Raw genomic sequence first — 896,085 nt, forward strand, 5'->3', positions numbered from 1 at the left:
GATGCGCACCGGCGCGAATTCGCCCGCTTCTCCAGGCGCGACGCGGAGGCCTATGACCGCTATTCGCGCGACGTGACGCGGCAGTGCCGTTTCATCCAGCCGCTGCTGATGCGCACCGCACCGGACCCGGCCAGTCTCAAGCCGCGTGACCTCGGAGAGCTTCTCTATCTCGGCAAGAAATTCGCCGGCCTGTCATCAGAAGAAATGGCGCTGACGCTGCGCTTCTGGACCATGTCGATCTCGGAATTCCTCGACGAATATTTTGAGACCGATGTCATCAAGGCGAACTTCGCTTTGTCCGGCATTATCGGTACCGCGCTCGGGCCGATGTCGCCCGGCACGGCCTACGTGCTGCTGCACCACTATATGGGCGAGGTCGACGGCTCGGTCGGCGCCTGGGGCTATGCGCGCGGCGGCATGGGCGCCGTCACCAAGGCGCTCGCCGCTTCCTTCAAGGGGTCCGGCGGCACCATCCGTACCGGCGCCGAGGTCGGCCATGTGCTGGTGAGCCGAGGCAAGGCCAAGGGCGTGGTGCTGGCCGGCGGCGAGGAGGTCTACGGCAAGCTCGTCGTCTCCAACGCCGACGTCAAACGCACATTCCTGAAACTGGTCGAGGAGAAGGAACTGCCCGACATTTTCCTGCGTCGGGTCAGGAACTTCAAGATCCGCGGCTCCTCCGGCAAGGTCAACATCGCGCTGGATTCCCTGCCGGAATTCCCGGCACTGCCGAAGGATTCACCCGTTTATCGCGGCGACATGCATTTCACCGATTCCATGGAGCGCATGGAGCGCGCCTATGACGACTGGAAGGCCGGTCGCTGGTCGGCCGACCCATTCCTCGACATGGTCATCCCAACGACGCTCGACCCGACCATGGCGCCGCCGGGCAAGCATTTCATGAGCTGCTTCGTGCAGTACGCGCCGCCCAAGGTGAACGGCTGCGACTGGACAGATACCGACCGCAACGGCTTCGCCGAAAGCGTGGTCGCGCAGATCGCGGAATACTCGCCGGGCTTCCGCGACCGCATCGTTCACATGGAGGTTCGCACGCCGCGCGAGATCGAAGCCGAGGTCGGCCTCACCGAAGGCAATATTTTCCAGGGCGAGCTGACCTTCGACCAGCTGCTGTTCAACCGTCCCGTGCCGGGCTATGCTCAATACCGCTCGCCGGTCGGCGGGCTATATATGTGCGGCTCCTCGACCCATCCCGGCGGCGGCGTCATGGGCGCACCCGGCCGCAATGCGGCAGCCGAGATCCTGCGCGACCTCGCCAAATCGACCTCCCATATGAGCCCGGCCCATGACGTCATTTGATGCCATCATCATAGGCGGCGGCCATAACGGCCTTGTCGCTGCCGCCACTCTGGCGAAAGCCGGCCGCAAGGTGCTGGTGCTGGAAGCGGCCGGCGATGTCGGCGGCGCGGCGCGCACCGAAGAGTTTGCGCCGGGTTTTCGGGTCTCCTCGATCGCCCATGTGCTGAACCGCCTGCACCCCGACGTGGTGAAGACATTGGAGCTGGAGAAACACGGGCTGCAGGTCACCCGTACAGACTTCATGCCGTCGGTCGCCTTGGCGAAGGACGGCCCGCTGCTTGTCCTGCATGGCGCCTATGGCGAAGTGCTGACCGGCTCCACTCCGTCCGAGCAGTCCGCCTGGAAGGAATTGCGTGCGCAACTCATGCGCTATGCCGGCATCCTGAAACCGTTCCTGTCGCGGCGCCCCCCCGATCTCGGTGGCATGTCGCTGCTTGAAACCGCAGCGCTCGGCCAGACGGCCGCGGCGCTGAAAAAGCTCGGAAAGGAAGACATGCGCGACTTCCTGCGCGTTCTCCTGATGAACGTCGCCGACCTGCTCGACGAGCAGCTTGCCGATATCAGGCTGAAGGGCCTGCTTGCCTTCGACGCCACGCTTGGTAGCCATCTCGGTCCGCGCTCGCCGACCTCCCTGCTCGGCCTCTACTATCGGCTGGCCGGCGAGACCGGCGGCAAAACCGGCGCGCAGATGCTGCCGAAAGGTGGGATGGGTGCAGTCGTCGCCGCGATCCGCGCGGCGGCGGAGAAAGCCGGCGTCACCATCCGCACGGCAGCGCCCGTGGCCAGGATAGTCGTCGAGAAAGGCCGCGCCGTCGGCGTGACCCTCGACGGCGGCGAGGTGCTGCACGCCAGAACGATCGTCTCCGCCATCAACCCGGCGACCACCATGCTCGGCCTGGTCGGGTCACGCGAGATCGACACCGGCTTCGTGCGCAAGGTGAAAAACATCCGCATGAGGGGCGACGCGGCGAAGCTCCATCTGGCGCTCGATCGGCCACCGCAATTTTCCGGCGTCGACGCCGCCAGCCACAAGGGCCGCCTGGTCATCGCGCCCTCGCCCGACCATGTCGAGCGCGCCTTCAACCCTTCGAAATATGGCGAGTTCTCAGCCGAACCGGTGATGGAGATCACACTGCCCTCGCTCTCCGACTCGTCGCTCGCGCCAAGTGGCGCCTGCGTGCTGTCGGCGATCGTGCAATACGCGCCTTACGCGCTGAAAGAGGGTTGGGATGCCGGCAAGCCGAAATTCCTCAAAGGCTGTTATGGCGCAGCTCGAAGCCTACGCGCCCGGTATCGGCAAGTCCGTGCTGCATGCCGAGCTTTTGACGCCAGCCGGTATCGAAGCCAACTACCGCATGCCGGGCGGCCATTGGCACCACGGCGAATTGCAGGCCGACCAGATGTTGATGTCGCGGCCCGTCTCCGGCTGGTCGGGCTACAACACGCCGATCGAGGGGCTGTTCCTGGCCGGCGCCGGTTCGCATCCGGGCGGCGGTGTTTCGGGTGCTCCCGGTTTGAATGCGGCGCGGCGCATCATCGCGATGAAGGGATGATCGGATGTTTCAACCAGTCAACGCCGCACTCTACGGCGAAGGAATGCCGTCATGACGAGTCCGATCAACAACGCCGCCCGCACCACAGCGCAGTCGCATTTCCGCACACTGCGTCTCGGCACGCCGTTCCAGCCGCGCATCGATGCGCTGGCCAGAACCCAGGACTGGTACAATTGGGCCGGCTATCGCGCGCCGCATTCGCTGTGGGACGAGGAACTCGAATATTTCGCCATTCGCAGCCAGGCGGCTTTGTTCGACATCTCGCCGATGACGAAATACCGGATCGAGGGTCCGGATGCCGAAGCCTTCCTCAACCGCGTCACCTTGCGCGATGTCACCAAGCTCAAACCCGGCCGCGTCCACTACACCGCATGGTGCGACGACGAGAGTTTCGTCCTCGATGACGGCACGCTGTTCCGGCTGTCGCCGACCCGCTTCCGCCTGTGTTCGCAGGAGCGGCACCTGCCCTGGCTGCTCGACAGCGCCATCGGTTTCGAAGTGACCGTCGAGGAAGAGACTGAAAGCGTCGCTGGTCTCGCGCTGCAAGGCCCAACCTCCTTCGCCGTGCTGCGCGAGGCGGGTTTCGCCGGCGTCGAGAAGTTGAAGATATTCGACCTCGCCGAGTTTCCGCACGACAGCGGCACCGTAACCATCTCGCGCACCGGCTTCACCGGCGATCTCGGCTACGAACTGTTCGTGCCGGCCGAAAAAGCGCTCAGCCTCTGGGACCGCCTGATGACGGCAGGCGAACTGCGCGGCATCTGCGCCATCGGATACGCCGCCCTCAACCGCGCCCGGCTGGAAGCCGGCCTGATCGTCGCCAATGCCGACTTCACCACCGCAGACCATGCCATTCGCGCCGACCGTCTGCGCATGCCGGACGAGATCGGCCTCGGCTTTATGGTCGATTTGGGAAAAGGCCATTTCAATGGCCGCCGCGCCATGCTCGAAGCGCGCGCCAAACGCAAGCTGCGCCATGTGCTGGTCGGGCTGGAGATCGAAGGCAACATCCCGGCCGAACACGCCATCGTCTATCACAAGAAGCATCAGGAGGTCGGGCTGGTCAGCGCCGCCATCTGGTCGCCGATGGCCAAGCGCAATATCGCCATCGCCTCGCTGACGCGTCCCTATGGTGATACGATGGTGGAAGACCTCTGGGTCGAGATCTACGCCATGCGCGAGTTGCAGTACCAGAAGCTGATGAAGCGGGCCAAGGTGGTGGCCCGTCCTTTCATCAAGCTCGACCGCCGCACCGCCAATCCGCCGGCGGATTTCTGATCATGGCCAACGAACCGGATGATGAGACGGAAGCCGCCGAACAGTGGCAGCTGGTCAACACGCCGCTCGGCGAAAAATGGTCGGGTCGTACCCGCTATGCCGCCGCCATGTACTTCTACAAGCGCGGCGAAATGAGCGCCGAGACGCTCGAAGTCTACCGCATCTGCGCGCGGCTGGACTGGGAGAACCCGCTGCCGATGATCAGGGATCGCGGCGGCCAGGATTGGCTGAAGCGCATGGGCGCTTAAGCCTCAGCCTATGGTTCTTTCGAGAACGTTCAGCCAGTTGCGATAGGCGATCTTCTCGATCAGCGCGCGTCCGAAGCCGCGCGCGGCCAGCGCATCTACCAGCTTTGGCAGACCGGCAACGTCGCCGATGACCGCCGGGATCATGGCGCCGTCGAAATCGGAGCCGAGACCGACGCCGTCCTCGCCCAGCGCCTGCAGCAGCGAGTCGACATGGCGCACCATGATGTCGAGGCTGGTGTCCGAGTTCATCCGTCCGTCTTCACGCAGGAAGCCGGTTGCGAAGTTGAGCCCGACCATGCCGCCGGTCTCGCGGATGGCGCCGAGCTGCCAGTCCGTCAGGTTGCGCGAATGGGTGCACAGCGCATGCACGTTGGAATGAGTGGCGACCAGCGGCGCATCGCTGAGCGCGGCGACATCGCGAAAGCCCTTTTCGTTGAGATGTGACAGGTCGATCATGATCTTGAGCTGATTGCAGGCCTTGACCAGCGCCTTGCCGGCATCGGTCAGCCCCGGTCCGGTATCGGGCGACGACGGAAAGCGGAACGGGACGCCATGGCCGAAGGCGTTGGGTCGGCTCCAGACAATGCCGAGCGAGCGCAGGCCGGCTTCGTAGAGCACGTCGAGCAAGGTAAGTTCGGGATCGATCGCCTCGACGCCTTCAATATGAAACAACGCCGCGATCGACCCTTTCGCCATCGCCTCGCGAATGTCACCGGCACTGCGGCAGACGGTCAGCGCGCCCGCGCGCTCCAGTCGAAACAGGATCGAGGCCATGCCGATGGTGGAATTGAGCGCATCAGCGCGTGGCAGTTCCGGCGGCAATGGCTCATTGTCGCTCGGCGCCGGCGGCACCGCAGAGCGTTTGCTCTTCTCGACCGGCGGTGGAAAGATCGCGAACATGCCGCCGGCAAAGCCGCCCTTCTTGGCGCGCGGCAGATCTATATGACCGCCCTGCGTCCCCTCGATGAACAGCTTTTCGACCTCTGTGTCTTTCGACTGGTACAGTCGCAGCAGCGTGTCGTTGTGGCCGTCGAAGACGGGGACGAGATCGGGTTCGGTCATCAGGAAGCCATTCGGTCAATTGGCAGGAGCGGACGAACCGCGGCGAACTGTGTACTTAGGCAAGAAGGCCGAACTGCGCAAATGCCAGAGAGGTGTTCGCTCTTGTGGCTGAGCGACTCCGACCACCTGCCGGTCCCCCGCTGCTTCGCAGCGTCCCGGCGTTCGCCGGCCTTTCATCATGCCACCGGCACGATGAATTCGCCTGCGGCGAACCGGCTGCTCACCCCACAAGGGGAGAAGGGAAAAAGGTCTATTGCTTCAGCACATCCGCCCATTCCGGATGGCGGCGGAACTGGGCGTTGGCGAAGGGGCAGAGCGGGATGATCTTCTTGCCCACTGCCCGCGCGTCCTCGACGGCGCGTGTGACAAGCCGAAGGCCGGCGCCCTGGCCGCGAAACACGTCCGGCACTTCGGTGTGATCGATGATGATCTGGTGCTCGCCGACCTTGGTGAAGGTCATTTCCGCCTCGGCGCCACCGGGCCCGCGCAGGACATAACGTCCCTTCGAGCCGCGGTCCTCGAGTTCGATCTCAGGCAATTCGTCAGGCATCGCTTGCTCCTTCAACCGGCGCATCGGCAAAAAGCCGCCTCGCCGCTTCGATCTCGTTTGGTCGAATTTCGTGGCCGCCATCGTGCCACTCCACTGTGACATCGGCGCCATCGGCGCGCAAATAGGCCTCCAGCCGGGATGTCAGGTTGGGCGGGCAGATCGGGTCGCGCTTGCCGGCGGTGACCAGGATGCGGCGTCCGGCAAGGCTGCCCTGCACCTGCGGTTCGAACGGGATCAGCGGGTGCATCAGCACCGCCGCATCGAACAGCTCGGGCGCGGCGAACATTACGGACGCCAGGATGTTGGCGCCGTTGGAATAGCCGAGACCCAAGACCGAAGATGGCCTTGCCGCTATCACCTGCGCCTTGATGAAACCGGCCATCTTGGCGGTCGCCCGCGCGAGGTCGTCCATATCGTAGACGCCCTCGCCGGTGCGGCGGAAGAAACGCGCCGCACCATGCTCGGAAACATCGCCGCGCGGCGATACGATCGTCGCCTGTGGCGCGAGGTCGCGCCCGAGCGACAGCAGCTGGCTCTCGTCCGCGCCGGTGCCGTGAAAGACGAAGAGCAGCGGGCCGCCGGGCGAACCCGGCAGCGCCTTATGGATGTAAGCTTCCTTGCTCATCGTCTCAGCCTTCCAGCTTCTGCAGATGCTCTTCAAGATAGGGCCGCAGATGCTGGTGCTGCGTCGGCAGTTTCAGGGCTTCGCCGAGATGGGCGGTGTCCTCGTCGCGGTCGAAGCCCGGCTCATTGGTAGCGACTTCGAACAGCACGCCGCCCGGCGTTCGGAAGTAGATCGCCCAGAAATAGTCGCGGTCGATCACCGGCGTTACGCCATAACCCGTATCGATCAGCGCCTTGCGCACTTCGAGTTGCTGGGCGCGGTTCTCCACCGCGAAGGCGACATGGTGGACCGAGCCGGCGCCGAGATTGGCAAAGCCCGCGGTAGGCAGCGATTCGATATCTACGACATCAGCGCCGTTGCCGTTCTTGATGGCGAGCCGGCTGACACTGCCGGACTTGTCCACTTGCTCATAGCCCATGAACTTCAACAGCTCTTCCGTGGCGCCACCATCCTTCAATCTGAGCGAGACCGAGTGGAAGCCGCGTATCGCCTCATCAGCGGGAATGCCGCCTTTCAACCATGGCGCGCGGCTGTCCGCCTTGTCTTCGACCAGCGCGAAACCGTCGCCGTCGGGACCGGCGAAGGCCAGCCGCTTCTCGCCGAACGTCTCTTCGCGGGAGACACCCGCAACGCCTTCATCGGCGAAGCGCTTTTCCCAACAGCCGAGCGTGCCGGCCGGCACCGAATAGGCCGTGGTACCGACTTCCCCGACGCCATGGCGGCCCCTGGCAATGTCCGGGAACGGAAAATAGGTCATCACCGAGCCGGGCGTACCGTGCTCGTCACCATAATAGAGGTGATAGACATCTGGCGCGTCGAAGTTGACGGTCTTCTTGACCCGGCGCAGGCCGAGCTTGTGCGTGAAGAAATTATTGTTCTGGCGCGCATCGCCTGCCATCGACGTGACGTGATGCAGGCCCTTGATCTGGTCGAGCATTGTCTTGCTCCTTCCCTTGGGTTTGCGGCCCTTGCCGCTGTCCACGCCTATATGAGGGGCCGCCCGGCAACGGCAAAGGAGGCAAACTCAGAATGGACTGTATCCTAATAATGAACAGCACGAAATTTTCGTTCACCGTTTAAGCAAGACTGAGAGGCTTGCGCCGCCGCCAAATTCCGGTTCATTGAACGTCTTCCCGACGTGACAGGATAGAGCATTGGCCGCGAAAAGCAGACACCCAAACATCCTATTGATCTCCTGCGACCAATGGCGGGGCGATTGCCTGTCGGCTGCCGGCCATCCCGTGGTGAAGACGCCGAATGCCGATGCGCTCGCCGCCGAAGGCGTCCTTTTCAAGCGGCATTACGGCGGCGCGGCGCCCTGCTCGCCAGCCCGCGCGTGCCTCTACACCGGCCTTTACCAGATGAACAATCGCGTCTGCCGCAACGGCACGCCGCTTGACGCCCGCCACGGCAACATGGCGCTTTCGGCCCGCGCCCTCGGCTATGATCCGACTTTGTTCGGCTACACCGACGTCTCGCCCGATCCGCGCACGATGGCGCCGGGCGATCCCCGGCTGAAAAGCTATGAGGGCGTGCTGCCCGGCTTCAGCGTTCGCCAGTTCCTGCCTGAGCATCAGAAACCATGGCTGTCATGGCTGAAGGCACGTGGCGTCGACACCAGCGCGGGCTCTCCCGGCATTCACCGCCCCGTGGGCGGGGAAGCGGGCGACGCCGTGACCAGCGCGCCGCCTGTCTATTCCAGGGATGAGACGCCGACCGCTTTTCTTGCCGGCGAATTCATTCGCTGGCTGGACGAACAGGATTCGCCATGGTTCGCGCATGTCTCCTTCATCAGCCCGCATCCGCCCTTTGTTGTACCGCAGCCCTACAACACGCTGTATGATCCGGCGGACGGACCGCCCTTCCGCCATGTCGAGACTTGGCAGGCCGAGGCGCAAAGGCATCCCTATCTGGCTTACGGCCTTGGTCGCCAGAAGCGGAGAAGCTTCCGCCCCGGCACCGACGGCCACGTGCGCGACTGGGGCGGCGACAACATCCGGGCCATCCGCGCGATCTATTACGGCATGATCTCGGAGGTCGACGCGCAGCTTGGCCGCATCTGGCAAGCGATCAAGACGGCGAATGCATGGGATGACACCATCATCGTGCTGACTTCGGACCACGCCGAGATGATGGGCGACCATTTCATGCTGGGCAAAGGCGGCTTCTTCGACGGCAGCTATCACATCCCATTGATCGTGCGCGACCCACGACGCGGCAATGCAGCCGGCTCGATCGTCAACCACTTCACCGAGGCAGTCGACATCTTTCCGACTTTGCTCGATCTGCTTGACGCCGACGCCCAGCTGCATCTCGACGGCCGCTCGCTAAAACCGTTCCTGCAAGATGAACCGCCTAAGGATTGGCGCGACGCGGCGCATTGGGAGTTCGACTTCCGCTCGATTGCCAGCGGTGAGGCCGAACGGCATTTCGGCATCGGCTCGCGCCAGTGCAACCTCGCCGTCATCCGTACGGAAAAATTCAAATACGTGCATTTCGGCGGCGGCCTGCCGCCGCTGCTCTTCGACATGGAGAAGGATCCGGGCGAACTGGCCAACGTTGCCGCCGACCCGGCCTATCTCAGCGTGCGGCTTGAATTTGCCGAGCGGCTGCTTGCCTGGCGCGCCGAGCATCTCGACCAGTCGCTGGCGCTTGCAGAGCTGACGGACGAGGGGGTGGTGGGTAGGGCAGTAGGCGGTAGGCAGTAGGCGGTAGGCAGTAGGCAGTAGGCAGTAGAATGTTCCTGGCGGCCTGGTGCTTGATCGCCTAGTTTTCGCCTACTGCCTAATCCCTACCGCCTATTCCCTTACTGTACCATCATCCGCTGCTGGTCGCGCTTCTCGGCATAGCTGCCCTTGTCATAGGCGGCCTGCGCCTGCAGCTGCTCCTTGGTGAAGTTGGTGTAGAGATATTTGTTGCCGTCCTTGTCGGTCATGAACTTGAGCTTGTCCATGCCGACCGCGACCTCCTTGGCGCCGATGCCTAGAAAGCCGCCGACATCGATGATGACGGCATCCGGCTTGCTGTCGGGCGTGAGCACGACGTCGCCGATCTCGCCGACCTTGGCGTCGTTGGCGCCATAGACGGTGGTGCCCTTCAGGTCGTCGCCTCTGATGTTACCGACCGGCATTTCGGTCAATGTCGACTTGTCGATCGCTGCCGTTTGCGTCGGATCGGTAGCCTTTGTCGCGGCCGGAGCTTCCGCGGTCTTGTCCGCTGGCTGAGCATTGTCAGCCGGTGCAACGGCCGTCGGGGCGGCCGGAGCAGTCGGCTGCGTCGCGTCGGAGGTTGTCGTCACGGGCGCCGGATCATAGGGCTTGCGGTCGAAATCAGGCTGCGCCTGCAGTTCCTCCTTGGTCGTCTGCGCCACCAGCCAGCGATCGCCGTTCTTTTCGGCCCACCGCGCCTTGGCGAAATCATAGGTGACGTTCTTTTCACCCATGCCGAGGAAGCCGCCGACGCCGATCACCAGCGACTGCGCCTTGCCATCCTTGGTCAGCACGATGTCGTTGACGTCGCCGATATTCTGGGCATCGTCGCCAGTGCCATTGTAGACATTCTCGCCGATGATGTTGGTTGCGAGATTGCCGTCAGCGCGTTTCACCGCGGGTTCTGACGGCGCGGCGTTGAGATCAACCGGCTTCTGCGGGTCGTTCTGCGCCGTGGAAGCAGGCGCCGAGGCCGGATCGTAGGGCTTACGGTCGAAGTCGGGCAGCGCCGTCAACGCTTCTTTCGTCGTCTCGGCGACGAGCCAGCGGTCACCATTCCTCTCGACCCATTGCAACTTGCCGTAGTCGAAGGCGACGTTCTTGCTGCCTATGCCGAGGAAGCCGCCAACGCCGATAATGGCGGATTTCGCCTGGCCGTTTTCATCGAGGACGACGTCGCTGACGTCACCGATCTTCTGCGCATCGTCGCCAGTGCCATTGTAGACGGACTCGCCGATGATATTGGTCATCAGCGCGCCGTCGGCCTGTTGCGGCGCCGGCGCGATGGTAGCAGGGGCTTCAGCCGGCGCTGGGGTCGTCGCCGGGGCCGTCGTTGACTGCGCAAACGCACCGGTAGCGATCAGCGTTGCGAGTGCGGTCGTCGCGAACAGTGTGCGGATCATGATTAAGTCTCCTCTTGCGTGATCTCGTGCGCGCCGCAATCGGCAAACCACTTGCCGGGAGACCGAAGGCGGCGCCTCCAATGGCATCACAACGTTGTGACAAGGCGCTTGTTCCGAAAAAACGGGAGCATCGAAACACCCCGGGCAAGTCCGTGGAATCGCCGGACTTTCCACCCGGCCGATGGAACCTTTCCCAAGCTTGCCCGTTTCAGCCTGCGGCTGGCATTCCGGCCACTAAAAAAGAACACGGAGCGGGGCATGCGATTTGCAGCGGTGCTGAACCGGGACGGCGGCACCTTGCGGACCACCGATCTTTCCGCGCTAACCGACCGCATGCGCCAGACGCTTGAGACGGCTGGTCACTCCATCGATATCGACATCGTCGCCGGCAAGGAGATTGTCGCGGCGCTCGACAAGGTCGCCGCGCGACGCGACATCGACGTCGTGCTGGCCGGTGGCGGCGACGGCACCATTTCGGCCGCCGCGGGGCGGCTGATGAATGGCAAGAAGGCGCTGGCCGTCCTGCCTGCAGGAACCATGAACCTGTTCGCCCGCGGCCTTGGAATTCCGCAGACCATCGATGGCGCGCTGAAGTCCTTTGCCGACGGCGAGATCATGGCGGTCGATATCGCGAGCGCGAATGGCCGGCCGTTCGTGCATCAGTTCTCGATCGGCCTGCACGCCAGGATGGTGAAGCTGCGCGACAATATGGAATTCGCCTCGCGCCTGGGAAAGATTCGCGCCTCGGCCAAGGCCGCTTGGACGACGATCAACAATCCTCCAGCCATGAAGGTGACATTGACGGTCGGCGAAGCCGAAATCGTGACCCGCATCAGCGGCATCGGCATTTCCAACAATCTGTTTGGCGAAGGCCATCTGCCTTATGCCGACAATCCTGCCGGCGGCGTGCTCGGCATCTATGTAACCGTGGCGCGGCAGCGTGGCGAGCTGGTCAGGGCGCTCTTCGACATGGCTCGAGGCAGGTGGCGCGACAGCGACCATGTCGAAACTCATCAGGCCGACAAGGCAATCGTGAAAATCCATACAGGGAGCAAGAAATTCGGCGCCGTCATCGACGGCGAACTGGTCAAGCTGGAGCGTGAAACGACAATCCAGACCCACCCTGGCGCGCTGAACGTCCTGGTTCCGGCGCAAGCCGCCCAGGCAAAGGCCGCCTGATGCGATTACGAATGACGAGGAAAACCCTAGCCGCCCGACTGCCCCTCGCCGGCTGGCGCACTCTGGTCGGCCGGCGCGGTCTGGCCGGTGGGCTGCCCCTGGCTTTCAGGGGTATCTGGATCGATCTTTTGGCCATAAATCTCGGCCGCTCCCCAAGCAATGAAAGCCAGGAGCAACGCGGCGACCAGTATGCGCAAGCCGTGCCAACCCCAGCGCCCCTGACGGGCTTTGTTTTCAGGGGCGATCTTGGTCATCGGCGGCGTTCCTATCGTGCAACCGGCATGGTGGATAAAACCATCGCTGGCGAAACATGGTGGGGTAACGATTGCTTGCTACAAAAGTTCCGGCGCGCGACGGCCGCGCAAGGTGCGCGCCACCGAGGGTGGGGCCTGCAAGCGAGGGGGCTTGGTGGATAGCAAGGTGACGAAGCAGGCTGGTTTGCCGGTTGAGGTCCGCCGCGCCGTGGCGGCGCCGGAGCGGCTTGCCGTACTGCACGGGCTTGACGCGATCGACACCGACTCCGATGCCGACTTCGATCGCATCACCGGCCTTGCCGCCGCCGTGATGCGGGCGCCGATCGCGCTCGTCACGCTGCTCGACACCGAACGACAGTGGTTCAAATCCTGTGTCGGCTTCAACGAGACCGAAACCGCGACCGACATATCGTTCTGCGCCCATACCATTGCCGCCGGCGACGAGCCGATGGTGGTGCCGGATGCCAGCATCGACCCTCGCTTCTCCCGCAACCCGCTGGTCACCGGCGAACACCATGTCCGCTTTTATGTCGGCGCGCCGATGGTGGTCGCCGGCGCGCGCGTCGGCACGCTGTGCGTACTCGACCGGGAGCCGCATGAATTTCCGTCCGCTGCCGCGCTCGATCATTTGAAATCGCTGGCCAGCCTCGCCGCCAGCCTGTTTACCCTCAAGGACGCCACCCGCAGCGGCGCCATTGCCACGGCTGCTTTGGCGCAGGAGGAAAAGCGCCGAGCCATAGCGCTCGATGCCGCCTCGCTCGCCAGTTGGGCCTGGGATATCCGCACCGACATGATCGAATGCGACGTGCGTTTGTCGGAGCTGTTCAACCTGCCGCGTTCGAACCGGCTGCGGGCGCGCGACATTCTGGCCGCCATCGACCCGCGCGACGTCTACCAGACCGAGACGCGCTTTCGCGATGCCCTGACCGGCAGCGACGACTATTTCGGCGAATACCGGGTCAAAGGCTTCGATCCGCCGCGCTGGATAGTCACCCGCGGCCGCGTCATCGAGCGCGACGGCGAAGGCAAGCCGACGCTGATCTTTGGCGTCAACTACGACATCTCGGAACGCAAGCTCGGCGAGGACCGGCAAAGGCTGCTGCTGCGCGAGCTCAACCATCGGGTCAAGAACACGCTGGCGACGGTGCAGGCGCTGGCGACGCAGACCGTTCGCCACGCTCGCCGCCCAAGCGAATTCCTGGAAGCCTTCGGCGCCAGGCTGCAGGCGCTGGGCGCTGCTCATAACCTGCTGTCGGATCGCGAATGGCGCGGCATCGGTATTCGCGAACTGATGCAGATCGAGGTCAAGCCGTTCGATTCGGCAGAACGGCCGCGCATCGTGATCTCCGGTCCGGATCTGCTGCTTTCGCCCGACCAGGCGGTGGGGCTCGGTTTGATCATGCACGAACTGGCCAGCAACGCGCTGCAATACGGATCGCTGTCGGTTGGCTCGGGGAAGGTCGATGTCGACTGGAAGGCGGCGGGCAAGAAAGGCGCGCGCCGCCTTGTGCTGACCTGGAGCGAAAGCGGTGGGCCGAAAGTCGACCCGCCGGAACGCCAGGGCTTCGGCTCTATCCTGATCCGCCGCAGCCTCGCCAAGGTTTTGTCGAGCGAAGTGACCCACGAATTCCGCAGCGAAGGCGTGTTCGCCGAAATATCGATGCCGCTTGAAGATCTGCCGGCTTAAAGCAATTTCAGAAGTGCGAAGCGGTTTTCCCGGGAACAGCGTATCAGCGCGACGCGCTTTAGTCGGCTTCGCTGTCTGGATCGCCCGGATCCGGTTTGACGTTCTCGCGGTAGATGGCATAGGCCGCGAGCGCGATCATCGGGCCGAGAATGACGCCCTTCCCGCCTTTCCCCTTGAGCAAGGCCGGCAGCACGGCAAGCGCCGCGGTGATACCGAGCGCCTTCAGGTCGGCATTGCGCCTTCGCGCACGTCGGCGTGCACGCGTTCCAGCCGCAAGTTGATGAATGAGCACGATAAGCCCGGCCAGTACCAGGAAACCAGCGGCGAAGCCAAGACAGGCGGCCATCGAGCCATAACGGTCAGCCGCCCAGATGTAGGCCGCCCCCAGGAGAAACCCGAGGCCGCACAGGGCAGCCACGGCGGCGAGCCCGTAGACGATTGCCGCCGTGCGCGCGCGGCGCATGGCGGCAATGGCTTCACCCGAGGCCAACGCCGAGATAAGCGGTGCCAGCATGCCCATCTCTGTCGAAACTAGCGCCGGGCAAGAAGCGCAAACAGGAAGCCGACGCCGGCCGCGATCGCCAGTGAAGTGACCGGCTTCTCGCGCACATTGGCCGTGATCTGGGCCTCAAGATCCTTGGCGTTGCCACGCAGGGTGTCGAAGACGGCTTCACCCTGCGCGCGCAACTGGTCGACGCCTTCGGCAGCAGCGCGCCGCGCCGTGCCGTAACCATGTTCGCCGGTCTTGGCCAATTGCTTGGTCAACTTTTCGATATCCGCCTTCAACTGCCGAATGTCGGCTTCGAGGTCGGCGTTCGTCTGACTTTCGTTGGCGGTTTTTCCTGCGGCAGTTGCCATTCTAAACTCCTTGCGTTTGCTTGGCTTCAAACGCCCGACACACGTCATGGTTCCGAAATCGGAGACCGTATCCATGAAAGGGTGTTTGCAAGTGCGAGTCCAGCCCCAGTTGGAGGCCTGCCTGTCAGATCAGCGGCCGACGGCCTTCACTTAGGCCCTCCCAACGCGCGAGATCCTTCAGCCCCTCCCTGTCTATCACTTCGCAACCGCCGTCGCGCCAGGCGATCAGCTTGCGATCGATGAGCTTGCGGATCGTCTTGTTGGTGTGGACCAGCGACAGGCCGAGCGTATCGGCGACATGCTGCTGGGTAATCGGGATTTGCACCGGCGCTTTGCCGTTGAGCCCGACTATCGCCGCGCGGCTGGCGATGAAGGCAATGAGATAGGCGGTGCGCTCGACCGCCGTGCGCCGACCGACGCTGAGCAGGTTCTCGTCCAGCATGCGCTCCTCGCGCGACGCCAGCCAGGTAATGTCGTAAGCAAGGCCCGGATGGTTGCGGTAGAGCTCGTGCAGGTTTTCACGCTCGAAGACGCACAACAGCATGGGCGACAGCGCCTCGACCGAGTGCTGCATTTCGCCCATCAGGCTGCCCTGCAGCCCGATAAGATCGCCGGGCATGGAGTAGTTCAGGATCTGGCGCCTGCCGTCCGACAATAGTTTGTAGCGGAAGGCCCAGCCCGAAAGCACGGTGTAGAGATGAGCACTTTGGCTGCCTTCGACCAGCACTGTGGCGCCCTTGTCGACGGCCAGTTCGCCCTTCTTGAACATGCTGACATAGGCAAGCTCCTGCTTCTCGAATTCCCGGAACACCGGCAATGGCCGAAGCGGGCAGATCTCGCATGGGTACTGACGGCTGGAAAACGAACGACCATTCTGGCCAGACATTTCGATCCCTCTTTCGAAAGTCTCTTGCCAGAGACTGAGTGCTACGCCTTTGCAAGGCCGCGGTTCCGCTGCCGATGGCATGTCTTTTTTAAATGACAGGATGGCAAATAGCGATCATGACTCGCTACACTCCACTGAGGCGAATTCGAAGCTCGCTTGTGGAGTAGAGCCGGTGGGCGAACTTTTCGGATTAAGGCCTGACCGATCCCCCAAGGTCCGCGATGCGGTTGACTGGAGTCACTGTACCCGATGCTGCAAGAATTGAGGAGAGATTGCCAAGTGCCGCCATTGCTTGAGGGATTGCGAATTCTTGTCTTGGAGGATGAATTCCTGATCGCCATGGATGTCGAGCAGCTTTGCCGCGACCATGGCGCGAACGACGTAGTGATTGCCCGCGCTCTGGCCGAGATCGATGAGCAGAAGGTCGTTGGCGAGTTCGACGCCGCTATCGTGGACCTCATGCTGGGCGGAACGTCCACACTCGATTTCGCCGCGCGGCTGCGCCAATTGGGCCTGCCGTTTGTCTTTGCCTCCGGCTATTCGGACCCGGATGAGATCAAAGTGTCTTTTCCCGGCATCCGCCTGGTCACCAAGCCTTATTCGGGGACCGATCTCGTCGAGGCTCTGGCGGCGGCCTGCGGACGCGCGCCAGTCTGAGATATCTTCGATGCGTATGTGTAGAGAGCCCGGGCCCGAGACGGGCCTCCGCTGTCAGGCAGCGTTTGAACCCGTCACCTGGGACGAGATTGCGTCCGGCCCGTATTCGTCTTCACCGGAGATTTTCAGGATCTCCTGCAACCGCGTGCGGGCCCGGCTGACCCGGCTTTTGATCGTTCCGACCGCACAGCCGCAGATTTCGGCGGCCTCTTCATAGGAAAAGCCTGAAGCGCCGATGAGGATGATGGCTTCGCGCTGGTCCTCGGGGAGTTGCTCGAGCGCGCCGCGGAAATCCTTGAGGTCAAGCTGGCCGTGCTGAGCCGGATGAACGGCAAGCCTGGCCGTCATGATGCCGTCGCTGTCCTGCACCTCGCGGCCGCGCTTGCGCATCTGGGAATAGAACTCGTTGCGCAGGATGGTGAACAGCCATGCCTTGAGATTGGTGCCGGGCTGAAAGCTCTCATGCTTGTCCCAAGCCTTGACCAGCGTCTCCTGCACCAGATCGTCGGCCTTGTCGGCATTCTGCGTCAGCGACACGGCAAAGGCCCGCAGGCTCGGGATCGAGCCGAGCAGGTCGGTCTTGAACCCTTGTGAGACAGCTGCCATGCCTCAGTCCTTCTTCTGTGCAGGTTCGGCCTTTTCCAGTTGGCTGAGCAACTGGGCAAAGCGATCCGGCACATTGTCCGAGACCAGCTCGTCATAATATTGTTTGAGTTTGCGGCCGATTTCCGAATTCGCCCCGAGCGGGTCGCCGGAATTGGCCCGGCGCCTGTCAGCGGCGCCAGCCAGCGTTTCTTTATTCATGTCCTTCATTTCGCCCTTAAATCCAGCGCCCCGAGCCGCCCCATTACACAACGCGAAGCGGCCCCCTCGTCTGGTTGCCCATCGCACCACAAACGTCGCCCGTGCAGTTTCGTTCCACAAGTCTCGGAACTTTTTCGCAAAACCCGCGTTTGGGTGTTGGGGCTTGCAATCAGCTTGACCTGCAATCTATGCAATCACGTCATCTGAGGGAGACGTCTACCATGAGCCTTTCCGCAACCATCGCTCCGCACCTGCCGTTCCTGCGCCGCTTTTCACGCGCCGTATCCGGATCGCAGGAGAGTGGCGATGCGCTGGTCGCCGCGATGCTCGAAGCCATCATCGCCGACGTCGACATCTTCCCCCAAGCGTCAAGCGACCGCATCGCGCTCTACAAGGTATTCGCCAAACTGTTCACCTCCATTGCCATCCGCGTTCCGCAGGAGCAGGCGCAATCGGCATGGGAGCAGCGCGCCGCCGCCAATCTGAACGCCATTGCGCCACGGCCACGCCAGGCTTTCCTGCTGGTCGCGGTCGAAGGCTTCGGTGAAGACGAGGCAGCTGAAATTCTCGATGTCGACGCCAAGGAATTCTCCGAACTGCTTGCCCAGGCGAGCAACGAGATCTCTCGCCAGGTGGCGACCGATGTGCTGATCATCGAGGACGAGCCGCTGATCGCCATGGACATCGAGGAAATGGTCGAGAGCCTCGGCCACCACGTGGTCGGAACCGCGCGCACCCATACCGAGGCGGTGGCGATGTTCGGCAAGACAAGGCCGAAGATGGTGCTGGCCGACATTCAGCTTGCCGATGGCAGCTCGGGTATCGATGCGGTCAACGAAATCCTGTCGTCGACTTCGGTGCCGGTAATCTTCATCACCGCCTTCCCCGAACGTCTGCTGACCGGCGAGCGGCCTGAACCGGCCTTCCTCGTCACCAAGCCGTTCAATCCCGACATGGTCAAGGCGCTGATCAGCCAAGCGCTGTTCTTCGACCGGCAGGCCAAGGCCGCCGCGTGAAGTAGGGCCTTCAATCTCCAACTTTTCGCCGCCTCGCAGCGTTGGCGGCACTGGCGATCGCCTAACCCGGCGATCGGCGGCTGCCCGTCGCGCCGTATGGCGCTCCCGCGCGCGAATCAATTCGCGTCCGGGCCTCTTCCAAAGACCTTCTTTTTCGGCAAATGGTGGAACAAACAGCAATCACTCACGTTCTTGATCCAGTATTGGAAGGAGACAGATCATGCTCTACTGGGCGCTCGTATTTCTCGTCGTGGCGATCATCGCCGGCGCGCTTGGTTTCGGCGGCATCGCCGGTACCTCGGCCGGTATCGCGCAAATATTGTTCTTCATCTTTCTCGCCTTCCTCGTCATCTCGCTTCTGGCCGGCCTGTTCAGACGGGCATCGTAGGAGCGGGCGAAGAACACTGGAAGCCGCACCCCTCAAACGGTTTCCAGCCACCGCCGGGCGATGTCCTCCAACGGGACATCGTCCGGCGGACCTTTTCTGGGGACCTACTCAGGAACTGAGTCCAAGTGAATCGTTCGGTCCTGATCAGGTGGACAGGTGATTGATGCGTTCCATTGGCGGAGGCGAGAGCGGACAGGGCGACGAGGTGATCGCACTGCACCCGGCTGAAAGCGGAATGCAGCTTGGCCGGGCCTTGCTTCACGCTCTGCACAATGCCGGCATTTCCGTCCTCTATCAGGATCGTGAATTGAAGACTGTATGGGCCCGCAACATGCGTGCGCCGTGGGTTTCCGACACAGCCGACAGCAACGGCGCGTTGCCACCGGCGCAAGCTGAGCAAATCGCCGCCGCCAAAAGCAATGTGATCGCTTCCGGCAATCCGGAACGCCTTGAACTGAGTGTTCCCACCGGTGATGGCATGCGCTGGTTCCAGGTATGGGTCGATGCCGATCGGGGCCATCGCGGCGACGTGCAGGGCGTCGTCACCACGATGGTGGAAACCACCGAGCAGAAACGCCGCGAACAGACGCTGAAGACGCTGTTGCGCGAAGTCAGCCACCGCTCCAAGAACCTGTTGGCCATCATCCAGAGTATTGCCACCCAGACCGGCCGCTATTCCGAGACACCCGACGATTTCCTGAAGCGCTTTCGCGGCCGCCTGCAGTCACTGGCTTCCTCCCAGGATCTGGTAACGTCGTCGAACTGGCGGGGTGCAGCACTTCGCGAGCTTATCCGCGGCCAGGTCGTTCGCTACGGCGCCGATCCCGCGCAGAGCCTGCGCTTCAATGGCGTCAACCCCTACCTCAATCCCAACGCGGCCATTCATATTGGACTGGCAATGCACGAACTCGCCGTCAATTCATTCAGCTACGGCGCCCTGGCGCGGCCGGACGGCTTTGTCGAGGTAACCGCCGATCTGTCGAACGTCGCAGAGGCCGCAGACAAGCCTGCTTTGTCGCTGACCTGGGTCGAGGCCATTGTCGCCAATGATAACAGGCGCACCGAGAAACGCTTCGGCAGCGTTGCCCTCGAACGTGTCGTGCCGGCATCGCTGAACGGCACGGCGACGCTGGAGATCACCAGTGACCGCCTCGAATATCGCCTCGTCGTTCCGCACGGCAATTTCGAAACCGAATGAGCGGCGGGATTCCTTAACCGGCTGTTCACCATAAAATCCGATGCTGTGGTTGCCAGAGATTGCTGGATCTTGACCGATTCAACCGATGTTTCGGCCGCAGCCTGCAACGCGAGTATGGGAGGAATGATCATGACGGTTGCCGATATAAACAGGCTGGAGCAGGCCGCCCGGGTGTCGATGAGCGGCTTTCAGGATCCTGACGCTTCAGCCTCGCCTTTGCAGCACGCCTGGCGTCCCTTGCTTCGCGTCGCCGCTGTCGCGCTCGTCGCCGCTGTTGTGCTGATCGTGGCGTCGCAATTGGTCTGAGCCAGATGCTCAGGTTCACGCTGCTCCCAAGCAGCCTGGCTCAGAAACTGTCCAGCTCGTAGCCGACCAATTATTAACGCCCCTTTCGGCACAGGAACTTTGACGGCTGTGGACCGTTCTTATGGCGAGAGGACGTGTCGCCGTGGAACACATCGCCGCTTTGCTTTTGGTAATTGGCTGTTCGAACAACATGACCGAATGCCGTGAACTGCCGGTGCCGGTCAGTGTTTTCGAAACCGCCGAAGCATGCACGGCAGAACGTCCATTCGCTGCCGGAGACGTGCAGGGTCAGGCCGAGCACGTCGTTGCCAAATGTCTTACGGTCGACCCCGCGCTGGAAGATGATTACGACCAGATCGTCTGGAACGTGCGCCCGGACGGCACCCTCGACGCGTCTTTGCAGATTTCCAGTGTCGTGGTCGCGTCGAACGCCACGCGCCGCGAAAAAGACTCTCTTAGCCAACAATAAGATCGAGCGGGCAAAGGCTGCTGTTTCGTGCTAAATAGCGGCTGGAGCTTACTAAAGTGAGGACAAAAGTGAGGAGAGATTCTATGCGGAAATTGATTATTGCCATGGTTGCGGTGGTCGCCGTCAGCGGCTGCAGCACGACCGAGCAGGATGTCGGTGTCGGCGCCGGTGTCGGTGCTTTGGCCGGCGGACTGATCGGCGGCGGCAAGGGTGCGCTGATCGGCGCAGCCGTTGGCGCCGGTTCCGGCCTGCTGGTGCGCAACCTGCGCAACGGCTATTGCCAGTATCGCGACAATCGCGGCCGGCTCTACACCGCTCGCTGCTGATCCGCTTCAAAAGCGTCAGACAATCGCGACGGAGACCGGTCAGCCGGTCTCCGTTTGTTTGACTGCATCAGGCTGCGGGATCCTGATTTCCACCGTAAGCCCATCGGCGCGAAAATCTCGGGCAATCGTGCCGCGCAATTCGCGCGTGACATTGAGGTCGATCAGCTTGGTGCCGAAGCCGGTCTTCGCCGGCGCTTCGAGTTCCTTCTGCCCGGCCTCGCGCCAGTTCAGAACCAGCATCCGCTCGGACCCGCGCCCCTCGAACGACCAGTCGACCTTCAGCGCACCCACGGAATTGCCGGCCTCGCCATACTTCAGCGCATTCGTCGCCAGTTCGTGAAAGGTCAGGCCAAGCGCCTGCGTCGTCCTCTCGTCGAGCAGCACCTGAGGCCCTGACAATATCCCTTCCGGAAGCTCCTTGCCGAACACCTGGCCGAGCTCGATGCGCAGCAGGTCGCCAAGATCGGCCTTCTGCCAGCGCGAACGCGTCAGCATATCCTGGGAAGCCGCCATTGCCTGCAGGCGGGCTGAGAAGGAAGTTGAGAACTCCTTCACGTCGGTTGCTTGCGCTGCCGTCTGGCGCGCAATCGCCAGCACCCGCGTGATCGAATTCTTGATCCGATGCTTCATCTCCTGCAGCATCAAATCCTTTTCGAGCAGGCTTTTTTCCGTCGTTTCATGCAGCAGCGACTTGGCGTCGTAGGCGCGCTCCTGGTAGCGGGCCACCAACGCGATGGCGCCGGCCAGAAGCAGGCCGAACAGCCCGAGCATGACCGGAATGGCGCGCGAGGACGGTTGCGAAAATGCACTTGTCGGCCGAAACAGCACCGTCCACGGCCGACCGGCGACGATGATCTTGCGCGTCACCAACAGCCTGTCGCCAAACCTCGCAACCGGCGGCGTTTCGGACTGGAACAGAAGATTGTCGGCGTCCGCCGTGCCGTCATAGACCGCGGTGTTGACCGGCAGCAAAGGCGTGCGGCTGAGCGCGGTCTGGAACAGGTCGCGGGCGCGGAAGGCTGCGTAGAGAAGGCCTGATGTCGATGATCTGGACGCATTGATACCATCCGGCGCGGTTTCTACATTGAGCCTGACGAAGACCAGGAAACCGGTAAAGGTCTGCGCCGCGCCAGTATCCTGGCCGAGCTGGACCAGACCGCTTGCGTGCTGTGCGTCATCGGCCATCGCTTTTTCGATCGCCTCGCGCCGCACCGGCTCGGTGAACATGTCGTAGCCGATGGATTCGTTGGCAGGGTCGAGCGGCTCGAACAGCACGACGGGCGTGCGCCACGGCTGTGTCGTGTCCGGATAGACCGTGTGGGCGGCGCCGCGGTCGCGCAACATGTCGCGCTCGACCGCCGCTTCGTCACCGGTCTTGGCCAGCCTGAGATAGCCGATGCCGCGCAGGCCGGCGAAATTGTTATCGACATCGAGGGCGCTGAAGAAGGCCTTGAATTCGCTACCTGAAATCTCGCCATTGCGGGCGTCGAACAACGCCTGCGTCGAGCGCAGCAGTGACAGATGCAGATCGATACGGCTTTCGATGCGGTTGAGCGCGTCGTCGGCCGTCGCCTCGAACTTGATGCGCGCCGCTTCCTGGGTCGCGAAATAGGCGAAGCCCGCCATCGTCAGGCTGATCAGTGCAACGGCAATGAAGGCAAGGATCGGGAAAAACTTCTTCAACGCAGGCCCATGGACGGTTCGGGACCTTTATGGGCAAGTCGCCGCGGCAAGACAATGGCGCGGCCAAGCCATAATGACAGCTGGCATATCATGCATATTTAGCCGGCTTATCGATCGAACATCCGTGAACATGACAGCTGACGATAGCGTGGTCTCAGGCCGCGATCTTCAGCGCACCCGGACCGGGAATGGCGCCGGGCGGGCACTTTCCCAGGATGATCATGCCGAGCACTTCGTCCTGGGTCACATCGGTGGTGCGCGCGGTGCCGACGACCTGGCCGTTCTTCATTACGCAGACCCGGTCGGCAAGCTCGAACACGTCGTGAATGTCGTGGCTGATCAGGAAAATGCCGATGCCGTCGGCCTTGAGCTGCTTGACCAGTTCGCCGACCTGCGCCGTCTCCTGCGGCCCAAGCGCGGCCGTCGGTTCGTCCATGATCAGGATGCGGGCGTTGAACAGGATGGCGCGTGCGATCGCCACCGACTGGCGCTGGCCGCCCGACAGCTTGATCACCGGCTCCTTGAACCGCTGGAAGCGCGGATTGAGTCGGCCCATCACCTTGCGCGCCTCGGCCTCCATGGCGACATCGTCCAGCGTGCCCCAGGCGGTCATCAGCTCGCGGCCAAGGAACAGGTTGGCGGCGGCATCGACATTGTCGGCCAGCGCAAGCGTCTGGTAGATCGTTTCGATGCCGTATTTCTTGGCATCGCGCGGGTTGGAGATCGAGACCTCCTGGCCGTTGACCAAGATCTGGCCGGCATCGCGCTTGTAGGCGCCCGACAGGATCTTGATCAGCGTCGACTTACCGGCGCCGTTATGGCCAAGCAGCGCCACTACTTCGCCCGGGAAAAGATCGATGGACGCATCGTCGACGGCGCGAATGCCACCGAACGCGATCGAGATGTTGCGCATGTCGATCAGTGGCGTACCGGTGGGAGCAGTTTTTTCCATAATCGTTCCTCCCTAGACGCGCTTGCGGTAGACGGTGTCGAGCCAGACGGCGATGACCAGGACAGCGCCAACGACAATGCTCTGCAGCGGCGAGTCGATGCCGAGCAGCACCATGCCGGATTGCAGCGACTGCATCAGAAGCGCGCCGAGCATGGCGCCCATCACCGTTCCGGCGCCGCCCGCGAGCGACGTGCCGCCGATGACGGCGGCCGCGATCACCAAAAGCTCGTCCAGTGTGCCCAGCGCATTGGTTGACGCATTGAGACGGGCCGACGAGATCGCCGCGCTGATTGCAGCCAGCACACCCATGATCATGAACACCTTCATGGTCACCCAGCGCGTGTTGATGCCGGCGAGTTCCGCTGCCTCCGGATTGCCCCCGATGGCGAAGACATAGCGGCCGAAACGCGTGCGCTTGGTGATGAACGTCATGATGATGCCGACAATCACCGCCATCAGCACCGGTATGGCGATGCCATGCGCGATGAACAGCCCGCCTTCGGGAACGGTGATGCCGTTCTGCTGTGCGTACTGGCGCACGATGCCGATCGGCCATGGATAGGAATTGGCGATCCACACGGCGCCGAGGATGGCCGCGCAAGTGACCACGCCAAGCAAGGTCTCGGCCCAGACGGGGCGCAGTGGAAAGCTGAAGCGCTTGCGCTGCGAGCGACCGTTGAGCAGCGCGAAGGCGACCGCCGCGCAGGCGACGATGCCGACGATCCAGCTGGCAGCGGCGCCAATCGAGCCGCGTGGTCCGCCGCCCATCAGCTGGAAGGTGGCGTCGAGTGGCGCGACCGTGCGCCCGCTGGTGATGAGCCATGCCATGCCACGCCAGACCAGCAGGCCACCAAGCGTCACGATGAAGGCCGGAACCTGCATATAGGCGATGATGAAGCCCTGGAACGCGCCGATCAGCAGACCAAGCACCACGCCGGCGGCAAGCGCGACGACCCAGAGCCAGGGGTTTCCAAGCTGGAAGCCGATGACGCGAATCAGGAATTCGGCCTGTGCCACGCCCATGATCATGCCGATCACGCCTTCGACGGAGCCCACCGAAAGGTCGATGTTGCGCATGACGATGACCAGTACCATGCCGGTCGCCATGATCGCGACCGAGGACGTCTGCACCGACAGGTTCCAAAGATTGCGCGGCGTCAGGAAAAGCCCACCCGACAGGATATGTATGCCGACCCAGATGACCAGCAGCGCGCCGACCATGCCGAGCATGCGCGTGTCGAGCTCGGTCGCTTTCAGGAACCGGGCGACCGCGCCGAGTTCAGACGCTCGTGCCGTATCGGCCTGCGGATTTGAGGTCGTGTCGGTCATGATGTCCTCCAGCGGCTTGCCGTCTGGCGCGGATGCCGGACCACAGCCTAGAAGTTTGCCGCCGATGGCGGAAACACACAATTCTCGTAGAGAAAACGCCGCGGCTTGACAGCCGCGGCGCCTCATTTCTTCAAGTCGTCGAGATCAGTTGCAAGCCGCGACGCTGCCGGCGGCGACGCCTGTGCAGACTTCGTCCTTCTTGATCCAGCCGGCGTCGATGACGACGTTGAGGTTGTCCTTGGTGATCGCGACGGGGGTCAGGAACAGCGACTTGACGGTGTTGCCGCCAGGCGTGGTGAAGTCCTTGGCGCCGGCAATGTCGCCCGTCTTCTTGCCATCGGCAAGCTGCGAGGCGATCTCGGCGGCGTTCTTGCCGAGTTCGCGCGCGTCTTTCCACACCGACACCGTCTGCGTGCCGAGCGCGATGCGGTTCAGGGCGGCATGGTCGCCGTCCTGGCCCGAGACCGGAACCGTTCCGGCAAGGCCCTGCGCCGTCAGCGCGGCGACAACGTCGCCGGCGGTGCCGTCATTGGCCGCAACCACGGCATCGACCTTGTTGTCATTGGCGGTCAGGAACTGTTCCATGTTCTTCTGGGCGTTGGCCGGCAGCCAGCCATCGGTATAGGCCTCGCCGACATTCTTGATCTTGCCCGAGTCGATGGCTTCCTTGAGCACTTCCATCGAGCCCGAGAACAGGAAATCGGCATTCGGATCCGAGCCCGAGCCCTTGATGAAGACATAGTTGCCTTCGGGCTTCGCCTTGAACACTTCGCGGGCCTGCATGCGGCCGACTTCCTTGTTGTCGAAGGTCAGGTAGAAGACGTCCTTGTTCTCGATCAGGCGATCATAGCCGACGACCGGAATGCCTTCATCCAGCGCCTTCTGCACCGCCGGGCCGATGGCCGAGGCGTCCTGCGCCAGGATGATCAGCGAGTTGGCGCCCTGCGAGATCAGGCTTTCGACGTCGGTCAGCTGCTTGCCGGGATTGGACTGCGCGTCGGCCGAAATGTACTTGTCGCCGGCAGCCTCGATCGCCGTTTTCATCGCCGCCTCGTCGGTCTTCCAGCGCTCTTCCTGGAAGTTCGACCACGACACGCCGATGACCTTGTCCTTCGCCTGCGCGACCGACATCAGCGCCAGCGACATGGCGACACCCGCCAGCATGGCGGCTGCAAATCTGTTCATCATAATCCTCCCTGCGCCGCGTGCGGCGCGACAAAACTGGCCCGAGGGCCGGCACACAGCGGCCCTATTTTTTCGAGCCTCGAAAAAATACTGGTTCAATGATAAGGCGCTGTCAACATCGATTCTGATGGATTCTGATGGCCTTGCCGAATTTTTTCGAGGTCCGCAATAAACAATGACAGGGCTGCCGGCGTCTGCCAATATTTGGCTGGTGCCGTCGAACGCCTTCACTATCATGAGGCGCGAGGAGGCCGGGAGGAAACAAATGTCGGTTGGAATCCGCCACGACGATCTGCGCCGTCGCAACCGTGCGATGGTGATTTCAGCCGTGCGCCGGGCCGGCCAGCCGTCGCGGACCGAGATTGCGGCGACCACCGGCCTCAGCCACTCGACCATATCGGCAATCTCGTCTGATCTGATTCAAGAAGGCATCCTGATTGAAGGCAAACCTGGCGAGACCGGCGCACTGAAACGCGGCCGGCCGCAGGTGGGCCTTGGTCTCAACCCGGAAGCGGCGGCGGTGATGACCGTCGTGCTGTCGCTCAATTTCCTGTCCGTCACCGTCATCGACTATGCCGGCCACGTCGTCGCCGAGGAACAGCGCCGGCTGGACACGCTGACCAAGCCGCGCGACGAGCTGATTGGCGAATGCGTAGCAATCGTCCGGCGGCGGCTTGAGGATCCCGACCTCGATGTCCAGAGCATCGCCCGCATTGCCATGGGCATCCAGGGCATCACCGATTCGCAGGCGCGCGCCATGCTGTGGTCGCCGATCACGCCACTGACCGACATTGCCTTCGCCGACATGTTGGAAGCGGAATTCGGCATTCCTGCCACCATGGAGAACGATTGCAACATGATGGCGGTGGCGCTGCAATGGCGCCAGCCCGAGCGCTACCGCGACAATTTTATCGCCATCCTCTTGTCGCACGGCATCGGCATGGGCCTGGTGCTGAAAGGCGAACTGTTCACCGGCACCCATTCCTCGGGCGGCGAGTTCGGCCACATGATCCACCGTCCGGGCGGCGCGCTCTGCCGCTGCGGGCGGCGCGGCTGCGTGGAAGCCTATGCCGGAAACTACGCCATCTGGCGGAGCGCCAAAATGATGGGCGAGGATGCCGAGCCGGTCGATATCGGCGACGCTGATATGCGCGCACTCGCCGCGCGCGCCCGCGAAACCGACGGCCCGGAGCGCGAAGCCTATCGCAAGGCCGGCGAGGCGCTCGGCTTCGGCCTCGGCAGCCTGTTTGCGCTGATCGATCCGGCACCCGTCGCCATGGTAGGCGTCAGCGCCGCCGCCTTCGACCTGATCGAACCGGCATTGCGCGAAGCGATCGCCCAGACCGCCGGCGGCCAGCACTCGAAATCGATCTCCTTCGACACCGAGCCCAACGAGCTGCCGCTGATCCGCGAAGGCTGTGCCATGCGCGCGCTCGGCTTCGTCGACCAGGAGATTTTCGCGCCGGGCATTCAGGCCAAATCCGGCAAGCATGTCGCCTGAATGGCCGGCAACGGCGCGACGCGCAGCATCCTAGTCTTCCCTGATCGCGTAGCCGGCGCCGCGAATGGTACGGATGACATCCGGCATGCGGCCGTTGTTGACCGCTTTGCGTAAGCGCCCGACATGCACGTCGACGGTTCGCTCGTCGATGTAGATCGTCTCGCCCCAGACATTGTCGAGCAGCTGGCTGCGCGAGAACACGCGGCCGGGATGGCGCATCATGAATTCGAGCAGCCGGAACTCGGTCGGTCCGAGCCTGATCTCGCTCTTCTTGCGGTAGACACGGTGCGACTCGCGGTCGAGCACGATGTCGCCGACCTTGAGCACGCTGGACAGCACTTCCGGCTTGGCCCGGCGCAGCAGCGCCTTCACGCGCGCCATGAACTCCGGCGTCGAGAATGGCTTGACCAGATAGTCGTCGGCACCGGTGGACAGGCCGCGCACGCGATCGCTTTCCTCACCGCGCGCGGTCAGCATGATGATCGGCAGCCGCTCGGTTTCGGGCCGCACTCTAAGCCGCCGGCAGAGCTCGATGCCGGAAACAGCCGGCACCATCCAGTCGAGCACCAGGAGATCGGGCACGTTTTCCTGCAGGCGGATCTCGGCCTCGTCGCCGCGTGTCACCACCTCGACCTGATAGCCTTCGGATTCGAGGTTGTAGCGGAGGAGCACGCCTAGTGGCTCCTCGTCCTCCACGACCATGATGCGTGGCGCGATCATAGGCAGTTCACCCTCATCAGGCCGGCGTGGCCATCGCCGTCTCGTCCTGCTTCGGACGATTGGCGGGCAATTGCTGGCCGGTCAGCACATAATACGCATTTTCGGCGATGTTGGTGACATGATCGCCGATGCGCTCAAGATTCTTGGCGCAGAACAAGAGATGCGTGCAGGCGGTGATGTTGCGAGGGTCTTCCATCATGTAGGTCAAGAGCTCACGAAACACGGACGTGTATTTGACGTCGATGCGCTCGTCGTCATTCCTGAGTTTTGCAAGCGCTGCCGCATCGGTGGCGGCATATTCCTCGACGACGCCTTGCACCTGGATCAGCACCAGTTGCGCCATGGCGTCGATGGAGTGCGAGAGGTCGCGCGGCGTGACGCTCAAGCCCACGGTGCCGACGCGTTTGGCGATGTTCTTGGCGAGGTCGCCGATGCGCTCGAGGTCGCCCGCCATGCGGATCGAGCCGACCACGGCGCGCAGATCGTTGGCCATCGGCTGGCGCTTGGCGATCAGCGTGATGGCGCGGTCGTCCAGTTCGCGCTGGCGCGCATCCATGATGGCGTCGTCGGAAACGACACGCTGTGCCAGCGCATTGTCCGAATTGAGCAGCGCCCTGGTCGAGCCGCTGACCATCGAGCCTGCCAGATCGCCCATGTCGCGGATCAGCTTGCTGATCTGCCCGAGCTCTTCATCGAAGGAGGCGACGGTATGTTCACCCATGATCTTGGTCCTCGTGCCTGAAAATTCACCCGCCGGACGGCTCAGCCGAAGCGGCCGGTAATGTAGTCCTGGGTGCGCTTGTCGTCGGGGTTGGTGAACATCTTGTCGGTGGCGCCCTCCTCGACGAGATAGCCGAGATGGAACATCGCCGTGCGCTGCGACACGCGCGCCGCCTGCTGCATCGAGTGGGTGACGATGACGATCGTGTAGTTCTGGCGCAGTTCGTCGATCAGCTCCTCGACACGGGCGGTGGCGATCGGATCGAGCGCCGAGCAGGGCTCGTCCATCAGGATCACCTCCGGCGACACGGCGATGGCGCGCGCGATGCACAGGCGCTGCTGCTGGCCGCCGGACAGGCCGGTGCCGGGCTCCTGCAGGCGGTCCTTGACCTCGTTCCAGATCGCCGCCTTCTTCAGGCTCTGCTCGACGATCTGGTCCATGTCGGACTTGCGCTTGGCCAGCCCATGGATGCGCGGGCCGTAGGCGACGTTCTCGTAGATCGACTTCGGGAACGGGTTGGGTTTCTGGAACACCATGCCGACGCGGGCGCGCAGTTCGACGACATCGATGTTCTTGTCGTAGATGTCGTCTTCATCGAGCGTGATCTTGCCGGTCACCCGCGCCAAATCGATGGTGTCGTTCATGCGGTTGAGGCAGCGCAAGAAGGTCGACTTGCCGCAGCCGGACGGGCCGATCAGCGCCGTCACCTGGTTCTGACGCACGTCGAGATTGACGTCGAACAACGCCTGCTTCTCGCCGTAGAAGACGCCGACCTTGTCGCCGCGCATCTTGATGACTTCGTTCGACTTGGCGTTCATTTTGTCGCCCACTGCATTCTCAAGGGACTGTTCGGTCATGATGTTCATACCAAATTGCCTTTTTTCTACCAGCGCCGCTCGAAGCGGCGCCGGAGCACGATCGCGGTGATGTTCATGGCCATGAGGAAGACGAGCAGGATGATGATGGCGCCGGACATGCGCTCGACAAAAGCGCGCTCAGCCTCGTTTGCCCACATATAGATCTGAACCGGCAGCGCGGTCGCCGGATCGAAAGGCGTCGTCGGATAATCGGCGACGAAAGCGACCATGCCGATCAAGAGCAGCGGTGCTGTCTCGCCGAGCGCACGCGCCAGGCCGATGATGGTGCCGGTAAGGATGCCTGGGGCGGCAAGCGGCAGGATGTGATGGAACACCATCTGCATCTTGGAGGCGCCGAGGCCGAGCGCCGCCGAGCGGATCGACGGCGGCACCGCGGCGAGGGCGGCGCGCGTGGCGATGATGATGGTCGGCAGCGTCATCAAGGTCAGCACCAGGCCGCCGACGAAGGAAGCCGAGCGCGGCATGCCGAGGAAGTTGATGAACACGGCAAGGCCAAGCAGACCGAAGACGATCGACGGCACCGCCGCGAGATTGTTGATGTTGACTTCGATCAGGTCCGTAAAGCGGTTCTTCTTGGCGAACTCCTCCAGATAGATCGAGGCGGCGACGCCGATCGGCAGCGCCAGCAAAAGCACGATCACCATCATGTAGAACGAACCGATGATGGCCACGCCCATGCCCGACGTCTCGGGCCGGCTGGAGGCGCCATAGCTGAACAGGCCGGTGTTGAAATGCTCGGCCATCGCGCCTTCGGCTTTGAGCTTGTTCATCCAGTCGATCTGCTGGTTGGACACCTTGCGGCGCGCTTCATCGACGCCGAGGTCGATCTGGCCCTTGAAGGCCGAGTCGAGATTGGCGGCGGCCAGGATGTCGACGTCACGCGTCGTGCCGATCACCGACGGATCGGCGGAGACGATGTCGCGCAGCTGGACGCGGGCGCCTTCCGACAGGAAGCCCTTGAGCTTCAGCATCATCGGCTTGTTGGCCGGATCGATGCCGAGCTTGGCCACCAGCGCGTTTTCGGCGAGCTTGGGATAGTTCGCCTTGATCAGCACGGTAGGGTCGGTCGCGCGCTTGCCGGAGGGATCGATCACCTTCTCGTCGAAGGTGACCGGCAGCGTCACCGTCGTCTGCCAGAAGGCGGTGTAGCCTTTCGAGACGATGGTGATCAACATGATGGCCAGGAACGCCAGGCCCACCGAGATCGCAATCACGCCATAGATGCGGAACCGGCGTTCGGCGGCATAGCGCGCCTTCAGCCCGATGTCGCGGCGCGGACGCGCGACGGCACCCGCCATCGTGTCCAGGGGGATGTCGGTCATTCGTACTGCTCCCGGTACTTGCGCACGATGTAGAGGGCGACGATGTTCATCACCAGCGTCAGCGCGAACAGCGTCAGGCCGAGCGCGAAGGCGACCAGCGTCTGCGGCGAGTTGAACTCGAGATCGCCGGTCAGCTGGTTGACGATCTTGACGGTGATGGTCGTCATCGCCTCGAACGGATTGGCCGTCAGATTGGCGGCGACGCCCGCCGCCAGCACGACGATCATAGTCTCGCCGATGGCGCGCGACGCCGTCAACAGGATGGCGCCGACGATGCCGGGCAGTGCCGCCGGCAGGATCACCCGCTTGATCGTCTCGGAGCGCGTGGCGCCGAGGCCGAGCGAGCCGTCACGCATTGCGCGCGGCACCGCGGTGATGATGTCGTCGGCCAAAGAGGACACGACCGGGATCAGCATGACGCCCATCACCAGACCGGCGGTGAAGATGCTCTGGCCCTGGATGAAGGGCGAGCCGCCGGTGAGTGCCGCCGACAGGTCGCGCAAGAACGGTCCGAGCGTGACAACGGCGAAGATGCCGTAGACGATGGTCGGAATGCCGGCCAGCAGTTCCAACGCCGGCTTGACCACCGAGCGCACACCGCGCGAGGCATATTCGGACATGTAGACCGCCGACATCAGCCCGACCGGCACTGCCACCAGAAGGGCGACGGCGGCGATGTAGAGCGTGCCGGCAAGAAGCGGGATCAGGCCGAACTGACCCTGGCTGCCGCCGGAACCGGCGGCGGCGAAACGCGGATCCCACACCGTGCCGAAGAAGAAGCTCATCGGCGACACGCTCTCGAAGAAGGTGATGGTCTGGAACAGCATCGACAGCACGATGCCGACCGTGGTCAGGATGGCGATGGTCGAGGCCGCAAGCAGCCCCCACAGCATCAGCTTCTCGACGTTGTTGCGCGCCCTGGCGCGCGGCGCGATCTGCCTCAGCGCATAGAAGGCGCCGGCGACCGACAGCGCGAAGGTCAGCACGGCGCTGAACAGGCCGAGCCGGTCCTGGACCTGGTTCGCCTCGACCGCGATCGGGATCATATAGTCCTGGGTGTCACTGGCCAGTGCCACGCCCTTGGCGGCGAGCAGCGGCTGCAATTCGGCGAAAGTAGCGGGAAGTGCGGTATCGCCATCGAGCCGGCGCAGGCCCTTGGCCAGGCTCTTCACCAGGCTGGCGTCGAGCGCTTCGCTGGCCACCTTTGTGTCGGCGGTGCGCTCGGGCAAAGCGGCATGGATATGCCGGTCGAGATAGAAGGAAGAGCCGATATCCCAGACGGCGAGCAAAAGGACGGCAGGCAGGACCGCGAGCAGAAAGGCCCACCAGCCATGATAATGCGCGCGCGAATGCGGCTTGACCTTGCCGGTATCCTGCGCCGCGGCGCGCTGGCGGCCGACCACAAAAGCGACCACGCCTATGGCGATGACTATGGCGAGTACGAGCAAGGACGACATAACCCACCCCAGGGAAAATTCAGATCGCCGCCGCCGTTGCGGCAAGCGGCGAAATCAGGGCGCGGATTTGGTCCGCGCCCTGATCCGTCCGTTGATTACATTGTCTTTCCAGCGGCGAAGGCGTCGCGCTGGCCCTGACGTTCGGCGTCGGGAGCGGAAACCAGGCCGTACTGGGCGAGCGGGCTTTCCGGGCCGATCATCTGGTCATCAAGGAAGAACTCGACATATTCCTTGAGGCCGGGAACGACGCCCAGATGCGCCTTCTTGACGTAGAAGAACAACGGCCGCGACACGGGGTACGTGCCATCGGCGATGGTCTGCGTCGAAGGCACGATGCCTTCCACGGTAGCGACCTTCAGCTTGTCGGCATTGTTCTCGTAGAAGGCGAGGCCGAACACGCCAACGCCGGTCTTGTTGGAGTCGATGCGGGCCAGCGTCTCGGTGTAGTCGCCATCAATGTCGACAGCCTTGCCGTCCTTGCGGATGGCGATGCAGGTCTTGCCGATTTCCTTGTCGTCGGCGATGCCGGCAGCCTTCAAAGCGGCCTTGTCGCAGCCGGCGTCGAGCAGCTTGGTCTCGAACACTTCACGGGTGCCGTGCTTCTCACCCGGGATATAGGCGGCGATATCCCAGTCGGGCAGCTTCGGATTGACCTGGTTCCACTTGGTGTTCGGGTTGTCGACCAGCTTGCCGTCGACCACCAGCTTGGCGGCGAGCGCCTTGTAGATGTCGGCGGGAACCAGCGCCCAATCCGGACCCTTGATGTCGGTGGCAAAGACGATGCCGTCATAGCCGATGCGGACTTCCTGGACGTCCTTGACGCCGGCGTCGGCGCAGGACTTCAGCTCGTCCTTCTTGATCGGGCGCGAGGAGTTGGCGATGTCGATCGTGTCTTCGCCGACGCCCTTGCAGAACTCCTTGATGCCGGCGCCGCTGCCGCCGGACTCGACCACCGGGGTCTTGAAGTTGGTGAAGGTTTCGCCGAACTGCTCGGCGACGATCTTGGCGTAAGGCAGCACGGTCGACGAACCGGCGACCTGGATCTGGTCACGCGCAGCGGCGACACCGGACGATGCGGCGAACGCTACCGCCACGGCCGATGCCGTAACGAGGAATTTCTTCATGTGGCCTGCTCCTGTTCGGAAGATGGTCTCTTGGCGCCCTCTTCAAACCGGCGCCCGCTGAGGCCAATAGCCTTCGATTATTACAGTCGCATGACAGTTTCGTGTCAGCCCGGTAACGTCGCACAGACGTCTTGTGGGCCGCCCCCTTTAAGCCGGTTTGTGGGAATGGAAGTTGCCGCTGGAATCAGACGCTTGCGCGATCCGTGCTGGCATCAAGTCCCGGCACACCGCAGGCCGCGATGCCGAGAAAGAAAAACCGGACGGGAGCGCGTTGCCCGTGGCCAGAGCGAATCTTGGCCGAGCCATCGCCAAAAACAGGTCCGTTGGGGTAGATTCGACGCTGTTTCTTGTCGGCGGTCGCTTGCTCCCGCCCGTAACTGAATGAGCGGTTTCGTTGCGACCATTGTCCTGACTGGGCGCCAGCTTTGATATGGTGCGATCGCACCATATCCTTGGCTGTTGCGGCGCGGCCGAATCCCGGCCGGCGCCGCAGGTTGCTATCCAGCGTCTCGTTGGGCTTCGCTTGATATGCCGACCCAGCGCTCGACCTTTTCGAGCAGCGCCCTGGGGCTGATCGGCTTGGGCAAATAGTCATCCATGCCGGCTTCCAGGCAGCGCTCACGGTCGCCCTTCAAAGCATGCGCGGTGACGCCGACGATCGGGATATGCATACCCGTATGTTCTTCAAGCCGGCGAATTGCGGCGGTGGCCTCGAGCCCATTCATCTCCGGCATCGAGACGTCCATCAGGATCATACGCGGATTGAGCCTGCCGAAGGCGTCGAGCGCCTTGCGGCCGTTGCCGACAATTTCGAAACTATAACCGGTCTCGCCGATTATCTGGGTGAACACCATCTGGTTCACCTCATTGTCCTCGGCAACGAGGATGTCGAGCCGGCTTTCATCCCCGGCGGCCCGGGCGCGGGCGCGAACCGGCGGCGGTTGCAGCAAGGCGCGTTCCGATGCAGCGAGCGGCGGCTTTGCCGGTGACGGTCCGTTCCTGTCGTTGCCGGACCCGCTGCTTGCCGCCGGGAGCACGCGGCTCCCCGTGATATTGTGATGGTGGCGCTGGATGGTAGCGACCAGCGTTTCCAGAAGCACCGAGGAACGCGCCGGCTTGATCAGCTGGGCGTCGATGCCGAGATCGCGATAGCTGGTGTTGGCGAGCGACTGGTCGACCGAAGTGAGCATGATGATCGGCGTGTCGGCCAGCCCTGCGGTGCTGCGCACGACGCGCGCCATTTCGGCGCCGCTCATCCCCGGCATCTGATAATCGAGCACGACGCAGTCGACCGGCACGCCGTAGGCAGCCGCGGCGACCAGCACCTTGAGCCCTTCGGGTCCGCTTTCGGCGGCGCAGGAATCGAAGGTCCATGACGCCATCTGCTCGCTCAGGATCGATCGGTTGACGGCATTGTCGTCGACGATCAGCACCCGTGAGCCGGTCACGTCGACCGGCATGATCCGCCGTCCGGTCCGTTCCTCGGCCCTGGGCAATGTCACGGTGAACCAGAAGGTCGAGCCCTTGCCTTCGGCGCTCTCGACACCGATCTCGCCGCCCATCAACTCGACCAGCCGCGAGGTGATGGCGAGCCCGAGCCCTGTGCCTTCGTGGCGTCTGGTCGACGAGGTGTCGGCCTGACTGAATTTTTCGAAGACGAGCTTCAGTTTCTGCTGCGGAATGCCGATGCCGGTATCGGTGACCGAAACGGTCAGCTTTGTCCCCGTCGGCCCCCTTTGTCCCGTCACGTCGACCAGCACGTGGCCTTCGTCGGTAAACTTCACCGCGTTGCCGACCAGATTGGTGACGATCTGCCTGATGCGACCGACATCGCCGACGAACAGGCTTCCCAGGCCCGGCTCGACGCGCACGATGAGCTCGAGGTCCTTCTCCTTGGCGCGGGTCGATATCAGCGTCGCCACATCCTCGATCGCTTCGGGCAGGTTGAAGGGCGCAGGGTCGAGCACCAGCTGTCCGGCATCGATCTTGGAGAAGTCCAGTATGTCGTTGATGATGGTCAAGAGCGCGTTACCCGATTTGACGATGATGTCGGTGAACGTCTTCTGCTTGGGATCGAGGTCGGATTTGGCCAGCAACTCGGCCATGCCGAGTACGCCGTTCATCGGCGTGCGGATTTCGTGGCTCATATTGGCCAGGAATTCCGACTTGGCGCGGTCGGCCAACACGGCGCGCTGCCGCGCCTCGCGCAGTTCGGCCTCGCGCAGCTTCAGTTCGGTGATGTCGGTGGTCGACCCAATCAGATAGAGCGAACCGTCGGACGCGATCATCGCGCCCTTGCGGGCGAACTGGTGGCGCACGCTGCCGTCGGCAAGCGTCACCGTTTCCTCGATCTCCTGTGTATCGCCTGTGCGCAGCACGGCGAGATCGCTGTTGACGAAGGCTTCGCCGTCCTCGCCGAAAATCTCGATGTCCGTCTTGCCGATCGCGTCTTCCCTGCGGAGGCCGGTGAGGTCGCACCAGCCCTTGTTGACGTAGAACTGCCTGAGGTCGGAGCGCTTGGCGTAGATCGACACCGGCACGTTGTCGATGAGATTGCGGAACACCTCGTTCTCGCGCATGCTCTCTTCCAGCGCCTGCTCGCGCGCCTTGACGTCGGTGATGTCGGTGCTGGAGCCGACAAGGTGCACCGACCCATCGAGCGCCACCAGCCGGCTCTTGCGCGTCATCAATTGCCGCACCGTGCCGTCGCGATGGGTAACGGGCTCCTCGATCTCGCGGCCGCGCCCGGTGACGACGACCTCGGTGTCGTCATGGGTGTAGGTTTCGGCGTCGTCGATGCCGAAAAGCTGGAGATCGGTCCGGCCGATGACCTCCTCCTTGGGGATGCCGGTCAGCGCGCACCAGGCTTTGTTGACGAATTCCATGCTCAGATCCTGCGCCTTGATGAAGGCGGCGACCGGCAGTTCGTCCATGACGTGGCGGAACAGGTCGATCTGGCGCATGCTTTCCTGCAGCGCCTTTTCGCGGCTCTTGATCTCCGAGATGTCGACGCGCACGCCGATAAAGGTGCCGTCCTCGGTGCGCATATCGTAGACCTGATACCAGCGGCCGTCGGGATTGCACCGTTCATAGGAGGAGTTCGGCAGGCGGTAGCGGGCGAGAATGGCATCCAGCCAGATGTCTCGATCGCCGTCATAGAGCTTGTCGGTCTCCGGATCGCCACTGAAGCGGAAATATCCCACGGAATGTCCGAGTTCCAGGGCCTCGCGGAAGCTGCGGCCGGGCTGCCATGCCGGTTTCAGCGCCGGCAGCGTGTCCTGCAGCTTGCGATTGGCAAAGATGAACTTGTCATCACGGTCATAGATGATGACGGCCGCCGGCAGCGACTCCAGCACCGTGGCGAGGTTCTTGCGGGCGTCCTCGGCCTCGGTCTCGCGGCGCTTCATGTCGGAAATGTCGAACAGGAAACCGGCGACATAGTTGCGGCCACTGGGCATGCCGACGCGGTTCTTGCGCACGATGCGCGAGCGGCTGGCGCCCTCGGCGTCGAAAGTCTCCTCGACCTCGTAGGGCGTGCCGGTCGCCAGCACGGCGCGTTCGCTGTCTTCGAACTGCGCGGCGTCCTTTTGCTTGAGGAAGTCGCCGCCGGGCCTGCCCAGCATCGCTTGCGGGCTCTGTCCGAACAGTGCCGAAAACGCCTCATTGACGAAGACGAAACGCAGATTGTCGTCCTTGACGAAGATCGGGTCCTTGACGCCGTTGATCACCGCCTCGGCCAGCCGCGATTTCTCCAGCGCTTGGGCGAGTTCAGCCTCGCGATCCTTCATGTTGGTGACGTCGATATAGGAGATCAGCCTTTTGCCGCCGGCGAGCGGCGCCAGCGAGGCAATCAGCGTACGGCCGTCATTGCGTGGCAGTTGCCTTGAGCCCACCAGGCCGGCCGAGATTTCTGCTTCGCGCTCGGCGATGTGGCCCTGCCATTCGGCATCGTCAGCACCGTACGGGTCCATATCGCGGCTGGCCTGCATCAGTTCGCGGAAGCCGCAGCCGATGCCGGCGCGTCGGGGATCGATTTCCCAGAAATCATAGAAGGCGCGGTTGATCACCTCCGCGCGCATGTCCGCATCAAGGACGAGCACGCCGATCGGCATCTGGTCGACCATCGTGCGAAGATTGGCGAAGGTCTCGGTGATTTTGGCGTTGGCACTCTCGATCTCGGCGTCGCGACGCTTGAGCTCGGAGACGTCGTAGTAGGTCAACAGCCGCTTGCCGCCGGACAACGCCGTCACGGAGAACATCATCGTCCTGCCATTGGCATGGAGAAATTCGCGTGGCGCAACCGAGCCGGCGCTGATCTCCTCGATGCGGGTGGCTAGGTAGTGCTGCCACTGCTGTTCATCGAGATCGCCGTAGATGCCGTTGCGGCGGTTGAGTTCCATCAACAGGCTGAACGGCGCGCCGACCGTGACGGCGCCGTCGGGAATCCTGGAGAGCTCGCGATAGGCCTTGTTGACGATGAGCGTGTCGAACTTCGCGTCAAGCAGCACGACGCCCATATGCATGGCATCCATCGTCCGCTCGAGATCGGCGAGGTGCTGCGTGGCCTCGCCGGCCGGCGGATCGCTCTCCTCCTCCCGCAGTTCGTCCAGCGCACCGGCCAGTGCCGTGACGTTGCGGCCGATGCCGCGATAGCCGATGAATTCGCCTTCGCCGTCGAACCGCGGGGAACCGGTGATCGAAACCCAGCGGCAGCCGGGACGGCCGCCCTTCAACTCATAAACAAAGTCGCGAAACGGCCGATGCGCCTGCAGATCCTCCAGATGCGCGGCGGCGTGTCGATTGCCGTGCACCATCTGCTTGAGGAAATCGAAGCGGAAACGGCCAAGAATGCTGGCCGGATCGATGCCGGTGGCGGCCTGGTAGTTCTCCGAAAGCCAGGAAAAGCGCAGCTCGGCGTCGGTCTCCCAGACCCAGTCGGCGCCGGCCCCGACCAGTTCGCGCAGCGCTTCGGGCGAAACCCCGACGGACGTATCCTCGCCGTTCACCACCCCTTTTCGGGAACCGCGTCCGCCGCGTGTTCCAACAGTCCCGTCAGCCATCCCGTTCCCACCCCGAAAGCCAAGGCCGAACCCCCTCAGCGGTTCGCCGGCGGAATGTGCCCGAGAAGCATTAATGATCCGCTAACCATAACCAATCCAGACTGCGGCCAGAGCCACATTGCCCTGCGGTATTCCGCCGGTTGTCGGCGGAACCCCGGCCGGGCTATAAGTCGGCGGGGGTGTTGCTGATGACCGGTTGGATCGTGCCTTGTTTCCTGTGCCTGGCGCTGCTTGCGGGCAGCGGCTGCGCACGCAGCTATGACGGCACGGTGGTGATCCCGAAGCCGCTCGATATCAGGCGGGTCTGGGATCGCGATCCGTCGCAGACCGAGGCCAGCCGGATGCAGGCGGCAGCCGGTGTGTTTCCGACGCCGCCGCCGCAGGAGCCCTACCGGCCCGCGGCACGCAGGCACACAACACAAATAGCTGCGCCAAGGCGGCACGTCAGGTCCAGCCCTCCCAGCATGGCTTCCGAACCGGCCAATCCGCTCACCTGCAAGAATGTCAGCGAACCCGGCAAACGCTACAGGATGGTTTGCGAATAGCTGGTACTAGAGCAATTCCAGGAAAAGTGTGAAACGGTTTTCCGTCCGGAATTGCGTAAAACAAAGACATAGAGCGGTTCGCCGTTTCGGTGAAACGGTGAAACGCTCTAGGAGCAGGTTACTCCGCCGGGAAGAAAGCCGGCCCGACCACCCTGACCGGCCGCGAGCCGGCCAATGGCTCGACCGACTGTCGCTGGGCGGCGCCCCTGGCCTCTGCAGCGTCTGCGCCAGGCTGGGGAATTTGCGCCACGGTGCCAAGATCCGGCTTCGCTGACGGCAAAGGAATGATCGCGTTGGCCATATTGGCTGGCGTCACCGTGCGCGCTCTCAGCTCGGCAACGCGCTGGTGATAGCGCTTGAGGTCGCAGGCCCTGAAGTTCGCATCATTGCGATATTTGAAGGCCGTCGGCAGGTCCTTGTAGGATGTGCGCGTATCGAGCGCGACCATCTTTTCGGTTTCAAGGCTTGGGTCCCTGAGCGTGTACAGGTCGACGCCGGCATCGTCGCAGATGTAGCGGCACTGGTCGACCATCTCCTTGACATCGCCGCCTTGCACGAACTGCGATTTCGGCGCCGGGAAGAAATAGCCGTCGGTGAGACGAACGCAAAACAGCATCGAATTGCTGCCGATCATGGCGCCAGCCGGACGCTGTCTTTGTTGCCCGGCGGCGGGCGTGCAGCCGAGCGCGACGAGCCTGGCCTGCAGTCCGGACGCATCCCGGCGCGAAATCGCGGCGCCGGCGATCTGGCGTTGCACCTGTGTGCGGCTTTTGGCGAGGTCGGCGCAAGCATTGAAGAAGCCCCCCACCGCACTTTGCGCCGTGCACCGTCGTTGCCTCTCCAGCCCCTGGATCGCCGCAAGCTGGCGACGTAGCTGCGCAAGCTCGGAGCTGATCCCGCCGCTGCGGCCGGACGGTGCCAGCTGGCTCCTGAGCGCGGCGCATGGATCGGCAAGGGAAGCCGAAATGCCGAGGACGCTTGCCGACACCAGTGCAAAGGTCACGACAAGCCACAAACGCATCATCGGCGACACCTGGTCCTTGTACCCCTGTGGAGCCGATCGCCGCTCCAGCCGATTGAGCCTCAATGCGTGAGGCAAGTCTAATTGAAGAGACGCCAACAACCGCCAGGTATTTTATGCCGAGTGTATTATGCCGGTTCCTGTAAATTCGCTATTACACTTTTGTTTCAAGATTGAGACGTAGCCAGGCTTGGGCGAGCCCAGGCCGCCGCAATCATCGATCCCGCGTTGTCGGCCCTTGCGGATGAAACCTTTCTCCGGTGTCTCGCGTTGTGTCGGGCAAAGGAGACGAAGATGTCTATTCACTTCACTGTCTCTGGCCTGACCAGGAACCTGTTCCACTCGCTGGGGCTGGACCATGAGCGGGCGCCGAGAGCGCTCGATCCCGAACAGAGCCTGTTGCTGGAATGCTATCTGGCCGGACAGATTCCGGAATCCGCCTGGGCCGACTACGTCTTCGAGACGCCGGAACTGCAGCGGCATGTCGATATCAGACGCCCGCACAACTGATCAGAGCAACTTCAGGAAAAGTGTGAGTCGTTTTTCCGGGAAAAGCGCGTAGCGCTTTCCCCTGGGAATTGCGTCAAGACAACGAGAGAGGGGGTCGCCGTTTCTGTGAAACGGTGAAACGCTCGCCCGCTCGCCTACTGCTTGGGCGAAGCGAATTGCACGGTGAAGACATTGCCCGCGACGCCTTGCGCCAGCGTCGTCGAGAAGCTCAACGGCAGGCACTTTTGCAGGGCAGTGGTTGCGGCGTCGACGAACGACTTCCTGGTATCCGCATCGCCATCGACCTTGATCGCCGTCGGCCGCGGCGGACCGATCAGCGTGCCGTCGCGCTTGAAGCTGAAGCTCAAGGTGACGCTGGCATTTCCAACACCCGCCGGCGGCGTCCAGCACGCCTGGATGGCATCGCCGATCTCCGCCATCGTGTCGAGCGGCGCGGCATTGCACGGGTAGCCTCCGACCAACACAACACCGGCAATCGCAAACACTCTCGCTACGCCCTTCATCGCAAAGCTCCTCGTGTGTCGTCCGCCGACCATGATGGTAGGGTCGAAGCAGACGATGGCAATATGCCTGATGTCGGACTTTACGGCATGAGACGGGCCTGATGGCGCATCGGCGAAAAGCAAAAGGCCGGCATTGCGCCGACCTTTCCCTTCACCCTTGCGCCAGTACATCCGTGGTCGCGCGGTGCCTTCAATAGACAGCGTTTTGGTTAACGAATCCTTAGTTTTGCGCGCTGGCCTGCGACTTCACATAGGCGATGTAGCCGCGCACGTCGCCGGCCGGCTCGGCATAGGCCTTGCCGAGTTTCTTCTCCATCGCCGCGACATACTCCTTGGCCCATTTTGGCAGCGCATAGTCGATGACGGCCAGGAACTCCAGCGTCGATGCCAGGCGTATGTCGGCGATCGACGGGTGCTTGCCGCCGATGAACGGCTTGCCGTCCCTGAAGAAGGAGTGAAACACCTCCAGCGGCTCGGCAATCGCCGCCATGGCGGCCTTCTGCGCCTCGGACTTCTTCTCCGGATGAGCGTCGCTATGGCCGACCTCGCCGGCATAGTGCGGGAAACCCAGCGCCGGATAGGTGGCGCGCGCCACATACGGGTAGAGCGTGCCGATCAGGTAGAACATGGCGCTGTCGACCATCGCCCGCTTGGCCGGTGCCTTGGGATAGAATTTCTCCAGCCCGTGCTTGTTGGCGAGATACTGCATGATGGCACAGCTCTCCCACAGCACGCCGCGCGGCAGCCCCTTGTCCTCGATCATCGGCGTCAGATGCGCCGGATTGCGCGCCATATATTCGGGCGAGCGCGTGTGGCCCCAGGCGTCGGTCTCGGCGGCGTCGAACCCGGCCGCACGGGCAAACACCCGGACGGTCATGTTGTTGACGCTTGGCTTCAGCATCGAGAGCTTCAGCGCCGGTTTTTTCGCCGCCTTGGCCTTCGGCGCGGATTTCTTGGCAGCCGGCCTCGTCGCGGTTTTCGCGGCCGGCTTTGCGGCTGCCTTCGGCGCGGCCTTTACCGCCGCTTTTGCCGCCGGCTTCGCAGCCGCTTTTGCCGCAGGCTTGGGCGCTGATTTGCCAGCGCTCTTAACTGTCTTTGCCATTGTGGTCCTCCCCTTTTGCTGGCCGTCAGTATGGATTCTTCGGCGTCCGGTCGTCCGACAAGGTCGCGCGCGACCGTTCGACCAGCGTCTGGATCGCGTCGGCAAGGTGCACTTCGGCGATGTTGTAGTCGCCGCGCGCAACGCGCAGCTTGTGCGCCTGCATCAAGACGTCGGCATGGGTGAAGCCGGCCGGCGGCTCGAAGCGGTAGGACGCCAGCTCGATCAGAAGGCCGAGCGGATCCTCGAAATAGATCGAATCCATGAAGCCGCGATCCTTGACGCCGCTGTGCTTGATGGCGCGCTCGTCGAGCCGGGCGACCGCCTGCAGGAAGGTCACGCGCGACACCGAGAACGCAATATGATGGACGCAGCCCGGTTCGGTGGGCGTGCGCCGCTTGACCGGCGTGCGGCTCTCGTCGGTGAAGACGGTGATCAACCTGCCGTCGCCGGGATCGAAATAGAGATGACTTTCGCTTGGCTTGTCGAGGTTGGGCTGCTCGAAGATGAACGGCATGCCGAGCACGCCCTCCCAGAAATCGATCGAAGTCTGGCGCCCGGCGCCGACGAGGGTGATGTGATGGACGCCCTGCGACTGCAGTTTTTGCATCGGTCTCCTCCTCGCCGACCCTCGCCTATGTTCCCCGGCGTCTTGCGCGCCGCAACGCCCTTTGGCGAGGCTTCGTACATGATGCTAGTGCAATTGGCAGCGCCGCGCCAGAAGCTCGCGGAGACTGCCGGCGCTGGATGGTGAAAGGGGTTTGAGTTGCATGACCTGAGGCTATGCAACGGCTCTGAGATCGGCTTCCGCCAGCGTTCCCAGGCCCGCGCATTCGGCGCATGCCATCGTCTGCCCGGGACAGCCGGCCCGGTGCGTGCCTTGCGGGCAGCAATGCCCTTTCGACTCACGCCATTTCAAGCAATCGAAAACCTGCCCGCTGCCGTGACAGCACGGGCATATCATTTTTGCCGAATTCATGCCTGCTATGCCAAACCAAATCCGCGTTGCCGCAGATGCTATCCCCGCACCGCAAGTAACAGAGATCGCTACGCTTTCAAGCGTCGCGGCCTGACTTAAATTGGGTGTATTCGGGTGCGCGGACTTGCCGAATTTCGCTGATGCGCCGACCCTCGCGGTCACACGCGATCCGCGCGGCTGCTGCCCGAAATTTTCGATGATGCGGAAGGAAAGTCGTTGCTTGGTACGCCCAAGGGGAATCGAACCCCTGTTCCCGCCGTGAGAGGGCGGTGTCCTGACCGCTAGACGATGGGCGCGTTCAAGAACCGGCGATATAGGCTGACGGTTTGGAAAAAGCAACTGGGCTTGGAACGGCCGGACCGCTTCTGTGTAATGTCGCTTCGCGAACCTAGCGTTTCGGCTCGATCAGGTCCCACAGATTGCCGTAGAGATCGGCGAAAACCGCCACTGTACCGTAAGGCTCATGGCGTGGCGTTTCGTGGAAGTCGACGCCGTTTTCCAGCATGGTCGCATGGTCACTGTCAAAATCATCGGTTTCGAGAAACAAAACCACGCGGCCTCCGGTCTGGTCGCCGACGCGGCTCTTCTGCACATCGTCCAATGCTTCCGCCAGAAGCAGCCGGGGCCCTTGCCCGACCGCCGGCGTTACCGTCACCCAGCGCTTGCCGTCGCCGAGCTCGATGTCGTCGCAGAGGACAAAGCCAAGCTTGCCGACATACCAGGCGATCGCCTCGTCATAGTCGGCGACGACGAGCGTGATGGTTGCGATGCGGCGATGTTCGGCAAACCCGGTCATAGTTTCGGCCCGGCTATTTGTTGCGGATGGCGAAGCGGCCGATGATACGGCGCTCGGCGATGTCGTAGACGAAGATGGTGCGGCTGCCGTCGCTGAGCTCGGCGTCGATCGAAATGCGATTGCCCGACAGAGCCTGGCTGATCACCTTGGCTCCGACCGGGAGCACTATGTCGGCCGCGAGCGGCTCGCCGGGCGGAACTGGAATGTCGTTGGCGAGCGGCGGGTTCGCGGGCGGCGCCTTGCGCGATTTGTAGACAATGGCCGCGATCACCACCATAAGGGCCAGCAAAAGCAGGCCGAGATTGATGGCCATGAAGCGGATGAGCCTGCCGCGCACCTTTTCGATCTCGGGATCGAGCGGCTTTTCTTCTTCATCGGCAACGGGCCGGGCCATGGCAGAACTTTCCGGAACTTTTTCGATGAGCGCTCATAACGAAGAGACCCCTGAATTGATAGAGGCTGGACAATTCATAGAGGCGGCGCCGACCGTGCTCGAAGCCGGCGCGGAAGCGGCCGGCCAGCGCCTCGACCAGTGGCTGGCGAGCGCCCTCGGGCCTGACATGTCGCGCAGCCGGGTGCAGATGCTGATCCGGCAAGGTGCCGTTTCGATCGACGGCAAGCCGGTCGACGAGACCAAGCGCAAGATGAGTGCCGGCGAGCGCGTATCGGTCGTCATGCCCGAGCCGGAACCGGCCGAACCGCAAGGCGAGGCCATCGCGCTCGACGTGCTTTATGAGGACGACGAGCTGATCGTCATCAACAAGCCGGCCGGCCTCGTCGTCCATCCCGGCGCCGGCAACTGGACCGGCACGCTGGTCAATGCCCTGATCCACCACTGCGGCGACAGTCTTTCAGGCATTGGCGGCGTCAGGCGGCCGGGCATCGTCCATCGGCTGGACAAGGAAACCAGCGGCGTCATGGTGGTGGCTAAGACCGACCGCGCCCACAAGGCGCTGTCGGAGGCCTTTGCCGACCACGGCCGCACCGGCGACCTCGAACGTGCTTATTTGGCGCTGGTTTGGGGCATCCCTCCACGGCCGACCGGAACGGTCGACGCGCCGCTTGGCCGTGCCGCCGACCGCGTGCGCCGCGCCGTCGTGCCGGAAGGCCGTGACGATGCCCGCCACGCCGTGACCCATTTCACCGTCAAGGAGCGTTTCGGCGAGGGCCAGCAGGCGTTCGCCACCGCCAGCCTGGTCGAATGCCGGCTGGAAACCGGCCGCACCCACCAGATCCGCGTTCACATGGCTCATATCGGCCATCCCGTCATCGGTGACCCCGATTACGGCCAGGCCTTCCGCACCAAGGCCAACCGGCTGCCCGAACTGCTGAAGGGTCAGGTCAAGGCATTTTCCAGGCAGGCTTTGCATGCCTGGCTCCTTGCATTTCGGCACCCGGCTACCCATTTATCGATGAGGTTCGAGGCGCCGATGCCGGGGGACATGGAGGAACTCGTCGGCGGCTTCCGCAAGCTCTGAACCCGAGCAATTCCAGGAAAAGTGTGAAACGGTTTTCCGTCCGGAATTGCGTCTAAACAAGCCAGCTAAAACCTGAGCAGCATTGTTCACTTCAGCGTGACACACTGTTTCGTGTTGAACAAATGCCTGTCTTTTCTGGTTTTGTTCCTATATAAATCAGTTGTCGCGGGCGAGCCTTTTGGTGCTCGCGTCACATGCCCGCCGCGTTTCGGGGGCATCACTCCAATAGAGAGGGGGCGCAATCATGGCCCAGTCACTACCCAGTATTGTTTCCGGCGAAGGCGGCCTCAGCCGCTACCTGGAAGAAATCCGCCGCTTTCCGATGCTTCAGCCGCAGGAAGAGTACATGCTCGCCAAGCGCTACGCCGAGCATGAAGACACTTCCGCTGCGCACAAGCTCGTCACCAGCCATCTTCGGCTTGTTGCCAAGATCGCCATGGGCTATCGCGGCTACGGCCTGCCGATCGGCGAAGTGATCTCGGAAGGCAATGTCGGCCTGATGCAGGCCGTCAAGAAATTCGAACCCGAGCGTGGCTTCCGCCTCGCGACCTACGCCATGTGGTGGATCAAGGCCTCGATCCAGGAGTACATCCTGCGCTCGTGGAGCCTGGTCAAGATGGGCACGACCGCCAATCAGAAGCGCCTGTTCTTCAACCTGCGCAAGGTGAAGGGCAAGATCCAGGCGCTGGACGATGGCGACCTCAAGCCCGACCAGATCACCGAGATCGCCACCAGGCTGAACGTGTCGGAAGCCGAAGTCGTGTCGATGAACCGCCGCCTGTCGGGCGACGCGTCGCTGAACGCGCCGATCCGCGCCAGCGAGGGTGAATCCGGCGAATGGCAGGACTGGCTGGTCGATGACCACGAAAGCCAGGAAGACATGCTGATCGAGCAGGACGAGCTGGAAAACCGCCGCGGCATGCTGTCGGGCGCTCTGGCCGTGCTCAACGATCGTGAGCGGCGCATCTTCGAGGCCCGCCGCCTCGCCGAGGAGCCACTGACGCTGGAAGAGCTGTCGTCCGAGTTCGACATCAGCCGCGAGCGCGTGCGCCAGATCGAGGTGCGCGCCTTCGAGAAGGTGCAGGACGCGGTCAAGGCCGCCGCCAAGCGCCAGATGCAGGCGCTGCGCACGATCGAGGCGCAGCCGGCGGCGTAAAGCCGGGTTCGGCTAAGAACAGAAGGCGGCGTCGGGAAACCGGCGCCGCCTTTTTTATGTCTTACGCTTACGCTGGCGATTGGCGAAAGCATTCTTGACATCCAATCTCCCCCCTTGCGGGGGAGATCGGCAGCTTCGCCAACTGCCCTCTCAAAGCCCATCAAGCGGAAACTTCAGATACCGCCTCCCATTGGCCTCCGGTTCCGGCAGCCGTCCACCATTCATGTTGACCTGCAGCGCTTGCAGGATCAACCGCGGCATCGGCAGTGTCTTGTCGCGCGCTTCGCGCAAGGCGACGAACTCGGCTTCGCTGCGCGCCGCAACGAGGTGGATATTCTTTGCCCTCTGCTCGGCGACCGTGCTCTCCCAGCACGGCTCGCGGCCGCCGGCCTGATAGTCGTGGCCGACGAACACGCGCGTATCGTCCGGCAGCGCCAGAATGCCCTCAATCGAATGCCACAGCCGCGCCGCACTGCCGCCGGGAAAGTCCGTCCTTGCCGAGCCGCTGTCGGGCATGAACAGCGTGTCGTGGACGAAGGCGGCGTCGCCGATGACATAGGTGATCGAGGCGAGCGTGTGGCCGGGCGAGAACAGCACCTTGACCGGCAGGTTGCCGATCATGAACGTTTCGCCTTCCCCAAACAGCCGGTCCCACTGCGAGCCGTCTGCGGGGAAATCCGGCCAGTTGTAGATCGCCTTCCACAGCGCCTGGACTTCGATGATCCTGTCGCCGATCGCCGTCGGCGCGCCGGTCTTTTCCCGGAGATAGTGCGCCGCCGAGAAATGATCGGCATGCGGATGGGTGTCCAGGATCCACTCGAGCTCCAGCCCGTTTTCGCGGATAAAATCCAGCAAGGCGTCGGCATTCTTCGTCGCCGTCGCGCCGGATTTTTCGTCGAAATCGAGGATCGGGTCGATGACGGCGCAGCGTCTCGTCACCGGGTCGGTGACGACATACTGGATGGCGCCGGTCGGCTTGTCGTAGAACCCGGCGACCTCAGGTTTGGCCGAAGCGATGTCCAATGTCCGGCCCCCCTGCCCCTTGCCCGACAGGAACCGTTTTCTCCGTCGGGTTGAACAAGAGCATGGTCATCTGGCAAAGCGCGCCGGTCAAGCACGCCTTGCCACAAATAGGACTGAAGCCCCAAATAGCTCCGACGGAGAAAACCTAGGCTGACGGCTGCTTGGTCTTCCTGAGATAGGGCAGGATCGTCTCGAAAGCGCCAAAACGCTTGACCGCATCTTCGTTCGAAACCGCGGCGGTGATGATCACATCCTCGCCCTGCTTCCAGTTGGCCGGCGTCGCCACCTGGTGCTTGGCGGTCAGCTGCATGGAATCGACCGCGCGCAGGATCTCGTCGAAGTTGCGGCCCGTCGTCATTGGGTAAGTCAGCACCAGCTTGATCTTCTTGTCCGGCCCGACGACATAGACCGAGCGCACCGTGGCGTTGTCGGCCGGCGTGCGGCCTTCCGACGTCTCGCCGGCGCCCGCCGGCAGCATGTCATAAAGCTTGGCCACCTTGAGATCCTTGTCGCCGATCAGCGGGTAGTTCACCGTCTGGCCGGTCGCCGTCTTGATGTCGGCCTGCCACTTGTCGTGGCTCGCAACGGGATCGACGGAAATGCCGATGACCTTGACGTTGCGCTTCTTGAACTCGCCTTCGAGCCCCGCCATCGTGCCCAGCTCGGTGGTGCAGACCGGGGTGAAATTCTTCGGATGGCTGAACAGGATCGCCCAGCCGTCGCCGATCCAGTCATGAAACTTGATCGGCCCTTGCGTGGTCTCGGCGGTGAAGTCAGGCGCGATGTCGTTGATACGAAGGCTCATGGCATTATTTCCCCAGCAACAGATTTCGTCAGGAGCGGCCGTGGACGGCGTCAACGCTCCGGCATTGCCGCATCTTAGCGCAAAAATCGCGGCTGCAGGACAATAGGAAACTATTATTGGCGACGGAACGAGCACTTTCGTTCTACGGACCGACGTTGGGCCGACAATCTTTCGTTTGTGCGGGAAAGGCTCAGGCCTTGTTGACCGCCAGCGACGTGGCCAGGTCTTCCATGCGCTGGGCGAGCGCGCCGAGCGCGCTGGTCAGCACGGTGTCGTTCTTGTCGGCCTTGGTCAGCGCTTCGTCGCGCGTCTTGCGCAGCGTCTGCACTTCGGCCTCCATGCCCTTGACCCGCTTCTGCAGCTCCGAAAGCTCGTCCATCACCATGATGCCGGCCATCACCGTCAGCCGCTGGTCGCCGATCTCGCCGAACGAATCCTTCAGATGCGAGACATAACGGTCGAACCGCTCGGCGAGGTCGATCAGGTGCTCTTCCTGACCCTCGTCGCAAGCCATGCGATACTGCTTGCCGTCGATGGAAACCGTGACCTGTGCCATGGCCTGCAGCTCCTACCTGTCCAGCACCGCGCGGATGGTTTCCATGGCGGTCACCAAGCGGCGCGAAACTTCCTTGTTGGCATCTTCCAGCCGTTCGGCGCGGGCTTCGGAATTGTCGAGTTCCTGCGCCAGCCGTGAACGGTCGGCGTTCATGCGCTGCACCTCAGCCTCGGCTTCGGAATAGTCGCGCTCGTGCTCGAGCTTGGCCGCGACGGCGTTTTCCAGCCCCTCGATGGCCTTGCCCAGCCTGTGGATGACTTCCTTGAGTGTGGTTTCGCCGGTCATGGCCTTCGTCCTGTGCCCTGCCCATCACCGAATCGCTTCGCGTTCAGAACGCGTTAACAAGGAAACATTAGGCACCGGGTGAAGGCAACGTCAACAAAGCTCTCGCGACTGTCCCCCGCTAACGCTAATGTAGGTCGCCCCATAAGGTCTCAAAGCCATCACAAGACCGGCAAATGTGCAGCCGATTTGTTGACTAAAAGCCCGTGGCTGCTATGTGTCGCGCACTCTTTCCTGGGCTCTGCCAAGCCCACAAATCCCCACCCGGAGGTACCATGACGTCGCGTGAACAACATGACCGGATGGCCAATGCGATCCGTTTTCTCTCCATGGACGCCGTCGAGAAGTCCCAGTCCGGCCATCCCGGCCTGCCCATGGGCTGCGCCGACATCGCCACAGTGCTGTTCACCCGCTTTCTGAAATATGATCCGAAGAACCCCCATTGGCCGGACCGCGACCGCTTCATCCTGTCGGCCGGCCATGGTTCGATGCTGCTCTACTCGCTGCTGCATCTGACCGGTTACGAGGACATGACCCTCGACCAGATCAAGCATTTCCGCCAGCTGGGTTCCAAGACTGCCGGCCATCCCGAATACGGCCATGCCACCGGCATCGAGACGACGACCGGCCCGCTCGGCCAGGGTCTCGCCAATTCGGTCGGCTTCGCGCTCGGCGAGCGCATCATGAACGCCGCCTTCGGCAACGACCTCGTCGACCACTACACCTATGTGCTGGCCGGCGACGGCTGCCTGATGGAAGGTGTTTCCCAGGAAGCCATCGCGCTGGCCGGGCACCTCAAGCTCAAGAAGCTGATCGTCTTCTGGGACAACAACAACATCTCGATCGACGGTCCGGTTTCGCTTGCAGACAACACCGACCAGGTCGCCCGCTTCCAGGCCTCGGGCTGGAACGCCAGCCACATTGACGGCACCGACCCCGAGGCAATCGCCTACGCCATCGAAGCCGCCCGCCATTCCGACAAGCCGACGATGATTGCCTGCAAGACGACCATCGGCTTCGGCGCCCCGACCAAGGCCGGCACCAACAAGGCGCATGGCTCACCGCTCGGCGCCGACGAGATCGCCGGCGCGCGGAAATTCTTCAACTGGGACTCCCCGCCCTTCGAAATTCCGGCCGACATTCTCGACGCCTGGCGCACCGCCGGCAAGGCCGGCGTCAAGCCGCGCACCGACTGGGAAGGCCGGCTCGCCAAGGCCAAGCCCGAGCTGAAGGCCGAGTTCGAGCGCCGCCTCGCCGGCAAGCTGCCGTCGAATTTCGATGCCGTCATTGCCGACTACAAGAAGAAGCTGTCGGCCGACAAGCCGAAGGTCGCCACCCGCAAATCGTCGGAAATGGCGCTGGAAGTCATCAACGGCGCCGTGCCCGAGACCATCGGCGGCTCTGCCGACCTGACGGGCTCCAACAACACCAAGACCAGCCAGACCAAGAACATCACGCCGGACGATTACGGCCAGCGCTATGCCCACTACGGCATCCGCGAGCATGGCATGGCGGCCGCCCTCAACGGCCTGACGCTGCATGGCGGCCTCATCGCCTATGGTGGCACCTTCATGTGCTTCTCCGACTATGCCCGTCCGTCGATGCGGCTGGCGTCGCTGATGGGCATCCGCTCGATCTTCGTCATGACCCATGATTCGATCGGTCTGGGCGAAGACGGCCCGACCCACCAGCCGGTCGAGCACCTGGCGGCGCTCCGCGCCATCCCCAACCACAATGTCTTTCGCCCGGCCGACGCCGTGGAAACCGCCGAATGCTGGCAGATCGCCATTGAATCGGAAAAGACCCCGTCCACCCTGGCGCTGACCCGCCAGAACCTGCCGACGGTGCGCACCGAGCACTCGGCCAGGAACCTCTCGAGCCAGGGCGCCTATGAGCTGGCCGCGGCGAGCGGCGAAGCGGCGGTGACGATCTTCGCCACCGGCTCCGAGGTCGAGATCGCTCTCGGCGCCCGAGACCTCCTGGAAAAGCACGGTCACCCGACCCGCGTCGTCTCGGTGCCTTGCTTCGAACTGTTCGACCAGCAGAGCGACGCCTATCGCAAGGAGACGATCGGCAACGCGCCGATCAAGATGGCGATCGAGGCCGGCATCCGCCAGGGCTGGGATCACCTGATCGGCTCCGACGGCATCTTCATCGGCATGACGGGCTTCGGCGCTTCCGGCACCATCGAGCAGCTCTACCCGCATTTCGGCATCACCGCCGAAGCCGCGGCCAAGGCAGCGGAAGCCCGCCTGCACGGCAAGTAAGATCAGGGTCAGTCCCGCGCACCTCCGAGGCGGATTCGCGGGGCTGGACCAACCTAATCGATTTAAATTCGGCCTTCTGCGGCTGGATTCTTGTGCCATCCGCCGCTATGAAGCTGCGGACCCATCTGCCGCCTCCAGCTCCCAGGGAGAGTAAAATGACCGTCAGAGTTGCCATCAACGGATTTGGCCGCATCGGCCGCAACATCCTGCGCGCCATCCATGAATCCGGCCGCAAGGACATCGACGTCGTCGCCGTCAACGACCTCGGCCCGGTCGAGACCAACGCGCATCTGCTGCGCTATGACAGCGTGCACGGCCGCTTCCCGCATGAAGTGTCGGTCTCGGGCGACCAGATCACCGTCGGCAAGGAGACCTTCAAGGTCACCGCGATCAAGGACCCGGCGCAACTGCCGTGGAAGGAACTCGGCATCGACATCGCGCTCGAATGCACCGGCATCTTCACCGCCCGCGACAAGGCTGCCGCGCATTTGACTGCTGGCGCCAAGCGCGTCGTCGTCTCCGCGCCTGCCGAAGGTGCCGACCTCACCGTCGTCTACGGCATCAACCACGACAAGCTGACCAAGGACCACATCGTCATCTCGAATGCGTCCTGCACCACCAACTGCCTGGCGCCGCTGGCCGCAGTGCTGCACGAGACAGTCGGCATCGAAAAGGGCATGATGACGACGATCCACTCCTACACCGGCGACCAGCCGACGCTGGACACCATGCACAAGGATCTCTACCGCGGCCGCGCGGCTGCCCTGTCGCAGATCCCGACCTCGACCGGTGCGGCCAAGGCGATCGGCCTGGTGCTGCCCGACCTCAAGGGCAAGCTCGACGGCATCTCGATCCGCGTGCCGACCCCCAACGTCTCGGTTGTCGACTTCAAGTTCATCGCCAAGCGCGCCACCACCGTGCAGGAGATCAACGAAGCCGTGATCGCCGCCTCCAACGGCAAGCTCAAGGGCATTCTCGGCGTCACCCATCACCCGAATGTGTCGATCGACTTCAACCATGACCCGCGCTCCTCGATCATGGCGCTCGACCAGACCAAGGTCATGGACGGCAACTTCGTTTCGGTGCTGTCCTGGTACGACAATGAGTGGGGCTTCTCCAACCGCATGGCCGACACTTCGGTCGCCTTCGGCAAGACCATCGCCTGATCGCAGGCTCTCTTCTCGCAACTCAAACGCCCGGCTTTGTCCGGGCGTTTTTCGTTGGATCGTCCTGTAATGCGCCCTGAGCCGCCAAATGCCGGAAAATCAGCGGCATAGGGCAAAAAGCCGCCCTCCCGCCTTGCACTGGCCATGCCTTCGCCCCACTCTCCCGTAAATCGGAGAGGCAGAGGAATTCGAGGGGCAAATCACGGATGGAGCATGCGATCTATCTCGTCACGCTGGTCGGCACAGCGCTAGTCGTCGCCGCCGCGTTCTCGAGCCTGATCGCCTTTCGCTTCGGCGCCCCCCTTCTGCTCTTGTTCCTTTGCATCGGCCTGGCCAGCGGCGTCGATGGTCTCGGTATCGAATTCGACAATGCGCGGGTGGCCTACTTTGCCGGCTCACTGGCCTTGGCGGTCATCCTGTTCGATTCCGGTTTCGGCACGCCGCTCAACGCGCTGCGCCAGGCGGCCGGGCCGGCGCTGTCGCTGGCAACTTTCGGCGTAATCCTGACCACTGGCCTGTTCGGGGCAGCCGCCTATTACCTGCTCGACCTCAGCTGGCTGGAATCCTTCCTGCTTGGAGCTGCCGTCGCCTCGACCGATGCGGCTGCGGTGTTTTTCCTGCTGCGCGCCGGCGAAATCAATCTGCGCGAGCGCGTGCGCGCCACGCTCGAAGTCGAATCCGGCACCAACGACCCCATCGCCATCTTCCTGACCATCACGCTGGTCGAGATCATCGCCGCCCACGCCAATCCCGAGGCCCATGTGCTGGTCACCGACCTGATCCTCGGCTTCCTGCTCAATATGGGGCTCGGCGCCGTCGTCGGCGTGCTTGGCGGGCTCGGCATCGTGCGCCTCGTCGACCGGCTCAACCTCGACCATGGCTTGCTGCCGATCTTCGTGCTGACCCTGTCACTGATGGTGTTCGCCGCCGCCGGCGCCATTGGCGGCTCGGGCTTCCTGGCGGTCTATCTCGCCGGGCTGATTGCCGGCAACTCCGACATCCGCGCCGTCACCATCCTGAAGCGCTTCCAGGACGGCATGTCGTGGCTGGCACAGATCATCATGTTCCTGATCCTCGGCCTGTTCGCGACACCCTCGCAGTTTCCGGCGATCATGGTGCCGGCGGTGCTGCTCGGCCTGTTCCTGATGTTTGTCGCGCGCCCTGTCGCCGTCTGGCTCTGCCTGATCCCGTTCCGCCTGCCGCGTCCCGAGATCGCCTTCGTCTCCTGGGTCGGCCTGCGCGGCGCCGTGTCCATCCTGCTTGCCATCACCCCACTGCTCGGCGGACTGGAGAACGGCCGCACCATCTTCAACGTCGCCTTCATCATCGTGCTGGTATCGCTGGTGGTGCAGGGCTGGTCGGTCGGTCCGCTGGCGCGCCGGCTCGGCCTGATCGTGCCGGCGAGACTCGGGCCGCTCGACAAGGTCGAACTCGAACTGCCGGGCTCCGCCCATCACGAACTGCTCGCCTACCGCGTCGCGCCCGGCAGCCCGGTGGCGCGCGGCGAGCGCATCCCGCGCTGGGCACGGCCCTCGCTGGTGCTGCGCGACGGCCGCTCGATGCGTTTCCAGGATATGGGCCGGCTCGCGGCCGGCGACCAGGTCTACATCTTCGTGCCCGACCGCTATCCGCGCCTGCTTGACAAGCTGTTTGCCAGCCGCGCCGTAGTCGACCCCGAGGATGCCGACTTCTTCGGCGCCTTTGCCGTCGATCCCGCCCGCTCGGCCGCAGAGCTCGAGGCCGCATACACTCCGGGATTGAGCGAAGCCGAGCAGAAGCTCACCGTCGGCGCGCTGGTGACGGCGCGGCTCGGCGGCCATGCCGAATATGCCGACCGGGTGCTGATCGGCCCGATCGAATTGATCGTCCGCGACGTCGACGACAAGGGCAAGATCACCGGTCTCGGCCTCTCCTTCGAGCCGACCGCGCCGGTGGCGCGGGTTCCGGTGTTCCTGAGCGCCGGCGAGATCGGCGATCGTGTCTTCGCCTTCATCCGCAACTGGCGCAAGCCGACCGAGACGCAGACTGCAGAGGCGACAGCCAATGAGAAGGCCCTTGAGCCGACGGCGGAAAAGATAACGACCGAAGGCTGACAAGCGATCGGTTCACGCTGACGTCCCGCATCATCACGACAGCCTTCGCCTTGATCTCAAAATTTAGCTCGCACCCCGGCTCAAGCCTTGCATCGTCATCGATGCGAGGTATGGTCCCGGCGATTTTCCACGGAAAGGAACCCGCATGGCCGCCTTCAAGACACTCGACGATATCGGCAATATCAGCGGCAAGCGCGTGCTGGTGCGCGTCGACCTCAACGTGCCCGTCGCCGACGGCAAGGTCACCGACGCCACCCGAATCGAACGCATCGCACCGACCATCGCCGAACTGTCCGGCAAGGGCGCCAAGGTCATCCTGCTCGCGCATTTCGGCCGCCCGAAGGATGGTCCCTCGCCCGAATTCTCGCTGAGGCCGATCGCCAAGGCTACCGCGGAGGTGCTTGGCCGCCCGGTCGGCTTTGCCAGCGATTGCGTCGGCGACACGGCGGGCAGTGCGGTCGCCGCCATGAACAAGGGCGATGTGCTGCTGCTGGAAAACACCCGCTTCCACAAGACCGAGGAGAAGAACGATCCTGATTTCACAGAGCGGCTCGCCGCCAATGGCGACATCTTCGTCAATGACGCCTTTTCCGCCGCCCACCGGGCGCACTCCTCGACCGAAGGCCTGGCGCGGCTGTTGCCGTCCTATGCCGGCCGCACCATGCAGGCCGAGCTCGAGGCGCTGGAGAAGGGGCTCGGCAATCCGGTCCGCCCTGTCGTCGCCATTGTCGGCGGCGCCAAGGTGTCGACCAAGATCGACCTGTTGATGAACCTGGTGAAGAAGGTCGACGCGCTGGTGATCGGCGGCGGCATGGCCAACACTTTTCTCGCCGCGCGTGGCACCGCTGTCGGCAAGTCGCTGTGCGAGCATGACCTTGCCGCGACCGCCAAGCAGATCATGATCGAGGCCGCCGAGGCCGGCTGCGCCATCATCCTGCCTGTCGACGGTGTCGTCGCCAAGGAATTCAAGGCGGGTGCGGCCAGCGAGACCGTTGCCATTTCGGATGTCCCGGCTGACGGCATGATCCTCGATGTCGGCGAAAAGACCGTGAAGACGATCGGTGAATGGATCGACCGCGCCGCGACGCTGGTCTGGAACGGCCCGCTCGGCGCCTTCGAGATCGAGCCTTTCGACCACGCCACGGTGGCGGCGGCCAGGCACGCGGCGGCCCGCACCAGGGCCGGCAAGCTGGTCTCGGTCGCCGGTGGCGGCGATACGGTGGCCGCCCTCAACCATGCCGGCGTCGCCGACGACTTCACCTATGTCTCGACCGCCGGCGGCGCTTTCCTCGAATGGATGGAAGGCAAGCCGCTGCCCGGCGTCGACGTGCTGAAGAAACAAGCCTGACCGGATCGGGGGCGCAAAAACGGACGCCAGGAACCTTCAATCGATTCGAGCTTTCCGATCCCATTCCTTTGGCGGTAGACTTCCGTTACGCGCGGAACGTACCCCCTTAGGAGAAGAAAAATGAGCGAACGTCTCGAAGACATTGCCGCCGCGATGGTGGCCGGCGGCAAGGGCCTGCTGGCCGCCGATGAGAGCTCCGGCACCATCAAGAAGCGCTTCGACGTTATCGGCGTCGAATCGACCGCCGATAGCCGCCGCGACTACCGCGAGATGATGTTCCGCGCCAAGGACGCAATGACGAAGTACATCTCCGGCGTCATTCTCTACGACGAGACCATCCGTCAGAAGGCTGCCGACGGCACGCCTCTGGTCGACATCATCAAGGCGGCGGGCGCCATTCCCGGCATCAAGGTCGATGCCGGCGCCAAGCCGCTCGCCGGCTTTCCCGGCGATACCGTTACCGAAGGCCTCGACGGCTTGCGCGAGCGGCTCGCAGATTATTACAAGCTCGGCGCCCGCTTCGCCAAATGGCGCGCGGTGATCGACATCGACACCGGCAAGGGCGTGCCCTCGGTCAATTCGATTGCCTCCAACGCCCATGCGCTGGCCCGCTATGCCGCACTGTGCCAGGAGGCTGGCATCGTGCCGATCGTCGAGCCGGAAGTGCTGATGGACGGCGCGCACGACATCAACACCTGCTACGACATCTCGAAGGCAACGCTGATCAAGCTCTATGACGAGCTGCATGCGGCGCGCGTTTTGCTGGGAGGCACCATCCTGAAGCCGAACATGGTGCTGGCCGGCAGGAAGTCGGGCAAGGTGAGCAGCCCCGAAGAGGTCGCGGAAAAGACCATAAAACTGTTCCGCGAAACCGTACCGGCAGCGGTGCCGGGCATCGCCTTCCTTTCGGGCGGGCAGTCGGACGAGGAGGCGACCGCCAACCTCAACGCCATCAACGCCATCGGCCAGCATCCGTGGAAGCTGACCTTCTCCTATGGCCGCGCCTTGCAGGCCGCCCCGCAAAAGGCCTGGAGCGGCAAGGCATCGAACGTCGCCGCCGGCCAGGCCGCCTTCACCCATCGTGCCCACATGAACCATCTGGCGGCGCTGGGACAATGGACGGCGAGCCTCGAACAGGCCGCCTGAGCGCAGTCCTCCCGTTGTCATACAACCCGGGCCGATGCGCCCGGGTTTGTTTATGCAAAGCCCGGCTTGGACGGAGTTCGTCCATCCTTATCTCCTTTTCGGCAAAAGCTGACGGCGATGTCGGTTTCTGCCCACCCCAAACGTCCTTGGGTGAACAGACAGGGAGAACTTCATGACTCGCAGCAAAGTGGTTTCGCGTGAAGACTGGTTTGAGGCGCACAAGGCGCATCTGGCGCGCGAGAAGGAATTGACACGGTTGCGTGAGCGCATCGCCGCCGAGCGACGTGAACTGCCCTGGATGAAAATCCGCAAGGATTATGTCTTCGAGACCGAGCAGGGTCCGAAGAACCTGGCCGGACTGTTCGGCGCCAACAGCCAACTGATCGTCTACCACTTCATGATGACGCCAGGATCGAACCACCGCTGCGAAGGCTGCTCCTTCCTTGCCGACCATATAGACGGCGCCGATCAACATCTGAGGCACCACGACGTGTCGCTGGTGGTGGTTGCGCGCGCGCCGCTGGCGGAACTGCTGCCTTACAAGCAGCGTATGGGGTGGAAATTCGACTGGGTGTCGTCCTACGCCTCGGATTTCAACTTCGACATGCAGGTCTCCTTCACCGACAAGCAGATCGCGGCCGGCGACACCACCTACAATTTCGAGACGCGTCCGCGCACGTCAAAGGACCTTCCCGGCACCAGTGTTTTCTACAAGGAAGAGAACGGCGACATATTCCTTACCTTTATGTCGCGCGCCCGCGGCGGCGAGGCCCAGATCGGCACTTACGACTATCTCGATGTGACACCGAAGGGCCGCGGCGAAAATGGCCCTTATCATAGCCTGATGGACTGGGTGCGGCTGCATGACGAATATCAGGACAAGCAGGCGGACAAGCCGAACTGCTGCGACTAGAAGCTCGTTCACCTCAGGCGAAACTTGCGCTAAGGCTGCCGCTGATCTCTAAACGGTATCGCCATGCGCTTCCCGGCCCTTCTTACCTGGCTCGCCTACCCCGTTTATGTCTGGCAGGGCCTCGGCGTGCGCCGCCGCACCACCCGCATGCTGCCGGCACAAGGGCCGGTCATGCACGAAATATCGGGCAAGGCGCCGGCCATCTCGCTGCTGGTGCTGGGCGATTCCTCGGCCGCTTCCGTCGGCATCGGCAATTCCGAGAACGGGCTTGCCGCGCAGCTTGCAATGCTGGTCGCAAAACGAACCGGCCTTGCCGTGCGCTGGCGCGCCGCCGGATTCAACTCGGCAACGTCGGGCCAGATCCGGGACCATGTGCTGCCCAATCTGTCGGCCGATCGGTGGACGCATATAGTGCTGGCCATCGGCACCAACGACACCAAGAATTTCCACTCGGTGCCGCGCTTCAAGAAAGAGTTCGGCGGCCTGCTTTACGCGCTGCGTGCCAAATGGCCGGAGGCCCGCGTCGTCTGGTCGCCGGTGCTGGAATTCACCCGCGCGCCGGCCATGCCGCCGCTGCTCGGCAAGATACTCGAAATCCGCGCTACCGCAATGAACCGCATGGGCGAGCGCCTCTGTTTCGAGCGCGGCGCCGTGCCGGCGCCACGGCTGCCGATCACCAACCCTGAGGCCGGCTTTGCCTCCGATGGCTTTCATGCCTCGGAAGCCGGTTACCGCGCCTGGGCCGAACATCTGGTCGGATGGGTGCTCGCCGATTGACCTGAGGGGGCACAAGCTCGGACTGGTGGGCTTCAGAGAACTGACACGAGTATTTCCAAATACTGTTGATTGCAGCCTGCTTCCAATGGATCTGAGCCAGAATATCATCCAGCAGCAATGGATGAGCTACGGCCTGGATTCCGAAACCGGCAACGACACCTGCACGCTGACCGGCAACCGCGCCGAATCGAGCAAGCATGTCATTCCGGCCGGTCCGGCCAACGCCACGCCCTCTATTGCGGCGAACCTGCCGAAATTCGTGACGACGCGCGGTGGCGATTATTTCTTCGTGCCCAGCCTCAACGCCATCCGGATGATTGCCGTGGGAACGGTGGACCCGACCTGACCCTCAAGGCTATGTCCAGTGCCCCAGCGCACCCGCCAGCGCGATGGCCGCCATGGCGAGCAGGGCCAGCTTCCAGAAATCGCCGCGCCGCTTCAGGCCCGGCCAGCCGAGCGGCTTGATCAGCTGAATGGCCATGATGCCGATGATGACGAGCGCGAGGAGTTTCGACATGCCCGCCTTTGAGCAGCATCGCGACAGGCTGTCAAAGCGGTTCTTGCATGGTCTCGGTCGACTTGGCCATTCCTGACAAAAGGCTCGTTTCCGAACCGACCGCGAAGCACCTCGCAGCTTTCTTCAACGAGCTGACATGCTCCTGACAGACTGCTGTCAGGAGGGGTATGCGATAGTGTCTCCATCAGAGAAGAGGAGATGGTCATGAACAGCTTTGGTATTTTGAACAGCGTACAGCACTATGTCGGCAAGATCCGCACGATGCGCAATGAAGTCCGTACCCAGCGCTTCCTGAACTCCTTGCCGGCGGACATCCGCAAGGACATTGGCTGGCCGGATATGTATGAGGGTCACAGCCGCATTCGCGAGATCTGAGGCGTTTTACATGACAATGCTTGGATGCGAACCCCGCAAGGCCCGGATCATTGACATGGCCCCCCCGGGCGGCGACCCCTCGGGCTGGCGCAAAAACTTTGGCGCCTGCTACGGACAATGCTGAAGGCTCCTGACAGAATGCTGTCAGGAGCACCATGCCATAAACGTGTCAGGAGACATGAATGGTGAAAAGCTGGAACGACAGGCTGAACACGCCGGGCGTCAACGGCGTGAAGCCGACGCCACGCACAATGGGCGACGTCGTCGAGGGCCAGCCGATGCTGGTGCCGACGCCCCGTCAGGTCGATGATTTCATCCGCACGATCCCCAACGGCGTCGAGATGGATGTACGCGCCTTGCGCACCGCGCTCGCCATCGAGCATGGGGCGCAAGTGACATGTCCGGTCACCATCGGCTATCATCTGCGCACCGTCGCCGAAGCCGCCAATGAGGATCTCGAACGCGGCATGACGCTGAACGATACCACGCCGTACTGGCGTGTGCTCGACGTGAACACGCCGACAACGAAGAAATTGTCCTTCGGCGCGGAATTCGTCGCCGTGCAGCGCAAGCGCGAAGGACTTAAACCATAATGCGTGTCGCCCAAAAGTGCGCAGCGGTTTTTGGGAGAACGACAAGCATAAAACAGGAGATGGATGTCACCCGGAACCGGTTTCGGGACCGTGACATTCATAGAAAAGCAGCCGAGGGACCATACGATGCGACGTGCCGACAGGCTCTTTCAGATCGTGCAGCACCTGCGTGGCGGCCGGCTGGTCACCGCCCAGAAGCTCGGCACATGGCTCGAGGTTTCCGAGCGGACCATCTACCGCGACATCGCCGATTTGCAGTCGACCGGAGTGCCGATCGACGGCGAGGCCGGCGTCGGCTACATGATGAGGGAGGGTTTCGACCTTCCGCCGCTGATGTTCACGCGTGACGAAATCGTCGCGCTGGTCGCCGGCGCCCGCATGGTGCGGGCCTTTGGCGGTGCGGCCATGGCGCGTGCGGCCGACGAGGCGCTGGTCAAGATCGGCGCCGTGCTGCCGGACGCCGAGAAGGACCGCATCGCCCGCACCGAGATCCACACGCCGATGTGGGTGGTGAGCGACGCCGCGCGTGAGGCGATCGACGTGATCGAGCGCGCTGTCGAGAAGCGACAGGTGCTGACCATCGACTACCGCGACGAGGCCGGCCGCGGCACCGGGCGTGACATCCGTCCGCTCGGTCTGTGGTTCTGGGGCAAGGTATGGACGCTGGTTGCCTGGTGCGAGATGCGCGACGATTTCCGCGCCTTCCGCATCGACCGCATCGCCTCGGTGGTCATCGCCGGCCGCATCTTCAAGCCTGAGCGCGGCAAGCAGCTTGCCGACTTCTACCGCGCCGTCGAACGCTCGGAGGACTATGGCATGACGCCGGACCGGGCGGCGCGCAGCTGAGACTTCGATAATCAATGAAAAAGCCCGCTCGAAGCGGGCTTTTTTGATGAACTGTCGCAAACCTTACTCGTCGTCCGCATCTTCCTTCTTGGACTTGAGCGCCGAGAGCTTGGCGAACACGGCGTTTGCGTCGAGCTCGGCATCCTCGTCCTTCGGCTTCTCCGGCGCCGGCACCAGGCGCTCGGTCACGGCAGCCGGCAGCAGCGTGTCGCCGACAGGCTGCGCCTGCTCGCGGCCGCGCGAGGCGCGGTTGACTTCCATGTCGAGGTCGATCTGCGAAGCGAGACCCAGCGTCACCGGGTCCATCGGCTGCAGATTGGCCGAATTCCAGTGCTTGCGCTCGCGGATCTGTTCGATCGTCGACTTGGTCGTGCCGACCAGGCGCGAAATCTGCGCGTCCTTCAATTCCGGATGGTTGCGGACCAGCCACAGAATGGCGTTGGGCCGGTCCTGGCGCTTCGACAACGGCGTGTAGCGGGGACCCTTGCGCTTGGATTCCGGCACCCGCACCTTGGGGTCGGACAGTTTCAGGCGCTGGTTCGGATCCTTCTCGGCGCGCGCGATCTCGTCGCGGGTCAGCTGTCCGGTCATGATCGGGTCCATGCCCTTGATGCCTTGCGCCGATTCGCCGTCGGCGATCGCCTTGACCTCGAGCGGATGCAACCCGCAGAACTGCGCGATCTGCTCGAAGGAAAGCGCGGTGTTGTCGACCAGCCAGACGGCGGTCGCCTTGGGCATCAGCAGCGTATTGGCCATTTCAAAAATCCTTCTCGTTCGCCCGCGTTCCCGCGCGGGCGGTGGTTTAGAGCCACCAAAATGGGAAATTCGCGGCCTGTATAACCGCTCCGCTGCCGTTTCGCAATGTTTTTGGCGCAGGGCGCAGCCGTCGGACACCGGACAGCGGGGGAGGCCAGGAGGACCTCGGCTCCGGCGATCATTGATGCCGAGTTGTACAGGGGGTCCAAAACGACAAAACCCGCCGGACAGGGTCCAGCGGGCTCGGAACCGGCGACGGGATACCGTCTGCGGCGGCTCTTGCTTCTGCCGCGTGGTCAGGCCTCATCGGCCGACCAGGCTTCGAATTAGATGGCCTTGCGGGCAATCCTCTCGATGTCGCCGCGGCTGATGCCGAGGTCGCTGAGCTGACGGGCGTTGAGCTTGTTCAGCTCGCGCACGGTTTCGTTGTACATACGCCAGTTACGGAAAGCGCGGATCGGGTTCATGGTTGTCCTCCAGTTGTTGGATCAAATCGTTTCGATGACGCTTAGATAGGCAGTGCTGCCCACGAATTGAACAGACGTCTTTGCATAGCCGCAATGCAAATGCTGCATTGCAGCATCAAGCTTCTGTTCATCTTGCCGACAGGCTGAGCGCGGAGCATGGCGCGAGGTTCAGGTCAGGCCGAGCAGAGAATGGCGGCTCCCGAGAACCGGAGCGGAGCGTACTTCAGTACGAAGCACCGGCCTACGCCGGCCGTAGCCTTAACTGCCGCAACCCCTCATGAGGGCTTCGGCCGGCGAAGGCCGGAAGCGCAGGGAGCCGCCATTCGCAGGCCGGCCTCACCTGAATCTCGCCCCATCTAGCCGACGTCGAGAACGATCTTGCCTATATGCTCGCCCTCTTCCATGCGCTCATGCGCCCGCCAGGCGTCGGTCAGCGGGAAGATCATGTCCATCACCGGCGCTACCTTCCGGGTGCCGAGCAGCGGCCACACCTGTGCTTCCAGTGCGGCGGCGAGCGCCGCCTTGAACTCGACCGTGCGAGGCCGCAGCGTCGAGCCGGTGTGGGTCAGCCGCTTGACCATGATTTTCGAGAAATCGGCGCTCGCCACCGCGCCGGCCTGGACGGCGATCTGGACGATCCTGCCCTCGACCGCGGCGGCGTCGTAGTTGCGCGCGATATAGTCGCCGCCGACCATGTCGAGAATGACGTCGGCCCCCTTGCCGCCGGTCGCATCCTTGACCGCCGCGACGAAATCCTCCTCGCGGTAGTTGATCGCCCGGTCGGCGCCGAGCTTCAGGCAGGCGTCGCATTTCTCCTTCGAGCCGGCGGTGGTGACGACATACGCGCCGAAGGCCGACGCCAGCTGGATCGCCGTGGTGCCGATGCCCGATGAGCCGCCATGGACCAGCAGCGTCTCACCCTTTTTCAAGCCGCCGCGCTCGAACACATTGTGCCAGACGGTGAAATAGTTTTCCGGAACCGCGGCCGCCTCCGTGTGGGTGAAGCCGGCGGGCAGCGGCAGCACGCTGCCGGCATGAACCTTGACATATTCGGCATAACCGCCCCCCGGCGTCAGCGCGCAGACCCGGTCGCCGATGCGCCAGCGCGATATCTCGTCGCCAAGGGCGGCCACTTCGCCCGATGCCTCGAGACCGAGCAGGTCGGAGGCGCCGGGCGGCGCCGGATAGGCGCCCTTGCGCTGCTGCACGTCGGGGCGGTTGACGCCGGCCGCACGCACCCGGATCAGGATTTCGCCGGGACCAGGCACCGGCACGTCGCGCGTTTCCGGTTTCAGCACCCGCGGCCCGCCCGGTTGCGAGATTGCGATGGCCGTCATCGTGGCTGGAATTTTATGTCCGCTCGCCATGAAATTTCCCGTCTCGGTCCGCCGGTCTGTCGCCGGCTGCCAGCTTCTTGCCGGCTGTTTGCATCTGCGCCCCTGCCCTATGTATGCTGATTGCCGGATCAGGCAAATGGCCAAATCAGCCCAATACTGAATAGGGAGGAGCGACGATGGCGATCTTCGACGACGAACCCAAAAAGAAAGCCCGCCCGCATGAGATCGGACAGGATCTGTCGCTGCTTTCGGTCGGTGACCTTACCGAACGGATCAGCATCCTGCGCGAGGAGATTGCCCGGCTGGAAGCCGAGCTCCAGACCAAGGGCAGCACCAAATCGGCGGCCGAAGCCCTGTTTCGCCGCGGCTAGTTTTCGCGTTAGTTTCGGCGTTGAGCATCCGCCGCCGAAAAGCCCGAATGCGCCTGTCTTCAGACCCCGCCACCGAATCTCCAGACGGATCAAACAATGTTTGCAAGCTACAGGCCGATCCTCTCGCTGCTTCGCGGCACCGCTTTCCTGCTCGCGGCTTCGGGACTGCACGGCCTGTTGTTGCCGTTGCGCGGCCAGCTCGAAGGGTTTTCGACCGCATCGCTCGGTCTGATGGGCACGGCCTGGGCCGGTGGCTTCGTCACCGGCTGCTTCTTCGCACCGCGCCTGGTACGCCGCGCCGGCCACGTCCGGGCGTTCGGCGCCTTTGCCGCTTCGGGCGCCATCGTGGCGTTGCTTACCGGGCTGATCATCGACGAATATGTCTGGATCCTGCTGCGTGCCTTCACCGGCTTCACCATGGCCGGAGCCTTCATGGTCATCGAAAGCTGGCTGAACGAGAAGGCCACCAACGAGAACCGCGGCACCGTCTTCGGCCTCTACATGATGGTCACCTATGCCTCGATCATGGGCGGCCAGATGATCGTTGCCGGCGGCGACGTCAGATCGGCGTCGCTGTTCATGATCACCGGCATATTGTTCTGCCTGTCGCTGATCCCGACCGCGGTGTCGTCGGCTTCGTCTCCCAAGCCTTTGCAGGACGTCAAGCTCGACGTCAAAGGTCTCTACGCCAACTCGCCGGTGTCGGCGATCGCCTGCCTGTTGGTCGGCATCGCCAATGGCGCCTGGGGCACGCTTGGCGCCGTCTACGGCGCCCGTATCGGCATCTCCACCGCCCAGATCGCACTGATGATGAGCCTTGTCGTTATTGCCGGCGCGGCCATGCAGCTTCCGGCCGGACGCCTCTCCGACAAGACCGACCGCCGTTTCGTGCTGGCGGGCGCGGCTTTCGGCGCCGCACTGTTCGCCATCCTGATCTTCCTGTTCGAACCGCGTTCCGCCGTCCTCGTCATTGTCTTCGCCGCCGCCTACGGCGCCTTTGCCTACACGCTCTATTCGATCGCCGTGGCGCATGCCAACGACCACGCCCGATCGGAGGATTTCGTCAAGGTCTCGGGCGGCCTGCTGCTTCTGTATGGCTTCGGAACCATGATCGGGCCCTTGCTGGCTGCCGCCCTGATGGGCTGGCTCCGCCCCGAAGGCCTGTTCCTGGCCACCGCGCTGGCGCATCTCAGCCTCGCCGCCTACACGTTGCTGCGCATCAGCCGCCGCGCGCCGGTGCCGATCGAAGACCGCGATGCCTTCAAGACCCAGCCGGCCGATCGCTCGGTCACCCCTGAAGCACTGCGGCTCAGAAAAGCGGAAGCCGACGGTTGAGATTTGAAAAGCTTTGCCCCACAAGTATAGGCATGATCTTTTCTGACGCCTTCATGGCGATTGCCGACCCCAACCGGCGCTATCTTCTGGAAGAGCTCCGGCGTGGCCCGAAAACCGTCAACGAACTGGCTTCGGGCCTGCCAGTCTCCCGCCCGGCCGTGTCCCAGCATTTGAAAGTGTTGCTGGACGCCGGTCTGGTTCAGGCCAGGGCCGAGGGCACGAGGCGGGTCTATACAGTCAGCAGTGCCGGCTTCCTCAAGCTCAATATTTGGCTTCAGTTCTGGGAAGCATAGGCCGCGATTCCAGCTCGCCTCCCTGGCTTTCAAGTGTCCGTTGCCAGCGCCTTGCCCAGCGCATCGAGCAGGAATCCGGTACCATGCTCGCGCGATGACGGTGTGTCGTGCCTATCGAGAAACGCGCCCTGCTCGGTCAGCACCAGACGCGTGCCCGTGCCTTCCGGGCGAAGCTCAATTGTCGCCAGCGAAACCGAGATTCTGACATCACCGAACAGCATGTCGTAGCTGTAGACGATGCGCTGGTTGGGCACGATGTCCTGATAGGTGGCGGTATAAGTGTGGATCGGCCCGTCCTTCGGCCCGCCGGCATTGACCTCCTGGCCGCCGACGCGAAAATCCATTTCGTGCCTGTGGGTCATCGGGTTGTCGGGGTCGGCGAACCAGCGCCGCTTGGCGGCCGGATCGCTGAGCGCGAAATAGACTTTCGCCGGTGCAACTGGATAGAGGCGCTCGAGGACGAAGGTGGAGTGGACGACGGATCGTTCGGCCATGTCAGGTCCTCGTGGTCAGCTTGATGGTTTCTGCGCGACGAAGACGCCGTCGCGATAGGACGCGCCGAAATAGACTTCGACGGCGCGCAACCTGTCGTCATGGAACAGATGCAGTTCGGTGTTGCGGAAGGTCTTTCCGTCCGCCGTCTCGCAGCGATAGAGGACAAAGGCGGCGTCCTCGTCCTCGCATATCCGTTCGATGACGATCGAGCTGAAGGCCGGGCTGTCCGGCCAGCAGCGCTCGAAATAGGTCGCACGGTCGATGGCGTCGTCATAGGGGCTGGTGAAGGTGAAATCGTCGGCGAGCACCGCCGCGACGGCAGCCTTGTTATTCGCCTGGTAGGCGGAAAAATAGCCGCGGATCAACTCCGCTCTGCTTTTGCCGGGCATGGTCATTTCTCCTCTGCTTCAGGTCATTCGGTCCCGGCGAGAAAATCGCCGAGCCGGTCGAGCCGACGCTCCCATGTCAGCCGCCGTTCGTTGATCCAGTGTTCTGCGCTGCGCAGCGCCTGCGGCGCGATCTGGCAGGTGCGAACGCGGCCGAGCTTTTCCGAGCGCACCAGCCCGCTTGCTTCGAGCACGTTGAGATGCTGGACGACGGCCGACAGCGACATCGCCAGCGGTTCGGCCAACTGGCTGACCGAGGCCGGCCCACGCGACAGCCGTTCGACCATGCTGCGCCTGGCCGGGTCTGCGAGCGCCTGGAACATCAGGTCGAGCTGGGCGGGATCGTGCAGCATCGCGATCAGCCGTTATTGTAGGGAAAGAACTTGAAGTAGGGCTGCGCCTCCTCGACCACCCGGGCGAAGGACGGCCGCTTGAGCAGGCGGTCGTGGTAGTGTTTCAGGGCCGGATAGCTGTCGCCGAATGGCTCGACCTTGTTGGCGTAGAACAGCGCCGGCGAGGCCGCGCAGTCGGCCATGGTGAAGGTAGGCCCGGCCGCCCAGAGTTTCGAGCGCATCTCCTCCTCGATGATCGCATAGGCGTTGCGCAGTTGCGCGCGCGCCTCATCGACCCCGAACGGATCGGTCTTGTCCTGCGGGCGCAACCTGTCGCCGACGATCTTCTGCATCGGCGCCTGCACGTAGAAATCGTAGAAACGGTCGGCCTGGCGGACCTGGAGGGCAAGATCGGCCTCGGCCGGGATGAGCTCGACCGGCCCGGGATAATGCGCGGCCAGATATTCGATGACGATGGTCGATTCCAGCACCGTGCGATTGCGTGCATCGTCACGCAGCGCCGGCATCTTGCCGGTCGGCGACACCTTCAGGAATGCTGCCCGCGACTGCTCGTCGCCGAGGTCGACGATAACCGGCGTAAAGGGCGTATCGTTCTCGTAAAACGCAATCAGCGGTTTCCAGCAGAACGATGCCAGCGGATGGAAATGGAACGTCAGGGACATTTTTTGCTCGTCTGTTTGCGGTTCGTCGATCCTGGAGCGGTGCCAGCCAGCGCCAACACTGAAGCATTTACTTAACTATTTCCGTGAGGCGAATGTGTCAAGGTTCGAGACTGCCTTCAGGGCTTGGTATGCGTGACGATGGCGGCAACGATCGTGCCCCAGTCGTCGGGATGCAGTTCGTGGCCACCGCCTTCGACGCGGACAAGCCGCCCGCCGGCAACAGCGTCGGCAAGGGCTGCGCCATGCTCGACCGGAAAGATCGGATCCGATGTCCCGTGAATGACGAGCAGCGGAACCTTGATCTCGCGCAGGCGTCCTTTCAGATCCTCGCAGCTCTTCAGCATGAAATGGTTAGTCGCGCTCAGGAAGCCGCCGGATCGGTCGTAGTCCTGTTGGACGAACGCCCGCATCGCCTTCTCGTCGAACGGATGCGCGGTGCTGGCGATCGCACGCGCATCCTTGACGACGAAGCCGATCACCTGGTCGCGGTCCGACCAATCGACCTTGGCGCCATCGGCCGAGTGCTCCATATAGGCCTCGGTCGTCGCCGGCAGGTGCGATGTATCGATCCCCACCGGCGAACTGCTGATCACCGTCAGTGTGATGACACGCGAGGGATGTCTCAACGCCAGTCGTTGCGCGATCATGCCGCCCATTGACATCCCGAACACATGCGCCTTGCCGATGCCGCAACCGTCGAGGACGCGCACCGCATCGTCCGCCATGTCGTCGAACGTATACGGCGGCTCGCCCGTCGCATATTTGGTCGACAGGCCGGTATCGCGATTGTCGTAGCGGATCACGAAACGGCCCTCGCCGGCGAGTTTTTTGCAGAGCGCCTCCGGCCACCACAGCATCGAGGCCATGGCGCCCATGATCAGCAGAACGGTTGGATCGCCGGGATCCCCAAACGTCTGGGAGACGATTTCGGGTGCTGCGGCCCGTGTCATGGGACTCTCCTCGCATCGGCCAATCAAAGGCCAACCAAACTGATTGCGTTTTGCTATCGGTTGCACGATAATAAAACTGATACGATAATGCAACTGGTTTTTGAGGAGAGTCGGATGAAAACCGAACACCGCTCGGGATGCCCGATCAATCTGTCGCTGGAAGTGTTCGGCGATCGCTGGAGCCTGATCATCCTGCGCGACATGATTTTTGGCGGCAAACGCCACTTTCGCGAACTGCTCAACGGCTCGATCGAGGGCATCGCTTCCAATATCCTGGCCGACCGGCTGAAGCGGCTGATGGAACTCGGCATGCTGACCAAGGCCAACGACCCCTCGCACAAGCAGAAGGCGATCTACAGCCTGACCGAGATGGCCATCACGCTGGTGCCGATCATGGCGCATCTCGGCGCTTGGGGCCGCGTCTGGCTGCCGGTGAGCGAGGAGCTTTCGATCCGCGCCGAACTGCTGGAGAAAGGCGGACCGCCAATGTGGGAGCAGTTCATGGACGAGTTGCGCCACGACCATCTGGGCACGCCTGTCGCCACACCCGCGCGGCCTTCCGTCCGCGCTACATTGCAGGCCGGATATGAGGCGGTGGTCGCCCGCAAGGCGTCGAGCGGCATCGAGGCCCCCGCCGCTTGACCAACTTATTTCCCCATTATCAGGCCGGCTCTGCTATCAAGGGGCTGAAAAACATAATTTACGGGATTGGATAACGCTCTTGGTCGAGAACTCTAAGGATACTGCCCGCGCCCGGGCGGATATGCGTTTCAAGAAGCAGGAAGAGGCCGCCACGGTGCGGCAAAAGGCGATGGCGGAGTATGTCGCCGAGGCCGACGCCCGCCAGGCCAAGACCAACAAGCTCCGGGCATTGCGCCTTGCCAAGGAAGCGGAAGACCTCGCCAACGCCCCTGCCGTTCCGGTCAAGAAAGCGCCCCGAGCCAAGAAAAAATAGCGCGGCCTTCTTCATCGACGCCCGATCTGGATGCCGGCGGATCGTATCCGCCATGTGCCACGATCAGCAATGCCCGCCATTTCCGCTTTCCCACGCGAAGCAATTTCAACCGCAACCGGGATTTCGCATCCCGCATGTCAGGTCGATGATTGACGCGTTTTGATCAGGAGACAGCCATGACCGCACTGACCCTCGAAAAAGCCAAGCACATCATCGACGCCGCCTTCGCCAAGGGCGCCGAGCTGAAGCTCAAGCCGCTCGGCGTTTCCGTGCTGGACGCCGGCGCGCATCTCGTCGCCTTCCAGCGTCAGGACGGAGCCTCGTTCCTGCGCCCGCAAATGTCGGCCGGCAAGGCCTATGGCGCGCTCGCCATCGGGATGGGCTCGCGCCGTGTCGAGGCTTTCGCCAAGGAGCGGCCGCATCTCGTCGCCGGCATTTCCGACGTCTCGGGTGGACGCGTGTTGCCAGTCGTCGGCGGCGTGCTGATCCGCGACAAGGCAGGCGCCGCCATCGGCGCCGTCGGAATTTCGGGCGATACGTCGGACAATGACGAGGCCGCCGCCATCGCTGGCATCGAAGCCGCCGGCTTCACCGCCGATCCGGGCTGAGGGGGAGCTTCGTGATCCCAGGGCGAAGCAGGAGCGAAGCTCCGTCGCGAAGACCCCGGGATCCTGTGTGTAAGCGGAGCAGAATTCTGAACCGTTGCAACGCCTTAGCTTCACGGAATGGATCCCAAGGTCTGCGCCGCGTCGCTTCGCCCCAGGAGGACCAGAAAGAGCAGCCACGCCAATCGCGAACGGATGCGACCATCCAACGAAGGCGGCTAGTTCAAATTTATGTCTCTACTCGCCGACCGCATCGACACCGAAAACCCGGCCAGCACATCGAACAGGGCGATCACCATCAGCGTGAAGAAGACGGAGTGCGCCGCGCCCTTCACCAGCAGGAACTCGACCAGGAACGCCACGAAGACCAGCGTCGACAACAGATGGTCCATGATCGAGGCGTTCGTGGTGCGCACCGACTTCACCATTTCGAGGAACAGGAAGATCAGCCCGATCACCACCATCAGGTCGCCGAGCGTCATCGAGAACACCCCGCCCGACATCATGCTGAACGAGAAGATCTCGGTCGCCCACGGATCGTCGCCGCTGCCGAATATTCCGAGGAGTCCGAGATTGTAGGCCACGAAGGGCACGATCAGCAGCGGGATGGCACCGAACATCAGGCGTCTCCTCTAGCAGTTCCAGGAAAGCGGTTTCCCAAGGAATTGCCTAAACAATGGGGGCACCTTCTGTAGAATGCCCCGCAGGCACGCCGTCAAGATTTTTCGCTAGCGCCCGCAAACACGGAAAAAGACCGTGCGAAACAACCCTGTCAGCCACAGTTGCCCCGGCTGACCACCGACACGCCGGATTCAGCGCTTGAACTGGCCTGTCCGCACGGCGGCGCCGATAGCGTTGAGGATGAAAAGGCCGGCGGTCATCGAGGTGATCTCGTTGACGTCGCGCGCCGGCGCGATCTCGACGATGTCGATGCCGACGACACGTCCCTTGGCGAACAGCCCCTTGATCAGTTCGATCGTCTGCCGGTAGCTGATGCCGCCAGGCGCCGGCCCTTCGACCGCCGGCATGACAGCGGGATCGAGACCGTCGGCATCGATGGTCAGGTAATAGCGGCCACGGTCCGGGATGCGCTTGAGCAGCGCCGCCGTACCGATATCCTGCCATTCATTGGCGGTGACGATGTTGGAGCCGTAGGCGCGGGCCGCCTCGACCTCCTCGAGCCGGGCGCTGCCCTGGCCGCGGATGCCGAGCTGGAAAATCCCGGCTATATGCGCCATCTCCGAAGCGCGGCGGATGGGGCTGGAATAGCCTTCCCTGACCCCGTTGACATTGTCGCGCCAGTCGAGATGGGCATCGATCTGAACCAGGGTGATCGGCCCTTCGCCGTCCAGCGCCCGCAGGATCGGGATTGGAATGCCGTGATCGCCGCCAATGGTGATCGGCAAGGCGCCGGCGACGCGGATCTTGCGGATCGCCGCTTCGGCCAACCTGTAGTGGCCGCCGGCGGCATCGCCGGGGACATCGCCGACATCGACCACCTTGACGTCCTGCCCGTCGAACAAGGTTCCGCCAATGTCGAAATCATAGCGGTCGAGCCCGAGGCTGATGCGCTGCGAGGCGCGCCGCACCGCGGTCGGCGCGTTGGTCTGGTCGTTGACCAGCTCGTCTATCGTGTAGGGACTGCCGTAAGGCATGCCGATGATGGCGACATCCGCCTTCAGCGCATCGAGGTCCTCGACCAGCGGGAAGTTCATGAAGGTCTGGAAGACATCGCGGGGTGCTGTGGTGAGTTTGGTCATGCGGTCCCTCTGAAGCCGGTCGATCATCGCGCGGAAGCGCCGCGACAAGGCATGCGGACTCAATACAGCACCGCCGCCGCAGCTTGTATCGCCACGGACGCCCGGTCTTTGGCATAGTTGGCGGCGCGGCGCACCAAACGCAAAAAAACCGGCCAATGGCCGGTTCTTTTGGCATTCAAACCCTTCGAAAGTTGGTCTCAGCTTTCCTTGGGCATCAGCACCTGGCGACCGCGATACATGCCGGTCTTCAGGTCGATATGGTGCGGGCGGCGCATTTCGCCGGAATTCTTGTCCTCGACATAGGTCGGGGCCTTGAGAGCGTCGGCCGAGCGGCGCATGCCGCGCTTGGACGGAGAGGTTTTTCGTTTCGGAACGGCCATGGATATGCTCCACTACATGGTCAAAATGCCCCGATAGCCCTCGTGAAAGGGCCGCGTCAGGGCCATAATCTGAGAAGTCGGGTGCCTATACACGCCCTGCGCCGTTTTGGCCAGCACCGTGGCGATTTTTTTTGAGCCGGCAGCGGTTCGACCTAATCAAGACAACCGACGTACGCGCCCGAACGGCCGGCGCGGCGTTCGATCAGCGACGCCAGGCGCCGCAGACCCGGACCGGGCTTGGCCGGATTGCGGGCGATCGGATTGGGCAACGAGACGGCGAGCAATGCCGCCTGCCGCCGCGACAGCTGTTTGGCCGAAACGCCGAAATGATGCTGCGCCGCCGCCTCGATGCCGTAAACGCCCGGCCCCCATTCGGCGATGTTGAGGTAGATCTCCATGATCCGCCGTTTCGACATCACCGCGTCGAAATAGACGGCCAGCGGCAGTTCGACCACCTTGCGCACCGAGCCCAGCGGCCGCGACCACAGGAAAAGGTTCTTCACCGTCTGCATGGTGATGGTCGAGGCGCCGCGCGTCGCCTCGCCGGCCAGCGCATCGTCGACGACGCCGCGCAATTCGCCGAGATCGATGCCGCGATGGAAGCAGAACTGACCGTCCTCCGACATGATCACCGAATTGGCCAGCACCGGCGACACATCGTCGATCGACACCCAGCGCCGGTCGTAGCCGGAAAATGTCGCGAGGTCTTTGACCATCAAGGTCGATATCGGATGCACGAAGGACGGCAGATAGAGGAAGGTCAGCCCAACGGGTATCGCCGCCAGCACGGCGGCGACGACCAGGCAACGCCGGGCGAGGCGCTTCAGACCGGCGCGGTTCACGCGCCTCGGTCGCGCCATCTCAAACCCCTCGGTTTCATGATCGACGATCGGTTCCGTCAAGCCGCCCCACCCGCGCCATTCTCCCGCCTCCGGCATAATGGCGCGGGGCTTCTTGCGCAACGTCTGAGTGTCGGCTACCGCTCCCGGCCATGACGAAAGACGAGCAATTGGCCTTTGAGGCCGCACTTCTGGGGCGGGCGGCGGCGATCGAGGCCGGGCTCAGGCTGCTGCTCGACGGCCGCACGCTTGCCGGCGAGATCGCCCGACCGGAGCGTCTGATGGCGGCCATGCGCCATGGCGTGCTGAACGGCGGCAAGCGGCTGCGCCCCTTCCTGGTCATGGAAAGTGCCGCCCTTTTTGGCGCCTATGGCGAGGCGGCGATGCGCGTGGCGGCGGCGCTCGAATGCGTGCATTGCTATTCGCTGATCCATGACGATCTGCCTGCCATGGACGACGACGATCTGCGCCGCGGCCAGCCGACCGTGCACAAGGCCTTCGATGAAGCTACCGCCATACTTGCCGGCGATGCGCTTCTGACGCTTGCCTTCGATGTCCTCGCCGATGAGGCGACGGCGCTGCCGGCGGAGCGCAGGGCGGCGCTGGTGCTGGCGCTGGCGCGCGCGGCTGGCACCGGGGGCATGGTTGGCGGGCAGACGCTCGATCTCGAAGCCGAGCGCAGCAGGCCGGACGAAGCCGGCATTATCCGGCTGCAGGCGATGAAGACCGGCGCGCTGATCCGCTTCGCCTGCGAAGCCGGCGCGATCATTGCCGGCGCCGCACCGCAGGACCGCGACCGGCTGGCCGAATTCGGCTCGGCGGTCGGGCTTGCCTTCCAGCTTGCCGACGACCTGCTCGACCTGACCGCCGAGGCCAGCCAGATGGGCAAGGCGACCGGCAAGGACGCAGCCGCCGGCAAGGCGACGCTGGTGGCGCTGCATGGCGCGAACTGGGCGCGCAGCCAGCTCCATGGGCTGGTCAAGCAAGCCCATGAATTGCTCGAGCCTTACGGTGAACAGGCAGCCTTGCTGAAGGCAGCGGCAAGCTTCGTTGCAATCCGCAACAACTGAGGTTTGGGCGATCGGATGCCGAACCGTTTTCGGAATTTGTCGGCCTTGCGCTGCCTTGCTTTGGTGTCTCTCAAATGCCCCAAAGCAACTGCGCGCTCTATCTGACCTTGACGACGACCTTGCCCTTGGCGCGTCCTGTTTCGACGTAAGCCAGCGCCTCATTGGTCGCTTCAAAAGGAAAGACCCTGTCGACGACCGGGCGAATCGCCCCATCTTCGATGAGGGACGTGATTTTGCTCAGTTGCTCACCTTGCGCCGACATGAACAGGAACGAAAATCCCACCCCCCGGCGCTTGGCTTTGGTCCTGATACCACGGCTCAGCAGCCGCAGCAGCAGCCTTAGCACCACGTTCAGTCCCTGTTTCCTGGCAAATTCGGGATCCGGAGGACCGGAAATCGAGATGAGCTTCCCACCCGGTTTCAGCACAGTCAGGGATTTCTCAAGCGTCTTGGCGTCCTGGCTGTTCAGGACGACGTCGTAGCCCGACAGGATTTTCTCGAAGTCGTCCTTCCTGTAGTCGACGACGACATCGGCGCCGAGATCCCTGACCAGATCGTTGCTTGCCGCGCCCGCTGTTGTCGCAACGATCGCGCCGAGGTGCTTTGCCAACTGGATGGCGAATGTCCCCACGCCGCCGGAGCCAGCCTGGATGAAGATCTTCTGGCCTGTCTTCAGACCCGCCCTCTCGATGAGAGCCTGCCAGGCGGTCAGACCGACCAGCGGGATCGAGGCCGCCTCTTCCATGCTGAGGTTCGCCGGCTTCAGCGCCACGTCGGCTTCATCGATTGCGATGAATTCGACGAATGTCCCGATCCGGCCGTCGGGCGGCCGCGCATAGACGGCGTCGCCGGGTTTGAATTTGCGGACTTTCGAGCCCACCCTGACAACCCTTCCAGCAACGTCGTGACCGAGAATGAAGGGCCGGCGATAGGGAAGGATGAGTTTGAATTCACCGGTTCTGATTTTGGAATCCAGCAGGTTCACTCCTGCGGCATGGACCTCGACCAGGACGTCATTGTCCAGCAGTTCCGGCTCCGGCATCTCGGCGAGCCGCAAAATGCCTTTCTTGTTATATTTGTCGACAACGAATGCCTTCATGGCAGTGACTTTCTGAAGTGCCTGTTGGTGTGCCGTTTGTGCGTGAAATTCTCCGTCCCGCCGTTGTTCAGACCGGCAAGCGGAACTGCTTGCGCAAGGTCTTGTCGAACATCTCCGCGGGAGCGAAGCGGCGCAGCAGGCTGACCTGGCGCGCTGCCTTCCCTGCGGTATAGCGCCGTCGCGGACGGGCGTCGGTCGCTGCCTTGACGACCACATCCGCCACCACTTCCGGCCGATCGGCTTTGGGCATCACATCGGCAAGCAGCGCCTTGAGACCGGCGCGCGCCCGATCGTAGTCCTTCAACAGGGAATCCGGCTCGATGCCGTTCTGGTCGAAGACGGTGCGCACGAATGCCGGCTCGATGACCGAGACGCGAATGTTGAAGGCGCGAACCTCATGATCGAGCGATTCCGAATAGCCCTCCAGCGCGTGCTTGACCGCCGAGTAGTGCGCTGAGTATGGCGCGGGCACCAATCCTAGAATCGAGCCGATGTTGACGATGCGCCCTTGGCCGCGGCGCCGCATCGACGGCAACACCGCATTGGTCATGCGCATGACGCCGAACAGATTGACGTCGAACAGAACCTGCACCTGTGCGACCGAAGATTCCTCGGCGCCGCCAAGCAGGCCGACACCGGCATTGTTGACCAAGAGGTCGATGCGGCCGGTCTGGGCCAGCACGGTTGCAACGAGGGCGCTGACGGACTCCCCGTCGGTCACGTCGCAGGTCAGCATGGACACCTTAGCCGGGCCGTTGCCGGCCTTGCTGCGGCTTGTCCCGAAGACGGTATACCCCGCCCGCGCCAAGGCCTCGGCACTGGCGCGGCCGATGCCCGAAGAGGCTCCGGTCACGACTGCGGTCTTTCCAGAGTTCGCATTCATTTTTTATGCTCCAAAGCCACTGGGGCTAGCTTTCGTTCGCTGGTTGAATTATGATCATAATATCAAATTACGACCGTAATGCAATAGCAGAAAGGAATAGCAGCCATGCGCTACGAAAAGGGCCGAAAGGACGCCTCCCGCGATCGCATCGTGGAGGTCGCAGCCCAGCGTTTTCGCGGTGACGGCATCGCCGCGTCCGGACTGGCAGCCATTATGGGCGACGCCGGACTGACGAACGGAGCCTTCTATCCGCATTTCCAGTCCAAGGCGGAGCTCGTGCGTGAAAGCCTTGTAGCGGCACTGGAGAGCCAGGTGCAGCAACTGCAGGAGGTATTGGCCGCCGGTGGTCCGGAGATGGGCATAGCGGCGTATCTGTCAGCTGCGCACCGGGACAACCCGGGAACGGGCTGCGCCAACGCCGCGCTGCTCCCGGAACTCGCGCGTCAGCCGCTCGAAACGCGACAAGTCTATACCGAACGCTTGCTGGTTCTGGTGCGCCAGTTGTCTGCAGCGCTTCCGCAGGCCAGGGATCCGGAAGGCGTTGCCATGGGCGTCTTTGCGACCCTCATCGGCGCGCTTCAACTGGCCCGCGCGGTGGCAGGGACCGAATTGTCGGATCGCTTCCTTGCGGCAGGAGCAGATGCCGCGCGCAGGCTGATCCAGCCACGTGACGGGGAGAAGGCATCCTAGAGGTCGGTGGCGGCAGCGGCAAAGGGCAGCCCTGACATCGTCCTGCGGGTCGCACACAGGAAGGGCCGGCCTTTGGAGGCAAGCCGAACCGCTATTTCGCCCGATTCAATCTCAGGTCTAGTGCAGATGCCTGAGCTTGTCGGGATTGCGCATGACATAGACGGCCGCGATCTTGCCGTCCTCGATGTCAAGCGCGGTCGTCTGCAGTTCGCCATCGGCCTCCCGCGTGACGAACCCCGGCAGTCCATTGACGAAGCCGATGCGCACCAGCGTCGAGCGATTGTCGCGCAGCCAGGCCGCGACTTGCGCGTATTGCTTCATGACGGCGTCGAAGCCCAGCACCGGCGCCAAAGCCGCCGGACGCTTGCCGCCGCCATCGGCATGAGCGCTGACATCTTCCGTCAGCAGCGCGCCGAGCGCCTGCATGTCGCCGCTGCGCGATGCCGCGAAAAAAGCTTCGGCGATCTCCAGGCCACGCTGCTTCTCCACCTTGAAGCGGGGCCGCGCCTGGCGGACATGGCCCCGTGCGCGAGCGGCAAGCTGGCGGCAGGCGGCTGAATCGCGCTCGATGGCGGTCGCGACCTCCTCGAATTCCAGCCCGAACACATCGTGCAGCAGAAAGGCCGCCCGCTCGAGCGGCGAAAGCCGCTCCAGCGCCAACATCAGCGGCAAGGTGACATCTTCAAGATCGTCCTCTTCGACGATCGGCTCGGGCAGCCAAGGGCCGATATAGGTCTCGCGCTGGCGCCGCGTGGATTTGAGCTGGTCAAGGCAAAGCCGCGTCACCGTGCGGCGCAGGAACGCTTCTGGCTCGCGAACCTGCGAGCGGTCGGTCCCCATCCAGCGGATGAAGGCATCCTGCACGACATCCTCGGCGTCGCTCACCGAGCCCAGCATGCGATAGGCGACCCGCATCAGCTTCGGACGCAGCGGGCCGAAGCCCGCTGCCGCGTCGTCGGGTGCCGCGTCAGCCATCACGCCGCCTTGGCGCTGGCGCGTATCGTCGCCGCATCGTTATAAAGACCGAAGCCGACGGCGATGCGGTTCCAGCCATTGATGACGTTGATCAACACGGTGAGCTTGACCTGCTCTTCGTCGGTGAAATGCGCCTTCAGATCGGCATAAGCGCGTTCGCGGTCCTGTCCCTCCGACAGGCGCGTCAGCGCATCGGTCCAGCCGAGCGCAGCACGTTCGCGGTCGCTGTAGCAGGGCGCTTCGCGCCAGGCCGGCAGCAGATAGATGCGCTGCTCGGTCTCGCCATTCTCGCGCGCTTCCGTGGCATGCAGGTTGATGCAGTTGGCACAGCCATTGATCTGCGACGCCCGAAGCTTCACCAGCTCGTTGAGGCTGTGCTCGAGCCCGGCGGCGACGGAGAGCTCGGTCGATGCGCGCTGCCACTGCTTGATCAGCGCAGGGGCGGCGGCGAAGAGGTCGATTTTGGCGGTCATGATTGCAGTCCTTGTGTTGGGTACGCCATCATGACGAGACAAGACCGGCCGGTGTGACATTCAGGCTTTATTTTTTCGAAGGTGCTTTCCCGGCGCGTTCAATTGTCTTTGATCAGCACGATCTTCGCCGGATCGAAATCGATCCCGACCATCGTCCCTTCCGCCACGGCGGGTGTGACATCAGGCGATGTCGCGAACAGTTCGACCGCCGGATCGCTGATCGCGATCCGGTATTCCATGTGGTCGCCGAGATACGAGCTCTTGACCACCTGGCCCTTCATGGTGCCCGCTGGCTGGCCGGGCAAGATGCGCACGGCATTCGGGCGCACAGCGAGCATCGCCGGCCCCGGAGCGTTACCGCGACCCGGCATGTCGAGCAGCAAGGGTCCGACCTTGACCCTCGCTCTGGTTGCATTGCTGGAAAGCACCTCGACGTCGAGCAGATTGGCGTCGCCCATGAAGTCGGCGATGAAACGGTTGGTCGGCTCGTTGTAGAGGTCGCGCGGCGTGCCGTCCTGGGCGACGCGAGCGGCGTTCATGACGATGATGCGGTCGGAGACGGCGAGCGCCTCTTCCTGGTCATGCGTTACATAGACCATGGTCAGCGCCAGATCTTGCTGGAGGCCGCGGATTTCGTCGCGCACGCGCCGGCGCAGCTTGGCGTCGAGATTGGACAGCGGCTCGTCGAACAGCAGCACCTTCGGCTCCAGCACGATGGCGCGCGCCACCGCGACGCGCTGCTGTTGGCCGCCGGACAATTCGCTCGGCTGGCGCTTCTCGTAGCCGGACAGGCCGACAAGCGACAGCTTTTCGGCGGCGCGCTCGGCTGCCTGCGCCTTGCCAAGCCCCATCGCCCGCAGGCCGTAGCTGACATTCTCCATCACGTTCATATGCGGAAACAGCGCATAGGACTGGAACACCATGGAGACATCGCGCTCGGCGGCGGACAGCAAGGTCACATCCTTGTCGTCGATCAGGATGCGCCCGGTGCTGGTCTGTTCCAGCCCGGCGATCAGCCTGAGCGTCGTCGTCTTGCCGCAACCCGAGGGCCCGAGCAGCGTCACCAGACTGGCCGCCGCGATGTCGAAGCTGACGTTGTCGACGGCGGTCACCGCGCCATATTTCTTGGTGACGCCCTCGAACCGCACCGCTGGCCTGTCCGTCGCAACCGGGGCAGCAGTCTTCGCCGTCTGATCCACGCCGCTTCTCCCCATCAGATTGCTGCCACAACGGCTTCCGGACCAGGCCGGCGCCGGCCGAGCCGGCGTTCGCCGACCAGCAGCTGGATGCCGATGAGGATGACCATCATGACGACGATCATCACCGCCGAATAGACAATCGCGATGCCGTATTCGCCGACATCTGCGCGCCCGACAATGTAGACCGTGGCGAGGTTGAACCGGCCGCTCGCCAGGAAGATGACGGCGCTGACCGCCGTCACCGCGCGCACGAAACTGTAGATCATCGCGGTCACGATCGCCGGCTTCAGGATCGGCAGGATCACCCGCCGCAAGGTGGCGAAGGATCGCGCCCCAAGCGTCAGCGATGCCTCGTCCAGGCTCTTGTCGATCTGTCCGAGATTGGCGAGCCCGGCACGGATCGCCACCGGCATGTTGCGGAAGATGAAGGAGATCACGATGATCAGCCCGGTGCCGGTCAATTGCACCGGCGGCACGTTGAAGGCAAGGATATAGCTGACGCCGATTACCGTGCCGGGAATCGCGAAACTCATCATGGCCAGGAACTCGAACATGGTGCGCCCGGCGAAACGCTGCCGGTCGAGCAGATAGGCCGTCAGGATGCCGAGCGCCGCGGTGAACGGCATCGCCACCAGCGCCAGCCCGATGGTCATCAGCAGCGACGGCCAGGCCGAGCCGCTGAAAAACCAGCCATTGACGCCTTTCTCGATCGAAAAGGCGGTGAGGAAATATTCGAGCGTCGGCGTGTTGTCGCGCCCGATCGATTGCACGAAACCGCCGCTCAGGATGATGCCGTAGACCACGATGGTCAGAACCAGCCACGGAACGACGGCGGCGTAGCAGCCGATCCGCAAGGCCTTGGGCAGCGTCGCCGGTACGCCGCCATCGCCCTTGCCTGCGACGGTGACGTAGCTGCGGCTGCCGATCCAGCGGCGCTGGATGACGAAGGCTGCCAGCGTGAACATCAACAGCACGATCGCCAGCACCGCCGCGCGGCCCTGGTCGTGCGCCGCGCCAACCACCGCGAAGAATATATCGGTCGACAGCACGTTGAAATTGCCTCCCAGCACCAGCGGATTGGCGAAATCGGCCATGCTCTCGATGAACGAGATCAGGAAGGCGCTGGCCAGGCCCGGCCGGATCAACGGCCAGGTGACGGTGCGAAACGTCCGCCAGCGACTGGCGCGCAAGGTCTGCGACGCCTCCTCCATGCTCGGGCTGACCCCTTGCAGCACGCCGACCAGAACCAGGAAGGCGATCGGCGTGAAGGCCAGCACCTGCGCGATGGTGATGCCGGCTATGCCATAGATCCAGCGGCTGCGCGGAATGCCGAGATGCACCGACATGAGGTTGGTGACGATGCCGGCGCGGCCGAACAGCAGGATCAGCGCCAGGCCGATGACGAAGGGCGGCGTGATGATCGGCAGGATGGACAGGCCGCGCAGCAGCCATTTGGCCGGCAGCTTGGTGCGAAGCGCAATCAGCGCCAGAGCCAGCCCAAGCGCCGTGCAGAAAAAGCCGACGAGGACTGCGATCGCCACCGTGTTCCACGCCACGCCGCAGGAGCCCTCGCCATAGAGGCAGCGCAGGCTCCATATGTTGGCGCTGAAGATCTTTTCGACGAACAGCGCCGGCACGACATTGCCGTCATTATCCTTGATGGCCGAGGTGAGGATCGACAGCAGCGGATAGGCGACGAACAGGATCAGCGAAGCAATCACGATTGAGAGCGAGCCGACGACGAAACGGTCGCCCTTGCACCAGCCGCGCGCGGCGAGCGCCTCGGCGATGAACATCAGCATCGCCACGGCATAGAGCGCCGCACCCCAGCCGAGCCCCGGCTGTATCGGTCCCGGCGTGCCGGCGACCTGGGTAAGCAAGCCAAATCCCCAGCCCGAATGGATGATGGAAAAGCCTTCGATGGCCAGCCACAGCAGGCCCGCCGCGCCTGCAATCGCAAGGCTCTTGGGTTTGTTGCGCGCCACCAGCCAGCTCGCCAGCAGAAGCGGCAGGACAAGCGGCAACAGCCAGGGCCGGCCACCGAGCGCCAGTATGATGGCCGGCGTCGCATCCGCCGGCTGTGCCAGCCAGTCGAACGACAGGAAGCCGCCTTCGACCTTGTACCAAGGCAAGAGCACGAAGCTCGCCCACGCGGCCATTACCCAGGCGAGCGCGCTGCGTCCAGGAGCGGAACTGACCATGGAACCGGCCGCGGCCATTCAATGTCTTTCTGTGCCAAAGGATGGTGCGCCAGCTGCCGCGAAGGGCAGCCGGCGATCAGATGCTAGAGTGAGCACGAAAGAACGCGCTCAGCCGCCATTGCGGACCTCGTCGGTGAACTTCTTCAACAGCCGCTTGCGTTCGGCCGACGAGCCGTATTTGGCGAAGTCGTAGTCGATCAGCTTGATCTTCGAGAGGTCCGGCGCCTCGGGCGGCACCGGCGTGGCGGTGTTCGACGGAATCTGGAAGCTGCCGTTCGGCGCCGCGAGCTTCTGCGCATCCGGGCTCAGCGCCCAGTCGTAGAATTTCTGCGCCTCTTCGGCATGCTTGGCGCCCGTCACGATGCTCATCGAGCCGATCTCGAAGCCGGTGCCTTCGCAAGGCGACACCACCTTCACGGCAGGGTTCTGTTTCGCGGCATTGATCACGTCGTGCTGGAAGGAGATGCCGATCAGCGTCTCGCCCTTGCCGACGGCGAGCGCCGGCGCGGCCCCTGCCTTGGTGTATTCGGCGATGTTCTTGTTGAGCTGCTTGAGATAGTCGAATGCCTTGTCCTCGCCCATCAGCTGGACGATGGTGGCAAGCATGGTCCAGGCCGTGCCCGATGAATTCGGGTCGGCCATCTCGATCTCGCCCTGGAATTCCGGCTTGACCAGATCGGCCCAGCACGCCGGCGCGGTCAGCCCGCGCTGCTTCAGATCTTCCTCATTGTAGCCATAGCCGAGCGCACCGAGATAAATGCCGACCGTGCGGTTCTTCGACCTGTCGGCCTGCTTCAGCGCCCAGTCGCGCAAGTTTGCCAGTTGCGGCGACTTGTATTCCTGGGTGAGGCCCTCTTCCGCCGCCTGCAGATGCGGGTCGCCGGTGCCGCCCCACCAGATATCGGCTTGCGGATTGTCCTTCTCGGCCCGGAGGCGGGCGTAGATTTCGCCGGCGCTCATGCGGGTCATGTCGACGCTGACGCCCGTCTCCTTCTGGTAGGTGGTCGCCATCGCCCGGCACCAGGCCTCGTCGACGGCGCAATACATTGTGAGGCTGCGGTCGGCCGCCTGGGCGGCACCCGCCAATCCGAACATGGCCAGCGCCGCGCCAAGGCCAAGCCAGGCGGCGCGCAAGCCTTGCTTACTGTCAAATGTCTTCATCGATATTCCTCCCTGTCTTCTCACTGGAAACGATCTACCCGTCGTCGAGCGGCACTCCGATCACCTGGGACAATGTCGCCGCGACACCGGGTGCTGCCGCAAGCACGGGATTGCCCTTCGCCATGCCGTCGCCGTCGAGGAACCGGTTCACCCGGCCGCCGGCCTCCTCCACCAGCAGCAATCCGGCCAGGCAGTCCCACGAATTGATGTGCAGCTCGGCATAGGCATCCGAGCGGCCGTCGGCCACATAGGCCAGCCCAAGCGCTCCGGAGCCGGAGCGGCGTACATTGGCGCCGAGCGCCCACACCAGGCTCACCTTGTCGAGATACTCACGGTTCGGAATCCTCGGCGACCAGCCGAACTCCACAAAGGCACGGTCGAACGCTTGCGTCGGCGACACATGGATCGGCGCGCCATTGCGCGTCGCGCCTTGCCCGCGACGGGCAAAGTACGTTTCGCCGACGGCCGGATTGGCAATGCCGCCGATCTCGCTGCGGCCGTCCTCGACGAAAGCTATCGAAATGCAGAAATGCGGAATACCGCGCATGAAATTGGCGGTGCCGTCGATCGGGTCGACGACCCACATGCGGGCAGAGCCGATGCCGCCGCCTTCCTCGCCCAAAAACCCGTCCTGCGGAAAAGCCTCTGCGAGCGTCGCGCGGATGTGCTCCTCGACCTTGCCGTCGGTTTCAGTGAGAAAATCCTGCGGGCCTTTCATCGCCACCGGCTGGACGGCGCCCTGCCGGGCATAGCCTTCCATCGCCAGTTGCCCGGCCGTGACAAGCAGTTTCCGGCAGACCTCGGCACGCCTGTCCATCTCGGCCTCGGACAGCCGGTCCGCCTTCGGATGCGCCGCCGCCCTGCTCATGCAGCCGGTCCGGACAGTCGCGCCCTCAATGCCGTCTTCGGCGAAATGGACAGGGTATTCCTCCGATGCCACTCTTGAGCCGGCTTGTATTGCACGGCTGTGCAAAGCTGTTGCATTCGGCCATGCCTGTCAAGTGCGGTGGGTGGCAATGGCAGAAGAGTTGCATTACATTGCACGGGCGTGCAAAGAATCACGAAAACAGCAGCGAGAGCGTTGGCTTGAAGGTTCCGAGAATCCGCACCGGTTTTTCCAGCGCCCAGCAGGTTGCCGACCTCGCCGGGGTTTCGCGCTCGGCCGTGTCACGTACCTTCACGCCCGGCGCTTCCGTTTCCGGGGAAACCCGCGAGCGGGTGATGCTGGCGGCCGAGCAACTCGGCTATCACGTCAACCATCTGGCTCGCGGCCTGATGCGGGCCTCGACCGGCATTGTCTGCCTCATCGTTGCCGATGGCGACACGCCCTATCATGCCCGCCTGCAGAAGGCGCTGACCCAACATCTGCGGGACGCCGGCAAAATGGCCATGGTGTTCAACACCTCCGGCCCCAGCCACCATGTCGACCAGGCGCTGCGCAACACGCTGAACTATCGCGCCGATGCGAGCATCGTTCTGTCCGGCTCGCCGCCGCAGTTGCTGATCCGCACCTGTCTTGAGAACGGCCAGCGGCTGGTGCTGATCAATCGCGATGACCGCTTCGACGGCCCGCACAATATCGGTGTCGACAACGCTGCAGCCGCAGAGGCAGCGCTGCATGCCTTCATCCGCGCCGGCTGTACCCGCCCCGCTCTGGTGACCTCGGCCGCCGGCACGCCCAGCCTGCTCTCCCGCGAAACCGCCTTCCTTACCGCCGCGCAGAAGGAAGGGCTGGAGGTGACCGTGTGGCGCGAGGGCCGCACCGGCTATGCCACCGGAGCCGATGGCGCCAGGCGGCTCTTTTCCGGCCGGCAGCGGCCGGATGCGGCGTTCTGCGTGACCGACCTGATTGCGTGCGGCTTTCTCGATGCGGCCCGCCACGAGTTCGGCATCAGCGTACCCCGCGATCTCTGCGTCATCGGCTTTGACGACATTGAACAGGCCGACTGGGCCTCTTACCGGCTGACGACGTTCTCGCCGCCGATCGAGGAGATCGCCAGGCGCGCCGTGCGGCTCGCGACCGGCGCGCGGGAGGAGGCTGGCAGCCGCCTGATCTGCCATGCGCCCATGGTCTGGCGCAGCACGGTGAGGCCGGGGCCAGGGCTGATGCGAAACATGTGTCGGTCAAGACGGGAAACGTACTGATGTCCAAGAAAAAGGCCAGGAAGACCCGCCAGGCGGCAAGACCGGTGGAGATAGCTGTAGGCCCCGAAATCCGGAGCATGATGCGCAAGTTTGGCCTGACCGAGGAAGAAGCACTGCGCATGATGCGCGAATGCGATGCCACCCTCTATGGCGCCAACTCCGGGCACGTGCAGCCAGGATCTTGACGGCCCGCCAGGCGCGAACGGAATTTTAATGTAAATCAAGCGTAATCCCGACCGTTAAAATGATGCGTATGTGTTGGGGTTGCGCATGCCGGAATATTCTTTCTTCATCCGCTCGATCCGGATCCGCTACATCTCGGGATTGCTCATCTTTGCGCTGGCTTCCACCGCGGTGATGTTTGCGCTCAATCGCGTCAATTCCTTCCGCCACGACATCGACGCGCTGAGCAGCAATCTCGTCGTCTTCACCCGCGACCTGCGCAACGCCTCCAGCTTTGCCGAAACCGCCAGCACGGCCTGGCGCACCGAAACCCGTGACGGCCTTGCCGCCGCCGCGCGCGGCCATTCGCAACGCCTGACCAGCGAGATCGAAACACTGTCCGCGGAGCTTGCCGCGATCAAGCCGAGCCTGTCGGCCAAAACGCTGGACGAACTCTCGTCGGCCGCCGTCAACGGTGACCTGTTCTGGTCGTCGCGCGACATCGTGCGCAACTTCAACCTGATGTCGGCGGCGCAACAGACCGACGAATGGAGTTCGCGCGAAATCCTCAACCAGAACGACCTGTTCGTCCAGCCGATGCTGGTGCGTGTGCGTACCGCCATGGATGGCGAACGCCATCTGGCCGACGCCTCCAGCGACAGGCTGCTGTTTTGGGCAAGCGGCCTTCTGTTCGCGGTTCTTGCCATCGTTGCCCTCTGGATCTTCCGGCCGATGGAAAAGGCGATCCGCCGCGCCTTCACCGAATCCGCCGCATCCTTGTTCAAGGCCGAAGCGGCCGACCGTGCCAAATCGGAATTCCTGGCCAATATGAGCCATGAGATCCGCACGCCGATGAATGGCGTGCTGGGCATGGCCGAACTGCTCGCCAAGACCGAGCTTAACGCGCGCCAGAAAACCTTCACCGAAGTCATCGTCAAATCCGGCAATGCGCTGCTCACCATCATCAACGACATCCTCGATTTCTCCAAGATCAATGCCGGTCAGCTGACGCTCGATCCTGCACCCTTCCGGCTTGCCGAAGCGGTCGAGGACGTGGCCACACTGGTGTCGGCGCGCGTCGCCGAAAAGAACCTCGAGCTAATCGTGCGTGTCGACCCGCGCCTGCCTGCCCATGTCGTCGGCGATGCCGGACGGTTCCGTCAGATCGTCACCAATCTGCTCGGCAATGCGGTGAAGTTCACCGAGAAGGGCCATGTGCTGATCGATGTCGGCGGCGAGGTGGTCGACGGCCTGGTCCAGCTCAAGGTCCGCGTCGAGGACACAGGCATCGGCATTCCTGCCGAGAAGCTCGAGAACGTGTTCGAGAAATTCGCGCAGGTCGACGGCTCGTCGACGCGCCGCCATGAAGGCACCGGCCTCGGCCTTGCCATCGCCGCCCGCCTCATCGATCTGATGGGCGGCAAGATCGGCGTCGAAAGCGAGATCGGCCGCGGCTCGGTGTTCTGGTTCGCCGTGCCGCTGCCGGCGCATCAGCAGGACACGCGCAACGAGGTCGTGCCGGTCGATGTCACCGGCGCCCGCGTGCTGGTCATCGACGACAACCCGGTCAACCGCGAGATCTTGCTGGAACAGCTCAGAAGCTGGAGCTTCGACTGCGCGGCCGCCGAAAGCGGCGCCGTCGGCCTCGCCTTTCTAGACCGGGCCAGCCAACTCGGTGCTGCGGTCGACTGCATCATTCTCGACTACCAGATGCCCGGCATGAACGGCGCCGATGTCGCCAAAGCGATTTCCGCCGACAGCCGTCTCTCCGCCATCCCGGTGGTGCTGCTGACCTCGGTCGATCAGGTCGATTTCGGCAAGATGGTCATCGATTTCGGCATCGCCGCGCATCTCACCAAGCCGGCGCGCTCGGCCATCCTGCTCGGCACCGTCATCTCGGCAATCCAGAAAGCGCGGGCCCAGATCGGCAAGGCCCAGTTTGTTCGCGAGCCTGTTGTTCCGCAGGCGGCACCCGTGACGCCACCCGCCTTCACCGTCATTCGCGGCCCGGCAATTCCGGCGGCCACAGTGCCTGAATCGATCGCCACGCCAAACGGCCCGATCGATATTCTGATCGCCGAGGACAATGACGTGAACCAGCTGGTGTTCGGCCAGATCCTCAATGGGCTTGGCCTCAGCTACCGCATCGCCAGCAATGGCCGCACGGCCGTCGAGATGTACCGGGCGCTGCGGCCGAAGCTGATCCTCATGGACGTCTCCATGCCGGAGATGAACGGCTACGAGGCGACCCGCGCCATCCGGGCGGCGGAGGCAGCGAGTGGCAATCACACACCAATCATCGGCGTCACCGCGCACGCACTGAAGGGCGACCGCGACAAATGTATCGAGTCCGGCATGGACGACTATCTGCCCAAGCCGGTGTCGCCCGACCGTCTCGGCAGCAAGATCGGCACCTGGCTCAGCGAAACGGTAGCGGTAAAGAGGGCTTGATCAAATCGCCGCGTCCAGATGATAGCGGCGCATCCAGTCGAGGCTGGTCTCGTCGGAGAGCTTGGCGACGCCCGGCTTTACGTCGGCGGCATTCGGCGCCGGAACGCCCAGGGCCTCGCAGATGGATGCCAATGCCGCTGCCGGATCGGCTGACAGGCGCTCATAGCCGATGCGCAGCGGGACGATCCCCTGCTCCGCGAACCAGACGTTCCAGCCCGCGTCATAGGCTTCGAGTTCGGCAAGCTCGCGCTGGATCCGCTTGAAATCGTAGCGGGGTTCCTGCGGCGGTGCGACTCGTTCGATCTCGGTTCCGTCGGGCGCGATGTGCCAAAGCCCGGTCTGCTCGGCCTTGATCAGCGACACCGCCTGCGCCAGCTTGTTTTCGCGCGAAAGATGGATGTAGAGGATACGGCCGAAGGCCTTTTCAAAGCGTGCTTTGTCCGATGGCAGGTCTGGGTAGATCCGGTCGAGGATGGCCGAGAGTTCACCCAGGTTCTCCCGCATCAGGCGCAAGCCGAAGACGGCTGTTCCGCCCTTTCCCGCGCTGATTGCCGCCTTGAGGTAGGCGACATCGAAGTCATGCGCGCTCATCGTCTCGGGATGCGGCAATTTCCACTCTTCGGCCCATTCCGCTTTGTCCTGCCGCCGGTAGAACGAGTGCGGATCGCCGGCTGTTTTCGTCGAGGCCAGAAGGCCGCACAGCAAGGTGCTTCCGGTTCTCGGCGTGCCGCAGATTATGTAGCCGTCACGCATCTCGGGGCTCTGTCGCTTGTCATGGATTGGGCTAACCTCGCCAGGCGCGGTGACACGCGCGCTTCGCGAAGGACTCCAGTCTAGCCGCGCCGGAAGGGATAGAGGAATTGCTGCCAGTATCCGTTCGGAACGGGATGTCCGTGAATGCCGTAGCCGTTCGGCCAGCGCCCTTCGGGCATATGATGGGTGCCGAACAGCCGGTCGAGCAGCGGGAAATGGATGGCGAAATTTACGTCGATCGCTTCTTTTTCGAGGCCGTGATGCCAGTGGTGGTAACGCGGCGACACCAGCACCTTTTCGACTGGACCGAAACTGGTTCCGATGTTGGAATGGATGAACGACGAATAGACGTAGACGATCAATATATACGTCTGGATAGCCGATTCATCGAACCCCAGCACGAACATCGGGGTGGCCGTCAGGCTGCGCAGCACGATGATTTCCAGGAAATGCATGCGCGCACCGGCAATCCAGTCCATCGACTTGGCGGAATGGTGCACGGCATGGAACTTCCACAGCCAGGGAATGCGATGAAAGGCCCGATGCACCCAATACTGGGCAAGGTCGGTCAGGAACATCACCGCCAGCAGTTGCACCAGCCACGGCAAGCCGTGGACCCAGGCGCGCACCGAACCAAGGGTGCCCTGTGAATTGACGAAGTTGGACGGCGCCAAGGTCAGGTAGGTCAAAATCTGCACCAGCAGCGACGAGACCAGATAGTAGAACAGGTCCTCGCGCCATTCGTCGCGGAACACGGTCTGATCCTTGTTGCGCGCGAAAAGACGTTCGAGCGGGACGAACAGCACACCCATGAACAAGGCGTTCAGGATGAAGAAATCGAGCCCGAAGAACACCCCGTCGATGTGCAGTTGATGGCGCACCGGAAGCATGCCGACCAGCGACGCCAGCAGCACAGTGAACATCGCTGCCGCGCCGAGCGTCTTTTGCCTGCGCAGCGTCATGCTGAGGATCGCCAGGATATAGCCGGAGATGAGGACGAAATAGAGCACCGGCTTGAAGAACAGCATCTGGTGGATGGGGGCCAGATCCGGCATCGATGTAAGCGACGGGTAGCGCAGCACGATGACCATCAGCAGGGCGGTGACCCCGGCAAGCAAGCCAATCGAGCCGGACAGCCAGCCAGAACCGAACGGCCGTTTGGCGCGCGGCGTTTCAAGTTCACCGACGACGCGTCCAAGGAAATTTGTCACCGGCATGATTTCCCCCGTTAACGGCCCCAAAGGTCTCGCCAGAAATTTCGACCTGTCTTACTACAGCAAGGCTCATAAATATTTAATCGACACGACTTTGCAGGCCAGAGACGGCTATCGGCGTTTTGGGCAATTGGTAAAAGCTGCGATCGTGTTAAAGACACCGGCCACTATAGTCGGAATCTTTCCTGGATGCGACGGGCGCATTCAAGCGGCGTCAGCCGGCTGGTGTCGACTTCGAGGTCGTAGTCCATGCCCTTGTGGACGCGTCCATATTGCCAGCGCGCCAGGCCAGGCAGCCTGTCGGCGCGCGCGGCCTCGCGCGCTTCCAGCACCTCCAGCGGCGCCATGACGCCGACCAGATGCAGATCGAAACCCGACAGCAGCATGCGGTACTCCGCTATCTCTTCATTGAAGATCACGTCGTCGACGATGAGATTGTTGCCTTGCCCGGCCATGGCAGCGATGGCATGGCGCATGCCGCGCATGGTTCGTGCGCCGACCGGTCCGCTCCTGATCACCACCGACGGCCTGCCGTCTTCCAGCACCGTCTCAAAGGAAAACCCGTCGGCATGATCCTGCAGCGCCGGCGGCAGCATGTCGATGAAAGCATCCATCTGGACATGCAGGAACGGTTCAGCGGCGATTGTTTGCAGCGCCCTGGCGATCGAGCTTTTGCCGGCGCTGCCGACGCCATTGAGCAGGACGATTTTGGCCGTCATGTCGCCCCCTATCGGTTGCGCACGACGATACAGGCGCCGCCGACGCTTTGCAGTTTCTGGCAGATGACGTTGGCGGCGCTACGGTCGTCGACACCGATCCTGACGGCGTAGATGCCGCGTCGGCCGATCGGCGTGCGCACCCGGCTGACCACCGGGTCACGACCGGAAAGCAGCGCCGGAAACCGGCTCCTGACCCGCAGCCACTGATTGATCGCAGCGCCCCTGCGGAAATTGCCGGCCACCTGGACGCCCCATGGCTTCACATTGATCGACGCCATGGCCACGGTTCTCGACATGATCACCGGCAGCTTGCGGCAGGCGACGGCAAAGCTGGTTTTCGCGTCGAGCGGCTCGATCGTTCCGGCGTAGGCGCTGTCGGAGAACTTGTCGGCCGGTTCGCCCATGATGTCGAAGACGTAGCTCTCGGTCTCCATGGGCAAGAAGCCGCCCGAACCCAGCCAGCGCGAAACGCGGCTCTCGCCGGCATTGTAGGCAGCCGCCGCCAGGCCGAGATTGCCGAAGCCGGTCTTCATTTCGGCGAGATATTTCGCCGAAGCCGGGATCGCCTGGTCGATGTCGAAAGGATCGGCCAGCCCGCGCATCTTGGCGGTGCTCGGCATGAACTGGGCGATCCCTTCGGCACCGACCGGGCTAACCGCATTGGGATCGAAGCGGCTTTCTTTCCAGATCAGCCGGGCGAAGTAATCCTTCGGCAGGCCGTTCCGCTCGGCATGCGTCTCGATCAGGTCACAGACACGGCCGATCAATCGTTTCGCCGCCGAGCGCGATTGCGGTGGATCGGCAAGTGCCTGTCCGGCACTCAGCCCGCAGAGCAGGATCACACCGGCTTTGAGCAGCCCCCGCATGGCTCATTCGGCCGCGGCTTTGCCGTGCTGGCCAAACCGCCGCTCGATATAGTCGGCAACCATTTTTTCGAAATCGGCGACGATCGACGGACCGCGCAGCGTCGCCGACTTCTTGCCGTCGACGAAGACGGGTGCGGTCGGCGTCTCGCCGGTGCCGGGCAGCGATATGCCGATATCGGCGTGCTTGGATTCGCCGGGGCCGTTGACGATGCAGCCCATCACCGCGACCTTGAGGTTCTCGACGCCGGGATATTTCTCCCGCCAGACCGGCATGTTCTTGCGCAAATCGGCCTGGATGTTCTGGGCGAGCTCCTGGAACACGGTGGAGGTCGTGCGACCGCAGCCGGGGCAAGCGGCGACGATCGGCACGAACTGACGGAAGCCCATGGTCTGCAGCAGTTCCTGCGAGACCTGCACCTCGCGCGTGCGGTCGCCATTCGGCTCCGGCGTCAGCGAGATGCGGATGGTGTCGCCAATGCCTTGCTGCAAGAGGATGCCCATGGCAGCCGACGAGGCGACGATGCCCTTGGATCCCATGCCGGCTTCGGTGAGGCCAAGATGCAGCGCATGGTTGGAGCGCGTGGCAAGCTCGGCATAGACGGCGATCAAATCCTGCACGCCGCTGACCTTGGCCGACAGGATGATCTTTTCGCGGGCGAGGCCTATCTCTTCGGCCATTTCGGCCGACAGGATCGCCGACTGCACGATCGCTTCGCGGGTTACTTCCTGCGCCGTCAGCGGAAAGCCTTGGCGCTGGTTTTCGTCCATCAGCCGGGTGAGCAGCTCCTGATCGAGCGACCCCCAATTGACGCCGATGCGCACCGGCTTGTCATGCCTGATCGCCATTTCGACGATCGCGGCGAACTGGCGGTCCTTCTTGTCCTTGAAACCGACATTGCCAGGATTGATGCGGTATTTGGCCAGCGCCTCGGCACAGGCCGGATGATCGGCCAGCAGCTTGTGGCCGATATAGTGGAAGTCGCCGACCAGCGGCACATTGATGCCGAGCCGCTCGAGCCGTTCGCGGATGCGCGGCACGGCGGCGGCGCTCTCGTCACGATCGACGGTGATGCGCACGATCTCGGAGCCGGCGCGATGCAAAGCCGCAACCTGCGCGACGGTCTGGTCGATATCGGCCGTGTCGGTGTTGGTCATCGACTGCACGACGACCGGCGCGCCGCCGCCGACGATCACGCCGCCGACATCGACGCCGACCGATGTCCGGCGCGCAAAGGGGGAGGAAAAATACCCGGTCATGCCGGCAGCCTCTTGATCAACCGAGCGACACACGTCCACGTCGACGCACGCTCAATCAGCTATCAGCGCATAGCGCTGAGGTTCGGGCATGAGGTGGAGGAGCAAAGATGGCTTGTCAATGGCGACAGACAAGCAGAGCCGCCAAATCGCAGCAGCGCGGCGACCCCACAGACGGGTTTCGCCGGCCAACAGTATCGGAATCAGTAGCAAAAACAGGCCTCCGGCGGCATGTCGCCACCGGAGCGATAGTCACGCGCCAAGGCGGCGCGTCTAATCCTGGAAGGGCGTCAGTGTCTCGTCGGTTTCGCCTTCAGTTTTTCAATCTCGTCCTTGAGTGCCAGCTTGCGTCGCTTCAGATTCACGATTTCGAGGTCGTCGACCGATGGATGGTTCATCGCATCGTCGATCTCGCGTTCGATATCACCGTGTTTCCGCTGCAACTCATCAAGATGGGATGCAAGAGACATGATTGGTTCTCCCTTTCATGGTTTCCTCGATTGCAGCCGTCAAAGGCACGTCCACCGCAGGTCGCATCTGTGACGGCACCACGATAGTCTGCCACCATCCGGCTGCGATGTCGAATGCTGCGTGGTAGCATTCCACGACAATGTGATATGTGATATTGGCTGCGCGCCGGCGGCAATTGATGCCGCCCCCGCCCAATCATGCCCATTGCCGGGCGCCGCAGACATGCAGACGGTAGAGAATGTCCGACCAGGAAAAGGCCGATGTCCGCCTCGAATTTTCCCGCCTGAAGCAGGAGCATGCCGATTTCGACGCGGCCATCAATGCGATGATCGCCATGGGCTGCGACCCCTTGCAGATCCAGCGCATGAAGAAGAAGAAGCTTTTCCTCAAGGACCGGCTGATGGCGCTGGAAGACAAGATCATTCCGGACATCATCGCTTAGCCGACGGCCTCGGGGCCTAACTGCTCACCCCGCTATCGACAGCCGCGCCGCGCGATGGCGCAGCAACGTCAGCAATTCGTCGGTCTTCTCCGCTGAAGTGTCGATCGGCACCACCAGGCACATCGTCGCCTCGACCTTGCCGGCGGCCGCGAAGACAGGGGCGGCCAGGCATTTGGTGTAGGCGTCGACCAGCCCCGAAGTGATGCAATAGCCGGTCGTTCTGGCCGTCGCGATATCGGCAATGAAGTCGTCGAACTGCAGCCTGCGGCCGTCGGGCAGCAAAAGGTCGTCTTCCGAGACCATGTCCTGGATGGCGGCCCTTTCCAATCCGGCCAGAAGCAGCCGCCCCGATGCCGTCCATGGCAGCGGGATCTGCAGGCCAGTGGCCGAGCTGATGCGGAACGGCCTGGTGCCGGGGCTGGAATGGACGATGGTATAGCGCCCGCTTTGCAGCATGCACAATTCGGAGGTCTCGCCGGTCTCGCGCGACAGATTGTCGACCTCCTGCCGGCCCCGCCTAAGCAGGTCGTTGCCCCTGACATAGTCCATCCCATAGAGGTAGAGCTTCTTGCCGAAATAGACCCGGTTGCCGTCGCCCTCCATCTCCAGGAGACCCGCATCGACCAGCGAACGCACCAGCGTATAGGTGGTGGAGCGCGGCGCATTCACCCCCTTGGCGAGATCGCCAATGCCGATGGCGCGCTGCGTGACATGCAGGAATTCCAGGATCTCCAGCACCCGGTTGAGGCCCTTCTCGCGCGAGCCGGAGGTCTTGTCGGGCGTCGGGCTCTCGGCTGGACCAAGCTCCGCCCGATCCGTGAGTCCATTGCTGTCTTGCATAACTGATTCCTGATGTTAGTATCTGTCTTGTATAGGATACATGTGTCTATTGTAAGAGACAATTCAGGTCGGCGACACGTGTGTCTGTAAGGGGAACTCAAACAACAGGAGGTCGCAGTGAACGACGCATCCAAGCGAGATTTTCTGAAACTGGGCATGGCCGGGCTTGCAACGGCGGGCGTGATGACCGCTGTCAGCGCCGAAAAGGCGGCGGCACAAGCCGCATCCGACAGCGTTCTGCGCACCGCGCTTGACCGCGGCAAGCTGATCGTCGGCACCGGCAGCACCAACGCGCCATGGCATTTCGAAAACGATGCCGGCGAGCTGGTCGGCATGGACATCACCATGGGCCGCATCCTGGCCAAGGGTCTGTTCGACGATCCGAGCAAGGTCGAGTTCGTCATGCAGGATCCGGCGCAGCGCATCCCCAATGTCACCACCAACAAGGTCGACATTACCATCCAGTTCATGACCATGACCGCGCAGCGCTCGCAGCTGATCCACTTCTCCAGGCCATACTATGTCGAGGGCGTCGCCCTGCTGACGCTGCCGACGGCGGAAAACAAGACCTTCGACAAGCTGCTCGCCGGTGGTTCGGCGACGCGCATCTCGATCCTGCAGAATGTCGATGCCGAAAGCTCGGTCCATTACGCCCTGCCGGAGGCGCAGGTGCTGCAGATCGACACCCAGGCCAATGTGCTGCAGGCACTGGAATCGAAACGCGCCGATGCCGCCGCTGTCGATCTTTCAACCGTGCGCTGGCTGGCCTCGCGCAACCCCGACAAATATTTCGATGCCGGCAAGAGCTGGTACTCGATGCTCTACGGCGCGGCGGTCAGGCAGGGCGACCTGGACTGGCTGACCTTCGTCAACCAGACCTTCACCATCGCCATGTTCGGCCATGAGACCGCACTCTACGACGCCGCCTTCAAGGACTATTTCGGCCAAGAGCCGCCGGCCCGCCATCCCGGTTTCCCGGTTGTCTGACAAGTGCTGGCGGAAGGGTTAGCCCTTCCGCCTTCTAGTTCGCATCCCCTTGGTTATTGCGGGAGACGCATGGGCTATACGCTCAACTTCAACCTGATCTGGCGTCATTTCGACAAGCTGTGGGGCGGCCTTCTGCTCAGCCTCGAGCTTGCCGTGATTTCGATTGCCATCGGCGTCGTCATCGGCCTGGTGCTGGCGGTCTGGTATGTCTCGGCCGGACGCGTGGTGCGCGCCATCATTGCGGCTTACGTCGAATTCATCCGCAACGTGCCGCTGATCCTGCTCGTCTATCTTGTCTTCTACGGCCTGCCGACGGTGATCGACGTCGCCTACGACGCGCCGACCTCGTTCGTGCTGACGCTGTCGGTCTATAGCGGCGCCTATCTGGTCGAGGTGTTCCGCTCCGGCCTGGAAGCCGTGCCGCGCGGCCAGCTCGATGCCGGCAAGGCGATCGGGCTGACGCCTTGGCAGCGGTTGGTTCACGTGCGCCTGCCGACCATGCTGCGCATCACGCTGCCGGCGCTGTCCAACACCTTCATCTCGCTGTTCAAGGACACGTCCATCGCATCGGTCATCTCGGTGCCCGAGCTCACCTTCGGCGCCCAGTGGATCAACTTCAACACCTTCCGCATCGTCGAGGTCTATCTGGTGACGACGGCGATGTACCTGGTGACCGGTTACACCCTGCTCTTCGGGCTGCGGCTGGTCGAACGCCGGTTCAGGGCTGCGCGCTGACATGCTGAGCCAGATCCTCTACGCCGTACCGTTCCTCGCCCAGGGCTTCGCCATCACCTTGTGGGTGTCGCTGCTGGTCGTGGTGCTGTCGCTGATTGCCGGTGTCGCGCTCGGCGTCGGCCTGGTCTACGGCCCGGCGCCGCTGCGCTGGGCGGTGCGTATCTTCTCCGACACCATCCGCGGCATCCCGATCCTGGTGCTGATGTTCTTCGTCTATTACGGCCTGCCAGCCATCGGCCTGCATCTGCAATCCTTCTCGGCGGCGGTGCTGGCGCTGACCTTGTTCAAGACCGCGCAGGTCATTGAGTATCTCCGGGGCGCCGTCGGCTCCATTCCCAAGGGCCAGTCAGAAGCGGCGATGGCCATTGGGCTGACTTTTCGCCAGCGGCTCACCTACGTCATCTTTCCGCAGGCCTTCCGGCGCTTCCTGCCGCCCTGGATCAACGGCGTCACCGATGCGGTCAAGGGCAGCGCCCTGGTCTCGCTGCTCGGCATCACCGACCTGATGCAGGCGATCAACCAGGTCATCGGCCGCACCTATGAGGCGATGCCGCTCTACATCCTCGGCGCCTTGATCTATTTCGCCGTCAACTATGCGCTTTCCTACGCCAGCCGGCGGCTGGAACGGCGCTTTGCCTTCATCCGGGACTAGCACGATGGCCACAAGCTCGAACGACAATGCTGCCCTTCTCGACATTGCCGGGGTCTCGAAAGCCTTTGGTTCGGTCGAGGTGCTTCGCTCGGTCAGCCTCAAGGTGGACAGGGGCGAGGTGGTCACCGTCATCGGCCCTTCCGGCAGCGGCAAAACCACCCTGCTGCGCTGCGTCAACTTTCTCGAAAGCTACGACTCAGGCTCGATCCGCATCGACGGCAAGGAGGTCGGTTTTCGTGAGGCCGGCGCGCGCCAGCGGCGCAGCGAGCGCGACCTTGCCAATATGCGCGCCGAAACCGGCATGGTGTTCCAGAGCTTCAATCTGTTTCCGCACCTCACCGCCGCCGGCAACATCATGCTCGGCCTCACCAAGGTGCGCGGCAAGAGCAAGGCCGAGGCGCGCCAGATCGCCGAGCATTGGCTGAGCCGCGTCGGCCTCGCCCACAAGGCCGACAGCCTGCCGGCGGAACTCTCCGGCGGCCAGCAGCAGCGCGTCGGCATAGCGCGGGCAGTCGCCATGGAGCCGAAGATCCTGCTGCTCGACGAGATCACCTCCGCGCTCGATCCCGAACTGGTCGGGGAGGTGTTGGCCGTTGTGCGCAGCCTGGCCGAAGACGGCATGACCATGGTGATGGTCACGCACGAGATGGCCTTTGCCCGCGACGCTTCGAGCCGCATTGTCTTCATGGCCGATGGCGGTGTCAGCGCTGTTGGCCCGCCGAAGGAGATCCTTGCCGAAGAGACCACCAATGAGCGCCTGCGCTCTTTCCTGGCGCGCTTCCGCGCCTCGCATTTCTGACATGGGCGGCCCAAAGCAATTCCAGGAAAAGTGTAAGCGGTTTTCCCGGGAAAAGCGCGAAGCGCTTTGCCTTGGGAATTGCGTAAAACAACGGGCCGGCCCAAGGAGAATTCTTCCATGACGCCTTACATCCGGCTAGCCGAACTCGGCCTGACGCTGCCCGAGCCGCCGACGCCGATCGGCAATTTCGTCACCCATGCGGAAAGCGGCCGGCTGATCTTTCTTTCGGGTCAAGGGCCGTTGCGCGCCAACGGCACGCTGTGCACCGGCAAGGTCGGCGAGGACGTCACCGTCGAGCAGGCCTATGAGCATGCCCGCCTCACCGGCCTCAACCTGCTCGCCGTCATGCACGCCGCCGCCGGCGATCTCGGCCGCATCGTGCGCGTCGTCAAATTGCTCGGCTTCGTCAATGCGACGCCGACCTTCAGCGACCACCCGAAAGTGGTCAATGGCTGCTCGGACCTGTTCGCCAGCGTCTTCGACAAGATTGGGGGCCATGCCCGCTCGGCGATCGGGGTCGGCTCGCTGCCTGGAAACATCACCGTCGAAATCGAAGCGGTCGTCGAGATCGCTGCCTGACAGTCAAGGGATATGCTCCAAATGAAAACCTATTCCGACACCGGCTCCAACACCACGATCCGTGAACGGCTGGGACTGAGGCCGATCATCAACGTCTCCGGCACGATGACGACCCTCGGCGCCTCGATCATCGTTCCCGAGGCGATCAGCGCCATGGCCGAGATCGCCTCGCAATGGGTGGAGATGGACGATCTGCAGCGCGCCGCAAGCGTGACCACCGCCCGCCTCACCGGCGGCGAGGCCGGCTTCATCACCGCCTGCTGCGCCTCAGGCATCACAATGGCGATCGCCGGGGCGATGACCGGCACCAATTTGCTGGCGATCGAACGGCTGCCCGACGATACCGAGGGGCTGAAGTCCGAAGTCGTCATCCAGCTTGGCCATATGGTCAATTACGGCGCGCCGATCGACCAGTCGATCCGCGTTGCCGGCGCCAAGGTCATTTCGGCGGGTACGGTCAGCGTCACCCAGGATTATCACGTGCGCGAGGCGATCAATGAGCGCACGGCGGCGGCGCTCTACGTCGTGGCGCACCACACCGTGCAATACGGCATGCTTTCCCTCGAGGAATTCTGCGATATCTGCCACGCCATGGGCGTGCCGGTGATCGTCGATGCGGCTTCCGAATATGATCTACGCAGCTTCCTGGCGCGCGGAGCCGACATCGTCGTCTACAGCGGCCACAAATTCCTTTCGGGGCCAACCAGCGGCATCGTCGCCGGCCGCAAGGATCTCGTCCGCGCCGCCTATCTGCAAAACCGCGGCGTCGCCCGCGCCATGAAGGTTGGCAAGGAAAGCATCGCCGGCACGATGGCGGCGCTCGAAGCCTGGGAAAAGCGCGACCATGCCGGCATCCGCCAGCGCGAGGAAGCGGCGCTCAATCTATGGAGGGATTCGCTGCAGGGAATACCCGGCATCGTCGCAAACATCATTCCCGACCCGACCGCCAATCCGCTCGACCGGCTGCAGATCTTCGTCTCCCCCGAAAGCCGCTTCAGTGCCGCCGGCCTCGCCTCGGCATTGGCGGCCGGATCGCCGCCCATCATCGTGCGCAACCACGAGGTCGAGCGTGGCCATTTCTTTCTCGACCCCTGCAACCTGCACCCAGGCGAGGCCGAGATCGTCGCCGAACGCCTCCGCGCCGTGCTCACCGCGGCCGACAGGCCGGCGGATGCGATGAGACAGCCGCGAAAGGATTCATCCGGCGCCCTGCGCTGGCCGGACTAGGCTGCGGCGGCCGCCATCCTTGCGGGCCAGCCCGAATTCCGCTAAGGCGCGCCTTTACCGCCGGGAGCATGCGCTTGACCGACCACCGCGCCGACGTCGCCATCATCATGGGCAGCCAGTCCGACTGGGCGACGATGCGCCACGCCGCCGAAACGCTGGAGGCGCTGGGCATTCCGCACAAGCGGCTGATCGTCTCCGCCCACCGCACCCCGGACCGCCTCTATGATTTCGCCAAGGGCGCCAAGGCGGCCGGCTACAAGGTGATCATCGCCGGCGCCGGCGGCGCCGCCCACCTGCCCGGCATGACGGCGGCGATGACGCCGCTGCCGGTGTTCGGCGTGCCGGTCGAATCGAAGGCGCTGTCCGGCCAGGATTCGCTGCTCTCCATCGTCCAGATGCCGGCCGGCATTCCGGTCGGCACGCTTGCCATCGGCAAGGCGGGTGCGGCCAACGCCGCCCTTCTGGCGGCCGCCGTGCTGGCGCTGAACGACGAAGAACTTGCCGCCCGCCTGGATGCCTGGCGCACCGCCCAAACCGCCAGGGTCGCCACCGAACCGACGGACGCGCCATGAGCCTGCCCGCGGGATCGAGCATCGGCATCATCGGCGGCGGCCAGCTCGGCCGCATGCTGGCTGTTGCCGCAGCGCGCCTCGGCTACCGCACAATTATCCTCGAACCGCAGGCCGATTGCCCGGCGGCTCAGGTCGCCAACCGCCAGATCGCCGCCGCCTATGACGATGCGGACGCCCTTGCCGAACTGGCGGCAGTCAGCGCCGTCGTCACCTACGAATTCGAGAATGTGCCGGTAGCGGCTGCCGGCGCGCTCGCCGCCAAGGTCCCGGTCTATCCGCCGCCCAGGGCGTTGGAAGTCGCCCAGGACCGGGTGGCGGAGAAGCTATTCCTGAACGGCATCGGCATCAGGACAGCGGATTTCCGCTCCGTCGACAATGACGACGAGCTGACGGCGGCGCTGAGAGAGTTCGGTGGCAGCGGCATCTTGAAAACCCGCCGCATGGGGTATGACGGCAAGGGCCAGCGCGTCTTCCGCAACATGGAGACGGGCGGCTTTGCCGGCACATGCGAGACCATGGGCAACGTGCCGCTGATCCTCGAATCCTTCGTCGCTTTCGAGCGCGAAATCTCGGTCATCGCCGCGCGCGGGTTGGACGGCGCGGTCGCCGCCTACGATCCGGCTGAGAACGTCCACCGCGACGGCATCCTGCATACCTCGACCCTGCCGGCCCAGATCAGGCTGGAGACGGCGGCAACGGCACAGGCCGCGGCGGCGAAAATCCTGTCGGCCCTCGACTATGTCGGCGTCATCGGCGTCGAGTTCTTCGTTCTTGCCGATGGCACGCTGCTGGCCAACGAAATGGCACCGCGCGTGCACAATTCCGGCCACTGGACGGAAGCCGCCGGCATCGTTTCGCAGTTCGAGCAGCATATCCGCGCCATTGCCGGCCTGCCGCTGGGCAACCCTGGCCGGCATTCAAACTGCGTCATGGAAAACCTGATCGGCGACGATGTGCTGCGCGTACCCGCTTTGCTCGCCGAGCCCGATCTGATGCTGCATCTCTACGGCAAGGCGGAAGCGCGCCCAGGCCGCAAGATGGGCCATTTCACGCGCATCAGCCGCCGTAGCTAAGCCATTCCGGCACTTTGCGCGAGGGCGTGGCTCGAGCCCTATTGCAGCTCGTCGTTCAGATCCCCGTCCTCGTCGGGGCTGGCGCAACTCGCATCGCCTTCCCTACAATTGGCGCCCGCGGTGAGCTGTTTGATTCGCTGGTCCGTCAGTTCGGTCAGGCATTGTGAAACCTCCATCGGATGGATGGAGCCGCCTTCGCTGTCTGTCGTCGTATAGGCGCATTCGGCGTTGCGGAAGGCGATCCAGGCGCGTTGCGCGACCTGCAGCAGCTTCCTGCTCTTGTCGTCGTTGCGACCGACGAGATCCTTGTAGGCCTGGTTGAGCTTGGCATCGGCCGCCTGATAGTCCTCGCCGGCGCAGATGTTCATCATCTGCTGGCTGTCGTCGTTGCGGTCGCATTCCTGCGCCTGCGCGGTGGATGCCGCTGCCACAACGGCAAGGCAGGCGGACACAAACAACAGGCGCATGGAGGTCTCCAAATCGGCTTGCGGGTGCCGCACCATTCCAGCCCGCCTTCGGCCGCGCAATGGCGTGGAGCCGAGATGGCGGATATTTTGATAGCCAAAGCCATTCTCGGCCTCTATCCAGCACGCTTGCGGTTGACACGGGCAAGGCTCCTCGTTTATGAGCCACCGCAAGTTCAAAGGCGCGCTTTTCAGGCGCGCCTTAATAATTCGGCCCGGACAGGGCCCAGACCGACGGGCAAGACCATGAAGATCAAGAATTCGCTCAAGGCGCTGAAGGCGCGTCACCGCGACAACCAGTTGGTTCGCCGCAAGGGCCGCGTCTACATCATCAACAAGACCGCTCCGCGCTACAAGGCGCGCCAGGGCTGAGTGTTCGGCCGGGGGCTCGTTGCCTCCGTCCATATGATGGTAATTGCCTGGTTCCAGGCACTTTCACGCTAATTTCAGTTTGACGATCCGCCGTCCGGGGTTAGATTCCGGCGATGCGGATTCTTTTTGCATTTTTGGCCACCCTGTTTCTTTTCGGCGTCGCTCCGGCGTCGGCGGACGATCCGCCGGCAAAGCCGCCGGTTGCCCTGACCAGGGAAGCCAGGCTCGACCAACTGTTTGCCGAGCTGAAGCGCGAGCGCAACGAAAAGGCGGCCGAGCGCATCGCCGGGCGCATCTGGGGCGAATGGTTCCAGTCCGGCAGCGCCTCGATCGACCTGATGATGCAATGGTCGCAAAAGGCGATGGACGACCAGAAGTTCGACGTCGCCCTCGACTTCCTCGACCAGGTCGTCATCCTTCAGCCAAAATATGCCGAAGGCTGGAACCGGCGCGCCACCGTCCATTACATGATGAAGAATTTCGGGAAATCGATGTCCGACATCGACCAGACGCTGCAGCTGGAACCACGCCATTTCGGCGCGCTTTCCGGCCTGGCCCAGATCATGGCCGCCACCGGCCACAAGCAATCGGCGCTCGAAGCCTGGCAGAAGGTGCTTACCATCTATCCGATGATGCGCAGCGCCCAGGACCAGGTCGCGGCAATTTCGGAAGAGCTTGCCGGCGAAGGAATTTGATTAGGCAGTAGGAATCAGGGATTAGTCAGTAGTCAGTAGAGAAGATTGGTGAGACGCCACCTCCCTACTCCCTACTCCCTACTCCCTACTCCCTACTCCCTACTCCCTACTCCCTACTCCCTACTCCCTCCACCCCGTATCTCCGCGCATGAACCTCATTTACGCCGCCTGTGCTTTGCTCCTCGCGCTCGTCTTTGCCTTGGCCGGTGTCACCCGCGCCGGCGCGTGGCTGATCGAGTGGCGAAACCCGCCGGCCGGCGAATTTGCCGACATCGACGCCACCCGCATCCACTATGTCCACGTGCCGGCGCCTCAAAATGCCGAGCTGCCGGCGATCGTCTTCATCCATGGCGCCAGCGCCAACCTCAGGGATCAGATGCTGCCGATCAGGCCTTTGCTCGAAGGCCGCGCCGAGATGGTCTTCCTCGACCGGCCGGGCTTCGGCTGGTCGGCGCGCGGCCCCGGCAATGAGAGCCCGTCGGGGCAGGCCGACACCATCGCCAGGCTGATGGACCGTCTCGGCATCCACAATGCGATCATGGTCGGCCATTCCTTTGGCGGCGTGATCACCGCCGCCTTTGGCCGCGAACACCCGGAGAAGACGCTCGGGCTGGTCTTTCTGTCGCCGGTCAGCCACCCCTGGCCGGGCGGCGCGACCGCCTGGTACTACAAGCTGACCGCCACCCCCATCATCGGCTGGCTGTTCTCGCAGACATTGACCTATCCGGCAGGCACGCTGCAGATGGACGGCGCCACGGCCTGCGTGTTTTCTCCCAACAAGGTGCCGGAAGGCTACGTCGACAATGCCTCGATTCCGCTGGTGCTGCGTCCCGGCGCTTTCCGCGCCAACGCCATCGATGTCGCCGGCCTCTACGACTATACGCTGAAGGCCGCGCCGCATTACCGCGACATCACAGCGCCGACGATCGTCATCTCGGGCGATCGCGACAAGGTGGTCTATGCCTCGATCCATTCGGTCGGCCTGGTCAGGGACATCCCCGGCGCCGAACTGATCTGGGTCCACAATCTCGGCCACAAGCCGGATTGGATCGCCTCCGACCTCGTCGTCGGCGCGATCGAGAAAGTCGCCGGCAAGGTCGTCGACCTGCAGGCAATGGCAAAAACCGTGGAAGCACGCATCGCCGGCGATGCGTACAACGGTGCACAGTGCCCCGACATTACGGTGCCCGACGCGCAACTCGCCCCGACGTGACGGCCGCATGTATGTCCTGAAGCACGGAATCAAGAAAAACCCCGAAGCGTTCTGGGCGCTACCGGATCGCATCTTCTTCGGCTACGGCGCCTGCCACATCCTTGCGGGCACCTTCCTCAGCCATCCTCCCCTGGACGGATTCTACGGCGAACGGATCATTCCGGGCGAGGATTTCTACGGCAACCATATCTATATGACGAACGGCGTGATCGCCTTCGACTATCACGGCTATTCCAGCCGAGCGCGGCTTCTGCAGCACCATGGAAGGGGATGGGCTTCGCATAGCGCAGGCTGGCACTGCACGCTGGAAAGGGTCGATTTCGACCTGCTCGACACCGCCGACCTCAACCGGCGAAAGATGCGCGCCCCAGATCAGTATCTCTATGACCCAATCCCTCGCGCACACCGCTTCCTTCGGCGCATCGATCACGCCGAAGGTGCGGCAAGAGCGCTGCGAACTGTGATGAGTTGAAGCCTCTGTCAACCTATGTTGCGGGTGGCCTGCACGTCCGACCCGACATAGGCGATGCGCAGCATGTTGGTCGAACCCGGCGTCCTCAGCGGCACGCCCGCCGTGATGATGACACGGTCGCCCGGCTGGCCGAACCCCTCTTCGAAAGCGATGCGGCAGGCGCGGTCGACCATGTCGTCGAGGTCGCTGGCGTCGGGCGAGACGACGCAATGCGTGCCCCACAAAAGCGACAGCCGCCGCGCCGTGTTGAGGATCGGCGACAGCGCGATGATCGGCACTTGCGGCCGCTCGCGCGCGGCGCGCAGGCCGGTGGTGCCCGACGCCGTATAGGTGATGATCGCCGACAGTTTCAGCGTCTCGGCAATCTCGCGGGCCGCGAGCGAAATGGCGTCGGCGCCGGTTGCTTCCGGTTCCGAGCGCTGCGCGTTGATGATGCCGGCATAGGTCGGGTCGGTTTCGACCTTGGTGGCGATGCGGTTCATCATCGCCACCGCCTCGACCGGATAGGCGCCGGCAGCGGATTCGGCTGAAAGCATGATGGCGTCGGCGCCCTCGAACACGGCGATCGACACGTCGGACACCTCGGCGCGGGTCGGCACCGGCGCGGTGATCATCGATTCCAGCATTTGCGTGGCGACCACCACCGGCTTGCCGGCGCGGCGCGCGGCGCGCGTGATCTGCTTCTGGATGCCGGGCACCGCTTCCAGCGGCATTTCCACACCGAGATCGCCGCGGGCGACCATCAGCGCGTCGGAGAGTTCGATGATTTCGGCCAGCCGGGCTACCGCCTGCGGCTTTTCGATCTTGGCCATGATAAGCGCCCGGCCGCGCGCGATCTTGCGGGCTTCCGCCAAATCCTCCGGCCGCTGCACGAACGACAGCGCCACCCAGTCGACGCTTTCCGCCAGCACCGCATCGAGGTCCTTGCGGTCCTTTTCGGTCAGCGCACCGACCGGCAGGTCGGTGTCGGGCAGGCTGACGCCCTTCTTGTCGGAAATGGTGGTGCCGGCGACGACGGTGCAGGTGATCGATTTGCCGTCGCTCTTCACCGCCCTGAGCTCCAGCTTGCCGTCGTCGATCAACAGACGGTGGCCGGCCTCGACCGAACTCAGGATTTCGGGATGCGGCAGGTAGACGCGGGTCGACGTGCCGGGCTCGGGATTGTTGTCGAGGGTGAAGGTCTGGCCCGGGGTCAGCACCTCCTTGCCGTTGGCGAACTTGCCGACGCGCAGCTTCGGTCCCTGCAAATCGGCCAGGATGCCGATCGGACGGCCGACCTTTTCCTCGACCGCGCGGATGCGGCCGACCAGCGTGCGCATCAGCTCGTGATCGGTGTGGCTCATATTGATGCGGAAGACATCGGCGCCGGCTTCGAACAGCTTCTGCAGCATCTCCTCGGACGAGGAGGCAGGACCGATGGTGGCGAGGATCTTGACCTTGCGGCTACGTCTCATTGACTGTTTGTTCCCGGGGCGGCTGGAGCGCCTCCCGTTGTGGACTCATCGGTCAGCTGGACCATCCAGCTTGCCTGCTCGCCCGTGTCATATTCCTGGAATCCGGCGCGCTGGAAGCCCCGGGCGACGCAATCGGTAACGCCGGCAATCTTGAATTCTTTTTCGGCCACGCACATGTTGATCGGGCCATCCCAGCGCCCGCCGCGCTCGGCGTCTTCTGCATAAAGATAGTAAAACCTCGATGACAGCGGACCTTCGATCAGCGTCTTGCAGCTCGATCCTTCGATGTGCCACCACCCCTCGGTGATCCAGCCTGCCTTGGCGCGGTAGCCGATGCCGACGCCGACCAGGTTCTGCGTGGCGTTGCAGACGCGGAAATCGGCGCGGGCGGGCGAAGCCGCGACCAGCGCGGTGAGCCCTAGCGTCAGGGTCAGGAGCGGCACGGCAAAGGCGGTGCGCGCACGCGGCCTGCCGGCGGAACCCATCCCGAAACCCCTCAATAACGTCATCTGCATCTCTCAGCGCCCCTTTTCGGAAAAGTCCGGGCGCATGTCAACGCGCCGTTCTGTCCAATTCCAATCGATTTAGAAAGGCCCCCGACACGCGATCTGCCGCGCGTCACAGGATTTTCGCAGAAACCGTGGCCAAACAACGGCATTGCGCAACAGTCCTCTTCGTGGGAATGACGATACCACCCTCCCCGGAAGCCAGCGAACAGACCTTTCCAGCCAATGACCCGATCCACAGTTTTCGCGCCTTTCGATATCGTCGAAGGCGACCGCAAGCGAGGCATCGTGCTTGTCGCCGACCATGCCCGCCGCGACCTGCCGGAGGAGTATGGCAGTCTCGGCTTGCCGGCGGCGGAACTCGATCGCCATATCGCCTACGACATCGGTGTCGAGACGGTGACGCGCGAACTGGCCGCAGCGCTCGACGTGCCGGCGGTGATCGCCAATTTTTCGCGGCTGCTGATCGATCCCAATCGCGGCGAGGACGACCCGACGCTGATCCGCCAGCTCTATGACGGCACTGTCGTGCCGGGAAACTACCCTATGGCACCGGCCGAACGCGAAAGGCGGCTCGACGGCTTCTACCGGCCTTATCAGGACGCGGTCGGCGCCATGATCGCGTCGGTGGCGCACGCCTCAGGCAAAGCGCCGCTCATCTTCTCCGTACACTCCTTCACCCCTGTCATGCAGGGCTTCATCCGCCCTTGGCATGTCGGCATATTGTGGGACCTCGACGACCGCGTGGCGCGGCCGCTGATCGACATGCTGGCGCAGGATAAAAACCTCGTCGTTGGCGACAATGAACCCTATGACGGCGCGTTGCGCGGCGACACCATGTTCAAGCACGCCATCGTCAACGGCTTTGCCCATGCGCTGATCGAGATCCGCCAGGACCTGATATCAGACCGCAAGGGGGCGCTGGCCTGGGCGGAACGGCTGGCGCCGATCGTTGACGCCATCGACCGCCGTCCCGATATACATCAGGTGAAGATGTTCGGCTCGCGCACCGGGCCGCTGTGAGGACCCAAGGCAATGACCGAACTCAGCGATGACCAGAAACGCGATTTCGAGGCCGCGGCCTTCCGCCGGCTGGTCGAGCATCTGCGCGAGCGCAGCGATGTGCAAAACATCGACCTGATGAACCTCGCCGGCTTCTGCCGCAACTGCCTGTCGAACTGGTATCGCGAAGCGGCCGAGGCTGAGGGCGTCGATCTCGGCAAGGATCAGTCGCGCGAAATCGTCTACGGCATGCCCTATGCGCAATGGCAGGCGCTGAACCAGACCGAGGCTTCGGACGCCAAGAAAGCGGAGTTCGAGGCAAGACGGCCGAGGGATCACTGAAGTAGCGCGCGGTTCACAGGATTGACGTCGGCGGGACAGCGCCTAACGGTTTCCCCTTAGATGTGGCCCACAAGCTTTTCGCAGCCAAGCGCTTGATGAGAAATTGAATCGATCTAATTTGCCGCGCAAAGCCATTCCTTGACCGGATTCGGGCCATGAACGCGCAAGACACCATGCAGAGCGCCCTTCAGGGGCGATGGGCCGTAGCCGCGATCTTCCTCGCCAACGGCTTCCTGACCGGCAGCTGGGCGCCGCAGATTCCGGTGTTCCTGACCCGGCTCGACATCTCGAAATTCACCCTCGGTCTGCTGATCCTGCTGTTCGGCGTCGGCGCGGTCGCGGCCATGAGCTGGTGCGGCCATCTGATCTCCAGGCATGGCTCGCGCACCGTGTTGCGCTGGTTCGGCCTTTGCGGCAGCCTCGGCCTGCTGATCGTGGCGCTGGCGCCCAACGTGCCGCTGGCGGCGATCGCCATGATCATCTTCGGCGGCTCGATCGGCGGCATGGATGTCGCGATGAACGCCAATGCGGTGGTGGTCGAGCGCCGGCTGTCCCGCGCCATCATGTCGTCCTCGCACGGCTTCTGGAGCCTCGGCGGTTTCGCCGGTGGCGGTCTGGGCGGTTACGCCATCCAGACTTACGGCCACCTCGCCCATGCGGCTGTGGTCACGGTCATAGCTTTTGCCGTCATTGCCGTGGCGGTCGGCTACCTCATCGCCGAGGACAAGCCGCAGGCCGCCGAGCATCACAGATTAACGCTGCCGGCCAACCCGCTGGTCTATCTTGTCGGGCTGATGGCGCTGCTGACGATGATTTCCGAGGGCGCCGTGCTCGACTGGGCAGCGCTTTATCTCCGGCAGGAGCTCGGCGCCGACCTCGCCATCGCCGGCCTTGCCTACGCCGCCTTCTCCGGCGTCATGGCTGTCATGCGCTTTTTCGGCGACGGCGTGCGCAACCGCTTCGGCGCGGTGGCGACGCTGCGCGGCTCGGCGGTGGTCGCCGCCGCCGGCATGCTGGTCGCCGGCCTGTCGCCTTCGCCCTGGATCGCCATCGCGGCTTTTGCTCTCTGCGGCTTCGGCATCGCCAATATGGTGCCGATCATCTTCTCGGCCGGCGGCAACCAGGAAGGCATGTCGTCGGGCACCGGCATGAGCGTCGTCACCACCATGGGCTATTCCGGTATATTGGTGGCGCCGTCGGCGATCGGCTTCGTTGCCGAGCGTTCGAGCTTCGGCCCGATTTTCGTCGCCATGTCGGCGCTGCTGACCGTCGTGCTCTCGATGGCCGGGCTCGCTCACCGCGCCGAATTCGCGGCCGCCCCCGCCGAATAGCGCTTCAGCTCCTCATAGAGGAAATCCGCGACGCGGCGGATGCGCACGCTGGTGCGCACGTCGCGATGCATGGCCAGCCACACCGGCAGGCTGGGCAGTGGCAGGCCGGGCAGCAGTTTCTCCAGCGACGGGTCGCTGTCCGTCAGCGGCTCCTGGCCAAGACCGACGCCGTTTCCCGCCCGCAGCGCTTCCCACAGAACGATCTGGTTGTCGGCCCTGAAGCGGAAGCTGCTCCGGGTGACGGGGATGCCGGCCTGGGTAAAGCCCCGGATCATCTCGTCGCTGCGGTCGAAGCCGATCAGCGGATGGTCGAGAAGATCGGCGGGCTTGAGCGGGCGGCCGTGCTGGTCGAGATAGGATTTCGCCGCGCAGCAGCAGAGCTTGATATCGCAGACCTTGCGCGCCGTCAGCTCGTTCTGCGCCGGCTTGACCATGCGGATGCCGAGACCGGGTCCGCTCGACGAGCCGGCAATCGCCTTCCCGAAAGCCGCGGAATAGCTGCATTCGACCAGTCAGACAAAAGGCCGTCCGGAACAACCGGGCGGCCTTTTGCATTGTCCCCTCGTATCCGACCAGCAAGGCGAGGGACTCTTAATGACCGTCAGCACCATCCTCATCATTGTCTTGATCCTGATCCTGATCGGCGCCGTACCGGCCTGGCCGCATTCGCGCTCCTGGGGCTATGGGCCATCGGGCATCGTCGGCATTGTGCTGGTGGTGCTGCTGATCCTGGTGCTGATGGGCAGGGTTTGATTGGGGCAAGAGACCTCTGCGATCAGCGGGTCCTCGCCCGATGAAGTGCTGGCAATAGGCATACGGCGGCGCCCGCCCCCACTCCGTCCGCTTCGCGGCCACCTCTCCCACATGTCCATGGGGGAGAGGAAATGCCAAGCTTTTCAAGGCAGCGATCTTGGCGATTAGCATTTCCTCTCCCCCACGAATGTGGGGGTAGAGGTGGCTGGGCGAAGCCGAGACGGAGCGGGGGAGCTCCATATGCGATTGGCCCGAAATCGAGATGACGAGCACACGCTGTGCCCCCCTTGGCCACCCCGCCCCCTTGCGTATACGCTGCCCGCACCATAATCGCCGAGGGAGCCATCAAGGTGAACACCGCCAACCCGCCAAGGCCGCTCGCCGAGATCGCCAGCTATCACGCCCACATCTACTATGACGGCCAAGCCGAGCGGCAACACGCCGAATGGCTGCGCCTGCGCATCGGCGAACGTTTTCGCGTGCGCCTGGGCAACTGGCGCGACGAGCCGGTCGGCCCGCACGAGCAGGCCATGTACCAGGTCTCCTTCGCCACCGAGATCTTCGCCACGCTGGTCCCATGGCTGATGCTGAACCACGGCGGCCTGAGCATTCTCATCCACCCCAACACCACCAACCCCAAACGCGACCATCTCGTCGATCCGATCTGGATCGGCCGGCCGCTGGGGGTGCATGGGGAGGTGCTCGGCGAGGAAGATGAGGCGGAAGAGGCGCTGGAGGTGAATACGGAGCCGACGTTGGGGGCGTAGGGAGGCGTTCTGCAAAGTAGAGACTTGGCCTTGGAGACGCGTTCACCAGTAGCCTAGCTCAGGCATGCCTCAGGTCTTTGAGCTGGCCCCAGCGGAATCCCAAAGGCAGAAATTCGAGCGTACAGGCGGACCGGCACGATCCACCCCAGAAAAGTACGCCCAGCAGTCATTAGCGATGAGTGCAATCTCCAGCCGCAGAGTCGGCGAGCTGGTGGGCATGGCGTCAAAGCAGCGGGGGTAAGGTGGTCGCGGAAGCGCTACCGCCTTTCCCCGACAGGTCGGCGGCTCGGCCCTCAACGGGATGAACGTCCGCCAAATCTTGTCGACCGGCCTGGCCGCACTGCCTGAAAACGCCAACGGCGTTTCCCTTCAATGCTTCGCATCCCTACGCCGGCGGCAATCTTGCGCAGATATGGTCGCAAACGTCACTGCGGAAGGAAGTGGCCGCGTACTTGCTACCCGCCTGTACAACATGACCAACGATCCCGGCATGAAGGACATCGTGTCCTTCCTTATTGCGCGCGACACCATGCACCCACAGCAGTGGCTCACGGCCATTGAAGACATGGGCGGACTTAACGCGTTTCTGCCGGTCCCAACTCCTTCCCGTGTGTATCAGGACGTATCCTATGCCTTCATCAATTGCTTCGTCGAAGGTATCGAACCAGCGCGGGGCCGTTGGAGGATGGACCGTCGATGGACGGCAAGGGAGAGTTCTCCCTGGTCGCCGGTACGCCGAGGCGGGGCCGCCGAATAGGCAAACATTGCAATACAGGAGGCAGCCGGCACTCGGCTCCTGCCCACGAGGGACAGGTCAACTCACTGTTGACTGGGTGCGTGCCTGACGAAGCTCTTCGTTTCGGCTGAGATAAATGCTCTCACTTACGGAACATCGCAGGTTCGTCGAAGTTGGAAAGCTACGGAGGACGTGCACATGAACAGTGTAATCTATCTTATCGGCCTTATCGTCGTCGTGCTCGCGGTCCTCTCCTTCCTCGGTTTTCACTAGGTGGCCTCATGCAGCATGAGAAGGATCAGGGTGGACAGCCCACCGATTTCGACAAGGCGAAAAGCGACGTCTCCGAAAGACTTCGCCAGGAAAATGAGCGTGCCAGCGAGTTGCTTCACGACGCGCGGGACGAGGTGACCCGTAAGGCTGGCGACTATGCATCTGAAGCCACGCAGGTCATCTCCGACAAGGCGGAGGAGGCGCAGCGCGACATCGGATCGAGCTTGGCGGCGTTGGGTGGTGCACTGCGAGCGGCCAGCGATCACCTTGCCAGCAACGATGAAAGGAACGCATCGAAGTTCGCTTTGGATGCTGCCAGTGGCCTTGAGCGGCTTTCATCGTCCTTGAAACAGAAGCCCTTTAGCCAAGTCCTTGATGACGTGCAGTCCTTCGGCCGGCAAAATCCCGGTGTCCTGCTTGCGGGATCGGTGTTGGCCGGATTGGCTCTCGGGCGGTTCATCAAGGCTTCTCCGCCGGCAAGGCCCGATTCTGAGGCCGCTCCGGGAGGCCTCAAATCACACACCGATCAGCCACAGGGTTGGTCCGCTGATCGTCCACAAGATTTTGGCGTGGTCGGCGATGATGGGGCCACGCAGATCGCGGAGCAGGACAGATGAACAACCAGGACAATCCCAGCCTTGCCGGGCTAGTCACCGATTTGGCCCAGAATGTCACCACTCTGGTGCAAACCGAGGCGAGGCTGTTTCGGGCCGAGCTCTCTGAAAAGCTTACCAAAGCCGGAGCAGGTGCCGCGGAAGTGCTGGGCGGCGCGATTTGCCTGCTCGCCGCGCTCTTGGTGTTGCTGCAGGCGCTCATTATCGCACTGACGCGAGCAGGGCTTGGCGCGGGGTGGTCTTCCCTGCTGGTCGGTGTGGTCGTGGCGGTCCTCGGCGTCATCCTGCTGCGGACGGGGACGGCCAGCATGGCGCCTTCGGAACTTACCCCCGACCGGACTCAGGGACAGCTCAAGCGCGACGCGAGCGCGATTAAGGAGCAGGTGAGATGAACGAGAAATCCGCAGCCGAACTTGAACGCGAGGCCGAGGCTGCTCGCGCTCGGGTGATGGAGACCGCCGAATCCATTCGAGGCAAGATGACGCCGGGACAATTGCTGGATGAGTTCACCGGGTTGTTCTCGGGAGGGGAGAGCGCGGCCATGCTCAGCAATCTCAGAACGCAGGTCCGAGACAATCCTTTGCCGGTCACCATGGTGGGCGCAGGTCTGGCCTGGCTGATGTTCGGCAGCGGTACCTCAAACACCGCCCACCGTTCGGCTGGCTATCCATTGCCTTCAGCGCCGGGACGACATGATGCAGCAGGGGAGCGCGGCGGCTTGGGCGGCACGCTCTCCGACGCCGCGGAATCGCTCTCCTCGAGCGCTACCAGCGTCGGCGACACCATATCGAACGCCGCAAGAGCCGCTGCGGCGGGCCTGACGGGAAGCGCTGCCAATGCAAGCTCGACGACTGGGGACATGGCGGCGAAAGCCAGCCGCTCCGCGCAAGATCTGTTGGAGGATCAACCCTTGGCCGTAGCGGCCGTCGGTCTCGCCATCGGCGCCGCTATAGGTGCAATGCTGCCCCATACCGCAACGGAGGACGAGCAACTAGGCGCCTATGGCGACAAGCTTCGCGATTCCGCCGAAACTTTGCTCAATAGGGGCCTCGATGAGGCCAAGCAGGTCGCCGCCGACGCCTATGAGACCATCAAGCAGGAAGCTGGCCGGCAAGATATGGAAGCAGACACGATAGCCGATCAGCTCGGCGAGATCGTGAAGTCCACAGCAGACAAGACCGAGCATGCCGTGCGCGAACGTATTTCCGATACGTCTCAGCGCCAAACCTAGCTTGATGATCCTGGATCAACGATAGCCGGCCTCTCCAGAAAGGGGCCGGTGTTGTCCGTCAAACGGTGACCCGCTCGAGTCACTTCAGAGCGGTGTGCGGACTGATGTCCCTTGCCGATAGTAATCCAGCGGATCAGGTTCTCTGGATTGTTGGCCAACCCGCCGCCGATAAGACGCGGTCAGCAAAACTGGTATCTAGGCGAGGACCGACCTGCACTTGAAGGTCGCAGACCGAGGATGCCGGTCCGCTCTGGGACGTAGGGCGACACCCCACTTCACCCCCCAGCCAGCCGCGGCAGCAGGAAAATCTCGGCCCCCGGCGGCAGTTCCTTCGACCACGTATCGCGATAGATCGTCCCGTCGATCGCCACCGCGATGCCCTTCTCGATCCAGGGCTCGATGCCGGGATACTGTTCAGCCAGTTTCCTGAACAGCTCCCTGATGTCCTTGGCCTCGACCTCGACCTTGCTCTGGCCGCCGGCGAGCTGGCCCAGCGCGCCCCAGAGCGTCACTTCGACCACTAGGGCAAGAACCTCATTTTTGCCCTAGCCTCCCCGTTCCGCCTCGATCGCGGCGAGGACCCTTGGCGGCGACATCGGGATGTGGGTCATGCGCACGCCGGCTGCGTTGGAGACGGCATTGGCGATCGCCGCCAGCGGCGGCACGATCGAGGTTTCGCCGACGCCGCGCACGCCATAGGGGTGGTTGGGATTGGGTATCTCGAGGATCTGCGTGTCGATCATCGGCAGGTCCGAGCAGACCGGGATGCGGTAGTCGAGGAAGCCGGCGTTCTGGAGACGCCCATCCTTTCCGTAGATGTACTCCTCGTTGAGCGCCCAGCCGATGCCTTGCGCCGCACCGCCCTGGTACTGGCCCTCGACATAGGTGGGGTGCACCGCCTTGCCGGCATCCTGGATCACCGTGTAGCGGATCACCCTGGTCGAGCCGGTATCGGGGTCGACCTCGATGTCGCATATATGGGTGGCGAAGGAGACGCCGGCGCCGTCGGCGACGAGCTCGCTGTGGCCGGCGATCGGCCCGCCGGTCTTGCCGGAAGCGGCGGCGATCTCCTTCAGCGACAGGGCTGCAAGGTTGCCGTATTTCTCGCCCTTGGCGATGGCGTGGCCGTTTTCCCAGACCACGTCGTCGACGGGGATGTCCCACGTCTGGGCGGCGCGCTCACGCAGGATCTTGATGGCGTTGCGGGCGGCCGAGATGGTCGCCATCGAGGACGAGAAGGTGCCGCGGCTGCCGTCGGTCATGTCGTTGTAGCCAAGCGAGGACGTGTCGGCGACCACCGCCTTGAGCTGGGCATAGTCGATGCCGAGCTCCTCCGCCGCCACCAGCGACAGCGACGCGCGCGAACCGCCGACATCCACCGTGCCGACGGCCAGCGACACCGAGCCGTCCATGCCGATGTTCAGGTCCACGCAGGTCTGGCCGCCGAAATTGAACCAGAAGCCGCAGGCCATGCCGCGGCCCTGGTTCTTGCTCAGCGGCGCCTTCATGTGCGGATGGTGCTTGGCCGCCTCCAGCGTCGGGCCGATGCCGATCGGGCCGTAGACCGGACCGTAGGAGGAGCGGGTGCCTTCCTGCGCGGCGTTCTTGATGCGGAACTCGACCGGGTCCATGCCGAGTTCCTTGGCCAGCTCGTCGACGGCACTTTCCACCGCGAACGCCGCCATCGGCGCGGAAGGCGCGCGATAGGCCGCGGTCTTTGGCCGGTTGACCAGCACTTCGAAGCCGACCGTCTGGACGTTGTCGAGCTTGTAGCAGGCGAAGGCCGTCATGGCGCCGATCTCGGCCCAGGTGCCGGCATAGGGGCCGCTGGTGTAGCGCAGCGTCGCCTCGGCGGCGGTGATGGTGCCGTCCTTGCGGGCGCCGATCTTCACGTCGATCGAGGTGGCACTGGTCGGACCGGAGGCGCGGAACACCTCGTCGCGGGTCATCACCAGCTTCACGGGCCGTCCCGCCTTGCGCGACAGCGCCAGCGCCACCGGCTCGGCCCAGACATGGGTCTTGCCGCCGAAGCCGCCGCCGATCTCCGAGGAGGTGACGCGCAGCTTCGAGGCTTCCAGCCCGAGCAGTTGCGCACAATGCTGGCGGTAGACGAAATGGCCCTGCGTGCAGACCCAGAGGTCGGCGGTGCCGTCGGACGAGACGCTCGCCACGCAGGCATGCGGCTCGATATAGCCCTGATGCGTCTGCTCGGTCTTGAAGGAACGCTCGACGATGACATCGGCGTGCCCAAAGCCCTGATGGACATCGCCATGGCCGAACTGGCTGCGCTTGGTGACGTTGGACGGCTTTGCCGGCTTTTCCTCGAGACCCTCGGTGAAGATCGTGTCGTTGATCAACGGCGCGGTGTGCTTCATCGCCTCGTCGACATCGGTCACATGCGGCAACAGCTCGTACTCGACCTCGATGAGCTTCAGCGCCTGCCTTGCCGTGCGGGCATCGACGGCGGCGACCGCGGCCACGGCGTGGCCGTCATAGAGAGCCTTGCCGCGCGCCATGCAATTGTCGAGGACGTCGTACATGGCGGCATCGCCATCGGTGAGATCGGGCAGGTCGGCGGCGGTGATCACCGCTTTCACGCCGGCCAGCTTTTCCGCTTTCGAAGTGTCGATCTTGAGGATCCTGGCATGCGCATGCCGGCTGCGCAGGACACGCCCGACCAGCTGTCCCGCCATGTTGAAGTCGGCGCCGTAACGGGCGCGTCCCGTCACCTTGTCGACGCCGTCGGGACGGATAGGCCGCGTGCCGACGGAGGAGAATTTGCGGCCCGAAAAGCGTGGATCGAAGTTCATGCGTGCGCTCCCTTCATCACATTGGCCGCATCCTGGACCGCGCGCACGATCTTGTCGTAGCCGGTGCAGCGGCAGAGGTTTCCGGCGAGGCCGAAGCGGATTTCTTCCTCGGTCGGATCGGGGTTCTTGGCCAAAAGGTCCTTCGCCGCGATCAGGAAGCCCGGCGTGCAGATGCCGCATTGCAAGGCTGCATGCTCGAGGAATTTCTGCTGCAGCGGATGCAACTGATCGCCATGCGCCATGCCCTCGACGGTTTCGATATGCCGGCCTTCGGCTTCAGCGCCAAGCACAAGGCAGGAGCAGACCAGCCGATTGTCGAGAATGATCGAGCAGGCGCCGCAGTCGCCGGTGCCGCAGCCTTCCTTGGCGCCGGTCAGCCCGAGCCGATCGCGCAGGACGTCGAGCAACGTCTCGTCGGGCTGGCAAAGGTATTCGACGTGATCGCCGTTGATTGTCGTTGAAACTGCTACACCGGCCATCATTTGCCTCCTGCGCGTGCGTAGGCGGTCGTCGCGGCCCGTCCGGCCAGCACGCCCGCAACTTTTCGTCTGAACTCGATGGTGCCGCGCTTGTCGTCGATGGGGCGGCAGGCCCCAGCGCAGATCTTGGCGAGCCGCTCAAGTGCCGCCTCGTCCAGCTTCCTGCCGATGAGAGCCTCGGCTGCTTCTTCCACCAGAAGCACGGTCGGGGCCGCGGCGCCCAGCGCGACGCGCGCGGCCGTGATGACGCCATGCTCGTCGAGCGACAGCTTCACGCCGGCGCTGACCACGGCGATGTCCATCTCGGTGCGCGGAATGAACCTGAGATAGGCGTCGCCCGAACGCGGCTCCCGCTTGCCGAGCAGGATCGCCTCGACGATCTCACCCTTGGTGAGCGAGGTCTTGCCGGGCCCGATCGGCACGGCCTCGACAGGAATGGTGCGCTTGCCCGAGGGACCGGCAACCACGGCCTTTGCGGCGGCGGCCACCAAGGCCGGGACGCTGTCGGCGGCCGGCGAGGCGTTGCACAGATTGCCAACGATGGTGCAGCGGCCCTGGACCTGCTTGGAGCCGATCAGCTTCGACGCTTCGACGACACCGGGCCAGGCCTTCTTCAGAACCGAGCTCTCGCCCAGGACGGCGCAGGGGACGGTGGCGCCGATGCTGAAGCCGTCGGCCGTCTCCCTGATCTCGCTCAAGCCCTCGATCGCCTTGATATCGACGATCAGGTCGGGATCGACAAACCCGCCCTTCATCCGAACGAGGAGGTCACTGCCTCCAGCGAGAATGGCTGATGTGCCGGAAGCGTCGGCCAGCAGGCCAACGGCGTCTTCGATTGAAAGCGGACGTATGTAACGCATCGTCTCCCCTTGGTGATGGTGATCTCGCCGACCGTTATAAACAGTCTCCTCATAATGACCATCCGGTTGCTGATTTCCAGCGATTGGGCCAGCACTGCGAGAGAGATTTTTGTCTAAAGTCTTTGTTTTGATGCATGTCGCTGTCCCAGAACCGCGCACACTTCTGGGCGACATGCATTCAAGCGGCGTCTTTTGCATTGTCGAGGCTGATGCCGATGTCCTTCAATGCCTCGGCCACGGCCTCGTCCAGCGGCGTGTGCGGGACTTCGCCGATGATGCCTTCCAGCCGGTCGGACACGAGCCGGTGCGGTTCGAAGCGCAGATAGGACATCGAGACGATCTCGCGCCACATCGCCACGAACGGGCTGCCGGCGCGCAGCACCCACCAGGGCATGAAGGTCAGTTTCAGCGGACGGCCCAGCGCCTTCTCGGCCGCGGCCTTGATGTCCATGTCGGTGACGGCGTGGCCGGGGAAGTTGAGCGCCTCAAAGAAGCCGAGCTTGCCCTGATTGCGCGCCAGGCCGACGAAGCCGATGGCGAAGTCCGGCAAATAGGCCCATTCATGCACGAGGTTGGCAGGGCCGGGCGCGGTGTAGACACCGTTGCTCATCTTGGCGGCGACGACGAGGTCGAACCATGATCCGCTGCCGGTGCCGCCGAAGAAATCGCCGGCGCGCAGGATGATGGTGCGGACGCGGCCGGCATCGGCCTCGCGGCGAAACAGCGCTTCCATGGCGCAGCGGATGCGGCCCTTCTCGGTCGTCGGGCGGAACGGCGTGTCTTCGGTGACGAGTTGAGGCATCGGTGAGCCGTAATTGTAGACAGTGCCGGGGAAGAGATGCAGCGCGCCATTGGCATGGCAGGCGGCCATGACGTTCTCCGCCATCGGCAGGCATTTGCTCCAATCGGTGTAGATCGGGTTGAGACCGTTGAAGATGATGTCGACACCCTGCGTGGCGCGGATCAGCGCCTCGCGGTCGAGCGCATCGCCGGCGACGGCGGTGGCGCCCTTGAGTTCGGCCGGGACCTTGCCGGTGCGGGTGACGGCGCGGACATCGAAGCCGGCGTCGATGAAGGCTTTGCCAACCACGCGGCCGAGCCGGCCATTGGCGCCTAGAATTGCGATCTTGGTCATTTTTCTTCTCCGTGTCTGTGTTTGCACGGTGAATATGATGCGTTCATACGCGAATGAAAATTGACTATGGATGCAGATTTGTTATTCATAAATGAATGGAAGACATCGACTGGAACCTGATCAAGAGTTTCGTCACCGTGGCGGAGACCGGCAGCCTGTCGGCCGCGGCGCGCAAACTGTCGGCCAGCCAACCGACGCTCGGGCGTCACATCGGTGAGCTCGAACAGGCGTTGGGCATCACCTTGTTCCGGCGCGGGCGGCGCGGCTATGCGCTGACGGAAGCAGGCGCCACGCTGTTCGAACGCGGCAAGGCCGTGAGCGAGCAGGCGAGCGCGTTCTCACTATTGGCATTGGGCTCGGTCGAGGCGATCGAAGGCACGGTGCGCATTGCCGCCAGCGAGGTGGTGGCGGCCTATGTGCTGCCGAGGATGACGGCGCGGCTCGGCATCGAGGAACCCGGCATCGAGGTCGAGATCGTCGCCTCGAACCAGGTCGAGAACCTGCTGCGAAGGGATGCCGATATCGCCCCCATAGGCGCATCGGGCTTCTTGTCGCGGCCGAACAGCCGGCGGAAGAACGCGTAGAAGCGGCTGTTCTTGCTGCGCGTGAAGATCATCAGCATGGACGGCGTCACCACCAGCGTCAGCAGCGTGGCGAAGGACAGGCCGAAGACGATGGCCGAGGACAGCGAAATCCACCATTGCGTCGACGGCGCGTTGATCGTCGTCTCGTGATGGAAGATTTCCAGCCCGAGACCAAAGGCGATCGGCAGCACGCCGAGGATGGCCGATACCGCCGTCAGCACCACCGGGCGGGCGCGCTCGCGGCAGGTCTGCAGCACCGCCTCCATCTTGTCCCAGCCCTCTTCGCGCAGCCGGTCATAGGTGTCGATGAGCACGATGTTGTTGTTCACCACCACGCCGGCCAGCGCGATGACGCCGATGCCCGACATGACGATGCCGAAGGCCTCGCCGGTCAGGAGCAGCCCCAGGAACACACCGATCGTCGCCATGACCACGCAGGACAGCACCAGAAGCACGCTGGTGAACTTGTTGAACTGCATCAAGAGCACCAGGAAGATCAGGAAGATCGCCGCGCCGAAGGCCTTGCCGAGGAAGGCGCTGGCTTCGGCGCTGTCCTCGTTCGACCCCGCCAGCTTCCAGCGTATGCCGTTGTCGAGCTTCATGTCGGTGACCGCCTTGGTCACCTCCGCCTGCACCGCCGCAACCTGGTTACCGGCGGCGACGTTGGCCTGGACGACCACTGTGCGGGCGCCATCGATGCGGTTGAGGATGCCGACGGTCGGCTCCGGCTTGCGCACGACGAAGTTGGAGATCGGCACCGAGCCTTGCGCAGTCTGCACCCGGAGCTCGTCGAGCGTCGACAGCGTGCGGCGGTCTTCAGGCAGCCGCAGCCTGATGTCGACGGCATCGTCGGCGCCGGCAGGCCTGTACTCGGACAGCTTCAACCCGTTGGTCACCAGTTGCACCACCGTGCCGACGGCGGTCGGGCTGATACCGTATTGCGCCGCCTTGGCGCGGTCGACCTCGAGCGCCCAGTCGACGCCGGGCGGCGGCAGGCCGTCGGAAACGTCGATGACACCGGGCACCTTGGCAATGCGCGCCGCAACCGCGCGGGCCTGGTCGTCGAGCCCTTTGGGGTCGATGGCCGAAAGCCGCAGCTGCACCGCCTTGCCCGTGGGAGGACCGGCCTCCGGCACGCGCACTTCGACATCGACGCCGGGAATGCCGGCCATGACGGTGCGCAGCTCATCCAGGATATTGTTCGCCGATTTGCGCTCGCGCCAGTCGATGAACTCATACTGGATGACGCCGACGACGTCCTCCGGCACGTCCTGTCCGCCGCCCTGCGTCTTGCCGACGCGGGTATAGACCGATTTGACGCCAGGCCAGCCAAGCAGCCGGTTTTCGGCGATCCTGGTCGCCGTGTCCATTTCGGCCAGCGAGAGATTGCCGCGGGCATGCACATAGAGCAGGCCGTAATCGGGCTCGACGCTGGGGAAGAACTCGACGCCGGCGCCATATTTCGAATAGGCGAAGCCGACGCCGGTGAGCAGCACGGCGGTGAGCACCAGCACGGTGATGGGGAAGCGCACCGCCTGTTTGACCAGCGCCATGTACCAGCCGTCGCGATTGTGTTCCTCGTGATGCTCCGGCGCCTTGGCGAAAAGCGCGCCCAGCGTCGGCGCGAACACCAGCGCATAAAGCATCGAGGCCGACAGCGTGACGATCAGCGTGATCGGCATGTATTTCATGAAGTCGCCGATGATGCCGGGCCAGAACAGCAGCGGCGAAAACGCCGCGATGCGGGTCATGGTCGCGGCGATGACCGGACCGGCCATGCGCTTGGCGGCCAGCGTGAAGGCTTCCGCCTTCGGCATGCCTTCGCCCATGCGCCGTTCGGCAAATTCGGTGACGATGATGGCGTCGTCGACCAGCATGCCGACCGCCAGGATAAGGCTGAACAGCACGATCATGTTGATCGTGTAGCCCATCATCGCAAGCAGCAGGATGCCGATCAGGAAGGATGACGGAATGGCAAGCCCGATCAGCAGCGAGGCGCGGCCCGACAGCGCATAGAGGATGACGATGAACACCAGGATGACGGCGATCATCACGTGGTTCTGCAGGTCGCCCAGCAGCTGGTTGACGAAGACAGACTTGTCCTGCGTGTAGGTGATGTTCATGCCTTCCGGCATCGTCTTGACGTAGGCGTCGGACACTTCCCGCACCTTGGCCAGCGTGTCGATCAGGTTGGCGCCGATGCGCTTCTTGACTTCGATGGCGATGGCCGGCTTGCCGTTGAGGCGAGTGATGGTCTCGGCGTCGGCGAAGGTCGAACGCACCGTGGCGATGTCCTTCGCCTGCACGACGGCATTGGGGCCGGCGACCACCGGCAAGGACGCGACATCCTCGGGTGTCTCGATCAGCGACGGCACCTTGACCGCGTATTTGCCTTCCGAACCCTCGATATTGCCGGCGGCGACCAGGCTGTTGGAAGCGCCGACCGCGCCGATCAACTGGTCGAGCTGCAGGCCGTAGGAGGACAGCTTCATCGGGTCGATGACGACCTCGACGAGATCGTCGCGCGCGCCTTGTATGGTGCCCTCAAGAACGCCCGGGACTTCCTCGATGCGGTCGCGCAGTTCGCGCGCCGCCGCCGTAAGCACACGCTCGGGCACATCGCCGGACAGCGTGACGACCAGGACGGGAAACTCGGAAATGTTGACCTCGGTAACAACCGGTTCTTCTGCCGCTTGGGGAAGGTCAGCCTTCGCGTCCTGAACCTTCGAGCGTGTATCAGTCACCGCGGTGTCGACTTTTATAGACGGCAGAAACTCAAGGAAGACAAAGGCACCGCCCTGATAGGCGGATGATTTCATCTCCTTTAACCCCTTGAGACTCTTAAGCTTTGCCTCCAGAGGCCTAAGCAGAAGTCTTTCAGCGTCTTCGGGCGCGATGCCTTGATAGGCAACATTTATATAAACATAAGGGGTAGGAACGTCGGGTTCCGCTTCCTTCGGTGTCGACTGATAGGCGACCCAGCCCGCCAGCAGCAGGAAGACCAGCACCGCAATGGTCAGCCGGGCATTGTTGATCGCGAGTTTGACGATATCCATGGCCTGTTCTCAAGATTTCAGGAGCCGCATGGCGGCCGGTTGTCCCCGCCCGGGGCCACCCGGCGCTACTGCGTTGTCGCTTCGCCCAACAGTTTCTGGATGGTCGCCTGGTCGGCCTCGACCGGCTTGACGACGTCCCCTTCCTTGACGAGCTCCTGGCCGGCGACGATGACGCGGGCATCGGCGGGAATGCCGCCAAGCACCAGGCCCTTCGGCGAGTCATCGACCAGGTCGATCGGGAAGAACACCACCTTGTTGTCCTTGTCGACGGCGCGGATGCCGAGGTCTCCCTTGTCGCCCAGCGTCACCACGGAGCGCGGCAACATGACGGCGTCGGTCGGCTGCGCGCTGAGCGCAATCTCTGCCGTCATGCCGGCCGGCACCGAGCCGTCGGCATTGGGGACGGCGATCTCGACGCGGAAGGTGCGCGTCGCCGACGAGGCGTCGCGGCTGATGTAGCGCACGGTGCCTTCGACGGTCTGGCCGCTGACCAGCCGCACAGCAGCCTTGTCGCCGAGCTTGAGATAGCCGAGGTCGCGTTCGCTGACTTCACCGCGCGCAATCACCGGATCGAGCTTGAGGATGGTTGCCACCTCGCCGCCCTGCATGACGGAACTGCCGAGCTCCACCGGCACCCGGTCGATGACGCCGTCGAAGGGCGCCTTGACCAGATTGCGGTCGAGTTCGGCCTGCGCCGTTTCCAGCTGCGACTGCGCAGCGGTCAGGTTCGAACGCGCCGTGTCGAGCTGCAGCTTGGGCAGATTGCCGGTCTTCATGAGCCGCAGCGACGCTTCGAGTTCAGCCTGGCGCTGCACGACGAGCTGCTTGGCATTGTCGACCATCGAGATCTTTTCTTCCGCCGCAAGCATCAGCACCAGATCGCCGGTCTTGACGTGATCGCCCTGCTTGACCGGCAGCTTTTCGATGACGCCGGCGACACGCGTCGCCAGCACGGCGCGCTTGTCGGCCTCGGTCAGCCCGGAAATGCGGATGGCGCGGGCATAGGTCTTGCGCGGCGGCGTCACCACCGCGACGGTGCGCAGCGGCGCCTTCGGTTCGGCCTCGGCTGCCTTAGGCCCAGTGGTCGGGGGCTTGGCTGCGTCCGGCGCCTTGGCCTGATCGCCCGGCTTGGCCTGGTCGCCCGGCTTGGCAGCGCCTTCGACAGCGGCGCTGCCGACGGACGAGAACGCGCCTGTTCCCATCCAGGCGGCGAAGCCGATGAGCACGACAATAGCGGCAAGCTTGTGAAACCTGATCTTCGGCATCATTTTTTTCCACTGCGGGGTTCGGCCAAGTCGTTATCCAACAGGGTGTCCGTCGTCTAACAGCTACCGTGTCTTCCAACTCGGGCGCATCGCCGATATGGGTGCGCGCCAGGCCGTGTTCAATTTGCCGTGAACGGCGAAGCCGCGCTTCTACATCAAAGTTGCATCGCAATACAGTCGAAAAGTTGCAGGGGCATTGCGCAAGGCAGGCGTAGTGTGGCCAACGGAAACGGTTTTATCGGCGCCCCGTCAGGCGGCGGAACCACAGTCTCGGAACCATACGGATGTTGGAGGCGCTTTGTTTTCAAGGCGTTTTGGGCACTGACATCCCCTGTGCCCGCACCAGTTTTTGACGCTCAAATGTGGGCGCGCCCTGCGTCGTCGCGACTTGAATGGCAGTAGGCGTCAGTATGATTTTGTATACCGTCACACGCAGAAGTTGCGCCGCATCGGGAAAGCCGCCGGCGCTGCTCCGAAAAACTCAGGCCCGCCGGCGTTCCGCCTCCGGCTTCTTGCGGGCGGCGAGAAATTCCTTCACCCGCCGTCCCGGTGCCGGCCCGCGCACCGGTTTGAAGCCGTCATCGAGTTCGCCGGAAAGATCGAGCGTCGGCCGCTTGCCGACGGCGTCGTAATTCTCCTCCAGCCAGTCGCTGGCCGCTATACGGCCAAGGTCTCTGAGATAGCTCAGGAAGGCCCATTCCGCATTGACCTTGGACGACGCCGACAGATCCTTGAACGCCTCGTCGGCATCGATGCGGTGCATGCGGATGTCGCGGTATTCGCCAGGCGGCAGCCGGCCGGCGGCGATCAGCTCCTTGACGAAGGCGATCGAGCGGAATTCGTTCAGCAGCCCGGCATTGAAGGTGATCTCGTCGATGCGGTTCTGGATTTCGTTGGCGCTTCTCGGCGTGCCTTCGCGCACCACCGGATTGATCTGCACCAAAAGCACATCCTCGGTCGCCGCCGTCTTGAAGAACGGGAACAGCGCCGGATTGCCGCCATAGCCGCCATCCCAATAGGGCACGCCCTTGATCTCGACGGCGCGGAACAATTGTGGCAGGCAGGCCGAGGCCATCACCGTGTCGAGGTCGATCTCGCCATCGGAAAAGACGCGCAGCTGGCCGGTCTCGACATTGGTCGCCGAAATGAACAGCTCCATCGACTTGCAGGCGTGAACATTTTTGAAATCGATCTCCTGCTCGACCACGTCGCGCAGCGGGTTCAAGCCCAGCGGATTGGCGACATAGGGCGAAAACACTCGGGACATGGTGTCGAAGAAGAAATATCCGGGCGTGTTCTCGATCGACCAGTTGCCCCAGGCGACGTCCCACGGCATGCGCTGCACCGGGCTGAAGCGGCCCTTGGCCGCCACCGCGCGCCAGAAATCGTCGAGCTTTTGCCGTGCACCCTCGACGCCGGCGCGCACAAACCCATCGGCCAGCGCCACCGCATTCATGGCGCCGGCGCTGGTGCCGGACACCGCCGCGATCTCCAGCCTGCCATCCTCCAGCAGCCGGTCGAGCACGCCCCAGGAGAAGGCCCCGTGCGAGCCGCCGCCCTGCAGCGCGATGTTGATCTTCTTCGTTTCCTCCGCCTTGCCGTTTTTGGTCATGGCGTTCCTGTTCGGTTTGGTCGCTGCTGCCTCATTCCGCCCGGGGATCGGGCGGGTTCGACTGCAGCGGACTTATATTGCAGCGCAGCATATAAGGGATGACCAAGGCAAGAACACGAACACGGTCGCGTGATCACATGAAATTTTGGTCATGGGGAATGGTCCTCCACGCCCAGGTCTTCGCCCTACGAATACCCCCACCCTTGATCCCTCCCCACAAGGGGGAGGGAGACTTGGTAGACGCTGATCTCAGCAAACCACCGACGTTTCGGCGGCGCGCGCCAGCTGCCCTCCCCCTTGTGGGGGTCCGAAGGACGGGCGAGACCCGTGGCTCGCCCCGGCAAGCTAGGGTGGGGTCCTCTTCGCAACAATCTGAACTTGGAACCTCAGGCCACGAGGTCCGGCACCGGCCCGACATAGCGCGATTGTGGACGGATCAGCCGCCCCGTCGTCTGCTGTTCGCGCGCATGCGCGATCCAGCCGGCGACACGTCCGGCGGCAAAGACATTGCTGAACGCCTGTGGCGGAAAGCCAGCCGCCTCAAGCACAAGCGCTGTGTAAAACTCGACATTGGTCTGCAGCGAGCGCTGCGGCTTGGCGATCCGCAGCACTTCGAGCGCCGTCTGCTCGACCTGTTCGGCGAAGGCCAGGCGGCGGCCGGCTTCGCCCTCGCTGCCGAGCTGCCGCACGACGGCTTTCAGTACATCGGCGCGCGGATCGCGCACGCGGTAGATACGATGGCCGAAACCCATGATGCGCTCGCCATGCGCGACCTTCTCGCGCAGCCAACCGGCCGCGTCGCCATGCGCCTGGATTGCATCGAGCATCTCGATCACCGGGCCGGGCGCGCCGCCGTGCAGCGGCCCCTTGAGCGCGCCGAGCCCGGCCAGCACCGACGATGTCAGCCCTGCCAGCGTCGATGCGACGACGCGGGTGGCAAAGGTCGAGGCGTTGAGGCCGTGATCGCACACGGTGACCAGATAGGTGTCGAGTGCCCTTGCCAGCGCCGGCGACGGGACGGATCCCTCGAGCATCCTCAGCATGTCGGCGGCATGATCGGCCTTCGCGTCAGGTGCGATCGGCTGCTCGCCACGCGCCAGCCGCAGCAGAGCCGGCGTCAGCACGGCGGGCGCCGCGATCAGCCGCAAGGCGTCCGTCAGCGTCTCGCCATCCGGCAGCAGCGCCATGCCGGCGCGCATGGCGCCATAGATCTCAATCGGTGCGAGCAGCGGCAGCGAGGGTGCAAGCCGCTCGAACAGCTCGACGCGAGCCTTGCCCAGCCTCGCTGCCAGTTCGGCATCGCCGGGAAGGCCGTCGAAGAAGCCGTCGAGCAACAGGCGAACCACTTGCGCATAGCGCCAGCGTCCCGCCAATTCCGGCAGCGAATGACCGCGGATCGTCAGGCGGCCACCAAGGCCATCGACATCGGAGAGCACGGTCTCCGCCGCCACCACATCATCGAGCCCGTTCGCCATATCTCATCTCCTTGCAGCTTTTCTGCATGGGAGATAAGGGTTAGGCTGCGCCTCGATCAATCTTGATCAATATAATCAATGTATGGGCTAAAAATGTCCGAATGGCTGTCGCGGGAAGAGGCGCTGGAAAGGCTCAAGGTGCGGCCGCAGACGCTTTACGCCTATGTCAGCCGTGGCCGCATCGGCATGCGGCCGGATGAGAGCGACCCGCGCCGCAGCCAGTACCGCGCCGACGACATCGCGGCATTGGCGACCCGCCGGGCGCGGGGCCGCAGTCCCTCGGCCATCGCCGAGAGTGCGATCGCCTGGGGCGAACCCTCGATCGCAACAGCAATTTCGACCGTTCTGCACGGGCGCCTCATCTACCGAGGGCAAGACGCCGTTGCGCTCTCCAAATCGGCGACGCTGGAGGAAACCGCCGCTCTGCTGTGGGCCTCGGCCGAACCAGTGACGTTCAAAGCTCCGTCACCTGAAGCGCCTCATCCAGTCGGCCGCGCCTCGGCTTTTGCGCAGCTTGCCACGCTTGCCGGCCATGGGCGGCCTTCGCTTGGACGCAGCGCCGCCTCGCTGTGCACCGAGGCCGCGCACACAATAGCAGCGCTGGCGCAATCGCTGGGCGCCGGAACCGGCACAGCGCCTGTCCATAAGCGCCTGGCGCAGGGCTGGTCGGTGGATGATGCCGGCGCGGAAGCGATCCGCTGCGCCCTCGTCCTGCTCGCCGATCATGAACTCAACGCATCGACCTTCGCCGCCCGCGTCGCAGCGTCCACAGGCGCCTCGCCTGCCGCATGCCTCCTGGCCGGCCTGGCAACGCTGTCCGGCCCGCGCCACGGTGGTGCCGGCGAAGCGGTGATGCAACTGGCTGAAGATGCAGCAGCCCACGGCGCGGATGCGGCGATCCGGCGCTGGCTCGGCCATGATCGGCCCTTGCCGGCGTTCGGCCATCCGCTCTATCCCGACGGCGATCCCCGTGCCACCGCACTTCTGGAAGTCATCCCTGTCGACGAGACGCTGCAACAGCTGCAAAAAGCCGCCATGGCGGCGGTCGGTGCCCAGCCCAACATCGACTTCGCCCTGGCCACACTAACGCGCGGCCTTGGCTTGCCGCGCGATGCACCGTTCCAGCTGTTTGCGCTCGGACGCAGTGTCGGCTGGGCCGCGCATATGGTCGAACAGATCATTAGCGGCAGCATCATCAGGCCGCGTGGCCGCTATGAGGGACGCGTGACTTAAGCCGACCTGGCCGTGTTCCCGAACCGCGCACGGTACGCGACGGGCGTCGTGGCGAACTGCTGACGAAAATGATGCCGCAGCGTGCCTGCCGCGCCAAAGCCGGCGTTCTCGGCAATCCGTTCGATCGGCATGGCGGTGTCTTCCAGTAGCGTGCGCGCCCGCGAAAGCCGTTCCGACAGCAGCCAGCGCGACGGCGTGACGCCGGTCGCGGCCGCGAACCGGCGCAGGAATGTCCGCTCGCTCATCCCGGCAAGCTCGGCCAAGATGGCGACGGGATAGTCGGCAGAAATATCGGCGCGCATCCTGTCGATCAACGGTCCAAGCCGGCTGCGCTCATGTGGCTCGGGTACGGAACTCTCGACATACTGCGCCTGGCCGCCGTCGCGATGCGGCGGCACCACCAGACGGCGCGCCACCATGTTTGCAGCCTTGGTGCCGAAGTCGCGCCGAACCAGATGCAGGCAAAGATCGATGCCCGCGGCACTGCCTGCCGATGTCAGCACATTGCCCTCATCAATGTACAAAACGTCCGGAATCACGGTGATGTCGGGGTACATCTCCGTCAGCTTCTCGCTGTAGCGCCAGTGCGTGGTCGCCCTTTTGCCCGCAAGCAGGCCGGCCGCGGCAAGCACGAACACGCCCGAACAGATCGAAAGAATGCGAGCGCCGCGCTCGCTCGCCTTCCGCAGCGCCTCGATCAGCGCCGGCGGCACCGGAGCCTCCGTTCCGCGCCATCCCGGTACGATCACCGTGCCGGCCTGGCCGATCAGATCGATCCCGCCGTCGGCAACAATACGCACGCCGCCCAGCGCGCGCATTTCACCGCCATCGATCCCGGCAACGGCAAAACGGTACCAATCCTCACCCATTTCCGGCCGGGGCAAGGCGAAGATCTCAACCGCCACGCCAAACTCGAACGTGCACAGCCCGTCATAGGCAACGGCAACGACAAGAGGGTTGGCAGGGCGCGGATTGGCAGAGGATGGCATGATCTTGACGATATATGGCAAAGCTGCCAGCTGCAATCGCTCTGCTTCCTGTCTTATCTCTCCGTCGCATCAGCAATGGAGATACGAGGATGAGCTACGTGACAGACATTGCGGCGGCATCGCCGGATATCGCCCGCGACCATTTTCTGCGCCGGCTTTCCGTCGAGACCGACTGTTCCGACGTCGCCGCCGCAGTGCGTGCCGGAGAGCCGGACTTTATTCTCCTGCATGTGGTCGGTTCGCCGGAAGCCTATGGACGCCGCCATGTGCCGGGCGCGCTGCATCTGCCCCACCGCGAAATATCGGCCGAGCGGATGGTGCAATGGCCCGAAAAGACGCTGTTCGTCGTCTATTGCGCGGGACCGCATTGCAATGGCGCGGATCAGGCGGCCTTCAAGCTGGCCAGCCTCGGTCGTCCCGTGAAGATCATGATCGGCGGCATAACCGGTTGGCAGGACGAGGACCTTCCTTTCGCTTCAGGCAAGGAGCCCGGTGTCTTGCACGCGTGAGGCCAAGGCCAGGCTGCCGCGGCAGCGTCCACGCGATATGGTCCGGCTGGAGCAAGCATGCAGAAGGCGATGGTTAGAATTCGTCCATTCGTGCGCCAGGATGTCGGTGCGGTGCTCGCCCTCATGCGGGCGCTAGCCGTCTTCGAGGGTTATGACGACAAGCTTCGCGTCACCGAAGCGAACCTCATCGAGCACGGGCTGGGGCCATCGCCCCGGTTCGGCGTGTTGGTGGCGGAGCGAGAGGGCGCGATTGTCGGCATCGCCGTCCACTACCTCATCTCCTGGACCTACGACCTGAAGCCGGTTGTCTGGCTGAAGGAACTCTACGTCACTGAAGCGACGCGCGGCATGGGGGTCGGCCATGCGCTTGTTGAACAGCTTCGCCAACACGCTTTGAGCATTGGCGCCTCCGCCATCAAATGGACGGTGCTGAAATCCAACTCGCCGGCCAAAGCCTTCTACCGCTCGCTCGACGGCCAGCCCGACGAGATCTGGGAACCGTGGCAGCTGAAAATCGACCCGTGACGGCCGCCTCAACCAACTGAGGGCGTCGACCACGCGGCGGTCGCTTACGACATGGTGTCGAGCTTGCGCTGCATGGCGGCGATCTGTTGCTTCAGTTCCTGAAGGTCGTCGCCGCTCTTTTCCGGGACGTCCTTGCGGGCCGGCTCGGGTGCAGCCGCGGCCGCAGCATTTGTGGCGGCGGTCGGGAACGGCGTGAACAGGCGCATCGCGTTCTGGAACATTTCCATGTTGCGGCGTGTCTGCTCTTCCAGCGCCTTGATCGGCGTGGCGATCTTCATCACATCCAGCGGCGACTTGCCGATCGCGCCCTTCATCTGCTCGCGGAACCGCTCCTGTTCCTTGGAGAAGGCCATCATCGACTGTTCGAGGAAGCTCGGCACGATCTGCTGCATCTGGTCGCCATAGAAAGCGATCAACTGGCGCAGGAACGGGATCGGCAGCATGTTCTGCCCATCCTTGTTCTCCAGTTCGAAGATGATCTGCGTCAGCACCGGATGGGTAATGTCGTCACCGGTCTTGGCGTCCTGGACGGTGAACTCCTCGCCCTTCTTGACCATCTCGGCCAGATCCTCGAGCGTCACATAGGTGCTGGTGCCGGTATTGTAGAGCCGGCGATTGGCATATTTCTTGATAATGATAGGGTCGTCTTTCGCGGCCATCAGCATCCTCCCGGGACACCGGCGCGCCTGAGTAAGCCGCCGGTAACGATTGCGCCATTTTTAAGGATATGCGCAAAAGCTCTATAATTCCAAGCGCTTTGTGCAGTGCGGCATCATTTATTGCTGCATGGCGGGCTAATTATGCTGCGCAGCAAAGGTTGGGCGATCCCGCCGGCCGCTCACGCCCTGCTTGCGGCGCCTGGCCGGCATGCCATTTCCGGTTTGACTTGGGGTGCGGAACGGGCAAGAAAAGTCCCAACAAGCCCCAAGAACACGACACCTCGAAGTCTGGAGAGAAAAATGTCCGCTTCCAATTCAATCGTCGTTGCCAGCGCCGCACGCACGGCTGTCGGCTCCTTCAACGGCGCCTTCGCCGCCACCCCGGCGCATGAACTTGGCGCCGTCGTGATCAGGGAGCTTTTGGCGCGCGCCGGCGTCGAGCCGGGCGAAGTCGACGAGGTCATTCTCGGCCAGGTGCTGACCGCCGCGCAGGGCCAGAACCCCGCCCGCCAGGCGTCGATCAATGCCGGCCTGCCCAAGGAGACCACCGCCTGGGGGCTCAACCAGGTTTGCGGCTCTGGCCTGCGCGCCATCGCGCTCGGCATGCAGCAGATCGCCGCCGGCGACGCCACTGTGATCATCGCCGGCGGCCAGGAATCGATGTCGCTGTCGCCGCACGCCGAGCACCTGCGCGCCGGCGTCAAGATGGGCGACTACAAGATGATCGACACCATGATCAAGGACGGGTTGTGGGACGCCTTCAACGGCTACCACATGGGCAACACCGCCGAGAACGTCGCCCGCCAGTTCCAGATCACCCGCGACGACCAGGACCAGTTTGCGCTCGCCTCGCAAAACAAGGCCGAGGCCGCGCAGAAGGCCGGCAAGTTCAAGGACGAGATCGTGGCCTTCACGATCAAGGGCAGGAAAGGCGACACTGTCGTCGACCAGGACGAGTACATCCGCCACGGCGCCACCATCGACGCCATGTCCAAGCTGAAGCCGGCTTTCGACAAGGACGGCACGGTGACCGCCGCCAACGCGTCGGGCATCAATGACGGCGCCGCCGGCGCGCTGCTGATGAGCGAGGCCGAAGCCACAAGGCGCGGCATCACCCCGTTGGTGCGCATCGCATCCTGGGCGACGGCTGGCGTCGATCCGGCGATCATGGGCACCGGACCTATTCCCGCCTCGAAGCGGGCGCTCGAGAAAGCCGGCTGGTCGGTCAAGGACCTCGACCTTGTCGAGGCCAATGAAGCCTTCGCCGCGCAGGCCTGCGCCGTCAACAAGGGCATGGGCTGGGATACGTCGATCGTCAACGTCAATGGCGGCGCCATCGCCATCGGCCATCCGATCGGCGCGTCGGGCGCCCGCGTCTTCAACACGCTGGTTTTCGAGATGCGCCGCCGCGGCGCCAAGAAGGGCCTTGCCACGCTGTGCATCGGCGGCGGCATGGGCGTCGCTCTGTGCGTGGAAGCGCTGTGAACAAGAAGTGAGTAGTGAATAGGGAGTAGTGAATAGGGAAGAAGGAACAGCGCGGCGGGATATCCATCCCTACTCGCTATTCCCTACTCCCTATTCCCTTCTTCCGACCAAAGGGAGGAAGAACTTTCAATGACCAAAGTAGCGCTCGTCACCGGTGGATCGCGCGGCATCGGCGCCGCCATATCGATCGGCCTGAAGAATGCCGGTTACACCGTTGCAGCCAACTATGCCGGCAATGACGAGGCAGCGGGGAAGTTCAGCGCACAAACCGGCATCAAGGCCTACAAATGGTCGGTCGCCGACTACGACGCCTGTGCCGCCGGAATCAAACAGGTCGAGGCCGATCTCGGCCCGGTCTCGGTGCTGGTCAACAATGCCGGCATTACCCGCGACGCCATGTTCCACAAGCTGACGCGCGAGCAGTGGAAGGAAGTCATCGACACCAATCTGTCTGGGGTCTTCAACATGACGCATCCGCTGTGGGGCGGCATGCGCGACCGCAAATTCGGCCGCGTCATCACCATCTCTTCCATCAACGGCCAGAAAGGCCAGGCCGGCCAGGTCAACTATTCCGCCGCAAAGGCCGGCGACATCGGCTTCTCGAAGGCGCTGGCGCAGGAGGGCGCGCGCGCGGGCATCACAGTCAATGTCATCTGCCCCGGCTACATCGCCACCGAGATGGTCAAGGCGATCGACGAGAAGGTGCTGAATGAACGCATCATCCCGCAGATTCCGGTCGGCCGCCTCGGCGAACCGGAAGAGATCGCGCGTTGCGTCATCTTCCTCGCTTCCGAAGACGCCGGCTTCATCACCGGTTCGACCATCACAGCCAATGGCGGCCAGTACTTCGTCTGAACGACAGCATTTCGCCCGGTAGAACGGGCCGGCTTATGGCCCGTTTTTTCATCGCCGGCCGGCGATGTTCCCGGGCTGCGCGCTAGACATTGACCCGTTCCGGCACGCAAAGATTAACGATTTCCAGGCGCCCTGTGCAAAACCCGGTTCGCAAGCTGTGAATTCTCGGTGGACAAGCTGTGGACAACACAACATGTTGGGGTGAACAAACCAGGAAAATCCCGCCATCGCCGATTCGTCACCCATTCGTCCCGGCTTTGAGCGCAACGTTAACGACCCCAGCCGAAAACCATCGGAAACTGGTTAAGGCCGATTAAAAAAATTTAACAATTTCATGATGTTGCCGAGGCGTATCGGATCACGACGATGCCCCGCCGGCAAAGGTTAACGCCAATGGTCGCCTTGCAGGAATCGGGCCAGTTTCCGCGATTCAGCATATGGTGAGACTCAGGCTCGCAAAATCCACATGTAGCCGTGAACAAAAGCTGAATCTGCAGGAGTCACTGATTCGTCGCCGATTCGTTCCAGACTCGTTCCAACTGTTAATCGGGAGCGAATCCTGACCTCAAAGACGAACCGTGGGACTGCCGGCCGGAACATTCCGCTTTCGCTTCGCGCCTGAAATCCCTATGTGTCGCCTGTCATACGCGCCACGCGAGGCGCGCTCCCGACAACACGATGCAGAAAGCCTCATCTCCAGGCCGATGAACATCCAGCCGAAACACACCGAGCCGCTGATCCTGTCGGGCCGCGACGTGACTGCCGTGCTGGGTCCGACCAACACCGGCAAGACCCATCTCGCCATCGAGCGCATGGTGGCGCATGAGAGCGGCATTATCGGCCTGCCGCTCCGCCTTCTGGCGCGCGAGGTGTATGCCCGCGTCTGCGAAAAGGTCGGCGCCCACAAGGTGGCGCTCATCACCGGCGAGGAAAAAATCCAGCCGCCCGGCGCGAAATATTCGGTCTGCACCGTCGAAGCCATGCCGCGCGAGACCGACGTTGCCTTCGTCGCCATCGACGAGGTGCAGCTCGCCGGCGACCTCGAGCGCGGCCATATCTTCACCGACCGAATCCTGCACCTGCGCGGGCGCCAGGAAACGCTGCTGCTCGGCGCGGCCACCATGCATGGCATCCTGCAAAAGCTGCTAAGAGGCGTCTCGGTGGTGACGCGCCCTCGCCTGTCGCACCTGGCCTATGCCGGTTCGAAGAAATTGACCCGCCTGCCGCGGCGTACGGCGATCGTCGCTTTCTCCGCCGACGAGGTCTATGCCATCGCTGAGCTGATCCGCCGCCAGCAAGGAGGAGCGGCGGTCGTGCTCGGCGCGCTGTCGCCCCGCACCCGCAACGCCCAGGTGGCAATGTTCCAGGCAGGCGACGTCGACTATCTCGTCGCCACCGACGCCATCGGCATGGGCCTCAACCTTGATCTCGATCATGTCGCCTTCGCCCAGAACCGCAAATTCGACGGCTACCAGTACCGCAACCTGACGGCGGCCGAGCTCGGCCAGATCGCCGGCCGCGCCGGCCGGCATCTGCGCGACGGCACCTTCGGCGTCACCGGCCAGGTCGATCCGCTGGACGAGGAACTGGTCAAGCGCATCGAGGGGCACGAGTTCGATCCGGTGAAGGTGCTGCAATGGCGCACCGCGCATTTCGACTTCGCCAGCCTCGACGCGCTGAAGCGCTCGATCGAGGCCAACGCGCCGGTCGAAGGCCTGACGCGCGCGCTGCCGGCGGTCGATGCGCAGGCGCTCGAACATCTCTCCCGCGACGAGGACATCCGCGCGCTGGCTACCAATGCCAAGCGCGTCGCGCTGCTGTGGGAAGCCTGCGCGTTGCCGGACTACCGCAAGATCGCGCCGGCCCAGCACTCCGACCTGATCGCTTCTATCTACACCGACCTCGCCAAACACGGCCATGTCGACGAGAACTACATGGCCGAGCAGGTGCGCCGCGCCGACACGACCGAGGGGGACATCGACACGCTGTCGCACCGCATTGCGCAGATCCGCACCTGGACATTCGTGTCCAACCGGCCGGGCTGGCTGGCCGATCAGGCACACTGGCGGGAAAAGACGCGCGAAATCGAAGACAGATTGTCGGATGCGCTGCATGAGCGGTTGACGAAACGGTTTGTAGACCGCAGGACTTCCGTCCTCATGCGGCGCCTTAGAGAAAATACAATGCCTGAAGCCGAAATCAGTCCTACCGGAACCGTCCTTGTCGAAGGCCATCATGTCGGCGAGTTGCAAGGGTTCCGCTTCACCGCCGACCAGAGCGCCGGCGGCGAAGACGCCAAGGCCGTGCGCACGGCAGCGCAAAAAGCGCTGGCCGCCGAGTTCGAGGCACGTGCCGAACGCTTCGGCGCCTGCGCCAATGGCGACCTTGCGCTCGGCTCCGACGGCACGCTGCGCTGGATCGGCGCGCCGATCGGCACGCTGGTTGCCGGCGAGGACGCGCTGAAGCCGCGCCTGGTGCTTTTGGCCGACGAGCAGTTGACCGGTCCCGCCCGCGACAAGGTCGCCGCGCGCGCCGAGCGCTTCGTCAATTTCCAGATCGAATCCTTGCTGAAGCCGCTGGTCGACTTGAAGAATGCCGAGCAGATCGCCGGCATCGGCCGTGGCATCGCCTTCCAGCTCGTCGAGCATTTCGGCCTCATCAACCGCCGCGACATCGCCGAGGAAATGAAGTCGCTCGACCAGGAGGGTCGCGCCGCCTTGCGCCGGCTCGGTGTGCGCTTCGGCGCCTACCACGTCTTCGTGCCGGCGCTGATCAAGCCGGCGCCCGCCGGACTGATCACGCTGTTGTGGGCGCTGAAGAACGACGGCAAGGACAAGCCCGGCTTTGGCGACGTGGTGCACGCGCTGGCCTCCGGCCGCACATCGGTGGTCATCGACCCGGCCTTCGACAAGAGCTTCTACAGGCTCGCCGGCTACCGCAATCTCGGGCGCCGCGCCGTGCGCATCGACATTCTGGAACGGCTGGCCGACCTGATCCGGCCTGCGACCAACTGGAAGCCCGGTCTGGGACAGCGCCCCGACGGCGCTTATGACGGCCAGTCCTTCATGGTGACGCCGCCGATGATGTCCATCCTCGGCGCCACCGCCGACGACATGGAAGAGATCCTGAAAGGTCTCGGCTATCGCGCCGAGCCGAAGCCGCCGGCAGAGGTGAAGGCGCGGCTCGAAGCGCAGGACAATGCCGCGCGGCAAGCGGCTGCGGCCAAGCTGGCGGAAGCCGCAGCAAAGGCCGAGCAGGCTCAGGCGGCGGAAGCCGTGGCAAGTGAAGCCGTCGCTGAGGCGCCGGCCGTTGGGTCGGAGCCGGATGCAGCCACCGAGATTACGGCTGAGGAGCCCGTCGCCGAAGTCGCAGCGGCCGTTGCTGCGGACGCTCAGCCGGGCGCGCCTCCCGAGGGTTCGGAGCCAACTGCGGCCGTTGAAGCCACCGCCGAAGCTCCAGCCATCGAGGAAGCAACGGCGGAGCCCGTCGCGGAAGAACAGGTCGAAGCTCCCATAGAAATCGCGGAAGAAGCTCCGGCTGTTGCAGAAGCTGACGACACCGTCGCCGAAAACGCCGACGCCCTTACCTCCCCCTCGATGGGGGAGGTCGCGGCGCGAAGCGACGCGGGTGGGGGTGACAGCGTTAACGAAGCAGGTGCAGACACAGCAGACACTTCAGGCGCAACCGCCGACGCCGGCGCTGCCCCCACCCCGGCGCTGCGCGCCGACCCTCCCCACGAGGGGGAGGGTGGAAGCGCTGAGCCTGTCCCCGAGGCCGAAGCGCCAAAGCCCATCTTGCTGTGGCGGCAGGGTCGTTTCGAGCAGCGCCCGCGCCATCGTCAAGGCCGGGACAATCGCCCGCGTAACGGCCAGGCTGCCCGCGCCGACGCGCCGGCCGACGCTGCCGGCGGACAGCCCGCAACGGGCGAGCGGCCGGCCTACCAAGGCCGGCGCGACCAGCGCGACGGTGCCGCCAAGCCACGCTTCGACCGTTCGAAGTTCAAGCCCAAGCCGCAGGCCGAGGGCGAACAGCGCCGCGACGGCAAGCCGCAAGGCGAGCGTCCGCGCGAGGGCCGGCCTGACTGGAAGGGCGGCAGGCCGGAAGGCAAAGGCGGACCGCAAGGCGCCAAGCCGGCCTTCCAGGCCAAGCCACGCGAAGAACGGCCGGTGCGCTTCGATCCGGACTCGCCCTTCGCCAAGCTCGCCGCCTTGCGCGACCAGCTGAAGAAATAAGCCCCAGGTTCGCTGCGATGGTTGCTGAAGGTCGTCAGCGCATCGACAAGTGGCTGTTCTTTTCGCGCGCGATAAAATCGCGCTCGCTGGCGGCCAAGCTGGTTGTCGCCGGACGCGTCCGCATCAACAGCGACAAAGCAGCGCAGGCCTCCGATCTGGTCAAGCCTGGCGACGTTTTGACCATTACGCACGAGCGCCGTATTTTCATTTGGAAGGTGCTTGGCACCGGCGTGCGGCGCGGTCCGGCCGAGGAAGCGCGCACGCTCTACGAGGACATGTCCCCGCCGCCGGCCCCAAAAGGCGAGGCTGTTGCCGATGCCATTCCGGCGCTGCGCGACGCCGGCAGCGGCCGGCCGACCAAGAAAGAGCGCAGGCAAACCGACCGGCTGTTCGGCGAAGACTGAAGCCTTGGCCGTCTGCGCCATGCCGGCGGTCTGGAATCTCATTCCGGACACGCGGGCCCCGCCGGCAATGGCTGCCCTTGCAAGCGGCAGGCAAAGGCGTTACCTCACCAAAAAAGCCGCCGCATCGGCCCGAAAATCTGAAATCGATTTTTCGGAAGGCACGATGCGCAGATTCAAAGTGTCAGAGCGTACTTTGTGCGTCCAATTGGACGCACGTCGCTCTAGCAAGAACGGGACGTCCCGGAGCCGACCAATGACCTATGTCGTGACCGACAACTGCATCAAATGCAAGTACATGGACTGCATCGAGGTCTGTCCGGTCGACTGCTTCTACGAGGGCGAGAACATGCTTGTCATACATCCCGACGAGTGCATCGACTGCGGCGTCTGCGAACCGGAATGCCCGGCCGATGCAATCAAGCCCGACACCGAGCCGGGCCTCGACAAATGGCTGCAGGTCAACACCGAATACGCCGAGAAATGGCCCAACATCACCGCCAAGAAGGAGCCTCCGGCAGATGCCAAGAGCTTCGACGGCGAGGCCGGCAAGTTCGAGAAATATTTCTCCGCCGAGCCCGGCGAAGGCGACTGAGCACATGACGCTGGAATCGGAATCGATTTCGGAAAGGGTGATGCGCAAAGCAAAAAAGTGCGGCCTATTGGATCGTCATAACGCTGCGTAACGCGCATCATACATTAACTGCCTTGACAGGCGGCGATGGCGCTCGACCTTCGCGTTTGCAGCAAAACCTTGATTCTTCCGACTTTTTGTGCTACACCAGTTGAAACATGCCGGTGACACAACGTCGATTTATGGCGCAAGCGCCCCAAATCACTGAAAGGTGAAATCCCCAATCGGACCAGAGCGATCTGGGCCAGGCAGTCGCTATGTATGCGGTTTGCCGGTCCCGGCTTTTTCCGATGGGTTCATCTGTTGTGCGGCTAACGATCGGTGTCCCCGGTCGCATGCGTTCGGACCGGCAGGCCGCCGGTGCCACAACAAGGAGTTCAGGGCGTAATGGCAACGATCACCCCGCAGAAGAAGTCCACCTCGGCACGCCACGGTTTCAAGACCGGCGAGTACATCGTCTATCCGGCACATGGCGTCGGCCAGATCGTCTCGATCGACGAGCAGGAAGTTGCGGGCCACAAGCTGGAACTGTTCGTCATCGACTTCCAGAAGGACAAGATGCGCCTGAAGGTTCCGGTCGCCAAGGCGACCTCCATCGGCATGCGCAAGCTGTCGGAAGAGGATTATGTCGAGCGCGCGCTGAAGGTCGTCCAGGGCCGCGCCCGCGTCAAGCGCACCATGTGGTCTCGCCGTGCGCAGGAATATGATGCCAAGATCAATTCGGGCGACCTGATCTCGATCTCGGAAGTCGTGCGCGACCTCTACCGTGCCGACAACCAGCCGGAACAGTCCTATTCCGAGCGTCAGCTCTATGAGGCGGCACTCGACCGCATGGCGCGCGAGATCGCGGCAGTCAACCGCATGTCGGAAACCGAAGCCGTGCGCCTGATCGAGGTCAACCTCAACAAGGGCCCGAAGCGCGGCGCCAAGGCCGACAATGAGGAAGCCGAGCAGGAAGAAGCTGCCTGATCGCTTCACCGTCGAAATCATGAAAAACCCGGCCTTGTGCCGGGTTTTTGTTTTTACCCCCTTGTGGGGTTCCAAGGACGGGCGAGACCCGTGGCTCGCCCAGGCAGGTGGCTGCGAAGCAGCGAGGATGGGGACGACACCAGACCGCACCCGGACCTTCCGTCCGACCTCTTCACAAGGGGAACGTAGAAGGCTCAGCCGCCGGCTTCCTTCTCCGCCTCCTGCTTCAGCGTCGCAATAAAACGCTTCGTCCGTTCACGCTCCGGGTTGGAGAACACCACGGCGGACCGCCCCTTCTCGACGATGACGCCGGCGTCGAGGAACACCACCTCCTGCGCAATCTTGGAGGCAAGGCGAAGGTCGTGCGTGGCCATCACCATGGTCGTGCCTTCGCTGGCGAGCTTTCCCAGCACGTCGACCACTTCCTGCGCCAGTTCCGGATCGAGCGCCGAGGTCGGCTCGTCGCAAAGCAGAACCTTGGGCGACGGCGCCAGGGCGCGGGCGATGGCCACACGCTGCTGCTGGCCGCCCGACAGCGTTGCCGGCCAATCGTCCGCCTTGTGCGCCATGCCGACCTTCTCGAGCAGCGCCAGTGCCCGCTCGCGCGCCTTTGCCGTCGGCCATTTGAGCACCGTCACCAGGCCTTCCATGACGTTCTCGATCGCGGTGCGATGCGGGAACAGCTGGAAGTTCTGGAACACCATGCCGGTCTGCAGCCGCAGGCGCTGGATGTCGCGGCTGGGGATCTTGACGCCGGGACGGAATTCCAGCGTCTCGTCGCCGATGCGCACCATGCCCGAGGTCGGGATCTCCAACAGGTTGATGCAGCGCAGCAGAGTGCTCTTGCCACCGCCGGAGGGACCGACAAGCGCGGTGACGCTGCCTTCGGCAATGGTGACCGTCACGCCCTTCAGCACCAGATTGTCGCCGAAGCGCTTTTCGATATCGGTGAGGCCGATCATGAGCGCGCCTCCAGGAAGCCGCCATAGCGGTTGAGCCGCTCCTCCAGCCGCGTCTGCAAGGCCGAAAGCACCGAGCTCATCGCCAGATAAAGGATCGCCGCCTCGACATAGAGGATCAGCGGTTCATAGGTGGTGGCGACGATGCGCTGCGCCGCCTGGAACATCTCCGGCACGGTGATGGCGGCGGCCAGCGACGTATCCTTGACCAGCGAGATGAAGGTGTTGGACAGCGGCGGCACGGCGACGCGGCCGGCTTGCGGCAGGATGGTGCGCCGCATCGCCTGGCTCCAGGTCATGCCGATCGAATAGGCCGCTTCCCACTGGCCCTTCGGCACCGAGCCGATCACGGCGCGGATAATTTCCGAACTGTAGGCGCCTATGTTGAGGGTGAAGCCAATCAGCGCCGCCGGAAAAGCATCCAGCAATATGCCGACCGAAGGCAGGCCGTAAAAGATCAGGAACAGCTGCACCAGAAGCGGCGTGCCGCGAAAGATCCAGACATAGAAGCGGACCACGGCAACCAGAGGCTTGGGGCCGAACAGCCGCACCAGGGCGACAACCAGGCCGACGAACAGGCCGAGTGCGAACGATAGCAATGTCAGCGGTACGGTGAAGATCAACGCCGCCCACAGCAGTGTCGGCAACGAGTCCAGCATCAGGTGTAGCCAGTGCGGCACGAACGGCTCCTCCCTCACAGACCGCCGCGGTGACGGCAGTGCGATTGTGTGCTTCTCATATCATGCGAATAACGGCGAGCCGTCAAAGACGGCCCGCCGCTATTTGTCATTGCCGGCAAACCGCCGGGAGATGGTCTTTACTGCGAGACATCCTGGCCGAAATAGGTATCGGCGATCTTCTTGTAGGTGCCGTCGGCCTTGATGTCGGCCAGCGCCTTGTTGATCGCCGCGACCAGCTCCGGATCACCCTTGCGCACGATGACGCCGGAATAGTCGGCGTTCTCTTCCTGCGCGGCGATCTTCACATTGGCGTCCGGCTTGTGCTTCTTGAAGTCGAGGAAAGACAGGCTGTCATTGATGGTGGCGTCGGCGCGGCCGGTGAGCAGCAGCTGGATCGACTGGTCGAAGCCGTCGGTGCCGACAAGTTCGGCGCCGTTGGTCTCGGCGAGCTTGCCGAAATTCGATGTCAACGACTGTGCCGACTTCTTGCCCTTGAGGTCGGCGAAGGTCTTGATGTCGGTGTTGTCGCCGCGCACGATCAGCACGGCCTTGGAGGCGATGTAAGGATCGGAGAAATCGTACTTGGCCTTGCGCGCGTCGGTGATGCCGACCTCGTTGATCACGGCGTCGTAGCGGTTGGCGTCGAGGCCGGCGATCAGCCCGTCCCATTTGCCTTCGAGGAACTCGACCTTGACGCCGAGCTTGTCGCCGATCGCCTTGGCGATCTCGACGTCGAAGCCGACCAGCGCGCCGGAAGCATCATGATAGGTGAAGGGCGCATAGGTGCCTTCGGTGCCGACCTTGAGTGTGCCGGCCTGCTTGATCTGGTCGAGATTGGCGCCGGCGTGGCCTGATGTAACAGCCAGAACCTGCAGCGTTCCGGCGATGATGAGCGAATTGAGCCATTTCATTTCTATGTGATCCCGTCCTTGGCCGGTGTCCGGCGCTTGTGAGAGCCGGAAACTGACAGATACAGCGCAGCAAAATAAGGAACCAGATTTCAAAAAAACGGCGATCCAGAAATCAGATTCTCAAAGCAGCTCCGATCGGTGCCAATAGTCCCGATCTGCGGTGTCGATGCGCCCTGTCGGACCGCACAAAACAACCGCCCTCGGCGGCGGAACCAATCCCCGGTATGGCACGTTCATGGCTTGTTGTAGGGCGCCGCGTTTCCATTTCAAGAACCCTTGGCTGCGCTAGGCCCGAAGCAATTCCAGGAAAGTGGGAAAGCGGTTTCCTTCGGAATTGCGTCAAACAGAGATAACGGCCGCCAGGCCGTCCGAAAATGTCCGGGAGCAGGAGCGCGGCATGATCGAAGACACGGCAGGACGGACCATGGTCCGCACGGCAATGAAAGCCCCCTACCTCGAGCGCGATGAGGAACATGTTCTCGCCTTGCGCTGGAAGGAGGACCAGGATCAGCAGGCGCTGCATCAGATCACCGTCGCCCATATGCGGCTGGTCATCTCCATGGCTTCGAAGTTCCGACATTACGGCCTGCCGCTCGGAGATCTGGTCCAAGAGGGCCATGTCGGGCTGCTGGAAGCAGCCGCGCGTTTCGAGCCGGAGCGCGAGGTGCGCTTCTCGACCTATGCGACATGGTGGATCCGCGCTTCGATGCAGGACTATATCCTGCGCAACTGGTCGATCGTTCGCGGCGGCACCTCTTCGGCGCAAAAGGCGCTGTTCTTCAACCTGCGGCGCCTGCGCGCCCGTCTTGCCAATGGCGTCGAGCCGATCTCCAACGCCACGCTCTACCGCGAAGTCTCGGTAGCCCTAGGCGTCTCCGAGGCCGATGTCGCGAAGATGGATTCCAGGCTTTCAGCACCTGACTCTTCGCTCAACGCACCGCTCGCCGACGAAGCTGGCACCACCGAGCGGATGGACTTCCTGATTTCGGACGATCCATTGCCTGACGAGGTCGCCGGCGACACCATCGACGTCGAACGGCGCCTGATGTGGCTGAAGACGGCGCTCCGCGCGCTCAATGCCCGCGAACTCAGGATCATCGAGGAGCGCCGGCTGAGCGACGAAGGTGCGACGCTTGAGGCGCTTGGCGAGACGCTCGGCATTTCCAAGGAGCGTGTCCGGCAGATCGAGGCCCGCGCCATGGAAAAGCTCAAGCTCGCGCTGGTGAAGCAGAATCCGGAGTTCATGGCGGCCTGAGATTGCCAGGAACGGGGTACCCCGAGTTATCTCAGAAAAGTTATCTCAGAAAAAAGCACTACGAAGGCTGGGGTTTCTGACGAAGACCGGCGCTATCTGTCCGTGACGATCTTGACCTTGTCGCCGGCCGAAACCGAGGCGCCCGGCGACATCGCGTTGAGCACGCGGAACAGATCGAGCTTGCGGTCGACGCCGACCATCTGCGCCGAAAGTGTGCCCATCGTCTGCCCGGCCTGTACCGTGACGACGCGGATATGCAGCGGCTTCAGTGCCGCCTTCTCGGCGGGGCTGAGCACGCGGAACGAACCGCTGACCGAGCGTGCCACCGGATCGAGTGTCGTGCTGGCCGAGGGGGCCGCTGTCAAAAGCCGGTAGACCTGACCGCCGGCGCGGATCACCTCAATGTCGAACTGCCAGCCATCGGCGCCGGCGTGCGCGGTCGCCGCCTGGTTGCCGTCGATCGTCTCCTGGCGCACACTGGTCTCGTCGAGACCGGCCACCCAGCCGCTTCTGATGTAGTCGGTCAGCGCACGATCCTTGTCGATCGACACACCGTCGAAGCGGATCGCCATGTCGCCGGGACCGGTCGCCGTCACCGCCGCCGCCGAATTGTCGATGATGAAGCCGTCGGGCACCGTGAACGAAACGCCGAGGCCCGGATGCAGGAAGGTCTGGCCGCGCACATAGCCCTCTTCCGGCGTGTCGCCATAGAGCAGGCCGTCTATCCCGGCCAGGAAGGAATCGCGGTCGCGGGTGCCGATGCCCGGCGCGCCGAACTGGCGGGCGTGGCGCTGCGCCAGATCAATTCGCTGCGGCGTGTTGGGGTGCGTGGCCAGGAAGTCGAGGCTGGCGTCGGTGGCGCCGCTGATCGAGCGGAAATCGGTGTAGGCCGACATCGACTGCAGGAAACGCCCGGCGGCATAGGGATCGTAACCCGCCTCGCCGATCGACTTGATGCCGATGGCGTCTGCCTCCAGCTCCTGGTTGCGCGAGAACTGCGCCAGCCTCAGCTTGCCGCGGATCAATGCCTGCTTGGCGGTCGGGCTGTCGCCCAGCACATCGGAGACCACCTTGGTCGCCAGGCCTTCCTCGGCCTCGAGCTGCTGTCGCTGCAGACCGTGATTGGCGGTGACGTGGCCCATCTCATGCGCGATGACGGCGGCGAGTTCGGCCGAATCATTGGCCAGCGCCAGCAGGCCGCGGGTGACGTAGAGATAGCCACCCGGCAGCGCGAAAGCGTTGACGTTGGGCGAATTGAGGATGGTGATGCGATAGGTCTGGGTCGGATTGGCCGACACCACGGTCAGGCTGCCGACAACCTTGGCCACCATGCGCTCGAGCTTGGGATCGGAATATTCGCCGCCATAGGTGGCAAGGATGCGCGGATGTTGCGCCTTCGCCAGTTCGGCAAGCTTGCTGTTGGCGGCGACATTGTCGACCGTGATCGGCTTGTCGGAAGGCTGGAAGCCGGATTCCTGCACTTCGGGAGGCGTGAACATCTGGCAGCTGGCCAGCGCCACGGCAAGGCCGGCCAGCACGAGGAAGCGCACCAGCGGTCTGCGTTTCAAAGTGTCAGTGCCGGTCGGCAGCACGGCGTTCCTTCAGCTCTCGGCGCATGATTTGGACCGGGGTCCGCGCCAGCGAAAAATCGGTTTTCGTTGGCAATCCTGCACACATCAAAAAACCTACAGCGTTTACGCATCCGGCCGGGTGCGGCGCTGTAGGGGCAAATCACGGCTCGTGCCGGACCAGTACTAAGCGGACCTAGCCACATCGACTGGACCATGGCAAGCAAGCGCCACATCACCTGTAGCCGGTTTGGTCGTAAATTATGTCCGCTTCCGGGCAATATCGCGTGATCCGCCCGAACTTGCGCCGATATAGCGCCGAAACGCTTCAGGGCCAGTGCCGTCGAAAAAATCGGCGGCAGGTCCCGTCGCGGCAACCCTGCCATTGTCCAGAAAAACCATCTGCTCGCCGATACGGCGAGCGTCTTCCGGCTGATGCGTGACGAACAGCACCGTCATCGCCCGCTCGGCATGAACGCCGGCCACCAGGTCGAGCATGTCGTCGCGCAGCGCTGGCCCGAGCGAAGCGAACGGCTCGTCGAGCAGCAGCACCGGCCGGTCGCGCACCAGAACGCGGGCGAGCGCCACGCGCTGCCTTTCGCCGCCGGAGAGTTCGCGCGGCAGGCGCATTTCCTTGCCGGCCAGGCCGACGCGGTCAAGCGCCTCGGCGATTGCGGCGCGATCGGCGTCGGTCAGGTTGAGCGATGGCGAGCGGCCGAGCCCGACATTCCTCTCCACCGAGAGATGAGCAAACAGATTGTTTTCCTGGAATACCATCGACACCGGCCGCACCGAAGGCGGCTCGGCGCCGACATCGGCGCCGCCGATCAGCACACGACCGGACTCTGGCGTCTCGAAACCAGCCACCAGATTGAGCAAGGTCGATTTGCCCGAACCACTTGCCCCCATGATGGCGGTGATCTTCGATGTATCGAATTCGACATCGAACAGGAATGACGTTTCGCCATAGCTGAACGAGACCGTGTCCAGCCGGACAGTCGTGCCTTTCTCCACAGCGGACGTCACGATCTCTCTCCCCGTCCCAGCCAGTCTGCCGCGACCACCAATGCAAGGCAGACCGCCCCGAGCAGCAAAGCCAGCCCGGCAGCATCGGCCGTGCGATAGCTGCCCATGCGCGCCAGCAGGAGATAGGGCAAGGTCTGCACCGAATCGCTGCCGAACAGCGCGATGACGCCGAGATCGCCGAGCGACAGCGCCATGGCGAAGGCAAAGCCGGTGGCCAGCGGCCGCCGGAGCGACGGCCAGTCGACCAGAAGCAGCCGGTTCCAGCCCGCAATCCCGAGCTGCGCGCACAGCCTCTCATGGCGCTCGCTCGCCGCATCATAGGCCGGGCGCATCGCGCGGATGGCAAAGGGCATCGCCATCACCGCATTGACGGTGACGACCATGACCGGCGCGATGGCAAAGACATCGCTGACCGTGCGCAGCAGGAGAAACCAGCCGGCGCCGATGACGACGGGCGGCACGACGAGGACGAAGCCGGCGCCGGTGTCGGTGGCATGCTCGAGCAATGAACGGGCACTGGACCGGCGGCGCAGCGACAATGCCCGACGCGCCATGATCAGCGACAGCGACAGCGCCACCGAAAGTAGCGCCGCCGAGAAGGCGAGACCGGCGCTGGTCAGCGTCGCCTGACGCACGGCACTCTCGCCCGCCAGCCGGCCGAGATCGGCGTCGAGGCCGGACGCGACGGTGGCCGCCATTGGTCCGGCGACGAACAGCAAGGCGAGCACGATCAGGACGGCGTTGAACGCTGTTTCTGCTTTGCCGGCCAAGTGATAGCGGCGCGGCGCGACAGGCAAATTGGCGTCGCCGGTCACATTGGCGCCGAGCCGCGTCAGCGACAGCATGACGGCAAAAGTCAGCGCGATCTGCAGCACCGTCAGCGTCACCGCTCGCGCCGGATCGAAGTCGAAACGCAGCGCCTGATAGATGGCGACTTCCAGCGTCGTCGCCGCCGGCCCGCCGCCGAGGATCAGCACGATGGTGAAGGAGGTGATGCAAAGCATGAAGACAAGCCCGGCGACGCCCGGCAGCGCGGCGCGCAGCACCGGCCACTCGATCAGCCGGAAGGCTGGCCTCGCCCCCATGCCGAGCTGGCTCGCCAGCCGCCATTGATCGGCCGGCACCGTTCCCAGCGCTTCGAGGAACAGCCGGGTGGCCAGCGGCAGGTTGAAGAAGACGTGGGCGACGAGGATGCCCGGCAGCCCATAGATGTCGGGCCAGCTCTGGCCACCGATCGCGGCGAAATAACCGGCGCGGCCATAGAGCGCCAGTATGCCCAGCGCTGCGACAATCGCCGGCAAGGCAAGGGGCACAGTAAACAGCTGCAGGATGAAGCCGCGTCCGAAGAAGCGCGGATGCCGCGACAGCGCCCGGGCGACGAAGAGCGCCGGTACGGCGGAAAGCAGCATCGAGAGCGCAGCCTGCCAGAGCGTGAAGCGGACAACGCGCAGGAGATAGAGGTCAAAGGCGGACGCGGCGCCGGAAAGGTCGTGCGCGCCTTCGCGGATAAGGCCGGCGAAGGCGCCACCGATCAGCAGCGCGATTGCCGCAAGCGCGACAATGCCGGCCGTGATGCGGGGGTCAGAGCGTTGCACTCTTTACCGGGCGTCGCGTTCCTTCGCGCCCCCCTCTGTCCTGCCGGACATCTCCCCCACGAGGGGGGAGATTGGCGGTTTTAGCGCTCCGCTCATTCCTGCAGCTTCGGAGATTGGCGAAAGTCAACGTAAAGGCCAATCTCCCCCCTCGTGGGGGAGATGTCCGGCAGGACAGAGGGGGGCGCCGTAGAGCACTCATCTTTTGACTATACAGCCAAATCTACTTGCTCATCACCGCCAGCCATTCATCCACCCAGGCCTTGCGATTTGCCGCGACCTCTTCCGGGCTGAACAGCAAGGTCTTCGCCGGCTTGACCAGCCTATCAAAAGCCGGATTGAGCGGCTTGTCGGTTTTCCCGGCAGGGAACATCCAGTTGGTCTCCGGAATGACATCCTGGAATTTCGGCCCGGTCATGAAGGCCAGGAACTTCGCCGCCAGCGGATTCTTCGCGCCCGTGGTGGTGATGCCGGCGACCTCGATCTGCAGATACTCGCCTTCCTCGAACGAGGCCGCCTGGTAGCGCCCGGTGTTCTCCGCCACCATGTGGTAGGCCGGCGACGTCGTATAGGAAAGCACCATCGGCGCCTCGCCCTTGGTGAACAGGCCGTAGGCCTCGCTCCAGCCCGGCGTCACCGTCAGCACTTTGCCCTTGAGTTTCGCCCAGGCTTCCGGCGCCTTGTCGCCATAGACCGACTTAACCCACAGCAGCAGGCCAAGGCCCGGCGTCGACGTCCTCGGATCCTGGATGACGATCTTGTCGGCGGCATCGCCCTCGACCAATTCCTTCAGGCTCTTCGGTGGGTTCTTCAGCTTCTCGGTGTCGTAGACGACGGCGAAATAGCCATAATCGTAGGGCACGAAAGTGTCGTCGCTCCAGCCGCCCGGCACGTTGTTTTCAGCCACCGCGCCATGTGGGACAAACAGGCCGGAAGCCTTGGCTTCCGCGGTGAGGTTGGTGTCGAGGCCAAGCACGATATCGGCTTTGGTCGACGCACCTTCGAGCTTGACGCGATTGAGCAGCGCGACGCCGTCGGCCACCGAGACGAAGTCGACGCTGCAGCCACACTCGGCCTCGAATTCCTTCTTCACCTGGGGGCCTGGACCCCAGTCGGCAGTGAAACTCTCATAGGTATAGATCGTGAGTTTTTCCTGCACGCACGCAGGGCTTGCCAGTAGCGAAACAGCAAGCCCAAGCGCTGGGACAAGACGGGACAAAAAAATGCGCATCGGCGCCTCCTTCATTCGTGTTGAAAGGAATTGAGGCGTCGGGCTGTCCGAAGCGTCTAATCCCTCCGCCGGTACAAACCGGATCAGGTTCAGCGGGTTGGCGAGACTGCCTCTCAGCCGGTCCGCGAAGATCGCGTCCGGCACCCCGTTAGAGCGTTTCGACACATAGGCCCGGCCAAGGTGCCACGCAAGTGGAAGTTTGCCCGAGCGTGATCCCGGAAAGTGGAATCCGTTTCCGGAAAAAGATCATGCTCCAACAAAGAGTGACGGTGCCGCTCGGCCTTCCGTTTCGTCGGCGGGGCTGGTAAGGGCCAGCGGATATGAGCACATTCACCATCCTGCTTGGCGGCGATCTCGTCCGCACGCCGCGGCTCGACCGCCAGGTCGCGGGCACGCGCGTCATCGCCGCCGACGCCGGCATCGATCATGCCCGCCTGCTCGGCGTGATGCCGGAGCTGTGGGTCGGCGATTTCGATTCCGTGCCGGCGGACCTGCCTGCCGATCTCGCCGCCGTGCCGCGGGAGGTGTTTCCTCCCGAAAAGGACAAGACCGATGGCGAACTGGCGATCGCGGCGGCATTGGAACGCGGCGCCACCAGCCTGGTGCTGGCCGGCGCTTTCGGCGGCAAGCGCGCCGACCACGCCTTCCTCCATCTGGCGCTCAGCCTGCGGCTGGCCGAGGCCGGCACAAAATTGCTGTTGACCAGCGGAGCGCAGGAAGGCGCCCCTCTGCTGCCTGGCAAGGCCGGCTTCGACTATGCCGACGGAACGCTGTTTTCGGTGCTCGGCTTTTCCGATCTTTCGGGCCTCACCGTGTCCGGCGCGAAGTGGCCGCTCGACCATGTCGAGGTCGTGTTCGGCTCGTCGCTGACCATCTCGAACGAGGTCAAGTCCAACACGACCGGGGGCGGCCTCGAAATCGCGCTCGGCCATGGCCGCGCGCTGCTGCTCGCCCACCCCTACCCCTTGCCTGAAAGCTGACATGGCCCCGCCCCTTCTCAACCTCGACGGCATAAGACTGACCTTTGGCGGCACGCCGCTGCTCGATGGCGCCGAACTGACGGCGTCCGCCGGTGACAAGATCGCGCTCGTCGGCCGCAACGGCTCCGGCAAGTCGACGCTCCTGAAGATTGCTGCTGGTCTGATCGAGCCGCAAGACGGCGAGGTCTTCCGCCAGCCTTCGGCAACGGTGCGCTATCTCCCGCAAATGCCCGACATGGACGGCTTTGCCAATGTGCGCGCCTATGTCGAGGCCGGGCTTGGGCCTGCCGACGATCCCTACCGCGCCACATATCTGATGGAGCATCTCGGCCTCGCCGGCACGGAGAACCCCAACGATCTCTCCGGCGGCGAGGCGCGCCGCGCAGCACTTGCCCGCGTCATGGCGCCCGAACCCGATATTCTGCTGCTTGATGAGCCGACGAACCATCTCGATTTGTCGGTCATCGAATGGCTGGAAGAAGAGCTTGTCCGGACGTCTTCGGCGCTGATCGTCATCTCGCACGACCGTCGCTTCCTCGAACGCGTCTCGCGCGCCACTGTCTGGCTCGACCGTGGCCAGACCCGCCGCCTCGACAAGGGCTTTGGCCATTTCGAGGAATGGCGCGACCTTGTGCTGGAAGAGGAAGAGCGCGAACAGCACAAGCTCGGCCGCCAGATCGTGCGCGAGGAGCATTGGCTGCGCTATGGCGTGACGGCTCGCCGCAAACGCAACATGCGCCGCCTGGGCGAACTGCAGACCATGCGCCAGCGTTTTCGCGGCCATCGCGGCGCCGAGGGCTCGGCGACCATGGTGGCCAGCGACGCCGCCGAATCCGGCAAGCTGGTGATCGAGGCCAAGAACATCGAGAAGAGTTTTGGCGACCTGACCGTGGTCAAGGGCTTCTCGACCCGCATCCAGCGCGGCGATCGCGTCGGCCTTGTCGGGCCGAACGGCGCCGGCAAGACGACGCTGTTGAAGATGCTCACCGGCGAGATGAAGCCCGATGCCGGCTCGGTGCGGCTCGGCACCAATCTGGAAATCGCCACGCTCGACCAGAAGCGCGAGGCGGTCGATCCGGCCGAGACCCTGGCGCAGTATCTCACGGACGGGCGCGGCGAAAACCTCGTCATCAATGGCGAGCAGCGCCATGTCGTGTCCTACATGAAGGATTTCCTGTTCAAGCCGGAACAGGCGCGCACCCCGGTGCGCGAGCTGTCCGGCGGCGAACGGGCGCGGCTGCTCCTGGCGCGTGTTCTGGCGCGGCCGGCCAACCTTCTGGTGCTCGACGAGCCGACCAACGATCTCGACATGGAGACGCTGGAACTGTTGCAGGAACTTGTCGCCGGCTTTGCCGGCACGGTCATCCTGGTCAGCCACGACCGCGACTTCCTCGACCGCACCGTCACCAGCATCATCGCCCCGGACGGAGGCGGCCGCTGGATCGAATATGCCGGTGGCTATTCCGACATGCTGGCGCAGCGCGGCGGCACCCGGCTCGACGACCGCAAGGCGCGCGCCAAGGCCGAAGCCAGCGATGCGCCGGCGCCGGGCAAGAGCGAGCCGGCAGCGCCAAAAGGGCCGTCGAAGAAACTGTCGTTCAAGCAGAAATTCGCCCTGGAATCGCTGCCCAAGAAGATCGAGGCGGTAATGGCCTCGATCTCGCGTTTGGAAAACAACATCGCCGATCCCGCCTATTACGAGCGCGACCCGGCCTCGTTCCAAAAGACCATCGCCGCCCTCGACAAGGAACGCGCCACGCTGGCCGCACTCGAGGAAGAGTGGCTGGAACTGGAAATGCTGCGTGAGGAGATGGAGGGGTAGCATTGCCTGCGGTCTTTTATGCGCGTATATTGTGCGCATGAAAGGAGGCATCTCCGTGCTTCAATCGACGCCAAAAACTCAGCGGACCTCTGTCAACACGTCCATTGACTCTCAGTTGATCAAGGACGCCAAAGCGTTGGGCATCAACATCTCCCGCGCTGCCGAAGCAGGGATCGCGAAAGCGATTGCGGCGGAGAAAACGCGTCGATGGCAAGAAGAAAACAGGGAAGCCATCGAAAGCTCCAACGAATATGTCCGAAAGAACGGACTGCCATTGGCTAAACACCGGCCGTTCTGATGGCGCGTTACGATTTCTATCGGAGTACCGAGAGCGACGGTTATCTTCTCGACGTGCAGTCAGATATGCTTGAAGGGCTGAGCACGAGGGTGGTCGTTCCTTTGATGCCGCCCGAGATTGCCCCGCTTCCTGGCCGCCGCCTGAACCCGACCTTCGCTATAAACGGCAAAGATCTTGTGATGGTCACACAGTTTGTGTCGGCCTTCAGCGCGTCCGAATTGCGGATGCCAGAGGGAAACCTTTCTAGACATCACGACGACATCGTCGCCGCCCTCGACATGCTGTTCCAGGGCTTCTGAGCGAAGGCAGCCGCTACTGCCGCCCGTCAACCTGCCGTCTTGGCCTGCCAGGCCTTCAGCGCCTCGTCGAACACCTTCTCGCCCGGAATGCCCTTTTCCATGGTCAGCAGCGCCCGGCGTCCGGTCTTGTAGACCACCGGCACGTCGATCCAGTCCTGGCCTCGAAGCAAGGTCATATTGGCGTCCTCGTCGGCCTTGGTGTCGTTGAGCGCCACCAGGAAGAAGCCGTCGGCGATCTTGGCCGGAATGCCGATCAGCGGGCTGCCGGCATCCTGTTCCGAACTCTTCATGGCGACGCGCAGGATGTTGTCGACGCCACCGCCGTCAAAGCCCTCGGGCGTCAGGAAGATCATCTCGATGATGTGGCTGGCCGGCAGCGTCTGGTCGGTATTGCGGCGGATGGTCATGCGCAGCTGGATGTCCTTGCCGGGAATGGTCGCCTCGGCGCGGATCGCCGGCTCGGGCGGCAGGTCGCCGCCGGGCGATTCCTGCACCAGCGACCAGACGATGCTGCCGGGTTCGGCCGAACCTTGCGCGGTCGAGGTGCGTTCCTCGTAGAAGATCGCCTTCTGGCCGACCGCAACGGTCGGCGCGGGAGCGGCGGCCGCCGGCGCAGCGGGCGGCGTGCCGGCCGCGGGCGGCGTGGCGGCGGCATCAGCCGGTGCTGCCCCGTTGGCCGGCGGAGCGACGCCATCGGCGGGCGGCGTTGCCGTTGGCGTGGCGGAAGCGTCGGGCGCCGGCGTGGCGGGCGCGCCCGTGGCTGCGGCGCCGGCGGCCGGCGGGGTCGCAGGCGCTGGAGCCGCAGGTGGCGCTGGAGCCGGGGGTGGCGGTGTGGTCAGCGCGGCGACGGACTCGCCCTCGCCGATGCCGCTTTGACCGGCCGCGGGACCGGGGTCGGTTTCACCGCCTTCGGGCGACAGGCGCTGGGTGAACTTCGTTCCCTCGCCGGCAGCGGCCGGTGCCGGTGCATCGGCCGCGGGCTTGGCCGGCGCCGGCTTTACCAGCGGTTCGGTCGAGACCGTCTTGGTGTCGCCGCCGAGGCCCAGCATCGAGCCAAAGGCATCCTTGTTCAGCCAGATGCCATAGCCGCCGCCGGCGACCACCAGAAGCGCGACGACAGCCGCGATCAACCCGCCATAGCTGCGCCTGCGCTCGGCTGGGCGCAGGCGCTGGAACGTGTCCGCGACCGGCTGCTCGTCATTGGCGAACACATCGGCGCTGTCGTCGTCGGCGTCCAGCTCCACGGCTTGCTTGTCGATGGTTTCTGCACGCGCCGCAGGCGACGGCGGTGTCGGCGCGGGCCTCTGCCAGCTCGGCTCTGTCCTGGCGGTCGGCGCCGGCTGCACGGGTTTCGCCGGCTGCCAGGCCGGCGCAGGCGTGGCGGAAGGCTTTACATGACTGGACTGGTTCTTGTTGCGGTCTATGGAGGAGAAGATGTGCTCCAGCTCCGCCAGCGGATCGGATGCCGGCACCGCCCTGGCATAGTCGCGCTCGACGCTCGAGATGGCATCTTCCAGGGATCGCTTCTGCGTGCTTATGGCTTCGGCGGCGAGCGGCGGCGAATACTCCGCAAGCTTCTTCGCCAGCATGGTACGAACGCTTTCATAGATCCGCGTACGCTTTTCGGGCGTTTCGTCGCCGTGCTTGTCGAGCGCCTTTTTCAGAATAGCAACGAAATCTGCCATGCTTCAGTCGACCTGTATTTTGTTTCCGCGCCGGCCCCCGCAAATCGGCCGCGATGCCCGGAAAGGCTTCAGAAAACTAGTCTTGAAACGGATCGGTCACAAGTATCGTGTCGTCCCGTTCCGGGCTGGTGGAAAGGAGCGCGACGGGTGCCCCGATCAGCTCCTCGATGTAACGGACATATTTGACGGCCTGCGCCGGAAGGTCGTTCCAGCTGCGCGCGCCGGCTGTGGTGCCTTTCCAGCCTTCGAGCGTCTCGTAGACCGGCTCGACACGCGCCTGCGCGCCCTGGCTGGCCGGCAGATAGTCGATCGTTTCGCCGTCGAGACGGTAGCCGGTGCAGACCTTGATCTCATCCAGCCCGTCGAGCACGTCGAGTTTGGTCAGGGCGATGCCCTTGATACCGTTGACGGCGACGGCCTGGCGCACCAGCACGGCGTCGAACCAGCCGCAACGGCGTTTGCGCCCGGTGACGACGCCGAATTCGTGGCCACGCGTACCGAGAAATTCGCCGATCTCGTTCTTCTGCTCGGTCGGGAACGGGCCTTCGCCGACACGCGTCGTATAGGCCTTGGTGATGCCCAGGACATAGCCGATGGCGCCGGGGCCCACCCCCGAGCCGGCGGCTGCCTGGCCGGCAACGGTGTTGGACGAGGTGACGAACGGATAGGTGCCGTGGTCGATGTCGAGCAGCGTGCCTTGCGCGCCCTCGAACAGGATGCGTTCGCCGGCGCGGCGCTTGTCGTCGAGGATTTTCCAGACGCGGTCCATATAGGGCAGGATCTCATCGGCGACCGAGGTCAGCTCGGTCATGATCGCCTCATGCGTGACTTCGCCATGGCCAAGCCCGCGACGCAGCGCATTGTGATGCGTCAGCAGCCTGTCGACCTTGAGAGGCAGCGTTTCCAAATCCGCCAGATCCATCACCCGAACCGCGCGCCGGCCCACCTTGTCTTCATAGGCTGGGCCGATGCCACGACGCGTCGTGCCAATTTTCGTCCCGGAATTGGAGGCGGCGTCCTCGCGGAATCCGTCCAGCTCCCGGTGCAGCGACAGGATAAGCGCCGTGTTTTCGGCTATTTTCAGGCGGTCCGGCGTGACCTCGACGCCTTGCGCCTTGAGTTTTGCCACTTCCGCGACGAAGGCGTGCGGGTCGAAGACGACGCCATTGCCGATGATCGACAGCTTGCCTTGCCGCACCACGCCCGACGGCAGCAGCGACAGTTTGTAGACCTTGCCGTCGACGACCAGCGTATGGCCGGCATTGTGGCCGCCCTGGAAGCGCACGACCACGTCGGCGCGCTCCGACAACCAGTCGACGATCTTGCCCTTGCCTTCGTCGCCCCATTGCGAGCCGACGACCACCACATTGGCCATGTTTCTTTTCCCTTGAGATGCCGCCCTGGCGGCCTGGATATGGTTCGAAACGACAGGCCTCTATAGCGTCAAGACCTCGCAAGCGCGACCTTTCTTTGCCGCCGAAAATGCCCTGAGGCACAACAATTTTCGGCTTTGACATCATTTACTTGCGTCGGCGGGGGCAATAGGCCGGCAAACACAACTTCCCAGGCGGCCGGAATCCCGCAATGCATCGACGCGCCTACCTGTTCCTGCTGCTGACCACCCTGCTGTGGGGCGGCAATTCCGTCGCCGGCAAGCTGGCGGTCGATCACGTCTCGCCGATGACGCTGGTCTTCCTGCGCTGGGTGCTGGCCGTCGCGATCCTGCTGCCGATCGGCTGGCGCACGATCAGGGAGGACTGGCAGGTGGTGCGCAAACACTGGTTCGTGCTGGCTGCACTTGGCGCCAGCGGCTTCACTCTGTTCAACACCATTTTTTACACCGCGCTCAACTACACGACCGCGATCAATGTCTCGATCGAACAGGCGGCAATGCCGGTCTTGATCATCATTGCCAATTTCTTCTTCTTCCGCCTGCGCGTGAGCTGGGCGCAGATTGCGGGCGTGGTGCTGACCATCTTCGGTGTCATCTTGACTGCCTGCCACGGCGATCCGCGCCGGCTGCTCCCATTGGAACTCAATTTCGGCGACGCCATCATGCTGGTCGCGGTCGTCCTCTACAGCGGTTATTCGGTCGGGCTGCGGCTGAAGCCGGTGATGCGCTGGCAGAGCCTGATGTTGTCCCTGGCGATCGCTGCCCTCATCACCTCGCTGCCGTTCTTCCTGTGGGAGGTCGCCGCCGGCAAGGTTATCGTCCCCGATATCAGCGGCTGGGTGGTCATCGTCTATACCGCGATCGGCGCTTCGGTCATTTCGCAGATCACTTACATCAGGGGCAACGAACTGATCGGCGCCAACCGTGCCGGGCTGTTCATCAATCTGGTGCCGATCTTCGGCACGCTGCTGTCAGTGCTGATCGTCGGCGAGACATTCCAGCTCTACCAGGCGCTGGCGCTCGTCCTGGTGCTGGGCGGCATTTCGCTCGCCGAATACAGCGGGCGCAAGATGGCGGCACCGAACCGCCGCGGATAACATTTGGCTGCTGCCGCGCTGCGCCGCCGTCGCGATAACTGCTGCCGCGCGCCGACCTGGAACATTTTACCTCTGGCGGAGTTTGCTGGGGAGGGAGGCAACAAGATGAGCCACAACCCTCGCAGCACGGCAAGCATTGCCGGTCACCCCATTCATCCAATGCTGATTCCGTTTCCGATCGCCTTCTTTGTCGGCACCTTCGTTTGCGATCTGATTTTCTGGCAAACAGCCGATCCAGGGTGGGTCACCGGATCGCTTTGGCTTCTCGGCGCCGGCCTGATCATGGGCGCCTTGGCCGCTCTTACCGGCCTGACGGATGTTCTCGGCGATGTTCGGATCCGCAATCTCACGACGGCATGGCTCCATGCCGGCGGCAACGTGCTCGTTGTGCTGATCGAGCTTTATAACTGGTACTCGCGTTATGTCGCTGGAGCGGCGGCCGTGATCCCGACCGGCTTTATCTTGTCGCTGATCGTGGTTCTGGTCCTGCTGTTTACAGGCTGGAAGGGCTGGGAATTGGTCTATCGGCATCGCGTGGGCGTCTCCGACGGCTCAGACGAATTGACCTGAACCGGCCTCTGCGACGGCCGCCCCAATGATGGGGGGAGGACCGCCGCATCCGCCACGCCGTCAACTACATTGCGTTGACGTCGAACTGCAGCCGCTTGGCCGAGTCGATGGACTTGTGCGCCTTGACCTGTTCCAGCACTTTCTCCGGGAACGGCGCGTCGAGATAGAGCAGCGCGATCGCATCGCCGCCCGGCCGGTTGCGGCCGAGCTGGAAGTTGGCGATGTTGACGCCGTTCTCGCCGCACACCGTGCCGAGCAGGCCGATAATGCCGGGCGCATCGGCATTGGTTGTGTAGAGCATGTGCTGGCCGACCTCGGCGTCGAGATTGATGCCCTTGATCTGGATGAAGCGCGGCTTGCCGTCGGAGAAGCAGGTGCCGGCGATCGAGCGCGTCATGTGCTCGGTCTTCACCGTCAGCTTGATGTAGCCGTCGAACACGCCCGACTTGTCGCGCTTGACCTCGGCGACGATGATGCCGCGCTCCTTCACCATGATCGGCGCCGACACCATATTGACGTCGGCGACCTGCGGCCGGATCAGTCCGGCAAGCGCGGCACTGATCAGGGCACGCGTGTTCATCGTCGCGGTCGAGCCATCGAACAGGATCTCGACCTCGTTGATCGGGTCCTCGGTGACCTGGCCGACAAAGGCGCCGAGCACTTCGGCGAGCTTGACGAACGGCTTTAGCCGCGGTGCTTCCTCGGCCGTGATCGAGGGCATGTTGATGGCATTCGAAACCGCGCCCTTGATCAGATAGTCGGCCATCTGCTCGGCCACCTGGAGCGCGACATTTTCCTGCGCTTCCGCTGTCGAGGCGCCCAGATGCGGCGTTGCCACTACATTCTCCATGCCGAACAGCGCGTTGTTCTCCGCCGGTTCGACCTCAAACACATCGACGCCGGCCCCCGCCACCTTGCCGCTCTTCAGCGCCGCGACCAGGTCGGCTTCGACGATGAGCCCGCCACGCGCGCAATTGATGATGCGCACGCCGTTCTTCATCTTGGCGATCGCCGCCGCGTCGATGATGTTGCGCGTCTTGTCGGTCAGCGGCGTGTGCAGCGTGATGAAATCGGCGCGGGCGAACAGCTCGTCCAGCTCGACCTTGTCGACGCCGAGTTCCTCGGCGCGCTTGTCCGACAGGAACGGGTCGAAGGCAACGACATGCATCTTCAGGCCGACGCCCCGCGTGGCGACGATCGAGCCGATATTGCCGCAGCCGATAACGCCCAGCGTCTTGCCGGTGATCTCGACGCCCATGAAGCGGTTCTTTTCCCATTTGCCGGCATGGGTCGAGGCATTGGCCTCCGGGATCTGCCGTGCGAGTGCAAAGATCATCGCCACCGCATGTTCGGCCGTGGTGATCGAATTGCCGAAAGGCGTGTTCATCACGATGATGCCCTTGCGGCTCGCCGCGGGGATGTCGACATTGTCGACACCGATGCCGGCGCGGCCGACGACCTTGAGTCTTGTCGCGGCGTTGATCAGTTTTTCCGTGACCTTGGTCGCCGAGCGGATGGCAAGGCCATCATACTGGCCGATGACTTCGAGCAGCTTTTCCTTGTCCTTGCCGAGATCAGGCAAATAGTCGACCTCGATACCGCGGTCCTTGAATATCTGGACGGCGGTGGTGGAGAGTTTGTCAGAGACGAGAACGCGGGGCGCCATGGCGGCCTCCTTGAACTGGATTGTCGGGAAAGGGCGGCCCGCAGGCCACCACGAAATCTCAGGCTGCGGCCTTCAGCGAAGCCTTCTGCGTGGCGAAGGCCCAGTCGAGCCAAGGCAGCAGCGCCTCGAGATCGGATGTCTCGACGGTGGCACCGCACCAGATGCGCAGGCCGGAAGGTGCATCGCGATAGGAGCCGATGTCGTACGCGACGCCTTCCTTGTCGAGCACAGAGACGATCGCCTTGGCGAAAGCCGCCTGCCCGTCGGCGTCGAGCGCCGCGACATCGGCGTCGGTGAAGGACAGACATACGGACGTGTTGGACCGTGTCGCCGCATCGACCGCGAGATGGCCGAGCCAGGACGATTTGTCGACAAAGCCATCGAGCACGGCGGCATTGGCATCGGCTCTGGCAATCAACGCATCGAGACCGCCGATCGACTTCGCCCAATGAAGCGCATCGAGATAGTCCTCGACGCACAGCATCGACGGCGTGTTGATGGTCTCGCCCTTGAAGATGCCTTCGATCAGCTTGCCGCCCGAGGTCAGGCGGAAGATTTTCGGCAGCGGCCACGCCGGCTTGTAGGTTTCCAGTCGCTCGACGGCGCGAGGCGACAGGATCAGCATGCCGTGTGCGCCCTCGCCGCCCAGCACTTTCTGCCAGGAGAAGGTGACGACATCGAGCTTCTGGAAATCGAGCTTTTGCGCGAATGCCGCTGAGGTGGCATCGCAGATGGTCAGGCCCTTGCGATCCGCCGGGATGAAATCGCCATTCGGCACGCGCACGCCTGAGGTCGTGCCGTTCCAGGTGAAGACCGCATCGCGGTCGAAATCGATCTTGGTGAGATCCGGCAGCTCGCCATAGCCTGTCTCGATCTTTCTGATATCGACTAGCTTCAGCTGCTTGACCACATCGGTCACCCAGCCGGAGCCAAAGCTTTCCCATGCCACCATGTCGACACCGCGTTCACCGAGCAGCGACCACAGCGCCATCTCGACAGCACCCGTGTCCGACGCCGGCACGATGCCGATGCGGTAATCGGCCGGAACCTGGAGAATCTCGCGCGTCAGCTCGATCGCCTGTTCGAGCTTGGTCTTGCCGATCTTGGCGCGGTGGGAACGGCCGAGCGCAGCATTCTTCAGTGCCTCGACCGACCAGCCGGGGCGTTTTGCGCAGGGACCTGAGGAGAAATTGGGGTTTGCCGGACGGAGTCCGGGCTTCGTATGCGTCGTCATCGTGGTCTATCCTTCCAGATAGTGGCCCCTCGTTGGGGAGGGGTGGCCCACGGACGGCGATATGCGTTCAGCCCTCAGGCGTCAAGAGGAAAGTTTTTGTCGCTGGCGGGATACCGGCGATACGGGATCAGCATGTCGTGGGCTAAAACGCAAACAGCGGATCGAAGAGATCCGCCGTTGGGCTTCCGAACAGCAAGCTTCCTACCAGAGGTCGTAGCGCAGGCCGAGCTTGACCTGATGATTGCTGATGCCCTTGCGGATCGGATAGGAGGTCAGGCTCTCGGCCGTGACATATTCGGCATCCGGCGCGGAGAAGTACTGGTAGCCGAGATCTACAGAAACATTCTTGGTCACCTGATAGGCCAGGCCCGCATCCAGCGTGTAGGCGAGGGAATACTGGGTCTTGTTGTCGTTCCGGACGAAATCATCCGTAGGGTCGACATTGTCGGTGAAGTAACTCGCCGACAGCTTGTATTTGCTCCGGACCAGCCCAATGCCGGCGCCGAGGTAGGGCGTGATCCCGACATAAGTGCCGAGATCGACATAGCCATTGACCATGCCCGACAGGGAATAATTCTGCAGCGATGCCGACGCGATGGTCGCACCACCCGGCGGCGGCGTCGCCGAATCGTCAAAGCCGACGCCGATCTTGTTGCCGGGCAGATAGCCAAGATTGACGTCGCCGCGCAGATAGTCGTTGAAGTGGTAGCCGAAGCCGATGCTGGCAAAGGCCGGATCCTGCTTCTCGCTGAAGCTCGCGGGGGCGAAGGTGAAATCCTGATCCTCGTAGCTCTTCTGCGCCAGATAAGAGACGTCGCCGCGCAGATACCAGCCCGAGCCGACCTCGACCGGTTGATAGTCCGGCGCCTGATCGACATAGATCGGCGGATCGTAGTCCGCGGCCTGCGCCGGCGTCAGCGGCACAAGGACGAGTGCGGCGAGCGCCGGCGCTGTCAGCGATTTGAAATTCATGGGTCCCCGGCTCCTGAAATTGGCGCCCGTCATTTTGATCGCAAGCGCCGTTTCACCGAGCATTGTTAACCATAGTGGTTAAGTCAGGGTTAAGGATAACGCGGCGTACCGAATTGATTTCAATTGGGTTTCTTCGGCACACGCGGCCGGTTGAAAACGCGCAAGCATCGGCAAACGAAAACCGCCCGGCAAGACCGGGCGGTTCGCGAATTCCTGGATTTCGAAGCGACTACTTGGTGTAGATCGGCTCCGGCTCTGGAACGTAGGGCTCCGGCGATGTGCAACCATTATTGCCGCCGAACTGATAGCGCAGACCGCCTCGTACCTCATGTGTGTTGATGCCATGGTCGAAGCCGGGCCCGGAACTGCTCACGTCGAAGTCGAACATGCGGCCCCCCTCAATGTGAGAGTAGCGATAGCCGGCATCCAGGATCACCCTGTCGGTAAGGCAATAGGACGCGCCGGCCATGAGCGCGTAGGCAAAGCGCCAATTCTTCGACCCGGGGTTGGTCTCGGTTGTGTTCGGGTCGTGGACGGTATCCCATTTGACGTGCGCGCCGCCGATGCCAGCGCCAACATAAGGCGTGATGCCGTGCCAGGTGCCGATATCGTAATAGGCGTTGGCCAAGAGCAGCAATGCGCTCATTTTCGACACTTCGACCGAGGTCGTAACGCCATCGTTGGTTGATCCGTTGAAGTCCGAAGCGAACCAATAGTCGGCTGTCAGGTCGGTACGGAAATGATCGTTGATCTTGTAGCCAATGCCGGCGCCGAGTGAGAAGCCGCCCTTAAGCTCGCCGGAATCGAAAACATTGCTGCCGGGAGGCGGCCCGTAGGTGATATAGTCGATGCCGCGCAAATCCGATTTATGATAGTCGATGTCGCCGCGGATGTACCAGCCGCCGAAATCGGCCGGCTGCTCGTAGGCGATCGGCGCCGGCGCCTCTTCGACCACCGGCGGCTCCGCCAGATCGGCGGCGAATACTGGCCCGGCCACACCTGCGAACAGCGCGGCAAGGAGGGCCTTTTTTGCTGTATTGAACATGTTTGTCACCCCTGAGAACCGTCGGGAAAGTCCAACTTGCCCGAATGTGATTGACCTCAGTTGTGGATAATGAATTGGAAAAGTTAAAAGGCGTTTAACCCTGTCGATTAACCACGAATTCTCGACATTTTAGCAAACAGTCTCCGCCGGCATAACGCTTGGGACCAACCCTGGCCGAAACAAAAAGCCCGCCTGCAGGCGGGCTTGAAGTCTTGAGCCGGCAGTTCGCCCCTGCCGTTGGACGCAGCGCAATCAGGCGGCGCTGCGCGTTTCCGAAATAATGTCGACGATGTCGTTGACCACGGCCTCGACCAGCTGTGGGTCGTCGCCCTCGGCCATGACGCGGATCAGCGGCTCGGTGCCGGAGGGCCGTATGACCAGGCGGCCGGCCTTGCCGAGACGGTTGCGCGCGTCTTCGATCACCGCCTTGACCGTGGCTTCCTCAAGCGGCTTGCCGCCGGCGATGCGGACATTCTTCAACAGCTGCGGCACCGGCTCGAATTTCTTCGACAATTCGCTGACCGGCCGGTTCTGCCGCTTGATGCAGGCCAGCACCTGCAGAGCCGAGACCAGCCCGTCGCCAGTGGTCGAGAAATCGGACAGCACAATGTGGCCCGACTGCTCGCCGCCGACATTCAACCCGTGCGCGCGCATATGTTCCACGACATAGCGGTCGCCGACCTTGGTGCGATGCAGCTGCAGCTTCATGTCGCCAAGGAAGCGTTCGAGGCCGAGATTGGACATCACCGTCGAGACGACGCCGCCGCCGGCCAGTCGCCCGCTCTGGTGCCAGGACTCGGCGATCAGCGCCATGATCTGGTCACCGTCGACGATGGTGCCGTTCTCGTCGACGATGACGACACGGTCGGCATCGCCGTCGAGTGCGATGCCGATATCGGCGCGCACTTCATGCACCTTCTTCTGCAGGCCGGCCGGATGGGTCGAGCCGCATTCCTTGTTGATGTTAAAACCGTTCGGATCGACATTGATGGCAATGACCTCGGCGCCCAGTTCCCAAAGTGCTGCTGGCGCCACCTTGTAGGCCGCGCCGTTGGCGCAATCGACGACGATCCTGAGACCCGACAGCGACATTGAGCGCGGCAGCGTGCGCTTGGCGAATTCGATGTAGCGGTCATGCACGCCGTCGACGCGCTTGGCGCGGCCAAGTCCGTCGGAATCGGCGAGCGCCAGTTCGATATCCTTGTCGAGCATGCTCTCGATGCGCTCCTCGATCTCGTCGGAGAGCTTGTACCCGTCGGGACCGAACAGCTTGATGCCGTTGTCGTAATAGGGATTGTGCGAGGCCGAGATCATGACGCCGATATCGGCACGCAGCGAGCGTACCAGCATGGCGACCGCCGGTGTCGGGATCGGGCCGAGCAGGAACACATCCATGCCGGCCGCGCACAGGCCGGACACCATGGCGTTTTCGATCATGTAGCCGGACAGCCTGGTGTCCTTGCCGAGCACGACGCGGTGGCGATGGCTGCCGCGCTGGAACGACAGGCCGGCGGCCATGCCGACCCGCATCGCGATCTCAGCCGTCATCGGAAACTTGTTGGCGCGCCCGCGAATGCCGTCGGTGCCAAAATAACGTCCTGCCATGCTTGCCAGAATCCCCGTCGGTTTTCAGCCGGCTCGTAATGCCACAATTGGTCCGAGCCCGACTATCACATTGTGTGATTGTATATTACCAATTCTTAGAAAATCATTGTAGCAGGCTGTTCGGAGCGTTGGCAGCGTATCATGACACGGTGTTGCCGCAATATAGCATTCACACTGGGCCACACTGCGCAGATTGGGCCGGTAAGCCGGACTGTTGGAGCGGCAGATCGCAAGGGTCCATCACCTTATCGGGAGAACGCCGTTTAGCATCTGGCGCAGCCTAGCGTTGAGAGCTATTGATTGACACAGGTACAACCTATGGGCGCAGCAACGGGAGAACGCCATGCTCATCCACCGACTTGCAACTTTGACGGGTCTTGCCGTCGCAACCTTGTTCATGGCGGCGCCCGCCAGCGCGCTGACCATGGCCCAGTGTAGTACCAAGTATAATGCCGCCAAGGACGCCGGCACGCTGAACGGGCAGACCTGGAATCAGTATCGGAAGGCCGAGTGCGGCACCGACGCGGCGGCCACCACCGAGACCGCAAAGCCGGCGGCCAAGAAGGCCGCTGCGGCCAAGACGGACACGACCAAGGCCGCCGCCGCTGCTGATGACGGCGCCAAGGGTCTGACGGCCAAGGAATGCAGCGCTAAATACCAGGCTGCCAAGGCCGCCGGTACGCTCAATGGCGCAAAGTGGAACGACTTCCGCAAGACCGAATGCGCCGCCGGCGCATCCGCCGCGGCAGAACCCGCCAAGGCCACGACCAAGGCCGCAGCCACAACCGACGATGGCGCTAAGGGCCTGACGGCCAAGGAATGCAGCACCAAGTACCAGGCGGCAAAGGCCGCCGGTACGCTCAATGGCGCAAAGTGGAACGACTTCCGCAAGACCGAATGCGCCGCCGGGGCCTCGGCCGCGGCAGCACCCGCCAAGGCAACCACCAAGGCAGCTGCCGACAGCAGCGGCAAGGGCCTGAGCATGGCCGATTGCAGCGCCAAGTACCAGGCTGCCAAGTCTGCCAATACTCTGGGCGGCAAGAAGTGGAACGACTTCCGCAAGGCCGAATGCGGCGCAGGCGCAGATGACGACGACACCGTGCCCGCTCCGAGCGAGGCGACCTATACCAGCGAGCCCGAGAAGCCCTCGGTCACCGCTCCCAAGGGTGTGAAGTTCCCGGCCGCGATCTCGAAGAAATACGCCGGCGAGACGCCGGCCAAGGGCCGCATGCACACCTGCCTCGAGCTCTACTACGCCAATAAGGATGCCAACACGCTGAATGGCCTGCGCTGGATCCAGAAGGGCGGCGGCTTCTACAGCCTCTGCAATGCCAAGCTGAAGAGCTGATCGCGTAGCCATATTCTCCAGACAGAGGCCCGCGCATCGCAGCATGCGCGGGCCTTTTTATTGCGCTCGAACACACCCGGCGTTGATCGACGTCTACATATCGCGGAAGCTGTCGGCATCATCTATTCGCCCACACTGCCCACCCCAGACATATCGGTGGTTCGCAAAGATTCCAATTGAACATATACAGAACAAATGGTATACAAAAGGACATCGAACTTTTGTCAACCAGGAGAGTCTTATGTCCAGATTGAAATTGGCGGCATTGGCTGTGACGGCATGGATTGCGTGGAGCGTCGCCCCTGCAAGCGCACTGACAATGAAGGAATGCGGCGAGGCTTATCGCACAGCCAAGGAAGGCGGCACTCTGAACGGCATGGATTGGACCGCTTTCCGCACCGAGAAGTGTGCGACGTCAGCTGCGGAGAGTGCCAGTACGGATGCGGTCAAAACCCAGCCGCAGCCGAAGAAGGAAACCAGCGCGGCGGTCGCCCCCGTTGTAGCGCCGACGGGCGTGACATTCCCGACCACCCTCGCCGCCGAATTCAAGACCGAGAAGCCCTCGAAGGCGCGTATGAAGACCTGCCTGCAGGGCTACCACGGCAACAAGGACGCGGGTACGTTGAACGGCCTTCGCTGGATCCAGAAGGGCGGCGGCTATTACAGCCTCTGCAACGCCAAGCTGAAGAGCTAATCGACCAGCAGCGTTTGAAGATCGAAGGCCCCCAACCGCAAGGTTGGCGGCCTTCTCTTGAGTCTTGCGCCGTCAAGCGCCTTGTTTCGAAAGCTGGAGCAGTGCGACCAGGCTTGTAAGATCGGCATTGGCCTGGCCGGCAGCCACCCCGCGCTTCAACAGGCTTTGCATCGGCAGGACGAGTTCGGTGCTGACATCAGCCGACCTGCTGGCATCGATGAGATTGACGTAGGCATCAGCCTGCATGCCCAGGTTGGAAACGACATTGCTGGTGTGATCGCCATTGTCGATCTGTTCGGCCCACTTCGGCAGCAGGCCTTGCATCGACTGAAGCCAGGAGGCCAGCAGCGGCATGAACTCGCCGGCCGGGATTCCTGCTGCGCCCGTCAATGCCAACGCCTGCAGAACGCCCGCGAACATGCCGTACATGCCGGTCAGAAGCGAGATATCATAGAGCGGCGCGAGGCCAGCATCCTCACCGAGGAATTTGCTGGTGCCGAGCGCTCCGAGCTGCCCCGAACAGGCATCGAACGCCTGGCGCGAACCGCTGTAGAGAATCAAGGCGTGCGGCCCGCCGATCATCGGCGGCACCGCCATGACACCGCCGTCGATATAGCTGGCGCCCTGGCTCACCGCCCAGCCCGACATCGCCCGCGCCTGCTCGGGCGTGCCGTTGGTGAGATTGACCAATGTGCGGCCCGACAGCGCCGCTCGGCTTGGGTCGAGCACCTCACCAACGGTGTCATAGACAAGCAGGCACGCCACGATCAGTGGACTCGATCTAACGGCTTCCTCGACACTCTTGGCCACAATGGCGCCCTTGGCTGCCAAAGCCTCAGCCTTTGCCGGAGAACGGTTCCACACCGTCACCGCATGTCCCTGGTTCAGAAAGGCTTCGGCAAGCGCAGTGCCCATGGCGCCGAGACCGATTACTGTTATGTCGCTCATTCTGCTTCTCCTTGGTTTGTTGCGCGGTTACGCCGGTGTCGGGCTCAGGTCCTGGCCAAGGCCACCGTCCACGGTCAGCCGCGCGCCCGTGGTGAAGGTCGCGTCGAACGCCAGGAACAGCACTGCGCGCGCCACCTCCTCCATCGTGCCGTGGCGCTTCATCGGTGTGACCGCGTCGCCGATCGCCATGAAGGCGGCCCGCTCCTCGGCCGAGGCGTCGGCCACACCCATCGTCGGCGTATCGATGAAACCAGGGCTGACCACATTCACGCGGATGCGGCGCGGCAGAAGCTCGGCCGCCAGGACCTTGGCGAAGGCGCGCAGTGCCGCCTTCGATCCGGAATAGACGCTCATGCCGCCGGTGCCGGATTCGTCGGCGATCGACGAGGTGAAGACTATGGCGCCACCATCCCTGATGAGGGGCAGCAGGCGCTGCGCGGTGAAGAAAGCGCCTTTGGTGTTGATGTCGAAGGTGCGATCGTAACTGTCCTCGGTGACCCGCTCCACGGGTTCGAGATTGGCCACCCCGGCATTGACGTGAAGGAAGTCGATCTGGCCAAGCTTCTGCCCCACTTCGGCACCGAGCGTGACGATATCGGCCATGTCTGAGATATCGGACCGCACGACATGAGCTCGCGAAAGCAGCTTGGCTCGCGCGGCCTCGATGTTGCGCTGGTCGCGGCCGGTGACCAGGACCTCGGCGCCGCTTTCGATCAGGGCTTCGGCAACGGCGAGCCCCATGCCGTGCGTCCCGCCGATGACAACGGCCTTCTTGTTTGCGTATCGTGTCATGATCCATCCCTTTTTGACAAAATCCGGCCGCCGACGGCCTTTGCAGGTCGAAGCGAGGTACCGATATGAAGTTGTGGTGTTCGCCGATGCCGGCGAGCTGGTTTGAAGCTATGGACCGGCTTGGTTTTTCTCAAGTACCGACAAAAATGTAAGCTACCCACCGATTGCTCAGAATTGGATGAAACATGGGAAAGAAACAGCCAGATAGTTGCGGATTGGGACCGGCGCTGGAGGTCATCAGCGGCAAATGGAAGGCGCTACTGCTCTGGCAGATTCACAAGGCGCCGGCACGATTCGGTGAGCTGAAGCGGCTGGTGCCTGACATCAGCGAAAAGATGCTGATCCAACAGCTGCGCGAAATGGAGGCCGACGGCATCGTCCATCGCGAAATCTTTCCCGAGGTGCCGCCGAGGGTCGAATACTCGATTACCGAATTCGGCATCGAGCTGGACAATGCCCTGATCCCGCTGGCCAGATGGGGCAAGCAACATGCTGGCCGGACTGACGGTGTGCGCCCCGGCCAAGCAAATGCATCCGTCCCGCATGCTCTTTGAGAGACCCTGAATAGCAAAACGCCGCGGATTGAGCCGCGGCGTTTTCTTGCATCAAGTGATGTCAGCTCAGCTCGATGGCTGAGGCTCCATGCCGCCTTCGGGCTCGGGACCCTTCTTGCGGCGGCCGGACTTCGGCACAGCCGAGCCGCGGCTTGTGGGGGTGTCATCCCCCAAATCTCGCGCGGGCTTCTGCCCGGCGATCAGCTGCTTGATCTCTTCGCCCGAAAGCGTCTCGTATTCGAGCAGGCCCTGCGCCAGAGCGATCCATTCCTTCTTCTTCTTGGTCAGAATGGATTTGGCCGTGACATAGGCCTCGTCGATCAGGCGGCGTACTTCGGCGTCGATGATCTGCGCAGTCTCTTCCGAGACGTTCTGCGTGCGCGCCACCGAATGGCCGAGGAAAACCTCTTCCTGGTTGTCGCCATAGGCGACGTGGCCGAGCTTGTCGGAGAAGCCCCAGCGCGTGACCATGGCGCGCGCCAGCTTTGTCGCCTGCTCGATGTCCGAGGACGCGCCGGAGGTGATGTTCTCCTTGCCGAACTTGAACTCCTCTGCGACGCGGCCGCCCATCATGATGGCAAGCCGCGAGATCATGTATTTGTAGCTCATCGAATAGCGGTCGCCTTCCGGCAGTTGCATGACCATGCCGAGCGCGCGACCGCGCGGGATGATGGTCGCCTTGTGCAGCGGATCGGCCGACGGCACGTTGAGCGCCAGGATGGCGTGGCCGGCCTCGTGATAGGCCGTGAGTTCCTTTTCGGCCTGGGTCATGGCCGACGAGCGGCGCTCGGCGCCCATCATGATCTTGTCCTTGGCGTCCTCGAACTCGGCCATGGTGACAAGGCGCTTGTTGCGGCGCGCCGCCATCAGAGCGGATTCATTGACAAGGTTCATCAGGTCGGCGCCCGAGAAGCCCGGCGTGCCGCGTGCGATCACCTTGAGGTCGACATTCGGTGCCAGCGGCACGTTGCGCACATGCACCTTGAGGATCTTCTCGCGGCCGACGATGTCGGGGTTCGGCACCACCACCTGGCGGTCGAAGCGACCCGGACGCAGCAGCGCCGGATCGAGCACGTCGGGCCGGTTGGTGGCGGCGATCAGGATGATGCTCTCGTTGGACTCGAAGCCGTCCATCTCGACCAGCAGCTGGTTCAGCGTCTGTTCGCGCTCATCATTGCCACCGCCGAGGCCGGCGCCGCGATGGCGGCCGACAGCGTCAATTTCGTCGATGAAGATGATGCAGGGAGCATTCTTCTTGGCCTGGTCGAACATGTCGCGCACACGGCTTGCGCCGACGCCGACGAACATCTCGACGAAGTCGGAACCCGAAATGGTGAAGAACGGCACATTCGCTTCGCCGGCGACGGAGCGGGCGAGCAGCGTCTTGCCGGTGCCGGGAGGTCCGACCAGAAGCACGCCGCGCGGGATCTTGCCGCCGAGGCGCTGGAACTTCTGCGGATCGCGCAGGAACTCGACGATCTCCTCCAGATCTTCCTTGGCCTCGTCGACGCCGGCGACATCCTGGAAGGTGACGCGGCCATGCGCCTCAGTGAGAAGCTTGGCCTTCGACTTGCCGAAACCCATGGCGCGGCCGGAGCCGGACTGCATCTGGCGCATGAAGAATATCCACACGCCAAGGATCAGGATCATTGGCAGGTAGGAGATCAGATAGCTGAACAGCGAGTTGGAACCGTCCGACTCAGGCCGCGCATTGATTGTGACGTTCTTGTCCTGCAGCCGCGAGACCAGCTGCGGATCGCCAGGCGAATAGGTCTGGAAGCCATTGGCGTTGTCGGCGTAGGTGCCCGTGATGCGGGCGCCGGCGATGACCACCGTCTTGACCCGGCCGGCCGCGACCTCTTGCAGGAACTGCGAATAGGGAACGTCGGTCGAGGCCCCGCGAGTCTGCGGCGTCTGGAACAGATTGAAGAGAGCAATGAGCAGGACCGCTATGATCGCCCAGAGCGCGAGATTGCGATAATTCGGATTCATCAATTGTCCCGTTGGTGCCCGCTGGGACACGCGTCATGAGAGGAAACTTGCGCCTAACATAGGGAGAGCGCCCCCCCTTGCCAAGCATAACAGCACGTCTGGGTTAAGCTTTCGCGCCATGATCAACCGGCACTGTGGCGGCCAAAGGGCAAGCCGAGACAGGCGGTGCGCCGATCAACTCGGCCACGGCCTGCGCCAACACCAGATCGAAGCACGGCAGAAAACGGGCAAAGGGCGCAACGGCGGGACTGACGGCGATTGCCGCCGCCGCCGCTACATCCCCTGCAAAACCAAGGCATTCGCCGCCGCGCCATAGCGCCGGTTCCGCAGCCAGGGCGGCGCGCACAAGGCTTGGCGGCGCGCCATCCCCGGCAATCGGCGTTTTGGCGGCGGCAGCAGCGCCAAGCGGCGCGATCAACCATGCACCCGAACTGTTGCCCAATGTGATCGCCCCGGCTTCGATGTCTGGCGTGATCCGCCGGCGACCGTCCCAAAGCAGAGTGCCAGCTATCGGCGCGGAACGCGGCAGGTCGCGCGATTCACGGCGCAGGAAGATGCCGTTTCGCCTGATTTCGACGACCGCCCGCGACAATGTGGCGCAAAGCCGACCGGCCCGCATTTGCTCGAACAGCGCTTCGCCGCGCGCCTGGTCCGGCAACAAGGCGGTGCCGCCCGTCGCCGCCAGCAGGACACGCAGCGCATAGACCGCGGCTCGCGTGTCGTCAGCTTCGGCAAGACCGGGATCGAGACGGATGAGACCCCTCGCCGGCCGGCTGGCAAATTCACCGATCAGGGCGGCGGCGCGGCGACCGAGTTGTTCGCGCTCGCCGGCGGCCCGCCTGGCCAGGCCGATCGCTTCGGCAAAACGCTGCCCGCTCCGGTCTTCGCCGAGCACGGCGCGGATGCGCGGGCGTTCGAAATTCGTGTCGATGTTGGTCGGATCCTCGACCCAGCCGACATGTTCGCGCTGCAGGAAGGCGCGCAACGCCGCGCGCCGAGCGCCGAGCAGCGGCCGCGCGATCCAGATCCGCCAGTCATAGAGGGTGGCAGGCGCCATGCCGGCGAGACCTCGGCCTGCAAGCTCTCGCCCGTCATTCCGCGCGGCTCGCATCAGGACGGTCTCGGCCTGGTCGTCGGCGGTGTGGCCGGTCACGATCACACCAATGCCTTGCGCCTGCGCTGCCTCGGCCAGCAACCGGTAGCGCGCCTCGCGCGCCGCCGCGGGCAGGCCGGCCGACGGCTTGGTGCCGGACCAGTTGAGCGTCCGGTGCGCGATGCCGCGCTCGGCACAAAGCTTTGCCACGCTGCGCGCTTCGGCTGCTGCTTCCGGACGCAGGCCGTGGTCGATCGTCACCGCCAGCAGCAGGGCTGTCGGGGCGCTGCGGTCGAGGTGAGCCTTGAGGAGAAGAAGGAGGGCGGTCGAGTTGCTGCCGCCGGATACGGCCGCAAGCGCGCCGTTGGTAAAGTCGATCTGCGAAAAACTCGAAAGGTCAGGCTCGGTATCGAGCATCAGTGCATGTCGCGTAAAAGTGGTCCCGGTTCTGGGACAACACGGCAAAGACTAGCACGCCGCCAGCGCCCTCTCCTGCTTGACGCGTTCCTTGAGCGCGGCCGAAATATCGGGATAGCGCTTGCCGATCTCGCCGAAGGTGGCGCAGGCGACATCCTTCTGCTTGAGGCCGACCAGCGACACGCCAAGCTTCAGGAGCATGTCAGGCGCCTTCTTGGCCTTCGGATAGTCCTTGCTGGCGGAGAGGAAAACCTCGGCAGCGTCATGATACTTCTGCTGGCCAAGCAGCGATTCGCCAAGCCAGTAATGCGCGTCCGCCGCCTTGGCGTCCTTCGGGAACCGGGCGATGTGGTCGCGAAAACCCTGCTCGGCGGTGCTGTAGTCGCCCGACAGGATGAACTGGTAGGAGTTGCGGTAGATCTCTTCCGGGTTGTTGGTGGCAGGCAGCGCCGCCACCACCGTGCCGTCGGACTTGCCGGTCTTAGCCCCGGTAGCCGGCGCCTCGGCGGCGGGAGCCGCACCTTCCGCCGGCGCGGTTGCCTGCGTGTTACCGCCGGCGTCGATTACATTGCCGTTCTTGTCGACGGTAATGGTGCCGAAGGTCTTGGGCGGCGTGCCGTTGATCACCTTGCCGGGATCGCCGGTCTGCGATTCGACGATGACCTCGCCGACGCTCTGGCCGCCATCCGGCTGCGCGCCGGCATCGGCCGGCGCCTGGTCTGCCGGGGCCTCGGCGACGCCGGTGCCCGCGCCACCGTCCTGCGGCGCGGCCTCCGATTTCTTCTGGGCCGGCGGCTGCCCGCTGGAGCCGCCTTCCAACTGCTGGAAGCGGAACTCGTTGTCTTCCTGCTGCTTGCGCATCTGCTCCTGCATCTGCAGGATCTGGAAGTTGAGTTCCTCGAGCTTGCCGTTCATCTGCCGGAGCTGATCTTCCAGCCCCGCGGCGGCGGTGCCGTCCTGCTGCTGCGCGATCTGTTGCTGCTCCGGCTTCTCCTTCTTGCCGAAAATGCCGAGCGTCGGCAGATGGAAGGAAAAGCCGCTATCCGCGGGTTGTCCGGTGCCGCTCGCAGAAGCCGCGAAGCCTGATACGAGCAGCAGCGCAAGCGTGCCGCTCAAGACCGATCTGAAATGCATGTGCCTCTCGCCGTGAAAATCGTGAGCCTGTTCGCGCCTTCCGATCAAAGTGGGACCGGCACGACGCCCTCGGCTCTTAGCAGGAGGCGAGACTTCGGCCAAATTTTGTTTCCGGGTTTGTTTCCGGGGCCGAAAGTGAAAAAGGCGGCCACAAGGCCGCCTTTCGCATGGAGGTGTTGCAATTATGCGACTAAGGCGCCGCCGTCTTGCCTATCAGGAGCCGGCGCCGGAGAGCGTGGTGACCGCGCGGCGATTCTGCGACCAGCAGGAGATGTCGTCGCAGACCGCGACCGGACGTTCCTTGCCGTAGGAAATCGTCTTCAATCGGCTCGCCGAGACGCCCCTGGCGACCAGGAAGTCGCGAGTGGCGGCGGCGCGGCGGGCGCCGAGAGCCAGATTGTATTCACGTGTGCCACGTTCGTCGGCATGGCCTTCGACGACAATGGCGTACTGCTTGTACTGGTTGAGCCACTGCGCCTGGCGCGACAGCGTCGTCTGCGCATCCGCGCGGATTGCGGTCGAGTCCGTGTCGAAGAAGATGCGGTCGCCAATGTTGACGGTGAAGTCCTGCGCCGAGCCCGGCGTTGCGGCACCCGCGCCATTGAGGCCGAGATCGGCAGCGTTGTTCGGGGTTTTCTTCGAGGCGCAACCGGTGATGGCGAGCATCGCGATCAGGGCGATCATCGCCGGGTTTCTGGTAAGTGCTGCGATACGGCCCATGCCGCCTCTCCTTCGTATTCGAGTGATCGTATTTCGAGTGATTTCGTTGATCACCCAGTAACCACGTTTGGGTTAACCGGCATTCAAGAAATACGGTTAATGTTTGGTTTCGATGGTCCGTCCACGACCTTCAAATCCACGGTCACAGTTGGCGCGGACCCTAGGCGGAAATGCGGCCGAAACGCGACTAATGAATGGAAAAGGGGCCAAACGGGCCCCTTTTTAGCAGGTGTGGCAATTCGGCCGAACCTACTCCAGCAGCGGCGACCAGGCGGGATCCGACGCGAAATTCGCGGTCGGGATCGACTGTTCGTTGCGGCCGGTGAGATCGACGGAAACCAGTTTTGGGCCGCCGGCGGAGTCGCGGAAGAACATCAGCACGCGGCCGTTGGGCGCCCAGGTCGGTCCCTCCTGCTGGAAGCCCGAGGAGAGGATGCGCTCGCCCGAACCGTCGGTTTTCATGACGCCGATCTGGAATTCGCCGCCGGTCTGCTTGGTGAAGGCGACGAGGTCGCCGCGCGGCGACCACACCGGCGTCGAATAGACGCCGTCGCCGAACGAAATGCGGGTCTGGCCCGAGCCGTCGGCGCCCATCACATAAATCTGCGCACGGCCGCCACGATCGGAAGTGAATACCACCTTGCTGCCGTCGGGCGAATAAGAGGGCGAGGTGTCGATGGCGGTCGAGTTGGTCAGCCGGGTGGTCGAGCGGCTTCGCAGATCCATGGCGAAGATGTTGGAATTGCCGTCATCGCGCAGCAGGCTCATGATCACCTTCTGGCCGTCGGGCGAGAAGCGCGGCGCAAAGGTCATGCCGGGAAAGTTGCCGACCAGTTCGCGCTGTCCGGTCTCGATCTGCAGCAGATAGACCCGCGGCTGGCCGCTTTCGTACGACATGTAAGTGATTTCCTGCCGGTTCGGCGAGAAACGCGGTGTCAGCACGATCGAGCGGCCGTCCGAGAGATAGCGCACATTGGCGCCGTCCTGGTCCATGATGGCGAGCCGCTTCTTGCGCGCATTCTTGGCGCCGGATTCGTCGATGAAGACGACGCGGGTGTCGAAATAGCCCTTCTCGCCGGTGAGCCTCTCGTAGATCGCATCGGCGATGATGTGGGCGACGCGGCGCTGATTGGCATCATTGGCGAAGAACTGTTCGCCCGACATCTGTTGGCCGGCAAAAGTATCCCACAGTCTGTATTGGGCGCGGATACGGCCGTCCGCCTCCTTTGCGACACTGCCGGTAACCAGCGCCTGCGCATTGATCACCTTCCAGTCGTCGAAGCGCGGCTGCGCATCCGGATTGGCGATCTTCTCGATGAAGGCGTTCTTGTCTATCGGTGCGAACAGGCCTGAGCGTTTCAGGTCGGCGCTGACGATATCGGAAATCTGGGCGCCAAGCTCACCTTGAAAATCGGTGATTGCGATCGGCAACGGTTCGACATTGCCCTTGTTGACGTTGATCTCGACGAGTGCTCGCGCCGGCAAGGTGGCAACGGCAGTCATGCCCAGCGCCATGGCTGCAATCGTCAGGAGCGGCTTGAGGATGGATTTCATGTCTTCTCGCTTCTCGTAACTGATTTTGTGGATACCAGGCCTAGAGCCCCAGCATCTCCCTGGGGTCGAAAGTGACTCGAACCTGGGCCCAGATATCATGCTTGCCGGCAGGAACTTGCAGGCCAGCCATGTTTGCCTTCTGGACGGCACGTACCGCACTCTCGTCGAATTGGCGGTTTCCGCTCGATTTTTCGACGGTCGGACGGCCTTCGAGCTTGCCGGAGGCATCGAGATTGAACACGATCACGGCGACGAAGTTTTCCGAGCCCTCAACCCCCACCGGAAGGGTCCAGCTATTGCCCAGCTGATCCGACAAAGTGCCCATTTCGGCCTGCGACAGTTTCTGGCCCTGGGTCTTGTCGGCGCCGAGCGACGCCTGCGGCGTCGAGCGCTTGGCGCCGCCGCCAGAAGGCTTCTGCTTGTCGAGCAGAGCAGTGATCTCACCTTCATTGAACTGCTTTTCCTCGGACTTCGGCTTCGACGAGGCTTCCTTGACTGGCTTGTCAGCGTCCTTGCGGTCCGGTGCCTTGGCGCTTTCGGCCTGCGCCGGCTGCGGCTTCTGCCGTGCTTCGGGAGCAGGAGCGGAAGTCGGAAGCTGCGCTTCTTCCAGAGGCTGCTGATCCGATATGGCTTCGGCGACCGCATCGGGCTTCACGCGTGGCTTCGGCTCTATGGCGGCGGTCGTGTCCGGCTGCGGTGTTGGTGCAGGCTCCTTCACCGGGGTCGGCTTCGGTTCAACCTGCTTCACCGGCTCGGGCTTGACCTCTTCCTTCGGCTGCGGCTCCGGCGCCACCTCCGTCGCAGGTGTCGGCTTCGGCGCTTCCTTTGGCTTCGGCGTGTCCTCGGTCTTCGGCTTTTCGGTCGGGGTCGGCGCCGGAGCAGCCGTCGCTGTTTTCTCCACCGGCTTCGGCTTGGGCTCGTCCGTCACCGGCTTGTCGGTATCAACGCTGTTCTCGCCGATTTTCTGTGCATCTGGCACGATGTCGGGACGCTTGGTCGGCATCGGCGCCGGCTTTTCGTGCATCACCGCCTTCTTGTCGCCCTGCAGCGTCTGCGCAATGGCTTCCATGGGAACGATGTCGACCGCTATCGACTCCACATCCGTGGACGGCAGCGCGGCCGGCGCCGACAGGGTGAACAGGCCGAAAGCCAGTGCCACCGTATGCAGTATCACCGATGTGGTGAGGCCGGTCTTCATCGTGCGTCTACTGATCCTGTTGCTGCAGTGAAATCAGGCCGATATTCTTGTAGCCGGCGGCCTGGATGAGGGCCATGACCTCCATCGCGGCGCCATAGTTGGTCGCCTTGTCGCCGCGGATGAAGATGCGCTCTTCGTAGCCGGTCTTGGAAATCGCCTGCAGTTTGGCGACCAGCTCTTCCCTTGGGATTTCGGTCTCCTGCAGGAAAATCTTGCCGGCCGCGTCGATCGAAACGGTGATCGGCTGGGTGTCGGCGTTCATAGCCTTGGCCTTCGTCTCCGGCAGGTCGACCGGCACTCCGACCGTCAACATAGGTGCGGCGACCATGAAGATAATCAAGAGCACCAGCATCACGTCGACCATCGGCGTGACGTTGATTTCCGACATCAATGCATGGTGGCGGCCGCGCCGCCTGTGTCCGCGCCCGCCGCGTCCTGCCATGCCAACCGACATACCCATCTTCTTACCTCAGCCCTTAGGCGCTACTTTTTCATCGATTTGGCGCGAGAGTATGGCGGAGAACTCATCCGAGAACCCTTCCATCCGCACCGCGATCTTGTTCGCGTCGGATGACAGCTTGTTGTAGGCGATAACCGCCGGTATGGCGGCGAGAAGACCGATGGCCGTCGCCAGCAGCGCTTCGGCAATGCCGGGTGCAACAACCGCGAGACTGGTGTTCTTCGAACCGGCAATCGCCTGGAACGAGGTCATGATGCCGATGACGGTGCCGAACAGGCCGATGAAGGGTGCGGCCGAACCAGTGGTGGCGAGAAAGCCGAGACGGCCCTCCAGCTTCTCCATCTCGCGCGTCAACGCCAGGTCCATCGCCTTGTCGATGCGGGTCTGCAGGCCGAGCGGCGATTTGGCCCCCTTCTCGAAGCTCTTCTTCCATTCGCGCATGGCCGCAACGAAGATCGCACCCATGCCCGTGGTCTTGCGGTCGGCAAGCGTGCGATAGAGCTCTTCCAGCGACTGCCCCGACCAGAACACCTGTTCGAAGCGATTGAGCGACAGACGCATGCGGGCATAGCTGACCAGCTTGTCGACGATGATCGCCCAGGTCCAGACCGAGGCGCAGAGCAGACCGATCATGACCAGCTTGACCACCCAGCTGGCCTGTGTGAACAGCGCCCAAATCGACAATTGCGCTGCCGGATCGGCGAGTGCGGTAGTTTCCATGCTTCAGTCCTTAAGATTTTCCGGGCATCGCTGGCGGCTGGCCCATGGGCATCCCTTGTGGTCCGTTCGCGCTTGGCTTCCGGATTAACCCCAAAATGCACCGTTGGCGGCCTTTTCAGGGCAAATATTGGTGAAAGGAAGGCGCGCGGATTCTTCCAATCTTCACCGATCTCTTCATGAACCGTTATGGTTAAGGATGGGTTAGGAAATATGGCGCGGCGCATTGCCGCGCCAAGGCACGACGCGGGCCATCCATCCACAATCGAATGCGCTGCCGATTGGCCGCTCGTTGCCGGCCGGCAGGCCTGGATATCAGCTTGCTCCTGGTAGAAAGGCCGCGATCCATTCTTTCGGAAAGCGCTTCGGCCGGCCGTTCTCGCCGATGATCGCCGCCTCGACCTTTGCTTCGACCAGTACCTCTGTCCCGCGTTTCAATTGCTGCGCCATGACGATGCGAGCGCCGGAAATATCCTGCGTCGATGTGTCGATGGTCAGGATGTCGTCCATGCGGGCAGGCGAGCGGAAATCTATCTCCATCCGCCGCACCACCCAGACGATCCGTTCGCCGTGCTTGCCTTCCTGAAGTTCTGTGTGGTGGACGCCCGCCAGCCTGAGATAGTCCGAGCGGCCGCGCTCGAAGAATTCGAGATAGCGCGCGTGGTAGACGACGCCGGAGAAGTCGGTGTCAGCATAGTAGACCCGCGCCATCAGCCGATGGCCGAATTCCGTCAAGGCTCCGGAAAGCCCGCCGGCAAGCGCCGCCGATTCACCATGATCGTCCATCGCGCTTTCCTTTTTGCCCCCGGCGGGGCACCTGTCTTGCCAAAATCACCAGCGCAGCAAACCGGATGGCACTGTTGACGGCGAGGATCAAGACCTTGATGGCAGCGCTGCTGGTGCTGGCGGCGTCTGCGCTTCCCGGTCAGGCCGCGAGCTTTTCGATGAAGCGCGGCCTCAACCTCGACCAGTGGACGACCTGGGTCGGGGAAGACAAATGGAACGACCGACAAGCCATCCTGCCCTATCCGGAATGGCGCAAGTTCCTGAACGAGGATGACCTCAAGGCGCTGAAGGCCGCCGGTTTCGACTTTCTGCGCATGCCGGTCGATCCCTCGCCGTTTATGTCGGATCAGACACTGGCGCTGCGTGACGACCTTTATGCCAGCGTGCGGGACTCGGCGCGCATGATCAACCGGGCCGGTCTGAAAGTGATCGTCGACATGCACCTGATCCCCGCCGGCGGCGGCCGCGAGATCGGCATGGGCCAGGTGATGGACGATCCCGCAACCTTCGACGCCTATGTCGAGGTGATCCGCAGAATGGCGCGCGCGCTGGCCACCGAGGACCCGGCGCAGGTCGCTTTCGAGCCGATGAACGAGCCTATCGTCGACTGCGACAGCGATGGCACCAGCCTGTGGCCGGAGCGTCAGCAAAAGCTGTTCGCCGCCGCGCGCGCCTCGGCCACCAGGCTGACGCTGATCCTGACCGGCGCCTGTTATTCCAATGCGGCTTCGCTGGTCAAGATCGACCCAAAGTCGATCCCCGACGACAACCTCATCTGGACCTTCCACTCCTACGACCCGTTCCTGCTGACGCATCAGGGCGCGACCTGGGCCGGCGATTTCATTCTTTATGTTACCGGCCTGCCCTATCCGCTGACCGCGGTGCCGCGCGCCGAGCTCGATGCGACGCTGGATGCGATCCGCGCCAAGATAAAAGCCGAGGCGCCATGGACCAGACGGAACGGCCTGCTCGCCTATCTCGATGAACAAGCCGCCAGCATGGACACGGACGAAAAGCTGCTCGGCGTCATGGATGCGCCGTTCGAAAAGGTCGAGGCCTGGGCGAAGGCCAACGCCATCAAGCCGGAAAACATCACGCTGGGCGAGTTCGGCATGATCCGCCAGGAGTATGGCAACCCCTATGTGATGCCGCCCAAATACCGCGCCGCCTATGTCAAAGACATGATCGCGCGCGCCGAGGCGCATGGCTTCTCATGGTCGGTGTGGAGTTTTGGCGGCGCCTTCGGCATCGTCGATGCCTTCAACGGCGAAAAGGCCGAACCCGCCGTGATGGACGCAATCCGCTCGCTCCATTAGCCCTAGGGCAAGTCGAGATCCAGATCAGGCCGAGTCGGAAATGAGGGGCCCGAGAACCGGAACGGAGCGGACTTTGGTCCGTGACTACCGGAAGCGCAGGAACACCTCATTTGCAGGCCGGCATCACCTGAATACCGGCATGCTCTAACCGAGGTCGATCTGTAGGATCTCCGGCCGCATGCCAAAGCGCACCGGCGCGATGCTGAAGCCGAGCCCGCCTGACACGATCAAATTGCGGTCATTCTCGACGACATGGCCATAGGCAAAGCGGTTGCCGAAGCGGGACGGCACCACCGGTGAATAGCCGAACAGCCTGACCTGCCCGCCATGTGTGTGGCCCGACAGCGTTAGCGAAACCCGCCACGGCACTTTCGGGAAAATGTCAGGCTCATGCGCAAGCAGGATGATCGGTGCCTGGTCGGTGATCTTGGCCAGCGTGCCGTCGAGATCGTCGAGGCCTTCAAATTTGTCGCGGCCTGCGGCCTTGTTCGGTAACAGGGCCAGCTGGTCGGCGAGTCCGGCGATCCAGAAGCCGTATCCATTCTTTTCCAGACGCACAGCGTCGTTCTCCAGAACCGAGATGCCGGCTTCCTCCAATGCCTTGCGCGCCACAGTCGGCCCCGCTCCGGCCTGCTGCGCGAAAGGATCGTGCCACCAGTCGTGATTGCCGAGGATCGACAGGACACCAAGCGGCGCCTTCAGTCCTGACAAGGCCGGCGCCCATTCATGGGCCTCCACCCGGTTCGTCACCAGGGACATGCCTGAGATATAGTCGCCGATCAGTACGATCAGATCGGGCTGCAGCACGTTCGCACCCTCGACGAGCGAAGCGATCCGCTCAGGCGTCATCCAGGGGCGGCAGGCGTGAATATCGGCAAGTGCTACAACGCGCAGCTTCAAGCCCGCCGCCCAATGCGGCGGCGTCAGCCGGTAGCGCTTCACATGGGTCAACAGCATCGGCTCGATGCCGACCGCATAAGCACTGAGCGACGCCAGCGAGAGGAACGAACCCCCGACGAATTTCAGGAACCCGCGTCTGGTGATCACTTTTCTGGCTCCGACGCTTGATCGGAGCAGTTCGCGCCGACACTACGACGCCCGATAGCATCCAGGAATGCGCCTTCACGCTGGCAGGCTTGAGGAAATTCTGCGCAGACAGCCCGTTCCGGAGGACAAATCTCCGTTACTCTTCCTGGAACAGGTTGATCTGCTGCTGCGCCAGATCCTTCGGTGCGTCGAGGCCGAGATGGCGCCAGGCATTGGCGGTCAGCACGCGGCCGCGTGGCGTGCGTTGGATGAAACCCTGCTGGATCAGATAGGGCTCGATAATGTCCTCGATGGCGTCGCGCGGCTCGGACAGGCCGGCGGCGATGGTTTCGATGCCGACCGGCCCACCACCGAAATTGCGCGCGATCATCGAGAGATAGCGGCGGTCGAGCGCGTCGAGGCCGAGCGCGTCGACCTCCAGCCGCGTCAGGGCTTCGTCGGCAACCTGCTTGTCGACGTGACCGTCGCCGGCAACGGAGGCGAAGTCGCGCACCCGGCGCAGCAGCCGGCCGGCGATGCGCGGCGTGCCGCGGGCGCGACGTGCGATCTCCAGCGCGCCATCGTCGCCAAGCGGCATTTGCAGGATGCGGGCGCCGCGCCGCACGATCTGCTCCAGTTCCTCGACAGAATAGAAATTGAGCCGCACCGGAATGCCGAAACGGTCGCGCAGCGGGTTGGTCAAAAGGCCGAGCCTGGTGGTGGCGGCGACGAGCGTGAAGCGGGCAAGATCGATCTTGACCGAGCGTGCCGCCGGACCTTCGCCGATGATCAGGTCGAGCTGGAAATCCTCCATCGCCGGATAGAGGATTTCCTCGACTGCCGGATTGAGCCGGTGGATCTCGTCGATGAACAGTACATCGCGGTCTTCCAGATTGGTGAGAAGTGCGGCGAGATCGCCGGCCTTGGCGATCACCGGACCGGAGGTCGAGCGGAAATTGACGCCGAGCTCGCGCGCCATGATCTGCGCCAGCGTTGTCTTGCCAAGCCCCGGCGGCCCGACGAACAGCACATGGTCAAGCGCCTCGCTGCGGCCCTTGGCGGCCTCGATGAAGACTTTGAGGTTGGCCCGCACCGCGGCCTGGCCGACGAAATCGGCGAGCGTCTGCGGCCGCAAGGTCTGCTCAGCATCCTCGCCGCGCTTTTCCGGGGCAATGAGGCGGGGTGAAAGGCTCATGCGGCCTTCCTCGCACAGGGCAAAGGACCGGACAAGCAATCACTCACCGCGCCAGTTCCTTCAGCCCGAAACGAATGAGCTTCGAGGCATCGGCGTCCTCGCCGGCCGTCTTCAGCGCCGCCGCGACAGCATTGGCTGCGGTGTCGCGCGAATAGCCGAGATTGACCAGCGCCGAGACGGCGTCGGTGATCGGCGCCGACGCCACGCCTTCCCCGAGTTCCTGCTTAAGGCCGATGGCGCCGGAGGCGGTTCCGGCATAGGCCGGCGCCTTGTTCTTCAATTCGGTGACGATGCGCTCGGCCACCTTCTTGCCGACGCCGGGCGCGCGGCTGACCATGGCGATGTCGCGCAGCGCGATCGCATTGGCGAGGTCGGCCGGCGCCAGCGTCGACAGGATGGCCAGCGCCACCTTGGCGCCGACGCCTTGCACATTGCTCATCAACAGCCGGAACCATTCGCGCTCAAGCACCGATTGGAAACCGTAGAGCCGGATCATGTCCTCGCGCACATAGGTCTCGATGAACAGCACCACCGCCTCGCCGGGCGAAGGCAGCGCGGCCAGCGTGCGCGCCGAGCAATAGGCGACATAGCCGACGCCGTGCACATCGACGAGGCAGAAATCCTCGTCGATCTCGTCCAGCGTGCCTTTCAATTTGCCGATCATGCGTGATCCCTCATGCCAGCGCCATCCTGTAGGCGACGCTTTGCCGGTGATGCGCGTGGCAGATGGCGATAGCTAGCGCGTCGGCGGCATGTTCGGTGTCGAAAACGGCTTTCGGCAACAGCACCTTGACCATCATGTGGATTTGCTTCTTGTCGCCATGGCCAACGCCGATCACCGCCTTTTTGACGGCATTGGGGGCATATTCGGCGACGACAAGGCCGGCGAGCGCCGGCACCAGCATGGCTATGCCGCGCGCCTGGCCGAGCTTCAGTGTCGCCACCGCATCCTTGTTGACGAAGGTTTGCTCGACGGCCGCTTCCTGCGGCATGGCCGCATGCAGGATCTCGGCCAGCCCGTCATGCAATTGGCAGAGCCGTGTCGCCAGCGCCGCCTTGTCGTCGGAGCGTACAGTGCCGGAACTGATAAAGCGCAGCGAGTTGCCGAGGCTCTCGACGATGCCCCATCCGGTGCGCCTCAGCCCCGGATCGATACCGATAATGCGAATCGCTTCCCTCATGCGCGAAGTCTACCTCCGGCGCACAGCGATGTCAGGGAAATGTGAACAAACCGGAAACGGGAAGCGTTTAACCTCGAGCGAAAGCCGTATTCAGCAGCGTGATCTGGTCGGAAACCGGATTGGCGCGGCGGCCTGTTACCGGCGTCTCGGCAAACGCGCCGCCATAGATCTCTTCGTCCATGCGGCGCACCAGCGCCTGCAGGCGCAGCGAGCGGGTGACGAGGTCGAGGAAATCCTTCGGCAGTTCGCCCCAGCCGACCGCTTCGTCATGCGCCGAGGCGGTGTCGAGACGCACCTTGGATTTTTCCGAGGCGACCTGGTCGCGGGTCATCTCGCCGGAATTTGCCGCCCGCTGCAAAAGCAGCCAGGAGGCGACCTGCATCAGCCTTGTGGTCAGCCGCATCGATTCGGCCGCATAGAGCGTCGCCGCCAGTCTGGACAGCTTCTTGGCCTCGGCCCGGCCCTTGCCGTCGAGATATTCCGCTGCTTGCTCAACCAGGCCCATGCCTTCCTGGTAGAGCGGTTTGAAGGATTGGGAGAAAACCCGGCGTTCCGCCAGCTTGATGGTTTTCGCGCTGCCCTTCGAAGGCTCGTTCATCGATACGCCCCTGCACTGCCCCGTCGGCTGATTCGGCTTCATCGCCGTCACGCCGGCACCCTAGATGACTGAAGCTTGAAAATGCGCTTCGCCGCCGGCGAAGGCAAGCACATGTTTAACAAACGGTTAACGCCTGCGCAGGGGCGCCAAGCGGACCAAAAGCAGACAAAAAAAGAGCCGCGGATAAGGCGGCTCTCAGGAGTTTAACAGGGAGGCGTCAAACGAAGTGGCTCCAACCACTCGGTAAGAATCCAGATCACTGGATGGACATAGTAAACACCTGTAAAGCTTAATGAACCCTTAACGGCGCGGATATTTCTTGATCGGCCGCTGCCCTTCTGTGCCGTCTCAGCACAACGGCCCCCGAAGCCTGATCGTCAGCTTGTTCATGCCTTCTTCCACACAGCCGGCAAGGAAATGAAGGCGAACAGCAGCATTGCCGCATAAAACCCCATCGAGGAGGAAGCCAGCACCGGCTCGATCTCCGGATGGCCGGTAAGTTCAAAGTAAAGCCCGATCATCAGTGCGATGCCGCAGATTGCCGTCAGCCAGAAATGCACGACGGCAATCGTCTTTTGCCCGACCGCTGGAAACAGGTGGTAGAAGAAGGCAAACACCGCCGACATCAGCCAGCCCGCCACCATGGTGTGCGCGTGGGTCGGCATCTGCCCATGGTCATTGGAGATCGCCATATGCAGGCCGAGCGCCATGCCGCACAGGGAATAGATGACGGCCAGGGTGAAGAAATTTCGTGCTACGCCTTGCATGGGATACCCTCGATGGTTGTTGCAGACTTGGTCCGACCGCGCGCGGCCAAAATGGAGCGTCGGTCGCGAGCGGCTTAGTCCCCGCAGGTTTCAGGATCATGCCGCGAAACCAGCCAATGCCGACACGGCGTCCATCCGACAAATGCCGGGTATTGTGCGGGCTGCGGTAAAATCCGGCGACGGCGCCACCGCAACAAGCCGGCACCCACGCGGCATCTTCTGGATACATGTACGGAGATAATCCGCCCTCCTTCGGAAGCAGACGCGCGAAAGCAGCGTTTACCCCCGGAACGATGCACAAGGAGCGGCAATGGACTGGTATTCTCTCTTCAAATTCCTGCATGTCATGGCAGCGATCCTCTGGCTCGGCGGCGGTTTCGCCATGCTGCTGGTTTCGATACTCGCCGATCGCGCCGGCGACGACGAGACGCTGATGGTCATGCTGAGAACGACGGACAAACTCGGCTTGCGTCTGTTCGTGCCGGCGTCCGTCGCGACCCTGGCTTCTGGCCTGGTGCTGACTTCGCTATGGACCGGCTTCTCCGACCTTTGGGTCGTCATCGGCCTTTGCGGCTACGCCGCCGCGTTTCTGACCGGTATCCTCGTGCTGAAGCCTTCGTTCGAAAAGCTTGCCACAATGCTTGCCGCGGACGGCATGACCCCGGCTGCCATAGCGTTTGGGCGCCGCATGATACGGATCGTCAAGTTCGATTTCGTCATCATGATCGTCGTCGTCGCCGACATGGTGCTGAAGCCGACCGCGCACGACATCGCCACTCTCGGCGCAATGGCGGTCGTGGTCATGGGTGGTGCATCGCTGACCTTCGCGAGCGCCCCGCGAACCAAACCGGCAGCCGCCTGAGCGGGATTTAGAGCAGGCCGGCGATCCCGTCCCAAAGCAGCTTGACCGCGACCACGGCCACGGTCGCGTAGGTGAAGGGATAAAAAATCTCCGGCCGCATGCGCCGCACCAGCCAGGCGCCGGCGATGGTGGCCAGCGGCGCCAGCGGCATCAGCACGGCCGACGCCGTCAGGTTGGCGGTGTCGAACTGGCCAAGCGCGAAGTAGGGGATCAGCTTCAGCGCGTTGGTGGCGGCAAAGAAGATCGCCGATGTCCCCGACAGCACCTTCGGATCGAGCCGGATCGGCAGCGCATAGACCTGGAAGGGGGGCCCGCCGACATGGGCGACGAAGCTGGTGAAGCCGGCGACGGTGCCCCAGAAGGCGGCGGCGATGCGGTTGGGCGCCGCCGCATGGTCGGAACCGTGGCGGAACTGGAGATAGAGCCAGCGCAGCACGAAGATCAGCGCGACAGCGCCGACGATCAGCCGCACCATCTCTTCGGTTACGAGCGCTGCCGTCAGCCAGCCGAGCCCAATGCCGATCACCGCGCCCGGCATCATGTCGACCAGCATCTTTCTGTCGTAGACGCCCCACCACGTCCACACCGAAACGATGTCCATCAGGCACAGGATCGGCAGCAGGATGGCCGCCGCCTGCACCGGCGGCATGGCCAGCGCCATCAAAGGCACGCCAACGAAGCCGACAGCGCCGCCGAAGCCGCCTTTCGACAGCCCGACAAGTATCACCGCCGGAATGGCGGCGGCATAAAACCACGGATCGGGGAGCAGACCTGACATGAACTGGAAAAGCTGGAGGGAAGACGGTTGCCCTGCAATAGCCCAGAAACCCTTGCGCCGCGACCGGGAAAATGCCGGCCGTGTCGATCAACTGTGCGTAAAGCGACGGTTCCGGATTTACGGCAAGATCGCCGCCGATGCATAAGGGCGCCGTCCGATGCATCAGGTTTTGACCCCAGGTTTTGGTCCCAGGTTTTGACCCCAGGTTTTTGACCCCAGGTTTTTGACAATGAGCGAACCCCACATCCGCCGCGCCGAAGCGGCCGACCTGCCTGCCATCGTAGCCATGCTCGCCGACGATCCGCTTGGCCGCAGCCGCGAGGATGCGACCGAGCCACTCGCCAAGGCCTATCGCGACGCCTTTGCCGCCATCGACGCCGACCCCAACCAGTTTCTTGCCGTGATGACGGATAGCGGCCGCGTCATCGGCACGTTGCAGATCAGCTATCTCGCCGGGCTGTCGCTGCAGGGCGCCTTGCGCGGCCAGATCGAGGCTGTGCGCGTCGTCGCAGACCGCCGCGGCGAACGGCTGGGACAGCGTCTGCTGGAATGGGCGGTCGAACAGTGCCGTGAACGCGGCTGCAAGATTGTCCAGCTGACCACCAACAAGAGCCGCCAGGACGCGCATCGCTTCTATGACCGGCTCGGCTTCAAGGCCAGCCACATCGGCTACAAGCTGGAGCTTAATTCAGTGGCGGCGGACGGCGCCGGATCGGCTGCGCCTTGATGATGGCGGTGCTGGTCTCCGCCTTGTCGGCGATGCGGTCGAGAAGCTTGTCGAGCTCGCCGATGGAGCGCACGTAGAGCCGGGCCACGAAACAGTCGTCGCCAGTGACCTTGTCGCATTCGCCGAATTCCGGGATCTCCTCGATCAGCTTCTGGACGATATGCAGCTTGCCCGGCAGTGGCCGCACCCGCACGATCGCCTGCAGCGGAAACCCCAGCGCCTCCGGGTCGATCTCGATGGTGAAGGCGCGGATGACGCCGCGTTCCTCGAGCCGCCGCAGCCGTTCCGAGACGCTCGGCGACGACAGCCCGACCTGCTGCGCCAGATCCTTCAACGAAGTCCGCGAATCCAGGATCAGGATGTCGAGAAGCTTTCTGTCCAACTCGTCCAGCATTTTCATCTCCTCGCAAAAGGGCAGCGCGCGCCTTATTAAATAAGGTGTTGCCCCCTTATCACCTTTCATAGGGCATATAAACCCTCAAGACGGCATGAGATTATGGCCTCAACAGATAGAGGTATTGTCATGGACAACACGGTACGCGGCACGATCGAGATGACGGCGGCGATGACGATCGTCGGCACGATCGGCTGGTTTGTCGTCATGTCGGGCCAGCCCGTTATGGACGTGGTGTTCTGGCGCTGCGCCTTCGGCGCGGTGGCGCTGCTGATCACCTGCGCGGCACTCGGGCTGCTGCGCGGCAGGCTGACGCTGCGCATTGTTGCCATCGCCGCTCTTGGCGGCGCGGCCATTGTCATCAACTGGCTGTTGCTGTTCAGCGCCTTCTCCCGCGCCTCGATCTCGATTGCCACGGCGGTCTACAACACGCAGCCCTTCATGCTGGTCGGCTTCGGCGCGCTGTTCTTCGGCGAGCGGCTGACCCTGGCCAAGCTGACCTGGCTCGGCATCGCCTTCGCCGGCATGCTGCTGATCGTGCAGACAGGGCCCGATGCGGGTGTCGGTTCCGGCATAACCGGCACAGATTATGTCATCGGCATCGTCATGGCGCTCGGAGCGGCCTTCTTCTGGGCTGTCGCGGCAATCGTCGCCAAGAAGCTCAAGGGCACCCCGCCGCATCTGATCGCGCTGATCCAGGTCTGCGTCGGCGTCGTCATGCTGGCGCCCTTCGCCAACCTCTCGCATTTGCCCGCCGATGCCTGGAGCTGGGCCATGCTGGCCACGCTTGGCGTCGTTCACACCGGCCTGGTGTACATATTGATGTACGCCGCCATCCAGAAACTGCCGACGCATCTGCAGGGGTCGCTGTCCTTCATCTATCCTGTCGTGGCGATCCTGGTCGATGTCATGGCTTTCGGCCACCGGCTGCATCCGGCCCAGCTCGTCGGCGCCGCCGCGATCCTGGTCGCCGCCGCCGGCATGAACCTCGGCTGGACTTTGTGGAAAGCCAAACCAACGGTCGAAAGCCCGCAAGCCGTCAAATGAGCCGCAGAGCGTCGGCTCGCCGGCGATCGTAAACCAAAGCCAGCGCATCGTTCCCCGCCCGCCTGTTCAAGGCGGGCGCTTTGTTCTATGCCGCAATGCAACCATCTTCGCCCGGCATAGGCGAAACCCGGGATCGAAAGCCATGAACGACGCAACACCCCCCAACCGCTGCCGCATCGTGCTGATCGCACCCAAGGACGCTCCGGCCGAGCGCATTGCGGCTGCCTTCGACGGCGGTGATATCGCTTCGCTGATCCTGCCTGAGAGCGGCATGGACGAGGCTGCCTTCCAGGCCTTTGCAGAACAGATCGTACCGGCCGCGCAAGCGGCCGGCATCGCCGTCATCATCGCCGGCGATACCCGCATTGCCGGCCGTGTCCAGGCCGACGGCATTCATGTCGAGGTTTCCAAGGACGCGCTCGCCGAGACCATCGAACACTTCCAGGGCAAGATGATGGTCGGCGCCGGTGGCGCCAAGACGCGCGACGACGCGCTGGAACTGGGCGAAACCAGGCCCGACTACATCTTCTTCGGCCGCTTCGGCTACGACAACAAGCCCGAGCCGCACCCGCGCAACCTGTCGCTTGGGCAATGGTGGGCGGACGTGATCGAGATCCCTTGCGTCGTTATGGCCGGTTCCGCCATCGCTTCGGTAGAAGCGGTGGCCGCCACTGGCGCCGAGTTCGTGGCGCTGTCCAGCGCCGTCTTTGCCGAAGGCGCCGATCCGAAGGCGGCGATTGCTGCCGCCAATGCGCTGCTCGACGAAACCGCGCCGCGCTTCGAGGGCTGACGTGCGCCGACCTGGACTTCCTCTCGCGGTTCTCGTTGCGGCCTTGATGAGCGGGGCAGCGATCGCGGCGGAGACCGTTCCGCTGCCGCAGCCGAGGCCGGACACCAGCGCGCCCGCCCTCAGCGTGCCGGATGCGGTCGCCCCCGATGCGGGTGCCCCAAAAGCCAGTGCCACGGATTCCGGCGTCCATATCGACAAGCCGATCGACACCCCGCTGCCGCAGCCGGCGACAACCGCGCCGCTGCCGTCGGCCGACGCGATCAACCCCGAACGTTTCGGCGCCAAGCCGGCGGACCCCGCCTATGGCGCTTTCCAGCGCGGTCTTTACAAGACCGCCTACAATCTGGCGTTGGTGCGGGCCAAGAATGGCGACCCGGCGGCGCAAACGCTCGTGGCCGAGATTCTGTCGCGCGGGCTGGGCGTGCCGCTCAACCCGGCTGAGGCCGCCAAATGGTATGCGCAGGCCGCCGAGCAGGGGATTCCTGAATCGCAGTTCCAGTATGCGCTGATGCTGCTCGACGGCCGCTACGTCAAGAAGGACGAGAAGGGAGCCTATGCGCTGATGCAGGCCGCCGCCGAGGCCGGCAACCGGCTGGCGCAGTTCAACTTCGCGCAATTGCTCGTGCAGCAGGATCCGGGCGATGCCGGCATCGCCCGGGCTGTGCCCTATTATGAGCGTGCCGCGGCGACAGGGCTTGCCGACGCCCAGTATGCGATGGCGCAGGTCTATGCCAATGGCGTCGGCGGCAAGACGCGAGACGATGGAAAGGCGCGCAGCTTGCTGGCACAGGCTGCCAGGCAGAACTACGACACCGCGCAGATCGATCTTGCCGCCTGGATGATCGAGGGCCGGGGCGGTGTTCGCGACCTGAAATCCGGCTTCAACTGGATGAAGCAGGCAGCTGAAGGCGGCAATGTCGCTGCCCAGAACCGGTTGGCAAAGCTCTATATGGGCGGCATCGGCACCGACCCCGACCTGATCCTGGCTGGGGCCTGGTATGTGGTCGCCCGCCGCGCCGGCCTTATCGATCCGGAGATGGACGATTTCCTGCAAGGGCTGACCGACGATCAGACAAAGCAAGCCTTGCAGAAGGCCAACCGCCTGCCCTGACACGCAACGTCACTCTGTATGATCCAGCACGACCTTGCCGAAGGGAGAGCCGTGTTCGAGATGGCGAAAGGCCTGCGCTGCCTCTGCCCATGGGAAGACCCGGTCGATCACCGGCCGCAGCCGATTGACGGCGAGCGCCCGGTTCATCGCTTCGAAGGACTCGCGCGAGCCGACCGGTATGCCGCGTGCTTTCACCTGGCGTCGGAAGATGTCGAGCGGATTGATCACCCCTTCGCTGCCGCCGAGATAGCCGATGACGTTGATCTGGGCGCCGCGCGCCGACGCCTTGAGCGACTGCGCGAAACTTTGGGGACCACCGACTTCGATGATGTGATCGGCGCCGCGGCCATCGGTCAGCGCCAGCACGGCCGACGACCAATCCGGATTGTCGCGGTAGTTGACGCCATCATGCGCGCCAAGCCCCTTCGCCCGGGCAAGCTTCTCATCGCTGCTCGACGTAACGACGACCCGCGCGCCGGCCGCCTTCGCGAACTGCATGGCAAACAGCGATACGCCGCCCGTGCCGAGGCTGAGCACGGTCTCGCCCGGCTTGAGGTTGCCTTCCGTAAACAAGGCATGCCAAGCGGTGACGGCGGCGCAGGGTAACGTCGCCGCCTCTACGTCGCTGAGCTGCGCCGGGGCGATGACCGCCGCCTGTTCGTCCAGCCGGGCGAATTCGCTTAGCAGCCCATCGATGGGGCCACCGCGCTGGTATGAGGGTTCGGCCATGGCGAAGCTGCCGCCGACCCATCGCTGCCAGAACGTGCCGCAGACCCGGTCGCCGACCTTGAAGCGGCTGACCTCGGAGCCAACCGCAACGACCTCGCCGACGCCGTCGGAAAGCGGCACCAGCGGCAAGGGGAATGTCGTGTGATAGCTGCCGCGCGCGATCTCGACATCGCGGTAGTTGAGCGCCGTCGCCTTGACGCGGACGATCATCTCCTGACGGCCGGGTTCCGGCGTTGACCGTTCGACCATCATGAGATTGTCGATGCCGCCTGGGCTCTGCAGTTCGATTGCCTTCATTGTCATTGTCCTTCCGTTTGAAAGGAAAATCGCTTGCCAGGCGGTGGATTTCAAATTCATAATGTTCAGAATGATTATGCTTGCAAAACATCGTTCTGACTATGCTTGAGGAATTGCGCACGCTCGCCCTGTTTGCCGAGGAGGGCTCGATCCAGAAGGTCGCCCGGCGCCTGCCGCTGACGCAGCCGGCTGTGACCCGGCAAATCCAGCGGCTGGAGGACATGCTTGGCACGACGCTGCTCGACCGCCGGCAAAAGCCGCCGCGACTGACGCCGACGGGGCTGGAAGTGCTGGCGCGCGGCCGCGATATCATCGCTTCCGTAGAAGCGCTGAAATCCTTCGCCGGAAAGACCGAGCCGGAAGGTCTGTTCCGCCTTGGCCTCGCCCATGGCCTCTCGGACCGCGACATCGCTGGGGCCATCGCCAACGCCGCGGCGGCGTTCCCGAAAGTGTCGCTACGGCTCAAGACCGGCTGGAGCGCCGAACTGATCGATCAATTCGAACGCGGCGAGCTCGATGTGACGATTGTTCTGCGATCGTCGGACAAGCCAGGTCCGGAAGCGCTTGGCACTGAACGTCTTGGCGTCATCGCTGCGTCCACCGTCGCCGATCCGGAAGACGGTGGCCGGACACCCATGCCGTGGGTGCTTAGTCCGGCACCTTGCGACGCGCGCCAGAAGCTCACGTCCGTTCTGGTCGGCGGAAGGCGTTATTTCGAGATCGCGGCGGAGATACAGGATCCGGCCTTGCAGATGGAATGGGTCCGTCGGGGGCACGGCCTTGGGCTAGTGCCGTTGCGTCTTGCAAGGCGCGGACTTCCCGACGGCCTCATGCTGGTCAACACGGAAGATGTCGACCTTTCCTTGCAGGTCGCCGCACTTCGTTCGCCTCATCTCAACCGGCTGACTGAGGCTGCGGACGCCATCGTCAAGGCCGTCGGCAAAGTCATTGCGGCCCAGGTTTGAGGCTACCAGCCCTTGTCGGGCGATCTGGCATCCCTTGCCTCTCCTGCCGATTTGTGGTCTTGGGAGCCCGAAATCGCTTATCCAGCGACCATCCTCATATCAACGGCCAAGCCGTTGGTAGCATCCCGGATCAATCTCATCATGGCCAAGATCAATGGCAACGAAATCCGTCCCGGCTATGTCATCGAACACGATGGCGGCCTCTGGGTGGCGGTCAGGACCAACACCGTCAAGCCCGGCAAGGGCGGCGCCTACAACCAGGTCGAACTGAAGAACCTGATCAACGGCACCAAGCTCAACGAGCGCTTCCGCTCGGCCGAGACCGTCGAGCAGATCCGGCTCGATCTGAAGGATTTTTCCTTCCTCTACGCCCAGGACGACGCGCTGGTGTTCATGGACACGCAGAGCTACGAGCAGCTCGAGCTGGCGAAGGATTTCGTCGGCGACCGCGCCGCCTTCCTGCAGGACGGCATGATGGTGACGGTCCAGCTCTATGAGGACAGGCCGATCGGCATTTCGCTGCCCGACCAGGTGACGCTGACCATCACCGAGGCCGACCCGGTGGTGAAGGGTCAGACGGCCGCGTCCTCGTACAAGCCGGCGGTGCTGGAAAACGGCATCCGCGTGCTGGTGCCGCCATTCATCGGCGCCGGCGAACGCATCGTCGTCGACACCAACGAACTCACCTACATGCGCCGCGCAGACTGACGCGTAGGCAGGAACAGATACGATGGCACGCTCCGCACTTCTCAATGTCATGGTCCAGGCCGCCATGAAGGCCGGCCGCTCGCTGTCGCGCGACTTCGGCGAGGTGCAGAACCTGCAGGTGTCGATGAAGGGACCGGGCGACTATGTCAGCCAAGCCGACCGCAAGGCCGAGGACATCCTGTTTGCCGAACTGTCGAAGGCGCGGCCGGGCTATGCCTTCCTGATGGAAGAGCGCGGCATGATCGCAGGGGACGACGACCAGCACCGTTGGATCGTCGACCCGCTCGACGGCACCACCAATTTCCTGCACGGCATTCCGATCTTTTCCATCTCGATCGCGCTGGAGCGACAGGGCCAGTTGGTCGCCGCCGTCATCTACAATCCGGCAATGGATGAGCTCTACACCGCCGAGCGCGGCGGCGGCGCCTTCATGAACGATCGCCGGCTGCGCGTTGCCGGCCGCAGCAAGCTCACCGACTGCGTCATCGGCTGCGGCGTGCCGCATCTCGGCCGCGGCCAGCACGGCAATTTCCTCGTCGAGTTGCGCAATGTGATGGCCGAGGTCTCGGGCGTGCGCCGCCTGGGTTCCGCCGCGCTCGATCTCGCTTATGTCGCCGCAGGCCGCATGGACGGCTTCTGGGAAACCGGCCTGTCGGCCTGGGACATTGCCGCCGGCCTGCTGCTGATCCGCGAGGCCGGTGGCTTCGTCTCCGACATGGATGGCGGCCAGGATATGCTCGAGGCGGGTTCGCTCGTCGCTGGCAACGAGGTCATCCAGCGCGCGCTGCTCAAGGCGGTGAAGAAGCCGATCTCGGCGCGCTGATTACTTGGCATGCCGGCGCGGCGCGCTGAAGCGCCGCAGTCGCAAAACGGCAATCAAAGCTTGAAATACTGCCCGGCGGCCGCCCAGATAAGGGTGACGCAGGATTTTTTATGACGAGCATACCTTCACTACCCTCGCGAGAAGCGCAGCCAGACCAGCCAGTTGAAATCCCTTATGTCGGGCGTTGGCACTACTCGCGTGCGGAGATGATCGCCGATGGCATCGTCCATGCGGTCGGCATCGTGCTGGCGATAGCAGCCGGCTCGGCCTTGCTGGCACTGGCCGCCTTCCATGCCGGTCCCGGCGAATACATCGCCGCCGCCTTCTTCGTGGTGTCGCTGCTGACTGTGCTGTCGATTTCGCTGACCTACAATCTGTGGCCGGTGACGTCGCCGGCGAAGTGGATCTTGCGGCGCTTCGATCATGCGGCGATCTACCTCCTGATCGCCGCGACCTACACGCCCTTTCTGGCCCAGCTCGACGGCTCGCCGCTGGCGCTGCCGATGATTGTGCTTGTCTGGACCGCTGCTTTGACCGGCATTGCCATGAAAGTGTTCCTGCCCGGCCGCTTCGATCGTCTGGCCATTGTCTTCTATCTCGCCATCGGCTGGAGCGGCGTCGTCCTGGTCAAGCAGCTGGTGGCGACGTTGCCGACGACTTCGATCGCGCTGATTGTCGCCGGCGGCATCGTGTACTCCTGCGGCGTCATCTTCTTCGCCTGGAAACGCCTGCGCTTCCACAATGCCCTCTGGCACGGCTTTGTCGTCACCGGCGCCGGGCTGCATCTTGCCGCCATGGTCGACTGCCTGGTCGTCAACCGCCTCTGAACGGCGTGGTGCGGCCCGACAGTCGGGCAATATTGCCAAGCGCCATTCAATTTGGTCACAATTCCGTTTAGAGTCGCGAATTACGTGATCGGCGGCAATGGAGCGGTTCCAGGGAAGTATGAGCGGCTTCCCGTTCGGAATTGCGTCAAGGCAAATAGAGCATCGGAAACGGGGCACGGATGGCTTTTCTCAGATCCTTCGGCGTGGGCAGGCGTTCTGATGTCCTGATGTACGATCCGCACAAACTGTCGAGCCCGCAGGTCTTCCTCCTGACCATGGTCATCTTCCTGGTCATCGTCGCCTTCATCGCCGCCATCCTTACCCGCCAGATCTCGACCGCTTTCGGCAGCAATCCCGGCCTCAACGGCCTGATCGTCGGCGTCCTTGTGGTCGGCATCCTGCTCGCCTTCGCCCAGGTCGGACGACTGTTTCGCGAAGTGCGCTGGGTCAATTCCTTCCGCGCCGGCTCCGAAACCACCGAACCGGTGCTGCTGGCGCCGATGAAGGCGATGATCGGCCGCTCCTCGACGGTCGCCTTCTCGACCTCTTCGATGCGCACCATGCTGGATTCGATCGCCACCCGCCTCGACGAAAGCCGCGACACCTCGCGCTATCTCGTCGGGTTGCTGGTGTTCCTCGGTCTGCTCGGCACCTTCTGGGGCCTGCTCAACACCATCGGCTCGATCCGCGAAACCATCGAATCGCTCGATCCCGGCACTGGCGACGCCGCCGCCGTGCTCGATTCGCTGAAACAGGGGCTGTCGGCGCCGCTGGCCGGCATGGGCACGGCCTTTTCGTCCTCGCTGTTCGGCCTTTCCGGGTCGCTGGTGCTAGGCTTCCTCGACCTGCAGGCCGGCCGCGCCCAGACCCGTTTCTATACCGAGCTTGAAAACTGGCTGTCCTCGGTCACCGATCTCTCCTCCGACATCGCCGTCGCCGACCCGGCCAAGACTGAATCCTCCGACGAGATTCGGGTCCTGTCGGAACGGCTGCGCAGCATGCAGGAAAGCGGCGGCGGCTCCAATCCGCGCGTCGCCACCGCCATGGCCAATCTCGCCGACGGCATTTCCGGCCTGGTCAAGAACATGCGCTCCGAGCAGCAGATCATGCGCGACTGGGTCGAGGCCCAGTCGGACGAGCAGAAGGCGATGCGCAACACGCTGGAAAAGATCGCCGACGCGCTGAAGAAACCCGGGGTCCACTAGCATGGCTCTCGCCAGGGGCAGGCGCACCGATCGCCGGATCGACTATTGGCCGGGTTTCGTCGACGCGCTGTCGACGCTGCTGCTGGCCATCATGTTCCTGCTCACCGTTTTCGTGCTGGCGCAGTTCCTGCTCGGACGCGAACTCTCCGGCAAGGATACGGCGCTCACGCGCCTCAACTCGCAGATCAACGAACTGACGCAGCTGCTGGCGCTGGAGCGCTCGAGCGCGCAGGACAAGGACGATTCGCTGGCCAATCTGCAGGCGTCGCTGTCGGCGGCGGAAGCTGAGAAAAGCCGGCTCGAGCAGTTGCTGGCGCAAGGCGCCGGCACCGGCGACGCCGCCAACCAGCGCGCCGCGGAGCTCGGCGGCGAACTCGACAGCCAGCGCCAGATCAGCCAGCAGGCGCTGAGCCAGGTCGAGATCCTGAACCAGCAGATCGCAGCACTGCGCAAGCAGATCGGCGCGCTCGAGGACGCCCTCAACGTGTCCGAAACGCGCGACCGCGATTCCAACACCAAGATCGCCGATCTCGGCCGTCGGCTCAACGTCGCGCTGGCGCAGCGCGTCCAGGAACTGAACCGGTACCGCTCCGACTTCTTCGGCCGCCTGCGCGAAATCCTCGCCGATCGCGAGAACATCCGCATCGTCGGCGACCGCTTCGTCTTCCAGTCGGAAGTTCTGTTCCCGACCGGCTCCGAAGTGATCAACGATGCCGGCAAGGTCGAGATGAAGAAGCTCGCCGACGCCATCATCGAGTTGCAAAAGGAAATCCCGCCCGAGATCAACTGGGTGCTGCGCGTCGACGGCCACACCGACAACAAGCCGCTGTCCGGCGCCGGCCGCTATCGCGACAATTGGGAATTGTCGACGGCGCGTTCGACCTCGGTGGTCAAGTTCCTGATCGAGAACGGCGTGCCCGCCAACCGGCTGGTTGCGGCCGGCTTCGGCGAATTCCAGCCACTCGACCCCGCCGACACCGAAGACGCCCGCAACAAGAACCGACGCATTGAACTGAAGCTCACCGAACGGTGATTTTCAGTCACGCGAAATTGTTTGCCGGCTCAACTCTAGGGCGCAACGCCAAGCCGGCAAGGCCTGAAAACATTATCTTTCTTTAATTACACTTCGCTTTTCCGGGCTCCTACTTTGACGCGCAGGGCCGAGAACCGCCGGCGATGCCTCCCATCGCGACGCGACGGAACCGGACGGCCCGCTTCCGGAAGGCGGAGCGAAAGCGCTTGCCCCTTCCACAGCAGGAGGAGACGCACATCATGCGCTCTTTGAAGGCTCTCAGGACCGCAACCCTCACGACACTTCTGATCACTGTTCCACTCGCCGGCGCCCATGCCGCCGGACATCACAAGGGCGCCCTCGACGCCAGCGACCCGACCGACATGACCGGTCCGCGCGTGACCGGCCTGATCAAGCAGGTGCGGGGCGTCGAACAGGGCATCACGGATGCGCGCGAAACGAAGGGCATCTCGACCTCGGAAGCGCGGTGGCTGCATCTGCGTGCGGCGCATATCGGCCAGGCCGCCGAACGGGTCGCCGCCTCGGACCATGGCCGGATCCCGGCCGCGCAATATCACGATCTGCTGCGCCGCCTCGACAATGTCGATCAGAGGCTGATGTCTGACACCGGCAGCGGCTTCATGACCGGTGATGGCTCCGACGGCGGGAATTATCCGAACGGCTGAGATCCGCTCTGATATCTCCAGGAATGAGGAAGGGACTGTCTGACGCCCCCGGATCTGGCTCCGAGGGCGTCTTTTTTGTCACCAGCCCAGCCACAGCGCAGCGAGGCCCAGCACCGCCGGCACGGTCTGAATATAGAGGATCTTCCGGCTGGCAGTCGCCGCGCCATAGAGGCCGGCGACGGCGATGCAAAGCAGGAAGAACACCTTGATCTGGAATCCCGCCGCGCCGAGATAGAGGCCCCAGATCAGCCCCGCGGCAAGGAAGCCGTTGTAGAGCCCCTGATTGGAGGCGAGCACCTTCGATGCGCTGGCGAAGTCCGGCTTGAGGTTGAACGCCCTGTGCCCGCGCGGTGTGTCCCACGCCACCATCTCCAGATAGACGATATAGAGGTGGATCAGGGCCACCAGCCCGACCAGGATATTGCCGATCATCTTAGTCTCCCCTCCATGGCGGTGTTCCACCGTCAGCCAGCATTCCACGCACAAGCTCATCGACGCAAGCTGCATCGGCGAAAGCCACATTTGAGGGTTGCCAATCCTGGCGCGTTGGTATCTTTTCCCGCGGTCCAAAACGCGGAACCTGCCATGTCTTTTCAGAAGCTCGATGATCTCGGCCACAAGCTCGAAGCGCTGGAACATGCGCTCGCCATCCTCGGCGCCGACGAGGCGACCCACATGGCCGTCGGCGGCGGCGAGAAGCGCGCCGAAGCCATGTCGTCCCTGGCCGGGATGCTGCATATCAGGGCAACGGCGCCGGAGATCGCCGACTGGCTCGCCGCCGCCGAACAGGAGGCGCTGAACGAGGAGCAGCAGGCGGCGATCCGCGAACTGCGTCGCCAATACACCAACCTGACCTGCCTGCCGGTCGAATTCGTCGAGCGCCAGACGGTGGCGCGTATGCGCTCCGAGCAGCTCTGGCGCGACCTGCGCGGCAAGAGCGACTGGGCCGGATTCCTGCCGGCGCTCGAAGGTGTCATCGCGCTGGTGCGCGAGGAAGCCGCCCTGCGCGCCGACGCGCTCGGCCTCGATCCCTACGACGCACTGATGGAGCAATACGATCCTGGCAACCGCGCCGCCGACATCACGCCGGTCTTCACCGAGCTGAAGACATTCCTGAAGGGCTTCGTGCCGGAAGCCCTGGCCGCGCAGGAAGCGCGCCTGGCCAGGCATCCCGTGAAGCCGCTCTCCGGCAGCTATGCGATCGACCGGCAGCGCGAGCTTGGTCTCGCCATGATGGCTTCGGTCGGCTTCGACCTCACCCACGGTTCTCTGTCCGTATCGCACCATCCCTTCTGCGGCGGCGTGCCGAGCGACGTGCGCATCACCACCCGCTACAAAACGTCCGACTTCCTGTCGGCCTTGATGGGCGTGCTGCACGAGACCGGCCATGCGCTCTACGAGCAGAACCTGCCGAAGGCCTGGGCGCACTGGCCGCTCGGCAAGGCGCGCGGCATGGCGGTGCATGAAAGCCAGAGCCTGTTCGTCGAGAAACAGGTCGGCCGCAACCCCGAATTCTGGCGCTGGGCGCTGCCCGTGGTCGAAAAGCATCTCGGCGAAGCCTGGTCGCTCGACGACATCCTGCCGCATGTGCACCGGGTCGAGCGCGGCCTGATCCGCGTCGACGCGGACGAGGTAACCTACCCGCTGCATGTCATCCTGCGCTACGAGTTGGAGCAGGAGCTGGTCTCGGGGCGGCTGCAGGCGGCCGACCTGCCCGAAGCGTGGGACGCCAAGATGCGGGAGTATCTTGGCCTTTCGACCATCGACAACCCAGCCGACGGACCGATGCAGGACGTGCATTGGCCGGGCGCCGCCTTCGGCTATTTCCCGTCCTATACGCTGGGCGCCATGATGGCGGCGCAGCAATGGGCTGCGCTGACGCGCGACCATCCTTCAGCCGACAGCGATCTCGCCAGGGGCAATTTCGCCGCCATCAATGACTGGCGCCGCGACAAGATCTGGTCGCAGGGATCGCGCTGGTCGACGCCCGAACTGCTTGAGCGCGCCACCGGCGAGAAACTGAATGCCGCGCATTTCACCGAGCATCTCCGCAAGCGGTATGGTCCCGCCTGATTGCGGGTTGCTACTCCGCGGCACCCCTGAAGGCGCTTGCTCCGGTTTCGAACTGCAGCTTGGCCAGCCTTGCATAGATTCCGCCCTTGGCGACCAGGCTCTGGTGCGTGCCTTCCTCGACAATGCGGCCGCCATTGATGACCAGGATGCGGTCGGCCTTCAGCACGGTCGCCAGCCGGTGGGCGATGACGATGGTGGTGCGGCCCTGCATCAGCCGTTCCAGCGCCGTCTGCACCAGCGTTTCGCTTTCGGCGTCGAGCGCCGACGTGGCCTCGTCGAGCAGCAGGATCGGCGCGTCGCGCAGGATGGCGCGGGCGATCGCCACGCGCTGGCGCTGGCCGCCGGACAAGGTGACGCCGCGCTCGCCGACCTGGCTGTCGTAGCCCTTGTCGAGCCTGAGGATGAACTCGTCGGCCAGCGCGTCCCTGGCGGCGGCCTCGATCTCGGCATTCGTCGCGCCCGGCCGGCCAAAGCCGATATTGTCGCGCGCGCTTGCCGCAAAGATGGTGACATCCTGCGGCACGATCGCAATGCGCTCCCGCACTTCAGCCGGATCGGCTTCGCGCACGTCGACGCCGTCAATGGCGATGCGGCCGGTTTCTGGATCGTAGAAGCGCAGGATCAGCGAAAAGACGGTGCTCTTTCCGGCGCCCGACGGGCCGACGATCGCCACCGTCTCGCCGGGCTTGACCTGAAAACTCAAGCCGTGGACGGCGGCACGGTCCGGCCTTGCCGGGTAGGAGAAGGAGACGTCGTCGAAGCTGATCGCGCCTGTCGCCTTGGCGGGCAGCGGCAGCGGATTGGCCGGCGGTTGAATCGCCGGCGTCTCGTCGAGTATCTCGGTCAGCCTTTCGGCCGCACCCGCCGCCTGGGCAAGCTCGCCCCAGACTTCCGACAGTGCGCCCAGCGCGCCTGCGGCAAACACGGAGTAAAGCAGGAACTGGCCGAGCGTACCGGGCGACATCGTGCCGGCAAGCACGTCACGCGAGCCGAACCACAACACCGCCACGACCGAGGAAAAGATCATGAAGATGGCAAAGAAGGTGAGCAGCGAGCGGGAGAAGATCGACGAGCGCGCCGCTTGGAAGGCGGCTTCCACCGCGGCCGAGAACCGCCCGGTGACCAGCGTCTCGTTGGTGAACGCCTGCAGCGTGCGCACCGCGCCGATCTGCTCGCTGGCATAGGCGGTCGCTTGCGCCAGCGTGTCCTGCGCCTGCCGTGACCGGCGCCTCACCGAACGGCCGAACGCGACCAGCGGCAGCACGATGAGCGGAATGGCCGCGATCACCAGGCCCGACAGTTTCGGGCTGGTGACGACCATCATCGCCACCGCGCCAAGGCCGAGGATGACGTTGCGCAACGCCACGGAGGCGGTGGCGCCGACGGCGGATTTCACCTGCGTGGTGTCGGCGGCAAGCCGCGAGACGATCTCGCCCGACTGGGCGGTGTCGAAGAAGGACGGCGAAAGCGTCGTGACATGCGAAAACACGTCGCTGCGGATGTCGGCAACGACCCGCTCGCCGAGCGTGATGACGAAGTAGTAGCGTCCGGCCGATGCCGCCGCCAGAATGGCTGCCATCGCCACCAAAGCGGCGAAATATTCGGCGATGAAGACGGTGCCGGAAGCGCTGAAACCGTGGTCGATCATGCGCCGCACGGCCAGCGGCAGCGCCAGCGTCGTCGCTGCGGCGATGGCGAGCGAAATGAGGGCGCCTATGACCAGTTTGCGGTAGCGGAATATGTAGGGATATAGGCGCCTGAGCGGCCCGAGCGAGCGCCTGCGCCCGTCTTGCTCGCCGCTGATGTCCGCCATGACCGTTTCCTCTGGCCGCTCCAGGTGGGCGCGTTCAATATGCGCCTGCCGTGGCCTTGTGATTCAATTCCGGCTGATGTATAGGCTCGCCGACCGTTTTAGAAGCCGTGGCTTTTCAATAGCTGCGGCTTCGAGTTTTAAAAAGGGGCGCATCGACGCAGGCCGCGGGCCCGTCTGTAGCGCCGCAAGCCAGGAAGCACGACAATGAAGGCCGATATCCATCCCGACTACCACACCATCAAGGTCGTCATGACCGATGGCACCGAATACTCGACCCGTTCGACCTGGGGCAAGGAAGGCGATACGATGAACCTCGATATCGACCCGACCACGCACCCGGCCTGGACCGGCGGCCAGCAGACCCTGCTCGACCGCGGCGGCCGCCTGTCGAAGTTCAAGAAGCGCTTCGAAGGGTTCGGCCTTTAAGCCTATCGGCTTTCGCAGATCAGGAACCCGCCCTTGTGGCGGGTTTTTTGTTCAGCGGATCGTGGCGCGGACGAAATCGCCTTTGATGACGATCGAGGGTTTGGCACCGGAAGTGTTGGCAAGCGAACTGTCGACGAAGGACGCCGACGCGGTCACCGAGTAGCTGATTTGAACCTGCCTGCCGAAGGTCAGCGTGGCATCCAGCGCCTTGCCGGCAATGGCGACAGTCTCGTCCTTCCGGATGCTGCCATAGGCGAGATTGGCCCTCAGCGCCTCGCCCTTGAGATCGATGCGTGAAGCATGCCCTTCGAGCGAAACATCGGCCGCCTTGCCGGTAATGGCGATGCTGGAGAAATTCCCCGTCATACTGGCCAGCAAGGCCGCCTGGTCGATCGACACCGAACTCTCGGGCGCAATGTTGGCGTTGATCTCGACCCTGCAATCCGAAGGGTCCAGCCAGGACGACGGAGCGACATTGATGCGCAACGTCGAGGCCTCTCGCTTCATGTCGCTGGCGGTGCGGCAGTCATTAGCGAACCAGGACGAATACCAGCTGGCAAACCAGCCCTCGCGGCGGCTGCCGATCGTCGCCTGGTAGGGTTCTGCACCTGAAGTGGTCAGCTTGACCGAGCTTGCCTCGCCGGTGATGATGATGGCGGTAACACCGACGAGATCGAGCGTCTTTGCGGCATCACCGGCCACCGGCGGTGCCAGGGCAACTGCGGCAAAGGGCAGCAAGACGAGAATTGCGGATTTCATCATTGTCTCCGATCATGGGTGGGCGGTCGCGAAAGGACCGCGGCGTTGCCCAGATGATCCGAGACGTCGATTTTCGCGACCTCGATCACGATCCGGGACGACCGTGAACGCAATCCAGGTCATTGTCGGCCGCCCGGTCCATCGTCGGCCGCTTTGGAACCACGCTTGCGATCATGATCTTCATTCCCTTGCCATTCGTCGTTGCCCTGCTGCTCGTCATCCTGCTCGTGCAGATGATCCGCCGAAACGAGGCCGATCTGCGCGAAAACATATTTTTCATGCTGCTGATGGCTGCCTACGCCTTGCAGTCGGTGCTGATCGGTATCCGCTGGGGCTACGAAGTCAGGGCAATCATGCCTTTCCAGGCGGTGTTGGCGACATTGATCGCGCCGCTTGCCTGGATAGCTTTTAGCGGTCTGGCGAGGGAACGCTCGCGGCATCGCCTGGCTTCGCTGTGGCCGCATCTGTTGCCGGCCTGTCTTGTGGCCCTGCTGCTGATCTTCTGGCGCGAGCCGGTAGGCCCCGTGATCATGCTGGTCTTCCTGTGTTATGGCGTCACCCTTCTTTGGCTTGCGCGGGTCGGGCCGGACGGCCTTGCCGAGTCGCGTCTGGACGGTGTCTTGCGCTCCTACCGGGCGCTGCTGGTGACGACGCTGGCGATCCTGGCCTCGCCGGTCACCGACATCATCATCAGCCTCGACCTCGAATGGACCGGCGGTGCCCATTCCGGCGCGGTGATTGCCGCCGGCAATGTGCTGGCGCTGCTGCTGCTTGGCGGTGCAGCCGCGGTGGCCAGCGAAACCGCGCCTCTGGATGACGATGAAGACGATGGGCCGCAAGCCACGCCACGGGCGACGAGCGAGGATTCCGCGGTCGCAGCGGCCGTCGACGCGCTGATGCAGTCAAAAGAACTCTACAGGGACGTTGACCTCAACCTCGGCCGTATCGCCAGGCGCCTCGGCCTGTCGGCGCGGCAAGTGTCGTCGGCGGTCAACCGCATCCACGGATCGAGCGTGTCGCAATATGTCAACAACCAGCGCATCGGCGAAGCCTGCCGCCTGCTGGCGGCCAGCGACGAACCCATCACCCGCATCATGTTCGACGCCGGGTTTCTCAGCAAATCGAACTTCAACCGCGAGTTCCTGCGCGTGACAGGCTTGAGCCCGAAGGCTTGGCGGCTGGAGCATCGGCCGTCGAAGCGAAATCTCGCGGCCATGCCGTTGCCAGACGAGACAAAATGAAGGCGGGCGACACCGGTCAGGCGCCGACTAATTCCCGCAACGCCATGCGCTTGTAGGCGGCGACCAGCCTGTCGCCCTCCTGCCGGTCGACCGAGATCGCCAGCCGCACGGCAGCCTCGCCCATCTGCCAGACCAGAAACGCTGTGGTCTCCAGCGCCACCGGATCGGCGCCGGGATGCAGCCGCTTCAGCACCATGGTCAGGAATTCGGCATTCGCCCGGCTGTCGGCGAGTTCGAGCTGGCGCAGCGCCTTGTCGGCCTGCGTGCCCGACCAGATGTCGCGCATCACCGGCTCGGCCAGGAACAGCTGATAGTAGATATCCACCAGCTCCGAAAACGCCTGCCGCAGGCCCTCGGCGTCGACGACATCCTTGAGCGCCGAGGAGATGCAGGCCTGGCTTTCGGCGGTGTAGCGCTCGGCCAGCGCCCAGACGATCGCCCGCTTGTCGGGAAAGAACTGGTAGAGCGAGCCGATCGACACCGCGGCCCGCTCCGCCACCTCGCCCATGCGCATGGCGTCGCTGCCTTGCTCGGCAATCAGCGCCGAGGCTGCGGCCAGCATGCGCTCGACCCGCTCGCGGCTGCGCTGCTGGGTGGGCGCCCGTCGCGGCGATGCGACCTGCTCCTGGGCAGATGCGGGCGTTGCTGTGTCTTCCATGACGGCCTCCGGTCTCGACAAAATCTGCCAACAAACGGCTTGACTCCCAAAATACGAGGGTTTATCACATTTTGCAAATGTGAGGATTACTCATATTTGTAACAAAGGAAAACCACCATGACCGACACCAAACCAGTCCTGATTCTCGGTGGCACTGGCAAGACCGGCCGTCGCCTCGCCGGGCGGCTGACCTCACAGGGCATTCCCGTGCGCATCGGCTCGCGTTCCGGCAGCCCCCGCTTCGACTGGGAGGTTCCGGCGACCTGGGAGCCTGCCATGCAGGGCGTGGGCGCCGTCTACATCATTTACTATCCCGACATCGCCGTGCCGGGCGCCGCCGAGACCGTCGGCGCCTTCGCCAGGCTTGCGGTGGCAAATGGCGTCACCCGCATGGTGCTGCTCTCCGGCCGCGGCGAGACCGAAGCCCAGCGCGCCGAAGAGATGGTCAAAGCCTCGGGCGCTGACTGGACGATCCTGCGTTGCGCTTGGTTTTCGCAGAATTTCAGTGAAGGTTTTCTCGTCGAGTCCTTGCGGCAAGGCGAAGTGGCTTTGCCTGTCGGCCCTGTTGGCGAGCCCTTCGTCGATGTCGACGACATCGCCGATGCTGCCTTCGTTGCGCTGACCGAACCGGGTCATGTCGGCCAGCTCTATGAGTTGACCGGGCCGCGGCTGCTAAGCTTCGCCGACGCGGTTGCCGAGATCGCCAAGGCGACCGGCCGCGACATCCGGTATATCAAGATCTCGCATGACGAATTCACCGCCGCGACGGCGGCATACGAACTGCCGCCCGAAATCGCCTGGCTGCTCAACGAGCTGTTCACCGAAGTGCTTGACGGCCGCAACGAGACGCTGACCGACGGCGTCCAGCGTGTGCTCGGCCGCGCGCCGAAAGACTTTTCCGCCTACGCAAATGAAACCGCTGCAACCGGCATCTGGAGCAACTGAGATGATCAAGCTTCTTCCCACCCTCACCATCATCGCCGCCATCGGCTCGGGCGTCGTCGGCGGCGTGTTCTTCGCCTTTTCCGACTTTATCATGGCGGCGCTTGCCCGGCTGCCGGTCCCCCAAGGCATCGCAGCGATGAATTCGATCAACATCACGGTGATCACGCCCACCTTCATGACGGCGCTGTTCGGCACCGGCCTGCTCTGTCTGGTGCTTATCGCCGCCGTTCTCATGGGGTGGAGCCAGTCCGGCTCATACTGGCTGCTTGCCGGCGCCGTGATCTATTTGATCGGCAACCCGATCGTGACCATGGTCTTCAATGTGCCGCTCAACGATGCGCTCGCCGCCGTCGACCCGGCCAGCGCCAATGGCGCAGCCGTGTGGGCGAACCATCTGAATCAATGGGTGATGTGGAACCACGTCCGCACCATCACCGCCATCGTGTCGATGGCCTGCTTCATGTTCGCATTGCTCTGAAAAATGACACTTCGCAAACGCAAGGACCTCGCCTCAAGCGGGGTCCTTTTGCGTGTGACCCTTGCGGTCGGAATGACCGAGATCGCGGCCCGGATCGATGACGTCGCGCACCAGCTGCTTGAGCTTGGCGGCATCGGGAAAGCCGCCGTCGCGCTTGCGGTCCCAGACCAGCACATCGTTGCAGGAAACGGTGAAGATGCCGCCTGTGCCCGGCACCAGCGTCACTTCACCAAGATCCGTGCCGAAGGTGGAGAGCAGTTCCTGCGCCATCCAGCCGGCCCGCAGCAGCCACTGGCACTGCGTGCAATAGGTGATGACGATCCGAGGTTTATCAGGGAGGCTCATTCATGTGTCTCGCGGGTGCGAACGGTTGTGCCGGCAACCCGATCATGGATCGGCTCATTGCCCAACGCTATCGTTATTCCGATCCAGACCGGCCAGACCAAAGACAAGCCGATCGCGACCCAAGGCGGGCACGAATTCCAACCAGGCATTGCTCGGCGCAGGTCGCGGAAAGCTCCCCCAGGTCTGAAAGGCAAACCAGGCCCCTGTCAGTACGACGGGGAAAGTGCCGAGAAACTTGATCACCTGTCGACGAAACGCCTTTCGCAAGGGCAAGCCTCTTCTCTGCCAGTCATTCTCGTCATAAACGACGAGCACCAAAACCCGCTTACCGACTGATCGGCCCGAGGCCATCTCCATAAGAAGAAGATAGATCGCCAGAGCGGGTACTTGGAGGAAACCCAGATCCAACGCCGTAGGTCGAAAATTCCCCTTCGAATTAAGATCGATTGAAACCGTCTCGGGCTTCGCATACTGGGCTTCCTTCGCGGTGCCAACTGCCCAATCGGCTACTGGAAAGCCGAAGAGAGACGACTTGCACACCTGCCAATCGTACCGTCCAAGCGACGGACCGCCGTGCACCTTGGCCGAGCTGCATATTCTTAGGAAGAGCCAGAAGTGACCTTTCACCCCACCGTCGGTCAGCGCGAACAAGCCAGCCACCAGAAAATAGAGAGGTATCAACACGACAAGGTAGTCGATAAACGAAGCAAGGAACCGACGCCAGAAGCCACCGCGGCGAGGCCAAGCCATCGCAGCGGCAAGTGGAATCCCTTCGCCGGTCATCTCCCCTCCCGTCGATCACTGACTGATCTATACGTTGGGTGGGGAGTCCTTGGCTACGACGTTCGCCTACACTTCCGTGTGACGGTCAGAAACTCATGCCGCGCTGAGCTTGGCCATGGTCTCGTCGTCAACCTCGAAATTGGCGTAGACGCTCTGCACGTCGTCATCGTCCTCGAGCGTTGCCACCAGTTTCATCAGCGATTGCGCCCGCTCTTCGTCGACCGGGACATTGTTCTGCGGCTGCCAGATCGGCTTCACCGATTCGGCCTCGCCAAGCGAGGCTTCCAGCGCCTTCGACACTTCGCCCATACTCTCGAACGCACAGTAGATGGTGTGGCCTTCTTCGTCGGACTCGACGTCATCGGCGCCGGCCTCGATGGCCGCATCCATCACCTTGTCGGCGCTGCCGGCGGAGGCCGGATAGTAAATCTCGCCGGCGCGGTTCCACATGAACGACACCGAGCCGGTTTCACCAAGCGCACCGCCGGCTTTGGTGAAGGCGGCGCGCACATTCGAGGCCGAGCGGTTGCGGTTGTCGGTCAGCGCTTCGACGATCAGCGCCACGCCGCCCGGCCCATAGCCTTCATAGCGCACCGCTTCGTAATTCTCGGCATCGCCCATCGACGCCTTGTTGATGGCGCGCTGGATGTTGTCCTTCGGCATCGACACCGCCTTGGCGTTCTGGATGGCCAGGCGCAAACGCGGGTTCATCGATGGGTCGGGCGTCCCGCTCTTGGCGGCGACGGTGATTTCGCGCGCCAGCTTGGAAAACATTTTTGACCGCACCGCGTCCTGCCGGCCCTTGCGGTGCATGATGTTCTTGAACTGTGAATGGCCAGCCATGGCACCCCTGTCGTCTTCGGCTAGAGCATCCCGAAGCGAGGTGGTCTCACCTCGTCCTCCCGGGTACTCGAATTCAAATTTTCAGAGCCGTCCAAGGTGCAACGCGATGGATGCACGGCGTTCTCTGTCGGAATGGCCGGCTTATAGATAAATCGGCTCAATTCGTCCAGCCGCGCCGGTTCAGCCCTCCAGATCGGACTTCAGCCGGTCGATAATCCTGAGCGCATGGCCGGCATACTGGCTGATCCAGCGGTCATGAATGTGCTTGATCGGCAGCGCGTTGAGATGGTTCCAGCGCTCTCGCCCTTCGCGCTTTGCCACGACCAGCCCGGCCTCTTCCAGCACCTTGAGATGCAGCATGACGGTGCAGCGATCGATGTCGGGAAACGCCTCGCACAACATGCCGGTCGTCTGCGGCGCATCCTTCAGCTGATCCAGCAATTCGCGACGGCGCGGATGCGCCAACGCCTTGAAAACGTGATCGTCTGCGGTTTGGCTTGACATGTTATGTTTTTATAACATATCGTCGAGCCAATCAAGAAAGGAGCTGTGGATATGTCTCTTGGATTCAGAGTTTCCGGGCGCATCGGCAAACCGGTCGCAGAAGTCTTCGACGCAGTCGTCAATCCGGAGAAGCTCAGCTGCTATTTCACCACCATCGGCGGCGCCAGCGCCCCGCTGGAAGCCGGCATCGGTGTCGTCTGGTGGGGAAAAGTGCCGGTCGAGGTCGATGAAGTGGTCAAGGACAGCCGCATCGTGTTGCGCTGGGATGCCACAGATGCCGACGACAGGCCGGCCTACAAGACACGCATCGAGATGAACTTCGAGCCGCTGGACGATGGCGGCACCCTTGTGACCATTGCTGAATCCGGCTGGCCGGAAGGCGTGGTCGGCCTGCAGAAATCCTACCTCAATTGCGAGGGCTGGTCGCAGATGCTGGCTTGCATGAAGGCCTATGTCGAATACGGCATCAACCTGCGCGACGGCTACTACCGCGGCGAGATGAGGGGCGAGCCGGCCAACGAGACAAACAGATGAACCGCGCAACGGAGCCCGCAATGACCGCGAAGATCACCGGTGGCATCAACATCGCCATGAAGGTGCCGCCGCACCAGTACGAGGCGACGATCGCCTTCTATCGTGATGTCGTCGGCTTGAAGCCAGTCACCGCCAAGACGCCGGCCATCGGCTTCGAGCTTGGCCCAAACCGTCTGTGGATCGACGAGGCGCCGATGCTGAGCCAGGCCGAAGTCTGGCTTGAGCTTTTCACCGACGATTCTGCAGCCATTGCGGATCATCTCGCCAAGGCCGGCGTCGTCCGTTGCGACGCGGTCGAGCCCCTGGGCGAAGGCTTTCGCGGCTTCTGGATCGCCAACCCGGCCAGCATCGTTCACATGGTGCGCGAGCCTGACGCCTGGTGAGCGCAAACCGGACAAGAAGGAGCATCGATGGAAATTCACAAAACGCCGACTGCCGAAGCCGGCATGCTGATCAAGCGGCCGGTCGCCGAGGTCTTCGAGGCGATCGTCGACCCGGCCATCACCACGAAATTCTGGTTTACCCACAGTAGCGGCCGGCTGGATAGCCGCAAAGAGGTCCGCTGGGAGTGGCGCATGTACGGCGCCTCGGCGATGGTCAATGTCAGCGAGATCGTCGAGAACAAGAAGATCGTCATGCAATGGAGCGATCCGCCGACCACCGTGGTCTGGACATTCACGGAGATGCCAAGCGCCGAAACGCCTGACGGTGCGACCTTTCTTGAGGTCAGCAATTTCGGCTTCGCCGGCACCGCCGACGAGCAGGTCAAGCAGGCGGTCGGCTCGACCGACGGCTTCGCACTGGTGTTGGCTGGTGCCAAAGCATGGCTGGAACAGGGCCTGTCGCTTGGCCTGATCGGCGACCGTTATCCGAAGGGCGTGCCGGGGCGCTAGGATCGCCCCGATCGCCCAGCCTCAATGCCCACCGCTGGATTTCTTCCTTCGCCGCGCCAGCATGTTCAGGCCCTCGACCAGGGCGGAAAAGCCCATCGCCGCGTAGATGTAGCCCTTCGGCACATGATAGCCCATGCCGTCGGCGATCAGCGTCATTCCGATCATCAGCAGGAAGCCCAGCGCCAGCATGACGATGCTCGGGTTCTTGGCGATGAAGTTGGCCAGCGGCCCGGCCGCCAGCATCATCACGCTCACCGCCACGATCACGGCGATGTACATGATGGCAATCTCGTCGGTCATGCCGACGGCGGTGATGATCGAATCGATCGAAAAGACGAGATCGAGCAGCAGGATCTGGAAGATGGCGCCGGCAAGCGAGATCTGCAGCGTCTCGCCCATCATCGTATCCTTGTGGTCGTCGGGATCGACGGTGTGGTGGATTTCCTTGGTCGCCTTCCAGACCAGGAACAGGCCGCCGGCAATCAGGATCAGGTCGCGCCAGGAAAAGCCATGGCCGAACGCTGTGAACACCGGCGTCGTCAGCTGCACGATGATGGAGATGGTTGCGAGCAGCACCAGCCGCATGATCAGCGCCGCCGAGATGCCGAGACGCCGGGCGCGGGCGCGCTGCGCTTCCGGCAATTTGTTGGTCAGGATCGAGATGAAGATCAGATTATCGATGCCGAGCACGACCTCGAGCACGATCAGCGTCAGCAACGCGACCCACGCGGTTGGATCGGAAACAAATTGAAAATGCGGCGCAAAGAACTCGATCAGCTGCATGGAGGTCGTCCCCTCTTTAACGATCTAGAGCAGTTTCGTCGCCAGTTAGGTACTTTACTCGACTATATCAATGTCATGACCAGAAGGATGGCGCGGTTTCTTCAAGCCGCGGCCCGCGACGAAACGGCGCGATCTTTTCGGCCAGGCCCGTCCGGTCGGAAATGTCGACGCCGACGCCGCACAATGTCGCCGGTCCGGTGGCCGCCTCGAAGCGGCCTTTCGGCACTTTCGACAGGAAGCGGTTGAGCGGCTCTTCCTTGTCCATGCCGAGCGAGGAATCATAGTCGCCGCACATGCCGGCGTCGGACATGTAGCCGGTGCCGCCATTGAGGATCTGGTGGTCGGCCGTCGGCTGGTGCGTATGGGTGCCGATGACGAGGCTGGCGCGGCCGTCGACGAAATGCGCGAAGCACATTTTCTCCGAGGTCGCCTCGGCGTGGAAATCGATGACCACGGCGTCGGCCTGCTCGCCCAGCGGACAGGCGGCAAGCTCGCGCTCGCCGGCCTGGAACGGATCGTCGAGCTCGGGATGCATGAACACCCGGCCCATAATGTTGGCGACCAGCACGCGCGCGCCGTTTTTGGCGATATAGACGCCGGAGCCGCGCCCCGGCGTGCCCTTGGGGAAGTTGGACGGGCGCAAGAAGCGCTCCTCGCGCGGCGCGAAGATCAGTGCGTCGCGCTGGTCCCAGACATGGTTGCCGGTGGTGACGACATCGGCACCGGCGGCGATGGTGTCGCGAAAAATGTCTTCGGTGATGCCGAAGCCGCCGGCGGCGTTCTCGCCATTGACGATGACGAAGTCGAGTTTGAAATCGGAGATCAGGCCGGGCAGTTGTTCCCACACCGCCGTACGTCCCGATTTGCCCACCATGTCGCCGAGGAAGAGAAGTCTCATGCCCACTTCTATCCAGAGGCACGGACGCTAGGCAAGCGCTACCCAGGCGATTGGCGCTAACGCCGGCCGAAAGTACCACGCTGCCGTTGAGACGGCTTGGCGCTCGCGCCCGCGACGCGAACTGCCGAAGGCATCATCGGTGACGCCGGCGGTGCGGTGCGTCCGCGCAGCCAGAAGAACCACACGTAAAAAACAGTGAACCCACCAGTAGCGGCCAGGAGCAACAGCCCGCCGCGCCAGCCCTTCATCGCCGCGGTATCGAGGATCGATGGATTGGCAGGGTTGTAATACAACTTCACCGCGTCGCCTTTGGACGCCGTGTAGAGGCCGATGTCCTTTCCCTTGCCGGACCACGTCATCGGTGCATCGTTCGCGACATAGGTGACAGCGACGTTGATGCCTTTCGCGGTGAGGCCATTACCCTGGGCTTCGCTGTAGGAACTGACATCCGTCACTGTGGCAACCGTCTGATGCCAGGCGAACTGGTGGTGCAGGGCCGTTCCGGAAATGTGCAATGCCATCGCGAACAGCGTTACCGCGATGAGGACGAACGGCATCAGCAGGAAGCGTGCGAAGACAAACATGATGGCCGCCATCGGCTCGGACTGTGTTGCCGGAATACTATCCGGCACGTCTTGGAAACGCGTTAAGCGGGATCGCGGTCTTTTAAGCGATATCGAAGCGGCGCAAACCGCTCTCGGTGAGTATTTCCGGGATGATGACGTCGTGCGCCTCATCCGGCACCAGACCCACCTCCTGGCAATCGAAAGCGATGCCGATCAGTCGTGGCGGCTGGCCCTTGTCGATCAGCCTGGCGATGGCGCGGTCGTAATAGCCGGCGCCATACCCGATGCGATGACCGCGGCTGTCGAAGGCCGCGAGCGGCACCAGCATCACCGCGGGATCGAGAACCTCGGCCTCCGCATGCGGACCGACCGTGCCAAAACCCATCTCGACCATCGGCGCGCCGCGCACCAGTTCGCGAAAGACTATGGTGGTCTTGTCGAGGATGGCCGGCAGGCAAAGCCTGGCCCCCTTCTCGCGCAAGGCGAACATCAGCGGCCTGATGTCGACTTCCGATCGCATCGGCCAGAAAGCTGAAACGATCTGACCCGGCTCGATGGCGAGGTGGTCGCGCGCCGTCTCGGCCATTTCAAGCGCGATCTCCACCCGCCGCAGCGGATCGAGCGCATCGCGACGGCCGAGTGCCTCGAGGCGCAACTGCTTTTTCAGGTCTTTGGGAGATGTCATGCGCGGACGATAGAAAGGGTCGGATCTGGGTGACGTTTCATGAGCGACGTTTTCTACCACATCATCCGCCAAACTGGGCGGATACAGGTAAGTGACGATCCACACAACCGGTGGAGAGAGCGATCCCGGGAACCTACAAAGTAGGTGGGCGCCGTATGAGAAAACCCACGGGTCTTCCCAGGGACAGCTCCCTAAGGATCGTTAAGGCCCCGGGGAAAATGTTCTCCTGCCGGGAAGCGCAGACCGCCAAGCCCAATATAGGCGGCTGGTCGGTCAAGCGCTAGTGACATGAGGTAGTGTCTCAGTTTGAAATTTGAAATATGCGAAAGCGCCTATCCGGGTTTGCTCGCATAGGCGGAAACGCCTATATGCTTAGCGGAAAGCATGGAGTGGTTGTGTGGCGATCCGTTGCCTTGTTAAAATTGAAAACGAAGCGTCGATGTGGACCTTCGCGTCAACGCCTGTGATAGGCGACTGGGTGCACATGCCATCCGGCGATAGTCTGGCCATCTACGCGGTAACCGAGATACACATGTGCCGCAGCCGGCGGACGTGGAGAAGGTGCCGCTGGTGTTTGTCACTCTGGAAAACACATAGGAGTAGCAATGCCAACCGGACCTAAAGGCCAGAAGCGCCCCGCCGACGTGATCGGCAACGCCGTCCGTGTCATGCGCATTGCCACTGGCGATGAAGACGACACCGTGATCGACGACGGCAAAGACCCCGCTGCGAAGGCGCTGGGCGCCAAGGGCGGGAAGAAGCGCGCCGAGAACATGACGCCAGAGCGGCGCGCTGAAATTGCCAAGAAGGCAGCGGAAAAGCGGTGGGCTAAGACTTAATTTCGAGTTTGCGGGCCGCCTTCACTCTCTTTTCGACTACCCTGATCGGCTCGGCAACCGGAAGGTTTTCCGGCATCGTTGAGCCGTTTTCGCGCATCACCTTCCGCACGTCCTGCGCAATCTTCTTATTGCGGTCTATGACCCGGTATTCGCCTTTGATGCCTTCTTTTTTGATGACGTCAGCGGCCATGTTCATCTGAAATTCGTTTGCCGACAATTCCAGCGGCCCGGCGTAGTCGAAGGGGTTGTCTTCCCGCTTCAAACCTTTTCGCGCCATCACATCGCGTCTCGGCATATCATAGAGGCCCTGATACCGGGCATCGTGAAACAGAGCTTGCTTCGAATTGGGGACGCCAGCTTCCTTCGCCACTCCGCTGACAGTGCGGAACGCGGTCGTCACTTTGTCCCGCAGATTCAGCCGCTTCTCATCCTGGGTCAGTGCGTCTTCTGCTTCCATGCGATGGGTCTGGACAACGAAGTAAGCCTGAGCGGCGGCGATCTCGGCTTTGCTCGGGTCGCCGTTCATGGCGATGAGACGGCACGCGGCGCGACTGAGGAAGTAATCCAAGCCTTCTCGTTTTCCGCCCCCTCCGAGTTCCATCATTTTGCTTGCACGAGCAATATGATGTGACGGATCAATCGTGTTAGCCGTGAATGAGGAGGCGGCACGCTCAATCACTGGCTCGAACTTATCCCATACACGGTAACCCAACACTGGATGGATATCCCGGGCCATCCAGTATTCCTGCCCGTTCGAGCCTTCCTGTCTGAACTTTTCCAGTCGGTCGATGGTGGATCGGTAGGCAGGAAGTTCCTCAATCGCGGTTTCCATGTCGAATCCTCTTGCGCGTGATGCGTCCCATCACATACCATCGTCACATACAGGAGTCGATGGCATGACCGAACGGAAGAAGATTGAAGAGCGCCTTCGCAAAAAAGAGCAGGAGGTCGCGTCTCTCGAAGAGAAGACCAAGGTAGCTCGCGTCTATGTTCAGGCGTTGCGGGACATCCTCAAAATGTTGGCCACCGACGGCGACGACAACAATACCGATGCGGAAACCGTGCTGCGCACCGGAAGCGCTGTCGCAGATGCGCGGCATGTGATCCTAAAGAAGCGAGCCCCTGTCCATATCAACGAGATTCTGGAAGCGCTTGGCCGGGAAGCCACGCGGGAGGCGAAGGCATCGCTGACAAGCTCGCTCGCCGCATATGTTCGGCGCGGAGAGATTTTTACACGTCCAGCCCCGAACACGTTTGGATTGGCCGAACTAGGCCACGAAACAATCGAGGAGGAAGCGGCCGAGCCACCGCCGAACTTTGGAAGGCCAACGCCGCCTCGGCCATCACGACCACCGGAACCGGAACCGGACGAAGACATTCCGTTTTAAAGTGAGCTTTTGATGCTTGACACTAAGCATAAAAGTTCACATATGAGGGGCATGAACAAACTGCCTCTCAAGACCCGCGTCCAAATCCTCTCCATGCTTTGCGAGGGTTCGAGCATGCGGTCGATCTCGCGCGTTGCCGATGTGTCGATCAACACCGTTTCGAAACTGCTTGTTGATGCTGGCAAGTTCTGCGCCGATCTTCACGACAGCGAAGTCCGCAACGTGAATGCTAAGCGCGTCCAGTGCGATGAAATCTGGAGCTTCGCCGGCGCGAAGGCAAAGAACGTTTCGGCCATGAAAGCTCCGGTTGAAGGCGCTGGCGACGTGTGGACTTGGACGGCTTTGGACAGCGACAGCAAGCTCATCATTTCCTGGCTCGTCGGCGGTCGCGATGGCGAGTATGCGCTAGCCTTCATGGACGACGTGAAAGACCGTCTTGCCAATCGCGTCCAACTTACGACGGACGGTCACCGCGCCTATCTCAACGCGGTCGAGGAAGCCTTTGGAGCGGACATCGACTATGCGATGCTGATCAAGCAGTACGGCGAGCCGGAAGGCAAGAAGACCTCGCCAGAGCGCCGCTACAGCCCGGCTGTCTGCACTGGCGCGACCAAGACGCGGATTGAAGGCAATCCCGATCCGATGCATGTCAGCACGTCGCATATCGAACGCGCCAATCTAACCATGCGCATGGCAAACCGCCGCTTCACACGCCTGACCAATGCGTTCTCAAAGAAGTTCGAAAACCATGTCCACATGGTCGCGATTTACACGGTCTGGTACAACTTCATAAAAATGCACAAGACGCTGAAAATGACGCCGGCAATGGCGGCTGGCGTGTCACAAACTCTCTGGTCCATGGAAGATCTTTGCGAGAAGATGGACGCTGTTGCTCCGAAGCCGGGGAAACGTGGTCCTTATAAGAAGCGGGAACAGTGAGTTTCATGAAAGCGGAGTATAAGGGTCATAGGATTGTGGAAGCCGATAAACTCGCGTTCGATCTCTCTACATGGCGTCCGTCCGATCCAACTGATTTTTCGGTCACCATTGATTTCTATGCGGGAGAAGAGGGCAAAGAAGGCGCGGATGCTTTCACTGCCACGGTGTGTTCGCCGACATGGTTTCTTCGGTCCCACAAAGAAGCGGTATTTTCTGGTGAAAGCGTGATTTTCATGCGGACGTTCGATCACCTTCAACTGGAAAAATTTCTCATCGCTCGATGTGCTTCGGCTGAGGGCAATAGCTGGCATGAGATAGCCTTTGAGCTTTCGCGGGTCGGGCTATGGGAATTCGAATACAAGCTCTGAATTTCAAACTGACACACTACCTGACATGAGCCGATGTTTCCATTTCGATCTCACACGCTTTCGTCGCAGCCGGCTCGCCCTTGCACAGGTCAAGCAGCGTCCTTACGCTCGCGCTGACCAACCGAGGAGCAAGTATGCGTTTCGAAGGCACGGCGGCCTATGTCGCCGACAAGGATCTGATGGTGGCGGTGAACGCCGCGATCGCGCTGGAGCGGCCGTTGCTGGTCAAGGGCGAGCCGGGCACCGGCAAGACCGAGCTTGCCAGACAAGTGGCGTCAGCCCTCGGCCTCGATCTCATCGAATGGCATGTCAAGTCGACCACGCGGGCGCAGCAGGGACTTTATGAGTACGACGCTGTCTCGCGGCTGCGCGACAGCCAGCTCGGCGATGCCAGGTTCAACGACATCAAAAACTACATCAAGCGCGGCAAGCTCTGGGACGCCTTCGCGGCCGGCAAGAAGGTCGTGCTGTTGATCGACGAGATCGACAAGGCCGATATCGAATTCCCCAACGACCTTTTGCAGGAACTCGACCGGATGGAGTTCTTCGTCTACGAAACCGGTGAAACGGTCCGCGCCGCTGTGCGCCCCATCGTCATCATCACTTCCAACAATGAGAAGGAACTGCCCGACGCCTTCCTGCGCCGCTGCTTCTTCCACTACATCCGCTTTCCCGATGTCGACACGCTGCACAAAATCGTCGACGTGCACTATCCCGGCATAAAGCAGAATTTGGTGCGTGCTGCCCTGACCCAGTTCTACGAAATCCGCGACGTGCAGGGGTTGAAGAAGAAGCCGTCGACCTCCGAGGCGCTCGACTGGATCCGCCTGCTGGTCGCCGACGACATCGCACCCGAGGATCTGCGCGCCGACCCCAGGAACGCGCTGCCGAAACTGCACGGCGCGCTGCTGAAGAACGAGCAGGACGTGCATCTGTTTGAGCGCCTTGCTTTCATGGCCAGGCGGCAGGGATAAGGATCGGCGGGCGGGCTGAGCGCTATGAGCGGACTTCGGCCGATCACTCGGCCGCCGCAAGCCCTGTCTCCTGCGGCGCGACGCGCTTCGGCCCGAAGATGACGAAGCCGATGACCGACAGGGCGAGAACGCCGATCCCGCAATAGAGCGTGACCCAGCCGAAACCGTTGACCAGGGCGGCATGCACGATGGCGCCGGATGGGTCGAGGGCTGCGAGCTTCGGCGTCCCCTGCGCAAGGCCCTCCAGATTGCCGGTGGCGACCCTTTCCGCCAGTGCCCGCAACTCATCCGGCTCCAAAGCCGCGCCGAGTGTGGCCCGCAGGTGGGAAACGATACCTTGCGTCAGCAGCAGGCCGAGCACCGCGATGTTGATGGCAAGCGTGATCAGGCGTGCGCTGATATCGATGCCGGACGCCATGCCGGCGCGATCCGGCGATACCGCGCCGGTCGTGGTGTTTGTGGTCGGCGAATTGGTGAGACCGATGCCGATGCCGGCAATCAGCGTGCCGGGCAGCATGGTCAGCCAGGTGGCGCCCTCGAGCCCGGAGCCGATCCACATGGCGATGAAACCGATCCCTAGCGTCAGCAGACCGAGCGGGATGGCAATTCGCGCCTGATAGCGCGCGCGCAGGCGCTCGGCGATCGGCGGCATCACCATGAAGGGCAGCGTGTAGACGAGCAACAGCAGGCCGGTCGTCGTGCTGTCGTAGCCGAGAACGCCCGAATAATAGATCGGCAGATAGATGATGAACGGCCAGTAACTGAAATTCATGCCGATGGCGCCCATGATCGCGCCGGAAAACTGGCGGATGCGGAACGCGGAGAAATCGAACATCGGATAGGGATTGACCCTCTCGGCCACAAGGAAAGCGATGAACGCAGCCACGGAGGCTAATATCACGCCGATGCGGGCGCTGGTCCCGAGATCCGCACCTTGCGTGATCAGATAGGAAAAGCCGAACACCGCCGCCGACAGCGTCAGCATGCCGGCCCAGTCGAGCTTCTGGGCGTTGTGATCGCGCGATTGCGTGACACCGGCGCCGATAAAGGCGAGCGCCAGGATCGCCAGCGGCACGTGGATGAGGAACACCCATTGCCAGTTCGACAGCGCCACGATCAAGCCACCGATGGCGGGCCCGAAACCGAGCCCGATGCCTGAGACGACGCTCCAGGCGACGAAAGCCTTGCCGCGTTCGCGGCCGTCCTGGAACTGGTGAGACAGCACGGCGACGCTGCAGGTCAGCATCGCGCCGCCGGCGAGGCCTTGCAGGAAGCGGGCGGCTATCAGCAGTGCAGCACTCGGAGCCAGGCCGCACAGCAGCGAGGCGAGGCCGAAGGCGACGGTGGTGATCACCATCACGCTCTTGCGGCCGAAACGGTCGGCCAATGTCCCTGTCGCCATCAGCACTGTCGTGCAGGCGATGGTGTAGGCATTCATGATCCACTGCAAATCCCTGAAATTGGCGGCGAGCACGCTTTCCAGTTTCGGCAGGATCACCGGCACGCTGGAGATTTCGAGCCCGAACAAGAGCGACGCCAGGCACACGCCGGTGAGCGCGATGGTGTTTCGTTGAATCGGCATATCGATCTCTTTCCATCCGAGCATGAGGCGCTCTTCAAACCGCGACCAGTTTGAGATAAGGGAGACTCGACCATGAAAAAAGGCTATGCTCGGCTATATCAGAAATGACAAAACGGAATGATTGGCCCAATGGAGTGCTGCGATGACCAGTCTTGATGTGGACGCCGTACGAACCTTTGTGATGGTGGCCGATCTGCAGAGCTTCACCCAGGCGGCCACGGCGCTGGGCAGCACCCAGGCGACAATCAGCGTCAAGCTGCGCCGTCTTGAGGAAAAGCTCGGCGCGCGATTGATCGAAAGAACGCCGCGCCGCGTCAGCCTGTCGGCACGAGGCGCCGTCTTCCTCCCCGCCGCGCGCGACTTCCTTGCCGCGCACGAGCGCGCCATGGCGGAGTTTGCATCAGCACCGTGCCGGCTTGCGCTCGGCTTTGTCGATCATGCCGCCGGTCCGGCGCTGTCCATTCTGATTGCCCAGCTCCATGAGCACGATCCATCGCTGACGCTCAGTTTGAGGATCGATACCAGCACGGTGCTCAAGGAAGCTTTCGATCACGGCGAGCTCGATGCAGTCATCGTGCACCGCGAAGGCGACAGCCGTCCTGGCCGGACCTTGTCGCGCAACCACTATGGCTGGTTCGCCGCACCTTCCTTCGAGTGGCAGCGCGGAACGCCGTTGCGCCTCGCGCTCTTAAGCACCGTGTGCAACTGTCCGGATCGTGTGCGGGCGGTCGAGGCGCTGGACAAAGCAGGCATCGCCTGGGAGGAGGCCTTCGTCGGCGGCGGCGGCGCGGCCGTCAACATTGCGATATCGGCGGGCTTTGCCGTTTCGGCGCTGGCTCACTGCGTCGCTCCGCCCGGCCTGATCGAGGTTGGCCGCAAGCTCGGCCTGCCGTCGCTTGACCCCTCCGAAGTGGTCCTGCATTCGCACAATCTGGCGCCGCGGGCGCGTGACGCGCTGCAAATGCTGGCGACCGCATTTCGCGAGTACAATTCGCCGGTGGATTAGGCGATGGTGTTTCCGATCTGATTCCGCCGGAATCCGATAAGGCTTTGGAGGAACCGAAATGACCGGGATCACCGTCCGCCCGCTGGCGCTGGCCGACCATGCCGACTGGCGGCGGCTGTGGACTGCCTACCTCACCTTCTACGAGACCAAGCTGCCGGACGAGGTCTACGACATCACCTGGAAACGACTGTTCACGGAAGGTGAATTCGAACCGAAGGGGTTTATCGCCACGCTCGACGGCAAGGCGGTCGGCCTGACCCATTATCTCTATCACCGCTCCGGCTGGTCGGAGAAAAACAACTGCTACCTGCAGGACCTGTTCGCCGACCCTGATGTGCGCGGCAAGGGCATCGGTGCGGCCCTCATTGAAGCGGTCAAGCAGGAAGCCGGCAAGATCGGCGTCAAGAACGTCTATTGGATGACCCACGAAACCAACGCCACAGCGCGCAAGCTCTACGACCATGTCGCGCGGCGGACAGGTTTTATCGAGTATGATCTGCTATGATGCGAGCGCGATCGAAATAACGCGGAAGGAGCCGAATGATCCGCTATGTCGGAATCCTGGATGGCAGTGACGGCGTTTGGGCAGTGCGGATGCCCGATCTCGCCGGCTGCCACGGGGCCGGCGCAAACCCGGCTGAAGCGATAGCCGATGCCGCGTCGGCTATGCGCGAATGGGCGGAAGCCCGCATCGCAAAGCACTTGCCCATGCCCAACCCACGTACTGTGGCAAATCTTCTGCAATCCGGCGAAATCGACAGTGCCCGTGGCGACTCCGCCGTGACCGTTCGGCATAGATAACGGCCAACCATGTTCCTCCCCTTCTTTCTCGAACTGAAGGCCGCGCGGGTTCCCGTTTCGCTCAGGGAATATCTGTCGCTGCTGGAAGGGCTGGAGGCCGGGCTGGTCGACTATGACGTCGAGGGGTTTTACTACCTCGCGCGCGCCGCTTTGGTGAAGGACGAACGCCATATCGACCGCTTCGACCAGGTGTTTGCGCATGTCTTCAAGGGGATCGAGGCGCTCACCGGCCCCGATGCCGTCGGTGTCGCCAACATCCCTGAGGAATGGCTGCGCCGGCTCGCCGAAAAGCACCTGACCGAGGAAGAGAAGAAACTGATCGAGGCGCTCGGCGGTTTCGACAAGCTGATGGAGACACTGAAGCAGCGGCTGGAGGAACAGAAAGGCCGCCACGAGGGCGGCTCGAAATGGATCGGCACCGGCGGCACTTCGCCTTTCGGCGCCTATGGCTACAATCCCGAAGGCGTGCGCATCGGCCAGCATGAAAGCCGCAATCGCCGTGCGGTGAAAGTCTGGGACAAGCGCGAGTTCAAAAATTTCGACGACGCCGTCGAGCTCGGCACCCGCAACATCAAGGTGGCGCTGAAGCGCCTGCGCCGCTGGGTGCGCGAGGGTGCGGAGGAAGAGTTCGACCTGCCCGGCACCATCCATGCCACCGCCGAGCACGGCTATCTCGATGTGCAGACGCGCCCCGAACGGCGCAACGCCGTGAAGCTCTTGATGTTCTTCGATGTCGGCGGCTCGATGGACGACCACATCAAAAGCGTCGAGGAGCTGTTTTCGGCCGCCCGCGCCGAATTCCGCCAGCTCGAATATTTTTACTTCCACAACTGCCTTTACGAGGGCGTCTGGAAGGACAACCGGCGCAGGCCTGCCGAGACCATCCCGACCTTCGATCTGCTTCACAAATACGGCCCCGACTACAAGGTGATCGTCGTCGGCGATGCCTCGATGAGCCCTTACGAGATCGCGCATCCCGGCGGTTCGGTCGAGCATTGGAATCCGGAAGCCGGCAGTGTCTGGCTTGGCCGCCTCATCCAGCAATGGCCGAATGCGGTCTGGCTGAACCCCGAAAACCAGAAAAACTGGGGCTTCACCCATTCGATCGCGATGATCCGCGATCTCTTCGGCGGCCGCATGTTCCCACTGACGCTGGCCGGGTTGGAAGCCGCGACGAAGCAGCTCTCACGCAAGCATTGATATGAGAGGAAAACCGATGACCTGCTTTCTTTGCCCGCAATGCGGCGTCCAGTTCGCGGCAACGCAGACCCCTCCAGAAAATTGCCCGATCTGCGAGGACGAGCGGCAATATGTGCGCTGGGAAGGCCAGGCCTGGATCACTGGGGAAGAACTCTCTGCCGGGCATAGGCTTGTGATGAAGGACGATGCCGGCGTTCTCGCTTTCGGCATCGAGCCGCGCTTTGCTATCGGCCAGCGGGCGCTGCTGGCGCAGACGCCGCACGGCAATGTGCTGTGGGATTGCATCTCGATGGTGAGCGACGAGGCGGTAGCCGAAATCAACCGTCGCGGCGGCCTGGCCGCGATCGCCATTTCGCACTGCCACTATTATTCGGTGATGGTCGAGTGGAGCGAGGCGTTTGGCGGCGTGCCGATCTATCTCCATGCCGACGACCGCCAGTGGATCATGCGGCCGCACAACGCCATCGTCAGCTGGGCGGGCGAGACGCTGGCCATAAACCCGTCGCTGACACTCGTGCGTTGCGGTGGCCATTTTGCCGGCGGCCAGGTGCTGCATTGGAAACGCGATGGCGGTAACGCCCTGCTGTCCGGCGACATATTGCAGGTGACGCCGACGCGTCGCCATGTCAGCTTCATGTACAGCTATCCGAACTACATTCCGCTCAATGCGCCGGCCGTGCGACGCATCGCGGCGGCACTTGAGCCTTTCGAATTCGACGACATCTACGGCGCGTGGTGGCAGCAGAACATCATCGGCGGCGCAAGAACGGCATTTCATGCGTCGATCGCCCGCTATCTTCAGGCGATTGGGTAGGAACTCGGCTGAAAATGCGAGCAAAACACGTAACAAACGCCTATCTCTAAGCGAATATTGCTTGCAACCAACAACAAGCCGCCAAGGCTGAGGAGATCAAATGGACACCCACACCTACCCTGTCACCCGCACCGACGCCGAATGGCGCGCCCGCCTGACGCCCGAGCAATATGCGGTCATGCGCGGCCATGGCACCGAACGGCCCGGAAGCTGCGCGCTGCTCTACGAAAAGCGCGCCGGCACCTTTTCCTGCGTCGGCTGCGACCAGCCGCTGTTCGAATCCAAGCTCAAGTTCGAGAGCGGCACCGGCTGGCCGAGCTTCAATGATCCGGTGCCCGGTTCGGTCGAAAACACCGTCGACCGCAGCTACGGCATGGTCCGCACCGAATGCCACTGCGCCCGCTGCGGCAGCCATCTCGGCCATGTCTTCGAGGACGGCCCGCCGCCGACCGGCCTGCGCTATTGCATCAACGGCGTGGCGCTGAAATTCGAGCCGACGGCTTAAACCGCGGTTCGGTCATTGTCTCTTGCGAAGGGGCGGCTTTTGCCGCCCCTTTTCGTTCGACGATCGACTCAGGCGACGGCCGTCAGGATCAGCCAGAGCGCGGACCCCAGCATCATCAGCGAGGCCTTGGTGCCGCCGGACTTCTCGGCGGTTCGCCACACGGCCAGCGTCAGGAAGATGTTGTAGGGCACCGGCGAAAAATGCACGGCCAGAACCAGTGCCAGCGGCTGCTTCACCCCAAGCAGGATGAGTGCGGCCACCGACGATGCGATACTGATGGCGGTGCCGACGACAACCAGGTCGCGCCAGAACAGCCGGTCGAGCCGCACGGCACCTTGCCAGCGCGAGCGGAAGAAGGAGCCGACGGCGGACATCGGCGACCTACCTCTGTCCCAACACGTCGGTGACGGCGCGCTCGAAGCGCGAGCATTCCGTCACCAGCCAGTCGGCCATGGCCGGCCAGTTGTCCTCGGCATAGCAGTTCACCCGCCACATCGAATTGATGCCGAGGCCCTCGCAGCTCTGCTCCGGCCTGAGCTTCAGCCTGTCTTCGATTGCCGGTTGGAACGGCTTCAGCCGCGACCAGACCCCGGTCGCGCCGAACTTCCCGTTACGGCCGAAAAAGACGCCAACTTGGCTTTGCGCCGGCGCGACATACATGGACAGGACCAGAGCGAAGTCAGGCAGCCCGCGCTGCCAGAACCAGGGTCCGCGCCGCGCCATGGAAGCGCGTTCCTCCGGATGCCGTTCGGCGAACAGCGCCCAGAAGCTGCGTTGGCGAAATTCAGAGGCGCGGCGGGCGCCGAAGTCGAATTCGCTCATGGTTCGATGCCCGTTCCAGCATCATTCCTTGGCCCGAGACTGTTTCGAAATTCGCTCCGGCGATATCAACCGGAGTAGAATTTCCACACAGCCTTACACCATGCCGAGCGCGGCCTTGTAGAGATCGAGGATGGTTTCCTCTTCCTGGCGCTCGGCCTGGTCCTTCTTGCGCAGCCGGATGATCGACCGCATCGCCTTGGTGTCGAAGCCGGTGCCCTTGGCCTCGGCGAACACTTCCTTGATGTCGTCGGCGATGGTCTTCTTTTCTTCCTCGAGCCGCTCGATGCGCTCGATGAAGGCGCGCAACTGGCCGGCGGCAACAGTCTGGCTGGTATCTGTGATGTCGTCGGCCATGTTTTTTCTCCGCTACTTTTTAAGCACCGCGATTCTGGCGCGGTAAATTGGGAGCGGGTTCGATGCCCGAGCGGGCGCGGCGGGTCAAGCCATTATCGGCGCTTCGTGAACGGCTGCTGCCAGCCGTCCCCAGTGTGATGGATCCGCGCGTCAGCCAAACGCGATCAACAGATCCTTCGCATCGATCTGATCGCCGGCCTTGACCAGCACTTCGGCCACTGTGCCGTCGCGCTCGGCATGCAGGGCCGTCTCCATCTTCATGGCTTCGATCGACAACAGCACGTCGCCGGCCTTGACCGCTTGGCCGGCGGCAACCGAAAGGGCGGAGACCACGCCCGGCATCGGCGCGCCGACATGCGCCTCGTTGCCGGGCTCGGCCTTGCGCCGTGCCTTGGCTGCCGAGGCGCCATGCGCCCTGTCCGGCACCCTGACGCGGCGCGGCTGGCCGTTGAGCTCGAAGAACACGGTGACCATGCCCTTCTCATCGACGTCGCCGATCGCAAGGCAGCGCACCACAAGCGTCTTGCCTTTTTCGATGTCCAGGAAGATCTCGTCTTCGGACTTCATGCCGTAGAAATAGGTCGGCGTCGGCAGCACACTGACCGGCCCGTAGGTTTCCTGCGCGGCGGCGAAGTCGGTAAACACTTTCGGATACATCAGCCAGGAGGCGAATTCGTACTCCGAGAGCTTGCGCTCCAGCTTCTGCTCGATCTCCTTGCGGCTGGCCTTGAGGTCGGCTGGCTTGAGCAGCGAGCCCGGCCGCTCGGTGATCGGCTTGCTTTCCTTCAGTGCCTTCTTCTGCAGCTTCGCAGGCCAGCCGCCGGGCGACTGGCCGAGATCGCCGCGCAGCATCGAGACGACCGAGTCCGGGAAGGCGATGTCCTTGGCCGGGTTTTCGACGTCGGCAACGGTTAGATCCTGGCTCACCATCATCAGCGCCATGTCGCCGACCACCTTGGACGACGGCGTCACCTTGACGATGTCACCGAACATCAAATTGACGTCGTGATAGGCTTGTGCCACCTCGTGCCAACGCGTTTCCAGCCCGAGCGAACGCGCCTGCTCCTTGAGGTTAGTGAACTGGCCGCCCGGCATTTCGTGCAGATAGACTTCCGAGGCTGGCCCCTTGAGGTCGCTTTCGAAGGCGGCATACTGGTTGCGCACCGCTTCCCAGTAGAAGGAGATTTTGCGGATCCATTGCGGATCGAGGCCGGGATCGCGCTCGGTTCCCTTCAGCGCCTCGACGATCGAGCCCAGGCAAGGCTGCGAGGTGTTGCCGGAGAAGGAATCCATCGCCGCGTCGATGGCGTCGACGCCGCTTTCCACGCCGGCCAGCACCGTCGCCGCCGACAGGCCTGACGTGTCGTGGGTGTGGAAATGGATCGGCAGGTCGGTCGCCTCGCGCAGCGCCTTGAACAGCACGCGGGCGGCAGCCGGCTTCAAAAGCCCGGCCATGTCCTTGACGGCGATGATATGGGCGCCGGCTGCCTGCAATTCCTTCGCCAACCCGACATAGTATTTAAGGTCGTATTTGGCGCGCGCCGGATCGAGGATGTCGCCGGTGTAGCAGATCGCCGCTTCGACCAGCTTGCCCTCCGCGCCCACCGCGTCCATGGCGACGCGCATATTCTCGACCCAGTTCAGGCAGTCGAAGACGCGGAACAGGTCGACCCCACCGGCCGCTGCCTGGCTGACGAAATGTTGCACGACATTGTCGGGATAGTTGGTGTAGCCGACGCCATTGGCGCCGCGCAGAAGCATCTGCAGCAAAAGGTTGGGGGCGGCTTCGCGCACTTTGCTCAGCCGCTCCCACGGATCCTCGGTCAGAAAGCGCATGGCGACGTCGAAAGTGGCGCCGCCCCAGCATTCCAGCGACAGCAGCCGCGGCAGCGCCCGCGCATATGTGCCGGCTATGCCGGCAATGTCATGCGTGCGCATACGGGTGGCGAGCAGCGACTGGTGGCCGTCGCGCATCGTCGTGTCGGTGACAAGCACCTCTTTTTGCTCACGCATCCAGGCAGCGAATTTCTCCGGCCCCAACGCGTCGAGCTTCTGCTTGCTGCCATCAGGCACGTTGCCGTTGAGATAGGGCACGACAGGCGCTGCCGCATCGGCCTTGGGCATCGGACGGCCGCGGGTTTCGGGATGGCCGTTGACGCTGACGTCGGCCAGATAGTTGAGCAGCTTGGTGGCGCGGTCCTGCCGCTTCACCTGCGCGAACAGCTCCGGCGTCGTGTCGATGAACCTGGTCGTATAGGAATTGTCGGCGAAGCGCGGGTGGTTGATGATTGCCTCGAGGAAGGTGAGGTTGGTCGCCACGCCGCGGATGCGGAACTCGCGCAAGGCCCGGTTCATGCGGGCGATCGCCTCGGCCGGTGTCGGCGCCCAGGCAGTCACCTTCTCCAGCAGCGGATCGTAGAAGCGGGTGATGACCGCGCCCGAATAGGCGGTGCCGCCGTCGAGGCGGATGCCGAAACCGGCGGCTTCGCGATAAGCGGTGATGCGGCCGTAGTCCGGAATGAAACTATGCTCCGGATCCTCGGTCGTGATGCGGCACTGCAGCGCATGACCGTTCAGCCTGATGTCGGCCTGCGCCGGCACGCCCGACTCTTTCGTGCCGATGGCAAAGCCGTCCAGTATGTGGATCTGCGCCTTGACGATGTCGATGCCGGTCACCTGCTCGGTGACGGTGTGCTCGACCTGGATGCGCGGATTGACCTCGATGAAGTAGAATTTGCCGGTGTCGGCGTCCTGCAGGAATTCCACCGTACCGGCGCCGATATAGCTGGTCTCGCGCGCGATCTTGAGCGCATAGCCGCAAAGCTCCTGGCGCAATGCCTCGCTGAGATAGGGCGCCGGCGCCCGTTCGACGACCTTCTGGTTGCGGCGCTGGATCGAGCAGTCGCGCTCGAACAGATGCACCGCGTTGCCATGCGTGTCGCCGAGCACCTGGACCTCGACATGGCGGGCGCGCTCGATCAGCTTTTCGAGATAGACCTCGTCCTTGCCGAAGGCGGCCTTGGCCTCGCGCTTGCCTTCCATCACCTCGCGGGAGAGGTCGGCTTCCGCGCGGATGGCGCGCATGCCGCGCCCGCCGCCGCCCCATGATGCCTTGAGCATCACAGGATAGCCGACTGTCTTGGCGAGCTGCTTGACTGCTTCCATGTCGTCCGGCAGCGGTTCGGTTGCCGGCACCACCGGCACGCCGACCTCGATGGCCAGATTGCGCGCGGCGACCTTGTTGCCGAGCCGGCGCATCGTGTCGGGCTTCGGCCCTATGAAAGTGATGCCGGCCTCGGCGCAGGCATCTGCGAATTCAGGGCTTTCCGACAGCAGGCCATAGCCCGGATGGATGGCGTCGGCGCCGGACAGTCTGGCGACCCGGATCACTTCCTCGATCGACAGATAGCTTTCGATCGGCCCCATGTCCCTGGCCAGATGCGGCCCGCGCCCGACCTGGTAGCTTTCATCGGCCTTGAACCGATGAAGCGAATATTTGTCCTCCTCGGCCCAGATCGCCACGGTTTTGAGGCCGAGCTCGTTGGCCGCGCGAAAGACGCGGATGGCAATTTCGGACCTGTTGGCGACGAGGATCTTCGTGATGGCCAAGGAAGGAGACTCCGGACAGGGAGGGATGGGGCGGAGGCATGATTAACGCGAAAATGCTGCAGTGCAACCAAAATCGAGGAGAGATTAAACCGATTTAAATGCGATTCTAGCACCACGGCTCGAAAAGCTGCGTGCGATTGGCGCCGCGAGGTGACGCTAATTGTCGTGCCCGCACAAATTCGACCCCGGCTAACGGCTTGTCCAGCCACCCTCGCTGCCGCCCTGTCACCAACAAAAATGCCCGGCGCGAGCGCCGGGCATTCCATAGAGCTGCGTTCCGAATTACGACTTCGGGAACCAGGAGATCTTGCCGTCCGGACCCTTCTTCCATTCGTACATGATGTAGCCCGGGAGCTTCGGATCGCCCTTCGCGTCATAGGCGAGATCGCCCAGAACGGTCTTGAACGGGCCCTTCTCGTGCAGCGCCTTGGCCACTTCCACGGGGTCGTTCGACTTGGCCACGGCAGCAGCCTCGGCGATCACCTGCATGGCGGCGTAGGAGTAGAGAGTGTAGGCTTCCGGCTCGAAGCCCTGAGCGCGGAACTTCTCGACCAGTGCCTTGTTCTCGGGGATCAGGCGCGGATCGGGACCGAAGGTGTTGAGCGTGCCGATAACCGCATCGCCGGCGATCGCAGCCAGCTCGTCGGTGACGATGCCGTCGCCCGACATCAGGGTAGCCTTGAGGCCCTGGTCCGCCGACTGGCGGATGATCAGGCCGGCTTCGGTATGCAGGCCGCCCCAATAGATCAGGGTAACACCGGCGTCCTTCATCTTGGCAATCAGCGCCGAGAAGTCCTTGTCGCCGACATTGACGCCTTCGTACATGACTTCGGTCAGGCCGGCTGCGTTCATCGCCTTCTTGGTCTCGTCGGCAAGGCCCTGACCATAGGGGGTCTTGTCGTGGATGACGGCAACCTTGGCGTCCTTGAAGTTGGTCGCGATATAGCCGCCGGCGATGCCGCCCTGCTGGTCATCGCGTCCGCAGGTGCGGAACACGTTCCACAGGCCGCGCTCGGTGAATTTCGGGTTGGTCGCCGCAGGCGTCACTTCGACGATGTTGTTGTCGACGTAGACTTCCTGCGAAACCGGGATCGAGACGCCCGAGTTGAAGTGGCCGATCACGAATTTCACGCCGTCGCCGACGAACTTGTTGCCGACCGAAATGCCCTGCTTCGGATCCGAGACGTCGTCGCCGACTTCGAGCTTGATCTGCTCGCCGTTCATGCCGCCTGCTGCGTTGATGTCGGCAACGGCCGCTTCCGCACCCTTCTGCAGCTGCGCACCGAAGGCCGCATTCGGACCGGTGATCGGACCTGCGACGCCGACGATAACGTCAGCCCATGCATTGCCACCGAACGCGACAAGCGCGGTCAGGGCAACGGCGGACAAAAGTGATTTCTTCATTTAAACGCTCCCATTTACGAGGTGGGCGTGGATGAAACTTTCATGCGATGCCCACCCTTATCGCAGAAAGCGTACTTTGCCGATTTTCAGGCCCTTGTCACGCCGATTCATCCCCGGAACGGCGTTAATGATGAACGTCAACCTTTCGGTTTCCAGCTTAAGATCGAAGCCCGTTCGTAAAGCCAATTATACTGCGTCACCATCTGGTTCGTACGCGTGTATTGATAGCCGACAAATCCCAATATCATGAGCACGATTGTGTCCACGACATAGTATTGCAGCGAAAACATCGTGCCGCCGAACAAGGCATGATGGATGAACCTGATGCCTATGCCGAGACCCAGCAGATAGGCGAACAGCGCCGGCAGGCTGCGCCATGTCTGGGCGCTGGCCTTGCCGGTCATCCATGCCGCCCAGCCGCCGAGCAGACAGGTGACGAAGAAGAACTGCCAGATGGAAGGTTCCTCGTGAAGAATGCCTTGCATGATGAAGACTCCCTAGCATGATCCCGAAAAGTTGCAGACTTTTCGGACAAAGGTCATGCGACAAACAAACAAGTTGGAGCGGAATACCGTATGCATACATTCCGCTCCAAAATCAGTGATGGCCGCCTTCGAGATAGGCCGCCCGCACTTCCGGATTGGCGAGCAATTCCTTGCCTGTGCCGCTCATGGTCACGTTGCCGTTGACCATGACATAGCCGCGCGTGGCGAGTTTGAGCGCGCCGAAGGCGTTCTGCTCGACCAGGAACACGGTCAGCCCTTGCGTGCGGTTCAGCTCGCGGATGGCATCGAAGATCTGCTTGACGATCAGCGGCGCCAGACCCAGCGACGGCTCGTCGAGCAACAGCAGCTTAGGCCGCGCCATCAGCGCACGTCCGATCGACAGCATCTGCTGCTCGCCGCCCGACAGCGTGCCGCCGCGCTGGGCAATGCGCTCCTTGAGGCGCGGGAACAGCGCGAACACCTTCTCGGCATCTTCGTCATAGTGCTTGAGATTGTCGAGACCGGCGCCCATCTGCAGGTTTTCCATCACCGTCATGCGCGGGAAAATGCGCCTGCCTTCCGGCGACTGCGCAATGCGCATGCGGGCGATCTCGTGCGTCGGCATCTGGGTGATGTCGGTGCCGGCGAAAGTGATTGAGCCGGCACGAGCGCGCGGCGCACCGAAGATGGTCATCATCAGCGTCGACTTGCCGGCACCGTTCGCACCGATCAGCGCGACGATCTCGCCCTGGTTGACGTGGACATCGACGCCGTTCAGCGCCTTGATGTTGCCGTAGTAGGTCTCGACGCCCTTGATGTCGAGCAGCGTTGTCTCGGCCATCACTTACGCCCTCCGCGCGGCTTGCCTGTCGGGGATTTGGTGGCCGCCGGCTTGGACTTGGCTGTCAGACGCTCGGACGGTGCTCTTGGCGCGGAGTTGGCTCTTGTATCGTATTGGGTGGCTTTTGAAGCTCCCTTCGACACTGTGACCCGCTCGCCCTGGCTGTGGCCGATCGTGTCGCTTACCGGGCCGGCGAGATAGGAAGACGATGTGCCTGGTCCGTGAGCCGAATCCGGCCCGATGTCCAGCTGCTCGATGACGTCTTCATCGCCAACCTCGGTCAGCACCGTCTCGACCTCCTCGTCGTCGACGCCGAGATAGGCGGCGATGACGCGCGGGTCGGTACGCACCGATTGCGGGCTGCCGTCGGAAATCTTGCGGCCATATTCAAGCACCACGACATGGTCGGAAATCTGCATGACCACCGACATGTCATGTTCGATCAGCAGGATCGAGGTACTGCTCTTGATGTCCATCAGCAGCGAATTCAGCGCAGCCGACTCCTTCGGATTGAGACCGGCCGCAGGCTCGTCGAGGCACAGAAGTTCGGGCCCTGTGCACATGGCGCGCGCAATCTCGAGGCGCCGCTGCGCGCCATAGGGCAGGTCGCCGGCCGGATCGTCGGCGCGATCGACAAGATCAGCCTTCTCCAGCCAGTGCTTGGCAAGCTCCACCGATTCAGCCGAGGCTCTGCGGTAGCCGCCGATCCCGAACAGGCCCAGGATCGTATAGCCGGATGCCTTCATCAGCTTGTTGTGCTGGGCAACCAGCAGATTCTCCAGCAGCGTCATGCCCGAGAACAGGCGGATGTTCTGGAAGGTGCGCGCCACCTTGGCGCGCGCCGGGATCTCATGATTGGGCAGCCGTTCGAGCAGGAAGCTCGAGCCGTCGGCCCGGTTGAGCGTAATCATGCCTTCCGACGGCTTGTAGAAGCCGGTGATGCAATTGAAGACGGTGGTCTTGCCGGCGCCATTGGGTCCGATCAGAGCGGTGATCTCGCCGCGCTTGGCCTGGAACGACAGATCGCCGATGGCGATCAGGCCGCCGAACTTCATCGAAAGATGCTCGACCTGGAGGATGGCGTCTTTCATACCCGGATTGGTCTTCTGAATGGAGGTCGCGCTCATCAGCCGTGCCCTTCCTTGGTGAAGGAGGAGGAGACCGCTTTTCGTTCACTGAGGAAGGCCGTCGGTTCACGGCTGCCGACAAAGCCGCGCGGCTTCCACAGCATTACGATGACCATCGCCATGCCGAACAAAAGCATGCGGTAAAGCTCCGGCGTGAAATCTTTTCCGAAGACACTTTTCAGGAAATCGAGTTCGCGCAGTGCCTCGGTGCCGCCGATCATCACCAGCGCGGCGACCGCGATGCCGACCAGCGAGCCCATGCCGCCGAGCACCACGATGGCCAGGATGATCGCCGATTCCAGGAAGACGAAGGATTCAGGGCTGACGAAGCCTTGCCGTGCGGCGAAGAAGGCGCCGGCAAAACCGCCGAACATGGCGCCGGTGGCAAAGGCGGTGAGCTTGGTGGTGGTGGTGTTGATGCCAAGCGAGCGGCAGGCAATCTCGTCCTCGCGCAGCGCCTCCCAGGCGCGGCCGACAGGCATGCGCCTGAGCCTGATGGTGACGAAGGCGGTCAGCAGCGCCAGCCCGAGAATGAGATAGTAGAGGAAGATCTTGTAGTAGGCGCTTGACTGGGCGATGTGCAGCACCTTGCCGATATAGTTCGGGTCGGTCGAATTAAACGTCATCAGGCCGAAGAAGGTGACCTTCGGGATGCCGGAGATGCCGGCCGAGCCGTTGGTGACTTCACGCCAGTTGATCAGCACCAGGCGGATGATCTCGCCGAAGGCCAGCGTCACGATCGCCAGGTAATCGCCACGAAGCCTGAGCACCGGAAAGCCGAGCATAACGCCCCAGAAGGCGGCCATGGCGCCGGCGGCGGGCAGCAGGATCCAGAACGACAGGCCGTATTGCGAACCGAGCAACGCATAGGCATAGGCACCGACCGCGTAAAAGGCGACGTAGCCGAGATCGAGCAGGCCGGCGAGGCCGACGACGATGTTCAGCCCCCAGGCCAGCATCACATAGATCAGGATCTGGATGCCGAAATTGTCGACCCACTTCAACGAGCCCTGCAGGCCGCCGGTTATCGACCACGCGTAGATCGACAGCACCACGACGACGAGGATCGGGTATAGCACCAGCGCCGCAATCCCGAGCTTGGTGAAATTGGCGTGGATGAAGGAGCGGAAATAGAAGATCACGCAAGCGAGCGCGTAAATGACGGCCAATGCGCGCAGGAACTGAAGGTAGCCGGCCAGATCGGGTCCCACCAACACCGGCAGGGCGCTGCCGAACGCAACCAGGACAACCGCCAGCACAACGGCGACGATGAAGGCCGGAAGCAGGAAGAAGCGCGACGCGACGCTCGCCGGCAACAGGCCGGTGGCGACATTGGTGATCTTCTGATTGGCCATGAACGGCTGGCCATATGCAATGTAGAAGAAGCGGCCAAGCATGGTCAGCACGACCACGGTGATGAGCAGCAACCAGCGCTGCACCAGGATCAGCTGGTTGCTTATGTTCTGGTCGGTCTTCAGGCCGATGAAGAGAATGAACAACCCCAGCGAGATGGCGCCGGCATAGAACGCTTCGCGCAATGCACGCTGCACGGGGGAGGCGACGGTGTCGCGCTCCGAGGATACGGAAACCGCCATTGTCTCAGACCTTTTCGACTTCTGGCCGGCCCAAAATGCCGGAAGGCAGGAAGATCAGCACGATCGCCAGGATCGAGAACGCCGCGACGTCCTTGTAGTCGATCGAGAAATACGCCGACCACATGCTCTCGATGAAGCCGATCAAAAGCCCGCCAAGCACCGCGCCCGGCAGAGACCCGATGCCGCCGAGAACGGCCGCGGTGAAGGCCTTGACCCCCGGCACAAAGCCGTCGGAAAAGGCGATGACGCCGTAATACATCAGGAACAACGTGCCCGCGACGGCCGCAAGCGCTGCACCCATGATAAAGGTGATCGAGATCGTACGGTCGACATCGACACCGAGCAGCGCCGCCATCTTGCGGTCCTGCTCGCACGCCCTTTGCGCCCGGCCGAGGGAAGTCCTGTTGACCAGGTACCAGAACAGCGCCAGCAGCAGGGCGGTGACGACGACGATGATGATCTGCTTCAGCGACACGCTGATGCCGTTGATGTTGTAGACTTGGCTGACCATCGGCGGGATCGGCTTGTTGCGCGGACCTTGCGTCACCTGGATGAAGTTCGACAGCGCGATCGACATGCCGATGGCGGTGATCAGCGGCGCCAGCCGGAACGAACCGCGCAGCGGCCGGTAGGCCACCTTCTCGATCGTCCAGTTGTAGAGGCTGGTGAGCAGCATCGCCACGATCATCATGATCAGCAGCGCCAGGACGACCGGGACCGAATAGAACAAGGAGCCGAGGATGAGGAAGACAACGAGGGCGGCGAATGCCCCGACCATGAAAATGTCGCCGTGGGCGAAGTTGATCATGCCGATGATGCCGTAGACCATCGTGTAGCCGATTGCGATCAGCCCATAGATCGATCCCAGCGTCAGCCCATTGATAAGCTGCTGGACAAAGTACTGCATGTGTACATGGCTCCCCTGGAATGTCGCCCATGCAGACGCATTCCTTTTCGTATTTCCCCTAGTCGTAAAGTTTCGAGCCCGGATTGCAACGTGATTTTTCAAACGTCGAGCGTGTTTTGCCGGCACGCCTTCCGATTGCCCGTTTTTTTGCTCCCGACCCCTGGACTATCGCGGACCCTACCATTGGCATAACGCAATGTCTTTGACGATTCAGCCGGGCCAGCGACCTCATTTCGAAGAAATCCCGGTCAAAATTCGATGATGAGACGAATCCTTGCGTTGTTGGCGGGTTTCGTTTTTTAGCCACATTCCGTACTGACCAGCTGCAACATGGGTTACTTCCCGGCTTATGGCGGTGGATGCCTCGCCCAACGCGCTAACCTTTCGCTGACTGGTTTGCCAAGAGGTCCCGCTCTGGGTCCAAGTCCTGGTCTCGGTGGATGATCGGCAGCCTACCGTATCACTTAACCACAAAACCGTGCGCGAACGGATCGCGGTCGTCGATGAAGATGGTGTTCAGGCCGGTCATCCGCGACCAGCCGCCGATCGAGGGAATGATGGCCGGCTTGCCGGCAACAGTGACGTCCCTCTCGACCTTGCCCTTGAACAGCGAGCCGATGATCGATTCGTGGACAAAACTGTCGCCGGCCTTGAGCTTGCCCTTGGCATGGAGCTGCGCCATGCGCGCCGAGGTGCCGGTGCCGCAAGGTGAGCGGTCGATCGCCTTGTCGCCATAGAAGACGGCGTTGCGTGCGTCGGCCCCCTCCACTGTCGGCTCGCCCGTCCACAGCATGTGGGACAGCCGGTTGATGCCGGGGTTTTCCGGATGCACGAACGAGTACTTCTCGTTAAGCCGCTGCCGCACCACAGGGCTCCAGGCGATGAAATCGCCGGCGGAATAATCAGCCATGTCGCGAAAATTCGCCTGCGGCTCGACGATTGCGTAGAAATTGCCGCCATAGGCGACATCGACAGTGATCTCGCCAAGCTGCGGGCAGTCGACCGTCAGTCCCTCGGCATAAAGGAAGGACGGTACATTGGTGATGCGCACCTCCTCCACATAGTCGCCGACTTGCTTGTATTCGGCGATGACCAGCCCGGCCGGTGTGTCGAGCCGGAGCACGCCGGGTGTCTTCGGCTTGATCAGCCCATGTTCGATGGCCATCGTCACCGTGCCGATCGTGCCGTGGCCGCACATCGGCAGGCAGCCCGACGTCTCGATGAACAGGATGGCTATGTCGCAATCCTCGCGCGTCGGCGGATAGAGGATCGAGCCCGACATGACATCGTGGCCGCGCGGCTCGAACATCAGCCCGGTGCGGATCCAGTCATACTCCGCCAGGAAATGCGCCCGCCGCTCCATCATCGTCGACCCCTGAAGCAAAGGGCCGCCGCCGGCGACCAGCCGCACCGGATTGCCGCAGGTATGGCCGTCGATGCAAAAGAAGGATTTTTTGGCCATGATTTCCTCGAACTCAAAACCGTTGCGGGCTGAAGGGAGCAAGATCGATCGGCGAAGTTTGCCCGAGAACAAGATCGCGGATCAAGCGGCCGCTGGCCGCCGCCTGGGTCAGGCCGAGATGGCCATGGCCAAAGGCGTAGACGACGTTGGACGCGGTTCGCGCCGTGCCGATGACGGGCAACGAATCCGGCAGCGACGGGCGATAGCCCATCCATTCGCGGCCACGTGACGCGTCCAGCCCCGGAAGAAATTGTCTGGCTTTTTCCAGCATGGCCTTCGAGCGCGCAAAATTCGGCGGCCGGTCGAGACCGCCCAACTCGACGGCGCCGCCGACGCGCAAGCCCGTCTCGAGTGGCGTGATGACGAAGCCATGGCCGGAAAAGATCAGCATCCGCTGCACGTCGAAAGCGGTCTTCGGCAGTGTCGTGTTGTAGCCGCGCTCGGTTTCGAGCGGGATGGTGTCGCCAAGCGCCTTCGCCAGCAGATGCGACCATGCCCCGGCGGCCACGACAAGATGTCTTGCCTGCCTGGTCGTGCCGTCCGTCAGCGTCAGCGTCGCGCCATCAGGATTGGCGGCGACGCGCTCTATGCGAGCCTTTTCGAAACGCGCGCCCAGCCTTTCGGCATAGGCCCACACCCCCTTGCCGAGCAGTTTCGGATCGGCGACGGTCTTCCAGCCCGGCACGAAGGTGCCCTTGATGAAGCGCGGCGACAGTCCCGGCTGCAGCCGCGCCAGTTCGTCGCCTTCGACATGGCGAAAGCCGATGCCGAAGCGCTCGCGCGCCGCCCAGCCCGGCAGCCCGGCCCGAAATTCGGCCTCGCTTTCATAAAGCTCCAGCGAGCCGTCCTCGCGCAGCATCAGCCGCGTGCCGGAACGGTCGAGCAGGCCCATCCATTCAGCCTCGGCGAGCTTCATCATGCCTGCCTGAGCAGCAAGGCTCGCCTCATATTTTTCTGGTGCGCCAGCGCGCCAGAAGCGCAACAGCCAAGGCAACAGCTTCGGCAAGTAGGCCGGCGGGATGCTGAGTGGCCCGAGCGGATCGGCAAGCCATTTCGGCAAGTGCCGCATCATGCCCTTATGCGCCAGCGGCAGCACGTCGGAGAAGGCGAAGGCGGCGGCATTGCCGGAGCTCGTCTCCTCGCAGATGCCGGTGCGGTCGAAGACCGTGACGCTGCGCCCGGCCTCGGCCAGCATGGCCGCCGCGCAGATGCCGACAATGCCGCCACCGACAATGGCGATATCTACCCCTTCTCCCCGTTCACGGGGGTGAGGAGTGGTCCGCGAAGCGGTGGAAAAGCCGACTGCTTGGCTTTCCGAACGACGAACGCCCGGAGCGCCAGCGAAGGGCTGCGGGGCCCGAAGGGCGGATGAGGGGCGGCGGCCCTCCTCTGTGTCCCTGGAATTTCCTTGCACGTCGGCGCTGCCCCTCATCTGGCTGCCGCCATCTTCTCCCCGTGCACGTGCACGGGGAGAAGAAAGCCTTCAGAACTGCGGCAGCTTCGGCCGTACCGCCAGCGCGTCCTTGACGATCTTCTCGACCGCTTTGCGGCGCTCGCCCGACAGCGGCTGGCGCGGCATGCGCACGCGGTCATTTGTGTCGATCGCGAGCACTTCGGCAAGCTTGATGTTTTGGACCAGATAGGTCGAGACATCGAGATCGAGCAGCGGCCGGAACCAGCGGTAGATCGAAAGCGCCTCCTCGCGGCGGCCCTGCTTCATCAGCTGGTAGATGGCGACGGTCTCGCGCGGGAAGGCGACGACCAGACCCGCCACCCAGCCGATGGCGCCCACCGACAGCGCCTCGAAGGCGAGATTGTCGACGCCGGTGAACAGATCGTAGCGGTCGCCGAAGCGGTTGATGATCTCTGTCGAGCGGCGGATGTCGTCGGAGGACTCCTTGATGGCGACGAAGCGCTTGTCGGCGGCCAGTTCTTCCATCTGGTCGACGGTGACGTCGACGCGGTAGGCGAGGCGGTTGGAGTAGATCATCACCGGCAGGTCGCCGGCCTGAGCGACGGCGCGCAAGGCGGCGACCGTCTCTTCCGGGTTGGTGTGATAGATCGGGCTCGGCACCACCATCAGGCCGTTGGCACCCTCCTTTGCGGCGCGCCTGGCGATGCTCGCCGCCTCGCGGGTGCCCGCCTCGTTGACCGTCAGCAGCACCGGCTTGTTGCCTGCAACTTTCTGGGCAGTCTTCAGCACCTCGATCTTCTCGTCATGCGACAGCATCGGCCCTTCGCCGAGCGAACCGCAGACGATGATACCGTCGCAGCCTGCCTCCATCTGCAAAGCAAAGCAGCGCTCCATCTCGGCATGATCGAGGCGGTCGTCATCAGTAAACTTGGTCGTGACGGCGGGGAAAACTCCGGTCCACATGATCGTCTCTCCATCTGATATATCAGCCGTATATCTATTTGAAAACCGGCTGTCAACGCGGAATTCGTTATGATATATGTAAGATATATCAGGAGCCCACCTTTGATATCCAGTGAGACAGCATACCCCGAGCCGGTCGCCGCCAAGGCCTACCATGTACTCGAGCATATGATCGTGACGTTGGAACTGGCGCCGGCGAGCTTTGTCACCGAAGGCGCCCTCATCGAGAAGCTGGCGCTAGGACGCACGCCGGTGCGCGAAGCGATCCAGCGCCTCGCCTGGGAAGGACTGCTGGATGTCAGGCCACGCGCCGGCATCGCCATTGCCCCGCTTCATCCCGGCGACTGGCTGCGCGTGCTGGATGCCAGGCGCGGCGTCGAGGTGGTGCTGGCGCGCTCGGCCGCCCGCTTCGTCACCCGTGAGGCCGCCGACCTGTTTCATGAGGCAGCCCTTGCCATGCAGAAGGCCGTCATCTCGGGCAATGTGCTGGCCTTCATCCAGGCCGACAAGGCGCTCGACGAGGCCTTGGCGATGGCCGCCGACAACCCGTTTGCGGCCCGTCTGGCCGCGCCCCTGCAGACCCACAGCCGCCGCTTCTGGTTCCGCTACAAGGCCGACACAGGACTGGCCGAATCGGCTGAGCACCACGTCGCGCTAATCCGCTCGATCCTGGCTGGTGACGAAGAGGCTGCCGCCAAGGACGCCAAACGCCTTATGGCACTGCTGCGCGGCCATGCCGAAGTGGCCGCCACACGCTGAACTCCGTCTCTGCTCCAGACTTCCGGCCGGTTCTTTTATCAGGTGCCCGGCAAGACTGCTGCCATAGCCGCCCCGTCCCAGCCTTCGCCAGCCGTGATGATGCAGCTTTGGCCGCGTGTGTCGGTGGCCAGGATGGTCCAGGTGCCCTGGTCGGAGACGAAGATCTCAAGCACCACATTTGGGTTCACCAGGCCACGAGCGGCTTGGTTTTCGTGGAACTTCTCGCCGAGCGCCTTGACCAGGTCGGTCCGCGCCGCGCATTGATCGGCTTTAGCCTGGGCGATGCCGGACATCGCGAACACCGCAAAGAACATCGCCGCCACAAGACGTCGTGTCATCTGACACCTCCTTGCGCCAGACGAGAACCCCGGCTGCTACCGGCGCTATTTTGATGGCCTGCACCACGGCAGGAATGCAATTTAAGGCAGATGACCGGCTCTTGGTTCCATCGCTTGAACGTGATGGCCAATGTCGGTTTCGTACAAAGAAAGGCCCGGGACGTTGAACCCAGGCCTTCTTGCCGATCTTCGAAATCGTCCGGTCAGTTCATCGTCGGGATGACGAACTCGGCACCGTCCTTGATGCCTGAGGGCCAGCGCGAGGTCACCGTCTTGGTCTTGGTGTAGAAGCGGAACGCGTCCGGACCATGCTGGTTGAGGTCGCCGAAGGACGACGCCTTCCAGCCGCCGAACGTGTAGTAAGCGATCGGAACTGGGATCGGCACGTTGATGCCGACCATGCCGACCTGGACGCGCGAAGCAAAATCACGAGCAGCATCACCGTCACGGGTGAAGATGGCCACGCCATTGCCCATCTCATGATCGTTGGCGAGCTTGATGGCGCTCTCATAGGTCGGCGCACGCACCACCGACAGCACCGGACCAAAGATCTCTTCCTTGTAGATGCGCATGTCAGCGGTCACATTGTCGAACAGGCAGCCGCCCATATAGTAGCCATCCTCGTAGCCCTGCATGGAGAAGCCGCGGCCATCGACGACCAGCTTGGCGCCTTCCTTGACGCCGGTGTCGACATAACCCTTGACGCGTTCCAATGCCTGCGCCGTCACCAGCGGGCCGAAATCGGCGGACGAATCCGTCGACGGGCCGACCTTGAGGCTTTCGACACGCGGGATCAGCTTTTCCATCAGCCGGTTGGCGGTGTCGTTGCCGACGGGAACGGCAACCGAGATCGCCATGCAGCGCTCGCCGGCCGAGCCGTAGCCGGCGCCGATCAGCGCATCGACCGTCTGGTCCATGTCGGCGTCGGGCATGATGATCATGTGGTTCTTGGCGCCGCCGAAGCACTGCACGCGTTTTCCCGCCGCCGTGCCGCGCGAATAGATGTAATGCGCGATCGGCGTCGAGCCGACAAAGCCGATAGCCTTGATATCAGGATCGTCGAGGATGGCGTCGACGACGTCCTTGTCGCCATTGACGACGTTGAGGACGCCAGCCGGCAGGCCAGCCTCGAGGAACAGTTCGGCGATGCGCATCGGCACGCCAGGGTCACGCTCGGAAGGCTTCAGGATAAAGGCGTTGCCGCAGGCCAGCGCCGGGGCAATCTTCCACAGCGGGATCATGGCCGGGAAATTGAACGGGGTGATGCCGGCAACGACGCCAAGCGGCTGGCGCATCGAATAGACATCGATGCCGGGGCCGGCGCCGTCGGTGAACTCGCCCTTCATCATGTGCGGCGCACCGATGCAGACTTCGACCACTTCGAGGCCGCGCTGGATGTCGCCCTTGGCGTCGGCAATGGTCTTGCCGTGCTCGCGCGCCAGGAGATCGGCCAGTTCGTCATAGTCGCGGGCAACCAGTTCCAGAAACTTCATCAGCACGCGCACACGCCGCTGCGGGTTGGTCGCAGCCCATTTGATCTGTGCTTCCTTGGCATTCAGGACAGCCGCACGCAGTTCCGCCGGCGAAGCCAGCGCCACCGTGCCGCGCACCGAGCCGTCCATGGGCTGCATGACGTCCTGCTTGCGCCCGCTGGTCCCGGCGACATGCTTGCCGCCGATGAAATGACCGTATTCGATCATGGTTTCTCTCCCTGAGTTTGTGATGAAGCATTCAACGCCTTTGCAGGCGCGAAGGCAACGCGAGGGGAAACGCAACCGTTGTGCAAGAAATAGACAACGAAGGACGAGTGTGCATTAATTGCCGCAAATTACAGATTGCTGAAAGGCCCGAAGGTTGCGCTCCGTCACACCCCCCTCTGTCCTGCCGGACATCTCCCCCGCAAGGGGGGAGATCAGATGTGGCCGCCGCCTTCGCAAATCTTCAACGCAGCAAAAGAGACGCAGGTGGCGGAGCTGCCAATCTCCCTCCTTGCGGGGGAGATGGCCGGCAGGCCAGAGGGGGGTGGGCGGGAACGCCGCGTTCGCCGCTAGCCCGGACCACCCCCATGAACTGGGATGACGTCCGCATCTTCCTCGCCGTGGCCCGCGCCGGGCAGATCCTTGGCGCCGCCAAGCGGCTGGAACTCAATCACGCCACCGTCTCGCGCCGCATCGCAGCGCTTGAGGATGCGTTACGCACAAAACTGTTTCGCCGGCTTACCACCGGCAGCGAGCTGACGCCGGCCGGCCAGCGCTTTCTCGACATTGCCGAGCGTATGGAAGCCGACATGATCGCCGCGCGCTCCGCCGTGTCGGGCGAAGGCGACGATATCTCGGGCACCGTGCGCATCGGCGCGCCCGACGGGTTTGGCGTTGCATTCCTCGCCACGCGTCTTGGCGCGCTGACCGCGCTGCACCGCGAACTCACCATCCAGCTGGTGCCGGTGCCGCGCTCCTTCTCGCTGTCGCGGCGCGAGGCCGACATCGCCATCACCGTCGAGCGGCCGAGCGAAGGCAGGCTGGTGGCGGGAAAGCTGGTCGACTACACACTCGGCCTGTTTGCCTCGCGCGCCTATGCGCAGGCGCACGGCTTACCCGAGACCGCTGCCGAACTCGGCCAGCATACGCTGATCGGCTATGTCCCAGACCTGATCGTCAGCCCGTCGCTCGACTATGCGGCAGAGTTCAGCCCGGACTGGCGCACCAGCTTCGCCATCTCCTCAGCGCTGGGCCAGGCCGAAGCGGTGCGGTCGGGCGCTGGCATCGGCATCTTGCACACGTTTGTCGCCCGCTCGATGCCGGAGCTGATCCCCGTCGACATCGTGACGCCGATCCGCCGCGCCTACTGGCTGGTCTATCATGAATCGGTCCGGCCGCTGCGCCGCGTGCAGATCGTCGCCAACTTCATCACCAAGGCGGTCGAGAGAGAGCGCGGGCTGTTTGTCTGATGGCCGCACCGCCTTGCCCTCGCCACAAAATCGGCCAGTGTGGCAACAAGCGCGATGTCGCCTATCATTAAGGATTGGCTGCGCCGGGTGGGACACTTTTTTGCAAAGCTGGTGCGGATCAAAATGCGAGCGGTGCTCGCCATCTTGCCGCTTGTCGCGCTTTCCGCCTGCGCCAATCCATGGACCGAAGTTCCGGAAGCCGAATTGCCCAAGCCGGTCCGCATCGCAATGGCCCGCCCGTCGCCTTTCGTCTTCGGCAATTACTGCGGTCCCGGCACCCGCACCGGCGACCTCTCGGCTCGCCCTGTCAATCGCCTCGACAGCGCCTGCCAAATCCATGACGCCTGCTACATCGCGCGCCATAATCATTGCGACTGCGACGGCGCGCTCGTCGCCTCGGCAAAGGCGATCCGTGATGACAAGACAGCGCCGAAAAAGGAGCGCGGCGAGGCCGAGCTTTTGATCGCCACTTTCGCACTTCCCGTCTGCAAGGTCTTTCCGCAAGGCTTTATGCCGCCGCGCGACCCGGCTGAGCTGAAGACGATGAACGGGGCCACGGGATGAACCGCGCCATCTGCCTGGCTCTGGCCGGGCTGGGGCTGGCGGCCCTTGCCGCTTGCGCCGCCCCGATCCGGCACAGCTGCGATTTCTTCCCCGATGCGAAGGATTGCGGCCGGCCGTCGGTATCGGCCGGCACGCCCGGACCGCAGACTGCAGCAGCAGCGTTTTTCGGCGATGCCGGTGCCAGCGACTATGAAAGGCAGTTTCTGGCGCTGCTCGCCCACAACCAGATCGGCGCCATCGACAGGGCGAACGGCACCGGTCCGTTCGGCCATGACCGCCACGCCATCGCCAACCGCGATTTCCAGGCCACCTACCGGACGCTGGAACAGCTGGCGAAGCCGGTTAGCGCCGAACAGATGCCGGCAGGTAGGGGCACCGGCGAAGGCCATTTCAACGGCCGTTGGCGCGTGTCGCGGCAGACGCTCTATGTCAACGCCGCCGCGCGGCCCTCCGCGCCAAAGACGTTCAGCTTTTCCGGCCTGCAGGCGCGCTCGATCGAGATCGTGATGCGCCAGGCGGGAAAGCAGCCGGTTGAGATATCGGGCGGCTGCGACGGGGCGCTGGCGATTCGCGCCGGCGGTGGCTCGCGCAGCGTGGCGAGCGGTGCCGCCTTCCGCCTCCGCCTGTCGGCCGGGCAAACCGCCAGCATGTTCCCCAGCGATGGTTTGAACCGCTGCAGCCTCAAGCTCAGCTCCAGCCTGGCGCCGGCAGGCGCCCCGCTCACCATCCTGCGCGAAGAGGTTGCCTATCCGGCGATAGCCGCGCTCGACAGCCGCTACGAGCGTTGTCCAGTGCCCGATCCATCCGGCCTGGATGAACTCGCCCGCGTCTTCTATGCCGGCCGCTGGCTGTCGCAGACTTGTTCGCTGCCGCTCGGGTCACCGCGCCTGTTACGCAAGTCGCGCGACGGTTTCAATGCCAAGGTCGAAGCGCTGCTCGGCGCGCCTTTACCCGACAGCGCCTTCGACAAGGCCGACCCCGAACTGCCGCTCGATTTCTCGCGCGCGCCGAAACTCAAGCTGGTCTATCTGTCGTCGCTGGAGTTCAAGGCCGATTTTTCCGGCCGCGTCATCGAGCGGCTGATCCGCCATCACGCAGGCCTCGGCACCAAAGTGCGCATCATGGTCACAGACGTGCTGGAGCGCGACAAGGACGACGCTCTGCTGCACCGGCTGGCGGCCGATTATCCCAATGTCGAGTTGCAGGAATATCGCTGGCGGGCCGACCACGGCGCGCCGGTCGACGAGCAGCTGTCGCAGCTGCACAAGACCCATCACGTCAAGATGCTGGCGACACTTGCCGAGGATCCCGCCCGCTCGCGCGTCATCATCGGCGGCCGCAACATTCATGACGGCTTCCTGTTCCACAAGCCGATCGACTTGTCGCGCCACCCGAACCTGGAGCAATACGGCAAGACCGACGGCCTCTCGCTCAACTACTATTCGAACTGGAGCGATTTCGACATCGAGTTTGCCGACCCGGCCACGGTCGAGACGCTGGCCGCGCATCTCTCGACATTGTGGCTGCGCGACGCCGACACCAACATCGCAAGGCCCTTCTCCATTCCGGTGCGCTCCGATAGCCGGCGCCCGCCGGGCACGGTGCGCCATTTCATTTCCGTGCCCTACGAGGACAACCATGCGCTCGAGACCTATTTCGTCGAGCTGATCGACACTGCCCGGCACCATATCGAGATCGTCAATCCCTACCTTAATCTGACGCCGAAGCTCAGCCTGGCCATCGAGCGGGCGCTGGCGCGCGGCGTCAGGATCGACATTGTCGGCCGCATCGACCTCAAGGGCGATATTGGCGGCAAGCTGCTGACCGCGCTCAACAAGCTGTTCGTCGAGAAATATGGCGACCGCATCAACATCCGCGAATTCAAGGCGCCCAATGTCGTGCTGCACTCCAAGATCATGATGATCGACGAAAGGCTGGTGACGATCTCGTCGGTCAATCTCAACAACCGCAGTTTCTTCCACGATCTGGAGAACGGCATGACGGTGCTCGACCCTGCCTTCTACGCCAGGATGCAGCCGGTCTATGACGACTATGTCGCCCATTCGAACCCGGTATCGACCAAGGTGACGATACCGTGGGCCTACCGATGGCTGTTCTCGAAGGGTTGGGTGAAGGAGGCGTTTTGAGGGGCTGGCGAGGCTGAAGGAATGCCGTTCTGTAGCGATCCTTTACACCCCTCTGTCCGGTAGGACAGAGGGGGTGCTGGCCCGCCAGCTTTAAAAAGCACCCCTACCTCAAATACCGCTCCGGCCCCAGCTCCCGCACATCGATATCAGGCACCTTGCTGGAGATGATGTCGGACAGCACCTTGGCCGAGCCGCAGGCCATGGTCCAGCCAAGCGTGCCGTGCCCGGTGTTGAGATAGAGGTTGGAGAACTCGGTGCGGCCGACCAGCGGCGGCCCGTCCGGCGTCATCGGCCGCAGCCCGCACCAGAAGGACGCCGCCTTGAGGTCGCCGCCATCCGGGAACAGATCGCCGACCGAATGTTCGAGGGTGCGCCGGCGCGATTCATGCAGCCTGAGATCGAAGCCGGAAATCTCCGCCGTGCCGCCGACGCGGATGCGGTCGCCGAGCCTGGTGATCGCCACCTTGTAGGTTTCGTCCATTACCGTCGACACCGGGGCGGCGACCGCGTCCTTGATCGGAACGGTGATCGAATAGCCCTTGACCGGATAGACCGGGATCGGGCGCCTGAGCAGGCGCATGAAGCGCGCCGAATAGCTGCCCAGCGCCAGCACATAAGCGTCGGCCGCGCGCGAGCGCTGGTCGGTGCCGACGCTGACGATGCGATTGCGGTTCTTGGAGAAGCGCCGGATCTGCGTACCGTACTCGAACGTGACGCCGCGCGCCACGCAGAGCTCGGCCAGCCGATCGGTGAACATCTTGCAGTCGCCAGTTTCGTCGCCGGGCAATCTCAGCCCGCCGACAAACTTTTCCCGCACGCCGGCCAGCGCAGGTTCGGCGCCAATGCAGCCTTCGGGATCGAGCAACTCGTAGGGAACGCCATATTTCTTCAGCACCTCTACATCGCCGCCGGTGCCGTCGAGCTGCTTTTGCGTGCGAAACAGCTGCAGCGTGCCCTTGGTCCGCTCATCATAAGCGATGCCGGTCGCCTCGCGCAGCGCCTTCAGCGTGTCGCGGCTGTATTCGGCGAGCGGCACCATGCGCGCCTTGTTGATGGCATAGCGATCCGCGGTGCAATTGCGCAGCATCTTGATGAGCCATGTCCACATATACGGATCGAAGGCCGGCCGCACCACCAGCGGGCCGTGCTTCATCAACAGCCACTTGATTGCCTTCAGCGGAATGCCGGGGCCGGCCCAGGGCGAAGCATAGCCCGGCGAGATCTCGCCGGCATTGGCGAAGCTGGTTTCCAGCGCCGGCCCTTTCTGGCGGTCGAACACCGTCACCTCGTGGCCGGCCTCAGCGAGATAATAGGCAGTGGTGACCCCGATAACGCCGCCGCCCAACACGAAGATCTTCATCGCATCACTCTCCACGACGACTTCCGTCAGAGGGCCGCCGCCTCCTGTCTGCCGGATTCTGCGGCGTCCGCCAAGGGGCGGCGTGTCGCGGCTCTATTCGTTGATATAGCGGCGGTGGAAGCGGGGGCCGAGACTGGTCAGGATTTCATAACCGATCGTGCCGGCATGACCGGCGGCGTCATCGACGCTCTGCGAGGGGCCTAGGAGTTCGACAAGGTCGCCCTCGCGCAGCCGGCCGGCCGGCAGGGCCGAGATGTCGAGTATGATCGAATCCATCGACACCCGCCCGACGAAGGGCAGTCGCACGCCGTCGAGCCAGGCAGCCGAAGCCGCGCGCCGGTGCCAGCCATCGGCATAGCCGAGCGAGATCGTGGCCGCGCGCAAGGGACCGCTGGCCAAAAACGCATGTCCGTAGCCGACGCCCGCGCCCTTATCGATGCCGCGTGTCTGGATGATCTTTGCCTCGAGCCGCACCACCGGCAGCATCGGGTTCGCCTCATCAGGCGTCGGATTGATGCCGTAGAGCGCAGCGCCCGGACGCGCGAGGTCGTACTGATAGCGCGGCCCAAGAAAGATGCCGGAGGAATTGTCGAGCGACGCCGGCGCCTTGGGCAGCATTTTGCGCAGCCGTTCGAACTCTTTGAGCTGCGCGTCATTGGCCGGATTGCCCGGCTCGTCGGCGCGGGCCAGATGGCTCATGACGAGGACGACATCGACGCCGGCGAAAGCATCGGCCGTAAGCGCCTCGACCTCTGCCGGCGCCATGCCCAGCCGCGACATGCCGCTGTCGACCTGGATGGCGGCCTTGAGCTTGCGGCCGGCCTTTTGGCCTGCCTCGCTCCACGCCTTCAGTTGCCCGGTGCTGTTGATGACGGGAACAAGGTCGGCGGCCACCGCTTCAGGTTCCGAGCCCGGCGGCAGGCCGTTCAGCACATGGATTTCCAGCTTCGGTCCGAGTGCGTCGCGCAGCGCGACACCCTCGGTGAGATGCGCGACAAAGAAGCTGTCGCAGCCTTCGGCAACCAGTGCCGCCGCCACTTGCCGCGCGCCGAGCCCGTAACCGTCGGCCTTGACGACGCCGGCGCAGCGCGCGCCGCCGAGCTTTGCCTTCAGCCGCCGGTAATTCTCCCTGACCGCGCCGAGATCGATGGTGAGAATGGCGCCGGCCGCCGCTTCGCTGATGGTATCTTTGGCTTTATGCATCGCAGATCCGACGAAGTCGGCGCTGCCCCTCATTGTCCTGCCGGATATTTCTCCCCGGCCCTGTACGGGGAGTTGAAGAGCGGTCCGCGTAAGGCGGACGAAAAGCCAACTGCTTGGCTTTTCGAGTGACGAAAGCCGGCAGGCAGGTGAGGGGCAGCCCATACGCTGCGCTAAGAGGCCATTGCCCGGCGTCGTTCATATGGATCTCGTGGCTGCGGGTGTCCCGATCAATAAAGCACGAATCAGGTGCCGTGCGAACCGTCACATCCAGCTAGGCAAGATGACGGAACGTCGCCACCACATCCTCATAGACGTTGCGTTTGAACGGCACTATCAGATCGGGCAGGTCCTGCATTGGCCGCCATGCCCATTCATCGAATTCGGCGGTGTGGCCGCCGGGCGGCGGATTGATCTGGATCTCGCTGGCCTCGCCGTGAAAGCGGTAGGCGAACCATTTCTGCGTCTGGCCGCGATAACGCCCCTTGAGGGCTATGCCGACCAGATCGGGCGGCAGGTCGTAATTGATCCAGTGCGGCGCCTCGGCCAGCAGCGTGACCGAGCGCATGCCGGTCTCTTCATAGAGCTCGCGCCCGGCCGCCTGCAGCGGCTCCTCGCCCTCGTCGATGCCACCTTGCGGCATCTGCCAGAGCTGCGTGGTGCCGGCGAATTCGCTGTCCGGCTCGGCGATGCGGTGCCCGACCCAGACCAGCCCGTCGCCATTGAGGATCATCAGCCCGACACAGGGGCGGTATGGCAGCGTCTCGGGGTCGATCTTTTTAGCCATCGGAGTTTAAAGCCGTTCTGAGATTCGCTCCGGCGAGGCAGTGGCGAATGATTTCGAGAACCGGAGCGGAGCGTACTCAAAGTAGGCTTGCCCCGGAAGCGGAAAACTTGGGTTCGTTCCAGTCACTGCCACCCGGCCCCGTTGCCGCCGTTGCGGTCGAATGGCAGAGTAATCCCATGAAAAATATTCAAATCATCGACGGCGCCTTGAACGCAACCTTCAGCGTGTTCGAGGCAACAGAGGAGGAGTACGCCGCCATCTTCCCGGATGGAAGAGACATGGAACTGGCCGAAGATTTATTTGAGCGGCTTGGTGAAGACGAGGCAGGTCGCGTGCTGGCGCCGCTTTGGGGTCGTCCCATCCTGAAACGCGATGTGCTCGGAATCCACGGCACCCTGTTCTACAACAACGAATATCGGCGGAGACACATCCCGCAATCAAAGCGCGAGGTCGACTGGGATGATGGTTCAATCAATCAGGCCCAGAGAGAGCTCTTTTCTCGGCATCGTTGAAAATCGCCACAAGCGCCGGTCAGCCCTTTTCCGGGTCGATGGCCACCGCCGAGATCGGCACGATCTCGATGCCGCGCTTTTTCGCTTCGACCGCCCAGAACGCCACGGTGTCGACGGTGAGGTCGAAAGCCGAGCCGATGCCGACGGCGGAGCCTTTGGCACGCGCGGTCGCTTCCAGCGCGTCGAGCTTTTTCAGGATGGCGCCGCGGTCCTGCACGGCGTCGATTGCCGTATCGCCGGCGACGAACGGCACACCGTCCTTCAAGGCGAGATCGGACGCCAGGCTCCGCGCGGACGAGCCGTCATCGACATAGGCAAGGCCGCGCTTGCCAAGCTCGGCCATGAACGGCCCCATCGCTGTCGCGTCGGCCGAAAAGCGCGCCCCCATATAGTTCATGACGCCGGTATAGTTGGTGGTCCGCGACAGCGCCCAGCGCAGATTCTTCAGATTGTCGTCCGGGCTTGCCGCCACTGTCAGCGTGTTGCGGCCGGGATTGACGTTGGGATAGTCGAACGGTTCGAGCGGCACCTGCATGACCACCTCATGCCCGCGCTGCCGTGCCGCCTGCATCCAGCGGCCGATGCTGTTGCCTTGCGGCGCAAAAGCCAGCGTCACTTCGGCCGGCAGCTTGGCGATCGCGGCCTGCGTGCCGGTCTGCGACACGGCAAGCCCGCCGATGACGATTGCCACTCGAGCGCCACGCGAACCCGACCACGGCCGCGCATAGACATCGAACGGCCGCCGGCCGTCAGCGGCGCGAACCGGGAGTGGGCCGGTGTCGCTGGCCTCGATCAGCGCCCTGTCGGGGATATGCGCGATCTTCAGGTTCTGGCCGATCGTCGACGGGTCGTGGATGACGATGGCTGCATTGGGCGGGCCGTCACCCTCCTGGGTTTGCACATGGATGATCTGCGGACCGCTGGCCTTGGGCGTTTCCGCCTTCGGCGCTGCCGCCGTCGCTTGAGCAGTGGGTGCTGCGGCCGCGGGCTCGGCCGCCGCCGTCACCTTTGGCGTCGAGACCGCGATTGCTTCCGGTTTGCGGAACGGCTTCTCGCGCAGCGCGATCGCGCCGGAGATGCCGACCGCGGCCAGCACGACCAGCGTCGCCGCGACGGCGCCAGCGCTGATCCCGCGCGACGCGGCACGCGGTCGGACGGTCTGTCCGAGCGGGCGTTCGATGTCCTTGCCGATGTCAGCCAAGCCGCATCCCCGGGCGCATGATCGGCGAAATCTTTTCGCCATGCGCAGATCCAAAACTGACGGCGCGTCCCCTGCGCCTTTTGAGGCGCAGCGCCCAGCGGTCCCCGAATCAAACTGCCGGAACCTCACGGTCCCGGCAGCATTGCATCGCTTCGATTGGGCAGCCAGAGCTACCAGTCGATTTCACTGGTTGAGCACTGCCTTCTCCGGATTCGGCGGGAATGCCGGATCGGTCTTCTGGCCGCGCAGCAGCTGTTCGGCATAGATCAGCTGCAGATCGTCCTTCGGATCCGGCGGCACATAGGCAGCCGAGCCCGAGCCGGTATCGCTCTCGTCGGCGCCCTTGATATGGCCCTTGAGGTCCGATTCGCCGCGCGTCAGGTCCCTGCCCTGCAGTTCGGGCGGCAGCGGCTGGTCGACCTTGATGTCGGGCGTGATGCCCTTGCCCTGGATCGACTTGCCGGACGGCGTGTAATAGAGCGCCGTCGTCAGGCGCAGCGCGCCGTTCTCGCCAAGCGGGATGATGGTCTGCACCGAGCCCTTGCCGAACGACTGCGTGCCGACCACTGTGGCGCGGCGCAGATCCTGCAGCGCGCCGGCGACGATCTCGGAGGCGCTGGCCGAACCGCCATTGACGAGCACGATCAGCGGCTTGGCGCCGATGTCGTCGCCTGCCTTGGCGTCGAAGCGTGTGACGTCCTTCGGGTCGCGGCCGCGGGTCGAGACGATCTCGCCACGGTCGAGGAAGGCGTCGGACACGCTCACCGCCTGGTCGAGCAGGCCGCCCGGGTTGAGGCGCAGATCGAGCACATAGCCCTTGAGCTTGTCGTTCGGCACCTGCTTCTTGATGGTGTCGATGGCGTTCTCGAGGTCGTCATAGGTCTTTTCGGTGAAGGAGGTGATCTTCATGTAGCCGATGTCGTTCTCGACCCGGAACTTGACCGCCTTGACCTTGATGATGTCGCGCACCACCGTCAACTCGATCGGCTTGTCGGCGCCCTGGCGCAGGATGGTCAGCTTGATCGGCGTGTTGACCAGGCCGCGCATCTTTTCGACTGCATCGTTGAGCGTCAGGCCGCGAACCTCTTGGCCGTCGATCTTGGCGATATAGTCGCCGGCCAGCACGCCTGCCTTGGCAGCCGGGGTGTCGTCGATCGGCGTGATCACCTTGACCAGATCGTTCTCCATGGTGACCTCGATGCCGAGGCCGCCGAACTCACCCTTGGTCTGCACACGCATGTCCTGCGCCTGCTCGGCATTCATGTAGGAGGAGTGCGGGTCGAGCGAGGTGAGCATGCCGTTGATGGCGTTTTCGACCAGCGACTTGTCGTCCGGCGGCGTCACATACTGCGCCCGCACGCGCTCGAAGATGTCGCCGAAGATCGCCAGTTGCTTATAGGTCTCGGAGCCTGCAGCGTTCGCCGTCGAGCCGGGCGCGCCATAGACCAGGCTCATCGCTGACGCGCCCATCAGCGCACCGGCAATAAGAAGCGACAGTTTCCGCATCATTTCACGTCCTTCCAGAGAAGCGGTCCGCCCACCATGGGGTCGGATCGACGGGTTTTCCATCCTTGCGGAACTCGACGTAGAGTTCCGGCGTGGCATTTCCATTCTTCGAGGCCGAGGTGCTTGCCACCCGGGCCTCTCCCATCGCGCCGACCGGCTCTCCTGCGAGCACCGACTGGCCAGACGCGACGCTGATTCTGCTCATCCCCGCCAGGACGACATGATAGCCGTCTCCCGCATTGAGGATCAAGAGTTGACCATAGGAGCGAAAAGGCCCCGCATAAAGCACATTTCCGTCCGCCGGTGCCGTGACGATGGCTCCCGATTGTGTCGCAACCATGTCGCCAAGCATCACCGCGCCGTTACCGTCATCGGCCCCGAAACGCAGCTTGATCTTGCCGGTGACCGGCAGCGAGACTTGTCCCTGAAGTGCCGAAAACGGCGCGGCGGCGGTGAGGCGGTTGCCTTCCGGCACGGGCAGCGAAGCCAGCTCCGTCGACGCGGTTGTGCCTGCATCGGCGTTATCGGCGTCCGGCTTATCGCTGTCGGCCGCTTTCTGTTCGCCTGCCTTGACGGCATCCGCCGCCTTGCGGCTCTTGTCGGCTTCAAGCGAAGCGATCAGCTCTTTCAGGCTGCCGGCCTTGGCCGCAAGCGCCTGGGACCGCTGCTTTTCAGCGGCCATCGCCGTCCACGTGTCCGCCTCGAGCTTCTGCTTGGCTTCGAGCAGCATGGAGAGGCGTTTCTTTTCCGCCGTCTGCTCGCCGACCGCCGCCGTCAGCCGCGTCCGCTCGGCCTCGATCGAGGCCGTCACCCGGGTCTGTTCCCTGAGGTCGGCCAGCAATTTGTCGGTCTGCTGGCGCAGTTCCGGAACCACTGCGCCGAGCAGGATGGCGCTGCGCACCGACGACAGCGCGTCTTCCGGCTTGACCAGGATCGCCGGCGGCGGATTGAGCCCCATGCGCTGCAGCGCGCCCAGCACCTCGGCCAGCACGTCGCGCCGCGCCGCCAGCGAGACACGGATCTTCTGTTCCTCGCCCTTCAGTCCTTCGAGCCTGGCGCCGATATCCTCGATGTCCTGGCCGAGCTTCTGCTCGGTCATAGCCGACTGGATAAGCGCCGCGGTGATCGAGGCATGGTCCTTCTTGACCGAAGCAATGTCGGCGGCGAGCTTGGCCAGCCGTTCGGACGACAGCGTGATCTCGGCCGACACCTTCTCATATTCGGCACGGCTCAGATCGGGGTCGGGCGCCACGTCCAGCGTATTTTCGGCCCGTGCAAGCCCGAGCGACAGCAAAACCACCGCCGCAGCGATGCCGCAGCGCGCGTGCCGGAAGCCCGTTCGTGATTTCCCGTTGTCAGCCATTGAAGCCCGACTCTATGCGTGGCTTCGTTAACGAACCATCAACCATGATCGAACCGAAGCCTAGCACAAAACAGCCGCGCATTGGGGCGGAAATCCGGACGATTGACCCTCGACCCACTGATTTACGAACGGTGGTAGGGATGTCCCGAAAGAATCGTTGCCGCCCGATAGAGCTGCTCGCCCAGCATGACACGCACCAGTTGGTGCGGCCAGGTCGCCGCGCCGAACGAGACCATCAGCTCAGCCTGATCGCGAATCGACTGGTCGTGCCCGTCGGCGCCGCCAATGGCGATGACCAACGCCTTGCGTCCGCCATCGCGCAGCTGGCCGATACGGCTGGCGAAATCGTCTGAGGACAGGTTTTTGCCGCGTTCGTCGAGCAGGAACAGCGCCGTGCCCGGCTGCAGCTGTGCCTGCAGCTTCTGGCCTTCCTCGCGGCGGCGCTCATTGGCGTTCTGGGCTCGTCCCTCGGCGATCTCGGCGACACCAGAGAATTCGAACCCGATCGCCGGGCCGCTCTTGGCGAAACGCTCGAAATAGCGGTCGGCGAGTTCTCTCTCGGGGCCGGCCTTCATCCGGCCCACGGCATGAACTGCTATCTTCATCCCTGCCTCGGCGAGCTTTCAATCCATGTCGCACCCCGGATGGTTACGACATGAGACGGAGCTCAGTGCAAGGTCTCTTCCTCGAGGTCCGGCGCCTGCCACATCTTTTCAAGATTGTAGAATTCGCGGACTTCTGGGCGGAAGACATGGACGATGATGTCGCCTGAATCGATCAGGACCCAGTCGGCGCCGGACAGCCCCTCGACGCGCGCCGTGCCGAGACCGGCATCCTTGAGCGCCTTGAGCAGGTGGTCGGCGACAGCCGAGACATGACGGTGCGACCGGCCCGACGCGATGACCATATAGTCGCCGAGGCTCGATTTCCGCTGAATGTCGATTGAGACAATATTTTCGGCCTTGGAGTCTTCCAGACTGGCAAGGACTGTCTTGATGGCACGGGACACGGCGTCATCTACGCTGATCCTGGCCGGCGAAGGCATGACGTCAGCCTTCTTCCGCAATGCTGTTCTCAGTGTATTTCCTTTCGCAGCAAGAACAACCAAATCACCCACGAAATCAGGTGACACCCTATAGATAGGCAGAGTTCCCTTGCAGTTTCAAGACGGGAGGCCCTGCCACCGCGAACGCAGTGCACGACTTCCGGTTCCGGAGCCTTGAGAAAAATCGGAACCCATGGCCGCGGCAGGGGTTATCGACACACCCCCAAACGGATTTTCCTGATGCCAATCGACCCCCAGAACACGCTGCTCACCGTGCAGGCTGGCCTTGCGCAACTCAGCACGCTGATCGTTTCCTATTCCTTCTCCGCCATCGGCGCCATCATCCTGCTGGTCGTCGGCTATCTCGTCGCCGGGCTCGCAGAACGATCGATCTCAGCCGGCCTCGGCCATATCCATGGTTTCGACGCGACGCTGCGCCATTTCTTCTCGAAGATCGTGCGCTACGCCATCCTGATCCTGGTCGTCATCATGGTGCTCGGCCAGTTCGGCGTTCAGACGGCCTCGATCATCGCCGCCATCGGCGCCATCGGGCTGGCAATCGGCCTGGCGCTGCAAGGCACGCTGCAGAACATCGCCGCAGGCATCATGCTTCTGGCGCTCAGGCCATTCCGCATCGGCGAATATGTCGAGGTCGGCGCCATTTCCGGCACCGTCGAGGAAATCGGCTTGTTCGCCACCAAGCTCCGCACGACAGACGGCGTCTATGTGCTGGCGCCCAATTCGACGCTATGGAACCAGCCGGTGCGCAATTTTACCCGTAATGGTGTGCGCCGCGGCGATATCACGCTGAGCATCGGCTCCTGGAACGACATCGACCTGGCGCAGAAAACCATGCTGGGCGTTGCCGGCGGCGAGCGCCGCGTCAAGCGAGAGCCGGCGCCGATCGCCTTCGTCGCCACGGTGGGCGATGCCAGCGTCGCCATCACCTTGCGCTACTGGACCACGGCGGCGGATTTCTTCGCCACCCAGATCGATCTCACCAAACGCGTCAAGCAGGCGTTCGACGCCGAAGCCATTTCGGTTCCCGCACCTCCGCCGGAGGCTCGACAGGAAACTGCCGCCACCAGGCAGTAGGAGCTGTGAAACCGTTCAGCGCTTATCTTCCGGGGCGTAGGCGAGCTCCACCGGCAGCGGCGCCTGCGCCGACATCGGCGCGAAACTGCTGGTCTCCGTAGCGGGGACGGCGCGCGTGGTGGCCACTCGCCACAGCACGAACAGGCAGAAGACAGTGGCGATGACGATGGCCACATAAATGAAGGCCTGCGTGCCATAGACAGCCGACAGGGCCGTCACGATACCCGGCACGATGAACCCCGACAGCGACCAGGCAAACAGCAACGAACTCGACAGCGCCACCATGTCGTCCTTGCCGGCGCGGTCGGCGGCATGCGCGCTGGCCAGCGAATAGATCGATTCCGAGGCGCCGTCCCAGATCACATAGATCACCACCAGCACCGCCAGAGCGCCACCGTCAAAGCCGATAGCCAGAATACCGGCAACGATGGCCAGTGCCGCAGCGCCGGCCAGCACGTAACGGCGATCGGTACGATCCGAAATCCAGCCGAGCGGGATCTGCAGGATCAGCGTGCCGACGGGCATGGCCGACAAAAGCAGCGCCACATCGGCCTGGCTGTAGCCTTTGGCCGTGGCGTGGATCGGCGCAAAGCCGGCGATCGCCATCGACAGACCGCCAACGGCGAGCATGCCGGCCACTCCGACCGGCGAAATCCGCCAGGCGCGACCGAGCGCCACGGAGGCTGCGCGAGGTGGCGGCGGTTGAGCCAACCGCGTCATGCCGACCGGCAGGATCGACACCGCGGTGAAGGCAATGCCGATCAGCGGCGCCTGCGCCGTCGCGATGTCGACCGCCGCCAGCAGGGCATAGCCGACGCCAAGTCCGGCGACATAGGCGACGTAAAACACCGCCATCACCCGGCCGCGAATGGCGTTTGCGACGGCATCGTTGAGCCAGCTCTGGGCGACGATGAACAGGCCGCATATGGCAAAACCGTAAAGCGCGCGCGCCGCGATCCACAGCAGCGGGTAGGTGCCGGCGCCAATGGCAGCATTCGACAGCGCTATCAGCGCCGACAGCACCATGAAGGCGCGGGCGTGCCCGACGCGGCGCACCAGCGGCCCGGTCAGGATACAGCCGGCAAGTCCGCCGGCAGACAGGCCGGTGATGATCAGCCCGGCCCAGGTCGGATCGAAGCGCTCGACGCCAAGCCGGACCGGGATATAGGCGAACATCAACCCGTTGCCGACCGCGATCAGCGCCATCGACATGATTACGCTGGCAATGGCGATCACGGGCGCCGGCGGGGCGCCATGATTGTGGTCGATGTCGGTCTGGTTCACTGAATTGGCCATATCCAGCGCAGCATCGCCCAGCGGATCGCGAAAGGCCGCCGTAAAAGCGACATCGGCGATCTGGCCTTACGAGTTACCCCTTGGCTTGCTTGCGAATAGCACTCGATGACAGCGACGAACGCGGGCCGTGAATAAAAGTCCAGGCCGGCGCCTTCATGCGGGCGAGCCGGGGCGCGTCACCCTCGTCGACGCGGGCATAGTCGAAGGTTTTGGCCACGACCGAGGACAGGAAGGACAGCGTCGCGCCCGGGCGGTCGATGACGGCGATCGGGAAGGTCATGACGATCTGGCGCCAGCGCTGCCAGCGGTGGAAATCGCGAAGCGAGTCGGCGCCCATGATCCAGACGAAATCGACGCCGGGATTGCGTGCCTTGACCAACGCCAGCGTGTCGGCGGTGAAGCGAATATGATGCGCCGCCTCGAAGGCGGTGACCTTGATCTTCGGGTTCTTGGCGATCTGCTCCGACTGCAGCAGCCGGTCGCTCAGCGGCGCCAATTCCCTCGTGCTCTTCAGCGGATTGCCTGGAGTGACCATCCACCAGAGCTGGTCGAGCGCGAGGCGCCGCAAGGCAATTTCCGCCACCAGCGCATGGCCGGCATGCGGCGGGTTGAACGATCCGCCGAACAGGCCGACGGCGAGGCCTTTCTCGGCATGCGGCATGCGGAGGTAGTGCGAGGGGATGGCGGGCTGAAGGGACGACAGCATGGTGCTAGGCACCCCCCTCTGCCCTACCGGGCATCTCCCCCGCAAGGGGGGAGATCAGCAGCTTCGGCAAAGGCAATTTTCTTGCAACGTTAGTGATTGGCGAAGGCGGAAGAAAAAGCTGATCTCCCCCCTTGCGGGGGAGATGTCCGGCAGGACAGAGGGGGGTGTCTGGGCTCAATGCCTCAAGCCCTGACGCGAATGATTCAAGGCCTCACCTGTCCCGACCCGCGCACGCGGTATTTGAACGAGGTCAGCTGTTCGACGCCGACCGGACCGCGCGCATGCATCTTGCCGGTGGCGATGCCGATCTCGGCTCCCATGCCGAATTCGCCGCCATCTGCGAACTGCGTCGAGGCATTGTGCAAAAGGATCGCCGAGTCGATCTCGTTGAAGAACCGCTCGACCGCTTTGGTATCCTCGGCGATGATCGCCTCGGTGTGGTGTGAGGAGAACGTCTCGATATGGTCGATGGCACCGGCAATTCCGTCTACCAGCTTTACCGCGATGATGGCCTCGAGATATTCGGTCACCCAGTCGGCATCGGTCGCCGGCTTGGCGTCGAAGAACAGCTTCATCACTTCCTGATCGGCATGGATCTCGCAGCCGGCGGCGCGTAGCGCGCCGAGGATCGGCACCAGATGCGTGGAGGCCACCGCGCGGTCGACCAGCAAAGTCTCTGCAGCGCCACAGACACCGGTGCGCCGCATCTTGGCGTTGACGGCGATCCTGACCGCCATGTCGAGATCGGCCGAGCGGTCGATGTAGAGATGGCAGATGCCTTCAAGATGGGCAAAGACCGGCACCCGCGCCTCGCTCTGGACGCGCCCGACCAGGCTCTTGCCGCCCCGCGGAATGATGACGTCGAGATTGCCGGAAAGCCCTTTCAGCATCTCACCGACGGCGGCGCGGTCAGTGGTCGGCACCAACTGGATGGCGTCTTCGGGCAGGCCGGCGGCCTTCAACCCCTCGACCAGGCAGGCATGGATGGCGGCGGACGAATTGAGCGAGTCCGAGCCGCCGCGCAGGATCACCGGATTGCCGGCCTTGAGGCAGAGTGCGCCGGCATCCGCCGTCACATTCGGCCGGCTTTCATAAATGACGCCGACAACGCCGAGCGGCGTGCGCACGCGCTCGATCTGCAGGCCGTTGGGGCGATCCCAGGCCGCGATCACATCGCCGACCGGGTCCCTGAGCTCGGCGATTTCACGGATGCCATCCGCCATGGCACGGGTGCGCGCCGGATCGAGCTTCAGCCGGTCCATGAACGAGCCGGACAATCCCGATTCGTGGCCATTCGAGACATCGATGGCGTTGGCGTCGAGAATGTCCTGCTCACGCGAAATGATCGCGTCGGCCATGGCGACGAGTGCGGCATTCTTGGCGTTGGTCGTGGCGATAGCCAGCGGTCGGGCGGCGGCGCGCGCATTGCGGCCTATCCGTGCCATCAAACTGGCTACATCTTCGCCTTGGTGTTTGTTCAACATCTGACCGCTCCGGTGAAGCCTGGTGGATTTACACGCGGCCGGCCTTCGCGGCAATGGCCGCAAATTCGGGAGAGCAGAATGAAGAGCGCCGCAGTCTTGTTTGCTTTGGCCACGATGCTGGCGCCCACCGGCCTTCGCGCAGCCGATTACTGCGATGACAAGATCGAACTCGGCGAGAGCCCCGATGGCCTGGCCATGACCATGGTAGGTTCGATGATGTCCCTCGTACTCGCTGAGCGCTATTGCGGCGCGCTACCGAAGCCGTTTTCCCAAATCTACGTCGTAGTTGAGGAGGGACATGGATGTGGGCCGCGTGTGAGGCTTGAAGCAGAATTCAAGAAAAAGATGGAGGAGGAAAAAGCGACAGACGCAATGATAGCCGACTCAGTCATGCACGACCTCATCGCAGACGGGACGGACCTCCCCCAAGCCGAAATGGATAAACGTGCCAAGGCTATCATTGAAGGACAGTTGGGAGGTTGCAGCAAGCTTCTGAAAATTCAACGGGACGTTCAGGAGAGGTACCGCAACCCGCCCAAATGGCCGCGTGAACCTGACAAGTAGCGCGCCGTCAATCGCAGGGCCGCGCCTCACTCGGCCGCGCCGCTCACCACCAGATCGTCGCGGTGAATCATCGCCGAGCGCGCCTCGTAGCCGAGCACGGTTTCGATCTCGGCGGACTTCAGGCCTGCGATCCTTACGGCATCGGCGGCATCATAGGCAACCAGCCCGCGCGCGATCTCGCGCCCTCCGGGCGACAGGATCGCCACCGTGTCGCCGCGCGAGAAATTGCCGCTGACCAGCCTGACGCCCGCCGGCAGCAGCGATTTGCCGGACAGCAGCGCACCGATGGCGCCGGCGTCGACGGTGAGCCGCCCGGCCGGTTCGAGCTGGCCGGCGATCCAGCTCTTGTAGCCTTTCACCGGATTGGCGCTCGGCCTGAAGAAGGTGGCGCGCTCGCCACGCTCGATCGCCATCAGTGGCGACAGCCTGGTGCCCGAGGTGATGATCATGGCGGTGCCGGCGGCGGTGGCGATCTTGCCGGCGTCGAGCTTGGTGCGCATGCCGCCGCGCGACAGTTCGGAAGCGGCCGCCCCCGCCATCGCCTCGATATCGGGCGTGATGCGGTCGACCACCGGAATGAATTTTGCATCGGGATCGCGCGCCGGCGGCGCCGTATAGAGCCCGTCAATGTCGGAGAGCAGCACCAGCAGGTCGGCGCCCATCATCGTCGCCACGCGTGCCGCCAGCCGGTCATTGTCGCCATAGCGGATTTCGGAGGTCGCTACCGTGTCGTTCTCATTGATGACCGGCACCGCCTTCATCTTGAGCAGCGTCGAGATCGTCGCGCGGGCATTCAGATAGCGTCGGCGCTCCTCGGTGTCGCCGAGCGTCAGCAGGATCTGGCCCGATTTCAGCGCACCCTTGCCCAGCGCATCCGACCATGCGCCGGCGAGCGCAATTTGCCCGACGGCGGCCGCCGCCTGGCTCTCCTCGAGCTTCAGCGCCCGTTTTCCGAGACCGAGAATGGTGCGGCCGAGCGCAATGGCGCCGGACGACACGACCAGGATCTCGGCGCCGCCATTGGCCAGCACCGCAATATCCTCGGCAAGCGAAGCCAGCCAGTCGCGCTTCAGGCCGCTGGTGCGGTCGACCAGCAAGGCCGAACCGATCTTGACCGTGATGCGCCGGTATTTTGTCAGCGACTGCGCCGTCATCGCTATCGGTCCCAGCGGGTCTCGACGGGAGCGGCAGCCCTGTCGCGCGCTTCGCCGACAACTGCCATCAGCGCGCGCAGCACCGCTTCGACGCCCTCGCCGGTGGCCGCCGACAGCAGCATCGGCGCGCGGCCGGCAGCGCGTTTGAGGGACGCAACCTTCTTCTTGCGCTCATCGGCGTCGAGGATATCCACCTGGCTGAGCGCGACGATTTCGACCTTCTCGATCAGCCCATTGCCATAGGCGTCGAGCTCGGCGCGCACGGTCTTGTAGGCTTTGCCCGGGTTTTCCTCCTGCGCCGAGACCAGGTGCAGAAGTACACGCGTGCGCTCGACATGGCCGAGGAAGCGGTCGCCGATGCCGACACCCTCATGCGCGCCCTCGATGAGGCCCGGAATGTCGGCGATGACGAATTCGCGCGCATCGATGCGGGCAACGCCGAGGCCGGGATGCAGCGTGGTGAAGGGGTAGTCTGCGATCTTCGGCTTGGCCGCGGTGACGGTTGCCAAAAAAGTCGACTTGCCTGCATTGGGCAGCCCGACCAGGCCGGCGTCGGCAATCAGCTTCAGCCGCAGCCAGACATTCATCTCTTCGCCGGGCTGGCCGGGATTGGCGCGGCGAGGCGCCTGGTTGGTCGAGGTCTTGAAATGCTGGTTGCCGAAACCGCCATTGCCGCCCTTGGCCAGCAGGAAGCGCTGGCCGACCACGGTCAGGTCGCAGATCAGCGTCTCATTGTCCTCGGCAAACACCTGGGTTCCGGCCGGCACCTTGAGCGTCACATCGGCGCCCTTGGCGCCGGTCATGTTGCGGCCCATGCCGTGGACACCAGTCTTGGCCTTGAAATGCTGCTGATAGCGATAGTCGATCAGCGTGTTGAGACCGTTGACCGCTTCCAGCCAGACATCGCCGCCGCGGCCGCCGTCGCCGCCATCCGGGCCGCCGAACTCGATGAATTTTTCGCGCCGGAACGACACAGAGCCGGCGCCACCGTCGCCGGAGCGGATATAAACCTTGGCTTGATCGAGAAATTTCATTGGACTACGCAGTTTCTGTTGGCCTTGCGGCTTTGCTCTAGATCTTGCGCCTTGCTCTAAACCAAGGCGCGGCCAAGGGCGAGGCCGTTTTGCGACTAAAGCGCCGGATGCCCTTTTGTCGGGGACGCGGTAGCAGTGTTCGCGGACGGAGCTTGAGGGGCGCGGGAATGAAGGTTGTGAGCTACAACATCCAGTACGGTATCGGTCTGGATGGCCGCTACGATCTCGGCCGCATCACCGAGGCGGTTCGCGGCGCCGACGTGATCGCGCTGCAGGAAGTGACCCGCAACAATCCGAGGAACGGCAACCGCGACATGGTCGCCGAGATCGGCGAGGCGCTGCCCGAATATTTTGCCGCCTACGGCAGCAATTTCGAGGTCAATGTCGGCTCGCGCCTGGAGGCCGGCCGCGCCATCACCACCACTTTCCAGCTCGGCAACATGGTGCTGTCGAAGACGCCGATCCATCTGTCGCGCAATCTGCTTGTGCCGCGCAGCCGCAGCCTTGAGGCGATGAACTTCCAGCGCGGCGCACTCGAGGCGCTGGTCGAGACCCCGCTCGGCTTCATCCGCTTCTATTCCACGCATCTTGACCATCGCAGTCCGGTTGAGCGCGCCAGCCAGATCAGGTTCCTGCGCCAGCGCCTGTTGAACTATGCCTTCGAGGGCGGCGGCCTCTCCGGCATTCCCGAGATCGGCCTGCCGGACCTGCCCTATCCCGAAGCCTTCATCGTCATGGGCGACTTCAACATGCTGCCCGGCTCGCCCGAATATGTCGAACTCGTCGGCCGCCCGGACCATGAATTCGGTATGCCGCTGACCGCCGATCTCGCGGTCGACGTCGCCCAGCGCCTGAACACAGCAGACGTCGTCACCTGGGTCGATCCCACGCGACCCGAAGACACAAGCCGCCACAAGCGCATAGACTACATCTTCACCTCGGCCTCGCTCGCCGGATCGCTGAAGCGCCTGTGGGTCGACCGTCAAGCGGTCGGGTCGGACCATCTCCCGATCTGGGTCGAGATGGGCTGAGTTGAGTCCGATCCACAACCAACGTTGCCAAACCTGTCGTTTGGAGGCACGCGCTAGGTGTGTTGAGATTCAGGTCAGACCGAGCCGAAAACACTGGTTTTCGAGAACCGGAGCGGAGCGTACTTAAGTACGTGCACCGGAAGCGCATAAACCCGCGTTTGCAGGCCGGCCTCACCTGAATATCAAAACACCTAGAAATGCACCCAGTTGCGCAGGCTGATCCAGGTCTTTCTGTCCAGCCGGTACCGCTCGACCGGCACCTGGCCGGCGACGATCGAGTTCAGCATGCCCTGGCCGGCATACTGGAAGCCGCATTTGTGGATGACCCGGCGCGAGGCCGGATTGATCACCCGCGCCGAAGCCTGCAGCACCTGGATCGACGTCCGTTGGAAGGCGAGGTCGACCAACGCGTGCGCGGCCTCCGTCGCATAGCCGCGCTTCCAATAGGGCTCGCCGATCCAGTAGCCGAGCTCCAGCCCGCGGTCGGTCATGTTGAGACCGGCGCAGCCGACGAAAATGTCGGTACCGGCCAGCGTCAGGGCATAGGCGATGCCGGCCCGGCGCGACCGGGTCATGGCCAGGAAGGCGCGTGCCTCGGCCTCGCCATAGGGGTGCGGCATGCGGGCCAGCATCTCGGCGACATGACGGTTGTCGGCAAGCTCGACCAGTTGCGCGATATCGGCTTCGCAGGGAGCGCGCATCACCAGCCGCTCGGTGGCCAGCACCGGGCAGTCTATCGCGTAACTTTCGTCCTCGGTGTCTTCCGCTTCGGCAACCATTCGACGTCCTCCAGGCAAGAAAAAAGGGGAGATGGAAAACCCATCTCCCCTGATCCTTTTCCTGGCTCCATTCACTGGTTTGGCCAGACACCGGTTCCCGAGATGGGCGCCGGTTTTATAGTGCGGAACCGGCTACTCCGCGGCTTTGGTAATCGGGTTGACCGATACGTAGGTTCGGCCGTTGGCTTTTTTGTTGAAGGTGACCGCGCCGGTCTCGAGCGCAAAAAGGGTGTGGTCCGTGCCCATGCCGACATTGACGCCGGGATGCCAGGTGGTGCCGCGTTGACGGATGATGATGTTGCCCGGGATGACGGCTTCGCCGCCGAACTTCTTCACGCCCAGACGCTTGGAATGCGAGTCGCGACCGTTGCGCGACGAGCCGCCAGCTTTCTTGTGTGCCATCTAACTAACTCCGATGCGCCCTGGGGCGCTTGAATGGTCTTATGAACGCGTTCGCGTTCCGTTTCAAGTCCGATCCGGCGACCTTGTCGCCGGTTCGTTTTACTTCTTCGCCAGTTCCTTGGCCTGCTCGCGCCAGTCGTTGATCTGGTCGGTGCTGAAGGGCATGTGCGCGTCGATCTTGGCCACGTCCTTGTCCGACAGCTTGGCAAGCTGGGCGAAGGTGGTGATGCCCTGCTCGTGCAGCTGGCCGGCGGCAACCGGGCCGATGCCCTTGATCACGGCCAAATCGTCCGGCTCGCCCTTCGGCGCCTTGAACAGCGGCGCGGCGACGGCGGTCTCCGTCTTGGCTTCATCCTTCGGAGCAGCCTCGGCTTTGGCTTCCTTCTTCGCCTTGGCTTCCTTCGGCGCGGCCTCGGCCTTCGCCTCGGGCGCTACGTCAGCCTTGACTTCCTTGGCTTCCACCTTGGCTGCGGCTTTCTTGGAAGGCTTGGCGCCACCCAGCAGGATCTCGGCGATCCGCACGGTGGTCAGAAGCTGGCGGTGGCCGATCTTGCGGCGCGAATTCTGCCGGCGGCGCTTCTTGAAAGCGATGACGGTGCGGTTCTTGCCCTGCTCGACGACTTCCGCCGTGACCAGAGCGCCATCGACGAACGGGGCGCCGAAGGTGACATTTTCGCCTTCGCCATGGGCGAGGACGCTGCCGATTTCGACGATATCGCCGACATTGGCTTCGAGCTTCTCGATCTTCAGGAGATCGTTGGCGGCAACGCGATACTGCTTACCGCCCGTTTTAATGACTGCGAACATTTTTTGCCTTTCGCTGTTCGGTCGGCCTCGATGAGCCGCGTCACGCGGTTCGGCCGTCTTTTTGTCAGTCTGCGGGTTCGAAAAACAAGCGGCGTGGAAGAACCCTCCACGCCGATTGCGCGCTTCCCCTAACCGAAGGTTCGGCACGAGTCAAGGCAAACGGGCGGAATCCTTGGCCACGCCGCCTCCTTGCCGCCCCCGATCTCTCCAGTCGAGGACCGGTTGGCCCCATCTGCCGACGTGGCCGCAACGCAGCCCTCCAGACAGAGCCCGCACAGGAAGCTGAATTCCCCCGCGGATTTGGCCTTGTAACCTGCCCGCCCAGCCGTTATCTAGTGCGCCGCGCCGGCAACGGCCGACCATGACCGCGGAGAGGTGGCAGAGTGGTCGAATGCACCGCACTCGAAATGCGGCATGGGTGCAAGCCCATCGGGGGTTCGAATCCCTCCCTCTCCGCCACCCTACGCCCTGCGGGCTTCGGGTGGCAGGCCACCCGGAACCGCATCTGGGCGTAGGAGTGTCGCCCGAAGCTACGAAGTAGCGTAGGGGGACCGGAACGAAGCAGGATGCCCTCCGAAGCTTCAGCGAAGGGGCTGCCGCTAGGCAACGAGGCCTTGCCTCATTTGGTTTACCTCTTCGATCGGGACTGGATGCCCGGTGAGGAAGCCCTGCATCAAATTTACCCCCAGGCGCTGCAGCAATATGTACTGCTCTTCGGTTTCGACGCCCTCGGCGAGCACGACATGGCCGAGATTGCGAAGCAGTCCGACCATGTCCCGCAACAGGCTCAAGCCGCGAGAGGTCTGGCAATCGTGGAGGAAGCTGCGATCGATCTTTACCACGTCGAATTTGAACCGGCGCAGCCATGTAAGGCCGGCAAATCCCGTTCCGAAATCGTCCAGCCAGATCTGAACGCCAAGTTTTCGCAACCGCTCCACGTTTCTGACCGCTTGCGCCTCCAGAAAGATGTCACTGCCTTCGGTGATTTCGATGGCCAGTTTCTGTGGAGCAAGGCCGTGCCTGCCAAGGATTTCGGTGATCCGGAGTGAAAAGTTGGGAGCCTTGAGCTGAAGAACGGATACGTTCACCGTCACGACCGAGCCCAATCCGTATTCCGCCATGTCACCGCAGGCTCGATCGATCAGCCACGTACCCAGTTCCACGATCGCTCCGGTCTGCTCGGCAACGGGTATGAATACGGACGGACTGATCATGGTGCCGTCGAAGTCGCATACCCGCATCAGACTCTCGTGGCCCAGCACGCGTCCCGACGCCAGCTCGCGAATTGGCTGGTAAGCGACAGAAACGAGCTGGTTGGAAACTGCCACCTTCAGCAGTTCTGAAAGATTTTCGCCGGAGCGATCCTGGCTGGTGGCGTGCGGGTCGTAAATCGTGAACGTAGCCCGACCGGCAAACTTGGACGCGTAGAGTGCGCGGTCCGCTTCCTGCAGCAGGATTCTAAGCTCTATGCTCTGATCGGCGCGCGTCAACGACGCTCCGGCACTGATCGTGACGATGTTGAGCTTGTCGCCCCGATCAGGGTGGTAGATATCCAAATCCTCTACAGCGCGACAGAATTTCTTCGTTATCTCATGAAGGTGAGCCCGCCCGGTGACCTTGCAGAGAATGACGAATTCTTCTCCGCCATAGCGGGCCGCGATGGCGTTGTTGGCAGCCGCCATCTCGGAAAGGACATGGGCGAGTTTGATCAGGCAATCGTCGCCGGCCTGGTGACCAAGTCCGTCATTAAACCTTTTGAAGTAGTCGACGTCGATCAGAATGAGGCCTATCTCGTCGTCGTCCGCGGCCCAGTCTTCGCGCAGCTCCGAGAATTCTCGAATGATCGCCCTGCGGTTCTTCATTCCCGTGAGCGGATCGGTGTCGGCGATTTCAGTTAGCTTTTGCCCCTTCTTGATAGCAGCCTGCTCCTGGAATTGTGCCCGAAGCGCGTGCAGGAAAGTCTGGTACCGCTCCAGACTCAGCCGCCAGGAAAGATAAAGCGACAAGACGAGGCAGTTCACGAAATAGGCCGACAACACGACCCGACCGGCGATGTCGGCCTGAAGGGAGAACATCGCGGCGTACACAAAGCTTGCGGCGACCGTCGCGGAGGCAAGGGCTGAAAGCCAAAAACGGAAGTTGAAGAACAGATTCGCACCCAGGATGAACACTGTGCCAAAAACCATGAAATGGGAGAGGGCATCCTGATGCTCTGTTCCAACAGCGGAGACGAGCCACCCAAGGGCACCGGAGACAATCGCCAGCGCTGCTACAAGGTGCAAGGTGGCAAGGGCAAAGCCCCGTCGGGCGACAAATTCGACAAGCGCCAGGGAAGTGACCCCTAGCGTAACGCGCGTCAAAACAAGCCGGCCGGCGACATCCGGAAAGAGAAACCAATCGAAAAGGCCATAGGCCACATAGCTGAATACAGCAGCCGCAATACCCCATCGCACAAGGCTGCGATTCTCATCGGCATCCTTCTGCAGGAACAGTGTCAGGAGTTCCGGATCGGCGGAATGCCACCGCGGACGTCCAATCGCTGCCGCCACCTTCTGGGCAACGTCCTCGCTCAGTTGCATCGCAACGCTCCTCCGCGATCTGCAGTAGCGAATGCAACAGCCGACGTCGCCTGCGGTCGGGGAATGAAGACGTCCCTGTCCGCAAGAAAAGTCAGATGTCGCTAACCGAGGGTAAACGGGCGGTTCGGATTTAGCCAGTTTGCAGGATTGATGGCCGTTCCGTTGATTAAAATTTTACTTAAATTTTATTAAAATTGTTAGCATTGGTTGGCGGCGCACCTATGCTGCTGGCCGGGGACCGGGGCGGTAAACCGGAGAGTAAACGGCATGCCTATCAAGCCAAAACTGCAGCTCGACCAATACAGCCTGGTCACCACCAGGCTGATGAAGAAACATGTTGCGACCTCCGAAGAGGCGGCTGACTCCGACGAGTTGAGGGACAGCACGGCCCAGCTCGCCCTGATACTGGACCTTGCTCATCAAGCCTTTGCGCGAAACAAACCGGCCGCCCCCGTCGTCCATCGTTTGGCGGGGCGACTCCACAAGCTCCGCCGGCAGGTTGCTACCGCGGTTTGGCAGAAACTCGTTCCTTTGGCTCAGCAGCATCGGGTCGCGGAATATTTGCTCCAGGACCCGTTCACGCGGTGGTCGGTCGAAAAACCGCGCGGGTATTCGGGCGATGCAGGCCTGCTGGATATTTACTACAAGCATCCGATCGCCGACGAGATCGTGGCCTCGTCTACCTTACTTGGTCGGCAAATCTATGCGTACACCAGTGAAGCTGCCAGTTCGGTGGCGGGGCGCGAGCGGCGGGATATTCTGGCCAGGACCGTGGACGAGACGGCCAGCAGTGTGGAAAAGGCTGAGGTGCTGGCGATTGCCTGCGGCCACCTCAGGGAAGCCGAACGCTCCGACGCGTTGGCCAGGCATAAACTGCAGCGTTGGATCGGCCTGGATCAGGACCCCGTCAGCGTAGCCACGGTGAACCACGACTTTGCCGGCACGGCAGTCGAGGCAGTCCAGGGTTCCGTACGCGGCATCCTGCGCCGCGCCTACGCCCTTGGCACATTCGATCTCGTCTACGCATCGGGGCTTTACGATTACCTGCCGCGTGCCATCGGCGTCCGCCTGCTTCAAAGAGCCATGGAACTCGTCAAGCCCGGTGGCGAATTCCTGTTTGCCAATTTCAGCGACGAGATAACGACGGATGGTTACATGGAGACTTTCATGGATTGGCCGCTCATCCTACGTTCGGCCGACGATATGTGGGACATCATCAATGCCGCCCTCGGCGGGAGTCCTTTCGACGCGAAAGTCTACTATGGCTCGAACCGGAATATCGTTTACGGCAAGGTGAGGAAGGGCGATCTCTAACTAGGCGCGGGAATCGCGCGCGCATCCCCGTAGCAAGGTAGGTCTGCCATGACGAGGCCATGCCTTCGCCGGCTTTCCGGCGACGGGCGAGCAGCTCGTCCGGGCTGCGGGCGGCCTACGCCGTGTTCGTTCTGCTTGCCGCCATACAGATGTGGCGGCGGTTCCAGCAGCACGACGGTGCTGCCCGCTCGGCGGGCTGCGTCTGGCCGTGTTGCTGGCACTGCCGCTGATCGCCAGGCTGTCGGTCGTGCAATGCAACGCGACTGGCCGGCCTGATCAGGCCTCGAAATAGCCGGGACGGTCGAGATCGGCGATGAGCCCAAGCCCGGTCGGCTGCCATCCCAGCGCAGTGCGGGTCTGCTCACTTGACGCCGACAAGTCCCTGCCGATGAAATGCCCGAGAAAGCCGAAATGCGCAGCCGCCTCCTCGGGGCCTATGGAAACGACCGGCAGGCCGAGCCGGCGGCCGATGATCTCGGCGATCTCTTTGCTCGCCACGCCCTGTTCGGCAACCGCATGATAGCTGACGCCGCCCGCCCCCTTCTCCAGCGCCAGCCTGTACAGGGTGGCGGCGTCGAACCGGTGCACCGCCGCCCAGCGATTTGCGCCGTCGCCGACATAGGCCGAGACGCCCTTTTCACGCGCAATGGCAATCAGCATCGGCACGAAACCGTGATCGCCCTCGCCATGGACGGTCGGCGCCAGCCGCACCGTCGATGCGCGCACCCCGCGCGCTGCGAGCGCCACGGCCGTTGCTTCCGAAGCGCGCGGCATGGAGACCGATGGAGGCGCAGGTTTGTCGTCTTCGGTTGCCGGCCTTCCCTGAGCAAAACCGGCGAGTCCGGAGGTGACAAGCAGCGGCCGCTCGGAACCCTCGAGCGCCGCGCCGAGCGTTTCGATGGCGCGCTGGTCAACTGCGCAACTGGCGGCGAATCTCGAAAAGTCGTGGTTGAAGGCCGTGTGGATGACGCCATCCGATTGGGCAGCGCCGCTGCGCAGGCTGTCGAAATCCTCGATATCGCCGCGATGCGCCTCGGCGCCCGCGGCCACGATCGACTCCGCACCTGCTTCCGACCGCGCGAGGCCAAGCACCTGATGGCCCGCCCCGAGCAATTCCCGCACAACAGCCGAACCGACAAAACCGGTAGCCCCGGTAACGAACACACGCATGATCATTTCTCCTTGGTTTTCGGCGAAGGCCGTACAGGCAGCCCGTTGCCGAAGGAGATAGAAGGTTGCGATCATACGATCTATACTGTAAAATCCGAGATATCTTCGCAATCGTCCGAGAACGCTCATGGATCCGCTGTCAGACGTGCTGTCGCTACTGAAGCCGCGCAATTACCTGTCGGCTGGGCTGGAAACCGGTGGCGACTGGGCGATCCAGTTCCCTGACCAGCAGGCCGCCATCAAATGCGGCGCCGTGGTGTCCGGCCGATGCTGGCTGTCGGTCGAGGGCGTCCCTGACGCGGTGCGGCTGGACGTGGGCGACTGCTTCCTGTTGCCGCGCGGCCGGCCTTTCCGCCTTGCCAGCGATCTCGGCCTGCCGACGGTCGATGCGCGAACGATCTTTTCACCGGCGCGGACCGGCGGCATCACCGTCCATAATGGCGGCGGCGATTTCCTCCTGGTCAGCAGTCGCTTCACGCTGTCCGGCGACCATGCCGGCATCCTGTTGCGGATGCTGCCGCCCATCGTCCATATCCGCGGCGAGAGCGACCATTCGGCGCTTCGCTGGCCGGTCGAGCGGATGATGCAGGAATTGCGCCAGCGGCGTCCCGGCGGCTTTCTCATCGTCGAGCACCTCGCCCACATGATCCTGATCGAGGCCTTGCGCCTGCATATGACGGCGCAAGGCAATGTCGGCTGGCTGTTCGCACTGACCGACAGGCAGATCGGCGCGGCGATCGGCGCCATGCACGAAGACCCGGCCCATGGCTGGACATTGCAGAAGCTGGCCGAGCGCGCCGGCATGTCGCGATCGACTTTTGCGCTCAGATTCAAGCAGACGGTCGGGGCCTCACCCCTGGATTATCTGACGCGCTGGCGCATGATGCTGGCCGGCGACCGGCTGATGCATTCCGGCGATCCGGTTTCCGTCATCGCCCTGGCGCTCGGCTACGAATCCGAAAGCGCCTTCAGCACGGCATTCAAGCGCGTCATGGGCTGTTCGCCGCGGCAGTACAGCCGCCGGGAGCCGGACCTGACTGCGCAGGCCGAACGCGAAGCCGCCTGAGGCGGCGATCCGATCGCCTTGATCACCTTGCCCTTAAAGGCTGTAGCGCGAACGAAACTCGGTGAACGACATCGCCAGATGGTTCTCGTCCACATGGCCGGTGATTCCGTCCACACTGCGCGAGTCGAGTTGTAGCGGGCGAGCCAGAGCGGACAATTGCCGAAGCCGCTCGGATTTCCCAGCGCGCTTCGACCGCTGCGGCCCTTCTGCTCAGATCGATCCCTTGCTTGCTCCATGGCATGCGCTTGACAATCGACTGATTCGCAACCCTTCGGGAATATAAGTATTTCTGTTAACTTAGGGATAATCGGCAGCAGGAACTAGATTTCAGACGCTCAATTGGCACGAGCAAAATCGCGTTTTTCATGCTTTCAGAATGACTTGCTCGCGTGCTGGCGGTTAACCGGCACCAACTTCTCCGATTTCCTTGCCTCTACGGCTGGGTAGCGCAATAGGGTTAATTGCGCGATTGCTAATATGCCTATATCTTAGGCGGCGCGGGGGCCTCATATCTCCCCGCAGTGGCCGGTGCGGTGAAGCCCCACAAGCATGCCCAACCTGCACCGGCCATTCCCTATGGCTGGGTATGGTCTTCGCGCTCGGCAACTTTTCCAAGAGCTTCCGTGAAGCCTCTAGGACGCGTCGCGTTTCGGCGATGGTCGATTGCAGGGAGTCCAGTTGGCTCTCCGCTCGGAGCTGGCTACGGCGGGCGCTTTCAATGAACTGGTGGTCAGGTTCCCACCGGTCTTTCATCAGGCTTAGCCTCTCTGCAGACGAACGAACTTGTCGAGATGCAGGCGTATCCGCTGGCCCTCAGCATAGGACAGCGCAAACGGTTCAATCACGAATGATCGGGTAATTTCCTGGTCTTCCTTGGCCACAGGAACGGACCATTCGCCGCCGGTTCGACCACTTCCACGCAAGGCAATGCTTTGCGGATTGGACCCACGTTTCCACCACAGCCTCTATACGAAAAGCAATGGTAACCTCGAGTTTTATACTCCCGTCGAAAGCGGGTTTTCAACAACAAAGATGGTCTGAATCATACCATTCGGCTCAGCGGATCGCGGCTGCCGACGTAGCGTCTCCAAGGCCGAGAAAACCGCCACCCGCGCGCAACAGCGGGTTTCCATAATCACGGCTACATCCGAGAATCGACCGCTTAGATTCAGGAATGTGTGGTTTGTCGTCACGGTTCCATACAATTTGGAAGGCCATTCCCCTACGGCAGGGTAGCGCCAAAATGAAAGGATAAGCGGGCGGGCAAGTTGAAGGCGTACTGATGCCGGATCGGGCTTTGGTCCAGCAACACCCTTTCAGCCTGGCGTCTCGGAAAGGTGCGCGGCAATGGCGCTGACAAAAATCGCGCCGAACTCCTTGAGCTTGGCGGCGCCGACGCCATTCACCCCGGCGAAATCGTCGAGGTCTTGCGGACGACGCTCGGCCATGTCGATCAGTGTACGATCCGAAAACACCACATAGGCCGGCACCTGGCGTTCCTTGGCCAGACGCAGCCGCAGCGTCTTCAGCGTCGCGAGCAGCGACGCATCTACATTTTCGCTCTGGGGGCTCTGCCCGGCACGAGCCGCGCGGCGCGCGGCGCGCGTACGCATCTCGACCCGATACTGGAACGGCACCTCGCCCCGGCCGAGTGCGTGGCCCTTGTCCGCGATGGCCAACCCGCCATGGCCGGCCGGGTCCGGCATCAGGAAACCGTTCGCGACCAGCTGGCGAATCATAGATTGCCAAAAATCCTTCTTGTGCGCGGTGCCATTGCCGAAGGCTGCCAACCTGTGATGCCCCCTTGCCGCGATCTTTTCAGTCTCGTGGCCGATCAGGATGTCGATGACATGGCCGGCGCCGAAGCGCTCGCCACTCTGCGCCACCGCCGCCAGGATGAGGCGCGCCCCGGCGGTGCCGTCGGCGCGCGGCGCCTGTTCCAGGCAATTGTCGCAATTGCCGCAAGGGACCGCCTCTTCACCGAAATAACCGAGCAGCACCTGGCGGCGGCACTCGGCCGTCTCACAATAGCCGATCAGCGTATCGAGCCGGCCATGCGAGCGGCGCTTGTGTTCGACAGCGGCGTCCTCGTCGTCGATGAACATGCGGCGCATGCGGATGTCGCCAAGGCCGTAAAGCATATGCGCCTCCGCCGCCCGGCCGTCGCGACCGGCGCGGCCGATTTCCTGGTAATAGGCTTCGAGGCTGCCCGGCAGGTCGGTGTGGAAGACATACGCGACATCAGGCTTGTCGATCCCCATGCCGAAGGCGATGGTCGCCACCATGACGACGCCCGACAGCGTCATGAAGGCGTTTTGATTCGCATCGCGCGCCTCCTTGCTCATCCCGGCGTGATAGGCGAGCGCGGTCACGCCGTTCTTTTCGAGAAACGCCGCCATCTCTTCGGTCTTCTTGCGCGAGAGGCAATAGACGATGCCGCTGCGTCCCTGATGGCGCCCGATGAAATTGAGCAACTGCCGCTTGCTGTCCTGCTTGGGCTCGATGGCAAGCTTGATGTTGGGCCGGTCGAAGCCAAGCACCTGCGTTTCGACACGCCCGCCAAACAGCCGCGTCTCGATGTCAGCGCGCGTCGTCTCGTCCGCCGTCGCCGTCACCGCAATGATCGGTACGTCGGGAAAGATGCCACGCAGCTGCGACAGGTCTTCATATTCGCGCCGGAACGCCGGCCCCCACTGCGAAATGCAATGCGCCTCGTCGATGGCGATCAGGCTGACATCGAGCCTGGCAAGCGCATCCAGCATCCGCTCGGTCATCAGCCGTTCCGGCGCGAGGTAGAGCAGCCGCGTCTGGCCCGACGCGACGCGGCGCCATGCCGCGACATTGGCATCACGGTCGATCGAGGAATTGATCGTATCGGCGGCGACGCCGGCGAGGCGCAGTGCCGCGACCTGATCCTGCATCAGCGCCACTAGCGGCGAAACGACAATGGTCAGCCCACCCTTGACCAGCGCCGGAACCTGGTAGCACAGCGATTTGCCGGCACCCGTTGGCATGACGGCCAGCACATGGCGGCCGCCAAGCAGCGCCTCCATCACCGCGGCCTGTCCGGGACGGAAATCGTCGAAGCCGAACACGTCCTTGAGGACGCGCCGTTTGGGATCGTGCGTCGGCACGCTTGTCGTCGATATCTGCATCACTGATGTTTTTGCGATCGGCCGCCCGAAGCAGCGGCGTGGACAGAACGATTAGCGCAGCCCCTGCGTGACCACAACAAGCAGCAGCAACACCCCACCGGCGATCGACCTGATTGGCATCGTTAAACCTATCTTCACCATGTTGCGGCACCGTCCAACCCTGCGGCGATGTTTCGAGTACCGCTGCGCCACGAGCGCACAGGCAACAGCCCGCGCCTCCCCAGGAGGCGCGGGTTTCCTGTTTCTGGAATTGCCGAAAAAGGTTCAGGCCAGGAAATCGGCGCGGTGCGGGGTAAAGCTGTCGACCAGGCGCCCGGCCTCCAGCGCCTTGACGCCGTGCACCAGATTGGACGGCACGATGAAGCTGCCGCCGGTCTCGATGGTCGCGGTGCGGCCGTCGATGGTCACCTCGAAGCGACCTTCGGCGACATAGCTGGCCTGGACATGCGGGTGCGAATGCAGTGCGCCGACGCCGCCCTTGTCGAAGCCGAACTCGACCATCATCAGCTCATCGGTGGAGACGAGAACGCGGCGTCTGTTGCCGTCCGGCGTCGGCGTCCAGGCGCTCTCGCCGGGCTGTGCGAAAATCTTGGCTTCAATCATGACCATCTCCTCATCGCGCCAGCCAGCCGCCGTCCACGGAAACCACCGCGCCATGCATATAGTCGGACGCTGGCGCCAGCAGGAACACGGCGGCATCGCCTATGTCTTCCGGCCCGCCCCAACGTCCCGCCGGAATGCGCGCCAGGATGGCAGCACTGCGGTCGGGATCGGCGCGCAACCCCTCGGTGTTGTTGGTTTCGATATAGCCGGGCGCAATCGCGTTGACGTTGATGCCTTTTGCCGCCCATTCGCAGGCCAGCAGCCGGGTTATGCCGAGCGCGCCATGTTTCGACGCGGTGTAGGAGGCGACGCGGATGCCGCCCTGGAAACTCAGCACCGAGGCGATGTTGACGATCTTGCCGCGCCGCCTCGGGTCGGTCAGCACGCGCCTGGCAAAACCCTGGCTGAGAAAGAACAGCGTCTTCAGATTGACGTCGATGACGTCGTCCCAGTCGGCCTCGGAGAAATCGGCCGCATCGGCGCGGCGGATGATGCCGGCATTGTTGACCAGCCCGTCGATCGGGCCGGTCTTTTCCCAGACCTGGTCGAGCATCGCCTTGGCGGCCGCATGGTCGGCCAGATCGCACCGCACCGCCTCGAACTGGCCACCGGCTTCCGCGACTTGTCTTTCCGTGTCGTCCATCGCCGAGCGGCCGACACCGATGACGGTGCCGCCGGCGCGCGCGATCGAGCCGGCGATGCCCTGGCCGATGCCGGTGTTCGCGCCGGTGACCAGGATACGCTTGCCGGCCAGGCTGAAGGAGGAAGGGCCGCTCAACGCAATTCACCCAGCGGCACCGGGTCGACATCGGTGTAGTCGACATTGTCGCCGGCCATCGCCCAGATGAAGGCATAGTTCGAGGTGCCGGCCCCCGAATGGATCGACCAGCCCGGCGACAGCACCGCCTCCTCGTTGGCCATCACCAGATGCCGCGTTTCGTCCGGCTCGCCCATGAAATGGAAGACGCGCGCCGTCTCCGGCAGATCGAAATAGAGATAGGCCTCCATGCGCCGGTCATGCACATGGCAAGGCATGGTGTTCCACACCGAGCCCGGTGCCAGCTGCGTCATGCCGACGACCAGCTGGCAGGTCTTGACGCCATCGGCATGGATGAACTGGAAGATCGAGCGCTCATTGCAGGTTTCCTTGCTGCCGAGGTCGAGCCGCTTGGCGTCGCCGATGCGGATCAGCCGGTTCGGATAGGCGTGATGCGCCGGGGCGCTGAGCAGATAGAATTTGGCCGGCGCTGCCTTGTCGGCTGACGCGAACGCCACGTCGGTGCTGCCCATGCCGAGATAGAGCATGTCGCGCGCCTGCAACTGGTGGATCTCGCCATTTGCCGTCACCGAGCCGGCGCCGCCGATGTTGACGATGATCAGCTCGCGGCGGTCGAGAAAATTCTTGGTGCCCGTGGGCTTGATCGTTTCCAGTGGCAGCGGCGCTGCCGCCGGCACGGCGCCGCCGACGATCATGCGGTCATAATGGGTGTAGGTCAGGCTGACGCGTCCCGGCTGGAACAGGTCGTCAATATGGAAGTTGTGACGCAGCTCGTCGGTTCCCATGGACGCCGCGGCGACCGGGCCGATGGCGAAACGCGAGGTGAATTCGGTATGCGGGTGACTTTGAGTCATTGCTGCTCCAGCTGAATGAATGGCTATTTGGTTGCCGACGCCTTGACCGAGTCGGCGTAGTAGACCTGGCGGGCGTGCAGCCGCTCGCGGTAGCGCTCTTGGCTGGCGGTGAGATGAGCGCGCATCGCCTCGCGCGCGGCTTCGGCGTCGCCTGAGGTGATCGCATTCAGGATCACCAGATGCTCGCGTTGCAGCCCTCGCTGATAGCTGTCGGATTGCACCAGTTCGGTCGACCAGGGCGAGGTCACGTCGCAAGGAATGGCGCGGCGTCCGAGCACATCGAGCATCTCGACATAGAACGGGTTGTTGGTGGCGCTGGCGATTGCCCGGTGGAAGGCGAGATCGGCCGGACCGGTCGGCTCGCTGTTAAGAAGCAGCCGTTCGAATTCGAAGAACGCTTCCTGGATCGCTGCTTCCTGCGCGGCGTTGCGGCGAATGGCGGCGAGCCCGGCCGATTCGATTTCGACGGCCAGGCGCACTTCGAGCACATTGAGCGCGATGGAATCCTTGCTGCCCATGTCGGCGGCGAGCGCGCCGAACATCGTTGAGATGTGCTCGGTGACGAACACGCCTGCGCCCTGGCGCGCCTCGACCAGCCCGTCGGCGGCGAGCTTGGCCAGCGCTTCGCGGATGACGGTGCGGCTGACGCCGAAGGTCTCGGTAAGTTGTCCTTCAGTCGGCAATTTGTAGCCGGGCAGGATCTCGCCCGCCTGCAGCTGCTTGCGGATCGCAGCGACGACGGTCTCCGACAGTTTGGGTTTTCTCTCGACCCTGAGATCAACAGCGCTATCCGATGCCATATCGCACCCCTGTTTGAAGACGTCTATTTGACGACGCCCTATTTGAACACGCTCGGCAACCAGAGCGAAATCGCCGGAATATAGGTGACCAGCCCCAGGACCACGATGCCCGCGCCATAGAACGGCCAGATCGAGCGCATCGCTTCCCAGACCGTAATCTTGCCGACGGCACAGGCGACGAACTGCACCGTGCCGACCGGTGGCGTGTTTAGCCCAATGCCGAGATTGAGGATGGTGATGACGCCGAAATGCACGGGGTCGACGCCGTAATGGGTGACCAGCGGCAGGAAGATCGGCGTGCAGATGATGATCATCGGCCCCATGTCCATGAAGGTACCGAGCAGCAGCATCAGGACGTTGAGCAGAAGCAGCACCACCAGCGGATCGGTGGAGATGGCGTTCATGCCTGCGATCAGCAGCACCGGCACTTTTAGATAGGCCATCAGCCAGCTGAACGAGGCCGCCGTGCCGATGATCAGCAGCACCATCGAGGTCGTGCGCACCGCGCCCTTTGTGGCATGGACGAAATCGCCCCAGGCCATCGACCGATAGACGAAGACGGTGACCAGCAAGGCGTAGATGATGGCGATGCAGGAGCTTTCCGTCGCCGTGAAAATGCCCGAGCGAACGCCGCCGAAGATGATACCGATAAGCAGAAGTCCGGGGATGGCGATGACCGCCAGCTCGCCGACACGCGAGAAGCCGGGAAAGGCCTCGACCGGGTAGCCTCGGCTGCGGGCGACGAAATAGGCAGTGACCATCAGCGAAGCGGCGAACAGCAGGCCAGGCAGGATACCGGCGGTGAACAGGTCGGCGATCGAAATCTTGCCGCCGCCGGCGATCGAATAGATGATCATGTTCTGCGACGGCGGCAGAAGCAGCGCGATCAGCGCCGCCATCGACGTCACGTTGACGGCATAGTCGGCGCCGTAGCCGCGCGCTTTCATCTGCGGGATCATCAGCCCGCCGACGGCAGCGGCTTCCGCCACCGCCGAGCCGGAAATGCCGCCGAACAACGTCGCGGCGATGATGTTGACCTGACCGAGCCCACCGCGGACATGACCGACCAGCGAGCCGGCAAAGGAAACGATGCGTTGCGCGATGCCGCCGCGCACCATCAGATCGCCCGCAAAGATGAAGAACGGAATCGCCATCAGTGAGAACGCCGACATGCCCGACTTCAATTGCTGGAACACCACCAAGGGCGGCAGGCCGAGATAAAGCACGGTGGCGAAGGACGCCGCACCCAGGCAAAAGGCGATCGGCGTGCCGGCAAACATCAAAAGCGTGAAGACGCCAAACAGGATCCAGAGTTCCATCTAGGCCTCCTGCACAGCCGGCATTTCCGGCACTTCCTCGAGATTGATATCCTTGTCGATGTCGGCGCCGGACCAGCGCAGCACGATGCGTTCGGCCGAGAACAGGCAGATCAGAAAGCCGCCGGCGACCAGCGGCAGATAGTCGAAACCGCCGGGAAGCTCGAGCGCCGGGATGATGGTCCGCCAGGTCAGCCCGACCAGCTTGCAGCCGTACCAGACCATGCCGATGCCGAAGCCGAACGCGATCAGGTCGGACAGGGTGCGCAGCGCCCATTTGCTGCCCTTGGGCAGGATATAGAGCAGCACGTCGAAGCCCATATGGTAATTCTCGCGCACGCCGACGGCAGCGCCCAGGAAAATGAACCAGTTCATCAGCATGATGGCGGTGACTTCGGTCCAGCTCGGTGACGCGTTGAGCACGAAGCGGGAAAACACCTGGTAGGCAACAAGCGCGGTCATGGCGACCATCCCGATGCCCGCGAGATAGAGCGCACCGTCGCAAATCTTCGAAAGCACCGCGCTGAAGCGCGGTGGCGCTCCGCTCCTAGCCGTTCCCGCAGTCATCCGATCCTCCCGGTCTTTCCGTCCCCTAAAAGCGATTGGCGGGGCGGCGCCATGCCGCCCCGCCAGAAAATCACTTGGTCGCCTGGATGCGGGTCGCGAGGTCCTTGAGCTCCGGCGTCTTCAGATACTTGTCGTAGACCGGCTTCATCGCATCGATCAGCGGCTGCTTGTCGATCTCGCTGACCTTGACGCCGGCCTTCTCGACGATCTCTCGCGACTTCTTCTCCTGCGCGTCCCACAATTCGCGCATCTTGACGACGCTATCCTTGGCCGCCTGCTTGACGATCGCTTGGTCTTCCGGCGTCAGTCTGTCCCAGCTCGATTTCGACATCACCAGCACTTCCGGCACGATCTGGTGCTGGTCGACGGTATAGTGCTTGGCGACTTCGTAGTGCTTGGCGGATTCGAAGCTGGGCCAGTTGTTCTCGGCGCCGTCGATGACACCGGTTTCGAGCGCCGAATAGACCTCGCCATACGCCATCGGCGTGGCATTTGCGCCAAGCGCGTTGACCATATCGACGAACACGTCGGACTGGATGACGCGGAACTTCATGCCTTTCAGATCGGCGATCGAGGTGATGTCCTTCTTGGTGTTGTAGAAGGAACGGGCGCCGGAATCGTAGAAGGCAAGGCCGACCAGATCATGCGTCTCGAAGGCCTTGAGGATCTCGTCGCCGATCGGCCCGTCCATGACATGGCGCATGTGCTCGACCGAACGGAACATGTAGGGCAGCGACGGCACCGCGGTTTCCGGCACGATGCCGTTGAACGGACCCATCGAGACGCGGTTCAGATCGATGACACCGGTCTGCGTCTGCTCGATCGTGTCCTTTTCCTCGCCGAGCTGCGCCGAATGATAGACCTCGACCGAATAGCGGCCGGCGGTGCGCTCCTTGATGAGCTCGCCGAGATATTTGACCGCCTCGACAGTCGGATACCCGTCCGGATGGGTGTCGGCCGAGCGCAGTACGGTCTGGGCGCCGGCAACGCCGATCATCAGCGAGCCGAAGGCGAATGTGGCTGCCACCAGTTTTGAAAAATGCAACATGACTGTCTTCCTCCCTTTTAAAATTCCACGCGCCCGGCTCACAGCCGGTACGCCTTCTTGGCAAGCGTGTAGGCAAGCTCCCGCGCCAGCTCATGCGCCTCGTCCTCACGCAGCCGGTGCTCGGCGACGAGACGGGCGAGAAAGGCGCAGTCAACCCGGCGCGCCACATCGTGACGGGCGGGAATCGACGGAAAGGCACGGGTGTCATCGTTGAAGCCGACGGTGTTGTAGAAGCCGGCGGTCTCGGTGGTCATCTCGCGGAACCGGCGCATGCCTTCCGGACTGTCGTGGAACCACCAGGCCGGCCCGAGCTTCAACGCCGGATAGACGCCGGCCAGCGGCGCCAGTTCGCGCGCGTAGCTGGTCTCGTCGAGCGTGAACAGAATGATGGAGAGGTCGCGCTCCAGCCCGACGCAGTCGAGCAAGGGTTTGAGCGCCGCGGCATAGTCGGTGCGGGTCGGAATATCGAAGCCTTTGTCGCGGCCGAATTTTTGGAAAACACCAGGCGAGTGGTTGCGCCATGAGCCGGGATGGATCTGCATGACCAGCCCGTCGTCGCGGCTCATCTTGGCCATTTCGGTCAGCATCTGGGCGCGAAACAGTTTGCGCTCGCGCTCGTCGTCCGAGCCGCGGCGGATGCGGTTGAACAGCTCTTCCGCCGCCGCATCGGAAAGATTGGCGGCCTCGGCCGTCGGATGGCCGTGATCCGACGAGGTTGCGCCGAAACTTTTGAAGAAGGCGCGGCGCTGGCGATGCGCGTCGAGATAGCCGACCCATGTGCCGGTGTCGCAGCCGGCGATCTCGCCCAGGCGATCGAGATTGGCAGAAAATCCTTCGAAGTCGGGATCGACGACGGCATCCGGCCTGTAGGCAGTGATGACGCGGCCCTGCCAGCCGCTGTCGCGGATCGTCTTGTGCCATTGGAGATCGTCGAGTGCGCCCTCGGTCGTCGCGATGACCTCGATGTTGAAGCGCTCGAACAGCGCGCGTGGGCGATAATCGTCGCGCTGCAAAAGCGCCGCGATGGTGTCGTAATGGCGGCTAGCGGTGCTGGCGTTGAGCGGCTCTTCGATGCCGAACAGATGCTCGAGCACATGGTCGAGCCACAACCGCGTCGGCGTGCCGCGGAAGAGGTAATAGTGCTCGGCGAAGCGCCGCCAGATCGCCCTGGGATCGGTCTCGACCGGCGAGCCGTCGAGGGTCGGGACGCCGAGATCTTCCAGCCGCACGCCCTGGCTGAACAGCATACGGAAAATGTAGTGGTCGGGCACCACCAGCAATTGCGCGGGATCGGGGAATGGCTCGTTGAGCGCATACCAACGCGGATCGGTGTGGCCGTGCGGGCTGATGATCGGCAGGTCCTTGATGCCGGCATGGAGATCGCGCGCGATCGACAGCGCGCGCCCTTCGGCGGCAAAAAGCAGATCCGGATCGGTCAGTCCCGCCACGTCGTTCCTCCCAGGGGCGATATCGGTAGGATTGGAAAGAAATAATGTCAACATACAAAAACTGGATTGTTGTATGATGACTTTTAGCCGGCGTCAGGTCATTGTGCGGCGGAAGAGCGGATGTTACGCCGCTAGCAGATCCCGCCCCGCACACCATCCAGCGACAAGCCGCGCCATGACCAGCAGACGCCTTTCCAATGCAACAGTGCAATCCTTGCCGGCCTCGGTCGCAGTCCCCCCCTATGATCGCGCCAGTGTCGCCCCAGGGATCGTCCATCTCGGCGTTGGAGCCTTCCACCGTGCCCATCAGGCCGCCTATGTCGATGACTGCCTGGCGGCCGGCGAGACCGGCTGGGGCATTGTCGGCGTCTCGCTGCGCAGCCCCGACACGCGCGATGCGCTGACGCCACAGGACGGGCTCTACACGCTGGCGGTGCGCGGCAGCGATGGCGAAGCGCTGCACATTATCGGCTCGATCCAGTCGATGCTGGTCGCGCCGGAAGACCCCGGCGCGGTGCTGGCCGCGCTGACCGACCCGCGCACCCGCATCGTCACCCTGACCATCACCGAAAAGGCCTATCTCAGGGCCGCCGACGGCAGCCTCGACGAAAACCATCCCGATATCGTCCACGATCTGGGCAATCCCGGATCTCCCAGGACAGCGCATGGATTCCTGGCGGAAGCGCTGGTGCGACGCCGGGCCGCCGGCACGCCGCCCTTCACCGTGCTTTGCTGCGACAACCTGCCGGCCAATGGCGCCACGCTGCAGCGGCTGCTGGTCGGGTTTGCAAAACTGCGCGATGCCGGCGCTGCTGCTTCAGGCGACGCTGCCCTCGCCGGTCATATAGCCGATGATGTTGCATTCCCATCGAGCATGGTCGACCGCATCGTGCCGGCAACCACCGATGCCGACCGGGCGCGCATCGCGGTCGAACTCGGCCTCGAGGACGCCTGGCCGGTGATGACCGAACCGTTCCGGCAATGGGTGATCGAAAACAGGTTTCCAGCCGGCCGCCCGGCCTGGGAGAAATTCGGCGTCACCATGGTCGAGGATGTCCGGCCGTTCGAGGACATGAAGCTTCGGCTGCTCAACGGCGCCCATTCGGGCATCGCCTATATCGGCCTGCTCAGCGGCCACGTCACCGTCGACCGCGCCTTCGCGGATCCCGCGATCCGCGCGTTCGTCGACCGGCTCTGGGCCGAGGCCATCCCGACATTGCCTGGGGATGCCGGGCTCGACACGTCAGCCTATACGGCCGAACTTGCCGAACGTTTCTCCAACACCGCGCTGGCCCACCGCACCGCGCAGATCGCCAATGACGGCAGCCAGAAATTGCCGCAGCGCATTGTCGCTACCGCCATCGAGTGCATACAGGCCGGCCTGGTCCCGGAGCATCTGACGCTGGTGATCGCCGCCTGGATCGCCGCCTGCGAGGCGCGCGGCAAGGACCTGCCGGAAGCCCACTTTACCGATCCGCTCGACGCCGCGTTGGCGGCGCTCGGAGCGCAGCCGACGCTGGAACGGGTGGTGACGGTGTTTGACCTCGCCGGCTTCGCCAGCGGCAGCCCCGAGCGCCAGACGCTGATCGAACTGGTTGCCGCCCATCGCGAGCATATCCTGCAAGGCGGGGTGGCGCTCGCGCTCGCGGCACTGGGTGTACCGGGAAAGACCAGGTGACCTGACGTCGCCTGGATACAAAAAGCCGGGCTTAAGCCCGGCCTGTTTCATACCTTTGCCCGACCATTACCCCTCGGATCACGTCCAATCATTCTGCGGCTTACGCCGGCAGCAGCGCGCCTTCGAGCGTGGTAAGCTGGCTAAGGAACTGCTCCGCCTTGCTGCGGCTCTGGTCGTCCTTGGCGTCGGCGGCGTCTTCCTTGGCTTCCTGGATGCGGCGGGCGAGATCGGCGCGGTCGATATCGCCGACGGCGACCGCCGATTCGGCCAGCAGCGTGCAGCCGGCAGGGACGATGTCGGCAAAGCCGCCGAACACCACATAGCGTTCTTCCTTGCCGCCGGCGGTCTTCAGCGTGACGACGCCCGGCTTGATCGTGGTCATGACTGGCGCATGGTGCGCCATGACTGTCATTTCACCTTCGGCGCCTGGAATGACGACGGACTCGACCTGCTCGGAAACCAGGAGGCGCTCCGGCGAGACCAGTTCGAACTTGAAAGCTTCAGCCATGTCAATTTAGTGAGTAGGGAATAGTGAGTAGGGAGTAGGGAGAGGACAGCTGTCCTGATCACCCGGCCGCTATTCACTACTGACTACTGACTACTCCCTATTGCCTTGATTACGCTGCTTCAGCCGCCAGGCGCTGAGCCTTCTCGACCGCTTCGTCGATGCCGCCGACCATGTAGAAGGCGGCTTCCGGCAGGTGATCGTAGTCGCCGTTGCAGAGGCCCTTGAAGCCCTTGATTGTGTCGGCGAGGTCGACCAGCTTGCCCGGCGCACCCGTAAACACTTCGGCGACGAAGAACGGCTGCGACAGGAAGCGCTCGATCTTGCGGGCGCGGGCCACCGTCTGCTTGTCCTCTTCCGACAGCTCATCCATGCCAAGGATGGCGATAATGTCCTGCAGCGACTTATAGCGCTGGAGGATCGACTGCACCTGGCGGGCGACGGCATAGTGCTCCTCGCCGACGACCAGCGGATCGAGCATGCGCGAGGTCGAGTCGAGCGGATCGACGGCGGGGTAGATGCCCTTTTCCGAGATCGCGCGGTTGAGCACGGTCGTCGCGTCCAGGTGGGCGAACGAGGTCGCAGGCGCCGGGTCGGTCAAATCGTCGGCCGGCACGTAGATCGCCTGCACCGAAGTGATCGAACCCTTGGTCGTTGTGGTGATGCGTTCCTGCAGCGCACCCATGTCGGTGGCCAGCGTTGGTTGGTAACCCACGGCCGAAGGAATACGGCCGAGCAGCGCCGACACTTCAGAACCGGCCTGCGTGAAGCGGAAGATGTTGTCGACGAAGAACAGCACGTCCTGGCCCTGGTCGCGGAAATATTCGGCGACCGTCAGGCCGGTCAGGCCGACGCGGGCACGCGCGCCCGGCGGCTCGTTCATCTGGCCATAGACCAGTGCCGCCTTGGAGCCTTCGCCGCCGCCCTTCTTGTTGACGCCGGACTCGATGAACTCGTGATAAAGATCGTTGCCCTCGCGGGTGCGCTCGCCGACGCCGGCGAAGACCGAGAAGCCGCCATGCGCCTTGGCGACGTTGTTGATCAGCTCCTGGATCAGAACCGTCTTGCCGACGCCGGCGCCGCCGAACAGGCCGATCTTGCCTCCGCGGGCGTAGGGCGCCAGAAGGTCGAGCACCTTGATGCCGGTGATCAGGATCTGCGCTTCCGTCGACTGTTCGACATAGGTAGGCGCCGGCTGGTGGATGGCGCGCATCTCGATGCCGTCGACCGGGCCTTCTTCGTCGACCGGCTCGCCGATGACGTTGATGATGCGGCCGAGCATGCCCGGGCCGACCGGAACGGTGATCGGCGCGCCGGTGTCATAGACGTCCTGGCCGCGAACCAGGCCTTCGGTGGAATCCATGGCGATACAGCGCACGGTGTTTTCGCCCAGATGCTGGGCAACTTCGAGCACCAGGCGGTTGCCGACATTGGAGGTTTCGATGGCGTTCAAAATGGCCGGCAGATGATCGCCGAACTGCACGTCGACGACGGCGCCGATGACCTGGCGAACCTTGCCGATGGCGCCGGTCTTCTTGACGGCAACGCTCGTCGTCTTCACTGCCGGAGCCGCGGCCTTGGCGGGCGCGGCCGCCTTCTTGGCCGGAGCGGCCTTCGCCGCTGCTGCCGGAGCCTTTGCGGCCGCCTTGGGGGCCGTCTTCGCGGGGGTCGCTGCTTTCGCCATCGTCTTTACCCTTCTCGTCCTTTGTTTCTCACGCTCCATCAGAAGGTCGATGACCTCCTGGCGGTCGCGCCTAGAGCGCTTCGGCGCCCGAAATGATTTCGATCAGTTCCTTGGTGATCTGCGCCTGCCGCTGGCGGTTATAGGTGATCGACAGTTTGTTGATCATGTCGCCGGCATTGCGCGTTGCATTGTCCATGGCGCTCATTTTGGCGCCCATCTCGCCGGCTGCGTTTTCGAGCAGCGCGCGGAAGACCTGGACCGAGATGTTGCGCGGAATGAGGTCGGTGAGGATCTCGCCCGGCTCCGGCTCGTATTCGTAGACGGCATTGCCACCCGCGGTCGCTTCGGCGGGAGCGGAGGCCACGCCGGCAGGAATGATCTGCTGCGCGGTCGGAATCTGGCTGATCACCGACTTGAACTGCGAATAAAACAGCGTGCAGATATCGAAGCCGCCTTCGCCGAACAGATGGATGATCTTACGGGCGATGGCATCGGCATTGACGAAGCCGAGCTTCTTGACATCGCGCAGGTCGACGCGGTCGATAATGAGCGAGGCATAGTCTCGGCGCAGAATGTCGAAACCCTTCTTGCCGACGCAGATGATCTTGACCTGCTTGCCGTCGGCCAGCAGCCGGCGGATATGGTCGCGGGCCAGACGTGCAATCTGCGAGTTGAAGCCGCCGCAAAGGCCGCGCTCGGCGGTGCAGACGACGAGCAGATGCACATCGTCCTTGCCGGTGCCGGTCATCAGTGCCGGGGCATCGCCGCCGCCGCCGATCGCCTGCGTGATATTGGCCAGCACCGCACCCATCCGCTCGGAATAGGGACGCGCCGCTTCCGCCGCTTCCTGCGCGCGGCGCAGCTTCGCCGCGGCGACCATCTGCATCGCCTTGGTGATCTTCTGCGTCGCCTTGACCGAGGCGATACGGTTACGAAGGTCTTTTAATGAAGGCATGCTTCAAACCTGATCCCGAGCGTCCGGCTTCTTCTCAAGCGAAGGTCTTGGCGAAGGCGTCGATCTCGGCCTTCAGCTTGGCGCGCAGATCGTCCGACAGCGCCTTTTCCTTGCGGATGCCGTCCAGCACGTCCTTGCCGGCCGAGCGCATATGGCTGAGCAGACCATGCTCGAACTTGCCGACGTGGTTCAGCGCCAGCTTGTCGAGATAGCCGTTGACGCCGGCGAAGATCACCGTGACCTGCTCCTCGACCTTGAGCGGCGAGAACTGCGGCTGCTTCAACAGTTCGGTCAGGCGCGAGCCGCGGTTGAGCAGGCGCTGCGTGGCGGCGTCGAGATCGGAGCCGAACTGCGCGAACGCAGCCATTTCGCGGTACTGCGCCAGCTCTCCCTTGATCGAGCCGGCGACCTGCTTCATCGCCTTGATCTGCGCCGACGAACCGACGCGCGACACCGACAGGCCTACGTTGACCGCCGGACGGATGCCTTGGAAGAACAGGTTGGTTTCGAGGAAGATCTGGCCGTCGGTGATCGAGATCACGTTGGTCGGGATGTAGGCCGACACGTCGTTGGCCTGCGTCTCGATGATCGGCAGCGCGGTCAGCGAACCGCCACCCAGATCGTCGTTGAGCTTGGCGGCGCGCTCGAGCAGGCGCGAATGCAGGTAGAACACGTCGCCCGGATAGGCTTCGCGACCCGGCGGGCGGCGCAGCAAGAGCGACATCTGGCGATAGGCGACGGCCTGCTTCGACAGATCGTCATAGCTGATCAGCGCATGCATGCCGTTGTCGCGGAAATATTCGCCCATGGTGGCGCCGGTGAACGGCGCCAGGAACTGCATCGGCGCCGGATCGGAAGCTGTGGCGGCGACGATGATCGAATATTCAAGGGCGCCGCGCTCTTCGAGAACCTTCACGAACTGCGCGACCGTCGAGCGCTTCTGCCCGATGGCGACGTAGACGCAGTAGAGCTTTTCCTTTTCCGGCCCGTTGTCGTGCACGGCCTTCTGGTTGAGCATCGTGTCGAGGATGATCGCGGTCTTGCCGGTCTGGCGATCGCCGATGACCAGCTCGCGCTGGCCGCGGCCAACGGGGATCAGCGCATCGATGGCCTTGAGGCCGGTCGACATCGGCTCGTTGACCGACTTGCGCGGGATGATGCCTGGCGCCTTGACGTCGACGCGCTTGCGTTCGGTCGCCTTGATCGGGCCCTTGCCGTCGATCGGATTGCCGAGCGCGTCGACGACGCGGCCGAGCAGGCCCATGCCGACAGGCGTATCGACGATGGCGCCGGTGCGCTTGACGATGTCGCCTTCCTTGATGTCGCGGTCGGCGCCGAAGATGACGACGCCGACATTGTCGGCTTCGAGGTTGAGCGCCATGCCGCGGATGCCGCCGGGGAACTCGACCATTTCGCCGGCCTGGACATTGTCGAGGCCGTAGACGCGAGCGATACCGTCACCGACGGACAGCACCTGGCCGACTTCGGAGACCTCGGCCTCCTTGCCGAAATTCTTGATCTGGTCTTTGAGAATTGCGGAAATTTCCGCGGCGCGGATGTCCATCAGCCGACCTCTTTCAGTGCAAGCTTGAGCGAATTGAGTTTGGTTTTGAGCGACGTATCGATCTGGCGCGAGCCCATCTTGACCACCAGCCCGCCGAGCAGCGACGGATCGACGGTAACAGTGATGGCCACGTCCTTGCCGGCGACGCTTTTCAGCGCGGCCTTGAGTTCCGTCTGCTGGGCAGCCGTCAGTTCATGCGCCGAAGTGACCTCGGCTGATGTCTCACCGCGCTGTTCGGCAGAGATCCGGCGAAATGCCTTGATCATGCCGGGCACCGCGAAGAGCCGGCGGTTGCGGGCGACGACGCGCAGGAAATTGCCGGTCAGGCCAGTGATGCCGGCTTTGTCGGCGATCGACGCGATTGCCTTGGCCTGGTCCTCGCTGGAGAACACCGGGCTGTTGATGAGGCGCGTCAGGTCGGCGCTGTCATCCAGCATCTTGGCGAAACTGTTGAGGTCGGCCTCGACCTTGGCCACCGAATTCGACTGCCGCGCAAGTTCGAACAGCGAACCCGCGTAGCGTTCTGCGACACCCGAGATTGGCGATGACGATTGAGCCACGGACCGTCTTTTCTCTTGTCTGAGGGGCCGCAGATTGTTGGCGCGAGCAAAAACTCTGGCTAAATCTTTGACCTTACTAAGTTTTTCCAAGCACGGAGGCGCGGCTTCCGCTATCCCCGGCCGAAAGTCGATTGCCGTCTAGCACAGGCATTTTAAGACCGCAATGCGTCGTTCCGCATGCTTTTCGGGCACTATTGTCGCATCCGGCCGTAGAGTTCAACCGAAGCCTTTGGATTGGCTGCCGATTCAGGGCAGAAAGCCGAAGACGAAGGCGAGCGGCAACGCGGCCAGGACGAGTTCGACGACGATCGACGCCCAGTTGAAAGGCGTGTTGGCGCCGTCCGACATCATCGACAGCAAACGGCCAAAAGCGGTGAACAGCCAGGAAAAGCCGAGTGCCATATAGAGCCACGGCTGCGCCAACAGAATGCAGCACAGGCTGACGCCGAGATAGAAGCCCGACATCCGGCCGCGCCCTTCCGCGATTGCCGCTGCCCTTTCGGGCCGGACCTGCAGCCGCAGAATCCGAAATGCCAGCCCTGGCGCGAGGAAAAACAGCAGACCGAGCGCCAAGGTGACCACGGCGCTGGACCAAGCCAGCCATTCGCCTTCGCTGGTCGGCCACGGAAACGCAAATTCCATCTTGCTTTCATCCCCTCACAGCAATGCCGGATGCATTGAATGTCGCTGCAAAAAGAAGTCAAGCGCGCGGCAGTTTTGGCACGCAATTCGTGAAGGAGCGGAAGGCTGTTTAGGCCGCGCGCGCGTCCGGCCAGCATCGTGGCCAACCTGTATTATCAGGCGACGCCTCCCTCCTATCTGCAGGACCGGTTTTGCACAGCCAAAGGCCCCGACACCGATCGCCTTTATTTCCTGACCGGGCACCTCAATCTGGCCGGCACGGAAGCAGATCGATGGAAGCTGAAAGTGGTCGGCAGCGGCAATGTCGCCGTGGCCGCCCAGCCCTGATCTCTGTTTTGGCCCTTCAGGGCAGCATGAATGCGACCGCCGCCTCAGCATGGATGCGCGTGGTGTCGAACACCGGAATGTCGAAATCGCGCTCGCCAATCAACATGGTGATCTCGGTGCAGCCCATGATGACGCCATCGATCTTCTCATCGCGTCGCAGACGGGCCACCTCGTCGATATAGGCCGCCTTCGATGCCGCGCTGACGATGCCCTGGCAGAGCTCGTCGTAGATTACCTGGTGCACCATGTCGCGCCCGGCCTGGTTCGGCACCACGGGCTGCAGCCCGTATTTCTCCGTCAGCCGGCCTTTGTAGAAATCCTGCTCCATGGTGAAGCGGGTCGCCAGCAGCGCCGGCCGCTTGACGCCGGCGCCCTTGACCGCGACGGCCGTGGCGTCGGCAATGTGGATAAGCGGGATCGACACCGCCGCCTGCACCCGGTCGGCGAGCTTGTGCATGGTGTTGGTGCAGATCAAAAGCCCCTCTGCGCCGCCCGCCTCCAGCTTGCGCGCCGCATCCGCCAGCAGCACGCCCGCACTGTCCCAGTCGCCATGATGCTGCCGGTCGGCGATTTCGGCGAAGTCGAAGGAATAGAGCAACAGCTTTGCCGAATGCAGCCCGCTCAGCCGCTCGCGCACGATCTCGTTGAGCAGGCGATAATAGATCGCCGTCGATTCCCAGCTCATGCCGCCGATGAGGCCAAGGGTTTTCATGCGCTGAGCCTCCAGCAGGACCGAACGATCTCTCTCACAGAAAAGCTTTACGGGTCGATGTCAACCTTAACGCGCGCCGTACCACGCTCTTCGGCCCGCCTCCACAAACATCACCGCGCGCCCGATTCGGTCATCCTCGCATTGGCGCCGAGATGATGCAGGCTTTGTATCGTGTGCCTTGAACTCCAGGCAACCGGCGGATCGGGCAGATCGAGGTCGAACTGTGCCCGCCCGAGCAGCGAATTGACGATCTTGGCGCTGCGCCAAGCCATCAGGCTGAGCTGCGGCTCGGCTATGCCATGGCTGAGCCGGCCGGCATTGAGCGCGTAGATCCGGCGGTCGTCGGGCCCGTCCCATTCGACCTCGAAGCTGGCGTTGAGCCTGTAATGACCGCGCTCGTCCAGCGCGATCCTGTTCATGAGCGGCGCCATGCAATCAGGAATGGCAAAGGCATAGCCGGTGGCCAGAACCACCGCATCGACGGTGCGCGTCTCGATGGCGCCGTCGAAGCCGTTGCGCATGATCAGCCGGTATTCGCTGCCTTCCCGCGTCACGTTCAGCACTTCGCGGTGCGGCGTCATGTTGACCGCCGTCGTTTCCTCCGAGATGTGCCGCAGCGTGTAAAGCTGGCGATAGATCGCCTTCAGCGTGCTCGTCGATGCGCCGTCACCGGCAAGCAGTTGCTGTTCCAGGATCGTCTCACGCCGCCCTTGCGGCAGCCGATGGAAGCTTTCGACATAGCCCGGCGTGAAGAGTTCGTCGGTGAAGGGCGAGTCGTCCAGCGGCAGGAAATTCGGCCGCATCGAGATCCACTCGATTTCGCGACCGGCGAAGCGGTCGGAGGAGATCAGATGCAGCAGCACTTCGGCGCCGCTCTGGCCGCCGCCGATCACGGCGATGCGCTGTCCGCTCAGGCGGTCGAGGCGGCTGGCGGCCTGGGCGTTGTGGAAGCATTGGTCGGAGGCCGCCGCGCGCGCCCAGGCCGGCATGTTGGGCACCAGCCCGACGGCAATGGCGAGATTGCGCGCGTTCACCTGCTCGCAGCCGATACGCAGCCTGAAATTCGTTCCGTCGAAGTCGATCCGGTCGACGGCGCTGGCGAAGCGCAGCGAAGACAAGTTCTCGCCGACCCATCCGAGATAGCGGGCGAATTCCGGCCGCGGGATGGCTGAGAAATCCGCGTTGAGGAATTCATAGAACCGCTTCTGCGCGACCAGATAGGACATGAACGACCATGGGCTGGTCGGATGCGTCGCGGTGACGAGATCCTTGAGGAAGGATGTCTGCAGTTCGACGCCCGGCAGCATCATGCCCGGGTGCCATTCGAGCCGCGTCGCCCGATCGAAGAAGCGCGCTTCGACGCCGTCCACCGCATCGAGATGGGCGGCGAGGCTGAGATTGAACGGCCCGATGCCGATGCCTGCGAGGTCAAGCGTATGGGTCATGGCGAACTCCTTATGGAGCTGGCTGGGCTGATGGGAGATCGCCGGGCTGACTCGGGGTTAAGCGGATTGTCGAGCGGTGTGCCAAGGTCGGGCAGAGGGCGTTCACCGCTGTCGCCGTAGCCGATGGCGAAGCGCACCTTGTTGATGGCGATGCGTGGGATCTTCGGAGCAAACAGATCGAAGAGCGCGAACCGTTCCGACAGCTCAGGGTTCTGCGCCTGGTAGCGCTGGATGGCGGCGGCCAGGATGGCGTAGAAAGTCCTCTCGTCGAAGCGGTCATAGGCGGCCAGCGCCTCGGATAGGAAGCGCAGAACGCTGACGATGTGTCCCGTTTGCAGATGCTGGAGAAGATGTGCCGGCGGCCGGCGCTTCAGCGTCGACAGGATTTTGGGGTCGAGGCCGGCCAGTTCGGGAAACGGCTGGTCGACGAGATCGAGGTCGCCCTGGAAATCCTTGACCGCCACGCCGAGAGGCGTCGCTCCGTCGAGGATGATGGTGACGTTCTGGCCATGGGCGATGAAGCCGACGCCGTAACGGCACATGAAGTGATAGAGCGGCACGAACACCGTGGAGAACAGGCGATCGAGCCATGCCTCCGGACCAAGGCCGGACTGCTCCACCAGGGCGCTGGCGATCGGCCTGCCATGGGCGTCGCGCTGCGGCAGGGCGCCCATCATCATCGGCCGCTGGCCCGCTGTCAGAACCTTTTCGAGGCTTTCGCGCCATATGGCGCCCAGCATCTCGCAAAATTGATAGGGCGCGCCTTCAACGCCGGCGTAGTGCGGATGCGGATAGAAGGCGCCGGCGACTTCCTGCAAGACCTTGACGTCCTTGAGCACCGGGTCCGCGGCCGCCACCGTGGCCAGCCAGCGCGACAGATCGGCGCCGATCGCCATGTATTTGCCCGGCACGCCGCGCCACGCTGAGGTGTTGAGGACGGTCAGCGGCAGCTTGACGTGCAGCGCCTCGGGCCGTGCCACATTGGCAAGAGTGCGCAGCGACTGCAGGGGCAGGAACGCGTCGCCGAACGGACCGAGCGGCACCAGCCGGCCGGCGGCAATCTCGCCACCATATTGCGAGGCGATTATCGCCTGCCACTGCCAGGGGTGGACCGGCAGCAGCCTGTGCGTCGATCGCGAGATCCCGGCGGCGCTGAAAGCCGCTTCGAGCCTTGCGCGCTCGTAGTCGCCGAGTGCGGCCTGCAGCAGCGCCTCTTCGTCGAGCCCGCGGTCAAGCGCCAGCAGGCAGCGATCGCTGGCGGCGGCAAGCCAGAAGAGCTGGAATGCGGCAGCCGATTCTGGCGCGTAGCGCTCGAAGTCGTCCCGTCCCCAGCCAAGCCGTCCCTTGTTGGCAGGGGCCTTCGGATGGCCGTCGAGCAATGCCTGCAACTCGGAATCCGGCAGCGCGGCTAGATCGGCGGCCGGTCGATTGCCGCGCGCCTTGGCGATCCGCATGTCGGCCATCAGCGTGTTGTAAAGCTCCTTCGCATAGGTGCAGAATGTTGCCGGCGACATGCCGAGCGTCTCGCGCGCGTCGGCGAAGAAGGCGACCGCATCGTCGACCGGCAGCTCGATGCCGGCATCGCGGGTCAGCGTCTCCGGACGGACGGCGATCTGGCCCCACAGGCGCCGCGTCGCGGCAAAGCGATAGGTCACGCCGGGGCCGGGCGTCAGCTCCCATCGGCCGGGCGAAAGCTCGCGGGGCGACAGGCACTCCTCGAAGGTCAGTTCGGAAATCGCCTTGGCGACGGCGTCGCGGTTGATCGCAGCCCAGCGTGTCGCCTCCTCCGCTTTGGCAATCGGTTGCTGCACCGTCACAGCGGCACCTCGCGGAAGAAGCGCTCGCGTTCGCAGCAGACCAGCGCCGCGCGCTTGTGCGGGAAGTCGAACTCCTTGACCTTGTCGTAGGCGGCGTCGGCGCAATAGCTCAGCATCTTCTGGTGCGCGGCGCGTGGCTCGCCGACGGTGCGCTGCGTGCGCGGCTCGTCGAGGAACAGATAGTGGGTGACAGAACGGAACAGAGCCAGCGTCTTCGGCCGGCCGAGATGGCGCGTATTGCCGATCAGCCCATGCCAGCCGCGATCCCAGTCGAGCGGCTCGTAATAAGGCCCGAGCCGGTCCTCCTTGGCCCAGTAGAACTCGAAATAGCCGGTCGGCTCGCCGTCGAAGCTGGCGATGACGCCGAAAATATGCGGATCGCTTTCCTGCTCGGCGAGATATTTGTCGAGATCCTCATGGCTCTGGGCAAGCTCCCAGAAGAAGGCGACGCGGCCATCGTTCATCCAGCGATGGAAGAGATCGAGATCGGTCCGGCGGTCAATTGGCCGCAACGACACGGTGAGACCGATCTCGGCAATCCAGCGTTCGTACATCGGGCCGCAGGGGCGCGGTTGGCGCAATGGCGGCAGCCGGTCTTCCGGGCCGATAGCGGTCGTCAATGCCGGATAGGTGACATGCGAGGCCTGGCTGCGCCACAGCAGCGGCAGCTGGCGCAGGACCGAGCGATGGATGACGGCGCATTCCGGTTCACCCGGAACCGTCTCGGTGGCCAGCGCCGAAACCGGCCACAGCGTCTTGGCCGGCAGGAAGGCGCAGTCGAAGGAAGGATGCAGGCGCAGCGCGGCGTCGACGAGACCTGCCAGGATTTGCGGTTGGTCGAGGCGGCCGCCAATGAACGCGACATCGTCGATGAGCAGGCGGCCATCCGCGTCGGAGATGCGGGCCTGTCCCACCGCTGTTCCCTCAGCGTTGACCAGGCTGACATGGCCATCGCCGGCACGGATGGCGAGCGGCTCCGCGGCCGAGGCCAGATGCTGCCATCCTTCGTTGCCGGCGACGGTGGCGGGTGACCAGTTTTTCCCAGCCTCGATGTTCATGCGTATTCTCTCACATGCAGGGGGTTCGGAAGCTCGACGTAACCTGCCAGCGGGTCGGTCACTTCGGTGTTCTCATTGATGTCGCGCAGCGCGATCAGGAAATTGCCCTTGGCGGCGAGCGTCGGCGCGTTGAGCAAATAGTCGACGCAGGACCGGTCAGCCATCGGCGTGGCGGCCAGCCGCTCGAGCGAGCGGCGGAATATCGCCAGCAGATCGTCTTCGTTGGTGAGGCCAGCGGCCGCAAGGGCTGCGACGGCGGCGAAAGCGCCATTGACGACCAGATAGTAGCCGAACAGCTTCGCGGCCGCTTCCGCTGGGAAGACATGATCGCCCGCCTGACCAGCCTCGGGCACGAATTCGCGCAGCCTGGGCAGGAATTCCTCGACATAACCGGTGCCCTGGCAGTCGCGAAAATAGAGCGCATTCGGCCAGCCGCCGGCGAGGCCGACGACGAGGTTCTGCTGATGGGCGCCGAACAGCAGGCCGAATTCCGAGAAGGCAACGATAAACGGCTCGATGGCGGCATGAAGGAAACGCTCGAACCACAAACGCGCCGTTTCCTCGACAGGTCGCTTCTCGTCGCGGGCGATACGGTGGACCAGGTCGGACAGATGGCTTTCGGTACGGCCGGGATGGCGCTCGCAAAGCGCGCCGAGAACGGCAGCCGCCGGATTGCCCGTGCCGCGAAACGGATTTTCGCGAAACGAGACGATGGTATCCGTCATCAGCCGGCCGTCTTCGTCACGCAGGCCGAACCAGGCGGGCTCACCCAGCACCGTCATGGTCGGGCAGCGCCGCTGCAAGGCATAGCCGAGCTTGCCCTTGACCAGCCGGTGCACCGAAAGGCCGCGCCGGCACTCATGCTCCTCGACGATGCGCCTGGAATTGGTCAGGCGCAGGCTGAGCGAGAATTTCAGCATCCACTCGGCTTCAGCTGAATGAACCGTGCGCAGCGAGGTCGTGGCCCGCCACGCTGGTCCGCCGAGCCCAAGATCGACAATACGGCCGGCGCGAAACAGGCGCTCGACGCGGTCTTCCAGTATGAGCCGTACGGCCTGCCACGGATGCATCGGAACGAGAACCTTGCCCTGTTGCTTGCCAGCCCGAGCAAGCAGCTGCGGATCGCTGGCGGCAAGCCCGCGGACCATCTCGGTGACATCTAGCGGCTCGACGCTGCCCCCAGTGAGGATGGTCGGGTCGACGGCCCACCAGCGCAGTTTGAACGCATTGCAGTATTCATGCCCGAAGCGCGCGGAATCCGTGTGCGTGAACTCTTCGCGACTCATAGGCGCCGGATGCACGGCATGGCCGAAGCGCAGGGCGCTTTCGGCATCGATGAAATCAGGATCGCCTTCGGAGAAGGGCCGCGACGATCCACGCGCCGCAGTCGCCTCAGCGATTGCGGCGATGCTGGCCAGGCTGCGGCGCAGGAAGGTCAGTCGGCTTTTCGCTGTCGCCCTGCCGGCAATGTCGGGATCCGCCAGGATCAGCGCCAAAAGGCTGAAAAGGTCGATCTCGGTCGCTTCGCCATCGGCCCCCTCGTTGCTAATATCGAGGCGCCAGAGCGGCATCGCTAAATCGTGGTAACCAACCTTCGAGCGATGCCGCGCCTCGACGAGCACCGCCGCGCGCGAGGCAGGGAAATTCAGACGCAGCACGGCCGCCTGCGGCCGAAACAGCCCGGTTTGGCTGGCGTCGACGAATTCCCAGCCATCCCATTCCCGCAGCAACGCGTTGAGGACGGGTTTAATGCAGAGGAAGATTCTGGTTTTACTTGTTCCATGTGCATCCTCATAAATCCTAATAATACTGATCGCATTACATCTATACATTGTCGTCTTTAAACATTTGTGTTGATTATCTGTTCTAAACGAGAAATAAGCTTGGCCTTATGACGACCGGTATGAAAAATCGATCTTCGCTTCTGCGCCGCCTGGCAATCGCGGTCTCGGCAATCGGCTTCGGCCAATCGGCCTTCGTATCGCTCGTTCCCCTGGTGATGGAGCGGCTGAAGCTCGACACGTTTGCTATCGGCGCGGCAACCGCTGTCGGCGCGGCGGCCTTTCTGGTCGGCTCGCCGCTGTGGGGTCGCATGGGCGAGCGGCTTGGCCATGCCAGGCTGCTGCGCCTGCTCGGCCTCGCCATGCTGGCCGGCCAGGCGGTGTTCGCCATTCTGCTGATAGCCGGCATGGGAGCCGCGCTCGGCATCGCTTTGCTGATGCTCTCGCGAACCGTGTACGGTTTTGCCGCGTCCGGCGTCATGCCGACGGCGCAGATCTGGGCCAGCCGCTCGGTCGCCGACGACAGGCGGCAGGCCGCGCTGGGGCTGCTTGGCGCCGGCGTCAGCATGGGACGGCTGGCCGGCGCTCTGCCGGCGGCGGCGGCCGTGCTGTCGCCGCTGCTGCCACCCATCCTGTTCCTGTTCAGCCCGCTGCTGCTGTGGCTGGCGCCGGGCAGAGAGCAAAGCGGCGGACAGACCGACGCCAAGGCGGCCGATGCCGGGCGCGGAGTATCGCCCTTCGATCGCCGCGCTCTGCCCTGCCTGGCGATGGGCTTGTGCCTGACGCTCGGCTTCGGACAGGTGCAGATGATGCTCGGCCCGATGGCCCAGCAGCGTTTTGGCCTTGGTGCGACGCAGGCCACGACGGTGACCGGCCTGGCCCTGATGCTGGTCGCCGTCGTCATGGTTCTGGTCCAGGGACTGCTCATGGCGCGCCTGCGGCTGGCGGAGCGCAACAGCGTCATCGTCGGCTGTCTCATGGTTTGCGTCGGCATGACGGCGCTGGCCGTCACGGCCAGCCATGTTGCCTCGGCAGCGTCTCTGGTGGTGGCGGCGGCCGGCATTGCCCTGGCGACACCCGGCTACACCGCCTGGCTGATGAAGCGCCTGGAGCCCGGCGAGCAGGGCGCGGCGGCCGGCTGGCTCACCAGCACCCATGTGCTCGGCCAGAGCATCGGCGCATTGGCCGGCGGCTTCGCCTTCACGCTCTGGCCCTTTGCGCCGCTGGCCGGCTGCGCGGCGCTGGCTCTGGCCGCAGCCGGTCTTGCAGCCATGGTGCATAAGCACTAGCGAACCCGCACTCATTCGGCGACCTCCGGCAGCGGCATCGGCGTTCCTCGCTGGGTCTTTGCGGCATCGGCGAAATGGGCATTCAGCATGCGATAGGTCGCCACCACGGCGATGCCCGACAGCACTGTCGCCAGGGTGAACAGCGCGGAGTAGCCGAGCATGTCGGCAAGGCGGCCGGCAAGCATGGAGCCGACGAGGTAGACGATGAGTTGGGCGCAGGACAGGATGGTGAAATCGGTGCCGGGTTGGTCCGACGACGTGACGGACATGAACAGGCTGTAGAGCGCCACGATCTCCATGTAGCGCACCAGCGTCTGCAGGAACGAGGCCCCGAAGATCGGCCAGAAGCCGGCGATAGCGCCGAAAGCATGCAGCGCGAAGATCAGGAAGCAGGTGGTGCGCAACGCGCCGAGCAGGCCCAGCACCGAGGCGGCACCGCGCTTGTGCAGCAGCCACGCCGCCAGCGCCGAGCCGCCAAGCCCGACGGTGAGCGCGGCACCGCCAGAGAGATAGCCGATGATGTCGAGCGGCACGCCGGCATCGACGAGATAGGAGCCTTCCATCGACTTCACCAGCCCTTCGCTGGCGCGGTAGATGAGCGCGATCCACAGGATCTGGCGCGCCTCCGGCCGGCGCAGGAAACGCAGGATCGAGGGGCGGTCCCTGGACGCCTGCGGCGCGCTGGCAACGGGATCGGTCTCGCGCATGGCGAAGGCGGCGACCAGCGGGATGATGGACAGCGCGGCCACCATGGCCACCATGGTTTGCCAGCCGGCATGATGATAAGCCAACAGGCCGAGCGTGCCGCCGAGAACGACGCCGAGCGCGACGGCGCCGCCCTGGATCGCATTGCCGATCGGCCTGTCCTTCGGGTCGAGATATTTGGCCGCGTAGCCGTCGGTGGCGATGTCCTGGGTCGACATCAACAGGCTCACGACAAGGCCGACGGCAAAGATACCGGCGACATCGGTCGGCTCGATCCAAAGCATGGCGGCGATGCCGGCGATGACGCCGATCTGGGTGATGATGACCCAGCCGGCGCGATGGGCGCGGGCCGTTGGCCGAAAGCGGTCGACCAGCGGCGCCCATAGGAATTTCAGCACCAGCGGCAGCATCAGCAGCGCCATCAAGCCAATGGCGGTGCGCGACACGCCCTGCTCGCGCAGGATCGGCGGGATCGCCGCGGCAAACAGATAGCTCGGGATGGCCTGCGCCAGATAAAGGCAGGCGAGAACGACGAAAAGCCGCAGGCGCGAAAGCCCGGCGGGCGCCGGCCGGTCTGCGTCGCCGCTCATTTGACATAGTCCTTCGGTGCGTAACCGTTCAGGAAGGCGCCGGCCTCCGCCCGGCTGCGGGTGACGAGCACTGGAAAGCCGAACAGGCTTTGCCAGACGCGCTGCATGTTCTCGTCGGCGGCGGGGCGCACCAGCGCACAGGCGCGGCAGGCTTTTTCGAGCTGCTCGCGTTCCGCCTTGTACCAGAGGTTTTGCGCCTTGCGCTGGGCGTCGCTCAGCGCGATCTCGATGCGGATATCGACCAACAGCACGAACGGCTCCCTCTCCTGTGAAAGGCAGCCGAGCGCCTCGATATAGGCCCCGCCATCCGCCGGATCGGCGGGCGCTTCTGCCAGCAGCGAAACCAATGCACCGTTTCGTTGGAGAGACACCGCCATTGCCGCCCTCAGAAGGTGATCTGGTACGACAGAGCGACGGAACGCCCCAGACCGGGAACGTCGGCGCCGCGCGTCGCCGATGCGGAGGGGTTGATGTAATAGGTGTCGAACACATTGCGCACGGCAAGGTTCAGCACACTCTCATTGGCGAACGTCTTCGAGACTGCAAGATTGACCAGTGCTGCACCGTCCAGTTCCTGGGTGGCGATGCGGTCGCGCCCGGAAAACAGCTCCAACTCGCTGCGCAGGGTCAGCTCGTTCTCGAAACGGGTGGTGAGATAGACCAGGCCCTTGTAGGTCGAGGGGATACGGTTGTTGGGCAGATATTCGTTAGCTTCGATGTGGCCGTCGTGATCCGCATCGTATTTGCCTTCGACATAGCCGACCGATCCGCCCAGCGTGAACATGCCGCTGAGGTCTGCCTCGAGATTGGCTTCGACGCCCCAGATACGTTCCTTCTGCTGCGATACCCGGTTGTTGACGATGTCGTAGCTGACGCCGTTGTCCGAGGTCGACAGATAGGTGCTGACGCCGCCGCGATAGTCGCCCCAATCGCCGCGCAGACCGGCTTCCCAGGTGTTCACCAGCTGGGGTTCAGGCGCGATATCGGCATAGCTGATCGCGTAATCCGGCGCGTTGGTGCATGGCAGCAGCGGCCGGATGGCGGTGCCATAGGCGTCGCAGGTTTCGGCGTTGGAGTTCAACCCGGCCCGGCGGGTGAAGCCGCCAATGTCGGTCAGGCTGTAGCCTTGCGAGAAATTGCCGAAAAGCTGCATCCTTTCGGTCAGATCGTAGACGGCGCCGGCGTTGAAGGTGACGGCGTCGTAGTCGAACGAGCCGCCGGTCACCCGGATCGCCGGCAGGCCGATAATGTTGCGGCCGAGCAGAACGGCAGCGGCAGGCCGGGTGAAGTCTTCAACATTGAGATAAAACTGGTCGTAGCGCGCGCCGCCGCTGATGCGAAAGCGATCCGTCACCGGAATTTCGCCTTGCGCAAACAAGGCAACCGAGTTCTGGGTCGTGGGCGAGATGGCGTCCTGACCGTTGGTCAGCTGCTGATCGGTGGCATCGAAGAGGTAGTCGGCGCCCCAGGTCAGCGTGCTGCCCTGAGTGATAAAGTCCATCGGCGTGTTGACGGTCAGGTTGACGCCGCTGCGCCGCGATTGCAGCGCCGTCTGGTTGAAGTCGGCGGTCGGGTCCGTACCCGGCGGCAGGATCACCGGCCGCGTCGGGTTCGTCGGTAAATACACCTGGCTGTTGACGGCCGAGAATTTGGTAAAGGGCGACTGCTTGAAGATGTCGTTGTAGAACGCCTTGACCTCGAGGTTTCCGAGCGCGAAGTCGCTGTCGGTGTATTTGGCGGTCAGATATTTCGAATCTTCCTTCAGCGGCTTGCCTTCATAGGGATCGCCGAAATCCGGGGAGACGGGATTGGTCGTGTAATCGGTGAACCAGTCCGGCTTCTGGTTGGCATAGGTCCAGTCGACGCTGGCCTCGAAGCGCCTGGAATCGAACTGGTAGCCGGCCACGCCGAAGAGATTGCCCCTGCCGGTGCGGTCGCCGCCGCCTTGCCCAAGCATGGCGTCGGAAGCCACCTCGTTGCCGTGGCCGTCATAGGTGCGGCGCGACAGATCACCGGACGCCGAGAAGAAATAGTCGAAATCGCCTTTCTTGCCCTCGACTGAGACACTGGTGCTTGGCCCGGCCGACTTGCCGGGGTTTTCGGTGAAGGCGGTGACGCCGGTGCGCACCGTCACCTTCGGCTTGTCGCTGTCGCCGCGCTTGGTGATGAAGTTGATCGTGCCGCCGGTGGCGCCGGCGCCATAAAGGCTGGACGCGCCATTGATGACTTCGATGCGCTCGACCGAATTCAGGTCGATCATCGACAGGATGCGTGAGACGTCCCGCAGCGGTGTGTTGCGCGGCACACCGTCGACCATGATGAGAACGCTGCGCCCGCGGAAGGTTTCCGAAGCGCCGGAAATGGTCTGGTTGCGTGGCGCGTAGCCGGGGACGATGCGGCTGATCAGGGTCGCGGCGTCGATATTTTCCTGCGCGGCTTCCTCGACCTGTTCCTGTTCCACGACCTGGACAGACTGAGCGACGCTGGAAATCGACCTTTCATTGCGGCCGGTGACCAGTATCTGATCGAGCACGGTGGCTCCCTGCTGGTCCGTCGGAGCGGCTTCCTGGGCAAATGCCGCGCCTGCCATAATCGACGAACCCAAAGCCGATGACCAAAGAAGCGTACTGAAAAATCTGCGCATGCTGTCCCCATCCATGCCCTGGTCCCCAGCGCCAGAGCGGAAAGGCCCAGTTATAATTCATGATAAAACGAGTCAACATTTATTTTGTGGCTTTTCAAATCAGGATTAGTCAGCGAACGGATGGGAGCCGGGTACATGAACGGCGCGCACTTTAGCCGGCACTAAGATGCTGAGTTTTCTTGACAAACGGCTTGCGGGCGGCCGGCGGCGGCGTCAGCCTTTGTGCTTACAAGAAGCTCTGCGGATCGATGTCGACCTGCACGCGGACCGAGCCGCGCTGCATCGGCCCTTCGGCCAGCATGGTGCGGATGAAGCCTTGGATGTCGGCGCGCTTTTCACCCTGGATCAGCAAACGGAAACGATGGCGCCCACCGAGCAGCGACAGCGGCGCCTCGGCCGGACCGAGCACGAACAGGTCGCTGGCCTGGGGTGCTGCACGGCGCAGGCCGCGCGCGTGGCCTTCGGCCTCGGCCCGCGTCACCGCACTGACGATGACGCCGGCAAGCCTGCCGAAGGGCGGCAGGGCTGCCCGTTCGCGCTCAGTGATCTCGCGTTCGTAAAAGGCCTCGGCATCGCCCGAGACGATCGCCCGCATCACCGGATGGTCCGGCTGGAAAGTCTGCAGCAGGCCGAGGCTCTTCTTGCCGGTGCGGCCGGCGCGTCCAGTCACCTGGCTGAGCAATTGGAAGGTGCGCTCAGCGGCGCGCGGATCGCCATTGGCGAGGCCGAGATCGGCATCGACGACGCCGACCAGCGTCATGTTGGGAAAGTTATGGCCCTTGGCGACCAGCTGCGTGCCGATGACGATGTCGGCCTCGCCGTTGGCGATGGCCTCGAGCTCCAGCCGCAGCCGGCGCACCCCGCCCATCAAATCGGATGACAGGACGATCGTGCGCGAGTCGGGGAAATGCGCCACGACTTCTTCAGCTATCCGCTCGACGCCAGGCCCGCAGGCGACCAGATGGTCGAGCGTGCCGCATTCCGGACAAGCCTCCGGCCGCTTCTCATTGTGCCCGCAATGATGGCAGACGAGTTGGCCGCGAAAGCGGTGCTCGACCAGCCAGGCCGAACAAACCGGGCAGCCGAAGCGGTGGCCGCAGACACGGCACAGCGTCAGCGGCGCGTAGCCGCGCCGGTTGAGGAACAGCAGCGACTGCTCCTTCTTCTCCAGCGTACGTTGCATCTGGTCGATCAGCAGCGGCGACAGAAAGCCGCCGCGGGCCGGCGGCGCGCGCCGCATGTCGATCGTCTTGAGATCGGGAAGCGCGGCTTCGGCAAAGCGCGCCGACAGCACCGCCCTGCTGTAGCGGCCCTGCTGCGCATTGACCCGGCTTTCGACCGATGGCGTCGCCGACGCCAGCACCACCGGGAAGCCGCTGATATGGCCGCGCACCACCGCCATGTCGCGCGCATTGTAGAAGACGCGATCCTCCTGCTTGTAGGCGGGGTCGTGCTCCTCGTCGACGACGATCAGCCCGAGCTCGCGGAACGGCAGGAACAGCGCCGAACGCGCCCCGGCAACGACGCGCACGCCGCCTTCCGCCACCTGCCGCCAGACCTTTTCGCGCATTCGGGGCGGCAGGTCGGAATGCCATTCCGCCGGCTTGGCGCCGAAGCGCTGCTGAAAGCGTTCGAGGAAGGCATGCGTCAGCGCGATCTCCGGCAAAAGGATCAACACCTGCTTGCCCCGGTCAAGGGCTGCCGCCACCGCCTCGAAATAAACTTCCGTCTTGCCCGAGCCGGTGACGCCGTCGAGCAGCGTGACGTTGAAAGCAGCGGCCGCGACATTGGCGCGCAGCATGGCGGCCGCGTCTGCCTGGTCCGGCATCAGCTCCGGCATGGCGTAGGAGGGATCGGGCGCGGCGACCACCGGTCGAGGCGGGATCATCGCCGTCTCGAACACGCCTTGCGCCTTGAGTCCCTCGATAACCGTCGACGACACGCCCGCCGCATGCGCCAGGCCGGATCGCGTCCAGGCAAGCCCCCCTTCCGCCGTCTCCAGCACGCGCGTCCTGGCATCCGTCATCCGGTCCGGCATGACGAGGGTTCGCTGCAGGCCCTCGATCCACGGTTCTGGATCGAACGCCTCCGGCGCGCGCAACAGCATGCGCGCCACCATGCCGGGCGGCGACAGCGTGTACTGCGCCAGCCAGTCGACAAAGCGGCGCATGCCGCGGTCGATCGGCGGGCAGTCGAAGACCTGTTCGATCGGGCGCAGCTTTTTGGCGTCGATATTCTCGACCGCACCATCCCAGACGATGCCGGCAACCTGGCGCGGACCGAGCGGCACGCGCACGATCGAGCCCGGCACCACGCGCATGCCGGCGGGCACAGCGTAGGTGTAGGGCCGTTCGGCGGGCATCGGCACCAGCACCGGCGCGGCTGCGACAAAGGGCGAATCTTCGATCATCGGGCGTGACCTTGCCCCGACTTTGGTCTAGATCAAAGGGCAACCCCGAATGTGCATGGCATGCACATGGAAATCTTTCAGGAGACCCCCATGAAATTTTTTGTCGACACCGCTGACATCAAGGACATCAAGGAACTGAACGACCTGGGGCTGCTCGACGGCGTGACCACCAATCCCTCGCTGATCCTGAAATCCGGCGGCAAGATCGCCGAAGTCACCAAGCAGATCTGCGACATCGTCAAAGGCCCGGTTTCGGCCGAGGTTGTTGCGGTCGAATACAAGGACATGATGGCCGAGGCCAACATCCTAGCCAAGATCGCCGACAATGTCTGCATCAAGGTGCCGCTGACGCTCGACGGCCTGCGCGCCTGCAAGACGATCCGCACCGAGATGAACCGCATGGTCAATGTAACGCTGTGCTTCTCGGCCAACCAGGCGCTGCTGGCGGCCAAGGCCGGCGCCTCGTTCATCTCGCCCTTCGTCGGCCGCGTCGACGATACCGGCGCGGACGGCATGGAACTGATCCAGGAGATCCGGCAGATCTACGACAATTACGATTTCGACACCGAGATCCTCGTCGCTTCGGTTCGCACCGTGAACCACGTCAAGCAGGCAGCCCTGATCGGCGCCGATGTCGTTACCGCGCCGGCCGCGACGCTGAAGGCGCTGGTCAAGCACCCGTTGACCGACAAGGGCCTGGATCAGTTCGCTGCCGACTGGGCCAAGACCGGCCAGAAGATCGGCTGAGATCGGTTCGATACAAAACGAAGAAAGGCCGGGAAACCGGCCTTTTTGTTGCGGACTGCTAAAAGTCTAGTTGGCAGCGCCAGGGAATGCTCAGGCCTTCTTGCCGTGCCTGACCAAGTCCTGGGCGACCGACAGGCTCACCATTTCAGCCAGTTCACGCGCGGCGCGGTTCTCGGCGTCGAGCTGTGCCCGGTAGGAGGCGAACTCCTGCGTCGGCTTGTCGAAGGATGATGGGATCGACCGTTTGCCGGTTGCGATCACCACGCCGGTCCTGGCATCGGTCAGCACATAGTTTGCGGTCAGCGTCACCGTGCCTGCCGTCGGCTCGTCTTCGTCGGTCTGGATCTGCACCACCGCGGCCGATTCGACCAGTTCGGTGACGCCGAGATCGAGCATGTAGACCGGTGCCGTCGTTTCGCCGGCACCCTGGCCGAAGGCGAAGATCAGATTGTTGCGGACCTGCTGGGCATAGCGGGTCTTGACCGGCTTGACCGCGATCGAGGCGAGCTCCGCCGACGCGCTGACAGTCGAGCCTGCCGTCAGCGGCGCGCTCGAATAGAGCGGCCTGACCGTGCAGGCCGAAACCAGCGTCATCGAGGCCACCAGCCCGCAGAGCGCGGTGCGGCGCAGCACATGCGTCGTCTTTCCGAAGTCAAGCCCCGTCTTTTTGAAATCAGGCAACGACATTGACGATCCTCTGCGGCACGATGATCACCTTGCGGGGCGCCTTACCTTCCAGCGCTTTCTGCACGAAGTCGAGAGCCAGAACCGCTTTTTCGACCGCACCTTGGTCCGCGTCGCGGGCAATTGTCAAATCGCCGCGCTTCTTGCCGTTGACCTGAACCGGGAGCACGATCTCGTTGTCGACCACCAGTGCCGGATCGTAGACCGGCCAAGGCCGTTCGGCGACCAGATCGGTGCCGCCGAGCGTGTGCCAGCACTCTTCGGCTAGATGCGGCATGACCGGCGCGACCACATGCACAAGGATCTCCACCGCCTCGCGGCAGGCGCCTTTCAGCGCCGCGTCGGCCTTGCCCTCGGCGACGTCGTTGAGCGGCGCGGTCAAGGCATTGGCCAGTTCGTAGATGCGGGCGATGGCCCGGTTGAAGCCGAGCTTCTCGATATCCTCGCCGATAGCCTTTAGGATCTTGTGCGCGGCCTTGGAAACGGCCCCCGCCTCGCCCTCCGGCGCCGCCTGCGGCTTGGCGCCGTCAAGCGTCTCGGCGGCAATGGACACCAGGCGCCAGACACGCTGGATGAAGCGATGTGCGCCGGCGGCGCCATCGTCCGTCCATTCGACGTCGCGCTCGGGCGGCGAATCCGACAGCATGAACCAGCGTGCGGTGTCGGCGCCGTAGCCGTCGGTGATGTCTTCCGGGCTTACCGTATTCTTCTTCGACTTCGACATCTTTTCGAGTGAGCCGATCGCCGCCTCTTCGCCGGTGGCGATCTCGATGGCGCGGCGCTTGCCGCCGACATCCTCGATCCTGACCTCAGCCGGCGACAGCCAGCGGCCATTGTTCGACGCTCCGCCGACGCGGTAGGTCTCATGCACCACCATGCCTTGCGTGAACAGGCCCTTGAACGGCTCGGCCAGGTCGAGATGCCCGGTCGCGCGCATGGCGCGGGTGAAGAAGCGCGAATAGAGCAGATGGAGGATCGCGTGCTCGATGCCGCCAATATACTGGTCGACGGCCAGCCAGTCATCGGCAGCCTTCGGCTCCGTCGGCTCGTTGGCCCAGGGCGCGGTGAAGCGCGCGAAATACCAGGATGAATCGACGAACGTGTCCATCGTGTCAGTCTCGCGGCGCGCATCCTTGCCGCATTGCGGGCACTTCACATGCCGCCAGGTCGGGTGGCGGTCGAGCGGATTGCCGGGACGGTCGAACTCGATGTCGTCGGGCAGCTTGACGGGCAGGTCGGCCTTCGGCACCGGCACGACGCCGCAATCCTCGCAATGGATCATCGGGATCGGGCAGCCCCAGTAGCGCTGACGCGAAATGCCCCAGTCGCGCAAGCGGAAGTTCACCTTGCGCTCCGCCATTGGCCGCCCGCCTATGGTCTTCTGCTCCAGGAGCTTTGCCACCTCGTCGAACGCCTGCTCCGGCTTCAGGCCGTCGAGGAAACGCGAATTGATCATCACGCCGTCATCGACATAGGCCTCTTCCGTGACCTGGAAGGTCTTGGCGTCGGCATCTTCCGGCATTACCACCGGGATCACCGGCAGGCCGTATCTGTTGGCGAAATCGAGGTCGCGCTGGTCGCCCGACGGGCAGCCGAATATGGCGCCGGTGCCGTATTCCATCAAAACGAAATTCGCGACGTAGACCGGCAGGGTCCACGAGTCGTCGAACGGATGCACGACGCGGATGCCGGTGTCGAAACCTTTCTTCTCGGCCGTCTCCAGTGCGGCCACCGACGTGCCCATATGCCTGATTTCGTCGATGAACTTGGCCAGATCGAGATTGGTCTCGGCGGCCTTCCTGGCCAGCGGATGGTCGGCGGCGACCGCCATGAACGACGCGCCGAAAATGGTGTCGGGCCTGGTCGTGTAGACCTCCAGTTCCTTCGCATCGCCAACCGGAGCGGCCAGCGGCCAGCGGATCAGCAGCCCTTCCGAGCGGCCGATCCAGTTCTGCTGCATCAGCTTGACCTTTTCCGGCCACTCGCCGAGACCATTCAGCGAGTCCAGCAGGTCCTGCGCGTAGTCGGTGATCTTGAAGAACCACTGCGTCAGCTCGCGCTGTTCGACCAGCGCGCCCGAGCGCCAGCCACGGCCGTCGATGACCTGCTCGTTGGCGAGCACCGTCATATCCTCCGGGTCCCAGTTGACCTTGGAGGATTTGCGCGTCACCAGCCCCTTTTCGACGAAGTCGAGGAACAGCATCTGCTGGCGGTGGTAATAGTCGACGTCGCAGGTGGCGAACTCGCGCGCCCAGTCCAGCGACAGGCCCATCATCTTGAGCTGCTCGCGCATGGCGGCGATGTTGGCGTAGGTCCATTCCTTGGGATGGACCTTGTTCTGCATCGCCGCGTTTTCGGCCGGCATGCCGAAAGCGTCCCAGCCCATCGGGTGCAGCACGTTGAAACCCTTGGCCCGCTTGTAGCGCGCCACCACGTCGCCCATCGTGTAGTTGCGGGTGTGGCCGATATGGATCTTCCCCGAGGGATAGGGGAACATCTCCAGCACGTAGTATTTCGGCTTTGGGTCGTTGTTATGCGCTTCGAACAGCTTCTTTTCGGCCCAGGCCTTCTGCCATTTGGGCTCTGACGCGCGCGGATTGTATCGTTCGGTTGCCATCGGATGATTTTCACTTAAAAGCAGACGCAGACCGCCGGACAAGGCCCGGTGGCCAAGGTAAATGTCGTCGCGGTGTTCACCATGGATTGCCGGACCCGTCAACTGCGGCGAGCCGGCCAAGACGATTAAAGACAGGCAGGATATGGGCATGGCCAGCGCCGTCGAACAGTTTTTCGCCGTCAAGACGAGGATCGCTGCCGCCGAGCGCGAGGCCGGCCGCGACGCCGGTTCGGTGACGCTGGTTGCGGTGTCGAAGACTTTTGAGGCCGACGTCATCCGCCCGGTCATCGAAGCAGGCCAGCGCGTCTTCGGCGAAAACCGCGTGCAGGAAGCGCAAGGCAAATGGCCGGCCTTGAAAGCCGAATTCCCCGACATCGAGCTTCATCTCATCGGCCCGCTGCAGTCGAACAAGGCGAAGGAAGCCGTTGCGCTCGCCGACGTCATCGAGACGGTCGACCGCGAGAAGATCGCCGCCGAGCTCGCCAAGGAGATCGTGCGCCAGGGCCGCGCACCAAAGCTTTATGTCCAGGTCAATACCGGTTCGGAGCCGCAAAAGGCCGGCATCGACCCGCGCGACGCCGTCGCCTTCGTCGCCCGCTGCCGCGATGTCCATGGCCTCGCCATCGAAGGCCTGATGTGCATCCCGCCGGCCGACGAAAACCCCGGCCCGCATTTCGCCCTGCTGGAAAAGCTCGGCAAGGAGGCCGGGGTCGCAAAACTGTCGATGGGCATGTCCGGCGACTTCGAGACCGCCATAGCCTTCGGCGCCACCAGCGTCCGCGTCGGCTCGGCGATTTTCGGCGGCCGATAAACCTCGGTGATCTCGCCGCCCTAACAGTAGCATTGTTGCTGCATCGCTGCAGCGATGCTATATCTAGCCAAGCTAGCTAGGTACCTTCCATGAACTGGCATCTGCAGGACGCAAAAAACAATCTCTCGAAGCTGGTTCAGCAGGCTCGTGAAAAGGGCCCGCAGACCATCACCTTGCGTGGAAAGCCCGCTGCTGTCGTGTTGGCCGCTGAAGAATACGAAAGGCTCGTCGGCTCTAAGCCCTCACTTGCGGAATACCTTCTTTCCGGTCCCGAATGGGACGACGACTTCGTCGAAGAGGTCAATCGCCGCTCCAAGGGGCCCGGCCGAGACGTGGACCTCTGATGTTTCTTCTGGACACGAACGTCGTGTCGGATGCGCGAAAGCGAGGGGGGCCAGTGGCGGATTGGATAATCAAGCAAGAGCGCCAGTCTCTGTTTCTAAGCGTCATCACGCTCGGTGAAATCGCACGCGGAATCGAAATGAAGCGGCGAAACGACCCCGACACTGCAAACCATTTAGCAACGTGGTTCCACGGTCTGCGCCACAGCTACGAAAACCGAATTCTCGGCATAGACGAGAACATCGCTGCCCAATGGGGTCGCATCTCCGCGATCCGCACGCGCGGCGACGCAGATGGGCTTATAGCCGCGACGGCGCTCTTCCACGATCTCATACTGGTCACACGCAACGTCGCCGATTTCGACGATACTGCCGTCACAATGTTCAACCCTTGGGAAGCCTGACCCGCCTGTGTTGATCCGGTGTTGGGTCGGCCGCAGGTTGAGCCAGAGCCGGTCCATCATTGTGCCACCACTGGAAACGAAACGCACCGTTCCTATTTGCTTGGCGTCATCACCAATCTGCTGGAGCCGCCACCATGCGCTACAATCAACTCGGAAATACGGGGATGTTCGTCTCCGAACTGTGCCTCGGCACCATGACCTTCGGCGCCGCGGGCGAGAATGCCCAATGGGGCCTGATCGCCAGCCTCGACCAGAAGGGCGTCAACGACATCGTTGCCCGTTCCATCGCCGCCGGCGTCAATTTCTTCGACACGGCCGACGTCTATTCATTCGGCCAGTCCGAACGCCTGCTTGGCCAGTCGCTCAAGGATCTTGGCGTCAAGCGCTCGGACGTCGTCATTGCCACCAAGGTGCATGGCGCCATGGGCCAGGGCCCGAACGAGCGCGGCTCTTCGCGCGGCCACATCATGGATTCGGTCGAGGGCAGCCTGGAGCGGCTGCAGCTAGACCATATCGATCTCTACCAGCTGCACGGCACCGACACCGTGACGCCAGTCGACGAGACGCTGCGGGCGCTCGACGATCTCGTTGCCAGCGGTAAGGTCCGCTATGTCGGCGTCTCCAACTGGGCGGCCTGGCGCATCGCCAAGGCGCTGGGCGTTGCCGAGCGCAAGGGATTTTCCCGCTTCGAGACCATCCAGTCCTATTACTCGATCGCCGGCCGCGACCTCGAGCGCGAGATCGTGCCGCTCATCAACGAGGAAAAGCTCGGCCTGATGGTCTGGTCGCCAATGGCCGGCGGCCTGCTGTCGGGCAAATACGGCCCCGGCGCGCCCGGCAATGGCGAAGGCCGCCGCGCCGCCTTCAACTTCCCGCCGGTCGATGAGGACCGCGCCTGGGCGGCTGTCGCCGTGATGCGCGAGATCGCCCAGAAGCACGGCGTCAGCGTCGCCACGGTGGCGCTCGGCTATGTCCTGGCCAAACCTTTCGTCATGAGCGTCATCATCGGCGCCAGCCGCATGGAGCAGCTCGAGCATAACCTTGCCGCGGCCGAGGTGAAGCTCGACGCCGACGATCTCGCCAGACTGGATGAGGTCAGCGCGCTGCCGGCCGAATATCCCGGCTGGATGCTGGAGCGTCAGGGCGCCGGTCGCCGCCCGGCGCCGTTCACCCCGAAGAAATAGTCACTGCTGTCGCCTGATGCTTGGGGGGTCATCTGGCTCCCCAACGTCTTTTCAGCTCATCCGCACGCTCTCGACCAGAAAGTCGAGAAACGCCCGCACCCGTGCGGGCAAATGCCGGCCCTGGCCGACATAGACGGCGTGGGTAGGCTCCTCGTCGCCCGGATTGATATCCTCCAGCAGCGCCGTCAGCCGCCCCGCCGCGATGTCATCGGCCACATGCCAGTGTGCCAGCCGGGCGATGCCGGCGCCGCCGACCGCCATCAACCGCATCGACTCGCCATCGCCGACCAGCGTGTTTCCGGTGATCGGCACCATGACGGCGTTCCCGGTTGCATCGACAAACGACCAGCCATCGACATGCCGGACAAAGCCGAAAGCTATGCGATTGTGCCGGTCGAGATCTGCTGGAACCAGCGGCGTGCCATGCGTCTTGAGATAGGACGGTGCGGCAACGACTGTCATCCGGCTTTGCCCGAGCTTGCGCGCCACCAGCCGCGACTCGCCGAGCGGCCCGGCGCGGATGGCGACGTCGGCACGTTCAGCCATCAGATCGATGACGCTGTCGGTAAGCACCAGATCGACCGAAATCCCGGGGTAGCGTTCGAGGAAATCAGGCAGCAGCGGGATCAGCCGATGCACCCCGAAGGGCACATAGGAGTTGACGCGCAGCCGTCCGCGCGGCGCGGCACCCACGGCCGCCTCGCGCTCGGCCGCCGCCATCGGTAGTGTGCTGAGAGTTCTGCAAATTCGCTGAGAGGGGGCGGTCATGGCAGGCTGGTGATTGTTCACGTCACCTGATTCCCGCGAAGGAACGCCACCATGACCAAGACTGAAGTTAAGACCGCCAGCGCTGCCGTCAAAGACATTTTGCTTTCGAACCCGGATGGATTGCACGAGGTGCTCCGTGCGGTGATGCAGGAGGTGCTTGAGGCCGAGATGGACGAGGCGCTGGGTGCCTCGAAGAGCGAGCGCACGCCCGAACGGCTTGGCTATCGCTCGGGCTATTACGGCCGTACCCTTGTGACGCGGGTCGGCAAGCTCGAGCTGCGGGTTCCGCAGGACCGTGCCGGGCGCTTCTCCACCGAGCTGTTCGAGCGCTACCAGCGTTCCGAGCGGGCCTTGGTGGCGACGCTGGCGGAGATGTATGTGCAGGGCGTGTCGACCCGCAAGGTGAAGGCGATCACGGAAGAACTGTGCGGCCATGCCTTCTCGGCCTCGTCGATCTCGGCCATCAACAAGCGGCTGGACGAGAGCCTCGCTGCCTTTGCCAGGCGCCCCCTTCAAGAGCCGTTTCCTTACCTCATCCTCGATGCGCGCTACGAGAAGGTGCGTGAAGCCGGTGTTGTCATGAGCCAGGCGGTGCTGATAGCGGTCGGTATCGACTGGGACGGAAGGCGCCAGATCCTGGCCGTGGAGATGGCCAATCGCGAGAGCCGCTCGGCCTGGAGGGACTTCCTCGTCGGCCTCAAGGCGCGCGGCCTCAAGGGCGTCGAGTTGGTCGTGTCCGACGATCACGCCGGCCTGGTGGCAGCGATCGGCGAGGTGATCCCCGAAGCCGCCTGGCAACGCTGCTACGTGCACTTCCTCAGGAACGCGCTCGATCATCTGCCGAGGAAGCACGGCGACGACTGCCTGCAGGAATTGCGCTGGCTCTACGACCGGCGCGATCTCGCAGAGGCCAGGGCTGATCTTGCCGCATGGCTTGCCAAATGGTCGGCACGCTATCCGCGCCTGACAGGCTGGGCCGAGGATGCCATCGAACAAACCCTGACCTTCTTCAGGCTGCCGAGACAGCACCACAAGCATCTCAAATCCACCAACATGCTGGAGCGGCTCAACGAGGAAATCCGCCGGCGCACCTATGTCGTGCGCATCTTCCCCAACACCGAAAGCTGCCTGCGCCTGGTCAGGGCGTTGGCCGTCGAGACCAATGAAAACTGGATGGAGGCCAACCGATACATCAATATGGACGTCCTGCGCGAGCACAAGAAGCTCGCTCTGCGCCAAGCCGCATGACCAGCATCATGGCCGCCCCATTTTGCAGAACTTGACGCACACAACCCCGCCATATCGGCCAGGATGCGCAACCCGCTGTCATAGAAGGCCGTCCCTTCCGGCGTCAGCTGCAGCTTGCGCGTCGAGCGGCTGACCAGCCGCGCGCCGAGCCTTGCCTCCAGCCGCGCGATCAGCTTGCTTACCGCCGACGGCGTCATCCGCAGCGCGCGAGCCGCAGCCGAGAAGCTGCCCGCCTCGACGACGCGGACGAACACTTCGATCTCGCCGGAACGGTTGATATCGGGTCTGGCCATTTGTGAATCTATTTCACAGGAAATATGCCCAAGGCAAGTCTGGTTCACAAGGCATGGCAACACGATCTCTGCGGTCGGGCGCGGGTCTGGACAGCGCGCTCGTTCGAGTTCGAACTGGAAACCGCCATGCCTCTTGCCCTCTACGCCCTCGCTGCCGGCGCCTTCGGCATCGGTGTCACCGAATTCGTCATCATGGGGCTGCTGATCGATGTCAGCAAAGATCTCGGAGTCTCGATCTCGGCCGCCGGCCAGTTGATTTCGGGCTACGCGTTGGGCGTCGTCATCGGCGCGCCGCTTTTGACCATCGCTACCGGCAACTGGCCCCGCAAGACCGTCCTTCTGGCCCTTATGGCGATCTTCACGCTCGGCAACCTCGCCTGTGCGATCGCCCCCGACTACTGGACGCTGATGGGCGCCCGCATCATCACCGCCTTTGCCCATGGCACTTTCTTTGGCGTCGGCTCGGTGGTCGCCACCGGCCTGGTCGCGCCCAACAAGAAAGCCTCGGCGATCGCGCTGATGTTCACCGGCCTGACTATCGCCAACATCCTCGGCGTGCCCTTCGGCACTTGGCTCGGCCAGACCTTCGGCTGGCGCGCCACCTTCTGGGCCGTAACCCTGGTCGGCTTGGCAGCCTTTGCCGTCATCCTGCTTCTGGTGCCGCGCAGCAAGGAAGCGCCCGAGAAGACCAATCTGCGCGCCGACCTCGCCGTGCTGCGCCGCACGCCGGTGTTGCTCGGCCTCGCCACCACCGTGCTCGGCTATGCCGGCGTCTTCGCCGTCTTCACCTACATCGCCCCGCTGCTCACCGAAATCACCGGTTTTGGGGAAGCCGCCGTGTCGCCGATCCTGCTCGTCTTCGGTGGCGGTCTTATCGCCGGCAACCTGCTTGGCGGCAAGGTCGCGGACCGCTGGTTGGTGCCGGCGGTGCTCGGCAGCCTCGTGGTGCTGGCGTTGGTGCTGGCCACAATGACCTTCGCCGTCCACAGCCAAATCCTGGCCGTCATCTATGTCGGCCTGCTTGGAGCCGCCGCCTTCGCCACCGTGGCGCCGCTGCAGATGTGGGTGCTGGAAAAGGCGCAAGGCGCGGGCCAGAGCCTCGCCTCCTCCTTCAACATCGCCGCCTTCAACCTCGGCAATGCCGCCGGCGCTTGGCTTGGCGGCGCGGTGATTGCCCGTGGCCTCGGCCTCGGCTCACTAACCTGGATCGCCGCTTTGCTGCCGGTCGTGGCTCTTGGCGTCGCTGCCCTGGCGCTGCGCCTCGATCGCGCCCCCACAATAGGGGCGCCGGTCTGCGCCCAGTCATGAGCATCACGCGCAATCCTTCTTCGACATCATCAAGGAGCATAAAATGGATTATCGACGTCTCGGCGCATCGGGCCTGAAAGTGCCCGCACTCTCTTTCGGCGCCGGCACTTTCGGCGGCTCCGGGCCGCTGTTCGGGGCGTGGGGCAACAGCGACGCCAAGGAAGCGCGGCGGCTGATCGACATCTGCCTCGAGGCCGGCGTCAATCTGTTCGACACCGCCGATGTCTATTCGAACGGCGCCTCCGAGGAAGTGCTTGGCGAAGCCATCAAAGGCCGCCGCGACGCGATGCTGATCTCGACCAAGACTTCGCTGCCGATGGGCGACAGACCGGCCGACTACGGCTCGTCGCGCTCGCGGCTGATCAAAGCCGTCGACGCCGCCCTGAAGCGCATGGGCACCGATTACATCGACCTGTTGCAGCTGCACGCCTTCGATGCCGGCACGCCGATCGAGGAGGTGTTGTCGACGCTGGACGACCTCGTGCGCGCCGGCAAGCTGCGCTATGTCGGCGTCTCCAACTTCTCCGGCTGGCAGGTGATGAAATCGCTGGCGGAAGCCGACAAGCATGCTTATCCGCGCTACGCCGCGCATCAGGTGTACTACTCGCTGGTCGGCCGCGACTATGAATGGGAGCTGATGCCGCTCGGTATCGACTAGGGCATCGGCGCGCTGGTGTGGAGTCCGCTCGGCTGGGGCCGCCTGACCGGCAAGATCCGCCGCGGCCAGCCCCTGCCGGAAAAGAGCCGGCTGCACGACACCGCCGATTTCGGCCCGCCGGTCGCGGACGAACATCTCTACCGGGTCATGGATGCGCTTGATGCGATGGCTGAAGAGACCGGCAAGACCGTGCCGCAGATCGCCATCAACTGGCTGTTGCGGCGCCCGACCGTGTCCTCGGTCATCATCGGCGCCCGCAACGAGGAACAGCTGCGCCAGAACCTCGGCGCCGCCGGCTGAGCATTGACGCCGGAGCAGGTCAAAAAACTCGACGCTGCAAGCGAGGTCACAGCGCCCTACCCGTACTTCCCTTATCACCGCCAGGAAGGTTTCGCCCGGCTGAACCCGCCTGCGGTGTGATCGCCGACGTTGAAGCTGCCAATCTCCCCCCTCGCGGGGGAGATCAGCTATACTGCCGCTCAGTGCAGCACGAACTCCCCATCCACCTTCCGCCATTCGTTCGGCGCGATCAGCTTCTGGTGCGTGTAGCTGATCGAATGCAGCGGCCCGTCGAGCCTGGCCTTCCAGAACTCGATGAACTTGATCAGCACCGGAAACTTCGGCGCCAGATCGTAATCCTGCCAGATGAAGCTCTGCAGCAGATGCGGGTGGTCGGGAAAATGGTATAGAATCTTGGCCGTGGTCAGGCCATACCCCTTGAGCATCAGGTCCATTTCGGAATGATCGCGCATGACAGCCCCTTGGCCTAGTTGATTCTCCATTCCTCCCAACACCGAATTGTGCGCGCCGTTCCTTAACTGTCTATGATTTTCCTGATCCCAGTCGGGTTTTATGCACGAAAACATACAGTTAGCAGCGACCGCTGCCGAGTGCTGATACAACCTGAACGGGAGCTGCGGCATCCCGCCACGCGAATCCAACGTCTAATGTTGCCGTCAGCGCGGAACTGTTAATAATGCCGCCGAATTCGCGGCTGCGTCGCCGTGATCCTGGCTGTGGTCAAGCCGGCGGGGTGGTTTGGGAGGAAAGTGAAGACATGTCCGAGGTGAAGATCCACCGCGTCCAGCCGGCGTGGAAGAAGAATGCGCTGATCGACAATGACACCTACCTCAAATGGTATGCCGACAGCGTGAAGAATCCGGACAAGTTCTGGGGCAAGCACGGCAAGCGCATCGACTGGTTCAAGCCGTTCAGCAAGGTCAAGAACACCTCCTTCGAGGGCAAGGTCTCGATCAAATGGTTCGAGGACGGCGAAACCAACGTCTCCTACAACTGCATCGACCGCCATTTGAAGAAGCGCGGCAACCAGACAGCCATCATCTGGGAAGGCGACAATCCCTACGACGACAAGAAGATCACCTATAACGAGCTCTACGAGCATGTCTGCCGGCTCGCCAATGTGATGAAGAAGCACGGCGTCAGGAAGGGCGACCGCGTCACCATCTACATGCCGATGATCCCGGAAGCGGCCTACGCGATGCTGGCTTGCACCCGCATCGGCGCCATCCACTCGATCGTCTTCGGCGGCTTTTCACCGGACGCGCTGGCCGGCCGCATCGATGACTGCAAGTCGACCTTCGTCATCACCGCCGATGAGGGCCTGCGCGGCGGCAAGCCGATCCCGCTGAAGGAAAACACCGACAGAGCGATCGAAATCGCCGCCAATTCCGGCACCAAGGTCGAAAAGGTGGTCGTCGTGCGCCGCACCGGCGGCAAGACCGGCTGGGTCCAGGGACGCGACATCTGGTACCATGACGAGATCGCCACGGTGAAGGGCGACTGCAAGCCGGAGAAGATGAAGGCCGAGGATCCGCTGTTCATCCTCTACACCTCAGGCTCGACCGGCAAGCCGAAGGGCGTGCTGCACACCACTGCCGGCTATCTCGTCTATGTCTCGATGACCCACCAATATGTCTTCGACTACCATGACGGCGATATCTACTGGTGCACCGCCGATGTCGGTTGGGTCACCGGCCACAGCTATATCGTCTATGGCCCGCTCGCCAACGGCGCCACCACGCTGATGTTCGAGGGCGTGCCGAACTACCCCTCGCAGTCGCGCTTCTGGGAAGTCATCGACAAGCACAAGGTCAACATCTTCTACACCGCGCCGACGGCGCTGCGCGCGCTGATGGGCGCCGGCGACGAACCGGTGAAGAAGACCTCGCGCAAGTCGCTGCGCGTGCTGGGCTCGGTCGGCGAACCGATCAATCCGGAAGCCTGGGAGTGGTATTTCAACATCGTCGGCAACGGCAAGGTGCCGATCGTCGACACCTGGTGGCAGACCGAGACCGGCGGCATCCTGATCACGCCGCTGCCCGGCGCCACCGACCTCAAGGCCGGCTCGGCGACGCGGCCCTTCTTCGGCATCAAACCGCAGCTGGTCGACGGCGAAGGCAAGGTGCTGGAAGGGGCGGCCGACGGCAATCTCTGCATTGCCGATTCCTGGCCCGGCCAGATGCGCACCGTCTATGGCGATCACGACCGCTTCGTGCAGACCTATTTCTCCACCTACAAGGGCAAATACTTCACCGGAGACGGCTGTCGCCGCGACGCCGATGGCTATTACTGGATCACCGGCCGCATCGACGACGTCATCAACGTTTCCGGCCACCGCATGGGAACGGCCGAGGTCGAATCGGCGCTCGTCAGCCATGAGAAGGTGTCGGAAGCAGCTGTCGTCGGCTATCCCCACGACATCAAGGGCCAGGGCATCTACAGCTACGTTACCTTGATGAAAGGCGTGGAGCCGAGCGAGGAACTGCGCAAGGAGCTCGTGGCCCATGTCCGCAAGGAGATCGGCGCCATCGCCTCGCCCGACAAGCTGCAGTTCGCGCCCGGACTGCCGAAAACCCGCTCCGGCAAGATCATGCGCCGTATCCTGCGCAAGATCGCCGAGGACGATTTTTCCGCACTCGGCGATACCTCGACACTGGCCGATCCGGCCGTGGTCGATGATCTGATCGCCAACCGCCAGAACAAGAAGGGCTGAGGGGATTTGATGGCTGCACTGGGCGCAGTCACGGAGCTCTGGCGTTACCCTGCAAGTTCGCTTGCCGGCGAACGCCAGGACGCCATTTCGGTCGGCCTTGAAACCATCGACGGCGACCGGCTGTTCGGCCTTGTCGATGTCTCGGACAATGAGATCGCGCGGCCCGACCGCGACGCCAAGTGGCACAAGGTGCCGCGCATCCGCACCCGGCTGAGCAAGGACCGCAAGCTGGAGATCGCCGTTCCCGACGGCGACTGGCTGGTAGCGCCGGGCGCTGAATGCGACAGCGCCGTCTCGACCTATCTCGGCTTCGCCGCCTCGATCCGGCCGTTCAGCCAGGACAACGCTCCCGGCTACACCGGCCCGCTGACCGCGGCGCGCTACCGCAAAGCGCCGATCCATCTCTTGACCACCGCATCGCTGGCCCGGCTCAAGGCGCTGCACCCCGAAGGCATTCCCGATCCGCGCCGCTTCCGCCCCAACATCGTCGTCGACATGGCGGCGGTCGAAGGCTCGTTTCCCGAGACCGAATGGATTGGCCGCAAGCTTGCCATCGGCGACCTGCTGGTGACCGTCTCGGAGCCGTGCCGCCGCTGCGGCTTCACCATCATCAGCCAGGACGGCTTCGACCACGATCCCGGCATCCTGCGCAATCTGGTCCGCCACAACGCCCATAATCTCGGCGTCTATTGCACTGTGGACAGGCCTGCCCGTGTCGAGATCGGCGCGCCGATGCGGTTCGTGTAGGCCTCTACCGCGAGGCAGCGAATCGCAGACCTTGGAAAGCGTGGGGTTCGGCCCCGAATCCTATCCCTACCGATACAGATCCGCCCGTGTCGGCGGCAGCCCGCTCGGGCCGCGTGCGCGTTTGGTGACGACGGTCTGAAAAATCTGCGCCGAGGCGCGCTCGAAGGTGATCGAGCAGCCGGTGAGATAAAGCAGCCACAGCCGTGCCTTGGCCTCGCCGACTTCGGCGACCGCCTCGTCGAAGCGAGCCTGTAGCCGCTGGGCCCACAGCCGGCAGGTGCGCGCATAGTGCTCGCGCAGATTCTCGACGTCGTAGACCAGGAAGCCATGCGCCTCCAGATTGCCCAGCGTCATGCCGATCGTGTCGAGTTCGCCGCCTGGGAAAATGTATTTGAGCAGCGCCTTGAACTCCGGCCCCTTGCGCAAGGTTTTCTTCAAGTCGCCCTTGCTGCGCCTGGTGATGGCGTGGTGCAGATAGATGCCGCCGGGCTTCAGCAAGCGATGGATGGTCTTGAAATAGGTGGCGTGGTTGGCGAGGCCGAGATGCTCGAACATGCCGATCGACGATATCTTGTCGAAGGAGCCTTTGAGCTCCGTATAGGATTTGATTTCGATGGTGATGCGGTCCTGCAGCCCTTCGGCGCGGATGCGCTCGCGGGCGAGATCGGTCTGCGCCTGCGACAGCGACACGCCATGGCCGACGACGCCGTAATTTTTGGCCGCATGGATCAGCATGGCACCCCAGCCGCAGCCGATGTCCAGCAGCTTTTCGCCCGGCTTCAGCCTGAGCTTGCGGCAGATATGGTCGAGCTTGTCGGCCTGCGCCTGGTCGATGCCATCGGCGAAATCCTTAAAGTAGCCGCAGCTGTAGACCATGCGCTCGTCGAGGAAGAGCCGGTAAAAGGCATTCGAAATGTCGTAGTGATGCTGGATCGCCTCCTGGCTCGACCCGCTGACATAGGGGTTGCGACCCGACAGATCGGTGCGTGCACTCATCTGCTTGCGTGACAGGAGCACCGCCGGCAGGTCGCGCAGGATCGCCAGCTTCGGCAGCGACTTGAGCTTGGTCCTGAGCTTGCCTTGCGACGGCAGTGCGTAGAAATCGAAAATCGTCCCGTCTTCGATGTCTATCGTCTTGGAGATCCACATCTCGATCAGCGTCGACAGCGATGGCCGCTTCACCACCTGCCAGACGATGTCCTGGTCGTTGATGGTGAGCACGGGCCCGATGGCGGGACCGATCCGCTCGCCGGTCCACAGCTTGACCGCAAAACCCGGCTTCAGCGTTTCGATCACCGTTCGCACGATGCGCGCGGCCTTCTCGGCTGCCTCCATGGCCATCCTCCCGAGTCCTGACAATCCACCTTGCATGGATTTTGCCCGCCCTCGCGGCTCTTCGCAACCCGGCGCAAAAGGCGGCTCGCCAGCTATTTCAAATCGGCATCTTGTTTTTTGCTGCAACGCACCCCATCATCTGTACGTGTTCAACAAATCGAAAGGAGGTGATCCGATGTCGAGTGATTTCGTTTTCCAGAACGTGGCCTCAGCGGATTGCACTTTCGGGAAGCAGTCTTCCCGTTAAGGCGCGATAAGCGCGGCGGGTGACCTCGGTCGCCGCCATTGGCCGCGCCACGGACGGAAACACGGAAGGCCGCCGGCTTCGTCAAGAAGCGGCGGCCTTTTCCATTTCCGGATTGTGTGTCGAAGCAGATCAGAATCCGGTCACGCCAGCATCCGCGCGCTGATCGTCTTGTCGACGCCGTGATAGGGCGGATTGAACAGCTTGCCTTCCTGCTCGTAGGTCCAGACCTTGAACAGCGAGAGTTGGTGTGGGCCGAAACTGTGCAGCAGCGGGACATCCGTGGCATCGCGGCCGCGCGCGATGACGACGCGGCCGATCCTGGGTTTGTTGTGGCGCGGGTCGAACGTGTACCACTTGCCGTCGAGGAACACTTCCATCCAGGCTGAAAAATCCATCGGCGCCGGGTCGGCCGGTACGCCGATGTCGCCGAGATAACCGTTCACATAGCGGGCCGGGATGTTCATGCAGCGGCAGAGCGTGATCGCCAGATGGGCGAAGTCGCGGCATACACCAACCTGCTCCTCATGCGCTTGGGCTGCGGTACGCGTCGACCGCGCATAGCCATAGCCGAAGGACAGCCGGTTGTGGACATAGTCGACGATCGCCTGCACCCGCGCCCAGCCGGAGGGAACATGGCCGAAAAGCTGCCAGGCCAGACTGCTCAGATGATCGGTCTCGCAATAGCGGCTGCCGAGGAGGTAGCCGAGCACATCGTCCGGCAGTTCCGCCACCGGCACTTCCCTGGCCAGCGTGTTGACCGCGTCAGGCTCGCCGCTGTCCTCGACGGCTGCGTCATAGAGAATGCGGAAACTGCCGGCGGGTACGGTGAAGCGGCGGCAGGTATTGCCGAACAGATCGTGATAGACCTTGCTCGGCACTGAAGGCGACGTCAGCACGCGCGTCTGCCGTTTGATGTCGGCCTGACGATCCCTGTGGATATCAAGCAGCGAGATGACCGGCGTGGCGCCGACGCATTCAATGGCGATTTCGTAGCCGAGCCGGATCAGCACAATGATTGCCCCTTCGATCCCGTGGAAAACAGTATGCTCAAAACGCCAGAGGCGGGACCATGGTTCCCTGGAACTATCGAAAAGGCTCTCCCGCGGCTTCCCAGGCAGGCGTGGCGACGTTACGGTCGAACGACATGTTTCGACCTCCCGAAACGATCCCTAACCCGTGGAAAATCTGATGTTTGCAGGCAGAAAATTCGCCGCGTTCCTGTTCGATATGGATGGCACGGTGCTCAATTCGATCGCCTCGGCCGAGCGCGTCTGGGCGGCGTGGGCGCTTAAGCACGGTCTCGACGTCGAAGCCTTCCTGCCGACGATCCATGGCGTGCGGGCGGTCGAGACCATCACCAGGCTGGCGCTTCCCGGCGTCGACCCTGTTCATGAGGCGTTTGTGCTGTTGCAGGCCGAGTCGGACGATGTCGAAGGCGTGCTGCCGATCGCCGGCGCAGTACGGTTTCTCAACGCGCTGCCGGCCGAGCGCTGGGCGATCGTCACCTCCGCGCCGCGCCCGTTGGCGCTGCTGCGCATGCGGGCCGCCGGCATCCCGGTTCCCGCCTTGGTGGTCGCGGCCGAGGATGTGTCGCACGGCAAACCGGCGCCCGACTGTTTCCTGCTGGCGGCAAAACGGCTCGGCGTCGACATCGGCGACTGTCTGGTCTTCGAGGACGCACCGGCCGGTATCGCGGCGGCGGAAGCAGCGGGCGCGTCGGTGATGGTGATCAGCGCCACTCACCAGCATCCAATGACGACTCAGCACAACTCGATTGGCGGCTACGAAACCGTCTCCATCGCCATCGATGACAGCGGCTGGATGACGCTGGGGGCACAGCGCAGCGCGGCCTGAGGAACTGGAGGACTGGAGGACTGGAGGACTGGAGGACTGGAGGACTGGAGAACTGCTGTGCGCCTTTTTCTTCAACTCTTCAGCTCACCAGTTCCCCAGTTCTTCCGTTCCTGAACCCCTAGAAATCGCTAGCCAGTCCCTTCACTTCCCAGTCGCCGTAGCGGCCGGGTTCCTTGCCGCCGCGGCCGCCGATTTCCTTCGGCAACGCAGCTTCCTTCTGGCGATACGCTTCACGGCGCGCCTCGGCTTCAGCCAGCGCTCGGCTGGCCGCCGGCGTCAGGTCCTTCTCCCGGTCGGCATCGGCTTTGCTGGGTTGGTCGGTCATGCGATAGTCCGGGCGGATTGAAACAAAGGGCGGCGTTTCCCATCATATAGCCATGAGTTCACCCCGATCGACCTTGTTTTGCCACGGCCGCACAGGGAGCAGATGATGAGCACGCTACGCACCACCATGCTTCTGGCCGCGATGACGGCGCTGTTCATGGGCGTCGGCTTTCTGATCGGCGGCACCGGCGGCATGATGATCGCCTTCCTGGTCGCCGCGGGCACCAATCTGTTCAGCTACTGGAATGCCGACAAGATGGTGCTGTCGATGAACCGCGCCGTCGAGGTCAACGCGAAGAACGCGCCCGAATTCCACGCCATCGTCGAGGCGTTGGCCAAGCAGGCCGGCCTGCCGATGCCCAAGACCTATCTGATCGACAATCCGCAGCCGAACGCCTTCGCCACCGGCCGCAATCCCGAGAACGCCGCGGTCGCGGCCTCGACCGGGCTGCTGGAGCGCCTGTCGCATGAGGAGGTGGCGGCAGTCATGGCGCATGAGCTGGCCCACATCCAGCATCGAGACACGCTGACCATGACCATTGTCGCGACACTCGCCGGCGCCATCTCGATGCTCGGCAATTTCGCCTTCTTCTTCGGCGGCAGCCGCGACAACAACAACCCGTTCGGCTTTGTCGGCGTGCTGGTGGCGATGCTGGTCGCGCCCTTCGCCGCCATGATCGTGCAGATGGCGGTCAGCCGCACCCGCGAATACGAGGCCGACCGGCGCGGCGCCGAAATCGTTGGAAATCCGCTTTGGCTGGCATCAGCGCTTGACAAGATCGCCCGCGGCGCCGAACGCATCCGCAACCCGGATGCCGAACGCAATCCCGCGACCGCGCATCTCTTCATTATCAATCCTCTTCACGGCGAGCGAATGGACAGCCTGTTTTCGACCCACCCGAACACCGACAACCGCATCGCCGCGCTGCAGGCGATGGCGCGCGACATGGCAGGCCGCCAGCCGGCGCCGCGCCAGGCGCCGACGCCAGAGCCGATCGAAGAATTGCCGGCCGATGCCGAGCAAGGTCCGTGGGGCAAGGCAGCACGCCCCACGCAGCCGACCAAACCGGCCAAGCCGAAAGCCAATCCGTGGGGCCGCAATCCGACCGGACCCAAAGGTCCGTGGTCGTGAGCGGCGCCAGATCCCGGCCCGCACATTCAGGCGATCGCGAAAACAGCTCGGACGAATTCGTCGCCGGCCTCGCCGCGCGCAAGGCCGCGGCGCGGCTGCTGGCCGCCGTTATCGACGCCAAAACGCCGCTCGACGGGCTGACGGACCACGAGAACGGCCATCCGCAATACAAGGTGCTCGACTTGCGCGACCGCGGCCTGGTGCGCGCCATACTGGTAACCGCGCTGCGCTACCGCATGACCATTGCCGGGCTCCTCGCCCGCCGCCTTGAAAAGCCGCTGCCGCCCAACGCCACAGCGCTGTCGCACATCCTGCATGTTGCGGCGGCGCAGATCCTGTTCCTCGACATCCCCGACAGCGCCGCCGTCGATTTGGCTGTGACCCACGCCAAGTCGGACCCACGCACGCAGCGCTTTTCCGGCCTCGTTAACGGCGTGCTGCGCACTTTGGTGCGGGCCAAGGAGACCGAACTGCCGGCAGCTCTTGCCGCCACCGACGAGGCGCCAAAATGGTTCTCCGACCGGCTGAAGGCCGCCTATGGCGCCGAGATGACCAGACAGATCCTGGCGGCGCATCGCGTTGAGGCGCCGGTCGATTTCACGGTCAAGGCCGATCCCGAACTGTGGGCCGAAAAGCTCGGCGGCATCGTGCTGCCGACCGGCACGGTGCGAGTGGAAAAGCTCAACGCCTCCGTCACCGAACTGCCGGGCTTCAGCGAAGGCGCATGGTGGGTCCAGGACGCCGCCGCCAGTTTTCCGGCGCGGCTGTTCGGCGATGTCAAAGGATTACGCGTCGCCGACCTCTGCGCCGCCCCCGGCGGCAAGACCGCTCAGCTGATCCTTGCCGGCGCCAAAGTCACCGCCGTGGACACCTCGAAGAACCGGCTGGCGCGGCTGACGCAGAACCTCGGACGGCTCGGGCTGTCCGCCGAGATCGTGCAGGCCGATCTGCTGAAATACCAGCCGGCGGAGCTTTTCGACGCCGTCCTGCTCGACGCGCCCTGCTCTTCCACCGGCACGGTTCGGCGCCACCCCGACGTGCCATGGACCAAGACGGCAGCCGACGTCGAAAAGCTAGCCGATCTGCAAGCAAAGCTGCTCGCCCGCGCCGTCACTTTGGTCAAACCGGGCGGTCGGATTGTTTTTTCCAACTGTTCGCTGGACCCGATCGAAGGCGAGGATCTGTATCGCGTCTTTCTGGCCGGCAACAAAACCGTCGCCGACGATCCACTGCAGCCCGGCGAAATCGCCGGCATCGACGCTTTCCTGACCCCGCAAGGCACGCTGCGCACCACACCCGCCGATCTTGACAGTGGTTCGCCAGGGGTTTCCGGCCTGGACGGCTTCTTCGCAGCCCGCATGCGACGTCTGGCCTGACTCCGACGCGACGACATGCCTAAAGCATGTCGTTCAGACTCCAGTGCTTCCCCCACCTTGCATCGATCTCATCATCCACATTCTGGTAGCGGATATCGGTGGAGAGCCGGATACGCCCCTCCGCACTCTGGTTGGTCGTCGAGGCGTGGATCATATAGGGCGAGTGGAGGACGACATCGCCGGCCTCGAAATCCGCGATCAGCCAGCGTGTATCGAACCGCTCCGCCATGTCGGGCAGGTCCTTCGACACCCAGCCGCCCTCGCTCATGTTCCTGTTGTAGGCGCTGATGCGCTCCTGCGGGCTCAGCCCGGCATTGTCCCTGGCGAACCGGGCTTCCATGTCGAGGCCGATGGCGTGCGATCCCTCGAGATAGACCAGGCCGCCCATGTCGACGGGAACGTCGCCGATCGGGATCCAGGCCGTGACGATGCGGCTGGTGCCGCCGCGAAGATAGACGAGATCGTAATGCGCCGGCGTCGCCACGGCGGTGCCCGGTTGGGTGAAGCGCATGATCTTGCGCTTGTGCAAATAGGACAGCCCGCCGACAAACCCATCCATCAGCCGCGCCATCCGGGGCTGTGCGCAAAACCCTTCATAGGCGGTGGAGCGAACCAGCGCCATCAACCGGCGATCGGCGAGCTGACGGTCGAACGTGCCGGCGGCCGCCGCCAGGCCAAGCGCGGGATCGGACCCGGGCTGCAGCAAGCCGGTGTCGGCCAGATACGAAAACACCCAGCCGCGAAAATCGATGACGTCGCGGCGCGGCAGCATACTTTTCAGCCAGACATAGCCTTGCTCGGCAAGGAGGCCGCGAATGGCATCGATGCCGACCCCGGCGTCGGTTGGCACGAGATGACCCAACCGGTTCGGCGCCATCGATAATGTCTTGCCGTTGGCGTTCAGATCGATTGACGCAACAGGAATCTGTCGTTGCGTGCCACCTGTTGAGCTTGACATTTCAGCCACCTGCGATTTTTCATCCTTAGCTGGAAATGTCATACTGTTCGCAGACTCGCCCATGGACAGAACGAAGCCATGGACTTTTCGCTCATGAACGATCTCTCTTACGCACTCTACAGATCCGCACCGGCCGCGGCCGGCGGCCTGTCGGTTACAGGGATTGGTCGGCATCGCGTCACTCAGGCGATCCAAGCGCGCAAATTGCCGGAATTCGCCGTGGTGCTGATTGAGAACGGTCAAGGCTGGCTTGAAACCAGGACTGCCGGCATGCAGACGATCCAAGCGCCGGCCCTGTTCTGGCTGCTTGCCGGGAGAATGCATTCCTACGGGCCGGACGCATCGGGCTGGCTCGAACGCTGGGCGCTCTTCGACGGGGCCTTGATACGCGATTTCACCCGGCTGCGGCTGATCGCCGAGGACGCCCCTGTCGTCCCCTTGCGCGACCTCGGCAAAATGCAGCGGCTGTTCGACAGGCTGCACGGTGAGCTGTCGCTCGATACGATGCTGAGCCAGGCAGAAGCCGCCGCCACGATGCATCGCATCGTCGTGCGTGCTGCCCGCCAGGCAATGGATTGGAACAACCGTCAACGAAATCCCGGCTTCCAGCATGCCGACATGCAGCCCATCATCGACGAATTGCGCCGCTGCGCGTGCGACCCGGTGGATCTCGATGCCTTCGCCGCGAAATTCTCGATGTCGCCGGCAACCTTGCGGCGCAGATTTGCGCGGGCAGCCGGCATGTCGCCCAAGGCCTTCCAACTGCGCACGAGGCTCGACCGCGCCAAACAGATGCTGGCCGCCTCCGATTCGCCCATCGAGTCCATTGCGGCCGCCGTCGGCATCCACGACGCCTTCTATTTCTCCCGTCTGTTTCGCGACCGCGAAAACTGTTCGCCCAGCGAATTTCGGTCTCGCCACAACCGCAAGTGAGTGCCGGATTGCCGGGCTTAAGCCCGCGAAGCGCTTGACTTTTTTCGGGGTGGGTCGGTGGCCGGCAGCGTGAGGCGCTTCACGTCGGCGGAATTCGACTTCGCATAAGTTCTTGAATCATATAAGCTTGTGCTGGGGTACCGGAACATGATGCCGAAACCTGCGACGCGGTTTTCGGACGACAGCATGCTCTAGCTCCAGGCGACGAGGAGGGGTTTTGGCACTGGCTGCCGGCAGCACGACACGTCTGTGGACGCTTGTCGCTAAGGAGTTTTGGCGCAAGACGCGCCGGCGCCTTCGCGCAGGGCCAGTCTATCGCTGGCGCTATTCCGGGCGCACGCCCGAACGCGTCCTGATCGCACCGCCCGACCTCAGGCTCGCCGATCCGCAGATCGCGCTCGAGATCTATTATGGCCGCTATCCGCTGTCGGGACATCTGGTCGAGACCGGCGGCAAGTCACCATTCCAGATCGACGTCGCCAACCGCGGCTGGGTGAAGACGCTGCACGGTTTCCGTTGGCTGCGCCATATGCGCGCCGCCGGCACCGAGCTGGCCGCCGCCAATGCACGCGCGCTTGTCTCCGACTGGATCGCCATGCATGGCAACCAGATTTCCGGCATAGCCTGGGAGCCCGGCACCACCGCCAAGCGAGTCATTGCCTGGTTGCAACACTCCTCGGTTGTCCTACAAGGGGCCGAATTTCCGTTCTATCGCGCCTTCCTGAAATCGCTCGCCGTGCAGATCCGCTATCTCCGCTCGATGGCGCGCGAGATGCCGGACGGCAAGGACAGGCTGCGCGCTCGTATCGCGCTTGCCTTCGCCGCGCTGTCGCTGCCTGCGCCGGCCTCGGCACTGCGCGGCGCCACCCGCAACCTGGCGGAAGAACTCGACCGCCAGATCCTTCCCGACGGCGGCCATATTTCGCGCAACCCGATGGCGGTGCTCGAACTGCTCGCCGATCTCCTGCCGCTGCGTCAGACCTATGCCAACCAGGCCGAAACGCCACCGGCAGCCCTGATGGGCGCCATCGACCGCATGCTGCCGGCGCTCCGTTTCTTCCGCCATCAGGATGGCAGCCTGGCCCGCTTCAACGGCATGGGCGCGACCATCCACGACCGCATTGCCACCATCTTGCGCCACGACGACACCGCCGGCGCGCCGCTGCTGCACGCGCCGCATTCCGGCTATGAGCGGCTGTGTATGGGCGGCGTTACGGTGATTGCCGATACCGGCCCGTCGCCGGCCGTCGATGTGTCCAACGCCGCGCATGCCGGGTGCCTGGCCTTCGAACTCTCGTCCGGTCGCCAGCATTATATCGTCAATGCCGGCATCGACACCTATGGCGCCGCCGAGTTCCGACCGCTGGCCCGTGCCACCGCGGCGCATTCGACCGCCACCATCAACGACACCTCGTCGGCGCGGTTTTCCCATTCGCTGCGCGTCAACGACCTGCTCGGCTCGCCCTTGCTCGGCGGCCCGCAGCATGTGCCTTGCAAGCGCATCGACCAGAAGGGCACGCAAGGCTTCATCGCCCGCCATGACGGCTATATGCAGCGCTTTGGCTTCCTGCATGAGCGCGAGCTGAAACTGTCGAGCGAGGGCAATGTGCTCGCCGGCAGGGATCGCTTCCTCCGCCCGGGCGGTGCGGCGATCCGCAACAATGGCCGCGACTTCGTCGTGGTGCGCTTCCACATCCACCCTGACATCAACCTTTTGCAGGACGAGCATGACCGCCTGGTGCTGACCGCCGACCAGGCCGACACTTGGGTGTTCACCTGCACCGAAGTGGTGCCGGAGGTCGAGGAATCGATCTATTTCGCCGGCCTTGGCGGCCCGCGCCGCAGCCGCCAGATCGTGCTCGCCTTCAAGGCCTCGGAGATCGCCGAAGTGCATTGGCAGCTCACGCGCACCGGCATCGCCGGCTATCCCGAGCACAGCTGAGCGTCGTTGCCGGCGCCGGCTTGATCGAGCTTCCGGCTTGATTTCCTGATGTCATGTGCTACGGCCCGGCAACGCTCTCCAATCAGCCCTGAAAGGCCGCCAGCCCATGGCCGTCGCCGCCAAGAACATTCCGGCACCCGACCTCCTTCCGGTCCGCCGCGCCCTGCTTTCCGTCTTCGACAAGACCGGCCTGATCGACTTCGCCAAAGGGCTGGTCGCGGCCGGCGTCGAGCTGGTCTCGACCGGAGGCACGGCAAAGGCGATCGCCGAGGCGGGGCTGGCGGTGCGTGACGTCTCGGAACTGACCGGCTTTCCCGAGATCATGGACGGCCGCGTCAAGACGCTGCACCCGTCGGTGCACGGCGCGCTGCTCGGCGTGCGCGACGATCCCGAACACGCCAAGGCGATGCACGATCACCGCATCGAGCCGATCGATCTGCTCGTCTGCAATCTCTACCCGTTCGAGGAGGTCCGCCGTTCCGGCGCCGACTATGCCGCTGTTGTCGAGAACATCGACATTGGCGGCCCGGCGATGATCCGCGCTTCGGCCAAGAATCACGCCTATGTCGCCATCGTCACCGATCCCGGCGACTACGCCTCGGTGCTGAACGCGCTGGAGATGAACATCGGCTCGCTGTCGCTGGATTTCCGCCAGAAGCTGGCGGCCAAGGCCTTTGCCCGCACCGCCAGCTACGATGCGGCGATCTCCGGCTGGTTCGCCGAAACGCTTGAGATCGAGCACCCGACCTGGCGCACCTTCGGCGGCAGGCTGGAAAGCGTCATGCGCTATGGCGAGAACCCGCATCAAAGCGCCGGCTTCTACGTCAATGGCGACAAGCGGCCCGGGGTCGCCACGGCTCGCCAGTTGCAGGGCAAGCAGTTGTCCTACAACAACATCAACGACACCGATGCCGCCTTCGAGCTGGTCGGCGAGTTCGATCCGAACCGCTGTGCAGCGGTCGCCATCATCAAGCACGCCAATCCATGCGGCGTCGCCGAGAGCGCTTCACTGGCTGCTGCCTATGCGAGAGCGCTGGCCTGCGACCCGGTTTCGGCCTTTGGCGGTATCGTCGCCATGAACCGCATCCTCGATGCCGAAGCGGCTCAGGAGATCGTAAAAACCTTCACCGAGGTGATCATTGCGCCGAACGCGTCGGAGGACGCTGTCCGCATCGTCGCCGCCAAAAAGAATTTGCGACTGCTGGTCACCGGCGGTCTGCCCGATCCGCACGCCGGCGGCATCACTGTGAAATCCGTCGCCGGCGGCATGCTCGTCCAGGGCCGCGACAACGCGGTGGTCGACGATCTCGAGCTCAAGGTGGTGACCAAGCGCGCACCGAGTGCGGCCGAGATGGTCGACCTCAAATTCGCTTTCCGCATCGCCAAGCACGTCAAGTCGAACGCCATCGTCTATGCAAAAGACGGCGCTACCGTCGGCATCGGCGCCGGCCAGATGAGCCGCGTCGATTCCTCGCGCATCGCCGCCCGCAAGGCCCTCGACGCGGCGGAAGCAGCTGGCCTCGCGGAGCCGTTGACCAAGGGCTCGGTGGTCGCCTCCGACGCTTTCTTCCCTTTCGCCGACGGGCTGATCTCAGCCATCGAAGCCGGCGCCACGGCGGTGATCCAGCCCGGCGGCTCGATGCGCGACGACGACGTTATCGCCGCTGCCGACGCGCATGGCATTGCTATGGTGTTTACCGGCGTGAGGCATTTCAGGCATTGAGCGCCTCTGCCTTTTCCCACAAGGGGAGAAGGAAAAGTGCGGCGCTATTCCACCGGCTGATCCGCCGGGTACGGCGTCCAGATCAATATCGCGATCCCAACGCCCAGGAACAGCACGATGGCCGCCATGCCGAGCCGCGCCGAGCCGCTGGCGAGCGTGATCGACGCCACCATGAACGGCGCCAGGAAACTCGTCGCCCGTCCGGCCAGCGCATAGATGCCGAAATAGCGGCCGGACTCGGCTGCGGTGACGCTGCGCGCCATGTAGGAGCGTGACGACGCCTGCACCGGTCCGAACGCCAGCCCTATCAGCAGGCCATAGAAAATGTAGGCCTTTTCCGCCGCCGTGCCGAACAGGCCGCCACTATCGGCTCCCGGCATCATCCAGGCGCCGAACAACGTGTAGCCTGGCCCGGTCGAAACGATGCCGATGGTGGCGATGCTGAGCAGGACGAGCGAAATCATCACGATGGTCTTGGAGCCAAGCGCGGTGTCCAGCCATGCGGCAATCAGGCAGCCGACGATGGCGACGACGTTGAGGATAATGCCGAACATGCCGATCTCAGTGATCGACCAGTGGAACATCGCTGCCGCAAAGGTGCCGCCCAAAGCGAGCAGCGCATTGACGCCGTCCTGATAAATCATGCGGGCGACAAGGAAGCGGAAGATGCCTTTGCGCCGGCGCACTTCAGTCAGCGTCGACTTCAGTTCCGACAGCCCCTCGCGCACCGCGGGCCCGATCGGAATCCCCTTGATGGCGTCCGGCGTAAAGAAGAACATCGGCAGGATGAACAGGAAATACCAGCCGGCCGACAGCGGCCCGGTGGCGCGCGCGTCCTCGCCGAGTTTCGGGTCGAGCCCAAAGAGCGGGTCGATGCCGATGATCGTCTTGCCGGTCTCCGGCGAACCCGCAAGACAGGCGACAACAAAGATCAGCGCGATCATGCCGCCGAGATAACCAAGTCCCCAGGCAATGTTGGAGACGTGGCCGATCTCGCTCTTCGGCACCAGGCGCGGCATCATCGAATCGTTGAACACGGTCGAGAATTCCGCCGCGACCGAAGCGAGAGAAAAGAACAGCACCACCAGGAAAAGGTTCGAGCCGGGAGCGGCGAACCATAGCAGGCAAAGGCTGATGATCTTGATCGAGGCGAAGAACGCAATCCACGGCTTGCGCGGCCCGGTCTGGTCGGCAATCGAGCCGAGGATGGGAGACAGCACGGCAATGACCAGGCCCGCAACAGCGATGCCGTAGCCCCAGGCCGCCTGGCCTGAGACCGGATCGCTCGCCATGCGCGAGACGAAATAAGGCCCGAAGATGAAGGTGGTGACGACGGTGAAAAACGGCTGCGCCGCCCAGTCGAAGAACATCCATCCCCAGATGCCGTGCCCGGATGCCCGCTGCACTGTTTCTACCGCCGCCATGATGATTCCCCCGGGACACCGCGCTTGTCGGATGCCATGTCTGCATGTTTCGAATGCTCATGCAAACCGCCAAAGATTCGCGCTGCCACCTGGATGTCGCCGCTGTCTACCTGCATAGAGACGCGAAGAAAGGCGCCGCGCCCCTACCTCCCCCTTGTGGGGAGGTCGGACCGAAGGTCCGGGTGGGGGTCGGTGCCGCACCCCCACCCCGCTGCTTCGCAGCGACCCTCCCCACAAGGGGGAGGGTAAAGTCCCGAGCCTCACATCCCCGTCAGATCGCTCATCAGCCCCGAAGCCACCGACAGCCTGGACACGGTGATATCCCCGCCTTCGGTCAGCGCCTGCAGCCGCTCGCGGATGCGCGCCACGCGCTCGCCTCCGGCTTCCAGCCAGGCCGCCACAGGATCCGCCGTCCCGGCATGGCCGGCGAGAGCCGCCACCGCAATGCCGCGCCGCGCCGCGCCGATCGTGTCGGTGGCGCGCGACAGCGCCAGCTGGTCGTAATAGTCCGACGGCGTGATTGAACGCGCCGCCTCTTCGACGCGCGGAATGCGGAAGGCATCGCTGACGGCGAAGAACGCCTTGGCCGAGGCGACGACGTCGGCATTGGCCGTGCGCGCCGTCAGTGCGATGTCGGGGATCAGTCCCGCCACATCGGCCATTGCCAGCTGCCCGGCGAGCTTTTCGGGGGCGCCGGCCTTGAACAGGCCATACCGCCTCTCCTCGACCCGCTCGCGCGAGAAGGCCGGTAGCAGCGAGAGCAGCTTCGGCTCCAGCGCCATGCGCGCCTCTTGCAGTTCGGCAATGCGCTGGCCGAGCGCTGCGGTGCCGGCATCGTTCTTCAGATACCAGCCGCTGGTCACGAAGATAAGCCGGCTGACGGACTGGTAGAGATCGAGCTGCGCCTGGCCGTCGATGTGGCTGTCCAGCGCATCGATCTCCTGATAGAGCGCCGGCAACGCGAAGCCGTCGCGCACCACGGCGAAGGTGCGCACCACGTCGGCCGCGCTGCGCCCCGTGGCTTCCTGCAGCCGGTTGACGAATGACGGTCCGCCGCGATTGACGAGATCGTTGGCGACGACGCGGGCGATGATTTCGCGGCGCAGCCGGTGGCCATGGATCTCGGCCGCATATTTCTTCGCCATCCGGTCAGGGAAATAGCCCATCAGATCGCGGTCGAAATGCGCGTCGTCAGGCACGTCGCTGGCGACGATGTCGGAAAACAGCACGATCTTGGCATAGGCGAGCAGCACGCCAAGCTCCGCCCGGGTCAGCGGCTCGCCACGCGCCTCGCGCTCGGCAAGGGCGGCCGGCGACGGCAGCGTCTCGACAGCGCGGTCGAGCAGGCCCCGAGCCTCCAGCGCCGCCATGAACCGGCTCTGGTGCGCGATGTCGGCAAGGCCGCGCTTGCGGGCGATGGAAAGCGCCAGCGTCTGTTCGTAATTGTTGGACAGCACGAGGCCGGCGACCTCGTCGGTCATCTCGGCCAGCAGCTTGTTGCGCGCCGGCCGGGTCAGCGATCCCTTGCGCATGGCGGACGCCAGCGCGATCTTGATGTTGACCTCGACGTCGGAGCAGTTGACGCCGCCGGAATTGTCGATGGCATCGGAGTTGCAGCGACCGCCATTCATGCCGAATTCGATGCGGGCACGCTGCGTGACGCCGAGATTGGCGCCCTCGCCGATCACTTTGGCCCGGACATCGAGCGCGGTGATGCGGATGGCGTCATTGGCGCGGTCGCCGACTTCGGCATTGGTTTCGCCCGAGGCCCGTAAATACGTGCCGATGCCGCCGAACCACAGAAGGTCGACGTTCGCCTTGAGGATGGCGGTCATGATCTCGGCCGGTGTCGCGGTGGTCTTGGCGAGGCCAATCGCCGCCGCCGCTGCCGCAGGCAGCGTGATCGACTTCTGGCTGCGCGAGACGATGACGCCGCCTTCCGACAGCTTGGTCTTGTCGTAGTCCTGCCAGGACGAACGCGGCAGCGCGAACATGCGCTCGCGCTCGGCCATCGACGCCACCCTGTCCGGATCGGGATCGATGAAGATGTCGCGATGGTCGAAGGCGGCGATCAGCCTGGTCTGCGGCGACAGCAGCATGCCGTTGCCGAACACGTCGCCCGACATGTCGCCGACGCCGACGACAGTGAAGGGGGTGGTCTGGATGTCGCGGTTGATCTCGCGGAAATGCCGCTTGACCGCTTCCCAGGCACCCTTGGCGGTGATGCCCATCTTCTTGTGGTCGTAGCCGGCCGAGCCGCCGCTGGCGAAGGCATCGTCGAGCCAGAAACCGTGTTTCTCCGAAATGGCATTGGCGGTGTCGGAGAAGGTTGCCGTGCCCTTGTCGGCGGCGACGACAAAGTAGGGGTCGTCAGGATCGCGCCTGACGACGCCGGCTGGGGGTATGACGCCATCGAGGCCGATATTGTCGGTGATCGACAGCAGGCTGGAAACGAAATTCTTGTAGGCCGAGGTGCCGGCCTCGAAGATGGCGTCGCGGCCGGCGCTCATCGGCAGCTTCTTCGGATAGAAGCCGCCCTTGGCGCCGACCGGCACTATGACGGCGTTCTTGACCTGCTGCGCCTTGACCAGGCCGAGCACCTCGGTGCGGTAATCCTGGGCGCGGTCCGACCAGCGCAGGCCGCCGCGCGCAACCGGGCCGAAGCGCAGATGCACGCCCTCGACCTCGGACCCATAGACGAAGATCTCGCGCCACGGCCGCGGCGCCGGCAGGCCATCGACCGCTTGCGAGTCCAGCTTGATCGCCAGTGACTGGCCCCGCGCCTTCGTTCCCGCAACGAAATGATTGGTGCGCAACGAGGCTTCGATCAGGTTGAGATAGCGGCGGATGATGGTGTCGTCATCGATGTTAGGGACTTCCTCCAGCGCGTCCTTGATCTTGGCCTTGAGGTGCTTGGCGGCGACGACGCCTTCCGTCTCGGCGGTCGGGCCGAGACGAGCGACGAACAGTGCATGCAGGCCGCGCGCAATGTCGGGATAGCGGTTGAGCGCGGCCGCGATGAAATCCTGGCTCTGCGGGATACCGGCTTGCTGCAGGTAGCGGCCATAGGCGCGCAGAATGCTGACTTCGCCCGACCACAGGCCGGCGGTCTGGGCAAGCCCGTTATAGCTGTCATTGTCGATGTCGCCGCGCCAGACCGACAGGAACGCGTCCTCGAACAGCGCGCCGCCATCGCTGAGGTCGATCGGCTTGCCGTAGCTGTTCTCCAACTCCATGTCGTGGACGAAGACGGTGTCGCCGCCGTCCTCGCCAACTTCGAAGGTGCGCTCGCTGATGACGCGGAAGCCGATGTTTTCCAGCACCGGCACGCGACGCGACAGCGCTACCGGGCTGCCGTGGTGGTAGATCTTCAGCGCTGCCTGATGCGGTTTCTGCTCGGCATGGCGGTAATAGTCGATGGCGATCGGGTTGGCGGTGCTGATGCCGGCGATGCGCCCCGCATCCTTCAGCGCGACGGCCGCGCTGAAGGAATCGCGATAGCTCTCAGGCAGACGCGCGGCGATCGCCTTCAGCGATGGATCGCCGCCGACGGCTTCCGCAGCTTCGGCCAGCGCGTCGTCCCAGGTTCGCACGATGTCGCGGATCGCCGCTTCGATCACCGCCTGCTCGACCTTCGGCGTCTTGCCGCCGGAGCGGCCGATGATGAAATGCACACGCGCCAGCCCGCCCTCGGGGAAAGCCGGATAGTAAGCCGACAAACGGCCTTCGAAGACGGTCTTGAGATAGGTGCCGATCTTCTCGCGCACGACGCTGTCATAGCGGTCGCGCGGCACGAAGACGAGGATCGAGACGAAGCGGTCGAACTGGTCGGCGCGCACCAGCGCCCGCACCCGCGGCCGCTCGACCAGGCCGAGAATGGCCGCGGCGTGCTTCTTCAGGATCGGCACCGGCACCTGGAACAGTTCGTCGCGCGGATAGCTCTCCAGAACGTTGATCAGTGCCTTGCCGGAATGGTCGTGCCGGTCGAAGCCGGACTTGGCGATGATGGTCTCGGCCTTTGACCTCAGATACGGGATTTTCATCACCGAGCGCGTGTAGGCGGTCGAGGTGAACAGGCCGACCATGCGCAACTCGCCGGCAAGCGTGCCCTTGGCGGTGTAGGTTTTGACGCCGATATAATCGAGATAAATGCGGCGGTGCACCAGCGACTTGGCGTTGGCCTTGGTGACGATCAGCGGCTCCGGCCCATGCAGGAAGGCGCGGATTTCGGGCGTCGTCGTCACCGCCTCGGTGCCGCGCCGGAGCACCAGCACATCCGGGTCGGCGAGGATGCCGAGACCGGGTTTGTCGGCGCGCTCCAGATTGCCGCTCTCCGCGCCGCCGGAATATTTGAACTCGCGCATGCCAAGGAAAGTGAAATTGTCGTCGCGCAGCCATTCAAGGAAGGCGATGGCCTCGGCAACGCTCTTCTTGTCGAGCGGCACGGCGGAATAGCGGAATTCGGAAATCGCCTGGTCGAGACGGGCGAGCATCGGCTTCCAGTCGCTGACGGCGGCGCGCACCTGGTTGAGCATCTTGCGCAGGCGGTCGGCCAGCGCGTCGGCCTGCTCCGCCGTCAGGCGCGGAATATGGACATGGACGACGCTCAGGCGGTCGTGATTGCCATCGTCCTTGAGGGCGCTGCCGTCGCCGAGGATCTCGTCGACGCCGGCCTTGCCGTGACGCACGACGATGACCGGATGGGTGACCAAAGTCGGTTCGCCGGCAGTTTCTGTGATCTCGCCGAGGATCGAATCGAACAGGAACGGCATGTTGTCGTTGACGACGGTGATGATCGTCATCGGGCGGCCCTCGCGGGAGACGCCCGACCCGGCATCGACGGCGACGACACTTTGGCCCTTCTTGTGGGCGGCGACCGCACGTCCTGCCAGGTCGGCGGCGCGCTCCAGGTCGGCGGCGTCATAGGCGGCAATGTCTTCGGCCGGCGCGCGGGCCAGCAGATAGTCGGCGAGCCTGGCCGGCTTCCCGTCGGGTTTCACCCCGGCATTGGCTGTTTTCTTCGGCTTAGCTGCGGATTTCACGCTCGCCATGTTGTCCTCCCGTCACATGCTTTTACGACTATGGTAGCAGATGACCGCTGTTTGGCGACAAAGGTTTGACGGCTCGATAAGAATTACAGGAATTCGACGGTCAGGCGGCGGTGAACGAAGAGGGAGACCCCATGTCCGGCAAAATCAGCGCACTTGACCTCGGTATCGCGGAACTGAGCGAGGCGACAAAAGCCTATTTCGCCAAATGCGAGGAAAAGCTCGGCCTGGTTCCCAACGTGCTTCTTGCCTATGCCTTCGACGAGAAGAAGCTGCGCGCCTTTACCGACACCTACAATGATCTGATGCTGGGTGAATCCGGCCTGTCGAAGCTGGAACGGGAGATGATCGCGGTCGTCGTTTCCTCGATCAATCACTGCTATTATTGCCTGACCGCGCATGGCGCGGCGGTGCGCCAGCTCTCCGGCGATCCGGCTCTCGGCGAGATGATGGTGATGAACTTCCGCGCTGCCAATCTTTCACCGAAACAGACGGCGATGCTCGAATTCGCCGTCAAGCTGACGGAAGAGCCGGCAAAGATCGTCGAGGCGGACAGGGAAGCACTGCGCAACGCCGGCTTCACCAACCGCGACATCTGGGACATCGCCTCGACCGCCGCCTTCTTCAACATGTCGAACCGCGTGGCGGCGGCCATCGACATGCAGCCGAACGACGAATACCACGCCATGGCGAGGTGAAAGTTTCCTTCTCCTCGTAGGAGAGGTCAACGCGCCGCGATGGCCCCGGCAGCGCCGGCCATCGTCGTGGCGCTGATTCGGTTGGCGATCTTCATGGCGCGCCTGCTTTTGAGCAGCTTGCGCGCCTGTGAGGCCGCGACGACCCAGGCGAGATCGATGGCGATCAGAACCACCGCCATCGTCGCCGTCAGTTCGACCCAGCCGATGACACTCACCGAAGCGAGGTCGATGATCGTCGGCAGCAGCGCCAGATAGAACATCATGATCTTGGGATTGCCGAGCGTCACCGCCATGCCGGCAAAGAACAGTTTTGCCGGCGAATCCTCGCGCGGCATCTCGCCTTCTTTTGCGTCGACAGGTGCGGTCCACATCCTGAAGGCGAGGTAGGCGAGGTAAGCGACGCCGATCCATTTCACGACGACGAAGGCGAAATGGAAGGTCTGCGCCACGACCGCCAGCCCGAACACCGCCAGCGACAGCCAGATGGCCTCGCCGATCCACATGGCGAGCAGGAACGGAAACACGTCACGAAAGCCCTTCGAGATGACGCGGGCAACAAGGGCTGCGATCGACGGTCCGGGCGAACCGGCGGCGACGAACAAAGCGGCGGCGAAGATCAGGAGCGAGGTGAGGTGCATGACGGAGCCTTCGAGCGTTGGATGGCGAAGAATATCCGATCGGCGTCAATTTGGCACCCCTCTGCCTGATGGGCCAACGAACGCGACACATTTCGGAGATCGGACTTGCCCGTGCCAGCGGTTTGAGAAAGGATCGCGGCCGTGAAATCAATCGTCATCCACGCCGCAAAAGACCTGCGCATCGAAGAGTCCGATCCGGGCGTGCTGGGCACCGGACAGGTCGAAATATCGGTCGAGGCCGGCGGCATCTGCGGCTCGGACCTGCACTATTACAATCATGGCGGCTTCGGCGTGGTGCGCCTGCGCGAGCCGATGATTCTGGGACATGAGGTCGCTGGCACGGTGAAGGCACTTGGCGCCGGCGTTTCCAGCCTTGCCGTCGGCGACCGCGTTGCGATTTCGCCCAGCCGGCCCTGCAATGCCTGCCGCTATTGCCTGCAAGGCATGCAGAACCAGTGCCTCAACATGCGCTTCTACGGCAGCGCCATGCCGATGCCGCATATACAGGGCGCCTTCCGCCAGCGCCTCGTCGCGGAGGCCTGGCAGTGCCACAAAATCGCCGACCATGTCTCCATCAACGAAGCCGCCTTTGCCGAGCCGTTCGCGGTAACGCTGCATGCCGTGAACCGCGCCGGTTCGCTGCTCGGCAAGCGGGTTCTGGTCACCGGCAGCGGGCCGATCGGCGCGCTGTGCATCCTGGCGGCGCGCGTCCACGGCGCGCGCGAGATCGTCGTCACCGATGTCATGGACGCGGTTCTGGCCAAGGCCAACGAGATCGGCGCCGACCGCACCATCAATGTCGCCACAGATGCCGACAAGCTCGCTGGCTACAATGTCGAGAAGGGCAGTTTCGACGTCATGTTCGAATGCTCCGGCAATGAGCGCGCGGTGCGAGCCGGGCTCGATGTGCTGAAGCCGCGCGGGGTGCTCGTGCAGCTCGGCCTAGGCGGCGACATGTCGCTGCCTCAGAATCTCATCGTCGCCAAGGAGATCGAAATGCGCGGCTCCTTCCGTTTCCACGACGAGTTCGCGCTGGCCGTCGATCTGATCAACAACCGTCGCGTCGACGTTAAGCCGCTGCTGACCGGCATCTATCCAATGGACGAGGCGGTTGCGGCTTTCGAGATCGCCGGCGACCGCACCCAGTCGATGAAGGTCCAGATCGCATTCAGCTGAACATAGCGGAACCGCGTGAGAGCTTGCATGCACGCCACTTCGTGGCTAGAAGAGCCGTCCCGACATTCATTTCGAGCTTCATTTTGCCTCAGTAACCGCCGGTCTCGCCAACTCCCCTGATCACACTTGGCAGGGCGCCGCATCAAGCGGTGCCTGCTCCATTTCACGTGTTCCTCAGGCGGCGGTTCGAGACCGGTTTGGCACTGCTGAACCGCTGTCGCGCGCTTGTCGCCCGTGACACCTGATTTCCAGAGAACCGCAGCCTCTCGCCACGCCCTGCCCGCCAGGGCATCTCGACATTGCCGACCTGAAGAACTTCCACACTGGAAGGTCTTCCGGCTTGTCCCAACATCTCGCTATCTACTGGGCAATCGCGCCCGAAATCGCACCTCGACCCCTGGTCCACTGCAACCGCTGCAGCGCCGTGAAAGCCTATCGCTGCAGCGACAAATTCCGCGTCAACGCCAATGGCAAACGCATTGATGTCTGGCTGATCTATCGCTGCATCGACTGCGACAATTCGTGGAATTTCGGCATTTTCGAACGCTGCAACCGCCGCGACATCGAACCCGCGCTGCTGGCAGCGCTCGAAAACAACGATCCGGCCCTCGCCCGCCGCCATGCCTTCGATGTCGTGGCGTTGCGAAACCGGGTCGGCCGCGTCGAGGAGTTTCCCGATGTCGCCGTTCACAAACACCGGCTCGGCGGCGAAGGCAGACCCGCAGCCGCGCTTGAAATCAGGCTTGGGCTGGAAATGCCGACATCGCTGCGGCTCGACCGTCTGCTCGCCGGCGAACTCGGCATCTCCCGATCAAGGCTTCAGGCGCTGGAGGAGAAACGATTGCTGGTTGTTGTTCCCGAAGGCGCCAGAGCTTTGCGCAAGCCGGCCCGCGACGGCACGGCGATTCGCATTGACCTGGCCGACGAGCCGGATCGTGAAGCCATCATTTCGGCTGCCGTGGGTGAATGACAAGAGGGGCGAAGCACCGGTGCTTCGCCCCTCTCGAATTTAGACAATCAGACGATTACGCCGCGCCCACAACCTTGGCCGACTTCTCGAAGCGCTTGCGCTCGTTCGGGTCGAGATAGAGCTTGCGCAGGCGGATGGTCTTCGGCGTCACCTCGACCAGCTCGTCGTCCTGGATCCAGGCCAGCGCGCGCTCCAGCGTCATGCGGATCGGCGGCGTCAGCTTCACCGCCTCGTCCTTGCCCGCGGCGCGGATGTTGGTCAGCTTCTTGCCCTTCAGCACGTTCACTTCGAGGTCGTTGTCACGGCTATGGATGCCGATGATCATGCCCTGATAGACCTTGACGCCCGGGTCGATGACCATCGGGCCGCGGTCTTCGAGGTTCCACATGGCATAGGCCACTGCCTCGCCCTGTTCGTTGGAGATCAGCACGCCGTTGGTGCGGCCCGGCAGTTCGCCCTTGTAGGGCTGGTAGGCGTGGAACAGCCGGTTCATCACGGCGGTGCCGCGCGTGTCGGTCAACAGTTCCGACTGGTAGCCGATCAGTCCGCGCGTCGGCGCGTGGAAGACGATGCGCTGACGGTTGCCGCCCGAAGGCCGCAGCTCGACCATCTCGGCCTTGCGCTCCGACATCTTCTGCACGACGATGCCGGCGTGCTCCTCGTCGACGTCGATGACGACTTCCTCGACCGGCTCCAGCAATTCACCGTTCTCGCCCTTCTGCATGACGACGCGCGGACGCGACACGGCGATTTCAAAGCCTTCGCGGCGCATCGTCTCGATCAGCACGGCCAGCTGCAATTCGCCGCGGCCGGAAACGAAGAACGAATCCTTGTCGGGCGATTCCTCGATCTTGAGCGCGACATTGCCTTCGGCTTCTCGCAGCAGGCGGTCGCGGATGACGCGGCTGGTCACCTTGTCGCCTTCGGTGCCGGCGAGCGGCGAATCATTGACCAGGAAAGACATGGTCACGGTCGGCGGATCGATCGGTTGCGCATGCAACGCCTCGGTCACCGCCAGGTCGCAGAACGTGTCGGCGACAGTGCCCTTCGACAGGCCGGCAATTGCCACGATGTCACCCGCCTGCGCTTCTTCGATCGGCTGGCGCTCGAGGCCACGGAACGCGAGGATCTTGGAGATGCGCCCGGTTTCGATCTGCGTGCCGTCATGGTGGAGCACCTTGACCGCCTGGTTGGACTTCAGCGTGCCGCTCTCGATACGGCCGGTAATGATGCGGCCGAGGAACGGATTGGCTTCCAGGATGGTGCCGATCATGCGGAACGGGCCGGGATGAACGGTCGGCTCCGGCACATGCTTGATGACGAGGTCGAACAGCGGCGCCAGGCCCTGCTCCTTCGGGCCTTCCGGATTTTCCGAGACCCAGCCATCGCGGCCAGAACCGTAGAGGATCGGGAAGTCGAGCTGCTCGTCGGTGGCGTCAAGCGCTGCAAACAGGTCGAACACCTCGTTGACCACCTCGACGTGGCGGGCGTCCGGACGGTCGATCTTGTTGATGACGACGATCGGCTTCAGGCCGACCTTGAGCGCCTTGCCGACGACGAACTTGGTCTGCGGCATGGGGCCTTCGGCGGCGTCGACCAGCACGATCGCCGAATCCACCATCGACAGGATGCGCTCGACCTCACCGCCGAAATCGGCGTGGCCGGGTGTGTCGACGATGTTAATGCGGGTGTCCTTCCAGTCGACCGAGGTCGCCTTGGCCAGGATGGTGATGCCGCGTTCCTTTTCGAGGTCGTTGGAATCCATGGCGCGCTCGGCGACGCGCTGATTGTCGCGGAAGGAACCGGATTGCCGCAGCAATTGGTCGACGAGGGTGGTTTTTCCATGGTCGACGTGCGCGATGATCGCGATATTACGAATTTTCATTTTGTGGTCTCGGGAGCGTTGCAGGCAGCAGGCCAAAAGGCGCCGCCTCTTTCGGTTGCGCGGCTCATACAGGGTTTTTCGCAATTGCGAAAGAGGAGGCGCACCACCAAATACTCATCAAATCTTAAGCATCTCGGAGTGAGATGGTTTTGTTAACCAAGGCGGGAACCTTTCTGGGCCCGGGTAGTTCGAAATTCATGACCGACAAACTCAACCGATTTTGGCCCCTCATCGCTTCGGTCGCATTCGCTGCCGTGCTGGCGGCCAATGCCGCTCAATCGGCCGCCACGGTGAAGGAAGCCAATCCGGCTTCGTCGTCCGACCGGACGGCCGAGCAGATGTTTGCCGACGCCCCTGATGGCGTCGACCCCGTGGTCACCGGCCCGGTCAGCGCCTCTTTCAAGCAGAGGCAGCAGGTTGCTGGCTGCGACAGCGCGGTGTGGCCGAAGATTCCGACGGTTTGCTACCCGGACTGACGGTTGCCCATTCCAGGCATAGCGATCCTTCGCACCGACCTACAGGCTTACGCCGACCGCACCGGCGCGAGCGTCACCAGGGGGAGATTAGTACCGCGCCTTACGCCGCTTGCGGCTCCGGATCGAAAGCCGGCCTGCTCGTATTGATTAGCAGCGACAGACACGCAGCCACGATCGCCGTCATGCCGGCGATCAGGAAGGCCAGTTCGTAATTGCCCTGCAATTCGCGCATGGTGCCGCCGAAGGCAGCGGCGGTGGCGGCCCCCACCTGGTGGCCGGCGACGATCCAGCCGAACACGATCGGGCCGCTGCGGTCACCGAACGCCTCGTTGGCGAGCCTGAGCGTCGGCGGCACGGTGGCGATCCAGTCCAGACCGTAGAGCACGGCGAAGATGATCAGGCTGGTCACCGAGAAGCCGAAATAGGGCAGATAGATCAGCGCCAGGCCGCGAATGCCGTAGTAGACGCCGAGCAGCTTGCGCGGGTCGAAACGGTCGGTGAGCCAGCCCGAGAGCGTCGTCCCGATCAGGTCGAAAATGCCCATAAGCGACAGCAGGCCCGCGGCCTGTACCTCGGGGATGCCCATGTCGCCGCAGAAGGAGATCAGATGCGTGCCGACCAGCCCGTTGGTGGTGAAGCCGCAGATGAAGAAGGTGGCGAACAGATACCAGAAGACGCGGGTGCCGGCGGCGCGGCGAAGCGTGTTGAGCGTATGCGCCAGGAAATTGCCTTGCGATGCCGGCGATACCGGCGGCACGTCATCGGCCCCGGCGCCATAGCGCACCATGCCGATCGAAGCGGGACGCTCCGGAACCAACAGCCAGACCAGCGGCAGAAGACAGGCGGTGGCGATCGAGACGGCGGTAGCGACGGGCTGCCAGCCGCCCGACTGGGCGAGCGATGCCAGCAGCGGCAGGAACACCAAGAGGCCGGTGGCGCTGGAGGCCGACATCAGCCCCATCACCAAGCCGCGATTGGTCTTGAACCAGCGGTTGACGATGGTGGCGCCGAGCACGGTGGCGACCGCGCCGGAGCCGATGCCGGAAAACACGCCCCAGGTGAGGAACAGGTGCCAGGGCTCGGTCATCAGTAGGCTGAGCGCGGTCGAGCCCGACATGATCACAAGCGAGGCAAGCAGCGTGCGGCGCAAGCCGATACGCTCCATCAATGCGGCGGCAAACGGCCCGGTCAGGCCGTAAAGGAAGATGCCGATCGCAGCGGCAATCGAAACCGTATCGCGCCCCCAGCCGAAGCTTTTATCCAACGGCAGCATCATCACCGAGGGTGCGGAACGAAGCCCGGCCGCGATCAACAGGCAAAGGAAGATGACGCCAACCACGACGAAAGCGTAGCGCTGGCCAAAGGGACGGGATTGAGCTATCATGTTACTGACCGGTACGTTGCAGGGTGAGGACATGTATACGTACCGATCGGTAACACGTCAATCGAGTCATACCATGCCAACGGACAAAAATATTGAACTGACCATCAAGGACGGTCATGCAGCCGCACCGCCCAAGGCTGCCAAGAAAATCCTCGACGTGGCCTACGACCTGTTCTACCGCCGCGGCATCCGGGCGATCGGCGTCGACGAGATCGTCAAGCGCGCCGGCGTCACCAAGCCCAGCCTCTACCGCAGCTTTCCCTCCAAGGACGAGCTCGCCGCTTCCTATCTCAGGCAATATGACCGTGAGTATTGGGAGCGTTTCGACGAAGCCGTGGCTGCCCATCCCGGCGACCCACGGGCACAGCTCAGGGCTTTCCTGACTCGCGTCGGCAAGCGCACGCAAAGGCCGGACTATCGCGGCTGCGGCATGACCAACGCGGCGGTGGAATATCCCGAACATGGCCATCCGGCGCGCGTCGTCAGCGAGGCCAACAAGCAGGAGTTGCGCCACCGCCTGCGCGCGATGGCCGCAGCGATGGGCGCTAAAGACCCTGACACGCTCGGCGACGGCCTGCTGCTGTTGATCGAAGGCGCCTATATCAGTGGCCAGCTCTTCGGCCTCGGAGGCCCGGCGGCAGCGGTCGCCCACAACGCCGACCTGCTGATCGAGGCGAGCTTGAAGAAATAACATTTCGAACGTTGGCGCCGCCCCTCACCTGCCGGCATCCTTTCCCGGAAATGGGGCGAGGAACGCTCTCATCACGATTTCGCCAATTGCCAGCGTTGCAAGGTTGTCGCCAGCGGCGCAGCCGGCCACTTTCTCCCGTTCAGGGGGAGAATTGCCCGGCAGGGCGATTTGGGCGGCGCCAACGTTGAGATTGGCACGCTAGGCCGGCCGCAGATTTGGCGATAGGCTGGGGCGAACTTCACGGGAGACGTCCGCATGCGAACCCTGCTGCTTGTTCCATTCGCCCTCGCCGCCCTATCCCAAACCGCCCATGCCGACGGCATATCAAGCGTCTACACCGACCTCGACTCGCAAAAGGACTGCGTCACCTATGCGCAGGCGCAGGAAGGCGACGGCGAATGGGCCGAACTCGCCTGCTCCGGCTATCGTGGCTATCCCGTGCTGATCGCCTATGACGACGCCCGTGAATCGCTGTTCTACGGATTTCCGCCCGGCGGCGACATGACCTCGGTCTGGGAGAGCTTTTCCGGCTTCAACTCGTCCGGCGCCAAGGTCGAATGGCGCATCGAGACCAAGGGCGACGTTGCCGTTCCCTTCGCGGTGATCCACCGCCGCTCGATCAGCAATCCCGAGGATGAGAACAAGCCGACCGAAGTGCTGCTCGTCGCCAAGGTCGCCCAGATGGAAGCCCGCGACGGCTGCACCATCGGCCTCGTGCTCGCCACCGGCAACCCTCAGGCCAACGACCAGGCGCGCAAGCTGGCGGACGAAAAGGCGAAGAGTTTCGCCTGTGGCAAGGACAAGCACACCGTCATCGGCAACGTGCCGGCGTTTGGTCGGGTGGATAACTAGCCACGTGGGTGCAAGGCACCCCCCTCTGCCCTGCCGGGCAGAGGGGGGTGCCTCGCGGTGGCGTTTGCCGCTTACTTGAACGAGACGCAGGCCTGTCTCGGCGCTACTTTGCCGCCTTCGCCCGTGCGATCGCGTCGACAATCATCTTCTTGGCGTATTTGGAATCGTGCCAGCCTTCGATCTTGACCCATTTGCCGGGCTCGAGATCCTTGTAGTGCTCGAAGAAGTGCTGGACCTGGTCGCGGGTGATCTCGGGCAGCTGCGTGTATTCGGTGACGTTTTCGTAGCGCAGCGTCAGCTTCGGCGACGGCACGGCAATGACCTTCTCGTCCTGGCCGGCATTGTCTTCCATCACCAGCACGCCGATCGGCCGCACATTGATGACGCAGCCCGGCACCAGCGCGCGGGTGTTGCAGACCAGAACGTCAATCGGGTCGCCGTCGCCCGAGAGCGTGTGCGGCACGAAACCGTAATTGCCGGGGTAGCGCATCGACGTATGCAGGAAACGGTCGACGAACAGCGTGCCGGCCTCCTTGTCCATCTCGTACTTGATCGGCTCGCCGCCGATCGGCACCTCGATGATGACGTTGATGTCCTCGGGCGGGTTCTTTCCGATGGCAATGGCTTCGATACGCATGGCTTAAATCCCTCTCTCGATGTCCACGATCGATAGCGGGCGGCGCGGCATGGTGCAATGCGGCGATTGGTACGGAGCGCTAATGGAAGCGCACGGTTTGTGATGATTTGTAACCGAGACCGGTCATTCCCAGACGAAGGCGACCTTCTTCAGCGCCCTCTGCTCGAAAACCTCGACGCCTTCGGCAACATCGCGGCCACCCGCGCCGGCATAGAAGGAAAGCGCATTCTGGTTGTCTTCCAGCGCCCACACCACCATTCCCTTCAGCCCGTGGTCGGCAAGCCGCGCCCGCGCCGCCTTGAACAGCCGGCTGCCGAGCCCGATGCCCTGATATTCCGGACGCAAATAAAGTTCGTAGATTTCACCCTGCTGCTTCAGCTCGCGGGCGCGGTTCTTGCCGATCGTGGCATAGCCGGCGATGGTGCCGCCGATCTCGACCACCAGAACGGTGGCAGCGCGGCGGATGGCGTTGGCCCACCAGTCGGCGCCGCGGCGGTTGATCATCGAGGTCAGCGAGCGATGCGGGATGATGCCGGAATAGGCGCCCTCCCAGGCCAGCTGGTGCACGTCGGCAATGGCTCCGGCGTCGCGCGGTTCGGCTTTCCTGATGTCGATGCTCAGCGTATTCATGATTTGTTAACCATAAACCCGCATCGGCCATTTGCAAGAGTCGAGGTCAGCCCGCCGACCGCTTTCTCACAGCCGATCGCGACACTGCTGACAATGGGCAAAGCCTGCCTGGAAAACGCACCCAGCCGGCGCGGTCAGGCGTCCGTCCGGGTAGCGCGTGCTGGCTTTTCAGATCTCGACGAGATGATCGTCCAGTTCATTGGCATCGCCCGACGTCACCGGGAAATGCTCGGCCAGCACCGCGCCGACCTGCCCGATCGCCTTGACGAAGCCGTCGGCGAGCCGGTCGTGACCGGCATGCTGCAGGAGATCGCGCAGCACGCCGTCCCAGACATGCTGGCCGACCTTGCTGTCGATGCCCGAATCGGCGACCACTTCGGCATAACGCTCGGCGATCGACACGAAGACCAACACGCCGGTGCGCGCCGTGGTGCGGTGGACATTGCGGGCGAGGAACTGCCTGAGCGCATTGTGATGTGCCGCCTGATAACGCTGCCGGCGCGGCACCAGATGGATGCGCAAGCCCGGCAGCGCCCACAAAAGCACCAACACCGAGGCCAGTGCCAGCAGTTGGACAATGACGAAATGCGGCAGCCGGATCGACAGCCACCAGGCTTCCAGCCCATAAGCGACGGCGAGGCTGGCAATCAGCATGCCTGATGTCGCCATGAAGGCGGCGGGAAAGAAATAGCCGTCGCTGGCATGCGCAACGACGCAGTAGATCTCGCCGTCGGTTTTGGCCTCGGCCGCGCGGATCGCGGTGGCGATGCGCTCATGGTCCTGTGGGCTGATCGGTCGTGTTGCCATCTTCTCTCACCAGCTCCCTGAAGACCCGCCACCGCCAGACGAACCGCCGCCGCCTGAAAACCCGCCGCCGCTGCTTGAGCCCGAAGACCAGCTGCTGCCCGAACTTCCCGATGACCATCCGCTGCCCGACGACGAACTTGTTGTCCAGCTGCTGGAGCCCGAGGACGATCCGCTCGGCCCCTGGCCGTAGTGAAAGGTCATGCCCAGCCATTTATACACGCCCGGCGACAGCTTGGTGCCGAAGATCGGCGGCAGGAAGGCCATCGCCAGGCCGCCGAAGAACATCGCCGCCCACAGGATCAGGAAGACCGCGACGACGGGATCGATGGGCGTGCTGCGGTCGGCCGGGTTGCGCTTGCCGCGCGCCTCCAGCTCTTCCGGGTTGCCTTCCAGCACCATGACCATGTCGTCGACGGCCTTGGAAATGCCGCCGGAGAAATCACCGGCGCGGAACGCCGGCACCATGTCGTTTTCGATGATCAGTTTGGTGTGCAGGTCGGTCAGCGTGCCTTCCAGCCCGTAGCCGACCTCGATGCGCATCTTGTGGTCGTTCTTGGCCACCAGCAGAAGCACGCCGTTGTTTTCGCCGGCCTGCCCGAGTTTCCAAAAGCGGAACAGCCGGTTGGCGTAGGGTTCGATCTCCTCGCCGTCGAGGCTGTTGATCGTGGCGACGACGATCTGGTCGGAGCCTTTGGTCTCGAAATCCGCGAGCTTCTGCGTCAGTGCCGCCTTGGTCGCGGCGTCGATAATACCGGCATTGTCGACCACCCGCCCGGTGAGTGCCGGCAGGTCTGCCGCCAAAGCTACAAACAGCATGGTGAGCATCGTCAACAGCGCGATGCCGATCGTCGCGGCTGCGCGGCCAGGTCTTGGCGGATTGAAGACGCGTACTGTCATGCCGTCACCAGTTCCCCTCAACCACCATGACTGTCCTCAATCACCATGATCATGTCGTCGACCGCTTTGGAAATACCGCCGGAGAAATCCCCGGCGCGGAAGGCCGGCACCATGCCTTCAATGATCCGTGTGGCGTGCTGGTTGGTGAGCGTGGCTTCCAGCCCGTAGCCGACCTCGATGCGCATCTTGCGGTCGTTCACGGCCACCAGCAGAAGCACGCCATTGTTCTTGGCCTTCTGGCCGAGCTTCCAAGCGTTGAACAGCCGGGTGGCGTAAGGCTCGATCTCCTCGCCGTCGAGGCTGGGAACCGTCGCGACGACGATCTGGTCGGAGCCTTTGGTCTCGAAATCGGCCAGTCTTTGGGTGAGCGCCGCCTCGGTCGCGGCATCGATGATGCCTGCATTGTCGACGACACGACCGGTGAGGGCGGGCAGTTCCGCCGCCAGCGCCGCGAAGCTGACGAGCAAGACCAGCAAGGCAGCGCCGGTCATCGTGGCGAAGCGGCCATGCCAGGGATTGGCGATGCGTGTTGTCATCTCGTCACCAGCTTCCCGAGGAGCCGCCGCCGCCGGACGAACCGCCGCCGCCGGAAAAGCCGCCACCACCGCTTGAACCCGACGACCAGCCGCCCCCGCCCGAAGACCAGCCGCCGCTGGACGACCGCCGGCCCGGCTCGAATGTCATGCCGAGCCAGCGATAGCGGCCGGGACCGAGTTTTTGGCCGAAGATCGGCGGCAGGATGGAGGCGGCCATGCTGCCGAAGAAGATGATTGCCCAGATGCTGATGAAGACGCCGAAGAACAGATTGTCGGTATTGATGGGCGGCTTCTGGTTGCGCTCGCCGCGCGCCTCCAATTCCTCCGGATTGCCTTCCAGCACCATCACCATGTCGTCGACGGCCTTGGAAATGCCCCCGGAGAAATCGCCGGCGCGGAACGCCGGCACCATGTCGTTTTCGATGATCAGCTTGGTGTGCAAATCGGTCAGCGTGCCTTCCAGCCCATAGCCGACCTCGATGCGCATCTTGCGGTCGTTCGGCGCCACCAGCAGCAGCACGCCGTTATTTTCCTTGGCCTGGCCGAGCTTCCAGAAGCGAAACAGCCGGTTGGCGTAAGGCTCAATCTCCTCGCCGTCGAGGCTGGGGATGGTGGCGACGACGATCTGGTCGGAGCCTTTTGTCTCGAAGTCGGCGAGTTTCTGGGTGAGCGCGGCTTTGGTTCCCGCGTCGATAATGCCGTCGTTGTCGACGACGCGGCCGGTCAGCGCGGGGAGGTCGGCGGCGAAGGCGGTGAGGGGCAGGAAGACGGCCAGAAAGGCGAGAAGAACACCAAGGTTGGCGTTCCTTCGCGTCCCCCTCTGTCCTGCCGGACATCTCCCCCTCGAGGGGGGAGATTGGCAATCTCGCTGCCGACGCTCAGCCGGCAACGCTGATATTTGGCGCAAGGACAGAAGACAGCTGATCTCCCCCCTTGAGGGGGAGATGTCCGGCAGGACAGAGGGGGGTGTGAAGGAACGCAAGGCTGGCAAAGGCCAAGCTCACCCAGACGTCATCACCCGCCCTGCTTCGTGCCGAAATCGACCTTCGGCGGCTGCATCTTGTCTTCTTCGACGGTGAAGTTGGCGAAGGGCTCGTTGCTGCGGAACCAGAAGGTTGCCCATAGCACCGACGGAAAGGTCCTCAGCGTCAGATTGTAATCCTTGACCGCCAGGATGTAGTCGCGCCGCGCCACGGCGATACGGTTCTCGGTGCCTTCGAGTTGCGCCTGCAGCGCCAGGAAATTCTGGTTGGCCTTGAGGTCGGGATAGGCCTCCGACACCGCGATCAGCCGCGATAGCGCGCTGGTCAGCCCTGATTGCGCATCCTGGAACTTCTTGAGCGCTTCGGGGTCCTTCAGCGTTTCCGGCGTCACCGTGATCTGCGTCGCCTTAGCGCGCGCTTCGACCACCGCATCGAGCGTGTCCTTTTCATGCGAGGCATAGCCCTTCACCGTCTCGACCAAATTGGGAATGAGGTCGGACCGACGCTGATACTGGTTCAGCACCTCGCTCCATGCCGCCTTGGCGTTTTCCTCCGCCGTCGGGATGGTGTTGAAGCCGCAGCCGGCGAGCAGAGGCAGCACGACGGCCATCATCAGCACGGCCGGCAGACTGCGGAAAGGGAAGGCAAGGCGCTGGGCAAACATGGTGAGGTCCCTCGACAGAAGTTGCACGCGAAGCATTAGCACAATCCGCGCTCAAGAAAATGTCTGCCGCTGGCGCGCATTCCTGGCGCGCATTCATGCGCCGGCGAGGCCCTGTGATTGATCGCGCGAACACGATATGGTTGCCGGCAAACAGGACAGGATCATGGCGGAACGCCGCGACGATGACAGCGAATCGCGCCGCATTATTGAGCGCGTGGCGAACGAGGGCGGCCTTGGCGGCGCATCGCTGGTGTCACGGGCAGCGAAAGGCGCCCGCGATCATGTTACCGCAGCCGAGGCCGACCGATCCGATCCGATCGAGGTCTGGGGCACCCGCATCGGCCGCACACTTGGGCTCATCGTCGCCCTCGGCCTTTTGATCTGGCTCGTGTACTACGTCTCCCGGGGCAGCTAGAGCATGATCCTGAAAAGTGGGAACCGGTTTTCTCGGACAAGCGGGAACCGTTTTGTCCGGAGATCATGCTCCAACCAAAGAGATAGATCAGGATGACGATTTAACGAAAAATTATCCGTATCTAGGATTTTCCATGAACAGCGAAAAAGCCGACGCGCCGCGCGCGGTCATCGTCATTTCCAGCCATGTCGCCCGCGGCTCGGTCGGCAACCGCGCCGCCGTGTTTGCGCTGGAGACGCTGGGCTTTCCGGTGTGGGCGGTACCGACGGTCATCTTGCCCTGGCATCCGGGCCACGGCCGCGCCACGCGCATCGTGCCGCCGCTCGACCAGTTCAAGGCGCTGATGGCCGATCTCGAGCGCGCGCCCTGGCTGGGTGAGGTCGGTGCGGTGCTGTCGGGCTATCTCGGCGAGGCCGGCCAGGCCGACGCCGTCGCTTCGCTGGTCGCGGCCGTCAAGGCCAAGACGCCGGAAGCGATCTATATATGCGATCCGGTGATGGGCGATTCCGGCGGGCTCTATGTGCCCGAGCCGACGGCCGCCGCGATGCGCGACCGGCTGATGCCGATCGCCGACATCGCCACCCCCAACCGCTATGAGCTGGAATGGATGGCCGGTGCGCCTTTGCCCGATCTGAAATCGGTGATCTCGGCCGCCCTCCATGCCGGACCGTCAACAATGCTGGTGACGTCGGCACAGTCGATGATGACCGGCGGCACCGGCAATCTGCTGCTTGACGGCACCCAGGCGCTGCTGGCCGAACACCGCCTCATCGACAAGCCGCCGAATGGCCTCGGCGACCTGACTGCGGCCGTCTACCTCGCCCGCATCCTGTCGGGGCAGCCGCCGATCAAGGCGCTGCAATCGACCACCGCCGCCGTCTACGAAATCCTGGCGCGAACCGCCAAGCGTGGCGGCGACGAGCTGCAGCTTGAAACCGATGCCCAGAGCCTGTCGCACCCGATGGCGATGGTGCAGCTGCGCCACCTCACCCATCCGGGGCGGGACCGCCGGGCGTGACCTCGACCCTGGTCGTCGGCGTCGACGGCTGCAAGGCCGGCTGGATCGCCGTCCGCCGCGATCTGGATGCCGCGCCGTCAGTCCGCGTCTTTCCCAGCTTTGCGACCCTGCTCGACGCCTTGCCCGCCGATGCGACAGTGGTCGTCGACATGCCGATCGGCCTGCCGGACGTCTCGCAAAGAGGCGGGCGCGGGCCGGAGACCTTGGTACGGCCAATGCTCGGAGCACGGCAATCCAGCGTCTTCTCTATCCCGTCCCGCGCGGCCCTCTACGCCGACATCAGCGACTTCACCACGGTCGAGGCCTGGTATGAGGCGCATCGGCGCGCCAGAGAGGTGGCCAAGGCGACCTCCGATCCGCCACGCGGCGTCTCGATCCAGGCCTTCGGCATATTTGCCAAGATCCGCGAGATCGACGCGCTGCTGATTGTGCGTCCGGAACTGCGCCGCCGCGTCTTCGAATCGCACCCCGAAGTGGCCTTCTGCCGGCTGAACGGCGAAAACCGATGACGCTGCCGAAGAAGATCAAGGGCGCAGTCAATCCTGCCGGGATGGAAGAGCGCAAGGCACTGCTCTGCCGGCACGGCTATACCAGAGCTTTCCTTGACCAGCCGCCGCCACGCGGTGCTGCCGCCGACGATTTCCTCGACGCCGCAGCGATGATGCTGATTGCCGGACGCATTGCCGGCGGCGAGGCAAAGCCGTTTCCCGACCCGCCGCTTGCCGACCGTTTGGGCATTCCCCTGGCGATGTGGGCGTGAGGCAAGCGGCGAGCCATGCGTGCGGCATGGCGATTTGCGACGAAGCCATCCGCAATTCGGCATTGCCCGCGACGGGCATTTGCCGTTAGAGCCTTTCTAACTTGAAATGAGCTGCCGTCGCTAACCCCGAAAGGCTTCATCCCTAGCCCATGCCCCATCTCCCCGAACATCTTTGGACCGGCTACCGCAACTTCATGAATGGCCGCTATCTCACCGAGAGCGGACGCTATCGCGAGCTCGCCCGCGAGGGGCAGGCGCCCGAAACCATGATCGTTGCCTGCTGCGATTCCCGCTCTGCCCCCGAGGCGATCTTCGACGCCGGTCCGGGCGAACTGTTCGTCCTGCGCAATGTCGGCAATCTGGTGCCGCCCTATGCACCGGACGGCGAGTTCCACTCGACCTCGGCCGCGCTCGAATTCGCCGTGCAGAGCCTGAAGGTGAAAAACATCGTGGTGATGGGCCATGGCCGCTGCGGCGGCATCCGCGCCGCGCTCGACACCAATTCGGCGCCGCTGTCGCCCGGCGACTTCATCGGCAAATGGATGAGCCTGATCGCGCCGGCGGCCGAAACCGTTTCGTCCAGCACGTTCATGACGGCAACCGAACGGCAGACGGCGCTGGAGCGGATTTCCATCCGCTATTCGATCGCCAATCTCAGGACCTTCCCTTGCGTCTCCATCCTCGAAGGCAAGGGGCGGCTGTCGCTGCATGGCGCCTGGTTCGACATCTCGACCGGCGAGCTCTGGGTGATGAACAAGGACACCGGCGACTTCGAGCGGCCGGATTTGACGTAGACCCATGATCCCGAAAAGTGGGAACCGGTTTTCGGATAAGGGCATGGTCAAATAAGAGGAGGCAAGAATGCGGGTTTGGCCTGCGATCGCTTTCGCCGTAGCGGCGCTGCTGATTTCGCTCGTCCCTGCCCGCTCCGATGACGGCGCCATTATCGACCGCTGGTATTCGGCGCTGCTGGTCGCCGATCGCACCGAATTGTCGGACCTGCTCGCCGACGATGTCCGCATCAAGCTCGACGATCTCGGCGTCGTGCAGTCGAAGCAGGAGTTCATCGCGTCGATCGACGAATGGAAGGGCGCGGTCGCCGGCGCCGCAATCCGGCATCGCGTCGAAAAGAGCGAGGCCGGCGTCACCACTGTCATCGCCTGCTATGATTTCCCCAACAATGACATGCTGATGCAGGAAACGTTCGCCGTCACCGGCAACCGCATCACCGCCAGTTCGCAAGCGGCGATCGCGGAAAATTGCGACGGCTTCTGACGCGGGCTTGAACGGCCGCGCTGTTGCGCCGCGCCAGTCATCGCCCTACATCGGTCAGCAAGCTCCGCCAATCATCGAAAGATCCCCCATGCCGTCCACGAAAACCGTCGATCTCGCCGCCCATCCGCTGACCAAATGGCAAGGGCCGCTCGGCCTGCCGGATTTTGCCAGCATCGGCGACGACGATTTCTCCTCGGTGTTCGACGCGGCGCTGAAGGCACATGAGGCCGAAATCGATGCGATCGCCGGCAACAAGGATGCGCCGACCATCGAGAATACGCTGGCAGCCCTCGAGCTCGCCGGTGAGCCGCTCGACCATGTCTCGTCGATCTTCTGGTGCCGGGCCGGCGCCCACACCAACGATGCGATCCAGGCGCTGGAACGCGATATCTCGCCGAAGATGTCGCGGCATTTCTCGGCGATCTCGATGAACGAGAAACTATTTGCCCGCATCGACGACCTCTACCAGCGCCGGGAGACGCTAAAACTCGACGCCGAGACGCTGCGGGTGCTGGAGAAGACCTGGAAAGGCTTTGTGCGATCGGGCGCAAAACTCGACGCCGACGGCAAGAAGCGGCTGGCCAACATCAGCGAGGAGCTGTCCTCGCTCGGCACGACCTTCGGCCAGAACGTGCTGGCCGACGAGCGCGACTGGGCGCTTTTCCTCGACGAGGCTGATCTTGCGGGCCTGCCGGACTTCGTGAAGAGTTCGATGGCCGAAGCCGCCGAGACGCGCGGCCAGAAGGGCCGCTACGCCGTCACTTTGTCGCGCTCAATCTATGAGCCGTTCACGACCTTTTCTGAACGCCGCGATCTGCGCGAGACCGCTTTCCGCGCCTTCACCATGCGCGGCCAGAATGGCGGCGCCAGCGACAACACCGCAGTGGTGCGCGACATGCTGAAATTGCGCGCCGAAAAGGCCAGGCTGCTCGGCTATGCCTCGTTCGCCGCGCTGAAGCTCGACGACACCATGGCCAAGACGCCGAAGGCGGTGCACGACCTCCTCGACCCGGTCTGGGAGAAAGCGCTGGAGAAGGCCGCCGCCGACCAGAAGGAGCTGGAGCGGCTGGCGACCAAGGCAGGCAGCAACGAAAAATTCGCCGCCTGGGACTGGCGCTTCTACCAGGAGAAATTGCGCGCCGAAAAATTCGACTTCGACGAGGCGGAACTGAAACCCTATCTGCAACTCGACCGGGTCATCGACGCCTGCTTCGACGTCGCCACAAAACTGTTCGGCATCACTTTCGAGGAGAAGAAGGGCATCGCCGCCTGGCATCCCGACGCGCGCGTCTTCGTGGTGAAGAACGCCGATGGCAGCGAGCGCGGCCTGTTCCTCGCCGACTATTTTGCCCGATCCTCGAAGCGTTCTGGCGCCTGGATGAGCGCGCTGAAGTCTGGCTACAAGCTTGGGGATGGCTCAAAGCCGGTGATCTACAACATCATGAACTTCGCCAAGCCGCCGGCGGGGGAAGCGGCGCTGCTGTCGGTCGATGAGGCCAAGACCCTGTTCCACGAATTCGGCCATGCTTTGCACGGCATGCTGACCGACGTCACCTGGCCGTCGGTGGCGGGCACCTCGGTTTCCCGCGATTTCGTCGAACTGCCTTCGCAGCTCTACGAGCACTGGCTGACGGTGCCCGCAGTGCTGGAAAAGCATGCGCTGCATGTCAAGACCGGCAAGCCGATGCCGAAGTCGCTGCTCGACAAGATGCTGGCCGCCCGCACGTTCGGCGCCGGTTTCGCCACGGTCGAGTTCACAGCGTCGGCGCTGATCGACATGGCGTATCACGCGCGGCCGGATGCGCCGGCGGAACCGCTGCGTTTCGAAGCCGAAACGCTGGAAAAGCTTGATATGCCCGACACCATCGCCATGCGTCATCGCACCCCGCATTTCGGCCATATCTTCTCCGGCGACGGTTATTCAGCCGGCTACTATTCCTACATGTGGTCGGAAGTGCTCGACGCCGACGCCTTCGCCGCCTTCGAGGAGACTGGCGATCCCTTCAACCCGGCGCTGGCGGAACGGCTGCGGAAGAATATCTATGCCGCCGGCGGGTCGAAGGATCCGGAGGAGCTGTACACGGCGTTCCGCGGCAAGATGCCTTCGCCGGAAGCGATGATGGTGAAGCGGGGATTGCTATAGCGCCGCCTTGTCTCCCCCCTCGAGGGGGAGATGGCCGCAAAGCGGCCAGAGGGGGTCGGTCCGACTGGGCTCGACCTCCTGCGGCAGATGAAGGTCGGCGCTTCACGCGCGAGGACCCCCTCTGTCGCCTTTGGCGACATCTCCCTCTCAAGCGGGGAGATCACCAGCGCCAAGGGTCAGCCACCCGTGGCCACACCGGCCGCGTCAGCTTCTTGTAATCCGTCACCGCCGGATTGCTCGGATACGAACTCGGCGCCGAGACATAAATAATCTCCGCCGCGATCGGTTCAAAACCGGCGTAGAAATGGTTGGTCGACTTGATCAGCAATATGTCCTTCGACAACGGATCGACGCCGATGTTGGAGAAAATATCCGGCTCGAAGGTCTGCGTGCGGTTGGTGTTGAGGATGATGTCGATTTCGGTGCCTTCGAGCCGCACCAGCGCCGTCGGCCCGAGCGTCACCCGGCTTGGCCCGAAGCTCTGCCAGCCCTCGGGGACGGCTTTCAACACCTTGACGCGCGCATCGATCGGTTCGCCGGCCAGCGGCCCGGCCTTGCCGCCGAAGCGCAGGTCGATGACGGCGCCTTCGCCTGCCGCGTGGCAAAATGTGACGGCGATCGGGTCCCAGATCGTCGCCACGCCAAAATTGTCAACGCCCTGTTCCAACATGGCGCGCAGCACAACGGTACCGTCGCCGGCGACGCCACCGCCGGGATTGTCCCAGATGTCGGCAATCACAACCGGCTTGCCGGGGTTTCCCTTGCGCACGGCCAGTGCCCGCGCGATGCCATCCTCGGTGTTCAGCATCGTCATCGCCGTCCTTTCGCGTATGGCGTAAAGCTCGCGCCCGAGCCTCTCTGCCAGCGCATCGCCCTTGGCCTTGTCATTGTCGGTCACGACCAGGATGCGCGTGCCCATTTCCGGCACGTCCGCCGCCATGAAGCCGTGGATGACCGAGACCGACAGCACGCCGTCCTTGCCGTGCAGCGCCTTGATGCGGTCGACGAAGGAGCGCATCGGCTCGCGGCTGGTCGGCAGCACCTGGATCATGCGGCAGTCGAAGGTCGAGATCACCGGCTTGATCTCGTCGCGCGCCGCCGCCAATCCAAGCTCGACGACATGTTCGCCGCGCTCATAGAAGTCGGTGTGCGGGAATTCGAGGAAATAGGCCATGACATTGCATGCCGCGACGCGCTTTGGGGTCAGATGACTGTGCGGGTCGAGCTCCACCGCGATCACCACGTCGGGCCCGACGATTGCGCGAACCCGTTCCAGCAGATCGCCTTCGCAATCGTCATAGCCTTGCGCCACCATGGCGCCGTGCAGGCCGAGGATGACGGCGCCGACCGGCAAGGCTGCCTTCAACTGGCCGAGAATCTCGTCACGCAACCCCTCATAGGTCTGCCGCTGCACCAGCCCGCCCGGCTCCGCCCAGGTGGCGGTGCCTTCGACGACGGTCAGCCCTTCGGCAGCCGCGCGCCGGCGCAGCGCGACCATCGGCGAGGAGCACAAGGTCGGTGTATCAGGATGCTTGCCCGGCCCGGCATAGAACGCCATCTCGAACGACGCCCGGTCGGTCGGCACCGGCGAGAAGGTGTTGGTTTCGGTCGCCAGCGAGGCGGTGAAGATGCGCATGAAAACTCCGTACGGCTATTTGTTTTTCGCAATTCCGGACGGAAAACCGCTCCACACTTTTCCTGGAATTGCTATTTTACGGCCCCGAGCGCCAGCCCGCGGACGAGATAGCGCTGCAGCCAGATGAACAGGATTGCCACCGGCAGCGTCGCCAGCAGCGTCGCCGCCATTACATGGTGCCATTCGATCGTGTAGCGGCCGGCGACCAGCGAGAACACCTGGATCGGCAGCGTGTAACTTTCCTGGCTGCGCAGCATTGTGAGCGCAACGACGAACTCATTCCATGCGTTGATGAAGGTGAAGATGGCGGTCACCGCGATTGCCGGCAGGCAAAGCGGCAGAAACACTTTTCGCAAGGTCAGCCAGCGGCCGGCGCCTTCCATCCACGCTGCTTCCTCGAGATCGCGCGGGATGGTGTCGAAATAGCTTTGCAGCATCCACACGGTGAAGGCGACGTTGAAAGCCATGTAGATGACGCCGAGCGCGGTCGTGGATTCGATCAGACCCCAGGCCGCCATCAGCCGGAACAGGCCGAGCACCAGCACGATCGGCGAGATCATCTGCGAGATCAGCAGGAACTGGCGGAAGGCGCCATAGCCGGCAAAGCGAAACCGCGACATGGCATAGGCGGCCGGCACCGAGATCAGGATGGCGCCGACGGTGGCGATAACAGAGACATAGAGCGAATTGGCCAGCGCCTGGCCAAAGCCGGTCGCCACCCACATGTCGGCAAAATTCGACCAGTGGAATTCGCTTGGCCACCAGGTCGGCGACAGCACCTCCTGCCGCGGTTTGACCGCGGTCAAAAACATTACCGCGAAGGGGAAGATGGTCACCACGAGCAGCGGCGAAAGCAGCAGCCATGCGATGATCGTACGCTTCAGCTTGGGCGTCATGTGCGCTGCTCCCGCATGGCAAGCCGCACATAGATCATGGTGAAGATCAAAAGGATGGCAAACATCAGCAGCGACACCGCCGATGCTTCCCCCAGTTTGCCGATGCGGAAGGCCAGCTTGTAGAGATGGGTGACCAATATGTCGGTCGAGTTGGCCGGCCCGCCCTGCGTCATCACCCAGATGATCGGGAAGGAATTGAAGACGTAGATGGTGTTGAGGACGATGGCGATGTTGATGAACGGCTTCAGCAGCGGAAAGGTGATCTCGCGGAACTGCTGCAGCGGCGTCGCCCCCTCCAGGGCCGCCGCCTCGTAGAGGTCGTCGGGGATCGACGACAGGCCGCCGAGGAAGATGGTCGTGGTGAACGGTACCGTCACCAATATGCCGATCAGCACCTGCATCGGGAATGCCGTCTCGGCGCGCGCCAGCCACTGGATGTTCTCATGGATCAGGCCAAGCCCGATCAGCGCCGAGTTCAGCATCCCGCTTTCGCCGTTGAGCGCCCAGCGCCAGACCACCGCCGTCATCGTCAGCGACACCGCCCAGGGCAGCATGATGATGACGCGGGCAATGCCGCGGCCGTAGAAATCGGTATTGAGGATCATCGCCACGGGGACGGACAACAGCAGCGCGCCGCCGACCACCAGCACGGTCCACAGGCCGGTGCGCCAGAGTGCCGCCAGGAAATCGGGATCGGCGAGGAAGGCGGAATAATTGGCGAAATCGTTGAAGTCCCGCAGCTGCCCAAAACGGCTGACATCATGCGTCGATATCTGGATCAGGTCCCAGACCGGCCAGAAGATGACGACTGCGGCCAGAAACAGGCTGGGCAAGGTCAATAAATAGGGCAGGTAACGATTTTGCATCGGCCGGATTCGTACCGTGTTGGACATAAGTGGCGCTGGCGCGCCAGCTCGGATCAATCTCGCATATCGGTCTAAGGCAGCGCTTCAGGGTTTGAATCTCCTGCGGACGTTTGCGCTGCCCCTCACCTGCCTGCCCATCCTCCGCAGCGGTTGCGGAAGGGAGCCCTTCCTCTCCCCCGTCGATCGGGGGAGAGGTGTCGAGCGAAGCTCGACGGAGTGGGGGTCGACGGAGTGGATGTCGACCCTTGGGGCGCAAGGCGAGGTGATGTTTGCCCCTATTGCCCTTCCTATGTCCGTTCGCGGCGGTTGCCAGGTGGTTCCCCCACTCCGTCTCGGCTTCGCCGAGCCACCTCTCCCCCCTCCGGAGGGAGAGGAAGTGTGGCGCGCCCCGTGGGGCGCGCCGGGCGCAGGGAGATACGCCCTATTTCTTGATCACGGCGTTGGCCTTGGCAGCCGCTTCCTTCAAGCCTGCCTCGGGGTCGCCGCCGAGATAGATCTTCTGCATGGCATCCGAGGTGATCTGGGCGACTTCTTCCCAGCCGGGGATGACCGGTGCAAAGCGGGCGTCGGGCAGCAGCGCGGTGAACGCTGCCAGATCGGCATTGTTGACGTAATAGTCCATCTTGGCCTCTTCCTTGTTCACCGGCAGGAAGCCTTCGCCTTGCGTGAACTTGGCGCGCTGTTCGGTGGTGAACAGGAAGTCGAGCAGCTTCCAGGCCTCATCCTTGTTCTTGGAATTCTTGAACATGATGATGGAATCGGTGACGCCGTACGTGCCGCGCGCGCCGGTCGGTCCGGCGGGGATAGCGGCCACGCCATATTTCAGGTTCGGCGCCTCGTCCTTGATCTGGTTGGACAGGAAGGGCGCGGTGATCATCATGCCGACCTTGCCCTGCTTGAACAGGTTCTGGACGTCCTCGCGGTTGTTGGAGGTGACGCCGGGTTCCGTCAGGCCTTCGTCGATCATCGACTTGTAGAGCTTGGCGGCTTCGAGCGCGCCCGGCGTGCCGAGGCCCGACGTGCCATCCTTGTTGAGGATCTCGGTGCCTTGCGACCACATCGCATAATAGTAATAGACGTCGGTCTCGATCTCCTTGCCCTGCAGGCCGAAGCCGAAGGATCCGGTGCCCAGTGCCTTGATCTTGCGCGCATCCTCCTGCAGCTCGGTCCAGGTTGCCGGCGGGTTGGCGATTCCGGCCTTCTCGAACAATTCCTTGTTGTAGTACATGGCGCGCGCCGAGGCCGCGATCGGCAGGCCGTAGGTCTTGCCCTCCATGATCGAGGGCGACAGGAAGGTGTCGATGAAGCGGTCCTTGAACTCCGGCTTGATATAGCCGTCGAGCGGCTCGGCGACATCCTGCTGGACGAAATCGATCAGCCAGCGGGTGCCGATGATCGACAGGTCGGCATTGGTGCCGGCCGTGATGTCGGTGGTCAGCTTCTGCAGCAGCACGTCCCACGGCACAACTTCGAACTTGACGGTGATACCCGGGTTGGCTGCCTCGAATTCCTTTTTCACCGCTTCGAAATACGGGCCGGTCTTGGCGCTGTATTCGGCGACGGTTACGCGCACCTCGCCGGCACCTGCCTGCGCGGCCAGGGCGAGCAGGCTCATTCCGGCCATCAGGCCGACAGTCCATTTTGCAAGCTTCATTCGATCTCTCCCATTTGATTGCGCCTGCGCTCTTGCGGCTTCCAGGCGACCAAGGCTTTATGTGACTTTCCTACATTATCCATCATTTGACGCTGTGCAAGCGGATTATCCTGTTGCTTAATTACATTTCTTAAAATAGCGTTTTCCGATTATCGTAGATCCCAGGAGGCGCGCAGCGTGGTTTCAAAGGCCGAATTCGCAGGCAAGACCGTGCTGGTGACCGGCGCCGGCGGCGGGCTCGGCTCGGCTATTGTGGCGCTGCTGGCCGAACGAGGCGCGCGCGTCGTCGGCTGCGACCAGTCGCAAGACCAGCTCGGCAGTCCGCATCTGGCGTCGCGCCACGTCTTCGACCTTCTCGACCGGATCTCCACCGATGCCGCGATCACGGCGATCCTCGGGAAAGACGGCGTGCCCGACATCCTGATCAACAATGCCGGCTGGACGCGCGCCGAGACTCTTGCAGCGCTGACCCCCGACAAGATCACGCATGAGCTCGACCTCAATCTGACCGGGGTGATGCTGTTCGCCGATCCACTGATCAAGGCGATGGCCGCGCGCGGTTCGGGCAGCGTCGTCTTCATCTCTTCCGTCAACGCCATCGCCCACTTCGGCAACCCGGCCTATGCCGCAGCCAAGGCCGGCATCAATGCCTATGCCAAAGCGATCGCTGTGGAACTCGGCCGCAACGGGCTGCGCGCCAATGTCGTCTGCCCCGGCTCGATCCGCACCGCCGCATGGGACCATCGGTTGGCCAAGAACCCGGATGTTCTCGGCAAGCTCAAGCGGCTCTATCCCCTCGGCCGCATCGTCGACGCCACGGAAGTGGCCGAAGCGGTGGCCTTCCTTGTTTCGGATCGCGCATCGGGGATAACCGGCGCGGTGGTGCCGGTCGACGCCGGACTGACCGCCGGCTTCCTGCCCTTCATCGACGACATATTGGGAGCCTGACCATGACCGATGTCGAGTTCCGCGACCTGTCGAAATCCTTCGGACGCTACAAGATCCTCGAAAACATCAGCCTCGACATCAAGAGCGGCGAGTTCGTCGTGCTGGTCGGCCCTTCCGGCTGCGGCAAGTCGACCTTGCTGCGCATGCTGGCCGGGCTGGAGCCGATCACCGCAGGCGACCTCTTGATCGGCGGCGTGCGCGCCAACGATTTGCCGCCACAGCAGCGTAACATCGCGATGGTCTTCCAGTCCTATGCGCTGTTTCCGCACCTGAAAGCGGCCGACAATATCGGCTTTGGTCCCAAGATTCGCGGCGAGAGTCGCACGGCAATCGACGACAAGGTGAAAAAGGCCTCCGGCGTCCTCAACCTGTTCTCCTATCTCGACCGCTATCCCCGGGAGTTGTCGGGCGGCCAGCGCCAGCGCGTCGCCATGGGCCGCGCCATCGTGCGCGAACCCTCGGTGTTCCTGTTCGACGAGCCGCTCAGCAATCTCGACGCGCAATTGCGCGTGCAGATGCGCACCGAGATCAAGGCGCTGCACCAGCGGCTGAAATCGACCATCGTCTACGTCACCCACGACCAGATCGAGGCCATGACCATGGCCGACCGCATCGTGGTGATGGACCGCGGCAAGATCCAGCAGGTCGGCGCACCGCTGGAACTCTACGACCGTCCCGCCAACAAATTCGTCGCCTCCTTCATCGGCTCGCCGTCGATGAGTTTTGTCTCCGGCGCCCTGAAGACGACGCCCGAGAAAAGCTGGTTCGAATCGGCCGGGGGCGGACGTCTGGCACTTGCCGGCAAGACGGTGCCGGCTGGCAGCACGGTCGAGGCCGGCATACGGCCCGAACACTTCGTCATCGGCGAGGCTGTCGACGCGATGGCGATCAAGGTCGATGTCGTCGAGCCGACCGGCTCGGAAACCCATGTCTATGGCGCCATCGGCGCTGACACGGTGCGCGCCGTGTTCCGCGACCGGATCCAGGTCAAGCCGGGTGAAATGCTGCCGGTCTCGGTCGCGCCTGCAAACATCCATCTGTTCGACACGGCGACAGGCCTGCCGCTATGAGAGCGCCGGCATGACAACGAAAACACCACGATGAAGACGACAACCCAGAAATGAAAACGCCGGCCGACATCATCACGCGCCTGCAGCTGATGTCGCAGGACGGCACCAAATCGGACCGCCGCCTGGCCGGCCTCGTGCTGACCGATCTCGACTTCGCCTCCAAGGCGGCAATCTCGGAAATTGCGGCGCGCGTCGGCGTCAGCGAGCCGACGGTCACCCGTTTCTGCCGCAATCTCGGCTGCGAGGGTCTGCGCGATTTCAAATTCTACCTGGCGCAGGCGATTGCCATTGGCGGCCAGTATCTGTCGCCCGAACCGCTGAACCGCGACGCGCGCGAGCAGCGCATTGCGTCGGCCATCACCGAAGCGGCAATCGCCGCCATCCAGCGCGCCAGCGAAAACCTCGACATGAAGACGCTGGTGGGCGTGGCCGCGCGCATCGTCAGTTCGGGCAATGTGCTGTGCATCGGCTCCGGCGGCATTTCCTCGATGATGGCGACCGAGATGCAGAACCGGCTGTTTCGGCTCGGCGTGCCGGTGCTGGCGCAGATCGACGGGCAATTGCAGCGCATGTATGCCGCGGTCGCCACATCGGAGACGACGCTGATCGCGTTCTCGGTGTCCGGCTATGCGCGCTCGGTGATCGACGCCGTTCAGGTGGCCCAGCAATATGGCGCCACCACCATCGCCGTAACCCCGCCGGAATCAGCGCTGGCCAAGGCCGCCGATACCGTCATCCAGTTCCAGTCGCTGGAAGACGGCAACATCTACAAGCCGACCTCGTCGCGCTACGCGCTGCTTTCGATCGTCGACATGATCGTCACCTCGGTGGCCGAGACGCGCGGACCAAGGGTTCTGGAAAACCTGCGCCGCATCAAGCAGAGCGTGAACACGCTGAAGGTCGACGATCCAAAGTTGCCGTTGGGGGATTGAGGACTAACGGCCGAGCGCTTTGATGCTCGTCACCAGCGCCGCCGGATCGCCATTCACGCGTAGCGTCTTCAAGCGAGCGGTAGCGCCAGCAACGACCGACACCGCCGATGCGGGAACTCCCAGCGCCTTGGCGACAAGTCTTTGCAATGCTTGATTGGCGGCGCCATTCTCCGGCACGGCGCGCACGCGCGCCTTCAAATGGCTGCACCCGCCGACGGAGGTTTCGACGGCTTCGAGCCTGTCCACAGAAGACTTCGGCGTCAGCCGGATAAACAGGTCGATGCCGTCAGCGCGCAAGCGGAATGGCGCGCTCATGCCATCGTCGGGTTCACAGGACCAGCGGCGCTATCGTGGTGAGAATGAGCTGCCTGAGAAAGAACAGGAGCAGAAGCAGGATGATCGGCGAGATGTCGACGCCGCCGAGGTCGGGCATGAATCGACGGATCGGCCGCAGCGCCGGCTCGGTTAGCCGGTAGAGCATGTTGCCGATGCTGCCGACAAATTGATTGCGCGAGTTGACGACGTTGAACGCATAGAGCCAGGAGAAGATCGCCGAGGCGATGATGACCCACCAGTACAGGTCCAGCGCCATGACGATTGTTTGAATGAGGGCGAGCATGCCGGTCTCCGATTGTTGCCGACATGTAGCCATTGCGCGCGAAACCGGCAAGGGCCGGTCGCCTACAAGCATCGGGCACAAGGGATTTCGGCAAAACCCCGCCTTGACAGGAAACCGCAGCCTTCGATAAATGCGCCATCCGCTGGACGGGGCTGTAGCTCAGCTGGGAGAGCGCGTCGTTCGCAATGACGAGGTCAGGAGTTCGATCCTCCTCAGCTCCACCAGCGGAATTTCCATTTCTTGCTCGTCCCGAAAAATATCTGGACTCTGTGCCTGCTGGAGCAACTTGGGAAAGCGCGTGGCCCTTTCGCTTTGGGAATCGCATCAGAGGCCGAGCCTGGGGGCGAGATAAGGCGCGAGCGCAAGCGAATAGGTGGCCGTCAAATGACCGGTGTCGCGCCAGACGATCATATTGCCGACGACCGCCGGGCATAGTTCCGGTCCGCACAAAGCGTCAGTCATATCGACGACGCGCACGTTTTTCTGACCCTCCGCGGCAAGCGCCAACAGGTTGTTGAGCTCGGCGTCGCTTCTTTTGGTGAAGCATTTTGCGGGCGTGGCGCTCAGGCAATCGCCGGGTTCGAATCGCATCAAGGGCGTGTTGCGGATGACGATGATCTGCGAACCTGCCTCGGTCAGTTCGCTCCAGACATTGCGCAGCCCCTCGATCATCAGGTCATCCGGAACCGATCCGGCGTTGGACTGGCTGGTGATGACGGCGAGCGGCCTGAGCTTTAAAATCTCAGCCAGCACTTTCTCCCTCCACTCGTAGCAAGATGGATACGGCTTGCCGTCCGACTTGGTGGGCGCACGCGCGAATGCGCAGGCGGATTTCGAGAAAGAAACCAGCTTGTATTTGCGGTCCCTGGCGATCTTGTTCAAGGCTGGACCCCATTGGGCAGCGTGGGAATCGCCAACGAGGACGATGGTTTTCGGGCCGGCGGGGTCGCCCAGCACGCATCCCACCGGTTTTGCGCCTTTGAGGTTCTGCTGACATCCCGCCGAGAACAACCTCGACACATCCCGCCTTAGCCTGGCCAGCGGCGGCAGGAGGTCCACATCGTCCGGAACCGCGGCGCCGGTCAGCAAGGCGGCAGGCCCGGGATAGGCCGGCGTGCCGATCAGCGTAATGTCGGTGCGTTGCGTCGTCACGAAATACAGCAGCCCCTCCGATGCCGCCACGCATGCCAGGACAGCGATGGTGCCGTACCCCAGCGGCTTCCACCAGGCACCCCGGGATTGCCGGCAGGGTTGTTCGACATAGCGATAAGACAGGTCCGACAGGACCACGGTCACCGCAATCAGGCCGGCACCACTGGCAAAGGTCAGCGAAAAGCCCTGTCCTAGGAAGAATGTGATCAACGGCCAATGCCAGAGATAGATCGAATAGGACCTATCGCCGATGAACCGAAGCGGCCACAAATCGAGCCCACGAAACCGACGGGCTTGGACTTCGCCAGCCAGGATGATGAGCACGGTGGCCAGGGTTGGCAGCAACGCACTGAGGCCAGGGAACGGTGTCGCCGCTGAAAACAGAAGAGCGGAGGCAAGGATGCCGCCGATGCCGGCAAGCGCCATCACCCGGCTTGCACCCGCGCCCAATCGAAACCGGTGCTCGCCAAGCACCAGCAGACCGCCCAGCGCCAATTCCCACAGGCGTGTATGGCTGACGAAATAAGCCTGTGCCGGATCTGTTTTCGTCAGGATGACCGAGGCGGTCAGCGATGCCAGGAAAACGAGCGACAATGTCGTCGCCAAGCATCGTCGCAAGGAGAGATGCCATCGCCGCGCCAGCCAGATCACGCCGATCATGAGCACCGGCCAGACGATGTAGAACTGCTCTTCTATGGAAAGCGACCAGTAATGCTGCACCGGCGTCGGCAGATTGTCGGCGTCGAGATAGCTGACTGCCTCGTGGGCCAGACGCCAGTTCTCGACATAGAGCGCGCTGGCCAGGATCTGGTTGGCCGTTTCCTCCCAGCGCGCCTTGGAAATGAACAGCAGCGTACCGAGCAGCGTCAGCAATAGCACCAGGATCGCTGCTGGCAGGAGCCGGCGGATTCGTCGCGAATAGAATTCGATCAGCGAGACGCGACCGTCGCGCAGCGCCATCTGCGCCAGCAGGCCGGTGATCAGATAGCCAGAGATGACGAAAAAGACGTCGACGCCGATATATCCGCCGGGAAGAGCATGGGGCCACAGGTGAAAGACGACCACCAGAGCGACGGCCAGTCCGCGCAACCCCTGTATTTCGGGCCGAAACCGGCGGTCCTGATCGATTGTCACCGGGTATCCCCCAACAGTCTCAGCCGGCCTGGGATCAACCGGCCAGTCCCCGCCATGACTTTCATAAGGGCAGAGTGCCTTGAGGCAAGAGCCGATCGCAGCAGTTCATTCCCTTTCCGTCTCCAGCCCGCTCACCAGCGTGTCGACGAAACCCAGCAGCTCACCTTCGAGATCAGTCGGCGCCAGGCCGATGAAACGGTCTTCGAGCGAGATGGCGACCATCCCATGCACGGCGGAGAACACCGTGCGCGCGCGGGCCAAAAGCTCCGGCGTTGCCGCCGCCGGGAGCAGCTGGGCCAGCGGCTCGACCAGATGCTGGATCAGCACCGCATGTTCGGCCAGATGCCATTCGGGCACCGCCACGCCTGGCGCCATGCGGTGTTCGAACAGCGCCTTCCACGCCATGCGATTGCCGCGGGCGAAGCCGAGATAGGCCTTGGCCAGTGCCTTCAGCTTGGCCCTTGGCTCGGCGGCGGCGGTCGCCTCCTGTTCCAACGCCGCCCCAAGTCTTGCCAGCGTGATCGAATTGACGTGCAGGATGAGCTCGTCGAGGTCGGCGAAGGCGGTGTAAAGCGCGCCGAGCGCGCAGCCGGCATCGGCCGTGATGTCGCGTGCACGCAGCCCGGCGAGCCCCGAGGACTGGATGCGCGCTTGCGCGGCCTCGATCAGCCTGCCTTTGAGGTCCTCGCGTTTGGCGTCCCGTTTTGCGGCCATTAACCTTCTCTTATGCGCAATCATGAACACCGTTCATTTTCTCCTTGAACGCCGTTCACAATGTGCTACTTTGCCTCGTGAACAACGTTCATAGAGGAGAAACGGAAATGTTGAAACAGTTTTTTGCTCTCGTTCGCGGCCGAAGCTACGAAGCCGCCGAGGCGGTCGTCGACCGCAACGCGCTGATAATCCTGCGCCAGCAGATCCGCGATTGCGCCGACGCTATCGCGGCCGCCCGCCGGGCGGTTGCAATTGCCATCGCCCAGAACGAACAGGAAGTCGCGCAGTTCAAGAAGCTTGTCCTCCGCATCGACGATTTGGAGAAGCGCACGATCGCCGCGATCGAGCAGGGACAGAATGAACTGGCCCGCGAAGCCGCCGAAACCATCGCCATGCTGGAAGCCGAACGCGACGCCTCCGCCGAGGCGCAGAAAAGCTTCGGCACCGAGATCGAGCGTCTCAAGCGGATTATCCGCGTCTCCGAAATGCGCCTGCGCGAATTGCAGCGCGGCCAGCGCATCGTTGCCGCGGTCGACTCGACCCAGCGCCTGCGAGAAAGCGCGCCCGGCTCCAGCCTGTCGGCGCTCAGGGACGCCGAGGAGACGCTGCTGCGCCTGCGCACCAGGCAAAAGCAGATCGACGCCACCGCGGCCGCCATGGCCGAGATGGAACAGTCGGGCGATCCTGCCGCGGTCTCAGAGAAGCTTGCGGCCGCCGGCTGCGGCGCGCCGCTGAGAAGCAGCGCCGACGCCGTGCTCGAACGGCTCACGAAGACCATGACCAAGCCGGCCTGATCGTACCCGGCGTGATTGTTATCCAGTCTGATTGTATCCGGCCTGATTGTATCCAGCCTGAAACAGACCCACGCCCAACCAACCTGACCTTGAAACGAAAGGACCATATCGATGACCCCGAACACCTATTCCCCCAAGGACTCAAGCGCCTGGAAGACCTTCACCATGGCCAGTTTCGCCGTTGCCGCCACGATGATGGCCGGCGGCATCTACTTCATGGAGGCGAGCTTCGCCGCCAAGGGGTTTTACGCCATGGCCGCCATCATGCTCGTGCACACCTCGATCACCATCACCAAGACGCTGCGCGACTCGGAAGAGGCAAGCCGCTTCATCAACCGGCTGGAAGACGCCAAGACCGAGAAGTTGCTGATGGAAGTCAGCCGCAGTAACGAAGTGTAACCGGGTTCCCGCTAAACAAGGCTCAACGCGCAAGACCGCTGATCAATCCAGCCAGGATTTTAATCGGTCTTGCCCAATGGAAGTCGCCGCTATGGAAATCGCCCCGATCAACCGACCGACAGCTCATCTGATGACGTCCAGGCGCTTTGCGCCCTTGTTCTGGACGCAGTTCCTGTCCGCCTTCAACGACAATTTCCTCAAGAACACGCTGGTGTTCCTTATTCTGTTCACGCTGGCGGCGGACCAGGCGGCATCACTGGTCACCTTGGCGGGCGCCGTCTTCATGGCCCCCTTCCTGATCCTGTCGGCGCTCGGCGGCGAGCTCGCCGACCGCTTCGACAAGGCTCTCATAGCCAAGCGTCTGAAATTCGCCGAGATCGCCGCGGCGGGTGTCTCCGTCGTCGGCATCGCCCTGTCGTCCATTCCCGTGCTGATGACGGCGCTGTTGATGTTCGGCGTTATCTCGGCGCTGTTCGGACCGATCAAATACGGAATCCTGCCCGATCACCTCGAACGCAAGGAACTGCCCAAGGCCAACGCCTGGATCGAGTCAGCCACGTTTGCCGCGATTCTCGGCGGCACCATAGCCGGCGGCGTCGTTTCCGCCGATGGCATCGGCGTCGCGGTGTTCGGACCGATCATGATGGCGCTCGCCGTCGGTTGCTGGCTCGTCAGCCGCTACATCCCGTCCACCGGTTCGGCGGCGCCCGACCTTGTCATCGACAAGAACATCTTCCGCTCGACCTGGCGCCAGGTCGCCGAATTGCGCACCGACACGCGCATCTGGCGCGCCGGCCTGATGACGTCGTGGTTCTGGCTGATCGGCGCCATCGTGCTCTCGCTCCTGCCGGTCCTGATCAAGGATTCGCTCGGCGGCAACGAAATGGCCGTCACCGTCTACCTCGCCGTGTTCGCCGTCTCGATCGCCATCGGTTCGGCCATCGCCGCCTGGATGTCGCAGGGCCGCATCGTGCTGTTGCCGGCACCGGTCGGCACGGCGCTGCTCGCCCTGTTCGGCCTGCATCTCGCCTGGACCATCTCCGGCATGACGCCGTCGCCCCAGGCGGAAACCCTTGGCGCATTCTTCGCCGGCCCAAACACGATCCGCGTCGCCATCGACCTCGCCGGCATGGCCATTGCAGCCGCTTTCCTGGTGGTGCCGACCTTCGCCGCCGTGCAGGCCTGGTCGCCCGAAGCGCGGCGCGCCCGGGTCGTCGCCGCCGTCAGTATCGTCAATGCCGGCTTCATGACTGGCGGCGGCATCATCATGGCCCTGATCCAGACGAAGGTCTCGACCGGCGGCATCCTGTTCGGCCTCGTCGCGGCCAATGCGATTGCCGCCGGGCTGATGCTGAAATATTTGCCGACGAACCCCTTCCGTGACTTCGTCTCCATCCTGTTCCGCGCTTTCCTGCGCCTCGAAGTCGAGGGCATGGAAAACCTCAAGGCGGCCGGCAAGGCGCCGATCCTGGCGCTCAACCATGTCAGCTTCCTCGACGGTCCGCTCGCCTTGACGCTGACCGATGAGGAACCGGTCTTCGCCATCGACTACACCATTGCCCAGGCTTGGTGGATGAAGCCGTTCATGAAACTTGCCCGCGCTTTGCCGCTCAACCCGGCCAAGCCGATGTCGACCCGCACGCTGATCAAGATCGTGCAGGGCGGCGACCCGCTGGTGACCTTCCCGGAGGGACGCATCACCGTGACCGGCGGCCTGATGAAGGTCTATGACGGCGCCGCCATGGTTGCCGACAAGACCGGCTCGATGGTTGTGCCGGTGCGCATCGACGGGCTGGAGAAGACCTACTTCTCGCGGCTGAGCTCGCAGCATGTGCGCCGCCGCCTGTTCCCGAAGGTCAAGGTGACCATTCTGGAACCGGTCAAGCTCGAGGTGCCGCAAGAGCTGAAGGGCCGCAAGCGCCGCGCCGCGGCGGGTTCCGCGCTCTACCAGGTGATGTCGGATCTCGTTTTCCGCACCCAGGACATCGACAAGACCGTACTTGAAAAGATCATCGAGACGGCGAACGAACGCGGCATGAAACAGCTCGCAGTTCAGGATCCGGCCACCGGTTCTCTCAGCTACAGCAAGCTGCTCACGGCTGCCGCCGTGCTTGGTGAGAAGTTCCAGAACCTTTATGCCGACCAGCAGACGCTGGGCATCATGCTGCCCAACGCCAACGGCTCTTGCGCGACACTGCTCGGCGTCATGTCCGCCGGCAAGGTTCCGGCGATGATGAACTTCACCGCAGGTGCTGCCAATATTCTGTCCGCTTGCAAGGCCGCCGAAGTCCGCACCGTGCTGACGTCCCGCGCGTTCGTCGAACAGGCAAAGCTCGGCGCTGTAGTCGAGGAACTCGGTCGCTCGGTCCACATCGTGTGGCTCGACGATCTCAGAAAGACCATCAGTCTCAAGGATAAGCTGCTCGGCTTGCTGCGCAAGTCGACGCCGCGCGCGAAACGCAAGCCCGGCGATGCGGCGGTGATCTTGTTCACCTCGGGTTCGGAAGGCACGCCGAAGGGCGTCGTTCTGAGCCACCGCAACATCCTGGCCAACGCCGCCCAGGCGGCGTCGCGTATCGACTTCCATTCGGGCGACAAGGTGTTCAACGTGCTGCCGATCTTCCACTCCTTCGGCATGACCGCGGGCACGGTGCTGCCGTTGATCTCCGGCGTGCCGGTCTATTTCTACCCCTCGCCGCTGCACTACCGCCTCGTGCCGGAACTGATCTACGGCTCGAACGCGACGATCATCTTCGGCACCGACACCTTCCTCTCCGGCTATGCGCGCACCGCTCACCCCTACGACTTCCGCTCGATACGCTATTGCTTTGCCGGCGCGGAACCGGTCAAGACAGCGACGCGCATGACCTATATGGAGAAGTTCGGCCTACGCATCCTCGAGGGCTACGGCGTCACCGAGACGGCGCCGGTGATCTCCATCAACACGCCGATGTACAATCGCTCCGGAACCGTCGGCAAGATCATGCCCGGCATGGAATACCGCCTCGATCCGGTCCCCGGCGTCGACGAAGGCGGCCGGCTGTTCGTGCGCGGCCCCAATGTCATGGCCGGTTATCTCCGGGCCGAGAAGCCCGGCGTGCTCGAACCGCTGGAGGACGGCTGGCATGATACGGGCGACGTCGTCGCTATCGACGAAGGCGGCTTCATCACCATTCGCGGCCGCGCCAAGCGCTTCGCCAAGATCGGCGGCGAGATGATCTCGCTCGCCGCTGTCGAAGCGCTGGCCGGCGAATTGTGGAAGGGCTCGCTGTCGGCGGTCGCCACGGTGCCCGACGCGCGCAAGGGCGAAAAGCTGATCCTCATCACCGAGGCATCCGGCGCCACACGAGCGGAATTCCTCGCCTACGCCAAGACCAACGGCGCCATGGACCTGATGGTCCCGGCCGAAGTGCGGGTGGTCTCAAAGGTACCGGTCCTTGGCTCCGGCAAGCTCGACTTCGCCGCCGTGACAAAAATGGTGCGCGACGAAGAAGCCTTGAAGACCAAGGCCGCCTAATCCGGCTACGGCAACGGGCCGACGCGAGAGCCGGCCCGTTCAGTATGATCAACCCTTCGCATGCCGCTGCGAGATCAGCATCGCCATGCGCTGGACTGCCCGCAGCTCCATTTCCACGCCCGGCGACGATGCCAGCGCCGGCATGTTGAGCGCCACCACGGTCAACGGCTCGAGCGTCGCCAGCAGCACATGGGTCGCCTCAAATTTCTCGAACAGCCATGCCAGCTGCTCGCGTATATCCTGGTCGACTGGCGCCCCCGGCTGCGTATCGGCGAGCGAGCGCACGGGCTCCTGCTCCAGTGCACGGGCCAGCACCTTCAGGTCGAAATCACCGAGGTCGGCTGCCGGCAGGATCAGCGCACCGTCGACAAGAATATGGCTCTGCAGGCCGCGCAGGAAGCGCGCCGAATCGGTGAGGTCGCCCTCGGCCATATGCTTCAGCAACGAGTCGCGGCGCTTCTCCGCGGTGAGGCTGACGCTGTCATTGTAGATGACTGCCAGCAGCGTCGCCGACAGCACGATCACCACGCCCTGCACACTGCCGCGCCAGCCGAGATCGTCGATGCCGCCCAGCGCCAGCCCGGCGAAAACCGAGCTCAGCGTAATCACGGTAAAGGCGCCGATCGTGTCGCGATGGCCGAGGCTGGCGCGTCCAAGGCCGATCGTCAGCCAGCACAGGAACAGGATGGCGATGCCGCCAAGCCGAACCGGCACTTCGAACAGGCCGGGCCGGTAGTCGGTGACCATGAACGGAATGATCAACAGCAGCGACAGCGCCATGCGCTCGACCGTGCGGTTTTCGGCCGCCGACAGGCTGTCGCGATCGCGCGTCATCACCAGCCAGCCGATGGCGAGAAAACCTCCGAACTGGAAGGCAAGTAGTACCGCCATCCGCCATGGCTCGGCAAAGCGTTCCGGGATCGGCGCCAGCAGTAGAAACAGCAGGGCGCCGCCGGCGGCAAAGAACTTTAGCGCAAACGGCGCGTGCCGGCGTAGCAGGCCTTCGGTCAGCAGCAGTGCGGCCAGCGGCAGCAGGCCCGCCGCCGCGATGGTGACGAAGCGGAAGAGTGCGAGGCCGGTAGTCCAGTCGAGGATGCGGCAGGCGAGCAGAACCGTCAGCACCCGCAAACCGAACAGAAAACGCCGCGACAGCGGATCGCCGGTGTCGCGCCCGCCGACGACCGATATCACGATCAGCAGCCCGAACAGCGCCGCCAGCGAGGTGATGGTGTCGGCCACGAGCGTGTCGTCGAGGTTCATCGGTCAGCGCCCATCAGCTCACACCCAGGCATCATCACGGATGAAGCCATCAGCGTGTCCATGGTCTCAGCACATTCCATTGGCGGCTGCTATCCGCCCAGTGTACCACCGGCAAAACCAGCCGCTGCAGCGTGGCCGCCGCACCTGCTACCGCAAGGGCGGCAAGCGAGCCGCGCGGAACCGCGTCGGCGAGATAGGTGCGCGCCGACTGAAAGCTCATCTGGCCGATCTGCAGCACATCATCGCCGCGCGTGTAGTCGAGTTCCTTGCGGCAGAACTCGTTAAAGGTCTCGACGCGGTGCTTGGCCGCCTCGTCGAAGGTCTTCTTCAGATCGTCCGAGCCGCCCGTATAGGCGTTGGTGATGACGAAGCGCTCTTCGTCGAAACCAGCTTCGGGGCCGACACCGAAGACATGGCGATGGCGCGCCATGATCTGCCGCGCCAGAAGCACATGGGTAAGCGAGCGGCGCGCGCCGGCATGCGGTCCTGGGAACACATTGCTGAACGCCTCCGCGACCATGCCGACGACAGCGGGTACCTGGGTGACATTGGAAATCCAGATCGGCCGCAGTTGATTGCGCAAAAACATCAGGAAGCAGGTCAGGCCGTAAAGGATCCAGCTCAGCCCGCGGCTGCGCTCGTCGGGATCGATCATGACCAGACCGAGGTGCAAGACTTCATAGGGCTTGCCGGCGAGCGATATCTCCATCAGCGCCAGCGCGTTGAAGGCGATCGGCTGCCGGTCGCTGCGCCGGTAGACAATGGTGATGATGGAATGTTCCAGCCGGCTGCGGTCGCCGGAAAACACGCCATAGGTCAGGCTGCCGAACTTCAGTGTCTTGGACGCTACCAGCCGCAGATCGCTGCTCAGCTGCTCCAGTTCGGCAGCCTTCATCCAGCGCCCGGGCCGCTCCACGACGCGCGTCTCGTAGTCGGCGGATACGCGCATGCGCACATCCATGAACCGACCCGGCAGCAGCTGCAGAACCGCCTTGAGCACTATTTTTCCCCTTTGCAAGAACGCCGACCGTATAGTGGCCGCCGTCCACCTAAGACGCGGTAAACCCGAGACGGCAGTTCTTGGTTGTACTCAACAAAGTAAAAGAACAGCTGCCAGCCAGTGCGGGCTCAGCTTTCCGCAGCAACCAGATGGCCGCCGCCGACATCGTTCAGCGCCAGCTTCAGCGGCGCCTCCCCGATCCTGCGGGTGGCGCTCGGTATCTCCTGGTCGAGGCGCGCGAAGCGCGTTCTGCGCTGCGCCGGATCGGGCACCGGCACGGCGTCGATCAGCCGCCTGGTGTAGGGATGGCGCGGGTTGGAAAACACCTGGTCGCGCGTGCCCATCTCGACGATCTGGCCGAGATACATGACGGCAACGCGGTCGGAAATGTTCTCGACCACCGCCATGTCGTGCGAGATGAAGAGATAGGCGACGCCGAATTCGCGCTGCAATTCCTTCAGCAAATCGAGCACACGCGCCTGCACCGAGACGTCGAGCGCGGAGACGCTTTCGTCAGCGATGATCAGTTTTGGTCGTAGCGCCAGCGCTCGGGCGATGCAGACGCGCTGGCGCTGGCCACCGGAGAATTCGTGCGGGTAAAGCTCCATCTGGTCGGCCGACAGGCCGACACGCTCGAACAGCGCCCCCACCCGTTCGCGGCGCTCGTCCTTGGAGGCGATGCCATGGATCACCAGCGGCTCGGCGACGAGCTCGCCGACGCGCATGCGCGGATCGAGCGAAGCGAAGGGATCCTGGAAAATCATCTGGACGTCACGGCGCACCGCCTTGCGCTCGTCGCGGCCAAGACCGGAGAGATTGCGCCCGCCAATGACGATGTCGCCGCTATACGGCGCCAGTCCGGCCAGCGCCTTGGCGGTCGTCGACTTGCCGCAGCCGGATTCGCCGACCAGAGCAAGCGTTTCGTTGGGCGCGATCGAGAAGCTGACGCCCTCGACGGCGTGGACGCGGCGGGTGACCCGGCCAAAGATGCCGCCACGCAGATCGAAGCGGACATGCAGGTCGTTGACCTCGGCGACATTGGCCGGTTTCAAGACGTCAATCGCATCCCTGGATTTCTGTCGACCGACACCACTGCCGATGCGCGGCACGGCAGCCAGCAGTTCGCGCGTATAGTCGGCCTGCGGGCGGGCAAAAATATCCGATGTCGTGCCTTCTTCGACCATGCGGCCGTCGCGCATGACGATGACCCGGTCGGCCATTTCGGCAACCACGCCCATATCGTGGGTGATCAGGATGACGCTGGTGCCATGCTGGCGCTGCAGGTCGCGCAACAGCTCCAGCACTTCGCCTTGCACGGTGACGTCGAGCGCCGTCGTCGGCTCATCGGCGATCAGCACGTCGGGCTCGAGCGCCAGCGCCATGGCGATCATCACCCGCTGGCGCATGCCGCCGGAGAGTTCGTGCGGAAACTGCTTTAGCCGGCTTTCCGCCTCCGAAATGCGCACCGCCTTCAACGCCTCGATCGCGCGCTGGCGGGCTTGCGCCGACGACAGGCTGGTATGCGCTTCGATGGATTCGGTCAGTTGCCGGCCGATCGACAGCACCGGATTGAGCGAGGTCATCGGCTCCTGGAAGATCATGGCGATGCGGTCGCCGCGAATGCGCCGCATCTGGCGTTCGTCGAGGGTTGCTAGGTCGGTGTCGCCCCGATTCCCATCCCGAAGACGGATCATGCCTGACGATATGCGCGCCGCCGGCTGCGGCAAAAGCTGCATGATCGCCAGCGCGGTCATCGACTTGCCGGAGCCGGATTCGCCGGCAATGCAAAGCGTCTCACCGCGCGCCAGCGTCAGCGACAGGTTGGAGACTACATTGCGCTCGCCGTCCTCGCCGCGCACGCTGACGGAGAGGTTGGCGATGGAGAGGACGGGGGTGTCGGCGAGGGTCATTGTGGGTGGAGCCCTGCGACGGATTGGTTCCGTCGCACCATTCGCACAAACCTTGGCGCTGCCCCCCACCCGGACGTCCGGTCCGACCTCCCCACAAGGGGGAGGTAGGGCGGCAGCGCTTTACCCTCCGCCTTGTGGGGAGGGTCGCTGCGAAGCAGCGGGGTGGGGGTGCAGCGCCGACCTGACATCATTCAAACACGCAACGCGGAAAATAGAACGACACCACCCAATTCGGCATGTCGACGATCTCGCTGATGCGCAGATCACCACACACCGAGGCCAGCATATAGGCCTCGACCGGATCAATCTGGTAACGCCCAGCGAGCAGATCGACCATCTGCGCCACCGCCTCCTTCGCGCCCGCCATCAGATCCGGCCCAATCCCCGTCGTCACCTCGTAACCCTTGGCGTCGAGATGGCGCGTCACCGGGCCCGGCGTGGTGAAGCGCGGCGTCTTCAGCCTGGCGTCCTTGACAAGGTCGAGCTTGAGCACGACGTCCATCGGGCTCTCGATCGCCGTGCCGCAGACCTCGCCATCGCCTTGTGCGGCGTGCGTATCGCCGACCGAGAACAGCGCGCCGGCCACCTCAACCGGCAGATAGAGCGTCGTGCCGGCAGCGAGATCGCGGATGTCGAGATTGCCGCCGACCCGCCGTGGCGGCACCACCGAGTGAAGCCCCATCTCAGCCGGCGCATTGCCGATGGTGCCGGCGAACGGCTTCAGTGGCACGCGCGCGTTTTTCCCGAACAGCGCCGGTTCGAGCGCGGCTGCATCGTATTTCCAGATGTTCAGCGCCGGTTCCGTGAAGTCGTCGGCGAGCAGGCCGAAACCCGGAATGTTCGCCGTCCAGCCGAAGCCGGACGGTTTGAACATCTCGATCGTCACCTTGAGCGCGTCACCCGGCTCGGCGCCCTCGACGAAGATCGGCCCGGTCACCGGGTTGACCCCGGCGAAGTCGAGCTTGGCGATTTCGGCAACCGTGCTGTCGGCGTTCAGCTGGCCGCCGGCGGCATCGAGGCACTGGAACTCGATGGTCGCGCCGGGCGCCACCCGCTCGGCCGGGACAAAGGAATTGTCCCAGCCGAAATGGTGGTGGCGCCCATGGATGGTGTAGTCGCAGTTATTGCACATCTTTTACGTACACATTGTCGTAGTTGATCGGGATATGGACCGGGTCGACATAGAGGTTGTCGGCGCCGCCCATGCGCGCGGATTTCATGGTGAAGCGCTGTTCGTTGAAGACCGGCGCCCAGGGCGCGTCTTCCATCACCTTGTCGTAGATGGCGCTCCACATCTTGTCGCGTTCGCCGGCCTTTGCCGGGTCGACCACCGAATCCGCCTCGGCCGCCTTGGCGTCGAGATCCTTGTTGCAATACCACGACCAGTTCCAGCCGCCGGGCACCGCGCCGGCGCAGCCGAGGATCGGGCCGTAGAAATTCGACGGATCGGGGAAGTCGGCGATCCAGGCCATGCCGCCCGACCAGATCATCGGCGCGCCGGCCTTGTCACCGCCGGCGGCGATGACATTGGCCTGCGCCAGCGACTGGATGCTGGCCTTGATGCCGATCGCCGCCAGGTCCTGCTGGATCGCTTGGGCAATGCGTGGGTTGGGATCGGTGTTCATGGCGAACAGCTGCGTGTCGAAACCATCGGCATGACCGGCCTCGGCCAGCAGCGCCTTGGCTTTGGCTACGTCATAGGGATAACCCTTGTAGTCCTTGTCGTAGCCCGGCATCGACGGCGGCAGCGGCTGGTTGGCCGGCACGGCGCGGCCGTTGATGATCTGGATGATTCGCGCCTTGTTGAGCGCCATGTTGACGGCCTGACGCACCTTAACATTGTCGAACGGCGCCATGGTGGTGTTCATGGTGACGTAGCCGGTGTGCAGCTGACCGCCTTCGACGACACGCGCCTTCTGCTCGGGATCGGCCATCACCTCCTGGAACTTGGCCGGCGGAATGCCGTCGCCGGGAACATCGATCTCGCCCTTCTGCAAGCGCAGCAGCGCCACGATCGGCTCCTGGCCGATCTCGAAGGTGATCTTGTCGAGATGCGGCAGGCCCTTGTGCCAATAGTCCGCATTGCGCTCGAAGACGATGCGCTGTCCCAGCGTCCACTCGGCGAGCTTGAAGGCGCCGGTGCCGACCGGATGCTTGCCGAAATCGGCGCCATATTTCTCGACCTCTTCCTTCGGCACGACATGGGCGAAATTGATGGCCATGACATGCAGGAAGGTGGCGTCGGGCCGGGTCAGTTCGAACTTGACCGTGTAGGGGTCGACGACGGTGACACCGGACAGGCCTTCGGCCTTGCCGGCGGCGACATCGTCATAGCCCTTGATCGAGCCGAAGAAGCCGGCGCCGGGGCTCTGCGTCTTCGGATTGGTGACGCGGTCGAGCGAATATTTCACGTCGTCGGCCGTCATCTCGCGGCCATTGTGGAATTTCACGCCATGGCGCAGCTTGAAGGTGAAGGTCTGGCCGTCGGGCGAAATCTCGTAGCTTTCTGCCAGATCGGGCTTCAAATTGGTGGTGCCCGGCTCGTAATCCATCAGCCCATCGAACAGGCTCTTGATCATCGACCAGTTCTGCCAGTCATAGCCGATCGCCGGATCGAGGGTCGCAACATCGTCCTTGTAGGTGATGGTGATGGCGCCGCCTTGCTTGGCGTTGGGATCGACCGTGTCTTCGGCGCGGACGCTTGTCATGCCGAGCATGAGGGCCAAGGCCGATGCCGCGACTGTGGATGCGAGAAACTTTTTCATTGTTGTGTTCCCTTTCTCTGTTTCATTTTCATCTGAGCTTGATGCGGGGATCGATGAACGGCGCGATGATGTCGGCGAGCAGATTGCCGAGCACGATGGCGAAGGCCGAGACCAGCGTGACGCCCATGATGATCGGAATGTCGACGCGCTGGATCGCCTGCCACGCCAGCTGACCGATACCCGGCCAGCCGAACACGCTTTCGACGACGACGATGCCGCCCATGAAGATGCCGATGTCGATGCCGATCATGGCGATGACCGGCAGGATGGCATTCGGCAGTGCGTGGCGGAATATGATGGCGCTGCGCGCCAGGCCCTTGGCCCGCGCCGTGCGGACATAATCCTGGCGCAGGACGTCAATCATCGACGAACGCATCATGCGCGCGTACCAGCCGGCGCCGAGTATGCCCATGGTCAGCGACGGCAGCACCAGATGGCGCCATGTGCCGTAGCCGCCGATCGGAAACCAGCTTAGCCGCACGGCAAAGACGTAGAGCAGCAACAAGCCGACGACGAATTGCGGCGCCGAGACGCCGACGAAGGAGGCCACCATCAGGGTCTGGTCGGTGGCGGAGCCGCGCTTGACGGCGGCGATCAGCCCCATCGAGAGCCCGATCAGCAATTCGCAAAGGATGGCGCCGACCATCAAAAGCAGGCTGGCCGGCAGCCGCGAGACGATGAGTTCGGTGACCTCCGAGCGCTGGATGTAGGAGCGGCCGAGATCGCCGCTGAGTAGCTTCGTCAGATAGTGCCAGTACTGGACCACGAAAGGCTGGTCGAGGCCGAGTTGCTGGCGGATGTTTTCCACCGTCTGCGGCGTGGCACTGCGGCCGGCGATCTGCCGCACCGGGTCGGCCGGCAAGAGGTAGAGCAGCGCAAAAGTGATCAGCGAGACGCCAAGCAGGATGAGCAGCGACTGGATCAGCCGGCGGCCGAGATAGGCGATCATGACCGGCCCCCCATTATTCCCGGCCCCTTTGCGTCGGATCGAGGATGTCGCGCAACGCGTCGCCGATCAGATTGAAGGCCAGCGCCAACGCGAGGATTGCGGCGCCGGGGAAGAACACCAGCCAGGGCGCGGCCTGGAAATAGGTCTGGTTCTCGAAAATGATGTTGCCCCACGACGCGGTCGGCGGCTGCACACCGATGCCGAGGAAGGAAAGCGTCGCCTCGAGCAGAACCGTGGTCGAGATGCCGAGCGTGCCCCAGACGATGATGGTCGGCAGCAGATGCGGCAGGATGTGGCGAAATAGGATGCGCGGCGCACTCGCCCCGATGCTGCGCTCGGCATCGATGAACTCGCGCTCGGCCAGCGATGAGGTCTCGGTGTAGATGACACGCGCCGTCTGCACCCAGTTGACCAGCGCGATGACCATGGCGACGATCCACAGGCTGGGCTGAAACACTGCCGCCAGGCAGATGGCGAGCAGCAGCGCCGGGAACGCCATCATCAGATCGGTGAAGCGCATCAGCGCACTGCCGATCCAGCCGCGGAAATAGCCTGCGGTGACGCCCACCAAAGTGCCGATCAAAAGCGCCACGCCATTGGCGACGATGCCGATGATCAGCGAGGTGCGGGCGCCGTAGAGGATGCGGGTCAAGAGGTCACGTCCGAGCAGGTCGGTGCCGAGCCAATACTGGGCGCTGGGCGGCAGCGGCGAGCCCTCGATGGTCAGGCCGTCGAACATCTGCTCGTTGGGATCGTAGCCGGTCAGCCGGGGCGCCAGCACGGCGCCGGCGACAACAATGGCGACGATGACCAGCCCGAGCAGCGCCAGGCGGCGTTTGACCAGCCGACGCCAGACGCCGGCGCGCGGTTTTGCCGGCATGCGTACCGGGAGATCAGGCGCGATGGGACTGGTCATCGCCGCCTTCCTCATCCGTCATTGCCACGATCCTGCGCGCGGCATCCTCGACGCTGATCTGCCAGCTCATCGCCAGCGATCGCAGTTGTGCATAGGCACGCTCGTCATCGCTGCCTTTCGACAGCGCCGTCACCGCGCGCACAATGGTCTGGCGCTCGGCGACGCGCTGGCGCAGCGACGCTATCTCGCCGGCTAAATGCTTGCGTGCCTCGAAGCTCTGCCTTGCGATCAGCAATGCGCTGTACACACCGGCATTGCCGACCGGCTTCAGCAGCTGCGCATCGGCCTTGTGCGACAGCGCCCATTCGATACGCCCCGGCGCCTCGGAACCGATCAGCGCCACCAGCGGCATCGGCGCCTCACCGGCTTCCCACGGGAACTGCTCGTCGAAACCGAGATCGGCATCGAAGAAGACGAAATCGGCGGCGAGAGCTTCCGGCGGCAATTCCGGCCAGCAATCGATCGTAGCCAGGCCGATGGCCGACAATTGCCTGGTGATGGCCTGCACCGTCGGATGCGGGCGATGCAGGATGAAAGCCCGCGCGCCGCCGAGATTGGGGATGCGCGTCCGCGTCATGACACCACCCTCAGACGCGGACGGCCGAATGTCTTGGCGGGGTCGTAGCGCGACAGATAGGGATCCGGCGCGACCTCATCCTCCTGGCTGACGACCTCGAAGAAGCCATCGGCGATCCGGCCGATGATCACTGGCAGCGTCGCGTGCTGGGAGTGGGCGTCGATGGCGATCGGCCCGAGCCGGGTGGAGAAGCGCCGCTCGGCGAAGGCCTTGGAAAATTCCGCCGGGCCGGCATCAGTGTTGCGCGACAGCACGTCGGCCATCACCTGCACCGAGGCATAGGCGGAGGCCTCGAAGGACGAAGCGAAGGCAGCCGGCCGGGGCGCGAAATAGGGCCCGACCGACAGATGCCCTTTCCCTGTCTCGCCGATCGCCGGCAACTCGCCTTCCGTGAGGTTGCAGGAGATGACGGGGCAGTTTTCCGGCCTGAATGCCGCATCCTCATCGCCCAACTCGCGGTAAGCCGCCAGGAAGGCATACGACGAGGTGCCGATCAGATTGTTGAGGATGAAGCTCGGCCTCGTCGCCCGGATTTCCGCGATCAACCGCGACACGTCGGTCTCGCCGATGCGCAGATAGCGCTCGCCCAGCACTTTGCCGCCGGCATCCGCGATCAGGTCGCGCGCCACGCGGTTCATCTCCCAGCCCCAAATGTAGTTCGAGCCGAGCAGGAAGCCGTTGGCGCCGAAACGCGGCACGACATGCGCCATCAGCGGAACCAGATGCTGGTTGGGGCAGGCGTGCATGTAGACGACATGCTCGTTGGCCTCGAACCCTTCATAGGGGCAGGCATACCAGAGCATGCCGCCGGCCTTCTCCAGCACCGGGATGGTTTCCTTGCGGCTCCACGAGGTGACGCAACCGACGACATGGCGCGCGCTGCTGGTCCTGAAAATGTCCTCGCACAAAGTCGCGTAGCGATCGGCATTACTTTGCGGATCGCGCTCGACCGGAACCAGTTCGATGCCATAGCTCCGATCGGCATTGATGTCGGCGATGGCGCGCGTGGCGCCCATCCGGCACGCATCGGAGACCAACTGGTAGCTGCCCGAGCGGGAATACAGGATGCCGATCTCGATACGCCGTTTCAAACCGATCCTCAGAAATGACAATGCCCCGCAGCCAGCGCCGGAGGGCGAGGCATACGAGGCATATTTGCCGCCCGGCGACCAAGGCCGGTATTTTGCGCTAGCGTATTCGGTCCGGCGGGTCAGTCAAGCGGGAAAGTACGTGGTCATGGGATCGGCCTTGTCCGGCTGCTTCTAGTTCCGCAGCGTGAACATCAAAGGCGCCACGACAGCCGTACCGGCCTTCTCAGGCGGTGGCGCGGGCACCGTCGCACCCTGCAGAATGCCGAGCGCGGCGCGATCGAGATCGGCGTCCCCCGAAGATCGGGTCAGCCGGACGGAGGTCACCTTGCCCGAAGCGCTGACGACGAAGGTCACATTTGCGGTACCCACGGCGCGCCGCGACCTTGCCGCGCTCGGGTAGCGCTTGTGCCGATTGATCCATCCGATCAGCTGGGAGTTCCATTTGCTTGCACTGACTGATGATCCACTCGATTGCGAAGCTTTCGGCGCCGACGCCTTCGCCGCTGCCTTTTGATCGACACTGGCGGTCACGACCGCTTTCGCCGGCGCGGCCTTTTCCTTCTTCTCTTTCTTTGCTTTCGGCTTGGGTTTTTCGGCAGCCTTCTTCGCCTTCTCGATCGGCTTGGTCTCCGCCGGCTTGGTCTCCGCCGGCTTGGTCTGGGGCGGCGGAATGACCACATCCGGCGCTATGGTCGGGACGATGTCGGGCACCACCTCATCCAGCGGCGGCGATTGATCGGGCTGCTCGGCCGCTGCCGTCTCGATCGGAGCGGCGGGTTGAACCGCTTCCGTCTTCTCGGCGACCGGCCCCGGCTGACCGGGCTCGGGCTCCACGACGGGCTTCAGTTCGGCAACCGCCTCCTCGATCTGGTTCGGCGGCTCGGGCGTCACCACGTCGGCCATCGAGTCCTCCTGCACCGCCGGCGCCACCATCATCGGCGACAGCTCGATAGCCACAGCCGGCGGCGGGCCGCCATCGGCCATGTTGGCCAGGCTGAAGCTCTGGACGGCATAGGCGATCGCGACATGCGCGCCGACAATGACAATGGCCGCAGCCGCCCACAAACCGATCTCGCGCAGGCCGGCGCGTGGCGGGTCGGCCGCGGGTGCGGCGGCGGCCAGTTGCGTCACGGGGCGGCGCCCCGGTGCGCCGCGGATGCGTCCGCCGGCACCGTCTCCAGCCCCACCAGCGCGATCTTCAGATAACCGGCGCCGCGCAGCAGGTTCATCACCTCCATCAGCTCGCCATAACCGACCGCCTTGTCGGCACGCAGGAAGATGCGGGTCTGCTTGTCGCCCTTGGTTCTGCCGTCGAGCACCGCGGCGAAAGCCTGGCGCGGCACGCTGTCATTGCCGATCGCGAGCGTCAGATCGTCCTTCAGGGTCAGGAACAGCGGCGTTTCCGGCCGGGGTGCTGGCGTCGCCGTCGAACCCGGCAGATCGACATTGACGTCGACTGTCGCCAAGGGTGCAGCGACCATGAAGATGATCAGCAGCACCAGGATGACATCGATGAACGGGGTGACATTGATCTCGTGGTTTTCCTCGAGATCGCCATCGATAGCCTCGCGAATTCTAGCCGCCATAGCCCATCACTCCGCCGCCAGCGCGGGCGCCTGCGGCACCGTGCGGAAATCGAGATCGCGGCTGACCAGCCGCTCGACCCCGGCCGAGGCATCGGCAAGGAGCTGCCGGTAGCCGGCTATCGACCGCGCAAAGACGTTGTAGATGACCACCGCGGGAATGGCCGCGACCAGGCCCATCGCCGTGGCGAGCAGCGCCTCGGCGATGCCGGGCGCGACGACCGCGAGGTTGGTGGTCTGCGCCTGCGAGATGCCGATGAAGGCGTTCATGATGCCCCAGACGGTGCCGAACAAGCCCACGAAGGGCGCCGTCGAGCCGATCGTCGCCAGCACGCCGGTGCCGCGCGACATGCGCCGCGCCGCCGCCGCTTCGATGCGCGACAGGCGCGACGTCACGCGTTCCTTCAGCCCGTCGCCGGTGACATGGCCGAGCGCACCGGCCGAAAGGGCAGTCTCTTCCTCGGCTGCCCGCACCAAAAGCGCACCGGGGCCGCCACTGTTGCCAAGCGAGCGCCCGGCCTGGCGCAGTGTGGCGGCATTGCCGATGGCGCGCGCAGCGCGCCGGGCGCCGAGCTTGCCGAAGAGAATCTCCAGCGATTTGGCCAGCCACACCGTCCAGGTGACGAGCGAGGCGAAGGCCAACCCGATCATCACCGCCTTGACGATGATGTCGGCGGCCATGAACATGCCCCAGGGCGACAGATCGTGCGGCAGCGTCAGCGATATTGCCGAAGCCTCGGCCTGCGCGGATGCACCGGGCTGGGTTGCCGGCTGTGGCGCGGTCGGCGCCGCCTGCCCGGCAGTTGGCGGAGCCGGCGGGACAGGCGCAGCCGGTGCGGGCTGTTCGACTACAGTTGGCGCCGACTGGAGAGCTGCAGCGGGTTCCGTCGTCACCCTGGGCTGCGTGTTTGGCCGCTCTTGCGCAGCAGCGCTGCCGGCCGACAGCATGACCGCAGCCAGCGCCGCCAACAAACCATTTCTGGACACGCTTCGTCCTCGCTTCGTCATTGCAAACCGATCGGCTGGCCGGTGACGGGATGCGGGAACACCCCGATCTCGACCCCGAAAACTCCAGCCACGGATTCTGGCTTCTCTCAAATGCGGCACAGCCGCTGGAAAACAATTCAGGCGGCCGAGTGCCCCTGCTTGACTATAAAACATGAGTTTAGGAGTCAACAAACAAGATGGCTTTTTGGCCGACGATTGTGGGCGCGATGTCTCAACGGCACATCGTCCTGGCATCGGTCTACCTGGTGTCGTCGCACCGAGGGATGGACGGCCGCAGGGTTGCTGGGCCACGATACCGGGCAGCAATTGAGCAGGCTGCGATGATCAAGGCGATACCATTCGATTTCCCCTATGACGGCCGGCTGGTGCCGGCAAACACCGCGCTGCTGGTCATCGACCTGCAGGAGGATTTCCTCTCGCCGACCGGCTATTTCGCCAGGAAGGGTTATGACCCCGCGCCGCTGCGCGCCATCCTGCCTACGGTCAACCGACTGATATCAGCGGCACGTTCGGCCGGCCTCACCATCATTCACACCAGGCTGGGATATCGCGGCGACATGGCCGACATGACGCCGTACGAGAGATGGCGCCGCAAGCGGGCGGGTCTCGAAGGCACCGACGTGCTGCTGCGCTCCGGCCCCGGCTTTCAGATCGTCGCCGAGATCGACGTCGCGCCGCACGACATCATCGTCGACAAGACCTGCAACAGCGCCTTCACCTATACGGATCTGGAGCTTGTGCTGCGCGCACGCGGCATCACCCATCTGATCTTTTCCGGCTGCACGACCGATGTCTGCGTGCACACGACGCTGCGCGAGGCCTGCGACCGCAATTTCCAGTGCCTGACCATCGCCGATGCCTGCGCCAGTGGCGACCAATACGCGCATGACGCGGCGCTGCATATGGTGACGGTGGAGGACGGGGTATTTGGTACGCTGACGGAATCTGACGCGGTGCTGGAGGCGCTGGCAGTGCTGAGTGGTGATTAGACGCTGGCGGGACAGCCCCCCTCTGCCCTGCCGGGCAGAGGGGGGTGTGAAGGAACGCTACGAAATAGCTTTCATTCCACCCGCAAATTCACCCTGCGTGAATATCCGACCCGCCCCGCGAGGCAAACGCGCCGGGCTGCGGCACCTCCGCCTCCCGGCGTGCCAGCGAGTTGCGCAAGAGCGCGATCGTCTCGCGGCCGACGCTGGCGATCTCGCGCGGCCGGTCGACACCGACGATCATGAACTCGCTGATGCCCAGCGCCGCATAGGGCAGCAGCGACAGGGCGATCTGCGCCGGTGGTCCGGAAAGTTCGACCGCCTTGTGGCCGACGGTAGAGGCGCCACCCTCCGAGCGGACCCGGACCGGAAGCGCAAAACGCAGCTTGCCGGCGCGGCCATGCTCGGCGGCGGCGCAGCGCGCCCGTTCCATCAGCTGGCGGATCTCGTCGAGCGAACCAGCCGTGAGTTCAAACACGTCGGCATGGCGGCCGGCGACCTTGAGCGCGGTGCCGGACTGGCCACCCATGCGGATGATCACGTCGACGCCATGCGGCCCCTTGCGCGGCACATAGCCACCCTTGATGCTGTAGAATGCACCTTCATGGTCGAAGGGCCGGTCGTTCGACCACAGCCGCTTCAGCAGCACCAGATATTCGTCGATGCGCTGCCAGACCACGGTGTGGCCGACCGGACGCATCTCGGCATCGTCGTCATCCAGCGGCTCGCTCAGCATCCTCAGCGCCAGCCGGCCGCCGCTCCTGGCGTCGAGCGCCGCCAGTTGCCGCGCCGCAACGGCTGGCGCGATCACGCCGGCCCAGTGCGTCAGCACCACTTCCAGCGACGAGGTGCGGTCCAGCGCCTGGGCGGCGATGTCCATATTGGTCAACAGCCCGGCCGGGTCGTCGACGACGATGTTCTGGAAGCCGGAATCCTCGATCAGCGACAGCTTGGTCGCCGTCTCGACGAAATCATAGAAGAACGGTACGGCCGAACCGGCATCGGCGGCGTGCGTTTTACCGGGAACATGCGTGAACTCGATCGGCATTGCCATCTCCTCCATCACGTTGGATGTATGTCGCCCAAAAGTGGCCCGGTTTTGAGACGACGACATGCGTAAAAACAAGCATCAGCGCCAAAGCGCGTCCGCGTTCGGTTCATCAACTCCGGTCACTCACTGAAAGCGCTAGGTCGCCACCCTTTCGGCCTGATCGGTCAGGGAATCAAGCCGAGCACGACTGCCCCGGTGAACACGAACGCAAGGGCAAAGACGAGATAGGCGAAAGCGCCGGCATAGGCCGGGCGGAAAGCCTGGCTATTGGCCAGCCTCTGGCTGGTGCGGTCCGTCTCGGCGTTCTGGATATAGGACATATCGACCTCCGTCTTGCGGATTAATCTATAAAATCAGTAGACTTTGTCGAGTGCTATTTTTTGGAGATATGTAGAATGATTTTCTCAGTATTCCTTATTATTTGGTTTGGCATTGCTGGGAGACCCCTGTTGGAGACAAGCGAGCGACAAGCTTGGCCGACGTCTGCATAGGCGATAGCATCGCCATTCCGGCGTAAATGCGGATTATTTCGATCGGGAACGGGGAACAGAACATGGGCACAAGACTAGCCGGCAAGATTGCAATCATCTCGGGCGGCGCGACCGGAATGGGCGGAGCGGCCTCGGAATTGTTCGCCGCCGAAGGCGCCAAGGTGGCGATCATCGACCGCAATGGCGAGGCGGCGGCAGCCACTGCGGCGGCGATACGCGCGCGGGGACATATCGCCGAACACTGGGTGGCCGACGTCTCGGACGAGGCGCAGGTCGAGGCCGCAGTGAAGGCGGCGACTGCCAGGCTCGGCCCGGCCACGGTGTTGTTCAACCATGCCGGCACCATCGTGATAAAGCCGTTCCTGGAGACGACGGTGCAGGAATGGGACTGGCTGCATGCGGTCAATGTCCGCTCGATGTTCCTGATGACGCGCGCCGTGTTGCCGGGCATGATCGCTGCCGGTGGCGGTTCGATCGTCTGCACCTCGTCGATCTCGGCTGTGGCGGCCACACCCATGGAGGTGCTCTACGACACCACCAAGGGCGCCTGCCACATGTTCGCGCGCGCCATCGCAGTCGAATTCCGCGACCGCAACATACGCTGCAACGCCGTCTGTCCCGGCTTCATCCGCACGCCGCACGGCCTGCGCGAGGTCGCCGATCTCGGCAAGCTCGGCGTCGACGTGTCGGACGCCGCATTGGCCGCACAGCAGGGCCGCATCGGTGAGCCGGAGGAAGTGGCCAAGGCAGCGCTGTACCTCGCCAGCGATGAGTCCAGCTTCGTTAACGGGACGCATCTGTTTGTCGATAATGGTTTTACGGCGATGTGAGTATCCCAGGCTTGGCGCCCTTCCTCTCCCCCGTCGATCGGGGGAGAGGAAGGGCGCCAAGTCCTACTCGCCTTACCGCTCTTCTCGTCGAAACGGCTTCAGCAGCGCCGACGGCGCAACCGCGTTGCGTGACATCACGGCCATCGCGACGATGGTGAAAATGAACGGCAGCATCAAGAACGTCTCATAGGGAATATGCCCGAGGCCGCTCGCCTGCATGCGCAATTGTAGCGCATCGACGAAGGCGAACAGCAGCGCCGCGCCCGCAGAGCGCCACGGGTCCCAGCGGCCGAACACGACCAGCGCGATCGCCACCCAGCCACGGCCCGACACGACACCAAAGGTGAAGGCGTTGAACTGTGCCATGGTGAGGAAGGCGCCCGCAAGCCCCATCAGCGCACCGCCGAGGATGACCGCCTGGAAGCGCGTGGCGATGACGCTGACCCCAGCGGAATCAGCGGCGCGCGGGTTCTCGCCGACCATCCGCACCGACAGCCCCCAAGGCGTGCGGTAGAGCACGAAAGCAGCGAGCGGGATGGCAATGATTGCCAAGTAGACCAGCGCAAACTGGTTGAAAACCGCTGACCCCAGAACCGGAATATCCGACAGCAGCGGGATCGGCACCGTCTGAAAACCCTTGATGCTGGGCGGCACCGATTGCTGGCCGAAGGTCAGACGGTAGAGGAAATAGGCAAGGCCGGACGAGAACAAAGTAACGCCGATGCCGCAGACATGCTGGCTGAGGCCGAGCGCCACGGTGAACAGCGCATGCAGCGCACTCATCGCCATGCCGGTCAACACCGCGGCCAGCACGCCGAGCCACAGGCTGCCGCTGAGGCTGGCGGCGGTGAAGCCGGTCATCGCGCAGAGCAGCATGATGCCTTCGATACCGAGATTGAGCACGCCGGCCCGCTCGGAGAACATCTCGCCCAGCGTGGCAAATGCCAGCGGCGTGGCGATGCGGATAATGGCGGCGAGGAAGCCGACCTGAAAGATCTGTTCGAACACCGCGCTCATAAGGCGGCACCGACGCGGCGGATGCGATAGGCCGTGAACAGCAGCGCCACCAGCATGGCGAGCAGCGCCGTGCCCTGGATGACATCGCTGAGGAACGCCGGCACGCCGGTGGCGCGCGACATCGCTTCGGCGCCGGTCATCACGGCGGCCAGGAAGATCGCCGCCGGTACGACGCCGAGCGGATTGAGCCTGGCCAGCATGGCAACGACGATGCCGGAATAGCCATAGCCCGGCGAAATGTCGCTCATCACCTGGAAATGCACGCCGCCGACCTCGCCGACGCCGGCAAGCCCGGCCAGCGCGCCCGACAGCAGCGCCGTCGAGATCAGCACCCGCTCGACATGTATGCCGCCATAGCGGGCGGCTTCCGGGCTTTCGCCGGTGACCCTGATCCGGAAGCCGAGCGTGGTGCGCACGATCAGGAACCAGATCAACGGGGCCGCGATCAACGCGGCGATGACACCCAGATGCAGCCTTGTGCCTTCGAGCAGCACCGGGAAATTCGCCGAATCCTCGATCGGCGGCGAGATCGGATAGCCGCTGAACGAGTCCTTCCACGGCCCCTCGATCAGCGTCATCAGCGCATAGTAGATGACCGAGTTGAGCAGCAGCGAGCTGACGACGTCATCCACCTTGAATTTGACCCTGAGCGTCGCGGGCACCAGCGCTACCGCGGCACCGGCAGCAGCGCCCGCCAGCGCCATCGACAGGATCGCCAGCGCGCCCGGCATTGGGATGGCGCCGACGAAGCAGCTGGCCACGGCGCCGGCCAGCAATTGGCCCTCGGCGCCGATGTTCCAGAATTTGGCCCGGAAGGCGACGGCCACAGCCAGCCCGGTGAAGATCATCGGGGCGGCGCGCACCAGCGTTTCGGTGATGGCATAGCTGTCGCCGAACGAGGCCGACAGCATCACGCCATAGGCCTCAAGCACGCCGGCGCCTGCCAGCGCGATGAGGCCGCTGCACAGGACCAGCGCTGCGCCGATGGCCAGCAGCGGCAAAGCGAGATTGAACCAGGCGGGGGTGGAACTGCGGGCTTCGAGGCGGAACATCAGCTATGCCCCTCCGCCGCCCAGACGGTCGCGCCGCCCTTCATCCGCCTGCCGGCACCTTCTCCCCGAATAGACACGGGGAGAAGGGATCCGGGCCCTATGCAACTCCCCTCTTGCAGCTGTGGTGATTGGCGAAACCATGGGTGAGAGCCCCTCTCCCCGTCTCTATACGGGGAGAGGATGCCGGCAGGCAGGTGAGGGGCAGCGCTGACGCTTAAAGTCAGCCAAAAGCGGGCAGTATTATTTGAGGTTTCTGCGAGGAACCGAGTGAGAAAGTCCATCTAGGCTCTGCCCTCCGCCCCGGTCATCAGCAGCCCAAGCCGCGCGATGGTCGCATCGGCGCTGTCCAGCGTGCCGGCGATGCGGCCCTCATACATCACCGCGATGCGGTCGCAGAGCACCAGCAGCTCTTCGAGATCCTCGCCGATGACGATGATCCCGCAGCCCTTGGCACGCATGTCGAGGAATTTTTCGTGGATGAAGCGGGCGGCACCGATGTCGAGGCCGCGCGTCGGCTGCGAGACGATCAGCACCTTCGGGTCGAAAGCCAGTTCGCGCGCCAGCAGCGCCTTCTGCAGATTGCCGCCCGACAGCGCGCCGGCGCGGGTCATCGGCCCGGGGCACCTGATGTCATAGGCCTTGATCTGTTCTTCGGCGAAGGCGCGGATCGCATCTGGCTTGAGCAGGCCCCGGCTGCTGAAAGCCGCAGTACCAATGCGCGGCAACACCATGGAATCGGCGAGCGGCAGATTGGTGACCAGCCCGGTCGTCATACGGTCTTCCGGGATGCGGCCAAGGCCGAGCGCCTGCACCTCGCGCGGGGAGAACCGCGTCACAGGTTTGCCGGCTATCGTCATCACGCCGGCGTCGGGCGCGCGCGTGCCGGAAATCACCTCGGCCAGTGCCCGCTGGCCATTGCCGGAGACCCCGGCAATGCCGAGGATTTCGCCCGCGCGAACGGCAAGCGATACATCGCGCAGCGGCGTCCCCGAATGCCGTGAGGTGGAAATACCGTCGAGCGTCAGCACCGCCGCGCCTGGGGTCGAAGGTCCTCTTGCCGGCGGCACGATCTCATGGCCGCACATCAGCTGCGCCATTTCTGCCGATGTCGTGTTCGCCGGATCGTCGACACGGCCGGCGACGCGGCCGTGCCGCAACACGGTGCAGCGATGGGTGAGCGCCCGCACCTCGTTCAATTTATGCGAGATGAAGATGATGCCGAGCCCCTGCGCCGCCATCGAGCGCAGCGCCGAAAACAGCCCGTCGACCTCGCTCGGCGCCAACACCGCCGTCGGCTCGTCGAGGATCAACAGCCTGGCGCCGCGAAACAGCGCCTTGACGATTTCGAGCCGCTGCTGCTCGCCGACCGACAGCGCGGAGACAGGCAGGTTGGGGTCCAGCGTCAGCCCATGCTGACGGCTGATGTCGGACAACCGGGCAAGTCCGCCGGCGCGGTCGATGCGGCCGGATTTGCCGGGAATGCCAATCAGAAGGTTTTCCAGGACCGTCAGCCTTGGCGCCAAATGAAAATGCTGGTGCACCATGCCGATGCCGGCGGCCAGCGCATCGGCCGAACTGGTGATCCGCACGGTCTTGCCCTGGATAAGAATTTCGCCGGCATCGGGCGCATAGGCGCCGAACAGCACATTCATCAGCGTCGTCTTGCCGGCGCCGTTTTCGCCCAGCAGGCCGAGGATCTCACCTGGGGCGACGCTTAGATCGACAGCCTCATTCGCCTTGACGGCGCCGAAGCTCTTGGTGATGCCGCGCATTTCGATGAGAGGGGCGGACAATGGTGCTCCTGCGGAGATACCCCTCCCCCTCGAGGGGAGGGTGCCGAGCGAAGCGAGGCGGGTGGGGTCACCTCAACTGCCTCAACCCATGACTTAGCAGGATGGAGCACTTCGCGGAGGACCCCACCCGGCCCTGCGGGCCACCCTCCCCTCAAGGGGGAGGGTACGCCGAGCTAATCCGAAACCGGCGTGTTCTCATCCACATCCACCCGGAAATTGCCTTCCAGGATCTCGGCCTTCTTCTTCTCGACCAGATCCTTCACATCCGCCGGCAGCGTCTTGTCGAATTTATGGTAGGGCGCCAGGAACGACCCGCCCTTGGCCATGCGCGAGAAATCGCCATAATCCTGCGCGGTGAAGACACCGGCCTTGACCAGCTTGATCGCCTGCTCGACCGTCGGATACATGTCCCAGACCGGCCCGGTTATGACCGTGTCGGGGCCGAGGCTCGACTGGTCGGACATGTTGGAGATGGCGAGGATCTTCTTGTCCACCGCCGCCTCGATGACGCCGAAGCGCTCGGCATAGATGACATCGACGCCGGCATCGATCTGGGCGACCGCCGCTTCCTTGGCCTTGGGCGGATCGAAGAACGAGCCAATGAAGGCGACCTTCTTCTTGATGTTGGGATTGACCTCCTTGGCGCCGGCAAAGAAGGCGTTGACCAGCCGGTTCACTTCCGGAATGCCCATGGCCGCCACCGCGCCGATCGTGCCCGACTTCGACATCTTGCCGGCGATCATGCCGGACAGATAGGCCGGCTCGTGGATCCAGTTGTCGAAGACGCCGAAATTGGGCTCGGCCGGGCCGGCGCCCGAGCCGAACAGCCATGCCGTCTTCGGGAACTGCTTTGCCGTGCGGCGCGATTCACGCTCGGCGGCGAAGGCGTCGCCCAGCACCAGCTGATACCCGCCTTGCGCATATTCGCGCATGACGCGGCTGAAATCGGCGGTCTGCACCTTTTCCGACCATTTGTATTCGATGCCGAGTTCCTTCTCGGCCTTCTGCAGCGCGACGTGGATCTGGTTGTCCCACGGCTCCTCGATCGGCGTGGCGAAGATCGCCGCCACCTTCAGCTTCTTGTCCTTGGCGAAGGCTGCACCCGGCAGCATGGCTGCGGCCAGGCCAAGTGCGCCGAGTTCCAGCACGTCGCGCCGCGACAGGCCGGTCGATTGCGATTTGTTTTTCCGGTTTTCCATCTAGTGCCCCTCTGTTTGACAGCCGTGTCGAGCCGGCTGTTCCGAAATCAGACGCGGAACTATGGAACGGGTGCGGACTTTTGTCCACATGGTCAAATTTGGCGGTGTCGCTGGCAGGAGCCGGCGCTAGCGTACCGCCTTCTCGCCACCGGCTACGGTGATGACGCCGACGATGATCAGCCCGGTCAGCAACAGCCGAACGCCGGCACTGACGCCGAACGTGTTGAGCATGGTCAGAAGCAGCACCAGGAACAGCGCCGCGCCCCAGACACCGGGAACATTGGCCTTGCCGCCGGCGACCGAGGTGCCGCCGATGACGACGACGGCGATCGAGGCCAGCAGGTACTCGTTGCCGATATCGACATTGGCGCCGCGGAAATAGCCGGCGAGCAGCGCCCCGTCCATGCCGCCGAGCGCGCCCGACAGCGTGTAAGTGAGGAAGCGGGTGCGGCCGACATTGACGCCGGCAAGCCACGCGGCGCGGATGTTCTGGCCGATCGCCAGCACCGAGCGGCCATAGATCATGCGCTGCAAGGCGATGGCCGCACCGATGGTGAACAATACGGTAAGGATCGCCAGCACTGGAATGCCCAGGATTTGCCAGTTGGCAAAATCGGCAAAGCCGGGCGGCGGCTTGATCTGCAGGCCACGCCCATAGCTGATGTCGATCGACTGGATGATGAAGCTGGCCGACAGAGTGGCGATGATCGGCGGGATCCTCAGCGCCCAGATCAGGAGATAGTTGACGGCACCGATGGCAGCGCCGCAGGCGAGCGCGGCGAGCAGCCCGACCACGATCATGGAATCGCTGCCGCCCATGACCTTCATGGCGACGGCACTGGCGAGCCCGATATTGGCCGGCAGCGACAGGTCGACATTGCCTGGCCCGAGCGTGATGACGAACATTTGGCCGACTCCGACGATGACGGTGAACACCGCCAGCGACAGTGCCGCCGTGACCATGCCGCCGCCACCATAGCCGCCGGTGAAAGCGATGGTCGCCAGCCAGACGAACATCGCGCCGATGAACGACCAGATCCAGGGTTTGGCGGCCAGCGATTTCACAAATGTCATCGCTATCTCTCCCTGCGACTGATCAGGACGCGGGCTGCCAGCACGATGATCAGGATGGCGCCGTTGGCGGCGACCTGCCAATCCGGCGGAATGTGCATGAAGGTGAGCAGAGGCGATGCCGCCAGCGCCAGTGTCAGCGCGCCGAGCACGGTGCCGATCGGCGACACCCGGCCGCCGACGAACTCGCCGCCGCCGAGAATGACGCCGGCGATCGCCAGCAGCGTGTAGCCATTGCCGATATTGGCGTCGGCCGAGGTGGTGATGCCGATCAGCGCCATGCCGGACAGAACGCCGAATAGGCCGGTCAGCGCAAACAGCACGATCTTGGTTCGAAGCAGCGACCAGCCAGCGCGCCTGAGCGCCGCCGGATTGCCGCCGGATCCCCGCAGGATGACGCCATAGGAGGTGCGCATCAGCCCAAAATGCACCACCGCTGCGATCGCCAGCGCGGCGATGATAGGGAACGGAATGAAGGGCGGCTTGAAGGCCATCAGCGACAAGAGCCAGTCCGGCGCCTTGCCACCGGGCTTGGGCAGCACCAGAATGGCAAGCCCCTGCCAGACGAAGCTCATGCCCAGCGTCACCACGATCGACGGCAGATTGCGCAGATGGATCAGTGCGCCGAGCAGCGCATAAACGCCTATGGAGCCGAGCAGGATGATCACGCCGAGCAGCGGCGCGTCCTTCAGCCAGGTCGCGGTGACGCAGCCGACAAAGCCGACAAAGGTGCCGATCGACAGATCGAGCTCATTGCCGGCGATGACGAACATCTGGGCGATCGTCGCCAGCGCGATCGGAATAGCGAGGTTCAACATCAGGCTGAAGCCGAAATAGCTGATGGCGCGTGGGTTGAGCCAGGCGATGGCGATAACCACCAGCGCCAGCGACAGCGCCGGCAACAGGCTGCGCAGCAGGCGCGCGCGGGCCGCGCTGCTGCGCGGCGAGGACGTAGGGCCGGGAGCGACTGCCGTCATCTCAGGCCGCGTCGCCGAATGAGGACTGGATGATCTTTTCCTCGGTCAGCTCGTCGCGCGTGAGATTGGCGACGATGCGGCCGTTCTTGAAGACATGGATGTGGTCGCAATTGTCGAGCTCTTCGGTCTCGGTGGTGTACCAGAGGAAGGTCCGGCCCTTGGCCGCCTCCTCGCGCACGAGATCGTAGACCTCGAGCTTGGTGCCGATGTCCACGCCGCGCATCGGATCGTCCATCAGCACGATCTGCGCATCGGAACCCAGTGCGCGGGCAAACAGCGCCTTCTGCTGGTTGCCGCCGGACAGCGAGAAGATGTTGTTGGTCATGTCAGGCGTGCGGATGCCGATCTTCTGCTTCCAGAACTCGGCAAGCTCGGCCTCGCGCTGCGGCGAGATCAGCAACCCTTTGCGCAGCCGCGCCAGCGAGCGGATGCCGATGTTTTCGGCAATAGACCATTGCGGGAAAATGCCGTCCGATTGGCGGTCTCCGGCCACCAGCGCCACCGGGGCGGTCACCTCGATATCAAGCCTTCTACGCGTCGCGGCGGCAAAGATCGCCAGCAACAGGTCGGTCTGGCCATGGCCGGCAAGCCCGGCAAGCCCGATGATCTCGCCGGCGCGAGCGACAAGCTCCTTGCCGTCCTGCTGCCGCTCGGGCCGCGCCCGCACCCTGAGCGGGCCCGCCGCCGGCCTGGCGGCGATCTCCGCCGCGATCTTCTCGCGCGCTTCCGCGCCGCCCATGGTGGCCACCAGCCGGTCGCGGTCGAACGCTTTTGCAACGTCCGTGGCGACCACCTTGCCGTCGCGCATGACCACGATGCGGTCGGCATTCTGCAGCACCTCGCCCAGCACATGCGAGATCAGGATGCAGCTGCCCCCGGTGGCTACGAAACGGCGCACGAAGGCAAGCAGCTGGCCCGCAGTATGCGCATCCAGCGAAGAGGTCGGCTCGTCGAGAATGACCAAGTCGAGCGGATCGCGCGTCACCGTGAAGGCGCGCGCCACCTCGACCATCTGCCGCCGGCCGATGGAGAGATCGCCGGCAATGTCGTCTGCCGAGATGCCGTGATCCGGAAAGATTTCGTCCAGCTTGGCGGCAATGAGAGCAGCCGCCTTGCGTCGCCAGCCGAAGCCGGTGAGCGCCGGATGGTTGATGCGCGTATTCTCCGCGATACTGAGGTTAGGGCAGAGCGACAGTTCCTGGAACACGCAGCGTATGCCGAGTTTCAGCGCGCGCGCCACCGAGTAGTCGGTTTCGGCATTGCCACGCACCGCGATCTCACCGCCATCGGGCTGCAGCGTACCGGCCACCATATGCATCAGCGTCGATTTGCCGGCTCCGTTGTGGCCGACCAGCCCGACGCATTCGCCTGATACAACATGGAAGTCGACGCCGTTAAGCGCCCGAACGGCGCCGAAATGTTTTTCGGCGCCGTTCAGCCTGATGATGTCCAAATGGGCGGCGCCGAAATGTTTTTCGGCGCCGGCCAGTCTGATGATGTCCGTATTGGCCTCAGGCATGCTCAACGATATCCGGTCGGTCATGCCGCTGGCAATGAATGCAATGCATCACTTGATATTGGCTTTGATCGCCGCGATTGCGTCTTCCTGGCTGTATTCGTGGGTGGCGACGCCGCCCTCCTTGATTTTCGGCAGCTCGGTCTCGAAATTGTCCTGGGTAAAGGCGAGATACGGCACCAAAAGGTCATGCGGAATGTCGGTGCGGCCGTCGAGCACCTGCTGCGCCACCCAGAAGGCCAGCGACGACACGCCGGGCGCGATCGAGGCCGACCAGGTCTGGTAGCCATCCTTGTCCTTCTGCTCCTTCCACCATTTCAGCTCGTCCTGGCGGTTGCCCATGATGATGGTCGGACGCGGCTTGCCTGCGGCGGCAAAGGCTTGTGCCGCGCCATAACCGTCACCGCCCTGGTCGACGATGCCGACGATGTCGGGCAACGAAGGCAGGATCGTCGCGACCGCCTTCTGCGCCGTCGTCTGGTCCCAGTCGCCGGTCACCGAACCGACGATCTTGAACTCGGGATGGGCGGCGACGCCTTCGAGGATGCCGGCATGGATGGCATCGTCGATCGAGGTGCCGGCAAGGCCGCGGATTTCCAGCAAATTGCCGCCCTTGGGCTGGAACTTGGCCATCTGCTCGACTTCCTGCTTGCCCATGTCCTTGAAGTCGACGACGACGCGGTAGGCGCAAGGTTCGGTGACCGTCCCGTCGAAGGAGACGACGACGATGCCGGCATCGCAGGCCTGCTTGATGGCGCCGTTCAGCGCATCCGGCGATGCGGCATTGATGACGATGGCGTCATAACCCTGCAGGATCAGGTTCTGCACCTGGGCAGCCTGGGTCGGCACTTCCTTGTCGGCGGTGGTGAAGATGTCGGCGGCGCCGACGATCTTATCCTCCACCGCCTTCTTGGTGACGATGCCGTAGCTGTCGAGCATCGCCTGGCGCCACGAATTGCCGGCGTAATTGTTGGAGAAGGCGATCTTCTTGCCGCTGGTGTCGGCAAGCGCCGTGCCCGAGGCGAGCATCGCCGCCAGAGCGCTCAGGACGAGCAGTTTCTTCATGTCATAATCCTCCCATGGATTGTCGGCCCCGCCGACTGTTGCTGATGGTTTTGGCGTTGGCTGCCTGTTTTTTATCTATTGTCAGACAAATGCAGATGAGCTCGCTTGTCAACTGCGATCGGTTACGCTTTGGCGATCAACTTCAGGTGCGATGATTGAAAAGCCTTCGCCTGCTGGTCTAGGGAAGGGCCCAGGAGACCATGCATGGCAGCGACGCCGCCGACCCTTCCCCCCAGTGCACCCAAAAGAATGGGCGCGCCCGGAATTCCGGCGCGCTGGACGTCAAGCGCCAAGAGCGGCGTAGGTGCCGCGCTTTCAACGGCGAGTCGCGTCTGGTTCACGCTCAGCCATGGCATCGTCAATGAAGTCTACTATCCCGGCCTCGACAGCGCCTGCACGCGCGACATGGGACTGCTGGTCACCGGCCTCGGCGGCTGGTTTTCCGAGGAGAAGCGTGACGCCACGCATGCCATCGAGCCGTTCGAGGACGGCGTGCCCGCCTACCGGCTGGTCAACGCGACGGGGCGTTACCGGATCGAAAAGCGCATCCTGGCGGATCCGGCGCGCCCGGCCCTGCTGCAGGAAATCAGCTTCACGGCACTCGAGGGCGTGGCCACGGACTACCGCGTCTACGCCCTGCTGGCGCCGCATCTGGTCAATGCCGGCATGGGCAACACCGCCTGGATCGGCGAGCACAAGGGCAAGCCGATGCTGTTTGCGTCCGGGCACGGCGCCTGCTTGGCGCTTGCCTCCTCGCTGCCCTGGGGCGACTGCTCGGCCGGCTATGCAGGCTTTTCCGACGGCTGGCAGCAACTCAGCCGCGCCGGCCGGCTCGATCCGACCTGCCAAAGCGCGGAGGACGGCAATGTCGCGCTGACCGGCGAGATCGGCTTTTCTTTAGCCAACAGCGAAGCCTTGCTTGCGCTTGGGTTTGGGGCGACGCCGGATGAAGCGGCCGAAAACGCCGCCGCCAGCCTGAAACGCGGTTTTGAGCCGGCGGCAAAGGCCTATGTCGCGAAATGGCGGAAATGGCAGGCAGGCCTGACGCCGCTCGACCACCATGATGCATCCGGCCTCAACACCTACCGCGTCAGCACAGCGGTGCTGGCGACGCACCTGTCGCTGGCGAGGCCCGGCGCGGCCGTTGCCAGCCTGTCGATCCCGTGGGGAGCGAGCAAGGGCGACGACGACCTTGGCGGCTATCATCTGGTCTGGCCGCGCGACCTTGTGGAAACCGCGGGCGGCTTGCTCGCCGCCGGCGATCCGGCGCAGGCGCTTGAGATCCTCGCCTATCTCCGTTCCATCCAGCAGCCGGACGGCCACTGGCCACAAAATGTGTGGCTCGACGGCTCGCTCTATTGGCCGGGCATCCAGATGGACGAATGCGCCTTCCCACTGCTGCTTGCCGATGCGCTGCACCGCGCCGGCCACCTGCCGCGCGCCAAGCTCGCCGCCTTCATGCCGATGGTCGAGAAAGCAGCGTCCTATGTCGTGCGCAATGGTCCCGTCACCGGGCAGGACCGCTGGGAAGAGGATGCCGGCTACAGCCCATTCACGCTCGCCGTCGAAATATCGGCACTGCTTGGCGCCGCCGATCTGTTCGACGTTGACGGCAAACCGGAGCCGGCTAACTATTTGCGCGAGGTCGCGGATTGCTGGAACGACCAGATCGAGCGCTGGACCTATGTCAGCGGCACACCGGAGTGCCACGAGGCTGGCGTCGACGGCTACTACATCCGCATCGCGCCGGCCGACGGTTCAGGCGCCGCATCGCCGAAGGACGGCTTCGTACCGATCAAGAACCGTCCGCCGGGCGATACCGACAAGCCGGCCGAAGCGATTGTCAGCCCGGACGCGCTGGCGCTAGTCCGCTTCGGCCTCAGGGCCGCGGACGATCCGCGCATCGTCGGCACGGTCAAGATCATCGACGCGCAACTGCGCTGCGACCTGCCGCAAGGGCCTCTATGGTACCGCTACACCAGCGACGGTTATGGCGAACACGCCGACGGCGCCCCCTTCGACGGCAACGGCCAGGGCCGACCCTGGCCGTTGCTGGCCGGCGAACGCGCCCACTACGAGCTGGCCGCCGGTAACAAGGACAAGGCGGCAAGCCTGCTCAGGACATTCGAGGCTTCGGCTGGTGTGGGCGGTCTGCTGCCGGAACAGGTCTGGGACGGCGCCGACATACCGGAGCGCGAATTGTGGCTGGGCAGGCCGTCGGGCAGCGCCATGCCGCTGGTCTGGGCGCATTCGGAACACATCAAGCTGTTGCGCTCGCTCCGCGACGGCGCCGTCTTCGACATGCCGCCGCAAGGCGTCAAGCGCTATGTCAGGGACAAGACCGGCTCGCCGCTGAGGATATGGCGCTTCAACAACAGGCTGCGCACCCTGGAAGCCGGCAAGACGCTGCGGGTTGAACTGCTGCAGCCGGCACTGATCCGCTGGAGCGGCGACCAGTGGCAGACCAGCCATGAAATCAACACGTCCGTGAATGTCTTTGGCGTCCATCTGGCGGATCTGCCGGTGGCCGATATTCCGCGAGGTAATACGATCGTCTTCACTTTTTTCTGGCCCGACGGCGACCGTTGGGAGAATGTCGACTTCACCGTCGGCATTGAGAACTAACTCGCCCACAATTTTCTTTCCTCAAGCGACTAGGACAAGACCATGCAGATCGGAATGATGGGACTGGGCAGGATGGGCGCCAACATGGTGCGCCGCCTGATGCGCGACGGCCATGAATGCGTCGTCTACGACATCAACCCGGCAAGCGTTGCCGCCCTGATTGCCGATGGCGCCATCGGCGCCGCCTCCATGGAAGAGTTCGTCGGCAAGCTGTCCAAGCCGCGTAGCGCCTGGCTGATGCTGCCGGCGGCGATCACCGGCAGGATCGCCGACCAGATGGCAGCATTGATGGAGCCCGGCGATATCATCATCGACGGCGGCAATTCCTATTATCACGACGCTGTCGACCAGGCGGCCGAGCTCGCGGCCAAGGGCCTGCACTATGTCGATGTCGGCACCAGCGGCGGCGTCTGGGGCTTGGAGCGCGGCTATTGCCTGATGATCGGTGGCCCCGACACGGCGGTCAAACACCTCGACCCGATCTTCGCCACGCTGGCGCCCGGCGCCGATGCCGGCGCCACGCCCGACAAGGCGGGCGGGACCGCACCCTTTGGCTACCTGCATTGCGGACCGAGCGGCGCCGGCCATTTCGTCAAGATGATCCACAACGGCATCGAATATGGCGTCATGGCCGCCTACGCCGAAGGCATCAACATCCTGAAATCGGCCAATGCCGGCAAAAGACAGCGCACGGCGGACGCCGAGACCAGCCCTTTGGAAAACCCGCAATACTATCAGTTCGACATCGACCTGCCGCAAGTGGCCGAGGTCTGGCGCCATGGCAGTGTGATCGGCTCGTGGCTGCTCGACCTCACCGCCGGCGCACTGAAGAGCGACCCGGCATTGGCCCAGTTCGGCGGCCGCGTCTCCGATTCCGGCGAAGGCCGCTGGACGCTGAAGGCGGCGATCGACACCGGCGTGCCGGCGCCGGTTCTGTCCTCGGCTTTGTTCGACCGCTTCTCCTCGCAGGGCGAATCCGAATTCGCCGACAAGCTGCTGTCGGCCATGCGCTATGCCTTTGGCGGCCATGTCGAAAAGCCGAAGGCCGGCAAGTGAAGGCCGCAGGGGAGACGCGCAAGATGAGCCCGGAACGGTCCGACACGCTGGTGCTCTTCGGAGCAACCGGCGACCTTGCCCACAAGAAGATATTTCCGGCCCTCTACCAGATGGTAGCCAAGGGGACGCTGACCGAGCCGGTGATCGGGGTCGCCTTCGATGCCTGGGACATCAACCAATTGCAGGCGCGGGCCCGCGACGGCATCGTCAACGCTGTCGGCAAGATCGACGAAAAGATCTTCGCCAAATTCGCCAATCTGCTGCGCTATGTCAGCGGCGACTACCGCGACGGCGCGACCTTCGAGAAGCTGAAGACGGCGCTCGGCTCGGCGCAGCGGCCGCTGCACTATATGGCGGTGCCGCCGACCATGTTCGAGACCGTTGTCCAGGGGCTGGAGCAATCTGGTACCGCGCATGGCGCGCGGCTGATGGTGGAAAAGCCGTTCGGCCACGATCTCCAATCGGCGCGCTGGCTGAACCGCGTGCTGCATCTGGTGTTCGAAGAGCAGTCGATCTTCCGCATCGACCACTATCTCGGCAAGGAGGCGATCCAGAACCTGCTCTATTTCCGCTTTGCCAATTCTTTTCTCGAGCCGATCTGGAACCGCAACTTCGTCGAAAGCGTACAGATCACCATGGCCGAGGACTTCGGCGTTGAAGGCCGTGGCAAATTCTATGACGATGTCGGCGCTATCCGCGACGTGATCGAGAACCATCTGCTCAACATCCTTTTGCTGCTCGCCATGGAACCGCCGGTCGGCCGCTCGGCCGACGATCTGATCGACGAGAAGGTGCAGGTGCTGCGCGCCATCCGCACGCTGACCAAGGACGACGTCGTGCGCGGCCAGTTCACCGGCTACCTCGCTGAACCCGGCGTGAAGCCGAACTCGCCGGTCGAAACCTTTGCCGCGGTGCGCTTCATGGTCGACACCTGGCGCTGGCAGGACGTGCCCTTCTTCATCCGCACCGGCAAGAACATGCCGGTGCATGTGACCGAAGTGATCGTGCGGCTGAAGCGGCCGCCGCTCGACGTCTTCGATCCGATCAAGCCCAGCGACGCCAATTACGTGCGCTTCCGCATCGACCCGCAGGTGGCGATCTCGATCGGCGCGCAGCGCAAGGCGCCCGGCGACGACATGGTCGGCGAGCAGGTCGAGCTCACCGCGCTGGACGATTCGAAGGGCGACATGCCGCCCTATGAGCGGCTGATCGGCGATGCCATGAACGGCAATGGCCAATTGTTCACCCGCCAGGATGCCAGCGAGCTTGCCTGGCGCATCGTCGGCCCGGTGCTGGGCGACACCACGCCGCCGCATATGTATGAGCCGAAGACCTGGGGGCCTGCCGACGCCATGGCCAGCTTCGGGCCGCCCAACGGCTGGATCAATCCGAGTTGAGCAATTCCAGGAAAAGTGCGAGCGGTCTTTCCGTCCGGAATTGCGTAAAACAAAGAGTTGGAGCATTCCCCGTTTCCCTGAAACGGGGAATGCTCCAAGTGAGCGGAGGAAACGACATGGCCAAGGCAGCCAAGGCAGCCAGGCCCGCGAAGGCCAAGGCCGAACCGATCGTACTGACGATCGATGTCGGCGGCTCGCATGTGAAAATCCTCACCAGCGCAGGCGGCGAGATGCGCCGGGCCGATTCCGGACCGGACCTGACACCGCAGCAGATGGTCGCCACGGTGAAGACGCTGGCCGAAGGGCTGGCCTATGACGTGATCTCGATGGGCTATCCCGGCCCGGTCAGGCACAACAGGCCTTCGCTCGATCCCGCCAATCTCGGCAAGGGCTGGGACGGCTACGATTTTGCCGCCGCCTTCGGCAAGCCGGTCAAGGTCGTCAACGACGCGCTGCTGCAGGCGATCGGCAGCTACGATGGCGGGCGCATGCTGTTCCTCGGCCTCGGCACCGGCCTGGGCGCGGCGATGATCCTCAACAATGTCGGCCAGCCGATGGAACTGGCGCATCTGCCGTACCGCAAGGGCGGCAGTTTCGAAGATTATGTCGGCGAGCGCGGCCTGGAGAAATACGGCAAGAAGAAATGGCGCAAATACGTTTTCGACGTCGTCGGGCGGCTGCGTGCGGCGCTGCAGCCGGATTATGTCGTGATCGGCGGCGGCAATGTCGACAGACTGGATGAATTGCCCGCCACATCCAGGCGCGGCGACAATACGCGCGCTTTCGAGGGCGGTTTTCGACTATGGCGCGACAAGGCGCTCATCGTCTGATAGTATTAAAATTCAGTATAGTTGTTCAAAATGACGTGTGGCGCGATGCGAAGTCATTGCGTTACGCAGATTTGGCGATTAGATCGGTGGCACCGGATGGAATCATCTGGCGCAACCGCACATATGCGGCAAGACAAATGACTAGAGCGGATTTCCGGCTCCGCTGGGACCACTCTGGGAGTTTCCGCCACCCCCATAGCGACGGAGAGATAAATTGGCCGACGACAGCAACGACTCTGACAAGGACATCGACCTGCTCGAGCTTACCGCCCATATCGTGTCCGCTTACGTCGAGAAGAACCGCTTGCCCGTTGCCGGCCTGAGCGATCTCATCGCCAGCGTTGCGGCGTCGATCGGCGGGCTCAGCCAGCCGCCGGCCCCAGTGGCGGCGCCGCAGATCCCGGCCGTCAATCCCAAGCGGTCGGTGACGCCGGATTACATCATCTGCCTCGAGGACGGCAAAAAATTCAAATCGCTGAAGCGCCATCTCGGCGTCCATTTCAACCTGACGCCGGAAGCCTATCGTACCAAATGGGGCCTGCCGGCCGACTATCCGATGGTTGCCCCCAACTACGCGGCGTCGCGCTCCGAGCTGGCCAAGTCGATCGGCCTCGGCCGCAAGGCTGCAGTGGCCGCGCCGACGAAAGCCAAGGGTCGGAAGGCCAAAGTTCCGGCCTGAGTGGGATCAGCGCCTCGGCCCTGAGCCAATCGTTTGGACGACTGGAACAGAAGCCTGCCGGCGAATGAGCCTTGGCAGGCTTCGTGCTTTTATGGCTTGTACCTCTGAGTGTCAGGACTTTGGGGAGCAGCCATGAACTACGCCAGAATGGTGATCGAGAAAGAGGCGCCGGAGGAATACGGCTACGATCGCATTCGGTTCAATCTCTCCGAAAGCTCGATCGCCGATCAGAAACTCTCCGACGTCGGCCTGTCGCTGCCGGATCTCACGCTGTTCTACGGCGAGCATCGCGGCGACAAGGAGTTGCGGGCGCTGATCGCGGCGCAGGATTCCGGCATTTCGCCTGACGATGTTCTGGTGACCGCCGGTGCGGCGGGCGCGCTCTTCATCATTTCGACCTCGCTTCTGTCGGAGCGCGACCACCTTGTCGTCGTCCGGCCGAACTACGCCACCAACATCGAGACCCCCAAGGCGATCGGCTGCGCCATCTCCTATGTCGATCTCGATTTCGACGCAGGCTTTGCCATCGATTTCGGCCGCGTCGCCGCCAGCATGCAACCGAACACCAAGCTGATCAGCGTCACCTGCCCGCACAACCCGACCGGCACGATGATGGGCCGGGCCGATCTCGACGCGCTGATTGCGCTGGCCGAAGCGAGCGGCTGCCATCTGCTGGTCGACGAGACCTATCGCGACCTCTCCTATGGACAGCGCCTGCCGGCGGCGGCTTCTCTCAGCCCCAAAGCGATCAGCGTCTCGTCGCTGTCGAAAGCCTTCGGCATTCCCGGCATCCGCATTGGCTGGCTGATCACCAGCGATGCCGAACTGCAGGAGCGCTTCCTCGCCGCCAAGGAGCAGATCGGCATTTGCGGCAGCGTCATCGACGAAGGCATTGCGCGCGGCATGCTGGAGCGCCGCGACGCTTTCCTGGCCGCTCTGCTGCCCGAGATGGCGAAACGCCGCGACATCGTGCAAGCCTGGATCGACCGCGAGCCGCTGGTCGACTGGGTGCGGCCACAAGGCGGCGTCGTCGGATTTCCAAGGCTCAATGTCAGTCCAGACTTCGACCTCGACCGTTTCTACGTCAATCTCTTGGAAAACCACGGCACCTATGTCGGTCCCGGCCACTGGTTCGATATGCCCAAGCGCTTCTTCCGCGTCGGTTTCGGCTGGCCGAAAGAGGCGGAATTACAGGGCGGCCTCGACGCCATCACAGCCGCGCTGAGGCAGTAACGTCCGCGTGCAATCGGGCGAGCGGCTGGAAAACCGCTTGATCCAGGCCCGATTTTCACGCATACGCGCCCGGAACTTTGATAAGTTTCATTGGCCGGAACAGCGCCCATTTCCGGGAAGTGCCCCGCCGGCCAATGCAAGCAACGGGGCCTGTATCCATGACATCCCATTCCCATACACCGCCTGACCGGCGTTACGCCGCCTTCCGCCATCGCTCCTTCCTGAGCTATTGGGCGGCGCGTTTCCTGACCACCTTCGCCACCATGATCGTGTCCGTCGCCGTCGGCTGGCAGATCTATGATCTGACGCGCGATCCCTTCGATCTCGGCATTGTCGGCATCGTCCAGTTCCTGCCGTCGCTGCTGCTGGTGCTGGTCACCGGCGTTGTCGCCGACCGTTTCGGCCGCCGCCTGATCATGGCGCTGGCGACGGTAGTCGAGGCAGGTTGTGCGCTTGTCCTGTTGTACTTCACGCTGCGCGGTCTCGTCAGCCCGCTGCCGATCTTCATCGTGCTGGCGATGTTCGGCCTGGCGCGCGCTTTTTACGGACCGGCCTCGTCGTCGCTGTTCGCCAATCTTGTGCCGCCGGAAGATTTCGGCAATGCGATCGCCTGGAACTCGTCCGCCTGGCAAACGGCGACCATTGTCGGCCCGGTCGCCGGCGGCCTGCTCTATGGCGTCTCGGCCGAAGCCGCTTACGCCGTTGCCTCCGTGCTGATGCTGATGGCCGGTCTGCTGATCTTCACCATTCCGAAACCGGCGCAGCAGAGCGCCACCGACAAGCCGACGATGGAGACGCTGTTTGCCGGCTTCCGCTATATCTGGAGCGAGAAGATCGTCCTCGGCGCCATCTCGCTCGACCTCTTCGCCGTGCTTCTGTCCGGTGCCTCGGCGCTGCTGCCGGTCTATGCCCGCGATATTCTGGAACTCGGCCCCTGGGGACTCGGCCTGCTGCGCTCGGCGCCCGGCATCGGCGCCATCTGTGTCGCGGTCTGGCTTGCCGGGCATCCGCTGCGCGACAATGCCGGCAAGATCATGCTCGGCTTCGTCGCCGGGTTCGGCGCCTTCACCGTGCTGTTCGGCGTCTCGACCATCACCTGGCTGTCGATCCTGGCCCTTGCCGGCCTCGGCGCCACCGACATGTTCAGCGTCTATATCAGGGAGACGCTGATCCAGCTGTGGACACCCGACGAGGTGCGCGGCCGCGTCAACGCCGTCAACCAGGTCTTCGTCGGCGCCTCCAACGAAGTCGGCGAGTTCCGCGCCGGCACCATGGCGGCGCTGATCGGCACCGTGCCCGCGGTGGTGATCGGCGGCGTCGGTGCGATTGCCGTCGCCGGACTGTGGGCGGTGCTGTTTCCGCAACTGCGAAGGGTGCGGCATCTCAACAGCCGCAACTGATCGAGTAAGCCGCTGGATCCGGTCCAAATCAGCTTGCGCCGATGACGGCTGAGATGGGTCGGAAGCGGACGGGCCGGTTCTGGGCGAACTAGCCAGATGGCGGGGCAGCCACAGGGTGGACATTTCAACCCATATGGAAAATGATCATGTTGCCATGCACAATACTGCAGTGCTCTGGTCTTCATGAGAAACCTTAAATATAGAAGAGAACCACCCGACCTCCGGGTCCAGCGAGCGGGGACGCAAATGGACACTTCAGGGAATCGGCAATCGCATCGCGACGCAAGCGGGCGACCCAGCCGATCGGCCGGCTGGCTGGCCCGCGCCGCCGTCCCAGTGGCATTTCTGCTCGGTATGGCTTTCAGCAGCAACGCGTTTGCGCAGGACCAGCAACTGCCGGTGGTGACGGCGGCCAAGCCGGTGGTACGTGAAATCGTCGAAGACGACGAGTTCGTCGGGCGCTTCGAAGCCGTCGACGAGGTCGCCATCCGTTCGCGCGTCAGCGGCTATCTGGACAAGATCAGCTTCCAGGACGGCGCACTGGTCAACAAGGGCGACCTGCTCTTCACCATCGACCAGCGTCCGTACCAGGCGGCCTACGATGCCGCCAAGTCGCAAGTAGACGTCGCCAAGTCCCTGCTCGAATTCTCCAAGATGCAGCTGGATCGCGCCGATGAACTCGCCAAGACCGGCAATATCTCGGCCGCGACGGTCGACGACCGTCGGCGGGAATACCTTTCGGCGCAGGCGCAGATGCAAGGCGCGACGGCTGCGCTGACGACGGCCAACCTGAACCTGGAGTTCACCGAGATCAAGGCGCCCTTGTCCGGCCGCATCGACCGCCGGCTGGTGTCGGTCGGCAACCTCGTGCAGCCGGATTCCACCTTGCTGACGACCATCGTCACGCGCGATCCGATCGACTTCTATTTCGACGTCGATGAGCGCCTGTATTTCAGCTACGCCCGCGACGCGAAGGAGCGCGGCGGCAGCATGCAGGAAGGCGCCGGCGGGCTCGAGGTGGTGGTTCGCGTCGCCGACCGCGCGGAGGCGGTATTCAAGGGCAAGCTCGATTTTGCCGAGAACCGGATCGACAACGCGACCGGCACCATGCGGGTGCGTGCAAGGTTTGCCAACGCCGACGGCGTTCTCCAGCCAGGCATGTTCGGGCGCATCAACGTGCCGGGGTCGCTGCCGCATAGCGGCGTCCTGGTGCCCGACGAGGCGGTCGGCGCCGATCAGGATCGCCGCATCGTGTACCTGGTGGATGAGGCCGGGATGGTGTCGGCGAAGCCCGTGCGCACCGGCCCGCTTCTCGACGGCTACCGGGTGATCCGCGCGGGCCTGACCGGCGACGAGACGATCATCGTCAACGGGCTGATGCACGCCAGGCCCGGCACCAAGGTGAAAGTCGAGATGGTGACGTTGCCGCCCAAGGTCGAGACCGCCGGGTTGCAGCAATGAGGTTCGCCCATTTCTTCGTCGACCGTCCGATCTTCGCATCGGTGGTTTCGATCGTCCTCCTGATCCTCGGCGGGATTGCTTATACCCAGCTGCCGATCGCGCAATATCCCGAGATCGCGCCGCCGACCATCGTCGTTCGCGCCCAGTACCCGGGCGCCGACGCCGAGACAGTGGCAGCGACGGTGGCAACGCCGATCGAGCAGGAGATCAACGGCGTCGAGGGCATGCTTTACATGTCGTCCTATTCGTCCGGCGACGGGGCGATGGCGCTGACCATCACCTTCAAGCTGGGCACCGATCTCGACCAGGCGCAGGTGCTGGTGCAGAACCGCGTCTCGGTCGCCGAGCCGCGCCTGCCCGAAGAAGTCCGCCGCCTCGGCATCACCACCATCAAGAGCTCGCCCGACCTGATGATGGTCGTGCACATGCTGTCGCCCGACAATACCTACGACCAGCTCTACGTCTCGAACTACGCCCGCTCGCGGGTGCGCGACATATTGCTCAGGTTGGACGGCGTTGGCGACCTCATCATCTTTGGCGAACGCGAATATTCGCTGCGCATCTGGCTCGATCCGGAAAAACTGTCCGCCTTGGGGATGACCTCGGGCGATGTGGTGCAGGCGCTGCGCGACCAGAACGTCCAGGTGTCGGGCGGCTCGATCGGCGCGCCGCCGACCAATACCGGCACGGCGTTCCAGTACACGGTCACCACGCAAGGCCGCTTCAACGACGCACGCGACTTCCGATACGTGATCGTCAAATCGGCCGAAGACGGCCGCCTGATCCAGCTGCAGGACGTGGCGCGCATCGAGCTCGGCGCCAAGGATTACGTCACCAACTCTTATCTCAACGGCAAACCGGCGGTGGCGCTCGCCATCTTCCAGCGGCCAGGCACCAATGCGCTCGCCGCAGCCGCGGAGATCCAGGACAAGATGAAGGAGCTTTCCCAGGACTTCCCGAAGGGGTTGAGCTACGACATCGTCTACAATCCGACCGAGTTCGTCGCCGAGTCGATCCAGGAGGTCTACAAGACGATCCTCGAGGCGATGGTGCTGGTCATCATCGTCATCATCGTCTTCCTGCAATCGTGGCGCATGGCGATCGTGCCGATCGTGGCGATCCCGGTGTCGCTGATCGGCACGCTGGCGGTGCTTTACGCCGCCGGCTTCTCCCTCAACATGCTGACGCTGTTCGGCCTCGTGCTGGCCATCGGCATCGTCGTCGACGATGCGATCGTCGTGGTCGAGAACGTCGAGCGCAATATCGCCAGCGGGCTGGCGCCCAATCCGGCGTCGCACCTGACCATGGACGAAGTCGGAACGGCGGTCATCGCGATCTCGCTGGTGCTGATAGCGGTGTTCGTGCCGACAGCCTTCATTCCCGGCATTTCCGGGCAGTTCTACCTGCAGTTTGCGATCACCATCGCGGTGTCGACGGCGATCTCGGCATTCAATTCGCTGACGCTCTCGCCGGCCTTGGCCGCGCTGCTGTTCAAGCCGCACCACACTGCTGCGGCGCCGCCGCGCTTTTTCCTGGCGCGGTTCGGACGGGCGCTCGCCGACGGCTTCAATCGCGGCTTCGACAAGGTCGCCCATTGGTATTCGAGCATCGTGCGCGTGCTGGTCGGCTCGCGAATAGCGATCGCCGCCACGCTGGCCGTTTTCGCGGCCCTCATCTACGCCACGGTCTATATGGTTCAGACGGTGCCGCGCGGTTTCATTCCGTCGCTCGACCAGGGCTATGCGATCGTCGTCGTCCAGTTGCCGGACGGCGCCTCGCTATCGCGGACCGATGCCGTCATCCAGCAGGCGTCGCAGATCATCCAGAAAACGCCGGGCGTCGACTACGCGGTCGCCTTCGCCGGCTTCTCCGGTGCCACCTTTACCAATGCCAGCAACGCGGGCGTGATCTTCGCCAGGTTCAAGCCGTTTGACGAGCGACTGGAAGCCGGCCAGTCCGCGACCCAGGTCATCGGCAATTTGTTCGGCAGCCTGCAAAGCATCAAGGAAGCCTTCATTATCGCACTGCCGCCGCCGCCGATCCGCGGCGTCGGCAATGCCGGCGGCTTCAAGCTGCAGATCCAGGAGCGCAACAGCGCCGACATGCGGCAGATCCTGGCGCTTGCCTATGAAATTGCCGGCAAGGCCAACAAGACGGCGGGGCTGACCGGCGTGTTCACCACCTTCTCCGCGTCCAGCCCGCAATTCTTCCTGGCGATCGATCGAGACAAGGCGCGCATCCTGAACGTGCCGATCCCCAACATCTTCGAGACGCTGTCGATCAATCTGGGCACCGCCTACGTCAACGACTTCAACGCTTTCGGGCGCGTCTACCAGGTGCGCGCGCAGGCCGACCAGGCGTTCCGCCTCGATCGCGCCGACATCTTGAAACTGAAGGTGCGCTCGGCGACCGGCGCGCTGGTTCCGCTGGGCACGTTGATCGAGATCCGCGACGTCACCGGCCCGGCGCTGGTCCAGCGCTACAACATGTACGTCTCCGTGCCGCTGCAGGGCAACGCCGCGCCCGGTGTTTCCACCGGCGATGCGCTTGCCAAGATGGAAGCGATCACGGCACAGACGTTGCCGGCCGGTACCTCCTACGAATGGACCGAACTCGCCTATCAGGAGCGCAACACCGGCAATGCCGCTGTCTATATCTTCGGACTGTCGGTGCTGTTCGTGTTCCTGGCGCTGGCGGCGCAATATGAAAGCTGGGTGCTGCCGTTCGCCATCGTGCTGGTGGTGCCGCTCGGCGTGCTCGCGGCGTTGCTCGGCGTGTCGTTCCGAGGGCTGGACAACAACATCCTCGTGCAAATCGGCCTCATCGTGCTGATCGGACTTGCCGCCAAGAACGCGATCCTCATCGTCGAATTCGCGCGGCAGGCGCAGGAACGCGGCCTGTCGGCCGCCGAGGCTGCCGTCGAAGCCTGCCGGCTCAGGCTGCGGCCGATCCTGATGACCGCCTTCTCGTTCATCCTCGGCGTCGTGCCGCTGATGATCGCGACAGGCCCGGGCGCGGAAATGCGCCAGTCGCTCGGCACCGCGGTGTTCTCCGGCATGCTCGGCGTCACCTTCGTCGGCCTGTTCCTGACGCCGGTGTTCTACGTCACGCTAAGGTCGCTGTTTTCACGGCGCAAGCCGCATGCCGAGGCCGAGCCTTCGGCACCGGCAGAGGTGCCGTCGGAGACGGCCGCCGAGTAGTGTTACACGGGCAGTTCGTGGCGCTGCCGACTATTTCGTTTTGGTGTTGAATTCACGGTTTGCGGCATAGTCGATAGTGAAGGTGCCCGCAGGAGCGCGAACGCCCTGCTTCACGTTGGATATGGTGACTGTCGAGGTAAGGCCCCTCTCGTCAGTCAGGGTCCATCTGCGTAGATCGAGCGATTCCCTGTCAAACACCATAGTGATATTCGAATTGCCGAAGGCCGACTTGTCGGCCAGCCTGATGATCACCTGGGCGCCATCGTCCTTGATACTTTTGAGGCGATTGCCGGAAAAGTTGACCTGATTGTCGAGGAGCAGCTTGAGCGGCGTCTTCGAGAGAGCATAAAGCCGCGATGTCTTGAGCTTCTTGTTATAGACCACCAAGGATTTTCCATCTGCAATTACGCTGACCCCTGATTGGCCTGCATAGTTGAACCGGATCTTGCCCGGCCGCTGGAGGAAAAATTTCCCTTTGGTCCTTTCCGCTCTTGGGCCCGACTGGACAAAGTCCCCGGACATGGACTTTACCGATGAGAAGTGATCGGCAATCGTCTTCGCTTCTACAGGTGCGGCCAAGGCCGCGGTCGAAAGTTCGGCGTTTATCGCGACAGCGCTGACAACGGCGAACCAGAAAGCCCGCAGTCTTTTGCTGTTATATGCCATTCAGTTATCCTACCCCGAAAAGACGCGTGATCGAAAGAGATCACGCGTCTTTGAGATCAGTAGCCGTCCGGGCACTGAGCAACGTAAACTCGACCGTTCCGACCGCGATATCTGCACTGGCCGGCTTCGCTGGCGTGCCCGATGACCGCCCCGGCCAGCGCTCCGACCGCCCCGCCAACAACCGCCCCTTTTACCGGGTCGCCGGCCACTGCTGCGCCTACAGCTGCGCCACCCAAACCACCGACGGCAGCGCCTTGTTCGGTGCGGGAGCATGCCGCGAGCGGAATGAGTAGGCTCAAAATGAGCAGCGTCTTCTTCATTGGTTCTCTCCTGGGGCCGTTATTAGCCGAAGCTTAAATGCGCCACGGAGTTTTTCGATCCATCGGAGTGTTTGGGGCGCAATCCAAATCTGCGGGAACGGGCTAAGGTCCCGGATCCATCGTACACGCCTCCCAGAGGTAAGTCGTCTTTGGGCAAGCTCGGCCGTTCAGAGTAGTTGGATCTTGCTCTATCCCTCAGTAGGCTTGCCGAAGATCAGGCTCAAAAATTCGCTCAGCCAGCGCTTGAGGTGCATATCCCAGATCAGCCGGCCGCCGAGATGGTCGCGGCCGGGCTGCGCGCCGGGCAATTCGAAACGGTGCGCGCCGCGCACCACCCAGCGCTGCATCATCAACCGGGTCAGTTCGCCATGGAACTGGATGCCCCAGGCATTGTCGCCATAGCGAAAAGCCTGGTTGGGGTAGGTTTCCGCCGTCGCCAGCAGCGTCGCATCCCTGGGCAGCGAAAAGCCTTCGCGGTGAAACTGGTAGACCATGTCGGGCCAAGGCAGCAGCTTCTTGCCGGCTTCGGTCGGCTTCAGCGGATACCAGCCGATCTCGACCAGCCCCTCGCCATGCCCCTCGACCTTGCCGCCGAGATGATTGGCCAGCATCTGCGCGCCAAGGCAGATGCCGAGGAAGGGCCGGTTCTCCTTTAGCGGAACATTGAGCCAGTTGGTCTCGCGGCGGACGAACTCATCTTCGTCATTGGCGCTCATCGGCCCGCCGAACACCACGGCGCCGGCGTGTCCCTCCAGCGTCTCCGGCAGGCTGTCGCCGAGAGGCGGCCGGCGGATGTCGAGGTCGAAACCTTCCTCGAGCAGCATGTGGCCAACCCGGCCGGGGCTCGAAGTCTCCTGATGCAGCACGATCAGGACTTTTGGTTTCGAGCTCGGTCTGGGCGGCATGGAAAGGCGGAATCCTATTCGTCGCTCGACGTTCCGCTGGCGTCGGGCGCGGCGGCCGCCGCCTTGCGGCGCGCCTCGACGCGATCCTGGCGCTCGACGCCGATCAGTTCGGCAACGCGCCAGACGGTGTTGTCCTCCAGTTCATGCAGTTCGCCGTCGGCATAGACGATTTCCCACATCAGGCCGATGAAAGCCTTGCGCGCCTCGGCGTCGAGATGGCGCTTCAAGACGCTGGTGAAGGCATAGAGGTCGATCGCCTCATTGTCGGCGCGCTCGCCGGCGGCAGCCAGTGCATCGAGCTCGTCGCCGCTGATCGAATAGCTCTGCGCCAGCACCTGCTTGAACCGCTCCCACTCGACATCCTGGCGCACGCCGTCGGCATTCATCACATGATAGAGCAAAGCCGACGCCGCAACGCGCGGATCGTCCGCATTGGCGCGAGCCCCAGCCCCGGAGGGCAGGTCTTTCAGAAAGGCCAGGACGCGTTCGAACATGGTGCTCACTTCACATTATGGGAGCATGATCTTTTCCAAAAACCGGTATCCACTTTTTGGGACCATGCTTCAGGGATCAAAACAGGCGGAAGCGGCGCGGTGACTTCTCCGCTTCGTCATCGGGGTCGACGCCGGGGTCGTCGGGCAGCCGCGCCAGTTCCTCGGCAGGTTCGACGGGTTCGGCGTCGTTTGGTATTGCGGCGAAAGCGGCGGCGGTGACCGGCGTGACCTGGTCATCGCCCACAGCGGGCTTCGGCTCGGTCGGCGCCTCGCTGATCGTCTTGGCAACGGCGGGATGATCGATCACTTCGGCTTCCTTTGTCGGCTTGGCGGGTGCCGCAAGCACCGGCACATCGGCTTCGTCTTCATGGCTGTCGATGAGCTGGCCCAGCCGCTCCATCGGTGCGCGCCAGGCGAAAGCGTCGAGCTTGCCGCTGACCGGCGATACCGGCGCCCAGCGTTCGGAGACGACGCCGTCGGCGACCCAGGCCGGATCGCGCGGCGCCCTGACCGCCTTGGACAGCAATTGCCTGATCTTGCCCTGGTCGCCGGTCTCTGCCTCCTCGATATCGGCCAGCAGCAGGTAAGCGCCTTCCCGGCGATCCATGCGGATCGCGGCTTCCGCCTCGCGGCGGGCGGTGGAAAAATCCTGCGCATCGAGCGCGGCGCGCGCCACCGTCATCGACGATTCGGCATTGTTGCGCTTCAGCTCCTGCAGCTTCTTCGCCCGGTTGAGACGATCGACCACGGCATCTCCCGGCCTTGCATGGGTGTAGAGCTCGGCGATCTCGGGATGCGGCTCAGCCTTCCAGGCTGCCTCAAGGATCTTCGAGCCTTTGCGCACATCGTTCTGTTTGAACAGAAGATTGGCGGCTGCAACCGCGGCCGGCGCGAAATCGGGCGCGAGCTTGTTGGCCTCGAGAGCGGCTGCCTTGGCTGCATTGGGGTCGCTGTCGGTCAGCGCCTGCGCCTTGGCGGTCAACAGCACAGCGCGGCGGCGATTGGCGGCGTCGCGTTCGATCTGCCTGGTCGACTTCTGCGCCTCCACCAGCTTCAGCGCGCCGTCCCAGTCGCCGCGCCCGGTCAGATCCTCCAGCGTCGATTCGGCGGCCCAAGCCAGTTGCGGCGCGACGGAAGCGGCGCGCCCGGCATAGTGACGCGCCGCGTTGCGGTCGCCGAGCCGTTCGGCTTCGAGATAGAGCCCGCGCAGGCCAAGCAGCCGCATTTCGGGGTCGTCGAGCATGGCCTCGAATTTTTCGCGCGCGCCCTCATGGTCGCCTTCGAGCAGCGAGGCTTGCGCTTCGAGCAGCTGGATCAGCGGCTCCTGGTCGGAGCGGATCAGTTTGGCGGCTTCCTTGGTCTTCTTGCGGGCTAGCGCGCCGTCGCCGGCGCCGGCTGCGATCATGCCGGTCGACAGCGCCTGGTAGCCGCGGTCGCGGCGGCGCACGCGGAAATAGCGCGAGATCGTGTATGGGCTGTTCCACAGCGACTTGATCAGCCACCAGACGATCATCACCGCTGCGACGACGGCAACGATCGCCACCGCAGCCACCATCAGGCTGACCTGGTATTGGTAACCGTTGAAGGTGACGACCATCTCGCCGGGACGATCGGCCAGCCAGGCAAAGCCAAGACCGAGGGCGAAGACGGCGCCGAGAAAGATGAGAATGCGGATCATCGTGTCGTCCTCATGCCTTCATCGCACCTGCAATCAGCGCGTCGACCTGCGTCTCGACGTCGATGCGCGCCTTCAGTTTGCCGGCAAAGTCGGCGCCGGCGGCCTTGACCGCATCCGGCAGCGTTGCGTATTCGCTGAGCGCCTTGGCGTAGTCGCCCTGATTGACCGCCACTTCGATGCGCGCCACGGTTTCCGGCGCGCCGGCGCCTTCGACGGCGCCGATCGGCCGAACCTTGACCAGCGATTCGGCGCTCGACAAAAGGTTCTGGAAGAAGCCGGCATTTTCATCGACCGGCGTCGCCGCCGCGACCATCGCATTGGCCGCGGCGTCGGCCTCGCCGGCAATCTCGGTGCGGGTCGGGACGCCCTTTTCAGCGTAGGGGCGCAGCGCCGCAATCTGCGGTGCATCGGGCGAGATCGCTGCGAAGGTCTCCAACTCGGCGGCGAACGGCGCGCCGCGGTCAAGCGCCGCCTTCAAGGCCGAAGCGGCGATGGCCATCGCGATCTTTGGCTGCGAGGCCTGCGCATCGACCTTGCCGGCGAGCTGCGTCACCGACTGCTCCAGCGCGGCGATCTTGCCTTCCTGCGTCTTGGCTGCCTCACCGGCCGATTTCACCAGTGCGTCGAGGCCCGCCAGTCTTTCATTGAGCGGCGCGAGATCGACGGGCGCTGCACCACCGGCCTGGCCAAGGGCGGCGACCGCGGTCTCGATCTGCTTGACCTTGTCGCCAAGCGAGGCAAGCCCGGCATTGTCGCCGGCGCCGCCCCTTTCGACCGCCGATTTCAGCGATGCGACATCGGCCTTGACCTGATCCAGCGCCGAAGACAGCCCGTCGACCTTGGCCGTTGCGGCGCCATTGCCGCTGGCTTCCCTGAGGTCGGCGATTTCGCGCTTCAGCGAAGCGATCTCGCCATTGACGCCGTCGAGCGAGACCGTGCCCGCCCCTGAGCCCGGAGCGCCAAGCACGCCGGCAAACTGCAGCCCCCCGGCGGCAGCCAGCGCGATGACACCGCCGATGATGCCGGCGGCAATGCCGTTCGTGCGCTTCGGTTGCGCGGCCATGGGCTGGTTCCCGGCTGTCCTTGGGGTTTCCTCGGGTGCACCCGGCTTGGGCGAGGCATCCTCGAAACTGTAGTCGGAGGTTCTGGCGCGCGGTGGCGCATCCGAAGCGGTGGGGTAAGGCTGCTCCGCCTGGGTGGACGCCTTCGCATCGGCGCTTTCGGGAGCGGCCTGCGCCGCGGCATCGGAGTGCTCCCACGGCTCGAGATCGGCCTGATCGGCATGAACGGGCTCGTCAGGCGTCTCCGGCTGCGCATTGGCCATGGCAGCGGCATCCTCGGCCGCAACCGACCCTGCCGGGGCCTCGGCGTCGTCCGAGTTGGCGACATCCGTCTTGGCGGCATCCGCATCGGCAATGCGCGAGACAGCGCCGGGTTCGAGTTCGATGGTCACCGGCTCGCGGCGGCTTTTCGAATGTCGCATCTTCGGCGTCTTGACCATGCGTGGGCTCCGCAATCCTGCTTCGTCTGGGCGCCCGACGGCGCGTGATGGTTTGAAAAATGGTCTAGCACATCATCATCAGGTGAAAAGGGGCGGCGTGATGACACGGGGCTCAGTCGCCGCGGTGCAACAGCTCAAGCAGCGCCTCCTCCTGCGGTTCCCGCGCCATGCGTATTTTTTTGCCGGCGGCATTGTCAAATGCCGCTGCCACGCGCTCGGAGAGCGCAAAAGCCTGCATGTTTTCAAAGAGATCGCGCAGCCCCGCCCTGTTGGTCAAGGCCTGCAACGCTGCCGCCGCCTTGGCTGAATAGAGCAGCACCGCGTCGACCGCCTTGTCGGACAGGCGTGTACGGGTTTCAGCATCGGAATAATCGAGCGAAATCGTGTCGTAGGTTTCGACGGTGCGGACCTCGACGCCGGCATTTCGCAGCCGCGCCTCGAAGGGCGGAAACCGCACGCGCCCTGTGAGATAGACGACCGCCTTGCCGGAAAGGCCGGCGGCAATCGCCTCGGCCAGCCGCTCGGCGTCGCCCGCCCCTTCGCTGACCGACAAGAACCCTGCCGAACGTGCCGCTTCAGCCGTCCTGCGTCCGACGGCATGGCAAGGCAAGGCGGCGAGCGCACGAATGAGTTCTTTCGGCGCATGCCGCACGGCATTGGCGCTGGTCACAGCGACGGCCACGGCATTGTCGCACGCAGCATCGGCGCCAACCGGCAGTGTCACCGTTTCGGTCAGTGGCAGAAGGAGAGGCTCAAATCCCAATTCCTGCAGCCGCCGCATGGTTCGCGACGCCCCAGGTTGCGGTCGCGTCACCAGGACACGCATGTCAGACCCAGCCGTCGAAGAAGGTTTCGCCCGCTTTGACCCGCACCATCCTGGCCGCGTCCGTGCCGATGTCAGCGGCATCCAGCGCCAAGCCTTCGGCCTTGACCTCATGCGATTGCGTGCCATCGGGCGAAATGATCAGCCCGGCGAAAACCAGCCTGCCGCCCGAGATCGTCGCATAGCCGGCGATCGGCGTGCGGCAGGAGCCGTCGAGCGCCGCCAGGAAGGCGCGCTCACAGGCCAGCGCCTGGCCTGTCGGCACATCATGGATGGCCACCAGCATCTTTTCGACCTCGCTGTCGCCGATGCGGGTTTCGATGCCGATTGCGCCTTGTCCCGGCGCCGGCGGAAAAGCATCGAGCGGCATCAGATCGGTGACGACATGGCCGAGCCCGAGCCGCTTCAGCCCGGCATAAGCGAGGATCGTGCCTTCGGCGACGCCTTCCTCCAGCTTGCGCAGCCTGGTCTGCACATTGCCGCGGAACATGACCACGTCTAGGTCCGGCCGCATGCGCCGGATCAGCGCCTGGCGCCTGAGCGAAGACGACCCGACCTTGGCGCCTTGCGGCAAATCAACAATGCGCTTCACCGCCTTTCCGATGAAGGCGTCCCGCGCATCCTCGCGCGGCAGGAAGGCGGACAGCTCCAGCCCGTCCGGCAGCACTGTCGGCATGTCCTTGGAGGAATGCACGGCGATATCGATCGTGCCGGCCAGCAGCGCCTCTTCGATTTCCTTGGTGAACAGGCCCTTGCCGCCGGCTTCCGACAGCGGCCGGTCCTGGATGCGGTCGCCGCTGGTCGAAATGACGACGACCTCGAAGGCTTCCGCCGGCATGCCGTGCGCTTCCATCAGCCGCGCCTGCGTTTCATGCGCCTGGGCGAGCGCCAGCGGGCTGCCGCGTGTTCCGATTTTCAAAGTTTGCATGGCGCGCGGTCCGTGATAACCCCCGGCTGGCTTTGCGTTTCCGGCACTCCCTCTAACTAGGAAAGTCCGGCGACACAATCTCTGGAGACAGCGACGAATTGATCCGCGTTCTGGGCATTGAGACGAGTTGCGACGAGACCGCCGCCAGCGTGGTGACGCTGGAAGGCGATTCCGTGCCGGTGATTGCGTCCAACATCGTGCTCAGCCAGATCGAGGAGCACGCCGCCTTCGGCGGCGTGGTGCCGGAGATCGCCGCGCGTGCCCATGTCGAGGCGCTGGACGGCATTGTCGAGGCCGCTCTTGCGGATTCGGGCGTAGCCCTGGCCGACATCGACGCCATTGCCGCCACTGCCGGCCCCGGCCTGGTCGGCGGGCTGATCGTCGGCCTGATGATGGCCAAGGCGATTGCAGCGGCCGCCGGCAAGCCGCTGATCGCCATCAACCATCTCGAAGGCCACGCACTGACCGCAAGGCTGACCGACGGGCTCGACTTCCCCTATTTGCTGCTGCTGGTCTCCGGTGGCCACACCCAGATCGTCGCCGTGCGCGACGTCGGCGACTACCAACGCTGGGCGACGACCATCGACGACGCGCTCGGCGAAGCTTTCGACAAGACGGCCAAAATGCTCGGCCTGCCCTATCCCGGCGGCCCGAACGTCGAAAAGGCGGCAATGTCGGGCGATGCGACGCGCTTTGCCTTTCCGCGGCCGATGAGGGGCTCGGCGCAGCCCGATTTCTCCTTCTCCGGCCTCAAGACCGCCGTGCGCCAGGCGGCGACCGCCATCCAGCCGCTGAGCGAGCAGGATGTCGCCGACATCTGCGCCTCGTTCCAGGCGGCGGTAGCCGACGCACTTGGCGACCGCGTGGCCCGCGCGCTGGCCCGCTTCCGCGACGAATTTCCGGACAAGGCCGAGCCGGCGCTGGTCGTTGCCGGTGGCGTCGCCGCCAACAGAGCGATCAAGGCGACGCTGCAGAAGCAGTGCGCCGAGGCCGGCTTCGCCTTTGTCGCGCCGCCGCTCAAACTGTGCACCGACAACGCGGCGATGATCGCCTGGGCCGGCATCGAGCGGTTGCGGGCAGGCCTGTCGCAAGAGAACGGCTTCGATTTCGTGCCGCGTTCTCGCTGGCCGCTGGACAGCATTTCGGCCCCGATGGTCGGCTCCGGCCGGCGCGGAGCAAAAGCATGAGCGCCGGCAACACAAGCGGCAGGGACAGAACCGGCTGGCGCGTCGCCGTGCTTGGCGGCGGCGCCTGGGGCACGGCGCTAGCGCTGGCGATGCTGCGCGCCGGTCACGATGTCCGGCTCTACGCCCGCGACGAAGAGACGGTTTCCGCGATCCGCCGCGGCGAGAACCCGCGTTATCTCCCCGGCATCGCCATTGAAACAGGCATTGCGGCGACGAGCGATATCGGCACGGCCCTGACCGATGCCGATTGCGCGCTGGCCGTGGCGCCGGCACAGGCGCTGCGCGCCATGCTGACGACGGCAAAGCCCCATATGCCGAAAGGCATCCCGCTGGTTCTCTGCGCCAAAGGCATTGAGCGCGACACCGGCGCGCTGCTGTCGGCGATCGTTGATGAGATTCTGCCCGAAACTCCGGTTTCGGCCCTGTCCGGTCCCAGCTTTGCCGCCGACGTCGCCAGGGGTCTGCCGACCGCTGTCGTGGTTGCTGCACGCGACGACGCCTTGGCGGCCGAGCTTGCCGCGCGCTTTTCGGCGCAGAATCTGCGCTGCTATTCCAGCGACGATTTGATCGGCGTCGAGATCGGCGGTGCTTTGAAGAATGTGTTCGCCATTGCCGCTGGCGCCGTCACCGGCGCTGGGCTCGGCGCCAGCGCGCAGGCCGCCATGGTGACACGCGGCTTCGTCGAACTGCGCCGCATCGGCGCGTCCTTCGGCGCCAAGCCGGAGACGCTGATGGGGCTTTCCGGCCTCGGCGACCTTTTGCTGACCTGCTCTTCCGCCCAGTCGCGCAATTTCGCCTATGGGCTGGCGGTGGGGCAAGGTAAGCCCTTGTCCGGACTGCCGCTCGCCGAAGGCGTGCCGACGGCGGCGATCGCCGCCCGCATCGCCACCGAGCGCCACATCGACGCGCCGATCATCGCAGCGGTGTCGGCGGTACTGGACGGCACGATCACCATTCGGCAGGCTGTCACGGCATTGATGACCCGGCCGCTGAAGACCGAAAGCGGTATTAATTGTAAACTCCCGTGAACAGCTCGGCATTGTCCCCGCCAGGCACGATGCGGTTTTCATAGTGACCTTCCGGCAGCAGCAGTGCCTCGGCTGGACCGTTGCGCAGGACAACGTCGCTGGTACCTGCCTCCAAGGATAGGGGCGAAGAATGCGAGGTGCCGTTTATCTCGACCTCGCCGTCTGCAAGCTCCCCGCTGGTCGTGTACAGGCTGTATCGTCCGGCGACAGGCACCTTGAAAACGACCGGACGACCGGAATAGAGGCGACGACCAGCCATTCTGATGTTGGGAGCGATCTGGACGTAGCTGTCGCGGATGAGAGGCGCGATCACGGTATCGATCAAATCCATGCGATATGACCAGAGGACCATCTTGGGCGGGGAATCCGAGAGAACTTTGTAGGCTTCCGATTGCCTGCCTTCCTGCAATGTTTTCAAGACATAATGCTGGTCGAGCCAGAGTGTGGAGGGCTCCTGTCGATTGGGCAGCATGGCGATGCCGTCGAAATACTTCTCATCCGGTGCGAGCAAAGATTCCGCGCGCGAGACCAGTTCAAGCTGGGTCTGATTGTTGAGGCGTAGGTAAACGACATTGCTCGCGTAGCTCATGGCGATGGCTGTGATCAGCACCGCGAGGACAGGAACCCGGTAGCGCGCGTGGGTTGCGGTGCTGTCGAGAAGCTCCAACGACCAGAGCGCAACGAAGGGCAACGCCATGATGAAGACATAAGGCCAGGGCTGGTCGTGCGTGAATACCAGCACCGTGATGACGAGTGAAAAGATCAGCGCAATTCGCCTTCGACCATCGAGTTTCATGATCCGCATCAGTGACAGGGCCATACCGGAGAAACAGATCCCGTAAAGAAGGGCGTTCCGCGCCAGTGTCTGTAACACGAACTGCCTCAGTCCCCCGTAGTCACCGCCTCCACGCGTCGCAATCTCGACCGGGCCAAGTATAAGGTTTTTGGCCGCGAGAACAGGGGCGCCTCCACCGAAGATCAAGCAATAGACCATTATCGGAACGGCCCATCCAAGCACGAGCCACCCTCCGCGAACCGCCCCTGTTGCGTAGCGTCTCATCAAGGCTGCGTCAGCAACAAGGCCGATGCCGAGCGCAACGTTGAAGTAGACCGATTTCTGAGTGATGACGAAGGCAAGGCCACTTAGCATGCCGGCGGCAACAAGCTGCCTTGCCCTCAACCCAGGTGCGCGCAGGACAACCAGCAACGCCGCCACGGCGAAGAACACTGCCGGCGGTTCGGCGATGGTACGAAAGATGCGCTCCATGAAATTCGAAAAGCACAGGAGAACGAGGACGATCGTCAAAGCGCGCACGCGATCCTCGCCCAGAGCGCGAGCGCATGCGTAGATCAAAGAGATCGTCCCGCAGGCCAGCAACGCAGTCTGCATGCGGCCAGCAAGCAGAACCGACGTGGCATTCCAGCCGATCAGATGAGCAATCTCATAAAAAGCCGCATAGCCGACCGCCTTGGGATGCCAGATCGTATCGAACAGGCCGTTGGAGAAATATTTCGCCCATCCGAGTTGGACGAATTCATCCATGACGAAGCGGATGTTCCAAGCCAGAACGAACAGCAAGATGATCTTGAGTGCGATCAGGATATGCAGAAAAGTTGTTGTTGGGCGCTGCCCGAGAGCGAACAGCTTGTTTGGTCCCGGCTCCTGCGTATTCAAGACAACCCCCTCGATCGTGCCCAGGCAGACCAACGCCAGGCGTGCTGCCTCGCTGGGCGCAACGCCCTTCATCATCAGACAACAACTTCGAGGCCGGCAGCTCCGCTTGGCGAAGCATGGTTCCACCGCGGTTAATTTTCCGAGACTGTGCGGAACTGAAGCCGTCGCGCTTCGGATTCTTGCAGCGCTCCGCTCCAGCCTGTCTATACGTAGCGGACTTTAGCCGCTGTTAGCCTTTTGCTTGCTAAGAAGCGTTACGTTCAGACACGGCAACCTGCCTCTGCGACAATGCGGAGGCTTGAAAGGACATCGCGTGCTACAACCCAAGATGGCATCGGGCCTCGTCTGCCCAGTCTGCTATTCCAGGCTTGGCACAAGCCCGGTTGCCCTGACCTGCGAATCTTGCCCTGCCCCCTATCCCGTGCACAAAGGGATTCCGTTCTTTGTCGAGTCGCCGGTGAGGGAGGGCTTCGACGCGAGCTTCCATGAAGAGGCGTATGCCGGTACCAGTACGCGCGCCCGTCTCTACAATTCGCTCAAGCAGGTCATCACCAGCGAATATTCACCGCACGACACGCTAAATTCGTTTCTTGCCTCGATACCTCAGGACTCGATGATCGTTGAGTTCGGCTCCGGCGCACGGCGCGTCCGCCCCGATGTTCTCAACATTGACCTGTTCCCCACCCCGAACGTCGATCTGGTCGCGAATATCGAGCACACGCCGCTTGCGAGCGATTCCGTCGACGTCGTCATTCTGGACAGCGTGATCGAGCATGTTCCCAATCCGGTAGCGGTCGTCGATGAAGTGTTCCGTGTCCTGAAGCCGGGTGGGAAGCTGCTCTGCATCAACCCTTTCCTGTTCCCCTATCACGGCTATCCCGCCCACTACTGCAACTTCACAAAGGACGGGATCGAGCAGCTTCTCCAGCGGTTCGCAAGGGTAGAGGTCCAGACGCATCAAGGGCCGACAAGCGCGATCGTCAACATCCTTTCGGAATATATCGGCGTCGTTATCGGTCGAGAGAACCGAACCCGCTACATGATAGCGAAAGCCGCAATCCTGACGCTGACATTCCCGTTGAAGTTTATCGATAAATTTCTGGTCGATCGCCCGGAGAGTCACCGGATCGCCAGCATGCTCAGCACCATCGCGACCAAATAGCGTGTCGTTGATCCGCGCTTACCGCCTCGTGACACGCCGGGATCCACCCATCTGCTACCAGCTGAGCAGTTCACAATAATTCGGCCGGTCCGGTGATGCCGATACTCTCTTTGCCGTCGGGAAATGCCGCTTTGCCATGGCCGCGAAGTCCGAACGCGAAAACAAGACGACATGCTTGTCTCCGGTAATGTGCCGGTCCGCAAGAAGCGACAAGGTGGCGCGTATTCCACCAGGCTCGATGTCCTTGAGGATGATCTTCCGGCAGGCCCAGCGTTCGCAACTGTTGGCCAGCGATTTGAAGAACGCCTCGCGCCGATCCACCGGTACATGATGAATGACGTCGGAAATCGTGACGACATCGTAAGACCCTTGCACGCTGGAAAGGTCCGTCGCGGGCAGAAGTTCGACCTTCGCCCGATTTGCGTTGCTTAGAAACGCACCGATCGAAGGGGCGAGATCGCACATCGTAATCCTCAGGTCGGGGCGCTGATCGAGCAGCCGGTCGACGAGCGCTCCATCGCCGCCGCCGATATCCAAAACCTTCGCGCCGTTCGGCAATTCGCGATCGAGAAAATCCGCGATTGCATTGAGATTGACGAAAACGCGACGGTAGACGTCTCCGACCGGCTTGAAATGGCGGCCAAGAGCCCTGCGCATGATCTGACCTGGCGGTAGCATTCTTATTCCTCGTTTCCGGAAAATTGTCGTGTGGTTGAGCGAGATGCTGTCGGCGCGGTGGCGGACCGTAGACTGAACCGTGACAAGATAGCCAAATGCGCAACCACAACGTTCCAGATGAGTAACGCCACGGTGGCGATCGGAGACGCGATCGCAACACCAAGGCCAAGCCAGGAACAGAGAAGCACCATCATGGCTACCGAGATCGGGTAGGCCGCAGCCACGCCTGCCGCAAAACGCGCAAATGCCTTGAAGCGCAGCGGTTTGCCGAAGGTGAACCAGCTGTGCAGAGCGTAGCCGGTCGGCGTCACCGCCAGGAATGAAATCATGATGCCCAGCAGGTAGTGCCTGCCCAGCTGATCGACCGTAATCATGATGACATTGTGCGCAATTGCGCATATCGCTCCCACCACAATGTACCGCCGTCCCCGTTCCAGAAGCGGTCTTTCACTCTGGTCCACTGGGATGTCGGCGATCCTGACAGAGCTGGACATCGCCTCAGAAAGCTCCTGTCAGTTTCGCGCGAAGCCGGCACATGACACGCTCACGCAGCCGCGAATCGCGCAAATAGCGCCTCAATCCCGTCGGCCCGAGCGACAGCATGATACGAGCGGCTCGAAGCAAGGCCTTCAAGTCGCCGGCTGACGCAGCCGCCAGCGACACATTAACGCTGATCGATGCCCGAGCAGCAGATTCGATCCGGCGCCGGCTGCGCGCCGAAAGCCGGTCCAAATGGCGCTCCAGGACAGTCTGCATTTGCGAACGGAATTCGTTCGCATCGCGCGATCCGGTTACGGTCAGCAAATCGCCATGAACCCGGAAGGCCGTGGTTATCTCCTGGTGATAAATGACGGGTCCGGAAACGGCGAGCTTCGCCCATATATCCCAATCAGCCGTATACCAGAGCCTCTCATCCATACCCCCGCATGCCAGCCACGCATTCCGACGAAATATCGGAGCAGGCACGGACACGAAATTCTGTACGAGAAGCCGTTCCAGCAAGAAGTCGGATTCGAGCACCTTGTCGCTCGGCAAGGGACAGTTCCAGCATCCCATTCCCCGGCCGTAGCGGTCGACGATCGCAGTCGGGGCCAAGTGAAGCGCTGCTTCGGGCAGGTCCTCGAGCCAGCGTCGCGTGGCCTCGATGCGCCCGGGCAACCAAAGGTCGTCTTGGTGGAGTATGCAGACATAGTCGGCGGCGGCCAGCTCAACGCCCAGATTGGTCTTCGACTGCCAGGGCGCTAGATCCTTTCGCCGCAGCAGCCGGAAGGCCGGCCGGTGGAGAAATCGCTCGACAATGGCGGAAGTAGCGTTTGTCGGGCTGCTGTCGATAATGATTATCTCCAGGCCATCGCTCGGCTCTGCAGCAAGCGAGTCAAGTGTCGCTCCAATCCATGCCGCCCCGTCATGGACCGGCATGACAACCGACAGAAAAGGCTTTGCGGCCGCGCGGCTTGCCGCTTGAATTTCCGCTCGCAAGGCTGCTGGAGGGCTAGAGCTCACGTCTGCTACTCAACGTATCAAGCAGCAATTTGAGCACGAAGCCGGACAGCACCATCGACATGCCGGCCACGCAGATGGTGGTGACTACAAAGGTCAGGTGCACCGATTGCTCCATGGGGCCGCCAATAAGAATCCAATGTAGCGCGAGTGACACATCGGCCGCGAAGCCGGTTGCCGCGAGTACGCCACCGGAAAAAACCAGCCATTCCAAAGGCCGGCCGCGCGTCAGCCATGGCACAATTCGACCGCTGTAGACCGGGTGGTAGATGGCGATTGCCACCTTTGCCAGCATACCGAACAGGATCGCTGAAAGGCCAATCAACGTCGCCATGGCCGAAAGCGCGACGAAGTGAATTCCAAAGTACCATCCGCCGATGCGAACAGGCCCAGCCGCGAGAACGGCAAGGCCGGCAATGCCAGCGATCAACAAGGTCAGCCCAGGCACGAGATACATGGTATCGGGCGCATGGGCTATGATCAGCCGCAGATGTCGCCAACCGTCCCGGAAGGAACGCAGATGCGGCGCGCGGTTGCGCTTGTCGGGGTAGAGCTTGATCGGCACTTCACGAATGGCGAGCCCAGCGCGATGCGCATTGATGATCATTTCCGAAGCGAATTCCATCCCTGGCGAGCGCGCGCCGATTTTTAGAAATGCCTCGCGCGTGAAACCGCGCATGCCGCAATGGAAGTCGCGGACCGGAGAGTTGTGCAAACAGCGAGCGATGGTGGAAAGGACAGGATTGCCGAGGTAGCGATGCAACGATGGCATGGCGCCCGGCTGGATCCCGCCGGCGAACCGGTCGCCCATCACAAGTTCCGCACCCTGTTCCAACGCATCGACGAAATCGCCGAGCTGGCTCCAATCGTAGGAATCATCGGCATCCGCCATGATGAGATATTTGCCTTCGGCCGCTTCGACCGCGGCACTGATTGCCGCGCCATAGCCCTTTACCGGCTGATGAACGACCCGCGCTCCCAGCTTTTGCGCAATCTCCACCGACTTGTCCGCGGATCCATTGTCGCCAACGACGACTTCCCCCTTGATGCCGCGCATCGAGAAGGCATTGAAGGCTTTGCGAATGCAAATGCCGAGCGTCAGTTCCTCGTTCAGGCAAGGAATGATTGCAGAGACGAGAACACGCTCGGTCCCCATGCCGGCCGTGAAAGCAAGCGCGACGTCGTCGATCCGAACCGTCGTGTTGCGCGCGATGCTCTCCATTGCGACCTCTATTCAGGCGTTCTGAGCAGACCAGCCCATTTCACAATTGGCTTGCTGGAGTGTTGCGTATCGAAAATTGATTATTTTTGAATTTACGAAATACTCGGTAGTGTATTTATAGGCGGCGGCAAGCAAAGCTGGTGCGCTGTTGTGGTGCGCGACGCAGCCTGTCGCCTTCGTCCACTCTTTCGGCGACGCGGGTTGCGTTTGTGATTTTCATCAACCCAGGACTGTCAACTATTTCAACGCCTTGGCTTGAGCCATAGCGGAGATTCAATGCGTCGAGAGATCGTCATTTGGCATTGACCCGAAGCCAGCATAAAAGCAAAACCGCGATTTCGGCAGTTCAAGCGAGCTGTTGTCGCAATCCCAAAACGGAGTTTTAAAAATGCTGTTTGCGTTGATTTGCAAGGACAAGCGGGGCAGCCTGCAGGTGCGGGTCGATACGCGACCGGTCCACGTCGCCTTTCTCGAAGGCCTGAACGCCGACAACAAACTGGCCTTTGCCGGCCCGTTCCTCGACGCCGAAGGCAAGCCCAATGGCAGCCTCGTCGTCGTCGAAGCGCCCGATCTCGCCGGTGCGCAGGCGCTGTCGGCTGCCGACCCCTATGCCAAGGCCGGGCTGTTCGAAAGTGTCGAAATCCGCCAGTGGAACTGGACCTTCAACAAGCCGGCGGCTAGTTAGTTCCGACGGCGCCTAGAGCGATCCCAGGAAAAGTGTGTAACGGGTTTCCGTCCGGAATTGCGCAAAAAATAGTAGTTGGAGCAAAGACATGAACTACTGGCTGTTCAAATCCGAACCTTCGGTCTTCTCCTTCGAGGCGCTGAAGGCCAAGGGCAATGCCGGCACGCAGTGGGACGGCGTGCGCAACTATGCAGCGCGCAACAACATGAAGGCGATGCAGATCGGCGATCTCGGCTTCTTCTATCACTCCAATGAAGGGCTGAACGTCGTCGGCATTGCCGAAGTCTGCGGGCTTGCCCATCCCGACAGCACCACCGACGATCCGCGCTGGGAATGCGTCGACATCCGCGCCTTCAAGGATGTGCCGAACCCGCCGACGCTGGAGCAGGTCAAGGCCAATCCGAAACTCGCCGAGATGGCGCTGGTGCGGCTTGGACGGCTTTCCGTACAGCCGGTGACGCCGGCCGAATGGAAGGAAGTCTGCCGCATGGGCGGCCTGACGCCGGCTCCGTGACGGCCCTCACGCCGAACAGCGCGAAAAAGTTCATTCTCGACAACACGGCGCTTATGTCGCCGCCGCATGTGCCGGAGATTGTCCTCAATCTGGCCGACGAAGCGCATGACCTCTGGCAGCGCACGGAGAACGAGCTGATCGAAATCGGCCTGCCGCCGCCGTTCTGGGCCTTTGCCTGGGCCGGCGGTCAGGGCCTTGCCCGCTACGTGCTGGACAATCCGTCGGATGTGCGGGGCAAACGCGTGCTCGACTTCGCCTCCGGCTCCGGCCTTGTCGCCATCGCCGCCGCCAAGGCGGGTGCGGCGCACGTGATCGCCGCCGACATCGACCCGTTCTGCGAAACGGCGATCCGCCTCAACGCAGAGGCCAATGGCGTTGCCATCGACTTTTGCGGCACGGACTGCATCGGCACCGACGCCGGCTGGGACGTGGTGCTGGCGGGCGACGTCTTCTACGACAAATCCTTCGCCGACACGCTGATGCCGTGGTTTTCGACACTGAAGGCGCGCGGCGCTGACATCCTCGTCGGCGATCCGGGCCGCTCCTACATGCCGAAGGCGGGACTGGAGCCGCTCGCCGTCTACGAAGTGGCGGTGACGCGGGCGCTGGAGGACGCCCTTGTCAAGCGCACCACGGTGTGGCGCTTCGCTTGACGGCATTGCCGAACAGGCGTTCCATCGCGCATTGATTTGAAGAATACGCATGTCGTTATCCCAGAACCGTCAGGCTTTGGGCTGCATGCTTGAGGGGAGGACTTTATGGATTTTTCAGTGGTGAACTGGCTGGCGGTGGTTGTCGCGGCCGTCGCGGCGTGGCTGTTTGGCGCGGTCTGGTACACGGTCCTCAGCAAGCCTTGGATGAGGGCGGCCAGGATCGATCCGTCAACGTCAAAGAAATCAATATTGCCCTTCATCATCTCCTTCATCGCCGAGCTGATCATGGCGCTGGTCTTGGCCTTGGTCGTCGGCGCGATGACGGGCGGCGAGCCGGTCCTTGTCGCAGGGCTGGTCTTCGGCTTCGTCCTCTGGCTGGGTTTCGTCGCCACGACGCTGACGGCCAACCATAGCTATGAGAATTTCGGCTGGGACCTGACCCTGATCGACGGCGGCCACTGGCTCGGCGTGCTGTTGATCATCGGCGCGGTGATCGGCTGGTTCGGGACGCCGGTCGCCGGCTGAGGCCTGCAGAAGTCGTCAGGTCTGCGTCCTGGCGACTTCGTCGAGGATCCATTCGCGGAAAGCGATGATGCGCGGATCGTTGGCAGTGCTCTCGGGATAGACCAGGAAGTAGCCGAACTCCGGCCCCACGCGCAGACCGAGTTCAAAGGGCTGCACCAGCCTTCCCTGGGAAAGGTCGTTTGCCACCATGGCGAACTCGGCGAGCGCCACGGCATTGCCGTCGAGCGCCGCCTGCACGGCATCGGTAGAGGTTCCAAACACGATAGTCCGGCTGTCGTCGAAATCGTTGATGCCGGCCGCCGCCATCCACATGCGCCAGTTCGGCCATGTCACGCCTTGGCGCGACCATTCGATATGGGCAAGCGTGTGGTTGAAGAGGTCGCGCGGTTCGCGCAGCGACGGGCCGGAGGTCAGCAGGCTCGGGCTGCACACCGGAATGAGGATGTTGTCGAACAGGCGATGGGCGCGAAGCCCCGGATACTTGCCGACCCCGAACCGGATGCCGACATCGACGTCGTCGAGTTCGAAATCGCGCACTTCGTAGCCGATGTCGAACCTCAGCTCGATACTGGGCTGAAGTTTGCGAAAATCGTCGACGCGCCGCATCAGCCATTTTGACGCGAACTGCGCGTCGAGCGTTACCTTCAGCAATGCCGTGCCGCGCGTCAGCTTGCGCGCCCGCGACACCGCCCGGTTGAGCAGGTCGAGCGCATCGATCGAGGCCTCGAACAGCACCGTACCTGCCTCGGTCAACCGGATGGTACGACTGGTTCGCGTGAACAGCACCAGCCCGAGCTGATCCTCGATTTCCTTGATCTGGTGGCTGACCGCCGCCGGCGTCAGCCCGAGCTCGTCGGCAGCGCGGGTGAAATTGAGGTGGCGGGCGGCGGCTTCCAGAGTCCTCAGCGCGCGCGTTCCGGGCAACAGACGGGACATCACCGTATCCTCAAATAAAACTTGACGATCCGAAAAGAACTACTCGTTTCTCGCATGGATTTCAATGCGGCATGATGCATCCATCGAAACACCATCAAGCCGGATTTGATATCTGGCGGAACACGGAGCGCATCATGTCCATCTTCGTTTTGAACTCGCCAGCAGCTCGCTCGAACTGGTTGCATGCCCTAACGGACTGGCTTCGCCAGGCGAAAGTCGCCATCAACCTGCCGCGCCAGGACGTGGAGGATCTGTCGGATCGCCAGCTGCGCGATGTCGGCGCGCAGCGCAAGGACGTGACGCGGGCCGTGGACCGGGAACTCGGCCGGCTTGGATTGCTGGACACTGGGTGGCAGAAGCCGAGAAGGCGTTAGGCAATGGTGAGTAGTGAGTAGTGAAGGAAACGGCGCCGACACCTCCCTACTCCCTACTCCCTACTCCCTACTCCCTACTCCCTACTCCCTACTCCCTACTCCCTACCTCACCACCCTCACTACCGTCCGGTCCGACACCAGCGGCAACAGCCGCGCCATTGTCCGCGCTGTCACCGCCACGCAGCCTTGCGTCGGTGTGAAGCCTGGGCGCGCCAGATGGAAGAAGATGGCGCTGCCGCGGCCGCGCCGGCGCGGCGCCATGTTCCAGTCGAGCACCAGGCAGGCGTCATAGAGGCGGTCGTCGCGCCGCATTCGCTCATGGCTGGCGCCATAGGGGATTTTCACCGGCCGGTTGTAGTTGCGGTCGTCCGGCACCTCGCACCAGCCGAGATCGGCGCCGATCGGCGCCATCGCCAGCCGGGTTTTGCGGCCGGCCGCGAAATGATCGCCCCGAAAATATCCTGACAAAATCCGCATCTCGCCAAGCGGCGTCGCACCGTCGCCTTCGCGCTTGTTGGCCGAGATACCGCCGCGTCCGAGCGCACAGGCAAACACCTTGCTGCCGGCCTGCAATATCCCCTGGCTGGGGTTGCCCGGCCTCGCCCGAACCACCAGCACACGCAGCCCTTTCGGCAAAATTGCGCCGGCTGCATTGCGATCGCGTTTTTTCTTGTATGATCGTGTCACGGAACAAATCACTGTGATCGGACTGTTGCGCCGGTCAGCTTCCGCATAAATGGGGGGCGGTCAACTGAAAATTCTTTTCAAAACAATGGATTGATCCATGACATCACGTACCATTCTGATCGTTGACGACGATGACGACCTGCGCGGAACCCTCGTCGAGCAACTGGCCCTTTACGAAGAATTCGAAGTCTTGCAGGAAGCGACCGCCGCCAAAGGCGTCGCCGCGGCGCGCGGCGGGCTCATCGACCTACTCATCATGGATGTCGGGCTGCCCGACATGGATGGCCGCGAGGCGGTGAAGATCCTGCGCAAGGGCGGCTACAAGGCGCCGATCATCATGCTGACCGGCCACGATACCGATTCCGACACGATTCTGGGCCTCGAGGCGGGCGCCAACGACTATGTCACCAAGCCGTTCCGCTTCGCCGTGCTGCTCGCCCGCATACGCGCACAACTGCGCCAGCACGAGCAGAGCGAGGACGCCACCTTTTCGGTCGGGCCCTACACGTTCAAGCCCAGCCAGAAGCTTCTGATCGACCAGCGCGGCGGCAAGGTGCGGCTGACCGAGAAGGAAGCCTCGATCATCAAATATCTCTATCGAGCCGACCAGAAGGTGGTCACGCGCGACGTCCTGCTTGAGGAAGTGTGGGGCTACAATTCCGGCGTCACCACGCACACTCTCGAAACTCACGTCTACCGGCTGCGCCAGAAGATCGAGCGCGATCCTTCCAATGCTGAAATTCTTGTGACAGAAAGCGGCGGCTACAAGCTGGTTCCTTAAACTTTTCATTGTTCAATAGGCGGTCGGGGCGGGACTGTTTCGGGGAGGATCCGGCTGGGGGAGCCTGGATCGGCCCGCTGCGCAGATTGAAGTGTTAGAGCGTCCTTTGCGCGTTCAATTGGACGCGCGGCGCTCTAAGGGAGGGATTGGACTGACCGTTCGGGGACGCAGCTAGAGATGGCGCTGGATGACGACATCCGCATCCTGTCCGCCGTGAAGCTCTTTGAGGGTTTCACGCAGGAACAGCTGCGCCTGCTCGCCTTCGGCGCCGAAGCCACCCATCTGCAGGCCGACCGCAAGCTGTACCGCGAGGATGACGAAGCCGACTCGGCCTATATCGTGGTCAGTGGCCGCATCGTGCTCTACCGGGAGCATGATGGCGACCGCATCCCGATCGGCACCGCCGGCCCCGGCACGATCCTCAGCGAACTGGCGCTGATCGCCGACTCAAGACGGCTGACCAGCGCCTCGGCCGAGACCGATTCGGAAGTGATAAGGTTGAGCCGCAAGATGTTTCGCCGCATCCTGGAGGAATATCCCGAGGTGGCGGTGAAACTGCACCAGCGCATCCTCGATGATTTCCAGGCCATGATCGCCCGCATCGAGAAGCTGGCCCCAAGGTTTGGCGGGTAGGTCCCCGCGACCGCGCTCACGCTTGGGTGTGTCGAGATTCAGGTCAGGCCGAGTCGAAAATGGCTGATACCGAGAACCGGAGCGGAGCGTACTCAAAGTACGCGAGCACCGGAAGCGCAGGTATCGGCCATTTGCAGGCCGGCCTCACCTGAATATCGGCCCGCCTAATCCAGGTCGAACCGCGCAATCACCGGCACATGGTCCGAGGGCCGCTCCCAGCCACGCGCCTCTCGCAGGATCTCATAGCCGGCAAAGCTCGGCACCAGGTTCGGTGACGACCAGACATGGTCGAGCCGGCGGCCGCGGTTCGAGGCTTCCCAGTCCCGCGCGCGATAGCTCCACCAGGTGTAGAGCTTCTGCTCTGGCGGCACGTCGAGCCGCATCAGGTCGACCCAGTCGCCGGCGATCCGCATCGCGTCGAAATTTTGCGTCTCGACCGGCGTGTGGCTGACGACGTTGAGCAATTGCTTGTGCGACCAGACATCGTGCTCCTGCGGAGCGATGTTGAGGTCGCCGACCAGGATCGAGGCCGACACCTCGTCATGCGCGGCGCGGATGGCGTTCATCTCGGCAACGAAATCGAGCTTGTGGCGGAACTTGCGGTTGATCTCCGGATCGGGCTCGTCGCCGCCGGCCGGCACGTAGAAATTGTGGACCAGGATTGCCTTGCCGCCGGCCTGCACCTTGACCGACAGATGCCGGCTGTCATCGATCTCGCAGAAGCGCCGTTTCTCGACAATCTCGATCGGCCGCCGCGCCACCGTCGCAACGCCGTGATAGCCCTTCTGGCCATGGAATGCGATGTGCTCGTAGCCGGCCTTGCGGAACGCCTTTTCCGGAAACAGCTCGTCGGGAACCTTCGTCTCCTGCAGGCAAAGCACATCGGGCGCCTGCTCCGTCAGCAGCCGCTCGACGATCGGCATGCGCAGGCGCACGGAGTTGATGTTCCAGGTGGCGATGGAGAAGGGCATGCGGCGGTCCGAACAAGGTCGCCGATCTACTGCCAGCCTAGCGCCACAAACACAAGCCAGCCTTTGCGGGCGGCGGCTCTGATTCAGGTCAGGCCGAGTCGAATGGCGGTCTCCGAGAACCGGAGCGGAGCGTACTTAAACCACGTGAGCACCGGAAGCGCAGGAGATCGCCATTGGCAGGCCGGCCTCACCGCATCTAGCGCTGGTTGGTGTTCAGCTCGCGGTTCGCCGCATAGTCGATGGCAAAGGTGTCCGCAGGGAAGCTGACGCCTTCCTTGGTGTTGTAGATCATCACCGTGGTGTCCTTGCCCTGCGCGTCGGTGATGGTCCACTGGCGCAGATCATAGGATTTCGGATCGAACATCATAGTGATCTTCGAATTGCCGAACACCGACTTGTCGGCAAGCTGGATGGTGGTGAGGTCGCTCTCTTCCTTGATCGATTTCACGCGGCCCCCCGAGAGGTCGATCTTGGTGTCGAGCAACAGCTTCAGCGGCGTCTTCGACAACGGATAGAGATCGGACGTTTTCAGCCGCTTGTTGAGGATGACCACCGACTTGCCGTCGGAAATCACCCGGAAATTCGACTTGCCGTCATAGTTGAAGCGAATCTTGCCTGGCCGCTCAAGGAAGAACTTGCCGCCGGTCTGCTGGTTGTTGGGGCCGAACTGGACGAACTCGCCGCTCATCGATTTGACCGAGGAGAAATGGTCGGCGATCTTTTGCGCCGTCGGCGGCACCGCCGCCTGCGCCGAGGCCAGGAGCTGGAACCCCGGCACGACGTTGATGGCCGCGGCGCCGGCAAGCATCAGGCCAAGGCCGAGCAACTGGCGACGGTTTGGAGCGAAATCGCTGATCGCGGAAAGATCGTTTTTCATGCCGGTCACTCTCGTGTGGTGTGTGTCTCGTTGCAGTCCGTGGACCCCCAGTTAGACTTAAGTTTGGCGGGCCGGACAGCGCTCAGTCGCTGTAACGCGCCAAAAGGTTCAAGGTTGCCGCCGGGCCGTATCGGCTGATCAGAACTTGTCGTCCTCGGTCGGCACCAGGATTTCGCGTTTGCCGGCATGGTTGGCCGGGCCGACAATGCCTTCCTTCTCCATCTTCTCGATGATCGAGGCGGCGCGGTTGTAGCCGATGCCGAGCCGGCGCTGGATATAGCTGGTCGACGCCTTGCCGTCGCGCAGCACGACCGAGACCGCCTGGTCGTAGGGATCGTCGGAATCCTCGAAATTGCTGTTGCCGCCACCGCCAGCGCCGCCCTTGCCCGACGGCTCGTCATCGTCCTCGCCGTCATCCTCGGTGATGGCGTCGAGATATTCGGGCACGCCCTGCAGCTTCAGATGGGCGACGATCTTCTCGACCTCGTCGTCGGCGACGAACGGGCCGTGCACGCGCTGGATGCGGCCGCCTCCGGCCATGTACAGCATGTCGCCCATGCCGAGCAGCTGCTCGGCGCCCTGCTCGCCCAGAATGGTGCGGCTGTCGATCTTCGACGTCACCTGGAAGGAGATACGGGTCGGGAAATTGGCCTTGATGGTGCCGGTGATGACGTCGACCGACGGACGCTGCGTCGCCATGATGACATGGATGCCGGCCGCGCGCGCCATTTGTGCCAGGCGCTGCACCGCGCCTTCGATGTCCTTGCCGGCGACCATCATCAAATCGGCCATCTCGTCGATGATGACCACTATGTAGGGCATTGGCTCGAGATCGAGGTTCTCGGTCTCGTAGATCGCCTCGCCGGTCTGGCGGTCGAAGCCGGTCTGCACGGTGCGCGAGATTTTTTCGCCCTTCTTTTCAGCCAACTGCACGCGCGCGTTGAAGCCGTCGATGTTGCGCACGCCGACCTTGGACATCTTGCGGTAGCGGTCCTCCATCTCGCGCACGGTCCATTTCAACGCCACCACCGCCTTCTTCGGGTCGGTGACCACCGGCGTCAGAAGGTGCGGGATGCCGTCATAGACCGAAAGTTCCAGCATCTTCGGGTCGATCATGATCAGCCGGCAGTCCTGCGGCGTCAGCTTGTAGAGCAGCGACAGGATCATGGTGTTGATGGCGACGGACTTGCCGGAGCCGGTGGTGCCGGCGACCAGCACATGCGGCATCTTGGCGATGTCGACGATCACCGCCTCGCCATTGATGGTCTTGCCCAGCGCCAGCGCCAGCTTGGACTTGGTCGTCTCGAAATCGCGGCTGGCCAGGATCTCCCGGAGATAGACGGTCTCGCGCTTGGCATTCGGCAATTCGATGCCGATGGCGTTGCGGCCGGGCACCACGGCGACGCGGCAGGCAATGGCGCTCATCGAGCGGGCGATGTCGTCGGACAGGCCGATGACGCGCGACGATTTGATGCCGGGCGCCGGTTCCAGTTCATAGAGCGTGACCACCGGGCCGGGCCGTACCGCGATAATCTCGCCCTTGACGCCGAAATCCTCCAGAACGCCTTCGAGCAGGCGCGCATTCTGCTCCAGCGCGTCCTTGGACAGGCTGGCGTCGCGCACCACGTTCTTCGGCTCCGACAGGAAATGCAGCGACGGCATTTCGAATGTTTCCGAGCCGATCAGCGAGGTCTGCGCCTCGCGCTGGACGCGCGCGCCGGGAGCGGGACGCGGCGCAGGTGCAGCGACGCGGGTCGCCGCATCTGACCGGAAGTTTTGCACCTTGGCGTTCGGCGCGGCACGGCGCTGGACCGGCTCGTCGTCGAGTTCGACCTCCTCGTCGCCATTGTCGAAACCGGCATCGAGGACGTCGTCATCGTCCGGATCGACGGAAACGCTGCGGTCATTGACCATGGCGGCGAAGAATTCCGGCTCGACGCGGGCGCGGCCATCCGGGCTCATCCGCGCTTCGGCGAATTCCGCCAATTCGACCCGTTCGGCGGCGCGGCGCCATGCGGTGGAGCGCTGCTCCATCTCCGGCTCGAACTCGTCGCGCTCCTGCTGGCGGCGCACAGCCCGGCGATGCATCCAGGCGCGGAAAGACAGCCACCAGTGGGTAACGGCGCCGAGCGCCAGTATCCCCTCGTCGCCCTCGTCCTCGTCTTCGTCGAAGAGCAGATCGTCCTCTCGGGGATCGGGCTCCGCGGTGCGCTCCATGACGGCAAAGCCGTTCTTGCGCGCAATCAGCGCCGAGCCATAGGCAAACAGCCACAGCGCCGGCGCAATGAGCACCATGGCAATGATGCTGGCAACGATGCCGGTCGGGTAGCCGCCAATGACCACGCCCGGAATATTGAGCACCATGTCGCCGAACACACCGCCGAGGCCGGTCGGCAACGGCCACGTCTTGGGCGGCACCACGCAGCCGGCCATCGCCGCCGCGAGCAGCGCGAAGCCGAACCACGCAAGGCCGCGCTTCGGCAGCCTGTCGACGCCGCGCGCCGAAAACAGGAGAAAGCCCCAGATCACCGCCGGCACCAGGGCGGCGACCGCGGCAAGGCCGAAGAACTGCATGGCGAGGTCGGAGAATACCGCGCCCGCATAACCCATGGCGTTGGTGACGATGTTGGCGGTGGCGTGCGAGAAGCTGGGATCGGCGACGTTCCAGGTCGCCAGCGCCGCGACGCCAAAGGCGACCAGCGCAAACAGGCCGGCGCCGACCAGCCGCCCGACCTGGCGCCGCGCGAATGCCTGGATGCCGTGCCCCGTATCGGTCAGCGCGAGCGGTGCTGAAGCCCCTGAACGCATGCTTCGTTCCCCGTCTGTCATGGACTGGCCGGGCGCATGACGCACTCCGGCAGATTCGGATGTCAGACTATCGGGGGGAAGGTTAAGGCCGCATTAACTATACGCACCCAGAGCCACGGATCTTGCTCACTCCACTGTAGGCAGTCTCAACAGTTCAGAACCAATCCGGTCGACGTCTCCCCGCCGGCGGCCATCACTAGAACGTGATTGCGCAGGGACCGAGGCCTGCCAGCACGGTTGCCAAAAAGAGAGGCCCGGAATGACCCGGGCCTCAAAGCGTGAACTCCTTTCGGGAGCGTCACGACGGGATGGGAGAATGCGGGGCGGCCGAGCCGCCCCGCAAGGCTTACGAGTGGTAGGCCGCTTCGCCATGCGAAGTCAGGTCGAGGCCTTCGCGCTCGGCGTCGGCTGTCGGACGCAGACCGATGATCAAGTCGACGACCTTGTAGAGGATTGCGCTGCCGATGCCCGACCACAGCAGGGTTACCAGGACGCCTTTGCCCTGCGCCAGGAGCTGCGTGGCCGTGCCGGCATAGCCGGCGGCGAAGTCGGCCGTCGAATAGTCGACGATGCCGGCGCCGCCGAGGGCGGGATTGACCAGAATGCCAGTGCCTAGCGCACCGATGATGCCACCGACGCAGTGGACGCCGAAGACATCGAGGCTGTCATCATAGTCGAACGTGTTCTTCACCACCGAGACGAAGAAGTAGCAGACGAAGGTGGCAACGATGCCAAGCACGATAGCGCCCATCGGGCCGGCAAAACCTGCAGCCGGCGTAATCGCGACGAGGCCGGTGACCGCGCCCGAAACAGCGCCGAGCATGGAGGCTTTGCCGCGCAGCAGCGATTCAAGCACGATCCAGGCCACTGCCGCCGCCGCCGTGGCGACGAAGGTGTTGATCATCGCCAGCACCGCATAGGCGTTCGCTTCGAGGTTCGAACCGGCGTTGAAGCCGAACCAGCCGACCCACAGCAATGAAGCGCCGACCATGGTCAGCGTCATCGAGTGCGGCGCCATGATGTCCTTCTTGTAGCCGATGCGCTTGCCGATCATCAGCGCGCCGACGAGACCGGCAATGCCCGCATTGATGTGAACGACCGTGCCGCCGGCGAAGTCGATGGCGCCGAAGCTGAAGATCAGGCCGGACGGGTCGGCATAGGCGCTCGGGCCGCCCCAGAACCAGACCATGTGCGCGATCGGGAAGTAGATTAACGTCACCCATAGGATAACGAAAAGGATCAAGGCGGAGAATTTGACGCGTTCGGCGAATGCGCCGACGATCAGGGCGGGCGTGATGCAGGCGAAGGTCATCTGGAAGACGACGAACACCAGTTCAGGAATGGCGACGCCCTTGCTGAAGGTTTCCGAAAGCGTTGATACGTTGACGCCGGAGAGAAACATCTTCGAAAGGCCGCCGACGAAGGCGTTGCCCGGGGTGAAGGCGAGGCTGTAGCCGTAGAAGACCCAGATGATCATGACCACGCTGGTGATGGTGAAGACCTGCATCAGCACCGACAGCATGTTCTTGGTACGAACCAGGCCGCCGTAGAAAAGCGCAAGGCCGGGAATGGTCATCAACAGCACCAGCACGGTGGAAATCATCATCCACGTGGTGTCGCCCTTGTCGACGGTAAAAGCCGGCGCTGCTGGCGCTGCCGCCGCGACGGCGGGAGCCGCCTCCTGCGCGAAGGCAGCAACCGTGCCCAATGCTCCGAGCGCTAAGGAGCCCAGCAGCGCGGAGCGCGCCACTGACTTCAAGGTGGAAGGTATATTCATTGAACTCTCCATTGGAATACGTGTTCGCCGCTCAAAGTGCGTCGGTGTCTGTTTCGCCGGTACGGATGCGCACCGCCTGATCGATGCCGAAGACGAAGATCTTGCCGTCGCCGATCTGGCCGGTCTTGGCCGCCGCCGTGATGGCTTCGACGGCCTTGTCGACCAGGTCTGTGCTAACCGCGACTTCGATCTTGATTTTCGGCAGGAAACTGACCGCGTATTCCGCCCCGCGATAGATTTCCGTGTGTCCCTTCTGACGCCCGTAGCCTTTGACTTCGGTGACGGTCAGGCCCTGGATGCCGACGGCGGTGAGCGCTTCGCGCACCTCGTCGAGCTTGAACGGCTTGATGATTGCCATCACGATTTTCATAAGGTTTCACCCTTTGCTGTTGCGGTCCCCCGCGTTTGCACACCTTCACCGATCCCAAAAAGCCCGGAGAGTGCCCAACAGGATTCAAGCTCCGTGCCAGTTGCGGAAGCAGGGTGTTAACTCATTGTAAATAAACGGATCGCTCGAGTCCCGGCGCCACGGTGCGCACTGTCAACGGACAGTCACTGATTAAAAAGTAGGCAATTTTTCGAAAATGCCTATTCCGCAGGCGGCCGCTTCAGCCGGATCAGGCCTTCCTGGGCAACCGAGGCGATCAGGGTGCCGTCGCGGGCAAACAGCGAGCCGCGGGTGAAGCCGCGCGACCCCTGCGTCGACGGGCTGTCCTGCGTGTACAGGATCCAGTCATCGAGCGGATGGCTGCGATGGAACCACATCGCATGGTCGAGGCTCGCCGCCTGGATGTCGCGGTCGAAAATGGCGCGGCCGTGCGCAAAGGTCGAGGTGTCGAGCAGCGTCATGTCGGAGAGGTAAGCAAGCACCGCCGCCTGGATGCCGCGGTCGGCCGGCACCGGGCCGGTGGTGCGGATCCAGATGTTCTGCTGCGGCTCCAGCTTTTCGCGGCTGGTGTAATGCTTCAGCATCACCGGCTTCATCTCGATCGGCCGGTCACGCTCCCAGTAGCGCTTGATGCCGTCCGGCACCGCCTCGCCGAACTTGCCCAGCAATTCGCGCTGCGACAACAGGCTGTCGGGCGGCGGCACGTCGCGCGGCATCGGCAGCTGATGCTCAAGGCCAACCTCGTCCTGCTGGAACGAGGCTTCCAGCGAAAAGATCGCCTGGCCGTGCTGGATCGCCACCACGCGCCGCGTGGTGAAGGAGCCGCCATCGCGGATGCGGTCGACCTCGTAGACGATCGGCACCTTGGTGTCGCCGGGCCGCATGAAATAGCCGTGCAGCGAATGCACGTGGCGCTCGGGCTCGACGGTGCGCTGCGCGGCGACCAGCGCCTGGGCGATGGTCTGGCCGCCGAAAACGCGCTGCCAGTCGAGCTTGGGGCTGCGACCACGGTACAGATTGTGTTCCAGCTGCTCGAGGTCGAGAATGCTGAGAAGCTCGTCCATGGCCGCCGTCATGCTTCGTGACCTCGCCGTAAGATGCTATGGCGGTTTCCGACAGGAATGGCGGGCAGTCAAGGCCGGAATGCCCCAGTGGGCGGGGATGGTCGAGACTTCGAAAGGAATTGACATGGCGAACCGCAACCCGGACGCAAAAACCCCGCTCGACGTGCTGGTCGCTGGCGCCGGCTATGTCGGCCTCGCCGCCGCCGTGTCGCTGAAACAGGCGCGGCCGGGCCTCGCCGTGGCGGTCGTTGATGCTGCCCCCGCCGGCGTCTGGCAGAAGGACCGCCGCGCCTCGGCGATCGCCGCCGCCGCCTGCCGCATGCTCGACCAGCTCGGCGTCTGGCAGGAAATCGTCGGGCAATCGCAGGCGATCACCGAGATGATCGTCACCGATTCGCGCACCGCCGATCCGGTGCGTCCGGTGTTTCTCACCTTCGATGGCGAGGTCGCGCCGGGCGAACCGTTCGCCCACATGGTCGCCAACAAGGACCTGAACAGCGCCTTGCGCCGCCGCGCGCAAAAGCTCGGCATCGACATCATCGAAGGTGTCGCGGTCGCATCGTTCGACGGCAATGGCGCCGGCATCACCGTGCATCTGGCCGACGGCGCGGCGATTGAGGCGCGGCTGCTGGTCGCCGCCGACGGCGTCAATTCCAAATTGCGCGACATGGCCGGCATCAAGACGGTGAAATGGGAATATGGCCAGTCCGGCATCGTCTGCACGGTGGCGCATGAGCGCCCGCACAATGGCCGCGCCGAAGAGCATTTTCTGCCGGCCGGCCCGTTTGCAACGCTGCCGCTCAAGCCGACCGAGGACGGCACCAACCGTTCGTCGCTGGTCTGGGTCGAACGTTCCGAGGATGCCGAAAAGCTGGTCTCGGGCGACGACCTCGTCTTCGAGCAGGAGCTTGAATTGCGCTTCGGCCTGAAGCTCGGCGAAATCCGCGTCACCGACAAGCCGCGCGCCTGGCCGCTCGGCCTGACCATCGCGCGCGCCTTTGTCGCCCCGCGCATCGCGCTTGCCGGCGACGCCGCGCACGGCATCCACCCGATCGCCGGCCAGGGCCTCAATCTCGGCTTCAAGGATGTGGCGGCCCTTGCTGAAGTGGTGGTCGAGGCCGATCGCTTGGGACAGGATATCGGCGCGCTCGACGTGCTCGAGCGCTACCAGCAATGGCGCCGCTTCGACACGGTGCAGATGGGCGTCACCACAGATGTGCTGAACCGGCTGTTTTCCAACGACATCGGCCCGCTGCGCCAGCTCCGCGACATAGGCCTCGGCCTTGTCGAACGGATGCCCAGGCTGAAGGAGTTCTTCATCCGCCAGGCGTCGGGGTTGTCCAACGGCACACCACGGCTGCTCAAGGGTGAGGCGATTTAGGCCGGGAATGAGTGCCGCTTTGTCATAGACGCGGCTCGGCTCCTGACATCAGCCGCGCAATGTTGGCGCGGTGGCGCACGATCACGTAGATGCCGCCGGCGATGACCAGCAACCGGTAGGGCAATGGTTGTTCCATGCCGCCGACGAGGGCGATCGCGGTGAGCGCCGCCAGCATCGAACTCAGGGACACAATTCGGGAAACTGCCAACACCACGGCAAATGCCGTCGCCGCGCCTAGACCCACAGGCCAGGACATCGCCAACAAAACACCCAACCCCGTCGCAGCCGATTTGCCGCCGGTGAAATTCAGCCAGATCGAACGGCTATGCCCAAGCAAAACAGCGAGTCCGGCCAGGCATACAACCCAAGGAGCCCAAACGGGCATATCAGATATTGCCGACGGCGGCGTTGCGGAAGACCAGAAACAAAACCAACGGGCAAAGATGACCGCTGCCGCCCCTTTCAGCACGTCCACCAGAAGCACCACCAATGCTGGCCATTTCCCGAGTGTGCGCAATACATTTGTCGCACCGGTGGACTTGGAGCCGTGCTCCCGGATATCGATGCCCTTAAGCAGTTTCCCCGCCAGGTAGCCGGCAGGCGTAGAGCCGATAAGGTAAGCGGCAGCCGATCCTACCACGCTCGCTATCCAGAATGACATGCGCCCGGGCTGTTTCTCAGTTGACCTCAAACCCCAGCTTCTGCCGCAGTCGCAGCATGCGTTGGTCGGCGACCTTGAAACTCTGCTCGCCGCTCTTGGCAACACGATCCAGCATCTGCAGCAGGTCTTCGCGCTCATGCGGATCGAGGCGCTCGCGCAGGAAGGGCGCCAGCTTGTCGATGACGATCGTCGTGTCGTCGATCTGCGCCGCGGCCCATTTGGCGTAGACGACGGCTTCATCGGTCTTCTTCTGGTTGTCCGCAATCTGCGAGATCACCTCGCGGATGACCGTTTCACGCTTCGGCAGGATCGGGCCGTGCTCCGCTGCCAGTGCGGTGATCAGCGTTGCCGCCGCCACCACCGGATCGTCGATCGCCGTCAGCGGCGACAGCGCCGCCTGCTTGCGCAGCTTCTTGCGCCTTATGTTGCCCTGGACGCGGCCGACGACGTCGGCGACCTCGCGCGCGGCTTCGTTCATGGCCTTCATGCGATACCACCAGAACGCCCCGGCTCCCAGCACGCCGAGAATAGCAATCAGGAAAGGCATGTCGAATTCCCCCGAAAATTGCGGCGACGATAGGAGAACTCCGGCGTTGCTTCAACACGCAAGAATTGTATCTGATGAGAAAACAGAGCTGGCCCCCTAATCATCCAGACGCCGAGATCGGACGTCCTGGGTTCAGGTCGCTCGTCACGGGCATCTGATGGTGCAACCGCTTGGCGATAACGCCGACTTCGCATCCACCCCACCTGCAAGATATTTCACATATTGATATTTCGTTCGCCATCATTGACATGCCATAAATCCCGCCGTATTCAATCTCGCCAGAGATTTCATCTTATGAAATTTCTTGCAAAGCTGATGCGACGAGGCTTTCATCGTCGGAGAACCCGGAGGAGAGAATGAACAGGATTGGGCTGGTGGGCGCGCTGAGCGCCGCTGTGATGACGTTGACCCTGGCGATGCCAGCGTCGGCAGAGAGCAAGTTTCAGTGCAAGCCGGATGAGACCTACGTGATGAACGTCATGGTCTCCGCGCATCCCTATTGGGTGCCGGTCTATCAGGGCTTCAAGCAGGCGGCTGCGGCGATGGGCTGCAAGACAGTGTTTTCGGGCACGCCGGACTATGACATCGCCAAGCAGATCGCTTCCTTCGAACAGGATCTGATCAAGAAGCCGGCCGGCGTGCTGCTGCACCCGATGCAGGCCGATCCGTTCATCGAGCCGATCAACCGCGCCATCGAGAACGGCACCACCGTCGTCACCTTCGCCGCCGACTCGCCAAAATCCAAGCGCGTCTCCTTCATCACCTCGGACAATCTGGCGGAAGCCAAGTTTGCCGCCGAGGAGATCGTCAAGCAGGTCGGCGACGACGCCGAATATGGCGTGCTTGAGAACCCCGGCCAGAGCAACCACGATCTGCGCGTCACCGCCTTCATCGACTATCTCGCCAAGAACTATCCGAAGATGAAGCTGGTCGGACGCCAGGCCTCCAACCAGGACGCCAATGTCGCCAACAAGGCGGTGGCTTCGATGCTGCAGGCCAACCCGAACCTCAAGGCACTGTGGATTCCTGAAGCCGGCTCGGCTGAAGGCGCGGTCGCGGCCGTTCTCGAGGCCAAGGCCAAGGTGCTGATCATGCATGCCGACATCACCCCGGCGACGCTGGAGCAGATCAAGGCCGGCAACATCCACATGGCGCTGAGCCCGAACCAGGGCATGCAGGGTTATCTCGGTTTCGTCGCCACCTTCATGGCGGCGCATCCGGAACTGATCGACCCGTTCAACGACTACAAGACGTCGGGCCACAACCCGATGAGCATCCCCTTCGCCGATAACGGCTTTGCCGTCATCACCAAGGAGAATGCCGACTCGTTCGACCTGAACAAGTACATGCAGGGCCGCGATCCCAGCTGATCCGACCATTGGGCAGCCGCGCCGCTTGGCGCGGTTGCCTCCATCTTCCTGATCAGTCGAGAACCTCCGTGGAAAAACCGGCCCTCCTCAAAATATCCGGCCTCAGCAAATCGTTCGGCCCTGTCCGTGCGTTGCGCGATGTCGGGTTCGAGCTGCGAGCCGGCGAGATCCACGCCATCGCCGGCGAGAATGGCGCCGGCAAGTCGACGCTGATGAAGGTGATCGACGGCATCCTGCCGCCCGACAGCGGCGAAATCCAGGTCGACGGCCGCTCCGTCTCGATCCCCTCGCCGCTGGCGGCACAGAAGCTCGGCATCGGCTTCGTGCACCAGGAGATCGCATTGTGCCCCGATGCCTCGGTGGCCGAAAACATCTTCATGTCGATCACCAACGCCAGCAAGGCGCTGCTGATGAATTACCGCGACCTCGAGAACCGCGCGACAGCCATCCTGGCGCGACTTGTCAACATCGATCCGACCGCGATGGTGCGCAGCCTGTCGATCTCCCAGCAGCAGCTGGTCGAGATCGCCAAGGCGCTGACGCTCGATTGCCGCATCCTCATCTTCGACGAGCCGACCGCCGCGCTGACCGAGCGCGAGGCCAAGAAACTGTTCGAGATCATCCACCAGCTTGCCGGCGAAGGCATCGGCATCATCTACATCTCGCATCGCATGGCCGAAATCTTCGAAAACTGCGACCGCGTCACGGTGCTGCGCGACGGCCGGTACATCACCACGCTCGACATATCGGCGACGACGCCAGAACAGGTGGTGGCGTCCATGGTCGGCCGCGTCATCGACAGCCTCTATCCCGAGAAGCTGCGCGGCGACGAGCGGTCCGAGGAAATTCTGCTCGAGGTCAGCAACCTCTGCGAGACAACCACCTTCCGCGACATTAGCTTCCAGTTGCGCAAGGGCGAAATCCTCGGCATTGGCGGCCTGATCGGCGCCGGTCGCAGCGAGATCGTTCGGGGTATCTGCCGGCTGGAGGGTCAGGTGACCGGCAATGTCAGCCTGCATGGCAAGCCGCTGTCGCTGACCCATTATGGCGACAGCATCGCCGCCGGCATCGTCTACCTCTCCGAGGACCGCAAGGGTGACGGGCTGTTCCTCGACATGTCGATCGCCGCCAACATCTCGGCGCTGGCGGTGGATCGGATCTCGACGCGCTTCGGCCTCATCAACGACCGCCGCGAGAAGCAGCGGGCGGAAACCATCGGCAGGCAGCTGTCGCTGAAATGCGGCCATGTCGGCCAGCCGGTTTCGACGCTCTCGGGTGGCAACCAGCAGAAGGTGGCGATCGCCAAGATGCTATCGGTCGACCCGAAGGTGATCTTCCTCGACGAGCCGACGCGCGGCGTCGATGTCGGCGCCAAGGCCGAAATCCACCGGATCCTGCGCAAGCTGGCGCGCGACGGCGTCGGCATCGTGGTCATCTCGTCGGAACTGCCGGAACTGATCGGTGTCTGCGACCGGGTGCTGATCGTACGCGAGGGACGCATCACCGGCGAGGTCACCGGCGCGGAAATGACCGAAGAAAACATCATGGTCCTGGCATCGCTTGCCGATGACGGCCGGCAACGGAGCGCCGCATGAGCATCGTGGGGGAAAGCATGGACAGCGTGACGCCGCCGGCCCGCATCGGGTTCGGTGAAAGGCTTGGCGGCCTGATCAGGATGCGCGAGACCGGTCTGATCCTCATCATCGCCGTGCTCTTTGCGGTCATGTCGTTCGCATCGCCGTACTTCCTGACCTGGGACAATATGCGGGCGATGGCGATGGCCTTCGCGGTCGAAGGCATCGTCGTCGTCGGCATGACGATCCTTCTGATCTCAGGCGGCATCGACCTTTCGGTCGGTTCGGTCACCGCACTCGCCATGGTCATTGCCGGCCTGCTCTTCCTCGGCGGCGTCGACCCCTGGCTGGCATCATTGATTGCAATAGCGGCCTGTGCAGGCATCGGCGCCTTTATGGGCTTCTTCGTCACCAAGGTGGGATTGCACCACTTCATCGTCTCTCTGGCCGTGATGGTGATTGCGCGCGGGCTCTGCCTGCTCGGCACCGGCGGCCGCCCGCTCGGGCTCTATACCCTGCCGCCCGAGTTCAAATTCATCGGCCAGGGCGCCATTGGCGGCATTCCGGTCGTCATCATCATCTTCATCGTCTTCGTCATCCTGTCCGACTTCATGCTGCGCCGCACGACGATGTTTCGCAAAGTTTTCTACACCGGCAGCAATGAGAAGGCCGCCGCCTATTCCGGCATTCGCACCAAGAAGGTCGTGTTCCTGACGACAACTTTGTGCTCGACGCTGTGCGGCTTTGCCGGCGTGATCTACATGGCCCGCTTCGGCTCGGCCCAGCCGACCTTCGGCGCCGGCATGGAGCTGAACGTCATCGCCGCCGCGGTGATCGGCGGCGCCAGCCTCACTGGTGGCTCCGGCACCATTCTCGGCGCCATCCTTGGCACCATCCTGCTCTCCGTCGTTTCAAGCTCGCTCGCTCTGCTCGACGTGTCCGTCTATTGGCAGGACATCATCCGCGGGTCCATTCTGCTGACGGCGGTCACCGCCGACTACCACTTCAACAAGCGGCGGGGCTGAGATGGCGGACGGCAGGGAAGATTTCGAGGCGATCCGGCAGATCCACACCGTTCTGGTGCTGCACTTCGTCGACGGCATGAAGCAGAACGACATTGCGGCGGCGCTCAACCTTTCGGCGTCGAAAGTCAATCGGCTGATCGCGCAAGGGCGCAAGCTCGGCATGCTGAGGATCGCGGTCGAGAGCCCGTTCCAGCGCCTTGTCGACATCGAAAAGCAGCTGATCGAGGTCGCGCAACTGGCAGCCGCGATCGTGACGCCGACCGTGGCCGGCAGTCCCGACAGCACGCTGCAGCAGGTGGGGCGCGCGGCGGCCAACCAGTTGCTCGAGACCTTGCGCGACGGCGACGTCATCGCCATTACCGGCGGCAAGGCGATCAGCGCGCTGGTCGAAAACCTGCAGCCCGAGCGCGCCTTCGACGTCACCGTCGTGCCGCTGACCGGCGGCGTCCAGGGCAAGCACTATACCGACGTCAACCATCTGGCGACGCGGCTGGCCGAACGCCTCGGCGGCACCAGCATGCTCTTGCATGCGCCACTCTTTGCCGAAAGCCGCGAGCAGCGCGATCTCCTGCTGGACATGGCCTCGGTGCGCGAGATCTTCGACCTGGCGCGCAAGGCGGCGATCGCGCTGGTCGGCGTCGGGTCGATTCAGACGCCGGGATCGAGCTACTACGACCTCCACCCAGGCCTCGATCCCGACCGCGAAAAACTCGCCGCCAGCGGCGCGGTCGGCGAGTTCCTTGCGCATCTGATCCGCGACGACGGCACGCTGGCCGACTACCCGCCCAATGACCGCCTGGTGGCGCTGGCGCCTTCGGAACTTGGCCGCTGCCGGTCGGTGATGGGGGTGGCCAGCGGCGCCGAAAAGATCTGGCCGATCCGTGCCGCGCTTCGCGGCAACTATCTCAAATCACTGGTCGTCGACGAAGAGACGGCCAATGCAGTCCTGAGCAATGCGGGGAGCATACGCAATGTCGCCTGAAATGTTGACGCGCACCATTGGCGCGTCGGGAATATCCGCCTCCGCGATTGGCCTTGGCACCTGGGCCATTGGCGGCTGGATGTGGGGCGGCACCGACGAGGCGCAATCCATCGACACCATCCGCGCCTCGATCGATGAAGGCGTTTCGCTGATCGACACCGCGCCGGCCTACGGCAAGGGGCTGTCCGAGGAAATCGTCGGCAAGGCGATCAAGGGCCGCCGCGACAAGGTCGTGCTCGCCACCAAGCTTGGGCTGATCTGGCACGCGAAAAAGGGCAATCGCTTCTTCGACTATGACGGCGCGCCGGTACATCGCTATCTCGGCGCTGACTCTGTCGTCTACGAAGTCGAGCAGAGCCTGCGTCGCCTCGGCACCGACCATGTCGACCACTACATCACCCACTGGCAGGATCCGACGACGCCGGTCGCTGAAACGATGGAAGCGCTCGACCGGCTGAAAACCCAGGGCAAGATCCGCTCCATCGGCGCCAGCAATGTCAGCGTCGCCGATGTGAAGGCCTATCTCGCGGCCGGCCAGCTCGATGCGGTCCAGCAGGAATACAGCATGGTTGCGCGTGACATGGAACAGGATCTCTTGCCCTTCTGCGCCGGGAACAACGTGTCGGTGCTCAGCTATTCGTCGCTGGCGCTCGGTCTGCTCTCGGGCAAGATCGGTCCCGACCGCGTCTTTACCGGCGACGACCAGCGCAAGGACAATCCGCGCTTCTCGCAGCCCAACCGCCGCAAGGTGGCAGCGCTGATGGAAGCGATCAAGCCGAGTGCCGAGGCGCACGGCGCCAGCGAGGCGCAGGTGGTCATCGCCTGGACGCTGCAGCAGCCCGGCATCACCTTCTCACTCTGCGGCGCGCGCAGCCCGCAGCAAGCCAGGGAAAACGCGAAGGCCGGCCGCATCAAATTGTCGGGACAGGAGATCAACCAGATCAGTGAGGCCGCCAGCCGCCATCTGACCAATCTCGACGCCTGACCGCCACCAGTAACCCGAACCAAGTTGAGCTGCCGTCCACCGGACGGCAGAACGGCCCAACCTTGCCCGGCAAAGCCATGCCTGATCAGAGAACCGTCATCCTCGACACGATCCGCCGCAACGGCGCGTTCGATGTCGTCGTCATGGGCGGCGGCATAAACGGCATCGGCGTTTTCCGCGAACTGGCGCTGCAGGGTCTGAGGGTGCTCTTAGTCGAACGCAATGATTTCTGTTCGGGCTGCAGTGCCGCCCCTTCGCGCATGATCCATGGCGGCCTGCGCTATCTCGAGAATGGCGAGTTCGGCCTGGTGCAGGAATCGCTGCGCGAACGCGACGCGCTGCTGGCCAATGCGCCGCATATGGTGCGGCCGCTGCCGACGACAATTCCGATCCGCTCCGTCTTCTCCGGGCTGATGAACGGCGCGGCAGGCTTTCTCGGGCTTTCGGAAACGCCTTCCAGCCGCGGCGCGCTGGCGATCAAGGCGGGCTTGGCGCTCTACGACTGGACGACGCGCAAGCGCCGGGTGCTGCCGCGCCACAATTTCCGCGACGCCAAGGCGACCTTCGCGCAATGGCCGGCGCTCGACCCCAAACTGCGCTTTTCCGCCACCTATTACGACGCCTGGATCAGCTACCCCGAACGGCTCGGCATCGAATTGCTGCTCGATACCGCACGCCTGCTGCCCGACAGCCTCGCGCTGAACCGCGCCGAGATTGCGCGGGCGGGATCGGCCTTCGAGCTCACCGAGACGGTGGGTGGTGAAGGTTTCATCGTGACCGCCAAGGCGATCGTAAACGCGACTGGCGCCTGGCTCGATTCGGCGATCGCCCGGCTCGACTCCTCCGAAAAGCCCGCGGCGCCCCTGGTCGAGGGCACCAAGGGCTCGCACCTCATCCTCGACAATGAGCCGCTGTACCAGGCGCTCAGTGGCCACATGATTTTCTTCGAGAATGCCGACGGCCGCGTCTGCATCATGTTTCCCTATCTCGGCAAGGTGCTGGTCGGCTCGACGGACATCCGCGTCAGCGAGGCCGGGCGCGTGCGCTGCGAACCGGCCGAGACCGACTACATATTGGCGGCGGCGCGGTTGGTATTCCCGTCCATTCCGGTCCGTGCCGCCGACGTCGTCTTCACCTATAGCGGCATCCGGCCGCTGCCGAAGAGCGACCATGCCTTCACCGGCAGGATATCGCGCGGCCATTCCGTGCATCGCATAGCCGGCGACATCCCGCAGTTCTGCATGATCGGCGGCAAGTGGACGACCTTCCGCGCCTTCGCCGAACAGGCGGCCGACGAAGTGCTGGCCGAGCTTGGCCGCGAGCGCATTCGCGGCACGCTGGCGCTGCCGATAGGCGGCGGCCTCGGTTTCCCCGCAGATCCGGCATCGATGGCAGCCGATCTCGCCGGTGAGTTCGCGATCAGCACCGACCGCGCCGCGTATCTCGTCGATCGCTACGGCAGCGGCGCGCGCGACATCATCCTGTTCTGCCTCGGACGTCCCGACGATATCAGGCTCGACGACAGGACCGAAACCACGACGGCCGAGATCGTCTATCTCGCCCGGCATGAGTTCGTGACCTGCCTCTCGGATGTTGTCTTGCGCCGCACGTCGCTTGCCATTGCCGGCGACATCTCGACGGTATCAATCGAGCGCATCGCCGATGTACTGGCCGCCGAACGCGGCTGGAGCGATCCGTACCGCGACGAGGAGATAAAAAGTCTCATCGCCGAACTCGACACCTATCACGGCGTCTCGCAAGAGATGCTCGACCAACGCACGATCCCAGGAGCAGAACATGAAAGTCAGCACCAAGGCCCGGATGAACCGGATGTTCACCAACGGCAATTGCCTCGACGTGGCGCTCGATCACGGCGTCTGCAATGAACCGGGGTTTCTCATCGGCCTGGAGGACATGCCACGTGTCATCGACACGCTGATCGCGGCAGGGCCCGATGCGCTGCAGCTCGCCTATGGCCAGGCCGATCTGCTGCAATCGCGGCCGGACAAGGACAAGCCGGCGCTGGTCATGCGCATCGACATGGGCAACCCCTACAATGCACAGCGCCACCGGGTGATGTGGTCGATGCTGCAGAACCATGACGAGCCGATCATCGGCGCGCTGGAAATGGATGCGGCCTGCGTCGTCGTCAATCTGTTCATGCTGCCCGACGAGCCGGAGCTGTTTCGCCAATGCGTCGAAAACATCGCCAAGGTCCGCGCCGCCTGCCAGCGATACGGCATGCCCTTGATGATCGAGCCGCTGGTCATGCTGCCCAACGATATCAGAGGCGGCTATCAGGTCGACGGCGATGCGGAAAAGATCGTGACGCTGGTGCGGCTCGCCGCCGAAATGGGCGCCGACATCATCAAGGCCGACCCCACCGAGCACGCGGAAGATTTCCACCGCGTCGTCGAGGCGGCACGCGTGCCGGTGCTGGTGCGTGGCGGCGGCAAGGATGATCTCAAGACGGTGCTGGCAAAATCGTCAGCCCTGCTCAGACAAGGCGCCAAGGGGCTGGTCTATGGCCGCAACATCTATCAGCATGCCAATCCGAAGGCGGTAGTGAGTGCGTTGATGGCGATGATCCACAACGACGCCGGCGGCGAAGAGGCTTGGGACATCTACAACAATGGCTGATCAAGCCGCCTATCTGCTCGGCCTCGACGCCGGCAACACCATCATCAAGGCGGTGCTGTTCGATCATACGGGACGGCAGCTCGCCATGCATGCGGTCGCCGGCCGTTCGCACACGCCGCAGCCGGGCTATGTCGAGCGCGACCTCGGCGGCATGTGGGCCGCTGCGCGCGACGCCATACGAGCCTGCATCGCGCAGGCCGGCATCGATGCCCGCGAGATCGCCGCCGTCGGCTGCGCCGGCCATGGCAACGGCCTTTATCTGGTCGACCGTGCCGGCGAACCGCTGATCGGCATCCAGTCGCTCGACACGCGCGCCGCCGGCATGGCGTCGACGCTGGCCTCGCGCAACGCCGCAGCGCTGCACGCGATCTGCCTGCAAAAGCCGTGGCCGGCGCAGACGCCGACCTTGCTGGCCTGGGTCAAGCAGCATGCGCCCGACCTTTATGCCGCAACCGGCACGGCGATGCTGTGCAAGGATTTCATCGCCTACCGCCTGACGGGCGAGCGGGTCAGCGATGTCTCCGACATGTCCGGTTGCGGCCTCGTCCGCATGCCCGAAGGCGTCTATGATTCCGAGCTTCTCGCGCTCTACGGCATCGAGGATGCACAGGCCAAACTGCCTCGGCTGCTCGACAGCGCCGACATTGCTGGCGCGGTCACCGCGCAAGCGGCTGAAGAGACCGGACTGGTTGAAGGCACGCCGGTCATCGCCGGCTATTTCGACGTCGTCGCCAGCGCCATGGGAGCCGGCGTCGTGCGTCCCGGCGAAGCCTCGATCATCGCCGGCACATGGTCCGTCAATCAGGTCTTCTCCATCGCGCCGGTTGCCGACCCAGATGTTTTCATGGTGGCGCGCTTCGGTCCCGGCCGTTTCGTCAACATCGAATCCAGCGCTACATCGGCCGCCAATCTCGAATGGTATGTACGCGAACTCGTCGAGCGCGGTGCCCATTATGACGATCCGTTCGGCCACTGCAACGCGGCTGTCGGCGCGGTGACGCCAACCTGGGACGATCCGATGTTCCACCCGTTTCTCTACGGGTCGGGACAAGGGGCGGAGTTCCGCGCCGGCTTCTACGGCCTCGCCGGTTGGCATAGGGAAGGCCATATGCTGCGCGCGCTGTTCGAGGGCGTGATGTTCGAGCACCGGCGCCACATCGAAGTCTTGAAAAAAGCCGGCGTCGGCTTCGACAGAGCCGTGCTATCCGGCGGCGGCTCGCGCAGCGAACACTGGCCGCAGATCTTCGCCGACGGGCTTGGCGTGCCGATCACCGTCCCCGAAGCGCGCGAGACCGGCGCGCTTGGCGCGGCAATCGGCGCCGGGGTCGCGGCCGGCCTGTTCGCCGACTACGAGGCCGGCGTTGACGCCATGACCCGGTCAAGCGCCGCCTACCGTCCGAACCCGGCCATGCAGGACCATTACAACAGGCGTTATCGCGCCTATTGCGGCCTTGCCGATACGCTGCGATCGTTCTGGGCCGAACAGGCGGCAGAACCGAGTAGAACACCGCCGAGTAAACCACCGCAATGACCCAACGGCTCGATGGCGACTACGACTACATCATTGTCGGCGCAGGCACCGCCGGCTGCGTGCTGGCCAATCGCCTGAGCGAAAACCCGGCGACGCGCGTGCTGCTGCTCGAGGCCGGCGGCAGCGACAATTATCACTGGGTGCATATCCCGGTCGGCTATCTCTATTGCATCGGCAATCCGCGCACCGACTGGATGATGAAGACTGCCCCCGAAGCCGGCCTGAACGGCCGCTCGCTGGTCTATCCCCGCGGCAAGGTGCTGGGCGGCTGCACCTCGGTCAACGGCATGATCTACATGCGCGGCCAGGCGGCGGACTACGATGGCTGGCGGCAGATGGGCAATGTCGGCTGGGGCTGGGACGATGTGCTGCCCTATTTCCTCAAATCCGAGGACCATCATGGCGGCAAGACCGAGCTGCATGGCTCCCGCGGCGAATGGAAAGTGGCGCGGCAACGCCTGTCCTGGCCGATCCTGAACACCGTGCAGGAGGCGGCCAAGGAATTCGGCATCATGCCGCGCGAGGATTTTAACGACGGCGACAATGAGGGGTCCGGCTTCTTCGAAGTCAACCAGAGCAAGGGCGTGCGCTGGAACACAGCCAAGGCATTCTTGCGCCCGGCGCTGCGACGGCCGAACCTCAGGCTGGTCGTCAACGCCCATGTCGAGACGGTGTTGTTCGAGGGCAAGCGTGCTATCGGCGTTTGTTATCGCGTCGGCGGCCAAACCATCGAGGCAAAGGCCAGGAGCGAGGTGCTGCTGACCGCCGGCTCGATCAACACGCCGAAACTGCTGGAGCTTTCCGGGGTCGGCGAGCCGGATCGCCTCGCCGCGCTCGGCATCGATGTGGTTCACGCCAGCCCCGATGTCGGCGAGAACCTTCAGGACCATCTGCAGATCCGCACTGTCTACAAAGTGTCGTCGGCGCTGACGCTCAACACGCTAGCCAACAGCCTGAGCGGCAAGGCGAAGATCGCGCTGCAATATGCCTTTGGCCGCTCGGGACCGATGTCGATGGCGCCGAGCCAGTTCGGCATGTTCTCGAAATCCGATCCGTCGATGGCGACGCCGGACCTGGAGTACCACGTCCAGCCCTTGTCTACCGACCGGCTGGGCGACCCGCTGCACCCGTTCCCGGCAATCACCATGTCGGTCTGCAATCTGCGGCCCGAGAGCGTCGGCTCGGTGCACGCTACGACGCGCGAGCTGGCCGTGCAGCCGGAGATCCGGCTGAACTACCTCTCTACGGCGCGCGACCGCGAGATCGCGCTGCGTTCGGTGCGCCAGGCGCGCAGCATCATGACCGCCAAGGCTCTTGCCGGCTTCCATCCGGAAGAAATCCTGCCTGGTCTCGCCCACCAGTCGGACGAGGACCTGCTGCACCAGATCGGCTCGATCGCGACGACCATCTTCCACCCGGTCGGCACCTGTAGGATGGGTGTCGACGGCCGCGCCGTCGTCAGCCCGGACCTGCGCGTGACCGGTGTCGAGGGCCTGCGCGTCGTCGACGCCTCGATCATGCCGCGCATCGTCTCCGGCAACACCGCCTCGCCAGTGGTGATGATCGCCGAGAAGGCGGCGGATATGATCCGCCGGCCCGCATAGATGTGTGGGGGAGCGGGGGCTAGTTTAAGACCCCGGCACGTCGTAGATCGCCCTGACTTCGACGGTGCCGATTTCGGCCAGCGGAATTTTGCCGGCGATCTCCAGCGCCTGTTCGAGAGTGTCGGCTTCGATCATGACGAAACCAAGCAACTGCTCCTTGGTTTCGGCAAACGGACCGTCAGTGATCAGCCGCTTGCCTTGGCGCCGCCGCACCGTCTTCGACGTCTTCACCGATTGCAGCGCCTGCGCGATGATCAGCTTGCCTTGCTGGTCCAATGACCGGTCATAGGCCATCGAATCGGCGTCGAGCTTGGCCAGACGCTCCGGCGTCATGGCATGGAGGTCCTTTTCCTCGCCGTAGACCAGACAGACATATTTCATTTCCAGCTCCCTTGCTGTGACGACCCATAGGCGATCACGGTGCCGGCGGCATCCTTGCCGGCAGCAGCGTGGTCGAGCACGCAGACCGCAATGCCGATGACGGCGACCGCAGCAAGCAGCCGGCCGAAGCCGGAAGATCGCGAGCACTCGATCTCGCGTAGACGCGCGCTTTTGTCGGCGTCGTTCCAATGGGCAGAAAACAGATTGTTCATCTTGGATCTCCATCCGCCACGAGAATCCGTGGACGCTCGCAGGACGGCCGGCGCCGATGCAAGTCGACATTTTTGCACGCACATTTTCAGAAAAGATTTGCAGGGCTCGCCGGCGTCGCATCCGGCCGAAACAGCGCGGTGGTCTTCCCCTGCCGCCGCGCTATAGTTGGAGGGAACGCCGCGTGGCCGGCGCTGTCACTGTAATCAAGGAGAATCTTATGGACCGCACCGCAAACGCCGTCTGGAAAGGCAATCTGAAGGAGGGCACGGGCACGCTCGACAGCCAGAGCGGCACCTTGAAGGGCACGCCCTATTCGTTCAAGGCTCGCTTCGAGGACGAGAGCGGCAAATCCGGCACCAATCCCGAAGAGTTGATCGCGGCGGCACACGCCGGCTGCTACGCCATGCAGCTGTCGCATTTCCTGGCCGAGAACGGCACGCCCGCCACCGAGCTCGACGCCAAGGCGGTGGTGACGCTGGTGCCCGGCACCGGCATCACCGGCAGCGCCATCACCCTGATCGGCAAGGTGCCGGGCATTGATGCGGCGAAGTTCAAGGAACTGGCCGAGAAGGCCAAGGCGGAGTGCCCGGTTTCGAAGGCGCTGGGGGCCATCGCAGTGTCGCTCGACGCGAAGCTGGGGTGATCCGCCGATTTTGCCCGGGGTAGCGATTCTTCGCGCCCCCCTCTGCCCTGCCGGGCATCTCCCGGGGAGATTGGAAGCTCGGTAGCTGGCACTTTCTTTCGACGTTCGTGATTGGCGAAGGCCGGCGTGACATCTGATCTCCCCACTTGAGGGGGAGATGGCCGGCAGGCCAGAGGGGGGTGCTGTCCCACCAACGTCTCGGATAACTATTAGGCGCCCAGCGCATCAAGCCGGGCGCGAAGGGCTGCGACTTCCTGCTCCAGAGCCTCCAATCTCGCTTCCAGGTCGGAAGCAGGCAAGGCCGGCGCGCTCCGCTGCACCGATAACGCCGCGACGTCCACCGGTCCTGCGAGCAGATGCACAAAACGGTCCTCGCGCTGCCCCGGCCCGCGCGGTATTTCCTGGACGAGCGGCGGTCGGCGGCCGATCAGCATGTCGAGTTCAGCGCGCAGGTCTTCGATCGACGAGAACCGCGCCATGCGCTCAGCTCGCGCCAGCAACTCATGCGCCGTCTGCGGCCCGCGCAGCAAAAGCAGGCCGATCACCGCAGTCTGCGGCGTCGTCAGCGAGAAGCGCTGCGCCATCTGATGCCCATAGCGCTCGACGCGCGAGCCGAACATCTGACGCACCAGCCCCTTCTGCTCGAGCAGCTTCAGCGTCCGATGCACCTCTGTCGGCTCGAGCGCCATCACAGGCTCGCGCGCCGTCTTCTGGTTGGCGGCTGCAAGTGCTGCATTCAGCGTCAGCGGATAGACATCCGGCGTCAGCTCCTTCTTCTCGATCAGGCAGCCGAGCACACGGACTTCGACCGGATTAAGGATTGGAAGCTCTTCGCTCATTGGGTTGAGTATCCTTTCTAGCGCCGGCGAGACAGCGCCCACCTCTCTGTCCTACCGGATATCTCCCCACGCGGGGGGAGATCGGCAGCTTCGCCGACAGCGCGCCATCCTTCAACCTTGGAGATTGGCGAAAGCCGCGATGACGGCCAATCTCCCCACCCGTGGGGGAGATGTCCGGCAGGACAGAGGGGCGCGCGAAGGATCGCCGCGTTCGAGATTGCCGCGAGCGAACTCGCCTCAACTAAACCCGCCGCTCCACCATCATCTTCTTGATCTCGGCAATCGCCTTGGCCGGGTTGAGCCCCTTCGGGCAGGTCTGGGCGCAGTTCATGATGGTGTGGCAGCGGTAGAGCCGGAACGGGTCTTCGAGATCGTCGAGCCGTTCGCCCGTGGCTTCGTCGCGGCTGTCGATCAGCCAGCGATAGGCCTGCAGCAGCGTCGCCGGGCCGAGATAGCGGTCGCCGTTCCACCAATAGCTCGGGCACGAGGTCGAGCAGCAGGCGCATAGGATGCACTCGTAGAGCCCGTCGAGCTTTTCGCGGTCCTCATGGCTCTGCAGCCATTCCTTGGCCGGCTCTGGCGACGCTGTCTTCAGCCATGGCTGGATCGAGGCGTGCTGGGCGTAGAAATTGGTGAGGTCGGGCACCAGATCCTTGACCACCTGCATATGCGGCAGCGGGTAGACTTTGACGGCGCCGGAAATGTCGTCGCAGCCCTTGGTGCAGGCCAGCGTGTTGGAGCCATCGATGTTCATGGCGCAGGAGCCGCAAATGCCTTCGCGGCAGGAGCGGCGCAACGCCAGCGTCGGGTCGATCTTGTTCTTGATCCAGAGCAGCGCATCGAGCACCATCGGCCCGCAATCGTCCATGTCGACGAAATAGGTGTCGATGCGCGGGTTCTCGTCATCGTCGGGCGACCAGCGGTAGATGCGGTATTCCCGCAGGTTGGTGGCGCCCTCCGGCTTCGGCCAGGTCTTGCCCGGCTGCACCTTGGAGTTCTTGGGAAGCGTGAGTTCGACCATTACCTCTGGTCCTTTCGGATGACGGGCTTCGGCACCATGGTCAGTACACCCTGGCCTTCGGCGCGATCTTGGCAAGGCTGATGCCGCCGTCCTTTTCCGCCACCAGCGGCTCGGTGTGCACGGGACGATAGCTGAGGCTCACCTGGCCGTCCTCGCTTAGCCGGGCCAGCGTATGCTTGCGCCAGATAATGTCGTCGCGGGCCGAAAAATCTTCGCGCGCATGCGCGCCGCGGCTCTCCTTGCGCGCCTCGGCGCCGTAGACCGTGGTGATGGCGTTGGCCATCAGATTTTCCAGCTCCAGCGTCTCGACCAGGTCGGAATTCCAGATCATCGAGCGGTCGGAGACTTTCAGGTCCTTGAGCTCGGTCCATATCTGCGAAATGCGCTTGCAGCCGTTTTCGAGCGACTCCTGTGTGCGGAACACGGCGGCGTCTTCCTGCATCGCCTTCTGCATTTTCTCACGCAGAACAGCGGTTGGCGTCGAGCCATTGGCGTGGCGCAGCCGGTCGAAGCGGTCCATGATGTTTTCGACCGAGGCTTCGTTGGGCGAAGGGATCGCCGAATTACGGTCGATGACCTGGCCGGCGCGGATTGCGGCGGCGCGGCCGAACACCACCAGATCGATCAGCGAGTTCGAGCCCAGCCGGTTGGCGCCGTGCACGGAGGCACAGCCGGCCTCGCCGACCGCCATCAGCCCGGGTGACACCCGGTCAGGATTCTCGACAGTCGGGTTCAGCACCTCGCCCCAGTAATTGGTCGGCACGCCGCCCATATTGTAGTGCACCGTCGGCAGCACGGGGATCGGCTCCTTGGTCAGGTCGACGCCGGCGAAAATCCTGGCCGATTCCGAAATGCCCGGCAGCCGCTCATGCAGCACGGCCGGATCGAGATGGTCGAGATGCAGGAAGATATGGTCCTTGTTCTTGCCGACCCCGCGGCCTTCGCGGATCTCCAGCGTCATGCAACGCGAGACGACGTCGCGCGAGGCCAGGTCCTTGGCCGACGGCGCGTAGCGTTCCATGAAGCGCTCGCCCTCGGAATTGACGAGATAGCCGCCCTCGCCGCGCGCGCCTTCGGTGATCAGGCAGCCGGCGCCGTATATGCCTGTCGGATGGAACTGCACGAACTCCATGTCCTGCAGCGGGAAGCCCGCCCGTGCCGCCATGCCGCCGCCGTCGCCTGTACAGGTGTGCGCCGACGTCGCCGAGAAATAGGCGCGGCCATATCCGCCGGTCGCCAGCACCACCATCTTGGCGGAGAAGCGATGGATGGTGCCGTCGTCGAGGTTCCAGGCGACGACGCCGGTGCAGGTGCCGTCCGGTTCCATGATCAGGTCGAGCGCAAAATACTCAATGAAGAACTGCGCATTGTTCTTCAGCGACTGGCCGTAGAGCGTGTGCAGGATGGCGTGACCGGTGCGGTCGGCGGCGGCACAGGTGCGCTGCACCGGCGGGCCGTCGCCATAATTCATCATGTGGCCGCCGAACGGCCGCTGGTAGATCTTGCCCTCTTCGGTGCGCGAGAACGGCACGCCGTAATGCTCGAGCTCGTAGACCGCCGCCGGTGCCTCGCGCACCAGATATTCCATGGCGTCGACGTCGCCCAGCCAGTCCGAACCCTTGACGGTGTCGTACATGTGCCACTGCCAGGAGTCCGGACCCATGTTGGACAGCGACGCGGCAATGCCGCCTTGTGCCGCCACCGTGTGCGAGCGGGTCGGGAACACTTTGGTGATGCAGGCCGTGCGCAGGCCCTGCTCGGCCATGCCGAGCGTGGCGCGCAGGCCGGCGCCGCCGGCGCCGACGACCACCACGTCGAACTTGTGGTCGACAAAGGTATAGCCGGTGGCCGATTTCGCGTCCTTGGCCAAATCAGCCTCCGAATGCCAGTTTGAGCAGGGCGAAGATCGAGGCGACGCCGACCGCTATGGTGAAAAACGTGCTGAGTGCGATCAGCGCCAGCTTCATGCCTTCGGCATGCACGTAATCCTCGATAATGACCTGCATGCCGACACGCATATGGGTGAGACCGGAAACGAGCACCAGCGCCAACACCAGCGCCACGAACGGACTGGCGAGCGCCGCCCGCACCTCGGCGAAGCCGGCGCCATTGAGCGCGATCAGGAACCCGACGAAGAACAGTATCAGCGGGATGTTGGCAAAGGCCGTCAGCCGCTGTCGCCAGAAATGCCCGGTGCCTTCGCGGGCCGAGCCCAGACCGCGGACCTTGGCCAGCGGCGTGCGCATATCGTTGTTGTTCGTGCCGCTCATCACAAGGTTCCCCGCGCCATGTAGCCGGCGACCCAGATCAGCAGCGTGAGCAGGATGGAACCGGCGAGCGTCGCCCAGGCGATCTTCGATGCCGTGTGTTTCTCCAGCCCGGCGCCGGTGTCCCAGACGAGATGGCGCACGCCGCCCAGCATGTGGTGCATCAGCGCCCAGGTGTAGCCGAACAGGATGAGCCGGCCGAGCCAGGTGCCGAAGGCCCAGTTGATCCAATCGAAAGCGCCTTGCGAACTCGCCGCCGCCATCAGCCACGCGGCGACCAGCAGCGTGCCGAAATACAGCGCCCCGCCAGTGATGCGGTGAATGATCGACATCGTCATGGTGATCGGTGGGCGGTAAATCGTCAGGTGCGGCGAGAGCGGCCGTTCACGTCTGGCGGTTCGGGTGGCTGGTGATTTGCTCATGGCTGCCCCAGTTCGATGTCCGGAGCCGCGGTGGAAAGCGGCACTTACCGCCTCGATATATGACTTCAGACAGCCGGTTTCTAATGCTCTTTTTGCACCGCGTCAAAGCCGGAAAATCGTTTTGAAAACGTCATTTAGTCTGACAAAAGGCCGCTGTTTCGCTTCAATCGATTTGGCCACCGTCGAAAGCCGGCGCACCGTTCGCTGCAGTGCGGCATTTCCTTTGCAATCGACGCCAGGCTATCGTTTGCAGGTCTGTGGTGTCGAGCCCCTCTTCATCACCAGCGCCTCGCGCGCGTCGATCACGATTGCGTCATGCGACGCGGCTTCCTGGTAGCGGCTGGACTGGTTGGCGGGTGATGCGGCAAACTCCTCGGTCGTGCCGTCGGGCCTGACAACACGCAACGCCGTGCCGAGGTTCTGGATGGTGATCATGCCGCCATTGCCGCATCTGTAAGTTGCCGTGCCGACAGCAGACCGCGGCGCGGTAAGATCGGTGACGATCTTGGCTGAAGGTGCGGCAGGTGCTGTCGGAGCCGTTGCGGAAGCCGGGGGCGCCACAGGTGCGGCGGACTGCTGAGCCGGCGCGGGCGCGACAGTGGGTGGTACGGTATTCACCGCCGTCGGCGCGCCGTTCTGCGGCACGCAGGCTGCGGCAGTCAGCAAAGGGATCGACAACAGCGTCACCCGAAACGTCCGGCGTAACGCCATATGCTGTCCTCCTGCGCGGCTAACTAGCCGCGATGTTCCACCAAGATCAAGCTCACCCGACGTCAGCGTAGTTGTGTGCGTCGCGGCCGATGGTGCGGGCAAGCATGGCCGAATGATGACGCCCGGGTTTTCCATCCCGTCGGATATTAACCATGTTTGGCGAGAGATCGCCGCCGGATGCGCCTGCCCTCTTAACAAAGGTTAAGAAAAGGTTAATTTCCGATTCGATCGGGTCCACAGCAGAGAGGACACCATGCTTTCGAATTCAGGAAGAGCGCGCCTTGCGGCGCTTGTGCTGGCGACAGCCAGTCTCGGCTTCGCCGCCCCGGCAATGGCCTGGTCGCGCCATCATGACCGCGTCTATGCCGATTCCCTGGGCAATCTCGTCATCGACAGCGCCGCCGGCTACAAGCGCATCATTGTCGGCCAAGGCAGGCTGGCCAAGAAATTGTCCGACTACACCAGCGCCGGGCAGCCGGAAGCGGAACCGGAAGTCCTTTATGAAGACGAGGCGGATCACATCTCCAGGCGTGGCTGCTACCAGCCGCCGGTGTTCGTGAAGGGCCGCTCCTATATGTACGGCCTCTCCGATGGCGAAATGCCCAACCTCAGCCCTTGCCGCTGATGATCCGGCACGGCCGAGAGGCCGTTTAAGCGAGACGCTAACCGACGCTGCCTGTATCCGGGATGAACACCGTTTCCGCCCGCTCATAGGACAATCGCACACTGTCGCGGCCGTTCTTCTTGGCCTTGTAGAGCGCTTCGTCGGCGCGCCGCATCAGCGGCTCCAGCCCTTCGTCGCCGGTGCGCGCCGCGACGCCGAAGCTCGCGGTCACCCTGGTGCCCGGCGGCAACCCGTCGACACTGCCGGCCGAATAGTGCGTGCGCACGGCTTCGGCAAACAGCCGCGCCGTGGCAAGATCGCTCAGCGACAGAAGCACGGCGAACTCCTCGCCGCCGATGCGGCCGGCAACCGCACGCGTGCCGGCGGCCGCGCGAAGCTTGGCGGCGAAGTCGGCGATCACCTGGTCGCCCGCGGCATGTCCGTATTTGTCGTTGAGCGCCTTGAAGTGATCGAGATCGGCCAGCACCAGCGCGACCGGCACCTTGGTAACAGCGCAATGCTGCAGCACCAGCAAGGCGCGCTCCTCGAAACCCCTGCGGTTGAGCAGGCCAGACAGCGGATCGGTGTGCGTCTCGGTCTTCAGCGCCTTCATCACGTCGAGCGCAGCTGCCGAGAACAGGCAGAGCGCGATCAGCAACGACAGCAACGCGTGCGTCAAAAGCGCCGTCGTCCAGTAGGACGAGCCATAAAACCCGTCATAGCTGGTGAACGGCCCGTGCGAGATGACGACGAGCAGCGTGCGGCCGATGAAGTTCAGCCCGGACAGCAGCGACAGTACGAACAGGATTTTTTCCGTCGGGCCGTTCTTGCGCACGGCGCGCAGCTCGGCGGCGACCAGCAGGCTGAGGCCGCCAAAGCCGAAATTGATCGACAGGATGCGCCAAGTTAAGTCCGGCTGGACGAACAGGAACCAGCAGAATGCGACCATCCCGCCACCCGCCAGAATGCCGATCGCGATATAGGGCACGCGCCTGCCGTAGCGCGAGATGATCGCACCGACGAGGCAGCAGGCGGCGAGCGTGAAGCAGAGGTTGGAGACCAGCTTGGTCAGCACCATGCCGCCGGGCAGCGTGAAATACTGCAGCAGGAAGCCGGGCGCGGACACGCAATAGCTCGTGCCGAGCACAGCCAGATAGGGCCGGTGGCGCTGATAGAACCATAGCACGAGGAACGCCGCGCCGAGCGCCAGCGCGATCGTCGGATTGAGCAGCGCTATGAACAGGCCGGTGTCCAAAGGACGGTGACTTCCCGCTTGACGTCCGGGAAGACCTTAGAGCGCAAGCCCCAACAAGCGGTTAAGCCGGGACGAATATGCAAGTCGCCACTCATGAAGCTGGTGCACGGAACCGGGACCTGAGGCCGGCGTTTCCTGACAGCAATCAAGGAGAAGTTGTTCATGGCCGACACGATCACGCTGACCGATCACGAAGCAATTCGCTCATGGGCCGCAGGGCGCGCCGGATTTCCGGCGATCGTCGATGTATCGCCCGAAACCGGAACGCAGCCGTTGCTGAGGCTCGTCTTCGGCCAGCACGCCTATCAGGACCAGGATCAGCCTGAACGCCCGGTCAACGCAGGCGGCTACGAGCTGGTCGAATGGGACGAGTGGTTCAAGATCTTCGACGAGCGCGAACTGGCGCTGGTGGTCGCGGCCGACGAACCCGGCAGCCGGGAGGAATTTCATGAAATCATCCGGCGTGCCGGCTAGGGCATAATACCCCAAGGGTCTTAGAGCGGCGCGCTTTAAACAAAACCCCGAACGGTGTTGCCGTTCGGGGTTTTGCATACGCTCAGATCAGGCTTGAACCAGTCTGCGCTATTTCCAGTCGCGGATGTCGACGAAATGGCCGGCGATCGCCGCCGCCGCCGCCATGGCCGGCGATACCAGATGGGTGCGGCCCTTGAAGCCCTGCCGGCCTTCGAAATTGCGGTTCGAGGTCGAGGCGCAGCGCTCATGCGGCTTCAGCCGGTCGTCGTTCATGGCCAGGCACATCGAGCAGCCCGGCTCGCGCCAGTCGAAACCGGCGGCAATGAAGATCTTGTCGAGACCCTCGGCCTCCGCCTGTTCCTTGACCAGACCGGAGCCCGGCACGATCATCGCATCGACATGCGCACTCACCGTCTTGCCTTCGACCACCTTGGCCACCGCACGCAGATCCTCGATGCGGCCATTGGTGCAGGAGCCGATGAAGACGCGGTCGAGCGTGATGTCGGTGATCTTCGTGCCCGGCGTCAGCCCCATATAGTCGAGCGCGCGGATCTTTGACGTCCGCTTGTTCTCGTCCGTGATCTCTTCCGGATTGGGAACGACGCCCTGCACCGAAACGACGTCCTCGGGCGAGGAACCCCAGGAGACGATCGGCGGCAGCTTGGCCGCGTCGAGCACGATCACCTTGTCGAAATGCGCGCCCTCGTCGGACTGCAGCGTCTTCCAGTATTCGAGCGCGGCGTCCCACGACGCGCCCTTCGGCGCGCGCGGCTTGCCCTTGACATAGGCGAAGGTGGTTTCGTCGGCCGCGATCAGGCCGGCGCGCGCGCCGCCCTCGATCGACATGTTGCAGATCGTCATGCGGCCTTCCATCGACAGCGCGCGGATCGCCTCGCCGGCATATTCGATGACATAGCCGGTGCCGCCGGCGGTGCCGATCTCGCCGACGATGGCGAGGATAATGTCCTTGGCGGTGACGCCTTCCGGCAACTGGCCATCGACGCGCACCAGCATGTTCTTGGCCTTGCGTTGGATCAGCGTCTGCGTCGCCAGCACATGCTCGACCTCGGAGGTGCCGATGCCATGCGCCAATGCGCCGAAGGCGCCATGCGTCGAGGTGTGGCTGTCGCCGCAGACGATCGTCATGCCAGGCAGCGTGAAGCCCTGCTCCGGCCCGATGATGTGGACGATGCCCTGGCGGATATCGTTCTCGGAATAATATTCGACGCCGAAATCCCTAGCGTTCCTGGCCAGCGCCTCGACCTGGATGCGGCTTTCCTCGTTCTTGATGCCGAATTTGCGCTCCGGCGAGGTCGAGACATTATGATCGACCACGGCCAGCGTCTTTTCCGGATGCCGGACTTTTCTGCCGGTCATGCGCAGACCTTCGAAGGCCTGCGGGCTGGTCACTTCATGGACGAGATGGCGGTCGATGTAGAGCAGACAGGTGCCATCATCCTGGCGATCGACGACATGGTCGTCGAAAATCTTGTCGTAGAGGGTGCGCGGTGCGCTCATGTGCGTAAATCCGTCGATTTGCAAAAAGGGGAAGGGCAGACGCGCCGAAGCCTTCGGCCCGGCGAAAGCGGCTTATGTAAGTCGGCTGGTGAGCGCGCCGGAAATGCGCGAAGAGAAACGCGACGGCAGGCGTTTTCGGTCCTGCAGCACGAAACCCTTATAGGCCGGATCGCCAAAAAGCTCTTCCATGGCGTGGCTCATACCAATGTTTTCGGTTTTCGGCAATTGCGGCGTGTTTTCGCTTCTCCCCTTGTGAGAGAAGGCGAAGAGGGCGGCGCTCAAAGCACCTCGAACACAAAAGTCTTTACCAACGCATCCGGCTCGGCGATCGCATAGCAGCGGAACCATGGGCTTTGCTCGACCGGCTGCCATTTCCCGGCCCGTTCCAGCCCGTCGAACACGTCCTGGAAGCCGCCGCTTTCGAAAACCTGGTCGCGCACGGTGAAGATGGCGTGGCCGCCTTTCCTGGTGATGCGGACAAGCTCGTGCAGGCCGGACGCCGGCGCATGGCCGATGGTGAACACGCCAGTCGAGAAGAAGGCGCGGAAATGCCCGTCCGGCCAGGGTAGCGGCCCGCCGAGCATGGCCTGCTTCAGATCGCCATAGGCATTGCGGCTGCCGGCGATCTTCAGCATGTCGTCGGAGAGGTCGAGGCCGGCAATGTCGTGATAACCCAGCGCCTTCAATGACGGGCCTGACAGGCCGGTGCCGCAGCCGGCGTCGAGCAGCGGGCCTTCACCCACCTTCACATGGCGCGCCACCCAGGCGGTGATCAGGAACGGCAGCAGATAGCCGAGCGAAGCGGTCTCGCCGTCATAGGTCGCGGCCCAGTCTGCATAGGCCTTGGCCAGCCCTTCCGGCGTATCGGCCGAATAGACGGTACCCAGCGCCGCATTGGCCTTGTCGATCGTCATCGCCTGCATCCTCCGGAATCCTGTCCTCCGCGATCGTAGCCGTGCCCGCGTCGGACTTCTATTCCTGCTGCGCCCGCCGCAGTCGTTGCTCCAGCCCCCGCAGCGCCAGCGACAGGCTGACGGTGAGGATGAGATAGATATAGGCGACGATCGAATAGGTCTCGAAGAAGCGGAACGAGCCGGCGGCGTAGATCTTGCCCATCTGCGTGATGTCGGCGACGCCGAGCACCGAGACCAGCGAGGAATCCTTGACCATGGCAACGAAGTCATTGCCGAGCGGCGGCAGGATGGTGCGGATCGCCTGTGGGAACACGATCAGCCGGAAGCGCTGCGTGCGCGTCAGCCCGAGCGCCTTGGCAGCCTCGATCTGGCCTTTCTCGACCGACTGGATGCCGGCGCGGAAGACCTCGGAGATGAAGGCGGAATAACCGATGGTCAGCGCCATGATCGCACGCCACAACAGCGACACGTCGCGCACCAAAAGCTCGCCGAGATAGCCGGCGTTTTGCAGCGGCGCGGTCAGCGCATTCCACGCAGCCACGAAGGCCGGCGCGCCGGCGAAGGCGATCCAGAACAACAGCACCAGGATCGGCACGCCGCGGATGATCTCGACATAGAAACGAGCGATCTGCTTGAGCCAACGCGACCCCGACAACCCCATCAGCGCAATGCCGAGCCCGACGGCGGAAGCCAGCGCGAAGGCGACCACGGTGACAAGAATGGTGATGCCGATGCCTTTGGCGACGGTGGCAAAAACCTGGGCGTAGAGATCGCTGGCGGCAATGGAGAGCGCAGCGACGACGGCGAGCGCGATCGCGGCGGCAAGCCACCAGGGGAAATCGGATTTTGGGGTTGAGGCGTGGGGCGTGGCCATCAGGGCGCTTCACCCTCCCCCTTGTGGGGAGGGTCGGCGAACAAGCTTTGCATCGCAAAGCTGGTGAGCCGGGGTGGGGGTGGTGACAAAGCGCCGGCGCTGGCACCCCCACCCCGCTCCGCTTCGCGGATCGACCCTCCCCACAAGGGGGAGGGTAAGGAGTCGGACATCACTGCCCCATCTTGTAGTCGAGAAACCACTTCTTGTTGAGCGCCTCGATCGTGCCGTCGGCCTTCAGCGCCGCGATCGCCGCGTTGACCGGCTTCACCAGGTCCGAGCCCTTCGGGAAGATGAAGCCAAAATCCTCGGTGCCGAGCGGGCCGCCGATCAGCTTGAGCTTGCCGCCGGAGGCATCGACATAGCCTTTGCCGGCGGTGCCGTCGGTCAGGACGACATCGACGTCGCCGGATTTCAGTGCCTGCACCGAAGCGCCGAAGGTCTCGAACTGCTTGATGCGCGGGTTCTGCTCATTGCCGTCGAGCACGCTGTAGACGGCGGTGTAGAACGGCGTCGTTCCGGCCTGCGCGCCGATCAACCCGTCCTTGAAGGCGGCGAAGGTCTTGGCGTCGGTGAAGCGGCTTTCATCGGCGCGCACCAGCATGAACTGCTCCGAACGCATATAGGGGTCGGAGAAATCGACCTTCTCCTTTCGGTCGTCCTTGATGGTGATGCCGGTCATGCCAATGTTGTACTGGTTGTCGGAAACCGCCTGGATCATCGCGTCCCAGGAGGTGTTCTGGTACTCCACCTTGAAGTTCAGCCGCTTGGCGATTTCGTCCATCGCGTCATACTCCCAGCCGATCTGCTTGCCGGTCTTGGCGTCGATGAACTGCAACGGCGGATAGGCGTTTTCCGTCACCACCACGACCTTCTTGCCGCCGAGATCGGGCAGCGCATCGGCCGCCCATGCAGCGACGGGCGCGAGGAAACAGGCCGCGAGGGCGGCCAGCAGCAGCTTCGATTTGGTCATGACACGCTCCAGGATGAGAAGCCCGCTTGCAGCCGGGCTCGCATGAAAATCCAGGCGCGACTTTAGCCGTCCGCAGACGGCTTGCAAGCCGGTCCGGTGCTCAGCGTCCGGTGAAAGCGGATTCCAATGCCTTCAACCAACGCGGTTTTAGAACGCCCCGTGGTCGGAATTTATTCCGTGATTGCGCCGCCGGCAAACCAGGCCCCTCCTGGACACGGGAACCCGTCAGATGACGGATCAGGATGGTGACGTAGCCTCACGCAGCTTGGCGACAAATCCGGTCAAGGTCCGGTGCAGCGACTTCAGCTCCTCGACTTCCAGCGGCATGGCGCAGGCAAGGCCTGCGGATACGTCCTTGATGCGGGCGCGCAGCGCCTGGCCCTTGGCAGTCGGTTCGACCAGCACGCGGCGCTCGTCGGCCGGATCGCGACGGCGGGTGACGAGACCAGCCGCTTCCATCCGCTTGAGCAGAGGCGTCAATGTCGCCGAATCCAGCCCCAGCGCCTCGCCGAGTTCGCCGACCGTGCTCGGCGCATGCTGCCACAGCGCCAGCATCGCCAAATATTGCGGATAGGTCAGGCCGAGCGGGTCAAGCAGCGGCCGATAGAGCTTGGTCATCAGCCCGCTCGCCGAATAGAGCGCGAAGCAGAGCTGCTGGTCGAGGCGCGGAACGGCGATCCTCCCGGCGGTGTCCGCCGGGACTCCGCTGGCCCTGGTTTCGGTCTTCGTCGTCATGCTGCCTTTGCCGGAAGCGCCACGGTCGAAAGCGCCACCTCGATATTGCCTTTGATCGCATTGGAATAGGGGCAAATCTGATGCGCTGCCGATACAAGCGCTTCCGCCGCCGCCTGATCAAGGCCTTTGGTCTCCGCGGCCAGTGCGACACCAAGTTTGAAGCCTTCACCATTGGGAAGCAGGCTGACGGTGGCGCTCACCGCCGCATCGTCCAGCGGCAGCTTCTGCTTGCGCGCGACGAAGCGGATGGCGCTTTCGAAGCAGGCGGCATAGCCGACCGCGAACAGCTGCTCGGGATTGGTGGCGCCACCCTGTCCGCCGAGCTCCTTCGGCAAAGCGAGGTCGACCTTCAGCAGGCCGTCGCTGGTCTCGCCGTGGCCGGCGCGGCCGCCGGTGACGCGAGCCTGTGTGGTGTAGAGTGCCATGTCAGTTCTCCATTTGCTTTGTATCCGATCATTTAGTGTACAAGATAATTCGAGTCAACAGCCGTGGCGCAACTCTCGGCCGGCAATCGTTCACAGTCTGGTGAAACGAAAAAAGGCGGCCGAAGCCGCCTTTTCAAAATCCTTGGTCGAGATCTTATTCGGCCGGGGTCGCTTCCGCGGCCTTTGCAGCCTCGTCGGCGGCCTTGGCGGCTTCGTCGGCGGCCTTCTTCTCGGCGGCTTCCTGCGCGGCCTTCTCGGCTGCCAGCGCCTGCACGGCGGCGATCTTCTCGGCCTCGATGCGGGCCTTCTCAGCGTTCAGCGCGTCGCGCTCCTCATCGTTCAGCTTGCGGGCGCGCACGCCGGTGTTTTCCGAAATACGGGCCGACTTGCCGCGACGGTCGCGCAAATAATAGAGCTTGGCGCGGCGCACCTTGCCGCGGCGCACGATCTCGACGCCTTCGACCATCGGCGAGTAGACCGGGAAAACGCGCTCGACGCCTTCGCCGTAGGAGATCTTGCGGACGGTGAAATTTTCCTGGAAGCCGGCGCCGGCGCGGGCGATGACGACGCCCTCATAGGCCTGGACGCGGGTGCGGGTGCCTTCGGTCACGCGGACCTGGACGCGCACGGTGTCGCCGGGCTGAAACTCGGGAAGCTTGCGCTTGGCTTCGATCTTGGCGGCCTGTTCGGCCTCGAGCTGACGGATGATATCCATCTCAATAGTCCACTTCTTGTTCTTCCGACAGTCAGAGCGTCCGACACTCGCCTTGCAGTTCCATTGACCGCTCGGCTATGCCCTTTGTCCCCGAGACATCTTGTCTTCGAAACATTGGGCAGGGGCGACTACACCGTCATTGTTGACGGGTCCGGGAGATTTTTCTCGCCAGTACGGGCGGGCACATACAGCTATTTCACTGACTTGTCACGCCTTGGCCCTGTCTTTTTTGGTCGCATGCCACCACGCAATCGTCCAGTGCAGGGTTGCGCCGGCCCTTCAAGCTTCCTAATCCGGGAGCAGCACACTTGTCCGGCGGCCTCACAATGTCTGTTTTCGACGCAGTCCTGCTCTTCCTCGCGGGTTTTCTGTCAGGCGCCGTCAACGCCGTTGCCGGCGGCGGCACCTTCATAACCTTCGGCGCCATGACGCTGGCCGGCCTGCCGCCGATCGTCGCCAACGCCACGTCCTCGGTAACGCAGTTTCCCGGTTACATCACCTCGACGCTGGCTTACTGGACCGACATCAAGCATTTCTGGCGCGGCGCGCTGCTGCTTTGCCTGATCTCGGCTTTGGGCGCGCTGGCTGGTGCGCTCATCCTGCTGGCGCTCTCAAATCCGTCGTTCCGCGCCCTCGTGCCGTGGCTGCTGCTGGCCGCAACCGCCTTGTTCGCCGCCGGGCCGTGGCTGAAACCAACGCCGAAGCCTGGGCATGAAGCCACGGTCGGCTCTCTGGCCGGTTCGCTGGCGCAGTTCGCTACCGCCATCTATGGCGGCTTCTTCGGCGCCGGCATGGGCGTCATGATGCTGGCGACGCTCGGCCTGACGCAATCCGGCGACTATCACCGGCTGAACGCGCTGAAGAACATGCTGGCCGTGGTCATCGCCGCCGTTGCCATACTGGTCTTCGTTTCCGGCGGCGTTGTTGCCTGGCCTCAGGCAATCGTCATGATCCCCGGCGGCGCGCTCGGCGGCTATGCCGGCGTCTGGATCGCCAAGCGCGTGCCGCAAAACGCAGTACGCGGCTTCGTCATCGCCGTCGGCCTGTTTCTCGCCGTCTACTATTTTGCCAAGGGCTGAGCGGCGAGCAAATCCGGCCGCCGCTCCTTCGTCAGCCTCTCGGACTCTGCGCGGCGCCAGGCGGCGATCTTCTTGTGATTGCCGGAAACCAGCACGTCGGGGATTGGCCTGCCTTCGAACTCCTGCGGTCGCGTGTAATGCGGATGTTCGAGCAGACCGTTCTCAAAACTTTCTTCCTCGCCTGATACCGCATTGCCCATCACACCGGGCAACAGCCGGACCACGGCATCGAGCAGCACCAGGGCTGCCGGCTCGCCACCGGAGAGGATGAAATCGCCGATCGAGACTTCCTCCAGCCCACGCGCCTCGATCAATCGCTGGTCTACACCCTCGAAGCGGCCGCAGACGATGACGGCGCCCGGCCCGGCGGCCAGCTCGCGCACCCGCGCCTGCGTCAACGGCTTGCCGCGCGGGCTCATCAGCAATTTTGGCCGCGGATCGCCGGACGGCGAGGTGTGGTCGATCGCCTTGGCCAGCACATCGGCGCGCATCACCATGCCGGCGCCACCGCCGGCCGGCGTGTCGTCGACGGTGTGATGGCGATCGCTGGCGAAGTCGCGGATCTGGATAGCTTCCAGCGACCATGTCCCGACTTCGAGCGCCCGTCCGGCCAGCGACAGGCCTAGCCCGCCCGGAAACATCTCGGGATAGAGCGTCAGCACCGAAGCCTTGAACGTCACCGGTTGCCCCCGGCGTCGCGTGGCCCGCGCGGCCGGCCCTTCGCGTCGAAGTCTTCTTCGCGCGGCGCCTCGCCATCCTCGTCCTCGACCAGCCCGGCCGCCGCCGGATCGACACGGACAAAACCTTCGGCAACCACCACCTGCGGCACGGCGGCCTGCGTGAACGGGATCAGCACGCCTTTGCGCCCGCCAAGCGTGACATCGAGAATGTCGCCGCCGCCGAAATTGTGTACCGCGACCACCTTGCCGACAACCGCATCCGTGTCGTCGCGGACTTCCAGCCCGACGAGATCGGCGTGGTAGAACTCGTCCTCTTCGCCATCGTCCGGCAGCATCGAGCGGTCGACGAACAGCTCCGTGCCGGCCAGCGCCTCGGCGGCGTTGCGGTCGGCAATGCCCTTGAAACGCACCACGACGACAGTGTTTGCCGGCCTTATGTCGATGATCTGGAAGGCGCGGCCGTCCTTGGCATAGAGCGGGCCATAATCCGCCAGCGCCAGCGGCTCGCCGGTGAAGGTTTTCACCCGCAATTCGCCCTTGATGCCGTGGGCGGCGCCGATCACGGCCATTTGCACGGGGTTCTGGGGCTTCGACATGGCTGATATCCTTTGCCCTGCTCTAACGCCCTACCGGCGTCATTTCAATGATCGCCCGTGGCCATTTCAATGACAGGTTCTTCACCGCTTCCTAACCCGGCTGCCTGACAATGGCGGCATGCAGGAATTTCTCATCCCGGCAAAACCCGACCTCCAGGCAGCGCGCGAAAGCTGGCTGAAGATGCTGGCGCGCGAGCGTCGGCTGTCACCGGCGACTGTCGAGGCCTACGAGCGCGACACGCGCCAGTTCCTGCATTTCCTGACCGGACATTGCGGCGGCTCGCCCGGCATTTCCGACATCGCAACCTTACGCCCGGCCGATCTGCGCGGCTTTCTTGCCGCGCGGCGCAACGCCGGCGCCGGCGCCCGCACGCTCGGACGCGGCCTCGCCGGCATCCGCTCGCTGCTGCGCTTCCTCGAACGGCGCGGCCTCGCCAACGCCGCGGGTGCAGCAGCTTTGCGCGCGCCGCGCCAGCCGAAATCGCTGCCCAAGCCGCTGACCGCCAGCGATGCCAAACATGTCGTGTCGGTGGAAGGCCAGCTGGCTGAAGAGCCCTGGATCGCCGCCCGCAACGCCGCCGTGCTGACGCTGCTTTATGGATCGGGCCTGCGCATTTCCGAAGCGCTGGGCCTCAGCGCCGCCGACCTGGCATCGGAAGCCGACACCGTGCTGCGCGTCACCGGCAAGGGTGGCAAGACACGGCTGGTGCCGGTGCTGCCGGTGGCGCTCAGGGCAATCGCCGAATACCGAAAACTGTGTCCCTACCATCTCGATCCCAAGGGCCTGCTATTTCGCGGCGCCCGCGGCGGGCCGCTCAACCCGGCCATCGTCCAGCGCGACATGGCCAGGCTGCGCTCGGCGCTGAACCTGCCCGACACCGCGACGCCGCACGCGTTGCGCCATTCCTTCGCCACCCATCTGCTCGGGCGCGGCGGCGACCTGCGCACCATCCAGGAACTGCTCGGCCACGCCAGCCTGTCGACGACGCAGGTCTATACCGGCGTCGACACGGCAAGGCTGCTCGAGATCTACGAATCTGCCCATCCCCGCGCGTGACACTGTATAAGTCCAGGACAATTTCCCCACGCCGGTTAACCGTTTGGCCGCTTTTCAGTCCTAGAACCGCACCATGAAACGCGCCCTTGCCATCGCCGACCGCGCCGCCCTTGTGTCGCTGAAGCTGCTCGTCGCGCTCAACGCCCTGTTTTTCCTGTCTTTCCTCATCGTGCTGCTGCTTGCCATGGGCAGGGCGCATGCCGAAGCCCCGGCCTGCGCCGGCGCCGATCTGCTGTCGGCCCTGCAGAAGGAAGACCCCGCCACCTATTCCAGGATCGAGACGGAAGCAGCAGCGACGCTGAACGGCAAGGGCCTGTTGTGGAAGCTGGAGAAATCAGGCGAAAAGCCATCCTTCCTGTTCGGCACCATGCACATGACCGACCCGCGCGTGACCACTCTGCCGCCGGCAGCCAGGAAAGCCTATGGCGCTGCCGGCACCATCATCATCGAGACCACCGACGTGCTCGACAAGCAGAAGATGATGGAGGCCATGCTCAAGGAACCCGAGCTGATGATGTTCACCGACAACACGACGTTGTCGTCGCTGTTGTCGCCGGAGGATGCGGCGGTGGTGAACAAAGGGCTCGATGCGCGCGGCATTCCGCCGGCGAGCGTCTCCAAGATGAAGCCGTGGCTGCTGTCGGCCATGGTCGCGCTGCCGGTCTGTGAGGTCGCCCGTCAGGCAGGCGGCGCACCGGTTCTGGACGTCAAGCTGGCGCAGGACGCCAAGGCCTTGGGGAAGCCGGTGGAAGGGTTGGAGACCGCTGCCAGCCAGCTGCACGCCATGGCCTCGCTGCCGATTGCGTTCCACATCAAAGGGCTGGTCGAGACCCTGAAGCTCGGCGACAAGATAAACGACATCAACGAAACCATGATCGTGCTTTACCAGCGCGGCGACACCGGCACCTTCTGGCCGCTGTTGCGTTCGATCTCGCCCGACGAAGACGACGACGCAGGTTACGCCGAATTCGACCGGACGATGATCACCGGCCGCAACAAGGTCATGGCCGACCATGCCGCACCGATCCTGGCCAAGGGCAATGCCTTCATGGCCGTCGGCGCCATGCATCTTCCCGGCCCCGAAGGCCTGGTCGAGGACTTTCGCAAGGCCGGCTATACCGTCACCGCCGTCAACTGAGCAGCGCCCGTCTTGAATACCGAATCACGTAAGCCCGGCTCTGTGCGGTGCGCAACTGATTCGCAATGCGGAGGCGGTTGGCCCTATTTTTGGCGGAAAAGGCCAGCTAAGCTCGTTCTACCTCGTTCGTGATTGATTTTGCGGGGGAAATACAGGCCAACAAGCTGTTGCGAATCAGAATTTTCCTGCGTTCGTCAATTTGAAGGCCTAGTATGAACCCGTTCAACGGTTGCGCGTTGAGGGGTGTTGATTGATGCTTTTCATCCACGGAGGACACTTTTATGGCGAACCCTAACGATCCAGCGCCCAGGTCGGGTGGTGGCAGCGGCTGGCTGATTGCGCTGGTCGTCGTCATCCTTGCGATTGTCGCGTACTATGTTTTCGGCAGAAGCGGCGAACATCCTGCACCCGCAGAGCCGCCGGCAGCCAGCACACCGGCGCCCGCACCTGCACCGGCTGAGCCGATGAAGCCCGCCGAACCGGCTCCCGCACCAGCCCCTGCTCCCGCACCGGCTCCTGCGCCAGCCCCGGCACCCGCGCCTGCTCCGGCGCCGAGCCCGTAATCTGGCCAACTGATCTGGCATCTTGTTCCAGCCAAGAACGGCCTGCTGAAAAGCGGGCCGTTTTGTTTGGGGCACCTATCGGCGAGCGTCGCGATTCTTCACCGCCCCCTCTGTCCTGCCGGACATCTCCCCCTCGAGAGGGGAGATCGGCAGTTCACGAACAGCGCCAGGTTAGAAACGTGAGAAACTTGAAAGCTCGCGACGCGGCGGTGAAGTCCAATCTCCCCCCTTGCTTGAGGGGGAGATTGCCGGCAGGCCAGAGGGAGGCCAGAGGGGGGGGTGCTGTCCCTCCAGCGTTTCCTTAAATATGGATCGGCTTGAAGAACGTCGCCAGCGCTGCTTCCTTCACCGCTTCCGACATTGTCGGATGCGCGTGGCAGGTGCGGGCGAGGTCTTCGGAAGAGCCGCCGAACTCCATCAGCACCGCCGCCTCATGGATCATCTCGCCGGCGCCGAAGCCGACAATGTGGACGCCGAGCACGCGGTCGCTGGCTTTGTCGGCGAGGATCTTCACGAAGCCGTCTGTGTGCAGCATGGCGCGCGCGCGGCCGTTGGCGGTGAACGGGAATTTGCCCATCTTGTAGTCGATGCCGGCCTTCCTCAGCTCTTCCTCTGTCTTGCCGACCGAAGCGATTTCCGGGCTGGTGTAGACGACGCTCGGAATGACGTCGTAATTCACGTGGCCGGCCTGGCCGGCAATGGTCTCGGCCACCGCCACGCCTTCATCCTCGGCCTTGTGCGCCAGCATCGGCCCGGCGATGACGTCGCCAATGGCGTAGATGCCGGCTACGTTGGTCCTGAGATGCCCGTCGGTCTTGACCCGGCCGCGCTCGTCGACCTCGACGCCGGCTTCTTTCAACCCGAGGCTGTCGGAATAGGCCCGGCGTCCGGTCGAGATCAGCACCGCGTCGGCCTCGATGGTCTCGGCCGCACCACCCTTGACCGGCTCGAACGTAACGGCGGCGCCCTTTTTGGCCTTGGTCACCCCTGTCACCTTGGCGCCGAGCTTGAACTCGAAACCCTGCTTGGAAAGCAGGCGCTGGAACTGCTTGGAGACCTCGCCGTCCATGCCGCCCAGGATGGCGTCGAGGAATTCGACCACGGTGACCTTGGCGCCGAGCCGTGCCCATACCGAGCCGAGCTCCAGACCGATGACCCCACCGCCGACAACCACCAGATGTCCCGGCACCTTCTCCAGCGACAGCGCGCCGGTCGACGACACGATCACCTTCTCGTCTATGTCGACCTTGACGCCGGGAATGCCGGCGACATCGGAGCCCGTGGCAATAACGATATTTTTCGTCTCGATCTCCTCGACCTTGCCGTCCTCGGCCGTCACCGACACCTTGCCGGCCGCAACCACCTTCCCGGTGCCACGGAAACTATCGATCTTGTTTTTCTTGAACAGGAAGGCGACGCCATTGACGTTGGCCGAAACGGTCGCGTCCTTGTGCGCCATCATCTTCTTCAGATTGAGTTTCGGCGCCGGTATCTCGACACCCAGCGCATCGAAGGAATGGCCGGCCTCGGCAAACATTTCCGATGCGTAAAGCAGCGCCTTGGATGGAATGCAGCCGATGTTCAGGCAGGTGCCGCCGAAAGTGGCGTTCTTCTCGACCACCGCGATCTTGAGCCCGAGCTGTGCCGCCTTGATGGCACAGACATAGCCGCCCGGTCCCGACCCGATGATAACGACATCATAAGCCATGTTCGTTTCCCTAGCTTGGGGCTCAGCGGCCGCCGCTTACATTCAGGATTGCGCCCGTCGTGTAGGACGCTTCATCCGACAAAAGATAGAGAACGGCATGCGCGACTTCATCCGCCGTGCCGGCTCGTTTCATCGGCAGCATGTCGCGGAACCGCTCGACCCGGTCCGGCTGGCCGCCCGAAGCGTGGATCTCGGTGTCGATGATGCCCGGCCGTATCGCATTGACCCGCACGCCTTCGGTCGCGACTTCGCGCGCCAGTCCGAGCGTGAAGGTGTCGATCGCCGCCTTGGACGCGGCATAGTCGACATATTCGCCGGGCGAGCCGTGTAGCGACGCAGCCGACGAGATGTTGACTATGGCGCCGCCCTGGCCGCCATGCTTGCTCGACATGCGCCGCACCGCTTCGCGGGCGCACAGAAACGAGCCGATGACATTGATGCGCATCATGCGCTCCAGCCGCGCCAGGCTCATCTCGTCGACACGCGCCTTGACGTCGACGATTCCGGCATTGTTGACCAGGGCGTCGAGCCGACCGAAGCGGCGGTCGACCGCTTCGAACATTGCCACGATGTCGGCTTCGTTGCCGACGTCACCCTTGACCGCAAAGGCTTCACCGCCCGCTGACTCGATTTCGGCAACCAGCGCATCAGCGGCAGCCTCGTTCGAAGCATAGTTGACCGCGACGCGGTAGCAGGCCTTCGCCGCAAGCCGGCAAGTGGCGGCACCAATGCCGCGGCTGCCGCCGGTGACCAGAAGCACTTTTTGCGATGCACTCATTCCTGGCAGCCCTTCAGCAGAAACACATCCCACGGCAGTTTCGAGAAGCCTTTCGGACCGAAGGCCGACGACATCTGCAGCGACGGGCCGAGATCGGGGAAAATCAGGCTCTGCGGCGCGTCCGTGCTTTCGGCCGCCAGCAGCGCAATATTGCCCTTGTCGTCGGCGCTGTAGACCACGCCCTGCCAGACCGTGCAGCCGGCAAGCTCGTCGCCGGTGACGTCGCCGGTCGGGCATTTGTACATCAGCGAGCCATGCGGTCGCGAAACACCGGAGGTCCACATCACAATGCCGTCGAGCACGATGCCCTTGTCGAGCACCATCTTGAAGGTATTGGTGACGGTGGCCGCACCCATCGTCGGCCGAAAATCGATTCCGGCATCGCTCTCGGCATCGCCATAAACGGCAAGCGCCAGAGGGCAGGCGGCGTGTGCGGGGATCGGCGTCGCCACCGCTGCTGCTAGCGACAGGGCCAGAACACGCTGCGAAATGCGGAAGGACCGGATTGTCATTCGTCGCCCTGAACATCCCGGTCGACAAGGAAGACCGCTGCTAGAAAGTAATCTATCTCAAAGACAATTTTCGCATCCCCGTCCACCGGAATGGTGTTGATCTCATACTTGAGGGTCAAATAGCGGGAGCCTTCCGACAGTTCGATATAGATGTCGCGCTCATCGCCGCCACCGATTGTCCAATTGAACTCAGGCTTGTTCAGGACCTGCAGCGCTTTCGGCAACGCGTGAAATGCAATCGGGTCGTTGCCAGCCAGAATGGTTGGATGTCTTCCCAGATTGAGTTCGAAATCGCCGCGCCAGGTCGCCATCATGCCATTGAGTGCCAAGGCGGTCTTGGAAGGCTCGACGCTGATCGATCGCAAGCGAAAATCGGGGCTGAAGAAGAATTCGCAATTGGCGCCATAGATACACCACGCGGACTCCGTGTCCCCGTGGCGATAATGACCGTCCGCCCGCACATCCTCCGCGTCGATCAGTTGTCGAACCGCCTCACGGCTGCTTTTGCCGAGTTCGAGAGGACCCGCGCGGCCAGTCGTCAGGAGTTCGAACAGATCGATCGGCTGGGCGGGCTCGGCCATCCCGGATCACTCATAGATCGAGCACCAGCCGTTCGGGATCCTCCAGGCTATCCTTGACGCGGACCAGGAAGGTCACCGCTTCCTTGCCGTCGACGATGCGGTGATCGTAGCTGAGCGCCAGGTACATCATCGGCCGAATCACGATCTGGCCGCCGACCACGACGGGCCGGTCCTGGATCTTGTGCATGCCAAGAATGCCCGACTGCGGCGCATTGAGGATCGGCGTCGACATCAGCGAACCGTAGACGCCACCGTTGGAAATCGTGAACGTGCCGCCTTGCATGTCGGCGACCGACAGCTTGCCGTCGCGTGCGGCGATGCCCAGCCGGCCGATATCCTTCTCTATTTCGGCAATCGACATCTGATCGGCGTCGCGCACCACCGGCACGACGAGGCCCTTTTCGGTGCCGACGGCGACGCCGATATGGGCATAGTTCTTGAAGATGATGTCGGTGCCGTCGATCTCGGCATTGACCGAGGGGATCTCCTTCAAGGCGTGGGTGACGGCCTTGGTGAAGAAGCCCATGAAGCCGAGCTTCACGCCGTGCTTCTTCTCGAAGATGTCCTTGTACTTGGTCCTGAGCGCCATCACCGCCGACATGTCGACCTCGTTGAAGGTGGTCAGCATGGCGGCGGTCGACTGCGCTTCCTTCAGCCGGCGCGCAATGGTCTGGCGCAGCTTGGTCATGCGCACGCGCTCCTCGCGCGACGCATCGTCGCCCGAGGACGGCGCACGCACGGCGACCGGAGCCGGTGCGGCCTTCGGAATTTCGGCCGGCTGCGACGGCGCGCCCTTGGAAATCGCGTCGAGCACATCGCCCTTCAGCACCTGGCCGCGCTTGCCCGAGCCAGAAACCTGGTCGACCGACAGATTGTTCTCGGCGATCAGCTTTGCGGCAGCTGGCGCCGGCGGCATGGCGCGCGGCTCGACCGGCCCGGCATCGCCGGCAATCTTGGCGGTCTCGGCCGCGGCCTGCTTGGTCGTATGTGCCGCGTCGGGGCTCGACGCCTGCGACACAGCTTGCGGCTTGGTCTCCTGCTTGGACGCCGGGGCGGCCGTGGCGACGCCTGCCGAGATCGAACCCAGCAACGCGCCGACGCCGACGGTCTCGCCTTCCTTGGCGGTGATCTCGCCCAGCGTGCCGGCGGCGGCGGCAGGCACCTCCACCGTCACCTTGTCGGTTTCGAGCTCGACCAGCGGCTCGTCGACGGCAATGGCATCGCCGACCTTCTTGAACCACTTGCCGATGGTCGCCTCGGTGACGGATTCGCCGAGAGTGGGAACGCGGATTTCGGTAGCCATTGTGCCTGTTCCGTTTCTTCTCTGTCTGTTCTATTCGCCGGGTTTGTTCTATTCGCCGAGCGCGTCTTCGAGCAGGGCGGCGAGCTGCGCCAAATGCTTCGACATCAAGCCGGTCGCCGGCGATGCCGCCGCAGGACGTCCGGTATAGCGCACCCGCTGGTGCTTGGCGTCGATATGCGCCAGCACCCATTCCAGATACGGATCGATGAACGACCAGGCGCCCATATTCTTGGGTTCCTCCTGGCACCACACCATCTCGGCATTGCGGAAGCGCGACAGTTCGGTGATCAGCGCCTTGGCCGGGAACGGATAGAGCTGTTCGACGCGCAAGAGATAGATGTCGTTGATGCCGCGCTTCTCGCGTTCCTCGTAGAGGTCATAATAGACCTTGCCCGAGCACAGCACGACGCGGCGGACCTTGGAATCCTTGGTGAGCTTGATCGTCTGGTTCTGCAGCAGCTGGGCATCGTCCCACAAAAGCCGGTGGAACGAGCTTTCGCCCGAAATCTCCGGCAGCGTCGACACTGCCCGCTTGTGGCGCAGCAGCGATTTCGGCGTCATCAGGATCAGCGGCTTGCGGAAGTCGCGCTTCAGCTGCCGGCGCAATATGTGGAAGTAGTTGGCCGGCGTGGTGCAGTTGGCGACTTGCATATTGTCTTCGGCGCAAAGCTGCAGAAAGCGCTCGAGCCGGGCCGAAGAATGCTCCGGACCCTGGCCTTCATAGCCATGCGGCAGCAGGCATACCAGGCCTGACATTCTGAGCCACTTGCGCTCGCCCGACGAGATGAACTGGTCGAACACCACCTGGGCGCCGTTGGCGAAATCGCCGAACTGCGCTTCCCAGAGCGTCAGCGCCTTCGGCTCGGCCAGGCTGTAGCCATATTCGAAGCCAAGCACCGCCTCTTCCGACAGCATCGAGTTGATGACTTCGTAGCCGGCCTGTGCCGCCGACAGATTGTTGAGCGGGATGTAGCGGGTCTCGTCCTTCTGGTCGTAGAGCACGGAATGGCGCTGCGAGAAGGTGCCGCGTTCTGAATCCTGGCCGGAGAGCCGGATCGGATTGCCGTCGAGCAGGATGGCGCCGAAGGCCAGCGCCTCGGCCGTCGACCAGTCGATGCCTTCGCCGGAGTCGATCGCCTGGCGGCGGTTTTCGAGGAAGCGGATGATGGTCTTGTGCGCCTCGAAACCTTTCGGCACCTCGGTCAGTTTCTTGCCGATGTCCTTCAGCACCTTGACCGGCACGGCGGTCTTGCCGCGGCGCTGTTCGTCCTGGTTGTCGGCGGTGCGCAGACCAGACCAGGCGCCGTCCAGCCAGTCGGCCTTGTTGGGCTTGTAGTGCTGGCCGACTTCCCATTCGGACTCCAGATGGGCGCGCCAGTCGGCCTTCATCTTGTCGAGTTCGGCCTGGCTGATATGGCCCTCGGCGATCAGCCGCTCGCCATAGATCTGCACCGTCGTCTTGTGGTTGCGGATGTTGGCGTACATGATCGGCTGGGTGAAAGCCGGCTCGTCACCCTCATTGTGGCCGAAGCGGCGATAGCAGAACATGTCCACCACCACCGGCTTGTGGAACTTCATGCGAAATTCGATCGCCACCTTCGTGGCATGCACCACCGCTTCCGGGTCGTCGCCATTGACGTGGAAGATCGGCGCCTCGATCATCTTGGCGACGTCGGACGGATAGGGCGACGAGCGCGAGAAGCGCGGATTGGTGGTGAAGCCGATCTGGTTGTTGATGATGAAATGCAGCGTGCCGGCGACGCGGTGGCCGCGCAGGCCCGACAGGCCGAGAATTTCCGCGATTACGCCCTGGCCAGCAAAGGCGGCGTCGCCATGCAGAAGCAGCGGCAGCACCTTGGCGCGCTCTTCCAGCGGCACGATCTCCTCGCGGCTGCGGCCGAACAGATAGTCCTGCTTGGCGCGCGCCTTGCCCATCACAACCGGATCGACGATTTCCAGATGCGAAGGATTGGCGGTCAGCGACAGATGCACCTTGTTGCCGTCGAATTCGCGGTCCGACGAGGCGCCGAGATGGTACTTGACGTCGCCCGAGCCCTCGACCTCGTCAGGAGCGGCCGAGCCGCCCTTGAATTCGTGGAAGATGGCGCGATGCGGTTTGGCCATCACCTGGGACAGCACGTTCAGCCGGCCGCGATGCGCCATGCCGAGCACGATCTCCTTCATGCCGAGCTGGCCGCCGCGCTTGATGATCTGCTCCAGCGCCGGGATCAGGCCTTCGCTGCCATCGAGGCCGAAGCGCTTGGTACCCTTGTACTTGACATCGATGAACTGCTCGAAGCCTTCGGCCTCGACCAGCTTCTGCAGGATCGCTTTTTTTCCCGTAGCGGTGAAGGAAATCTCCTTGTCGGCACCCTCGATGCGCGCCTGGATCCAGGCCTTCTCCTCGGGATCGGAAATGTGCATGAACTCGACACCGAGCGTCGAGCAATAGGTGCGGGTCAGGATCTCCAGCATCTGCCGGATGGTGCCGAATTCGAGGCCGAGCACATTGTCGAGGAAGATCGGCCGGTCGTAGTCGGCTGCGGTAAAACCGTAATTTTCCGGCGACAGCTCGTTATAGTCCTCAAGCGGCTTGGCGATGCCGAGCGGGTCGAGATTGGCGTGCAGATGGCCGCGCATGCGGAAGGCGCGGATCATCATGATGGCGCGCACCGAATCGCGCGTCGCCTGATGCACGTCGGCATCCGACAGCACGACGCCATTGGTGACCGCCTTGTCCTTGACCTTCTTTTCCAGATGCTTCTCGACGATGCCCCAATTGCCGTCCAGCGCCGACACCAGTTCGCCATTGGCCTGCAGCGGCCAGGACGGCTTTGCCCAGGAAGCGCCCTTGGCGTTCTTGCGCACATCGCCGGCGTCGTCCTTCAGCCCGGCGAAGAAGTCCTGCCATTCGGGGTTTACCGACTCTGGATCATCCTCATAGGAGGCGTACAGCGCGTCGATATAGTCGGCATTGCCGCCATACAGGAAAGAGGTGAGCGAAAATTGGTCGTTGGCCTGATCTTGTCTTGCCATTTTTGTCCGCGGAGCCTGGCTCCGTCTCCTTTTCAAAAGCGAATAGTGAGTAGCGAATAGCGAGTAGGGATTTTTCCCGGGTCGCGCCGTTACTCTCTTTTCCCTATTCGCTATTCACTACTCGCTACTCACTTGGCCTTGATCGCCTCGACCAGCGTCGTGCCCAGACGCGCCGGCGATAGCGATACTTTAATGCCGGCCGATTCCATCGCCGCGATCTTGTCTTCCGCGCCGCCCTTGCCGCCGGATATGACCGCGCCCGCATGGCCCATGGTGCGACCGGCCGGCGCGGTGCGCCCGGCGATGAAGCCGGCCATCGGTTTCCTGCGGCCGCGCTTGGCCTCGTCCTTGAGGAACTGCGCGGCGTCTTCCTCGGCCGAACCGCCGATCTCGCCGATCATGATGATCGACTTGGTCTCGTCGTCGGCGAGGAACATTTCGAGCATGTCGATGAACTCGGTGCCTTTGACGGGGTCGCCGCCGATACCGACGGCGGTGGTCTGGCCGAGGCCGACATTGGTGGTCTGGAACACTGCCTCATAGGTAAGCGTTCCCGAGCGCGAAACAACGCCGACCGAGCCCTTGCGGAAGATGTTGCCGGGCATGATACCGATCTTGCATTCGTCGGGGGTGAGCACGCCGGGGCAGTTCGGGCCGATCAGCCGCGAGGTCGAGCGGTCGAGCCGCGCCTTGACCCTAACCATGTCCATCACCGGAATGCCTTCGGTGATGCAGACGATCAGCGGGATCTCGGCTTCGATGGCTTCGAGGATGGCTTCGGCGGCGCCCGCCGGCGGCACATAGACCACCGAGGCATTGGCGCCGGTCTTTTCCTTGCCCTCGGCAACGGAACCGAAGATCGGCAGGTTTTCGCCCTTGGCGCCGGTCCAGGTCTCGCCACCCTTCTTGGGATGGATGCCGCCGACCATCCTGGTGCCGTGATAGGCCAAGGCCTGCTCGGTGTGGAACGTGCCGGTCTTGCCGGTCAGGCCCTGAACCAGCACCTTGGTGTTCTTGTCGATGAGAATGGACATCGGAGCCCTTTTCTAAAAACCGTTGATCGAGGAAGGCGAAACGCGCCGGTAGACGCCGCTCACCATGTCTTGCCAGCTGTCGCTGCCGGCAGGTTTGAAATGCAGTCGCATCCGGTAGGCATCGGGAGTGTCGAAAATATACGTCACGCGCGCTGAGCCGCGCGGCGATGACCGCTCCAGAATCAGTTCTGCGCCGTTCCATGCACCTGTGGCCGGCGAGGCCGGCATAAAACCCATGGAATCGAACTGATGCATGGTGACGAGGCTGTTTGGCTGGTCGAAGCCGAACACTGAGTGCGACCCGAACGAGACCGTGCCGTCGCGGCGCTGGCGATAGCGCTGCACCACGAACAGGCCGCCGAACTGCGCCTCCGCCGGCACCTCCGACGTCGCCGTGCCGCCATCGGCCCATTGCGTTTCCGCCACCTCTTCCTCGCCGCGCCACGCGCCGACCAGCGCCTGCAGGCGCTGGTGATCGGCCGAGAGCGAGGAAAAGGAAGCCGCGTTCATGGTCAGAGCCGCTTCAGGTCGGTGACGGTGAGGTCGCTCTTGGCATTGCCGGTGTTGAGTGTCGTTGCCGGCTCGAACATCAGCACCACGGGCTCGGCGGTCAGCGACCGCGGCCGGTGCTCGACACCCCTTGGCACGACGATGAAGTCGCCCTCGCCGAGCTCGACCGGACCGTCGCGAAAATCGATGGCGATGCGTCCGCGCAGCACGAGAAAGGCCTCGTCCTCATGCTCATGTGCATGCCAGTCGAAGGTCTCGCCGAACTTGGCGACCTTCGCCTGGCTGTCATTGACGTCGCCGGCGATATGCGGATCGAAGACCTTGGTGATCGTTCGATCCGCCGCCTCGACCAGGTTTATCTTGCGCGGAGGCATTCGCCTTCAGCCCTTCACCGCCGCCACGATCTTCTTGGCTGCGTCGTCGAGATCGTCCGCCGACACCACGTTGAGGCCGCTGTCGTTGATGATCTTCTTGCCGAGTTCGGCATTGGTGCCTTCGAGGCGCACCACCAGCGGCACTTCCAGGCCGACTTCCTTGACCGCGGCAATCACGCCCTCGGCAATGATGTCGCACTTCATGATGCCGCCGAAGATGTTGATCAAGATGCCTTTGACCGCCGGATCCCGAGTGATGATCTTGAACGCCGCCGTCACCTTCTCCTTCGACGCGCCGCCGCCGACATCGAGGAAGTTGGCGGGCTCGGCGCCGTAGAGCTTGATGATGTCCATCGTCGCCATCGCGAGGCCGGCGCCATTGACCATGCAGCCGATATTGCCGTCGAGCGCGACATAGGCGAGGTCGTATTTCGACGCCTCGATCTCCTTCTCGTCCTCTTCGGTGGTGTCGCGCAATTCCATCAGTTCGGGGTGGCGAAACAGCGCGTTGTTGTCGAACGACACCTTGGCGTCCAGCACGCGCAGGCGGCCATTTTTCATCACGATCAGCGGGTTGACCTCGAGCAGGCTCATGTCCTTCTCGACAAAGGCCTTGTAGAGGATCGGGAACAGCGTGCCGGCATCCTTGGCGGCATCGCCGGTGAGGCCCAGCGCTTCCACCAATATGTCGACGTCGATGGTCGTCACGCCGGCCAGCGGATCGATGGCGCGGGTGATGATCTTTTCCGGTGTGTCGTGGGCGACGCCTTCAATGTCCATGCCGCCCTCGGTCGAGACGACGAAAGCGATGCGGCCGACCGAGCGGTCGACCAGGATCGACAGATAAAGCTCGCGATCGATGTCGGCGCCGTCCTCGATATAGAGGCGGTTGACCTGCTTGCCGGCGGGGCCGGTCTGCTTGGTCACCAGCGTGTGGCCGAGCATCTCATTGGCGTTGGCAACGACTTCGGCAACCGACTTAGCCAGCCGCACGCCGCCCTTTGCGTCGGGCGACAGTTCCTTGAACTTCCCCTTGCCGCGGCCGCCGGCATGGATTTGGCTCTTCACCACATAGAGCGGACCGGGAAGCGCTTGTGCCGCGGCTTCCGCTTCGCTTGCCTTGAACACCGGCACGCCTTCGGCCACCGGCGCGCCAAAGCTCTTCAGCAGCGCCTTGCCTTGATATTCATGGATGTTCATCTGGATGGTCTCCGGAGGATTATTTCGAGGCGAGATGCGGGGCGATCTTGACGCAGGCCTCGGTCAGGCCCTGCACCGTCGCCACCGAAGCGTCGAACATCTTCTGCTCGGCCTTGTTGAGGTCGATCTCGATGATGCGCTCGACGCCGCCGGCGCCGATGACCACGGGAACGCCGACATAGGTGCCCTTGACGCCATACTGACCCGAGAGATGCGCCGCACAAGGCAGCACACGCTTCTTGTCCTTGAGATAGGATTCCGCCATCGCGATGGCGGAGGCGGCCGGCGCATAGTAGGCCGAGCCGGTCTTCAAGAGGCCGACGATCTCGGCGCCGCCATCGCGGGTACGCTGCACGATCTGGTCGAGCTTTTCCTTCGAGGTCCAACCCATCTTGATCAGGTCGGGCAGCGGAATGCCCGACACCGTGGAATAGCGGATCATCGGCACCATGGAATCGCCGTGGCCGCCAAGCACGAAGGCGGTAACGTCCTCGACCGAGACCTTGAATTCCTCGGCTAGGAAATAGCGGAAGCGCGCGCTGTCGAGCACGCCGGCCATGCCGACGACATGGGTCTTGGGCAGGCCCGAAAACTTCTGCAGCGCCCAGACCATGGCGTCGAGCGGGTTGGTGATGCAGATGACGAAGGCCTTGGGTGCATATTTCTTCAGGCCGGCGCCGACCTGTTCCATGACCTTGAGGTTGATGCCGAGCAGATCGTCGCGGCTCATACCCGGCTTGCGCGGCACGCCGGCAGTGACGATGCAGACATCGGCGCCCTCGATCCCGGCATAATCATTGACGCCGGTCAGCCGGGAGTCAAAACCATCGACCGGCGAAGACTGCGCGATATCGAGCCCCTTGCCTTGCGGGATGCCCTCGGCAATATCGAACAGCACCACGTCGCCGAGGTCCTTGAGGCCGATCATGTGAGCGAGCGTGCCGCCGATCATGCCGGAGCCGATGAGCGCTATCTTGTTGCGTGCCATGTGAGGAAATTTTCCCTTTGTCTGTGACGACGCCCAAAATCCCTGGCGATCTGTTGACGGCGTCGAGGAAGAGGCCGGAATGCTATGGTCTCAGCTAGATTTCGCCGCATCCAGTAGCCCCGGTGGAAAATATATTCAATCGATTATTTTCGAGTGAATGATTTCAATCGGTTAGAAACATTGGGACTTACGTAAACGTCAAAGTTTGTAGGCCAGCTTGGGAGATTTTACACAATGAGCGTGGAAATCAGAAGACTATATCCAGGCGATGACGCCCTTGTGAAGCGCATCGCCCGAGGACGTGTTCGACGAGCCGGTCCGGGCAGACAGGCTTGCTGCCTACCTCGCCTCATCATCAGGTCATCTCATGATCGTGGCATTGGCCGACGGCGTCGTCGACCAATGCCCCACAATCATCCACCGCCATCCCGACAAGGTCAACGGACTCTACATCGACGAAGTCGGCGTCTCACCCGCCTACCAGCGCCAAGGCATCGCGCGAAAAATGCTCGACGCGATGTTCGCGCTCGGCCGCGAGCAAAGGTTGCGGCGAAGGCTGTGTTGGAACCGAGCCGGACAATGTTCCATCGCGCGGGCTTTATGAAAAACGCAGGGAGGAGCATGGGCAGGCGGAGGCGTTTGTAATGTATGCGTATGACCTTTAGGCGTCGGCGGGACAGCGCCCCCCTCTGCCTTGCCAGGCATCTCCCCCACGAGGGGGGAGATCGGACGTCACGCGACCTTTCGCCAATCTCCAATGGCCGCAGGAATGAGCGGAGCGCCGAAACCGCCAATCTCCCCCCGTGTGGGGGAGATGTCTGGCAGGACAGAGGGGGGCGCGAAGGATCACTACATATTACCTCTTCGAACCCTCAGACCTGCACTTCCGCCTTCGCCTTTTGCCGTTCCGCCCAGTCCTCCAGCCAGTCGCGGCTCTGCATTTCGATCAGCCGCGAGGCCGTGCGCTCGAATTCGAACACCTCGTTGCCGCGCCTGGCCGTATAGAGCTCAGGGGGCGAGGCATCGGCGCTTACCACCAGCCGCGTGTGATGATCGTAGAGCGTGTCTATCAGGAGGATGAAGCGCTTGGCCTCGTTGCGCTTGCCTTCGCCCAGCACCGGCACGTGATCGATGAAGACGGTCGAGAAGCGGCCGGCAATCGCCAGAAAATCGCGCGCGCCGAGCGGCTTTTCGCAGAGATCGGCGAAGGAAAACCGCGCCGCATTGCCGGAAGCAGCCGGTATTCTCACCTGCCGCCCCTTGAGCGTCAGCGCGGTCTCGGCCGTTGCCGCCCCGTGCGTCATCGCCTGCCAGGCTTCGTCGAGCATACGATCGGCTTCGGCATCCGCCGGGGTGACATAAACCGGCGTGCGGGCGAGCTTTTCCAGCCTGTAGTCCTTGTCGGCATCAAGCGTCAGCACATGGGCGTGGCGCTCGAGAATGCTGATGAAGGGCAGGAAAAGCTGGCGGTTCAGCCCGTCGCGATAAAGGTCCTGCGGCGCGACATTCGAGGTGGCGACCAGAACCACGCCATTGGCGAACAGCGCCGAAAACAGCCGCGACAGGACCATCGCATCGGCAATGTCGGTGACCGAAAACTCATCGAAGCACAGCACCCAGGCCTGTTCGGCAAGCTGAAGCGCGACCGGCGGGATCGGGTCGTCCTCCTTGACGTCGCCGTTCTTGCGCGCCTGCCGGTGCTTCTGGATGCGGTCCTGCACATCGGCCATGAAGTCGTTGAAATGAACGCGGCGCTTGCGCCTGACCGGCAACAGCTCGAAGAACATATCCATCAGCATGGTCTTGCCGCGACCGACGCCGCCATGAATGTAGAGGCCCTTGACGACCTCGCGCGTCTCGCGCTTGCGGGCAAACAGCCAGCCGAGCGCGCTCGACTTGTGCGCCAGCCGCTTGACCGAGATCTCGCCGGTCAGCCGGTCGAGCGCGGCGGCGATGCGCTCCTGCGCAGGATCGCGCTCGATGGCGCCGGTTGCGACCAGATGGTCGTAGCGCTGCCTGACGGTCGCATGGGTCTGGAGGCCGTCACGCAGATGCATCGGTCACGTCGCTTACTTTGAGCGGATTGCTCCAGGAAAGATCAGGGTGTGTTGCGGTTCAGGTCAGGCCGAGCCGAGAATGGTGGCTCCTGAGAACCGGAGCGGAGCGTACTTAAGTACGCACCGGAAGCGCAGGAAGCCGCCGTTCGCAGGCCGGCCTCACCTGAATATCAGCATACCCTGCCTACCTTGTAAGCGATATCGGCAAGCCGTTGGTAGTCTGGCCGTCGAATTTCGAACCGCCCGAGGAATAGAGCCGCGCCAGCGTGCCGCCATTCTCGTCATAGAGCGTCAGCTGCTTGCCGGCGACGTTCCACGATTTGATGCCGTCGATGGGCGGCGGGCAATGCAGCGGCCCGGCGCGGAAGCCGGCGCCGAATTTGGTCTGCGGCGTCGCCACCTTGCAGCTCTGTCCGGACACGCTGGCGTTCCAGACGCCGGCAACGCTCGCAGCGGTAAGGTCGGAGGCTCCGGCCGGCGCCGATCCGTCCGGCGGCAGCGAGGCGACCTGCGCGCCTGCCGGCGCGGTCGGGAATTGCGATGGGTCGGTGGTGCCCGGCGCTGCCGGGGGCGGCAGTTGGCTTCCGCTCACCGTGCCGGCGGGCGCGGGCTGCAGCGGGGCGGGCTGCTGGTCATCCATCGATGAAAAACGCGAGGTCGAACAGCCGCTCGCAACGAGCGCTGCCAGCGATACGGCCATCAGCCCGCTTCTCGAAAAAATCATTCAAACCTCCGTCGGATCCGGCTGGGGGGGGAAGCCGTCCGCACAATCTCACCCCTCACCAAGATGGAGAAGGTGGCGAAATTTCAACCCGATATGGTTAAAATAGGGTTTGCACCACGAATTGTTGTAAATTTGTCGCAAAATGGCTGGCGGACAAAAGGCATGTCTTCGCTCTAGCGCGGTTCCAACCGGTACATTGGTTGCGAAAGCGGCACCGGAGCCCGCAGCAGGTCGGCGCATCGGCGGTCGAGCGCAACTGCCGGCGCAAAACTGACTGAAGCGCTTGAGGCGCAAGGCCTGGCGCGTGAGCGGTTTCGCGCCTTGCGTCCGGGCGAGGTTTGGGACGTTCCCGAGATCGAGCGCGGCTGGAGTCTGCATTTGGCCGTTTACGGCACTGCCATTTTAGCCGATGGTCTATCGCAACAGGGGGAACAGATGAAATCAATCTTGGCAGTTTTGATCGCGCTGGTAATTTCGACGCCGGCCGCTTTCGCGGGTGAAATCACCGATCGCGCCGCTGAAGCCGAAAAGGCACTGCAGGCGGGTGATGGCGCCGGCGCGCTGGACAAATTCCGCAGCGCCGAGGACGCTCTGTGGCAAGCGATGCCGCTTGGCGTGCAAAATGTGAAGCATATCATGTCGGCCAGCGGGTTCGGCGCCTACGCCGAGCGCCCGAACCATGTCTACAAGCCGGGCGAAGAGATTGTGCTTTATATGGAGCCGGTCGGTTACGGCTACGGCTCGGATGGGCTCGGCAACAACCAGATCGCGCTTTACGTTGACCTTACCGTGCTTTCCCAGTCGGGCGAGAAGCTGGGAACCGTCGAAAAGCTTGGTCGGGTCCAGCTCGCCTCGCGCTCGCATAACCGAGAGATGTTCTTCAAATTAAACGTCTCCCTGGATGGCGTTCCCCCGGGCAAATACCGCGCGGATTTCCTCATGCACGACGAGAACTCGCCAAAGACGGCGCCTTTCACGACCGACTTCGAGATTGCCGAATAGCGCGCCCAGTCGGAAAGAGCCTCGCGGCAACGGAACCAGAGCGCCGCAGATGCGTTCTTAAGCCGGCTGCAGGCCAGTCAATTTGCGAGGCATTGTCCATGATCAAATGGATCATCATTCTTCTGATCGTTGCTGCCGCCGCCAGCCTGCTCGGCATGCCGGCGCTGGCCGGTGCCGCCGCCACCGGCGCGCGCCTGCTGATCGGCATCGTTCTCGTCATCTTCCTGCTGATCGTACTCGGCGTTTTCGCGGTAACCTAGACGCAGCCCACACTGGTAATTCCCGCCCGTTTCCGCCATATAGCGGCGAAACGTACAGGAATTACCTCAGATCATGGCAGGCACTGCCTCCTTCGCCAAGATGAACGGCATCGGCAACGAAATCATCGTCGCCGACATGCGTGGCCGTGCCGATAGGGTCACGGCGGCGTCGGCTGTCGCGCTGAACGCCGATGCGGCGACCAGGTTCGACCAGATCATGGCGATCCACGATTCGCGCACGCCGGGCACCGCCTTTTACATCGACATCTTGAATTCCGACGGCTCGGGCGCGCAGGCCTGCGGCAACGGCATGCGCTGTGTCGTCCAGGCGCTGGCCGCCGAAACCGGCCAGAAGACTTTCACCTTCGAGACCCGCGCCGGCATCCTCAACGCCGTCGAACATGCCGACGGCACCATCTCGGTCGACATGGGCACGCCGCGCTTCGGCTGGCAGGATATCCCGCTGGCTGAGGAATTCCGCGACACCCGCATGATCGAGTTGCAGATCGGCCCCATCGACGCGCCGGTGCTCCATTCGCCTTCGGCTCTCTCGATGGGCAACCCGCACGCCATCTTCTGGGTCGAAAACGATGTCTGGTCCTACGAACTCGAGCGTTTCGGCCCGCTGCTCGAAAGCCATCCGATCTTCCCCGAGCGCGCCAACATCACTATCGCCCAGGTAACGTCGCCGGAGACGATGATCATCCGCACCTGGGAGCGCGGCGCCGGCCTGACCAAGGCCTGCGGCTCGGCCGCTTGCGCTTCCGTCGTCGCCGCTGCCCGCACCCGGCGCGCCGGCCGCAGCGTTACGCTGATGACGCCCGGCGGCGGCTCGCTGCATGTGGAATGGCGCGACGACGACCACGTCATCCTGACCGGTGCCGCCGAATGGGAATTTTCCGGCAGTTTCGATCCGTCGACCGGCACCTGGGCCCGCGACACCGAAAGCGCGGCCTGATGTCTGCACTTGCCGATACCAAGGGCCTCAACTCCCAAGGCATAGACGTCGTCACCTTCGGCTGCCGTCTCAACACCTATGAATCCGAGGTGATGCGGCGCGAGGCCGAAAGTGCCGGCCTCGGCGCGCTCAAAGGCGGGGCTATCATCTTCAACACCTGCGCCGTCACTTCGGAAGCGGTGCGCCAGGCCAGGCAGTCGATCCGCAAAGCCCGCCGCGAAAACCCGGCGGCGCGCATCATCGTCACCGGCTGCGCCGCGCAGACCGAACCGCAGAATTTTGCCGCCATGCACGAGGTCGACCTCGTGCTCGGCAATGAGGAGAAGCTGAAGGCGAACTCCTATCGCGCGCTGCCGGATTTCGGCGTCAACGACACCGAAAAGGCGCGCGTCAACGACATCTTCTCGGTGCGCGAGACCGCCGGCCACATGGTCGACGCCATTGAGGGCCGGGCGCGTGCTTTCGTCCAGGTGCAGAATGGCTGCGACCATCGCTGCACCTTCTGCATCATCCCCTATGGCCGCGGCAACTCACGCTCGGTGCCGATGGGCGCCGTGGTCGAGCCGGTCAAGCGTCTGGCCGGCAACGGCTACGCCGAGATCGTGCTGACCGGCGTCGACATGACCTCTTTCGGCGCCGACCTGCCGGGCGCGCCGAAGCTGGGAAAGCTGGTGAAGACCATCCTGAAGCAGGTGCCCGACGTGAAGCGGCTGCGGCTGTCCTCCATCGATTCGATCGAAGCCGACGACGATCTGCTGGACGCCATCGCCACCGAGCCCAGGCTGATGCCGCATCTGCATCTGTCGCTGCAGTCGGGCGACGACATGATCTTGAAGCGCATGAAGCGCAGGCATTTGCGTGACCAGTCGATCCGCTTCTGCGAGGATGTGCGCAAGCTGCGCCCCGAAATCGTCTTCGGCGCCGACATCATCGCCGGCTTCCCGACCGAGACCGAGGAAATGTTTCAGAATTCGATAAAGATCGTCGAGGAATGTGGGCTGACGCACCTGCATGTCTTCCCGTTTTCGCCGCGCGAAGGCACGCCCGCCGCGCGCATGCCGCAGGTCCGCCGCGAATTGGTCAAGCAGCGCGCGGCCCAGCTGCGCGCCGCTGGTGAGGCTGCGTATCGCCGCCATCTGTCGTCGCTCCCGGGAACGCGCCAAACGATCCTTATCGAGCGCGACGGCCTCGGCCGCACCGAAGGGTTCACGCTTGCCGCGCTCGGCACAGGCGCGCCGGGCGAGATCGTCGAGGCAGACATCACCGGCCATGATGGGGCGCGCCTGATAGCCTCGCCCCTCACTGCCTGCGCCGCCTGAGACGATTGAAGCATGGCCGGTTTTTTCAAGAACATATTTTCGTTCGGCAAGAAGGAAGTCGTCGAGGAGCGCATCGACGAAACCGCTCCCCTGCCGCCGATCAAATGGGATGCGCTTGAGGCGCTGAAGCCGGCGGCCGAGCAGGTCGTTCCGGAGTTCTTGAAGCGCGAGGAGCCCGAGCCGCCGACGCCCCACCCTCCCCTCGATGGGGAGGGTCGCCACGAAGTGGCGGGGAGGGGTGAGAGCGCCGACACCGCCGCCACTCACCCCCACCCCCAAGCTTCGCTTGGGACCTCCCCCATCGAGGGGGAGGTAAAGCCTGCGCCGCAGTCGGCGCCAGAAGAACCGAAGCCCGAACCCGCGCCGATCATCCCGCCCGCGCCGGAACCGGTCGTCCCATCCGAGCCGGAACCGTTGCCGGAGCCCGCGCCGGTAGAAGAACCGCAGCCTGAGCCGGAGACACCCGAGCCGCCTGCACCGGAAGAAGTTCCTGCGCCGCCAGCCGTTCCGGAGCCGGCTCCCGAGCCGCAGCCCCAAGAAGTGCCGCCGGTGCCGGCCGAGCCGGAGATCGAACCATCGCGTCCGGAACCGCAGCTGGAGCCCGCTCCCGTCGAAGTGCCGACGCCTGCCGAGACTCCAGCAGAACCGGCCGCCCCGATCGAAGTGCCGCAACCGTCCGCGCCTCCCGCACAGCCTACCTCAGAGGTCAGCGCCGCCCCTCATCCGCCTGCCGGCACCTTCTCCCCGTATAGCCACGGGGAGAAGGACGAGGCGCCCCACCCTCCCCTCGATGGGGAGGGTCGACGCGAAGCGGCGGGGTGGGGTGATGGCGCCGACGCCAGCGCAAATCACCCCCACCCCCAAGCTTCGCTTGGGACCTCCCCCATCGAGGGGGAGGTAAAGCGCACTCCGGTCGAAGCCACACCCGCGCCGGTCGAGGTCCGGGCTGTCACGGCGGGGGTTGCGCCCATGCCTGAACCGGGTTTTCCGCCGACACCACAGCCGACACCGTCAGTCGGCAAAGTCACCGTAACCAAAAAGGTCGAGCAGAAAGCCGAGCCGCAAAAGGCGCCCGAACCGGCGCCGCGACGCTCCTGGTTCCAGCGCATGCGCGACGGGCTTGCCCGCTCCTCGAAAGAACTCACCGGCAACATTGCCGGCGTCTTCACCAAGCGAAAGCTCGACGAAGAGACGCTGCAGGACCTCGAAGACGTGCTGATCCGCGCCGATCTGGGCATGGAAACAGCCTTGCGCGTCACCGATGCCCTCGCTGCCAGCCGCTACGGCAAGGATGTCTCCGACGCGGATGTCCGCACCATCATGGCGGCCGAGGTGGAGAAGGTGCTGGCCCATGTCGCCATGCCGCTGGAGCTCGACCTCTCGCACAAGCCGCATGTCATTCTGGTGGTCGGCGTCAACGGCACCGGCAAGACCACGACCATCGGCAAGCTCGCCGCCAAACTGACGGATGGTGGCCTGTCGGTGATGCTGGCCGCCGGCGATACCTTTCGCGCTGCAGCCATCGAGCAGCTGAAGATCTGGGGCGAGAGGACGAAGTCGCCGGTCATCGCCTCGAAGATCGGCGCGGATGCCGCCGGCCTCGCCTACGACGCTTTCGAACGCGCCAAGGAGGCCGGCTCCGACGTGCTGATCATCGACACCGCCGGCCGGCTGCAAAACAAGACCGAACTGATGGCGGAGCTGGAAAAAATCGTGCGCGTGCTGGGCAAGCTCGATCCGGAAGCGCCGCATACCGTGCTGCAGACGGTCGACGCCACCACCGGCCAGAATGCGCTCAATCAGGTCGAGATCTTCCGCAATGTCGCCGGCGTCAACGGCCTGGTGATGACCAAGCTGGACGGCACGGCGCGCGGCGGTATTCTGGTCGCGATCGCGGCAAAGCACAAACTGCCGGTCTATTTCATCGGCGTCGGCGAACAGGTCGACGACCTCGAACCATTCTCGGCCGGCGAATTCGCCAGGGCGATCGCCGGCGTAGCGTAACAGGCAATGATCCCGAAGAGCTGACGGCTTTTTGGACAAGATCATGCGTCAGAAGGAAGTCATGAACTCACCCATCCTCGAACGCGACCCGTCCGATCCGCGAAAGAAGAAAGAAAGCGTCAATCCGCTGCTCAAGCTGGTGCTGGAACTCGGGCCGCTGATGGTGTTCTTCTTCGCCAATGCACGCGGCGCCTGGCTGGTGCAGAAATTTCCTGTCCTGGCCGAATTCGGCGGGCCGATCTTCGTCGCCACCGGCCTTTTCATGGCGGCGACGGCGATCGCGCTGATCGCCTCCTGGCTGCTGCTGCGCACCTTGCCGATCATGCCGATGGTCTCGGGCGTCGTCGTCTTCATCTTCGGCGCGCTGACGCTCTATCTGCAGGACGACGTGTTCATCAAGATGAAGCCGACCATCGTCAACACCCTGTTCGGCGGCGTGCTGCTCGGCGGTCTGTATTTCGGCCGATCGCTGCTCGGCTATGTCTTCGATTCGGCCTTTCGCCTCGATGCCGAAGGCTGGCGCAAGCTGACTTTCCGCTGGGGCCTGTTCTTCCTGTTCCTGGCTCTTGCCAATGAAGTGGTGTGGCGGAATTTTTCCACCGACTTCTGGGTTACCTTCAAGGTCTGGGGCATCATGCCGATCACCCTGTTGTTCACCTTCAGCCAGATGCCGCTGATCCTGCACCATTCGATCGAGGATAAGGCCGAGAAGGTGGAAGAAGCCGGCAAGTAGAGCAATTCCAGGATAAGTGTGAAGCCGTCCGGAATTGCGTCAGAATAAACGGAGACGGCCATGGAATTCGTCACCACGCGCGATGAACTGAGGACGATCTACAAGACGCCGCGGCCGACCGACACCTCGATGCGCAAGGAACTCAGGGCGCTCGACGGCCACTGCCGCTCTTTCATCGGCAAGAGCCCTTTCGTGCTGATCGGTTCTTCCGACGGCGCCGGCAATGCCGACGTGACGCCGAAAGGCGACAGACCGGGCTTTGCCCTTGTTCTCGACGACAGGACCATCGCCATTCCCGACCGGCCCGGCAACAACCGGCTGGACACGCTGGAGAACATCCTGCTCAATCCTTCGGTCGGCCTGCTTTTCCTGATCCCCGGCATGAACGAGACGCTGCGCATCAATGGCGATGCCCGCATCACCGTCGACGCCGCCTTGCGCGATCGCCTCGCCGTCGACGGCAGGCAACCGCAAAGCGTCGTCGTGGTCAGCGTCAAGGCCGCCTACATGCACTGCGCCAAGGCGTTCATGCGCTCCGAATTGTGGAAGCCGGACAGCTGGCACAACCGCGCCACATTGCCGACGCTGGGTAAGATCCTGTCCGATCAGATGGCGCATACCGAAACTGCCGACGATTTCGACCGCTCGCTGGACGAGGCCTACAGCAAGACCCTGTGGTAAATTTCGCGTACGATTCGCCATTGCAGTCCTTTGCCGGTTTCCCTAGCCCTGTTTCCCCGTGATCGAACTCCTCGCCATCTCCGGCAGCCTGCGCGCCGCCTCGACCAATTCGGCGCTGCTGGCGGCGCTGTCCGCGAACGCGCCTTCGGATTGCCGCGTAACTGTCTATGACGGGCTCGGCCTGCTGCCGATCTTCAACCCGGATGACGAAGGCGAGCGCACACCGGCCGAGGCCATGCGGCTGATCGAGGCCGTCACCAGCGCCGACGGCATCATCGTCTCCTGCCCCGAATATGCCCATGGCGTGCCCGGCGGCATGAAAAACGCGCTCGACTGGCTGGTCTCGCGCGACGCCGCCGTCGGCAAGCCCGCCATGCTGGCCCACGCCTCCGCGCGCTCGCTCTATGCCCGCGCCGCGCTGGCCGAGATCATGCGCACCATGTCGTTCGCGCTTTGTGAGAATGCGGTTCTGGAGATTGCCTTGCTCGGCAAGAAACCGCCGGAGATAGAAGCGATCCTGGGAGAGGACGAGAACCTGCGGGCCATGCGCGAAGCGGTGCAGGTTTTCGCGAGTTTTATACGCGCAAACGTTGCCTCGTCATCCTAGGGCGGAGCAAGGAGCGAAGCGACGCGGCGCAGACCCTAGGATGACGAACGAAAGGGTGCGGCGCACCCCAACGTGCCGCAGTGCTACCCCTTCCGCAACGTCTCGACATCGGTCACACCGACATACCAGTCGCGCGCGTTGACCTCTTCGAACACCACCCAGACGTCGTCATTGCTAAGCCCGGTGGCGTCCATGATGGCCGCCGTGACCTTTTTGGCGATGTCGGCCTTCTTGCCAGCGGGATCAGCGGCGATCACTTCCTTGACGATGCGGATGTTGACGAATGGCATGACGTCCTCCCCTTGAATTGTGTCTGATACCGCCGCCGCTGGGCGGCTTCGAAATCCGCTCCGGCGAACCGCTTGGCGGTGGTTCCGTCAGCCGCAGCGCAACGGGCGCCGCGGGAATGCGCAGAAACGCCATCAAGGGCCGCCAGAGAAGCGTTTGCAGCAGCCTCAATACGTCTTCGCCCCGTTCACCATCAGCCGCACCATGTAGAGCGACGTCGTGCCGGCGATGTAGAGGCAGTTCAGCTTGTTGCCGCCGAACACGCAATTGGCGGTCACTTCCGGCACCTTCACCTTGCCGATCAGCGTGCCGTCGGGATCGTAGCAATGGATGCCGTCGGCGGCACTGGTCCAGATGCGGCCGGCCTCGTCGAGCCGGAAGCCGTCGAACAGGCCGGCCGTGCAGTCGGCGAACACCTTGCCGCCCGACACCTTCTTGCCGTGCTTGCCGACGTTGAAGACCCGCATATGCGCGGGGTTCTGCGCGCCATGGGTGCGGCCGGTGTCGACGACATAGAGCTGGCTTTCATCCAGTGAAAAGGCAAGCCCGTTCGGCCGGACCATGTCGGTGATGACGGCCTCGACCTCGCCCGTATCCGGATCGACCCGGTAGACATTGCAAGCGCCGATCTCGCTTTCGGCCTTGTCGCCCTCATAGTCGGTGTCGATGCCGTAGCTCGGATCGGTGAACCAGATCGAGCCGTCGGATTTCACGACCGCGTCATTGGGCGAATTCAGCCGCTTGCCTTTCCATTCGGCCGCGATGGTGGTGACGGAACCGTCATGCTCGGTGCGGCTGACGCGGCGGCCGGAATGCTCGCACGTCACCAGTCGGCCCTGGCGGTCGACGGTGTTGCCGTTGGAATTGCCGGAGGGCTGACGGAAGACGCTGACATTGCCGTCGGTCTCGTCATAGCGCAGCATGCGGTTGTTGGGGATGTCGGACCAGACGACATAGCGGCCGGCGGCGAACCAGGCCGGCCCTTCCGCCCACTGACATCCGGTAAACAGCTTTTCCACCTGGGCGTTCCCGTTGAACAGCCGCGCGAAACGCGGATCCAGAATTTCGTAATAGTCTGCGGTCGCCATGCATTTCCTCCGGGCATCACGTGACGCGCGGATCAAGCCAGCCTGCGGGCGCGATGGCAAGGTGGCGCAGGCGCAATTTGTAAGACAAAAGGTGCCCGGCCGGCATGGCCCGCCAGCCTGTCCGGCCGTTTATGGTGCTGTAGCGCTGTATTAACCCGCTATGCGCCCTGTGCAATGGTGCATTGCAACATCTTCTTTTTGCATCGCACCATTCCTATGTCATGGTGCGAACGACCAAGGGAGGAACAAATTCACCGCTGATATGCGGCACGAAAGGACCCTTGCTATGGCTTTTGACAACCTCTTCTCCCGCGCGCGCACCTCGATGGCCAAGCGCCGCCACTATAACCGCCTCGTCGCGGAAATCGAAAACCTGACGAGCCGCGATCTGGCCGACCTGCGCGCCGACCGCTCGGAAATGCTCTACCAGGTCCACAGGCAGATCTACGGCTGAGCATTTCAGACCTCAGCGGGGCACCGCCCCCTCACCCGGATTGCCAAACCGAATTGCATGAGCAATTCGGGCAATCCGACCTCTCCCCCCGGGGAGAGGAGCTAGCCTGTGCCGATGCTTCCCTCTTCTCCCCCACGGGGAGGAGGGGGCGCGTAGCGGCCCGATGAGGGGGCATGGCGCCAACGTCAGCCCGGTGCCGCGAGCGCCTTTTCAATCTGCGGCAACAGAACATCCCTCGCCGACTCCCCTGTCAGCGGCCCGACATGCTTGTAGGCAATCTTGCCGTCCTTGCCGATGACGAAGGTTTCCGGCACGCCGTAGACGCCCCAGTCGATGGCCGTGCGGCCGGCCTCGTCGACACCTATCGCCTGGAACGGATTGCCGAGATCACCAAGGAACCGGCGCGCGTTTTGCGCTTGGTCCTTGTAGTTTAGCGCGGCCATGACGAAGCGCTTGTCCTGCGACAGCTGCAAGAGCACCGGATGCTCTTCCCGGCACGGCGCGCACCACGATGCAAAGACGTTGACCAGCGTTACCTTGCCGGCGAAGGCTTTCGAATCCAGCCCGGGCAGGTTTGACCCTTCCAGCGCCGGCAGGTTGGTCTGCGGCGCCGGCAGGCCGATCAGCGCCGACGGCACTGCCGCCTCATCGCGTCCCGACAAAAGCTGCGACAGGAACAATCCGGCGAGGCCGAGAAAAACCAGCAGCGGCAACAGCACGATCAGGCGGCGGCGCGGCGACGCCGGCGTTTCGATTTCCGTGCTCATGGCTTGCTGGCCCCAGTGCTGGCCCGAGTACCGGCTTTGTCCGAGCGACGCCGCACGCCGGCCGCTTCGAGGTCTGCCAGTTCGCGCTTGCGGGTCCGCTGGTCGAGCAGGATCCAGCCGATCAGCCCGGCCAGCACGATCACCGTGATGCCATAGGCGGCCGCGACATAGAGTGCGTGTGCACTCATGCGCTTCGCTCCCCTTCCACCGTCACTTCGTCGTGCTCGATCATGGCCTTCCCATGGCTTTGCGGCTTTCTTAGCTTTGCGGCTGGGGCTTCGCAATTGATCGTCGCGCCGCAGCGGTCATATCAATCCGTTCCATGCCGCAGCGCCAGTGCTGCCGCCACCGGACCCAGCACGGCAAGAAACAGCGTCAGCGCGGCAAGAATGAGGAAGGGCTGCAGGAACGGATCAGGGTCGGCCACCGCGCCGTAGCTCGCCGACACCCCGAAGATCAGCACCGGGATGGTCAGCGGCAGCACCAGCACCGAGATCAGCAGACCGCCACGCGGCAGCGCCACCGCCACCGCCGCCCCGACCGCGCCGATGAAAGTGATCGCCGGCGTGCCGACCAGCAGCGTGAGCGCGGTGGCGCCGATGCTGAGCGGCTCCATGTTCATGAACAGGCTCAGCAGAGGTGCCGCAACCACCAGCGGCAGAACGCTGCCCATCCAGTGCGCCAGGCACTTCACCAGCACCGTCAGCGCCAGCATGTGGCGGTCATTGCCCAGCACCAGAAGATCGAGCGAACCGTCTTCGCGATCGGCCTGAAACAGCCGGTCGAGGCCGAGCAGGCAGGCGAGCAGAGCGCCGATCCAAAGGATCGCCGGACCGATGCGGGCGAGCAGCTTCAGGTCCGGTCCGACACCGAAGGGGATGGTGGCGATGACGGCGAGGAAGAAGATGACGCCGGTGAGCGCCCCGCCCCCGGCACGGATTGAGAGACGGACGTCGCGCAGGAAGAGGGCTAGCATTGGCGAGCCGCGCCTGCGGTTTGATCGCCATCTTGCCGAAGGTGGCGTTCCTTCACACCCCCCTCTGTCCTCCCGGACATCTCCCCCGCAAGGGGGGAGATTGGCAGTTCCGTTGCTGACGCCTCTTTTTCAATGCCGGTGATTGGCGAAAGCCGGCATGACATCTGATCTCCCCCCCTGCGGGGGAGATGCCCGGTAGGGCAGAGGGGGGTGGGCGGGAATGCCGACATCACCCTATTGCTCCCATCCTCAATTCCTTCGCCCCATCCAATCCCAGTGGCAAATGCGTCGCCGCGACAATAATCCCGCCCTCCGCGCAATGCCTCGTCATCAGCCCCGCAAACCGCGCCTCCGAGGCCTTGTCCAGCCCAGCCGTCGGCTCATCCAGCAGCCACAGCGGCTTATGACTGACCAGCAATTTCGCAATCGCCGCCCGCCGCCTTTGCCCGGTCGACAGATATCCGAAAGGCAGATGGCCGATGCCGCCGAGACCAACCGTCTCCAGCGCCTCCCCCACACCCGACTGCCCGTCGCCGTTGAAATCGCGCCAGAAGCGCAGATTCTCCGCCACGCTGAGCGCCGTCTTCATTGCATTGAGGTGGCCGAGATAGTGGATCGCCGAAGCGATCGTCGGAAACGTCTCGCCGCCGCCCTCGATGCGCACATCGCCTTGCGCCTTCGGCAGCAGCCCGGCGATGACCCTGAGCAGCGTCGATTTGCCCGAGCCGTTCGGCCCGGTGACGACCAGCACCTGGCCCTTGTCGAGCGCAAAACCGATGCCGGAAAAGACCGTCTCGCCGCCGCGTTCGCCGCCCAGATTTTCGGCAATCAGCCGCATGCCTGCCCGTCCCGAAAACTTTACCGCGCGATAGCTGCCGCATCGCACAAATTTGCTCCGCAACTGTCTAGAACTATTCCAGAAAATTCTCTATATGCGGGACATCCGTGCCAGCGGTCGGCACGGGAACAGAATTTGCGCCGAACCAGCGCACGCGCCGCCTTGAACGGCTCGGGTTGGCTGGGAACGGACAGCGGAAATGGCCGTACCCGCACCTTTGCGCGTGATTGCATGCCCATCGGCGTCCGTTCCCTTTCAGGCTGAACAGACAAGGACGGACCGCACGTGTCAAAATCCCTCGACAGTTTCAATTGCCGCCGCACCCTCACCGTGGGTGGCGCGGACTATGTCTATTACAATCTGGTCGAGGCCGAGAGGAACGGCCTCACCGGCATTGCCCAGCTGCCTTATTCGATGAAGGTGCTGCTGGAAAACCTTTTGCGCAATGAAGACGGCCGCTCCGTCACCAAGGACTCTATCCAGGCTGTTGCCGGCTGGCTGACCGACAAGGGCACCGCCGGCGTCGAGATCGCCTATCGCCCCGCGCGTGTCCTGATGCAGGATTTCACCGGCGTCCCGGCGGTGGTCGACCTGGCCGCCATGCGCGACGGCCTCAAGGCGCTCGGCGGGGATCCGCAGAAGATCAATCCGCTGGTGCCGGTCGACCTCGTCATCGACCACTCCGTCATCGTCGACGAATTCGGCACGCCACTGGCCTTTGCCAGGAATGTCGAGCTCGAATATGAGCGCAACGAAGAGCGCTATAAATTCCTGAAATGGGGCCAGCAGGCGTTCCGCAATTTTCGCGTCGTGCCGCCCGGCACCGGCATCTGCCATCAGGTCAACCTCGAATATCTCGGTCAGGTCGTCTGGACCAACACGGAAGACGGCGAAACCACCGCTTATCCCGACACCTGCGTCGGCACCGATTCGCACACCACCATGATCAACGGCCTTGGCGTGCTCGGCTGGGGCGTCGGCGGCATCGAGGCCGAGGCGGCGATGCTCGGCCAGCCGGTTTCCATGCTGTTGCCCGAAGTCATCGGCTTCCGCCTCACCGGCAAACTCAGGGAAGGCATCACCGCCACTGACCTGGTGCTGACCGTCACCCAGATGCTGCGCAAGAAGGGCGTCGTCGGCAAGTTCGTCGAGTTCTTCGGCCCGGGCCTGTCCAACATGACGCTGGCCGACCGCGCCACCATCGGCAACATGGCGCCCGAATATGGCGCCACCTGCGGCTTCTTCCCGGTCGATGGCGAGACCATCCGCTACCTCACAATGTCGGGCCGCGAGGAAGGCCGCATCGCCCTGGTCGAAGCCTATTCCAAGGCGCAAGGCATGTGGCGTGACGCCGGCTCGGCCGACCCTGTCTTCACCGACCTGCTCGAACTCGAACTCGACAGCGTCGTGCCGTCGATGGCAGGTCCCAAGCGTCCCGAAGGCCGCGTTCCGCTCGAAGGTATTCCGGCCGGCTTCGCCAAGGCGATGGAGACCGAGTACAAGAAGGCTGCCGAAATCCACAAGCGCTATGCCGTCGAAGGCACCGACCATGATCTCGGCCATGGCGATGTCGTCATTGCCGCCATCACGTCCTGCACCAACACCTCCAACCCGAGTGTGCTGATCGGCGCCGGCCTCTTGGCGCGCAACGCCAACCGGCTCGGCCTCAAGCAGAAGCCGTGGGTGAAGACCTCGCTGGCGCCGGGCAGCCAGGTGGTCGCCGAATATCTGGAAAAGTCCGGTCTGCAGAAGGAGCTCGACCAGATCGGCTTCAACCTGGTTGGTTTCGGCTGCACCACCTGCATCGGCAATTCGGGCCCGTTGCCTGCGCCGATCTCCAAGACCATCAACGATAAGGGCCTGATCGCCGCCGCGGTGCTCTCCGGCAACCGCAATTTCGAAGGCCGCGTTTCACCTGACGTGCAGGCGAACTATCTGGCGTCGCCGCCGCTGGTGGTAGCCCATGCTTTGGCCGGCACCGTCACCAAGGACCTGACCACCGAGCCACTCGGAGAAGGCCGCGACGGCAAGCCGGTCTATCTCAGGGATATCTGGCCGAGTTCGGCCGAGATCCAAGAGTTCATCGAGAAGAACGTCACACGTGAGCTGTTCGCCCGCAAATATGCCGACGTCTTCAAGGGCGACGAATACTGGCAGAACGTCAAGGCGCCGGAAGGCCAGACCTATGCCTGGGACGACAACTCGACCTATGTGCAGAACCCGCCCTATTTCGCCGGCATGACCTCCGGTTTCGGCAAGATCGGCGACATCAAGGGCGCGCGCGTGCTCGGCCTGTTCGGCGACAAGATCACCACCGATCACATCTCACCGGCGGGTTCGATCAAGGCCGCTTCCCCGGCCGGCAAATACCTCACCGACCATGGCGTCGGCGTTGCCGACTTCAACCAGTACGGCACAAGGCGCGGCAACCATGAGGTGATGATGCGCGGCACCTTCGCCAACATCCGCATCCGCAACCATATGCTGGGCGAGAACGGCCGCGAGGGCGGCTACACCATCCACTACCCGTCGAAGGAAGAGGAATCGATCTACGACGCGGCGATGAGGTACAAAAAGGAAGGCGTGCCGCTGGTCATCTTCGCCGGCGTCGAATACGGCAACGGCTCCTCGCGCGACTGGGCAGCTAAAGGAACGAATCTCCTCGGTGTCCGTGCCGTCATCGCCCAGTCCTTCGAGCGCATCCATCGCTCCAACCTGGTCGGCATGGGCGTCATCCCCTTCGTCTTCGAGGAAGGCACCTCATGGGCCTCGCTCAACCTCAAGGGTGACGAGCTGGTCGAGATCGACGGCATAAGCACCATCAAGCCACGCCAGACGATGATCGCCAAGGTGACCTATGGCGACGGCACCGTGAAGAACGTGCCGATCATCTGCCGCATCGATACGCTGGACGAGCTCGACTACTTCAAGAATGGCGGCATTTTGCAATACGTGCTGCGCGATCTGGCCGCGTAGCGGCCAGGGCTTAGGCAGTAGGGATTGGGCGGTAGCGGGGAACGACATCCCCTACCCCTACCCCTACCCCTACCCCTACCCCTACCCCTACCCCTACCCCTACCCCTACCCCTACCCCTACCCCTACCCCTACCCCTACCCCTACCCCTACCCCTACCCCTACCCCTACCCCTACCCCTACCCCTACCCCTACTCCCTGCTCCCTGCTCCCTGCTCCCTGCTCCCTGCTCCCTGCTCCCTGCTCCCTGCTCCCTGCTCCCTACTCCCTACTCCCAGTCTTTCGAAAGCATTGCCCGACCCGATCGAAGCCCCGCCCTGTACGACAGGAGTAAAAACCGGCTGGGCTCAGCAAGATCTGCCCCACGCTCCTGATGCCATGCTCCCGATCGAACCGGGCGGTGAAGTGCTCCCCCTGTGATGGCCATACCCATGGTTGCGGCAGCAAAAATTTCACCGCAACGTGACTTCCCGTTGACTGTCGCTTCTGCCACAAATCTGGGCAACCAGAACAAGGCCGGCGTCACCGGCGGGAATCGGAACGACCATGGCACCTCGACACCCTCTGCGGCTTGCGGCTTTTGCGCTGGCCTTCTCGGCGCTTGCCGGGACCGGGTTCGCCGAGGAACCGGGAACGGCCCAGACCGACAAACCGCAGATTGACAGGCCCTTGGGCGTGGTCGAGCTGTTCACCAGCCAAGGCTGCAATTCCTGCCCGCCGGCGGACGCTTTCTTTGCCGAGCTGGCGGCCAAGGACAACGTCGTCGCGCTCGCCTACCACGTCAATTACTGGGACTATCTCGGCTGGCAGGACACGCTGAGCAGCAAGGACAATACCGACCGGCAATATGACTATATGCGCGCCTTCGGCACCCGCTCCGTCTACACGCCGCAAGCCGTCATCAATGGTCGCAGCCATGTCAACGGCGCCAGCCGCAAGGAGGTCGACGGCGCGCTTGCCCGCATGGAGAAATCCGGTGAAGGCATGCGGGTCAGCGTCAAGGTCAGCCGCACCAGCGATCGCGTCATGATCGATGCCGGCGACGCCGGTAGCGGCCCGAGCGACGCCCATGTCGTCATCGTCTATTTCGAACCACCGCAGACGGTGACCATCGCCAAGGGCGAGAACACCGGCCGCAGCATGACCTACTGGAACGCCGTCACCGGCATCCAGACCGCCGGCATGTGGCACGGCAAGGCGCAGCGCTACGAATTGCCGATGACCGAGATCGCCAAGAAAGGCGGCTGCGCCGTGCTGCTGCAATCGGTCGGCAAGGACGGCCTGCCGGGGCCTATTCTGGGCGCTGCGTTTATTCACAAGCCCTAAGAGGGCCCCTCATCCGGCCGCTCTCGGCCACCTTCTCCCCGAGGGGAGAAGAGGCTGAATCAGCGCAGGCGCGAACTCCTCTCCGTTCGGGGGAGGTCGGATTGGCCCGAATTGCTGTTCGCAATTCGGCTGGCAATCCGGGTGAGGGGATGCGCCCGCAAACTGGGCACCGCAGCCTCCGGCAAATTCTTCAAGCAGCCAAAAACAAAAAAACCGACGTCAGCTTGCTTCTGACGTCGGTCATTTAGGTTTTGGGATCGTCGCACCCGGCCTCTCCCTGAGGAAAGTCCGAGGTTGGTTCGATCCGACGCAGACCCGTGGGCGGGGGGCTTGGGGTTTACGAGCCGGTGCCGGACCGAACCGTCTCAGGCAACGCCGGTAAATTCGTCGGACATTGGGGCATGAGCGCGGATAAAAAAAGGCGGAAATGTGGCGAGGCATCACCAATTCAAACACCGCGTTTTATAAAAGTGACTGGACGTTGCGAAAACAGCGCAGTCCCGGGATGGTTAGCCGGGCCTTGCAATTCCACGGCGAACACGCCAACTTCTGCAAGCGAGATTCATTTTCAAAGGGATCGCGGGATGACCGATCGCAGCGGTGGGACGGAGGATGGGGACGCATCCGCAATATTGATCCCGCTGCACGAGGCGCGACGCGAACGCCTCGACCAGCCGGTCCGTTTCGACCGGCGTGAACTCGACGAGATCCTGAGGCTGTACGGACGCATGGTCGCCGCCAACGAATGGCGCGACTATGCCATCGATCATCTGTCTGATCGGGCTGTGTTTTCAGTCTTCCGCCGGGCCAGCGAAGTGCCGCTGTTCCAGATCGTCAAGGATCCGAAACTGGCACGCCGGCAAGGCGCCTTCGCCGTCATCGCCGCCGGCGGCCGAATCCTCAAGCGCGGCCAGGAACTCGGTCGCGTGCTCAACGTCTTCGATGCTAAGCTGAAGATTGTCCAGGCCTAATTGAAAATTGGGGAATTGAAGAGCTGAAGAATTGAAAAAAGAGGATGTAACGGTCGAAATACCGCCGGGTTTGTTCTCAGCTATTCGGATCCTCAATTCTTCAGTTCTCCTCAATTCCCCTCCTCAGGCTCTCACGAAACTTCCGCTCCGGCAGCGAATGCGGATCGGGCGGAACCGTTACGCCGCCATTCAGCGACAGCTGCATGAACACCGTGTCAAGCCAGCGCCCATGCTTGTAGCCGGAGCCTTCCAGGCGACCGGAATGGCGAAAGCCGAGCTTTTCATGCAGCCGCACCGAGGCGCTGTCTGCATGGCCGTCGCCGATCACCGCGACGATCTGGCGAAAGCCCGCCATACGGCAGGCTTCAATCAGCGCCTGCATCAGCAGCAGCCCGACGCCCTGGCCCTTCGCATCAGGCGCGACATAGACGGAATCCTCTACGATGAAGCGGTAGGCCGGGCGCGGCCGGAACGCGCCGGCATAGGCGTAGCCGAGTAGCGCGCCATCTCGTTCCGCCACCAGATAGGGAAAGCCCCCCGCCGTCAGGCTGTCGAAGCGCCCACCCATCTCAGTGCGGCTGGGCGGCTCCAGCTCATAGCTCGCGGTGCCATGCGTCACGGCGTCGGCGTAGATCTCGGCGATTCGGCCGAGGTCGCCTTCCAAGGCCGCGCGGATGGAAACAGTGCTCATAATTTATGCAGACGTTTCATCTGCCTCCATGACAGCAAAGGCCGGCACAAAAGAAAAGGGCGGCCGTTGGGCCGCCCTCTTGATATCAGCTGGTCCAGTTGCCTGATGGGAAGACCGCCTAGCGGCGATCGCCCATGAACTGCAGCAGGAACATGAACAGGTTGATGAAGTCGAGATATAGCCTCAACGCGCCCATGATCGCCTTGCGGCCGGCAACGTCGGCCTGATCGCCTTCGTAGTACATTTCCTTGATGGTCTGCGTGTCGTAGGCGGTGAGGCCGGCGAAGATCAACACGCCGATCGCCGAGATGGCGAAGCCGAGCGCCGACGACTGCAGGAAGATGTTGATCAGCATGGCGATCACGAGGCCGACGACGCCCATGACCAGGAACGAGCCGAACGCCGAAAGGTCGCGCTTGGTCGTGTAGCCGTAGAGCGACAGCGCGCCGAAGGCGGCCGCCGTGGCGAAGAAGGTCTGGGTGATCGAGGCGCCGGTGTAGACCAGGAAGATGGTCGACAGCGACAGGCCGACCAGGCCCGAATAGACCCAGAAGGTTGTCTGCGCCGCGGCCACGCTCATCGACTGGATCCTGAACGACAGGAAGAAGACGGCGGCGAGCGGAGCCAGGATGACCACCCAGCGGAAGGCGCTGGCATAGATCAGCGTGCCGAAAGCGGTCAGCTGTCCGTCGCCGGTGACGGCGAGCTGGAAAGCGCCCCAGGCGGCGACGCCGGTGATGAGGAGGCCAAGCCCCATCAAATTGTAGACCTTGAGCATGTAAGTGCGCAGGCCTTGGTCGATGTCGGCGCGCGCGCCCGGCACGGCCGAAGTCTGGTAGTTGCGAATGGGCTCAGCCATTGGAATCCTCTGTTGCTTCTGCCCCGTACGGTGTCAGGCCCTTTCGGACCTGGGCGCCGCTGGCGGGGCTCCAGCATGCCTGTGGCGAAATATGATGGTTCTTGACGTCAAGAACAAGACCGTAACGGGCTGCAACGCTTGGTGAATCTCCGGAAGCCGGTTTTCTTGGGCTTCCATGACTGCACATTACCAAGATTTAATCGGAAACGGCAGATTCGGCCAACCTTGCCGTTTGGGGCCTAGAGGTCGCGCAGCACCGGCGCCGCCTTGTGCCCGAGCACCCGCCAGGTGCCGGCAAGGCCGATGCCGACTGTGATCACCAGCGCAAACACCAAGGTCGCCACTGCCACCTCCGGCATGAAATGCGACGGCAACGTCATGATGCGGGCAACGATGTACCAGGCGGCGATGCCGCCGGCAGCCAACGCGAACACCGCGGTGGCCAGGCCGATCAGCATGTATTCCAGCGAAAACGCCGTGATCAGCGTTCGCCTCGTGGCGCCCAGCGTCTTCAGCACCACGGCATCGTGGATGCGGGCGCGATTTCCCGCGGCGAGCGCGCCGGCAAGCACCAGCACCGAAGCGATCAAGGCAACGCCGGCCGCGACCCGGATCGCCGTGCCGAGCTGGCCGACCAGCCGGTTGACGACATCGAGCGCGTCCTTGACCCGAACTGTCGTCACCGCCGGGAAGGCGCGGGTGACGGCGTTCAGCAGGCGGGCATCCTCTGCTGCCGTGGCATCCTTTTCGGTCAGCGTCGCCAGCCAGCCATGCGGGGCGCCGGCAAAAGTGTTGGGCGAGAACACCATGACGAAGTTGATGCCCATCGTCTCCCATTGCACCTCTCGGAAATTGGCGATCCTGGCCGTCACATTGCGTCCGAGCACATTGACGGTGACGGTATCGCCAAGCTTCAGGCCGAGCGCCTTGCCTTCATCGTTGGAGAACGAAACCAGCGGTTCGCCGCTGTAATTCTCCGACCACCAGATGCCTTCGGTCAGTGTCGCATTGGCCGGCTGTTTGGCGTCGTAGGTCAGGCCGCGATCGCCGCGCAGCACCCAGGCGCCTTCCGATGGCACATTGGCCTTGTCGACACTAACGCCGTTCAGCGCCATCACCCGGCCGCGCAGCATCGGCACCTTGACCAGCGTTCCCTTCGGCGCCTCTTTGCCGATCAATGTCGAGAAGGCATCGACCTCGCTATTCTGGATGTCGACGAAGAAGAAATTCGGCGCCCGTTCCGGCAGACTGCCGGAGATCTGCTGCCTGAGATTGCCGTCGATCAGCGCCAGCGTCACCAAAAGCGTCAGCCCGAGCCCGAGCGACAGCACGACGGACGGCGTCAGCGCGCCGGGCCGGTGGATGTTGCCGATGGCGAGCCGAAGCGCGACCGAGCGCACACGCGGGCTTTTGCGCGCCACCCACTGCACCAGCGCACCGACCAGGCGCAACACCAGAAAGGCAAAGACCGTCGCGCCGACGAAGATCAAGGCGATGCGCCGGTCGCCGGAAAACAGGATGGCGAGCGCCGCCAAAGCGAGCGCGATGCCGACCGCCGTGGCAAGATAGGGCAGGCGTGGAAAGCCGCGGCCCTCAAAACCCATTTCGCGAAACAGCGCGGTCGCCGGCACATCGCGGGCGCGGCCGAGCGGCAACAGCGCGAAGGCAAGCGTCACCAGCAGCCCGAACAGCGCGGCAAGAGCCAGCGCACCGGGATAGAAGCCGCCTTTAGCCGGCACCGGAATGACCGACTGGAGCGCAGCGCTGGCAGCAAACGGCATGGCGGCGCCGAGGATGAGGCCAAGCGCGATGCCGAGGCCGGCGATCATCAGGATCTGCACGAGATAGACGGTGAAGACGAAGCCGCCCGAGGCGCCAAGGCTCTTGAAGGTGGCGATGACGCCGCGCTTGCCGTCGAGATAGGCGCGCACCGCATTGGCAACGCCGACGCCACCGACGACCAGCGCCGTCAGCCCGACCAGCGTCAGGAATTGCGAGAAGCGCTCGATGTTGGAGGACAGCGCCGGCGCGGCGTTCGAGCGGGTGCGGATCGACCAGCCGGCTTCGGGGAAATCGCTCGCCGCCCGATCCTGGATGGCCTTGAGATCGGCCTCGCTGGCGCCGGCCGGCAGCCGAACCTTGTAGGCATTCTCGACCAGGCTGCCTGGCTGGATCAGACCAGAGGCGGCGAGCCCTTGCATCGAAACCATCAGCCGCGGCGCGAAGCCGAAACCGTCCGACACCGCATCCGGTTCGCTCACCAGCCTGGCCCGCAATTCGAATGTCGCGCTGCCGACCTTCAGCCGGTCACCGATCTCCACATTCAGCCGGTCGAACAACAGGTCGGGCGCGGCGGCGCCAAAGACGCCTGATTTCTCGCCGAACAAATCCTCTCTGCCAAGCTGCGGCGCGGTCTCGAGCGCGCCATAGAGCGGATAGGCGTCGTCGACGGCCTTGGCCTCAACCAACGCCTGGTCGGAGCCGTCATCCAGCCGCGCCATCGAGCGCATATTGGCGCTGTGCGACACAGTGCCGAGGCGGTCGAGGAAGGTGCTTTCGGCTGGCGTCGCATCGCGCTGGTTGAGCTGGAAGCGCAAGTCGCCGCCAAGCAGCGTCTGGCCCTGGTCTGCAACGCCTGCGGTGATCGCCTGCGCCACCGAATTGACCCCGCCGATTGCAGCGACGCCGAGCGCAATGCAGGCAAGGAAGATCAGGAAACCCGACAACCCGCCGCGCATCTCGCGCAGCGAGAAGCGGAACGCGAGCTTCAGCGTCTGCGACAGTGGCATCAGGCCGGCACCTTGACCTGCGCTACCGGCGCATCTTCGATGCGGCCCGAGCGCATCGACACCTGGCGCGAGCAGCGCGCCGCAAGGGCCGGATCGTGCGTGACCAGCACCAAGGTCATGCCGCGCTCGGCCGCCTTGGCGAACAAAAGGTCGGCAACCTGCCGCCCCGTCGCCTGGTCGAGATTGCCGGTCGGCTCGTCGGCGATGAGAATGCGCGGCGACGGCGCCAGCGCGCGGGCGATCGCCACGCGCTGCTGTTCGCCGCCGGACAGCTCGCCCGGATAGTGGGTGACGCGGTCGCTCAAGCCCACCGCTGCCAGCTCGCGCGCCGCGACACCGAACGGATCGGCATGGCCGGCCAGTTCCAGCGGCACCGCGACATTTTCGAGCGCCGTCATGTTGGGAATGAGATGGAACGACTGGAAGACGATGCCGATGTTTCGGCCCCGAAACGATGCGACCTCGTCCTCGCTTTTGCCGTTCAGCAATTCGCCGGCGATCCGCACCGTCCCCGAATCGACCTGCTCCAGCCCGGCCAGCACCATCAGCAAGGTCGACTTGCCGGACCCCGAAGGGCCGACGATGCCGGTCGCCTCGCCGCGCGTCACGTCCAGGCTGACGCGTTTCAGCACATGCACTGAGGAAGCGCCTTGGCCAAGGGTCAGGGATACGTCTTTCAGCTCGATGACGGCTTCTGTCACAATTAAAGCGTCCTATATCAGGATGAAGGCTCTGCTTGCCGGAAGCCGCCGCCGGAAGAATTCCTCGGGTATATGGGGCCTGCCACATGTCTTTCAAACGCAAGATATCTTTCAAACGCTTGAATGCCGCAGGGCTCGTCCTTTTCGTCACCCTTTGCGGCGCCATTTCGTCTGTGCGCGCCGAGACGTTCACCATCGTCGGCTTCGGCGACAGCCTGATGGCCGGTTTCGGCCTCGGGCCTGGCGATGGCTTTACCGACAAATTGCAAGCTGCGCTGCGCGCCAAAGGCCATGACGTCACCGTCGCCAACGCCGGCGTTTCAGGCGACACCTCGAGCGGCGGCTTGGCGCGGCTTGACTGGTCGGTGCCGGATGGGACAAGGCTGGTTATCCTCGAACTCGGCGCCAACGACATGCTGCGCGGCGTCTCGCCCAGCATTACGGAAAAGAACCTGGACGACATGCTGGCGAAGCTGAAAGCGCGCAAGATCGCGGTGCTTTTGGCCGGCATGCGCGCCGCTCCCAATCTCGGCGCCGACTACCAGAACGCCTTCGATGCGATCTACCCAAAGCTGGCCGCGAAATACGATGTGCCGCTCTATCCGTTTTTTCTCGATGGCGTCGCCGGGCAGTCCGGCCTGCAGTTGGAGGATGGCCTGCATCCCAATCCGAAGGGCGTCGCAGCGATGGTCGAGCGCATCATGCCCGCCGTGGAGAAGGCGATTGCGGCAGTTGAGGGTGGCGGTTGAACGCCGGCCTGACGAGAATAACGCGGCGTTCGCCTCGCGCGAACTTTGAAACAAAAGACCGGGCTGCCGATGACCCGAGTCATCCATGCTGCGCTCGAAGAGCATATGCAGCATCTGGGTAATGCAAGCGCCGAGGCGGCACGGCAATAGTGCTTATTCATCGCTTGGAGGCGCCTGTTCGTAAAAATGCCTGCAACCAACAAACCACTTGCCCCGTTTGACTATCGATGATTCGCTAGGGGCACAGTTCGATTCGAGGAAGGGAGGCTCACCATGCCGCGTCTTTTCACCGCCCTCGAAATACCCCGTGACGCCGCTCTTTCGCTGTCCCTGCTCAGGGGCGGCCTGCCCGGAGCCCGCTGGATCGATGTCGAAAACTACCATCTGACGCTGCGCTTCATCGGCGACGTCGAAGGCCATATCGCCGACGAAATCGCCAACGCGCTCGACCGGGTGCACCGCCCATCCTTCTCGCTCACCCTGTCCGGAGTTGGCGCTTTCGGCCAGAAGAAGCCGCACGCCGTCTGGGCCGGCGTCTTCGCCTCGCCCGACCTTTCGGCGCTGCAGAGCGAAATCGACCGCATCTGCCAGCGGCTCGGCCTGCCCGCCGACCCGCGCAAGTTCACCCCGCATGTTACGCTGGCACGCTTGCGCAATTCGAGCCCGCTCGACGTCGCCCAGTACCTGTCGGCGCGCGGCAATTTTGCGACGCTACCGTTTCGCGTCGGCCGCTTCGTGCTGATGTCGTCGCGCGATTCGGTCGGCGGCGGTCCCTACATTGTCGAGGAGGCGTGGCCGCTCTCCGGCGTCGACGCCCGCGCCACCAATCTCGTCGCCAGCGCCTCCGACGCTTCGCGGATCATGCGGTAGACCGAAGCGAACGCTTCGGCCCCGTCATAATAGGGATCCGGCACGTCGCGGGTTTTGCCCTGCGCAAACTCTGCCAAGAGATGAATACGTTCCCGCGCACCGGCCGGCGCCAACGCCTTGAGGTCGCGGACATTTTGCCGATCCATGCCGAGGATCAGGTCGAAGCGCGAAAAATCCTCCGGCCTGACCTTGCGTGCCCGCTGCCCTGATATGTCGAGGCCGTGGCGGGCCGCAATCGCGATCGAGCGCGGGTCGGGCGCTTCGCCGAGGTTCCAGCCGCCGGTCGCCGCAGAGTCCAGCACGATGTCGTCCAGCACCATGTCGCGGCCGCGTTCCGCCAGCACGGCGCGAAACACGCCTTCGGCCAGGGGTGAGCGGCAGATGTTGCCGAGGCAGACGAAGAGTATGGAATTTATCGGCTTTACGCTCATTCGATATGCGCCGTTCGTGCATTTGGAAGCCCAAAACGCAAAGGACTTTTGGGCGACTTGCATTATGGTGAGGGTCGATATCTGGGATAGCACGGGAAATCATCATGACGAGAGAGAAACTCAGCAAGGACGCCATCGCCGGCGCACTGGCCGAACTGGCCGGCTGGTCGCAGGCAGCCGATGGCGCCTCCATCAAGCGCAGCTTCGACTTCAAGAATTTTTCCGAAGCCTTCGCCTTCATGACCCGCGTCGCGCTGGCCGCCGAGAAGATGGACCATCATCCCGACTGGTCGAACGTCTACAAGACTGTCGACGTGACGCTCAACACCCATGATGCCGGTGGTGTCACTGCGCTCGACATCGCGCTGGCCAAGAAGATGAATGGGTATGCTGGCGGCTGAACGCTGGGGCGGCAACGCCAAATCGGCTCCATCCTCTTGCAGTGGACCGGGACTTTCACCACATTTTCCGTGGCGGCCGCGCGCAACGCGTAGCGCGACGGCCGGCAAGGAGAGGATTGATGGCGCAGCAGCCCGGTTTTGATTTCTTCGGCTTCGGCAGCAAGCTCGGCGACGAGAGTGAAGTGCGCGCCAAATTCTGGCGCACGGCCAAGAAGGCCGCCCGGCAGATTCCGTTCATGGAAGAGGTCGTCGCCGGCTATTATTGCGCGCTCGACAGGAAGACGCCTTTGCGTGCCAAGGGCATATTGCTGGCAGCGCTTGGCTATTTCGTGCTGCCGGTCGACGTCATACCCGATTTCGTCTTCGGCCTCGGCTTCACCGACGACATCGCCGTGCTGACCGCCGCGATCTCCACGGTAAGCGCCCATATCACCCCTGCGCACCGCAAGGCCGCCAAGGAGGCGATCGCCGACAAGAGCTGAATCGGCGTCGCGTTGGCAACTGGGTTCAGAAGAAATCCTCCGCTCAAACAGGACGATAGCGGCTTGGCTTCGGGTTCCGCTGCGGCCGTTGGAAAAGTCAAACTCTTGCCGCTTTCGTGGCCTCCAAGTCGCCGCAGGGACATTGCGAAAGCCGTTTTTTCAAGAAGCGGCGCGGAAATGGCGGTGGTTTCCATGGGTGAATGTCCTTTTCCGAGGGAAATTCACCGTTTGGTAACCCAGATTAAATCAAAATGAAGCGACGGGCAGGACGCCAAGCCGGCCTGCCCCGCACCATTTGGAATACGGGAAAAGCGATGCGCGGATTGATTGCACTAGTCTCGAGCCTGGTCCTGGTGGCTTTTGCCGCGCCGGCGCTGGCGCAGCAGGCGACCAAGATCGGCCAGCACAATGCCTGGGGCACCTACAGCTACCAGGCGCAGGGCGGCAAGGTCTGCTATGTGCTCACCGTGCCGACCGACAAGCAGCCGCCGACGCTCGATCACGGCGACATGTTCTTCTTCGTCAGCCAGCGGCCGGGCCAGCAAGTGTCCTACGAGCCGCAATTCATCGCCGGCTACACATTCCAGGAAGGCTCCAAGGCCACCGTCACCATCGACAAGAAGACGTTCTCGATGTTCACCCGCGGCAAGTCGGCCTGGGTCGAGAACGCCGCCGAAGAGCCGGTGCTGATCGCCGCCATGAAAACCGGCACCGACATGAAGGTCTCGGCGAAGTCTGGCCGCGGCAATCCGACGACCTATGTGTTTTCGCTGAAAGGCATCTCGGCCGCGCTGACGTCGATCGCCAAGTGCAAGTAGGCTAGCGCGGTTCCCGCCGCATGACTCTCGCCGCAACCTGTGCTATGCGCCGCGCTTCTTTTCGGCACGATGGATGAAATCGGCCGCAATTCGCTTATATTGGCGCTGATATGACCCTTTCCTTCGATCTCACCACTGAGGGCGCACGCGATGCGTTGCGCGCCCGCGCCACGCCCGAGAAGCCGTCGCTGATCGGCCTGACGCGGGCCGAGCTCGGTGACGCCCTCATCAGTGCCGGCATCGTGCCCGAGCGCCAGGCGAAAATGCGCGCCCAACAGCTCTGGCACTGGATGTATGTGCGCGGCGTCTCCGACTTTGCCGGCATGTTCAACATCTCCAAAGATCTGCGCGCCGAACTGGACAAGCATTTCACCGTCGCCAGGCCCGAAATCGTCGAGGAGCAGATTTCCTCCGACGGCACGCGCAAGTGGCTGTTCCGCTTTCCGCCGCGCGGCGCCGGCCGTCCCGTCGAGATCGAGACCGTCTACATCCCCGAAGAAGGCCGCGGCACGCTATGCATCTCATCGCAGGTCGGCTGCACGCTGACCTGCTCGTTCTGCCACACCGGCACGCAGAAGCTGGTGCGCAATTTGACGGCGGAAGAGATCCTGGCGCAATTGCTCACCGCCCGCGACCGGCTCGGCGATTTCCCCGACCGCGACACACCCGACGGCGCCATCGTCCCTGCCGAGGGCAGAAAAGTCTCCAACGTCGTCATGATGGGCATGGGCGAGCCGCTCTACAATTTCGAGGCGGTGAAGAAGGCGCTGCTGATTGCCTCCGACGGCGACGGACTGTCGCTGTCGAAGCGCCGCATTACGCTCTCGACCTCCGGCGTGGTGCCCGAGATCTTCCGCACCGGCGAGGAGATAGGGGTCATGCTGGCGATCTCGCTGCACGCCACCAATGACGATCTGCGCGACCTGCTTGTGCCGATCAACAAGAAGTATCCGCTGAAGGAACTGATCGAGGCCTGCCGCGCCTATCCCGGCCTGTCCAACGCCAAGCGCATCACCTTCGAATATGTGATGCTGAAGGACGTCAACGATTCCATCGAGGACGCCAAGGGGCTGATCAAGCTGCTCAAAGGCATTCCAGCCAAGATCAATCTGATCCCGTTCAACCCGTGGCCGGGCACCAACTATCAGTGCTCGGACTGGGAGACGATCGAGAAATTTGCCGACTACATCAACAATGCCGGCTATGCCTCGCCGATCCGCACGCCGCGCGGCCGCGACATCCTGGCCGCCTGCGGGCAGCTCAAATCCGACTCCGAACGCATGCGCAAGGTCGACCGCCTGGCGCTGGAAGCCATGATGATTGCGGGGCATGGCGAGGCGTGAGCCGCCACTTCGCCTATATCCTCCGTTTCGCTGTCATCCTGTTCGGCTATGTCGTCGCCTCATTGGCGGCGAGCGCCTTTCTCAACGTGCTGTTCCTGGCTTCCGTCGGTTATATGCCGGACGATGCGCACCCAGCGGCGGCCGCGGCGCTGTATTTTTCGATCCCGTTCGTGGCGCTGTTTGTCGCCTATTTCGCTTTCATACCGGCGGTGGTCGCAATCCTGATCTCCGAGGTCCTCAGCCGCCGCGACTGGCTGTTCTATGCACTCGCGGGCGGCTTGGTGGCCGCGGCCTTCCTTGGCTTCGTCCACCAGAACGTGGATTTCGACGTCACCGAACCGCGCGCCATCGCCGCGGTGATCGGCTGCGGCATGGTCGGCGGCATCTTCTACTGGCTAAGCGCCGGCCGCTGGGCCGGAAGCTGGTGGCAGGCCGCTACTTCGCCTGAGCGGTCAGGATCTTGAGCGCGAAGGCCGAAAACACACCGGCAAAGAGATAGTCTACCACCCGCGTCACCCGCGGGCTGGCCTTCATCGCCGCCGAAAACCTTTCCGCAGCAAACACCATCGGCGCTGTCACCGGGACCGACAGCACGATGAACATGAGGCCGAGGAAGAACAGTTTTCCCGGCGCGTTCGGATCGTGAGCGGAGACGAACTGCGGCAGAAACGTCATGAAGAACAGGATGATCTTCGGGTTGAGCAGATTGACGCCAAGCCCGGCAGCCCAGCTGCGGAACAGCGAAATCTGCGGCCCGTTCTTCTTCTGCGGTGAAAACGCCGAGCCCTTGGTGATTGCCTGCCAGGCCAGGAACACCAGATAGGCGGCGCCGAACGTTTTCAGCACGAGGAAGGCCATTGGCGAGGCGACGATCAGCGCCGAGATGCCGACCGCCACCAAAGTTGTGTGGATCAGCGTTCCGAACAGAGCACCCGCCAGCGAGGCAAAGCCGGCGGCGCGGCCCTGGCTCAGTGTGCGCGAGACGAACAGCGTCATATCCGGCCCCGGCGTGATCGCCAGGATCATGGTGGCGATGGCGAACTGGATCAGCGTGGTGGTGTCGGGAATGAAGGACATCGGTGGGCCCTGGCGAATGATCGTCGGTCTATAACGCAGCCTCCCGGCTCACGCCAGCAACTGACTGGCGTGGCATCTGGTCCAGCGGCTGCGGCGGTCGGAGCCCGTTCATCCCTTGCGCTGGCCGGAAATGCCGTGATACCTCGCCCGCGAAACTCATCGCGGAACCGCCAAAATGTCCCCAGCAATGCCCAAGACAAAAGACGTCAAGAAGGTCGTGCTCGCCTATTCCGGCGGTCTCGACACCTCCATCATCCTGAAATGGCTGCAGACCGAGCTCGGCGCCGAAGTCGTCACCTTCACCGCCGATCTCGGCCAGGGTGGCGAGTTGGAGCCGGCGCGCAAGAAGGCCGAGATGATGGGCATCAAGGATATCCGCGTCGTCGATGTGCGCGAGGAATTCGTCGCCGACTTCGTCTTCCCGATGTTTCGCGCCAATGCCGTCTATGAAGGCACCTACCTGCTCGGCACCTCGATCGCCCGGCCGCTGATCTCCAAACACCTGGTCGAGATCGCCCAGGAGGTCGGCGCCGATGCTATTGCGCATGGCGCCACCGGCAAGGGCAACGACCAGGTGCGTTTCGAGCTGTCGGCCTATGCGCTGAACCCCGACATCAAAGTCATCGCGCCGTGGCGGGACTGGTCGTTCAAGTCGCGCACCGACCTGATCAACTTCGCCGAGCAGCACCAGATCCCGGTGGCCAAGGACAAGCGCGGCGAAGCACCCTTCTCGGTCGACGCCAACCTCCTGCACTCGTCCTCCGAGGGCAAGGTTCTGGAAGACCCGTGGAGCGAGCCACCGGAATTCGTCCATCAGCGCACCGTCTCGCCAATGGACGCGCCGGACAAGGTCACCGAGATCGAGATCGAATTCTTGAAGGGCGACCCGATCGCGCTGAACGGCAAGAAGCTGTCGCCGGCCGAGATGCTGACGGCGCTCAACGATCTTGGCCGCGACAATGGCATCGGCCGGCTCGACCTGGTCGAGAACCGCTTCGTCGGCATGAAATCGCGCGGCGTCTACGAGACCCCCGGCGGCACCATCCTGATCGTCGCCCACCGCGCCATCGAATCGATCACGCTCGACCGCGGCGCCGGCCACCTCAAGGACGAGTTCATGCCGCGCTACGCCGAGCTGATCTACAACGGCTTCTGGTTCTCGCCCGAGCGGCTGATGCTCCAGGCGATGATCGACAAGAGCCAGGAAGACGTCGAAGGCACGGTGCGCCTGAAACTCTACAAGGGCAATGTCATGGTCACCGGCCGCAAATCCAAGAAGACGCTCTATTCCGACGCGCTGGTCACCTTCGAGGATGACCGCGGCGCCTACGACCAGAAGGACGCCGCCGGCTTCATCCGCCTCAATGCGCTGCGGCTGAGGACGCTGGCGGCAAGGAGCCGCAAGGGTGAACCAAACTAGTGTTCCAGGAAAACCCGGCGGTCACACAGGGTTTTTATTTGATACCTCTAATATAAGAGGCCAAGCTGGCTGACATGGTTTCCGTTTGACCTTTTAAAAGCCTCATCTAAATTCCTTCGCGGGACGAGGGATTCCGATCGTGAAAAACGCCATTTTTCTCATGCTTGCGGCGGCCATCGTCTTTACCGGATGCCAGTCCTCGCAGGCGGCCGCGAAACGCGAGCAGGACGGGTGCATCTCCGCAGTCCATTTGTGGAGCATCACGTTCAAGCACGAAATCGCCTCTTTCATGGGCGTCTCGCAGGAGCGCATGCCGGCCCTGTTCTGCCAGCGTATCACCGAAGGCGTACGCAGCGGGGGGATCAGCTACTCCGATTTGAACAGAGTGCAGCTAGACCTGCCGACCGAGATATGGCTGGTCATCAAGGGCAAGTCAAAGGCGGCTGCCAGGGCCGCGCCGGTGCTGCGCAACTCCAAATTCCGGAGCTGCAAAGGTACTGAAGGCGCCTTCGAGGTTCCTATTTCCCAGAAGTGCCCGTTGAGCGGCTACGCACATTATTGAGAGCCCAGTCGCTCAGCCGGCATTTGCGCCAACGATCGAGCAATTCGAGAAAGAGCATGCCCGACTTCGTCCGTAACTGCGTAAAAACAAAGAAATAGAGCGGCGGCAAAGAACTCAGTGCTTTTCCTGCTTGATCTTTTCGGGCCCTTATCTAGCCTCCTCACAATCGATGGGGGCAGCTGACAATGAAGCCGTGGTTTGTGGCCCTGCCTGCAATGGTCGTCATGCTGGCCGGTTGCCAGACTGGGCAGGAGCAAGTGAGACAGGATTCCGAGGCGGCATTCGATCGCTGCGTCAGCAAGGTGGCCATATCGAATATATCGGCCAAACACGAGATCGCCGCTTTTATGGGCGTTTCCCTGGAGCGCATGCCGCCACTGCTGTGCCGCCGCCTTGTCGATGCCATGAAGACCGGCCGGCTGACCTTCTCCGACATAAACCGCCTCCAGTTCGACCAGTCCACGGACATCTGGAAGGTCATAAAAGGCGGGTAGCCGCTCGGCTGCTGAACGGTTTGAACGCCAAAAGCTCCAGTCCTTGCAGAAAAGCCCGGCGCATGGCCGGGCTTTCCGTTCTTCGATCTGGATATTTCTATCAGCCGCCGTCGATCGCGTCGGCGATCTGGGCGATGGCCTGCTGGTAGACGCTGGCGGAATTCCAGCCGGCGATGGCCCCCATATTCGCACTTGCGCTCGCACCCGCCCGCCAGCCATGAGCCTTGAGAAAGTTGGCCGTCGAAGCCAAGGCCGTCGCCTTGTCGCGCAGATTTCCGTTGCCGACGCCATACTTCAGGACATTGCCGGGCAGGAACTGCGTATGGCCGATCTCGCCATGCGCAGCGCCGACCGACGAGGCGCTCAGCGCGCCGCGATCGACCAGCTTCAGCGCCGCAATGGCATGCGGGTAAAAGAAGCCCGGGCGACGGCAATCATAGGCAAGCGTCAGAATGGCGGAGACCGTGTTCTGGTTGCCCAGGGAGGCTCCGAAGCCGGTTTCCATGCCCCAGATGGCCAGCAACACGCCCGGCGACACCCCGTAATTGCTCTCGATCCTGTCGAACATCGCTGCATTCGACTTCTTCAGCGCACGGCCCCTGGAAATGATCGCAGCTCCGCCACGACGCTTCATGAAGGCGTCCACCGAACCGCTGAACGCCTTGTGGATGGCGCGGTCGACGGAGATTGTCTTTGTCGCGTAGCTGGCACCGGCCAGAGCAGCCAGACCCTTCCCGCCGACACCTTCGGACCTGGCCTGCGCGGCAAAGTCCTGCTTCCACGCCTCGAAGCCCGCGCCGGTCTTGCCGCAGCTGGCCGCCGCCTGCGCGCCCGTCGCCAGCGCAAGTACCGCGACCACCGCGGCAGCAATAATCTTTCCCTTGGCAAGCAATGCCATGCTTTTTCTCCTGATTGCCTGAATCACGTCCCGGTTGCGAACTTGCCAGCGAAACGCGCCATTGTCACCGTACCCCCGGCGCTACCCTGGCCAATGCAGCGGAATTTGCTTACGATCAAGTGCTTATTGTGGCCGAAACGCCCGGTGCCGGGCAGGCGAATTCGCTGCTCGGGTAAAAAGAGGTGACGGGGGCATGGAACGGCGGCCCGTGGCGGGCGTTTGGGCGAGGCGCCGCTCCGCACCATATTCCTCCTCTGACGCCATACGCCAACGCCTGACGCATCGAGATCGACATGAAACTGTTCGACTGCCCGCATTGCGGCCACCGCCTCTACTTCGAGAATGCGCAGTGCCTGAATTGCGGGAGTCTCGTGCTTTACGATCCCGAGCATGCGCGCTTTGCCTTGTCTGACGTCGACGGCATCTTCCACTGCACCAATGCGGATGAATGCGCCTGCAACTGGATGGCCGAACCGGGTCATACCTACTGCCGCGCCTGCGTGCTGAACCAGCTGATCCCCGACCTCTCCGTCGACGGCAACCGCCGCCGCTGGATTCGCGTCGAGGCGGCCAAGAAGCGCGCCGTCTATTCGCTGCTCGCCTTCGGCCTTCCGGTCGTGCCCAAGCACAAGCACGGCGACGAAATCGGCCTCGCCTTCGACTTCATTGCCGATCCGATCGGCGGCGGTCCCGGCGGCGAACGCATCCTTACCGGCCACGACAACGGCCTGATCACGCTCAACGTCGCCGAGGCGGACTCGGCCGAGCGCGAGCGGCGTCGCGTCGAGATGGGCGAAAATTACCGCACGCTGCTCGGTCATTTCCGTCATGAGCTTGGCCATTACTACTGGGACCGGCTGATCCGCGACGAGCCGCAACGGCTCGATGCCTTCCGGGCGCTGTTCGGCGACGAACGCCCCGACTACGAGCAGGCGCTGAAGGCCTATTACGCCAATGGCGCTGCGCCCGACTGGCAGCAGAACCACATCTCCGCCTATGCGACGTCGCATCCATGGGAAGACTGGGCCGAGACCTGGGCGCACCATCTCCACATCACCGACACGCTGGAGATGGTGCACGCGCTGAATTTTCCACTCGGCCAGCTTGAGACGATGGAGACCAATGTGCTGCCGCAAGGCGACACCGGCGGCCGGTTGCAGGCGGCGCCCGCGGAACCTGACGCCGTGCCCGAGCCGTTCGAAAAGATTCTCGCCCGCTGGCTGGTACTCTCGGAAGCCTCCAACTCGATCAACCGCTGCATGGGCCTGCCCGACCTTTATCCCTTCGTCATTTCGGACGTGACGGCGCAGAAACTCAGCTTCGTGCATGAGCTTTTGACCGGTTTGCCGAAAGAAACCGGAACAAATCGTGAGCTGGCGTCGGTATTTTAGCCGGAACGCATGCGTTCTGGTTTCGTTTGGTGTCGCGAGGGACCATGAAAGGGAGAGAAACCATGAGACGCATATTGTTTCCGGCCGTCGCCGGGGCGCTTGTCGCGATGTCGGGTGCGGCACTCGCCGATACCGCCGTCTCGGCCGTCACCGATCTTAATGTGCGCGCCGGCCCCGGCCCGCAATATCCTGTGATCGGCGTGCTCGCCGCCGGCCAGTCGGCGACGCTCAATGGCTGCATCGAAAACAGCAAATGGTGCACCATTGCCGAAGCCGGAGGCCAGGGCTGGGTCTATTCCGACTATGTCACGGCCGATTTCGGCGGCAACCGGGTCGTTCTGACACGCCGCCCCGCCAACGCCGCCATCACCGTGGTTACACCGCCGCAGGATGATTATCCCGATACCTATACCGGTGCGATTCTGTCCGACGACGGCCCCGTCGACGCCATCGACAGGCCACCGGCGGAAGTCGGCACCTATGTCAGCACGCACCGGCTCGATCCTGTCTATCTCGAGGGCGAGGTGGTGACCGGTGCCACCTTGCCCGACACGGTCGAACTGCGCGAAATCCCCGACTACCGCTACCGCTACGTCTATGTGAATGGCCAGCAGGCGCTGGTCGACCCGCAGACACGGCGCATCATGTACGTCGTGCGCTGATTTTGCCTGGAAAGAATGACAAGTGAACTCGTGCCGCCCTCCTGCCGAGGCTGAGGGCGGCAAAAGGGTCGCTGAACAGCAGCAATTGCGCGAGAGCCGACGATCCCCTAGATCATGCGACCCGATGCGTTCGGCAGAGGAACTCGCGTGATATCAGATCCAGCCGCCTTCGAGCGCTATAGCAACACGGCCACCGAAAAGACGAACCTGCCGCGGCTGATAATTGGAACGGCAGTCGTCGTCCTGTTCTGGGTGGCGATCACCCTGGTTGTGGTGCTTGGCGGCACCTATGTCGCGATCGTCTGGCATGTATTGCCGGACGATCCGCGCGGGCCGCTTCAGGGCTTTCTGGCCTCGCCCATCGGCATACTCACCGCACTCACCTCGTTTACCGGCATCTGGCTCGGCCTCTGGCTTGCCATGCGTTTCGTCCATGGCGAGCCGCTCTCGGCGCTTTTCGGCGCCAGTCGCCGCGTGTCCTTGTCGGGCTTCCTCAAGGGCCTGGTCGCGGTGCTGATCACATCGGCGCTTTCCGAAATCCTGCTCTACTGGCTACAGCCCGAAATCGCCCGCGGCACGATCAACCTGTCGACCTGGCTGCTGTTCCTGCTCCCGATCGTGGCGCTGACCCTGCTGCAGACCTCGTCCGAGGAGATGCTGTTTCGCGGCTATCTGCTGCGCGGCCTGGCCAGGCGCTTCGAGAGCCCTTACGTGTGGGCGCTATTGCCCGCTTTGCTGTTCACCTCCTTGCATTGGAGCCCGGGCTCGACCCCCGCCATCAACGCCTGCGTGCTGGCCTCGATCGCCGCCTTCGCCTTGCTGTTGACGCTGGTGGTTTATGTCACCGGCAATCTCGGCGCCGCCTTCGGCGCCCATCTCGGCAACAATCTCACCGGCTTCCTGCTGATCTCGCATCAGGAGAACTACAATTCCTTCGCCCTGTTCAACGCCAAGCCGCTGGAAGGTCCGGACTGGACGACGACGGATGCCGTCATCATCGCCGCCATCGGTATCGTCTGCACCTTGCTGACGATCCTGCTGCTTCTGCACCCGCGCTCGCCGCTGAAGGTTACGGCCGACCCTCGGGATGCAGGGTGAACTAAACAGGGACCGATCCAGAGACCGGGAAGCCGCCCTTGTCTTGACTCTTCGGCCGATTTCCTGTCTACAGCCCCGAAATCCGCGACGAGTATCCCTCCGAGCAAGCCGACCAGGACGCCAAAACCTTTTGAGGTGGGTGCTGTAAACAGATCCTGGAGGCCAACACCCGGCAGCGCTGAGCGCCCCCGGGTGCTTTTTGGTTTTGAGCTTTGCTTGGATGAGCGGCGCGAACGCACTACCTCTCGGGCACCATCGGGGTGCCTGAGAAAAAGGAAACGGAATGTTTGAATCGCTGCAGGAGCGCACAAGAGGCGTGGAGGGCCATCGGCCCGACAGGGATCACCATGAATCCAAGGCGCTCTCGCGCGGCGGGTTGACCAATGTTTGAATCACTTCAGGAGCGCCTTGGCTCCATCCTGAACGGCCTGACAGGCCGCGGCGCGCTGTCGGAGGCTGATGTCTCGGCGGCGTTGCGCGAGGTGCGCCGTGCGCTGCTCGAAGCCGACGTTGCGCTGGAAGTGGTGCGTTCCTTCACCGACAAGGTGCGCGAGAAGGCCGTCGGCGCCGCCGTCGTCAAGTCGATCAAGCCCGGACAGATGGTCGTCAAGATCGTCCATGACGAGTTGGTCGACATGCTCGGCGCCGAGGGCGTCGCCATCGACCTCAATGCGCCGGCGCCGGTCGTCATCATGATGGTCGGCCTGCAGGGCTCCGGCAAGACGACGACCTCCGCCAAGATCGCCAAGCGCCTGACCGAGCGCCAGAACAAGAAGGTTCTGATGGCCTCGCTCGATACGCGGCGGCCCGCGGCGCAAGAGCAGCTGCGCCAGCTCGGCGAGCAGGTCAAAGTCGCGACGCTGCCTGTCATTGCGGGCCAGAACCCGGTCGACATCGCCAGGCGCGCCGTCCAGGCAGCCAAGCTCGGCGGTCATGACGTCGTCATCCTCGACACCGCCGGCCGCACCCATATCGATGAGCCGCTGATGGTGGAGATGGCCGACATCAAGAAGGTGTCGAGCCCGCACGAAATCCTGCTGGTCGCGGATTCGCTGACCGGCCAGGACGCCGTCAACCTTGCCAAAAGCTTCGACGAGCGCGTCGGCATCACCGGTCTGGTGCTGACCCGCATGGACGGCGACGGCCGTGGCGGTGCCGCGCTTTCGATGCGCGCCGTCACCGGCAAGCCGATCAAGCTGATCGGCACCGGCGAAAAGATGGACGGGCTGGAGGAATTCCACCCCAAGCGTATTGCTGACCGCATCCTCGGCATGGGCGACATCGTCTCGCTGGTCGAAAAGGCCGCCGAAAACATCGACGCCGAGCAGGCGGCGGCGATGGCCAAAAAGATGCAGTCGGGCAAGTTCGACCTGAACGACCTTGCCGGCCAGCTTCAGCAGATGTCGAAAATGGGCGGCATGGGCGGCATCATGGGCATGATGCCCGGCATGGGCAAAATGAAGGACCAGATGGCCGCCGCCGGCCTCGACGACAAGATGTTCGGCCGCCAGCTCGCCATCATCTCGTCGATGACCAAGGCCGAGCGCGCCAATCCGGACATGCTGAAACATTCGCGCAAGAAGCGCATCGCCGCCGGCTCCGGCACCGATGCGGCCGAGATCAACAAGCTCTTGAAAATGCATCGCGGCATGGCCGACATGATGAAGGCGATGGGCGGCAAGGGCAAAGGCGGCGGCCTGATGCGCGGTATGATGGGCGGCCTTGCCTCCAAGATGGGCCTCGGCGGCATGATGCCGGGCGGCCCCGGCGGCATGATGGGCGGCGGCATGCCCGACCTCTCCAAGATGGATCCCAAGCAGCTCGAAGCCTTGCAGAAGCAGATGCCCGGCCTTGGCGGCATGAAGGGCCTGCCCGCCCCGAGCGGCGGTGGCCTGCCCGGTCTGCCCGGCGGCATGAAGCTTCCAGGCCTTGGCGGCGGTGGTCTGCCCGGCCTCGGCAAGAAGAAGTGAGGACGCTATGAACGAAGAAAAAGACATGGCCGACGCACGCACCATCCTGGCCGGCTATCGCGCCTCGATCGACAACATCGACGCCGCCCTCATTCATATGCTGGCCGAGCGCTTCCGCTGCACCAAGGCGGTCGGCGTGCTCAAGGCCGAGCATGGCCTGCCGCCCGCCGACCCGGCGCGCGAGCAGGAGCAGATCACCCGCCTTCGCCAGCTGGCGAAGGACGCTCATCTCGACCCCGATTTCGCGGAAAAATTCCTCAACTTCGTCGTCCGCGAAGTGATCCGCCATCACGAGCAGATCGCCGCGTCCAACGGCGCAAGCAAAACCGGCTAACAAAGTGCATGTCGCCCAAAAGTGCGCAGCGGTTTTGGGACAACGACCTGCACCAGACAAAGCCATTAACCCAACACTGACATCAGAAATTTTAGGAGAAATGAAATGCCCTTGAAGATCAGACTGGCCCGTGCGGGCTCGAAGAAGCGCCCTTACTACCACGTCGTCATCGCCGACGCCCGTTCGCCGCGCGACGGCCGGTTCATCGAGTCGATCGGCTCGTGGAACCCGCTGCTGCCCAAGGACGGCGAGCGCGTCAAGGTCGACGCCGACCGCGTCAAGCATTGGCTGTCGCACGGCGCTCAGCCGACCGACCGCGTGCTGCGCTTCCTCGATGAGGCCGGCCTCCTCAAGCGCGAAGCCCGCTCCAACCCGAAGAAGGCCGAGCCCGGCAAGAAGGCGCAGGAACGCGCCTCTCTGCTGAAGAAGGCCCAGGAAGACGCTGCCGCCGCCGTTGCCGCCGCTGCTGCAGCCCCGGCCGAAGCGGAAGCCGCCACCGCCGAATAAGCATCGCGTCATCGCATCGACAAAACGGCGGGCCTGTGCCCGCCGTTTTGCTAATGTGCGGCGATGTCATATGCGTTCGAACGAAAGATGACTGAGCGGACCGTCACGGAAGAGACCCTTTTCGGCGGCGTAGCCGGAACGCTGTTGCGATGCGCCGGCGCCACGACAGGCGTCGTCGTGCTCAGCGGATCGAGCGGCCGCATCGACGTCACCCGGGCCCGGCTCTTTGCCAAGGAAGGAGCATCCGCTCTCGCGCTACAATGGTTTGGCGGCGAAGGTCAGGTGCCCGGCATTTGCGAGATCCCGCTCGAAACGTTTTTCGCGGCGACCGACTATCTTGTCCAGATGGGATGCCGGCGCATCGTCTATGTCGGGACCTCGAAAGGCGCCGAGGCCTCCCTGCTTGCGGCGGCTCACGATCCACGCATCGGCCTCGTGGTTGCGATCAGCCCGACATCGGTGGTCTGGGGCAATATCGGGCCGGGCCGCGACGGCGTCAGCTGGCCGGAACGATCGTCGTGGACGCTCGAGGGGATTCCTTTGCCGTTTGTCCCAAGCAATCCCGCTTGGAACGCTGAGTATGTCGATGGTCTGGTGTCCTACCGGGGGCTCTTCCTACGTGCCTTGCAAACCTTCAAGGACGCAGCGGCCAAGGCTGCCATTCCCGTCGAAGCTATTTCAGCCGACATTGTTGTGGTTGCGGGCGGCGACGACGCGCTATGGCCATCGCTGGATTTTGCCCAGTCGATCGTTCGGCGTCGCCAGGACACCGCAATGACCACCTGCCTCGTCTCAGTGCCCGACGCCGGCCACCGCATTCTGCTGCCGGGCGAAATCACGCCGCGCTCGAGGCTGCATGCCCATGGCGGCAATGACGACGCCGACACGCGCCTGGGCCGCCTGGCTTGGGAGCATATCCGGGGATTGCTGTAGCGCAGGCAGCCAATGGTCCAGCTGCCTTGGGCAACAGCGAAACCGGCGATCTATAGCCGCCGGTTTCCGATGTTGGACCTGGCTGTGTTCAATAACCGTCGGGGCAGCTGGCGATATAGGTGCGCCCGTTCCGGCCGCGGTAGCGACATTGACCGCTTTCGCTGGCACGGCCGATCAGCGCGCCGGCCACGGCGCCGACGGCGCCGCCGACGACGGCCCCCTGAACCGGATCATTTGCCACAGCTGCGCCAACCGCCGCGCCGCCGAGGCCGCCGACCGCGGCACCCTTTTCGGTTTGCGAGCACGCGCCCAGCGCGGTCGCCAGTACCAGAATGATCATCGCTCTTCTCATTATCGTTCCTCTCTCACGCGGATCGCCGTCCTCGCCGCCACGGTTCTAACTCCCAGACGGCTGATTTGATCCCGATGACGTGAGAGATCGCGGTGTCCGCGCCGGTCACATTCGTGCCGACCGCCGCCGAGCTTGTTGAAATTTCAGGCTTTTCTACCTTTCGGCTGCCTTTTTCAGATTGGCGAGGCCAGCCTCGAAATCCTTGCCGATCAGCGTATCGAAACTCATGACCAGGCCCATCAGCTTGGCAATGAAGGGCCGGCTGCCGCGCATTGCCCAGGTGACTGCGGTGGTGTCGCCCGAGGGCTTCAGGGTGAAGTCGACGCTGTTGTTGGCCCGGAACGGCTTCTCGAAGTCGAGCTTCAGCGACACCAGCGAGGATGGCACGGAATTGACGATCTCCATGCGTCCCTTGCCGGCCTTGGCATTGCCTTCCCAGGCGTAGGCGGCGCCCTTGCCGGCATCAGCGCCCGACAGCGTGCGCTTCATCAGCGGGTCGAGCTTTTCGTAGGGTGACCATTCCGGCCACTGCTTGAAATTGTTGATCAGCGGAAAGATCGCTTCCGGCGCGGCCTTGATGCTGGCGGTGCGGGCGGTGACGAAATCATTCGACCTCGTCGCCGCATAGATGAGCACGGCGGCGATGATGACGACCAGGAGGATGAGAATGGTGCTGAGCATGTTTTTCTCCTCGCTTAACGGCTGAACGGGATCAGGGCGCGCACGCTTGGGTCGCGCAGATAGAGACCGCCCCACAGGATGATGCCGAGATAGACGCTAAACAGCGTGTGCGAAAACAACGGGCTGCCGACGCGCATATTTGTGGCGATGGCGCCGCCGAGATAGCCGGTGAGCAGGATGGCGCCGAGCACCGAGGTGCGGGGCAGCGCATAGAGCGCGGTCGAGATCAGCCCGATAATGCCGAGCGTGCGCGCGACATTGACATCGGCCGGCCAGCCGAGCGGCACCATGGTCTGGGTGACGACATCGAGCGGCGGCAGCTTGATGACGCCGTCGAAGATCATGAACAGGATGATGAGGCCGCTGAGCACGCGGCCGGTCCACAGGGCGCCCGATGAGACGGGCATGGTTTGAGAAATACTCACGGGTGTTCCCTCCTAAGCGGTTCGAGCCGTTTGCTGGCTTCGGACCAAGGACGAGCGATGGGGCGGCGATCCTACAGGGTGCGGATTCTTTTTGGGTAGCAGCAAGCAAAAGCCGCTGCGTGGCGATCCTTCACACCCCCCTCTGGCCCGCCGGCCATCTCCCCCGCAAGGGGGGAGATTACACGCTCGACCGCTTCGGCAATGTTCCATGAATGAGCGGAGCATCGAAACCGCCGATCTCCCTCGTTGCGGGGGAGATGCCCGGCAGGGCAGAGGGGGTGCTGTCCCTCGACCTTGACGGACTATCGACATCCACCAGTCACGGCTATTGATAGGGCTGGGCGAGAGACGAGCGAATGGCCGGCGAGACTGATCTGAAAAAGCTGCTGGCGGCGATGACGCCGGAACTGCTTCCCGGCGTCCATGTCTTCGCCACCCTGGTCCCCGGTGCACCGGTTCCCGAGACGCTCAATCCGGTGATGCTGTTTCGCGAGAAGGAGGGCACGACGCTGATCTTGCCCGAAGACCAGGCCGCCGGGCTGCAGTCCGCCTTCCGCTGCCGCATGATCACCCTGAACGTCCACTCCTCGCTGGAAGCCGTCGGCTTCCTCGCCGCCATCACCGCCCGGCTGGCCGCCGCCGGCATGGGCGTCAATCCGGTCTCTGCTTTCTATCATGACCATCTGTTCGTGCCCGCTGAGCGGGCCGAGGAAGCGATGGAGTTATTGCGCCAACTGGCCAAGGATAACGCCGGCTGAATATCAAGCTCGACGCACGTAGAGAATATCCGGCAGGCCTTCTTCGTTGGTGGTGCCCGCGCCGAACGCCTCGGGGCGAAAGCCATGGCGCTCGTAGAAGCGACGCGCGCCGGTGTTGGCCTGGAAGCAATGCAGTTTAACGATCCGTAGCGCGGCGGTCGCTTGCACCAGCAGCCGGCTGCCTATGCCTTGCCCCGTCCAGGCGGGGTCGAGATAGAGCTGTTCCACCCAATCGCCGCTGAGGGCAATGAAGCCGACAATGCCGGTGCCGGCCTCGGCGACCGTCACCTGCTGCCGGGACAGCACGATCTCGCGGATGAAGGCAAGATCCTCATCCGGCGTGTGGATGACCGGCATCCAGGAGAACGAGCCAAGTGCGGCCCGCATGACAATGGCGATGGTCGCGGCATCCAAAGCCGTGGCGGGGCGCAGCACGATTTTGGTGGGATCGTTCAAAGGCGTTTCTCAACAGAGGTCAGCGCTGCCCTCATCCCCCTGCCGGGACCTTCTCCCCGTGAACGGGGAGAAGGAAGGCTTCGGCCGAAGGCCGAGCCCGCGACTACGGGCCGCCGGCTTTCCGGCGCCCCGCGGAGGGCCAGCCGCGGCAGCGGCGATACGGCCCGTGAGCGATAAACGGAATCGGCCGAAGGCCGAACCCCGTGAGCGAAAACAAACCAGCCGTCAGGCCGCCTTCTTCTTCGGCTGGATCAGGCCGCGCTCGACCAGAAGCTCGGCGATCTGCACCGCGTTGAGCGCCGCGCCCTTGCGCAGATTGTCGGAGACGATCCACATCGACAGGCCGTTGTCGATGGTCGAATCCTCGCGGATGCGCGAGATGAAGGTGGCGTCCTCGCCGGCCGATTCCAGCGGCGTGATGTAGCCGCCATCCTCGCGCTTGTCCAAGACCTGGCAGCCTGGCGCTTCGCGCAGGATGTCGCGCGCCTCGTCGGCGGTGATCGGCTTTTCGAACTCGATGTTGACGGCTTCGGAATGGCCGATGAACACCGGCACGCGCACACAGGTCGCCGTCAGCTTGATCTTGGGGTCGAGCATCTTCTTGGTCTCGGCGACCATCTTCCACTCTTCCTTGGTCGAGCCGTCGTCGAGGAAGACGTCGATATGCGGAATGACGTTGAAGGCGATGCGCTTGGTGAACTTCTTGACCTCGACGCCATCGGCGACGAACACCGCGCGGGTCTGTGTAAAGAGTTCGTCCATGCCCTCCTTGCCGGCGCCGGATACCGATTGATAGGTGGCGACGACGACGCGCTTGATGGTGGCGACATCGTGCAGCGGCTTCAGCGCCACGACCAGCTGCGCCGTCGAGCAGTTCGGATTGGCGATGATGTTCTTGCGGGTGAACAGCGAGATCGCATCCGGGTTCACTTCCGGCACGATCAGCGGCACGTCCTGGTCGTAGCGGAAGGCCGACGAGTTATCGATGACGACGCAGCCCTGCTTGCCGATCTTCGGCGACCACTCCTTCGAGACGTTGCCGCCGGCCGACATGATGCAGATGTCGGTGTCGGAAAAATCATACTGGTCGAGCGTCTTGACCTTCAGCGAACGGTCGCCGAACGACACTTCGGTGCCCTGGCTGCGCCGCGAGGCCAGCGCCACGACTTCGCTTACCGGAAAGCCGCGCTCTTCCAGTATGTTGAGCATTTCGCGCCCCACATTGCCCGTGGCGCCGACTACCGCAACTTTGAAACTCATCAGAAATCTCCTGTCCCTCTCCGCTTGGTTTTTGGAGAAAACCCGCCGGCCAATGCGGGTTTTGTCCCCCGGGCCGGACCCGGGAGAGGGTGGTTAGGCCAAGGGAATCACACCGTTTTGGTGGTGGTTTTGGCCATAGTTTTGCTGGAACGGTAAGACGCGCCAACGCGCCCGGCCCCATGATTGTGGCCGGGGAAGTCGAATGCAAGAAGAGCCATCAGAAGGCCGCGCATCGAAAATGATCCCGTTCGATGCCGGCTTTTACGCGGTTTGCGTCAGGAGTCAATTGCGGCCAGGCACACGCCTGCCCTGTACAATAGCGGCCGCAAGAAGTACGAACGCCCAAATAGTGTTTGGCTGGCGTGCGTCAGCCCCGGCATGTGCTCCATGATGAGCCCAGACCCTGAATTCCGAAAGAGTGAGATGTCCAATTTCGAAGCTATTGTTCCTGCGCTGGCAGAAGCGCTGGAAAAACGCGGCTATACCGAGCTGACGCCAGTGCAGAAGGCCGTGCTGGAGCTCGGCGAGTCCGACGCTCTGGTGTCGGCGCAGACCGGCTCAGGCAAGACCGTCGCCTTCGGCCTCGCTTTGGCACCGACCCTTCTTGGAAGTGCCGAACGTTTTGACCAGGCTGGCGCACCGCTGGCGCTGGCCGTGGCGCCGACGCGCGAGCTCGCTCTGCAGGTGATGCGCGAATTGCAATGGCTCTACGCGCCGACCGGCGCCACCGTCGCGTCCTGCGTCGGCGGCATGGACATGCGCTCCGAACGGCGCGTGCTGGAGCGCGGCGCCCACATCGTCGTCGGCACGCCCGGCCGCCTGCGCGACCACATCACCCGCAACTCCCTCGACATGTCGGCGCTGAAAGCCGTGGTGCTGGACGAGGCCGACGAGATGCTCGACCTCGGCTTTCGCGAGGACCTCGAATTCATCCTCGATGCCGCACCGGCTCAGCGCCGCACGCTGATGTTTTCGGCCACCGTGCCGCGCTCGATCGCCACGCTGGCGCAAGGCTATCAGCGCGACGCCTTACGCATCTCGGCCGGCGGCGAGGAAAAGCAGCATCTCGATATCGAATACCGGGCGCTGAATGTCGCCTATCCCGACCGCGAGAACGCCATCATCAACGTGCTGCGCTTTTACGAGGCGAAGAACGCGCTGGTGTTCTGCAACACCCGCGCCGCCGTCAATCATCTGACGGCACGCTTCAACAACCGCAATTTTTCCGTCGTCGCACTGTCGGGCGAGCTCAGCCAGAACGAACGCACCCACGCGCTGCAGGCGATGCGCGACGGACGCGCCAAGGTCTGCATCGCCACGGATGTCGCCGCGCGCGGCATCGACCTGCCCAATCTCGAACTGGTCATCCATGCCGATCTGCCGACCAATCCCGAAACGCTGCTGCATCGCAGCGGCCGTACCGGCCGCGCCGGCCGCAAGGGTGTCAGCGCGCTGATCGTGCCCAACGGCGCCCGCAAGCGCACCGAGCGCCTGCTGCAGAATGCAGGGCTGAAGGCGACATGGGCGAGCCCGCCCTCGGCCGACGACGTGATCAAGCGCGACGACGAGCGCATCCTTGCCGATCCAGCCTTCGACGAGCCGGTGGCCGAGGACGAGCGCGGCTTCATCGACGCGCTTCTGGCCAGGCATGGCGCCGAACAGATTGCGGCCGCCTTCGTGCGCCAATGCCGCGCCAGCCGCTCGGCGCCCGAGGAACTGACGGAGGTCGCGGCCTTCACGCCGTCGCGAGACAGACCGGCGGGCGAAAAATTCGAACGCCGCGACGAAGCGCCCAGCCGCCGCGACGATTTCGGCGACAGCGTCTGGTTCTCGCTGTCGATCGGGCGCAAGCAGAATGCCGAGCCGCGCTGGCTGATCCCGATGCTGTGCCGCACCGGCAACATCTCCAAGCGCGAGATCGGCTCCATCAAGATGCAGCAGGATGAGACCTACGTGCAGATCGCGGCCGACTGGGCCGATCGCTTCCTCGCCGCCGTCGGCCCCGACAAGAAATTGCAGGGCAACATTGCGGTGAAGCGCCTGGACGGCACGCCCGACCTGTCGCGGGCCGGCTACCAGGCGCCGAAGCCCGACAAGAAGCCGCATCGTGGCAAGCGCCCGTTCGAGGCGCCGCAAAGCGCACACAAGCCGAAAATCGAGAAGCGGGAACGGCCCCCCGGCGATGCAAAGCCTTGGGCCGGGAAACCGAAATTCGACAAGGCTGGACCGCCGAAGAACAAGAAACCGAAGAAGCGGCCGGTTTGAGGCTCTTATCGGCCAATTACAGATGCAGGCGCTGCCCCTCATTGCCCTGCCGGTGTCCAGCCGATAGATGGGTAACACTTTGAACCGGATACATAGGTGACACTTCTCTCCCCCTATGCGTCCGCCGCAGCGCCAAGCGGATTGGTTGGCGCGGCGCTGCGGCGGACAAGCTTCATGTGCCGTGTGTCGATGATGCCGAGCGGGTGGGCATGGAATGAGAGTGTCCATTGTCCGTCTTCGGTCTCCAACGCAGCGACCGGTTCGCCCGCCAGCGCTTGCGAGACATATATGAAGCCGCCATTCCATCGGATCTCGCCATTGTGGCGCACGCGGCGGACCGAGGCCTCGGCCGGATAGACGGGCTCGGGTGGTGTCCTGGGCATGGCGCGCTGTGAGGACCGGTAGTGCTGGGCGGGCGTATCCATGCCCAGCGCCTCATGGGGACGTTCCTCATTGTAGCTGTGGCGGAAGGTCTCGAAGGCCTGGCCCTGTGCCGTTCGGTCGGCTTCCGGTGCCTCGGCCATCGGCAGCATGGTCAGGTGAAAGCGCTCGTGACGTCCGTTCTGCTGTGGCCTGCCGGGTGCGATCCGCTCCAAGGTGATGCCGAGCTTGATGAAGCGCACGACAAGCGGCGTCAGCCCGGTGACGCCGGCCGATGCGAAGGGCGGGCCATTGTCGCTTCTGAAGCGATCCGGCAGGCCATGCTCTTCAAACAGCCGTTCGAACACCGGCCAGGCTTCGCTATCGGCCGTCGACCCCGTCGCTTCGAGCGCCAGAAGATAGCGGCTCGACGCATCCATCACCGTCAAGGGTTCGCAACGCCAGCCGTCGCGGGTCCGGAACCAGCCCTTGTGATCGCCAGTCCACACCGCGTTCGGTTCTTGCGGCTGTGGCCAGGGTCCATTGCCGCAGGCCCGCAGGCGGGGTCGCTTGCGGGCGCGGACAAGCCCATGCCGCGCAAGGATCGCGCCGACCGTCGAGGCTGAAGGCCACATGAACTCGGGAGCCGTGCGCCTGAGCCGTGCCACGATCTTCTTTGGACCCCAGAGCGGATGCAGCTCCTTGGCCGCCACAATCCGCTCAACCAGATCCTGAGCTGTCGCCCGGCCATGATTGAGCGGGGCTCGCGGCAGGTCGTGCAAACCCTCAGGCCCAAACGTCCGATAGCGTCCTAGCCATTTGTAGCCGTTCTTGCGTGAGATCCCGTAGGCCGCACAAAGCGCAACCATCGTCTCATCCCCAGAAAGACACTCCACAACAAACCGTAGCCGCTCGTCCATGATGCCAGTCTCTCGCCAAACCATCGCCGGTCCTCCGGCGGACAAGAAAACTGTCACCCATGCTATCGGTCCATTCTGTTACCTATCTATCCGGTTCGGACACCGGGCGTTTCTCCCCGTATAGTGACGGGGAGAAAGGGCTGACCGCAGCCTTGGCGCTCTTCTTGCAACGTTGGCGATTGGCGGAATCGTCGATAACAGCGACCCCTCTCCCCGCCACTATACGGGAGAGGATGCCGGCAGGCAGGTGAGGGGCAGCGCCAACGGACGGGAAAATGAAGCAACTCATGCCTGAACCGTTTACCCTCCATTTCGTCCAACCCCTTGCAGTCCGCCGCAACTTTGAACAGTCTGTGCCTGCACGGGGGCAAGGCTAAATGCGCGGCGAAGTTCTTCACTATGACGAGGCCCAGGGTTTCGGCTTCATCGCCGGGGCGGACGGCAACCGCTACACCTTCGCGCGCGAGGATCTGCGCCGTGATACCGTGATCGCGAACGGCGCCGTGGTCGAGTTTCTGCCGGCAAGCGGTCAGGCGCGCGACGTTTTTTCAATCCGCGCCCAGCCCGCCAGTCCCGCCACCGCTGCGCCAGCGGCAAGCGCCGCGCCGCCCAAGGCGGCTGCCGCTTCAGCCGCGCCACAGCATTTCGGCCGCCTGGCGGAAGACGGCGCGGCTCGTGATAGCGGACTGCCGGGTTATTTCTGGCGAGGCGTGACGCGCAACTACATCAACTTCGCCGAACGCGCCCGCCGCAAGGAATTCTGGGGCTACTGCCTGTTCTGGACCGTCAGCTTCATCCTGGTCGGAATTGCCGGCGCCCTCGCCGACCAGGCCGTCGGCAATTTCGATGCCGGCAACTGGCCGATTGTGATGATCGGCGTCTGGGGGCTGTTTTGGCTAGCGACGTTCCTGCCCTGGGTCGGGCTCGTCGTGCGCCGCTTGCACGACATCGGCCTGACCGGCTGGCTGGCAATACCTTACTTCGCAATCACCTTCATGTTCGCTCCGGCTACGCTGATCCTCGCGCTGATCCTCGGATTGATCCCGACCCAGGCCCACGAAAACCAGTGGGGGCCGGTGCCTGGAGGAGGCGGAGCCTAGACCCGCACCAAGAAATGAGCAGCCGGCTGTTTGCGGACAGCCGTGCTATAACAATGGCTTAGGTGGCAGCCGGGAAGGCAGCTGCTGTTTTGACCGAACGAACGAAATATTTCTCTTGCCATTTAGTCTGTGCACAGATAATCTGTGCAATCATCAAATCGACGATCGAAAACGGATAATGGAGCCAAGACAAATGTGGACCAACGAGTACACCGCAATTTCCCCCCTTTCGGCGCAGGCCATCTGGAACGCGCTCAAGGCGCTGCACGAAGGCCGCCTCACCTACGAAGGGTCCGATACCTTCGTGCTGCACGGCCCGTTCGCCAAGGGCACCCGCGTCTCTGTAACGCCCGTCGGGCAGGACACCTTCGAATCGACGATCGTCGATCTTGTCGACACTGTGACGTATGCCGACGAGACCTCGTTCGGCGACACGAAACTGCTGTTCAGGCATACGCTGACGCCGGTCGAGGGTGGCACTCAAGTGACTCATCGCCTCGAGATTTCCGGCCCATCGGCCGCCGAGGTCGGACCAGAGCTCGGGCCGCAGATCAGCGGCGATTTCGACACTTCGATGGCCAAACTGTTCGAGCAGGCAAGGGTGTTGGCGAACGGTGGCTGATCGGGGGGATCTGAACACGCGCTTCAGCGGACCATCCGAGAGCCCCGGCTTGCTGCTCTGGCGAACCACCATGCGCTGGCAGCGCGTCATGACGGCGGCGCTGGCCCCGCTTGACCTTACCCATGTCCAGTTCGTGCTGCTGGCTTCGGCGATGTGGCTCGGCCGCTATGGCGAGCCGCCCAACCAGGTGCAGCTCGCCGCCCAGGCCGGCACCGAGGTGAAGATGACATCGGACGTCGTCGCCCGGCTCGAGGCAAAGGGACTGATTGTGCGGGACACCAACCCGCGGGATTCCCGCGCCAAGGTGATCCGCGTCTCCACGACGGGGACGGCCGCAGTCCAGCGCGCTATCGTCGCCGTCGAAGCCGCCGACGCTGCTTTTTTCTCAGCCGTGGATGAGGCGCAACTCGTCGGCCTGCTGAAACGGCTGGCCGGCGAGATCCGCTGAGTCGGCCGCTAAGCCAGGAACTTGGCGATGATGGCATCGCCCATTGCGACAGTGCCGACTTCGGTCATGCCCTCGGACATAATATCCTTCGTCCGCAGCCCGTCGTCGAGCACGGCGGCTATGGCGCCTTCGAGCTTGTCGGCCTCATCGACCATGCCGAAGGAGTAGCGCAGGCACATGGCAAACGACGCGATCATGGCGATCGGGTTGGCGATGCCCTGTCCCGCAATGTCGGGCGCCGAGCCATGCACCGGCTCGTACAGCGCCTTGCGCTTCCTGGTCTTCACATCGGGCGCGCCGAGCGAGGCCGACGGCAGCATGCCGATCGATCCGGTCAGCATGGCGGCGATGTCGGACAGCATGTCGCCGAACAGATTGTCGGTGACGATGACGTCGAACTGCTTTGGCCAGCGCACCAGCTGCATGCCGCCGGCATCGGCCAGCATGTGGTCGAGCTTGACGTCAGCATATCTGGCTGCGTGGGTCTGGGTGACGACCTCGTTCCACAGCACCCCGGATTTCATCACGTTGCGCTTTTCCATCGATGTCACGTGGTTCTTGCGCGTGCGCGCCAGCTCAAAAGCGACGCCGGAAATGCGCTCGATCTCGAACGTGTCGTAGACCTGCGTGTCGATGCCGCGCTTCTGGCCGTTGCCGAGATCGATGATCTGCTTCGGCTCGCCGAAATAGACTCCGCCGGTAAGCTCGCGCACGATCAATATGTCGAGGCCCTCGACGACTTCCTGCTTCAGCGAGGACGACGCGGCCAGCGCCGGATAGCAGATGGCGGGCCGGAGATTGGCGAACAGCTCCATATCCTTGCGCAGCCGTAGCAACCCGGCCTCGGGACGCACCTCGTAAGGCACCTTGTCCCATTTCGGCCCGCCGACGGCGCCGAACAGCACGGCGTCCGCAGCCATCGCCTTTGCCATGTCGCCATCCGAAATCGCCGCGCCATGCGCGTCGTAGGCACAGCCGCCGACCAAGCCTTCATCAGTGGCAAAACCGCTGCCGAGCTTTGCGTTCATGGCCGCGATCAGCTTCTTCACCTCGGCCATCGCCTCGGGGCCGATGCCGTCGCCGGCGAGCAGGAGAAGATTTTTCGAAGCCATGGAGAACCGTCCGATGCTGTTTGGAGAAACCGCGGCCTTGCTAAACGCCAAGAGCTTGCGGCGCAAGGGGATGAAGAACGCTACGACGGCGCCCGCCTCTCAAGACCTGGGTTCCTCGCCGTGGCCAGAGGCGGGGGAGAGGAACAAATCACTTGTGCGACAAAATATTCACCAACCGGCCGAACGGATCGCGCACATAAAACCGCCGTACGCCCCACGGCTCGTCGGCCGGACCGTATTCGACGGCAAAGCCGGCGGCCCTCATGCCTTGCAGCGCCGCATCGACATCGTCGACCTCGATGGAGAGGTCCGGCACCGGCGTGCCGGAGCCGCCCTGGGCCATGAAGCTGATCTGCACCTGCATCCGTTCGTCGGACCCGTAGGTGACGATCCAGCCCTGATCCATCAGCACATCGAGGCCAAGCACGTCCTGATAGAAGCGTTTCGCCGCCGCCGCGTCCTGCGTCCCGATATTGGCTACGATGCGCCGGACCGTCATGGCTTTGGCCTCCTCAAGCCGTGCGCCGCAGCGCCGTGACTTCGATCTCGATCTTCATTTCCGGCTTGTTGAGCTGGCACACGATCATCGTCGCCGCCGGCCTGATCTCGCCGAAAGCCTCGCCGAGGATGGGGAAGACGACGTCCACGATGGCCCGGTCTGTGATGTAGTAATGCGCCCGCACCACATCGGCCATGTCGAAGCCGCCATCCCTCAGCGCCTCCGCGATGGTCGCCAGGCAATTGCGCGTCTGCGCCTCCACCGTTTCCGGCATGGTCATCGTCGCATAGTCGTAGCCGGTCGTTCCCGACACGAAGCACCAGTCGCCCTGCACCACCGCGCGCGAATAGCCGGCGGTTTTTTCGAAGGGCGAACCGGTGGAGATGAGTGTGCGCATGGAGCCTCGCTGTGGTTTCGGACACTTTGCAGGAAAGGACCGGCCAGGCCATGGGCCAAGTCAGGTGCAAATCTTGGTCGTCGGCGGGACAGCACCCCCCTCTGGCCTGCCGGCCATCTCCCCCTCAAGGGGGGAGATTAGCAGTTCGGACGCCTTTCTCGCTTTCCACATTTGCGATTGGCGAAAGCCAGAGTGACGTCTGATCTCCCCCCTTGAGCGGGAGATGCCCGGCAGGGCAGAGGGGGGTGTGACGGATCGCGACGGAACAAGCATGAACACCGATTGTTCGCCGCGCTGCCGCGAACTCTAGTTCCCCGACTCCTGCGCCTTGTCCATTGCTTCCTTCACATCCGCAGGCCAGGTCTTCACGTCAGGCCACGCCTGCGGCTCGCCATTGTCGCCGCGCCGGGCGAAGTAGAGCGTGTGCTTGGCCGGGTCGACCGCCATGAAACCGTCATTGCTGCCGCATGCGTGCGGCACGCAGCCGGTGGCGTAGAAGGCGCCCGACGCCGTCTTTTCGGTGCCGCCGCCGACCAGCAGGCTGGTCGCCATGTCGGGCATGGTGTCGCCGAGTAGCGTCTGCGCCGCCTTGTAGACGGCCTCATTGTGGAAGGCGTCGATGATGTTCTGGTATTTGGCCGGATCGACGTCCTTCCAGTCCGTACCCGGCTCCGGCGCGTAGGTCAGGTCGCCCGAGATCGTCAGCCCGTCGCTGGGCGACCATTGCAGCGCTTGCTTCGTATCGCCCGGCAACAGATACGGCACGAAAAAGATGGCGTTGTCGGCCACCGCCGCCGGCGGCGCGCCGCATTCGTCCTGTTCGACCTTGAGGCTTTGTATCTCGCCGCCTTCCGGCTTCCAGACGATGACCTTGGCCGGGCCGCACTGGTTGCCGCCGTCGCCGACATCGACCAGCGCCACGTCGACGCCGCCGACCTTGACTGTTCTGTCGAAGAACACGTCGTAATTGCTGGCCAGCTGCTTGCCGTCATAGGCCAGCACCTTTTCGCCATCCTGCTCCGGCTGGGTGATGGTCAGCTGCCCGCCCTCGAACGGGACCGGCCCCTGGCTGTCATCGTCCGCCAGGGCCGCATTGCTCGACGCGCCCGGATCGGCGGCGGACGGATCTTCTGCCGGCACGAGGACCGTGTCGGTCTGTGCTTGCGCGCCGGCCACCGGCATCAGCATCCACGCCAGCGCGCAGGCGCCGGCAAGAAGAAAACGTGTCATGACTGTCCCCTCCGTTCAGCCGCCACGAACCCGGCTTTGTGGCGGCCGGGCCATCTCGTACCACTCAGGCCCAAGGACGCTCGGCAGCGTTCTTCTTCTCGAACGAGGCGATGGCGCCGGCCTTCTCCATGGTCAGGCCGATATCGTCGAGACCGTTCAGCAGGCAGTGGCGCTTGAAGTCGTCGAGGTCGAAGGTGACCACGCCGCCGTCGGGGCCGCGGATTTCCTTGGCCTCGAGGTCTACCGACACCGTCGCATTGGAGCCGCGCGAGGCGTCGTCCATCAGCTTCTCCAGGTCTTCGGGGCTGACGGTGATCGGCAGGATGCCGTTCTTGAAGCAGTTGTTGTAGAAAATGTCGGCGAACGACGTCGAGATGACGCAGCGAATGCCGAAATCGAGCAGCGCCCACGGCGCGTGTTCGCGGCTCGAACCGCAGCCGAAATTGTCGCCGGCGACCAGGATCTGCGCCTTGCGGTAGGCTGGCTTGTTGAGCACGAAGTCGGGGTTTTCCGAGCCATCGTCCTTGTAGCGCATTTCGGCGAACAGGCCGCTGCCGAGCCCGGTGCGCTTGATCGTCTTGAGATAATCCTTGGGGATGATCATGTCGGTGTCGACATTGACGATCGGCATCGGTGCGGCGACGCCGGTGAGCTTGGTGAATTTTTCCATGGCTTTTGCCCGTTCTTGATCGATAATTCGTTGCGTCAGGGTTTGCTGGCGCCCGGTTTACACAAAGCCGCCGGCAAATAAAAGGCAACTGTTGGTGCGCGGCCCCGATCGAAAGATCGGCGCGGCACTGTCTTTAAAACCAGCTGCCGTTGGTGCACCTTACGCCCATGACCGCACAATCGAAGATTATCTATGCCCGGGAGCCTGAGCTCGACGTCGCCGAATTCCGCCGCGTGCTGGTCGAATCCACGCTCGGCGAAACACGCCCCGTCGATGACGACGCCCGGCTGCAGGCGATGCTTTCGGCCGCGAACCTGGTGCTGACGGCGCGGCTCGACATCGAAGGCAGGCCGCTGATAGGCGTTATCAGGGCCATCACCGACTTTTCCTGGGTGTGCTATGTCTCAGAGCTCGCCGTATCCCAATCTGCGCAAGGCCTCGGCATCGGCAAGGGCCTGATGGACGCGGCCCGCCGGCAGCTTGGGCCTTCGGTCGCCATCAGCCTGATCTCGATGCCCGACGCCGTCGGCTTCTATGAGCGTATCGGCATGACGCGAATGGCCGACGCGTTCTGGTTCTCCCGCGAGGGCTAACGAGCGTCGAGCGCAATTGCCGATCGGGTTGGGCAGTCAAGGCGGGCAAGGTTCTCGGCAATGCGGAACGGTGTTCAGGACACCGCGGAGCAACGCCTCCTTTGTCGCCCTTGACCCGCGCTTCATCCGGTCCAAATCCGCAGGATGGGAAATCGCCGATCTCTGATAGGCACCGCCGGCTGGGGAATTCCGTCTCGATACAAGGCTGACTTTCCGCAATCCGGTTCGCATCTCGAACGTTACGGAAAACGCTTTCCGGCCGTCGAGATCGACACCACGTTCTACAAGCCGCACCGCCGCGAGACCTATGAGCGCTGGGCGCACGCCGTGCCGGAGCACTTCCGCTTCGCGGTCAAGGCACCGAAGAACATGACCCATGATCATCGCCTCGCCGATTGCGAGGGGCTGACGGAGGACTTTCTCGGGCAGGTCGAAGGTCTCGGCGAAAAGCTGAGCGTGCTTCTGGTGCAGCTGCCGCCGAGCTTGCCCTTCGAGCCGGAGGTCGCCGGCGGCTTCTTCGACATGTTGGGCAGGCGTATCCGGGCAAGGCTGGCATGCGAGCCGCGCCATCCCACCTGGTTCAGTGCCGAGGCGGACGCACTGCTGGCCGGTCACCAGGTCGCACGGGTCGCCGCCGACCCGGCTTCGGTTCCGGAGGCAGCAGGGCCAGGTGGCTGGCCCGGCCTTGCCTATTTCCGCTGGCACGGCGCGCCGCGGATCTACTATTCGGGTTACGATGCCGAAACGCTCGACCGGTTTGCGCGGCAAGTGGAAGCAGCGGCAGTTTCCGGCGCAGAGGTCTGGGGCATTTTCGACAACACGGCCGCCGGGCATGCGCTGGGCAACGCGATGGCTGTCAGTGCGATGGTTGCTTAGACTCTCGCGGGACAGCACCCCCCTCTGGCCTGCCGGCCATCTCCCCCGCAAGGGGGGAGATCAGATGCCGCGACCGTTTTCGCCAATCTCCGACGTTGCAAGAATGGCGCCTTCGCCGAAGCTGCCATCTCCCCCCTTGCGGGGGAGATGCCCGGCAGGGCAGAGGGGGGTGGGCGGGAACTCGACAGAGCGATCCTATTCCGCCCGCCTCAAATCACGTTCAATTCCCGAAACGCCCGACCTTCGGCCACCCGTTCGTACCCAAACGCCGAGCAATCCACCGTCCGATACCCGCCATGCACCAACAACTCCGCCAGCGCCTTGCCGACGGCCGGCGCCTGCTGCAGGCCGTGGCCGGAAAAACCGTTGGCGAAGATGAAATTCTCGACCTCGGGATGCGGTCCGATGACCGCGTTCTGGTCGAGCGTGTTGTAGTCGTAATGGCCGGCCCAGGCGCGGGTCGGCTTGATTGCTTCGAAAGCCGGAATGCGGGTTGCCAGCACCGGCCAGATCACCTCTTCGAACAGCGGCCAGTCGACGCCGAAATCCCGGGGGTCGGCGGGGCCATCGCCCTCCTCCGGCTCGGCGCCGCCGGTGAGATAGACCGAGCCTTCCGGCCGGACATAGATGCCGGATGGGTCGACCAGCAGCGGCATGTCGGCGTATTTTTCCCGCGCCTCGAAGACGAAAACGTTGCGCTTGCGCGGCTCGACGGGCAGCACGAGTCCCGCCATGCCGGCCACCCTGCCGGCATTCGGCCCGGCGGCATTGACGACGATGCCGGCTTGCAGTCTTTCGCCATTGTCGAGGTCCACGCCGGTGACGCGGTTGCCCTGCCTCTCGATGCCGGTGACGTCGGCGGCGATGAAATCGATTTGTCTGTCGCGCAGCGCCTTGCGGAACAGCGTCAGCATCGCATGAGCGTCGAACCAGCCCTCGCCGCTGCGGCCGAAGGCGCCGGCGCTGATGCCTTCCGTCGACAGCCACGAAAAGCGCTTTGCCAGCTGGTCGGCATCCTCGAGCAGAATGTTGGCGCCCTCGGCGACCTGCGCCTCGTGGTTGGCTTTCAGGATCGGCAACCCGGCCTCGCCGGCCAGGATGAGATAGCCGCCCTCGCGAAAGCCGATATCGGCATCGGCGCCGAAGGTCTCCTTCAGCCGCCGGAACAGGTTTAGCGTGAACTGCGACAGCCGGATGTTTTCCGGGATCGAGAATTGCTGACGGATCGAGGCCATGGACAGCGTCGTTGCCGCATGGGCGAATTGCGGATCGCGTTCGATCAGCGCAATCGAGCCGGTAAAGCCTTCCTCGCGCAGATAATAGGCGACAGAGGAGCCGACGATGGCCCCGCCGATGATGACAATGTCGTAGCGCACGTTTTCTCCGATCCGGCCGCCGGTATGCTTCACGCCGCCGGCACAATGATCTCGAAGCGCGTGCCGCGTCCGGAGTCAACCAGCGCGATCGTGCCATCATGCGCTTTCAGGAGGGCCAGCACGATGCCGAGGCCCATGCCGGTGCCGCCGGACTCACGGCGCGTGGTGAAGAACGGCTCGAAAATGCGGGCCCTGTTGCTCGGCGAAATACCGGCGCCGTCATCGCTGACCGCAACGGTCGCCTTGCCGTCGGCGGTGGCCGCAGAGAGAAGAACCTGGGTGGCTCCGTGCCTGGCCGAATTGTCGATCAGATTGGCAAGCACGATCGCCGCATTCTCGGCTGATATCCGCAGGCCGATTTCGCCACCCGCCTCAATGTTGACCGCCAGCCGGCCATCGACCGGAAGCAGCGCCAGCGCTGCATCGAGCGATGTGCTTTCGCCGCTCGGCGCCAGATTTTCGGCGCGCGCCAGGTCGAGCAGGCGACGCACCAGCAGATTGAGCCGGCCGGCGTCATTGACGATGTTGCCGGAGAACCGCTTGCGCTCGGCGGCATCCATCGCCTCGCCGGAATCGCGCAGCAGCTCGGCCGCGCCCTGGATCGCCGTCAGCGGCGATTTGAGCTCGTGCGAGACATGGGTGGCAAAAGTCTGGATGCTGTCGGAGCGCGCTTGCAGCTTTTCGGCCATGTCGAGAAAGGCGGCGGACAGCTCCGCCATTTCGCGCGTGCCGTGATGGTCGAGCGGCCGGATCGCGTCGCGGTCGCCGGCGGCGATGCGCCTGGTGCGCTCCATCAGCGCGTAGATCGGCCGGCTGACGGTGCGCAGGAAGACCAGCGCGATCAGCAGCGTGCCGAACAGCATGGCAATGGCCGCCAGCGTCACCTTGCCGCGTTCGCCATAGAGATGTTTGACGATGTTGTTCGGCGTCCGGGAGAGATAGATCACGCCGGCGACGTGGCCAGCGACCGCAATCGGCATGGCGACGAAGACACGAACTTTCGTGCCGCGGCTGACCGAATAGAGCGGCGGCGGCGGCTGATCGGGGATTCGTTGCCTCAATGCGCTGGCATAGCGGCCGGCAAGGGCCTCGCGCACCTCCTCGACATTGGCCAGGGATAGTCCGACCTCGTCGCGCCCGGCAATGACGACGCCCTTGGGATCGAGCAGCCGGAAGCCGGCCAGCGTGGTTTTTTGCGTCGTGTCGAGAATGCCGGACAGTCGCGCGCCGATGGCCGTGAAGGCTGGATCGGTGGCGGCGGCAATGCCGGCGGGCCGGGTCGGCAGCAAATAGTCGGAGGCGAGATCGAGGGTAGGCTCGATCGGCTGGTAAGGCGTGTCGTCGCCGCGGCTGGCTTCGCCGCTGTCAGCCTGCATCGGCACCCCAAGCTTCTCCGGGGCAATGGCGGCGTCACTGATATTCTGCGCATAGATGGCGGCGATGACGGCGCCTTGCGCGATCAGCTCGCCCTCGGTCTGGCGGATCAGCTGGTTTTCGTAGAGCCGGAAGAAGAACAAGCCGACCAGCGGCAGCGCCAGCACCATGATGAGGATGGCGAGAACCACCGTGGCCAGCCTTGGCCGCCATTTGGTGCCGATCCATTTGGCGTCGCTCAGGCGCCGCATCGGCCGAGCCGGAAACCGACGCCATGCACGGTCTCGATGGCGTCGAGACAGCCCGCCGCCGCCAGCTTGGCGCGGATGTTGCGGATGTGGCTGTCGACGGTACGGTCGGCGACATGGATGTTGGCGGCATAGGCGCTGGCGACCACCAGGTCGCGCCCCAGCACATGCGCCGGCCGCGCCAGAAATCCCTTCAGGATCGAGAATTCGATCGCCGTCAGCGCCAGCGCCTTGCCGTCGAAACTGGCGCCGTGGCTGGCCGGCACCAGGCTGAGCTTGCCATGCGCAAAGGCCCTGTCATCGGCCGGATCCGGCGCCAGCGGGCGGGCGCGACGCAGGATGACATTGACGCGCGCCACCAGTTCACGCGGGCTGAACGGTTTCGTCACATAGTCGTCGCCGCCCATCTCCAGTCCAAGGATACGGTCGATTTCTTCGTCACGCGCCGACAGGAACAACACCGGCACATCGGAGCGTTGTCTGAGCCGCCGGCAGACCTCCAGCCCGTCCATCTCCGGCATGCCTATGTCGAGCACGACGAGGTCGGGCTCGCGGCGCTCGATCGCCTGCAAGGCGGCCGCGCCGTCGGCCACCGCTTGCGTCTTCATCCCGGCCTTTTCCAGCGCAAAGCAGATGACCTCGCGTATGTGCGGATCGTCGTCGGCGACCAGGATCTGATGCGGCATGGATCTAACGGTCCGGCACTGAAGGTTGCGAGGGCTGGGTAGGGGGAGGAAGCACGAGCGGACCTCTCTTGTCGAGAACCTGCACGAGCCTCCAGCCGCGAAAGCTCCAGGCGCGCCACTGCTTCTGCTCGGCGATAGTGTCGTCGATCATCATTTGCTCGGCCAGATAGGTGGTTTGGTTTCCGAATTGGTGCATGTAGAGGCGGTCCAGCGCCGGCATGGCGGCAGCGCCGAGCGAGCGCAGATATTCGGTATCGATAGGCGTGCCGTCACCGGTCATTTCAAGGGAATGGTCGACATTGAAATTGGCGATCGTTGCGGCGAAGTTGATGAAGCAGCAGACATAAAGCGTCGCCGATAGCGTCGCAAGATTGGCGGAGAGCAGCCATTCGTTGGATTTTCCAACCGCGATGCGGGCAATGATCAGTGCAAGCCCTGACGCCACCAACCCCATCCAGACGAAGGCGGCGATGCGCCAGTAGGTCAGTGCATAGACGCCGATATAGAGATCGAGCCTGAGAATCGACGAGATGACCAGCACGATGTTCTGCGCCACCCAGGCATAGACCAGCCGGCGGATCAGCGGATCGCCTGAGGTTTCGCTGCCCGGCCGCAGCGCCGCCAGCACGAAGCCGGCGGCCAGCAGCGCGGTGGCGATCAGTGGATAGGCGCCGCGATGCGCATAGGCGGCATAGCTCAACCCGTCCGGCAGGGCGACCCCACCCCAGAGATAGGCTGCGTCGAGCCCGGTCTGCAGCGCAAACAAGGCGTTGAAGACGATCAGCGCGCGCAGGATCGCGGCCTTGCCGAAGACGACGGCCTCGATCGTTGTCGCTGGTTTAGTCGCGGCCGGTGCGGCCACGGCTGCAGGCGGCGTCAAAGGTGGAAGGCGGCGCGGGAAACGCGGCAGGCGAGGCCGCAGGAAAGCCCAGACGCCGGCGATCACGAACAGCCAGAAGACGATCCGCGCCAGCTGGATGAGATCGAGCAGCTTCATCAGGTCGATCAGCGACAGCCAGTATTCGATGACCGGATTGGCGGCGCCGAACAAGAACAGGAACACCGCGCCCAGCGTCACCGGCATGACCCAGACGATGATGGACGCCAGGCGGATGCGGCGGCCGCCAAGCCGGCGCACCGTGCGGCGCCATTGGAAAAAGTCACGGATAAGGCGCAGCGGCGCCGCCAGCAGGAACAGCGCCACCTGGCCGGCAATGCGGGCGATGCCGTGCCGTAGCCGCCCGGACAGGGACAGCGCAAACACCACCAGCGCCACGACAGCTATCGCCACCGACAGCGGGCTGACGTTCTCGGCCAGCGGCAGCAGCGCGACGAACAAAGCGGCCGGCTTGAGCCAGGGTCGGGTGGAATTCAGCGCGGCAGGATGCACAGCGACCACCGCGCCGGCGATCAGGATGGCAAACAGCAGCACCGTGATCCCGGCGGGCTGGCCGTAAAAGAAAAAATCCGCCAGCGCCACGAGCAGGACGGCGATGCCGAAGCGGCTGGAAAAGCTTGCAAACGATGTCATGCGCGGATTTTCCTGATGGGCTGGGTCCGCTCGGCCGGTGGGCGGATAAAAGGGAGCAGGCTCGCTTCCAGGTAAGGGCGGGCCGCCGCCCGGGGCGGATCGACCAACCACCAGCTTTCGCTGCGCAGGCGATAGGGCAAGGACCAAAGGTGAGCGTTTCGCTGTTGCATGCCGCTGTTGTCGCGGGCTCGCATGGAAACGGCGGGGCGGAGCGGAGGAGGTTTTCCGCAGGGATGTGCAGTTTTCGTGCAGGACCTGTGCTTACGGCCGGGGCGCTCCCCCCCATCTTTCCGGACGTTGGCGCTGTCCCAGCCAGGCTCCTTTCCTCTCCCTCCGGAGGGGGGAGAGGTGGCTCGGCGAAGCCGAGACGGAGTGGGGGAACCACCTGGCAATCGCCGCGAACGGACATCGGAAGGGCACTGAGCGCATGGGTCGACCCCCACTCCGTCGAGCTTCGCTCGACACCTCTCCCCCGATCGACGGGGGAGAGGAAAGGCCCCCCTTCCGCAACTGCTGCGGGACGGGCGGGCAGCGCAAGCTTTCGCAGTTGGCTCGTCATCAGGTACCGGTCGGACGCTTGCCTCACCCGCCCCCACGCGGCATAGATCGGCCATGACAAGCGAACCTTACCGCCCGCGCCGCTCGGTGCTTTACGTCCCCGCCTCCAACGACAAGGCGCTGGCCAGGATCGCGACGCTGGCCTGCGATGCCGTGATCATCGACCTCGAAGACGCCGTCGCGCCCTCAGACAAGATCGCCGCGCGGGACAAACTGGCCGGCATTTTCGCCAGCCGACCGAAACGCCGCTGCGAGATGATCGTGCGCGTCAACGCGCTGTCCAGCGAATGGGGCAACGACGATTTGCTGGCCGCGGCGAAATTCGAGCCCGACGGCATCCTGTTGTCCAAGGTCGCCACGCCGCGTGACATCCTCGAAGTCGGCGACGTGCTCGACGATAATTTTGCCCCCGACAGCGTCAAGCTCTGGGCGATGATCGAGACGCCCAAAGCCATGCTCAATATCGGCGCCATTGCCGAACTCGGCCGCGATCGCGCTTCGCGGCTAAATTGTTTCGTTGCCGGAACGAACGATCTGGTCAAGGAAACCGGCATTCTGGCGACGCCTGATCGGCGCTACCTCGTGCCTTGGCTGATGCAGATGGTGCTGGCGGCGCGAGCCGGCGGCATCGACATGCTCGACGGCGTCTCCAACGATTTTCGCGACCTCGACGCGTTTGCGCGCGAATGCACGGAAGCCGCCGCCATGGGCTTCGACGGCAAGACGCTGATCCACCCCGCCCAGATCGAAATCGCCAACCGCGCCTTTGCGCCCGCGCCCGAAGCCTTGGCCGAGGCGCACGCGGTGAAAGAGGCTTTCGCCTTGCCCGAAAATGCCGGCAAGGGCGTGATTGCGCTGGATGGCAGGATGGTCGAACGGCTGCACCTGGTGCAAGCCGAGAAACTGCTGGCGAAGGCCGCCGCCATCGGCGCATGATCCGCCCCGAAAAGACGAACTCACGACAGGACCTGACCCATGAGACTTTACCGCTTTTTGTCCGCCCCCGACGATTCAACCTTCTGCCACAAGGTGACCGCGGCGCTGAACAAGGGCTGGCACCTGTACGGCTCGCCGACCTACGCCTACGACAAGAAGACCAAATCGATGCGCTGCGGCCAGGCGGTGGTGAAGGATATCGACGGCCAGGAATACGGGCCGGATACGAAGCTGAGTGATTGGTAGGGAAGGCGTCAACCTCCGCGTCTTCGTCATCCTAGGGCGAAGCAAGGAGCGAAGCGACGCGACGCAGACCCTAGGATCCATGCCGTGCCGTTTGCCCTAGAGTGCAGCGGATCAGATGACGCTTGTGCCGGCGCTCGTTACTGCGGATCTGTGCTGTTCGCAGAACCGCTTGCTTTCCTGCACCGCGGCACCTGCACCGCCGTCACGGCATGGATCCCAGGGTCTTCGCGACGGAGCTTCGCTCCTGCTTCGCCCTGGGATGACAAAGGCGGGGGCTATTCCGCCGCCTCTTCGAGCTTTTCCATATCATCGTCCGACAGGCCGAAATGGTGACCGATCTCGTGGATCAGCACATGGGTGACGATGTCGCCCAGCGTCTCTTCGTTCTCGGCCCAGTAGTCGAGGATGGCGCGGCGGTAGAGGGTGATGCGGTTCGGGCCCTCGCCGGTCTGCGGGTTCCAGCGCTCGGCGATGCCGCGGCCCTCGAACAGGCCAAGCAGGTCGAACGGCGTCTCCAGCGACAGATCGTCCATGATCTCGTCGGTCGGGAATTCGGCGATCATGATGACGATCTCGCCGGTCAGCTTGCGGAAATCGTCGGGCAGATGCGCGTAAGCCTCCAGCGCCAGAAACTCCATCTCCTCGATCGAGGGCGAGAGTTCGTCGTGCCAGGTGCGGGTCTTGTAGATGCGGGCCATGCTTTGTCCTTTGATCCCGGCATATAGGCTTTCCCTCCGGACTCGGCAAATGGACGGGTCCCTGGCCAATGACTGTTTCTTTGCACCGAATGACTGCGACCAAAGCCTAAGGTTGGCTCGCTACCTTTGATCAAGGAATAAATTCCTTCTGACTCCGCTTGACTCTTTCGGCACCCTCTGGAATCTATAGGAACATAACAGGAACAATTATGAGAGAAATTGACCGTCATGGCGACATCAGCCGTGGCGCGGGAGACTGTTTTTGCCCTGCGCCGCCAGATCGCGAAGATCGAGGGAACGCTGCCCGAGCGCCTGGCCGTGCCGGCCGGCGAGCGACCTCGTGCGTGCCCTGACAGCGCTATCGGCGGTGCGCCCGAACCTAATGCCGATGTCACCATCATCCGCCGCGGGCTTGCCGTGGCTTCGCCGGATGCTTTCCTGGCCACCGGCGTCGAGCGCCTCGATGCGGCGCTGAGCGGCGGCCTGCCGAAAGCCGCCTTGAACGAAATCCATGGCCTTGAGACCCGCAATGCCGGGGCCGTCGCCGGCTTTGTGCTGTCGCTGGTCAGCCTGATCCTCAGGGGCCAGCCCTTGCCCGTGCTGTGGATCGGCACATCGGAGATTTTTCGCGAGGCCGGCTTTCCCTATGCCAGGGGATTGCAGGGCATGTTCGGTATCGCCCCGGAGCAATTGCTGTTTTCCGAGGCGCCGAAACTCACCGATGCGCTGTGGGTAGCCGAGGAGGCCGCGAAGATGACGGCGCTCGCCGCAATCATCCTCGAAATCCGTGGCAGCCCGCAGCGGCTCGACCTCACCGCGACGCGCCGGCTGCACGCGCGCGCCCAAAACGCCGGCCGGCCGGTGTTCCTGCTGCGCCAGGCCGGCGAAGCCGAGCCGACCGCCGCCCCGGTGCGCCTCATCGTGTCGGCTGCACCAGCGGCGAGCCGCCGGACGATCGCCGGGTCGCTCGCCGGCTCGATCGGCCGGCCTGCCTTCACCGTCAGCATCGGCAAGAGCCGCACCGCTCTGCCTGGACAATTCACACTGGAGTGGAACCCCGATGAACACGCATTCGAAGAAAGAAAGCCCCGCGAAAAACGGGCAGAGAATTCTGTCGCTGTGGTTCCCGCATCTGGCGGCAGAACGGATCCTGCGCCAGCGCCTGGGACGGTCGTGGCGTTCCCGGCCTTCGGATCATCTGCCGCCATCTCACCCACCGCTCGTGATCAGCCATCGCGACCGCAACGCCCAGCGCATATCGGCCCTCGACGAGCGGGCTGAGGCGCTGCATCTGAAGCCTGGCATGGGCATTGCCGATGCGCGCGCCATGCATCCCTCGATCGACGTCGTCGAGGCCGATCCGGACGCCGATCGCCGGCTGCTCGAAGGCCTCGCCGACTGGTGCGATCGCTATACGCCGCTGGTGGCGCTCGACGGTACTGATGGCCTTTATCTCGACGTCACCGGCTGCACGCATCTGTTCGGCGGCGAGCGCGCCATGCTGGACGACATCCTTGCGCGGTTTTTCCAGCAGGGTTTCGATGTCCGCGCCGGGTTGGCCGCGACGCCGGGTGCAGCCTGGGCGGCGGCGCGCTTCTGCGGCAACCGCATCGTTGTCTCCGGCGAGGAGGAAGCGCTGCTCGCCCCCTTGCCGCTGGCGGCACTGCGCATCGAGGCCGATATCCGCGCCAGCTTGGAAAGCGTCGGCCTGCGGACCGCCGGCGCGGTCATGGCAGCGCCGCGCGCGCCGCTCGCCCGTCGCTTCGGCGCGACCTTGCTGTTGCGGCTCGACCAGGCGCTCGGCCGCCTCGACGAGGCGGTATCGCCGCGCCTGCCCGTGGCCCCGCTTTCGGTCGAACGCCACCTGGCCGAGCCGGTCGTGCTGACCGCCGAGATCGAACGGCTGGTGCTCTTGCTGGCGGTGACGCTGAAGGCCGATCTCGAACGCCGCGGCGAGGGCGCAAGGATGCTGGCGCTGCTTTTGTTTCGCGTCGACGGCGCCGTCAGCCGCATCGCTGTCGGTACCTCGCGACCGTTGCGCGAACCCAAGCTTATCCAGCGCCTGTTCCATGAGCGGCTGGCCGCGCTCGAACAGGACATCGATGCCGGCTACGGCTTCGACCTGGTGCGGCTTTCGGTGCTGGCGGCCGCCGGCTTCGACATGCAGCAGGCCGATTTGACCGGCGAGACCGAGGATGACGGCGCCGACATGGCACTCTTTGCCGACCGCATCCGCGCCAGGCTCGGCGACAGTGCGGTGCTGAAACCGGTCGCCCTCGAGAGCCATCTGCCGGAGCGCGCCATCGCCACCATCCCGTTCTCGGAAGCGCCACAACGCAAAACACCGCTCAGGAAGCCGGGCTCGAAAGACGCGCCGCGCGCAACCATCTTCCCGCCGGAACGGCCGATCCGGCTGTTCCGTTCGCCCGAGCCGATCGAGGTGCCGGCCACCGAAATGCCTGAGGGTCCGCCGATGAATTTCCGCTGGCGCCGCGCGCTCTACCGGGTCGCGCGCGCCGAGGGGCCGGAACGCATCGCGCCGGAATGGTGGCGTGAAACGTCAAGCGATCCGCTCACATCGACGCGTGACTATTTCCGGATCGAGGATGCCGACGGCCGCCGCTACTGGCTCTACCGGCAAGGCCTCTATGGCAACCCGCAGGTGCCGCCGCGCTGGTTCATGCATGGAGTCTTCGCATGAACGCGCTGACCGTCATCCCCTATGCGGAATTCGGCATCCAGTCGAACTTCTCCTTCCTGCGCGGCGCCTCCAAGCCGGAGGAGCTGGTGGTGGCGGCCAAATTCCTCGGCTTTTCCTCGATCGGACTGGCAGACCGCAACACGGTGGCCGGCGTCGTGCGCGCCTGGCAGCAGGCGAAGGTCGAGAAGCTCGCCTATCACCCCGGCTGCCGCCTGGTGTTCGGCGACGGCACGCCGGACATTCTCGCCTATCCGCAGAACCGCAAGGGCTGGGGCCATCTCTGCCGCATGCTGACGCAAGCCAATTTGCGCGATGAAAACGAGAAGGGCGCGACCCTTCTCCAGCGCAGCGACCTGCTCGAATGGGGCGACCTGCTGTCGCTGGCGGTGCTGCCGGATCTCTCGGCGAATGCCGACGATCCCCTGGCATTGGTCCGTCAACTGAAAGACCGTTTCGGCGCTAATTTGCGGCTAGGCATGGCGCCGGATCATCGCGGCAATGACCGTTTCCGCATCGAGCAGGCGGCGGGCATGGCGGACATCGCCGGCGTGCCGCTGATGGCGACCAACGACGTGCTTTATCACAGCGCCGAGCGCCGCTCGCTGCAAGATGTGCTCACCGCCATCCGCCTCAATTTGCCGGTCGCCGAGGTCGGGCTGGAGCTGACGGCCAACGCCGAGCGCCATCTGAAGCCGCCGCTGGAAATGGCCCGTCTCTTCCGCCGCCATCCACGGGCGCTGGCCGAGACGCTGCGCTTTGCCGGCGAACTGACCTTCTCGCTCAGCGACCTCCAGTACAATTATCCCGACGAGCCGACGCAATCAGGGCTTGGGCCGCAGGCCGAGCTAGAGCGTCTGGCCAGGGAGGGGGCCGCCACGCGCTATCCGGCGGGCGTCCCCGCTTCCGTCTTGCAGCGCATCAGTGAGGAGCTCGCTCTGATCGAGCGTCTGAATTATGCGCGCTATTTCCTGACCGTTTACGACATCGTCCAGTTCGCCCGCAATGAGGGCATTCTGTGCCAGGGCAGAGGCTCGGCCGCCAACTCGATCGTCTGCTACTGCATTGGCATCACCGAGGTCGGCCCCGAGCGCATCGACACGTTGTTCGAGCGCTTCATTTCCGAGGAGCGCAACGAGCCGCCCGACATCGACGTCGATTTCGAGCATGAGCGGCGTGAGGAGGTGATCCAGTACATCTACTCCAAATACAGCGCCAAGCGCACCGCGCTGGCTGCCGCCGTCATCAGCTATCGCGGCCGCTCGGCGCTGCGCGAGGTGGCCAAGGCCATGGGCCTGTCGGACGATGTCCGCATTGCGCTCTCCAGTTCGATCTGGGGCTGGTCGACCTCGGAGCTCGGCGAGAAGGAGGCGCATGCCGGCGGCCTCGACCGCAACGAGACCTCGACCCGTCACGTGATCGCCCACGCCAACGAGATCATGGGCTTTCCCCGGCATCTGTCGCAGCATGTCGGCGGCTTCGTCATTACCCGCGACCGGCTCGACGAGATCGTCCCCATCGTCAAGACGGCAATGGACGAGCGCAAGATGGTCGAGTGGGATAAGGACGATCTCGACGCGGTGAAGATCCTGAAGGTCGATATTCTGGCGCTCGGCATGCTGACCTGCCTGAAGCGCGCCTTCACCTTGCTCACCGACCATTATCCGAAGGCCCGGGATGATTACGGCCGACCCTATGTGCTGGCCACCCTGCCGCCGGAAGAGAACGACGTGTACGACATGATCTGCCGCGCCGACACACTCGGCGTCTTCCAGATCGAATCGCGCGCGCAGATGTCGATGCTGCCGCGTCTACGCCCGCGCGAATTCTACGACCTGGTCATCGAGGTGGCGATCGTGCGGCCCGGCCCGATCCAGGGCGACATGGTGCACCCCTATCTGCGCCGTCGGCAGGGCAAGGAAGCGGCTGAATATCAAAAGCCAGAGCTGGAGGCTATTCTCAAGAAGACACTCGGCGTGCCGCTGTTTCAGGAACAGGCGATGAATATTGCAATCGTCGCCGGTGGTTTCAAACCCGGCGAAGCCGACGAACTACGCCGCGCCATGGCCACCTTCAAGCGCACCGGCACCATCGGCAATTACCGCCAGCGCATGATCGACGGCATGGTCGGCAAGGGATACACCAAGGACTTCGCCGAGCGCTGCTTCAAGCAGATCGAAGGCTTCGGCGAATACGGCTTTCCCGAAAGCCACGCCGCCTCCTTCGCTTTGCTCGTCTATGCCTCCTGCTGGTTCAAGACCTTTTATCCCGACGTGTTCTGCGCCGCGATCCTGAATTCGCAGCCGATGGGGTTTTACCAGCCGGCCCAGCTGGTGCGCGACGCGCGCGACCATGGCGTCGATATCCGCGACGTCGACGTCAATTTTTCCGACTGGGACTGCACCCTGGAGAAAGCCCAATTCGATCCGGGCCGCATCCTGGGGCGCCATGCCGAAATGCGCGGTGTCATCAAGACCCGGTACGCCGTCCGGCTTGGCTTCCGTCAGATCAAGGGCTTGGCCGAGAAGCGTATGGAAGCTTTCACCGCGCGGCGCGGCGCCGGCTATACAAGCGTCAGGGATGTGTGGCTGCGCTCGGGCCTCGATGTCGGCGAAATCGAAAGACTGGCGCAGGCTGACGCCTTCCGCTCGCTCGGCCTCGATCGTCGTGAAGCCTTGTGGGCGGTGCGCGCGCTGGATGGCAAGAGCGCCGCCGAACGGCTGCCGCTGTTCGACCAGCCGGCGATCCGGCTGCGCGAACTCGAGCCCGAGACAAAACTGCCGACAATGCCGCTCGGCGAGCACGTCATCCACGACTACCGCGCGCTCGGCCTGTCGCTGAAGGCGCATCCGGTCGCCTTCCTGCGCGAGCGGCTCGACCGCGCCGGCGTCATTCCCAATGCCAATCTCGGCTCGGTGCGCGACGGCAGGCGGGTCTCGGTCGCCGGCCTGGTGCTGGTGCGGCAGCGGCCCGGCAAGGGCAATGCGATCTTCCTGACGCTGGAAGACGACAAGGCCGTCGCCAACGTCATTTTCTGGGAGCGGACCTTTACCCGTTTCCGGCCCATCGTCATGGGCGCGCGCTTCGTCAAGGTCACCGGCAAGCTGCAGTCGGAATCCGACGTCATCCACATCGTCGCCGAAAAGATCGAGGATTTGACGCCGTGGCTGACGGTGCTGCTGGAAGAGATGACGCCGGCTGCCCGGCCCGACATTGCCACCCTCTCGGACAAAGCTGAAAGGGTCATGCCCAAGGGGCGGAATTTTCAGTAGGCAAGTGCAGGGCGGTCGGGAGCCCATGACATTAATGCCGGCAAGGGCAGAGGGGGGCGCGAAGGATCGCCAACAGAATGGCTTCTTAGGCTGAGGTCCGTTTGAACCACCCCTGGCCCTTCAGCCCGGCCCACCCAATCGCGGCGGCGACAGCACGTCTTCCGCCGAAATAGTCCGCGCCTCCGAGGGCAGCATGATCGGGATGCCGTCGCGCACGGGATAAGCGAGCTTGGCAAGCCGCGAGATCAACTCGCCGCGCACCGGGTCCCAGGCCAGCGGCCCCTTGGTCAGCGGGCAGGCCAGCAGCTCCAGCAATTTTGGATCGACATTGACCGACTTGCCGTCACGCCCATCCGCAGCCATTGGATCCCCCTTCAGCCATCGGCTCAGCCCTTATTGCAGGCTGGAACCAAAGTCCTCATTCTCGCGCGCCAGCGCCATTTCGGTGATGGCGATCAGCGTCTCCGCGCGGCCTTTCAGGTCGGGCGCCTCCAGCAGCGCCTGTTTCTCGGCCGGTCCGTAGGGCGCCATCATCGACAGCGCATTGACCAGCATGGTGTTCTCGGCGCGGCTGACGCTTTCCCAATCGGCTTCGAGATCGTTGGCCTGCAGATAAGCGCGAAACGCTTTCAACAGCGCCGGCCGGTCGACCTCGCTTGCCGCCTGGTCTTCGGCAAGATCGGTGAGGAACGGCGCCAGCTTGCATTGCCGGAAAGGCGTCTTCACCGGCAATTCGCTGGTGATGCGGAAACGGCAGACGCCCTGCAGCGAAACCAGATAGCGGCCGTCGCCGCTCTCGGCCATCGAGATGATGCGCCCGGCGCAGCCGACATTGCACAGTTCCGGCTCCCCGTCGGCGCGCAACGCGCCATTGAGGCTGGGCTGGACGATGCCGATCAGCCGCGCGCCGGCGATCGCCTCATCCACCATCTGCAGGTAGCGCGGCTCGAAGATGTTGAGCGGCATGCGCCCGCCCGGCAGCAGCAGCGCGCCGGCAAGCGGAAACACCGGAATGGTTGCCGGCAGATCCTTGCCGACCCGGTAAAATGCGTTTCCGACCTGCACCTTCACTCCTCCGACCCGCTTCGGGCGCGATGTTATCGGCCTAATCTGGCGCGGCGGCCGCCGACCGCAAGGCCCGACAGCCACGCCCCGGCAATTTGGCCGGCAAACGGCTCAGGAAAACAGCAGCGACGACAATTTGCGCCGTGCCGCCAGCGTCGCCTCGTCGGTCATGCCCCAGGCCTCGAACAGTTTCAGCAGCTGCGCCCTGGCGCCGTCCTCGTTCCACGTCCGGTCGGCTTTTATAATCGCCAGAAGATTGTCGGCCGCCGCATGGCGCTCGCCCCTGGCGTTCTGGATCATGGCGAGGTCGAAACGCGCCTGGTGGTCGCCGGGATTGGCGGCCAGTCGCTGCTCGAATTCAGCTGGATTGCCAAGTGCTGCCGCTTCCGCAGCCAGCGTCATCTTGGCACGCAGCGCGGCAAGTGCCGGCGCATTTTTCTTGGCCTCCGGCGCCGTTGCCAGCAGCGCCTCGGCGCCGTCGCTGTCGCCGGCCTCGAACAGAAGCTCGCCCAGCCCGGCAATCGCCTCGATCGTCTCCGGCGCTTGCGCCAGGATGGCGTCGTAAATGTCGGCTGCGGTCTGCGCATCGCCCGCCGCATGCGCTTCCGCCGCCGCGGCCAGTGCTTCGGCCACCGGCGGCGCGCCATTGCCCTTGCCGCCGACCTTGGTGATGAACTCGGCGATCTGGCTCTCGGGGATGGCGCCCATGAAGCCGTCGACAGGCTGGCCGTCCTTGAAGGCGATGACCGCCGGGATCGATTGGATGCCGAGCTGGCCGGCGATCGAGGGATGATCGTCAATGTTCATTTTGACCAGCTTGACCTTGCCGCCGGCGGCCTTGACCGCCTTTTCCAGAAGCGGCGTGAGCTGCTTGCAGGGCCCGCACCACGGCGCCCAGAAATCGACCAGTACCGGCTGTTTGCGCGATTCCTGGATGACGTCGGCGGCGAAAGTGGCGGTCGTGGTGTCCTTGATCAGCTCGCCAGCGGCAGGTGCTGCGCCGGGTGTCGGGCCAAGTGCCGACTTGGCCGGCTCGGCGCCGCCATATTGCACGGACGTGGTGTACTGGCCAGAATTGCCGCCGAATTGGCCGCCAAACGGATTGTTGTTGTCGCTCATGTCGTCGCCCTTCCGATCGCGCCCAGCGGAGCAGCGCGACGTCCTTAACTAGAGGTCAGTTTTCGCCATCCATGTGGCGATCAAGCCGAGACTTTCAAGATAGCAGCATCATGTCCGGTTGCCTCGACGAATCTGATGAGGTCGGCGGACGCGATCGACGTCGTCGCCTCATTGGTCAGCGGATGCGCGTTGACTGTCGCATGTGCTATCAAATCCTGGTCGAGCACCACTTTGACCCGTCTTTCGGTGTCGTTGATCAGCCCGAACACGGTGACCGCGCCCGGAATGACACCGAGCAGCTCCATCAGCATCTCCGGCTTGCCGAACGACACCCGGCCGGCGGCGCCGATCATCGTGTGGATCTGCTTCAGGTCGACGACCGCCTCCTCGCCGACGCTGACCAGGAAGAAATTGTCCTTCTTGTCCTTGAGAAACAGATTTTTCGTGTGCCCGCCCGGTATCTCGCCGCGCAGCGACTGCGAATCGGCCACCGTATAGAGCGGCGGATGGCGCACGGTCGACACTGATATGCCGAGATCGGCAAGAAAGGCGAAAAGCTCGGCTTCGGTCTTCGGCATTGGTGGTCTTCCCCTGTATCGGCGCGCGGCAAAGCCGTTTACGGCCAATGATGCCGCCGAGACAAGACCGTCATGCGGGAAGTCGATGAACCACCCGCGTGGCCGACAAGGTTCCGCCAAGCGATTTGGCGCGACCAAAAAGCCCGTCATTTCCCTGTTGCAATCGCCGCGCTCTTCAGCCATATAGGCCCGGCTTGCGGCCAAAGGGCCGTGTGAGCGGGTGTAGCTCAGGGGTAGAGCACAACCTTGCCAAGGTTGGGGTCGAGCGTTCGAATCGCTTCACCCGCTCCAGTTTCCTCTAGGGGAATCAAGCGATGAAGAGGCGCCTTTCGGGGCGCCTTTTGCTTTTTCCAGACCGGCGATGTAAGCGCGTTGCGGGACACTTGTTCTCCCTCAGAACCAGGCGCGGGTAGTACGGCGTGGCGCATAATCCCTTGGTTTCCAGTTCGGCGAACGGCGGCAGCGCATCCGAAGCGCTTGCTTGGCTGGCGTTGCGGAACGCCGCGTCCGAATGCGGCTCAGGCTCGCGCTTGGTCGACCCGCAGCCCCTGCGCGCACTCCCGGCGGGACGCAAGTGGGCGCATGAGATTGCCAAGGTAATCTTCGATGGCCTCATGGCAGGAAGCCTGTCGGTGCCGGCACAATTGGCTGCCGGATGGGCGAGGTTCGGCAGCGCAACCACCGCGTTGATCATCGAACTCGGCAGGATCTGGGACAATCCCGCAGCAGCTCGCCGCGTCCAGTACCAGCTTGAGCAAATGCTTCTCGAAGCCGACGATCTTGCCGCGCCGCGCAGGCTGGCGCGAACGCTCGGAGTTCGCGTCGACGCTCGCAATCCGACCGCGACCGAACTGCCGGAAGGCATCGATCAGATTTATGCCCATCTGATGCTGGATGGCCGGATCGAGGCTGTAGTGCAGTTCGGTGCACTCGGGACTGTGACGAGCGATCATTGGATTGAATTGATCCTGGATGTAGTGCCTGCTGAGCGGCTTGCGGGAGGATCGCCTGCACCGCAAAAGGGCGCCGGCGCGACCACGTCAAACACGCCTGCAGCCGAGGCATCGTTGACCATGGCGGGAAGCGAGCCCGATCCGGACAGCCACTTCGGCAAACTCGCGCAATTGGCCGCACAGGCGCGCGACCTGGTTCGGTCGAGCGCTGAACCGTCAGAGCCTGTTGCGCCGCGCCGGGCACGGGTCGCGGACAAGCACGACAAGGATCGCACGGCGTTCTGGAACAGCTATTTCGCGACCGAGGATCCGTGGAACTACGGTTCGTCCTATGAGCAGGAAAAATACGAGCGCCAGCTCGAAATCCTGCCTCCCGGTCCCATCGGGCGGGCGCTCGAGTTGGCCTGCGCGGAGGGCCACTTCACGCGGCAGCTGGCGCCTCGCGTCGGCCATTTGACCGCAACCGACATTTCCGCCATAGCCGTCGAGCGAGCCCGCGCCCGATGCAACGATCAGCCGAATGTCGAGTTCGGCGTACTCGATTTCGCTGCCGACACGCTGCCGGGTGAGATGGATCTGATCGTCTGTTCGGAAGTGCTCTACTACTTGGATGACCTCGCCGAGCTACGGCGCATCGCCAGGAAATTCGCCGAGGCGTTGGCGCCTGGCGGCAGCTTCATCAGCGCACACGCATTCGTGTTGCGTGACAATGTCGAAAAGACGGGCTTCGACTGGAACACATTCGGTGCCCAGGCGATCTCCGAGACGCTGGCGGCGACCGAAGGCCTCGTCTTCGAGCAATCGATCCAGACCGAGCTCTACCGCATAGACCGCTTCCGCCGCCTATCGCCGGGCGATGTGGCGACGGACCCGGTGATCGATCATGTGCCGATCCGCGCGCCCATCGAAATCGGCGTCGCGCGAAATATCGTCTGGGGTGGGGCGCGAGCCTTGCGCCGCGACGTCGCACGTAACGAGCAGCGCCAGCATATCCCTGTCCTCATGTATCACGGCGTTGCCGATGAAGGTCCGGCCGCGCTCGCTCGCTTTCGGCTCACGCCCGCCGCATTCGCCAGCCAGATGGGATGGCTGCGCGCCAATGGCTTTCACGCCATTGGCTCCGAGCAGCTGGAAGCCTCCATCGCCAACCGTCAGCCTTTCGTCGGCCGCCCGGTGCTCATCACCTTCGATGACGGCTTCCAGAACTTCGCCGACCGTGCCTGGCCGATCTTGCGCGCCAACGACCTGACTGCGGAAGTGTTCCTGGTGACGGACCTGGTGGGCGAAAGTGCAAAGTGGGACACCGACATCGGTCCGCCGACGCCGCTTATGGGCGCCGGGACGGTGCGACGCCTCGCTGCCGAAGGCGCCTTCTTCGGCAGCCACATGGCGACGCATCGCGCCATAGATGGTCTGTCGAGCGCTGACCTGGCCGCCGAGCTCCTGCGCTCTCGTCTGTTCATCGAACGGTGGACCGGTCGGCCAACCACGGCGTTCGCGGCACCCTTCTCCGTCACCGACCGACGGCTTGGCCGGCTGGCCAGGGAGTGCGGCTATCGAATAGGCTTCGGCCGCAAACACGGGCCGGCGGACCTCGATAGCGATCTCATCGACCTTCCGCGTATCGAGATTCGCGGCGACCGCTCGCTCGATGACTTTGTCGCCACTGTCGAGGCCGTGCTCGGATAAACGGTGAACTTGTCAGTTCATTATTGGGCGACTTGCGACACGGCTGACATCAGCTCCTTCGGGTTTGGGGCGCCAAACATGTATCGCCCACCCTCCGGGACCTCCGTGAAGCTCCAGCGGACGATCCCCTGCCGGTCCAGCAGGAACTGACCAACCAGTTGTCCGTGTCCCGTGGCCATCATCTGCTCGTCGGCTTCGGTCAGTTCGTAGTTGTCCTTCTTGTCGAGGATTGCGGCGGCTGTCATCGGATCCATGGGACCGGGCAATTCGCCAGGTATGTCGACCCGCATGTCCTGTGCCGCTGCCATCGCGACCTTGTACGGCCAGTTCGTCTCGTTCTCGGTGAATTCGAGATTGGGCAGTCCAAAAGCACGATGTGAAGCGCGTTCCGGGTCCGACGCCGCAAGCAGGTTCGGCATTGGATGGTAGCGGAAATAGAGCCGCGCCCGTTCGATCGGCGTGTTGACCACCGTCAGGCTCTCCACGCCCTTTTCGCGCAGCTCCGGATCGAGACGCGCCTGAGCGGCGATGTGGCGCCGGCAAAACGCACAATGCAGACCTCGAAACAGGCCGACCAGCACCGGTTTTTGCCCGCGAAAGTCGTCAAGCGCAATCTTGCCTTCCTGGGTAATGGCGTCGAGTATCAGGTTCGGCGCCCGGTCGCCCGGTTGAAGCGGTATCAATCCACTAGGCGCGGACATGTCCAACCCCCTATCCCGGCTAGTCGAGAAAAGGCAGCACCACAAGCGCTTCCGGGTCGAGCCCGTGCTGGGCGCATATACCCTGCGCCAGGGAAAAGTAGCGTTCGGCCTCGGCCAGATTGTCGAGGTCGAGATTAAGCGTTGCGAGTCCATCATAGCACGGAAACAGCAGTTGGGGCTCGCCCGTTTCGCGGGCTACCTCCAGTGCTTCGTGGAACAAGCCGATCGCCAGTTCCGGATGGCCGTTGCACTGGTGGATCTGCCCAAGCACGATCAACGGCACTGGCAGGTGCTCGCGCTGGTCGAGCGCCCGGTCAATCTCGATGGCCTTCTCGGCAGCAGGCACGCCCTCCGTTGGACAGCGATCCGTGAAAGTACAACAAGCTACCGCCAGATTGGCGAGGAGGCGCGCCTGGAAACCCAAATCGCCAATACGGCGCGCCACTTCAAGACCGCGCCGACAGACCTCCATCGCCTTCGCCGGATCGATGGTCGTGTAGAGCACCCCGAGATTGGTGTAGCCGCGGCAGGCCGCGCCCAGCAGACCGGCGGCTTCGGCCAATTCAATGCTGCGCTCAACCTCACGCACGGCTTCATGGTTTCGCCCAAGGCGAGCCAGCGCAACAGCCTTGGTATTAAGTGCCTCGGCGGTCACGAGGGTGGCATCATCGGAGACATGTTCCGTTGTCAGAGAGCGTACGCAATCCAGCGCCGCGTCTGCCCATTTTGCCGCGAGAGTGTGATCTCCGCTGCGGAACGCCTGTCGGCCACGTTCTTGCCAGAGATGCGCCTGCTCGATCGGGGCATCCGCTCCATCGAGGAGCGCTGCCGCTTCAGCGTAGCGCGATTCCGCGTCGTCCCGCTTGCCCACGTCCCAAAACAGCCGACCGATCTTGCGCAAAACGCGCGCCGCCGCGACACGATCGGCTGACTCGCGATAGGCCTGCAGCACCGCCTCGTAGTGGCGGTGTGCAATCTCGCGGCGGCCTGCCGGGCCGCTCAAATCGGCAATGCGCTCTGCAATTGCCAGTTTGAGCGGTGTTTGCCCGATCGCGCCCAACGCAGTCAGTGCTCGCTCGTAGAAACGAAGGGCGTCGTCATTGGCGTATATCATGCGAGCGCGATCTCCCGCCGCCTGCAGGTAATGCGCGCCCCTCTCCCGCTCGGCGCTCTGAGCGAAATGATGACCGAGCACGGCCAGATCCTCGAACCGTTCCGGCTTGTCGCCGCACAGTTGCTCCAGGGCGGCACCTACCCGGCGGTGGATGTCGGTCCGGCGTTGCAGGAGCAGATTCTGGTAGATCACGTCCTGCAGCAATGTTTGCGTAAAGCGGTAGCTTTGCGACGAGACCGAGCCTGATCCGGCAACTTCCTCGATGATTTCCGCATCGCAAAGCAGTTCGCAGCCCGCTTCCAGTCGGCCGGGGTCGGCTGCCACGGCTTTCAGAAGCGTGGCATCGAAGCGCGGGCCGATTACCGCGGCTTCCTGGGCCAACCGGCGCACCTCTTGCGGCAGCCGGTCGACGCGAGCAAGCAACATTGCCTGGATCGTGGCGGGGATGCCGGTTGCGACTTCGCCTGCCACGGTCCGCCATTGCTGGCCCTCGCGCACCAATACACCGCGATCGATAAGGCCGCGAACGATCTCCTCCAAGAAAAGCGGGTTGCCGCCCGCGCGCTCGAGGATCTGGTCGAGAAGCCCTCCTGCGGCGTTTACCCAGCTCTCGCCGAAAAGCGCCGCCACCAGGCGGCGTCCGTCATCGCTGTCGAGCGGCGAAAGCCTGAGCGCTGTGTGGCTGACCCGACTTGAGTCGAGTTGGTCGTTGTCCGACGCCGGACGATGCGTGACCAGCAACATCAGCCGCGTGCGTTCCAGTCTGTCCATCACGAAACGCAGTGCCTCGAGCGAGACGGAGTCGGCCCAGTGCAGGTCTTCGACGACAATCAATAGCGGCGACAACGCAAGCCGCCGTTCCATGATTGTGCGGACCGCGTAGAGAATTTGCCGCCGCAGCTGCTCGGGCTCGACATGCTGCAAGGTGGCATCGGGGTCGCCGAGGCCAAGCACATGGTAGAGCAAAGGCATCAGCCGCTTCGCCTCCTCGCCCTGCAGGCCGAGATCGGCAAGCAAGGCTGCGAGCTTGCCCCGCATTTCGTCCCCATTGTCGTTTTGCATCATCCCGGCAGCGCTGCGCACCACTGCACCCAGGGCGCCAAATGATTGTTCACCCAGCGGTGAGCACGTGGCCTGCCGCACGGCGACGTTGCGAAAACGATCCTCGTCGCCGACGCGGGCGACGAACTCCTTCACCAACCGCGACTTCCCGATACCGGCTTCGCCGACGAGGCGGACAAGCTGGGCCGAGCCGCCGCACGCCAAGTCAAGGCTCGCCAGCATTCTGTTGAGCTCCGCATCACGACCTATTATGGGCGCACTGAGGCCGAGCGCCTCGAGCCCGCGCGCTGCACGCGGCGCCGCAAGCGGTGCATCCAGTCGGTGGACGAGCACACTGCCAGCCTTGCCGCGAAAGACGACATCGCCCAGCGACTCGTACGAGAAGGCATGCCGGGTCAGCCTGTGCGTGAGTTCGCCCACCAGCACCTCACCCGGTGCAGCCAGCGATTGCAGGCGTTGCGCCGTATTCACCGTGTCGCCGGTCACCGAATAGGATTTGGCGGTGCCGATGCCCAATCCGCCAGTAACGACCGGACCCGTGTTTATGCCTATGTGGAGCAGCAGCGGCGAGCCGGAGTGGCGGGTGCTTTCACCGAGCCGCGCCGTCCGGGCGATCATGTCGAGAGCGGCTCGAAGCGCACGTTCCGGATCGTCCTCATGCGCGACCGGCGCACCGAACAAGGCGAGCAGAGCGTCGCCGATGAATTTGTCGACGAAACCACCAAAGCCTTGCACGGCCGCCGTCAATTCCTTGAACAGTTCGTTCTGCAGCGCCTGCATGACCTCGGGGTCGAGCTGCTCGCTGAGTGTCGTGAAGCCGCAGAGATCGGCGAACAGCACCGTTACCGTTCGTCGATCGGCGTCGGAGACGGAATGCGGCCCCTCTTCGCTTTCGATGTTCGGCGATGGAGCTCGAGAGGGCTGCGCAATGGTGCGGCTTGGTGTCGGAGCAGGCCGTTCGGCAGCTTTTGCGGACGCACCGACGCTTGCCCCACATTTAGGACAGAACTCGAAATCAGGTGCGCAGGCGTAGCCGCAACTGGCGCATGGCACGGGCTGGCGGCGGCCACACTTCGGACAGAAGGCGTAACCGCCCTCGATCTCGAAACCGCAGCCCGAGCAGTTCATGGACACCTCACCAGAGCATGATGCCGAAGAGTGTGAAGCGGTTTTCGGACGACATCATGCTCTATCTCTTTGACCTTGGGCCATGACGCGTGATCTCGCCACGCTCGTCACGGCCGGGGTATTCACAAGGATGAACCGATAGTCGTCAACCGGCAAGCGGCAGCGCAAATGGGCATCGGTCTGGGTTCGGCGGTGGAGCACTGCCGATACGGGCGGCTGCGTGGCCGTGATTTGCGAAAATTCCCTCGTCCCGCCGTCTTCCTGCTATGATGGAGATGAGGAGGCGACCCATGAGCGAGAACCGTAAGCTGGCCGCAATCCTGGCTGCAGATGTGGTCGGATACAGCCGGCTCGCGAGCGCGGACGAAGATCGTACCTTGGCGCGGTTGCGGGCACTGCGCAGCGACCTGATCGATCCGATCATTGCAGTGCACCACGGGCGGGTTATCAAGCGTACCGGAGATGGGGCACTGGTTGAGTTTCGCAGTGTGGTCGATGCCGTGCGCTGCGCCGTTGAGATTCAAAACGGTATGGTTGAGCGCAATGCCGGCGTACCGCAGGAGCGCCGCATCGAGTTCAGGATAGGCATCCATCTGGGCGACGTGGTCGAAGAGAGCGATGGCGACCTGATGGGTGACGGCGTCAACATCGCCTCGCGTCTGGAGGGCGTTGCGGCGCCCGGCGCCATCTGCCTGTCCGAGGATGCCTATCGCCAGGTCAAGGCCAGGCTTGACCTCTCGGTCAGCGATCTCGGCAGCACACAGCTCAAGAACATCGCCGAGCCGATCCGAGTGTATTCGCTGCAAGTCGGCGCCGGGGCCAAGGTGGCCGCGACCTCGCAAACCCCGACGAGCCCTCCGGCTGCGGCAACGCCGCCGAAACTGTCGATCGCCGTGCTGCCGTTCGCCAATATGAGCGGTGATGCCGAACAGGACTACTTCGCCGACGGCATCTCCGAAGACATCATCACGGCGCTGTCCAAACTGTCACAGCTCTTCGTCATCGCTCGCAATTCGTCCTTCATCTTCAAGGGCCAGAACGTCCATGTGCAGGATGTCGGCACGAAGCTCGGCGTGCGCTATGTCCTTGAAGGCAGCGTACGCAAGTCGGGGAACAAGGTACGCATCACCGCGCAGCTCATCGATGCAATCTCAGGCGGCCATCTTTGGGCGGAGCGGTTCGATCGCGATCTGACCGACATATTCGCCGTGCAGGATGACGTGACGCAGCACATCGTCGGTGCGCTGGCGCTCAATCTGACCGAGGATGACCGTCTGCGGCTGGCGCCCGAACACCAGCGCAACCCGGAGGCGTATGACTGTTTCCTGCGGGGCCGGGAGCTGTGGCACCGGCTGACGAAGGACACGAACGTCGCGGCCCGCGAGCTCTTGCAGCGGGCCATCGAACTGGACCCGAAATTTGCCTCTGCCCACGCTTTCCTAGCCCTCACGTACGGGCTCGATTACCTCAACAGGTGGGGTGCGTCGGACTCGATGGCGCAAGCGGAAGAGGCAGCAACGCGAGCGGTAACGCTGGATGACAGCGATCCCTGGGCGCACTGGGCGCTGGCATCGGCCAAGCTTTACACACGGCGGCACGATGAAGCCATCGGCGAGGTCGAGCGCGCGATAGCTCTCAATCCGAACTTCGCCGAAGCGCACGTCGCCCGCGGCGAGGCGCTGTATTATTCGGGTAGACCCGCGGAGGCGCTAGAGAGTTTCGCCCGGGGAAAGACCTTGAATCCATACTTCCCGGATGTGCTTCTGCACTTCCAGGCTTTGGCATCGTTTCAACTGGGAAGGTACGAAGAGGCCGTCGACCTCTTGCTGCAACGGCTGGCTCGCAACGCTGTCACCGACGTGTCGCGTGCGCTTCTGGCCGCATGCTACGGCCATCTGGGCCGTTTGGAGGAGGCCCATGCGGCATGGCAGGACCTGCTTCGCGTTAATCCCGCCTATTCGCTGGAACATCGTCGCAAGGTCTTGCCTTACAAGAACCCTGCCGATTTCGAACTGATGGTCGAGGGGCTCCGCAAGGCCGGCGTGGTGCAATGACAGGCTAAAGCCCGGCCGGATCAGAGGCCTGAGGCCCGGCCGATCTTGCGCCATCGGGCGTTTTCGCGAACCGGTTTCAGGTCATCGGTCGTCTCGGCAAATGTCCGCAACCGGTATTGCCGCAGCAGGTCCGGGAAGAGCGCCCCTTCCGGCAGGCCGGCAAGCTGCTCGCGGACCGAGATCTTTTCATCGATGACCCGCATGCCCCAGGCATTTTCCCGAACCTGCAGCTCGGCGGCCAGATCGCGCTCTTCTGGCGCGTTTTCATCCAGCGCAGCCAGCAGGATCGAGTGGAAAAGCGCGACATAGCCAATCTGTCTCAGGCCGCCCACAACCCGCACGCGCGGCAATATGGCAAGGGCAAGGAACATCAGGAACAAGTCCGGCAAAAGCATGCCGTCCAGCAGTGCCTGCTGGAGATGCGGCCGCTCGAACGGGATGGAAAGACCATGCGGCCTGTCAGGCTCGATCAGCCGCCCGTTCTTGAGGACGAGCTTGCGCACGCGCTGCTCGCGGATGCCCCAGAAATAGGCCGTGGCATTGGGCAGGAACCTGCCAAATGGGCCCGATGCGGCTTCTTGCAAGGCATGGTCGAGACGCCGGCGCCTTGCGGGCTCGAGGAGCAGCCTGGAAAGAAGGCTGCCTTCATCTTCCAGATGCCGCGACACGACAGTCGCGGCCAGCCTATCATCGATGAAAACCGGCCGAGCCATGCCGGAACGATCCCAATCGGCGACCAGATCCTCGTTGAGTTCTGTCAGCGCATCGGCGGCGGTTGCAAACACCTTGTCCTGGCTGGCAAGCAGCGTGCCCAGCCAGCTTCTGGCATCCGTCTCATTGCCCACCGTTTCGAGCGCGCGCCCGTTGAGGGTAACGGGACCGGCCGCGCAGGCGCTTTTGCGGCACAGTTTGTGGCGCCCCATGCCAAACAAATTGACCTTGTCGTCACCGACATCGAGCCATCCCGGCCCCTCCCGGCCGGTTGTCTCCATGGTCATTGTCGTTCCCATGAAGCCGAAAAAAGCCGACAGCCCGTTTTCGACCGCGCCGAGCCAGGCAAGCAGCAGGGCATCGAAGGTGATCCGATCCATCAGAAGCAGGCAGTGCAGGCCGGACTGGATAACCGGTCTGTGGTCGAATTCGTCGAGGGCCCTGCCGATCGCTTCAGGCTGCACGATCGCACCGAGGCGCTGCTGCAGGACGTCTCGCAGGATCGAGCGGGCAGCGATCGACGGGGCCGATGCAGGCCTTGCCACCGGCCGCCACAGATGGCGGGCATAATCGGAAACCGGCGCATTCCAGTTCTGCTCGATGTCACGCACGACCTCCGGGCAGAGCAGCGACAGCACAGCCAAAATGTCCACCGGAGGCGCAGGGGCAGGGACGGCGGTCATCAGAACCGCAGCCGGGCCATGCTCAGGAGGTCGTGGTACTGCCCGTCGGTAAAACCGGCCTTCACATGCCGTCCCTCGACCTCGAAGCCGTGGCTTGTGTAGAGACGGATGGCCGGTTCGTTGTCGGCATAGACAGTCAACTCGACCCGCTTCAGGGCGCGCCAGTTGTCGGCCACGTCAAGCAGCGCGCCAAGGATGGCAGAGCCGATGCCTCTGCCGACAAAGCCATCGTCAAGGCCGATATTGATCTCGCCGATATGCGAGCGGCGCGGCGAACCCTGCGCGACCAGGCTGCCATGGCCGACAACCTTGCCGTCCAGCTCCGCAACGATCCAGGTGGTTTCCGGGCCGGACTTGGCGATGCGCCGCTCCACCTGCTCCACCATCTCGAACGGCATCCTGAGCGTGCCCCAGCGGAACCCCGGCATATTGAAGATAGCGCACAGCGCCTCGGCATCGCTTGGCCGGACGGCCCGGAGCTGCGGCTGGATTTTCTCTAGGGGTGGCGTGCTGGTCATGGCTTTTCCGGCTATAGCAATTCCAGGAAAAGTGTGAGCGGTTTTCCGTCCGGAATTGCGTCAGAACAAAGGACAGAGGCAATATGCCCGGCACGATGCACCGGACGTCACCTGAAAATCCAGCCGTCTCTGCGACCTATGCCGATTGCGCGGCAAAATGCCGGGGGGCGGCGTAGAGTTTGAGGATACCGCTGATGCCGATCCAGCCGAAAAGGGCGAGCCAGCACAATGTCCCGGCCGCCGTCCAGTCGATCCGGTGCACGGCGGCGTCGGTGATGACGAGGCCAAGGACGGCAAGCAGGCCAACCAGAAACTGCGCCAGGCCGAGCACCAGCAATTCCTCACGCGGCGCACTTCTCCAGACGAGATAGGTGCCGCCTGCACCCGCGAGGAAGATGGCGCTGTAGACCTGGGCGTGAAAAGCATCGATCGGCCATGGCCAGAAGCCACCGAATGTCAGGGGAAACAGCAACAGGCCGACGCCGTAGACCCCGAGGATCGTCATTTCCACCGGTAGGTAGGCGCGCCATGCGGGGTTTAAGATCACGCCTTTTGCAGCAGGGCGGGCCCTTGCCCGCCACAGGAACAGCCCGGATACCGCGGCTGACGCAAGATAGACCAGAAACCAGAGCCAGGGGGCTTTGCGCTCGAAGTTGAAATAGCCGAGATTGATGAACGAAGCCGCCGACACGATGACGGTGAAGATGAAGGCCATGACCAGCACGAGCCTGCCGGGCGACCAGCGATTCCAGACCAGCAGCGCCGCCATCACTGCCATTTCGGCGGTGTAGAAGCCGCCGAGGAAGCGGGCATTGAACGGCGTGACGGCCCAGGGCCAGCGCGGCTTGACCAGCGCAGGCGCGAAAAACAGGCCGGCCCCAACGATCAGGACGATGATGACCCCCGCCGAGAAAAGGCGAAGGGCCGCCGGAAATGGCGGGTTGTCGCGTGTCGGCATGGAGAAAACCCCAGAGATGAATGCCCCATGGGCTATCATAGTTTGGAATTCAACAAATGGAAATTGACCTGTCACCAGGCTTGTCCATTCGAATGGCCGTACGGTCCGTTTCGCAGTATGATGGAGCGTTCGGGTCGAAGATCGGTCCGGCCAACACGCCTAGAGCCGGATGATTTCAGGTCTGTCCGACCTGAAATCTGAATCCGCCTCTAAATCAGGAAATAGAGCATGATGTCGTCCGAAAACCGCTTCACACTTTTCGGCATCATGCTCTAGCGGCGCAATTTCCGGAGCCTGCACGATGACCGAAGCTCAGGATCTGTTCTCGCTTCTGCGGCAATCGACCGATGTCGATCCGCAGGCAATCGACGCAATCCGGCAAACCATCGCCGAGGGCAAGGACCGCGAACTTTGCCGCATCAATGCGCTGGCCTTCGCCAGCAAGCATGGCCTCGACGAGGAACGCACCATAAGCGCCTTTCTCCATGCGGCGCGGGTAGGCATCTTCGACATTTCCTGGAATGTTCTGTGCCCCGGCTGTGGCGGCGTGCTCGACACCAACGCCACGCTGAAAACCATGCAGAAGGACGAATACACCTGCGCGCTGTGCTCCCAGGGCTATTCGCCGACCCTCGACGAGATGGTCGAGGTGACATTCACCGTCAGTCCCCGCGTGCGCAGGATTGCCGCCCACAATCCACACGAACTGCCGTTGGTGGAATATTACCGCCAGATCTACTGGGCGTCCGGGGCCGATCTGCCGGACGAGGATCTGGCGGAAAAGATGGAAGCGTTCTCGCTGGAAGATATCGAGCTTGCGCCCGGTGAAAAGGCGGTTCTGCACATCCAGCTTCCGCCCCAATTCATCATCGTCTTCGAGCCGGTCACGCATTCGGCCCAGTTCATCGACGCGAAGGGCGAACCGGCAAAAGAGCGGCGAAACCTCTCTCTGGCGTTCGACCGCGACCATGTCCAGAGCCAGACGCTGGAGATGCAACCCGGCCCATTGCGCATTTCGCTGGAAAACAGGACCGACACGCGCGTGCTGCCGACGGTCTTCATCGCCTGCCCGGTATTGCATGATTTCCTGGGCAAGCGCCGGCCCTTCGTGACCGCCAAGCGCCTGCTCACCAACCAGACGTTCCGGGATCTCTATCGCACGGATACGCTCGATATCAACCAGCGCCTGAAGATCACCAGCCTGACCTTCCTGTTCACCGATCTGCGCGGATCGACCGAGCTTTACGAGCGGGTGGGCGATCTTTCAGCCTTCGATCTCGTGCGCGAGCATTTCCAGGTTCTGCACGAGATCGTCGCGGCGGAGGCAGGCGCGGTTGTGAAGACGATCGGCGATGCGGTGATGGCGACCTTCGCGACGCCTGACCGTGCGATTGCCGCGGCGCTGCGGATGCGCGACGCCATGCGGGCGCTCAATGACAAAAGCGGGCGCGAGGACCTTCTGCTCAAGATCGGTGTTCATGCCGGCCCGTGCATAGCCGTGTCCATGAACGAGCGGCAGGATTATTTCGGCCAGACGGTCAACATTGCTTCGCGGGTCCAAAACCTTGCCAACGCACAGGCGATCTTCGCCACGCGTGCGGTGGTTGACGACAATCTCACCGCCGATCTGTTGCACAGGAACGCGCTGACGCCCGTGCCGCACGAGGTCTCGCTGCGCGGCATCGAGCGGGAGATAGCGGTCTATACGATCCCCTGAAGAGTTCTCTACCGCTCACACGCGCTTGCAGAGGAAATAACGGTCGGCGGGCTCCGAAGTGGGCGCCGGGAGGTGTTGCAGCAGCGGGTGATCGAGCGGCGTGCCACTGACCGCGAAGCCGCCGACGCGAAGCAGGCTCGCAATCAGATCGGGAAGCCAGGTAGCGGTCACCGCATCGCGATCGTCATAGCCGGTGCCAATGTCGGCATGAACAAGGGCGGCTTCGATGCCAATGAACTTGCGGCCCGTCTCGCGTATTTCGCCGAGCACGAGGTTTTCAGCTTCGGGAATTGAGCTAGTGTGCGCGCCAACTTCGCGGTCGAACACCACGATCCGGCGCCCGGGCAGAAGCTCGCGCAGATGGTGGAATGTCCGGCCATTGCCGAGGCCGAGCTCAAGCACAAGCCCCTCCATCTTCGCCACCTCGGGGCAGATTCGATTGAGAATGTCGCGCTGCGCGGTCATCCTGCTGATGAAATTATCGAGGCGACTCATATGCGATTGTGTGTCCTGAACCAGCAGCCCCGATCGAGGCTTGCTGCATATAAAGGCGAACGACGAACCCTGCAATAACGCAACCGGCCGCCGACAAGCGTCATACCGGGTGGAGTGTTCGGCAGGCCGCGCGGTGGAACAGCGATATCACTTGTAGGGGTCTGCGGCGTCCCGCAAGCCGTCGCCGAGGAAGTTGAACGCCATGATAACGAGGATGACCGGCAGCATCGGCAAAAGCAGCCATGGATAGAACGCGATCACGCTGACGCTGCGCGCCTCGGTGAGCAGGATGCCCCAGCTGGTGATCGGCGCCCTCAGGCCGAGCCCGAGGAAGCTCAGCGCCGTTTCGCCCAGGATCATGCCAGGGATGGAGAGCGTCGCCGTCGCGATCAGATGCGACATGAAGCCGGGAATGAGATGCCGCCTGATGATGCGGCTGCTTCCGGCGCCCATCAACTGCGCCGCCAGAACGTAATCCTCCTCGCGCAAGGCCAGAAGCTTTGAACGCACGGCCCGCGCCAGTCCGGTCCAGTCGAGCAGCCCGAGGATGACGGTGATGCCGAAATAGATCAGGATCGGACTCCAGGTTATCGGCATGATCGCCGCCAGGGCCAGCCATAGCGGAATGCTGGGAATCGATTGCAGGACTTCGATTATCCGTTGGACGATCAGGTCGAAGATACCGCCGTGATAGCCGGCCAGCCCGCCGATGACGATGCCGAGCAGGAAGCTGAAACTGATGCCGACGAGGCCGATAGTCAGTGAAATGCGTGCGCCATAGATCATGCGTGAGAGCACGTCGCGCCCCAGCCTGTCGGTGCCGGCCAGAAAGAGTTGGCCGTTCTCGGCAGGACAGACAAAATGCCTGTCACCTGCGATCAGGCCCCAGAACCGATAAGTGTCGCCCTGGCAGAAGAAACGGAGCCGCTGAACGTCGTGGTTCTCGATGTAGTTCCGCTTGAGCGTGTCCATATCCAGCGTCATCTGGCGGCCATAGACGAACGGCCCGACGAACTCGCCATTGTGGAACAGGTGCACGTGCTGCGGCGGCGCATAGATGTAGTCCATGTTGCGCGAGTGCAGATTGTAGGGCGCCAGGAACTCGCAGATAAGTATCCCGGAATACAGCACTGCCAGGAATATGCCGGATATAAGCGCAAGCCGGTGTTTGCGGAATTTCCACCACATCAGCCGCAACTGCGATGCCTGAAAGACCTTCGATTGCTCCGGCGTCATCGCCTCGACCGACTGCAGGTCGAAGGGCGCGCCGGAAATGTAGTGTTGCAGTGGAGCACCCGGAGCGGGCAGCGGCGAGTCCTGCTTCATTTGGTGCTGCCACCCTGCAAACGAATTCGTGGATCAAGCAGCGCCAGCGCCAGGTCGGAAATCAGCACGCCGATGACCGTAAGGAAGGCGAGGAACATCAGGAATGACCCAGCCAGATACATATCCTGGCTTTGCAGCGCCTTGATCAGCATCGGCCCGGTCGTTTCCAAAGACAAAACGATAGCCGTGATCTCAGCGCCGGAGATGATGGCCGGCAGGATCGAGCCGATGTCGGAAATGAAGAAATTGAGCGCCATGCGCAGCGGATATTTGACCAGCGCCTTGAACGGATGCAGGCCCTTGGCGCGCGCCGTAACGACATATTGCTTGTGCAGTTCGTCGAGCAGATTGGCGCGCAGCCGCCGGATCATGCTCGCCGTGCCGCCGGTGCCGATGATCAGGACCGGGATCCAGAGATGGGCGAGGATCGACTTCGCCTTGGCCCAGCTCATCGGCTCGCCGAGATATTGCTGGTCCATGAGGTGGCCGATGGACGTGCCGAACCAGATGTTGGCGAAATACATCAGGATCAGCGCCAGCATGAAATTCGGAATGGCAAGGCCGAGAAGGCCGAAGAAAGTCAGGCCGTAGTCGCCCCAGCTGTATTGATGCGTGGCGGAGTACATGCCGATCGGAAAGGCGATGAGCCAGGTGAAGATGATCGTGACGAAGGAAACCAGCACGGTCAGCCACATTCGGTCGCCGACGACGTCGCGAACCGGCAGCTCATATTCGAAGGAATAGCCGAAATCGCCGTGCAGCATCCCGCCCACCCAGTAGAAGTAGCGAATGACCGGCGGCTGGTCGAAACCATATTCCTTGCGCATCATCTGGATGCGGTCGGAATCCACCGCTTCGCCCTGGGCCCGAAGCTCAGCGACATAGCTGTCGAAATAGTCGCCCGGTGGAAGTTCGATGATGGTGAACACCAGCGCCGATATGACCAGCAGCGTTGGAACCATCACGGCGATGCGCCAGACAAGATATCGAAGCACGCTCAGGAGCCTCCAAGCCAGAATGTGTCCAGCAAATAGACACCGAAATAGGAGGTCGGGTCGTAGCCGTAGAGTGCTTTGTCAGGCAGGTTGCGCAGCCGCGAGGATACCAGAATCGGCTGAAGTGTTTCGTTCACCGTACCGATAGAGAACACCTGATCGGTGTAGATCGACAGCATCGAATTCCAGATTTCGGCGCGCTCGCTGGATTCGGTCGACCCGTTCCAGCGCTTGAGCAAAGCCATCAACTCGACCACTTCAGGAACATCGGGCGCCTCACCCATCTTGCCATGCGACAGATAGTAAGCGCCCCAGAGCGGCCATTGCAGCTGGTCGTCGATGGTGGGGGCCAGCTGGTATGGATTCATGTCGGCGGTCGGCACGCCATTGTCGATGCCCGACGACATCGACATCAGGATCTGGCCGCCAAGCGCGCGGCTGCGGAAGATGTCGCGCTGCGAAGTCCGGATGAACAAAGCTATGCCGATCTTGCGCCAGTGATCGGTGATGAGTTCGAGCGCATCGGTTTCCAGCGTGCTTTCGCCGGCTGTTTCCACGATGATCTGCGCCGGGCGTCCATCGGGAAGTAGCCGCAGGCCGTCATCGTCACGGGCCTGAAGCCCGACCTCGTCAAGCAGCGCATTGGCCTGGTCGGGATCGTGGGCGATCCAGGCTTTCGCGAATTCCGGCCGGTAGAGCGGGCTCTCCGGCAAGACCGTGTCGGCGCTTTCCTGCGCTAATCCGTAGAAGACGGCCATGTTGATCTCGCGACGGTCGACAGCGAGCGAAAGGGCGCGTCGCACGCGCACGTCACGCAAAAGGCCGCGCCACACCGGGTCGGCACAATTCAGATTTGGCATGAGCGCCAGCCGCGAACCCTGTGTGCGTTTCCACAGATGCATCTTCACCGGGTAGCGCTTCTCCGCGTCCTTCAGGAAGGAGTAATCGCTGAAGTCGATTCCCATGCATTGCAGGTCGCTCTCGCCCGCACCGGTCTTGGCGGAGATGATCGCCGACGAGCTGACATTCATGATGATCCGGTCGACATAGGGCAGTTGCCGGCCGTTCTCGTCTGTTCGATGAAAGAACGGGTTGCGCTCGAAGATGAACTGCTCGGCCGGCGGCTTGGTCCGGTTCTGCCAGGGGTCGAGCGTCGGCAGATCCGGGTTCTCCGGGCGATACTGCCGCGACATGCGGATGTGCAGGAGCGTCCATTTCGCGGTCCGGTTCTCCTTCATCAGGCCGGCGAGCCGGAATGGATCCTGATATTTCTTGTGGAACTGCTTGAGATAGGCGGCTGGCAAAACAAGCGGTGTCGGCGAAGCAGCGGCAAGTTTGGGCAGGAAGTCGGGATTGGGCGCGTCCCAACTGTAGCGGACCGTCAACGGATCGACGATCTCGAAACGTGGCGGCTTGCCGTCCGCCAGCAGGGCAGGGGCGAGCCCCCCTTGCGAAAGCTCATCGTTCAGCCAGACATCTTCCCAGCAATAACGAAAATCCTCCGGCGTCAGCAGGCTGCCGTCTGACCATTTATGGCCTTCACGAATCTTGAACGTGAAGACGCGATCATCCTTTACGTCGAAACTTTCGAGAATGTCGGCCTGAAAGTTAAGCTTTTCGTCATAGCCGACCAGCCGGGAATACCCGTAGATCGTCATCATCCGGATATCTTTCTGGCTGCCGATGATCGTACGCAGCGTGCCGCCATACTGGCCGGGCTGCCGGCCCATCGCCGCGAGGTTCAACGCGCGCGGGCTCTTGGGCAGGCGCTCCGCGAGTGGCGGCAGAGCCCTGGCTTTCAGCTGCGGCTGAAGAAAATCCGGCTCCAGATCGCCGGCGCGCGCCGTGCCCGGCAGAAATGCCGAAGCCATGAGACCAAGGACAATGCGGCGGCTGATCAATGGCGTAACTCGCTGACATCGGCCGAACGTCGGGCCAGCACGAGATGGCCGCCGCCGAGATCGAGCGGCGACAGCATATCCTCTTCGCCCTCGTCGCGGAATTGCGGGCCCCATGCGCTGGTGTCGGAAGCGCCGCCGAGCTTCAGCGTCTTGAAATCCATCGGCCGGTCGAGATCGGGGAAGGGGACTGCGGCGAGCAGCGAGCGCGTGTAGGGGTGGATCGGTTTCCTGAGCAGAATTTCGCGCGGTGCAAGCTCGACGATACGCCCGCCGCACATCACCGCGATGCGGTCCGCCATGTAGTCCACCACCGCCAGATTGTGGGATATGAACAGGTAGGTCAGGCCCAGTTCCTTCTGCAGGTCCTTCAGAAGGTTCAGGATCTGCGCCTGCACGGAGACATCGAGCGCCGAAACCGGCTCGTCGCAGATCAGCAGTTCAGGCCCCAGCGCCAAGGCGCGCGCAATGCCGATACGCTGACGCTGCCCGCCGGAGAAGCTGTGGGGATAACGCTGGATGAAGCGCGGATCGAGCCCGATTGCCTGCATCAGGCTCTTGACTGTGGCTAGCCGGGACGCGGCATTGCCACGTTGATGGATTTCCAGCGGCTCGCTCAAGATGTTTTCCACGGTCATGCGAGGCGAAAGCGACGAGACCGGATCCTGGAAAACCATCTGGAGTTTCGCCCGCAGCAAGCGCAGGGCGTCTCCCTCGGCTTCCAGGACGTCGATCGGTCCGTCGCGGCCGTTGAAGATCACGGAGCCGCCGGTAGGGGTGACGGCCCGCATCAGGATCTTGCTGACGGTGGTTTTGCCGCAGCCGCTTTCGCCAACCAGGCCCAGGCACTCACCCCGCCTGATGTCGAAGCTGACGCCGTCCACGGCGCGAACAGAGGTCTGATGGCTCCCGCTGAACCATCCGGAGTTGCGGATGGTGTAGACCTTTTTCAGATCCCTGACCGACAGCAGAATGTCGTCCGGCCCCTTCGCTTCCGGCGCCGTCTGCTTGCCCAGCAGGGTCCCGACATTCACCGGCACCTCGCGGAGCGCCTTCAGCCTTTCGCCAGGCTTCAGGTCGAAATGCGGGACGGCTGCCATCAGGCCCTTCAGGTAAGGGTGGCCTGGCCGGCGGAATATTGCCTCCACAGGGCCTGCTTCCATGATCTCGCCATGGTACATGACGACCACCTCGTCGGCGACATTGGCGACCACGCCGAGGTCGTGCGTGATCAGCAGCATTGCCATGTTGAGCTTGGTCTGGAGTCCACGAAGCAATTGCAGGATTTGCGCCTGGATGGTGACGTCCAACGCCGTCGTCGGCTCATCGGCGATCAACAGAGCGGGCCGGCAGATAAGCGCCATGGCGATCATGGCGCGTTGCCGCAATCCTCCCGAAAGTTCAAATGGATACATGTCGTAGGCGCGCTTGGGATTGGGAAACCCGACGAGGCCGAGCATTTCCTCGGTCCGTGCCTTGCGCTCCGTCCGATCCATGTGCGTATGAATCTGCAGGGATTCGCTGACCTGGTTGCCGATCGTGTGCAGCGGCGACAGCGATGTCATCGGCTCCTGAAAGATCTTGCCGATGCGGCTGCCTCTCAACGCCCGGATTTCGGGTCCGTCTCGCGGCATCTGCAGGATATCCTGCGTCGTGCCGGGCTTTTTGGGATCGGAAAACAGGATACGGCCGCGAACATGGGCCGTGTTCGGCAAGATGCCCATCACGGCCTGGCTGAGAACCGATTTTCCGGAACCGGACTCACCGACAAGTGCGGTGACCTTGCCGGGCAGGACGCGAAGATTTGCCCGCCTGACAGCATGCAACGGTCCCCCGACAATGGCAAAAGAGATGCCAACATCCTCGATCCGCAGCAGATCAACGCCTGCATCCATTCCCACACCAGCCCCAATCTGGCGCCTCCCGACCGGCCCCAAAAAGCAAGACTAGCGCATTGTCAGCGCAGAGCAACTTGGATTCGAAACGAATTCCCCGACGACCGGCGGCCGGACAGCATACCAGGGCGTCCAGATCGGATGGTGGTGACTACTGGAGCTTCCTCCGGTCGCCCGCCGACAGCCGCGCGGCATCGCGATGAAGCAGCATGACCTGCTCGGCGTCCGATATCCGATCGTGAAACGGCTGCAGCGCAGCGTCTTCATCGAGTGCGAGAGCACCCGACAGATCGGGTGAAAGCACCGTCAGCTTCTGCTTGCTGCCCGCCAGTTCCTCCTCGCCGAGCGTCAGCCAGCTGTTGGCCCCGCAATAGCCGGCGAAGTCCTTGCTGGCGAGAACGCTGTGCGGATATTTCTTGGTCAGGGTCTGGAGACGCTGGACCTCGTTTACAGCCGAGCCGAAGACCGAGAATGTGAGTCGGTCGGTAAGCCCGACATTGCCGAACATCACATTGCCGACATGCAGGCCGATACCAAATTTTATATCGCCCAGTCCTTGCTCTTTTCTGCGCAGATTGAGCTCCATCATGCGCATGCTGGCCTTGTGCGCAGCCGCAAGAGCAGCCTGGCAGGCGATCTCTGACTGCGCGCGGTGCCTTTCGCAGGGGTAGACGGCAATGAATCCATCCCCCAGGAAACTCATGATCTGCCCGCCTTTGCGATTGAAAGGTGCTGCGATGGCATCGAAAAACTGGTTCAGCGTATCGATATAGACTTCGCGGCCGGAGGTTTCGGCGAGCCTTGTCGACCCGCGCATATCGCCCATCACCAGCGCGGCCCGGATTGTGTCGCCCTCGCCGCGCTTGATCTGGCCGTCCAGCACGCGCCTGCCGGCGTCACCGCCGAGATACGTGGTCATCATGTTGTCGGCGAGCTTGGTGAGCACCGCCATCTTGCTTGCTATGGCGAGATGGTTCTGGATCCGCAGCAGCGCCGAAATCATGCTGTCGCTGAAGCCTGAAGCACTGTCGGTGGACCAGGACCCCAACATGCCCTGACTTGTATCGCCGTTGAAGGGATGGACGAAAGCCATGTAATCGGTGACGCCCATAAGCCTGAGCTCATCGAAAACAGGAAACTCCGACCGCACCGACGGGTCGAGCCGGCGCCGCAGATGGTCGAGCTTGTTGCTGAGCAGATGGTAGTATGGGCTGGTTAGGAATCTGTCGGAATGGACGCCGTTCTCACTCCGGAAGCCTTCCACTTCCAGGCCTTGGCCGCGAATCCAGGTGAAACCGAGCGCGTCATAAAGCGGATGCAGCATCGAAAAGCTCAAATGCACCCGCTTCAGCGGCAGGCCGGCAGCAGCCAGCCGTTCACAAAAACCCTTGACCAATGTTTCCAGGTCGTCGCCCGCCAGCGCCGATTGGGTCAGCCAATCGGCAACCTTATCCATGAGAATGTTGGAAATTTCTGCTTGCGCTGTGCTCATGCTATCTCGAAACCCGTCGAAGACGAGCCATCTCCTTTGATCCGCAAAATTCTCGAAGTCAATGAAGCCGGCTTCGGGGGCAGAAGCCGGCGAAGAATATCCCGAATGACTGTCCTTGCAGGAAGCAAGCAGACGTCGACCGCACAAATCACCTGCAACACTATGTGGCGAGGCTGCCGGCGAAGTGCAATCCCGATCCTGACATCGCGCAAAAAATTGGTCGGCTCAGGCACCGTCGGGCTCGCCGGGTTTCAAGAACCATGGCCGAGGCGCATTGCGGAAAATCGATTTCCCCAAGCCGTCGTCAGACCGGCGCCTTCGCCTTCAGGCTTGCGGCAGCCATTGCATAGCCGCCGGCGGCGCCATCGATGAAGTGAACATGATCGCGCTGCAGCGGCGAGATGACGAGGCATGTCATCAAGGCCGACTTCTGGCGGTGCAGGCCATAGTTGCAGATGCCGGCCTCTTCCGCTTGTTTCAGCCGGTTGTCGATGCGCTGCAACACATCCGCGTCGACGTCGATGGTCATCTTCAAGCCGTCATCGAACTTGCGGAAATCCGAATTGCTGGCCACCTCGCGCTTGTAGACCTTCGGATCGAAACCGCCGATAGTCCAGCCCAATTTGTCGGTGACGGCCGTAAGCGTCATCAGGAAGATCACCCACAGCTTGGCCAGCCACCGCCGCCCTGGCGCCGTGGCCCGTGCCTCGACATCGAGACCGGCGGGCAGGAGACTGTAGGCCGGACCGTCCACCGGCACCGGGTGGCCATCGCGCTCCTGCCTGCCGGCAAGGGTGATGATGTCGGAAGCCAGAAACTGGAAACCACGCAAGTCGCGCGATGCCCCCGGCACGGCTATGATCGAGACAATTTCGCCATGCCGGGCTTCGATCGGGTTCCAGCGGCAGGAGAGGCCGGTCAGATCCGGCCGCGCGCCGGCCGGCGCGGGGTCGATGCGGTAGCGCCCGGCTTTCATTTCGGCTTCCGCCCAACTGCCGCCGCCGCCGGCGAACATGGCATAGAAGGCTGCTTCGGAGGCCTGGAACCTCGCCACGCGAACGTCGAGGCCCTGCGCTCTTATGTCCTTTATCGGCACGATTGCGGCACGCAAGGTCAGATCCAGTTCGTCCGCCACCCACCTCTGGACAGAAGCCAGCGCGTTACGGGCGATCTCCAGCGCCGAGCCGGGAAACGCCACGAGCGCGCCGTCGCCGCCGAAGACGAAGGGAAGATCTTGCCGTCCCAGCGCGTTGAGCAGCGCCGAAATGACGCTGGCGCCGGCCATATTGACGGTTTTGTAGCGCCCGGCCTCGATCGCCTTGGTCGAGCCGACGATGTCGGCGGTGGCCAGCGCCCAGCCATCGGGGAGAGGCCGATAGTTGTCGATATCGGCAACGCTTTCGAACTTTGCGAAGACCGGCAAAGAAGCGACGAACGGGTCGGACGCGACAGCTGTTTCCATAAGCATCAGATAGCACATTCCAGCGCTTGAAGGTGAAGTCGATCACGCCTCGAAATTGACTTGGGCAGGCTTTGCGATGATAGGATCGCGCGATGCGAATTGCCTTCTACGCCCCGCTGAAGTCGCCCAATCATCCCGTTGTCTCCGGCGACCGCCAGATGGCACGGATGCTGGTCCAGGCGCTGCAGCATGGCGGGCATAGCGTCGAACTGGCATCGGAGTTGCGCTTCTATCTACGCCAGCCGGAACCGAAAAGTTTCGATGCGCTCATGATCGAGGCCCGGGACGAAGCCGCGCGACTGACAAGGCTTTGGGACCGTGACGGCAAGCCCGATCTCTGGTTCTCCTATCATCCCTACTACAAGGCGCCCGACCTGATCGGGCCCGAGCTGGCGTTGGCCTTTGCCGTCCCCTATGTGACGGCCGAAGCCTCCTATTCCGAACGGCGCAACGCCGGTTCGTGGGCCGATAGCCAGGCATTGGTCGCGCGAGCCATCGAACAGGCGGCGCTGAACATCTGCTTCACGCAAAGGGATCGCCAGGGGCTGGCGGATGCTGTCCCCCACGCCGCTCTCGGTATGCTTTCACCCTTCATCGACACATCGGCATTCCACGAAATGCCGGTACTGGATTATCCGACGCGCCTCGTGACCGTCGCCATGATGCGCCCGGGCGACAAGGTCTTGAGCTATCGCATGCTGGCGCAGGCGCTCGGGTTGATCGGCCATCTCCCCTGGACGCTATCGGTCGTCGGGGACGGACCTGCCCGTGACGAGGTAAAGGCGCAATTCGCCGGCTTGCCCGCCGACCGTATCGAATGGCTTGGCGCCATCGAGCCTGCCGCCGTGCCGGATGTCCTTTATCGCGGGGGAATCTACGTCTGGCCGGGTTACGGCGAGGCCTATGGCATTGCCTATCTTGAAGCACAGGCCGCCGGCCTTCCGGTGGTGGCTCAGGACATTGCCGGCGTGCCGGAGGTCGTGCGGCATGGCCAGACCGGGTTTCTCACCCCGCCGGGCGATGTGGGGGCGTTCGCTTCGGCCATCGCAAGGCTTCTGGCCAATAATGACGAAAGAACCATCATGGCTGCAGAGGCCAGACGTTTCGTTCTCGAAGAACGCTCTCTCGGTGCTGCAAAGGCCCGTCTGGCGGAACTTCTCAAGATGATCCCGTTGTCATGACGTCCGACCCGATTTGGCAGCCTCTGGTGGACGAGCTGGCGCATCGGCAACGGTGGGGCCGCAAGGCAGAGTTCTGGCTGCGCGACGACGACGCCGTGGATCCGACGCCGGCGCTCGATCGGTTGCTCGACCTCACCGGTGACTTCGCGGTTCCGGTCACTCTGGCCGTCATTCCGGCCCAGACCGACGGGAAGCTTGTCGTCCGGCTTGACGCCGCGCCGCATGCCACGGTCGCCATTCATGGCTGGGCGCACCGAAATCATGCGCCCGAGGGTCAAAAAAAGCAGGAGCTCGGCGCGCATCGGCCACGCGAGGTGGTGCTGGATGAGCTGGCCGGCGGGCTGTCGCGTGTAACCGGCCTGCACGGCGCACGTGCGGTTCCGATGCTGGTGCCGCCCTGGAACCGGATCGACGCCGGCCTGGTACCCGACCTCGGATCGATAGGATTTGCGGCATTGTCGGTGTTCGGGCCGCCAAGGCCGGCTTCCTTGGCGGTCATCAACAGCAATGTCGACATCATGGATTGGCATGGCACGCGCGGCTGCCGCGATCATGGTCTGTTGGTTCAGGCCATCGTCGCGCAATTGCAGCGTGCATTCGACGGCGGCGAACCGGTCGGCCTGCTCACCCACCATCTCGTCCATGACGAATCGGCATGGCTTTTCCTCGAACGGCTGTTCACGATCACCGCGCGGACCGAAGCCTGCGCATGGCTTCCGATCAGCACATTGACCGAACGCAGCGCCGGAAAATAGCTCAGCGCTTTTTGTTCACTGAAGTTGGGAATGTGAGCGTCTGGCCATCCCGCGCCGCAAAAGCGCCGGCAAACCTGTCCTTGGCCAGTTTCTCCATCTCGTCCAGCTCATCGTCGGTGCGTGCCGGATCGTGGTGAAACAGCGCAAGCCCGCGCGCGCCGGCCGCCTCGCAGAGCTTGACGCCCTGTTGCCATGTCGAGTGCCCGTTGCCGCGGTAGCGCTCCATTTCCTCCTCGGTGTAGGTGCAGTCGTAAATGACGAGGTCGGCATCTCTGATCAGGCCGAGCACCGCCTGGTCGAGTTTGCCCGGCTCGTGCTCGGTGTCTGTGATGACCGCCACGACGCGGCCCCCCCATTCGACCCGGTAGCCGATGCAGCCGCCCGGATGGGTAAGACTACCGGTTCGTACAACAACTCCTTCGCGTGGCCGAAGCAGGTCTCCGGATGCGAAATCGCGGCAGTCGAGGCTCGCCTTGCAGACACCGAGTGTCACCGGAAACCATGGCGGCCGAATGAATTCATCGACCATCTGCCGCGTCGTCATGCGTCCAGCGAGATGCCCGGACCAAAGCGTAACTTTGATGCCTCGTTCATAAATAGGCTTGAAAGCCGGCAGCCCGATGATGTGATCGTAATGGCAATGGGTAAAAAACAGGTCGAAATCGGTGACGCCCGACGCTCGAAGCGTCCTGCCGGCAGGCCGCAGGCCGGAGCCCGCGTCGAACAGAAGCGTATGATTGCCGCATTGCATCTCGATGCAGATCGTGTTGCCGCCATAGCGAGCAAATTCTGGCCCCGACACCGCAATGCTGCCGCGCACGCCCCAAAACCTGACAAGGAAGAAATCGTCGTCCATGCACCCTTTCGCCCATCGTAGCCAACCAACTGCTGCCAGAGTCGTTCCAGGAAAGGTGTGACACGGTTCCGGAAACTGCATCCAAACAAAGAAACAGAGCGGCTCGCCGCTTCAGTGCAACTGTGAATCGCTCTCGGCCGTTCGTGCGTCGATCAGGTCCGCGGTCGTACTGCTTAGCCTATCGGCAAGAACCCGCAATATCTCGATGGTCATTTCGGGAAACTCCTTCATAAGCCTCAGGAAATGGTCCTTGCGGATTCTCAAGGCCTCCAGCTCACTTGCCGCTTTGACGGTGGCAGTACGGGAGCTGTTGCACAATATGGCAATCTCGCCAACGATCGAATTTGGCAGCAATTCGGCAACTTTGATCGGCCCATTGTCGGAATCGACCAGAATATCCGCGCTGCCAGAAAGGATGACATAGGCGGCGTCTGCCTCGTCGCCCTGCCGGAAAAGAATCTGGCCGGCACTGTAGTTCACGCGATCGGACGTGAACGCGAGCAGCTTGAGCTTTGTCGGCTCGATGCCAGAGAACAAGGGAACGCGTTGCAGCATTCCAACTTCATCCTTGAGCAGCATTGTCGCAAACCTTCCTGAATTCGCGTTTGCCAGACTATGACACAAGTTCCTTGAAGATACCGTTTCCCGCCAAGAGTGTCTCGTGTGTTCCGTCTTCCACCAATTGGCCTGAGTCAAAGACCACAACCCGGTCGAACATCGTCGCCATTGCCGGATTCGTCACCACCCACACAATTGCCGGCGAATGGCCGTCGCGTCTGGCTTCGTCGAGCACATTCCGCAGCACCTTGTCCTGCACGCGCTGGTCGAGCGCCGACAGCGGCCGATTGAGAATGAGGAAATCGGGACGCTTGAGCAAGGCGCGGGCAACATCGAGCTTCTGTCGCTGTCCGCCGGTCAGCCGCCTGCCGGCGGCGCCGACGTTGAAGTCCAGGCCGACATCCAGAAGCTCGGCATAAAGCCCCAGTTCGTCAAGAATATCATAGACGATGGAGCGAATACGGTCCGGCGCGTCGGGATGGTTGTTGCCGACACGCCCGAACAGGACGTTGTCCATGACGGTGGCCGCGGCGATGTATTTGGCAGGATCAAACCGTTCGACAGCTTTCTCCAGCTCGGCCGGCAGGTTTTCATAGAACTGGTTGCGTGCAGCGATGATCTTGCTCATCAGCTCGTCGGTCAACAGGCCGAAGCGATGCCGGGGCTCGATATAGGCAAAGCTTAAGGTGACCATCATGGCGCGGTCGTTCTCCGAAACCGCATCGTAGGGGCGATTCTTGAGCCGTTGCAGCAAGGTTTCGTAGGCGGGTATCTCCTCGGCGCTCATGAAGGCGAGCTGCTGGAAGAACTGGTGTTCGGGCGGCAGGTCGGCAAACAGCTCGATCGCCTGTTCGGCGATCTCCATGCCCATTTCGTAGAGCGTGCGGTCGAGGCCGGCTTGCTTCAGCACGGAAGCAAAATAGGGATTGGACGCCAGTGCCTTGTGAGCCAGTTCGGGGCCGGCCGCGGCGCCGAAGAGCAGGTTCTGGCCGATCGTCGCTTCCTTGTTGTAGGCGCCCGGTTCAAAAGGAACCACCAGCGCGCTCAGGCCTTCTTCCTCCAACCGGGTTCGCAGCGCCGCACGCAATTCGACGATCCGCTCGGCAAGCTTCGTGTGGCGCTTGAGGTCGGCCGAAGAGCGCAAGCCAAGATCCAGAATGTCGCGCGACAGAAGAACCGCGTCGAGCACCCGGCGCACGGCTTCGAAGAGGTCGTGCGGGCCGGTGGCGCCGGCGGAGGCATAGTTGATCCAGTCGCTGCGGATATCGAGATCCGGATTGCCCGACCGGCGCGCCTCGTCGATATTCCAACGGTGCTGGTCCGCCGCTGCGCCGTCATATGTCACCGATGTCAGCGGCGCATGCTTCAAACCGTAGAGCAAATTGTCGCGCAGGCTTGCCTGGAACAGGAAAACATCCGACGAAGCGTAGGACATGCGCCGGCCGGTCACGGCTTCGGGGAGATCAAGCAAGTCATCGGAGCCCGAAACGATCCTTCCGCTGTCCGGCCAGGTCAGCCGCGCAAAGGCTTCCGCAAGCGCCTCCGCTCCCCCTGTTGCGGTGCTGACCAGAGCCACCGTCTCACCCGGCTTGACCTCGAGCGAGATGCGATTGAGGAGCATTGCGCCGCCATCGTCTGCTATCGACAGGCTGACCGCCGACAGCGGCTTGGTCATCGGATCGGGATCGTCGACCGTCAGTGCTCCGATTTCCGGCGCGATGATATTCTCGACGGTGAACTGTTCGACGACCTGCTGATATTTGACCTGGACATCCTGCCGGTCCTGATCCCAGTCGATCAGTTCCTTCATCGGTCCGGGCAAGTCCTTGTAAGCGCCGATCACGGCCACGAGCTGGCCGACATCCAACCTCCCCTGGATGACCAGATAGCCACCGATCATGTAAAACAGAAAGGGCGTGAGCTGCGCGAGAAAATTGTTGAGGAACTTTACCATGAATTTCCATTGGTAAAGATCGAAGCGGATTTTGAAGATGAGCCCGAGCCGGGCTGCTATGTCGGCGCGCTCGTAGTTCGACGTATCGTGGACGTGAACCGCGCCGATGCCGTCGACGATTTCGCCAACCCGGCCTGAAAGCGCGCGCGCCGTCAACTGCCGCTGGCGCCCGAGCACGAGCAGCCGCCGCCGCATTCGCGGGATAAGCACGATCTGGATCGCCACGATCACGACCGCTATCATTCCGAGCCAGACGTTCTGGACCATGATGAACAGCATGGCCGTCAGCGCCTGGCCGCCGAGCAGCACCGGCTGCAGGAAGGCATCGCCAATGAAGCCGCCCAGCGGCTCCACCTCGTCCTTCACCATGGTCGCCACTTCGGCGGATTTCACCCGCTTGAAGTAAACCGGCGGAAACCGCAGCACACGATCGACCAGATCGAAACGAATACGCCGCAGCATGCGTTCGCCGAGCCGGCCCTTGTAAGTGTTGATGTAGAGCTTGAACAAGCCGTTGATGACGACCAGCAAGAGGAAAACAAGGCTGAGCGCAAGCAGCGTCGACGTGCGGTCGAGCTGAAAACCGGAGAAGAACTGCACCTCGCCGATGAACGGCAGGTTATAGTGCAACCTCATGAATGGCAGGGTCGCGCCCGGTTGCTCGAACCCCTTGCCCTGGATCGGGCCGTTGACGATCAGCTTCGGCAGGTCGAACGACATGAAATACGGGACCATCGAAAGCACGACGATCATCAATATCCAGAGCTGCTGCTTCCTGGTGTGCGTCCAGATATAGCGGGCTAGGCTGGTTTCCATATGCGATTGTCAGTTTGAAGGATGCAGAATGTAAAGGCACCTGCTGGCGAATGGTGTATCGGCCATGTCTTCGCTGCCAACGACCAGTTCGAAGCGGCAGCTGCGCGCCAGGCGGATGGGCGCCGATGGTCCGGACAAATTCAATCGGCCTCCTCCGGGCAATGGCGAAACGGCTTGCGGCACAGTCGCGTCCGCAAGTCGAACAGGCAAGAGGCAAGATTGCGTTGTGTCGCCCGAAATCCCAACATAGAAGACGAATATGATGGATGTCACGCAACCACGCAATGCCGGCATGGGTGGGCATGAGCAAGCCCTGGACCTCACGCGGGGAATTGCCGCCTACGTCGACCACCCTCTCGTGGCCGGGCTGGCGCGCGTCATCGCCAAGCATCCGCAGGCCGATATCGCCAATGCCTTCAACCACAAGCAGGTCGCCTGCAAGATGTGGGCGCTCGACAGGCTGTTCGAAAGCGACGGCGGCCGGTTCGAACGCATATGGGTTCTGGGTGGATGGTACGGCGTATTGCCGGCGATGCTTTTCAACGACGCCCGCTTCGACATCGGGGCGATCGACAGCATCGACATCGATCCCGAAGTCGGCGCGGTCGCCCGGACACTCAACCGGCAAGCCGGCGAGCGGTTTCAAGCACTGACGGCAGATATGTACGCACTCGACTATGGCGCCGGCCGACCCGACCTGGTGGTCAATACGAGCTGCGAACACATAGCCGATCTCAGCGCCTGGCTTGCCCTGCTTCCGCGGGGTACGAACGTGCTGCTGCAGTCGAACGACTATTTCAGCGAGCCGACGCACATCAACTGCGTGGCGTCACTTGCAGCCTTCGAAGCAATGGCGGCGCTGCGGCAGATCAGGTTCTCCGGCGAATTGCCGACAAAAAATTATACACGCTTCATGCTGATTGGAACTGTTTGAAGCGCTCGCGCAGGATTTGCGCCGAGCGCCGCGCCCCTTCCAGATCGAGACGATGCGAGGCTGGCGGCGGTCCCGCAAGCGCCTGCTCGATCGCATGCGCCAGACCTTCAGGCGTCAGGTCCTGTTCCGTCAGCACCGTTGCAAGACCGAGCTCTTCGAGCATCAGAGCGCGACGCGTCTGCTCGGTTTCCCCGCCGGCTGCAAATGGAACGAGCAGCGAGCGACACCCCGCGCGCATGACATCGCAGACCGTGTTGTAACCCGCCTGCGAGACCGACAGGCGGGCGCCGGTCAGCAGGCTGGCGAAATCCTCGCGGAACCGGAAGATGGACAGGCGTGGGGAGGCATCGCGTGAAATCGCGTCAAACTCGTCCTTCGGCAGGTTTGGGCCGGTGATCAAACACCATGTCCAGGCGTTGTCGGCATTTCGCGCCGCCGCGACGGTGGATCTGACAAGGCTCTTTCCGGCCGCCCCGCCGCCAACCGACACCAGAACGTCGAAGCGCTCTGAGGCCGCTTGCGCCGGCGGCGCAGCAACGAGCCCGGTGTAGGCGACCTCGGCCCTGATCGCCCCAGCCAGCGGAAATGTCTTGTCGATGGTTGCGAAAGCCGGATCACCATGGACCATGACAAGATCGAAATGCCTGTTGACGAGATCGACCGTTTCCTCGTTTCGGCTCGGCTTCACGCGCTCCTGAAGGATGTCGCGGACGGACGCCGCCAGCAGCGGTCTGGGCGATGTCGCTTCGATGGCCTCGATCAGTGGCAAGAGTTCGAAACGCATCTGCCGGCGTCCAAAGGGAAACGCCTCGATAATGACGATGTCGGGCCTGTAATCCCGGAAAGCCTGCAGCAGCATCTCTGAGCGCCGCCTCTTGAAATCATCGTCGATGGCTTTGCCCTGCAGGTCGACAAGTCCGGAAAATCCTTCGTCACCGGAGGTGACAGGCGGCAGGGTCACGGATTTTACACCCGATCCCGGAAATCCCGCGATCGGCGCTCCGCCGGTCACGACGGTGACGTCGAACCCGTCATCGACCAGAGCCGCCGCAATGCGGCTGGCGCGCGCGAGATGGCCGATGCCGAGCAGGTGCTGAACATAGAAGAAAGCGCGCAGCCGCTTCATTCGGCGGCCCGCCACTCCCGCTCGAACAGTTCCTTGAGCTGTCCAATGCCTGCCACATGGTCGAAATTGCTTCGCACGCGCCGCTCCGCGGCGTCGCCGAGGCGGGCGCGCAGGACGGGATCGCGGATCAGGCGCTCCAGCGCCTGTGCCAGGGCAGTCGGGTTTTCCGAGGGAATCAGCAGCCCGGTTTCATCCGACGATAAAAGCTCCGGCACGCCGGAAATATCGGTCGACACGCAGGCAAGCCGCTGGCTGGCCGCCTCCACCAGAACATTCGGCAGGCCGTCCCTGTCGCCATCCGCGGTGATCCTGCAGGCCAAAGCGAAGATGTCGGCGCTGCGGTAGTGCTCGAGCACCTCCTCCTGCGCCAGCGCGCCTTTCCAGGAGACGCGGCCATCCAGTCCGAGCCTTTGCGCCAGCGCTTTCAGCCGTTTCAGTTCCTCGCCGCCACCGATATGCTCGAAACGCCACGCCAGATCGCCAGGCAAGAGGGCAAGAGCCTCGAGCAACGTATCATAGCCTTTCTTTTCAACGGCGCGTCCGACGCTCAAGATCATGACCGGTTCGGCCGGCGCCGAGCCGTCATGCTGTTTTCGCGCTTCGCCGAAACTGCCGAAGCGGTCAAGGTCGAGCCCATGATAGCTCAGATGCACGGACGAACTGCCGTTGGCGAGTTTTTTCAGATGGTCGAAGCCGGTTTTCGTGCACGTGACCGTCCAGCGCGCCGAGGAAAGCTTGCCGGCCAGATCCCAGTCCGCCGACGTCCAGATGTCCTTGGCATGGGCTGAGCAGCTCCAGGGCAAGCCACGAAGCTGGCTGGCATAGCGCGTCACAGATGCCGGCGTGTGCGCGAAATGGGCATGCAGCCATCCCGCGTCTTGCGGCCATTCGGCGGCCAACACGAGCGCTTGCCCGAAGCGGCGCGCGCGATTGCGGGTAAAGTCGCGGCGGATATCGGCAGCCAGCGATTTGAGCGCGCGCCAGAAGCCAGGCCGCGGCAGACAGGCAAACAGCGACCGAAGCACGCGCAGCGGCTCTCTGTGCAGATATTCCGGTAGGTAGTGGACGGGGGCCTTGATCTCATCGTGCACGGGATGACGTTTTGCGTCGGTCGGCCGCCTGAGCGCGAAAAGTATCAGGTCGAACCCCGCACGCTCCAGACCGAGCAGCTCCTGCGCGATGAAGGTTTCCGACAGCCGCGGGTAGCCCTTCAGAACCACGACGATCTTGCGGTGTTGCAACTCAGTTCATGCCTTCAATGACCGAAAGGTGATGGCCGGCCCGCCGGTCGAGCAGTTCCGCGACGATTTCGGAAATATGAGGCAGCCCTTCCAGAGTCAGATGCGCATTGCTCTGCGATGGGCGGGGCCGGCCCGGCAAAACCTGCAGCGCATCGGCAAACCGCTGGGCATCCTCGGCTTCCTCAGGCAAAAGCATCTCGATGAGGCCGAGTTCGGCTGCGCGCCGTGCCCGGATCAGCTGTTCCTCGCGCGGCGTGACGCGCGGCACGATCAGCGCCGGCTTGTCGAAAGACAATATCTCGCAATAGGTGTTGTAACCGCCCATCGCCACCACCGCCTTGGCGCCGGCAATCAGCTCTTCCATGCGGTTGTCGAATTCGATGATCTTGACATAGGGGATCTTGGCCCCTTTCCTGACCAGCTTGTTGCGCTTGCGCGCCGGCATGTAGGGCCCAAGCACGATCAGCGCCCTGTGCTGCAATCGCGGATCCTGCTGATAGGCCTCGATGACGTTGTGGATCAGGTCGGCGCCGTCACCACCGCCACCGGTGGTAACCAGGATATAGTCGCCCTCGGGCCGGTGGCCGGGCAATTGGTTCTGCTGCAGGCTCCGTTGCAGGAAACCGACGAACTTCATCTTTGCCCTGACCGCCGGCGGCACGTCCAGGCCGGTCAACGGATCGTAGAAATCCGGCGGGCCATAGACCCAGACCTTGTCGTAGAACAGGCCAATCTTGCGCATCACATCCCTGCGTGCCCACTCCGCTTCGAGCAAATGCGGCGCGTCCATCACCTCGCGCAGGCCAAGCACGAGCGTGGTGCCCCGCGTCTTGAGGTAGGACAGCGTATCCTCGATCTCACCGCGCAGCCCCAGCGGTTCCTTGTCGACGATGAAGATATCCGGCCGGAAGCTCTCGGCCGTGTGGCGGATGATCGACTGCCGCATCCTTAGCGTCTCATGCAGATCGATGTCCTTTTCCAGCGAGGTGTATTCGCCGTTGCGCAGCTTGATGACGCTGGGGATCTTCACGAAGTCGACGCGGGCGCGGTAGTCGAAGGCGCCGGCGATGGTGGCGCCCGAAATGATTAGCACCTGAAGTCCGCGGAAATCCCCGACCAGCGAATGCGCGATCGTTCGGCAACGCTGCAAATGGCCGAGCCCGAACGTGTCGTGGCTGTACATGAGAATTCGTGCGTCTTTTGCGTGCTGTGTCATTGTGAACGTCTTTTAGAATTCTCGCCGGACCGTGGGCAACCCCGCAGGCTTCGAAACTATTCTCGCGGGTCTATCGACCTGTTTTGAAACATGGGGGCGAGAGGTACGCAACGGCATTCTTCACCAGGTCACGAATGCCAGGGGCGCTGATTGCGGCGCCATGCCTTGTCTTCGCCGACGATAAACGGCCCGAGCACAAATCTCTGTCATGAGGCTTGACCCCGTGGAATTAAATGCCCTGCGGCCTGAGGCAGGCAAAGCGCACATTGCGAAAAATCAAGGGCGACCAAGGCGAAACGAGGCTGCCGCACATTGTGAGGAGAACCCGCACCTTGGGAAAATGCTTCATAATCCATCGAAACACAACGGCCGCCAGAGGCCGCACGTTGCGGCCTTTTATCCTGCCATCAGCCTTGGCCTGTGGCAAGCATCCGGTCCTTGCACCGTTGAAGCTGGTGCAATCTCGCGTCATGCCGGCTTCCTCCGTCACGTGGAGGATAGCTCCGCCCTCAATGAGATTTCGCAGGCAGGCGACCCATTCGCCAGATCCGTCACAAAGCTTTGCGTGAACACGCCGGCCGGAACGACGGCTACGCCAACCTTGCCCTTGTGGTGCGCGGCGTCGCCAGCAGCAGACTTGTCTCGCTGCCGGTTATCCCCGGGATGAGCCGTATCCGCCTAAGCACCGCGTCGAAATCGGTGAGCGACGCCGTTCCGAGTTCGACCACCAGGTCCCAGCGGCCATTGGTGGTGTGAATGGTCGAAACCTCGGCGAGGCCGCCGAGCGCCCGGACCACGCGGTCGGCGGCATGGCCCTCGATCTCGATCATCATCACGCCGCGTATCCGCTGGTCGACCGCGTCGGCGCGCAGCACCACCGTGTAGCCGATGATCTCGCCCGTTTTTTCCAGCCGCTCCATGCGCGCCCTGACCGTGGCGCGCGACACCCCGAGATCGACCGCGAGATCGGAGATGCTGCGCCGGGCATCATGCCTGAGCAGCGTGACCAGCCTTTCGTCGAGCAAGTCCATGATTCTATCCACTTTGACCAAACTGACTTATCGGATTGATAAATCATTCTTCTCGAAATGCCAATTTCGCCTGTTCATACTGCCGGGCCGGGATGGTTCATTCCACGCATCAACCGCCCAATCAATTTACAAGGACAACAAGAACCATGCGCTGCAGGATCGTTGGCGCGCCGGTGCAGGACGGCGCCGGCAGGATGGGATGCGAGATGGGGCCAAGCGCGCTGCGCACGGCCGGGCTTGTCTCGGTGCTGTCGGAACTTGGCCACGAGGTCGAGGACTGGGGCGCGGTGCAACCGGCCGCCGTGCGCGCAATCGTCCATGGCAATCTCGCGCTGAAGGCCCTACCGGAGATTTCCGCCTGGACCGCGGCGATAGCCGAGACCGCCTATGCGGCTTCGCGGAACGCCATGCCGATCTTCCTTGGCGGCGACCACGCGATATCGGCCGGCACGGTGTCGGGCATAGCCCGCCGGGCGGCCGAACGCGACCGGCCGCTCTTCGTGCTGTGGCTCGATGCGCATCCGGATTTCCACACGCTCGATACCACCGTCAGCGGCAATCTGCACGGCGTGCCGCTCGCCTATGCCAGCGGCCGGCCGGGCTTCAACGGTTATTTCCCGGACCTGCCTGTCGCCGTCGACCCTGCCCACATCTGCGTCATGGGCCTGCGCAGCGTCGATCCGGCGGAGCGCCGGGCCCTGAGCGAAGCGGGGGTTACCGTGCACGACATGCGCACCATTGACGAGCACGGCGTCGCACCCTTGCTGCGCGCCTTCCTGGCCGTCGTCGAAAAGGAAAACGGCCTGCTGCATGTCAGCCTCGACGTCGACTTCCTCGACCCCTCCATCGCGCCGGCCGTCGGCACCACCGTGCCCGGCGGCGCCACCTTCCGCGAGGCGCATCTGGTGATGGAGATGCTGTCCGACAGCGGCCTGGTCTCCAGCCTTGATCTGGTCGAGCTCAACCCGTTCCTCGACGAGCGCGGCCGCACCGCCACGCTGATTGTCGACCTCGCCGCCAGCCTGATGGGCCGGCGCATCATGGACCGCCCGACCCGCAGCCATTCCGGAAGCATTGCATGACCCAGCCTTCCCGCCTTGCCATCGTCCCCTTCGTCAGCGTCGACCGCATGATGAAGCTGGTGCTGACCATCGGCGTCGAGCGGTTCCTCACCGAACTCGCCGCCTATATCGAGGAGGATTTTCGCCGCTGGGAGCTGTTCGACAAGACGCCGCGCATCGCCTCGCACAGCCATGACGGCGTCATTGAACTGATGCCGACCAGCGACGGCCGGCTATACGGCTTCAAATATGTCAACGGCCATCCCAAGAACATGCGCGAGGGGCGCCAGACCGTCACCGCCTTCGGCGTGCTCGCCGATGTCGGCTCCGGCTATCCGATGCTGCTCACCGAAATGACGATCCTGACGGCGCTGCGCACCGCGGCGACCTCCGCTGTCGCGGCCAAATATCTGGCGCCGAAAGGCGCGCGCTCGATGGCCATCATCGGCAATGGCGCCCAGTCCGAATTCCAGGCTGTCGCCTTCAAAGCGCTGCTCGGCATCGACCGGCTGCGGCTCTATGACATCGACCGTTCGGCTTCCGAGAAATGCGCCCGCAACCTCGCCGGCAAGGGCTTTGACGTCACCATCTGCGCCACCGGCCAGGATGCTGTGGAAGGAGTCAACATCATCACCACGGTGACCGCCGACAAGCTGTCCGCCACCATTCTGACCGACAACATGGTCGGTTCCGGCGTGCACATCAACGCGGTCGGCGGCGACTGCCCCGGCAAGACGGAACTGCACCGCGACATCCTTTCGCGCTCCGACATCTTCGTCGAGTTCTCGCCGCAGACGCGCATCGAGGGCGAAATCCAGCAGCTCCACGCCGACCATCCGGTGACCGAGTTGTGGCAGGTGATGACCGGCAAGGCGGAAGGCCGCAAGACGGCGGAACAGATCACCCTGTTCGATTCCGTCGGCTTCGCCACCGAGGATTTTTCCGCGCTGCGCTATATCAGAGACCAGCTTCAGGCCACCGGCCTGTACGAGGAACTCGACCTGCTCGCCGATCCCGACGAGCCGCGCGACCTCTTCGGCATGCTGCTCAGGGCAGCGCTGCAGCCGGCCGCCGCCTGAGGGACTTCAGCCGCTCAACGGCGCGCAGCTCTCCCGTTCGACGAGCACCGGGGTGAGCACTTCGCGGCGCGAATGCGCCGCAGGCTCGGCAACCCGCTCGAGCAGCAGGCTGACGGCGCGGGTGCCGATCTTCTCGACCGGCTGTGCGATCGTCGTCAGCGGCGGCCAGGTGGTGACGGCATAGGGGATGTCGTCGAAGCCGATCATCGACATGTCGCCGGGGACCCGCAATCCGCGCCCGCGCAGCACTGTCAGCGCGCCCATGGCCATCAGATCGTTACAGGCAAACAGCGCCGTGATCCCCGGCGCCTGCGCCATCAGCCGCTCCATCGCCATGCGGCCGCCGGCGAAGTGGTAGTCGGAATCCACCACCGAGGCCGGCGGCAGGTCGAGGCCGGCTTCCTGCAGCGCCCTGGCGAAGCCGCGCAGGCGGGCGGGGCTGGAGCTGGAATCGCGCGGGCCGCCGATGACGCCGATCTTCTCGTGACCGAGCCCGGCCAGATAGCGGCCGGCGAGATAGCCGCCATAATCGTGATCGACCAGCACGGAATCGACATTGACCGAATGGATCTCGCGGTCGATCAGCACCGCCGGGACGCCGGGCAGAAGGCTGGAGAACACCCGCGCATGATCGGACGAGCCGGCAAAGATCAGCCCGTCGATCTGCTTGGCCATCAGCACCTGGAGGTAGCGCTCCTCCTTCTCGGCGCTGCCGTCGGAGTTGCACAGGATCACCGTATAGCCGGCAAGGAAGCCGGCATCCTCGATCTGGCGTGCCACGCCGGCGAAGAACGGATTGGAATTGTCCGGCAGCAGCAGGCCGATGGTCTTGGTCTCGCCGCGCCTCAGGCTGCGCGCCAGCGTGTTCGGACTGTAGCGCAAGGCGGCGATGGCCGAATGGACGCGCTCGGCCGTCTCAGGCTCGACATGGCGCGTGCGGTTCATCACATGCGAGACGGTTGCGACCGACACTCCGGCATGGCGCGCGACATCGGCAATCGTCGTCATTTCTTGTCCCCTAGTGCATGTCGCCCGGAGTGTCCGGCGGATCTGGGAAAATGACATCCATAAAACAAAAACCAAAAAGCGCGACGCGCTTTATCGGATCACCCTCAACAGCTTTTCCCGATAGGCGTCCAGGATGACGGCAAGCACAATGACAAGGCCTAGCACGATCGGCTTAAAAATTGTCGCCGACGCCGAGCAGCTCGTAGCGAACGCCGGCGATCGGGCCACCGATGGTGAGACGCAACAGATAGAGTATGGCGAGAATGCCGGCGCGTTCTCCCTTCCGCCGGAGCGCTGTATCCTTCTCAGCCCAGTGATTCCCGCAGACAGGAAACCTTCATGAATGGCCTGACACCCATACTTTCCACCGTGACCGCCTCGTTCCTTGCCTCCTTCGTCGAAGTGGTCGAGGCCTTCACCATCGTGCTGGCGGTCGGCGTCACCCGCAGCTGGCGGCCAGCGCTGACCGGCGCGGCGCTGGCGCTGGCGGTGCTGGCGGCTCTGGTGCTGGCCTTCGGACCGTTGCTGGCGCTGGTTCCCATTATGGTGCTGCAGTTCGTCGTCGGCGTGCTCCTGGTCCTGTTTGGCATGCGCTGGTTGAGAAAGGCCATTTTGCGCAGTGTCGGCGTCATCGCCCTGCATGACGAGGAAGCGGCCTTTTCCAAGGAAACCGCCGCTTTGCAGCAGCAGGCCAATGACCGCCGCGCCGATTATCTGGCCGGGCTCGCAGCCTTCAAGGCGGTGCTGCTCGAAGGTGTCGAGGTGGTGTTCATCGTCATTGCCGTCGGCGCCGCGCATGCACAGACCTTCTATGCCAGCCTTGGCGCGTTGGCGGCCTTCATCCTGGTAACGATCATCGGCCTTGCGGTGCACAGGCCGCTGGCGCGGGTGCCGGAAAACGCGCTCAAATTCGCCGTCGGCCTGATGTTGACAAGCTTCGGCATTTTCTGGACCGGCGAAGGCCTGGGCGCCGACTGGCCGGGCGCCGATCTGGCGCTGCTGGCCATCTTCGCAGTCATCGCCGTCGCGTGCTTCGCCATGGTGCGCTGGTTGCGCGCCAGCTACCCCAAGGCTGCACAAGGAGTTGCTCGATGAACGTCGTCCGCCTCATTCTAAAGGAGCTCGTCGGCATGTTCATCGACGACGGCAGCCTTGCGACGCTGGCGCTGCTGTTGATCGTGGCGATTGCCGCGGCAGTGAAGCTGCTGGCGTTGCCGCCGCTTGCCGGCGGCGTCCTGCTTCTGCCCGGCTGCCTCGTCATCCTGCTCTACAGCGTGCGCCGCGCGGCACGGCGCTCCGGTCAGTAGAGGGTGAAAAACACCGGCAGCATGCCGCTGATCCGCAACTGCTCAATCGTCTCGATGGCCGGGAACAGCGCCAGGAAATAGAGCCCGTCCGTGAATGTCCGCCGCAACGCCTTTGTCGAGAACCGGCGTTCGGCTTGATCGTGAAACAGCAGCGGGTTCGGCCAGAAAGGCGGCGTGCGTTCGGCATAGACGCTGTAGGCGGGGCCGAACTTTCCAAACAGGAACTCGGCTTCCTTGCGCGCCGTCACCCGGAACACCAGGTAGCTCACCAGAGCCAGCGCCGCCGCCACCAGCACCGAGCCGTACATCAACCCGACGCCCGCCGCGCCGACCGTGGAAAAGAAGTAGAGCGGGTTCCGGCTCATCGAGAACGGGCCGATGGTGACCAGCTCGTCGTTCTTCCTGCCGCCGACATAGAGAATGCTCCACAGACGGCCAAGGAAGCAGACCAGCACGAAGCCGATGCCCAGCGCCTCGATGTATTCGTGCCCGTCCGAGCCTTCGACGAGAAAGGGCTTGGTGAACAGCAACAGCATGACGGCGAGGGCTGCCGCCACTTGTATGACGAGCAGGCGCTTGTGCTGGTCGAACGCCTTCGCTGCCGGCTTGGGGGGAGCGTAGCTCATCATAGTTCCTGCTCTCCGGCAGGGCTCATAGCGCCGGTGTCTCGCCACCCACTAGCGCTTCCGTGCGGCGATGGCGAGGCAACCGGCAGGAATTTCAGCCATTCTTACGAATTTGTAAGCGGGCGGACAGATTGCGGCGAGGTCGCCTGCCCATAGTCCTTATGCCGGCCGACCTGCCGGACATCGTTTCATCACCGCCTGGATATCGGCGCAAGACAGGAACACCAGCATGAAAAAGCTAGCCCTCGCTTTCTCGCTCTGCGCCATTGCCATCGCCAACCCGGTCTTTTCAGCCGCTTCCGCTGCGACGCCTTGCGAAGACGCTCTGAAGGACCTGCGCGCGGCGGAAGCCTTGGCGGCGCTGAGCGCCGCGGACAAGACAAAAGTATCCGATCTCGAGGCCAAAGGCGTCGAGCGCTGCAATGCCGACGACGACAAGCGCGCCGACGACTTCTTCGCTCAGGCCATGAAGATCATGGGGAAGTAAGGCCAAGCCTCGCCGCACGTGCCGGGGAATAGGCCCGTCCCCGCCGAAACGACAAGGATCCCATCATGCTCTTGTCTGCAAGCACTGCACCCGCCGCACTGGCATCACCCAACAGGGTCCCTGATGTCACCGTCGAATTCTGGCTGATCAAGCTTTTGGCGGTCACCATGGGCGAGACGGCGGCCGACTATCTGGCCGTCAATCTTGGCTTCGGACTGACCGTCACCTCGCTGATCATGACCGGCATCCTTGTCGTCGCGCTGGCGCTGCAATTCGCGCAGAGGCGTTATGTGCCATGGGCCTATTGGCTGGCGGTGGTGCTGATCAGCGTCGTCGGCACCTTGATCACCGACAATCTGGTCGACAATTTGGGCGTCCGTCTGCAAACCACCACGATTGCCTTCACGGTCTTGCTCGCCGCGACATTCGCGGTCTGGTACGCCAGCGAAAGAACGCTCTCCATCCATACGATCGTCACCACCAGGCGCGAGATCTTCTACTGGCTGGCTATCCTGTTCACCTTTTCGCTCGGCACCGCGGCCGCCGACCTTGTCGCCGAGACGTTCGACATTGGCTATCTCACGACTGGCTTCTTGTTCGGCGCGGTCATCGTCTTCATCGCCCTCGGCTATTTCGCCTTCGGCCTCGACGCCATCCTCGCCTTCTGGCTGGCCTACATCCTGACGCGGCCGCTTGGCGCCTCGTTCGGCGACCTGCTGTCGCAGCCGGTCGAATATGGCGGCCTCGGCTTCGGCACCACCTTCACCAGCATGATCTTCCTGGGCTGCATCGTCGCCCTCGTTCTCTATATGAGTCTGAAGAAGGGCACCGGCGAGGCCGACAAAATCCTGCTTAAATCGGAGTAGATGCAAGCACCTGCACGCCCGCCTGACGCGACGAGAACGCGCCAAAACGTCAATGGATCCCTGCCGTGGGTCGCCCTGGGCAGCTATCGCGCTCACCTCATGGACGGAAGAATGAACTCCAGGAAATCCAGTTATAGCGGCCTCCAAATTAGCCTGCATTGGATGATAGCGGCGCTTGTCCTGTTCCAGCTCCTGTTCGGCGAAAACATGACAATCTATGTCGATGCGGCAGCGGACAGACGCCAACTGTCGTCCTACGGGCAGACCATGGGGTCCGCCCATTACTGGGTCGGCCTGGCGATCCTGTTGCTGGTGTTCGTGCGACTGGCCGTCCGCCTCTTCATCGGTGCGCCCAAGCCGCAATCCACAATGCCGAAATGGATGGCTTTCGCCTCACGCACAACGCATGCGCTGTTCTATGGCCTTCTCGTTGCCGCTCCTGTTTCCGGGCTTCTGGCCTTTTATGTTTGGAGCTGGATGGGCGATGTCCATACTTGGGCAAAGCCGGTATTCATCGTTCTGATCTGCATTCATGCCGGTGCGGCACTCTTCCATCATTTTATTCTGAAAGACGCCGTGCTGCGCAGGATGCTTGTCCCTGCGCGCGATCCGGTCGGATGACACTTATGGACATGTGCAACGACCACGAGCGACCAGGCGCCGGCGGATATTCTAGGAACGGACCGCCGCCGGTGCTAGCATGCCGCTCTGGCAAAGCCTCGGCAACAGACCGGAACAGAGATGCGACTTCTCCTTGTTGAGGATGATCCCAGGACCGCAGACTATGTCGTCAAGGGCCTGAGCGAAGCCGGGCATGTCTGCGATCTGCTGCGCGACGGGCATGACGCGCTGTTTGCCGCGACACGCGACGCCTATGACGTGATCGTCGTCGACCGCATGCTGCCCGGCCTCGACGGCCTGTCGATGATCAAGGCGGTGCGGGCGGCGGGCGTGCGTACGCCGGCGATCTTTCTGACCTCGGTCGGCGGCGTCGACGACAGGGTTGAAGGGCTCGAGGCCGGCGGCGACGACTATCTCGTCAAGCCATTCGCCTTTTCCGAACTGCTCGCCCGCATCAACGCGCTCGGCCGTCGCCCTGCGGTGCAGGAGCTGAAGACGACGCTGCGCATTGCAGACCTCGAAATGGACCTGATCCAGCGCCGCGTCACCAGGCAGGGCCAGGCGATCGACCTGCAGCCGCGCGAATTCAGCCTGCTCGAAGTGCTGATGCGCGGCGAGGGCCGCGTCATCACCCGCACCATGCTTCTGGAACGGGTCTGGGATTTTCACTTCGACCCCAAGACCAGCGTCGTCGAAACCCATATCAGCCGGCTGCGCGCCAAGATCGACAGGCCGTTCGAAACCACGTTGATCCACACCGTGCGCAACACTGGCTACAGTGTTCACGACTGAGGCGCGGCATGACAGAAACTTGCCATGACTGAAGCTTGCCATGACTGAAACGCACTATGACTGAGACAGGCTCTCGCCTGCTGCGCAGCACGCCGTTTCGGCTGGCCCTGACCTTCGCCTTGCTGTTCGTGCTCGCCTTCATCCTGTCAGGCGCCATCGTCTACCAGCTGATGAGCGCGGATCTTGCCGAGCAGCTCGACCAGTCGGTCAAGGAGACCTATTCGGTCGTGGCGGTGACCTATGCCGGAAACGACCGGGAGGATCTGGTTTCGGCAGTCGACAGCCACGCCGCGCTCAGCCCGAGCAAGGAACAGCTGTTCTCGCTCACCGATCCCGCCGGCAATCGCCTGGCCGGGAATTTCACCGCCGCCGACCTTCCCGATGGCTTTTCGGATTTTGCAGCGTCCCTGCCCGATGTGACGCCCGGCACCATGTACCGCGCCTGGTCCGGTTCGGTCGGGCCGAACAGCCTGACCGTGGCCTTCTCGCTGACTGAGATAAGGGAGTTGGAAAACATCGTGCTGATGAGCTTCGGTTGGGCCACCCTGATCATTTCCGGCCTTGGGGTGGCCGGCGGCGCCCTGCTGGCGTCGCGCGTGCAGCGCCGCCTCGACGGCATAGCCGCCACCATGGACGATGTCTCCAACGGCCGGCTCGACGCCCGCATTCCACTGCTCGGCAATGGCGACGACATTGACGGCGTCTCGCGCCAGGTCAACGCCGCGCTGGAGCGGCTGGCGGCGCTGGTGGACGGCATGCGCCAGGTCAGCGCCGACATCGCGCATGATCTGAAGACGCCGCTCAACCGGCTGCAGATGATTTTGGAAGCTGCGGCCGACAGGACCGCGCGGGGTGAGGCCGTTGCCGATGAGCTGGCGGAGGCACGTGGGGAAAGCCTGCAGATCAACGATACTTTCGATGCGCTGTTGCGTATTGCCCAGATCGAGGCCGGCGCCCGCAAGGCGCGCTTTGTCGATCTCGACCTCACCGGCGTCATCGATGCCATTGCCGAAATCTACGCCGGTGTCGCCGAGGATGACGGCAAGTCGCTGTCGGCCACGATCGTCCACGGCACGCCATGCCTGGTTCACGGCGATCGCGACCTGCTGACGCAATTGTTTGCCAATCTGGTTGAGAACGCGCTGCGGCATTGCCCCGATGGCACGGCGATCCTTCTATCGGTGCGGCGGCAAGGCGACCGCATTCTGGCTGAGGTCGCCGACAATGGCCCCGGCATCCCGGCGCAGGAGCGCGAAAAAGTGTTCCAGCGGCTGTACCGGCTGGACTCCAGCCGCACCACGCCCGGCAGCGGGCTGGGCTTGAGCCTGGTACGGGCCATCGCCGATTTGCATGGTGCAACGATTGCGCTGGAGGATTGCCAACCTGGGCTGGCGGTAATTGTCGGGTTTCCTCGGGCGCAGGGCACCGGCCTCGGCTTGAAATGACACCGCCCGAGCCAGGTCGACCCCCACTCCGTCGAGCTTCGCTCGACACCTCTCCCCCGATCGACGGGGGAGAGGAAAGGCGCGAGCCCTTTGCCGGAAAGCACCCTTCCTCTCCCTCCGGAGGGGAGAGGTGGCGCTGCGAAGCAGCGACGGAGTGGGGGAAGCCGGTCCTCAAATACCCCGGCGCTGACAACTTTCTCCAGATCGATGGTCGCAGCCGTTGAATGCGAAATCCTAGAAAACCTATCGGCCCACCGCGCCCCGGCGGAAATCCGAAGGCGACATCCCAGCCAGCTTGCGGAAGGATTTGTTGAAGGCGCTGAGCGAGCCGAAGCCGGAATCCATGGCGACGCGCAGCACGTTGGCGTCTTCATGCATCAAAAGCGCCTGCGCATAGCTCAGCCGCAGCAGGTTCATATATTCGTTGAGCGTCATGCCGGTCGACTTCTTGAAAATGCTCATGGCGTATTTGGGATGGATGTCGGCCGCCGCCGCGATGTCGACGCAGTCTATCTCGTAGAGGAAATTCTCGGCGATGAAGTCGCACATGCGCCCGACATTGCGCAGCGATTGCTGGTCGAACGGGCCGCCGGGTTCCTGGCCGATGGCGGTTTCCGGCACCAGCTGGTAGGGCTCGAAGCGCACCCGCTCCAACCGCAACAGCAGCTCGTTCACGGCGTGCTCGGTTATCGCCGGATCGCCCGAGCGGAAATAGCGGTTCCAGCGTTCGAAATTGTGATGGTCGGCCTGGTCGGTCGCCGATGTCACCAGCGTGGCGCCCGTCATCAGCCGGTGGCGGACATCCGTCGGCAGGTGCAGGCGGAAGAAATGCACCAGCGGCAGATGCGCGCCGGCATAGATGGCGTCGTCGGAGAGATCGTCCATCTGGTGCGGCAGCCCGCCCCAGAACAGGCACATGTCGCCGGCCGACAGCGAAATCTCGTGCTCGTTCATGCGGTAATGCACGCTGCCGCGGACGATGAAATTGACCTCGACCTGGGCATGCCAATGCGGCTTCAGCATCACCAGCGGATGGTTGTGAAACATCTGCAAAGCCATCGGCAGGCCTTCGACGCTGCTGGCGCCAGGCTGGTAAAACGGCCGTTCCGGCATCTTACTTTCCGCCCATCTTTTATTCCCGTTGTCAGGGACAAGCCTTCCGCGCCGCCTAGTCTAGCCATGCTCGCGAAGAGAGAGCAAATGAAATGGGAGGATTTCAATGCGCACGACACTGATCTGTGCCGCGCTGGCGCTTGGCCTGGGCTCAGCCCCGGCCTTGGCGCAGTCCGGCGAAATCACGATCTGGAGCTGGAATATCGCCGCTTCGTCGCTGAAGGCGACGGTGGCCGGCTTCAACAAGCAGTATCCCGACATCAAGGTCACCGTTCAGGATCTCGGCAACCAGCCCACCTATGACAAGTCGATCGCCGGCTGTGCGGCCGGCGGCGTCGGCCTGCCCGATATCGTCTCGATCGAAAACGGCGAGGCCGAGAACTACTGGAGCCAGTTCCCCGATTGCTTCGTCGATTTGCACACGCTGGGCTACACCGCCGACGACCAGAAGAAATTCCCGGATTTCAAGCGCACCGAACTGGAGGTCGGCGACAAGGCCTATGCCATGCCGTGGGATTCCGGCCCGGTCGCCGCCTTCTACCGCCGCGACTTCTACGAGAAGGCCGGCGTCGATCCGGCCTCGATCAAGACCTGGGACGATTTCATCGCCGCCGGCAAGAAGGTCCAGGCCGCCAATCCCGGCGTCACCATGACCAATGCCGATTTCAACGGCGACACCGAATTCTTCCGCATGATTTCCAACGAACAGGGCTGCGGCTATTTCGCCGCCGATGGGCAGTCGATCACCGTCAACCAGCCGAAATGCGTCGACACGCTGGCCAAGATCAAGGACATGAAGGACGCCGGCATCATCTCGTCGGCCGACTGGGGCACCAAGATCACCAACAACACCGCCGGGACCGTCGCCACCCAGGTCTATGGCGGCTGGTATGAGGGCACCATCCGCACCGAATCGGCCGGCGAAAACGGCAAATGGGGTGTCTATCTGATGCCGAGCCTGACCGCCGACGGCCCGCGCGCCGCCAATCTCGGCGGCTCGTCGCTCGCCATCACCTCGGCCTCGAAGAACAAGGAGGCCGCCTACGCCTATCTGAAATACACGCTCGAGACCAATGAGGGCCAGATCACCATGCTCAGGGATTTCGGCCTGGTGCCGTCACTGATCTCGGCGCTCGACGATCCCTATGTCTCGCAAGGCCTCCCCTATTGGGGCGGCCAGGCAGTGTGGAAGGACATTCTCGCCACGCTGCCCAAGGTGGTGCCGAGCCGCGGCACGCCGTTCCAGAGCGACGCCGAAATCATCATGCGCGCCGTGCAGACCAAATATCTCGGCGGCGGCTATCCCGATGCCAAGGCCGCCCTCGACGACGCCGCCAGCCAGATCGCGGCGGCGACTGGATTGCCGGTAAAGTGACGAAGGCGGAGATGTTGGCGGGCCAGATATAGGGCAATTTGCCGGACCGTTGGCGCTGCCCCTCATCTGCCTGCCGGCATCCTCTCCCCGTATAGTGACGGAGAGGGGACGCTCTCGCCCAACAGTTCGCCAATCGCCGGCGGCGTCCCAACAAGCCCCTTCTCCCCGTCACTATACGGGGAGAAGGTCCCGGCAGGGGGATGAGGGGCGGCGCCAAGCCTTAATAATTGACGCCGGCTAACAACACGCCGGATATCAGCCGGGAAAGAGGAAGGAGGAGGAACCATGCGCTACCAGAACGCCACGGCCTATCGCTTCCTCACGCCCTACCTCCTGATCTTCGCCATCTTCTGGGTGTGGCCGATCATCTCCTCGTTCATGATTTCCTTCCAGGCGACGCGCACGGTGCCCTGGCGCTTTGCACCGACGTTCAACTGGGGCCGCCTGATCGGCGACCCCGCTTTCTTCAACGCGCTGAAGAACACGCTGCTCATCCTCGTCATCCAGGTGCCGGTGATGATCTCGCTAGCGATCATCATGGCGGTGCTGCTGAACTCGCCGCTGCTGAAGGCACGTGGCCTCTACCGCTTCGCCTTCTTCGCTCCGGTGGTGGTCGGCGAGGTCGCCTATTCCGCCGTGTTCCGGCTGATGTTCAATCTCGATTTCGGCATCATCAACAAATTGCTCGCCGGCGTCGGCCTGTCCAAGATCGACTGGTTCTCCAACGTCACCCCGGCGATGGCGCTGATCATGATCGCGGTAACCTGGCGCTGGGCCGGCTACAACGCCATCATCCTGCTCGCCGGCCTGCAGTCGATCCCCGAGGATGTCTATGAAGCAGCGACGCTCGACCGCGTCAGCAAGCTCAAGCAGTTCTTCTACATAACGCTGCCGCTGCTCAAGCCGGTCATCGTGTTTTGCGCCGTGCTGTCGATCATCGGCACGATGCAGCTGTTCACCGAGCCGTTCCTGATCACGGAGCGCGGCGGCCCCGGCGGCGGCACCGAGACGCTTGGCCTGCTGCTCTACCGCCAGGGTTTTCGCTCGCTCAATTTCGGCTACGCCTCGGCCGTCGCCTACACGATGGCGGGGCTGGCCATCGCCATCACTCTGGTGCAGCTGTGGCTGACAAGAGAGCCGAAGTGAGTTCGCTCTCGCAACGCCGGCTCGGCCGCAGCGTCCTGCTGCATCTGGTCCTGACGCCGCTGGCGGTGATCTGGCTGTTTCCGCTGTGGATGATGGTGGTGTTTTCGACCATGCCCGACAACGGCATTTTCAGCCCCGGCATCGAGCTTCTGCCGCACGGCAATTTCGTCGACAATTTCAACAATCTGCAGCGTGACACCAATTTCGTCGGCGCTATCGGCATTTCGGTGGCGGTGGCCGTGACCTACACCTTCTTCTCGGTGCTGCTGACCTCGATGGCCGGCTGGGCGCTCGCCCGCTATCAGTTCTTCGGCAAGGGCGCGGTGGTGGCGATCATCCTCGGCACCATCACGCTGCCCTATGCGGTGGTGCTGATCCCGCAATTCATCATGGTGGCGCGCGACTTCCAGCTCGCCAACACCTGGATTGCGCTGATCGTGCCACCCTTGTTCAATTCGCTGGGCGTGCTGTTCATGCGCCAGGCTTTCTCGATGATGCCGGCCGACCTTTTCGACGCGGCACGTGTCGAGGGCGTCAAGGAATGGCGTATCTTCCTGTTCGTCGCTTTGCCGCTGGCGCGGCCGATGCTGGCGGCGCTCGCCATCATTCTGTTCCTCGCCTCGTGGAACAATTATCTCTGGCCGCTTTTGATCAACAGCCAGCCCGGCGCGATGACGGCCCCTGTGGCGCTCGGCACGCTGATCGGCCTGACCAAGGTCTCATGGGGCGGCATCATGGCCGGCGCCGTCATGCTGACCGTGCCGATGCTGGTCGTCTTCGTGCTGCTGCAGCGCCATTTCATCGCCGGCATCGCCGCCGGCGCCGTCAAGTAGGACTAGAGCGATATGGCGGCAGTCACCCTCACCAATGTCGTAAAACGCTTCGGCGTCTATGAGATCATCCATGGCGCCAACATCGATATCGCCGATGGCGAGTTCGTCGTCTTTGTCGGCCCGTCGGGTTGTGGAAAATCGACGCTGCTCAGGATGATCGCCGGGCTGGAGGATATCAGCGGCGGCGAGATCGCCATTGGCGGCAAGGTGATGAACGATGTCGAGCCGGCCGAGCGCGGCATCGCCATGGTGTTCCAGTCCTACGCGCTCTACCCGCACATGAGCGTAGAGCAGAATCTGAGCTTTGGCCTCAGGATGACCGGCAACCCCAAGGAGGACACCGAGCGGCGGGTGAAGCGGGCCTCCGAAATCCTGCGCATCACAGAGTTGATGGCGCGGCGGCCCAGGCAATTGTCCGGCGGCCAGCGCCAGCGCGTTGCCATCGGCCGCGCCATCGTGCGCGAACCGCAAGTCTTCCTGTTCGACGAGCCGTTGAGCAATCTCGACGCCGAGCTGCGTGTCCAGATGCGGGTCGAGATCTCGCGCCTGCACAAGGAGCTCGGTACGACGATGATCTATGTCACCCACGACCAGACCGAGGCGATGACGCTGGCCGACCGGATCGTCGTGCTGCGCGGTGGCCATGTCGAGCAGATCGGCAGGCCGCTCGATCTCTACGACAATCCCGACAACCAGTTCGTCGCCGGCTTTGTAGGCTCGCCGAAGATGAATTTCATCAAGGGCCGCGTCGTCGGGCGCAACATGAGCAGCGTCACCGTCGAGCTGGTGGGCGAGGAAATGACCCGCATCATGCAACCGTTGACCGGCGCCGTGCCGCAAACAGGAGCCAAGGTCATTGTCGGCGTGCGGCCCGAACATTTCGGCAATGGCGGCGAAGGCGACGCCGACCTCACCGTCGGCATCGACGTGGTCGAGCATCTCGGCGGCACCAGCTTCATCTATGCCAGGACCGCCCATGGCGAAGACCTGGTGATCCAGCGCGACGCGGCAAAGGTCCCCGACACCCAGGAGATCACCGTGTCCATCCGCAAGTCCTATCTGTTCGACGAAAACGGCCAGCGGCTGCGCTGAGCGCTTCCAGCCTTGCAAGGAGAATGACCATGACTGCAACCGCGCCCATCCGCTGGGGGATACTCGGGCCTGGCGACATCGCCAAAGCGTTCGCCCGCGGCGTGGCAGGCTCGCGCACCGGCACGATCGTGGCGCTCGGCGCCCGCAATCCCGGCAAGGCAGGCCTGGCCGAGACGTTTCCCGGCGCCCGCATCCTCGACGGTTACGACGCGCTGCTCGCTGACCCCGAGGTCGACGCCGTCTATATCGCCATCCCGCATCCCGGCCATGCCGAATGGGCAATCAAGGCGGCGGAAGCCGGCAAGCATGTGCTGTGCGAAAAGCCGCTGGCGCTGACGGCCTTCGAGGCCGACGCCATGATCCATGCCGCGCGCAAGGCCGGCACCTTCCTCGGCGAAGCCTTCATGTACCGCCTGCACCCGCAGACGGCGAAGCTGGTCGAGGTGATCCAGTCGGGCGTCATCGGCGATGTCAGGCTGATCAAGTCGAGCTTCGGCTTCGCCATGCCCGGCTTCATGCCCGAGCACCGGCTCTATTCCAACGATCTCGCCGGTGGCGGCATTCTCGACGTCGGCGGCTATCCCGTCTCCATGGTACGGCTGATCGCGGGCGCTGCCACAGGCAAACCCTTCGCCGAGCCGGACAAGGTTGTCGGCACCGCCCATCTCGGCAAGTCCGGCGTCGACGAATGGGCCTCGGCGCTGCTGCATTTTCCCGGTGGAATCGTTGCCGAGGTATCCTGCAGCATCTCGCTCAAACAGGACAATGTCCTGCGCATCCTCGGCACCAAGGGCCGCATCGAGGTGCCGGATTTCTGGTTCGCCGGCGGCGGCAACCGCGATGGCGGCCCTGGCCGGATCGATGTAATTCTCGCCGACGACACGCGCGAGACCATCAGCCTCAACGAAACCCGCCATCTCTATTCCTTTGAGGTCGACGCCGCCGGCGAGGCGATCCTGGCCGGCAAACAGGAATTCGCCTGGCCGGGCATGGGCTGGGCCGACAGTCTCGGCACGCTGCGTGTGCTCGACAAATGGCGCGCTGCCGTAGGGCTCGAATATGAAATCGAAAAGCCGGCTAAGCGAACGAACACCCTTTCGGGCCGGCCGCTGCGCACCGGCGGCACCGCCATCGGCAAGCGCAAGATTCCGGGCCTGTCGAAGCCGGCCTCCGTGGTGGCGCTCGGCTTCGAGGATTTCCGCACCTTCTCGTCGGGCGCAATCCTGCTCGACGCCTTCTTCGAGACCGGCGGCAATCTGTTCGATACCGGCTATGTCTACGGCGCCGGCTACACCGAAACGCTGCTTGGCCAGTGGCTCAGGAATCGCGGCGTGCGCGAGCAGTCGGTGATCATCGCCAAGGGCGCGCACTCGCCGCTCTGCTATCCCGATGTCATCGGCAAGCAGCTCGCCCAGTCGTTGGACCGGCTGCAGACCGACCATGTCGACCTCTATTTCATGCACCGCGACAACCCGGATGTGCCGGTCGGCGAATTCGTCGATGCGATGGACGCCGAGGTCAAGGCCGGCCGCATCCGTGGCCCGTTCGGCGGCTCGAACTGGACGATGGCGCGCATGGACGAGGCGATTGCCTATGCCGAGCGCACCGGCAAGCAGAAGCCCGGCGTGCTCTCCAACAATTTCTCGCTGGCCGAGATGCTGGAACCGATCTGGGCCGGCTGCATCACCTCGTCGACCGACGACTGGAAATCCTGGCTGACGAAAAGGCAGATGCCCAACTTCGCCTGGTCGAGCCAGGGCCGCGGCTTCTTCACCGACCGCGCCGGCCGCGACAAGCAGGACAATGAGGAGCTGGTGCGGGTCTGGTATTCCGAGAAAAATTTCGGCCGCCGCGACCGCGCCATCGAGCTGGCGCAGCGCCTGGGCAAAAGTCCGATCCACATCGCGCTCGCCTATGTGCTGGCGCAGCCTTTTCCGTCGGTGCCGTTGATCGGCCCGCGCACGCTGGACGAGTTGGAGGACAGTTTGAAGGCGCTGGATATCAAGCTGTCGGCGGAGGATGTGGCGTGGCTGGATAGCGGGCCGGAAAGGCGGCGGGCTTAGCAGCTAATCTCCCCCCTTGAGGGGGAGATGTCGCCGAAGGCGACAGAGGGGGTCGCCTCGCGTGGAGCGCTAACCTCCTTCTGCAGCGGCAGGTAGGCCGAGCCCAGTCGAACCGACCCCCTCTGGCCTGCCGGCCATCTCCCCCGCAAGGGGGGAGATTAGCAGCTCATGCGTCCCACCTACCGATCAATCCGGGTCGACAAAATTATCGACGACGACGTCCGCTCGACCCCGTCCATCGCCCCGATCTCGTCCAGCAACGCATCCAGATCCCTGATCGACGGCGCGTCGACGATGACGATCATGTCGAAATTGCCGCTCACCGAGTGCAGCGTCCTCACCGGCGTCAGCGCCTGCAGCGCCCGCACCACCTTGTCGGCGAGCTTGGGCGTGACGGTGAGCAGCACATGCGCCCGCACCAGCCCCTGCTCGTAGTCCGGCGCCATCCGCACGCCATAGCCGGTGATGATTCCGCGCTGTTCCAGCCGCTCGATCCGGCTCTGCACCGTCGTGCGCGAAACGCCGAGCTGGCGCGCCAGCTCAGTGGTCGACGCGCGGGCATTGGCGCGCAGCAGGGAAAGCAGGTTTTGTTCGGCGTCACTGAGCATTTCGACGAACTTCGTCGGCGTATCGGTCAATTGCAGGGTTCATTTCGAACGATCCCACGCTTCCTTTCGGCAGGCAAGCTGCGATTCTTGAAGGCATAGCGTCCACCGCGCGGCGGTCTGGGCCAAAGAGTTTTCACGAGGGGCAAGGTCATGAAGAAAATCATCGTCGTCGGCGCCGGCAAGATCGGCTCGACCATTGCAGGCATGCTCGCCGACAGCGGCGACTACCACGTCACCGTTGTCGACCGCGCGGCGGCGCAGCTTGCCGCGGCCGAACTTCCCGCCGGCGTCGAGGGGCTGGAGCTCGATATCGCAGCGCCGGGCGCACTCGAGGCCGCGCTTGCCGGCGCCTTCGCCGTGCTGAGCGCCGCCCCCTTCCATTTGACCACTCGCATCGCCGAGGCCGCGGCCGCCACCGGCGTACACTATCTCGATTTGACCGAGGACGTCGTCTCCACCCGCCGCGTCAAGGAGCTGGCCAAGTCGGGCAGCAGCGCCTTCATTCCGCAATGCGGCCTTGCGCCGGGCTTCATCTCGATCGTCGCCAACGATCTCGCCAGCCGCTTCGACACGCTGGAAAGCGTTCGCATGCGCGTCGGCGCGCTGCCGCAATACCCGTCCAATGCGCTGAACTACAATCTGACCTGGAGCACCGACGGCGTCATCAACGAATATTGCGAACCCTGCGAGGCGATCGTCGAGGGCGAGCTGATCGAAGTGCCGCCGCTGGAGGAGCGCGAAGAGTTCTCGCTCGACGGCGTCACCTATGAGGCCTTCAACACCTCCGGTGGGCTCGGCACCCTGGCCGAGACGCTGAAGGGCAAGGTGCGCACACTGAACTACCGCACCATCCGTTATCCCGGCCATGCGGCGATCATGAAGGCGCTGCTCAACGATCTCGGCCTGCGCCACCGCCGCGACGTGCTGAAGGACATTTTCGAGAGCGCCCTGCCGGTAACGCTGCAGGACGTGGTCATCGTCTTCGTCACCGTCTCGGGCCGCCGCAATGGCCGCCTGCTGCAGGAAACCTACGCCAACAAAATCTATTCGCAGCGCATTGGCAGCCAGGTGCGCAGCGCAATCCAGATCACCACCGCGTCCGGCATCTGCGCCGTGCTCGACATGCTCGCCGACGGCACCTTGCCGGCGACCGGTTTCGTCAAGCAGGAAGACATCGCGCTGGATGCGTTGCTCGCCAATCGTTTTGGGCGCGCTTATGCGCAGCACGAGATGGTGAGCCGGCTGGCGAGCTGAGCTACTTCACCCTCCCCCTTGTGGGGAGGGTCGGCGCGCAATCGGAGCGAAGCGGAGATGGCAAGACGGGGTGGGGGTGAGCGCCGACGGTTGGCGAGGACCCCCACCCCGCTCCGCTCCGCGGATCGACCCTCCCCACAAGGGGGAGGGTAAAGCGCCCGCTACTTCCGCAGAGCCATCGGTCGTCCGAGCAGAAACCGGATGAAGTTGCCCGCGGTCCGCGGCGCCATGCGGGGCTGCGTCGCCTGTCGTGGCGCGCTTTGCCTTCGCGCTGGCACCTCGGGTTCGACACCCGGTCGGCCCACCGTAAAGGACGGCCCCGAGACCGGCTTCCCCCTCAACACGTTGGCGGCGTTGTTGTCATGGATGACGATGCACCATTGCGCGCCCTTCGATGCCGCCACGACGGTGTTGAAGCGCGTCGCCATTTTTGCGTGGTGCTCGCTGTAGACGCCGCTCATCGCCGGCGATCTCCTTTCGACCAGCGTGCCGAACGCCGACGTGACATAGTCGTGGTGCGTGTAGCGTCCGCTTGCCGTGTCGAAATTCTGGCCGTCCGGAAAGGCAATGTAGAGCGGCTGCAGGTCCACCACACCCTTTTCGATCTCCCGGCGCGCGTAGTGCTCGACGCGCTCCATGAAGGTCGGCGCCAGCGCGTCGTCGCTGTCGAGCCGCGTGAGCGAAACATAGTCGGCATCGGTATCGGCCTGGACGAAGGCATTGAAGCGATCATTGTAATCCTCGCCGGCCTCGACAAGGATCGGCCTGACGTCGACACCGGCCACGCAGCTGCACACGGTGCGAATATAGTTCTCGTGCGTATCGGCATCGAACGCCACAAGGACGGTAAAATCCTTCAGCGACTGGCCTTCGAGCGACGACGCGCAATAGGTGTCGAACAACGCCAGGCGCTCGACCAGCCAGACCGGGTCGAGATTGGCGCGGCCCTTTCCGTCCCACTGGCTTGGCTTGAAGCCAGCGGCGATGTTGTAGCGTATGGCGATGTATTTCTTCAGGCCGGTGTCCATGGACCGACACTTAGTACATTCCGCTGATCTGCGACAACCGACGGCTGGGCGGCCACCCTCCCCCTTGTGGGGAGGGTCGGCTCGCGGTCGGAGCGAAGCGGAGATGCGAGACGGGGTGGGGGGAGCGCCGACGGTCGGCGAGGACCCCCACCCCACTCCGCTTCGCGGATCGACCCTCCCCACAAGGGGGAGGGTGAAGCGCCTCCCCCTAAACATGCAGCGCGTGGCCCAGCGCCTTCAGCGCGGCTTCCTGGAACCCCTCGCCCTGCGTCGGATGCGCATGGATGGTGCCGGCGATATCCTCCAGCCGCGCGCCCATTTCCAGCGCCAGCCCGAACGCCGCCGCCAGTTCCGACACGCCTTGCCCGACCGCCTGGATGCCCAGCACCAGATGGTTGTCCGCGCGGGCGACAACACGAACAAACCCGTCCTCGCCGAGTTTCGTCATCGCCCGGCCGTTGGCGGCGAAGGGGAACTGGCCGATCTTGATTTCGCCTGAAGCCTTCGCCTCCTCCGGCGTTAGCCCTGCCGTCACCAGCTCCGGATCGGTGAAGCAGACGGCCGGGATCGAGCGCTTGTCCCAGCTGCGCTTGTGGCCGGCGACGATCTCGGCCACCATTTCGCCTTGCGCCATCGCCCGGTGCGCCAGCATCGGCTCGCCGGTGACGTCGCCAATGGCATAGATGCCGCGCATCGAGCTGCGGCACTGGTCGTCGATCTTGATGAACTTGCCGGCCATGTCGAGATCGATCTGATCGAGGCCCCAGCCCTCCGTCACCGGCTTGCGGCCGACCGTGACCAGGATCTTGTCTGCCGCGATTTTGGTGCTCTTGCCGTCCGCGGTCTCGACCAGCAGCGCGTCGCCCTTGTCCCCCTTGGCCTTGGCGCCAACCATCACCTCGACGCCGAGCTGGGCCAGCCGTTTCACCACCGGCCGGGTCAGTTCCGCATCATACGGTGCCAGCACGCGCGGCAGCGCCTCGACCACGGTCACCGCGGCGCCCATTTTGGCGAACGCCATGCCGAGTTCCAGCCCGATATAGCCGCCGCCGACCACGGCGAGCTTTTTCGGCACCTCGCCGAGAGCCAGCGCTTCTGTGGATGAAATCACCGGGCCGCCGAACGGCAGGAACGGCAGTTCCACCGTCGCCGAGCCGGTGGCGATCACAACCGTTTCGGCGCGGATGATCTGGGTGCCGGTCTCGGTCTCGACCGCGACGGTCTTGCCGTCGCGGAACGTCGCCCAGCCATAGACGGTCTTGACCTTGGCCTTCTTCAGTAGCCCGGCAACGCCCCCGGTCAGCCGGCTAACAATGCCGTCCTTCCACGCAACCGTCTTGCCGAGATCGAGCACGGGCGCTGCTACCGAGATGCCGAGCGGACTGCTGCCGCCGGCCATATGCGCGACCTTCTCGAACTCTTCCGCCGCATGGATCATCGCCTTGGACGGGATGCAGCCGACATTGAGACAGGTGCCGCCCGGCCTGCCAGCTTCGACGATCACCGTATCGATGCCGAGCTGGCCGGCACGGATAGCGCAGACGTAGCCGCCGGGCCCGGCGCCGATGACCAGCAGCTTGCAGGAGATTTCTTTCATCATCTCGCTTGTTCCGCCCCTCAATCCACAAATATCAGCGCTGGCGTCTCAATCAGCGCCTTGATCCGCTGCACAAACACCGCCGCATCCCAGCCGTCGACCACCCGGTGATCGAAGCTCGATGACAGGTTCATCATCTTGCGCGGGATGAACTGGGTGCCGTCCCACACCGGCCGCACCATCATCTTGTTGACGCCGATGATCGCCACCTCAGGATGATTGATGACCGGCGTCGTCGCCACGCCGCCCATGGCGCCGAGCGAGGTGATGGTGATGGTCGATCCCGACAGCTCGTCGCGGCTGGCCGAGCCGGACCTCGCCGCTTCGGCCAGGCGGTTGAGCTCGGCCGCGCAATCCCAGAGGTCGCGCGCCTCGGCATGCTTGACCACCGGCACCACCAGGCCCGACGGCGTCTGCGCGGCAATGCCGATATGGACGCCGCCATGCTGATGGATGATGCCGGCCTCGTCGTCGAACAGCGCGTTGATGTTGGGCTGGTCGGCAATCGCCTTGACCATCGCCCGCATCAGGAACGGCAGCAGCGTCAGCTTCGGCCTCTCCACACCGTTGCGCTTTTCCTTGTTGAGCGCCGCGCGCAACTCCTCAAGTGCTGTGACGTCGATCTCCTCGACATAGGTGATGTGCGGGATGCGTGACTTCGCCAGCGACATTTTTTCGGCGATCTTGCGCCGCAGTCCGATGACCTTGATATCCTCGACGCTGTCATTGCGCGCCAGACCCGACGCCTTCGCTACCTGCGGTCCGCGTGCCAGGAATGCCTCGATATCTTCGTGGCTGATGCGGCCGGCAGGGCCGGTACCCGACACCTGGCGCAGATCGATCCCCGCCTCCTTCGCCCTGAGCCGGATGGCGGGCGACGCCAGGGGCTTTTCGCCCTCCGGGCGCGGCGCGCCGGAGGGTGCCGCACCTTTAGATGTCGGCGCAGCACCCCCACCCTTAGCCCCTCCCCACAAGGGGGAGGGGGATTCAGTCTCAGCTGCCCGTGCGCTTTTGGCTGCTGGTGCAGGTGGTGGCGACTTGGCGTCGGATTTCGTGGCCGAAACGCCTCCCTCTTGTGGGGGTCCGGAGGACGGGCGAAACCCGTGGCTCGCCCCGGCAGGGGTGGGGGTCGGTGCCGCCGTGACCTCTGACGATTTCGAGCCTTCGGCGACATTGCCCTCCCCCGCCACTTTCAGCCGCACGATCGGCGAGCCGATCGCCACCGTGTCGCCGATCTCGGCGCCCAGCCACAGGATCTCGCCATCGACCGGCGAAGGTATTTCCACCGTCGCCTTGTCGGTCATCACGGCGGCAAGCACCGAGTCCTCGCGCACGAGGTCGCCGACCTTGACGTGCCACTCCACAAGTTCGGCCTCGGCGACGCCTTCACCGACATCCGGCAGCTTGATGATGTGTTCGCCCATCCCTAGGCTCCATGGTTTCGAGAAGCGCGCGGCCGACACGGGCCGGCCCCGGGAAATAATCCCATTCCTGCGCATGCGGGTAGGGCGTGTCCCAACCGGTGACGCGCGCCACCGGCGCTTCCAGATGGTAGAAACAATTTTCCTGCACCAGCGCCGACAGCTCGGCGCCGAAGCCGGAGGTCAGTGTCGCCTCGTGCACGACGACGCAGCGTCCGGTCTTCTTCACCGAAGCGACTATCGCGTCGAGATCGAGCGGCAGCAGGGTCCGCAAATCGATGATCTCGGCATCGATGCCGGTTTCTTCCACCGCCGCCTGCGCGACATAGACCATGGTGCCGTAGGCGAGCACGGTGACGGCCGAGCCCGCCCGGCGGATCGCCGCCTTGCCGAGCGGCACCGTGTAATGGCCGTCGGCGACCTCGCCCAGTTCATGCTTCGACCATGGCGTCACCGGTCGGTCGTGATGGCCATCGAACGGTCCGTTATAGAGCCGCTTCGGCTCCAGAAAAATCACCGGATCGGGATCCTCGATCGCCGCGATCAGCAGCCCCTTGGCATCATGAGGATTGGACGGCACCACCGTCTTCAGCCCCGACACATGGGTGAACAGCGCTTCCGGGCTCTGGCTGTGCGTCTGGCCGCCAAAAATGCCGCCGCCGGTCGGCATGCGGACCACGATCGGACAGGTGAAATCGCCGTTCGAGCGGTAGCGCAGGCGTGCTGCTTCCTGCGTCAGCTGGTCGTAAGCCGGGTACATGTAGTCGGCAAACTGAATTTCCACGCATGGCTTCAGCCCATAGGCGGCCATGCCGATGGCGGAGCCGACAATGCCGGATTCGTTGATCGGCGCATCGAAGCAGCGGGTCTTGCCGTACTTCGCTTGCAGGCCTGCCGTGCAGCGGAAGACACCCCCGAAGAAGCCGACATCCTCGCCATAGACGATGACGCGTTCGTCGCGCGCCATCGACACGTCCATGGCGTCGCGGATCGCCTCGATCATGGTCCGTCTCGGCATGGTCAGACTCCCGCCTGCTGGCGCTGGCGCCTGAGATGCGGCGGCATCTCGGCAAACACGCCCTCGAACATCTCGCGCGTCGACGGCTTGCCGCCGGCATGCAGCGTGCCGTGGCCTTCAGCTTCCTTCTGCGCCGCGATCACCGTCTCGAGGATTTCCGCTTCGGCCTGGGCGTGACGCTCGTCCGACCAGACGCCGCGTTGGATCAGATGGTTCTTCAGCCGCATCACCGGATCGCCGAGCGGCCAGGCGTCGGATTCCGTCTTCGGCCGATAGGCCGACGGATCGTCCGAGCTCGAATGCGCGCCGGCACGGTAGGTGACATATTCGATCAGCGTCGGCCCGAGATTCTGCCGCGCCCGCTCCGCCGCCCATTTGGCCACGGCATGCACGGCGAGATAATCATTGCCGTCGACGCGCAGCGCCGGAATGCCGAAGCCGAGGCCGCGCGCGGCAAAGGTGCCGGAGCCGCCACGCGCAATGCCTTGAAACGTCGAGATCGCCCACTGGTTGTTGACGACGTTGAGGATGACCGGCGCCTTGTAGGTTGAGGCGAACACCAGTGCGGAATGGAAATCGGATTCGGCCGTCGAGCCGTCGCCGATCCACGCCGCCGCGATTTTCGAATCGTTGCTGATAGCGGAAGCCATCGCCCAGCCGACCGCCTGGATGTATTGCGTCGCCAGATTGCCGGAGATCGAGAAGAAGCCGTGCTCCTTCGACGAATACATGATCGGCAGCTGCCGCCCTTTGAGCGGATCGGCCTCGTTGGAATAGATCTGGTTCATCATCGTGACCATCGGATAGCCGTCGGCTATGAGCAGGCCGGCTTGCCGATAGGTCGGGAAATTCATGTCGCCCGGCATCAGCGCCTTGCGGAAAGCGCAGCTCACCGCCTCTTCGCCCAGATGCTGCATGTAGAACGAAGTCTTGCCCTGGCGCTGCGCCATCTGCATGCGCGCATCGAAGCTGCGCAGCGTCATCATGTGGCGCAACCCCTCGAGCAGCTCCTCGTCGGTGAGCAGCCCGGCCCACGGCCCGACCGCCTCACCGGTGCGGTTGAGCACGCGGATGATCGAAAACGCCATGTCGCGGATGGTGCGCGGATCGACATCGATGTCCGGTCGCGGCACCGAGCCCGCCTTGGGGATAGGCACGTTGGAGAAGTCGGGCGTTCCGCCCGGCCGCACTTCCGGCTCCGGCACATGAAACCGCAACATCCCAGCATCGGTCATGACCATGGTCCTCCCATTTGCTGCGGTGATATTTGCACATCCGCGCGCCCGGCACAGCGCCAATTCATGGGGCGCCGCAACCCATACGGCGTCACGGCCGGCAGGCGACCGCAAGATGCAGATATGTCGGCGAAATTTCTTGTCGATGTTGGGGAGCGGCGCGCAATTAGGCGCAAAGTTTTGCAGGATTTCCAGCAGATAGTCACTTCACGGCCTCCGGGAGAGATGAACGCATCAAGGTCGGCGAACTGGCGCTTTCCTCTCCCCCGTCGATCGGGGGAGAGGTGTCGAGCGAAGCTCGACGGAGTGGGGGTCGACCCTTGGGCGCTAGGCAACGCTTGAGATAGTGCCCTTCCTTTGTCCGTTCGCGGCGATTGCCAGGTGGTTCCCCCACTCCGTCTCGGCTTCGCCGAGCCACCTCTCCCCCCTCCGGAGGGAGAGGAAGGGCGCCAAGGTCTCGAACGCTTTGGAGAACGTTCACTCAGCGACCGCATCATGCTAACCACCCTCCATGGCGCAGAAAAAAGGATACGAGGTCGATTCGTGGCTGGCGAAGCCTGACGCGCGCATATCGATCGTCCTGCTTTACGGACCCGACCGCGGCTTGGTCGCCGAGCGGGCCAAAACCTTTGCCGCGAAAACCGGCCTGCCGCTCGACGATCCGTTTTCCGTCGTACGGCTCGACGGCGCGGAGGTCGATCGCGACCAGGGCCGGCTGCTCGATGAAGCCCGCACCGTGCCGATGTTCTCCGACCGGCGGCTTCTGTGGGTGCGAAATGCCAGCGGTCAGAAGGCGCTGGCCGACGACGTCAAGGCGCTGACTGCGGAGCCCGCGCGCGACGCCATCATTCTCATCGAGGCTGGCGACCTGAAAAAGGGCGTCGGACTGCGCGCGATCGTCGAGGCCGCCGACACCGCCATGGCGCTGCCTTGCTACGCCGATGAAGCCCGCGACATCGATAGCGTCATCGACGACGAGTTGCGCAAGGCCGGCATGTCGATGGCGCTCGACGCACGCCAGGCGCTGCGCCGCAATCTCGGCGGCGACCGGTTGGCCTCACGCGGCGAGATCGAAAAGCTGGTGCTTTATGCCCACGGCCAGAAGGACATCAGCCTCGACGACGTAAGGGCGATGTCCGGCGACGTCTCCGGCGCCTCCTTCGACGACGCGGTCGATGCTGTGCTGGAGGGCAGGATCGGTGACTTCGACACCGCCTTCACCCGCCACTGCCTGTCCGGCGGCCATCCTTTCCTGGTGCTGTCCTCGGCGATGCGGCAGCTGCAGCAGCTTCAGGTCATGCGCGGCCAGATGGACACCGCCGGCCGCAACGCCGCCTCGGCAGTGGCCGGCGCCCGTCCGCCGGTGTTTTTCTCGCGGCGCAAGCTGGTGGAGAAGGCGCTGGAGCGCTGGAACGTCGAGGCGCTCAGCCGCGCGCTGAACCGGCTGCAATCGGCCGTGCTGCAGACCAGGCGCAGGCCGGATTTGTCGGAAGCGCTGGCGCGGCAGGCGCTGCTCGGCATTGCGGTGGAGAGCGCGAGGCTGGCGCAGCGGTAATCTCCCCCCTTGAGGGGGAGATGTCGCCAAAGGCGACAGAGGGGGTCGCCGCGCGTGGAGCGCTGGCGCCTTTCGCAACGACAAACGAGGTCGGCGCTTGATGCGAGACGACCCCTTCTGGCCTGCCGGCCATCTCCCCCTCAAGGGGGGAGATCAGCAGTTCGATCCCTTCGGCAATCGCCAATAAAAAGAAGGGCCGGCAACCGCCAAACCCTTTCTTCATCCTAAGCCAGAACTTCATTCGCCGGCTAAATATGCGCAACCCCAACCCTCTACCGCTCATCCTTCAACCGCCGGCATAGCTCGTCGAGCTGCTCCAGGCTGCGGTAGTCCACGCGGATCGCGCCGCCTTTGCCCTTGTGCTCGATGGTCACGATCATGCCGATCGTGTTGGTCATCAGCCTTTCCAGCGCCAGCGTGTCGGCATCCTTGCCCGATGCGCCGTGTGCTGGTTTTGCCTTGGGCGGCGTGCCGCCCGCCGGCATTTGCGCCAGCGCCTCGGCCTGGCGCACCGAAAGCCCTTCTTCGACGATCTGCTTGGCTAGCCCGGCGGGATCCTGCGCCGTCACCAGCGTCCGGGCATGGCCGGCCGACAGCGCGCCGTCGACCAGCATGTCGCGGATCACGTCGGGCAGCTTCAACAGCCTGAGCGTGTTGGCGACGTGGCTGCGGCTCTTGCCGATTACATTGCCGAGGTCGGCCTGTGTGTAGCCGTGGTCGTCGATCAATTGCTGGTAGCCGAGCGCCTCCTCGACCGGGTTGAGATCGGTGCGCTGGACGTTTTCTATGATCGCCAGTTCCAGCGCTGTGCGGTCGTTGACGTCGCGCACGATGATCGGGATCTCGGTCAGCCCGGCTCGCTGGGCCGCGCGCCAGCGCCGCTCGCCTGCAATGATTTCGTAGCGCCCGGCCTGCGTCGGCGAAGGCCGCGCCACCACCGGCTGCACCACGCCATGCTCGCGGATCGACTGCGCGAGATCGGTGAGGTCGGCGTCGCCAAAGTGCCGGCGCGGGTTTTTCGGATTCGGGCTCAGAAACTCGATCGGCACCTTGCCATCGGCATTCAAGCCCGGCTTTTCGGTCGCTGCCGGGCGATCGATCTCGCCGATCAGCGCCGCCAGTCCGCGCCCCAGTCTCTTTCTCGAAAGGTCGTCGCTCATCTCAATTCCAAATTCTTGATCGTTTCGGTAACGGATCGGCTTTGTTTATCGACCCTGCCTAATCAAGCAGCGCGCAATTTGCGCTCGCGGCGGATCACTTCGGACGCCAGCTGCAGATAGGCCTGGCTGCCCGAGCATTTCAGGTCATAGAGGATTGCCGGCTTGCCATAGGAGGGCGCCTCGGACACTCGCACATTCCTAGGAATGATGGTCTCGTAGACCTTGTCGCCCATATGTGCCCGCACGTCCTGCACCACCTGGTTGGCGAGGTTGTTGCGGCCGTCATACATGGTCAGCACGATGCCCTGGATGATCAGGTCCGGATTGATCGAACGGCGCACCTGCTCCACCGTTTCCAGGAGTTGGCTTAGCCCTTCCAGCGCGAAGAACTCGCACTGCAGCGGCACAAGAACAGAATCGGCTGCCGCCATTGAATTCAAAGTCAAAAGGTTGAGCGAGGGCGGGCAGTCGATCAGCACATAGCCGAACGGCGCACCGCGCTCGGTGGCGGCGCGCAGCGCGTTGCGCAGCTTAAGCACGCGATCCGGCGCCGAGGCGATTTCCATCTCGATGCCGAGCAGATCGAGCGTCGACGGCACGATCGACAGGCCGGGCACCGCCGTTGGAATGGCGGCCTCTTCCAGGCCCAGTTCGCCGGTCAGCACATCGTAGGAGGAGACGGTGCGGTCCTTGCGGTCGATACCGAGACCCGTCGAGGCATTGCCTTGCGGGTCGAGATCGACGATCAGCACCTTTTCGCCGATCGCGGCCAGCGCCGTGGCCAGATTGATGGCGGTGGTTGTCTTGCCGACGCCGCCCTTCTGGTTGGCGACGGTGATGATGCGAGGTCCGGTTTTCATGGGTCTGTGCCAGGTATTCATGTGGGCCAGGTATTCATTGCGTCGCCAAGGTTGCGAAGGAGAGCTTACGCAGTCTGCAGATCGGTCACTTCGAGGATGACGCCATGGGCGTCGGTCATGCTCGGATGTTCTACCAGATCGAAAGCCCAGCGGTGAGTGCTTTCTTCCACCTCGGAGCGGTAATCCCGGCCTTTGTGGAACAGCGCCCGCGATCCCTTGGTCAGCCACGGCGCCGACAGATCGAGCAGCGCCGGCAGCGCGGCCAGCGCCCGCGCCGTGATGATTTCCGGTTCGGAAACAAGCGGATAGCTGTCGTCGATGCGCCGGGCGACGACCCGTGCCGGCAAACCGAACTGGCCAATGACCGCCTGTAAAAACGATGCTTTCTTGCGGTTGCTCTCGACCAGATCGATCGACGCGCCATTGCGTTCGACCAGCAGGAAGGCCATTACCAGGCCCGGAAAACCCCCGCCCGAACCGAGATCGGCCCAGCGTTTGGCCTGCGGTGCGATTCGCGCCAGCTGCGCGCTGTCCAGAATATGGCGGCCCCAGACATCGTCCAGCGTCGACGGCGCGGCCAGATTGATGCTGCGGTTCCATTTCAGGAACAACTGTTCGAACGTCACCAACCGATCGAATGTTTCACGTGAAACCGGTCCCGCGACCTCTTGCAGGCTCGCCCATGAGGCAGCGCTCACGCAACGGCCCTTTGGGCGGCCGATTCGGCGTTGCGGACGTGCGCGACGATGATGGCCAGCGCCGCCGGCGTCATGCCTTCCATACGCTGCGCGTCAGCGATCGAACGCGGCTGACGCGTTACCATCTTCTGCTTCAGCTCATTGGATAGGCCGGGAACATCGGCGAAATCCACCGACGCCGGGATCAACCGGCTTTCCTCGCGGCGGATCTGTCCGACATCCGCCTGCTGGCGATCAAGGTAAACCGAATATTTCGCTTCCGTTTCGAGCCGCTCAGCGGTTTTGACGTCGATTGCGCCAAAGGCCGGCGCAACACGGGCCAGCCAGGCTATATCGACGCCGGGATGAGCGAGCAATTCATAAGCGGAGCGGCGCACGCCGTCCCTGTTGATCTCCAGCCCATGCCGCGCCGCTTCGTTGGGCGTCATGGTCGTCGCAACTGCGAGTTCGCGCGCCCTATCAAGATCCTGTGTGACTTGATTGAACCGCTGCGTCCGCTCCGGCGACACGATACCAAGCCGATTTGCCAGAGGCGTAAGCCTTTCATCGGCATTGTCGGCGCGCAGCGATAGGCGAAACTCCGCCCGCGAAGTGAACATGCGGTAGGGCTCGGCAATGCCGCGGCTGGTGAGGTCGTCGACCATCACACCGATATAGGCTTCGGTGCGGCTGAGCACGATTTGGTCGTCGGCCGCCGCCTTGCGCGCGGCGTTGAGCCCGGCGAGCAGGCCCTGCGCTCCGGCTTCTTCATAACCGGTGGTGCCGTTGATCTGACCGGCTAGGAAAAGCCCCGCAATACGTTTGGCCTCAAGCGTCGGCTCCAACTCGCGCGGATCGACATGGTCGTATTCGATGGCATAGCCGGGCTGCAGCATGGTCGCCCGCTCTAGCCCGGGTATAGTTTTGAGAATGTCGAGTTGCACATCCTCGGGCAGGGAGGTCGAAATGCCATTGGGGTAGACCGTGTCGTCGTCCAGCCCTTCCGGCTCGAGGAATATCTGATGACCTTCTCGATCGCCGAACTTGACGATCTTGTCTTCGATCGACGGGCAATAGCGTGGTCCGACCCCCTCTATCGAGCCGGAATACATGGCGGAGCGGCCGAGATTGGCGCGGATCAGCTCGTGCGTCGCCGGTGTCGTACGCGTGATGCCGCAATGGATTTGCGGATTCTTGATTGTGTCGGTGAGCAGCGAGAACGGCACTGGATGTTCGTCGGCCGCCTGGCTTTCCAGCGACGCCCAGTCGATGGTGCGGCCATCGAGCCGCGGCGGCGTGCCGGTCTTCAGCCGTCCAAGCGCGAAACCGGCGCGGCTCATCGTCGCCGACAGGCCAAGGCTCGCCTGCTCGTTCATCCGCCCGGCGACAATCTTCCTGTCGCCAATGTGAATAAGACCGCGGAGAAACGTGCCGGTGGTCAGCACCACCGCGCCGCACACCAACCGGCGCCCGTCGGCCAGGCGCACAGCGGCGACCCGTCCATCCACGATGTCGAAGTCCAGAACCTCGCCTTCGATGACGTCGAGACCGTTCTGCTGCCGAATCGCTTCCTGCATGGCCAGCCGATACAGCTTGCGGTCGGCCTGCGTGCGCGGCCCGCGCACGGCAGGGCCTTTGCGGCGATTGAGCAGGCGGAATTGGATGCCGGCAGCATCGGCGATGCGGCCCATCAGCCCGTCCATGGCGTCGATCTCACGCACCAGATGGCCCTTCCCGAGGCCGCCGATCGCCGGATTGCAGGACATGACACCGATCGTGTCGAAGCGCAGCGTGACCAGCGCGGTCCTGGCGCCGGCGCGCGCGGCAGCGCACGCAGCCTCGCACCCGGCATGGCCACCGCCCACCACAACCACATCATAGCGATCGATCATTGTCCCTTCCAGATTCAGAGATTTCCCGACACATGTCCCCACGAGAGGACGCTGTCAAGGATTGCAGGTTGATTCGTTCACGTGGACCGGAGTGCTGAAAGTCGCAGAGGTGTTTCACGTGAGTCAGGGAAGCGGCGACAATTACCTCGGCTGGCGCTGCCCCTCATCTGCCTGCCGGCATCTTCTCCCGGAGGACAATGAGGGGCGGGGCCGGCCTTCGGCACTTGCCGTTTTTGCCAAACTCCTCATTTCACGTGAAACACGCACTAGGGCGGCCCCCTGTGTTTCACGTGAGTCACTCACACGCCCCCCTGTTTCACGTGAGTCACTTTCCAATGCAAAACTGCGAAAAGATCACGTCCAGCAGGTCCTCGACATCCACCGCGCCGACAATCCGGCCAAGTCGGTCCGCCGCAAGACGCAGCTCCTCCGCCCGTAGCTCCTGGCCGCACTCTTGCCCCGACAAAGCCGAGATCAGAAAGCGCCTGGTCTCATTGAGCAGCTCCACATGCCGCAACCGAGACGGCAGGATGTCACCGGCATCGCCGATAGCAGCCGCGGCGCGCCTGCCGATCTCAGCCAGCAGTTCAGCCAAACCAGTGCCGTCCACCGTCGATATCAACGCATCATACGCCTCTGATCGCGGCGAACCTTTCAAGAGATCGACCTTGGTGCCGATTCTCAAAGCCGGGGCGTCAACAGGCATGTTGCCGATCGCAGTAGGGTCCGCCAGATCTTCCAGCAACAGCACCAGGTCAGCCGTGTGCGCCTTGGCCCGCGCCTTTTCGATACCGATCGCTTCGATCTTGCCGGGCGACTCGCGCAGGCCCGCGGTGTCGGTTACCCTGACCCGCACTCCGTGGAGATCCAGCACCACTTCGAGCAAGTCCCGCGTCGTGCCGGGCTCGTCGGTAACAATCGCCGCCTCACGCCTGGCCAGCGCGTTGAACAGGCTGGATTTGCCGGCGTTCGGTGCACCGAGGATGACAACCTCAAACCCGTCACGGATGATCTCGGCGGCATGGAAGCCATCGACATGCCGGCCGATCTCGCCCACCATTGCGCGCACATCGGACCAAACCGTGTCCGAAACCGAACCGGGCACGTCGTCTTCGTCGGCGAAGTCGATTTCCGCCTCGATCATCGCCCGTGCATGGATCAGCCGACGGCGCCAGCCAAGATAGAGTTCGCTTTGCACTCCTTCGGCATTCTGCACGGCAAAGCGCCGCTGCGCTTCGGTTTCGGCGTTGACCAGATCGGCCAACGCCTCCGTCTCGACCAGATCCAGCTTGCCGTTGAGAAGAGCCCGGCGCGTAAATTCACCAGGTTCCGCATGACGCACGCCGTCAAACCCGGCAATGATCTCCAGCATCTTGCTGGCGACGGCGCGGCCGCCATGGACGTGGAACTCGGCGACATCCTCGCCGGTAAAACTGTTCGGCCCCGGAAAAAACAGCACCAGGCCGTTGTCGATAAGCGACCCGTCCACTGTTCGGAGCTTGCGCAGGGTCGCAACCCGGTCCTTGATCATGCCGTCGGCAACCGTTTCGACAGCGAATCGAGTTCTTGGTCCGGAGATGCGGATGACAGCGATGCCGGCAGGCAGGCGGCCGCTGGACAGCGCAACAATCGAATCGCCTGAAATCATTTGCCCGTTCTCACCGGTCGCCTAGCTGTCCGGTCGACAATCCCACAGTATGCGGCCGTCATGAACCGGCTGTTCGTCAATATCAAGGTCGATCGCGAGGAGCGGCCGGACATTACCAAATCTGTATAGCCGCCTTGTCATCCATGTGCGAGCAGGCGGGTCCTAATTCCGACGCCAAGCAGTTCTGGGCGGGCCAGCAAGCCCTACGCAGGCCGCATCGTTAACGCTTGTGCCTGGCCCCGAGCCGTGAAGCTGGATCCTTCGCCCCCGACAGGCAAGCTTCGTTCCGGCTGCGAATCAGAATCCCGACCCGCGTCACGCCGATATTGTCGCCCCGATCGGAACGCATGCGAATCGATCGAACATTGGCCAGTGGCATCCGGCCGCCAACCGGCAGACCGGAGCTATGCACCGGCTATCCTGCCCGTGGCGCCGGATCCGTAGGAACCGAGCCGCTGTTGCGACGGCAGGTCAACCGGTGTTTCCGTCCAACGCCGAAGGAAGCGGCGTCGCATCAATGGATGGCGACCGCGGCCCGAACAGCAAATCCTTGGCCGCGACCACCGCTCCGACCGTGATCAGGATGCAAGCAACAGCCACCGACCAGTGAAACACACCAAAGCCTGCCAGCAGAAGCACGATGACCGAGAAGAGGGGCGCGGCATAGGAGAGGGCGCCGAGGATCATGATGTCCCCGTGCGCAGCCATAGTCCCAGGCGTAAAAGCCGGCGCCTAGCGGTATTACGCCCAAGATGACGATGGCGCTCCACTCCGTCGCCGTCTGTGCCCAGACGGTGGTCTCAAGGGTGAGGTGCAGCACCAAGGCGACCGCAGCCGTGATGAAGCAGTAACCGACGACCACATCGGTCGGCACCTTGCCAAAGCGGCGCGATAAAACCGAATAGCCGGCCCAGATGAAAGCGCAGAACAGCGAGATGACATGCCCCTTCATCACACCATTGGCCAGTCCGATCGTGCCGCCCTTGGTGATCACCACAATGGCGCCGGCAAGGCCGAGCATGACGCCGGCAATGTGATGGGCCCTCAGCTTTTCTCCAGGCAGGAAGGCGGCAAAGACGACGATCAGCAACGGCCAGAGATAGGCGATCAGGCTGACCTCGACCGGCGGCGCCGACTGGATGGCGAAGAAATAGGCGCAGTGGTAGATGCACAGCCCCGCTGTGCCGAGCGCCCAGACCTGCCACGGCTGGCGCAGCGACTTGATCGCCGCCGGACGGACAAGCCAGCTCGACGCGCCGACCAACCCGCCAAGCAGAAACGTCATCGCCGCCAGCTGAAAGGGCGGAATCGGTCCCGCCGCCGTCGAAAGCAGCGCCAGGAAGGACCATGTCAGGATGGCCGAGAAGCCGATCAGGGTCGGGATTGTTTTCTCCATGCGGCTTCCGATCTTCGAGACGCGATTACTCGCATGACGACAGCTGTGGAAATTGCCGCCCAAGGCCACGCCCTGTCGGAAATGCGACCTGTTTGCCCCCGCAATGAAAAACCCCGTCCCAGTTCCCGGAACGGGGCTTCAATGCGAAACGATGGCCGACGAGAAGCTTACGTGTTCATCGAATCGAAGAAATCGGCGTTGGTCTTGGTCTGCTTCAGCTTGTCGATCAGGAACTCGATCGCATCCGTGGTTCCCATCGGCGCCAGGATGCGGCGCAGGACGAAGATCTTCTGCAGATCCTGCTTGGAGACCAGCAGGTCTTCCTTGCGGGTGCCGGACTTCAAAATGTCCATGGCCGGGTAGATGCGCTTGTCGGCGACCTTGCGGTCGAGCTGGATTTCGCAGTTGCCGGTGCCCTTGAACTCTTCGAAGATGACTTCGTCCATGCGGCTGCCGGTGTCGATCAGCGCGGTGGCGATGATGGTCAGCGAGCCGCCTTCCTCGATGTTGCGGGCCGCGCCGAAGAAGCGCTTCGGCCGCTGCAGCGCGTTGGCGTCGACACCGCCGGTCAGCACCTTGCCGGAGGACGGCACAACGGTGTTGTAGGCACGGCCGAGGCGGGTGATCGAATCGAGCAGAATAACGACGTCGCGGCCATGCTCGACCAGGCGCTTGGCCTTTTCGATGACCATTTCGGCGACCTGGACGTGGCGCACCGCCGGTTCGTCAAAGGTCGAGGACACGACCTCGCCCTTCACCGAACGCTGCATGTCGGTCACTTCTTCTGGCCGTTCGTCGATCAGAAGTACGATCAGATAGCATTCCGGATGATTGGCCGTGATCGAGTGGGCGATATTCTGCATCAGCACCGTTTTACCGGTACGCGGCTGCGCGTTGATGAGCGCGCGCTGTCCCTTGCCGATCGGCGCCACCAGGTCGATCACCCGCGACGAGATGTCCTTGCCGGTCGGATTGTCGATCTCCATCTTCAGCCGCTTGGTCGGATAGAGCGGCGTCAGATTGTCGAAATGGATCTTGTGACGGATCTTTTCGGGATCGTCGAAATTGATCGTGTTGACCTTGAGAAGGGCGAAATAGCGCTCGCCCTCTTTTGGGCTGCGGATCGGCCCTTCGACGGTATCGCCGGTCTTCAAGGAGAAGCGGCGGATCTGCGAGGGCGAGATGTAGATATCGTCGGGACCCGGGAGATAATTGGCGTTGGCTGAGCGCAGGAAGCCGAAACCGTCCTGCAACAACTCGACCACACCATCGCCGATGATCTCGACGTCCTGGGCGGCCAGTTTCTTCAGGATGGCAAACATCAGTTCCTGCTTGCGCATGACGCTGGCGTTTTCCACTTCGAGCGATTCGGCATAGGCGATCAGCTCTGGCGGCTTCTTGTTCTTGAACTCTGCGAGTTTCATTTCTTGCATAGACGGACTCTTAATCTGCTTTGGGGAAAATATATCGGCTGGATGCGATAAATGCCGGGCGCGGCCGAAAGCAATCAAGGGCGGCGCATGACGGGAAGGAAGACCCGTCTTTTATCGTCGGTCGGGGGAAAGAGCAAGCTGCGTTTTGTCGACCGAAATGGGCCTAGAACGGCTTGACGACAACCAGGATGACGATGGCGATCATCAGCAATGTGGGGATCTCGTTGACGATTCGCCAGTGCCGCGCCGGTTTTTCATTGCGGTCCTCGGCGAATTTCCTGACAGCACCGGCCAGATAGCCATGCACGCCCGACAGCAACAGCACCAAGCCTATCTTGGCGTGCAGCCAGCCGCCGTGAAAGCCAAACACTTTCCAGGCAAGCCAAAGCCCGAACACCCAGGTGACGATCATCGCCGGATTGATGATGCCGCGCAGCAGACGCCGCTCCATCACCTTGAAGGTCTCCGATTGGACGGACCCCTTCTCTGCGTCGGCGTGGTAGACCAGCAATCGCGGCAGATAGAGCATGCCGGCCATCCAGGAGATGACGGCCAGGATATGGATTGCCTTCGCCCAGGGATAGAAACCCTCAGGCGCAAAGAAAAACAAAAGTGCGGTGAGAACAACCAGCACTCCGATGCCGATGGTCATGCGCATCATCGCCCCACGAGTGCTGTTGCCGCGCGTATTATCCGATTGAGCCATCAGCGTGTCGCGCTCCGCACCTGCTTCACCATCGCCTCGACATGTGCCACCGGCGTCTCCGGCGTGATGCCATGGCCGAGATTGAAGATCAGCGGTCCGTCGCCCAGCGCCTTGAGGATCGCATCGACGCCGTCCGACAGGGCTTTGCCGCCGGCCACGAGCCGCAAGGGATCGAGGTTGCCCTGGACCGCACCCGAGCGCTGCAGTTCGTTCGCCGCCGCCAGGGGTACGGTCCAGTCGATCCCCAGCCCCGTGACACCGGTCTTCTCACGATAGGTCTCGTAGCGGGCGCCGGCGCCCTTGGGAAAGCCTATGATCGGAACATCGGGATGAACCGCACGAACCTGCCTGACGATCTCCGCCACCGGCTGCACGCAGAACTGATCGAAAGACGCATCATCAAGCACGCCGGACCACGAATCGAAAATCTGCACCACGTCGGCACCGGCTTCGATCTGGCGGATCAAATAGGCCGCGGAGTGGTCGGCGAGCACTTTCAGGAGATGCTTGAAGGCCGTCGGTTCGCGATAGGCAAACAGCCGCGCCGGCGCTTGGTCGGGTGTGCCGTGGCCAGCGATCATGTAGGTCGCCACCGTCCACGGCGCGCCGCAGAAGCCGATCAGCGTGGTCTCGTCAGGCAATCTTGCACGCAGCCGGCGAACCGTCTCGTAGACGGGTTCGAGATTCACGTGAAACGTTTCGCCGTTGAGAGCCGAAATCTGAGCTGCAGTGATTGGCGTCAGCAGCGGCCCGCGGCCCTCCTCGAAGCGGACATCGCGCCCAAGCGCATGCGGCACGACCAGAATGTCCGAGAACAGGATCGAGGCATCGAAGCCGAAGCGCTCGATCGGCTGCAGCGTCACCTCGACGGCCAGATCAGGATTGTAGCAAAGATCGAGAAAGGACCCGGCGCGCTTTCTGGTCTCGCGGTACTCCGGCAAATAGCGCCCGGCCTGGCGCATCATCCAGAGCGGCGGCGGAAACACTGCCTCGCCTCTCAGCACGTCCAGCACGATGCGGTTCTCGGGCATTGAGCGCTCTCTTCCCTGCCTTCTCTATAATTAAATAGTCTATTTCTAGAATCTTCTGATTCTAAGAGTCTGTTGGTATCGGTGGTTGTCACCTGTCCCGCTTTGCCCTGGAAAAGGCCAGCCAGCATTTTGTCGCGTGTTTCTTCCGCGGGATTGGCAAAGAGTGTGGATGACCAGGATTCCATCACTGGAGTCAATGGTTTGGCGTAGCCCCTGAAAAACCGCCTCTGTGGATGAAGCGCTGGCAAAAACGCCCGTCCCCAGATTTGTCCCCAGCCGCACAGTGAAGCTGACAGCGCATCGAATTGTGGACAACTGGCCTTCTGATACAGTCGCCTCCAGCCGGTCGCCTTTGCGGCCCCGGTTTATCCACACAAGCCCACAGCCTGAGGCGCCCCCTGTGAACAAACCCCAGAGCTTCTTTCATCTGCACCTAATTTCCGACGCCACCGGCGAGACGCTGCTGGCGGCCGGCCGCGCCGCCTCGGCGCAATATAAGGATGCGCGCGCCATCGAGCATATCTATCCGCTCATCCGCACCGAAAAGCAGGTGGCGAAAGTCTTCGAGGACATAGAGGAGGAACCGGGCATCATCCTCTACACCGTCGTCGACCAGAAGCTGGCGCGCGGCATTGACGAGCGCTGCGCCACCATGGGGCTGCCCTGTGTTTCGGTGCTGGAGCCGGTCCTCACCGTCTTCCAGTCCTATCTCGGCACGCCGGCCGGCCGCCGCGTCGGCGCCCAGCATGTGCTCGACGCCGATTATTTCCACCGTATCGACGCACTCAATTTCACCATGGAGCATGATGACGGCCAGCTGCCGCTCAACATGGACGACGCCGATGTCGTGCTGATCGGCATTTCCAGGACATCGAAGACGCCGACCAGCATCTATCTCGCCAACCGCGGCATCAAGACCGCCAACATCCCGATCGTGCTCGGCGTGCCGGTGCCCGAAAGCCTGGTCGCTGCCACCAAGCCGCTGATCGTCGGGCTGATCGCCACCGCCGAACGCATCTCGCATGTCCGGCAGAACCGCGTGCTCGGCAACAGCAGCACCTACGAAGCGACCGATTATGTCGACCGTGCCTCGATCGCCGAAGAGCTCGCCTATGCCCGCCAGATCTGCACCCGCCACAATTGGCCGATGATAGACGTCAGCCGCCGTTCGATCGAAGAGACCGCGGCAGCCATTGTTGCCCTGCGGGGGAAGAATAGATGATGGGATGGCAACGCGACCTCCTGCCCCAATCAACCACTATCGACCAGGCCCAGAACCCATGACCGAAAAAATCATCCTTGCCTCCGGCAGCCCGTTCCGCAAAGCAATGCTCATCAATGCCGGGCTCGGCATCGAAGCGGTGGCTGCCGACGTCGACGAGCGCGCGCTCGAGGCGCCGTTGCAGGACAGCGGTGTGTCGCCGGAAGATGTCGCCCTGATACTCGCCGAAGCCAAGGCGACCGAGGTCAGCGAACGCAGACCGGGCGCCCTGGTGCTCGGCTGCGACCAGACTTTGTCACTGGGAGATGAAGTGTTCCACAAGCCGGCCGACATGGAAGGCGCCCGCCGCCATCTGCTGGCGCTGTCAGGCAAGACGCATCAGCTGAACAGCGCCGCCGTGCTCTGCCGCAACGGCAAGGTGCTGTGGCGCCATGTCGGCATCGCCAGCCTTACCATGCGCAAGCTCGATCCGGCCTTCGTCGGCCGGCACCTGGCCCGCGTCGGCGCCAAGGCGTTGTCGAGCGTCGGCGCCTACCAGATCGAGGGCGAAGGCATCCAGCTGTTCGAAAAGATCGAACGCGATTATTTCACCATTGTCGGCCTGCCGCTGTTACCGGTGCTGGCGGAATTGCGTGCGCTCGGAGCCATCGATGGTTGAGAAAAAAGCTTTCGTCACCGGCCATCCGATCGCGCATTCGCGCTCGCCGAAGATCCACGGCTATTGGCTGAACACATACGGCATCGACGGCAGCTATCATGCGATCGATGTCGCGCCGGCCGATTTTCCCGAGTTCCTCTCTTCCCTCCAGGCCAATGGCTATCAGGGCGGCAACGTCACCATTCCACACAAGGAAGTCGCCTTTGCCCGGGTCGAGCGCCGCGACGAGGCGGCGGAGATGATCGGCGCGGTCAACATGCTGTGGCTGGACGACGGCGTGCTGTGGGGCGGCAATTCGGACTGGATCGGCTTTGCCGGCAATCTCGACGAGCATGCCCCGGGCTGGGAGAGAAACGCTCCGGCCGTGGTGCTCGGCGCCGGTGGCGCGTCGCGCGCGGTCATCCACGCGCTTAAAGTGCGCGGCATCAAAGATATCCGCATCGTCAACCGCACATTGGCGCGGGCGCAAGAACTCGCCGACCGCTTCGGGGCCGGCGTCTCGGCGCATGGCGCGGTCGGCGACTTGCTTGGCGATGCCGGCTTGCTGATCAACACGACGGCACTTGGCATGCATGGCGATGCGACGCTGGCCGCCGATCCGGCCTGCCTGCCAGCTCACGCCATCGTCGCCGACATCGTCTATGTGCCGCTGGAAACACCGCTGCTTGCCGCTGCCCGCGCGAGAAATTTGAAGACGGTCGACGGGCTCGGCATGCTGTTGCACCAGGCTGTGCCCGGATTCGAACGCTGGTTCGGCAAGAGGCCGGAGGTCACTGCCGAACTGCGGCAGATGATCGTCGCCGACATCCTCGCCAAATGATGGGTTGCAAATGATGGGCGCCAAATGATGATCGTGCTTGGCCTCACCGGATCGATCGGCATGGGCAAGTCGACCACGGCGAAGATGTTCGTCGACGCCGGCGTGCCGGTGCATGATTCCGACGGGACCGTGCATCGCCTCTATGCCGGCAAGGCAGCACCTCTCGTCGAAGCGGCCTTTCCCGGCACAACCGTGTCCGGCGTGGTCGACCGTACAAAACTGGGTGCACGGGTGATCGGCAACGCCGCTGCGCTGAAGACATTGGAGGCGATCGTTCATCCGCTGGTGCGGGCCGATGCCGACGCCTTTCTGGCAAGGCACCGCGCCGCCGCCGCGCCGCTCGTCGTGCTCGACATACCGCTGCTGTTCGAAACCGGCGGCCGCAACCGTGTCGACAAGGTCGTTGTCGTCACCGCGCCGGCCGATATCCAGCGCGCCCGTGTGCTGGCGCGTCCTGATATGAGCGAGGAAAAGCTGGCGGCCATCCTGGCCAAGCAGGTGCCCGATGCCGAAAAACGCCGGCAGGCCGATTTCGTCATCGACACCGGTGAAGGCATGGACGCCGCCCGCGCCGCGGTCGGCGCGATCATTGCCGAGCTCTCAGGACGCTGAGCTTGCCTGCTAACTCCTCGGGGATAAGTCGCGCCCATCAGGCTCCTGACGGCAGGCTGTCGCATTACCCATTGCCATTTTGTTCCGCTCCATGATTCTACTCCTCCAGGAGTGGGTTGATTCTATGCGTGAGATCATTTTCGATACCGAAACCACCGGACTCGACATGCGCGACGACCGCATCATCGAGCTTGGTGGCGTCGAGCTGGTCAACCGCTTCCCGACCGGCCGCACCTTCCACAAATTCATCAATCCGCAGGGGCGCGCCGTCCATGTCGAGGCGCAAGCCGTGCACGGCATCAGCGCCGCCGACCTCGTCGGCAAGCCGACCTTTGCCGAAATCGCCGAGGAATGGCTCGCCTTCACCGACGGCGCCAAGCTCGTCGCCCACAACGCCAATTTCGACATCGGCTTCCTCAACACGGAATTCGGGCGGCTCGGCCAGCCGGCCATAGACACCGGGCGCGTCGTTGACACGCTGGCGCTGGCGCGGCGCAAGCACCCTATGGGACCCAATTCGCTCGACGCGCTCTGCCGCCGCTACGGCATCGACAACGGCCACCGCACCAAGCACGGCGCGCTGCTGGATTCCGAGCTCCTGGCCGAAGTCTACATCGAACTCATCGGCGGCAAGCAGGCCGCACTTGTCCTCGACGCCGTCGTGGTGCAGCTCAACAGCAATGGCGACGTTGCCGACATCGACATCTCGATCGCCGCCAGGCCAATCGCCCTGCCGCCGCGCCTGACCGAGGGCGAGCGAGCGGCGCATGCGGGGCTGGTGGCGACGCTGGGCGAAAAGGCGCTGTGGCTGAAGGTGGCGGCGGGGTGAACGGATCGCGGAGGTAGCGTTCCGTCACACCCCTCTCTGGCCTGCCGGCCATCTCCCCCTCAAGGGGGGAGATCAGCAGCTTCGCCGCTCCAGCCATTCCTGCAACGTCTTAAGTTGGCGAAGGTCGCGATGACGGCCAATCTCCCCCCTTGAGGGGGAGATGCCTGGCAAGGCAGAGGGGGGTGCTGTCCCGCCAGCATCTCAGTATACAAAAAGCCCGGCACGAAGCCGGGCTTTCAACTCATGCGCGTGACGCTTGCCTTCAGCTCACCTTGACCTTCGATGCCGCCTGGTCCTCTGCCAGCTTCTGCTGGAACATCTGGGCGAAATCGATCGGGTCGAGCATCAGGGGCGGGAAGCCGCCATTGCGGGTGGCTTCGGCGATGATCTGGCGGGCGAACGGGAACAAAAGCCGCGGGCATTCGATGAACAGGATGGGCAGCATGTGCTCCTGCGGGAAGCCGGCGATGGCAAATACGCCGCCATAGACCAGTTCGACATTGAACAGCACTTCCTGGTCGAAGGACGCCTTGGCGTTCAAGGTCAGATTGACGTCGAACTGCTTGTCGGAGAGCGGGTTGGCGTTGACATTGACGTTGATCGCGATGCCGGGGGCCTTGTCGCGGCCGCGCAGCGAGTTCGGCGCGCCGGGGCTTTCGAAGGACAGGTCCTTCACATACTGGGCAAGCACGTTGAGCGACGGCTGCGCCGTTTCGCCGTTGCCGTTGGCGGCGCCGACCGGCGCGTCATCTTTGCTGGCCATGAGCCTTGTTCCTTTTGCCTGGACAGCAGCGCTGACCGAATTGAAATCGGGCGTTGGCTAGCATGGTCGGCAAGACAAGACAAGGTTTGCCGCCTTCAGGCAGGAAAGGGTCAATAGTCAGTCGTCCTCAAGGCGACGCTCAGTCGTCCTTCAGGCGGCGCCACGGCGAGTTATGGTCGGGACCGCGGTTGAAATCGTCCTCGCGCGAATAGTCGCCGTCGTCGAGGTCGATGACCTTGTCGCGCGACCTGCCGCGAAAACCGCCGGCGGTGAAATCGGTCGCGACGACGATGCGGCCCTTGAGCCTGCGCCAGGCAAGGTCGCGCACCGGCGGCAGGAACAGCAGCAGGCCAATAATATCGGTGATGAAGCCGGGGATAATCAACAGGACCGCGGCGACCACGATCATGGCGCCATGCGCGAGCTGGCGGCTGGGGTCGCCGCCGCCGGCCATCTCGGCGCGGACCCGCGCCATGACGCCAAAACCCTGGTGCCGGAGCAGAAGCACGCCGGCAATGCCTGAAGCCAGCACCAGGCCGACCGTCGCCAGCGCCCCGACCTCGCGGCCGACAATGACGAAACCGACGATTTCCAGCAGCGGCAGCGCAAGCAGGAACAGAGGAAGGAAGGAAATGCGCAAATCTTGACCGATCGTTTCCATGTTTGCCGGGCGGCGCATAATCGCCGCTGGCACTGAGGCCGTTAGATAGGTATGCCTGCCTTTGATTTGAATGATTGCGCCATGCGTTCTATATGCTTTGCATGTTTAACGCCATGCGACCGCCGCCCGATTGGCTGGCGGTCCCGGCCAGGTCAGGGATTGATTGGCGAAAGATATGGGATTCTTCGACTTCGGCACCATTTTCTTTCTGATTGCGGCGGTGGTGATCTTTTTCCAGCTGCGCAACGTGCTTGGCCGCCGCACGGGCAGCGAGCGCCCGCCCTTCGATCCGTACACGGCCAGCCGTACCGAGAAGGACGCGACCCAGAAGCCCGAAAATGTGGTTTCGCTGCCACGCAAGCGCATGCCGGGCGAGACGGCTGCCGAGACCTATGCGGCCATCGATGCCTTCGCCAAGCCCGACACCGACCTCAACAAGGGCCTGCGCGCGATCAAGGACAATGATCCCTCCTTCGACCCCAAAGTCTTCGTCGACGGCGCCAAGATGGCTTATGAGATGATCGTCATGGCCTATGCCGATGGCGACCGAAAAACGCTGAAGAACCTGTTGTCGCGCGAGGTTTTTGACGGCTTCGTTGCCGCGATTGGCGACCGCGAGGCGAAAGCCGAAAAGATCCAGTCCTCCTTCGTCGGCATCGATAAGGCCGACATCGTCTCGGCCGAGATGAAGGGCGGCGAGGCCCACATCACGCTGCGCATCGTGAGCGAACTGATTTCGGCGACCCGCGACAAGGCGGGTGCCGTCATCGATGGCGATCCCGAGACGGTGGCCGAGGTCAAGGATGTCTGGACCTTCGCCCGCGACACACGCTCGCGCGATCCGAACTGGAAGCTGGTCGCCACCGAGGAAGAAGACTGAGCCTATGCATGTCGCCCGGTGCGGGCAGCTTTTTTGGGATAGCGACATGCAGGCAAACATCGGCAGTGGCGAGGCTGAGGTGTCGCTCTCGCCGCTTTTCGTGGAAAAGTCCTTCGATGATCTTCCCGGTTGGAATTCCGATGACCATCTGCCCGCTTTCGAAGCCTTCCGCCGTTCGGCCTTTCATGTCCTGAACAAGCCCTACCGCACCGGTTCGTTGGGCGTCCGGTTCGACGCGTTTGCCGGCGCTTATGACGAGGCGCGCACCGTTTCGCCGGCGAATCGGTCGGCGGCCAAGGCTTTTTTCGAGCGCCATTTCGCCCCAGTCCAGATTCGATCCGAAAACCCCGGCCTGGTCACCGGCTTCTACGAGCCGGAGGCCGAGGCCTCGCCGGTGCGCACGGATGAACTCACCGTGCCGCTTCTGGCGCGACCGGCCGACCTCGTCGACATCGATGACGCCAACCGCCCCAAGGGCATGGACGACTACCTGGCCTTCGCCCGCGACACGCCGCAGGGCCCGGTTGAATATTTCAACCGCGGTGAGATCGAGAGAGGCGCGCTGGCCGGCCAAGGCCTGGAAATCGCTTGGCTTGCCGACAAGGTCGACGTCTTCTTCATCCATGTGCAAGGTGCGGCCAGGCTGAAGATGACCGACGGCCGGCTTTGCCGCGTCACCTACGCCGCCAAATCCGGCCAACGTTTCAGCGGTCCGGGGAAGATTCTCGCCGAACTCGGCGAAATCCCACTGGAAAAAGTGACGATGCAGTCTATCCGCGCCTGGTTCAGGGCGCATCCGGATCGCGTCGACGAGATCTTCTGGCAGAACCGCTCCTACATCTTCTTTCGCGAAGCCAATGTCGACGATGCCGCACTCGGTCCTGTCGCCGCCGCCAAGGTGCCGTTGACGCCGGGCCGTTCGCTCGCGGTCGACCGGCTGCTGCACACATTCGGTACCCCCTTCTACATCGACGCTCCGTCGCTGACCGCCTTCGACGGAAAACCGTTCCGGCGGCTGATGATTGCGCAGGACACCGGCTCGGCCATCATCGGACCGGCGCGGGGCGATCTGTTCGCCGGCTCCGGCGATGCGGCCGGCGAGATCGCCGGCGTCGTTCGCAATGCGGCCGATTTCTATGCCTTGGTTCCAGGCGCTCTCGTTTCGGGGAGGAATCGATGAGCAAGCGCCCCGATAAACTCAACGAAGACGATCGGGTGCTGTGGAACCTGGTGGCGCGCACCGCCCGACCGCTGAAGGGCAGGACCGCGGTCGAGATTCCCGACATCGTCGTAGACCCTAAGCCGGCACAGACGCCGGTCGCTGTCGGTCCGGTCCTCGCCGCCAAGCCGAAGGCGCAGCATGTATCGCACGCGCTGGACGAGCCGACATTGGACAAGCTGAAGAAGGGCCGGCTGCCGATCGAAGGCCGCGTCGATCTGCATGGCATGACCCAGGACGAGGCCTATTCGCTGCTGTTTTCGTTCCTGCACCGGGCCCATGCCGGCGGCATCCGTTATGTCCTCGTCATTACGGGAAAAGGGTCGTCGTCGGGCGGCGACGGCGTCTTGCGGCGCGCCGTGCCTGCCTGGTTGTCGACGCCTGCCTTCCGGCCGCTGGTCTCCAGCCACGATCACGCCGCCCGCAACCACGGCGGTTCGGGCGCGCTCTACGTTCGACTCAGGCGAACCCGCTGATGACGCCGTTCGGCGAAAAACTGCGGGCGCTTCGAGCCGAGCGCGGCTTGCGCCAGAAGGACATGGCGCAGGCGATCGGAGTCAGCGCCGCCTATTTGTCGGCGCTGGAACATGGCCGCCGCGGCGCGCCGACCTGGACGCTGATCCAGAAGATCATCGGCTATTTCAACGTCATCTGGGACGATGCCGAAGAGCTGGCGCGTCTGGCCGAGGCCTCACATCCGCGGGTGAGACTCGATACGTCCGGCCTCAGTCCTGCCGCCACCGAGTTGGCCAATCTCCTGGCCGAAAACATCGAGAAGCTGGACGAAGCCGAGCTTGCCCGCATCACCGCGTCGATCCGGGCCGCACTGGAGCGGCGAGAGTAATCCGGTAAGCGATGCCAAGGCGCAAGGTTTGCTTGCGCTGTTCCTGAAAGCGATGCCCGCCGGCCGATAGCCAGCGGGCATATGGCACGATTACTTCGCGCCGGCCTGGCCGCCACGGCCGCCAGTGCTGTCATGATCGCCGCCGCGGCCACCGCCCAGGCAGTCCGAGTTGAGCTCGCAACAGCGATTGCCCCAGTTGTTGGTCTTGGCGCAACCGGTCTGATCGGCCATGGCGGATCCGGCCAAGGAAGACACCGCAACAACGGCGAGGAAGGCATTACGAAGGAAAGCAGTCATTTGAAGTCTCCATGTTTGGGTGGTTGGGTTCTGGTTACGGCTGTGTGTCGCCGCTGGAGACGGTTTGGTTCACGCAGGTAGCGAAATTTTTTGAGGAGGCGTTTCGAGAGATAAGATTTCGAGGGCAGCGCTGCCCTCATCCGCCTGCCGGCGACTATTTTGCAACGTTGACGATTGGCGAAATCCCCGATGGCAGCATCTTTCTCCCCGTCACTATACGGGGAGAAATGCCCGGCAGGGCAATGAGGGGCAGCGCCGACTTGCGGTTATCTCGTGAAAGTTATTAGCCGCGGGCTTCCGACGAAGCTGTTCGCAGCGACGCTCTCACATGCATCGTCCTTATTTACTGAACCGCGCCGACCAGCACCTGCTGGCCGCCGCGGATCGAGACCCAGCGGCCGGTGTTGTCGATGGCCTGCCGCTTGAGGAAGCGATAGCCGGTGGCGTCCCAGATCTTCACCTTGTCGGTCAGATTGTCGAGGACGTAGTCGCCCTTGTCGGTGCGCACCGTCAGCACGGCATGGCCTTCGCCGTCCGGCTTGCGCACGACGGTGATCAAGAGATCGGCCAGCGACACGCCAGAGCGCGAGAGCTGGCGGCGCTTTTCCAGCACATAGTCTTCGCAATCGCCGACGCCCTTGTCGGGATAGGCCCAGACCTCGTCCTTGCCATAGATGTCGTAGTCGCTCATCGGCTTGACGGCGGCGTTGACCCTTGACGTCACGTTGATCAGCTTGCGCATGAAGGCGTCGGTCATCGCGGCGGGGTTGAGGTTGCTCGGCCGGATCGAGCATTCGCCGGGCTGGGTTTTACAGAAATCATAGTGGCCGATCGGCTGCGAGGTCATGCCGCCCGTCGCCATGGCGCCGCCTGCAAGTGCCGGCACTGCCCAGCACGCAGAGATCGCCAGCCCTGCTGCCGCCCACAAGCGCAGCGTCCGTGCCATCGGTGAGGAAGTCATTGTCCCCGTTCGCCCTTGTTCTTAACGAAAGGTTAAAGGGGATTTACACTCCGTGTCAATTATAAGGGGAGCCAGATTCTTCGGCATGGTTACCCGCGCCCGCCCAACAGCGTCTATTGTGCAACAGAACGCCTGTGGCGCGCAAAATCGCCCCGCTTTTGTGGGCAATGCACGCTGCAGCCGGATCGAGCCTCAGCTTTTGGCGGAGCGGACCAGCCTTGGTTTCACCGCAACCCGGTTCTGGCGGCCGTAGCTGGTGATGAAATCGACGATGCGCGGCACGATTTCCGAGCGGAATCGCGACCCGTTGAAGACGCCGTAGTGGCCGACGGCCGGCTGCATGTAATGCGCATGCCGGTCAGCCGGGATGTTGGGGCAGAGATCGTGGGCGGCCTGGGTCTGGCCGAGGCCGGAAATGTCGTCGTTCTCGCCTTCGACCGTGAACAGCGCGACATTGCGGATCGCCTTGGTGTCGACCACCTCGCCGCGATGCGTCATCTCGCCCTTGGGCAGCGCATGGCGCACGAACACCGTGTCGACGGTCTGCAGATAGAATTCCGCCGTCAGGTCCATCACCGCCAGATATTCGTCGTAGAAATCGCGGTGCTTCTCGGCACTGTCGCCGTCATGCTTGACCAGGTGCATGAAGAAGTCCTTGTGGGCGGTGATGTGCCGGTCGAGGTTCATGCTCATGAAGCCCGACAGCTGCAGGAAGCCCGGATAGACTTCGCGGCCGAAGCCCGGCACCGGCCAGGGCGCGTGCATGATGACGTTGTCGCGGAACCAGTCGATGCCCTTTTCCTTGGCCAGAAGATTGACCGCGGTCGGATTGCGGCGGGTGTCGATCGGCCCGCCCATCAAGGTCATGGTCGAGGGCACGAAGGGATCGCCGCGCTTTTCCATCAGCGCCACCGCTGCCAGCACCGGCACCGAAGGCTGGCACACCGCCATCACATGGGTGTCCGGCCCCAGCGCATGCAGCATGTCGATGATGTAGTCGATATAATCGTCGAGGTCGAAATGGCCGTCAATCACCGGTACCATGCGGGCATCGACCCAGTCGGTGATGTGCACGTCGGCATAGGGCAGCATCGCCTCGACCGTGCCGCGCAGCAGCGTCGCATAATGGCCCGACATCGGCGCCACGATGAGAAGCTTGGGGTCGGCCTTTCGCCCGGCGGGCACCGACCGCTCGAAGCGGGTAAGATTGCAGAACGGCTTCGACCACACCGTCTTTTCGCTGACCTCGACGCTCTTCCAGTCGACCACGGTCTTGCTCAGGCCGAAATGCGGCTTGCTGTAGCGGCGCGTCGTGCGCTCGAACAGTTCGGCGGTGGCGGCGACCGAGCGGCCCCACGGCGTATGCGAAAACGGATTGAGCGGGTTGGTGTAGAACAGCCGCACCGCATCGGCATAAAGCCGCGCGGGCTGCAAGGCGGCATGGTTCATTTCGTAGAGCTGGTAGAACATCAGGTACTCCGCAGCTGCCGTGACCGAAGGGACGACGGACAGCGCCGAGCCTTGAATGTCTCGCGCGGAGGTTAACAAGATATTGCTGCGATGCAATACGTCACGTGGCGTGACATATGCCAATCTTTCGTCCAAGGCCTTGAGAAACCGCGTTGGGCGGGTGCAGCCGGCTCAATGTGCACTGCAAAATGCAAGGCTGTTGGACAACGGGGCAGGATGTGTCCGGCCCGATCGGGCCGGACTTGGACAGATCTAGACGCGCGCCATGCACACCGAGGTATGGCCGGAGCCGATGAAGCCGAGTTGGCCGGCGGCGCCCTTGGACAGATCGAGCACGCGCCCTTTGATGAACGGGCCGCGGTCGTTGATGCGCACGATGACGCTGCGGCCATTATTCTGGTTGGTCACTTTCAACTTGGTGCCGAAAGGCAGGCTGCGGTGCGCGGCGGTCAGCGCCGACGGGTTCATGCGTTCGCCATTGGCGGTCCTGGAATGCAGTGCGTACCAGGAGGCGCGGCCGCACTGGCCGGCGGCGGAGGAGGCGGACGCACCGACCATTAGGCCAGCCGCGACCGTTACCGCGACAAGCGCGGTCTGGTTTGTTTTCTTCATGTTGGGGGGATTGGCTCCGTTTTCGACAGACCCCAGCCGTTAAGTGTCGAATAAGGCAGGAAATGCGGCAAGCATCGGGCAGTTCCGTGGCACTGGCACACGTTTGGAGTCGCTGAGAAACAGTTTGTCAGGCATCTTTCGTGTGGCGCGGCCGTATCGCCGGCGATATTGCGAGCTGTTTCACAGATTCCGTGAGCAAGGCAGGACGTTATAGTACAAGTAGAAGAGAGCGCGATTGGGCGCCGTCCTTTCGCTCTGTCATCACGGTCATGGCGCAGGTGACGATCGACTTCGGAAAGGAATCTTGGCGATGAGACTGTTCAGATATCTGCTGGCGCTGATCGTGCTCGCCATTGGCGCGCTGTGGTCGCTGCAGGGCATTGGCGTGGTCGGCGGCAGCTTCATGACCGGCCAGTCGCAATGGCTCTATATCGGCATCGTGACCATGCTGGTCGGTTTCGCCGGGCTGGTATGGGCGAGCCGTTCGCCGGGGTGAGTTGCGACGAAAGTCGACCGCCACAGATCGACCCCCACTCCGTCGAGCTTCGCTCGACACCTCTCCCCCGATCGACGGGGGAGAGGAAAGGCGCGAGCCTTGCAGGGGCGCGAACTTATGCGGCCTGGCTCCCTTCCCCTCCCTCCGGAGGGGGGAGAGGTGGCGCCGCGAAGCGGTGACGGAGTGGGGGAAGGCGCTGGTCAAACCCGCAGTCGCAAACAGGGCCAACCCGGCGAGCAAGAAAACAGCCACCCCATATTGCCGGTCCATTCTGTTACCGATCTATCCGGTTCGGATAGAATGCCCTGCCCGCGATAGGCTCTACCCGAACAGCTGATCCAGAATCCTGCCCTCCAGCCTGGCAAGCTCGACCGAACCACGCCGGCGCGGCCGCGCCACCGACACGTCGAGATCGAGCGCGATGCGGCCCTCGTCGATCACCACCACCCGGTCGGCGAGCGCAACCGCCTCGGCGACGTCATGCGTCACCAGCACGGCGGTGAATTTTTGCTCCAGCCAGATACGTTCCAGAAGCTGCTGCATTTCGATGCGGGTCAGCGCATCGAGCGCGCCGAGCGGCTCGTCGAGCGCCAGGATCCGAGGCTGTCCGATCAGTGCACGCGCCAGCGCCACGCGCTGCTTCTGGCCGCCCGACAGCACCGAGGGCCATTCGTCGGCGCGGTCGGCGAGGCCGACTTCACCCAGGATGGCGAGCGCGCGCCGCCTGGCTTCCGCACCGGTGGCAAGCCCGGTCAGCCCGACCTCGACGTTTTTCACCACGCTGGCCCAGGGCAACAGCCGCGGCTCCTGGAACATGAAGCGGCTCTCTTCGCCAGCGCCGGCCTTGGCTTCCGGCCCGAATGTCAGCGATCCTGCCGTCGGCCGGTCGAGCCCGGCCAGCAGCCGCAAAAGCGTGCTCTTGCCGCAGCCGCTCTTGCCGATGACGGCAACGAACTGCCCGACCGGCACGTCGAGATCGATGCAGTCGAGCACGACCTTGTCGCCAAAGCGCTTTTCCATGCCCTTGAAGGCAAAGGCGCGCTGCCTTTCGACGGCCTCCTCCGGCCGTGACGGTTCCGGCGCGGCGACGAAGGAACGGATGGCGGTCAGGCTGGCGGTTGGCATCGAACCCTCAGGCGTTCTGGAAGGCGGGATGCCAGCCGAGCGACAGCCGCTCGAGCAGGCGGGCGAAGCTGTCGGCAAGCTTGCCGAGCAGCGCATAGATCAGGATCGACAGCACGACCACATCGATCAGCAGGAATTCGCGTGCCTGCATGGCCATGTAGCCGAGGCCGGAACTGGCCGAGATGGTTTCGGCAACGATCAGCGTCAGCCACATGATGCCCAGCGCATAGCGCAGGCCGACGAAGATCGCCGGCAGCGCGCCGGGCAGGATCACCTGAAAAAACAACGCGCGGCGGTCCATGCCGTAGACCCGGCCCATCTCGACCAGCTGCGGGTCGACGCTCTGGATGCCGAGCAGCGTGTTGACGTAGATCGGGAAGAACACGCCGAGCGCCACCAGGAACAGTTTTGCTTCCTCGTCGATGCCGAACCACAGGATGACCAGCGGGATCAGCGCCAGATGCGGGATGTTGCGGATCATCTGCAGCGTCGTGTCGGTCAGGCCGCGGCTGAGCGCCGACAGCCCGTTGGCAAGGCCGAGTGCAAAGCCGATCGAGCCGCCGATGGCAAAGCCGGCCAGCGCACGCAGCGTGCTGACGCCGATGTTTTCGATCAGCTCGCCCGACAGCGTCAGCCGCCAGAAGGCCTCGGCCACCGCGCTCGGCGCCGGCAGCACATTGGCCGGCATCACGCCGGCGCGGCTGGCGGCTTCCCAGCCAATTATGACCAGCGCCGGCAGCAGCCAGCCGATGCCGTTCTGTTTGACGCGCCGGGCAAAACTCACGACGAGGCCTGCAGGCGGTTGGCGCCGTGGAAGCCGACGGCGAATTCATTGGCGATGTTCTCATGCGCCCGTGCCCGCCTGGTGCCCAGGCCGAGACGCGGGAACAGAAGCTCGGCGACACGGTAGGCTTCCTCGAGATGCGGGTACCCAGAGCCGATGATGGTGTCGATGCCGATCGCCTGATACTCGCGGATGCGCTCGACGATCTGCTCCGGCGAGCCGACCAGCGCGGTGCCGGCGCCGCCGCGCACCAGGCCGACGCCGGCCCACAGATTGGGTGACACCACCAGCCGGTCGCGGCGGCCGCCATGCAGTTCGGCCATGCGCCGCTGTCCCACAGAGTCCATCTCCTTGGTGAAGCGGGCCTGGGCATTTTCGATCTGGGCATCGGTGACGTGGCTGATCAGCCGGTCGGCGGCGCGCCAGGCCTCTTCCTCGGTCTCGCGCACGATGAAATGCAGCCTGATGCCGAAACGCAGTTTGCGGCCGCGCCGTTCAGCCTTGTTGCGCGCCGCGCTGAGTTTTTCCGCCACCTGCGCCGGCGGCTCGCCCCAGGTCAGGTACATGTCGACGAGATCGGCGGCGAGCTCCTGGCCGGCATCGGACGAGCCGCCGAAATAGAGCGGCGGCCGCTCCTGTTGCGGCAGAAGATCAAGGCGGCCATTGTCGACGCGGTAATATTTGGCCGGCTTGCGGGCTTGATGAAGCGGTCAAGGCGAAATCCCTGAGGCTTGAAACGGCAAAGGCGCCGGGCGTTTTCCGCCCGGCGCCACACAAGAAAGTTCAATTGCCCGGTGCGGTCCACACGGCGTCGGAGATGCGCACCGCGTTCGGGATCAGCTTGAGCTTGTAGAAGCGATCGGCTGTCGCCTGCTGGCCGGCGATGATCTCGTCGGTGATCGGGAAGATGCCGAATTTGGTGCGGTTGGCCGCGATCGTCTGTGCATCGAGCGGCACGCCGGTCACCTCATGCAGCGCCGCGGCAACCTTGTCGCGGTTCGCGTCCGCCCATTTCGCCGCCACGCCGAGCGCCGCTATCGTCGTGGTGATCGTCTCCGGATGCGCCTTGGCGAAATCCTTGTTGGCGAGGAAATAGGTGTTCACCTTGAGCACCTCGCTGGAGCGCGCCAGCACGCGCGGCTGGTAGCGTGTCTCGGCGATGGCGTAGAACGGATCCCAGACCGCCCAGGCATCGATCTGGTCGCTGGCGAAAGCCGCCGCGGCATCGGCCGGGCTGAGATAGACCGGGGTGATCTGGTCGAAGGGGATGTTTGCTTTTTCGAGTGCCGCGACCAGCAGATTGTGCGCGCTGGTGCCTTTGCCGACGCCGATGCGCTTTCCCTTGAGGCCGGCGAGCGACTGGATCGGCGATGCCGGCTTGACGAAGATCGCTTCGCCGTCGCCATTGGCCGGCAGTGCCGCCGCATAGACGATGTTGGCGCCGGCCGACTGGCCGAAGATTGGCGGTGCGTCGCCGGTCCAGCCGACATCGATGGCGCCGACATTGAGCGCCTCGACCAACGGCGGGCCGGCGGTGAATTCGACCCATTTCACCGCGACACCCTTGTCGCTCAGCGCCTTCTCGATCACCTGCTGCTGCCGGGCGATGACCGGCAGGCCGGTCTTCTGATAGCCGATGTTGAGCTGCTTCAACTCTTGCGCCGAGGCACTGAGCGAGGCAGCAATGCCCGCCGCCAAAAGGCCAAGGCCGAAAACGCGTCTGGTCAGGCTGAACATGATCCCTCTTCCTTCGCTGCGAACCGGCGCCGGGAAGGGCTCCCTGCCGTGGATGAGAGACAAGGCTAGGTAGGTCTATAAATTTAGTAGAGAAACGATTTTGCGAGTTGGCTGCTTGACGTGGAAATATTTTCTTCAGAACCCAGCACTCGTCATCCTAGGGCGAAGCAAGGAGCGAAGCGACGCGGCGCAGACCCTAGGATCCATGCCGTGACGTTTGCCGTAGAGTGGAACGGATCAGAATGTCGCTTGTGCGCGAACCGAGGCTCGATACCCTGAAACCATGACCGGCGACGTCTACATGACTGCAAGCCAAAAACGCGGCACGATCTACATCGGCATCACGCATGCCTGAACACAAATCCGGCCAGGGCGCAGGCTTCACCAGCCGCTATGGTGTTCAACGGCTGGTCTGGTATGAGGAATTCTTCGACATCACCGATGCCATTCAACGCGAGAAGTCGCTGAAGCGATGGCCGAGACAGTGGAAGATCGAACTGATAGAGAAGGCCAATCCGGAGTGGTTTGAGCTGTTTCGCGGAACCGGGTGGTAGGCGCCCGGTTTGTTGCTCCCCTGGAGCGTAGCATCAGCGTCTCGGCATGGATCCTAGGGTCTGCGCCGCGTCGCTTCGCTCCTTGCTTCGCCCTAGGATGACGAAATCGCGAAGGCTGGCGCTAATCTCCATCACCTCACTGCGACCAATACTGCCAGGCCCAGTAAAATCCCTCGTCGCGCGGCGGCAGGCGGTCGCGTTCGGCGTCGAGTTGCACGGGGGCCGGCGATTTCGGCTGCGGCTGCGACGACGAGTTCTCCCGCCAGGCGAGCAGCCAGTTGCCGAGATGGGCGAACAGCACCGCGGTGGACTGGGTCATGACATCACTCCTTCTGTTCCGGGGTCGGCGGTCGCCGTGCTGCGAAGGGAAGCAGCCGGTCAAACCGGCAGAACTTGTTGTCATTCCTTTCCCGCCCACGGAACCAGCTGACGCTCGATTCGGCGGATGATGAATTCCAGCACGAAGGCTATTGTCGCGATCACCACTATTCCCATCACCACGACATCGGTGACCAGGAACTGGGCGGCCGACTGGATCATGAAGCCGAGGCCGCGCGTTGCCGCCACCAGCTCGGCTGCAACCAGCGTCGACCAGCCGGCGCCGAGCGCGATGCGCAGGCCGGTGAGGATCGACGGCAGCGCGCTGGGCAGGATGACATGGCGCACCACTTGGCGCTGCGTCGCACCAAGCGAACGCGCCGCATCGATGCGCTCCTTTGAGACACCGCGCACGCCCGAGGCCGTCGACAGCGCCACCGGCGCCAGCATGGCAATGGCGATCACCAGGATCTTTGACGGCTCGCCGATGCCGAACCAGATGATGACCAGCGGCAGATAGGCGAGCGGCGGGATCGGCCGCAAAAATTCGAGCAAGGGATCGAAGATGCCGCGCCCGACCGTCGAAATGCCGATAGCCAGCCCAACCGGAACGCCGATGACGATGGCCGCGAGCAGCGCCGCGAACACGCGGCCGAGGCTGGCGACGATATGCTGCAGCAAAGTCGCGTCGACGAAGCCGTCCTTGATCACCACGATGAACTTGGTCCACACGGCGGCGGGCGACGGCAGGAACACCGGCGACACCAGTTGCAGGCGCGCAGACAGCGCCCATGCCGCCAGCACGACCAGGATGGTGACGGCGCTGATCGCCCGCGAGGAAACCCCGCGCCGCTTCCGCACCGGCCGCGACCACGGCACCGAAATGGCATCGGCCTCGCCGGTCCCGGTGGCCGGCCGCTCGCTGTAGGAGGTGACGCTCATGCCACCTCTCCTTCGAAGATCGCATCGGTCAGCTCGCCGCGCGCCGCGGCAAAGGCCGGATCGGCCTTGATGGTGCGGATCGGCTCGCCTGCGGCATAGCGCCGGCTGAAACCGGTCTCGAATGTCCGCACCACGCGGCCCGGTCCGGGCGCCAAAACGACGATGCTTGTGGCCAGCACCAGCGCCTCCTCGATGCCATGCGTGACCATCAGCACGCCGACCCGGCTTGCGGTCCACAGGTCGAGCAGCGTCGTCTGCATGCGCTCGCGCGTCAGCGCATCGAGTGCGCCGAGCGGTTCGTCGAGCAGCAGGAATTCCGGCTCGGCCGCGAGCGCTCGGGCGAGGCCGACGCGCTGGCGCATGCCGCCGGACAATTCCCAGATGCGTTTGTCGCCGACGCCGTCAAGCTTGACCAGCGCCAGCAACTGGTCGGCGCGGCGCGCCCGCTCGGCTTGCGGCACGCCGCGCAGCCTGAGCGCAAAGCCGACGTTTTCACGAGCCGTCAGCCAGGGAAACAGCGCATCGTTCTGGAACACGACCGCCCGGTCGGAGCCTGGGCCGGTGATCGGTCTGCCGCCGATCGTGGCGACCCCGCGCGCGGGTTCGACCAGGCCGGCGGCGACATTGAGCAGCGAGGTCTTGCCGCAGCCGGAGCGGCCGACCAGCACGACGAAATCGCCCTTGGCGACATCGATGGAAACTCGGTCGACCGCCGGCGCTGCTTGGCCGTCATAGTGAACCGAGGCCTTGTCGAGTACGAGATGCGGGTCGAGTACGAGATGCGGCATGAAAAGGGGCTCCGGAAGAAAATCAGCCTGCCCCGGCCCTCGTTAAGCGGATCCGGGACAGGCAGCACGCGGCGTCAGGGAAGAGGAAACCGCGCGTGTTCAGAGCAATTCCAGGAAAAGTGTGAAGCGGTTTTCCGTCCGGAATTGCGTAAAACTGAAGATCAGTTCGAGGCCAGAGCCTCGGTCACGTATTTCGACGACACGTATTTCGAATAGTCGGGCAGCACGGCGTCGATCTTGCCCTGCTCCTTGAGGAAGGCCGAAGCTGCCTCCATCGCCTTGACCGTGCCGCCGCCGAGGAATTTGTCGGAAGCCTGCTCCTCCAATGTCGGGAAGACGTAACCCTTGAGGAGCTGCGGCACCTCTTCCAGTTTGGCGCCGGTGATCTTGGCGATCTTGGCCGCTTCCGGCGACGAAACCGACCATGCCTCGGGCTTGGCCAGGAACTGGGCATAGGATTCGCCGGTCACCTTGACGAAATCGCGCACGGCGTCCGGGTTCTTTTCGGCGAAGTCGGTGCGCACGATCCAGGCGTCGAAGGTCGGCGCGCCCCAGGCGGCAACCTGCGAGGAATCCAGCACCACCTTGCCTGTCGTCTTGATCTGGCCGAGCGCCGGATCCCAGACATAGGCCGCGTCTATGTCGCCGCGGGCGAAGGCGGCGGCTATTTCCGGTGGCCTGAGATTAAGGATTTCGACCGACTTCGGGTCGACGTTTTCGTGCTTCAGCGCGGCAAGCAGGCTGTAATGCGTGGTCGACACGAACGGCACCGCCACCTTCTTGCCGGCGAGGTCGGCGATCTTCTCGATGCCGGATCCATTGCGGGCGACCAGCGCCTCGGACTGGCCGATCAGGCCGACGACAAAGATGGTCTGGATCGGCAGTTCGCGGCTGGCGGCCGCGGCCAGCGGACTCGAGCCGACATAGCCGATATCGACCGAACCGGATGCGACGGCGGCGATGACATCGGCACCGGAATCGAACTTACGCCAGTCGATCGTTGCCTTGGTCGCCTTTTCATAGGCGCCGTCGGCCTGTGCTACTTTCGAAGGTTCGACCACCGTTTGGTAGCCAATGGTGATGTTGAGGTCCTGCGCCTGGGCCGGGCCGAGGAAGGCCGCACCCGCCAAAGCTGCCGACGACAGGAGGACAATGCGTCGCGAAATGCTGGACATGAAAGGCTCCATGAAAAATGAGAAAAACCGGATGCCTGTTCATAGTCAGCTAATTCTATCATTCTTGTAGAGTTAAATCGTTCCAAGGAAAAAGCACTTGTTAGAAAAAAACCAACGGCTGATGCGGGCGCGGTGACCGGCCCGTGTCGGACCGTGCACAAACGCAAACGGCGCCCCAAAGGTGCTGAAGAGTTGGTGGTCCTGCCAACCCTCGCTACGGAAGAGGCCTGATTTGGTGCTCGGCGCGCCGCTTGCGGCCTGCCGCAGGATCGATGTCGAGCCGTTGAGCCTCACCGACTTCCGCAGCGACGGCCACCGCTGGATGCTGCGGTCAAGCGGCGTGCCGGTGGCCGCCAAGGCCGCCCGGTCTCAGAGCGGCAAGGCGGCGTCCTGATATCGGGCGCAGGGCGGCGCCCGAGTTGTCGGGAGTCATGTTCGCCGATCCGCGGGCTGCGACCCAAAATTCCCGGCAAAGCCCCAAATGGCGCAAATCCATGCTGTAAAAGACGGTTGATTTGAAAACACGTTCCGCGTGTTCGAGGGTAAGTATAGTAATCTTATCGACATTGGGAGCAGGAGCCGCCGTTCATCGCCGCAATCGCTCGCGGCTGGCTGTGACCGTAACGGCACAAAGCCTTGCTAAAGTGGCCCCTGCGGCGTGAAAACGAAGCAAAGGTTTCTCGGCTTGTATATCATGTCAGTAGAATTTATGTGTCGAAGCAGCTTGCACGCGGCGGGGAGGCACGTCAGGCGTTTCGCAACCGATGGTTTGGGCCATCGCCTGACAGAGAAACATTCGGTCTATGCTCACCAAAAAAGGCAAGTACGGCCTCAAGGCGCTGGTCCATCTGGCGCATCTGCCGGTGGGACAGCTCGCCTTCGTCGGCGACATCGCCAGCGGCAACAACATCCCGAAGAAATTCCTCGACGCCATTCTGGGCGAATTGCGCAATGCCGGTTTCGTCCAGAGCCGCAAGGGCAAGGATGGCGGCTATCGCCTGGCGCGCCCGGCCGACGAGATCAAGGTCGGCCATGTCGTGCGCGTCCTCGACGGACCGCTGGCGCCCATCCCCTGCGCCAGCCGCACCCAGTATCAGCGCTGTGAAGACTGCAATGAGGCGACATGCCAAGTCCGACATCTGATGCTCGAGGTCCGGCAGGCGATCGCCGAGGTGCTCGACCAGCGCACGCTGGCCGAGATGCGCGACATCGTCCTCGACGACCTTCCGGTCGCGAGGGACATCGACGAGCTTGCGCCGGCGCAAAAGGTCCCCGCCTGATCCTGAGCGTGCTCGCATGAGCGTCGCGCGCGCCAATTCGATCATCCGCAGCTCGATCATCATCGTCGGCGGCGGCGCCAGCGGCGTCGTGCTTGCCGCGCATCTGCTGAAGTCGCCCAACCCGGACCTTCGCGTCACGCTGATCGAAAAGCGTCCGCATTTCGGCCAGGGCATCGCCTATTCGACGCTCTTATCGGCGCACGTGCTGAATGTCAGCGCCGCGGGGATGAGCGCCTATGCCGACGATCCCCTGAATTTCTGGCGCTGGTTGCAGGGGCGCGGCCTGATAAGCCAGGAACAGACGCCGCAGACACCCTTCTATGCACCGCGCAGCGTCTATGCCCGCTACCTCAAGGAAGTGCTCGACGAACTCGAAGCGCGCGAAAAGGAAACCGGCCGTCTCAGGCTGATTCGCGAGGAAAGCCTGTCGATCTCGCCGACATCGTCCGGTGTCGAAGTGGTGCTGGCCAACGGCACCAGCGTCGTCGCGCATCTGGCGGTGCTTGCCACCGGCCACGACGAGCAGCCCGGCGCCGGCCAAGGTCATGCCATCCGCATGGGCACCGAGGCCGACACCGCGCTCGATCCTGAAGCCCGCGTGCTGGTGCTGGGCACCGGGCTCAGCATGGTCGATGCCTTCCTGTCGCTCGAGCAGCGCGGCCATCGCGGCGAGATCGTCGCCGTATCGCGGCGCGGGCTGCTGCCGTCGCCGCACCGCAAGGGCAACCCGATCAAGCTCGACGTCGCCGACATTCCGCTCGGCACGCAGCTCTCCTATTTCGTCGGCTGGTTCCGCGACCTGATCCGCGAAAACCAGAAGGCCGGCATCGACTGGCGCGACGTCGTCGATGGGCTGCGACCCTTCAATCAGAAGATCTGGCAGAACTGGCCGTCCTCGGCCAAGCGCCGCTTCGTTGAGCACACCAAGGCCTGGTGGGACATCCATCGCCATCGGCTGGCGCCCGAGGTGCATGCCCGCGTCACCGAAGCGGTGCGCACCGGCCGCATCCGCCCGGTCGCCGGCCGTGTCGTCGGCATCGAGGCTGGCGATGGATTCACCGTCGGCATCCAGTCTCGCCACACAAAGGCGCTGGAAACGCTGCAGGTCGCCCGCATCTATGATTGCACCGGCATCGCCCGCGACATCTCGACGACGTCGAACAGCGTCGTGCGCTCGCTGGTCGACCGCGGCCTGGCGCGGCCCGACCCGCTGCGGCTTGGCCTCGATGTAACGGCCAAGTGCGAAATCATCGCCGGCGACGGCACCGCATCGGCCAAGATCCTCGCCGTCGGGCCGCTGACCCGCGGCACCTTCTTCGAGATCGACGCCATCCCCGACATCCGCGTGCAATGCGCTAGGCTGAGCAAGCAGCTGCTAGGGTAAAGCTGTTGACGTCGGCGGGATAGCACGCCCCTCAGAGGGGGGTGGGAAGGATGGCTACGGAGGGTGTTTGGCTTGAGTCCAAAGCCGGCGTCAAACTGGAATTCCATTCCCCCTCTCGCCGGTTGATTGGCACGATCTACCTTCTTTCCGACTGCAAACGGCCGGAAAAGAAGCTACGCTGCCGCTCTGCCCCCGAGGCGGTCGCTTGTTCAAGGGAGCACATCGACATGAGCGAGCACAGAAAAGCTGCGCCAGGCCGTTCGGACGGCGCGTTATCCCGCCTGCGTCCGCCCTACGCCTCGGTGCTCGACCTCATCGGCCAGACGCCGGTGGTCGAACTGACCAAATTCGACACCGGCAAGTGCCGGCTGTTCATCAAGCTCGAAAGCCAGAATCCCGGCGGTTCGATCAAGGACCGCATTGCGCTGTCGATGATTGCCGCGGCCGAGAAGGAAGGCAAGCTGAAGCGCGGCGGCACCATCGTCGAGGCGACCGCCGGGAATACCGGCCTCGGCCTCGCCCAGGTCGGCATCCCCAAGGGCTACCGCATCATCCTCGTCGTGCCCGACAAGATGTCGCGCGAAAAGATCCAGCATCTGCGCGCGCTCGGCGCCGAAGTGCGCATGACCCGCTCCGATGTCGGCAAGGGCCATGCCGAATATTACCAGGACATGGCCGAGAAGATCGCATCGGAAACGCCCGGCGCCTTCTACGCCAACCAGTTCGCCAACTCGGCCAACCCTGAGGCGCATGAGACCACCACCGGACCGGAAATCCTTGCCCAGCTCGATGGCGACCTCGACGCCGTGGTCGTCGGCGTTGGCTCCGGCGGCACGCTGACCGGGCTTGGCCGCTACTTCGCCAGAACGTCGCCGAAGACCGAAATGGTGCTGGCCGATCCCGTCGGATCGGTGCTGGCGCCGCTGATCAAGACCGGCAAGATGGAAGAGGCCGGCAGCTGGACAGTCGAAGGCATCGGCGAGGATTTCGTGCCGCCCAATGCCGATCTGTCGCTGGTCAGGAAAGCCTATTCCATCCCAGACAAGCAGAGCATGCTGGCCGTGCGGGACCTGCTTTCGAAGGAAGGCATTCTCGCCGGCTCGTCTTCCGGCACGCTGCTGTCGGCCGCGCTGCGCTATTGCCGCGAGCAGACGACAGCAAAACGCGTCGTCACCTTCGTCTGCGACAGCGGCAACAAGTACCTGTCGAAGGTGTTCGACGATTTCTGGCTGGCCGAGCAGGGGCTGGCCGAACAGGAACAGCATGGCGATCTGCGCGACCTCGTCATGCGCTCGCACCGCACCGGCGACACCGTTTATGTCGGCCCCGACGAAAGCCTGCTCAACGCCTATGGCCGCATGCGCCGCTCCGATGTCTCGCAGCTGCCGGTGCTGGACAACGGCAAGCTGGTCGGCATTATCGATGAGGGCGATATATTGGCCAAGGTCGACGGCCCCTATGACGGCCGCTGGGACCGCTTCAACGCCCCGGTGCGCACCGCCATGACCTCCAATCTGCACACGCTGCAGGCCAGCCAGACGCTGGATGCGCTGCTGCCGGTGTTCGACCGCAACGAGGTCGCCATCATCTTCGATGGCGACGAGTTCGTCGGCCTGATAACCCGTATCGACCTGATCAACCATTTGAGGCGCGCACGATGACTGCTGAAACACCCCCATCGGGCAAGAACCGCCTGGCTTTTTCCACGCGCACCATCCATGGCGGCCAGAGCCATGACCCGCTGACCGGCGCGGTGATGGTGCCGATCTACGCGACCTCGACCTATGGCCAGCAGTCGCCCGGCGTGCACAAGGGGTTTGAGTACGCCCGCAGCCAGAACCCGACCCGCTTCGCCTTCGAGCGCGCGGTGGCCGATCTCGAAAGCGGCTCGGCCGCCTTTGCCTTTGCTTCCGGCCTGGCGGCGATCTCGACGGTGCTGGAATTGCTCGACAGCGGCACGCATATCGTCGCCACCGACGACATCTATGGCGGCTCGTTCCGGCTGATGGAGCGGGTGCGCAAGCGCTCGGCCAATCTGCAGGTCTCCTTCGTCGATTTTACCGACCTCGCCGCTGTCGAAGCCGCTATCCGTCCGGAGACGAAACTGCTCTGGGTCGAAACGCCCACCAATCCGCTCCTGCGCATCGTCGACCTCGAAGGCGTTGCGGCACTCGCCAGGCGCAAGGGCGTATTGACGGTCGCCGACAACACGTTCTGCAGCCCCTACATCCAGAGGCCGCTGGAACTCGGCATCGACATCGTCGTCCACTCGACGACGAAATATCTCAACGGCCATTCCGACATGGTCGGCGGCGTCGCCATCATCGGTGACAACAAGGACCTCGCCGCCCAGCTGAAATTCCTGCAGAACGCCATCGGAGCCATCTCCAGTCCCTTCGACAGTTTTCTCGCGCTGCGCGGCATCAAGACACTGGCGCTCAGGATGGAGCGGCATTCCACGAACGGCCTGAAGATTGCGCAGTGGCTGGAGGCGCGAAAAGATGTGCGCCGCGTCGTCTATCCCGGCCTGGCCAGCCATCCGCAGCACGCCATCGCCGTCCAACAGATGCATGCCTTCGGCGGCATGATCTCGGTCGACCTCGACCGCGACCTCGCCGGCACCAAACGCTTCCTCGAACGGACGCAACTGTTCACGCTGGCTGAAAGCCTCGGCGGCGTCGAAAGCCTGATCGAACACCCGGCGCTGATGACGCACGGCTCGATCCCGGCGGAAAAGCGCGCGGAAATCGGCATTTCGGATTCGCTGGTGCGGTTGTCGGCGGGGATAGAGGATGGCGATGATCTGATCGCCGATCTGGAGCAGGCGCTGCGGGGGTAGGCGTACCGGATGCGTACCGATGACAATGAGGGGCGGCGCTGACCGTCGAGATTAAATCCCAATCCGCCGCGCGTTAACACATTCAGCAGCCTTTGCTTAACCCTTCGCCGCTATGTCCCGCCTCGGGGAGGCATGGCGAGAGTGAGTGTGATGGACAACAGCCCGGAAAAGCGCAGCGAATGGCGAGGCATCTTTTATGTGCAGGCCCGCGTGGCCATCCTGTTCGTCCCGGTCGTCGCCAGTCTTCTGATCATTGCCGCACTTGCCGGCAACGACCACAGTCCCGACGCCCTCGACCGCACGGTTACTGGCTCGGTGAAATAGCGGCACGGCCGTCGGCTTGCCTGCCCGGGAACGGCCGCCTCAGAAAAACTTCGGGATCGGGCCGTTCTGCGGCGTCACGTCGCCTTCCAGGTCGATGAACGCCTCGTCGACAAAGCACCAGGCCCAGCCTTCCGGCGGGTCGTAGCCTTCGATGACCGGATGCTTGGTGGCGTGGAAATGCTTGGTGGCGTGGCGGTTGGGCGAGTCGTCGCAGCAGCCGACATGGCCGCAGGTGCGGCAGAGCCTGAGATGCACCCACATGGAGCCGCTCTTCAGGCACTCCTCGCAGCCGAGCGCGCTCGGCGTCACCGTCTTGATGTCGCGCGTGTGTTTGCATTCATCCATTATGCTCTCCTGGCCAGTTCGGGCGCTGCTGCGTTGGGTCGCGCGAGATAGGCGTGCAAGGCAGCCACCACCTGGGCGCCTTCGCCGACGGCGGCGGCGACCCGCTTGACCGAGCCTGCGCGCACGTCGCCGATGGCGAACACGCCGCTGCGGCTGGTCTCCATCTGGCCCGCCCCTATGTCGGCGCCGGTGCGCACGAAACCCCTGGCGTCGAGCGCGATATCGCACCCAGCCAGCCAATCGGTGTTGGGGTCGGCGCCGATGAACAGGAAGAGATGCTGGATCGGCCGCATCTCGACGCCGCCGGGGTTGCGCCAACGCAACTGGGTGAGATTGCCGCCTTCGCCTTCCAGCGCCTCGATCTCGGTCTCGCCAAGCACCTCGATGTTGGGTTGCGCCTCGATACGCTCGACCAGATAGCGCGACATGGTTTCCCTGAGGCCGCCGCGGCGCGCCAGCATCGTCACCTTGCGCACCTGGCTGGCGAGATAGACCGCCGCCTGCCCCGCCGAATTGCCGGCGCCGACCAGCGCCACTTCTTGCCCTGTGCATAGCCGCGCTTCGATCGGCGAGGCCCAGTAATGCACCGACGTGCCCTCGAACTCGGCCAGCTTGGCGATGTCGAGGCGGCGGTAGCGGGCGCCGCTGGCGATCACCACCGTGCGTGCGCGCAGGCTTTCACCGTCGCCGACGGTAAGCGTGTAGCCCTCGCCTGCTGCACCGAGCAGCTTGGCCTCGTCGGGGATGACTATTTCGACGCCGAATTTCTGCGCCTGGTTGTAGGCGCGCGCCATCAGCGCCATGCCGGAAATGCCGGTGGGGAAACCCAGATAGTTCTCGATGCGCGCGGAGGCGCCGGCCTGGCCGCCGAAGGCGCGGCAATCGAGCACGATGGTCGACAGCCCTTCGGATGCCGCATAGACCGCGGCCGCCAGCCCCGCCGGCCCGGCGCCGACAATGGCGACGTCATAGACCATGTCGGGATCGATCGGCCGCAGCAGGCCGATGCAGCGGGCAAGTTCGGTTTCGCCGGGATTGTGCATCAGCTTGCCGTTGGGGCAGAGCACGATCGGCAGATGGTGCGGGTCAACATGAAAATGCTCAATCAGCGTCTTGGCGGACGGGTCGCTGTCGGAATCGAGCGCGCGGTGCGGCTGGCCGCTGCGGCGCAGAAATCCCTGCAGCCGCAGCGTGTCGCCATTGCCGGCCGGGCCGATGACGACCGGCCCGCTCGAGCCGCTTTCCAGAAGCCCGACGCGGCGCAGGATCAGCGCCCGCATGATCCGCTCGCCAAGGCTTGCCTCCTGCACCATCAGGTCGCGCAGCCGCTGCGAGGGGATGACGAAGGCCTCGACCGGCTCGGCCGCCTCCGCATTGACCAGCGACGGCCGGCTGGAAAGCTGCGCCAGCTCGCCGATGAAATTGCCTGGGCCATGGGTGACGATGGTCTCGCGCCGGCCGGGCCTGACATCCTGGGTGATATCGGCCGTGCCCGACAGGATGACGATCAGCCCCGGCGCCACAGTGCCGGCGGTGACGATGTGCTCGCCGGCGGCATAGGAACTCGCCTCGCCGAACCGGCGCATGCGCTCGATATCGGCGTCGCCCAGGATGGGAAACATCTGGTCGCGGCGGGTGACGGTGATCGGCTGGGTGGGTGGGGCCATAGGTGCGAACGTAGCGCCGAGACGGCCGGGTTTGAAGTGGTTTGTTGGAGGACTGGCCGGAAGGGGAGGTGGCTCCCGCGCCAGCTGGTTCGGATGCTTCGCATGGCCCCGCGCTCCAAGGCAAACAGCGCGCCGACCAGTGCGACCTTTATAAGGGCGAGCCCGAGCAGTACCGTCGGCAGTCCTCGCTCACCAGTATGCTGCAAGAGCAGCGCGCCGACGGACGGCGCCGCGGCTATCGCGTTACGCCAAGCGCCTGAGGTGCGGTGGTATCCTCGGGCTCCCCGAAGGCAGATCCTGGCGAAATCCCATTCGTCGCATCTTTGTAGAGCGCTATCGGATGCGGGCGCCCCACCAGATATCCTTGGATTTCGGGACATCCTTCCTTCATCAGGAAGGCACGCTCGTCCTCTGTTTCGACACCCTCCGCGATGACAGGCAAGGCCAGCGCATTCCCCAGGCTGAGTATCGTGCGCACGATGGCGGCCGATTGGACATTCGAGCCGACACCCGAAACAAAACTGCGATCGATCTTGATCTTGTCGAAGGGAAACGCCTGCAACGAGGACAGCGAGGCATACCCGGTGCCAAAATCATCCATCGAGACCCTGACGCCCAACGCCTTCAACCTCCGCAAAACCGACAAGGCAGTTGCCCGGTCGCGGATGAGAACCCCTTCCGTGATTTCCAGTTCCAGCCGCCCCGGAGCAAGGCCGGTCTCGTAGAGGATAGAATGAACGAGGCCTACCAGGTCCCCGAAACGGAATTGCACGGGAGAGAGGTTGACGGCGATCTGCAGCGGTGAGGGCCAGGAGGCCGCGTCTCTGCACGCCTGCCTGAGCGTCCATTCACCTATCTCAACGATCGTGCCATCCTGTTCGGCAAGCGAGACAAACGCGTTTGGGGAGATGAGCCCATGCTTTGGATGGTGCCATCGGGCGAGTGCCTCGAAACCAAAGATTTCGCCGTCCATCCTGGCTTGCGGCTGATAATGAAGCACAAGTTCGCCATGGCCGACCGCAGAGCGCAAATCTCGCTGCAAGGCGTAGCGCTCTCTTAGCCGCTTATCCATCTCAGGATCGAAGAATTGCACCATTCGGCGACCGTCCGCCTTGGCCCGGTAGAGCGCTGCGTCGGCATTTGCCATCAGCGCCGCGGCATTCTCTCCGTCTTTCGGATAGATCGCCGCCCCGATGCTCACCCCAATCGAAATGTGCTGGCCCCGGATTTCGAATTTGCCTGCCGCCGATTCGAACAGACGGTCCGCAACATCCTTGGCACTCGCGGACCGGTCATCCATGGCCAGGACAACCGTGAACTCGTCGCCGCCCATGCGCGCGATAAACGCCTCAGGCGCCGCGGTTTGGAGACGCCGGGAGATGGTGCAAAGCAGATCGTCGCCGGCGGCGTGCCCGAAAACGTCGTTCGCCTCTTTAAAATGGTCAAGGTCGATGCTGAAGACGGCAAAGCTGGCGTGCGTTGCTTTTGCACGCTCGAGCGTCGTGGCCAGGTGTGCTGCAAGCGCGGCTCGGTTCGCCAGGCCGGTAAGCGGATCGTGGTGCGCGAGATGCGCGATTTCCTCGTGCCGTGCCATCAGTTCGGTGCGCGCTACGTTCATGTTCTCGCGCGCGTCGTCCAAGCCGTGGGCGGCTTCCCTCACCTTGTCCTGGAGCAGGTTGAAGCTTTCGGCCATCTCTCCAAGTTCGTCACGAGAGTTTACCGTAACCGGCATGATATTCACGGAGGCATGCGCCGCAGCGAGGTCTCCCCGCCCCAGGGCGACCATGGCGAGAGAGAAATCCTTCAGCGTTCCGGATGTCAGACGCTTTGCCGCGTTGCTCACCTCGGTCGCGGAATGGGTGATCATTCCCGGCAAGATCAGGCCAACGCTGATGGTCAGCAGCGCGACAACGACAAAAATGTCCTCCAGCGCGGCGACCAATGAAGTGTCGCCTTGGGGAACGCTGCCGATCGCCAGGAAATAGCCGGCACCGTCAAGCACGAGCACAAAAAGCATGGCTCCGGTAAGCTTTAGGTGAAGCGTATGTGGCAGCAAGGGTAGACCGAGTGCGTATCGATCCTCCATAGCGCGCCAAGCGTAGAGCGCAGCACCCGAATATGCCAAAGCCAGACCGAACAGGACGGTAGGAAGGCCAAATTGCTGAAATCCCAGTATGGCGGTCAACAGCCATATTGCAGCCGCGCCTACGCCAAGGATGATCGTTCCCCTGGGAGCCCGGAAGGGTCGCTCGGCTTCGGGACTGTCACGGCGCAAGAGCCAGACTGCGATGTTTGGCATGCAGATGCTGATCAGGTACGTAAAATTGGCCGCGGCGATCATCCAGAGCGGATACCCGCACAGCATGAAGCCGATTGCCGCAGCAGCTGTGAGCAGCGTTGCCGCCCAGGGACAATCTGTTGAGGTGCGCCTGGCCAGGAAGCTCGGCAGCAGGCCGTCTTCGCTCAGCTGCGCAAGGGTCCGCGCGGCGCCTGCCAATGGCTGCAACGTTCCATGGAACATGTTCAGCATGATGAGCCAGATGGCGGCCGCCTTGCCGAAACTCCCCAACAAGGGCGCAAAGGTGGGCCCGAGAGCTATGGCGAGGTCGGTGCCGAGCGGCTCCGGTCCGAGCACACCCAGCCAGACAACCGGCAGGACCAGGAAATAGACGCCCGCCATTGCGGCGCTGGCCCACATCGCCAGAGGAATGTTGCGGTTGGGATCGATGGTTTCGCCAACATGGCAGGCTGCAGCCTCAAATGCCGGTGCGGCAAACCCGATCAGATACAGTCCCGCCATCACCGACGTGATGTCGCCGAACAGGCCGGTAAACGGGCTGGTCAGGGCAAAATCCGTCGCCTGCCGCCAGTCGACCGAGCCACTGATGACCGGTACGAGGGATGAGAGAAACGCAAGCGTCGCGGAGGCCGTGGCGATCGGGATCGCCAGTTGGACCACCCACTTGATTCCACACAGGTTCACCGTCGTAAAGAATGCGATTAGCCCGCAGGCGACCGCCTCCACGGGGAGGCCCGGCAGGTACCATTGCTGGATTGCAGACGCTGAAAGAACCGCTGTCAGTCCGCAGGTCGGCACCCAACCCCACCAATAGCAGGTGCCCGTCAGAGCCGAGAGAACGGGACTGTAAGGTCGGAAGGCTTCGGCGCACGCTGCGGAGATACCGCCGACGCGGTTTGGCCACATGAGAACCAATTCGGTCCACGCCGGTGCGGCGGCCCAGCTTAGAAGCAGACCAACAACGAGCAAAGGAACCGCGGCGCTTCCTTGACCGGGAATATTCCCCTGGCCGACAAAAAGGGCGGCAATCAGAAACAGGCTTTGATTGCTGCCACCCATGGCGAGCGCTGTCGTCCCCATCCATCCCAAGGTTCTCGGGTGCGGTCGTGAAGGCGTGAGGCCCGGCATTCAGAGACATCCATTCGAGTGCGGAGCGCTGTCTGACTGGCGAATGTAACCTGCGGAGATATGTCTGTCGAACGTCGCGCTCCCGAAGTCAAAGTTGGACCTTAGGTGAGACGTATTAAGACTTCGTACCAAACCAGATCCGCCCGATGATCGCTGTCAACTTGCGGTAGCTGCGGGTCAATCATGCTGATGCCGGCCCGAATGGATCGATCTCCTCCGATCTGGGATATCATATCAATTTTATCTAATCGCCCACTATGAGGGATAGTCGCGGATACAGCCTAATATCGATTATTATCGACAAATCTCCTGATTGCGGGGCGCCATCATTCGAAACGGCGGCTGAAGTCGACTGTAGATCGCTAAGCACATTGACCGCTTTTGACTTCGTACCTCGCCATCGTGGGGGCAAGCACCGAGACTTCACGCCGTGCCTCAAGTTGGAGCTAACTTGTGCGAGCATGCAGCATAGCCCCGCGTTGCAGGGCAAACAGCGCGCCGACCACGCTGGGCGCGGCGGTCGGCCTTGGCGAGCTGGTGGGTCCTTCCCAGGACGGCGCCCGTACGGTCGATATGGCGATCGGGTCGATATGGCGATCGCTCGCTACCATCATCCGATCTGCACCAAACTGGCCTCGGTGACATTTGTGACCATAGGCGTGGCGACGCTCTGGACCGGCCTGTCGGTTCTGCCGGCCGCGCTGATACGGCGCCGGCATCGGCTCGCATGGCCGGGTATCTTCACATGCGGCGACATGGTGTTCTGGACGATGCTTGAGCGCGACGCGACCTCGCCAGCGGGCACGCCTTCGACGCCGGCCCGCAGCAGGAATGTGTTCAGCACCAGAACACTTGGGATCAGCGTTGCGGGAGCCTGCACACGTGAGTACTTCGCCCTTACAAGCCTTCCGGCTGGTCCTCGAGGACGAACGAAGCTGCAATCAGGTCATCGCCGCTGATGCGGCCACTGCCGCCAACCATGATGGATGCGACTTTCTGAAAGGTCTTCATGTCGGCCTCTGTTATGCGCGCATCGCGCATTCTCGCCCTGAGAGAACCCAGGCGGGCATCGAGGGCTGGCGATGTCTCGACGTCATCGATCATCTTCGATCATCCTGGAGCGCAATGTTAAATCCGCAGCCCGCCGCCATGGTCGGCGGCGGGCTGCAGCTATTCGATCAGTCGTAGACCTTCACAATTTTCCGGGTGCCGGGGTCGACCAGGACGGTGCGGTTGTCGACCACGACATAGCGGTATTTGACGTTGGGAACTTCGTGCAGCTCGACCGTATCAGGCAAGGCACTGCCGACGTTCAGCTCCACGCCCGGGATCTTCACCGAAGCCAGCGGCTGCTTTTTCACATATTCGCGGACGACCGTATCCTGCTCCGGTGTGATGACGACATCCTGAGCTGCGGCGCCGCCGACGCCAGCCAAAAGCAACAAGCCTGCAGCGGCACTTGCAAAGTGGATTTTCATGGTTTTCTCCTCGCGTAATCCGGCGACGGCACCACGCCTGTTCGCCGAGGGACCGAACTTGAGATCAGCCAGATTGTTCCTATGACTTCAGTCCGCGGCGAACCAGACCAAAGTCGGATATCAGCTAAGACCCAAGTCCCGAGGCGGAACGTTCAAGCGGGGCAGGCGTTTCCCAAATGCAACTAAATAAAACAGGAGAGGAACACATGGCCGACGGCCCAACTGTTGTTAATTCTGGTGGTGGGGGCGGCACTGCGATTGCTGTTGTTCTTGCACTTATTGCAGTCGTAGTATTGCTTATTTTTACCGGCGTCATCAATATCCGCGGCGACGGCGGCAAGGATATCAACGTCAAGGTTGAAGCGCCAAAGGTGGAAGCTCCGGCTGCACCCGCAAAGCCTGCGGCACCTGCCCCAGCCCCTGCGAGTGGCGGCTGATCTGCTCGCATCCACGCTTCCGAACTGACCTATGAAAAGGAAATTCCCATGACCAGATATTTCGTCAGCGCCGCCGGCGCCCTCGTCCTTATGGCGGGCATCGGCACCTCGTTTGCCGAGGACGTTATTGTTCTCAAGCCCGAACAACAGACGGTCGTTCGCGAATATATCCATAAGCAAAAGCTGGCATCAGTCAGTTTGCTCGGCGTCGAACTCAATGTCGGCACGGCACTTCCAGACACTGTCGAGCTCCACGCAATCGACGTTCCGGATGTCCGCTACAAGTATACGGTTGTCGGAGATCATGCGGTTCTCGTCGATCCCGACACGCGCAAGGTCGTGCAGATCATCGAATAATGCGCGAGCCCGCCGCTCGGTCTGGAGCGGCGGGCTGTGGCTGCCCTGTGAAAGTCTACGGGCAGCCTTTTCTCAACGGGAGGATGTCTGATGTTTAGCGACAAGGAAACTTGGGTCCTGGAAGCTGCCTTACTCGCGGCAATTCCAATTTGCGTAGCCGTCACCGCACTCGTGGCATTTTTGACCGCGGCCTGGATATGAATCGCTTCCTGTTTGTGATGGGCGACTTTCTATCCCGGCCACCGGGCTTCTATGTCCTTCTTGTAGCCATGCTGCTCTGTACTGCGTTGGTGCCATTCGGCCTGACGAATGTGGTCACCTACGCATTGTCGGTAGCGGCCATCGTGATCACCGGCGTTGTACTGATCCAGGGTTACCGCGACACGGCCGCCATTCACGCCAAGCTTGATGAGATTATCGTTTCGCTGAATGAGACCAGAAACGATGTCGTCGGCTTGGAGCATGCCGAGCCGGAGGAGATTCGGGAGAAGCTCCAGACACTCGAAGAAGAAGCAATGAAAGCGGTTCGCCCGCCGCATTGACCCTCCGCTGGACTATCTGTCATCCATCAGCAAAAAAGCCCGGGAAACCGGGCTTTTGCTTCGCATCTAAATCATTTCGGATTTATCCGAAACAGGAATTTGGTGCCCAGAAGAGGACTCGAACCTCCACTCCTTGCGGAACACGGACCTGAACCGTGCGCGTCTACCAATTCCGCCATCTGGGCTGGTGCGGGCTCATGTAAGCGGGCAAACGATATGTGTCAACGCGCTTTTTCGAGGGCCGCTGCCTGCCGGCTTAGTTTCCCGGGGGTCAGCGCCGCCCCTCACCTGCCTGCCGGCATCCTCTCCCCGTACAGTGACGGGGAGAGGGGCGCTCTCATCGATGATTTCGCCGGTCACCTGCGTCACAAGAAGAGCGCCGAGGCTGCGGCCAGCCCTTTCTCCCCGTCACTATACCGGGAGAACTGCCCGGCAGGGCAATGAGGGGCAGCGCCGACTTGGCGAATGCGCTGGCCGAAAACCTCACCCCTCCAGCACGTCCTTCGACGCCACAGTGGAATCGGCGTTGAGCTTGTAGATCACCGGCACGCCGGTGCCGAGCTCGAGCTTGACGATCTCCTCGCCGCTCTTGCCGTCCAGCGCCATGATCAGCGCGCGCAGCGAATTGCCATGCGCGGCGACCAGCACGGTGCCGCCTTTCAGAACATGCGACTGCATGTCGTGCAGGTAATAGGGCCAGACGCGGGCGCCGGTGTCCTTCAGGCTTTCGCCGCCGGGCGGCGGCACGTCGTAGGAGCGGCGCCAGATGTGCACCTGCTCCTCGCCCCACTTCTGGCGCGCGTCGTCCTTGTTGAGGCCGGAGAGATCGCCATAGTCGCGCTCGTTCAGCGCCTGGTCGCGGATCGTCTTCAAATCGCTCTGGCCGACCGCGTCGAGAATGTGCTGGCAGGTCTTCTGCGCCCGGATCAGCGCCGAGGTGAAGGCAATGTCGAATTTCAAGCCGCGTGCCTTGAGCTTCTGGCCGGCTTCCTTGGCCTCCTTGTGGCCCTGCTCGGTAAGGTCGACATCGCGCCAGCCGGTGAACAGGTTCTTCAGGTTCCATTCGCTCTGGCCGTGGCGCACGAGCACGAGAGTTCCCGACATGTTTGCTCCTTCAAAATTATGGATAGTTTAGCTCAAGCCGAGCACGTCCCGCATGGAATAAAGTCCGGGCTTTTTACCGCGCGCCCAGAGCGCGGCCTTGACCGCGCCGCGGGCAAAGATGGCGCGGTCCTCGGCATGGTGCGACAGCGTGATGCGCTCGCCGGTCCCGGCCAGGATGACGCTGTGGTCGCCGACCACCGAGCCACCGCGCAAGCTGGCAAAGCCGATCGTTCCTGGCTTGCGCACGCCGGTATGGCCGTCGCGTGACCGCACATCGTTGCCGGCAAGGGAAATGCCGCGTCCCGCCGCCGCCGCTTCGCCGAGCAGCAAGGCGGTGCCCGAGGGCGCGTCGACCTTGTGCTTGTGATGCATTTCGAGGATCTCGATGTCGAAATCCTCTGGACCGAGCGCGCGCGCGGCCTGCTCGACCAGCACCGCCAGAAGATTGACGCCGAGGCTCATATTGCCGGATTTGACGATCGTCGCGTGGCGCGCCGCGGCCTCGATCCTGGCGTCGTCTTCCGCCGAGCAGCCGGTGGTGCCGATGACATGGGCAATGCGTGCCTGCGCGGCATAGCCTGCGAATTCGACGGTGGCTGCCGGCATGGTGAAATCGAGCACGCCGTCGGCCTTGGCGAACACCGGCAGCGGATCGTCGCCGATCGTCACATTGATGATGCCGATGCCGGCAAGCTCGCCCGCATCCCTGCCGAGATAGGGCGATCCGGTTCGTTCGACCGCGCCGACGACGCGGGCGCCGGGGATCGAATGGATGGCGCGGATCAGCGTCTGGCCCATGCGGCCGGCCGCCCCCACCACCACCAAGCCCATTTCGCTGGATTCGCTCATGCTGTTCTCCCCACCGCCTTCTTGGCGCGGCTGCGCCGGACCGGAGTTTGGACGGGCTTCGAGTCGTCGACAAGCCCCAGTCCGTTCTTGCCTTGAATGCGGTGGAAGCGGGCGTAGACACTGTTTGGATCGGCCATCAGTGCGGCATGGGTGCCTTCCTCGACCAGGCGCCCCTCTTCAAGCACGATAATGTGGTCGGCGTTGACGACCGTCGACAGGCGATGCGCGATCACGATGGTGGTGCGCCCTTCCATCACATGGGTCAGCGCCTCCTGGACGCGCGCCTCGGCCTCGTTGTCGAGCGCCGAGGTCGCTTCGTCGAGCAAAAGGATCGGCGCGTTGCGCACGATCGCCCGCGCAATCGAGACGCGCTGGCGCTGGCCGCCGGAGAGGGTCGAGCCGCCCTCGCCGACGGGCGTGTCGTAGCGCTGCGGCTGCTGACGGATGAACTCGTCGGCCGCCGCCAGCACCGCCGCCCGCTCGATCTCGGCGTCGGTCGCCGAAAGCCGGCCAAAACGGATGTTGTCGCGTATGCTGCCTTCGAACAGATAGGGCGCCTGCGAGACATAGGCGATCGAGCCGCGCAGCGAGTGCTTGGTGACTTTGGAAATGTCCTGGCCATCGATCTCGATCGAACCCTTGTCGACATCGTAGAAGCGCTGCAGCAGCGCCACGAGCGTCGTCTTGCCGGCACCCGAGGCCCCGACCACCGCCGTAACCTTGCCGGCCGCGGCGGTGAAACTCAGGTTCCTGATCACCGGCATGTCGGCGCTGTAGCCGAACGTCACATTGTCGAAGCGAACCTCGCCGGTGGTGATCCTGGCTTCGACCGCGTCGGGCGCATCGCCCTGTTTAGGCTCCAGGTCGAGCAGCTCGTAAATCATCCGGGCGTTGACCAGGGCACGTTCCATACCGACCTGCGTACGAGCCAGGCGCCGTGCCGGATCGTAGGCCATGATCAGCGCGGTGATGAAGGAAAACACAGCGCCTGGTGGTTGTCCGAGCACCAGCGCCCGGTAGCCGGAATAGGCAAGGACGGAGGTAATGGCGAGACCGCCCAAAATCTCGGAAATCGGCGACAGCCGCTCCGCGACCCGGGCGATCTTGTTGTTACGCTGCTCGGCCGTATCGGCCATGATGCCGATCCGGCGCGCCAGCTCGGCTTCCAGGGTGAAGGCCTTGACGATGGCGATGCCTTGCGTGGCCTCCTGTACGGACCCGTTCAGCCGCGAGTTGATCAGCACCGATTCCCGGTTGATGCGCCGCAATCGGCGGGTGATGTAGACGACGGCCCAGATCAGCGGCGGCCCGATCAGCAGCGAGCTGAGCGACAACACCGGATCCTGGTAGATCATGACGCCAACGAGGGCGATCAGCGAGACCGCGTCGCGGCTGATGGAGGTCAGCGTCAGCGACAGCAGATCGCGAACGCCCCCGACATTCTCGTTGACCTGTGCCGCCAGCCGACCGGAACGCGTATCGTTGAAGAAGTCGACGCCGAGCTTCATCAGGTGGTCGAAGCTGCGCTTCTGGTAGCGGGCGACCAGATTGTTGCCGATCTTGGCCAACGCGACCGCCTGGCCGTAACCGGCGAAGCCGCGCAGCACGGAGGCGGCCATGAACCCGGCGCAGATCCAGACGATCATGTCGCCGCGTCGTTCGTAGAAGATCTCGTTGATCATCGGGGCCATGATCCACGCCGTGAAGGCGGTGGTGGCGGAAACAATCAGCAGGCAGCCGACGGCAACGACATAGGTCCAGCGATATTCACTACCGTTTTCGGCCAGGATGCGGCGCAGCACCGCAGTGACCTCAGCTGGCTGGACTTTCAGTTTGAGTGGACTTTGAGCGGTCAAATCGCGGGCGCTTCGTGGTTTGCTAGAGCATGATGCCGAGAAGTGTGAAGCGGTTTTCGGACGACATCATGCTCTATCTCTTTGATTTAGAGCCGGATGCAGATTTCAGGTCGATTCGATCTGAAATCATCCGGCTCTAGGGATGCCAGGCTGGAATTCGGCCCCCTCTTAGCGCCCCGGCTACGGCTTGCCTATGGCGAAACTTCATCGCGGCCCGAGGTTAGGGTCACGAAAGCGGCAGCCATTTCCAAGAAAATACCCGTTTTCGGGACGAAATGGATCATGCCCGCCAGCGCCGCCCCGCCGTCTGGACGCCGAAGAGCGACGGGTTGCGGGCATAGGCGGCAAGGCCCAGAAGCGCTGCCAGCGGGTGGGTGATGACATAGACCGGCATCGAGGCCATCAGCGCGCTGTGCGGCGCTTTGTCCTCGAAGGCGGCACGGAAACTGCCTTCCTTCAGTGCCGGAACGATCTTTTGCGCGATGCCGCCGGTCAAAAACACGCCGCCGCGGCTCATGAACACCAGCGCGAGGTCGCCGGCGGTGCGGCCGAGGCAGGTGACGAACAGCGCCAGCGCTTCCTCGGCAACCGGGTCGGTCTTGGCCAGCGCCGCCCCGGTGATTTCGGCCGGCGTGGTGAACGGCGCCGGCTTGCCGTCGGCCTTGGCGACCGCCCGGTAGACATTGACCAGACCGCGCCCGCACAGGATCTGCTCGCCCGAAATGCGGCCGTCCAGCTTTTCGATATGCGGGAACACCTCGAAATCGCGCGGCGTCCGCGGACCGATATCCATATGGCCGCCTTCGCCAGGCACCGGTATCCAGTGGTGGAGGGCATGAACCAACCCAGCGACGCCGAGGCCGGTGCCGGGGCCGAGCACGACGCGTCCGGCATTCTCCTCCGGCGTGCCGCCGCCGATCTTTTCCATATGCTCTTCGCCGAGCGCCACGACGGCCAGCGCCTGCGCCTCGAAATCGTTGAGCACGACGATGTCGCCCAGGCCCAGATTGGCAAACATCTGCTTCGGCTTCACCACCCAGGGACAGTTAGTAAGCGGGATCTCGTCGCCATCGACCGGTCCGGCGATGGCCAGCACTGCCGAATTCGGCCGGATGGACGACCGGTCGAGCACCGCCGCCTGGATCGCCTCGTCTATGGTGGCGAAATTGGCGGTTTGCACGATATGCGGCTCACCGGCTTCCGAATTTGCGTCGAGCACGATCGAAAAGCGCGCATTGGTGCCGCCGATGTCGCCGATCAGCACTGGAAACCGCAACGCGGTGTCGTCGTCGCCTGACATGCCCTTGCTCGTCCCCTTTGCGGCGCCGTTGCGACCGTTTCAATCGCCCGGTTTTCAATCGCCCGGTTTTCAATCGCCCCGGTTTTCAATCGATTGAATAGCGCATGGCCCAGGAAAGGGAAAGCGTCAGTTCGCCATCACTGTCCGACGTTTGCCGGCGGCCGTCGCCTTGGCAGGGGAATGCCGATCTCCGGCGTGGCGGTGAAGGCGTTGGCTGCGTTTGGCAAGCCGCCCGCATTGCCCGCAATAGGCGGAGGCGCGTCGGGTTCCGGCGCCCTGGCGGCCATCGGCACGCCGCCGCCGCGATAGGTGACGGCTTCGGCCGAGTCGGCATCGGGCTGGTCGAGCACGAACTGGCATTGTTTCGGCAGGTTCGCCATCGTCATCAGGTCGCGCGCCTTGGGCGCGTCCGGGTTCTTGTTGGGCCGCCACGGCTCCTCGGTAAACCACCAGGCCAGCGGCTTGCCGCAGCCGTCGTCGTCGGGCGTCGCTTCCTGCCCCTTGCAGTTGGGCGAGCCCGGCTGGCAGCCGATGCGGATGTGGAAATGATAGTCATGGCCCCAGAACGGCCGGATTTTTCTCAGCCAGGTACGGTCGCCGGTGACGGTGTCGCACAGCTTCTTCTTGATCCCGGGATTGACCAGGATGCGCTCGACTTCCGGATAGCTCGCGGCGCGCTTCAACAGCTTGGTATGTATCGGCTTCCACAGCCTGTCCTTCACCAGATGCGTCTTGTCGTCGACCATCAGCGTGGCGCTGATGTTTTCGCGCTCCTGGGTCGTAAGCTTGCGGTCGGGCATCGGCGTCAGCCAGATGTCGGCGTCGAGGCCGATCTGGTGCGAGGCGTGCCCGGTCAGCATCGGGCCGCCGCGCGGCTGCGAAATGTCGCCGATCAGAAGCCCCGGCCAGCCGTCGGCGGCGGCATCGCGCGACAGCTTCTCGATCAGCGCAATCATCGTTGGATGACCCCAGCGCCGGTTGCGCGAGGGACGCATCACCTCCCAGTTCTGGCCGTCCATCGGAATGGCGACGCCGCCGGTGAAGCAGCCCTTTGAATAGAAGCCGAAGGATTGCGCCGCAGCCACCGCCGGCAGCTTCTTGGCGCCGAACAGGTCTTTTGCCCGTGGCTCGGCCGTGATTGCGCCCGCCACCAGCCCGGCCAGCGCCACGATCGCCAGCGCCGCCGTCAGGAACGGCCGTCTGCCGGTCAAGGATCGCATCGAAATCGTCATGAACCCCACTGCAAAAGTCCGCAACACAATCGAATCATATCACCCTCGGGCTCGCGTTTCGACTATCTACCTTCATCGGGCTGCGCGGCTCGCCGTCGCGCCAGCTGCCGTCGGCCCACATCCGATCGAACGCCTGGCGGTAGTCCGGATAGCGGAACCGGTAGCCCGCTGCCTTGATCGCGGCGTTGGCGACGCGCTTGTTCTCGCCATAGAAGGACCGCGCCATGGGCGAAAGTTGGGCGGTCTCGAAAGGAATCTCCGGCGGCGGCTCGACGCCCATCAGCGAAGCGGCATAGGTGACGACATCCTGCGGCGGCGCCGGCTCGTCATCGGTGACGTTGAAAATGCCGCCTCTATTGCCACCGATGAGGTGCCAGAGCGCACCGGCGATGTCGTCGCAATGGATGCGGTTGAACACCTGGCCGGGCTTGACCAGCCGCCTGGCCGTGCCGTTTTCCAGATTGACCAGCGCGTTGCGTCCTTGCCCGTAAATGCCGGAAAGCCGCAGGATCGCCACCGGCTTGCCGGTATCGAGGCCAAGCTGCAGCCAGTCTCGCTCGGCCGCCACTCGCATCGACGAGCGTTTCGACACCGGCCGGCACTCGGCCGTTTCATCGACCCAGGCGCCGTCATAATTGCCATAGACGCCGACGGTCGAAAGATAGCCGATCCAGCGAAGCGCCGGCATCGCCTCGATCGCCTTGCGCGCGGCGAGAAGCACAGGGTCGCCGGCCTCCTCCGGTGCCACGGAGATAATGAGGTCGGTGGCTTTCTCTAGCGCGTCGCTGATCTCAGGCGTCAGCACGCCGTCGAACAGCAGCGGGGCGATGCCGGCCTGCCGTAGCGCGTCGAATTTTTCCACTGAGCGCGTGGTGCCAAAAATGAGATTCTTGTGAAGAGGGACCCCCACCCTACCCCTCCCCACAAGGGGGAGGGAACGCTGCCGCGCGCTCTTGCCGATCCCAGTCGCTGGGTCAGCCAAGGTAGGCGCTTCCGCGAGTTCCCCTCCCCCTTGTGGGGAGGGGTTAGGGGTGGGGGTATTCGTAGTGCGCAAACCGTGCCAGCCCGCATTGGCCCGTGCAAAGGCTTTGCCCGAATAGCCGGCGCCGAAGATAAAAACCTGTTTTTCGCTCATGCGTGCGCCTCAATTGGCAATACGGACAGCCATTCGCCCCGCACTGTCGTGTCGGTTTCAGTGTTCGAGTAGATCGCCGCCTGCCTGTTGAATTCGGCGGCCGGCACCAGCCGCGACAGCGCCCAGATCGCCGCGCCGCGCACCAGCGGCGAGGCATCGCCAAGCAGATCGCGCACCGGGCCGGCCAGCGAAACATCGCCGGAATTGCCGGCGGCAACCAGCACATTGCGGACAAAGCGGTCGCGGCCGATGCGCTTGATCGGCGAGCCGGAGAAAAAGGTCCGGAACGCCGTGTCGTCTAGCTGCAACAGCTCGCCCAGCGGCGGCTCGCGCAGTTCGTCGCGGGCAGCAAGCTTGGCTTCCGAAGCGGCGCGGGCAAACTTGTTCCACGGGCAGGCGGCAAGGCAATCGTCGCAGCCATAGATGCGGTTGCCGATCTTTTCGCGGAATTCTTGCGGGATCGGCCCCTTGTTCTCGATGGTCAGGTAGGAGATGCAGCGCCTGGCATCGAGCCGGTAGGGCGCCGGAAAGGCATCGGTCGGGCAGGCGTCGAGGCAGGCGCGGCAGGAACCGCAATGGTCTACCTCGGTCGCATCTGGCGTGAGCTCCGCCGTGGTGAAGATGGTGCCGAGAAACAGCCAGGAGCCGTGCTCGCGGCTGACCAGATTGGTGTGCTTGCCTTGCCAGCCGAGCCCGGCGGCCTCAGCCAGCGGCTTTTCCATAACCGGGGCCGTATCGACGAAAACCTTCACGTCGCCGCCGGCCCGCGCGACGATCTTGCCGGCGATCTCCTTCAGCCGGCCCTTCATCACTTCGTGATAGTCGCGGTTTTGCGCATAGACCGAGATCGCGCCGCGATCGCGCCTTGCCTGCAGCGCACGCGGATCGTGGTCGGGGCCGTAATTCATTGCCAGCACGATGATCGAGCGCACCTCGGGCCACAGCGTCGAAGGCTCGCTGCGGCGTTGGAGCGTCTCCGCAATCCAAGCCATCGAACCGTGAAAACCATCGGCGACGAATTCTGCCAATCTGGCCGGCGCCAGCGGGATCGCGTCAGGCGTGGTGACGGCAACCGCATCGAAGCCGGCGCGCCGCGCCTCGGCGTCGATCAGCGCGCGCAGGGTTTGGCTTCTAGAAGTCGAGGTCCGCATAATGCGAAACCGGCGACAGGCCGCGAACCCGGTCGGAGAGCAGCGGCCGGAACGACGGCCGCGATTTCACCCGCGTGTACCATTCGCGCGCCGCGGCATGCTCGCGCCAATCGATCTCGCCGAGATAATCCAGCACCGACAGCGTCGCCGCTGCCGCCAGGTCGGCATAGGTGACCTTGCTGCCGGCCAGCCAATGACGGGTGCCGGCCAGCCAGTTGGTGTACTTCATGTGCTGGCGAATGTTGGCGCGCGCCGCGCGGATCGCCGCCGAATCGGGGGAACCGCCGCCCGCCGTTTCCGGCATCACCGGCTTCAGCACGCGCTCGCGCACCAGATGCCGGGTCACTTCGCTCTCGGCCTTGTTGAGATACCAGTCGGTCAGGCGGCGGATTTCGGCGCGCTGCATCGGGTCTTCCGCAAACAGGCGCTTGTCGCGCTTCAGGACACCACGTGTTTCGTCGAGATATTCAGCGATCACCATGGCGCCGACGATCGGCACGTCGCCTTCGGCCAGCAGGATAGGCAAGGTGCCGGCGGGGTTCAGCGCCAAAAACTCCTTGCGCCGCGTCCACGGTTTTTCCTCGATCAGCGCCAGCTCCTCGCCATATTCGCCGAAGGCGAGGCGCACGAAGCGGCAGGTGGCGAACATCGGGTGATGGAAAAGCGTCAGCATGATTCCGCGATATTAAGGCGCACTGGCGAATCGCCGTCCGCACCGGTAAGTCTTGGCGGCCCGTCATGCGGCCGTCACGGTGCTGCGACCTATAGGGGGACTTCCGCGCCGTGACAAGCAAGCCCTTTTGCCAGCCGTTTCCTTCCGTCCCTTGAATGCCGAGGTTGCCATGGATAGCCACACCATCGTCGAAGCCCTGCTGCTCGGCCTGCTGGAGGGGCTGACCGAGTTCATCCCGGTCTCCTCGACCGGCCATATCCTGCTCGCCGGCCATTTCCTCGGCTTCCATTCCACCGGCAAGGCCTTTGAGATCCTGATCCAGCTGGGCGCCATCCTGGCGATCCTCAGCGTCTATTTCCGCCGCCTGTGGCACATGCTGCTCGACCTGCCGTATGACCGGCTGACGCGGCATTTCGTCCTCGGCATCCTGATTGCCTTCCTGCCGGCCGCCATCATCGGCGCGCTGGCGCATGATTTCATCAAGACGGTGCTGTTCGAATCGCCAAGGCTGATCTGCATCATGCTGATCATCGGCGGCGTCGTGCTCTTGGTCGTCGACCGCATGAAGCTGCAGCCGGTCTACCGTGATGTCGAGCGCTTCCCGACAAGGCTTTACCTGCAGATCGGCCTATTCCAGTGCCTGTCGCTGATCCCCGGCACGTCGCGCTCCGGCTCGACCATCGTCGGCGCGCTGCTGCTGGGCGTCGACAAGCGCGCGGCGGCGGAATTCTCCTTCTTCCTCGCCATCCCGACCATGGTCGGCGCCTTCGCCTTCGATCTGTTCAAGAACCGCAACGTGCTGAGCAGCGCCGACCTGCCGATCATCGCTATCGGCTTCATCGCCGCCTTCCTTACCGCGCTGATCGTCGTCCGCTTCCTGCTCGATTACGTCTCGCGCAACGGCTATTCGTTGTTCGGCTGGTGGCGCCTGGTGGTGGGAGCGGTTGGGTTGGTGGCGCTTTTCATTTGGGGGTGAGCTTTACCCTCCCCCTTGTGGGGGTCCGAAGGACGGGCGAGACAGGCGGCTCGCCCCGGTCAGTCGATCCGCAAAGCGGATCGGGGTGGGGGTCGGCGCCACACCCCGCCCCGTTTCACCAACGACGCGTCGCGTCGCTTGCTCACCGACTCTCCCCACAAGGGGGAGGGTAAAGGCCGCTAACTCCTCCCAAAAAACGCGTTCTCGACATGCACCGGCCAGCGCCAGGGCAGCACCGCGATCATGTCGAAGCGCATCGACAATCTGCCGTAGTCCGGCTGCCGCGACAGCCAGATGTCGGCGGCGCCTTCGATGCGGCGCTCCGATTCGTGGCCAATCGCCTCCATCGCTTCCATCAGCGTGCGCCGCGCCTTGACCTCGACGAACAGCACCAGGTCGCCGCGCCTGGCGATCAGGTCGATCTCGCCGAAGCGGGTGCGATGCCGGCGGGCGAGGATGCGATAACCTTTCAGCATCAGCGCCGCTGCCGCCAGCCACTCGCCGCGATGGCCGCGCCGATAGGCTTTTTGGCGGCTGGCGGCCGGGCGCTCAGCCACCTTCGCCTTCTCCAACCGCATCCCTGAGTTCCAGCAGCCGCCGGTAAAGCGCCTGCTTCTGCCCGCCGGTCATCTTCGCCGCCTCCGCCGCCGCCTTGGACGCCGGCATTTCGGCGGCCAGCGACAGCAGCAGCCTGTCGATGTCGGCGGGTTGGTCGGCCTTGATCTCGGCGGGCCCGACGCAGATGACGATTTCGCCCTTCGGCGTATCGGCCGCCGCATAATGATCGGCCAGCGCCTGCAGCGTTCCCGTCCGCATCTCTTCGAAAGTCTTGGTCAGCTCGCGGCCGATGGCGGCCTTGCGCGCGCCGCCCAACGCCTCGACCATGGCGACCAGCGTTTCGGCCAGCCGGCGTGGCGACTCGAAGAAGATCAGCGTTGCCGGCACCGCCCTGAACGTTTCCAGCTTTGTCATCCGCTGCCCTGATTTCACCGGCAGAAACCCGGCAAACAGGAAGGCGTCGGACGGCAGGCCCGACGCCGTCAGCGCCGCCAGCGGCGCCGATGGGCCGGGGATCGGCACCACGCGCAGGCCGCGCTCCAGCGCTTCGCCGACCAGCCGGTAGCCTGGGTCGGAGATCAGCGGCGTGCCGGCATCCGAAATCAGCGCCACGCTCTGCCCGGCCTCGAGTGCCGCGATCAGCTTCGGCCCGGCCTCGCCGGCGTTGTGCTCGTGATAAGCGGTGGTGCGCCGCCGGATGCCGTAGCGATCGAGCAACACGCGCGAGACGCGAGTGTCCTCGCAGGCGACGATGTCGGCGGCGGCCAGCGTCTCCAGCGCGCGCAGCGTGATGTCGGAGAGGTTGCCGATCGGCGTCGCCACCAGATACAGCGCCGGCGCCAGCGGCCGGACTGCGGTCTCGGTCTGCCCGATCACATAGCTGCGTTTCTCGCCGGTCACCGGGTCTCTCCATTTCGCCCTGTTTGGCATGGCGCGCGCCGGGTTGCAAAACTCCCGAACGTCGGGCCAAACCTGACGCCGATGTAACCCGGCGGCCATGTCTTTGCCACAGTGGGGAACGAAAGCGTGGCTGGCGGATTGAATACCTGAATCTCTTGAGGAGGAGGACAGGATGGACAGCCTGGAATTGCAGGATGTTTTCGAGCCCTACTATGCCGGGCGCAACCGCGTGCCCGCGCCAAAGGGCAAGCGTGCGCTCGCCGAGAGCGACACCGGCCTGACCAGTCGGGCGGCCACCGCCTTGCCGACGAATGTCAGGCTTTCGGACAACAAACCGGACAGCACGACGGAGCACTGACCGTACGATGCCCAATCGTTTCGATATCTTCATCACCCGTCTTGAAACGAAGAGCGCCCGCGAAGGCGCGCCGCCGCATCCGATGAACGACCAGAACAGCGTCCGCCGGGACAAGAGCGACGCCAAGCCGGCCCGGACCGGAGAGGCGCATGCCGAGAAACACCGCGGCAAGCGCCGCTTCAAGCACGACGCTTGACGAAGAGCACGTTTTTCAAAGGCGTTATCGCGCCAAATCCGCCACCACGGCATCGAGCACGATCATGCCGGCTGGCGTGGCGCGTAGCCTGGCATTGCCGATCGGCGCCACCAGCCCCTCATCCTGCAGCACGGTCAGCCGGGCGCTCGACAGGCCGCGCCCGGAAAACGCCTCGTAGCGGGAAAGGTCGATGCCTTCGGCCAACCTCAGCCCCATCAGCAGGAACTCGTCGGCCTCTTCGGAGCGCGTCAGGATCTCGCCGCCGGTGACGCCATGGCCCCTGGCCTCCACCAGATTGGCCCAGGTCTCCGGCATCCGCTCGGCGATCGTCACAACACGGTGGCCGTTCTCGATAAAGCGGCCATGCGCGCCCGGTCCGACGCCGACATATTCGCCATACCGCCAATAGGTCAGATTGTGCCGGCTCTCGGCGCCCGGCCTGGCGTGGTTGGAAATCTCATAGGCCGGCAGGCCATGCGCCGCGGTGACCTCCTGAGTCAGCGCATAGAGATCGGCGGCCCGATCATTGTCGGGAACGGTAAACTTGTGCGCCGCATGCAGCGCATGGAACGGCGTGCCTTCCTCGATGGTCAGCTGGTAGAGCGACAGATGGTCGGCGGCATGGCCGATCGCCTGTTCGAGCTCCGCCTGCCAGTCGTCCAGCGTCTGGCCGGGGCGGGCGTAGATCAGGTCGAAGGAGAGTCTTGGGAATATGTCCCGTGCCAGGCCAATTGCATGCAGCGCCTCGTCGACATTGTGCAGCCGGCCGAGGAAGCGCAGATCCTTGTCGTTCAGCGCCTGCACGCCGAGCGACACGCGGTTGACGCCGGCCGCGCGGTAGCCGCGAAAGCGCTCGGCCTCTACCGAAGATGGATTGGCTTCCAGCGTCACCTCGATGCCGTCGGGCACCGTCCAGTTCTTCGCCACGGCGTCCAGCACCGCCGCCACCGTTTGCGGCTGCATCAGCGACGGTGTGCCGCCGCCGAGAAAGATGCTGGTCACTTCGCGCGCCCCGGTCCGCTCGCGCATCGTCTTCAGCTCGGTCTCGAAGGCGCGGGCAAAGCGCTCCTGGTCGACCGGCTGGTGGCGGACATGGCTGTTGAAGTCGCAATACGGGCATTTGGCCGCGCAGAACGGCCAGTGGATATAGACGCCGAACCCCGGGCTGCGGTCCAGCGACATCAGGCTGAGCCTAACCTGGCGCGGGCGAATTTCTGGAAGGCGCGGGCGCGGTGCGAAAGCGCCGTTGCCTGGCCGGGCTTCCAGCCATGCTTTTCCTCAGCGCTCATCTCGCCGAACGTCTTGTCGAAACCGTCGGGCAAAAACACCGGGTCGTAGCCAAAGCCCAGTTCGCCGCGCGGCGGCCACACCAGCGTTCCCTCAGCCTCGCCGCGATAATATTCAGCCTCGCCATCGGGGAAGGCCAAGCAGATGACGGCGACGAACCGCCCCTTGCGCTGCGCTGGCTCGGCGGCGCCGACCTCCTGCAAGGCCACTTCGGTGCGCTGCATGGCCATGCCGAAGTCGCGGCTGCCGTCGGGAGCTTCGGCCCAATTGGCGGTGTAGACGCCGGGAGCGCCGTCGAGCGCGTCGACGCACAGGCCCGAATCGTCCGACAGCGCCGGCAGGCCGGTCGCCTTAGCCGCGGCGAAGGCCTTGATGTAGGCGTTTTCCTCGAAGGTGGTGCCGGTCTCCTCCGGTTCCGGCAGGCCGTAGTCCTTGGCCGACTTCGCCTCGAAGCCGAACGGACCCATCAAATCGGCGAATTCGCGCAGCTTGCCTTCATTGTGGCTGGCAACGACGATCTTCTTTCCATCGAGAGAATGCATCAAAGGCCCCAGATCCTTGGCTCGGCGAATTCGATCGAATTGCCCGAGGGGTCGCGTATGTAGATCGAACGCCCGCCCTGCGGCCATTCGAATTCGCTTTCGATAGCGATGTTTTTCGCCTCAAGCTGCGCCTTCCAGCGCGCGAGTTCATCCGCACTTGCGGCAAAGCAGAGATGGCCCTGCCCGACCGTGCCATGCGGCGGCACTTTCAGCCGCGCATCCGGCGCCGGCGGGATTTTGGTGGCTTCGGCGTTGAAGATGAGCAGTACGCCCGGGCCGCAGCGGAAGAAGAGATGGCGGCCGTCGACCTTGCCGAGGAGAGGGAGGCCGAGGACATTGGAGTAGAAGGCTTCGGCAGCGGCGAGATCCGTGACGTAAAGCGCTGACTCAAGAATAGCGGAGGGCGTCACGAGGCGCCCCCCTCTGCCCTGCCGGGCATCTCCCCCGCAAGGGGGGAGATTGGCAGTTCCGCTGGCGGCGTCTCAACGTTGATGGTTGGCGAAAACGGTAGCGACCTCTGATCTCCCCCCTTGCGGGGGAGATGGCCGGCAGGCCAGAGGGGGGTGTGAAGGATCGCCCACGTCATCGCAGTAAAGTCAGGCCACAGCCATCTGCTGCAAGCTCACCAGCCGCTGAATGCCCTTCTTGGCAAGGCCCATCAGCTCCGCGAACTGCCCTTCCGAGAAAGGCTCGCCCTCGGCGGTGCCCTGGATCTCGACGATGCCGCCCTTGCCGGTCATGACGAAATTGGCGTCGGTGCCGGCAGATGAATCCTCGATATAGTCGAGGTCGATGACCGGCTGGCCGTCATGGATGCCGCAGGAAATTGCCGCGACATGGTCCTTCAGCACCTTGGCAACACTGGCCATCTGCCGCGCTTCCATCCAGCGCAGGCAATCGTAGAGCGCCACCCAGCCGCCGGTGATCGAGGCCGTGCGGGTGCCGCCATCGGCCTGGATGACGTCGCAGTCGACGGTGATCTGCTGTTCGCCCAGCGCCTGCAGGTCGACAACGGCGCGCAAGGAGCGGCCGATCAGCCGCTGGATTTCCAGCGTGCGGCCGCCTTGCTTGCCGGCCGAGGCTTCACGGCGCATGCGCTCGCCGGTCGAACGCGGCAGCATGCCGTATTCCCCCGTCACCCAGCCCTTGCCGGAATTGCGCATCCAGCCTGGCACCTTTTCCTCCAGGCTTGCCGTGCACAACACATGCGTGTCGCCGAATTTCACCAGGCACGAGCCTTCGGCGTGTTTGGACACGCCGCGCTCGAAGGAGATGGCGCGCATTTCGTCGGCTTGGCGTTTGGAAGGGCGCATCGAGGCCTCTTTCTGTTCTTTTTAGGGTTGCGTCGGCGGCTTGTAGACGCATGCAGCCCATGGCGCAAAGGAAAAGGCCGGGCGATCTGGCACAGACGCCGGGTTGCGCGGGGGCGATGGAAGTCTATATCCTTGAGCCGGAGGTTTTTGGCTCGAATGACCAAGGCAGTCACCGAACCCAGTCTGCTGGCGCCCGCGCTGCAATCGCTCGACATGCGTTCGCGCGACATTTTTAGGCGCATCGTCGAATCCTATTTGAAGGACGGTGAGCCTGTGGGATCGCGCAGCCTGTCGCGCATCCTGCCGTCGTCGCTGTCGCCGGCCACCATCCGCAATGTGATGAGCGACCTCGAACATCTCGGCCTGATCTATGCCCCGCACATCTCGGCCGGGCGCCTGCCGACCCAGACCGGCCTGCGCTTCTTCGTCGATGCCTTCATGGAGCTTGGCGATCTCTCCGACGAGGAACGCCGGGTCATCGAGGCGCAGGTGCGCGCCTCCGGCTCGGGCGCGACGCTGGAACACATGCTGACCGAGGCCAGCCAGATGCTGTCGGGCATGTCGCGCGGCGCCGGCCTGGTGCTCGCCACCAAGAACGAGGTGGCGCTGAAGCACATCGAGTTCATCCAGCTCGAGCCGACCAAGGCGCTGGCGGTGATGGTGTCGCAGAATGGCGATGTCGAGAACCGCGTCGTCGACCTGCCGGCCGGCATCACCGTCTCGCAGCTGCACGAGGCCTCCAACTTCCTCAACGCCCATATCAGGGGCCGCACGCTCGCCGAGGCGCGCATCGAGATCGCCCGCATCAAGGACGAGACCCGGGCAGCGCTGGACACGCTGTCGCAGGACCTGGTCGAGAAAGGCCTGGCGGTGTGGGCCGGCGCCGATAGCGGCCTGCCGGCGCGCCTTATCGTGCGCGGCCGCGCCAATTTGCTCGAAAACGTCACCGCCCAGGCCGATATCGAATTGCTGCGCCACCTGTTCGAGGATCTGGAGACGCAGGACGGGCTGATCCAGCTGCTCGACCTCGCCGAGGACGGCCCCGGCGTGCGGATCTTCATCGGCTCTGAAAACAAGCTGTTTTCGCTGTCCGGCTCGTCGCTGGTCGTGGCGCCCTACCGCGACAAGGACGCCCGCGTCGTCGGCGCGCTCGGTGTCATCGGCCCGACCAGGCTGAATTATGCCCGCATCGTGCCGATGGTCGACTACACGGCCCAATTGATTACCCGGATGTTAAGATAATTCCGAAGCCGGGATCACCGTAAAGGAGGGCGCAGAATGGCGCTTGAATCGTTCAAGGCCCAGATCAGCATGCTGCTCGAAGAAATGGTCAACCAGCCGGAGGACGAGCACGAAATCCAGGAGCAGCTGCGCGAAAAACTGCGCGAAATGCGCGCCATGGGCTTGCCGCTGCCGGAAGATCTCGTCGCATTGGAAAAGCGTCTCGACGACGATCTCGACGTCGAAGAGGAAAGTTGAGCGGTTCTCTCGTCGAATCTGCGCGCGCGCACGCTTCTCTTTTGCGGCGGCCGCACAATATCTCCCTTGTGCATGACGCGCCGACCGGCGCGAGTTCGAGGAGAACAGCATGATCCGGATTGCCGGCTTGGCAGGGCTTGCCCTGCTTCTGGCCACCAGCGCCTTCGCCCAGGAGGCCGATCAACCGCTGCTGACCGGCAAAGACGCTTTCGGCGACTGGACGGCCGACAAGCCAGGTGTGCGCCGGCTGATCAAGCCGGATGATCTGCAAAAGCCCAACATCACCGGATCCGCCTCCAACAGCGCCGGCCTTGGCGATCGACCCGAGGGCGCGAAGCCCGTCCTGCTGCCTGGGTTTTCGGCCGAACTGGTTGCTTCCGGCATTTCCAATCCGCGGGTCGTGCGCGTGGCGCCGAACGGCGACCTGTTCGTCGCCGACAGTGACGCCAACCAGATCCGCGTCTATCGGCTGGCCAAGGGTAGCGCGAAGCCGGCCGAAGAGGGCATTTTTGCCGACAATCTCAACCAGCCCTATGGCATCGCCTTCTACCCGCCTGGCGACAAGCCGCAATGGGTCTATGTCGCGAACAACGACAGCGTGGTCCGCTACGCCTATCGCGACGGCGACCTTAAAGCCTCCGGCGAACCGGAGACGATTGTCTCCGACATCCCTACCGGCGGCCACTGGACCCGCGATATCGCCTTCTCGCCGGACGGGAAGACGCTGTATCTCTCGGTCGGCTCCGTATCGAACGTCGCGGAGGGCATGCAGAAGGCACCGAAGGGCGGCCTTGACGCCTGGGCAAAATCACAGCCACTCGGCGCCACCTGGGGTTCCGAGGATGGCCGTGCCGACGTGCTGGCCTTCGGCCCCGACGGCAAGAATGGCCGCATCCTCGCTACCGGCCTGCGCAATTGCTCGGGCATGACCGTGCAGCCGGCCACCGGCGCGCTGTGGTGTGTCGTCAACGAGCGCGACGGTCTCGGCGACGATGTGCCGTTCGAATATGCCACCTCAGTCAAGGACGGCGCCTTCTATGGCTGGCCCTGGTATTATTTCGGCGCCAACGAGGACCCGCGTCACGAGGGCGCGCGCCCAGACCTCGCCGGCTCGGTCACCGTGCCCGACGTGCTGATGCAGGCGCATTCGGCGCCGCTCAACATCGCCTTCTATGACGGCGGCAATTTCCCGGCAGAGTACAAGGGTGACGCCTTCGTCGCCCTGCACGGCTCCTGGAACCGTGGTATGAGGACCGGCTACAAGGTGGTGCGGCTGAGATTCAGCGACGGCAAGCCGACCGGCGAGTACCAGGATTTCATCACCGGCTTCGTCCTCTCCGACGACGCCGTCTGGGGCCGGCCGGTCGGCGTCGCGGTGGCCAGGGACGGCGCGCTTATCGTCACCGAGGATGGCAACGGCACCATCTGGCGCATCACCCATGTCGATGGCCCATCCTGAGCCGGCGAACAGCGCAATCCGGCCCTAATGCACGTCCCGATGGATCACCTTGGGATAGGTATGGATCACCTCGGCCGATGAGACGCGGTCATCGAAACCGGTATCCCTGAGATTGAAGAGCCCGACCGAGCCGAAGGACTTCTTCGCCCCTTGCGCGAAGCGGCTGTCGCTGAAATCGTGCTCGTAAAGCGTCACCGTGACGTGGCCGGCATTGAGCTTCGGCACGTAAACACTGCTGATGGTGTCGTTGGCGACGCCCAGTTGGTTGATGTGGAAGCGATAGAGGTCCTGCACCATGCGCCGGGCCGCATTGCCATTGATCATCCAGTATTCGCGGCGCGATGCGCGGTTCGGGTCGATGAGTTTGAGCGGCGCCTTGCGGCCAAGCCCGAGCCAGTGCTCGAACACCATCACATTGGCGCCCCAGGGATAGGGATAATTGGACTTGTCGATGATGCGTGGCGGGCCATCCTCGGCAATCTCGGCGGTATCGACATAATCCAACCATTGCAGCTGGAACGACGCTTCCACGTTGAGGTCGGTATTGCGCGGATCGGCAGCAATGATGCGCCAGTCCGAGACCGGCGGATATTTGGTGTCGAGGTCGATGTAGAATTCGCCTTTGGCGGTGTCGTCGGGGTCTATCTTTTGCGGTCCGTCACGCTCGATCGCCACCAGCCGCACCTTGAAGCGGTTGTTGACGACCAGCGGATAGATCATCGGACGAACGGGGTAGGCGCCAGGGTTCCGGCTGTCGGTAAAATATCCAGTCTGCGGAACGACATCGCTATCGCCCTTGTCGAACAGGCTGAAAGCCTGACGCCCCTCGAACCACAGATACCATTCCAGCTCGTGGACGTGACCGCGTGCTTCGGAATAGTTGTTGGGCATCCACTTCATGAGCTGGATGTGAAGTCTTTTGGCTAACATGGGTGCTCCTGCCGTTCGGACCATGCGAGATAGCCGACCGCCTTCGGGGCGTAAGTGAACCATCTCTCGCTTTCAGGCGAGGATGACCGGCTTTCATGTCCTGCTTGGCGCAATCGAATCCGTTTTGCCGTTGCAGGCTTTCATGGCATCAGAGTCGTTTCACGAGGTGCGACCGTCATGACCCTCACCGGCTTCCTTGCCTATAGTGCTGCGCTGGGCATCGCCGCCGCCATTCCCGGGCCCGGCGTCACCGCGCTTGTGGCGCGGGCGCTCGGATCCGGCTTCCGCTCATCGCTGGCGATGTCGTTCGGCCTGATGCTCGGCGACCTCATTTATCTCACCGCGGTGGTGCTCGGCCTTGCCTTTGTCGCGCAAAGCTTCGGCATGGTGTTTCTCGCCATCAAATGGCTGGGCGTCTCCTATCTCGCCTTCCTCGGCTGGCGTTTCTGGACGGCCGGGATCACGCCCGAGACTGTCGAGGCCAGGAAAGGCAAGGGCGGCCTGGTATCGAGCTTCCTTGCCGGCCTCACCGTCACGCTGGGCAACCCGAAAACGATGATCTTCTACCTCGCCATCACGCCGACCATCGTCGACCTGAAGACCATCACGCTCGCCGACTACGGCATCCTGGTCGCGCTCACCGTCATTGTGCTCTTCGTGGTGCTGGTGCCATATCTTGCGCTGGCCGCCAAGGCGCGCTGGTTCCTGAAATCGCCACGCGCGATGAGGGCGCTGAACCGCACCGCCGCCGGCTTCATGGTGGGCGCGGCCGCTGCCATTGCCGCACGTCAGTAGATCGGTTCAGGCCCATCCATTCCGCCGATCGGTCCATCCGGAAAATGCGGCTTGAGGGGACAAGCGTTTTCAGCAAGCGGCCCACTCGATATTTTCGGCCGGCAGCCTATCTTGCGCGGGCGAAAGCCCTATTCTGTCCGCCGACGCCAATTGCCTGATCTGATTTGGGAGCGAAACCAATGAACAAGCCTTCCGCGCGCGTGCCCGGCCGCGGCCGTGTCTACAACTCGATCACCGAGACGATCGGCGACACGCCGCTGGTGCGGCTCGACAAGTTCGCCAAGGAGAAGGGCGTCGTTGCCAACCTTCTTGCCAAGCTCGAATTCTTCAATCCGATCGCCTCGGTCAAGGACCGCATCGGCGTTTCGATGATCGAGGCGCTGGAAGCGTCGGGCCGGATCAAACCCGGCAAGACGACGCTGATCGAGCCGACCTCGGGCAATACCGGCATCGCGCTCGCCTTCGCCGCTGCCGCCAAGGGCTACAAGCTGATCCTGACCATGCCCGAAACCATGTCGGTGGAGCGCCGCAAGATGCTGGCGCTGCTCGGCGCCGAACTGGTGCTGACGGAAGGGCCGAAAGGCATGAAGGGCGCCATCGCCAAGGCGGACGAGCTGGCCGCCACCTTGCCCGACGCCGTCATCCCGCAGCAGTTCGAAAACCCGGCCAACCCGGAGATCCACCGCCGCACCACCGCTGAGGAGATCTGGAACGACACCGATGGCGGGGTCGACATCTTCGTCGCCGGCATCGGTACCGGCGGCACGATCACCGGCGTCGGCCAGGTGCTGAAGCAACGCAAGCCCTCGGTGCATGTCGTCGCCGTCGAGCCGGAGGCCTCGCCGGTGCTGTCGGGCGGCCAGCCCGGCCCGCACAAGATCCAGGGCATCGGCGCCGGCTTTGCGCCCAAGATCCTCGACACCTCGATCTATGACGAGATCGTCAAGGTCTCCAACGAGGATTCGGTCGCCAACGCCCGCCTCGTCGCCCGCCTTGAAGGCGTGCCGGTCGGCATCTCGTCGGGCGCTGCCCTGCAGGCCGCCATCGCCGTCGGGTCGCGGCCGGAGAACAAGGGCAAGAACCTAGTGGTGATCATCCCGTCCTTCGCCGAGCGCTATCTGTCGACGATCCTGTTCGACGGGCTGGGGGCTTAACGTCTTAACTGGATAGGCGGCGATCCTTCGCACCCCCCTCTGCCCTGCCGGGCATCGGGGGGTGCTGTCCCTCCGACATCGGAAGTCTCATGGCTGGACCGCAGAAAACCCGGCCGTGGCGTCCGCCACCGGCTTGAGCGGGAGGCGGCTTCAGGGTCAAATCGCCCCGGCCTGCTTCGCGCGGGCAGGGGGAGAATCACATGTACAAGCTTTACACGCGCCCAGGCAGCGGCGGTTTTGTCGTCGAGGCCGCATTGGCGCTGGCAAACGCGCAATTCGACCAGATCGACGTGCCGAAGAAGGATCCGCCGGACCCGGCTTTCCTCGACATCAGCCCGTTGAACCAGGTTCCGGTGCTGACCTTGCCCAACGGTCAATCGATAACCGAATCGGCGGCGATCTGCATCCTGCTTGCCGAGCGCCATCCGGAGGCGGGTCTGGCGCCGGCCGCCGGATCGCCGGATCGCGCCGGTTTCCTGCGCTGGATGGCGTTCATGTCATCGGTGCTCTACCCCGCCATCCTGCGCCTCTACTATGCCCATCGCTACACCACCGATGCCGACGGCAAGAAAGCCGTCAAGCAGGCAGCCATTGCCGAGATGGACCGCGGCTTCGCCATTGTCGATGCAGCCCTCGAGGGGCGCGGCTGGCTGTCGGCGACGCGATGTCGCTGGCCGACGTCTACCTCGTCATGCTGGTGGCCTGGCACCCCGATATGGACAAGGCGCGAGCCGACTGGCCGAACATCGAACGCTTATGGTCGGCGCTGCGCGCGCATCCGCTGATGAAACGGCTCAACACCACGCATGAGATGTGGCCGGCCTGAACGGACGCTTCAATTTCGCAGGATCGCCCGTTTCGCCTGCAGGAAGCGGCGCACGGCGGGGTCGCGTTCAAGGCCGATCGCCCGGTCATAGGCTTCGACCGCTTGCGCCGCATTGCCGAGCCTGGCCAGCAGGCCGGCGCGAGCGGCCCAATAGGGCTGATAGTCGTTGAGCCGCTTGTCGTCGCCCAGCACGTAGAGCGCCGCCAGTCCTGCCGCCGCCCCTTCGGCCTCGGCAATCGCCACGGCGCGGTTGATCGAAATCACCGGCGAGCCTGATATCGCCGACAGCGCATCGTAGAAGTTACGGATCGCCGCCCAATCGGTTTGGCCGGTCCGTCGCCGCGTCGCATGCACCGATTGTACCGCCGCTTCGAGCTGGTAGCGGCCGATGACGCCCATGGTGGCGGCGTGGCCCAGCAGCGCCTCGGCTTCGTCGATCAGCGCGTGATCCCAAAGACGGCAATCCTGTTCGGCGAGCGGCACATAATCTCCAGCCGCATCGCGCCGCGCCGGGCGGCGCGCCTCGGCAAACAGCATCAGCGCCAGCAGGCCGAGCGCTTCCGGTTCGTCCGGCATCAGCGATGCCACCAGCCGCCCGAGCCAGATGCCTTCGGTCGCCAGATTGCGCGCTCTCGTCTCGGTCCCTGCCGGGTCGGTCCAGCCTTCGGCGAAAGCCGCGTAGATCGCTTCCAGCACCGTTCCCAGCCGCTCGCCGAGTTCGGCGCGATCCGGCACGCGGAACGGAATGCCGATCTCGCGGATGCGGCTCTTGGCGCGCACCAGACGCTGGCCCATCGTCGCCGGCGAAACCAGGAAGGCCGAGGCGATCGTCGCCGCGTCGAAACCCAGAACCGTCTGCAGGATCAGCGGCGCCCGCACGCTGGCTTCGATCGCCGGATGCGCACAGGCAAACATCAGCCTGAGACGTTCGTCGGGAAGGTCTTCGTCTTCCATGCTCGCCTCCATCTCCTCGGCCATCAGCTTGAGATGGTCGCGGCTCGCCTCGCTGGTCAGCCGACGGCGCACCGCGTCGACGCGCCGCCGGCGCGCCACGGCCAGCAGCCATGCTTCCGGCTTGTCGGGCACGCCGGTCTGTGGCCAGCGCTCCAGCGCCGCGGCGAAGGCCTCGGCCAGCGCGTCCTCGGCGCCGGCCACGTCGCGGGTGCGCGCCGCTAGCCAGGCGACCAGCTTGCCGTAACTCTGCCGGGCGGCCGCTTCGGCCGCCGCCCGCGCGATCTCCGGGCGATTGTCCATCACGGTTTCATTTCTTGGGCATGTGGTCGGCCATTTCCCAGATCGGCCGCAACTCGACCGTGCCGGCGCTCGCCGCCGGACAGCGCGCCGCCCACTCGATGGCGGTATCGATATCGGCCGCCTCGATCATGTAGAAGCCGGCAAGCTGCTCCTTGGTGTCGGCATAGGGGCCGTCGATCACGTTGGTCTTGCCGTCTGTGATCCGCACCGAGGTGGTCGCCTGGGTCGGGCGCAACCGTTCGCCGGCGAGCCATGCGCCGGATTTCTTCAACGCTTCGGTATAGGCGGCATATGCTGCGCTCATCTGCTGAGCCTTCTCGATTGGCGTGTTCGCCTGCGCGGCTTCGTCGCTGTTGATCAAAAGCATGTATCGCATGGGTCTTCTCCCGTGGTTTCGAAGGCCGCGTCCTAGCGGGGCCAGACGTATGTCGCGCGGCGGCGGCCGATTTCGACAGGCTTCAGAAAAAACTTTCGCCTCCGCCAGGAGATTTCGCAAGGACCAGATGTTCCTTCGTCTGCTGGCGGATGACCGGCAGCGGACTGGCCGTGGCTCCGCACAGCACTATCCTCTGTCGTTGGCGGGCACGTCACACGAGGCGTGGGAGAAGAGAATGGAACTCGTGACCCACAAGAAATTCAAGAACGGCCGGTTGATGCCATGGGGCAAAGGCACGGTCGTCAGCGGTGCGAAAGGCACCGTCTATCTCTGCGGCAACACCGCGACATCGGCTGACTACGATCCGGCCGGCAAGAAGGGTGGCGGCTTCGCCGGCGATGCCGCGGCGCAGTGGCGGGAAGTTCTCGGCAACATCAAATCGGATCTGGAAGAACTTGGCAGCGGGCTCGACCATCTCATCAGGCTGACCTTTTTCGTCAAAGGGCCATTTCCCGACGGCGGCGTCCTCAGCTCGCCTAATTTTCGTCTCGACGTGCTGGACGCGCTTTTCGCCGAGCATTGTCCGAAGCATTGCAGCGACAACAATCCGCCGCCTTCGGAGGTAATCGGCGTCGCAGCGCTTGCCCAGGCAGACATCGTCATCGAGATCGTCGCCGTCGCGGCGCTGCCGGACTGAGGCGCGAACGAACAGGCCGGCCTTGCGCGACGTCGCCGTTGCGATCGAAGCGCGTCGGCACGAGCGGCGGCGCCGCGCCGGTGCGGGTTTTGCACCAGGCCTCGGCTTTGGCCAGTGAGCGCCCGGCGACGAGCAGGATCAGGCGTGGCTCGCTCTCCAGCAATTGCACGATGCGGCCGCCGAAAATGCCATAGCCGCCAACGACCAGAAGCCTCATGGCGCCGCTCTTTTTGCGTATGTCGTTTTCCCGGAACCGAGGTCACTTTTGGGTGACAGGCGATTAGCCGATCACGCGCGCACGTATCGCGGCGGACAGGATCTCGCAACTGTCCTTGCGGCCGAACATGGCGTAGCGGTTTTTGGCGATGCGTTCGTAGAGCCAGTCACGCAAGGGGCGCGGGATGAGCAGCAGGGCCTTCGCCGCCCGCCACGGCCAGCCGAGTTCGGCCATCACCGCGATGAAACTGTCCAGCCGCATGAAGGGAGCGCCGCCGACAAGGACCAGATTGGTCTCGTAGCTGTCGGTGCGCAGCCCGTATCTCTGGAACAGCGCCTCGCCGAAGGGCGACTGCGCCGTGGCGAAGCGGAAGCGGTTTTTGCGGTCGAGCCCGACCACCGTGCGTACGAAGCCCGAGCACAGCACGCAGACGCCGTCGAAAACGATCAATGGTTGGCTGGCATCGAAGGGTTCAGGAGAAGAAGTCACGGGACGTCCGGCAGCTTGTGTCTTCAGACACTAAGCCCGCCGGCAGCGGGATCAAAGCCGCGGCGTTGTCGCACGGCTTCTCGCGGCCAGCGCGGGGCGCTCGGCGCGATAGGTGGTTGCGCGGGGATCGGCCTCCGGTCTGCAGATCCGGCTGTCGTGACGCGTTTCGAATGTCATGATCAATGCGCGCCGAGCGAGCTGCCGCGACGGGCGCAGGCCGGACCCGGGCCGCGCATGTAGTAGCGCTCCGGCCGATAGGTCGGCGCGATGAACTCACGGATGGCGGCGGCATAGCCGGCGATGTGGCCCCAGAATTTCATTTTACTCAAGTCCCTGTCCCGATTTCGGATGTCCCGTCCGATTGCGGGGATCATAGCGTCGAGGCGTGAATAGTCGGTGAACACGATGTTAATCTTTGGTCGAAAACCCCATGCTTCGTGGCCGGAATGCGGCTGTTTGGGGGTCTTTCGGTGTGGTTCGTCGCCATTTCCGGCATTGTGACTTTTGCATCACATATGTTTCGTATGGATGTCGCTTGAGCGCGGTTCTGTTTCAGATTTGGCGAGCCTCTCGAAATTTCCATGCTCGCTGCCGAAATGCCCCTGGCTGCGCGCCCGGAACCGGAACGGGCCTTGCCCGTTCTCGCTTGAACCGCATCGCGCAGGAGTTCGCCATGGCACCTCGCCCCGCCTGGAAGGGCTATCTGAAACTGTCGCTGGTCACCTGCGCTGTCGAACTGACCAACGTCGTCACCCACGCCGAAAAAGTTTCGTTCCGGGTGCTCAACCGCAAGACCGGCAACACGGTCAAGCGCATCTATGTCGATTCTGAAACCGGCAAGCCGCTGGGCGATGGCGACGAGATCAGGGGCTATGAGGTGAGCCCCGGTGAGTTCGTCTATGTCGAGGACGAAGAGATCGAAGCGGTGCAGATCGAGTCCTCGCACACGATGGCGCTGGATGGCTTCGTCGACAAAGCCTCGATAGAGCAGATCTATCTCGACACGCCCTATTATGTCACGCCCGCCGACAAGGTGTCGGAGGAGGCCTTTGCCGTCATCCGCGATGCCATGGCGGACAAGAAGATGGCCGGGCTGGCGCGCGTCGTGCTCTATAGCCGCGAGCGGCCCGTGGTCATCGAGCCGCGCGGCAAAGGCATGGTGCTGACCACCTTGCGCTACGGCAACACGGTGCGGGAGCCGGAGAGCATCTTCGGCGACATCAAGGCGGTGAAGACCGACCAGGAGATGACCGATATGGCCGAACGCATCATCGACAAGAAGAAGGGGAAGTTCGATCCGTCGACATTCGAGGACAAGTTTGAGGACGCGCTGCTCGAACTGATCCGCGCCAAGAAGGCCGGAAAGAAGGCTCCGAAAGCGCAGGCCGCGCCCAAGCCGTCCAATGTCGTCAATCTGTTCGACGCGCTGAAGAAGAGCCTGTCCGATGGCGGCCAGGCGGAAGTCTCGGCGAAGAAGGCCAAGCCGGCGGCAAAAAGCGGCAAGGCGAAAGCTTCTGCGCCCAAGCGCAAGTCGGCTTGAGGGTCGGCGCCGTGGCCAGCCTCGAACAATATCAGTCCAAGCGCGATTTCAAGAAGACGGCCGAGCCGGGGGGCAAGGTCGCGCGCGGCAAGCAGCCCGGCGGCATCTTCGTCGTCCAGAAGCACGACGCGACCAGGCTGCACTATGATTTCCGCCTCGAGCATGAGGGCGTGTTGTGGAGCTGGGCGGTGACGCGAGGCCCGAGCCTCGACCCGCACGAAAAGCGGCTGGCCGTGCATGTCGAGGACCACCCGATCGACTATGCCGGCTTCGAGGGCACCATTCCCAAGGGCGAGTATGGCGGCGGCACCGTCATCGTCTGGGACGAAGGCACATGGACGCCAGAGATCGACCCCGCCAAGGCGATGAAGAAGGGCCATATCGACTTCGAACTCAACGGCCAGAAGCTGAATGGGCGGTGGCATCTGGTCAGGTTAAGACCCCGCCCTGGCGAAAAGCGCGACAACTGGCTGCTGATCAAATCCGACGATGCCGCCGCCCGCCCCGGCGAGGATATCCTGAAGGACGCACCGAAATCGGTGAAGTCCGGCCTGACCATCGAAGAGGTCGCGGAAGGCAAGACCGCCGACGGCAAGAAGCCGAAGGTCTGGCACTCCAACAAGCCCGCGGCATCCAGCAAGGCGAAAGCCGGCAAGCGCCTCGACTTCGTCGAGCCGCAGCTGGCGACGCTGGAGCGCGAGGCGCCGCCCGGCGAGGACTGGCTGCATGAGGTGAAGTTCGACGGGTACCGCATGCAGGCGCAGATCGCCGGCACGGAGGTGCGGCTGCTGACCCGCACCGGCCTCGACTGGACGGAGAAATTCGGCCCCGAGATCGTCGCGGAACTAGCCCAGCTGAAATGCAGCGACGCCATCATCGATGGCGAGATCGTTGTGCTCGCCGACAGCGGCGTTTCGTCCTTCTCGCTGCTGCAGCAGGATCTCTCCGCCAATCGAACCAACCGCTTCACCTACTATGTGTTCGACCTGATGCGGCTTGACGGCAAGGATTTGCGCCGCGAGCCGCTGGTCGAGCGCAAGCAGGCGCTGCAGGAGCTGCTCGGCGAGACGGCCGAAAATGCCGCCGTCCGCTTCAGCGACCATTTCGCCGAGCCCGGCAAGATCATGCTGCAGCACGCCTGCCGCATGGGCCTTGAAGGCATCGTCTCCAAGCGCGCCGATGCGCCCTACCGCAGCGGCCGTGGCCCAAGCTGGGTGAAGTCGAAATGCACGGCCCGCCAGGAATTCGTCATCGGCGGGTATCTGCCCTCGGACAAGACCGGCCGCGGCCTGCGCTCGCTGCTGGTCGGCTACCACGAGGGCGGCAAGCTCCACTATGCCGGCCGCGTCGGCACGGGCTTCACAGCCAGGAGCGCCACCGATCTGAAGAAAAAACTCGATGCGCTGAAGGCAGACGCCTCGCCCTTTGCCGCCGCCGTGCCGAAGGGCAAGGGCCTGGTCTGGGTCAGGCCCGAACTTGTCGGCGAAGTGGAGTTCCGCAGCTGGACGTCGGACCGTATAATACGCCACGCGTCGTTCCAGGGACTGCGCGAGGACAAGCCGGCGGAGGAAGTCGTGCAGGAAAAGGCATCGAAGGCGGCGAACAAGGCAAAGCCGGCGGCAAGCAGCGCCGGCAAGGCCGCCGGGGCTAAGGCGCCCGCGACGATCACGACCAGCGTAAAACTATCCCATCCCGACAAGCTGCTGTGGCCCGAGGAAAAAATATCCAAGCAGGCTTTGCTTGAGCACTATGCGCTGGTCTGGCCGCGCATGGAGCAGTTCGTCGTCAACCGGCCGCTCAGCCTGGTCAGGGCGCCGGACGGCATCGGCGGTCCGCGCTTCTTCCAGAAACATGCCTCGGCCGGCATGAGCGACAAGATCGCCCGGATGAAGGATCCGACCGATGGCGAGGAAATCCTGTTCATCCGCGATTTCGACGGCCTTGCCGCCTTGGTCCAGTATGGCGTGGTCGAGGTCCACATCTGGGGCTGTAAGATCGAGGAGCTGGAAAAGCCGGATCAGATCATCTTCGATCTCGATCCCGACGAAGGCGTAGACGTCAAGGCGGTGCGCGAGGCCGCACTCGACATCAGAGGCAAGCTTGACGACCTGTCGCTGCCGAACTTCGTCAAGCCGTCAGGCGGCAAAGGCTATCACGTGCTGGTGCCGCTGAAACCCTCGGCGGATTGGGAGGAAGTCAAAACCTTCTCCCATGATTTCGCCAAGGCGCTGGAGCAGGCCGCGCCCGACCGCTATACGGCGACGCTGTCGAAAAAGGCGCGCACCGGAAAAATCTTCGTCGACTATCTGCGCAACGGCAGGGGCTCGACCACGGTCGCGCCCTACTCTTCCCGCGCCAAGAAGGGCGCGACGGTGTCGATCCCGGTGACCTGGGCGGAGGTCGAAAAAGGGTTGGCGCCGAATTCCTTCCCGATCGGGGGCAAGACGACGCTGAAGGAACTAGCGGAGGCCGATCCGTGGGTGGACTTTTTCAAGCAGGGGAAGGTGCTGAAGCGGGGGTGAGCGTCGCGCGCCTCACCTGCTACGCAAGCGTTCCGTCACACCCCCCTCTGTCCGGCAGGACAGAGGGGGGTGCTGTACCGCCAGCGTCGCCCAATTAGTGCCTGCAAACTAACCCAAAAACACCCGCTCGAACGCCTGCTTCCCCGGCGGTGAAAACACCACCGCGCGGCTGTCCTTCTCCCGCCTTGCCCATTTCTCCGACAGGATCTTGTCCAGAATAGCCGCGCCGAGCGTTCCCGCGAGGTGCGAGCGGCGCACGCTCCAGTCGAGACAGGCTCGGCAGACCGGCCGGCGCGGCTTGGCGCCGACATCGATGCCGATGGCGGAAAAATGCGATGCTGCCGACGGCCCGAGCCTGATCTCCCCCGGCCGGATCTGCCCCGGCCGGATCTCCCCGAGCCTGATCTCATTGTCGTCGCGCAACAGGATGCCGCGCGCGACGAGGCGGTCGAGCATCGCCACCGCATGTTCGCCGGCGAGGTGGTCGTAGCAGACACGGGCGACGCGCATGGCGCCGTCGCGCGGGCCGGGCCGCACCCGCTTGGGGCCGACCGCTTCGGCCACCCCGGTGATCGCCTCGATCATGCCGGCCACCTGCGGCCCTGCGAGGCCGTAATAGCGATGCCGGCCCTGGCTGGCCAAAGTTAAAAGCCCGCCCTCCATCAGTTTCGACAGATGCGAGGACGCCGTCGGCAGCGACACGCCGGCCTCCAGCGCCAGTTCGCTCGCCGTCAAAGCCGTGCCGCCCATCAGCGCATTCAGCATGTTTGCCCGCGCCGGATCGCCGACCAGGCTGGCGATGCGGGCAATGTCGGGTCCTTCACGCATAGTTAGGCCTCCATCGAAGCATTCTCGTCAGATAAGCATTATTGTCGGGCGGGATCAAGGAGAACGCCGATGCCAACCGCTTCCGCCCCACTCGCCAGCCGCCGGCCGTTCCCGTTCGTCACCTGGCTGCAACGGCGGCTTCTCGCCCGCTGGTACGACCGCCATCTGCAGCGGCTAGACCTCGCGGAGGTCAACGACCATCTGCTGCGCGATCTCGGCCTGACCCGTGAGGATGTGCGCCGCGAATGCGCAAAATCCTTCTGGCAGGCCTGACCGCCAGCGCTTTTGCTTAGCAGACCCTGCGGCACAACGTTTCGATGCCGCTCGAACTATCGATGCGAAACCCAAGGAGATCACGATGACCATCACCTGCTTCATCCGCTATGAGATCGACCCGTTCGCAAGGCGGCGTTCGAGCAATATGCCAAGGCCTGGGGCCAGGCGATCCCGCGCTGCGGCGCCGATTTGATCGGCTACTACGCACCGCACGAGGGCTCGGCCACCACCGCCTACGCCGCCTACAACATCGACAGCCTGGCCGCTTACGAAGCCTACCGAGCCCGGCTCGCCGCCGATCCGGCGGGCAAGGCCAACTACGAATTCGCCCGCCGCGAAAAGTTCATCTTGAAAGAAGACCGCATCTTCCTGAAGCTGGTGTCGGGGCCGCATGGACCGCGGCAGCTGTTCCAGACCGCGGTCAAGGAGGAAGCATGATCGCTGTCATCTTCGAGGTGCAACCGGCTGAGGGAAAGCGCGATGCCTATCTCGGCATCGCCGCCAACCTGCGGCCGCTGCTCGACGGCATAGACGGCTTCATCTCGATCGAGCGCTTTCAGAGCCTCGTCGACCCCAACCGCGTCCTGTCGCTGTCCTTCTGGCGCGATGAGGAAGCGGTGAAAGCCTGGCGCAACACGGAAGAGCACCGGCAGGCACAGCAGGCCGGTCGCGGCGGAATATTTGCCGGCTATCGGTTGCGGATTGCGAATGTGGTGCGGGATTATGGGCTGACGGAGCGGGATGAGGCGCCTAGGGATAGCAGGGCGGTGAATGGGTGAGGCTCCCCTTCTCCCCTTGTGGGAGAAGGTGGATCGGCGCGATAGCGCCGAGACGGATGAGGGGTGTTCCAGCGGAGTGAGGCGTTGGTGTTTTCTGGAACACCCCTCATCCGACCTCGCTTCGCGAGGCCACCTTCCCCCACAAGGGGGGAAGGAGAGGAGCTACGCATTCCCGATCAGCACCCCGGCCGCAAACACCAGCGCCCCGCCCAGCACCACCTGAAACGCCGCGCGCAGGAACGGGGTTTGCATGTAGCGGTTCTGCACGAAGGCGATCGCCCACAATTCGAAGAACACCACCACGGCCGCCACCGCCGTCGCCGTCCAGAAATGCGGGATGATGTAAGGCAGCGCGTGGCCGAGGCCGCCCAGCGTCGTCATGATGCCGACAGTCAGGCCGCGCTTGATCGGCGAGCCGCGGCCCGACAGCTTGCCGTCGTCGGAAGCGACCTCCGTAAAACCCATCGAAATGCCGGCGCCGATCGAGGCGGCAAGGCCGACCAGCAGCGTCTGCCAGGTGTCATGGGTTGCGAACGCGGCGGCAAAGATCGGCGCCAGCGTCGACACCGAGCCGTCCATCAGCCCGGCCAGCCCCGGCTGCACATAGGTCAGGATGAACTGGCGCTGCTCGGCGCTTGCCTCCTCGTCCTTCACCTCGCCCGGCACAAGTTTCTGCTCCAGCCGATGCGCCGAATTCTCATGGCTTTGCTCCGCCGCTGCGAGGTCGTTGAGCAGTTTTCGGGTCGAGGCGTCGCTGGTGCGCTTGGCCGCTTCGACATAGAAGCGATAGGCTTGCCGCTCCATCTCTTCGGCTTGGCGCCGCACATGCTCGATGCCCAGCGGCCGCACCAGCCAGTCGGGCTTGCGCTCGTAATAGCCTTTCACGTGCTCGCGGCGCAGCAGTGGAATGCGCTCGCCGAAACGCTTGCGGTGGAGCTCGATCAGCGCGTCGCGATGGCCGTCTTCCTCCGCCGCCATCGCCTCGAACACTTTCGCCGATTGCGGAAAACTGTCCGCCAGCCCGTCGGCATAGGCGCGGTAGATGCGCCCGTCATCCTCTTCGGATGAAATTGCCAGGGCCAGGATCTCCTGTTCCGACAGCGTTTCGAAAGGACGGCGGCCGAAACCGAAGACACGGGAAAGCATGAGAAATTCACCCCAGTTTAGAACAATTCTAAACTAGGCGCTGCAATCTCCGCGGTCAATCACCGGTCAAGAAATGTTGAAGCGCCGGATTGCAACGCGCCCTTCATTATCGGCAAATGTTCACCTATATTGTCGCGACACGCAAGCGAAAGGCATGAGCAAGATGACGGCAAAGCCGCATGACCACTTCGATCCGAAACCCGTCCTCGATCTGATCGCCAGCATCGAGGCCGATTTGCAGCGGCTGAAAGGCCTGGTCGAACAGCAGGTCGAAAAATTCGACCCCGCCAATCCGCACAACAAGGCGCCCGACGGCAAGCTGACCGAGGAGGGCGTCGAATGCTGCTACCGCCTGTTCGACGAAGGCAAGTCGCGCTACTCGGTCGCCCAGCAGATGAAGATCTCGTTTGCCGCCGCGACGCACCGGTTCAACTCCTGGCGCAAGGCGGGCGGGCCGAAGCGTCAGAGGGCGTTGCTGGGGTGAGAGGCGAAAGCCGAAGCGACATCTGATCTCCCCCCTTGAGGGGGAGATGCCTGGCAAGGCAGAGGGGGGTCGGTCCGACCGGGCTCGACGTCCTGCGCGGCAGATGGAGGGCTAGCGCTTCACGCGCGGCGACCCCCTCTGTCGCCTTCGGCGACATCTCCCCCTCGAGGGGGGAGATTAGCAGCTTCGCCCGCCCTAAGGCACCAGTTCAATCTCTTCCGTCTCGCCGCCATTGCAGGTGTAGCAGCAATCCTCGCATTTTTCCTTGTTGTTGGGGCCGACGCCCCAATAGGTTCCCTCGTCGCCGTCGACCCAGGCGCCGTAGCAGATGGACTCGCCTTCGTTGCACGAGACCGGGATCTGCTTGGTCTCGCCATCGTCGAGATAAAAGTCCTTGTCGTTGCCCGGCCAGACATAGTCGCGGTCCTGGCTGTAGAGCTCGAGGCGCATGGCGTTGGGATGGCTGTTCTTGACGGCAAAGGTGATGTCGGCGGCGTGAGCGGCCGGCGCAAACAGCGCGGCAAGCGAGAGCGCAACGACGATGCGGCGCGTGATGGTGAAAGACATTGAAACCCCCGAGGCAAATCGGCCCCCCGGCCGAGGGGGGTTAGCATCGCATGATGGCGGCTGAGATTGAAGGGCAGTCTCTGACTGATTTTGGGGAGATTGGCGGAGATGGGCGATCGTAATCTCCCCCCTTGAGGGGGAGATGGCCGGCAGGCCAGAGGGGGTCGGTCCGACCGGGCTCGACTTTCTGCGCGGCAGATAGAGGTCAGCGCTTCACGCGCAGCGACCCCCTCTGTCGCCTTCGGCGACATCTCCCCCTCAAGGGGGGAGATCAGCAGCTTCGGCGCCTCACTCACCTACCCCACAAACCCCACTCTCTTGTGGCGCCGTCGCAAAACGGCTTGTTGGCGGAGTGGCCGCAGCGGCAGAGAAAGGTGCGGGTGGTGCGGTCGATCGTGTGGCCGGTGCCGGTGACGATCTCGGCATTGCCTTCGACCTTCAATGGCCCGTTGGTGGTGGGCGTTATGGCGAGCCTGCCGTTGCGCGCGTCCAGCGTCGCCGGCGCGTCCTTCAGCGGCGGCTCGCCGGTGGCTGTGAAGCCGGCCTTGATGTGGCTGTTGTCGCAGAACGGCTTGTTCTGCGAGGCGCCGCAGCGGCAGAGCGTGGCGCGAAAGAAGCTCTCGTCCCCCAGCACGATCTCGGCATGGACGGCCAGCGGCCCGTTCTCGCGCAGCCGCACGGTGTTGACCACCGGCGGCTTCTCCTGCGGCCCGCCATCCTTCCTCAGATAGCCGATGGCGCCGGACGGACAGTTTTCAGCCAGCGTCACGACCTGCTCGACGCTTGCCGCCTCGGGGTGGATCCACTCGCCGGGCGCATTGGGCACGAACACATGCGGGCTGCCGAGCACGCAATTGCGCGAATGGATGCAACGCTTGCCGTTGAAGGAAACGTCGATCTTCTCGCCTTCGACCGTGCCTGCCATGGAGCTCTCCTCGTGGTGGGTGACAAGAGGCTAGGGCGGTGGCGGCAAGGGCGTCAAGCTCGCCGGGAGGCGGCCGACTTTGAAGGGCGCTCTCTGCCTGAATTTGGGATGATTGGCGAAGGTGGCGAAACTGCTGATCTCCCCCCTCGTGGGGGAGATGTCCGGCAGGACAGAGGGGGGCGCGAAGGATCGCCGACGTCTCACCTAGGTCGATCTGGAAACGCGTGAGGTAGTAGGTTTTGCTATCGACGGATAGCTCGGCGGGACAGCGCCCCCCTCTGCCTTGCCAGGCATCTCCCCCACGAGGGGGGAGATCAGCAGCCTCGGCGCCGGCGCTACTCCACCAGATCGATCGTCTCGGTCGTCTTCTCCACGCAAATGAAACAACACGTATCGCAAGGCTGGTCATTATCCGGCCCGACGCCGGCCGAAATCGCATCGTTGCCATTCACCCAGGCGCCGTAGCAGATGTTCTCGCCCGGATTGCACGAGATCGGCACCGATTTCTGCGAGCTGGGCTCGATCAGAAACACCTGGTCGCCGCCCGGCCACGACATCTTGCGATCACGGCTGAACAGCTCCACAGCCACAGCCTGCTTGCGCAAATTCTTGACGAAGAACGCCATATCGGCGGCATGCGCCGGCGTGGCGATGAGGAGGGCGGCAAGGGTGAGGCGGAGCATGATGGGGGTTTCCGAATCGGAGATGCGAGGGTCGCACGGTCAAGGGAGAAGCGCCACATGCGGAATGGCTGGCCTTCTCCGATTGCGGGGTCGAAGGGCGGGGCGAGACCCGTGGCTCGCCCCCGGGCGGTGGATCAGCGCGGAGGCAGGATTCAACCAGGTCAAGCTCGATGGCGATCCCGCTAATTGTCAAAATTATAGAAAGTCGGATAGTATCGGTGAAGCAATCTATAGCTTTCGACGGCCGCCTTCATATCCATCGCCAAAATGTTATCGGACGGTCCAAAAGGTAGACTGCTCATAATTCGTACAGGAGAATGTTTAATTCGTCGGTCAATGAAGTATTTCTCTCGAAGTGATAGATCTGGAACATCTATCATCTGGATCTTGTTCCAATCCTTTGAAATATGTTTCCAATTTCTATATGCGTCAGGCAATCGACCTTCCGTCCGCGCCCTGACAGCGCAGGTCACGGTCAGCATCCTGTCACCGTCGGCGTAACTCGTCGCCAGAACCGGTACGATTTTTATCTCAGGCCTGTGCTTCAGGGCTCGCTCTGCTGCCATCTTGACGGCACCAGCAAGCAACGGAGCAAGGTCCCTGGGTTCTATGGACTCAAGAACTGATGGAAGGTACTCCTTGATCTGCCGTTTGAGTTTGTCTGCCGCCATCGCAGCAAGGTTTGGGTACTTCTTCTTCTCGTTTTCGTCGTATTTTCCAAATTTTCGATATTCCGCATTGAGAGTTATTCTAAACAAATCTCCGGGATCCAAACGAGAAAGAATCTGCTCTGCCTGCTGCAGCTGCGAGCGCCGCTCCTTTGACGACATGAAATCAAGCCAGATAACAACACTTCCCCCGTCACGCAATTCATCAAGATGCATGTGAAGATCACTGCTATCCATCTGGCTACAAATCATCCGATCATTCGGCCTATTGAACATCTGTCTTTTGATATCATCAGCGTCGCGACCAAACGAAAAGAGCTTTTCGATACCAATGCGGCGATACACCGAGTGATGATCATGGAGAAACGTCGCACCCATTGATATGTACGCGTAATTCTTCGCGCCCCTCTCACCAACAGCACAACCGATCAAATCGACGAACATCATTCGGTCGACAAACTTGTTTGGCCGCAGCTGGAATGGCGGGAGCCGCCGCGCCTCCGTATCGTCGGCGATCATAACTGCGCCCTCTTGGCGTGAGCAAGAGTCTGCTCGAAACACTCCTCGCCGACGTCCGAAGGCGTTCTTACTTCGTTGAACAAATATTGCGAAACGATCTCTATTTCAGATCGCTTCCTCGAGAAAGATATCCGACGCTCTTCGCCGTCAGCCGGCGGAGCCGGTAAAACCGGTTTATATTGTATCGCGCCGGTCTTTGAGTTCCGTTTTCCAACTTTTGACTGCGCAAGATTGACGTCAACGACAGCGTCAACTTTCTTTGCGTCCCTGAAAAACTTGGAAGTGTCAGCGACGCGCCCCTTCCACCTATTTGTAAATGCGGTAAATATCTTGATCGCGCTGGAGCAGACGTCAACAGCATGATCGTACACTTCCGATTCCATCTCGATACCAGTTTTCGTGGTAGACACCGGCAATGCACTTGCATCGTTGCTCAAAAACGACATGACTCCGCTTATCGCCATAAACTGATTGTGGAACTTTGGTACTGTTCTTGTACCCCAACCCGTCCTAAAGGTCGTGTCGTTGTGTAGTATGACCCGATCATTGCAAACAACCGATATGCCCGAGTCCTCCCGCGTCCTAGGAGCCTCTTGCTCGTTTTCTATCTCTTCCAACCGAGGAAGCGGCCTGTGAAATCCAACTGTGACCCTTATCGTTACGCCCTTCAAATAAGTGCTATAATCAAACGGGTTTATACCTGATTTGCCGCTGTTGGACGTGAACAGCCGAAGGGTATCAGGCGGGACTGTCGCGCCGTTTACCTCTATAGCAAAGCCCTTTAGTATAACGTAACCAAAATGCCTTGAGATCTTAGTCTTCAGGTCTTCTACAAACGACTCGTTCGTAAAGCTTTTGCTCGCTTCCGGCCTGAGGCTATCGACTGATACTTTAACCCCCTTTTTGGGCCTCGGCCCGCTTTTGCTGATCGGCAAATCCCACTGCTGATCAGTATCCGTCGATTCATCATCCATCCACGCCTTGGTGTAAGCGATTCTCCGAAATCCATCGAGGGAGCTCGATTCCACAGTCGCCTCGCGGCCCATTTTGAAGATCGCCCGCTTCATCCCAATTCCATACATTCCTATGGTTGGGATATCGCTATCGAGTTGCGTCTCAGGTCGCCCCAGCCGAAAGGCCGCATCAATCCGATTGTCCGGGATTCCTCCACAGTTATCTTCGAGGATGAACGTTCCCCTGGATATCTTCAATTGCGCTTTGAAGCCGGTGTATGGCGTTTTGACAGTTCCACCTTTCTTTTGACTACGCATGGCTCCGTCCACGCTGTTGTCAATCAGGTCGAGAATCGCATCGTCCAGATCGATATCTCGCGTAAGCATGGATACAAAAAAACGTTTGGTTGGTCCCCCGTACAATGTCGCGGTGCCCCCCCCGTTTTTAGCGGCTGACGGAATTGCCATTCTCCCCTCCCGGTTTCGACGATCATTGCAACAGGATACATTAATAGACAAGCAGACGGCTGTTTGCTGTATCGGAAATTGTGGATCGCAAGGATTACGGGTATTGGCTATTCCGTAAGAGTCGGAGAGTTTCGATTGAATACGGTAGTTGATCTTTTTTGCGGCTGTGGCGGCCTCTCCTTGGGGGCGGCGAACGCAGGCCTTTTTCCCGCTGTTTCGATCGACGTGGATCGAACTTTGTCGTCCGCCTACGCGCTAAATTTTCCGCATTCAAAAATTCTGAATGAAGATCTGTTGACGCTGGACCCAGCGAGTTTAGCTCATTTTTTGGGAAGCGACCGCTTGACGGCGATCTTGGGCGGACCACCGTGCCAAGGCTTTAGCGTAATGGGCAGGCGAAAAGTGAACGATCCCCGCAATGCATTGTTGCTGAGTTACTTCAGGAACGTTGCCGCTCTGCGACCTCGGTTTTTCTTTATGGAGAATGTTCCCGGGCTTATGGAAGAGACAAATAGGGGCGCGCTTGATCGAGCGCTCGATATTCTTCCGTCTAGCTACAAGGTACTTGATCCGCTCATTTTGGATGCGGCCGACTACGGAGCGGCCACATCTAGACCAAGACTTGTGGTCATCGGCTACGATCCGAGCGAGATGGATCATTTGACGAAAGCGGACCTTGTTGCTGCCAAGGTGGGGTTAAGGCCGACTGTAAGAGACGCAATCGGTGATTTGCCGGGACCAACTGTAAAAGATGAGTGGGTGCCTTATCCAGCCAAAATTGTGCCGACAGAGTATGGAACGAGGATGCGGCGGCCACCTCCCGAACAGCTGGGATCGAAATTAGCCATCGAGAAACTGGCTCAGGGACTGATAAGCGGCTTCCAGCCAACTGTGCACACGGTTGCTGTTGAAGAACGTTTTGCAAAACTTGAGGCCGGGAGACGCGACAAGATCAGCAAGTATCCCAAGCTCTCTTGGGAGCGATCCGCCTATGTGCTTCGGGCAGGCACAGGCAGTGAAAAGGGATCCTTTCAGGCAGCACGCCCAGTCCATCCGGAAGAACCGAGGGTTATAACTGTTCGTGAGGCCGCGAGAATTCAGGGTTTCCCGGATTGGTTCCAGTTCCACCCCACCAAGTGGCACAGCCACCGAATGATCGGCAATAGCGTCGCCCCCCCATTCGCAGAGGCAGTTCTAAAGGTCATTGTCTCCAAGATGGGTCTGGATAAATTTGTTCGAGCTGCATAGCTATTGGTGATGGCCGACCGACTGTCTCCAGAGCGTCGATCCGCTCTAATGTCCAAAGTTCGCGGGAAAGACACCACGCCTGAGATGCGAGTCCGTCGCTTGTTGTACGCGATGGGCGTTCGATACCGACTTCACCGGCGAGAGCTGCCGGGCAGTCCCGATATCGTAATGAATAAAAGACGCAAGGTGATCTTTGTTCATGGCTGTTTTTGGCACCGCCATCCGGGTTGCGTAAAAGCCTCTTTTCCAAAGAGCAACATCGGTTTTTGGGCAATAAAGTTCGATAAAAACATCGAACGCGACGAGCTGTCTGAACGATTACTTAAGTCGAACGGATGGGAGACGCTTACAATTTGGGAGTGCGAGACAAGGAGTATCGACGACCTCACGTCCAAACTTGAAAGGTTCCTCGCGCCCCTCAATCCCCCATCTTAAGCGCCTGAATAAACGCCTCCTGCGGGATATCCACCTTGCCGAACTGCCGCATCCGCTTCTTGCCTTCTTTCTGCTTGTCGAGCAGCTTGCGTTTGCGCGAGACGTCGCCGCCGTAGCATTTGGCGGTCACGTCCTTGCGCAGCGCCGAGATGGTTTCGCGGGCGATGACCTTGCCGCCGATGGCGGCCTGGATCGGGATCTTGAACAGATGGTTCGGGATCAGCTCCTTGAGCTTCTCGCACATCTGGCGGCCGCGCTTTTCCGCCGCCGTGCGGTGGACCAGCATCGACAGCGCGTCGACCGGCTCTTCATTGACCAGGATCGACATTTTCACCAGATCGCCTTCCTTGTAGTCGGTCAGATGATAGTCGAAGGAGGCGTAGCCCTTGGAGATCGACTTCAGCCGGTCATAGAAGTCGAAGACGACCTCGTTGAGCGGCAGGTCGTAGATCAGCATGGCGCGCTTGCCGACATAGGACAGGTCGGCCTGGATGCCGCGCCGGTCCTGGCAGAGTTTCAGGATGCCGCCGAGATAGTCGTCGGGAGTGAGGATGGTGGCGCGGATCCACGGCTCTTCAATGGCGGAGATCTTGACCACGTCGGGCATGTCGGCCGGGTTGTGCAGCTCCTTCATCGAGCCGTCGGTGAGCAGCAGCCGGTAGACGACGCTGGGTGCCGTGGCGATCAGGTCGAGGTTGAACTCGCGCTCCAGCCGCTCCTGGATGATTTCGAGATGCAACAGGCCAAGGAAGCCGCAGCGATAGCCGAAGCCGAGTGCCGCGCTGGTTTCCATTTCATAGGAGAAGGAGGCGTCGTTGAGGCGCAATTTGCCGACGGCGGCGCGCAGATCCTCGAAATCGGCGGCGTCGACGGGGAACAGGCCGCAGAACACCACCGGCTGCGCCGGCTTGAAGCCGGGCAGCGCCTGCGCGGTCTGGCGCTTGTCTTCGGTGATGGTGTCGCCGACGCGGGTGTCGGCCACTTCCTTGATCGAGCCGGTGAAGAAGCCGAACTCGCCGGGGCCGAGCTCGTCGACATTGATGCGGGCCGGCGTGAACACGCCGGTGCGCTCGACCAGATGCTTTGCGCCGGTGCCCATCATGCGGATGGTCGCGCCCTTCTTCAGCACGCCGTCGATGATGCGCACCAGCACGATGACGCCGAGATAGGCGTCGTACCAGCTGTCGACCAGCATGGCTTTCAGCGGTGCTGAGGCATCGCCCTCGCGCGGCGGCGGCAATTGGTGGACGATTGCCTCCAGCACGTCGGGAATGCCAAGGCCGGTCTTGGCCGAGATCAGCACGGCGTTGGAGGCGTCGATGCCGATGACCTCCTCGACCTGCTCGCGGATGCGCTCGGGCTCGGCGGCCGGCAGGTCGACCTTGTTCAGCACCACGACGATCTCGTGATTGTTGTCGATGGCCTGGTAGACATTGGCCAGCGTCTGCGCCTCGACACCTTGGCTAGCGTCGACGACCAGCAGCGAGCCCTCGCAGGCGGCCAGCGAGCGCGACACTTCATAGGCGAAGTCGACATGGCCGGGCGTGTCGATCAGGTTGAGGATATAGTCCTCGCCATTGTTGGCGCGGTATTTCAGCCGCACCGTCTGCGCCTTGATGGTGATGCCGCGCTCGCGCTCGATGTCCATCGAGTCCAGCACCTGCTCCTTCATGTCGCGCAGCTCCAGCCCGCCGGTGGACTGGATCAGCCGGTCGGCAAGCGTGGATTTGCCATGGTCGATATGGGCGACGATGGAGAAATTGCGGATGTGGTCGAGAGGCGTGCTCATGATGGGGCGGCTTTAGCAGGGGCGGGTTGCAGGGGCAAGCGGGGTGGCGGTGCCCTTGCCTTCTCCCCTTGTGGGAGAAGGTGGATCGGCGCGCAGCGCCGAGACGGATGAAGGGTGTTCCAGCTTGACGCCGGCGTTCTTTCACCGCCATGGCTGCAAACTGACATCCCTTACATAAGCGATTATCGTGGTGCAGACGCTGTCCATGTCTTTCAGGACATCGTCGTTCCAAAAGCGCAACACACGAAAGCCTCTCGCCTCCAGTTCCGTTCTACGGGCCTGGTCTGTCTCTGAGTCCGCATGCTGACTCCCATCGATCTCGATGATGAGGAGTGATTCAAGACAAGCGAAATCGGCGACGTATTTTCCAACAGGAACTTGGCGCCGAAATTTGATCCGATCGAGCCTGCGGTCACGTAGTTCGTGCCACAGTTTGTCTTCCGCCTCCGTCATTTCACGTCGGAGCGAACGGGCAAAGTTTCGTTTGGCAGGAGCGACGGGCTGATGTGGCATGACGTTAGATTAACCAACGTCTCACTCCGCTGGAACACCCCTCATCCGTCTCGGCGCTTCGCGCCGATCCACCTTCTCCCACAAGGGGAGAAGGCAACGACGCGTCCGCCCCCAATCACGAAGCGGTGAACCATGTAACGAAGCCTCGGGCAGCGACGAAGTGTGGGATGAACCCGCCGCAACGGAGACCCCCGATGACTGGACTTAACCCAAAACGCGCCGGCATGCTGGTTGCCGTAGGCGCGGCGCTGATGATGCTTGGCGGCGCCGCCTTCGCCCAGCCGCTCACCGTGGTCGAATTGTTCACCAGCCAGGGCTGTTCGTCTTGCCCGCCGGCCAATGCCAATCTGATCAAGGTCAAGGACCAGCCGGGCGTTCTGGCGCTGTCGTTCAACGTCACCTACTGGGACTATCTCGGCTGGAAAGACATTTTCGGCCGCGAGGAATTTACCCAGCGCCAGGTGCGCTATGAGCCGTCGCTCGGCCGCTCCGGCCCGTTCACGCCGCAGGTGGTGGTCAATGGCGGTGCCGATGCGGTGGGCGCGGCATCAGGCGAGATCGAGCAGCTGATTTCCGCAAGTGGCCGCACGAACGGGCCGACGCTGTCGCTCGACGGCGGCAAGATCAGCATCGGCGCCGGTTCCGCGCCGGCCGGCCGCGCCGATGTCTGGCTGGTCCGCTACAACAAGGGCGTCGTCGAAGTGCCGGTGGCGCGCGGCGAAAACACCGGGCGCACGCTGCCGCATGCCAATGTCGTGCACTCGCTGGAGAAACTCGGCAGCTGGAGCGGCGGCGCCACCACGCTGCCATTGCCGGCAGCCTCCGGCGGCTTGAGCACCGCCGTGCTGGTGCAGTCGCCGGGCGGCGGGCCGATCCTGGCTGCCGCCGCCGACTGATTTTCTTTTTCTACGCAACGCCGCTAGCGCGGCATAACCGGGCTCGCATCCGCGCGCCCTCTTCAAGGAGGAAATACCATCATGACCAAGACCCTGACCGCGCTCGCTTTTGCGCTTTCGATGACCGGCTTCGCCGCCGGCGCCCGTGCCGACGAAGCGACCAACGCCATGAAGCCGGCGATGGCCACCGATGCGAAGAAGCCCGCTACCGATGCCATGGCGCCGGCGACCGATGCCATGAAGCCAGCCGATCCGATGGCGACGAATGCGATGAAACCCGCCACCGACGCCATGAAGCCGGCCGATGCCATGAAGCCCGCAACGGATGCGATGAAGCCGGCGGACGCGATGGCGCCCGCGCAATAAGGCAAGATGCCATGGCCCGGCCGCACAGTGGCCGGGCCATGGCACGGCAATTTGAGAAACCAGGCGGGACGTTCTGTCGTATAGTCTTCGCCACCATCAAGGAGATCAGACATGACCGGCATTGCAAGGACGAGAACGCCGATCTTCAAGAGCGCGCTTGCCGCGCTCATCGTCGCCGCCGCCGCGGCCGCATTCTGGCAGAGCCCGGCGCGTTCGGCCGAGGACGCGGTGGTCATCCCGCCGCCGGCAATGGACGAAAAGGCCGCCAGCGGCAGCGAGAAGGCGATCTTCGCCGGCGGCTGCTTCTGGGGCGTGCAGGGCGTGTTCCAGCACGTCAAGGGCGTGACCAAGGCCGTCTCCGGCTACACCGGCGGCGCCAAGGATGACGCCGTCTACGAAACGGTGGGCAGCGGCCGCACCGGCCACGCCGAATCGGTCGAGATCACCTACGATCCGTCCAAGGTGACCTATGGCCAGCTGCTGCAGGTCTATTTCTCGGTCGCCCACAACCCGACGCAGTTGAACTTCCAGGGCCCCGACTCGGGCACCCAGTACCGCTCGACCATCTTTGCCGAGAACGATGCGCAGCAGAAGATCGCCCAGAGCTACATCGCCCAGCTCGACCAAGCCAAGGTGTTTTCAAAACCCATCGTCACCACGCTGGAAACCGGCAAAACCTTCTATCCGGCCGAGGAATATCACCAGGACTTTCTGACGCTGAACCCGACCTACCCCTACATCGTCTACAACGACCTGCCCAAGGTGGCGAATTTGAAGGCGCTGTTCCCGGGGTTGTATAGCGAGAAGCCGGTGCTGGTGCTGGCGGGGAAGAGCTGAGGGGCGATAGGACTTGGCCGGACGCAGAGAGCGGCGACGCCCTACCTGAGACGCCAGCGGGACAGCACCCCCCTCTGCCCTTTGTCCAGCCGATAGATGGGTAACACTTTGAACCGGATACATAGGTGACACTTCTCTCCCCCTATGCGTCCGCCGCAGCGCCAAGCGGATTGGTTGGCGCGGCGCTGCGGCGGACAAGCTTCATGTGCCGTGTGTCGATGATGCCGAGCGGGTGGGCATGGAATGAGAGTGTCCATTGTCCGTCTTCGGTCTCCAACGCAGCGACCGGTTCGCCCGCCAGCGCTTGCGAGACATATATGAAGCCGCCATTCCATCGGATCTCGCCATTGTGGCGCACGCGGCGGACCGAGGCCTCGGCCGGATAGACGGGCTCGGGTGGTGTCCTGGGCATGGCGCGCTGTGAGGACCGGTAGTGCTGGGCGGGCGTATCCATGCCCAGCGCCTCATGGGGACGTTCCTCATTGTAGCTGTGGCGGAAGGTCTCGAAGGCCTGGCCCTGTGCCGTTCGGTCGGCTTCCGGTGCCTCGGCCATCGGCAGCATGGTCAGGTGAAAGCGCTCGTGACGTCCGTTCTGCTGTGGCCTGCCGGGTGCGATCCGCTCCAAGGTGATGCCGAGCTTGATGAAGCGCACGACAAGCGGCGTCAGCCCGGTGACGCCGGCCGATGCGAAGGGCGGGCCATTGTCGCTTCTGAAGCGATCCGGCAGGCCATGCTCTTCAAACAGCCGTTCGAACACCGGCCAGGCTTCGCTATCGGCCGTCGACCCCGTCGCTTCGAGCGCCAGAAGATAGCGGCTCGACGCATCCATCACCGTCAAGGGTTCGCAACGCCAGCCGTCGCGGGTCCGGAACCAGCCCTTGTGATCGCCAGTCCACACCGCGTTCGGTTCTTGCGGCTGTGGCCAGGGTCCATTGCCGCAGGCCCGCAGGCGGGGTCGCTTGCGGGCGCGGACAAGCCCATGCCGCGCAAGGATCGCGCCGACCGTCGAGGCTGAAGGCCACATGAACTCGGGAGCCGTGCGCCTGAGCCGTGCCACGATCTTCTTTGGACCCCAGAGCGGATGCAGCTCCTTGGCCGCCACAATCCGCTCAACCAGATCCTGAGCTGTCGCCCGGCCATGATTGAGCGGGGCTCGCGGCAGGTCGTGCAAACCCTCAGGCCCAAACGTCCGATAGCGTCCTAGCCATTTGTAGCCGTTCTTGCGTGAGATCCCGTAGGCCGCACAAAGCGCAACCATCGTCTCATCCCCAGAAAGACACTCCACAACAAACCGTAGCCGCTCGTCCATGATGCCAGTCTCTCGCCAAACCATCGCCGGTCCTCCGGCGGACAAGAAAACTGTCACCCATGCTATCGGTCCATTCTGTTACCTATCTATCCGGTTCGGACACCTTCCGGGCATCTCCCCCTCAAGGGGGGAGATTGGCAGCGTCGCTGACGGTGCTCATCTTGCAAGGTTGGCGAAGGCCGCAGTGAGGAGCTGATCTCCCCCCTTGAGGGGGAGATGGCCGGCAGGCCAGAGGGGGGTGCCTCGCGCAACCCCTCAATCATACGTCAGATCCGTCGCCTTGCCCCCAAACACCCGATACGCATAGAACGAATAGAAGATGATCACCGGCAGCACGACCACCGTGCCGGCGAGGATGATGGCCAGGCTTTCCGTCGCCGACGCCGCCTGCCAGATGGTCAGCCTCTCGGGCACCACGAAGGGGTAGAACGACCAGGCAAGCCCGGCAAAGCCGAGCGCGAAGATGGCGGCGAGCGTCAGGAACGGCCGCAGCGCATGGCGGTCGTCGGGCTTGGGCAGGTGGAAGGTCTGCCGCCACAGCCACAGGAACAGCAGCGCCGACAGGATCGGCAGCGGCGACAGAAAGAGCATTTCGGGCCAGACGAACCATTTGGCGAAGATGCGCGGGCTGGCGAATGGGGTCGCCAGCGACACCGCCGCCATGCCGAGCGCGGTCAGCACCAGGGCTGTCCGCAGCCAGGCCACCGCCTTCCTCTGCAATTCGCCCTCGGTCTTGTAGATGACCCAGGCAGCGCCCATCGCTGCATAGGCCGCCGACAGGCAGAGCGCCACCAGCGCCCCGAAAGCGATGCCGCCAAAGCCGACATCGAGGCCAAGCACATAGACGCCGAGCATATAGCCTTGCGCCAGCGAGGCGATGACGGAACCGAGGAAGAAAATGCGGTTCCAGCGATGCTTCTTGCCGGCGGGCACCTTGGCGCGGAAATCGAAGGCGACGCCGCGCAGGATGAGGCCGACCAAAAGCACGAAGACCGGAATGTAGAGCGCGGTGAGGATGACGCCATGCGCCAGCGGGAAGGCGACCAGGAGCAGGCCGACGGCCAGCACCAGCCAGGTCTCGTTGGCATCCCAGAACGGGCCTATTGCCGCGATCATGGTGTCCTGCTCGGCATCTTCGGCGACCGAGAACAGGATGCCGATGCCGAGATCGAAACCGTCGAGAATGACGTAGATCAGGATGGCGAGGCCCATCAGGCCGGCGAAGATCAGGGGCAGCGCGGTTGGCCAGTCGAAGCTCATCGGTCTGTCATCCCTCTCATCAACGGTTCTGCCCTTCGCTATGGCTCCGGGCGTTCGTCATTCGGAAAGCCAAATCGTTGGCTTTTCGTCCGCTACGCGGACCATTCCTCACTCCGCTGCGGCCGGTTGCGACATCGCCGTCTTCATGACGCCCGGCAGCGGCGAGGTATCGCCGTCCTTGGCGGCCTTCAGCGCCAGGTGCACCAGCACGCCAAGATAGGCGATCAGCAGCAGCACATAGAGGATGAGATAGATGGCGAGCGTCAGCGCGACATGGCTGCCGGCGACCGGGCCGATAGCGTCGGCGGTTTTCAGCACGCCGGTGACCAGCCAGGGCTGGCGGCCGATTTCGGTGGTGTACCAGCCGGCCAGCGTCGCCAGCCAGCCCGACAGCGCCATCGGCACCATCAGCATGGCCAGCGGCCTCGGCAGGCTGTGGCGGCGCTTGAGGAAGAAGGTCGCCGACCACGAGACGATGAGCATCAAAATGCCGGTGCCGACCATGATGCGGAAGCCCCAGAACACCGGGAAGACCGGCGGATGCAGGCCGGGATAGTCGTTGAGCCCCGGCACGATGCCGCTGGTGGAGTGACGCAGCACCAGGCTGGCGCCGTCGGGAATGGCGATCTCGAATTTGTTTTCCTTCGCCGCCTCGTCGGGCAGCGCAAACAGCACCAGCGGCACGTTGGGGCCGGTGTTCCAGTTGGCCTCCATGGCCGCGATCTTCTGCGGCTGGTGCTCCAGCGTATTCAGCCCGTGCTGGTCGCCGGCGAAGATCTGGATCGGGATCAGGATGGCGGCGGTGAAGACGCCGGTGCGCAGCGCCTTCCACATCGATTCCGACCGGTCGCCGGTGAGGTAGCGCAGCGCCGACAGGCCGGCGATCAGGAACGACACCGTCAGGCCGGAGGCAAGCAGCATATGCGTCAGACGGTAGGGCATGGACGGGTTGAAGACGATCGCCCACCAGTCGACGGGATGCGCCTTGCCATCGATCATCTCGAAGCCGGCCGGCGTCTGCATCCAGGAGTTCAGCGCAATGATCCAGAAGGCCGACAGCGTGGTGCCGCCGGCGACCAATACCGTCGCCAGCGTGTGGACGCGGTTGGAGACGCGGCGGAACCCGAACAGCATGATGCCCAGGAAGGCCGCTTCGAGGAAGAAGGCGGTGAGGATCTCGTAGGCAAGCAGCGGCCCGGCGATGTTGCCGACCTTTTCCATATAGCCCGGCCAGTTGGTGCCGAACTGGAAGCTCATGGTGACGCCGGAGACCACGCCCATGGCGAAGGACAGTGCGAACACTTTCACCCAGGTGAAATAGGCGCGCATCCAGGCGGAATCATTTGTGGTGTTGTAGCGGAGCTTGAAGAACAGCAGCACCCAGCCAAGCGCAATCGTGATGGTCGGAAACAGGATGTGGAACGAGATATTCGCCCCGAACTGCATTCGCGACAGGATGAGCGGGTCCATGCGGGCTCCGGCTGCTGTTTGTTGGCGCAGAATAGGCGGCGGATGCGGTCCGGTCAAAGCGGCTTGGCGTCACGCGGGGCGCGTTGTCGCAGCAGATGGGATCAATCCGTCAGTGCCCCGATACCCCCATGACGAAACGGCAAGAGGGGAACGTTTGTCCACAATTGTCAGCAGCGGCATTGACTTCCCGCCGTGCGCACCGACATTCAGCGCAATAATAATCCCCGCCTCTTTCAAACAGTCGTTTTCGGCCTCATGTCTTCCACTAATTTGCCTTCCATCATTTCGATTTCCGGGGTCACCAAGACCTACGCCACCGGCTTCAAGGCGCTGAAGGAAATCAACCTCGACATCGAACGCGGCGAGATTTTCGCGCTGCTGGGGCCGAACGGCGCCGGCAAGACGACGCTCATCTCGATCGTCTGCGGCATCGTCAACCGTTCGTCGGGAACGGTGACCGTCGACGGCCATGATATCAACCGAGACTACCGCGCGGCGCGCAGCCTGATCGGGCTGGTGCCGCAGGAGCTGACCATCGATGCGTTCGAGAGCGTCTGGGCAACCGTCACCTACAGCCGCGGCCTGTTTGGCAAGGCGCCCAATCCGGGCTTCGTCGAAAAGGTGCTGCGCGACCTGTCGTTGTGGGACAAGAAGGACGCCAAGGCGATCACGCTGTCGGGCGGCATGAAGCGGCGGCTGATGATTGCAAAGGCGCTGTCGCATGAGCCGCGCATCCTGTTCCTCGACGAACCGACGGCCGGCGTCGACGTCGAACTGCGCCAGGACATGTGGGCGATGGTGCGACGGTTGCGCGACGATGGCGTCACCATCATCCTCACCACGCACTATATCGAAGAGGCCGAGGCGATGGCCGACCGTGTCGGCGTCATCAACCGCGGCGAGATCATCCTGGTCGAGGGCAAGGCCGAACTGATGCGCAAGCTCGGCCGCAAGCGCCTGATCGTGGAATTGCGCAACCCGCTCCCCGCCATTCCCGATGCATTCTCGCACTACGCGTTGGAGCTGTCGGGCGATGGCACACAGCTGACCTACACCTATGACAATCAGAGCGAACGCCCCGGCGTCGCATCGCTGCTGCGCGAACTCGAGACGGCCGGCATCCAGTTCCGCGACATGGATACGCAAAACAGCTCGCTCGAGGAGATCTTCGTCAATCTGTTGAGGCAAGAGCCATGAATTGGCGAGCAGTATGGGCGATCTACCGGGTCGAGATGGCGCGTGCGTTCCGCACCGTGCTGCAGAGCATCGTCTCGCCGGTGATCTCGACATCGCTTTATTTCGTCGTCTTCGGCTCGGCCATCGGCTCGCGCATCACCGAGATCGACGGCATCAGCTACGGCGCCTTCATCGTGCCCGGCCTGATCATGCTGTCGCTGTTGACGCAGTCGATCTCCAACGCTTCCTTTGCCATCTATTTCCCGAAATTCGTCGGCTCCATCTACGAGCTCTTGTCGGCGCCGGTGTCGTATCTGGAGATCGTCATCGCCTATGTCGGCGGCGCCGCGACCAAGTCGATCATCCTCGGCTTGATCATCCTGGCGACGGCCTCGCTGTTCGTGCCGCTCACCATCCAGCATCCGTTCTGGATGCTGGCCTTCCTTGTCTTGACGGCGGTGACCTTCAGCCTGTTCGGCTTCATCATCGGCATATGGGCGAAAAGCTTCGAGCAATTGCAGCTGGTGCCGCTGTTGATCATCACGCCGCTGACCTTCCTCGGCGGCAGCTTCTATTCGATCAACATGCTGCCCGAGACCTGGCGCACGGTGACGCTGTTCAACCCGGTCGTCTACCTGATCAGCGGTTTCCGCTGGAGCTTTTACGGCAAGTCCGATGTCTCGGTCGCCGTCAGCCTGGGCATGACGATGGTGTTCCTCGCCATCTGCATCGCCATCGTCGCCTGGATCTTCCGCACCGGCTACCGGCTGCGCAACTGACCCTGCCGCTCTAAAGCGCGTCGCGTTTTCTTGCTAGATCGCCTTGATGAGGCGCAGCAACCCCAGCATCTCGATCAGCCTGCCTTGGCGGAAGGCGATGTAGGTGGGTTCCTCGACGCCGTGGAAGCGGCGCTTGAACGCCGCCTGGCCCTTGAGGTTGAACTTGCTGCGGTTGACCCAGGGCGACTCATAGGCCCGCTCGAAGGCGTTGCGCCAGAAGCTCAATTCGGCAAAGCCGTTGGCTCCGACGTCGAGCATCGGCGACAGGCCGAGCGTGACGACAGAAATGCCCTCATTGCGAAACCGGTCGACGGCGAATTTGGTCAGCCCGATTTCGGCATGCGGCGAGGCATCGATGTGCTTGCGCTTGAACGAGGTGGTGTAGCCGATCACCTTGCCGCCACTGAACATCGGATCGAAATCGAGCAGGGCGACGAGCTCGCCTTCCGGGCTGTAGAGCACGAAACGGCGCATATCGATGCCGAGATGATCGGCAAAGGGCCTGTTGAGGAACGCCATCTCCCAGCGCTTGACGATGCGGTCTGCCCGCCAGTTCTGCGACAGGCGCTGGACCTCGTCGAGATAGACCGCTCCTTCGCCAAAGGAAAACCCCTTCTTCAAGAGCCAGCGTTCGGAATAGCGCACGGTTTCGTTGCGCTTGCCGGAAAAATCGTGAGCCGGCAGTTCCAGCCGCGTGTCGACGCCGAGACGGTTGACCTGGTAGCCGAGCCCGGACAGCACGCGCGCCGTCGGTTCGCCGATCTGCACGAACCACGGGCTGTCGGCGGCTTCGACAAAGCGCCTGATATAGTCGGACCGATCGGCCGGATGGGCCACCGGGTCACCTAGCGCGAAATGGTGCTTCATCTTGGTGCCGAAGGCGATGTAGCCGTCGGCGTCGCCGAAATAGGACAGTTTTTGCTGCACGGCGGTCGAATAGGCCAGCGAGAAGTCGCCGTGCTGGCGGACAAGCGCCAGCCGCTCGACATGCGAAAAATCCTGGCGCGGCACCTTGGCTGCGGCGCCCTCCAGCAGTCTGTCGAGAAAGATGCGCAAGGAGGGCATGGTCGAGCTTCCGCGTGCCGATGATAAACAGAGGCTTGCCCCCAAGGCCTCGAATCAGTCGCATTGACGCGACCTCATTATCGATCATATCGCCCCTGTGCCATATGGGACGTGCCATATTGGACGGGTCCCCATGGCGCACCTGAAAGGAAATCTCGACCGAATGGCGGCTACGACAAGCGAAACGATGCCTATCGTCCCGGGGCCGAAAGGACTCGACTATACGGTTATCGTCATCGGCGCCGGAGCGGCGGGGCTGGCGGCCGCCGACGCGCTTGGCCGGCGCGGCGTGCGGGTCGTCGTGCTTGAAAAGGAGCCGCGGATCGCCGAACCGTGGCGAGGGCGGCACGAGAAGCTGACCCTCAACACGCATCGCGCGCTGTCGGCCCTGCCCGGCCTTGCCTATCCGCCACGCACCGCCGCCTTTCCGAACAAGGATGCCATCGTCGGTTATCTCGAGGATTTTGCCCGCGCGCGCGGCGTAAGGGTCGAATTCGGCACCGCCGCCGAGCGGATCGGACGCAGAGGCAATGGCTGGCTCGTCCATACGGGCCGGGAAACGCTGAGCGCCCGCAATGTCATCGTCGCCACCGGCCGCGACCGCTTGCCATGGACGCCGGACTGGCAAGGCAAGGCGACTTTCACCGGCAAACTTGTCCACGCCGCCGATTTCGGCACAGCGCAGGACTATGTGGGCAAAAGCGTGCTGGTGGTCGGGGCCGGAAATTCCGGCTTCGACGTGCTCAACCACCTCGCCCGTGCCGACACAAAGGCCATCTGCTTGTCAGCCAGGCAGGGTCCGTCGCTGATGCCGAAACGGATCGGCAAGGTCGCCGTGGCGCGCTTCGGCGGTTTCATGGCGATGCTGCCGACGTGGATTGCCGATGCCGCGATTGCCGCGACGCAGCGGCTGGTGTTCGGCGACCTCACCCGCTTCGGCCTGCCGCCGGCGCCGAAGGGCGGCGCCAGCCGGCTCGGCGTCGAGCAGATCGCTATTGCCATTGACGACGGCGCCGTCGCAGCGCTGAAGGCCGGACGGATTTCGGTGGTGGCGCCGGTGGCGGCTTTCGAAGGCGCCGGCGTGCGGCTGAACGACGGCACGGTGCTCGAGCCGGATGTAGTGATCGCGGCAACCGGCTATCGCACCGGCCTGGAGGCCATGCTGGGCGATCTCGGCGTGCTCGACGCCAAGGGCGTGCCGAAGGCCAATGGCGGCACCCCGAGCGGCCAGCCCGGCCTGTGGTTCATCGGCATGCGGCCAAGTCTGACCAGCTATTTTCACAGCGCCGGCCTGCAGGCCGAAGCGATTGCCCGTCAGATCGCCAAGGGGTTGTAGACGAGCGCTTCTGGACGGAGAAACACCGCGCACTTCGGGCTGCTGCTATGGCGCGGACTAGTGGTTCAACGCATCTGCAAGACGGATCGAATATCCTGGCGATTGGCTGAAACGCCGATCCCGTCGTCATCCACGGGCGAAGCAAGGAGCGTAGCGACGGCGCAGACCCGAGGATCCATGCCGTGACTTCTGAACTACGCTGCGTTGCAGGTTCTGCTCCGCTGCTTCCACGGCCAAGGCATGATCCCTGGGTCTCCGCGACGGAGCTTCGCTCCTGCTTCGCCCAAGGATGACGAAGTTGAGATGCTTGCGGCCAACCTCCAAAGCAGGCGCTTGAACTCGTTCATTGCATCATTATATAACATGTTATACTTATCCAGGAGACGGACCACCCATGGAAGACATCATTCGATCCCTTGGCTATCTCACCCTCGGCAGCAGGCTGAAGCGCATCGGCGAGCAGTTGCAGGCCGATACGCAGCGCATGCTCGATGGGCTGGAGGTGCCGGTGCAGTCCAGCCAGTATCCTCTGCTGGCCGCGCTCGACCGGCTTGGGCCGCTGCCTGTCGGCGAACTGGCGCAGTCAATGGGGATCACCCAGCCGGGGGTGACGCGCAGCGTGGCGCTGCTGGCCGAGTTGGGGCTGGTCGAGGCCGCGCCATCGAACGACGACCAGCGCCGCAGGATGATCTCGCTGACCGCGAACGGCCAGCGCCTGGTCGATGTGGCGAAGCGGGACGTTTGGCCGCGCATCGAGAACGCCGTTGCCGACTTGTGCAAAGACCTTGCAGGGCCGCTTCTCGAACAACTCTCGGCAATAGAGGACGGCCTGGCGGCGGCCCCACTCGACCGTCGTGTGAAACAGGATGTCGCGCCATGAGCCATGTCCTCGATCGTCCGGTCTGGAGCGCGCTCGACACGCGGCATCGGATCTTTGCGTATGGCGACAGGCTCGCCAGGCGCTATCCCTCCTCGATCGTCCCCTTCGCGGCTTCCGGGGCAGACGACGCTGAGAGCCTGCAGGCGCTCGCAAGCCTCATTCCTGCAGGTGAGAGCGTGTTCATGCTCCAGGCGGACCCCATTGCCCTGCCGCCGGAACTGACCGCGACCGTGACCGCCTTCGGCGTTCAGATGGTTGCCGAGGCGCCATTGCCTTCCGTGTCGGACGAGCGTGTGCAGCAGCTGACGCAGGACGACGCGGCCGAGATGCTTGCTTTGGCGTCACTGACCAAGCCCGGCCCGTTCACCCTCAAGGCGCTGAGCCTCGGCGAGTTCTGGGGCGTGAAGATCGACGGCCGGCTGGCGGCGATGGCCGGCGAGCGCATGAAGCAGCCCGGCTACAGCGAACTCAGCGGCGTCTGCTCGCATCCCGAATTTCGCGGCAGCGGCCTCGGCCGGCTGCTGTCGGTGTTCGTGGCCAACCGAATTTTTGCGCGCGGCGAAGTTCCCTACCTGCATGCCTATGCCAGCAATGCCGGCGCGGTCCGGTTGTACGAGTCCATCGGCTTCAGGCTGAGGGCAGAGATGAATGTGGCCGTCGTGCAGCGCGCCGGCTAAAGCGTTTCACCGTTTCACGGAAACGGCGAACCGCTCCTAGGCCTTTATTTTTACGCAATTCCGGACGGAAAACCGCTTCACACTTTTCCTGGAATTGCTCCAGGCCGCCTTGCGGTCCTCAGGCTGATTTCGGCTCCAACCGGCGGAAACCCACGGTTTCCATAAGCATATCTTCCTCGACCATGCCGGCATTGTGCAGCGCAAGCAGGTTCAGCGCGATCTCCCGCGCCTCCGCCGAATCGGGATGCACGTCGCGCCTGCGGCAGGCTTCGTCGAACACGCGTTGCAGCCTGGCGATGTCGTCGGGTTTCAGCAGGCCACGGTCATAGACGGACTTTGGCATGGCACTCTCCTCCAGAAGACGTAGGACGCCATGTTTAAAAGTCCATTCTTTTCCAATGCTTGAGCGCAGCTGCCTGGGTTTGCACGAATCCGACCGAGCGTGGCAGTCAGACCGCGATCGCGCTGCCATTCATTCAGCACCTCGGCCGTGGCCTGTTCCGCCGCAGTCTGCTTGACGTGCCGCCACGCTTGCGAAACAAGAGCTGCCACAAAGGACAGCGAGGCACAAAAGTGAGTTTCTGGGGACTGGCGCAGCTCGTCATTTCGACGGTGATCTTCCTGCTGGCGGCCATCGCGGCCAAGCAATGGGGGCTGGCGCCAAGCCTTGGCAAGATCGTGCTGACACTGGCGCTCTATACGGCGGGCAATCTGATGATGCTGCGGCTGGTTCGTGAGTTCGGCATGTCGGTGTCGTTCAGCCTGTCGGCGGTGATCCAGCTGGTGGCGGTCAATGTGGTGGCGCTGGTGTTCTTCGGCGAACGCGTCAATGCCTTGCAGGCGACCGGCATCGTGCTGGCCATCGCGGCGGTGGTGCTGATCTCGCTCGGGCCTTACCTGCAGGGGCGACTGTAATCCGATGAAGACCCCGCGTGCGTTCACCAACTGGCTTGAATTTCCGGTGCTGCTGGCCGGGCTGGTGATAGCCGCCGGGCTGTGGGGCTTCGAGGAACTGATGGAGGTGGCGCGGGCCACCACGCCGCACGCTTTCGATACTGAGATCCTGCTTGCTTTCCGAAAAGTGGGTCAGCCGGATGTTCCCGTCGGCCCGGCATGGCTGGAAGGCGCGATGCGCGACATCACCAGCCTCGGCAGCTCCAGCGTGCTGGTGCTGATCGTAACGGCGGTGATCGTCTACCTCCTGCTGATCCGTAGGCCGAGGACGGCGCTGCTGATCTTTGTCGCGGTGGCTGGCGGGCAGCTGCTGTCGACCTTGCTCAAGGCCGGCATCGACCGGCCGCGCCCCGATCTTGTCTCGCACCTGGCCAACGAGACGTCGCTGTCGTTTCCCAGCGGCCACGCCATGCTGTCGGCGGTGACCTATCTCACGCTGGGCTCGCTGGCAGCGCGCTTCCTGCCGGGACGAACGACGAAAATCTATGTCCTCAGCCTGGCGGTGCTGGTAACGCTGCTGGTCGGCGTCAGCCGCGTCTATCTCGGCGTCCACTGGCCTTCCGACGTGCTGGCGGGATGGTGCGCCGGCTTCACCTGGGCGACGCTGTGCTGGCTGGCGGCGCGAATGCTGCAGCGGAACAAGGCGGTGGCCGGTGGCAACGAGCCCGAAGACTGACGATCCGGAGCGACATTCAAATCAGCCGGTTGATCAGCCCGTGTCCGCAGCCTGCCAGCAGAAAAACCGCCGACAGCAAGGCTGCCGACGTCGTCAAGGTCCTGAAAATCTTCAACTGATATTTCCCCGCCAATAAGAGCCAAGGCGGTTAACGTAGCATGCTCATCCCGTATCCCGGCATCCGGCTTTGTGAGGAGATCATGTTTCATGTATGCTTTATGATGGTTGAAACATCACTATGATTGTATTACACGTCGTCTCCGCAGACTCAGACGGGGGTTCCGACCGATGATCACTGCCGCCCAGATGCGCGCCGCGAGGGCGCTGGCCGGCATCGATCAGAAGACACTCGCCGAGCGTGCCGGCGTTTCGCTTCCGACAATCCAGCGCATGGAAGCGAGTGACGGCGTGGTCAGGGGTGTGGTCGATACGCTGATGAAGGTTATCCAGGCTCTCGACGAGGCCGGGGTGGAGCTCATCGGCGAGAACCAGACCAGCGAGCGCGGCGGCCGGGGCGTGCGCCTCAAGCCGGTCGCGCCGCCGAACCCGCAAGGCTGAGCCGGCATATAGTCGCGACGGCGACCGCCGACAGTCCTGCCGACGATCCCGCCGCCTTCACGCAAGCGGAAGGCAGTCCATGGATCAGATCCGGCGGGCAGTGCATCAACCGGCCCAGAAGTCGGCAAAGCCGACATTTTCAGAGCTGTTCACGCCCAAGCTGGTGACGGTCTGGCGCGAAGGTTACCGCCTGCCGCAGTTCAAGGCCGACTTCATGGCCGGGCTGACCGTCGCTATTGTCGCGTTGCCGCTGTCGATGGCGATTGCGATTGCTTCGGGCGTGACGCCGGAGCGCGGCCTGTTCACCGCCATTGTCGGCGGCTTCATCGTCTCGGCGCTCGGCGGCAGCCGCTTCCAGATCGGCGGCCCGGCCGGCGCCTTCATCGTGCTGGTGGCGGCGACGGTGCAGCGCGAAGGCGTCGACGGACTGCTGCTGGCGACGATGATGGCCGGCATCTTCCTGCTCGCCATCGGCTATCTCCGGCTCGGAACCTATATCAAATTCATCCCTTACCCGGTGACGGTCGGCTTCACCGCCGGCATCTCGATCATCATCTTCTCCGGCCAGATCGTGGAACTGTTCGGGCTGAGGCTTGCCGGGCCGGAGCCCGGGCCGCTGCTGCCGAAGCTGATGGCGATCGGCCACGCGGCCGGCACGCTCAATATCTCGGCAACGCTGGTGGCGGCGCTGACCATCGCCACCATCGTCGGGGTGAAGCGCTGGCGGCCCGGCTGGCCGGGCATGCTGATCGCCGTCGGACTGGCCTCCCTTGTCGTGGCGCTGCTTTCGCTGCCGGCGGAAACGATCGGCACCCGCTATGGCGGCATTCCGCGCAGCCTGCCGTTGCCGGCACTGCCGGGACTCAACCTCGACAAGGCGATTGCGGTGCTGCCGGATGCGGTGGCTTTTGCGCTGCTCGGCGCCATCGAATCGCTGCTCTCGGCCGTGGTCGCCGATGGCATGACCGGGCGGCGTCACCGTTCCAATTGCGAACTGGTGGCGCAAGGCTTTGCCAACATCGCGTCTGCCCTGTTCGGCGGCATCTGCACCACCGGCACCATCGCCCGCACCGCCACCAATGTGCGGGCCGGCGCGCATGGGCCGGTTTCCGGCATGCTGCATTCGCTTTTTCTGCTGGTCTTCATGCTGGTGGCCGCACCGCTGGCCAGCTACATCCCGCTTGCCGCCCTTGCCGGGGTGCTGGCGGTTGTCTGCTGGAACATGTTCGAGAAGCAGGCCTTCGCCACGTTGCTGCGCGCTTCGCGCGGCGATGCCCTGGTGCTGATGGCAACCTTCCTGATCGTCGTCTTCCGCGACCTCACCGAAGGCATCGTCGTCGGCTTCGCGCTAGGCTCGATCCTGTTCATCGACCGCATGGCCAAGTCGATCGCCGTGGAGGCGGATTTGCCGCTGGTGCAGGACGATGTCGCCGACAGCAGCGGCCGCGCCTACGATGCAAGCGAGGCAAGCGACGCCGACACCGTCGTCTATCGCATCTCCGGCGCCTTCTTCTTCGGCGCCGCCTCTACTGTCGGCACGGTGCTCGACCGCATCGCCGACCAGCGCAAGAACTTCATCCTCGATTGTTCGGCGGTGCCCTTCTTCGATTCCACCGCGGCCAATGTCATCGAGGGCGCGGCGCACAAGGCGAAACGCGCCGGCGTGCGTTTCATCATCGCCGGCGCCTCGCCGCAGACACGGCGCATGCTGATCAACCACGGCGTCAAGCGGCCGCTGGTGACCTTTGCCGCTTCGATCAAGGATGCGCGGGCGCAACTCAAAGCCGTGCCCGTTGGCTGAGCCGGCAAATGTGCGCCGTCAGTCCAGGCTCAGCACCGCGATCTCGCCCTCGTTCATCAGCGGCACGAAAATCCGCGTGCCGTCTGTGCCGATATCGGCGCTGCCCGGCTTGAACTGCTCTACAGCCTCCGGCGCCTCGCCGACTTTGTACCGATAGAGCGTGCCGGTCATGAAGGCGGTGGCGTAGATGCTGTCGCCGATGGCGACGACGCCGTCGAGGTCGGCAAAGTTTTGTGCGCCAGGCAGCGGCGTCACGGCTTTCGTCGCGAGATCGACCGACAGCAGGCCCCCGGGCGCGGCAGTGCTGAAGTCCGGCTTGATGCCCTTGCCCCAGGACGCCACGATCAGCCGATCGCGATCGGCAAAGATGCCGTTGGGTGCGGCGAGCTTCGCATCCTTCACGAACAGTTCCGGCTTGTCGCCGTCAATGCGGTAGATCGCATCGGCCAGCATGTCGGTGACATAAACCTTGCCCGAACTGTCCGATGTCACGTCATTGAGGAAAACGGCGCCGGGCACATCGATCGTCGAGATGAGCTTGCCGCTGGCGAGATCGACGATGCGCACCTTGGTGATGTCGGCGACGTAGAGCTTGCCGCCAGAGATCGCCGAGCCCTTCGGTGCATCCATGCCGGCGGTCCAGTGCCGGCTAACGACCTTGCCGTCCAGCGACAGCACCGAGAGATAGCCGTTGCCGTCGGCCTCCCCGGGATTGCCGACGATGTTGGAGACGATAATGCGATTGTTGGCGGCATCGAACAGCGCCGATTCGGGTTGCTCGAAGCCCGAGGCGCGCCAGAGTTCGGCGGCCTCGGCCGCAGGCACGAGCGCGATACCGAAGGCGGCGAGACAAATAGAGGGGATGAGGGTTTTCATGGCCAGGTCTCCTGTGATGGATGGCGGAGAGGTAGGAGTTTCGATACTTTTCCGGAAGGAAGATTCGAGCTAGTATCGGAAACCGATACGAAATGGCGCAAAAGAGGTGCATTCCATGAACGGCTTGATTTTCGAGGCGCTGAAGCGGACGCTGAAGGCCAAGGGCGTCACCTATCGTGAGCTTGCCGGGCGGATGGGCGTTTCCGAGCCGACGGTGAAGCGCATCTTCCACGAGCGCAACTGCAAGCTCGACCGTCTCATCGGGATCTGCGCTGCCGCCGGCGTCGAGCTGGAAAACGTGCTGGGGTCGATGAACCGGGGGCCGGGACCGGTCAATCGCATCGCGCCGGAGATCGAGCGCAAGCTCGCGGGACGGCCGGCGCTGCTGTTCATCTTCGTCATGCTGTCGGAGAAGTTCACGCCCGAAGGCGTCATGCGCTCGCAAGGCTTGAGCGAAGCCTCGATGTTCCTTTATCTGCGCGATCTCGAAGCGCTCGGCCTGATCGCATTGGGCGGCGGGCTGTCGGCACGGCTGCTGGTCGACACACCGATCCAGTGGAATTTCGAAGGGCCGCTCAGGCCGCTGTTCGAGATGACAAACAAGAATTTCATCGGCTGGGCGATCACCCATCTGGAGCGGGAAGCGACCTTCGTCTCTTTCTCCAGGCGGATGCGGCCGGAGACGGCGGAGATGGTGAAGCGCGAGGCGGAGGAACTGGCCGAGCGCGCCAAACTGCTCGCCCATCACGACCAGCACACGACGCCGGAAGACGGGCTGACCGGCTACAAATGGACGTTTGCTTTTGGCGCAACCCCGTTTCCGGCGATCATGCCGATCGGCCCGCACCCCAGGGATGCCGGTGCGTCCGACCGGCCCACCGCTCCGGCAAAGGGACGCCGCCCGCTGCCGGCTTGACGCGCCAGCCGCGTTTCAAAAACGAAACCATGATAGAGTTCGCGCGCTGATTTGCCAGACTGTACGGGGCGGGTTTGCCGAATGCGTGACCGTCCCCGCAAAATCGAAGTGATCCTATGCCGACCGCGCCAACACTTGAACTTCGCCGCTATTCGCGCCTGAAAAATTTGCGGGAGCGGGCAGAACGCCAGGGTGCTGCATTGCAGTTCTGGGCGCGCACGGCGTCGCTTGCCGTGATCTCCTGCTTCTTTTCATTGATCAGCCGCTGGGATGCCTCGCTGCTCTTCGTGCTGGCGGGCCTCGCGCTGTTCCAACTCGTCGGCCTGATCCAGTTTCGCTTTGCGCGCCGCCGCAACGCGCCATGGTGGATCGGTTACCTCGTCGGTACGCTGGACATCATTCTGTTGACCGTTCTGCTGGTAACGCCCAACCCGTTTTCCCTCGAGGTCGCGCCGGCCGCGATGCAACTGCGCGAGGGCAGCTTCAAATTCCTGCTGATTTTCGTATGCCTTGGCGCGCTGACCCTTTCGACACGATTGGCGCTCTATCTCGGCGCGCTCGCGGCCTTGACGTGGACGATCGGGGTGGGATGGGTGGTTTTGCATGCGGGAACCGTCATTCCGGCAACGAACCTCTATTCGCTGCCGATGACAGAGCGACTGAATCTCTATCTCAACCCCAATTTCGTCGATACGTTCGCGCAGGCGACCAATGTGTTGGTTGTCCTGATTATCGGCGCGATCATGGCGCTGGTCGTCTCCCGTTCCCGGCATCTGTCGGAAGACTATGTCAAGGCAGAGCGCGCCCGCGCCAATCTCGCCCGGCATTTTTCGCCCAATGTCGTCGACCAGCTCGCCTCGGATGACGAGCCCTTCGGTCCGGTCCGCCGGCAGGATATCGCGGTGCTGTTCGCCGACATCGTCGGCTTCACACACTATTCCGAGGATCATCCGGCCGAAGCAGTGTTCGAACTACTGCGTCAGTTCCACCGTCGCATGGAGCAGGTCGTTTTCGACCACCATGGCACCGTCGACAACTATATCGGCGATTGCATCATGGCGACCTTCGGGGTTCCGCAAGCCAGCCATGACGACGCAACCCGGGCCATCCGGTGCGCTGAAGCGATGATCGCCGCTATCGAAGACTGGAATGTCCAGCGTGTGTCCAGGGGATATCCGCCGCTGGACGTTCGGATCGGTGCACAATATGGCGCCGTCGTCCTCGGCGCGGTCGGCAGCGAGCGCAACCTGTCCTTCGCGGTGGTGGGCGACACCGTCAACGTCGCCAGCCGTTTGCAGGCGCTCTGCCGTGAGCTTCAGGCGAATATTTGCTTTGGGTCACGACTGATTGAGGCCGCGAAGGGGGAATCGCCCGCGACACAGTTGAATGCGCGCGATCATGGACCGGTTAGCATCCGCGGCCGGGACGAACCGGTCCATGTCTGGGTCGAACACAGAGCCGAAAACCAGGGCGCAATTGCGGTTTCGGCGTGATGCAGGCCGCCATGTGAGACGCCTGCACCTCGGCAGGATGGACGCCAGAAACCTCGACAGGATCGCGCCCGCCAGCGTGCGCAAAGCTGGCCCGTTCGAGAGCGACTTTCGCTGCCGCATCGATGCGGTTTGGTCGAAATGGTTAGCCGTGCGTTTTCAAATGCAGCATCGGATGGTGTTCGTAGTGCCCGGCGCCATTCTTCACGATCGGGTCCTCCGAGGTGATCGCCTCTATGTCCAGATCATCGGCAATCCGATAGAGCGACACCCCATAACCGCCAGCCGGGTCCATCACGGGGCCGTGCGCGACGATAAGCCTCTTTTCAAGCAGGTCATCCAGGAATGCTCCGTGCTGCTTCATCCACTCTTCCTCATCGGTGGTCATCGTTGCCAGAAAGTCGGAACGCGTCGGAATATATTTGCACAAATAGGACTTCATTCGTCGCTCCTCGGCGAAAGGAGGCTCGCCTGCCGGACTGGCCTGGCGATGCCGTGATTTTAGATCAATCGGCCACGCCCATCTGCTTGCGGAAGCTCTTGTCGAACATGTTTTCGGGCACGAAGCGCCGCATGAAGCGAAGACGGCCTGCCGTTTTGCCAGGCGTATAGCGCATGCTCGGCGTCTTTTCGGTGGCTGCCTGTACCACTTTGTCGGCCACGGCTTCCACCGGATCGCCGCTCGCGATTCTGTTGCGCCAGGTCGAATTCATGGCTGAGCGCCCCTGTTCGTAGACGCCGGAAATCCGGTCAGGCTGTTCGGCGTTCTCTTCCAGTCCGGTGCGGGTGAAGGCGGGCTCGACAAGGGAAACCCTGATGCCGAACGTTCGAAGTTCGTGATCGAGCGACTCGGAATATCCTTCGACTGCGTGTTTGGTGGCGGTGTAGAGGGCGGTGAATGGCCCCGGCAGGAAACCGGACACCGAACTGATGTTGATGATCCGGCCCTCGCCCTGTCTGCGCATGATGGGCAGCACTTCATTGGTCATGCGAACGATGCCGAAGACATTTATGTCGAACAGGCTTTGGGCTTGAGCGACCGATGATTCCTCGGCGCCGCCGATCAGGCTGCGGCCCGCATTGTTTAACAGTACGTCGATCCGGCCGGCGAGGGCGACAACTTGCTTGATGGCGTCTCTGGCGGACCCATCATCGGTGACGTCGCAAGGGACCATGTGAATGCCCTGACGCACTTCGTTGGGCGCAGCTCGGCGGCTGGTGCCGAACACGCGATACCCCGCCCGGATGAGCGCAAGTCCGGCCGCATGCCCGATGCCACCCGAAGCGCCGGTGATCAGCGCGATCTTCTCGGCGCGCGACTGAACTTGTGTCATCTCAACTTTCCTGCCTAATGATTATGATCGTAATCATTAGGTGATAATGACCGCCATAATCATTGTGCGCCTCCGCCATGTCTTATATGTCGATCATCATCAATAGGAGAGGATGCGGTCGTGAAGGTGAGCAAGGAGATGGTCGAGTTAAATCGAGAGCGGGTCATCGATACCGCCGCAAAGCTCTTCCGCGAACAAGGGATCGACGGGATCGGCATTGCCGATCTGATGAGCGCGGCCGGGCTTACCCACGGAGGCTTCTACCGACAATTCAAGTCGAAGGACGACCTCATCGTTCAGGCCATGCAGCGGGCCTTCAGTGACATGAGCGCCGATCTATCCGCCCGGCTCGCTTCGACCGATACTCCGTTTGAGACGCTCGTGCGCCACTACATCTCGGACCATCATCGCGACAATCCGGGGCACGGATGCAGCCTCACCGCACTGGCGGCCGATGCCGCCCGGCACGACGATCCAGCGCTTCGATCGTTCTTCGGAAGCATCGTCAGCAATTATGTCGCGTTGATCATTTCACTCCTGCCGGGAAGCGACCCGGCCGCGAAGCGGAGTGCCGCGATCGCATTCCTAGCGGAAATGGTCGGATCGGTGATCCTCTCCCGCGTCGTGCCCGATCCGACGCTTTCCGCTGAGATCATCGACACTGTCTCGAATGATCTCATAGGGCGCCACTCGCCACCGGCGCCGGTTTGAATGGTTGCTATTCGGCGGCCTTCGCCTCAGCGGCCCTATCTTCCCAGGTCACCGCCCGGTAGTCGAAACCAAATTCCAGCGTCGGTTTCACGATGCGGAAGAAGGGCGACAGGTCGAAGTCGCGCGGCGTGTAGAGCGAGTGGTGGCGGATGTGCAGGATTTCGCGGCGCGAATAGTTCGACTGCGCCGAGGCGCGGCCGGGCGCGCGGGTGATCTCGGGCAGGATCGGGTAGCGGATCTCGCCATAGGCTTCGGCGATCAGCGTCGAGCAGATGGCGCGCGTCGGATCGCCGGAACCGAAAGCCAGCATGCGGCGGCGCCAGCGCACCGGCACCGGCGGCGTCGGCAGGAAAAAGCGCAGCATGTCGAAAATGTTCTTGAGATCGTATTTCAGGCCGAGCTTGCCGATCACGAAGGCGACGACATGGTCGCGGTCTTCCGGGGTCAGCCCGCTCGCCCGGCAGATACGGGTGTTGTAGGTGCGGTAGCGCGACAGCGGCACGGCGACACAGCCTTCGCCGAGCGTGACTTCGATCAGCCGACGCCGTTCCGATCCGTCCTCCGGCCCGGACAAGGCATCGCCGATATAGAAGGCCGCATGCGACCAGGTCGACTGGGTCAGGTATTTGATCGCCGCCGAGATCTTCTGGTTGCCTTCGATGAGCAGGATGTCGCCGGGCTCGAGCGTGCGCCGCAACGTCTCGGCGTCGGACGGCGTGTAGGGCTCATAGCCCGAGGATTCGTCCTGCAGCCGGCCGGCAAGCCAGCGGCCAAGTCGGTCGAGAAGCGTGTCGCGCGGCGCGGTCATGGCAAAGTGTGACTAGCACGAGGTGACGTCCTCGGCCATGATCAACCGACCGGGACCTCTTTCGACAATGCCGGGCCGGCGAGGTCGTCGCGCGCATTGCGCGCGAGTTTCTTCGTCGAGCGCTTGGGGCTGTCGCCGAACAGCTCGGCCGCTCCGGCGAGGCAGCTCTTCTTCAGGCTTTTTTCCGAGCGCTTCAAAAGCTTGCCAAGAAGCCTTGTGTCCTGCGCATCGCCGAGCGGCTCACCGTCGGCCTCGAGCAACACGCGCATGACGAAGACGTCGTGCAGTTCGCCGAGTTTTTCGCCAAGTTCATCAACTGCCTTGCGCCGCATCTTGATCGGCGCCGGCCACAGCCGGCCGAGCAGCGACAAATGCATCGAGTGGGTCTTGGCAGCCTTGCGCAGATCGTGGAAATCCTCTGCTTCGCCGCGCGATCCCGCCCGGTCCAGCGCCTTCCTGGCACGGCGCAAGGTCTTGCGAGCGCCTTCAGCAACCACATCGGCTGCATGCTCAGGCAGATCGGGGAGCAGCAGCCGCTCTATCCTGATGAGGCCTTCCTCGCAGGCGGCGGTGGCCGCGCCTATGGCGGCGTCGAGGCCGGCGCCGGCATGCATTTCATGCTGGCGGGCAATCAGCCGGTCGCGCACGCTGTCGAGGCCGCCGTCGGCAACCTGTTCGGGAAAGGCGGCTGCCAGCCGGTCGACGGTCTCGACCAGCGCGGTCGCCTCGCGCGGCCCGGCAAGCAGCGCCGCCACCTGACGGTAGCATTGGTTCTCAGTCCGACAGAATGTTTCATTTCCGGAACGGACCAGCCGCAGCAAGGCGCGCGCGCTCTTCAGCCGCTTGCGGCATTTGTGCAATGCCTGCTCCGGCTGGTCGCGCGCGACGGCCAGATGGGCAAGCGCCTTGCCGATCTCCTCGCCAAGGATACGCCTGACCTCGCCGGTCAGCGGCAGGCGCGGATCGATGCGAAAGCTCATGCGGCGATCTCCGGAATCCCCCTAGAGCATGATGCCGAAAAGTGTGAAGCGGTTTTCGGACGACATCATGCTCCATCTCTTTTGATTTAGAGCCGGATTCCGATTTTAGGTCGACCCGACCTAAAATCATCCGGCTCTAGGGCGAGCGACGCGTTGTAAAATCTCTGCTCGCCGGTCACTTCGCGGCCGAGCCAATCGGGCAGCATTTCGTCAGGTACATCCTCCGGCGTCTCCAGTTCGGCCACCACAAGGCCGGCTAGGATCCCGCCGAAAACATCGACTTCGTAGAGATAGCCGCGATGCCTAACATGGTGGCGTGTCTTCTCGATGACATGTCCGATGGCGAAGGCCAGCATCTCCTCGGCATCAGTCAGAGGAATTTCATATTCGTATTCGTCGCGCTCGCGGATCTTGCTGCCGAATTTAAGCGTCAGCTTCGCCGAACTGCCGTCGCTGATGCGCACGCGCACGGTGCGGCCAGGTGCTGCGGCAAGATAGAACTGGCGAATGCGTATATTCGCCTCGGCCATTTCTAGCCATTCGGCGCTGGAGACCAGGAACTTGCGTTCGACTTCCTTGCCCATGGCCGCGCACTAAAGCGTCTGCGGCCCGAGATGGCAAGCCGCCGCGGATAATCAACTTGACTTTAATCAATCGATTGATTAAAGTGCCCAGCATGATCAAAACCGTAGCCGATAAAACGCCCCGCCAGGAGACATCCCCCGCAGAGCAGACGCGCGCCGCACTCGTGCTTTCGGCGCTCAAGCTGTTCGGACGGCAAGGGTTCGACGGCACGTCGACGCGTGAGATCGCCGCCGAGGCCAAGGCCAACATCGGCTCGATCGCCTATCATTTCGGCGGCAAGGAAGGGTTGCGCGCGGCCGCCGCCGACCACATCGTCGAAACCATCCAGTCGGTTGCCGGCCAGGCGCTCGGCGGCACGCAATTGCCGGGTCAAGCCGGCCCGGAGGCGGCGAGGGCACAATTGTTCGCCGCGCTGGAAGCGATGGTGGCGTTTATCGTAGCCAGACCGGAAGCTGGCGATATCGTACAATTTGTACTTAGGGAATTGTCGCATCCGACGGCCGCCCTCGACCGCATCTATGACGGGGTGTTCGAACCGACGCATCGCCGCCTCTGCCAGATCTGGGAACAGGCGACGGGCGAGCCGGCCGAAAGCGAGGCCACCAAGCTCGTGGTCTTCACGCTGATCGGCCAGGTCATCTATTTCCGCATCGGCCGCGAAGCAGTGATGCGTCGTATGGGCTGGCGCGAGATCGGTAACGCCGAAGCCGCCAAGGTGGTGGCGGCGGTCACAAGCAATCTTGGCGCCATACTGGCGGCCCGAAATCCGGTCGCCCGCAAGGAGGGCAAGCGATGAGTTTTCTCTGTTCCCTGCCGCTCGCGGCCCAGCTGTTCGGCGCCTGCGCGCCGGCAGCGCCGCTTGCCGTCGGCTATGTCGAGGGCGACTATGTCTTGCTGGCGCCGATCGAAGTGGCGCAGGTCGAGACCGTCGCGGTCAAGCGCGGCGACCGTGTTGTATCAGGCACGCCGGTGGTGACTCTCGAAAGCGCCGACGCAAAAATCGCCGTCGCCCAGGCAGAGGCCGCGCTCGCCCAGGCGCAGGCGCAGCTGGCCGACCTGCAGATCGGCAAGCGGCCGGAGGAGATCGCGGTGCTGAAGGCCGAGGTCGACATGGCCAAGGCCCAGGCCACGGATGCCAAGCGCAAATACGACCGCGCCGCCGACCTGTTCAAGCGCGGCGCCGGCACGCAGGCCGACTACGACACCGCCGCCGCGACGCTGGAGACCGCCAATGCGCAGGTCGGCCAGGCGCAGGCCAACCTCGCCGTCGGCGGTCTGCCTGCGCGTCCCGAAACGATCAAGGCGGCAGACAATCAGGTCAAACAGGCACAGTCGGCGTTGGAACAGGCTGAGTGGCGGCTATCGAAGCGCGTGCTGGCGGCACCCTCGCCCGGCCGCATCAATGACGTCATCCGCAATCCCGGCGACACCGCCGGTCCGACCGCGCCTGTCATTTCGATGTTGCCGGACGGTGCGGTAAAGCTCAGCGTCTATGTCCCGGAAAGTGCGTTCTCGTCGATCAAGGTCGGCACGCTGCTTGTCGTCCATTGCGACGGCTGCGGGCCGGAGGTGAAGGCGCGCGTCAGCTATGTCTCGCCCGACCCGGAATTCACCCCGCCGGTGATCTACTCGCTCGAGAACCGGCAGAAGCTGGTCTACCTCGTCGAGGCGCGGCCTGAGGGCAAGGCGCAAGCGCTGCAGCCGGGACAGATCGTCGATGTCGAGCTGGCGGCCTCCGCAAAATGAACGCCATCGACGTTCATGGCCTGGTCAAGCGTTTCGGCGACAAGACTGTCGTCGACCATGTGACGATGACGGTGGCCGAGGGCGAGATCGTAGGCTTTCTCGGGCCCAACGGGTCCGGCAAGACGACGACCATCCGCATCATGTGCGGCCTGCTGACGCCCGACGAGGGCGAAGGTACGGTGCTGGGTTTCAACATCCGCACCGAGTCGCTCCGCATCAAGCGCGAAGTCGGCTACATGACGCAGAAATTCTCGTTCTACGAGGATTTGACGATCGGCGAGAATCTCGAATTCGTGGCGCGGCTCTACCGGCTGAAACCGGTCGAGGAGCATGTGTCGAAAACGCTGGAAGAGCTTGGCCTGACGAGCCGCCGCAACCAGCTCGCCGGCACGCTGTCGGGCGGCTGGAAGCAGCGGCTGGCACTGGCCGCCTGCATCATGCACAAGCCGAAGCTGCTGCTGCTCGACGAGCCGACCGCCGGCGTCGATCCGAAGGCGCGGCGCGAATTCTGGGACGAGATCCACCGGCTGGCGAGCGGCGGTCTGACCGTGCTGGTGTCCACCCACTACATGGACGAAGCCGAGCGCTGCCACCGAATCAGCTACATCTCCTACGGCAAGATGCTGGCCACCGGCACGGTGGACGAGGTGGTGACGAATGCCGGTCTGACCACCTTCGTGCTGCAGGGACCGCGCCTCGACCAGGTCGCCGATGCACTCAGGGACCGGCCCGGCGTCGACCAGGTGGCGCCGTTCGGCGCGACGCTGCATGTCGTCGGCTCCGACAAGGCAAAGCTCGAAAAGGCGCTCGCCGATGTCGAGAAGGAGCACAAGGGCGTCAGCGTAAAACCCGGCGAGACCAGCCTCGAGGACGTCTTCATCCAGTTCATGTCCGGCTCGAAGGACAATATGGCATGAACAGCGTCTTCTCCTTCGCCAGGCTCGGTGCGCTGCTGATCAAGGAATTCATCCAGATGCGGCGCGACCGCATCACCTTCGCCATGATGCTGGGCGTGCCGCTTTTGCAGCTGGTGCTGTTCGGCTACGCCATCAACAACGATCCCAAAAGCCTGCCTGCCGCACTGGTGGCGACCAGCAACGACCCCTACACCCGCGCCATTGTCGCGGCCCTGCAGACGACCGGCTACTACCGCTTCGACCATGTTGCGCAAAGTGCCGAGGCTGCCGAATTCCTGATGGCGCGCGGCGATGTCGCCTTCGTCGTCACCATCCCGGCCGATTTCGGCCGCCGGGTGGAGCGCGGCGACAATCCGCAGATACTCATCGAGGCCGACGCCACCGACCCGGCCGCCGCCAGCGGCGCCATCTCGACGCTAAGCAAAGTGGCCAGCCAGGCGCTGCTTCGGGCGCAAGGCATGCAGGAGGCGGCGAGTGAGGCCGCCAGGGGCCAGCTCGATGTGGTGGTGCACCAGCGCTACAATCCGGAAGGCATCTCGCAATACAACATCGTGCCCGGCCTGCTCGGCGTCATCCTGCAGATGACCCTGGTGATGATGACCTCGATCGCGCTGACCCGCGAGACCGAGCGCGGCACGATGGAAAACCTGCTCGCCATGCCGTCCAGCCCGTTCGAGATCATGCTGGGCAAGGTGCTGCCCTATCTTGTGGTCGGTGGCGTCCAGGTGGTGGTGGTGCTGGCGGCGTCGAAGCTCTTGTTCGCCATCCCCTTCACCGGTTCCATGTCGCTGCTGCTTACAGCCGTATTGGTGTTCGTGCTGGCGCTGGTGCTGCTTGGCTACACCATCTCGACCATCGCCCGCACGCAGATGCAGGCGCTGCAGCTGACCTTCTTCTTCTTCTTGCCGTCGATCCTGCTGTCCGGCTTCATGTTCCCCTATCGCGGCATGCCGGGCTGGGCGCAGACCTTCGGCGAGATTTTTCCGCTGACGCATTTTCTGCGCATCACCCGCGCGGTGATGCTGAAGGGCGCCGAACTGCCGGCGGTTGCGGGCGAGATCGCCTGGCTGGTCGGGTTCGTGGCCCTGTTTGCCGGCGTCGCATTGGTGCGGTTCAGGCGCACGCTCGACTGAGCGTTCAGGAATTGAGCGATGGCGGACCGCTGACGAACGGACTGCCCCTGACATAGAACCGCAGCGGGCGGTCCGCATCCTTCGTGATGCCGATGCGGATGCCTTGGCCGATTTCGCCGGGCTCGTGCTCGTCGGCTGCCAGCCATAGCGGGCCTTGGCGGCACAGATCGAGGCCGTCCAGCGAACGGTCGATCCGCAATGCCTGGGCGAGCCGCCCCGGCCCGCGCGCCAGGTCGCGCAGGCGCTCCACGCCCCGGTTCAGCCGCATGATGGCGATGCCTTCGAGCGGCTCCAGCGCCCGGATCAGCACGCCGGTGCCGGTGCCCGGCCCCTCGCTCGAGACATTGAGCATCCAGGAGACCCCATAGGCGAGGTAGACGTAGGCGTGTCCGGGCCCGAGGAACAGCGAACGGTTGCGCGGCGTCATGCCGCGATAGCCGTGCCCGGCGGCGTCGCCGGTGACATAGGCCTCGGTCTCGACGATACGGCCGCTGACGATGCCTTCCGGCAGCTCCCGCACCACGAGCTTGCCGATGAGATAGCGGGCGAGATCGGCCGTATCATCAGGCAGTTCGGCACGATCGAGCGGATGGTGGCCGGTCATGCTACCGCCGCCGTGTTTCAAGGTATCCGTTCGACCCATTGCGCGCGCGACTGCCCCGGCTCGAACGGATCGCCGAAATACTGGGTCTCGCGAACCACCTAGCCATCGACGAACTCCATGATGCTCACCGTATAGGACGGAATCCCGTCATAGGTCAGGACATATTCGGTGATCCAGAGGTCGCCTGACCCGGTGATCCGCCGCACGGCAAAGCGCTTCCGGTTGGGCTGCGTGGCGCGCGACGACTGGATGTTGTGCCGTCCGCTGATGCGCTCGCCTGATTGCGGATAATCGAGCACCGCGTCCTCGCGATAGATCTGATGCTCCGTCTCCAGATCATTGGCATCGGAGGCAGCCCAATGGCGATCGAGAGCCGCCCTTATCTCAGCGTCTGCCATATCGGTTCTCAGGCCGCGGCCATGATCTCGGCATAGGTGGTGAAATCGACATTGCCGCCTGACAGCACGACGGCGACGCATTTGCCCGACAGTTCGATCTCGCCTGACGAGAGCGCCGCCAGCGCCACGCAGCCGCCGGGTTCGACCACCAGCTTGAGATGGGCCATGGCGTCGCGCACCGCCTGTGCGGCCGCCTTGTCGGAGACGGCGATGGCGCCGGCGAGGTTCTTGCGGTTGATCTCGAAGGTGATGGCACCGGGCTCTGCGGTGAGGATGGCATCGCAGATCGAACTGTGGCCGGGCTCGTTGGAAACCCTTTTTCCCTCGATCAGCGAGCGGCGGGTGTCGTCGAAATGCTCGGGCTCAACGGCCCAGACTGCTGTGGCCGGCGAGGCATCCTTGACGGCGATCGAAATGCCGCTCGTCAGGCCGCCGCCTCCACAGGGAATGACGACCGCATCGAGGCTGACGCCGAGCGCTTTTGCCTGGCGCATCAGTTCGAGACCGATCGTGCCCTGGCCGGCGATGATGGCCGGATCGTCGAAAGGAGGCACCAGCACCATGCCCTTGTCCATGTAGGGTCGCACCACCGTCATGCGGTCGTCGCGAAAGCGGTCGAACGGCACCACTTCGGCGCCCATCTTGCGGACATTGGCGATCTTCATCGCCGGCGCGTCGGCCGGCATGGCAATGACCGCCTTGACGCCGAACATGGCAGCCGCCGCGGCGACGCCCTGAGCATGGTTGCCTGAGGAGAAGGCGACGACGCCGCGGCTGCGCTCTTCTTCGCTCAGCGAAGACAGTTTGTTGTAGGCGCCGCGGAATTTGAACGAGCCGGTGCGCTGCAGCGTCTCCGGCTTGAACAGGATGCGGCCGCCGAAGCGTTTGTTGAGTTCCAGCGATTCGATCAAGGTCGTTTCGGCGATCAGGCCGGAGAGCCGCGCGGCGGCGGCATGGATGTCGGCGATCCCGGGAAGCGTGGTCATGGCGAAGTCCTGAAAGCGATGAGATCGGCGCATGGTGCACGCAAAGGCAGGCCACGCACCAATGAAAAAATGTGACCGTTACAAAGTTTGGCGGGCATGAGCGGCGACGAGGGTCAAACTGGCCCACCTCTCCCGCCTTTATCAGCTGGGCCGTATCGGCTAAGGGCGGGGGAGCAGAATCCCGGACCGCCAGACATGACCGCCAAGCCAAAACCCCTGTTTCTCGGTATCGACACCGGTGGCACCTATACCGATGCCGTGCTGTGGTCGGAACAAGGCGGGCCAAAAGGCAAGGTGCTGGCCAAGGCCAAGGCGCTGACCACGCGGCACGATCTTGCTGTCGGCATTTCCGGCGCGGTCGATGCGGTGCTGGGAAAATCCGCCACCGATCCGGCCGCTATCAAACTCGTGTCGATGTCGACGACGCTCGCCACCAATGCGCTGGTCGAGGGCCAGGGTGGGCGTGTGGCGCTCATCATGATCGGCTTTACCGGGGCCGACCTTGCGCGCGACGGGCTGAAGACGGCGCTCGGCACCGATCCGGTGGTGTTTTGTCCGGGCGGCCATGACGTGCACGGCAATGCGGCCAAGCTCGATCTGTCGGGGCTGGAAGCAGCACTCCCTGAACTCGGCGCCTCGGTGTCGGGCTTTGCCGTCTGCGCCTATTTCGCCACCCGCAACCCGGCGCATGAACTCGCCGCGCGCGACCTCATCCGCGAAAAGACCGGCCTGCCGGTGACCGCCAGCCATGAATTGTCGGCCAAGCTCGGCGGTCCGCGTCGCGCGCTCACCACCTTGCTCAACGCCAGGCTGATCTCGATGATCGACCGGCTGGTGGCGGCAACCGACGGATTTTTGGAAGCCCGCAACATCGCAGCGCCCCTGATGGTGGTGCGCGGCGATGGCGCGCTGGTTTCGGCGGCGTTTGCCCGCCAGCGGCCGATCGAGACCATCCTCTCCGGCCCGGCCGCCAGCCTGGTCGGCGCCCGCCACATGACGGGCCTGGACAACGCCATGGTGTCCGACATTGGCGGCACCACCACCGATGTCGCCGTGCTCGATGGTGGCCGGCCCCGGCTCGACCCCGAAGGCGCCACCGTCGGTGGCTTCCGCACCATGGTCGAGGCGGTCGCCATGCGCACCTTCGGCCTCGGCGGCGATTCCGAAGTGGCGCTGGAAGATGGCGCGCTCAACCCGAAGATCCTGCTCGGGCCGCGCCGCCTGGTGCCACTGGCGCTGGCCGGCATGATGCATGGTGTTTCCGTGACATCGGAGCTCGAGCGCCAGCTCAGGGCGCCCAACCCCGGCCGCATGGACGGCCGCTTTGCGTTGCGCACCGGCGTGGCGGACAGGCTCGCCGCCGGCCTGACCGCGCCCGAGGCGAAACTGTATGAACTGATTGGTGCCGTGCCGCTCGCCATCGACAGGCTGCTCACCTCGAACGCCCAGAACGCCACGCTGAACCGGCTGGTCTCGCGCGGTCTTGTGCATATCTCGGGCTTCACCCCCTCGGACGCCGCCCATGTGCTCGGCAAGCAGGCCAACTGGGACCCGCTTGCGGCCCGGCTCGGCGCCGAACTGTTTGCCCGCAAGCGTGATGGGCGAGGCCAGTACATCGCGCCGTCTCCGGAGGTGATTTCCGAACGCGTGCTGCTGACGCTCACGCGCTGGTCGGCCGAATACATTCTGGAGACAGCCTTTGCCGAGGATGGGCTGGATGGCGCCGCCACCGTCGCGCATGCGCTGGTGCAGCGCGCCGTCGATTCCCATCCCGGCATCGCAAGGCTCAGCGTCGCGCTCGATCGTCCGGTCATTGGCCTCGGCGCCTCGGCGCCGCTGCACTATGCCGGCTTGGCCGAGCTGGTCGGTAATGAGTGCGTGGTGCCGGAGGATACTGATGTCGCCAACGCGCTCGGCGCTGTCGTCGGCCAGGTCCGCGTCTCCGCCGAAGCCCGCGTCAGCCAGCCCAGGGAAGGTTTGTTTCGTGTGGCGTCGGGGCAAACGGTGCGCGACTTCACGGACGAGGCCGAGGCGATCGCGGCAGCGGAGGCTGATGTGCGGGCGATCGTAGCCGCGCGCGCGAAGGATGCCGGCACGGATAATGCCGAGATCGACGTTTCGACCGAGTTCAAGGTGTCTACGGTTGAGGCCCAACGGATGTTTATCGAAGCGCATGTGGTGGCGGTTGCATCGGGTCGGCCGAGGATTGCGGTTTAGGTGATCTCCCCCACGAGGGGAGAGATCAGCAGCTTCAAATTCCCCGCCTTCACCCTAAGCTGAATTGACCCTTCACCCCTGACATGCCAAAGGGCGCAAAGCCTTTCATCTGGAGAAGCCCTGATGACCGATCGCGTCGAGATCGCCGGATTGCGGATTGCCCGCGAACTGCATGACTTTGTCGGCGAAGCGCTGCCGGGTACCGGCATTGCCGCCGACGCCTTCTGGAACGGCTTTTCGGCTATCGTCCATGATCTCGCGCCGAAGAACCGGGCGTTGTTGGCCAAACGCGACGCCATGCAGGAACAGATCGACGCCTGGCACCGCGCCAATGGCGCGCCCATCGATATGGAGGCCTACAAAAGCTTCTTGCGTGAGATCGGCTATCTCGTGCCCGAAGGGCCGGCCTTCTCCGTGACGACCGACAATGTCGACCCCGAGATCGCCAGCGTTGCCGGGCCGCAGCTGGTGGTGCCGGTGATGAATGCGCGTTATGCGATCAACGCCGCCAATGCTCGCTGGGGCTCGCTCTACGATGCGCTCTACGGAACCGACGCCATTGCCGAGACCGGTGGCGCCGAGAAGGGCAAAAGCTTCAACCCCGTGCGCGGCGCCAAGGTGGTTGCCTGGGCGAAGAGTTTTCTGGACGAGTCCGTGCCGCTCACCTCGGGCAAATGGGCCGGCGTGAACGGGCTGACGGTTTCGGGTGGCACCTTGCGGCTCGGCGCTGGCGCCGGCGGCACCACGCTGGCCAACCCGAAACAATTTGCCGGCTATCGCGGCGACGGTGCCAACCCGGAAGCCATCCTGCTGGTCCAGAACGGCCTGCACATCGAGATCCTCATCGACCGCACCAACCAGATCGGCCGCACCGACCCGGCCGGCATTGCCGACGTGATCCTGGAATCGGCGCTGACCACCATCCAGGACTGCGAGGATTCGGTCGCGGCGGTGGATGCCGAGGACAAGGTCATCGTCTATCGCAACTGGCTCGGCCTGATGAAGGGCGATCTGGCGGAGGAAATCAGCAAGGGCGGCAAAACCTTCACGCGCAAGCTCAATCCGGACCGCGCCTGGACCGCGCCCAGTGGTGGCGCGCTGAGCTTGCCTGGCCGCTCGCTGATGCTGGTGCGAAACGTCGGTCACCTCATGACCAATCCGGCCATCCTCGACCGCGATGGCAACGAGGTGCCGGAAGGCATCTTGGATGCGGCGATGACGGCGCTGATCGCGCTGCACGATGTCGGCGCCAACGGGCGTCGGATGAATTCCCGCGCGGGCTCGATGTATGTGGTGAAGCCGAAGATGCATGGGCCGGAGGAAGTCGCCTTCGCAGTCGAGATTTTCGACCGCGTCGAAGCGCTGCTCGGTATGGCGGCAAACACCATCAAGATGGGCATCATGGACGAGGAGCGGCGCACCACCGTCAACCTCAAGGAGGCGATCCGCGCGGCGAAGGAGCGCGTCGTGTTCATCAACACCGGCTTCCTCGACCGCACCGGCGACGAGATCCACACCTCGATGGAAGCCGGGCCGATGATCCGCAAGGGCGACATGAAGCAGGCCGCCTGGATCTCCGCCTATGAGGCGTGGAATGTCGACATCGGGCTCGAATGCGGGCTCGCCGGTCATGCCCAGATCGGCAAGGGCATGTGGGCGATGCCGGATCTGATGGCGGCGATGCTGGAACAGAAGATCGCGCATCCCAAGGCCGGCGCCAACACCGCCTGGGTGCCGTCGCCGACAGCGGCGACGCTGCACGCCACGCACTATCACAAGGTCGATGTCCACGCCGTCCAAGCGGCGCTGAAGAGCCGGCCGAAGGCGAAGCTCGATGATATATTGTCGGTGCCGGTGGCGGTGCGGCCGAACTGGACCCCCGACGAGATCCAGCGCGAGCTCGACAACAATGCGCAAGGCATTCTGGGCTATGTCGTGCGCTGGATCGACCAGGGCGTCGGCTGCTCGAAAGTGCCCGACATCAACGATGTCGGCCTGATGGAAGACCGCGCCACGCTGCGCATCTCCTCGCAGCACATCGCCAACTGGCTGCACCACAAGGTGTGCTCGCAGATCCAGGTGATGGATTCGCTGCGGCGCATGGCAGCGATCGTCGACCTCCAAAATGTCGGCGACCCGCTCTACCGCCCGATGGCCGCCGATTTCGACAATTCCATAGCCTTCCAGGCCGCCTGCGACCTGGTGTTTAGAGGCCGCGAACAGCCGAACGGCTATACGGAGCCGGTGCTGCACGCGCGGAGGCTGGAGCTGAAGGCGAAAGAGCGGGCCTGATCCTGCGGCGGAAAGGCGTCGGCTGAGGCTGCGCAGCTTCGCGACCGCACTCGTGGGAAGACGCTGCCTCCATTGCCTGCAATCACTAATTTAGCCTGCAGCGTGACTGTTTTGACACAGGTTTCGCAAGGATTTGGGTGTATTGCTAAGACATTGATCAATTGATGGTCGGGTCGGGGACATCCATGCGGCTTTTTGCAGGAATTTTGCTGGTTGCGGGCATGACTGTGACCGGGGCCAATGCAGCGGATTTCGTTGAACCGGTAGCCTCCACCTATTCATGGACCGGCTTTTACATCGGCGCGAATGCGGGTGGCGCCTTTGGCAATATCGACGGCAACTTCATAGGCATCACTGGATCGGCCGACATCAGCGACTTCACCGGCGGTGTCCTGGTCGGTGCCAACTATCAATCCGGCCCGTGGGTTTTCGGTATCGAAGGCGACATAAATTATCTGGGCTTCAAGCAGGAATTCGACGACGGCGGTCTTTTTGCGCGTGCAAGTCTGGATGCCTACGGGACGATCCGGGGTCGCGTCGGCTACGCATTCGATCAGTTTCTGCCCTATGTCACCGCTGGCCTTGCCGTAGGCAATGTCAAGATCGACGAACATGTCTTCAACGAAACCGAAACCAAGCTTCAGACCGGATATGCGGTCGGCGGCGGTGCGGAATATGCTTTCAACAACAATTGGACCGTTCGCGCGGAATATCTATACGTCGACCTCGGCAAGAAGGATTTCGGGTTCGATCCCGTCGATCCTTACAACGTGAAGACGAATTTCAGCGTCGTTCGCGCAGCCTTCGCCTACAAGTTCTGACTTTTAGCAAAGCCAGACATCATCGGTTCTTGATATCGGTCCGGGCGGACAGCTAGCCATCCCGACAAAGCAGGCTAGGCTTCGTCACGCCGCCTGCGCTACCCGCTCCGACATCATGCGGTAGGAAATCGCCTCGGCCAGGTGGATGCGGCCGACGGCCTCGCTGGCGTCGAGGTCGGCCAGTGTGCGCGCCACTTTAAGCACGCGGTGATAGGCGCGCGCAGAAAAGCCGAGTTTCTCGCTGGCGTCTTTCAGCAGCGACAGGCCGGCTGCGTCCGGCGCGGCGATGTCCTCGATGACAGAAGGCGAGCAATGGGCGTTGGTGGTGGCGCTGGTGACGCCCAGCCGCTCGAACCGCTCGCGCTGGATGGTGCGGGCGCGCGCCACGCGCTGGGCGACCGCCGCGCTCTTCTCCGCCCGGTCGGGCCGGATCAGGTCGGCGGCCGAGACAGCCGGTACCTCGATCCTGAGGTCGATGCGGTCGAGCAGCGGGCCTGAGATGCGCGCCTGGTAGTCGGTGCGGCAGCGTTCGCCGCGCAGGCAGCGATAGCCGGGCTCGCCGGCCATGCCGCAACGGCACGGGTTCATCGCCGCTACCAGCTGGATGCGCGCTGGATAGGTGACGCGGTGGTTGGCGCGCGCGATCATGCAGTCGCCGGTCTCCAGCGGCTGGCGCAGCGCATCCAAGGTCTGCGGCGTGAATTCGGGAAACTCGTCGAGGAACAGCACGCCGTTATGGGCAAGCGATACTTCGCCCGGCCGTGCCCTTATGCCGCCGCCGACCATCGCCGCCATCGAGGCCGAATGGTGCGGGGCGCGGAACGGCCGTCGGTCGGTCAATTTGCCTTCGCCGAGTTCGCCGGCCACCGAGGCGATCATCGAGACTTCAAGAAGTTCCTTGGGCGCCAGTGGCGGCAGAATTGAGGGCAGCCTCTGCGCCAGCATCGATTTTCCCGAGCCGGGAGGCCCGACCATCAACAGATTGTGGCCGCCGGCCGCCGCCACTTCCAGCGCCCGCTTGGCGCTTTCCTGGCCCTTGATGTCGCAGAGGTCGGGCAGGTCGCGCGCCGAGACATGGATGCCGGGCTCGGGCCGCGACAGCACCTGCGTGCCGCGAAAATGATTGGCGATGGCAATCAGGCTGCGCGGCGCCAATATGTCGAAATCCTTGCCCGCCCAGGCCGCTTCTGGCCCGCAGCCGAACGGGCAGATCAGGCCCTTTCCCTCGGCATTGGCGCCGATCGCGGCTGGCAGCGCACCGGCCACCGCGGCAATGGTACCGTCGAGCGACAATTCTCCGAGCACGACATAGCTGGCCAGCATGTCGCCGGGAATAGCGCCGAGCGCGGCCATCAGGCCGAGCGCGATCGGCAGATCGTAATGGCTGCCTTCCTTGGGCAGATCGGCAGGCGCCAGGTTGACCGTCACCTTCTTCGACGGCATCGACAGGCCCGACGCATGCAGTGCCGCCTGCACGCGCTCGCGGCTTTCGGCCACCGCCTTGTCGGCCAGCCCAACGATCTGCATGCCGACCTTGCCCGGCGCGATCATCACCTGGACATCGACCGGCACGGCCTCGATGCCCTGGAAAGCAACCGTGCGAACCCGCGCCACCATCTTGCTCTGCCCCCGGATATCGGCTCGCCTCGGCCTTGTGGTTCAGACCGCGAGCGACGTCAGGGACAAGACAACCATAGATTTCAGGCCAAGGGCAATTATATATTTGACAGACCCAAATGGCTATGCGATAACGATTCCAAGGAGTTATCGCTATGTCTGTTCTGTCCCGCCCTTATTTTCATGACGAAGCTGCCGCATTTGAGCATGTCGAGGGCATGCTGTGGCCGCAGGGTCCGGTTTGCTACCATTGCGGCTCTATGGAAAAGCACTACGCATTGAAGGGCGGTCGCACCAAGGCTTCAAAGAAGAACCCGAACGGCGTTGAAATCCATGGCCTCTACAAGTGCTCGGATTGCCGCAAAAAGTTCACCGTTCGCATGGGTACTATCTTTGAGGAAAGCCATCTGCCGCTGCACAAGTGGCTACAGGCTTTGCATGCCATGTGCGCGAGCAAGAAGGGCGTCTCGGCTCATCAACTGCATCGGGCTCTGGAAATCACCTACAAGACCGCGTGGTTCATGTGCCACCGCATTCGCGAAGCCATGCGCTCGGATGACTTCACCCCCATGGGCGGCGCTGGCAAGTTCGTTGAAGTGGACGAAACCTACATTGGCCGTTTGCAGGGCGTCCCGATGCAGCGCACAGGCGCGGCTCACAAGAACACCGTCCTTACGCTTGTCGAGCGCGGCGGTCGTGCCCGTTCGTTCCACATCGACAGCGCCACGGTTGCCCGCGTGACGCCGATTGTGAACGCCAACATCCATAAGGAAAGCGTCTTCCTTTCGGACGAAGCCCGCGTCTACCAGAACATCGGCCCTGAGTTCGCAGCGCACGGCACCGTCAACCATGGCCGTGAGGAATACGTTCGCGGTGTCGTGCATACGAACACGGTTGAAGGCTACTATTCGATTTTCAAGCGCGGCATGAAAGGCGTCTACCAGCATTGCGCGGAACACCATCTGCACCGCTACCTTGCCGAGTTCGATTTCCGCTACTCCAACCGCGTCGCGCTTGGCATTGACGACAACGTTCGTTCGCTGATTGCGTTGAAGGGTGCCAAGGGCAAGCGCCTAACGTACCGGCAACCTGCTTGACGCGAAGAAAAATCACAACCGAAAGCCGGTGCAGTTGAAGCTACCCCTTTGGAAAGGGGAACCGTTTCGGAAGCGGAATAAACGGTGATTTCCGTTGAAAACTCGTAACGGATGCGTTATGGTCGTGGCAATCCATCGCAAAGTTGGAGGTAGGCGTTAGCTCGCCGAACGGCCCTGTCACTAGGGCCGTTTTTCATTGCGGGCGCCAAACGCGCCCGTAACCGTGCGGATTTCCGGCGGCGTTACGGTAAAATTTAGACGCTTCGATCAGTTCACCAACATTGTGGGAAAACCCGGTCATGCCCTGACCTACGCCGTAGATCTGGTGGCATTTGTGGAAAGAGATAGCCGCAAGCAGGTCGGCCATCTGTAGCCCGGTCTGGTCATCGCTCTTCGGCTTGATCTTGATTTCCTTGGAAGTCAGGCAAGCTTGCAAGTGGGCAGGCTGCACCTGCTGAAAGCCGTGATCCAATACGTGCCGAAAGCGGGCCTTTAAAGCCTTGTCTTTGTTCCCCCGTTCCTCGGCCATCACGTCGCCGGTGCTGTTGAGATTACGAAGGAAATAAAAATATCTCTCGACGGCATTCTGGATTAGAAACAGGTACACGTCCTGCCGCCAATTTGGGAAGCGATGGTAGAAAGCAATCTTATCAATAGCAGTCGTTATGACCGTGAACTGTCCATCCTGGTATGTCTGAGTAATCGCGGCATCGAAGGTGGCGCGCGTCGCTTGATCCTGCAGACAGGCAAACGGACCCTGCCTTTTCATCAAGTCATGGCGGCGCAATATCGGTGGCCGCCCCTTTGATGTCAGCCCGAAATGGTCTAGTTTGAGCTGGCGGAATGCCGGGTCGAATTCGTGGTGATAATAATCCCACTCGAAAATAACTCCGGTTATCGAAGCGAATCTGCGCTTCGGATCGTTTGTAGCGGCGTCATCAACGTCGCCAGTGTCATCAATGAACATGCGATAGCGAGACATGAAACACTCGGAATCAGAGAAGCCCACCAAGAAGAGTCAAGTAGACAAGTTCCGCGAACTGGCGCGTGAGATTGAAACCATCGATTCCGAAGAACCGTTGAACGCGGCTATTAGGAAGGTGGCTAAGTCCCCGCCACCTAAATCTGAAAAAGCGCTAAAGTCTAAATAGCCCTATGAGGCTTGCGTAATGACCTTCGTGCCGCTCGTCCCCTCAGAGAGAACCTTGATCGCGAGTTGAGCAAAAGACGGTGGCAATTGTCCCTGCTTCGCCTTGCTCTTTAGAAACTCGGGCAGCTTCTCCTTGATGTAGACCTCCTTCGCCCACTTACGAAAGTACGGCAACGCGGCATCCGGATACGCCCACGGCGTCTGTGGATTCGATAGGGCTTGAGCGAACGAGCTCGGGTAGTCGTGCATGTACTGGACGCGCTCTCCGAACTGAGCCGCCAAGCCCTTTTCGGTCCAGCATCTTCCCCAGTGCTGTCCCATACTGATATCCGGCAGGAAGGACGGTCCGACCTGAGCGCCGCCTTGGATTAACGTCACAATGATATCGGCCATCTCCTTGAAGATGCTGAAGTAACCATCCGGCACCCGATCATATGAAAGGGAGACTCGGTCGTGAAACTGTTGCCAGACGAGCGGTATCTTGTTGGCGGGGTCATAGCCGACTTGCGTATAGATGAAGTCTCGCAGAGCTTTCCCGGCAAGGAGGCGGAAATTATCTCTCGCCTCCTGTTTGAAGTTCGCCGCCTCAAAGGCGTAATATTCTAGGATTGCGAGGCAAGCCACGTCCGGATAGGCGAAAATTGTTTTCAAGCCCTGTTTGCAGACTATATGCGGGCGTTTCAAAGTCTCGCCACGCTTTGCCAGCAACTCCTTTATCGCCGTGATGCGGGGCTTCTGGTTCGCGTCGTTCCAGTCCGAACTGATCGTGCCAATGTGCGCGTTTTCAACGCCGCAAAGGCGTGCCAATCCACGCTGGTTGAGGAAAGGCGTTCCGTCTGAAAGGACACCCATTCCGATACCCTGGATTTCCGTAGACTTGTCTACGCTCAAATCCAGAAAGCCCTGTTTCGGATTGATTTGCTTTTGGCTCGGTTTTGCAGGTAATCTACTGATTTTCAAAGACATTTATTGATTTCCTCGGGTCATACGATGCAACCAATGATTCTTGATCACGTAAGGTAACACAACCTGAGCGATTCCTGATGTAGCGCAAACTGAAAAAGCCGTGATACCCGGTTTTCACAGGCAAACACGGCACAAACCGGGCTTTAGCAAACACTCTCGCGTGTTTATGGACGGGCCATTCCCCTACGGCTGGGTAACTGCCTTCTTCACCGCCAGTAGCGGGAGGCGTCGCGTAGGCGCAGGCTTCGCTGGCTCGTTGGCCTCAACCTTGTTTTGCCGAGCGCGGTATAGAAGCATCTCGGCAATAACTGCCTTTGCGATGCGTTTGAAATCTTCAGACTTCTCGGAGTCCTCAACCAGTTTTTTGAAGTCGGCTATGACTTCCACCTCGCTCAGAATGTGCCGGGGGAAGTTTACGACCTTTTTCGCCTTCGCCATTTCGCTCCCTTTCCTCTATTGGGAATGAGACCCTATCAGCGCCAGCTTATGGAACGCAAACGTCCGCCTTGCGGAGGGGTGCGGTCCCGCACTGCCACCGTTCGCTACAGCTTGGCTTGCCCAACTGCACCGTCCATCCCGTTATGGCTGGGTAGTGTCGGGAGCCACCTTGGGCAGCGTGCCGCTGCTGTGCTTGTAGAGCATAAATTCCATGCCGCCGGTTGGCCCGCTAATCGGCGTCGTTTTATAGGGCACGGCAGCCTCATCCAGAGCGTTTCGGATTACCGACGTGGCGACATCGCTTGTTGCCCGCAGCACCACGCCAGCACCGCTCTTCCCTTGCGACTTGTCTACCGTCCATCCCGTTTTTTCGAAGGTGGACTGCAATTGCCGAGCTATTTCCGCCGTATCGGTCCATTCCCTGTCGCTCTGAAGTTCAACCGTGGCTGTAGGGGATCGGGTCAGGGTAGTTTCGATCGAAGACAGCTGTTGCGCTGATAGCGCCTTTTCGACCTTGTCCATGCGGTCACTCAATGTCTTCTGATAGCCGTCTATTTCGCCATCCCTCTGACGGATCATGGTTTCAAGCGTGGCGACCCTCTCGGCGGTCAGTATCGACTCGAATGCGTATCCTCCAATCAGGCCAGCCACCAAAAGAAGGGCGAACGCTAGCGGAGCGCCCTTCACTACGTGCCACTCTGACTTGATGTAATCCAAACCCCACATGAGTGATTCATATCAGGCTGCTCCCGCTTCGCCAATGGGTCTGTCAAATATACAATCCCCAGGCCAAGGCAAGAACATTACAGGAACATGCGATCGTGGTTGCAGCGCGCTGTGCCGGTTGCAAAAACGGAAGATGGTTAAGCCAAATGGAACGGCTGCTCCGCCTCCTCGACCGCGTTAACAAGGCGACTAGGCCCTTCGGCAATCTGAGGGTGTTGCTTCTAAGCGGTGATGAAGGCATCGACCGAACCTGAAAGCGATCGATCGATCGCGACCTGCGGTGGAAGCCACTCCATGACAGGATATCTGAAAGGCCAAGGCAGGGCGATCCGGCGCGAAGAGCCGCTCTCCAGAAAAATCTCGTTTACAAGGTCTATGAACCGCCCGCGGTCTCGTTCGATTCGTTTCAAAGTTTGCGAACGAATGTAATCCCGGGGAATTCGTCGCTCCTTCAGCGCTAAGACAGCCTCCGCGATGGATCGAGGATCGGGTGGAACTGTGAGCGAATAGTCGTCATCCAGATAAAGGTCTCGGCCGCCATGGTTCGGCGTCGTGACCACTGGAAGGCCCGCGAGAAGATATTCCGTGCTGGCGAACATTGGTCCTTCCAGGTGAGAGAGACAGATTCCCACGGCTGCACGATTTAGATGCGTGTTCACCTGAGCCGGTGCCAATCGGACCGGCTTGCCGGTGCCGTCAAACTCGTTGATAAAGACGTGATGCGGCGCGAGCTCCCTATGCCGATTTATTCGCGCTCTTTCCGACTCCGTCGTGGAGGATCCGCTTGAATCTCGATAGAAGACAAATGCGCAACGCTGGATGCCAAGCGACAAGTCATGGCGCTTCCACGGAGCCAGCTGCGCATTGTAGATTGCATCAAATTCTACAGGGACGTCATCGAGAGGCCTGAATATGTGTTCGGAGGTTGTTGACGTCTTGTTGTGCAGGACGGCGGCCTCGCCGGACTGGTTCAACAGATCAGCCTCTGCCTGAGTGTTGGATAGGAAGATTAGCGAGTGACGGGGGTTCTTGAGTCTATGCAGAACGGCATAGGTCCGGATGGTTTTGACGCTAGCACTGTTTTCGATGGACCAGGTTGGCGAGATGAGAAACCAGGCGCGGTGGCTGCGTGGACGGAAAGGCATATGACTTGCTAATCCGAGCGGCGTACCGGACATTCCCGAATAGGATATGAACGGATCGTCCGACAGCAAACTGGCCTGAAGAGCAGGTTGCGACTTCGCGGAAGGGTGCCCTTTTCTGAGGTTGTGGCCATGACGCAGCATGGCTCTGACAATCTCGAATTTGGTAGGAGGGCGATACCCGTGCTGTAGGGTCAACATGCGGCAATTGCGATCTTGAGTGCGGAGAAAAACTCGCTTCGATAGAGAGAAATTTGGCAAAGAAACACCGCCATTTGATCGACGGAATATCTCAGGCGATCAAATCTGGTGTACGGAGAAGCGCCTCTTGAAAGAAAACATCGTCCCAAGCGGAGCTGGTTCTCACATCGCGCTACCAACCGTATCCGTTTGCGTAGGCTGTTTCAATCAAGAGGCATTCATCGACACTGCGATCCGATCCGTAGCGGCGCAGACATACACTGCGTTCGAATGCGTGGTGGTCGATGATTTTTCGACCGACGGTTCCCGCCGAAGGATTGAAGAGTGTCTGTCCCAGCTTGGCGACAGTCGTTTCCGCTTTCTGCCCCGACTGCAAAATGGCGGGCAGTTGACAGCAATGATGACCGGGCTTGACGCGACAGCCGGGCCCCTGATCTCCTTTCTTGACGGTGACGATGCTTGGCATCCTGACTTCATAGAATGCCATGTGAGAGCGCATCTCAGCCAAACCCGTATCGCGGCAATGTCGAGCTCCGATGAGGTGGTGATAGATACGGCCGGCAACCTGCTTGCGGGCGGTCATCCCGTATTCCACCTGAACGACCCGCGATCGATGCCGAAAATGAGCGGCTACCTGCATGTCGACACCGAAGCTGACCCGACATTATTATTTATTGATCGGGGTACCGTGGGTTGGTTTTGGTCAACCACATCGGGGATGATGTTTCGTCGAGCTCCGCTTGAAATCATGCGTCCATCCGATCCGGACGAAATAAAGATATGTGCCGATGGTTATATGGCTCGTGCCGCCCATATGATCGGCGGAACCGTGAGGATTGGGCGGGCTCTTGGCAGTTATCGGCTTCACGGCGGCAATGGCTGGGCGGACGGGCGCATCCTGGGTACCGGAGTTGGCCTCGGCAGGATGTCGCCTGATACTGAAATAGCGATACGGCGGGCACTGGCCAATCGTTGGTGCGAAGTGGCGCCGGGACTGGCGCATTTAATCTCCCGCCACTCAATGCGCAGGACCTTGGTCGACCTGATCGGACTGTCTGCGGCTTTTGCATTGCTGGAAAAGAACTCCGATGCGGGTTTTCTGCTGAAAGACTGGGCAACACCACAGCGAAAATTGCAGACCAGACTTATCGGTCTCCTTCCTCCAAAACTGAGGCCTCGGCGCTTCCGGGACATAGTTTGATTTGATGAGCCGCTTGCTCGGCAGTCTTACCCGATAAAGAGCATCTTTCGATGCTTCTCTGGACCCACCAAAGTCCTCCGTAGCAACGCACACTACGCGGCCAAATTCCGCCGCTTCGCCTCCACCGCGTCCCAGAACAGGCTGGCGATATCCGCGCCACCAAAGCGCTGCACTTCGCGCACGCCGGTTGGCGAGGTCACGTTGATTTCGGTCATGTAGTCGCCGATCACGTCGATGCCGACCAGGATGAAGCCGCGCTCTTTCAGCGATGGGCCGATGCGGGCGCAGATCTCGCGTTCGCGTTCCGTCAGCTCGGTCTTTTCGGCGCGGCCGCCGACATGCATGTTGGAGCGCGAGTCGTGGTCGGCCGGCACGCGGTTGATGGCGCCGACCGCTTCGCCGTCGATCAGGATGATGCGCTTGTCGCCCTTGCGCACGTCCTTGAGATAACGCTGAACGATATAGGGCTCACGTGACAGCTGGGCGAACATTTCGAGCAGCGAGGCGAGGTTGCGGTCATCCTCCTTGAGATGGAAGATGCCGGCGCCGCCATTTCCGTAGAGCGGCTTGACGATGATGTCGCCGAACTCCTTGCGGAAGGCGGCGACCTCCTGGGGATCCTTGGTGATCAGCGTTTCGGGCATCAGATCGGGGAATTCTGTGACGAAGATCTTTTCCGGACTGTTGCGCACCCAGGCCGGGTCGTTGACGACCAGTGTCTTCGGGTGGATGCGCTCCAGAATATGCGTCGTGGTGATATAGTTCATGTCGAAGGGCGGATCCTGGCGCAGCAGGATCACATCCATCTCCGACAGGTCGGTGCGCACCTTGTCGCCCAGCGAAAAATGATTGCCCTTCTCGTCGCGGAGCTTCATCTCCTCGATGCGGGCAAACACCTTGCCGCCCAGCATCGACAGCCGGTCCGGCGTATAGTGGAACAATTGGTGCCCGCGCCGCTGCGCCTCCAGCGACAGCGCAAACGACGTGTCGCCGGCGATCGAGACGGTGGAGACATGGTCCATCTGGACGGCGATCTTCAGGGTCATCTTCTGGTCTCCAGCGGGTCGAGCAAGTCCAGGAAAAGTGCGTAGCGGTTTTCCGTCCGGAATTGCGGCAAGGCAAGTCGCCGATATACGGAACTTGGCGGCTTCTGCCAATCGCGCTTGCTTGGCCCAGACCCCCTAACGGTCGAAGACCAGCCGGGAGTAACCGAGGAACGACAGCGCCATCGCTACCAGCGAGGCGATCGCAAGTGCCGCCAGCGGCGGCATTGCCGGCAGCGCGAACAGGATGGCGCAGTAGACGAGATAGTTGACGATGCTGGTGGCGATGCCGACGCCGCCATAGCGCGCACCCTCGCTAGCCACGCCGCGGCTCGATGGTGAAAAGGTCAGGTGCCGGTTGATCTGCCAGGTGACGCAGAGCGCAAAGCCGATCGACAGCACGCGGGCGACGAAGGGACCGAGCGGCGTCACCGCCAAAAGCAGCCAGAGTGCGGCGGCATCGGCGACGAAACCAACGCCACCGGCAAGGACGAAGCGGGCGAGCCGGCTCACGGCCTCAGGCGGCCCGGGGCGTCTTGCCCGGTTCGGCCTTCGGGATTTCACCAGTGCGTTCGCGCCGTTCGACCCGGCCCGACGGAACCGAGAGATAGAAAATGCGTTTCTGCTCGGCGCGTCCGCGCGATACCGAATCGAGGATCAGTCCGGTCACCATCGCAAGCATCGAGAGCAGCAGCAGGCCGACCGACAGAACCCAGGTCGGCATGCGCGGCACGAGGCCGGTCTGGGCGAATTCGATCAGCACCGGCGTCATCAGGGCAAGGCTCGACGCCAGGAAGAAAATCGCGAAAGCGCCGAAGAAGCGCAGCGGCTGCGTTTCCTTCATCAGCATGGCGAACATCCACAGGATCCTGGCGCCGTCGCGATAGGTCGACAGCTTCGACGACGATCCCTCAGGCCGGCGGCCATAATCGAGCGCGATCTCGCTCACCGGCAGTTTGAGCTGCGAGGCATGCACCGACATTTCGGTCTCGATCTCGAAGCCGCCGGAAACCGCGGGAAAGCTCTTGACGAAACGCCTCGAGAAGACGCGGTAGCCGGAGAAGATGTCGGTGAAGTCGGCGCCGAACAGCCGCTTGTAGAGGCTGTTGAAGATGCGGTTGCCGAAGGCATGGCCGGAACGGCCGGCATCGTCGGTGACGCCGCGCCTGGTGCCAACCACCATGTCGCAGCGCTCGGTCTGCAGGATGTTGATCAGCAGCGAGGCATCTTCCGGCGCATAGGTGCCGTCGCCATCGGCCATCAGATAGATGTCCGCATCGATGTCGGCGAACATGCGCCGCACGACATTGCCCTTGCCCTGGCGCGGCTCGCGGACGACGATGGCGCCCGCTGCGCGGGCCTTGAGCGCGGTCAAATCCCTGGAATTGTTGTCATAGACATAGATCTCGGCCGATGGCAGCGTCTCGCGAAAGCGCCGCACCACCTCGGCGATGGTCAGTTCCTCATTGTAGCAAGGCAGGAGCACGGCAATGGCCGGCTCATGGCGGACTTCGTGCGGCATTTCCGTCTCCCGACACCCGGCGGAGCCTCCGGCCGCGCTCATATGCGGCCTCGCTCAGGCGACTTTACTATTTATTGAAGCTGTTAAGGCTAGGTTTAAGGCCGCAGTCTTTCCGACGAAGGTCATGATGATGAACGCAGCCAAGGCGGGTGCTTCCTCCTGGAAGTCCGATATGACGCTGGCGCTGCTTGCCATGCTGGTGGTGCTGGCGGTCAATGCCGCCACGGGCTTTCGCGAATTGAGCAATGCCGGCGGCGACAATGACAGCCTGCTGCGGCTGGTCGAGGTTCGCGACATGCTGGCCGGCCAGGGCTGGTTCGACCTGCATCAGTACAGGATGGGGCCGGAAGGCGGTTTCGTCATGCACTGGTCGCGGCTGGTCGACGCACCGCTCGCCGTCATCATCCTCGCCGCCTCGGCGCTGACCGGCAGCATGGCCATGGCCGAAGCGATCGCACAGGTGCTGTGGCCGTCGCTGCTGTTTTGCCTGGCGGTGTTTTTTACAGCCCGTGCGGCACGCAGCTTCGCCGGCGTTGGCGCCGTGCTGCCCGCTATCGTCATCGGCGCGGCGGCGCTGCATTTCATCGGCATTTTCTTGCCGGGTGCGCTCGATCATCACAATGTCCAGCTGACGCTGACCATGGCCAGCCTCAGCCTGCTGCTCAAGGCGCCGGCGCGTCGCTGGGCGGCGCTGATTTCCGGGCTGTGTGCGGCCCTGACGCTGGCCGTCGGCATGGAAACCGCGCCCTATGTCGCCACCATCGGCGCCTGCATCGCCTTGCTGTTCGTCGTCGATCCCGGCGGCGAACGCCGGATCGCCAGGGATTTCGGTCTCGGCTTTGCCGGGGTTTCAGCCCTCGTCTTCGTCACCACCATCCCGCCATCGGCCATGGGCCAGCCGCAGTGCGATGCCTTCTCGGCTGTGCAGTTCGTGGTGGCGGCAATCGCCGGACTGGGGCTTGCCGCCGTGACGTCGCTCACGGTGTCCAATGGCACGGCCAGCCGCCGCCTGATCTCGCTTAGCCTGCTCGCGCTTGTGCTGGGCGCCGTCATCGTGGCGCTGTTTCCGCAATGCCTTGCGGCTCCCTACGCAAACCTCGATCCGCGCCTCAAGGAATTGTGGCTCGATCACATCGACGAGGCGCAGTCGCTGTTCAGTATTGCCGTCAATGCGCCGGCGTCGCTGGCGGCGCGCTATGTCACGCCGCTGGTGGCGATCGCGCTGATGGCGCTCCGCCTGCGCGGACCATGGCGCCGCCAGGACAGCCTCGTCGGCGCCTTGCTGGTCGGCGCCTTCATCGTCAGCGCCTGGCAGGTCCGCGGCTCGACATTCTCGATCGCCTTTGCCGTCATCCCGCTGTCGGCCTGGATCGCAAGCTGGCGCGAACGGGCGAGGATCAGCCCTGCGCGCAGCGTATCGCTGCGCATGGCGGCGGTCTGGCTGGTGTCGGCGAATGCCGTCTGGGCCGGCGCTGCCGCCGCGACGTCGAGCGTATTCGAGGCCAGCAAGGTCTCGGTCGAGGCACAGGACACCGACAGCGATCCGTCCTGCGAGCGCAAGGCCTCCTTCGCGGCGTTGGCCCGGCTGCCGGACACCACGGTGCTTGCCATTTCCAATCTTGGCTCGCCCATCCTGGCCTATTCCGGGCACCGCGTCTTTGCCGGCCCCTATCATCGCAACATCGCCGGCGACCTGCTTGCGCTCGATGCCTTCCTCGGATCGGCGGACGAGGCGGGGACGATCGCGGCGGCTCATCACGTCGGCCTGGTGGCGCTCTGCCGCGGCAGCGCCGAAAGCAAGGTGCTCGCCGCCAAGGCGCCGCAAGGCTTCCTGGCCGGGATTATGCAGGGAAGCGTCCCCGATTGGCTCGAACCGGTGGCCGAAACGCGCGGAGACCCGGTCGAACTCTACCGCGTCCGCTAAAGCATCATTCGCCAGCGAAAAATCGATTTCGCGATACGCTTCCTAAACGCTTTGCTGCCAGTCTCAGCCTAAATTTCGGGCGTCACAAACAGGGATACCGATGCAAACGACGTTTGGCACCGGGCAGGCAAGCAGGGAAAACTCGGATCTGGCGTTCACGGATGCGCTGACCGGGCTTGGCAACCATCGGCGCTTCTTCGACAAGGTCGATCGCCTGATCAGCGACCGCGCCGACGACCCCGCGCCGTTTACCGTCGGCATTCTCGACCTCGATGGGTTCAAGCCGATCAACGATTTGTTCGGCCACAAGGCCGGCGACGACATATTGATCCAGGTGGCGATGCGGCTGCGTGCTTCGATGGACAGTCACTCCACCGTTTGCCGCATCGGCGCCGACGAATTCGCCTTCCTGTATCCGATGGTGTTCTCGGAGGAAGCGGCGGCCGAGAAGTCGCGCATGATGATCGAAATCCTGTCGGCGCCCTACGATGTCGGCGAACGCACCGCCAGGCTTTCGGCGTCGGTCGGCTGCTCGCTCTTTTATTCCGGCGACGAAACCACGGAAATCCTCGTCAACAAGGCCGAAACGGCGCTCTACCACGCCAAGCGTTCGGGCCGTGGCCGCGTCGTCGTCTACACCCGCGAAATGGAAGAGGCGGCCAAGCGCGTCACCCGCATCGAACAGGCGCTGCGCCGTGCCGTCTCGGCCGGTGAGGTCGAACCGCATTTCCAGCCCATCGTCGATTTGACCACCCGCCGCACCATCGGCTTCGAGACGCTGGCGCGCTGGACCGATCGCGACCTCGGCGTGGTGCCGCCGACCGTGTTCATCCCGATCGCCGAAGAGCGCGGCATCATCGGCCCGCTGTCGCAGCTGGTGCTGCGCAAGGCGACCGAAGCGGCGCGCAGCTGGCCGAAGGACCTGTTCCTGTCCTTCAACCTGTCGCCCTCGCAGCTCGTCGACCAGAACACTGGCCTGCACATATTGTCGATCCTCGACCGCACCGGCTTCGATCCGCGACGGCTGGAGATCGAGATCACCGAAACCGGCCTGATGAACGATCCGGCCTCGGCCGAGAAGATCGTCGAGGACCTTCGTCGCGTCGGCATCCGAGTCTCGCTCGATGATTTCGGCACCGGCCAGTCCTCGCTCGGCCGCTTGCGCGAATTCCATTTCGACAAGCTCAAGATCGACCGCGCCTTCGTCTCCTCGATCCTCGACGACCGCCCGTCGGAACACATCATCCGCGCCATTCTGGCCATGTGCGAAGGGCTCGGCATGGATGTCGTCGCCGAAGGCATCGAGGAGGAGGCGCAGGCCGACCGCCTCGTCCAGTTCGGCTGCGCCGGCGGCCAGGGCTATCTCTTCGGCAAACCGGTCGACGCCGACGCCACGCTCGGCTACCTCCGCGATTCCTATCGCGGCGCCCTCTACGCCAAGGCAGTCTGACCGGCGGTCTTGCCTGCGTCGAGCAAGTCAGCGGTGCGAGCCAAGATCGACTGTGCCCGCCATCTTGCGGCCTTTTGTCTGACATAAGCCAATCAAATCGCCGTTTTCGCCCTTGCTCCCCGGACTTGGCTGGATAGGATGCGCGCCGACCGGACCGGGAGATGAAGATATGATGCCATCGGCCGATTTTGCCGACCTCAGGGGAGCCTCGGTGCTGATCACCGGCGGCGGTTCCGGAATTGGTGCGGCACTGACCGAGGGCTTCGTTCGCCAGGGCGCCCATGTCGCCTTCATCGACATCGCCGATGGCCCAAGCACGCTGCTTGCCGACCGCGTCGAAAAAGAACTTGGCCGGCGACCGCTCTACCTCAAGACCGATTTGCGCGACGTCGAGGCGTTGCGCGCTTCGGCCGCCAAAGCGGCTGAGGCACATGGCGACGTCACCGTGCTGGTCAACAATGCCGCCTGGGACGAACGCCACGACGTCGCCGACGTTACCGTCGAGTTCTGGGACAACAATCTCGCCGTCAATCTGCGCCCGCATTTCTTCACCGCACAGGCGGTGGCGCCGGGCATGAAGCGGGCCGGCGGCGGGTCGATCATCAACTTCACCTCGACCTCCTATCTGATCAACCATCCTGATATGCCGGCCTACACCGCCGCCAAGGCCGGCATTCTGGGCCTCACCAAGGGGCTGGCCGGCAAGCTTGGCGTCGACGGCATTCGCGTCAACGCCGTTGCGCCGGGCTGGGTGATCACCGACCGGCAAAGGGAACTCTGGGTCACCGAGGAGAGGCTCGCCGCCCATGTCGCCAAGCAATGCATCAAGCAGGTCATGCAGCCCGACGACATCGTCGGCACGGTGCTGTTCCTGGCCTCCGACGCCTCGCGTATGCTGACGGCGCAGATGTTGATCGTCGACGGGGGTTTCCTGTGAGCCCGGTGAATCAAAATCCGGCAAAAGGCACGCCAGCAGTCGCCGCCGTCGACTGGGGCACGACCCGCATGCGGGTCTGGCTGGTCGACGAGGCGGGCGGGGTGCTTGCCGAGCGTCGCGGCGATGATGGGTTGATCACCGCGCAGCAAAAAGGCTTTTCGACCATCCTCGAGGGCCATCTGGCGGCGCTCGGCGCACCTGACACACTGCCGGTCATCATCTGCGGCATGGCCGGCTCGCGCCAGGGTTGGCTGGAAGCGCCTTACGTCACCGTGCCGGCGCCGCTCAGTGCCATCCTCGCGGGGGCCGCCCGCATTCCCGGCCAGAGCCGCGACATCCGCATCGTGCCTGGCCTGGCGCAGCGCCTGGAAGATGCGCCGGACGTAATGCGCGGCGAGGAAACCCAGCTTGCCGGCGCCGGTTTGCCGGCAAAAGGTCGCCATCTCGTCTGCATGCCCGGCACCCATTCGAAGTGGGTTCTGGTTGAAGACGGCGCGGTCGACGGCTTCTGCACCTGGCCGACCGGCGAGCTGTTTTCGGTGCTGGCCACTCACTCGATCCTGCGCCATTCGCTGGGCGAGAGCCCGAAGCCGGTCATTCCGGACAATCCCTTCTTCCAGGAATGGTGCCGCAAGGCTTTGGCCGAGGGCGGCGATGTCACCTCGCGGCTGTTCTCGATCCGCGCCGCCGGCCTGCTGCAGGACCTCAAGGCCGACGATGCCGCCGCTTGCCTGTCCGGCCTGCTGATCGGCGGCGAGATCGCCTCGGCGGGCCGCCGCTATGGCGAAAGCACCACCGCAATCGTGCTGGTCGCCTCGGGGTCGCTAGCAGCCCTCTACCGCCAGGCGCTCGACCTTGCAGGGCTTGCCGTCAGGACGGTCGACGCCGACGAGGCGGTGCGTGCCGGCCTTATCGAAGCGGCGCGGGAAAATGGCATGATCGCCAAATGACTCACCAGAGTGGAGTGACAGCGTGACCCAGACCGCCCCCTTCCCGAAGCTCAAGCGTGGTCTTGTCGCCATTCTGCGCGGCCTCAAACCCAGCGAGGCGGTTGCCATCGGCCAGGCGCTGTTTGACGCCGGCATCGAAGCCATCGAGGTGCCGCTCAATTCGCCGGAGCCGTTTTCATCGATCGCCAGCATTGTCACCGCATTGCCCAAGACAACGCTGGTCGGCGCCGGCACGGTGCTGACTTCAGCCGATGTCGACGCCCTGGCCAAGGCCGGCGGGAGGCTGCTGGTCAGCCCCAACATCGATGCCGAAGTCATGGCCCGCGCCATGCACCATGGCATGGTGACGATGCCAGGCGTGTTCACCCCCACCGAAGCTTTTCAGGCGATTAGGCTTGGGGCTTCGGCGCTCAAATTCTTCCCGGCAAGCGTGCTCGGGCCTAGCGGCATTTCGGCGATGCGGGCCGTGCTGCCGGCCGATACCGTGGTCGGCGCCGTCGGCGGCGTTTCCGAGAAAGACTTTGCCGGCTACAAAGCCGCTGGGGTGACCGCTTTCGGTCTTGGCTCCAGCCTGTTCAAACCCGGCATGAGCGTCGACGAGGTGGCCACGCGTGCCCGGGCGGCGGTAATGGCCTGGGATGCGGCCTTCGGCGGAGCGGCATGATGGACAACGTTTCGGTTTTCTCGGACCATGTCTGCGAGCTCGGCGAGGGGCCGAGCTACGATCCCGCCACCGATACGCTGTTCTGGTTCGACATTGTCAACGGCCTGCTGCTGGAGCAGGGTGTCACGTCCGGCGCGCGGAAAGTCCATGAGCTCGGCCAGATGGCCAGCGCCATCGCCATTGTCGATGACAATCGCCAGCTCATCGCCACCGAGACTGGCCTGCATGTCCGCGACGTCTCGACCGGCAAGCTGACGCTGCATACGGCCATCGAGGCCGACAATGCGCTGACCCGCTCCAACGATTCGCGCGTCCACCCTTGTGGCGCCTTCTGGGTCGGCACGATGGGCAAGGGTGAGGAGAAGGGCGCCGGCTCCATCTACTGGTTCTTCAAGGGCGAGCTGCGCACGCTTTACACCGGCATCACCGTGTCGAACTCGATCTGTTTCTCGCAGGATGGAACGATCGCCTACTACACCGATACCGCGACCGGCCTGTTGATGCGCGTCGCCTGCGATCCGGCAACGGGTCTGCCGATCGGCGAGTCCAAAGTGTTCGTCGACCATCGCTCGTCGAAGGGCTATGTCGATGGCTCGGTCGTCGACCGCGACGGCGTGCTGTGGAACGCGGTCTGGGGCGGCAAGGCGGTGAAGGCTTATGCGCCGGACGGCACATTGTTGCGCGAAATTGCCACGCCGGCGGGGCAGTCCTCGTGCCCGGCCTTTGTCGGCGCCAAGGCCGATCGGCTGGCGGTGACCTCGGCCTGGAAAGGCAAGGACGACAAGCAGCGCAAGCTTGACCCACAGGCCGGCATGACCTTCCTGCTCGACATCCCCGTCAACGGCCGCTTCGAGCCGCGCGTGCTGATCGCCTGAGCGTACCGGTTGTCGTGCAGGCGTCGGGCGCGGGTCGATTTCGCGCAAGCCGATCGCATTGGCCGTGCGATGGTGTGGCTGCATCACCGAGAAGCGTTGACCCATGCCGCGCCCGACCTTGATCCTCGTCCATGAGCCGGAAAAGGCCTGTTTCGACAGGCTGGTCGCCGACGGCTTTCCCGCCGAGCGCGCCTTGGAAATCTCGTCTTATCTGGCGCAGTCGACCGATCTCGCTCCTGAGTTCGATCAACTGGCGACCGCTTGTGAAAAGCGCGGCCTCGCCTTTATGCCGGTTGCACTCGACGATGCGGCAAGCGCGCTGGCGAAGGCCGATCCCGCAACCACGCTGGTCTGGACGCTGACCGACGGCATTGCCTATTTCCGCGGTGCTGCAGCGCCCGCACTTGCCAGGCTGAATGGGCTTAGAACCATCGGAGCCAACGATGCGCTGTTCGCGCTTTGCCAGGACAAGTTCCGCTCCGGCGCCGTGCTTTGCGCGCTCGGCCTGCCGGCGCCGCAGGCAGGCCTGGCCCGCGACGGCCGCTGGCTGGCCGACCCGCCAGCTTCGGAAGCCGGCTGGTTCGTCAAGCCGAACCGGCTCGGCTCCAAGGTAGGCATCTGGCCGGATTCACGCTGCAACGACCTGGCCCATGCGCTGGAGCTTAGCCGGCGGGTCTATGCCGCTTATCGCGACGATGTCGTCGTCCAGCCCTATGTCGGCGGTCGCAATGTCCGCGCCAGCTTCCTTGGGCTGCACACGGATGCCGGGGCGGAAGCGCTCGGCATTGCGTTCGTCGACTCCGGCGGCGATTTCCAGACCATGGCGGACTCGATGGCGCTTTACGGCGACACCGGCGAGGCCGCCAAGGCGGCTGGACTATACAGCGAGCCGGTGCTGGAGCCGGTCGCCGACACCCAGCCAGCAGCCGCGGCAACCATCCGGCGCATCGCCGAGCGGCTGGTCAGCGGGCTCGGCCTGCGAGACGTGTTTTCCCTCGATTTCAGGGTCGAGGCTGACGACCATGTCCACCTCATCGAGTTCGAGGTCTGTCCCGGCCTGCCCTGCTTCGATTTCCGCGCCTATTGCCTGATGCAATGGGGCATGACGCTGGCCGATGCGGTTGCCGAGACGGCGGCGAACCGACTGAACCGACAGGCGATCTGAACGGTCGAGGGACCAGCGCGACCTACCGCGCCTTGACGGCTTTAGCTCCACCTTTAGTGTCGCGGGACAGTCCTCAGGCAAGGCCGCGCGATGAGCACACCAGCAAGCTCCCTCCACCATCACATCAGGCGCATGGCCGGGCGCGATCCGCACGAAGCGCATCGCGTCGCCACGCCGCTCGAGCTGCTGTTCGATCTGACCTTCGTCACCGCCTTCAGCCTTGCCGCCGCGCAACTGGTGCACGCCCTTGCCGAGGGCAACTACGCGGCGGCGCTGATCGGCTTCGGCTTTGCCAGCTTCGCCATCTGCTGGGCGTGGATCAATTTCTCCTGGTTTTCCTCCGCCTATGACACCGACGATTGGATCTTCCGCCTCGTCACCATGGTGCAGATGATCGGCGTGCTGGTGCTGGCCATCGGCCTGCCGCGCATGTTCGCCTCGATCGAGCATGGCGAACACCTCAACAATTCGGTCATGGTGCTGGGCTACGTCATCATGCGCGTCGCCATGATCTTCCAATGGCTGCGCGCGGCGCGGCAGGACCTTGGGCGGCGGCGTGCCTGTCTCACCTATGCCATCGCCATCGCGATCGCCCAGATCGGCTGGGTGGTGCAGATCCTGGTCGATTTCTCGCTGGCGACGAGCCTGGCTTTCGGCGCGGTCCTGCTTCTCATCGAGCTTGCCGGACCGGTCATCGCCGAACGCCGGGATGGCGGCACGCCCTGGCACGCGCATCACGTCGCCGAGCGCTACAGCCTGTTCGCCATCATCGCGCTGGGCGAAGGGGTGGTCGGCACGCTGGCGACGCTGTCGGCCGTGGTCGAGGAGCAGGGCTGGAACCTCGATGCCGCCTTGATCGGCATTGCCGGAATGGGTCTCACCTTCGGCATGTGGTGGGTCTATTACATGCTGCCCTCGGGGACGGTGCTGCACCAGCACCGCAATCGCTCTTTTGTCTGGGGCTATGGCCAGATGCTGATCGTGGCGGCCATCGTCGCCACCGGCGCCGGGCTGCATGTCGCGGCCTAGGCACCGCCATCAACTGGAGGTGCTGGCGCAGAAGGAAGCGCCGCACTGAGCAGAGCAGCTTCGCGCGTCAGATACCCTCGACCAGCACGATCTCGCCATCGGCCACTTTCTGACGGATGGCGACGGCGCGTTGGTATTCCGGCGAGTGGTAGCAGTCATGCGCCGCGCTGAGCGATTCGAACTCGATAATGACATTGCGGGCGCGGCCAGGCCCCTCGGCCTTTTCATGCTCACCGCCACGGGCAAGGAACTTCACGTCGAAACGGTCGAAAGCGAGCTTGGCGGCAGCGACATAGTCCTTGTAGCCTTCAGCGTCGCGCACATCGACGCGGGCTATCCAGTATCCCTTGGGCATTTTCTTCTCCTCGCTACGCGGCGCGCATCTCTTCCAGTATGGCTTCGGCAGCCGCGCGCCTGTCGCTTGCCGCCACGATCGGCCTGCCGACCACGAGATGGCTGGAGCCGTTGCGGATCGCCTGGCCGGGCGTCACCACGCGTTTCTGGTCGCCATGGTCGCTGCCCTTGGGCCGTATCCCCGGTGTCACCACCGCCAGGTCGGGTCCGACGATGCGGCGCACCGCTTCCGCCTCCTCGGCCGAGCAGACGACGCCGCCCATGCCGGCATGCAGCGCCTGTTCGGCGCGTCTCAGCACCAGCGTGTGCGGGTCGTATTCATAGCCGGCGTCGATCACGTCCTGCTCGTCCATCGAGGTCAGCACGCTGACCGCCAGCAGGCAGAGGTTGCTGCCCCTGGCGGCCTCCACCGCGGCTCGCATCGCCTTGGGATAGGCGTGGATGGTCAGCATGGTCATGCCCATGCGCACGATGTTCTCGACACCCTTCGCCACGGTGTGGTCGATGTCGAGCAGCTTCATGTCGAGGAAGATTTTCGTGCCGCCGCTGGCCAACTCCCTGGCGAAGTCGAGCCCGCCGGCGAAGGCCAGCTGATAGCCGATCTTGTAGAAGGAGACGACGCCGTCGAGCTCCTGCACCGCCTGTTCGGCCTCTTTCACCGTCGGCACGTCGAGGCCGACGATCAGCCTGTCTCTCATGGTATGGGCCTGCATGGCTGTGGAAATCATGCCCCGGTCCGGGTCGACAGCATGCGCGAGGTTTCGATCAGCGTGCGGCATAGGTGCTCCATCGATTTGGTCAGTCTATCATCCCTGAAATTGCCGTCGCCGTCGAAGGCACTGCCGCCATCGGCTACCGAGCATTCCGGCGTCACCATCTCCAGCTGGCAGCGCACCAGCACGGCGCGCAGATGGTTGATGCAGCGGATCCCGGCGAAATGTCCGTTCGAAGACGAGCACAGGCCGGCGACCTTGCCGACAAATGGCCTCACCGGCCAGCCGCCATCGAGGCGCACCCGGCTTACCCAGTCGATCGTGTTCTTGAGCAGTGGCGGGATCGAGCCATTATATTCCGGCGTCGCGATCAGTAGCCCGTCATGGGCGGCGATCAGCCGGCCGAGCTTCACGGCGTTGTCGGGAACGCCTTTTTCCTTTTCGAGGTCCTCGTCGATGATCGGCAGCGGATAGTCGGCCAGCGAAATGCGCGTCACCTCGGCGCCTTGCATGGCCAGCTCCTTCTGCGCCACATCGGCGGTCCTGCCGCTGAAGGCGCCGCTGCGCACCGAGCCGGCAAAGACGAGGATTTTCGCGATCACAGCCATTGGCCACTCTTGTTCCCGGACAGGTACAGCCAGAGGCTGCGCAAATCAACGCACTGGCTCAAAAAACGGAAACGATCGGGGGGCAAGCTGCGCGAAGGTGTGCCGAGCAGCTGGGCTATTGCTAGTGGGTGACCGCAATTCTTGCACTCAGCGCGATGAGTGCAACTCCGAGCAAGGCATCTATCGGCCTGCGGACGCTGCCATATACCGACCGAACCCTTCTTGTGGAGAACATCAGCGCGACAAGCCCAAACCACGCCATCGCGACCAGCCCGATTATGGCCAGCGACACTGCCTGGACCCAGATCGGAGCCTGCATCGGCAATACCGATATGAACAGGCTCGCGAAGAACGCGGCCGTCTTCGGATTTTTAATTCCGACAACGAATCCGCTTCGCCAAGGAGCCGTAGTCTCTGCGCCACCGACGGCCAGCGGTGGCCGCGCCTGCCAAGCCGACAAAAGGATCTTGCTGCCCAGGTAACCGAGATACACGGCACCGGCGATCCGGACGGCAAGGTGAGCCCATGCAATCTGCGTCAGTACGAGGCCCAGGCCACACATCGCGAGAGCCGCCCACACCATGATCGCTGCGGCAATGCCAAGCGCCACATGGAACCCCGCGCGACGGCTGATCAGCGCATGGGAAGTCACGGCTACAAAATCGGGTCCTGGGCTCATGGCGCCGAGCAGGAAGACCGAAGCAAGGGTCAGGAATTGCGGAAGGTAGCTCATTCGATACTCCAGTTTCAGTCTCGTCGTACCGCACGCCTGCATGCCGGAGAGGCCAGGAAAGCCGCTCGCCGATTTCGAGGGTCGTTTCCCTCACCTTCACAAAACCTACAGCGCTCTTTAATATGAGCGAAATGAAAGATATTTCGGCAGCCATGAACATAGCTAATATCAACATCACGATGGTGCGCGTCCTGACATCGCTCAGCGAGACGCGCAGCTTCACCAAAACCGCCGAGCGGCTCTGTCTTTCTCAATCGGCCATAAGCCATGCAATGAAGGCGCTGGAGGAGATCGTTGGCGCGCCCCTCGTCATACGTGATCGGCGCGGTGTCGCTTTCACCGCGACCGGCGAGGCGGCTTTGGACGCGGCGCGCGCCGCTTTGCATGCTTTAGGCCGTCTTGTCGGCCTACGGGAACACTCCATCAAAGGCAGAGTACGGCTCGCGCTGGTCAGCAGCGCCTCGGTAAAGATTGCTCCATATGCGTTGAACATTACTTCCGTCCGGCACCCGGAGCTTGCTGTCGAACTGCTCTTGGGCACGGATACCGAGGTGGCGGAGTGGGTCGATCGCGGTGCCGCCGATATTGGACTGTCCTACATCGCCGGCAATTGCCAAGCCGAGGAACTTGTCGACGACGAACTCTTTGTGGCGTCATCGCAAAAGAACTCAGTCCAAGGCGGGTCATTTCCGATCCGCGCTCTCGACGGCCAGCCATTCATCATGTCGAGCGGCGGCTGCGGACCAATGCTTGCCGAATTGTTCCAGGATTTTGGCGTTGCGCCAGTTGTCATCCTGTCGGCGAGCGATATGGCGGCGCTGCTTGCTCTGGTTGGGGCCGGGCGCGGTTTGTCGATTGCGCCAGGCCTTGCGTTTCCGGCCGATTGGCAGCGAACCGTCGCGAGGCGTCCTCTTGAGCCGCGTGCGCGTCGGCCTCTGCTGCTTCTGCTCTCCAGCAGCGCCGAAGCAACGGCCGTGCGGGCCATGTGCGCGGCGATCAGAGAGGTCGCCACGAGTTTGCGAGGCGGATAACAGTCAAGGATGTGGATCGACCCTTCAATCGAGCTTCCTTCGGGAAACGTCGATCCTCTACAAGGCGCCAGAGACTTCTCCCGCCCTCGATACCAAGCTAATGCGCTTCCCGCCGGTAGATCCACAGCTGCGTCGGCGGGATGTTGCGGAAGATGAAGTCGAAATGCTTGACCGTGTAATTGCCGCGGCCGGGCGGGATCGGCGACAACGGCCCATAGGTCAGCTGCACGATCGGCCGTCCAACCGGGATGCGGTCTAGCAGGCTTTCAATATAGGCGATCCGCTGTGCGACCGGAAAATTGAGCAGCGGCACGCCGGAGACGACGGAATCGAAAACCATCCCGCTCTTCTCGCCAAGCGTGGCGTTGAGATTGAAGGCATCGCCCTCGATGACGTTGACGCCGGGATAGAGCTGGCGCAGATGGCGCACGAAATCGGTGGAATATTCGACCGCGTAGAGGTTTTCGGGCTTAACGCCCTGGGCGAGGATTGCACGCGTGATGACGCCTGTGCCGGGGCCGACTTCAAGCACCGGCAGGCCGGACTTCGGATTGACGATGGAAGCCATCTTGCGGGCGGTGACGGAGCTTGTCGGCACGATCGAACCGACCGACTTCGGCTTGTCGATCCAGCCTTTGAAGAATTTGAGTTCGTCGTCGAACTTTTCCGCCAGCGCCTTCCGCAATCCCGGACCACGTGCCATGCAAGTTCTCCTCAACACTCCCCGAACGCTACTTAGCAGCTAACAGGTCCAAGGCAAGGCGCGATCTGGCATAAGATGTTGATGACGTTCGGGAAGCGTGGCGGCCTTAGTTTGGGTTCAGTGCTCGCCGAAGGATTCGAAAAAGTCCTTCATGCGGGCGAAAAAGCCGCTCGACTGGGGCGAATTATCCTTCGACGACAGCTGCTCGAACTCTTCCAGCAACTCGCGCTGGCGGCGCGACAGATTTTGCGGCGTTTCGACCGCGGTCTGGATATAGAGGTCCCCGACATTGGGCTGGCGCAGCACCGGCATGCCCTTGCCCTTGAGGCGGAACTGGCGGCCGTTCTGCGTGCCTTCGGTCACTTTCACCTTGGTCTGACTGCCGTCCAGCGTCGTCACCTCGAACGAGCCGCCAAGGGCGGCCGTCGTCATCGATATCGGCACCTTGCAGTAGAGATCGGCGCCGTCGCGCTGGAAGAATTCATGCGGCTTCACCGCCAGGAAAATATAGAGGTCGCCCGATGGGCCGCTGCGCAGGCCCGCCTCGCCCTCATTGGCAAGCCGGATGCGGGTGCCGTCCTCGATGCCGGCCGGGATATTGACCGACAGCGAGCGTTCCTCGGTGACGCGGCCCTGGCCGGCGCATTTCGGGCACGGGTCCTTGATCGTCTGGCCGCGGCCTTGGCATTGCGGGCAGGTACGCTCGATCGAGAAGAAGCCTTGCGTCGCCCGTACCTTGCCGTGGCCATGGCACATCGAGCAGGTCACCGGCTGGGTGCCGGGCTTGGCGCCGGTCCCGGAGCATTCCGTGCATGAGATCGAGGCCGGCACGCGGATTTGCGCGGTCTTGCCGGCAAACGCTTCTTCCAGCGTGATTTCCATATTGTAGCGCAAATCGGCGCCGCGTTCGCGGCCGCCCGACGAGCGGCGCTGGCGCCCGCCCATCATGTCGCCGAAAATATCTTCGAAAATGTCGGCGAAGCCGCCGGCGCCAAAACCTTGCGCGCCGCCATTCATGCCGCCCTGCTCGAAGGCGGCGTGACCGAAACGGTCATAGGCCGCGCGCTTCTGCGGGTCCTTCAGCGTTTCGTAGGCTTCGTTGATTTCCTTGAACTTATGCTCGCATGAGTGATCGCCGGGATTGCGGTCGGGATGGAACTGCATGGCCAGCTTGCGGAAAGCGCTCTTGAGCTCCTTCTCGTCGGCGCCCTTCTGCACGCCCAGCGTCTCGTAGAAATCAGCTTTCATCTTTTCCCGCAGTCCGGATGCTCAACGTCTTGATGCATGTTGCGTCGTTTGCCGGCACGTTGTCTCGATTTAGGAGCGGTGCTGCCCGGATGCTAGGGCCGGCGCGCTTGTGCCTGTGTTTTTCAGTGACTTTTTCGGCAAGGCCCGCACTTTTTCAGCGAGGGTTGCAAAAAAGCCCGGCTTTGCGCCGGGCTTTCCGCTTTATTTGCCGTCAACCGGTCAGGCCGACTTCTTCTTCTCGTCGTTTTCGTCGATTTCCTCGAAATCGGCGTCGACCACGTCGCTATCCTTGGCCGCGTCCGCCTTGGCGTCGGCTTCCGCCGCTTCCTTCTGCGAAGCTTCGTACATGGCCTGGCCGAGCTTCATGGATGCTTCGGCAAGCGTCTGCGACTTGGCCTCGATGTCGGCGGCATCGTCGCCTTCGGCAGCAGCCTTCAGCGCCGTGATAGCCTCCGATATCGCCGTGCGCTCGGTTTCCGAAACCTTGTCGCCATATTCCTTCAGCGACTTCTCGGAGGAGTGCACCAGCGCCTCGGCCTGGTTGCGGGCCTCGACCAAAGCACGCCGCTGCTTGTCGGTCTCGGCATTGGCTTCGGCGTCCTTGACCATCTTCTCGATGTCGGCGTCCGAAAGGCCACCAGAGGCCTGGATGCGGATCTGGTGCTCCTTGCCGGTGCCCTTGTCCTTGGCCGAAACGTTGACGATGCCGTTGGCGTCGATATCGAAAGTGACCTCGATCTGCGGCACGCCGCGCGGCGCCGGCGGAATGCCGACCAGGTCGAACTGGCCGAGCGCCTTGTTGTCGGCAGCCATTTCACGCTCGCCCTGGAAGACGCGGATGGTCACGGCCGACTGACTGTCTTCAGCGGTCGAGAACACCTGGCTCTTCTTGGTCGGGATGGTCGTGTTGCGTTCGATCAGGCGGGTGAACACGCCACCCAGCGTCTCGATGCCGAGCGACAGCGGCGTCACGTCGAGCAGCAGCACGTCCTTCACGTCGCCCTGCAGCACGCCGGCCTGGATGGCGGCGCCCAAAGCGACGACTTCATCCGGGTTGACGCCCTTGTGCGGCTCCTTGCCGAAGAACTGCTTCACGATCTCCTGGATCTTGGGCATGCGGGTCATGCCGCCGACCAGGACCACTTCGTCGATCTCGCCAGCCTTCAGCCCGGCATCCTTGAGCGCCGCCTTGCAGGGCTCGATGGTGCGCTGGACGAGATCGTCGACCAACTGCTCGAACTTGGCGCGGGTCAGCTTCAGCGTCAGGTGCTTGGGGCCGGTCGCGTCGGCGGTGATGAAGGGCAGGTTGATTTCGGTCTGCGTCGTGGACGACAGCTCGATCTTGGCCTTTTCAGCCGCCTCCTTGAGGCGCTGCAGCGCAAGCTTGTCGTTCTTCAGGTCGATGCCCTGTTCCTTCTTGAACTCGGCCGCCAAATATTCGACGAGACGCATGTCGAAATCCTCGCCGCCGAGGAAGGTGTCGCCATTGGTCGACTTCACTTCGAACACGCCGTCGCCGATTTCGAGCACCGAAATGTCGAACGTGCCGCCGCCAAGGTCATAGACGGCAATGGTCTTGCCATCCTTCTTGTCGAGGCCGTAGGCAAGTGCTGCAGCCGTCGGCTCGTTGATGATGCGCAGCACCTCAAGGCCGGCGATCTTGCCGGCGTCCTTGGTGGCCTGGCGCTGGGCGTCATTGAAATAGGCCGGAACGGTGATGACCGCCTTCTCGACCTTCTCGCCGAGATAGGCCTCCGCCGTTTCCTTCATCTTCTGCAGGATCATGGCCGAGATCTGGCTGGGCGACTGCTTCTTGCCGCCGGCCTCGACCCAGGCATCGCCATTGTCGCCCTTGACGATCTTGTAGGGGACAAGCTTCTTGTCCTTCTCCGTCACCGGGTCGTCATAGCGGCGGCCGATCAGGCGCTTGACCGCGAAGATGGTGTTTTCAGGATTGGTGACCGCCTGGCGCTTGGCCGGCTGGCCGACGAGACGTTCGCCGTCGCCCGAGATGGCGACGATGGAAGGCGTCGTGCGCGCGCCTTCCGCATTTTCAATGACCTTGGGCTCCTTGCCATCCATGATGGCGATGCAGGAGTTGGTGGTGCCGAGATCGATACCGATTACTTTTGCCATTTTTCTAGTCTCTCCGCTAAGCAGGCTCTCAGGACCCGTAAGGCGTTCCGACGAAAGCCCCTGTTCACAAGAAATTCCGCTCCGGCAACCGGCATTCCGGCACTGGGCGGCTTGGCGCGTATATAAGAACAGGCGGCATCGGGCGCAAGCATTCTGCGCATGGCATCCACCGTGCCGCGCTTGGCGCCTTTGAACAGCCGCCCGGCGGCCCGGATGTGCTCAAACCGCGCTCAAAACCCCAGGATCTGCGCGATCCCCCGGCGAAGCGCCCAGTCAGGGCTTCGAAACCACAAGAAAACGTCACCTATGCGTGAGAGAGGCGGCTCCTGGCTGAGGAAGGCGCCTGCCCACAGCAGACACAGGCAAAAGCGTCACGCGGCCTGCGACAGCGATTTATGCGCCTCGGCCAGGATTTCGAACGAGCGCACGCGTGCCGCATGGTCGAAGATCTGCGCGGTCACCATCAGCTCGTCTGCGCCGGTGCGGCGCACGAACGCGTCTATGCCTTGCCGGACCGTTTCGGGAGAGCCGACGACGGCGCAGGACAGCGCCTGCGAAATCATGGTTTTTGCCATCGGCTCGAGCGTCTGGTCATAGCCCTCGACCGGCGGCGGCAGGCGGCCGGCCCGCCCGGTGCGCAGATTGACGAAGGCCTGCTGCAACGAGGTGAACAGCAGTTTGGCCTCTCCATCGGTCGGTGCGGCGAAAACGTTGAGGCCGAGCATGACATAGGGCTTGTCCAGCTGTTCCGAAGGCTGGAAGCGCGAACGGTAGATCTCCAGCGCATGGTCGAGTTCGGCCGGCGCGAAATGCGAGGCAAACGCATAGGGCAGGCCGAGCATGGCGGCGAGCTGCGCGCCATAGAGGCTGGAACCGAGGATCCAGACCGGCACCTTCTGGCCTTCGCCGGGCACGGCGTGGATACGCTGGCCTTCCGCGGCCGGCTGGAAATAGCCCATCAGCTCGACGACATCCTGGGGGAAATTGTCTGACGCCTCGAGATTGCGGCGCAGCGCGCGCGCTGTTCCCATATCGGTGCCGGGCGCGCGGCCGAGGCCGAGGTCGATGCGGCCGGGGTGCAGTGCCGCCAGCGTGCCGAACTGCTCGGCAATCACCAGCGGCGCATGGTTGGGCAGCATGATGCCACCGGCGCCGACGCGGATCGTCTTGGTGCCGCCGGCGACATGGGCGATGACCACGGCGGTCGCCGCGCTGGCGATGCCCGGCATGTTGTGGTGCTCGGCCAGCCAATAGCGCCTGTAGCCGAGCCGCTCGGCATGGCGGGCTAGGTCGAGCGAATTTGCCAGCGATTGCGAGGCGTCGCTGCCTTCGACGATCGGCGACAGGTCGAGAACGGAAAGTGCGGTCATGGGCCTCAAGCCTTTACGATGTTCAACTGCCTGACCCTGGTTTCGAAGGCGCGGTCGGGAATGACGATGTCGAGCTGGTGCCAAGCAACGGGTCCATATTCTCGAACGGGATCGCCTGCGGACGCCGGCGATGCAGCGCGCTCAGCTTGTAGAGCGACGCATCGATCGGACCGCGATAGCCAATGCGGTCGAAATAGGAATCGAGGTCGAAGGAGGCATCGTTCATCGCAGGGTCCGGCTTGACCGGCACGATATAGGCACTCCGCCTGAAGACAACAAATGCGCGATGACGGACAGGCGCGGCAAGCTTATGCCGCGGCCTTTCCGTTCTCTTCGGCCGCTTCCTCCTCCACCACGGCCGTCTGCTGTGCGGCGAGAAAATTGCCGACATGGCTGAGGCCATCGAAATGATCGCAGAACACCTTGACGACGACCAGCAGCGGCACCGCCATCAGCGCGCCGACAAAGCCCCAAAGCCAGGACCAGAAGGCGATGGCGATGAAGATCGCCACGGCGTTGATCTCGAGGCGTCGGCCGACAACCATCGGTGTAACGAACTGGCCTTCGGCGATGTCGCACAAAAGCACGAAGCCCGGCGCCAAGAGGGCGTAGGTAATCGAGTCGAAGCTGATCATCGCAATGACGCTGACCAGCACGATGGTAATCAGCGCGCCGACATAGGGCAGGAAGTTGAGCAGCGCCGCCATCGTTCCCCAGACCAGCGGGTTGGGCATGCCGAGCGCCCACAGGCCAAGGCCGATAACCGCGCCGAGACCGGCATTGATGACGGTGACGGTGAGCAGATAATGCGAGATTTCGCGCTCGACGTCATAGACGACGCGCAAGGCCCGCTTCTTCTCGCTGAGGCTGGCGAAGGACTGGATGATCTTCTCATAGAACATCGTGCCCGACGCCAGCAGGAACAGCGACAGCACAAAGATGATGGTCAGGCTTGTCCCCGCCGACAGGACGTTGCTGGCGGCGGCCGACAGGACGCCGGACTGTGCCATCGCCACCTTCTGGATGCCCGGCTCCTGCGAGGTCTCCGTCATCTGTTCGATCTGATGCGAGATCTGCATGATCCTCTCGAGCGGACGCCGCAATTGCGCCAGCCGCTCGGTGAGTTGTTGGCCGATCGACGAGGTGTTGTTGAGAAGATCGATGACCGGGCCGCTGAGCAGATACCCGGCAACGCCGAAGAGGCAGATCGACAGCACGACCAACATTGTCGCCGAAATCACTTCCGGAATGCCGCGCTTGCGCAGGAAGCGCACGATCGGTGTCAGCGTCAGCGTCAGCAGGAAGGCGAGAATGACCGGCATGAAGAAAGCACGCGCAAAATACAGCGCGTAGATGGCCATGAACAGGAAGATCCCGATGAGCAGCGAACGCATCAGATGCGTGTCGGCACGCGCCACAACTCTCGCCTCTTCGGTCTCGGCAAGGCCAGCACCCAAAGCGGCGGGTTCGGCTTTCATGATTTTCCCTCAGCGGCGCACCGCAATTGGTGCATTCCCCTGACGGAAACGCCTCTGCAAGCCCAAGGTTCCGTTAGCCGGCAAGGCCCTCAATCCGGGCCGCCCGTCGCTCAGGCGGCTGGCGCTGCGACGGCGACGCCGGGCTTGGCGGTCTCCTTGCGCACGATCGGCGCCACCTTGGTGCCGTACAGTTCGATCGCCTTCATGATCTTGGCGTGCGGCATGGCGCCGATCGCCATCTGCAGCAGGAAGCGGTCATTGTTGAAGATCTTGTGCTGGGCGACGATCTTTTCCGCCACCTGCTCCGGATCGCCGACGAACAGCGCGCCGTTCGGACCACGGGACTGATCGAAATGCGCCCGCGAGGTCGGGCCCCAGCCGCGCTCGCGGCCGATGCGGTTCATCACTTCGGCCTGCGGGCCATAGAAATCGTCGGCCGCCTGTTCAGTGGTGCCGGCGATGAAGCCGTGCACATTGATGCTGGTGGCAAGGCCCGAGGGGTCGGTACCGGCCCGCCTGGCGGCATCGCGATAAATGTCGAACAGCGGTGCAAACCGCGCCGGCTCGCCGCCGATGATGGCCAGCGCCAGCGGCAGGCCGAGCACCCCCGCGCGGGCCGCAGACTGCGGCGTTCCACCTATTGCGATCCAGATCGGCAATTTGTCCTGCAGCGGCCGCGGATAGACGCCGCGGTCGTTGATGGGCGCGCGCAGATTGCCGGACCAGGTGACTTTGACGCTGTCGCGGATGGCCAGCAGCAAATCGAGCTTTTCGGCGAACAGCTCGTCATAGTCCTCGAGATTGTAGCCGAACAGCGGGAAGGATTCGATGAACGAGCCGCGCCCGGCCATGATCTCGGCCCGGCCGTCCGACAAAAGGTCGAGCGTTGCGAACTGCTGGAAGACGCGCACCGGATCGTCGGAGGACAGCACGGTGACCGCGCTGGTCAGCTTGATGCGCTTGGTGCGTTCGGCGGCAGCGGCCAGCGCCACCACCGGCGCGGACGCGGCATAGTCGGGGCGGTGATGTTCGCCCAGACCAAAGACGTCGAGGCCGACCTGGTCGGCCAGCTCGACCTCCTCGATCAGATTGCGCAGCCGCTGATGCGGGCCGATCGCGCCGGGGCCGGGCTCCGGGCTGACGTCGGCGAAAGTGTAGAGACCGAGTTCCATGGCATGTCATCCAGATGTTCTGATTTGCCGCTAGAGGTAGCGGCGAGCCGCCCCGGCCGCCAGAGGGGCGGATAGTGAACAGTGCATGTCGGTTTCGGCCGGCTTTGTTTCAGGGAAACGCGTCTCCCGGCTGCAACAGCATAAACTTTCATGGCTGGCATACCGTTTTGGCGCTTGAACTCTCGGTTTTCGCGCGTATGTAAGCGTCGCGAATTGACTTCAGGGAAGTGGACTTGGCTATCTACAGGGAAAAAGACATTTTCGAGCGGCGCAATGCCGCGAACGAGGCAAAGAAGGCGCTTCTGGAGCGCTTCAAGTCAAAGCCGGCGGCTGATGATCCTGCGGTTCTGGCCAAACAGGCCGAACGCAAGGCGATTCTTGAGGCTCGCGAAATACGCGAGGCCGAAAAGGCCAGGCTGAAGCAGGAAAAGCTGGCACGCGAGGCGGTCGAGAAGGCCGAGCGCGAGGCAGCAGCCGAAGCGGCGCGTATTGCGGCCGAAGAGGCAGCGCAGGCTGAAGCGAAGATCAAGGAAGCCGAAGAAAACGAGCGCATTGCCCGTTTGCTGGCCGACGAAGCCGAACGCAAGGCCAAGCGCGACGCACGCTATGCGGCCCGCAAGCAGCGTACCGGCAGGACGCCTCCGGGCTTCTCCGCCCGCTAACGCTTCGATCGAAACGATCGACATCAGGGTCGCCTTGCAGCGGCCCTGAAGGCGTTTGCCTAATTTAAGGATTTGATGCCTCGGAGCTCAGGCGGCGAGCTTCAGCCCCATAATGCCGCAGACGATGAGCGCGATGCAGGCGAGCCGGATGGCCGTCGCCGGCTCGCCCAGCAGCCAGATGCCAAGCAGCGCCGTGCCGACCGTGCCGATGCCGGTCCACACCGCATAGGCCGTCCCGACAGGCAGCGTCTTGAGCGCCAGGCCGAGCAACCCCAGGCTGATGATCATCGAGGCGACGGTGAGCACCGTCGGCAGCGGCTTCGAGAAGCCGTCGGTGTATTTGAGGCCGATCGCCCAGCCAATTTCGAACAGACCAGCGAAGAACAGAAAAATCCACGACATCGGGATGCACTCCTTCCATGAGGATGGCGGGGCGTCCCGGCCGGACTTTTGAGAAAGGCGCGAGGTCGTCCTCGCCGCTTGGGTATAAGCGGCTGCGCCGGTCCGATCAACAAAACACCGGCAGCATCGTTCATGCCGCCGGTGTCAAAATCTGCGCCGAAACGGTTTGCCCGGATCTCAACCGTCCCTAGATATTGACGACCTAAGGCGGGCTTACTTTTCCTTGAGCCTCATCGCCTTCACGGGCGGCGCCTTCAGCGCCGGAGCCGCGGCAGGCTTCTTGGCGTCTTTTTTCGGCTTCCGAGCTTCCTTGCCCGCCTTCATCGCACCTTTAGCCATAATTCGTTCCTCCAGTTGCTGGGAGGCCAAGTGAAACAAGAGAAACGCCGGACTGCAAGAGGGCTGGCGTCTGTCGCCGGCGCCGGCGGGCCGCTTTCAACCGGTTTCTAATTTGCTCGTAAACCATTGCGGTCCGTGCCATGGTTGTCTTCGCACTGCAGCATCGGCCATGCCTTCGCCCGGCGATGATCAGGCAGTGCGGTCAGGACGACAATGCGAATCCGCATCGGCAGCGAGATGAGTTTCGATTTTCCGCAGGAAACGCCGCTGATCGCGATGCTCAATGTCCACTACTCCAGGGCCTCCGATCTCGAGCGCCCGGATTTCCTGACCTCCAACCCGCCGGTGCCGATCCAGAGCTACCGCGACAGTTTCGGCAATTGGTGCAACCGTTTCGTCGCCCCGCCCGGGCGCTTCACCTTCGGCACCGATTCGGTAATCCGCGACCCCGGCACGTTCGAGATGGGCGACCTGATGGCCTGGCAGCACGAGGTGCGCGATCTGCCGTCGGACACATTGCTCTTCCTGTTGCCGAGCCGCTTTTGCGAGAGCGATCTGCTGGCCAGCGAAGCCTGGCGGCTGTTCGGGCATACGCCGCTTGGCATTGCGCGCGTCCAGGCGGTCTGCGACTTCGTCCACAACCACATCGTCTTCAGCTACGGCAATGCGCGGCCGACCCGCACCGCGGCGGAAGCCTATCGCGAGCAAAGCGGCGTCTGCCGTGACTTTGCCCACCTCGCGGTCACCTTCTGCCGTGCGCTCAACATCCCGACCCGCTACTGCACCGGCTACATCAGCGACGTCGGCCTGCCCAAACCTTGGGCGAGCATGGATTTCGCAGCCTGGATGGAGGTCTATCTCGGTGGCCGCTGGCATGTCTTTGACCCGCGCAACAATTCGCCACGCATCGGCCGCATCCTGATCGCGTCGGGTCGCGACGCCGCCGACGTGCCGCTGACCCACATCTTCGGACCGGGCACGCTGGCTGGTTTCAAGGTGTGGACGGACGAGATCATCGAATAGGGGCGTCTTTCCGCAAGCTGGCCTACAAGACCCTGAACGACCGGGCGATTCGTGCGTTGTGATGCCTGTGGAGCTCAGGGGCGTTACATCAGGTTCCTTGGAGGGACAGCATGGCAGCACATGGCGGGTCGAAGACAGTCATCTACGCGGCGCTCGCCGGTAATCTCGCTATTGCTGTGACCAAATTCGTCGCCGCCTTCTTCACCGGCAGCTCGGCGATGCTGTCGGAAGGCGTGCACTCGCTGGTGGATACCGGCAATGGCGGGCTGCTGCTCTACGGCATGCACCGCGCCGCCCGCCCGCCGGACCGCACGCATCCGCTCGGCCATGGCCGCGAGCTGTATTTCTGGAGCTTCATTGTCGCCCTGCTCGTATTCGCGCTCGGCGCCGGCGTGTCCTTCTATGAAGGCGTCGTCCACATCATGGCGCCTGAGCCGGTCGCCAATCCCAAAATCAACTACATCGTGCTGGGCCTCTCAATGCTGTTCGAGGGCAGCTCCTGGTACGTGGCGCTGAAGGAGTTCCGCCAGCAGAAGGGCAAGCAAGGCTGGCTGCAGGCCGTGCAATCGAGCAAGGATCCGAGCGTCTACACGATCCTGTTCGAGGACAGCGCCGCCCTGCTCGGTCTCTTCGTCGCCTTCGCTGGCATATTGGCGGCCGAACTCCTCGACATGCCCGAACTCGACGGCGTCGCCTCGATCGGCATCGCGATGATCCTCGGCGCCACCGCCATCTTTCTGGCGCGCGAAAGCAAGGGATTGCTCATCGGTGAGCCGGCCTCGGCGGAAGTGCAGGCCAAGGTGCTGGCCATCGCCCAGCAGGATCCGGCGGTGCAGCGGGCCAACGGCGTTCTCACCGTCCATCTCGGCCCGCAACAGATCGTCGCTGGGCTGAGCATCGAATTCGAGGACCATCTGACGGCGCCTGAGATTGAAGCCTGTGTCGAGCGCATCGAGGCGCTCTTGAAAAAAGAAATGCCGGAGATCACCAGGCTGTTCGTCAAGCCGCAGACGACCGGAACCTGGGAGCACCGGCGCAAGCAGGTCGAGGCGGCGTCGGACTAGTTCTTGGACCAGCAGTCCACCGTTGGCCCCATCGCCTGGTCCCGCTAAGATCGCTCGACGGATTTCGGAGAATCAACCATGAAAATCGATGGTGGGTGCCATTGCGGCGCCATAACTTATGAAGCAGAGGTCGACCCGGAAAAGACCTCTATCTGTCATTGCACCGACTGCCAGCAACTGACCGGTACCGCCTTTCGTGTCACTGTTCCCGCGCCTGAGGATCATTATAGGATCACAAAGGGCACACCGAAGGTTTATATCAAGACGGGATCGAGCGGCGCCAAGCGTGCCCAGGCGTTCTGCGGCGACTGCGGTTCGCATCTTTACGCAACGTCGGTTGGCGACGGGCCGAAGGTCTATGGGATCAGGGCGGGGACCGCGCGGCAACGCGAGGATCTCGTTCCGACTCAACAGAAATGGCACCGATCGGCCCTGCACTGGCTTCCGGAATTCGAGGGCGTAAGCATCGTAGAGGCGCAGTAGCACCTGCCTCCCGGTTAAACGCGGCCCAAACCAGCCAATAATGTGCTAGGCTAGCCATCAAACGGATGGCGGGGGATAGCAATGTCGGAAACGGACAAAGTGTTTGCCGGCTCGATTCCGGAAAACTACGACCGCTACATGGTGCCGCTGATCTTCGAGCCGTTCGCCGCGGATTTGGCACGACGGGCAGCGTCCTTGTCGCCCGGCGCCGTCCTGGAAGTCGCCGCCGGCACCGGCGTTGTCACCCGCGCATTGGCTCCAAAACTGTCTCCCGGCGCAAGCTATGTCGTGACCGACCTCAACCAGCCTATGCTCGACTACGCGGCCTCGCGACAAGCTCCCGACAGTCGTATACAATGGCGTCAGGCGGATGCTCTGGCGCTGCCGTTCGAAGATGCGGCTTTCGATCTCGTTTGCTGTCAGTTCGGCGCGATGTTCTTTCCCGACCGAGCCGCCGGCTATCGCGAAGCAAAGCGGGTCCTGAAGACCGGCGGCCATTTCCTGTTCAACGTGTGGGATCGCATCGAAGAGAATGTATTCGCCAATGATGTGACGAATGCTCTTGCGGAGATTTTTCCGAACGATCCGCCCCGCTTTCTCGCCCGCACGCCGCACGGCTACAATGACACTGCATTGATCCGCGGCGAGTTGGAAGCCGCAGGTTTCTCCCGTGTGGTGATCGACACGAGGGCCGAACAAAGCCGTGCCTCCTCGCCGCGCCTTCCGGCGGTTGCCTATTGCCAGGGAACTCCGCTTCGCAACGAAATCGAGGCTAGAGGAAAACTGGAAGCCGCAACCGATCACGCCGCGTCCGTGATTGCAGCCAGACACGGCAGCCGCGAGGTTGCGGCCAAGATCCAGGCGCACGTGATCGTGGCTATGGTCTAATGCATGGCGCCCAGAAGTGTGCCGCGGTTCTGGGACAACGACATGCATCAAAACAAAGACTTAAACCGCGTCGTATGAATCCGTTTCAGCGCGACGCTCTTTAATCGTCGCCTTCGACGACACGTAGCCTGAGCTGCCCCGTCTTGGAATCCGCCACCCGCACCCCGGCTTCGGCCTTGGCGGGTCCGCCACCGCGCACTTCGGCTTCGCTTTCGCCAAACTCCAGCGCTTCGATCTTTTGGCCGCGCTTGGTCACCTTCGACGTCGACACCAGTATCTCGTCGATATCCTTGGCCGACTGGCCAAAATGCGTCTGCAACCGGCGCACGCGTTCGTCGACGCGCGCGACGTCTTCCATCAGCCGGATCACCTCGCCCTGGATCAGATGCGCCTGTTCGCGCATGCGGGCGTCCTTGAGGATGGCCTGGATGACCTGGATCGACAGCATCAAAAGCGACGGTGAGACGATGATGACACGCGCCCGGTGCGCCTTCTGGACCACGGCGTCGAAATTCTCGTGGATTTCGGCGAACACCGATTCCGACGGCACGAACATGAAGGCGGTGTCCTGCGTCTCGCCCTGGATCAGGTATTTTTCCGAGATATCGCGGACGTGAATTTCGATGTCGCGGCGGAAAGCCTGGGCCGCGATCTTCTGTTGTTCGGCGCCATCGGCGGCGCGGATGGCGTTCCAGGCTTCCAGCGGAAACTTGGCGTCGATGGCAAGCTGCGGCGCACCGTTCGGCATCCTGACCAGGCAGTCGGGACGGCTGCCGTTTGACAGCGTTGCCTGGAACTCGTAGGCGCCCATCGGAAGGCCGTCGGCGACGATCGCCTCCATGCGCGACTGGCCGAAGGCGCCGCGCGTCTGCTTGTTGGACAGGATCGCCTGCAATTGCACGACCTGGCCGGCCAGCGACTGGATGTTGCCTTGCGCGGTGTCGATGACCGCCAGCCGTTCCTGCAGTTTGGCGAGGCTCTCATGCGTCGATTTGGTCTGTTCGGTCATGGTTTGACCGAGCCTGCCGGTCATGGCGTCGAGGCGCTGGCCGATCGACTGGTTGAGTTCGGCCTGCCTTGCGCCGAACACGTCGGCGATGGCGCCCATGCGGCCCTGCATCTCGGCCTGGCTTTGCAAAATGCCGGCCATCCGCGCCTCGGCGTCGCGGGCGTGGTCGGCGGCTTCCGCCGCGGCGATGGTGCGCGCCTTGGCCGATCGCCACAGCGCCACGACAAGCGCCAGGAACAGGCCGAGAAACACCAGCGCGCCGAGGGCCAGTGCATGGCCGAGCGTGATCGTCGTGGCGCCAAGCCGGGCAACGGGTTCGGAAAGGATGGTGCTCAGGTCGTTCATCCCGCCAGCATAGCCGATTCGCAGACCTGGCACAGATCAAAACATGAACGAGACCGATTCGCACCGGTTGACGCTTCTCCTGCGACGTTTTAGGTGAGGCGCCATGTCGATCAAGCCGCTCATCATCCTTCCCGATCCTATCCTGCGCCAGGTTTCCAAACCGGTCGAACGCGTCGACGCGCCTTTGCGCAAACTGGCCGACGACATGCTGGCGACGATGTATGATGCGCCGGGCATCGGCTTGGCCGCAATCCAGATCGGCGAGCCGCTGCGCATGCTGGTCATCGACCTCGCCAAGGAAGACGAGCCGCCGGCGCCGCATGTCTTCATCAATCCCGAAATCCTCGAAAGCGCCGACGCCCGCTCGGTCTACGAGGAAGGCTGCCTGTCGATCCCGGACTATTACGCCGAGGTCGAGCGTCCCGCCTCGGTGCGCGTGAAATATCTCGACCGCGACGGCAAGCTGCAGGAGATCGAGGCCGAAGGCCTGATGGCGACTTGCCTCCAGCACGAGATCGACCATCTCAACGGTGTGCTGTTCATCGACCACATCTCGAAGCTGAAGCGCGACATGGTGGTCAAGAAGTTCAAGAAGCTCGCCAAGGACAAGGCGCCGGGCAAGCTGGTGGGATAGGGATAGGCCCTGCTTTCGGCGACTCGCACAAAATCCCGTCTCGACCCGCCCCTATTGAGAGACGCTTCCTTGCGTGATATCATTGATATCAGACTGGAGACTCCGATGGGCGATATGTTGATCAGAGATATTCCCGAGCCGTTGAAGCGTGAAATCGAGCATGCGGCACGCAAGGGCGGCCAAAGCCTCTCGATCAAGGCGATCGATTTATTGCGAAAAGGCATGGTTGCGGAAAAAGAAGGCAGGGCCGAGCCTGGACTCACGGCTTGGGATGCGATTCGCGCTGCCTTCGCCTCGGAAAATGCAATCAGCGACGAATTTGCGCAGATGATGGATGAGATCGAAGCGGAACGGAAACGCGACTTTGGCCGCACCATTGAGAATTTCGAGTGATAATCCTCGATACCAATGTCGTCTCGGAAGCGAGCCGGCCCGCGCCCGATCCAAACGTCGCTAAGTGGTTTCGCAGACAGGACCTGCTCGACCTCTATCTCTGCGGTCCTGTTGTCATGGAGCAGTCCTTTGGAGCCGAAAGGTTTCTGAACAAGACCGGCTCGGACCGCCACGTCCGTGCACTTGACCACCTGGTTTCGAAGCAGTTTTCGGGACGTGTCGTCGAATTTGCCGGTCCCATTCCCCGTCTGGCGGGCAAGCTCCGGGCAATGCGGGAAACTATCGGCCGGCCGATCAGCCTTTCCGATGCCATGATCGCTGCCATCTGCCTGTCGCACGACGCTATGCTGGCGACGCGCAATATCAGGGACTTCGAAGAGCTTGACCTCAAGATCGTAAACCCGTTTGAAGCAGACGCTTGAGCGGACTGCCGCGCGCAGAACAGGATACTGGACGAAAATGCCGCTTCGCGTCATCTTCATGGGCACGCCGGAGTTTTCGGTGCCGGTGCTGCGCGCGATTGCCGAGGCCGAGCACGAGATAGCAGCCGTCTACACCCAGCCGCCGCGCGCCGCCGGCCGCCGCGGTCTGGAGCTGACACCGTCGCCGGTGCAGCGCGAGGCTGAGCGGCTGGGCATCGAAGTGCGCACGCCGCTGTCGCTGAAGGGCGAGGGCGAGCAAGCTGCTTTCCAGGCGTTGCGTGCCGATGTCGCAGTCGTCGTCGCGTATGGTTTGCTGTTGCCGAAGGGTATTCTGGAGGCTCCGCGCCTCGGCTGCCTCAATGGCCACGCCTCGCTTTTGCCGCGTTGGCGTGGTGCAGCTCCCATCCAGCGAGCCATTATGGCCGGCGACGTCGAAACCGGCATGATGGTGATGCGCATGGAAGAGGGCCTGGACACCGGTCCGGTGGCACTGGTTGAAAAATGCGCCATAGAGCCCGACATGACGGCCGGCGATCTGCACGACCGCTTGATGAATATTGCTGCCACGCTGATGGTGGAAGCGCTGTCCCGATTGGAGACAAATACCCTGGCATCGACTTTGCAGGCGGCTGACGGGGTGACCTACGCCAGGAAAATCGATAAGTCGGAGACACGTGTGGACTGGACGCGCCCGGCTGCAGAGGTCCACAATCACATTCGCGGCCTGTCGCCATTTCCCGGCGCCTGGTGCGACGCCGACATCGGCGGCCGCACGGAACGGCTGAAACTGCTTCGCTCGACGCTTTTGGAAGGCACGCTTTCTGAAAGCATGGGCGAGTCGGGAGGAATTCTCGATGACCGGCTGACGGTCGCCTGCGGGTCGGGCGCGGTCAGGCTGGTCGAAGTTCAACGGGCGGGCGGAAAGCCCGCTGCCGCGCAGGAGTTTCTGCGCGGGGCCAAGATCGAAAAAGGAATGAAGTTCTCATGAGCATGATGTCGATACGCGGCGCGACGCCGCGGGACCGCGAGGCCATACGCCTGGTCGAGGAACACGCATTCGGCCAGCAGGCGGAGGCCGGGCTGGTCGACGCTCTGGTCACAGGCGGCGACGCCGTTGTCGAACTGGTGGCGGAAGAAGACGGCCAGGTGGTCGGCCACATCCTGTTTTCCAGGCTGTTCGTCCAGAACGGCGGCAAGCAGTTCGCAGCCGTGGCGCTGGCGCCGTTGGCGGTGGAACCTTCGTTCCACGGCTCGGGCATTGGCGGTGCGCTGATCCGCGAGGCGCATATCCGCCTCAGGGATGCCGGCGAGACGCTCGCCGTTGTGTTGGGCGATCCGGCCTATTACGGCCGCTTCGGCTACAATCATGCGCGGGCCGAAAAGTTTGAGAGCGAATATCAGGGCGAAGCGCTGCAGGCGCTGGCCTGGGGTGACGCACCCGAAAAAGGCAAACTGGTCTACGCCCAGGCCTTTACCGCACTCGCCGCCTGAACGAAGGGTGTATGCCGCGTTTTCGTCTCGATATCGAATATGACGGCAGCCTCTTCGCCGGCTGGCAACACCAGGCGGATCAGCCTTCGGTGCAGCAGGCTATAGAGCAGGCGATCGAGAAATTCTGCGGTGAGGCGGTGCGGATACGCGCCGCCGGCCGCACCGACGCCGGGGTGCATGCGACCGCCCAGGTGGCGCATGTCGACCTCGCCAAGGCATGGCCAAACGACAAGGTGCGCGACGCCGTCAACGCCCACCTGCAGGCGGCAGGCGCGCGCATCGCCATCCTGCAGGCGACGGTTGTCCCCAATGAGTTCGACGCCCGTTTCTCGGCCACCGGACGGCACTATCTCTACCGCATCCTCAACCGGCGCGCGCCTGCAGCGATGGAAAAGGGCAAGGTCTGGTGGGTGCCGAAGCGGCTCGATGCGGACGCCATGCACGAAGCGGCGAAAGTCCTGCTCGGCCGACATGACTTTACCACCTTCCGCTCGACGCAATGCCAGGCCAACAGTCCGGTGCGGACGCTGGAGCGGCTCGATGTAAGCCGCCAGGGCGACCTGATCGAAGTCAGGGCCTCGGCGCGCTCTTTCCTGCACAACCAGGTGCGCTCCATGGTCGGTTCGCTGAAACGCGTCGGCGACGGCGGCTGGACCGCCGCCGACCTCAAGGCAGCGCTCGCGGCGCAAGACCGCGCCGCCTGCGGCCAGGTGGCGCCGCCCGACGGGCTTTTTCTCGTCGGTGTAGACTATCCGGAGAAGTTCTAAGCCGGAGCGGCGGTCGGCACCGTGATGCCGAGCAGCGCCACTAGGCCGAACAAGACGGCCAGAGACACCACCAACATGCCTGCGAACACGGCGCTGCCGACAGCCGCGCCCTTGCCGATCGCGGCGTTGGTCATCCGCCAGGAGAGTACCAGCGACAGCACCACCAGAACCAGCCACACCAATTCGGCAACCGGGTTGCCGGACGGCAGGAAAAGCCTGATCAGCGCTGAAGGCAGCAGCATCCAGGCGGTGATCGCCGACGCCCAGTTGCTGGCGACGACATAGTGGACGAAGCGGTCGCCGATGCCGGCGCGCGATGCGACCAGGGCAAGCACAACCAGGGGCAGCAGCCACGAGCCGAGGTCGACGGTCGCCAGGCGAATCAACATGCCCAGCCGGCCGGCGAACGCATTGGGATCGCCGATCTCGTTGGCCGTGCCGACCCAGCCGACGATCATCGCCGGCGCGGCGACGACGATGGCGAAGAAGGAATTCCAGAAGCCGTCCGCCGACAGGTCGAGCAGCCGCAAGCCGTCGGCCTTTCCGAGCATCAGCCGCCAGGCTCCGTTAAGCGATGAAGAGGTCTCGTCAACCGAAAGCATGATCAGCCCTGCTCGAACCAGTCATCGATGAAGCGCTGGTAGATTTGGGTCAGCGTCTCGAGGTCGGCCAGTGCGACGCGCTCGTCGACCATGTGCATGGTCTTGCCGACGAGGCCGAACTCGACCACCGGGCAATAGTCCTTGATGAAACGCGCATCCGAGGTTCCGCCCGAGGTGGACAGCGCCGGCTCCTTGCCGACCGTCGCCTTGATCGACCCGCGCAGCGTCCCGATCAGCTTGTCGTCGCGCGTCAGGAAGACATGGCTCGGCCGGTCGCGCCAGATCAGCTCGTAGTCGACCGGCGTCTTGCCGGTCCGGTATTTCTTGCGCTTCGCCGCCTGGTCGAGGCGGTTATGGATCTCGGCCTGCACCGTCTCGGCAGTCCATGTGTCGTTGAAGCGGATGTTGAAGGTGGCTGTCGCCTTGGCCGGAATAACATTGGTCGCCGGGTTGCCGACATCGATCGAGGTCACTTCCAGATTGGTCGGCTGAAAATCCTTCGTGCCCTCGTCGAAGACGGGCGACAGCAAGGCGTCGACCAGGCTGATCAGGCCGCGCACCGGATTGTCGGCGAGCAATGGATAGGCGACATGGCCCTGGCGGCCGTTGACCGTGACACTGCCCGACATCGAGCCACGCCGGCCGATCTTGATCATGTCGCCGAGCGTGTCCGGATTGGTCGGCTCGCCGACGATCGCGGCGTCCCATCTCTCGCCCTTGGCCGCCGCCCAGTCGAGCAGTTTTGTCGTCCCGTTGATCGCCGGCCCCTCCTCGTCGCCGGTAATCAGCAGCGAGACCGAGCCTTTCGGACCACCCTTTTTCTCGACATGGCGCGCCACGGCGGCGATGAAACAGGCGATGCCGCCCTTCATGTCGACGGCGCCGCGGCCATACATCTCGCCCTTGGCGATCTCGGCGGCGAAGGGCGGATGCGTCCACGACGCCTCGTCGCCCGCCGGCACCACGTCGGTATGGCCGGCAAACATCAGATGCGGCCCATTGCCGGAGCGGCGCGCGTAGAGGTTCTCGATGTCGGGGGTGCCGTCTTCGGAAAACACCGGGCGTTCGACGCAAAAGCCGAGCGGCTGCAGCATGCCTTCCAGGGCAGCCAGCGCGCCGCCCTCGGCGGGCGTTACGGAGGCGCAGCGTATGAGGGTTGCGAGGTTGGCGGCGGGATCGGTCGGCAGTTTCATGGGCAAAGCGATAGTCGAAAGCGAAAGGCCTGTCACGGCCAGAGATGATGACCGGTCCTGCCGCCGACATTATGGTTTTCATGTCGTATAGTGCAGGCCAACACGAGATAGTCGCATGGCCAACGCCGAAAAGACCATCGTCATTGCCGGCGCCGGCAGCATCGGCTGCTATGTCGGCGGTTGCCTGGCGCTGGCCGGACGCAAGGTGGTGTTTTTGGCGCGGCCAGGCATCGCGACGATCTTGCTGGACGGCGGCCTGCGCATCACCGATCTCGATGGTCGCGACCGATCCATCCGGCCGGAGTCCGTCACCACCGATCCCGCCGCTGCCCTCGCCAGCGCCGGCGTGGTGCTGGTGACGGTCAAGAACGGCGCTACCGAGGAGATGGCGTCGCTTGTTGCCGGACATGCGCGCGGCGATGTCGTGGTGGTCAGCCTGCAGAACGGCGTCGGCAATGCCGACCGGTTACGCGCCGGGCTCGGTGGCCGGACTGTGCTCGCCGGCATGGTGCCGTTCAATGTCGTCCAGTCGGCCATAGGCAATTTGCCGCTTCACCTGCATCGCGCCAGCGACGGCAAGGTGAGGATCGAAGACGGTATGGCCGGGCTTGCCGGCCTTCTCGATGTCGAAGGGCTTGGTGTGGAAACGCATGCCGATATGAAGGCCGTGCAGTGGGGCAAGCTGCTGATCAACCTTAACAACGCGCTTGTCGCATTGTCCGGCCTGCCGCTGGCGAGCGAACTTGCCGACCGCCGCTGGCGGCGAATCCTGGCCGGTCAGATTGACGAGGCCCTGGCGGCGATGAAGGCGTTACATATCGCGCCGGCGCGGATCGGCGGCTTGCATCCCGTCCTGCTGCCGAAACTGCTCCGGCTGCCGGACTGGCTGTTCCGGCTGGTCGCCCGCCGCATGCTCGCCCATCGACCCGCAGGCGCGCTCGTCGATGTGGGACGACCTCCAGCGTGGTCGGCCGACCGAGATCGGTGACCTGCAGGGGGCCGTCCTGAGCCTCGCCGAAAAGGCCGGCACGCCGGCGCCTCTGCTGAAGCGGGTCACCGCGCTGGTGCGGCAGGCCGAGCGGGAAAAGCGCGGCTCACCCGGGCTGACGCCGGAAGCCGTCACTGGATAGTCTACTTGCCGCGAGCCTCGGGCCTTGGCCCGCATAGCCCGAAAACAGGCGCGTGGGCCCGCCGCGTCACAGCTTTGGTGCGCGCCTCGGAGCCGGCGCTTTGCTCGCCGGGCCTGGCGCCGGCAGGGGCTGCGCCGCCGGGTGGTTCTCGATCAGCGTGATCTTCTGCCAGATCTTGCGCGACAGGTTGGACGCCAGGTTCTCGACGTCGTTGACGCCGTCGATGACCACATCGTCATTGACCGACTGCGCAAACAGCGCCGCGATCTTGCCGGTGATCGACAGCATCTCCGAGCAATAGTCGAGGTAGCGCGCCAGGTCGGCGGCATTGGTGATGCGCGCCGGCGAATGCGCGGTCGGCCTGAAATTGGCGGACAATGCTGCCGGATCCTTGGTCAGCTGGTGCATGTCGATGACATGGATCAGCGATCTCAACCCATGCAGCTGGCGAAACACCCGCTTGCGCTTGATGCGCTCCTCGGTGCGGATTAGCGCCAGCAGGCCAAGCACGGCAAGGATCATCATGTTGATCGTGGCTTCGATGCCTTGCACCGACTGCACCGCATCGTCGGCCTGCGAGATATGGATGAGCGGCAGGATGGTGCCGACGAACAGGAAGATCAGCGCGCCGGCGGCAACAGCGGCGACGATGGCGCCGCGGAGCCACCAGATCGGCGCTTCGAGCGCCTGCGCCGCCCTGGCCAGGTCGCGCGACAGCGACACCAGTTCGGCGGCGACGCCGCGCAGGCCGGCATCGGGAAAACGCTCGGCGACGCGCTCTTCCAGCCGCTCGGCGGTGTCGATGATCAGTTTCGGATCAAGCGTGCGGTAGCGCATGGCGAGATATCCGGTCGGCGCTCATGGTTCAGCCGGCGCGTTGCTGCGTTTGCCGTAGCGGTTCGGACCGGGGTCACCGCGGAAACACGCTAGAACGATGAGAAGAATGGGGCCGATGATAAGAGAGATCAACGCGTAATAAGTCGGCTTGCCGAAATCATGAAACCGCTTTGCGGTTACCGCAAAGCTCGACCATGTCGAGATCAGCAAAACGACCCAGAACACAAGTGCCCAGTTCTGGCTGGTTGCGGTGCCGGGTTCCAGTCTCGACAACTGGTAGAGCGGGAAAAACTGTGCAAGCACCAGCAGCAGCCCGGCGAGCACGTAGGCACTTGGGCTGACGCGCCCTGAGAGGCTGAAGAAGAGCCAGGGAAGTGGTGGTGTGTTGGGCAATCTGGAGCGCTCTGGTTGCTCGGACAGGATCAATCACGCAGCAGTTCGTTGATCGAGGTTTTCGACCGGGTCTTGGCATCGACGCGCTTGACGATGACGGCGCAGTAGAGGCCAGGGCCCGGCTCGTTGTTCGGAAAGGCCTTGCCCGGCATCGAGCCGGCGACGACGACCGAATTCGGCGGCACCTCGCCATAAAACACTTCGCCGGTGGCGCGGTCGACGATCTTGGTCGACTGGCCGATGAACACACCCATTCCGAGCACCGAGCCTTCGCGCACGATGCAGCCCTCGACCACTTCGGAGCGCGCGCCGATGAAGCAATTGTCCTCGATGATGGTCGGGCCGGCCTGCATCGGCTCCAGCACCCCGCCGATGCCTACGCCGCCCGAGAGGTGCACATTCTTGCCGATCTGGGCGCAGGAGCCGACCGAGGCCCAGGTGTCGACCATGGTGCCGCTATCGACATAGGCGCCGACATTGACGAAGGACGGCATCAGCACCGCGCCCGGCGCGACATAAGCCGAGCGGCGCACGATCGAAGACGGCACGGCGCGGAAGCCTGCCTTCTCGAAATCGACCGCGCTCCAGCCGTCGAACTTCGACGCCACCTTGTCCCACCAGACCGCCTGGCCGGGGCCGCCCTTGATGATCTCCATCGGATAGAGCCGGAACGAGAGCAGCACCGCCTTCTTCAGCCATTGGTTGACATGCCATTTGCCATCGGGCTGGCGCTCGGCAACGCGCACGGTGCCACGGTCGAGCAGGTCGAGTGAGGACTGGATGGCGTCGCGCGTTTCGCCCCGGGTCGCGGTCGAAATCGTGTCGCGCTCCTCGAAGGCCTTCTCGATCGTCTTTTCGAGGCTGGCCAGATCAGGCTTCGACATGAATTCGCTCCGTTACCACGCTGTTAAGGCCGTCGGCCTTAACCTTGTTTTGAAAGTCGCGCGGACCCTATGTTAAGGCGTATTGGGGGTCAATCGCGCGTGCGCCATGGGACGGCGCAAGTGAACTGTTGGGACGGGTAGAAAGCATATGACTCCTATGGAAAAGGCGGGATGGACGCCGCTGCCGCATTCGGACGAGGATCTGGAGCGCTCGAAAAGCGTTCCCGACACGCCGCAGACGCGCGCCGAAACCTACCGGCTGGCCTGGAACGATCCCGACTTCATGACGCGCCGGGAATTGCGCGCTGTGCGCTTGCAGCTTGAGCTCTTGAAGCCCGAAATGATCCTCGCCGAGCGCGGCATCCGCTCGACGGTCATCCTGTTCGGCGGCGCGCGTATTCCCGAGCCCGGCGGCGAGGCCTGGGCCGCCAAGAACGAGACGCAGAAGAAAAACCTCGAGGAAAACAGCAAATACTACGAGGAGGCGCGCAAATTCGCCCGCCTCTGCTCACAGCAATCGGCCACGTCCTACTACCGCGAATTCGTCGTCGTCACCGGTGGCGGCCCAGGCGTGATGGAGGCGGGAAATCGCGGCGCCGACGATGTCGGCGCGCCGTCGATCGGCCTCAACATCGTCCTGCCACACGAGCAGGCGCCGAACGCCTATGTGACCCCGGAGCTGTGCTTCAACTTCCACTATTTCGCCATCCGCAAGATGCATTTCGTCATGCGCGCCAAGGCCGTCGCGGTGTTTCCGGGCGGCTTCGGTACCATGGACGAATTCTTCGAGACGCTGACGCTGATCCAGACCGGCCGCATGGAGCGCGTGCCGGTGATCCTGTTCGGCAAGGCGTTCTGGCAGCGCGCGATCGACCTCGATTTCCTGGCCGAACAAGGCACCATCACGCCCGGCGACCAGGATATCATCGACTTTGTCGACACCGCCGACGAGGCCTGGGGGATCATCAGCCGCTTCTACAAGTTGGGGGAGTAGGGGAACCGGGAATTGAAGAACTGAAGAATTGAGGAAAAGGAGGTCCGGATCGGTCTCCTTTCACCAGTTCTCCAATTCTTCAGCTCCTCAATTCCTCTACCCCCTCCACTATCCCCGTCAGAAACGTCGCGAGATCGTCGGTGACGAAATCGACGTCGTCCTCATTGGCCGGATCGCGTTCCCAGATCTCGGCAAAGGTCGGCTCGAAATTGCGCGGCACCACCAGCACCGTGGTCATGCCCAGTGATTTCGGCACCTCGAGGTTGCGGGCGAGATCCTCGAACATCACCGCATTGTGTCCGGTGACGGCGTGCAGTTCGGCAAACTTCTCATAGGTCTGCCGCGACGGCTTCGGCGTCAGCCCGGCGGCGACGATATCGAAAATGTCGTCGAAATGGTCGAGTATGCCGAGCTGGCGCGCGGTGCGCTCGGCGTGCCTGCGGTCGCCATTGGTGAAGATGAACTTGCGGCCGGGCAGCTGGCGGATGGCGGTGCCCAGCACCGGATCCGGCACCAGCCACGAATAGTCGATGTCGTGCACCTTTTCGAGAAAATCGTCGGGGTCGATGCCGTGGCGCGTCATCAGCCCGTTCAGCGTCGTGCCATATTCGAGATAGAGTTCCTTCTGCAGCTTGCGCGCTTCCTCGCGCGGCAGCGTGAGCAGTTCTCCGACATAGGCCGTCATCTTGACGTCGATCTGCGAAAACAGATTCGAATGGTGCGGATAAAGCGTGTTGTCGAGGTCGAACACCCAGTCGGTGACATGGGCGAAGCGGGCGGGATCGGGCAGCGTGGTCATGGCGTCCTTATGGCATGAAATATCTGCCGTTCGAACCCCTTTCTGATGTAGAGCTTATCCACAACCTATGTGCATCTAGAGTTGTAAAAATGGGCTCACCATTCAAATTTTAGGCATCACGGAAAGGTGGCCTTCAGGGCTTGCTGGCACAGAGACGGTTCAGTGGGAGCCAGCGATGAGTCGCATAGTCTTAAAGTCCGCCGCCGTCGCATTCGGCTCGGTAGCCATCTCGCTTTTGCTGACGCTGATCATCGTTCCGGCCATGGGTTTTCCGGTCGACCGCACCGTCTGGCTGACATCGACGGTGTGCCCGCTGGCGCTCGCCTGGATCGCCTGCGCCAGCACCTTCTGGCAGAGCGACCGACTGAAAAACGCGCATCGCGATCTCGCCCGCGCGCATGCCCAGCTCGCCGCCGCGCATCGGCGCCTGTCGGCGAAGGCGAGCCGCGACGACATGACCGGCATGCTCAACCGCGAGAGCTTCTTTGCCGCGTTGGACGGCTCGCGGCGCAAATCCGATCGCGGCGCGCTGCTGATCATCGACGCCGACCATTTCAAGGCGATCAACGACAGTTTCGGCCATCTGACCGGCGATGACGCACTGGTGTTGATCGCCAGCGCCATCGAGCGCGGCGTCCGCAGCGGCGACGTGCTCGGCCGCATTGGCGGTGAGGAGTTCGGCGCCTTCCTGGTCGGCGCTACGGAAGCCGAAGCCCGGCGCGTGGCCGAGCGCATCCGCCGTGAAGTCGAGCTGGTCCGCTTTCGTCCGGTCGACGAGCGCACGGTGCCGCTGACCGTCTCGATCGGCGGCATCACCTGTGCGCAAGATGCCGATGTCTCGGACCTGATGCGCGCCGCCGACCGCCGGCTCTACGAGGCCAAGCACCGCGGCCGCAATTTGTCGATCCTCGACCGGGACATTTCCGAAGCTGCCTAGGTGTTGGTGGTGGGGCTGTTAACGGTTCGCCAACATTGTTTCCACGCAACTGCGCCGTTTACCGGGTTGTAACTCGTTTACAGGCAAGGCTTGGCACGGGAATGGCATGTCTGGCCGGTACCTGTGCCGTTCAGGGAACGCCATGCGTGGATCGAAGCCCCCATCCAGAGACGTGTCATGAGTTTCTTCATCAGGAAAATGTCGCGCCGCACCATCGTGCAGGCGCTGATTGCGATGCCGGCGCTACAGCTTTTTCGCAAGCTGCCTGACAGCGACCGCCCCCCGGCCGATCCCGACGAGATCGTCGTGGTCAATGGCTGGATCCTGAAGCGGAGCGACCTGGCATGATCTTCGACAGCTATGAGGCGTTTCGAGCCTCGGATTTCAAGCCCAAGGTCTGCATTCTCGGCTCCGGGCCGGCCGGCACCACCATTGCCAGAAAGCTCGGCGCCGCCGGCATTCCGGTCGTGGTGCTGGAGGCCGGCGCACGCGAATTCAGCGACGAGTCGCAGGATTTCTACCGCGGCTCCACGGTCGGCGATCAATATTTCGATCTCGACATCACCCGGCTGCGCTTCATGGGCGGGTCGTCGAACCACTGGGCCGGCTGGTGCCGCGTGCTCGACAAGCAAGACTTTGAGCCCAAGGCATGGGCGCCGGACACCGGCTGGCCAATCGCCCGGACCGACATCGAGCCCTATCTGTCCGAGGTGCACGACATACTCGAGCTTCCCGACTTCAAGCCCGATGTGCCGATTTCAGACGACATACGCTGGGTGCAGCTGATCAAGAGCCCGGCCGTGCGCTTTGGCGAGAAATTCTCCGACGAGCTCGACAAGAGCAAGAACATAGCGCTCGTGCTCAACACCTATGCCACCGAACTTGCCGGGGACGGCAAACGAGTGACCGGCACCAGGCTGTGGTCGAACGGCAAGGATGCCGGCGCCTTCAGCGCCGATTATTTCATCGTCTGCACCGGCGGGCTGGAGAATTCGCGGCTGCTTCTATGGTCGAACCAGCGCTCGAATAGCGGCGTGGTGCCGAACGCCATGGCACTTGGCCGCTACTGGATGGAGCACCCGACCTTCGAGGGCGGCAATGCCATCCTGGCCGATTACAGCGAGTTCGAGGTCGATGCCGTCAACGAGGCGTTCTTCTCGCCGACGCTCGCCGCCATGGAGCGGCTGCAGATCATGAACTTCGGCATACGCCTGATCGAGACGCCCTATGCCGGCGTCAAGAGCCTGATTGCCGACCTCGCCTGCACCGCGCCCGAGGCCGCCGAATGGGTCGCCTACCAGCTCAGCCAGAACCTGCGCTGTGCGGCCCAGCTCTACGTCGCCTGGGAACAGGCGCCGCTGGCCTCGAACCATATCGAATTGTCGAAGACCGATGTCGACCGTGCCGGCGTGCCGCGCATCGAGCTGCACTGGACGAAGTCGCCGTTGGAGCGCCGCACCATCCTCGAGGGGCTCAAGCTGTTCGGAACGACGCTGATCGAGAAGGACCTCGGCCGCGTCCGCATCATGGACTGGCTGACCAATGGCGAGGACTACCCGACGGATGAGGAACTGGCCGGCCACCATCATATGGGCGGCACGCGCATGGGAACCGATGTCACCAAGAGCGTGGTCGACGCCAACTGCAAGGTGCACGGCATGGACAATCTCTATGTCGGCGGTTCCTCGGTATTCTGCACCTCGGGCGAATGCAACCCGACGACGACGATCACCGCACTTGCCTGCCGGCTAGGCGACCATCTGACCAAAGTAATCACGGTGTGACGAAGTCATCCCCCCGGTGTGACGAAGTCATCACCGTCTGATTGTCAAAAAAGCGAACGGCGCGACAGGATTGCTACCGGCGCTACCCATGCCTTGGTGTCGAAACCCTCGGAAATCAGCGCCAACGAGATCTCCCTCCCCTTGTGGGGAGGGATTAAAGGTGGGGGTAGGTGCCGCGCAAACCCTTCAGGATTTGCTAAACCGTCGCTGGATCCAGTGCCGGCTGCCCCTTGCGGCGGGCGACGATCGCCTTGAAATCGGCGGTCCGGAACGCATCGCGCAACACGTCGAAAGACGGCAGCACGAAATAGGCGCGCTGGAACTTGTCGATCTCGTAGCCGGTGCGCATCACCGTTTCGAGGTCGAAGGGCACGTGGTGCGCGTCCGGGCTCGCGACGGCGAACTGCAATTCGGTGAACGACGACATCAGCCCGGCGCCGAAAGCTTTCAGCTTCTGGCCCTCCTCCTGTATCAGCCCGTATTCGGCGGTGTACCAGTAGAGCCGGGTGATCATCTCGTCACCGCCCAGCGCAATCACGCTCTCGGCCTTCTCGCCATACATCTGCATGAAGTCGGCAAACACCGGCTGCGTCAGGATGGGCACATGGCCGAAGAAGTCGTGGAACATGTCGGGTTCGACGATGTAGTCGAGCTCGTCCTTGGTGCGCAGCCAGTTGGTCACCGGAAAGCGCCGGTTGGCGAGATGGTCGAAGAAGGGCGCGGCCGGGATGAGGCCAGGCACGGCGACGATTTCCCAGCCGGTCAGCTTGCGCAGCTTGTCTGAGACCGCGCCGAAATCCGGGATCTTGTCGAGCAGGCCGAGTGCGGCGACGCCATCGAGATAGGAATGGTGCGCCAGCTTCTGCGTCAGCTTGGTCTGCCGGTCGCACAACGTGCGCCACACCGCCTGTTCGTCGGCGCTGTAGTTGTAGCCCTGCGCCACGGTGAAGTCGGAACGGCACACTGAATAGTCGCCACGCAGGCCTTGCGCCGCGCAATCACGGGCATATTCGGCAACGCTCATCGTCGTCATGGTTCTTCTCCCCTGATCGTGACACTTGAATCTGTCCGCAGAGTCTAGCGGCGGCCGGCGAGGCAATTCAGCTTTGATGATGGCTTGGGTCCATGATTTGAGGTAAAAATCACCAAGCAGAAGCTGAAAGAGAGTGAAAATGCCTCAGTTCGACGATTTCGAGATCAAGATGCTGGATGTTCTTCAGCGCGATGGACGCAAGCCCGTGTCCGAACTGGCGCAGGAGATCGGCCTGTCGACGACGCCTTGCGCCCGCCGCTTCGAGGCGCTGCAGGAGGCCGGCATCATCAAGGGCTTTGCCGCCGTGCTCAACCGCCGCGGCGTCGGCCTGATGGTCGAGGTGTTCATCCAGGTGCGGCTCACCAGCCACAGCGACGGTTCGCCCGAAACCTTCATCGCAGCCGTGCAGCACATGGACGAAGTCTCGTCGTGCTGGACGATGACCGGCGACCACGATTTCCTGCTGCATGTGATGGTGCCCTCGGTCGACGAACTCAACGCCTTCGTCATGCACCGCCTGATGCGCCTTGCCGGCGTGCGCGACGTTCACACCCAGCTGGTGCTGCAGAACATCAAGGGCCCGGGCCACGTGCCGCTCGCCCACCTCAGGCGGTAGGACACGCACCGCCATTTCTGCGGAAAAGCTGCACGCAAACTGCTGAACGGAGCCCAAATGCGAAACTGAAACGCCGGCTACGCCATGCGGACCGTCGCTCAAAGGTCCGTCATGAACATCGTGCTGATCAATCCGCCGCACACCGCCATCGGCAGCCGCGTGCCCGATGACCATCTGCCACCGCTCGGCCTGCTGGCACTGGGCGGCCCGCTTATCGACTCCGGCCATAAAGTCCGGCTGGTCGATGCCGAATTCGGGCCGATGCCGTTGGAAACGCTGGTGCGCGATGCGCTCAGCGGCCAGCCCGATTGCATCCTGATCGGCCACTCCGGCTCGACCTCGGCGCATCCCACCGCGCTCGCGATCGCCCGCATGGTCAAGGCGCTCGAGCCGGCGACGCTGGTGATCTATGGCGGCGTGTTCCCGACCTATCACTGGCGCGACATATTGGCGGCGAGCGATGTCTTCGACTTCATCGTGCGCGGCGAGGGCGAGGCAACCATCCTTGCCCTGGTCGTGGCACTGGACAATCGCCGGCCACTGGCCGATGTCGCGGGCATCGCCTATCGCGACGATCTCGGCCGCCCCTTCGCGACGCGGCCGGCCGGGACCATTGCCGATCTGGACGAGTACCGCGTCGGCTGGGAGCTGATCGATCACCGCCGCTACAGCTATTGGGGCGGCAAGCGCGCCGTGGTCATGCAGTTATCGCGGGGCTGCCCGCATCTGTGCAACTATTGTGGCCAACGCGGTTTCTGGACCCGCTGGCGGCATCGCGACCCCAAGAAATTTGCGCAGGAGATTGCCTGGCTGCACCGCCAGCACGGCGTCGAACTGATCAACCTCGCCGACGAAAACCCGACCGTGTCGAAGAAGGTTTGGCGCGCCTTTCTCGATGCGCTGATCGCCGAGAACGTGCCGGTGCTGATCGTCGGCTCGACCCGGGCCGACGACATCGTGCGCGATGCCGACATCCTGCACCTCTATCGCAAGGCCGGCGTCATCCGCTGGCTGCTCGGCATGGAAAACACCGACGAACAGACGCTTCAATTGATCCGCAAGGGCGGCAGCACCTCATCCGACCGCGAGGCAATCCGGCTGCTCCGCCAGCATGGCATACTGTCCATGGCGACCTGGGTGGCCGGGTTCGAGGATGAGACCTTTCGCGATCTGTGGCGCGGCTTTCGCCAGCTGCTTGCCTATGACCCCGACCAGATCCAGGCGCTCTATGTCACGCCGCACCGCTGGACGCCGTTCTTCCGCATCGCCAAGGACCGCAAGGTGATTCAGACGGATGCCCGGCTGTGGGACTACAAGCACCAGGTGCTGCAGATGACCCGGCTGAAACCGTGGATGCTGTTCTTCTCGATCAAGCTGATCGAGGTCGCGGTGCAGTCGCGGCCGAAGGCGCTGACGCGCATTCTCTTCCACCCCGATCCCGAACAGCGCCATTCGATGCGCTGGTACACGCAAATGGGCCGCCGCGTCTGGTTCCGCGAGGTCTGGGGTTTTCTGGCCCGCGACCGCCGCCTCAAGGATGGTCCGACGCTGGCTGAGTTCTGGGGCGCTCCGCAGGATGCCGATGAGGAATCCATGGTCGTCATGCGCCCGTCGCGCAAGCCGGCCGAAGCGACTGTCGCGATCTCGGCCGGCCCCTGACAGGCTCGCTGCCATTTATAGATACGTACCGTATGCGTGTTGACATACGCAGCGTATGTACCCACTTCAAGCATACGGGGCGTAGGGGAGTGACCCGGACAATGGAGTGAAAATGACCAAACGTGACGCGATCTTTCCTGCCGGCCGGCAGGCTCTCTATGAGATCAATCGCTATTCTGCTGCAATACGATCGGGCGACCTTTTGTTCGTCTCGGGCCAGGTCGGCAGCCGCGAGGACGGGTCGCCCGAACCTGTCTTCGAAAAGCAGGTCCAGCTTGCCTTCGACAATCTCGCGGCAGTGCTGAAAGCAGCGGGCGCCACGTTCGACGATATAGTCGACGTGACCACCTTCCACACGGATCCGGCAGCGCAATGGCCCGTGATCGATGCCGTTCGGCTGAAGGTGTTCGGTGAACCGCCCTACACCAATTGGACGGCGGTCGGCGTCAACTGGTTAGCCGGCTTCGACTTCGAGATAAAGGTCATCGCGCGCCTGCCCCAGCCGGCCTAACGGCTGGCCAGCCGATCGACTGGCCGCCAAGCCAGTTGCACCTCAGGGCACGATCAGCGTGCCGGCGCCGTGTTCGGTGAACAGTTCCAAAAGCACCGCATGCGGCGTCTTGCCGTTGAGGATGACGACGCCTTCGACGCCGCGCTCGATCGCCTCGATGCAGGTCTCGACCTTGGGGATCATGCCGCCCGACACCGTGCCGTCCTTGATCAGCGCCCTGGCTTCGGCCACTGTCAGTTCGTCGATCAGCTTCTTGTTCTTGTCGAGCACGCCGGGCACGTCGGTCAGGAACAAAAGGCGCGTCGCCTGGCAGGCGCCGGCGATGGCGCCGGCAAAGGTGTCGGCATTGATGTTGTACGTGTGGCCGTCGCGGCCCGGCGCCACCGGCGCCAGCACCGGGATCATTTCCGAGCGTGCCAGCAGGTCGAGCAGGGTGCGGTCGACCTCGACCGGCTCGCCGACGAAACCGAGATCGAGCACACGCTCGATGTTGGAGTCCGGGTCGATCATGGTCCTGCGCGCCTTTTCGGCGAACACCATGTTGCCGTCCTTGCCGCACAGGCCGATCGCCCATTCGCCCTCGGCGTTGATCAGCGCGACGATCTCCTTGTTGATCGAACCGGCCAGCACCATCTCGACGATCTCGACCGTCTTCTGGTCCGTGACGCGCAGCCCGCCTTCGAACTTGGATTCGATTCCCATCTTGGCCAGCATGGCGCCGATCTGCGGCCCGCCGCCATGGACGACGATCGGGTTGACGCCGGACTGCTTCAGCAGCGCGATGTCACGGGCGAAAGCCTTGCCGAGCTCGATATCGCCCATGGCATGACCGCCATATTTTACCACCACCGTCTTGTGCTCGTAGCGCTGCATATAGGGCAGGGCCCGCGAGAGCAGGGCGGCCTGCATTTCGGCGGTGGCGGTGATCTCCGTCATCGGCATGGTTCCCTGGATGTGGGTAAGGACGGCGGCGTCTTAGCGGGAATTGGCGCAGGCCGCAAACAGCTTTGCTATCACGATGATGAAATCTGCCGGATCAGGCCGGCACCTTGAGCGGCGCCCGCCGCGTCAGTCACCCGGAAATCTTCTCCGTCTGCGCGGCGAGCGACAAAAGCGTCCTGCTCGTCGCCGGGGCGGCCGACGGCCTGGATGCCGAGCGGCAGGCCGGCATCGGTGACATGGACCGGCAGCGCGATCGACGGCTGGCCGCTGACATTCTGGATCGCCGGCCGGTGGGTGAACCACAGGCTCTTGTCCATCAATTGCCCAAACAGGGATCTGATCTCCAAGAGACGGGTCAAATGCAATTTGTCGAGCAGGTTTTCGATGAGCTCGTCGGCCCCCTTCGGGTCCATGGCGCCTCAGGCAAGCGGCGGATGCGCAATGATCGGGTTGCCTCGGCGCGCGCGATCGCAGCATCGACAAGGTCCGGCGGCGAGATCTCGCCTCTATGCACCAGCTCCGCCAAGCCGGTTGCATCGTTCTCCCACAGCATCTGTTCGGCCGACATTGCTGTTCCCCTTTCTGCGGGAGGCTAACGACAGCCGATTTCCTTGGCACCGACCGGCGATTACTGGCGATCGGGCGCGGACATCGTTTGCGTGGACAACAAGATTTCTGCCTTTGCAAATAAATCGTGATCGCTTAGCTTGTCCGTATGACGCCGCAGGATATCTCCACCCTGATTGTCCGGACCTCGATGAAGGATCGGACTGCGTTCGATCTGCTTTACCGGCAAACCAGTGCGAAACTTTTCGGCGTGTGCCTTCGTGTATTGAAGGATCGCGGAGATGCGGAAGAAGCGCTGCAAGAGGTCTTCGTCAAAGTATGGACGAAGGCGGACCGTTTCGCTGTTTCCGATCTAAGCCCAATCTCCTGGCTGGTGGCCATAGCACGCAATCATGCGATTGATCGCATCCGGTCGCGACGCAAGCCCGCTGCCGATATCGATGCCGCGCTCGACGTGGCTGACCCCGGTCCGGGGCCAGAGGCTATGGTTGTTGCGGGTGGTGAATCCGAGCGCATCTATCAGTGCCTTGAAGAGTTGGAACAAGACCGGGCGCAAGCCGTTCGGGGTGCTTATTTGAACGGCGAAAGTTACGCCGAGCTCGCGGTACGTCACAAGGTTCCGCTCAACACGATGCGGACATGGCTGCGCCGCAGCCTGTTGAAACTTAGAGAATGTCTGGAAAGATGACCCTGGCAGAAGAAAATGGACCGGAACGTGGAGGCGACGACCTGCTCGCAGCCGAATACGTTCTCGGCGTGCTGCCGGCGGATGAGCGCCAGATAGCCTCCGGACGCATCGACGCGGAGACCGGCTTTGCCAGTCTCGTCGATTCCTGGGAAGTGAACCTCTCGCCGATGGCTGCCGCTTATGCTGAGGTAGAGCCGCCGGCCACCATCAAGCCGGCTATCGATCGCCGGCTGTTCTCCTCCACCGCGGCGTCGACGACGGCCCCGAGCGGCAGCCTGTGGTCCAGCCTTAGCTTCTGGCGCGGCCTCACCGCAGCGGCTCTCGCGGCCCTGGTGCTCTATGTCGCCGTGCCTTACGTCAGGTCGCCGGTCGTCGTGCCGCAGGAGCGCCTCGTCGCCTCGCTGGCTGCCGAAGGCAGCGATGTCAAATACCTTGTCGTCTACGACGCTTCCCGCCGCGATGTCGGCCTGTCACTGGTTTCGGGCGAACGCGCCGCCGGCAAGGACTTCGAACTGTGGATGATCGAAGGCAAGAATGCGCCGGTCTCGATGGGCGTCATTCCCGCCGGCCAGGTCACGCACATTCCGGTTACCCCGGCAGTGCAGCAGAAGCTGGCGCAAGGCGCCGTGCTCGCCGTCAGCGTCGAGCCGACGGGCGGTTCGCCGACCGGACAGCCGACCGGACCGGTCGTTGCCGCGGGCGACCTGAAGGGCATCTGATAGATCGTAAAACCATGACGTGATAATGAAGGCAGCGGAAGTACATCTTCCGCTGTTTTCGTTTTGGATACGCTGCTGGAGATTAGAGATTCGATCTCCGGAGATAGTTCGCCGACAAGATAAGGATAAATTTTTCCCGGCGCGCGGAAACTCAGGCAGTTCTATTCCGTATCTCCTCATGTTCCCGAAAGAGGAAACAATAACCCCGAGGAGTTCGAACACTATGCGTAGAATCGCCACCCTTTTGCTCGCCGGTACCATTGCCGTCTCCGCCCTCGCCACAATCGCCTATGCCGAGAATCCGATGGTTGGCGGCGCCGCCATGTACGCCAACAAGAACATCGTTGAGAACGCCGTCAATTCGAAGGATCACACGACACTGGTCGCCGCCGTCAAGGCTGCCGGCCTGGTCGAGACGCTGCAGGGCGCTGGCCCCTTCACCGTCTTCGCACCGACCAATGAGGCCTTCGCCGCGCTTCCGGCTGGCACGGTCGAGTCGCTGCTCAAGCCCGAGAACAAGGACAAGCTCACCAAGATCCTGACCTGCCATGTCATCGGCGCCAAGGCGATGGGCGCCGATGTCGCCTCGATGGCCAAGGCCGATGGCGGCACCCATAAGGTCAAGACGGTTGGCGGCTGCGAGCTGTCGCTCAAGGCTGACGGCGGCAAGGTCACCGTAACCGACGAGAACGGCAATGTCGCCAATGTCACGATCGCCGATGTCGAGCAGTCGAACGGCGTCATCCACGTCATCGACAAGGTCCTGCTGCCGAAGATGTAACAAAGCCCCTGCCGCCGACGAACAGGCGGTAAGCTCCTGCAGATTGCGCGGCCCCGCCCCCGTGGGCCGAGCAAACGACCGAGCGCTCCATCCCGTCCGCAACAAGCGCGGAGCCGGTGTGGAGCGTTCGTTTGCAGGACAACCGTCACCGGCTTTTGATTTTCCAGTGGCGGCCAGATCTGGCAAAAACAACCCGCAGGAGGATTTCTGTCATGAACCGTCGAGATTTGCTTTTGAGCGGCGCCGCCATCGCTGCCGTGGCCGGCGCGGCGGCAACGTTGCGCATGGGCGGGCCCGCTAAGGCTGCCGAAACCTTCGAGGTCACCAAGACCGACGCCGAGTGGCACGCCATCCTGTCCGACGAAGCCTTCAACGTGCTGCGCAAGGAAGGCACCGAATATCCCGGCACCAGCCCGCTGCTCAACGAGCACCGCAAGGGCATTTTCGCCTGCGCCGGCTGCGACCTGCCGGTCTATTCCTCAGAGACCAAGTTCGATTCCGGCACCGGATGGCCGAGCTTCTGGCAGGAGATCGCCAACGCCGTCGGCAAGACCGAGGACCGTTCGCTCGGCATGACCCGTACAGAGGTCCACTGCCGCCGCTGTGGCGGCCATCTCGGCCATGTCTTCGACGATGGCCCGGCGCCGACCGGCCTGCGCCACTGCATCAACGGCGTTGCGCTCAGCTTCAAGCCGGCCACTGCCTGACCGTTCGGCGTCTTTAGCGGGGTGGGGATTTGGAGCCGGCGTGACGACCGCCTCTTATCTCTTGAAATGGGGCGAAAACAGTCAACTTCAAGAATTGGCAGACGGCTTTTTATGCGTAGATTCCGCAGCCCTTAACGAGAGGGCCAGAACCTATGCAACGAACTGAAGCACGGGCTCGCGACGGCGAGCCCAAATCGACCGCCAAATCGACCGACGGTGTTGATGCGGACCGGCCGCGAATATCCCATTCCGTGGTGATCGCCGGCGGCGGCCCGACCGGGTTGATGCTGGCCGGCGAGCTTTCCCTGGCCGGCATCGATGTCGCCATCGTCGAGCGGCGCGAGAACCAGGATCTCGCGGGCGCGCGCTCGGGCGGCCTGCATTCGCGCACCATCGAGATTTTCGACCAGCGCGGCATTGTCGATCGGTTCCTGTCGCAAGGCCAGACCGCCCAGGTCGCGGGTTTCGCCGGCGTTTCGCTTGACATCAGCGACTTTCCCACCCGCCACAATTACGGGCTGGCGCTGTGGCAAAAGCACATAGAGCGCATCCTTGCTGACTGGGCCGAGGAGCTTGGCGTCACGGTCTACCGTGGCCGCGAGGTGACTGGCTTAGTGCAGGATGGCGGCGGCGTCGATGTCGCGCTGAGCGATGGCAGGTCGCTTCGTGCCGATTATCTTGTCGGCTGCGACGGCGGCAGAAGTCTCGTGCGCAAGGCGGGGGGCATAGAGTTCCCCGGTTCCGAGCCGAAAACCAGCAATTTGATCGCCGAGATCGAGGTAACAGAAGAGCCGCAATGGGGTATCCACCGCGATGCCATCGGAATTCACGGCCTCAGCAGACTGGAAGACGGTACGGTGCGGGTGCTGGTGACCGAACGCGAGGTCGGGGCCGGCGGCGTGCCCACATTGCATGAGCTCAGCGAGGCGCTCATTGCCGTCTACGGCACCGATTACGGCGTCCACAATCCAACATCGCTGGCCCGCTTCACCGACATGACCCGGCAGGCAGCCTCATACCGCAAGGGGCGGGTGCTGCTGGCAGGCGACGCCGCGCACGTGCATCCACCGGACGGTGGACAGGGGCTGCAGACCGGCGTGCAGGACGCGGTCAATCTGGGCTGGAAGCTCGCCCAGGTGGTCAGGAAAACTGCGCCCGAAAGCCTGCTCGACAGCTACCAGGCAGAGCGCCACCCGATTGCCGCGCGTGTGATGAAAAACACCATGGCGTCGGTCGTGCTCCGTCGCGAAGACGAGCGCACCAAGGCGCTGCGCGATACAGTGTCGGAACTTCTCGGCATGGAAGAGCCGCGCAAGCGTTTTGCCGGCATGTTGTCCGGCCTGGACATCCACTACGATCTTGGCGAGGGGCATCCGCTGCTGGGGCGTCGCATGCCGGATCTCGACCTCGTCACCGCTGCCGGTCCGCTGCCGGTTTTCGCCCTGCTGCATGACGCTCGGCCGCTGCTGCTTAATCTTGGTGAGCCCGGCGCTTTTGGTATCGGCCAGTGGGTGGAGCGGATTCAGCTGGTCGACGCCAGCTACGATGGCGCATGGGAGCTTCCGGTGCTGGGGGCAGTCGAAGCCCCACGCGCAGTGCTGGTCCGGCCTGACGGTTATGTGGCCTGGGTCGGCGGCCCTGAAGCAGCCGGGCTAACCGACTCGCTGACCAAATGGTTTGGGCCGCCTGCCGCAGCATAGCGCGCCGGGTGTTCGACCAAGGAGCTTGACAACGATCGATGCTTAAGCGTGACCCCGGAAATCGGGGGTGCTTTCCGGGGTCACACATGAGCGCGCCAGGCGGGGGTCCGGCGCGCTCAATGGCCTCCGCCGCCGGTGCCCGCGGGCGGCGCCGGCTTGGCGATGACCAGGGTGAAGACCGCCATGGTCGCGAACAGCACGGTCAGCATGGTGAACACATCCATGAACGACAGCAGCGACGCCTGCTGCTGGACCATGCCCGACAGTTTGGAGATCGCCGCCTTGGTGGCGTCGAGGCCGGGAGTCTGCTGGAAGTCGAGCGTCATGTTCTGCAGCTTGGTCTGCGCCGCCGCACTGCCCCATTCCACATGCTCGGCCAGCCTGGCGTAGTGGAAGGCGCTGCGATCGATCAGCACGGTGTTGATGACGGCAAGGCCGACCGCACCGCCGAGGTTGCGGGTCAGGTTGAACAGGCCCGACGCGTTCTTCAGCCGGTCCGGCGGCAAGGTGCCGAGCGCAATGTTGTTGATCGGCACCATGCACAGCATCATCGAGCTGCCGCGCAGGATCTGCGGGATCAGCAATTCCCAGAAATCCCAGTCGGCGGTCAGATGCGTCATCCACCATGTGCCGGCAGCGAAGCCGAACAGCCCGATCATCATCATGATGCGCAAATCCATCTTGCTCGACAGGATGCCGGAAATCGGCGCAGTGACGAACATCGCCAGGCCGCTGACGAACAAGGCTTCGCCGATCATCATGGAATCGTAGCCGCGGATGCGCCCGAGGAACACCGGGTAGAGATAGGTCAGACCGTACAGGCCGATGCCGATGACGAAGGAGAACAGCGAACCGAAGGCGAAATTGACGTTGGTGAAGGCCCTGAGATCGACGATAGGCTCCTCGGCGGTGAAGGCACGCCAGAAGAACAGCGCCGCACCGACAACCATGATGATGGCGCACATGAACACGGCCTGTTCCTGCAGCCAGTCATGGTTCGGACCTTCCTCGAGCACATATTCCATGCAGCCGAGAAACGCCGCCATGCCGGCAAGGCCCCACCAGTCGAACTTGCTGAACAGGCCGAGATTGGGCTTGTCAAAATCGATCAGGGTCCAGGTCGTGACCGTCACCAGAATGCCTGGAATGACATTGATGAGGAACAGCCAGTGCCACGACATGGCATGGCTGATATAGCCGCCGACGGTCGGGCCGATGGTCGGCGCCAGCGTCGCCACCAGGCCGATCATCGGCGACACCATGGCGCGGCGCGACGGCGGGAAGATGGTGAAGGCGGCGGCGAAAACGCTCGGGATCATGCCGCCGCCGATAAAGCCCTGGATGGCGCGGTAGACGATCATCTGGTCGATGTTGGTGGCGGTCGCGGCCAGCGCGCTGGCCGCCGTGAAGCCGGCCGCGGCGCCTGCAAACAGCACGCGCGTCGACAGCATCCGGCTGAGGAAGCCCGACAGCGGGATCATCACCACTTCGGCGATCAGATAGGCGGTCTGCACCCATGGGATTTCGTCGGAACTGGCGCTGAGGCCGGCCTGGATCTCCGCCAGCGAGGCTGAGACGATCTGGATGTCGAGGATCGCCATGAACATGCCGAACACCATCGCCAGGAAGGCGATGAGGCGGCGCGTCGAGATGGTCGTCGGTACCGCCGGCATGGCAGGCGCCGGCCCCGCTCCTGCAGTTATGGTTGCGGTTGCCATGGCGTTGCTCCCGGCTTTCGCTCAGTTCGTCGTAGCCGGAGCCGTGCGGCTGTCGACGGCGACGACGACGCTCAGGCCGGCGCGCAGCCTGCCTGCCTTCAGCACATCGGCCGGCACGTCGATGCGAACCGGGATGCGCTGCACCACCTTGGTGAAGTTGCCGGTGGCATTTTCCGGCGGCAGCAGCGAGAACACCGCACCCGAAGCCGGCGCCAGCGACGACACCGTGCCTTCGAAATCATGGCCGTCCGTGGCGTCGACCGAGACCCGCACCTTCTCGCCGGGCACCAGCTTGGCCAGCTGCGTCTCCTTGAAGTTGGCAACGATGTAGAGCTTGTCCAGCGGCACCACGACGGCGAGCTTCTGGCCGGGGCTGACGAGGTCGCCCTGCTCGACCGAGCGGTTGCCGACGACGCCGTCATAAGGCGCCTTGAGCACGGTGAAGGACAGATCGCGCGCGGCCTTGTCGCGGTTCAGCCGCAGCGAAGCCAGCGTGCTGGCCGATTCGGCGCGCTGCGCTTCGAACACGCCGATATTGGCCTGTGCGGCTGCAATCTGCGCGTCGGCGCCGACGAGGGCTGCATTGGCCTGGTCGAGAGCGGTCTGGGCATCGTCCAGTTGCGCCTGTGTGCCGACATGCGTCTTGACCAGTTGCGCGGCGCGCTGCTGGGCGCGAGCGGCGTTGTCGGCTGCCGCCTGGTCGGCGACCTTCTGCGCCTGCGCCTGTTGCAGCGAAGCTTGCGCCGCCTTCGTCTGCGCGTCGATACGGTCGAGCGTCTTGGCCAGCGTGGCGATCTGCGCCTCCGCCTGGGCAACGGCTATTCTGTAGTCGCCGTCGTCGATCGTCAGCAGCGGATCGCCAGCCTTGACCTGCTGGTTCTCCGAGACCTTGACTTGATCGACATAGCCGGAAATCTTCGGCGAGACGAACGACATGTCGGCCTGGACATAGGCGTCGTCGGTCGAGATCAGGAACCGGCCGTCCGTCCAGTAATTATAGCCATACCAGGCGCCGGCGCTGAGCAGAGCGAGGCCGATGATCGGCAGCATGAACGAGCGAGCCTCCCGCTTCTTCTTGGCCGGCACCTCGGCCAAAACTTCGGCGGCAGGCTTGATGGGCGCTTCCGGCGCTTCGATAACCGGCGAGACCTTGGCGTTGGGAAAGAGGCGGACTTCGGCGGTGGTTGGCGTGTTCGAGGACATGATATCTCGCTACCGTAGCTACATAAGGAAAATGTGTTATACTGAACCGTTCGGTTCGATGCGAACGTTGACATAGCGCTAAAGCAGGCCCATATCAAGAGCAATCGAACCGCTCGGTTCGAATTATTTCGCGAGGTGTGACTTTAATGGCCGACACGTTACCCGACGTCGAAAATGATCGGTGCGATGTGCTGGATAGTGCGCGTCGCGGCCGCCCGGCGGCGGGCCAGGATCCGGTCAAGCGCAGCCAGATCATTGAGGGCGCGCGGCGCGTGTTCATCGACAAGGGCTTCGAAGCGGCGTCGATGAACGACATTACCCGCGAGGCCGGCGTCTCCAAGGGCACGATCTATGTCTACTTCGCCAACAAGGAAGAGCTGTTCGAGGCGCTGATCGAGGAAGAGCGCGGCACCATCTTCAAGAACATGTACGACATGCTCGACCGCGCCGACGATCTGCGCCAGACGCTGGTGAAATTCGGCAAGGTGCTGTCGATGAAGATCACCTCGGCCAAGGTCATCCAGGCGCAACGCACCGTGATCGGCGCCTCCGACAGGATACCGGACATGGGCGCGCGGTTTTACGAACGTGGCCCCAAACGCGGCCACGACAAGGTGGTCAAGTTCCTCAATGCAGCCATCGAACGCGGCCTGCTCAAGATCGATGATGTCGATCTTGCCGCCTATCAATTCACCGAACTGTGCCTCGCCGGCCTGTTTCGCCAGTGCATCTTCGCCTACCGCACCACGGCGCCGAGCCAGGATGAAATCGACCACATCGTGCGGTCGGGCGTCAGCCTGTTCCTGAAGTCCTACGGCACCGAAAAGCTTGCCGAGGAAGAAAGCCATCAGATGATCGCGCTCGAGGCGAAGTCCAAGGCAAAGGCCTAGTTAGCCAAAGGTCTTTTTTCGCAACTCCGGACGGAAAACCGCTTCACACTTTTCCCGGAGTTGCTTTTAACCGCCATTGGCCGCCAGCACGATCGCCGCGCGCAGTTCGTCCAGACCCTCGCCCTTTTCCGACGACGTGGCGAGCACGAACGGAAACGCCGCCGGCCGCTTCTTGATCTTCAGTAATGTCTCTTCGATCAGCTGCGGCACGCCGGCGGCCTTGATCTTGTCGGTCTTGGTCAGCACGATCTGGTAGGACACCGCCGCCTTGTCGAGCAGCGACAGCACTTCGTCGTCCTTGGCTTTGATGCCATGGCGGGAATCGATCAGCACATAGACCCGCTTCAGCGTCACGCGGCCCTTGAGATAGTCGAAGACCAGCTTGGTCCAATCGTCCACCTTTTCCTTCGGCGCGCTGGCATAGCCGTAGCCCGGCATGTCGACCAGCGCCATTGGCGGCAGGTCGGTGCCTTCGCCGGAAAACCCGCCCGGCACGAAATAGTTGAGCTCCTGCGTGCGCCCCGGCGTGTTGGAGGTGCGCGCCAGCCCGTTATGGCCGACGAGCGCATTGATCAGCGACGACTTGCCGACATTGGAGCGGCCGGCAAAGGCGATCTCAGGCGGCCCCTCCGGCGGCAGGAACTTCATCGCCGGCACGCCGCGGATGAAGATCCACCCCTTGGTGAACAGGTCGGTGCCGATGACGGTGTTGCCCAGCGCGTTCAAATTGCTGCCTCCAGCCTCGAAATATCGGCGCCCCGGATGGCGTTGAGGTTGCGGCCGATCTTGTCCACCGGCCAATTCCACCACGCCACAGCCAGCAACCGCCGCACCGTCCTGTCGTCGAAACGCATCTTCACCACCTTTGCCGCATTGCCGGCGACGATCGCATAGGCCGGCACGTCATGCGTCACCACCGATTTCGCCGCCACGATGGCGCCATTGCCGACCGACACGCCGGGCATGATCACCGCATCCATGCCGATCCATACATCATTGCCGACCACCGTGTCGCCGCGCACTTCCTGCGACCACGTCTTCGGGTCGAAGCCTTGCTCCCAGCCATGGCCGAAAATGTTGAACGGATAGGTGGAAAAGCCGGACATGGCATGGTTGGCGCCGTTCATGATGAAGCGCGCGCCCTCGGCGATGGCGCAGAACTTGCCGATGATCAGCTTGTCGCCGATGAAGGGATAATGATGCAGCACGCATCGCTCGGCGAATTTGTCCGGTCCGTCAGGATCGTCATAATAGGTGAAGTCGCCGATCTCGATATTCGGCGCGGTGACCAGGGGCTTGAGGAAGCCGACGCGGGTGTGCATCGGGATCGGGTGCTTGATGTCTGGGTTGGGTCCGTCCATGGCGAGATCCGTCGAGAGTGGCGCAAATTAAAGCCGCCATTCTAGATGGCGTGATCCGCCCTATAGCACCAATCGCCCGATGAGCGAGCCCTGCTGGGCTTCGATGTTCAGTTCGTGCCGCGGCAGATCACGATCAGGTCGACCGCAGCGCAGTCGCCTAAGGCGCCCTGAAACGAAAAACGGGGCCCTGCGAAGGACAAGCAGGACCCCGTGGTGGCGAAGACGGCTTCAAAAGAATGGCACCTCGCCGTGAGGTGGGGAAGGCAGACCGAGAAAGCCCGTCGCAGCCCGCCGTCATTCGCCGTTGCCTAAAACCGTTACTTCGGCAACAGCACCTTGTTGACGACGTGGATGACGCCGTTCGACTGGTTGACGTCGGCGACCGTTACCTTGGCGGCGCCGCCGGATTCGTCGACGACATAAAGCGCGCCTTTTTTTACCTCGGCGATCAGCGTGTCGCCGCTGACGGTCTTCATTTCATACTTGCCACCCATCGCCTTGGCCTTGGTCATCATATCCTTGGCGGAGATCTTGCCGGCCACGACATGGGCGGTCAGGATCTTGGCCAGCTTGTCCTTATTTTCGGGCTTCACCAGCGTGGCGACGGTGCCGGCCGGCAGTTTCTTGAAGGCGGAATCGGTCGGCGCAAACACCGTGAAGGGTCCCGCGCTTTCCAGCGTGTCGACCAGGCCGGCGGCCTTGACGGCGGCAACCAGCGTCTTGTGGATCGGCGAGTTGAGGGCGTTCTCGACGATGTTCTTCGAGGTCAGCATCGCAGCGCCGCCAACGGCGGGATTGGCGAGCGTATAGGCCGTCGTAGCTGCGAGGCCCGATAGAGCCAGGCCGGCGGAAAAGCAGAATGCCTTGAGGATGGACTTTGCCATTGGAGAACCCTTCTGGTGCGACAATTGTTGATTCGATTGTCGGGAAGAGTTACGCGGCGATTGCGGGAAAGTTTCGGTGCAGAGTAAAAAACGATAATGATAACAAATACTTAAAGGCGAATGCCCATTCCACGCGCCGCATCCCCGCGATGGACATGACGGGGTCACGGATCAAAAACAGCGGTCTTCGGATTAGAGCTGATCGGTGTTGATCGGCCTTGGCGGTACAAGCAGCAGCCACGCCGGTTGCACGCCGCAAGTTTCGCGCCTCACGGGAACGTGATGCGCGCCTCGTCCACAAAAACCCCGGACGAGCCGGGGCTTTGATTGCCGGAATAGCGCCTTCTATTCAGCCGGCGAGGGTTTCTTTCGGAACAATGCCGTCAGATTGTCCCATAATTCGATCTTGGCGCCCTGGCGCTTCATGATCACGCCCTGCTGCAGGATCGACAGCGTGTTGTTCCAGGCCCAGTAGATGACGAGGCCGGCCGGGAAGCTGCCCATCATGAAGGTGAAGATCACCGGCATCCAGGTAAAGATCTGCGCCTGCGTCGGATCCGGCGGCGTCGGGTTCATGCGCATCTGCAGGAACATGGTGATGCCCATGACCACCGCCCAGGCGCCCATATGCGGCAGGAAGGCCGGTGGCGCGAAGGGCAGCAGGCCGAACAGGTTGAAGACCGAGGTCGGATCGGGCGCCGCCAGATCCTGGACCCAGCCGAAGAACGGCGCGTGCCGCATCTCGATGGTGATGTAGAGCACCTTGTAGAGCGAGAAGAACACCGGGATCTGCAGCGCCACCGGCCAGCAGCCGGCGAGCGGATTGATCTTCTCGGTCTTGTACAGCTCCATCATCGCCTGTTGCTGCTTCATCTTGTCGTCCGCGTATTTCTCGCGGATCTCGAGCATCTTGGGCTGCACCTTCTTCATGTTCGCCATCGACGCATAGGATTTGTTAGCGAGCGGGAAGAAGAGGGTTTTGACGACCACCGTGGTGGCAAGGATGGCCAGGCCGAAATTGCCGAAGAATTTGTACAGCGTGTCGATCAGGTAGAACATCGGCTTGGTGATCCAGATGAACCATCCCCAATCGATCAGCCGGTCGAACAGCCTGATCTGGCGGTCCTGGGCGTAGGCGTTGATCTTGTTGACTTCCTTTGCGCCGGCGAAGATCTCGGTCTCGACCGTCGCCGACTGGCCGGCGGCAATGGTGATCGGGTCGGTGAGGAAGTCCGACTGGTAGCGCGGGCGGCCATTGTCGTAATAGGCATAGTGCGGCTGGAATGGCTGCTTCTCGGTCGGCACCAGGGTGACCGCCCAGTATTTGTCGGTGATGCCAAGCCAGCCATCGGTCGATTTGCTCGGCGTATAGAGCTTGTTCTTCTCGATGTCGGCGTATTTGTGCTCCTGCAGGCCTTCCGTGCCGGTGACGCCGATCAGGCCTTCATGCAGCACATAGGAACTGGCAATGGCTGGCTTGTCGAAACGAATGACGCGGCCGTAATTGGACAGCGTGACGGGGGCCGAGCCTGAATTCTGCACCGCATCGGAAACGGTGAACATGTAGTCGCCGTCGACGGAGATCGTGCGCTTGAAGGTCAGGCCCTTGTCGTTGGTGAAGGTCAGCGTCACCGGCGTCGCTGGCGTCAGCGTCGCAGTGCCGTCGACGCTCCAGACCGTTTCCGGGCCCGGCACCGTGCCGGTCGTGTCGCTGCCGACAAAGCCGATCTCGGCATAATAGCCGGTGGGCAGCGCCTGCGGATTGAGCAGCTGGATCTGCGGCGATGTCTTGTCGACCGTCTCGGTGTAGTGCTTGAGCTTTAGGTCGTCGAGGCGGGCGCCGGTGAGGTTGATCGAGCCCGACAGGCTCGGCGTGTCGATGTTGACGCGGGCCGTCTTGGCCACTTCCTGCGCGCGGCCTTCCGGCGTCGTGACATAGGTGCCGGGCGCGTTTGGAATGGCGCCGGGCGCTGCGGGCGCCGGCGTGCCGCCGGGGTTGGCGGCCTCGGCCGCCTTCTTCTGCTCCGCCGCCCGCTGCTCTTCGATGCGGGCCGCCTCGCGCTGCTGTTCGCTGCGCGGCAGCACATAGAAATATTGCCACAGCCCGAGGATCAGCACCGACAAGACGATGGTGATGTAGAAGTTCCGGTTGTTTTCCATCGAAAGCCCTTGGCCTATCGTGTTCCGCTGAGACGGCGGGAGAGTTCGGCCTTCAACTGGCCGAACGGAATGGTAAGCACGTCTTCACGCCCGACGATGACATAGTCATTGCCGGGCGCCATGTCACTTGCGGCATGGGTGCGCACGGCTTCTTTCAGCCGCCGCCTGACGCGGTTGCGCACAACCGCATTGCCGACCTTCTTGGTGACGGTGAAGCCGACGCGCGGCGGCAGGCCGTCTTTGCGGTCGAGAACTTCAACGAGAAAAAGCCGCCCGCGCCGCTTTTCACCGCGGCGGACGGCCAGGAATTCCGCACGTTTCAGAAGCCGCTTGGGGTTTGGTCCCACTGGCTTGCCGGTTGCGGGCAACGATCTCGTCTTCCGTTCAGGCGCTGAGCCGCTTGCGGCCGCGGTTGCGGCGAGCTGCGACGACGCCGCGACCACCCTTGGTGGCCATGCGAGCACGGAAACCGTGCCGGCGTTTGCGGACGAGTTTGGACGGTTGGTAGGTACGCTTCATTTGTTTTAATACCGCGGGGTGCGGCCCTTCTTGATTCTGTCACTGTGTAACAGGAGCTTTGCCGGGCCGGCATTGGCGCGATCGAAACCGCGCCGGGACGAATGGCCCGAGCGTGAGCGGCTTATAGAAAGAAGGGTTTTGGGAGTCAATCCAGCGCGAACGCCAGTTCGTCGCAGCGCGAACTGCCAGTTCGTCATGGCGCGACACCCCGTTCGTCGCAGCGCGAAAACCCAGTTCGAGGCGATCTTTATTGCTGGCACCATCGTCCAACGAAGGATGAAATTGGCAAAAAAGCCGCAATCGCCTAATCTCAACCGATCAAGCGTTTGTGAAGACAGGCCTTAATGAGCGAAGTTGCATCAGCGGATGAAGGGAGCGGCCCGGCGACAGCCGATGCCAGCCCGGCGACCGTTCGCCCGGTTGCGAGCCGTTCGGTGCCCAATCGTTCAGTGCCCTTGGCGCGCGGCCTGTCGACCAAGCTGCTCTTGCTCACCATTGTCTTCGTGCTCCTGGCCGAAGTCCTCATTTTCCTGCCCTGGATCGCCAGCTACCGCCTGGCCTGGCTGAAGGAGCGGCTAAGCACCGCTGCCGCGGTGTCGATCGTGCTGGTGCAGGGCGAGCCCAATTCGCTCTCCCGCGCCGCCCAGAACGACGTGCTGATGGCAATCGGCGCCAAGGCGATCGCGGTGCGCGACGGCGGCGTATCGCGCCTGCTGGTGGTGGCCGAGATGCCGCCGCAGGTCGACGAGCATATCGACATCGCCAATGTCGGCATGATCAAGGGCATGACCGGGGCGCTGCATACGCTGTTCTTCGGCGGCAAGCGCATGCTGCGGGTGTTCGGCCCGGTCGGCGACAGCGACAAGGAATTCGAGCTGATCATGCCCGACTATTCCCTGCGCAACGCCATGCTGCGCTATTCGCGCAACGTCGCCTTCGTCTCGCTGCTGATCTCGCTGTTCACCGCAATGCTGGTCTATGCCGCGATCGACCTGATCATGATCGGCCCGATCCGCACCATGACGCGCTCGATGCTGTCCTTTTCCGAGGCGCCCGACGATCCAGGGCGCATCATCCACCCGGCCGCCCGTGCCGACGAGATCGGCGTTGCCGAGCGCGAACTGTCGCAGATGCAGGAACGGCTGCAAAAGATGCTGTCGGAGCAGAAGCATCTTGCCGATCTTGGCCTCGCCGTCTCCAAGATCAACCATGATATGCGCAACATCCTGGCCTCGGCGCAACTGATGTCGGACCGCCTGCGCCTGGTCAAGGACCCGACGGTGCAGGCCTTCGCGCCAAAGCTGTTGCGCGCGCTCGACCGCGCCGTCTCCTATTCCGAAGGCGTGCTCCACTATGGCCGCACGCAGGAGCCGGCGCCCTCACGCCGCCGCTTGCGGCTGCGCCAGCTGGTCGACGACGTCCACGGCCTGCTCGACATCGAGGACGGCATCGAATTCGTCAATGCCGTCGAGCTCGCCTTCGAGGTCGATGCCGATTCCGACCAGCTGTTTCGCGTGCTCACCAATCTCTGTCGCAACGCGGTCCAGGCGATGGCGGCCGACGCCGAGAGCGCGCTGGTGCGCCGGCTCGCCGTATCGGCCGAGCGCATAGGCAGCGTAAGCCGCATCATTGTCACCGACACCGGTCCCGGCCTGCCGGCGAAGGCTCGAGAAAACCTGTTCGCGGCGTTTCGCGGCTCGGCCCGCAGCGGCGGCACCGGCCTTGGCCTGGCCATCGCGCACGAACTGATCCGCGCCCATGGCGGCACGGTGGAGCTGGTCGAATCGATCGGCGGACGCACCACCTTCGCCGTCACCATCCCCGACCAGCCGGTCCGCCTCGACCAGGCCCGCAGCGGCCTGCGCCGCCCGGCCTGAGCTGTATTTGATATTCAGCCGAAGCCGGACTTAGCTGAATCTCAGCACCCCTTGATCGGCACCGTCGAAAGCAGCTGCGAGAAAACTTTTGCCGGATTGGCTTGCTTTTCGGAAATTCAGTCGCTAGGGAACACGTCTTGTCGCGGCCGGTCGTCAGGATCGGTTAGCGGGGCTATGTAAAGCATGGCCTATTGCGCGCCCGTAGCTCAGCTGGATAGAGCACCAGACTACGAATCTGGGGGTCAGGAGTTCGAATCTCTTCGGGCGCGCCACTCTTCAAGCAAGTGCTTGAAATCGCTTAAGGCGTTGATTTTACTGCTATCTGATCCGCACGCGTGCTACTTTCGCGTGCTACATTCGGGGTGTAAAATGGCGCGCATGAAATACATCCAACGTCGCGCGAACCGGTTCGAATTCCGGTTCGCTCTGCCTGATGACATAGCCGGTCGGCCATTCCCGATGCCTTGGCCGGAAGCTATCGAATGGTGCGTGAACCGCAGGTCTGGCCGATTTAAGAACGAACTGGTCAAATCGTTGCGAACCAACGATCAGCGAACAGCCGAACGAGCCGCCCTTCCTTTGATCGAAGAAGCGCACCGTCTCGTGGATCTTGCCAGGAAATCAATTACCAACGGGCCGCCAGCAGAGATCGCGCCTGCCACGATCGACGCGCTTGCAGCCGCTCACACCGCGAGGCTGATGAGAAACGACGAGGCATTGCGCAGTAAGGGTCTTGGACTCGACCTCGACACCGGTGCCTTTTCGCCAGATGGAGCCGGGATGACTGACGGTGACATTGCGGCGTATCGGGCAATCGTATCCTCGCTTGACAAGTTGTCGCGTGATGAAGTTGCAAAAATGCGCGGCAGTGAAGCGATCCACGGGATCATCAACAAGTCGGTCGAGGACGCCGGGATAGTCCTCCACCCGGATGATCCCGCCTGGCGGCAGCTTGAGCTAGCGTTCATCAAGGCCCAGAGGAAGGCGGTGCAAGCTATTACGGCACGGCTAAACGGAGAGGAGATAGCATCCCCTGACATCCCCACGACGAAAGCTCTGCCGCTAACGACCGCTCTAGCGAACTGGTCACAGTCGAACAGTCGGTCGGCTCGGAAGCCACGTCAGGAGTCAATCAACGAAGCGACGCGGGCCGTGCAGAGGTTCGTCGAGCTGCATGGTGACCTCGACGTCGGCAAGATCACCAAAACGCACACTCGTGAATTTCGCGACGCGCTCGCTCGCGTCCCGAAGCGACTGCCACACAAGCTGGCGAAGATGCGGTTGCCCGAATTGCTGAAGAATGATCTCAGCGCCTACGAGCCAAGGGACGCTCAGACCATCAACAAGAGCCTGAATCTTCTCGCCGGCGTTCTGACCAAGGCTGAGAAGGACGGACACTTCGATGCCGCCTCGGGGTGGTCCAATCCGTTCTATGTTACCTTCGATGTATCAACGATGGAAAAGGGCCATTACGAGCCATTCAGCGTCGACGAGTTGAACAAGCTATTTGCTTCACCGGTCTTCGTCGAAGGGAAGCGTCAACTCGGCGGCAAGGGCGAAGCCGCCTTTTGGTTCCCGGTCATTGCACTTTACGCTGGCGCGCGGCGATCTGAGATTGCGCAGCTGAGGCTCGGTGATATCCGAAACGGTGGCGCCGGCATTGCTTTCATCGACTTCAATGACGACGGCGATGATCAGAACCTGAAGACTACGAGCTCGGCTCGGTCAGTGCCGATCCATCGCGACCTCATCGCCGCTGGTTTACTCGACTATGTCGCTGAACGAGCGAAGAAGGCAAAGGCTGACCATCCGCTTTGGGCCGAGTTCAGTTCGCCAATCGGACCCAAAGCAAAGTTGTGGTCGAAGTGGTTTGGCCGCTACTTGGGTGAGTACGCCGTCGACAGCCCGTCGAAAACATTTCACTCGTTCCGGCATACCTTCAAACGAGCTTGCCGCGAGGCCGGAATTTCCGAGGAAGTCCACCACGCGTTCACCGGCCATGCTGGTGGCGGCGTCGGCCGCAGCTATGGACGAATGCGCAGGAGCGACGGCGTGATGGATCGTGGCATCTCGCTGGAGCGCCTGCAGACTGAGATCGATCGGGTTACCTACGATGGACTGGTGTTGCCGCGCTGGAAAAGCCACTCGTGACATTTGTACCAATTGGCCACAGATGCCTGCTCTACGGGATGGCAGCAATGGGCCGTGTCTGGACGGTCCGGTTCTGGTGCACGCTCGGCGGTAAGCTGCCGTTCTGGGTCTGCCTAACACTGAAACCTGCCCTTTGGTTCCGCTCGCCGTGACGTCGAACCAGATAACCCTGACGACCGACCGGCGAGTAGCGGCTTCGACCGGCTGCAGGTGATCGAAGCCGAAATTGCATGGACAACGCGGTATCAGTCGTAGACCTTCGGAAAGCGGTGACGCCTCTCGCGGGCGTCACCGCTGGGCGGTCATTCCGCGGCTTTTCCCCGCGGCTTGCGCTTCGCCGCAGGCTTTGCCGGTGCCGGTCGTGCCGGTTTCGGTGCCCGTTCAGCGGTAGCTTCCGCTATGCCGCCTTCCTCTTCCTGTTCAACCTTCGGCGCCTCCAGCCGTTGAATAAGCCTCCACCCTCTCGCCCGCCGCGCATTAAAGCCGCTCTCCTTGGCGATGATGTTCAGTGCTTCTCCGGCGCGGTCCATAATGCGGATAGACGCGTCGTTGGGATTGATGACATTCAGGTCGGCAGTGAGCCCACGTCTAATCTTGGCGAGGTCCTCGCCGACGAAACTGGTCAACACACGCACATATTCTTCAACCGGAACCTCAGCCAATCGGTCGGCGACCTTGGAATGGAAGCCTTCGCGTTCAAGTTTCAGGAACAACTCATCGACCGTCATTTTGGGCGCCTCTCCCGCATTTAGCTCGACGATTCTTTGCTTCATGTCATCGGGGATCTCATGGCCGAATCGGAGCATGCTGCTCGTATCGAACGCGCCGGGAATCTCTTTGTGGGTCTCAACAAAGCGCTCGAACATTTTGTCCGCACGTTCTCGACCCTCCAATTCCCGAAATAGGTCGATAAGTGCGGTGACAGCGCCTAAGTTGTGAAACTCCGCATTCTTCATAAAGGCGTCGTACATCGTCCCTAGCACCTCGTCCTGGGAGTCGCGGAAGGAATAGTGGAATTTATCCCACGCCGCGTCGAGTTCCCTGCGCGCCTCGCCAGCCTGCTCCCTTTTGTGTAGTTCTGCGGCATGAGCATCAATACTGTCTTGCTCAAAGTAGCCGTCGGCGACACCCTGCATAAGCACCAAGTCAAATTCATCGGTGTGCCCGTATCCGTAGCTGCGCAAGAGCTGTGACCACTTCTCTGCGACAGGATCTTCCTTTTTCTTCTGTCGCTCGGCGGCAGTTTCCCAGAGACCTTTCTGTTTCACATATTCCGTCGACGGCGACCTCTCGGGTTGGAAATGGCACCATCCGAAGAGAACGAGCGAGCTTACGACGCTTCTTAGGACGCCGGGCTGGTACCCCTTCAGCATCGGCTCAATCAGCGCCACTAGGCGGAATATTTTCCGGATGACGCGCACGTTATCGATGCCCAGCTTGACTGACCGCTCGCTGACCATTGCCTTAAGCGCATCGGTGCCCGCGACGCCGTCCATGGCAATCTTGGCGCTTTCAGCCGGTGTCGGCGCAAACCGCAGGTTTATGTCGACCACCTTCTCCAGGTAGGACGTGAACTGGTCCTTGTCGGCGCCCTTCAGCCCCTCGTCATTCAACAGCAGCACGACTTTGCAGCGGCGTTCCTCCTTGAGGTAGGAAATGAAACCAAGAATGTCCCCTGCGCTTATCCCGGCGCCTTTTCTCTCCAGATCGTCAAAACAGATGATTTGATTGGTCGACAACAGAGACAGCGCAGACAACGCCGCATCGAAAATGCCGCTCCCGCCAAGCGAAAAGACCTTCAGAATACTGGTTTTGAGGCCTTTCTCACCCCTCGAAACCACCTCGCTTACCGTCTCAGACGTGATCAGGTCGCCGATCTTGTCTCGAACCACCGTGTTCTGAAGAATGCCGGCCTTGATCTGGGTAATCGAGCTCACACCGAATAGGGAGACGTAAGCATACTCCTTCAGGGCGACTGCCTTCGGGTCTTTCCGGAGGGCCTTGACCGTGGTTTGCCAGTTGTAGGTTTTGCCCGTTCCCCAGTTGCCACGAATGCAAAGCACCTCGGGCGTCTCGGTTTTCAGGAATGCCTTGATTTGATCTTTGACCAGCTGGGTAGACATAGGCGCCCGCGAAATTCTTGAGGTTATGAGACACCACCCTAGAGCAACACAAATCTTTTGGTTAGTAGCCGTCCATCCCCGTCAACTGTTGTCAATGACGTTGAAAACACTGGGCTTACATCCGTCGAACACCGGTGTTGGTTTATTCGAAGCATCCCGACAAGTTCGGGGACCGCGTAGAGTTCGAAGCACCGACCTGTTGGCTGCGCTCGACTCGGCAAGGGTTCGCGCACGGACGGTCATACTGTACACTCTCGGTCAATTCGAAGAAATTGTGTCTGCTTTTAGGAACCTGCATAACAGTCCGCAATGACCGACATGAGGCACAATATCGCCGGGCATCAGTTGGGCCGTGGCCCGACGGGAATGATCCTGCCCGGACGCTGAAAAGGTCTGCTTATTGGGGGCGATCGATCCGCTGGCCTAGCAAACCTAGGTCTCCACCTATCGCCGCTTCCTGCCGCCCGGCCAGGGAAGATTGCCGTCAAGCTCACGCAGGCCGTAGGTCTGTTCCTCCCATTGCTTCCGCTCGGGACGCGCGGGCGGGGCGTCGTCCTCTTCGTACCACAGTAGCGTCATGGTCTGATCCCATTGACCAAAATGCAAGACGTCTTCGAAGAGGCCGCCATCGCGGTCCCAGTCTTCGAACCACTCATCGGCCTCCGCTTCTTCAGGTCCTGACGGCTTCTCGCCCGCTCGTGCTCGTGCGCTGTAGGAACCCTCGGGTAGGAGCGCCCCGGGCCTGACCCAGCCCTTTGCTTGGCGTAGACTTGCCGAGCGGGTGCTGTAGCGAACCTTGCCGCCTTCGGAGACGACGAACGCGCAGAGATTTTTCGAGAAGGTCGCGAAACGCGAGCCGGCCGCAAGAAGCGAGGCATCGAAATCATCGGCCAGCGTGCCGACGGCCGCCATGCCCATTTCCGACATGTCAACCTGCGGCTTGAAGAGCTTGTATGGTAGGAGTAGCTCGGCGGCGAAAATGTCGCAGAAAATCTCGCCTTGGGGCCGCTTGCTGAAACTCCAGCCTGGCTGGCTGTGGTCGGGGACGATGTCTAAAACCGCGTGGGCGACCTCGTGGCAGACGGTAAATCTCTGGCGCCTGTCGCTCTGATTACAATTCACGCAGATCTTGTACTTGCCCTTGGGCGTCTTGAACGACCAGCCATCTTCGCCGTCGTTCAAGGCTTGCTTCTTGATTGTGCCATCGATAGCTGACGCATAGGTATCGACTGAAACCGGCTGAGCAAGAGGTCCGCATTTGCTGACAAAAGCCCGGGCCGATGAAACTACTGACAATTCATCCATCATCATCTTCCGTCATCATGCGCCTGATGCGGGCGAGCGAGGTCGCGTAATCCGCGCGCGCGCCGCGATTCACGACAGTCGACAGCATCTGCAGCTCATCGGCGCTGATACTCTGGTCCTTACGGACAAATTCCAGGATAGTCGGATCGACGTTCGTCTGGCGCACCAGATGGTGCAGAATGTCGCGATCGCGCTTTGAGGCTGACAGCCCCTGTGCGAGCTTGTCGAGAACGTCTTCGGATGGGGCTTCCTTCACGCCCGTTTCAAGTCGATGAATGTAGGCGTGATCGACCTCGCTGCGCTGGCCTAGATCCCTCAGACTCAGCTTTTTCTCCTCCCTCAGGCCTTTCAACCACACGCCCAGTGCTGTGTCCGGCATTCGTCCTCCTTGACAAATTTTACTTAATGCCTATTTGTTGTCTGTGTAGACAACAGGCTCTGGTCTGCATGAGCTAGACTAGGGCTTTTTTCGAACCCTCCCTGTTGTCTGGGTGGACACCAAAATGCCACCGGCCAGGGCGAAACGCAAGCACCGCCAGAGGCGGGAAAGGACATAAACCATGCCGGACATCGCTGCGGCGCACATCGTGCGCATCCACATCAACCGCGTGGCGACCAAGTCGCCCAACCCGACGACGGGTGAAGCGGTCTATGCCCTGGCCGACATCAAAAAGCACGAGAAGCTCTACCGCGAGGCCGCGGGCGACGAAGAAGATGAGCCCATTCCTCGCGATGAGACGCCGATCCATCTGACGCAGGATCAGCACTTCTATAGCCAGAAGGTCTTCGACATTCTCGTCAATGGGGATGACCACGAGATCGACACCAAAGAGATCACTTACGCCCGCGTGGTCGATCTCTATCTCGGGCAGGGCGGCAAGCCCTCGAACGAGTATCTTATCAAATACTCCCACGGTCCGGTCGAGAACCCGAGCGGCACGCTCGCACCCGGTCAGAAAGTGAAGGTGAAAGATGGAATGCGCTTTCGCATTGCCGGAACTGGTGAATCATAATCCCGCCCTGCGCGATCTGGACGAGACGGGATACCTGATCGACTTCGTGGGCGGGTATCTCGTTATCTACGGCCTGCCCTACCTCGACAACCAGGGCGGGCTTCAGCACGGCGATTGGGCCTGCCCACTTGGTCTGACCAGCCCGATTATCGGCCCGCCCTCCGATCATCAGGCCTGGTGGCGCGGGAGCAGACCCCATGACCAGCAGGGACGCGAGCTCAGGCTTGGCGGCGGCCCCAATCCCGTTGAGGTGACGCCCGATCTCGTGATGACCTGCTCCTTCTCTTACAAGCTGATGGATGAGCAGGGCGCGCTGCGCGCGTACCAGTCGTTCGAGGAAAAGGTGCAGACGTACATCGATACGATCACGACGCCGGCGATCAACGCTTATCCGAATGCTAGCCCCCTTCGTGGCATCGCCGTCAAGGCGGCGGCCCAGGGTTCGCCACTGCGCTTTCCCGATACCATGTCCGCGCGCTATCATCTCAATGATCTCTCAGCACTCCTGCGTGGCAAGAAGGTCGCGATCGTTGGCCTTGGCGGAACCGGCTCCTTCATTCTCGATTTGGTGGCCCGTACGCATCTTGATCAGATCGCGCTGTTCGATGATGACAAGGTTCATCTCCACACGATCTTCAGATGGCCGGGCTTTATCCCCGGCGCCATCGGCAAGCTGAAGGTCGAGGCGCTAGCCACGCACTATGATCAATGGCATTCGGGCATTGTCCCGGTCGCCGAACGCATTACGGCCGACAATGTTGTTAGCCTCCGCGATTTCGATTTCGTCTTCGTCTCGGTTGATGAGGGACCTGCGCGCCTGCTTATCGTGGACTGGCTAAGTGCGAATAACATTCCCTTTGTCGATTGCGGCATGGGCCTCAATCGCTCAACCGTCGGGCTCAGCGGCTTCGTGCGCATTACGGGCACCGATCGTGAAGCCTTCGACAACAATCGGGGAACGGTGCGTCTGCCGGTCGAAAACGCGAAAGCTGACGAATATCGCAAGCAGGCGCAGATTCCTGAGCTTAATGCGCTGAATGCCAACATGGCCGTGATCCGGTTCAAGCAGCATTTCGGGCTGCTGGACCGGGAGAGTGATGCGACCTCGATAATCTTCGATACCGTGACCTTCGAAATGGACCGGGCGGGGGAGCCTAGATGAGATTTCGCTATGAAGCGGTCGAGCGCATGCCCAAGCCTTTGATGCCGGGCGTCGTCTATCACAGCGAGGAGTTCGAGATCGGGGCCCTGCTGTGCGCTTGCGGCTGTGGTCATCGTGTCTCGTTGCTGGTGCCCGACAGCCACCAGGTCACTGAACAAGGCGGTATGGCGACGGTGCGCCCTTCGGTTGCCGTCTGCGATGCACCCTGCAATTCGCATTACTTCATTACGGCTGGCGAGGTTGAATGGCTGCGCGCCTTCGATCCAGCCACGTCACAAGCGGTGATGCGCAAGCAGATCGAACGCCATGCGCACGGCGACCCCGCGCGTCAGTCCTTCCTGAAGCGTGTGCTGTCTGCGCTGGGCCGTGTCTGGACCCGGTTCACCTCCTTTGGGCGGCCGCGGTAGCCCTCGCAACAGGCAGGCTAATCCCGGCCTGCCTGTTTTGTTGGTGTCAGTTGGCGACAGACAAAGCGAGCACGCCATGAGGCCCAAATGCCTCGATCTGCGGTTGATAAAGGCAAGCGCGACGGGCAGCAAGCGGCAGTTCTGGCCCTGCCAACCAATGCCCGCTTCCAACATAGAAGCCAACGTCCGGAAGTGGGCATGGTCGACTTCGAGGGCATCGCCAGCGATGTCTGCTCTTAAGAAGCTGTGAAGTGGACCTTTACGGAGGTCATGAGGCGCATTACCGCCCGGCAGCATTTGGCCGACTGCGGACCGGCGGTTCTGGCCTCCATGCTGGAGTAGCGGACGTACAGCCCGCGATCCATCCCGGGCTGCTTGAGATTGGGTGCCAGGCGGCATCCCTTGGCAGGGCTCCCCTTCTCGACAATCTACGGCTACAAGTATCGAATCCTCGAGTGGCACCTGTATGGCTTTGTGACGGCGGAGCGGCATTCTCACTATGAACACTACTGAAAGCGGCCTCGAGAAGTCACTTGTTACAAAGCTGCAGGACCTGAAATATGAGCATCGCCCAGACATTCGCGACCGCGCGTCGCTGGAGCAGAACTTCCGCAAGAGGTTCGAGGCGCTAAATCGCGTTCACCTGACAGACGCGGAGTTCTCTCGGCTTCTCGACGAGATCGTCACACCTGATGTCTTCACAGCTGCTCGAATCCTCCGTGAACGCAGCAGCTTCATGCGTGATGATGGCACTCCGCTCAACTACACGCTCGTGAACATCAAGGACTGGTGCAAGAACGCGTTTGAAGTAGTCAATCAGCTACGCATCAACACGGACAACAGTCACCATCGCTACGACGTCATCCTCCTTATCAACGGCGTGCCCGTGGTTCAGATCGAGCTAAAGACACTCGGCGTTGGACCGCGCCGTGCCATGGAGCAGATCGTAGAATACAAAAACGACCCCGGAAACGGCTACACCAAGACCCTCCTTTGCTTTCTGCAGCTATTCATAGTCAGCAACCGCGATCGGACATTTTATTTCGCGAACAACAACGCGCGCCATTTCTCCTTCAATGCAGAGGAACGCTTCCTACCGGTTTATGAGTTCGCAGACGTAGAAAACAAGAAAATTGTCCATCTGGACGATTTTGCCGAGACTTTCCTGACTAAGTGCACGCTCGGCCAAACGATCAGCCGCTACATGGTTCTGGTCGCAAGCGAGCAGAAGCTCCTGATGATGCGGCCGTATCAGGTCTACGCCGTGAAGGCGATCGTCGACTCCATCGCGCAAGACTGCGGAAATGGCTACGTCTGGCACACCACCGGCAGCGGCAAAACACTAACCTCCTTCAAGGCGTCAACGCTGCTGAAGGACAATCCGGACATCGAGAAGTGTCTCTTTGTCGTGGACCGAAAGGACCTCGATCGGCAGACGCGCGAGGAGTTCAACAAATTCCAGGAAGGTTGCGTCGAGGAAAACACTAACACCGCATCCCTTGTCCGGCGCCTTGTCTCAGACGACTATGCCGACAAGGTCATCGTCTGCACAATTCAGAAGCTCGGCCTCGCGCTGGACGAAAACAGCAAGCGCAACAAGCAGCAGAAGAAGGACGGCAAGAAGAGCTTCAAGGAGCAGCTAGAACCCCTACGCGACAAGCGGATCGCCTTTATCTTCGACGAATGCCACAGATCGCAGTTCGGCGAGAACCACAAGGCCATCAAGGATTTCTTCCCGCGCGCCCAACTGTTCGGCTTCACCGGGACGCCAATCTTCGATCAGAATGCGGCCCAGCAGCAGATCGAAGACACGCAGGCCAGCATGAAGACGACAGAATACCTCTTCCAGCAGCGTCTTCACACCTACACGATCACTCATGCCATCGAAGATGGAAACGTCCTTCGGTTCCATGTCGATTATTACAAGCCTCAGGGCAGGACTCTGCCGAAGCCAGGCGAACCGCTGGCGAAGCGTGCGGTCATCGAAGCGATCCTGTCCAAGCACGACGCGGCAACCGGTCAGCGCCGGTTCAACGCCTTGCTCGCCACTGCCTCGATCAATGAGGCCATCGAGTACTACTATTTGTTCAAGTCCATACAGGGCGAGAGGCTGGCCGCCGATCCCACCTTTCGGCCGCTGAACATCGCCTGCGTCTTCTCCCCGCCCGCCGAGGGCGATCCTGATGTGAAGCAGATTCAGGAAGACCTACCCCAGGAAAAGGAAGACAACGCGGTCGAGCCGGAAAAGAAGAAGGAGGCCCTGAAGGCCATCATCGCCGACTATAGCGCCAACTATGGTACCAACCATAAGGTCGGTGAATTCGACTTGTATTATCAGGATGTGCAGAAGCGCATCAAGGACCAGCAGTGGCCGGATGCCGACCTCAAGACGGCTTACCCCGATCAACCCTACCACAAGATCGACATCGCCATCGTCGTGGACATGCTGCTTACCGGTTTCGACTCCAAGTTCCTGAACACCCTCTACGTCGACAAGAACTTGAAGCATCATGGCCTGATCCAGGCTTTCTCGCGCACCAACCGCGTACTGAATGCCACAAAACCCTATGGCAACATCCTCGATTTCCGGCAGCAGCAGGGGGCCGTCGATGCCGCCATTTCTCTCTTTTCTGGCGAGGCGGCCGCCGAGAAGGCGCGTGAAATCTGGCTCGTAGACAAAGCTCCGGTGGTCATCCACAAACTGGAGACCGCGGTTCAAGAGCTCGACGCCTTCATGAAGTCGCAGGGCCTCGATTGCGCCCCCGATGCCGTGCCCAACCTCAGAGGCGATGCCGCCCGCGCCGCATTCATAGAGCATTTCAAAGAGGTCCAACGGCTCAAGACGCAGCTTGATCAGTACACCGACCTGACCCCCGAGAATGCAGCGACCATCGAAGCGATCCTGCCGCGCGACAGCCTTCTGGGATTTCGCGGCGCCTATCTGGAAACCGCGCAGCGCCTGCGGGCCCAGCATGGCAAGGGTGCGGACACGCCGGCGCCGGAAGCCGACCAGCTGGATTTCGAGTTTGTCCTCTTCGCCTCGGCCGTCATCGATTACGACTACATCATGGGTCTGATCGCTCGCTATTCCGAGGCGACCCCCGGCAAGCAGAAGATGAGCCGCCAGGAACTGATCGGCTTGATCCAGTCCGACGCCAAGTTTATGGATGAGCGCGAGGATATCGCGGCCTTTATCAACACCCTCAAGGCTGGCGAGGGCCTCAGCGAAAAGGCCATCCGCCAGGGGTACAGCCGATTCAAGGCGGAGAAGAATAAAGCGGAGCTGGCGGGCATAGCGGACAAGCACGGGCTGGCGATCGAGGCACTGCAAGGCTTTGTCGATACGATACTGAAACGCATGATCTTCGATGGCGAGGCCCTGACCGACCTGATGGAACCCCTTGGTTTGAACTGGAAGGCCCGTCGGGTGAAGGAACTGGACCTGATGGCCGACCTGATGCCGTTGCTGCTGAAGCGGGCCGATGGGCGCGAGATTTCGGGACTGAGCGCATATGAGCAGTAAGGCTAACGCGCCAGCCGCGACGGGCAGCGGATCAGCGTTGGTGCCCAAGCTCCGCTTTCCGGAGTTTGTCGGTTACTCATTGCAGGATTTGCAGCTGGGGGACTCTACGGCCGAAAGCACAGAACGAAATGGCTCAGGTCAGGCCCCTTCGCAGATAATGGGGGTGTCTAAAGTCGAAGGCATTGTGCCGATGGAGGAGCGCATTGTCGCGGCTGACACCGCACGCTACAAGGTCGTTCGGAAGGACTGGTTCGCTTACAATCCAATGCGGCTCAACATCGGCTCTATCGCTCGATGGCAAGGTGAAAATGACATTCTGGTTAGCCCAGACTACGTCGTTTTCATGTGTAAAAGCACTGGTCCACACAGGCTCGATCCTAGTTATCTCGATCACTTCCGGCGCTCCGACGCCTGGGAGAATTATGTCTCGGAAAAGGGCGATGGAAGCGTCCGCGTTCGCATCTATTACAAAGACCTGGCGCGCCTTCAACTGGCGCTGCCGTCCTGTCTCGAACAACAAAAGATCGCCACCTGTCTGGACTCTGCGGAAGAGTTGATTGCCGCGCAGGGGCGGAAGGTGGTGGCGCTGAAGGCCTACAAGAAGGGCATGATGCAGCAGCTTTTCCCCCAGGAAGGCGAAACCCAACCCCGCCTCCGGTTCCCTGAGTTTGAGGCGGCAGGGAAGTGGGCGGAAGTTCCACTTTCTAAGTTGGTGAGCGCGCTTGATGCTGGTGTGAGCGTCAATTCAGGTGACCGGCCCGCGATGAGCTATGAGATTGGTGTTTTAAAGACAAGCGCTGTCACAAATGGAGTTTTCGAACCGCTTGAGAACAAAGTTGTATTTGATGAGGAAGAAATCAAGCGCGTCAGAGAGCCGGTCCGCGCAGATACAGTGATCCTTAGCCGCATGAATACGCCGGCACTCGTGGGTGCCAACGCATATGTAAAGGACGGCTATCCAAATATCTTTCTTCCTGATCGCCTATGGGCTGCCAAGCCAAGACCCGGGGCTGATATGCGTTTTGTTGCGCTCGTTCTTGGCTCAGATATGGGGCGAGCAGCGTTATCTGGGCTGGCAGGAGGTAGTTCTGGCTCAATGAAGAACATCTCCAAGCCAAGCGTCTTGGAGCTCGTGGTCATGGCGCCTTCTCTCCCCGAACAACAGCGCATCGCCGACTGCCTCACCTCCTTCGACGAACTCATCGCCGCCGAGACCCGAAAGCTCAACGCGGTCAAGACCCACAAGAAGGGCCTCATGCAGCAGCTTTTCCCGTTTATTGAAGAGTCTGCATCGTGAACCATTCTGAAATCGCCACCTTTATTCGTGACGGTAAAGAACAGATCACCCTGCTCTATGCGTTCAACGCGACCGGCAAAACACGGCTTTCGGTCGCCTACAAGGACGCGACAAAGGGAGAAGATGGCGCGCATTCGGGTGTCTACTACAACGCTTATAGCGAGGATCTGTTCGCCTGGCAGAACGATCCCGAGAACGACGGAACGCCCATCCGGCTGGATATTCGCAAGTGCAGCCTGAACAGGTTTCATGGTTCTCTGACCGAAGACGACGTGCGCGACAAGCTGAACCGCTTCAAGCCGGGCTATCGCTTTGAGTTCATTCCTCATGACGATCCTGAAGACGGTATTCAGGCAGTATCGTTCTTTCAGGAAGAGGCAGATCCTGATGACCCCAGCAATATATCTAAGGTCGCTTTCAAGATTTCACGCGGCGAAGAGCGGATTTTCATCTGGTGCTTCTTCCTTGCGCTTTTCGAGGTCGATGGATGGGCAGACCAGCAGGCATCCCACTTCTTCATCGATGATCCGGTGTCCAGTTTGGACGACCACAACATTTTTATCACGGCTTCAACACTGTTCGATCTGATCGAGGACCAATTCGAGAAGCGCAAGATCATCATCACCACGCATCACCTGGGGTTCTTCGCAATACTTGCCGATTGGCTGAAGAAGGGTGAGAAGGCCGACAAGTTCAAGAAACATGCGAAAGTCGGCATTCTCAGCGCCAAAAACGGTGAGCTTGCGTTGGAGAGCCCGAACAACGACGTTCTGCTTTACCACTTGCGCCTTCTGCAACTGCTTGAAGAGGCGTCGGCAGCGAACGAGGTAAGGGCGTTTCACTTTGCGTTGCTGCGGCAGGTGCTGGAGAACGTGGCGTCCTTCCTAGGGGTTGGCCAGTTTGGCTATGTGCTTAGGGAAATAGGCATCAGCGACTCTGAGGATGTCGCGCGTGTCATCAACACGCTTTCGCATAAGAAGGTGTACTACTTCGAAGGCGAGATCCTAGAGAAGGACTCACGAGAACTTTTTGACAGGGTTTTCCTTGGCTTGAAGGGCAAATACAACTTTGTCCTCCACGCGCCAGCGCCCGCCCCAGCGCATGTGGACGCCCCAGAGGAGGCACCTGCACAATGAACAACCAAGCCCAAAAGCAACTGGGCAAAACGCTCTGGAACATCGCCGATACGCTTCGCGGCGCGATGAATGCGGACGATTTCCGCGACTACATGCTGTCTTTCCTGTTCCTGCGCTACCTCTCGGACAATTACGAGATGGCCGCCAGGAAGGAGCTTGGGCGCGATTACCCAGACCCCAACGCTATCGGCAACGGCGGGCGCTCGCCCCTATCTGTTTGGTACGCGCAGAACCCCGATGATGTTGCGGAGTTTGAAAAGCAGATGCGTCTTAAGGCGCACTACGTCATCAAGCCGGAGCACCTCTGGACCAGCATCGCTCATATGGCGCGCACTCAAAATGGCGAACTGCTGAACACCCTGCAGGCGGGTTTCAAATACATCGAGAACGAGTCGTTTCAGAGCACGTTTGGCGGCCTTTTCTCGGAAATCAATCTTAGCTCGGAAAAGCTCGGTCGGACATACGCCGATCGCAACGCCAAACTCTGCGCCATCATCAACGAGATCGCCAAGGGGCTCGCCGACTTCCCGTCCAACGTGGATGCGCTGGGCGATGCTTACGAATATTTGATTGGCCAGTTTGCGGCCGGGTCGGGCAAGAAGGCGGGCGAGTTCTATACCCCCCAGCAGGTGTCAGACATCCTTTCCGCTATAGTGACGCTCGACAGCCAAGAGCCCTCAACCGGAAAGAAAGAACGGCTCGCAAGCGTGCTCGATTTCGCGTGCGGCTCCGGTTCACTGCTGCTGAACGTGCGAAAGCGCATGGGGCCGCACGGCATCGGCAGAATCTACGGCCAGGAGAAGAACATCACGACCTACAACCTTGCGCGCATGAACATGCTGCTGCATGGCGTGAAAGACACTGAATTCGAGATCTACCACGGCGATACGCTGACCAACGACTGGGACATCCTGCGCGAGTTGAATCCCGCCAAGAAGCCCTCCTTCGATGCCATCGTGGCCAATCCGCCCTTCAGCTTGCGCTGGGACCCTACTGAGGCGATGGGCGACGATGTGCGGTTCAAGAACTACGGGTTGGCCCCCAAATCGGCCGCGGACTTTGCCTTCCTGCTGCACGGTTTCCACTATCTGAAGGATGAGGGCGTGATGGCCATCATCCTCCCCCACGGGGTGCTGTTCAGAGGCGGTGCGGAAGAGCGCATTCGAACCAAGCTGCTGCAGGACGGTTACATCGACACTGTCATCGGACTGCCCGCCAACCTGTTCTATTCGACGGGTATCCCGGTCTGCATCCTTGTTCTGAAGAAGTGCAAGAAGCCGGACGATGTGCTCTTCATCAACGCGGCCGAGCATTTTGCGAAGGGCAAGCGGCAGAACCAACTCACGGACGAACATATCCGCAAGATCATCGAGACCTACCAGTTCCGGAAGGAGCAGGACCGCTACTCCAAGCGTGTCAGCATGGAGAGTATCGCCGAGGAGGGTTACAACCTCAATATCTCCCGCTACATCAGCACCGCCGAGCAGGAACTCGAAATCGATCTGATGGCTGCCCACGAAGAGTTGGTCGATATCGAGAAACAGGTTCGCGAAGCGACAGCGAAGCACAACAAATTCTTGCAGGAGCTTGGGCTTCCAGCTTTGCCGCGCTCAGAAGGATGATTTGTGCTTTCAGCCCGACCGTTGAGTTGAAACTTGAGAAGCAGGTGATTTCGACGTCCGCTCTCGGTCACCATTGGCGTGCGTTCGAATGGCGGGAATGGGGGCGCAAAGCAGTCGTAGATCGGCCACGCCATTTGGAGTGAATCGCCACGAGTCGGGCGACCGCAGTCGACCAATGGATCCCGTCCCTGCTATCACCTCGTCACAACAATCGGGTGATTGCGGCCCGCTGGGTGATTCGGTTCTGTGAGATCCAACCATGGCAGGAAAGTCGCGGTATCTGGACCAGGCTATCAAGCACCTCTGGGATGCCGAAATTAGTGGCGACCAATGGCAGCGACCTAAGCGCCTATTTGAACTTGTCGCTATATTGCGTTGGCCTCAACACACCAGTTCCGCTGCGCTGATATCCAGCATAATGATGGCGCGATACGTGGGCGACGCATTTTCGACTGCAGATCCTGAGAGCCAGAGGGCACTGCTGCCAATTTTGATACAGTACGCCAGTCCGAGTGATATCATCTCCAAATGTTTTGATGAGCGAGCCGACGAGCTAATTTGGGAATTTCGGGACAGAGACCTGCAGCGCTTGGTTGCCCTGATAGTCAGGTTCCATGTCACCTACGTCCCGAAGAACGACAATTCTCGTGCGGGTCCGAGTATCAGCAAGGCATTCTATTTGTTGGAGAGGGGCCATCTCTGGGGTGAAGAGCCATGCGCGTGGCGCCGCTTCTCCCAAGCTTGGACCGAGTTTAAGAATGTTAGCCCCTTCTTAATTGTGAGCGAGTTCGGGCAGCGACGGTTCTTGCAAGGGCTGGATCCAACAAGCCCAACTTTTCAAACTACATCTCAGACTATGTTGGGGCATAGAACCGCGATCCGGGAATTTCTTAGCCAATCGAAATGGGCGACTGAGCGACTGCGATCGTCACTGGACACGAGAGCGCTGCGAGACATGAACTTGCCCACGTTCCCATCAGAAATTGTGCCGCAACCAATCCCACTTTCTGGACCTGATCAGCAGATGACGAGACTGCTTGAAGATTACGCTTCGCCGGCACGCTGAGCGCGGTCAGAAAACGTTAGAATTCAAAACCGCTGTCGTTTACCTAACATATTGAATAACCGATATTTTCTGAGATTTTTGCCTAAACTGGTCAGGTAGTTGGGATAGGGTGTCTCAACCACGGCACTCTTAAGCGCGCAATCCATTCACTATCTCCTTCTCCATGGGTTGCAGAAACTCCGCGCCCATGGAAGTCGCCATTGAACTTCCGTTCTTTGAATAGACATAGATGAGCAAGGTTTGCGTCAGGCGGTTCATCGCAACGCTTATGAATGTCGCGGCCGCTTGGCCGGAGCCATTAGCAATCTCAATCGAAAGGACTGACTATGAAAACACTCGAAGAATATCTAGCAAGCCGTGATCAGGCTAACGAGCCGGTCGAAAAGGATGCAGAATTCAAACTTAGGTATGAAACCGATACGATAGCAGCTCTCGATGCATGCAGTTCACGCTATGCTGAGCGCGAGAGCGGTTACCGCGAAGCGCTGAGAACCGACATCGCAACTGTCTACGCCCACGCTTTGCGGCTGGAGTGTGATCAAGTTGAGCGAGACCGCTTCTACCAGCAGAAATACTGGAAGAGCTTCATCAAGCCAAGCGAGCTAAAGTCAGCACGAGATCTTTTTCGAGACGTATGTAAGTACTTTCTGAAAGCGCAATACCAAGACCCCAATGGTGACGGCAAACTCGCGAGCAAGTATTCTGCCGTAATGGCCGCTATGCATGCGCACGACGTTTTTCCAGAAGACGTCCCGGACATGATTCAGATTCACCATGGAATAGAGAAGATCGCGCGGAATGGGTTTGTGAAGCCCGCTTACATAGATCCTCGGGATGTCGGAGATGGCATGACTGCTCAAGGCGAGCAGATTATCTACCCCGACGAAGAAGAGAAGAAAATTGCCAAGAGGCAGCGTATGACTATTGATGGCCAGGAGAGAATACACGACCTTTACGAAACGCTGAACGGCTCGGAAAGTCGGTTCGACGTTCGCGCCACGGCCGACGTAACGTCATCTGGCACCGAATTGACAGTATATAGCGTGGAAAAGAATTCAGTCGCCTTCCTAGATAAGATCGAAACAGGGTCGGAAGCGGCAGCCCAAGAAGGCCTAGTGCTGGTGCCCGTTTACATGACTGCCAAACGGTTAGAGCGAGTAACCAGAATGGTGCAGCGCCGAAGTGTAGATTTGCAGCTTGAAGCGCTCGGAACGCCTCCGGAGAGGGCTTTCAAGGCGACGTCAGCAAAACATCCTCCCAAACCGGCAGCGAGTTAGGCATCTATGTCATAGCCCCTGCAGCCTCTTAGTTCGCTTTAAGCGAACCTTGCCTCTCTTTTCATCGCTTATCACGAACCAAAGCGCCTCGCGTATCGCATTTAGGTAGCGCCGCAGCTCGCATCTTTCTTCACCAATCGCGGGTCTGGATGATCCACTGCAAACTTGCCGCAACAAAGATGAGGTAAGTCTCCAGGCGGTGAAATCCCTGGACGGCTGGATTGGATCGAAAACCACAACCCCAGAAGCTAATTTTGCAAACCGGTAAAATAGCCGAGCAAACTAGCGGCGTAGGATCGCCATGCCACTAGCAAAGTTCCCCTCAAACCTGTTGCGGATTAACCGTGGCCGGTAGTTGGAAGGTATTGCCAAATGAGACACCAGCAGCACCATGACCATCGAATTCAACTCGATACCGCTGAAGCCATAGAGCACTGGGGCCAATGGTTAGAAGAGCAGCACTTAAAGGGCTTCAGAACTTATTTGGTCACACTTCAGTTTAGGCACCTGCCACAGTCATCCCATATTAGACTGGAGATAATGCGCCAAGAGGCAGAGCGAGTCTGGAAATTTTTGGCTATGCGAACAGTTAGGAATTGTGGGCGCGTAACGAACCCCGATTTTCTCCCGCGGTGGATCTTCGTGCCGGACTATCCAGTAGCCAAATATGCTAAACAGTCGCTGCGATCCGTCACAATCAATGACGGGCTACATGTGCACATTGTCGTAGTCATGCCGAAGTTATCCCGCTTTGGTCAGCGACTCGCCCGCCATCTCCGAACCCGACAGGATGCATATATTTTGCCCCGGCAGCCCCTCCTGCGAGTACATGCCAAGCGGGTGAAGCACAACTTTGGCAAAGTCGTCGATTACGCTTTTAAATCCATCAGATCGGGAAGATGCACCCTTGATAATGTCGTGATCTTCCCGAAGGCCAAAGGCGAGTACTAATCCTATCCAATGTTGGCCTCGGACCATTGAAATCGGCCGCATTGTTGCGATATTCGCCCTATGAAAAAGGTCCGGAAGCCAACCAAACGTTTGGGTGATCTCAGGCTAATTCTGCCTGAAAAAGCTCTCGAAAAGCTTCGCAAGTTACTGGGCCTGTCGAAAAGCGAGACTCGGCGGCGTAAAAACTCCAACCAAAAATCGCGTGGTGAGTCCTGATCTCAACCGCATCTATGCTGATTGCTAGTGCTAGCTCGCCAGCCGGGAAGATCGTGGCACCGGCATGTCGCGCTGATCAAAATGGGATAACGCGGACGAACGTGTTCGCAGGGCATGCGCGGCGTTGCGGAATTCGGGCTCGCGCAATTGTCACCGATTGACCACAAGTAAGTTGCCCGTAACGTCGTACCGCGCCCTGATGTCCGCTATGCGCCTCATGCACGAACCCGCTTCGCGGGAGGGGCGCCTCGGCCTGTGATGGCGCGACAGGCATTTGACTTGAGCGGGTAGAGGCGTCGACCTGACCATGGAGTTCCCTTCAACGAGAGGAACTCGCCATGGCTACCCTGTCGACCGGATGCACCAATCTCTCCGCTTCGCCAGAGCATGCAGCACACACGCTCATGCGTGGCCTGGGCTCCCATACCCAGCAGGACTACGTTCGTCACGTCCGGCGCTTCGCTGCGTTCCTTGGCCGCTCGCCCGACACTGCGACGGCTGCGGACATCCGTCGATTCCAGTTGCATCAGCATGAGAGCGGCGTCGGCCCTGCGACGATCAATGGCGCGGTCTCGGCATTGCGGTTCCTGTTCCTCGTGACGCTGAAGCGGCGGGATCTGGCGTGTGCGCTAATAGCGCTTTCGGACCAATTTGGATTGAAGAGGGCGATACCTTTAGTCAGTAGCGGTCGCATCTCGCTTCGAAAAGTCTTATGCGTTGGGCATTCTGAGTGTGTAAGACTTAAAGTAAGTCGAATTGGAATGGCGCGTCGTCGAGTAAGGCATCGATGATGGCGGACGTGAGCGGGAAACCCTGGCGTTGTGTTGCGTTGCCGGTCGAGGCAGCCGGAATCCAGGCCGATAGCGCTCGCGCCGTGTCGATTCCTTCAACCGTCTCTCCGGTGAGTTCCGCCGCCATCGCCGCGCTCACCGTTCGCCCCTGTCCCAAGGCGTGGCCGAGGCGGCTGTTGCGGCCGCCGCCCACTGTGACGTGCAGGTCGCCGATCCCGGCAAGGTCGAAGGCGGTGTCTCGCCGCCCGCCAAGCCGCTCGCACAATAAGGCCATTTCGCGCGCCGCCTGGTTGAAGGCACCTGCGGTGGGATTCCTGGTGGCGCCGCCACGCTGCACATCGGTGAAGCGCGTCTGCATTGCGCTGACGCCAATGGCGAAGAAATTCTTCAACGCGGCGCAGCCTTCGACGCCGGCTGCATCATCGGTAGTCGACAAGCGGTAGTAGCTGGTTTGCATCAGTCGGGCAAAACCCGTGGCAATTTTCTCGTCGGCGCAGGCATAGACGCTCGCCGTGGGAAGGCGGTTCGCCAACTCACGCGCGATGCACGGGCCGCCGATGCCGATGAAGTGCTGCATGAGTCCGACCGCGGGCGGCACCGCTTGCGCGTAGGTGGAAAGCCTCCCGTCATCACGGACCAGACCCTTAGTCACGAAGGCGATCGGCTTCGGCGTCTGAAGCATTTCGTTGAGCTGCTTGACCGCCCATGCGATGCCAGGGCTGCTGACGCCGATGACGACAAATTCCGCTTCCGCGAAATGTGTGGGGCGCAACGCACCGAAGGCGATCGGTCTGACGCCTGCGGGCAGCGGCGCGTCGAGCTTGGGGTGGACGCCGCCCGGCCGCCGCATCGCCGCAATGGCCGCGCTGTCGAGATGTGTGCCGACAAGCAGCACCTCGTGGCCGTTGTCGGCCGCCGGCACCGCAAGCGCGCTGCCCATCACGCCCGCGCCGAGGATGAGGATGCGCGCCATGTCTGGATCTCCCTTCGTGTCTGTCAGCGCATCATCGCGGCGACATTGCCGCCGTCGACTGTCAACACGGCACCCGAGGTCGCCCGCGCCTTGGCCAGATGGACGAAGGCTGCCGCAACGTCGCTGCCCGTCACCTCGCGCGCGACGAGGTTCCCGCGCATATATGCTTCCGCCGACATGCCGCGGGCGCGGCTGCGCTCCTCGACCATGGCATGCGTCATCAGGCCCGTGCGGATGCGGTCGGCGTTGACCGCGTTGGAGGTGATGCCATCCGCGCCGTGTTCGATCGCGTACTGGCGCATCAGCGACATCAGCGCCGCTTTCGACGTTCCGTACGGCCCGAAGTCCGGGCCTGGATTGACCGCCTGCTTCGACACGTTGAAAACCAGCGCACCGCCCGTCGCCTGGGCGCGCATCACCTTGACGGCCGCGCGGGCGATATAGTGATGGCCCCAGAAATTGAGCGCGAAGGCTTTCTCGAAGAGCGCGTCCGATACGTCGACGAGCTTACCCTGGAAGGCCGCACCGGCATTCGAGATCACGATGTCGACGCCGCCGAAACGCGCGCTCACGGCGTCGATCGCCGCCTGGACCGATTGCGGATCAGTCACGTCGCAGACCCTCCCGAAGCCGCCCAGGCGAGCCGCCTGCGTCGCCACAGATTCTGCGTCAACGTCGAGCATGGCGATCTCAGCGCCTTCGGCGCGCAGAGCCTTGGCGATGGCGAGCCCGAGGCCGCCCGCGGCACCGGTCACCACCGCGACCTGCCTGGTCAGCGGCTTCTCGACGTTCTTGGCGAGCTTGGCTTGTTCCAGCGACCAATATTCAATGTCGAACAGGTCGGCCTCTGGAAGGGCTTCGAAGGCATCGATGCCCTCGGCCTTTGTGATGACGTCGATCGTGGCCTCGACGACGTCGCCGCACACCGCCGCGGCCTTGCTGGTCGGACCGGCGGCAAACATGCCGACGCCGGGGACGTAGAAGACACGCGGCATGGGGTCAAGCATGGTCTTGATCCCACCGGAGCGGGTATTGTTGCGCTCGAAATAGGCTTTGTAGTCGGATACGTAGGCGGCGACGGCATCGCGCACCGATCCTGCCCACGCGTCGAAATCGTCCGCGACGGGAGCAGGCAGGGCCACCCCGAGCCGCTTGATGTGGATGACATGCTCGGGCGTCGCGTTGCCGCGCGAAACGAGACTCGCCAGGTTTGATGCATTGCAAAAGTCGAGGATCTTCGGGTTGGACCGGTGTTCAAGCACGAAACGCTTCGGCATGCCCTCGATCCCGGTATCGATAGCGATCGCGCCACGCAATATGGGCGCGATCGCTGCCGCGGTCGCCAGGTTGGAAGGCGGATTCACCACCGTAAACGGCTTGGGATTGCCCTTCGCAAGGCTGCGTTCGGCCCGGTCGATCTTGGCGATCATATCCTCGTAGGAGGTGCGGGCATCGTCCGACCACGTAAAGATGCCATGCTTGAGCAGAATCATCCCGTTGGCCTCCGGATCGGCACGGAATGCGGCGTCGCAGGCCTTGGCGAGGTCGAAACCCGGCATGACGTAGGGGACGACAATGGCCTTGGGAAACAATTCGCGGATCAGATCCTCGCCGTTGGGCTGGTTCGTCAGCGACACGATCGCATTGGCATGGGTGTGATCGATATGCTTGAAAGGAAGGATCGCATGCAGGATCGCTTCGACGGAAGGGTTAGGGGCCGTCGGATCGAGCAGCAGCCGGCGCTGCATCATCACCATCTCCTCGTCGCTCATCGACGCGAACTTCACCATCGCCTTGAGCGGCTGAAGCTGGACGGCGGGTAGACCCTGCGGCTCGATCGTTCCCATGTCCCAGCCGCTGCCCTTGACGCAAAGCACCTCGACCGGGGAGCCGTCGCGCTCTGTGAAAACCGTTTTCACCGAGGTATTGCCGCCACCATGGAGAACGAGCTCCGGATCCGAACCCAGCAGCCGGGTGGTGTAGGTGCGGATCGCAAGATCACGGTTCACGCCAGCCGCGACGTAGCCGTCGACGGTCGCTGCAAAGCCCGTATCGGACCATCTTGATTTCATGAAGGCTTCTCCTTCGCGCGACGTCGTGGCGCGCCTCAATAGGGTCGATGGTGACCGACGATCTAACCTAAAGCCGTCGTTCGCTTGCCGCGTCGAAGACATGAACCTTCGAAGCAGGCACGTCGAACCGGACCTCGTCTCCCTCGCGGAACGGCAAGGTCCGGTCGACGATCGCGAAGAATTCGCCAGCCGCCGCAAGTGTGCAGAGCTGGACGTCGTGGCCGAGCCGTTCGACGAGGATTGCCGTGGTGCGGATCGGTCCGTCCGCCGAGACGACGACATCTGTCGGGCGCACCCCGCACACCACCTTCTGTCCTGGTTTGGCTGTCGTCGAATCGGGCAGAAGCAAGCGGCCATTGACGGTGTCGACGGCCGCCGCGCCGTCCGCGGCCACGACGGTTCCGTCCATGAAGTTGATGGCTGACGAGCCGATGAAATCCGCGACATACTTGCTCGACGGCGTGTCGTAGACCTCGTCGGGCGATCCCATCTGCTCGATCTTGCCGGCACGCATGACGACCACCTTGTCCGCCATTGTCATGGCTTCGATCTGGTCGTGGGTGACATAGATGGTTGTCGTCTTCAGCCTGTTGTGGAGCTGCCGGATCTCGGTGCGCATATGCGCGCGCAGCTTGGCGTCGAGGTTCGATAGCGGCTCGTCGAACAGGAAGACCGAGGGTTCGCGCACCATGGCGCGACCCATCGCCACGCGCTGGCGTTGTCCGCCCGAAAGCTCCTTGGGGTAACGGCCCAGATACGGCGTGAGATTGAGGATTTCGGCGGCGCGCTCGACCTTCGCCTTAACCTCAGCGGGGGGAAGCTTCGCGACCTCCAGGCTGAAGGCGATGTTCTCGTAGACCTTCATCGTCGGATAAAGCGCATAGTTCTGGAAGACCATCGCTATGTCACGCTCGCGCGGATGCATGTCGTTGACGCGCTTCCCGCCGATCATGAGGTCGCCGGCGCTGACCGACTCCAGCCCGGCCGTCATGCGCAGGAGGGTCGTCTTGCCACAGCCTGAAGGCCCGAGCAGCACGACAAACTGGTGATCCTCGATCGAAAACGAGACGTCCCGCATGATCTGCACGGCACCGAACGATTTGCCGATGCCCCTATATTCTACCGTCGCCATGAACTGGCCTCCGCATTTCTTCTTTTCGTTGGGCGCCGGATTTCCTGGCGTCAGTATTTCTGCCGTGTCGGCGTGATGACGATTTCCTGCACGATCGCTTTCTGCGGCATTTGGTATGCGTCGAGAATGAGCTTTGCGACGACGTCGGCCGAGATACCGCCTCCGATCGCCTTCTTGTTTGCCTGGTAGCCGGCAAGTGTGTTCTTATCGTTCACATGGTCCAGAACCTCCGTCTCGATGATCCCGGGCGAGAGCACGATCACCCGCACGTCGTGCGGTGCGAGATATTCGCGAAAGCTTTCGGACACGGCATGAACAAAAAACTTGGTGCCGCAATAGACGGTATGGTCCGGGTAGACCTTCCGGCCGGCAATCGAGCTCATCATCATCAACGTGCCGTGCTTGCGCGCGATCATTCCAGACATCACAGCATGGACGCTGTTCATCACGCCCTTGGTGTTGATGTCGATCATCTCGTCCCATTCTTCCGGCGGCTGGCTCGCGATGTCGCCGAGACGCGCTATGCCGGCATTGGCGAACATCATGTCGACGGGTCCGAACTTCGCTTCGGCGTCCGATACCGCCGCGGCGATCGCCTGCCGGTCGCGCACGTCGACCCTGGCGAGCACGGCGTTGGGCAAACCGAGCGCCTCGAGCCTGTCGAGCCGCCTCGCCATCAGCAGCACGGGATGGCCGGCCGCTGAAAACGCGCGCGCCGTGGCTTCACCTATGCCCGAACTGGCGCCGGTGATCGCAACGAGCGGTCTGTCTCTAGTCATTGATGCACCCTCGCGTTGATGAAGAAACCGGGGCAGCTCGCACTGCCCCGGCGATCTGTCTCTTAGCCCTTCATCACGGCATCGACCTGGGTGGCGATGTCGTCCATGGCTTCCTTTGCCGAGCCGTAGTTGCCGGCGAAGTATTTGCCGAGCGCCACCGGAATCGTGTCGCTGGAGAGCTGTGCCCATTCCGGCAGATCCGGCTCCGAGCCCATGTGGTTGGCGATCGTCTCACGAACGACGGGCAGATGCCGTGTCGTGCCGGCCCCGACCTTCGCATTGGCCTTGACGCGCGGATCGTCATAGACGCTGGCGCGCGTCGGACCCGTGCCACCGCCGAGCGCGGTGATGAGCGCTTGCGTGTCTGCGCAGGTCGCCCACTGCATGAACACCCACGCCGCGTCCGGGCTCTTGGAGTATTTCGAGACGGCCAGGGACGAGCCGCCCTGGTGGCCGACGCCGGGGATTTCGCCGAAGCCAGTCTGGTCCTTGGTGCGCAACGAGGTCGCCTTGGGCGGAACGGCCACATCGCAGAGGCCGGAAATCTTGGTCTGCGTGGGATCGTCGAAATACGGGAAGAACTCGCCCCAGGACAGCATCGACGCCGCGACGCCCTGCGCCACTGCCTGGCCCTGTCCGTCCCATGTCCAGCCGTCGACGCCGGCCGGCATGCTCTTCTTGAGGTTCGTCCAGTATTCCATGGCCGCGAGGCCCTGCTCGTCATTGCCGACGAACTTCTTGTCGGCGTTGAAGATCGAACCGCCATGGCCCCAGAGCATCGAGGTCCATTCGCATTCGAGCGCGTAGTGGCCGGACTTCATCTGCCCGGCGATGCCCGCCATGCTCGGGCCCTTGGCGTCCATGATCGCCTTGGAGTTGTTCGCGAGCTCTTCCATCGTGGTCGGCACCTTCAGGCCCAACTCCTCATAGATATCCTTGCGGTAGATCATGATGAAGATCGGGATGTCGTAAGGGACGCCAACCATCCGGTTCTCGTACATGGCGATGCCGTCCACGAGCGCCGGGAGGAAATCGTCGATATTATAGTTCGGCATGGCGAGGTCGGGCTTGGCCTGGATCTGCTCGCGTGGGTCGAAAACGTCCTGGCTGAAGGACGCGGCCCAGCTCTGGTCGATATAATAGAGATCGTAGGTACCGAGCGACGAGGCGACGTCCAGCGTCATCTTTTGCAGGACCTGCTCCAGCGGCAGGACCTCGATCTCGACCTTGATGCCGCTCGCATCCTCGAAATGCTTCTTGAGAAACGAGTTGAGCGCATTCGACGGCGGAGTCGATTCCGTGGCGAGCTTGATGGTGGTGCCGGCGAACGGCTTGCCGACATCCGCAACCCATTTCATGATCTCCGGCGAGGGCTGTAGCGCTTCCTGGGCAGCGGCCGACGGCACGAAATTGAACAAGCCGCGGTTCATGCCCATGCCAAGTGCGCCGGCCCCGAGGCCGAGCTTGCCGGCGAGCCGCAGGAAATCGCGACGTCCCATCTCCCCCTTCACGAACCGGTCGGTAATCGATGCGAGGTGCATCTTCCGGATACTGTCTTTCATTTCACTTCCTCCAAAGTGCGGACGGCACCATTGCCATCCGTAGTCCGATAGAACCTGTCCATCCTTTGCCTACTGCTTGAGCGACCCCATTGTGAGGCCGCGCACCAGGTGGCGCTGGACGAGAAGTATGACGATAAAGGCTGGCACGATGGACGCCGCGCCGAGTGCTGCCATGTTGCCCCAGGCCGTGCCGATCGACGTCACGAAGGTCGACGAGACGACCGGCACCGTCTTCAGGCTTGTCTGTGTGAGGGTCAGGACGAACAGGAATTCCGTCCAGGAGAAGATGAAGCAGAGCACGGCGCTCGCCGCGATGCCGCCCTTGGCCATCGGCAGCACGATGCGGCGAAAGATCGTCCAGCGCGACGCGCCGTCGACCAGCGCACTTTCGTCGATCTCGGTTGGAATGTCGTCAAAGAAGCTCTTCAGCAGCAAGACCGCCAGCGGCAGGTTCATCAAGCCATGGATCAGGATCACGCCGGTGTAGGTGTCGAGCAGACTGAACTGCTTGAAGATGAAGAACATCGGGATCGCGACAGCGACCGGCGGCATCATCCGCGTCGACAGCACCCAGCTCACAAAATGATGGCGGCCACGGAAATTCATGCGCGACAGCGCGTAGGCCGCCAACGTCGCCACCACGATCGCCAGGATGGTCGAGAAGGTCGCGACGATGATCGAGTCGAGCAGCCTCGGCGCCATGTAGAAATTGCCGCCGCCGGGAGTGACGGCTTCCTGACCGCCGAAGCCGAAACCGAGCGAAATTCCGAACACCTGCTCGAAATTGCGCACCGTCGGCTCGAACGAAAAGATGATCGGCGGCCAGTTGAAGATGTCTTTCGCGTTGCGGAACGCGACCGATGTCCAGAAATAGATCGGGAAAAAGAACAGGCCGACCACGACCCAGCCCGCGATGGTGCGAAGCGCGCGCTGGCCTGATGTCTGATGCGGGAGCACGTCGGCCATCGTTACCACCGCACCTTGAAGACTTTGATGAATATGTTGGCCATGACGATAACCATGAAGAGGCTGACCAGGCTGAGCGTCGCGCCGTAACCCCACTTGGTGAAGCTGAAGGTCTGTTGCCACGCGTAATAGCTCAGCGAATAGGTGGCGGTGCCCGGACCGCCCGACGTCATCGTGAAGACGTAGTCGAAGACGCGGAACAGATCGATTCCGCGCAGCAGCACCGCCACCGCGATGACCCGCGACATCATCGGGAGCGTAAGCCGCCGGAACGTCTGCCAGGAACTGGCGCCGTCAATCATCGCCGCCTCGTATGGCTCGGAAGGCAGCGAGCGCAGGCCGGCAATGAAGATCAGCACTATGAATGGCGTCCATTGCCAGATCTCCGCGAGCAGAACCCCTGCCAGCGCAGTGCTGGAACTGGCGAGGATCGGATGTGACTTGTCGAGCAAGCCCAGCGAATCCAGCGCATAGGTGATGACACCGAATTGCGGATCCTGGAGGAGCAGGAACATCATGCCGGCGATGGCCGGCGGGATGACAAGCGTCATCGACAGAATGGCTCTAAGGGCGCCGAAACCCGGCAGTTCCGCGTCGAGCAGCATCGCGATCGCCATTCCGAGCGTCAACTCGATCACCAGCGCGATGGCGAAGTAGACGAAGGTGACGCCAAGCGAACTCCAAAATCGCGTGTCCACCCAGATCTGCTGCCAATTCTGGAAACCAACGAACGCAAGCGCGCGCTTCTTCGGCACGAACTCGTGGAAGGACAGCCAGATATTGTAGATCAGCGGGTAAATGGTGAAGACGATCAGGAACGCGACAAGCGGCAGCAGCCACGGCACGGGCGAGTCCGATATCGAGAGGCGCTTGATCTGCGCGACCGCCATAAATGTCTCCTCCCAACTCCCCGGCGGGGAGCATTCCTTGTGAAGCGGGACTAGCTCCGCGTCACTCCTTCTATCGCCTAGATAGCCAGGCGCAGACCCGTTCCCGCAGCACTCGCCGACCGGTTCCTCATCCAGCCGTCGAGTTCCTCAATTTCCTGCGCCGACATCCGCAGCCCCGATTTGGTTCTTCGCCAAACCACGTCCTCGGCTGTGCGCGCAAACTCGAAGTCGATAAGATAGCAGACCTCGGCCTCCGACAGGCTGCAGCCGAAAATTCGGCCAAGGTCGGCTTCCACGCGTGCGTTTCCCAAAATGACGCGAGCCCGCGTACCATAATGGCGTACAAGCCGCCGTGCCTCGCGCGGGTCGAGAAACGGGTAGTCCTCACGCAGGCGCCAGGCGAGCTGCTCGGCGCCGTCGATCGGGAAATCGCCGCCTGACAGTGCCTTGGTCGCCGTCCAGCCGGCATGACGTGCGACATCCGGAAACAATCCAGCCAGACGACTGAGGGCATCCTCGGCGAGGCAGCGGTAAGTCGTGATCTTGCCGCCGAAAACCGTGAGCAGCGGCGCGGTCCCTGCCGGCACATCGAGCGAAAGCACGTAATCACGCGTCGTGGACTTCGCGTCGACAGAACCATCGTCGTAAAGCGCGCGCACCCCGGAATAGGACCAGACGACTGCATCGGTGGTGACCGGCTCGCGGAAATAGCCGGACGCGGCGCTGCATAGATAATCGATCTCGGCCGCCGAGGCGCGCACCTCATCTGCCGGACCCGCCTGATCGACATCGGTCGTGCCTATGAGGGTGAAGTCGTCCTCATAAGGGATTGCGAAGACGATGCGGCCGTCCGGCTGCTGGAAGATGTAGCAGCGATCGTGGTCGTAGATCTTCGGAACCACGATATGCGAGCCGCGCACAAGCCGCAGCTTGCCGTCAGCCAGGACGCCGGCACGCTCGATCACGTCACCAGCCCATGGACCCGCCGCATTCACTAGGCTGCGCGCGCGGATGGTCCGCCGTTCACCGGTCTCGACATCTTCCACGACGACGATCCACAGCCCGCGTTCACGCCGCGCCGCCAGGCAGCGTGTGCGCGGGTTGATCGACGCGCCCTTGCTCTCCGCGTCAGCCGCATTGAGAACGACCAATCGGTTGTCCTGTACCCAGCAGTCCGAATACTCGAAACCAATCGAGGATCGATGGCGCAGCGGCTCGCCAGAAATATCGCTGCGCAACCGCAGCGTCTTCGTAGGCGGCAGCCGCTTGCGCCCGCCGAGATTGTCGTAGATGAACAGGCCGAGCCGCAGCAGCCAGGCTGGACGCAGACCCTTGCGATGGGGAAGCACGAACCGCATCGGCCAGATGATGTGCGGTGCGATTCCCCACAAAGTCTCGCGCTCGGTCAGCGCATGCCGAACAAGTTTGAAATCATAGTGCTCCAGATAGCGGAGACCACCATGGATGAGTTTGGTGGAGGCCGAGGACGTGGCTCCTCCGATGTCGCCCATCTCGCACAGATAGACTGAGAGCCCGCGACCTGCGGCGTCGCGTGCAATGCCGCAGCCGTTCACGCCACCGCCGATGATCGCGATGTCATAGACTGCGTTCATGCTGCCACCGATCGTGACTGGCGCCTTGCAGGATCGTGTTGGCGACTTCCACGAAGCCCTCGCCACCAGGTCCGCGGGACACGAAGGCGGGCAAGGCATCGATCGCGTCGCGAAATGCCAGCACGTTGGAGACACCGCAGGCATTCGGGAAGAAGCCGAACATGGGGGCGTCATTGGGGCTGTCGCCGACGAAGACGGCAAGGTCGCGATCTCGGTCGATATCGAACCCGAGAATGTCCGCCGCAAAGCGCCGCGCGGTCGACAGCTTGTCGTAGGCGCCGAACCACCCGTTGACATGGATGGAAGATATCTTGGCGACGGCGCCTTCCGCTTCGAACATCGCCTGGATGCGGCCAGCCGCCTCGAGAGGCAGCGGCGGCACGTCTTCGCAGAAATCGATCGCCAGATCGGCCTCGCGGTAAAGCTGGTCGGAGGCGATGGCGCAGCCTGGCACCGCGCTCAGGATGCGTTCTCCGAGCGCTGCAAGCCGAGCGCGGTCGACCGCCCTTTGCTGAGTTTCGACGGCGAAAACACGACGCATGCGCCGCGCGGATCGATCATAGGCGAAGTAGAAGGCGCCATTCTCCCCGACGACCCCGTCGATAGGCCACATCCGGGCAATCATGTCGCACCAGCCCGCCGGACGGCCGGTGATCGGCGCGACCGCGATGCCTGCTGCCGAGAGTGCCTCGAGAGCGGCATAGGCCGAAGCGGGAAGCACGCCATCGTGGGTCAGTGTGTCGTCGATATCGCAGAACACAACCGCGATCCTGGCAGCAACCTCGACGGGCATGTCTGCGAGCGGACGCATTCTCTTAGAGCTCCCCGGCCGCGAAATCTTCGAGGAGGCCACTGTCGGCGGCGAGGTCAAGGAAGGAGTAACGGTTGCGCATCTCGCGACAATGGACCACCGCCTCGCGGTAGAAGTCGACGGGAAGTCCGAGATCGGCTGCCGTCAGCGGACCGCCTGCGGCAGTGAGAAGGCGGACCATTTCGGCAACCGGCAGCGTGAAGGCCAGGAGTTCCTGCCGCAACTCTGGCCACAGAGTGACGAGCGTCTCGTTCAGCGCCTCGGCACCGGCTGCGTCGAGGAGCTTTGGAGCAATCTCGGCATAGCACTGCGCGGCCGCCTCAGTGCCCATGCGTCGCGCCATGTCCTGCGGATCGATGCGCGTTGGGCGGACAAGCGGCGGCGTTTCGCTGGCAAGCATGGTCTGCTGCAGCCGCGCCATGGTGAGCGTGGCGACGCCAACCTGCTGACCATGCAGGGTGCCTGGATGCCGCTTTCCGGCGAAACAATCGATGTAGTGCGACACCTGATGCTCGCCCATCGAACCATGGTTCGACATGCCGGTGAACGAGACCCCAAGCCCACATAGCGTCAGCACGCGGTACAGATAGCCGTGAGCGGCCAGGTCGCCTTTTGGCAGGAGTGCGGCGCGAGCGTTGAGCTCGGCTTCGTCCTTGTCCTGGATGAGAAATGGCAGCGTGGCATAGAGCGTCAAAAAAAGGCGATGCGAAAGCCACCAGTCCACCTGCGCGACGGAGCGCACCAGGCAGTCTGCGAAACCGGCGGCGGCGAGGTGCTTGGGAGCGGCGGCAGACACGCCAAGATCCGCAAAGAAGCCTGCCGGGGCGTGCGAGGGCAGGGAAACCTTCAGCCCGCTCTCGAGCGTCATCGAGGCGGTGGTCGAGGTATAGCCGTTCATGGACGCAGCGGTGCCGAAGACGCAGTAGCGCCGGCCATCGAGGCCGGTGACGTATTTGCAAAGATCGTTGATGGTTCCCGAGCCCACGGCAACGACGGCCCCGACGCCCCTCAGATCGTCTGCGAGGCGCGTCGCCGTGGCGATGTCGGCATGTGGATTGTCGAGGATCAGCGTATCGACGGAACCGAGCGCCTTGAGCGCCTTTGCGATCCGCCCGCCCATGGCGTCATAGGTCGCTGCATCGGCAACCACTTTGAAACTGGTGCCAAGCTTGAGTGCCCGAACGAGGTCCGCCTCGCGGCCTTCGAGGCTATCGGCGATCACGACGGACTCGTATGGAACCGTCTTGATCAAGCCGGTCTCGGGATTGACCCAACGACCGGCGACGATCTCACCGATGAGCTCCGACCAGTCGATGCCGGAGGGCGGCGATGATGAAGCGAAGGGCGCTGCCATGTTCATGAGAATGCCTTAGAGATCCTGCCACGACAAAAGATATCGAGATGTGGCATATGTCAAGACACTTGCCAGTCACAATTGACATAAGTCCAATTATATTCGATGAACTTGCCATGAAGCGCGAAGCGATCCCGACCAGTTCCCGTCTCGCGACCCTCGCCCCGGCGGCGGTAATCCCGACCGAATTCGACGATGCGATCGTCTGGGCGGCCTGGCTCTACTATGCCGACGAGATGACCCAGAGCGAGATCGCAAAGATGCTTGGCGTCTCACGCGCGACGATCGTCAACTACCTCCAGGAAGCACGCGCGCGTGGCATCGTGACAGTTAGGATCAGCAGCGAGGCGGGCGGGCGGACGTTGCTGGCGCGTCGCCTCAAGGAGCGGTTCGGTTTGGAAGGGGCGTTTGTCATCCCGACGGGCGACGATGCCGCGCTAGTGAAGCGACTCGGCGATGCCGGGGGCAGAGTGTTGGCCGAAATGATCAGGCCTGGCGATACGATCGGCGTGGCCTGGGGGCAAACGGTTCTTGCAGTAGCCGATTCGGTTTCGCTTCCCGCCGCGCTGGAGGGCTTGACGGTCGTTCAGGTCTCTGGAAGTTCGACGGGCAGCCCGGATTTCTCGCCAGAACTGTGCACGTCGCTTCTGTCGCGGCGGATCGCGGCGCGCTGCGTGAACTTGCTCGCGCCAGCGGTTCTGTCGACGCCTTCGCTCAAGCGACAGCTTCTCGCCGAGCCCGTGCTCCTGAAGCAGTTCGAACTGATCCACTCGGCCAATCTCATCCTGTTCGGCGTCGGCGACATCGGGCCGCGCAGCACGGTGCGGGCCTCCAATATCGCGACACAAACGGAGATGGACGCCTATGTCGCGCGCGGCGCCACTGCCGTCATCATCGGCAGGTTCATCGACCGCGACGGCAAGCCGATGTCCGGCGAGCTGGACGATCGAATGGTCGGCATCGAGTTGGAGGAACTAGCCCAAGTGCCGATTAAAGTGTGCGTCGCGGGCGGGAAATCCAAATTGCCTGCCATTCTTGCCGCTTTGAAGGGCGGCTATGTGACCCATTTCATAACCGATGCCGCGACCGCCGAGGCGCTTACGGCCTGACAATCTGAAGCCCTGGAGGAGGAGACCATGGCGAAAGACACCCGATACGTCGTCGGAATCGACTCGTCGACGCAGTCCGTCAAGGCCATCGCATGGACGCGCGACGGCATGCCCGCGGCCGAGGGCCGCGCGCCGCTCGACATCAGCCTGCCCCGGCCTCTGCATGCCGAGCAGGACGCCGACCAATGGTGGGTGGCCACCCGTACCGCGCTGAAGGCCGTGACGGCTGCCATCGACCCGGCCAGCATCGACGGCGTCGCAATCTCGAACCAGCGCGAGACCATGGTTCTCGTCGACGAGCAAAACCGTCCGCTCGCCCCGGCAACGCTGTGGCTCGACCGGCGCGCGCAGGCGATGACGCAGGAACTCAGCGACGTGTTCGGCGCCGAGACGCTGCACGGCATTTCAGGCAAGCCGGTTGGCGTCATCCCCTGCCTCTACAGGCTCGCTCATATGCGCAGGCATACGCCTGAACTTCTGGACAAGGCGCATCTCATTCTCGACGTCAACGGCTTCCTGCTTCGGCATCTTACCGGAACCTCGCACGCGACCTGGACGAGCGCGGATCCATTCGGCATTTTCGATATCCGCGAGAAATCATGGTCGCGCCCGCTGCTCGATCACCTCAAAATCCGGAAGAACCAACTCCCCGACGTTCTCGCGCCGGGTCGGCAGGCCGGCACGATCCACGCTTCGGCCGCGGCCGAGACGGGTTTGAGAGAAGGGACACCGATTTTCGCGGCTGGCGGCGACGGCCATTGCGCATCGCTCGGCGTGAACGCGGTGCGGCCCGGCATCGTTTATCTCAATCTCGGCACGGCGGTGGTCAGCGGCGTTTGGGCGGCTCAGCCGGAACTCAGCCGTTTCTGGCGAACCCTGATTTCGCCGACAGGCGAAGGCTACCTCCTGGAATCGTGCCAGCGCTCCGGCGCCTTCTTCCTCAACTGGTTCATCGACAATTTCGCCGGGGGCCGTAGCGATCAAAGGGTTTTTGCGAAACTTGACGAGGCGGCGGCTTCGATCCCGGTCGGTTCGGATGGCGTCTCGGTATGCTCCTATCTCGTCGGCTGCATGGACCCGCACTGGGATGAAGACGCGCGAGCGACTTTCACCGGCATGGCGCCCGAACATACGACCGCTCATCTCTATCGCGCCTGCCTGGAAGCCATCACGCTCGAATTCGCGCGCTCGCTTGTCGCGGTGCGCGACAAGCGCTTGGCCACGGAGCGGATTCTGGCGATCGGCGGCGGAGCCAGCAATCCTGTCTGGCTCAAGATGATTGCCGACTCGACGTCGATTCCGGTGACCCTCAGCCTCTCTAACGAAGCATCCGCCCTTGGCGCGGGCATCTACGCGGCGGTCGGGGCAGGATGGTATCAGAGCCTGCAGACCGCGGCAGAGGGTATGACACGCACCGCCGGCGAGATCGAGCCTGATCTCTCCACGGCAAGCGCGTGGGCAGCGCTTTCAGCGCGGCAGGCGCGGGTCTATGCTGCGAACCGAATGCTCGTCTGACGATCGCGGTGCGACAACAGAGATTTTGAATGGAGTGAGGTCATGCTAGCCCTGGTTCTCGAAAAGCAGCACGAACTGAGCCTGCGGGAGATTGACCTGCCGCTCGATGTCGGGCCGACCGACGTCAAGATCAGGATCGACACTGTCGGCGTATGCGGCAGCGACGTGCATTACTATACGCACGGCCGGATCGGCCCTTTCGTCGTCAACGCACCGATGGTGCTCGGCCATGAGGCGGCAGGCACGGTGATCGAGGTGGGCGGCGAGGTAACGGCGCTCAGGATAGGCGATCGCGTCTGCATGGAGCCGGGTATTCCCGATCTCTCGTCGCGGGCATCCAAACTCGGACTCTACAACATCGACCCGACCGTGGTGTTCTGGGCCACCCCTCCGGTCCACGGCGTTCTCACCCCTGAAGTCGTCCATCCCGCCGCCTTCACCTACAAGCTGGCCGACAATGTCTCGTTCGCGGAGGCAGCTATGGTCGAGCCTTTCGCGGTCGGGCTGCAGGCGGCTGTGAAGGCAAAGATCCAGCCCGGCGATGTGGCTGTCGTCACGGGCGCCGGGCCAATCGGCATCATGGCGGCGCTGGCGATGCTCGCCGGTGGTTGCTCCCGCGTCATAGTTTCCGACATCGTCGACGAGAAGCTCGCCATTGCCGCGCGCTATCCAGGCGTTTCGACGGTCAACGTTCGGAATGCGCGACTGGCAGACGCCATCGCCAAGGCAACGGACGGGTGGGGCGCGGACGTGGTGGTCGAGGCAAGCGGTGCACCGAAGGCCTATGGTGGCATTCACGACCTGATCCGGCCGGGTGGCTGTCTGGTGCTGGTCGGCATGCCGGTCACCCCGGTTGCCATCGATGTATCATCGTTTCAAACGAAGGAAATTCGCATCGAGACAGTGTTTCGATATGCTAATGTCTTCGATCGGGCGCTGGCCATGATCGCTTCCGGAAAAGTGGACCTCAAGCCGCTGATCAGCGCGACGTTCCCGTTCGAACAGAGCATTGCCGCATTCGAGCGCGCTGCGGAAGGACGGCCCGGAGACGTGAAGCTGCAGATCAATCTGTGACGATAGGCCGCTGAACTGGCAATGGCTTTCGATGACCGTTGGATCTGCCGACCCGTCGCGGAATACACCCCCTTGGCAGTGATCGAGGTACCTCCGCCATCAGAAAGACGTCGGCATTCTTGTCGGCTTCGCGAACAATCTCTAGGATCGATGACAGCTGATCGCCGAGGATCACGCGTAACACTGAGCTCGACACTGATGCCCGCCTTTCCGTCTGGTAAGCGATAGGGCTGCCGCCGCACATCCCATCATCAAAAGTTGGGGCTTTAGGTCTGGCGTTCAAGAGGGCGGAACAATAGCTCCAACGCGCTCCGGTGGAACAGCAGCATCAGGGTAGGTCACGAAACGCCGACCTACGTAGAAATTGCTGCACAGTACTCTCAACCTCGCAAGCCGCAGCGCAGAACGAAACGCCACTGGTTGCGCCTACCTTATCTCCCTGCCGCTCGGATGATTGCGCCCTAATTCAATCACTATCTTCGAAGCTTGCGCTCGGCTCAGAGTAGCCAGTATCAGGTGCTTAATTCACCGCTTACCCTCTCTGGGGAACATTTATTCGGTTTTCCGGCGAATTGCTCCATTCCTATATCCAGTCATACTTACATCTATATTTGACTTCTCCGTTTGTTCATGCTATGTTCTATTGTGACTAAATAAAGCAATGGAGATTGAGATGGAGAAATTTGCCGTTATTCTTGACGGTAGCGTTGAAGGCAGACCGCGTGCGTGCACGTTCGCGGGGGATGCGATTGGCGCAGCTCTTACTGTCGCACATGCGCAAGGTGTCGCCGTGGTAGTCCCGTCGAACGACGAGCTTGTCGCCCTGGCAAAGGAGATACCGGCCGGTCGAGTGTCCCCGGCCGGCAAGGTCGTATGTGTGTTTGTAAAACACGATGTCTACGAAAAGTTCGCGGCTTTGATCGGCACCGAGCACGAGCTGCGACCAGCCGATGCCGGCAGCGCCGCCGACCAGCCTCCCGTCACGGCACCGGCGCAACAGCTGGATCTTTGGTCTAGTATTGTCGTCGGCTCGACTGTGCTTGCCACGGTCGGCCGCGAGGACGGCTGGTGGGAGGCCGTTGTCCTTGCCGCCGATCCCTCCAGCGACCGCTTGACGTTGTCGTGGCGTGATTGGCCGAACCTGCCGTCGTTTAGTACATCGCGTCGCCGCGTAGCGCTTGCTGCACAGAGCGCTTGAACTTCAGGATGCCTTCGGCGGGAACGCGCCCGCCGAAGGCACATTTATTCCGCCAAAAGCGATTGCGCAATCTCAAGTTGCATTTAAACTCATAATATGTTATAATGGTTGTGTCAACTGGTTGAGCTTTGTCGAAGATAGCCGGCCGTTTAACCGCCACCAAACACAAAAGGAATTCAAAATGCGAGGTCAGCCAGCAAAGTTGCTGCGGCCGTCGGAACTGCGCGCGCTTCTAAGCTGGAGCAAGCGAAGCCGGCTGCCGCTAAGAAACCGTGTGATTGTACTTTTGAGTTTTCGTGCGGGCCTTCGCGCCTGTGAAATCGCTGCCCTAGATTGGTCGATGGTCTCGACAGCGAATGGCAAAATCGCGCCATTAATCGAGTTGCCTGGTTGGGCGGCGAAGAAGGGGAGCGGTCGACGCATTCCGATGCACCCCGAAATCAGCCAAGCGCTAAAGCAACTCGTTCGCGGTGCCGACCTGACCGGGCCAGTCATCATATCGGAACGCAGAGACAGAATGAGTGCCAAAACCATCGTCAATTGGTTTGCTCGTGTCTATGGCGATCTAAGCCTCGACGGCTGCTCATCACATTCGGGTCGCCGGACATTTATCACCCATGCTGCTCGAATGATCCATAAGGCCGGCGGCTCGTTGCGCGACGTTCAGCAGTTGGCCGGCCACAAGTCGCTGAATACCACCCAATCCTACATCGACGGCGACGCTACCGCCCAACGCAAGCTGATGCGTCTCCTCTAACCCCTACTGAAAATCCAACGACCGTCACCTCGGCAGCAATCGCTGCCGGGTCGCCTGCGCTCGTGCTCAAAAAAGGAAAGCCTCATGACCAAGAAAGACAACGGAATGTCACCGGCTGATATCGAAATGATCCGAGGAATGCTCGATGAAAACCTAGGCAAAATCCGTCAACTCAACGACGACCTTAGGATCCGACGTCTCGGCGGAACAATTGTCATTACCGCTGGTATCGCCGGCCTCGGCGCATCGGCCGTAACAAAGACCATCGCCGCAATCGCCGCCTTCGATGCTTTCACGCCTGAGAACGATCCCAACGGCGAGCATGACTGTGCCATCATGACCGTCGATGGCGTCAAAATCATCTGGAAAATCGACTATTACGACCTGAAACGGCAGTTTCTTTCACCCGATGCCGCCGACCGAAACGTCACCTCTCGCGTCATGACCGTCATGCGCGCCGATGAATATTGAGAGGCGCATGACGATGGTGAAAACAATTGACGACGCCCGAGCGATGATGACAGCGCTGGTCTCCCTGCCAGCCCAGTCAAAACATCATGGCAATGATCCATTGGCCCTCGGCCAATCCTCAGATGCGTCAGCGGCAATTGCCAATTCCGATACGTCGTTTCTGTACCGATCACTGATTGACGGTTTTAGCTACCAGGGAATTCGTGACTCACACGCTCGCGCCTATATCGAAAAACACGGCAACGCCGAATGGTACGGGGTCACCGCTGCGCTCAGCAGGGAGGGACGTTCCAGCGAGGAGGAACTCTGCCCGAAGCTGACCGACTTTGATAGCTATCGCGGTTGCCGTTATCGCAAGGCAACTCAGACCTGCGCTAATCCCGACAGCCTGGCCAAGTGCCCTGTGCCGAGGCTGGCATTGAGAAAAGGCGTCCTCAACGAGCAAGCTTTCTCGCTCTACCTGTTCATCCGCGACGTCTGCCGTGGCGATCTGGTTGCCTTCATCGACCGATTGCTTGATGTGACCAACACCGGCGAAGACCCGGTCTCCGCCGGGCGCGAAGAGCTTCTAGCGGCATTCACGAAAGTCGTTGGCGTCTCACGCAAGCTTGCCGGCATGATGCTCTCACAAATCCTCCTCAACGCTGGTCCTGATCGCGAACGATGGCACGCCGTCGGCGCATCAGTCGTCGTCGTCGATTCGCTGGTGCATAACTTTCTGCACCGGACTGGCATCCATGCTGCCTATCAAGCTGATCATCTCTATGGGCAACGCTGCTACAGCGCTGTCGGCTGTGAGTTTATCTTGCGCGACCTCGCAGAAAAAATGGCTGACGAGCCGACACTCTCCAGCTCGCCACGAGCGCTGCAGCATGCGGTCTGGCGTTTCTGCGCCGCTGACGAACTATCCGTCTGCAATGGGAACAACATTCGTGACACTCTCCCCTGCGAACTCCATTGGTGCCCGCTCAGACACCACTGTAAGCGACTTGCCCTCCGACCCGCGAAGCCTGCGAGGGAGGAGGCCTGATGTCACATCACGCACCGCTGCCCTTTCGCCAAGGCGAACTTGATGGCCTCTGCGGCATTTACGCCGTCATCAACGCAATCCGACTCGCGCTCGGCGTGCGTGCCAACCTTCTCCGGCGACCCGTTTGGCAGGATCTTTTTGTCGCACTGCTGGAATCGGTTGATCTGTCAGTAGGGGCGGCCCACGCCGCGTCGAACGGTATTGATACACAGCCTATAAGATATTTGCTGAAGGCCGCGATCTTGCATCTGGCGACCGAACACGACCTGACCATCCGAGCAAAACCCATGCTGTGTAGAGATGAACGGCCCTGTTTTGAAGAGCTCTTGCGTCGTATCGGCGATTGGGTTCGACAACCGGGTCAGGCCGTATTGTTATCGGTCTTCGGCTCGCTCAACCATTGGACGGTCGTGCGCCGTGTCAGCCACCGCTCACTCATCCTTTTCGATAGTAGCGGCTATACGCGGATCTCGCTCGATGCATGCTCTATGGCCTACGAGCGGCCAAGGCCCAAAGGACGACAGCACATCGTCCCACACGACGCCATTTTTTGCGTCGCTGCCACTCCTAGTCGCGTGGCGGCTGAACCAACTCAATGTGGCTAACCCCCAACGCTTGAGAGAGAGCGTACAGCGTCTCAACCGTAGGGTTCCGCTGGCCTCGCTCCAATCCGCTTACGTATTGCTGACTGAGGTTGGCACGTTCTGCGACGGCCTCCTGCGTCAACCCTGACTGAGCACGAAGGCGCGCAAAGTTTCGGCCTACGAGCTTGCGCATGTCCATCAGCGAGCAATCGCCGAATTCCTCGCGCGAGTTTATCAACTATAGTATGTAACGTAAAACTGGAGAAACGAGATGACATATCGATCTACCGGACGAAACGAGGAATCAAACGCGGCTGGTGCGTCCATTGGCGGCAAGTGTCTGAGCTACGAGGCTACCACGAGACGGCTTCAGGAGCCGCCAACAGCCAATTTTTCCATAGGTCAGGGCGACACTGGTGCAAGGGCACGCGATCAAATCGGCTTCCGTCGAAGCGGTTTGGCATGGCTCGGCGCGATCACTGCAGCCTTTCTAATAACCGGCACATCTTCGTCAAACGCGGCTCAAGGTGTGGATGCTCAAAAATTGCCACCTTATAACGATATGCGGGAACTCTTTTACGAGCACGCATTGCTCCTATCCAACCCGCTGACTGCTGGAGAAGCGGAAGAGAAGCTGAGGCAGCGCGGGGTGTCTCAAATGACGGCCTTTGTTGCTGGTTTCACCGAGGAGTCATCATCCTGGCTTGTCCAACTTGCCGCCGAGGTTGGACCAGCCGTTACGCCCGGAAAAGGATTCTTCTGTCGTGTGTCCATCGATGACGCAGAAAGCATGGCGCGTCTGCGGCTGGTATCGGCTATTCGACCTGGAATCGTCATCTCAGGTGAGTTGGCAGAATATAACGTCGATCTCCCGAATGGAGTGATGTCTATCGTGCTTGACCCGTGCCAGATTGTTGATCTCCCTCCCCAGTAAACCAGGTGATCGCTGGGCTTTTGATAAACAGCGCCAGTGAGAGCGCCGGGTCGGAGCTGCTCTGTGTAAGCTTGGATCGAAATGGCCTGCTGCGCCACTCTATCGGCACCCAAACCTGCGAGCTTCCAGTGCCAATGACGAGAAGATAAGGCACGACTTTGGCGCTGATTGATCGCCGAGCGTGCTTAGTTCGCCGCCGTTGCGGCAGCCGTATTTTTGTCGGGTCGATCGGCCGAAGCCCGATTTCCGAACGGCCGATTTGAGGCCGGGAGCGGAATGGCGGGTTTCGGGCATCCCTCAAGGTTAGCCGACGTTCGATCGCAAAGCCAACCGTGTGAATTTCCGACCCCTCTTTGCCACTCGAGGCACTCAGGCACATTCCTGGAGCCGGTCAAGTAATCTTGCCCAGAACGACTATTTGGAGTGTCAAGCGGACGATGTGCGGTGATCGAGTTAATACCGTTGCGGCTCCGATCCTTCATTTCGAAGGTAAAGGCAGCAGATCAAGCCGCGGCACAAATTCCTCCAGTGAGTCATCAAGCAACGGGGGTTCTTCCTCAGCCTCCTGCTTGGGCTCGACCATCAGAAGACCGATGATGACCAGTGCCAGCGAGGCCCATGTGACAACTGGTATTGCCTCTCCAAGTAACAGCATACTCCAGCCTATGCCGGCTGCTGTTCCAGCATAGGCGTTCTGGCTTGCGAAAACAGCACCGGTGCTGGAGATCAACTGAATGAAAAGCAGCATCGCCAAATTGCCAGCGGCAGCCATCAGCAAGACGATGACGCCAAGCCGACCGGCCACTAGATCAAATGGCATGAAGTCCTGATAAAAAGCGGCAAGTGGGATCAGCATAAAAACCGAGACAACGAGCGTGATGCCGAACAGGGCAACGTTATTGATGTTGGCAGGCTTAGACTCTGATAGATAGATATCCTCGACCGCGTAAGTGACGGGAATCACAAGAGCAATGACAAGCCACACCCAACCGGTGGCCATTTGTCCGGGCTCTCCGTAGAGGAGGATGATGAAGATGCCGGCGAGACCCAATCCAAGTCCTAAAAAGCGCTTCACATTTGGGGCTTCGGTCCGCATCAGAGCGGCGAATAAGAAGACAGCAAATCCCTCGAGCACGATGACAATGGAGACGATAGAAGCTGGGAGCTTGCTTGCCACCCAATAGACGAGGACCTGGTTGATCACCGAACTAATGAATGCAAAACCAAGGATGAACTTGTAATCCGCCCACGTGAGATCCTTGAGGCTCGGCATTGTCCGTCGCTTCAGACAAATCCCGATGCAGAAGACAGCTCCGATAGTGTCAATTAGGATTGCCAATCCGACCGGATGGGCCTCAACGAGCGAAGCCATCTTTGAAAGTGGCACGACAATGCCCCACAACCCACCACATGCCAGCAGCAGCAGAGCGCCACGAAACGTGCGAATATTCTGTCGCATCTTTCGCTCTCGCTCATAGACCTTCTGGGCCATTGTCGCGAACACGGTGGCAAGCTTGCCGAGACCATCCCTGCGGCTTGCCACATCGCGGATGCCAAGCTTTGAAGGATTGAATCGTCCGGTCTCCAAGCTGGCGGCCGCCCTGGTCAGCTTGGCCACCTGCCGCAGGTATTCCGTCTCAACGTCGCGGAGCCTTTTTTTCTCGATGCAGGTTGCAACACGTGCCTTGAGTAGAGCGAGTTCAAAGTCCTTTGGCAGAAAGTCTTCCGCGCCAAGCTCAATGGCGCTTATCACGCTGCTCATTTCTTCATCGAGCGCCGAAATGACGATCACTGGCAGATCGCGAGTGGCTCGCGAAGACTTGAGCGCCTTGAGCACCTCGAAACCATCCATTTCCGGCATGACTATATCAAGGAGTACGAGGTCAAAGGAATTCTGGGCAACCTGTTCGAGCGCCAGTTTGCCGCTTGCGACAGCTGTTGTTTTATGGCCCAGAGTTTGGATCGCTTTGCTGAGTTTCAGGCGCACTGTGCCTGAATCATCGACTATCAGGACGCGCGCACCCTCTGGTGGGCGAGCCTCAGCTGCGCGAGCCTCAGATGGTTGAGTCTCCGATACTACGCTCATTCAATTGTCCCCCTCGTTTCAGATCGGCAAGGCGCAAGCTGAGATCTTGCTTCGCCGTATCACACTCCCCCGCAATGAGTTTCACCTCCGTCGCGGCCTCGCTGGGCAGACCGTCGCGGCAGGATTTTTCCATCGCCTCGCAAAGCGCGGAAAGTTGGTTGGCGCCGAAGTCCCGCGCGCTCGATTTCAGCGTATGGGCTGCGCGGCCAAGGCCTGAACGGTCGCCGGACTCCGCAGCCTGGCGCATCTGCTCGACGAGCAACGGGGATTCATCCAGAAAACTCTCAATGAGCTCCGCCAGAGATTCTTGATCCCCACCTATGAGATCAAGGAGCTTGTCGAGAGCTTCCTGTGCCACAGCCATGACCAGACCTTTTGTCGTCAGTTGTGCTTGGGAGCGCGTTTCAGAGAGGCGACCAACTCCTCCACGCGCAGCGGCTTGCTCAGATAGTCATCCATCCCGGCTTCCAGGTACCGCTCTCGGTCTCCGGCCATCGCATTGGCGGTAAGTGCCACGATGAAGGGCTGAAGCGAATCCCCCGAGCCTGATGCGCGGATCAACCTTGTGGCTTCAAGCCCGTCCATGTCCGGCATCTCAATGTCCATCAGGATGACATCGTGTTGTCCCTCGGCGAATGACGAAATAGCCGTCTCTCCATCGACCGCCAGGTCTGCCTTGTAGCCAAGCCGTTCGAGCACCTTGGAGCCAATCTTCCGATTGGTGATGTTGTCATCAACCAGCAGGATCCGTAACGGCAATTTCGCGGCCATCTCAGTATCTAGGGACGGCCCCTTGGGCTGGTCAGGCTTGGCCGAACGCGATGGAGCCTCGGCAAAGACCGACATGAAAGCATTGAGGAGCGGCGAGGGCTTGATCGGCTTAGGAAGCATCGCCGCAAATTTGACGCTCTCGATAGCCGCCTTGTTTTTCTCATCAAGAGGGACAAGGGAACTCAGCAATATCAGTGGAAGGTCACCCCTTTGACCAAGCCGACGCAATCGTTTGGCCAGTTCTATGCCGTCCATCTCTGGCATGTTCATGTCGAGCACGACGGCGTCATAATTTTCGCCACTGGAAATCCTGCGCAATGCGTCAAGGGGCGATTCGGTTGTGTGTGGAACCATGGCCCAGGATTGGGCTTGCAGAGACAGGATGCGCCGGTTGGTTGCGTTGTCGTCAACGATCAGCAACCGCTTGCCTGCGAGTTCAACTTTGGCCACAGACATTTGCGCCTGCCTGGGAGCGGGCGCGGCGGAAGTGCGGATGGTAAAGAAGAATGTCGTGCCCGACCCTTCTACACTTTCCACCCATACCTCCCCGCCCATCAGTTCTGCCAGGCGTTTGCTGATCGCCAACCCTAGTCCAGTTCCGCCGTAGCGCCGCGTCGTCGAGGCATCGACCTGGCTGAAAGATTTGAACAATCGATCCAATCGGTCCTCTGGAATACCGATGCCGGTATCGCGTACTGCAAACTTCAGGGTGGACAAGCCCTCTTCGCTTCCGCGGTGGGCTGTCCCCGCGCCCTCAGCTGCAGGCGGAACTTTCGTGACCGATAGTACAATTTCACCTCGTTCGGTGAATTTCACTGCGTTGTTGAGGAAATTGAGCAAAATCTGCCGCAGTCTGGTGCTGTCTGCGACAATTCCGTCGGGAGTACCGGGCTCCACCACGTAAGCCAGGTCGAGCCCCTTCTCTGCGGCCTTGGAGGCTATCAGGTCAATTGCGCTCTCAAGGCATTCCCGGAGTTCGAAGGGACTTGGATCGAGCTCTAGCTTGCCGGCCTCAACCTTGGAGAAATCGAGTATGTCGTTGATAATCGTTAGCAGTGCTTCGCCGCTATTGCAGATCGTCTCGCTAATCTCGCGTTGTTCAGCATCCAGGTTTGTACCAAGCAACAAGTTGCTCATTCCGATCACGCCATTCATTGGCGTGCGAATTTCGTGGCTCATCGTCGCCAGAAAAGAACTCTTCGCCTCATTTGCAGCTTCGGCCGCCTCCTTTGCCTGCTGCAGCGCCAGGGACAGCTGTTTGAGCTCAGTGAAGAGCTGCGCGTTGTGCAGGGCGGCACCGGCGTTGGCGGCGATGGTAGAAAGCAAGCGCAGCGACTCATCAGTGAATATGCCCTCCTGCGTAGTGCTCTGCACACTAATCACCCCCACAGTGCCTTTGGCTGTCTTGATCGGAACGCCGAGATAGGACAGCGCATCCTTGCCGACGGGGGTAGCCCCGATCTGGGCGCTGCGCTCGTTCACATCCTGGTTGATGAGCAGCGGCTCGCCAGTCTCAATGATCTTGCTTGTCAGACCTTCACCGAGTGTGATCGTGGTGGAGGTTTCGCCAAACTGATAAGGGAAATGGATTAGCTTGGTTTCCGGGTCGAGCAGAGCGACGTAGACGATATCGGCATCAAAGATTTCTTGCATCTGATTGCCGATTAACTGGATCGTGCTGTCAAGTTCCGATTCCGCTATGAGCGCCTGACTGACCGTTCCAATGGCGGCAAGTTCAGCAGCCCGGGCCTCGGTCACTCTTAGCAGACGCTGTGTTTCGTTAAATAGGCGGGCGTTAGCGATGGCGACCCCCATGTTGGAGGCGACCGTCTGCAGAAGGCGTACGTCATTTTCATCAAAGGCATTCTCCTGGTAGCTTTGTACACTGATAACCCCCAGCGTTCTTTCACCAGACTTGATGGGCACACCAATGTAAGATGCGGTCCTGTCCTTTTCCTCTGGAAAGAACGCGCCAAGTTCTTTTCCTCTCTCGAGAGTCGTGAAGATTAACGGTTGCCCTGTATCTATGATTTTCGACGCTACACCCACGCCGAACGGGAATGGGTCAATAACTCTATATTGCCTGAAGTATGCATAAGGCACATGGATTAGGCCGGACTGGCTGTCATGCAGCAAAATTTCACTAACCTCGGTCCCGAAGGCCTCCCGCACCTTGTCGCCGACGAGGCGAATAACCGTGTCCAGATCCAGTGACTGCGTCATGGCCTCGCCGACGTTATTGAGAATGGCCAATTCTGCTGCGCGGTCCTCTGTTACTTGCAGCAGGCGCCGCGTCTCGGTGAAGAGCCTCGCCTTTTCAACTGCAATTGACGTCGCATTGCCGATCGTGGTGAGCAGGTTCACGTCGGATTCATTGAAGGCGTGCTCGCGATCAAGGTTTTGCAGCGAGATGACGCCCTTCGCCCGTCCTTCGATGATCATCGGTACGAACAGGATCGACTTCGCCGCCTCACCCTGCAGCACGTGCGGGTTGCCGTATTTCTCGGTCGCGGTGACGAGACCCTCATTGATCAGCAATGGTTGCCCCGTCTCCATGACATGCTTCCGAAAACCAACGAGCGGGATCGGTTCATCGGGGAAGCGAACGCTTCGCTCGATCGCATACGGGAAATGCAGAAGGTTGTCGTCCGGGTTGAAAAGTCCGATATCCACTACCTGGGCATCGAAAATCTCATGGATCTTGTCGCCAATCTGGTCATATATTGCCTGCATTTGCACATCGGAGACGAGCACTTCCTGAACGCCATTCACGAAGGCCAGTTCAGCGTTGCGGGCCTCCATCATTTTCAGCAGGCGCTGGGTCTCGTCAAACAGGTGTGCGTTAGCGATGGCAACGCCCATGCCGGATGACAGCCCCTGCAACAGACGCACATGATCTTCATTAAATGCGTTCTGCTGATAGCTCTGCACGCTGACAACGCCCAGAATTCTGTCTCCGGCGATGATCGGCACACCTAGGTAGGACTCGGTCTCGTCCTCCTCTGTAGGGGTAAGAGCGCCCAACTCATCCGCCCGATCGCCTGAGCCGATAAGGAGCGGTTTGCCAGACAATATGACTCTGGAGGTCAACCCTTCGCCCATGGCAAATGGTGCAGGCTCTTGATAGTCCTTGGAAAAGGCGTACGGTACTGTGATCAGGTTAGACGACTCGTCGCGCAACAGTATTTCCGTAACATCTGCACCGAATATTTCGCGCACCTTATCGCCGACGATACGGGTCACTGTCTTGACATTCAACGTCTTCGCCATTGCTTCGCCGACGCTGTTGAGGATCGCGAGTTCTTTTGCCCGGTCCTCGGTGAGGTCGAGCAGACGCTTGTTGTCGACGGAAAGTCGGCTGAGTTCGGTTGCCGCAGATGCTTTGGCGATTTCCAACTCGGCAATGTACCGGTTCGCAGATTCGAGCCGACCAGCGAGGTCGGTTTCGACTGAACACTGCATGTCGGCGTTCTCCCCCAACGACATTCCGCTCAGAGTTTGAGCGGCACCCTTGCCGAACTGCCCCTCGCTTATTAGCAGACAATGTTACATGCCAAGTGCGTGATTGACAGTACCTTGCACGCGTCTTCTATGCAGCAGTGACGACCCTCCAAGTCGTCGCGAGAAATGTCCGCTCTTGTAGCGGTCAAGCTGCCACGAGTGACCGAAAAGCGGCGCAGAGCGGAACATGGGCATCGCGCGGCGACAGTTGAGATTCAATTGCGGCTCAGCGCTCGCCGGAGAGCACTGAAACCAATGCGATATTGCGCCGGCGTCAGCCCAGTTTTGCGGCGGAAGAGACGCCCGAAAAAACTCGCATCCTCGTAGCCGACTTCATTCGCCACCGCCTCGACACGTAGATCGTCCCCCTCCGGCATTAGTGCTTCTTTCGCCTTAGGAGAGTTACCTCCTCTCCGAGCGCCCATACATCAAGCTAGGACCGTTCGAGTGTTCCGGGGCTTTGAAGGCGCCAGCAAGGCCACACCTCGATTTTCTACATTTCAACTGAGAGAAAACCCGAAATGTACGTCCTTAACCATTCATTGACTCCCGCCGCTTGCGATCTCTAAATCGTTTCTGAGGGAACGTTCTTGCACGCTGCGTTTTGGGAGGCGCTCGATGTTGAACCGACTTGATCACCCATACCTTTCCCCCGCTGATTTGCAGACCTGCAAACGGGTCTTCGAGCGGCTTTGTGCCGAGCGAAATTTCGACCATGCGAGCGAAGAAGCAGAGCACATTGCTCCGGCGGTGATCCGTCACTTTCGAGAAGGCCACGTAGACGAAGGCGATCTTTGGCTTGCCGTCCGAATGTGCCGCACATTTCGGGAGGCCTTGGCGATGCATCGCAGTGTCGGCAGGCTGGCTTCCTATGAGGGCGTCGCGCGGAGCTCGTATTTGCCGAGCAGCCGGAGATAGTGCGTTAGAGTTCGTTGGGCGCCGCAAATCAGGCCCTCGCCGTCGCGAAAGGTCCCTTCACCGGGGCCTGACATTGAGCACCTCTCCTTCGAGCTCGGGATCAAACAGCTAGCTACCAGCCGCAGCTATTCTGAGGCTGGGAGTTGGTCCACTCCCTTTTGATTGAGGAGAGTTGCCAGCCCGGTAATGATCTGCGGCATAACAAACGGCTTGGTGATCATCAGGCTGTTGGGTACGCCAAGCGACGGCCAGTCGTCCGCGCCATCGCCACTCATGTATATCAATCGCCACTCATGTATATCACTGGCATGGTAGGATTGGCGGCTCGGAGGTGCCGGCCACATCCCACCCGGTAGGGCCGTCTCCAAGTCTGATATCTGGTCAGCAGAGCCGCAACTCGCTCAGGCTCACGATCAAAAGTCGCAATGGCTTCAAGGCCCTTTAAGACGGCGATCACCTCGAACCCGGCCTCGCGGAGGGAGTTCTCGATGTCTAAGAGGATCATGCTCTCATCTCTACTATCAGGACGGAACCCGACGGCATTGAAAGCCCTGCCCCCCGTGAGTAATTGCTCAGTAATTCAACAGCCAGGCCTCGAATGTTCCTTGCGCAATAACATTGTTAATCCGGGGATAGAAGGCTGTGATCCCGAGGGCGCGGCTTCGAAGGGGATGGCCTCTCGCAAAAACAGCCACTTAGACGGGAACTTATATCAAATGTTGAAGTTAGGAAGGTCTCTGAGCGGTTGGGAAGGATCCTAGGCAGCATGATGTCTGAGCCCGAGCGTCGCCTTGTCCAAAGGCTTATCGACGAGACTGACATAACGGAGGCGCAAGCCTTGGAGTTGATAGCGCTGCTGGGAGCGAATTGGTCCAAAGGCATCAAGCACGATCTAACGTCGCCAGCCCTACCGTCATCGAGAACATTAGCGCCCACAGCAAATTGGTGGGCTACCCGAACGGGTTCTTGATGGCACAGGCTCCTTCTTCAAACATCTTGATCCGCAAGCTCCAGACCATCTCGGAACTCGCACAATCAGATATTGGCATTCTGGGGAACATCTCGATTCAGGAGAAGGAATATCAGGCCAACGAAGACATTCTGCGCGAGGGCGACAAGCCGAGCCTTTCCTTCGTCGTTCTTGACGGCTTGATAGGGTCGACCACACTAACCGGGGAGGGCAAGCGTCAGATCTCCTCCTTTTTTGTTCCGGGCGACATTCCCGACCTGCATGGTTTGCATTTGTCGGTCATGGATTGCACTTTCACCCCTCTCATGCCCGCTCGGGTGGGCTTTATGCGGCACGACGCTCTTCGCACTATATGCGACCAGCACCCTTCGATAACGAGAGTGTTTTGGCGCTCCACTGTGATCGATGCGGCGATCTATCGAGAGTGGGTCACCAACGTCGGAAGGCGCGACGCCTACTCTCGTATCGCTCACATTTTTTGCGAACTCATTGTCCGCCTTCGCTCGGTAGGTCGCATTGAAGATCATGTGGCCTATCTCCCCATAACGCAGGCTGCACTTGGCGACGCAGTTGGCCTCTCCACCGTGCACGTGAACCGAGTGCTCCAGGACCTTAGACGCGATGGTCTGATATCCACCGTCGGGCCGCGTTTTCAGGCGAGCGACTGGGCAGGCCTCGTTCGCGCCGCAGATTTTGACTCTACCTATCTGCACCAAAGGGCTGCGTAAACGGGTGCCGGTTTCTGAGCCTGCTGGGTCGCTCACCAGCCGCTGACCCAACCCCTCGCGATACTTGAAACCGAATCTGCTCTAGAACATGCACTCCCACACGATGTCGATCGCTGCTTGAGAACTGAACCGCAGAATGACGTAGTAACGGAATCACTTCTCAAAGATACGGCCTCAGGAAGGAACCCGACGAAACCTGAACGGTGCGGGCGCTCCGGCTGAATATCTGGACGAGGAATATTCCCGCGATCTCGTCAGCCTTCTCACCGTGTCGACCTGAAGCGAAGGTTCGCCGGGGGAAACCTCGAAAGGACGACTGCCCCGAAACACGTGCGGAGCGCCGGATAGTGTCCAAATTTCGCAAAGCCTATGCACCGGAGCTGCTTAGCCATAGTGGAGACGCGGCTTTGGCAACGTTCCTATAAATTGAACCCCAATTCGGTCGTTCCTGCGCCACCGCAGGACTGCTTGGTAGGCAACGCCGTCGGTCGGCACGTAAAGCACGAACCGCTCAGGGACACGCGATTCCACCGGGACTTTGAGCTCGGCTCCGCCACTGTTTTGGTTCCGAATGGTGCAACTGATCTCGGAGTTTGTAATTCCGCTGATGATTGAGGCGCCTTTCAGCACCCGCTGCCTCCGTTCGCGGCGATGCTCTTCATCAACCATGTGACCTCCATCGGTCACCCCCCGGCCCTATGGTACGCCCACCGGCGAACAACTGTCCATCTGGGGCGTCGCTCGGTAGCCGGACGGCATAGATGCCCGTTGCGCTGGTGAATTCGCCGACCAGACCCGAACAGACCCGAATGGTCCCGTCCAGCGGTGTCAATCCGGCAGCAGCATCTCCTCTTCATCAGCCGCGGCCTCGAACAGCAGCCGGAAGTCGTTACCGGGAATTTTGCCATCCATCGCAGATAGGCAAGCCTCGGCCGCCAGCCGCCACTTGGGGCCACGATTGGACCACTTTAGTAGCTCCTCGGCGGCGGCATCAACTCGGTTGACACCAAGGCGAAGCCCCGGGCGCTCAGTCTTCACATAAACCGGAGGGTTGAACCAACGGTGGGGCATCAAGCCTCTCGAACGTCAAAGGCGATGAACAGTCCCCAAACGGAGGCTGAATTGACGATCATTTCGACCAACTGGCAGTCAGTCTCACGAAGATCATGGCCGCGCTCGCGCACCGCTGCAATGGTCGCCTTCACGGAAATTATATTGCCCGGTTGAGAACCCAACAGGACCTCGCGAACCAACTCCTTGGCCGTTCGCTGTGCAGGCCGAACAGGTGCTTGAATGTCCATCCCGCCCTCCCAGAGAGATAGAACCTCAATCAGCTATTCTGTGGGTCAGTTTCCGAAAAATGCAAGTGCCGGAAACGTACAAAGCACGTTGTTTAGGGCGCAATTCCCTTCGACCGATTTGCGCTTCGTTATCGTGGCGACGGATGGCGGTGCTCGGAGCGTCTCGGAGCCGTGCACCTCAACTCGACGACATCGACCCGAGGCGCACGCTGATCCGAGGAGCAGGACGAGGGAGGCTGGGACCGAAACGCCATGCTCTCGACCAACGGGTGGAACTCTCAGGTGGCGCGACGATGACGCCGAACGCCAATCTTCGAGCTGGCACGGAGGGCAAGCGTTCCCTGCAGCAATCGCGCAGGTAGAGCCCAGGCCCCCAATAGCGTGCCCAACCTCGATGCACTGCCAGCATCAACGGCAGGAACAAGGCGAAGTTCTGACCCCGATCGCCGGCCGACTTCGGCGCCGAAATGGTTACCAAACGAAAGCGATGTCCGGGCCTTCAAGGCCTCATCTATTCCGGCCAAGCCGGCCCGGACCCCCGCATTCACTCACATCCCTTGAACCTGAGTGCAGAGTTGCCGCATCGAAGCCATTTGAGCAGCCGAGTTCGCGCCCGAACCCGTGCTGGTGCTGGCGGTCGTATCGCCAGCTGTATTCGAGGATCCCGACGTGCCGGTGGTTGTACCCGAACCAGTGCTGTTGCTGGCCGTGGTGTTACTGCCGGTCGAACCAGAGCTGCCTGAAGTGCCGGTGGCTGTGCCAGAGCCGGTGCCGATACTCGCCGTTGTATCACTGCCGGTCGAAGCCGAGCTACCTGACGTGCCGGTCATTGTGCCAGAGCCAGTGCCGTTACTGGCCGTCATCCTCGAGCAGTCGGAGCGAACCTGTGCCTGCTGTTCAGAGCTCAGGGACGACCAGTTCTTGCGGATCTCATCCTGCGACAGAAGTCTTCCCGAATTGGCGTCGCTGAAGAATGAGCCGGAGAGCTTGCTGTCCCAGCCGCTCGGGATACCGCTTTGGCCGGAGCCGGACGTAGAGCTCATACCCGACCCGGCCGATGAGCCGGACGTTCCGTTCGTGCCGCTGGATGTTCCCGACGACTGCGCCAAGGCCGCGGTGGCGAGACAGAGAGAGATCGCTGTAGCTGTCAAAATCTTACGTTTCATGTGAGTCTCCTATGGGTTCGGCGCCGTTGCGACGTCGAATCCCAATCTCCAGGAAAGGCACTTGTTCCTGTAGAGAGCGGAATTGAATGTCATGATCCATGCGCACCAGTCTTGGGTCTCGAATGCGATGCCGGAGCGCTTCAACGACCACCGAACCGCAGGCAAGGGCAAGCGGCCGGCAGCAGCCAGGAGGGCGACCAGAGCGCCGACATAGAAAGGAAGGAGGTAAGCAAATATTCGCTTCCGCTAATTTAAAGGACCGCACTTGTGGTCCGCAGCGAAGTTAAACTTTGTCAACATGCGGCCTTTTTTGCCGCAGCGGCGCCATATGGCTTTCGACCAGGCGCACGTGCTCGGCCTCGACAGCAGCGCCTACGAAGCGATCCTCAACGCGGTCGTCCGCCGTAACGACCACTTGGCAAACTGATCATGTCGCGGTGCTAAGGGCGAGAGACAACGATAGAACAGGTCTTCCTTTGTTTGGCAGCCCTGTAGTCAGCTTCCCACGGCAATGCTTCGATGTCGGGCTTGTGCCCAGCTTCACGGTAGGCGGCCTGAGCCAGGTAACTTGCTTTGTCCCGCTCCACAAGGCAGACAAACGGCGGATTTCCCGGGCACCTGTAAAGGCCTACAGCTTTTTCCATGCAATAGGTGTCCTACGGGTGCTCGAGCATGTCGTCCTTCATTGCGATGACAGAACAAGAGAGAAGATAGCATCGGCCCGGCACCCCTGTAAGGTTTTCGGCGAGCGTATTAATGTGGGGTTTACCATTGCTTTTGAGGGTGGCTGCGATGGTTGCAACGCATACGGATATCGCTCTGGCGGCCCTTCAGGCCCCCTTCCTATCTCGGCAGCGGTCCATGGCCGGGACCACCGCACTTCGCAGGGAGATGGACAACTCGACAAAGAATGCGGCTTCACGCGAACTGCTGAAGTCGACCGGCCCTTGCCTGCCCAGTACGTCGCAATGATGAATCGGCTGTTCATCACGCGCGATCTGTCCTCGTTCACGACGCGCGGCCAACTTGTGGTGCCGGAAATTGTAGCCGCTGCCCCGGTAACGTTGTCGCTGGTAATCGGGGCCGCCCTGCTCTGGGTGGCTGGCTCGGTAGTCCTGGGCGTAACAGCTGCCGTCAGGCCCGGGAGCTTGTTGGACAAAGCCTTGATGGCGGTTGCGCTTGTCGGCGTCTCGATGCCGGTGTTCTGGGTCGGCGAAGTGATGAACCTACTCTCGCAAAGCCGGTTCCACGATACCTGGCTTTTCAGCTGGGTGCCTCCCCTCGGTTATATCCCCTTTACTCGGGACCCCTGGGGATGGTTCCGAGTGCTTATAATTCCATGGCTTTCGCTGGCGATCCTCTACATCGGTCTTTATGGGCGGGTCCTGCGGACAAACATTGTCGAAGCCTACGGAGAAGATTTCATCCGCACTGCGCGAGCCAAGGGCCTAAGCCGATCGCGGATTATGCTGAAGCACGCGTTTCGAACCTCGCTCATCTCGTTCGTCACTATGTTCGGTCTCGATTTCGGGGTGCTGGTGGGGGGCTCGGCACTTCTCACGGAAGTAGTATTCGGGTTGAACGGGGTCGGGCGGCTAACTTACCGTTCGATGCAGACCCTAGATCTGCCCGTTGTCTTGGGTATCGTGATGTATTCGTCCTTTTGGGTCGTAATCGTCAACGCCGCTGTGGATGTCGCCTATGTCCTCATGGACCCAAGGGTGCGCACGCGATGACTCAGGTGCGCGCACCATGAACCCCGGCAGCGCGTCCGCAACCCCGAGGGAACGGTCTCTGCTGAATGTCAGTGGGCTCAGTGTCTCCTTTGAGACTGACAGTGGCCTGGTCAGGGCTGTGCGCGATGTATCCTTTCAACTTAGCCGCAAGGAGATTCTGGCCATTGTCGGTGAAAGCGGATCGGGCAAAACTGCTACTGTGCTGAGCCTTCTCGGGCTCATCGACCGTAGTAACGGCGCGGTCACTGGCACGGTCGAATTCCAGGACCAGGATATTCTTAAACTGTCCGATCGCAAATTGCGCCGTTTGCGGGGCCCCGGAATCGCACTGATCCCTCAGGACCCAATGACAGCGATGACGCCCGTTTATACGGTGGGCTGGCAGATCGCCGAGCAGATCCGAGCGCATGAAAAAATTCCTCTATCGTCGGCACGCCGGCGGGCAGTTGAGTTGCTCGGTGAAGTCGGGTTCGCCAAGCCATCTGAAATCGCCGGCCGCTATCCGCACGAGCTCTCCGGTGGTATGCGGCAGCGGGCCATAATCGCTATGTCGATCTCCTCCAATCCGGTGCTGTTAATCGCCGACGAGCTTACCTCTGCTCTTGATAGGACAGCGCAAGTGCAAGTGTTGAGCCTGCTTGATCGGCTCAGGACGCATCTTGGATCCTCGATCATCCTCGTCAGCCACAGCATGAGTGTGGCAGCCGATATAGCTGACAAGGTCGCTGTGATGTATGCAGGACGAATCGTCGAGCACGCGCCAACGGGACCGATCTTCAGTCGTCCCAATCATCCCTATACTTGGGGCATGTTAGCTTCCATTCCTCCCTTGAGCGGGAAACGACAGTCCAGGCTTTCTAGCATACCCGGCGCGCCGCCGAGCTCTGATGAGATTGGCAATGGCTGCAGCTTCGCACCCCGCTGCCGGTTTCGAATGGGGATCTGTGATACCGCGCCGCAGTATACCGTCGAAAACGATCATTTCTCGCTTTGCCATCTAGAACCGGTCGATCGGCCGGCTCACCGAGACCGGGTATTGGGGGCTGAGGCGCCTGCTCCCAGGACTGACGCCGCGCGTTCGGCATTAAAACCTATAATCGCGGTGAAAGCCCTTACTAAGATCTACCGTATACCTCGTGCGCTGCCCGGGTCGAGAGGTGGTATAGTGGTCGCTGTGGACGGCGTGACGTTCGAAGTGGCTGAGGGGGAGGCAGTTGGGCTAGTAGGTGAGTCGGGATGCGGAAAGACGACGCTTGGCCGCTGTATTGCACGGCTGTACGAAATCAGTGGCGGTGCTGTGGAGTTCGAGGGTGTAGATATCAGCCATGCGCCGGAACGACGGCTGGCTTTGTTCCGGCGCCGGGTGCAGATGACCTTTCAGGATCCCTCCTCTTCACTAAACCCTAGGCGGCGGATCGGCGATATTATTGCCGAACCGATCCTTTTCCATAAGCTGCGCAGGCCGGCTGACCTCGGTGCAAGGCTTAAGGAGCTGATGCAACTGGTCGGCCTGCCCGTTGAAGCGCTCGAACGCTATCCGCACGAATTTTCTGGCGGGCAGAGACAGCGCATCGGCATTGCCCGGGCACTCGCAGTGGAGCCGGCGCTCATCATCGCCGACGAGCCGGTCTCCGCACTGGACGTCTCGTTGCAGGCGCAAATGGTCAATCTATTCCTAGACCTACGCGACCAATTGAATCTGTCACTTATCTTCATAGCCCATGATCTTGCCGTGATCCGCCAGATCGCGGATCGCATGGCGATTATGTATCTCGGCTCTCTGGTCGAGATCGGGAACACCGAGGATCTGTTCGAGAGACCAGCACATCCCTATGCTAAAGCGCTGGTTTCATCCGTACAGCAAACGCGCGCCAAGCCGCGGCCGCGCACCATCTTAATGACTGACATGCCAAGTTCGCATCATACGCCGAAAGGCTGCAAGTTCTCCCCGCACTGCTCGATCGTTCAAGATCGCTGCCGCGCTGAGCGACCGCTCCTGCGGGCCATAACCGGCAACAGGCAAGTGGCCTGCCACTATCCAAAGATTTAGGCCGACCGCGCTCAAGGGGAAGGCGGGACCGCCGCTGAGATCGAGGGAAGACACTCGTCGGCGTCGGCGATCATGATCCGGAAGTCGAACTCATAGGCGGCTGTAGGCAGCATGCTTTGCCGCGATGAGCCCTTCCAGTCGTGCCGGGCGGCGGCATCGCTCCGGACGGAAGCCGCTGGATATCTTCTTGGTCGGCCTTCCTGCTTCCGGTACGCGTACTCGGCAAGCTGTTCCGACGGCTCTTCCTCACCCACCATCGATCAGAAGTCCGTCCTGATACCGCAGCGATCCGGTCACCGGCGCGAGCCTGCCACCCTCCCTGGTGCGAGCCGGAATGCATAACGACTGCGGATGTGGCTGTTAAAATAGCGGCCTTTGGCAAAGGCAGCTTTGACGCAGCAACGGCCTCAGGGGTGGCACCATAACCACCTCATGACAAATCAGCGATGTGTGTGGCGCGGCGGGCCTGTTCCGCTTGTGGCCGGCGCCTACCCACCCGGGTTCCCCAACCATGGCGTCGGCCATTTTCGTTCTCCCAGCGATTATAGGAATTTCTATCGCCTATGTGTTGGCCTTGGTTGGCGCGATCGGGTTAGATCGCCTCCTTCTTTGGTTTTAGCGGATTACCAGCATATGTCGGCAATGCAGGAGATCGGCAATTTCTTGTTCAAGCACATCCATTGGCCATCACCGTCGCGGCTCTGAGGGTACCCAGCCGCAGGAGGGTCCTAAAGCCGCACAACCCTGTCGAGATGCAGGCGTGCTTCTCGATCTACTTCGAACTGACGTAGCGGCACTGTCCCGACACCCCGATCGATGTTCACGGCCGCATCCCCAAGGCCGGCGAGCAGACGCGAGCGCGCGCTACGGGATTGATGATACGCTTCAAGGGCAAGGACAGGGTCAAGAACTGGGCCGGGAGATCGCCAAGCGCTCCTGCCACCGATCTCGGCTCTAAGGGCGCCGATTTGCCTTGACTGCGCGAGAAAATTCTCCTGTATTTGTGGATACAAAGATGCAAACGCGTTGGTCACTAGATGAGCCATTCAGCAGTTCCCTACGCCCAGACGCCGGCAACTGCGGAGCAGGAGGCTTTTCTACATCTGCAATCTGCCATACGTCTCGGGCGTTACCGTGCAGGCGATAGGCTCATCCCGGAAGAGATCGCGGCCGAGATCGGTATGAGCCGGATGCCCGTTCGGGAGGCCTTCCAGCGGCTGGCACTCGAAGGGCTGGTTGTGATCCGCCCAAATCGTGGCTGTATCGTCGCTGGTCTGACGCTGGACGAGATCTACGAGACATTCGAGATTCGCTCGGTACTGGAAGGGCTTGCCGTTCGCCTGGCAATGCCTCGGATGAACACCGAAACCATTGCCGAACTTGAGCGCTTGTTGGCCCGGATGGAGCGCAGTGGCGCTGCCGGCGGCGCCGATTGGGTAACACGCCACCAGGAATTTCACGGCTACATTTGCAATCTAAGCGGCCGCCCGAAACTTGTTCGGCAAATCGCATCACTGCATGTGACCATCGAACCCTATCTGCGCATCTGGTTCGACTATGTCGAAAAACCGCTCAGCGCCGCGGAGGAGCATTCGGCAGTGATCGATTCGCTACGCGGCGGCGATGCCGAAGCTGCCGAAGCCGTGATGCGCAGACACATTCTCGACACGGCGCCGCTGCTGGCCGAGTTCGCGAGCCCGAGCCGACGTTGAGGTAGTCGGGCAAGAGGGATATTCGATTTCTACAAAGTGCCCTCGCAGGGCCGAAAAAAAGGGGAACAGAACCATGAAACTATTACCCATTGCATGTCTTGCGGCCGGATTGAGCTTAGCTGCCGCTTTGTCGGCTTCGGCCGAGGATGCGCCAAAGAAGATCACCATAGCGACGGAGGGCGCCTATGCGCCCTGGAACTTTACCACCGCTGATGGAAAGCCTGCCGGCATGGAGGTCGAGCTCGCGCGCAATCTCTGTGAGCGTATGAAAATTGAATGCACCATCATTACGCAGGACTGGGATGGGCTCATCCCGGCGCTGACAGTTGGCAAGTTCGACGTCATCATGGCGAGCATGTTTATCACCGACAAACGACTTGAAGTCATAGACTTCACTCAACCCTACGCCATCGATCCTTCCGGGTTCGCCGTGGCGAAGGACAGCGCGCTCGGTGCGTTGGCCGGTTCGACCGAGAAGATAAAACTGGAAGACGAGGCCCCTGCCAAGGCGGCAATCGACAAGATCAAGCCGCTGATCGCCGGCAAGATCGTCGGCGTCCAGGCTGCGACGGCGAACTTGGAGTTCCTGAAAAAGTATTTCGACGGCGCCGTCGAAATCCGCGAGTACAAAACCACGGAACAGCACGACCTCGATCTCGCGGCCGGCCGTGTGGATGCCCTGTTTGCACAGCAGACCGCTTTGGCGGCAACCTTGGCCAAGCCGGAATTCTCAGGCTACACGGTCGCTGGTCCCGGCTTTCTCGGCGGGGTTTTCGGACGGGGCACTGGGGCAGGGCTGCGCAAGCAGGATACCGTGCTCAAGGCGATGTTCAACAAGGCGATCGATGAAGCCATTGCCGACGGCACCATCAAAAAGCTTTCGCTGAAATGGCTGAAGGCCGACGTCACGCCGCCCAACTGAGAAGCCCTTCCCGGAGCGCGAACTAGCCGATGCTGGATAGCGTTCGTCTGCTAGGGTTTGGCGACGGCGGTTGGGCGGTGGCGCTGCTCAGCGCTGCGTTCGTAACGCTTCTGCTTTCGGTCGCCGGATTTATGGTCGGCTCGGTGATCGGCGCCTTGGCAGCTGCGGCCCGGGTCAGCGGGTCGCACTCCCTCGGCTTGCTCGCCGATGCCTATTCCACGGTATTCAGGGGCGTTCCCGACCTCTTGACCATCTATCTCCTGTATTTCGGCGGTAGCATGGCCCTGACTGCGGTTGGCCATTGGTTTGGCGCCCAGGGCTTCCTTGGATTGCCGGCTTTCGCCACAGGCACAACGGCAATCGGCATAATTTCGGGTGCCTATCAGGCGGAGGTATTCCGCGGTGCCTACATCGCCATCGACCGCGGCCAGATCGAAGCAGCGCGCGCCTATGGCATGCCGCCTGCGCTCATGTTGCGCCGGGTGATCGCACCCCAGCTTATGCGTCACGCCATCCCGGGGCTAGGGAATGTGTGGCAACTGGTGCTCAAGGATTCAGCGCTGATTTCGGTAATCGGGCTTGTCGAACTGATGCGTCAGGCACAGATCGGGGCTGGATCGACGCGCGAGCCGTTTCTCTTCTACACGGCTGCCGCCGCTCTCTACCTGGCCATCGCCTCAGCGACGGGATTGCTGTTCAAGCGCGCTGAACGCCGCGCGCTTCGGGGCATTCGGGGGGTGTAATGGATTTCGCCTTTTTCGCTGAAATATTGCCAAAGCTGCTTGCCGGCCTGCCGCTGACGCTTGAGCTTGCCGGCACGTCCATCCTGCTCGGCGCCATCCTCGCCTTGGCTTTGGCGCTGGCCCAGCGCCTCCGCCAGCCCTTGATTGACTGGCCAATCAAGGGTTTCGTCGCGGTGTTTCGCGGCACGCCCCTGTTGGTCCAGATATTCCTGATTTACTACGGCCTTGGCCAGTTTCGGCCGACATTGCAGGAACTTGGTCTGTGGGGCCTTTTCCGCGAACCTTATTGGTGCGCCATCCTCGCGCTAACCCTCAACACCGCAGCCTATGGCAGTGAAATCCTCCGCGGCGCCATGCAGTCGGTCCCGTCCGGCCAGATTGAGGCGGCGCAGGCCTTTGGCATGACGCGACTGATGACATTGCGCCGCATCGTCCTGCCGATCGCACTGCGCCAGGCTTTGCCAAGCTATGGCAACGAAATCATTTTGATGGTCAAGGGAACCTCACTTGCATCCATCGTTACGCTGATGGAAATCACCGGCATCGCCCAGGGCATCATTTCGCAAACCTACCGGGCCATGGAAGTTTTCGTCTGCGCCGGCGCTATCTACCTGATCCTCAATTTCATCATCACCCGGACACTGGGCCGGCTCGAATACAATCTGTCACGGCATCTGCGCCCGGCATAGGGCCTTGCGACCAGTCCAGCGTGATCGGCTGGCGCTCACTGCAATCGTTCTAGGGAGTTTTTTCGCGTATGAGAGATTTCGAGAAACCAAGCCGTTCGGTCGTGGTCGCACGGCATGGCATGGCTGCGACGTCCCATCCGTCGGCCACGCTTGCAGCCGTTCGGATTCTGGAGGCGGGCGGCAACGCACTCGACGCGGCCATCGCCGCCAGCGCCGTCCAGTGCGTGGTCGAACCGGGATCGACCGGCATCGGCGGAGATTGTTTCGTCCTGATGTCGAAGGAAGGGTCCAGCGAGATCATCGCCTACAACGGATCCGGCCGTGCCCCGGCGGCCGCAACAGCCGATTGGTATGCATCCCAGGGCATTAGGGAAATCGAGCGTCACTCACCGCATGCGGTAACGGTTCCCGGTGCGGTTGACGCCTGGACCCAGCTCAACGCCGATCATGGAAAACTGGCGCTGGGCAAGCTTTTCGCTCCTGCGATCGAGTTCGCCGAAAGCGGTTACGCCATCTCCCCACGCGTGCATTTCGACTGGGAACAGGAGGCGGCGCTGCTTTCCGCCGATCCTGCCGCGAGAAGCATCTTTCTCCCCGGGGGGCGGGCGCCGAGGATCGGCGAGGTGCACCGGCAACCAGAACTCGCCGCAACATTCCGCAAGATCGCGACGGACGGACGCAACGCCTTCTACATGGGGGAGGTCGCCGAGGACATGGTTTCGCGCCTGCGAAGCCTCGGCGGTTTGCACACACTGGATGATTTCATGGGGGCCAGGGGCGAATATGTGACGCCGATAAAGACAGGTTTCCGCGGCCACGACGTCTACGAATGTCCGCCAAATGGCCAAGGCGTCATAGCGCTCATGATCCTCAATATCCTGTCGCGCTTCGAGGCCAAGGGTGACCCTCAATCCGCCGACCGGCTGCACATCGAGATCGAGGCGACGCGACTTGCTTATGCGGCGCGCGATGCTTTGCTCGCCGACCCGGCGAAGGTGGCGGTGCCGGTCGAGCAACTGCTTTCAAGCGCGACGGCGGATCGTCTGGCGGGGATGATTGATCTTGGCCGCGCGCGCGCGGATCTTCCTTCATTCGATATGCCGGTGCATCGCGACACGGTCTATATTTCCGTCGTCGACAAGGATCGCAACGCCGTCAGTTTCATCAACTCGATCTATTATGGTTTTGGCTCCGGCATCGTCGCGGCGCGCTCGGGCGTGATACTCAACAATCGCGGTATAAGTTTTTCGCTGGATCCCAACCACCCCAACGTCATCGAACCAGGCAAGCGCCCGCTACACACCATCATACCGGGCATGCTGGTGAAGGATGGGCGTGCAGTCATGCCTTTCGGCGTGATGGGTGGAGCGTATCAGGCCATGGGTCACGCGCACTTCCTGTCAAAAGTTCTTGATTTTGGCCTCGACCTTCAGCAAGCCATTGATCTGCCCCGCATCTTTCCGATTCCTGGCACGATGGACGTGGAGGTCGAGAGCACGCTTCCAGTCGCGGTTCAGGAGGAACTGGCCGGTCGCGGATTCCGCATCGTCCCGGCGGCAGAGCCGATCGGGGGCGCCCAAGCGATCATGATCGACTGGAAGAACGGGACGCTGCAGGGCGGTTCAGACCCACGCAAGGACGGCTGCGCAATCGGCATTTAGAACGCTACACAGGCGCTGGACGAGGAACAGACGTCGGGGTCTCATTCTGGTCGGATCAAGTCTGACGAGAAAGCTTCCGGCAGCAGAGCCGACAGCCCTGAGCGGCCGGCTTCGGCATTTCGAGAACGCAAAGCGGCGCGGGATGTTGCAGAGCAAACCTTCGCAGCACCGTCGCCCAATCTGCGTGCTAGGACTGCGACGGCGGAAACCAGCGGAGTCTGATTTGACCATGCCATCTTCTACCACCAAGCGTGCGCTGATTACCGGGGCGGGTGCTGCCGACGGCATCGGCTTTGCCATTGCGCGGCAGCTCGGCCTAGCCGGTCATGCCGTTTTCCTGAACGGTGCCAGCGCGCGTGTACTCGATCGCGCCGCCGAGCTTTGCGCCGAGGGCATCAATGCCAAAGCCGCTGTCGCCGATCTCACCATCGCAGCTGAAGTCGCCAGGCTGCGGGCTGATGTCGGCGCTGTCGACATCCTGGTCAACAATGCCGGCATGGGTTCGCTGGCATCGCCCTCGTCCGATAAGGCGTTTCTTGCCATGACCGAGGCAGACTGGGACCAAGGGATCGACGTCAGCCTGAAGACCGTATTCCTGGTCACCCGCGCATTTTTACCGGCGATGGTAGAGGCAGGCTATGGGCGCATCGTCAATGTAGCGTCGGTTACCGGTCCGCTGGTGTCTTTCGAAGGCACAGCAGCCTATTCCGCCGCCAAGGCCGGCATGGTCGGCCTGACGCGCACGCTGGCGCTCGAAGTGGCAAAAAGCGGCATCACGGCCAATGCCGTGGCCCCCGGCTGGATCGAAACGGGCTCGTCGAGCGTAATGGAGCGGCAAGCTGCCCTGCACACGCCACCGGCGCGGGCCGGCCGCCCGGACGAGGTTGCCGCAGCCGTGTTGTTCCTGGCATCGGAAAGTGCGAGCTACGTCAACGGCGCCCTGCTGGTGGTCGACGGCGGCAACAGCCTTCAGGAGCGCAAGGGCTGAATCCGAAACCGACCGAACCTGGCTTTGGACGAACTGGCGCTTGTAAGGACGGCGCTGGCTGCGTTCATCCGTGAATGCCTGAAGCTGCTGGGAACGGAAATCCACCATCCTTGAACCGTTCGTGTCGGCGCATTTCTGACGGGATGCGTCGGTTCCTGAGCGGCGCTTCCGCCATCCATAAAGTTCAAACAAGCGAGCGCATCAGCGTTGCTTTTCCCGAAGCGAGATGCGCCTGGCAGGCCCGTTTGATGCGGCCGGACCGTCTGTCGAAATCTGGGCGCTCCAAAGCTCGCGACGTCTTGTCGGCGCCAAGGTTCGTGCTTGGAGAGGGCGTTTCCTACCAAAGTTTTCGTTTGTGCACCCTGAACAAGATCCTTTCCTGTCGGCCAGAGCGGTCCGCGATGCGCTGGAGGCGTGGCCGCTTCCAGTCTCGCCGTCCCGAAAACGGACCAGTCCGCAAACGGCCGGACTATTCGGCCGGTTCGAACCTACCTTGCACCAAGACTGTAGCGACCGGCCCAAGCGGATTGGCGATCCGGCTCTCCAGAACCTCGATAAGTTTGCGTCCGATACCCGCAATGTCCACGAAATGAACGCCGATCTTCGCCGGTAGGAAACGCGCCAGCCGCGTGTTGTCACGAGTGACGATGTGGACGTCACGCCCAGGCTCAAGACCCCGCTTGCCGAGAGCGTGTAACGCTCCCAGCAGGCCCAGTTCGTTGGCGCATGCCAAGCCCGTCGGCGGATCTGACGACGCCAACAGGCGATCGAACCAGGCCGCGCTCGATTCCATCGTGAACGTGCCGTGACCAATGAGCGATGGGTCGAGCGCAATACCGGCCTCGGCCATCGCCCTTCCATAGCCTGCAAGACGCATGACACTCGCCTGATCCTCCGGAACGAGTAGCTGCAGCGCAATACGTCGGCAGCTCTTGTCCATGAGCCGTCGGGTCGCCTCGTAGGCAATGTGTTCATTGTCGATATCGACATAAGGATATGCGGTATCCAGGTCGGTTCTTCCAAACGCGACGAACGGCATGCGCCTATCCAGTAATAGCTTGACGCGCGGATCACCCGACACCAGGCGCGTGATGATCAGTCCGTCTGTGCTGCGCGACTGAAGCTGCCGCTGCACACTCTCGAGGGGATCGTCGTCGGGCGTGGTTGAATAGATCGACAGACTATAGCCCGCTTGCCGCGCCGCCAGCGTCATGCCTTCGATCAAAGGCAGCTTCGCCAAATCGGACAGGTAGTCGCGTGTCTCCATCGGCAGCACTGCTGTCAACGTCAGGGTCCGTCCGGTTTTCAGCGCGCGACCATGATGGTTCGGGACATAGCCGACCCGCTTCGCCTCTTCCTTGACGCGGGCTATGGTGGAGGGCAGCACTTCCGGCCCATCCTTCAGAGCGCGGGACACCGTGGTCACCGAAAGGGAAAGTTCCGCCGCGATCTGTTTTAGATTGGCCATGTCGCCCGACTTCATTTGCGAAAGCGCCGGCTGATCTTGCTGGGCATCGCAACGTTACCGGATTCGATCCGAGGGTCAAACCCAGGTTCGTCGAAGCAAACGAACCTGCCTGGCACCAGCTTGACTCGCGGACAATCTTCGGCAATCGTAACGTTACGATTAACAAAGAAGCCAATCTTGTCGGCATTTTGATGAATCCGGAGGAGGAGAAACCATGTCCCGTTTACTAGGCATTTCCCTGGCAGCGATCGCCGTCTCAGTTGCTTTGCCCGCCTATGCCCAGACAGTCACCATCACCACCGCAGGCGGCGATTATGGCAATGCCATAAAGGAGGCCATGTGGGCCCCCGCCGCAAAAGAGCTCGGCTATGATGTCCGCGAGGAGACGCAAAGCGACGGCCTGGCAGCTCTCAAGATGCAGGTCACCTCAGGCGCAGTCTCGACTGACGTCATCCATCTCGGCTCGCCCGAAGGCGCGCAGGCGGCCGCACAGTCGCTGCTGGAGCCGCTCGATTACACGATCATCGATTCAAAATCCGTGCCGGCCGGCGCGAAGTCGGACTACTGCTATCCGTTCGACTCCTATGGCACTGTCATGTCGTGGAACACCAAGACCTATGGCGAGAATCCGCCAAAGACCTGGGCGGAGTTCTGGGATGTTGCCAAATTCCCGGGCCGTCGCGCCCTGCGCGCCAACGCGCAAGACTTGATCGAGATCGCGCTGCTCTCCGATGGCGTGGCGCCGGCCGACGTCTATTCCGTGCTCAGCACACCGGAAGGCCTGGCGCGCGCCATCAAGCGGCTCGAAGCGATCAAACCGACTGTTTCGGTGTGGTGGACTTCGGGAGCGCAGTCGGCACAGTTGCTGAAAGACGGCGAGGCGGACTTGCTCGTTACCTGGAACGGTCGGGCGCAGACCGTGAAAGCCGATGGCGGCACGGTTGATTACACGTTCAAGGGTTCCGTCATCGGCACGGACTGCCTTGCGGTGCCGAAGGGAGCGCCGAACAAGGATGCAGCCATGAAGCTCATCGCGGCGATGACGCAGCCCGCGCGCGTGGCCAAGCTGACCGACTTCATCGCCTACGGCCCGGTCAATCCTGCCGGCTATGAGGGGGGTCTTATCCCCAATGACCGGCTGAAGACCTTGGCGACCGCGCCTGAAAACGCAGGCACATCGGTGTTTTCGAATGCCGACTGGTGGCTCAAGAACGGCGAGGCCGCTCAAAAGGCCTTCGATGAAATGATGAACCGCTAAGTCTCGAATTCGTTAGCTCTAAAGCTGGAGCCCATCATGAAGTCGCTCCCGATCACCATCGACAGCGTGCGCAAGACCTATGGATCTTACGTCGCGCTGGACGATGTCTCGCTCGACATTCAGGCTGGCGAATTCCTCACGCTCTTGGGGCCGTCCGGATCGGGCAAGACCACGCTGCTCATGGCTTTGGCCGGATTTGTCCGGCCCGATTCCGGTAAACTTTTGTTGGACAATCGGGACATTACCCGCCTGGCCCCCAACAAGCGGGACATCGGCATAGTGTTCCAGAACTACGCCCTATTTCCCCACATGAACGTTCTCGCAAATGTCGAGTATCCGTTGGTGCTGCGCAAGACGCCGAAAGCCGAGGCCCGCCAGAGGGCACTCGACACTTTGGACCGCGTGAAGCTCGAAGGTTTGGCGGAGCGCAACATTGCCGCATTGTCCGGCGGCCAGCGCCAGCGGGTGGCGCTGGCGCGGGCGATCGTCTTCGAGCCGCGCGTGATGCTGATGGACGAGCCGTTGTCGGCGCTCGACAAGAATTTGCGCGAAACCATGCAGTACGAGATCCGGCGTCTGCACGATGATCTGGGGATCACCACGATTTATGTGACGCATGACCAGCGCGAAGCACTGATCATGTCAGACCGGGTCGCGGTGATGAATTCCGGCCGTATTCAGCAGATCGACACGCCACAGCGGATTTATGATCGTCCATCGACCCGCTTTGTCGCGGAGTTCATGGGTGAGGCCAACATTGTGGCCCCGGGCGCGGTGCGCAGAATGGACGGCGCCGATGAGTCACGCGAAGCTCTGATGATCCGCGCGGAAAGCCTCCATCTTGATACGGAACTCGTCGGGCGAGACGGGGTGGCGCTCGAAGGAATACTGAGCGCCAAGGCGTTTCGCGGCGAGAACTGGCTTCTGACGCTGGCGCTTGACGGTGGGCAAGAGGTTCTTGCCTGTATTCCGGCGGCGCTTGCCGGCGGCTGCGCCGAGCTCGCCGCCGGTCAGCGGGTGACCGTATATGCACCAGCAGCGAAGGTGCACGCCATACCGGGAGCGATAGCGTGATCGCCGCCGCTGTCGATCCTGCCCTCGCGGCAGATGCGCGAAGCGAGCGGCGGTTCTTCCTTGCGCTGTCGCTTCCGGCACTCTTCATCGTTGGACTGGCAGCGATACTGCCCATCCTCTGGATTATCCGGCAATCCTTCCTGACCACAGGAGGTCAGTATACCGTCGGCAACTACGAGAAGGTGCTTTCGAGCGGACTGACATGGTCGGCACTCGTCACAACCGTTGAGCTGTCCTTTGGGACGCTGGCGTTCTGCATTCTTCTCGGCACCCCCTTGGCGCTCGCTCTGGCCAGCGCCAGGCCAAGGGTGGCCAATTTGCTGATGGCCTTCGTCATGCTGCCATTGTGGACTTCCATTCTGGTGCGCACCTATGGCTGGCTCGTGCTGTTGCGGCGCGATGGCTTGATCAACGCGGCTTTGACCGGCTCAGGCCTGACAGCTGAGCCATTGCCGCTGGTCTACAACTTCACTGGAACGCTGATCGGCATGGTTCACTACATGCTGCCGCTCTTCCTGCTGCCCGTTTATGCGGCGATGCGCGATATCGATGCAAACCTCGTTCGCGCGTCGGCGAGCATGGGCGCCACGCTCGGACAAACGATCCGCACAGTCATTCTGCCGCTTTCGTCCGGCGGCATCTTCTCGGGTTCGATCATCGTCTTCATCTACACGATAGGTTTCTTCATCACGCCAGCGGTGCTTGGCGGCGGCAAGGTAAATCCTCTCTCCATCCGGATCGAGCGCACGCTGTCGACCTTTCAGGATTGGGGCTCGGCGAGCGTCCTGGGCATTCTGCTGCTCGTTCTCATGGCGCTGATTGGCGTCATGTTCCTGGCGGCGCAACGACTAATGGCGCGCAACAATGTCGGTACAGCCCATGCTTGAAGCCTATCCAGACAACAGGCCGGCCCGCATCCTCCTGTGGAGCTTTTGCGCACTCGTAATGGCGTTTTTGATGCTGCCGACGCTGGTGGTCGTCCCGCTCTCCTTTTCGGCGTCCAATCTTCTCGAGTTCCCACCGCGCGCATACTCGTTGCGCTGGTACGAGGCTTTCTTCGGCTCGGCGACATGGATGGCCGCACTCAGGACGAGCTTGGTCCTTGGCACATTGACCGCGATGGTCGCAGTGCCCCTGGGGCTGCTGGCCTGCATCTCGATAAATCGGCTCGGCGGAAAGGCTGCCACAACCATTCAGGGTATTCTGCTCACACCGTCCATCGTGCCGGGTATCCTGCTTGCGATCGGCCTCTTCTTTGTGCTGGCGGCGCAACGTCTGGTCGGAACGCTATTCGGCGTGCTTGTCGGGCATGTGGTGCTGGCCATTCCTGTCGCCTGCATTGTGTTGTTGCCCGCCCTGGCCCGCTTTGACTGGAACCAGGTTCAGGCGGCGCGCAGCCTCGGCGCAAACTGGGCGAGAGCCATTGGCGGAATAATTGTCCCGCAACTTCAGATCAGTCTGTTGTCGGCCACGTTGATGGCCTTCCTGACGTCGCTCGATGAGTCCGTCATCTCGATCTTCGTCGCCAGCGGTCAAAACAGCACGCTGCCGAAGCTCATGTTCCTGTCGCTGCGCGATCAGATCGATCCGACCATTGCGGCGATCTCGACATTATGGACCGTCATCGTCGTGGCCGTAGTCCTGATTGTGACCCTTCGCCAAAAATCCTGACCGAGACTGGAAACATGCCTACAAATCATCACGCAGCCGATGCTCCGGCGGGTCAATCAACGGACATACCTCAGGTAGCGTTGGCCATTATCACCGGCTCGGCAAACTGGGGGCTTGCCTTCCCGGAAGATGTCGAATTCGAGGGTGTGCGCACCTTGCAGCGCGACGTGAGTTTTGAAACGCCTTTCGGTCGCACCGACAACTGGAAGCTTCTAGAGTTCGATGCGTCGATTACCGCGGAAGGCAAGACCAAACGTGCCTTGTGCATGTATTCGCACGGCAATCCGCGCGACCATGTCGACCATTCCTGCCATCGCCGCGCGTTCTGGGTCTTGATGAACGCGGGTGTAAGGCAAGTGCTGTCCTGCTCGACCATCGGCGCCGTCAACAAGGCGATCCAGCCCGGTGACATGGTGGTCAACGCCGATATCATCGAACTGACGCAGACCCCGTTTTCGCTGCTTCCCGGTCGCCAGAGCTTCGACTGCTCGGGCAAGCAGATCGTATGTCCAAGATGTGCGGCGGTTCTGGTCGAAACCGCCCGCCGTCATTGGCCAGCCGAATGCCGTGTTCATGGCATCGAACAGCAATTGGTCGCTGGCCACTGCTATGGGCCGCGACTGACAAGCCCAGCCGAAGCGCTGGCGTTTCGAAGCATGGGAGCGGATGTGCTCAACCATTCGATTGCCCCTGAGGCGACGTTGTCGCGCGAGATCGGTGCATGCTTCGTACCTCTGGCATTCGTAACCGCCGGATTCAACGACTACATGGACCGCAATCGCCAGAAATTGCTGCGGGAGGACGTGTTGCCGAGCCTCTCCATGACAGCCTCGCGCGTCGCGCTGGAAACCGCCGCACGGCTTCCGGTCAATCCGGAATGCTCTTGCCAGGGCTTGAAGTCACCTCAACCGGAAGAACGGTCTACTCGGTTCTAACGCGCGGCGACGGAGCCGCTCGAGTCTAATTCCGTCGATTGGCTGCGTGGAGTGCCTCTGTGTGCAACGCAGCGCTGCACGACAGGCTGTCGCTATTGCTCTTGCCAGTCCGCAACTCGTTTCCCAGTGCGTCTCGACACAGTTGAAAGAGCTGGTTTCAGCGACGCTGGTGCACGCCGAGAGTGCCGGCAGTCTCCTCTATTGGCGTTGCTGCATTTCCTTAACGACGATATCTCCGTCCACCACGATCGGTTCGTCATCCAGGAAAAGACTGCAACCGCGTGCCGTCGGACCCACGGGTGACCAGCGCCCGCTTACCTTGGAGTCGCATCGCCATGCTCCCGCAATTGGGCGGTCAAGGGTACGACCTCGCCGGCTATGAACTTTATCCGACCGAGGCAAGGCCGACGGGCCTAGGCTGGCGCGGGGCAAAGCCGCCCCGCGACGAAATCCTTGACCTGGCGCACAGCCTGCTCGCGCGTGACGCTGCCCGGCTGCAGACCGAGCCTGAGCCATAGCCCGTCGATCAAAGCGGTGATGCCGACAACGATTTCGTCGGCCAGTTCCGGCGAAGCGAGGCCGCGCAGGCCGGACAAGAGGTTCGAGCGCATGCGCGCATGGATGACCTTCTGGATGCGCGCCAGCTGCTCGTCGCGGGGCACTTCGGCGCAGAGCGACAGCCAGGCATGGCAGAGCGGCGGCAGGAACAGATGCTCCTCGAAATTGCCCTCGATCACCGCGTCCAGCCGTTCCATCGGCGTGCGCGCCCGCTGCAGCCGGGCGACCACGGCGTGGCAGAGCACGGCGTTCGCCTCGCGCATGGCGTGCTCGAACAACTCCTGCTTGTTGCGGAAATAATGCAGCACGATGCCCTTGGAGGCGCCGGCCTGGGCCGCGACCTTTTCAAGCGTCGCACCGGCGATGCCTTCGCGCTCCAGAACGGCGAACGCCGCCTGGCGCAATTCCTTCCGGCGAATGTCGCTGAGACGCGTGAGCTTCACTGGGTCGACCCATCCATTGCGAATCCATGTTGACATCTTCGTCCGTTCAGATCAACAATTGACCAGCAGGACAATAAAGTGACCAATAGGTCAAAGTCGGAAAGAGGAGAACCGGAATGTTGCGCATGCTTGCGAATGGCGTCTGTGTCGCGGCCCTGACGCTGGCTTCCCAGGCGGCTCGGGCCGCCGAGGTCGAAAGCTGCAAAACGGTCCGCATGGCCGAGCCCGGCTGGAACGATCTCGCCTTCACCACCGGCGTGGCCGAGGTATTGCTTCAGGCGCTCGGCTACGAGCCGCAGAGCGAGGTGCTCGGCATCAACGTCATCTACGAGGGGATGAAGAACAAAGACCTCGACCTGTTCCTCGGCTACTGGGATCCGGCCATGGTCACCTATTACGAGCCCTACAAGAAGGACGGCTCCATCGAGAATGTGCGCGTCAATCTGGTCGGCGCCAAATACACCTTTGCCGTGCCGACCTATGTCTGGGACGCCGGCGTCAAGGACCTGTCGGACCTGCACAAATTCGCCGACAAGTTCGGCAAGAAGATGTACGGCATCGAGCCCGGATCCAATCAGCTGATGATGGACGCCATTGCCGATCCCAATTTCAGCCTCGACGGCTGGCAGGTGGTCGAATCGAGCGAGGCCGGCATGCTCTCGGAGGTCGGCTACGAGATCAAGGAGAAGCAGTTCATCGTCTTCCAGGGCTGGGCGCCGCACCCGATGAACACGATGTACGACTTCAAGTACCTGACTGGCGGTGACGAGTTCTTCGGTCCGAATTTCGGCGCCGCCACCGTGACCACGCAGGTTCGCAAGGGTTTTCTGCAGGAATGCCCGAATGTGGCGCAGTTCCTGAAAAACCTCGCCTTCGACATCGACATGGAAAATGTCGGCATGGGCTACCTCATTAACGACGGCATGAAGCCGGAGGACGGGGCTCTGAAGTCGATCGCCCTGCACAAGGATCGGCTCGATGCCTGGCTTGCCGGCGTCGCCACCTTCGATGGCAAACCCGGGCTTGCCGCGGTCAAGGAAAAGCTCGGACTGTGAGGCCGGCTTTGGAGCTGACGGATCAGGAAGCCGAACAGACGTCTTGGGCCGGACGTAAGCGCATCGTCGATGTCGGCAGTCTCGAGCTTACCTATGTCGAGATCGCCGGTTCGGAGCCGCCGTTGCTCTTGGTTCATGGCTTCACCGACACCAGCCGCAGTTTTTTGCTGCTGGCGCCGCATCTTACCGGGCGCCGGCTTATCATGCCGGACCTGCGTGGCCACGGCGGTTCGCAGGCGGGCGAGGGTTATCGCGCCGCCGATTTTGCCGAGGATATGGCCGGGCTGATCCAACGCCTGCGGCTCGGCCGGCCGATCGTTGTCGGCCATTCGCTGGGCGGCATGGTGTCGATCATGCTGGCCGCGCGTCGTCCGGAGCTGATCGGTGGGCTGGTGATCCTGGCCAGCACGCTGAAGCCCGATTTCGGATCGGATCATCAGCTGATCGACGGCGTCGCAGCCTTGCGCGACCCGATCTCGCCGTCCGATCCGTTCTACGACTGGTGGCATGCCTGTCGACCGGGCGTGCCGCGGGCTTTTCTCGCCGGCCTCGCGAAGGACGCGTCCGCGATCCCGGCTGCGCGCTGGCGCGCCATTCTCGAAGAAGTCCGCCGCACCGATCTGACCGCCGCGGCGCGGGCGGTGGAGGCCCCGACGCTGATCATCGCCGGCGGGCGCGATCCGCTTTTCGGCGCGGCGCACCAGCGCACGCTGACCGATGCACTCGTCGGATCGCGTCTGGTGTGGGCGCAGGATTGCGGCCACAACCCGCATTGGGAAGATCCAGCCTTTGTCGCCGACGCGATAACAGGCATGTTGCCGGCGCGATGATTATCTCAAGAGCGACCGCGCCCTAGGCGCCAGCTTTTTGGGACTGACAATCATGGTCGCGGGCAACCGCCATGCCGGCGAAGCGGCGGGGCGCGGCTTGATGACCGACATGGGCATCGTTCGCGCCACCCGGCACAAACGCCGGCTTGCCGGCCGCGCCCTTGCCCGCCCTGCTCTTCGGCATCCGGCTCCTGCACTGAAAAATCCGGGGCGGAATCGAGGGAGGGAGCGCGACGAGGCGCAGGCGAAGATGAAAAAAGCAGAGCTGGAAGAGCTGAAGGACAAGGTGCACTGCGCCGCGGTGCTCGAGCGCGCCGGATTCGCGCTCGACGTCAAGGAGAGCACGCGCGAGCGATGAAATTTCGGCGCGATGCGTTGGTTCGATCCGCTGTCGGACGGGAAGGGGGACGTCTTCCGCCTCATCGAACACCTCGAGGGGTGCATTTCGTACAGGCAATGAAAGACGTCGCCGGGCTCGTCGGATTCGTGTCCACCACGCGTGTGTGGGACCGACAATCTTCCGGCGAGCGAGAGCCTGATCTGTCGATTCCAGAACGCTGGCTGGGAGCGGACATGGTGGATGCAGCTCGCCGAAGGTCCAACGATATAATCGTAGCCGGCAAAATTGGCGACGAAGACCGCCTCGGCCCCTGCCGCATCCTTGTGCGCGCCGCTGTTGGCCATCGGCTGACCGCAGCAGGTCTGCTCTTCAGATAGTCCACGTCGAGACTCAGGCGCTCCAGCAATTCGAGCGTCGCAATGCCGTCCTGGATAAAACGCATCGATAAAGCACGGGACAAAGACAGCGCCTTTCATGGCAGCGCTGGGACCGAGGCAAAGAGCTTGCCGAGCACCAGCGATTGACACTGGCCACGGACGTCGAGGTCTACTTCTGCGATCCTCGATCACCCTGGCAGCGCGGCTCGAATGAAAACACTAACCGACTGCTGCGCCAATATCTGCCACGTGGCACCAACCTGTCCCTGCACAGCCAGGCAAAGCTCAGCGCCATCGCGCGGCAACTCAACGAACGCCCCAGAAAGACCTTGCTCTATCAGACCCTAGCGGAGCGATCGGTTGAACCCGCCGCCAAAAGCGGTCATTGATGTTGGGCGGACGAACTCGTAACCGATTGAAGCGACCGGCGTCAGTTATTTGCACAAGTAGCGCAGTGACTTCAGAGGGCTTGGGCGCCCGCCACGGAGCGCCGTAATCATCGAACGGGCTACCGCGGTAGCTTTCCCTGCCGAGCGACAACTGACGTTCGGCGTCATCAGAAAAAGGCGGACTCTGGCACGGTTCTGGTCTATGCCGACGCTCGTTGCCGGTCCGCCGGCCTTTTGCAACTGGTCCATGAATGAAGCGCCAGCCCACGACGTCGAGCCTGTTACGCCGACTCAATCGTTCGGCCGTGGTGGATTTGATCCGCACCCAAGGAGTGATTTCGCCATCGAGCCTCGCCGAGCGGCTGAACATCAGCCTGCCGACGGTGATGCGGGTGATCGAGGATCTGATTGCCGAGGATTTGGTTGCGTATGACGGGTTTGACGAGGCCAATGTCCGGGGCCGGCCGCGGGCGCGCATCAAGTTCCGCGGTGCGGCGCATGCGATCATTGGCATCGAGGCCGGCAAGGGCGAGTTCTACGGCGCCGTGGCCAATCTCGAAGGCGTCGTGCAGACAGAAATGCACGAGACCGCCGACGATGATGGCGAGCGCAATTTCGAAAAGCTGGTCGGCCTGATCCGCCGGCTTATGGCGGCCCCCCGCCCGCGCGGCCAGACTATTCGCGGCATCGGCATTGGCGTGCCCTCGATCGTCAGGCAGCCGGAGGGCGAAGTGGTGCTGACGCTCGGGCTCGGCTGGCGCGACATGCCGTTGCGGGCGCGGCTCAGCGAGCATATTCAGATACCTATCGTCGTCGAAAACGGGCGCAACCTCGCCGCCGTGGGCGAATGGGGATTCGGGGCCGGGCGTGGCGCCGACAGCGTCGTGAGCCTTTCGATCGGGCCCGGCGCGGGCGCGGGCGTCGTGATCGACGGCAAGCTTTATGGCGGGCATTCGCATGCGGCGGGCGAGCTCGGCTGGTATCTCGACGACCCCCTCCTTACCGGGCGGCCGTTCGAACATCTGGGCGACAAGCAATCGCTGCGCTTTTTCGGCATCCCCGAACAGGCGACCAAGATGCTCGAAGAGGCCAACACCCAGTATGCGGCGGGAAAGCTCACCCTGGCCGCCGTCACCGACCGGCAGGCGGACAAAATCGCGCCGGTTGTCACCGAGTTGCTGGACTATGCGACGATGGCGGTGGGCAGTGTTGCTGCCTTCATGAACCCCGAAATCATCGTACTGGCGGGCCGGGTCGTCGGCGGTGGTGATCTGGTGCTCGATGTGCTGCGACATCGCCTCAAGGGGAATGTGTACGACCCGCCGCGCCTCATGATAGGCGCGCTGGGGCACCGCGACATCGTGCTTGGAGCGGTGCGCCTTGTGCTCAATTCGACGACGCTCAACCCTGCTGACAGCCTGGTGATGGCCGACTGAAGATCAATCGATCGCGATTGACAGCGACTGTATGTCGGCATTAAGTTTCTGACTGAAAGAAAAACCGCGTCCTGCGTCGTGTGGGAGCGTATCTTTCGTGGGAGGACTTCAATGACGAAGATTTTCAATCCGCTTGGGCGGATGATGCAGCGTCGTGACTTCTTGAAAGTTGCAGGTGCGAGCGTTGCGGTAGCGGGTCTGCCTGCGGCAGTTAGCGGTGCCGAGCCCGTCAAGGTGCTTGTGTGGTCGTGGGTGCCGAATCTCCAGCTTGAGGTAAACATGTTCAACGCCGCGCATCCGGGCATCCAGATCGAACTCGTGAATCCCGGCCAGGGGGACCCGTTGTATAACGCGCTCCGCGCGGGCCTGCAGGCGGGCAGCGGCCTGCCGGACGTCGCCCAGATCGAATACCAGCACCTTGAGAGCTTCCGCCAGGTCGACGCCCTCGCAGACATCGGCCAGTACGCCAATGCCCATCGGGGCGAGTTCCCCGAAGGCCTATGGGCGCAGGTCGCCATGGGCGATGTGGTCAACGCCACGCCGCAGGATTACGGTCCGATGGCGATGCTCTATCGCAAGGACATCTTCGACAAGCATGGGATCACGCCGCCCACCACCTGGGCTGAGTTTGCCGATGCGGGCAAGAAGATCCATGCGGCCGATCCGAATGTGTTCATGACCGACGCGCCGTTCGGAGCCAACGCCGACTGGGTCTTGGGTCTGTTGTGGCCGATGGGGTGGAAGCCGGTCAGCCGCGATGGCGACAAGCTCGTGATCAGGATCAACGACAAGATTGCTAAGGACTTCGCCGCCTATTGGCAGGACCTTATCACCGCGGGTGTTATCGAGACCAAGCCGGGCTTCAACAATGAGTGGTACAGCGGCCTAGACTCGGGTCGCTATGCCACCTGGCTCGCTGCGGGCTGGGGTCCGCTGTTCCTGACCTCGGTCGCCAAGACCAGCGTGGGCAAGTGGCGTGCCGCCGATCTGCCGCAGTGGGACGCGAGCAAGTTCGTGACTGGCGCTTGGGGTGGCTCAGCGCTGGCCGTGATGAAAGCGACCCAGCATCTGCCCGAGGCCGCCGAAGTCGCGATCTGGCTGAATACGAATCCCGAAGCCACAAAGCTCTACACCACCAAGCAAAACTTCTTCCCCTGCACGAACGCGCTGCTGTCGAGCCCGGAATGGGCGAGCGCCAAGCCGGAATTCTTTGGCGGCCAGGAGGTGAACAAAGTGTTTGCCAAATCAGCGAGTGCCGTGGCGCCGTTTGAGTGGAGCCCGTTCCAGGGCTTCCTCTACCAGTCGATGTCCGATGAATTCGGCGCTTCGATCAGCGGCAACGGCACGCTGTCGGATGCGTTCGACCGTGTCCAGGATGCCGTGGTCACCTACGCGAAGGACCAAGGCTTCACCGTGGCCTAACTCCTCCCGGGCACCGGCCGGGCGCGCCTTGATCGGCGCGCCCGATCTCTTTATCTTGCAGGATGGGGACCAGGGCATTGTCGAACTCGCCAGCCGCAGCGACGCGCCCAGCGCGATCGGGCGGTTTTCCGTCACGAAAGCTGGCGCCCTATCTGTTCCTGGCGCCCTTCATGCTGCTGTTTATCGCCTTCATCGTCGCGCCGCTGGTCTATGCGTTCTACATGAGCCTCTACCGCGACACGCTGGTGGGCGGACGGCAGTTCGCGGGTGCAGCCAGCTACATCAAGGTCGCGGACGACGCCAAATTCTGGGGCGGCGTGTGGAACCTCGTTTCGTTCGGCATCGTGCAGGTGCCGATCATGCTGGTCCTGGCGTTGTTGTTCGCCATCGTGCTCGATCGTGGCCAGGTCTATGCCAAGGGCGTCTTCCGGCTCGGCTTCTTCCTACCCTATGCTGTGCCGAGCGTGATCGCGACGATCATCTGGGGTTATCTCTACGGCCCCACCTTCGGCCCGTTCACGCAGATTGCCAAGGCGTTCAACCTGCCGCCGCCGGACTTCCTATCGCCGGGCGCGATGATCTTCTCATTGGCCAATATCGTGACGTGGGAATATGTCGGCTACAATATGGTGATCTACTACGCCGCGCTGAAGGCGATCCCGTCGGACCTCGCCGAGGCCGCGCGGATGGACGGCGCCTCGCCCTGGCAATTTGCCCGGCTGATCCAGCTGCCGCTGCTGTGGCCGGCGATCCTGCTCACCATCATCTTTTCGATCAACGGCACACTGCAGCTGTTCAATGAGCCGTATTTGATGCGCGCGCTCGCCAGTAACACCATCAATTCGAGCTACACGCCGAACCTCTATGCCTATTCTCTGGCGACTAAGAACCAGCAGTATGGCTATGCGGCCGCCGTTTCGTTCGTGCTTGGCATCGTGATCGCCGGTGCCTCCTACATCTTCACCCTGATCGCCAACCGCCGTCGGTCGGAGCAATGATGACTGCGACCACCGACATCGCCACTTTCGAGGCTGCCAAGCGCCGGCCCGGCGAAAGGCGGCGCTCGCAAATCATGCTCACGCTGCTGCTGTCACTGTTTCTCCTCTACAGCTTCATGCCGCTGGCCTATCTGGTCCTGTCGGCAACGAAGACGAATGGCGACCTGTTCACCACGTTCGGCTTCGGCTTCGGCACGGAGTTCAACCTCTGGCGGAATCTGAGCGATCTTCTGGCGCGCGACAACGGCGTCTTCATGCGCTGGATGTTCAACAGCCTGCTCTATTCGAGCGTCGCCGGGCTCGGTGCCGCGATCTTGGCTACCGCGGCAGGCTATGCGTTAGCCAAATTCAAATTCGTCGGCCGCAATCTGCTGTTTGCGCTGGTCTTGGGCGCTGTGATGATCCCGCAGACGGCCCTCGTCGTGCCGACCTTCCTGCTGCTGGCGCTTTCGGGACTCAGCGACAACCCGCTGGGCGTGATCCTGCCCTCGATGATCTCGCCGATCGGCGTCTATCTGATGCGCGTCTATATCGAGCAGGGCGTCGACGACGAACTGCTCGACGCAGCGCGTCTCGATGGCGCCGGCGAGTTCGTGATCTTCCGCGCCATCGTGCTGCGGCTGGTGGCACCGGGCATGGTGACCGTGGCGCTGCTCTCATTCGTCGGGACCTGGAACAATTACTTCCTGCCGCTCATCGTGCTGCGCACGCCGGAATATCAGCCGATCACGGTGGGCCTTGCGACCTGGTATCAGCTCGCGCAGCAGGGCGGTGGCGGAGGACAGGTGCTGTTCTCGATCATCATCACCGGCGCTCTGGTCAGCATCATCCCGGTCATCGTGGTATTCCTGCTGCTGCAGCGGTTCTGGCAGGGCGGCCTCACCGCCGGCGCCATCAAGTAGACTATCGCCTGGAGTTTTCCGACTATGACGACTGCCTCGAAATCCGCGCCGCTCTCTGTCTGGCGGCCGATCGCGACCGACACTTTCCTCGTCGGTACCCCGCATTACCCGGAGCATGTCGATGAGAGCTATTGGCAGCGCGACGCCGACCGCATGGCAGCCGCGGGCTTCAACGCGGTGCGACTTGCGGAATTCGCCTGGCATATTATCGAGCCGCGTGAGGGGACGTTCGACTTCGTTTTGTTCGACCGCGCCATAGATGTGCTGGGCAAGGCTGGCATCAAGACCATCATGTGCACGCCGACGGCGACGCCGCCGCGCTGGCTGACGGCGCGTTATCCCGAAGTGTTGCGCGTCGATGCCAATGGCCGCGCCATGAGCCATGGCTCGCGCCAGCACAGCAATCTTGCGAGCGGAGTGTTCCGCGAGCATTCGAAGCGCATCACCAAAGCGATGGCCCAGCATTATCGCGGCAATTCGCACATCATCGGCTGGCAGACGGACAATGAGCTCAATACCTCTGGATCGCTGTCCTACGGTCAGGTGACGCTGGCCGAGTTCCAGGCCTTCCTCAAGGACAAGTACGAGACCATCGCCGCGCTCAACGATGCGTGGGGCGGGCATTTCTGGGCCACCGCCTACGACGATTTCGATCAAGTGGTGCTGCCCCTCGACTACGCGCCTGCCCCGGTCGGGCCGACCCATGTGGTCGACTATCACCGCTTCCTCGCCTTCGTCACGGCGCGGTTCCAGCACGATCAGGTGCTGATCCTGCGCGAGACCAATCCAGACTGGTTCGTCTTCCACAATCTGGGGCGGATCGACGACATCGACTTCCGCGGCGAGTTCTCGACCGATCTCGATTTTCTCGGCTTCGACATCTACCCGCATCTCGATGACGAGATGCAGCGGGTCGGCAGCGTCGGCGAGGTACAGGCGCTGCGTCTCGACATCTGCCGCGGCTTCACCGGCAACTTCATCGTGCCTGAGCAGCAATCGGGTTTCGGTGCGCAGCCGAACTTCTCGACGCTGACGCCCGAACCCGGCGAGATGCGCCGCATGGCCTATACGTCAGTAGCGCGCGGCGCCGATGGCGTGATGTTCTTCCGCTGGCGGCCGGCGCATTTCGGCGCCGAGATCTATTGGATGGGCATCATCGATCACGACGACATCCCGCGGCGGCGCTATGACGAGGCCAAGCAGTTTGCGGGCGAGGTCACGGCGCTCAAGGACAAGATCCTCGGCACGCATGTGCGCATGGATTTGGGCATCGCCGGATCAGATTTCGACAATCAAGAGATGCACCGCTCCTGCCCCATCGGCATGCCGAGCCCGCAGGACGATGCGACGCTGCTGCACCGCTATTGCTACCGCCACAACTTCGCCTGCGGCTTCATCCATCCCGAGGATGATCTCAGCAAGCTCAAGGCGCTCTACGTGCCGCATTGGCTGAAATGGACCGATGCGTGGACGGTGCGGATCGAGGCCTTCGCCAAGGCGGGTGGAACGGTAATCCTGGGCGGCCGCACCGGATCACGCGACGTTAACAACCACGTCATCCGCGACACCTCGCCGGGCAAGACGCTCTCGGCGCTGGCCGGGATCACGGTCGAGGAGTTCGGGTTGCTGACGCCGATCGGCGGCGAGGGCCTGTTCGAGCATGGCGGCCGCTTCGGCGCCAATACGGTGCGCAAGAAGCTGCCAGCGACGTCGGCGAGCCGCCAATACGAGCTCAAGATCGGGAATGCGCAGGTGACGGCGGCGCATCTTTATGAGCTGCTTAACGTCGCGCCCGGCACGGAGGTTATCGGCAGCTGGGCCAGCCGCTTCGCCGAGGGCCAGGCCGCGATAACTTCGCGCAAAGTCGGCAAGGGCAAGGTGATCTACCTCGGCACGTACCTCAGCGACGCTCTGGTCGAGGTGCTGGCCGATCAAGTGCTGGCGCCCGCCGGTATCGTGCCGCTCATCGCAGACATGCCGGCCGGCGTCGAAGCGACCATCCGCGAGAGCAAGGACCGCCACCTGCTGTTCATCCTCAACACGCTGGGCGAGCCGGCAAGCATCGGCAATGTCCCCGCGGGCAAGGATTTGCTCGGCGATGGCAAAGTACGCGGCGGTAGGCTGTCGCTCCCGGCCTATGGCTGCAGCATCATCGAACTCGACTAGGGATATTGGCGCGAGGCCTTGGGAAACGCTCAATATCGTCTGTCCCGGTGATCTAGATTGGGCAGCGATCTCCACTCTAAGGACGCGTGTCCGCTTTGGGCTAATCTAGGACTTTCGCACCGAAGTCTCACATGTCCGCCTGCGTGCTGGGGTACCCTAGCAGCGGACTGTTGCGGTCCGCCCCAAGGCTGCCGGTCAGGAGTGCGCCTAGTGGCCGTCATTCCTGTGCCCGTCCACTCCCCAAAAGCGGACATGTCATGCTCAATGCAACGGCAGCTTCGCGCCCCAAGGATATTCCCCAGTTGGCTAACGATAATGCAAGCTGCTCGTAAGTGAGGCCTCAAGTCGCGCCAGCGGTTTGCGGCCACTCCAAAATTTCGACTCTATCCGGCCCATCCTTATCAAGGCAAAATAACGCTTCATTAGAGATTATGAGAAATCAGCAGCGTCGATCGGCACTGAGAAGCCGACCTTGACGCGGTCCATGATCACCATTGTCTTGAACCCCTTAATATCGGGGTTCTCATAAAAGAACTTACGGGTAAAACTCTCATAGTCTTCCATGCTCTTCGCCGTCACGATGAGCACGAAGTCCGCATCCCCGGTCACATAGTATCCGTTCATCACCTCCGGCGTCTGGCGGATCGACTGCTTGAAGCGGTCTACAATATCCACCCGTTCGCGTTCCAAGGAGACCGAAACCAGCATGGCGATTGGCCGGCCGATGGCCTTCGGCTTCACGACGGAGATGTCGGCCTCGATCACCCCCTCGTCTCGCAAGCGCTTGAGGCGCCTCTGCACCGCGGTGGCGGAAAGGCCGACCATCTCACCGAGTTCTTCGCTCGTGTGGCGGTTGTGCGCCTGCACGATGCTCAGCAGACGCGCGTCTAATCGATCAAGCCGCATAAGGCTTCCCGCATAATTTCTTTGATCTGGTCAAAATAAGACAGGAATCCTGCGTCTATGCAATCGTTTCAACACAAAATCTGCTGACTTGCTCCATTAGGCTTCGTTGAAATAACAACGGCAAGGGGCCGATATGTTGAACACGATCATGACGGCACGGCAGGCCCTCGCTGGTCTCAGCGATACGGAGTTGCTGCGTGAAGGGTCCTATGTCGACGGCAAATGGCAAGCGCATGGCAGTGTTAGCGCGGTCACCGATCCGGCGACTGGCGATGTCATAGCCCATGTAGGAGACTGTGACGCGGCGCTCGTCAATCGGGCGATCGATGCCGCCGATACCGCCTTTGGCGGTTGGCGCGACAGGCTCGCATGCGATCGCGGAAAAATACTCTTGTCTTGGGCGGAGCTGATCAGACGCCATAGCCATGACCTTTCCATCATCCTGACGGCCGAGCAGGGCAAGCCTTTGGCCGAAGCCGAGGCCGAGATTCTTTATGGCGTCGACTTCATCGAATGGTTTGCCGCCGAAGGCGAGCGTGCCTACGGCGAGACGATACCCGGGCACAAGCCGGGGAGCCGCCTGTTCGTGTCCATGCAGCCGATCGGCGTCAGCGCCGCGGTCACGCCGTGGAATTTTCCGAGCGCCATGATCGCCCGGAAGGCGGCCGCCGCCCTAGCGGCGGGCTGCCCCGTCATCGTCAAGCCCGCCGTTGAAACGCCGCTCTCGGCCCTCGCCTTGGCGGAGCTGGCGCATCGCGCAGGCCTGCCACGGGGCGTCTTCCAGGTCCTAACCGGCGACCCGACACGTCTGACGGACAGCCTGCTCGCCGATGAACGGGTGCGTGCGTTCTCCTTCACGGGTTCCACCGAGGTCGGCAGGCTTCTGCTCGCCAAGGCCGCGGTAGTGATCAAGAAGGTTTCTATGGAGCTCGGCGGGCACGCACCCTTCATCGTGTTCGACGATGCCGACCTGGACGAGGCGTTGGAAGGCTGCGTCGCCGCCAAATTCACCACCTCGGGCCAGGACTGCCTTGCTGCCAACCGGATCTATGTCCAGGAAGGCATCCACGATGTCTTCGTGACAAGACTGAAGACTCGGATCGAAGCGCTGCGCATGGGCTCCGGCTTCCAGCATGGGGTCGACATCGGGCCGATGACGAAGACGACCGTCGTCGAGAAGTGCCGCGCCCACATGGCAGAAGCAGTCAGCAAAGGTGCCCGATTGCTGATAGGTTCGATTCCCGGCCCGGAGGCCGGAAACTTCGTCGCGCCCGCTCTTCTGGTCGATGTCCGCCACGACATGCTTATTACCTCGG

Annotated in this window: 869 protein-coding genes, 6 tRNA genes, 1 other RNA gene, 21 pseudogenes and 1 riboswitch (2 of these 898 only partly in view); of the genes and pseudogenes, 411 read left to right on the forward strand and 486 right to left on the reverse strand. The window is 63.0% G+C overall.

Annotated elements, in window-relative coordinates:
- From AC3CCE_RS08965 to AC3CCE_RS08980, 4 genes and pseudogenes are all read left to right on the forward strand, one after another.
- A protein-coding gene (locus tag AC3CCE_RS08965; RefSeq protein WP_352623557.1) for a phytoene desaturase family protein crosses the window boundary here: on the forward strand, positions 1-1,314 show its 3' portion. It extends 306 nt beyond the left edge of the window; only the last 1,314 of its 1,620 coding nucleotides appear in the window; the start codon falls outside the window, past its left edge; it ends in the stop codon at positions 1,312-1,314.
- Positions 1,301-2,867, forward strand: a pseudogene (locus AC3CCE_RS08970) (phytoene desaturase family protein). The gene AC3CCE_RS08965 and the pseudogene AC3CCE_RS08970 overlap by 14 nt, the downstream one beginning before the upstream one ends.
- 51 nt (positions 2,868-2,918) lie before the next feature.
- Positions 2,919-4,145 carry an aminomethyl transferase family protein gene (locus AC3CCE_RS08975; protein WP_352623559.1) on the forward strand — a complete coding sequence of 409 codons (1,227 nt, stop codon included), beginning with the start codon at positions 2,919-2,921 and terminating at the stop codon, positions 4,143-4,145.
- Positions 4,146-4,147: 2 nt separating this feature from the next.
- A complete protein-coding gene (locus AC3CCE_RS08980; RefSeq protein ID WP_352623561.1) occupies positions 4,148-4,393 on the forward strand; it encodes a hypothetical protein in 246 nt (81 codons plus the stop codon).
- 3 nt (positions 4,394-4,396) lie between these two features.
- Here the strand turns inward: AC3CCE_RS08980 and AC3CCE_RS08985 are convergent, their stop codons facing one another.
- The 4 genes from AC3CCE_RS08985 to AC3CCE_RS09000 form a co-directional block, all read right to left on the reverse strand.
- Positions 4,397-5,455: a dipeptidase gene (locus AC3CCE_RS08985; protein WP_352623563.1), complete on the reverse strand. Its 1,059-nt coding sequence runs from the start codon at positions 5,453-5,455 to the stop codon at positions 4,397-4,399.
- Positions 5,456-5,705: 250 nt separating this feature from the next.
- Positions 5,706-6,005, reverse strand: coding sequence for a GNAT family N-acetyltransferase (locus tag AC3CCE_RS08990; RefSeq protein WP_023683956.1), 300 nt, complete (start codon positions 6,003-6,005; stop codon positions 5,706-5,708).
- A complete protein-coding gene (locus AC3CCE_RS08995) occupies positions 5,998-6,630 on the reverse strand; it encodes an alpha/beta hydrolase (protein ID WP_023734636.1) in 633 nt (210 codons plus the stop codon). The genes AC3CCE_RS08990 and AC3CCE_RS08995 overlap by 8 nt, the downstream gene beginning before the upstream one ends.
- A 4-nt stretch (positions 6,631-6,634) precedes the next feature.
- Positions 6,635-7,567 carry a VOC family protein gene (locus tag AC3CCE_RS09000; RefSeq protein WP_352623565.1) on the reverse strand — a complete coding sequence of 311 codons (933 nt, stop codon included), beginning with the start codon at positions 7,565-7,567 and terminating at the stop codon, positions 6,635-6,637.
- A 217-nt stretch (positions 7,568-7,784) separates the two neighbouring features.
- Between AC3CCE_RS09000 and AC3CCE_RS09005 the strand changes: the two genes are divergently transcribed.
- The gene (locus AC3CCE_RS09005; RefSeq protein ID WP_352623567.1) at positions 7,785-9,338 is read left to right on the forward strand and encodes an alkaline phosphatase family protein; all 1,554 of its coding nucleotides are present in this window, start codon (positions 7,785-7,787) and stop codon (positions 9,336-9,338) included.
- Between the two features lie 98 nt (positions 9,339-9,436).
- On the opposite strand, the gene AC3CCE_RS09010 is transcribed toward AC3CCE_RS09005, so the two are convergent.
- Positions 9,437-10,741, reverse strand: a complete 1,305-nt coding sequence (locus tag AC3CCE_RS09010; protein WP_352511868.1) for a PRC-barrel domain-containing protein — start codon at positions 10,739-10,741, stop codon at positions 9,437-9,439.
- Positions 10,742-10,999: 258 nt separating this feature from the next.
- On the opposite strand from AC3CCE_RS09010, the gene AC3CCE_RS09015 reads away from it, so the two are divergent.
- Positions 11,000-11,920 carry a diacylglycerol/lipid kinase family protein gene (locus AC3CCE_RS09015; protein ID WP_352511869.1) on the forward strand — a complete coding sequence of 307 codons (921 nt, stop codon included), beginning with the start codon at positions 11,000-11,002 and terminating at the stop codon, positions 11,918-11,920.
- Positions 11,921-11,946: 26 nt separating this feature from the next.
- Here AC3CCE_RS09015 and AC3CCE_RS09020 read toward each other — a convergent pair whose 3' ends face one another.
- Positions 11,947-12,174, reverse strand: coding sequence for a hypothetical protein (locus tag AC3CCE_RS09020; protein ID WP_023693688.1), 228 nt, complete (start codon positions 12,172-12,174; stop codon positions 11,947-11,949).
- 166 nt (positions 12,175-12,340) lie between these two features.
- Here AC3CCE_RS09020 and AC3CCE_RS09025 point away from each other — a divergent pair, with 166 nt between their 5' ends.
- On the forward strand, positions 12,341-13,861 hold the full coding sequence (locus tag AC3CCE_RS09025; protein ID WP_488377126.1) for a sensor histidine kinase: 1,521 nt from the start codon (positions 12,341-12,343) through the stop codon (positions 13,859-13,861).
- A gap of 58 nt (positions 13,862-13,919) precedes the next feature.
- Here AC3CCE_RS09025 and AC3CCE_RS09030 read toward each other — a convergent pair whose 3' ends face one another.
- The 3 genes from AC3CCE_RS09030 to AC3CCE_RS09040 form a co-directional block, all read right to left on the reverse strand.
- Positions 13,920-14,381 (reverse strand): hypothetical protein, encoded by a 462-nt coding sequence (locus AC3CCE_RS09030; RefSeq protein ID WP_023683962.1) that lies wholly within the window; start codon positions 14,379-14,381, stop codon positions 13,920-13,922.
- A gap of 11 nt (positions 14,382-14,392) precedes the next feature.
- Positions 14,393-14,719 (reverse strand): ElaB/YgaM/YqjD family protein, encoded by a 327-nt coding sequence (locus tag AC3CCE_RS09035; protein WP_352511872.1) that lies wholly within the window; start codon positions 14,717-14,719, stop codon positions 14,393-14,395.
- 124 nt (positions 14,720-14,843) lie between these two features.
- A complete protein-coding gene (locus tag AC3CCE_RS09040; RefSeq protein ID WP_352511873.1) occupies positions 14,844-15,605 on the reverse strand; it encodes a Crp/Fnr family transcriptional regulator in 762 nt (253 codons plus the stop codon).
- Between the two features lie 339 nt (positions 15,606-15,944).
- Between AC3CCE_RS09040 and AC3CCE_RS09045 the strand changes: the two genes are divergently transcribed.
- Positions 15,945-16,262 carry a response regulator gene (locus AC3CCE_RS09045; RefSeq protein WP_352573728.1) on the forward strand — a complete coding sequence of 106 codons (318 nt, stop codon included), beginning with the start codon at positions 15,945-15,947 and terminating at the stop codon, positions 16,260-16,262.
- Positions 16,263-16,316: 54 nt separating this feature from the next.
- Here AC3CCE_RS09045 and AC3CCE_RS09050 read toward each other — a convergent pair whose 3' ends face one another.
- On the reverse strand, positions 16,317-16,868 hold the full coding sequence (locus tag AC3CCE_RS09050) for a sigma-70 family RNA polymerase sigma factor (protein WP_023670095.1): 552 nt from the start codon (positions 16,866-16,868) through the stop codon (positions 16,317-16,319).
- A gap of 3 nt (positions 16,869-16,871) precedes the next feature.
- Positions 16,872-17,075: a NepR family anti-sigma factor gene (locus AC3CCE_RS09055; protein WP_023670096.1), complete on the reverse strand. Its 204-nt coding sequence runs from the start codon at positions 17,073-17,075 to the stop codon at positions 16,872-16,874.
- 212 nt (positions 17,076-17,287) lie between these two features.
- Here AC3CCE_RS09055 and AC3CCE_RS09060 point away from each other — a divergent pair, with 212 nt between their 5' ends.
- From AC3CCE_RS09060 to AC3CCE_RS09085, 6 genes are all read left to right on the forward strand, one after another.
- A complete protein-coding gene (locus tag AC3CCE_RS09060) occupies positions 17,288-18,082 on the forward strand; it encodes a response regulator (RefSeq protein ID WP_023670097.1) in 795 nt (264 codons plus the stop codon).
- Positions 18,083-18,302: 220 nt separating this feature from the next.
- Positions 18,303-18,470, forward strand: a complete 168-nt coding sequence (locus AC3CCE_RS09065) for a DUF1328 domain-containing protein (protein ID WP_023670098.1) — start codon at positions 18,303-18,305, stop codon at positions 18,468-18,470.
- Positions 18,471-18,633: 163 nt separating this feature from the next.
- Entirely contained in the window at positions 18,634-19,668 is a 1,035-nt protein-coding gene (locus AC3CCE_RS09070) for a sensor histidine kinase (protein WP_023670099.1), read from the forward strand.
- 129 nt (positions 19,669-19,797) lie between these two features.
- Complete coding sequence (locus tag AC3CCE_RS09075; protein ID WP_352511876.1) at positions 19,798-19,974, forward strand: hypothetical protein; 177 nt, start codon at positions 19,798-19,800, stop codon at positions 19,972-19,974.
- Positions 19,975-20,116: 142 nt separating this feature from the next.
- Positions 20,117-20,443 carry a hypothetical protein gene (locus AC3CCE_RS09080; protein WP_023670101.1) on the forward strand — a complete coding sequence of 109 codons (327 nt, stop codon included), beginning with the start codon at positions 20,117-20,119 and terminating at the stop codon, positions 20,441-20,443.
- Positions 20,444-20,526: 83 nt separating this feature from the next.
- Entirely contained in the window at positions 20,527-20,769 is a 243-nt protein-coding gene (locus AC3CCE_RS09085) for a YMGG-like glycine zipper-containing protein (RefSeq protein ID WP_023670102.1), read from the forward strand.
- A 39-nt stretch (positions 20,770-20,808) separates the two neighbouring features.
- On the opposite strand, the gene AC3CCE_RS09090 is transcribed toward AC3CCE_RS09085, so the two are convergent.
- The 4 genes from AC3CCE_RS09090 to xylF all read right to left on the reverse strand — a co-directional run bounded on the left by AC3CCE_RS09090 (position 20,809) and on the right by xylF (position 25,918).
- Positions 20,809-22,452: a CHASE domain-containing protein gene (locus AC3CCE_RS09090; protein ID WP_352623576.1), complete on the reverse strand. Its 1,644-nt coding sequence runs from the start codon at positions 22,450-22,452 to the stop codon at positions 20,809-20,811.
- Positions 22,453-22,606: 154 nt separating this feature from the next.
- Positions 22,607-23,404 carry an ATP-binding cassette domain-containing protein gene (locus AC3CCE_RS09095; protein ID WP_023742930.1) on the reverse strand — a complete coding sequence of 266 codons (798 nt, stop codon included), beginning with the start codon at positions 23,402-23,404 and terminating at the stop codon, positions 22,607-22,609.
- A 12-nt stretch (positions 23,405-23,416) separates the two neighbouring features.
- Positions 23,417-24,733 carry a sugar ABC transporter permease gene (locus AC3CCE_RS09100; protein WP_023683967.1) on the reverse strand — a complete coding sequence of 439 codons (1,317 nt, stop codon included), beginning with the start codon at positions 24,731-24,733 and terminating at the stop codon, positions 23,417-23,419.
- Positions 24,734-24,877: 144 nt separating this feature from the next.
- Positions 24,878-25,918 (reverse strand): D-xylose ABC transporter substrate-binding protein, encoded by a 1,041-nt coding sequence (xylF, locus tag AC3CCE_RS09105; protein WP_488377127.1) that lies wholly within the window; start codon positions 25,916-25,918, stop codon positions 24,878-24,880.
- A 265-nt stretch (positions 25,919-26,183) separates the two neighbouring features.
- On the opposite strand from xylF, the gene AC3CCE_RS09110 reads away from it, so the two are divergent.
- Positions 26,184-27,419, forward strand: a complete 1,236-nt coding sequence (locus AC3CCE_RS09110; RefSeq protein ID WP_352623581.1) for an ROK family protein — start codon at positions 26,184-26,186, stop codon at positions 27,417-27,419.
- A 30-nt stretch (positions 27,420-27,449) separates the two neighbouring features.
- Here the strand turns inward: AC3CCE_RS09110 and phoB are convergent, their stop codons facing one another.
- The 7 genes from phoB to AC3CCE_RS09145 form a co-directional block, all read right to left on the reverse strand.
- On the reverse strand, positions 27,450-28,139 hold the full coding sequence (gene phoB / locus AC3CCE_RS09115; protein WP_023822590.1) for a phosphate regulon transcriptional regulator PhoB: 690 nt from the start codon (positions 28,137-28,139) through the stop codon (positions 27,450-27,452).
- A gap of 16 nt (positions 28,140-28,155) precedes the next feature.
- The gene (phoU, locus tag AC3CCE_RS09120; RefSeq protein ID WP_023670109.1) at positions 28,156-28,860 is read right to left on the reverse strand and encodes a phosphate signaling complex protein PhoU; all 705 of its coding nucleotides are present in this window, start codon (positions 28,858-28,860) and stop codon (positions 28,156-28,158) included.
- 41 nt (positions 28,861-28,901) lie between these two features.
- Positions 28,902-29,726, reverse strand: a complete 825-nt coding sequence (gene pstB, locus AC3CCE_RS09125; RefSeq protein ID WP_023683970.1) for a phosphate ABC transporter ATP-binding protein PstB — start codon at positions 29,724-29,726, stop codon at positions 28,902-28,904.
- Positions 29,727-29,743: 17 nt separating this feature from the next.
- A complete protein-coding gene (gene pstA, locus AC3CCE_RS09130) occupies positions 29,744-31,060 on the reverse strand; it encodes a phosphate ABC transporter permease PstA (RefSeq protein WP_352623583.1) in 1,317 nt (438 codons plus the stop codon).
- Positions 31,057-32,517, reverse strand: a complete 1,461-nt coding sequence (pstC, locus tag AC3CCE_RS09135) for a phosphate ABC transporter permease subunit PstC (RefSeq protein ID WP_352623585.1) — start codon at positions 32,515-32,517, stop codon at positions 31,057-31,059. Before pstC ends, pstA begins: the two co-directional genes overlap by 4 nt.
- 95 nt (positions 32,518-32,612) lie before the next feature.
- Positions 32,613-33,641, reverse strand: a complete 1,029-nt coding sequence (locus tag AC3CCE_RS09140; protein ID WP_023670113.1) for a substrate-binding domain-containing protein — start codon at positions 33,639-33,641, stop codon at positions 32,613-32,615.
- A 497-nt stretch (positions 33,642-34,138) separates the two neighbouring features.
- The gene (locus AC3CCE_RS09145) at positions 34,139-38,647 is read right to left on the reverse strand and encodes a PAS domain-containing hybrid sensor histidine kinase/response regulator (RefSeq protein ID WP_352623587.1); all 4,509 of its coding nucleotides are present in this window, start codon (positions 38,645-38,647) and stop codon (positions 34,139-34,141) included.
- 242 nt (positions 38,648-38,889) lie between these two features.
- On the opposite strand from AC3CCE_RS09145, the gene AC3CCE_RS09150 reads away from it, so the two are divergent.
- Entirely contained in the window at positions 38,890-39,246 is a 357-nt protein-coding gene (locus AC3CCE_RS09150; RefSeq protein ID WP_023693676.1) for a hypothetical protein, read from the forward strand.
- Positions 39,247-39,364: 118 nt separating this feature from the next.
- On the opposite strand, the gene AC3CCE_RS09155 is transcribed toward AC3CCE_RS09150, so the two are convergent.
- A complete protein-coding gene (locus AC3CCE_RS09155) occupies positions 39,365-40,270 on the reverse strand; it encodes a DUF2865 domain-containing protein (RefSeq protein WP_352623589.1) in 906 nt (301 codons plus the stop codon).
- A 291-nt stretch (positions 40,271-40,561) separates the two neighbouring features.
- Between AC3CCE_RS09155 and AC3CCE_RS09160 the strand changes: the two genes are divergently transcribed.
- Entirely contained in the window at positions 40,562-40,777 is a 216-nt protein-coding gene (locus tag AC3CCE_RS09160) for a hypothetical protein (protein WP_023690098.1), read from the forward strand.
- A 134-nt stretch (positions 40,778-40,911) separates the two neighbouring features.
- On the opposite strand, the gene AC3CCE_RS09165 is transcribed toward AC3CCE_RS09160, so the two are convergent.
- The 6 genes from AC3CCE_RS09165 to AC3CCE_RS09190 form a co-directional block, all read right to left on the reverse strand.
- The gene (locus AC3CCE_RS09165) at positions 40,912-41,280 is read right to left on the reverse strand and encodes a hypothetical protein (RefSeq protein ID WP_352623591.1); all 369 of its coding nucleotides are present in this window, start codon (positions 41,278-41,280) and stop codon (positions 40,912-40,914) included.
- Between the two features lie 220 nt (positions 41,281-41,500).
- Positions 41,501-42,382, reverse strand: coding sequence for a glutathione S-transferase family protein (locus AC3CCE_RS09170; RefSeq protein WP_352623593.1), 882 nt, complete (start codon positions 42,380-42,382; stop codon positions 41,501-41,503).
- Positions 42,383-42,407: 25 nt separating this feature from the next.
- A complete protein-coding gene (locus tag AC3CCE_RS09175) occupies positions 42,408-42,989 on the reverse strand; it encodes a VOC family protein (protein WP_023711666.1) in 582 nt (193 codons plus the stop codon).
- Positions 42,990-43,579: 590 nt separating this feature from the next.
- Positions 43,580-43,654 (reverse strand) — tRNA-Glu (locus AC3CCE_RS09180).
- A 92-nt stretch (positions 43,655-43,746) separates the two neighbouring features.
- Positions 43,747-44,154, reverse strand: a complete 408-nt coding sequence (locus tag AC3CCE_RS09185; protein ID WP_352522072.1) for a VOC family protein — start codon at positions 44,152-44,154, stop codon at positions 43,747-43,749.
- 13 nt (positions 44,155-44,167) lie between these two features.
- Positions 44,168-44,548 (reverse strand): hypothetical protein, encoded by a 381-nt coding sequence (locus tag AC3CCE_RS09190; protein WP_023690093.1) that lies wholly within the window; start codon positions 44,546-44,548, stop codon positions 44,168-44,170.
- A gap of 25 nt (positions 44,549-44,573) precedes the next feature.
- Here AC3CCE_RS09190 and AC3CCE_RS09195 point away from each other — a divergent pair, with 25 nt between their 5' ends.
- Together AC3CCE_RS09195 and rpoH are read left to right on the forward strand one after the other, a co-directional pair.
- Complete coding sequence (locus tag AC3CCE_RS09195; protein ID WP_352623595.1) at positions 44,574-45,632, forward strand: RluA family pseudouridine synthase; 1,059 nt, start codon at positions 44,574-44,576, stop codon at positions 45,630-45,632.
- A gap of 244 nt (positions 45,633-45,876) precedes the next feature.
- Positions 45,877-46,788, forward strand: a complete 912-nt coding sequence (gene rpoH / locus AC3CCE_RS09200; protein ID WP_023670124.1) for an RNA polymerase sigma factor RpoH — start codon at positions 45,877-45,879, stop codon at positions 46,786-46,788.
- A 150-nt stretch (positions 46,789-46,938) separates the two neighbouring features.
- Here the strand turns inward: rpoH and AC3CCE_RS09205 are convergent, their stop codons facing one another.
- From AC3CCE_RS09205 to AC3CCE_RS09220, 4 genes are all read right to left on the reverse strand, one after another.
- Positions 46,939-47,811 carry an MBL fold metallo-hydrolase gene (locus AC3CCE_RS09205; protein WP_352623597.1) on the reverse strand — a complete coding sequence of 291 codons (873 nt, stop codon included), beginning with the start codon at positions 47,809-47,811 and terminating at the stop codon, positions 46,939-46,941.
- 145 nt (positions 47,812-47,956) lie between these two features.
- Positions 47,957-48,616 (reverse strand): peroxiredoxin, encoded by a 660-nt coding sequence (locus AC3CCE_RS09210; protein WP_023727298.1) that lies wholly within the window; start codon positions 48,614-48,616, stop codon positions 47,957-47,959.
- Positions 48,617-48,806: 190 nt separating this feature from the next.
- Positions 48,807-49,172, reverse strand: a complete 366-nt coding sequence (locus tag AC3CCE_RS09215; protein ID WP_023735225.1) for a cell division protein ZapA — start codon at positions 49,170-49,172, stop codon at positions 48,807-48,809.
- A 12-nt stretch (positions 49,173-49,184) separates the two neighbouring features.
- A complete protein-coding gene (locus tag AC3CCE_RS09220; protein WP_023670128.1) occupies positions 49,185-49,457 on the reverse strand; it encodes a DUF4164 domain-containing protein in 273 nt (90 codons plus the stop codon).
- A 272-nt stretch (positions 49,458-49,729) separates the two neighbouring features.
- Here AC3CCE_RS09220 and tkt point away from each other — a divergent pair, with 272 nt between their 5' ends.
- The 8 genes from tkt (at position 49,730) to AC3CCE_RS09260 (ending at position 59,510) form a co-directional block, all read left to right on the forward strand.
- Positions 49,730-51,721: a transketolase gene (tkt, locus tag AC3CCE_RS09225; protein ID WP_352623600.1), complete on the forward strand. Its 1,992-nt coding sequence runs from the start codon at positions 49,730-49,732 to the stop codon at positions 51,719-51,721.
- A gap of 155 nt (positions 51,722-51,876) precedes the next feature.
- Positions 51,877-52,887, forward strand: a complete 1,011-nt coding sequence (gene gap, locus AC3CCE_RS09230; protein WP_352623602.1) for a type I glyceraldehyde-3-phosphate dehydrogenase — start codon at positions 51,877-51,879, stop codon at positions 52,885-52,887.
- 206 nt (positions 52,888-53,093) lie between these two features.
- The gene (locus AC3CCE_RS09235; RefSeq protein ID WP_352623604.1) at positions 53,094-54,980 is read left to right on the forward strand and encodes a potassium/proton antiporter; all 1,887 of its coding nucleotides are present in this window, start codon (positions 53,094-53,096) and stop codon (positions 54,978-54,980) included.
- Between the two features lie 145 nt (positions 54,981-55,125).
- The gene (locus tag AC3CCE_RS09240; protein ID WP_023752898.1) at positions 55,126-56,328 is read left to right on the forward strand and encodes a phosphoglycerate kinase; all 1,203 of its coding nucleotides are present in this window, start codon (positions 55,126-55,128) and stop codon (positions 56,326-56,328) included.
- A 120-nt stretch (positions 56,329-56,448) separates the two neighbouring features.
- Complete coding sequence (locus AC3CCE_RS09245) at positions 56,449-57,474, forward strand: class I fructose-bisphosphate aldolase (RefSeq protein WP_352623606.1); 1,026 nt, start codon at positions 56,449-56,451, stop codon at positions 57,472-57,474.
- A 172-nt stretch (positions 57,475-57,646) separates the two neighbouring features.
- Positions 57,647-58,387 carry a DUF899 domain-containing protein gene (locus AC3CCE_RS09250; RefSeq protein WP_352623608.1) on the forward strand — a complete coding sequence of 247 codons (741 nt, stop codon included), beginning with the start codon at positions 57,647-57,649 and terminating at the stop codon, positions 58,385-58,387.
- A gap of 63 nt (positions 58,388-58,450) precedes the next feature.
- Positions 58,451-59,164 (forward strand): SGNH/GDSL hydrolase family protein, encoded by a 714-nt coding sequence (locus AC3CCE_RS09255; protein ID WP_023706280.1) that lies wholly within the window; start codon positions 58,451-58,453, stop codon positions 59,162-59,164.
- Between the two features lie 25 nt (positions 59,165-59,189).
- A complete protein-coding gene (locus AC3CCE_RS09260) occupies positions 59,190-59,510 on the forward strand; it encodes a hypothetical protein (RefSeq protein ID WP_488377128.1) in 321 nt (106 codons plus the stop codon).
- A 9-nt stretch (positions 59,511-59,519) separates the two neighbouring features.
- On the opposite strand, the gene AC3CCE_RS09265 is transcribed toward AC3CCE_RS09260, so the two are convergent.
- Complete coding sequence (locus AC3CCE_RS09265; protein WP_352511906.1) at positions 59,520-59,681, reverse strand: hypothetical protein; 162 nt, start codon at positions 59,679-59,681, stop codon at positions 59,520-59,522.
- Positions 59,682-59,885: 204 nt separating this feature from the next.
- Between AC3CCE_RS09265 and AC3CCE_RS09270 the strand changes: the two genes are divergently transcribed.
- From AC3CCE_RS09270 to AC3CCE_RS09280, 3 genes are all read left to right on the forward strand, one after another.
- A complete protein-coding gene (locus AC3CCE_RS09270) occupies positions 59,886-60,056 on the forward strand; it encodes a hypothetical protein (protein WP_023670139.1) in 171 nt (56 codons plus the stop codon).
- 182 nt (positions 60,057-60,238) lie between these two features.
- Complete coding sequence (locus AC3CCE_RS09275; RefSeq protein ID WP_352511908.1) at positions 60,239-60,649, forward strand: hypothetical protein; 411 nt, start codon at positions 60,239-60,241, stop codon at positions 60,647-60,649.
- 126 nt (positions 60,650-60,775) lie between these two features.
- The gene (locus tag AC3CCE_RS09280) at positions 60,776-61,495 is read left to right on the forward strand and encodes a helix-turn-helix transcriptional regulator (RefSeq protein ID WP_023683994.1); all 720 of its coding nucleotides are present in this window, start codon (positions 60,776-60,778) and stop codon (positions 61,493-61,495) included.
- Positions 61,496-61,558: 63 nt separating this feature from the next.
- Here the strand turns inward: AC3CCE_RS09280 and AC3CCE_RS09285 are convergent, their stop codons facing one another.
- The 3 genes from AC3CCE_RS09285 to AC3CCE_RS09295 all read right to left on the reverse strand — a co-directional run bounded on the left by AC3CCE_RS09285 (position 61,559) and on the right by AC3CCE_RS09295 (position 64,085).
- Entirely contained in the window at positions 61,559-62,251 is a 693-nt protein-coding gene (locus tag AC3CCE_RS09285; RefSeq protein WP_023670142.1) for a DUF1013 domain-containing protein, read from the reverse strand.
- A 326-nt stretch (positions 62,252-62,577) separates the two neighbouring features.
- The gene (locus tag AC3CCE_RS09290; RefSeq protein ID WP_023670143.1) at positions 62,578-62,718 is read right to left on the reverse strand and encodes a DUF1127 domain-containing protein; all 141 of its coding nucleotides are present in this window, start codon (positions 62,716-62,718) and stop codon (positions 62,578-62,580) included.
- A 356-nt stretch (positions 62,719-63,074) separates the two neighbouring features.
- Complete coding sequence (locus AC3CCE_RS09295) at positions 63,075-64,085, reverse strand: NAD(P)H-quinone oxidoreductase (RefSeq protein ID WP_352623612.1); 1,011 nt, start codon at positions 64,083-64,085, stop codon at positions 63,075-63,077.
- A 146-nt stretch (positions 64,086-64,231) separates the two neighbouring features.
- On the opposite strand from AC3CCE_RS09295, the gene AC3CCE_RS09300 reads away from it, so the two are divergent.
- The 3 genes from AC3CCE_RS09300 to AC3CCE_RS09310 all read left to right on the forward strand — a co-directional run bounded on the left by AC3CCE_RS09300 (position 64,232) and on the right by AC3CCE_RS09310 (position 66,054).
- Positions 64,232-64,426 (forward strand): DUF1192 domain-containing protein, encoded by a 195-nt coding sequence (locus AC3CCE_RS09300; protein ID WP_023670145.1) that lies wholly within the window; start codon positions 64,232-64,234, stop codon positions 64,424-64,426.
- 96 nt (positions 64,427-64,522) lie between these two features.
- On the forward strand, positions 64,523-65,761 hold the full coding sequence (locus AC3CCE_RS09305) for an MFS transporter (protein ID WP_023683997.1): 1,239 nt from the start codon (positions 64,523-64,525) through the stop codon (positions 65,759-65,761).
- Between the two features lie 32 nt (positions 65,762-65,793).
- On the forward strand, positions 65,794-66,054 hold the full coding sequence (locus tag AC3CCE_RS09310) for an ArsR/SmtB family transcription factor (protein WP_352623615.1): 261 nt from the start codon (positions 65,794-65,796) through the stop codon (positions 66,052-66,054).
- 29 nt (positions 66,055-66,083) lie between these two features.
- Here the strand turns inward: AC3CCE_RS09310 and AC3CCE_RS09315 are convergent, their stop codons facing one another.
- The 5 genes from AC3CCE_RS09315 to AC3CCE_RS09335 all read right to left on the reverse strand — a co-directional run bounded on the left by AC3CCE_RS09315 (position 66,084) and on the right by AC3CCE_RS09335 (position 68,900).
- On the reverse strand, positions 66,084-66,548 hold the full coding sequence (locus AC3CCE_RS09315) for an SRPBCC family protein (RefSeq protein WP_352623617.1): 465 nt from the start codon (positions 66,546-66,548) through the stop codon (positions 66,084-66,086).
- Between the two features lie 15 nt (positions 66,549-66,563).
- Positions 66,564-66,938, reverse strand: a complete 375-nt coding sequence (locus tag AC3CCE_RS09320; RefSeq protein WP_032887163.1) for a nuclear transport factor 2 family protein — start codon at positions 66,936-66,938, stop codon at positions 66,564-66,566.
- Between the two features lie 23 nt (positions 66,939-66,961).
- Complete coding sequence (locus AC3CCE_RS09325) at positions 66,962-67,288, reverse strand: ArsR/SmtB family transcription factor (protein ID WP_023699361.1); 327 nt, start codon at positions 67,286-67,288, stop codon at positions 66,962-66,964.
- Positions 67,289-67,293: 5 nt separating this feature from the next.
- Positions 67,294-67,950, reverse strand: coding sequence for a glutathione S-transferase family protein (locus AC3CCE_RS09330; protein WP_023816408.1), 657 nt, complete (start codon positions 67,948-67,950; stop codon positions 67,294-67,296).
- Between the two features lie 116 nt (positions 67,951-68,066).
- Entirely contained in the window at positions 68,067-68,900 is an 834-nt protein-coding gene (locus AC3CCE_RS09335) for an alpha/beta fold hydrolase (protein ID WP_352623618.1), read from the reverse strand.
- A gap of 114 nt (positions 68,901-69,014) precedes the next feature.
- On the opposite strand from AC3CCE_RS09335, the gene AC3CCE_RS09340 reads away from it, so the two are divergent.
- The 3 genes from AC3CCE_RS09340 to AC3CCE_RS09350 all read left to right on the forward strand — a co-directional run bounded on the left by AC3CCE_RS09340 (position 69,015) and on the right by AC3CCE_RS09350 (position 70,463).
- Entirely contained in the window at positions 69,015-69,542 is a 528-nt protein-coding gene (locus AC3CCE_RS09340) for a winged helix-turn-helix transcriptional regulator (RefSeq protein WP_352623620.1), read from the forward strand.
- A 79-nt stretch (positions 69,543-69,621) separates the two neighbouring features.
- Positions 69,622-69,855, forward strand: coding sequence for a hypothetical protein (locus AC3CCE_RS09345; RefSeq protein WP_023684002.1), 234 nt, complete (start codon positions 69,622-69,624; stop codon positions 69,853-69,855).
- A gap of 176 nt (positions 69,856-70,031) precedes the next feature.
- Entirely contained in the window at positions 70,032-70,463 is a 432-nt protein-coding gene (locus tag AC3CCE_RS09350) for a GlcG/HbpS family heme-binding protein (protein WP_023684003.1), read from the forward strand.
- A gap of 215 nt (positions 70,464-70,678) precedes the next feature.
- Here the strand turns inward: AC3CCE_RS09350 and AC3CCE_RS09355 are convergent, their stop codons facing one another.
- From AC3CCE_RS09355 to AC3CCE_RS09370, 4 genes are all read right to left on the reverse strand, one after another.
- Positions 70,679-71,080, reverse strand: coding sequence for a hypothetical protein (locus AC3CCE_RS09355; protein ID WP_023670154.1), 402 nt, complete (start codon positions 71,078-71,080; stop codon positions 70,679-70,681).
- 192 nt (positions 71,081-71,272) lie between these two features.
- The gene (locus tag AC3CCE_RS09360; RefSeq protein ID WP_352623623.1) at positions 71,273-72,220 is read right to left on the reverse strand and encodes an agmatinase; all 948 of its coding nucleotides are present in this window, start codon (positions 72,218-72,220) and stop codon (positions 71,273-71,275) included.
- Between the two features lie 197 nt (positions 72,221-72,417).
- Positions 72,418-72,600, reverse strand: a complete 183-nt coding sequence (gene rpmF / locus AC3CCE_RS09365) for a 50S ribosomal protein L32 (protein WP_352623625.1) — start codon at positions 72,598-72,600, stop codon at positions 72,418-72,420.
- Positions 72,601-72,752: 152 nt separating this feature from the next.
- A complete protein-coding gene (locus AC3CCE_RS09370; protein ID WP_050588540.1) occupies positions 72,753-73,460 on the reverse strand; it encodes a transglycosylase domain-containing protein in 708 nt (235 codons plus the stop codon).
- 131 nt (positions 73,461-73,591) lie between these two features.
- Between AC3CCE_RS09370 and AC3CCE_RS09375 the strand changes: the two genes are divergently transcribed.
- Entirely contained in the window at positions 73,592-74,509 is a 918-nt protein-coding gene (locus tag AC3CCE_RS09375; protein WP_352623627.1) for a polyprenyl synthetase family protein, read from the forward strand.
- Positions 74,510-74,606: 97 nt separating this feature from the next.
- Here the strand turns inward: AC3CCE_RS09375 and AC3CCE_RS09380 are convergent, their stop codons facing one another.
- Complete coding sequence (locus tag AC3CCE_RS09380) at positions 74,607-75,608, reverse strand: NADP-dependent oxidoreductase (RefSeq protein WP_352623629.1); 1,002 nt, start codon at positions 75,606-75,608, stop codon at positions 74,607-74,609.
- A gap of 67 nt (positions 75,609-75,675) precedes the next feature.
- Positions 75,676-76,491 (reverse strand): oxidoreductase, encoded by an 816-nt coding sequence (locus AC3CCE_RS09385; RefSeq protein WP_352623631.1) that lies wholly within the window; start codon positions 76,489-76,491, stop codon positions 75,676-75,678.
- Positions 76,492-76,596: 105 nt separating this feature from the next.
- On the opposite strand from AC3CCE_RS09385, the gene AC3CCE_RS09390 reads away from it, so the two are divergent.
- A complete protein-coding gene (locus AC3CCE_RS09390) occupies positions 76,597-77,181 on the forward strand; it encodes a TetR/AcrR family transcriptional regulator (RefSeq protein WP_023818413.1) in 585 nt (194 codons plus the stop codon).
- Positions 77,182-77,298: 117 nt separating this feature from the next.
- Here AC3CCE_RS09390 and AC3CCE_RS09395 read toward each other — a convergent pair whose 3' ends face one another.
- The 6 genes from AC3CCE_RS09395 to AC3CCE_RS09420 all read right to left on the reverse strand — a co-directional run bounded on the left by AC3CCE_RS09395 (position 77,299) and on the right by AC3CCE_RS09420 (position 84,058).
- Positions 77,299-78,156, reverse strand: a complete 858-nt coding sequence (locus tag AC3CCE_RS09395) for a sigma-70 family RNA polymerase sigma factor (protein ID WP_352623633.1) — start codon at positions 78,154-78,156, stop codon at positions 77,299-77,301.
- Positions 78,156-78,629, reverse strand: coding sequence for a carboxymuconolactone decarboxylase family protein (locus tag AC3CCE_RS09400; protein ID WP_352623635.1), 474 nt, complete (start codon positions 78,627-78,629; stop codon positions 78,156-78,158). Before AC3CCE_RS09400 ends, AC3CCE_RS09395 begins: the two co-directional genes overlap by 1 nt.
- A 98-nt stretch (positions 78,630-78,727) precedes the next feature.
- Entirely contained in the window at positions 78,728-79,828 is a 1,101-nt protein-coding gene (locus AC3CCE_RS09405) for an ABC transporter ATP-binding protein (protein WP_352623637.1), read from the reverse strand.
- Between the two features lie 14 nt (positions 79,829-79,842).
- Positions 79,843-82,047, reverse strand: a complete 2,205-nt coding sequence (locus AC3CCE_RS09410) for an ABC transporter permease (protein ID WP_488377129.1) — start codon at positions 82,045-82,047, stop codon at positions 79,843-79,845.
- Positions 82,048-82,137: 90 nt separating this feature from the next.
- Positions 82,138-83,163 carry an ABC transporter substrate-binding protein gene (locus tag AC3CCE_RS09415; RefSeq protein WP_023711637.1) on the reverse strand — a complete coding sequence of 342 codons (1,026 nt, stop codon included), beginning with the start codon at positions 83,161-83,163 and terminating at the stop codon, positions 82,138-82,140.
- Positions 83,164-83,224: 61 nt separating this feature from the next.
- The gene (locus tag AC3CCE_RS09420; protein ID WP_352623639.1) at positions 83,225-84,058 is read right to left on the reverse strand and encodes an inositol monophosphatase family protein; all 834 of its coding nucleotides are present in this window, start codon (positions 84,056-84,058) and stop codon (positions 83,225-83,227) included.
- A 218-nt stretch (positions 84,059-84,276) separates the two neighbouring features.
- Between AC3CCE_RS09420 and AC3CCE_RS09425 the strand changes: the two genes are divergently transcribed.
- From AC3CCE_RS09425 to AC3CCE_RS09435, 3 genes are all read left to right on the forward strand, one after another.
- A complete protein-coding gene (locus tag AC3CCE_RS09425) occupies positions 84,277-85,335 on the forward strand; it encodes a LacI family DNA-binding transcriptional regulator (protein ID WP_352623641.1) in 1,059 nt (352 codons plus the stop codon).
- Complete coding sequence (locus tag AC3CCE_RS09430) at positions 85,335-85,520, forward strand: hypothetical protein (protein WP_023684018.1); 186 nt, start codon at positions 85,335-85,337, stop codon at positions 85,518-85,520. The genes AC3CCE_RS09425 and AC3CCE_RS09430 overlap by 1 nt, the downstream gene beginning before the upstream one ends.
- Positions 85,521-85,605: 85 nt before the next feature.
- Entirely contained in the window at positions 85,606-87,948 is a 2,343-nt protein-coding gene (locus AC3CCE_RS09435) for a response regulator (protein WP_352623642.1), read from the forward strand.
- Here AC3CCE_RS09435 and AC3CCE_RS09440 read toward each other — a convergent pair whose 3' ends face one another.
- The 6 genes from AC3CCE_RS09440 to AC3CCE_RS09465 form a co-directional block, all read right to left on the reverse strand.
- Complete coding sequence (locus AC3CCE_RS09440) at positions 87,949-88,701, reverse strand: Stf0 family sulfotransferase (RefSeq protein WP_352514798.1); 753 nt, start codon at positions 88,699-88,701, stop codon at positions 87,949-87,951.
- An 80-nt stretch (positions 88,702-88,781) separates the two neighbouring features.
- Entirely contained in the window at positions 88,782-89,918 is a 1,137-nt protein-coding gene (locus tag AC3CCE_RS09445) for a sterol desaturase family protein (RefSeq protein WP_352623643.1), read from the reverse strand.
- A 164-nt stretch (positions 89,919-90,082) separates the two neighbouring features.
- Positions 90,083-90,634: a chloramphenicol phosphotransferase CPT family protein gene (locus AC3CCE_RS09450; RefSeq protein ID WP_352623645.1), complete on the reverse strand. Its 552-nt coding sequence runs from the start codon at positions 90,632-90,634 to the stop codon at positions 90,083-90,085.
- A gap of 8 nt (positions 90,635-90,642) precedes the next feature.
- Positions 90,643-91,500 carry a lytic transglycosylase domain-containing protein gene (locus tag AC3CCE_RS09455; protein WP_352623647.1) on the reverse strand — a complete coding sequence of 286 codons (858 nt, stop codon included), beginning with the start codon at positions 91,498-91,500 and terminating at the stop codon, positions 90,643-90,645.
- Positions 91,501-91,503: 3 nt separating this feature from the next.
- Entirely contained in the window at positions 91,504-92,757 is a 1,254-nt protein-coding gene (gene ispG, locus AC3CCE_RS09460) for a flavodoxin-dependent (E)-4-hydroxy-3-methylbut-2-enyl-diphosphate synthase (protein ID WP_352623649.1), read from the reverse strand.
- 287 nt (positions 92,758-93,044) lie between these two features.
- On the reverse strand, positions 93,045-93,224 hold the full coding sequence (locus tag AC3CCE_RS09465) for a YdcH family protein (RefSeq protein WP_023684024.1): 180 nt from the start codon (positions 93,222-93,224) through the stop codon (positions 93,045-93,047).
- Between the two features lie 239 nt (positions 93,225-93,463).
- Between AC3CCE_RS09465 and AC3CCE_RS09470 the strand changes: the two genes are divergently transcribed.
- A complete protein-coding gene (locus AC3CCE_RS09470; protein WP_023673103.1) occupies positions 93,464-93,667 on the forward strand; it encodes a YdcH family protein in 204 nt (67 codons plus the stop codon).
- Between the two features lie 24 nt (positions 93,668-93,691).
- Here AC3CCE_RS09470 and AC3CCE_RS09475 read toward each other — a convergent pair whose 3' ends face one another.
- Entirely contained in the window at positions 93,692-94,507 is an 816-nt protein-coding gene (locus AC3CCE_RS09475; RefSeq protein WP_023673104.1) for an IclR family transcriptional regulator, read from the reverse strand.
- 156 nt (positions 94,508-94,663) lie between these two features.
- Between AC3CCE_RS09475 and AC3CCE_RS09480 the strand changes: the two genes are divergently transcribed.
- The 8 genes from AC3CCE_RS09480 to AC3CCE_RS09515 all read left to right on the forward strand — a co-directional run bounded on the left by AC3CCE_RS09480 (position 94,664) and on the right by AC3CCE_RS09515 (position 101,131).
- Positions 94,664-95,494 (forward strand): transporter substrate-binding protein, encoded by an 831-nt coding sequence (locus AC3CCE_RS09480; protein ID WP_023673105.1) that lies wholly within the window; start codon positions 94,664-94,666, stop codon positions 95,492-95,494.
- A 69-nt stretch (positions 95,495-95,563) separates the two neighbouring features.
- On the forward strand, positions 95,564-96,229 hold the full coding sequence (locus tag AC3CCE_RS09485) for an amino acid ABC transporter permease (RefSeq protein ID WP_023693641.1): 666 nt from the start codon (positions 95,564-95,566) through the stop codon (positions 96,227-96,229).
- A gap of 1 nt (position 96,230) precedes the next feature.
- Complete coding sequence (locus tag AC3CCE_RS09490; RefSeq protein ID WP_023684027.1) at positions 96,231-96,881, forward strand: amino acid ABC transporter permease; 651 nt, start codon at positions 96,231-96,233, stop codon at positions 96,879-96,881.
- A gap of 4 nt (positions 96,882-96,885) precedes the next feature.
- Positions 96,886-97,680 carry an amino acid ABC transporter ATP-binding protein gene (locus AC3CCE_RS09495; protein WP_023673108.1) on the forward strand — a complete coding sequence of 265 codons (795 nt, stop codon included), beginning with the start codon at positions 96,886-96,888 and terminating at the stop codon, positions 97,678-97,680.
- 117 nt (positions 97,681-97,797) lie between these two features.
- Entirely contained in the window at positions 97,798-98,259 is a 462-nt protein-coding gene (locus AC3CCE_RS09500) for a RidA family protein (RefSeq protein WP_352623653.1), read from the forward strand.
- Between the two features lie 21 nt (positions 98,260-98,280).
- Positions 98,281-99,486: an aminotransferase class V-fold PLP-dependent enzyme gene (locus AC3CCE_RS09505; protein WP_352623655.1), complete on the forward strand. Its 1,206-nt coding sequence runs from the start codon at positions 98,281-98,283 to the stop codon at positions 99,484-99,486.
- A gap of 74 nt (positions 99,487-99,560) precedes the next feature.
- A complete protein-coding gene (purE, locus tag AC3CCE_RS09510) occupies positions 99,561-100,058 on the forward strand; it encodes a 5-(carboxyamino)imidazole ribonucleotide mutase (protein WP_023745755.1) in 498 nt (165 codons plus the stop codon).
- Positions 100,055-101,131, forward strand: a complete 1,077-nt coding sequence (locus AC3CCE_RS09515) for a 5-(carboxyamino)imidazole ribonucleotide synthase (RefSeq protein ID WP_352511929.1) — start codon at positions 100,055-100,057, stop codon at positions 101,129-101,131. The genes purE and AC3CCE_RS09515 overlap by 4 nt, the downstream gene beginning before the upstream one ends.
- A 38-nt stretch (positions 101,132-101,169) precedes the next feature.
- Here the strand turns inward: AC3CCE_RS09515 and AC3CCE_RS09520 are convergent, their stop codons facing one another.
- On the reverse strand, positions 101,170-101,598 hold the full coding sequence (locus AC3CCE_RS09520) for a lysozyme inhibitor LprI family protein (protein ID WP_352511930.1): 429 nt from the start codon (positions 101,596-101,598) through the stop codon (positions 101,170-101,172).
- 243 nt (positions 101,599-101,841) lie between these two features.
- Between AC3CCE_RS09520 and ykgO the strand changes: the two genes are divergently transcribed.
- The 4 genes from ykgO to AC3CCE_RS09540 all read left to right on the forward strand — a co-directional run bounded on the left by ykgO (position 101,842) and on the right by AC3CCE_RS09540 (position 104,347).
- On the forward strand, positions 101,842-101,967 hold the full coding sequence (gene ykgO, locus AC3CCE_RS09525) for a type B 50S ribosomal protein L36 (protein WP_006327841.1): 126 nt from the start codon (positions 101,842-101,844) through the stop codon (positions 101,965-101,967).
- Between the two features lie 113 nt (positions 101,968-102,080).
- Entirely contained in the window at positions 102,081-102,662 is a 582-nt protein-coding gene (locus AC3CCE_RS09530; protein WP_023684032.1) for a tetratricopeptide repeat protein, read from the forward strand.
- Between the two features lie 148 nt (positions 102,663-102,810).
- Positions 102,811-103,875, forward strand: a complete 1,065-nt coding sequence (locus AC3CCE_RS09535; RefSeq protein WP_352623657.1) for an alpha/beta fold hydrolase — start codon at positions 102,811-102,813, stop codon at positions 103,873-103,875.
- A gap of 7 nt (positions 103,876-103,882) precedes the next feature.
- Positions 103,883-104,347, forward strand: a complete 465-nt coding sequence (locus AC3CCE_RS09540) for a hypothetical protein (protein ID WP_352623659.1) — start codon at positions 103,883-103,885, stop codon at positions 104,345-104,347.
- Positions 104,348-104,355: 8 nt separating this feature from the next.
- On the opposite strand, the gene pyk is transcribed toward AC3CCE_RS09540, so the two are convergent.
- Both pyk and AC3CCE_RS09550 read right to left on the reverse strand, forming a co-directional pair.
- Positions 104,356-105,801: a pyruvate kinase gene (pyk, locus tag AC3CCE_RS09545; protein ID WP_023673117.1), complete on the reverse strand. Its 1,446-nt coding sequence runs from the start codon at positions 105,799-105,801 to the stop codon at positions 104,356-104,358.
- A complete protein-coding gene (locus AC3CCE_RS09550) occupies positions 105,798-106,286 on the reverse strand; it encodes a DUF1036 domain-containing protein (protein WP_023673118.1) in 489 nt (162 codons plus the stop codon). Before AC3CCE_RS09550 ends, pyk begins: the two co-directional genes overlap by 4 nt.
- Before the next feature lie 246 nt (positions 106,287-106,532).
- Between AC3CCE_RS09550 and AC3CCE_RS09555 the strand changes: the two genes are divergently transcribed.
- The 3 genes from AC3CCE_RS09555 to AC3CCE_RS09565 all read left to right on the forward strand — a co-directional run bounded on the left by AC3CCE_RS09555 (position 106,533) and on the right by AC3CCE_RS09565 (position 108,982).
- Entirely contained in the window at positions 106,533-107,330 is a 798-nt protein-coding gene (locus AC3CCE_RS09555; protein ID WP_023690052.1) for an N-formylglutamate amidohydrolase, read from the forward strand.
- Between the two features lie 12 nt (positions 107,331-107,342).
- The gene (locus AC3CCE_RS09560) at positions 107,343-107,651 is read left to right on the forward strand and encodes a DUF1244 domain-containing protein (protein WP_023690051.1); all 309 of its coding nucleotides are present in this window, start codon (positions 107,343-107,345) and stop codon (positions 107,649-107,651) included.
- Between the two features lie 155 nt (positions 107,652-107,806).
- Positions 107,807-108,982 carry an MFS transporter gene (locus AC3CCE_RS09565; RefSeq protein WP_352623661.1) on the forward strand — a complete coding sequence of 392 codons (1,176 nt, stop codon included), beginning with the start codon at positions 107,807-107,809 and terminating at the stop codon, positions 108,980-108,982.
- On the opposite strand, the pseudogene AC3CCE_RS09570 reads toward AC3CCE_RS09565, so the two are convergent.
- Positions 108,946-109,428 (reverse strand): annotated as a pseudogene (locus AC3CCE_RS09570) (LysR substrate-binding domain-containing protein); the annotation flags it as partial. The gene AC3CCE_RS09565 and the pseudogene AC3CCE_RS09570 overlap by 37 nt on opposite strands.
- A gap of 148 nt (positions 109,429-109,576) precedes the next feature.
- Between AC3CCE_RS09570 and AC3CCE_RS09575 the strand changes: the two are divergent.
- The 6 genes from AC3CCE_RS09575 to AC3CCE_RS09600 all read left to right on the forward strand — a co-directional run bounded on the left by AC3CCE_RS09575 (position 109,577) and on the right by AC3CCE_RS09600 (position 113,356).
- A complete protein-coding gene (locus tag AC3CCE_RS09575) occupies positions 109,577-109,735 on the forward strand; it encodes a DUF3309 family protein (protein WP_023673853.1) in 159 nt (52 codons plus the stop codon).
- Positions 109,736-110,085: 350 nt separating this feature from the next.
- Positions 110,086-110,502 carry a DOPA 4,5-dioxygenase family protein gene (locus AC3CCE_RS09580; RefSeq protein WP_023690511.1) on the forward strand — a complete coding sequence of 139 codons (417 nt, stop codon included), beginning with the start codon at positions 110,086-110,088 and terminating at the stop codon, positions 110,500-110,502.
- Positions 110,503-110,803: 301 nt separating this feature from the next.
- Positions 110,804-111,259, forward strand: a complete 456-nt coding sequence (locus tag AC3CCE_RS09585) for a manganese catalase family protein (protein ID WP_081725537.1) — start codon at positions 110,804-110,806, stop codon at positions 111,257-111,259.
- 260 nt (positions 111,260-111,519) lie between these two features.
- On the forward strand, positions 111,520-112,128 hold the full coding sequence (locus tag AC3CCE_RS09590; protein WP_023693627.1) for a hypothetical protein: 609 nt from the start codon (positions 111,520-111,522) through the stop codon (positions 112,126-112,128).
- Positions 112,125-112,517 carry a phage holin family protein gene (locus AC3CCE_RS09595; RefSeq protein ID WP_023693628.1) on the forward strand — a complete coding sequence of 131 codons (393 nt, stop codon included), beginning with the start codon at positions 112,125-112,127 and terminating at the stop codon, positions 112,515-112,517. The genes AC3CCE_RS09590 and AC3CCE_RS09595 overlap by 4 nt, the downstream gene beginning before the upstream one ends.
- A 56-nt stretch (positions 112,518-112,573) precedes the next feature.
- A complete protein-coding gene (locus AC3CCE_RS09600; RefSeq protein WP_352623664.1) occupies positions 112,574-113,356 on the forward strand; it encodes a hypothetical protein in 783 nt (260 codons plus the stop codon).
- 275 nt (positions 113,357-113,631) lie between these two features.
- On the opposite strand, the gene AC3CCE_RS09605 is transcribed toward AC3CCE_RS09600, so the two are convergent.
- The 5 genes from AC3CCE_RS09605 to AC3CCE_RS09625 form a co-directional block, all read right to left on the reverse strand.
- Positions 113,632-113,877: a MoaD/ThiS family protein gene (locus AC3CCE_RS09605; RefSeq protein ID WP_023684042.1), complete on the reverse strand. Its 246-nt coding sequence runs from the start codon at positions 113,875-113,877 to the stop codon at positions 113,632-113,634.
- Positions 113,878-113,901: 24 nt separating this feature from the next.
- Positions 113,902-116,166, reverse strand: a complete 2,265-nt coding sequence (locus AC3CCE_RS09610) for a xanthine dehydrogenase family protein molybdopterin-binding subunit (RefSeq protein ID WP_352512242.1) — start codon at positions 116,164-116,166, stop codon at positions 113,902-113,904.
- Positions 116,163-116,645, reverse strand: a complete 483-nt coding sequence (locus tag AC3CCE_RS09615) for a (2Fe-2S)-binding protein (RefSeq protein WP_023684040.1) — start codon at positions 116,643-116,645, stop codon at positions 116,163-116,165. The genes AC3CCE_RS09610 and AC3CCE_RS09615 overlap by 4 nt, the downstream gene beginning before the upstream one ends.
- A complete protein-coding gene (locus tag AC3CCE_RS09620) occupies positions 116,645-117,505 on the reverse strand; it encodes an FAD binding domain-containing protein (RefSeq protein ID WP_023816392.1) in 861 nt (286 codons plus the stop codon). Before AC3CCE_RS09620 ends, AC3CCE_RS09615 begins: the two co-directional genes overlap by 1 nt.
- Before the next feature lie 178 nt (positions 117,506-117,683).
- Positions 117,684-118,640, reverse strand: a complete 957-nt coding sequence (locus AC3CCE_RS09625) for an SDR family oxidoreductase (RefSeq protein ID WP_352623667.1) — start codon at positions 118,638-118,640, stop codon at positions 117,684-117,686.
- A 95-nt stretch (positions 118,641-118,735) separates the two neighbouring features.
- Between AC3CCE_RS09625 and AC3CCE_RS09630 the strand changes: the two are divergent.
- Positions 118,736-119,167 (forward strand): annotated as a pseudogene (locus AC3CCE_RS09630) (LysR family transcriptional regulator); the annotation flags it as partial.
- Here AC3CCE_RS09630 and AC3CCE_RS09635 read toward each other — a convergent pair.
- The 4 genes from AC3CCE_RS09635 to AC3CCE_RS09650 form a co-directional block, all read right to left on the reverse strand.
- Complete coding sequence (locus AC3CCE_RS09635; protein ID WP_352623669.1) at positions 119,053-122,280, reverse strand: efflux RND transporter permease subunit; 3,228 nt, start codon at positions 122,278-122,280, stop codon at positions 119,053-119,055. The pseudogene AC3CCE_RS09630 and the gene AC3CCE_RS09635 overlap by 115 nt on opposite strands.
- A 65-nt stretch (positions 122,281-122,345) precedes the next feature.
- Positions 122,346-123,545 carry an efflux RND transporter periplasmic adaptor subunit gene (locus tag AC3CCE_RS09640; RefSeq protein ID WP_027050802.1) on the reverse strand — a complete coding sequence of 400 codons (1,200 nt, stop codon included), beginning with the start codon at positions 123,543-123,545 and terminating at the stop codon, positions 122,346-122,348.
- Positions 123,546-124,026: 481 nt separating this feature from the next.
- A complete protein-coding gene (locus tag AC3CCE_RS09645; RefSeq protein ID WP_023715056.1) occupies positions 124,027-125,157 on the reverse strand; it encodes a patatin-like phospholipase family protein in 1,131 nt (376 codons plus the stop codon).
- A gap of 386 nt (positions 125,158-125,543) precedes the next feature.
- Positions 125,544-126,632, reverse strand: coding sequence for a citrate synthase/methylcitrate synthase (locus AC3CCE_RS09650; RefSeq protein WP_023702794.1), 1,089 nt, complete (start codon positions 126,630-126,632; stop codon positions 125,544-125,546).
- A gap of 93 nt (positions 126,633-126,725) precedes the next feature.
- On the opposite strand from AC3CCE_RS09650, the gene AC3CCE_RS09655 reads away from it, so the two are divergent.
- The gene (locus tag AC3CCE_RS09655) at positions 126,726-127,865 is read left to right on the forward strand and encodes a citrate/2-methylcitrate synthase (protein ID WP_352623673.1); all 1,140 of its coding nucleotides are present in this window, start codon (positions 126,726-126,728) and stop codon (positions 127,863-127,865) included.
- On the opposite strand, the gene ftrA is transcribed toward AC3CCE_RS09655, so the two are convergent.
- Positions 127,862-128,854, reverse strand: a complete 993-nt coding sequence (ftrA, locus tag AC3CCE_RS09660) for a transcriptional regulator FtrA (protein ID WP_352512250.1) — start codon at positions 128,852-128,854, stop codon at positions 127,862-127,864. The genes AC3CCE_RS09655 and ftrA overlap by 4 nt on opposite strands.
- A gap of 89 nt (positions 128,855-128,943) precedes the next feature.
- On the opposite strand from ftrA, the gene AC3CCE_RS09665 reads away from it, so the two are divergent.
- A complete protein-coding gene (locus AC3CCE_RS09665) occupies positions 128,944-129,363 on the forward strand; it encodes a rhodanese-like domain-containing protein (protein ID WP_352512236.1) in 420 nt (139 codons plus the stop codon).
- Between the two features lie 57 nt (positions 129,364-129,420).
- Positions 129,421-129,888 carry a GNAT family N-acetyltransferase gene (locus AC3CCE_RS09670; protein WP_352623675.1) on the forward strand — a complete coding sequence of 156 codons (468 nt, stop codon included), beginning with the start codon at positions 129,421-129,423 and terminating at the stop codon, positions 129,886-129,888.
- 44 nt (positions 129,889-129,932) lie between these two features.
- On the opposite strand, the gene phaR is transcribed toward AC3CCE_RS09670, so the two are convergent.
- Positions 129,933-130,547 (reverse strand): polyhydroxyalkanoate synthesis repressor PhaR, encoded by a 615-nt coding sequence (phaR, locus tag AC3CCE_RS09675; RefSeq protein ID WP_023685813.1) that lies wholly within the window; start codon positions 130,545-130,547, stop codon positions 129,933-129,935.
- A gap of 300 nt (positions 130,548-130,847) precedes the next feature.
- On the opposite strand from phaR, the gene AC3CCE_RS09680 reads away from it, so the two are divergent.
- The 6 genes from AC3CCE_RS09680 to AC3CCE_RS09705 all read left to right on the forward strand — a co-directional run bounded on the left by AC3CCE_RS09680 (position 130,848) and on the right by AC3CCE_RS09705 (position 139,123).
- The gene (locus AC3CCE_RS09680) at positions 130,848-132,032 is read left to right on the forward strand and encodes an acetyl-CoA C-acetyltransferase (protein ID WP_023673832.1); all 1,185 of its coding nucleotides are present in this window, start codon (positions 130,848-130,850) and stop codon (positions 132,030-132,032) included.
- A 129-nt stretch (positions 132,033-132,161) separates the two neighbouring features.
- Complete coding sequence (phbB, locus tag AC3CCE_RS09685) at positions 132,162-132,887, forward strand: acetoacetyl-CoA reductase (protein WP_352623678.1); 726 nt, start codon at positions 132,162-132,164, stop codon at positions 132,885-132,887.
- A gap of 704 nt (positions 132,888-133,591) precedes the next feature.
- Positions 133,592-137,119, forward strand: a complete 3,528-nt coding sequence (locus AC3CCE_RS09690; protein WP_488377163.1) for a helicase-related protein — start codon at positions 133,592-133,594, stop codon at positions 137,117-137,119.
- Between the two features lie 17 nt (positions 137,120-137,136).
- Positions 137,137-137,523, forward strand: a complete 387-nt coding sequence (locus AC3CCE_RS09695; RefSeq protein WP_023673663.1) for an RNA-binding S4 domain-containing protein — start codon at positions 137,137-137,139, stop codon at positions 137,521-137,523.
- 253 nt (positions 137,524-137,776) lie between these two features.
- Complete coding sequence (fdxA, locus tag AC3CCE_RS09700; RefSeq protein ID WP_013529180.1) at positions 137,777-138,115, forward strand: ferredoxin FdxA; 339 nt, start codon at positions 137,777-137,779, stop codon at positions 138,113-138,115.
- 426 nt (positions 138,116-138,541) lie between these two features.
- Positions 138,542-139,123 (forward strand): CarD family transcriptional regulator, encoded by a 582-nt coding sequence (locus tag AC3CCE_RS09705; RefSeq protein ID WP_023673664.1) that lies wholly within the window; start codon positions 138,542-138,544, stop codon positions 139,121-139,123.
- 194 nt (positions 139,124-139,317) lie between these two features.
- Here the strand turns inward: AC3CCE_RS09705 and AC3CCE_RS09710 are convergent, their stop codons facing one another.
- The 3 genes from AC3CCE_RS09710 to AC3CCE_RS09720 form a co-directional block, all read right to left on the reverse strand.
- On the reverse strand, positions 139,318-140,085 hold the full coding sequence (locus AC3CCE_RS09710) for an amino acid ABC transporter ATP-binding protein (protein ID WP_352623681.1): 768 nt from the start codon (positions 140,083-140,085) through the stop codon (positions 139,318-139,320).
- On the reverse strand, positions 140,082-140,762 hold the full coding sequence (locus tag AC3CCE_RS09715) for an amino acid ABC transporter permease (protein ID WP_023693608.1): 681 nt from the start codon (positions 140,760-140,762) through the stop codon (positions 140,082-140,084). The genes AC3CCE_RS09710 and AC3CCE_RS09715 overlap by 4 nt, the downstream gene beginning before the upstream one ends.
- Before the next feature lie 137 nt (positions 140,763-140,899).
- Positions 140,900-141,673: an amino acid ABC transporter substrate-binding protein gene (locus tag AC3CCE_RS09720; protein ID WP_023673667.1), complete on the reverse strand. Its 774-nt coding sequence runs from the start codon at positions 141,671-141,673 to the stop codon at positions 140,900-140,902.
- Between the two features lie 397 nt (positions 141,674-142,070).
- Between AC3CCE_RS09720 and AC3CCE_RS09725 the strand changes: the two genes are divergently transcribed.
- Positions 142,071-142,928, forward strand: coding sequence for an RNA polymerase factor sigma-32 (locus tag AC3CCE_RS09725; RefSeq protein ID WP_352623683.1), 858 nt, complete (start codon positions 142,071-142,073; stop codon positions 142,926-142,928).
- Between the two features lie 92 nt (positions 142,929-143,020).
- Here the strand turns inward: AC3CCE_RS09725 and AC3CCE_RS09730 are convergent, their stop codons facing one another.
- The 4 genes from AC3CCE_RS09730 to thiB form a co-directional block, all read right to left on the reverse strand.
- Positions 143,021-144,427: a M48 family metalloprotease gene (locus AC3CCE_RS09730; protein ID WP_352623830.1), complete on the reverse strand. Its 1,407-nt coding sequence runs from the start codon at positions 144,425-144,427 to the stop codon at positions 143,021-143,023.
- A gap of 330 nt (positions 144,428-144,757) precedes the next feature.
- A complete protein-coding gene (gene thiQ, locus AC3CCE_RS09735) occupies positions 144,758-145,522 on the reverse strand; it encodes a thiamine ABC transporter ATP-binding protein (protein WP_027050812.1) in 765 nt (254 codons plus the stop codon).
- Positions 145,519-147,117, reverse strand: coding sequence for a thiamine/thiamine pyrophosphate ABC transporter permease (gene thiP / locus AC3CCE_RS09740; RefSeq protein ID WP_352623685.1), 1,599 nt, complete (start codon positions 147,115-147,117; stop codon positions 145,519-145,521). Before thiP ends, thiQ begins: the two co-directional genes overlap by 4 nt.
- 220 nt (positions 147,118-147,337) lie before the next feature.
- A complete protein-coding gene (gene thiB / locus AC3CCE_RS09745; protein WP_352623687.1) occupies positions 147,338-148,345 on the reverse strand; it encodes a thiamine ABC transporter substrate binding subunit in 1,008 nt (335 codons plus the stop codon).
- Positions 148,346-148,388: 43 nt separating this feature from the next.
- Positions 148,389-148,503: riboswitch (TPP riboswitch) on the reverse strand.
- Between the two features lie 162 nt (positions 148,504-148,665).
- Between thiB and AC3CCE_RS09750 the strand changes: the two genes are divergently transcribed.
- The 4 genes from AC3CCE_RS09750 to AC3CCE_RS09765 are packed head-to-tail and all read left to right on the forward strand — an operon-like array spanning position 148,666 to position 151,744.
- Positions 148,666-149,325: a thiamine diphosphokinase gene (locus tag AC3CCE_RS09750; RefSeq protein WP_023690494.1), complete on the forward strand. Its 660-nt coding sequence runs from the start codon at positions 148,666-148,668 to the stop codon at positions 149,323-149,325.
- Between the two features lies 1 nt (position 149,326).
- A complete protein-coding gene (locus tag AC3CCE_RS09755; RefSeq protein ID WP_023690493.1) occupies positions 149,327-151,147 on the forward strand; it encodes an ABC-F family ATP-binding cassette domain-containing protein in 1,821 nt (606 codons plus the stop codon).
- Positions 151,148-151,202: 55 nt separating this feature from the next.
- Entirely contained in the window at positions 151,203-151,445 is a 243-nt protein-coding gene (locus tag AC3CCE_RS09760) for a type II toxin-antitoxin system CcdA family antitoxin (protein WP_023693600.1), read from the forward strand.
- Positions 151,445-151,744 carry a CcdB family protein gene (locus tag AC3CCE_RS09765; RefSeq protein ID WP_023673676.1) on the forward strand — a complete coding sequence of 100 codons (300 nt, stop codon included), beginning with the start codon at positions 151,445-151,447 and terminating at the stop codon, positions 151,742-151,744. The genes AC3CCE_RS09760 and AC3CCE_RS09765 overlap by 1 nt, the downstream gene beginning before the upstream one ends.
- Positions 151,745-151,770: 26 nt before the next feature.
- On the opposite strand, the gene AC3CCE_RS09770 is transcribed toward AC3CCE_RS09765, so the two are convergent.
- Positions 151,771-153,429, reverse strand: a complete 1,659-nt coding sequence (locus AC3CCE_RS09770; RefSeq protein ID WP_488377130.1) for a hypothetical protein — start codon at positions 153,427-153,429, stop codon at positions 151,771-151,773.
- A gap of 76 nt (positions 153,430-153,505) precedes the next feature.
- The gene (locus AC3CCE_RS09775; RefSeq protein ID WP_023684197.1) at positions 153,506-154,804 is read right to left on the reverse strand and encodes an adenylosuccinate synthase; all 1,299 of its coding nucleotides are present in this window, start codon (positions 154,802-154,804) and stop codon (positions 153,506-153,508) included.
- A 209-nt stretch (positions 154,805-155,013) separates the two neighbouring features.
- Here AC3CCE_RS09775 and AC3CCE_RS09780 point away from each other — a divergent pair, with 209 nt between their 5' ends.
- Both AC3CCE_RS09780 and AC3CCE_RS09785 read left to right on the forward strand, forming a co-directional pair.
- Positions 155,014-155,919 carry a DMT family transporter gene (locus AC3CCE_RS09780; protein WP_023726194.1) on the forward strand — a complete coding sequence of 302 codons (906 nt, stop codon included), beginning with the start codon at positions 155,014-155,016 and terminating at the stop codon, positions 155,917-155,919.
- 105 nt (positions 155,920-156,024) lie between these two features.
- Complete coding sequence (locus tag AC3CCE_RS09785; protein ID WP_023742249.1) at positions 156,025-156,489, forward strand: DUF2231 domain-containing protein; 465 nt, start codon at positions 156,025-156,027, stop codon at positions 156,487-156,489.
- 64 nt (positions 156,490-156,553) lie between these two features.
- Here the strand turns inward: AC3CCE_RS09785 and serA are convergent, their stop codons facing one another.
- The 5 genes from serA to glmM form a co-directional block, all read right to left on the reverse strand.
- The gene (serA, locus tag AC3CCE_RS09790) at positions 156,554-158,155 is read right to left on the reverse strand and encodes a phosphoglycerate dehydrogenase (RefSeq protein WP_023699182.1); all 1,602 of its coding nucleotides are present in this window, start codon (positions 158,153-158,155) and stop codon (positions 156,554-156,556) included.
- 58 nt (positions 158,156-158,213) lie between these two features.
- A complete protein-coding gene (locus AC3CCE_RS09795; protein ID WP_352623693.1) occupies positions 158,214-159,389 on the reverse strand; it encodes a phosphoserine transaminase in 1,176 nt (391 codons plus the stop codon).
- Positions 159,390-159,590: 201 nt separating this feature from the next.
- Complete coding sequence (locus AC3CCE_RS09800; RefSeq protein ID WP_023684192.1) at positions 159,591-160,361, reverse strand: outer membrane protein; 771 nt, start codon at positions 160,359-160,361, stop codon at positions 159,591-159,593.
- Positions 160,362-160,590: 229 nt separating this feature from the next.
- A complete protein-coding gene (locus AC3CCE_RS09805) occupies positions 160,591-161,406 on the reverse strand; it encodes an outer membrane protein (RefSeq protein ID WP_023684191.1) in 816 nt (271 codons plus the stop codon).
- A gap of 252 nt (positions 161,407-161,658) precedes the next feature.
- Positions 161,659-163,011 carry a phosphoglucosamine mutase gene (gene glmM / locus AC3CCE_RS09810; RefSeq protein ID WP_023673591.1) on the reverse strand — a complete coding sequence of 451 codons (1,353 nt, stop codon included), beginning with the start codon at positions 163,009-163,011 and terminating at the stop codon, positions 161,659-161,661.
- 343 nt (positions 163,012-163,354) lie between these two features.
- Here glmM and AC3CCE_RS09815 point away from each other — a divergent pair, with 343 nt between their 5' ends.
- Both AC3CCE_RS09815 and AC3CCE_RS09820 read left to right on the forward strand, forming a co-directional pair.
- Positions 163,355-164,359 carry a hypothetical protein gene (locus AC3CCE_RS09815; RefSeq protein ID WP_023755560.1) on the forward strand — a complete coding sequence of 335 codons (1,005 nt, stop codon included), beginning with the start codon at positions 163,355-163,357 and terminating at the stop codon, positions 164,357-164,359.
- Between the two features lie 241 nt (positions 164,360-164,600).
- Positions 164,601-165,053, forward strand: a complete 453-nt coding sequence (locus AC3CCE_RS09820) for a hypothetical protein (protein ID WP_031194264.1) — start codon at positions 164,601-164,603, stop codon at positions 165,051-165,053.
- Positions 165,054-165,125: 72 nt separating this feature from the next.
- Here the strand turns inward: AC3CCE_RS09820 and AC3CCE_RS09825 are convergent, their stop codons facing one another.
- Positions 165,126-166,001, reverse strand: a complete 876-nt coding sequence (locus AC3CCE_RS09825) for an NAD(P)-dependent oxidoreductase (RefSeq protein ID WP_352623696.1) — start codon at positions 165,999-166,001, stop codon at positions 165,126-165,128.
- Between the two features lie 27 nt (positions 166,002-166,028).
- Entirely contained in the window at positions 166,029-166,793 is a 765-nt protein-coding gene (locus AC3CCE_RS09830; RefSeq protein ID WP_023744988.1) for an SDR family oxidoreductase, read from the reverse strand.
- A gap of 185 nt (positions 166,794-166,978) precedes the next feature.
- Between AC3CCE_RS09830 and AC3CCE_RS09835 the strand changes: the two genes are divergently transcribed.
- On the forward strand, positions 166,979-167,347 hold the full coding sequence (locus AC3CCE_RS09835; protein WP_352520853.1) for a winged helix-turn-helix transcriptional regulator: 369 nt from the start codon (positions 166,979-166,981) through the stop codon (positions 167,345-167,347).
- 66 nt (positions 167,348-167,413) lie between these two features.
- Here the strand turns inward: AC3CCE_RS09835 and ftsH are convergent, their stop codons facing one another.
- From ftsH to ybgC, 9 genes are all read right to left on the reverse strand, one after another.
- A complete protein-coding gene (gene ftsH, locus AC3CCE_RS09840) occupies positions 167,414-169,339 on the reverse strand; it encodes an ATP-dependent zinc metalloprotease FtsH (RefSeq protein ID WP_023673598.1) in 1,926 nt (641 codons plus the stop codon).
- Positions 169,340-169,442: 103 nt separating this feature from the next.
- Positions 169,443-170,849 carry a tRNA lysidine(34) synthetase TilS gene (tilS, locus tag AC3CCE_RS09845; RefSeq protein ID WP_488377131.1) on the reverse strand — a complete coding sequence of 469 codons (1,407 nt, stop codon included), beginning with the start codon at positions 170,847-170,849 and terminating at the stop codon, positions 169,443-169,445.
- A 51-nt stretch (positions 170,850-170,900) separates the two neighbouring features.
- Positions 170,901-171,983 (reverse strand): tol-pal system protein YbgF, encoded by a 1,083-nt coding sequence (gene ybgF, locus AC3CCE_RS09850; RefSeq protein ID WP_352462222.1) that lies wholly within the window; start codon positions 171,981-171,983, stop codon positions 170,901-170,903.
- 213 nt (positions 171,984-172,196) lie between these two features.
- Positions 172,197-172,703: a peptidoglycan-associated lipoprotein Pal gene (pal, locus tag AC3CCE_RS09855; RefSeq protein WP_023684182.1), complete on the reverse strand. Its 507-nt coding sequence runs from the start codon at positions 172,701-172,703 to the stop codon at positions 172,197-172,199.
- 249 nt (positions 172,704-172,952) lie between these two features.
- The gene (tolB, locus tag AC3CCE_RS09860) at positions 172,953-174,257 is read right to left on the reverse strand and encodes a Tol-Pal system beta propeller repeat protein TolB (RefSeq protein ID WP_023737860.1); all 1,305 of its coding nucleotides are present in this window, start codon (positions 174,255-174,257) and stop codon (positions 172,953-172,955) included.
- A gap of 40 nt (positions 174,258-174,297) precedes the next feature.
- A complete protein-coding gene (locus AC3CCE_RS09865) occupies positions 174,298-175,455 on the reverse strand; it encodes an energy transducer TonB family protein (RefSeq protein ID WP_352623702.1) in 1,158 nt (385 codons plus the stop codon).
- Positions 175,456-175,462: 7 nt separating this feature from the next.
- Positions 175,463-175,915, reverse strand: a complete 453-nt coding sequence (gene tolR, locus AC3CCE_RS09870) for a protein TolR (protein WP_023673843.1) — start codon at positions 175,913-175,915, stop codon at positions 175,463-175,465.
- Between the two features lie 9 nt (positions 175,916-175,924).
- Positions 175,925-176,635 (reverse strand): protein TolQ, encoded by a 711-nt coding sequence (gene tolQ, locus AC3CCE_RS09875; RefSeq protein WP_023673844.1) that lies wholly within the window; start codon positions 176,633-176,635, stop codon positions 175,925-175,927.
- A 312-nt stretch (positions 176,636-176,947) separates the two neighbouring features.
- Positions 176,948-177,418, reverse strand: coding sequence for a tol-pal system-associated acyl-CoA thioesterase (ybgC, locus tag AC3CCE_RS09880; protein ID WP_023824259.1), 471 nt, complete (start codon positions 177,416-177,418; stop codon positions 176,948-176,950).
- A gap of 65 nt (positions 177,419-177,483) precedes the next feature.
- Here ybgC and AC3CCE_RS09885 point away from each other — a divergent pair, with 65 nt between their 5' ends.
- On the forward strand, positions 177,484-178,734 hold the full coding sequence (locus AC3CCE_RS09885) for a glycoside hydrolase family 5 protein (protein WP_352623705.1): 1,251 nt from the start codon (positions 177,484-177,486) through the stop codon (positions 178,732-178,734).
- 144 nt (positions 178,735-178,878) lie between these two features.
- Here the strand turns inward: AC3CCE_RS09885 and AC3CCE_RS09890 are convergent, their stop codons facing one another.
- From AC3CCE_RS09890 to AC3CCE_RS09915, 6 genes are all read right to left on the reverse strand, one after another.
- Positions 178,879-179,781, reverse strand: a complete 903-nt coding sequence (locus AC3CCE_RS09890) for a metallophosphoesterase (RefSeq protein ID WP_352623707.1) — start codon at positions 179,779-179,781, stop codon at positions 178,879-178,881.
- 136 nt (positions 179,782-179,917) lie between these two features.
- Positions 179,918-180,955, reverse strand: coding sequence for a Holliday junction branch migration DNA helicase RuvB (gene ruvB, locus AC3CCE_RS09895; protein ID WP_023688958.1), 1,038 nt, complete (start codon positions 180,953-180,955; stop codon positions 179,918-179,920).
- A 43-nt stretch (positions 180,956-180,998) separates the two neighbouring features.
- Positions 180,999-181,619, reverse strand: coding sequence for a Holliday junction branch migration protein RuvA (gene ruvA, locus AC3CCE_RS09900; RefSeq protein ID WP_352623709.1), 621 nt, complete (start codon positions 181,617-181,619; stop codon positions 180,999-181,001).
- A gap of 10 nt (positions 181,620-181,629) precedes the next feature.
- Positions 181,630-182,136, reverse strand: a complete 507-nt coding sequence (ruvC, locus tag AC3CCE_RS09905) for a crossover junction endodeoxyribonuclease RuvC (protein WP_023688957.1) — start codon at positions 182,134-182,136, stop codon at positions 181,630-181,632.
- Positions 182,137-182,203: 67 nt separating this feature from the next.
- Positions 182,204-182,734 (reverse strand): protease adaptor protein RcdA, encoded by a 531-nt coding sequence (gene rcdA, locus AC3CCE_RS09910; protein WP_023688956.1) that lies wholly within the window; start codon positions 182,732-182,734, stop codon positions 182,204-182,206.
- Positions 182,735-183,120: 386 nt separating this feature from the next.
- Positions 183,121-183,501 (reverse strand): hypothetical protein, encoded by a 381-nt coding sequence (locus AC3CCE_RS09915; protein WP_352623712.1) that lies wholly within the window; start codon positions 183,499-183,501, stop codon positions 183,121-183,123.
- A 310-nt stretch (positions 183,502-183,811) separates the two neighbouring features.
- On the opposite strand from AC3CCE_RS09915, the gene AC3CCE_RS09920 reads away from it, so the two are divergent.
- Positions 183,812-184,363: a DUF2269 family protein gene (locus tag AC3CCE_RS09920; RefSeq protein ID WP_023832593.1), complete on the forward strand. Its 552-nt coding sequence runs from the start codon at positions 183,812-183,814 to the stop codon at positions 184,361-184,363.
- Between the two features lie 7 nt (positions 184,364-184,370).
- Here AC3CCE_RS09920 and AC3CCE_RS09925 read toward each other — a convergent pair whose 3' ends face one another.
- A complete protein-coding gene (locus AC3CCE_RS09925) occupies positions 184,371-185,141 on the reverse strand; it encodes a sulfite exporter TauE/SafE family protein (RefSeq protein ID WP_352512213.1) in 771 nt (256 codons plus the stop codon).
- 229 nt (positions 185,142-185,370) lie between these two features.
- Here AC3CCE_RS09925 and AC3CCE_RS09930 point away from each other — a divergent pair, with 229 nt between their 5' ends.
- The gene (locus tag AC3CCE_RS09930) at positions 185,371-185,868 is read left to right on the forward strand and encodes a GNAT family N-acetyltransferase (protein WP_023824263.1); all 498 of its coding nucleotides are present in this window, start codon (positions 185,371-185,373) and stop codon (positions 185,866-185,868) included.
- On the opposite strand, the gene AC3CCE_RS09935 is transcribed toward AC3CCE_RS09930, so the two are convergent.
- Positions 185,825-186,262, reverse strand: a complete 438-nt coding sequence (locus AC3CCE_RS09935) for an Lrp/AsnC family transcriptional regulator (protein ID WP_023704892.1) — start codon at positions 186,260-186,262, stop codon at positions 185,825-185,827. The two genes, AC3CCE_RS09930 and AC3CCE_RS09935, sit on opposite strands and share 44 nt — an antisense overlap.
- A 129-nt stretch (positions 186,263-186,391) precedes the next feature.
- Here AC3CCE_RS09935 and AC3CCE_RS09940 point away from each other — a divergent pair, with 129 nt between their 5' ends.
- From AC3CCE_RS09940 to AC3CCE_RS09950, 3 genes are all read left to right on the forward strand, one after another.
- Positions 186,392-187,309, forward strand: a complete 918-nt coding sequence (locus tag AC3CCE_RS09940) for a DMT family transporter (RefSeq protein WP_023684172.1) — start codon at positions 186,392-186,394, stop codon at positions 187,307-187,309.
- A 142-nt stretch (positions 187,310-187,451) separates the two neighbouring features.
- Entirely contained in the window at positions 187,452-188,099 is a 648-nt protein-coding gene (locus tag AC3CCE_RS09945) for a thiamine phosphate synthase (protein WP_352623716.1), read from the forward strand.
- A 46-nt stretch (positions 188,100-188,145) separates the two neighbouring features.
- Complete coding sequence (locus AC3CCE_RS09950; RefSeq protein WP_198018613.1) at positions 188,146-189,210, forward strand: tetratricopeptide repeat protein; 1,065 nt, start codon at positions 188,146-188,148, stop codon at positions 189,208-189,210.
- Positions 189,211-189,219: 9 nt separating this feature from the next.
- On the opposite strand, the gene AC3CCE_RS09955 is transcribed toward AC3CCE_RS09950, so the two are convergent.
- Positions 189,220-190,236 carry a zinc-dependent alcohol dehydrogenase family protein gene (locus AC3CCE_RS09955; RefSeq protein ID WP_488377132.1) on the reverse strand — a complete coding sequence of 339 codons (1,017 nt, stop codon included), beginning with the start codon at positions 190,234-190,236 and terminating at the stop codon, positions 189,220-189,222.
- Between the two features lie 80 nt (positions 190,237-190,316).
- On the opposite strand from AC3CCE_RS09955, the gene AC3CCE_RS09960 reads away from it, so the two are divergent.
- The 7 genes from AC3CCE_RS09960 (at position 190,317) to AC3CCE_RS09990 (ending at position 196,462) form a co-directional block, all read left to right on the forward strand.
- The gene (locus tag AC3CCE_RS09960) at positions 190,317-191,201 is read left to right on the forward strand and encodes a LysR family transcriptional regulator (protein ID WP_352623720.1); all 885 of its coding nucleotides are present in this window, start codon (positions 190,317-190,319) and stop codon (positions 191,199-191,201) included.
- A 141-nt stretch (positions 191,202-191,342) separates the two neighbouring features.
- Positions 191,343-191,909, forward strand: a complete 567-nt coding sequence (efp, locus tag AC3CCE_RS09965; RefSeq protein ID WP_023668757.1) for an elongation factor P — start codon at positions 191,343-191,345, stop codon at positions 191,907-191,909.
- Positions 191,910-191,931: 22 nt separating this feature from the next.
- The gene (locus AC3CCE_RS09970; RefSeq protein ID WP_352623723.1) at positions 191,932-192,732 is read left to right on the forward strand and encodes an inositol monophosphatase family protein; all 801 of its coding nucleotides are present in this window, start codon (positions 191,932-191,934) and stop codon (positions 192,730-192,732) included.
- A gap of 110 nt (positions 192,733-192,842) precedes the next feature.
- Entirely contained in the window at positions 192,843-193,559 is a 717-nt protein-coding gene (gene trhA / locus AC3CCE_RS09975) for a PAQR family membrane homeostasis protein TrhA (RefSeq protein ID WP_352623725.1), read from the forward strand.
- Between the two features lie 179 nt (positions 193,560-193,738).
- Positions 193,739-194,764: a MotA/TolQ/ExbB proton channel family protein gene (locus tag AC3CCE_RS09980; RefSeq protein ID WP_023668754.1), complete on the forward strand. Its 1,026-nt coding sequence runs from the start codon at positions 193,739-193,741 to the stop codon at positions 194,762-194,764.
- 1 nt (position 194,765) lies between these two features.
- Positions 194,766-195,797 (forward strand): peptidoglycan -binding protein, encoded by a 1,032-nt coding sequence (locus AC3CCE_RS09985; protein ID WP_023728632.1) that lies wholly within the window; start codon positions 194,766-194,768, stop codon positions 195,795-195,797.
- Positions 195,798-196,036: 239 nt separating this feature from the next.
- On the forward strand, positions 196,037-196,462 hold the full coding sequence (locus AC3CCE_RS09990; RefSeq protein ID WP_352623728.1) for a hypothetical protein: 426 nt from the start codon (positions 196,037-196,039) through the stop codon (positions 196,460-196,462).
- A gap of 78 nt (positions 196,463-196,540) precedes the next feature.
- On the opposite strand, the gene AC3CCE_RS09995 is transcribed toward AC3CCE_RS09990, so the two are convergent.
- On the reverse strand, positions 196,541-196,894 hold the full coding sequence (locus AC3CCE_RS09995; protein WP_352623730.1) for a DUF1304 domain-containing protein: 354 nt from the start codon (positions 196,892-196,894) through the stop codon (positions 196,541-196,543).
- A 153-nt stretch (positions 196,895-197,047) separates the two neighbouring features.
- On the opposite strand from AC3CCE_RS09995, the gene AC3CCE_RS10000 reads away from it, so the two are divergent.
- Positions 197,048-198,535, forward strand: coding sequence for a carboxypeptidase M32 (locus tag AC3CCE_RS10000; RefSeq protein ID WP_352623732.1), 1,488 nt, complete (start codon positions 197,048-197,050; stop codon positions 198,533-198,535).
- 10 nt (positions 198,536-198,545) lie between these two features.
- Here AC3CCE_RS10000 and AC3CCE_RS10005 read toward each other — a convergent pair whose 3' ends face one another.
- A complete protein-coding gene (locus AC3CCE_RS10005) occupies positions 198,546-200,348 on the reverse strand; it encodes an ABC transporter transmembrane domain-containing protein (protein ID WP_352623734.1) in 1,803 nt (600 codons plus the stop codon).
- A gap of 204 nt (positions 200,349-200,552) precedes the next feature.
- Between AC3CCE_RS10005 and rpmE the strand changes: the two genes are divergently transcribed.
- Positions 200,553-200,774 carry a 50S ribosomal protein L31 gene (gene rpmE, locus AC3CCE_RS10010; RefSeq protein WP_023668748.1) on the forward strand — a complete coding sequence of 74 codons (222 nt, stop codon included), beginning with the start codon at positions 200,553-200,555 and terminating at the stop codon, positions 200,772-200,774.
- A 51-nt stretch (positions 200,775-200,825) separates the two neighbouring features.
- Here rpmE and AC3CCE_RS10015 read toward each other — a convergent pair whose 3' ends face one another.
- Complete coding sequence (locus AC3CCE_RS10015; protein WP_352623736.1) at positions 200,826-201,533, reverse strand: hypothetical protein; 708 nt, start codon at positions 201,531-201,533, stop codon at positions 200,826-200,828.
- A gap of 173 nt (positions 201,534-201,706) precedes the next feature.
- Between AC3CCE_RS10015 and AC3CCE_RS10020 the strand changes: the two genes are divergently transcribed.
- Positions 201,707-202,774: a helix-turn-helix domain-containing protein gene (locus AC3CCE_RS10020; RefSeq protein WP_352623738.1), complete on the forward strand. Its 1,068-nt coding sequence runs from the start codon at positions 201,707-201,709 to the stop codon at positions 202,772-202,774.
- Between the two features lie 16 nt (positions 202,775-202,790).
- On the opposite strand, the gene AC3CCE_RS10025 is transcribed toward AC3CCE_RS10020, so the two are convergent.
- Positions 202,791-203,432, reverse strand: a complete 642-nt coding sequence (locus AC3CCE_RS10025; protein WP_023668745.1) for a TetR/AcrR family transcriptional regulator — start codon at positions 203,430-203,432, stop codon at positions 202,791-202,793.
- 117 nt (positions 203,433-203,549) lie between these two features.
- Between AC3CCE_RS10025 and AC3CCE_RS10030 the strand changes: the two genes are divergently transcribed.
- On the forward strand, positions 203,550-204,377 hold the full coding sequence (locus AC3CCE_RS10030; protein WP_352623740.1) for an NAD(P)H-binding protein: 828 nt from the start codon (positions 203,550-203,552) through the stop codon (positions 204,375-204,377).
- Position 204,378: 1 nt separating this feature from the next.
- On the forward strand, positions 204,379-204,855 hold the full coding sequence (locus AC3CCE_RS10035; RefSeq protein ID WP_023698432.1) for an anthrone oxygenase family protein: 477 nt from the start codon (positions 204,379-204,381) through the stop codon (positions 204,853-204,855).
- Between the two features lie 33 nt (positions 204,856-204,888).
- Here AC3CCE_RS10035 and AC3CCE_RS10040 read toward each other — a convergent pair whose 3' ends face one another.
- From AC3CCE_RS10040 to AC3CCE_RS10055, 4 genes are all read right to left on the reverse strand, one after another.
- Positions 204,889-205,200: an Rdx family protein gene (locus AC3CCE_RS10040; RefSeq protein ID WP_352623743.1), complete on the reverse strand. Its 312-nt coding sequence runs from the start codon at positions 205,198-205,200 to the stop codon at positions 204,889-204,891.
- Positions 205,201-205,254: 54 nt separating this feature from the next.
- The gene (locus AC3CCE_RS10045; RefSeq protein WP_352623745.1) at positions 205,255-205,983 is read right to left on the reverse strand and encodes an RDD family protein; all 729 of its coding nucleotides are present in this window, start codon (positions 205,981-205,983) and stop codon (positions 205,255-205,257) included.
- A 93-nt stretch (positions 205,984-206,076) separates the two neighbouring features.
- A complete protein-coding gene (locus AC3CCE_RS10050) occupies positions 206,077-206,826 on the reverse strand; it encodes a YebC/PmpR family DNA-binding transcriptional regulator (RefSeq protein ID WP_023668740.1) in 750 nt (249 codons plus the stop codon).
- A gap of 180 nt (positions 206,827-207,006) precedes the next feature.
- A complete protein-coding gene (locus AC3CCE_RS10055) occupies positions 207,007-207,330 on the reverse strand; it encodes an ArsR/SmtB family transcription factor (RefSeq protein ID WP_023822450.1) in 324 nt (107 codons plus the stop codon).
- A gap of 51 nt (positions 207,331-207,381) precedes the next feature.
- Between AC3CCE_RS10055 and AC3CCE_RS10060 the strand changes: the two genes are divergently transcribed.
- Genes AC3CCE_RS10060 through AC3CCE_RS10070 form a run of 3 tightly spaced genes read left to right on the forward strand, consistent with a single transcriptional unit; the run spans position 207,382 to position 208,757 of the window.
- A complete protein-coding gene (locus AC3CCE_RS10060; protein ID WP_023822449.1) occupies positions 207,382-207,864 on the forward strand; it encodes an SRPBCC domain-containing protein in 483 nt (160 codons plus the stop codon).
- Positions 207,865-207,884: 20 nt separating this feature from the next.
- On the forward strand, positions 207,885-208,247 hold the full coding sequence (locus tag AC3CCE_RS10065) for a VOC family protein (protein ID WP_023822448.1): 363 nt from the start codon (positions 207,885-207,887) through the stop codon (positions 208,245-208,247).
- A 27-nt stretch (positions 208,248-208,274) separates the two neighbouring features.
- On the forward strand, positions 208,275-208,757 hold the full coding sequence (locus tag AC3CCE_RS10070) for an SRPBCC family protein (protein WP_023822447.1): 483 nt from the start codon (positions 208,275-208,277) through the stop codon (positions 208,755-208,757).
- 21 nt (positions 208,758-208,778) lie between these two features.
- On the opposite strand, the gene AC3CCE_RS10075 is transcribed toward AC3CCE_RS10070, so the two are convergent.
- From AC3CCE_RS10075 to ssrS, 5 genes are all read right to left on the reverse strand, one after another.
- Positions 208,779-209,540, reverse strand: a complete 762-nt coding sequence (locus AC3CCE_RS10075; RefSeq protein ID WP_023694576.1) for a TerC family protein — start codon at positions 209,538-209,540, stop codon at positions 208,779-208,781.
- 73 nt (positions 209,541-209,613) lie between these two features.
- Positions 209,614-210,438 carry a TIGR00282 family metallophosphoesterase gene (locus AC3CCE_RS10080; RefSeq protein ID WP_023827028.1) on the reverse strand — a complete coding sequence of 275 codons (825 nt, stop codon included), beginning with the start codon at positions 210,436-210,438 and terminating at the stop codon, positions 209,614-209,616.
- Between the two features lie 56 nt (positions 210,439-210,494).
- Positions 210,495-211,022, reverse strand: coding sequence for a DUF3592 domain-containing protein (locus tag AC3CCE_RS10085; RefSeq protein ID WP_196815260.1), 528 nt, complete (start codon positions 211,020-211,022; stop codon positions 210,495-210,497).
- A gap of 82 nt (positions 211,023-211,104) precedes the next feature.
- Positions 211,105-211,689 carry a 5-formyltetrahydrofolate cyclo-ligase gene (locus tag AC3CCE_RS10090; protein WP_023822446.1) on the reverse strand — a complete coding sequence of 195 codons (585 nt, stop codon included), beginning with the start codon at positions 211,687-211,689 and terminating at the stop codon, positions 211,105-211,107.
- Positions 211,690-211,781: 92 nt separating this feature from the next.
- Positions 211,782-211,937: non-coding RNA, 6S RNA (gene ssrS / locus AC3CCE_RS10095), on the reverse strand.
- A 357-nt stretch (positions 211,938-212,294) separates the two neighbouring features.
- Between ssrS and AC3CCE_RS10100 the strand changes: the two genes are divergently transcribed.
- The gene (locus AC3CCE_RS10100; protein WP_023732997.1) at positions 212,295-212,528 is read left to right on the forward strand and encodes a hypothetical protein; all 234 of its coding nucleotides are present in this window, start codon (positions 212,295-212,297) and stop codon (positions 212,526-212,528) included.
- On the opposite strand, the gene AC3CCE_RS10105 is transcribed toward AC3CCE_RS10100, so the two are convergent.
- Complete coding sequence (locus tag AC3CCE_RS10105) at positions 212,518-213,360, reverse strand: BRO family protein (RefSeq protein WP_352623749.1); 843 nt, start codon at positions 213,358-213,360, stop codon at positions 212,518-212,520. The genes AC3CCE_RS10100 and AC3CCE_RS10105 overlap by 11 nt on opposite strands.
- Positions 213,361-213,424: 64 nt before the next feature.
- On the opposite strand from AC3CCE_RS10105, the gene AC3CCE_RS10110 reads away from it, so the two are divergent.
- From AC3CCE_RS10110 to AC3CCE_RS10125, 4 genes are all read left to right on the forward strand, one after another.
- Positions 213,425-213,916: a hypothetical protein gene (locus AC3CCE_RS10110; RefSeq protein WP_023700258.1), complete on the forward strand. Its 492-nt coding sequence runs from the start codon at positions 213,425-213,427 to the stop codon at positions 213,914-213,916.
- 51 nt (positions 213,917-213,967) lie between these two features.
- Entirely contained in the window at positions 213,968-214,855 is an 888-nt protein-coding gene (locus tag AC3CCE_RS10115) for an IS1 family transposase (RefSeq protein ID WP_352623751.1), read from the forward strand.
- A 5-nt stretch (positions 214,856-214,860) separates the two neighbouring features.
- Positions 214,861-215,223, forward strand: a complete 363-nt coding sequence (locus tag AC3CCE_RS10120; RefSeq protein WP_352623832.1) for an Imm8 family immunity protein — start codon at positions 214,861-214,863, stop codon at positions 215,221-215,223.
- A 134-nt stretch (positions 215,224-215,357) separates the two neighbouring features.
- The gene (locus AC3CCE_RS10125) at positions 215,358-216,197 is read left to right on the forward strand and encodes an AAA family ATPase (RefSeq protein ID WP_352623753.1); all 840 of its coding nucleotides are present in this window, start codon (positions 215,358-215,360) and stop codon (positions 216,195-216,197) included.
- Positions 216,198-216,240: 43 nt separating this feature from the next.
- On the opposite strand, the gene AC3CCE_RS10130 is transcribed toward AC3CCE_RS10125, so the two are convergent.
- On the reverse strand, positions 216,241-217,779 hold the full coding sequence (locus AC3CCE_RS10130) for an MFS transporter (protein ID WP_352623755.1): 1,539 nt from the start codon (positions 217,777-217,779) through the stop codon (positions 216,241-216,243).
- 142 nt (positions 217,780-217,921) lie between these two features.
- On the opposite strand from AC3CCE_RS10130, the gene AC3CCE_RS10135 reads away from it, so the two are divergent.
- From AC3CCE_RS10135 to msrB (AC3CCE_RS10160), 6 genes are all read left to right on the forward strand, one after another.
- A complete protein-coding gene (locus tag AC3CCE_RS10135) occupies positions 217,922-218,785 on the forward strand; it encodes a LysR family transcriptional regulator (RefSeq protein WP_352623757.1) in 864 nt (287 codons plus the stop codon).
- Between the two features lie 58 nt (positions 218,786-218,843).
- A complete protein-coding gene (locus AC3CCE_RS10140) occupies positions 218,844-219,290 on the forward strand; it encodes a GNAT family N-acetyltransferase (protein ID WP_352623759.1) in 447 nt (148 codons plus the stop codon).
- 35 nt (positions 219,291-219,325) lie between these two features.
- On the forward strand, positions 219,326-219,586 hold the full coding sequence (locus tag AC3CCE_RS10145) for a type II toxin-antitoxin system HicB family antitoxin (protein ID WP_050592375.1): 261 nt from the start codon (positions 219,326-219,328) through the stop codon (positions 219,584-219,586).
- A 9-nt stretch (positions 219,587-219,595) separates the two neighbouring features.
- Positions 219,596-220,786, forward strand: coding sequence for a vWA domain-containing protein (locus AC3CCE_RS10150; protein ID WP_352623761.1), 1,191 nt, complete (start codon positions 219,596-219,598; stop codon positions 220,784-220,786).
- 16 nt (positions 220,787-220,802) lie between these two features.
- Positions 220,803-221,600 carry an MBL fold metallo-hydrolase gene (locus tag AC3CCE_RS10155; RefSeq protein ID WP_023668726.1) on the forward strand — a complete coding sequence of 266 codons (798 nt, stop codon included), beginning with the start codon at positions 220,803-220,805 and terminating at the stop codon, positions 221,598-221,600.
- 100 nt (positions 221,601-221,700) lie between these two features.
- A complete protein-coding gene (gene msrB, locus AC3CCE_RS10160) occupies positions 221,701-222,105 on the forward strand; it encodes a peptide-methionine (R)-S-oxide reductase MsrB (protein ID WP_023688927.1) in 405 nt (134 codons plus the stop codon).
- A 68-nt stretch (positions 222,106-222,173) separates the two neighbouring features.
- Here the strand turns inward: msrB (AC3CCE_RS10160) and AC3CCE_RS10165 are convergent, their stop codons facing one another.
- The 13 genes and pseudogenes from AC3CCE_RS10165 to AC3CCE_RS10225 all read right to left on the reverse strand — a co-directional run bounded on the left by AC3CCE_RS10165 (position 222,174) and on the right by AC3CCE_RS10225 (position 237,088).
- Positions 222,174-222,479, reverse strand: coding sequence for a hypothetical protein (locus tag AC3CCE_RS10165; protein WP_023744966.1), 306 nt, complete (start codon positions 222,477-222,479; stop codon positions 222,174-222,176).
- Between the two features lie 7 nt (positions 222,480-222,486).
- The gene (locus AC3CCE_RS10170; RefSeq protein ID WP_023744965.1) at positions 222,487-222,927 is read right to left on the reverse strand and encodes a hypothetical protein; all 441 of its coding nucleotides are present in this window, start codon (positions 222,925-222,927) and stop codon (positions 222,487-222,489) included.
- Between the two features lie 93 nt (positions 222,928-223,020).
- Entirely contained in the window at positions 223,021-223,281 is a 261-nt protein-coding gene (locus AC3CCE_RS10175; protein ID WP_023668722.1) for a DUF2312 domain-containing protein, read from the reverse strand.
- A 150-nt stretch (positions 223,282-223,431) separates the two neighbouring features.
- Positions 223,432-226,890, reverse strand: a complete 3,459-nt coding sequence (gene pyc, locus AC3CCE_RS10180; RefSeq protein WP_352462248.1) for a pyruvate carboxylase — start codon at positions 226,888-226,890, stop codon at positions 223,432-223,434.
- Positions 226,891-227,172: 282 nt separating this feature from the next.
- The gene (locus tag AC3CCE_RS10185; RefSeq protein WP_023668720.1) at positions 227,173-228,294 is read right to left on the reverse strand and encodes a branched-chain amino acid ABC transporter substrate-binding protein; all 1,122 of its coding nucleotides are present in this window, start codon (positions 228,292-228,294) and stop codon (positions 227,173-227,175) included.
- 137 nt (positions 228,295-228,431) lie between these two features.
- Positions 228,432-228,779: a DUF6867 family protein gene (locus AC3CCE_RS10190; protein ID WP_023668719.1), complete on the reverse strand. Its 348-nt coding sequence runs from the start codon at positions 228,777-228,779 to the stop codon at positions 228,432-228,434.
- Between the two features lie 112 nt (positions 228,780-228,891).
- Positions 228,892-229,620 carry an ABC transporter ATP-binding protein gene (locus tag AC3CCE_RS10195; protein ID WP_023668718.1) on the reverse strand — a complete coding sequence of 243 codons (729 nt, stop codon included), beginning with the start codon at positions 229,618-229,620 and terminating at the stop codon, positions 228,892-228,894.
- Between the two features lie 20 nt (positions 229,621-229,640).
- Positions 229,641-230,747, reverse strand: a pseudogene (locus tag AC3CCE_RS10200) (ABC transporter ATP-binding protein); the annotation flags it as partial.
- Positions 230,747-232,342 (reverse strand): high-affinity branched-chain amino acid ABC transporter permease LivM, encoded by a 1,596-nt coding sequence (livM, locus tag AC3CCE_RS10205; RefSeq protein WP_023668716.1) that lies wholly within the window; start codon positions 232,340-232,342, stop codon positions 230,747-230,749. The pseudogene AC3CCE_RS10200 and the gene livM, both read right to left, overlap by 1 nt.
- A gap of 4 nt (positions 232,343-232,346) precedes the next feature.
- Complete coding sequence (locus tag AC3CCE_RS10210; RefSeq protein ID WP_023668715.1) at positions 232,347-233,249, reverse strand: branched-chain amino acid ABC transporter permease; 903 nt, start codon at positions 233,247-233,249, stop codon at positions 232,347-232,349.
- Positions 233,250-233,709: 460 nt separating this feature from the next.
- On the reverse strand, positions 233,710-234,711 hold the full coding sequence (locus tag AC3CCE_RS10215; protein WP_031355703.1) for a 4-hydroxyproline epimerase: 1,002 nt from the start codon (positions 234,709-234,711) through the stop codon (positions 233,710-233,712).
- Between the two features lie 13 nt (positions 234,712-234,724).
- Positions 234,725-236,143 (reverse strand): NAD(P)/FAD-dependent oxidoreductase, encoded by a 1,419-nt coding sequence (locus AC3CCE_RS10220; RefSeq protein WP_352623766.1) that lies wholly within the window; start codon positions 236,141-236,143, stop codon positions 234,725-234,727.
- Between the two features lie 51 nt (positions 236,144-236,194).
- Positions 236,195-237,088, reverse strand: a complete 894-nt coding sequence (locus AC3CCE_RS10225; RefSeq protein WP_352623768.1) for a dihydrodipicolinate synthase family protein — start codon at positions 237,086-237,088, stop codon at positions 236,195-236,197.
- Between the two features lie 69 nt (positions 237,089-237,157).
- On the opposite strand from AC3CCE_RS10225, the gene AC3CCE_RS10230 reads away from it, so the two are divergent.
- Positions 237,158-237,847, forward strand: coding sequence for a GntR family transcriptional regulator (locus AC3CCE_RS10230; protein ID WP_352623770.1), 690 nt, complete (start codon positions 237,158-237,160; stop codon positions 237,845-237,847).
- A 38-nt stretch (positions 237,848-237,885) separates the two neighbouring features.
- On the opposite strand, the gene AC3CCE_RS10235 is transcribed toward AC3CCE_RS10230, so the two are convergent.
- Positions 237,886-238,185 carry a hypothetical protein gene (locus tag AC3CCE_RS10235; protein ID WP_023668710.1) on the reverse strand — a complete coding sequence of 100 codons (300 nt, stop codon included), beginning with the start codon at positions 238,183-238,185 and terminating at the stop codon, positions 237,886-237,888.
- A 203-nt stretch (positions 238,186-238,388) separates the two neighbouring features.
- Positions 238,389-239,885 carry a CoA-acylating methylmalonate-semialdehyde dehydrogenase gene (locus AC3CCE_RS10240; RefSeq protein ID WP_023698411.1) on the reverse strand — a complete coding sequence of 499 codons (1,497 nt, stop codon included), beginning with the start codon at positions 239,883-239,885 and terminating at the stop codon, positions 238,389-238,391.
- A 365-nt stretch (positions 239,886-240,250) separates the two neighbouring features.
- Here AC3CCE_RS10240 and AC3CCE_RS10245 point away from each other — a divergent pair, with 365 nt between their 5' ends.
- The 3 genes from AC3CCE_RS10245 (at position 240,251) to AC3CCE_RS10255 (ending at position 243,843) form a co-directional block, all read left to right on the forward strand.
- Entirely contained in the window at positions 240,251-241,132 is an 882-nt protein-coding gene (locus tag AC3CCE_RS10245) for a LysR family transcriptional regulator (RefSeq protein WP_023693153.1), read from the forward strand.
- A 123-nt stretch (positions 241,133-241,255) separates the two neighbouring features.
- Positions 241,256-241,696, forward strand: coding sequence for a phospholipase A2 family protein (locus AC3CCE_RS10250; RefSeq protein ID WP_023737897.1), 441 nt, complete (start codon positions 241,256-241,258; stop codon positions 241,694-241,696).
- Entirely contained in the window at positions 241,693-243,843 is a 2,151-nt protein-coding gene (locus tag AC3CCE_RS10255; protein WP_352623773.1) for a phospholipase D-like domain-containing protein, read from the forward strand. Before AC3CCE_RS10250 ends, AC3CCE_RS10255 begins: the two co-directional genes overlap by 4 nt.
- Before the next feature lie 103 nt (positions 243,844-243,946).
- Here AC3CCE_RS10255 and AC3CCE_RS10260 read toward each other — a convergent pair whose 3' ends face one another.
- The 3 genes from AC3CCE_RS10260 to AC3CCE_RS10270 form a co-directional block, all read right to left on the reverse strand.
- Positions 243,947-245,203, reverse strand: a complete 1,257-nt coding sequence (locus AC3CCE_RS10260) for a D-amino acid dehydrogenase (protein WP_023668705.1) — start codon at positions 245,201-245,203, stop codon at positions 243,947-243,949.
- Positions 245,204-245,296: 93 nt separating this feature from the next.
- Positions 245,297-246,406, reverse strand: coding sequence for an alanine racemase (gene alr, locus AC3CCE_RS10265; protein ID WP_352512189.1), 1,110 nt, complete (start codon positions 246,404-246,406; stop codon positions 245,297-245,299).
- A 271-nt stretch (positions 246,407-246,677) separates the two neighbouring features.
- A complete protein-coding gene (locus AC3CCE_RS10270) occupies positions 246,678-247,190 on the reverse strand; it encodes an RNA pyrophosphohydrolase (RefSeq protein WP_023824279.1) in 513 nt (170 codons plus the stop codon).
- 47 nt (positions 247,191-247,237) lie between these two features.
- Between AC3CCE_RS10270 and AC3CCE_RS10275 the strand changes: the two genes are divergently transcribed.
- On the forward strand, positions 247,238-247,702 hold the full coding sequence (locus AC3CCE_RS10275) for a hypothetical protein (RefSeq protein ID WP_245260086.1): 465 nt from the start codon (positions 247,238-247,240) through the stop codon (positions 247,700-247,702).
- Between the two features lie 19 nt (positions 247,703-247,721).
- Here AC3CCE_RS10275 and AC3CCE_RS10280 read toward each other — a convergent pair whose 3' ends face one another.
- The 5 genes from AC3CCE_RS10280 to rsfS all read right to left on the reverse strand — a co-directional run bounded on the left by AC3CCE_RS10280 (position 247,722) and on the right by rsfS (position 252,817).
- Complete coding sequence (locus tag AC3CCE_RS10280) at positions 247,722-248,903, reverse strand: divergent polysaccharide deacetylase family protein (RefSeq protein WP_352623776.1); 1,182 nt, start codon at positions 248,901-248,903, stop codon at positions 247,722-247,724.
- A gap of 183 nt (positions 248,904-249,086) precedes the next feature.
- Positions 249,087-250,412 (reverse strand): S41 family peptidase, encoded by a 1,326-nt coding sequence (locus AC3CCE_RS10285; protein WP_023668701.1) that lies wholly within the window; start codon positions 250,410-250,412, stop codon positions 249,087-249,089.
- A gap of 1 nt (position 250,413) precedes the next feature.
- Positions 250,414-251,772, reverse strand: a complete 1,359-nt coding sequence (locus tag AC3CCE_RS10290) for a murein hydrolase activator EnvC family protein (protein WP_023668700.1) — start codon at positions 251,770-251,772, stop codon at positions 250,414-250,416.
- Positions 251,773-251,894: 122 nt separating this feature from the next.
- Positions 251,895-252,377, reverse strand: a complete 483-nt coding sequence (rlmH, locus tag AC3CCE_RS10295; protein WP_023668699.1) for a 23S rRNA (pseudouridine(1915)-N(3))-methyltransferase RlmH — start codon at positions 252,375-252,377, stop codon at positions 251,895-251,897.
- 62 nt (positions 252,378-252,439) lie between these two features.
- Positions 252,440-252,817, reverse strand: coding sequence for a ribosome silencing factor (gene rsfS / locus AC3CCE_RS10300; RefSeq protein ID WP_023668698.1), 378 nt, complete (start codon positions 252,815-252,817; stop codon positions 252,440-252,442).
- 240 nt (positions 252,818-253,057) lie between these two features.
- Here rsfS and AC3CCE_RS10305 point away from each other — a divergent pair, with 240 nt between their 5' ends.
- Positions 253,058-253,912: a mechanosensitive ion channel family protein gene (locus tag AC3CCE_RS10305; protein ID WP_023736854.1), complete on the forward strand. Its 855-nt coding sequence runs from the start codon at positions 253,058-253,060 to the stop codon at positions 253,910-253,912.
- 15 nt (positions 253,913-253,927) lie between these two features.
- Here AC3CCE_RS10305 and AC3CCE_RS10310 read toward each other — a convergent pair whose 3' ends face one another.
- The 3 genes from AC3CCE_RS10310 to AC3CCE_RS10320 form a co-directional block, all read right to left on the reverse strand.
- On the reverse strand, positions 253,928-255,196 hold the full coding sequence (locus AC3CCE_RS10310; protein ID WP_460221828.1) for an MFS transporter: 1,269 nt from the start codon (positions 255,194-255,196) through the stop codon (positions 253,928-253,930).
- Positions 255,197-255,281: 85 nt separating this feature from the next.
- A complete protein-coding gene (locus AC3CCE_RS10315; RefSeq protein WP_023700240.1) occupies positions 255,282-255,914 on the reverse strand; it encodes a nicotinate-nucleotide adenylyltransferase in 633 nt (210 codons plus the stop codon).
- Positions 255,915-256,117: 203 nt separating this feature from the next.
- Positions 256,118-257,398, reverse strand: coding sequence for a glutamate-5-semialdehyde dehydrogenase (locus AC3CCE_RS10320; RefSeq protein ID WP_023824281.1), 1,281 nt, complete (start codon positions 257,396-257,398; stop codon positions 256,118-256,120).
- 78 nt (positions 257,399-257,476) lie between these two features.
- On the opposite strand from AC3CCE_RS10320, the gene AC3CCE_RS10325 reads away from it, so the two are divergent.
- Positions 257,477-257,962, forward strand: a complete 486-nt coding sequence (locus AC3CCE_RS10325; protein WP_023824282.1) for a hypothetical protein — start codon at positions 257,477-257,479, stop codon at positions 257,960-257,962.
- Between the two features lie 26 nt (positions 257,963-257,988).
- On the opposite strand, the gene proB is transcribed toward AC3CCE_RS10325, so the two are convergent.
- Positions 257,989-259,116, reverse strand: a complete 1,128-nt coding sequence (proB, locus tag AC3CCE_RS10330) for a glutamate 5-kinase (protein ID WP_023824283.1) — start codon at positions 259,114-259,116, stop codon at positions 257,989-257,991.
- A gap of 2 nt (positions 259,117-259,118) precedes the next feature.
- Positions 259,119-260,150, reverse strand: coding sequence for a GTPase ObgE (gene obgE, locus AC3CCE_RS10335; RefSeq protein WP_023668691.1), 1,032 nt, complete (start codon positions 260,148-260,150; stop codon positions 259,119-259,121).
- A 167-nt stretch (positions 260,151-260,317) separates the two neighbouring features.
- Here obgE and AC3CCE_RS10340 point away from each other — a divergent pair, with 167 nt between their 5' ends.
- Positions 260,318-261,181, forward strand: coding sequence for an endonuclease/exonuclease/phosphatase family protein (locus tag AC3CCE_RS10340; RefSeq protein WP_352623780.1), 864 nt, complete (start codon positions 260,318-260,320; stop codon positions 261,179-261,181).
- Between the two features lie 191 nt (positions 261,182-261,372).
- On the opposite strand, the gene AC3CCE_RS10345 is transcribed toward AC3CCE_RS10340, so the two are convergent.
- The 3 genes from AC3CCE_RS10345 to AC3CCE_RS10355 form a co-directional block, all read right to left on the reverse strand.
- Positions 261,373-261,960: a GNAT family N-acetyltransferase gene (locus tag AC3CCE_RS10345; protein WP_352623781.1), complete on the reverse strand. Its 588-nt coding sequence runs from the start codon at positions 261,958-261,960 to the stop codon at positions 261,373-261,375.
- Between the two features lie 132 nt (positions 261,961-262,092).
- Positions 262,093-262,362 carry a 50S ribosomal protein L27 gene (rpmA, locus tag AC3CCE_RS10350; RefSeq protein ID WP_015315190.1) on the reverse strand — a complete coding sequence of 90 codons (270 nt, stop codon included), beginning with the start codon at positions 262,360-262,362 and terminating at the stop codon, positions 262,093-262,095.
- Between the two features lie 99 nt (positions 262,363-262,461).
- A complete protein-coding gene (locus tag AC3CCE_RS10355; RefSeq protein WP_023700236.1) occupies positions 262,462-263,169 on the reverse strand; it encodes a 50S ribosomal protein L21 in 708 nt (235 codons plus the stop codon).
- Between the two features lie 369 nt (positions 263,170-263,538).
- Between AC3CCE_RS10355 and AC3CCE_RS10360 the strand changes: the two genes are divergently transcribed.
- Positions 263,539-263,628: transfer RNA gene (locus AC3CCE_RS10360), tRNA-Ser, on the forward strand.
- A gap of 140 nt (positions 263,629-263,768) precedes the next feature.
- Here AC3CCE_RS10360 and AC3CCE_RS10365 read toward each other — a convergent pair.
- Positions 263,769-265,748 (reverse strand): putative bifunctional diguanylate cyclase/phosphodiesterase, encoded by a 1,980-nt coding sequence (locus AC3CCE_RS10365; protein WP_023818239.1) that lies wholly within the window; start codon positions 265,746-265,748, stop codon positions 263,769-263,771.
- A gap of 267 nt (positions 265,749-266,015) precedes the next feature.
- On the opposite strand from AC3CCE_RS10365, the gene AC3CCE_RS10370 reads away from it, so the two are divergent.
- A complete protein-coding gene (locus AC3CCE_RS10370) occupies positions 266,016-267,062 on the forward strand; it encodes a class I SAM-dependent methyltransferase (protein WP_023684116.1) in 1,047 nt (348 codons plus the stop codon).
- Between the two features lie 276 nt (positions 267,063-267,338).
- Here AC3CCE_RS10370 and AC3CCE_RS10375 read toward each other — a convergent pair whose 3' ends face one another.
- Positions 267,339-268,232 carry an SDR family oxidoreductase gene (locus AC3CCE_RS10375; protein WP_352623784.1) on the reverse strand — a complete coding sequence of 298 codons (894 nt, stop codon included), beginning with the start codon at positions 268,230-268,232 and terminating at the stop codon, positions 267,339-267,341.
- 127 nt (positions 268,233-268,359) lie between these two features.
- Between AC3CCE_RS10375 and AC3CCE_RS10380 the strand changes: the two genes are divergently transcribed.
- Positions 268,360-269,298 carry an AraC family transcriptional regulator gene (locus tag AC3CCE_RS10380; RefSeq protein WP_023668685.1) on the forward strand — a complete coding sequence of 313 codons (939 nt, stop codon included), beginning with the start codon at positions 268,360-268,362 and terminating at the stop codon, positions 269,296-269,298.
- A gap of 1,316 nt (positions 269,299-270,614) precedes the next feature.
- On the opposite strand, the gene recQ is transcribed toward AC3CCE_RS10380, so the two are convergent.
- From recQ to uxaC, 9 genes are all read right to left on the reverse strand, one after another.
- Positions 270,615-272,453: a DNA helicase RecQ gene (gene recQ, locus AC3CCE_RS10385; protein ID WP_352623834.1), complete on the reverse strand. Its 1,839-nt coding sequence runs from the start codon at positions 272,451-272,453 to the stop codon at positions 270,615-270,617.
- A gap of 264 nt (positions 272,454-272,717) precedes the next feature.
- The gene (locus AC3CCE_RS10390) at positions 272,718-273,056 is read right to left on the reverse strand and encodes a cupin domain-containing protein (RefSeq protein WP_023684110.1); all 339 of its coding nucleotides are present in this window, start codon (positions 273,054-273,056) and stop codon (positions 272,718-272,720) included.
- A gap of 10 nt (positions 273,057-273,066) precedes the next feature.
- Complete coding sequence (gene kduD / locus AC3CCE_RS10395) at positions 273,067-273,834, reverse strand: 2-dehydro-3-deoxy-D-gluconate 5-dehydrogenase KduD (protein WP_352623786.1); 768 nt, start codon at positions 273,832-273,834, stop codon at positions 273,067-273,069.
- Positions 273,831-274,688, reverse strand: coding sequence for a 5-dehydro-4-deoxy-D-glucuronate isomerase (gene kduI / locus AC3CCE_RS10400; protein ID WP_352623788.1), 858 nt, complete (start codon positions 274,686-274,688; stop codon positions 273,831-273,833). Before kduI ends, kduD begins: the two co-directional genes overlap by 4 nt.
- A 23-nt stretch (positions 274,689-274,711) precedes the next feature.
- Entirely contained in the window at positions 274,712-275,488 is a 777-nt protein-coding gene (locus AC3CCE_RS10405) for a FadR/GntR family transcriptional regulator (RefSeq protein WP_023668680.1), read from the reverse strand.
- 38 nt (positions 275,489-275,526) lie between these two features.
- The gene (locus AC3CCE_RS10410; RefSeq protein ID WP_023715912.1) at positions 275,527-276,807 is read right to left on the reverse strand and encodes a TRAP transporter large permease; all 1,281 of its coding nucleotides are present in this window, start codon (positions 276,805-276,807) and stop codon (positions 275,527-275,529) included.
- Positions 276,808-277,371 (reverse strand): TRAP transporter small permease, encoded by a 564-nt coding sequence (locus tag AC3CCE_RS10415; RefSeq protein ID WP_023715911.1) that lies wholly within the window; start codon positions 277,369-277,371, stop codon positions 276,808-276,810. It abuts the gene before it with no gap.
- A 70-nt stretch (positions 277,372-277,441) separates the two neighbouring features.
- Complete coding sequence (locus tag AC3CCE_RS10420) at positions 277,442-278,419, reverse strand: TRAP transporter substrate-binding protein (RefSeq protein WP_023668677.1); 978 nt, start codon at positions 278,417-278,419, stop codon at positions 277,442-277,444.
- A gap of 38 nt (positions 278,420-278,457) precedes the next feature.
- A complete protein-coding gene (gene uxaC, locus AC3CCE_RS10425) occupies positions 278,458-279,867 on the reverse strand; it encodes a glucuronate isomerase (RefSeq protein ID WP_352623791.1) in 1,410 nt (469 codons plus the stop codon).
- Positions 279,868-280,042: 175 nt separating this feature from the next.
- Here uxaC and AC3CCE_RS10430 point away from each other — a divergent pair, with 175 nt between their 5' ends.
- On the forward strand, positions 280,043-281,545 hold the full coding sequence (locus AC3CCE_RS10430) for a mannitol dehydrogenase family protein (protein WP_352623793.1): 1,503 nt from the start codon (positions 280,043-280,045) through the stop codon (positions 281,543-281,545).
- Between the two features lie 100 nt (positions 281,546-281,645).
- Here the strand turns inward: AC3CCE_RS10430 and AC3CCE_RS10435 are convergent, their stop codons facing one another.
- The 6 genes from AC3CCE_RS10435 to AC3CCE_RS10460 all read right to left on the reverse strand — a co-directional run bounded on the left by AC3CCE_RS10435 (position 281,646) and on the right by AC3CCE_RS10460 (position 287,455).
- A complete protein-coding gene (locus AC3CCE_RS10435) occupies positions 281,646-282,053 on the reverse strand; it encodes a F0F1 ATP synthase subunit epsilon (RefSeq protein WP_023668674.1) in 408 nt (135 codons plus the stop codon).
- A gap of 109 nt (positions 282,054-282,162) precedes the next feature.
- Complete coding sequence (atpD, locus tag AC3CCE_RS10440) at positions 282,163-283,734, reverse strand: F0F1 ATP synthase subunit beta (protein ID WP_023698224.1); 1,572 nt, start codon at positions 283,732-283,734, stop codon at positions 282,163-282,165.
- 70 nt (positions 283,735-283,804) lie between these two features.
- Complete coding sequence (locus tag AC3CCE_RS10445; RefSeq protein ID WP_023668672.1) at positions 283,805-284,689, reverse strand: F0F1 ATP synthase subunit gamma; 885 nt, start codon at positions 284,687-284,689, stop codon at positions 283,805-283,807.
- A gap of 34 nt (positions 284,690-284,723) precedes the next feature.
- The gene (gene atpA / locus AC3CCE_RS10450) at positions 284,724-286,253 is read right to left on the reverse strand and encodes a F0F1 ATP synthase subunit alpha (protein ID WP_352623796.1); all 1,530 of its coding nucleotides are present in this window, start codon (positions 286,251-286,253) and stop codon (positions 284,724-284,726) included.
- Positions 286,253-286,813, reverse strand: coding sequence for a F0F1 ATP synthase subunit delta (locus AC3CCE_RS10455; RefSeq protein ID WP_023732973.1), 561 nt, complete (start codon positions 286,811-286,813; stop codon positions 286,253-286,255). Before AC3CCE_RS10455 ends, atpA begins: the two co-directional genes overlap by 1 nt.
- Positions 286,814-287,059: 246 nt before the next feature.
- Positions 287,060-287,455, reverse strand: coding sequence for an AGROH133_08824 family phage infection protein (locus AC3CCE_RS10460; RefSeq protein ID WP_023712021.1), 396 nt, complete (start codon positions 287,453-287,455; stop codon positions 287,060-287,062).
- A gap of 138 nt (positions 287,456-287,593) precedes the next feature.
- Between AC3CCE_RS10460 and AC3CCE_RS10465 the strand changes: the two genes are divergently transcribed.
- Positions 287,594-287,782 carry a hypothetical protein gene (locus AC3CCE_RS10465; protein WP_023668668.1) on the forward strand — a complete coding sequence of 63 codons (189 nt, stop codon included), beginning with the start codon at positions 287,594-287,596 and terminating at the stop codon, positions 287,780-287,782.
- Between the two features lie 16 nt (positions 287,783-287,798).
- Here AC3CCE_RS10465 and AC3CCE_RS10470 read toward each other — a convergent pair whose 3' ends face one another.
- The 5 genes from AC3CCE_RS10470 to AC3CCE_RS10490 all read right to left on the reverse strand — a co-directional run bounded on the left by AC3CCE_RS10470 (position 287,799) and on the right by AC3CCE_RS10490 (position 294,472).
- The gene (locus AC3CCE_RS10470) at positions 287,799-288,494 is read right to left on the reverse strand and encodes an aspartate/glutamate racemase family protein (protein WP_352623799.1); all 696 of its coding nucleotides are present in this window, start codon (positions 288,492-288,494) and stop codon (positions 287,799-287,801) included.
- Between the two features lie 110 nt (positions 288,495-288,604).
- Entirely contained in the window at positions 288,605-289,939 is a 1,335-nt protein-coding gene (locus AC3CCE_RS10475; RefSeq protein ID WP_352623801.1) for a lysine N(6)-hydroxylase/L-ornithine N(5)-oxygenase family protein, read from the reverse strand.
- Entirely contained in the window at positions 289,936-291,756 is a 1,821-nt protein-coding gene (locus tag AC3CCE_RS10480; protein WP_488377133.1) for an IucA/IucC family protein, read from the reverse strand. Before AC3CCE_RS10480 ends, AC3CCE_RS10475 begins: the two co-directional genes overlap by 4 nt.
- Positions 291,753-292,814, reverse strand: coding sequence for a GNAT family N-acetyltransferase (locus tag AC3CCE_RS10485; protein WP_352623804.1), 1,062 nt, complete (start codon positions 292,812-292,814; stop codon positions 291,753-291,755). Before AC3CCE_RS10485 ends, AC3CCE_RS10480 begins: the two co-directional genes overlap by 4 nt.
- Complete coding sequence (locus AC3CCE_RS10490; protein ID WP_352623806.1) at positions 292,811-294,472, reverse strand: IucA/IucC family protein; 1,662 nt, start codon at positions 294,470-294,472, stop codon at positions 292,811-292,813. Before AC3CCE_RS10490 ends, AC3CCE_RS10485 begins: the two co-directional genes overlap by 4 nt.
- Positions 294,473-294,717: 245 nt before the next feature.
- Between AC3CCE_RS10490 and AC3CCE_RS10495 the strand changes: the two genes are divergently transcribed.
- On the forward strand, positions 294,718-295,884 hold the full coding sequence (locus tag AC3CCE_RS10495) for an MFS transporter (protein WP_352623808.1): 1,167 nt from the start codon (positions 294,718-294,720) through the stop codon (positions 295,882-295,884).
- An 11-nt stretch (positions 295,885-295,895) separates the two neighbouring features.
- Here the strand turns inward: AC3CCE_RS10495 and AC3CCE_RS10500 are convergent, their stop codons facing one another.
- From AC3CCE_RS10500 to AC3CCE_RS10515, 4 genes are all read right to left on the reverse strand, one after another.
- Positions 295,896-297,179, reverse strand: a complete 1,284-nt coding sequence (locus tag AC3CCE_RS10500; protein ID WP_352623810.1) for a RhtX/FptX family siderophore transporter — start codon at positions 297,177-297,179, stop codon at positions 295,896-295,898.
- Positions 297,176-297,556 (reverse strand): hypothetical protein, encoded by a 381-nt coding sequence (locus AC3CCE_RS10505; protein ID WP_155923988.1) that lies wholly within the window; start codon positions 297,554-297,556, stop codon positions 297,176-297,178. Before AC3CCE_RS10505 ends, AC3CCE_RS10500 begins: the two co-directional genes overlap by 4 nt.
- A gap of 8 nt (positions 297,557-297,564) precedes the next feature.
- Positions 297,565-299,769: a TonB-dependent receptor gene (locus AC3CCE_RS10510; protein ID WP_352623812.1), complete on the reverse strand. Its 2,205-nt coding sequence runs from the start codon at positions 299,767-299,769 to the stop codon at positions 297,565-297,567.
- A 280-nt stretch (positions 299,770-300,049) separates the two neighbouring features.
- A complete protein-coding gene (locus AC3CCE_RS10515; RefSeq protein ID WP_352623814.1) occupies positions 300,050-302,233 on the reverse strand; it encodes a primosomal protein N' in 2,184 nt (727 codons plus the stop codon).
- Between the two features lie 90 nt (positions 302,234-302,323).
- Between AC3CCE_RS10515 and fsa the strand changes: the two genes are divergently transcribed.
- Positions 302,324-302,980: a fructose-6-phosphate aldolase gene (gene fsa / locus AC3CCE_RS10520; protein WP_023688874.1), complete on the forward strand. Its 657-nt coding sequence runs from the start codon at positions 302,324-302,326 to the stop codon at positions 302,978-302,980.
- Between the two features lie 90 nt (positions 302,981-303,070).
- Here the strand turns inward: fsa and AC3CCE_RS10525 are convergent, their stop codons facing one another.
- Positions 303,071-303,667 (reverse strand): LPS assembly lipoprotein LptE, encoded by a 597-nt coding sequence (locus tag AC3CCE_RS10525; protein ID WP_023698237.1) that lies wholly within the window; start codon positions 303,665-303,667, stop codon positions 303,071-303,073.
- On the reverse strand, positions 303,654-306,281 hold the full coding sequence (gene leuS / locus AC3CCE_RS10530) for a leucine--tRNA ligase (RefSeq protein ID WP_352623816.1): 2,628 nt from the start codon (positions 306,279-306,281) through the stop codon (positions 303,654-303,656). The genes AC3CCE_RS10525 and leuS overlap by 14 nt, the downstream gene beginning before the upstream one ends.
- 148 nt (positions 306,282-306,429) lie before the next feature.
- On the opposite strand from leuS, the gene AC3CCE_RS10535 reads away from it, so the two are divergent.
- From AC3CCE_RS10535 to AC3CCE_RS10550, 4 genes are all read left to right on the forward strand, one after another.
- Positions 306,430-307,092, forward strand: a complete 663-nt coding sequence (locus AC3CCE_RS10535; RefSeq protein WP_352623818.1) for a YggS family pyridoxal phosphate-dependent enzyme — start codon at positions 306,430-306,432, stop codon at positions 307,090-307,092.
- Positions 307,093-307,181: 89 nt separating this feature from the next.
- On the forward strand, positions 307,182-307,436 hold the full coding sequence (locus AC3CCE_RS10540) for a type II toxin-antitoxin system Phd/YefM family antitoxin (RefSeq protein ID WP_023684084.1): 255 nt from the start codon (positions 307,182-307,184) through the stop codon (positions 307,434-307,436).
- Positions 307,436-307,837 carry a type II toxin-antitoxin system VapC family toxin gene (locus AC3CCE_RS10545; protein WP_023684083.1) on the forward strand — a complete coding sequence of 134 codons (402 nt, stop codon included), beginning with the start codon at positions 307,436-307,438 and terminating at the stop codon, positions 307,835-307,837. Before AC3CCE_RS10540 ends, AC3CCE_RS10545 begins: the two co-directional genes overlap by 1 nt.
- A gap of 134 nt (positions 307,838-307,971) precedes the next feature.
- Positions 307,972-309,021 carry an aldo/keto reductase gene (locus tag AC3CCE_RS10550; protein WP_352623821.1) on the forward strand — a complete coding sequence of 350 codons (1,050 nt, stop codon included), beginning with the start codon at positions 307,972-307,974 and terminating at the stop codon, positions 309,019-309,021.
- 51 nt (positions 309,022-309,072) lie between these two features.
- Here the strand turns inward: AC3CCE_RS10550 and AC3CCE_RS10555 are convergent.
- Positions 309,073-309,741, reverse strand: a pseudogene (locus AC3CCE_RS10555) (LysR substrate-binding domain-containing protein); the annotation flags it as partial.
- 99 nt (positions 309,742-309,840) lie between these two features.
- On the opposite strand from AC3CCE_RS10555, the gene AC3CCE_RS10560 reads away from it, so the two are divergent.
- Positions 309,841-311,037: an IS256 family transposase gene (locus AC3CCE_RS10560; protein ID WP_488377099.1), complete on the forward strand. Its 1,197-nt coding sequence runs from the start codon at positions 309,841-309,843 to the stop codon at positions 311,035-311,037.
- Positions 311,038-311,084: 47 nt separating this feature from the next.
- Here AC3CCE_RS10560 and AC3CCE_RS10565 read toward each other — a convergent pair.
- Positions 311,085-311,330: pseudogene (locus tag AC3CCE_RS10565) on the reverse strand (LysR family transcriptional regulator); the annotation flags it as partial.
- A 126-nt stretch (positions 311,331-311,456) separates the two neighbouring features.
- On the opposite strand from AC3CCE_RS10565, the gene AC3CCE_RS10570 reads away from it, so the two are divergent.
- Both AC3CCE_RS10570 and AC3CCE_RS10575 read left to right on the forward strand, forming a co-directional pair.
- Positions 311,457-312,638, forward strand: coding sequence for an MFS transporter (locus tag AC3CCE_RS10570; protein WP_286439538.1), 1,182 nt, complete (start codon positions 311,457-311,459; stop codon positions 312,636-312,638).
- A gap of 43 nt (positions 312,639-312,681) precedes the next feature.
- Positions 312,682-313,716 (forward strand): annotated as a pseudogene (locus AC3CCE_RS10575) (aldo/keto reductase).
- A gap of 59 nt (positions 313,717-313,775) precedes the next feature.
- Here the strand turns inward: AC3CCE_RS10575 and AC3CCE_RS10580 are convergent.
- Positions 313,776-314,048 carry an usg protein gene (locus AC3CCE_RS10580; RefSeq protein WP_023668649.1) on the reverse strand — a complete coding sequence of 91 codons (273 nt, stop codon included), beginning with the start codon at positions 314,046-314,048 and terminating at the stop codon, positions 313,776-313,778.
- Positions 314,049-314,353: 305 nt separating this feature from the next.
- Between AC3CCE_RS10580 and acs the strand changes: the two genes are divergently transcribed.
- Positions 314,354-316,309, forward strand: a complete 1,956-nt coding sequence (gene acs / locus AC3CCE_RS10585; RefSeq protein ID WP_352626000.1) for an acetate--CoA ligase — start codon at positions 314,354-314,356, stop codon at positions 316,307-316,309.
- Positions 316,310-316,318: 9 nt separating this feature from the next.
- On the forward strand, positions 316,319-317,056 hold the full coding sequence (locus AC3CCE_RS10590; protein ID WP_023726118.1) for an MOSC domain-containing protein: 738 nt from the start codon (positions 316,319-316,321) through the stop codon (positions 317,054-317,056).
- A gap of 66 nt (positions 317,057-317,122) precedes the next feature.
- On the opposite strand, the gene AC3CCE_RS10595 is transcribed toward AC3CCE_RS10590, so the two are convergent.
- Both AC3CCE_RS10595 and AC3CCE_RS10600 read right to left on the reverse strand, forming a co-directional pair.
- A complete protein-coding gene (locus AC3CCE_RS10595; RefSeq protein ID WP_352512146.1) occupies positions 317,123-318,391 on the reverse strand; it encodes a class I SAM-dependent methyltransferase in 1,269 nt (422 codons plus the stop codon).
- Positions 318,392-318,778: 387 nt separating this feature from the next.
- Positions 318,779-319,648 carry a transglutaminase-like domain-containing protein gene (locus AC3CCE_RS10600; protein ID WP_023688863.1) on the reverse strand — a complete coding sequence of 290 codons (870 nt, stop codon included), beginning with the start codon at positions 319,646-319,648 and terminating at the stop codon, positions 318,779-318,781.
- A gap of 178 nt (positions 319,649-319,826) precedes the next feature.
- On the opposite strand from AC3CCE_RS10600, the gene AC3CCE_RS10605 reads away from it, so the two are divergent.
- Entirely contained in the window at positions 319,827-320,492 is a 666-nt protein-coding gene (locus tag AC3CCE_RS10605; protein ID WP_023668644.1) for an HAD-IA family hydrolase, read from the forward strand.
- Positions 320,493-320,610: 118 nt separating this feature from the next.
- Here the strand turns inward: AC3CCE_RS10605 and AC3CCE_RS10610 are convergent, their stop codons facing one another.
- Positions 320,611-320,817: a DUF1674 domain-containing protein gene (locus tag AC3CCE_RS10610; protein WP_023688862.1), complete on the reverse strand. Its 207-nt coding sequence runs from the start codon at positions 320,815-320,817 to the stop codon at positions 320,611-320,613.
- Between the two features lie 105 nt (positions 320,818-320,922).
- On the opposite strand from AC3CCE_RS10610, the gene htpX reads away from it, so the two are divergent.
- Positions 320,923-321,948, forward strand: a complete 1,026-nt coding sequence (htpX, locus tag AC3CCE_RS10615) for a zinc metalloprotease HtpX (protein ID WP_023700198.1) — start codon at positions 320,923-320,925, stop codon at positions 321,946-321,948.
- Positions 321,939-323,324: an RsmB/NOP family class I SAM-dependent RNA methyltransferase gene (locus tag AC3CCE_RS10620; RefSeq protein WP_352626001.1), complete on the forward strand. Its 1,386-nt coding sequence runs from the start codon at positions 321,939-321,941 to the stop codon at positions 323,322-323,324. Before htpX ends, AC3CCE_RS10620 begins: the two co-directional genes overlap by 10 nt.
- 19 nt (positions 323,325-323,343) lie before the next feature.
- Here AC3CCE_RS10620 and AC3CCE_RS10625 read toward each other — a convergent pair whose 3' ends face one another.
- A complete protein-coding gene (locus tag AC3CCE_RS10625; RefSeq protein ID WP_460222900.1) occupies positions 323,344-324,201 on the reverse strand; it encodes a phytanoyl-CoA dioxygenase family protein in 858 nt (285 codons plus the stop codon).
- A gap of 159 nt (positions 324,202-324,360) precedes the next feature.
- Between AC3CCE_RS10625 and AC3CCE_RS10630 the strand changes: the two genes are divergently transcribed.
- From AC3CCE_RS10630 to purH, 3 genes are all read left to right on the forward strand, one after another.
- A complete protein-coding gene (locus AC3CCE_RS10630; protein WP_488377134.1) occupies positions 324,361-325,215 on the forward strand; it encodes a helix-turn-helix transcriptional regulator in 855 nt (284 codons plus the stop codon).
- A 217-nt stretch (positions 325,216-325,432) separates the two neighbouring features.
- Positions 325,433-327,157 carry a heparinase II/III family protein gene (locus AC3CCE_RS10635; protein WP_023668638.1) on the forward strand — a complete coding sequence of 575 codons (1,725 nt, stop codon included), beginning with the start codon at positions 325,433-325,435 and terminating at the stop codon, positions 327,155-327,157.
- Positions 327,158-327,263: 106 nt separating this feature from the next.
- Complete coding sequence (purH, locus tag AC3CCE_RS10640; protein WP_352626002.1) at positions 327,264-328,880, forward strand: bifunctional phosphoribosylaminoimidazolecarboxamide formyltransferase/IMP cyclohydrolase; 1,617 nt, start codon at positions 327,264-327,266, stop codon at positions 328,878-328,880.
- 44 nt (positions 328,881-328,924) lie between these two features.
- Here purH and AC3CCE_RS10645 read toward each other — a convergent pair whose 3' ends face one another.
- Both AC3CCE_RS10645 and AC3CCE_RS10650 read right to left on the reverse strand, forming a co-directional pair.
- On the reverse strand, positions 328,925-330,304 hold the full coding sequence (locus tag AC3CCE_RS10645; RefSeq protein ID WP_352626003.1) for an MFS transporter: 1,380 nt from the start codon (positions 330,302-330,304) through the stop codon (positions 328,925-328,927).
- Positions 330,305-330,564: 260 nt separating this feature from the next.
- The gene (locus AC3CCE_RS10650) at positions 330,565-335,355 is read right to left on the reverse strand and encodes an NAD-glutamate dehydrogenase (protein ID WP_352626004.1); all 4,791 of its coding nucleotides are present in this window, start codon (positions 335,353-335,355) and stop codon (positions 330,565-330,567) included.
- Between the two features lie 131 nt (positions 335,356-335,486).
- Between AC3CCE_RS10650 and AC3CCE_RS10655 the strand changes: the two genes are divergently transcribed.
- Positions 335,487-336,050 (forward strand): peroxidase-related enzyme, encoded by a 564-nt coding sequence (locus tag AC3CCE_RS10655; RefSeq protein ID WP_352537784.1) that lies wholly within the window; start codon positions 335,487-335,489, stop codon positions 336,048-336,050.
- 26 nt (positions 336,051-336,076) lie between these two features.
- On the opposite strand, the gene AC3CCE_RS10660 is transcribed toward AC3CCE_RS10655, so the two are convergent.
- Positions 336,077-336,688, reverse strand: a complete 612-nt coding sequence (locus AC3CCE_RS10660) for a LysE family translocator (RefSeq protein ID WP_352459944.1) — start codon at positions 336,686-336,688, stop codon at positions 336,077-336,079.
- 141 nt (positions 336,689-336,829) lie between these two features.
- On the opposite strand from AC3CCE_RS10660, the gene AC3CCE_RS10665 reads away from it, so the two are divergent.
- Positions 336,830-337,864: an L-idonate 5-dehydrogenase gene (locus AC3CCE_RS10665; RefSeq protein WP_352512135.1), complete on the forward strand. Its 1,035-nt coding sequence runs from the start codon at positions 336,830-336,832 to the stop codon at positions 337,862-337,864.
- 340 nt (positions 337,865-338,204) lie between these two features.
- On the forward strand, positions 338,205-338,834 hold the full coding sequence (locus tag AC3CCE_RS10670) for a DUF1062 domain-containing protein (RefSeq protein ID WP_352512133.1): 630 nt from the start codon (positions 338,205-338,207) through the stop codon (positions 338,832-338,834).
- 55 nt (positions 338,835-338,889) lie between these two features.
- On the opposite strand, the gene typA is transcribed toward AC3CCE_RS10670, so the two are convergent.
- Positions 338,890-340,719, reverse strand: a complete 1,830-nt coding sequence (gene typA / locus AC3CCE_RS10675; protein WP_352512131.1) for a translational GTPase TypA — start codon at positions 340,717-340,719, stop codon at positions 338,890-338,892.
- Positions 340,720-340,862: 143 nt separating this feature from the next.
- Here typA and AC3CCE_RS10680 point away from each other — a divergent pair, with 143 nt between their 5' ends.
- Complete coding sequence (locus AC3CCE_RS10680; protein WP_023681425.1) at positions 340,863-341,195, forward strand: hypothetical protein; 333 nt, start codon at positions 340,863-340,865, stop codon at positions 341,193-341,195.
- A 100-nt stretch (positions 341,196-341,295) separates the two neighbouring features.
- On the opposite strand, the gene AC3CCE_RS10685 is transcribed toward AC3CCE_RS10680, so the two are convergent.
- Positions 341,296-342,579, reverse strand: coding sequence for an MFS transporter (locus AC3CCE_RS10685; RefSeq protein WP_352626005.1), 1,284 nt, complete (start codon positions 342,577-342,579; stop codon positions 341,296-341,298).
- Between the two features lie 73 nt (positions 342,580-342,652).
- Between AC3CCE_RS10685 and AC3CCE_RS10690 the strand changes: the two genes are divergently transcribed.
- Together AC3CCE_RS10690 and AC3CCE_RS10695 are read left to right on the forward strand one after the other, a co-directional pair.
- Positions 342,653-343,270, forward strand: coding sequence for a TetR/AcrR family transcriptional regulator (locus AC3CCE_RS10690; RefSeq protein WP_023668625.1), 618 nt, complete (start codon positions 342,653-342,655; stop codon positions 343,268-343,270).
- A 255-nt stretch (positions 343,271-343,525) separates the two neighbouring features.
- Complete coding sequence (locus AC3CCE_RS10695) at positions 343,526-344,122, forward strand: hypothetical protein (RefSeq protein ID WP_023700187.1); 597 nt, start codon at positions 343,526-343,528, stop codon at positions 344,120-344,122.
- A 103-nt stretch (positions 344,123-344,225) separates the two neighbouring features.
- Here the strand turns inward: AC3CCE_RS10695 and ppa are convergent, their stop codons facing one another.
- The 7 genes and pseudogenes from ppa to AC3CCE_RS10730 all read right to left on the reverse strand — a co-directional run bounded on the left by ppa (position 344,226) and on the right by AC3CCE_RS10730 (position 349,276).
- On the reverse strand, positions 344,226-344,759 hold the full coding sequence (gene ppa / locus AC3CCE_RS10700; RefSeq protein WP_023668623.1) for an inorganic diphosphatase: 534 nt from the start codon (positions 344,757-344,759) through the stop codon (positions 344,226-344,228).
- A 123-nt stretch (positions 344,760-344,882) separates the two neighbouring features.
- Positions 344,883-345,389: a GNAT family N-acetyltransferase gene (locus AC3CCE_RS10705; RefSeq protein WP_023732945.1), complete on the reverse strand. Its 507-nt coding sequence runs from the start codon at positions 345,387-345,389 to the stop codon at positions 344,883-344,885.
- A gap of 168 nt (positions 345,390-345,557) precedes the next feature.
- The gene (locus AC3CCE_RS10710) at positions 345,558-346,196 is read right to left on the reverse strand and encodes a TPM domain-containing protein (RefSeq protein ID WP_352459947.1); all 639 of its coding nucleotides are present in this window, start codon (positions 346,194-346,196) and stop codon (positions 345,558-345,560) included.
- 6 nt (positions 346,197-346,202) lie between these two features.
- Positions 346,203-347,093 (reverse strand): TPM domain-containing protein, encoded by an 891-nt coding sequence (locus AC3CCE_RS10715; RefSeq protein WP_352626006.1) that lies wholly within the window; start codon positions 347,091-347,093, stop codon positions 346,203-346,205.
- Positions 347,094-347,128: 35 nt separating this feature from the next.
- Positions 347,129-347,584: pseudogene (locus tag AC3CCE_RS10720) on the reverse strand (TPM domain-containing protein); the annotation flags it as partial.
- 49 nt (positions 347,585-347,633) lie between these two features.
- Entirely contained in the window at positions 347,634-348,404 is a 771-nt protein-coding gene (locus AC3CCE_RS10725; protein WP_352626052.1) for a TPM domain-containing protein, read from the reverse strand.
- Between the two features lie 239 nt (positions 348,405-348,643).
- Complete coding sequence (locus AC3CCE_RS10730; protein WP_023681434.1) at positions 348,644-349,276, reverse strand: LemA family protein; 633 nt, start codon at positions 349,274-349,276, stop codon at positions 348,644-348,646.
- Between the two features lie 163 nt (positions 349,277-349,439).
- On the opposite strand from AC3CCE_RS10730, the gene AC3CCE_RS10735 reads away from it, so the two are divergent.
- The 6 genes and pseudogenes from AC3CCE_RS10735 to AC3CCE_RS10760 all read left to right on the forward strand — a co-directional run bounded on the left by AC3CCE_RS10735 (position 349,440) and on the right by AC3CCE_RS10760 (position 354,887).
- On the forward strand, positions 349,440-349,691 hold the full coding sequence (locus AC3CCE_RS10735) for a hypothetical protein (RefSeq protein ID WP_023732941.1): 252 nt from the start codon (positions 349,440-349,442) through the stop codon (positions 349,689-349,691).
- A gap of 133 nt (positions 349,692-349,824) precedes the next feature.
- Positions 349,825-350,709: a pyridoxal kinase PdxY gene (gene pdxY / locus AC3CCE_RS10740; RefSeq protein ID WP_023824319.1), complete on the forward strand. Its 885-nt coding sequence runs from the start codon at positions 349,825-349,827 to the stop codon at positions 350,707-350,709.
- Positions 350,706-351,469, forward strand: a pseudogene (locus AC3CCE_RS10745) (DUF429 domain-containing protein). Before pdxY ends, AC3CCE_RS10745 begins: the two are co-directional and overlap by 4 nt.
- 149 nt (positions 351,470-351,618) lie before the next feature.
- A complete protein-coding gene (locus tag AC3CCE_RS10750) occupies positions 351,619-352,263 on the forward strand; it encodes a carbonic anhydrase (RefSeq protein ID WP_023681438.1) in 645 nt (214 codons plus the stop codon).
- A 67-nt stretch (positions 352,264-352,330) separates the two neighbouring features.
- On the forward strand, positions 352,331-352,744 hold the full coding sequence (locus AC3CCE_RS10755) for a hypothetical protein (protein WP_023688839.1): 414 nt from the start codon (positions 352,331-352,333) through the stop codon (positions 352,742-352,744).
- Positions 352,745-352,832: 88 nt separating this feature from the next.
- Entirely contained in the window at positions 352,833-354,887 is a 2,055-nt protein-coding gene (locus AC3CCE_RS10760) for a M3 family metallopeptidase (RefSeq protein WP_352512128.1), read from the forward strand.
- A gap of 160 nt (positions 354,888-355,047) precedes the next feature.
- Here AC3CCE_RS10760 and AC3CCE_RS10765 read toward each other — a convergent pair whose 3' ends face one another.
- The 4 genes from AC3CCE_RS10765 to AC3CCE_RS10780 all read right to left on the reverse strand — a co-directional run bounded on the left by AC3CCE_RS10765 (position 355,048) and on the right by AC3CCE_RS10780 (position 359,939).
- A complete protein-coding gene (locus AC3CCE_RS10765; RefSeq protein WP_352512126.1) occupies positions 355,048-356,523 on the reverse strand; it encodes a M81 family metallopeptidase in 1,476 nt (491 codons plus the stop codon).
- A 71-nt stretch (positions 356,524-356,594) separates the two neighbouring features.
- Positions 356,595-357,419: a carbohydrate ABC transporter permease gene (locus tag AC3CCE_RS10770; protein WP_023668609.1), complete on the reverse strand. Its 825-nt coding sequence runs from the start codon at positions 357,417-357,419 to the stop codon at positions 356,595-356,597.
- Positions 357,416-358,285, reverse strand: coding sequence for a carbohydrate ABC transporter permease (locus AC3CCE_RS10775; protein WP_023745368.1), 870 nt, complete (start codon positions 358,283-358,285; stop codon positions 357,416-357,418). Before AC3CCE_RS10775 ends, AC3CCE_RS10770 begins: the two co-directional genes overlap by 4 nt.
- Positions 358,286-358,706: 421 nt before the next feature.
- On the reverse strand, positions 358,707-359,939 hold the full coding sequence (locus tag AC3CCE_RS10780; RefSeq protein WP_352512719.1) for an ABC transporter substrate-binding protein: 1,233 nt from the start codon (positions 359,937-359,939) through the stop codon (positions 358,707-358,709).
- A gap of 177 nt (positions 359,940-360,116) precedes the next feature.
- On the opposite strand from AC3CCE_RS10780, the gene AC3CCE_RS10785 reads away from it, so the two are divergent.
- From AC3CCE_RS10785 to AC3CCE_RS10795, 3 genes are read left to right on the forward strand one after another with little or no spacing between them, the layout of a single operon-like run.
- Entirely contained in the window at positions 360,117-360,887 is a 771-nt protein-coding gene (locus AC3CCE_RS10785) for an SDR family oxidoreductase (protein WP_023755956.1), read from the forward strand.
- A 2-nt stretch (positions 360,888-360,889) separates the two neighbouring features.
- A complete protein-coding gene (locus AC3CCE_RS10790) occupies positions 360,890-361,957 on the forward strand; it encodes an ABC transporter ATP-binding protein (RefSeq protein ID WP_352626007.1) in 1,068 nt (355 codons plus the stop codon).
- 50 nt (positions 361,958-362,007) lie between these two features.
- The gene (locus AC3CCE_RS10795) at positions 362,008-362,889 is read left to right on the forward strand and encodes a MurR/RpiR family transcriptional regulator (protein WP_023681445.1); all 882 of its coding nucleotides are present in this window, start codon (positions 362,008-362,010) and stop codon (positions 362,887-362,889) included.
- A gap of 3 nt (positions 362,890-362,892) precedes the next feature.
- Here the strand turns inward: AC3CCE_RS10795 and AC3CCE_RS10800 are convergent, their stop codons facing one another.
- Positions 362,893-363,204 (reverse strand): DUF167 family protein, encoded by a 312-nt coding sequence (locus tag AC3CCE_RS10800; RefSeq protein WP_352626008.1) that lies wholly within the window; start codon positions 363,202-363,204, stop codon positions 362,893-362,895.
- 13 nt (positions 363,205-363,217) lie between these two features.
- Positions 363,218-363,508 carry a YggT family protein gene (locus AC3CCE_RS10805; RefSeq protein ID WP_023668602.1) on the reverse strand — a complete coding sequence of 97 codons (291 nt, stop codon included), beginning with the start codon at positions 363,506-363,508 and terminating at the stop codon, positions 363,218-363,220.
- Positions 363,509-363,656: 148 nt separating this feature from the next.
- On the opposite strand from AC3CCE_RS10805, the gene AC3CCE_RS10810 reads away from it, so the two are divergent.
- Positions 363,657-363,732, forward strand: a tRNA-Ala gene (locus tag AC3CCE_RS10810).
- A 100-nt stretch (positions 363,733-363,832) separates the two neighbouring features.
- On the opposite strand, the gene AC3CCE_RS10815 is transcribed toward AC3CCE_RS10810, so the two are convergent.
- Positions 363,833-365,794, reverse strand: coding sequence for an acyltransferase family protein (locus AC3CCE_RS10815; RefSeq protein WP_352626009.1), 1,962 nt, complete (start codon positions 365,792-365,794; stop codon positions 363,833-363,835).
- A 105-nt stretch (positions 365,795-365,899) separates the two neighbouring features.
- Positions 365,900-366,508, reverse strand: a complete 609-nt coding sequence (locus AC3CCE_RS10820; RefSeq protein WP_352626010.1) for a TetR/AcrR family transcriptional regulator — start codon at positions 366,506-366,508, stop codon at positions 365,900-365,902.
- Between the two features lie 107 nt (positions 366,509-366,615).
- On the opposite strand from AC3CCE_RS10820, the gene AC3CCE_RS10825 reads away from it, so the two are divergent.
- The 3 genes from AC3CCE_RS10825 (at position 366,616) to AC3CCE_RS10835 (ending at position 371,218) form a co-directional block, all read left to right on the forward strand.
- Entirely contained in the window at positions 366,616-367,302 is a 687-nt protein-coding gene (locus AC3CCE_RS10825; protein ID WP_023681449.1) for a PspA/IM30 family protein, read from the forward strand.
- Positions 367,303-367,413: 111 nt separating this feature from the next.
- Positions 367,414-367,701 carry a YiaA/YiaB family inner membrane protein gene (locus tag AC3CCE_RS10830; RefSeq protein WP_023668598.1) on the forward strand — a complete coding sequence of 96 codons (288 nt, stop codon included), beginning with the start codon at positions 367,414-367,416 and terminating at the stop codon, positions 367,699-367,701.
- A gap of 91 nt (positions 367,702-367,792) precedes the next feature.
- Positions 367,793-371,218, forward strand: coding sequence for an acyl-[ACP]--phospholipid O-acyltransferase (locus AC3CCE_RS10835; protein WP_352626011.1), 3,426 nt, complete (start codon positions 367,793-367,795; stop codon positions 371,216-371,218).
- A gap of 48 nt (positions 371,219-371,266) precedes the next feature.
- Here AC3CCE_RS10835 and AC3CCE_RS10840 read toward each other — a convergent pair whose 3' ends face one another.
- The 12 genes from AC3CCE_RS10840 to exbB all read right to left on the reverse strand — a co-directional run bounded on the left by AC3CCE_RS10840 (position 371,267) and on the right by exbB (position 384,256).
- Positions 371,267-372,478, reverse strand: a complete 1,212-nt coding sequence (locus tag AC3CCE_RS10840) for a hypothetical protein (protein ID WP_023730197.1) — start codon at positions 372,476-372,478, stop codon at positions 371,267-371,269.
- A gap of 49 nt (positions 372,479-372,527) precedes the next feature.
- Entirely contained in the window at positions 372,528-373,478 is a 951-nt protein-coding gene (locus AC3CCE_RS10845; protein ID WP_352626012.1) for a hypothetical protein, read from the reverse strand.
- Positions 373,479-373,606: 128 nt separating this feature from the next.
- A complete protein-coding gene (locus tag AC3CCE_RS10850; protein ID WP_023698727.1) occupies positions 373,607-375,388 on the reverse strand; it encodes an ABC transporter ATP-binding protein in 1,782 nt (593 codons plus the stop codon).
- 187 nt (positions 375,389-375,575) lie between these two features.
- Positions 375,576-376,520, reverse strand: a complete 945-nt coding sequence (locus AC3CCE_RS10855) for an acetamidase/formamidase family protein (RefSeq protein ID WP_023700176.1) — start codon at positions 376,518-376,520, stop codon at positions 375,576-375,578.
- Complete coding sequence (locus tag AC3CCE_RS10860) at positions 376,510-378,105, reverse strand: ABC transporter substrate-binding protein (protein ID WP_460221783.1); 1,596 nt, start codon at positions 378,103-378,105, stop codon at positions 376,510-376,512. Before AC3CCE_RS10860 ends, AC3CCE_RS10855 begins: the two co-directional genes overlap by 11 nt.
- Before the next feature lie 76 nt (positions 378,106-378,181).
- Positions 378,182-379,102: an ABC transporter permease gene (locus AC3CCE_RS10865; protein ID WP_023693234.1), complete on the reverse strand. Its 921-nt coding sequence runs from the start codon at positions 379,100-379,102 to the stop codon at positions 378,182-378,184.
- Between the two features lie 13 nt (positions 379,103-379,115).
- Positions 379,116-380,018: an ABC transporter permease gene (locus AC3CCE_RS10870; protein WP_023693235.1), complete on the reverse strand. Its 903-nt coding sequence runs from the start codon at positions 380,016-380,018 to the stop codon at positions 379,116-379,118.
- Positions 379,996-380,595 carry an ANTAR domain-containing response regulator gene (locus AC3CCE_RS10875; protein WP_023693236.1) on the reverse strand — a complete coding sequence of 200 codons (600 nt, stop codon included), beginning with the start codon at positions 380,593-380,595 and terminating at the stop codon, positions 379,996-379,998. The genes AC3CCE_RS10870 and AC3CCE_RS10875 overlap by 23 nt, the downstream gene beginning before the upstream one ends.
- Positions 380,592-381,686 carry a transporter substrate-binding protein gene (locus AC3CCE_RS10880; protein WP_023693237.1) on the reverse strand — a complete coding sequence of 365 codons (1,095 nt, stop codon included), beginning with the start codon at positions 381,684-381,686 and terminating at the stop codon, positions 380,592-380,594. Before AC3CCE_RS10880 ends, AC3CCE_RS10875 begins: the two co-directional genes overlap by 4 nt.
- A gap of 171 nt (positions 381,687-381,857) precedes the next feature.
- On the reverse strand, positions 381,858-382,817 hold the full coding sequence (locus AC3CCE_RS10885) for an energy transducer TonB family protein (protein WP_023713408.1): 960 nt from the start codon (positions 382,815-382,817) through the stop codon (positions 381,858-381,860).
- Positions 382,814-383,272 (reverse strand): TonB system transport protein ExbD, encoded by a 459-nt coding sequence (exbD, locus tag AC3CCE_RS10890; RefSeq protein ID WP_023710186.1) that lies wholly within the window; start codon positions 383,270-383,272, stop codon positions 382,814-382,816. Before exbD ends, AC3CCE_RS10885 begins: the two co-directional genes overlap by 4 nt.
- A 6-nt stretch (positions 383,273-383,278) precedes the next feature.
- Complete coding sequence (gene exbB / locus AC3CCE_RS10895) at positions 383,279-384,256, reverse strand: tonB-system energizer ExbB (protein WP_352626013.1); 978 nt, start codon at positions 384,254-384,256, stop codon at positions 383,279-383,281.
- Positions 384,257-384,597: 341 nt separating this feature from the next.
- Between exbB and AC3CCE_RS10900 the strand changes: the two genes are divergently transcribed.
- Entirely contained in the window at positions 384,598-385,266 is a 669-nt protein-coding gene (locus tag AC3CCE_RS10900) for a cysteine hydrolase family protein (RefSeq protein WP_352626014.1), read from the forward strand.
- Between the two features lie 88 nt (positions 385,267-385,354).
- Here AC3CCE_RS10900 and AC3CCE_RS10905 read toward each other — a convergent pair whose 3' ends face one another.
- A complete protein-coding gene (locus AC3CCE_RS10905) occupies positions 385,355-386,311 on the reverse strand; it encodes an LLM class flavin-dependent oxidoreductase (protein WP_352626015.1) in 957 nt (318 codons plus the stop codon).
- Positions 386,312-386,478: 167 nt separating this feature from the next.
- Entirely contained in the window at positions 386,479-386,634 is a 156-nt protein-coding gene (locus AC3CCE_RS10910) for a hypothetical protein (RefSeq protein ID WP_023670454.1), read from the reverse strand.
- 233 nt (positions 386,635-386,867) lie between these two features.
- Here AC3CCE_RS10910 and AC3CCE_RS10915 point away from each other — a divergent pair, with 233 nt between their 5' ends.
- Positions 386,868-387,635: an SDR family NAD(P)-dependent oxidoreductase gene (locus tag AC3CCE_RS10915; RefSeq protein WP_023686096.1), complete on the forward strand. Its 768-nt coding sequence runs from the start codon at positions 386,868-386,870 to the stop codon at positions 387,633-387,635.
- 72 nt (positions 387,636-387,707) lie between these two features.
- On the opposite strand, the gene AC3CCE_RS10920 is transcribed toward AC3CCE_RS10915, so the two are convergent.
- From AC3CCE_RS10920 to AC3CCE_RS10955, 8 genes are all read right to left on the reverse strand, one after another.
- A complete protein-coding gene (locus tag AC3CCE_RS10920; RefSeq protein WP_023694455.1) occupies positions 387,708-388,652 on the reverse strand; it encodes an ABC transporter permease in 945 nt (314 codons plus the stop codon).
- On the reverse strand, positions 388,649-389,704 hold the full coding sequence (locus tag AC3CCE_RS10925; RefSeq protein WP_352626016.1) for an ABC transporter permease: 1,056 nt from the start codon (positions 389,702-389,704) through the stop codon (positions 388,649-388,651). Before AC3CCE_RS10925 ends, AC3CCE_RS10920 begins: the two co-directional genes overlap by 4 nt.
- Positions 389,705-389,985: 281 nt before the next feature.
- Positions 389,986-391,497 carry an ABC transporter ATP-binding protein gene (locus AC3CCE_RS10930; protein ID WP_352626017.1) on the reverse strand — a complete coding sequence of 504 codons (1,512 nt, stop codon included), beginning with the start codon at positions 391,495-391,497 and terminating at the stop codon, positions 389,986-389,988.
- Between the two features lie 173 nt (positions 391,498-391,670).
- Positions 391,671-392,696 carry a BMP family protein gene (locus AC3CCE_RS10935; protein WP_023670460.1) on the reverse strand — a complete coding sequence of 342 codons (1,026 nt, stop codon included), beginning with the start codon at positions 392,694-392,696 and terminating at the stop codon, positions 391,671-391,673.
- A gap of 126 nt (positions 392,697-392,822) precedes the next feature.
- Positions 392,823-393,770, reverse strand: a complete 948-nt coding sequence (locus tag AC3CCE_RS10940; protein WP_352597689.1) for an ABC transporter permease — start codon at positions 393,768-393,770, stop codon at positions 392,823-392,825.
- 2 nt (positions 393,771-393,772) lie between these two features.
- Complete coding sequence (locus tag AC3CCE_RS10945; RefSeq protein WP_352626018.1) at positions 393,773-394,744, reverse strand: ABC transporter permease; 972 nt, start codon at positions 394,742-394,744, stop codon at positions 393,773-393,775.
- A gap of 1 nt (position 394,745) precedes the next feature.
- Positions 394,746-396,263, reverse strand: a complete 1,518-nt coding sequence (locus tag AC3CCE_RS10950) for a sugar ABC transporter ATP-binding protein (protein WP_352626019.1) — start codon at positions 396,261-396,263, stop codon at positions 394,746-394,748.
- Between the two features lie 48 nt (positions 396,264-396,311).
- Entirely contained in the window at positions 396,312-397,325 is a 1,014-nt protein-coding gene (locus AC3CCE_RS10955) for an ABC transporter substrate-binding protein (RefSeq protein WP_023683930.1), read from the reverse strand.
- Positions 397,326-397,529: 204 nt separating this feature from the next.
- Here AC3CCE_RS10955 and AC3CCE_RS10960 point away from each other — a divergent pair, with 204 nt between their 5' ends.
- The 9 genes from AC3CCE_RS10960 to AC3CCE_RS11000 all read left to right on the forward strand — a co-directional run bounded on the left by AC3CCE_RS10960 (position 397,530) and on the right by AC3CCE_RS11000 (position 411,206).
- Positions 397,530-399,950: a glucan 1,4-alpha-glucosidase gene (locus AC3CCE_RS10960; protein ID WP_352626020.1), complete on the forward strand. Its 2,421-nt coding sequence runs from the start codon at positions 397,530-397,532 to the stop codon at positions 399,948-399,950.
- Positions 399,951-399,992: 42 nt separating this feature from the next.
- Positions 399,993-401,006 carry a phosphogluconate dehydrogenase (NAD(+)-dependent, decarboxylating) gene (gene gnd, locus AC3CCE_RS10965; protein WP_352626021.1) on the forward strand — a complete coding sequence of 338 codons (1,014 nt, stop codon included), beginning with the start codon at positions 399,993-399,995 and terminating at the stop codon, positions 401,004-401,006.
- Positions 401,007-401,029: 23 nt separating this feature from the next.
- Positions 401,030-402,403, forward strand: a complete 1,374-nt coding sequence (gene zwf, locus AC3CCE_RS10970) for a glucose-6-phosphate dehydrogenase (protein WP_352512748.1) — start codon at positions 401,030-401,032, stop codon at positions 402,401-402,403.
- 116 nt (positions 402,404-402,519) lie between these two features.
- Positions 402,520-403,233, forward strand: coding sequence for an ROK family protein (locus AC3CCE_RS10975; protein ID WP_023745386.1), 714 nt, complete (start codon positions 402,520-402,522; stop codon positions 403,231-403,233).
- Positions 403,234-403,447: 214 nt separating this feature from the next.
- The gene (locus tag AC3CCE_RS10980) at positions 403,448-403,912 is read left to right on the forward strand and encodes a Ros/MucR family transcriptional regulator (RefSeq protein ID WP_023726073.1); all 465 of its coding nucleotides are present in this window, start codon (positions 403,448-403,450) and stop codon (positions 403,910-403,912) included.
- Positions 403,913-404,044: 132 nt separating this feature from the next.
- The gene (locus AC3CCE_RS10985) at positions 404,045-405,145 is read left to right on the forward strand and encodes a pyridoxal phosphate-dependent aminotransferase (RefSeq protein ID WP_352512750.1); all 1,101 of its coding nucleotides are present in this window, start codon (positions 404,045-404,047) and stop codon (positions 405,143-405,145) included.
- A 158-nt stretch (positions 405,146-405,303) separates the two neighbouring features.
- Positions 405,304-406,545, forward strand: a complete 1,242-nt coding sequence (locus AC3CCE_RS10990; RefSeq protein WP_352626022.1) for an MFS transporter — start codon at positions 405,304-405,306, stop codon at positions 406,543-406,545.
- Between the two features lie 354 nt (positions 406,546-406,899).
- Entirely contained in the window at positions 406,900-408,006 is a 1,107-nt protein-coding gene (locus AC3CCE_RS10995; protein WP_023687741.1) for an efflux RND transporter periplasmic adaptor subunit, read from the forward strand.
- On the forward strand, positions 408,003-411,206 hold the full coding sequence (locus AC3CCE_RS11000; RefSeq protein ID WP_023694470.1) for an efflux RND transporter permease subunit: 3,204 nt from the start codon (positions 408,003-408,005) through the stop codon (positions 411,204-411,206). The genes AC3CCE_RS10995 and AC3CCE_RS11000 overlap by 4 nt, the downstream gene beginning before the upstream one ends.
- A 30-nt stretch (positions 411,207-411,236) precedes the next feature.
- On the opposite strand, the gene AC3CCE_RS11005 is transcribed toward AC3CCE_RS11000, so the two are convergent.
- The 8 genes from AC3CCE_RS11005 to hemC all read right to left on the reverse strand — a co-directional run bounded on the left by AC3CCE_RS11005 (position 411,237) and on the right by hemC (position 418,521).
- The gene (locus AC3CCE_RS11005; protein WP_023687739.1) at positions 411,237-411,872 is read right to left on the reverse strand and encodes a LolA family protein; all 636 of its coding nucleotides are present in this window, start codon (positions 411,870-411,872) and stop codon (positions 411,237-411,239) included.
- A gap of 56 nt (positions 411,873-411,928) precedes the next feature.
- Positions 411,929-412,192, reverse strand: coding sequence for a YMGG-like glycine zipper-containing protein (locus AC3CCE_RS11010; RefSeq protein WP_023670477.1), 264 nt, complete (start codon positions 412,190-412,192; stop codon positions 411,929-411,931).
- Between the two features lie 188 nt (positions 412,193-412,380).
- Complete coding sequence (locus AC3CCE_RS11015; protein WP_023752685.1) at positions 412,381-413,097, reverse strand: glutamine amidotransferase; 717 nt, start codon at positions 413,095-413,097, stop codon at positions 412,381-412,383.
- Between the two features lie 14 nt (positions 413,098-413,111).
- Entirely contained in the window at positions 413,112-413,591 is a 480-nt protein-coding gene (locus AC3CCE_RS11020; protein ID WP_023687738.1) for a tellurite resistance TerB family protein, read from the reverse strand.
- Between the two features lie 76 nt (positions 413,592-413,667).
- The gene (locus AC3CCE_RS11025) at positions 413,668-415,269 is read right to left on the reverse strand and encodes a heme biosynthesis protein HemY (RefSeq protein WP_352626023.1); all 1,602 of its coding nucleotides are present in this window, start codon (positions 415,267-415,269) and stop codon (positions 413,668-413,670) included.
- A gap of 10 nt (positions 415,270-415,279) precedes the next feature.
- Positions 415,280-416,770 carry a COG4223 family protein gene (locus tag AC3CCE_RS11030; protein ID WP_352626024.1) on the reverse strand — a complete coding sequence of 497 codons (1,491 nt, stop codon included), beginning with the start codon at positions 416,768-416,770 and terminating at the stop codon, positions 415,280-415,282.
- A gap of 112 nt (positions 416,771-416,882) precedes the next feature.
- Complete coding sequence (locus AC3CCE_RS11035) at positions 416,883-417,596, reverse strand: uroporphyrinogen-III synthase (protein ID WP_023710201.1); 714 nt, start codon at positions 417,594-417,596, stop codon at positions 416,883-416,885.
- Between the two features lies 1 nt (position 417,597).
- Complete coding sequence (hemC, locus tag AC3CCE_RS11040; protein ID WP_023736796.1) at positions 417,598-418,521, reverse strand: hydroxymethylbilane synthase; 924 nt, start codon at positions 418,519-418,521, stop codon at positions 417,598-417,600.
- A 101-nt stretch (positions 418,522-418,622) separates the two neighbouring features.
- On the opposite strand from hemC, the gene tsaD reads away from it, so the two are divergent.
- Positions 418,623-419,708, forward strand: coding sequence for a tRNA (adenosine(37)-N6)-threonylcarbamoyltransferase complex transferase subunit TsaD (tsaD, locus tag AC3CCE_RS11045; protein WP_352538950.1), 1,086 nt, complete (start codon positions 418,623-418,625; stop codon positions 419,706-419,708).
- The gene (locus AC3CCE_RS11050) at positions 419,705-420,736 is read left to right on the forward strand and encodes an NAD(P)H-dependent glycerol-3-phosphate dehydrogenase (RefSeq protein WP_352626025.1); all 1,032 of its coding nucleotides are present in this window, start codon (positions 419,705-419,707) and stop codon (positions 420,734-420,736) included. The genes tsaD and AC3CCE_RS11050 overlap by 4 nt, the downstream gene beginning before the upstream one ends.
- Here AC3CCE_RS11050 and AC3CCE_RS11055 read toward each other — a convergent pair.
- A complete protein-coding gene (locus AC3CCE_RS11055) occupies positions 420,717-422,486 on the reverse strand; it encodes a DUF7056 domain-containing protein (RefSeq protein WP_352626026.1) in 1,770 nt (589 codons plus the stop codon). The two genes, AC3CCE_RS11050 and AC3CCE_RS11055, sit on opposite strands and share 20 nt — an antisense overlap.
- A gap of 238 nt (positions 422,487-422,724) precedes the next feature.
- On the opposite strand from AC3CCE_RS11055, the gene AC3CCE_RS11060 reads away from it, so the two are divergent.
- Positions 422,725-423,573 (forward strand): methyltransferase domain-containing protein, encoded by an 849-nt coding sequence (locus tag AC3CCE_RS11060; RefSeq protein ID WP_352512763.1) that lies wholly within the window; start codon positions 422,725-422,727, stop codon positions 423,571-423,573.
- A 54-nt stretch (positions 423,574-423,627) separates the two neighbouring features.
- On the opposite strand, the gene AC3CCE_RS11065 is transcribed toward AC3CCE_RS11060, so the two are convergent.
- The 4 genes from AC3CCE_RS11065 to AC3CCE_RS11080 are packed head-to-tail and all read right to left on the reverse strand — an operon-like array spanning position 423,628 to position 426,973.
- Complete coding sequence (locus tag AC3CCE_RS11065) at positions 423,628-424,251, reverse strand: class I SAM-dependent methyltransferase (RefSeq protein ID WP_352512765.1); 624 nt, start codon at positions 424,249-424,251, stop codon at positions 423,628-423,630.
- A 2-nt stretch (positions 424,252-424,253) separates the two neighbouring features.
- Entirely contained in the window at positions 424,254-424,745 is a 492-nt protein-coding gene (locus AC3CCE_RS11070; protein ID WP_352512766.1) for a GtrA family protein, read from the reverse strand.
- 4 nt (positions 424,746-424,749) lie between these two features.
- Complete coding sequence (locus AC3CCE_RS11075) at positions 424,750-425,754, reverse strand: glycosyltransferase (RefSeq protein ID WP_488377135.1); 1,005 nt, start codon at positions 425,752-425,754, stop codon at positions 424,750-424,752.
- Positions 425,744-426,973, reverse strand: a complete 1,230-nt coding sequence (locus tag AC3CCE_RS11080) for a glycosyltransferase family 2 protein (protein ID WP_352512769.1) — start codon at positions 426,971-426,973, stop codon at positions 425,744-425,746. The genes AC3CCE_RS11075 and AC3CCE_RS11080 overlap by 11 nt, the downstream gene beginning before the upstream one ends.
- Positions 426,974-427,361: 388 nt before the next feature.
- Here AC3CCE_RS11080 and AC3CCE_RS11085 point away from each other — a divergent pair, with 388 nt between their 5' ends.
- The 4 genes from AC3CCE_RS11085 to AC3CCE_RS11100 all read left to right on the forward strand — a co-directional run bounded on the left by AC3CCE_RS11085 (position 427,362) and on the right by AC3CCE_RS11100 (position 429,350).
- A complete protein-coding gene (locus AC3CCE_RS11085) occupies positions 427,362-427,658 on the forward strand; it encodes a YciI-like protein (protein ID WP_352460307.1) in 297 nt (98 codons plus the stop codon).
- Between the two features lie 88 nt (positions 427,659-427,746).
- On the forward strand, positions 427,747-428,172 hold the full coding sequence (locus AC3CCE_RS11090) for an EVE domain-containing protein (protein ID WP_352512771.1): 426 nt from the start codon (positions 427,747-427,749) through the stop codon (positions 428,170-428,172).
- Entirely contained in the window at positions 428,127-428,825 is a 699-nt protein-coding gene (locus AC3CCE_RS11095) for a class I SAM-dependent methyltransferase (protein ID WP_352626027.1), read from the forward strand. The genes AC3CCE_RS11090 and AC3CCE_RS11095 overlap by 46 nt, the downstream gene beginning before the upstream one ends.
- Positions 428,826-428,930: 105 nt before the next feature.
- Positions 428,931-429,350, forward strand: coding sequence for a DUF1761 domain-containing protein (locus AC3CCE_RS11100; RefSeq protein ID WP_023702381.1), 420 nt, complete (start codon positions 428,931-428,933; stop codon positions 429,348-429,350).
- A gap of 15 nt (positions 429,351-429,365) precedes the next feature.
- Here AC3CCE_RS11100 and gcvA read toward each other — a convergent pair whose 3' ends face one another.
- Positions 429,366-430,286, reverse strand: a complete 921-nt coding sequence (gene gcvA, locus AC3CCE_RS11105; protein WP_023702380.1) for a transcriptional regulator GcvA — start codon at positions 430,284-430,286, stop codon at positions 429,366-429,368.
- 134 nt (positions 430,287-430,420) lie between these two features.
- Between gcvA and AC3CCE_RS11110 the strand changes: the two genes are divergently transcribed.
- A complete protein-coding gene (locus tag AC3CCE_RS11110; protein ID WP_023818303.1) occupies positions 430,421-430,660 on the forward strand; it encodes a hypothetical protein in 240 nt (79 codons plus the stop codon).
- 102 nt (positions 430,661-430,762) lie between these two features.
- Here the strand turns inward: AC3CCE_RS11110 and AC3CCE_RS11115 are convergent, their stop codons facing one another.
- Positions 430,763-431,299 carry a L,D-transpeptidase family protein gene (locus AC3CCE_RS11115; RefSeq protein WP_196813612.1) on the reverse strand — a complete coding sequence of 179 codons (537 nt, stop codon included), beginning with the start codon at positions 431,297-431,299 and terminating at the stop codon, positions 430,763-430,765.
- 145 nt (positions 431,300-431,444) lie between these two features.
- Between AC3CCE_RS11115 and AC3CCE_RS11120 the strand changes: the two genes are divergently transcribed.
- A complete protein-coding gene (locus AC3CCE_RS11120) occupies positions 431,445-432,128 on the forward strand; it encodes a response regulator transcription factor (protein ID WP_023818305.1) in 684 nt (227 codons plus the stop codon).
- Positions 432,129-432,305: 177 nt separating this feature from the next.
- On the forward strand, positions 432,306-432,761 hold the full coding sequence (locus AC3CCE_RS11125) for a cyclic nucleotide-binding domain-containing protein (protein WP_023670494.1): 456 nt from the start codon (positions 432,306-432,308) through the stop codon (positions 432,759-432,761).
- A gap of 164 nt (positions 432,762-432,925) precedes the next feature.
- Here the strand turns inward: AC3CCE_RS11125 and xth are convergent, their stop codons facing one another.
- The 6 genes from xth to tesB all read right to left on the reverse strand — a co-directional run bounded on the left by xth (position 432,926) and on the right by tesB (position 440,658).
- A complete protein-coding gene (gene xth, locus AC3CCE_RS11130) occupies positions 432,926-433,732 on the reverse strand; it encodes an exodeoxyribonuclease III (protein ID WP_023670495.1) in 807 nt (268 codons plus the stop codon).
- A 196-nt stretch (positions 433,733-433,928) separates the two neighbouring features.
- The gene (locus AC3CCE_RS11135; protein ID WP_023670496.1) at positions 433,929-434,609 is read right to left on the reverse strand and encodes an outer-membrane lipoprotein carrier protein LolA; all 681 of its coding nucleotides are present in this window, start codon (positions 434,607-434,609) and stop codon (positions 433,929-433,931) included.
- Between the two features lie 138 nt (positions 434,610-434,747).
- Positions 434,748-437,417: a DNA translocase FtsK gene (locus tag AC3CCE_RS11140; protein ID WP_488377136.1), complete on the reverse strand. Its 2,670-nt coding sequence runs from the start codon at positions 437,415-437,417 to the stop codon at positions 434,748-434,750.
- 346 nt (positions 437,418-437,763) lie between these two features.
- On the reverse strand, positions 437,764-439,194 hold the full coding sequence (locus AC3CCE_RS11145; RefSeq protein ID WP_023670498.1) for an ammonium transporter: 1,431 nt from the start codon (positions 439,192-439,194) through the stop codon (positions 437,764-437,766).
- Positions 439,195-439,225: 31 nt separating this feature from the next.
- A complete protein-coding gene (locus AC3CCE_RS11150) occupies positions 439,226-439,564 on the reverse strand; it encodes a P-II family nitrogen regulator (protein WP_023670499.1) in 339 nt (112 codons plus the stop codon).
- Between the two features lie 218 nt (positions 439,565-439,782).
- A complete protein-coding gene (gene tesB / locus AC3CCE_RS11155; RefSeq protein WP_023687727.1) occupies positions 439,783-440,658 on the reverse strand; it encodes an acyl-CoA thioesterase II in 876 nt (291 codons plus the stop codon).
- Positions 440,659-440,770: 112 nt separating this feature from the next.
- Here tesB and AC3CCE_RS11160 point away from each other — a divergent pair, with 112 nt between their 5' ends.
- The gene (locus tag AC3CCE_RS11160; protein ID WP_023726060.1) at positions 440,771-442,027 is read left to right on the forward strand and encodes a ubiquinone biosynthesis hydroxylase; all 1,257 of its coding nucleotides are present in this window, start codon (positions 440,771-440,773) and stop codon (positions 442,025-442,027) included.
- 22 nt (positions 442,028-442,049) lie between these two features.
- Here AC3CCE_RS11160 and plsY read toward each other — a convergent pair whose 3' ends face one another.
- Positions 442,050-442,688, reverse strand: coding sequence for a glycerol-3-phosphate 1-O-acyltransferase PlsY (gene plsY, locus AC3CCE_RS11165; protein ID WP_023670502.1), 639 nt, complete (start codon positions 442,686-442,688; stop codon positions 442,050-442,052).
- 16 nt (positions 442,689-442,704) lie between these two features.
- Positions 442,705-443,235: a hypothetical protein gene (locus AC3CCE_RS11170; protein ID WP_023670503.1), complete on the reverse strand. Its 531-nt coding sequence runs from the start codon at positions 443,233-443,235 to the stop codon at positions 442,705-442,707.
- A gap of 398 nt (positions 443,236-443,633) precedes the next feature.
- On the opposite strand from AC3CCE_RS11170, the gene AC3CCE_RS11175 reads away from it, so the two are divergent.
- The 9 genes from AC3CCE_RS11175 to AC3CCE_RS11215 all read left to right on the forward strand — a co-directional run bounded on the left by AC3CCE_RS11175 (position 443,634) and on the right by AC3CCE_RS11215 (position 454,946).
- Positions 443,634-444,605, forward strand: a complete 972-nt coding sequence (locus AC3CCE_RS11175) for a substrate-binding domain-containing protein (RefSeq protein ID WP_352626053.1) — start codon at positions 443,634-443,636, stop codon at positions 444,603-444,605.
- A 68-nt stretch (positions 444,606-444,673) separates the two neighbouring features.
- A complete protein-coding gene (locus AC3CCE_RS11180; protein WP_352626028.1) occupies positions 444,674-446,200 on the forward strand; it encodes a sugar ABC transporter ATP-binding protein in 1,527 nt (508 codons plus the stop codon).
- 17 nt (positions 446,201-446,217) lie between these two features.
- Positions 446,218-447,204 (forward strand): ABC transporter permease, encoded by a 987-nt coding sequence (locus AC3CCE_RS11185; RefSeq protein WP_352512835.1) that lies wholly within the window; start codon positions 446,218-446,220, stop codon positions 447,202-447,204.
- Position 447,205: 1 nt separating this feature from the next.
- The gene (locus tag AC3CCE_RS11190; RefSeq protein ID WP_023742132.1) at positions 447,206-448,186 is read left to right on the forward strand and encodes a sugar-binding transcriptional regulator; all 981 of its coding nucleotides are present in this window, start codon (positions 447,206-447,208) and stop codon (positions 448,184-448,186) included.
- Positions 448,176-449,171: an aldo/keto reductase gene (locus AC3CCE_RS11195; protein ID WP_352512781.1), complete on the forward strand. Its 996-nt coding sequence runs from the start codon at positions 448,176-448,178 to the stop codon at positions 449,169-449,171. The genes AC3CCE_RS11190 and AC3CCE_RS11195 overlap by 11 nt, the downstream gene beginning before the upstream one ends.
- Before the next feature lie 77 nt (positions 449,172-449,248).
- Positions 449,249-451,057 carry a glycerol-3-phosphate dehydrogenase/oxidase gene (locus AC3CCE_RS11200; protein ID WP_352626029.1) on the forward strand — a complete coding sequence of 603 codons (1,809 nt, stop codon included), beginning with the start codon at positions 449,249-449,251 and terminating at the stop codon, positions 451,055-451,057.
- Positions 450,969-451,811, forward strand: a complete 843-nt coding sequence (locus AC3CCE_RS11205; RefSeq protein WP_352520771.1) for a class I fructose-bisphosphate aldolase — start codon at positions 450,969-450,971, stop codon at positions 451,809-451,811. Before AC3CCE_RS11200 ends, AC3CCE_RS11205 begins: the two co-directional genes overlap by 89 nt.
- On the forward strand, positions 451,804-453,342 hold the full coding sequence (locus tag AC3CCE_RS11210; RefSeq protein WP_352626030.1) for an FGGY-family carbohydrate kinase: 1,539 nt from the start codon (positions 451,804-451,806) through the stop codon (positions 453,340-453,342). The genes AC3CCE_RS11205 and AC3CCE_RS11210 overlap by 8 nt, the downstream gene beginning before the upstream one ends.
- Entirely contained in the window at positions 453,339-454,946 is a 1,608-nt protein-coding gene (locus AC3CCE_RS11215) for a GMC family oxidoreductase (protein ID WP_352597655.1), read from the forward strand. Before AC3CCE_RS11210 ends, AC3CCE_RS11215 begins: the two co-directional genes overlap by 4 nt.
- Before the next feature lie 24 nt (positions 454,947-454,970).
- On the opposite strand, the gene AC3CCE_RS11220 is transcribed toward AC3CCE_RS11215, so the two are convergent.
- Positions 454,971-455,327 (reverse strand): YciI family protein, encoded by a 357-nt coding sequence (locus AC3CCE_RS11220; RefSeq protein ID WP_023670506.1) that lies wholly within the window; start codon positions 455,325-455,327, stop codon positions 454,971-454,973.
- A complete protein-coding gene (locus tag AC3CCE_RS11225) occupies positions 455,324-455,539 on the reverse strand; it encodes a hypothetical protein (protein ID WP_023726056.1) in 216 nt (71 codons plus the stop codon). Before AC3CCE_RS11225 ends, AC3CCE_RS11220 begins: the two co-directional genes overlap by 4 nt.
- Before the next feature lie 218 nt (positions 455,540-455,757).
- Between AC3CCE_RS11225 and AC3CCE_RS11230 the strand changes: the two genes are divergently transcribed.
- Entirely contained in the window at positions 455,758-456,183 is a 426-nt protein-coding gene (locus AC3CCE_RS11230; protein WP_023807689.1) for an OsmC family protein, read from the forward strand.
- 209 nt (positions 456,184-456,392) lie between these two features.
- Here AC3CCE_RS11230 and AC3CCE_RS11235 read toward each other — a convergent pair whose 3' ends face one another.
- The 6 genes from AC3CCE_RS11235 to AC3CCE_RS11260 form a co-directional block, all read right to left on the reverse strand.
- Positions 456,393-457,022, reverse strand: a complete 630-nt coding sequence (locus AC3CCE_RS11235) for a YceH family protein (protein WP_352626031.1) — start codon at positions 457,020-457,022, stop codon at positions 456,393-456,395.
- 241 nt (positions 457,023-457,263) lie between these two features.
- Positions 457,264-458,043, reverse strand: coding sequence for a succinate dehydrogenase iron-sulfur subunit (locus tag AC3CCE_RS11240; RefSeq protein WP_352626032.1), 780 nt, complete (start codon positions 458,041-458,043; stop codon positions 457,264-457,266).
- 40 nt (positions 458,044-458,083) lie between these two features.
- Positions 458,084-459,913 (reverse strand): succinate dehydrogenase flavoprotein subunit, encoded by a 1,830-nt coding sequence (gene sdhA / locus AC3CCE_RS11245; RefSeq protein WP_023687711.1) that lies wholly within the window; start codon positions 459,911-459,913, stop codon positions 458,084-458,086.
- A 1-nt stretch (position 459,914) separates the two neighbouring features.
- The gene (sdhD, locus tag AC3CCE_RS11250) at positions 459,915-460,313 is read right to left on the reverse strand and encodes a succinate dehydrogenase, hydrophobic membrane anchor protein (RefSeq protein WP_023710213.1); all 399 of its coding nucleotides are present in this window, start codon (positions 460,311-460,313) and stop codon (positions 459,915-459,917) included.
- On the reverse strand, positions 460,313-460,732 hold the full coding sequence (gene sdhC, locus AC3CCE_RS11255; protein WP_023683884.1) for a succinate dehydrogenase, cytochrome b556 subunit: 420 nt from the start codon (positions 460,730-460,732) through the stop codon (positions 460,313-460,315). The genes sdhD and sdhC overlap by 1 nt, the downstream gene beginning before the upstream one ends.
- 240 nt (positions 460,733-460,972) lie before the next feature.
- Positions 460,973-461,443, reverse strand: coding sequence for a hypothetical protein (locus tag AC3CCE_RS11260; protein ID WP_023687710.1), 471 nt, complete (start codon positions 461,441-461,443; stop codon positions 460,973-460,975).
- A 253-nt stretch (positions 461,444-461,696) separates the two neighbouring features.
- Here AC3CCE_RS11260 and AC3CCE_RS11265 point away from each other — a divergent pair, with 253 nt between their 5' ends.
- Complete coding sequence (locus tag AC3CCE_RS11265; RefSeq protein WP_023687709.1) at positions 461,697-462,068, forward strand: hypothetical protein; 372 nt, start codon at positions 461,697-461,699, stop codon at positions 462,066-462,068.
- A gap of 37 nt (positions 462,069-462,105) precedes the next feature.
- On the opposite strand, the gene AC3CCE_RS11270 is transcribed toward AC3CCE_RS11265, so the two are convergent.
- Positions 462,106-463,302: a GGDEF domain-containing protein gene (locus AC3CCE_RS11270; protein ID WP_023698369.1), complete on the reverse strand. Its 1,197-nt coding sequence runs from the start codon at positions 463,300-463,302 to the stop codon at positions 462,106-462,108.
- A gap of 162 nt (positions 463,303-463,464) precedes the next feature.
- On the opposite strand from AC3CCE_RS11270, the gene AC3CCE_RS11275 reads away from it, so the two are divergent.
- Complete coding sequence (locus AC3CCE_RS11275; protein WP_023670517.1) at positions 463,465-463,776, forward strand: hypothetical protein; 312 nt, start codon at positions 463,465-463,467, stop codon at positions 463,774-463,776.
- A gap of 108 nt (positions 463,777-463,884) precedes the next feature.
- Here the strand turns inward: AC3CCE_RS11275 and leuC are convergent, their stop codons facing one another.
- The 7 genes from leuC to rplS all read right to left on the reverse strand — a co-directional run bounded on the left by leuC (position 463,885) and on the right by rplS (position 469,927).
- On the reverse strand, positions 463,885-465,294 hold the full coding sequence (gene leuC / locus AC3CCE_RS11280; protein ID WP_023710214.1) for a 3-isopropylmalate dehydratase large subunit: 1,410 nt from the start codon (positions 465,292-465,294) through the stop codon (positions 463,885-463,887).
- A 278-nt stretch (positions 465,295-465,572) separates the two neighbouring features.
- On the reverse strand, positions 465,573-466,208 hold the full coding sequence (locus AC3CCE_RS11285) for a class I SAM-dependent DNA methyltransferase (RefSeq protein ID WP_023710215.1): 636 nt from the start codon (positions 466,206-466,208) through the stop codon (positions 465,573-465,575).
- Between the two features lie 58 nt (positions 466,209-466,266).
- Positions 466,267-467,082, reverse strand: coding sequence for an amino acid ABC transporter permease (locus tag AC3CCE_RS11290; RefSeq protein WP_023710216.1), 816 nt, complete (start codon positions 467,080-467,082; stop codon positions 466,267-466,269).
- A 169-nt stretch (positions 467,083-467,251) separates the two neighbouring features.
- Positions 467,252-468,052: a transporter substrate-binding domain-containing protein gene (locus AC3CCE_RS11295; protein ID WP_023687705.1), complete on the reverse strand. Its 801-nt coding sequence runs from the start codon at positions 468,050-468,052 to the stop codon at positions 467,252-467,254.
- A gap of 237 nt (positions 468,053-468,289) precedes the next feature.
- Positions 468,290-468,787: a MarR family winged helix-turn-helix transcriptional regulator gene (locus AC3CCE_RS11300; RefSeq protein ID WP_352626033.1), complete on the reverse strand. Its 498-nt coding sequence runs from the start codon at positions 468,785-468,787 to the stop codon at positions 468,290-468,292.
- Positions 468,784-469,212, reverse strand: a complete 429-nt coding sequence (locus AC3CCE_RS11305; RefSeq protein WP_023694503.1) for an organic hydroperoxide resistance protein — start codon at positions 469,210-469,212, stop codon at positions 468,784-468,786. The genes AC3CCE_RS11300 and AC3CCE_RS11305 overlap by 4 nt, the downstream gene beginning before the upstream one ends.
- Positions 469,213-469,366: 154 nt before the next feature.
- Positions 469,367-469,927, reverse strand: coding sequence for a 50S ribosomal protein L19 (gene rplS / locus AC3CCE_RS11310; protein ID WP_023670525.1), 561 nt, complete (start codon positions 469,925-469,927; stop codon positions 469,367-469,369).
- Between the two features lie 326 nt (positions 469,928-470,253).
- Between rplS and AC3CCE_RS11315 the strand changes: the two genes are divergently transcribed.
- Positions 470,254-471,006, forward strand: coding sequence for a sulfite exporter TauE/SafE family protein (locus tag AC3CCE_RS11315; RefSeq protein ID WP_023683874.1), 753 nt, complete (start codon positions 470,254-470,256; stop codon positions 471,004-471,006).
- Here AC3CCE_RS11315 and trmD read toward each other — a convergent pair.
- Positions 470,988-471,686 (reverse strand): tRNA (guanosine(37)-N1)-methyltransferase TrmD, encoded by a 699-nt coding sequence (trmD, locus tag AC3CCE_RS11320; protein WP_023670527.1) that lies wholly within the window; start codon positions 471,684-471,686, stop codon positions 470,988-470,990. The genes AC3CCE_RS11315 and trmD overlap by 19 nt on opposite strands.
- Positions 471,683-472,282 (reverse strand): ribosome maturation factor RimM, encoded by a 600-nt coding sequence (gene rimM, locus AC3CCE_RS11325; RefSeq protein WP_023814767.1) that lies wholly within the window; start codon positions 472,280-472,282, stop codon positions 471,683-471,685. Before rimM ends, trmD begins: the two co-directional genes overlap by 4 nt.
- A 118-nt stretch (positions 472,283-472,400) precedes the next feature.
- Here rimM and AC3CCE_RS11330 point away from each other — a divergent pair, with 118 nt between their 5' ends.
- Positions 472,401-473,339, forward strand: coding sequence for a tyrosine recombinase XerC (locus AC3CCE_RS11330; RefSeq protein ID WP_023670529.1), 939 nt, complete (start codon positions 472,401-472,403; stop codon positions 473,337-473,339).
- Between the two features lie 73 nt (positions 473,340-473,412).
- Entirely contained in the window at positions 473,413-474,477 is a 1,065-nt protein-coding gene (locus AC3CCE_RS11335; RefSeq protein WP_352626034.1) for a TraB/GumN family protein, read from the forward strand.
- Between the two features lie 864 nt (positions 474,478-475,341).
- Here AC3CCE_RS11335 and lpdA (AC3CCE_RS11340) read toward each other — a convergent pair.
- The 11 genes from lpdA (AC3CCE_RS11340) to mdh all read right to left on the reverse strand — a co-directional run bounded on the left by lpdA (AC3CCE_RS11340) (position 475,342) and on the right by mdh (position 487,064).
- Entirely contained in the window at positions 475,342-476,748 is a 1,407-nt protein-coding gene (gene lpdA / locus AC3CCE_RS11340) for a dihydrolipoyl dehydrogenase (RefSeq protein ID WP_352626035.1), read from the reverse strand.
- Between the two features lie 22 nt (positions 476,749-476,770).
- Positions 476,771-477,526: an SDR family oxidoreductase gene (locus AC3CCE_RS11345; RefSeq protein ID WP_352626036.1), complete on the reverse strand. Its 756-nt coding sequence runs from the start codon at positions 477,524-477,526 to the stop codon at positions 476,771-476,773.
- Complete coding sequence (locus tag AC3CCE_RS11350; protein WP_352626037.1) at positions 477,523-478,038, reverse strand: hypothetical protein; 516 nt, start codon at positions 478,036-478,038, stop codon at positions 477,523-477,525. Before AC3CCE_RS11350 ends, AC3CCE_RS11345 begins: the two co-directional genes overlap by 4 nt.
- Positions 478,035-478,619 carry a hypothetical protein gene (locus tag AC3CCE_RS11355; protein ID WP_352626038.1) on the reverse strand — a complete coding sequence of 195 codons (585 nt, stop codon included), beginning with the start codon at positions 478,617-478,619 and terminating at the stop codon, positions 478,035-478,037. The genes AC3CCE_RS11350 and AC3CCE_RS11355 overlap by 4 nt, the downstream gene beginning before the upstream one ends.
- A gap of 10 nt (positions 478,620-478,629) precedes the next feature.
- Entirely contained in the window at positions 478,630-479,922 is a 1,293-nt protein-coding gene (gene odhB, locus AC3CCE_RS11360) for a 2-oxoglutarate dehydrogenase complex dihydrolipoyllysine-residue succinyltransferase (RefSeq protein WP_352626039.1), read from the reverse strand.
- A 48-nt stretch (positions 479,923-479,970) separates the two neighbouring features.
- Positions 479,971-482,958, reverse strand: a complete 2,988-nt coding sequence (locus AC3CCE_RS11365; RefSeq protein WP_352535824.1) for a 2-oxoglutarate dehydrogenase E1 component — start codon at positions 482,956-482,958, stop codon at positions 479,971-479,973.
- A 128-nt stretch (positions 482,959-483,086) separates the two neighbouring features.
- Positions 483,087-483,992: a succinate--CoA ligase subunit alpha gene (sucD, locus tag AC3CCE_RS11370; protein WP_352626040.1), complete on the reverse strand. Its 906-nt coding sequence runs from the start codon at positions 483,990-483,992 to the stop codon at positions 483,087-483,089.
- Between the two features lie 12 nt (positions 483,993-484,004).
- Positions 484,005-484,502 (reverse strand): DUF1579 family protein, encoded by a 498-nt coding sequence (locus AC3CCE_RS11375; protein ID WP_352626041.1) that lies wholly within the window; start codon positions 484,500-484,502, stop codon positions 484,005-484,007.
- 2 nt (positions 484,503-484,504) lie between these two features.
- Positions 484,505-484,876: a cupin domain-containing protein gene (locus AC3CCE_RS11380; RefSeq protein WP_023670539.1), complete on the reverse strand. Its 372-nt coding sequence runs from the start codon at positions 484,874-484,876 to the stop codon at positions 484,505-484,507.
- A 6-nt stretch (positions 484,877-484,882) separates the two neighbouring features.
- Positions 484,883-486,076, reverse strand: coding sequence for an ADP-forming succinate--CoA ligase subunit beta (gene sucC, locus AC3CCE_RS11385; protein WP_023687692.1), 1,194 nt, complete (start codon positions 486,074-486,076; stop codon positions 484,883-484,885).
- Positions 486,077-486,095: 19 nt separating this feature from the next.
- The gene (mdh, locus tag AC3CCE_RS11390; RefSeq protein WP_023694518.1) at positions 486,096-487,064 is read right to left on the reverse strand and encodes a malate dehydrogenase; all 969 of its coding nucleotides are present in this window, start codon (positions 487,062-487,064) and stop codon (positions 486,096-486,098) included.
- A 301-nt stretch (positions 487,065-487,365) separates the two neighbouring features.
- Between mdh and AC3CCE_RS11395 the strand changes: the two genes are divergently transcribed.
- Positions 487,366-487,668 carry a GNAT family N-acetyltransferase gene (locus tag AC3CCE_RS11395; RefSeq protein WP_352626042.1) on the forward strand — a complete coding sequence of 101 codons (303 nt, stop codon included), beginning with the start codon at positions 487,366-487,368 and terminating at the stop codon, positions 487,666-487,668.
- Positions 487,669-487,936: 268 nt separating this feature from the next.
- Here AC3CCE_RS11395 and zapE read toward each other — a convergent pair whose 3' ends face one another.
- Both zapE and AC3CCE_RS11405 read right to left on the reverse strand, forming a co-directional pair.
- Entirely contained in the window at positions 487,937-489,121 is a 1,185-nt protein-coding gene (gene zapE, locus AC3CCE_RS11400) for a cell division protein ZapE (RefSeq protein WP_352626043.1), read from the reverse strand.
- A gap of 184 nt (positions 489,122-489,305) precedes the next feature.
- Complete coding sequence (locus tag AC3CCE_RS11405) at positions 489,306-489,845, reverse strand: protease inhibitor Inh/omp19 family protein (protein ID WP_023687689.1); 540 nt, start codon at positions 489,843-489,845, stop codon at positions 489,306-489,308.
- Positions 489,846-490,223: 378 nt separating this feature from the next.
- On the opposite strand from AC3CCE_RS11405, the gene AC3CCE_RS11410 reads away from it, so the two are divergent.
- From AC3CCE_RS11410 to AC3CCE_RS11445, 8 genes are all read left to right on the forward strand, one after another.
- Positions 490,224-490,847 (forward strand): hypothetical protein, encoded by a 624-nt coding sequence (locus AC3CCE_RS11410; protein WP_352626044.1) that lies wholly within the window; start codon positions 490,224-490,226, stop codon positions 490,845-490,847.
- Positions 490,848-490,945: 98 nt separating this feature from the next.
- Positions 490,946-491,107: a DUF1328 family protein gene (locus AC3CCE_RS11415; protein WP_023671746.1), complete on the forward strand. Its 162-nt coding sequence runs from the start codon at positions 490,946-490,948 to the stop codon at positions 491,105-491,107.
- Between the two features lie 73 nt (positions 491,108-491,180).
- Positions 491,181-492,065: a diaminopimelate epimerase gene (gene dapF / locus AC3CCE_RS11420; protein ID WP_352626045.1), complete on the forward strand. Its 885-nt coding sequence runs from the start codon at positions 491,181-491,183 to the stop codon at positions 492,063-492,065.
- Complete coding sequence (gene mtaB / locus AC3CCE_RS11425) at positions 492,065-493,384, forward strand: tRNA (N(6)-L-threonylcarbamoyladenosine(37)-C(2))-methylthiotransferase MtaB (RefSeq protein ID WP_352626046.1); 1,320 nt, start codon at positions 492,065-492,067, stop codon at positions 493,382-493,384. The genes dapF and mtaB overlap by 1 nt, the downstream gene beginning before the upstream one ends.
- Positions 493,385-493,396: 12 nt before the next feature.
- Positions 493,397-495,388, forward strand: a complete 1,992-nt coding sequence (ftsY, locus tag AC3CCE_RS11430; protein ID WP_488377137.1) for a signal recognition particle-docking protein FtsY — start codon at positions 493,397-493,399, stop codon at positions 495,386-495,388.
- Positions 495,389-495,449: 61 nt separating this feature from the next.
- A complete protein-coding gene (locus AC3CCE_RS11435; protein ID WP_023745428.1) occupies positions 495,450-496,121 on the forward strand; it encodes a septation protein A in 672 nt (223 codons plus the stop codon).
- Positions 496,122-496,181: 60 nt separating this feature from the next.
- Complete coding sequence (locus AC3CCE_RS11440; RefSeq protein WP_352626048.1) at positions 496,182-496,802, forward strand: pyridoxamine 5'-phosphate oxidase family protein; 621 nt, start codon at positions 496,182-496,184, stop codon at positions 496,800-496,802.
- 58 nt (positions 496,803-496,860) lie between these two features.
- Positions 496,861-497,409, forward strand: coding sequence for an NADPH-dependent FMN reductase (locus tag AC3CCE_RS11445; RefSeq protein ID WP_023683853.1), 549 nt, complete (start codon positions 496,861-496,863; stop codon positions 497,407-497,409).
- Between the two features lie 83 nt (positions 497,410-497,492).
- Here AC3CCE_RS11445 and AC3CCE_RS11450 read toward each other — a convergent pair whose 3' ends face one another.
- Positions 497,493-497,699 (reverse strand): tautomerase family protein, encoded by a 207-nt coding sequence (locus AC3CCE_RS11450; RefSeq protein ID WP_023683852.1) that lies wholly within the window; start codon positions 497,697-497,699, stop codon positions 497,493-497,495.
- Positions 497,700-497,864: 165 nt separating this feature from the next.
- Positions 497,865-498,785 carry an SMP-30/gluconolactonase/LRE family protein gene (locus tag AC3CCE_RS11455; RefSeq protein WP_023671738.1) on the reverse strand — a complete coding sequence of 307 codons (921 nt, stop codon included), beginning with the start codon at positions 498,783-498,785 and terminating at the stop codon, positions 497,865-497,867.
- Positions 498,786-499,071: 286 nt separating this feature from the next.
- Between AC3CCE_RS11455 and AC3CCE_RS11460 the strand changes: the two genes are divergently transcribed.
- Positions 499,072-499,239 (forward strand): hypothetical protein, encoded by a 168-nt coding sequence (locus tag AC3CCE_RS11460; RefSeq protein WP_023671737.1) that lies wholly within the window; start codon positions 499,072-499,074, stop codon positions 499,237-499,239.
- Positions 499,240-499,424: 185 nt separating this feature from the next.
- Here AC3CCE_RS11460 and AC3CCE_RS11465 read toward each other — a convergent pair whose 3' ends face one another.
- From AC3CCE_RS11465 to ccmA, 4 genes are all read right to left on the reverse strand, one after another.
- A complete protein-coding gene (locus tag AC3CCE_RS11465) occupies positions 499,425-500,006 on the reverse strand; it encodes a DsbE family thiol:disulfide interchange protein (RefSeq protein WP_023736755.1) in 582 nt (193 codons plus the stop codon).
- Positions 500,003-500,194 carry a heme exporter protein CcmD gene (ccmD, locus tag AC3CCE_RS11470; protein ID WP_023736754.1) on the reverse strand — a complete coding sequence of 64 codons (192 nt, stop codon included), beginning with the start codon at positions 500,192-500,194 and terminating at the stop codon, positions 500,003-500,005. Before ccmD ends, AC3CCE_RS11465 begins: the two co-directional genes overlap by 4 nt.
- A 122-nt stretch (positions 500,195-500,316) precedes the next feature.
- A complete protein-coding gene (gene ccmB, locus AC3CCE_RS11475) occupies positions 500,317-500,982 on the reverse strand; it encodes a heme exporter protein CcmB (protein WP_352626049.1) in 666 nt (221 codons plus the stop codon).
- Between the two features lie 229 nt (positions 500,983-501,211).
- The gene (gene ccmA, locus AC3CCE_RS11480) at positions 501,212-501,820 is read right to left on the reverse strand and encodes a heme ABC exporter ATP-binding protein CcmA (RefSeq protein WP_023732874.1); all 609 of its coding nucleotides are present in this window, start codon (positions 501,818-501,820) and stop codon (positions 501,212-501,214) included.
- A 285-nt stretch (positions 501,821-502,105) separates the two neighbouring features.
- Here ccmA and acnA point away from each other — a divergent pair, with 285 nt between their 5' ends.
- The 3 genes from acnA (at position 502,106) to AC3CCE_RS11495 (ending at position 507,091) form a co-directional block, all read left to right on the forward strand.
- The gene (gene acnA, locus AC3CCE_RS11485; RefSeq protein WP_352626050.1) at positions 502,106-504,796 is read left to right on the forward strand and encodes an aconitate hydratase AcnA; all 2,691 of its coding nucleotides are present in this window, start codon (positions 502,106-502,108) and stop codon (positions 504,794-504,796) included.
- Between the two features lie 544 nt (positions 504,797-505,340).
- Positions 505,341-506,120 (forward strand): DUF1223 domain-containing protein, encoded by a 780-nt coding sequence (locus tag AC3CCE_RS11490; protein WP_352627287.1) that lies wholly within the window; start codon positions 505,341-505,343, stop codon positions 506,118-506,120.
- Between the two features lie 584 nt (positions 506,121-506,704).
- The gene (locus tag AC3CCE_RS11495) at positions 506,705-507,091 is read left to right on the forward strand and encodes a DUF2794 domain-containing protein (protein ID WP_023683844.1); all 387 of its coding nucleotides are present in this window, start codon (positions 506,705-506,707) and stop codon (positions 507,089-507,091) included.
- A 100-nt stretch (positions 507,092-507,191) separates the two neighbouring features.
- On the opposite strand, the gene AC3CCE_RS11500 is transcribed toward AC3CCE_RS11495, so the two are convergent.
- The 4 genes from AC3CCE_RS11500 to AC3CCE_RS11515 all read right to left on the reverse strand — a co-directional run bounded on the left by AC3CCE_RS11500 (position 507,192) and on the right by AC3CCE_RS11515 (position 512,131).
- Positions 507,192-507,782, reverse strand: a complete 591-nt coding sequence (locus tag AC3CCE_RS11500) for a GNAT family N-acetyltransferase (RefSeq protein WP_352627285.1) — start codon at positions 507,780-507,782, stop codon at positions 507,192-507,194.
- A gap of 118 nt (positions 507,783-507,900) precedes the next feature.
- Positions 507,901-508,641: a Bax inhibitor-1/YccA family protein gene (locus AC3CCE_RS11505; RefSeq protein ID WP_023671726.1), complete on the reverse strand. Its 741-nt coding sequence runs from the start codon at positions 508,639-508,641 to the stop codon at positions 507,901-507,903.
- Between the two features lie 239 nt (positions 508,642-508,880).
- Positions 508,881-511,430 carry an ABC transporter permease gene (locus AC3CCE_RS11510; RefSeq protein WP_352627282.1) on the reverse strand — a complete coding sequence of 850 codons (2,550 nt, stop codon included), beginning with the start codon at positions 511,428-511,430 and terminating at the stop codon, positions 508,881-508,883.
- A complete protein-coding gene (locus tag AC3CCE_RS11515) occupies positions 511,430-512,131 on the reverse strand; it encodes an ABC transporter ATP-binding protein (protein WP_023683841.1) in 702 nt (233 codons plus the stop codon). Before AC3CCE_RS11515 ends, AC3CCE_RS11510 begins: the two co-directional genes overlap by 1 nt.
- 86 nt (positions 512,132-512,217) lie before the next feature.
- On the opposite strand from AC3CCE_RS11515, the gene AC3CCE_RS11520 reads away from it, so the two are divergent.
- Together AC3CCE_RS11520 and thpR are read left to right on the forward strand one after the other, a co-directional pair.
- The gene (locus AC3CCE_RS11520) at positions 512,218-512,880 is read left to right on the forward strand and encodes an arylesterase (protein WP_488377138.1); all 663 of its coding nucleotides are present in this window, start codon (positions 512,218-512,220) and stop codon (positions 512,878-512,880) included.
- 273 nt (positions 512,881-513,153) lie between these two features.
- Positions 513,154-513,750 carry an RNA 2',3'-cyclic phosphodiesterase gene (thpR, locus tag AC3CCE_RS11525; RefSeq protein WP_023671722.1) on the forward strand — a complete coding sequence of 199 codons (597 nt, stop codon included), beginning with the start codon at positions 513,154-513,156 and terminating at the stop codon, positions 513,748-513,750.
- Here the strand turns inward: thpR and AC3CCE_RS11530 are convergent.
- Entirely contained in the window at positions 513,654-514,181 is a 528-nt protein-coding gene (locus tag AC3CCE_RS11530) for a low molecular weight protein-tyrosine-phosphatase (RefSeq protein ID WP_023702599.1), read from the reverse strand. The genes thpR and AC3CCE_RS11530 overlap by 97 nt on opposite strands.
- 104 nt (positions 514,182-514,285) lie before the next feature.
- On the opposite strand from AC3CCE_RS11530, the gene AC3CCE_RS11535 reads away from it, so the two are divergent.
- The 5 genes from AC3CCE_RS11535 (at position 514,286) to AC3CCE_RS11555 (ending at position 517,689) form a co-directional block, all read left to right on the forward strand.
- On the forward strand, positions 514,286-514,582 hold the full coding sequence (locus AC3CCE_RS11535; protein ID WP_023738023.1) for a 4a-hydroxytetrahydrobiopterin dehydratase: 297 nt from the start codon (positions 514,286-514,288) through the stop codon (positions 514,580-514,582).
- Between the two features lie 119 nt (positions 514,583-514,701).
- The gene (locus AC3CCE_RS11540) at positions 514,702-515,064 is read left to right on the forward strand and encodes a YkvA family protein (RefSeq protein ID WP_023671719.1); all 363 of its coding nucleotides are present in this window, start codon (positions 514,702-514,704) and stop codon (positions 515,062-515,064) included.
- 314 nt (positions 515,065-515,378) lie between these two features.
- Positions 515,379-515,882 carry an invasion associated locus B family protein gene (locus AC3CCE_RS11545; protein WP_023671718.1) on the forward strand — a complete coding sequence of 168 codons (504 nt, stop codon included), beginning with the start codon at positions 515,379-515,381 and terminating at the stop codon, positions 515,880-515,882.
- A 110-nt stretch (positions 515,883-515,992) separates the two neighbouring features.
- Positions 515,993-517,225 carry a dual-specificity RNA methyltransferase RlmN gene (gene rlmN, locus AC3CCE_RS11550; protein ID WP_023828747.1) on the forward strand — a complete coding sequence of 411 codons (1,233 nt, stop codon included), beginning with the start codon at positions 515,993-515,995 and terminating at the stop codon, positions 517,223-517,225.
- Positions 517,222-517,689 (forward strand): hypothetical protein, encoded by a 468-nt coding sequence (locus AC3CCE_RS11555; RefSeq protein WP_352627278.1) that lies wholly within the window; start codon positions 517,222-517,224, stop codon positions 517,687-517,689. Before rlmN ends, AC3CCE_RS11555 begins: the two co-directional genes overlap by 4 nt.
- On the opposite strand, the gene AC3CCE_RS11560 is transcribed toward AC3CCE_RS11555, so the two are convergent.
- Entirely contained in the window at positions 517,661-518,302 is a 642-nt protein-coding gene (locus AC3CCE_RS11560) for a LysE family translocator (protein WP_023694540.1), read from the reverse strand. The genes AC3CCE_RS11555 and AC3CCE_RS11560 overlap by 29 nt on opposite strands.
- Positions 518,303-518,489: 187 nt before the next feature.
- Between AC3CCE_RS11560 and AC3CCE_RS11565 the strand changes: the two genes are divergently transcribed.
- From AC3CCE_RS11565 to AC3CCE_RS11575, 3 genes are all read left to right on the forward strand, one after another.
- Positions 518,490-519,722 carry an argininosuccinate synthase gene (locus AC3CCE_RS11565; protein WP_352627289.1) on the forward strand — a complete coding sequence of 411 codons (1,233 nt, stop codon included), beginning with the start codon at positions 518,490-518,492 and terminating at the stop codon, positions 519,720-519,722.
- A 139-nt stretch (positions 519,723-519,861) separates the two neighbouring features.
- Positions 519,862-520,284 (forward strand): hypothetical protein, encoded by a 423-nt coding sequence (locus AC3CCE_RS11570; protein ID WP_023834707.1) that lies wholly within the window; start codon positions 519,862-519,864, stop codon positions 520,282-520,284.
- 185 nt (positions 520,285-520,469) lie between these two features.
- A complete protein-coding gene (locus AC3CCE_RS11575; protein ID WP_352627275.1) occupies positions 520,470-520,778 on the forward strand; it encodes a hypothetical protein in 309 nt (102 codons plus the stop codon).
- Between the two features lie 100 nt (positions 520,779-520,878).
- Here the strand turns inward: AC3CCE_RS11575 and AC3CCE_RS11580 are convergent, their stop codons facing one another.
- On the reverse strand, positions 520,879-521,676 hold the full coding sequence (locus AC3CCE_RS11580) for a lytic murein transglycosylase (RefSeq protein ID WP_023671711.1): 798 nt from the start codon (positions 521,674-521,676) through the stop codon (positions 520,879-520,881).
- Positions 521,677-521,969: 293 nt separating this feature from the next.
- Here AC3CCE_RS11580 and AC3CCE_RS11585 point away from each other — a divergent pair, with 293 nt between their 5' ends.
- The 7 genes from AC3CCE_RS11585 (at position 521,970) to AC3CCE_RS11615 (ending at position 528,571) form a co-directional block, all read left to right on the forward strand.
- Entirely contained in the window at positions 521,970-523,067 is a 1,098-nt protein-coding gene (locus AC3CCE_RS11585) for a zinc-binding metallopeptidase family protein (RefSeq protein ID WP_023671710.1), read from the forward strand.
- Positions 523,068-523,129: 62 nt separating this feature from the next.
- Positions 523,130-523,729, forward strand: coding sequence for a DUF1236 domain-containing protein (locus AC3CCE_RS11590; RefSeq protein ID WP_023671709.1), 600 nt, complete (start codon positions 523,130-523,132; stop codon positions 523,727-523,729).
- Positions 523,730-523,876: 147 nt separating this feature from the next.
- Complete coding sequence (locus AC3CCE_RS11595) at positions 523,877-524,827, forward strand: CPBP family intramembrane glutamic endopeptidase (protein ID WP_023702592.1); 951 nt, start codon at positions 523,877-523,879, stop codon at positions 524,825-524,827.
- A gap of 383 nt (positions 524,828-525,210) precedes the next feature.
- A complete protein-coding gene (ffh, locus tag AC3CCE_RS11600) occupies positions 525,211-526,797 on the forward strand; it encodes a signal recognition particle protein (protein WP_352627272.1) in 1,587 nt (528 codons plus the stop codon).
- 7 nt (positions 526,798-526,804) lie between these two features.
- Entirely contained in the window at positions 526,805-527,131 is a 327-nt protein-coding gene (locus AC3CCE_RS11605) for a chorismate mutase (protein WP_023671706.1), read from the forward strand.
- A gap of 105 nt (positions 527,132-527,236) precedes the next feature.
- The gene (rpsP, locus tag AC3CCE_RS11610; RefSeq protein ID WP_023671705.1) at positions 527,237-527,638 is read left to right on the forward strand and encodes a 30S ribosomal protein S16; all 402 of its coding nucleotides are present in this window, start codon (positions 527,237-527,239) and stop codon (positions 527,636-527,638) included.
- A gap of 87 nt (positions 527,639-527,725) precedes the next feature.
- A complete protein-coding gene (locus tag AC3CCE_RS11615) occupies positions 527,726-528,571 on the forward strand; it encodes an acyl-CoA thioester hydrolase/BAAT C-terminal domain-containing protein (protein ID WP_023756501.1) in 846 nt (281 codons plus the stop codon).
- 88 nt (positions 528,572-528,659) lie between these two features.
- Here the strand turns inward: AC3CCE_RS11615 and AC3CCE_RS11620 are convergent, their stop codons facing one another.
- The 3 genes from AC3CCE_RS11620 to AC3CCE_RS11630 form a co-directional block, all read right to left on the reverse strand.
- Positions 528,660-528,923, reverse strand: a complete 264-nt coding sequence (locus AC3CCE_RS11620) for a YMGG-like glycine zipper-containing protein (protein ID WP_023756500.1) — start codon at positions 528,921-528,923, stop codon at positions 528,660-528,662.
- Between the two features lie 153 nt (positions 528,924-529,076).
- A complete protein-coding gene (locus AC3CCE_RS11625; RefSeq protein WP_023694550.1) occupies positions 529,077-529,604 on the reverse strand; it encodes an SRPBCC family protein in 528 nt (175 codons plus the stop codon).
- A 14-nt stretch (positions 529,605-529,618) separates the two neighbouring features.
- Positions 529,619-530,029: a DoxX family protein gene (locus AC3CCE_RS11630; protein WP_023687655.1), complete on the reverse strand. Its 411-nt coding sequence runs from the start codon at positions 530,027-530,029 to the stop codon at positions 529,619-529,621.
- A 356-nt stretch (positions 530,030-530,385) separates the two neighbouring features.
- On the opposite strand from AC3CCE_RS11630, the gene AC3CCE_RS11635 reads away from it, so the two are divergent.
- The gene (locus AC3CCE_RS11635) at positions 530,386-530,787 is read left to right on the forward strand and encodes an ACT domain-containing protein (protein WP_023694551.1); all 402 of its coding nucleotides are present in this window, start codon (positions 530,386-530,388) and stop codon (positions 530,785-530,787) included.
- Between the two features lie 3 nt (positions 530,788-530,790).
- Here AC3CCE_RS11635 and AC3CCE_RS11640 read toward each other — a convergent pair whose 3' ends face one another.
- Both AC3CCE_RS11640 and AC3CCE_RS11645 read right to left on the reverse strand, forming a co-directional pair.
- Positions 530,791-531,243 carry a GNAT family N-acetyltransferase gene (locus tag AC3CCE_RS11640; RefSeq protein WP_023671699.1) on the reverse strand — a complete coding sequence of 151 codons (453 nt, stop codon included), beginning with the start codon at positions 531,241-531,243 and terminating at the stop codon, positions 530,791-530,793.
- Between the two features lie 225 nt (positions 531,244-531,468).
- On the reverse strand, positions 531,469-532,503 hold the full coding sequence (locus AC3CCE_RS11645; protein WP_023671698.1) for an aspartate-semialdehyde dehydrogenase: 1,035 nt from the start codon (positions 532,501-532,503) through the stop codon (positions 531,469-531,471).
- Positions 532,504-532,926: 423 nt separating this feature from the next.
- Here AC3CCE_RS11645 and AC3CCE_RS11650 point away from each other — a divergent pair, with 423 nt between their 5' ends.
- On the forward strand, positions 532,927-534,768 hold the full coding sequence (locus AC3CCE_RS11650; RefSeq protein ID WP_352512833.1) for a DEAD/DEAH box helicase: 1,842 nt from the start codon (positions 532,927-532,929) through the stop codon (positions 534,766-534,768).
- Positions 534,769-534,881: 113 nt separating this feature from the next.
- Here the strand turns inward: AC3CCE_RS11650 and AC3CCE_RS11655 are convergent, their stop codons facing one another.
- Positions 534,882-536,072, reverse strand: coding sequence for an integrase core domain-containing protein (locus tag AC3CCE_RS11655; protein WP_023826017.1), 1,191 nt, complete (start codon positions 536,070-536,072; stop codon positions 534,882-534,884).
- 353 nt (positions 536,073-536,425) lie between these two features.
- On the opposite strand from AC3CCE_RS11655, the gene AC3CCE_RS11660 reads away from it, so the two are divergent.
- The 3 genes from AC3CCE_RS11660 (at position 536,426) to AC3CCE_RS11670 (ending at position 538,218) form a co-directional block, all read left to right on the forward strand.
- On the forward strand, positions 536,426-537,148 hold the full coding sequence (locus AC3CCE_RS11660) for a DUF805 domain-containing protein (RefSeq protein WP_352513768.1): 723 nt from the start codon (positions 536,426-536,428) through the stop codon (positions 537,146-537,148).
- 193 nt (positions 537,149-537,341) lie between these two features.
- The gene (locus AC3CCE_RS11665; RefSeq protein ID WP_023694553.1) at positions 537,342-537,770 is read left to right on the forward strand and encodes an SRPBCC family protein; all 429 of its coding nucleotides are present in this window, start codon (positions 537,342-537,344) and stop codon (positions 537,768-537,770) included.
- A gap of 70 nt (positions 537,771-537,840) precedes the next feature.
- Positions 537,841-538,218 carry a MarR family winged helix-turn-helix transcriptional regulator gene (locus tag AC3CCE_RS11670; RefSeq protein ID WP_023671693.1) on the forward strand — a complete coding sequence of 126 codons (378 nt, stop codon included), beginning with the start codon at positions 537,841-537,843 and terminating at the stop codon, positions 538,216-538,218.
- A gap of 8 nt (positions 538,219-538,226) precedes the next feature.
- Here the strand turns inward: AC3CCE_RS11670 and leuB are convergent, their stop codons facing one another.
- The 5 genes from leuB to leuD form a co-directional block, all read right to left on the reverse strand.
- Entirely contained in the window at positions 538,227-539,330 is a 1,104-nt protein-coding gene (gene leuB, locus AC3CCE_RS11675; RefSeq protein WP_023706813.1) for a 3-isopropylmalate dehydrogenase, read from the reverse strand.
- A 148-nt stretch (positions 539,331-539,478) separates the two neighbouring features.
- Entirely contained in the window at positions 539,479-539,829 is a 351-nt protein-coding gene (locus AC3CCE_RS11680) for a VOC family protein (RefSeq protein WP_023740123.1), read from the reverse strand.
- A 13-nt stretch (positions 539,830-539,842) separates the two neighbouring features.
- Entirely contained in the window at positions 539,843-540,226 is a 384-nt protein-coding gene (locus tag AC3CCE_RS11685) for a RidA family protein (protein ID WP_023683820.1), read from the reverse strand.
- Positions 540,227-540,532: 306 nt separating this feature from the next.
- A complete protein-coding gene (locus AC3CCE_RS11690; protein WP_023694555.1) occupies positions 540,533-541,456 on the reverse strand; it encodes an Ivy family c-type lysozyme inhibitor in 924 nt (307 codons plus the stop codon).
- 64 nt (positions 541,457-541,520) lie between these two features.
- A complete protein-coding gene (gene leuD, locus AC3CCE_RS11695; RefSeq protein WP_023694556.1) occupies positions 541,521-542,126 on the reverse strand; it encodes a 3-isopropylmalate dehydratase small subunit in 606 nt (201 codons plus the stop codon).
- 167 nt (positions 542,127-542,293) lie between these two features.
- Between leuD and AC3CCE_RS11700 the strand changes: the two genes are divergently transcribed.
- Both AC3CCE_RS11700 and AC3CCE_RS11705 read left to right on the forward strand, forming a co-directional pair.
- The gene (locus AC3CCE_RS11700; RefSeq protein ID WP_023687647.1) at positions 542,294-542,719 is read left to right on the forward strand and encodes a GNAT family N-acetyltransferase; all 426 of its coding nucleotides are present in this window, start codon (positions 542,294-542,296) and stop codon (positions 542,717-542,719) included.
- 144 nt (positions 542,720-542,863) lie between these two features.
- A complete protein-coding gene (locus AC3CCE_RS11705; RefSeq protein ID WP_023816094.1) occupies positions 542,864-543,595 on the forward strand; it encodes a DUF72 domain-containing protein in 732 nt (243 codons plus the stop codon).
- Positions 543,596-543,804: 209 nt separating this feature from the next.
- Here AC3CCE_RS11705 and AC3CCE_RS11710 read toward each other — a convergent pair whose 3' ends face one another.
- Genes AC3CCE_RS11710 through AC3CCE_RS11725 form a run of 4 tightly spaced genes read right to left on the reverse strand, consistent with a single transcriptional unit; the run spans position 543,805 to position 548,810 of the window.
- Positions 543,805-544,971, reverse strand: a complete 1,167-nt coding sequence (locus AC3CCE_RS11710) for an NAD(P)/FAD-dependent oxidoreductase (protein WP_023706810.1) — start codon at positions 544,969-544,971, stop codon at positions 543,805-543,807.
- A gap of 29 nt (positions 544,972-545,000) precedes the next feature.
- Entirely contained in the window at positions 545,001-546,596 is a 1,596-nt protein-coding gene (locus AC3CCE_RS11715; protein ID WP_023683814.1) for a sensor histidine kinase, read from the reverse strand.
- Positions 546,584-547,279 carry a response regulator transcription factor gene (locus AC3CCE_RS11720; RefSeq protein WP_023683813.1) on the reverse strand — a complete coding sequence of 232 codons (696 nt, stop codon included), beginning with the start codon at positions 547,277-547,279 and terminating at the stop codon, positions 546,584-546,586. Before AC3CCE_RS11720 ends, AC3CCE_RS11715 begins: the two co-directional genes overlap by 13 nt.
- 4 nt (positions 547,280-547,283) lie before the next feature.
- Positions 547,284-548,810, reverse strand: a complete 1,527-nt coding sequence (locus AC3CCE_RS11725; protein WP_023816095.1) for a DUF4153 domain-containing protein — start codon at positions 548,808-548,810, stop codon at positions 547,284-547,286.
- Positions 548,811-549,422: 612 nt separating this feature from the next.
- Here AC3CCE_RS11725 and AC3CCE_RS11730 point away from each other — a divergent pair.
- The gene (locus tag AC3CCE_RS11730) at positions 549,423-550,304 is read left to right on the forward strand and encodes an HpcH/HpaI aldolase/citrate lyase family protein (protein WP_023816096.1); all 882 of its coding nucleotides are present in this window, start codon (positions 549,423-549,425) and stop codon (positions 550,302-550,304) included.
- A gap of 39 nt (positions 550,305-550,343) precedes the next feature.
- On the forward strand, positions 550,344-550,550 hold the full coding sequence (locus AC3CCE_RS11735) for a DUF1737 domain-containing protein (RefSeq protein ID WP_023673921.1): 207 nt from the start codon (positions 550,344-550,346) through the stop codon (positions 550,548-550,550).
- Positions 550,551-550,825: 275 nt separating this feature from the next.
- Here AC3CCE_RS11735 and AC3CCE_RS11740 read toward each other — a convergent pair whose 3' ends face one another.
- The gene (locus tag AC3CCE_RS11740; protein WP_023699282.1) at positions 550,826-551,248 is read right to left on the reverse strand and encodes a metallopeptidase family protein; all 423 of its coding nucleotides are present in this window, start codon (positions 551,246-551,248) and stop codon (positions 550,826-550,828) included.
- 228 nt (positions 551,249-551,476) lie between these two features.
- Here AC3CCE_RS11740 and AC3CCE_RS11745 point away from each other — a divergent pair, with 228 nt between their 5' ends.
- The 3 genes from AC3CCE_RS11745 to AC3CCE_RS11755 are packed head-to-tail and all read left to right on the forward strand — an operon-like array spanning position 551,477 to position 557,218.
- A complete protein-coding gene (locus AC3CCE_RS11745) occupies positions 551,477-552,529 on the forward strand; it encodes an ImuA family protein (RefSeq protein ID WP_352513583.1) in 1,053 nt (350 codons plus the stop codon).
- The gene (locus AC3CCE_RS11750; RefSeq protein ID WP_352626918.1) at positions 552,471-553,949 is read left to right on the forward strand and encodes a DUF6504 family protein; all 1,479 of its coding nucleotides are present in this window, start codon (positions 552,471-552,473) and stop codon (positions 553,947-553,949) included. The genes AC3CCE_RS11745 and AC3CCE_RS11750 overlap by 59 nt, the downstream gene beginning before the upstream one ends.
- Positions 553,946-557,218 carry an error-prone DNA polymerase gene (locus tag AC3CCE_RS11755; RefSeq protein ID WP_352626920.1) on the forward strand — a complete coding sequence of 1,091 codons (3,273 nt, stop codon included), beginning with the start codon at positions 553,946-553,948 and terminating at the stop codon, positions 557,216-557,218. The genes AC3CCE_RS11750 and AC3CCE_RS11755 overlap by 4 nt, the downstream gene beginning before the upstream one ends.
- Before the next feature lie 120 nt (positions 557,219-557,338).
- On the opposite strand, the gene AC3CCE_RS11760 is transcribed toward AC3CCE_RS11755, so the two are convergent.
- The 4 genes from AC3CCE_RS11760 to AC3CCE_RS11775 all read right to left on the reverse strand — a co-directional run bounded on the left by AC3CCE_RS11760 (position 557,339) and on the right by AC3CCE_RS11775 (position 559,980).
- Positions 557,339-557,581: a Trm112 family protein gene (locus tag AC3CCE_RS11760; protein ID WP_023672122.1), complete on the reverse strand. Its 243-nt coding sequence runs from the start codon at positions 557,579-557,581 to the stop codon at positions 557,339-557,341.
- Positions 557,582-557,611: 30 nt separating this feature from the next.
- Positions 557,612-558,283 (reverse strand): LON peptidase substrate-binding domain-containing protein, encoded by a 672-nt coding sequence (locus AC3CCE_RS11765; protein WP_352626922.1) that lies wholly within the window; start codon positions 558,281-558,283, stop codon positions 557,612-557,614.
- Between the two features lie 111 nt (positions 558,284-558,394).
- The gene (gene trxA, locus AC3CCE_RS11770; protein WP_023736734.1) at positions 558,395-559,402 is read right to left on the reverse strand and encodes a thioredoxin; all 1,008 of its coding nucleotides are present in this window, start codon (positions 559,400-559,402) and stop codon (positions 558,395-558,397) included.
- Positions 559,403-559,482: 80 nt separating this feature from the next.
- Positions 559,483-559,980: a prolyl-tRNA synthetase associated domain-containing protein gene (locus AC3CCE_RS11775; RefSeq protein WP_023672125.1), complete on the reverse strand. Its 498-nt coding sequence runs from the start codon at positions 559,978-559,980 to the stop codon at positions 559,483-559,485.
- Between the two features lie 216 nt (positions 559,981-560,196).
- On the opposite strand from AC3CCE_RS11775, the gene AC3CCE_RS11780 reads away from it, so the two are divergent.
- Both AC3CCE_RS11780 and AC3CCE_RS11785 read left to right on the forward strand, forming a co-directional pair.
- Positions 560,197-560,271: transfer RNA gene (locus AC3CCE_RS11780), tRNA-Gly, on the forward strand.
- 323 nt (positions 560,272-560,594) lie between these two features.
- On the forward strand, positions 560,595-562,622 hold the full coding sequence (locus tag AC3CCE_RS11785; protein WP_352626925.1) for an SAM-dependent methyltransferase: 2,028 nt from the start codon (positions 560,595-560,597) through the stop codon (positions 562,620-562,622).
- A 20-nt stretch (positions 562,623-562,642) separates the two neighbouring features.
- On the opposite strand, the gene AC3CCE_RS11790 is transcribed toward AC3CCE_RS11785, so the two are convergent.
- Entirely contained in the window at positions 562,643-563,323 is a 681-nt protein-coding gene (locus AC3CCE_RS11790) for a redoxin domain-containing protein (protein WP_352513604.1), read from the reverse strand.
- Positions 563,324-563,342: 19 nt separating this feature from the next.
- Entirely contained in the window at positions 563,343-566,627 is a 3,285-nt protein-coding gene (locus AC3CCE_RS11795) for an adenylate/guanylate cyclase domain-containing protein (RefSeq protein WP_023672128.1), read from the reverse strand.
- Between the two features lie 290 nt (positions 566,628-566,917).
- Between AC3CCE_RS11795 and AC3CCE_RS11800 the strand changes: the two genes are divergently transcribed.
- Positions 566,918-568,681: an adenylate/guanylate cyclase domain-containing protein gene (locus AC3CCE_RS11800; RefSeq protein ID WP_352513589.1), complete on the forward strand. Its 1,764-nt coding sequence runs from the start codon at positions 566,918-566,920 to the stop codon at positions 568,679-568,681.
- A 20-nt stretch (positions 568,682-568,701) separates the two neighbouring features.
- Here the strand turns inward: AC3CCE_RS11800 and AC3CCE_RS11805 are convergent, their stop codons facing one another.
- From AC3CCE_RS11805 to AC3CCE_RS11815, 3 genes are all read right to left on the reverse strand, one after another.
- On the reverse strand, positions 568,702-570,045 hold the full coding sequence (locus AC3CCE_RS11805) for a hypothetical protein (RefSeq protein WP_352513590.1): 1,344 nt from the start codon (positions 570,043-570,045) through the stop codon (positions 568,702-568,704).
- Positions 570,046-570,074: 29 nt separating this feature from the next.
- Positions 570,075-570,593, reverse strand: a complete 519-nt coding sequence (locus AC3CCE_RS11810; protein WP_352513591.1) for a GNAT family N-acetyltransferase — start codon at positions 570,591-570,593, stop codon at positions 570,075-570,077.
- Between the two features lie 136 nt (positions 570,594-570,729).
- Positions 570,730-571,551 carry a hypothetical protein gene (locus tag AC3CCE_RS11815; protein WP_352513592.1) on the reverse strand — a complete coding sequence of 274 codons (822 nt, stop codon included), beginning with the start codon at positions 571,549-571,551 and terminating at the stop codon, positions 570,730-570,732.
- Positions 571,552-571,852: 301 nt separating this feature from the next.
- On the opposite strand from AC3CCE_RS11815, the gene AC3CCE_RS11820 reads away from it, so the two are divergent.
- Entirely contained in the window at positions 571,853-573,268 is a 1,416-nt protein-coding gene (locus AC3CCE_RS11820; RefSeq protein ID WP_023685078.1) for an adenylate/guanylate cyclase domain-containing protein, read from the forward strand.
- Between the two features lie 15 nt (positions 573,269-573,283).
- On the opposite strand, the gene AC3CCE_RS11825 is transcribed toward AC3CCE_RS11820, so the two are convergent.
- The 7 genes from AC3CCE_RS11825 to AC3CCE_RS11855 form a co-directional block, all read right to left on the reverse strand.
- Positions 573,284-573,763 carry a class I SAM-dependent methyltransferase gene (locus AC3CCE_RS11825; RefSeq protein WP_023672134.1) on the reverse strand — a complete coding sequence of 160 codons (480 nt, stop codon included), beginning with the start codon at positions 573,761-573,763 and terminating at the stop codon, positions 573,284-573,286.
- A gap of 147 nt (positions 573,764-573,910) precedes the next feature.
- Complete coding sequence (locus AC3CCE_RS11830) at positions 573,911-575,089, reverse strand: ABC transporter permease (RefSeq protein ID WP_352626929.1); 1,179 nt, start codon at positions 575,087-575,089, stop codon at positions 573,911-573,913.
- Positions 575,086-576,084 carry an ABC transporter permease gene (locus AC3CCE_RS11835; RefSeq protein WP_023672136.1) on the reverse strand — a complete coding sequence of 333 codons (999 nt, stop codon included), beginning with the start codon at positions 576,082-576,084 and terminating at the stop codon, positions 575,086-575,088. The genes AC3CCE_RS11830 and AC3CCE_RS11835 overlap by 4 nt, the downstream gene beginning before the upstream one ends.
- A gap of 2 nt (positions 576,085-576,086) precedes the next feature.
- Positions 576,087-577,985 carry an ABC transporter substrate-binding protein gene (locus tag AC3CCE_RS11840; RefSeq protein ID WP_352626932.1) on the reverse strand — a complete coding sequence of 633 codons (1,899 nt, stop codon included), beginning with the start codon at positions 577,983-577,985 and terminating at the stop codon, positions 576,087-576,089.
- Positions 577,982-579,877 (reverse strand): ABC transporter ATP-binding protein, encoded by a 1,896-nt coding sequence (locus tag AC3CCE_RS11845; protein WP_023672138.1) that lies wholly within the window; start codon positions 579,875-579,877, stop codon positions 577,982-577,984. The genes AC3CCE_RS11840 and AC3CCE_RS11845 overlap by 4 nt, the downstream gene beginning before the upstream one ends.
- Positions 579,878-580,028: 151 nt before the next feature.
- On the reverse strand, positions 580,029-581,369 hold the full coding sequence (locus tag AC3CCE_RS11850) for an adenylate/guanylate cyclase domain-containing protein (RefSeq protein ID WP_023672139.1): 1,341 nt from the start codon (positions 581,367-581,369) through the stop codon (positions 580,029-580,031).
- Between the two features lie 304 nt (positions 581,370-581,673).
- Positions 581,674-582,849, reverse strand: coding sequence for a DUF3095 domain-containing protein (locus tag AC3CCE_RS11855; RefSeq protein WP_488377139.1), 1,176 nt, complete (start codon positions 582,847-582,849; stop codon positions 581,674-581,676).
- Positions 582,850-582,923: 74 nt separating this feature from the next.
- On the opposite strand from AC3CCE_RS11855, the gene AC3CCE_RS11860 reads away from it, so the two are divergent.
- Together AC3CCE_RS11860 and AC3CCE_RS11865 are read left to right on the forward strand one after the other, a co-directional pair.
- On the forward strand, positions 582,924-584,012 hold the full coding sequence (locus tag AC3CCE_RS11860) for a glycosyltransferase family 4 protein (protein ID WP_023685074.1): 1,089 nt from the start codon (positions 582,924-582,926) through the stop codon (positions 584,010-584,012).
- Positions 584,009-584,767, forward strand: a complete 759-nt coding sequence (locus AC3CCE_RS11865) for a polysaccharide deacetylase family protein (RefSeq protein ID WP_023685073.1) — start codon at positions 584,009-584,011, stop codon at positions 584,765-584,767. The genes AC3CCE_RS11860 and AC3CCE_RS11865 overlap by 4 nt, the downstream gene beginning before the upstream one ends.
- Before the next feature lies 1 nt (position 584,768).
- Here the strand turns inward: AC3CCE_RS11865 and AC3CCE_RS11870 are convergent, their stop codons facing one another.
- The 3 genes from AC3CCE_RS11870 to AC3CCE_RS11880 all read right to left on the reverse strand — a co-directional run bounded on the left by AC3CCE_RS11870 (position 584,769) and on the right by AC3CCE_RS11880 (position 588,951).
- A complete protein-coding gene (locus tag AC3CCE_RS11870) occupies positions 584,769-585,623 on the reverse strand; it encodes an MBL fold metallo-hydrolase (RefSeq protein ID WP_352626936.1) in 855 nt (284 codons plus the stop codon).
- A 111-nt stretch (positions 585,624-585,734) separates the two neighbouring features.
- Positions 585,735-586,202, reverse strand: coding sequence for a cyclic nucleotide-binding domain-containing protein (locus tag AC3CCE_RS11875; RefSeq protein ID WP_023672144.1), 468 nt, complete (start codon positions 586,200-586,202; stop codon positions 585,735-585,737).
- 34 nt (positions 586,203-586,236) lie between these two features.
- The gene (locus AC3CCE_RS11880) at positions 586,237-588,951 is read right to left on the reverse strand and encodes an ABC transporter transmembrane domain-containing protein (protein ID WP_023687623.1); all 2,715 of its coding nucleotides are present in this window, start codon (positions 588,949-588,951) and stop codon (positions 586,237-586,239) included.
- 262 nt (positions 588,952-589,213) lie between these two features.
- On the opposite strand from AC3CCE_RS11880, the gene AC3CCE_RS11885 reads away from it, so the two are divergent.
- Positions 589,214-589,885, forward strand: coding sequence for a class I SAM-dependent methyltransferase (locus tag AC3CCE_RS11885; RefSeq protein WP_081725482.1), 672 nt, complete (start codon positions 589,214-589,216; stop codon positions 589,883-589,885).
- Here AC3CCE_RS11885 and AC3CCE_RS11890 read toward each other — a convergent pair.
- The 4 genes from AC3CCE_RS11890 to AC3CCE_RS11905 form a co-directional block, all read right to left on the reverse strand.
- Entirely contained in the window at positions 589,863-591,011 is a 1,149-nt protein-coding gene (locus AC3CCE_RS11890; RefSeq protein WP_023706791.1) for a glycosyltransferase family protein, read from the reverse strand. The genes AC3CCE_RS11885 and AC3CCE_RS11890 overlap by 23 nt on opposite strands.
- Positions 591,008-592,252: a glycosyltransferase gene (locus tag AC3CCE_RS11895; protein WP_023685068.1), complete on the reverse strand. Its 1,245-nt coding sequence runs from the start codon at positions 592,250-592,252 to the stop codon at positions 591,008-591,010. The genes AC3CCE_RS11890 and AC3CCE_RS11895 overlap by 4 nt, the downstream gene beginning before the upstream one ends.
- Position 592,253: 1 nt before the next feature.
- Positions 592,254-593,468: a glycosyltransferase family protein gene (locus AC3CCE_RS11900; RefSeq protein ID WP_023752843.1), complete on the reverse strand. Its 1,215-nt coding sequence runs from the start codon at positions 593,466-593,468 to the stop codon at positions 592,254-592,256.
- Positions 593,469-594,058: 590 nt separating this feature from the next.
- On the reverse strand, positions 594,059-594,499 hold the full coding sequence (locus tag AC3CCE_RS11905; protein WP_023685065.1) for an Lrp/AsnC family transcriptional regulator: 441 nt from the start codon (positions 594,497-594,499) through the stop codon (positions 594,059-594,061).
- Positions 594,500-594,645: 146 nt separating this feature from the next.
- Between AC3CCE_RS11905 and rocF the strand changes: the two genes are divergently transcribed.
- Together rocF and ocd are read left to right on the forward strand one after the other, a co-directional pair.
- Positions 594,646-595,581 (forward strand): arginase, encoded by a 936-nt coding sequence (rocF, locus tag AC3CCE_RS11910; protein WP_352626940.1) that lies wholly within the window; start codon positions 594,646-594,648, stop codon positions 595,579-595,581.
- On the forward strand, positions 595,578-596,639 hold the full coding sequence (gene ocd, locus AC3CCE_RS11915) for an ornithine cyclodeaminase (RefSeq protein WP_352626941.1): 1,062 nt from the start codon (positions 595,578-595,580) through the stop codon (positions 596,637-596,639). Before rocF ends, ocd begins: the two co-directional genes overlap by 4 nt.
- Before the next feature lie 6 nt (positions 596,640-596,645).
- Here the strand turns inward: ocd and AC3CCE_RS11920 are convergent, their stop codons facing one another.
- Entirely contained in the window at positions 596,646-597,647 is a 1,002-nt protein-coding gene (locus AC3CCE_RS11920) for a LacI family DNA-binding transcriptional regulator (protein WP_023754933.1), read from the reverse strand.
- A gap of 339 nt (positions 597,648-597,986) precedes the next feature.
- On the opposite strand from AC3CCE_RS11920, the gene AC3CCE_RS11925 reads away from it, so the two are divergent.
- Positions 597,987-598,742 carry a COG4280 domain-containing protein gene (locus AC3CCE_RS11925; protein ID WP_352626945.1) on the forward strand — a complete coding sequence of 252 codons (756 nt, stop codon included), beginning with the start codon at positions 597,987-597,989 and terminating at the stop codon, positions 598,740-598,742.
- Entirely contained in the window at positions 598,739-598,954 is a 216-nt protein-coding gene (locus AC3CCE_RS11930) for a hypothetical protein (RefSeq protein ID WP_023672157.1), read from the forward strand. The genes AC3CCE_RS11925 and AC3CCE_RS11930 overlap by 4 nt, the downstream gene beginning before the upstream one ends.
- Here AC3CCE_RS11930 and AC3CCE_RS11935 read toward each other — a convergent pair.
- The gene (locus tag AC3CCE_RS11935; protein WP_023685059.1) at positions 598,948-599,580 is read right to left on the reverse strand and encodes a methyltransferase family protein; all 633 of its coding nucleotides are present in this window, start codon (positions 599,578-599,580) and stop codon (positions 598,948-598,950) included. The two genes, AC3CCE_RS11930 and AC3CCE_RS11935, sit on opposite strands and share 7 nt — an antisense overlap.
- Before the next feature lie 229 nt (positions 599,581-599,809).
- Between AC3CCE_RS11935 and AC3CCE_RS11940 the strand changes: the two genes are divergently transcribed.
- The 5 genes from AC3CCE_RS11940 (at position 599,810) to AC3CCE_RS11960 (ending at position 603,791) form a co-directional block, all read left to right on the forward strand.
- On the forward strand, positions 599,810-600,067 hold the full coding sequence (locus AC3CCE_RS11940; RefSeq protein WP_352626948.1) for a hypothetical protein: 258 nt from the start codon (positions 599,810-599,812) through the stop codon (positions 600,065-600,067).
- 65 nt (positions 600,068-600,132) lie between these two features.
- Positions 600,133-600,933, forward strand: coding sequence for a COG4705 family protein (locus AC3CCE_RS11945; RefSeq protein ID WP_488377140.1), 801 nt, complete (start codon positions 600,133-600,135; stop codon positions 600,931-600,933).
- The gene (locus AC3CCE_RS11950; RefSeq protein ID WP_352626952.1) at positions 600,934-601,554 is read left to right on the forward strand and encodes a cytochrome b; all 621 of its coding nucleotides are present in this window, start codon (positions 600,934-600,936) and stop codon (positions 601,552-601,554) included. It abuts the gene before it with no gap.
- 120 nt (positions 601,555-601,674) lie between these two features.
- On the forward strand, positions 601,675-602,346 hold the full coding sequence (locus AC3CCE_RS11955) for a winged helix-turn-helix domain-containing protein (protein WP_023740151.1): 672 nt from the start codon (positions 601,675-601,677) through the stop codon (positions 602,344-602,346).
- A 56-nt stretch (positions 602,347-602,402) separates the two neighbouring features.
- Complete coding sequence (locus AC3CCE_RS11960; protein WP_352626955.1) at positions 602,403-603,791, forward strand: HAMP domain-containing sensor histidine kinase; 1,389 nt, start codon at positions 602,403-602,405, stop codon at positions 603,789-603,791.
- 243 nt (positions 603,792-604,034) lie between these two features.
- On the opposite strand, the gene AC3CCE_RS11965 is transcribed toward AC3CCE_RS11960, so the two are convergent.
- Entirely contained in the window at positions 604,035-604,904 is an 870-nt protein-coding gene (locus AC3CCE_RS11965; RefSeq protein WP_352626704.1) for a helix-turn-helix domain-containing protein, read from the reverse strand.
- A 106-nt stretch (positions 604,905-605,010) separates the two neighbouring features.
- Between AC3CCE_RS11965 and AC3CCE_RS11970 the strand changes: the two genes are divergently transcribed.
- The 5 genes from AC3CCE_RS11970 (at position 605,011) to AC3CCE_RS11990 (ending at position 611,413) form a co-directional block, all read left to right on the forward strand.
- A complete protein-coding gene (locus tag AC3CCE_RS11970; protein ID WP_352626702.1) occupies positions 605,011-606,279 on the forward strand; it encodes an ABC transporter substrate-binding protein in 1,269 nt (422 codons plus the stop codon).
- 285 nt (positions 606,280-606,564) lie between these two features.
- Entirely contained in the window at positions 606,565-607,425 is an 861-nt protein-coding gene (locus AC3CCE_RS11975) for a carbohydrate ABC transporter permease (protein WP_352513600.1), read from the forward strand.
- On the forward strand, positions 607,422-608,258 hold the full coding sequence (locus AC3CCE_RS11980) for a carbohydrate ABC transporter permease (RefSeq protein ID WP_023672164.1): 837 nt from the start codon (positions 607,422-607,424) through the stop codon (positions 608,256-608,258). Before AC3CCE_RS11975 ends, AC3CCE_RS11980 begins: the two co-directional genes overlap by 4 nt.
- 12 nt (positions 608,259-608,270) lie before the next feature.
- Complete coding sequence (locus AC3CCE_RS11985; RefSeq protein WP_023706780.1) at positions 608,271-609,350, forward strand: ABC transporter ATP-binding protein; 1,080 nt, start codon at positions 608,271-608,273, stop codon at positions 609,348-609,350.
- A gap of 29 nt (positions 609,351-609,379) precedes the next feature.
- Positions 609,380-611,413: an aldo/keto reductase gene (locus AC3CCE_RS11990; RefSeq protein ID WP_352500193.1), complete on the forward strand. Its 2,034-nt coding sequence runs from the start codon at positions 609,380-609,382 to the stop codon at positions 611,411-611,413.
- Positions 611,414-611,592: 179 nt separating this feature from the next.
- On the opposite strand, the gene AC3CCE_RS11995 is transcribed toward AC3CCE_RS11990, so the two are convergent.
- Positions 611,593-612,021, reverse strand: coding sequence for an Lrp/AsnC family transcriptional regulator (locus AC3CCE_RS11995; protein ID WP_352626716.1), 429 nt, complete (start codon positions 612,019-612,021; stop codon positions 611,593-611,595).
- Positions 612,022-612,171: 150 nt separating this feature from the next.
- Here AC3CCE_RS11995 and AC3CCE_RS12000 point away from each other — a divergent pair, with 150 nt between their 5' ends.
- Positions 612,172-613,275: a saccharopine dehydrogenase family protein gene (locus AC3CCE_RS12000; RefSeq protein ID WP_352626699.1), complete on the forward strand. Its 1,104-nt coding sequence runs from the start codon at positions 612,172-612,174 to the stop codon at positions 613,273-613,275.
- A 161-nt stretch (positions 613,276-613,436) separates the two neighbouring features.
- On the opposite strand, the gene AC3CCE_RS12005 is transcribed toward AC3CCE_RS12000, so the two are convergent.
- From AC3CCE_RS12005 to AC3CCE_RS12025, 5 genes are all read right to left on the reverse strand, one after another.
- Positions 613,437-614,303, reverse strand: a complete 867-nt coding sequence (locus tag AC3CCE_RS12005; protein ID WP_352626697.1) for a glycosyltransferase — start codon at positions 614,301-614,303, stop codon at positions 613,437-613,439.
- A gap of 208 nt (positions 614,304-614,511) precedes the next feature.
- Entirely contained in the window at positions 614,512-615,900 is a 1,389-nt protein-coding gene (lpdA, locus tag AC3CCE_RS12010) for a dihydrolipoyl dehydrogenase (protein ID WP_352626714.1), read from the reverse strand.
- 20 nt (positions 615,901-615,920) lie between these two features.
- Positions 615,921-617,324: a dihydrolipoamide acetyltransferase family protein gene (locus AC3CCE_RS12015; protein WP_352626695.1), complete on the reverse strand. Its 1,404-nt coding sequence runs from the start codon at positions 617,322-617,324 to the stop codon at positions 615,921-615,923.
- Positions 617,287-618,339, reverse strand: a complete 1,053-nt coding sequence (locus tag AC3CCE_RS12020; protein ID WP_352626693.1) for an alpha-ketoacid dehydrogenase subunit beta — start codon at positions 618,337-618,339, stop codon at positions 617,287-617,289. Before AC3CCE_RS12020 ends, AC3CCE_RS12015 begins: the two co-directional genes overlap by 38 nt.
- Positions 618,340-618,341: 2 nt before the next feature.
- Positions 618,342-619,574 carry a 3-methyl-2-oxobutanoate dehydrogenase (2-methylpropanoyl-transferring) subunit alpha gene (locus tag AC3CCE_RS12025; protein WP_023706775.1) on the reverse strand — a complete coding sequence of 411 codons (1,233 nt, stop codon included), beginning with the start codon at positions 619,572-619,574 and terminating at the stop codon, positions 618,342-618,344.
- A 511-nt stretch (positions 619,575-620,085) separates the two neighbouring features.
- Between AC3CCE_RS12025 and holA the strand changes: the two genes are divergently transcribed.
- Complete coding sequence (gene holA / locus AC3CCE_RS12030) at positions 620,086-621,129, forward strand: DNA polymerase III subunit delta (protein ID WP_023698104.1); 1,044 nt, start codon at positions 620,086-620,088, stop codon at positions 621,127-621,129.
- A 272-nt stretch (positions 621,130-621,401) separates the two neighbouring features.
- On the opposite strand, the gene AC3CCE_RS12035 is transcribed toward holA, so the two are convergent.
- The 5 genes from AC3CCE_RS12035 to mnmE all read right to left on the reverse strand — a co-directional run bounded on the left by AC3CCE_RS12035 (position 621,402) and on the right by mnmE (position 627,366).
- Positions 621,402-622,289, reverse strand: coding sequence for a ParB/RepB/Spo0J family partition protein (locus tag AC3CCE_RS12035; RefSeq protein ID WP_023685045.1), 888 nt, complete (start codon positions 622,287-622,289; stop codon positions 621,402-621,404).
- 62 nt (positions 622,290-622,351) lie between these two features.
- Positions 622,352-623,149: a ParA family protein gene (locus tag AC3CCE_RS12040; RefSeq protein WP_023672118.1), complete on the reverse strand. Its 798-nt coding sequence runs from the start codon at positions 623,147-623,149 to the stop codon at positions 622,352-622,354.
- A gap of 65 nt (positions 623,150-623,214) precedes the next feature.
- The gene (rsmG, locus tag AC3CCE_RS12045; protein ID WP_023685044.1) at positions 623,215-623,847 is read right to left on the reverse strand and encodes a 16S rRNA (guanine(527)-N(7))-methyltransferase RsmG; all 633 of its coding nucleotides are present in this window, start codon (positions 623,845-623,847) and stop codon (positions 623,215-623,217) included.
- The gene (gene mnmG, locus AC3CCE_RS12050; RefSeq protein ID WP_352626690.1) at positions 623,844-625,718 is read right to left on the reverse strand and encodes a tRNA uridine-5-carboxymethylaminomethyl(34) synthesis enzyme MnmG; all 1,875 of its coding nucleotides are present in this window, start codon (positions 625,716-625,718) and stop codon (positions 623,844-623,846) included. The genes rsmG and mnmG overlap by 4 nt, the downstream gene beginning before the upstream one ends.
- A gap of 325 nt (positions 625,719-626,043) precedes the next feature.
- Positions 626,044-627,366, reverse strand: a complete 1,323-nt coding sequence (mnmE, locus tag AC3CCE_RS12055; RefSeq protein WP_023672115.1) for a tRNA uridine-5-carboxymethylaminomethyl(34) synthesis GTPase MnmE — start codon at positions 627,364-627,366, stop codon at positions 626,044-626,046.
- 51 nt (positions 627,367-627,417) lie between these two features.
- Here mnmE and AC3CCE_RS12060 point away from each other — a divergent pair.
- A pseudogene (locus tag AC3CCE_RS12060) lies at positions 627,418-627,560 on the forward strand (DUF255 domain-containing protein); the annotation flags it as partial.
- 277 nt (positions 627,561-627,837) lie between these two features.
- Here AC3CCE_RS12060 and yddG read toward each other — a convergent pair.
- The 4 genes and pseudogenes from yddG to hemE all read right to left on the reverse strand — a co-directional run bounded on the left by yddG (position 627,838) and on the right by hemE (position 631,932).
- Positions 627,838-628,762, reverse strand: a pseudogene (gene yddG / locus AC3CCE_RS12065) (aromatic amino acid exporter YddG).
- A gap of 167 nt (positions 628,763-628,929) precedes the next feature.
- The gene (rho, locus tag AC3CCE_RS12070) at positions 628,930-630,195 is read right to left on the reverse strand and encodes a transcription termination factor Rho (RefSeq protein WP_023672113.1); all 1,266 of its coding nucleotides are present in this window, start codon (positions 630,193-630,195) and stop codon (positions 628,930-628,932) included.
- 163 nt (positions 630,196-630,358) lie between these two features.
- The gene (gene hemJ, locus AC3CCE_RS12075; protein ID WP_023685042.1) at positions 630,359-630,901 is read right to left on the reverse strand and encodes a protoporphyrinogen oxidase HemJ; all 543 of its coding nucleotides are present in this window, start codon (positions 630,899-630,901) and stop codon (positions 630,359-630,361) included.
- Positions 630,901-631,932 carry a uroporphyrinogen decarboxylase gene (hemE, locus tag AC3CCE_RS12080; RefSeq protein WP_023685041.1) on the reverse strand — a complete coding sequence of 344 codons (1,032 nt, stop codon included), beginning with the start codon at positions 631,930-631,932 and terminating at the stop codon, positions 630,901-630,903. Before hemE ends, hemJ begins: the two co-directional genes overlap by 1 nt.
- Before the next feature lie 283 nt (positions 631,933-632,215).
- Here hemE and AC3CCE_RS12085 point away from each other — a divergent pair, with 283 nt between their 5' ends.
- The 5 genes from AC3CCE_RS12085 (at position 632,216) to dnaQ (ending at position 636,073) form a co-directional block, all read left to right on the forward strand.
- Complete coding sequence (locus AC3CCE_RS12085) at positions 632,216-633,154, forward strand: pyruvate, water dikinase regulatory protein (protein WP_460222828.1); 939 nt, start codon at positions 632,216-632,218, stop codon at positions 633,152-633,154.
- 58 nt (positions 633,155-633,212) lie between these two features.
- Positions 633,213-633,812, forward strand: a complete 600-nt coding sequence (locus tag AC3CCE_RS12090) for a Maf-like protein (protein WP_352626687.1) — start codon at positions 633,213-633,215, stop codon at positions 633,810-633,812.
- Positions 633,805-634,632, forward strand: coding sequence for a shikimate dehydrogenase (locus AC3CCE_RS12095; RefSeq protein ID WP_352626685.1), 828 nt, complete (start codon positions 633,805-633,807; stop codon positions 634,630-634,632). The genes AC3CCE_RS12090 and AC3CCE_RS12095 overlap by 8 nt, the downstream gene beginning before the upstream one ends.
- A 27-nt stretch (positions 634,633-634,659) precedes the next feature.
- Positions 634,660-635,244 (forward strand): dephospho-CoA kinase, encoded by a 585-nt coding sequence (coaE, locus tag AC3CCE_RS12100; protein ID WP_352626712.1) that lies wholly within the window; start codon positions 634,660-634,662, stop codon positions 635,242-635,244.
- A 124-nt stretch (positions 635,245-635,368) separates the two neighbouring features.
- Entirely contained in the window at positions 635,369-636,073 is a 705-nt protein-coding gene (dnaQ, locus tag AC3CCE_RS12105; protein ID WP_023672106.1) for a DNA polymerase III subunit epsilon, read from the forward strand.
- A 262-nt stretch (positions 636,074-636,335) separates the two neighbouring features.
- On the opposite strand, the gene secB is transcribed toward dnaQ, so the two are convergent.
- Together secB and AC3CCE_RS12115 are read right to left on the reverse strand one after the other, a co-directional pair.
- Positions 636,336-636,836 (reverse strand): protein-export chaperone SecB, encoded by a 501-nt coding sequence (gene secB / locus AC3CCE_RS12110; RefSeq protein ID WP_023672105.1) that lies wholly within the window; start codon positions 636,834-636,836, stop codon positions 636,336-636,338.
- Positions 636,837-636,975: 139 nt separating this feature from the next.
- The gene (locus tag AC3CCE_RS12115) at positions 636,976-637,476 is read right to left on the reverse strand and encodes an FxsA family protein (protein WP_352626710.1); all 501 of its coding nucleotides are present in this window, start codon (positions 637,474-637,476) and stop codon (positions 636,976-636,978) included.
- Between the two features lie 196 nt (positions 637,477-637,672).
- Between AC3CCE_RS12115 and AC3CCE_RS12120 the strand changes: the two genes are divergently transcribed.
- The 4 genes from AC3CCE_RS12120 (at position 637,673) to AC3CCE_RS12135 (ending at position 640,440) form a co-directional block, all read left to right on the forward strand.
- Entirely contained in the window at positions 637,673-638,377 is a 705-nt protein-coding gene (locus AC3CCE_RS12120) for a Tim44/TimA family putative adaptor protein (RefSeq protein WP_023672103.1), read from the forward strand.
- Positions 638,378-638,456: 79 nt separating this feature from the next.
- Positions 638,457-639,557 (forward strand): murein transglycosylase A, encoded by a 1,101-nt coding sequence (gene mltA / locus AC3CCE_RS12125; RefSeq protein WP_352626708.1) that lies wholly within the window; start codon positions 638,457-638,459, stop codon positions 639,555-639,557.
- Entirely contained in the window at positions 639,554-640,072 is a 519-nt protein-coding gene (locus AC3CCE_RS12130; protein WP_023672101.1) for a Smr/MutS family protein, read from the forward strand. Before mltA ends, AC3CCE_RS12130 begins: the two co-directional genes overlap by 4 nt.
- On the forward strand, positions 640,072-640,440 hold the full coding sequence (locus tag AC3CCE_RS12135) for a helix-turn-helix domain-containing protein (protein WP_023687588.1): 369 nt from the start codon (positions 640,072-640,074) through the stop codon (positions 640,438-640,440). Before AC3CCE_RS12130 ends, AC3CCE_RS12135 begins: the two co-directional genes overlap by 1 nt.
- Before the next feature lie 90 nt (positions 640,441-640,530).
- Here AC3CCE_RS12135 and AC3CCE_RS12140 read toward each other — a convergent pair whose 3' ends face one another.
- The 4 genes from AC3CCE_RS12140 to AC3CCE_RS12155 form a co-directional block, all read right to left on the reverse strand.
- Positions 640,531-640,737, reverse strand: coding sequence for a hypothetical protein (locus tag AC3CCE_RS12140; RefSeq protein WP_023710325.1), 207 nt, complete (start codon positions 640,735-640,737; stop codon positions 640,531-640,533).
- A 343-nt stretch (positions 640,738-641,080) separates the two neighbouring features.
- The gene (locus AC3CCE_RS12145) at positions 641,081-641,698 is read right to left on the reverse strand and encodes a transglutaminase-like cysteine peptidase (protein WP_023672098.1); all 618 of its coding nucleotides are present in this window, start codon (positions 641,696-641,698) and stop codon (positions 641,081-641,083) included.
- 192 nt (positions 641,699-641,890) lie between these two features.
- Positions 641,891-643,168 (reverse strand): polyhydroxyalkanoate depolymerase, encoded by a 1,278-nt coding sequence (locus AC3CCE_RS12150; protein WP_023805853.1) that lies wholly within the window; start codon positions 643,166-643,168, stop codon positions 641,891-641,893.
- A 252-nt stretch (positions 643,169-643,420) separates the two neighbouring features.
- Positions 643,421-643,780 carry a septal ring lytic transglycosylase RlpA family protein gene (locus tag AC3CCE_RS12155; protein ID WP_023710327.1) on the reverse strand — a complete coding sequence of 120 codons (360 nt, stop codon included), beginning with the start codon at positions 643,778-643,780 and terminating at the stop codon, positions 643,421-643,423.
- A gap of 310 nt (positions 643,781-644,090) precedes the next feature.
- Here AC3CCE_RS12155 and AC3CCE_RS12160 point away from each other — a divergent pair, with 310 nt between their 5' ends.
- Positions 644,091-644,276: a hypothetical protein gene (locus AC3CCE_RS12160; protein WP_023686050.1), complete on the forward strand. Its 186-nt coding sequence runs from the start codon at positions 644,091-644,093 to the stop codon at positions 644,274-644,276.
- Between the two features lie 321 nt (positions 644,277-644,597).
- Here the strand turns inward: AC3CCE_RS12160 and AC3CCE_RS12165 are convergent, their stop codons facing one another.
- The 4 genes and pseudogenes from AC3CCE_RS12165 to AC3CCE_RS12180 all read right to left on the reverse strand — a co-directional run bounded on the left by AC3CCE_RS12165 (position 644,598) and on the right by AC3CCE_RS12180 (position 647,922).
- Positions 644,598-645,401, reverse strand: a complete 804-nt coding sequence (locus AC3CCE_RS12165; protein ID WP_023672094.1) for an ATP-binding cassette domain-containing protein — start codon at positions 645,399-645,401, stop codon at positions 644,598-644,600.
- Between the two features lie 7 nt (positions 645,402-645,408).
- On the reverse strand, positions 645,409-646,185 hold the full coding sequence (locus AC3CCE_RS12170; RefSeq protein WP_023672093.1) for an ABC transporter permease subunit: 777 nt from the start codon (positions 646,183-646,185) through the stop codon (positions 645,409-645,411).
- Positions 646,182-646,868, reverse strand: a pseudogene (locus AC3CCE_RS12175) (LLM class flavin-dependent oxidoreductase); the annotation flags it as partial. The gene AC3CCE_RS12170 and the pseudogene AC3CCE_RS12175, both read right to left, overlap by 4 nt.
- Before the next feature lie 100 nt (positions 646,869-646,968).
- Positions 646,969-647,922 carry a sulfonate ABC transporter substrate-binding protein gene (locus tag AC3CCE_RS12180; protein ID WP_023672091.1) on the reverse strand — a complete coding sequence of 318 codons (954 nt, stop codon included), beginning with the start codon at positions 647,920-647,922 and terminating at the stop codon, positions 646,969-646,971.
- Between the two features lie 283 nt (positions 647,923-648,205).
- Between AC3CCE_RS12180 and AC3CCE_RS12185 the strand changes: the two are divergent.
- Positions 648,206-648,476: pseudogene (locus AC3CCE_RS12185) on the forward strand (GIY-YIG nuclease family protein).
- 136 nt (positions 648,477-648,612) lie between these two features.
- Here AC3CCE_RS12185 and AC3CCE_RS12190 read toward each other — a convergent pair.
- The 4 genes from AC3CCE_RS12190 to tauA form a co-directional block, all read right to left on the reverse strand.
- Positions 648,613-648,795, reverse strand: a complete 183-nt coding sequence (locus AC3CCE_RS12190) for a hypothetical protein (RefSeq protein WP_023672089.1) — start codon at positions 648,793-648,795, stop codon at positions 648,613-648,615.
- A gap of 80 nt (positions 648,796-648,875) precedes the next feature.
- Positions 648,876-649,736, reverse strand: coding sequence for an ABC transporter permease subunit (locus AC3CCE_RS12195; protein WP_023672088.1), 861 nt, complete (start codon positions 649,734-649,736; stop codon positions 648,876-648,878).
- The gene (locus tag AC3CCE_RS12200; RefSeq protein WP_023672087.1) at positions 649,733-650,524 is read right to left on the reverse strand and encodes a taurine ABC transporter ATP-binding protein; all 792 of its coding nucleotides are present in this window, start codon (positions 650,522-650,524) and stop codon (positions 649,733-649,735) included. Before AC3CCE_RS12200 ends, AC3CCE_RS12195 begins: the two co-directional genes overlap by 4 nt.
- 161 nt (positions 650,525-650,685) lie before the next feature.
- Positions 650,686-651,699 (reverse strand): taurine ABC transporter substrate-binding protein, encoded by a 1,014-nt coding sequence (gene tauA, locus AC3CCE_RS12205; protein WP_023672086.1) that lies wholly within the window; start codon positions 651,697-651,699, stop codon positions 650,686-650,688.
- Between the two features lie 232 nt (positions 651,700-651,931).
- Between tauA and AC3CCE_RS12210 the strand changes: the two genes are divergently transcribed.
- From AC3CCE_RS12210 to AC3CCE_RS12235, 6 genes are all read left to right on the forward strand, one after another.
- Positions 651,932-652,093, forward strand: a complete 162-nt coding sequence (locus AC3CCE_RS12210) for a hypothetical protein (RefSeq protein WP_023706948.1) — start codon at positions 651,932-651,934, stop codon at positions 652,091-652,093.
- A gap of 409 nt (positions 652,094-652,502) precedes the next feature.
- On the forward strand, positions 652,503-652,979 hold the full coding sequence (locus AC3CCE_RS12215; protein ID WP_023672084.1) for an RrF2 family transcriptional regulator: 477 nt from the start codon (positions 652,503-652,505) through the stop codon (positions 652,977-652,979).
- A gap of 16 nt (positions 652,980-652,995) precedes the next feature.
- On the forward strand, positions 652,996-654,363 hold the full coding sequence (locus tag AC3CCE_RS12220; RefSeq protein ID WP_023672083.1) for an FAD/NAD(P)-binding protein: 1,368 nt from the start codon (positions 652,996-652,998) through the stop codon (positions 654,361-654,363).
- 227 nt (positions 654,364-654,590) lie between these two features.
- Positions 654,591-656,024 carry a pyridoxal-phosphate dependent enzyme gene (locus tag AC3CCE_RS12225; RefSeq protein WP_352626678.1) on the forward strand — a complete coding sequence of 478 codons (1,434 nt, stop codon included), beginning with the start codon at positions 654,591-654,593 and terminating at the stop codon, positions 656,022-656,024.
- A complete protein-coding gene (locus AC3CCE_RS12230; RefSeq protein WP_352626676.1) occupies positions 656,021-657,202 on the forward strand; it encodes a trans-sulfuration enzyme family protein in 1,182 nt (393 codons plus the stop codon). Before AC3CCE_RS12225 ends, AC3CCE_RS12230 begins: the two co-directional genes overlap by 4 nt.
- Before the next feature lie 132 nt (positions 657,203-657,334).
- Positions 657,335-657,526, forward strand: a complete 192-nt coding sequence (locus AC3CCE_RS12235) for a hypothetical protein (protein WP_352626674.1) — start codon at positions 657,335-657,337, stop codon at positions 657,524-657,526.
- Between the two features lie 39 nt (positions 657,527-657,565).
- Here AC3CCE_RS12235 and AC3CCE_RS12240 read toward each other — a convergent pair whose 3' ends face one another.
- From AC3CCE_RS12240 to AC3CCE_RS12265, 6 genes are all read right to left on the reverse strand, one after another.
- Positions 657,566-657,871, reverse strand: a complete 306-nt coding sequence (locus tag AC3CCE_RS12240) for a UBP-type zinc finger domain-containing protein (protein WP_023698083.1) — start codon at positions 657,869-657,871, stop codon at positions 657,566-657,568.
- Positions 657,871-659,538 (reverse strand): FAD-dependent oxidoreductase, encoded by a 1,668-nt coding sequence (locus AC3CCE_RS12245; RefSeq protein WP_352626672.1) that lies wholly within the window; start codon positions 659,536-659,538, stop codon positions 657,871-657,873. The genes AC3CCE_RS12240 and AC3CCE_RS12245 overlap by 1 nt, the downstream gene beginning before the upstream one ends.
- A gap of 235 nt (positions 659,539-659,773) precedes the next feature.
- On the reverse strand, positions 659,774-662,965 hold the full coding sequence (locus tag AC3CCE_RS12250; protein WP_352626670.1) for an amino acid permease: 3,192 nt from the start codon (positions 662,963-662,965) through the stop codon (positions 659,774-659,776).
- 610 nt (positions 662,966-663,575) lie between these two features.
- Positions 663,576-663,845, reverse strand: coding sequence for a hypothetical protein (locus AC3CCE_RS12255; protein WP_352626668.1), 270 nt, complete (start codon positions 663,843-663,845; stop codon positions 663,576-663,578).
- Positions 663,846-663,862: 17 nt separating this feature from the next.
- Positions 663,863-664,069, reverse strand: coding sequence for a hypothetical protein (locus AC3CCE_RS12260; protein ID WP_023698078.1), 207 nt, complete (start codon positions 664,067-664,069; stop codon positions 663,863-663,865).
- 74 nt (positions 664,070-664,143) lie between these two features.
- Positions 664,144-664,443 (reverse strand): DUF1236 domain-containing protein, encoded by a 300-nt coding sequence (locus AC3CCE_RS12265; protein ID WP_023698077.1) that lies wholly within the window; start codon positions 664,441-664,443, stop codon positions 664,144-664,146.
- Between the two features lie 206 nt (positions 664,444-664,649).
- Between AC3CCE_RS12265 and AC3CCE_RS12270 the strand changes: the two genes are divergently transcribed.
- From AC3CCE_RS12270 to AC3CCE_RS12280, 3 genes are all read left to right on the forward strand, one after another.
- Positions 664,650-664,880 carry a hypothetical protein gene (locus AC3CCE_RS12270; protein ID WP_033001362.1) on the forward strand — a complete coding sequence of 77 codons (231 nt, stop codon included), beginning with the start codon at positions 664,650-664,652 and terminating at the stop codon, positions 664,878-664,880.
- A gap of 48 nt (positions 664,881-664,928) precedes the next feature.
- A complete protein-coding gene (locus tag AC3CCE_RS12275) occupies positions 664,929-665,237 on the forward strand; it encodes a DUF1236 domain-containing protein (RefSeq protein WP_023672071.1) in 309 nt (102 codons plus the stop codon).
- Positions 665,238-665,434: 197 nt separating this feature from the next.
- The gene (locus tag AC3CCE_RS12280) at positions 665,435-665,779 is read left to right on the forward strand and encodes a low affinity iron permease family protein (protein ID WP_023672069.1); all 345 of its coding nucleotides are present in this window, start codon (positions 665,435-665,437) and stop codon (positions 665,777-665,779) included.
- A 100-nt stretch (positions 665,780-665,879) separates the two neighbouring features.
- On the opposite strand, the gene AC3CCE_RS12285 is transcribed toward AC3CCE_RS12280, so the two are convergent.
- From AC3CCE_RS12285 to AC3CCE_RS12325, 9 genes are all read right to left on the reverse strand, one after another.
- A tRNA-Leu gene (locus AC3CCE_RS12285) sits at positions 665,880-665,964 on the reverse strand.
- A gap of 298 nt (positions 665,965-666,262) precedes the next feature.
- On the reverse strand, positions 666,263-666,883 hold the full coding sequence (locus AC3CCE_RS12290) for a 2,3-bisphosphoglycerate-dependent phosphoglycerate mutase (protein ID WP_023672068.1): 621 nt from the start codon (positions 666,881-666,883) through the stop codon (positions 666,263-666,265).
- Between the two features lie 27 nt (positions 666,884-666,910).
- Positions 666,911-667,732 carry a 4-hydroxy-tetrahydrodipicolinate reductase gene (gene dapB / locus AC3CCE_RS12295; RefSeq protein ID WP_023726737.1) on the reverse strand — a complete coding sequence of 274 codons (822 nt, stop codon included), beginning with the start codon at positions 667,730-667,732 and terminating at the stop codon, positions 666,911-666,913.
- Positions 667,729-669,588 carry an ABC transporter ATP-binding protein gene (locus tag AC3CCE_RS12300; protein WP_352626664.1) on the reverse strand — a complete coding sequence of 620 codons (1,860 nt, stop codon included), beginning with the start codon at positions 669,586-669,588 and terminating at the stop codon, positions 667,729-667,731. The genes dapB and AC3CCE_RS12300 overlap by 4 nt, the downstream gene beginning before the upstream one ends.
- A gap of 280 nt (positions 669,589-669,868) precedes the next feature.
- Positions 669,869-670,888, reverse strand: coding sequence for a glucokinase (locus AC3CCE_RS12305; RefSeq protein ID WP_023819306.1), 1,020 nt, complete (start codon positions 670,886-670,888; stop codon positions 669,869-669,871).
- 137 nt (positions 670,889-671,025) lie between these two features.
- Complete coding sequence (gene mepA, locus AC3CCE_RS12310; RefSeq protein ID WP_488377141.1) at positions 671,026-672,108, reverse strand: penicillin-insensitive murein endopeptidase; 1,083 nt, start codon at positions 672,106-672,108, stop codon at positions 671,026-671,028.
- A gap of 46 nt (positions 672,109-672,154) precedes the next feature.
- Positions 672,155-673,255: an SDR family oxidoreductase gene (locus tag AC3CCE_RS12315; protein ID WP_488377142.1), complete on the reverse strand. Its 1,101-nt coding sequence runs from the start codon at positions 673,253-673,255 to the stop codon at positions 672,155-672,157.
- The gene (queG, locus tag AC3CCE_RS12320) at positions 673,252-674,406 is read right to left on the reverse strand and encodes a tRNA epoxyqueuosine(34) reductase QueG (protein ID WP_023710341.1); all 1,155 of its coding nucleotides are present in this window, start codon (positions 674,404-674,406) and stop codon (positions 673,252-673,254) included. The genes AC3CCE_RS12315 and queG overlap by 4 nt, the downstream gene beginning before the upstream one ends.
- On the reverse strand, positions 674,387-675,079 hold the full coding sequence (locus tag AC3CCE_RS12325; RefSeq protein WP_023672063.1) for a glutathione S-transferase family protein: 693 nt from the start codon (positions 675,077-675,079) through the stop codon (positions 674,387-674,389). Before AC3CCE_RS12325 ends, queG begins: the two co-directional genes overlap by 20 nt.
- A gap of 169 nt (positions 675,080-675,248) precedes the next feature.
- Between AC3CCE_RS12325 and AC3CCE_RS12330 the strand changes: the two genes are divergently transcribed.
- Positions 675,249-676,055 carry an undecaprenyl-diphosphate phosphatase gene (locus tag AC3CCE_RS12330; RefSeq protein ID WP_352626658.1) on the forward strand — a complete coding sequence of 269 codons (807 nt, stop codon included), beginning with the start codon at positions 675,249-675,251 and terminating at the stop codon, positions 676,053-676,055.
- 179 nt (positions 676,056-676,234) lie between these two features.
- On the opposite strand, the gene AC3CCE_RS12335 is transcribed toward AC3CCE_RS12330, so the two are convergent.
- Positions 676,235-676,612, reverse strand: a complete 378-nt coding sequence (locus tag AC3CCE_RS12335) for a YraN family protein (RefSeq protein WP_023698068.1) — start codon at positions 676,610-676,612, stop codon at positions 676,235-676,237.
- Complete coding sequence (rsmI, locus tag AC3CCE_RS12340) at positions 676,605-677,513, reverse strand: 16S rRNA (cytidine(1402)-2'-O)-methyltransferase (protein WP_352626656.1); 909 nt, start codon at positions 677,511-677,513, stop codon at positions 676,605-676,607. Before rsmI ends, AC3CCE_RS12335 begins: the two co-directional genes overlap by 8 nt.
- A gap of 172 nt (positions 677,514-677,685) precedes the next feature.
- Here rsmI and AC3CCE_RS12345 point away from each other — a divergent pair, with 172 nt between their 5' ends.
- Positions 677,686-677,871, forward strand: coding sequence for a hypothetical protein (locus AC3CCE_RS12345; protein WP_023681229.1), 186 nt, complete (start codon positions 677,686-677,688; stop codon positions 677,869-677,871).
- 7 nt (positions 677,872-677,878) lie between these two features.
- Entirely contained in the window at positions 677,879-678,067 is a 189-nt protein-coding gene (locus AC3CCE_RS12350; protein ID WP_023672058.1) for a hypothetical protein, read from the forward strand.
- Between the two features lie 24 nt (positions 678,068-678,091).
- On the opposite strand, the gene hemW is transcribed toward AC3CCE_RS12350, so the two are convergent.
- The 4 genes from hemW to rph form a co-directional block, all read right to left on the reverse strand.
- On the reverse strand, positions 678,092-679,249 hold the full coding sequence (hemW, locus tag AC3CCE_RS12355; RefSeq protein WP_352626654.1) for a radical SAM family heme chaperone HemW: 1,158 nt from the start codon (positions 679,247-679,249) through the stop codon (positions 678,092-678,094).
- Positions 679,249-679,896 (reverse strand): RdgB/HAM1 family non-canonical purine NTP pyrophosphatase, encoded by a 648-nt coding sequence (gene rdgB / locus AC3CCE_RS12360; protein ID WP_352626652.1) that lies wholly within the window; start codon positions 679,894-679,896, stop codon positions 679,249-679,251. The genes hemW and rdgB overlap by 1 nt, the downstream gene beginning before the upstream one ends.
- A complete protein-coding gene (locus AC3CCE_RS12365) occupies positions 679,896-680,306 on the reverse strand; it encodes a VOC family protein (RefSeq protein WP_352626650.1) in 411 nt (136 codons plus the stop codon). Before AC3CCE_RS12365 ends, rdgB begins: the two co-directional genes overlap by 1 nt.
- Before the next feature lie 186 nt (positions 680,307-680,492).
- Positions 680,493-681,209 carry a ribonuclease PH gene (gene rph, locus AC3CCE_RS12370; protein WP_352626648.1) on the reverse strand — a complete coding sequence of 239 codons (717 nt, stop codon included), beginning with the start codon at positions 681,207-681,209 and terminating at the stop codon, positions 680,493-680,495.
- Positions 681,210-681,365: 156 nt separating this feature from the next.
- On the opposite strand from rph, the gene hrcA reads away from it, so the two are divergent.
- The 3 genes from hrcA (at position 681,366) to AC3CCE_RS12385 (ending at position 684,147) form a co-directional block, all read left to right on the forward strand.
- Entirely contained in the window at positions 681,366-682,451 is a 1,086-nt protein-coding gene (gene hrcA / locus AC3CCE_RS12375; RefSeq protein ID WP_023681233.1) for a heat-inducible transcriptional repressor HrcA, read from the forward strand.
- Between the two features lie 36 nt (positions 682,452-682,487).
- Positions 682,488-682,688, forward strand: coding sequence for a hypothetical protein (locus tag AC3CCE_RS12380; RefSeq protein ID WP_023672050.1), 201 nt, complete (start codon positions 682,488-682,490; stop codon positions 682,686-682,688).
- A gap of 109 nt (positions 682,689-682,797) precedes the next feature.
- On the forward strand, positions 682,798-684,147 hold the full coding sequence (locus tag AC3CCE_RS12385) for a PQQ-dependent sugar dehydrogenase (RefSeq protein ID WP_352626645.1): 1,350 nt from the start codon (positions 682,798-682,800) through the stop codon (positions 684,145-684,147).
- A 24-nt stretch (positions 684,148-684,171) separates the two neighbouring features.
- Here the strand turns inward: AC3CCE_RS12385 and AC3CCE_RS12390 are convergent, their stop codons facing one another.
- Positions 684,172-685,077, reverse strand: coding sequence for a hypothetical protein (locus tag AC3CCE_RS12390; protein WP_352510718.1), 906 nt, complete (start codon positions 685,075-685,077; stop codon positions 684,172-684,174).
- Positions 685,078-685,254: 177 nt separating this feature from the next.
- On the opposite strand from AC3CCE_RS12390, the gene AC3CCE_RS12395 reads away from it, so the two are divergent.
- From AC3CCE_RS12395 to AC3CCE_RS12405, 3 genes and pseudogenes are all read left to right on the forward strand, one after another.
- Entirely contained in the window at positions 685,255-685,872 is a 618-nt protein-coding gene (locus AC3CCE_RS12395) for a LysE family translocator (protein ID WP_352510717.1), read from the forward strand.
- Between the two features lie 179 nt (positions 685,873-686,051).
- A complete protein-coding gene (gene cysK / locus AC3CCE_RS12400; RefSeq protein WP_023672045.1) occupies positions 686,052-687,026 on the forward strand; it encodes a cysteine synthase A in 975 nt (324 codons plus the stop codon).
- A gap of 200 nt (positions 687,027-687,226) precedes the next feature.
- Positions 687,227-687,852, forward strand: a pseudogene (locus AC3CCE_RS12405) (glutathione S-transferase family protein).
- A gap of 9 nt (positions 687,853-687,861) precedes the next feature.
- Here AC3CCE_RS12405 and AC3CCE_RS12410 read toward each other — a convergent pair.
- Positions 687,862-689,106, reverse strand: coding sequence for an RNA polymerase sigma factor (locus tag AC3CCE_RS12410; protein ID WP_286489111.1), 1,245 nt, complete (start codon positions 689,104-689,106; stop codon positions 687,862-687,864).
- A 7-nt stretch (positions 689,107-689,113) separates the two neighbouring features.
- Complete coding sequence (locus AC3CCE_RS12415; RefSeq protein ID WP_352626642.1) at positions 689,114-689,482, reverse strand: YciI family protein; 369 nt, start codon at positions 689,480-689,482, stop codon at positions 689,114-689,116.
- A gap of 235 nt (positions 689,483-689,717) precedes the next feature.
- Here AC3CCE_RS12415 and AC3CCE_RS12420 point away from each other — a divergent pair, with 235 nt between their 5' ends.
- Positions 689,718-690,179, forward strand: a complete 462-nt coding sequence (locus AC3CCE_RS12420; protein ID WP_023755312.1) for a RidA family protein — start codon at positions 689,718-689,720, stop codon at positions 690,177-690,179.
- Here AC3CCE_RS12420 and AC3CCE_RS12425 read toward each other — a convergent pair.
- The 3 genes from AC3CCE_RS12425 to AC3CCE_RS12435 form a co-directional block, all read right to left on the reverse strand.
- Positions 690,142-690,396, reverse strand: a complete 255-nt coding sequence (locus tag AC3CCE_RS12425) for a hypothetical protein (protein WP_023744857.1) — start codon at positions 690,394-690,396, stop codon at positions 690,142-690,144. The two genes, AC3CCE_RS12420 and AC3CCE_RS12425, sit on opposite strands and share 38 nt — an antisense overlap.
- Before the next feature lie 63 nt (positions 690,397-690,459).
- Entirely contained in the window at positions 690,460-690,885 is a 426-nt protein-coding gene (locus tag AC3CCE_RS12430) for a thiol-disulfide oxidoreductase DCC family protein (protein ID WP_031199395.1), read from the reverse strand.
- Positions 690,886-691,064: 179 nt separating this feature from the next.
- On the reverse strand, positions 691,065-691,214 hold the full coding sequence (locus AC3CCE_RS12435) for a hypothetical protein (protein WP_196813601.1): 150 nt from the start codon (positions 691,212-691,214) through the stop codon (positions 691,065-691,067).
- 344 nt (positions 691,215-691,558) lie between these two features.
- On the opposite strand from AC3CCE_RS12435, the gene ku reads away from it, so the two are divergent.
- A complete protein-coding gene (ku, locus tag AC3CCE_RS12440) occupies positions 691,559-692,425 on the forward strand; it encodes a non-homologous end joining protein Ku (protein ID WP_023687543.1) in 867 nt (288 codons plus the stop codon).
- Between the two features lie 11 nt (positions 692,426-692,436).
- Positions 692,437-694,947: a DNA ligase D gene (gene ligD / locus AC3CCE_RS12445; RefSeq protein WP_352626639.1), complete on the forward strand. Its 2,511-nt coding sequence runs from the start codon at positions 692,437-692,439 to the stop codon at positions 694,945-694,947.
- A gap of 108 nt (positions 694,948-695,055) precedes the next feature.
- Here the strand turns inward: ligD and AC3CCE_RS12450 are convergent, their stop codons facing one another.
- Positions 695,056-695,775, reverse strand: coding sequence for an ArsR/SmtB family transcription factor (locus AC3CCE_RS12450; protein WP_023752377.1), 720 nt, complete (start codon positions 695,773-695,775; stop codon positions 695,056-695,058).
- Between the two features lie 69 nt (positions 695,776-695,844).
- Here AC3CCE_RS12450 and AC3CCE_RS12455 point away from each other — a divergent pair, with 69 nt between their 5' ends.
- The 3 genes and pseudogenes from AC3CCE_RS12455 (at position 695,845) to AC3CCE_RS12465 (ending at position 696,830) form a co-directional block, all read left to right on the forward strand.
- On the forward strand, positions 695,845-696,048 hold the full coding sequence (locus AC3CCE_RS12455; protein WP_352520690.1) for a DUF1127 domain-containing protein: 204 nt from the start codon (positions 695,845-695,847) through the stop codon (positions 696,046-696,048).
- A gap of 85 nt (positions 696,049-696,133) precedes the next feature.
- Positions 696,134-696,489: pseudogene (locus AC3CCE_RS12460) on the forward strand (NIPSNAP family protein).
- Complete coding sequence (locus AC3CCE_RS12465; protein ID WP_352626636.1) at positions 696,486-696,830, forward strand: antibiotic biosynthesis monooxygenase family protein; 345 nt, start codon at positions 696,486-696,488, stop codon at positions 696,828-696,830. Before AC3CCE_RS12460 ends, AC3CCE_RS12465 begins: the two are co-directional and overlap by 4 nt.
- Before the next feature lie 162 nt (positions 696,831-696,992).
- On the opposite strand, the gene mbfA is transcribed toward AC3CCE_RS12465, so the two are convergent.
- Positions 696,993-697,976, reverse strand: a complete 984-nt coding sequence (gene mbfA, locus AC3CCE_RS12470; protein ID WP_352626634.1) for an iron exporter MbfA — start codon at positions 697,974-697,976, stop codon at positions 696,993-696,995.
- Between the two features lie 163 nt (positions 697,977-698,139).
- On the opposite strand from mbfA, the gene AC3CCE_RS12475 reads away from it, so the two are divergent.
- A complete protein-coding gene (locus AC3CCE_RS12475; protein ID WP_023681249.1) occupies positions 698,140-698,460 on the forward strand; it encodes a hypothetical protein in 321 nt (106 codons plus the stop codon).
- 195 nt (positions 698,461-698,655) lie between these two features.
- Here the strand turns inward: AC3CCE_RS12475 and AC3CCE_RS12480 are convergent, their stop codons facing one another.
- From AC3CCE_RS12480 to AC3CCE_RS12500, 5 genes are all read right to left on the reverse strand, one after another.
- Positions 698,656-699,027 (reverse strand): hypothetical protein, encoded by a 372-nt coding sequence (locus tag AC3CCE_RS12480; protein WP_352626632.1) that lies wholly within the window; start codon positions 699,025-699,027, stop codon positions 698,656-698,658.
- 292 nt (positions 699,028-699,319) lie between these two features.
- Positions 699,320-699,952, reverse strand: a complete 633-nt coding sequence (locus tag AC3CCE_RS12485; protein ID WP_352626630.1) for a CDGSH iron-sulfur domain-containing protein — start codon at positions 699,950-699,952, stop codon at positions 699,320-699,322.
- Positions 699,953-700,287: 335 nt separating this feature from the next.
- Positions 700,288-700,635 (reverse strand): hypothetical protein, encoded by a 348-nt coding sequence (locus tag AC3CCE_RS12490; RefSeq protein ID WP_027048718.1) that lies wholly within the window; start codon positions 700,633-700,635, stop codon positions 700,288-700,290.
- Between the two features lie 182 nt (positions 700,636-700,817).
- Complete coding sequence (locus AC3CCE_RS12495) at positions 700,818-701,822, reverse strand: O-methyltransferase (RefSeq protein WP_352626628.1); 1,005 nt, start codon at positions 701,820-701,822, stop codon at positions 700,818-700,820.
- The gene (locus AC3CCE_RS12500) at positions 701,819-703,243 is read right to left on the reverse strand and encodes an ATP-binding protein (RefSeq protein ID WP_352626626.1); all 1,425 of its coding nucleotides are present in this window, start codon (positions 703,241-703,243) and stop codon (positions 701,819-701,821) included. Before AC3CCE_RS12500 ends, AC3CCE_RS12495 begins: the two co-directional genes overlap by 4 nt.
- Before the next feature lie 135 nt (positions 703,244-703,378).
- Here AC3CCE_RS12500 and AC3CCE_RS12505 point away from each other — a divergent pair, with 135 nt between their 5' ends.
- Positions 703,379-704,491 carry a DNA cytosine methyltransferase gene (locus AC3CCE_RS12505; protein WP_352626624.1) on the forward strand — a complete coding sequence of 371 codons (1,113 nt, stop codon included), beginning with the start codon at positions 703,379-703,381 and terminating at the stop codon, positions 704,489-704,491.
- Positions 704,492-704,500: 9 nt separating this feature from the next.
- Positions 704,501-704,926 (forward strand): very short patch repair endonuclease, encoded by a 426-nt coding sequence (locus AC3CCE_RS12510; protein WP_352626622.1) that lies wholly within the window; start codon positions 704,501-704,503, stop codon positions 704,924-704,926.
- On the opposite strand, the gene lepA is transcribed toward AC3CCE_RS12510, so the two are convergent.
- Positions 704,910-706,715: a translation elongation factor 4 gene (gene lepA / locus AC3CCE_RS12515; RefSeq protein ID WP_352626620.1), complete on the reverse strand. Its 1,806-nt coding sequence runs from the start codon at positions 706,713-706,715 to the stop codon at positions 704,910-704,912. The two genes, AC3CCE_RS12510 and lepA, sit on opposite strands and share 17 nt — an antisense overlap.
- 141 nt (positions 706,716-706,856) lie before the next feature.
- Positions 706,857-707,228 carry an endonuclease domain-containing protein gene (locus AC3CCE_RS12520; protein ID WP_352626618.1) on the reverse strand — a complete coding sequence of 124 codons (372 nt, stop codon included), beginning with the start codon at positions 707,226-707,228 and terminating at the stop codon, positions 706,857-706,859.
- Between the two features lie 194 nt (positions 707,229-707,422).
- Between AC3CCE_RS12520 and AC3CCE_RS12525 the strand changes: the two genes are divergently transcribed.
- The 3 genes from AC3CCE_RS12525 to msrA all read left to right on the forward strand — a co-directional run bounded on the left by AC3CCE_RS12525 (position 707,423) and on the right by msrA (position 709,327).
- The gene (locus AC3CCE_RS12525) at positions 707,423-708,124 is read left to right on the forward strand and encodes a DUF1223 domain-containing protein (RefSeq protein ID WP_488377144.1); all 702 of its coding nucleotides are present in this window, start codon (positions 707,423-707,425) and stop codon (positions 708,122-708,124) included.
- A gap of 81 nt (positions 708,125-708,205) precedes the next feature.
- A complete protein-coding gene (locus AC3CCE_RS12530) occupies positions 708,206-708,490 on the forward strand; it encodes a hypothetical protein (RefSeq protein ID WP_352626616.1) in 285 nt (94 codons plus the stop codon).
- Positions 708,491-708,601: 111 nt separating this feature from the next.
- A complete protein-coding gene (gene msrA / locus AC3CCE_RS12535; protein ID WP_352626614.1) occupies positions 708,602-709,327 on the forward strand; it encodes a peptide-methionine (S)-S-oxide reductase MsrA in 726 nt (241 codons plus the stop codon).
- 142 nt (positions 709,328-709,469) lie between these two features.
- On the opposite strand, the gene AC3CCE_RS12540 is transcribed toward msrA, so the two are convergent.
- The 3 genes from AC3CCE_RS12540 to AC3CCE_RS12550 all read right to left on the reverse strand — a co-directional run bounded on the left by AC3CCE_RS12540 (position 709,470) and on the right by AC3CCE_RS12550 (position 713,366).
- Complete coding sequence (locus tag AC3CCE_RS12540; RefSeq protein ID WP_023826017.1) at positions 709,470-710,660, reverse strand: integrase core domain-containing protein; 1,191 nt, start codon at positions 710,658-710,660, stop codon at positions 709,470-709,472.
- Between the two features lie 231 nt (positions 710,661-710,891).
- Entirely contained in the window at positions 710,892-711,896 is a 1,005-nt protein-coding gene (locus tag AC3CCE_RS12545; RefSeq protein WP_023687526.1) for a cytochrome d ubiquinol oxidase subunit II, read from the reverse strand.
- 108 nt (positions 711,897-712,004) lie between these two features.
- Positions 712,005-713,366, reverse strand: coding sequence for a cytochrome ubiquinol oxidase subunit I (locus AC3CCE_RS12550; RefSeq protein WP_023687525.1), 1,362 nt, complete (start codon positions 713,364-713,366; stop codon positions 712,005-712,007).
- A gap of 270 nt (positions 713,367-713,636) precedes the next feature.
- On the opposite strand from AC3CCE_RS12550, the gene AC3CCE_RS12555 reads away from it, so the two are divergent.
- On the forward strand, positions 713,637-714,563 hold the full coding sequence (locus AC3CCE_RS12555; protein WP_023687524.1) for an ABC transporter ATP-binding protein: 927 nt from the start codon (positions 713,637-713,639) through the stop codon (positions 714,561-714,563).
- Complete coding sequence (locus AC3CCE_RS12560; RefSeq protein ID WP_023681263.1) at positions 714,560-715,321, forward strand: ABC transporter permease; 762 nt, start codon at positions 714,560-714,562, stop codon at positions 715,319-715,321. Before AC3CCE_RS12555 ends, AC3CCE_RS12560 begins: the two co-directional genes overlap by 4 nt.
- Before the next feature lie 33 nt (positions 715,322-715,354).
- Here AC3CCE_RS12560 and AC3CCE_RS12565 read toward each other — a convergent pair whose 3' ends face one another.
- A complete protein-coding gene (locus AC3CCE_RS12565) occupies positions 715,355-716,386 on the reverse strand; it encodes a phosphatidylglycerol lysyltransferase domain-containing protein (protein WP_488377145.1) in 1,032 nt (343 codons plus the stop codon).
- Between the two features lie 187 nt (positions 716,387-716,573).
- Between AC3CCE_RS12565 and AC3CCE_RS12570 the strand changes: the two genes are divergently transcribed.
- The 3 genes from AC3CCE_RS12570 to AC3CCE_RS12580 all read left to right on the forward strand — a co-directional run bounded on the left by AC3CCE_RS12570 (position 716,574) and on the right by AC3CCE_RS12580 (position 719,279).
- The gene (locus AC3CCE_RS12570; protein WP_156933273.1) at positions 716,574-717,722 is read left to right on the forward strand and encodes a flavin-containing monooxygenase; all 1,149 of its coding nucleotides are present in this window, start codon (positions 716,574-716,576) and stop codon (positions 717,720-717,722) included.
- Between the two features lie 394 nt (positions 717,723-718,116).
- On the forward strand, positions 718,117-718,602 hold the full coding sequence (locus AC3CCE_RS12575) for a MarR family winged helix-turn-helix transcriptional regulator (protein ID WP_352625186.1): 486 nt from the start codon (positions 718,117-718,119) through the stop codon (positions 718,600-718,602).
- The gene (locus AC3CCE_RS12580) at positions 718,599-719,279 is read left to right on the forward strand and encodes a GNAT family N-acetyltransferase (RefSeq protein WP_023726768.1); all 681 of its coding nucleotides are present in this window, start codon (positions 718,599-718,601) and stop codon (positions 719,277-719,279) included. The genes AC3CCE_RS12575 and AC3CCE_RS12580 overlap by 4 nt, the downstream gene beginning before the upstream one ends.
- 118 nt (positions 719,280-719,397) lie before the next feature.
- On the opposite strand, the gene AC3CCE_RS12585 is transcribed toward AC3CCE_RS12580, so the two are convergent.
- Complete coding sequence (locus AC3CCE_RS12585; protein ID WP_023673272.1) at positions 719,398-719,622, reverse strand: hypothetical protein; 225 nt, start codon at positions 719,620-719,622, stop codon at positions 719,398-719,400.
- 230 nt (positions 719,623-719,852) lie between these two features.
- Between AC3CCE_RS12585 and AC3CCE_RS12590 the strand changes: the two genes are divergently transcribed.
- From AC3CCE_RS12590 to AC3CCE_RS12605, 4 genes are all read left to right on the forward strand, one after another.
- Positions 719,853-720,194: a hypothetical protein gene (locus tag AC3CCE_RS12590; RefSeq protein WP_023681268.1), complete on the forward strand. Its 342-nt coding sequence runs from the start codon at positions 719,853-719,855 to the stop codon at positions 720,192-720,194.
- Positions 720,195-720,198: 4 nt separating this feature from the next.
- The gene (locus AC3CCE_RS12595) at positions 720,199-720,909 is read left to right on the forward strand and encodes a phosphatase PAP2 family protein (protein ID WP_023710371.1); all 711 of its coding nucleotides are present in this window, start codon (positions 720,199-720,201) and stop codon (positions 720,907-720,909) included.
- Positions 720,910-721,197: 288 nt separating this feature from the next.
- Positions 721,198-721,467, forward strand: a complete 270-nt coding sequence (locus AC3CCE_RS12600; RefSeq protein ID WP_023673276.1) for a helix-turn-helix domain-containing protein — start codon at positions 721,198-721,200, stop codon at positions 721,465-721,467.
- 79 nt (positions 721,468-721,546) lie between these two features.
- Positions 721,547-723,268: a SulP family inorganic anion transporter gene (locus AC3CCE_RS12605; protein WP_023710372.1), complete on the forward strand. Its 1,722-nt coding sequence runs from the start codon at positions 721,547-721,549 to the stop codon at positions 723,266-723,268.
- Positions 723,269-723,286: 18 nt separating this feature from the next.
- Here the strand turns inward: AC3CCE_RS12605 and AC3CCE_RS12610 are convergent, their stop codons facing one another.
- Positions 723,287-724,144: an NHL repeat-containing protein gene (locus tag AC3CCE_RS12610; RefSeq protein ID WP_023710373.1), complete on the reverse strand. Its 858-nt coding sequence runs from the start codon at positions 724,142-724,144 to the stop codon at positions 723,287-723,289.
- Positions 724,145-724,259: 115 nt separating this feature from the next.
- Between AC3CCE_RS12610 and AC3CCE_RS12615 the strand changes: the two genes are divergently transcribed.
- A complete protein-coding gene (locus tag AC3CCE_RS12615; protein WP_023710374.1) occupies positions 724,260-725,060 on the forward strand; it encodes a helix-turn-helix domain-containing protein in 801 nt (266 codons plus the stop codon).
- 116 nt (positions 725,061-725,176) lie between these two features.
- Positions 725,177-726,553: an adenylate/guanylate cyclase domain-containing protein gene (locus AC3CCE_RS12620; protein WP_352543746.1), complete on the forward strand. Its 1,377-nt coding sequence runs from the start codon at positions 725,177-725,179 to the stop codon at positions 726,551-726,553.
- Positions 726,554-726,695: 142 nt separating this feature from the next.
- Here AC3CCE_RS12620 and AC3CCE_RS12625 read toward each other — a convergent pair whose 3' ends face one another.
- Together AC3CCE_RS12625 and AC3CCE_RS12630 are read right to left on the reverse strand one after the other, a co-directional pair.
- Complete coding sequence (locus AC3CCE_RS12625; RefSeq protein ID WP_352625182.1) at positions 726,696-726,992, reverse strand: YciI family protein; 297 nt, start codon at positions 726,990-726,992, stop codon at positions 726,696-726,698.
- Between the two features lie 64 nt (positions 726,993-727,056).
- Entirely contained in the window at positions 727,057-727,884 is an 828-nt protein-coding gene (locus AC3CCE_RS12630; protein ID WP_352625181.1) for an oxidoreductase, read from the reverse strand.
- 120 nt (positions 727,885-728,004) lie between these two features.
- Here AC3CCE_RS12630 and AC3CCE_RS12635 point away from each other — a divergent pair, with 120 nt between their 5' ends.
- Positions 728,005-728,595 carry a TetR/AcrR family transcriptional regulator gene (locus tag AC3CCE_RS12635; RefSeq protein ID WP_023732785.1) on the forward strand — a complete coding sequence of 197 codons (591 nt, stop codon included), beginning with the start codon at positions 728,005-728,007 and terminating at the stop codon, positions 728,593-728,595.
- A gap of 7 nt (positions 728,596-728,602) precedes the next feature.
- Here AC3CCE_RS12635 and AC3CCE_RS12640 read toward each other — a convergent pair whose 3' ends face one another.
- From AC3CCE_RS12640 to AC3CCE_RS12650, 3 genes are all read right to left on the reverse strand, one after another.
- Positions 728,603-729,403 (reverse strand): YiiX/YebB-like N1pC/P60 family cysteine hydrolase, encoded by an 801-nt coding sequence (locus tag AC3CCE_RS12640; RefSeq protein ID WP_352625180.1) that lies wholly within the window; start codon positions 729,401-729,403, stop codon positions 728,603-728,605.
- Between the two features lie 41 nt (positions 729,404-729,444).
- The gene (locus AC3CCE_RS12645) at positions 729,445-730,383 is read right to left on the reverse strand and encodes a CHAD domain-containing protein (RefSeq protein WP_352625179.1); all 939 of its coding nucleotides are present in this window, start codon (positions 730,381-730,383) and stop codon (positions 729,445-729,447) included.
- An 86-nt stretch (positions 730,384-730,469) separates the two neighbouring features.
- Positions 730,470-730,967 carry a CYTH domain-containing protein gene (locus AC3CCE_RS12650; RefSeq protein WP_023681278.1) on the reverse strand — a complete coding sequence of 166 codons (498 nt, stop codon included), beginning with the start codon at positions 730,965-730,967 and terminating at the stop codon, positions 730,470-730,472.
- Between the two features lie 92 nt (positions 730,968-731,059).
- Between AC3CCE_RS12650 and AC3CCE_RS12655 the strand changes: the two genes are divergently transcribed.
- Genes AC3CCE_RS12655 through AC3CCE_RS12670 form a run of 4 tightly spaced genes read left to right on the forward strand, consistent with a single transcriptional unit; the run spans position 731,060 to position 734,764 of the window.
- On the forward strand, positions 731,060-731,764 hold the full coding sequence (locus tag AC3CCE_RS12655) for a CerR family C-terminal domain-containing protein (RefSeq protein ID WP_352625178.1): 705 nt from the start codon (positions 731,060-731,062) through the stop codon (positions 731,762-731,764).
- A complete protein-coding gene (locus tag AC3CCE_RS12660) occupies positions 731,761-732,714 on the forward strand; it encodes an HlyD family secretion protein (protein ID WP_023739818.1) in 954 nt (317 codons plus the stop codon). Before AC3CCE_RS12655 ends, AC3CCE_RS12660 begins: the two co-directional genes overlap by 4 nt.
- Positions 732,711-733,631, forward strand: a complete 921-nt coding sequence (locus tag AC3CCE_RS12665; protein WP_023673289.1) for an ABC transporter ATP-binding protein — start codon at positions 732,711-732,713, stop codon at positions 733,629-733,631. Before AC3CCE_RS12660 ends, AC3CCE_RS12665 begins: the two co-directional genes overlap by 4 nt.
- Positions 733,628-734,764: an ABC transporter permease gene (locus AC3CCE_RS12670; protein WP_023681282.1), complete on the forward strand. Its 1,137-nt coding sequence runs from the start codon at positions 733,628-733,630 to the stop codon at positions 734,762-734,764. Before AC3CCE_RS12665 ends, AC3CCE_RS12670 begins: the two co-directional genes overlap by 4 nt.
- A 4-nt stretch (positions 734,765-734,768) precedes the next feature.
- Here the strand turns inward: AC3CCE_RS12670 and AC3CCE_RS12675 are convergent, their stop codons facing one another.
- From AC3CCE_RS12675 to AC3CCE_RS12685, 3 genes and pseudogenes are all read right to left on the reverse strand, one after another.
- Positions 734,769-735,368, reverse strand: coding sequence for a DNA-3-methyladenine glycosylase (locus AC3CCE_RS12675; protein ID WP_352625176.1), 600 nt, complete (start codon positions 735,366-735,368; stop codon positions 734,769-734,771).
- Between the two features lie 17 nt (positions 735,369-735,385).
- Positions 735,386-735,766, reverse strand: a pseudogene (locus AC3CCE_RS12680) (nuclear transport factor 2 family protein).
- 8 nt (positions 735,767-735,774) lie between these two features.
- Entirely contained in the window at positions 735,775-736,752 is a 978-nt protein-coding gene (locus AC3CCE_RS12685) for a threonine ammonia-lyase (protein ID WP_023673293.1), read from the reverse strand.
- A 195-nt stretch (positions 736,753-736,947) separates the two neighbouring features.
- On the opposite strand from AC3CCE_RS12685, the gene AC3CCE_RS12690 reads away from it, so the two are divergent.
- The 3 genes from AC3CCE_RS12690 (at position 736,948) to AC3CCE_RS12700 (ending at position 742,082) form a co-directional block, all read left to right on the forward strand.
- Positions 736,948-738,969, forward strand: a complete 2,022-nt coding sequence (locus AC3CCE_RS12690; RefSeq protein ID WP_352625175.1) for a hydantoinase/oxoprolinase N-terminal domain-containing protein — start codon at positions 736,948-736,950, stop codon at positions 738,967-738,969.
- A 123-nt stretch (positions 738,970-739,092) separates the two neighbouring features.
- Entirely contained in the window at positions 739,093-741,261 is a 2,169-nt protein-coding gene (locus tag AC3CCE_RS12695) for a malate synthase G (protein ID WP_352625174.1), read from the forward strand.
- 185 nt (positions 741,262-741,446) lie between these two features.
- On the forward strand, positions 741,447-742,082 hold the full coding sequence (locus AC3CCE_RS12700) for an outer membrane protein (protein WP_023825822.1): 636 nt from the start codon (positions 741,447-741,449) through the stop codon (positions 742,080-742,082).
- 84 nt (positions 742,083-742,166) lie between these two features.
- Here AC3CCE_RS12700 and AC3CCE_RS12705 read toward each other — a convergent pair whose 3' ends face one another.
- Positions 742,167-743,699 (reverse strand): YifB family Mg chelatase-like AAA ATPase, encoded by a 1,533-nt coding sequence (locus tag AC3CCE_RS12705; protein WP_023825821.1) that lies wholly within the window; start codon positions 743,697-743,699, stop codon positions 742,167-742,169.
- Positions 743,700-743,854: 155 nt separating this feature from the next.
- On the opposite strand from AC3CCE_RS12705, the gene AC3CCE_RS12710 reads away from it, so the two are divergent.
- Positions 743,855-744,796 carry an IS1595 family transposase gene (locus tag AC3CCE_RS12710; RefSeq protein ID WP_023807665.1) on the forward strand — a complete coding sequence of 314 codons (942 nt, stop codon included), beginning with the start codon at positions 743,855-743,857 and terminating at the stop codon, positions 744,794-744,796.
- 193 nt (positions 744,797-744,989) lie between these two features.
- Here the strand turns inward: AC3CCE_RS12710 and AC3CCE_RS12715 are convergent, their stop codons facing one another.
- The 5 genes from AC3CCE_RS12715 to AC3CCE_RS12735 form a co-directional block, all read right to left on the reverse strand.
- Entirely contained in the window at positions 744,990-745,778 is a 789-nt protein-coding gene (locus AC3CCE_RS12715; protein WP_352625172.1) for a DUF3800 domain-containing protein, read from the reverse strand.
- 171 nt (positions 745,779-745,949) lie between these two features.
- Positions 745,950-746,912, reverse strand: a complete 963-nt coding sequence (locus AC3CCE_RS12720; protein WP_352625170.1) for a BstA C-terminal domain-containing protein — start codon at positions 746,910-746,912, stop codon at positions 745,950-745,952.
- A gap of 183 nt (positions 746,913-747,095) precedes the next feature.
- The gene (locus AC3CCE_RS12725) at positions 747,096-747,350 is read right to left on the reverse strand and encodes a hypothetical protein (protein WP_352625168.1); all 255 of its coding nucleotides are present in this window, start codon (positions 747,348-747,350) and stop codon (positions 747,096-747,098) included.
- 141 nt (positions 747,351-747,491) lie between these two features.
- Positions 747,492-748,076: a hypothetical protein gene (locus tag AC3CCE_RS12730; protein WP_352625166.1), complete on the reverse strand. Its 585-nt coding sequence runs from the start codon at positions 748,074-748,076 to the stop codon at positions 747,492-747,494.
- A gap of 221 nt (positions 748,077-748,297) precedes the next feature.
- The gene (locus AC3CCE_RS12735; protein WP_155923791.1) at positions 748,298-749,362 is read right to left on the reverse strand and encodes a glycosyltransferase; all 1,065 of its coding nucleotides are present in this window, start codon (positions 749,360-749,362) and stop codon (positions 748,298-748,300) included.
- A gap of 184 nt (positions 749,363-749,546) precedes the next feature.
- On the opposite strand from AC3CCE_RS12735, the gene AC3CCE_RS12740 reads away from it, so the two are divergent.
- Entirely contained in the window at positions 749,547-750,620 is a 1,074-nt protein-coding gene (locus tag AC3CCE_RS12740; protein WP_023673180.1) for a glycosyltransferase family 2 protein, read from the forward strand.
- 92 nt (positions 750,621-750,712) lie between these two features.
- On the opposite strand, the gene gshB is transcribed toward AC3CCE_RS12740, so the two are convergent.
- From gshB to AC3CCE_RS12755, 3 genes are all read right to left on the reverse strand, one after another.
- Complete coding sequence (gene gshB / locus AC3CCE_RS12745) at positions 750,713-751,666, reverse strand: glutathione synthase (RefSeq protein WP_023741337.1); 954 nt, start codon at positions 751,664-751,666, stop codon at positions 750,713-750,715.
- 135 nt (positions 751,667-751,801) lie between these two features.
- Positions 751,802-752,176, reverse strand: coding sequence for a GtrA family protein (locus tag AC3CCE_RS12750; protein ID WP_023752355.1), 375 nt, complete (start codon positions 752,174-752,176; stop codon positions 751,802-751,804).
- Positions 752,177-752,180: 4 nt separating this feature from the next.
- On the reverse strand, positions 752,181-753,185 hold the full coding sequence (locus AC3CCE_RS12755) for a glycosyltransferase (RefSeq protein WP_023710382.1): 1,005 nt from the start codon (positions 753,183-753,185) through the stop codon (positions 752,181-752,183).
- 124 nt (positions 753,186-753,309) lie between these two features.
- Between AC3CCE_RS12755 and AC3CCE_RS12760 the strand changes: the two genes are divergently transcribed.
- The 8 genes from AC3CCE_RS12760 to AC3CCE_RS12795 all read left to right on the forward strand — a co-directional run bounded on the left by AC3CCE_RS12760 (position 753,310) and on the right by AC3CCE_RS12795 (position 762,179).
- Positions 753,310-755,109 (forward strand): GtrA family protein, encoded by a 1,800-nt coding sequence (locus tag AC3CCE_RS12760; protein WP_352625163.1) that lies wholly within the window; start codon positions 753,310-753,312, stop codon positions 755,107-755,109.
- Positions 755,110-755,209: 100 nt separating this feature from the next.
- Entirely contained in the window at positions 755,210-756,559 is a 1,350-nt protein-coding gene (locus AC3CCE_RS12765; protein WP_023681311.1) for a putative bifunctional diguanylate cyclase/phosphodiesterase, read from the forward strand.
- Between the two features lie 169 nt (positions 756,560-756,728).
- The gene (locus AC3CCE_RS12770; protein WP_023741333.1) at positions 756,729-757,496 is read left to right on the forward strand and encodes an SDR family NAD(P)-dependent oxidoreductase; all 768 of its coding nucleotides are present in this window, start codon (positions 756,729-756,731) and stop codon (positions 757,494-757,496) included.
- 5 nt (positions 757,497-757,501) lie between these two features.
- Positions 757,502-758,446, forward strand: coding sequence for a 2-dehydro-3-deoxygalactonokinase (locus tag AC3CCE_RS12775; protein WP_352519108.1), 945 nt, complete (start codon positions 757,502-757,504; stop codon positions 758,444-758,446).
- Between the two features lie 22 nt (positions 758,447-758,468).
- On the forward strand, positions 758,469-759,110 hold the full coding sequence (locus AC3CCE_RS12780) for a 2-dehydro-3-deoxy-6-phosphogalactonate aldolase (protein ID WP_352625160.1): 642 nt from the start codon (positions 758,469-758,471) through the stop codon (positions 759,108-759,110).
- The gene (locus tag AC3CCE_RS12785; RefSeq protein ID WP_352625158.1) at positions 759,110-759,985 is read left to right on the forward strand and encodes an SMP-30/gluconolactonase/LRE family protein; all 876 of its coding nucleotides are present in this window, start codon (positions 759,110-759,112) and stop codon (positions 759,983-759,985) included. Before AC3CCE_RS12780 ends, AC3CCE_RS12785 begins: the two co-directional genes overlap by 1 nt.
- Positions 759,986-760,088: 103 nt before the next feature.
- Positions 760,089-761,150, forward strand: coding sequence for a D-alanine--D-alanine ligase family protein (locus AC3CCE_RS12790; RefSeq protein ID WP_352625156.1), 1,062 nt, complete (start codon positions 760,089-760,091; stop codon positions 761,148-761,150).
- A 90-nt stretch (positions 761,151-761,240) separates the two neighbouring features.
- The gene (locus AC3CCE_RS12795; protein WP_352625154.1) at positions 761,241-762,179 is read left to right on the forward strand and encodes a low temperature requirement protein A; all 939 of its coding nucleotides are present in this window, start codon (positions 761,241-761,243) and stop codon (positions 762,177-762,179) included.
- A 67-nt stretch (positions 762,180-762,246) separates the two neighbouring features.
- On the opposite strand, the gene AC3CCE_RS12800 is transcribed toward AC3CCE_RS12795, so the two are convergent.
- The 4 genes from AC3CCE_RS12800 to AC3CCE_RS12815 all read right to left on the reverse strand — a co-directional run bounded on the left by AC3CCE_RS12800 (position 762,247) and on the right by AC3CCE_RS12815 (position 764,587).
- Positions 762,247-762,534 (reverse strand): DUF1330 domain-containing protein, encoded by a 288-nt coding sequence (locus AC3CCE_RS12800; protein ID WP_023681317.1) that lies wholly within the window; start codon positions 762,532-762,534, stop codon positions 762,247-762,249.
- A gap of 13 nt (positions 762,535-762,547) precedes the next feature.
- The gene (gene pyrF / locus AC3CCE_RS12805) at positions 762,548-763,261 is read right to left on the reverse strand and encodes an orotidine-5'-phosphate decarboxylase (protein WP_488377146.1); all 714 of its coding nucleotides are present in this window, start codon (positions 763,259-763,261) and stop codon (positions 762,548-762,550) included.
- Positions 763,258-763,854 carry an NADPH-dependent FMN reductase gene (locus AC3CCE_RS12810; protein WP_352625151.1) on the reverse strand — a complete coding sequence of 199 codons (597 nt, stop codon included), beginning with the start codon at positions 763,852-763,854 and terminating at the stop codon, positions 763,258-763,260. Before AC3CCE_RS12810 ends, pyrF begins: the two co-directional genes overlap by 4 nt.
- A 121-nt stretch (positions 763,855-763,975) precedes the next feature.
- Positions 763,976-764,587 (reverse strand): LysE family translocator, encoded by a 612-nt coding sequence (locus tag AC3CCE_RS12815; protein WP_352625149.1) that lies wholly within the window; start codon positions 764,585-764,587, stop codon positions 763,976-763,978.
- Between the two features lie 122 nt (positions 764,588-764,709).
- Between AC3CCE_RS12815 and AC3CCE_RS12820 the strand changes: the two genes are divergently transcribed.
- Positions 764,710-765,618 carry a LysR family transcriptional regulator gene (locus AC3CCE_RS12820; protein ID WP_352625147.1) on the forward strand — a complete coding sequence of 303 codons (909 nt, stop codon included), beginning with the start codon at positions 764,710-764,712 and terminating at the stop codon, positions 765,616-765,618.
- Between the two features lie 97 nt (positions 765,619-765,715).
- Here AC3CCE_RS12820 and pmtA read toward each other — a convergent pair whose 3' ends face one another.
- The 7 genes from pmtA to AC3CCE_RS12855 form a co-directional block, all read right to left on the reverse strand.
- Positions 765,716-766,321 carry a phospholipid N-methyltransferase PmtA gene (gene pmtA, locus AC3CCE_RS12825; RefSeq protein WP_023681321.1) on the reverse strand — a complete coding sequence of 202 codons (606 nt, stop codon included), beginning with the start codon at positions 766,319-766,321 and terminating at the stop codon, positions 765,716-765,718.
- Positions 766,322-766,438: 117 nt separating this feature from the next.
- Positions 766,439-767,569, reverse strand: coding sequence for a molecular chaperone DnaJ (dnaJ, locus tag AC3CCE_RS12830; RefSeq protein ID WP_352510678.1), 1,131 nt, complete (start codon positions 767,567-767,569; stop codon positions 766,439-766,441).
- 219 nt (positions 767,570-767,788) lie between these two features.
- Positions 767,789-769,705 carry a molecular chaperone DnaK gene (dnaK, locus tag AC3CCE_RS12835; RefSeq protein WP_023673200.1) on the reverse strand — a complete coding sequence of 639 codons (1,917 nt, stop codon included), beginning with the start codon at positions 769,703-769,705 and terminating at the stop codon, positions 767,789-767,791.
- A gap of 371 nt (positions 769,706-770,076) precedes the next feature.
- Entirely contained in the window at positions 770,077-771,075 is a 999-nt protein-coding gene (locus AC3CCE_RS12840) for an LLM class flavin-dependent oxidoreductase (RefSeq protein WP_023673201.1), read from the reverse strand.
- Positions 771,076-771,097: 22 nt separating this feature from the next.
- Positions 771,098-771,301, reverse strand: a complete 204-nt coding sequence (locus AC3CCE_RS12845) for a hypothetical protein (RefSeq protein ID WP_352625144.1) — start codon at positions 771,299-771,301, stop codon at positions 771,098-771,100.
- Between the two features lie 82 nt (positions 771,302-771,383).
- Complete coding sequence (locus AC3CCE_RS12850) at positions 771,384-772,553, reverse strand: AI-2E family transporter (protein WP_023739794.1); 1,170 nt, start codon at positions 772,551-772,553, stop codon at positions 771,384-771,386.
- A 110-nt stretch (positions 772,554-772,663) separates the two neighbouring features.
- Positions 772,664-773,725, reverse strand: coding sequence for an LLM class flavin-dependent oxidoreductase (locus tag AC3CCE_RS12855; RefSeq protein WP_352625142.1), 1,062 nt, complete (start codon positions 773,723-773,725; stop codon positions 772,664-772,666).
- Positions 773,726-773,958: 233 nt separating this feature from the next.
- Between AC3CCE_RS12855 and AC3CCE_RS12860 the strand changes: the two genes are divergently transcribed.
- Positions 773,959-774,387 carry a DUF6481 family protein gene (locus AC3CCE_RS12860; RefSeq protein WP_023673205.1) on the forward strand — a complete coding sequence of 143 codons (429 nt, stop codon included), beginning with the start codon at positions 773,959-773,961 and terminating at the stop codon, positions 774,385-774,387.
- An 87-nt stretch (positions 774,388-774,474) separates the two neighbouring features.
- Here the strand turns inward: AC3CCE_RS12860 and sugE are convergent, their stop codons facing one another.
- Positions 774,475-774,789 (reverse strand): quaternary ammonium compound efflux SMR transporter SugE, encoded by a 315-nt coding sequence (gene sugE, locus AC3CCE_RS12865; RefSeq protein ID WP_023681326.1) that lies wholly within the window; start codon positions 774,787-774,789, stop codon positions 774,475-774,477.
- Positions 774,790-775,002: 213 nt separating this feature from the next.
- The gene (locus AC3CCE_RS12870; protein ID WP_006200611.1) at positions 775,003-775,128 is read right to left on the reverse strand and encodes a hypothetical protein; all 126 of its coding nucleotides are present in this window, start codon (positions 775,126-775,128) and stop codon (positions 775,003-775,005) included.
- 213 nt (positions 775,129-775,341) lie between these two features.
- Here AC3CCE_RS12870 and AC3CCE_RS12875 point away from each other — a divergent pair, with 213 nt between their 5' ends.
- The 4 genes from AC3CCE_RS12875 (at position 775,342) to AC3CCE_RS12890 (ending at position 778,586) form a co-directional block, all read left to right on the forward strand.
- Positions 775,342-776,151, forward strand: a complete 810-nt coding sequence (locus tag AC3CCE_RS12875) for a transglutaminase-like domain-containing protein (protein ID WP_352625139.1) — start codon at positions 775,342-775,344, stop codon at positions 776,149-776,151.
- A gap of 110 nt (positions 776,152-776,261) precedes the next feature.
- Complete coding sequence (locus AC3CCE_RS12880) at positions 776,262-777,215, forward strand: cation diffusion facilitator family transporter (RefSeq protein WP_023687479.1); 954 nt, start codon at positions 776,262-776,264, stop codon at positions 777,213-777,215.
- 78 nt (positions 777,216-777,293) lie between these two features.
- Positions 777,294-777,698 (forward strand): GFA family protein, encoded by a 405-nt coding sequence (locus AC3CCE_RS12885; protein WP_023728810.1) that lies wholly within the window; start codon positions 777,294-777,296, stop codon positions 777,696-777,698.
- 81 nt (positions 777,699-777,779) lie between these two features.
- Complete coding sequence (locus AC3CCE_RS12890; RefSeq protein WP_352625136.1) at positions 777,780-778,586, forward strand: class I SAM-dependent methyltransferase; 807 nt, start codon at positions 777,780-777,782, stop codon at positions 778,584-778,586.
- A gap of 100 nt (positions 778,587-778,686) precedes the next feature.
- On the opposite strand, the gene AC3CCE_RS12895 is transcribed toward AC3CCE_RS12890, so the two are convergent.
- Positions 778,687-779,940 carry a DNA recombination protein RmuC gene (locus AC3CCE_RS12895; protein WP_023692996.1) on the reverse strand — a complete coding sequence of 418 codons (1,254 nt, stop codon included), beginning with the start codon at positions 779,938-779,940 and terminating at the stop codon, positions 778,687-778,689.
- Between the two features lie 103 nt (positions 779,941-780,043).
- On the opposite strand from AC3CCE_RS12895, the gene def reads away from it, so the two are divergent.
- The 6 genes from def (at position 780,044) to truA (ending at position 783,647) form a co-directional block, all read left to right on the forward strand.
- On the forward strand, positions 780,044-780,574 hold the full coding sequence (gene def, locus AC3CCE_RS12900) for a peptide deformylase (RefSeq protein ID WP_023673213.1): 531 nt from the start codon (positions 780,044-780,046) through the stop codon (positions 780,572-780,574).
- Positions 780,575-780,679: 105 nt separating this feature from the next.
- Positions 780,680-780,967 (forward strand): hypothetical protein, encoded by a 288-nt coding sequence (locus AC3CCE_RS12905; RefSeq protein ID WP_023825810.1) that lies wholly within the window; start codon positions 780,680-780,682, stop codon positions 780,965-780,967.
- Positions 780,964-781,389 (forward strand): type II toxin-antitoxin system VapC family toxin, encoded by a 426-nt coding sequence (locus tag AC3CCE_RS12910; protein ID WP_023703800.1) that lies wholly within the window; start codon positions 780,964-780,966, stop codon positions 781,387-781,389. Before AC3CCE_RS12905 ends, AC3CCE_RS12910 begins: the two co-directional genes overlap by 4 nt.
- A gap of 37 nt (positions 781,390-781,426) precedes the next feature.
- A complete protein-coding gene (gene fmt, locus AC3CCE_RS12915) occupies positions 781,427-782,377 on the forward strand; it encodes a methionyl-tRNA formyltransferase (RefSeq protein ID WP_352625133.1) in 951 nt (316 codons plus the stop codon).
- The gene (locus AC3CCE_RS12920; RefSeq protein WP_023728813.1) at positions 782,374-782,880 is read left to right on the forward strand and encodes a GNAT family N-acetyltransferase; all 507 of its coding nucleotides are present in this window, start codon (positions 782,374-782,376) and stop codon (positions 782,878-782,880) included. Before fmt ends, AC3CCE_RS12920 begins: the two co-directional genes overlap by 4 nt.
- Before the next feature lie 11 nt (positions 782,881-782,891).
- Positions 782,892-783,647, forward strand: coding sequence for a tRNA pseudouridine(38-40) synthase TruA (truA, locus tag AC3CCE_RS12925; RefSeq protein ID WP_023681338.1), 756 nt, complete (start codon positions 782,892-782,894; stop codon positions 783,645-783,647).
- On the opposite strand, the gene AC3CCE_RS12930 is transcribed toward truA, so the two are convergent.
- Together AC3CCE_RS12930 and dapE are read right to left on the reverse strand one after the other, a co-directional pair.
- Entirely contained in the window at positions 783,644-784,249 is a 606-nt protein-coding gene (locus tag AC3CCE_RS12930; protein ID WP_023673217.1) for a hypothetical protein, read from the reverse strand. The genes truA and AC3CCE_RS12930 overlap by 4 nt on opposite strands.
- Positions 784,250-784,251: 2 nt before the next feature.
- Positions 784,252-785,442, reverse strand: a complete 1,191-nt coding sequence (gene dapE, locus AC3CCE_RS12935) for a succinyl-diaminopimelate desuccinylase (RefSeq protein WP_352625130.1) — start codon at positions 785,440-785,442, stop codon at positions 784,252-784,254.
- Between the two features lie 115 nt (positions 785,443-785,557).
- Here dapE and AC3CCE_RS12940 point away from each other — a divergent pair.
- Positions 785,558-786,572, forward strand: a pseudogene (locus AC3CCE_RS12940) (2-dehydropantoate 2-reductase).
- A 66-nt stretch (positions 786,573-786,638) separates the two neighbouring features.
- On the opposite strand, the gene AC3CCE_RS12945 reads toward AC3CCE_RS12940, so the two are convergent.
- From AC3CCE_RS12945 to dapD, 3 genes are read right to left on the reverse strand one after another with little or no spacing between them, the layout of a single operon-like run.
- Positions 786,639-787,409 carry a hypothetical protein gene (locus AC3CCE_RS12945; RefSeq protein ID WP_352510673.1) on the reverse strand — a complete coding sequence of 257 codons (771 nt, stop codon included), beginning with the start codon at positions 787,407-787,409 and terminating at the stop codon, positions 786,639-786,641.
- A gap of 21 nt (positions 787,410-787,430) precedes the next feature.
- Positions 787,431-787,835 carry a DUF805 domain-containing protein gene (locus AC3CCE_RS12950; protein ID WP_081725464.1) on the reverse strand — a complete coding sequence of 135 codons (405 nt, stop codon included), beginning with the start codon at positions 787,833-787,835 and terminating at the stop codon, positions 787,431-787,433.
- The gene (gene dapD, locus AC3CCE_RS12955; protein ID WP_023696035.1) at positions 787,832-788,686 is read right to left on the reverse strand and encodes a 2,3,4,5-tetrahydropyridine-2,6-dicarboxylate N-succinyltransferase; all 855 of its coding nucleotides are present in this window, start codon (positions 788,684-788,686) and stop codon (positions 787,832-787,834) included. The genes AC3CCE_RS12950 and dapD overlap by 4 nt, the downstream gene beginning before the upstream one ends.
- 148 nt (positions 788,687-788,834) lie before the next feature.
- On the opposite strand from dapD, the gene AC3CCE_RS12960 reads away from it, so the two are divergent.
- Positions 788,835-789,680, forward strand: coding sequence for an LOG family protein (locus AC3CCE_RS12960; protein WP_023681343.1), 846 nt, complete (start codon positions 788,835-788,837; stop codon positions 789,678-789,680).
- A 79-nt stretch (positions 789,681-789,759) separates the two neighbouring features.
- Here AC3CCE_RS12960 and AC3CCE_RS12965 read toward each other — a convergent pair whose 3' ends face one another.
- Positions 789,760-790,479, reverse strand: a complete 720-nt coding sequence (locus AC3CCE_RS12965) for a pyrimidine 5'-nucleotidase (protein ID WP_023687469.1) — start codon at positions 790,477-790,479, stop codon at positions 789,760-789,762.
- Positions 790,480-790,654: 175 nt separating this feature from the next.
- Here AC3CCE_RS12965 and AC3CCE_RS12970 point away from each other — a divergent pair, with 175 nt between their 5' ends.
- The 3 genes from AC3CCE_RS12970 to AC3CCE_RS12980 all read left to right on the forward strand — a co-directional run bounded on the left by AC3CCE_RS12970 (position 790,655) and on the right by AC3CCE_RS12980 (position 793,200).
- Entirely contained in the window at positions 790,655-791,416 is a 762-nt protein-coding gene (locus AC3CCE_RS12970; protein ID WP_023681345.1) for a GGDEF domain-containing protein, read from the forward strand.
- Positions 791,417-791,593: 177 nt separating this feature from the next.
- Entirely contained in the window at positions 791,594-791,764 is a 171-nt protein-coding gene (locus tag AC3CCE_RS12975; protein WP_023673226.1) for a hypothetical protein, read from the forward strand.
- A complete protein-coding gene (locus tag AC3CCE_RS12980) occupies positions 791,761-793,200 on the forward strand; it encodes a GMC oxidoreductase (protein ID WP_352510671.1) in 1,440 nt (479 codons plus the stop codon). Before AC3CCE_RS12975 ends, AC3CCE_RS12980 begins: the two co-directional genes overlap by 4 nt.
- A gap of 196 nt (positions 793,201-793,396) precedes the next feature.
- On the opposite strand, the gene phhA is transcribed toward AC3CCE_RS12980, so the two are convergent.
- The gene (gene phhA / locus AC3CCE_RS12985) at positions 793,397-794,233 is read right to left on the reverse strand and encodes a phenylalanine 4-monooxygenase (RefSeq protein WP_352625126.1); all 837 of its coding nucleotides are present in this window, start codon (positions 794,231-794,233) and stop codon (positions 793,397-793,399) included.
- 139 nt (positions 794,234-794,372) lie between these two features.
- On the opposite strand from phhA, the gene AC3CCE_RS12990 reads away from it, so the two are divergent.
- The 3 genes from AC3CCE_RS12990 (at position 794,373) to AC3CCE_RS13000 (ending at position 797,019) form a co-directional block, all read left to right on the forward strand.
- Positions 794,373-794,849 (forward strand): Lrp/AsnC family transcriptional regulator, encoded by a 477-nt coding sequence (locus AC3CCE_RS12990; protein ID WP_352510669.1) that lies wholly within the window; start codon positions 794,373-794,375, stop codon positions 794,847-794,849.
- Between the two features lie 111 nt (positions 794,850-794,960).
- Positions 794,961-796,508, forward strand: coding sequence for a magnesium-protoporphyrin IX monomethyl ester anaerobic oxidative cyclase (gene bchE / locus AC3CCE_RS12995; protein ID WP_352625124.1), 1,548 nt, complete (start codon positions 794,961-794,963; stop codon positions 796,506-796,508).
- A 112-nt stretch (positions 796,509-796,620) separates the two neighbouring features.
- Entirely contained in the window at positions 796,621-797,019 is a 399-nt protein-coding gene (locus AC3CCE_RS13000; protein ID WP_023710405.1) for a RidA family protein, read from the forward strand.
- Between the two features lie 42 nt (positions 797,020-797,061).
- Here AC3CCE_RS13000 and argB read toward each other — a convergent pair whose 3' ends face one another.
- Together argB and AC3CCE_RS13010 are read right to left on the reverse strand one after the other, a co-directional pair.
- Positions 797,062-797,955, reverse strand: a complete 894-nt coding sequence (gene argB, locus AC3CCE_RS13005; RefSeq protein ID WP_352510667.1) for an acetylglutamate kinase — start codon at positions 797,953-797,955, stop codon at positions 797,062-797,064.
- 77 nt (positions 797,956-798,032) lie between these two features.
- Complete coding sequence (locus AC3CCE_RS13010; protein WP_023693008.1) at positions 798,033-798,374, reverse strand: amidase family protein; 342 nt, start codon at positions 798,372-798,374, stop codon at positions 798,033-798,035.
- Between the two features lie 302 nt (positions 798,375-798,676).
- On the opposite strand from AC3CCE_RS13010, the gene AC3CCE_RS13015 reads away from it, so the two are divergent.
- From AC3CCE_RS13015 to AC3CCE_RS13035, 5 genes are all read left to right on the forward strand, one after another.
- Positions 798,677-799,216: a sigma-70 family RNA polymerase sigma factor gene (locus AC3CCE_RS13015; protein ID WP_023693009.1), complete on the forward strand. Its 540-nt coding sequence runs from the start codon at positions 798,677-798,679 to the stop codon at positions 799,214-799,216.
- Positions 799,213-799,935, forward strand: a complete 723-nt coding sequence (locus tag AC3CCE_RS13020; RefSeq protein WP_023741308.1) for an anti-sigma factor — start codon at positions 799,213-799,215, stop codon at positions 799,933-799,935. Before AC3CCE_RS13015 ends, AC3CCE_RS13020 begins: the two co-directional genes overlap by 4 nt.
- Positions 799,936-800,158: 223 nt before the next feature.
- Positions 800,159-800,716, forward strand: coding sequence for a fasciclin domain-containing protein (locus AC3CCE_RS13025; protein ID WP_023693011.1), 558 nt, complete (start codon positions 800,159-800,161; stop codon positions 800,714-800,716).
- A gap of 212 nt (positions 800,717-800,928) precedes the next feature.
- The gene (gene msrB, locus AC3CCE_RS13030; RefSeq protein ID WP_023739777.1) at positions 800,929-801,423 is read left to right on the forward strand and encodes a peptide-methionine (R)-S-oxide reductase MsrB; all 495 of its coding nucleotides are present in this window, start codon (positions 800,929-800,931) and stop codon (positions 801,421-801,423) included.
- Positions 801,424-801,575: 152 nt separating this feature from the next.
- A complete protein-coding gene (locus AC3CCE_RS13035) occupies positions 801,576-803,123 on the forward strand; it encodes an FAD-dependent monooxygenase (RefSeq protein ID WP_352625120.1) in 1,548 nt (515 codons plus the stop codon).
- 116 nt (positions 803,124-803,239) lie between these two features.
- On the opposite strand, the gene AC3CCE_RS13040 is transcribed toward AC3CCE_RS13035, so the two are convergent.
- On the reverse strand, positions 803,240-804,841 hold the full coding sequence (locus AC3CCE_RS13040; RefSeq protein ID WP_352625118.1) for a DHA2 family efflux MFS transporter permease subunit: 1,602 nt from the start codon (positions 804,839-804,841) through the stop codon (positions 803,240-803,242).
- A gap of 21 nt (positions 804,842-804,862) precedes the next feature.
- The gene (locus AC3CCE_RS13045; protein ID WP_352625116.1) at positions 804,863-806,044 is read right to left on the reverse strand and encodes an HlyD family secretion protein; all 1,182 of its coding nucleotides are present in this window, start codon (positions 806,042-806,044) and stop codon (positions 804,863-804,865) included.
- Between the two features lie 146 nt (positions 806,045-806,190).
- On the opposite strand from AC3CCE_RS13045, the gene AC3CCE_RS13050 reads away from it, so the two are divergent.
- On the forward strand, positions 806,191-806,934 hold the full coding sequence (locus AC3CCE_RS13050) for a TetR/AcrR family transcriptional regulator (protein ID WP_023673241.1): 744 nt from the start codon (positions 806,191-806,193) through the stop codon (positions 806,932-806,934).
- A gap of 66 nt (positions 806,935-807,000) precedes the next feature.
- Here AC3CCE_RS13050 and yihA read toward each other — a convergent pair whose 3' ends face one another.
- The 6 genes from yihA to rpmH all read right to left on the reverse strand — a co-directional run bounded on the left by yihA (position 807,001) and on the right by rpmH (position 811,858).
- Positions 807,001-807,660: a ribosome biogenesis GTP-binding protein YihA/YsxC gene (gene yihA / locus AC3CCE_RS13055; protein ID WP_023673242.1), complete on the reverse strand. Its 660-nt coding sequence runs from the start codon at positions 807,658-807,660 to the stop codon at positions 807,001-807,003.
- Entirely contained in the window at positions 807,657-808,295 is a 639-nt protein-coding gene (locus tag AC3CCE_RS13060; protein ID WP_352498461.1) for a CatB-related O-acetyltransferase, read from the reverse strand. Before AC3CCE_RS13060 ends, yihA begins: the two co-directional genes overlap by 4 nt.
- A 317-nt stretch (positions 808,296-808,612) precedes the next feature.
- The gene (locus AC3CCE_RS13065) at positions 808,613-809,179 is read right to left on the reverse strand and encodes a fasciclin domain-containing protein (protein WP_352625114.1); all 567 of its coding nucleotides are present in this window, start codon (positions 809,177-809,179) and stop codon (positions 808,613-808,615) included.
- A gap of 345 nt (positions 809,180-809,524) precedes the next feature.
- Complete coding sequence (gene yidC, locus AC3CCE_RS13070) at positions 809,525-811,339, reverse strand: membrane protein insertase YidC (RefSeq protein ID WP_023736959.1); 1,815 nt, start codon at positions 811,337-811,339, stop codon at positions 809,525-809,527.
- Positions 811,340-811,353: 14 nt separating this feature from the next.
- Positions 811,354-811,707: a ribonuclease P protein component gene (gene rnpA, locus AC3CCE_RS13075; RefSeq protein WP_023736958.1), complete on the reverse strand. Its 354-nt coding sequence runs from the start codon at positions 811,705-811,707 to the stop codon at positions 811,354-811,356.
- A gap of 16 nt (positions 811,708-811,723) precedes the next feature.
- Positions 811,724-811,858, reverse strand: a complete 135-nt coding sequence (rpmH, locus tag AC3CCE_RS13080; protein WP_008833937.1) for a 50S ribosomal protein L34 — start codon at positions 811,856-811,858, stop codon at positions 811,724-811,726.
- A gap of 344 nt (positions 811,859-812,202) precedes the next feature.
- Here rpmH and AC3CCE_RS13085 point away from each other — a divergent pair, with 344 nt between their 5' ends.
- The 3 genes from AC3CCE_RS13085 (at position 812,203) to AC3CCE_RS13095 (ending at position 815,886) form a co-directional block, all read left to right on the forward strand.
- Positions 812,203-813,735: an ATP-binding protein gene (locus tag AC3CCE_RS13085; RefSeq protein ID WP_352625111.1), complete on the forward strand. Its 1,533-nt coding sequence runs from the start codon at positions 812,203-812,205 to the stop codon at positions 813,733-813,735.
- 195 nt (positions 813,736-813,930) lie between these two features.
- Positions 813,931-814,007, forward strand: a tRNA-Arg gene (locus AC3CCE_RS13090).
- Between the two features lie 97 nt (positions 814,008-814,104).
- Positions 814,105-815,886 (forward strand): site-specific integrase, encoded by a 1,782-nt coding sequence (locus tag AC3CCE_RS13095; RefSeq protein WP_352519057.1) that lies wholly within the window; start codon positions 814,105-814,107, stop codon positions 815,884-815,886.
- Between the two features lie 302 nt (positions 815,887-816,188).
- Here AC3CCE_RS13095 and AC3CCE_RS13100 read toward each other — a convergent pair whose 3' ends face one another.
- From AC3CCE_RS13100 to AC3CCE_RS13110, 3 genes are all read right to left on the reverse strand, one after another.
- Positions 816,189-818,009, reverse strand: coding sequence for a hypothetical protein (locus tag AC3CCE_RS13100; protein WP_352519056.1), 1,821 nt, complete (start codon positions 818,007-818,009; stop codon positions 816,189-816,191).
- 444 nt (positions 818,010-818,453) lie between these two features.
- Positions 818,454-819,320 carry an ImmA/IrrE family metallo-endopeptidase gene (locus AC3CCE_RS13105; RefSeq protein ID WP_352519055.1) on the reverse strand — a complete coding sequence of 289 codons (867 nt, stop codon included), beginning with the start codon at positions 819,318-819,320 and terminating at the stop codon, positions 818,454-818,456.
- Entirely contained in the window at positions 819,307-819,693 is a 387-nt protein-coding gene (locus AC3CCE_RS13110; RefSeq protein ID WP_352519054.1) for a helix-turn-helix domain-containing protein, read from the reverse strand. The genes AC3CCE_RS13105 and AC3CCE_RS13110 overlap by 14 nt, the downstream gene beginning before the upstream one ends.
- A gap of 181 nt (positions 819,694-819,874) precedes the next feature.
- On the opposite strand from AC3CCE_RS13110, the gene AC3CCE_RS13115 reads away from it, so the two are divergent.
- From AC3CCE_RS13115 to AC3CCE_RS13155, 9 genes are all read left to right on the forward strand, one after another.
- On the forward strand, positions 819,875-820,327 hold the full coding sequence (locus tag AC3CCE_RS13115) for a multiubiquitin domain-containing protein (protein ID WP_352519053.1): 453 nt from the start codon (positions 819,875-819,877) through the stop codon (positions 820,325-820,327).
- Entirely contained in the window at positions 820,287-821,489 is a 1,203-nt protein-coding gene (locus AC3CCE_RS13120) for a ThiF family adenylyltransferase (protein ID WP_352519052.1), read from the forward strand. The genes AC3CCE_RS13115 and AC3CCE_RS13120 overlap by 41 nt, the downstream gene beginning before the upstream one ends.
- On the forward strand, positions 821,486-821,896 hold the full coding sequence (locus tag AC3CCE_RS13125; RefSeq protein WP_352519051.1) for a ubiquitination-like system serine protease family protein: 411 nt from the start codon (positions 821,486-821,488) through the stop codon (positions 821,894-821,896). The genes AC3CCE_RS13120 and AC3CCE_RS13125 overlap by 4 nt, the downstream gene beginning before the upstream one ends.
- A 499-nt stretch (positions 821,897-822,395) precedes the next feature.
- A complete protein-coding gene (locus AC3CCE_RS13130; RefSeq protein ID WP_352519050.1) occupies positions 822,396-825,419 on the forward strand; it encodes a type I restriction endonuclease subunit R in 3,024 nt (1,007 codons plus the stop codon).
- Positions 825,420-825,459: 40 nt separating this feature from the next.
- Complete coding sequence (locus tag AC3CCE_RS13135; RefSeq protein WP_352519049.1) at positions 825,460-826,716, forward strand: restriction endonuclease subunit S; 1,257 nt, start codon at positions 825,460-825,462, stop codon at positions 826,714-826,716.
- On the forward strand, positions 826,713-827,852 hold the full coding sequence (locus AC3CCE_RS13140) for an AAA family ATPase (RefSeq protein ID WP_352519048.1): 1,140 nt from the start codon (positions 826,713-826,715) through the stop codon (positions 827,850-827,852). The genes AC3CCE_RS13135 and AC3CCE_RS13140 overlap by 4 nt, the downstream gene beginning before the upstream one ends.
- Positions 827,849-829,474 carry a type I restriction-modification system subunit M gene (locus AC3CCE_RS13145; RefSeq protein WP_352519047.1) on the forward strand — a complete coding sequence of 542 codons (1,626 nt, stop codon included), beginning with the start codon at positions 827,849-827,851 and terminating at the stop codon, positions 829,472-829,474. Before AC3CCE_RS13140 ends, AC3CCE_RS13145 begins: the two co-directional genes overlap by 4 nt.
- Before the next feature lie 1,392 nt (positions 829,475-830,866).
- Positions 830,867-831,817, forward strand: a complete 951-nt coding sequence (locus AC3CCE_RS13150) for a hypothetical protein (protein WP_352519046.1) — start codon at positions 830,867-830,869, stop codon at positions 831,815-831,817.
- A 1,571-nt stretch (positions 831,818-833,388) separates the two neighbouring features.
- Positions 833,389-833,775 (forward strand): phage integrase N-terminal SAM-like domain-containing protein, encoded by a 387-nt coding sequence (locus AC3CCE_RS13155; RefSeq protein WP_245266185.1) that lies wholly within the window; start codon positions 833,389-833,391, stop codon positions 833,773-833,775.
- Here the strand turns inward: AC3CCE_RS13155 and AC3CCE_RS13160 are convergent.
- The 10 genes from AC3CCE_RS13160 to AC3CCE_RS13205 all read right to left on the reverse strand — a co-directional run bounded on the left by AC3CCE_RS13160 (position 833,726) and on the right by AC3CCE_RS13205 (position 845,933).
- Complete coding sequence (locus tag AC3CCE_RS13160) at positions 833,726-834,748, reverse strand: glycerol-3-phosphate dehydrogenase (protein ID WP_352519044.1); 1,023 nt, start codon at positions 834,746-834,748, stop codon at positions 833,726-833,728. The genes AC3CCE_RS13155 and AC3CCE_RS13160 overlap by 50 nt on opposite strands.
- 23 nt (positions 834,749-834,771) lie before the next feature.
- Entirely contained in the window at positions 834,772-836,820 is a 2,049-nt protein-coding gene (locus AC3CCE_RS13165) for a bifunctional aldolase/short-chain dehydrogenase (protein WP_352519043.1), read from the reverse strand.
- 67 nt (positions 836,821-836,887) lie between these two features.
- The gene (locus tag AC3CCE_RS13170; RefSeq protein ID WP_023832292.1) at positions 836,888-837,952 is read right to left on the reverse strand and encodes an ABC transporter ATP-binding protein; all 1,065 of its coding nucleotides are present in this window, start codon (positions 837,950-837,952) and stop codon (positions 836,888-836,890) included.
- Between the two features lie 50 nt (positions 837,953-838,002).
- On the reverse strand, positions 838,003-838,731 hold the full coding sequence (locus tag AC3CCE_RS13175; RefSeq protein ID WP_023832293.1) for an SDR family oxidoreductase: 729 nt from the start codon (positions 838,729-838,731) through the stop codon (positions 838,003-838,005).
- Positions 838,732-838,793: 62 nt separating this feature from the next.
- The gene (locus AC3CCE_RS13180; RefSeq protein ID WP_023832294.1) at positions 838,794-840,293 is read right to left on the reverse strand and encodes an ABC transporter substrate-binding protein; all 1,500 of its coding nucleotides are present in this window, start codon (positions 840,291-840,293) and stop codon (positions 838,794-838,796) included.
- Between the two features lie 69 nt (positions 840,294-840,362).
- Positions 840,363-841,259, reverse strand: coding sequence for a carbohydrate ABC transporter permease (locus tag AC3CCE_RS13185; RefSeq protein WP_023832295.1), 897 nt, complete (start codon positions 841,257-841,259; stop codon positions 840,363-840,365).
- A gap of 2 nt (positions 841,260-841,261) precedes the next feature.
- Positions 841,262-842,149, reverse strand: a complete 888-nt coding sequence (locus AC3CCE_RS13190) for a carbohydrate ABC transporter permease (protein WP_023832296.1) — start codon at positions 842,147-842,149, stop codon at positions 841,262-841,264.
- Positions 842,150-842,226: 77 nt separating this feature from the next.
- Positions 842,227-843,762 (reverse strand): glycerol-3-phosphate dehydrogenase, encoded by a 1,536-nt coding sequence (gene glpD, locus AC3CCE_RS13195; protein ID WP_352514449.1) that lies wholly within the window; start codon positions 843,760-843,762, stop codon positions 842,227-842,229.
- Positions 843,746-844,573: an HAD-IIB family hydrolase gene (locus tag AC3CCE_RS13200; RefSeq protein WP_023832298.1), complete on the reverse strand. Its 828-nt coding sequence runs from the start codon at positions 844,571-844,573 to the stop codon at positions 843,746-843,748. Before AC3CCE_RS13200 ends, glpD begins: the two co-directional genes overlap by 17 nt.
- 4 nt (positions 844,574-844,577) lie before the next feature.
- The gene (locus AC3CCE_RS13205) at positions 844,578-845,933 is read right to left on the reverse strand and encodes an iron-containing alcohol dehydrogenase (protein ID WP_352514341.1); all 1,356 of its coding nucleotides are present in this window, start codon (positions 845,931-845,933) and stop codon (positions 844,578-844,580) included.
- A gap of 110 nt (positions 845,934-846,043) precedes the next feature.
- Between AC3CCE_RS13205 and AC3CCE_RS13210 the strand changes: the two genes are divergently transcribed.
- The 8 genes from AC3CCE_RS13210 (at position 846,044) to AC3CCE_RS13245 (ending at position 853,686) form a co-directional block, all read left to right on the forward strand.
- Positions 846,044-847,036 (forward strand): sugar-binding transcriptional regulator, encoded by a 993-nt coding sequence (locus AC3CCE_RS13210; protein WP_050589940.1) that lies wholly within the window; start codon positions 846,044-846,046, stop codon positions 847,034-847,036.
- A gap of 27 nt (positions 847,037-847,063) precedes the next feature.
- On the forward strand, positions 847,064-848,551 hold the full coding sequence (locus AC3CCE_RS13215; protein WP_352514343.1) for a xylulokinase: 1,488 nt from the start codon (positions 847,064-847,066) through the stop codon (positions 848,549-848,551).
- 42 nt (positions 848,552-848,593) lie between these two features.
- Complete coding sequence (locus tag AC3CCE_RS13220; protein ID WP_352519041.1) at positions 848,594-849,625, forward strand: NAD(P)-dependent alcohol dehydrogenase; 1,032 nt, start codon at positions 848,594-848,596, stop codon at positions 849,623-849,625.
- 673 nt (positions 849,626-850,298) lie between these two features.
- Entirely contained in the window at positions 850,299-850,823 is a 525-nt protein-coding gene (locus AC3CCE_RS13225) for a hypothetical protein (RefSeq protein WP_352514345.1), read from the forward strand.
- The gene (locus tag AC3CCE_RS13230) at positions 850,804-851,580 is read left to right on the forward strand and encodes a tyrosine-type recombinase/integrase (protein ID WP_352519040.1); all 777 of its coding nucleotides are present in this window, start codon (positions 850,804-850,806) and stop codon (positions 851,578-851,580) included. The genes AC3CCE_RS13225 and AC3CCE_RS13230 overlap by 20 nt, the downstream gene beginning before the upstream one ends.
- Before the next feature lie 84 nt (positions 851,581-851,664).
- Positions 851,665-852,051 (forward strand): DUF3768 domain-containing protein, encoded by a 387-nt coding sequence (locus AC3CCE_RS13235; RefSeq protein ID WP_352519039.1) that lies wholly within the window; start codon positions 851,665-851,667, stop codon positions 852,049-852,051.
- Between the two features lie 7 nt (positions 852,052-852,058).
- Positions 852,059-853,081 carry a hypothetical protein gene (locus AC3CCE_RS13240; RefSeq protein ID WP_352625101.1) on the forward strand — a complete coding sequence of 341 codons (1,023 nt, stop codon included), beginning with the start codon at positions 852,059-852,061 and terminating at the stop codon, positions 853,079-853,081.
- Positions 853,081-853,686 (forward strand): hypothetical protein, encoded by a 606-nt coding sequence (locus tag AC3CCE_RS13245; protein WP_352519037.1) that lies wholly within the window; start codon positions 853,081-853,083, stop codon positions 853,684-853,686. Before AC3CCE_RS13240 ends, AC3CCE_RS13245 begins: the two co-directional genes overlap by 1 nt.
- Here AC3CCE_RS13245 and AC3CCE_RS13250 read toward each other — a convergent pair.
- Positions 853,649-853,864 (reverse strand): helix-turn-helix domain-containing protein, encoded by a 216-nt coding sequence (locus tag AC3CCE_RS13250; protein WP_352514350.1) that lies wholly within the window; start codon positions 853,862-853,864, stop codon positions 853,649-853,651. The genes AC3CCE_RS13245 and AC3CCE_RS13250 overlap by 38 nt on opposite strands.
- Before the next feature lie 72 nt (positions 853,865-853,936).
- On the opposite strand from AC3CCE_RS13250, the gene AC3CCE_RS13255 reads away from it, so the two are divergent.
- Positions 853,937-854,599 carry a hypothetical protein gene (locus tag AC3CCE_RS13255; protein ID WP_352514351.1) on the forward strand — a complete coding sequence of 221 codons (663 nt, stop codon included), beginning with the start codon at positions 853,937-853,939 and terminating at the stop codon, positions 854,597-854,599.
- A 478-nt stretch (positions 854,600-855,077) separates the two neighbouring features.
- On the opposite strand, the gene AC3CCE_RS13260 is transcribed toward AC3CCE_RS13255, so the two are convergent.
- The 4 genes from AC3CCE_RS13260 to AC3CCE_RS13275 all read right to left on the reverse strand — a co-directional run bounded on the left by AC3CCE_RS13260 (position 855,078) and on the right by AC3CCE_RS13275 (position 861,382).
- The gene (locus AC3CCE_RS13260; RefSeq protein WP_352519036.1) at positions 855,078-856,685 is read right to left on the reverse strand and encodes a response regulator; all 1,608 of its coding nucleotides are present in this window, start codon (positions 856,683-856,685) and stop codon (positions 855,078-855,080) included.
- Entirely contained in the window at positions 856,654-857,049 is a 396-nt protein-coding gene (locus AC3CCE_RS13265) for an Hpt domain-containing protein (RefSeq protein ID WP_352519035.1), read from the reverse strand. The genes AC3CCE_RS13260 and AC3CCE_RS13265 overlap by 32 nt, the downstream gene beginning before the upstream one ends.
- 17 nt (positions 857,050-857,066) lie before the next feature.
- Positions 857,067-860,918 carry a GAF domain-containing protein gene (locus tag AC3CCE_RS13270; protein ID WP_352519034.1) on the reverse strand — a complete coding sequence of 1,284 codons (3,852 nt, stop codon included), beginning with the start codon at positions 860,916-860,918 and terminating at the stop codon, positions 857,067-857,069.
- 254 nt (positions 860,919-861,172) lie between these two features.
- Entirely contained in the window at positions 861,173-861,382 is a 210-nt protein-coding gene (locus tag AC3CCE_RS13275; protein WP_352519033.1) for a helix-turn-helix domain-containing protein, read from the reverse strand.
- Positions 861,383-862,844: 1,462 nt separating this feature from the next.
- Between AC3CCE_RS13275 and AC3CCE_RS13280 the strand changes: the two genes are divergently transcribed.
- Positions 862,845-863,573 carry a Crp/Fnr family transcriptional regulator gene (locus AC3CCE_RS13280; RefSeq protein WP_352625098.1) on the forward strand — a complete coding sequence of 243 codons (729 nt, stop codon included), beginning with the start codon at positions 862,845-862,847 and terminating at the stop codon, positions 863,571-863,573.
- Between the two features lie 384 nt (positions 863,574-863,957).
- On the opposite strand, the gene AC3CCE_RS13285 is transcribed toward AC3CCE_RS13280, so the two are convergent.
- From AC3CCE_RS13285 to AC3CCE_RS13295, 3 genes are all read right to left on the reverse strand, one after another.
- Positions 863,958-864,242, reverse strand: coding sequence for a PilZ domain-containing protein (locus AC3CCE_RS13285; protein WP_023716427.1), 285 nt, complete (start codon positions 864,240-864,242; stop codon positions 863,958-863,960).
- Between the two features lie 159 nt (positions 864,243-864,401).
- Complete coding sequence (locus AC3CCE_RS13290) at positions 864,402-864,644, reverse strand: DUF982 domain-containing protein (protein ID WP_352519030.1); 243 nt, start codon at positions 864,642-864,644, stop codon at positions 864,402-864,404.
- On the reverse strand, positions 864,644-864,874 hold the full coding sequence (locus tag AC3CCE_RS13295; RefSeq protein WP_352519029.1) for a hypothetical protein: 231 nt from the start codon (positions 864,872-864,874) through the stop codon (positions 864,644-864,646). The genes AC3CCE_RS13290 and AC3CCE_RS13295 overlap by 1 nt, the downstream gene beginning before the upstream one ends.
- A 621-nt stretch (positions 864,875-865,495) precedes the next feature.
- Between AC3CCE_RS13295 and AC3CCE_RS13300 the strand changes: the two genes are divergently transcribed.
- The 11 genes and pseudogenes from AC3CCE_RS13300 (at position 865,496) to AC3CCE_RS13350 (ending at position 876,541) form a co-directional block, all read left to right on the forward strand.
- Positions 865,496-866,044, forward strand: a complete 549-nt coding sequence (locus AC3CCE_RS13300) for a hypothetical protein (RefSeq protein ID WP_023728077.1) — start codon at positions 865,496-865,498, stop codon at positions 866,042-866,044.
- Positions 866,045-866,702: 658 nt separating this feature from the next.
- Entirely contained in the window at positions 866,703-867,776 is a 1,074-nt protein-coding gene (locus AC3CCE_RS13305) for an ABC transporter permease (protein WP_352519027.1), read from the forward strand.
- Between the two features lie 16 nt (positions 867,777-867,792).
- Entirely contained in the window at positions 867,793-869,826 is a 2,034-nt protein-coding gene (locus AC3CCE_RS13310; protein ID WP_352625094.1) for a dipeptide ABC transporter ATP-binding protein, read from the forward strand.
- Between the two features lie 137 nt (positions 869,827-869,963).
- Positions 869,964-870,251: pseudogene (locus AC3CCE_RS13315) on the forward strand (transposase); the annotation flags it as partial.
- A 381-nt stretch (positions 870,252-870,632) separates the two neighbouring features.
- Positions 870,633-870,772 (forward strand): annotated as a pseudogene (locus AC3CCE_RS13320) (IS110 family transposase); the annotation flags it as partial.
- Positions 870,773-870,863: 91 nt separating this feature from the next.
- Positions 870,864-871,538 carry a GntR family transcriptional regulator gene (locus AC3CCE_RS13325; protein WP_352519025.1) on the forward strand — a complete coding sequence of 225 codons (675 nt, stop codon included), beginning with the start codon at positions 870,864-870,866 and terminating at the stop codon, positions 871,536-871,538.
- 73 nt (positions 871,539-871,611) lie between these two features.
- On the forward strand, positions 871,612-872,460 hold the full coding sequence (locus tag AC3CCE_RS13330; protein WP_352519024.1) for a transporter substrate-binding domain-containing protein: 849 nt from the start codon (positions 871,612-871,614) through the stop codon (positions 872,458-872,460).
- Positions 872,461-872,489: 29 nt separating this feature from the next.
- Positions 872,490-873,203 carry an ABC transporter permease gene (locus AC3CCE_RS13335; protein ID WP_352519023.1) on the forward strand — a complete coding sequence of 238 codons (714 nt, stop codon included), beginning with the start codon at positions 872,490-872,492 and terminating at the stop codon, positions 873,201-873,203.
- The gene (locus tag AC3CCE_RS13340; RefSeq protein WP_352519022.1) at positions 873,203-873,892 is read left to right on the forward strand and encodes an ABC transporter permease; all 690 of its coding nucleotides are present in this window, start codon (positions 873,203-873,205) and stop codon (positions 873,890-873,892) included. Before AC3CCE_RS13335 ends, AC3CCE_RS13340 begins: the two co-directional genes overlap by 1 nt.
- Positions 873,893-873,960: 68 nt before the next feature.
- Positions 873,961-875,553: a gamma-glutamyltransferase gene (ggt, locus tag AC3CCE_RS13345; protein WP_352519021.1), complete on the forward strand. Its 1,593-nt coding sequence runs from the start codon at positions 873,961-873,963 to the stop codon at positions 875,551-875,553.
- Positions 875,554-875,782: 229 nt separating this feature from the next.
- Positions 875,783-876,541, forward strand: a complete 759-nt coding sequence (locus AC3CCE_RS13350; RefSeq protein ID WP_352519020.1) for an SDR family oxidoreductase — start codon at positions 875,783-875,785, stop codon at positions 876,539-876,541.
- 469 nt (positions 876,542-877,010) lie between these two features.
- Here the strand turns inward: AC3CCE_RS13350 and AC3CCE_RS13355 are convergent, their stop codons facing one another.
- The gene (locus AC3CCE_RS13355; RefSeq protein WP_352519019.1) at positions 877,011-878,024 is read right to left on the reverse strand and encodes a LacI family DNA-binding transcriptional regulator; all 1,014 of its coding nucleotides are present in this window, start codon (positions 878,022-878,024) and stop codon (positions 877,011-877,013) included.
- 199 nt (positions 878,025-878,223) lie between these two features.
- On the opposite strand from AC3CCE_RS13355, the gene AC3CCE_RS13360 reads away from it, so the two are divergent.
- Genes AC3CCE_RS13360 through AC3CCE_RS13380 form a run of 5 tightly spaced genes read left to right on the forward strand, consistent with a single transcriptional unit; the run spans position 878,224 to position 882,947 of the window.
- Positions 878,224-879,267 (forward strand): ABC transporter substrate-binding protein, encoded by a 1,044-nt coding sequence (locus tag AC3CCE_RS13360; RefSeq protein WP_352519018.1) that lies wholly within the window; start codon positions 878,224-878,226, stop codon positions 879,265-879,267.
- Positions 879,268-879,303: 36 nt separating this feature from the next.
- Positions 879,304-880,341, forward strand: coding sequence for an ABC transporter ATP-binding protein (locus tag AC3CCE_RS13365; RefSeq protein ID WP_352519017.1), 1,038 nt, complete (start codon positions 879,304-879,306; stop codon positions 880,339-880,341).
- The gene (locus AC3CCE_RS13370) at positions 880,341-881,228 is read left to right on the forward strand and encodes an ABC transporter permease (RefSeq protein WP_352519106.1); all 888 of its coding nucleotides are present in this window, start codon (positions 880,341-880,343) and stop codon (positions 881,226-881,228) included. The genes AC3CCE_RS13365 and AC3CCE_RS13370 overlap by 1 nt, the downstream gene beginning before the upstream one ends.
- Positions 881,221-882,012 carry an ABC transporter permease gene (locus AC3CCE_RS13375; RefSeq protein ID WP_352519016.1) on the forward strand — a complete coding sequence of 264 codons (792 nt, stop codon included), beginning with the start codon at positions 881,221-881,223 and terminating at the stop codon, positions 882,010-882,012. The genes AC3CCE_RS13370 and AC3CCE_RS13375 overlap by 8 nt, the downstream gene beginning before the upstream one ends.
- Complete coding sequence (locus AC3CCE_RS13380) at positions 881,955-882,947, forward strand: phosphorylase family protein (RefSeq protein WP_352519015.1); 993 nt, start codon at positions 881,955-881,957, stop codon at positions 882,945-882,947. The genes AC3CCE_RS13375 and AC3CCE_RS13380 overlap by 58 nt, the downstream gene beginning before the upstream one ends.
- A gap of 413 nt (positions 882,948-883,360) precedes the next feature.
- Here the strand turns inward: AC3CCE_RS13380 and betI are convergent, their stop codons facing one another.
- Positions 883,361-883,948 carry a choline-binding transcriptional repressor BetI gene (gene betI, locus AC3CCE_RS13385; RefSeq protein ID WP_023823660.1) on the reverse strand — a complete coding sequence of 196 codons (588 nt, stop codon included), beginning with the start codon at positions 883,946-883,948 and terminating at the stop codon, positions 883,361-883,363.
- A gap of 116 nt (positions 883,949-884,064) precedes the next feature.
- On the opposite strand from betI, the gene choX reads away from it, so the two are divergent.
- From choX to AC3CCE_RS13400, 3 genes are read left to right on the forward strand one after another with little or no spacing between them, the layout of a single operon-like run.
- Positions 884,065-885,003, forward strand: coding sequence for a choline ABC transporter substrate-binding protein (choX, locus tag AC3CCE_RS13390; RefSeq protein ID WP_352519014.1), 939 nt, complete (start codon positions 884,065-884,067; stop codon positions 885,001-885,003).
- Positions 885,000-885,833, forward strand: a complete 834-nt coding sequence (locus AC3CCE_RS13395; RefSeq protein WP_352519013.1) for an alpha/beta fold hydrolase — start codon at positions 885,000-885,002, stop codon at positions 885,831-885,833. Before choX ends, AC3CCE_RS13395 begins: the two co-directional genes overlap by 4 nt.
- A gap of 52 nt (positions 885,834-885,885) precedes the next feature.
- Entirely contained in the window at positions 885,886-886,191 is a 306-nt protein-coding gene (locus tag AC3CCE_RS13400) for a hypothetical protein (RefSeq protein WP_352519110.1), read from the forward strand.
- Positions 886,192-886,415: 224 nt separating this feature from the next.
- Here the strand turns inward: AC3CCE_RS13400 and AC3CCE_RS13405 are convergent.
- Positions 886,416-886,649: pseudogene (locus AC3CCE_RS13405) on the reverse strand (heterodisulfide reductase-related iron-sulfur binding cluster); the annotation flags it as partial.
- A gap of 8 nt (positions 886,650-886,657) precedes the next feature.
- On the opposite strand from AC3CCE_RS13405, the pseudogene AC3CCE_RS13410 reads away from it, so the two are divergent.
- The 6 genes and pseudogenes from AC3CCE_RS13410 to AC3CCE_RS13435 all read left to right on the forward strand — a co-directional run.
- Positions 886,658-886,939: pseudogene (locus AC3CCE_RS13410) on the forward strand (IS30 family transposase); the annotation flags it as partial.
- A 251-nt stretch (positions 886,940-887,190) separates the two neighbouring features.
- Complete coding sequence (locus AC3CCE_RS13415; RefSeq protein ID WP_488377147.1) at positions 887,191-888,375, forward strand: ROK family protein; 1,185 nt, start codon at positions 887,191-887,193, stop codon at positions 888,373-888,375.
- Positions 888,376-888,486: 111 nt separating this feature from the next.
- Entirely contained in the window at positions 888,487-889,797 is a 1,311-nt protein-coding gene (locus AC3CCE_RS13420) for an ABC transporter substrate-binding protein (protein ID WP_352519012.1), read from the forward strand.
- Between the two features lie 77 nt (positions 889,798-889,874).
- Positions 889,875-890,795 (forward strand): carbohydrate ABC transporter permease, encoded by a 921-nt coding sequence (locus AC3CCE_RS13425; RefSeq protein ID WP_352519011.1) that lies wholly within the window; start codon positions 889,875-889,877, stop codon positions 890,793-890,795.
- Positions 890,795-891,697 (forward strand): carbohydrate ABC transporter permease, encoded by a 903-nt coding sequence (locus tag AC3CCE_RS13430; protein ID WP_352519010.1) that lies wholly within the window; start codon positions 890,795-890,797, stop codon positions 891,695-891,697. Before AC3CCE_RS13425 ends, AC3CCE_RS13430 begins: the two co-directional genes overlap by 1 nt.
- Positions 891,698-891,721: 24 nt before the next feature.
- Entirely contained in the window at positions 891,722-893,863 is a 2,142-nt protein-coding gene (locus AC3CCE_RS13435) for a beta-galactosidase (protein ID WP_352519009.1), read from the forward strand.
- A 429-nt stretch (positions 893,864-894,292) separates the two neighbouring features.
- Here AC3CCE_RS13435 and AC3CCE_RS13440 read toward each other — a convergent pair whose 3' ends face one another.
- Positions 894,293-894,769 carry an Lrp/AsnC family transcriptional regulator gene (locus AC3CCE_RS13440; protein WP_352519008.1) on the reverse strand — a complete coding sequence of 159 codons (477 nt, stop codon included), beginning with the start codon at positions 894,767-894,769 and terminating at the stop codon, positions 894,293-894,295.
- Positions 894,770-894,902: 133 nt separating this feature from the next.
- Here AC3CCE_RS13440 and AC3CCE_RS13445 point away from each other — a divergent pair, with 133 nt between their 5' ends.
- On the forward strand, positions 894,903-896,085 hold the 5' portion of the coding sequence (locus AC3CCE_RS13445) for an NAD-dependent succinate-semialdehyde dehydrogenase (protein WP_352519007.1). It continues 305 nt past the right edge of the window; the window shows 1,183 of its 1,488 coding nt (coding positions 1-1,183); its start codon is at positions 894,903-894,905; its stop codon lies beyond the right edge, outside the window.

The sequence above is a fragment of the Mesorhizobium sp. P160187 genome (assembly GCF_057766425.1).

Bases quoted from the DNA above. Each gene is read 5' to 3' on its own strand.
- AC3CCE_RS08975 (WP_352623559.1), top strand. From the start codon at position 2,919: ATGACGAGTCCGATCAACAACGCCGCCCGCACCACAGCGCAGTCGCAT.
- AC3CCE_RS08980 (WP_352623561.1), top strand. From the start codon at position 4,148: ATGGCCAACGAACCGGATGATGAGACGGAAGCCGCCGAACAGTGGCAG.
- AC3CCE_RS08985 (WP_352623563.1), bottom strand. From the start codon at position 5,455: ATGACCGAACCCGATCTCGTCCCCGTCTTCGACGGCCACAACGACACG.
- AC3CCE_RS08990 (WP_023683956.1), bottom strand. From the start codon at position 6,005: ATGCCTGACGAATTGCCTGAGATCGAACTCGAGGACCGCGGCTCGAAG.
- AC3CCE_RS08995 (WP_023734636.1), bottom strand. From the start codon at position 6,630: ATGAGCAAGGAAGCTTACATCCATAAGGCGCTGCCGGGTTCGCCCGGC.
- AC3CCE_RS09000 (WP_352623565.1), bottom strand. From the start codon at position 7,567: ATGCTCGACCAGATCAAGGGCCTGCATCACGTCACGTCGATGGCAGGC.
- AC3CCE_RS09010 (WP_352511868.1), bottom strand. From the start codon at position 10,741: ATGATCCGCACACTGTTCGCGACGACCGCACTCGCAACGCTGATCGCT.
- AC3CCE_RS09015 (WP_352511869.1), top strand. From the start codon at position 11,000: ATGCGATTTGCAGCGGTGCTGAACCGGGACGGCGGCACCTTGCGGACC.
- AC3CCE_RS09020 (WP_023693688.1), bottom strand. From the start codon at position 12,174: ATGACCAAGATCGCCCCTGAAAACAAAGCCCGTCAGGGGCGCTGGGGT.
- AC3CCE_RS09030 (WP_023683962.1), bottom strand. From the start codon at position 14,381: ATGGGCATGCTGGCACCGCTTATCTCGGCGTTGGCCTCGGGTGAAGCC.
- AC3CCE_RS09035 (WP_352511872.1), bottom strand. From the start codon at position 14,719: ATGGCAACTGCCGCAGGAAAAACCGCCAACGAAAGTCAGACGAACGCC.
- AC3CCE_RS09040 (WP_352511873.1), bottom strand. From the start codon at position 15,605: ATGTCTGGCCAGAATGGTCGTTCGTTTTCCAGCCGTCAGTACCCATGC.
- AC3CCE_RS09045 (WP_352573728.1), top strand. From the start codon at position 15,945: ATGGATGTCGAGCAGCTTTGCCGCGACCATGGCGCGAACGACGTAGTG.
- AC3CCE_RS09050 (WP_023670095.1), bottom strand. From the start codon at position 16,868: ATGGCAGCTGTCTCACAAGGGTTCAAGACCGACCTGCTCGGCTCGATC.
- AC3CCE_RS09055 (WP_023670096.1), bottom strand. From the start codon at position 17,075: ATGAAGGACATGAATAAAGAAACGCTGGCTGGCGCCGCTGACAGGCGC.
- AC3CCE_RS09060 (WP_023670097.1), top strand. From the start codon at position 17,288: ATGAGCCTTTCCGCAACCATCGCTCCGCACCTGCCGTTCCTGCGCCGC.
- AC3CCE_RS09065 (WP_023670098.1), top strand. From the start codon at position 18,303: ATGCTCTACTGGGCGCTCGTATTTCTCGTCGTGGCGATCATCGCCGGC.
- AC3CCE_RS09070 (WP_023670099.1), top strand. From the start codon at position 18,634: ATGCGTTCCATTGGCGGAGGCGAGAGCGGACAGGGCGACGAGGTGATC.
- AC3CCE_RS09075 (WP_352511876.1), top strand. From the start codon at position 19,798: ATGACGGTTGCCGATATAAACAGGCTGGAGCAGGCCGCCCGGGTGTCG.
- AC3CCE_RS09085 (WP_023670102.1), top strand. From the start codon at position 20,527: ATGCGGAAATTGATTATTGCCATGGTTGCGGTGGTCGCCGTCAGCGGC.
- AC3CCE_RS09095 (WP_023742930.1), bottom strand. From the start codon at position 23,404: ATGGAAAAAACTGCTCCCACCGGTACGCCACTGATCGACATGCGCAAC.
- AC3CCE_RS09100 (WP_023683967.1), bottom strand. From the start codon at position 24,733: ATGACCGACACGACCTCAAATCCGCAGGCCGATACGGCACGAGCGTCT.
- xylF (WP_488377127.1), bottom strand. From the start codon at position 25,918: ATGAACAGATTTGCAGCCGCCATGCTGGCGGGTGTCGCCATGTCGCTG.
- AC3CCE_RS09110 (WP_352623581.1), top strand. From the start codon at position 26,184: ATGTCGGTTGGAATCCGCCACGACGATCTGCGCCGTCGCAACCGTGCG.
- phoB (WP_023822590.1), bottom strand. From the start codon at position 28,139: ATGATCGCGCCACGCATCATGGTCGTGGAGGACGAGGAGCCACTAGGC.
- phoU (WP_023670109.1), bottom strand. From the start codon at position 28,860: ATGGGTGAACATACCGTCGCCTCCTTCGATGAAGAGCTCGGGCAGATC.
- pstB (WP_023683970.1), bottom strand. From the start codon at position 29,726: ATGAACATCATGACCGAACAGTCCCTTGAGAATGCAGTGGGCGACAAA.
- pstA (WP_352623583.1), bottom strand. From the start codon at position 31,060: ATGACCGACATCCCCCTGGACACGATGGCGGGTGCCGTCGCGCGTCCG.
- pstC (WP_352623585.1), bottom strand. From the start codon at position 32,517: ATGTCGTCCTTGCTCGTACTCGCCATAGTCATCGCCATAGGCGTGGTC.
- AC3CCE_RS09140 (WP_023670113.1), bottom strand. From the start codon at position 33,641: ATGAAGAAATTCCTCGTTACGGCATCGGCCGTGGCGGTAGCGTTCGCC.
- AC3CCE_RS09150 (WP_023693676.1), top strand. From the start codon at position 38,890: ATGACCGGTTGGATCGTGCCTTGTTTCCTGTGCCTGGCGCTGCTTGCG.
- AC3CCE_RS09155 (WP_352623589.1), bottom strand. From the start codon at position 40,270: ATGATGCGTTTGTGGCTTGTCGTGACCTTTGCACTGGTGTCGGCAAGC.
- AC3CCE_RS09160 (WP_023690098.1), top strand. From the start codon at position 40,562: ATGTCTATTCACTTCACTGTCTCTGGCCTGACCAGGAACCTGTTCCAC.
- AC3CCE_RS09165 (WP_352623591.1), bottom strand. From the start codon at position 41,280: ATGAAGGGCGTAGCGAGAGTGTTTGCGATTGCCGGTGTTGTGTTGGTC.
- AC3CCE_RS09170 (WP_352623593.1), bottom strand. From the start codon at position 42,382: ATGGCAAAGACAGTTAAGAGCGCTGGCAAATCAGCGCCCAAGCCTGCG.
- AC3CCE_RS09175 (WP_023711666.1), bottom strand. From the start codon at position 42,989: ATGCAAAAACTGCAGTCGCAGGGCGTCCATCACATCACCCTCGTCGGC.
- AC3CCE_RS09185 (WP_352522072.1), bottom strand. From the start codon at position 44,154: ATGACCGGGTTTGCCGAACATCGCCGCATCGCAACCATCACGCTCGTC.
- AC3CCE_RS09190 (WP_023690093.1), bottom strand. From the start codon at position 44,548: ATGGCCCGGCCCGTTGCCGATGAAGAAGAAAAGCCGCTCGATCCCGAG.
- AC3CCE_RS09195 (WP_352623595.1), top strand. From the start codon at position 44,574: ATGAGCGCTCATAACGAAGAGACCCCTGAATTGATAGAGGCTGGACAA.
- rpoH (WP_023670124.1), top strand. From the start codon at position 45,877: ATGGCCCAGTCACTACCCAGTATTGTTTCCGGCGAAGGCGGCCTCAGC.
- AC3CCE_RS09210 (WP_023727298.1), bottom strand. From the start codon at position 48,616: ATGAGCCTTCGTATCAACGACATCGCGCCTGACTTCACCGCCGAGACC.
- AC3CCE_RS09215 (WP_023735225.1), bottom strand. From the start codon at position 49,172: ATGGCACAGGTCACGGTTTCCATCGACGGCAAGCAGTATCGCATGGCT.
- AC3CCE_RS09220 (WP_023670128.1), bottom strand. From the start codon at position 49,457: ATGACCGGCGAAACCACACTCAAGGAAGTCATCCACAGGCTGGGCAAG.
- tkt (WP_352623600.1), top strand. From the start codon at position 49,730: ATGACGTCGCGTGAACAACATGACCGGATGGCCAATGCGATCCGTTTT.
- gap (WP_352623602.1), top strand. From the start codon at position 51,877: ATGACCGTCAGAGTTGCCATCAACGGATTTGGCCGCATCGGCCGCAAC.
- AC3CCE_RS09235 (WP_352623604.1), top strand. From the start codon at position 53,094: ATGGAGCATGCGATCTATCTCGTCACGCTGGTCGGCACAGCGCTAGTC.
- AC3CCE_RS09240 (WP_023752898.1), top strand. From the start codon at position 55,126: ATGGCCGCCTTCAAGACACTCGACGATATCGGCAATATCAGCGGCAAG.
- AC3CCE_RS09245 (WP_352623606.1), top strand. From the start codon at position 56,449: ATGAGCGAACGTCTCGAAGACATTGCCGCCGCGATGGTGGCCGGCGGC.
- AC3CCE_RS09250 (WP_352623608.1), top strand. From the start codon at position 57,647: ATGACTCGCAGCAAAGTGGTTTCGCGTGAAGACTGGTTTGAGGCGCAC.
- AC3CCE_RS09255 (WP_023706280.1), top strand. From the start codon at position 58,451: ATGCGCTTCCCGGCCCTTCTTACCTGGCTCGCCTACCCCGTTTATGTC.
- AC3CCE_RS09265 (WP_352511906.1), bottom strand. From the start codon at position 59,681: ATGTCGAAACTCCTCGCGCTCGTCATCATCGGCATCATGGCCATTCAG.
- AC3CCE_RS09270 (WP_023670139.1), top strand. From the start codon at position 59,886: ATGAACAGCTTTGGTATTTTGAACAGCGTACAGCACTATGTCGGCAAG.
- AC3CCE_RS09275 (WP_352511908.1), top strand. From the start codon at position 60,239: ATGGTGAAAAGCTGGAACGACAGGCTGAACACGCCGGGCGTCAACGGC.
- AC3CCE_RS09280 (WP_023683994.1), top strand. From the start codon at position 60,776: ATGCGACGTGCCGACAGGCTCTTTCAGATCGTGCAGCACCTGCGTGGC.
- AC3CCE_RS09285 (WP_023670142.1), bottom strand. From the start codon at position 62,251: ATGGCCAATACGCTGCTGATGCCCAAGGCGACCGCCGTCTGGCTGGTC.
- AC3CCE_RS09290 (WP_023670143.1), bottom strand. From the start codon at position 62,718: ATGAACCCGATCCGCGCTTTCCGTAACTGGCGTATGTACAACGAAACC.
- AC3CCE_RS09295 (WP_352623612.1), bottom strand. From the start codon at position 64,085: ATGGCGAGCGGACATAAAATTCCAGCCACGATGACGGCCATCGCAATC.
- AC3CCE_RS09300 (WP_023670145.1), top strand. From the start codon at position 64,232: ATGGCGATCTTCGACGACGAACCCAAAAAGAAAGCCCGCCCGCATGAG.
- AC3CCE_RS09305 (WP_023683997.1), top strand. From the start codon at position 64,523: ATGTTTGCAAGCTACAGGCCGATCCTCTCGCTGCTTCGCGGCACCGCT.
- AC3CCE_RS09310 (WP_352623615.1), top strand. From the start codon at position 65,794: ATGATCTTTTCTGACGCCTTCATGGCGATTGCCGACCCCAACCGGCGC.
- AC3CCE_RS09315 (WP_352623617.1), bottom strand. From the start codon at position 66,548: ATGGCCGAACGATCCGTCGTCCACTCCACCTTCGTCCTCGAGCGCCTC.
- AC3CCE_RS09320 (WP_032887163.1), bottom strand. From the start codon at position 66,938: ATGCCCGGCAAAAGCAGAGCGGAGTTGATCCGCGGCTATTTTTCCGCC.
- AC3CCE_RS09325 (WP_023699361.1), bottom strand. From the start codon at position 67,288: ATGCTGCACGATCCCGCCCAGCTCGACCTGATGTTCCAGGCGCTCGCA.
- AC3CCE_RS09330 (WP_023816408.1), bottom strand. From the start codon at position 67,950: ATGTCCCTGACGTTCCATTTCCATCCGCTGGCATCGTTCTGCTGGAAA.
- AC3CCE_RS09335 (WP_352623618.1), bottom strand. From the start codon at position 68,900: ATGACACGGGCCGCAGCACCCGAAATCGTCTCCCAGACGTTTGGGGAT.
- AC3CCE_RS09340 (WP_352623620.1), top strand. From the start codon at position 69,015: ATGAAAACCGAACACCGCTCGGGATGCCCGATCAATCTGTCGCTGGAA.
- AC3CCE_RS09350 (WP_023684003.1), top strand. From the start codon at position 70,032: ATGACCGCACTGACCCTCGAAAAAGCCAAGCACATCATCGACGCCGCC.
- AC3CCE_RS09355 (WP_023670154.1), bottom strand. From the start codon at position 71,080: ATGTTCGGTGCCATCCCGCTGCTGATCGTGCCCTTCGTGGCCTACAAT.
- AC3CCE_RS09360 (WP_352623623.1), bottom strand. From the start codon at position 72,220: ATGACCAAACTCACCACAGCACCCCGCGATGTCTTCCAGACCTTCATG.
- rpmF (WP_352623625.1), bottom strand. From the start codon at position 72,600: ATGGCCGTTCCGAAACGAAAAACCTCTCCGTCCAAGCGCGGCATGCGC.
- AC3CCE_RS09370 (WP_050588540.1), bottom strand. From the start codon at position 73,460: ATGGCGCGACCGAGGCGCGTGAACCGCGCCGGTCTGAAGCGCCTCGCC.
- AC3CCE_RS09375 (WP_352623627.1), top strand. From the start codon at position 73,592: ATGACGAAAGACGAGCAATTGGCCTTTGAGGCCGCACTTCTGGGGCGG.
- AC3CCE_RS09380 (WP_352623629.1), bottom strand. From the start codon at position 75,608: ATGAAGGCATTCGTTGTCGACAAATATAACAAGAAAGGCATTTTGCGG.
- AC3CCE_RS09385 (WP_352623631.1), bottom strand. From the start codon at position 76,491: ATGAATGCGAACTCTGGAAAGACCGCAGTCGTGACCGGAGCCTCTTCG.
- AC3CCE_RS09390 (WP_023818413.1), top strand. From the start codon at position 76,597: ATGCGCTACGAAAAGGGCCGAAAGGACGCCTCCCGCGATCGCATCGTG.
- AC3CCE_RS09395 (WP_352623633.1), bottom strand. From the start codon at position 78,156: ATGGCTGACGCGGCACCCGACGACGCGGCAGCGGGCTTCGGCCCGCTG.
- AC3CCE_RS09400 (WP_352623635.1), bottom strand. From the start codon at position 78,629: ATGACCGCCAAAATCGACCTCTTCGCCGCCGCCCCTGCGCTGATCAAG.
- AC3CCE_RS09410 (WP_488377129.1), bottom strand. From the start codon at position 82,047: ATGGCCGCGGCCGGTTCCATGGTCAGTTCCGCTCCTGGACGCAGCGCG.
- AC3CCE_RS09420 (WP_352623639.1), bottom strand. From the start codon at position 84,058: ATGAGCAGGGCGGCGGCGCATCCGAAGGCGGACCGGCTGTCCGAGGCC.
- AC3CCE_RS09430 (WP_023684018.1), top strand. From the start codon at position 85,335: ATGTCCAAGAAAAAGGCCAGGAAGACCCGCCAGGCGGCAAGACCGGTG.
- AC3CCE_RS09435 (WP_352623642.1), top strand. From the start codon at position 85,606: ATGCCGGAATATTCTTTCTTCATCCGCTCGATCCGGATCCGCTACATC.
- AC3CCE_RS09440 (WP_352514798.1), bottom strand. From the start codon at position 88,701: ATGCGTGACGGCTACATAATCTGCGGCACGCCGAGAACCGGAAGCACC.
- AC3CCE_RS09445 (WP_352623643.1), bottom strand. From the start codon at position 89,918: ATGCCGGTGACAAATTTCCTTGGACGCGTCGTCGGTGAACTTGAAACG.
- AC3CCE_RS09450 (WP_352623645.1), bottom strand. From the start codon at position 90,634: ATGACGGCCAAAATCGTCCTGCTCAATGGCGTCGGCAGCGCCGGCAAA.
- AC3CCE_RS09455 (WP_352623647.1), bottom strand. From the start codon at position 91,500: ATGCGGGGGCTGCTCAAAGCCGGTGTGATCCTGCTCTGCGGGCTGAGT.
- ispG (WP_352623649.1), bottom strand. From the start codon at position 92,757: ATGACCGGGTATTTTTCCTCCCCCTTTGCGCGCCGGACATCGGTCGGC.
- AC3CCE_RS09465 (WP_023684024.1), bottom strand. From the start codon at position 93,224: ATGTCTCTTGCATCCCATCTTGATGAGTTGCAGCGGAAACACGGTGAT.
- AC3CCE_RS09470 (WP_023673103.1), top strand. From the start codon at position 93,464: ATGTCCGACCAGGAAAAGGCCGATGTCCGCCTCGAATTTTCCCGCCTG.
- AC3CCE_RS09475 (WP_023673104.1), bottom strand. From the start codon at position 94,507: ATGCAAGACAGCAATGGACTCACGGATCGGGCGGAGCTTGGTCCAGCC.
- AC3CCE_RS09480 (WP_023673105.1), top strand. From the start codon at position 94,664: ATGGCCGGGCTTGCAACGGCGGGCGTGATGACCGCTGTCAGCGCCGAA.
- AC3CCE_RS09485 (WP_023693641.1), top strand. From the start codon at position 95,564: ATGGGCTATACGCTCAACTTCAACCTGATCTGGCGTCATTTCGACAAG.
- AC3CCE_RS09490 (WP_023684027.1), top strand. From the start codon at position 96,231: ATGCTGAGCCAGATCCTCTACGCCGTACCGTTCCTCGCCCAGGGCTTC.
- AC3CCE_RS09495 (WP_023673108.1), top strand. From the start codon at position 96,886: ATGGCCACAAGCTCGAACGACAATGCTGCCCTTCTCGACATTGCCGGG.
- AC3CCE_RS09500 (WP_352623653.1), top strand. From the start codon at position 97,798: ATGACGCCTTACATCCGGCTAGCCGAACTCGGCCTGACGCTGCCCGAG.
- AC3CCE_RS09505 (WP_352623655.1), top strand. From the start codon at position 98,281: ATGAAAACCTATTCCGACACCGGCTCCAACACCACGATCCGTGAACGG.
- AC3CCE_RS09515 (WP_352511929.1), top strand. From the start codon at position 100,055: ATGAGCCTGCCCGCGGGATCGAGCATCGGCATCATCGGCGGCGGCCAG.
- AC3CCE_RS09520 (WP_352511930.1), bottom strand. From the start codon at position 101,598: ATGCGCCTGTTGTTTGTGTCCGCCTGCCTTGCCGTTGTGGCAGCGGCA.
- ykgO (WP_006327841.1), top strand. From the start codon at position 101,842: ATGAAGATCAAGAATTCGCTCAAGGCGCTGAAGGCGCGTCACCGCGAC.
- AC3CCE_RS09530 (WP_023684032.1), top strand. From the start codon at position 102,081: ATGCGGATTCTTTTTGCATTTTTGGCCACCCTGTTTCTTTTCGGCGTC.
- AC3CCE_RS09535 (WP_352623657.1), top strand. From the start codon at position 102,811: ATGAACCTCATTTACGCCGCCTGTGCTTTGCTCCTCGCGCTCGTCTTT.
- AC3CCE_RS09540 (WP_352623659.1), top strand. From the start codon at position 103,883: ATGTATGTCCTGAAGCACGGAATCAAGAAAAACCCCGAAGCGTTCTGG.
- pyk (WP_023673117.1), bottom strand. From the start codon at position 105,801: ATGAGACGTAGCCGCAAGGTCAAGATCCTCGCCACCATCGGTCCTGCC.
- AC3CCE_RS09550 (WP_023673118.1), bottom strand. From the start codon at position 106,286: ATGGGTTCCGCCGGCAGGCCGCGTGCGCGCACCGCCTTTGCCGTGCCG.
- AC3CCE_RS09555 (WP_023690052.1), top strand. From the start codon at position 106,533: ATGACCCGATCCACAGTTTTCGCGCCTTTCGATATCGTCGAAGGCGAC.
- AC3CCE_RS09560 (WP_023690051.1), top strand. From the start codon at position 107,343: ATGACCGAACTCAGCGATGACCAGAAACGCGATTTCGAGGCCGCGGCC.
- AC3CCE_RS09565 (WP_352623661.1), top strand. From the start codon at position 107,807: ATGAACGCGCAAGACACCATGCAGAGCGCCCTTCAGGGGCGATGGGCC.
- AC3CCE_RS09575 (WP_023673853.1), top strand. From the start codon at position 109,577: ATGACCGTCAGCACCATCCTCATCATTGTCTTGATCCTGATCCTGATC.
- AC3CCE_RS09585 (WP_081725537.1), top strand. From the start codon at position 110,804: ATGAACGTCCGCCAAATCTTGTCGACCGGCCTGGCCGCACTGCCTGAA.
- AC3CCE_RS09590 (WP_023693627.1), top strand. From the start codon at position 111,520: ATGCAGCATGAGAAGGATCAGGGTGGACAGCCCACCGATTTCGACAAG.
- AC3CCE_RS09595 (WP_023693628.1), top strand. From the start codon at position 112,125: ATGAACAACCAGGACAATCCCAGCCTTGCCGGGCTAGTCACCGATTTG.
- AC3CCE_RS09600 (WP_352623664.1), top strand. From the start codon at position 112,574: ATGGAGACCGCCGAATCCATTCGAGGCAAGATGACGCCGGGACAATTG.
- AC3CCE_RS09610 (WP_352512242.1), bottom strand. From the start codon at position 116,166: ATGAACTTCGATCCACGCTTTTCGGGCCGCAAATTCTCCTCCGTCGGC.
- AC3CCE_RS09615 (WP_023684040.1), bottom strand. From the start codon at position 116,645: ATGGCCGGTGTAGCAGTTTCAACGACAATCAACGGCGATCACGTCGAA.
- AC3CCE_RS09620 (WP_023816392.1), bottom strand. From the start codon at position 117,505: ATGCGTTACATACGTCCGCTTTCAATCGAAGACGCCGTTGGCCTGCTG.
- AC3CCE_RS09625 (WP_352623667.1), bottom strand. From the start codon at position 118,640: ATGACCAAGATCGCAATTCTAGGCGCCAATGGCCGGCTCGGCCGCGTG.
- AC3CCE_RS09635 (WP_352623669.1), bottom strand. From the start codon at position 122,280: ATGGATATCGTCAAACTCGCGATCAACAATGCCCGGCTGACCATTGCG.
- AC3CCE_RS09640 (WP_027050802.1), bottom strand. From the start codon at position 123,545: ATGCCGAAGATCAGGTTTCACAAGCTTGCCGCTATTGTCGTGCTCATC.
- AC3CCE_RS09645 (WP_023715056.1), bottom strand. From the start codon at position 125,157: ATGACCAAAAACGGCAAGGCGGAGGAAACGAAGAAGATCAACATCGCG.
- AC3CCE_RS09650 (WP_023702794.1), bottom strand. From the start codon at position 126,632: ATGGCGAACGGGCTCGATGATGTGGTGGCGGCGGAGACCGTGCTCTCC.
- AC3CCE_RS09655 (WP_352623673.1), top strand. From the start codon at position 126,726: ATGTCCGAATGGCTGTCGCGGGAAGAGGCGCTGGAAAGGCTCAAGGTG.
- ftrA (WP_352512250.1), bottom strand. From the start codon at position 128,854: ATGCCATCCTCTGCCAATCCGCGCCCTGCCAACCCTCTTGTCGTTGCC.
- AC3CCE_RS09665 (WP_352512236.1), top strand. From the start codon at position 128,944: ATGAGCTACGTGACAGACATTGCGGCGGCATCGCCGGATATCGCCCGC.
- AC3CCE_RS09670 (WP_352623675.1), top strand. From the start codon at position 129,421: ATGCAGAAGGCGATGGTTAGAATTCGTCCATTCGTGCGCCAGGATGTC.
- phaR (WP_023685813.1), bottom strand. From the start codon at position 130,547: ATGGCCGCGAAAGACGACCCTATCATTATCAAGAAATATGCCAATCGC.
- AC3CCE_RS09680 (WP_023673832.1), top strand. From the start codon at position 130,848: ATGTCCGCTTCCAATTCAATCGTCGTTGCCAGCGCCGCACGCACGGCT.
- phbB (WP_352623678.1), top strand. From the start codon at position 132,162: ATGACCAAAGTAGCGCTCGTCACCGGTGGATCGCGCGGCATCGGCGCC.
- AC3CCE_RS09690 (WP_488377163.1), top strand. From the start codon at position 133,592: ATGAACATCCAGCCGAAACACACCGAGCCGCTGATCCTGTCGGGCCGC.
- AC3CCE_RS09695 (WP_023673663.1), top strand. From the start codon at position 137,137: ATGGTTGCTGAAGGTCGTCAGCGCATCGACAAGTGGCTGTTCTTTTCG.
- fdxA (WP_013529180.1), top strand. From the start codon at position 137,777: ATGACCTATGTCGTGACCGACAACTGCATCAAATGCAAGTACATGGAC.
- AC3CCE_RS09705 (WP_023673664.1), top strand. From the start codon at position 138,542: ATGGCAACGATCACCCCGCAGAAGAAGTCCACCTCGGCACGCCACGGT.
- AC3CCE_RS09710 (WP_352623681.1), bottom strand. From the start codon at position 140,085: ATGATCGGCCTCACCGATATCGAAAAGCGCTTCGGCGACAATCTGGTG.
- AC3CCE_RS09720 (WP_023673667.1), bottom strand. From the start codon at position 141,673: ATGAAATGGCTCAATTCGCTCATCATCGCCGGAACGCTGCAGGTTCTG.
- AC3CCE_RS09725 (WP_352623683.1), top strand. From the start codon at position 142,071: ATGATCGAAGACACGGCAGGACGGACCATGGTCCGCACGGCAATGAAA.
- AC3CCE_RS09730 (WP_352623830.1), bottom strand. From the start codon at position 144,427: ATGTTCACGCCTCCCGAAGTGCAGGAATCCGGCTTCCAGCCTTCCGAC.
- thiB (WP_352623687.1), bottom strand. From the start codon at position 148,345: ATGCGCATTTTTTTGTCCCGTCTTGTCCCAGCGCTTGGGCTTGCTGTT.
- AC3CCE_RS09750 (WP_023690494.1), top strand. From the start codon at position 148,666: ATGAGCACATTCACCATCCTGCTTGGCGGCGATCTCGTCCGCACGCCG.
- AC3CCE_RS09755 (WP_023690493.1), top strand. From the start codon at position 149,327: ATGGCCCCGCCCCTTCTCAACCTCGACGGCATAAGACTGACCTTTGGC.
- AC3CCE_RS09765 (WP_023673676.1), top strand. From the start codon at position 151,445: ATGGCGCGTTACGATTTCTATCGGAGTACCGAGAGCGACGGTTATCTT.
- AC3CCE_RS09770 (WP_488377130.1), bottom strand. From the start codon at position 153,429: ATGGCAGATTTCGTTGCTATTCTGAAAAAGGCGCTCGACAAGCACGGC.
- AC3CCE_RS09775 (WP_023684197.1), bottom strand. From the start codon at position 154,804: ATGGCCAATGTGGTGGTCGTCGGCTCGCAATGGGGCGACGAAGGCAAG.
- AC3CCE_RS09780 (WP_023726194.1), top strand. From the start codon at position 155,014: ATGCATCGACGCGCCTACCTGTTCCTGCTGCTGACCACCCTGCTGTGG.
- AC3CCE_RS09785 (WP_023742249.1), top strand. From the start codon at position 156,025: ATGAGCCACAACCCTCGCAGCACGGCAAGCATTGCCGGTCACCCCATT.
- serA (WP_023699182.1), bottom strand. From the start codon at position 158,155: ATGGCGCCCCGCGTTCTCGTCTCTGACAAACTCTCCACCACCGCCGTC.
- AC3CCE_RS09795 (WP_352623693.1), bottom strand. From the start codon at position 159,389: ATGACGACGCATACGAAGCCCGGACTCCGTCCGGCAAACCCCAATTTC.
- AC3CCE_RS09800 (WP_023684192.1), bottom strand. From the start codon at position 160,361: ATGAATTTCAAATCGCTGACAGCGCCGGCGCTCGCCGCACTCGTCCTT.
- AC3CCE_RS09805 (WP_023684191.1), bottom strand. From the start codon at position 161,406: ATGTTCAATACAGCAAAAAAGGCCCTCCTTGCCGCGCTGTTCGCAGGT.
- glmM (WP_023673591.1), bottom strand. From the start codon at position 163,011: ATGGCAGGACGTTATTTTGGCACCGACGGCATTCGCGGGCGCGCCAAC.
- AC3CCE_RS09815 (WP_023755560.1), top strand. From the start codon at position 163,355: ATGCTCATCCACCGACTTGCAACTTTGACGGGTCTTGCCGTCGCAACC.
- AC3CCE_RS09820 (WP_031194264.1), top strand. From the start codon at position 164,601: ATGTCCAGATTGAAATTGGCGGCATTGGCTGTGACGGCATGGATTGCG.
- AC3CCE_RS09825 (WP_352623696.1), bottom strand. From the start codon at position 166,001: ATGAGCGACATAACAGTAATCGGTCTCGGCGCCATGGGCACTGCGCTT.
- AC3CCE_RS09830 (WP_023744988.1), bottom strand. From the start codon at position 166,793: ATGACACGATACGCAAACAAGAAGGCCGTTGTCATCGGCGGGACGCAC.
- AC3CCE_RS09835 (WP_352520853.1), top strand. From the start codon at position 166,979: ATGGGAAAGAAACAGCCAGATAGTTGCGGATTGGGACCGGCGCTGGAG.
- ftsH (WP_023673598.1), bottom strand. From the start codon at position 169,339: ATGAATCCGAATTATCGCAATCTCGCGCTCTGGGCGATCATAGCGGTC.
- tilS (WP_488377131.1), bottom strand. From the start codon at position 170,849: ATGCTCGATACCGAGCCTGACCTTTCGAGTTTTTCGCAGATCGACTTT.
- ybgF (WP_352462222.1), bottom strand. From the start codon at position 171,983: ATGCATTTCAGATCGGTCTTGAGCGGCACGCTTGCGCTGCTGCTCGTA.
- pal (WP_023684182.1), bottom strand. From the start codon at position 172,703: ATGGGCCGTATCGCAGCACTTACCAGAAACCCGGCGATGATCGCCCTG.
- tolB (WP_023737860.1), bottom strand. From the start codon at position 174,257: ATGAAATCCATCCTCAAGCCGCTCCTGACGATTGCAGCCATGGCGCTG.
- AC3CCE_RS09865 (WP_352623702.1), bottom strand. From the start codon at position 175,455: ATGAAGACCGGCCTCACCACATCGGTGATACTGCATACGGTGGCACTG.
- tolR (WP_023673843.1), bottom strand. From the start codon at position 175,915: ATGGGTATGTCGGTTGGCATGGCAGGACGCGGCGGGCGCGGACACAGG.
- tolQ (WP_023673844.1), bottom strand. From the start codon at position 176,635: ATGGAAACTACCGCACTCGCCGATCCGGCAGCGCAATTGTCGATTTGG.
- ybgC (WP_023824259.1), bottom strand. From the start codon at position 177,418: ATGGACGATCATGGTGAATCGGCGGCGCTTGCCGGCGGGCTTTCCGGA.
- AC3CCE_RS09885 (WP_352623705.1), top strand. From the start codon at position 177,484: ATGGCACTGTTGACGGCGAGGATCAAGACCTTGATGGCAGCGCTGCTG.
- ruvB (WP_023688958.1), bottom strand. From the start codon at position 180,955: ATGAGCCTTTCACCCCGCCTCATTGCCCCGGAAAAGCGCGGCGAGGAT.
- ruvA (WP_352623709.1), bottom strand. From the start codon at position 181,619: ATGATCGGCAAATTGAAAGGCACGCTGGACGAGATCGACGAGGATTTC.
- ruvC (WP_023688957.1), bottom strand. From the start codon at position 182,136: ATGAGGGAAGCGATTCGCATTATCGGTATCGATCCGGGGCTGAGGCGC.
- rcdA (WP_023688956.1), bottom strand. From the start codon at position 182,734: ATGAACGAGCCTTCGAAGGGCAGCGCGAAAACCATCAAGCTGGCGGAA.
- AC3CCE_RS09915 (WP_352623712.1), bottom strand. From the start codon at position 183,501: ATGCAAGGCGTAGCACGAAATTTCTTCACCCTGGCCGTCATCTATTCC.
- AC3CCE_RS09920 (WP_023832593.1), top strand. From the start codon at position 183,812: ATGGACTGGTATTCTCTCTTCAAATTCCTGCATGTCATGGCAGCGATC.
- AC3CCE_RS09925 (WP_352512213.1), bottom strand. From the start codon at position 185,141: ATGTCAGGTCTGCTCCCCGATCCGTGGTTTTATGCCGCCGCCATTCCG.
- AC3CCE_RS09930 (WP_023824263.1), top strand. From the start codon at position 185,371: ATGAGCGAACCCCACATCCGCCGCGCCGAAGCGGCCGACCTGCCTGCC.
- AC3CCE_RS09935 (WP_023704892.1), bottom strand. From the start codon at position 186,262: ATGCTGGACGAGTTGGACAGAAAGCTTCTCGACATCCTGATCCTGGAT.
- AC3CCE_RS09940 (WP_023684172.1), top strand. From the start codon at position 186,392: ATGGACAACACGGTACGCGGCACGATCGAGATGACGGCGGCGATGACG.
- AC3CCE_RS09945 (WP_352623716.1), top strand. From the start codon at position 187,452: ATGAACGACGCAACACCCCCCAACCGCTGCCGCATCGTGCTGATCGCA.
- AC3CCE_RS09950 (WP_198018613.1), top strand. From the start codon at position 188,146: ATGAGCGGGGCAGCGATCGCGGCGGAGACCGTTCCGCTGCCGCAGCCG.
- AC3CCE_RS09955 (WP_488377132.1), bottom strand. From the start codon at position 190,236: ATGAAGGCAATCGAACTGCAGAGCCCAGGCGGCATCGACAATCTCATG.
- efp (WP_023668757.1), top strand. From the start codon at position 191,343: ATGGCCAAGATCAATGGCAACGAAATCCGTCCCGGCTATGTCATCGAA.
- AC3CCE_RS09970 (WP_352623723.1), top strand. From the start codon at position 191,932: ATGGCACGCTCCGCACTTCTCAATGTCATGGTCCAGGCCGCCATGAAG.
- trhA (WP_352623725.1), top strand. From the start codon at position 192,843: ATGACGAGCATACCTTCACTACCCTCGCGAGAAGCGCAGCCAGACCAG.
- AC3CCE_RS09980 (WP_023668754.1), top strand. From the start codon at position 193,739: ATGGCTTTTCTCAGATCCTTCGGCGTGGGCAGGCGTTCTGATGTCCTG.
- AC3CCE_RS09985 (WP_023728632.1), top strand. From the start codon at position 194,766: ATGGCTCTCGCCAGGGGCAGGCGCACCGATCGCCGGATCGACTATTGG.
- AC3CCE_RS09990 (WP_352623728.1), top strand. From the start codon at position 196,037: ATGCGCTCTTTGAAGGCTCTCAGGACCGCAACCCTCACGACACTTCTG.
- AC3CCE_RS09995 (WP_352623730.1), bottom strand. From the start codon at position 196,894: ATGATCGGCAATATCCTGGTCGGGCTGGTGGCCCTGATCCACCTCTAT.
- AC3CCE_RS10000 (WP_352623732.1), top strand. From the start codon at position 197,048: ATGTCTTTTCAGAAGCTCGATGATCTCGGCCACAAGCTCGAAGCGCTG.
- AC3CCE_RS10005 (WP_352623734.1), bottom strand. From the start codon at position 200,348: ATGGCGGACATCAGCGGCGAGCAAGACGGGCGCAGGCGCTCGCTCGGG.
- rpmE (WP_023668748.1), top strand. From the start codon at position 200,553: ATGAAGGCCGATATCCATCCCGACTACCACACCATCAAGGTCGTCATG.
- AC3CCE_RS10015 (WP_352623736.1), bottom strand. From the start codon at position 201,533: ATGAAATCCGCAATTCTCGTCTTGCTGCCCTTTGCCGCAGTTGCCCTG.
- AC3CCE_RS10020 (WP_352623738.1), top strand. From the start codon at position 201,707: ATGATCTTCATTCCCTTGCCATTCGTCGTTGCCCTGCTGCTCGTCATC.
- AC3CCE_RS10025 (WP_023668745.1), bottom strand. From the start codon at position 203,432: ATGGAAGACACAGCAACGCCCGCATCTGCCCAGGAGCAGGTCGCATCG.
- AC3CCE_RS10030 (WP_352623740.1), top strand. From the start codon at position 203,550: ATGACCGACACCAAACCAGTCCTGATTCTCGGTGGCACTGGCAAGACC.
- AC3CCE_RS10035 (WP_023698432.1), top strand. From the start codon at position 204,379: ATGATCAAGCTTCTTCCCACCCTCACCATCATCGCCGCCATCGGCTCG.
- AC3CCE_RS10040 (WP_352623743.1), bottom strand. From the start codon at position 205,200: ATGAGCCTCCCTGATAAACCTCGGATCGTCATCACCTATTGCACGCAG.
- AC3CCE_RS10045 (WP_352623745.1), bottom strand. From the start codon at position 205,983: ATGACCGGCGAAGGGATTCCACTTGCCGCTGCGATGGCTTGGCCTCGC.
- AC3CCE_RS10050 (WP_023668740.1), bottom strand. From the start codon at position 206,826: ATGGCTGGCCATTCACAGTTCAAGAACATCATGCACCGCAAGGGCCGG.
- AC3CCE_RS10055 (WP_023822450.1), bottom strand. From the start codon at position 207,330: ATGTCAAGCCAAACCGCAGACGATCACGTTTTCAAGGCGTTGGCGCAT.
- AC3CCE_RS10060 (WP_023822449.1), top strand. From the start codon at position 207,382: ATGTCTCTTGGATTCAGAGTTTCCGGGCGCATCGGCAAACCGGTCGCA.
- AC3CCE_RS10065 (WP_023822448.1), top strand. From the start codon at position 207,885: ATGACCGCGAAGATCACCGGTGGCATCAACATCGCCATGAAGGTGCCG.
- AC3CCE_RS10070 (WP_023822447.1), top strand. From the start codon at position 208,275: ATGGAAATTCACAAAACGCCGACTGCCGAAGCCGGCATGCTGATCAAG.
- AC3CCE_RS10075 (WP_023694576.1), bottom strand. From the start codon at position 209,540: ATGCAGCTGATCGAGTTCTTTGCGCCGCATTTTCAATTTGTTTCCGAT.
- AC3CCE_RS10080 (WP_023827028.1), bottom strand. From the start codon at position 210,438: ATGAGACTTCTCTTCCTCGGCGACATGGTGGGCAAATCGGGACGTACG.
- AC3CCE_RS10085 (WP_196815260.1), bottom strand. From the start codon at position 211,022: ATGTTTGTCTTCGCACGCTTCCTGCTGATGCCGTTCGTCCTCATCGCG.
- AC3CCE_RS10090 (WP_023822446.1), bottom strand. From the start codon at position 211,689: ATGACATCTCCCAAAGACCTGAAAAAGCAGTTGCGCCTCGAGGCACTC.
- AC3CCE_RS10100 (WP_023732997.1), top strand. From the start codon at position 212,295: ATGCCAACCGGACCTAAAGGCCAGAAGCGCCCCGCCGACGTGATCGGC.
- AC3CCE_RS10105 (WP_352623749.1), bottom strand. From the start codon at position 213,360: ATGGAAACCGCGATTGAGGAACTTCCTGCCTACCGATCCACCATCGAC.
- AC3CCE_RS10110 (WP_023700258.1), top strand. From the start codon at position 213,425: ATGACCGAACGGAAGAAGATTGAAGAGCGCCTTCGCAAAAAAGAGCAG.
- AC3CCE_RS10115 (WP_352623751.1), top strand. From the start codon at position 213,968: ATGAACAAACTGCCTCTCAAGACCCGCGTCCAAATCCTCTCCATGCTT.
- AC3CCE_RS10120 (WP_352623832.1), top strand. From the start codon at position 214,861: ATGAAAGCGGAGTATAAGGGTCATAGGATTGTGGAAGCCGATAAACTC.
- AC3CCE_RS10125 (WP_352623753.1), top strand. From the start codon at position 215,358: ATGCGTTTCGAAGGCACGGCGGCCTATGTCGCCGACAAGGATCTGATG.
- AC3CCE_RS10130 (WP_352623755.1), bottom strand. From the start codon at position 217,779: ATGCCGATTCAACGAAACACCATCGCGCTCACCGGCGTGTGCCTGGCG.
- AC3CCE_RS10135 (WP_352623757.1), top strand. From the start codon at position 217,922: ATGACCAGTCTTGATGTGGACGCCGTACGAACCTTTGTGATGGTGGCC.
- AC3CCE_RS10140 (WP_352623759.1), top strand. From the start codon at position 218,844: ATGACCGGGATCACCGTCCGCCCGCTGGCGCTGGCCGACCATGCCGAC.
- AC3CCE_RS10145 (WP_050592375.1), top strand. From the start codon at position 219,326: ATGATCCGCTATGTCGGAATCCTGGATGGCAGTGACGGCGTTTGGGCA.
- AC3CCE_RS10150 (WP_352623761.1), top strand. From the start codon at position 219,596: ATGTTCCTCCCCTTCTTTCTCGAACTGAAGGCCGCGCGGGTTCCCGTT.
- AC3CCE_RS10155 (WP_023668726.1), top strand. From the start codon at position 220,803: ATGACCTGCTTTCTTTGCCCGCAATGCGGCGTCCAGTTCGCGGCAACG.
- msrB (WP_023688927.1), top strand. From the start codon at position 221,701: ATGGACACCCACACCTACCCTGTCACCCGCACCGACGCCGAATGGCGC.
- AC3CCE_RS10165 (WP_023744966.1), bottom strand. From the start codon at position 222,479: ATGTCCGCCGTCGGCTCCTTCTTCCGCTCGCGCTGGCAAGGTGCCGTG.
- AC3CCE_RS10170 (WP_023744965.1), bottom strand. From the start codon at position 222,927: ATGAGCGAATTCGACTTCGGCGCCCGCCGCGCCTCTGAATTTCGCCAA.
- AC3CCE_RS10175 (WP_023668722.1), bottom strand. From the start codon at position 223,281: ATGGCCGACGACATCACAGATACCAGCCAGACTGTTGCCGCCGGCCAG.
- AC3CCE_RS10185 (WP_023668720.1), bottom strand. From the start codon at position 228,294: ATGAAGAAATCACTTTTGTCCGCCGTTGCCCTGACCGCGCTTGTCGCG.
- AC3CCE_RS10190 (WP_023668719.1), bottom strand. From the start codon at position 228,779: ATGCAAGGCATTCTTCACGAGGAACCTTCCATCTGGCAGTTCTTCTTC.
- AC3CCE_RS10195 (WP_023668718.1), bottom strand. From the start codon at position 229,620: ATGGCCGAGACAACGCTGCTCGACATCAAGGGCGTCGAGACCTACTAC.
- livM (WP_023668716.1), bottom strand. From the start codon at position 232,342: ATGGCGGTTTCCGTATCCTCGGAGCGCGACACCGTCGCCTCCCCCGTG.
- AC3CCE_RS10210 (WP_023668715.1), bottom strand. From the start codon at position 233,249: ATGCAGTACTTTGTCCAGCAGCTTATCAATGGGCTGACGCTGGGATCG.
- AC3CCE_RS10215 (WP_031355703.1), bottom strand. From the start codon at position 234,711: ATGGCCAAAAAATCCTTCTTTTGCATCGACGGCCATACCTGCGGCAAT.
- AC3CCE_RS10220 (WP_352623766.1), bottom strand. From the start codon at position 236,143: ATGAGGGGCAGCGCCGACGTGCAAGGAAATTCCAGGGACACAGAGGAG.
- AC3CCE_RS10225 (WP_352623768.1), bottom strand. From the start codon at position 237,088: ATGTGGACCGGAGTTTTCCCCGCCGTCACGACCAAGTTTACTGATGAC.
- AC3CCE_RS10230 (WP_352623770.1), top strand. From the start codon at position 237,158: ATGATATATGTAAGATATATCAGGAGCCCACCTTTGATATCCAGTGAG.
- AC3CCE_RS10235 (WP_023668710.1), bottom strand. From the start codon at position 238,185: ATGACACGACGTCTTGTGGCGGCGATGTTCTTTGCGGTGTTCGCGATG.
- AC3CCE_RS10240 (WP_023698411.1), bottom strand. From the start codon at position 239,885: ATGATCGAATACGGTCATTTCATCGGCGGCAAGCATGTCGCCGGGACC.
- AC3CCE_RS10245 (WP_023693153.1), top strand. From the start codon at position 240,251: ATGAACTGGGATGACGTCCGCATCTTCCTCGCCGTGGCCCGCGCCGGG.
- AC3CCE_RS10250 (WP_023737897.1), top strand. From the start codon at position 241,256: ATGCGAGCGGTGCTCGCCATCTTGCCGCTTGTCGCGCTTTCCGCCTGC.
- AC3CCE_RS10255 (WP_352623773.1), top strand. From the start codon at position 241,693: ATGAACCGCGCCATCTGCCTGGCTCTGGCCGGGCTGGGGCTGGCGGCC.
- AC3CCE_RS10260 (WP_023668705.1), bottom strand. From the start codon at position 245,203: ATGAAGATCTTCGTGTTGGGCGGCGGCGTTATCGGGGTCACCACTGCC.
- alr (WP_352512189.1), bottom strand. From the start codon at position 246,406: ATGCATAAAGCCAAAGATACCATCAGCGAAGCGGCGGCCGGCGCCATT.
- AC3CCE_RS10270 (WP_023824279.1), bottom strand. From the start codon at position 247,190: ATGGCTAAAAAGATCGACCCCGAGACGCTGCCATACCGCCCCTGTGTC.
- AC3CCE_RS10275 (WP_245260086.1), top strand. From the start codon at position 247,238: ATGATTTCGAGAACCGGAGCGGAGCGTACTCAAAGTAGGCTTGCCCCG.
- AC3CCE_RS10285 (WP_023668701.1), bottom strand. From the start codon at position 250,412: ATGATGCGGAAACTGTCGCTTCTTATTGCCGGTGCGCTGATGGGCGCG.
- AC3CCE_RS10290 (WP_023668700.1), bottom strand. From the start codon at position 251,772: ATGGCTGACAACGGGAAATCACGAACGGGCTTCCGGCACGCGCGCTGC.
- rlmH (WP_023668699.1), bottom strand. From the start codon at position 252,377: ATGAAGATAGCAGTTCATGCCGTGGGCCGGATGAAGGCCGGCCCCGAG.
- rsfS (WP_023668698.1), bottom strand. From the start codon at position 252,817: ATGCCTTCGCCGGCCAGGATCAGCGTAGATGACGCCGTGTCCCGTGCC.
- AC3CCE_RS10305 (WP_023736854.1), top strand. From the start codon at position 253,058: ATGCCAATCGACCCCCAGAACACGCTGCTCACCGTGCAGGCTGGCCTT.
- AC3CCE_RS10315 (WP_023700240.1), bottom strand. From the start codon at position 255,914: ATGCTGTCGTCCCTTCAGCCCGCCATCCCCTCGCACTACCTCCGCATG.
- AC3CCE_RS10320 (WP_023824281.1), bottom strand. From the start codon at position 257,398: ATGTTGAACAAACACCAAGGCGAAGATGTAGCCAGTTTGATGGCACGG.
- AC3CCE_RS10325 (WP_023824282.1), top strand. From the start codon at position 257,477: ATGAAGAGCGCCGCAGTCTTGTTTGCTTTGGCCACGATGCTGGCGCCC.
- proB (WP_023824283.1), bottom strand. From the start codon at position 259,116: ATGACGGCGCAGTCGCTGACAAAATACCGGCGCATCACGGTCAAGATC.
- obgE (WP_023668691.1), bottom strand. From the start codon at position 260,150: ATGAAATTTCTCGATCAAGCCAAGGTTTATATCCGCTCCGGCGACGGT.
- AC3CCE_RS10340 (WP_352623780.1), top strand. From the start codon at position 260,318: ATGAAGGTTGTGAGCTACAACATCCAGTACGGTATCGGTCTGGATGGC.
- AC3CCE_RS10345 (WP_352623781.1), bottom strand. From the start codon at position 261,960: ATGGTTGCCGAAGCGGAAGACACCGAGGACGAAAGTTACGCGATAGAC.
- rpmA (WP_015315190.1), bottom strand. From the start codon at position 262,362: ATGGCACACAAGAAAGCTGGCGGCTCGTCGCGCAACGGTCGCGACTCG.
- AC3CCE_RS10355 (WP_023700236.1), bottom strand. From the start codon at position 263,169: ATGTTCGCAGTCATTAAAACGGGCGGTAAGCAGTATCGCGTTGCCGCC.
- AC3CCE_RS10365 (WP_023818239.1), bottom strand. From the start codon at position 265,748: ATGCAACTGAGCGAGGACGTTGCCCAGAAGGTGGCGGCAGCGATTGGA.
- AC3CCE_RS10370 (WP_023684116.1), top strand. From the start codon at position 266,016: ATGCCTATCAAGCCAAAACTGCAGCTCGACCAATACAGCCTGGTCACC.
- AC3CCE_RS10375 (WP_352623784.1), bottom strand. From the start codon at position 268,232: ATGCGTGTGTTCGTTACCGGGGCTACCGGTTTTGTCGGTTCGGCTGTT.
- AC3CCE_RS10380 (WP_023668685.1), top strand. From the start codon at position 268,360: ATGGATCCGCTGTCAGACGTGCTGTCGCTACTGAAGCCGCGCAATTAC.
- recQ (WP_352623834.1), bottom strand. From the start codon at position 272,453: ATGCAGATATCGACGACAAGCGTGCCGACGCACGATCCCAAACGGCGC.
- AC3CCE_RS10390 (WP_023684110.1), bottom strand. From the start codon at position 273,056: ATGATTGAAGCCAAGATTTTCGCACAGCCCGGCGAGAGCGCCTGGACG.
- kduI (WP_352623788.1), bottom strand. From the start codon at position 274,688: ATGACTCAAAGTCACCCGCATACCGAATTCACCTCGCGTTTCGCCATC.
- AC3CCE_RS10405 (WP_023668680.1), bottom strand. From the start codon at position 275,488: ATGGCATCGGATAGCGCTGTTGATCTCAGGGTCGAGAGAAAACCCAAA.
- AC3CCE_RS10410 (WP_023715912.1), bottom strand. From the start codon at position 276,807: ATGGAACTCTGGATCCTGTTTGGCGTCTTCACGCTTTTGATGTTTGCC.
- AC3CCE_RS10415 (WP_023715911.1), bottom strand. From the start codon at position 277,371: ATGACTGCGGGAACGGCTAGGAGCGGAGCGCCACCGCGCTTCAGCGCG.
- AC3CCE_RS10420 (WP_023668677.1), bottom strand. From the start codon at position 278,419: ATGTTGCATTTTTCAAAACTGGTGGCAGCCACATTCGCCTTCGGCTCG.
- AC3CCE_RS10430 (WP_352623793.1), top strand. From the start codon at position 280,043: ATGACCAGCAGACGCCTTTCCAATGCAACAGTGCAATCCTTGCCGGCC.
- AC3CCE_RS10435 (WP_023668674.1), bottom strand. From the start codon at position 282,053: ATGGCTGAAGCTTTCAAGTTCGAACTGGTCTCGCCGGAGCGCCTCCTG.
- atpD (WP_023698224.1), bottom strand. From the start codon at position 283,734: ATGGCGAAAGCAGCGACCCCCGCGAAGACGGCCCCCAAGGCGGCCGCA.
- AC3CCE_RS10445 (WP_023668672.1), bottom strand. From the start codon at position 284,689: ATGCCTTCATTAAAAGACCTTCGTAACCGTATCGCCTCGGTCAAGGCG.
- atpA (WP_352623796.1), bottom strand. From the start codon at position 286,253: ATGGACATCCGCGCCGCGGAAATTTCCGCAATTCTCAAAGACCAGATC.
- AC3CCE_RS10460 (WP_023712021.1), bottom strand. From the start codon at position 287,455: ATGGAATTTGCGTTTCCGTGGCCGACCAGCGAAGGCGAATGGCTGGCT.
- AC3CCE_RS10470 (WP_352623799.1), bottom strand. From the start codon at position 288,494: ATGAAAACCCTTGGCCTCATCGGCGGCATGAGCTGGGAATCGACGGCG.
- AC3CCE_RS10475 (WP_352623801.1), bottom strand. From the start codon at position 289,939: ATGACCCATACGCTTGACCTCGCAGGCATCGGCATCGGGCCGTTCAAT.
- AC3CCE_RS10485 (WP_352623804.1), bottom strand. From the start codon at position 292,814: ATGAACATCGAGGCTGGGAAAAACTGGTCACCCGCCACCGTCGCCGGC.
- AC3CCE_RS10495 (WP_352623808.1), top strand. From the start codon at position 294,718: ATGAAAAATCGATCTTCGCTTCTGCGCCGCCTGGCAATCGCGGTCTCG.
- AC3CCE_RS10500 (WP_352623810.1), bottom strand. From the start codon at position 297,179: ATGAGCGGCGACGCAGACCGGCCGGCGCCCGCCGGGCTTTCGCGCCTG.
- AC3CCE_RS10505 (WP_155923988.1), bottom strand. From the start codon at position 297,556: ATGGCGGTGTCTCTCCAACGAAACGGTGCATTGGTTTCGCTGCTGGCA.
- AC3CCE_RS10510 (WP_352623812.1), bottom strand. From the start codon at position 299,769: ATGGCAGGCGCGGCATTTGCCCAGGAAGCCGCTCCGACGGACCAGCAG.
- AC3CCE_RS10515 (WP_352623814.1), bottom strand. From the start codon at position 302,233: ATGATCGAAGATTCGCCCTTTGTCGCAGCCGCGCCGGTGCTGGTGCCG.
- fsa (WP_023688874.1), top strand. From the start codon at position 302,324: ATGAAATTTTTTGTCGACACCGCTGACATCAAGGACATCAAGGAACTG.
- AC3CCE_RS10525 (WP_023698237.1), bottom strand. From the start codon at position 303,667: ATGTCGTTGCCTGATTTCAAAAAGACGGGGCTTGACTTCGGAAAGACG.
- leuS (WP_352623816.1), bottom strand. From the start codon at position 306,281: ATGGCAACCGAACGATACAATCCGCGCGCGTCAGAGCCCAAATGGCAG.
- AC3CCE_RS10535 (WP_352623818.1), top strand. From the start codon at position 306,430: ATGGCCAGCGCCGTCGAACAGTTTTTCGCCGTCAAGACGAGGATCGCT.
- AC3CCE_RS10540 (WP_023684084.1), top strand. From the start codon at position 307,182: ATGAACTGGCATCTGCAGGACGCAAAAAACAATCTCTCGAAGCTGGTT.
- AC3CCE_RS10545 (WP_023684083.1), top strand. From the start codon at position 307,436: ATGTTTCTTCTGGACACGAACGTCGTGTCGGATGCGCGAAAGCGAGGG.
- AC3CCE_RS10550 (WP_352623821.1), top strand. From the start codon at position 307,972: ATGCGCTACAATCAACTCGGAAATACGGGGATGTTCGTCTCCGAACTG.
- AC3CCE_RS10560 (WP_488377099.1), top strand. From the start codon at position 309,841: ATGACCAAGACTGAAGTTAAGACCGCCAGCGCTGCCGTCAAAGACATT.
- AC3CCE_RS10570 (WP_286439538.1), top strand. From the start codon at position 311,457: ATGCCTCTTGCCCTCTACGCCCTCGCTGCCGGCGCCTTCGGCATCGGT.
- AC3CCE_RS10580 (WP_023668649.1), bottom strand. From the start codon at position 314,048: ATGCGCGATCATTCCGAAATGGACCTGATGCTCAAGGGGTATGGCCTG.
- acs (WP_352626000.1), top strand. From the start codon at position 314,354: ATGTCCGAGGTGAAGATCCACCGCGTCCAGCCGGCGTGGAAGAAGAAT.
- AC3CCE_RS10590 (WP_023726118.1), top strand. From the start codon at position 316,319: ATGGCTGCACTGGGCGCAGTCACGGAGCTCTGGCGTTACCCTGCAAGT.
- AC3CCE_RS10595 (WP_352512146.1), bottom strand. From the start codon at position 318,391: ATGGAGGCAGCCGAGAAGGCCGCGCGCATCGTGCGAACGGTGATCGAA.
- AC3CCE_RS10605 (WP_023668644.1), top strand. From the start codon at position 319,827: ATGTTTGCAGGCAGAAAATTCGCCGCGTTCCTGTTCGATATGGATGGC.
- AC3CCE_RS10610 (WP_023688862.1), bottom strand. From the start codon at position 320,817: ATGACCGACCAACCCAGCAAAGCCGATGCCGACCGGGAGAAGGACCTG.
- htpX (WP_023700198.1), top strand. From the start codon at position 320,923: ATGAGCACGCTACGCACCACCATGCTTCTGGCCGCGATGACGGCGCTG.
- AC3CCE_RS10625 (WP_460222900.1), bottom strand. From the start codon at position 324,201: ATGGCGCCGAACCGGTTGGGTCATCTCGTGCCAACCGACGCCGGGGTC.
- AC3CCE_RS10630 (WP_488377134.1), top strand. From the start codon at position 324,361: ATGGACTTTTCGCTCATGAACGATCTCTCTTACGCACTCTACAGATCC.
- purH (WP_352626002.1), top strand. From the start codon at position 327,264: ATGGCCGTCGCCGCCAAGAACATTCCGGCACCCGACCTCCTTCCGGTC.
- AC3CCE_RS10645 (WP_352626003.1), bottom strand. From the start codon at position 330,304: ATGGCGGCGGTAGAAACAGTGCAGCGGGCATCCGGGCACGGCATCTGG.
- AC3CCE_RS10650 (WP_352626004.1), bottom strand. From the start codon at position 335,355: ATGGCGAGCGTGAAATCCGCAGCTAAGCCGAAGAAAACAGCCAATGCC.
- AC3CCE_RS10655 (WP_352537784.1), top strand. From the start codon at position 335,487: ATGTCCGGCAAAATCAGCGCACTTGACCTCGGTATCGCGGAACTGAGC.
- AC3CCE_RS10660 (WP_352459944.1), bottom strand. From the start codon at position 336,688: ATGCACCTCACCTCGCTCCTGATCTTCGCCGCCGCTTTGTTCGTCGCC.
- typA (WP_352512131.1), bottom strand. From the start codon at position 340,719: ATGAAAATTCGTAATATCGCGATCATCGCGCACGTCGACCATGGAAAA.
- AC3CCE_RS10680 (WP_023681425.1), top strand. From the start codon at position 340,863: ATGGTTTTGTTAACCAAGGCGGGAACCTTTCTGGGCCCGGGTAGTTCG.
- AC3CCE_RS10685 (WP_352626005.1), bottom strand. From the start codon at position 342,579: ATGATAGCTCAATCCCGTCCCTTTGGCCAGCGCTACGCTTTCGTCGTG.
- AC3CCE_RS10690 (WP_023668625.1), top strand. From the start codon at position 342,653: ATGCCAACGGACAAAAATATTGAACTGACCATCAAGGACGGTCATGCA.
- AC3CCE_RS10695 (WP_023700187.1), top strand. From the start codon at position 343,526: ATGCGAACCCTGCTGCTTGTTCCATTCGCCCTCGCCGCCCTATCCCAA.
- ppa (WP_023668623.1), bottom strand. From the start codon at position 344,759: ATGCGTATCGAAGCCATTGCCATCGGAAAGAACCCGCCCGAGGACATC.
- AC3CCE_RS10705 (WP_023732945.1), bottom strand. From the start codon at position 345,389: ATGAATACGCTGAGCATCGACATCAGGAAAGCCGAACCGCGCGACGCC.
- AC3CCE_RS10710 (WP_352459947.1), bottom strand. From the start codon at position 346,196: ATGGCAACACGACCGATCAGCCCACAGGACCATGAGCGCATCGCCACC.
- AC3CCE_RS10715 (WP_352626006.1), bottom strand. From the start codon at position 347,093: ATGACAGTACGCGTCTTCAATCCGCCAAGACCTGGCCGCGCAGCCGCG.
- AC3CCE_RS10730 (WP_023681434.1), bottom strand. From the start codon at position 349,276: ATGTTTGCCCAGCGCCTTGCCTTCCCTTTCCGCAGTCTGCCGGCCGTG.
- AC3CCE_RS10735 (WP_023732941.1), top strand. From the start codon at position 349,440: ATGGCGGAACGCCGCGACGATGACAGCGAATCGCGCCGCATTATTGAG.
- pdxY (WP_023824319.1), top strand. From the start codon at position 349,825: ATGAACAGCGAAAAAGCCGACGCGCCGCGCGCGGTCATCGTCATTTCC.
- AC3CCE_RS10750 (WP_023681438.1), top strand. From the start codon at position 351,619: ATGCCCCATCTCCCCGAACATCTTTGGACCGGCTACCGCAACTTCATG.
- AC3CCE_RS10755 (WP_023688839.1), top strand. From the start codon at position 352,331: ATGCGGGTTTGGCCTGCGATCGCTTTCGCCGTAGCGGCGCTGCTGATT.
- AC3CCE_RS10760 (WP_352512128.1), top strand. From the start codon at position 352,833: ATGCCGTCCACGAAAACCGTCGATCTCGCCGCCCATCCGCTGACCAAA.
- AC3CCE_RS10765 (WP_352512126.1), bottom strand. From the start codon at position 356,523: ATGCGCATCTTCACCGCCTCGCTGGCGACCGAAACCAACACCTTCTCG.
- AC3CCE_RS10770 (WP_023668609.1), bottom strand. From the start codon at position 357,419: ATGACGCCCAAGCTGAAGCGTACGATCATCGCATGGCTGCTGCTTTCG.
- AC3CCE_RS10775 (WP_023745368.1), bottom strand. From the start codon at position 358,285: ATGCAAAATCGTTACCTGCCCTATTTATTGACCTTGCCCAGCCTGTTT.
- AC3CCE_RS10780 (WP_352512719.1), bottom strand. From the start codon at position 359,939: ATGAAGCTTGCAAAATGGACTGTCGGCCTGATGGCCGGAATGAGCCTG.
- AC3CCE_RS10790 (WP_352626007.1), top strand. From the start codon at position 360,890: ATGACCGATGTCGAGTTCCGCGACCTGTCGAAATCCTTCGGACGCTAC.
- AC3CCE_RS10795 (WP_023681445.1), top strand. From the start codon at position 362,008: ATGAAAACGCCGGCCGACATCATCACGCGCCTGCAGCTGATGTCGCAG.
- AC3CCE_RS10800 (WP_352626008.1), bottom strand. From the start codon at position 363,204: ATGAGCGCGCCATTCCGCTTGCGCGCTGACGGCATCGACCTGTTTATC.
- AC3CCE_RS10805 (WP_023668602.1), bottom strand. From the start codon at position 363,508: ATGCTCGCCCTCATTCAAACAATCGTCATGGCGCTGGACCTGTACTGG.
- AC3CCE_RS10820 (WP_352626010.1), bottom strand. From the start codon at position 366,508: ATGGCCGCAAAACGGGACGCCAAACGCGAGGACCTCAAAGGCAGGCTG.
- AC3CCE_RS10825 (WP_023681449.1), top strand. From the start codon at position 366,616: ATGTTGAAACAGTTTTTTGCTCTCGTTCGCGGCCGAAGCTACGAAGCC.
- AC3CCE_RS10830 (WP_023668598.1), top strand. From the start codon at position 367,414: ATGACCCCGAACACCTATTCCCCCAAGGACTCAAGCGCCTGGAAGACC.
- AC3CCE_RS10835 (WP_352626011.1), top strand. From the start codon at position 367,793: ATGGAAATCGCCCCGATCAACCGACCGACAGCTCATCTGATGACGTCC.
- AC3CCE_RS10840 (WP_023730197.1), bottom strand. From the start codon at position 372,478: ATGAACCTCGACGACACGCTCGTGGCCGACACCATCACCTCGCTGGCG.
- AC3CCE_RS10850 (WP_023698727.1), bottom strand. From the start codon at position 375,388: ATGACCCTCGCCGACACCCCCGTCCTCTCCATCGCCAACCTCTCCGTC.
- AC3CCE_RS10855 (WP_023700176.1), bottom strand. From the start codon at position 376,520: ATGTGCAATAACTGCGACTACACCATCCATGGGCGCCACCACCATTTC.
- AC3CCE_RS10860 (WP_460221783.1), bottom strand. From the start codon at position 378,105: ATGCTCGGCATGACAAGCGTCCGCGCCGAAGACACGGTCGATCCCAAC.
- AC3CCE_RS10865 (WP_023693234.1), bottom strand. From the start codon at position 379,102: ATGATCGCCTATCTCGGCCGCCGGCTGATCCAGTCGCTGCTCATCCTG.
- AC3CCE_RS10870 (WP_023693235.1), bottom strand. From the start codon at position 380,018: ATGACCAGTCCCATCGCGCCTGATCTCCCGGTACGCATGCCGGCAAAA.
- AC3CCE_RS10875 (WP_023693236.1), bottom strand. From the start codon at position 380,595: ATGACGCGGACGCGCATCCCCAATCTCGGCGGCGCGCGGGCTTTCATC.
- exbD (WP_023710186.1), bottom strand. From the start codon at position 383,272: ATGGCGGCTAGAATTCGCGAGGCTATCGATGGCGATCTCGAGGAAAAC.
- AC3CCE_RS10900 (WP_352626014.1), top strand. From the start codon at position 384,598: ATGATCAAGGCGATACCATTCGATTTCCCCTATGACGGCCGGCTGGTG.
- AC3CCE_RS10905 (WP_352626015.1), bottom strand. From the start codon at position 386,311: ATGCCGATCGAGTTCACGCATGTTCCCGGTAAAACGCACGCCGCCGAT.
- AC3CCE_RS10910 (WP_023670454.1), bottom strand. From the start codon at position 386,634: ATGTCCTATATCCAGAACGCCGAGACGGACCGCACCAGCCAGAGGCTG.
- AC3CCE_RS10915 (WP_023686096.1), top strand. From the start codon at position 386,868: ATGGGCACAAGACTAGCCGGCAAGATTGCAATCATCTCGGGCGGCGCG.
- AC3CCE_RS10920 (WP_023694455.1), bottom strand. From the start codon at position 388,652: ATGAGCGCGGTGTTCGAACAGATCTTTCAGGTCGGCTTCCTCGCCGCC.
- AC3CCE_RS10925 (WP_352626016.1), bottom strand. From the start codon at position 389,704: ATGTTCCGCCTCGAAGCCCGCAGTTCCACCCCCGCCTGGTTCAATCTC.
- AC3CCE_RS10935 (WP_023670460.1), bottom strand. From the start codon at position 392,696: ATGGAAAACCGGAAAAACAAATCGCAATCGACCGGCCTGTCGCGGCGC.
- AC3CCE_RS10940 (WP_352597689.1), bottom strand. From the start codon at position 393,770: ATGACATTTGTGAAATCGCTGGCCGCCAAACCCTGGATCTGGTCGTTC.
- AC3CCE_RS10945 (WP_352626018.1), bottom strand. From the start codon at position 394,744: ATGACGGCAGTCGCTCCCGGCCCTACGTCCTCGCCGCGCAGCAGCGCG.
- AC3CCE_RS10950 (WP_352626019.1), bottom strand. From the start codon at position 396,263: ATGCCTGAGGCCAATACGGACATCATCAGACTGGCCGGCGCCGAAAAA.
- AC3CCE_RS10955 (WP_023683930.1), bottom strand. From the start codon at position 397,325: ATGAAGAAACTGCTCGTCCTGAGCGCTCTGGCGGCGATGCTCGCCTCG.
- AC3CCE_RS10960 (WP_352626020.1), top strand. From the start codon at position 397,530: ATGGCAGCGACGCCGCCGACCCTTCCCCCCAGTGCACCCAAAAGAATG.
- gnd (WP_352626021.1), top strand. From the start codon at position 399,993: ATGCAGATCGGAATGATGGGACTGGGCAGGATGGGCGCCAACATGGTG.
- zwf (WP_352512748.1), top strand. From the start codon at position 401,030: ATGAGCCCGGAACGGTCCGACACGCTGGTGCTCTTCGGAGCAACCGGC.
- AC3CCE_RS10975 (WP_023745386.1), top strand. From the start codon at position 402,520: ATGGCCAAGGCAGCCAAGGCAGCCAGGCCCGCGAAGGCCAAGGCCGAA.
- AC3CCE_RS10985 (WP_352512750.1), top strand. From the start codon at position 404,045: ATGAACTACGCCAGAATGGTGATCGAGAAAGAGGCGCCGGAGGAATAC.
- AC3CCE_RS10990 (WP_352626022.1), top strand. From the start codon at position 405,304: ATGACATCCCATTCCCATACACCGCCTGACCGGCGTTACGCCGCCTTC.
- AC3CCE_RS10995 (WP_023687741.1), top strand. From the start codon at position 406,900: ATGGCTTTCAGCAGCAACGCGTTTGCGCAGGACCAGCAACTGCCGGTG.
- AC3CCE_RS11000 (WP_023694470.1), top strand. From the start codon at position 408,003: ATGAGGTTCGCCCATTTCTTCGTCGACCGTCCGATCTTCGCATCGGTG.
- AC3CCE_RS11005 (WP_023687739.1), bottom strand. From the start codon at position 411,872: ATGGCATATAACAGCAAAAGACTGCGGGCTTTCTGGTTCGCCGTTGTC.
- AC3CCE_RS11010 (WP_023670477.1), bottom strand. From the start codon at position 412,192: ATGAAGAAGACGCTGCTCATTTTGAGCCTACTCATTCCGCTCGCGGCA.
- AC3CCE_RS11015 (WP_023752685.1), bottom strand. From the start codon at position 413,097: ATGCCGCCCAGACCGAGCTCGAAACCAAAAGTCCTGATCGTGCTGCAT.
- AC3CCE_RS11020 (WP_023687738.1), bottom strand. From the start codon at position 413,591: ATGTTCGAACGCGTCCTGGCCTTTCTGAAAGACCTGCCCTCCGGGGCT.
- AC3CCE_RS11025 (WP_352626023.1), bottom strand. From the start codon at position 415,269: ATGATCCGCATTCTCATCTTTCTCGGCGCCGTCTTCGCCCTCGGTCTT.
- AC3CCE_RS11030 (WP_352626024.1), bottom strand. From the start codon at position 416,770: ATGGTCAAGACGCCGAAGATGCGACATTCGAAAAGCCGCCGCGAGCCG.
- AC3CCE_RS11035 (WP_023710201.1), bottom strand. From the start codon at position 417,596: ATGCGTGTCCTGGTGACGCGACCGCAACCTGGGGCGTCGCGAACCATG.
- hemC (WP_023736796.1), bottom strand. From the start codon at position 418,521: ATGCAAACTTTGAAAATCGGAACACGCGGCAGCCCGCTGGCGCTCGCC.
- AC3CCE_RS11050 (WP_352626025.1), top strand. From the start codon at position 419,705: ATGAGCGCCGGCAACACAAGCGGCAGGGACAGAACCGGCTGGCGCGTC.
- AC3CCE_RS11055 (WP_352626026.1), bottom strand. From the start codon at position 422,486: ATGATGAAGGGCGTTGCGCCCAGCGAGGCAGCACGCCTGGCGTTGGTC.
- AC3CCE_RS11065 (WP_352512765.1), bottom strand. From the start codon at position 424,251: ATGCTACCGCCAGGTCAGATCATGCGCAGGGCTCTTGGCCGCCATTTC.
- AC3CCE_RS11070 (WP_352512766.1), bottom strand. From the start codon at position 424,745: ATGTCCAGCTCTGTCAGGATCGCCGACATCCCAGTGGACCAGAGTGAA.
- AC3CCE_RS11080 (WP_352512769.1), bottom strand. From the start codon at position 426,973: ATGGAGAGCATCGCGCGCAACACGACGGTTCGGATCGACGACGTCGCG.
- AC3CCE_RS11085 (WP_352460307.1), top strand. From the start codon at position 427,362: ATGCTGTTTGCGTTGATTTGCAAGGACAAGCGGGGCAGCCTGCAGGTG.
- AC3CCE_RS11090 (WP_352512771.1), top strand. From the start codon at position 427,747: ATGAACTACTGGCTGTTCAAATCCGAACCTTCGGTCTTCTCCTTCGAG.
- AC3CCE_RS11095 (WP_352626027.1), top strand. From the start codon at position 428,127: ATGGAAGGAAGTCTGCCGCATGGGCGGCCTGACGCCGGCTCCGTGACG.
- AC3CCE_RS11100 (WP_023702381.1), top strand. From the start codon at position 428,931: ATGGATTTTTCAGTGGTGAACTGGCTGGCGGTGGTTGTCGCGGCCGTC.
- gcvA (WP_023702380.1), bottom strand. From the start codon at position 430,286: ATGTCCCGTCTGTTGCCCGGAACGCGCGCGCTGAGGACTCTGGAAGCC.
- AC3CCE_RS11110 (WP_023818303.1), top strand. From the start codon at position 430,421: ATGTCCATCTTCGTTTTGAACTCGCCAGCAGCTCGCTCGAACTGGTTG.
- AC3CCE_RS11120 (WP_023818305.1), top strand. From the start codon at position 431,445: ATGACATCACGTACCATTCTGATCGTTGACGACGATGACGACCTGCGC.
- AC3CCE_RS11125 (WP_023670494.1), top strand. From the start codon at position 432,306: ATGGCGCTGGATGACGACATCCGCATCCTGTCCGCCGTGAAGCTCTTT.
- xth (WP_023670495.1), bottom strand. From the start codon at position 433,732: ATGCCCTTCTCCATCGCCACCTGGAACATCAACTCCGTGCGCCTGCGC.
- AC3CCE_RS11135 (WP_023670496.1), bottom strand. From the start codon at position 434,609: ATGAAAAACGATCTTTCCGCGATCAGCGATTTCGCTCCAAACCGTCGC.
- AC3CCE_RS11140 (WP_488377136.1), bottom strand. From the start codon at position 437,417: ATGCGTTCAGGGGCTTCAGCACCGCTCGCGCTGACCGATACGGGGCAC.
- AC3CCE_RS11145 (WP_023670498.1), bottom strand. From the start codon at position 439,194: ATGAATATACCTTCCACCTTGAAGTCAGTGGCGCGCTCCGCGCTGCTG.
- AC3CCE_RS11150 (WP_023670499.1), bottom strand. From the start codon at position 439,564: ATGAAAATCGTGATGGCAATCATCAAGCCGTTCAAGCTCGACGAGGTG.
- tesB (WP_023687727.1), bottom strand. From the start codon at position 440,658: ATGACGGCGGCCATGGACGAGCTTCTCAGCATTCTCGACCTCGAGCAG.
- AC3CCE_RS11160 (WP_023726060.1), top strand. From the start codon at position 440,771: ATGGCGAACCGCAACCCGGACGCAAAAACCCCGCTCGACGTGCTGGTC.
- plsY (WP_023670502.1), bottom strand. From the start codon at position 442,688: ATGTCATTCTGGATAGCGAGCGTGGTAGGATCGGCTGCCGCTTACCTT.
- AC3CCE_RS11170 (WP_023670503.1), bottom strand. From the start codon at position 443,235: ATGCCTTTCCTGATTGCTATTCTCGGCGTGCTGGGAGCCGGGGCGTTC.
- AC3CCE_RS11175 (WP_352626053.1), top strand. From the start codon at position 443,634: ATGACGTTGACCCTGGCGATGCCAGCGTCGGCAGAGAGCAAGTTTCAG.
- AC3CCE_RS11185 (WP_352512835.1), top strand. From the start codon at position 446,218: ATGGACAGCGTGACGCCGCCGGCCCGCATCGGGTTCGGTGAAAGGCTT.
- AC3CCE_RS11190 (WP_023742132.1), top strand. From the start codon at position 447,206: ATGGCGGACGGCAGGGAAGATTTCGAGGCGATCCGGCAGATCCACACC.
- AC3CCE_RS11195 (WP_352512781.1), top strand. From the start codon at position 448,176: ATGTCGCCTGAAATGTTGACGCGCACCATTGGCGCGTCGGGAATATCC.
- AC3CCE_RS11200 (WP_352626029.1), top strand. From the start codon at position 449,249: ATGCCTGATCAGAGAACCGTCATCCTCGACACGATCCGCCGCAACGGC.
- AC3CCE_RS11205 (WP_352520771.1), top strand. From the start codon at position 450,969: ATGAAAGTCAGCACCAAGGCCCGGATGAACCGGATGTTCACCAACGGC.
- AC3CCE_RS11210 (WP_352626030.1), top strand. From the start codon at position 451,804: ATGGCTGATCAAGCCGCCTATCTGCTCGGCCTCGACGCCGGCAACACC.
- AC3CCE_RS11215 (WP_352597655.1), top strand. From the start codon at position 453,339: ATGACCCAACGGCTCGATGGCGACTACGACTACATCATTGTCGGCGCA.
- AC3CCE_RS11220 (WP_023670506.1), bottom strand. From the start codon at position 455,327: ATGAAATATGTCTGTCTGGTCTACGGCGAGGAAAAGGACCTCCATGCC.
- AC3CCE_RS11225 (WP_023726056.1), bottom strand. From the start codon at position 455,539: ATGAACAATCTGTTTTCTGCCCATTGGAACGACGCCGACAAAAGCGCG.
- AC3CCE_RS11230 (WP_023807689.1), top strand. From the start codon at position 455,758: ATGGACCGCACCGCAAACGCCGTCTGGAAAGGCAATCTGAAGGAGGGC.
- AC3CCE_RS11235 (WP_352626031.1), bottom strand. From the start codon at position 457,022: ATGAGCGAAGAGCTTCCAATCCTTAATCCGGTCGAAGTCCGTGTGCTC.
- AC3CCE_RS11240 (WP_352626032.1), bottom strand. From the start codon at position 458,043: ATGGTCGAACTCACGCTTCCCAAGAACTCCAAGGTGCAGCCGGGCAAG.
- sdhD (WP_023710213.1), bottom strand. From the start codon at position 460,313: ATGAGCGGCACGAACAACAACGATATGCGCACGCCGCTGGCCAAGGTC.
- sdhC (WP_023683884.1), bottom strand. From the start codon at position 460,732: ATGAGCAAATCACCAGCCACCCGAACCGCCAGACGTGAACGGCCGCTC.
- AC3CCE_RS11260 (WP_023687710.1), bottom strand. From the start codon at position 461,443: ATGGCGTTACGCCGGACGTTTCGGGTGACGCTGTTGTCGATCCCTTTG.
- AC3CCE_RS11265 (WP_023687709.1), top strand. From the start codon at position 461,697: ATGCTTTCGAATTCAGGAAGAGCGCGCCTTGCGGCGCTTGTGCTGGCG.
- AC3CCE_RS11275 (WP_023670517.1), top strand. From the start codon at position 463,465: ATGGCCGACACGATCACGCTGACCGATCACGAAGCAATTCGCTCATGG.
- leuC (WP_023710214.1), bottom strand. From the start codon at position 465,294: ATGAGCGCACCGCGCACCCTCTACGACAAGATTTTCGACGACCATGTC.
- AC3CCE_RS11285 (WP_023710215.1), bottom strand. From the start codon at position 466,208: ATGACGATCGACAAGGCCAATGCGGCGCTGGGTACCGTCTATTCGGCC.
- AC3CCE_RS11290 (WP_023710216.1), bottom strand. From the start codon at position 467,082: ATGGCCACGCCCCACGCCTCAACCCCAAAATCCGATTTCCCCTGGTGG.
- AC3CCE_RS11295 (WP_023687705.1), bottom strand. From the start codon at position 468,052: ATGACCAAATCGAAGCTGCTGCTGGCCGCCCTCGCGGCCTGTTTCCTC.
- AC3CCE_RS11300 (WP_352626033.1), bottom strand. From the start codon at position 468,787: ATGACGACGAAGACCGAAACCAGGGCCAGCGGAGTCCCGGCGGACACC.
- AC3CCE_RS11305 (WP_023694503.1), bottom strand. From the start codon at position 469,212: ATGGCACTCTACACCACACAGGCTCGCGTCACCGGCGGCCGCGCCGGC.
- rplS (WP_023670525.1), bottom strand. From the start codon at position 469,927: ATGGATATCATCCGTCAGCTCGAGGCCGAACAGGCCGCCAAGATCGAA.
- AC3CCE_RS11315 (WP_023683874.1), top strand. From the start codon at position 470,254: ATGTCTGTTTTCGACGCAGTCCTGCTCTTCCTCGCGGGTTTTCTGTCA.
- rimM (WP_023814767.1), bottom strand. From the start codon at position 472,282: ATGTCGAAGCCCCAGAACCCCGTGCAAATGGCCGTGATCGGCGCCGCC.
- AC3CCE_RS11330 (WP_023670529.1), top strand. From the start codon at position 472,401: ATGCAGGAATTTCTCATCCCGGCAAAACCCGACCTCCAGGCAGCGCGC.
- AC3CCE_RS11335 (WP_352626034.1), top strand. From the start codon at position 473,413: ATGAAACGCGCCCTTGCCATCGCCGACCGCGCCGCCCTTGTGTCGCTG.
- lpdA (WP_352626035.1), bottom strand. From the start codon at position 476,748: ATGGCTTATGATGTCGTTATCATCGGGTCGGGACCGGGCGGCTATGTC.
- AC3CCE_RS11345 (WP_352626036.1), bottom strand. From the start codon at position 477,526: ATGAGTGCATCGCAAAAAGTGCTTCTGGTCACCGGCGGCAGCCGCGGC.
- AC3CCE_RS11350 (WP_352626037.1), bottom strand. From the start codon at position 478,038: ATGACAATCCGGTCCTTCCGCATTTCGCAGCGTGTTCTGGCCCTGTCG.
- AC3CCE_RS11355 (WP_352626038.1), bottom strand. From the start codon at position 478,619: ATGGCCGAGCCCGCCCAGCCGATCGATCTGTTCGAACTCCTGACGACT.
- odhB (WP_352626039.1), bottom strand. From the start codon at position 479,922: ATGGCTACCGAAATCCGCGTTCCCACTCTCGGCGAATCCGTCACCGAG.
- AC3CCE_RS11365 (WP_352535824.1), bottom strand. From the start codon at position 482,958: ATGGCAAGACAAGATCAGGCCAACGACCAATTTTCGCTCACCTCTTTC.
- sucD (WP_352626040.1), bottom strand. From the start codon at position 483,992: ATGTCCATTCTCATCGACAAGAACACCAAGGTGCTGGTTCAGGGCCTG.
- AC3CCE_RS11375 (WP_352626041.1), bottom strand. From the start codon at position 484,502: ATGAACGCGGCTTCCTTTTCCTCGCTCTCGGCCGATCACCAGCGCCTG.
- AC3CCE_RS11380 (WP_023670539.1), bottom strand. From the start codon at position 484,876: ATGCCTCCGCGCAAGATAAACCTGGTCGAGGCGGCGGATCGAACGATC.
- sucC (WP_023687692.1), bottom strand. From the start codon at position 486,076: ATGAACATCCATGAATATCAAGGCAAGGCGCTGCTGAAGAGCTTTGGC.
- mdh (WP_023694518.1), bottom strand. From the start codon at position 487,064: ATGGCACGCAACAAGATAGCGCTCATCGGCTCCGGCATGATCGGCGGC.
- zapE (WP_352626043.1), bottom strand. From the start codon at position 489,121: ATGCATCTGCGTGACGGCCTCCAGACCCATGCGACCGTCAGGCAGCGC.
- AC3CCE_RS11405 (WP_023687689.1), bottom strand. From the start codon at position 489,845: ATGATTTTTTCGAGAAGCGGGCTGATGGCCGTATCGCTGGCAGCGCTC.
- AC3CCE_RS11415 (WP_023671746.1), top strand. From the start codon at position 490,946: ATGATCAAATGGATCATCATTCTTCTGATCGTTGCTGCCGCCGCCAGC.
- dapF (WP_352626045.1), top strand. From the start codon at position 491,181: ATGGCAGGCACTGCCTCCTTCGCCAAGATGAACGGCATCGGCAACGAA.
- mtaB (WP_352626046.1), top strand. From the start codon at position 492,065: ATGTCTGCACTTGCCGATACCAAGGGCCTCAACTCCCAAGGCATAGAC.
- ftsY (WP_488377137.1), top strand. From the start codon at position 493,397: ATGGCCGGTTTTTTCAAGAACATATTTTCGTTCGGCAAGAAGGAAGTC.
- AC3CCE_RS11435 (WP_023745428.1), top strand. From the start codon at position 495,450: ATGAACTCACCCATCCTCGAACGCGACCCGTCCGATCCGCGAAAGAAG.
- AC3CCE_RS11440 (WP_352626048.1), top strand. From the start codon at position 496,182: ATGGAATTCGTCACCACGCGCGATGAACTGAGGACGATCTACAAGACG.
- AC3CCE_RS11450 (WP_023683852.1), bottom strand. From the start codon at position 497,699: ATGCCATTCGTCAACATCCGCATCGTCAAGGAAGTGATCGCCGCTGAT.
- AC3CCE_RS11455 (WP_023671738.1), bottom strand. From the start codon at position 498,785: ATGGCGACCGCAGACTATTACGAAATTCTGGATCCGCGTTTCGCGCGG.
- AC3CCE_RS11460 (WP_023671737.1), top strand. From the start codon at position 499,072: ATGGCTTTTGACAACCTCTTCTCCCGCGCGCGCACCTCGATGGCCAAG.
- AC3CCE_RS11465 (WP_023736755.1), bottom strand. From the start codon at position 500,006: ATGAGCACGGAAATCGAAACGCCGGCGTCGCCGCGCCGCCGCCTGATC.
- ccmD (WP_023736754.1), bottom strand. From the start codon at position 500,194: ATGAGTGCACACGCACTCTATGTCGCGGCCGCCTATGGCATCACGGTG.
- ccmB (WP_352626049.1), bottom strand. From the start codon at position 500,982: ATGCTAGCCCTCTTCCTGCGCGACGTCCGTCTCTCAATCCGTGCCGGG.
- ccmA (WP_023732874.1), bottom strand. From the start codon at position 501,820: ATGCGGCTGATTGCCGAAAATCTGGGCGGCGAACGCGGCGGCGAGACG.
- AC3CCE_RS11490 (WP_352627287.1), top strand. From the start codon at position 505,341: ATGGCACCTCGACACCCTCTGCGGCTTGCGGCTTTTGCGCTGGCCTTC.
- AC3CCE_RS11495 (WP_023683844.1), top strand. From the start codon at position 506,705: ATGACCGATCGCAGCGGTGGGACGGAGGATGGGGACGCATCCGCAATA.
- AC3CCE_RS11500 (WP_352627285.1), bottom strand. From the start codon at position 507,782: ATGAGCACTGTTTCCATCCGCGCGGCCTTGGAAGGCGACCTCGGCCGA.
- AC3CCE_RS11505 (WP_023671726.1), bottom strand. From the start codon at position 508,641: ATGGCTGAGCCCATTCGCAACTACCAGACTTCGGCCGTGCCGGGCGCG.
- AC3CCE_RS11510 (WP_352627282.1), bottom strand. From the start codon at position 511,430: ATGCCACTGTCGCAGACGCTGAAGCTCGCGTTCCGCTTCTCGCTGCGC.
- AC3CCE_RS11520 (WP_488377138.1), top strand. From the start codon at position 512,218: ATGTCTTTCAAACGCAAGATATCTTTCAAACGCTTGAATGCCGCAGGG.
- thpR (WP_023671722.1), top strand. From the start codon at position 513,154: ATGCCGCGTCTTTTCACCGCCCTCGAAATACCCCGTGACGCCGCTCTT.
- AC3CCE_RS11530 (WP_023702599.1), bottom strand. From the start codon at position 514,181: ATGAGCGTAAAGCCGATAAATTCCATACTCTTCGTCTGCCTCGGCAAC.
- AC3CCE_RS11535 (WP_023738023.1), top strand. From the start codon at position 514,286: ATGACGAGAGAGAAACTCAGCAAGGACGCCATCGCCGGCGCACTGGCC.
- AC3CCE_RS11540 (WP_023671719.1), top strand. From the start codon at position 514,702: ATGGCGCAGCAGCCCGGTTTTGATTTCTTCGGCTTCGGCAGCAAGCTC.
- AC3CCE_RS11545 (WP_023671718.1), top strand. From the start codon at position 515,379: ATGCGCGGATTGATTGCACTAGTCTCGAGCCTGGTCCTGGTGGCTTTT.
- rlmN (WP_023828747.1), top strand. From the start codon at position 515,993: ATGACCCTTTCCTTCGATCTCACCACTGAGGGCGCACGCGATGCGTTG.
- AC3CCE_RS11560 (WP_023694540.1), bottom strand. From the start codon at position 518,302: ATGTCCTTCATTCCCGACACCACCACGCTGATCCAGTTCGCCATCGCC.
- AC3CCE_RS11565 (WP_352627289.1), top strand. From the start codon at position 518,490: ATGCCCAAGACAAAAGACGTCAAGAAGGTCGTGCTCGCCTATTCCGGC.
- AC3CCE_RS11575 (WP_352627275.1), top strand. From the start codon at position 520,470: ATGAAGCCGTGGTTTGTGGCCCTGCCTGCAATGGTCGTCATGCTGGCC.
- AC3CCE_RS11580 (WP_023671711.1), bottom strand. From the start codon at position 521,676: ATGGCATTGCTTGCCAAGGGAAAGATTATTGCTGCCGCGGTGGTCGCG.
- AC3CCE_RS11585 (WP_023671710.1), top strand. From the start codon at position 521,970: ATGAAACTGTTCGACTGCCCGCATTGCGGCCACCGCCTCTACTTCGAG.
- AC3CCE_RS11590 (WP_023671709.1), top strand. From the start codon at position 523,130: ATGAGACGCATATTGTTTCCGGCCGTCGCCGGGGCGCTTGTCGCGATG.
- ffh (WP_352627272.1), top strand. From the start codon at position 525,211: ATGTTTGAATCACTTCAGGAGCGCCTTGGCTCCATCCTGAACGGCCTG.
- AC3CCE_RS11605 (WP_023671706.1), top strand. From the start codon at position 526,805: ATGAACGAAGAAAAAGACATGGCCGACGCACGCACCATCCTGGCCGGC.
- rpsP (WP_023671705.1), top strand. From the start codon at position 527,237: ATGCCCTTGAAGATCAGACTGGCCCGTGCGGGCTCGAAGAAGCGCCCT.
- AC3CCE_RS11615 (WP_023756501.1), top strand. From the start codon at position 527,726: ATGACTGAGCGGACCGTCACGGAAGAGACCCTTTTCGGCGGCGTAGCC.
- AC3CCE_RS11620 (WP_023756500.1), bottom strand. From the start codon at position 528,923: ATGAGAAGAGCGATGATCATTCTGGTACTGGCGACCGCGCTGGGCGCG.
- AC3CCE_RS11625 (WP_023694550.1), bottom strand. From the start codon at position 529,604: ATGCTCAGCACCATTCTCATCCTCCTGGTCGTCATCATCGCCGCCGTG.
- AC3CCE_RS11635 (WP_023694551.1), top strand. From the start codon at position 530,386: ATGGCCGGCGAGACTGATCTGAAAAAGCTGCTGGCGGCGATGACGCCG.
- AC3CCE_RS11645 (WP_023671698.1), bottom strand. From the start codon at position 532,503: ATGAGTTTCAAAGTTGCGGTAGTCGGCGCCACGGGCAATGTGGGGCGC.
- AC3CCE_RS11650 (WP_352512833.1), top strand. From the start codon at position 532,927: ATGTCCAATTTCGAAGCTATTGTTCCTGCGCTGGCAGAAGCGCTGGAA.
- AC3CCE_RS11655 (WP_023826017.1), bottom strand. From the start codon at position 536,072: ATGGTTTGGCGAGAGACTGGCATCATGGACGAGCGGCTACGGTTTGTT.
- AC3CCE_RS11660 (WP_352513768.1), top strand. From the start codon at position 536,426: ATGCGCGGCGAAGTTCTTCACTATGACGAGGCCCAGGGTTTCGGCTTC.
- AC3CCE_RS11665 (WP_023694553.1), top strand. From the start codon at position 537,342: ATGTGGACCAACGAGTACACCGCAATTTCCCCCCTTTCGGCGCAGGCC.
- AC3CCE_RS11670 (WP_023671693.1), top strand. From the start codon at position 537,841: ATGCGCTGGCAGCGCGTCATGACGGCGGCGCTGGCCCCGCTTGACCTT.
- leuB (WP_023706813.1), bottom strand. From the start codon at position 539,330: ATGGCTTCGAAAAATCTTCTCCTGCTCGCCGGCGACGGCATCGGCCCC.
- AC3CCE_RS11680 (WP_023740123.1), bottom strand. From the start codon at position 539,829: ATGACGGTCCGGCGCATCGTAGCCAATATCGGGACGCAGGACGCGGCG.
- AC3CCE_RS11685 (WP_023683820.1), bottom strand. From the start codon at position 540,226: ATGCGCACACTCATCTCCACCGGTTCGCCCTTCGAAAAAACCGCCGGC.
- AC3CCE_RS11690 (WP_023694555.1), bottom strand. From the start codon at position 541,456: ATGACACGTTTTCTTCTTGCCGGCGCCTGCGCGCTGGCGTGGATGCTG.
- leuD (WP_023694556.1), bottom strand. From the start codon at position 542,126: ATGGAAAAATTCACCAAGCTCACCGGCGTCGCCGCACCGATGCCGATC.
- AC3CCE_RS11700 (WP_023687647.1), top strand. From the start codon at position 542,294: ATGACCGCACAATCGAAGATTATCTATGCCCGGGAGCCTGAGCTCGAC.
- AC3CCE_RS11705 (WP_023816094.1), top strand. From the start codon at position 542,864: ATGGGAAATCGCCGATCTCTGATAGGCACCGCCGGCTGGGGAATTCCG.
- AC3CCE_RS11715 (WP_023683814.1), bottom strand. From the start codon at position 546,596: ATGCGGCGCCTGAGCGACGCCAAATGGATCGGCACCAAATGGCGGCCA.
- AC3CCE_RS11720 (WP_023683813.1), bottom strand. From the start codon at position 547,279: ATGCCGCATCAGATCCTGGTCGCCGACGACGATCCGCACATACGCGAG.
- AC3CCE_RS11725 (WP_023816095.1), bottom strand. From the start codon at position 548,810: ATGACATCGTTTGCAAGCTTTTCCAGCCGCTTCGGCATCGCCGTCCTG.
- AC3CCE_RS11730 (WP_023816096.1), top strand. From the start codon at position 549,423: ATGACAAGCGAACCTTACCGCCCGCGCCGCTCGGTGCTTTACGTCCCC.
- AC3CCE_RS11735 (WP_023673921.1), top strand. From the start codon at position 550,344: ATGAGACTTTACCGCTTTTTGTCCGCCCCCGACGATTCAACCTTCTGC.
- AC3CCE_RS11740 (WP_023699282.1), bottom strand. From the start codon at position 551,248: ATGGCCCGCATCTACAAGACCCGCACCTGGCACGACGAACTCTCGCCC.
- AC3CCE_RS11745 (WP_352513583.1), top strand. From the start codon at position 551,477: ATGGCGACATCAGCCGTGGCGCGGGAGACTGTTTTTGCCCTGCGCCGC.
- AC3CCE_RS11755 (WP_352626920.1), top strand. From the start codon at position 553,946: ATGAACGCGCTGACCGTCATCCCCTATGCGGAATTCGGCATCCAGTCG.
- AC3CCE_RS11760 (WP_023672122.1), bottom strand. From the start codon at position 557,581: ATGGCTGCGGATGGGCGTGACGGCAAGTCGGTCAATGTCGATCCAAAA.
- trxA (WP_023736734.1), bottom strand. From the start codon at position 559,402: ATGAGCGACAACAACAATCCGTTTGGCGGCCAATTCGGCGGCAATTCT.
- AC3CCE_RS11775 (WP_023672125.1), bottom strand. From the start codon at position 559,980: ATGCCGAAGACCGAAGCCGAGCTTTTCGCCTTTCTTGCCGATCTCGGC.
- AC3CCE_RS11785 (WP_352626925.1), top strand. From the start codon at position 560,595: ATGGCAGGAAGCCTGTCGGTGCCGGCACAATTGGCTGCCGGATGGGCG.
- AC3CCE_RS11790 (WP_352513604.1), bottom strand. From the start codon at position 563,323: ATGTCCGCGCCTAGTGGATTGATACCGCTTCAACCGGGCGACCGGGCG.
- AC3CCE_RS11795 (WP_023672128.1), bottom strand. From the start codon at position 566,627: ATGAACTGCTCGGGCTGCGGTTTCGAGATCGAGGGCGGTTACGCCTTC.
- AC3CCE_RS11800 (WP_352513589.1), top strand. From the start codon at position 566,918: ATGAGCGAGAACCGTAAGCTGGCCGCAATCCTGGCTGCAGATGTGGTC.
- AC3CCE_RS11810 (WP_352513591.1), bottom strand. From the start codon at position 570,593: ATGACCAGCACGCCACCCCTAGAGAAAATCCAGCCGCAGCTCCGGGCC.
- AC3CCE_RS11815 (WP_352513592.1), bottom strand. From the start codon at position 571,551: ATGCCGACACGCGACAACCCGCCATTTCCGGCGGCCCTTCGCCTTTTC.
- AC3CCE_RS11820 (WP_023685078.1), top strand. From the start codon at position 571,853: ATGACCGAAGCTCAGGATCTGTTCTCGCTTCTGCGGCAATCGACCGAT.
- AC3CCE_RS11825 (WP_023672134.1), bottom strand. From the start codon at position 573,763: ATGAGTCGCCTCGATAATTTCATCAGCAGGATGACCGCGCAGCGCGAC.
- AC3CCE_RS11830 (WP_352626929.1), bottom strand. From the start codon at position 575,089: ATGAAGCAGGACTCGCCGCTGCCCGCTCCGGGTGCTCCACTGCAACAC.
- AC3CCE_RS11845 (WP_023672138.1), bottom strand. From the start codon at position 579,877: ATGGATGCAGGCGTTGATCTGCTGCGGATCGAGGATGTTGGCATCTCT.
- AC3CCE_RS11850 (WP_023672139.1), bottom strand. From the start codon at position 581,369: ATGAGCACAGCGCAAGCAGAAATTTCCAACATTCTCATGGATAAGGTT.
- AC3CCE_RS11855 (WP_488377139.1), bottom strand. From the start codon at position 582,849: ATGTGCTATCTGATGCTTATGGAAACAGCTGTCGCGTCCGACCCGTTC.
- AC3CCE_RS11860 (WP_023685074.1), top strand. From the start codon at position 582,924: ATGCGAATTGCCTTCTACGCCCCGCTGAAGTCGCCCAATCATCCCGTT.
- AC3CCE_RS11865 (WP_023685073.1), top strand. From the start codon at position 584,009: ATGACGTCCGACCCGATTTGGCAGCCTCTGGTGGACGAGCTGGCGCAT.
- AC3CCE_RS11870 (WP_352626936.1), bottom strand. From the start codon at position 585,623: ATGGACGACGATTTCTTCCTTGTCAGGTTTTGGGGCGTGCGCGGCAGC.
- AC3CCE_RS11875 (WP_023672144.1), bottom strand. From the start codon at position 586,202: ATGCTGCTCAAGGATGAAGTTGGAATGCTGCAACGCGTTCCCTTGTTC.
- AC3CCE_RS11880 (WP_023687623.1), bottom strand. From the start codon at position 588,951: ATGGAAACCAGCCTAGCCCGCTATATCTGGACGCACACCAGGAAGCAG.
- AC3CCE_RS11885 (WP_081725482.1), top strand. From the start codon at position 589,214: ATGGATGTCACGCAACCACGCAATGCCGGCATGGGTGGGCATGAGCAA.
- AC3CCE_RS11890 (WP_023706791.1), bottom strand. From the start codon at position 591,011: ATGAAGCGGCTGCGCGCTTTCTTCTATGTTCAGCACCTGCTCGGCATC.
- AC3CCE_RS11900 (WP_023752843.1), bottom strand. From the start codon at position 593,468: ATGACACAGCACGCAAAAGACGCACGAATTCTCATGTACAGCCACGAC.
- AC3CCE_RS11905 (WP_023685065.1), bottom strand. From the start codon at position 594,499: ATGGACTTGCTCGACGAAAGGCTGGTCACGCTGCTCAGGCATGATGCC.
- rocF (WP_352626940.1), top strand. From the start codon at position 594,646: ATGCGCTGCAGGATCGTTGGCGCGCCGGTGCAGGACGGCGCCGGCAGG.
- ocd (WP_352626941.1), top strand. From the start codon at position 595,578: ATGACCCAGCCTTCCCGCCTTGCCATCGTCCCCTTCGTCAGCGTCGAC.
- AC3CCE_RS11920 (WP_023754933.1), bottom strand. From the start codon at position 597,647: ATGACGACGATTGCCGATGTCGCGCGCCATGCCGGAGTGTCGGTCGCA.
- AC3CCE_RS11925 (WP_352626945.1), top strand. From the start codon at position 597,987: ATGAATGGCCTGACACCCATACTTTCCACCGTGACCGCCTCGTTCCTT.
- AC3CCE_RS11930 (WP_023672157.1), top strand. From the start codon at position 598,739: ATGAACGTCGTCCGCCTCATTCTAAAGGAGCTCGTCGGCATGTTCATC.
- AC3CCE_RS11935 (WP_023685059.1), bottom strand. From the start codon at position 599,580: ATGAGCTACGCTCCCCCCAAGCCGGCAGCGAAGGCGTTCGACCAGCAC.
- AC3CCE_RS11940 (WP_352626948.1), top strand. From the start codon at position 599,810: ATGAAAAAGCTAGCCCTCGCTTTCTCGCTCTGCGCCATTGCCATCGCC.
- AC3CCE_RS11945 (WP_488377140.1), top strand. From the start codon at position 600,133: ATGCTCTTGTCTGCAAGCACTGCACCCGCCGCACTGGCATCACCCAAC.
- AC3CCE_RS11950 (WP_352626952.1), top strand. From the start codon at position 600,934: ATGCAAGCACCTGCACGCCCGCCTGACGCGACGAGAACGCGCCAAAAC.
- AC3CCE_RS11955 (WP_023740151.1), top strand. From the start codon at position 601,675: ATGCGACTTCTCCTTGTTGAGGATGATCCCAGGACCGCAGACTATGTC.
- AC3CCE_RS11960 (WP_352626955.1), top strand. From the start codon at position 602,403: ATGACTGAGACAGGCTCTCGCCTGCTGCGCAGCACGCCGTTTCGGCTG.
- AC3CCE_RS11965 (WP_352626704.1), bottom strand. From the start codon at position 604,904: ATGCCGGAACGGCCGTTTTACCAGCCTGGCGCCAGCAGCGTCGAAGGC.
- AC3CCE_RS11970 (WP_352626702.1), top strand. From the start codon at position 605,011: ATGCGCACGACACTGATCTGTGCCGCGCTGGCGCTTGGCCTGGGCTCA.
- AC3CCE_RS11975 (WP_352513600.1), top strand. From the start codon at position 606,565: ATGCGCTACCAGAACGCCACGGCCTATCGCTTCCTCACGCCCTACCTC.
- AC3CCE_RS11985 (WP_023706780.1), top strand. From the start codon at position 608,271: ATGGCGGCAGTCACCCTCACCAATGTCGTAAAACGCTTCGGCGTCTAT.
- AC3CCE_RS11990 (WP_352500193.1), top strand. From the start codon at position 609,380: ATGACTGCAACCGCGCCCATCCGCTGGGGGATACTCGGGCCTGGCGAC.
- AC3CCE_RS11995 (WP_352626716.1), bottom strand. From the start codon at position 612,021: ATGCTCAGTGACGCCGAACAAAACCTGCTTTCCCTGCTGCGCGCCAAT.
- AC3CCE_RS12000 (WP_352626699.1), top strand. From the start codon at position 612,172: ATGAAGAAAATCATCGTCGTCGGCGCCGGCAAGATCGGCTCGACCATT.
- AC3CCE_RS12005 (WP_352626697.1), bottom strand. From the start codon at position 614,303: ATGGACACCGGCCTGAAGAAATACATCGCCATACGCTACAACATCGCC.
- lpdA (WP_352626714.1), bottom strand. From the start codon at position 615,900: ATGAAAGAAATCTCCTGCAAGCTGCTGGTCATCGGCGCCGGGCCCGGC.
- AC3CCE_RS12015 (WP_352626695.1), bottom strand. From the start codon at position 617,324: ATGGGCGAACACATCATCAAGCTGCCGGATGTCGGTGAAGGCGTCGCC.
- AC3CCE_RS12020 (WP_352626693.1), bottom strand. From the start codon at position 618,339: ATGCCGAGACGGACCATGATCGAGGCGATCCGCGACGCCATGGACGTG.
- AC3CCE_RS12025 (WP_023706775.1), bottom strand. From the start codon at position 619,574: ATGACCGATGCTGGGATGTTGCGGTTTCATGTGCCGGAGCCGGAAGTG.
- holA (WP_023698104.1), top strand. From the start codon at position 620,086: ATGGCGCAGAAAAAAGGATACGAGGTCGATTCGTGGCTGGCGAAGCCT.
- AC3CCE_RS12035 (WP_023685045.1), bottom strand. From the start codon at position 622,289: ATGAGCGACGACCTTTCGAGAAAGAGACTGGGGCGCGGACTGGCGGCG.
- AC3CCE_RS12040 (WP_023672118.1), bottom strand. From the start codon at position 623,149: ATGAAAACCGGACCTCGCATCATCACCGTCGCCAACCAGAAGGGCGGC.
- mnmG (WP_352626690.1), bottom strand. From the start codon at position 625,718: ATGATCGATCGCTATGATGTGGTTGTGGTGGGCGGTGGCCATGCCGGG.
- mnmE (WP_023672115.1), bottom strand. From the start codon at position 627,366: ATGATTTCAGGCGATTCGATTGTTGCGCTGTCCAGCGGCCGCCTGCCT.
- rho (WP_023672113.1), bottom strand. From the start codon at position 630,195: ATGCAAGAAATGAAACTCGCAGAGTTCAAGAACAAGAAGCCGCCAGAG.
- hemJ (WP_023685042.1), bottom strand. From the start codon at position 630,901: ATGGCTCAATCGGATAATACGCGCGGCAACAGCACTCGTGGGGCGATG.
- hemE (WP_023685041.1), bottom strand. From the start codon at position 631,932: ATGCCCGAGAACCGCATCGTGCTGGACGTGCTGAGAGGCGAGGCAGTG.
- AC3CCE_RS12090 (WP_352626687.1), top strand. From the start codon at position 633,213: ATGACCGAAAAAATCATCCTTGCCTCCGGCAGCCCGTTCCGCAAAGCA.
- AC3CCE_RS12095 (WP_352626685.1), top strand. From the start codon at position 633,805: ATGGTTGAGAAAAAAGCTTTCGTCACCGGCCATCCGATCGCGCATTCG.
- coaE (WP_352626712.1), top strand. From the start codon at position 634,660: ATGATCGTGCTTGGCCTCACCGGATCGATCGGCATGGGCAAGTCGACC.
- dnaQ (WP_023672106.1), top strand. From the start codon at position 635,369: ATGCGTGAGATCATTTTCGATACCGAAACCACCGGACTCGACATGCGC.
- secB (WP_023672105.1), bottom strand. From the start codon at position 636,836: ATGGCCAGCAAAGATGACGCGCCGGTCGGCGCCGCCAACGGCAACGGC.
- AC3CCE_RS12120 (WP_023672103.1), top strand. From the start codon at position 637,673: ATGGGATTCTTCGACTTCGGCACCATTTTCTTTCTGATTGCGGCGGTG.
- AC3CCE_RS12130 (WP_023672101.1), top strand. From the start codon at position 639,554: ATGAGCAAGCGCCCCGATAAACTCAACGAAGACGATCGGGTGCTGTGG.
- AC3CCE_RS12135 (WP_023687588.1), top strand. From the start codon at position 640,072: ATGACGCCGTTCGGCGAAAAACTGCGGGCGCTTCGAGCCGAGCGCGGC.
- AC3CCE_RS12140 (WP_023710325.1), bottom strand. From the start codon at position 640,737: ATGACTGCTTTCCTTCGTAATGCCTTCCTCGCCGTTGTTGCGGTGTCT.
- AC3CCE_RS12145 (WP_023672098.1), bottom strand. From the start codon at position 641,698: ATGACTTCCTCACCGATGGCACGGACGCTGCGCTTGTGGGCGGCAGCA.
- AC3CCE_RS12150 (WP_023805853.1), bottom strand. From the start codon at position 643,168: ATGTTCTACCAGCTCTACGAAATGAACCATGCCGCCTTGCAGCCCGCG.
- AC3CCE_RS12155 (WP_023710327.1), bottom strand. From the start codon at position 643,780: ATGAAGAAAACAAACCAGACCGCGCTTGTCGCGGTAACGGTCGCGGCT.
- AC3CCE_RS12160 (WP_023686050.1), top strand. From the start codon at position 644,091: ATGAGACTGTTCAGATATCTGCTGGCGCTGATCGTGCTCGCCATTGGC.
- AC3CCE_RS12165 (WP_023672094.1), bottom strand. From the start codon at position 645,401: ATGCCAACCGCCAGCCTGACCGCCATCCGTTCCTTCGTCGCCGCGCCG.
- AC3CCE_RS12180 (WP_023672091.1), bottom strand. From the start codon at position 647,922: ATGTTCAGCCTGACCAGACGCGTTTTCGGCCTTGGCCTTTTGGCGGCG.
- AC3CCE_RS12190 (WP_023672089.1), bottom strand. From the start codon at position 648,795: ATGACCCAGTCCACCGCGGTGCTGTTCGCCCATCTCGGCAACTGGCTG.
- AC3CCE_RS12195 (WP_023672088.1), bottom strand. From the start codon at position 649,736: ATGAGCGTCACCTCCTACAGCGAGCGGCCGGCCACCGGGACCGGCGAG.
- AC3CCE_RS12200 (WP_023672087.1), bottom strand. From the start codon at position 650,524: ATGCCGCATCTCGTACTCGACCCGCATCTCGTACTCGACAAGGCCTCG.
- tauA (WP_023672086.1), bottom strand. From the start codon at position 651,699: ATGTCCAGCATTTCGCGACGCATTGTCCTCCTGTCGTCGGCAGCTTTG.
- AC3CCE_RS12215 (WP_023672084.1), top strand. From the start codon at position 652,503: ATGCTCACCAAAAAAGGCAAGTACGGCCTCAAGGCGCTGGTCCATCTG.
- AC3CCE_RS12220 (WP_023672083.1), top strand. From the start codon at position 652,996: ATGAGCGTCGCGCGCGCCAATTCGATCATCCGCAGCTCGATCATCATC.
- AC3CCE_RS12225 (WP_352626678.1), top strand. From the start codon at position 654,591: ATGAGCGAGCACAGAAAAGCTGCGCCAGGCCGTTCGGACGGCGCGTTA.
- AC3CCE_RS12230 (WP_352626676.1), top strand. From the start codon at position 656,021: ATGACTGCTGAAACACCCCCATCGGGCAAGAACCGCCTGGCTTTTTCC.
- AC3CCE_RS12235 (WP_352626674.1), top strand. From the start codon at position 657,335: ATGGCGAGAGTGAGTGTGATGGACAACAGCCCGGAAAAGCGCAGCGAA.
- AC3CCE_RS12240 (WP_023698083.1), bottom strand. From the start codon at position 657,871: ATGGATGAATGCAAACACACGCGCGACATCAAGACGGTGACGCCGAGC.
- AC3CCE_RS12245 (WP_352626672.1), bottom strand. From the start codon at position 659,538: ATGGCCCCACCCACCCAGCCGATCACCGTCACCCGCCGCGACCAGATG.
- AC3CCE_RS12250 (WP_352626670.1), bottom strand. From the start codon at position 662,965: ATGCCGGGCCTCACGCCTTCACGACCGCACCCGAGAACCTTGGGATGG.
- AC3CCE_RS12260 (WP_023698078.1), bottom strand. From the start codon at position 664,069: ATGATCGATGACGTCGAGACATCGCCAGCCCTCGATGCCCGCCTGGGT.
- AC3CCE_RS12265 (WP_023698077.1), bottom strand. From the start codon at position 664,443: ATGAAAATCCACTTTGCAAGTGCCGCTGCAGGCTTGTTGCTTTTGGCT.
- AC3CCE_RS12270 (WP_033001362.1), top strand. From the start codon at position 664,650: ATGGCCGACGGCCCAACTGTTGTTAATTCTGGTGGTGGGGGCGGCACT.
- AC3CCE_RS12275 (WP_023672071.1), top strand. From the start codon at position 664,929: ATGACCAGATATTTCGTCAGCGCCGCCGGCGCCCTCGTCCTTATGGCG.
- AC3CCE_RS12280 (WP_023672069.1), top strand. From the start codon at position 665,435: ATGAATCGCTTCCTGTTTGTGATGGGCGACTTTCTATCCCGGCCACCG.
- AC3CCE_RS12290 (WP_023672068.1), bottom strand. From the start codon at position 666,883: ATGTCGGGAACTCTCGTGCTCGTGCGCCACGGCCAGAGCGAATGGAAC.
- dapB (WP_023726737.1), bottom strand. From the start codon at position 667,732: ATGAGCGAATCCAGCGAAATGGGCTTGGTGGTGGTGGGGGCGGCCGGC.
- AC3CCE_RS12305 (WP_023819306.1), bottom strand. From the start codon at position 670,888: ATGTCAGGCGACGACGACACCGCGTTGCGGTTTCCAGTGCTGATCGGC.
- mepA (WP_488377141.1), bottom strand. From the start codon at position 672,108: ATGCGATCCTTGACCGGCAGACGGCCGTTCCTGACGGCGGCGCTGGCG.
- AC3CCE_RS12315 (WP_488377142.1), bottom strand. From the start codon at position 673,255: ATGAGCGAAAAACAGGTTTTTATCTTCGGCGCCGGCTATTCGGGCAAA.
- queG (WP_023710341.1), bottom strand. From the start codon at position 674,406: ATGCGGACCTCGACTTCTAGAAGCCAAACCCTGCGCGCGCTGATCGAC.
- AC3CCE_RS12325 (WP_023672063.1), bottom strand. From the start codon at position 675,079: ATGCTGACGCTTTTCCATCACCCGATGTTCGCCACCTGCCGCTTCGTG.
- AC3CCE_RS12330 (WP_352626658.1), top strand. From the start codon at position 675,249: ATGGATAGCCACACCATCGTCGAAGCCCTGCTGCTCGGCCTGCTGGAG.
- AC3CCE_RS12345 (WP_023681229.1), top strand. From the start codon at position 677,686: ATGGACAGCCTGGAATTGCAGGATGTTTTCGAGCCCTACTATGCCGGG.
- AC3CCE_RS12350 (WP_023672058.1), top strand. From the start codon at position 677,879: ATGCCCAATCGTTTCGATATCTTCATCACCCGTCTTGAAACGAAGAGC.
- hemW (WP_352626654.1), bottom strand. From the start codon at position 679,249: ATGTCGCTGGACCGCAGCCCGGGGTTCGGCGTCTATATCCACTGGCCG.
- rdgB (WP_352626652.1), bottom strand. From the start codon at position 679,896: ATGCATTCTCTCGATGGAAAGAAGATCGTCGTTGCCAGCCACAATGAA.
- rph (WP_352626648.1), bottom strand. From the start codon at position 681,209: ATGCGCCCTTCCAAACGCCAAGCCGACGAAATGCGCGCCATCTCCTTC.
- hrcA (WP_023681233.1), top strand. From the start codon at position 681,366: ATGACCAAGGCAGTCACCGAACCCAGTCTGCTGGCGCCCGCGCTGCAA.
- AC3CCE_RS12380 (WP_023672050.1), top strand. From the start codon at position 682,488: ATGGCGCTTGAATCGTTCAAGGCCCAGATCAGCATGCTGCTCGAAGAA.
- AC3CCE_RS12385 (WP_352626645.1), top strand. From the start codon at position 682,798: ATGATCCGGATTGCCGGCTTGGCAGGGCTTGCCCTGCTTCTGGCCACC.
- AC3CCE_RS12390 (WP_352510718.1), bottom strand. From the start codon at position 685,077: ATGTTAGCCAAAAGACTTCACATCCAGCTCATGAAGTGGATGCCCAAC.
- AC3CCE_RS12395 (WP_352510717.1), top strand. From the start codon at position 685,255: ATGACCCTCACCGGCTTCCTTGCCTATAGTGCTGCGCTGGGCATCGCC.
- cysK (WP_023672045.1), top strand. From the start codon at position 686,052: ATGAACAAGCCTTCCGCGCGCGTGCCCGGCCGCGGCCGTGTCTACAAC.
- AC3CCE_RS12410 (WP_286489111.1), bottom strand. From the start codon at position 689,106: ATGGACAATCGCCCGGAGATCGCGCGGGCGGCGGCCGAAGCGGCCGCC.
- AC3CCE_RS12415 (WP_352626642.1), bottom strand. From the start codon at position 689,482: ATGCGATACATGCTTTTGATCAACAGCGACGAAGCCGCGCAGGCGAAC.
- AC3CCE_RS12420 (WP_023755312.1), top strand. From the start codon at position 689,718: ATGGAACTCGTGACCCACAAGAAATTCAAGAACGGCCGGTTGATGCCA.
- AC3CCE_RS12425 (WP_023744857.1), bottom strand. From the start codon at position 690,396: ATGAGGCTTCTGGTCGTTGGCGGCTATGGCATTTTCGGCGGCCGCATC.
- ku (WP_023687543.1), top strand. From the start codon at position 691,559: ATGGCACCTCGCCCCGCCTGGAAGGGCTATCTGAAACTGTCGCTGGTC.
- AC3CCE_RS12450 (WP_023752377.1), bottom strand. From the start codon at position 695,775: ATGCGTGAAGGACCCGACATTGCCCGCATCGCCAGCCTGGTCGGCGAT.
- AC3CCE_RS12455 (WP_352520690.1), top strand. From the start codon at position 695,845: ATGCCAACCGCTTCCGCCCCACTCGCCAGCCGCCGGCCGTTCCCGTTC.
- AC3CCE_RS12465 (WP_352626636.1), top strand. From the start codon at position 696,486: ATGATCGCTGTCATCTTCGAGGTGCAACCGGCTGAGGGAAAGCGCGAT.
- mbfA (WP_352626634.1), bottom strand. From the start codon at position 697,976: ATGCTTTCCCGTGTCTTCGGTTTCGGCCGCCGTCCTTTCGAAACGCTG.
- AC3CCE_RS12475 (WP_023681249.1), top strand. From the start codon at position 698,140: ATGACGGCAAAGCCGCATGACCACTTCGATCCGAAACCCGTCCTCGAT.
- AC3CCE_RS12480 (WP_352626632.1), bottom strand. From the start codon at position 699,027: ATGTCTTTCACCATCACGCGCCGCATCGTCGTTGCGCTCTCGCTTGCC.
- AC3CCE_RS12485 (WP_352626630.1), bottom strand. From the start codon at position 699,952: ATGGCAGGCACGGTCGAAGGCGAGAAGATCGACGTTTCCTTCAACGGC.
- AC3CCE_RS12490 (WP_027048718.1), bottom strand. From the start codon at position 700,635: ATGCTCCGCCTCACCCTTGCCGCCCTCCTCATCGCCACGCCGGCGCAT.
- AC3CCE_RS12495 (WP_352626628.1), bottom strand. From the start codon at position 701,822: ATGATCGCCGACGATACGGAGGCGCGGCGGCTCCCGCCATTCCAGCTG.
- AC3CCE_RS12500 (WP_352626626.1), bottom strand. From the start codon at position 703,243: ATGGCAATTCCGTCAGCCGCTAAAAACGGGGGGGGCACCGCGACATTG.
- AC3CCE_RS12510 (WP_352626622.1), top strand. From the start codon at position 704,501: ATGGCCGACCGACTGTCTCCAGAGCGTCGATCCGCTCTAATGTCCAAA.
- lepA (WP_352626620.1), bottom strand. From the start codon at position 706,715: ATGAGCACGCCTCTCGACCACATCCGCAATTTCTCCATCGTCGCCCAT.
- AC3CCE_RS12520 (WP_352626618.1), bottom strand. From the start codon at position 707,228: ATGCCACATCAGCCCGTCGCTCCTGCCAAACGAAACTTTGCCCGTTCG.
- AC3CCE_RS12525 (WP_488377144.1), top strand. From the start codon at position 707,423: ATGACTGGACTTAACCCAAAACGCGCCGGCATGCTGGTTGCCGTAGGC.
- AC3CCE_RS12530 (WP_352626616.1), top strand. From the start codon at position 708,206: ATGACCAAGACCCTGACCGCGCTCGCTTTTGCGCTTTCGATGACCGGC.
- msrA (WP_352626614.1), top strand. From the start codon at position 708,602: ATGACCGGCATTGCAAGGACGAGAACGCCGATCTTCAAGAGCGCGCTT.
- AC3CCE_RS12540 (WP_023826017.1), bottom strand. From the start codon at position 710,660: ATGGTTTGGCGAGAGACTGGCATCATGGACGAGCGGCTACGGTTTGTT.
- AC3CCE_RS12545 (WP_023687526.1), bottom strand. From the start codon at position 711,896: ATGAGCTTCGACTGGCCAACCGCGCTGCCCCTGATCTTCGCCGGCCTG.
- AC3CCE_RS12550 (WP_023687525.1), bottom strand. From the start codon at position 713,366: ATGGACCCGCTCATCCTGTCGCGAATGCAGTTCGGGGCGAATATCTCG.
- AC3CCE_RS12560 (WP_023681263.1), top strand. From the start codon at position 714,560: ATGAATTGGCGAGCAGTATGGGCGATCTACCGGGTCGAGATGGCGCGT.
- AC3CCE_RS12565 (WP_488377145.1), bottom strand. From the start codon at position 716,386: ATGCCCTCCTTGCGCATCTTTCTCGACAGACTGCTGGAGGGCGCCGCA.
- AC3CCE_RS12570 (WP_156933273.1), top strand. From the start codon at position 716,574: ATGCCTATCGTCCCGGGGCCGAAAGGACTCGACTATACGGTTATCGTC.
- AC3CCE_RS12575 (WP_352625186.1), top strand. From the start codon at position 718,117: ATGGAAGACATCATTCGATCCCTTGGCTATCTCACCCTCGGCAGCAGG.
- AC3CCE_RS12580 (WP_023726768.1), top strand. From the start codon at position 718,599: ATGAGCCATGTCCTCGATCGTCCGGTCTGGAGCGCGCTCGACACGCGG.
- AC3CCE_RS12585 (WP_023673272.1), bottom strand. From the start codon at position 719,622: ATGCCAAAGTCCGTCTATGACCGTGGCCTGCTGAAACCCGACGACATC.
- AC3CCE_RS12595 (WP_023710371.1), top strand. From the start codon at position 720,199: ATGAAGACCCCGCGTGCGTTCACCAACTGGCTTGAATTTCCGGTGCTG.
- AC3CCE_RS12600 (WP_023673276.1), top strand. From the start codon at position 721,198: ATGATCACTGCCGCCCAGATGCGCGCCGCGAGGGCGCTGGCCGGCATC.
- AC3CCE_RS12605 (WP_023710372.1), top strand. From the start codon at position 721,547: ATGGATCAGATCCGGCGGGCAGTGCATCAACCGGCCCAGAAGTCGGCA.
- AC3CCE_RS12610 (WP_023710373.1), bottom strand. From the start codon at position 724,144: ATGAAAACCCTCATCCCCTCTATTTGTCTCGCCGCCTTCGGTATCGCG.
- AC3CCE_RS12615 (WP_023710374.1), top strand. From the start codon at position 724,260: ATGAACGGCTTGATTTTCGAGGCGCTGAAGCGGACGCTGAAGGCCAAG.
- AC3CCE_RS12620 (WP_352543746.1), top strand. From the start codon at position 725,177: ATGCCGACCGCGCCAACACTTGAACTTCGCCGCTATTCGCGCCTGAAA.
- AC3CCE_RS12625 (WP_352625182.1), bottom strand. From the start codon at position 726,992: ATGAAGTCCTATTTGTGCAAATATATTCCGACGCGTTCCGACTTTCTG.
- AC3CCE_RS12630 (WP_352625181.1), bottom strand. From the start codon at position 727,884: ATGACACAAGTTCAGTCGCGCGCCGAGAAGATCGCGCTGATCACCGGC.
- AC3CCE_RS12640 (WP_352625180.1), bottom strand. From the start codon at position 729,403: ATGACCGCGCCGCGCGACACGCTTCTCGACCGACTTGGCCGCTGGCTT.
- AC3CCE_RS12645 (WP_352625179.1), bottom strand. From the start codon at position 730,383: ATGAGCTTTCGCATCGATCCGCGCCTGCCGCTGACCGGCGAGGTCAGG.
- AC3CCE_RS12650 (WP_023681278.1), bottom strand. From the start codon at position 730,967: ATGGGCAAGGAAGTCGAACGCAAGTTCCTGGTCTCCAGCGCCGAATGG.
- AC3CCE_RS12655 (WP_352625178.1), top strand. From the start codon at position 731,060: ATGATCAAAACCGTAGCCGATAAAACGCCCCGCCAGGAGACATCCCCC.
- AC3CCE_RS12660 (WP_023739818.1), top strand. From the start codon at position 731,761: ATGAGTTTTCTCTGTTCCCTGCCGCTCGCGGCCCAGCTGTTCGGCGCC.
- AC3CCE_RS12665 (WP_023673289.1), top strand. From the start codon at position 732,711: ATGAACGCCATCGACGTTCATGGCCTGGTCAAGCGTTTCGGCGACAAG.
- AC3CCE_RS12670 (WP_023681282.1), top strand. From the start codon at position 733,628: ATGAACAGCGTCTTCTCCTTCGCCAGGCTCGGTGCGCTGCTGATCAAG.
- AC3CCE_RS12675 (WP_352625176.1), bottom strand. From the start codon at position 735,368: ATGACCGGCCACCATCCGCTCGATCGTGCCGAACTGCCTGATGATACG.
- AC3CCE_RS12685 (WP_023673293.1), bottom strand. From the start codon at position 736,752: ATGACCACGCTTCCCGGGATCGCCGACATCCATGCCGCCGCCGCGCGG.
- AC3CCE_RS12690 (WP_352625175.1), top strand. From the start codon at position 736,948: ATGACCGCCAAGCCAAAACCCCTGTTTCTCGGTATCGACACCGGTGGC.
- AC3CCE_RS12695 (WP_352625174.1), top strand. From the start codon at position 739,093: ATGACCGATCGCGTCGAGATCGCCGGATTGCGGATTGCCCGCGAACTG.
- AC3CCE_RS12700 (WP_023825822.1), top strand. From the start codon at position 741,447: ATGCGGCTTTTTGCAGGAATTTTGCTGGTTGCGGGCATGACTGTGACC.
- AC3CCE_RS12705 (WP_023825821.1), bottom strand. From the start codon at position 743,699: ATGGTGGCGCGGGTTCGCACGGTTGCTTTCCAGGGCATCGAGGCCGTG.
- AC3CCE_RS12710 (WP_023807665.1), top strand. From the start codon at position 743,855: ATGTCTGTTCTGTCCCGCCCTTATTTTCATGACGAAGCTGCCGCATTT.
- AC3CCE_RS12715 (WP_352625172.1), bottom strand. From the start codon at position 745,778: ATGTCTCGCTATCGCATGTTCATTGATGACACTGGCGACGTTGATGAC.
- AC3CCE_RS12720 (WP_352625170.1), bottom strand. From the start codon at position 746,912: ATGTCTTTGAAAATCAGTAGATTACCTGCAAAACCGAGCCAAAAGCAA.
- AC3CCE_RS12725 (WP_352625168.1), bottom strand. From the start codon at position 747,350: ATGGCGAAGGCGAAAAAGGTCGTAAACTTCCCCCGGCACATTCTGAGC.
- AC3CCE_RS12730 (WP_352625166.1), bottom strand. From the start codon at position 748,076: ATGTGGGGTTTGGATTACATCAAGTCAGAGTGGCACGTAGTGAAGGGC.
- AC3CCE_RS12735 (WP_155923791.1), bottom strand. From the start codon at position 749,362: ATGCTGCGTCATGGCCACAACCTCAGAAAAGGGCACCCTTCCGCGAAG.
- gshB (WP_023741337.1), bottom strand. From the start codon at position 751,666: ATGACCCTGAAGATCGCCGTCCAGATGGACCATGTCTCCACCGTCTCG.
- AC3CCE_RS12755 (WP_023710382.1), bottom strand. From the start codon at position 753,185: ATGCCGCACGAAGTCCGCCATGAGCCGGCCATTGCCGTGCTCCTGCCT.
- AC3CCE_RS12760 (WP_352625163.1), top strand. From the start codon at position 753,310: ATGATGATGAACGCAGCCAAGGCGGGTGCTTCCTCCTGGAAGTCCGAT.
- AC3CCE_RS12765 (WP_023681311.1), top strand. From the start codon at position 755,210: ATGCAAACGACGTTTGGCACCGGGCAGGCAAGCAGGGAAAACTCGGAT.
- AC3CCE_RS12770 (WP_023741333.1), top strand. From the start codon at position 756,729: ATGATGCCATCGGCCGATTTTGCCGACCTCAGGGGAGCCTCGGTGCTG.
- AC3CCE_RS12785 (WP_352625158.1), top strand. From the start codon at position 759,110: ATGGACAACGTTTCGGTTTTCTCGGACCATGTCTGCGAGCTCGGCGAG.
- AC3CCE_RS12790 (WP_352625156.1), top strand. From the start codon at position 760,089: ATGCCGCGCCCGACCTTGATCCTCGTCCATGAGCCGGAAAAGGCCTGT.
- AC3CCE_RS12795 (WP_352625154.1), top strand. From the start codon at position 761,241: ATGAGCACACCAGCAAGCTCCCTCCACCATCACATCAGGCGCATGGCC.
- AC3CCE_RS12800 (WP_023681317.1), bottom strand. From the start codon at position 762,534: ATGCCCAAGGGATACTGGATAGCCCGCGTCGATGTGCGCGACGCTGAA.
- pyrF (WP_488377146.1), bottom strand. From the start codon at position 763,261: ATGATTTCCACAGCCATGCAGGCCCATACCATGAGAGACAGGCTGATC.
- AC3CCE_RS12810 (WP_352625151.1), bottom strand. From the start codon at position 763,854: ATGGCTGTGATCGCGAAAATCCTCGTCTTTGCCGGCTCGGTGCGCAGC.
- AC3CCE_RS12815 (WP_352625149.1), bottom strand. From the start codon at position 764,587: ATGAGCTACCTTCCGCAATTCCTGACCCTTGCTTCGGTCTTCCTGCTC.
- AC3CCE_RS12820 (WP_352625147.1), top strand. From the start codon at position 764,710: ATGAGCGAAATGAAAGATATTTCGGCAGCCATGAACATAGCTAATATC.
- pmtA (WP_023681321.1), bottom strand. From the start codon at position 766,321: ATGGCACGTGGTCCGGGATTGCGGAAGGCGCTGGCGGAAAAGTTCGAC.
- dnaJ (WP_352510678.1), bottom strand. From the start codon at position 767,569: ATGAAAGCTGATTTCTACGAGACGCTGGGCGTGCAGAAGGGCGCCGAC.
- dnaK (WP_023673200.1), bottom strand. From the start codon at position 769,705: ATGGCAAAAGTAATCGGTATCGATCTCGGCACCACCAACTCCTGCATC.
- AC3CCE_RS12840 (WP_023673201.1), bottom strand. From the start codon at position 771,075: ATGACCGCACTTTCCGTTCTCGACCTGTCGCCGATCGTCGAAGGCAGC.
- AC3CCE_RS12845 (WP_352625144.1), bottom strand. From the start codon at position 771,301: ATGAACGATGCCTCCTTCGACCTCGATTCCTATTTCGACCGCATTGGC.
- AC3CCE_RS12850 (WP_023739794.1), bottom strand. From the start codon at position 772,553: ATGAAAGCCGAACCCGCCGCTTTGGGTGCTGGCCTTGCCGAGACCGAA.
- AC3CCE_RS12855 (WP_352625142.1), bottom strand. From the start codon at position 773,725: ATGGAACTCGGTCTCTACACTTTCGCCGACGTCAGCCCGGAGCCCGGC.
- sugE (WP_023681326.1), bottom strand. From the start codon at position 774,789: ATGTCGTGGATTTTTCTGTTCTTCGCTGGTCTGTTCGAAATTGGCTGG.
- AC3CCE_RS12870 (WP_006200611.1), bottom strand. From the start codon at position 775,128: ATGGCTAAAGGTGCGATGAAGGCGGGCAAGGAAGCTCGGAAGCCGAAA.
- AC3CCE_RS12875 (WP_352625139.1), top strand. From the start codon at position 775,342: ATGCGAATCCGCATCGGCAGCGAGATGAGTTTCGATTTTCCGCAGGAA.
- AC3CCE_RS12880 (WP_023687479.1), top strand. From the start codon at position 776,262: ATGGCAGCACATGGCGGGTCGAAGACAGTCATCTACGCGGCGCTCGCC.
- AC3CCE_RS12885 (WP_023728810.1), top strand. From the start codon at position 777,294: ATGAAAATCGATGGTGGGTGCCATTGCGGCGCCATAACTTATGAAGCA.
- AC3CCE_RS12890 (WP_352625136.1), top strand. From the start codon at position 777,780: ATGTCGGAAACGGACAAAGTGTTTGCCGGCTCGATTCCGGAAAACTAC.
- AC3CCE_RS12895 (WP_023692996.1), bottom strand. From the start codon at position 779,940: ATGAACGACCTGAGCACCATCCTTTCCGAACCCGTTGCCCGGCTTGGC.
- def (WP_023673213.1), top strand. From the start codon at position 780,044: ATGTCGATCAAGCCGCTCATCATCCTTCCCGATCCTATCCTGCGCCAG.
- AC3CCE_RS12905 (WP_023825810.1), top strand. From the start codon at position 780,680: ATGGGCGATATGTTGATCAGAGATATTCCCGAGCCGTTGAAGCGTGAA.
- fmt (WP_352625133.1), top strand. From the start codon at position 781,427: ATGCCGCTTCGCGTCATCTTCATGGGCACGCCGGAGTTTTCGGTGCCG.
- AC3CCE_RS12920 (WP_023728813.1), top strand. From the start codon at position 782,374: ATGAGCATGATGTCGATACGCGGCGCGACGCCGCGGGACCGCGAGGCC.
- truA (WP_023681338.1), top strand. From the start codon at position 782,892: ATGCCGCGTTTTCGTCTCGATATCGAATATGACGGCAGCCTCTTCGCC.
- AC3CCE_RS12930 (WP_023673217.1), bottom strand. From the start codon at position 784,249: ATGCTTTCGGTTGACGAGACCTCTTCATCGCTTAACGGAGCCTGGCGG.
- dapE (WP_352625130.1), bottom strand. From the start codon at position 785,442: ATGAAACTGCCGACCGATCCCGCCGCCAACCTCGCAACCCTCATACGC.
- AC3CCE_RS12945 (WP_352510673.1), bottom strand. From the start codon at position 787,409: ATGCGCTACCGCACGCTTGATCCGAAACTGATCATCGACACCGCCGAG.
- dapD (WP_023696035.1), bottom strand. From the start codon at position 788,686: ATGTCGAAGCCTGATCTGGCCAGCCTCGAAAAGACGATCGAGAAGGCC.
- AC3CCE_RS12960 (WP_023681343.1), top strand. From the start codon at position 788,835: ATGACTCCTATGGAAAAGGCGGGATGGACGCCGCTGCCGCATTCGGAC.
- AC3CCE_RS12965 (WP_023687469.1), bottom strand. From the start codon at position 790,479: ATGACCACGCTGCCCGATCCCGCCCGCTTCGCCCATGTCACCGACTGG.
- AC3CCE_RS12970 (WP_023681345.1), top strand. From the start codon at position 790,655: ATGAGTCGCATAGTCTTAAAGTCCGCCGCCGTCGCATTCGGCTCGGTA.
- AC3CCE_RS12975 (WP_023673226.1), top strand. From the start codon at position 791,594: ATGAGTTTCTTCATCAGGAAAATGTCGCGCCGCACCATCGTGCAGGCG.
- AC3CCE_RS12980 (WP_352510671.1), top strand. From the start codon at position 791,761: ATGATCTTCGACAGCTATGAGGCGTTTCGAGCCTCGGATTTCAAGCCC.
- phhA (WP_352625126.1), bottom strand. From the start codon at position 794,233: ATGACGACGATGAGCGTTGCCGAATATGCCCGTGATTGCGCGGCGCAA.
- AC3CCE_RS12990 (WP_352510669.1), top strand. From the start codon at position 794,373: ATGCCTCAGTTCGACGATTTCGAGATCAAGATGCTGGATGTTCTTCAG.
- bchE (WP_352625124.1), top strand. From the start codon at position 794,961: ATGAACATCGTGCTGATCAATCCGCCGCACACCGCCATCGGCAGCCGC.
- AC3CCE_RS13000 (WP_023710405.1), top strand. From the start codon at position 796,621: ATGACCAAACGTGACGCGATCTTTCCTGCCGGCCGGCAGGCTCTCTAT.
- argB (WP_352510667.1), bottom strand. From the start codon at position 797,955: ATGACGGAGATCACCGCCACCGCCGAAATGCAGGCCGCCCTGCTCTCG.
- AC3CCE_RS13010 (WP_023693008.1), bottom strand. From the start codon at position 798,374: ATGGACCCGAAGGGGGCCGACGAGCTCATCGAAAACCTGCTCGACAAA.
- AC3CCE_RS13015 (WP_023693009.1), top strand. From the start codon at position 798,677: ATGACGCCGCAGGATATCTCCACCCTGATTGTCCGGACCTCGATGAAG.
- AC3CCE_RS13020 (WP_023741308.1), top strand. From the start codon at position 799,213: ATGACCCTGGCAGAAGAAAATGGACCGGAACGTGGAGGCGACGACCTG.
- AC3CCE_RS13025 (WP_023693011.1), top strand. From the start codon at position 800,159: ATGCGTAGAATCGCCACCCTTTTGCTCGCCGGTACCATTGCCGTCTCC.
- msrB (WP_023739777.1), top strand. From the start codon at position 800,929: ATGAACCGTCGAGATTTGCTTTTGAGCGGCGCCGCCATCGCTGCCGTG.
- AC3CCE_RS13035 (WP_352625120.1), top strand. From the start codon at position 801,576: ATGCAACGAACTGAAGCACGGGCTCGCGACGGCGAGCCCAAATCGACC.
- AC3CCE_RS13040 (WP_352625118.1), bottom strand. From the start codon at position 804,841: ATGGCAACCGCAACCATAACTGCAGGAGCGGGGCCGGCGCCTGCCATG.
- AC3CCE_RS13045 (WP_352625116.1), bottom strand. From the start codon at position 806,044: ATGTCCTCGAACACGCCAACCACCGCCGAAGTCCGCCTCTTTCCCAAC.
- AC3CCE_RS13050 (WP_023673241.1), top strand. From the start codon at position 806,191: ATGGCCGACACGTTACCCGACGTCGAAAATGATCGGTGCGATGTGCTG.
- AC3CCE_RS13060 (WP_352498461.1), bottom strand. From the start codon at position 808,295: ATGGACGGACCCAACCCAGACATCAAGCACCCGATCCCGATGCACACC.
- AC3CCE_RS13065 (WP_352625114.1), bottom strand. From the start codon at position 809,179: ATGGCAAAGTCCATCCTCAAGGCATTCTGCTTTTCCGCCGGCCTGGCT.
- yidC (WP_023736959.1), bottom strand. From the start codon at position 811,339: ATGGAAAACAACCGGAACTTCTACATCACCATCGTCTTGTCGGTGCTG.
- rpmH (WP_008833937.1), bottom strand. From the start codon at position 811,858: ATGAAGCGTACCTACCAACCGTCCAAACTCGTCCGCAAACGCCGGCAC.
- AC3CCE_RS13085 (WP_352625111.1), top strand. From the start codon at position 812,203: ATGAGCGAAGTTGCATCAGCGGATGAAGGGAGCGGCCCGGCGACAGCC.
- AC3CCE_RS13095 (WP_352519057.1), top strand. From the start codon at position 814,105: ATGGCGCGCATGAAATACATCCAACGTCGCGCGAACCGGTTCGAATTC.
- AC3CCE_RS13100 (WP_352519056.1), bottom strand. From the start codon at position 818,009: ATGTCTACCCAGCTGGTCAAAGATCAAATCAAGGCATTCCTGAAAACC.
- AC3CCE_RS13105 (WP_352519055.1), bottom strand. From the start codon at position 819,320: ATGATGATGGATGAATTGTCAGTAGTTTCATCGGCCCGGGCTTTTGTC.
- AC3CCE_RS13110 (WP_352519054.1), bottom strand. From the start codon at position 819,693: ATGCCGGACACAGCACTGGGCGTGTGGTTGAAAGGCCTGAGGGAGGAG.
- AC3CCE_RS13115 (WP_352519053.1), top strand. From the start codon at position 819,875: ATGCCGGACATCGCTGCGGCGCACATCGTGCGCATCCACATCAACCGC.
- AC3CCE_RS13120 (WP_352519052.1), top strand. From the start codon at position 820,287: ATGGAATGCGCTTTCGCATTGCCGGAACTGGTGAATCATAATCCCGCC.
- AC3CCE_RS13125 (WP_352519051.1), top strand. From the start codon at position 821,486: ATGAGATTTCGCTATGAAGCGGTCGAGCGCATGCCCAAGCCTTTGATG.
- AC3CCE_RS13130 (WP_352519050.1), top strand. From the start codon at position 822,396: ATGAACACTACTGAAAGCGGCCTCGAGAAGTCACTTGTTACAAAGCTG.
- AC3CCE_RS13145 (WP_352519047.1), top strand. From the start codon at position 827,849: ATGAACAACCAAGCCCAAAAGCAACTGGGCAAAACGCTCTGGAACATC.
- AC3CCE_RS13150 (WP_352519046.1), top strand. From the start codon at position 830,867: ATGAAAACACTCGAAGAATATCTAGCAAGCCGTGATCAGGCTAACGAG.
- AC3CCE_RS13155 (WP_245266185.1), top strand. From the start codon at position 833,389: ATGCGTGGCCTGGGCTCCCATACCCAGCAGGACTACGTTCGTCACGTC.
- AC3CCE_RS13160 (WP_352519044.1), bottom strand. From the start codon at position 834,748: ATGGCGCGCATCCTCATCCTCGGCGCGGGCGTGATGGGCAGCGCGCTT.
- AC3CCE_RS13165 (WP_352519043.1), bottom strand. From the start codon at position 836,820: ATGAAATCAAGATGGTCCGATACGGGCTTTGCAGCGACCGTCGACGGC.
- AC3CCE_RS13170 (WP_023832292.1), bottom strand. From the start codon at position 837,952: ATGGCGACGGTAGAATATAGGGGCATCGGCAAATCGTTCGGTGCCGTG.
- AC3CCE_RS13175 (WP_023832293.1), bottom strand. From the start codon at position 838,731: ATGACTAGAGACAGACCGCTCGTTGCGATCACCGGCGCCAGTTCGGGC.
- AC3CCE_RS13180 (WP_023832294.1), bottom strand. From the start codon at position 840,293: ATGAAAGACAGTATCCGGAAGATGCACCTCGCATCGATTACCGACCGG.
- AC3CCE_RS13185 (WP_023832295.1), bottom strand. From the start codon at position 841,259: ATGGCCGACGTGCTCCCGCATCAGACATCAGGCCAGCGCGCGCTTCGC.
- AC3CCE_RS13190 (WP_023832296.1), bottom strand. From the start codon at position 842,149: ATGGCGGTCGCGCAGATCAAGCGCCTCTCGATATCGGACTCGCCCGTG.
- glpD (WP_352514449.1), bottom strand. From the start codon at position 843,762: ATGAACGCAGTCTATGACATCGCGATCATCGGCGGTGGCGTGAACGGC.
- AC3CCE_RS13200 (WP_023832298.1), bottom strand. From the start codon at position 844,573: ATGCGTCCGCTCGCAGACATGCCCGTCGAGGTTGCTGCCAGGATCGCG.
- AC3CCE_RS13205 (WP_352514341.1), bottom strand. From the start codon at position 845,933: ATGAACATGGCAGCGCCCTTCGCTTCATCATCGCCGCCCTCCGGCATC.
- AC3CCE_RS13210 (WP_050589940.1), top strand. From the start codon at position 846,044: ATGAAGCGCGAAGCGATCCCGACCAGTTCCCGTCTCGCGACCCTCGCC.
- AC3CCE_RS13215 (WP_352514343.1), top strand. From the start codon at position 847,064: ATGGCGAAAGACACCCGATACGTCGTCGGAATCGACTCGTCGACGCAG.
- AC3CCE_RS13220 (WP_352519041.1), top strand. From the start codon at position 848,594: ATGCTAGCCCTGGTTCTCGAAAAGCAGCACGAACTGAGCCTGCGGGAG.
- AC3CCE_RS13225 (WP_352514345.1), top strand. From the start codon at position 850,299: ATGGAGAAATTTGCCGTTATTCTTGACGGTAGCGTTGAAGGCAGACCG.
- AC3CCE_RS13235 (WP_352519039.1), top strand. From the start codon at position 851,665: ATGACCAAGAAAGACAACGGAATGTCACCGGCTGATATCGAAATGATC.
- AC3CCE_RS13240 (WP_352625101.1), top strand. From the start codon at position 852,059: ATGACGATGGTGAAAACAATTGACGACGCCCGAGCGATGATGACAGCG.
- AC3CCE_RS13245 (WP_352519037.1), top strand. From the start codon at position 853,081: ATGTCACATCACGCACCGCTGCCCTTTCGCCAAGGCGAACTTGATGGC.
- AC3CCE_RS13250 (WP_352514350.1), bottom strand. From the start codon at position 853,864: ATGGACATGCGCAAGCTCGTAGGCCGAAACTTTGCGCGCCTTCGTGCT.
- AC3CCE_RS13255 (WP_352514351.1), top strand. From the start codon at position 853,937: ATGACATATCGATCTACCGGACGAAACGAGGAATCAAACGCGGCTGGT.
- AC3CCE_RS13260 (WP_352519036.1), bottom strand. From the start codon at position 856,685: ATGAGCGTAGTATCGGAGACTCAACCATCTGAGGCTCGCGCAGCTGAG.
- AC3CCE_RS13265 (WP_352519035.1), bottom strand. From the start codon at position 857,049: ATGGCTGTGGCACAGGAAGCTCTCGACAAGCTCCTTGATCTCATAGGT.
- AC3CCE_RS13270 (WP_352519034.1), bottom strand. From the start codon at position 860,918: ATGCAGTGTTCAGTCGAAACCGACCTCGCTGGTCGGCTCGAATCTGCG.
- AC3CCE_RS13275 (WP_352519033.1), bottom strand. From the start codon at position 861,382: ATGGGCGCTCGGAGAGGAGGTAACTCTCCTAAGGCGAAAGAAGCACTA.
- AC3CCE_RS13280 (WP_352625098.1), top strand. From the start codon at position 862,845: ATGGCACAGGCTCCTTCTTCAAACATCTTGATCCGCAAGCTCCAGACC.
- AC3CCE_RS13285 (WP_023716427.1), bottom strand. From the start codon at position 864,242: ATGGTTGATGAAGAGCATCGCCGCGAACGGAGGCAGCGGGTGCTGAAA.
- AC3CCE_RS13290 (WP_352519030.1), bottom strand. From the start codon at position 864,644: ATGCCCCACCGTTGGTTCAACCCTCCGGTTTATGTGAAGACTGAGCGC.
- AC3CCE_RS13295 (WP_352519029.1), bottom strand. From the start codon at position 864,874: ATGGACATTCAAGCACCTGTTCGGCCTGCACAGCGAACGGCCAAGGAG.
- AC3CCE_RS13310 (WP_352625094.1), top strand. From the start codon at position 867,793: ATGAACCCCGGCAGCGCGTCCGCAACCCCGAGGGAACGGTCTCTGCTG.
- AC3CCE_RS13325 (WP_352519025.1), top strand. From the start codon at position 870,864: ATGAGCCATTCAGCAGTTCCCTACGCCCAGACGCCGGCAACTGCGGAG.
- AC3CCE_RS13330 (WP_352519024.1), top strand. From the start codon at position 871,612: ATGAAACTATTACCCATTGCATGTCTTGCGGCCGGATTGAGCTTAGCT.
- AC3CCE_RS13335 (WP_352519023.1), top strand. From the start codon at position 872,490: ATGCTGGATAGCGTTCGTCTGCTAGGGTTTGGCGACGGCGGTTGGGCG.
- AC3CCE_RS13340 (WP_352519022.1), top strand. From the start codon at position 873,203: ATGGATTTCGCCTTTTTCGCTGAAATATTGCCAAAGCTGCTTGCCGGC.
- ggt (WP_352519021.1), top strand. From the start codon at position 873,961: ATGAGAGATTTCGAGAAACCAAGCCGTTCGGTCGTGGTCGCACGGCAT.
- AC3CCE_RS13350 (WP_352519020.1), top strand. From the start codon at position 875,783: ATGCCATCTTCTACCACCAAGCGTGCGCTGATTACCGGGGCGGGTGCT.
- AC3CCE_RS13355 (WP_352519019.1), bottom strand. From the start codon at position 878,024: ATGAAGTCGGGCGACATGGCCAATCTAAAACAGATCGCGGCGGAACTT.
- AC3CCE_RS13360 (WP_352519018.1), top strand. From the start codon at position 878,224: ATGTCCCGTTTACTAGGCATTTCCCTGGCAGCGATCGCCGTCTCAGTT.
- AC3CCE_RS13365 (WP_352519017.1), top strand. From the start codon at position 879,304: ATGAAGTCGCTCCCGATCACCATCGACAGCGTGCGCAAGACCTATGGA.
- AC3CCE_RS13375 (WP_352519016.1), top strand. From the start codon at position 881,221: ATGCTTGAAGCCTATCCAGACAACAGGCCGGCCCGCATCCTCCTGTGG.
- AC3CCE_RS13380 (WP_352519015.1), top strand. From the start codon at position 881,955: ATGGACCGTCATCGTCGTGGCCGTAGTCCTGATTGTGACCCTTCGCCA.
- choX (WP_352519014.1), top strand. From the start codon at position 884,065: ATGTTGCGCATGCTTGCGAATGGCGTCTGTGTCGCGGCCCTGACGCTG.
- AC3CCE_RS13400 (WP_352519110.1), top strand. From the start codon at position 885,886: ATGGTCGCGGGCAACCGCCATGCCGGCGAAGCGGCGGGGCGCGGCTTG.
- AC3CCE_RS13415 (WP_488377147.1), top strand. From the start codon at position 887,191: ATGAAGCGCCAGCCCACGACGTCGAGCCTGTTACGCCGACTCAATCGT.
- AC3CCE_RS13420 (WP_352519012.1), top strand. From the start codon at position 888,487: ATGACGAAGATTTTCAATCCGCTTGGGCGGATGATGCAGCGTCGTGAC.
- AC3CCE_RS13430 (WP_352519010.1), top strand. From the start codon at position 890,795: ATGACTGCGACCACCGACATCGCCACTTTCGAGGCTGCCAAGCGCCGG.
- AC3CCE_RS13435 (WP_352519009.1), top strand. From the start codon at position 891,722: ATGACGACTGCCTCGAAATCCGCGCCGCTCTCTGTCTGGCGGCCGATC.
- AC3CCE_RS13440 (WP_352519008.1), bottom strand. From the start codon at position 894,769: ATGCGGCTTGATCGATTAGACGCGCGTCTGCTGAGCATCGTGCAGGCG.